Origin of the sequence: Paenibacillus ihumii (assembly GCF_001403875.1) — a bacterium.
In the GTDB taxonomy this organism is placed as follows: Bacteria; Bacillota; Bacilli; order Paenibacillales; family Paenibacillaceae; genus Fontibacillus; species Fontibacillus ihumii.
Map to the genome: position 1 here is coordinate 1 of NZ_LN884299.1, position 867,979 is coordinate 867,979.

748 protein-coding genes, 1 tRNA gene, 1 other RNA gene, 16 pseudogenes, 2 CRISPR repeat arrays and 5 riboswitches are annotated in these 867,979 nt (G+C 49.3%); of the genes and pseudogenes, 195 read left to right on the forward strand and 571 right to left on the reverse strand.

All coding sequences use genetic code 11. The features are described from left to right. Positions 1-73: 73 nt before the first annotated feature. From BN2762_RS07880 to BN2762_RS07900, 5 genes are all read right to left on the reverse strand, one after another. A complete protein-coding gene (locus BN2762_RS07880) occupies positions 74-574 on the reverse strand; it encodes a hypothetical protein (protein ID WP_055106491.1) in 501 nt (166 codons plus the stop codon). 377 nt (positions 575-951) lie between these two features. After that, positions 952-1,410, reverse strand: a complete 459-nt coding sequence (locus tag BN2762_RS07885) for a GtrA family protein (RefSeq protein ID WP_055106492.1) — start codon at positions 1,408-1,410, stop codon at positions 952-954. After that, on the reverse strand, positions 1,400-2,410 hold the full coding sequence (locus BN2762_RS07890) for a glycosyltransferase family 2 protein (RefSeq protein WP_055106493.1): 1,011 nt from the start codon (positions 2,408-2,410) through the stop codon (positions 1,400-1,402). Before BN2762_RS07890 ends, BN2762_RS07885 begins: the two co-directional genes overlap by 11 nt. A 57-nt stretch (positions 2,411-2,467) precedes the next feature. Further along, the gene (locus BN2762_RS07895) at positions 2,468-6,400 is read right to left on the reverse strand and encodes a phospholipid carrier-dependent glycosyltransferase (RefSeq protein ID WP_055106494.1); all 3,933 of its coding nucleotides are present in this window, start codon (positions 6,398-6,400) and stop codon (positions 2,468-2,470) included. 288 nt (positions 6,401-6,688) lie between these two features. After that, positions 6,689-8,062 (reverse strand): NCS2 family permease, encoded by a 1,374-nt coding sequence (locus tag BN2762_RS07900; RefSeq protein ID WP_055106495.1) that lies wholly within the window; start codon positions 8,060-8,062, stop codon positions 6,689-6,691. 202 nt (positions 8,063-8,264) lie between these two features. Beyond that, positions 8,265-8,364, reverse strand: a riboswitch (purine riboswitch). A 266-nt stretch (positions 8,365-8,630) separates the two neighbouring features. Between BN2762_RS07900 and BN2762_RS07905 the strand changes: the two genes are divergently transcribed. Further along, entirely contained in the window at positions 8,631-9,866 is a 1,236-nt protein-coding gene (locus BN2762_RS07905) for a copper amine oxidase N-terminal domain-containing protein (protein WP_222861039.1), read from the forward strand. A 198-nt stretch (positions 9,867-10,064) separates the two neighbouring features. Here BN2762_RS07905 and BN2762_RS07910 read toward each other — a convergent pair whose 3' ends face one another. From BN2762_RS07910 to BN2762_RS07920, 3 genes are all read right to left on the reverse strand, one after another. After that, positions 10,065-10,583, reverse strand: a complete 519-nt coding sequence (locus BN2762_RS07910; RefSeq protein ID WP_055106497.1) for an HXXEE domain-containing protein — start codon at positions 10,581-10,583, stop codon at positions 10,065-10,067. Between the two features lie 392 nt (positions 10,584-10,975). Continuing rightward, a complete protein-coding gene (ant(9), locus tag BN2762_RS07915) occupies positions 10,976-11,797 on the reverse strand; it encodes an aminoglycoside nucleotidyltransferase ANT(9) (RefSeq protein WP_055106498.1) in 822 nt (273 codons plus the stop codon). Between the two features lie 128 nt (positions 11,798-11,925). Beyond that, positions 11,926-12,261, reverse strand: coding sequence for a winged helix-turn-helix transcriptional regulator (locus BN2762_RS07920; protein ID WP_055106499.1), 336 nt, complete (start codon positions 12,259-12,261; stop codon positions 11,926-11,928). A 105-nt stretch (positions 12,262-12,366) separates the two neighbouring features. On the opposite strand from BN2762_RS07920, the gene BN2762_RS07925 reads away from it, so the two are divergent. Continuing rightward, positions 12,367-13,281: an arginase family protein gene (locus BN2762_RS07925; RefSeq protein WP_055106500.1), complete on the forward strand. Its 915-nt coding sequence runs from the start codon at positions 12,367-12,369 to the stop codon at positions 13,279-13,281. Positions 13,282-13,716: 435 nt separating this feature from the next. Here the strand turns inward: BN2762_RS07925 and guaA are convergent, their stop codons facing one another. The 6 genes from guaA to bcp all read right to left on the reverse strand — a co-directional run bounded on the left by guaA (position 13,717) and on the right by bcp (position 22,357). After that, on the reverse strand, positions 13,717-15,255 hold the full coding sequence (gene guaA / locus BN2762_RS07930; protein ID WP_055106501.1) for a glutamine-hydrolyzing GMP synthase: 1,539 nt from the start codon (positions 15,253-15,255) through the stop codon (positions 13,717-13,719). A 77-nt stretch (positions 15,256-15,332) separates the two neighbouring features. Then, complete coding sequence (locus tag BN2762_RS07935) at positions 15,333-17,798, reverse strand: transglutaminase-like domain-containing protein (RefSeq protein ID WP_055106502.1); 2,466 nt, start codon at positions 17,796-17,798, stop codon at positions 15,333-15,335. After that, entirely contained in the window at positions 17,785-19,050 is a 1,266-nt protein-coding gene (locus BN2762_RS07940; RefSeq protein WP_055106503.1) for a DUF58 domain-containing protein, read from the reverse strand. Before BN2762_RS07940 ends, BN2762_RS07935 begins: the two co-directional genes overlap by 14 nt. Continuing rightward, positions 19,047-20,015 (reverse strand): AAA family ATPase, encoded by a 969-nt coding sequence (locus BN2762_RS07945; RefSeq protein WP_055106504.1) that lies wholly within the window; start codon positions 20,013-20,015, stop codon positions 19,047-19,049. Before BN2762_RS07945 ends, BN2762_RS07940 begins: the two co-directional genes overlap by 4 nt. 141 nt (positions 20,016-20,156) lie before the next feature. Next, positions 20,157-21,779, reverse strand: a complete 1,623-nt coding sequence (locus BN2762_RS07950) for a polysaccharide deacetylase family protein (RefSeq protein ID WP_230202457.1) — start codon at positions 21,777-21,779, stop codon at positions 20,157-20,159. Between the two features lie 92 nt (positions 21,780-21,871). Next, complete coding sequence (bcp, locus tag BN2762_RS07960) at positions 21,872-22,357, reverse strand: thioredoxin-dependent thiol peroxidase (protein WP_055106506.1); 486 nt, start codon at positions 22,355-22,357, stop codon at positions 21,872-21,874. 132 nt (positions 22,358-22,489) lie between these two features. On the opposite strand from bcp, the gene BN2762_RS07965 reads away from it, so the two are divergent. Further along, the gene (locus BN2762_RS07965) at positions 22,490-23,644 is read left to right on the forward strand and encodes an LCP family protein (RefSeq protein ID WP_055106507.1); all 1,155 of its coding nucleotides are present in this window, start codon (positions 22,490-22,492) and stop codon (positions 23,642-23,644) included. Between the two features lie 40 nt (positions 23,645-23,684). Then, the gene (locus BN2762_RS07970; RefSeq protein ID WP_055106508.1) at positions 23,685-24,998 is read left to right on the forward strand and encodes a glutamate-1-semialdehyde 2,1-aminomutase; all 1,314 of its coding nucleotides are present in this window, start codon (positions 23,685-23,687) and stop codon (positions 24,996-24,998) included. Positions 24,999-25,200: 202 nt separating this feature from the next. On the opposite strand, the gene BN2762_RS07975 is transcribed toward BN2762_RS07970, so the two are convergent. From BN2762_RS07975 to BN2762_RS08010, 8 genes are all read right to left on the reverse strand, one after another. After that, a complete protein-coding gene (locus BN2762_RS07975; protein WP_055106509.1) occupies positions 25,201-26,502 on the reverse strand; it encodes a stalk domain-containing protein in 1,302 nt (433 codons plus the stop codon). 92 nt (positions 26,503-26,594) lie between these two features. Next, on the reverse strand, positions 26,595-26,846 hold the full coding sequence (locus tag BN2762_RS07980) for a hypothetical protein (protein WP_055106510.1): 252 nt from the start codon (positions 26,844-26,846) through the stop codon (positions 26,595-26,597). A gap of 59 nt (positions 26,847-26,905) precedes the next feature. Next, entirely contained in the window at positions 26,906-27,760 is an 855-nt protein-coding gene (locus tag BN2762_RS07985) for an inositol monophosphatase family protein (RefSeq protein ID WP_055106511.1), read from the reverse strand. A gap of 208 nt (positions 27,761-27,968) precedes the next feature. Continuing rightward, complete coding sequence (gene fabI, locus BN2762_RS07990; protein ID WP_055106512.1) at positions 27,969-28,739, reverse strand: enoyl-ACP reductase FabI; 771 nt, start codon at positions 28,737-28,739, stop codon at positions 27,969-27,971. Positions 28,740-28,853: 114 nt separating this feature from the next. Next, entirely contained in the window at positions 28,854-29,855 is a 1,002-nt protein-coding gene (gene uvsE / locus BN2762_RS07995) for a UV DNA damage repair endonuclease UvsE (RefSeq protein WP_055106513.1), read from the reverse strand. Next, positions 29,852-30,175, reverse strand: coding sequence for a hypothetical protein (locus tag BN2762_RS08000; RefSeq protein WP_055106514.1), 324 nt, complete (start codon positions 30,173-30,175; stop codon positions 29,852-29,854). Before BN2762_RS08000 ends, uvsE begins: the two co-directional genes overlap by 4 nt. Before the next feature lie 63 nt (positions 30,176-30,238). After that, a complete protein-coding gene (locus BN2762_RS08005) occupies positions 30,239-31,336 on the reverse strand; it encodes a D-alanine--D-alanine ligase (RefSeq protein WP_055106515.1) in 1,098 nt (365 codons plus the stop codon). A gap of 66 nt (positions 31,337-31,402) precedes the next feature. Beyond that, the gene (locus BN2762_RS08010; RefSeq protein WP_055106516.1) at positions 31,403-32,413 is read right to left on the reverse strand and encodes an amidase domain-containing protein; all 1,011 of its coding nucleotides are present in this window, start codon (positions 32,411-32,413) and stop codon (positions 31,403-31,405) included. A gap of 210 nt (positions 32,414-32,623) precedes the next feature. On the opposite strand from BN2762_RS08010, the gene acnA reads away from it, so the two are divergent. The 3 genes from acnA to BN2762_RS08030 all read left to right on the forward strand — a co-directional run bounded on the left by acnA (position 32,624) and on the right by BN2762_RS08030 (position 38,419). Further along, positions 32,624-35,341, forward strand: coding sequence for an aconitate hydratase AcnA (gene acnA / locus BN2762_RS08015; RefSeq protein WP_055106517.1), 2,718 nt, complete (start codon positions 32,624-32,626; stop codon positions 35,339-35,341). A 1,576-nt stretch (positions 35,342-36,917) separates the two neighbouring features. Continuing rightward, positions 36,918-37,322: a GntR family transcriptional regulator gene (locus BN2762_RS08025; RefSeq protein WP_055109828.1), complete on the forward strand. Its 405-nt coding sequence runs from the start codon at positions 36,918-36,920 to the stop codon at positions 37,320-37,322. Next, the gene (locus BN2762_RS08030; protein ID WP_055106519.1) at positions 37,322-38,419 is read left to right on the forward strand and encodes a DUF1648 domain-containing protein; all 1,098 of its coding nucleotides are present in this window, start codon (positions 37,322-37,324) and stop codon (positions 38,417-38,419) included. Before BN2762_RS08025 ends, BN2762_RS08030 begins: the two co-directional genes overlap by 1 nt. A 517-nt stretch (positions 38,420-38,936) precedes the next feature. Here BN2762_RS08030 and BN2762_RS08035 read toward each other — a convergent pair. Further along, positions 38,937-39,683 carry an IclR family transcriptional regulator gene (locus BN2762_RS08035; protein ID WP_055106520.1) on the reverse strand — a complete coding sequence of 249 codons (747 nt, stop codon included), beginning with the start codon at positions 39,681-39,683 and terminating at the stop codon, positions 38,937-38,939. A gap of 254 nt (positions 39,684-39,937) precedes the next feature. Here BN2762_RS08035 and BN2762_RS08040 point away from each other — a divergent pair, with 254 nt between their 5' ends. Both BN2762_RS08040 and BN2762_RS08045 read left to right on the forward strand, forming a co-directional pair. Continuing rightward, on the forward strand, positions 39,938-40,939 hold the full coding sequence (locus tag BN2762_RS08040; RefSeq protein ID WP_055106521.1) for an alpha/beta hydrolase: 1,002 nt from the start codon (positions 39,938-39,940) through the stop codon (positions 40,937-40,939). Positions 40,940-41,033: 94 nt separating this feature from the next. Continuing rightward, complete coding sequence (locus tag BN2762_RS08045; protein ID WP_055106522.1) at positions 41,034-42,287, forward strand: Fe-Mn family superoxide dismutase; 1,254 nt, start codon at positions 41,034-41,036, stop codon at positions 42,285-42,287. A 96-nt stretch (positions 42,288-42,383) separates the two neighbouring features. On the opposite strand, the gene BN2762_RS08050 is transcribed toward BN2762_RS08045, so the two are convergent. Together BN2762_RS08050 and BN2762_RS08055 are read right to left on the reverse strand one after the other, a co-directional pair. Then, complete coding sequence (locus BN2762_RS08050) at positions 42,384-43,451, reverse strand: bifunctional 3-deoxy-7-phosphoheptulonate synthase/chorismate mutase (protein ID WP_055106523.1); 1,068 nt, start codon at positions 43,449-43,451, stop codon at positions 42,384-42,386. 406 nt (positions 43,452-43,857) lie between these two features. After that, entirely contained in the window at positions 43,858-45,081 is a 1,224-nt protein-coding gene (locus tag BN2762_RS08055) for a DUF418 domain-containing protein (RefSeq protein ID WP_055106524.1), read from the reverse strand. A gap of 163 nt (positions 45,082-45,244) precedes the next feature. Between BN2762_RS08055 and BN2762_RS08060 the strand changes: the two genes are divergently transcribed. From BN2762_RS08060 to BN2762_RS08070, 3 genes are read left to right on the forward strand one after another with little or no spacing between them, the layout of a single operon-like run. Then, positions 45,245-45,940 carry a response regulator transcription factor gene (locus tag BN2762_RS08060; RefSeq protein WP_055106525.1) on the forward strand — a complete coding sequence of 232 codons (696 nt, stop codon included), beginning with the start codon at positions 45,245-45,247 and terminating at the stop codon, positions 45,938-45,940. Beyond that, positions 45,937-47,394: a sensor histidine kinase gene (locus BN2762_RS08065; RefSeq protein ID WP_055106526.1), complete on the forward strand. Its 1,458-nt coding sequence runs from the start codon at positions 45,937-45,939 to the stop codon at positions 47,392-47,394. The genes BN2762_RS08060 and BN2762_RS08065 overlap by 4 nt, the downstream gene beginning before the upstream one ends. A 31-nt stretch (positions 47,395-47,425) precedes the next feature. Next, on the forward strand, positions 47,426-47,701 hold the full coding sequence (locus BN2762_RS08070) for a hypothetical protein (RefSeq protein WP_055106527.1): 276 nt from the start codon (positions 47,426-47,428) through the stop codon (positions 47,699-47,701). Between the two features lie 67 nt (positions 47,702-47,768). Here BN2762_RS08070 and folE read toward each other — a convergent pair whose 3' ends face one another. The 3 genes from folE to BN2762_RS08085 form a co-directional block, all read right to left on the reverse strand. Beyond that, positions 47,769-48,362, reverse strand: a complete 594-nt coding sequence (folE, locus tag BN2762_RS08075; RefSeq protein WP_055106528.1) for a GTP cyclohydrolase I FolE — start codon at positions 48,360-48,362, stop codon at positions 47,769-47,771. A gap of 69 nt (positions 48,363-48,431) precedes the next feature. Continuing rightward, positions 48,432-48,665, reverse strand: coding sequence for a YneF family protein (locus BN2762_RS08080; protein ID WP_055106529.1), 234 nt, complete (start codon positions 48,663-48,665; stop codon positions 48,432-48,434). A 273-nt stretch (positions 48,666-48,938) separates the two neighbouring features. Continuing rightward, positions 48,939-49,499, reverse strand: coding sequence for a TetR/AcrR family transcriptional regulator (locus BN2762_RS08085; RefSeq protein ID WP_055106530.1), 561 nt, complete (start codon positions 49,497-49,499; stop codon positions 48,939-48,941). A 167-nt stretch (positions 49,500-49,666) separates the two neighbouring features. Between BN2762_RS08085 and BN2762_RS08090 the strand changes: the two genes are divergently transcribed. Continuing rightward, complete coding sequence (locus tag BN2762_RS08090) at positions 49,667-50,596, forward strand: ketopantoate reductase family protein (RefSeq protein ID WP_055106531.1); 930 nt, start codon at positions 49,667-49,669, stop codon at positions 50,594-50,596. Between the two features lie 198 nt (positions 50,597-50,794). Here the strand turns inward: BN2762_RS08090 and BN2762_RS08095 are convergent, their stop codons facing one another. The 5 genes and pseudogenes from BN2762_RS08095 to BN2762_RS08120 form a co-directional block, all read right to left on the reverse strand. Then, positions 50,795-51,823, reverse strand: coding sequence for an HD-GYP domain-containing protein (locus BN2762_RS08095; protein ID WP_055106532.1), 1,029 nt, complete (start codon positions 51,821-51,823; stop codon positions 50,795-50,797). Continuing rightward, positions 51,804-53,746: pseudogene (gene queG, locus BN2762_RS28310) on the reverse strand (tRNA epoxyqueuosine(34) reductase QueG). The gene BN2762_RS08095 and the pseudogene queG overlap by 20 nt, the downstream one beginning before the upstream one ends. 62 nt (positions 53,747-53,808) lie before the next feature. Continuing rightward, a complete protein-coding gene (gene rnhA, locus BN2762_RS08110; protein WP_055106534.1) occupies positions 53,809-54,249 on the reverse strand; it encodes a ribonuclease HI in 441 nt (146 codons plus the stop codon). A 24-nt stretch (positions 54,250-54,273) separates the two neighbouring features. After that, positions 54,274-54,936, reverse strand: coding sequence for a signal peptidase I (lepB, locus tag BN2762_RS08115; RefSeq protein WP_083484812.1), 663 nt, complete (start codon positions 54,934-54,936; stop codon positions 54,274-54,276). Positions 54,937-55,147: 211 nt separating this feature from the next. Continuing rightward, positions 55,148-55,579 (reverse strand): GNAT family N-acetyltransferase, encoded by a 432-nt coding sequence (locus BN2762_RS08120; protein ID WP_055106535.1) that lies wholly within the window; start codon positions 55,577-55,579, stop codon positions 55,148-55,150. A gap of 554 nt (positions 55,580-56,133) precedes the next feature. Here BN2762_RS08120 and BN2762_RS08125 point away from each other — a divergent pair. Beyond that, positions 56,134-56,349, forward strand: a complete 216-nt coding sequence (locus tag BN2762_RS08125; RefSeq protein WP_055106536.1) for a hypothetical protein — start codon at positions 56,134-56,136, stop codon at positions 56,347-56,349. A gap of 94 nt (positions 56,350-56,443) precedes the next feature. Here BN2762_RS08125 and mutY read toward each other — a convergent pair. Both mutY and acpS read right to left on the reverse strand, forming a co-directional pair. After that, positions 56,444-57,755: pseudogene (gene mutY, locus BN2762_RS08130) on the reverse strand (A/G-specific adenine glycosylase). 19 nt (positions 57,756-57,774) lie between these two features. Further along, the gene (gene acpS, locus BN2762_RS08135; RefSeq protein ID WP_055106537.1) at positions 57,775-58,170 is read right to left on the reverse strand and encodes a holo-ACP synthase; all 396 of its coding nucleotides are present in this window, start codon (positions 58,168-58,170) and stop codon (positions 57,775-57,777) included. A 244-nt stretch (positions 58,171-58,414) separates the two neighbouring features. On the opposite strand from acpS, the gene BN2762_RS08140 reads away from it, so the two are divergent. After that, on the forward strand, positions 58,415-59,239 hold the full coding sequence (locus BN2762_RS08140; RefSeq protein ID WP_055106538.1) for an alpha/beta fold hydrolase: 825 nt from the start codon (positions 58,415-58,417) through the stop codon (positions 59,237-59,239). A gap of 94 nt (positions 59,240-59,333) precedes the next feature. On the opposite strand, the gene BN2762_RS08145 is transcribed toward BN2762_RS08140, so the two are convergent. The 7 genes from BN2762_RS08145 to BN2762_RS08175 all read right to left on the reverse strand — a co-directional run bounded on the left by BN2762_RS08145 (position 59,334) and on the right by BN2762_RS08175 (position 66,330). Beyond that, positions 59,334-60,530, reverse strand: coding sequence for an ABC transporter permease (locus BN2762_RS08145; protein WP_055106539.1), 1,197 nt, complete (start codon positions 60,528-60,530; stop codon positions 59,334-59,336). Continuing rightward, positions 60,527-61,216 carry an ABC transporter ATP-binding protein gene (locus BN2762_RS08150; protein ID WP_055106540.1) on the reverse strand — a complete coding sequence of 230 codons (690 nt, stop codon included), beginning with the start codon at positions 61,214-61,216 and terminating at the stop codon, positions 60,527-60,529. Before BN2762_RS08150 ends, BN2762_RS08145 begins: the two co-directional genes overlap by 4 nt. Beyond that, on the reverse strand, positions 61,213-62,196 hold the full coding sequence (locus BN2762_RS08155) for an efflux RND transporter periplasmic adaptor subunit (protein ID WP_230202458.1): 984 nt from the start codon (positions 62,194-62,196) through the stop codon (positions 61,213-61,215). Before BN2762_RS08155 ends, BN2762_RS08150 begins: the two co-directional genes overlap by 4 nt. A gap of 100 nt (positions 62,197-62,296) precedes the next feature. Further along, a complete protein-coding gene (locus BN2762_RS08160) occupies positions 62,297-62,944 on the reverse strand; it encodes a Yip1 family protein (protein WP_055106542.1) in 648 nt (215 codons plus the stop codon). A gap of 198 nt (positions 62,945-63,142) precedes the next feature. Further along, positions 63,143-63,952, reverse strand: coding sequence for an ammonia-dependent NAD(+) synthetase (gene nadE / locus BN2762_RS08165; protein ID WP_055106543.1), 810 nt, complete (start codon positions 63,950-63,952; stop codon positions 63,143-63,145). Between the two features lie 115 nt (positions 63,953-64,067). Continuing rightward, complete coding sequence (locus BN2762_RS08170) at positions 64,068-64,502, reverse strand: BrxA/BrxB family bacilliredoxin (protein ID WP_055106544.1); 435 nt, start codon at positions 64,500-64,502, stop codon at positions 64,068-64,070. 118 nt (positions 64,503-64,620) lie between these two features. Next, positions 64,621-66,330: an ATP-binding protein gene (locus BN2762_RS08175; RefSeq protein ID WP_055106545.1), complete on the reverse strand. Its 1,710-nt coding sequence runs from the start codon at positions 66,328-66,330 to the stop codon at positions 64,621-64,623. Positions 66,331-66,478: 148 nt separating this feature from the next. On the opposite strand from BN2762_RS08175, the gene BN2762_RS08180 reads away from it, so the two are divergent. Further along, a complete protein-coding gene (locus BN2762_RS08180; RefSeq protein WP_055106546.1) occupies positions 66,479-67,741 on the forward strand; it encodes a BaiN/RdsA family NAD(P)/FAD-dependent oxidoreductase in 1,263 nt (420 codons plus the stop codon). A gap of 8 nt (positions 67,742-67,749) precedes the next feature. On the opposite strand, the gene BN2762_RS08185 is transcribed toward BN2762_RS08180, so the two are convergent. Continuing rightward, positions 67,750-69,006, reverse strand: a complete 1,257-nt coding sequence (locus BN2762_RS08185; RefSeq protein ID WP_055106547.1) for an ABC transporter permease — start codon at positions 69,004-69,006, stop codon at positions 67,750-67,752. 28 nt (positions 69,007-69,034) lie between these two features. Further along, positions 69,035-69,739: an ABC transporter ATP-binding protein gene (locus BN2762_RS08190; RefSeq protein WP_055109834.1), complete on the reverse strand. Its 705-nt coding sequence runs from the start codon at positions 69,737-69,739 to the stop codon at positions 69,035-69,037. Positions 69,740-70,313: 574 nt separating this feature from the next. Between BN2762_RS08190 and BN2762_RS08195 the strand changes: the two genes are divergently transcribed. Continuing rightward, positions 70,314-70,781, forward strand: coding sequence for a MarR family winged helix-turn-helix transcriptional regulator (locus tag BN2762_RS08195; RefSeq protein ID WP_055106548.1), 468 nt, complete (start codon positions 70,314-70,316; stop codon positions 70,779-70,781). 85 nt (positions 70,782-70,866) lie between these two features. On the opposite strand, the gene BN2762_RS08200 is transcribed toward BN2762_RS08195, so the two are convergent. From BN2762_RS08200 to BN2762_RS08230, 7 genes are all read right to left on the reverse strand, one after another. Then, positions 70,867-71,211 (reverse strand): hypothetical protein, encoded by a 345-nt coding sequence (locus BN2762_RS08200; RefSeq protein ID WP_055106549.1) that lies wholly within the window; start codon positions 71,209-71,211, stop codon positions 70,867-70,869. Between the two features lie 46 nt (positions 71,212-71,257). Next, positions 71,258-72,766, reverse strand: a complete 1,509-nt coding sequence (locus BN2762_RS08205; RefSeq protein ID WP_055106550.1) for an MDR family MFS transporter — start codon at positions 72,764-72,766, stop codon at positions 71,258-71,260. 175 nt (positions 72,767-72,941) lie between these two features. Then, the gene (locus tag BN2762_RS08210; RefSeq protein WP_222861040.1) at positions 72,942-73,892 is read right to left on the reverse strand and encodes an ABC transporter ATP-binding protein; all 951 of its coding nucleotides are present in this window, start codon (positions 73,890-73,892) and stop codon (positions 72,942-72,944) included. Beyond that, complete coding sequence (locus tag BN2762_RS27570; RefSeq protein ID WP_055106552.1) at positions 73,825-74,349, reverse strand: energy-coupling factor ABC transporter ATP-binding protein; 525 nt, start codon at positions 74,347-74,349, stop codon at positions 73,825-73,827. The genes BN2762_RS08210 and BN2762_RS27570 overlap by 68 nt, the downstream gene beginning before the upstream one ends. Before the next feature lie 5 nt (positions 74,350-74,354). Then, positions 74,355-74,900 (reverse strand): ECF transporter S component, encoded by a 546-nt coding sequence (locus BN2762_RS08220; protein ID WP_055109837.1) that lies wholly within the window; start codon positions 74,898-74,900, stop codon positions 74,355-74,357. A 273-nt stretch (positions 74,901-75,173) separates the two neighbouring features. Next, entirely contained in the window at positions 75,174-75,932 is a 759-nt protein-coding gene (locus tag BN2762_RS08225) for an energy-coupling factor transporter transmembrane component T family protein (RefSeq protein WP_055106553.1), read from the reverse strand. Further along, entirely contained in the window at positions 75,926-76,501 is a 576-nt protein-coding gene (locus tag BN2762_RS08230) for a GNAT family N-acetyltransferase (protein ID WP_055106554.1), read from the reverse strand. Before BN2762_RS08230 ends, BN2762_RS08225 begins: the two co-directional genes overlap by 7 nt. A gap of 187 nt (positions 76,502-76,688) precedes the next feature. On the opposite strand from BN2762_RS08230, the gene BN2762_RS08235 reads away from it, so the two are divergent. Then, positions 76,689-77,636 carry an alpha/beta hydrolase gene (locus BN2762_RS08235; RefSeq protein ID WP_055106555.1) on the forward strand — a complete coding sequence of 316 codons (948 nt, stop codon included), beginning with the start codon at positions 76,689-76,691 and terminating at the stop codon, positions 77,634-77,636. On the opposite strand, the gene BN2762_RS28040 is transcribed toward BN2762_RS08235, so the two are convergent. Both BN2762_RS28040 and BN2762_RS08240 read right to left on the reverse strand, forming a co-directional pair. Continuing rightward, entirely contained in the window at positions 77,537-77,824 is a 288-nt protein-coding gene (locus BN2762_RS28040) for an aspartyl-phosphate phosphatase Spo0E family protein (protein WP_074048599.1), read from the reverse strand. The two genes, BN2762_RS08235 and BN2762_RS28040, sit on opposite strands and share 100 nt — an antisense overlap. A 174-nt stretch (positions 77,825-77,998) precedes the next feature. After that, positions 77,999-80,224, reverse strand: a complete 2,226-nt coding sequence (locus BN2762_RS08240) for an endonuclease MutS2 (protein WP_055106556.1) — start codon at positions 80,222-80,224, stop codon at positions 77,999-78,001. Positions 80,225-80,772: 548 nt separating this feature from the next. Here BN2762_RS08240 and BN2762_RS08245 point away from each other — a divergent pair. Continuing rightward, positions 80,773-82,632, forward strand: a complete 1,860-nt coding sequence (locus BN2762_RS08245) for an LTA synthase family protein (protein WP_055109839.1) — start codon at positions 80,773-80,775, stop codon at positions 82,630-82,632. Between the two features lie 181 nt (positions 82,633-82,813). Here the strand turns inward: BN2762_RS08245 and BN2762_RS08250 are convergent, their stop codons facing one another. After that, positions 82,814-84,223 carry an MATE family efflux transporter gene (locus BN2762_RS08250; protein WP_055106557.1) on the reverse strand — a complete coding sequence of 470 codons (1,410 nt, stop codon included), beginning with the start codon at positions 84,221-84,223 and terminating at the stop codon, positions 82,814-82,816. A gap of 302 nt (positions 84,224-84,525) precedes the next feature. Here BN2762_RS08250 and BN2762_RS08255 point away from each other — a divergent pair, with 302 nt between their 5' ends. The 4 genes from BN2762_RS08255 to BN2762_RS08270 all read left to right on the forward strand — a co-directional run bounded on the left by BN2762_RS08255 (position 84,526) and on the right by BN2762_RS08270 (position 88,429). Beyond that, complete coding sequence (locus BN2762_RS08255) at positions 84,526-85,419, forward strand: helix-turn-helix transcriptional regulator (protein ID WP_055106558.1); 894 nt, start codon at positions 84,526-84,528, stop codon at positions 85,417-85,419. 477 nt (positions 85,420-85,896) lie between these two features. After that, positions 85,897-86,757: a DegV family protein gene (locus BN2762_RS08260; protein ID WP_055106559.1), complete on the forward strand. Its 861-nt coding sequence runs from the start codon at positions 85,897-85,899 to the stop codon at positions 86,755-86,757. 342 nt (positions 86,758-87,099) lie between these two features. Continuing rightward, complete coding sequence (locus BN2762_RS08265; RefSeq protein WP_055106560.1) at positions 87,100-87,507, forward strand: hypothetical protein; 408 nt, start codon at positions 87,100-87,102, stop codon at positions 87,505-87,507. A 214-nt stretch (positions 87,508-87,721) separates the two neighbouring features. Continuing rightward, the gene (locus BN2762_RS08270) at positions 87,722-88,429 is read left to right on the forward strand and encodes an AIM24 family protein (protein WP_055106561.1); all 708 of its coding nucleotides are present in this window, start codon (positions 87,722-87,724) and stop codon (positions 88,427-88,429) included. Positions 88,430-89,185: 756 nt separating this feature from the next. Here the strand turns inward: BN2762_RS08270 and BN2762_RS08275 are convergent. The 27 genes from BN2762_RS08275 to BN2762_RS08405 form a co-directional block, all read right to left on the reverse strand. Then, complete coding sequence (locus BN2762_RS08275) at positions 89,186-89,452, reverse strand: rhodanese-like domain-containing protein (RefSeq protein ID WP_316246775.1); 267 nt, start codon at positions 89,450-89,452, stop codon at positions 89,186-89,188. 147 nt (positions 89,453-89,599) lie between these two features. After that, positions 89,600-89,956 (reverse strand): rhodanese-like domain-containing protein, encoded by a 357-nt coding sequence (locus BN2762_RS08280; protein ID WP_055106563.1) that lies wholly within the window; start codon positions 89,954-89,956, stop codon positions 89,600-89,602. 113 nt (positions 89,957-90,069) lie between these two features. Continuing rightward, positions 90,070-90,381, reverse strand: a complete 312-nt coding sequence (locus BN2762_RS08285) for a rhodanese-like domain-containing protein (protein ID WP_055106564.1) — start codon at positions 90,379-90,381, stop codon at positions 90,070-90,072. 41 nt (positions 90,382-90,422) lie between these two features. Continuing rightward, complete coding sequence (locus BN2762_RS08290; RefSeq protein ID WP_055106565.1) at positions 90,423-90,689, reverse strand: metal-sensitive transcriptional regulator; 267 nt, start codon at positions 90,687-90,689, stop codon at positions 90,423-90,425. A 155-nt stretch (positions 90,690-90,844) separates the two neighbouring features. Further along, complete coding sequence (locus tag BN2762_RS08295) at positions 90,845-91,648, reverse strand: sulfite exporter TauE/SafE family protein (RefSeq protein WP_055106566.1); 804 nt, start codon at positions 91,646-91,648, stop codon at positions 90,845-90,847. 323 nt (positions 91,649-91,971) lie between these two features. After that, complete coding sequence (locus tag BN2762_RS08300) at positions 91,972-92,199, reverse strand: sulfurtransferase TusA family protein (protein ID WP_074048600.1); 228 nt, start codon at positions 92,197-92,199, stop codon at positions 91,972-91,974. A 93-nt stretch (positions 92,200-92,292) separates the two neighbouring features. After that, complete coding sequence (locus BN2762_RS08305; protein WP_055106567.1) at positions 92,293-93,444, reverse strand: MBL fold metallo-hydrolase; 1,152 nt, start codon at positions 93,442-93,444, stop codon at positions 92,293-92,295. Positions 93,445-93,518: 74 nt separating this feature from the next. Continuing rightward, positions 93,519-93,914 (reverse strand): DsrE/DsrF/DrsH-like family protein, encoded by a 396-nt coding sequence (locus tag BN2762_RS08310; RefSeq protein WP_019635219.1) that lies wholly within the window; start codon positions 93,912-93,914, stop codon positions 93,519-93,521. 42 nt (positions 93,915-93,956) lie between these two features. Further along, a complete protein-coding gene (locus BN2762_RS08315; RefSeq protein WP_055106568.1) occupies positions 93,957-94,547 on the reverse strand; it encodes a sulfurtransferase TusA family protein in 591 nt (196 codons plus the stop codon). 245 nt (positions 94,548-94,792) lie between these two features. Further along, positions 94,793-96,010: an FAD-dependent oxidoreductase gene (locus tag BN2762_RS08320; RefSeq protein WP_055109845.1), complete on the reverse strand. Its 1,218-nt coding sequence runs from the start codon at positions 96,008-96,010 to the stop codon at positions 94,793-94,795. A gap of 31 nt (positions 96,011-96,041) precedes the next feature. Further along, on the reverse strand, positions 96,042-96,821 hold the full coding sequence (locus BN2762_RS08325) for a thiazole synthase (protein ID WP_055106569.1): 780 nt from the start codon (positions 96,819-96,821) through the stop codon (positions 96,042-96,044). Between the two features lie 4 nt (positions 96,822-96,825). Then, complete coding sequence (gene thiS, locus BN2762_RS08330; protein ID WP_055106570.1) at positions 96,826-97,041, reverse strand: sulfur carrier protein ThiS; 216 nt, start codon at positions 97,039-97,041, stop codon at positions 96,826-96,828. Beyond that, positions 97,031-97,666: a thiamine phosphate synthase gene (gene thiE / locus BN2762_RS08335; RefSeq protein ID WP_055106571.1), complete on the reverse strand. Its 636-nt coding sequence runs from the start codon at positions 97,664-97,666 to the stop codon at positions 97,031-97,033. The genes thiS and thiE overlap by 11 nt, the downstream gene beginning before the upstream one ends. Positions 97,667-97,742: 76 nt before the next feature. Further along, positions 97,743-97,852, reverse strand: a riboswitch (TPP riboswitch). A gap of 87 nt (positions 97,853-97,939) precedes the next feature. After that, entirely contained in the window at positions 97,940-99,145 is a 1,206-nt protein-coding gene (locus tag BN2762_RS08340; protein WP_055106572.1) for a TraB/GumN family protein, read from the reverse strand. Between the two features lie 51 nt (positions 99,146-99,196). Then, positions 99,197-100,483, reverse strand: a complete 1,287-nt coding sequence (locus tag BN2762_RS08345; protein WP_055106573.1) for an ABC transporter permease — start codon at positions 100,481-100,483, stop codon at positions 99,197-99,199. Further along, the gene (locus BN2762_RS08350; protein WP_055106574.1) at positions 100,476-101,381 is read right to left on the reverse strand and encodes an ABC transporter ATP-binding protein; all 906 of its coding nucleotides are present in this window, start codon (positions 101,379-101,381) and stop codon (positions 100,476-100,478) included. Before BN2762_RS08350 ends, BN2762_RS08345 begins: the two co-directional genes overlap by 8 nt. A gap of 52 nt (positions 101,382-101,433) precedes the next feature. Beyond that, entirely contained in the window at positions 101,434-102,330 is an 897-nt protein-coding gene (locus tag BN2762_RS08355) for an ABC transporter ATP-binding protein (RefSeq protein WP_055106575.1), read from the reverse strand. Next, positions 102,323-102,739 carry a GntR family transcriptional regulator gene (locus tag BN2762_RS08360; RefSeq protein WP_055106576.1) on the reverse strand — a complete coding sequence of 139 codons (417 nt, stop codon included), beginning with the start codon at positions 102,737-102,739 and terminating at the stop codon, positions 102,323-102,325. The genes BN2762_RS08355 and BN2762_RS08360 overlap by 8 nt, the downstream gene beginning before the upstream one ends. 47 nt (positions 102,740-102,786) lie before the next feature. Continuing rightward, positions 102,787-103,515, reverse strand: coding sequence for an ABC-2 transporter permease (locus tag BN2762_RS08365; RefSeq protein WP_055106577.1), 729 nt, complete (start codon positions 103,513-103,515; stop codon positions 102,787-102,789). 213 nt (positions 103,516-103,728) lie between these two features. Further along, on the reverse strand, positions 103,729-104,193 hold the full coding sequence (locus BN2762_RS08370; RefSeq protein ID WP_055106578.1) for a DUF420 domain-containing protein: 465 nt from the start codon (positions 104,191-104,193) through the stop codon (positions 103,729-103,731). Between the two features lie 27 nt (positions 104,194-104,220). After that, positions 104,221-105,147 (reverse strand): cytochrome c oxidase assembly factor CtaG, encoded by a 927-nt coding sequence (gene ctaG / locus BN2762_RS08375; protein ID WP_055106579.1) that lies wholly within the window; start codon positions 105,145-105,147, stop codon positions 104,221-104,223. 100 nt (positions 105,148-105,247) lie between these two features. Continuing rightward, positions 105,248-105,568 (reverse strand): cytochrome C oxidase subunit IV family protein, encoded by a 321-nt coding sequence (locus tag BN2762_RS08380; protein WP_055106580.1) that lies wholly within the window; start codon positions 105,566-105,568, stop codon positions 105,248-105,250. 3 nt (positions 105,569-105,571) lie between these two features. Next, entirely contained in the window at positions 105,572-106,198 is a 627-nt protein-coding gene (locus BN2762_RS08385) for a cytochrome c oxidase subunit 3 (protein WP_055106581.1), read from the reverse strand. Beyond that, positions 106,195-108,045, reverse strand: coding sequence for a cytochrome c oxidase subunit I (ctaD, locus tag BN2762_RS08390; RefSeq protein ID WP_187386586.1), 1,851 nt, complete (start codon positions 108,043-108,045; stop codon positions 106,195-106,197). The genes BN2762_RS08385 and ctaD overlap by 4 nt, the downstream gene beginning before the upstream one ends. 83 nt (positions 108,046-108,128) lie before the next feature. After that, complete coding sequence (gene coxB, locus BN2762_RS08395) at positions 108,129-109,187, reverse strand: cytochrome c oxidase subunit II (RefSeq protein WP_055106583.1); 1,059 nt, start codon at positions 109,185-109,187, stop codon at positions 108,129-108,131. A 375-nt stretch (positions 109,188-109,562) separates the two neighbouring features. Next, positions 109,563-110,315, reverse strand: coding sequence for a type I methionyl aminopeptidase (gene map / locus BN2762_RS08400; protein ID WP_055106584.1), 753 nt, complete (start codon positions 110,313-110,315; stop codon positions 109,563-109,565). Positions 110,316-110,504: 189 nt separating this feature from the next. After that, positions 110,505-110,702 carry a hypothetical protein gene (locus BN2762_RS08405; RefSeq protein ID WP_055106585.1) on the reverse strand — a complete coding sequence of 66 codons (198 nt, stop codon included), beginning with the start codon at positions 110,700-110,702 and terminating at the stop codon, positions 110,505-110,507. Positions 110,703-111,069: 367 nt separating this feature from the next. Between BN2762_RS08405 and BN2762_RS08410 the strand changes: the two genes are divergently transcribed. Both BN2762_RS08410 and BN2762_RS08415 read left to right on the forward strand, forming a co-directional pair. After that, a complete protein-coding gene (locus BN2762_RS08410; protein ID WP_074048601.1) occupies positions 111,070-112,098 on the forward strand; it encodes a serine hydrolase domain-containing protein in 1,029 nt (342 codons plus the stop codon). A 68-nt stretch (positions 112,099-112,166) separates the two neighbouring features. Then, entirely contained in the window at positions 112,167-113,318 is a 1,152-nt protein-coding gene (locus BN2762_RS08415) for an MGDG synthase family glycosyltransferase (RefSeq protein ID WP_055106586.1), read from the forward strand. Between the two features lie 1,351 nt (positions 113,319-114,669). On the opposite strand, the gene BN2762_RS08420 is transcribed toward BN2762_RS08415, so the two are convergent. Next, positions 114,670-115,338 (reverse strand): DUF1129 family protein, encoded by a 669-nt coding sequence (locus BN2762_RS08420; RefSeq protein ID WP_055106587.1) that lies wholly within the window; start codon positions 115,336-115,338, stop codon positions 114,670-114,672. After that, complete coding sequence (locus BN2762_RS08425) at positions 115,316-115,675, reverse strand: PadR family transcriptional regulator (protein WP_055106588.1); 360 nt, start codon at positions 115,673-115,675, stop codon at positions 115,316-115,318. Before BN2762_RS08425 ends, BN2762_RS08420 begins: the two co-directional genes overlap by 23 nt. A gap of 355 nt (positions 115,676-116,030) precedes the next feature. Here BN2762_RS08425 and BN2762_RS08430 point away from each other — a divergent pair, with 355 nt between their 5' ends. After that, on the forward strand, positions 116,031-116,369 hold the full coding sequence (locus BN2762_RS08430; protein ID WP_055106589.1) for a DUF4870 domain-containing protein: 339 nt from the start codon (positions 116,031-116,033) through the stop codon (positions 116,367-116,369). A 254-nt stretch (positions 116,370-116,623) separates the two neighbouring features. Here BN2762_RS08430 and BN2762_RS08435 read toward each other — a convergent pair whose 3' ends face one another. The 4 genes from BN2762_RS08435 to BN2762_RS08450 all read right to left on the reverse strand — a co-directional run bounded on the left by BN2762_RS08435 (position 116,624) and on the right by BN2762_RS08450 (position 120,347). Next, the gene (locus BN2762_RS08435) at positions 116,624-117,997 is read right to left on the reverse strand and encodes a nucleobase:cation symporter-2 family protein (protein WP_055106590.1); all 1,374 of its coding nucleotides are present in this window, start codon (positions 117,995-117,997) and stop codon (positions 116,624-116,626) included. Positions 117,998-118,060: 63 nt separating this feature from the next. After that, a complete protein-coding gene (locus BN2762_RS08440; RefSeq protein WP_055106591.1) occupies positions 118,061-118,654 on the reverse strand; it encodes a xanthine phosphoribosyltransferase in 594 nt (197 codons plus the stop codon). 195 nt (positions 118,655-118,849) lie between these two features. Beyond that, a riboswitch (purine riboswitch) is annotated at positions 118,850-118,950 on the reverse strand. A gap of 121 nt (positions 118,951-119,071) precedes the next feature. Further along, positions 119,072-119,377 carry a hypothetical protein gene (locus tag BN2762_RS08445; RefSeq protein WP_055106592.1) on the reverse strand — a complete coding sequence of 102 codons (306 nt, stop codon included), beginning with the start codon at positions 119,375-119,377 and terminating at the stop codon, positions 119,072-119,074. A 238-nt stretch (positions 119,378-119,615) separates the two neighbouring features. Beyond that, on the reverse strand, positions 119,616-120,347 hold the full coding sequence (locus BN2762_RS08450; RefSeq protein WP_055106593.1) for a hypothetical protein: 732 nt from the start codon (positions 120,345-120,347) through the stop codon (positions 119,616-119,618). A gap of 238 nt (positions 120,348-120,585) precedes the next feature. On the opposite strand from BN2762_RS08450, the gene BN2762_RS08455 reads away from it, so the two are divergent. Then, positions 120,586-120,960 (forward strand): hypothetical protein, encoded by a 375-nt coding sequence (locus BN2762_RS08455; RefSeq protein WP_055106594.1) that lies wholly within the window; start codon positions 120,586-120,588, stop codon positions 120,958-120,960. Positions 120,961-121,101: 141 nt separating this feature from the next. Then, positions 121,102-121,803, forward strand: coding sequence for a GTP pyrophosphokinase (locus BN2762_RS08460; RefSeq protein ID WP_055106595.1), 702 nt, complete (start codon positions 121,102-121,104; stop codon positions 121,801-121,803). 529 nt (positions 121,804-122,332) lie between these two features. Here the strand turns inward: BN2762_RS08460 and BN2762_RS08470 are convergent. Next, the gene (locus BN2762_RS08470) at positions 122,333-122,644 is read right to left on the reverse strand and encodes a hypothetical protein (protein WP_055106597.1); all 312 of its coding nucleotides are present in this window, start codon (positions 122,642-122,644) and stop codon (positions 122,333-122,335) included. Continuing rightward, positions 122,628-125,714 (reverse strand): DEAD/DEAH box helicase, encoded by a 3,087-nt coding sequence (locus BN2762_RS08475; RefSeq protein ID WP_055106598.1) that lies wholly within the window; start codon positions 125,712-125,714, stop codon positions 122,628-122,630. The genes BN2762_RS08470 and BN2762_RS08475 overlap by 17 nt, the downstream gene beginning before the upstream one ends. A 252-nt stretch (positions 125,715-125,966) precedes the next feature. Here BN2762_RS08475 and BN2762_RS08480 point away from each other — a divergent pair, with 252 nt between their 5' ends. Next, a complete protein-coding gene (locus BN2762_RS08480) occupies positions 125,967-126,722 on the forward strand; it encodes a TspO/MBR family protein (protein WP_055106599.1) in 756 nt (251 codons plus the stop codon). Between the two features lie 93 nt (positions 126,723-126,815). On the opposite strand, the gene BN2762_RS08485 is transcribed toward BN2762_RS08480, so the two are convergent. Beyond that, positions 126,816-127,193: a RidA family protein gene (locus BN2762_RS08485; protein WP_055109850.1), complete on the reverse strand. Its 378-nt coding sequence runs from the start codon at positions 127,191-127,193 to the stop codon at positions 126,816-126,818. Between the two features lie 149 nt (positions 127,194-127,342). After that, a complete protein-coding gene (locus BN2762_RS08490) occupies positions 127,343-128,848 on the reverse strand; it encodes an HD domain-containing phosphohydrolase (protein ID WP_230202459.1) in 1,506 nt (501 codons plus the stop codon). A gap of 419 nt (positions 128,849-129,267) precedes the next feature. Between BN2762_RS08490 and BN2762_RS08495 the strand changes: the two genes are divergently transcribed. The 7 genes from BN2762_RS08495 to BN2762_RS08525 all read left to right on the forward strand — a co-directional run bounded on the left by BN2762_RS08495 (position 129,268) and on the right by BN2762_RS08525 (position 138,886). Continuing rightward, positions 129,268-130,170, forward strand: coding sequence for a hypothetical protein (locus BN2762_RS08495; protein ID WP_055106601.1), 903 nt, complete (start codon positions 129,268-129,270; stop codon positions 130,168-130,170). A gap of 73 nt (positions 130,171-130,243) precedes the next feature. Further along, positions 130,244-132,121 carry an NAD(P)/FAD-dependent oxidoreductase gene (locus BN2762_RS08500; RefSeq protein ID WP_055106602.1) on the forward strand — a complete coding sequence of 626 codons (1,878 nt, stop codon included), beginning with the start codon at positions 130,244-130,246 and terminating at the stop codon, positions 132,119-132,121. Between the two features lie 165 nt (positions 132,122-132,286). Beyond that, positions 132,287-132,742 carry a hypothetical protein gene (locus BN2762_RS08505; RefSeq protein WP_055106603.1) on the forward strand — a complete coding sequence of 152 codons (456 nt, stop codon included), beginning with the start codon at positions 132,287-132,289 and terminating at the stop codon, positions 132,740-132,742. A 211-nt stretch (positions 132,743-132,953) separates the two neighbouring features. Next, positions 132,954-133,934 carry a polyprenyl synthetase family protein gene (locus tag BN2762_RS08510; protein WP_055106604.1) on the forward strand — a complete coding sequence of 327 codons (981 nt, stop codon included), beginning with the start codon at positions 132,954-132,956 and terminating at the stop codon, positions 133,932-133,934. Positions 133,935-135,244: 1,310 nt separating this feature from the next. Next, on the forward strand, positions 135,245-136,201 hold the full coding sequence (locus BN2762_RS08515) for a carbohydrate ABC transporter permease (RefSeq protein WP_055106605.1): 957 nt from the start codon (positions 135,245-135,247) through the stop codon (positions 136,199-136,201). Next, positions 136,198-137,025 carry a carbohydrate ABC transporter permease gene (locus BN2762_RS08520; RefSeq protein ID WP_055106606.1) on the forward strand — a complete coding sequence of 276 codons (828 nt, stop codon included), beginning with the start codon at positions 136,198-136,200 and terminating at the stop codon, positions 137,023-137,025. Before BN2762_RS08515 ends, BN2762_RS08520 begins: the two co-directional genes overlap by 4 nt. Positions 137,026-137,482: 457 nt before the next feature. Then, positions 137,483-138,886, forward strand: coding sequence for an ABC transporter substrate-binding protein (locus tag BN2762_RS08525; protein ID WP_055106607.1), 1,404 nt, complete (start codon positions 137,483-137,485; stop codon positions 138,884-138,886). Positions 138,887-138,982: 96 nt separating this feature from the next. Here the strand turns inward: BN2762_RS08525 and BN2762_RS08530 are convergent, their stop codons facing one another. The 8 genes from BN2762_RS08530 to BN2762_RS08565 form a co-directional block, all read right to left on the reverse strand. Continuing rightward, complete coding sequence (locus tag BN2762_RS08530) at positions 138,983-139,855, reverse strand: UbiA-like polyprenyltransferase (protein WP_055106608.1); 873 nt, start codon at positions 139,853-139,855, stop codon at positions 138,983-138,985. Positions 139,856-140,386: 531 nt separating this feature from the next. Beyond that, positions 140,387-141,670 carry an aspartate aminotransferase family protein gene (locus tag BN2762_RS08535; protein WP_055106609.1) on the reverse strand — a complete coding sequence of 428 codons (1,284 nt, stop codon included), beginning with the start codon at positions 141,668-141,670 and terminating at the stop codon, positions 140,387-140,389. 179 nt (positions 141,671-141,849) lie between these two features. Next, positions 141,850-143,910: a peptidase U32 family protein gene (locus tag BN2762_RS08540; protein ID WP_055106610.1), complete on the reverse strand. Its 2,061-nt coding sequence runs from the start codon at positions 143,908-143,910 to the stop codon at positions 141,850-141,852. A 155-nt stretch (positions 143,911-144,065) separates the two neighbouring features. Beyond that, positions 144,066-144,869, reverse strand: a complete 804-nt coding sequence (locus tag BN2762_RS08545; protein WP_055106611.1) for an energy-coupling factor transporter transmembrane component T family protein — start codon at positions 144,867-144,869, stop codon at positions 144,066-144,068. After that, positions 144,866-145,759, reverse strand: coding sequence for an energy-coupling factor transporter ATPase (locus BN2762_RS08550; RefSeq protein ID WP_055106612.1), 894 nt, complete (start codon positions 145,757-145,759; stop codon positions 144,866-144,868). The genes BN2762_RS08545 and BN2762_RS08550 overlap by 4 nt, the downstream gene beginning before the upstream one ends. Before the next feature lie 15 nt (positions 145,760-145,774). Then, positions 145,775-146,578: an ATP-binding cassette domain-containing protein gene (locus tag BN2762_RS08555; RefSeq protein WP_055106613.1), complete on the reverse strand. Its 804-nt coding sequence runs from the start codon at positions 146,576-146,578 to the stop codon at positions 145,775-145,777. Positions 146,579-146,591: 13 nt separating this feature from the next. Beyond that, positions 146,592-147,170 (reverse strand): Gx transporter family protein, encoded by a 579-nt coding sequence (locus BN2762_RS08560; RefSeq protein WP_230202460.1) that lies wholly within the window; start codon positions 147,168-147,170, stop codon positions 146,592-146,594. After that, positions 147,154-147,549 (reverse strand): NusG domain II-containing protein, encoded by a 396-nt coding sequence (locus BN2762_RS08565; RefSeq protein ID WP_055106614.1) that lies wholly within the window; start codon positions 147,547-147,549, stop codon positions 147,154-147,156. The genes BN2762_RS08560 and BN2762_RS08565 overlap by 17 nt, the downstream gene beginning before the upstream one ends. A 241-nt stretch (positions 147,550-147,790) precedes the next feature. Here BN2762_RS08565 and BN2762_RS08570 point away from each other — a divergent pair, with 241 nt between their 5' ends. Beyond that, on the forward strand, positions 147,791-148,885 hold the full coding sequence (locus tag BN2762_RS08570) for an FAD:protein FMN transferase (protein WP_055106615.1): 1,095 nt from the start codon (positions 147,791-147,793) through the stop codon (positions 148,883-148,885). A gap of 599 nt (positions 148,886-149,484) precedes the next feature. On the opposite strand, the gene BN2762_RS08575 is transcribed toward BN2762_RS08570, so the two are convergent. The 12 genes from BN2762_RS08575 to BN2762_RS08630 form a co-directional block, all read right to left on the reverse strand. Beyond that, complete coding sequence (locus BN2762_RS08575; RefSeq protein ID WP_222861041.1) at positions 149,485-149,910, reverse strand: hypothetical protein; 426 nt, start codon at positions 149,908-149,910, stop codon at positions 149,485-149,487. Between the two features lie 261 nt (positions 149,911-150,171). Then, positions 150,172-150,660 (reverse strand): immunity 26/phosphotriesterase HocA family protein, encoded by a 489-nt coding sequence (locus BN2762_RS08580; protein WP_055106617.1) that lies wholly within the window; start codon positions 150,658-150,660, stop codon positions 150,172-150,174. Between the two features lie 540 nt (positions 150,661-151,200). Continuing rightward, positions 151,201-152,025 (reverse strand): carbohydrate ABC transporter permease, encoded by an 825-nt coding sequence (locus BN2762_RS08585; protein ID WP_055106618.1) that lies wholly within the window; start codon positions 152,023-152,025, stop codon positions 151,201-151,203. Continuing rightward, positions 152,022-152,906, reverse strand: coding sequence for a carbohydrate ABC transporter permease (locus BN2762_RS08590; RefSeq protein WP_055106619.1), 885 nt, complete (start codon positions 152,904-152,906; stop codon positions 152,022-152,024). The genes BN2762_RS08585 and BN2762_RS08590 overlap by 4 nt, the downstream gene beginning before the upstream one ends. 29 nt (positions 152,907-152,935) lie before the next feature. Beyond that, a complete protein-coding gene (locus BN2762_RS08595; protein WP_083484821.1) occupies positions 152,936-154,213 on the reverse strand; it encodes an ABC transporter substrate-binding protein in 1,278 nt (425 codons plus the stop codon). A 118-nt stretch (positions 154,214-154,331) separates the two neighbouring features. Continuing rightward, positions 154,332-155,843 carry a response regulator transcription factor gene (locus tag BN2762_RS08600; protein ID WP_055106620.1) on the reverse strand — a complete coding sequence of 504 codons (1,512 nt, stop codon included), beginning with the start codon at positions 155,841-155,843 and terminating at the stop codon, positions 154,332-154,334. Between the two features lie 25 nt (positions 155,844-155,868). Then, complete coding sequence (locus tag BN2762_RS08605) at positions 155,869-157,680, reverse strand: cache domain-containing sensor histidine kinase (protein WP_055106621.1); 1,812 nt, start codon at positions 157,678-157,680, stop codon at positions 155,869-155,871. A 144-nt stretch (positions 157,681-157,824) separates the two neighbouring features. After that, a complete protein-coding gene (locus tag BN2762_RS08610) occupies positions 157,825-159,102 on the reverse strand; it encodes an ABC transporter substrate-binding protein (protein ID WP_055106622.1) in 1,278 nt (425 codons plus the stop codon). A gap of 43 nt (positions 159,103-159,145) precedes the next feature. Continuing rightward, entirely contained in the window at positions 159,146-159,982 is an 837-nt protein-coding gene (locus BN2762_RS08615) for a carbohydrate ABC transporter permease (protein WP_055106623.1), read from the reverse strand. Beyond that, the gene (locus BN2762_RS08620) at positions 159,982-160,860 is read right to left on the reverse strand and encodes a carbohydrate ABC transporter permease (protein WP_055106624.1); all 879 of its coding nucleotides are present in this window, start codon (positions 160,858-160,860) and stop codon (positions 159,982-159,984) included. The genes BN2762_RS08615 and BN2762_RS08620 overlap by 1 nt, the downstream gene beginning before the upstream one ends. 75 nt (positions 160,861-160,935) lie before the next feature. Further along, positions 160,936-162,147 carry an MFS transporter gene (locus BN2762_RS08625; protein ID WP_055106625.1) on the reverse strand — a complete coding sequence of 404 codons (1,212 nt, stop codon included), beginning with the start codon at positions 162,145-162,147 and terminating at the stop codon, positions 160,936-160,938. A 50-nt stretch (positions 162,148-162,197) separates the two neighbouring features. Further along, the gene (locus BN2762_RS08630) at positions 162,198-162,614 is read right to left on the reverse strand and encodes a MarR family winged helix-turn-helix transcriptional regulator (protein ID WP_055106626.1); all 417 of its coding nucleotides are present in this window, start codon (positions 162,612-162,614) and stop codon (positions 162,198-162,200) included. Between the two features lie 145 nt (positions 162,615-162,759). On the opposite strand from BN2762_RS08630, the gene BN2762_RS08635 reads away from it, so the two are divergent. The 12 genes from BN2762_RS08635 (at position 162,760) to BN2762_RS08690 (ending at position 176,161) form a co-directional block, all read left to right on the forward strand. Then, entirely contained in the window at positions 162,760-162,918 is a 159-nt protein-coding gene (locus tag BN2762_RS08635) for a hypothetical protein (RefSeq protein WP_055106627.1), read from the forward strand. Positions 162,919-163,039: 121 nt separating this feature from the next. Beyond that, on the forward strand, positions 163,040-163,312 hold the full coding sequence (locus tag BN2762_RS08640; protein WP_379394100.1) for a DUF2642 domain-containing protein: 273 nt from the start codon (positions 163,040-163,042) through the stop codon (positions 163,310-163,312). A 330-nt stretch (positions 163,313-163,642) separates the two neighbouring features. Next, the gene (locus tag BN2762_RS08645; RefSeq protein ID WP_055106628.1) at positions 163,643-163,972 is read left to right on the forward strand and encodes an ArsR/SmtB family transcription factor; all 330 of its coding nucleotides are present in this window, start codon (positions 163,643-163,645) and stop codon (positions 163,970-163,972) included. A gap of 142 nt (positions 163,973-164,114) precedes the next feature. Beyond that, positions 164,115-165,854 (forward strand): SulP family inorganic anion transporter, encoded by a 1,740-nt coding sequence (locus BN2762_RS08650; protein ID WP_055106629.1) that lies wholly within the window; start codon positions 164,115-164,117, stop codon positions 165,852-165,854. A gap of 215 nt (positions 165,855-166,069) precedes the next feature. Next, entirely contained in the window at positions 166,070-167,053 is a 984-nt protein-coding gene (locus tag BN2762_RS08655; protein WP_230202461.1) for a hypothetical protein, read from the forward strand. Positions 167,054-167,264: 211 nt separating this feature from the next. Then, a complete protein-coding gene (locus tag BN2762_RS08660; protein WP_055106630.1) occupies positions 167,265-167,498 on the forward strand; it encodes a lichenicidin A2 family type 2 lantibiotic in 234 nt (77 codons plus the stop codon). A gap of 12 nt (positions 167,499-167,510) precedes the next feature. Next, entirely contained in the window at positions 167,511-167,708 is a 198-nt protein-coding gene (locus BN2762_RS08665) for a lichenicidin A2 family type 2 lantibiotic (protein WP_055106631.1), read from the forward strand. An 88-nt stretch (positions 167,709-167,796) separates the two neighbouring features. After that, positions 167,797-170,850, forward strand: coding sequence for a type 2 lanthipeptide synthetase LanM family protein (locus tag BN2762_RS08670; protein WP_055106632.1), 3,054 nt, complete (start codon positions 167,797-167,799; stop codon positions 170,848-170,850). Between the two features lie 17 nt (positions 170,851-170,867). Beyond that, complete coding sequence (locus BN2762_RS08675; RefSeq protein ID WP_055106633.1) at positions 170,868-171,581, forward strand: flavodoxin family protein; 714 nt, start codon at positions 170,868-170,870, stop codon at positions 171,579-171,581. Beyond that, entirely contained in the window at positions 171,568-172,638 is a 1,071-nt protein-coding gene (locus tag BN2762_RS08680) for a M50 family metallopeptidase (RefSeq protein ID WP_055106634.1), read from the forward strand. The genes BN2762_RS08675 and BN2762_RS08680 overlap by 14 nt, the downstream gene beginning before the upstream one ends. Further along, on the forward strand, positions 172,638-174,773 hold the full coding sequence (locus tag BN2762_RS08685; protein ID WP_055109860.1) for a peptidase domain-containing ABC transporter: 2,136 nt from the start codon (positions 172,638-172,640) through the stop codon (positions 174,771-174,773). The genes BN2762_RS08680 and BN2762_RS08685 overlap by 1 nt, the downstream gene beginning before the upstream one ends. Beyond that, positions 174,770-176,161 carry a S8 family peptidase gene (locus tag BN2762_RS08690; protein WP_055106635.1) on the forward strand — a complete coding sequence of 464 codons (1,392 nt, stop codon included), beginning with the start codon at positions 174,770-174,772 and terminating at the stop codon, positions 176,159-176,161. The genes BN2762_RS08685 and BN2762_RS08690 overlap by 4 nt, the downstream gene beginning before the upstream one ends. A gap of 128 nt (positions 176,162-176,289) precedes the next feature. Here the strand turns inward: BN2762_RS08690 and BN2762_RS08695 are convergent. The 3 genes and pseudogenes from BN2762_RS08695 to BN2762_RS08705 form a co-directional block, all read right to left on the reverse strand. Beyond that, positions 176,290-176,931, reverse strand: a pseudogene (locus BN2762_RS08695) (SDR family oxidoreductase); the annotation flags it as partial. 150 nt (positions 176,932-177,081) lie between these two features. Continuing rightward, positions 177,082-178,734 carry a DUF4179 domain-containing protein gene (locus BN2762_RS08700; protein WP_055106636.1) on the reverse strand — a complete coding sequence of 551 codons (1,653 nt, stop codon included), beginning with the start codon at positions 178,732-178,734 and terminating at the stop codon, positions 177,082-177,084. Beyond that, positions 178,707-179,255 carry an RNA polymerase sigma factor gene (locus BN2762_RS08705; protein ID WP_055106637.1) on the reverse strand — a complete coding sequence of 183 codons (549 nt, stop codon included), beginning with the start codon at positions 179,253-179,255 and terminating at the stop codon, positions 178,707-178,709. The genes BN2762_RS08700 and BN2762_RS08705 overlap by 28 nt, the downstream gene beginning before the upstream one ends. 291 nt (positions 179,256-179,546) lie before the next feature. On the opposite strand from BN2762_RS08705, the gene BN2762_RS27580 reads away from it, so the two are divergent. After that, a complete protein-coding gene (locus tag BN2762_RS27580; protein ID WP_230202462.1) occupies positions 179,547-179,987 on the forward strand; it encodes a hypothetical protein in 441 nt (146 codons plus the stop codon). 142 nt (positions 179,988-180,129) lie between these two features. On the opposite strand, the gene BN2762_RS08715 is transcribed toward BN2762_RS27580, so the two are convergent. Both BN2762_RS08715 and BN2762_RS08720 read right to left on the reverse strand, forming a co-directional pair. Beyond that, positions 180,130-181,827, reverse strand: a complete 1,698-nt coding sequence (locus BN2762_RS08715; protein WP_055106638.1) for a cellulase family glycosylhydrolase — start codon at positions 181,825-181,827, stop codon at positions 180,130-180,132. 250 nt (positions 181,828-182,077) lie between these two features. Then, positions 182,078-183,559 carry a chitinase gene (locus BN2762_RS08720; RefSeq protein WP_055106639.1) on the reverse strand — a complete coding sequence of 494 codons (1,482 nt, stop codon included), beginning with the start codon at positions 183,557-183,559 and terminating at the stop codon, positions 182,078-182,080. Between the two features lie 480 nt (positions 183,560-184,039). On the opposite strand from BN2762_RS08720, the gene BN2762_RS27585 reads away from it, so the two are divergent. Further along, complete coding sequence (locus BN2762_RS27585; protein WP_222861043.1) at positions 184,040-184,195, forward strand: hypothetical protein; 156 nt, start codon at positions 184,040-184,042, stop codon at positions 184,193-184,195. A gap of 95 nt (positions 184,196-184,290) precedes the next feature. Here the strand turns inward: BN2762_RS27585 and BN2762_RS08730 are convergent, their stop codons facing one another. Together BN2762_RS08730 and BN2762_RS08735 are read right to left on the reverse strand one after the other, a co-directional pair. After that, on the reverse strand, positions 184,291-185,052 hold the full coding sequence (locus BN2762_RS08730) for a metal-dependent hydrolase (protein ID WP_055106641.1): 762 nt from the start codon (positions 185,050-185,052) through the stop codon (positions 184,291-184,293). 308 nt (positions 185,053-185,360) lie between these two features. Continuing rightward, positions 185,361-186,371 (reverse strand): alpha/beta fold hydrolase, encoded by a 1,011-nt coding sequence (locus tag BN2762_RS08735; protein ID WP_055106642.1) that lies wholly within the window; start codon positions 186,369-186,371, stop codon positions 185,361-185,363. A 135-nt stretch (positions 186,372-186,506) separates the two neighbouring features. Between BN2762_RS08735 and BN2762_RS08740 the strand changes: the two genes are divergently transcribed. Continuing rightward, positions 186,507-187,412: a LysR family transcriptional regulator gene (locus BN2762_RS08740; RefSeq protein WP_055106643.1), complete on the forward strand. Its 906-nt coding sequence runs from the start codon at positions 186,507-186,509 to the stop codon at positions 187,410-187,412. A gap of 423 nt (positions 187,413-187,835) precedes the next feature. Here the strand turns inward: BN2762_RS08740 and BN2762_RS26825 are convergent, their stop codons facing one another. Further along, on the reverse strand, positions 187,836-188,129 hold the full coding sequence (locus BN2762_RS26825) for a hypothetical protein (RefSeq protein WP_222861044.1): 294 nt from the start codon (positions 188,127-188,129) through the stop codon (positions 187,836-187,838). A 44-nt stretch (positions 188,130-188,173) separates the two neighbouring features. Between BN2762_RS26825 and BN2762_RS26830 the strand changes: the two genes are divergently transcribed. Then, on the forward strand, positions 188,174-188,566 hold the full coding sequence (locus BN2762_RS26830) for a hypothetical protein (RefSeq protein WP_222861045.1): 393 nt from the start codon (positions 188,174-188,176) through the stop codon (positions 188,564-188,566). Positions 188,567-188,765: 199 nt separating this feature from the next. Here BN2762_RS26830 and BN2762_RS27590 read toward each other — a convergent pair whose 3' ends face one another. Next, positions 188,766-188,855 carry a putative holin-like toxin gene (locus BN2762_RS27590; protein WP_222861046.1) on the reverse strand — a complete coding sequence of 30 codons (90 nt, stop codon included), beginning with the start codon at positions 188,853-188,855 and terminating at the stop codon, positions 188,766-188,768. A gap of 79 nt (positions 188,856-188,934) precedes the next feature. Between BN2762_RS27590 and BN2762_RS08750 the strand changes: the two genes are divergently transcribed. Next, positions 188,935-189,492, forward strand: coding sequence for a hypothetical protein (locus BN2762_RS08750; protein ID WP_055106645.1), 558 nt, complete (start codon positions 188,935-188,937; stop codon positions 189,490-189,492). Positions 189,493-189,613: 121 nt separating this feature from the next. On the opposite strand, the gene BN2762_RS08755 is transcribed toward BN2762_RS08750, so the two are convergent. From BN2762_RS08755 to BN2762_RS08780, 6 genes are all read right to left on the reverse strand, one after another. Beyond that, positions 189,614-189,686: transfer RNA gene (locus BN2762_RS08755), tRNA-Thr, on the reverse strand. A 77-nt stretch (positions 189,687-189,763) separates the two neighbouring features. Beyond that, entirely contained in the window at positions 189,764-190,066 is a 303-nt protein-coding gene (locus tag BN2762_RS08760; protein WP_055106646.1) for an MTH1187 family thiamine-binding protein, read from the reverse strand. A 269-nt stretch (positions 190,067-190,335) separates the two neighbouring features. Next, positions 190,336-191,136, reverse strand: a complete 801-nt coding sequence (locus BN2762_RS08765) for a PHP domain-containing protein (protein ID WP_055106647.1) — start codon at positions 191,134-191,136, stop codon at positions 190,336-190,338. Between the two features lie 43 nt (positions 191,137-191,179). Next, a complete protein-coding gene (locus tag BN2762_RS08770) occupies positions 191,180-192,004 on the reverse strand; it encodes an energy-coupling factor transporter transmembrane component T family protein (RefSeq protein WP_055106648.1) in 825 nt (274 codons plus the stop codon). Then, on the reverse strand, positions 191,988-194,084 hold the full coding sequence (locus BN2762_RS08775; RefSeq protein WP_055106649.1) for an ABC transporter ATP-binding protein: 2,097 nt from the start codon (positions 194,082-194,084) through the stop codon (positions 191,988-191,990). The genes BN2762_RS08770 and BN2762_RS08775 overlap by 17 nt, the downstream gene beginning before the upstream one ends. A gap of 20 nt (positions 194,085-194,104) precedes the next feature. Next, positions 194,105-194,977, reverse strand: a complete 873-nt coding sequence (locus tag BN2762_RS08780; protein ID WP_055106650.1) for a DUF8171 family membrane protein — start codon at positions 194,975-194,977, stop codon at positions 194,105-194,107. Between the two features lie 188 nt (positions 194,978-195,165). Here BN2762_RS08780 and BN2762_RS08785 point away from each other — a divergent pair, with 188 nt between their 5' ends. The 5 genes from BN2762_RS08785 to BN2762_RS08805 all read left to right on the forward strand — a co-directional run bounded on the left by BN2762_RS08785 (position 195,166) and on the right by BN2762_RS08805 (position 203,445). After that, positions 195,166-196,017: a MurR/RpiR family transcriptional regulator gene (locus BN2762_RS08785; RefSeq protein ID WP_230202463.1), complete on the forward strand. Its 852-nt coding sequence runs from the start codon at positions 195,166-195,168 to the stop codon at positions 196,015-196,017. Between the two features lie 138 nt (positions 196,018-196,155). Continuing rightward, positions 196,156-196,390: riboswitch (cobalamin riboswitch) on the forward strand. Between the two features lie 182 nt (positions 196,391-196,572). Beyond that, positions 196,573-198,549: an anaerobic ribonucleoside triphosphate reductase gene (locus tag BN2762_RS08790; RefSeq protein ID WP_055106652.1), complete on the forward strand. Its 1,977-nt coding sequence runs from the start codon at positions 196,573-196,575 to the stop codon at positions 198,547-198,549. Next, on the forward strand, positions 198,546-199,064 hold the full coding sequence (gene nrdG, locus BN2762_RS08795; protein ID WP_055106653.1) for an anaerobic ribonucleoside-triphosphate reductase activating protein: 519 nt from the start codon (positions 198,546-198,548) through the stop codon (positions 199,062-199,064). The genes BN2762_RS08790 and nrdG overlap by 4 nt, the downstream gene beginning before the upstream one ends. A 197-nt stretch (positions 199,065-199,261) precedes the next feature. Beyond that, entirely contained in the window at positions 199,262-201,595 is a 2,334-nt protein-coding gene (locus BN2762_RS08800; RefSeq protein ID WP_055106654.1) for a ribonucleoside-diphosphate reductase subunit alpha, read from the forward strand. Between the two features lie 818 nt (positions 201,596-202,413). After that, on the forward strand, positions 202,414-203,445 hold the full coding sequence (locus BN2762_RS08805) for a ribonucleotide-diphosphate reductase subunit beta (protein ID WP_055106655.1): 1,032 nt from the start codon (positions 202,414-202,416) through the stop codon (positions 203,443-203,445). A 141-nt stretch (positions 203,446-203,586) separates the two neighbouring features. On the opposite strand, the gene BN2762_RS08810 is transcribed toward BN2762_RS08805, so the two are convergent. The 9 genes from BN2762_RS08810 to BN2762_RS08845 all read right to left on the reverse strand — a co-directional run bounded on the left by BN2762_RS08810 (position 203,587) and on the right by BN2762_RS08845 (position 215,673). After that, positions 203,587-203,973 carry a YmaF family protein gene (locus BN2762_RS08810; RefSeq protein ID WP_055106656.1) on the reverse strand — a complete coding sequence of 129 codons (387 nt, stop codon included), beginning with the start codon at positions 203,971-203,973 and terminating at the stop codon, positions 203,587-203,589. A gap of 945 nt (positions 203,974-204,918) precedes the next feature. Continuing rightward, positions 204,919-206,094, reverse strand: a complete 1,176-nt coding sequence (locus BN2762_RS08815; RefSeq protein WP_055106657.1) for a DUF4272 domain-containing protein — start codon at positions 206,092-206,094, stop codon at positions 204,919-204,921. 76 nt (positions 206,095-206,170) lie between these two features. Further along, positions 206,171-206,932 carry a class I SAM-dependent methyltransferase gene (locus BN2762_RS08820; protein ID WP_055106658.1) on the reverse strand — a complete coding sequence of 254 codons (762 nt, stop codon included), beginning with the start codon at positions 206,930-206,932 and terminating at the stop codon, positions 206,171-206,173. Positions 206,933-207,187: 255 nt separating this feature from the next. After that, positions 207,188-207,943, reverse strand: coding sequence for an AAA family ATPase (locus BN2762_RS08825; RefSeq protein WP_055106659.1), 756 nt, complete (start codon positions 207,941-207,943; stop codon positions 207,188-207,190). A gap of 3 nt (positions 207,944-207,946) precedes the next feature. Continuing rightward, a complete protein-coding gene (locus tag BN2762_RS08830) occupies positions 207,947-209,785 on the reverse strand; it encodes an ABC transporter ATP-binding protein (RefSeq protein WP_055106660.1) in 1,839 nt (612 codons plus the stop codon). Further along, positions 209,766-211,664, reverse strand: a complete 1,899-nt coding sequence (locus BN2762_RS08835; protein ID WP_055109863.1) for an ABC transporter ATP-binding protein — start codon at positions 211,662-211,664, stop codon at positions 209,766-209,768. Before BN2762_RS08835 ends, BN2762_RS08830 begins: the two co-directional genes overlap by 20 nt. A 303-nt stretch (positions 211,665-211,967) precedes the next feature. Then, entirely contained in the window at positions 211,968-213,641 is a 1,674-nt protein-coding gene (locus BN2762_RS28315; protein WP_392391571.1) for an ABC transporter permease, read from the reverse strand. A gap of 216 nt (positions 213,642-213,857) precedes the next feature. After that, positions 213,858-214,958, reverse strand: a complete 1,101-nt coding sequence (locus BN2762_RS28320) for an ABC transporter permease (protein WP_392391572.1) — start codon at positions 214,956-214,958, stop codon at positions 213,858-213,860. 13 nt (positions 214,959-214,971) lie between these two features. Then, positions 214,972-215,673, reverse strand: a complete 702-nt coding sequence (locus tag BN2762_RS08845; RefSeq protein ID WP_055106661.1) for an ABC transporter ATP-binding protein — start codon at positions 215,671-215,673, stop codon at positions 214,972-214,974. 522 nt (positions 215,674-216,195) lie between these two features. Between BN2762_RS08845 and BN2762_RS08850 the strand changes: the two genes are divergently transcribed. Then, positions 216,196-217,464 carry a chitinase gene (locus BN2762_RS08850; protein WP_055106662.1) on the forward strand — a complete coding sequence of 423 codons (1,269 nt, stop codon included), beginning with the start codon at positions 216,196-216,198 and terminating at the stop codon, positions 217,462-217,464. 341 nt (positions 217,465-217,805) lie between these two features. Next, a complete protein-coding gene (locus BN2762_RS08855; protein WP_148499910.1) occupies positions 217,806-219,170 on the forward strand; it encodes an ammonium transporter in 1,365 nt (454 codons plus the stop codon). Between the two features lie 282 nt (positions 219,171-219,452). On the opposite strand, the gene BN2762_RS08860 is transcribed toward BN2762_RS08855, so the two are convergent. The 4 genes from BN2762_RS08860 to BN2762_RS08875 form a co-directional block, all read right to left on the reverse strand. Further along, positions 219,453-220,463: an IS3 family transposase gene (locus BN2762_RS08860; protein WP_148499853.1), complete on the reverse strand. Its 1,011-nt coding sequence runs from the start codon at positions 220,461-220,463 to the stop codon at positions 219,453-219,455. Beyond that, positions 220,370-220,714: a transposase gene (locus BN2762_RS08865; RefSeq protein ID WP_230202464.1), complete on the reverse strand. Its 345-nt coding sequence runs from the start codon at positions 220,712-220,714 to the stop codon at positions 220,370-220,372. Before BN2762_RS08865 ends, BN2762_RS08860 begins: the two co-directional genes overlap by 94 nt. Before the next feature lie 176 nt (positions 220,715-220,890). Then, entirely contained in the window at positions 220,891-221,313 is a 423-nt protein-coding gene (locus BN2762_RS08870; RefSeq protein ID WP_148499911.1) for a hypothetical protein, read from the reverse strand. Between the two features lie 31 nt (positions 221,314-221,344). Then, on the reverse strand, positions 221,345-221,674 hold the full coding sequence (locus BN2762_RS08875) for a stalk domain-containing protein (RefSeq protein ID WP_055106666.1): 330 nt from the start codon (positions 221,672-221,674) through the stop codon (positions 221,345-221,347). Between the two features lie 646 nt (positions 221,675-222,320). On the opposite strand from BN2762_RS08875, the gene BN2762_RS08880 reads away from it, so the two are divergent. Next, on the forward strand, positions 222,321-222,521 hold the full coding sequence (locus BN2762_RS08880) for a hypothetical protein (protein ID WP_055106667.1): 201 nt from the start codon (positions 222,321-222,323) through the stop codon (positions 222,519-222,521). 26 nt (positions 222,522-222,547) lie between these two features. Here BN2762_RS08880 and BN2762_RS28325 read toward each other — a convergent pair whose 3' ends face one another. From BN2762_RS28325 to BN2762_RS08960, 17 genes are all read right to left on the reverse strand, one after another. Further along, the gene (locus BN2762_RS28325) at positions 222,548-222,667 is read right to left on the reverse strand and encodes an IS3 family transposase (RefSeq protein ID WP_083485188.1); all 120 of its coding nucleotides are present in this window, start codon (positions 222,665-222,667) and stop codon (positions 222,548-222,550) included. Positions 222,668-223,118: 451 nt separating this feature from the next. Further along, a CRISPR array of direct repeats spans positions 223,119-224,266; the repeat unit is 29 nt; unit sequence CTTTATATCCCACTACGTTCAGATAAAAC. A gap of 183 nt (positions 224,267-224,449) precedes the next feature. Further along, positions 224,450-224,710 carry a CRISPR-associated endonuclease Cas2 gene (gene cas2, locus BN2762_RS08885; protein WP_055106668.1) on the reverse strand — a complete coding sequence of 87 codons (261 nt, stop codon included), beginning with the start codon at positions 224,708-224,710 and terminating at the stop codon, positions 224,450-224,452. A gap of 6 nt (positions 224,711-224,716) precedes the next feature. After that, the gene (gene cas1b / locus BN2762_RS08890; RefSeq protein ID WP_055106669.1) at positions 224,717-225,700 is read right to left on the reverse strand and encodes a type I-B CRISPR-associated endonuclease Cas1b; all 984 of its coding nucleotides are present in this window, start codon (positions 225,698-225,700) and stop codon (positions 224,717-224,719) included. After that, entirely contained in the window at positions 225,697-226,197 is a 501-nt protein-coding gene (gene cas4, locus BN2762_RS08895) for a CRISPR-associated protein Cas4 (RefSeq protein ID WP_055106670.1), read from the reverse strand. Before cas4 ends, cas1b begins: the two co-directional genes overlap by 4 nt. Positions 226,198-226,217: 20 nt before the next feature. Then, a complete protein-coding gene (locus tag BN2762_RS08900) occupies positions 226,218-228,473 on the reverse strand; it encodes a CRISPR-associated helicase/endonuclease Cas3 (RefSeq protein WP_083484827.1) in 2,256 nt (751 codons plus the stop codon). A gap of 91 nt (positions 228,474-228,564) precedes the next feature. Further along, on the reverse strand, positions 228,565-229,266 hold the full coding sequence (cas5b, locus tag BN2762_RS08905; RefSeq protein ID WP_055106672.1) for a type I-B CRISPR-associated protein Cas5b: 702 nt from the start codon (positions 229,264-229,266) through the stop codon (positions 228,565-228,567). Next, positions 229,263-230,174, reverse strand: coding sequence for a type I-B CRISPR-associated protein Cas7/Cst2/DevR (cas7i, locus tag BN2762_RS08910; RefSeq protein WP_055106673.1), 912 nt, complete (start codon positions 230,172-230,174; stop codon positions 229,263-229,265). Before cas7i ends, cas5b begins: the two co-directional genes overlap by 4 nt. After that, the gene (locus tag BN2762_RS08915; RefSeq protein ID WP_055106674.1) at positions 230,167-232,140 is read right to left on the reverse strand and encodes a hypothetical protein; all 1,974 of its coding nucleotides are present in this window, start codon (positions 232,138-232,140) and stop codon (positions 230,167-230,169) included. Before BN2762_RS08915 ends, cas7i begins: the two co-directional genes overlap by 8 nt. A 6-nt stretch (positions 232,141-232,146) precedes the next feature. After that, positions 232,147-232,881, reverse strand: a complete 735-nt coding sequence (cas6, locus tag BN2762_RS08920) for a CRISPR-associated endoribonuclease Cas6 (protein WP_055106675.1) — start codon at positions 232,879-232,881, stop codon at positions 232,147-232,149. A gap of 334 nt (positions 232,882-233,215) precedes the next feature. Beyond that, positions 233,216-234,165: a CRISPR direct-repeat array (repeat unit 29 nt; unit sequence CTTTATATCCCACTACGTTCAGATAAAAC). 336 nt (positions 234,166-234,501) lie between these two features. Then, on the reverse strand, positions 234,502-235,098 hold the full coding sequence (locus tag BN2762_RS08925) for a P-loop nucleotide/nucleoside kinase family protein (RefSeq protein ID WP_055106676.1): 597 nt from the start codon (positions 235,096-235,098) through the stop codon (positions 234,502-234,504). Positions 235,099-235,295: 197 nt separating this feature from the next. Then, a complete protein-coding gene (locus BN2762_RS08930) occupies positions 235,296-238,640 on the reverse strand; it encodes a GAP1-N2 domain-containing protein (RefSeq protein ID WP_055106677.1) in 3,345 nt (1,114 codons plus the stop codon). Positions 238,641-238,642: 2 nt separating this feature from the next. After that, complete coding sequence (locus tag BN2762_RS08935; protein ID WP_055106678.1) at positions 238,643-239,905, reverse strand: hypothetical protein; 1,263 nt, start codon at positions 239,903-239,905, stop codon at positions 238,643-238,645. 26 nt (positions 239,906-239,931) lie between these two features. Then, positions 239,932-240,579, reverse strand: coding sequence for a hypothetical protein (locus tag BN2762_RS08940; protein WP_055106679.1), 648 nt, complete (start codon positions 240,577-240,579; stop codon positions 239,932-239,934). Between the two features lie 20 nt (positions 240,580-240,599). Then, positions 240,600-241,886 (reverse strand): vWA domain-containing protein, encoded by a 1,287-nt coding sequence (locus BN2762_RS08945; RefSeq protein ID WP_055106680.1) that lies wholly within the window; start codon positions 241,884-241,886, stop codon positions 240,600-240,602. 98 nt (positions 241,887-241,984) lie between these two features. Further along, entirely contained in the window at positions 241,985-244,408 is a 2,424-nt protein-coding gene (locus BN2762_RS08950; protein ID WP_055106681.1) for a hypothetical protein, read from the reverse strand. Next, on the reverse strand, positions 244,408-247,797 hold the full coding sequence (locus BN2762_RS08955) for a tubulin-like doman-containing protein (protein ID WP_055106682.1): 3,390 nt from the start codon (positions 247,795-247,797) through the stop codon (positions 244,408-244,410). The genes BN2762_RS08950 and BN2762_RS08955 overlap by 1 nt, the downstream gene beginning before the upstream one ends. A gap of 19 nt (positions 247,798-247,816) precedes the next feature. Next, positions 247,817-249,628, reverse strand: a complete 1,812-nt coding sequence (locus tag BN2762_RS08960; RefSeq protein ID WP_055106683.1) for a VWA domain-containing protein — start codon at positions 249,626-249,628, stop codon at positions 247,817-247,819. A gap of 418 nt (positions 249,629-250,046) precedes the next feature. Between BN2762_RS08960 and BN2762_RS27245 the strand changes: the two genes are divergently transcribed. Genes BN2762_RS27245 through BN2762_RS08970 form a run of 3 tightly spaced genes read left to right on the forward strand, consistent with a single transcriptional unit; the run spans position 250,047 to position 252,953 of the window. Continuing rightward, a complete protein-coding gene (locus BN2762_RS27245; protein ID WP_187386498.1) occupies positions 250,047-250,196 on the forward strand; it encodes a hypothetical protein in 150 nt (49 codons plus the stop codon). Next, positions 250,193-251,146 (forward strand): hypothetical protein, encoded by a 954-nt coding sequence (locus BN2762_RS08965; RefSeq protein WP_074048603.1) that lies wholly within the window; start codon positions 250,193-250,195, stop codon positions 251,144-251,146. The genes BN2762_RS27245 and BN2762_RS08965 overlap by 4 nt, the downstream gene beginning before the upstream one ends. Further along, positions 251,136-252,953, forward strand: a complete 1,818-nt coding sequence (locus tag BN2762_RS08970; protein WP_055106684.1) for a hypothetical protein — start codon at positions 251,136-251,138, stop codon at positions 252,951-252,953. Before BN2762_RS08965 ends, BN2762_RS08970 begins: the two co-directional genes overlap by 11 nt. A gap of 438 nt (positions 252,954-253,391) precedes the next feature. Here the strand turns inward: BN2762_RS08970 and ssuE are convergent, their stop codons facing one another. Continuing rightward, positions 253,392-253,946, reverse strand: a complete 555-nt coding sequence (ssuE, locus tag BN2762_RS08975; RefSeq protein WP_055106685.1) for an NADPH-dependent FMN reductase — start codon at positions 253,944-253,946, stop codon at positions 253,392-253,394. A 1,407-nt stretch (positions 253,947-255,353) separates the two neighbouring features. Between ssuE and BN2762_RS08980 the strand changes: the two genes are divergently transcribed. Beyond that, positions 255,354-256,292 (forward strand): SDR family oxidoreductase, encoded by a 939-nt coding sequence (locus BN2762_RS08980; RefSeq protein ID WP_055109868.1) that lies wholly within the window; start codon positions 255,354-255,356, stop codon positions 256,290-256,292. Between the two features lie 134 nt (positions 256,293-256,426). Here the strand turns inward: BN2762_RS08980 and BN2762_RS08990 are convergent. The 7 genes and pseudogenes from BN2762_RS08990 to BN2762_RS09015 form a co-directional block, all read right to left on the reverse strand. After that, a pseudogene (locus BN2762_RS08990) lies at positions 256,427-257,824 on the reverse strand (NAD(P)H-hydrate epimerase). Positions 257,825-257,853: 29 nt separating this feature from the next. Next, positions 257,854-258,492 carry an NAD(P)-dependent oxidoreductase gene (locus BN2762_RS08995; RefSeq protein WP_055106687.1) on the reverse strand — a complete coding sequence of 213 codons (639 nt, stop codon included), beginning with the start codon at positions 258,490-258,492 and terminating at the stop codon, positions 257,854-257,856. Positions 258,493-258,610: 118 nt separating this feature from the next. Then, the gene (locus tag BN2762_RS26835) at positions 258,611-258,781 is read right to left on the reverse strand and encodes a hypothetical protein (protein WP_154674765.1); all 171 of its coding nucleotides are present in this window, start codon (positions 258,779-258,781) and stop codon (positions 258,611-258,613) included. A 357-nt stretch (positions 258,782-259,138) separates the two neighbouring features. Further along, positions 259,139-259,522, reverse strand: a complete 384-nt coding sequence (locus tag BN2762_RS09000; RefSeq protein WP_055106688.1) for a DUF1634 domain-containing protein — start codon at positions 259,520-259,522, stop codon at positions 259,139-259,141. A gap of 3 nt (positions 259,523-259,525) precedes the next feature. After that, a complete protein-coding gene (locus BN2762_RS09005) occupies positions 259,526-260,359 on the reverse strand; it encodes a sulfite exporter TauE/SafE family protein (RefSeq protein WP_055106689.1) in 834 nt (277 codons plus the stop codon). Positions 260,360-260,409: 50 nt separating this feature from the next. Beyond that, positions 260,410-260,829 carry a GNAT family N-acetyltransferase gene (locus BN2762_RS09010; RefSeq protein ID WP_055106690.1) on the reverse strand — a complete coding sequence of 140 codons (420 nt, stop codon included), beginning with the start codon at positions 260,827-260,829 and terminating at the stop codon, positions 260,410-260,412. 1 nt (position 260,830) lies between these two features. Further along, positions 260,831-261,532 carry a DUF421 domain-containing protein gene (locus tag BN2762_RS09015; protein WP_055106691.1) on the reverse strand — a complete coding sequence of 234 codons (702 nt, stop codon included), beginning with the start codon at positions 261,530-261,532 and terminating at the stop codon, positions 260,831-260,833. A gap of 176 nt (positions 261,533-261,708) precedes the next feature. Here BN2762_RS09015 and BN2762_RS09020 point away from each other — a divergent pair, with 176 nt between their 5' ends. Beyond that, a complete protein-coding gene (locus BN2762_RS09020; protein ID WP_222861047.1) occupies positions 261,709-262,596 on the forward strand; it encodes a hypothetical protein in 888 nt (295 codons plus the stop codon). A gap of 284 nt (positions 262,597-262,880) precedes the next feature. On the opposite strand, the gene BN2762_RS09025 is transcribed toward BN2762_RS09020, so the two are convergent. The 6 genes from BN2762_RS09025 to BN2762_RS09055 form a co-directional block, all read right to left on the reverse strand. Next, positions 262,881-263,105: a YezD family protein gene (locus tag BN2762_RS09025; RefSeq protein WP_055106693.1), complete on the reverse strand. Its 225-nt coding sequence runs from the start codon at positions 263,103-263,105 to the stop codon at positions 262,881-262,883. A gap of 72 nt (positions 263,106-263,177) precedes the next feature. After that, positions 263,178-264,038, reverse strand: a complete 861-nt coding sequence (cysW, locus tag BN2762_RS09030; RefSeq protein ID WP_055106694.1) for a sulfate ABC transporter permease subunit CysW — start codon at positions 264,036-264,038, stop codon at positions 263,178-263,180. Between the two features lie 834 nt (positions 264,039-264,872). Next, positions 264,873-265,703: a sulfate ABC transporter permease subunit CysT gene (cysT, locus tag BN2762_RS09040; protein WP_055106696.1), complete on the reverse strand. Its 831-nt coding sequence runs from the start codon at positions 265,701-265,703 to the stop codon at positions 264,873-264,875. Positions 265,704-265,775: 72 nt separating this feature from the next. Beyond that, positions 265,776-266,843, reverse strand: coding sequence for a sulfate ABC transporter substrate-binding protein (locus tag BN2762_RS09045; protein WP_055106697.1), 1,068 nt, complete (start codon positions 266,841-266,843; stop codon positions 265,776-265,778). A gap of 1,557 nt (positions 266,844-268,400) precedes the next feature. Beyond that, positions 268,401-269,558, reverse strand: coding sequence for a lactonase family protein (locus tag BN2762_RS09050; protein ID WP_055106698.1), 1,158 nt, complete (start codon positions 269,556-269,558; stop codon positions 268,401-268,403). 32 nt (positions 269,559-269,590) lie between these two features. Next, entirely contained in the window at positions 269,591-270,013 is a 423-nt protein-coding gene (locus tag BN2762_RS09055) for an Rrf2 family transcriptional regulator (RefSeq protein ID WP_055106699.1), read from the reverse strand. 169 nt (positions 270,014-270,182) lie between these two features. On the opposite strand from BN2762_RS09055, the gene BN2762_RS09060 reads away from it, so the two are divergent. Beyond that, positions 270,183-270,674 (forward strand): CcdC family protein, encoded by a 492-nt coding sequence (locus BN2762_RS09060; RefSeq protein ID WP_055106700.1) that lies wholly within the window; start codon positions 270,183-270,185, stop codon positions 270,672-270,674. A gap of 213 nt (positions 270,675-270,887) precedes the next feature. Here BN2762_RS09060 and BN2762_RS09065 read toward each other — a convergent pair whose 3' ends face one another. The 4 genes from BN2762_RS09065 to BN2762_RS26840 all read right to left on the reverse strand — a co-directional run bounded on the left by BN2762_RS09065 (position 270,888) and on the right by BN2762_RS26840 (position 274,519). Next, positions 270,888-272,045, reverse strand: coding sequence for an ABC transporter permease (locus tag BN2762_RS09065; RefSeq protein WP_055106701.1), 1,158 nt, complete (start codon positions 272,043-272,045; stop codon positions 270,888-270,890). Then, positions 272,038-273,258: an ABC transporter permease gene (locus BN2762_RS09070; protein ID WP_055106702.1), complete on the reverse strand. Its 1,221-nt coding sequence runs from the start codon at positions 273,256-273,258 to the stop codon at positions 272,038-272,040. The genes BN2762_RS09065 and BN2762_RS09070 overlap by 8 nt, the downstream gene beginning before the upstream one ends. Before the next feature lie 13 nt (positions 273,259-273,271). Beyond that, complete coding sequence (locus tag BN2762_RS09075) at positions 273,272-274,207, reverse strand: ABC transporter ATP-binding protein (RefSeq protein ID WP_055106703.1); 936 nt, start codon at positions 274,205-274,207, stop codon at positions 273,272-273,274. A gap of 150 nt (positions 274,208-274,357) precedes the next feature. Next, entirely contained in the window at positions 274,358-274,519 is a 162-nt protein-coding gene (locus BN2762_RS26840; RefSeq protein ID WP_222861048.1) for a hypothetical protein, read from the reverse strand. Positions 274,520-274,645: 126 nt separating this feature from the next. Here BN2762_RS26840 and BN2762_RS09080 point away from each other — a divergent pair, with 126 nt between their 5' ends. Together BN2762_RS09080 and BN2762_RS09085 are read left to right on the forward strand one after the other, a co-directional pair. Continuing rightward, positions 274,646-275,803, forward strand: coding sequence for a sensor histidine kinase (locus BN2762_RS09080; protein ID WP_055106704.1), 1,158 nt, complete (start codon positions 274,646-274,648; stop codon positions 275,801-275,803). Between the two features lie 24 nt (positions 275,804-275,827). Further along, on the forward strand, positions 275,828-276,661 hold the full coding sequence (locus BN2762_RS09085) for a response regulator transcription factor (protein ID WP_055106705.1): 834 nt from the start codon (positions 275,828-275,830) through the stop codon (positions 276,659-276,661). Between the two features lie 65 nt (positions 276,662-276,726). On the opposite strand, the gene BN2762_RS09090 is transcribed toward BN2762_RS09085, so the two are convergent. Together BN2762_RS09090 and BN2762_RS09095 are read right to left on the reverse strand one after the other, a co-directional pair. Continuing rightward, positions 276,727-276,960 (reverse strand): cold-shock protein, encoded by a 234-nt coding sequence (locus BN2762_RS09090; protein WP_055106706.1) that lies wholly within the window; start codon positions 276,958-276,960, stop codon positions 276,727-276,729. Between the two features lie 164 nt (positions 276,961-277,124). After that, positions 277,125-277,325 (reverse strand): cold-shock protein, encoded by a 201-nt coding sequence (locus tag BN2762_RS09095; RefSeq protein WP_009223993.1) that lies wholly within the window; start codon positions 277,323-277,325, stop codon positions 277,125-277,127. Between the two features lie 296 nt (positions 277,326-277,621). Between BN2762_RS09095 and BN2762_RS09100 the strand changes: the two genes are divergently transcribed. After that, positions 277,622-278,401: a TatD family hydrolase gene (locus BN2762_RS09100; protein WP_055106707.1), complete on the forward strand. Its 780-nt coding sequence runs from the start codon at positions 277,622-277,624 to the stop codon at positions 278,399-278,401. 30 nt (positions 278,402-278,431) lie between these two features. Here BN2762_RS09100 and nfsA read toward each other — a convergent pair whose 3' ends face one another. Together nfsA and BN2762_RS09110 are read right to left on the reverse strand one after the other, a co-directional pair. Then, positions 278,432-279,175, reverse strand: coding sequence for an oxygen-insensitive NADPH nitroreductase (gene nfsA, locus BN2762_RS09105; RefSeq protein WP_055109870.1), 744 nt, complete (start codon positions 279,173-279,175; stop codon positions 278,432-278,434). Between the two features lie 220 nt (positions 279,176-279,395). Then, positions 279,396-280,004 carry a LysE/ArgO family amino acid transporter gene (locus BN2762_RS09110; RefSeq protein WP_055106708.1) on the reverse strand — a complete coding sequence of 203 codons (609 nt, stop codon included), beginning with the start codon at positions 280,002-280,004 and terminating at the stop codon, positions 279,396-279,398. A 286-nt stretch (positions 280,005-280,290) separates the two neighbouring features. Between BN2762_RS09110 and BN2762_RS09115 the strand changes: the two genes are divergently transcribed. After that, on the forward strand, positions 280,291-281,742 hold the full coding sequence (locus BN2762_RS09115) for an aminotransferase-like domain-containing protein (protein WP_055106709.1): 1,452 nt from the start codon (positions 280,291-280,293) through the stop codon (positions 281,740-281,742). A 95-nt stretch (positions 281,743-281,837) separates the two neighbouring features. After that, complete coding sequence (locus BN2762_RS09120) at positions 281,838-282,497, forward strand: hypothetical protein (RefSeq protein ID WP_055106710.1); 660 nt, start codon at positions 281,838-281,840, stop codon at positions 282,495-282,497. 162 nt (positions 282,498-282,659) lie between these two features. Here BN2762_RS09120 and copZ read toward each other — a convergent pair whose 3' ends face one another. The 3 genes from copZ to BN2762_RS09135 all read right to left on the reverse strand — a co-directional run bounded on the left by copZ (position 282,660) and on the right by BN2762_RS09135 (position 283,782). Next, a complete protein-coding gene (gene copZ / locus BN2762_RS09125) occupies positions 282,660-282,860 on the reverse strand; it encodes a copper chaperone CopZ (RefSeq protein ID WP_074048605.1) in 201 nt (66 codons plus the stop codon). Positions 282,861-282,961: 101 nt separating this feature from the next. Beyond that, a complete protein-coding gene (locus BN2762_RS09130; protein WP_083484831.1) occupies positions 282,962-283,312 on the reverse strand; it encodes a metal-sensitive transcriptional regulator in 351 nt (116 codons plus the stop codon). 182 nt (positions 283,313-283,494) lie between these two features. Then, on the reverse strand, positions 283,495-283,782 hold the full coding sequence (locus tag BN2762_RS09135) for a DUF6809 family protein (protein WP_055106711.1): 288 nt from the start codon (positions 283,780-283,782) through the stop codon (positions 283,495-283,497). A 218-nt stretch (positions 283,783-284,000) separates the two neighbouring features. Here BN2762_RS09135 and BN2762_RS09140 point away from each other — a divergent pair, with 218 nt between their 5' ends. Further along, the gene (locus BN2762_RS09140; RefSeq protein ID WP_230202465.1) at positions 284,001-284,246 is read left to right on the forward strand and encodes a helix-turn-helix domain-containing protein; all 246 of its coding nucleotides are present in this window, start codon (positions 284,001-284,003) and stop codon (positions 284,244-284,246) included. A gap of 1,317 nt (positions 284,247-285,563) precedes the next feature. Here the strand turns inward: BN2762_RS09140 and qoxD are convergent. The 5 genes from qoxD to BN2762_RS09165 all read right to left on the reverse strand — a co-directional run bounded on the left by qoxD (position 285,564) and on the right by BN2762_RS09165 (position 292,035). After that, a complete protein-coding gene (gene qoxD, locus BN2762_RS09145) occupies positions 285,564-285,848 on the reverse strand; it encodes a cytochrome aa3 quinol oxidase subunit IV (protein ID WP_055106713.1) in 285 nt (94 codons plus the stop codon). Between the two features lies 1 nt (position 285,849). Further along, complete coding sequence (locus BN2762_RS09150) at positions 285,850-286,446, reverse strand: cytochrome c oxidase subunit 3 (protein ID WP_055106714.1); 597 nt, start codon at positions 286,444-286,446, stop codon at positions 285,850-285,852. After that, positions 286,443-288,386, reverse strand: coding sequence for a cytochrome aa3 quinol oxidase subunit I (qoxB, locus tag BN2762_RS09155; protein ID WP_055106715.1), 1,944 nt, complete (start codon positions 288,384-288,386; stop codon positions 286,443-286,445). The genes BN2762_RS09150 and qoxB overlap by 4 nt, the downstream gene beginning before the upstream one ends. 86 nt (positions 288,387-288,472) lie before the next feature. After that, positions 288,473-289,420 carry a cytochrome aa3 quinol oxidase subunit II gene (gene qoxA, locus BN2762_RS09160; protein ID WP_055106716.1) on the reverse strand — a complete coding sequence of 316 codons (948 nt, stop codon included), beginning with the start codon at positions 289,418-289,420 and terminating at the stop codon, positions 288,473-288,475. A gap of 1,637 nt (positions 289,421-291,057) precedes the next feature. Then, entirely contained in the window at positions 291,058-292,035 is a 978-nt protein-coding gene (locus BN2762_RS09165; RefSeq protein WP_055106717.1) for a diaminopimelate dehydrogenase, read from the reverse strand. Positions 292,036-292,298: 263 nt separating this feature from the next. Here BN2762_RS09165 and BN2762_RS09170 point away from each other — a divergent pair, with 263 nt between their 5' ends. Both BN2762_RS09170 and BN2762_RS09175 read left to right on the forward strand, forming a co-directional pair. Continuing rightward, the gene (locus tag BN2762_RS09170) at positions 292,299-294,212 is read left to right on the forward strand and encodes a copper resistance CopC/CopD family protein (protein WP_074048606.1); all 1,914 of its coding nucleotides are present in this window, start codon (positions 292,299-292,301) and stop codon (positions 294,210-294,212) included. Between the two features lie 47 nt (positions 294,213-294,259). Beyond that, positions 294,260-295,054, forward strand: a complete 795-nt coding sequence (locus tag BN2762_RS09175; RefSeq protein ID WP_055106719.1) for a YcnI family copper-binding membrane protein — start codon at positions 294,260-294,262, stop codon at positions 295,052-295,054. Positions 295,055-295,184: 130 nt separating this feature from the next. Here BN2762_RS09175 and BN2762_RS09180 read toward each other — a convergent pair whose 3' ends face one another. The 4 genes from BN2762_RS09180 to BN2762_RS09190 all read right to left on the reverse strand — a co-directional run bounded on the left by BN2762_RS09180 (position 295,185) and on the right by BN2762_RS09190 (position 298,502). Next, the gene (locus tag BN2762_RS09180; protein WP_055106720.1) at positions 295,185-296,420 is read right to left on the reverse strand and encodes an SLC45 family MFS transporter; all 1,236 of its coding nucleotides are present in this window, start codon (positions 296,418-296,420) and stop codon (positions 295,185-295,187) included. Positions 296,421-296,423: 3 nt separating this feature from the next. Beyond that, on the reverse strand, positions 296,424-297,161 hold the full coding sequence (locus BN2762_RS09185) for a glycerophosphodiester phosphodiesterase (protein ID WP_055106721.1): 738 nt from the start codon (positions 297,159-297,161) through the stop codon (positions 296,424-296,426). 488 nt (positions 297,162-297,649) lie between these two features. Next, entirely contained in the window at positions 297,650-297,889 is a 240-nt protein-coding gene (locus tag BN2762_RS27595; RefSeq protein WP_222861049.1) for a hypothetical protein, read from the reverse strand. A gap of 61 nt (positions 297,890-297,950) precedes the next feature. After that, the gene (locus tag BN2762_RS09190) at positions 297,951-298,502 is read right to left on the reverse strand and encodes a flavodoxin family protein (RefSeq protein ID WP_083484835.1); all 552 of its coding nucleotides are present in this window, start codon (positions 298,500-298,502) and stop codon (positions 297,951-297,953) included. 581 nt (positions 298,503-299,083) lie between these two features. Between BN2762_RS09190 and BN2762_RS09195 the strand changes: the two genes are divergently transcribed. The 4 genes from BN2762_RS09195 (at position 299,084) to BN2762_RS09210 (ending at position 301,644) form a co-directional block, all read left to right on the forward strand. After that, the gene (locus BN2762_RS09195; RefSeq protein ID WP_316246779.1) at positions 299,084-299,329 is read left to right on the forward strand and encodes a PspC domain-containing protein; all 246 of its coding nucleotides are present in this window, start codon (positions 299,084-299,086) and stop codon (positions 299,327-299,329) included. 58 nt (positions 299,330-299,387) lie between these two features. Next, positions 299,388-300,056: a PspA/IM30 family protein gene (locus BN2762_RS09200; protein ID WP_055106722.1), complete on the forward strand. Its 669-nt coding sequence runs from the start codon at positions 299,388-299,390 to the stop codon at positions 300,054-300,056. 326 nt (positions 300,057-300,382) lie between these two features. Next, positions 300,383-300,727: a transposase gene (locus BN2762_RS09205; RefSeq protein WP_230202464.1), complete on the forward strand. Its 345-nt coding sequence runs from the start codon at positions 300,383-300,385 to the stop codon at positions 300,725-300,727. Further along, the gene (locus BN2762_RS09210) at positions 300,634-301,644 is read left to right on the forward strand and encodes an IS3 family transposase (protein ID WP_148499853.1); all 1,011 of its coding nucleotides are present in this window, start codon (positions 300,634-300,636) and stop codon (positions 301,642-301,644) included. Before BN2762_RS09205 ends, BN2762_RS09210 begins: the two co-directional genes overlap by 94 nt. Before the next feature lie 768 nt (positions 301,645-302,412). Here the strand turns inward: BN2762_RS09210 and BN2762_RS09215 are convergent. The 9 genes from BN2762_RS09215 to BN2762_RS09245 all read right to left on the reverse strand — a co-directional run bounded on the left by BN2762_RS09215 (position 302,413) and on the right by BN2762_RS09245 (position 312,244). Continuing rightward, complete coding sequence (locus tag BN2762_RS09215; protein ID WP_392391573.1) at positions 302,413-303,348, reverse strand: SPFH domain-containing protein; 936 nt, start codon at positions 303,346-303,348, stop codon at positions 302,413-302,415. Further along, a complete protein-coding gene (locus tag BN2762_RS09220; RefSeq protein ID WP_055106724.1) occupies positions 303,348-303,782 on the reverse strand; it encodes an NfeD family protein in 435 nt (144 codons plus the stop codon). The genes BN2762_RS09215 and BN2762_RS09220 overlap by 1 nt, the downstream gene beginning before the upstream one ends. Before the next feature lie 399 nt (positions 303,783-304,181). After that, positions 304,182-305,573, reverse strand: coding sequence for an L-cystine transporter (locus BN2762_RS09225; protein ID WP_055106725.1), 1,392 nt, complete (start codon positions 305,571-305,573; stop codon positions 304,182-304,184). A gap of 309 nt (positions 305,574-305,882) precedes the next feature. Then, positions 305,883-306,035: a hypothetical protein gene (locus BN2762_RS26845; protein ID WP_154674766.1), complete on the reverse strand. Its 153-nt coding sequence runs from the start codon at positions 306,033-306,035 to the stop codon at positions 305,883-305,885. Next, a complete protein-coding gene (locus BN2762_RS28045; RefSeq protein WP_262362800.1) occupies positions 306,032-306,154 on the reverse strand; it encodes a hypothetical protein in 123 nt (40 codons plus the stop codon). Before BN2762_RS28045 ends, BN2762_RS26845 begins: the two co-directional genes overlap by 4 nt. A gap of 191 nt (positions 306,155-306,345) precedes the next feature. Then, positions 306,346-308,433 (reverse strand): methyl-accepting chemotaxis protein, encoded by a 2,088-nt coding sequence (locus BN2762_RS09230; RefSeq protein ID WP_055106726.1) that lies wholly within the window; start codon positions 308,431-308,433, stop codon positions 306,346-306,348. 246 nt (positions 308,434-308,679) lie between these two features. After that, positions 308,680-309,525, reverse strand: coding sequence for a sugar ABC transporter permease (locus BN2762_RS09235; protein WP_055106727.1), 846 nt, complete (start codon positions 309,523-309,525; stop codon positions 308,680-308,682). Continuing rightward, complete coding sequence (locus tag BN2762_RS09240) at positions 309,522-310,823, reverse strand: sugar ABC transporter permease (RefSeq protein WP_055106728.1); 1,302 nt, start codon at positions 310,821-310,823, stop codon at positions 309,522-309,524. The genes BN2762_RS09235 and BN2762_RS09240 overlap by 4 nt, the downstream gene beginning before the upstream one ends. Before the next feature lie 83 nt (positions 310,824-310,906). Then, positions 310,907-312,244: a sugar ABC transporter substrate-binding protein gene (locus BN2762_RS09245; RefSeq protein ID WP_055106729.1), complete on the reverse strand. Its 1,338-nt coding sequence runs from the start codon at positions 312,242-312,244 to the stop codon at positions 310,907-310,909. Between the two features lie 723 nt (positions 312,245-312,967). Between BN2762_RS09245 and BN2762_RS09250 the strand changes: the two genes are divergently transcribed. Beyond that, positions 312,968-314,713: an alpha-glycosidase gene (locus BN2762_RS09250; protein ID WP_055106730.1), complete on the forward strand. Its 1,746-nt coding sequence runs from the start codon at positions 312,968-312,970 to the stop codon at positions 314,711-314,713. Positions 314,714-316,170: 1,457 nt separating this feature from the next. Here the strand turns inward: BN2762_RS09250 and pulA (BN2762_RS09255) are convergent. Next, a complete protein-coding gene (gene pulA / locus BN2762_RS09255; RefSeq protein WP_055106731.1) occupies positions 316,171-325,287 on the reverse strand; it encodes a type I pullulanase in 9,117 nt (3,038 codons plus the stop codon). A gap of 532 nt (positions 325,288-325,819) precedes the next feature. On the opposite strand from pulA (BN2762_RS09255), the gene BN2762_RS09260 reads away from it, so the two are divergent. The 4 genes from BN2762_RS09260 (at position 325,820) to BN2762_RS09275 (ending at position 331,459) form a co-directional block, all read left to right on the forward strand. Beyond that, entirely contained in the window at positions 325,820-326,851 is a 1,032-nt protein-coding gene (locus BN2762_RS09260) for a LacI family DNA-binding transcriptional regulator (protein ID WP_055106732.1), read from the forward strand. A gap of 160 nt (positions 326,852-327,011) precedes the next feature. Continuing rightward, positions 327,012-327,674, forward strand: a complete 663-nt coding sequence (gene pgmB / locus BN2762_RS09265) for a beta-phosphoglucomutase (protein WP_055106733.1) — start codon at positions 327,012-327,014, stop codon at positions 327,672-327,674. Positions 327,675-327,934: 260 nt separating this feature from the next. Continuing rightward, positions 327,935-330,253 carry a glycoside hydrolase family 65 protein gene (locus tag BN2762_RS09270; RefSeq protein WP_055106734.1) on the forward strand — a complete coding sequence of 773 codons (2,319 nt, stop codon included), beginning with the start codon at positions 327,935-327,937 and terminating at the stop codon, positions 330,251-330,253. Positions 330,254-330,604: 351 nt separating this feature from the next. Continuing rightward, positions 330,605-331,459 (forward strand): AraC family transcriptional regulator, encoded by an 855-nt coding sequence (locus BN2762_RS09275; protein ID WP_187386588.1) that lies wholly within the window; start codon positions 330,605-330,607, stop codon positions 331,457-331,459. Positions 331,460-331,562: 103 nt separating this feature from the next. Here the strand turns inward: BN2762_RS09275 and BN2762_RS09280 are convergent, their stop codons facing one another. The 4 genes from BN2762_RS09280 to BN2762_RS09295 all read right to left on the reverse strand — a co-directional run bounded on the left by BN2762_RS09280 (position 331,563) and on the right by BN2762_RS09295 (position 338,385). Next, the gene (locus BN2762_RS09280; RefSeq protein ID WP_055106735.1) at positions 331,563-332,141 is read right to left on the reverse strand and encodes an LOG family protein; all 579 of its coding nucleotides are present in this window, start codon (positions 332,139-332,141) and stop codon (positions 331,563-331,565) included. 747 nt (positions 332,142-332,888) lie between these two features. After that, positions 332,889-334,865: a type I pullulanase gene (gene pulA / locus BN2762_RS09285; RefSeq protein ID WP_055106736.1), complete on the reverse strand. Its 1,977-nt coding sequence runs from the start codon at positions 334,863-334,865 to the stop codon at positions 332,889-332,891. A 96-nt stretch (positions 334,866-334,961) separates the two neighbouring features. Further along, positions 334,962-336,104: a LacI family DNA-binding transcriptional regulator gene (locus tag BN2762_RS09290; RefSeq protein WP_055106737.1), complete on the reverse strand. Its 1,143-nt coding sequence runs from the start codon at positions 336,102-336,104 to the stop codon at positions 334,962-334,964. Positions 336,105-336,267: 163 nt separating this feature from the next. Next, a complete protein-coding gene (locus BN2762_RS09295) occupies positions 336,268-338,385 on the reverse strand; it encodes a DUF6359 domain-containing protein (RefSeq protein WP_055106738.1) in 2,118 nt (705 codons plus the stop codon). Positions 338,386-338,590: 205 nt separating this feature from the next. Between BN2762_RS09295 and BN2762_RS09300 the strand changes: the two genes are divergently transcribed. Continuing rightward, positions 338,591-339,916: a hemolysin family protein gene (locus BN2762_RS09300; protein WP_055106739.1), complete on the forward strand. Its 1,326-nt coding sequence runs from the start codon at positions 338,591-338,593 to the stop codon at positions 339,914-339,916. A gap of 101 nt (positions 339,917-340,017) precedes the next feature. On the opposite strand, the gene BN2762_RS09305 is transcribed toward BN2762_RS09300, so the two are convergent. Next, entirely contained in the window at positions 340,018-340,596 is a 579-nt protein-coding gene (locus BN2762_RS09305; protein ID WP_055106740.1) for a nitroreductase family protein, read from the reverse strand. Positions 340,597-340,728: 132 nt separating this feature from the next. Beyond that, positions 340,729-341,109 (reverse strand): VOC family protein, encoded by a 381-nt coding sequence (locus BN2762_RS09310; protein WP_055106741.1) that lies wholly within the window; start codon positions 341,107-341,109, stop codon positions 340,729-340,731. Positions 341,110-341,354: 245 nt separating this feature from the next. On the opposite strand from BN2762_RS09310, the gene BN2762_RS09315 reads away from it, so the two are divergent. After that, entirely contained in the window at positions 341,355-342,245 is an 891-nt protein-coding gene (locus BN2762_RS09315; RefSeq protein WP_055106742.1) for a DMT family transporter, read from the forward strand. Between the two features lie 128 nt (positions 342,246-342,373). Here BN2762_RS09315 and BN2762_RS09320 read toward each other — a convergent pair whose 3' ends face one another. The 8 genes from BN2762_RS09320 to BN2762_RS09355 form a co-directional block, all read right to left on the reverse strand. Continuing rightward, entirely contained in the window at positions 342,374-342,724 is a 351-nt protein-coding gene (locus BN2762_RS09320) for a hypothetical protein (RefSeq protein ID WP_222861050.1), read from the reverse strand. A gap of 13 nt (positions 342,725-342,737) precedes the next feature. Next, entirely contained in the window at positions 342,738-343,295 is a 558-nt protein-coding gene (locus BN2762_RS09325) for a hypothetical protein (protein ID WP_055106744.1), read from the reverse strand. 5 nt (positions 343,296-343,300) lie between these two features. Next, positions 343,301-344,251 (reverse strand): helix-turn-helix transcriptional regulator, encoded by a 951-nt coding sequence (locus BN2762_RS09330; RefSeq protein WP_055106745.1) that lies wholly within the window; start codon positions 344,249-344,251, stop codon positions 343,301-343,303. Between the two features lie 1,135 nt (positions 344,252-345,386). Then, positions 345,387-346,235 (reverse strand): MBL fold metallo-hydrolase, encoded by an 849-nt coding sequence (locus tag BN2762_RS09335; protein ID WP_055106746.1) that lies wholly within the window; start codon positions 346,233-346,235, stop codon positions 345,387-345,389. Between the two features lie 398 nt (positions 346,236-346,633). Next, positions 346,634-347,716 carry an efflux RND transporter periplasmic adaptor subunit gene (locus BN2762_RS09340; RefSeq protein WP_055106747.1) on the reverse strand — a complete coding sequence of 361 codons (1,083 nt, stop codon included), beginning with the start codon at positions 347,714-347,716 and terminating at the stop codon, positions 346,634-346,636. A 138-nt stretch (positions 347,717-347,854) separates the two neighbouring features. After that, positions 347,855-349,216, reverse strand: a complete 1,362-nt coding sequence (locus tag BN2762_RS09345) for an ABC transporter permease (RefSeq protein WP_055106748.1) — start codon at positions 349,214-349,216, stop codon at positions 347,855-347,857. Continuing rightward, positions 349,213-349,926 carry an ABC transporter ATP-binding protein gene (locus BN2762_RS09350; protein WP_055106749.1) on the reverse strand — a complete coding sequence of 238 codons (714 nt, stop codon included), beginning with the start codon at positions 349,924-349,926 and terminating at the stop codon, positions 349,213-349,215. Before BN2762_RS09350 ends, BN2762_RS09345 begins: the two co-directional genes overlap by 4 nt. 342 nt (positions 349,927-350,268) lie before the next feature. Further along, on the reverse strand, positions 350,269-351,009 hold the full coding sequence (locus tag BN2762_RS09355; RefSeq protein ID WP_055106750.1) for a MerR family transcriptional regulator: 741 nt from the start codon (positions 351,007-351,009) through the stop codon (positions 350,269-350,271). Between the two features lie 95 nt (positions 351,010-351,104). Between BN2762_RS09355 and BN2762_RS09360 the strand changes: the two genes are divergently transcribed. Beyond that, positions 351,105-351,809 (forward strand): CPBP family intramembrane glutamic endopeptidase, encoded by a 705-nt coding sequence (locus BN2762_RS09360; RefSeq protein ID WP_055106751.1) that lies wholly within the window; start codon positions 351,105-351,107, stop codon positions 351,807-351,809. 203 nt (positions 351,810-352,012) lie between these two features. Here BN2762_RS09360 and BN2762_RS09365 read toward each other — a convergent pair whose 3' ends face one another. The 31 genes and pseudogenes from BN2762_RS09365 to serC all read right to left on the reverse strand — a co-directional run bounded on the left by BN2762_RS09365 (position 352,013) and on the right by serC (position 381,763). Next, a complete protein-coding gene (locus tag BN2762_RS09365; RefSeq protein WP_055106752.1) occupies positions 352,013-352,759 on the reverse strand; it encodes an SDR family NAD(P)-dependent oxidoreductase in 747 nt (248 codons plus the stop codon). A 137-nt stretch (positions 352,760-352,896) separates the two neighbouring features. Beyond that, positions 352,897-353,511, reverse strand: coding sequence for a cyclase family protein (locus BN2762_RS09370; RefSeq protein ID WP_055106753.1), 615 nt, complete (start codon positions 353,509-353,511; stop codon positions 352,897-352,899). A gap of 931 nt (positions 353,512-354,442) precedes the next feature. Then, complete coding sequence (locus BN2762_RS09375) at positions 354,443-355,597, reverse strand: sialidase family protein (protein ID WP_055106754.1); 1,155 nt, start codon at positions 355,595-355,597, stop codon at positions 354,443-354,445. Positions 355,598-355,963: 366 nt separating this feature from the next. Then, positions 355,964-357,202, reverse strand: a complete 1,239-nt coding sequence (locus BN2762_RS09385) for a sodium:solute symporter family transporter (protein ID WP_262362801.1) — start codon at positions 357,200-357,202, stop codon at positions 355,964-355,966. Next, positions 357,156-357,575: a sodium:solute symporter family transporter gene (locus BN2762_RS28050; protein WP_262362802.1), complete on the reverse strand. Its 420-nt coding sequence runs from the start codon at positions 357,573-357,575 to the stop codon at positions 357,156-357,158. Before BN2762_RS28050 ends, BN2762_RS09385 begins: the two co-directional genes overlap by 47 nt. A 33-nt stretch (positions 357,576-357,608) precedes the next feature. Next, positions 357,609-358,523: an NAD-dependent epimerase/dehydratase family protein gene (locus tag BN2762_RS09390; protein WP_055106756.1), complete on the reverse strand. Its 915-nt coding sequence runs from the start codon at positions 358,521-358,523 to the stop codon at positions 357,609-357,611. 74 nt (positions 358,524-358,597) lie between these two features. Further along, entirely contained in the window at positions 358,598-359,971 is a 1,374-nt protein-coding gene (gene allB, locus BN2762_RS09395; protein ID WP_055106757.1) for an allantoinase AllB, read from the reverse strand. A 59-nt stretch (positions 359,972-360,030) separates the two neighbouring features. Continuing rightward, entirely contained in the window at positions 360,031-360,807 is a 777-nt protein-coding gene (locus BN2762_RS09400; protein ID WP_055106758.1) for a FadR/GntR family transcriptional regulator, read from the reverse strand. 225 nt (positions 360,808-361,032) lie between these two features. After that, complete coding sequence (locus BN2762_RS09405) at positions 361,033-361,896, reverse strand: serine/threonine-protein kinase (protein WP_055106759.1); 864 nt, start codon at positions 361,894-361,896, stop codon at positions 361,033-361,035. Positions 361,897-363,197: 1,301 nt separating this feature from the next. Then, positions 363,198-363,554: pseudogene (locus BN2762_RS28330) on the reverse strand (response regulator); the annotation flags it as partial. Between the two features lie 40 nt (positions 363,555-363,594). Continuing rightward, entirely contained in the window at positions 363,595-364,278 is a 684-nt protein-coding gene (locus BN2762_RS09415; protein WP_055106760.1) for a hypothetical protein, read from the reverse strand. Then, on the reverse strand, positions 364,275-364,844 hold the full coding sequence (locus BN2762_RS09420) for a PilN domain-containing protein (protein ID WP_055106761.1): 570 nt from the start codon (positions 364,842-364,844) through the stop codon (positions 364,275-364,277). The genes BN2762_RS09415 and BN2762_RS09420 overlap by 4 nt, the downstream gene beginning before the upstream one ends. Beyond that, positions 364,844-365,860: a type IV pilus biogenesis protein PilM gene (gene pilM / locus BN2762_RS09425; RefSeq protein WP_055106762.1), complete on the reverse strand. Its 1,017-nt coding sequence runs from the start codon at positions 365,858-365,860 to the stop codon at positions 364,844-364,846. The genes BN2762_RS09420 and pilM overlap by 1 nt, the downstream gene beginning before the upstream one ends. Positions 365,861-365,873: 13 nt before the next feature. Next, positions 365,874-366,632: a prepilin peptidase gene (locus BN2762_RS09430; protein ID WP_055106763.1), complete on the reverse strand. Its 759-nt coding sequence runs from the start codon at positions 366,630-366,632 to the stop codon at positions 365,874-365,876. A 48-nt stretch (positions 366,633-366,680) separates the two neighbouring features. Next, positions 366,681-367,196: a prepilin-type N-terminal cleavage/methylation domain-containing protein gene (locus BN2762_RS28140; protein WP_187386589.1), complete on the reverse strand. Its 516-nt coding sequence runs from the start codon at positions 367,194-367,196 to the stop codon at positions 366,681-366,683. A gap of 41 nt (positions 367,197-367,237) precedes the next feature. Further along, positions 367,238-367,720 carry a prepilin-type N-terminal cleavage/methylation domain-containing protein gene (locus BN2762_RS09440; RefSeq protein ID WP_055106765.1) on the reverse strand — a complete coding sequence of 161 codons (483 nt, stop codon included), beginning with the start codon at positions 367,718-367,720 and terminating at the stop codon, positions 367,238-367,240. A gap of 74 nt (positions 367,721-367,794) precedes the next feature. After that, positions 367,795-369,003, reverse strand: a complete 1,209-nt coding sequence (locus tag BN2762_RS09445; protein WP_055106766.1) for a type II secretion system F family protein — start codon at positions 369,001-369,003, stop codon at positions 367,795-367,797. After that, complete coding sequence (locus BN2762_RS09450; RefSeq protein WP_055106767.1) at positions 369,003-370,037, reverse strand: type IV pilus twitching motility protein PilT; 1,035 nt, start codon at positions 370,035-370,037, stop codon at positions 369,003-369,005. Before BN2762_RS09450 ends, BN2762_RS09445 begins: the two co-directional genes overlap by 1 nt. A gap of 12 nt (positions 370,038-370,049) precedes the next feature. Continuing rightward, positions 370,050-371,717, reverse strand: coding sequence for a GspE/PulE family protein (locus BN2762_RS09455; RefSeq protein WP_055106768.1), 1,668 nt, complete (start codon positions 371,715-371,717; stop codon positions 370,050-370,052). A 50-nt stretch (positions 371,718-371,767) separates the two neighbouring features. Next, on the reverse strand, positions 371,768-372,337 hold the full coding sequence (locus tag BN2762_RS09460; RefSeq protein ID WP_055106769.1) for a prepilin-type N-terminal cleavage/methylation domain-containing protein: 570 nt from the start codon (positions 372,335-372,337) through the stop codon (positions 371,768-371,770). Between the two features lie 77 nt (positions 372,338-372,414). Continuing rightward, positions 372,415-372,756 (reverse strand): PulJ/GspJ family protein, encoded by a 342-nt coding sequence (locus BN2762_RS09465; protein ID WP_187386500.1) that lies wholly within the window; start codon positions 372,754-372,756, stop codon positions 372,415-372,417. A gap of 19 nt (positions 372,757-372,775) precedes the next feature. Continuing rightward, a complete protein-coding gene (locus BN2762_RS09470; RefSeq protein WP_222861051.1) occupies positions 372,776-373,834 on the reverse strand; it encodes a DUF7305 domain-containing protein in 1,059 nt (352 codons plus the stop codon). A gap of 309 nt (positions 373,835-374,143) precedes the next feature. After that, positions 374,144-374,980 (reverse strand): ABC transporter permease, encoded by an 837-nt coding sequence (locus BN2762_RS09475; RefSeq protein ID WP_055106772.1) that lies wholly within the window; start codon positions 374,978-374,980, stop codon positions 374,144-374,146. Positions 374,981-374,986: 6 nt separating this feature from the next. Continuing rightward, positions 374,987-375,907, reverse strand: a complete 921-nt coding sequence (locus tag BN2762_RS09480) for an ABC transporter ATP-binding protein (protein WP_055106773.1) — start codon at positions 375,905-375,907, stop codon at positions 374,987-374,989. Positions 375,908-376,012: 105 nt separating this feature from the next. After that, positions 376,013-376,678 carry a TetR/AcrR family transcriptional regulator gene (locus BN2762_RS09485; RefSeq protein ID WP_055106774.1) on the reverse strand — a complete coding sequence of 222 codons (666 nt, stop codon included), beginning with the start codon at positions 376,676-376,678 and terminating at the stop codon, positions 376,013-376,015. Between the two features lie 160 nt (positions 376,679-376,838). Next, positions 376,839-377,798 (reverse strand): 5'-nucleotidase, encoded by a 960-nt coding sequence (locus BN2762_RS09490; RefSeq protein ID WP_055106775.1) that lies wholly within the window; start codon positions 377,796-377,798, stop codon positions 376,839-376,841. A gap of 17 nt (positions 377,799-377,815) precedes the next feature. Beyond that, complete coding sequence (locus BN2762_RS25995) at positions 377,816-377,977, reverse strand: VOC family protein (RefSeq protein ID WP_230202466.1); 162 nt, start codon at positions 377,975-377,977, stop codon at positions 377,816-377,818. A 27-nt stretch (positions 377,978-378,004) separates the two neighbouring features. Further along, positions 378,005-378,814, reverse strand: coding sequence for a phosphotransferase family protein (locus BN2762_RS09495; protein ID WP_230202467.1), 810 nt, complete (start codon positions 378,812-378,814; stop codon positions 378,005-378,007). Positions 378,815-378,992: 178 nt separating this feature from the next. Then, positions 378,993-379,676 (reverse strand): MOSC domain-containing protein, encoded by a 684-nt coding sequence (locus tag BN2762_RS09500; RefSeq protein WP_055106777.1) that lies wholly within the window; start codon positions 379,674-379,676, stop codon positions 378,993-378,995. 56 nt (positions 379,677-379,732) lie between these two features. Further along, positions 379,733-380,614, reverse strand: a complete 882-nt coding sequence (gene pdxS, locus BN2762_RS09505; RefSeq protein ID WP_055106778.1) for a pyridoxal 5'-phosphate synthase lyase subunit PdxS — start codon at positions 380,612-380,614, stop codon at positions 379,733-379,735. A 63-nt stretch (positions 380,615-380,677) separates the two neighbouring features. After that, positions 380,678-381,763 (reverse strand): 3-phosphoserine/phosphohydroxythreonine transaminase, encoded by a 1,086-nt coding sequence (gene serC, locus BN2762_RS09510; RefSeq protein ID WP_187386501.1) that lies wholly within the window; start codon positions 381,761-381,763, stop codon positions 380,678-380,680. A 108-nt stretch (positions 381,764-381,871) separates the two neighbouring features. Here serC and BN2762_RS09515 point away from each other — a divergent pair, with 108 nt between their 5' ends. Next, positions 381,872-382,768, forward strand: a complete 897-nt coding sequence (locus tag BN2762_RS09515; protein WP_055106780.1) for a LysR family transcriptional regulator — start codon at positions 381,872-381,874, stop codon at positions 382,766-382,768. On the opposite strand, the gene BN2762_RS09520 is transcribed toward BN2762_RS09515, so the two are convergent. The 9 genes from BN2762_RS09520 to BN2762_RS28145 form a co-directional block, all read right to left on the reverse strand. Then, complete coding sequence (locus tag BN2762_RS09520; protein WP_055109883.1) at positions 382,765-383,943, reverse strand: acetylornithine transaminase; 1,179 nt, start codon at positions 383,941-383,943, stop codon at positions 382,765-382,767. The two genes, BN2762_RS09515 and BN2762_RS09520, sit on opposite strands and share 4 nt — an antisense overlap. A gap of 12 nt (positions 383,944-383,955) precedes the next feature. After that, the gene (hemL, locus tag BN2762_RS09525) at positions 383,956-385,272 is read right to left on the reverse strand and encodes a glutamate-1-semialdehyde 2,1-aminomutase (RefSeq protein WP_055106781.1); all 1,317 of its coding nucleotides are present in this window, start codon (positions 385,270-385,272) and stop codon (positions 383,956-383,958) included. A gap of 13 nt (positions 385,273-385,285) precedes the next feature. Further along, a complete protein-coding gene (locus tag BN2762_RS09530) occupies positions 385,286-386,533 on the reverse strand; it encodes a serine hydroxymethyltransferase (protein ID WP_055106782.1) in 1,248 nt (415 codons plus the stop codon). Positions 386,534-386,548: 15 nt separating this feature from the next. After that, on the reverse strand, positions 386,549-388,021 hold the full coding sequence (locus BN2762_RS09535; RefSeq protein ID WP_055106783.1) for an aminotransferase class I/II-fold pyridoxal phosphate-dependent enzyme: 1,473 nt from the start codon (positions 388,019-388,021) through the stop codon (positions 386,549-386,551). 172 nt (positions 388,022-388,193) lie between these two features. Next, the gene (locus BN2762_RS09540; protein ID WP_055106784.1) at positions 388,194-388,808 is read right to left on the reverse strand and encodes a MarR family winged helix-turn-helix transcriptional regulator; all 615 of its coding nucleotides are present in this window, start codon (positions 388,806-388,808) and stop codon (positions 388,194-388,196) included. A gap of 117 nt (positions 388,809-388,925) precedes the next feature. Further along, the gene (locus BN2762_RS09545; RefSeq protein ID WP_055106785.1) at positions 388,926-389,165 is read right to left on the reverse strand and encodes a thioredoxin family protein; all 240 of its coding nucleotides are present in this window, start codon (positions 389,163-389,165) and stop codon (positions 388,926-388,928) included. Between the two features lie 254 nt (positions 389,166-389,419). Continuing rightward, positions 389,420-393,220, reverse strand: coding sequence for a DUF4073 domain-containing protein (locus BN2762_RS09550; RefSeq protein WP_055106786.1), 3,801 nt, complete (start codon positions 393,218-393,220; stop codon positions 389,420-389,422). 178 nt (positions 393,221-393,398) lie between these two features. Beyond that, positions 393,399-393,707, reverse strand: a complete 309-nt coding sequence (locus tag BN2762_RS09555) for a GyrI-like domain-containing protein (protein ID WP_316246826.1) — start codon at positions 393,705-393,707, stop codon at positions 393,399-393,401. Between the two features lie 13 nt (positions 393,708-393,720). Then, the gene (locus BN2762_RS28145) at positions 393,721-393,858 is read right to left on the reverse strand and encodes a hypothetical protein (protein WP_316246782.1); all 138 of its coding nucleotides are present in this window, start codon (positions 393,856-393,858) and stop codon (positions 393,721-393,723) included. A gap of 529 nt (positions 393,859-394,387) precedes the next feature. On the opposite strand from BN2762_RS28145, the gene BN2762_RS09560 reads away from it, so the two are divergent. Then, on the forward strand, positions 394,388-395,320 hold the full coding sequence (locus BN2762_RS09560; protein WP_055106787.1) for a macrolide 2'-phosphotransferase: 933 nt from the start codon (positions 394,388-394,390) through the stop codon (positions 395,318-395,320). Between the two features lie 63 nt (positions 395,321-395,383). On the opposite strand, the gene BN2762_RS09565 is transcribed toward BN2762_RS09560, so the two are convergent. From BN2762_RS09565 to BN2762_RS09600, 8 genes and pseudogenes are all read right to left on the reverse strand, one after another. After that, the gene (locus BN2762_RS09565) at positions 395,384-395,857 is read right to left on the reverse strand and encodes a hypothetical protein (RefSeq protein ID WP_055106788.1); all 474 of its coding nucleotides are present in this window, start codon (positions 395,855-395,857) and stop codon (positions 395,384-395,386) included. A 31-nt stretch (positions 395,858-395,888) separates the two neighbouring features. Beyond that, positions 395,889-396,356 (reverse strand): DUF2691 family protein, encoded by a 468-nt coding sequence (locus tag BN2762_RS09570; RefSeq protein ID WP_055106789.1) that lies wholly within the window; start codon positions 396,354-396,356, stop codon positions 395,889-395,891. Between the two features lie 351 nt (positions 396,357-396,707). Further along, the gene (locus BN2762_RS09575; protein ID WP_055106790.1) at positions 396,708-397,838 is read right to left on the reverse strand and encodes a glycoside hydrolase family 88 protein; all 1,131 of its coding nucleotides are present in this window, start codon (positions 397,836-397,838) and stop codon (positions 396,708-396,710) included. A gap of 36 nt (positions 397,839-397,874) precedes the next feature. Then, on the reverse strand, positions 397,875-400,007 hold the full coding sequence (locus BN2762_RS09580) for a heparinase II/III family protein (RefSeq protein WP_230202468.1): 2,133 nt from the start codon (positions 400,005-400,007) through the stop codon (positions 397,875-397,877). Between the two features lie 1,466 nt (positions 400,008-401,473). Next, positions 401,474-403,234, reverse strand: a pseudogene (locus BN2762_RS09585) (DUF2264 domain-containing protein); the annotation flags it as partial. A 445-nt stretch (positions 403,235-403,679) separates the two neighbouring features. Continuing rightward, positions 403,680-404,519: a carbohydrate ABC transporter permease gene (locus BN2762_RS09590; protein WP_055106791.1), complete on the reverse strand. Its 840-nt coding sequence runs from the start codon at positions 404,517-404,519 to the stop codon at positions 403,680-403,682. 14 nt (positions 404,520-404,533) lie between these two features. After that, positions 404,534-405,472, reverse strand: coding sequence for a carbohydrate ABC transporter permease (locus BN2762_RS09595; protein ID WP_055106792.1), 939 nt, complete (start codon positions 405,470-405,472; stop codon positions 404,534-404,536). Between the two features lie 131 nt (positions 405,473-405,603). Further along, a complete protein-coding gene (locus tag BN2762_RS09600) occupies positions 405,604-406,947 on the reverse strand; it encodes an ABC transporter substrate-binding protein (RefSeq protein WP_055106793.1) in 1,344 nt (447 codons plus the stop codon). Between the two features lie 293 nt (positions 406,948-407,240). Here BN2762_RS09600 and BN2762_RS09605 point away from each other — a divergent pair, with 293 nt between their 5' ends. Then, positions 407,241-409,037: a sensor histidine kinase gene (locus tag BN2762_RS09605; protein ID WP_055106794.1), complete on the forward strand. Its 1,797-nt coding sequence runs from the start codon at positions 407,241-407,243 to the stop codon at positions 409,035-409,037. A gap of 108 nt (positions 409,038-409,145) precedes the next feature. Continuing rightward, positions 409,146-410,768 (forward strand): response regulator, encoded by a 1,623-nt coding sequence (locus BN2762_RS09610; RefSeq protein WP_230202606.1) that lies wholly within the window; start codon positions 409,146-409,148, stop codon positions 410,766-410,768. Between the two features lie 135 nt (positions 410,769-410,903). Here BN2762_RS09610 and BN2762_RS09615 read toward each other — a convergent pair whose 3' ends face one another. Beyond that, positions 410,904-411,308, reverse strand: coding sequence for a GNAT family N-acetyltransferase (locus tag BN2762_RS09615; protein ID WP_055106796.1), 405 nt, complete (start codon positions 411,306-411,308; stop codon positions 410,904-410,906). A gap of 92 nt (positions 411,309-411,400) precedes the next feature. Here BN2762_RS09615 and BN2762_RS09620 point away from each other — a divergent pair, with 92 nt between their 5' ends. Beyond that, positions 411,401-412,078, forward strand: a complete 678-nt coding sequence (locus tag BN2762_RS09620; RefSeq protein ID WP_055106797.1) for a hypothetical protein — start codon at positions 411,401-411,403, stop codon at positions 412,076-412,078. A 134-nt stretch (positions 412,079-412,212) separates the two neighbouring features. After that, the gene (locus BN2762_RS09625) at positions 412,213-413,352 is read left to right on the forward strand and encodes a family 8 glycosyl hydrolase (RefSeq protein WP_055106798.1); all 1,140 of its coding nucleotides are present in this window, start codon (positions 412,213-412,215) and stop codon (positions 413,350-413,352) included. Positions 413,353-413,424: 72 nt separating this feature from the next. Here BN2762_RS09625 and BN2762_RS09630 read toward each other — a convergent pair whose 3' ends face one another. Further along, positions 413,425-414,312 (reverse strand): ATP-grasp domain-containing protein, encoded by an 888-nt coding sequence (locus tag BN2762_RS09630; RefSeq protein WP_230202469.1) that lies wholly within the window; start codon positions 414,310-414,312, stop codon positions 413,425-413,427. Between the two features lie 243 nt (positions 414,313-414,555). Here BN2762_RS09630 and BN2762_RS09635 point away from each other — a divergent pair, with 243 nt between their 5' ends. Continuing rightward, on the forward strand, positions 414,556-415,014 hold the full coding sequence (locus BN2762_RS09635; protein WP_055106799.1) for an AraC family transcriptional regulator: 459 nt from the start codon (positions 414,556-414,558) through the stop codon (positions 415,012-415,014). A 145-nt stretch (positions 415,015-415,159) separates the two neighbouring features. Here BN2762_RS09635 and BN2762_RS09640 read toward each other — a convergent pair whose 3' ends face one another. The 20 genes from BN2762_RS09640 to BN2762_RS09740 all read right to left on the reverse strand — a co-directional run bounded on the left by BN2762_RS09640 (position 415,160) and on the right by BN2762_RS09740 (position 436,161). Next, positions 415,160-415,900 (reverse strand): class I SAM-dependent methyltransferase, encoded by a 741-nt coding sequence (locus tag BN2762_RS09640; RefSeq protein ID WP_055106800.1) that lies wholly within the window; start codon positions 415,898-415,900, stop codon positions 415,160-415,162. 251 nt (positions 415,901-416,151) lie between these two features. Beyond that, positions 416,152-416,415: a helix-turn-helix domain-containing protein gene (locus BN2762_RS09645; RefSeq protein ID WP_055106801.1), complete on the reverse strand. Its 264-nt coding sequence runs from the start codon at positions 416,413-416,415 to the stop codon at positions 416,152-416,154. Between the two features lie 14 nt (positions 416,416-416,429). Next, the gene (locus BN2762_RS09650) at positions 416,430-417,422 is read right to left on the reverse strand and encodes a hypothetical protein (RefSeq protein WP_055106802.1); all 993 of its coding nucleotides are present in this window, start codon (positions 417,420-417,422) and stop codon (positions 416,430-416,432) included. A gap of 243 nt (positions 417,423-417,665) precedes the next feature. Then, positions 417,666-421,028: an S-layer homology domain-containing protein gene (locus BN2762_RS26000; RefSeq protein WP_074048610.1), complete on the reverse strand. Its 3,363-nt coding sequence runs from the start codon at positions 421,026-421,028 to the stop codon at positions 417,666-417,668. 204 nt (positions 421,029-421,232) lie between these two features. After that, entirely contained in the window at positions 421,233-421,541 is a 309-nt protein-coding gene (locus tag BN2762_RS09660; protein WP_055106803.1) for a hypothetical protein, read from the reverse strand. Positions 421,542-421,663: 122 nt separating this feature from the next. Then, the gene (locus BN2762_RS09665) at positions 421,664-422,983 is read right to left on the reverse strand and encodes an ABC transporter substrate-binding protein (protein WP_055106804.1); all 1,320 of its coding nucleotides are present in this window, start codon (positions 422,981-422,983) and stop codon (positions 421,664-421,666) included. 464 nt (positions 422,984-423,447) lie between these two features. Continuing rightward, positions 423,448-424,515: a DUF1835 domain-containing protein gene (locus BN2762_RS09675; RefSeq protein ID WP_083484840.1), complete on the reverse strand. Its 1,068-nt coding sequence runs from the start codon at positions 424,513-424,515 to the stop codon at positions 423,448-423,450. Between the two features lie 112 nt (positions 424,516-424,627). Next, a complete protein-coding gene (locus BN2762_RS09680; RefSeq protein ID WP_055106806.1) occupies positions 424,628-425,167 on the reverse strand; it encodes an NUDIX domain-containing protein in 540 nt (179 codons plus the stop codon). Positions 425,168-425,240: 73 nt separating this feature from the next. Further along, positions 425,241-425,786 (reverse strand): DUF4362 domain-containing protein, encoded by a 546-nt coding sequence (locus BN2762_RS09685; protein WP_222861052.1) that lies wholly within the window; start codon positions 425,784-425,786, stop codon positions 425,241-425,243. Positions 425,787-425,790: 4 nt separating this feature from the next. Beyond that, complete coding sequence (locus BN2762_RS09690; protein WP_083484842.1) at positions 425,791-426,174, reverse strand: DUF2628 domain-containing protein; 384 nt, start codon at positions 426,172-426,174, stop codon at positions 425,791-425,793. 131 nt (positions 426,175-426,305) lie between these two features. Beyond that, complete coding sequence (locus BN2762_RS09695) at positions 426,306-428,084, reverse strand: Ig-like domain-containing protein (RefSeq protein ID WP_055106809.1); 1,779 nt, start codon at positions 428,082-428,084, stop codon at positions 426,306-426,308. Positions 428,085-428,483: 399 nt separating this feature from the next. Continuing rightward, the gene (locus tag BN2762_RS09700) at positions 428,484-429,704 is read right to left on the reverse strand and encodes an MFS transporter (RefSeq protein ID WP_055106810.1); all 1,221 of its coding nucleotides are present in this window, start codon (positions 429,702-429,704) and stop codon (positions 428,484-428,486) included. A 176-nt stretch (positions 429,705-429,880) separates the two neighbouring features. Then, the gene (locus BN2762_RS09705; protein WP_055106811.1) at positions 429,881-430,402 is read right to left on the reverse strand and encodes a phosphatase PAP2 family protein; all 522 of its coding nucleotides are present in this window, start codon (positions 430,400-430,402) and stop codon (positions 429,881-429,883) included. Then, positions 430,380-431,015 carry a YqaA family protein gene (locus BN2762_RS09710; protein WP_055106812.1) on the reverse strand — a complete coding sequence of 212 codons (636 nt, stop codon included), beginning with the start codon at positions 431,013-431,015 and terminating at the stop codon, positions 430,380-430,382. The genes BN2762_RS09705 and BN2762_RS09710 overlap by 23 nt, the downstream gene beginning before the upstream one ends. Continuing rightward, positions 431,008-431,625, reverse strand: coding sequence for a YkoP family protein (locus BN2762_RS09715; RefSeq protein WP_055106813.1), 618 nt, complete (start codon positions 431,623-431,625; stop codon positions 431,008-431,010). The genes BN2762_RS09710 and BN2762_RS09715 overlap by 8 nt, the downstream gene beginning before the upstream one ends. A 206-nt stretch (positions 431,626-431,831) precedes the next feature. After that, on the reverse strand, positions 431,832-433,370 hold the full coding sequence (locus tag BN2762_RS09720) for a sensor histidine kinase (protein WP_055106814.1): 1,539 nt from the start codon (positions 433,368-433,370) through the stop codon (positions 431,832-431,834). Continuing rightward, a complete protein-coding gene (locus BN2762_RS09725; protein ID WP_083484844.1) occupies positions 433,367-434,041 on the reverse strand; it encodes a response regulator transcription factor in 675 nt (224 codons plus the stop codon). The genes BN2762_RS09720 and BN2762_RS09725 overlap by 4 nt, the downstream gene beginning before the upstream one ends. A gap of 274 nt (positions 434,042-434,315) precedes the next feature. Further along, on the reverse strand, positions 434,316-434,792 hold the full coding sequence (locus BN2762_RS09730; RefSeq protein ID WP_055106816.1) for a GyrI-like domain-containing protein: 477 nt from the start codon (positions 434,790-434,792) through the stop codon (positions 434,316-434,318). 371 nt (positions 434,793-435,163) lie between these two features. Beyond that, a complete protein-coding gene (locus BN2762_RS09735) occupies positions 435,164-435,685 on the reverse strand; it encodes a hypothetical protein (protein ID WP_055106817.1) in 522 nt (173 codons plus the stop codon). Positions 435,686-435,876: 191 nt separating this feature from the next. Beyond that, positions 435,877-436,161, reverse strand: coding sequence for an alpha/beta-type small acid-soluble spore protein (locus BN2762_RS09740; RefSeq protein ID WP_055106818.1), 285 nt, complete (start codon positions 436,159-436,161; stop codon positions 435,877-435,879). A gap of 190 nt (positions 436,162-436,351) precedes the next feature. On the opposite strand from BN2762_RS09740, the gene BN2762_RS09745 reads away from it, so the two are divergent. After that, positions 436,352-437,380, forward strand: a complete 1,029-nt coding sequence (locus tag BN2762_RS09745) for a sugar diacid recognition domain-containing protein (protein WP_055106819.1) — start codon at positions 436,352-436,354, stop codon at positions 437,378-437,380. A gap of 38 nt (positions 437,381-437,418) precedes the next feature. On the opposite strand, the gene BN2762_RS09750 is transcribed toward BN2762_RS09745, so the two are convergent. The 10 genes from BN2762_RS09750 to BN2762_RS09790 all read right to left on the reverse strand — a co-directional run bounded on the left by BN2762_RS09750 (position 437,419) and on the right by BN2762_RS09790 (position 449,546). Next, positions 437,419-438,567 carry a glycerate kinase family protein gene (locus BN2762_RS09750; RefSeq protein WP_230202470.1) on the reverse strand — a complete coding sequence of 383 codons (1,149 nt, stop codon included), beginning with the start codon at positions 438,565-438,567 and terminating at the stop codon, positions 437,419-437,421. 11 nt (positions 438,568-438,578) lie between these two features. Then, complete coding sequence (locus tag BN2762_RS09755) at positions 438,579-439,868, reverse strand: GntP family permease (protein WP_055106820.1); 1,290 nt, start codon at positions 439,866-439,868, stop codon at positions 438,579-438,581. A gap of 389 nt (positions 439,869-440,257) precedes the next feature. Further along, positions 440,258-440,386, reverse strand: coding sequence for a hypothetical protein (locus tag BN2762_RS28335; protein ID WP_222861054.1), 129 nt, complete (start codon positions 440,384-440,386; stop codon positions 440,258-440,260). Positions 440,387-440,538: 152 nt separating this feature from the next. Continuing rightward, positions 440,539-441,882 (reverse strand): DUF4129 domain-containing protein, encoded by a 1,344-nt coding sequence (locus tag BN2762_RS09760; protein ID WP_055106821.1) that lies wholly within the window; start codon positions 441,880-441,882, stop codon positions 440,539-440,541. 86 nt (positions 441,883-441,968) lie between these two features. Further along, positions 441,969-443,057 carry a DUF58 domain-containing protein gene (locus BN2762_RS09765; protein ID WP_230202471.1) on the reverse strand — a complete coding sequence of 363 codons (1,089 nt, stop codon included), beginning with the start codon at positions 443,055-443,057 and terminating at the stop codon, positions 441,969-441,971. Then, a complete protein-coding gene (locus tag BN2762_RS09770; protein WP_055106822.1) occupies positions 443,058-444,026 on the reverse strand; it encodes an AAA family ATPase in 969 nt (322 codons plus the stop codon). It abuts the gene before it with no gap. A 36-nt stretch (positions 444,027-444,062) separates the two neighbouring features. Continuing rightward, positions 444,063-446,996, reverse strand: coding sequence for a glycosyl hydrolase 115 family protein (locus BN2762_RS09775; RefSeq protein WP_055106823.1), 2,934 nt, complete (start codon positions 446,994-446,996; stop codon positions 444,063-444,065). A 505-nt stretch (positions 446,997-447,501) separates the two neighbouring features. Continuing rightward, positions 447,502-448,299, reverse strand: coding sequence for an SDR family oxidoreductase (locus BN2762_RS09780; RefSeq protein ID WP_055106824.1), 798 nt, complete (start codon positions 448,297-448,299; stop codon positions 447,502-447,504). A 17-nt stretch (positions 448,300-448,316) separates the two neighbouring features. Continuing rightward, positions 448,317-448,508, reverse strand: a complete 192-nt coding sequence (locus BN2762_RS09785; protein ID WP_055106825.1) for a hypothetical protein — start codon at positions 448,506-448,508, stop codon at positions 448,317-448,319. A 699-nt stretch (positions 448,509-449,207) separates the two neighbouring features. Beyond that, the gene (locus BN2762_RS09790) at positions 449,208-449,546 is read right to left on the reverse strand and encodes a RidA family protein (protein ID WP_055106826.1); all 339 of its coding nucleotides are present in this window, start codon (positions 449,544-449,546) and stop codon (positions 449,208-449,210) included. 160 nt (positions 449,547-449,706) lie between these two features. On the opposite strand from BN2762_RS09790, the gene BN2762_RS09795 reads away from it, so the two are divergent. After that, entirely contained in the window at positions 449,707-450,048 is a 342-nt protein-coding gene (locus BN2762_RS09795; protein ID WP_055106827.1) for a winged helix-turn-helix transcriptional regulator, read from the forward strand. Between the two features lie 289 nt (positions 450,049-450,337). On the opposite strand, the pseudogene BN2762_RS27610 reads toward BN2762_RS09795, so the two are convergent. The 4 genes and pseudogenes from BN2762_RS27610 to BN2762_RS09810 form a co-directional block, all read right to left on the reverse strand. Further along, positions 450,338-450,546, reverse strand: a pseudogene (locus BN2762_RS27610) (Crp/Fnr family transcriptional regulator); the annotation flags it as partial. Continuing rightward, positions 450,536-450,718: a hypothetical protein gene (locus BN2762_RS26855; RefSeq protein ID WP_055106828.1), complete on the reverse strand. Its 183-nt coding sequence runs from the start codon at positions 450,716-450,718 to the stop codon at positions 450,536-450,538. The gene BN2762_RS26855 and the pseudogene BN2762_RS27610, both read right to left, overlap by 11 nt. A gap of 31 nt (positions 450,719-450,749) precedes the next feature. Continuing rightward, positions 450,750-451,364, reverse strand: a complete 615-nt coding sequence (locus tag BN2762_RS09805) for a hypothetical protein (protein ID WP_055106829.1) — start codon at positions 451,362-451,364, stop codon at positions 450,750-450,752. Next, the gene (locus BN2762_RS09810; protein ID WP_055106830.1) at positions 451,361-452,614 is read right to left on the reverse strand and encodes an acyl-CoA dehydrogenase family protein; all 1,254 of its coding nucleotides are present in this window, start codon (positions 452,612-452,614) and stop codon (positions 451,361-451,363) included. The genes BN2762_RS09805 and BN2762_RS09810 overlap by 4 nt, the downstream gene beginning before the upstream one ends. Positions 452,615-452,749: 135 nt before the next feature. Between BN2762_RS09810 and BN2762_RS09815 the strand changes: the two genes are divergently transcribed. Beyond that, the gene (locus tag BN2762_RS09815) at positions 452,750-453,307 is read left to right on the forward strand and encodes a TetR/AcrR family transcriptional regulator (RefSeq protein ID WP_055106831.1); all 558 of its coding nucleotides are present in this window, start codon (positions 452,750-452,752) and stop codon (positions 453,305-453,307) included. A gap of 227 nt (positions 453,308-453,534) precedes the next feature. On the opposite strand, the gene BN2762_RS09825 is transcribed toward BN2762_RS09815, so the two are convergent. From BN2762_RS09825 to BN2762_RS09845, 5 genes are read right to left on the reverse strand one after another with little or no spacing between them, the layout of a single operon-like run. Further along, the gene (locus BN2762_RS09825) at positions 453,535-454,251 is read right to left on the reverse strand and encodes a response regulator transcription factor (protein ID WP_055106833.1); all 717 of its coding nucleotides are present in this window, start codon (positions 454,249-454,251) and stop codon (positions 453,535-453,537) included. Positions 454,252-454,265: 14 nt separating this feature from the next. Next, positions 454,266-455,732, reverse strand: coding sequence for a sensor histidine kinase (locus tag BN2762_RS09830; RefSeq protein WP_055106834.1), 1,467 nt, complete (start codon positions 455,730-455,732; stop codon positions 454,266-454,268). A gap of 3 nt (positions 455,733-455,735) precedes the next feature. Further along, positions 455,736-456,461, reverse strand: a complete 726-nt coding sequence (locus tag BN2762_RS09835) for an ABC transporter permease subunit (protein WP_055106835.1) — start codon at positions 456,459-456,461, stop codon at positions 455,736-455,738. Next, positions 456,458-457,180 (reverse strand): ABC transporter ATP-binding protein, encoded by a 723-nt coding sequence (locus BN2762_RS09840; RefSeq protein WP_055106836.1) that lies wholly within the window; start codon positions 457,178-457,180, stop codon positions 456,458-456,460. Before BN2762_RS09840 ends, BN2762_RS09835 begins: the two co-directional genes overlap by 4 nt. Positions 457,181-457,207: 27 nt before the next feature. Further along, a complete protein-coding gene (locus tag BN2762_RS09845) occupies positions 457,208-458,179 on the reverse strand; it encodes a hypothetical protein (protein ID WP_055106837.1) in 972 nt (323 codons plus the stop codon). Positions 458,180-458,318: 139 nt separating this feature from the next. Between BN2762_RS09845 and BN2762_RS09850 the strand changes: the two genes are divergently transcribed. Next, complete coding sequence (locus BN2762_RS09850) at positions 458,319-458,708, forward strand: alpha/beta fold hydrolase (protein WP_262362844.1); 390 nt, start codon at positions 458,319-458,321, stop codon at positions 458,706-458,708. Between the two features lie 131 nt (positions 458,709-458,839). Here BN2762_RS09850 and BN2762_RS09855 read toward each other — a convergent pair whose 3' ends face one another. Next, a complete protein-coding gene (locus BN2762_RS09855) occupies positions 458,840-459,289 on the reverse strand; it encodes a MerR family transcriptional regulator (protein ID WP_055106838.1) in 450 nt (149 codons plus the stop codon). A 177-nt stretch (positions 459,290-459,466) separates the two neighbouring features. Here BN2762_RS09855 and BN2762_RS09860 point away from each other — a divergent pair, with 177 nt between their 5' ends. Then, positions 459,467-460,318: an aldo/keto reductase gene (locus tag BN2762_RS09860; protein WP_055106839.1), complete on the forward strand. Its 852-nt coding sequence runs from the start codon at positions 459,467-459,469 to the stop codon at positions 460,316-460,318. A gap of 90 nt (positions 460,319-460,408) precedes the next feature. Here the strand turns inward: BN2762_RS09860 and BN2762_RS09865 are convergent, their stop codons facing one another. Both BN2762_RS09865 and BN2762_RS09870 read right to left on the reverse strand, forming a co-directional pair. Beyond that, on the reverse strand, positions 460,409-462,532 hold the full coding sequence (locus BN2762_RS09865) for a multicopper oxidase family protein (protein WP_230202473.1): 2,124 nt from the start codon (positions 462,530-462,532) through the stop codon (positions 460,409-460,411). Between the two features lie 12 nt (positions 462,533-462,544). After that, positions 462,545-463,099 carry a hypothetical protein gene (locus BN2762_RS09870; protein ID WP_055106840.1) on the reverse strand — a complete coding sequence of 185 codons (555 nt, stop codon included), beginning with the start codon at positions 463,097-463,099 and terminating at the stop codon, positions 462,545-462,547. A 144-nt stretch (positions 463,100-463,243) separates the two neighbouring features. On the opposite strand from BN2762_RS09870, the gene BN2762_RS09875 reads away from it, so the two are divergent. The 3 genes from BN2762_RS09875 to BN2762_RS09885 are packed head-to-tail and all read left to right on the forward strand — an operon-like array spanning position 463,244 to position 465,615. Then, positions 463,244-463,942, forward strand: a complete 699-nt coding sequence (locus BN2762_RS09875) for a response regulator (protein ID WP_055106841.1) — start codon at positions 463,244-463,246, stop codon at positions 463,940-463,942. Then, complete coding sequence (locus tag BN2762_RS09880; RefSeq protein WP_055106842.1) at positions 463,932-465,263, forward strand: HAMP domain-containing sensor histidine kinase; 1,332 nt, start codon at positions 463,932-463,934, stop codon at positions 465,261-465,263. The genes BN2762_RS09875 and BN2762_RS09880 overlap by 11 nt, the downstream gene beginning before the upstream one ends. Positions 465,264-465,285: 22 nt before the next feature. Continuing rightward, entirely contained in the window at positions 465,286-465,615 is a 330-nt protein-coding gene (locus BN2762_RS09885) for an RNA polymerase alpha subunit C-terminal domain-containing protein (RefSeq protein ID WP_055106843.1), read from the forward strand. A gap of 189 nt (positions 465,616-465,804) precedes the next feature. Here the strand turns inward: BN2762_RS09885 and BN2762_RS28150 are convergent, their stop codons facing one another. The 3 genes from BN2762_RS28150 to BN2762_RS28060 all read right to left on the reverse strand — a co-directional run bounded on the left by BN2762_RS28150 (position 465,805) and on the right by BN2762_RS28060 (position 467,801). Further along, positions 465,805-466,458: an ATP-binding domain-containing protein gene (locus BN2762_RS28150; protein ID WP_316246827.1), complete on the reverse strand. Its 654-nt coding sequence runs from the start codon at positions 466,456-466,458 to the stop codon at positions 465,805-465,807. 1 nt (position 466,459) lies between these two features. Beyond that, positions 466,460-467,401, reverse strand: coding sequence for a HelD family protein (locus BN2762_RS28155; RefSeq protein WP_316246784.1), 942 nt, complete (start codon positions 467,399-467,401; stop codon positions 466,460-466,462). A 277-nt stretch (positions 467,402-467,678) separates the two neighbouring features. Beyond that, on the reverse strand, positions 467,679-467,801 hold the full coding sequence (locus BN2762_RS28060; RefSeq protein WP_262362803.1) for a hypothetical protein: 123 nt from the start codon (positions 467,799-467,801) through the stop codon (positions 467,679-467,681). A 118-nt stretch (positions 467,802-467,919) separates the two neighbouring features. On the opposite strand from BN2762_RS28060, the gene BN2762_RS27615 reads away from it, so the two are divergent. Then, complete coding sequence (locus tag BN2762_RS27615) at positions 467,920-468,060, forward strand: hypothetical protein (protein ID WP_222861055.1); 141 nt, start codon at positions 467,920-467,922, stop codon at positions 468,058-468,060. A gap of 135 nt (positions 468,061-468,195) precedes the next feature. Next, positions 468,196-468,510 (forward strand): hypothetical protein, encoded by a 315-nt coding sequence (locus tag BN2762_RS26860; protein ID WP_148499915.1) that lies wholly within the window; start codon positions 468,196-468,198, stop codon positions 468,508-468,510. A 248-nt stretch (positions 468,511-468,758) separates the two neighbouring features. On the opposite strand, the gene BN2762_RS26865 is transcribed toward BN2762_RS26860, so the two are convergent. The 4 genes from BN2762_RS26865 to BN2762_RS09910 form a co-directional block, all read right to left on the reverse strand. Then, positions 468,759-468,920 (reverse strand): hypothetical protein, encoded by a 162-nt coding sequence (locus BN2762_RS26865; protein WP_154674768.1) that lies wholly within the window; start codon positions 468,918-468,920, stop codon positions 468,759-468,761. Next, complete coding sequence (locus tag BN2762_RS27620; protein ID WP_230202474.1) at positions 468,901-469,011, reverse strand: PRD domain-containing protein; 111 nt, start codon at positions 469,009-469,011, stop codon at positions 468,901-468,903. The genes BN2762_RS26865 and BN2762_RS27620 overlap by 20 nt, the downstream gene beginning before the upstream one ends. Positions 469,012-469,171: 160 nt before the next feature. Beyond that, entirely contained in the window at positions 469,172-469,504 is a 333-nt protein-coding gene (locus tag BN2762_RS09905; RefSeq protein WP_230202475.1) for an alpha/beta fold hydrolase, read from the reverse strand. A gap of 239 nt (positions 469,505-469,743) precedes the next feature. Beyond that, the gene (locus BN2762_RS09910) at positions 469,744-470,436 is read right to left on the reverse strand and encodes a hypothetical protein (RefSeq protein ID WP_055106846.1); all 693 of its coding nucleotides are present in this window, start codon (positions 470,434-470,436) and stop codon (positions 469,744-469,746) included. A 466-nt stretch (positions 470,437-470,902) separates the two neighbouring features. On the opposite strand from BN2762_RS09910, the gene BN2762_RS09915 reads away from it, so the two are divergent. Next, positions 470,903-471,703 carry an alpha/beta fold hydrolase gene (locus tag BN2762_RS09915; RefSeq protein ID WP_055106847.1) on the forward strand — a complete coding sequence of 267 codons (801 nt, stop codon included), beginning with the start codon at positions 470,903-470,905 and terminating at the stop codon, positions 471,701-471,703. Positions 471,704-471,732: 29 nt separating this feature from the next. After that, the gene (locus tag BN2762_RS09920) at positions 471,733-472,221 is read left to right on the forward strand and encodes a GbsR/MarR family transcriptional regulator (RefSeq protein WP_055106848.1); all 489 of its coding nucleotides are present in this window, start codon (positions 471,733-471,735) and stop codon (positions 472,219-472,221) included. Here BN2762_RS09920 and BN2762_RS09925 read toward each other — a convergent pair whose 3' ends face one another. The 12 genes and pseudogenes from BN2762_RS09925 to BN2762_RS09970 form a co-directional block, all read right to left on the reverse strand. Next, entirely contained in the window at positions 472,222-472,518 is a 297-nt protein-coding gene (locus BN2762_RS09925; protein ID WP_055106849.1) for a hypothetical protein, read from the reverse strand. Between the two features lie 639 nt (positions 472,519-473,157). Next, positions 473,158-473,340 carry a hypothetical protein gene (locus BN2762_RS27625; protein ID WP_222861056.1) on the reverse strand — a complete coding sequence of 61 codons (183 nt, stop codon included), beginning with the start codon at positions 473,338-473,340 and terminating at the stop codon, positions 473,158-473,160. Continuing rightward, positions 473,337-473,447: pseudogene (locus BN2762_RS28340) on the reverse strand (glyoxalase); the annotation flags it as partial. The gene BN2762_RS27625 and the pseudogene BN2762_RS28340, both read right to left, overlap by 4 nt. A gap of 429 nt (positions 473,448-473,876) precedes the next feature. Next, positions 473,877-474,554 (reverse strand): deoxyribose-phosphate aldolase, encoded by a 678-nt coding sequence (gene deoC, locus BN2762_RS09930; protein WP_055106850.1) that lies wholly within the window; start codon positions 474,552-474,554, stop codon positions 473,877-473,879. A 38-nt stretch (positions 474,555-474,592) separates the two neighbouring features. After that, positions 474,593-475,342, reverse strand: a complete 750-nt coding sequence (locus BN2762_RS09935) for a GntR family transcriptional regulator (RefSeq protein ID WP_055106851.1) — start codon at positions 475,340-475,342, stop codon at positions 474,593-474,595. Between the two features lie 225 nt (positions 475,343-475,567). Further along, positions 475,568-476,341: a nucleoside phosphorylase gene (locus tag BN2762_RS09940; protein ID WP_055106852.1), complete on the reverse strand. Its 774-nt coding sequence runs from the start codon at positions 476,339-476,341 to the stop codon at positions 475,568-475,570. Further along, entirely contained in the window at positions 476,328-476,990 is a 663-nt protein-coding gene (locus tag BN2762_RS09945; RefSeq protein WP_055106853.1) for a YczE/YyaS/YitT family protein, read from the reverse strand. Before BN2762_RS09945 ends, BN2762_RS09940 begins: the two co-directional genes overlap by 14 nt. A 185-nt stretch (positions 476,991-477,175) precedes the next feature. Continuing rightward, positions 477,176-478,366 carry a phosphopentomutase gene (deoB, locus tag BN2762_RS09950; protein ID WP_055106854.1) on the reverse strand — a complete coding sequence of 397 codons (1,191 nt, stop codon included), beginning with the start codon at positions 478,364-478,366 and terminating at the stop codon, positions 477,176-477,178. A 135-nt stretch (positions 478,367-478,501) separates the two neighbouring features. Then, on the reverse strand, positions 478,502-479,740 hold the full coding sequence (locus BN2762_RS09955) for an MFS transporter (protein WP_055106855.1): 1,239 nt from the start codon (positions 479,738-479,740) through the stop codon (positions 478,502-478,504). A gap of 1,174 nt (positions 479,741-480,914) precedes the next feature. Beyond that, positions 480,915-482,060 carry a copper amine oxidase N-terminal domain-containing protein gene (locus tag BN2762_RS09960; protein ID WP_055106856.1) on the reverse strand — a complete coding sequence of 382 codons (1,146 nt, stop codon included), beginning with the start codon at positions 482,058-482,060 and terminating at the stop codon, positions 480,915-480,917. Between the two features lie 15 nt (positions 482,061-482,075). Continuing rightward, positions 482,076-482,330: a hypothetical protein gene (locus tag BN2762_RS09965; RefSeq protein ID WP_222861057.1), complete on the reverse strand. Its 255-nt coding sequence runs from the start codon at positions 482,328-482,330 to the stop codon at positions 482,076-482,078. A gap of 301 nt (positions 482,331-482,631) precedes the next feature. Next, positions 482,632-483,114, reverse strand: a complete 483-nt coding sequence (locus BN2762_RS09970) for a GNAT family N-acetyltransferase (protein WP_055106858.1) — start codon at positions 483,112-483,114, stop codon at positions 482,632-482,634. 382 nt (positions 483,115-483,496) lie between these two features. Between BN2762_RS09970 and BN2762_RS26505 the strand changes: the two genes are divergently transcribed. Beyond that, positions 483,497-484,854, forward strand: a protein-coding gene (locus BN2762_RS26505) for an IS3 family transposase (RefSeq protein ID WP_392391574.1) whose coding sequence is annotated in 2 segments (ribosomal slippage) — positions 483,497-483,965 and positions 483,965-484,854 — 1,359 coding nt in all. Because the reading frame shifts where the segments join, the coding sequence is not laid out codon by codon here. Positions 484,855-484,906: 52 nt separating this feature from the next. Here the strand turns inward: BN2762_RS26505 and comI are convergent. From comI to BN2762_RS26870, 4 genes are all read right to left on the reverse strand, one after another. Next, positions 484,907-485,002, reverse strand: coding sequence for a competence inhibitor ComI (gene comI, locus BN2762_RS27635; protein ID WP_019639195.1), 96 nt, complete (start codon positions 485,000-485,002; stop codon positions 484,907-484,909). A gap of 232 nt (positions 485,003-485,234) precedes the next feature. After that, on the reverse strand, positions 485,235-486,086 hold the full coding sequence (locus BN2762_RS09985; RefSeq protein WP_055106861.1) for an SDR family oxidoreductase: 852 nt from the start codon (positions 486,084-486,086) through the stop codon (positions 485,235-485,237). Between the two features lie 21 nt (positions 486,087-486,107). After that, the gene (locus tag BN2762_RS09990) at positions 486,108-487,265 is read right to left on the reverse strand and encodes a hypothetical protein (protein ID WP_055106862.1); all 1,158 of its coding nucleotides are present in this window, start codon (positions 487,263-487,265) and stop codon (positions 486,108-486,110) included. Next, positions 487,237-488,628 (reverse strand): F390 synthetase-related protein, encoded by a 1,392-nt coding sequence (locus BN2762_RS26870; RefSeq protein WP_055109898.1) that lies wholly within the window; start codon positions 488,626-488,628, stop codon positions 487,237-487,239. The genes BN2762_RS09990 and BN2762_RS26870 overlap by 29 nt, the downstream gene beginning before the upstream one ends. A 24-nt stretch (positions 488,629-488,652) precedes the next feature. Between BN2762_RS26870 and BN2762_RS28160 the strand changes: the two genes are divergently transcribed. Beyond that, positions 488,653-488,817: a hypothetical protein gene (locus BN2762_RS28160; protein WP_316246829.1), complete on the forward strand. Its 165-nt coding sequence runs from the start codon at positions 488,653-488,655 to the stop codon at positions 488,815-488,817. Here BN2762_RS28160 and BN2762_RS26875 read toward each other — a convergent pair. From BN2762_RS26875 to BN2762_RS10025, 6 genes and pseudogenes are all read right to left on the reverse strand, one after another. Continuing rightward, positions 488,761-489,504, reverse strand: a pseudogene (locus BN2762_RS26875) (MBL fold metallo-hydrolase); the annotation flags it as partial. The gene BN2762_RS28160 and the pseudogene BN2762_RS26875 overlap by 57 nt on opposite strands. After that, the gene (locus BN2762_RS10005) at positions 489,449-490,453 is read right to left on the reverse strand and encodes an NAD-dependent epimerase/dehydratase family protein (protein ID WP_055106863.1); all 1,005 of its coding nucleotides are present in this window, start codon (positions 490,451-490,453) and stop codon (positions 489,449-489,451) included. The gene BN2762_RS10005 and the pseudogene BN2762_RS26875, both read right to left, overlap by 56 nt. Beyond that, positions 490,450-491,907: an ATP-grasp domain-containing protein gene (locus BN2762_RS10010; protein ID WP_055106864.1), complete on the reverse strand. Its 1,458-nt coding sequence runs from the start codon at positions 491,905-491,907 to the stop codon at positions 490,450-490,452. Before BN2762_RS10010 ends, BN2762_RS10005 begins: the two co-directional genes overlap by 4 nt. Before the next feature lie 13 nt (positions 491,908-491,920). After that, positions 491,921-492,913: a beta-ketoacyl-ACP synthase III gene (locus BN2762_RS10015; RefSeq protein ID WP_055106865.1), complete on the reverse strand. Its 993-nt coding sequence runs from the start codon at positions 492,911-492,913 to the stop codon at positions 491,921-491,923. Positions 492,914-493,123: 210 nt separating this feature from the next. Next, positions 493,124-493,390 (reverse strand): hypothetical protein, encoded by a 267-nt coding sequence (locus tag BN2762_RS10020; RefSeq protein WP_055106866.1) that lies wholly within the window; start codon positions 493,388-493,390, stop codon positions 493,124-493,126. A gap of 298 nt (positions 493,391-493,688) precedes the next feature. Next, positions 493,689-494,057 (reverse strand): hypothetical protein, encoded by a 369-nt coding sequence (locus BN2762_RS10025; protein ID WP_055106867.1) that lies wholly within the window; start codon positions 494,055-494,057, stop codon positions 493,689-493,691. Between the two features lie 93 nt (positions 494,058-494,150). Here BN2762_RS10025 and BN2762_RS10030 point away from each other — a divergent pair, with 93 nt between their 5' ends. Beyond that, positions 494,151-494,612: a hypothetical protein gene (locus BN2762_RS10030; RefSeq protein ID WP_055106868.1), complete on the forward strand. Its 462-nt coding sequence runs from the start codon at positions 494,151-494,153 to the stop codon at positions 494,610-494,612. A 360-nt stretch (positions 494,613-494,972) separates the two neighbouring features. Here the strand turns inward: BN2762_RS10030 and BN2762_RS10035 are convergent, their stop codons facing one another. The 3 genes from BN2762_RS10035 to BN2762_RS10045 form a co-directional block, all read right to left on the reverse strand. Further along, positions 494,973-495,416: a DUF5071 domain-containing protein gene (locus tag BN2762_RS10035; protein WP_222861058.1), complete on the reverse strand. Its 444-nt coding sequence runs from the start codon at positions 495,414-495,416 to the stop codon at positions 494,973-494,975. A gap of 142 nt (positions 495,417-495,558) precedes the next feature. Further along, positions 495,559-495,999, reverse strand: coding sequence for a GNAT family N-acetyltransferase (locus tag BN2762_RS10040; protein ID WP_083484849.1), 441 nt, complete (start codon positions 495,997-495,999; stop codon positions 495,559-495,561). A gap of 64 nt (positions 496,000-496,063) precedes the next feature. Further along, positions 496,064-496,447: a MerR family transcriptional regulator gene (locus BN2762_RS10045; RefSeq protein WP_055106871.1), complete on the reverse strand. Its 384-nt coding sequence runs from the start codon at positions 496,445-496,447 to the stop codon at positions 496,064-496,066. A gap of 235 nt (positions 496,448-496,682) precedes the next feature. On the opposite strand from BN2762_RS10045, the gene BN2762_RS10050 reads away from it, so the two are divergent. Then, on the forward strand, positions 496,683-497,438 hold the full coding sequence (locus BN2762_RS10050) for an SDR family NAD(P)-dependent oxidoreductase (protein WP_055106872.1): 756 nt from the start codon (positions 496,683-496,685) through the stop codon (positions 497,436-497,438). Between the two features lie 99 nt (positions 497,439-497,537). Beyond that, entirely contained in the window at positions 497,538-497,966 is a 429-nt protein-coding gene (locus BN2762_RS10055; protein WP_230202476.1) for a tautomerase family protein, read from the forward strand. Between the two features lie 170 nt (positions 497,967-498,136). On the opposite strand, the gene BN2762_RS10060 is transcribed toward BN2762_RS10055, so the two are convergent. Further along, a complete protein-coding gene (locus BN2762_RS10060; RefSeq protein ID WP_055106873.1) occupies positions 498,137-498,616 on the reverse strand; it encodes a hypothetical protein in 480 nt (159 codons plus the stop codon). Positions 498,617-498,671: 55 nt separating this feature from the next. Beyond that, complete coding sequence (locus tag BN2762_RS10065) at positions 498,672-499,160, reverse strand: hypothetical protein (RefSeq protein WP_055106874.1); 489 nt, start codon at positions 499,158-499,160, stop codon at positions 498,672-498,674. A 654-nt stretch (positions 499,161-499,814) separates the two neighbouring features. On the opposite strand from BN2762_RS10065, the gene BN2762_RS10070 reads away from it, so the two are divergent. Next, complete coding sequence (locus tag BN2762_RS10070) at positions 499,815-500,051, forward strand: hypothetical protein (protein ID WP_055106875.1); 237 nt, start codon at positions 499,815-499,817, stop codon at positions 500,049-500,051. A 48-nt stretch (positions 500,052-500,099) separates the two neighbouring features. Here BN2762_RS10070 and BN2762_RS10075 read toward each other — a convergent pair whose 3' ends face one another. From BN2762_RS10075 to BN2762_RS10095, 4 genes are all read right to left on the reverse strand, one after another. After that, positions 500,100-500,636 carry a hypothetical protein gene (locus BN2762_RS10075; protein WP_055106876.1) on the reverse strand — a complete coding sequence of 179 codons (537 nt, stop codon included), beginning with the start codon at positions 500,634-500,636 and terminating at the stop codon, positions 500,100-500,102. 313 nt (positions 500,637-500,949) lie between these two features. Beyond that, the gene (locus BN2762_RS10080) at positions 500,950-501,363 is read right to left on the reverse strand and encodes a hypothetical protein (protein WP_055106877.1); all 414 of its coding nucleotides are present in this window, start codon (positions 501,361-501,363) and stop codon (positions 500,950-500,952) included. A gap of 431 nt (positions 501,364-501,794) precedes the next feature. Beyond that, a complete protein-coding gene (locus BN2762_RS10085; protein WP_055106878.1) occupies positions 501,795-502,340 on the reverse strand; it encodes a DUF7010 family protein in 546 nt (181 codons plus the stop codon). 525 nt (positions 502,341-502,865) lie between these two features. Then, positions 502,866-503,072 (reverse strand): helix-turn-helix domain-containing protein, encoded by a 207-nt coding sequence (locus BN2762_RS10095; protein WP_055106880.1) that lies wholly within the window; start codon positions 503,070-503,072, stop codon positions 502,866-502,868. Between the two features lie 314 nt (positions 503,073-503,386). Here BN2762_RS10095 and BN2762_RS10100 point away from each other — a divergent pair, with 314 nt between their 5' ends. Further along, positions 503,387-503,566, forward strand: coding sequence for a hypothetical protein (locus BN2762_RS10100; RefSeq protein ID WP_055106881.1), 180 nt, complete (start codon positions 503,387-503,389; stop codon positions 503,564-503,566). Positions 503,567-503,704: 138 nt separating this feature from the next. After that, on the forward strand, positions 503,705-503,974 hold the full coding sequence (locus BN2762_RS10105) for a DUF6809 family protein (RefSeq protein ID WP_055106882.1): 270 nt from the start codon (positions 503,705-503,707) through the stop codon (positions 503,972-503,974). A gap of 380 nt (positions 503,975-504,354) precedes the next feature. Here the strand turns inward: BN2762_RS10105 and BN2762_RS10110 are convergent. From BN2762_RS10110 to BN2762_RS10175, 14 genes and pseudogenes are all read right to left on the reverse strand, one after another. Next, positions 504,355-504,562: pseudogene (locus tag BN2762_RS10110) on the reverse strand (helix-turn-helix domain-containing protein). Positions 504,563-504,679: 117 nt separating this feature from the next. Continuing rightward, entirely contained in the window at positions 504,680-505,396 is a 717-nt protein-coding gene (locus BN2762_RS10115) for a hypothetical protein (RefSeq protein WP_055106883.1), read from the reverse strand. After that, positions 505,393-505,926 carry a hypothetical protein gene (locus tag BN2762_RS10120; RefSeq protein WP_055106884.1) on the reverse strand — a complete coding sequence of 178 codons (534 nt, stop codon included), beginning with the start codon at positions 505,924-505,926 and terminating at the stop codon, positions 505,393-505,395. Before BN2762_RS10120 ends, BN2762_RS10115 begins: the two co-directional genes overlap by 4 nt. Continuing rightward, a complete protein-coding gene (locus BN2762_RS10125; RefSeq protein ID WP_055106885.1) occupies positions 505,916-506,755 on the reverse strand; it encodes a ParA family protein in 840 nt (279 codons plus the stop codon). The genes BN2762_RS10120 and BN2762_RS10125 overlap by 11 nt, the downstream gene beginning before the upstream one ends. Positions 506,756-506,857: 102 nt before the next feature. Further along, entirely contained in the window at positions 506,858-508,504 is a 1,647-nt protein-coding gene (locus BN2762_RS10130; protein ID WP_055106886.1) for a reverse transcriptase domain-containing protein, read from the reverse strand. 379 nt (positions 508,505-508,883) lie between these two features. Continuing rightward, positions 508,884-509,912, reverse strand: a complete 1,029-nt coding sequence (locus BN2762_RS10135; protein WP_055106887.1) for an ABC transporter substrate-binding protein — start codon at positions 509,910-509,912, stop codon at positions 508,884-508,886. Between the two features lie 54 nt (positions 509,913-509,966). Continuing rightward, positions 509,967-511,028, reverse strand: a complete 1,062-nt coding sequence (locus BN2762_RS10140; RefSeq protein ID WP_055106888.1) for an ABC transporter ATP-binding protein — start codon at positions 511,026-511,028, stop codon at positions 509,967-509,969. A 105-nt stretch (positions 511,029-511,133) separates the two neighbouring features. After that, a complete protein-coding gene (locus tag BN2762_RS10145; RefSeq protein WP_055106889.1) occupies positions 511,134-512,789 on the reverse strand; it encodes an ABC transporter permease in 1,656 nt (551 codons plus the stop codon). 34 nt (positions 512,790-512,823) lie between these two features. After that, positions 512,824-513,900 (reverse strand): ABC transporter substrate-binding protein, encoded by a 1,077-nt coding sequence (locus BN2762_RS10150; protein WP_230202477.1) that lies wholly within the window; start codon positions 513,898-513,900, stop codon positions 512,824-512,826. Positions 513,901-514,058: 158 nt separating this feature from the next. Then, positions 514,059-515,324: a PTS ascorbate transporter subunit IIC gene (locus BN2762_RS10155; protein WP_055106891.1), complete on the reverse strand. Its 1,266-nt coding sequence runs from the start codon at positions 515,322-515,324 to the stop codon at positions 514,059-514,061. 176 nt (positions 515,325-515,500) lie between these two features. Then, positions 515,501-515,794 (reverse strand): PTS sugar transporter subunit IIB, encoded by a 294-nt coding sequence (locus BN2762_RS10160; protein WP_055106892.1) that lies wholly within the window; start codon positions 515,792-515,794, stop codon positions 515,501-515,503. Next, positions 515,791-517,863, reverse strand: coding sequence for a BglG family transcription antiterminator (locus BN2762_RS10165; RefSeq protein WP_055106893.1), 2,073 nt, complete (start codon positions 517,861-517,863; stop codon positions 515,791-515,793). The genes BN2762_RS10160 and BN2762_RS10165 overlap by 4 nt, the downstream gene beginning before the upstream one ends. Before the next feature lie 240 nt (positions 517,864-518,103). Continuing rightward, complete coding sequence (locus BN2762_RS10170) at positions 518,104-519,234, reverse strand: hypothetical protein (protein ID WP_055106894.1); 1,131 nt, start codon at positions 519,232-519,234, stop codon at positions 518,104-518,106. A 449-nt stretch (positions 519,235-519,683) separates the two neighbouring features. Then, the gene (locus BN2762_RS10175) at positions 519,684-519,995 is read right to left on the reverse strand and encodes a thioredoxin family protein (protein WP_055109903.1); all 312 of its coding nucleotides are present in this window, start codon (positions 519,993-519,995) and stop codon (positions 519,684-519,686) included. A gap of 992 nt (positions 519,996-520,987) precedes the next feature. On the opposite strand from BN2762_RS10175, the gene BN2762_RS27640 reads away from it, so the two are divergent. After that, a complete protein-coding gene (locus tag BN2762_RS27640; protein ID WP_055105575.1) occupies positions 520,988-521,302 on the forward strand; it encodes a transposase in 315 nt (104 codons plus the stop codon). 11 nt (positions 521,303-521,313) lie between these two features. Then, entirely contained in the window at positions 521,314-522,171 is an 858-nt protein-coding gene (locus tag BN2762_RS10190; protein ID WP_230202607.1) for an IS3 family transposase, read from the forward strand. A gap of 703 nt (positions 522,172-522,874) precedes the next feature. Here BN2762_RS10190 and BN2762_RS10195 read toward each other — a convergent pair. Next, positions 522,875-523,735, reverse strand: coding sequence for a helix-turn-helix domain-containing protein (locus BN2762_RS10195; RefSeq protein ID WP_055106897.1), 861 nt, complete (start codon positions 523,733-523,735; stop codon positions 522,875-522,877). Between the two features lie 144 nt (positions 523,736-523,879). Between BN2762_RS10195 and BN2762_RS10200 the strand changes: the two genes are divergently transcribed. The 3 genes from BN2762_RS10200 to BN2762_RS10210 all read left to right on the forward strand — a co-directional run bounded on the left by BN2762_RS10200 (position 523,880) and on the right by BN2762_RS10210 (position 526,851). Beyond that, on the forward strand, positions 523,880-524,938 hold the full coding sequence (locus BN2762_RS10200) for a Gfo/Idh/MocA family protein (RefSeq protein ID WP_055106898.1): 1,059 nt from the start codon (positions 523,880-523,882) through the stop codon (positions 524,936-524,938). A gap of 106 nt (positions 524,939-525,044) precedes the next feature. Next, a complete protein-coding gene (locus tag BN2762_RS10205; protein ID WP_055106899.1) occupies positions 525,045-525,923 on the forward strand; it encodes a sugar phosphate isomerase/epimerase family protein in 879 nt (292 codons plus the stop codon). A 67-nt stretch (positions 525,924-525,990) separates the two neighbouring features. Further along, positions 525,991-526,851 (forward strand): sugar phosphate isomerase/epimerase family protein, encoded by an 861-nt coding sequence (locus BN2762_RS10210; RefSeq protein ID WP_055106900.1) that lies wholly within the window; start codon positions 525,991-525,993, stop codon positions 526,849-526,851. A gap of 150 nt (positions 526,852-527,001) precedes the next feature. Here BN2762_RS10210 and BN2762_RS10215 read toward each other — a convergent pair whose 3' ends face one another. The 16 genes from BN2762_RS10215 to xylA form a co-directional block, all read right to left on the reverse strand. Then, positions 527,002-527,376 (reverse strand): DMT family transporter, encoded by a 375-nt coding sequence (locus BN2762_RS10215; protein WP_055106901.1) that lies wholly within the window; start codon positions 527,374-527,376, stop codon positions 527,002-527,004. Positions 527,377-527,509: 133 nt separating this feature from the next. Next, the gene (locus tag BN2762_RS10220) at positions 527,510-528,079 is read right to left on the reverse strand and encodes a TetR/AcrR family transcriptional regulator (protein ID WP_055106902.1); all 570 of its coding nucleotides are present in this window, start codon (positions 528,077-528,079) and stop codon (positions 527,510-527,512) included. Positions 528,080-528,773: 694 nt separating this feature from the next. Continuing rightward, entirely contained in the window at positions 528,774-531,590 is a 2,817-nt protein-coding gene (locus tag BN2762_RS10230) for an alpha-mannosidase (protein WP_055106904.1), read from the reverse strand. A 53-nt stretch (positions 531,591-531,643) separates the two neighbouring features. Beyond that, positions 531,644-532,630 (reverse strand): glycoside hydrolase family 130 protein, encoded by a 987-nt coding sequence (locus BN2762_RS10235; protein ID WP_055106905.1) that lies wholly within the window; start codon positions 532,628-532,630, stop codon positions 531,644-531,646. Positions 532,631-532,738: 108 nt separating this feature from the next. Next, positions 532,739-534,058 carry a glycoside hydrolase family 125 protein gene (locus BN2762_RS10240; RefSeq protein WP_055106906.1) on the reverse strand — a complete coding sequence of 440 codons (1,320 nt, stop codon included), beginning with the start codon at positions 534,056-534,058 and terminating at the stop codon, positions 532,739-532,741. Positions 534,059-534,124: 66 nt separating this feature from the next. After that, complete coding sequence (locus BN2762_RS10245; RefSeq protein ID WP_083484855.1) at positions 534,125-537,562, reverse strand: glycoside hydrolase family 38 N-terminal domain-containing protein; 3,438 nt, start codon at positions 537,560-537,562, stop codon at positions 534,125-534,127. 2 nt (positions 537,563-537,564) lie between these two features. Then, complete coding sequence (locus tag BN2762_RS10250; RefSeq protein WP_055109905.1) at positions 537,565-539,865, reverse strand: glycoside hydrolase family 3 N-terminal domain-containing protein; 2,301 nt, start codon at positions 539,863-539,865, stop codon at positions 537,565-537,567. Positions 539,866-539,902: 37 nt separating this feature from the next. Further along, complete coding sequence (locus BN2762_RS10255) at positions 539,903-540,820, reverse strand: carbohydrate ABC transporter permease (protein WP_055106907.1); 918 nt, start codon at positions 540,818-540,820, stop codon at positions 539,903-539,905. Positions 540,821-540,838: 18 nt separating this feature from the next. Further along, positions 540,839-541,729: an ABC transporter permease gene (locus BN2762_RS10260; protein WP_392391589.1), complete on the reverse strand. Its 891-nt coding sequence runs from the start codon at positions 541,727-541,729 to the stop codon at positions 540,839-540,841. A 121-nt stretch (positions 541,730-541,850) separates the two neighbouring features. Continuing rightward, positions 541,851-543,341: an ABC transporter substrate-binding protein gene (locus BN2762_RS10265; RefSeq protein ID WP_055106909.1), complete on the reverse strand. Its 1,491-nt coding sequence runs from the start codon at positions 543,339-543,341 to the stop codon at positions 541,851-541,853. Between the two features lie 258 nt (positions 543,342-543,599). After that, positions 543,600-545,120, reverse strand: a complete 1,521-nt coding sequence (locus tag BN2762_RS10270; RefSeq protein ID WP_055106910.1) for a response regulator transcription factor — start codon at positions 545,118-545,120, stop codon at positions 543,600-543,602. Continuing rightward, complete coding sequence (locus BN2762_RS10275) at positions 545,113-546,936, reverse strand: sensor histidine kinase (RefSeq protein ID WP_055106911.1); 1,824 nt, start codon at positions 546,934-546,936, stop codon at positions 545,113-545,115. The genes BN2762_RS10270 and BN2762_RS10275 overlap by 8 nt, the downstream gene beginning before the upstream one ends. Before the next feature lie 257 nt (positions 546,937-547,193). After that, positions 547,194-549,605 (reverse strand): FtsX-like permease family protein, encoded by a 2,412-nt coding sequence (locus BN2762_RS10280; protein WP_055106912.1) that lies wholly within the window; start codon positions 549,603-549,605, stop codon positions 547,194-547,196. 3 nt (positions 549,606-549,608) lie between these two features. Next, entirely contained in the window at positions 549,609-550,385 is a 777-nt protein-coding gene (locus BN2762_RS10285; RefSeq protein ID WP_055106913.1) for an ABC transporter ATP-binding protein, read from the reverse strand. 412 nt (positions 550,386-550,797) lie between these two features. After that, complete coding sequence (xylB, locus tag BN2762_RS10290; protein WP_055106914.1) at positions 550,798-552,297, reverse strand: xylulokinase; 1,500 nt, start codon at positions 552,295-552,297, stop codon at positions 550,798-550,800. A 137-nt stretch (positions 552,298-552,434) separates the two neighbouring features. Next, entirely contained in the window at positions 552,435-553,751 is a 1,317-nt protein-coding gene (xylA, locus tag BN2762_RS10295; RefSeq protein ID WP_055106915.1) for a xylose isomerase, read from the reverse strand. Positions 553,752-553,977: 226 nt separating this feature from the next. On the opposite strand from xylA, the gene BN2762_RS10300 reads away from it, so the two are divergent. The 7 genes from BN2762_RS10300 (at position 553,978) to BN2762_RS10325 (ending at position 560,161) form a co-directional block, all read left to right on the forward strand. Then, positions 553,978-555,174, forward strand: coding sequence for an ROK family transcriptional regulator (locus tag BN2762_RS10300; RefSeq protein ID WP_055106916.1), 1,197 nt, complete (start codon positions 553,978-553,980; stop codon positions 555,172-555,174). A gap of 199 nt (positions 555,175-555,373) precedes the next feature. Then, positions 555,374-555,535: a hypothetical protein gene (locus tag BN2762_RS26880; RefSeq protein WP_154674769.1), complete on the forward strand. Its 162-nt coding sequence runs from the start codon at positions 555,374-555,376 to the stop codon at positions 555,533-555,535. Positions 555,536-555,558: 23 nt separating this feature from the next. Next, positions 555,559-556,245 (forward strand): ABC transporter permease, encoded by a 687-nt coding sequence (locus BN2762_RS10305; protein WP_055106917.1) that lies wholly within the window; start codon positions 555,559-555,561, stop codon positions 556,243-556,245. Positions 556,246-556,247: 2 nt separating this feature from the next. Then, the gene (locus BN2762_RS10310; protein ID WP_055106918.1) at positions 556,248-557,165 is read left to right on the forward strand and encodes an ABC transporter ATP-binding protein; all 918 of its coding nucleotides are present in this window, start codon (positions 556,248-556,250) and stop codon (positions 557,163-557,165) included. A 251-nt stretch (positions 557,166-557,416) separates the two neighbouring features. Continuing rightward, entirely contained in the window at positions 557,417-557,965 is a 549-nt protein-coding gene (locus tag BN2762_RS10315; RefSeq protein WP_055106919.1) for a sigma-70 family RNA polymerase sigma factor, read from the forward strand. Further along, positions 557,952-559,157, forward strand: coding sequence for a DUF4179 domain-containing protein (locus tag BN2762_RS10320; protein WP_055106920.1), 1,206 nt, complete (start codon positions 557,952-557,954; stop codon positions 559,155-559,157). The genes BN2762_RS10315 and BN2762_RS10320 overlap by 14 nt, the downstream gene beginning before the upstream one ends. Before the next feature lie 26 nt (positions 559,158-559,183). Further along, positions 559,184-560,161, forward strand: a complete 978-nt coding sequence (locus BN2762_RS10325) for a DUF4179 domain-containing protein (RefSeq protein ID WP_055106921.1) — start codon at positions 559,184-559,186, stop codon at positions 560,159-560,161. A gap of 87 nt (positions 560,162-560,248) precedes the next feature. On the opposite strand, the gene BN2762_RS10330 is transcribed toward BN2762_RS10325, so the two are convergent. Further along, positions 560,249-562,498 (reverse strand): glycoside hydrolase family 95 protein, encoded by a 2,250-nt coding sequence (locus BN2762_RS10330; protein ID WP_055106922.1) that lies wholly within the window; start codon positions 562,496-562,498, stop codon positions 560,249-560,251. A 46-nt stretch (positions 562,499-562,544) separates the two neighbouring features. After that, the gene (locus tag BN2762_RS10335) at positions 562,545-563,969 is read right to left on the reverse strand and encodes a family 43 glycosylhydrolase (protein WP_055109907.1); all 1,425 of its coding nucleotides are present in this window, start codon (positions 563,967-563,969) and stop codon (positions 562,545-562,547) included. A 100-nt stretch (positions 563,970-564,069) separates the two neighbouring features. On the opposite strand from BN2762_RS10335, the gene BN2762_RS10340 reads away from it, so the two are divergent. Next, positions 564,070-564,945 carry a helix-turn-helix transcriptional regulator gene (locus BN2762_RS10340; RefSeq protein WP_055106923.1) on the forward strand — a complete coding sequence of 292 codons (876 nt, stop codon included), beginning with the start codon at positions 564,070-564,072 and terminating at the stop codon, positions 564,943-564,945. Here BN2762_RS10340 and BN2762_RS10345 read toward each other — a convergent pair. From BN2762_RS10345 to BN2762_RS10435, 19 genes are all read right to left on the reverse strand, one after another. Then, positions 564,856-565,713, reverse strand: coding sequence for a carbohydrate ABC transporter permease (locus tag BN2762_RS10345; RefSeq protein WP_230202478.1), 858 nt, complete (start codon positions 565,711-565,713; stop codon positions 564,856-564,858). The two genes, BN2762_RS10340 and BN2762_RS10345, sit on opposite strands and share 90 nt — an antisense overlap. Before the next feature lie 16 nt (positions 565,714-565,729). Beyond that, complete coding sequence (locus tag BN2762_RS10350) at positions 565,730-566,623, reverse strand: carbohydrate ABC transporter permease (RefSeq protein ID WP_055106925.1); 894 nt, start codon at positions 566,621-566,623, stop codon at positions 565,730-565,732. 100 nt (positions 566,624-566,723) lie between these two features. After that, positions 566,724-568,040, reverse strand: a complete 1,317-nt coding sequence (locus BN2762_RS10355) for an ABC transporter substrate-binding protein (protein WP_055106926.1) — start codon at positions 568,038-568,040, stop codon at positions 566,724-566,726. Positions 568,041-568,439: 399 nt separating this feature from the next. Further along, entirely contained in the window at positions 568,440-569,246 is an 807-nt protein-coding gene (locus tag BN2762_RS10360; protein WP_055106927.1) for a Nif3-like dinuclear metal center hexameric protein, read from the reverse strand. Between the two features lie 43 nt (positions 569,247-569,289). Further along, positions 569,290-570,183 (reverse strand): carbohydrate ABC transporter permease, encoded by an 894-nt coding sequence (locus BN2762_RS10365; protein ID WP_055106928.1) that lies wholly within the window; start codon positions 570,181-570,183, stop codon positions 569,290-569,292. Between the two features lie 10 nt (positions 570,184-570,193). After that, entirely contained in the window at positions 570,194-571,120 is a 927-nt protein-coding gene (locus BN2762_RS10370) for an ABC transporter permease (protein WP_055106929.1), read from the reverse strand. A 70-nt stretch (positions 571,121-571,190) separates the two neighbouring features. Further along, positions 571,191-572,738, reverse strand: coding sequence for an ABC transporter substrate-binding protein (locus tag BN2762_RS10375; RefSeq protein ID WP_055106930.1), 1,548 nt, complete (start codon positions 572,736-572,738; stop codon positions 571,191-571,193). A gap of 112 nt (positions 572,739-572,850) precedes the next feature. Then, entirely contained in the window at positions 572,851-574,437 is a 1,587-nt protein-coding gene (locus BN2762_RS10380) for a helix-turn-helix domain-containing protein (RefSeq protein ID WP_055106931.1), read from the reverse strand. Between the two features lie 18 nt (positions 574,438-574,455). Then, the gene (locus tag BN2762_RS10385) at positions 574,456-576,153 is read right to left on the reverse strand and encodes a sensor histidine kinase (protein WP_230202479.1); all 1,698 of its coding nucleotides are present in this window, start codon (positions 576,151-576,153) and stop codon (positions 574,456-574,458) included. A 113-nt stretch (positions 576,154-576,266) separates the two neighbouring features. Beyond that, on the reverse strand, positions 576,267-577,079 hold the full coding sequence (locus tag BN2762_RS10390) for an alpha/beta hydrolase (protein ID WP_055106933.1): 813 nt from the start codon (positions 577,077-577,079) through the stop codon (positions 576,267-576,269). A 29-nt stretch (positions 577,080-577,108) separates the two neighbouring features. Continuing rightward, entirely contained in the window at positions 577,109-578,578 is a 1,470-nt protein-coding gene (gtfA, locus tag BN2762_RS10395) for a sucrose phosphorylase (RefSeq protein WP_055106934.1), read from the reverse strand. Between the two features lie 11 nt (positions 578,579-578,589). Further along, positions 578,590-579,549, reverse strand: a complete 960-nt coding sequence (locus tag BN2762_RS10400) for a carbohydrate kinase family protein (RefSeq protein ID WP_055106935.1) — start codon at positions 579,547-579,549, stop codon at positions 578,590-578,592. Between the two features lie 41 nt (positions 579,550-579,590). Further along, entirely contained in the window at positions 579,591-580,532 is a 942-nt protein-coding gene (locus tag BN2762_RS10405; protein ID WP_055106936.1) for an alpha/beta hydrolase, read from the reverse strand. Positions 580,533-580,643: 111 nt separating this feature from the next. After that, positions 580,644-581,633, reverse strand: coding sequence for a LacI family DNA-binding transcriptional regulator (locus BN2762_RS10410; protein WP_055106937.1), 990 nt, complete (start codon positions 581,631-581,633; stop codon positions 580,644-580,646). 73 nt (positions 581,634-581,706) lie between these two features. Further along, a complete protein-coding gene (locus BN2762_RS10415) occupies positions 581,707-582,531 on the reverse strand; it encodes a carbohydrate ABC transporter permease (protein WP_055106938.1) in 825 nt (274 codons plus the stop codon). After that, positions 582,531-583,412, reverse strand: a complete 882-nt coding sequence (locus BN2762_RS10420; RefSeq protein WP_055106939.1) for a carbohydrate ABC transporter permease — start codon at positions 583,410-583,412, stop codon at positions 582,531-582,533. The genes BN2762_RS10415 and BN2762_RS10420 overlap by 1 nt, the downstream gene beginning before the upstream one ends. Positions 583,413-583,506: 94 nt before the next feature. Continuing rightward, positions 583,507-584,868 carry an ABC transporter substrate-binding protein gene (locus tag BN2762_RS10425; protein ID WP_055106940.1) on the reverse strand — a complete coding sequence of 454 codons (1,362 nt, stop codon included), beginning with the start codon at positions 584,866-584,868 and terminating at the stop codon, positions 583,507-583,509. A 188-nt stretch (positions 584,869-585,056) separates the two neighbouring features. Next, a complete protein-coding gene (locus BN2762_RS10430) occupies positions 585,057-585,971 on the reverse strand; it encodes a nucleoside hydrolase (protein WP_055106941.1) in 915 nt (304 codons plus the stop codon). A 199-nt stretch (positions 585,972-586,170) separates the two neighbouring features. Next, positions 586,171-587,946: a putative bifunctional diguanylate cyclase/phosphodiesterase gene (locus BN2762_RS10435; RefSeq protein WP_230202609.1), complete on the reverse strand. Its 1,776-nt coding sequence runs from the start codon at positions 587,944-587,946 to the stop codon at positions 586,171-586,173. A gap of 271 nt (positions 587,947-588,217) precedes the next feature. Here BN2762_RS10435 and BN2762_RS10440 point away from each other — a divergent pair, with 271 nt between their 5' ends. Next, on the forward strand, positions 588,218-588,508 hold the full coding sequence (locus tag BN2762_RS10440; RefSeq protein ID WP_187386504.1) for an ArsR/SmtB family transcription factor: 291 nt from the start codon (positions 588,218-588,220) through the stop codon (positions 588,506-588,508). After that, complete coding sequence (locus BN2762_RS10445) at positions 588,505-590,160, forward strand: FAD-dependent oxidoreductase (RefSeq protein ID WP_055106944.1); 1,656 nt, start codon at positions 588,505-588,507, stop codon at positions 590,158-590,160. Before BN2762_RS10440 ends, BN2762_RS10445 begins: the two co-directional genes overlap by 4 nt. A 126-nt stretch (positions 590,161-590,286) precedes the next feature. On the opposite strand, the gene BN2762_RS10450 is transcribed toward BN2762_RS10445, so the two are convergent. Next, positions 590,287-591,114 carry a formate/nitrite transporter family protein gene (locus BN2762_RS10450; RefSeq protein ID WP_055106945.1) on the reverse strand — a complete coding sequence of 276 codons (828 nt, stop codon included), beginning with the start codon at positions 591,112-591,114 and terminating at the stop codon, positions 590,287-590,289. A gap of 251 nt (positions 591,115-591,365) precedes the next feature. Between BN2762_RS10450 and BN2762_RS27250 the strand changes: the two genes are divergently transcribed. Continuing rightward, positions 591,366-591,518, forward strand: a complete 153-nt coding sequence (locus BN2762_RS27250; protein WP_187386505.1) for a hypothetical protein — start codon at positions 591,366-591,368, stop codon at positions 591,516-591,518. Positions 591,519-591,650: 132 nt separating this feature from the next. Here the strand turns inward: BN2762_RS27250 and BN2762_RS10455 are convergent, their stop codons facing one another. The 5 genes from BN2762_RS10455 to BN2762_RS10475 form a co-directional block, all read right to left on the reverse strand. After that, positions 591,651-592,937 carry an ABC transporter substrate-binding protein gene (locus BN2762_RS10455; protein ID WP_055106946.1) on the reverse strand — a complete coding sequence of 429 codons (1,287 nt, stop codon included), beginning with the start codon at positions 592,935-592,937 and terminating at the stop codon, positions 591,651-591,653. A gap of 16 nt (positions 592,938-592,953) precedes the next feature. Continuing rightward, complete coding sequence (locus tag BN2762_RS10460) at positions 592,954-594,258, reverse strand: ABC transporter substrate-binding protein (protein WP_187386506.1); 1,305 nt, start codon at positions 594,256-594,258, stop codon at positions 592,954-592,956. 90 nt (positions 594,259-594,348) lie between these two features. Then, positions 594,349-596,178, reverse strand: a complete 1,830-nt coding sequence (locus BN2762_RS10465; protein ID WP_055106948.1) for an ABC transporter ATP-binding protein — start codon at positions 596,176-596,178, stop codon at positions 594,349-594,351. Positions 596,179-596,478: 300 nt separating this feature from the next. After that, complete coding sequence (locus BN2762_RS10470) at positions 596,479-596,949, reverse strand: hypothetical protein (RefSeq protein WP_148499920.1); 471 nt, start codon at positions 596,947-596,949, stop codon at positions 596,479-596,481. A gap of 89 nt (positions 596,950-597,038) precedes the next feature. Next, complete coding sequence (locus BN2762_RS10475; RefSeq protein ID WP_055106950.1) at positions 597,039-597,545, reverse strand: MauE/DoxX family redox-associated membrane protein; 507 nt, start codon at positions 597,543-597,545, stop codon at positions 597,039-597,041. A gap of 333 nt (positions 597,546-597,878) precedes the next feature. On the opposite strand from BN2762_RS10475, the gene BN2762_RS10480 reads away from it, so the two are divergent. After that, on the forward strand, positions 597,879-598,727 hold the full coding sequence (locus BN2762_RS10480; protein ID WP_055106951.1) for a hypothetical protein: 849 nt from the start codon (positions 597,879-597,881) through the stop codon (positions 598,725-598,727). 100 nt (positions 598,728-598,827) lie between these two features. Here the strand turns inward: BN2762_RS10480 and BN2762_RS10485 are convergent, their stop codons facing one another. From BN2762_RS10485 to BN2762_RS10505, 5 genes are all read right to left on the reverse strand, one after another. Continuing rightward, positions 598,828-600,429 (reverse strand): response regulator, encoded by a 1,602-nt coding sequence (locus BN2762_RS10485; protein ID WP_055106952.1) that lies wholly within the window; start codon positions 600,427-600,429, stop codon positions 598,828-598,830. Continuing rightward, positions 600,404-602,323, reverse strand: a complete 1,920-nt coding sequence (locus BN2762_RS10490) for a sensor histidine kinase (protein WP_074048614.1) — start codon at positions 602,321-602,323, stop codon at positions 600,404-600,406. Before BN2762_RS10490 ends, BN2762_RS10485 begins: the two co-directional genes overlap by 26 nt. A gap of 1,110 nt (positions 602,324-603,433) precedes the next feature. After that, entirely contained in the window at positions 603,434-605,110 is a 1,677-nt protein-coding gene (locus tag BN2762_RS10495) for an extracellular solute-binding protein (protein ID WP_055106954.1), read from the reverse strand. A gap of 35 nt (positions 605,111-605,145) precedes the next feature. Continuing rightward, positions 605,146-606,033 (reverse strand): carbohydrate ABC transporter permease, encoded by an 888-nt coding sequence (locus tag BN2762_RS10500; protein WP_055106955.1) that lies wholly within the window; start codon positions 606,031-606,033, stop codon positions 605,146-605,148. A 17-nt stretch (positions 606,034-606,050) separates the two neighbouring features. Next, the gene (locus BN2762_RS10505; protein ID WP_055109910.1) at positions 606,051-606,986 is read right to left on the reverse strand and encodes an ABC transporter permease; all 936 of its coding nucleotides are present in this window, start codon (positions 606,984-606,986) and stop codon (positions 606,051-606,053) included. 883 nt (positions 606,987-607,869) lie between these two features. Between BN2762_RS10505 and BN2762_RS10510 the strand changes: the two genes are divergently transcribed. After that, positions 607,870-609,585, forward strand: a complete 1,716-nt coding sequence (locus tag BN2762_RS10510; RefSeq protein WP_055106956.1) for a putative bifunctional diguanylate cyclase/phosphodiesterase — start codon at positions 607,870-607,872, stop codon at positions 609,583-609,585. Between the two features lie 303 nt (positions 609,586-609,888). Here the strand turns inward: BN2762_RS10510 and BN2762_RS10515 are convergent, their stop codons facing one another. Further along, positions 609,889-610,887, reverse strand: a complete 999-nt coding sequence (locus BN2762_RS10515; RefSeq protein ID WP_055106957.1) for a glycosyltransferase — start codon at positions 610,885-610,887, stop codon at positions 609,889-609,891. Then, on the reverse strand, positions 610,884-612,017 hold the full coding sequence (locus BN2762_RS10520) for a phosphotransferase family protein (RefSeq protein ID WP_055106958.1): 1,134 nt from the start codon (positions 612,015-612,017) through the stop codon (positions 610,884-610,886). Before BN2762_RS10520 ends, BN2762_RS10515 begins: the two co-directional genes overlap by 4 nt. Positions 612,018-612,189: 172 nt before the next feature. Between BN2762_RS10520 and BN2762_RS10525 the strand changes: the two genes are divergently transcribed. Beyond that, positions 612,190-612,804, forward strand: a complete 615-nt coding sequence (locus BN2762_RS10525) for a GNAT family N-acetyltransferase (RefSeq protein ID WP_055106959.1) — start codon at positions 612,190-612,192, stop codon at positions 612,802-612,804. A 268-nt stretch (positions 612,805-613,072) separates the two neighbouring features. Here the strand turns inward: BN2762_RS10525 and BN2762_RS10530 are convergent, their stop codons facing one another. From BN2762_RS10530 to BN2762_RS10540, 3 genes are all read right to left on the reverse strand, one after another. Continuing rightward, positions 613,073-616,147, reverse strand: a complete 3,075-nt coding sequence (locus BN2762_RS10530; RefSeq protein WP_055106960.1) for a copper amine oxidase N-terminal domain-containing protein — start codon at positions 616,145-616,147, stop codon at positions 613,073-613,075. 237 nt (positions 616,148-616,384) lie between these two features. Continuing rightward, positions 616,385-618,289: an LTA synthase family protein gene (locus BN2762_RS10535; protein ID WP_055109912.1), complete on the reverse strand. Its 1,905-nt coding sequence runs from the start codon at positions 618,287-618,289 to the stop codon at positions 616,385-616,387. A gap of 121 nt (positions 618,290-618,410) precedes the next feature. Next, a complete protein-coding gene (locus BN2762_RS10540; RefSeq protein ID WP_055106961.1) occupies positions 618,411-619,259 on the reverse strand; it encodes a helix-turn-helix transcriptional regulator in 849 nt (282 codons plus the stop codon). A gap of 122 nt (positions 619,260-619,381) precedes the next feature. Between BN2762_RS10540 and fabF the strand changes: the two genes are divergently transcribed. After that, positions 619,382-620,620, forward strand: a complete 1,239-nt coding sequence (fabF, locus tag BN2762_RS10545) for a beta-ketoacyl-ACP synthase II (protein WP_055106962.1) — start codon at positions 619,382-619,384, stop codon at positions 620,618-620,620. A gap of 73 nt (positions 620,621-620,693) precedes the next feature. Here fabF and BN2762_RS10550 read toward each other — a convergent pair whose 3' ends face one another. After that, positions 620,694-621,587 carry an aldo/keto reductase gene (locus tag BN2762_RS10550; protein WP_055106963.1) on the reverse strand — a complete coding sequence of 298 codons (894 nt, stop codon included), beginning with the start codon at positions 621,585-621,587 and terminating at the stop codon, positions 620,694-620,696. Between the two features lie 294 nt (positions 621,588-621,881). On the opposite strand from BN2762_RS10550, the gene BN2762_RS10555 reads away from it, so the two are divergent. Beyond that, complete coding sequence (locus BN2762_RS10555; protein WP_055106964.1) at positions 621,882-622,568, forward strand: oxidoreductase; 687 nt, start codon at positions 621,882-621,884, stop codon at positions 622,566-622,568. Between the two features lie 105 nt (positions 622,569-622,673). On the opposite strand, the pseudogene BN2762_RS10560 reads toward BN2762_RS10555, so the two are convergent. Together BN2762_RS10560 and BN2762_RS10565 are read right to left on the reverse strand one after the other, a co-directional pair. After that, positions 622,674-622,862, reverse strand: a pseudogene (locus BN2762_RS10560) (TM2 domain-containing protein); the annotation flags it as partial. A gap of 156 nt (positions 622,863-623,018) precedes the next feature. Then, on the reverse strand, positions 623,019-623,750 hold the full coding sequence (locus tag BN2762_RS10565) for a protein-glutamine gamma-glutamyltransferase (protein ID WP_055106966.1): 732 nt from the start codon (positions 623,748-623,750) through the stop codon (positions 623,019-623,021). 448 nt (positions 623,751-624,198) lie between these two features. Here BN2762_RS10565 and BN2762_RS10570 point away from each other — a divergent pair, with 448 nt between their 5' ends. Genes BN2762_RS10570 through BN2762_RS10580 form a run of 3 tightly spaced genes read left to right on the forward strand, consistent with a single transcriptional unit; the run spans position 624,199 to position 626,750 of the window. Continuing rightward, on the forward strand, positions 624,199-625,392 hold the full coding sequence (locus tag BN2762_RS10570; RefSeq protein WP_055106967.1) for an MBOAT family O-acyltransferase: 1,194 nt from the start codon (positions 624,199-624,201) through the stop codon (positions 625,390-625,392). A gap of 31 nt (positions 625,393-625,423) precedes the next feature. Then, a complete protein-coding gene (locus BN2762_RS10575; protein ID WP_055106968.1) occupies positions 625,424-626,584 on the forward strand; it encodes a hypothetical protein in 1,161 nt (386 codons plus the stop codon). After that, complete coding sequence (locus BN2762_RS10580) at positions 626,565-626,750, forward strand: hypothetical protein (protein WP_055106969.1); 186 nt, start codon at positions 626,565-626,567, stop codon at positions 626,748-626,750. Before BN2762_RS10575 ends, BN2762_RS10580 begins: the two co-directional genes overlap by 20 nt. 1,131 nt (positions 626,751-627,881) lie before the next feature. On the opposite strand, the gene BN2762_RS27645 is transcribed toward BN2762_RS10580, so the two are convergent. From BN2762_RS27645 to melA, 3 genes are all read right to left on the reverse strand, one after another. Next, the gene (locus BN2762_RS27645) at positions 627,882-628,139 is read right to left on the reverse strand and encodes a hypothetical protein (RefSeq protein WP_230202481.1); all 258 of its coding nucleotides are present in this window, start codon (positions 628,137-628,139) and stop codon (positions 627,882-627,884) included. Further along, positions 628,136-628,318 carry a hypothetical protein gene (locus BN2762_RS27650; protein WP_230202482.1) on the reverse strand — a complete coding sequence of 61 codons (183 nt, stop codon included), beginning with the start codon at positions 628,316-628,318 and terminating at the stop codon, positions 628,136-628,138. The genes BN2762_RS27645 and BN2762_RS27650 overlap by 4 nt, the downstream gene beginning before the upstream one ends. 202 nt (positions 628,319-628,520) lie before the next feature. Beyond that, positions 628,521-629,819 carry an alpha-glucosidase/alpha-galactosidase gene (gene melA, locus BN2762_RS10590; RefSeq protein ID WP_055106970.1) on the reverse strand — a complete coding sequence of 433 codons (1,299 nt, stop codon included), beginning with the start codon at positions 629,817-629,819 and terminating at the stop codon, positions 628,521-628,523. Positions 629,820-630,274: 455 nt separating this feature from the next. On the opposite strand from melA, the gene BN2762_RS10595 reads away from it, so the two are divergent. Continuing rightward, positions 630,275-631,147 (forward strand): AraC family transcriptional regulator, encoded by an 873-nt coding sequence (locus tag BN2762_RS10595; protein WP_055106971.1) that lies wholly within the window; start codon positions 630,275-630,277, stop codon positions 631,145-631,147. Between the two features lie 33 nt (positions 631,148-631,180). Here BN2762_RS10595 and BN2762_RS10600 read toward each other — a convergent pair whose 3' ends face one another. Then, positions 631,181-632,296, reverse strand: a complete 1,116-nt coding sequence (locus BN2762_RS10600) for an RDD family protein (protein WP_055106972.1) — start codon at positions 632,294-632,296, stop codon at positions 631,181-631,183. Positions 632,297-632,638: 342 nt separating this feature from the next. After that, positions 632,639-633,523: an AraC family transcriptional regulator gene (locus tag BN2762_RS10605; RefSeq protein ID WP_055106973.1), complete on the reverse strand. Its 885-nt coding sequence runs from the start codon at positions 633,521-633,523 to the stop codon at positions 632,639-632,641. Positions 633,524-633,777: 254 nt separating this feature from the next. Here BN2762_RS10605 and BN2762_RS10610 point away from each other — a divergent pair, with 254 nt between their 5' ends. Then, positions 633,778-635,385 carry a glycoside hydrolase family 43 protein gene (locus tag BN2762_RS10610; RefSeq protein ID WP_055106974.1) on the forward strand — a complete coding sequence of 536 codons (1,608 nt, stop codon included), beginning with the start codon at positions 633,778-633,780 and terminating at the stop codon, positions 635,383-635,385. A gap of 996 nt (positions 635,386-636,381) precedes the next feature. Here the strand turns inward: BN2762_RS10610 and BN2762_RS10620 are convergent. From BN2762_RS10620 to BN2762_RS10650, 7 genes are all read right to left on the reverse strand, one after another. Next, complete coding sequence (locus tag BN2762_RS10620) at positions 636,382-637,266, reverse strand: carbohydrate ABC transporter permease (protein WP_055106976.1); 885 nt, start codon at positions 637,264-637,266, stop codon at positions 636,382-636,384. A gap of 13 nt (positions 637,267-637,279) precedes the next feature. Then, positions 637,280-638,161, reverse strand: coding sequence for a carbohydrate ABC transporter permease (locus BN2762_RS10625; protein ID WP_055106977.1), 882 nt, complete (start codon positions 638,159-638,161; stop codon positions 637,280-637,282). A 115-nt stretch (positions 638,162-638,276) separates the two neighbouring features. Beyond that, positions 638,277-639,608: an extracellular solute-binding protein gene (locus tag BN2762_RS10630; RefSeq protein WP_055106978.1), complete on the reverse strand. Its 1,332-nt coding sequence runs from the start codon at positions 639,606-639,608 to the stop codon at positions 638,277-638,279. A 109-nt stretch (positions 639,609-639,717) separates the two neighbouring features. Further along, positions 639,718-640,506, reverse strand: coding sequence for a response regulator transcription factor (locus tag BN2762_RS10635; protein WP_055106979.1), 789 nt, complete (start codon positions 640,504-640,506; stop codon positions 639,718-639,720). Continuing rightward, complete coding sequence (locus BN2762_RS10640) at positions 640,503-642,257, reverse strand: cache domain-containing sensor histidine kinase (protein WP_055106980.1); 1,755 nt, start codon at positions 642,255-642,257, stop codon at positions 640,503-640,505. Before BN2762_RS10640 ends, BN2762_RS10635 begins: the two co-directional genes overlap by 4 nt. A 151-nt stretch (positions 642,258-642,408) precedes the next feature. Next, positions 642,409-643,416: an RDD family protein gene (locus tag BN2762_RS10645; protein ID WP_222861059.1), complete on the reverse strand. Its 1,008-nt coding sequence runs from the start codon at positions 643,414-643,416 to the stop codon at positions 642,409-642,411. Between the two features lie 289 nt (positions 643,417-643,705). Then, a complete protein-coding gene (locus BN2762_RS10650) occupies positions 643,706-644,155 on the reverse strand; it encodes an SRPBCC family protein (RefSeq protein ID WP_055106982.1) in 450 nt (149 codons plus the stop codon). 148 nt (positions 644,156-644,303) lie between these two features. On the opposite strand from BN2762_RS10650, the gene BN2762_RS10655 reads away from it, so the two are divergent. After that, positions 644,304-645,104 (forward strand): helix-turn-helix domain-containing protein, encoded by an 801-nt coding sequence (locus BN2762_RS10655; protein ID WP_230202483.1) that lies wholly within the window; start codon positions 644,304-644,306, stop codon positions 645,102-645,104. Between the two features lie 243 nt (positions 645,105-645,347). On the opposite strand, the gene ald is transcribed toward BN2762_RS10655, so the two are convergent. Together ald and BN2762_RS10665 are read right to left on the reverse strand one after the other, a co-directional pair. Then, complete coding sequence (ald, locus tag BN2762_RS10660; protein ID WP_055106984.1) at positions 645,348-646,466, reverse strand: alanine dehydrogenase; 1,119 nt, start codon at positions 646,464-646,466, stop codon at positions 645,348-645,350. 159 nt (positions 646,467-646,625) lie between these two features. Next, entirely contained in the window at positions 646,626-647,510 is an 885-nt protein-coding gene (locus BN2762_RS10665) for a LysR family transcriptional regulator (protein ID WP_055106985.1), read from the reverse strand. 152 nt (positions 647,511-647,662) lie between these two features. On the opposite strand from BN2762_RS10665, the gene BN2762_RS10670 reads away from it, so the two are divergent. After that, positions 647,663-648,643: a DMT family transporter gene (locus BN2762_RS10670; RefSeq protein ID WP_055106986.1), complete on the forward strand. Its 981-nt coding sequence runs from the start codon at positions 647,663-647,665 to the stop codon at positions 648,641-648,643. Positions 648,644-650,174: 1,531 nt separating this feature from the next. Here the strand turns inward: BN2762_RS10670 and BN2762_RS10685 are convergent. Continuing rightward, positions 650,175-651,527, reverse strand: coding sequence for a sodium-dependent transporter (locus BN2762_RS10685; RefSeq protein WP_055106989.1), 1,353 nt, complete (start codon positions 651,525-651,527; stop codon positions 650,175-650,177). Between the two features lie 309 nt (positions 651,528-651,836). Between BN2762_RS10685 and BN2762_RS10690 the strand changes: the two genes are divergently transcribed. From BN2762_RS10690 to BN2762_RS10700, 3 genes are read left to right on the forward strand one after another with little or no spacing between them, the layout of a single operon-like run. Continuing rightward, on the forward strand, positions 651,837-653,540 hold the full coding sequence (locus BN2762_RS10690; protein WP_055106990.1) for a molecular chaperone HscC: 1,704 nt from the start codon (positions 651,837-651,839) through the stop codon (positions 653,538-653,540). Continuing rightward, entirely contained in the window at positions 653,537-655,810 is a 2,274-nt protein-coding gene (locus BN2762_RS10695) for a J domain-containing protein (protein ID WP_055106991.1), read from the forward strand. The genes BN2762_RS10690 and BN2762_RS10695 overlap by 4 nt, the downstream gene beginning before the upstream one ends. An 18-nt stretch (positions 655,811-655,828) precedes the next feature. Further along, positions 655,829-656,470 carry a DUF1266 domain-containing protein gene (locus tag BN2762_RS10700; protein WP_055106992.1) on the forward strand — a complete coding sequence of 214 codons (642 nt, stop codon included), beginning with the start codon at positions 655,829-655,831 and terminating at the stop codon, positions 656,468-656,470. 86 nt (positions 656,471-656,556) lie between these two features. Here the strand turns inward: BN2762_RS10700 and BN2762_RS10705 are convergent, their stop codons facing one another. After that, positions 656,557-657,786, reverse strand: a complete 1,230-nt coding sequence (locus tag BN2762_RS10705; protein WP_055106993.1) for a CynX/NimT family MFS transporter — start codon at positions 657,784-657,786, stop codon at positions 656,557-656,559. A 285-nt stretch (positions 657,787-658,071) separates the two neighbouring features. Between BN2762_RS10705 and BN2762_RS10715 the strand changes: the two genes are divergently transcribed. Further along, positions 658,072-658,515: an Hsp20/alpha crystallin family protein gene (locus BN2762_RS10715; protein WP_055106995.1), complete on the forward strand. Its 444-nt coding sequence runs from the start codon at positions 658,072-658,074 to the stop codon at positions 658,513-658,515. 268 nt (positions 658,516-658,783) lie between these two features. On the opposite strand, the gene BN2762_RS10720 is transcribed toward BN2762_RS10715, so the two are convergent. The 9 genes from BN2762_RS10720 to BN2762_RS10760 form a co-directional block, all read right to left on the reverse strand. Continuing rightward, on the reverse strand, positions 658,784-659,749 hold the full coding sequence (locus BN2762_RS10720; RefSeq protein WP_055106996.1) for a carbohydrate kinase family protein: 966 nt from the start codon (positions 659,747-659,749) through the stop codon (positions 658,784-658,786). A 27-nt stretch (positions 659,750-659,776) separates the two neighbouring features. Further along, positions 659,777-661,258, reverse strand: coding sequence for a glycoside hydrolase family 32 protein (locus BN2762_RS10725; RefSeq protein WP_074048616.1), 1,482 nt, complete (start codon positions 661,256-661,258; stop codon positions 659,777-659,779). A gap of 21 nt (positions 661,259-661,279) precedes the next feature. Beyond that, positions 661,280-662,113 (reverse strand): carbohydrate ABC transporter permease, encoded by an 834-nt coding sequence (locus BN2762_RS10730; RefSeq protein ID WP_055106997.1) that lies wholly within the window; start codon positions 662,111-662,113, stop codon positions 661,280-661,282. Then, entirely contained in the window at positions 662,113-662,997 is an 885-nt protein-coding gene (locus tag BN2762_RS10735) for a carbohydrate ABC transporter permease (RefSeq protein WP_055106998.1), read from the reverse strand. The genes BN2762_RS10730 and BN2762_RS10735 overlap by 1 nt, the downstream gene beginning before the upstream one ends. A 105-nt stretch (positions 662,998-663,102) precedes the next feature. Continuing rightward, positions 663,103-664,437 carry an ABC transporter substrate-binding protein gene (locus BN2762_RS10740; RefSeq protein WP_055106999.1) on the reverse strand — a complete coding sequence of 445 codons (1,335 nt, stop codon included), beginning with the start codon at positions 664,435-664,437 and terminating at the stop codon, positions 663,103-663,105. A 261-nt stretch (positions 664,438-664,698) separates the two neighbouring features. Next, a complete protein-coding gene (locus BN2762_RS10745; RefSeq protein ID WP_055107000.1) occupies positions 664,699-665,676 on the reverse strand; it encodes a LacI family DNA-binding transcriptional regulator in 978 nt (325 codons plus the stop codon). A 172-nt stretch (positions 665,677-665,848) separates the two neighbouring features. Further along, entirely contained in the window at positions 665,849-666,742 is an 894-nt protein-coding gene (locus BN2762_RS10750; protein ID WP_055107001.1) for a CPBP family intramembrane glutamic endopeptidase, read from the reverse strand. A gap of 107 nt (positions 666,743-666,849) precedes the next feature. Then, positions 666,850-667,641 (reverse strand): AraC family transcriptional regulator, encoded by a 792-nt coding sequence (locus BN2762_RS10755; protein WP_055107002.1) that lies wholly within the window; start codon positions 667,639-667,641, stop codon positions 666,850-666,852. A gap of 5 nt (positions 667,642-667,646) precedes the next feature. Then, the gene (locus BN2762_RS10760) at positions 667,647-668,243 is read right to left on the reverse strand and encodes a LysE family transporter (protein WP_055107003.1); all 597 of its coding nucleotides are present in this window, start codon (positions 668,241-668,243) and stop codon (positions 667,647-667,649) included. Positions 668,244-668,403: 160 nt separating this feature from the next. Here BN2762_RS10760 and BN2762_RS10765 point away from each other — a divergent pair, with 160 nt between their 5' ends. Next, complete coding sequence (locus tag BN2762_RS10765; protein WP_055107004.1) at positions 668,404-668,880, forward strand: glutathione peroxidase; 477 nt, start codon at positions 668,404-668,406, stop codon at positions 668,878-668,880. Between the two features lie 109 nt (positions 668,881-668,989). Here BN2762_RS10765 and BN2762_RS10770 read toward each other — a convergent pair whose 3' ends face one another. After that, a complete protein-coding gene (locus tag BN2762_RS10770; RefSeq protein ID WP_055107005.1) occupies positions 668,990-669,973 on the reverse strand; it encodes an aldo/keto reductase in 984 nt (327 codons plus the stop codon). A 294-nt stretch (positions 669,974-670,267) separates the two neighbouring features. Here BN2762_RS10770 and BN2762_RS10775 point away from each other — a divergent pair, with 294 nt between their 5' ends. Then, on the forward strand, positions 670,268-670,981 hold the full coding sequence (locus BN2762_RS10775) for a class I SAM-dependent methyltransferase (protein ID WP_055107006.1): 714 nt from the start codon (positions 670,268-670,270) through the stop codon (positions 670,979-670,981). Between the two features lie 47 nt (positions 670,982-671,028). Here BN2762_RS10775 and BN2762_RS10780 read toward each other — a convergent pair whose 3' ends face one another. Then, positions 671,029-672,228: an ROK family protein gene (locus BN2762_RS10780; RefSeq protein ID WP_055107007.1), complete on the reverse strand. Its 1,200-nt coding sequence runs from the start codon at positions 672,226-672,228 to the stop codon at positions 671,029-671,031. A gap of 326 nt (positions 672,229-672,554) precedes the next feature. Between BN2762_RS10780 and BN2762_RS10785 the strand changes: the two genes are divergently transcribed. The 7 genes from BN2762_RS10785 (at position 672,555) to BN2762_RS10815 (ending at position 680,069) form a co-directional block, all read left to right on the forward strand. Beyond that, the gene (locus BN2762_RS10785) at positions 672,555-673,193 is read left to right on the forward strand and encodes a chromate transporter (protein ID WP_055107008.1); all 639 of its coding nucleotides are present in this window, start codon (positions 672,555-672,557) and stop codon (positions 673,191-673,193) included. 58 nt (positions 673,194-673,251) lie between these two features. Beyond that, the gene (locus BN2762_RS10790; protein WP_083484870.1) at positions 673,252-673,788 is read left to right on the forward strand and encodes a chromate transporter; all 537 of its coding nucleotides are present in this window, start codon (positions 673,252-673,254) and stop codon (positions 673,786-673,788) included. Between the two features lie 184 nt (positions 673,789-673,972). Beyond that, positions 673,973-675,139, forward strand: a complete 1,167-nt coding sequence (locus BN2762_RS10795) for an ROK family transcriptional regulator (protein ID WP_055107009.1) — start codon at positions 673,973-673,975, stop codon at positions 675,137-675,139. A 230-nt stretch (positions 675,140-675,369) separates the two neighbouring features. Next, complete coding sequence (locus tag BN2762_RS10800; protein ID WP_055107010.1) at positions 675,370-676,104, forward strand: glucosamine-6-phosphate deaminase; 735 nt, start codon at positions 675,370-675,372, stop codon at positions 676,102-676,104. 102 nt (positions 676,105-676,206) lie between these two features. Further along, positions 676,207-677,166 carry an ROK family glucokinase gene (locus BN2762_RS10805; protein ID WP_055107011.1) on the forward strand — a complete coding sequence of 320 codons (960 nt, stop codon included), beginning with the start codon at positions 676,207-676,209 and terminating at the stop codon, positions 677,164-677,166. Between the two features lie 85 nt (positions 677,167-677,251). After that, entirely contained in the window at positions 677,252-678,625 is a 1,374-nt protein-coding gene (locus tag BN2762_RS10810; protein WP_055107012.1) for an MFS transporter, read from the forward strand. A 13-nt stretch (positions 678,626-678,638) separates the two neighbouring features. Further along, a complete protein-coding gene (locus tag BN2762_RS10815; RefSeq protein WP_055107013.1) occupies positions 678,639-680,069 on the forward strand; it encodes a M81 family metallopeptidase in 1,431 nt (476 codons plus the stop codon). Between the two features lie 200 nt (positions 680,070-680,269). On the opposite strand, the gene BN2762_RS10820 is transcribed toward BN2762_RS10815, so the two are convergent. From BN2762_RS10820 to BN2762_RS10860, 9 genes and pseudogenes are all read right to left on the reverse strand, one after another. Further along, the gene (locus BN2762_RS10820; protein ID WP_055107014.1) at positions 680,270-680,668 is read right to left on the reverse strand and encodes a hypothetical protein; all 399 of its coding nucleotides are present in this window, start codon (positions 680,666-680,668) and stop codon (positions 680,270-680,272) included. Between the two features lie 13 nt (positions 680,669-680,681). Next, a pseudogene (locus tag BN2762_RS26015) lies at positions 680,682-681,095 on the reverse strand (hypothetical protein); the annotation flags it as partial. 927 nt (positions 681,096-682,022) lie between these two features. Then, complete coding sequence (locus tag BN2762_RS10830; protein WP_148499922.1) at positions 682,023-682,991, reverse strand: hypothetical protein; 969 nt, start codon at positions 682,989-682,991, stop codon at positions 682,023-682,025. A 313-nt stretch (positions 682,992-683,304) separates the two neighbouring features. Further along, positions 683,305-684,219, reverse strand: a complete 915-nt coding sequence (locus BN2762_RS10835; RefSeq protein ID WP_055107017.1) for a polysaccharide deacetylase family protein — start codon at positions 684,217-684,219, stop codon at positions 683,305-683,307. Further along, a complete protein-coding gene (locus BN2762_RS10840) occupies positions 684,216-685,526 on the reverse strand; it encodes an MFS transporter (RefSeq protein ID WP_055107018.1) in 1,311 nt (436 codons plus the stop codon). Before BN2762_RS10840 ends, BN2762_RS10835 begins: the two co-directional genes overlap by 4 nt. Positions 685,527-685,871: 345 nt before the next feature. Next, a complete protein-coding gene (locus BN2762_RS10845) occupies positions 685,872-686,798 on the reverse strand; it encodes an ATP-binding cassette domain-containing protein (protein WP_083484872.1) in 927 nt (308 codons plus the stop codon). Then, on the reverse strand, positions 686,750-687,550 hold the full coding sequence (gene ssuC / locus BN2762_RS10850; RefSeq protein ID WP_055107019.1) for an aliphatic sulfonate ABC transporter permease SsuC: 801 nt from the start codon (positions 687,548-687,550) through the stop codon (positions 686,750-686,752). Before ssuC ends, BN2762_RS10845 begins: the two co-directional genes overlap by 49 nt. A 16-nt stretch (positions 687,551-687,566) precedes the next feature. Then, a complete protein-coding gene (gene ssuD, locus BN2762_RS10855) occupies positions 687,567-688,712 on the reverse strand; it encodes an FMNH2-dependent alkanesulfonate monooxygenase (RefSeq protein WP_055107020.1) in 1,146 nt (381 codons plus the stop codon). Positions 688,713-688,748: 36 nt separating this feature from the next. Next, entirely contained in the window at positions 688,749-689,804 is a 1,056-nt protein-coding gene (locus tag BN2762_RS10860; RefSeq protein ID WP_055107021.1) for a sulfonate ABC transporter substrate-binding protein, read from the reverse strand. 415 nt (positions 689,805-690,219) lie between these two features. Here BN2762_RS10860 and BN2762_RS10865 point away from each other — a divergent pair, with 415 nt between their 5' ends. Continuing rightward, a complete protein-coding gene (locus BN2762_RS10865; protein WP_055107022.1) occupies positions 690,220-690,873 on the forward strand; it encodes an SGNH/GDSL hydrolase family protein in 654 nt (217 codons plus the stop codon). 173 nt (positions 690,874-691,046) lie between these two features. Here BN2762_RS10865 and BN2762_RS10870 read toward each other — a convergent pair whose 3' ends face one another. From BN2762_RS10870 to BN2762_RS10895, 6 genes are all read right to left on the reverse strand, one after another. Further along, positions 691,047-692,867 (reverse strand): APC family permease, encoded by a 1,821-nt coding sequence (locus BN2762_RS10870; RefSeq protein ID WP_055107023.1) that lies wholly within the window; start codon positions 692,865-692,867, stop codon positions 691,047-691,049. A 166-nt stretch (positions 692,868-693,033) separates the two neighbouring features. Continuing rightward, a riboswitch (cyclic di-AMP (ydaO/yuaA leader) is annotated at positions 693,034-693,201 on the reverse strand. Between the two features lie 178 nt (positions 693,202-693,379). Then, entirely contained in the window at positions 693,380-693,745 is a 366-nt protein-coding gene (locus tag BN2762_RS10875) for a hypothetical protein (RefSeq protein ID WP_222861060.1), read from the reverse strand. 674 nt (positions 693,746-694,419) lie between these two features. Beyond that, a complete protein-coding gene (locus tag BN2762_RS10880; protein ID WP_055107025.1) occupies positions 694,420-695,664 on the reverse strand; it encodes an SPFH domain-containing protein in 1,245 nt (414 codons plus the stop codon). A 21-nt stretch (positions 695,665-695,685) separates the two neighbouring features. Continuing rightward, positions 695,686-696,480 carry a TPM domain-containing protein gene (locus tag BN2762_RS10885; RefSeq protein ID WP_055107026.1) on the reverse strand — a complete coding sequence of 265 codons (795 nt, stop codon included), beginning with the start codon at positions 696,478-696,480 and terminating at the stop codon, positions 695,686-695,688. Further along, positions 696,477-697,505, reverse strand: coding sequence for a TFIIB-type zinc ribbon-containing protein (locus BN2762_RS10890; RefSeq protein ID WP_055107027.1), 1,029 nt, complete (start codon positions 697,503-697,505; stop codon positions 696,477-696,479). Before BN2762_RS10890 ends, BN2762_RS10885 begins: the two co-directional genes overlap by 4 nt. A gap of 151 nt (positions 697,506-697,656) precedes the next feature. Beyond that, on the reverse strand, positions 697,657-698,316 hold the full coding sequence (locus BN2762_RS10895) for a PspA/IM30 family protein (RefSeq protein WP_055107028.1): 660 nt from the start codon (positions 698,314-698,316) through the stop codon (positions 697,657-697,659). A 348-nt stretch (positions 698,317-698,664) separates the two neighbouring features. On the opposite strand from BN2762_RS10895, the gene BN2762_RS10900 reads away from it, so the two are divergent. From BN2762_RS10900 to BN2762_RS10910, 3 genes are read left to right on the forward strand one after another with little or no spacing between them, the layout of a single operon-like run. Beyond that, a complete protein-coding gene (locus BN2762_RS10900) occupies positions 698,665-699,828 on the forward strand; it encodes a glycosyltransferase family 2 protein (protein ID WP_055107029.1) in 1,164 nt (387 codons plus the stop codon). Further along, positions 699,825-700,595, forward strand: a complete 771-nt coding sequence (locus BN2762_RS10905) for a class I SAM-dependent methyltransferase (RefSeq protein WP_187386507.1) — start codon at positions 699,825-699,827, stop codon at positions 700,593-700,595. Before BN2762_RS10900 ends, BN2762_RS10905 begins: the two co-directional genes overlap by 4 nt. A 22-nt stretch (positions 700,596-700,617) precedes the next feature. Continuing rightward, positions 700,618-701,847 (forward strand): sugar efflux transporter, encoded by a 1,230-nt coding sequence (locus BN2762_RS10910; protein ID WP_055107030.1) that lies wholly within the window; start codon positions 700,618-700,620, stop codon positions 701,845-701,847. Positions 701,848-702,023: 176 nt separating this feature from the next. Here the strand turns inward: BN2762_RS10910 and BN2762_RS10915 are convergent, their stop codons facing one another. Continuing rightward, complete coding sequence (locus tag BN2762_RS10915; protein ID WP_392391590.1) at positions 702,024-704,810, reverse strand: glycoside hydrolase family 3 C-terminal domain-containing protein; 2,787 nt, start codon at positions 704,808-704,810, stop codon at positions 702,024-702,026. A gap of 124 nt (positions 704,811-704,934) precedes the next feature. Continuing rightward, a complete protein-coding gene (locus BN2762_RS10920; RefSeq protein WP_055107032.1) occupies positions 704,935-705,507 on the reverse strand; it encodes a DUF1349 domain-containing protein in 573 nt (190 codons plus the stop codon). Between the two features lie 1,152 nt (positions 705,508-706,659). Here BN2762_RS10920 and BN2762_RS10930 point away from each other — a divergent pair. Together BN2762_RS10930 and dhaK are read left to right on the forward strand one after the other, a co-directional pair. Beyond that, a pseudogene (locus tag BN2762_RS10930) lies at positions 706,660-707,476 on the forward strand (hypothetical protein). Then, a complete protein-coding gene (dhaK, locus tag BN2762_RS10935; protein WP_055107034.1) occupies positions 707,473-709,233 on the forward strand; it encodes a dihydroxyacetone kinase subunit DhaK in 1,761 nt (586 codons plus the stop codon). The pseudogene BN2762_RS10930 and the gene dhaK overlap by 4 nt, the downstream one beginning before the upstream one ends. Before the next feature lie 305 nt (positions 709,234-709,538). On the opposite strand, the gene galA is transcribed toward dhaK, so the two are convergent. Then, positions 709,539-712,298 (reverse strand): beta-galactosidase GalA, encoded by a 2,760-nt coding sequence (galA, locus tag BN2762_RS10940; protein ID WP_055107035.1) that lies wholly within the window; start codon positions 712,296-712,298, stop codon positions 709,539-709,541. A 193-nt stretch (positions 712,299-712,491) separates the two neighbouring features. On the opposite strand from galA, the gene BN2762_RS10945 reads away from it, so the two are divergent. From BN2762_RS10945 to BN2762_RS10970, 6 genes are all read left to right on the forward strand, one after another. Next, positions 712,492-713,352, forward strand: coding sequence for a helix-turn-helix transcriptional regulator (locus BN2762_RS10945; RefSeq protein WP_055107036.1), 861 nt, complete (start codon positions 712,492-712,494; stop codon positions 713,350-713,352). A 30-nt stretch (positions 713,353-713,382) separates the two neighbouring features. Next, positions 713,383-715,158, forward strand: coding sequence for a sensor histidine kinase (locus tag BN2762_RS10950; protein WP_055107037.1), 1,776 nt, complete (start codon positions 713,383-713,385; stop codon positions 715,156-715,158). 13 nt (positions 715,159-715,171) lie between these two features. Further along, positions 715,172-716,689, forward strand: coding sequence for a response regulator (locus tag BN2762_RS10955; RefSeq protein ID WP_055107038.1), 1,518 nt, complete (start codon positions 715,172-715,174; stop codon positions 716,687-716,689). A gap of 218 nt (positions 716,690-716,907) precedes the next feature. Continuing rightward, a complete protein-coding gene (locus tag BN2762_RS10960) occupies positions 716,908-717,876 on the forward strand; it encodes an ABC transporter permease (RefSeq protein WP_055107039.1) in 969 nt (322 codons plus the stop codon). A gap of 10 nt (positions 717,877-717,886) precedes the next feature. Further along, entirely contained in the window at positions 717,887-718,777 is an 891-nt protein-coding gene (locus tag BN2762_RS10965; protein WP_055107040.1) for a carbohydrate ABC transporter permease, read from the forward strand. Between the two features lie 58 nt (positions 718,778-718,835). After that, a complete protein-coding gene (locus BN2762_RS10970) occupies positions 718,836-720,572 on the forward strand; it encodes an extracellular solute-binding protein (RefSeq protein WP_055107041.1) in 1,737 nt (578 codons plus the stop codon). A gap of 40 nt (positions 720,573-720,612) precedes the next feature. Here BN2762_RS10970 and BN2762_RS10975 read toward each other — a convergent pair whose 3' ends face one another. The 4 genes from BN2762_RS10975 to BN2762_RS10990 all read right to left on the reverse strand — a co-directional run bounded on the left by BN2762_RS10975 (position 720,613) and on the right by BN2762_RS10990 (position 726,436). Further along, positions 720,613-721,512 carry a sialate O-acetylesterase gene (locus BN2762_RS10975; RefSeq protein WP_083484878.1) on the reverse strand — a complete coding sequence of 300 codons (900 nt, stop codon included), beginning with the start codon at positions 721,510-721,512 and terminating at the stop codon, positions 720,613-720,615. Next, complete coding sequence (locus tag BN2762_RS10980; protein ID WP_055107043.1) at positions 721,400-722,710, reverse strand: sialate O-acetylesterase; 1,311 nt, start codon at positions 722,708-722,710, stop codon at positions 721,400-721,402. Before BN2762_RS10980 ends, BN2762_RS10975 begins: the two co-directional genes overlap by 113 nt. Positions 722,711-722,908: 198 nt before the next feature. Continuing rightward, positions 722,909-725,365, reverse strand: coding sequence for an excinuclease ABC subunit UvrA (gene uvrA, locus BN2762_RS10985; RefSeq protein ID WP_055107044.1), 2,457 nt, complete (start codon positions 725,363-725,365; stop codon positions 722,909-722,911). A 300-nt stretch (positions 725,366-725,665) separates the two neighbouring features. Beyond that, positions 725,666-726,436, reverse strand: coding sequence for a bleomycin resistance protein (locus BN2762_RS10990; protein WP_055107045.1), 771 nt, complete (start codon positions 726,434-726,436; stop codon positions 725,666-725,668). A gap of 186 nt (positions 726,437-726,622) precedes the next feature. On the opposite strand from BN2762_RS10990, the gene BN2762_RS10995 reads away from it, so the two are divergent. Continuing rightward, positions 726,623-727,330 carry a MerR family transcriptional regulator gene (locus BN2762_RS10995; RefSeq protein ID WP_055107046.1) on the forward strand — a complete coding sequence of 236 codons (708 nt, stop codon included), beginning with the start codon at positions 726,623-726,625 and terminating at the stop codon, positions 727,328-727,330. A 136-nt stretch (positions 727,331-727,466) separates the two neighbouring features. On the opposite strand, the gene BN2762_RS11000 is transcribed toward BN2762_RS10995, so the two are convergent. Then, positions 727,467-728,966 (reverse strand): DHA2 family efflux MFS transporter permease subunit, encoded by a 1,500-nt coding sequence (locus tag BN2762_RS11000; RefSeq protein WP_055107047.1) that lies wholly within the window; start codon positions 728,964-728,966, stop codon positions 727,467-727,469. Positions 728,967-729,125: 159 nt separating this feature from the next. Here BN2762_RS11000 and BN2762_RS11005 point away from each other — a divergent pair, with 159 nt between their 5' ends. Beyond that, the gene (locus tag BN2762_RS11005) at positions 729,126-730,001 is read left to right on the forward strand and encodes a TetR/AcrR family transcriptional regulator (RefSeq protein WP_055107048.1); all 876 of its coding nucleotides are present in this window, start codon (positions 729,126-729,128) and stop codon (positions 729,999-730,001) included. A 524-nt stretch (positions 730,002-730,525) separates the two neighbouring features. Here BN2762_RS11005 and BN2762_RS11010 read toward each other — a convergent pair. The 35 genes and pseudogenes from BN2762_RS11010 to BN2762_RS11180 all read right to left on the reverse strand — a co-directional run bounded on the left by BN2762_RS11010 (position 730,526) and on the right by BN2762_RS11180 (position 769,585). Continuing rightward, the gene (locus BN2762_RS11010) at positions 730,526-730,858 is read right to left on the reverse strand and encodes a hypothetical protein (RefSeq protein ID WP_055107049.1); all 333 of its coding nucleotides are present in this window, start codon (positions 730,856-730,858) and stop codon (positions 730,526-730,528) included. Continuing rightward, positions 730,858-731,499, reverse strand: a complete 642-nt coding sequence (locus tag BN2762_RS27655) for a hypothetical protein (RefSeq protein ID WP_230202486.1) — start codon at positions 731,497-731,499, stop codon at positions 730,858-730,860. The genes BN2762_RS11010 and BN2762_RS27655 overlap by 1 nt, the downstream gene beginning before the upstream one ends. 378 nt (positions 731,500-731,877) lie before the next feature. Continuing rightward, positions 731,878-732,348: a hypothetical protein gene (locus BN2762_RS11020; protein WP_055109923.1), complete on the reverse strand. Its 471-nt coding sequence runs from the start codon at positions 732,346-732,348 to the stop codon at positions 731,878-731,880. Positions 732,349-732,367: 19 nt separating this feature from the next. Continuing rightward, positions 732,368-734,293, reverse strand: a complete 1,926-nt coding sequence (locus tag BN2762_RS27660; protein WP_230202487.1) for an EndoU domain-containing protein — start codon at positions 734,291-734,293, stop codon at positions 732,368-732,370. Between the two features lie 257 nt (positions 734,294-734,550). Next, on the reverse strand, positions 734,551-736,695 hold the full coding sequence (locus BN2762_RS11030) for a hypothetical protein (RefSeq protein ID WP_148499923.1): 2,145 nt from the start codon (positions 736,693-736,695) through the stop codon (positions 734,551-734,553). 641 nt (positions 736,696-737,336) lie between these two features. Then, positions 737,337-738,308: a copper amine oxidase N-terminal domain-containing protein gene (locus BN2762_RS11035; RefSeq protein ID WP_222861061.1), complete on the reverse strand. Its 972-nt coding sequence runs from the start codon at positions 738,306-738,308 to the stop codon at positions 737,337-737,339. 699 nt (positions 738,309-739,007) lie between these two features. Next, positions 739,008-739,864 (reverse strand): annotated as a pseudogene (locus BN2762_RS28345) (DUF6544 family protein). Between the two features lie 8 nt (positions 739,865-739,872). Next, positions 739,873-740,244: a MarR family winged helix-turn-helix transcriptional regulator gene (locus BN2762_RS11050; protein WP_148499924.1), complete on the reverse strand. Its 372-nt coding sequence runs from the start codon at positions 740,242-740,244 to the stop codon at positions 739,873-739,875. 973 nt (positions 740,245-741,217) lie between these two features. After that, a complete protein-coding gene (locus BN2762_RS11055; protein WP_055107055.1) occupies positions 741,218-741,694 on the reverse strand; it encodes a hypothetical protein in 477 nt (158 codons plus the stop codon). Positions 741,695-741,696: 2 nt separating this feature from the next. Continuing rightward, positions 741,697-744,162 carry a CdiA C-terminal domain-containing protein gene (locus BN2762_RS26515; RefSeq protein WP_055107056.1) on the reverse strand — a complete coding sequence of 822 codons (2,466 nt, stop codon included), beginning with the start codon at positions 744,160-744,162 and terminating at the stop codon, positions 741,697-741,699. 205 nt (positions 744,163-744,367) lie between these two features. Beyond that, entirely contained in the window at positions 744,368-744,742 is a 375-nt protein-coding gene (locus BN2762_RS11065) for a PH domain-containing protein (RefSeq protein WP_055107057.1), read from the reverse strand. Positions 744,743-744,844: 102 nt separating this feature from the next. Next, positions 744,845-745,057 carry a DUF6366 family protein gene (locus BN2762_RS11070; protein ID WP_055107058.1) on the reverse strand — a complete coding sequence of 71 codons (213 nt, stop codon included), beginning with the start codon at positions 745,055-745,057 and terminating at the stop codon, positions 744,845-744,847. 71 nt (positions 745,058-745,128) lie between these two features. Beyond that, on the reverse strand, positions 745,129-745,491 hold the full coding sequence (locus tag BN2762_RS11075; protein WP_055107059.1) for a hypothetical protein: 363 nt from the start codon (positions 745,489-745,491) through the stop codon (positions 745,129-745,131). Between the two features lie 12 nt (positions 745,492-745,503). Further along, on the reverse strand, positions 745,504-746,466 hold the full coding sequence (locus BN2762_RS11080) for a copper amine oxidase N-terminal domain-containing protein (protein ID WP_222861062.1): 963 nt from the start codon (positions 746,464-746,466) through the stop codon (positions 745,504-745,506). Between the two features lie 571 nt (positions 746,467-747,037). Continuing rightward, positions 747,038-747,547, reverse strand: coding sequence for a DUF6544 family protein (locus BN2762_RS27675; protein WP_316246789.1), 510 nt, complete (start codon positions 747,545-747,547; stop codon positions 747,038-747,040). Further along, on the reverse strand, positions 747,522-747,716 hold the full coding sequence (locus tag BN2762_RS28065; protein ID WP_316246790.1) for a DUF6544 family protein: 195 nt from the start codon (positions 747,714-747,716) through the stop codon (positions 747,522-747,524). Before BN2762_RS28065 ends, BN2762_RS27675 begins: the two co-directional genes overlap by 26 nt. 187 nt (positions 747,717-747,903) lie before the next feature. Then, positions 747,904-748,275, reverse strand: a complete 372-nt coding sequence (locus BN2762_RS11090) for a MarR family winged helix-turn-helix transcriptional regulator (protein ID WP_083484880.1) — start codon at positions 748,273-748,275, stop codon at positions 747,904-747,906. Between the two features lie 207 nt (positions 748,276-748,482). Beyond that, positions 748,483-749,835, reverse strand: coding sequence for an IS1182 family transposase (locus BN2762_RS11095; RefSeq protein ID WP_055105499.1), 1,353 nt, complete (start codon positions 749,833-749,835; stop codon positions 748,483-748,485). A 125-nt stretch (positions 749,836-749,960) separates the two neighbouring features. Further along, on the reverse strand, positions 749,961-750,326 hold the full coding sequence (locus BN2762_RS27680; RefSeq protein ID WP_083484882.1) for a hypothetical protein: 366 nt from the start codon (positions 750,324-750,326) through the stop codon (positions 749,961-749,963). A 448-nt stretch (positions 750,327-750,774) separates the two neighbouring features. Next, on the reverse strand, positions 750,775-751,200 hold the full coding sequence (locus tag BN2762_RS11105) for an SMI1/KNR4 family protein (RefSeq protein ID WP_055107062.1): 426 nt from the start codon (positions 751,198-751,200) through the stop codon (positions 750,775-750,777). A 17-nt stretch (positions 751,201-751,217) separates the two neighbouring features. Continuing rightward, entirely contained in the window at positions 751,218-751,631 is a 414-nt protein-coding gene (locus tag BN2762_RS27685) for an HNH/ENDO VII family nuclease (RefSeq protein ID WP_083484884.1), read from the reverse strand. 143 nt (positions 751,632-751,774) lie between these two features. After that, positions 751,775-753,013, reverse strand: a complete 1,239-nt coding sequence (locus BN2762_RS11115) for an IS110 family RNA-guided transposase (RefSeq protein WP_055107064.1) — start codon at positions 753,011-753,013, stop codon at positions 751,775-751,777. A 194-nt stretch (positions 753,014-753,207) separates the two neighbouring features. Continuing rightward, the gene (locus BN2762_RS11120) at positions 753,208-753,993 is read right to left on the reverse strand and encodes a recombinase family protein (protein WP_055107065.1); all 786 of its coding nucleotides are present in this window, start codon (positions 753,991-753,993) and stop codon (positions 753,208-753,210) included. A gap of 1,099 nt (positions 753,994-755,092) precedes the next feature. Then, positions 755,093-755,389, reverse strand: a complete 297-nt coding sequence (locus tag BN2762_RS11125) for a hypothetical protein (protein ID WP_055107066.1) — start codon at positions 755,387-755,389, stop codon at positions 755,093-755,095. Continuing rightward, a complete protein-coding gene (locus BN2762_RS11130; RefSeq protein WP_055107067.1) occupies positions 755,386-755,649 on the reverse strand; it encodes a hypothetical protein in 264 nt (87 codons plus the stop codon). The genes BN2762_RS11125 and BN2762_RS11130 overlap by 4 nt, the downstream gene beginning before the upstream one ends. A gap of 347 nt (positions 755,650-755,996) precedes the next feature. Further along, the gene (locus BN2762_RS11135) at positions 755,997-756,473 is read right to left on the reverse strand and encodes a DUF4274 domain-containing protein (RefSeq protein WP_230202491.1); all 477 of its coding nucleotides are present in this window, start codon (positions 756,471-756,473) and stop codon (positions 755,997-755,999) included. 25 nt (positions 756,474-756,498) lie between these two features. Next, positions 756,499-757,017: a SecY-interacting protein Syd gene (locus BN2762_RS11140; RefSeq protein ID WP_187386592.1), complete on the reverse strand. Its 519-nt coding sequence runs from the start codon at positions 757,015-757,017 to the stop codon at positions 756,499-756,501. A 30-nt stretch (positions 757,018-757,047) separates the two neighbouring features. Beyond that, entirely contained in the window at positions 757,048-759,372 is a 2,325-nt protein-coding gene (locus tag BN2762_RS27690) for a hypothetical protein (protein WP_230202611.1), read from the reverse strand. Between the two features lie 204 nt (positions 759,373-759,576). Beyond that, positions 759,577-759,951: a PH domain-containing protein gene (locus BN2762_RS11150; RefSeq protein WP_055107057.1), complete on the reverse strand. Its 375-nt coding sequence runs from the start codon at positions 759,949-759,951 to the stop codon at positions 759,577-759,579. A 350-nt stretch (positions 759,952-760,301) separates the two neighbouring features. Continuing rightward, positions 760,302-760,760, reverse strand: coding sequence for a DUF3800 domain-containing protein (locus BN2762_RS11155; RefSeq protein ID WP_074048619.1), 459 nt, complete (start codon positions 760,758-760,760; stop codon positions 760,302-760,304). A gap of 43 nt (positions 760,761-760,803) precedes the next feature. After that, positions 760,804-761,031, reverse strand: a complete 228-nt coding sequence (locus BN2762_RS11160; protein ID WP_055107069.1) for a DUF3800 domain-containing protein — start codon at positions 761,029-761,031, stop codon at positions 760,804-760,806. Continuing rightward, a complete protein-coding gene (locus tag BN2762_RS11165; RefSeq protein ID WP_055107070.1) occupies positions 761,025-762,596 on the reverse strand; it encodes a TIGR02679 domain-containing protein in 1,572 nt (523 codons plus the stop codon). Before BN2762_RS11165 ends, BN2762_RS11160 begins: the two co-directional genes overlap by 7 nt. Further along, positions 762,593-766,750 carry a TIGR02680 family protein gene (locus BN2762_RS11170; protein WP_230202492.1) on the reverse strand — a complete coding sequence of 1,386 codons (4,158 nt, stop codon included), beginning with the start codon at positions 766,748-766,750 and terminating at the stop codon, positions 762,593-762,595. Before BN2762_RS11170 ends, BN2762_RS11165 begins: the two co-directional genes overlap by 4 nt. 36 nt (positions 766,751-766,786) lie before the next feature. Beyond that, positions 766,787-767,995 (reverse strand): TIGR02678 family protein, encoded by a 1,209-nt coding sequence (locus BN2762_RS11175; RefSeq protein WP_055107071.1) that lies wholly within the window; start codon positions 767,993-767,995, stop codon positions 766,787-766,789. Between the two features lie 3 nt (positions 767,996-767,998). Beyond that, complete coding sequence (locus BN2762_RS11180) at positions 767,999-769,585, reverse strand: TIGR02677 family protein (protein ID WP_055107072.1); 1,587 nt, start codon at positions 769,583-769,585, stop codon at positions 767,999-768,001. A gap of 179 nt (positions 769,586-769,764) precedes the next feature. Between BN2762_RS11180 and BN2762_RS11185 the strand changes: the two genes are divergently transcribed. Further along, the gene (locus tag BN2762_RS11185; protein ID WP_055107073.1) at positions 769,765-770,670 is read left to right on the forward strand and encodes a hypothetical protein; all 906 of its coding nucleotides are present in this window, start codon (positions 769,765-769,767) and stop codon (positions 770,668-770,670) included. Positions 770,671-770,987: 317 nt separating this feature from the next. On the opposite strand, the gene BN2762_RS11190 is transcribed toward BN2762_RS11185, so the two are convergent. The 3 genes from BN2762_RS11190 to BN2762_RS11200 all read right to left on the reverse strand — a co-directional run bounded on the left by BN2762_RS11190 (position 770,988) and on the right by BN2762_RS11200 (position 774,820). Continuing rightward, on the reverse strand, positions 770,988-771,839 hold the full coding sequence (locus BN2762_RS11190; RefSeq protein ID WP_230202612.1) for a carbohydrate ABC transporter permease: 852 nt from the start codon (positions 771,837-771,839) through the stop codon (positions 770,988-770,990). A gap of 441 nt (positions 771,840-772,280) precedes the next feature. Next, positions 772,281-773,195, reverse strand: a complete 915-nt coding sequence (locus tag BN2762_RS11195) for an ABC transporter permease (RefSeq protein ID WP_055107074.1) — start codon at positions 773,193-773,195, stop codon at positions 772,281-772,283. Between the two features lie 11 nt (positions 773,196-773,206). Continuing rightward, entirely contained in the window at positions 773,207-774,820 is a 1,614-nt protein-coding gene (locus BN2762_RS11200; RefSeq protein ID WP_055107075.1) for an ABC transporter substrate-binding protein, read from the reverse strand. A gap of 249 nt (positions 774,821-775,069) precedes the next feature. Between BN2762_RS11200 and BN2762_RS27695 the strand changes: the two genes are divergently transcribed. Continuing rightward, on the forward strand, positions 775,070-775,222 hold the full coding sequence (locus BN2762_RS27695) for a hypothetical protein (RefSeq protein ID WP_222861063.1): 153 nt from the start codon (positions 775,070-775,072) through the stop codon (positions 775,220-775,222). Here BN2762_RS27695 and BN2762_RS11205 read toward each other — a convergent pair. From BN2762_RS11205 to BN2762_RS11225, 5 genes are all read right to left on the reverse strand, one after another. Beyond that, positions 775,219-777,714, reverse strand: a complete 2,496-nt coding sequence (locus tag BN2762_RS11205) for an AraC family transcriptional regulator (RefSeq protein ID WP_230202613.1) — start codon at positions 777,712-777,714, stop codon at positions 775,219-775,221. The two genes, BN2762_RS27695 and BN2762_RS11205, sit on opposite strands and share 4 nt — an antisense overlap. A 369-nt stretch (positions 777,715-778,083) precedes the next feature. After that, on the reverse strand, positions 778,084-778,386 hold the full coding sequence (locus BN2762_RS11210; RefSeq protein ID WP_055107076.1) for a DUF6809 family protein: 303 nt from the start codon (positions 778,384-778,386) through the stop codon (positions 778,084-778,086). A gap of 292 nt (positions 778,387-778,678) precedes the next feature. Beyond that, the gene (locus BN2762_RS11215; RefSeq protein WP_055107077.1) at positions 778,679-779,635 is read right to left on the reverse strand and encodes a hypothetical protein; all 957 of its coding nucleotides are present in this window, start codon (positions 779,633-779,635) and stop codon (positions 778,679-778,681) included. A gap of 7 nt (positions 779,636-779,642) precedes the next feature. Further along, positions 779,643-781,583 carry a hypothetical protein gene (locus tag BN2762_RS11220; protein ID WP_222861064.1) on the reverse strand — a complete coding sequence of 647 codons (1,941 nt, stop codon included), beginning with the start codon at positions 781,581-781,583 and terminating at the stop codon, positions 779,643-779,645. Between the two features lie 40 nt (positions 781,584-781,623). Then, complete coding sequence (locus BN2762_RS11225) at positions 781,624-784,116, reverse strand: SIR2 family NAD-dependent protein deacylase (RefSeq protein WP_055107079.1); 2,493 nt, start codon at positions 784,114-784,116, stop codon at positions 781,624-781,626. A 137-nt stretch (positions 784,117-784,253) separates the two neighbouring features. On the opposite strand from BN2762_RS11225, the gene BN2762_RS11230 reads away from it, so the two are divergent. Further along, positions 784,254-785,060, forward strand: a complete 807-nt coding sequence (locus BN2762_RS11230; RefSeq protein ID WP_055107080.1) for a DNA adenine methylase — start codon at positions 784,254-784,256, stop codon at positions 785,058-785,060. A 255-nt stretch (positions 785,061-785,315) separates the two neighbouring features. Here BN2762_RS11230 and BN2762_RS11235 read toward each other — a convergent pair whose 3' ends face one another. Further along, positions 785,316-787,319: a DUF2357 domain-containing protein gene (locus BN2762_RS11235; RefSeq protein ID WP_316246792.1), complete on the reverse strand. Its 2,004-nt coding sequence runs from the start codon at positions 787,317-787,319 to the stop codon at positions 785,316-785,318. Positions 787,320-787,662: 343 nt separating this feature from the next. After that, a complete protein-coding gene (locus BN2762_RS11240; RefSeq protein WP_055107082.1) occupies positions 787,663-789,810 on the reverse strand; it encodes an McrB family protein in 2,148 nt (715 codons plus the stop codon). 139 nt (positions 789,811-789,949) lie between these two features. Between BN2762_RS11240 and BN2762_RS11245 the strand changes: the two genes are divergently transcribed. After that, complete coding sequence (locus tag BN2762_RS11245) at positions 789,950-790,417, forward strand: hypothetical protein (protein WP_055107083.1); 468 nt, start codon at positions 789,950-789,952, stop codon at positions 790,415-790,417. A 564-nt stretch (positions 790,418-790,981) separates the two neighbouring features. Continuing rightward, positions 790,982-791,947, forward strand: coding sequence for a copper amine oxidase N-terminal domain-containing protein (locus BN2762_RS11255; protein WP_055107085.1), 966 nt, complete (start codon positions 790,982-790,984; stop codon positions 791,945-791,947). A gap of 5 nt (positions 791,948-791,952) precedes the next feature. Here the strand turns inward: BN2762_RS11255 and BN2762_RS11260 are convergent, their stop codons facing one another. The 5 genes from BN2762_RS11260 to BN2762_RS11280 form a co-directional block, all read right to left on the reverse strand. Beyond that, complete coding sequence (locus tag BN2762_RS11260; protein WP_055107086.1) at positions 791,953-792,168, reverse strand: hypothetical protein; 216 nt, start codon at positions 792,166-792,168, stop codon at positions 791,953-791,955. Between the two features lie 258 nt (positions 792,169-792,426). Continuing rightward, the gene (locus tag BN2762_RS11265) at positions 792,427-793,194 is read right to left on the reverse strand and encodes a prolipoprotein diacylglyceryl transferase (RefSeq protein WP_055109937.1); all 768 of its coding nucleotides are present in this window, start codon (positions 793,192-793,194) and stop codon (positions 792,427-792,429) included. A 373-nt stretch (positions 793,195-793,567) separates the two neighbouring features. Further along, on the reverse strand, positions 793,568-795,097 hold the full coding sequence (ahpF, locus tag BN2762_RS11270) for an alkyl hydroperoxide reductase subunit F (protein WP_055107087.1): 1,530 nt from the start codon (positions 795,095-795,097) through the stop codon (positions 793,568-793,570). A 13-nt stretch (positions 795,098-795,110) separates the two neighbouring features. Then, positions 795,111-795,674 carry an alkyl hydroperoxide reductase subunit C gene (gene ahpC / locus BN2762_RS11275; protein ID WP_055107088.1) on the reverse strand — a complete coding sequence of 188 codons (564 nt, stop codon included), beginning with the start codon at positions 795,672-795,674 and terminating at the stop codon, positions 795,111-795,113. A 315-nt stretch (positions 795,675-795,989) separates the two neighbouring features. After that, on the reverse strand, positions 795,990-796,439 hold the full coding sequence (locus BN2762_RS11280) for a VOC family protein (RefSeq protein WP_055107089.1): 450 nt from the start codon (positions 796,437-796,439) through the stop codon (positions 795,990-795,992). A 120-nt stretch (positions 796,440-796,559) separates the two neighbouring features. On the opposite strand from BN2762_RS11280, the gene BN2762_RS11285 reads away from it, so the two are divergent. Then, complete coding sequence (locus BN2762_RS11285) at positions 796,560-797,498, forward strand: helix-turn-helix transcriptional regulator (protein ID WP_055107090.1); 939 nt, start codon at positions 796,560-796,562, stop codon at positions 797,496-797,498. Positions 797,499-797,714: 216 nt separating this feature from the next. Continuing rightward, positions 797,715-801,752, forward strand: a complete 4,038-nt coding sequence (locus BN2762_RS11290; RefSeq protein WP_055107091.1) for a glycoside hydrolase family 10 protein — start codon at positions 797,715-797,717, stop codon at positions 801,750-801,752. A 718-nt stretch (positions 801,753-802,470) separates the two neighbouring features. Here the strand turns inward: BN2762_RS11290 and BN2762_RS11300 are convergent. The 9 genes from BN2762_RS11300 to BN2762_RS11335 form a co-directional block, all read right to left on the reverse strand. Next, the gene (locus BN2762_RS11300; RefSeq protein WP_055107093.1) at positions 802,471-802,740 is read right to left on the reverse strand and encodes a hypothetical protein; all 270 of its coding nucleotides are present in this window, start codon (positions 802,738-802,740) and stop codon (positions 802,471-802,473) included. A gap of 257 nt (positions 802,741-802,997) precedes the next feature. Then, positions 802,998-804,101 (reverse strand): hypothetical protein, encoded by a 1,104-nt coding sequence (locus BN2762_RS11305; protein ID WP_055107094.1) that lies wholly within the window; start codon positions 804,099-804,101, stop codon positions 802,998-803,000. A 195-nt stretch (positions 804,102-804,296) separates the two neighbouring features. Beyond that, entirely contained in the window at positions 804,297-804,623 is a 327-nt protein-coding gene (locus BN2762_RS11310; protein WP_055107095.1) for a DMT family transporter, read from the reverse strand. 4 nt (positions 804,624-804,627) lie between these two features. Beyond that, positions 804,628-805,026: a DMT family transporter gene (locus BN2762_RS11315; protein WP_055107096.1), complete on the reverse strand. Its 399-nt coding sequence runs from the start codon at positions 805,024-805,026 to the stop codon at positions 804,628-804,630. Continuing rightward, entirely contained in the window at positions 805,007-805,252 is a 246-nt protein-coding gene (locus tag BN2762_RS11320) for a hypothetical protein (protein ID WP_055107097.1), read from the reverse strand. The genes BN2762_RS11315 and BN2762_RS11320 overlap by 20 nt, the downstream gene beginning before the upstream one ends. Next, positions 805,239-806,060 carry a MerR family transcriptional regulator gene (locus BN2762_RS11325; protein WP_055107098.1) on the reverse strand — a complete coding sequence of 274 codons (822 nt, stop codon included), beginning with the start codon at positions 806,058-806,060 and terminating at the stop codon, positions 805,239-805,241. Before BN2762_RS11325 ends, BN2762_RS11320 begins: the two co-directional genes overlap by 14 nt. A 236-nt stretch (positions 806,061-806,296) precedes the next feature. Further along, on the reverse strand, positions 806,297-807,277 hold the full coding sequence (locus tag BN2762_RS11330; RefSeq protein ID WP_055107099.1) for a zinc-binding dehydrogenase: 981 nt from the start codon (positions 807,275-807,277) through the stop codon (positions 806,297-806,299). A gap of 176 nt (positions 807,278-807,453) precedes the next feature. After that, positions 807,454-807,639, reverse strand: a complete 186-nt coding sequence (locus BN2762_RS26885; protein WP_148499928.1) for a hypothetical protein — start codon at positions 807,637-807,639, stop codon at positions 807,454-807,456. 4 nt (positions 807,640-807,643) lie between these two features. Continuing rightward, a complete protein-coding gene (locus tag BN2762_RS11335) occupies positions 807,644-807,862 on the reverse strand; it encodes a hypothetical protein (protein ID WP_074048620.1) in 219 nt (72 codons plus the stop codon). 457 nt (positions 807,863-808,319) lie between these two features. Here BN2762_RS11335 and BN2762_RS11340 point away from each other — a divergent pair, with 457 nt between their 5' ends. Then, positions 808,320-808,571, forward strand: coding sequence for a ribbon-helix-helix domain-containing protein (locus BN2762_RS11340; protein ID WP_055107101.1), 252 nt, complete (start codon positions 808,320-808,322; stop codon positions 808,569-808,571). Positions 808,572-808,584: 13 nt separating this feature from the next. Continuing rightward, positions 808,585-809,445, forward strand: coding sequence for an alpha/beta fold hydrolase (locus tag BN2762_RS11345; protein ID WP_055107102.1), 861 nt, complete (start codon positions 808,585-808,587; stop codon positions 809,443-809,445). Positions 809,446-810,323: 878 nt separating this feature from the next. Here the strand turns inward: BN2762_RS11345 and BN2762_RS11350 are convergent. Continuing rightward, complete coding sequence (locus BN2762_RS11350) at positions 810,324-810,899, reverse strand: hypothetical protein (protein ID WP_055107103.1); 576 nt, start codon at positions 810,897-810,899, stop codon at positions 810,324-810,326. Positions 810,900-811,679: 780 nt separating this feature from the next. Between BN2762_RS11350 and BN2762_RS11355 the strand changes: the two genes are divergently transcribed. Next, positions 811,680-812,045: a winged helix-turn-helix transcriptional regulator gene (locus BN2762_RS11355; protein ID WP_055107104.1), complete on the forward strand. Its 366-nt coding sequence runs from the start codon at positions 811,680-811,682 to the stop codon at positions 812,043-812,045. A gap of 216 nt (positions 812,046-812,261) precedes the next feature. Here BN2762_RS11355 and BN2762_RS11360 read toward each other — a convergent pair whose 3' ends face one another. The 9 genes from BN2762_RS11360 to BN2762_RS11395 all read right to left on the reverse strand — a co-directional run bounded on the left by BN2762_RS11360 (position 812,262) and on the right by BN2762_RS11395 (position 819,601). After that, entirely contained in the window at positions 812,262-812,684 is a 423-nt protein-coding gene (locus BN2762_RS11360; protein WP_055107105.1) for a DUF1259 domain-containing protein, read from the reverse strand. A 55-nt stretch (positions 812,685-812,739) separates the two neighbouring features. Continuing rightward, on the reverse strand, positions 812,740-813,159 hold the full coding sequence (locus BN2762_RS11365; protein WP_055107106.1) for a DUF1259 domain-containing protein: 420 nt from the start codon (positions 813,157-813,159) through the stop codon (positions 812,740-812,742). Between the two features lie 234 nt (positions 813,160-813,393). Further along, positions 813,394-813,531, reverse strand: a complete 138-nt coding sequence (locus BN2762_RS28400) for a hypothetical protein (RefSeq protein ID WP_454187878.1) — start codon at positions 813,529-813,531, stop codon at positions 813,394-813,396. 51 nt (positions 813,532-813,582) lie between these two features. After that, a complete protein-coding gene (locus tag BN2762_RS26520) occupies positions 813,583-813,828 on the reverse strand; it encodes a WYL domain-containing protein (protein WP_055107107.1) in 246 nt (81 codons plus the stop codon). Between the two features lie 48 nt (positions 813,829-813,876). Beyond that, positions 813,877-814,347, reverse strand: a complete 471-nt coding sequence (locus BN2762_RS26525) for a helix-turn-helix transcriptional regulator (protein ID WP_222861065.1) — start codon at positions 814,345-814,347, stop codon at positions 813,877-813,879. A gap of 40 nt (positions 814,348-814,387) precedes the next feature. After that, positions 814,388-815,560 carry an epoxide hydrolase family protein gene (locus BN2762_RS11380; RefSeq protein WP_230202493.1) on the reverse strand — a complete coding sequence of 391 codons (1,173 nt, stop codon included), beginning with the start codon at positions 815,558-815,560 and terminating at the stop codon, positions 814,388-814,390. A 140-nt stretch (positions 815,561-815,700) separates the two neighbouring features. Further along, complete coding sequence (locus tag BN2762_RS11385) at positions 815,701-816,465, reverse strand: ABC transporter ATP-binding protein (protein WP_055107109.1); 765 nt, start codon at positions 816,463-816,465, stop codon at positions 815,701-815,703. 4 nt (positions 816,466-816,469) lie between these two features. Continuing rightward, on the reverse strand, positions 816,470-818,791 hold the full coding sequence (locus BN2762_RS11390; RefSeq protein WP_055107110.1) for an ABC transporter permease: 2,322 nt from the start codon (positions 818,789-818,791) through the stop codon (positions 816,470-816,472). A 138-nt stretch (positions 818,792-818,929) separates the two neighbouring features. Beyond that, entirely contained in the window at positions 818,930-819,601 is a 672-nt protein-coding gene (locus BN2762_RS11395; protein ID WP_055107111.1) for a TetR/AcrR family transcriptional regulator, read from the reverse strand. A gap of 50 nt (positions 819,602-819,651) precedes the next feature. Here BN2762_RS11395 and BN2762_RS27700 point away from each other — a divergent pair, with 50 nt between their 5' ends. Then, positions 819,652-819,828 (forward strand): hypothetical protein, encoded by a 177-nt coding sequence (locus BN2762_RS27700; RefSeq protein WP_222861066.1) that lies wholly within the window; start codon positions 819,652-819,654, stop codon positions 819,826-819,828. Between the two features lie 933 nt (positions 819,829-820,761). Here the strand turns inward: BN2762_RS27700 and BN2762_RS11400 are convergent. The 5 genes from BN2762_RS11400 to BN2762_RS11415 all read right to left on the reverse strand — a co-directional run bounded on the left by BN2762_RS11400 (position 820,762) and on the right by BN2762_RS11415 (position 822,734). Continuing rightward, positions 820,762-821,220 carry a hypothetical protein gene (locus BN2762_RS11400; protein ID WP_055107112.1) on the reverse strand — a complete coding sequence of 153 codons (459 nt, stop codon included), beginning with the start codon at positions 821,218-821,220 and terminating at the stop codon, positions 820,762-820,764. A 71-nt stretch (positions 821,221-821,291) separates the two neighbouring features. Further along, on the reverse strand, positions 821,292-821,861 hold the full coding sequence (locus BN2762_RS11405; protein ID WP_055107113.1) for a TetR/AcrR family transcriptional regulator: 570 nt from the start codon (positions 821,859-821,861) through the stop codon (positions 821,292-821,294). 109 nt (positions 821,862-821,970) lie between these two features. After that, positions 821,971-822,135 carry a hypothetical protein gene (locus BN2762_RS27255; RefSeq protein WP_187386510.1) on the reverse strand — a complete coding sequence of 55 codons (165 nt, stop codon included), beginning with the start codon at positions 822,133-822,135 and terminating at the stop codon, positions 821,971-821,973. Between the two features lie 33 nt (positions 822,136-822,168). Then, positions 822,169-822,456, reverse strand: coding sequence for a hypothetical protein (locus tag BN2762_RS11410; protein WP_055107114.1), 288 nt, complete (start codon positions 822,454-822,456; stop codon positions 822,169-822,171). Between the two features lie 50 nt (positions 822,457-822,506). Beyond that, positions 822,507-822,734 carry a DUF2997 domain-containing protein gene (locus tag BN2762_RS11415; protein ID WP_055107115.1) on the reverse strand — a complete coding sequence of 76 codons (228 nt, stop codon included), beginning with the start codon at positions 822,732-822,734 and terminating at the stop codon, positions 822,507-822,509. A 311-nt stretch (positions 822,735-823,045) separates the two neighbouring features. Between BN2762_RS11415 and BN2762_RS11420 the strand changes: the two genes are divergently transcribed. The 5 genes from BN2762_RS11420 (at position 823,046) to BN2762_RS11440 (ending at position 827,693) form a co-directional block, all read left to right on the forward strand. Then, complete coding sequence (locus BN2762_RS11420; protein WP_230202495.1) at positions 823,046-824,722, forward strand: PhoX family protein; 1,677 nt, start codon at positions 823,046-823,048, stop codon at positions 824,720-824,722. A 26-nt stretch (positions 824,723-824,748) separates the two neighbouring features. Beyond that, positions 824,749-824,991, forward strand: coding sequence for a twin-arginine translocase TatA/TatE family subunit (gene tatA, locus BN2762_RS11425; RefSeq protein WP_055107116.1), 243 nt, complete (start codon positions 824,749-824,751; stop codon positions 824,989-824,991). A gap of 10 nt (positions 824,992-825,001) precedes the next feature. After that, entirely contained in the window at positions 825,002-825,733 is a 732-nt protein-coding gene (gene tatC / locus BN2762_RS11430) for a twin-arginine translocase subunit TatC (protein WP_055107117.1), read from the forward strand. Positions 825,734-825,952: 219 nt separating this feature from the next. Further along, positions 825,953-826,768 (forward strand): MerR family transcriptional regulator, encoded by an 816-nt coding sequence (locus tag BN2762_RS11435; protein WP_055107118.1) that lies wholly within the window; start codon positions 825,953-825,955, stop codon positions 826,766-826,768. Positions 826,769-826,928: 160 nt separating this feature from the next. Continuing rightward, positions 826,929-827,693 carry an SDR family oxidoreductase gene (locus BN2762_RS11440; protein ID WP_055109943.1) on the forward strand — a complete coding sequence of 255 codons (765 nt, stop codon included), beginning with the start codon at positions 826,929-826,931 and terminating at the stop codon, positions 827,691-827,693. 277 nt (positions 827,694-827,970) lie between these two features. On the opposite strand, the gene BN2762_RS11445 is transcribed toward BN2762_RS11440, so the two are convergent. From BN2762_RS11445 to BN2762_RS11485, 9 genes are all read right to left on the reverse strand, one after another. Further along, positions 827,971-829,269 carry an aspartate aminotransferase type Ic gene (locus tag BN2762_RS11445; protein ID WP_083484895.1) on the reverse strand — a complete coding sequence of 433 codons (1,299 nt, stop codon included), beginning with the start codon at positions 829,267-829,269 and terminating at the stop codon, positions 827,971-827,973. Between the two features lie 68 nt (positions 829,270-829,337). Continuing rightward, the gene (locus tag BN2762_RS11450; RefSeq protein WP_055107119.1) at positions 829,338-830,573 is read right to left on the reverse strand and encodes an MFS transporter; all 1,236 of its coding nucleotides are present in this window, start codon (positions 830,571-830,573) and stop codon (positions 829,338-829,340) included. Positions 830,574-830,660: 87 nt separating this feature from the next. Further along, positions 830,661-831,932: a hypothetical protein gene (locus BN2762_RS11455; protein ID WP_230202496.1), complete on the reverse strand. Its 1,272-nt coding sequence runs from the start codon at positions 831,930-831,932 to the stop codon at positions 830,661-830,663. Positions 831,933-831,977: 45 nt separating this feature from the next. After that, on the reverse strand, positions 831,978-832,523 hold the full coding sequence (locus tag BN2762_RS11460) for a cysteine dioxygenase (protein ID WP_055107120.1): 546 nt from the start codon (positions 832,521-832,523) through the stop codon (positions 831,978-831,980). A gap of 209 nt (positions 832,524-832,732) precedes the next feature. Next, a complete protein-coding gene (locus BN2762_RS11465) occupies positions 832,733-833,965 on the reverse strand; it encodes an ATP-grasp domain-containing protein (RefSeq protein ID WP_055107121.1) in 1,233 nt (410 codons plus the stop codon). Further along, a complete protein-coding gene (locus BN2762_RS11470; protein ID WP_055107122.1) occupies positions 833,937-835,217 on the reverse strand; it encodes an ATP-grasp domain-containing protein in 1,281 nt (426 codons plus the stop codon). Before BN2762_RS11470 ends, BN2762_RS11465 begins: the two co-directional genes overlap by 29 nt. Before the next feature lie 332 nt (positions 835,218-835,549). Beyond that, positions 835,550-836,581: a tRNA 2-selenouridine(34) synthase MnmH gene (gene mnmH, locus BN2762_RS11475; RefSeq protein ID WP_055107123.1), complete on the reverse strand. Its 1,032-nt coding sequence runs from the start codon at positions 836,579-836,581 to the stop codon at positions 835,550-835,552. Between the two features lie 33 nt (positions 836,582-836,614). Then, entirely contained in the window at positions 836,615-837,661 is a 1,047-nt protein-coding gene (gene selD / locus BN2762_RS11480; RefSeq protein WP_055107124.1) for a selenide, water dikinase SelD, read from the reverse strand. Between the two features lie 185 nt (positions 837,662-837,846). Beyond that, complete coding sequence (locus tag BN2762_RS11485) at positions 837,847-838,335, reverse strand: MarR family transcriptional regulator (protein ID WP_055107125.1); 489 nt, start codon at positions 838,333-838,335, stop codon at positions 837,847-837,849. Between the two features lie 160 nt (positions 838,336-838,495). Here BN2762_RS11485 and BN2762_RS11490 point away from each other — a divergent pair, with 160 nt between their 5' ends. From BN2762_RS11490 to BN2762_RS11500, 3 genes are all read left to right on the forward strand, one after another. Further along, the gene (locus BN2762_RS11490; protein WP_055107126.1) at positions 838,496-839,239 is read left to right on the forward strand and encodes an NADPH-dependent oxidoreductase; all 744 of its coding nucleotides are present in this window, start codon (positions 838,496-838,498) and stop codon (positions 839,237-839,239) included. A gap of 108 nt (positions 839,240-839,347) precedes the next feature. After that, positions 839,348-841,051: a GMC family oxidoreductase gene (locus BN2762_RS11495; RefSeq protein ID WP_230202497.1), complete on the forward strand. Its 1,704-nt coding sequence runs from the start codon at positions 839,348-839,350 to the stop codon at positions 841,049-841,051. Continuing rightward, complete coding sequence (locus BN2762_RS11500) at positions 841,032-841,766, forward strand: YheC/YheD family protein (protein WP_074048714.1); 735 nt, start codon at positions 841,032-841,034, stop codon at positions 841,764-841,766. Before BN2762_RS11495 ends, BN2762_RS11500 begins: the two co-directional genes overlap by 20 nt. Positions 841,767-841,913: 147 nt before the next feature. Here BN2762_RS11500 and BN2762_RS11505 read toward each other — a convergent pair whose 3' ends face one another. The 8 genes and pseudogenes from BN2762_RS11505 to BN2762_RS26055 all read right to left on the reverse strand — a co-directional run. Then, entirely contained in the window at positions 841,914-842,672 is a 759-nt protein-coding gene (locus tag BN2762_RS11505; protein WP_055107128.1) for an SDR family NAD(P)-dependent oxidoreductase, read from the reverse strand. Between the two features lie 194 nt (positions 842,673-842,866). After that, on the reverse strand, positions 842,867-843,805 hold the full coding sequence (locus tag BN2762_RS11510) for a VOC family protein (protein ID WP_055107129.1): 939 nt from the start codon (positions 843,803-843,805) through the stop codon (positions 842,867-842,869). Between the two features lie 666 nt (positions 843,806-844,471). Further along, a complete protein-coding gene (locus BN2762_RS11520; RefSeq protein ID WP_148499929.1) occupies positions 844,472-846,067 on the reverse strand; it encodes a stalk domain-containing protein in 1,596 nt (531 codons plus the stop codon). Positions 846,068-846,330: 263 nt separating this feature from the next. Then, on the reverse strand, positions 846,331-847,881 hold the full coding sequence (locus BN2762_RS11525) for a solute symporter family protein (RefSeq protein ID WP_055107132.1): 1,551 nt from the start codon (positions 847,879-847,881) through the stop codon (positions 846,331-846,333). Between the two features lie 3 nt (positions 847,882-847,884). Next, positions 847,885-848,226, reverse strand: coding sequence for a DUF485 domain-containing protein (locus BN2762_RS11530; protein ID WP_055107133.1), 342 nt, complete (start codon positions 848,224-848,226; stop codon positions 847,885-847,887). A gap of 352 nt (positions 848,227-848,578) precedes the next feature. Next, positions 848,579-849,337, reverse strand: coding sequence for an SDR family NAD(P)-dependent oxidoreductase (locus BN2762_RS11535; RefSeq protein ID WP_055107134.1), 759 nt, complete (start codon positions 849,335-849,337; stop codon positions 848,579-848,581). Positions 849,338-849,547: 210 nt separating this feature from the next. Then, positions 849,548-850,585 carry a serine hydrolase domain-containing protein gene (locus tag BN2762_RS11540; RefSeq protein ID WP_055107135.1) on the reverse strand — a complete coding sequence of 346 codons (1,038 nt, stop codon included), beginning with the start codon at positions 850,583-850,585 and terminating at the stop codon, positions 849,548-849,550. 452 nt (positions 850,586-851,037) lie between these two features. Beyond that, positions 851,038-851,154 (reverse strand): annotated as a pseudogene (locus BN2762_RS26055) (VOC family protein); the annotation flags it as partial. A 266-nt stretch (positions 851,155-851,420) separates the two neighbouring features. Here BN2762_RS26055 and BN2762_RS11550 point away from each other — a divergent pair. Next, positions 851,421-852,761: a lytic polysaccharide monooxygenase gene (locus tag BN2762_RS11550; RefSeq protein WP_055109952.1), complete on the forward strand. Its 1,341-nt coding sequence runs from the start codon at positions 851,421-851,423 to the stop codon at positions 852,759-852,761. Positions 852,762-852,949: 188 nt separating this feature from the next. Here the strand turns inward: BN2762_RS11550 and BN2762_RS11555 are convergent, their stop codons facing one another. From BN2762_RS11555 to BN2762_RS27265, 4 genes are all read right to left on the reverse strand, one after another. Next, a complete protein-coding gene (locus BN2762_RS11555) occupies positions 852,950-854,110 on the reverse strand; it encodes a cobalamin-independent methionine synthase II family protein (RefSeq protein ID WP_055107137.1) in 1,161 nt (386 codons plus the stop codon). Between the two features lie 226 nt (positions 854,111-854,336). Beyond that, positions 854,337-854,630, reverse strand: a complete 294-nt coding sequence (locus BN2762_RS27705; protein ID WP_222861067.1) for a hypothetical protein — start codon at positions 854,628-854,630, stop codon at positions 854,337-854,339. A 16-nt stretch (positions 854,631-854,646) separates the two neighbouring features. Beyond that, positions 854,647-854,898: a hypothetical protein gene (locus BN2762_RS27260; RefSeq protein WP_055107138.1), complete on the reverse strand. Its 252-nt coding sequence runs from the start codon at positions 854,896-854,898 to the stop codon at positions 854,647-854,649. Positions 854,899-854,974: 76 nt separating this feature from the next. Beyond that, positions 854,975-855,475, reverse strand: a complete 501-nt coding sequence (locus BN2762_RS27265) for a DUF5412 family protein (protein ID WP_055107139.1) — start codon at positions 855,473-855,475, stop codon at positions 854,975-854,977. Positions 855,476-855,847: 372 nt separating this feature from the next. Between BN2762_RS27265 and BN2762_RS11570 the strand changes: the two genes are divergently transcribed. Continuing rightward, on the forward strand, positions 855,848-856,111 hold the full coding sequence (locus tag BN2762_RS11570; protein WP_055107140.1) for an AbrB/MazE/SpoVT family DNA-binding domain-containing protein: 264 nt from the start codon (positions 855,848-855,850) through the stop codon (positions 856,109-856,111). Then, positions 856,108-856,515 (forward strand): type II toxin-antitoxin system death-on-curing family toxin, encoded by a 408-nt coding sequence (locus tag BN2762_RS11575; protein ID WP_055107141.1) that lies wholly within the window; start codon positions 856,108-856,110, stop codon positions 856,513-856,515. Before BN2762_RS11570 ends, BN2762_RS11575 begins: the two co-directional genes overlap by 4 nt. A gap of 685 nt (positions 856,516-857,200) precedes the next feature. On the opposite strand, the gene BN2762_RS11580 is transcribed toward BN2762_RS11575, so the two are convergent. The 10 genes from BN2762_RS11580 to ssrA all read right to left on the reverse strand — a co-directional run bounded on the left by BN2762_RS11580 (position 857,201) and on the right by ssrA (position 865,692). Beyond that, positions 857,201-857,509, reverse strand: a complete 309-nt coding sequence (locus BN2762_RS11580; protein WP_055107142.1) for a hypothetical protein — start codon at positions 857,507-857,509, stop codon at positions 857,201-857,203. Positions 857,510-857,583: 74 nt separating this feature from the next. After that, the gene (locus BN2762_RS11585; RefSeq protein WP_230202499.1) at positions 857,584-858,927 is read right to left on the reverse strand and encodes a BaiN/RdsA family NAD(P)/FAD-dependent oxidoreductase; all 1,344 of its coding nucleotides are present in this window, start codon (positions 858,925-858,927) and stop codon (positions 857,584-857,586) included. Between the two features lie 17 nt (positions 858,928-858,944). Further along, positions 858,945-860,258, reverse strand: a complete 1,314-nt coding sequence (locus BN2762_RS11590) for a BaiN/RdsA family NAD(P)/FAD-dependent oxidoreductase (RefSeq protein ID WP_055107143.1) — start codon at positions 860,256-860,258, stop codon at positions 858,945-858,947. A gap of 204 nt (positions 860,259-860,462) precedes the next feature. After that, positions 860,463-860,897 (reverse strand): HNH endonuclease, encoded by a 435-nt coding sequence (locus tag BN2762_RS26060; RefSeq protein WP_074048621.1) that lies wholly within the window; start codon positions 860,895-860,897, stop codon positions 860,463-860,465. 310 nt (positions 860,898-861,207) lie between these two features. Beyond that, on the reverse strand, positions 861,208-861,408 hold the full coding sequence (locus tag BN2762_RS26065; protein WP_262362846.1) for a molybdopterin cofactor-binding domain-containing protein: 201 nt from the start codon (positions 861,406-861,408) through the stop codon (positions 861,208-861,210). A 184-nt stretch (positions 861,409-861,592) separates the two neighbouring features. Beyond that, positions 861,593-862,198 carry a response regulator transcription factor gene (locus BN2762_RS11595; protein WP_055107144.1) on the reverse strand — a complete coding sequence of 202 codons (606 nt, stop codon included), beginning with the start codon at positions 862,196-862,198 and terminating at the stop codon, positions 861,593-861,595. Beyond that, positions 862,199-863,371 carry a sensor histidine kinase gene (locus BN2762_RS11600; protein ID WP_055107145.1) on the reverse strand — a complete coding sequence of 391 codons (1,173 nt, stop codon included), beginning with the start codon at positions 863,369-863,371 and terminating at the stop codon, positions 862,199-862,201. Beyond that, positions 863,372-864,115 (reverse strand): ABC transporter permease, encoded by a 744-nt coding sequence (locus BN2762_RS11605; protein ID WP_055107146.1) that lies wholly within the window; start codon positions 864,113-864,115, stop codon positions 863,372-863,374. It abuts the gene before it with no gap. A gap of 27 nt (positions 864,116-864,142) precedes the next feature. Further along, complete coding sequence (locus tag BN2762_RS11610) at positions 864,143-865,048, reverse strand: ABC transporter ATP-binding protein (RefSeq protein ID WP_055107147.1); 906 nt, start codon at positions 865,046-865,048, stop codon at positions 864,143-864,145. A 280-nt stretch (positions 865,049-865,328) separates the two neighbouring features. Continuing rightward, positions 865,329-865,692: a transfer-messenger RNA gene (gene ssrA / locus BN2762_RS26070) on the reverse strand. Between the two features lie 181 nt (positions 865,693-865,873). Between ssrA and BN2762_RS27710 the strand changes: the two genes are divergently transcribed. Next, the gene (locus BN2762_RS27710; RefSeq protein WP_222861068.1) at positions 865,874-866,062 is read left to right on the forward strand and encodes a hypothetical protein; all 189 of its coding nucleotides are present in this window, start codon (positions 865,874-865,876) and stop codon (positions 866,060-866,062) included. After that, complete coding sequence (locus BN2762_RS11615; protein WP_055107148.1) at positions 866,052-866,915, forward strand: DUF2167 domain-containing protein; 864 nt, start codon at positions 866,052-866,054, stop codon at positions 866,913-866,915. Before BN2762_RS27710 ends, BN2762_RS11615 begins: the two co-directional genes overlap by 11 nt. Positions 866,916-867,184: 269 nt before the next feature. Here BN2762_RS11615 and smpB read toward each other — a convergent pair. After that, positions 867,185-867,508: pseudogene (gene smpB, locus BN2762_RS11620) on the reverse strand (SsrA-binding protein); the annotation flags it as partial. A gap of 60 nt (positions 867,509-867,568) precedes the next feature. Between smpB and BN2762_RS11625 the strand changes: the two are divergent. After that, positions 867,569-867,973, forward strand: coding sequence for a hypothetical protein (locus BN2762_RS11625; RefSeq protein ID WP_055107149.1), 405 nt, complete (start codon positions 867,569-867,571; stop codon positions 867,971-867,973). Positions 867,974-867,979: the final 6 nt, after the last annotated feature.

Consider the following 867,979-nt stretch of genomic DNA (forward strand, 5'->3'; position numbering starts at 1 on the left):
AAAAAAGCACAGTAGAATATGGGGCAAGCCTTGTAAATGAACGTATCAGTATATTCTATTTAAAATTTCTATATTACCCAGTTGTGGTTAAGGGGAGGTTTTTGGTTCTGGTGTCGATGTTGGTTCTGGCGTTGGTGTTGGTTCTGGTGTCGATGTTGGTTCTGGTGTTGGTGTTGGTTCTGGTGTTGGTGTTGGTTCTGGCGTTGGTGTTGGTTCTGGCGTTGGTGTTGGTTCTGGTGTCGGTGTTGGTTCTGGCGTTGGTGTTGGTGTTGGTGTTGGTGTTGGTGTTGGTGTTGGTGTTGGTGTTGGTGTTGGTGTTGGTGTTGGTGTTGGTGTTGGTTCTGGCGTTGGTGTTGGTGTTGGTGTTGGCTTCGGCGTTGGCTTCGGCGTCGGCGTTGGGGTCGGCGTCGGCGTTGGGGTCGGCGTCGGCGTTGGCTTCGGCGTCGGCGTTGGGGTCGGCGTCGGTGTTGGCTTCGGTGTCTTCGTTGGCTTCGGCGTCGGCGTTGGGGTCGGCGTCGGCGTTGGCTTCGGTGTCTTCGTTGGCTTCGGCGTCGGCGTTGGAATCGGGCACCACCCGAATGTCTCCAACTCCGATTCAATCGGATTCTCTTGCAGTCCATCTACCGTTGCAAAAGCCGTGTTCGCCGTGGTTAACGTCAATCCGGCAGCAATCGTTGCGGCAATGACTGCTTTGCTCTTGCTCCTCATTAGCCCCACTCCAATACGATAATAAATTCACACTTCCTCAATTCATTTTTATTGGGTTTCCTCGATACTTATGCCTGTCTATTTCACTGGATCCAAAAATCTCTACGATAAAATTTCCTACTATATAAATAAAATAATGCGAATCATCCGTTAACCTCATTAATAATTGCAAAAATCAACTTTATTCATCTAATGTTTATCAATAAATGCAATCACTCATAACCCACAACTATACATCCTGAATCATTCATCAGCCTGCATCCGTCCCTTCAAATGCCTATATGCCGGCCCCGCGAACACCCACTGACGGCTCCCAACAAAATTTAAACACACAGTGCCAGCTGTTACGATCGCTTTTGAAGCCAGGGGAGGGAATCCGGCGACGGAAACCAACACAAACAGCATTATCAAAGATAAAACAAGAACTGCGCCGTTCAATGCCGCGAACCGAATAAATTGCCCGAATCTAAAAATACTCCTTCCATCCTGCTCGCCCGCCTGATCGTAAAACGTAAATCTCTTATTCATGACGTAACTGTTCAAAGTTCCCGCAGCGTATGAAATGACCTGCGCCCCGAAAGTCGCTGCTCCCAGAAACAGCAGCAAAGAAAAAAGCATAAAATCAATGGCGGTGTTGACCAGCCCTACCATATTGAATTTTAAAAACTGGGCAGCAAATCGCCCTTTCCCTCTATCCAGCATACTCCTCCACCTGCTCTCTCCTCCCCTCCGCCACAAACGCTGGCTGTTGTGCCGCTGTATTAACGTTCTCACGCTGAAAACCCGTTGTCTCCCGAACGATATAGAGCGGCCTATCCTTGGACTCATCGTAAATCCGCCCAATATATTCTCCCATTACGCCTAGCAGCATGAGGACGATTCCGTTGAAGAACAAGTTGATCGCTACGATCGAAGCCCAACCGGGAACTGTTCCGAGCTCGAACCATTTCTGCAACAAGACGACGAACAGGTAGATGAAGCTGGAAAGCGACAGCAGGACGCCAACATACGATGCGATCTTTAACGGCTTATGTGAAAAAGAGGTAATCCCGTCCAGAGCAAATGCAATCATTTTCCTTAAAGGATATTTCGTAACGCCAGCAAAGCGCTCGTCGCGAACGTACTCTACGCTCGTTTGCCGGAAGCCCGCCCAGCCGACCAGGCCGCGGACAAAGCGGTTTTTCTCCTTCAGGCCCTTCAGTACGTGGCACACCTTCCGGTCGATCAAGCGAAAATCACCAGTATCAAGCGGGATATCTACCTGCGTCAAGCTGCCCAGCAGCCGGTAAAACAGCATCGCCGTCGCTTTCTTGAACACGCTCTCGCCCTTGCGCTTGAGACGCTTGCCGTACACTACCTCATAGCCTTCTCTCCATTTGCGGATCATTTCCAGAATCAGCTCGGGAGGATCCTGCAAATCCGCATCAATAATGACAACGCAGCGCCCTGAGGCATAATCCATACCCGCGCTGATCGCTACCTGATGGCCAAAATTGCGGGAGAATTCAATCAGCTTAACGTTCGAGTCCTTGCGGCAGATTCCTGCGACTATTTCACTCGTCCTGTCCCGGCTTCCGTCATTTACGAAAATGATCTCATACTCTTCCTCCGCACAATCCATAACCTGCTTCAGACGGTGATACGTATGCTCAATAACTTCCTCCTCATTAAACATCGGCACGACAACGCTGCAGCCTACCATAACCGCTCCTCCTTCACCTCATAAACTCAAACTTGGCACTCCTGTTCTTCTCTATTTTTAAAAAATCCATGTCGGAAACCACCTCAGCACTTGCTCAATGTATCCCGAGCTCACCGCCATTCCTGACAGAGCGGGATAGAACATCACAAACAGCAGCACCGCAGCGGATATATACGCATACCTCACGATCCTGAAGCGAGGCCATTTTTGCTCGGCGAGGCTTGCAGCATATACAATAGCCAGAATGACGAACGGCACCATCGCAAAGTAGTGGTAAAGGAACGTCTCCCGCGTGACAAGCATCCATGGAACATACTGGGCTAGAAAAGCCACCCATATCACATACTGCCCGGACTCCCTGCGCTTGATAGTGAGCCAGAACGCTGCAGCCATGGCGGCGATCCCGGTCCACCAAATAAGAGGATTGCCTATGGTGACAATGCTGGACACCACCCCCTCCGCCAAGCCGCCGGCTTCGCCCTGTGCGCTGTAGAACCATACCGGCCTCTTCATGAAGGGCCATTCCCACCAAGACGAGGCAAACGGATGGCTTCCCACAAGTCCGCTGTGGTAGTCGAACATATCCTTTTGCGCCTGAACCAGACTGCCGAAGTGAAAACCGCCCTCTACGGCAGTAAGAGCAGGAACATAGCTTAACGCATAGATCGAAGCTGGAATCGCAACGAAAAAGATACAGCAGCAGCCCAGCGTAATCAGGGTCTTCCGCCAAAAGCCTTCCTTAATGCGGCGGTATAACTCACGGTGCTCCGGCTCCTCTTTTTCTGTATCTGCTGTAAGCCTGCGTTTGACCACTGCATATTCCTGGTAGCGTTTATACAAGGATAGAAGCAGCAGGATGGCCAGCCCAGCGCCGCCGTACAATACGATCCATTTCGTCGAAATCCCGATGCCGAAAAATAGGCCAGCCCAGAACAGAGGCTTCAGCGTTTTGCCCAATGGCTGCTTATAGAAGTTCATTTGCACATAACGATTCATCATATAAAACATCAACAGGATGAAAAATACGGCATAGACATCGATCGTCGCAATGCGGGTTTGCGCAAAATGCATAAACTCAGCCGCAAGGAGCAACATAGACATGACCGCATATTTTCGCTGCCCGAACAGCTGCAGGGCAAAGCGATAAATTAACGGCAGCATCGCCGCTCCGAATAACGTCCCCACAATTCGCCAGCCGAAGGGGCTGAAGCCGAACAACTGCATGCCTAATCCGATCAACAGCTTGCCGAGCGGCGGATGCGTTGTTTCATACGGAGGCAAATGCTGCCAATATTCATATGCGGTTCGAGCATGATATATTTCATCGAAATAAGTACTGTTTATAAAACCGGGATAATATACCGCGGCCGAGGCCTCGTCAAATAACAACGCGCTCCTGTCGCTATCCGTTCCTCCGCCCGTTTCATCGTAGATTCCCGAGATCGGGATCGGTTCGTCCTGTCCGGCTTCATAAAATGCCATTTCATGCAGGGAAATACCGATGTGCTCTACCGTGACACGGGCATATCTGGCTGTGGTATGAACGTTCTCGCTTTTCCAAGCGAAGACCGCGCCAATATCCTCAGAAACTTCGATCGTCTTCTCCCAAGAGGCCGGGTCATTTCCGAAATCCAATTTAAAACGGCCTGTAGAAGCACCCCCGAAAAAGTTGACGCGTTCCACGTCTCTGGCTTCACCGAAATCCACACGGAAACTAGTTGGCGCTGTAGGCTTCCATACGCTAGCCGGCGCCTTCGCCGAGCCCAATTGATACAAGGCGAGCGCTGTGTACAAAAGCGTGACAAGGCTGATCCAGAGCCAGTCTCTGCTTTGGAAGCGAATTTTGTACAGGCCTTTCCTTTTTCCCTTGAAAGCAAGCTCTGCCAGCAGCAAGTCCTCGCGGGCTGAACGATCTTCTGCAGTTTGAGGCTGGATAAGGTGGCGTTTTTTTTGAACATAAATGCGATAGCCTAATATCAGCATATAGACGAGCAGGGCCACGTTAGCGAGTGAGCATAACAGAACAATGCCATCATTGCCGGGACTTGTGCCGAGATTCAAGTGCCCCAGGACATAGGCGACGTTAACATACTGCGTAAGACTGAAGCCGAGATATAAGAAGAGCAGGCGGCGATCCCGGGACTGGATGAAGCAGAACAGGCACAGCAGCAGTGCCGGGAACATGTAACGCTCATGCATTTTGGTTCCCGCCACGAACACAATTACGATAAGCGCCAGCGCAATGAAGAACGTTTTCGATAAATCCTGCCCGCGTCTACGCAGTGAAATATAGACGGCATAAGCCACGGCCGACACAATGAACAGCATGCCCCATACCCGGAAGGGGAGCAGCAGCCATCGTTCGTCAAGAGGAACCCAATTGTGCCCGAAAAGTGTATATAAATTGAAGGCATTGACCGAAGCATAGGGGTAGGAAGCCAGCGTCGTTTTGTATAAATCTATGAGAGCTGGCAACCCTCCGGCATTCCAGAAGAACGGAAGAGCTAGCAACGCAGCAACCCCCGCCCCGAGCAGCACGCTTACGGCAATGCGCTTCCAGGAACGGTAATATAGGAGAGCCAACAGCCATACCGGCGCAAAAATAAAGGTCTGCGGCTTAATCAATACGGCGATCGCAAGCCATACAGCCGATCTCTCCAAGCGCCGCTCGCTTAATGCCATTAATGAACCGATCAGGAAGAACGTGTAGAAGGCATCGGCTTGGCCCCAGCCTGCTGAATTAATAAGTACAGCCGGATTGAACAGGTACATGACCGCCAGCGCCCAACCAGCCCTGTCCCCGAATTTGCCGCGGCCGGCCCGGTACAGCAGGCAGCCGGCCGCCAAATCCGCCAGGATCGAAGGCAGCTTGAACAGCAGCATCGCGCCTGCCGAGCTATAATCCAGTCCAAGCCATTGCCGGATCAGGCCTAATACGTACAGAATATAAATATAGCCCGGCGGATAATCCGCAAAAATCCCCTCGCTGTAAAACTCACCGAGCCCCTGCTCCACCGCGCGACTGGCCCAGCTCATGAAGGTGTTCATATCGGTCTCGAAGCCGCGTACAGCATAGCCCATCCAAATCCGGAGCAGCAGTGCGGCGAGCATCGTGAGCCATAGCCAGCCCTGATAAGAATGACTTCGGCCACCCAACGGATGCCTCTGCACGGTCATGAATCGATACAACCAGGCAAACAGAGCAGCGAACAGCCCCGACCACAGCATGATCGGCAGTACCGGGACATGCGCTGCCGTCGGGCTGGCCGCCGTACCGACAGCAAATCCCGCCGCCCCGTTCGAACGGTCTCCACCTTCGTCGCTATGTGCTTCGTTCGGGCCAGCGGAGTCTCCATCCGCTCCACCGCCTGCATAGCCTAAATTATTTATGCTAAGCGGCAGTGCATTTACTCCGCTTGGCAGCCGCTCCACCTTCTCAACGCGGATATCGTCAAACAGAACTTTACCTGTATTGAGCCTTCCATATCCGCCGATGGCCGCGGCAATACTCAGCTCGTTCTGTTCCCTCCCGGTAGCGCCATAGAACTGGATCTGCCGCCATTCACCGGATGCTTCGTTAATATGCGGGTAAACTCCGCCTACACCAAGCGGAAAAATATTTGCCCCGACTTCCCCGCCCCCGATGCTCAGTATTTTAGTCCAGGCAGAAATCAAATAAATGGAGCTCGGCTCCACCGGGACGCGCTGTACCCATTTGGCATGATCCGGCTTCACGCTTTCAATCCAAGCAGACTGCTCCCCGGAATGGGTATCATCCTGACTCACACTGAAGCTGCTCGCCCCTTCCTCAGCAGACCAGCTCTCCGCCTCCCATGCTTCCGGCGCTTCAGGTCCCCCCAGCTCAAACCCGGGATTTTGCACCAGGTTATGCTCCAGCGCATAAGCCGTTCCCAGCTGGATTCGCGCAATGAACACAAAAGAAACGATGACCAGCAGCACCGCTGCCGCCCGCTTTACAAAGCTTGGCATGTCCTATTCCACCCCATACGGATTGATCGAGCACACGGAGAATGATGAGTTTTGCCGCTCTTTCCTAGCAAAGTCATCCTATGCTTGTACCAATATACGTAGGGAATTAAAGATTATGCCTATAAATTCATAGATTCAGAGCATATAACGAGGAAACAGGGGGTACGCCTGGAATAGCGCATTATCTTTTTATAGGTAAAAAAAAGACCAGCCGCAAAAGCGGCCAGCCTTGTAAATGAACGAAGCAGGATATTCTATTAAAAATTTCTATATTACCCGGTACCGGGATTACTCAGCACCTAAGAAAATATAGCGGCAAAGCACAAGAACGGCGAGCACCCACATTAGCCAGTGAACTTTAACCTTCTTGTTCGTAAAAATGTTGCTGCAAGCGCCAAGAACAACGTACGAGATAATTCCAGCCGAAATCCCGTTAGCGATACCGCCAGTAAACGGCATAAGCACAATTGTCAGGAACGCAGGGAACGCATGAAGGAAATCATCCCATTCGATATTGCGGACCTGTCCCATCATCAGCACACCAACGATAATCAGCGCTGGAGCCGTTGCTGCGGAAGGCACCACGCCTGCAAGAGGAGCGATGAACAATGCCAGCAGGAACAGAATGCCTGTTGTTACGGCTGTAAGCCCGGTACGTCCGCCTTCAGCAACGCCCGCTGTACTTTCAACAAATGAAGTGATCGTGCTCGTACCGAGAACCGCGCCGGCACTAACGCCAGCCGCGTCAACCAGCATCGCTTTTCCGATCTTCTTCTCGCCTTCTTCTTTATTCTTCATCAATCCGGCACGTGTTGCTGTACCTACAAGGGTTCCAAACGTATCGAACAATTCAACGAAGGTGAACACCAATACGATTTCAAACAATCCCAGTTTGAGCGCGCCCATAATATCAAGCTTGCCGACAGCCAGCTCGTTTACATTCGGGAACCAGCTTGCACCGGCCAATCCGCTCACATCGGTTACGCCCATCGGAATACCGATCAGTGTTGTTGCCACGATACCGATCAGCAATGCGCCTTTAACACGGAGCGCCATTAGAATGGCGATTAGAATCAGACCGATTAATGTTAATTGCACATCTGAGCTGTGTACGAAATCACCAAGGCCCAGGTTGAAAAAGCTTCCCGGCACCTGCTTTGTAAAGTCTTCGACAGGTCCGTTCAGATTAATGCCGATGAGGTTGCTCATTTTGAAACCGATAATAGCTACGAACAGACCGATACCGACTGTAATGGCAGATTTAATGCTTTCTGGCACTGCCACAAGGAGCATTTGACGAATTTTCGTCACCGTAAGGATCAAGAAGATAATACCTGAGATGAAGACAGCACCTAGAGCCGCTTGCCATGTAATTGCCCCGTTGGAACTAAGAACGACCGTCATGAAGTACGCATTCAGACCCATACCAGGTGCGAGGGCAATCGGAATGTTGACGAACAGTCCCATGAGGATCGTAATCAGACCCGCACCGACCGCAGTAGCAAAGAATACGCCATCTGAAGGGATCCCGGCGCCGCCAGGGCCCAAGAACAGGTTGTTCACGAACAGGATGTAAGCCATCGTCATGAACGTTGTAATCCCTGCGATAATTTCCGTTCTTACATTAGTGCCGTGTTCCTTAAGTTTAAAGAACCGATCCATGGTTAATGATTCCTCCTTAGAATGAGTCGGGAACGACAAAAAGCCCGGAGCGACTATTACATCCCCGGGTCACGTGCTGAGCAGAAGATTCGAAGCCATGCTTGCAGCTGGAAGGCGGCAGCGGATGTCAAGCAGCCGTTACACGTTCTGTATCGTTAACCGCAAGACTCGTTAACCGTCCGCATCCTTCCAATTGCAAATATGCTCGATGTCTTCTTTTCGTAGCCAGATCATTACGGTGACCTCGTAGAGACTTCCGGGCCAATTCCCGGAATTATACGAAAAGCATCTATATTGAATTTGTCGAATATTCCCGTACAAGTCTTGGTTCAAAGACTTACTACATGACTTATTCTAGGCTTCAAGACTCAGCTTGTCAACAGAAAAAACGAATGTTTTTCAAATCGACCATAGTAATTGTTCGTGATTTGTTAAATGAATATTCGATATTATTCTTTAAAAACCGACAAAAGTCGCCCTCCTGCAGAACATCAGGACAGTTCTTATGTAAAGCTCCGGCCATGCCGATATTACAAATATATCTTAACTATGGAGGTATAACATGTACGTGATCAACAAGAAACTCATTACTGCACTAATTGCACTTCTCATGGCGGTGGGATGCTTTGCAAGTATTACTGCGGCAGCAGATTCAAAGAAGGTATCTCTGGATGTTACAAGCAGATACAGGAGTCTGATTCCCGGCCAAGGCGTAATGGTGGATGTCGGAATTTCCAATGCAGAGCTTGCTGATGGCAAGGGACTCCGGTCGGCCAAGATCACTTTAAGCTATGACGAGAATATTTTCACGACAGAGGGCAGCCTGCGCTTTGAGGATACCCTTGGAAAAGACATTTGGAGAGATGATACATTTATCATTCCTTCCGAAAATTTCAGAACGGGAAATTACCTCATCGAGAACCCCTATCCCTTAGATTTGGATCCTGCTGATGGACGGCAGGAAGTGGTCCTGTCCATATCGGCCGAGAATGGCCAGCTGATTCGTTCAAGCTCCGATGAACCCTTTGTATCTTTTCTGCTCACGGTAAAAGAAGGGGTCTCCAATCAGAATACCTCCATAAAAGTTCAATCTGCCATTTTGGAGGATTCTTCGGGAAAAGTGATTCAGAATTTCGCCACAGCATCAGCGGATATCCTCGTTGGCATTCCAACAAGCATTGACATCGTCAGGGGCACTCTTCCGCCAACCGCTGATCCATTTAAGGTTAGCGTAGATAGCGGCATGGAATTGAATGCCTTGGCCAATTTTGAGAATGGCGACACGGCCTATGTCACCGAATTAACCACTTGGGATTCTACGGACACACAAATTCTAACGGCTCGGCACGGAAGCGTTAAGACTGTCGGATTAGGAACCGCTTCGGTTACAGCTACACTTGGTTCGGTAACCGGCAAGCATGACATTGTGGTTCTTTCCCCAACCGATCCAGAATTGAACGTCCAGACACAAGGCTATGTCACCGTAACCTACATCCCCCCATCCCAAAGGGAAAACCTATACAAGGAGATTCCTGTCACCGTCAACGGCAAGGTTGCAAAATCGGGACGCTTGATCGATGGGAGCGTCTATGTGCCATTGCGATCTACCAGTGATTTACTAGGGGTTGAAGTCGGCTATGACAGCTCCAAGAAAGCACCGACGATTAATGGAACTACTATCAAGGAGTTCAAAATACTCTCAGGATCATCCTACATCAAAGCTAGGGAGATTCCTTCCATACTTGGCGCAAAAACCATATGGGACAACACAAATAAAAGCCTGTCGATAGAGTACGGCTCCTGAATCCCGTAATAAAATAACTTGCAAAACCGCCAAACGGCTTGAGTTCAGATATTACATAGGACTAGGCCGTTTGGTTTTTACAATGGCAATCAGAAAAAAACTTGAAGCTAACGGAGAAGCTTGAGGGTAAACCACAGATTCCACAAAGGATCTGTATTGGTTTGTCGATGTGCTTAAACCAGAGATGTCAAATTAATTTTAAGTAAATCTTTGTTTCCATAAATCAGCTATTTTATGGCTCAATAACAGCAATGGGACAAACAAAGCGCCTACGATCAGTGATAAAATAATCATACTTGTATCCAGCATATCTTCTTGATACAACATTTTGAAAAGAATCAAATTGTAAGGCAGTATAAGAACAACACTTGTCCATAATCCAGGAACATATCTTCTAAGAAAAAGTGCTTGTATAGGGTGGATGATAATATTTATAGCAAAAAATATATTGGCACCCAAGAAAAGAAAATAAAACTTTGTTGTCACTGAGATGATTAAAAGCACGGATACAACAAGAAACAATACAAACACTGCTATTGTAAACTGGCCGGCGGTCATTGATTTTGACTTTTCCATTTGTTGAATTATGTATAAAGGAATGCGTTCTTTCGTAACAGGATATATCCTGTTAAACCAATATTCTATCGTAAATATCTCTTCAAAGTTATGAAGCATAAATACGATTAAAAACATCCAAATCCAAAAATTGATATCCATGATCCTCCCCCCCTCCCACATACAGATCAATTCACAGCCAGCTATATTGCACCCTTACTTACTACATTAAGATTGACTGACTTTACTCCCTTTTCTTTTTTTCAATTTTCCTAAATCCTATATAAATTAAGATGATACAAATTACTAGCCCAAGGATTGCAGGGAGATTTATCATACTGTTTTAGTTTTCTTGTCATGTTATTCACCTACCTAATCCTCCTCTCATAAAGTCAACATAATGATCAAGATTCTTTATCATTTTTTGTAGTTCAAGGTCCTCTTCCTCGTGATATATTTCATCAAAATGAACAAACAGGTAATTGATAGTTCTTAAAAGGAATTTCATCCATTGTTTGAACATCGGTTCCGCAAAAGAATCAATTTTAATTTTTTTAAAGTTGATTCTTTTTATTTACCATTAAATCTGAGTAGCTACTGAGATAAGACTCTACAGAATTTCTCATACAATTAACGAGTGCTATCACCTCGAAGTCAAGTCCTTCCCACTTATCAACATATTCTCCCAAATAGGCTTTTCTAGCTAAATCAAGTAAAGCCGCATGTTCTTTAGGCAACCTAGGTATAGCCCATTCTGCAGCCACATCTTTTGGAAAAATCTCACCAACAGCTACTGTCAGCCACATTCTGGCTAAAGTTAAAATTACGTTTCTTTCGTCACCCTTGACGCTCTCAATTAACCCAGGCAAGGATTCCCTAATCGCTCTTCGAATATCTGTCATTGGCACGGGGGCTAGTACATCTGAAGCATCCGGACCAAAAAGAGTAACGCTATCCTTTCTTACTTTTGCTAAAACAATAGCCAAGTCAGGGTCATTAGTTGGTTCCTGAATTTGTCCTTTCTCAAACTCATCCCTAAGCCACTCACCATAGATAAATTCGCCTTTTGGCGGATATCGCCAGGGTACAACATCTCCATAGTTGATAACCGTGACTTCAAGTGGTCTCACAGAATCTGTATTTCCTATCTTTCCAGATATAAGCATCAGTCTGTCCGTTAGTTTTCTTCGAGTTAATTCGGTTAAACTATGATTTACGACCACTAGGACATCTACATCACTGTCAATGTGCAAGCCACCAATTACGGCAGAACCAAATAGATATACCGCGACTACCTCACTGCCAAGCAGCTCCTCGACAATTTTTAATGCTTGAATCGCTTCCTTCGGTATTTTTCCGTTATTCAAATTGCACATCAACTACAGACTCCTCTCGTCATTAAAAATGTCATCGTGATCAGGATAATTGAGCCCTTCTTGATAAGAACTACCTACAATACGAATAACATCATTTTCAGAAGCAATATACATCATATCGCTACTTTTTACTGATTTTCTACTCCCCACTCACACAGACTTTCCAAGACAGGTAGGAGAGATTTAGCTTTTGGCGTTAAACTATAGACAACTTTGGGCGGGATTTGGGGGAATTCTTCACGATGAACCAATCCATCGGTCTCTAATTCTTTTAATTGAGCACTTAATGTTCGATACGTAATCGCACCTATCTGCCTTTTTAATTCATTAAATCGAATGGATTCATTTTCAGCTAGAAGATAGATAATAACCATCTTCCACTTGCCACCAATAATAGACATTGTATATCCAAAAGGGGTATCTTGAATGTTCTTCACTTTACCTTTATATTCAGCCATACTCATATAATCACTATCCTTTCTGGTAGTATCTATCAAAAAAGTGCGTACTTTTCTTAGATTTACTTTGCATTGTAAACTAACATTATTCCAAATAAAGGAGAGAGCATAATGACTAAAAAGACTATACGACTGCTTATGCCCCAATGGCAAGGAGGAAATAACCCACATTATTCATTTGGAGCTGAGTTACTTGCTTGGCTTGCCCCAAAAAATAATCAGCCTCTTATTGAAGTCCCGGTCCAAGCTTTTGACGGGGATTCGCTTAAAAAGGAGGATGGCATGAATGGAAGAACACAACTATTTGAGCAATTAACAGCCGCACACCATCTCCTAGAAGCTCACAAGCCGGATCGGGTTGTGATGTTAGGTGGAGACTGTCTTGTGGAACAGGCACCCTTCGCCTATTTAAACGAACGTTACGGAGGAAATCTAGGGGTCATATGGGTTGATGCTCATAGTGATCTTGTTAGATTTGTGGGATATGACAATGGACATACACTTCCACTTGGAAATCTACTAGGCGAGGGCGACAAGCAATTTTCAAGTCTAGTAAAAACTCCACTGAAACCAGAGAATGTATTTATCGCCGGTCTAGCAACTCCATCTCAGGAGGAAAAAAAGCGAATTGTAGAAGAAATTGAAAAAGCAGGTGTTTATCCAGAGGAACCCGAGGATGAACTGATTAATAGACTAGGTATTAGAACAGCTAATGCAGATGAGCTTGCTAAAAGTACGGATTCAATAAAAAACTGGATTAAGGAAAATGATATCAAGCATCTAGCCATTCATCTTGATTTAGATGTATTGGATCCATCATCCTTTCGTTCCTTATTGTTCGCTAATCCTGATGAAGATTATAACTTCTCAGCAGCTGGCTCCCTGCAACGTACACAACTGATTCGTATAATGAAGGAGCTTTCCGAAGCAACAGAAGTAGTGGGCTTAGGCATTACAGAGCACATGCCATGGGATGCTATCAATTTAAAGAAGATGCTTGAGGAATTTCCAATTCTGAATGATTGATAATCTAAGTCATTAAAGCAACCGTTTTGAACGTGAATCCCCATGAAGTTATGACGCCCATAAAAATAAAACACTATCTTAGTGAGAATTAGAATCAACAGGTAAATCACAAATATCTTTTAAGCTCATTGCGCGATAATGGTTTTCTGCCACATCTTGCCCTTTCCTTTACCGATATTGCCAGGGCGGATCAGCATAAATAAAGTTGTATTTCATTATTCACCACTCCAAAATTTAGACATAACTTAAAAAGCGACTTTTGGCGGAGAAAATCCTAAAAAGTCGATTTAGTTATAACTAATCTGCAACAGAAGCCTATAAACACTGACCTAAAAAATATCTTAGAAAACAAAAAAGAGATATTGCTTTTATGCAATATCCCTTTTTACGTCTTTTCCTTTGGCGGAACGTTTTCACTTCAAATGCTCTAGTGAATTATTCCCACTCGATCGTAGCCGGCGGCTTGGATGTAATGTCGTACACAACGCGGTTGACGTTATCCACCTCGTTAACGATCCGCACCGAGATTTTCTCCAGCACATCCCAAGGAATGCGCGCCCAGTCGGCGGTCATGCCATCGATAGATGTTACCGCGCGGATACCGACGGTGTAGGAGTATGTCCGGGCATCGCCCATCACTCCAACGCTCTTCATGTTCGGAAGCGCCGTGAAGTACTGCCAAATTTCGCGGTCTAGGCCCGCTTTAGCGATCTCTTCACGGAGAATATAGTCGGAATCACGGACAATTTTGAGCTTGTCCTCCGTAACTTCGCCCAATACGCGAATCGCCAGACCTGGTCCTGGGAACGGCTGTCTCCATACGATTTCCGCTGGCAGGCCGCATTCCTCGCCGACTTTACGAACCTCATCCTTGAACAGCGCCTTCAGAGGCTCGACCAATTCGAACTTCATGTCCTCAGGCAGACCGCCGACGTTGTGGTGAGACTTGATCGTCTGAGCCGTCGCCGTGCCGCTCTCTACGATATCCGTATACAGCGTGCCTTGCGCCAGGAATTTGAAGTCATCGAACTTCTTGGATTCTTCCTCGAACACGTAGATGAACTCGTTGCCGATGATTTTCCGTTTCTGCTCCGGATCATCCACACCGGCCAGCTTGGACAGGAAGCGCTCGCGCGCATCGATCTTGACGACCTTCATATCGAACTTGCCGACAAACGTCTCCATTACGCTCTCGGCTTCGCCTTTGCGCAGCAAACCATGGTCGATGAACATGCACGTCAGCTGGTCGCCGACCGCTTTGTGAATGAGCATCGCAACAACGGAAGAATCCACCCCGCCGCTCAATGCGCACAGCACTTTATTGTCGCCGACCTGGGCGCGGATGTCCTTGATTGCATCCTCAATGAACGTCTCCATGCTCCAGTTGCCCTCGCAGCCGCATACTTCATACAGGAAGTTGCGGATCATTTCGTTACCATGCACGGAATGGCGCACCTCCGGATGGAACTGGACGCCGTACAACCGGCGCTCCTTGTTGGCGAATCCGGCGATCGGAGCATGCTCCGTGGAAGCATCGACGACGAAGCCCTCCGGCAATTCCACGACATGATCGCCATGGCTCATCCATACCGTTTGCTTCGACTCCAGACCTTTGGTCAGCGCCGAATTCTCGGCAAAATTCACGTCCGCTTTCCCATATTCGCGCTTAGCCGCACGCTCTACCTTGCCGCCGAGCTGATGAGCCATCAGCTGCATTCCGTAGCAAATCCCGAAAATCGGTACTCCGATGTCATATACGGCAGGATCAATCTGCGGTGCATTCTCTGCATACACACTGGAAGGCCCGCCGGAGAAAACGATGCCCTTAGGGGCCATTTCCCGCAGCCGCTCTGCCGAAGTATTGTATGGCAACAATTCGCTATATACACCCAAATCGCGAATTCTTCTTGCTATCAGCTGATTGTACTGCCCTCCAAAATCAAGAACGACAATCAATTCATTTGGCTTATTCATTACCGTGCCTCCCTCAATTCATGAAACTAATTATACGAAACGACAAAAGTAGTCGTCAAGAAAGTTCGGAAGACATCTTATCCGCGACGATGAGCCAAATTTCGGCATAACTCCAGAAAATTTCGGCTGCTCATCCGATCCGGCCTGAATCCCCCATAATAAAGTACTTCCCATTCCCGGACAAACTCCTCCAATTTGCCGCCCGCAGCCGGTTCCTGAGCAGCAAGAACATCTACATATTCTCTTGCGGTCAACCCTTCCGGCTTATATCCATGCATCCGGTACAATTGCTGCCAGACCCGATCCGCGGCATCCAGCAGCAGCTGCTGATCGGGAAAACGACTCCGAGGGCGGGAGGTAATCCCCCGCAGCACCCATAAATTGCGCCACTGCGGGCCATTCCTGCTTATCCATGCAGCAAGCCGGAACACTGGCCAGATCACAAGCAATCCCACTGACCAGATCAATGGAGATTTATTCCACGATTCCTTCAGGATAAACCAGGCTTGATCCATAATATGTTTTATCACTGCTGGCAGCCCTTGGGCGTTTCTCGCCATTTCACGGATCCACGCAGGCAGCAGCTGACTCTCTGCCCCGCCCGAGGCAGCCAGGACGGAATCGAATCCCGGGGTCGCATCGAACAGGATCCAGCCTTGTTCTGGAAAATAGACCTCCACCCACGAATGGGCATCCGCATAGGATACCTTATATAAATCAGGGGCTTCCTTGCTGCGCTCACCCGGCGTGAAGCCTTTCACCCAGCGAGCAGGGATCCCGCTGCTGCGCAGAAGCACGACCATCGCCGTAGAGAAATGATCACAATAGCCCTGGCGGTCGACAAACAGGAAGCGATCGACAAAGTCTTCATCCTCCGGCGGGATAGCGGAATTCAAATTGTAGGAATAGTGCTGCTTCAAATAATTCACAACGGACAGCACCGCATCATAGCGGTTATCCGTATCCTTCACAAGTGAATTGCCCAGCTCGCGAACGCGCTCCGGCAAGCTCTCCGGCAGCTGTAAATACAGCTTGCTTATCCATTCGGGATCGACGCTTGGCCGCTCCCGCAGATATTCGCCCGCTGCCGGTTGCTGGACAACAGTCAGCTCATAGCCCTCGATCGCCTCCGGGAAAGAGAGAGAGACTGTTCCGGCAGCTTCAAGGCGTTCAACCTGCGCCATCGGTGCAGCTGGCCTGCCCGGGCCGGTCTGGCCAGTCTCCGGAGCCTCGCTGCTCTGAGGCAGCTTACCAGCCTGTGATACCTCGCCAACCTGCTGAACCTGTCCTGCCTGCACCAAATGGATAGCCCCGGTCATCTGGTTGATAGCCGCGTTAAAAGGGACGCTCCGTTCACCCTTGGCAAATACGCGATCAACCTGCACAGGGATTCCTCCGCTAAACAGCGGGAGCTGGCCTGAAACGGGCTTTGAGAACGTAATCGTCTGCTTGATCCTGCTGCCGCTCGCCGTGCCGCCGTCCTGTGACAGCAAGCTCAGGTCATCTCCGCCCTCTCGTCCTTCCCCCTCTAATGCAGCTTGAGTCCAGCCGCGGCCGGTGTATACGCTTTTGCTCTCTCCCCGCCAATAGACGGGTGCAGGAGATTGCGCTGTAAAATAAGTCTCCCAGCGCAGCTTAAGCGGCGCTCCCAGCTCGCCATCATCCCGACCGTAGCCCGACACGTTTGAGCTCGCCGCGCCTGCCTCGGCCAAGCCCTCCTGCTCATACCAGCTTTGCAGGCTTTTGATCAGGGCCTCAAGGGGCCGCTGCTGGACCGGCTGAGCCGGCAGCAGCAAGGCCAGTCCAGCAGCACCGGCAACAAGCCCCAGGATCGTAAGGATTGCAGCCCAGCCATAGGCATGCTCCCTTCGTCTCCTCCCGTTCGTTGACAGAAGCTTCCGCTGAGCCCATGCATTTTCCCGAAGCTGCATCGCAAAAGCATAGCCTTGTATCCCGAGGCCGATTCCTGCCGTGCGCACCAGATTATAAAAAGTCGGCTCCTCGAAAATCATCTCGATCGTCAGCAAATACACAATCGCAACCGACAGGAAGAGCAGGATCGTCTGCCTGCTGACCGCCAGCATCTGGACAGATACGACCAGCAGACTCCACCCGATCAACAATAGAAGCATCCGCGACTCCGCGCTCGCCTCGTCCAGCCTTCCCGTCTGAAATATCGCAGCGATATCCTGAATCAATGCGCCTCCATATCCGTTGAGCCAGGAGATTCCTTCCTCCACTCCAAATAAATAGAACAATGTTCCGCCAATAAGCAGCATGCCTAACAAGCTCTGCCCCCACACGGCCAGCCGCAGGCAGCCGATAAGCAGCAGAACGCCTGTCAAACACAAGAAGACACCAATCACCCTTCTTTCATGCTCGACGACAATAGAATAGAGAGGATACAGACATTCGGCAAAAAGAGCGAACAAAAGCAGGGATACGGCACCACGATGCAGCCATGACTGAGCAGCTTCCGGCTTCGCTGAACGAGCGGAAGGTTCTCCAGTCATGACCTGCTGATCCGAGCTAAGCAATGCCATGATCTCTACCTCCCCGCTCTGGCCCCATCTGTACGGATGCCTCATATAGAAGAGGAACCATGTGAATTCCATGCGTGCTCAGCTGGGATAACCAAGGCTCGGAAGCGCTTGTCCAGCCCTCCAGGGCATCATCCCCGCCGTTGACTAAGCCTTCCGCGCCCATGCTGCCTCTTTCCCCAGCACACCATAAATCCAGCACTGCTCCAGCATCAGCCATTTGCAGCAGCCTGGAGACAAGCGAGGAAGACAGGCGGCCTGTAATCACCGTAATCCGCTGGCCCGGAACGACCCATTGCTCCCATGCTTCCGCTGCACATGCGGAAGCCGTCAACCGCTTGTCCACAAGCTGGGCCTGTGCCAATATCTCCAACCCCTGATATAAACCTTCTCTCCCGCTAAGCTTGAGCGCTCCGCTTCCGGTCCCGGAACAAAAATAATACTCATCTGCACCGGCGCTATGGCGGCGAAGCCATGCTGCTGCTGCAGATACAGCAATTTCAAAGACTTCTTCTTGAGCGGAATAAGACTCCGGATCCGTATCCAGAATCAGGCAGACCGGCAACTCGTGTACTTCCTCTTGAGCTCGGGTAATCAGTTCACCGCGGCGAGCGGTGATTTTCCAATGGATGGATTTCAGCGGATCACCAGGCTCATAGGCCCTTAAGCGGCTGCCCCACAGCGGAGCATAACCAGGAGAAGAAATCGTTTTTCCGCTGCTGCCGTCCTTATGGCCGTTCGGCCCATCCAATGCAGCAATACAGAGCGGGAGCGGCTGAACCAGCAGCTTATCGGTTCCCTGGATGCGGCGGCTGCGGGTGAACCAGCCAAAAACATCGCCCCAGGAAGCCGTCGTATAGCCATCGGTATACAGCCCGCGCGTCACGCCATCCAAACGATAGGTACCGCAATAATTCCGCTTGAATCCGGTAAACAGCAGCGTGCCGCCCTCCTGTCCCTCCCCCGCCAAATGATCCTGAACCTGCAGCCAAAGCGGGGGAATTCCGCCCTCCAGGCGGATATGAAGCGTAACCTCGACATCCTCTCCTTCAAACGGGGCTAGCGGTGACCACGTACGGCGGACAACGACTCTTCTCGGCCCGGTAAACTGAGCAATGGCACCTATGGCGGCGATGGACAGGGCCAGCACAAAAAGAAATAACGAAGCCGCTCCCCCCTTCCAGACGTAAACCGCTCCTAGAGCACCGAGGACGGGAACGGCTGCCGCCCAGGCTCGAATCCAGCCGCTCTTCATGACGACGCCCCCCGCTGCTGCTGAAATACCGGCACTTTGCCCTGGGACAATAACTCTTCCACGACATTCTCTCCGCGCAGCCCTGATAATCTTGCCTCAGGCTTCAGCATAAGCCGATGAGCCAGCACGGCCGGAGCTACTGCCTTCGCATCATCAGGGATCACGTACGAACGCCCCTGATAGTAGGCCATCGCCTGCGCGGCGCCCATCCAGGCCAGCGTGCCGCGAGGACTGATTCCGAGCGCCAGCTGGGGATGGCGGCGGGACGCATGGGCGATCGCCACCAAATATTGCTTGATCCGCTCGTCGACAAGCACCTTCCGGACCTGGCGCTGCATCTGCGCCATTTCTTCAAGCAGGAGGACGGGCCGGAGCTCGCTCACAGGCGTACGCTCCTGCATAAGGCCAAGCATCTCCACCTCCTGTTCAGGCTGGGGGTAACCGAGGGCAATGCGCATCAAGAACCGGTCAAGCTGAGCCTCCGGCAATCTGTAAGTTCCTTCGTAATCCAGCGGGTTCTGCGTAGCCAGCAATAGGAACGGCTTCGGCAGCGAATGGGTGACCCCGTCCACCGTCACTTTGCGCTCCTCCATCGCCTCCAGCAAGGCAGACTGGGTACGCGGAGCCGCGCGGTTAATCTCATCCGCAAGCACGACATGAGCCATGACCGGACCGGGCCGGAACTCGAATTGCCCTGTATGGGGGTGATATACCGACACCCCGGTAACATCGGACGGCATCAGATCCGACGTAAACTGAATTCTGCCGAACGTGCCGCCAAGACACGCAGCCAGCGTACGCACCAGCAGCGTTTTGCCTACCCCCGGCACATCCTCGAGCAGAATATGTCCGCCCTGCAGCATACAGACGACAGCAAGCTCGATTTCCTTTCTTTTTCCTATAATTACGCTGTCCACCCGGTTTACCAGCTTCCCGAGCAAATCAGCTGAATAATGATCTATCATAACCTGGCTACCTCCATTTCCGGCCGCTATTCTACCAACCATTGTCGCCAGAAACTACCGAAAATAGACATATGCGAGAGAAACTGCAGCCGCCAAAAAAAGCATCATGTCTGCCGCAAGGCCGGCGCGGCTTGCCGCCGATCATGACGCGCGCACCCGCCGCTCCTCAGGATTAGCCGACACAGACACGATACTATGCCCGGTTGCCTCCAGCAGCGTACGCAGCGGCAGCCACAAAAGCCCGCTCTTCTGGTCAAGGGAAGCGGTGTAGCTAGCTGCAATCTCCCCTTGCACTTCAACGACTATCAAATCGTCGTCCAGGCTGACGAGAATCCTCGTATCTCCCCAGGTCACGACCGCGCTTCTCTCCCCTTCATGCCAGCGCACCTCCGCTCCCAGACGCTCCATGACCGTCCGGAGCGGTACCCGGTATTGCCCGCCCTGCAGCTCGTATTCCCCCGCCGCGAGCTTTGTCTCTACGCCCCCGGCTTCGATGTAGAGCGGTTCGCCGGGACCAAACAATGCGGCGTTAGGCACAATATGAGCCTTTATCCATTCGCTCGATGGCTGGGGCCGCTTGCTGTTCTTCATTTTGGGGGCTACGGCAAATTGAACGGGCGCAACCTCGGGAGTGAGGGGGCGGAATTCATATCCGAGCGATTTATAGTATTCGATAATTTTAGGCAGAGCTTTAACGGTCTCTTCATGCCCGGCACTGTCATGCATCAGCAGGTTGACGGAGCTGGCCGGCTTGGCCGAGGTCACATTCTTGATGATTTCGGATGCGGGAACGCCCCTGCGCCTCGAGTCGCCGCTGTCCAGATTCCAATCGAATACTTTATAGCCGCCTTGCTCCAGCAGCTGAAAAAAGGCCGCATCGAAATGACCGTACGTTCCGCCCGGCGCCCTGACAAGCGGAGTACGCTTTCCGGTAATATTACGCAGCACTTCCTCCGTCTCCTTGATCTGAGACCAGAAAGCGCCGAAGCTGGCGTACAGCTCATCATATTTATGATTATAAGTGTGGTTGCCGATCTCGTGCCCGGCTTCATCGATCCGGTTGATAATTTCAGGGAAGCGCTTCGCCTGCTCGCCAAGCACGAAGAATGTAGCGGGCACGTCGGCTTTTTGCAATATCTCCAGGACGTCGTCCGTCCATTTGCTGGGGCCGTCATCAAAGGTCAGGTATACGACTTTGCTGGCTTCTTTGGGCTTTGCATGCGATGCAAATTGCCGCGAGGATTCCGGCTGGAGTGTTTTGTCACTTTCTGTTAAGGGGAAAGAGCTTCTCGCAGAAGATTCTTGTGAAGGGGCCGCTCCGGCAGCCAAAGCCCCAAAAGCGGCAGGCGCCCCGGATCCAGCAAAAGCCAAGGAGGCAACCGGTGCCGTGGATGTCGCTGGAGCTGTCAATGCCGTTGAAGTCGTTAATGCAGCTGCTGGAGCCGTGGATGTAATTGGAGCTGTTGAGGCAGCTGGAGTCTTTAAGGCAGTTGAAGTCGCTAAGGCTACTGGAGTTGTTGGTAAAGCCGGGGTTCTTGAGGCAGCTGGAGCCGAGGATACGGCTGAGGCCGCAGATGCTGCCAGAGCCGCGGATGCTGCCTGGGCCGCAGGTGCTGCCGCCGCAAAGCCATGTGACCGGGCGGCAGCCTCAGGCATCACGCCTCGGCTTTCGGAATAGGGAATGACGGTAACGATAAGAACAAGAGCAATTACAGCGGTAATCATGCGAAACAGCGGAAGTCCAGCCAGCCATTTTATTTTCATAATAAATCTACCTCCGAGGGTTATATCATTTCATTCGGTTTCTGGTAGATTATATGAACGCATGATGCAAAATAGACTACGGGGCGATGGCCTTATTTCGCTCCCGTGTCCTCCTGCAAGGCCTCCAGCACCTTCTCGACATGCCCCGCTACCCGGATGCCGCGCCACTCCTTCTGCAGCCTGCCTTCCTCATCGATGAGGAAGGTGGAGCGCACGATTCCCTCATATTCGCGGCCGTACATTTTTTTAAGCTGCCATACGCCGAACATCCGGCTGACGCGGTGATCCTCATCGGCCAGCAGCGGAAAGGTCAGCCCATGCTTCGCTTTGAATTTATCATGCGACTTGACGGAGTCGCCGCTGATGCCGAGAACTACGGCTCCCTGCTGCAGCAAGGCCTCGCTCTGATCGCGAAAATCACAAGCCTGCTGTGTGCAGGCCGGCGTCATATCTCTCGGATAAAAATATATAATAACCTTGCGGCCGCGGTATTGGCTTAATGAGATCTCCTCTCCTCCGTCTGCCGGAAGCCGGAAATCGGGAACGAGCTCTCCTGTTTGAACTTGAATATCAGCCATTCTGATTTACTCCTCTCTGTCTTCACAAATACGGAAATTGATTGTGTCTGTAAAAGAAATTATAATGGATGGGATGCGTTACATCCAAAATACGACGCTTCTCATCGTTATCCAACGAAAGGAACGAACATTATGACGAAACGAACGAAACGAACGATCATCTGGTCTATCACCGGAGTTTTGATCGCAATTTTAGCTGTTGCGGCTTATTATTTTATCGCCATTTATAACCAAGTTGATAAATTCCAGAAGAAAGGCGCGGACTCGCCCTTCTACAACGTTCAACCGGTCGAAACCAAGAAGGAGCCTGAGCCTCCCAAATGGGAGGGCACCGAACGGGTCAATATCCTGCTGATGGGCGTGGATGCCCGCGGGCTGAAAAAGGGGGAAATTCCCCGATCCGATACGATGATGGTCGCCTCCGTCGATCCCGTGGAGAAGAAAGCCTACCTCTTCTCTATTATGCGTGATACTTACACCAAAATACCAGGGCATGGCTCGGACCGCATTAACGGAGCTATTACCCGCGGGCCGAACAAGGCGATGGAGACGGTCTCCGAGCTGCTCGGAATCCCGATTCAATATTACGTCTATACCGATTTCCAGGGCTTCATCGAGCTCGTGGATGCCATCGGGGGCGTGGACTTCTACGTGGAGAAGGACATGCGCTATACAAGCAGGGCCGACAATCATGAATACGATATCGATTTGAAAAAAGGGCAGCAGCATCTGGACGGCAAATCCGCCTTGCAATACGTTCGTTTCCGTCACGACGCCCTGTCCGATTATACGCGAACCGAACGGCAGCGCAACTTCCTCAAGGCCGTGGCCGAGAAAATGATTTCAACGACTTCGATCATGAAGCTCCCGACGATTCTGGAGAAGGTCAATCCTTACATCGATACGAATCTGACGGTCAACGACATGTGGAAGCTCGCCACCGTCGCTTACGACAGCAAGATGGTAGCCAGCGAGCAAATTCCGCCGATGAAGCTCCTCGTTGAGAAGAATATAGGCGGCTCCGAGGTGCTAGTGGTTCGCAATGAAGACGATTTAAAGGAATTTGTTCAGGAAGTGTTCAGCGCGCCGGAGGAGCCGGAGGAGCCGGAGAATGCAACAGATAGTGATCCGGCAGGCACAGGATCGGCAGATGCGGGCAAGGGTACGAGCACCAGCACAGGTACCGGCTCAGGTGCTGGAGCCAGTACGGGTTCCACCGCTGATGGCGGAGCCAGTGCGCGTTCCAGTTCCGGATCGCCCCCTGCTGCGAATGGGCTCCAGAATTGATCATTGATCCGCTAAACACAACGAAAGGAAGATGTACCCCATGAACCGGATTCAATCAGAACGTTTATACGAAGAAGCTCTTCAGCATATCGTCGGCGGCGTCAACAGCCCCTCCCGCTCTTTCAAAGCGGTCGGGGGCGGGGCGCCCGTTTTTATGGCCAAAGCGGCCGGCTCCCACTTCTGGGACGTGGACGGCAACCGCTACGTCGATTATCTCGGGGCCTACGGCCCGATCATTACCGGACATGCACACCCGCATGTGACCCGCGCCATTCAGGATGCGGCGGCCAACGGCACATTGTACGGCACGCCAACCGAGCTGGAAATTACACTCGCCAAAATGCTGAAGGAGGCCATCCCTTCCATGGACAAGGTTCGCTTCGTCAATTCCGGCACAGAGGCGGTTATGACGACCATCCGCGTAGCCCGCGCCTATACGAAGCGCAATAAAATTATTAAATTTGCCGGCTGCTATCATGGCCATTCCGATCTCGTGCTGGTCGCCGCAGGCTCCGGTCCTTCCACGCTCGGCATTCCGGACAGTGCCGGCATCCCGACCAGCATCGCCCATGAGGTAATCACCGTTCCGTTTAATGATGCCGAAGCCCTTCAAGCCGCCCTGGATAAATGGGGCGATGACGTAGCCGCAGTGATGGTCGAGCCGATCGTCGGCAACTTCGGCATGGTCATGCCGAAGACAGGCTTCCTCGAGGAGCTCTGCAGACTTGCCCGGCAATATGGCGCACTCGTCATCTACGACGAGGTCATCACCGCCTTCCGCCTCCATTACGGCTCGGCCCAGACGTTTGACGGGCTAGCCCATCACGAGGCGATCCGGCCGGATTTGACGGCGCTGGGTAAAATTATCGGCGGCGGACTGCCGATCGGCGCCTACGGCGGCAGCAAGGAAGTGATGGAGCAGGTCGCGCCGCTCGGCCCGGCATACCAGGCGGGAACGATGGCCGGCAATCCGGCCTCCATCTCTGCCGGGATCGCCTGCCTTGAGGTACTGCGGGAGAAGGGCGTCTATCCGGAAATGGAGCGCCTGGCCGTCAAGCTGACTAACGGGCTGGCCGATGCAGCGAGCCGTTCCGGCATTCCGCTGACGATCAACCGCATTGCCGGAGCATTCTCGACGCATTTCTGCAATCATCCGGTAACCAATTATGAGGAAGCGCAGGATACCGACAGCGACATGTTCGCGGCCTTTTTCCGGGCCATGCTGAATCGGGGCGTCAATCTCGCTCCTTCCAAATACGAGGCCTGGTTCCTGACGACGGCCCATACGGACGAGGATATTGATTTCACGCTTGAAGCGGCGGAAGCTGCCTTCCGGGAAATCAGCGGCAAATAAAATACTCTGCAATACCTTAAGCAAATGGGAGCATATAAAAGTACCTAAATCATAAGAAGTACCTTTAAGCACATATAACTGGAGAAGGGCGCCTCGCACAATCAGCGGGGCGCACTTCCTCGTTTCTATGTTCAACGATTTTCGTTTATGTCCAACAATTTTCATTCTATGTTTTCGTTCTACGTTACTGAGATTTGAATTTTTATAAATTTATAAATACGGTTTTGGTCTTCTCGGAATACTGTACATCCAGCCCCAGCCCTTGCGCAAGCAAGGCCAGAGGCACGTAGGCTTTGGATTCCTGTCCGATCCTGTGCAGAAAAGCAGGACTGCTCGCAGCCACCGGTTCGCCGTTAGCGACGATACTCCCTGAGCCGATCGGGATGACGATCGTCCGTCCGCCGTAAGTCACCGTAGCCGTGCTGCTGTGACTATCCCATGCCGCTGAAGCCCCGATCGCTTCCGTAATGTCCCTAAGCGGCAGGAAGGTCTGATTCTGGCGCAGCACCGGAGCATGCGGCGTCTTCAGCTTCTCTCCCTTGACGATCACATGGACCGGAATACCCTCCTCCAGCGCATCGTTCATATGGTAGCTCCCCCAGACCTCCTCGGCCACGACCTTGGCAATCGCTTCATATCCCGCCTGGTTCGGATGGATATCTCCCCCGGGAAAAATATGCGTAAGCGCGATTTCCCGGCCCTTGAAGGCCTGCGCGACATGACCCGCCTTTACTTGCTTGCCATTGCTGGCATATTTGCTGACAAGCTCTTCGACCGCAGCGGTGAACGTATCCGCCGCGCTCTCCAAATATTTATAGGCCGAGCCGACGATCATCTTGGGCACAGGCTGGTATTGATCCATTAGTATAATTTGGGCACCCGGATTGATCAGCAGCAGATGATCGATGACCTCCCGGACGTTGATCGTGTAGATATCCAATAGCTCCCGCCCTTTTACCTCAAGCTCGTCCGCAGTATAGCTCTCAATCTCCGTAAGCAGACTGGACAGATCATTGCCGCCTATGGTGATCGTAATCAGGTCAGCCTGTTCCAGGGCAGCCCTGGTATCCGCTATCCCGGCGGCAAAGGCGGAGATACGCGGATCCGGCAAGCCGTGCTGGATCGCTTCAGGTCTAATAGCTCTGCCCTCCTGAATGGCGGATACATAGTTTTTCAGCCCGCTGCTGGTCAGCCCCAGAATCCCATAATTATGGACCTTCGTCCGCCCGTAATACAGTCCCTGCTCTCTAAGGCGTTCAACATAACCGTAAGGCATGCTTGACTCGTCCATGCCCGGCTCATAGCCTGCGCTGATCGAATCGCCCAGCGCTACAATATGGTAAGCCTTCTCCTCCATCTGAACGGCAATGCCCTGCTCCAGCACTTGATCCCCGTTCAGAGGACGAGAGGCGGCGGTCAGGCAATCCGTCGGAAAGCACAACAGCACCGCAAGCATAAGCAGACTGGCTGCCGAGCATCGCATACCTATTCTTCTAGCATACAATTGCTTCTCAACTCCTTAATATGCGCAGCCTGGCAAGCCAGGCTCAAAAGCCTGTCTCATGGCCTTGCTTTGCCGAAAATAAAGGCCCCGAATCACTCAGGGCCTTTTACGTCACGCGGTGTTCTCTTTAAATACTCGTCATATCGGCCATCGATTTCCTTTGCCATGCTGCGGTATTTCAACGTTTCCTCTACGATCGGATCTAGCTCCGTTTGGATGCGGATTTCGTACTTGTGAGGCAAGCTCTTGCGCGTCTCTTCCTGCCGCTCCTCCTCACTGCGTTCCTCGGCCTCGCTCAGCAGCTCGCTAAGCTCCTTCTCCAGCTTCTCGCGATCTTCGCTCATCCTGTGACACACTCCTTCATCCTGAAAATGCATTAAGGAATTACACCATCGAAATCAACTTACTGAATCCCCGTCGCGCCTGCCGCCTTCAGGGACTGCAGCAGCTCAGCGTGGATTTTGCCATTCGTGGCCACAAGGTGGCGCACGCCGAGATCATAAGGATTCCCCGACGTATCCGTTACGATTCCTCCAGACTCCTTTACGAGCAGAGCACCCGCCGCCACATCCCAAGCGTTCAGCCCTACCTCATAATACCCGCTCAGGCGGCCTGCTGCCACATAAGCAAGATGCAGCGCTGCGGAGCCTCCTGCCCGGATGCTGCGCGTCTGCAGAGCTAATGCATGAATGCCCTTCATATTCGTCGGCAGCGCAAAATTGCGATCCGGGTTGAAGCCAACGGCCACCACGCTTCCCGCTAGCTCCGCATCCTCCGATACCCGGGTCGGGTTGCCATGAACGTAAGCGCCTTTGCCCTTCTCGGCTACGAACAGTTCATCCCGAATCGGATCATAGATGACTCCGACAATGACCTCTCCGCGGTGAGCCAGCGCGATCGACACACAGAAAAAAGGAAAGCCGTGAACGAAATTCGTCGTCCCGTCTACTGGATCAACAATCCATAGATATTCCGACGATCTCGCCTTGGCCAGCGCAGCTTCCGAAGCGGCCGCTCCCGGCGGAACCCCTTCTTCTCCTAAAATATCATGATCCGGAAAATGAGTAAGAATGAGCTTGCGGATCATGAGCTCCGCTCCTTTATCTACATCCGTCACCAAATCCTGTGGGGATAGCTTCGTATCTAGTTGTTTAAACATGCCAAGCCTGCTTTTAATCCATTCCCCCGCTTTGGATGCGGAGTTGATCGCTACAGCCGTCGGACTTTTACTGCCCACCACGTTGTCGTTTGGTTCCACTAGATTTCACTCTACTTTCTATCTTAATCTTGTAAAACACCTCTTCTAAAACTATACGTCTTGACCACCTTAAAGTTGCATCCTTTTACCCCGTCCCGGCCTGATTCGGGCAGCTTGACCGGATCGCCCTTCCTTATGGAAAAAGCCCGTGGCCAAAGCAGGCATCAAGCCTGCTTCAGCAACGAACTTTCCTCATCCATCATCCTATTTATGCACCGACGATATTATAACCGCCGTCGACAAATATAACCTCTCCGGTAATGCCGCGGGAGAGATGGCTGATCAGGAACATCGCCGTATCGCCCACCTCCGCGGTTTCCGTCGTTCTGCGCAGCGGCGCCTTCTCTTCAACCTGCTTCAGAATCGAGTTGAAGTCGCTGATGCCTTTTGCTGCAAGCGTCCGGATCGGACCCGCCGAGATGGCATTCACGCGGATATTCTTCGGCCCAAGATCGTTCGCCAAATAACGAACGGAGGCTTCCAGAGCCGCCTTGGCAACGCCCATCACGTTATAGTTGCGCATAACGCGCTCAGAGCCCATATACGTCATCGTCATGATGCTTCCGCCTTCCGTCATCAGCGGCGCTAGGCGCTTCGACACGGCTACGAGCGAATATGCGCTGATGTCGTGAGCCAGCGCGAAGCCTTCGCGGGACGTATCCGCAAACTCGCCTGCCAGATCCTCCGCCTTCGCAAAGGCAATGCTGTGCACGACGCCATGCAGCACGCCGAATTCGCTCTTCAGCGACTCCGCCAGACGGTCGATTTCTTCATCCACTGTCACGTTGCAAGGAAGTATCAGTGAATCGGGAATCGTCTCAGCCAGCTTGCGGACCCGGCCTTCCACCCTCTCGCTCTCGTATGTAAATGCCAAGCGCGCCCCTTGAGCGGCCAAGCTCTGGGCAATGGCCCACGCGATGCTGCGATCGTTAGCGACACCCATAACGATAATATTTTTTCCTGCGAGTAAATCTCCCATAATCGAACATACCTCCAACTAAACGGTGTATTTTGTTATAGCCCTTACTTCGTTTGCTTCAACTTTTGTTCAACTTACCTTATTTTGCTGTCATTTTCAAGCAATAGCATGCCGTCAAGGCATAATTCGCACGCTGGCCTCGTCTAAAATTTCTACGCCATCCCCTTCATATTTGCGCAAATCCTCCATCAACGCAAATAGCGCCCCATCCTTCAGCTTCGCCTCCAGCATCACGTCGATCCGCTCGGTTATGGGCGCAATGGCCCGGAGAAAATCGAGCAGGGGCCGGACGGAGACATGGTCGGCATGCCCCCTGGGATCGCTGTCGCTCTTGGGGCTGGAGGCATGGATTTTGGGCGGCAGCGGGTCGGCGCTCGGGGAGTCGGCCTGGGCATACGGCGACTGCCACGTTTGCAGTATGCGGCGCCATAAATCCGCGGGCTGCTCTCCTTCGTTGTTCACCCATTGATGGTGAATATCGAGCGCCATCGGAATGCCGAGCGCCTCGCACAGCGCCAGTGTCTCGGGAGCGTTGAACGTCTTATCGTCGTTCTCGAACGTCAGGCGGCGCTTGATGCTGTCCGGCAGAGCGGACACATTCTCCCGAAAGCGCTCTGCGGCGGACGGCTTGTCTCCGTATGCGCCGCCGACATGGATATTGTTCTTCGCTCGTCCATCCAGCCCCATGGCATCCAGCATCGCCACATGATGCCGCAGATCGCGAATCGAGCTATGCAGCACTTCTGGACGCGGCGTGCTGAGCACCGTGAAATGGTCCGGATGGAAGGAGACGCGCATGCCATGCTGCCGGACGAAGTCCCCCACCGCTTGGAATTGCTCTTTAAGCGCCTCGTAAGGATTCCATTCGGACAGGGCGTCATGCGTCGCTAAGGGCAGCAGCTTCGAGGAGAACCGATATACCTTGATATCGTTCGCCTCATTATGCCGAAGGAGCCGCAGCGTGTTGTGCAAATTATCCGCTCCGATTGACTCCAGGCGGCGTACCGCTGCCTCACGGTCGGTTAGACTGCTGAACGTCTTATAAGTCATCGTCTTGGATGGAGATGCATTCTTAACGACCGTCGACATGGCCACGTAACCGAAGCGGGCAATCAAGCGTTCTCCACATCCCCGAAGAACATTTCATGCGCAAGCGCCGTCTGCACGGCCGCTTCCTGCTCTGTCAACTGGCGAACCAGCTGCAGCTCCACTGAAGTAACCTCTTCTCCATTAAAATTAATCTCGGAGACGCAGGCCGTAATTTTGACGATAGCTACGGCTTTGTTATCCGGCGAATAAGCAATGACCTTCTGTCCTGTCGGATAAACGCGCAGCCCTTCCTTAAGCATTTTGCCGCGCCCGTATTCCAGCAGCTCGTACAGCTCCTGCTCCTTCTTGAATTTGCATACTGAGTTGAATTCGGTTTGAAAGCCCATGGTTGATCTTCCTTTCCCTCATTAATTCCCGTCAAATCTGGCGAAAATAAATGAAATGTTGTATTACTGCAGACCGTTCTCGAAATTCAAGCTCTGTCTGGCTTCATAGCGTTCCAATGCCAGCTCAATCAGCCGGTCGAGCAGCGTCTCGTAGGAAACGCCCGTCTCCCGCCACAGCAGCGGATACATGCTGTATGGCGTGAAGCCCGGCATCGTGTTCACTTCATTGATCCAGACCGTCTGATCCGACTTCTTGACGAAGAAATCCGCCCGGCACAGCCCGTTGCCCGAAATCGCCTTGAACGCTTTGACCGCCAGATCGCGAATTTCTTCCGCAAGCTCCGTATCGATTTCAGCCGGAATTAGCATTTGCGATTTGCCATCCAAATATTTGGCCTGATAGTCGTAGTATTCGCTGGATGAGACGATCTCCCCCGGCACCGAGGCCATCGGCTCGTCGTTGCCAAGCACGCCGACCTCGATCTCGCGCGCGTCCACGAACTCCTCTACGATCACCTTCATGTCATAATGCAGCGCTGCAGCTATGGAAGACTGCAATTCCTCGCGCGATCTGGCTTTGGAAATCCCCACGCTGGAGCCCAGATTCGCCGGCTTCACGAAGCAGGGATAACCCAGCTTCTCTTCGATCTCCTGAATGATCGCATAGCTGCCCCGGCTCCACTCGGAGGCCGTGAAATAGCAGTACTTGCACTGGGCCAGCCCCGCCTCGGCGAACAGCTTCTTCATGACGACTTTGTCCATCCCTGCCGCTGAAGCCAGCACGCCCGCGCCTACGTACGGCAGGTCCGCCATTTCGAACAGCCCCTGAATCGTGCCGTCTTCGCCATACGTGCCGTGCAGCAGCGGAAATGCAACGTCAATGGAGCCCGTGCCGGTAGACAGCTTCTCAAACAGCATATTGATTGCTGCGGACGTATTCTGCGCCCCGTTCTCCAGCTTCAGCTCCTCCAAAGCCGCAAACGGGCCGGACAGCTTGCTTCCAACCCGCCATTCCCCGCACTTCGTAATATAAAAAGGGAGCACCTCGTATTTGTCATAGTTAAATGCCTTTGAAACCGCCAGGGCCGTTTGCAGTGATACTTCGTGCTCTCCCGATTTGCCGCCGTAAATCAATCCGACGGTGATTTTGTCTTGTCCCATGAGTAACCTCTTTCTTCGATCATCATAATAGTTGTTCAAACAATCATTTTCAAAAATCAATCATCTTCAAAAATAGTCCGCTATCCGAAAAAAGCGATACACGGTATTCTCGCTCCATGCGTATGAGTCCCGGTAGTCCCAATATCGATGCTTGCTCGGGGTCGTATGGGCGTTCACCAGCGGCATTCCGCCCGCATCGAACGCAGTGACGATCGTACTGTGCTGGTAGCTGCCGTCACCGTCCCAATCATAGATGATGACGTCTCCCAATTGGAGCTGCTCCGGTCTCTCCACGGCTTCAGCCCGAAGTCCCGATTTGCTGTAGGCCAATAGGCGCTCGAGGGCGTTTGCGACGGACCAGCTATAGCTCCAGGCCTCCCTACCCTTGATATATCCTTTGTACCACCAGCCTGTTTCTCTTTTTCCAGTATAGTTTATTGGAGCCCCTCCTGCAAAGAGACACTGGGATATATAATTGGTGCAATCCACTTCAAATGCGGCAAATTCCGGGTTGAATCCATCCCACCAGCGGTCGGCATAAAGGACGGCATCCTCGCGGCGGTACGGCGTGCTGCGCGAGCTGCGGGAGCCCAGCACCTGCGGGTTGAGGTACGGTTCGGGCAATTTTCCCTTGCCGGCACTTCCCCGGCTTTCCGCCTCCATCGGCAGCTTGAACGGAGCATGGCGCTCGCCAGCCGGCTGATCAATCCGTGTAATGACCCAGCCGCTCCCTTCCCGCTCCAGCGTCAGCCGCTGCCTGTCGATGATCTCTTCCTGATGGCGGGCGCCTCCCTTTTCATAATACGTCTTACGGGCTAATTGCAGCTCAACCTCGATCTGGTCGGGGCGATTGTCGATTTCCCGCAGCAATCTGGCCCGGGTCTCGCAGCGAAGCGGGGTTGCGCGCCTCTCCTTATACCATTCCTGAAGCCGGCGCTTGCGTTCTCCGCGGCGCTGCAAATATTCCAAATCAGTCACAAGGGCGCCCTCCTCCGCAGACTTGGGGCGATAGTCCACTTCATCCTGATTGTGCTGGTTCACATATAGGGATAACGTTCTTCTCCATTCATCGCTCACTTTGGAATCCCCTCCTCATCATTCCATTTATATGAAGGAACAGAAACGAGTATGTACCGGAATAATTACGCGGGACAAGCGCCCCAGGCCGCAAAAGAACAGGCGCCTTGCCAGCAAAAAGTACTTTACTCACAACAAGGAGGACGGTATACTAAATGTAGTGATAATTTTGAAATACCGTTTCATCTAGTGAAACAAGGAGGTACATTCATGTCAAAGAAGGATTTTTTCTCTGTTTCCCGCACCTTGGAAGTCGGCGGGAAGAACTACCGCTACTATGATCTGCAATTGTTGGAAGAGCAAGGACTAGGCCCCGTCTCCAAGCTGCCGTTCTCCATTAAGGTCCTGCTTGAAGCAGCCGTTCGGCAGTTTGACGGCAGAGCTGTTACCGAGGAGCATGTGAAGCAAATCGCCGGCTGGAGCCAAGGCCGCGATGAGAATAAAGAGATTCCGTTTATTCCTGCACGCATCGTTCTTCAGGATTTCACGGGCGTTCCCGTCGTCGTAGACCTTGCGGCTATGCGCGACACTGTGAAGAAGGCCGGCGGAGATCCTAAGCAGATCAACCCGCTTGTACCGGTCGATCTCGTTATTGACCACTCCGTGATGGTCGATGCCTTCGGTACGCCGGAAGCGCTGGAATACAACATGAAGGTCGAGTTCGAGCGCAATGAGGAACGCTACCGCTTCCTGCGCTGGGCGCAAACCGCCTTCAACAATTTCCGCGCCGTTCCACCGGCTACAGGTATCGTTCACCAGGTCAACCTGGAGTACTTGGCTTCCGTTGCCGCTACTAAGACGGTTGACGGCGAAACCGTCGTATTCCCGGATTCCCTCGTCGGAACCGACTCCCATACGACGATGATCAACGGTCTTGGCGTCGTCGGCTGGGGCGTCGGCGGGATCGAGGCTGAAGCAGGCATGCTTGGGCAGCCGCTGTATTTTGTTGCACCGGAGGTTATCGGCTTCAAGCTCGTCGGCAGCCTGACGGAAGGCGCGACAGCAACCGACCTCGCCCTCACCGTAACGCAAATGCTGCGCAAGAAAGGCGTCGTCGGCAAATTCGTCGAGTTCTACGGCCCAGGCCTTGCGAACATCAGCCTTGCGGACCGGGCAACCGTAGCCAACATGGCGCCTGAATACGGCGCAACGATCGGATACTTCCCGGTAGATGACGAGACGCTGGCCTACCTGCGCAGCACCGGTCGCTCCGAGGAGCAAATCGCGCTCGTCGAAGCGTACTATAAAGCTCAAGGCATGTTCCGCACGAGCAGCACAGCAGATCCTGAGTTTACCGATCTGATCGAACTGGATCTGGCCTCCGTGGTGCCTAGCCTTGCAGGGCCTAAGCGTCCTCAGGACCGCATCGAGCTGACCGATATGAAGGAGAACTTCAATGATATTATCCGCACTCCGATCGATAAAGGCGGGTACGGGCTCAGCGACGAGAAGATCAACCAGAAGGTTACCGTCAAGCATCCTGACGGCAGCACAAGCGAGCTCGGAACGGGAGCGGTCGTTATCGCCGCGATTACGAGCTGTACGAATACTTCCAATCCAAGCGTTATGATCGGTGCAGGATTGCTCGCGAAGAAAGCGGTCGAGCGCGGTCTTAAGAAGCCGGGCTACGTCAAGAGCAGCTTGACTCCAGGCTCCCTTGTCGTTACCGACTACCTGGAGAAAGCCGGACTCATCGATTCCTTCGAAGCGCTGGGCTTCCACGTTGCAGGCTACGGCTGCGCGACTTGTATCGGAAACTCCGGTCCGCTTCCAGATGAAGTGAGCGCGGCGATTGCCGACAACGACCTTACTGTAGCTGCCGTACTGTCCGGCAACCGGAACTTCGAAGGCCGCGTGCACGCTCAGGTAAAAGCGAACTACCTGGCTTCTCCGCCGCTCGTTGTTGCCTATGCCCTGGCTGGAACGGTAAATATCGATTTGCAGAACGATCCGATCGGCTACGATCAGAACGATCAACCGGTCTATCTGAAAGATATCTGGCCGACTTCCGCAGAGATCAAAGAAGCGATCGGTCTCTCCGTGAAGCCGGAAATGTTCCGCAGCAAATACGAGAACGTATTTACTCAGAACGAGCGCTGGAATGCAATCCCTGTTCCAGAAGGCGAATTGTATGAGTGGGATGAGAAATCCACTTATATCCAGAACCCGCCGTTCTTCGAGAAAATCGGCGACGGACTTCAAGACATCGCTGACATCCGCGAAGCTCGCGTACTCGCTCTGCTTGGGGATTCGGTAACTACCGACCATATCTCGCCAGCGGGTAACATTTCGCCTACAAGCCCGGCAGGCATCTACCTGAACGATCACGGCGTAGCCCGCAAGGACTTCAACTCCTACGGCTCCCGCCGCGGTAACCACGAAGTTATGATGCGCGGAACGTTCGCCAACATCCGGATTCGCAACCAGGTTGCTCCGGGCACAGAAGGCGGCGTAACGAAATATCTGCCTACGGATGAGCTGATGTCCATCTACGACGCCTCGATGAACTATCAGGCGAACGGACAGAACCTCGTCGTCATCGCTGGTAAAGAATACGGTACAGGAAGCTCCCGCGACTGGGCAGCCAAAGGCACCTATCTGCTGGGCGTCAAAGCGGTCATCGCGGAAAGCTTCGAGCGGATTCACCGCAGCAACCTGGTCGGCATGGGCGTTCTTCCGCTCCAATTCCAAGACGGACATGGCTGGAAGACACTAGGAATTGACGGCACGGAGACGTTCGATATTATCGGACTGAGCAATGACGTCAAGCCTGGCCAAGAACTGACCGTTGTAGCGACTCGCCAAGACGGCACACAGTTTGAATTTACAGTGACCGCCCGCCTCGACAGCATGGTCGATGTCGACTACTACCACAACGGCGGCATTCTGCAAACCGTACTGCGGCAAATGATTCAAGCCGGCAAGTAATTATAAATTATCTATTTGAGAAAATGTCCTGCCCGATTTCGGGTAGGGCATTTTTTTGATTAGAGAAGCGATCCTTAGGTCTGTGAGTCAATACTCTAGCAGCTTGACGTGACCACACATTACGATATTAACTTGAGTAACTTCTTAAATTAAGGAGATGCGTAAATGGTTACAAAAGACACACTCAGCGTCGCACTCGTACTCGTACCCACACTAATGTACGTACTCATACTCATGCCTATACTCATACTCATGCTCATGCTCATGCCTATACTCAACCTCCGTATCGCTGCGCTCGCCGATCCTTCGCGCCGAAACATCCCAACCCCGACCAGGCTGTCACAAAGGGCTGCGACAATTTAGGGATCGAGGGCCACATACGCACCGAATATTCACCATCACCCGCACCCTGAACAGAATAGTTCAAATACAACTGCTTTTATCGCAATATCTAAACTTATCTAACTTAATATAGTTAGGGGCGCTGAGGGTCGGTTGAGGCAAAATACGTGAACGGACCCAGAATCCGCTATTTGGCCAAAATAGGCTGAATTTGTATAGCTAACGGACTCAGATGCACCTATTTGTTCAAAAGGACCTAGAATACAATGGAAATTCACTAAATAAGGTCCCCTGTGTCCGTAACTTTGAGAAATGGACATAATATCGGCATATAGCGGCTTCTGTGTCCGTTATCAGATAGGAGTTGTCTTCTACCCAAAGATTAACAGCGTTTTCCCTACAACAGTCCTTTGTGCCAGGCACCGTGCGATTCTTTACTGTAGGCGGCCATTCAGTACAAGAGCTCGCAACAGTCTTTTCAACTAATGCAGCTTTATACCCAACAGCTTTGTGCGTTATAGCCCTTGCACATAGCATTCTTCACACCGCGCATAGTCCCTAGTGCGCGGTGTTTTCTGCATAACTGTGATCGATCGACCACATACTTCGCAGACGAGACTTTGAACAGAAGCTTCCTGTACCACAATAGGCTTTGCTTGCAATTGTCTTCACACGCGATTGACTTTCCACGTAACAGTCACACACACAATTGACTTTGAACACTATCATCTTCGCACACGATTGATTCTGCACGCATCTGTCTTCACGCACCTTAGGCTTGGCACGCAACTCTCTTTCCACGTAACTGTCTCGTACACGATTGGCTTTGCACGCACCTGTCCTCACACACGGTAGACTTGCATGCAGCTCTCTTCACACATAATTGAATGCCACGTAACTGTCTCGCACACGATTGGCTTTGCACGCATCTGTTCTCACACACGGTAGGCTTGCATGAAGCTCTCCTCACACATAATGTGACCTGCCACGCAACTGTCTCGCACACGATTGCTTTACACGTACCTGTCTTCACACGCGATAGAACTTGAATGCGATCGTCTGCACACGCGAATAGATAGATATTACATGCAACTGTCCTTATATCCCATTCAACCGAGCAGTTCAACAAAAACGAAACATCCATGTACCCGCTGATTTTTTTAAAATTACATTGCTTATATTTGATGTAACTGTTATATTAGATGTATAACAGATAGCAGATGGAGGTGTCATGTTGATCATTGAACTTGAAATGCAGTCGGATACCCCTATTTACACCCAACTGGTGAACCAGATCATCGAAGGCATTGCCAGCGGGCGGTTGAAGCTGGGCGAGCCTCTTCCCTCGGTTCGGAGTTTGGCCTCGGATATCGGCGTTAACCTTCATACTGTAAACAAGGCTTATACCCTGCTGAAGCAGGAAGGATATATTCAGGTGCATCGCCAGCGCGGTGTCGTTGTTGATCCGGACGGCATGCCTCCGGTAACGGAGGAATTCATGGCGAAGCAGCACAGTCAATTGAAGCCGATCGTTGCAGAAGCGATATGCCGAGGAATGGACAAACAGCAATTGCTGGATTTGGTAGAACAAATCCATAAAGGAATCGCAGAAACTGACAACGAAAAGGAGAATGGATAATGCCGATTTTATTTACACTTATGCTAGTGTTCATGTTTATTCCCATTGTAGTCTCCCTCGCTTTCATGCCCTACTTAACGAGAGAGACGGTAAGCTTCGGCATTTCGGTCAGCGAGGAAACCTTCCGCAGCGAGCCCCTTCGCCGAATGCGCCAGCGGTACGCGGCAATCAGCCTCGTTGTGTACATCCCGCTGCTTATTGCGGGGGTTTACGCTGCCATGCTGGGCAACTCGGCGCTTCAAGGCGCTTTGCTTGGGGCCCTTATCAGCTTAATCGTGCTGATATCGATTGCGCTAAATCTGGTATTTCATTTTAAAATGAGAAGGATCAAAGCATCCCTTCCTGCAGCGGCCAAAGAAAAAACGGTCATTGCCGTCGATACCTCCTTCCACCGCCGGAAGCTGGTTCTGTCGAACAAATGGTATATCATCCATGTAGGCTTGACATTGATCAGCGCTGCCGCAGCGCTCTTATACTACGATAGAATTCCCGAACAAATCGCGTTGAAATTTGATATGCAGGGCAATGTCATTAACAGCGCGGCAAAATCCTATGCTACCGTATTATTCCCCAACATCATGCAGCTGCTGATTATTGCCTTATTTATCTTTGTGAACTGGAGCATCCTGCGGAGCAGACAGCAGCTTAGCGCCGGTAACCCGGAGCATTCCGTTCGGCAAAATACGATCTTTCGCCGCCGCTGGTCGATATTTACTATGTTATCTGGCCTGGCCATGGTCAGCCTGTTCTCGTTCGTTCAGTTGAATATGATCTATCCGCTAGAGAGCAGCATCGTCATGCTTGTCAGCCTGATCATCCCGATCTTCGTCGTTCTTTTTGCCATCGCCCTCTCCTTTACGACCGGCCAAGGAGGAAGCCGGGTTGAACGGCCAGAGTCTGGGTCTCCGGTTCAGCCTGTCAACGATGACGCTTACTGGAAGCTCGGCGCCATTTACTATAATCCAAACGACCCTTCATTCTTCGTAGAAAAACGAGTCGGCATTGGCTGGACCATGAACTTCGCCCATCCGATGATCTGGTTCGTGCCGCTAGCCATCATCCTCTCCATTGTTCTTGCTGTTTTTCTTGGCACATAACGCTAGGCGGCACCTAGCACAAGCGAAGCTGGCACAACCGATAAATACTGTAATTTACTAGCGGCGCGACACGCGGAAATTTATTTAGCTTCCTGCCTAACACAGCAAACGCATACTGTAGTTATCAAGAAAGGAGAGGCCTTATGGCCTCTCCTTAAACATGGTTCCCATCACGCAGATAACAGCACAGGACAATGCAGTCACTGGCCGACGCCTGCAGCGTGCTACCACTAGAAGCACCATCTATGCGTACAGGTGCAATACATACACATACAAGATGCTTACACACCGAAAGGAGCAGTACAACACTAGATGCTTCACACCAACAGGAACAATACATACAAACGCTAATGCTTACACGTCTACAGAAGCAAGTACTCCAACTAAACGATTACACACCTACAGAACCAGTTCATCCCAACACTAGACGCTTGCCCCTCTGCAGCAAGAGCAGTACATGCAGCACTTGGTCACAGCATACGTCCTGACTGACCAGCCACATGTAAGCTATTACAGGCTAAGCATGAATCATCATGCCCATATCCCGGGCAGCTTCAATCAGCACAGGGCCGAACTCAATGAGCGTCTCCGGCGACAGCCGACTGACCGGCCCCGAGACGGACAATGCGGCGGCAACCTTGCCGTTTCGGTCGAAGATCGGGGCGGATACCGCCGCAGCCCCTGGCTCGCGTTCCTCATAGCTTGTCGCGAAGCCAAGCTGCCGAATATCTTGAAGCTGAGCCACGTACTGGGCCTTATCTACGGATGCGGGCCAATCCGGACTATCCAGCACAGCTTGCAGCACGGATTCGTCGGCATAGGCGACGAGCACCTTGCTCGAGGCCCCGACATACAGCGGCAGCCGCGCGCCGACCGCAGCGACCCTGCGGATGGCCTGATTGCTCTGAACCGCCTGTATTCTGAGCCGGTCCGTACCATCGCGCAAATACAGACTGACGGTCTCCCCGAGCCGGTCGCGAAGCTGCTCCATTTGCGGCAGCAGCAGAACAGCCGGATCGTCGCTTTGCGATAAATGCGCGGACAGCTCCCATATTTTCAGCCCTAGGCGGTATTTCTCCGTAGCGTTATCGCGAATGACGAAGCCCTTCTCCTCCAGCGTCGTCATCAGACGATGCACCGTGCTTTTGTGCAGCCCGATGCTGCTGGCGATTTCCGTTAAACCAAGCTCCTTCCCCTTCGTAAAACACATTAGTATATCAAGCGCTCGCTCAACCGCGCGCACAGTTAATTTACGGTCTTCCATCCGACCTCACCTCTCAATAGTTTCACTACGTGAAACGTGGTTACATAAATTATATGTAATCCATTCTCAATCGTCAATGCGCTAGCATGCGCTTTATCACACTATCATTGACTTTATAAAAGCTGTTGCCGTACGATGATTTTATAAGATTCGCCCAGTTTCGACACAAACTACAAAATGAATTCAAACTAGCCATTGATCCCGGATCCAAACCGGGCATATATTGTATTAATTCTATTGAGGAGGGGAAGAACATGAGTCCAACAACCCGGAGTGATCTTCCCTTAAATTCAGGATTGAAAGACACTCCAGCACCACCGGCTGACTTACTGACGACACGGCATATCAGCTTCAAGCATATTTTAGTCGCACTGCTGTTATCCGCTCTATTTTTTCTGCTGTTCTGCTTCATTGTTCTGCACGGCTATATCGCCTGGGTACTGTCCAATCCGAACGTAGCTCCGCTGTATTCCAACCCGAAGCTATCCAAGAATCTGGCCTATGAGGACGTTCTCTTCCCGGCAGCCGACGGCAGCCGGTTGATGCAGGGCTGGTATATTCCTTCCGAGAATTCCCGCAAGACCATCGTCTTCAGCCATGGGTACGGCGCGAACCGGGAAGAGCCTTGGGTGCCGATGTATGACCTGGCGCACTATGCGAACCGGCTTAATTACAATGTCCTGATGTTCGACTATGGCTTTGCCGCCCAGAAGAGCAAAGAGGTCGCCACCGGCGGCAAGAAAGAAGCCGAGCAGCTGCTGGGAGCGATCAACCTCGCCAAGCAGCGGGGAGCAGAGAAAATCATTGTATGGGGATTCTCGATGGGTGCAGGGACGGCTCTGCAAGCCGCCTTGACGAGCGAGGATATCGACGGCATGATTCTCGACAGCACCTTCCTGCTGGAGCCGGATACGATGTATCATAACATCCGCCAGCATATCGATCTGCCGCGCCGCCCTTCTCTTGAAATCATCGGCCTGCTGTTGCCTGTACTAAATGGCACCAGCATGCGCCAAATCCCGTATACGGAGGTCAAATCGAAGGACTACCCCTTCCCGACCCTCTTCATTCACGGCACAGAGGACGACAAAGCTCCTTACCCGATTGCCGAGAAATTGGCCGGGAATCAGACGAACGAGGCATCCGAGGTATGGATCGTGGAGGGCTCGCATCATGAAATGATTTTCCGGGAGCACCCGAAGGAATATTTGCGCAAAGTGTCCATGTTCCTTAGCCGGACCGAAACAGCCGAATAATCGGCTTAGACCAGGCTCGCAGTCCGATAGCATAGGCCAACCCCTCAATTGCATAAGCTGTTTATGGCAATCAATCGAGAAGGAGGCTAACCCGATGCTATTGGTTTACGGGCCTTATTTACCTGTCCGCATTCTGGAAGAAATCCGCTTCTGGAAGCAGCAGGAAAGCGAGCATACCGATGTTATCAAAGCGATCGTTCCTGGACTTGAACCTTATTATGTCCAGCTGTTGAATGATTGGAAGAAGGTTTTCGACGAGACAACGCATGCGGCCAATCAACTGCTCAAATACGCCTTGTCCTCACAGGAGGCGGCTTGCGACCCGAAATTGATCCATCAGACCGAACGTTTGTTGGACACGTCGTTTCGCCAGTCCCAGGAATTCATAAGGCAGCTCTATTACATCCTGGAATGCAGCGAAGCGGCCAAATCTGTTCCACTGGCCAACACAGTACTGCTCCATATTATCCGCGAGTCTGAGTATTTCCTGGGCGTACTCGAAACGTTGAACTCTCCCGGCGCGATTAAAAGAAACGCAGAAGAGCTTCCAGAAATCGCCGACCTGCAGCAAGCCGTCCCTTCCCATTTCCAGCCTTTCAGCATGGATTCACCAGAAGCCTCGTCCCAACCGGCCACTGCAGCGGAAGCTGATTGGGAGCCGGGTGCCCTCGGGAACACCTCCTCCCCTAACTTTATAGAGGATTCCCGGAAATCGGACGATCCCGTACCGATCGGCGGTCACAGGCTGCCTCCTCTACCCTACCCCTACAACGCATTAGAGCCGCATATCGATGAGAAAACAGTACGAATCCACCATGATATTCACCATAAGAGCTATGTCGACAACTTGAACAAGGCGGAGAAAAAACTCCAGGAGGCCCGAAAATCAGGCAATTTCGATCTCGTGAAGCATTGGGAGCGGGAGCTGGCCTTTAACGGTGCGGGCCATTATCTCCATACGATCTACTGGGACACGATGAATCCTCAAGGAGGGGGCAAGCCCGGGGGCGAGCTGGCCGAACAAATCCGCAGGGATTTCGGCAGCTACGATGCCTTCAAGAATCATTTCACCAATGCCGCCGAAAAAGTGGAGGGCGGAGGCTGGGCGATACTCGTCTGGAGCCCTCGCGCTCACCGGTTAGAGATTTTGACTGCGGAGAAGCATCAGAATTTATCGCAATGGGATATCGTTCCCCTTCTCGCGCTCGACGTCTGGGAGCATTCGTACTATCTCAAGCACCAGAGCGAACGGGCCAAATACATCGCCGATTGGTGGAAGGTCGTCTATTGGCCGGAAGTAGCGGAAAGATTCGAAAAGGCGAGAAAGCTGAAATGGCAGCCATTTTAACTTAATATCCACAAGCAAAAAGGCTGCCTCTCGGAACCTCTCCGAAAAGCAGCCTTCCTCACTCCTTCATAGCTTACCTTTTAAAAACCACAATGTTTACAGCAATCCCGACTTCTTCACGCTTGCCAGGAAATCATGGAATTCCGGAATATTCAGCTGCTGCGCCGCATCGGAGAGCGCTGTTGCCGGATCAGGATGCACCTCAACCATGACACCGTCTGCGCCTGCAGCTAGAGCCGCTCTGGCACAAGGGGCCAGGATGTCTTTGCGCCCTGTGGAATGCGTCACATCCACGAGCACCGGAAGATGCGTTTCTTGCTTCAGAATCGGCACCGCCGAGATGTCCAAGGTGTTTCTCGTAGCCTTCTCGTACGTCCGTATACCGCGTTCAATTAGCATGACCTGCGTATTACCGCGGGAAACGATGTATTCCGCAGCGTGTACGAATTCATCGATCGTAGCCGCGAGACCACGCTTCAGCAGCACTGGTGTCCGAACGTTGCCTGCCGCTTTTAGCAGCTCAAAGTTCTGCATGTTCCGCGCACCAATTTGAATGACATCAATGTATTCGCACGCAATTTCAATATGCGCTGGATCCACAATTTCACTAATCGTCTTCAGCCCGAACTCGGACGCCACGTCCTTCAGAATTTTCAGGCCATCGATGCCCAAGCCCTGAAAATCGTAGGGCGATGTTCTCGGTTTAAACGCACCGCCGCGCATGACCGTCATCCCCGCTTGCTTCAAGGCCGCTGCAACCTGGCGCACTTGTTCATAGCTTTCAACCGAGCACGGCCCTGCAATCATTACCGGTGTACCGCCGCCAATCACCGTGCTGCCCAGCTGAACCAGCGTATCTTCCTGCTTCTTCTTCCGGCTGACCAGCAGATGCTTCTTATGATCGACCTGCTGCAGCTTCAACGATGCCTGAAAAATCTGTTTGAACAAATGACGTACTGTCTCATTATCGAAAGGACCTTGGTTATGCTCCACCAGAGCATCCAGCATTTTTTTCTCGCGCACCGGATCAAAAGCAGGAACGCCCTGTTTTTGCTTCTCCTGACCAATCTCCTGGGCGATCCGCGCCCGCTCCGACAACAGTTCCAGCAGCTGCAGATTCACCGAATCCAGCTCTGATCTTAATTGTTCCAAACGTTGACTCATTTACATTCTCCTCTCCCCATTTTCCAGTGTATAAAACAAAAAGACCCCCGCCCGGAAAGGGACGAGGAGTCGTGGTACCACCCTTATTAGATATGCCGAAATAAGCAGGCAAATCTCACTTGAACCTCTTAACGCAAGGGTTACGGGTAAACCTACCCTCTGCACGAAGCATGCAGATTATCAGCCTACCAGCTCCGGAATGAACTTCAGCGGAGAACCTTCGCCCGGGCGCTCTCAGTCGGTGGCAGCCCTTTCCTGTCAGGAACGTTCTTTCGCTTACTCTTTCCATCATCGCTTGTTTGAACATATTGTGTTGATGAATTTAGAAGCATTGTATTACACCCCGGAACAAAATTGCAAGGCTTTTATTTAAAGCTTAGGTGCATTGATGCAGTGAAGATTTAAATCATGGTGCTTCACGAACAGCAGCAGCCTTCCCTTTCTCGCCTTGACTCAGCGGATTTCCCCAATAAGTGAACAGACGCCAAACATATTCGAGGGGTCCGATCGGAAGCCAATTGAACCAAACCCGGCTAAGTACCGCTTGCAGAGCAAAAATGCCGGCAGCAATCAACATTTGCAAGGCCGGTTCGACCTTTCCATACCAGCCCAGACCGTAGCTGTAAAAGATTAATCCGCAAAGAACCGATTGAAGCAGATAGTTTGTGAAGGCCATTTTTCCAGGGTAGGAAAACCAATGGAGCACCTTCTTCCAGCGCTTGTTTTGATATAAAAGTGCAAAAATTCCGATATAGGCCAGAGCCAGGAGCGGCGCCCCTACGAACAAGGCTACCGCCTCGCCCCAGAACGGAAGCCCTTTCTTCGCCAGCGATAGAATGAGCTGAAGCACAAGACCGGCGCTTCCGCCAAGGATGACCAGCCGGAGGATTCCCTTCCGGTTCTCCTGAACCTTATGCAAGAATCGGCGTTTGCAGAAGTAGGCGCCCATCAAGAACATGCCTAATATTTGCGGGTAAAAGAGCAGCATATTAAAGATCGAGCCAATATAATCATTCACCCGCTGAATGGTCATCTGGGCAACGGTCCCCGCTCCGTAAATAGCGGCATCCTTCTCTTGGTAATAGACCCCGATCTGACGGGCATCCGCTTGGCTGATCGGCTCAAGCGCCTGGCTTGCAGTGCTGCTCAACAGACTTGCGCCCGTCACCAGGACGGGAACGATCAACAGCAGGATCAATGACCAAATCAGCATCGTTCTCGGCTTGCAGCGTTGAAATAGCATAAGGAGAAAGCCCATAAGCGCATAGTGTGTCAGAATGTCTCCATACCAGATGAAGATTCCATGGATTAAACCGAACAATAATAAAGCCGTTAATCTTCGGAAATAAATGCGGTTGAAGCTTCTTCCTTTGGCCTGACTGCTCTCCTGCAGCAATACCATCCCAAAACCAAACAAGAAAGAAAAAATAAGTACAAATTTGCCGTCAATGACTATCCCGCGCAGCAGCTTAGCCAGCTCATTATACCAGCCAGGCCATAAATCAACCCCATATGAAATCGTCTGAAGCGACGTTGTGAAAAAGGTGACGTTGACCAGAATGATTCCTAATAGCGCAAATCCCCTTAAGCTGTCTATCATCTCTATTCTTGATTGTGATTTCATTGCCATCCTCGTGCCTCCTTATCATGATGCCTTAAGGTTAAGGTACAATCATAAAGAAAGGATAAAGATGTACATATTGAACTAATTAGACTTTCTTTTATCCATTCTTTAGAATTGACGTGTACAATAACAAGATAGACCTGTTTATAGCTAGTTCTTGGAGGATGTAATGGATATGGCAAAGGAAACGATTCTATTGGTGGATGATGAAGAAGAAATCATTGCTTTTATACAAGATGCGCTGGAGCTTGAAGGCTATCGCGTACTTACCGCCGGTAACGGGCGGGATGCCCTAATCCAGAGCCAACAGCAGCCCTCGCTGATCATCCTTGATGTGATGATGCCCGAGATGAACGGCATTGAAGTATGCGAGCAGCTTAGGGAAACGACGCAATGTCCCATTGTGTTTCTTAGCGCCTGTCAGAGTGAAGTAGACCGTATTAGGGGGCTGGCCGCGGGCGGGGATGATTATCTGCTCAAGCCCTTCAGCCTCGCTGAATTAAAGGCCAGAATCCATGCCCATCTGCGGAGAGAGCAGAGAATCCATATGCAAAAAGAACAAGGCGTCCTTCGATTCCCATCCCTGACGATCGATTGCAAGGGACATACCGTGAACTGCAATGGACACAACATTCCCCTTACGAATAAGGAGTATCGGATCGTAGAATTATTGGCCATGCATCAGGGGCAGGTCTTCTCTAGAGAACAAATCTATGAGAAGTTATGGGGATTTGACGCAGAGGGGGACGATTCGACGATCACGGAGCATATCAAGAAAATCCGGGCCAAGCTGGCTGCCCGCGCCCAAGACCGTACTTACATTCAAACCGTCTGGGGCATCGGCTACAAGTGGGATCCCAAATGACCAAACAACGCTCCATAAAAAATACGTTTGCCCGACACTTTGCCTCCATTCTAGCCTGCAGCTTGCTGGCTACACTTATAACCTGGGGATTTCTTGTGCTGCTGCTTGGCTACTTGTTCAACCATGACAATCTGTTCCCGGCGAATCATTACGAAGCGCAAATTCCCGTCATTTCAGAGTACGCGAAAACCCAAGGCGATTCTATCATGAGCACGCAGGGACAAGCGGGTCTGGAAAAAGTGATCCCCTCACAAGGCATAAACTACCTAGTTGTGTCGCCTGCGGGTGAAATCTTATACGGGGATCTAGAAATTACAGAATCACTTACCCGGCAGAAGCTCCTGGCTCGCTTGAACCAGACGCACAGCAGCCTCAATCAGTTCGTTAAATATATACCGGTGATGTCCCGGAACGGAGAATTCATAGGCGCTCTTCTGCTGGGATATCACCTCAAAGTGACGGCAGCCAATCCAGCGCTTAACCCCGTCGTAACCTTCGGATTCCTGACCTTTTTCCTAACGCCATTTCTATATATCATTTTGTTCACCTTCCTATTCGGAAGGCGGTTCAGCCGGATGATCAACGCTCCATTACAGCAGCTTCTGCAAGGAGCTGAAATGATTAAAGCGCAAAATTTACGCTTCTCCATGACCGGGACTTCACCCATAACGGAAGTAAACCGTCTGACGAATGCTTTCGAAGACATGCGGCAGGAGCTGGAGCATTCCATTGAGCGGGAATGGCGAATGGAGAAAGAAAGAAGCACCATGTTTGCAGCGCTCGCCCACGATCTGCGTACGCCGCTTACGATTATTCAGGGGCATGTCGAGGGCATGGAACAGATGGAGGGGGAAGCCTATGCGGACAAAAGAGCGCAATATCTGCAGGTTATCCGGCGCAATACCATCCGCGCTTCAAAGCTCCTGCAGGATATGAACACCATTGCGGAGCTTGAGAAGATGTCGTTCCGGCTCCAGCCGCTTCCCGTGGATATTGAAGAATTTGCGGATCATAAAACCGTGGAATATGCGGCCTTATGCAAGGATAAGAAGATAACTTTCCATACTGAGGTTAACGATTACCGAACGGTCAAAAGTCCTGTTATCTTCGATCCGTATCGCATCATCCAGGTTCTCGATAACCTCGTGTCGAACAGCATCCGGTATACGCCTGAAGCCGGACGGATTCACTGGCGCATTGAAATCACCGGGCAGCAGGTGATGATGTCTATCACGGATAATGGAACAGGTTTTGCACAGCCGGAGGATCTGCAGCAGGCATTCAAGCAGTTTTATCAGGGGAATCACTCATCCTCGAGGCAAAAAGGACACTCGGGGCTTGGGTTATATATCGCCAAGCTTCTGATTCAGCATCATGGAGGACAGATTTGCGCCGAGAACAATGCAGCTTGCGGGGCGACGGTACGCTTTACCTTCCCGCTTCAAGACACATAAGCTATCCAAACTGGATGAAGGAGGGTTAGCGATGGAGCCAGAGAAATATGACTATGAGAATAAAATCCCCCGTATTTCCGTTCTTCAAGAGTTTTCCTGGAGTGTAGCAGGCTCGTATTTGCGTTTTTTAAAGGGGACAGGGGAAAATATAGAGGAGGTCTCAAAACCGTTCTACCGGCAATTTAAACGGGAATTAGACCAAATGCTGATGATTGACCTGTTTAAATTGTCCATCGAGGAATTAGATAACCTGTTAGATTACTGGAAAAGCGTTAATGAGTTGATAGAAAAATTTAAGAGCAAATAAAAAACACGCCATGAAGGCGTGTTTTATTTTTAGGATTTTAAGCGCAGAGAGAACATTCTTTCAGTCACTATTCCTTAATCAGCGACAAGAATTCTGCCCTGGAAGCCGCATCGGAACGGAACGTTCCCCTTACGGCCGAGGTCACCGTCTTGCTCCCCGGCTTCTTGATGCCGCGGGCACACATGCAGAGATGCTCGCCTTCCACGACGACCATCACACCTTGCGGCTTCAGAACCTCGTCCATAATATCGGCGATTTGCGACGTAATGCGCTCCTGCACCTGCAGTCGGCGGGTAATCGCCTCCACCAAGCGGGCCAGCTTGCTCAGACCGGCAATTCTGCCGCTCGGGATATAGCCGATATGCACCTTGCCGAAGAAAGGGGCCGTGTGGTGCTCGCATTGACTGTAGTACACGATATCCTTTACGATTACGAGTTCTTCATGGTTCTCCTCGAACGTAACTCCAAGCACATCGCGAGGATCTACTTCGTAACCGCCGTATATTTCTTCGTACATCCGGGCTACCCGTGCCGGTGTATCGATAAGGCCTTCCCGCTCAACATCTTCACCAATCAGTTTCAATATTTCGCGGACATGGTGTTCAATCTTCTCCCGGTTGGCTCCAACCTGGGTATTTACATAATCTTTGACGCCTGCCACTCGCGCCTCCTCCTTCCTGTTCTCCCTATCCAGGGAGCAGAGTGTGTCTGGTTGTAAATAGGCTACCTATTATTTCTTCTTGCGGCGGCCCTGAGGCTGCGGCATGCCCTGCTTCTTCATCATCTGCTGAGCTCGCTGCATTTGCTGCCCGTTCAAATTGTAGCCCATTTGCTTGGCCATCTTCTGAAGCATCTGCGGATCATTCTGCATCTTCATCAATTGCTGACGCAGGTAGAACACGCCAATGAAGAAACCGCCGACCAAGCCGACGATGAGTGTAATAATAGGAATTACGTAATTCATGGTTCAGCCACCCCTGTATTATAATCGAATGTTCCATTCTCGTTGTGGTATGCATTCACACCTCAAGATATAATATCATTTCCGCAACATACCTAGCAAATTTATCTTTAAAAAATTGGCTATTCGGAATTTGTGGTGGAATAGCGGACCCTGTAGTTATATCAATATATCGGATTATATAGTGGAAAAACCTACGCCGAAAAATAATCATTGGCACTTATTATTGGGAGCTTGTTGAGTCGTATCGTGATGTTGCAAATTTAAGTAATTATATTAAGGCTCCCCCAGCAGATTCAAATTATGCTCCAGAATCATCATCAATTGATCCACCATTTCCGACGGAGTGTAAGGCATTGATTTAATAATCCACCATTCCACCAGACCGGCCACTGCAATGGTTAGAAATTGGGTGAGGATTTCCCGGTTCATGCTCGGGCCGATGCCGTTGCTTTTGATATGCTCCTCGATACTTATTTCCATCATCGCCATCATTCGCTTTCGGAATGCGGGAACTCCTTTGCTCGTCATGAGCGTGGAGTAAACTAAGGCGTGGTGCTCCAAAAATTCGAATGTGCGAAGCAGTAAAGCTTTGGACGGGACCTTACCTGGTTCCCCGTCAGGTATACAACTTTCATACAATAACTGCAAGTACGTTTCGATGCACTGTTCCAACAGGTCGTACTTATCCGTAAAGTGCAAATAGACAGTCCCTCGGTTTACATTCGCCCGGTCCGCGATGGCATGTATCGTGATCTTCTCAAAGCCGCGCTCCTCAATTAGCCCGATAAAAGCTTCCATAATGGCCTGTCTTGTTTTTAGAATACGTCTATCCAATTGTCTCTCTGCTCCCTTTTAGACAATCAAAGCCCATTTGTTGAATTTTCAACAGAATCAAAAATATTACCCATTGATCCGTAGTTTAGTCAGATGCTAGTTTAATTGTAGTCGACAAACGTTTTAAATACAACAAATGTTCATTAAACGAAAAGAGAGGATACCACATGAGAGTATTGGTTTATGGAGCAGGTGTCATAGGCAGTTATTTAACCCATGTTCTTGAACGTGGCGGCAATGATGTGACCATATTGGCCAGAGGAAAACGGGCAGAGGAACTGGAGAAAGAGGGACTTGTCATTCGTCATTATTTTCAGCGGAAAACGACGGTAGATCGGATTCGTGTCATCCGGACTCTGGACACGGACGATAATTATGATCTCATCTTTGTTGTCATGAAATATACGGATTTTTCGGCGGTTCTGCCTATATTGGCCAACAATAAGAGCCGAAATATCGTAATCATAGGGAATAATACAAATGCCCATGATATGCAAAATTATTTGAATGAGCATAGTGATATACCCAAAAATATCGCCTTCGGGTTCCAAACTAGCGCGGGAAGCCGTGAAAACGGGCGGATTGTCTGTATCCGCGGAGGCGGTGGACAGATGGTACTCGGTGGACTGGAAGGCCCGATTCCTTTTAAAGCCGATCTCGATCAAGTGTTTTCGAAAACCAAGTACAAACTTGTCTATCACGAATATATAGACGCATGGCTGAAGAATCATATCGTGCCTATTATTGCGCTGAACTTTGTAACGGTTATACACGAGCGCCAAATGAAAAAAATCGCTAGGGACGACAAGTTGTTGCGGCAAATGATCGCGGCTATGGACGAAGGCTTTCGCGTGTTGGAGGCCCTGGGTTATCCTCTAACGCCGGCCGCACAAGCTTCGCTTATCCGCAAACGGCCAGCGCTGATGCGCCTGGCTATGAAAATTTATCATATTTTGCCGATCAGCCGACTGGTTGACGGGTCCATAGGCGAAATTGTGGCTTTAAGCCGCGTGTTTCACCTTTGGAAGGAACAGACCCGCGTCCCTACTCCCCACTGGGATTCGCTGGAAGTGCGGTTTAATGCCAAGTTAAGCTGATATAATAAGTTTTACCTAAGAAGGAATATTAAAATACGGTCTACATTTTTAAAGAGAAACAGTTAAGTCTATTTTGATGAACAAAAGGTAGCCATCCTCTCTCAGCATTGCCTTCGATCTTTCCACCTTGATTGAGAAATTGGAGAAGGGCAAATTATAGGCCCTTTTCCACCATAAAATCCGAATACCCTAAAAGTTTTAAGCTAATACCGCCTCAATAAAAGTCGTCGTCTCTACGGCGAGATCCACTTCCTTAACATCCAGATCGTCTCCCGAGCCGCGTATGACGCGAATGACAGGACGCCCAGGCAGTCCCCGGTGCTGGCGCACGACGACCCCTGTCTCCTTCGTCGAGAGGCGAACGGCCGTCCCGTTCGGATAAACCGAGACGATTCGCGTAAACTCAACCAGCACCTCGTGATCCAGCTCATTCTCGGAGGAGGCCATCAGCCGTTCGCATGCTTCGTGGGGAAGTATGGGACGCCCATTGCTGCCGCCGATCAGGTTATCATACCTGTTGGCCACCGCTACAATTTTTGGGAAAAGATGAATCTCTTCACTTTCCAGACCGCGCGGCAGACCGGTGCCGTTCAAGCATTCATGATGCTGAAGGGCCGTATGAGCGATCAGCAGATTGAACTCGCGCTTATTCTTCAACACCTCGAAGCCTCTCCAGGTATGATGGTATTCCATTTCATTTTTGGCTGCTCCCTCTGGGAGGGGATTCACCTTGCCGATATCATGAAGCAAGGCGCCGATCGCCAAATCCTTGAGCTGCGAATAATTAAGCCCCATATTAAGTCCAATCATCGAAGACAGCAGACATACATTAACTGCATGAAGATAATCGCTGTTATCAGAGGTGCGAATATCCGTTAATTGAAGCAGTACCCCCCGGTGATTCAGGATGTCCTCCAGAAGCGCGTCCACGCTGACGCTGACTTTTTTCGTGCTCCAATCCTTGCCTGATCTTACCGCCTCCAGCGTATGGCTCATCTCCTTGAAGACCATGTCCTTCGTGGATTCGCTGAGCACCTCTTCAACTTCAACATCCTCATAATGGGGATCTTTAATGTAAATCATCGTAACGCCGATCCGCTTCAACGTATTAATCATGTAGACCGTAAGCTGGACCCCAGCCGACAGCAGCACCGTTCCATTAGAAGAATACACCGTTTTGCCAAGGTATTGGCCCGGTTCGATATCCTCAACACTCATGAATCTCATGAATAATCCCCCTTGGTGTCCTAGTCGCCTGATGCCCATGTACCGGCAGATGCTGCCGTTCCAAAGAGAGCAGGCTTTCTTTGATGGATAATCCCCCTCCGTATCCGACAAGGGCTCCACCGGAGCCTATCACGCGATGACAAGGAACGACGATGGGCAGCGGATTTTTATTGTTGGCGCCGCCGACGGCCCGGACGGCCTTAGGCTGGCCGATCCTCTCGGCAATCGATTTATAGGAGACGGCTGTGCCGTAGGGAATTTCGAGCAAAGCTTTCCAGACCTTGCGCTGAAATTCCGTACCGCGCATATCCAAGGGCAAATCGAAGCTGTCCCGCTTCCCGGCGAAATATTCGCCAAGCTGAGTGACGGCTAGAGACAGCGCCTTCTCAGCATGCGTATATTCCGCTCCGGGATAATAACGATCGGCCCATTTCCCGAGAAAATCCACCCGGTCTGCAAATGAGCCGAATTCTATGTGGCACAGCCCATGCTCGCTCGCACATAGCGTAAGCAAGCCAATAGCCGAGTCGATTTCCGTATAATACAAATACGGCGCTGTTGTCGCTATAGCTTTTGCTTTTGCTTTTGCTTTTGCTTTTGCTTTTGCCTTTACTTCAGCTGTTGCTTCTTCTCCCACTTCAGCTGTCAATTCTGCTTCTGCTTCAGCATTTGCTATAGTTTCCGCATTCGCTTTAAGCTTCCCTTTCACCTCATCACTTCCTCCGATCGCGCTTCGTCCCCTTCCAATGCTTCCTTGGCCCGGTACAAGCGTGCAAGCACTTCCTCGTCCTTCTCAGCAGCGATGGCCTGGTTGACGGCTTGAAGCGCCGTCTCACCGCCGATCCGGCTCAAGGACCAGGCTGCCGTCCCCCGCAGAACCGGCCTTGGATCATTTCGCATGATATCTATTAATTTCGGCAAGGAGGCCTTATCTTTGAAGTTCCCCAGCGCAATTACCGCATTCCGCTGGATCGGCTTCTTCCCTCTCCAGGCGGCGGCGCTTGCCCCGAAGCGCTCCTTGAACTCGCGGTTGCTCAGCTCGAGGATCGGGAGGAGCAGCGGTTTAACCGTCTCGGGATCAGGCTGCAGCTCCGGCCGGTGGCTCCAGGACTTGCCCTTGTTCTTCGGGCATACCATTTGACAGGTATCGCAGCCATACAGGCGGTTGCCGATCTTCCTCATGAACTCGTCCTCCAGGAAGCCCTTCGTCTGGGTCAGAAAAGAAATGCACCGCTGCGCATTCAATTCCCCGGGACCCACTAGGGCACCCGTCGGGCAAGAATCAATGCACTTCGTGCATTCGCCGCAGTCCTCGGTAACCGGCGTATCCGGCTCAAACGGTATATTCGTGATCAGTTCGCCAAGATAAATCCATGAACCCCATTTTGGTGAAATAACCATACAGTTCTTCGCCTTAAAACCGATGCCGGCCCGCTCTGCCACGGCACGATCCACTAACGCTCCCGTATCTACCATACTTTCGATGCGTGCCCCTTCTACCCGCTGCAGGATGAATTCCTCCAGCCGGGCCATCGCCTCGCGCAGCACCGTATGATAATCCTGCCCCCAAGCCGATCTGGCGAGAATCCCCCGGCGCTTGCCGGGCTCGGACTTCGGCGGATCTTTCAGCTTGGAAGGGTAGGCTACCGCGATCGAAATCAAAGAAGCCGGACGCTCAAGCGACAATTCCGGGTATACCCTTTTATCAATGTCAGGCTCCTCAAACCCGGATTCATAGCCCTTGGCCCGGCGGTCGAGAAGTACGTTCTTTAATGATAGGAACGGATCGGCCGAGGCGAATCCGATATCATCGATCCCCATAGAATTCGCGGCATCCTTGATCTCCTGCTTAAGCCTGGACCAATCCTGCGGGCTGCTGTACCGGCCTCGTCTTCCTTTAGCAACAGGCTGCGCCTCCGTCATCTCCGATCCCTCCTTAGCTGTAATAGTCTAGTCCGATATATTCAGCGTTCCCTCACGCCTGTTTAACGGGACATTCGCTTGATGGCTTCCCTCGCCAAAAAATCACAGTGATTATTCAGCTCATTATCGCTGTGCCCCTTGACCTTGATATATTCGACCTGATGGATCTGCATCAGGCGCCATAATTCCTGCCACAGCTCCTGGTTCTCAACCGGCTGGTTCTTGCTGTTCTTCCAGCCGTTTCTAAGCCAATTTCGGATCCAGCCCTGCTTGAAGCAGTTGACGACATAAGCGGAGTCGCTGTACACTTTCACGCGGCATGGCTCTTTGAGCTGCTCCAGGGCTGAAATGACCGCCTGGATTTCCATCCGGTTATTCGTCGTTAACGGCTCGCCGCCCGACAATTCCTTGCGGTGCCCGTTATACATCAATACAGCCCCCCAGCCCCCGGGTCCGGGATTGCCAGAGCAGGCGCCATCCGTATAAATCGTAATCTCCTTCACGAAATATCCTCCATGCTTTGTATTTTACAAGCCTCTTATTTTAGTGATCGGCCAGAACACGAACTCTGCACGTCCGACGATATCCTTCTTCTTCACACTGCCGAAGCTGCGGCTGTCCTTGCTGCGGCCGTAATGGCGGTTGTCGCCCATGACGAAGTATTCGTCCTCTCCAAGCCGGATTTCCGCCAAATCCTGATCCTCAATCTGCACGTCGGTATAAGGTTCATTCAGGGCTTGTCCGTTTACATATAACACATGATCCCGAATTTCAACCGTATCGCCGGGCACAGCCACGACCCGCTTAACGAGATAATGCTTCTTGTCCGGGCCCATGCTGGGATCCTTCAGCACCACGACATCGCCGCCGCGGGGCGGTGAGAAATAATAGACGATTTTATCCACGAATAACCGTTCCCGCTCTTCCAGCGTCGGCTGCATCGATTCCCCCTTCACCATCGACAGGTTGAACACGAACATATTCAGCACCAGCATAATAATAAAAGCGACTGCGGCCGTTTTGCATAAATCCCATAGCTCGCGGACCCATCTCTTCTGAAGAACGGACTCCCTCGCCTCCACGGAAGAATGCTCCCCCGCTTCCTCATAATCCTTCTCTGCATGACTTCGCTTATGAACACGCTCCGGGAGCTCGGAATTCCGATGTTCTGGTGGAATGTTTGGCTTCATGCTGCACCTCTTCTATACATATAATTCGTTAAAATCCATTCGAACCGAACTATGCCTCTATTCTCGAATAATCCGACGGATCAAACGTAGGCATAATAATAGAAAAGCATATCTATCGCCCAATTGCAACGGACGGAAGATATGCTTCTTCATCACATGAGATCATTTTCCAATTTAACCGCCATGCGGCATTGGATTTATTTATAGAACCTTACAGCGAACGGACTGCTGCAATGCCCAAATTATGGAACGCTTCCAGAAACTTGCTTGCTCCGTATCCCATTGCTTCATAGAGCGGCATAACGGCCTTGTTGTGTTCATCGCCAGCAACAACGATTCGGCGAACGTTGCGCTGCTGGAAACGCTGCTCCATAGCGCTAACCAGTTTCTTGCCATACCCTTGACGACGGTATTCGGGATGAACCGCAGTCCGGTAAATGCAGCCGAGATTATGATCGATCGTGCCGATCAATACCCCAACGATTTCCTCATCGGCTTCTGCAACCATGATTAATTCCGAATCCCAGGACAATTGTCTGGCAAAAGCCCGCTTAGTGTCTTCGTAGCATTGCTCTGATAAGGACACCTGCAGAAGCTCCATCACTTGATTGGCATCACTCAACTGGAAGGAACGAATACGCATGCTATGATCTCCCTTTTCCTTTGCTTTGATAGATTCATGTAAAACACACGGTCCATTTTTAACATCCAACGAATAATTAAATCTAGACAAAAACCGAGGAAAAACTCCTTACTTGTCCATTAAACCATAATAATCAAGGAAATACACCATTTTTCTTCTGAAAGCGCTTTATATTAAGCGTTTACATTATTTTTTGATAAAAATTATACTAGTATTGGAAATGAAAGTGCATAATCTAAGACCTTCTGCCCCAAACTAATTGTTAACGCTGAATCAATGGCTAGTGAAATATCATAGATATGTTAAGAGAGTTTAAACGGATAATGTCGAAAGATTGTGTCGAAAAGGATTTGCAGCGGGGTCAATAATTGTCGAAAAAGTTATACGGCCAATGCACTCCATTTGAAGGTCGCTTGAACCTGTCACACATTATAGCATACTCCGCGCCGATTGCGGGACAAGCTTAGGGCTTTTTTTAATTCGACATCAAATTCGATTGAAAAAGAGCGCTTCGGGTAATCTTAAAATATACGACCTTGAAAGGAGGTACTACCTTGACCGACGACAGGTCCAAACCGTTAACCAATGATCCGCAAGAGCTCCTGAACTCCAAGCACGAGGCGGACAAGCACAAATCGCAATTCAGCAGCTTCGTCCGCAGCGTTAGCGGCGAAGCTCCAATGGAAAAGGGACAGGTCGTTGAACCGCAGCACCGGGAGACCGACCAGCAAAATAACATGAAGGACGTAGAGAACCGGATGCTCGAGTAGCGGGCCAGCCCAGTCATAACAGACACTTATAAAAAAGCAGGCCAAGAACACGCGATTCCTGGTCTGCTTTTAATTGCTGGTCTGCTATTATTCTTTATCTCTGATTCTTCCCACTGAAATATTGATGAAGAATCTTTATAAATACATTGGGAAAAGCCAAATTATCCATGTCTTCCGCCGTAATCCAGCGGTACTCCCCAGCCCGCTCCCCTTCATCCAATGAAGCCTTCGTCTCCGCCACAGCAAACAAGGCTTCGGGCTGGGCCGCAGCTTTCCAGGTCTCGGGCTTGACCGCGTTCGGGGCCATGGGCTTAGCCGAAGCATGCGCCGGCTCAGGCTCGGCTGATGCGTTCGGGATTTCGTGCTTCGCCGCCGCCCATTCAGCAAAGCCGGCCAAAGCGCTCAGCGCAGCGGCCTCCTGATAGCGGAAGACGCGCAAATGCCAATGAATATGGCTAAAAATATGCTCCGCCGCCATAAAAGGCCCTTCCGGCCGGACGTACATCCCTTCCTCGGCAAGCGCTCCCGCCATGCGGGTCATCGCCGCTCCGTCCGGCAAATCGGCGCCCTCGCCAGGCTTCGCTGCCGCCAGGACATGGGGCAGCTCCCACATCCGCGCGAGCAGCCCCGTGTCCGGCCGCCAGCACGCGCCCCTCCCTGTCGCCCTCGCCTTCCACGAGGGCGACGAGCCGATGCTCGGGACGCGGCGGCTTCGCCTTGCTCTTCAGCGGCAGGCGGAGCTCGGCGCCCTCCAGGCGCGCCGAGCAGTGCGCCATGACCGGGCAAGTCAGGCACTGCGGTGCCTTCGGGGTGCAGACCAGCGCCCCCAGCTCCATCAGCGCCTGATTGAAATCGGCTGCCCGGCCTGCCGGAATGAGCGACGCCGCGAGCCCTTCCATCAGCGCGCGCGTACCCGTCTTCATAATATCCTCCTCTATGAAGAAATAGCGGGAAAGCACACGCATCACATTGCCGTCCACGGCCGGCTCCGGCTGATTGAAGGCGATGCTCAAAATCGCGCCTGTCGTATAAGGACCAACGCCTTTTAACGCAGCAACGGACGCCTTATCGTTCGGCACCTGGCCCCCGTGGCGCTCCATCACCTGCCGGGCAGCCGCCTGCAAATTCCGGGCCCGGGAATAATACCCGAGCCCCTCCCAGCATTTCAGCACGTCCTCTTCCGGCGCCTCGGCCAAGCTCGATATCGTCGGAAAGCGCTCGATGAACCGGAGAAAGTACGGAATCACCGTATCCACGCGGGTCTGCTGCAGCATGATTTCCGATATCCAGATATAATAGGGATCGCGATGCCGGCGCCACGGCAGATCCCGCTTCGACCGCTCATACCAGGACAGCAGCTCCGCACTGAAATACGTCCTGCTCTCCTTGCTCCATTTCTCTTCCATAATCCAGTAGTTCTCCCCTTTACTGCACTCTCTCTATGACAACGAACGCAGACGCCAGCTGACGCTCATGCGTAATGCTAAGATGCACGGCATAGGCTGCTGGTCCTTCAGACAAGCCAAGCCGCTGCCATGCCTCCTGAGCTAGCACTGCGTGAGGCTTCCCCTGAGCATCCGGCAGGATCGACATGTCCGCAAAGCCCAGTGCCTTGCCGATGCCGCAGCCGAACGCTTTGCTGATCGCCTCCTTGGCAGCGAACCGCCCGGCCAGAAATTCTGCGGGGCGCGAAGCGCTCCCGGGCAGCTTAAGCTCAGCCGGAGTCAGCACACGCTTCATCAGCCTCTCCCCCGCTGCGCCGTCCAGAATTTTTCGTATCCGCTCTATTTCAACCACATCATGGCCTATGCCATATATCAACACTACCACTTCCTTCAAGAAGGACTGAATCCGCGCTCTTGTCCTGGTTCACGAATCCCTCCACAATTGTAACAGGGAACCCCTTATGAAGCGAGCTTTTAACGCGGGAGCAAGGCAGCAGCAACATTAATCCATAAGACTGGTAGGAGCCAGGCGTCCGCAGGTGAATCCGATTCAATATGTTATAATAACAAAAAATAGAGATTAACCGACTCAAACCTGTCACGAAAGGATGCGTTTGATCATGCCTATGGATTTCAACATTCCGCTGGAAGGCGGTCATTTGCTGCAATGCACCAGGTTCCCCGCTCAGAAAGAAGCGGCAAGCCTCGTTATTATCGCTCACGGATACAAAGGCTTCAAGGACTGGGGCATGTTCCCTTATGTCGCCGAGCAGCTGAGCAAGCATCACGAGGTAGTCACGTTCAATTTCTCCCACAATGGCATTGGCGGCAACCCCTTTGAATTTACGGAGCTGGAGCGGTTCGCAATGAATACATATGAACGGGAGATTGCCGATCTCGGCGCGCTGCTTGCCCATTTGAGACAGGAGGAGAAGCTGCGCTCCCTGCCGCTCTTCCTGCTCGGACACAGCCGAGGGGCAGGCGTCAGCCTGGTGTACGCCCTCGATCATCCGGACGACGTAACCGGGGTACTGTCCTGGAACGGAGTAACGAATCTCGACGTGTTCACCGAATCCCAGAAGAAGGAGATGCGCGAGAACGGACGCAGCTTCGTCATGAACGGACGGACAGGGCAGCAGATGCCGCTGGACGTTGCCATCCTTGAGGATATGGATCGTCAGAAGGAGCGCTACGACATCCTAGGCCGCATTCCCTCGGCTTCCTTCAAGATCGCCTTGATTCAGGGCTCGGAGGACGGGGCTCATCTGCGGCAGGGCTCAAGCCGGCTGGTATCCATCCGGCCGGATATACCCTGGATCCACATTCCAGGAGGCAATCATACGTTCAATACCGTCCATCCCTTCCAGGGGACGACTCCTCCGCTGGAAGAGGCTATCAAGGCAAGCCTATTGTTTATATCCCAGACGTTATCCGCCGTTAGATAAATCGCACAACAAGAAGCCGGGCCGCTCCGTTCCATACGGAGAGCCCGGCTTCTTGTTTCACCCATCGGATCAAGCTGTATTCGCCAGCAGTTCTCTATTCATAACGCAATGCCTCGATCGGATGCAGCTTGGAGGCTTTGTTCGCCGGGTACAACCCGAAGAAAATACCCACAGCCGCCGAGAATCCGAACGCCAGCAGAATGGCCCATAGCGAGACGACGAACGGCCAGCCCGATAGCGTCGAGAAGATAAAGGCCGCTCCGAGTCCCAGCAGCGCGCCAGCCGTTCCGCCGATAAAGCACAGCACGACCGCTTCGATCATGAACTGCAGCATAATCGTGCCTGGTGTAGCCCCGATCGCTTTGCGGATACCGATCTCCCGCGTCCGCTCCGTGACCGATACGAGCATGATATTCATAACGCCAATTCCGCCGACCAGCAAGGAAATTCCGGCAATCGAACCAATGATCGTCTGCAGAATCGAGAAGGTGCTGGATACCATCTCCTCCGCTTCCTTCCCGGTCTGGGACATATAGGCGTTGACATCTACATTATTCAGGTCAGCAAGCCACTTCTTCACCCGCTCCACCGTCTCATCGAGCTTCTCCGGGGAGGCTACCACCTCCAGCGCCTGGAAGCGCTCGCCCTCTCCGTTCTTCCCCGGAGGCATAGCCGTAATCGGCGCAAATGCGGAATATTGCTCTCCTTGAAGTCCGCTGAGAATGGAATCCTGCGGCTTATAGACGCCGACGATACGGAATGTTCCTTCCGAGAGCGCGATCTTCCGCCCAACGGCTGCCCTTTCCGAGCCATACACCTTCTCGGCGAATTTATTGTCTACCACAGCAACCTTCTGCCTGCTCCGCTCCTCCTGGGAGGTAAAGAAGCGTCCCTCAACGACATCGATCTTCTGCATCTTATTCGTTTGGGAGGTTGTTGCCGTAATGGTAAAGCGAAGCGTGTCCTTCTTGTGCTTCATCGTCATAGAATACGGCAGGGACGACGATGCGTATTTAACGCCCTCGAGCTTGCGAAGCTCCGTTAAGTCGCGAAGGCGAAAATCTGTTCGGCCGCTTTCGGTACTATCCATCTGATTCGGATAAACAACGAAATAACCGTCTTCATAAACAGACACGATGGACAAAATGGAGCTCTGGCCAGCCTGGCCGATCGATACAACCGTGACCACCGCTGCGACCCCGAACACGATCCCGATCATCGTGAGGAACGAACGAAGCTTGTTCAGCCTTAGATTGTCAAGTGCGACCCATATGCTCTCCCATATGCTCATATGACCACACTTCCTTTGCGTGTATCTTTGAGCATCTGCCCATCGCCGAAGAGCAGAATCCTGTCCGCATGCTCCGCAATATCAGGCTCATGGGTAACCAGCACGATGGTCGTACCTTCCTGATGAATTTCTTTGAATAATTCCATGATTTCATGGGATGATTTCGTATCCAGGTTACCGGTTGGCTCGTCCGCAAGAAGGATCGGCGCATTCATTGTCAAGGCTCTGGCAATGGCTACCCGCTGACGCTGTCCCCCGGACAGCTCGGTCGGCTTATGCTTGACGCGCCCCTCTAGCCCGACTTTCTTAAGCAGCTCAAGCGCCCGTTCATTCCGCTGCTCGCGGCCGATCCCTGCGTACATCATAGGCAGGGTTACGTTCTGCAGCACCGTCTGCCTTCCAAGCAGGTTAAAGCTTTGAAAGACGAAGCCGATTTTCTGGTTGCGAACCCGGGCCAGCTGCTCCTCGTCCAAAGTATGAACCTCTTCGCCGTCCAGCACATACTCCCCTGAACTAGGTACATCCAGACATCCGATAATATTCATCAACGTAGATTTGCCGGATCCTGACGAACCCATAATCGCCACGAATTCTCCCTGCTCCACCTTAAGGTTAAGCGGCTGCAGGGCCTGCACTTCCAGCTCGCCATTCTTATAAATCTTCGAAATGTCCTTTAAAGTAATCATCGCAGCTTCACCTTATCGCCGTCTCTGAGCTGCTTCGCTCCTTCCGATACGACGCTTTCTCCCTTGGCGGCGCCGGATACGATCTCAACGTACTCTTCATTCTCTTTCCCGGTCTTCACTTCTGTTCTGACCGCGATGCCGTCCTGAATTTTGAATACATAGGCGTTATCTCCTTCATATTGAACCGCATCCAGTGGAAGAAGCAGCCGCTCTTTGTCCGGTACTACCAGCTCAATGGTCACATTGTATCCGGGACGAAGCTCGGGCGATACCCGGCTAAGCTCTACCGTCATCTCAACGGAGGCATCTTTAGAGGTCTGATCGGCCAGAACGGCGACCGGCGACATATAAGTAACTTCGCCCTCGTAGCTCTCCGTGATCGACTCCCCGGTAATTACAGCCTTCATCCCTTCGTGCACCTTGCCGGCATCCAGTTCATTAAGATTCGCCTTTACCTTAAAGGACGACAAATCTACAACAGTGGCAATCTGGCCGCCCTCCGTAATCATTTGCCCCGGATCGACCAGCACCTGCGTCAATACGCCCTCTTCCTTGGCAGTGACGACGCGGTTATTCAAGCGTTTCTCCAAGGATGCGATCGCTAATTTACTGCTCTGGATCCGCAGATCATAAGACGTTAAATCCAGCTCCTCGATTTCCGCCGCCGGATCCTCCGCTACCTGCTGCTTGAATGTGTCAAAATGCTGCTTCTTCGCATTGAGGCGCTCCGCTTCAATCATTTCGATGTTCAAGCGCTCCTTCTCAAGCTGCTCCTTGACGTCATCGATCTGCAGCGTCATCAGAACCTGCCCCTTCTTGAGCGTGTCCCCCTGCTTCACCTCGACCTTCTCGACAACTCCGCTGATCGGCGAATAAATATCCGTGCTCTTCCCTGCTTCCAGTTTGCCGCTAGTATAGATCTCCTCCGTGATGAGCCCTTCAATCACTTCGGTCGTCTCTACGGCTACAGCCTGGTTCATGTTCGCCATATTTACGATTACTAAAACAATGATCACTAAACCCAGTATGGCACCCCAAAACCACTTTTTCCTCAACAAATTAATCACCCTATCCTATGTACTAGACTGCTGGAGCCGTAAAAATCATAATAAGTGAATAAATCACCCATACCGCTACAATCCAAATCGCAATCTTCTTCCGAGGCCGCTGCATCATGATTGCCGCCCCCACTACATACAAATACAACCCCCAAATCGAGAACGGATTTACCAGCGAGAGAATTTTATACATCATCCCCGTCTTGTCCGCTACCAGCGCCCCAAGGCTCAGCGATACATCGCCAAGGGATTTGGCATCCATCGCAACAAGCAGTACAGACGTTAACAATGTACCGATAGCCGTCGGCAAGCCTGCATAAGCGGCCACACTAACGAACTGCATATATTTCCCTTCGCCGCGCACGATCAGGTTCAACAGGACAAGCAGGAGCGCGATAAGAAAGACCATGAAGATAATTCCGATAACGGCTCCGACATAGCTTGTTACAACGGTCATACCCAGCATCTGCTCGATCTGCGCAGGATCTATGTTCCCCATCTTTAGCCAAGTCTCTCTTGTAAAATCCAGCAAGTAAGGCATCTGTAAAGCGATCGAAACAAGGCTCATAATAATTGCAAGAATTGTAGGCAGTATCCAGGCTGCTTTGCTTCCCCTTATTCTTTCGAAAGTTTCTCCTGGCGAAGTAAAAATCGTAAATACATTCTTCAACGCTACTCCTCCCTTATTCTCCCAAAAAGTTTACTTGCTAAAATATACCATAATTTCTTCCAACACTCTAGCTATATATACGACTTAATCCAATAGAAAGATTCAACAAATTTTAAAGGAAGTTCAGCCTGGCCTATACTGCAGCAAAAAAGCCCCGTTCCTTAAGGAGCAGGACCTTTTTGATAATATCCCTCACTACTATATACATGGAATAGGACTGCGTTTATGCTCCGTTTTCATATAATTGGCTTCCAGCTTCCTCTGAATTCCGGATTCTACGGCTTTGCCCTCCAAATAGTCGCAGTTGTCTTCGTAGCTGACGCCCATTTCCTGTTCGTCGTTCTGTCCCGGCCACAGGCCGGCCGTTGGAGCTTTGCTGATCATGCTGTCCGGGACGCCCAGGGCGGCAGCGATTTGGCGTATCTGACGTTTATTCAATGAACCCAGCGGCATGAGATCAGCCGCTCCATCGCCCCATTGGGTATAGTATCCGGCAAGGGCCTCCGATGCATGGCTCGTTCCAACAACGAGTAGATTAAGCTCCTCGGCCAAGGCATACTGCATAACCATGCGGGCTCTGGCCTTGACACTTCCTTTGTTCGCTATGCTCAGATGCCTGAACTGTCCGAGGCTTCTCATCCCGTGCTCTGCCTCCAGAGCGATCTCATCCACGGTATCCTCGATATTCGTCTCCAGCGTATGCGCAAGTCCAAGTGCCTGGGCCGCCTCGTAGCTGTGCCCGATGTCCTCCTGCTCGCCGTAGGGCTGGAATACGCCTAATGCTATATACTCCATCCCGGTCTCCTGCGTCAGCTCATCCGCAGCCCGTTTGCAGAGCCCTGCCGCAACGGCGCTGTCCAATCCGCCGCTGATAGCGATCAATAGCCCGGTCGCCCGAGAGCTCTTTACATGATTTTTCAAAAAATCGACGCGCGCCGCAATTTCCTCATTCACGTTAATGCTCGGCTTGACGCCCAGCCGTTCAATGATTTCCCGCTGCAAGCTCATCCCTGCATCCCTCTTTCGCTCATAATCAAGTTCTACAATCCTCGTGCCTAGGCAGCATTAAAAAAGCCCCGCCAATCGGAAAAATACCGAAATCAGCGGGGCTTAACGAATCTCCTTAGCGGCAGAAACGGTCGAATGCGCTGGTCAAATCAGCGGCAATTTCCTCCGCCGAACGATCCTCGATTTGGTGGCGCTCGATAAAATGAACTAGCTCGCCATCCTTCAGCAGGGCAATGGAAGGAGATGAAGGCGGGTATGGCGCAAAATACTCGCGTGCCTTGGCTGTCGCTTCCTTATCCTGCCCGGCGAACACCGTATAGAGGTGATCCGGCGTCAAATCGTGCTGCAGCGCTCTGGCTACGCCCGGGCGGCATTGTCCGGCGGCACAGCCGCATACAGAGTTAACGACGACTAGGGCCGTCCCTTTCGCTGTCGGCAGCTTGGCCTCAACATCCTCCGGCGTTCTCAACTCCTGAATGCCTAATGAAGTCAGTTCGTCTCTCATCGGCTGAACCATATCGCGCATATATTGATCAAATGACATGGACATGTGCTTTCACTCCTTAAAACAAATTAACACAGATTTGTGACCTTTCTCTCATCTGTGCACGCTATATTTTATTATACATTCCTAAAGGAGGAAAGCAACTTTAAGTCGGACGGCTTCTCTAGCCTCGGGGCAGCGTTAAATCGGACTGGATCGGAAAATAAGATATAAACGTCGTTCCGACTCCTTCCCTGGAGGTGACGGTAATTTTGCCGCCATGCCGCTCCACGATGCTGAGGCATAACGGAAGGCCAAGGCCTGTCCCTTTTTCCTTTGTCGTGTAGAAAGGGGCGAAGAGCTTCTGCTGCTGGGCAGGAGAAATTCCGGCACCGGTATCGGCGACATACAGCTTGACCCCATCTCCCTCCAGCTCGGTACCGACCGTCAGCAGTCCCTTCTTCTCCATGGCCTCCATACCGTTCCTGGCCAGGTTGAGGATCAGCTGCTTGATTTCCTTGGCGTTCAAATACAGGAGGGGGACGCGTTCATCCAACTTGATCTCAATGCTCTGTCCGCGCAGGTTGGCGTCAGCCCACAGCAGCGGCTTGAGCTCCTCAATGATGTGATGAAGATTGCAGAGCTCCTTCGCGACGATGCGGTTCTGCGCCAAAGCGAGAAAATCGTTAATGATGCTGTTCGCCCGGTCAAGCTCCTCCATCACAATCCGATAATAATGATCGAGATCACTGGTGCTCTTCTCGCGTATAAGCTGAAGGAAGCCTCTGACGACAGCCATCGGATTGCGGATTTCATGCGTGATCCCAGCCGCCATTTGGCCGACAAGGCTTAATCGCTCCACATGGTTCAGCTCCATCCGCAGCGTCTCGAGCTCAGTGATGTCCTGCACAATGATGACTGCGCCGGTCACTTCCCTCGTACTGCCCTTGACGATCGGGGATACGCTTGTAAAGAATACTTTATCGTCTAACTGCAGCAGCTCCGTCGTCTGGGCTTCCCCCTGCAGCGTCCTTGCAACCCTTGCGGCAATCAGGTCCACATTGAAGCCGCCGCAATCCCCGCTTAGCTTCCTGCCGGTCAAATCCTCCCTGGTCGCGGAAGGAAATGCATTTCGGTATAATTGAAGAAATGTATCATTCACTGAGACAAGACAGCCTTGGCGATCCACTAAAATCATATTAAGCGGAGCGGCATCCATGATTTGCTGCAGCTTCTCCGCTTCTTCAAAATATTTGCTGGATAAATCAGCAGCCTGCCCGTGCAGCCTGCTCCTCTCGGCAGCGATCTTCATAGAGCGGCTGAACAGGCTGCTCACGATCGCCGCGGCAGCCAAATGGATCAAAACGGCCTTGACAAGAGCTTGAACTTGACCCGATTGGAGGCTGCCGGCCAATACAGGCGAGGCCACCGCCAGCATCTGCCCTGCCGCGAACCATAAAAACAGGGTTACCGCTTTTTCCTGCATCTGCATCCCCTTGAACCGCCTGAAGGATATCAAGATGAGGGGACACAGCAGCAATCCGGTTTCCACTAGCCAGCCTGTCCAAGTATAATGGACTGCGTACAAGGGAAATACGGCAGCCCGGACAATCATCGCCGCAAGGCCTGCACGCCAGCTGCCATATAATAATAATGCAAATAGGGGCATATTCCCGAAATCTAGCGGAATTTCGTCCCAGGGCGAACGAGAGAACAGGGCGCATAGCAGAATACTGGCGGCGCACAGAGCCGCCAGCGTGATAGAAGCAGCGGATTGGGGAACGGAAGAATTCGAGCCCCGTCCAAAGCTGCTCCATTTCGCAAATAACGGAAACAGAAATGCTGGCAAACCGGCTATCAAAATTTGCATCACAAACTCTTTTACTGCATCCAAGTTCTCCCTCCTCAGGCGGAAGAATACTATACTCATTTCGATTAAAGCATAGCCGACAAAGTTTTACAATATTTCATGTTTAAAGAAATAAAATAATGCGATTCTATCCGAAAAATAGGGTAAAAAGTGCAAATGAAAGGAACATCCCATGAAAAAATATGATGTGATCGTCATCGGAGGCGGGCCTTCGGGATTAATGGCCTCCATAGCCGCAGCAGAGCAAGGCGCGAGCGTAGCGCTTCTGGACAAGGGGGACAAGCTGGGACGTAAGCTGGGGATTTCCGGCGGCGGCCGCTGCAATGTAACGAATGCCAAGGAGATTGATGAGCTGATTACGTATATTCCGGGAGGAGGGCGATTTCTGCACAGCGCCTTCTCCCTGTTCAGCAATCGCGATATCATCGCATTCTTCGAGGGACTCGGCATCGCGCTCAAAGAAGAGGATAACGGGAGAATGTTTCCCGTATCCGACAAAGCCAAGACCGTGGTGAATGCTCTAATCGGCAAAGCCAAGTCGCTTGGCGTCACCCTTCTCATTCACCATCCTGTTAAGGAAATCATTTACGGCAGCGGCCGTGTAGAAGGCGTGAAGCTAAACTCAGGGGAAATGTACAAGGCTTCCGCCGTCATTGTAGCCACTGGAGGCAAATCCGTGCCGCATACCGGCTCCACCGGGGACGGCTATCCCTGGGCTGAAGCGGCGGGACACACGATTACGGAGCTGTACCCGACCGAGACGCCGATCGTGTCCAAAGAGCCGTTCATCGCAAGCCGGGAGCTTCAGGGCCTTTCGCTGCGTAATGTCAAGCTATCGCTTCTTGATCCGAAGGGAAAGAGCGTCATAGCCCATCAGGGAGATATGATCTTTACCCACTTCGGTCTATCCGGACCGATCGCCCTGCGCTGCAGCGGCTTTATCCGCGGCGTTAAGAAGAAGCACAATGTATCCCAGGTCACGATGTCCATCGATCTGTTTCCCGATAAGAAGATCGGCGGCCTAGAGCACGACATGCGCCAGCTAGCCGCAGCCGAGCCGAAAAAAGCGCTCAAAAACGTCTTTAAGGGCATCATTCCCGAGCGATTGCTCCCCCTGCTGTTTGAACGGGCCAAGCTTCCAGGCGAGACAACCTATGAGCACCTGCCTAAGGAGGGCTGGCTTGCCTGGATTCAGCTTTTGAAGAATTTCACTCTTCAGGCAAGCGGAACACGCCCGTTCGAGGAAGCCTTCGTGACGGGAGGAGGCGTGCACCTGAAGGAGATCAATCCGAAGACGATGGGCTCCAAGCTCATGCAGGGCCTGTACTTCTGCGGTGAAGTGCTGGACGTTCACGGATATACAGGAGGCTACAATATCACCGCAGCCTTTGCAACCGGCTATACGGCAGGCCATCATGCCGGAAAAAGGGAGTAAGCCTCGGCTTACTCCCTTTTTAGACGCTGTTTTATTTTCCATATCCAGGGGATAGCTATCATGAACGCAGCAGCAGGAACCGCTAAGGCGATGCCCCAAATGCGGTCGAGCAAGGATATCCCCAGTCCCCCGCTGATGATGACTACGCCGGGCAGCAGCAGAAGCCGATTGGAGGGGACGGCCGAACGAAGCTTCAGCTCCGGCTCAACCGGCAGCAGGACCAGCAGATCCTTTTCCATAAAAAGCTTTCGATACCCGTTCATCCAGTAATACAGCAAGGAGATCAGCAAAATGAACACCACGATATTCACCGGAAATGGCGGAACGGTAACCGCTACAATCCCAAGGCCTGTAAACTGGGCATACAGCACAAGCTCGCTTCCACGAAAGAAGGATTTCATCGTTGCTGCGGCAACCCTGTCCTCCGGGAGGCCGGATTTAAGCACGGGGTTGGAACGCCGGAAGAGCCACGGCCGGGCTCTTGACTTGCGGGGATTGCTTACGGCTCCGGATAGAACCATTCCCGTCAGCCTCGTCTTCTCGTACTCCTCCATGCGAATCTCCGCATCAAATTTACCTTCGGTCCGCATTCTCTTCCTGATCAGCCAGGCGGCCATCGCCCAAATGGCGATGACTAGAATGATCGATGCGGGCCAGTTCTCTTTTGGCAGAAGCGCCCCGGCAATGAATACGGCCCCCAAGACAATCGCTGCCACTAATTCCAGCAAGGCCCTTCGCCATCCCTGCGTTACAATACCGACTAAATTGCCGACCAGCATGGAAGCAGCTTTAACAGCCACCGCTGTGAGATATAGGAGCAATATTTCGATTTCATTTAAGGCATATACGCGAACAAGAACCGGCATGAGAAATACAACCGCCAGCCCCAGAAGCAGCGCCTGTGCCGCCATGCTTGCCAGGATGCCGCGGAAGATGATTCCCTTGCTCCACTCCCTGCTCTGCCTCAGGAACAGGACATCGGCCGCCTCCTGATAAGTCAGCAGGCCGCCTCCGATATAAATAATGACGTACAGCAATATGGGAATGACCGCGTATGGGAGCTGAAGCAGCCAATCCGGCAGCTCCTCGCGCCACAAGCCATAGGAGCTCCTCAGGATCACCAGCAGAGCCGGAATGCCGATATAGAACAGCACCGCTGAATCGGCCACCGAGCGTATAACGCCGAATTGCTTGCGCAGATGGTCTCTCCAGCGGCGCATGAAGTGACTGTGGATTCGACTCCGAAGTCCGCTTGTTCCAGACATGTTGTTCCTCCTCTCTCCTCCCTGCATCTTATTCAGCCAGGACGTCAAAGCAATCCAACAGCGGGGCCTCGGGCCGCCCGGCTGCAGATCGAATCTCCTCAAGCGTTCCCCGGGCAGCGATTCTCCCCTGCGAGATCATGACAAAATCATCGCAAATCCGCTCCGCCGTATCGAGCACATGCGTCGACATGAGAATTCCCGCGCCGCGCTGCCGCTCTTCCTCCAACAGTCCCAGGAAATCCTTGATTGCCCTCGGGTCCAGACCGATAAACGGTTCATCTACGATATAAATATCAGGCCGGTTCAAGAAGCCGATCATCAGCATCATTTTTTGCCGCATTCCCTTGGAGAAGCCCCCTGGCAAATGGTGCCGGACCTCCGTCATCCTGAACTTCTGCAGCAGGCGTTCGCCTTCCGCCTCCAGCTCGTTTTGCTCCAGGCCGTATACGGCAGCAGCCAAATCAAGATGCTCCCACAAGGTCAAATTTTCATAAAATACCGGATGCTCCGGAATATATGCATATTGCCCGCTGCCGTCCTTGAATCGGATGGAGGCATCCGCATAGGGGAGAAGTCCTAATATCGCCTTGATTACTGTACTCTTTCCGGCCCCGTTGGCCCCGATCAAGCCCGTCAGTTTACCTGGACGGATGGTCAAGGAGACGTTATGGATCTTGGGATTCCCAGCCTCATAGCCCGCTTCGCTGATATTAGCCTCAAGCAATGCCTTCATCGATTTTTCCACTTATACCCCTCCCTATCCCTGATCTAACTCTATCTGTTTCGTCTGTTCATATGCTGTTTGCCGTCTATTCGTATTCCATCTCGTCATATATGTTCATCCATTTATCTATGGGTCAGCCCATCTGCTCGGCCTTCATCTGTTCATCTATTCACCTCAACTGCCTGTCGGTGCTCAGCTGCCGTCTGCCCGTCCGCCCGCTGTCCATCCCTTCGTCGGCTGTCTGCCAATTCACATGTCTGTCCGCCTGCTCGACTGTCCGCCTTGCCTGAATATCAGTCTTTCTATCTAGCAGTATATACGCTGTTACTGCGGATCTGTTCCGAAAAATAACATAAAGCAAACAGACTTCAAGCACTGGAATGATATATATTTCATTCCTAATTTTTGGATAAAAAATGAACTTTTCCGTTTTTATTCAAGTTTTAAATATGAAAACCGTAAATTGTGATAAATTATATTTTTAAAAAATCTGCCGTGCCCTAACATGTGAAGTATAGAGCAAGCACATATGGATTCTACTTTCTATGACAGTATGTAAAATATAGATTAAGGCGGGATGATAATGTTGAAGACCGAGGAACGCGGAACAGATTTATCACTGCACTTGTACCGGGTATTTGCCAAGTCTTTCAAAAGTGTCAATGAGCATGCCGTAACGGGAAGCAAGATTCAGGGCTTCAATCCGACAGCCTTCGCCGTACTGGAGGTCCTCTATTACAAAGGACCGCAGCCTATTCAGCAAATCGGGGCCAAGCTGCTGCTGCAGAGCGGCAACGTAACGTATGTGATCGACAAGCTGGAGGCGGCGGGATACTTGCAGCGTCAGCCTTGCCCGCGGGACCGCCGGGTGATATTCGCCGAGCTGACCGCGAAGGGCAAGGAGCTGATGAACAAGCTGTATCCGGAATTTTCCGAACGGATTGATTACGCCCTGAGCGGCCTGAATCAGGAAGAGAAGCAGCTTATGATTACGCTGCTGAAGAAGATGGGCCGGGAGGCTGAGAAGCTGGCTCCACTCGCACGAAAATAATGAACGCGCAGATTTACGCGCAAAAGGCTGCATCCTTCCGCCGGGCGGGGGAGCAGCCTTTGTTGTATCCTGCAGCATTCGCTTCCTATTGTGGATTCGTGATGCGATGAAGCGCCTGCGCGCACTCATGAATATGCCGAACGTAGTCCTCCGTTAGATTCTGGACCTGCTCGGACTGTTCATTCACCGTCATGCCTTCACGCTCTGCATCTACCAGTTGGACCTTTACTTCCCGCCGATCCAAATAGGAGCATTGAAAGTCGAAGGAATAATCCTGCCGCCCCTCCGCATGGATATGTATCCGCAAGCCGTAAGGGTCGGCAAGATCAGCCTGAACGCTGGACGTATCGCCCGGGTTAAGATACTCCGGCAAATGCTCCTGCCAGGCCTTGACTAAAGTGCCTTGATCCACGATCCAATCCTCATTCATCGTAACACCTCCCCTTTCCTGTTAAGGTACGGAGATGGCGCCGCTTTTATACATTGGCCTTTTCCTCGCCCTCGGCTTTGGGCGCGCGGTTCCTCAGGCCAACCACCGACACCACTCCGGCAACCGAAAGTACAGCCATGACGATAAACAGCGTGTGCAAGCTGTTCTGCAGCACATGCTTCAGCTCGCTCCACAGCTCTACAGGCAGCATATGGACTTTTTCAGGCGACAGCAGATTGTTAATGTCATCCTGGGTTACCTGAATTCCGGACGGGGTTCCGGCCGCTGTCTGGGCAACGATCCGCAGATTAATGAGCGTGCCGAATACAGCCACACCGATGGTCTGTCCGATCGATTTCGTAAAGGTGTTCAGCGCATTCGATGCGCCCCGGAGACTGTAGCCGACCGATGATTGGGCGATGATCGTAAACACCGTAAAGGCCAGGCCAAAGCCGATACCGTACATGGCGTTGAACAGAAGCAGCAGATACAGTGGCGTATCCTCTGTAATAAATGCGATGCCCAGTGCCCCCATAGCAATAAAAATCATACCGATCAGGGAAGTATATCGGGAGCCTTTGCTGATAATCCAGCGCGCTCCATATACAGAACCAAGCAGCCAGCCAATCGACATCGGGGCGAGTATAAGCCCGGACATCGTCGCATTCTTGCCCAGCACCCCCTGAACCCATAGGGGTAAATAAGAGGTTAGGCCGATCAGCAGGGCGCTGCCCAACAGACTGGCAATATTGGAATAAGCAATATCCCTGATTTTGAACAATTTAAGAGGTACCAGCGGCTCCTCCGCCCGATTCTCCACGATGAAAAACAATATAAGCGACAGAACAGCCGTGGCCAAAATAGCCAACAGCCACGGAGACGTCCATGCCAACTGCTGCCCGCCCAGAGCGAGGCCGAACAACAGAGCTGTAACCCCGATCGTAAAGGTAACTGCGCCGCCAATATCGATTTTTACCTTCCGCTTCTCGATGTTCTCCTGAAGGAATTTCATGATAAACAACAGCGATAAGAGGCCGAACGGCACATTAAAGCCGAATACCCAGCGCCAGTTAAAGTAATCGACAACGTACCCGCCTAGCAGCGGGCCAACGAGCGAGGAAATTCCCCACACCGAGCTGATCAAGGCCTGAACCTTGGCTCTCTCCTCGATCGAATAGATATCGCCGATAATCGTAAACGTGACTGGAATCAGCGCACCGGCTCCGATCCCCTGCACCGCACGGAACATGATCAGCTGTTCCATGCTTTGCGAGAGCCCGGATAGCAATGATCCCGCTAAAAATAACAAAGATCCGATAATGAAGACGGGCTTTCTACCGTAGAGATCGCTCATTTTGCCGAATATCGGAGTGGAGACGGCCATTGTCAGCAGATAGGCGGTAAATACCCAGCTCAGCAGGGCTACCCCGCCCAAATCGCCGACAATACGCGGTCCTGCCGGGCCGATGACGGTCCCTTCAATGGCTGCGAGGAACGTCGATAGCAATAAGCCGGCCAGAATATAATTTCTTTTTAATGACTTATTCAAAGAGATGACTTCCTTTCTAATGACTTCCTAATCTAGGACTTGGCAACTCAGGCTCATGCCGCATTCCAACCTGATCGCCGCAAAGAACCCATTATCGGAGATAAGCTGTATGCAGCCCTTCCGAATGAAAGTCTGTAAGCTAATAGTATAAAGGAAGCCTATATAAAAAGGAAGAAGCAGGCTACAGCTGCAGCCTGCCCTGATCCATCGTCCAGATCGATAAATCCTCGCCCGCAAAGCACTCGGGCTCATGGGTAATGATCATTATGGACGCCCCTTCGGCCACTGCCCGCCGGCACAGCGCAGCAAGCGCCCCAGCGCCCTTATAGTCCGCTCCGGCAGTGGGCTCATCCAGAATATAAAGCTTCTTCGGCAGCATCATGGCAGCAGCGGCGCTGAGAAGGCGCTTCTCCCCGCCGCTGAGCAGATACGGGGAGTCCTGTGCGCGCCCGGCAAGCCCGATGCCCTTCAGCAGCTCTTCGGCTCGCAAGCTGACCCCCTGCGGCAGCGGCTCCCCCGGCTTGAGTCGCAATTGAAACCGCGGTCCGTACAGAAGCTCCTCCAACACCGTATCGGCCACGAACTGATGCTCCGGCTGCTGAAAGACATAACCTATTTCGGCGGCGAGATCATACAGCTTGAGCTTCGAAGCATCCTTCCCCTCCCACCATACAGTTCCGCGCGGTGGAGACAGCAAGCCCATAAGCAGCCTGGACAATGTCGTCTTGCCTGAGCCGTTCTCCCCGCAGAGCAAGCGCCATTCGCCCGTGCCTAGCGTCAAGTTCACATTATGCAGCACCGCCGGGCCGGATTTGCCATAAGCAAAGGTCAGGCCCTGGATTCGGAGCAGCGGGGACGATGCGTCCTGCGCCCTCGAAGGCGAAGATGCCCGCGGGGACTCTGCGGCACGTACATCCGAGGGCGAAGACGACTGCAGAGATTGCGCGGCATGTACGCCCAAGGGTGAAGACGACTGCAGGGATTGCGCGGCATGTACGCCCGAGGGTGAAGACGACTGCGGGGACCCTGCGGCATGGGCAGGTGCAGTACGCTGCTGCTCCCGCTTACTCAGCGCTGGCTGCCCTGCCTGCGGCACAGCCGCAGGCTCGGCCGGAGCTGAGGCAGGCAGCACCGCCTGACAGCGAATGGACGCTGTCAGGCCGCCGCTCCGCAAGATCCACCGCGGCAAGCGCGTCCGTGACCCGCTCTTCGATCGCAGCCACCTCAAGGCACAGATTCTCGGGGCCAAAGGCAACCTCGTCCTCTACCCGCCCCTGCACAAGCTGCGCATCAGGGTCCTGGAACAGAACGCCGATGCGCTGCACCACCTCGGCAATCGAGGCTTCGGCCGGGTCAAGCCCGTCCACGCGCAGAATCCCTTCGCGAATGCCGCCGCCGGATCGCGGCAGATAACCGCTCAGCAGCTGGGCAATCGTCGATTTGCCGCTTCCGCTGTGCCCGGTAACCGCAACCCATTCCCCGGCGCGGACAGCAAACGTAATATGCTCTACCGCCGGGCTCTCGTCCGGCTCATATCGAAAGGTGACGTCCTGCAAATCCAATACCGTACTCGGCATCGTCGCTACCAAACCGATCAGCCCCTGCTGCTAACGGCAAAGCGCCGGAGCAAGCCGCTGCGGGCCAAGGCGTCTCCCAGCAGCTTGGTCAGCAAGCCGCACAGTACCACGCCGCTGATCGTACGGACAACGAGGGCAATCAGCAGAATGTTCGTTCCCCATACCATGTAGCCGTACATTTGCGCAGCCACAAAGAACCAGATCGGCACCATGGCGCCTCCAGCCAGCAGCATTACCGGCCAGCCCCAATTCCGGTATTTGAAAATAGCGAAGATCAGCTCCGCAATGACCATATAGCATGCCGCCGCGGCAAAGCATGAAGCGAGCCCATAGGCCGTTCCCATGAAGGATTGGACAACTGCACCAATGCTATATGTAATGACCGCAGTCCCGGGTTTACGAATGATGTAATAAGCAAGAAGCCCGTAAATCATATACAGCCCGGTGATCGTAGAGGTCAAGATCGGCCCTCCAATGCTGTTCAGCGCCTGATTGACAGGAGACAAGTATACCGTCATCACCGCATTCGCCGCGGCCAGCATCGCCATCAACACGATATCCATCGTCGTAAAAGCCGTAAAGATCGTTCTTGCTGCATTCCCTTTGTTCACTGTTATCTTCCTTTCACACCAATTGTTAACCACGTATATGAATTTAGGTTAACAATTAGAATTCGTCAAGACCTTTTTTAAAAATTTAGCAAAATATATCGAGCCTACCGCGCATCTCATCGAGTGAACTTTCAAAGGACCGCAGAGCAGAGCCTTTCCTTAATCCCAATGAAATCTAGGGCTGCCTGTGGTACGTCTTTTTTTAAAAACATCCATCGGCGTTTCTTAGATCAGCATAAGGAACGCCAATGAAACGACACTCATCACGGAGATGGCATAGCCGCTTGCACCCATCCTAACTTCACGGAGATAGCTTCGGCTGCCATAGGCTCCAAACCCCTTGGCATCCATCGCTCCGGCGGTTTGCTGCACACGGCGAATGGCCCCGGCAAAGATCGAGAACAACTGGCTGCGCCACATTTGCAGGCGTTCACCGATGCCCCGGGGAGCACGTCCACCGCGAATTCGGCGTGCGGCACCGGATATTTTGGCCTCGGCCTCCAGCAGCGGCAGGAACGTTAGCGCCATCGACACCCCGAACAGGAAACGGTAAGGCAGCTTCAGACGCTGTGCCATAATAGCGATGAAATCCTTGGCGTCCGTAGATTCGATATAAATGATCGATGACAGGAACAAGACCATCATTCGCAGAGTAATCGCTGCCCCATGCATTACACCGCCTTCCGTGACCGGAACCGGACCTATGCTGAAATACATTTTCCCTTCCGCTGCCGATATGGAGGTCAGCACAAACAGCGGCAAACCGAAGCCTGCGATAAACAGCATACGCCGCCAAAGCCGGGCCGCGCCCATCCCAGCACCGGCCAAAGCCGCCGCCAGGACGAACAGCAGCATCGCCGCCTGCGGGAGCAGCCGATCGGTGCTCATCGCAAAAATAGCCAGACAGAACAGAGCGATCAGCTTGCTGAGCGGATCAAGGCGCTGTAACGGAAATCTATGGTCTTTGCCATTTAGTATCACCATGCTTTCCCTCCCGCATAATATTCTTGCCTCAGCAGCGAGAACATCAACAAATCGACGAATCCATCCTCGGTTTTCTGATACTGCCGAAGCAGGCCTTCTTCGGTGAACTCAAAAGACTGCAGCAGTCTTCTGGAAGCGGAATTACGAGGATCCACCAGCGCTTCGATCCGATTCAAGCCTATCGTCTGATAACCGTACGACAGCAGCATCCGCATCGCCTCGGACATATATCCGAACCCCCAATACTCCCGGCCGAGATCGTAGCCGATCTCCCCGCGGTAAGCGCCGGACAGCTCCCAGACGTTGAAGCCGCAGCTGCCGATCAGCTGCCCATCCTCCTTCAGCTCGATGCCCCAGCGCAAGGCGTCTTCGCTTTCCGACAACCCGTTGAGCAATTGAATCATTTCGAGCGTATCCTCCACCGAAGCAAACGGCGGAATGTTCATGTATTTAACAACCTCGGGATCGCTCCAAATCTGGAACATCCGCTCCGCATCCGACCGTTCCATTCTTCTCAGGCGGAGCCGCTCGCTTTCAATAACCGGTATTTGCCCCTCGCATTTGTACAATTTGCACTACTCCTTTCATAGCCCGTATATAGCTAATCACAAACAGGCAGAACGAGTCAAAGATAAATTATAACCTCTCATTTTGCAAACAAATTTAAAGCTTCTTCGATTTTCTTCGCCCGATTCCGGTGATACTATAGTTACAAAAAAGAACAAACCTGGAAGGAATACAGGAGGATGCCTGCCCATGATTTACACCGTATTAGTTGTAATCCTATTGGTGGTAATGCTGGCTGCCAGTCTCTTGACGCGATTCGGCTTTCGCCAAATTACCCAAATGAAGCTGCAGACGTACGAGAATATATTTAATTACCTGGAGAAAACGGGAATCTACTCACGGGAGCGGTTCGAAATGCTCGAAAAAAAGGAAGTGAAGGTCACTTCCAAGGACGGCCTGTCCTTGAGCGGCTATGTTCTCGACACCTGCCCCGACTCCAAGCAATGGGTCATTATCGTGCACGGCTATACCGTATCCTTGCATGTCTCCGCCCAATACGTGGATTTGTTCCAGCGGGAGGGGTTTAACATCCTGCTCATTGACCAGCGACGGCATGGCAACAGCGAAGGGAAATACACGACCTACGGCTATTTCGAAAAATATGATGTCGAGGCATGGGTCAACTGGCTGCTGGACAATTACGGCACCGATATCACGATCGGCCTGCACGGTCAATCCTTTGGCGGAGGAACCGTTCTTGAATACCTGGCCATCGCCCATCCGAACGTGAAATTCGTGATTGCGGATTGCCCGTATTCCGATTTGACAGAGCTGATGCGCTATCAGCTAAGCGTGCTAAATAAAATCCCCGCCTTTCCGCTCCTCTCCCTGATTGACAGGCAGCTGGAACGGAAGGCGGGGTTCAGACTAAAGCAGGTAAGTCCGCTCAAAGCGGTCGAGCAGAGCACTTTACCCGTTATGTTTGTGCATGGCACAGAGGACCGTTATGTACCTACTCATATGAGCAAAGATCTCTATGAGCATAAGCCGGAGCCTAAAAAATTGCTGCTCGTGGACGGTGCGGAACATGCCGACGCCTACAGCGTTGATCCGAAACGGTATTCAGAGGAGGTACACTCCTTTATCCGTGAAGCGCTCGGCACTCCGGACGCAAAGTCCTGCTTGCCAAGCATTTGATTCTGAGCTTGTACGATATATTTATCGAGACGCTGACTTAATTCCAGCACCGTCTTACTGCTAAAGTTGCTGCTTCCAGCAGCATTCATTAATTCTGATCGCAGGTTTTCGATGGTGTTCATCAGTTCCCCGCTAACTTTGGGGCGATTGGCGGTCCGGCCCATGCTATTTAGTGCCTTGTAAGCCATAAGTTCACCTTCTCTCTACTGGTCTACCCCATCATAACCCATGATGACAAAAAACATATTTTGAAAAAAAGAAAAATATTAACAGTATTTGTCGATCTTTAGGAGAAGATGAAGGCCAGGGGATACTTTGTCCCCTGGCCTTTTTTCCGCTTAATCATCCCTATCGTCTACTCGTTAATAATCGTCGGGCCTGTGAATAATCTCCAATCCCTCCACATGCCGCTTTCGCATCAGCTTGCTTTTCTTCCGGTTCTCTTTGGTCTCGAATACGATATCCATATCGTAATCCTCGGGATACAGTTCATCCTTCTTGATGTAAGGCTTCAAGCGCTTCCTGTTCACTTTGCATTTTTGCTTTTGAATCATAACGCCGACCTGTCCCCGGTGATCCTCGGCCGCGAAGACGATGCCAATTTTGCCGTAAGAGGTCACCCATACGGCATCTCCCACTTCAAATACAGGAGCCCGCGTCTTCTTATCCTCGGCAGCATCCGAAGCGGGGGCATAATTTGCGCCGCGAATTTCATCGGCTCCAGCTCCGGAACCTTTGGCAGCCTCAGGGCGCTCGGCATTCGCATGGGATCGCTGCCCATCGGCATCAAGATGCTTTGCGTCTGATTCAGGGTGATCCTCTCTTGCGTCTAAGAGCTTCACATCTGATCCAGAGGGCTCCCCTTTGGCATCAAAAAGCTTTGTGTCTGATTCGGGGTGATCCTCTTTTGCGTCGAGCAACCTCGCGTTTGTCCCGGTTTGGCCCCCTCTTCCCTCGGAAAGCTTCGCACCTGCCTCAGAGCACTTCTCACCTTCTTCGAAGCTCTGACCAGACGGCCGCAGTTCCGAAGCGCTTAGCTTCGGCTCTGCTGATGCACTGCCTGCTTGCCGGGTAACGATTTCCCTCGAGCGCTCAATAATGGCCGGATAGATCCCCAGCTTGCTTGCGATTTCAATCGCATAGCTTTGGCCGGCCTCGCCGATCGTCAAGCGATACAGTGGCATCAGCGTCTCCGGATCAAACTCCATCCGGGCATTCTGAAAGCCCTCCGTATGCGAAGCGAACGTCTTCAGCTCATTAAAATGAGTCGTCACCATGACGGTCGCCCCTCTGCGGCCCAGTTCCTCCAGAATCGCCATCGATAAGGCAATGCCCTCTCCCGGATCGGTTCCTGCGGCCAGTTCATCGATCAGAAGCAGCGTATTCGGATCCGCCTCTTGAATCATATGGACTAGACTCCTGATTTGCGCGGAGAAGGTGCTCAAGGACTGCTCCAGATTCTGTCCATCGCCGATGACAGCCATAACGCGGTTGTAAATCGCGAACCTGCTGCCCGGATCAACAGGAACAAGCAGGCCAGACTGCACCATTAGGGCAAGCAGGCCGAAGGTTTTCAGCACGACGGTTTTCCCGCCCGTATTCGGCCCGGTAATAATAAGCGTCCTGTAGGCGGAGCCGATCTCCAAATTCAGCGGCACCATCGTTTGCAGAAGATGTGGATGCCGGGCCCCCCTGACTCTGCTAACGCCGTCCCCACTGATCTGTACCGCCACTCCACCGATGGCCGCGGCGTATTTAGCTTTGGCAAAAATGAAGTCATAGGTGCCGGTAATTTCGATATTTTGCGAGAGCTCATAAGCCTCCTTCTCCACCAGCTCCGATAAATAACTGAGTATTTTGGCCTCCTCACGCGCCTCGTCACCGGCCAGCATCTCCAGCTCGCCCTGCAGCGCCGCGATCTCATCCGGCTCTACAAACACCGTCTGTCCGCTCGTGGAGTGATCCAGCGTTCTTCCCTTCACCTGCTTGTAGTAGTCCTTCTTCACAGGAATTACGTATCTACCTCCCCGCATACTGACCAAATTTTCCTGCAGAATGGAAGCATGTCTGGACATGATCGCCTGCAGCTTCTTCTGAATCTTCTCCTTGAGCATCGTCATCCTCCGCCGGATTCGATCGAGATCACGGCTCGCTCCATCCACGATGACGCCATGGCGAATACAGCGCAGAATCTCCTGCTGGAGCTGCGGCAGCTCGTACAGGGATGCTGCATACATGCCGATCCGTGGAGCAAGCCCCTCTTTGGCCGCCATATACTTCTTCAGTTGTCCGCAGCTGTACAGAAATGTCTGAATAGCGGTAAAATCCTTCTCGGCAAACATATATCCTGTACCAAGCAGGGATATAACGGAATCAATCCCCTCCAGGGATGGCAGCGGGACGCTAGCTCCCGCCGAGAGCAGGGCCTTCGCTTCTGCTGTCTCCTCAATCGCCTGCTCGATCTGCGTTCTCCGTTCCAGCGGCGCCAGCTTCTGAACCCGTAATCGTCCTTCGTAGGATACCGCATAGCTGGCCAGCTTCTCCTTTATGCTGTCATACTCCAGCATGCCAAGTGTAAATTGTTCCATTTTAGTTACAACCTCCATTTCCTTCCTAATTCTTTTTTTGTACAACAAAAAAAGGGCGTAAGAATGCACATAGCGCATCCTTAGCCCTTGTATTCCTCGGCTGTAAGTTTATTCAGAATCAAAAAAGCCGTGCTGAACGACAGCACGGCTCCATGTTCTGGATAACACAAACAGCAAAATAAGGCGCTGTATGATGTCCTGCGTGTTCTTAACTAAATTCGCAGACTGTAATTTGGGTGCACGAAGCCAAGCGCGTGTTGCGGCAGCAACGGCACTTTTCCCGTTCAGATTACAGTCTATATGGAATTCATTAGTTAAGAACGACCACCAACATCAAAATCTCTCCCTTTTTCGAGGTTACATCTAATTTAACAGCTATTATAGCCTCTAGTCAATGGCCAACTGCTTTCAGCGAAGTTTTCATCTGCCTGGAATATGAGGTATTATATTAGAGGATTTATATACTTATGTTAACAGAGTGTAAGCGGCAGGCAGCCGGCCTTGCGCTCTGTCTATATTTTGAAAGGAAGGGAACAAAGGTGTCCTTAATGCAACGAATCCGTCGAATCCATACGAAGCCGTTTGTTTTTTTCTCCATCATCATGATTCTGAAAATCTATATCGCCTGGCTCGCCATTTTCGATGGGGCACAGCCCTGGGGACCGCTGCTGAAGGAAATTCCGTTTATCTGGGTCACGTTCTCGCTGATCGAGTGGTTCTCGTCCAAGCGTAAGATCGGCATTTATCTCGTCGTAAACCTTATCATAACAGCCGTGTTATTCGCGGCTATTATGTACTATAAATATTACGGCGTCATCGTTACTTATCATGCGCTGCAGCAGGTTAATCAGGTTACTGCGGTCAAGAACAGCGTCTTCTCCCTGCTTGATCCTTACTATCTGTTTATTTTTCTGGATATCGTGCTGCTCGGCTTCTGGCTGATGCGTAAAAAACGAGCCCACAAGCTCAAAAGCTTCTTCAACCTGAATCAGGTTCGGGGAAGCGTGGCCGCCGTCATCTTTGCGGTCTCCTTTGCCCTCTGCATCTTCAACATTTGGCCGAACCGGGCCAGCATGAACGAAATCAAGCAGGCTGAGCAAATGGGGATCCTCAACTATGAGACTTACGCCATTTTTAAAAGCAAGGAACCTGAACTGACTGACAAGAAGGAAATCACGCAAGCGAAAATAGACCAAATCAAAGGCATTGCCGCTCCGCTCGCGGAGCCCGTCCATTTTGGAGCGGCTCAGGGCAAGAACGTCATCATCATCCAAATGGAGTCTTTCCAGAATTTCCTGATCGATTTCAAGGTCGACGGCAAGGAAGTGACTCCGACGATGAACGAGCTCGCCCGGGACAATATTTATTTCAAGCATTTCTACCAAATGGTCGGCCAGGGCAACACTTCCGATGCTGAATTCGTCGTGAATACCTCCTTCTACATTCCTTATAACGAGGCAGCTACGCAAAATTATGCTTCCAAGCAGCTCCCGAGCCTGCCGAAGCTGCTCAAGGCCCAGGGGTATGATACGGCCACCTTCCATACCAATGTCGTGGACTTCTGGAATCGCCGCGCACTGTACGAGGCGCTGGGCTTCGACCGCTTCTACGATAAAACGTTCTTCGGAAGCGAGGATACTGTCTTCTTCGGTCCTTCCGATGAGGTGCTGTATAAGAAAACGATCGATGAGCTTCAGAAGATGCATGATGCGGACCGTCCTTTCTACGCTCATGTGCTGTCGATGACGGCGCACCATCCGTTCACCCTGCCGGAGGAGAAGCGGTTGTTCCCGCTCCCTGAGCGCTATCAGGACAATATGGTCGGCGATTATATCCAGGCGCAGAATTACGCGGATCATGCCCTTGGCGAGTTTATCGAGGACCTGAAGCAGCGGGGCATTTGGGATGACAGCATCATCATGATCTACGGTGACCATCTCGGCCTGCCGATGTACTCCCTGGACAAACGCGGCTTGGAGCTAATGAAGGAAATTTACGGCAGGGAATACAGCTATATCGACATGATTAACATTCCGCTCATCATTTCAGCGCCGAACGGCTCCGGTCCCGCGGTTATGGACACGATCGGCGGCCAGGTCGACGTACTGCCGACCTTGGCGAATTTGCTGGGGATTTCACTCGATCAGCACATCCACTTCGGCCAGGATCTATTCAACCAGGAATACAATCTGCTGCCGCAGCGCTATTATTTGCCTTCGGGCTCATTCCTGAACGACAAGGCCTTGTTCGTGCCTGGAATCGAGTATCAGGACGGCATTCACTTTCCGTATGACGGAGCTCAAGCGGCGTATAATCTATCCACGCAAACCGAGTATGACCGCGCGCTGCAGCTGCTGCACCTCTCGGACAGCTACGTGCGTCAGCTTCCGGATCTGCCTGTTGAATAATTTAGGAACAAGCGGACGCAGCACCCGTTCATAGCATGAGGAGTAATCGAGACGAACAAATAGAAATAAGCGGCGCACATGATGTGCGCCGCTTATTTTATTGCTGAGGATGTCGTCCTCCCCATCAGCTTTCAGGACAGACCCTATTGTATGAAAGGATATACTTGTAGCATCGACTGCTTTAAGCTTCGACGTACCCTCCAGCGTTCCGAAGCGTTCCGCCTGTATTCATGCGGCCCTGAAGCTCCGCCTCCTTCTTGCGGAGGAACTTCCGGTTGCGCCAGCGGACGTAGCAGAAGATGCCCCGGATATATTCATCCGCGATCATACAGCTGTATATGGCAACAATTCCCCAGCCGGCCGAGATCCCCAGGACATAGGAGCAGCCGGTAGCTACGATCCACATAACCGTCAGGGAGACGTACATAGTGTATCTCGTATCCCCTACCGCATTCAGCGCGTTCCCCAGCGTCATATTCAAGACTTTGGCAGGCTGCAGCGCCAAATTCAGCCAGAGCAGCGATCCGCAAATGAGCAGTATCCCTTCATCCTGTGTAAACAAGCCCAGAACCTGCTTGCCGAAGACGACAAGGAGCCAAGTGTTGATGATAACCAGGGGCAAGCCTGCCGACAGCGAGCGATAAACCGCTTTATAGGCCTCCTTTGTCCGGCCTGCGCCGTATAGATGGGCAATCTGTATCTGCACGGCAAGCGCCAGCGAGAAGCCGAGCAGGAAGCAGAAGGTTTCCAGAGTGCTCATATACGTTCTTGCCGCCAGCTCCATGGAGCCGAGCGTAGCGATGAAGGAGTAAATAACGAGCTGCGAGAATACCCAGCTCCCCGAATTGACGCCGAGCGGCCAGCCGATCACGAGCACTTCCTTGAACAGCCTGCGGTCAAACAAGGATATATCGCGAATGCCGATTCTCCGCTGGAAGGCGCCCAGAAACATAATAAGCAGCATCACCGTCGCCAGCAGCCGGCTCGTCACCGTAGAAATCGCCACCCCAGTCAAGCCCAGCTGTGGAAAGCCAAGCTCCCCGAAAATAAAGCCATAGTTCATCACGATATGGATAATGTTCATCGCTACTGCGATATACATCGGTCCCTTCGTGTTGCCGGTGTTGCGGATCGCCGTGCTGAGCGCAGACATGAGCGCGGTCAGGATCATGCCTCCGCCGACGATCGAAATATACGTCACGGCCAGCGGCATCAGCTCTTCAGGCAGCTGGAGCATTCTGGCGATCGGTCCAGGCACCGCCACAAGCAGCAGGCTAAGCCCGAGCCCGATCAGTGCGGTCACTTTTACCGAAATAACGGCCACCGTCCGGGCCTCCTCCTCTTGCCGCGAGCCCAGCTTCTGGGCAATGACGATCCCCGCGCCGCTTGCGACAGTAGCGAACAGCGTCGTCAGCGCGTTAAAAAGCTGATTGGAGAAGCCGACGACCGCGACGGCATCGTCCGAGATGCGGCTGACCATCAGTGTATCGACCGCGCCAAGCAGAAATTGCAGGAACATTTCAATAAAGATCGGCCAGGTAAGTATCCATAGGCCGAATTTATCTTTCTCTCTACTCCGTATTTTTTTCATTATTACAACCTCCAATATGGCGGAGATGCTATCTACCATCCGTAATATAACTTTCAAGAGTCCGTTATCCAGGTCTTTGTATCGACAACAAGCCGGGGACGCGCTCCAAGCTGGGGCTGGCTTCCAGCATCGGCGTTTTTCCAGGAGAAATTCATGAGGCAAGTGCCTGATCATCAACCTTTTCAACTAACTTTTTAGCATGTGTCACATTATAGATGGTATATTGGAATGGATGTATCACTCAACCAACTGAATCTTTAACTTTTCAAACCTGAGTGGATTTGTTTTAGGAGGTAGTTCGCATGTCTGTCATTCAATTTACGGTTCCTCCCCTGCCCCACTATATCGCCAGCGGCTTATCCCTGCTCAGTGCGGGTCAAAAGCATCCCAGCCGCCAGAATATCGATGTGTTCGATTTGCTCGTGGTCAATAAAGGCTGCCTGTACATGGGCGAGGAGGGGCAGAACTACGAGGTTAGCGAGGGCCATGCGCTCATTTTGCGGCCGGACAGCTACCACTACGCGGTAGCCGACTGCAAGGAGGATACGCTGTATCATTGGGTTCATTTTCAGACGGCCTCCAGCTGGTCGGTCGAAACGGAGAGATGCGGCGAGCATTTCTGCTCGGGTGACGATCGCCCGGGTTATATGCCGGCATCAGCTTTTTCGACGTGGACGTTCAGCGTGCCTGTCCCCCAATTTACGAGAGTCGTACAGCCGCAGAAGCTGAGTGACACCATTACAGAGCTGACCGATCTGAATAGGAGCCTGCATATCCCCGGCGCCAAGCTGCGCCAGCAGACGCTCTTCCAGGAAGTGATTTCGCTGCTGTCTGCTTCTCTGGGCATGAACGGCCCTTCCCCGCAATCGATTTGCGCGGAACGCGCCGCCTCCTATCTGAGGGAGCATTATAGGGAGCAGTTCTCGGCCAAGCGGCTCGGCGAAAGCATCAACTTCCATCCAGTCTATATCGCCCGCTGCATGCAGAAGGTATTCGGCTGTTCGCCGGCCGCCTACCTGCAGCGTTATCGTATCGAACAATCCAAGCTGCTCCTCCTGCAGAGCAACTACACGGTAGAACGGATCGCCGAGGAGGTCGGGTTCAACCATCCCGCCTATTTTACGGCCAGCTTTACCAAAATAGAGGGGCTCTCTCCCCGGAAGTATCGTCAGCGCTTTGCCTGGATCAAACATTGATTGCGCTTGCGGCTATCGTCGATGGTTACCTGCAATACGGCTGGCTTCGACGGTGGTCAATTGCTACTGCAATATGGCTGGCTTCGACGGTGGTCGATGGTTACCTGCAATACGGCTGGCTTCGACGATGATCAATTGCTACTGTAATAATGGCTGCTATCGACAATAGACAATTGCTACTGCAACAATGGCTGGCTTCGACGGTGGTCAATTGCTACTGCAATAATGGCCGCTTTCAACAATGGACAATTGCTACTGCAGTAATGGCCGCTTGTCATTGACAGCTTACGATAAGGAACACTTGCCATGCTTGCCGCTTGACACTGCTCGATTGTGATAATGAACATTTGCGACATGTTCAATTGCGACAAAATGTGACACTATTCTTTGCTATAGCAGTTCAACTCTACTATAATTTATTTAGGTCTACTGATATATTTCATTTTATGACCAAAACCTTTTACTGGGGGAAATGCGTTGACACAGGTTAAAATATTCGCGGACAGTATTTCTGACGTACCGAACTCTTGGATCGAACAGCATGATATCGGTATCGTTCCGCTATATGTCGTGTTCGGTGAAACCGCTTATAAGGACAAACTCGAAATCACCACGACCGACATTTACAGCAGGGTGGATGAATATGGCGAGCTGCCCCGGACGGCAGCTCCTTCACCGGCCGATTTTGCTGCAGCCTTTGCGCCCTGCATTGAGCAAGGACAGGACATCGTATTCATCAGCATGTCCTCCAAGCTCTCTTCCACCTATCAGAACGCGCTTATTGCTGCGGAGGAGTTCCCGTCGGGCCGCATCAGAGTCGTCGACTCCATGCATGTATCCGGCGGCATCGCTCTACTCGTCCTTAAGGCGGCTTTGGCCGCTAAGGACGGCGCCAGTCCGCAGCAGATCGTCGAGCTCGTAGAGGAATGGCGAGAGCGTGTTGAAATGGAAGTACTTGTGGACAGTCTTGATTATTTGCACAGGGGCGGACGAGTCTCCAGCGTTCAGCATATGATCGGCAGCCTGCTAAAGATTCGCCCCGTGCTGAAAATCAAAGACGGCTTCGTCATTTCCGCCGATAAATATAGAGGCAAAACAGAAAAGGCTGCCCAGCGGATGCTGCAGCAGCTTATCGACAATTTTCATAAGATCGATCGGGATTTGGTCATTGTGGCTCAGACGCTCGCCGAGAAAGCTGCTGATTATATCCGCTCGGCGCTGCTGGAGCAGACAGATGTTAAGGATGTGGCTGTTATCGAAGGCGGCTGCGCCATTTCCTGCCACTGCGGCCCGCGTACCGTCGCTATCATGTACATGCGCAAAGCTGTGCAGGCCTAGTCTCTTTCCGGCACTGCAGAAAGCTAAAGGATTTTTTGATTCTTGATTTTATGGGCTCGCTTGACGGGCTTGACGGGCTTGACGGGCTTGATGGGCTTTGACCGTGCCTTCGTTCAAGCATGGATAGCCCATGGTGTTACTTGATAGTTCAAATGTGTAGATAGGCCGCTTTTTTCCCGGATTTGGCAGGGTGCCCCGGCAAAAAGCGGTCTTTTTGCTATAATAGTACTCAAAGCGCAGCTAATCGACACTGCATATGGAAACTTTCCGAGCAAATACTACGTAGTATCTCATATTAATGCATTTGTATGGCTAACGCATGTCACCGGAGGTGAAGAGAGAATGAAACGAGGGTATATTCGCACCATCTCAGCTGCATTCGCAGCGGTACTATTAATCGGATTATTGGGTAATTCGCGCGCCAATGCAGGATATTTCGATGATTTTCTCAAAGGCGTTAAAGTGCTGTCCGAGCTCCCGAACGATGTAAATGAAATTAAGGAGAACTATCAGGTTACTCTGGACAAGCTGGAGGAAGCTCAAGGTACGCTGGAGGCCTACCGTGAGGAGAACGAGAAGCTTATGGCGAGCAATAGGGAGCTGGCCGCTACCGTATCCGCTTTGACCGAAGCCCAGGAAATCCGCGACGCCAAAGCCCGCAAAACACGGATCATGTTGATTACGGGCGCCGCTCTTCTTGCAGGTTATTTCATTCTCCTTCGCGTGATTCGCGTTGTGTTGCGGAGGTAACTTCCCAGAGAGTACCGAGTTGGCAGTGCTCGGGAGATGCATTGTTTTATGTTCAAAAAGAGCGAGAACGGATGCTGATTTAGCGATCTATGAGGTTGTAATTTTGTAAAATCTTGCAGTTGAGAAACGCGGTTCTGAGAGGCTGGGTGTCCGGTTGCAGGACTGCTTAAGCTTGGTTTTCGCGAGTGATTGAGGGAAGAAAGGGGGAATACGGTTGAACATTGAGTATAATAACGAATCCGCCCTGCTGGCTGGACAGGCCGTTACCTTTCATTTGCAAGACGGGGAGAGCGCCCATGTGCTGCATCCGGGGCAAATTGTCGCCTTTCGGGGAGCGAGCAGCCTCCGAAGCGACAAGCTGATGGACATGAAAGGAATGTACCGGAAACGCAAGCTGATCCGTGCAGATATCCAGGGCCCCTGCCAATTCGTAGCCTCCCTCCCTCCTTCTGTTACAATGAAGCCGATTGCGCTTACAGCGGGAAGCGATTTGCTGTACGATTTCAAGCATTTGTTTTTTTATACTGAAGGCGTGCAAATGGAAACCCGGATTCTGAGCATGAAAAACATGATGATCACCCGCGATGCAATCAAGATGAAATTCTCGGGGGAGGGCCTTATCGGAATCCTGACGCAAGGCCAGGTGCTGGAACTGCCGCTTGATCCCGTGGAGCCGGTCTACGTGGAGGCAGGCAGTGTCATCGCTTACCCAGAGAATGCCAAACTGGAGCTATCCGTTTACGGTAATCATCTCGCCAGCCAGCATATGCGGTACCAGTGGAAGATGACCGGGCGCGGCCATGTTCTTATCCAGGCCGGCTCTGGCAATCGCGAGCTGGAACGTGATTTGCAGAACGAAGACGGCATCGTGAAGCGCTTCTTGCGCGAGGCCATCCCCTTCGGCGGTGTCTTTATCAAGTAAGAGGCTCAGACGGACGGGTGAGCTGCTGTAGCAAGCTCTGGCCAAACCGGTCAATGGCTGTTCCGTACCGTCGTTTTTCCCTTGGGGCACTAGTTTCAGAGAGTTGTTCGTAAGCACTGAAGACGGAGTAAGTGCCGGGAACTAGGTACTGTTGATAAGAAACTGCGCAGACGCCGGGGATTGAGTAAATTTAGAAACTGTAGTAGCTCTACTGGAGTTACTGAGTATCGTTAGCGTGGTTTGAGTAACTGGAGTTGCTGAGAATCGTGAACGTGGTTTGAGTAACTAGAGTTGCTGAGCATCGTAAACGTGGGTTGAGTAACTAGAGTTGTTGAGAATCGTGAACGTGGTTGAGTAGCTGGAGTAACTGTTGCAGATGTAACTATAGTGGGAACGGTCTCTAGGTTACAGATGGGCTTTGCGAATACTAACGGACATGAGATTCGCTATTTGTGAGGAAATCCCCTTTTGACATAGCCTAACGGACAGAGAGGCACCTATTTGCCACAAACCTCCTCATTTCCACTCCATTTTAGCGATATAGCGGAACCTGTGTCCGTTGACCTTAGTTTTTTCTACTTTTTCGCGAAATAGCGGAACTACGGTCCGTTGGTCATCACAGACAGTTGTTTAACCCAACCCGGCCACTTTCGTTATCCATTCTGGCTCCCTAGATCCATTATTACCAGCAGAAACAAGACTAGGGAAGTCCCTGATCCGGGAAATCCCTAGTTCTCTTTACCACCATGCCGGCATTTACTTCGTGATCTTGCCACTCCAGGCGCTAATTCCGCCGGCAAGATGGAACAGTTTGCTGTAGCCGTTTTTACTAAGGATTCGAGCCGCGTTCTTGCTGCGCATCCCGCTCTGGCAATAGAGCAAGAGGTCCTTATCCTGCGGAATTTCACCAAGCCGCCCTTGCAGCTGAGAGAGCGGAATGTTCTTCGCGCCGGGAATATGTCCTCTTCTGTATTCGCCCGTTTCCCGGACATCGATGAGTACCGGGTCCCTAGAGCTCTGCATTTTGTTTCTGAACTGCTCCTCGCGGAGTGTCTTCAAACCGGGAGCAGGCCGTAAACGGGTATATGCGAACCAAACAACTAATAGAATGAATAAAATATTGATTAGTGTACCTGTCTCCATGATGGTTAACCACGCTTTCGCTGCTTATTACGCACAGAAGTGCCCACGGACAGCGTATATTCGCCGGAAGCCCCGGCTTTTTAAAAGGCGCGCCGCCCGCTTGCTCTTGATGTTGCTGTCTGAGAGAATCAGAATCGGCTCACTCGGGGACAGTTCGTTGCTCCACACGAAAGGAAGACGACCGATCGAAATGTTGATCGCCCCTTGTACGTGGCATTCCCGGTAGAACACCTCGTCCCGGACATCGAGCATCCTCATCTCTTCCGGCAGCTCAGATGGGTTATGCAGAATGTTGGCGTCGACATAGGCCAGTCCTTTTACAGGCAGCAAATTGCGAAGCAGCACGTATGCTAAACCGGCTATTATTAAACCAATAAGCCACATGAGCATTTCTTCCTCCCAAATTCTATTACTTAAAACTAAACTTGATATCCAATTTAAGGTTTAAAGCAATCCCGACTAACCCACTATCCTTCACTCGCCTAAAAACAGATAGCTTAGACCAGCTCATCTTCCCATGCCAGCAGCCCCCCAGCCATGTTGACGACATTGAAGCCCTTCTCCTCCAGCAGCTCGCAGGCTAGTCCACTTCGGTTGCCGCTGCGGCAAATCACGATAAGCTCCTCATCCGCATCCAGTTCACTCAGTCTCTCCAAGACTTGCCCAAGCGGAATATGCTTCGCTCCTTCAATATGGCCTGCCGCCCATTCTTCCGGTTCACGGACGTCCAGCATCTTGACTGCCTCGCCCTTCTTCAAACGTGCGGATAGCTCTTGCGGCGAAATTTCCTTGCTTACTCGTCCTGCCATCGTAATCTCTCTCCTGTCTATTTTAAAAAGTGTCTGAATTATTATCGGCTTTTGACCAGCAGCTCGATCGCTTCCTTCACGACTTTATCGGTGTTCCCGCCTGCCGATTGCTCCTCCAGAATGCACTGCTGCAAATTTTCGGCTACGATTTGGGCGATAGCCCGATCCGACGCATTGCGTACCGCTGACAGCTGGCTTACCACTTCCTTGCAGGATTTCCCTTCATCCATCAAACGCAGAACTCCCCGCACTTGTCCTTCTATTCTTCTCAGGCGCCGTTTTAAATCCTCGTTATAATTGTAGTCCATTAGGGTTCACTCCATTTCATTCACTTAACCTATACACCTAAGGGTATATTATTCGAAAATAACAGCCAGCGCAATCTTCAACCGCAATCCAGCTGAGGAAATAACCCCCATAAACCATTCAGCAAATAGCAAATGAAATAATGTGAGTTCAAGCCTTACAATATCGACATCCACACCTTAATGGCGGTCAATGCAATTAAAACAATAAGCCCGTACCGCAAGTATTTCACGTTCATTCTCGCGCTAAGCCACGAGCCGAGCGGTGCGCCAAGCAGGCTGCCGATGACGGTGAACAGCGTGGCTTCCCAAGGGATATCCGCCGTGGTCAACTTGCCGGCTACTCCGCCAATGGCGGAGATGAACACGATGGCGAGCGAAGTAGCAATCGTAGTACGGGTCGGTATCCTCATGACCGTGAGCATGACAGGAATTAGAATAAATGCACCCCCGGCACCGACAATCCCTGAGACGATACCGACCAGGAACGCAATCATGACGGCGAAAGCCCAATTGAAGGCAAGGGATTGGTCCGCTTGCTCCTCGTCTTGCCCTTTGCTGGGAATCAGCATCAGGATGACGGCTATAATCGCCAGGACGCCGTAAATGATATTAATGGTCTTCCCGTTAAGATATCCAGAGACAAGTCCCCCGGCAAGGCTGCCGAATAAAATCCCTGTTCCCATATATATAACAAGGCCCTTATGAATTACGGCCGCTTGCGCCGCTTGATGGTTATTGGCCCTAAGATAGGCCAGCACGCCGGCCAGCGAGGCGAAGAACACCTGGAACATGCTGATCGAAGAAACTTCCTGTCCCGTAAAATGCGCAACGCCAAACGCCGAGGGGACGAAGAGCAACAACGGAAAGGAGACGATCGCTCCGCCTATGCCGAGCAGCCCAGAGAAGAAGGAGCCGATCAATCCGAGCAGCAGCATAACGATAAATAACTGAATATCCATAGCTCCCTCCTTTCAATCGCTTAACTACAAGCCGTCACCAATTTTTATGTCTGTACGAATTGAAAATAAAAAGCTATACTTAAAACCAAGTAAACTCATGCGAAAAAGGTGATCTCGTATGCTAAACACGCTTCGCGCCCTCTTCACCGAACGCTGTCCCCATTGCCAGAGAATTATGCAATCGCAGCAAGACAGCCTGCGCGTGCTGAAGTTCTGTCCTCAGGGCCACTATAAAGAAGAAACTTACGCCAGCCTTGGCGTTCGCATTGTCTACGATCTGAAATAAGCGAACAGCGGATAAAAGCCGTGTTCGCTTGTTTCTTTTAATTTTTTTTCACCAGAAAGGTATATACGCCGTCCTTCTCCGAATGCTTCAGCAGCTCGTGGTTCGTTTGCTTGACCCAAGCCTGAAAATCACTTAGGGAGCCTTTGTCCGTAGATATGACCTCCATAATTTCACCGGACTTCAGCTCATCCAGCGCCTTCTTCGCTTTTACAATGGGCATGGGACACATTAGTCCTGTTGTATCAACTTTCTTGCTGGTTTCCACTGGTTCATTTCCTCCTTAAGTCTAATAATTGTGTAATTCATTATGATTTTATTCACTAGCCCAGTCGAGGCCCATTTAAGGCCCTTCCGAGACTTATTTATCGTGAACGGCGCAGCGATTTGGACCGATCTCCATTTGGCCCTGCCGCTCCTCATCCGGGTCTATTCTGCCCATATTGGTCTGCCGAATTTCCTGATAGGAGTTGGGATGCTCCGGTAAATTCTCACTGACCATCCGTCTGAAATCAGCTTCGGCAGAGATTTGCAGGCCGGGATTGTGCTTGTAAAGATCGCCAAGCCGGGCAAAGACGGCCCCGCCTTCTCCAAGTTCTGTTATCTTGCCAAAATGAGCCGGAAGCACGATCAATTCATGGGGCAGCGATTTATAACGGTCGTACAAGGTCGTATATAAATCTCCGACCCAATCCTCAGCTTTGCCGGCCAGATCCGGGCGTCCGATGGATTCAACGAATAGAATGTCGCCGGTCAGCAAATATCGGTTATCAACGATAAAGGAGGTACTGCCGATCGTGTGTCCTGGAGAATACACCGGTTGAATTTCGATGCTGGTATTTCCTACGGTAATGACGTTTCCTTCCTCTAGTTTCTCGTAATCGAACGTGACTTCCTCCGCGTCCTTAGGCGGGAGCCAGTACGTTCCTCCCGTTTGCTCCGCCAGCTTTCGGCCGCCGGAAATATGATCGGCATGAAGGTGCGTATCCAGCGTGTGCTTGATCACTGCCCCCTGCTCTGCGGCAAAGCGATGGAACACGTCCGTCATTCTCACCGCATCTATAACTGCGGCTTCTCCTTCGGAAATGATCATGTAGGACAGGCAGCCTTTACCGATCCGTACGAATTGGTATAAGGAGCCTCCATCCTTAAGCCTGCCGATCAGCACAGGCTCCAAATGCTCGCTCCATGCTTTCATACCGCCTTCCAAATAATACACGCTGCTCCTTCCCGCTTCGACAAGCTGCCCGCCCACGAATTTCGAGGAGCCTTCCTTGGCACATACAACGAGAACATCTCCATCCTTCGGCAGCCGTTCTAGGGCAGCATCCACGCCCTCCAGCAAATCAAAATAAGGAATGTTGATCAGCTCAATGCCCTCCCCTTCGATTTGCCAATCGGCTGCGTCGCTATCGTTGCGGACATCGAGAATGAATAATGGTTCCTTGCTCAGAACCCGCCGGGTCAACTCGCCGGCTGTCATTTTTTGCAATGGTGAAGCTGCTGCTGACATTCGAGTCATCCCCTTTCAAAAAACTGAATCGTTATCTAATGATCAGATTCGGGTCATGAATCCATTCGCTGTGCTTAAAAGGACAAGGACACATTTGCATCCTTCGCAAAATCGAGAAACGTTACAGCCCCTCCGACTTCAATGCCGTCGACGAAATCTTCTTTAGCCAGGTTCATGACATCCATCGTCATCTGGCAGGCGATCAATTTCACGCCCAGCTCCTGAGCCATGCTTACTAATTCCGGAATAGATGGAACGTTGGCATTCTTGAAGCCTTCCGCAAAATGTTCCTTCCCGGCCGGAAGCGGCAATTGCTGGTGACCCTGCTTGTGGATCAGATTCAGCCCTTCAAATGTGAAAAAGATGGCTACCTCAGCCTCCGTGGCTGCCGATGCGGTGGCGATATTAAATACTTTGTACGCGTCAAATAATCCGCCGTTGCTTGCAATAATGGCTACTTTTGTTGTCATCATAATACCTCCATGAATTAGTTGATTTAAAAAACTCTACTCTTACTTCTCAACCGCCTGTTCCAGAGGCCCGCTCCACTCTGACATCCCTGGTGTCACGTTCCTCACCCGCTTGAAGCCTTTATCGGCAAGCAGTTGACAAGCAAGATCGCTGCGGCTGCCAGTTCGGCATACAACATAGATTTCCTCCTCCGGGTTCAGCTCGTTCGCCCGCTGCTCCAGTTCCCCTAAAGGAATGGAGTTGGCGCCAGGAATGCAGCCATAGGCATATTCCGCAGGCTCACGCACATCAAGGATCGTAATGGGCCTCTTCGCTGCGATTCTGGCCTGCAAATCCTCATTCGAAGCGACATAGGGGTGCTTCTGCTCTGCTTTGATCTCGTCGGGTCGCGATTTGCGAAGATAATGCTTCAACACGCCATCCTCTTCAATCGTCCCAAGATATTGATGGCCGGTATTTTTGGCCCACCCTTGAATATCAGCGAGCGAGCCCCGATCCGTGGCCTGAACCTCGATCACCTGGCCGGGATTCATTTCATCCATCGCTTTCTTGGTTTTTACTATGGGCAAAGGACACGAAAGTCCTTTGCAATCTAACGTTTCATCGACTTGAAGTTTTTGTGGTGCGGACATTTCGATTCCTCCTTCTCATCATGGATTGATATCCTTCTAGACTGCCCAGCGTAAAATTATTTATCGGTTATATACATATACCCCTATGGGTATTAATCTTAAAGCAGAGCACTCCTCTTGTCAACATAGATTATCAATTTCTCGCGCTGGTAATGGTTTCCGCACCAAAAAAACCTCTTTCTGCGAAAGACGATGGCGTCTGCAAAAAGAGGTTTTTTTGGGGCCTTGCTTCGATTATAGCTGCTTTACCGCAGAACCATATGGCTAAATCTTTCCGGCGCAAATGCCGGATAATAGCTCGGCAATTCAAGGCCATCGATGACATCCGCAACAATTTTGGCCGTCACCGGGCTGAGCAGAATCCCGTTGCGGTAATGGCCGGCTGCAAAAACAATTTGTTCCGACGCTTCCAGCGCCCCCAGCAAAGGTCTGCCATCCTGGGTGGACGGACGCAATCCCGCCCATCGGTGGAACGGAATTTCCCTTTCCAAAGAAGGAAACAGCCGTTTGTTCCATTTGCGCAAACGGTCTATGCCCTTCTCCGTTACTGAGGTATCGAATCCCGCCACATCCTCGGATGCGCCGCATACGACGGTGCCGTTATCTTTGGCTACTACATATCCTTGGTTATTGAATACCATACCCCTAACCGTATGCTCTGCATTATGGTAAGCACATATTTGTCCGCGGATTGGATAAATCGGAAGGGGCAGCGCAATCGTCCCGGAGAGCTCCTGAGCCCACGCCCCGGAGCATACCACCAAGCGCTCTGCCCGAAATTCACGGCCATCCTTGGACCTCACGGCGATCTCACGGCTCGGAGTTTGCGCTTGATCTCGCTGCGGCTCCTGCCCCATCCCCTGTCCATGCTGCTGCAGTGCAGCCTGCGCGCCGCCCGGCTGAACCCGGTGCCAATCAACAATGCTCACGCTTTCCAAGTTCTCGATGATACGCACTCCCGTGTTCCGGCACGCCTGCTCTAACGCCTGCACATAATGAGGCGCATAGATGTGGCTTTCCTCCGGCGTATGCAGCGCGGCCTTAACCTCGCTGGAGATTCCCGGCTCGATCCGCCGAAGCTCTTCCCCCTCGACAATACTGCCGGAGGAGCCGAATGCCCGCTGCCACAGCAGCCTGCCCTCCAGGGCCAAAATATCCGCCTCATGGTATACCGCATAAAGGCTGCCGGAGTTCGTATATTCAAAGTCCTGCCCCGACACATGCCGGATCTCCGCTTGCCAGGCCGGATAGAGCCGCAGGCTGTCCACACAGAGATGAAAGAATTCGTCCGGCTCCTCCAAATTCTCAGAATAAGGCGCCAGCATGCCCGCAGCAGCCCCCGAGGCTTGCCCGCCGCATTGGCCGATCTCCAGCAAGGTTACGCTATGCCCCCGCTTCCGCAATTCAAAAGCGCAGGATAATCCAATAACTCCCCCGCCCATAATTACTATATTCTGCATTATACTATCGCTCCCAGCCCCCATTTTCATCGGGCTACTTCAAAATGAATTCCTCCAGGCCGCTGCTGGCGGAAGCGTACTTCTTCCGGGCAATTCGCCCGGATAGGTAGGCAAGGCGCCCCGCTTCTATCGCGTGCTTCATCGCACAAGCCATCATGACCGGATCCTTCGCCTTGGCTACCGGAGTGTTCATAAGCACCCCGTCTACGCCTAGTTCCATCGCTTTCGTCACGTCACTTGCCGTCCCCAGCCCGGCATCCACGATAACGGGCACGCCCGCTTCCTCTACAATCAGGCCTAAATTGTAAGGATTCAATATGCCGAGCCCGGTGCCGATCGGCGCTGCTCCCGGCATAATTGCAGCAGCCCCGGCTTCTTCAAGCCGGCGGCAGATGACCGGATCGTCCGAAATATAAGGAAGCACCGTAAATCCTTCTTTGACCAGCATTTCCGTCGCCCTAAGCGTCTCAATCGGGTCGGGCAGCAGTGTCTTCGCGTCCGCGCTGATCTCAACCTTGATCCAGTCGCTGAGGCCGGAGGCTCTAGCAAGCCGCGCAATCCGGACCGCTTCCTCGGCCGTGCTTGCGCCTGATGTGTTCGGCAAATATTGAAAAGCGTCATCCTCGATATGCTGCAATATGGAATCATCCTCTACCGCGTCCAAATTGACGCGCCGAATGGCGAACGTAAGCACTTCAGCGCCGGACGCCTTGATCGCTTCCTTCTGGACGAATGGATTAGGGAACAACCCGGTGCCAATAAAAAAACGCGACGCCAGCGAGCGCCCTCCAATGCGCAAAGTATCGTTATTCATCCGCTTAACCCCCTCCCACAAAATGAACCAGCTCGATGATCATCCCGGAAGCTACGGCTTTATCCGACCACTGCTCGGGAGTCAAAATCACGCCATCCGCCTCTACAATAATCGGCTTGCCCTTCAAGCCGAAATGGGCGATCACATCCAGGACGGTGTCCGCCTCCAGGCTGTGCTTAACCCCATTCACCTTCAGTTCAACGCTGTGCTTATTTCTCATGATTCGCTCCCCCTTGCTCCAGCTTGCGAATAAAAGCTTCGCAGGTCCCTCTGACGTCCGGGCTTCCCACAATTTCGGTCACCGCACAAATCCGCCTTGCCCCGGCGGCAATCACTTCATCCACATTGTGCAGCTTAATGCCGCCAATCGCCACAAAAGGAATGCGAATGCTCGCCGCTACCTCGCGAACGTAAGAAAGCGTCACAGGCTCCGCATCGGCTTTGGTGGCTGTAGCGTATACCGGACCGACGCCGATATAGTCCGCCCCCTGCTGCTCAGCCAGCAGCGCTTCCTCTATAGCATGTGTGGAAATGCCGATGATTCTGTCCCCAACGAGCCTCCTCGCTGTAGAGAGCGGTACGTCGCCCTGACCCAAATGCACGCCGTCGGCATCTACCTCGAGCGCAATATCGATATAATCGTTGACGATAAAAGGAACATCGTACCTCCGGGTCAGCTCGCGAAGCACCTTCGCCTTCTTCAGCACAGCCGCCTGGTCACTGTGCTTGTCCCGAAGCTGCACAATGTCGGCGCCGCCAAGAATCGCTTCCTCCATAACGCTTGCAAGATCTCTTCCCGGATGGCTTCTCTCATCGGTAATGGCATACAAACGAAAATCTCTCATCTGTCTAACTCTACCTCCGTTTTGTATTCGCCGGCCGTTCAAGACATAAAAAAGCCATTCGAGAATACACGAATGGCCTTAAATTCGATATGTTCTCTACGCCAGCATTACCTGGATCAGATTAACGGTCAGGAACATCAGGTTCCAATCTCAGCCGGACTTCATCCAGCACCCGCACTCCATATTCAGTTATTTCAACTATAACTTACCTCGACTTTCTTCGCAAGTTAGACCGTTGTCATTGGTTAGCAAACTAAGGGGGAAGAACAACTATTATTTGCGGACGACCGAGTAACCCTTATCCTTAAGCAATTGAATGACTCCATCCCCGCCCAGGTAATGTGCCGCGCCAACTACGATAAAGTACTCAGCTCTCTCCTCGCTTGTCAGGTAACCCTCGATTTTATCAGCCATAGCGATATTTCGATCGGTCAGCATCGCTTGTCTATACTCCGGATCGGCCGACATACTGTTGGTGAACTCAAGCAATTTCTGGTCATCCCCTGATTTCCATGTGTTGGCCATCTCATCTACGTAAGTATCAAGCACATCAAAATGATCTAATGCCGCATTCAAATTCTTCTCCTGCAGCTCCTTGGAGAAGCCATTGAACATGCTCAGCTGAGACTCGTAGGATTCCAGCTCCAGAACCGGCATTTTGCGCTCCATGGCTTTCTGGATGAAGTACAGATCGATTCCCGCAGCCGCTTCATATCCTGCATTCATTGACTTAAGAGTACTGATAGTCGTCTCGACTACCCAAGGCTTATAAGCGTCAAAAGCGTTAGGCTCCATTCCGTTTTGCTTCAGAAAAGCTTCAACCTTCGCATACGTCTCCTTGGAGACGTGATCCTTCAGTGTAGTACCGTCCTGATATATCCCCAGATCCATGATCAATTGCTGCTGCTCTTCATCTACCGCCTTGCTGAGATCAATCTCTACTCCCAGATAATCGGCTTCAGCGAAGGCATCCTCGAACTCGGGGCGCAGTGGATAAAAGCTGTCGTCCGCAATATGCATCGAGCCTACCAGATACACCGTATTCCCGTCATTCTCGACTTCCCATAGGAAGCCCCGAGCGCCTTCCCCGGTTGCTTTAGAGACAAGAAGCACGGTGCGGGATTGCTGATCCCAATGGACCTCGTAGCCCGCGGCTTCCCCAACGATTCTAATGGGAGCATATGTTACGCCGTTAATGAGCTTGGTCTTGCTGTTCAGCGTAATCTCCTTCCCGCCAATTACCGCATGAATGGCACCCTCTTGCACATCCTTGAGTTGAATATCCATCGCCTGGAGCGCTGCTCTTAGCGGCACCATCGTTGTTCCCTGATCTACAACCGGTGAGTTCGCTGCAAATTCCACGTTCTGGTTATTGATCTTTACTGCCGGCTGTTGTGGAGCAGCTGCAGCAGGAACTGCTGATGCGAGCAAGCCTCCAGAAATTAAAAGTGATAAGAGCGATCTTTTCCAATTTTTCATGTTATGTTCTCCCCTGTGTACATTTAAATAGTTTTATGTTAATTCCCACGATTAAATCTTGTAGGCCTTCATTGCCTTGCGCAGCTCCTTCAGCGTCGGACGCTTCCCGTACAGCAGAACGCCCGTGCGGTAAATCTTGGCGGCCAGCCAGCTGAAGAAGACGATAGCAGCGATAAGAATCAGCAGAGACAGCCCTACCTCCAGCAGAGCTGCATCCCCTGCGCCATACCGCAGCAGAATCGTGACCGGAGACACGAACGGGATGTAGGAGCACACCTTAAGCAGCAGGGAATTCGGAGACGATAAGCTAAACATCGCCACATAGAAAGCTGCCAGAGAAAGCATCGTGATCGGCATTACCGCCTGGCCAAGATCCTCCGTGCGGCTGACAATGGAGCCCACCGCTGCATACAAAGTTGCATAGAGGAAATAGCCGAGAATATAGAAGATAAGACCAATAATCAGAATGGATAGATCCATTTGCGATAAATCCAATTCGAATTCCGCCAAGGATGCCTGATTATACGGCAATGCAAGGTTAGCGGCAACTACGGCGATAAATATGATGATCTGGAGCAGACCGATCAGGAACATTCCTAGAATTTTGCCAAACATCTGCGCAAGCGGCGAAACACTCGTTATCAGAATTTCCATAATCCGCGAGCTTTTTTCCGAAGTGACCTCCGCCGCAATCATATTGCCCGTCATCATGTTCGTCATGAAGAACAGGATGATAAGGGCGTATACGATAACGTAATTGATGATAGCCGTCTTCGTGCTGCTCCCCGGCCCGGCCGCCCCCGCACCCGCTTGGTCAGTCTTCAACTCTTCAATGACAACCGGCGCGCTAATCGCAGCAATTTGCTCTTCCGTAAGGGCGCTTCCTTTAGTCACATATTGCATTTTCGCATTCTCAAGGGCAGGCTGAAGCGCCGATTGGAGTGTCCAATCCAGGCTGTCCTTCTTGGAGGTATAAATGACCTTCGGAAATTGCAGGCCAACAGCCTCGCCGAACTCCAGATACCCCTGGATTGTTCCGTTCTCCAGATCGTTGACGAGCGCCTGTTCATTGGCCTGCTCATACCGGACGAATGTAATTTTAGCCCCCGGCTGCTGATCGACAAATGCTTCAATGGACTCCGCAATTTCAGGCTGGTTGCCGTAGACAAGGCCGATTTGAGTGCCCGTGCCTTCATTTCCCGAGAACAACTGAATCAGGTATGGCACATGGATGCCTATGGACAACAGGATGGCAAAAATAACAGTCGTCACAACAAATGATTTCGTCTTGACCTTGTTGGCGAAGGTGAAGCTAATGATCGGCAGAAGTTTATTCATGAGACTCACCTACCTCTTTGATAAAGATTTGGTTCAGCGTTGGCTCCTTGATTTCAAAATGCTCAACCACGCTGTCCTCCATCGCCCGGCGCAAAATATGCTGAGCGGCTGATACCTCGGATATCCGGATGGAATAGCCGCGCTCGCGGCGGTCTATCCGCTCTACGCCAGGAATGGCTTCAAGCCCGGTGACTTCCCCCGTAGTATGAAGAAGAACTTCCTCACGCGGATAACGCTTCTTGATGTCCTGAATATTTCCTTGCAGTACCGTATTGGAGCGCTGCAGAATCGTAATATTGCTGCACAGCTCCTCCACATGCTCCATCCGGTGGGTCGAGAACAGGATGCTCGTTCCTTCATCCCGCAGCTCCTTGACGGTGGCTTTGAGCAGCTCTACATTAACCGGATCGAGCCCGCTAAAGGCCTCGTCCAGGATCAGGATTTTGGGCTTGTGCACGACAGCGGCAATGAAGCCCATTTTCTGCTGATTTCCCTTGGAGAGCTCTTCAATTTTTTTATTGTAATAGTCGGGCACCTCGAAGCGTTCAAGCCAGTAACGCAGACTCTTATCCGCCTCCTGGGCAGACATCCCTTTTAGGCGTGCCAAGTAAATGATCTGGTCACTGACCTTTATTTTCGGATATAAGCCCCGTTCTTCTGGCAAATAGCCCATCTTCTGCTGCAATTCACTGCTGTACCCTTGCCCATGGTATAGAATCCGTCCATCGTCGGGATAAATTAATCCGAGCACCATCCGCATCGTTGTCGTCTTTCCGGCGCCATTGCCGCCAAGCAGCCCATAGATTTCCCCTTCCTCTACCTGCAGGGAAATGCCATTTACGGCCGTTTTATCTCCAAACTGCTTCGTAACCTGCTCCAATACTAATGGTTTAACCATCCTTCAGCCTCCCTTTCAATGTTCTTCCGGTTTAGCAAATCAATGAATATGATTAACAATTCGGCTGATACCCCTCAATCCACAATTCAAGCACCTCTTCCAGCTCAAGGGCCCGGCTTCGCATGACCTGAAGGTCCTTGAACTGCTGCAGTTCGCTAATAAAAGCCTCATCCCGCACGAGCAATTTATGAATGGAGGCTTCGTTCTCTTCGCACCGGATCAGCTCAGGCCTGTCCTTAAGCCCCGCGAAATCGCCGCGGACCCACACCTCATAGCAGCTGCCATAGAGCAGGTCCTTCTCCGCCATGCCCAGCACCTTCCCCTTATGCACCAGTACGATGTAATCGGCAAGCCGCTTGATCTCCTCGACGATGTGCGTCGCCATGATCATCGTGACATCCTCCCCGGTCATGCACTCCTGAAGCTCCTCGATCATATCCTTCCAGGCAAAAGGATCCAACCCGGAGGATAGCTCATCAAGCACGAGCAGCTTCGGGTTAGCCGCAAGGGCGGCAGCCACCTCGAATTTGCGGCGCTCTCCTTTGGACATGCGGTTTAGCCGCTCATTGCGGGGTACATCAAAGCGTGTCATCAGCCGTTCGAACCGCTTCTGATCCCAGGAAGGATACCAGTAAGCCCGAAAGCTCGCAGCCTGCTCCGCTGTCTGATAGTTCTCCTCCATGGCTGTATTCTCCGGCACATAAGCTATTTTGCTTTTGATATCCAGCGGCAAGTCATCAGAGCCTTCCCTGCCAAACCACTTGATCTCCCCTTCATCCGGAATAAGGCTCTGGGTTAGCATATGGAGAATCGTGCTTTTGCCTGAACCGTTAGAACCGACTAATGCGACAATGTATCCCTGGGGGATTTGAAGATTGACCGGGCCGACTACCCTGCGCTGCCTTTTCTTGACGACGTTCTTAAGCTCCAGTGCCAACGTTTCATTCATCCCTATTCCCCTCTCTGGTCACAGATCTGTATTTGACTTGGATGATTTCCAGGACAAGTGCCTCTAGCTCTTCCTTGCTGTATTGAACGGACAAGCCGACATCTACGGCTGCTTCCACGGCTTCTTGTACGACCATCCTCCGGTATTCACTCCTCTCGCTCTGTCCGACCCGTGCTACAAAGGTGCCGGTTCCCTGCTTGGTAAGCAGCAGACCTTCGTTCTCCAGGTCCTGATACACCCTGCGCACTGTAATTACGCTGCACTTCAGGCTGCTAGCAAATTCCCGAATAGAGGGCAGGAGCGTCCCCTCTTGAATCTGCCCGCTTACGATCAGCGAGCGAAGCTGCGTCTCAATTTGATAATATAACGGCTCCGCGCTGTTCTCATTAATTTGAATGGGAATCCACACCTTTCCTCTCTCACCTCCGGCTTATCCTTATTCAGCACCGTCTACAATCAAATCAAGTCTCTCCTGCCAAGCTTGCTTAAGGTTATCTTGCTGAATATGGCCAGGGAAGCTCCCCCGAGAACCAGCGAACCCCACATAGAGGGGGATAGCAGCGAATATCGGCGGGACTGCTCAAGTGTGAATGCGAGCATGCTGCCATCCAGCCAGTGAACCAGGAAGGCCATCGCGCCTGCAATCAGCATGACAAGAGAACCGATCCAGAAATATCTGCGCCCCTCGCTGAGAAATTCAAAGTAAATAAATATTCCGTTAATAAGCAGCGCATAACCGCTCCAGGTCAGGGCGAGAGCCAGCAGCTCGTCGATATGGCCGAGCGGCCCATCTCCTGCGATCCCCGTAAACAAATAAAGAGCCGGATAAAATACGATGCCGTTAAACAACATTGCGGTAAACAATTGGATGAATCGTCCCCTCAGGATCGTGATCAGCTGGATCGGAAGAGTCCGGTAATATTGAAGCATCCGCGTATAGGAATCTTCCTTGATATAACTAAAGGATCTTCTGGAAAAGTAGAAGCCGGTAACAGGCAGCAGGGTCAGCAGCATGAAGTCCGCCATCGGATTCATAAATACTCCCGCCTTGCCTGATGAATCAGTAAATACGCTGATTGCGACAGCTAAATAAACCATGAAGATAACGTTCCAGATCAAGTACAGCCGGTCCAGCCTTATATCTCTCTTAAAAATAACCCATGCGTCTTTCCAGTTGTTGTTCAAGCAACTCAACCTTCCTTCGCGAATACGGACACATTCAGTCAGAATACGATTCGCTATGCTTTTGCCTAGTGTTAATATGTGTGTGCTTACTGTATATATCATTATATACAGTATACACGCCCATATTTTATGCTGTCAATCCTTTTCACAAAAAAAAGACCTCCATCCAAGGCGTTTTGCCGCCCAAGATAAAGGTCTTGCGGAGTACTTCTTCTATGTGCCTAGCAGAACATCCCATACCGGCTTCGTATGGCCCCCTGGATACAGCACGTACAATAGAACATAGACAGCTACCCCGGTAATGGCCGTGAAGAACCAGATGATCGATGTAACCCTGCCCCATTTGCGATGCTTGGCATATTTCTCCTTGAAGCCTAAGATCAGGGTAGTTATACCGAACACAGCAGCAACCGTCGCCAGAACAATGTGGAAAATAAGGAACGTCTGGTAATACGGCTTCAAATCCGCCGGTCCGCCCCAAGACGTATTGCCGATAAAGGCCGTACGTGACGTATAGATGATAAAGAAAATAATTGCCGCGACCGCTGCCGCGATCATCGTCTTCTTATGGGCTTCTCTCTTGCCCTTAATGATCAGTCCCCAGCCGATCGCTACCAGTACGGCGCTAATGACGATAAAAGACGTGCTTAGCGTAGGGAATAGGGTGAACAGATCCATTTCCATCCTCCAATTGTCTTATTAATCTTACACCTGATTGAGTTCATGCGGAGGCACGTCTGCGATAAGCTCATCCTCTGCATCCTCTTTATTCTCTTGCCGATACCATTGAAAAAATACATAAGCCAGCATCGACGCGAAAATAGCCTCCTGTATAAATTTCATCAATATACCGCCCACCTGCTGATCCACCCGGGTCTCCAGAAAGCCGAAAAATTCCGGGCCGCCGAATTGGCTAAGCAGGGCAGACGGATCGCCCCCGGGAACGCAGTAACCCATCGCCTTGGCCCACACATTCGGATCGCTGTACGTAGCGTAAAGCGGCTCGCTGGCAAAGATGATCAGACCGCAGGCAGGCGTCAGCAGAACCATGTTCAGAAAGATGAAGCCAAGCTTCTTCAAGCCCTGAGGGGTTGCACGTTCCGGAACCGGACTGACGAACGTCCACCACATCAGAACCGCTGCAATGAACAGGATCACATAATACAGGCGGTGGACTCCGAAATTAAGCATAACATAATCATGAACCACAGGGAGGTGGTAGATTGAGAACAATCCGTTAAATAAGACAGCAGAGACAACGGGATGAACCATGATTCCCAGCTTCCTGACCGGAGTCCGCTCCAGGAAGTTTACGATCGAGCGCCAAATCCATGGTGGTATACCTAGCATGATAAGCGGCGGAGCAACGATATATGACAAGGCCATACTCAGCATGTGGAAGCTGAACATCGTATGCCCCAGCAAATTGACGGGTCCACCCTGAGCCAGGTGCAGCAAGAACATGCCCGTAACGAACATCACCTTACGGCCGGCCGATGTCGGCTCGCTCTGAGGAAACCTCTCGCTAAGCGGTCCGACAAGCAAGAAATAGCCGGCTGTAATGAACAGCATGAATGACATCAAAACGGGACTCCAAACATCACTAAAGCTAAAATATTGTAATCCCAGCAATTTGAAAACTCCCTCCGCCGCTTGGAAATCTGTCCAAATTGTGAACTGACCCCGTAATATACAAAAGAGGGGGCTTACAGGCAAGCCCGCCTCTTAGGTTTTACCACCACATCCAGTAAAGTGCCGCGATAATGCACAGCCCGGCGACAAAAAATCCTCCGGCCATGAATATGATCGGGATCATATGTCCCTTATCCTTCAAGTGCATCCAATACCCAAGCTGCACGAGCACTTGGAGAACCGCCATCGCTACAAGCAGCATCACCGTGAACGCCGTATTCACTCCCCCGGCCGCAACCGTTGCAAATGCAATCGCAGTCAGTACGATCGAGAATATGAAAGCCACAACGTGCTTCTGCGGACCCTCATGGCGGTGACGATGCTTCACCACTGAACCTTCATTGTTATGCTGATTCACCATCGTTTAGCCTACCACCTTTCCGAGCAGGTAAACAACCGTAAAGACAAATACCCACACAACGTCAACAAAGTGCCAGTACATAGCCGATACATATACCTTCGGCGCAGTAACCACCGTCAGTCCCTTTTTCGCTACTTGGAAAATCAAAAGCGAAATCCAGCAAATCCCGAAAATAACGTGTGCCCCGTGGAAGCCGACAAGCGTATAAAACGAGGAACTGAAGGCGCTAGTCGTCATGCCGTATCCATAATGGACAACATATTCATAAAACTCATAGATCTCCAAACATAAGAAGCCGAGACCAAGCACTACGGTAACCGTCAGCCATGTCAAGAGGGATTTCTTGTTCCCTCTGTGCATCGCCTGAATCGCAAATACGCTCGTCAAGCTGCTGACCAGGAGGATCAGCGTAGCCGCAGCCGTAATCGGCAGGCTGAACAGCTCGGAGGCTGACGGGCCGTCAGCCACTTGATTCCGAAGCGTCAGGAAAGTCGCAAATAGCGTACCGAACAGAACTGCCTCTCCTGCAAGGAAGAGCCAGAAGCCCATAATTTTATTGCGTCCTTCCAGCGTTGCCTTCTCAGGTTCATGGGGTAACTTATTTGTAGCTTGCTCTGCATGAGTGGTCATGCTTCTACCCCCTTCCCACCCTGTTCTTCTGGTTCAATATGCCATCCCGGATCGTCATTCAAGGAATGAACGATCATCGAGCCAAAGGTAATAGCCAAACCGATAATAACTACAATGTAGTTGTTGAACATAAAGTTCAAGAAGCTGTTGCCGAAATCATCGGTTGTAAACATGAAGCCAAGACCTGCGATGAACAGACCCACGGACATGACAAACGGAATGATCGTAGGCGAAGGCATATGAATCGAGCCGACCGGTTCGGCAGGCGTCATCTCTTTATTGCCAGCCATCTTCTCCTTCCAGAAGGCATCAAGGCCGCGCACAAGCGGAAGCTGCTTGAAGTTATACTCTGGCGGAGGCGAAGGAATAGCCCACTCCAATGTCCGGCCGTCTCCCCAAGGATCGTTCTCCACGCCAGACGGCTTTCTTGCTGTAACGAAAACGTTGATTAAGAATACGATAACCCCTACACCCATCAAGAATGCGCCAATCGTGCTGAGCACGTTCATCATATCGAAGCCTTGATTCGGCAGATATGTATATACACGGCGCTGCATTCCGATCAGACCCAGGAAATGCTGCAGGAAGAAGGTCAAGTGGAACCCGATAATAAACGTCCAGAATTCAATTTTTCCAAGCGTTTCGTTCAATACCCGACCGAACATCTTAGGCCACCAGTAATGCAGGCCAGAGAACAATCCGAGAACAAGTCCGCCTACGATAACGTAGTGGAAATGCGCTACAACGAAATAAGTATCATGGAACTGGTAGTCTGCCGGCGCAGAGCCGAGCATAACCCCGGTTACCCCGCCCATAACGAAGGTTGGGATAAAGCCGACCGCAAACAAATTAGCTGTTGTAAACGTAATTTGTCCGCCCCACATCGTGAACAGCCAGTTAAAAATCTTAATCCCGGTCGGAACAGCGATCAGCATCGTCGCAATGGCGAACAACGCATTCGCTACCGGACCCATACCTGTTGTGAACATATGGTGCGCCCAAACCATGAAGCCCAGGAAGGCGATCAGGATGGTCGCGAATACCATGGAGCTGTATCCGAACAGGCGTTTGCGCGAGAACGTACTCACGACTTCGGAGATAATACCGAATGCAGGCAGGATCAGGATATAAACCTCAGGGTGCCCGAAGATCCAGAAGATATGCTGCCATAGAACCGGGTTACCCCCGCCTGCAACGTTAAAGAAGTTAGCTCCCAAAATCCGGTCGAAGCTGAGAAGCACGAGGCCGACCGTAATTGCCGGGAAAGCGAACAGAATCATCGCCGATGTAACGAAGGTCGTCCAGGTAAACATCGGCATACGCATGAAGGACATGCCCGGCGCACGCATCGTGATGATCGTAGCCAGGAAGTTAATCCCCCCTATGAGCGTACCAAGACCGGCAATCTGCAGGCCGATCGTATAAAAGTCGACGCCGTGCGTCGTACTGTAAGTCGTCGAAGACAACGGTGCATACGCCGTCCATCCTCCGTCCGGTGCGCCCCCCATGAACCAGCTGAGGTTAAGCAGCAATCCCCCGAACAGGAATGTCCAGAAGCCGAGCGAGTTGAGGAACGGGAACGCGACGTCGCGAGCCCCGATTTGAAGCGGAATAACCGCGTTCATGATCGCAAAGATAATCGGCATTACACCAAGGAAAATCATTGTCGTTCCGTGCATCGTGATCAACTCGTTAAACTGCTGAGCGGTCACGAACGTATTCATTGGCTTCCATAGCTGGACACGAATCAAAAGCGCTTCGATCCCGCCTATGCCAAAGAAGAAGCCCCCTGCAACCAAATACAGAATGGCTATTTTCTTGTGGTCAACCGTAGTCAACCAATCCATCAAACCCTTGTGCCGCTTGACACTGTGAGCGTGAGCCAAGGTTTGTACCCCCTTTAAATTCCTGTGCATCAATGCCGTCTGAATTAGTACTCCAACTTGACGTTAGCCAAATACTCCGCAATTCCTTCAATTTCTTCATCCGTCAGTCCAAGGTCTTCCTTCGGAGAAGGCATGTGGTTACCTGGCTTGACTTCTTGCGGGTTGGTCAGCCATTCGATCAAATTGTCTTTGACCGGCTTGCCCGGGAACGGTTTGTTCGAGCCCTCTTCGTTAATGAGAATGCCCGCGACCGTCTCGCGGTTCCCGATCCCCGTCAAGTTCGGTCCCATCGGTCCGCCTTGGTCACCTACCGCATGGCAGCTTAGACATTGCGTCTTGAACACTTCCGCAAGAGCAGGGTCCTGGATCGGTTCGACCGGCTGCTTAATCGCAGCTACCCAATTATCGAACGATTCCTGGCTTACCGCCTTCACCTTGAATTCCATCAGGGCGTGGGACGGGCCGCACAGCTCCGCACACTTCCCAAGGTAAACGCCTTCTTTCTCGGCCTCGAGCCAAGCTGTGTTGATCGTACCTTCAGTATTCGTATCCGTCTTGCCTCCGAGCGAAGGCACCCAGAAGGAGTGGATGACGTCTGCCGTTTTCAGTTGAAACGCGATTTTCTTGTTCGTAGGAATAATCAAATCCTGGGCCGTAGTAATGTCATAATCCGGATAATTGAACTCCCACCAGAACAGATGCGAGGTTACCTTTACCCGAATGGCATCCTTGTCCTCCCAATAATTCTCACCGTAAGCGAACACTTTCTGAACCGTCGCTATCGCAAGGATGAGAACCAGAACAAGCGGGATCCCTGTCCAGATAATCTCCAGAAGGTGGTTGCCCTCCACTTGCTTCGGCATCCCCTTATCCCCTGGCTTGCGACGGAATTTAATAATTACATAGGCCGCAATGCCGAATACAATTACGAGCACCGAGAACATGATCGTAATCGACAGCTTCATCAAATCAAACTGTCCTTGTGCTACCGGGCCTTGTGGTCTGAGTGCAGACAAGTCTTCGCGACCGCAAGCGGACAGCAAGAGCGTCAGCCCAACAAACAAAGGAACAAGCCTTTTCCCAGCCTTCCACCGTTTCATCATTGATCTACCCCACTTTTACGTATTCTTCCGATGATTACAGGCCTTCTCCCTTGCCCGGGGAAAACTTACCTGCCCTAGCACGGAAACTGCAATCCTGTCAATTAAAACAATCACTTATTAAATATAAGAGTGAACCCCTCTTTTGTCAATGAGATCAAGGGAGTTCACAAATTGTTCAAATGTCTGAAAAAGCCCGCCGCAGAAGGGTTTGCGAGCGTTTCCACTCTCCTGGACACCCTTGCGCCCTGTTTCCTTATCGCTAGACTGCGAGAAGCGTTTCCCGTTTTGCCCTCGGCCAAATCATTTTGAACCATTTTCGACATTTCAGCGAAATTATTGTCACATTTACGCGAAAAAAAGGACCTGTCGTCCTCCTTACAGGGAAGTAAGGACGAGAGGACCCTTTTTCGTTATGGCCAGCGTATGCTCATAATGTGCGCCCAAGCTTCCATCGGCGCTGCGGATGGTCCAGCCGTCGTCCTCCCAGAGAACGGCGCCCGTGTCGCCGGAGGTGAAGATCGGCTCGATGGTGATGACCATCCCCTCCCGCAAGACCGGTCCGGTTCGCGAGCGCCCGAAATTCGGGACATCCGGCGGCTCGTGCATGGATCGGCCGATGCCGTGCCCAATCAGCGGCTTCACGATGCCGACGCCCGCTTCTCTCGCTATGCCCTGAACTGCGGAGCTGATATCTCCGACGCGGTTTCCTGGAACGGCCTGGGCGATGCCCTTCTCCAGCGCTTGATGGGTAACGGACAGCAGCCTGTCGGCCTCTTCGCTAACCGCCCCGATCCGATAGGACCACGCCGAGTCGGCCAGCCAGCCGTCCTTGTTCACGACGATGTCGATCGTTACGATATCCCCGCTTCTCAGCTGGCGATCATTAGGAAATCCGTGGCATACAATGTCGTTCACTGAGGCGCAGGTCGCAAACGGATAGCCCCGATATCCCTTCTGCTCCGGCGAAGCCTTTCTGGCGGCCAGGTACTGCTCCACCCATTCGTCGATTTCCAGCGTCGTCATTCCCGGGCCGATACGGCCTGCCAGCTCGCCGTGGCACTCGGCAAGGATTTTGCCAGCCTCGCGGATCTTCAATATTTCTTCCTGCGTCTTCAAGATGATTTTCAAATTTTATGGTCTCCTCTCAAGAGCTTTAACACCCCGTTAATACCGTTGATATAATATATGTAAGAACGAGCAGAAAAAAACCGCCCTGCCGCATTACGCTGCAGAACGGATATCCATTGTTCCTTACTATTGAACGACTACAGATGTTATCGCTCGAACAGCTACAGTTCTTATCGCCCGCCGGGAGCGTTAAGACACGGATGAGTTGACCGAGTTCAGCTTGCCCATCTCATGCTCAACCAAGTCCGTTAATTCTTCTTCGTAGCCGCCCATGATGCGATATTTCCGGACGTATTCCTTTACGAATTTTTTGGGGTCTTTAGGCTTAAATATCCGGGTCATCTCCAGCAGACTTTCCTTTACTTCATTGTGACCTTTCGTTGCCATACATATTCCCTCCCAGAACGCTTGTAATTAATTGCTCCGATTTCGAGAACGCCGAAAAGTGATCTTGTTATCATGAAGTTGCGTAGCTGCATTCGCCTTCTCGGCAGGCACCTGACACTAATACATACCCATAGAAATTCCCGTTTAATCAAGCGTGCTAGCATATGTTGCCTAGTCTTAAGGACAGTCGCAAACTTGATGGAATAACCTCCTATCTCTTATATTGTAACATATTCAGCTCAGGCTTACAGCTTTCTTCCATACGCACACTTTTTTACAAAATAAAAAACAGCTCTCAGCGCAATTATTGCCCTGTCCGAATTCTGGTTACAATACATATATAAGATTGAGATAGGGAGGAAATAACATGCAGTTTATACGCAGCAGCATTCCCGCAGTTTCTGCCGCTTCGCCACCCGCTGCCTCACTTCGTTCTTCCCCTGCTCAGAGCAAGGAGGATCTGGAGCTGCTTCATGCCGCAGATGAAGAAATTGGCAGGCGATTTCCTAAAATGAACAGCTTCGTGGTGACCCGGCAAGAAACCATACTGATCGAGCGTTATTATAACGGGCTGGATCTACATGAGCTTCATGATTTAAGATCCGCAACCAAGTCAATCCTCTCCATCCTGCTGGGAGTCGCCAGTTACCGGGGAGAGCTTCCCCCGCTGGATGCGCCCTTTGCAAGCTCCCTCCGGCAATATGCCGGCCGGAATCTGGATCCGCTCTGGGAGCAGCTGACCCTGCGGCATTTGTTAACGATGACTACTGGATTTTGTTGGAAGACAGGTGCTAAAATGGGGGAAGCTTTCATACATCGCTTGCATCAAAGCCGGAGCTGGATAAAATATATTCTTCATCTCCCCATCGAGAAGCATAATATCGGCACGTTCCAATACTGTAGTGTAGACAGCCATCTCCTCTCGATCCTGTTGACAGAATGGACAGGGCTGAGCGCCGCGGATTATGCGGAGAAGTATTTATTCGGTCCGCTGGGGATTCAGAATTACGTATGGAAAGCCAGTCCCGAGGGCCATTCCATGGGCCATATCGGGCTTCATTTAACCGCGCTGGACATGGCGAAGCTTGGCCTCCTCTGCCTGCAGCGCGGCATTTGGGAAGGTGAGTGCCTTCTCGCTGCAGAGTGGCTGAAGCGCTCGATGACGCCCTTGTCTGCGGAGATTCCCGGTTACGGCCGATACGGGGAGCATTGGTGGACGGCCAAAGTAAACGGAGTTCCATACGCTTACGCCCATGGCCATGGAGGGCAGCAGATCAACGTGATTCCTTCCCTCGATGCCGTTGTCGTATTCACGGCGGCGAGCGATTTAAACCGCTGGAAAAATCCCAGGCCGCTGCTGGAAAAATACATCATGCCTGCATTGAAGCACAGCTAACCGCAATAACTAAATGCTTTTATTATCCAAAGTAATTTAATTCTTAAGTTCAACGGGAGGGATTAGCTATGTCTTCAGGCTCGCCCAAAGTGTTAATTATGTATGCCAGTTACGGGGACGGGCATTACCAGGCTTCCAAAGCCCTTGAGGCAAGCTTTCATCATTCAGGAATAACCGATGTCGCACTGCTGGATCTGATGGCCGAGGCGCATCCTTTTCTAAACGAAATGACCAAATTTGTGTACATGCAGAGCTTCAAAACCATGCCGCTGCTCTATGGATGGGTATACAATGCCACAAAGGATCTTCAGCCGGATACCTCCATATTAAGCGTACTCAACTCGCTGGGCATGAGGAAGCTTGAGCAGGCGATAACCAGCATGGAGCCCGATCTTATCATTCATACCTTTCCCCAGCTCGCCATGCCGAAGCTGCTGAAAAAAACAGGATTGAAGCTGCCTCTCGTCAATATCGTCACCGACTTTGACCTCCACGGCCGCTGGGTACACCCGGGGGTCGACCGCTATTACGTAGCTACGGAGGATCTGAGGATGGAGGTCATTAAACGCGGCATCCCTGAGGACCGGGTACTGGCAAGCGGCATTCCGCTCAAGCCTGATTTTGGCTGCAGCAGCGGGGATACAGAGCAGCTGTGCCGGCTCGATCCTGCCAAGAAGACAATCCTGCTTATGGCCGGGGCCTTCGGCGTCATGCAGGGCATCCGCGACATTTGCGAGGCGCTGCTCTCCGGCGGCAGCTACCAGGTCATCGCCGTCTGCGGGAGGAACAAGGAGCTCTACCGCAGGCTGGACCAGGAGCTGGGGCGGCATCGAGACTTTCACCTGTTCGGCTATGTCAGCGAAATTGCCCAGCTGATGCGGCTAAGCCACTGCGTCGTGACAAAGCCCGGCGGAATTACGCTGTCTGAATCGCTCGTCAGCCGGCTTCCTATATTCGTGTACCGCCCTGTTCCCGGCCAGGAGCTCAATAACGCCCTTTATCTGGAGAGCAAGGGAGTTGCCCGGATCGCCAGCAACCCGGAAATGCTGGCCAGCCAAATTAATGCGCTTCTCCTGAACGAAGAGCAGCTCACCCGCGTATATAAAGAGATCGATCGTTTACGCAGGCCCGCTGCCGCCGAAACGATCGTCAAAGACATTATCGAGCAATGGTTCGAGCCAGCCCCCTTGCTGGCCGGCAGTGCTTCGCTCATGATTTAGCTGGCCTTTATTCATTCGTTACTATTCCATCTATTCATGCTGCAGTTAATCTGTGGCCGACCGGCCGCTGTTGTGCAGCGAAACACCGCGCGCTAGAAGCTGCGCGCGGTGCGGATAAGAGTTCGGTTACACGAGGTTAACCTCGTGCATGTTGGAGTTGCCCGGTCGGGCAGTGTGGTGTAGCCGTTCGTGTATGCTGGAGTGGGTCGTTCGTGTCAATGTGCTTATGTGGTCGTGTAGATTGGAGTTGATCGTCGTGTCATGTGCTGTATGTTCGTGTAGGTTGGAGTTGATCGTCGTGTCATGTGCTGTATGTGGTCGTGTAGGTTGGAATTGATCGTCGCGTCATGTGCTGTATGTTCGTGTAGGTTGGAGTTGATCGTCGTGTCATGTGCTGTATGTGGTCGTGTAGGTTGGAGTTGATCGTCGTGTCATGTGCTGTATGTGGTCGTGTAGGTTGGAGTTGATCGTCGTGTCATGTGCTGTAATACCGCTCGTTTATACAAGATGGGCATTTAGTAATGCATAACCTATAGGGCCGAGTAGTCCGTACATGTAGGGCCGAGTAGTTCGTACATGCTGCAGCCAGTCTTTATTATGTGAATCAGGCGTTCGTTCAGGCTGCAGCTAGATGAGTTGAAATATAGATATCATGGTAATAGCGGCTATGTGCAATATTCGTTCGGACCTGTATGAAATTTTTCGTAAGAAATGCCACAACTGACCGCCTCTCCTGGCACTTTAATACGATTTTTCGTACAAATTCCCTTGTTATGATCGCTCTCGGGGTGCATCTGTATGATTTTTCATACAAATCCCCTTGTTATGGTCGCTCTCGGGGCGCGTCTGTACGATTTTTCATACAAATTCCCTTGTTATGGTCGCTCTCGGGGCGCGTCTGTACGATTTTTCATACAGATCCCCTTGTTATGGTCGCTCTCGGGGGCGCATCTGTACGATTTTTCATACAGATCTCCTTGTTATGGTCGCTCTCGGGGGCGCATCTGTACGATTTTTCATACAATTTCCCTTGTTATGGTCGCTCTCGGGGCGCATCTGTACGATTTTTCGTACAAAATTCCCTTGTTATGGTCGCTCTCGGGGCGCATCTGTACGATTTTTCATACAAATCCCCTTGTTATGGTCGCTCTTGGGGCGCATCTGTACGATTTTTCATACAGATCCCCTTGTTATGGTCGCTCTCGGGGCGCGTCTGTACGATTTTTGTCCAAAATGCCGGAGGGCATACGACTCACGGGCTCTTTTGTACGATTTTTCGTTAGAAAGTGTTGTTGCAGCTGAAGTTAGTTCAATATATACCATGATTCAGGTGCCAGTTGACCGTTAGTTATCATGAATGATCTCGCATAAAAATGAACTTCTGGCCGGCAAGACCAGCCAGGAACAAGATTAGACTAATCCACGGGGCCACCTCTAGAACTGGCAGCTTATCGTGCAAATAGACTGCAGTTAAAATAACGACTAGTAAAAAACCAACATAGATCGACACGATCTTTAAATTAAAACCGTATCGTTTGCCTCCCGTCTTCGTGCTTTCGCGATTCAAGATCCTCAGCACCAATTCAACCACAGCGATCGAAGCAAAAATAAGCATCAGTACGGAGAATAGACTTATCCGGTTGAACACGCCAGGCTTGCTCCCGAGACCCATAGCGATAAAGCCGAACAAAGCCTGTACAGCGAACATCCAGGTCAAGGCGATCCAAGGGATCATTGCGTAATGCGAAATCATCTCTCCCAGGCTCGGCTTGGGCAAATGCTCCAGCAGTTCCTGAAAATATTGCTCGGGCTTATCCCCGAACACCTCTCGGGCGGTTTTTCCATGCTGCTGAGCCTCCAGCAAATGCTGGGCTGTCTCCAGCAGCAGCTCCTCCGCCTTATCCTGAGCGATCCGGCTGGTGCGCAGATAACTGACCATATTTCCAAAGTACTCCTCATTTTCTGGTGTCATCTGTGCTCTCAACCGATTGTTCTCTTCAGCCATTTCTTTCATGTTCATTGCCCTCAGCTCCTTTCGATAATACATGATCTACGCTCTGCCGCAGTCCTTCCCAGGACATTCGGAACTGCTGAAGCGTGTCCTGTCCCTTATTCGTCAAGCGGTAGTATTTCCGTGGCGGCCCCCCGGAAGCTCCATCCTTCCGAAGCTCCCCGAGAATCAGCTCCTCCTTCTGCATCCGCAGCAGCAGCGGATATATGCTGCCTTCGCTTACAAACGACAAGCCTGATTGCTCCAATAGCGCCGTCAGTTCATAACCATAGACCTCTTTATGCTCCATCAAGGCCAATATGCAGCCTTCTAATATCCCCTTCAGCATTTGGCTGTAAGTAGTCATCCTTGAATTTCTCCATTCTCATGAGCTATAAATGCGACCATTTCTTTTTTGCGCGTAAAACTCGTATCGGGTCGTTACCCGAGAAACAAAGCCTGTAGCTAACGGCCAGCTTTGAAGGCATACATGCTTAAGCATGTATCTTGCTATGCAAGGTAGATATGCTGATTTCACCTAAATAGGATATTTGCAAAGAATGCAACCGCCCATAACTACCATGTATTGTAATATAGTATACTCTAGGGCGATTTTTGGTGTCAATCTGTTCTGTGCCCGGCAGGCTCGTCATACACTGACTATTGAGACAGGGAACAAGCCCATTCCCTTCATCTGACTGACAGAAAGAAGGTAGGTACTCATGTCCCCTTTCAAATCTTCAACGGGTCTGTATGAGAATGTAGCAGCCTTCCTCTGCTACCTGTTCGCTTTTGTCGGTGGCGTCTTATTTCTAGCGGTTGAAAAAAGAAGCCGCTTCGTACTCTTTCACGCGCTGCAATCCGTAATGTTGTTCGCGGGACTTATGATTGCCCATGCCGCCGCCGGCTTCCTCCCCTTGATCGGCATCGTGGTGGGGATGCTGCTCAGCGCGCTAGGCGTTACGCTGTGGCTCCTGCTGATGCTGACGTCTCTGCAGGGCAAATGGCTTAAGCTGCCTTGGATCGGCGAGCTCGCCGAAAGACAATTGAACCGGATGTGACGCATAGCATGTAAAAAAAACGCCGACCGATGTGCTGCCAAAGACAACAGTCCAAGACAACAGTCCGCGGCTAGCGGTCGTTTTCCTGCAATCTGAATTAATATGTTCAACTCCGCCGACGACTTCCAAATTCCATAATCTCAAAAACGAAATGACCAAGCCTTTATCAATCAAGGCTTGGTCATTCTTCTTATTGTCCTGCTAGCATTTATACCCGTGCCAAGGGACAACAAAGCATTTTTATTGTCACAAGATTAGGCGGATGTGGTAGCTCCTTCATCAACGACTGCGGATTGTTCAGGTGCAGGAACCGCTTTGGCTTGATGCCCTTTGAATCCATTGAACAGCAAGTTCAGTACGATGGCCGTGAAGCTGCCGGCAACGATGCCGTTGTCAACGAGAATGCGAAGCCAAGCCGGCACATGCTGGAAAATCTCAGGTACGACGGTAACGCCGAGTCCCATGCCTACAGAGCAGGCGATAATGAGCAGGTTCTCATGGCGGTTAAGGTCGACCTGATCGCCCAGCATGCGAACGCCTGAAGACAATACAAGACCGAATAGAGCGATCATCGCACCTCCAAGAACAGACGTCGGTACAAGCTGGGTCAACGCAGCGATCTTGGGCACGAAGCCGATCAAGACGAGCAGTCCGCCAGCGACTACGATCACATCGCGGGTCTTCACCCGGCTCATTTGAATCAGCCCTACGTTCTGGGAATAAGTCGTGTACGGGAAGGAGTTGAACAATCCGCCCAGGGCGATCGCCAATCCCTCGGCACGGTAGCCGCGGGCCAAGTCCTTCGACGTAATGTCTTTATCTACAATTTTGCCGAGCGCCATAAACACGCCGGTCGATTCAGCGACACTGACGATCGCCACTAGAATCATCGTCAGGATGGCCGATGCGTGAAAGGTCGGCGTCCCGAAGTAGAACAGCTGCGGCATATGGAACCAGCTCGCCTCCTGCAGCGGCTGCAGGTTTACCTCCCCGGCAAATGCGGCCGCCACCGTCCCGGCAATGAGGCCCAGCAGCACGGAAATCGAGCGCAGAAACCCTGTAGCAAATCGGTTCATCAAAATGACGAACAGCAGCACGCCAAAGCCCAGTGACAGGTTCAAGGGACTCCCGAAGTCGGGATTTGTCCCGGGGTTGCCGCCTCCCAGATCCGTTAAAGCAACGGGAATCAGGGTTACCCCGATAATCGTGACCACGGAGCCTGTCACAACGGGCGGGAACAAGGCAATCAATTTACCGAATAATCCCGAGAACAGGAAGACGAATATCCCAGAAGCGATAATCGCCCCATATATGGCCGATACGCCCATCCCGTCGGTCAGGCCGATCGCGATCATCGGCGACACCGCCTGGAATGCACAGCCGAGCATTACCGGCAGGCCGATTCCGAAAATCCGGTTGCCCCATACCTGAAGGAGTGTTGCTACGCCGCAGGCCAGAAGATCAATCGCAATTAAATAAGTAAGCTGTTCCGCGCTGAGCTGCAAGGCGTTGCCGACGATCAGCGGGACGATTACCGCCCCTGCGTACATCGCCAGCACATGCTGAATGCCTAAGGATAATGTTTTGAATGGATGTCTGTTTCGTTGAAAGATGGGTTCCCGCTCCATAAAAATGCTTTTCCTCCCCTAGTCGTAGCTTGTCTATATTTTTAGTGATCCGCCGTTGTTACTTCATTGATCTGCCGTTGTTACTTCATCGACGAAAGAAACGGCACCGTTCTCCAGAGAAGCGATGCGCACCAGAGACTCGACGCGGTACCCCGCCTCATTCAGCAGCCCTGCCCCGGGCTGGAACGATTTCTCGATAACGATGCCGATACCGGCTACACTAGCGCCGACCTGCTCCACGATCCGGGCCAGCCCGAAGGCCGCCTCGCCGTTAGCCAGGAAATCGTCGATAATGAGCACCCGGTCCTCCGAATTCAGAAATTTCTTCGATACGGTAATTTCATTGCTCTCTTTTTTCGTATAAGAGTAGACCTTCTCCACCAGAATATTGTCCCGCAGCGTGAGGGATTTCTGTTTGCGGGCGAAGATCATCGGTACTCCCAGCTCCAGTGCAGTCATGATCGCCGGCGCGATCCCCGAGGATTCAATCGTCAGCACCTTCGTAATCCGCTCATCCGCAAATCTCCGCGTAAATTCGGCGCCAACCTCCTTCATCAGCACCGGATCCATCTGGTGATTCAGAAAGGAATCCACCTTCAGTACTTGATCGCTCAGGACGATCCCTTCCGCCATCACCTTGTCTTTAAGCAGCTTCATCTTTCTTCCTCCTAAAAAATTGTTCTCAGATTCTAGTATTCTTCTCCCTGCCCCATCCGAAATAAAAAAAAGCCCAGTTCCCAAAGGCTGGGAAATGGACTTCATGGCAGAATTCACCCTATTCCGGGCATCGTCACAACAAGCCGCGGTCTGAAAGCAAGGTTCAGAACCACCTCAAAAAGCCGCCTGTAGCATGACCATTCGAATTCCCCCCGTAGTCCGATCATTTCCGGTGATCAGGTAGAGACATGCAGGCCGATTCCTGCACATATACGAGAAGCCTATCATAAATCTTGTCGAAAACTGTTCGTGCGATGATTAGAAGTATAACTCAAACGATCTATAGAAATAAAGAGGTATTTCGTGGATTGTCCAAATATTTTGCAAAGGAACGGGTTATCCACAACAAAATACCGCCTAGATGGGGCGCGTGTCCTTCGGGAGCAGGTTCGCAATGATCGATTTCAGCTCCCCGTCGGTTTGATAATTCTCTTGTCCGGTATCCAGGCGGCGGATGCGGATTTTTTGATATTCCGCACTCGGCTCCGTCGGTAAAAACACCCAATTGTCCTTGTCCGCAAGCCGCAGCTTGTACCCCATATCCCCGAACATCGATAGAAAATCACGCTCCGTCGGCGCCTTGCCCCGATCCAGAAAAATCAGCCCGCGCAGCTCCTTGGTCTCCTGCTTATATTCCACTTCGAAATGTACGATGCATTCCACGGTGTCCACACTCCTCAAAATAGTCATTGTACGTAGAGGCGCTATTACAGCTTTCCCGCAAGCCGCCGACTGCATTCGGCAAAAACAGATCAGGCACGTCGGTGCCGGATGTGCTATCCGTACCGCCGTGCCGGCAAATTTCAGAGCGCCTACTATATACTACGACTCAAATGTCCGCAGGTCGGGCCTAATTTATAACAACTCGGTGAACTTTCAGCCGTGCGGCGGCCCAGCCAGCCTAGATTTGCTCAGAGCCGCAGTGCGGGCACCATTTCGTGCCCTTGACCAGCACCGCTGAACAAATTTGGCAGGTCGTCTCGCTCGTCAGAGTCTCCTTCGCCGCAGCCACGTGCTCTTCAAGCTTCACGTTCTCCTTCCACGTCCGAATCCGGCGATCCAGCTCCTCCTGGCGCTCCCGTTCCCGCTCAAGCTCCCGCAGCCGGCGCGCTTCTTCCTCCGGGTCGATCCGCTCGGCGGCCTCGTATACTTCCGGCTCTTCCTGAACGAGATGGCCGAACAGCGCACCATCTTCCAGCAAGGCCAGCGGATCCTTCAGCGGCTCTTGGCTCGCCTTCGGCTCCTCCTCTTCCTTATGGGCCTGGACAGACTTGCGTGTCTTCTCCAGCTTATTCCCGCAGTATTGGCAGAACAGCGCCTCATCAGCAGCCGATTTGCCGCAGGAGGCGCACAGGCGCTCGTTTTTAAGCTCGGCGATTCTGCCCCGGATCTCATCACGCTCCTCGGCGAGCAGATCGCATGTTTTGGCGAGCTCGACCATTTCCTTCTCCGCTACCGACATGTCTTTAATGCGATAACCTTCATAGAATACCTCGCCCATTTTTTGAAAATATAAATCCATTTCACGCTCAATATTGTTGACTTGCGTGTTCAATCGCCCGATTTCGACTGCATTCTGCGCCTTATCGGTCACTTTGCCCGCACTAGCTTTAATCCGCTGCAAAAATTTCATGACATACTCCTCCCGTTTCCTCGACTTCCTCATGTTGAAATATATGGTCCCGGCTGCCGGGAATGCTTGAATGCATCTTCTCAGTAATTACACAGACCTGCTGTCTGCGAAATCGTAATTATCATAACAGATTTGACGGCCTAGTGAAAATCCCCGCTTCTTCCCCTTGATTCAGCCGCAAAGCCGCGGTGTATAAAGAAATTAACCGAAATCAATTTCAGGCTGGAGGGAATATCGGATGAAAACAGGAAAGAAGCCCTATTTCGTGTCCGTCGCGCATCGCCTTATTCAGGAGTCGCCGAACCAGGACAACGCCGAGTATAGAGTGCTTTTGGATGAGGAGGATCTCGTCAAGCTGCGCGATAAAATCGCCGAGCTGTCGGAGGAGGATATTTACACGTTCAAACGTGCGCCCGTCCCTTATAAATCGGCGGATCACGATGAGGCCACAGAGCATTTCAACGACCGGATGAGAGAACTCTATACATTGCTGTATCAGTATGGCGATGAGCGCACCCGCAGATCGATCATCGGGCTGGGCGTGCTCGGCAAGCTGCAAAATCAAGACTATGACCATCCCGGATATAACGGCAAAAGTCCTTTAAACAAATGAATCTATTTTAATTTTGGCTGCATCGCATTTTGATTTTGGCGGGCCGGTCAAGGTACAATAAGGGAGTAATATGTAACAATTTTCTAAGCTTAGGAGTAGATTATCCTGGACAAAGTAGATTCAAACGATAAGGGCTCCCTGTTGGAACAGTTGGATTTGCGGGATTTATATCAATGGGAAGTCGGGGATGACCAGCTGCGCAAGCTGGAGGAATGGAAGAAGCTGCCTACGCTGTATCAGCTCGCCCTCGATGAATTGAAGAACAAGATCAAGCTGATTCAGACCGAATGGAAAATCATTAATGGGTACAGCCCGATTGAACATATCAAGACCCGGATCAAGGAACCGAAAAGCATACTCGACAAGCTGGAACGCAAGGGTCTCGATATGACCGTTGATAATATGGTGAACAAAATTCACGATATCGCCGGCATGCGAATCGTCTTCTCGTTCGTGAAGGACATTTACAAGCTGCTGGATCACCTCCGCCATCGGGAAGATATCACCATCATTGAAATCAAGGATTATATCGCCAAGCCGAAGCCGAACGGCTATCAGAGCCTGCATGTGATCGTTGCGGTGCCTCTGACGCTCTTTGAGGGACAGCGCTGGATGAAGGTGGAGATCCAGATGCGGACGCTGGCCATGGATTTCTGGGCGAGCATGGAGCATATTCTGTTCTATAAATACGACAAGCAGGTGCCTCCGCATGTTGTTCGCGAGCTGACGGAAGCCGCTAAAGCTGCCGATGCGCTCGACAAGAAGATGCACGGGCTGCGCAAGGAAATCATGGGGGCTGCCGAAGCGGCCCTTCCCGAACCCGGTCTGGGACGGGAGGTTTAATCCAATAGTCTATCGATGCAGCTTATATTTTGTGAAAGATAGGCGAAGTAAAACAGGACAGCCGTCAAGGAAGAAGCCTTGGCGGTTGTCCTGTTTTTGGGGCTGTGCCGCTGTAGCGGCAGTTGCCGATGGCCGGTGACGGGCCGAGCGGCGGCCGCGGGTGACAGTAGCCGCGGTCCTTCAGCCAGGGCCATGGCTCTAGCACGGCTTGTGCCCAAGCTGGCGCGCCAGCTCTGCGGCCCGCTGCATTACGCCCTCGCGGACGAGGCCAAGGCCCTTGGATGCCCCTCGCACCCCGGGGAGCAGCTTAGCCATGGCCTCCTCATCCGAGGGCAGGGGCTCCGCAGCGGCGTCCAGATCAATCCGGACGTCGTGGAACTGCGGGCCCGGGGCATGCAGAGCGCCTTGCTCCGCCATCTCCGCGAGCCACTCGGCGCTGCTCGGCCCGCCCGTACGGGCACGGGCCTCCGAAGTCAGAGGCCCCAGCGCCGCGCGCAGGGCCGAGGAGACTCTGAATCGTTCGTAAAGTTCAGGGAAGCTCTCGTTGACAGTCCTGGACCTGTCGCTGATGCACATCTGCTTCGGGCCCTGGCGCAGCGGCCGCTGAGGCTGGCTGCTGCGCCAGGGCCTGAAGCAGACGCCGGCCTGCGCCGCCAGGCTCGTCTGCTTCGAGCAGCAGCACAGAACAAGGCTGTTCTGTGCGCCTCCCGGCGGCCGGAAGCCTGATTCTCCAGCCCCCGGCCTCCGGCTCGATCTGTACTCCAGCCACCGCAATGAATTTGCCCAAAGGCTGCTCCACGATCCAGCTCACGCCCTTTCTCAGCTTAAGTCTGCAGCGCAATCAAATGCTGCAGCTCCTCGTTCGACATCTCGGTCAGCCATTGCTCACCGGAGCCGACCACCTGCTCCGACAGCGATTTTTTGCGCTCGATCAGCTCATCGATCCGCTCCTCCAGCGTCCCATGGCAGATCAGCTTGTGAACCTCCACATTCCGCTTCTGCCCGATGCGAAACACCCGGTCCGTCGCCTGATTCTCGACTGCAGGATTCCACCAGCGGTCATAGTGGATGACATGATTAGCCCGCGTCAGATTCAGGCCGACCCCGCCCGCTTTGAGCGACAATACGAAGAACGGGGAGCCGCCTCCCTGCTGGAAGTCCTCCACCATGCGATCCCGCTCCGCCTTGCTGACCCCGCCGTGGAGAAATGCCGGAGCCATGCCGTATTTCTCCTCGAGCGCCGAGCAGAGCAGCTCGCCCATCCGCACGTACTGCGTAAAGATCAGCGCTGCCTCGTTATTATCGGCAATCAAGTCCAGCAGCTCGAGCAGCCGCTCCATTTTCCCCGACGCCTCAGCCTTCGCCCGTCCTCCCCTCGCCCCCTGAAGCAGCTGCGGATGATTGCAAATTTGCTTCAAGCGGGTGAGCGTCTGCAAAACTATTCCTTTGCGGGCTATTCCCGTACTGCCCTCGATCCGCTCCATTAAACCCTCCGTCGTTTCCCGGTACAGCTCCTCCTGATCCGGCATAAGCGGACAATAAGACTTCAGCTCAATCTTATCCGGCAAATCCTTGCGGATGTCCGGGTCGCTCTTCAAACGGCGCAGCAGGAAGGGCGAGATCAGCTTGCGCAGCTTCTCCAGCTCCGCCGGCTGCTGTTCCCCGCCTCCGGCATATTTCGCCTTGAAGGAGGAATGCGTGCCCAAATAACCGGGGTTAAGGAACTGAAAAATGGACCACAGCTCGCTAAGCCGATTCTCCACAGGCGTTCCCGTCATCGCGATCCGGTGGGGGGCATTCAGCTTCATGACGCTTTGCGCCTGCTTGGTGCCGTAATTTTTGATGTACTGCGCTTCATCAAGCACGATCGACGCCCATTCGACCGATTGCAGCTCCTTCATATCCCGTCCGGCCAGCGGATACGTCGTCAGCACAACCTGCTGCCGGACGCAGACCTCCCGGAAGCGCTCCCCGTGCAGCCGGCTGCTGCCATGGTGAACATGCAGCTTAAGCTCCGGGGCGAATCGGGCCATCTCCTTCTGCCAATTGCCAAGCAGCGACGTTGGACAGATGATCAGCACCGTTCCTGCGCCGATTCCATCGAGGAGCGCCGCGATGACCTGAACCGTCTTGCCAAGGCCCATATCGTCGGCCAGCAATGCCCCGAAGCCAAGCTGCCGCATCATGACCAGCCAGCGGTACCCCCGTTCCTGATAAGGACGGAGCGTTCCGTGCAGCAGGCGGGGGACCGGCCTGTCATCCACTCCCCGTACAAAGCGGCCTTCCCGCAGCAGCGACAGCAGGCCGGCCGTCTCCACCTGGTTGACCGGCAGACCGTCCCAGCGTATGCTTCCCTCTTCCTCCGAGGTCAGATGCATCCATTCGCGAAAGGTCATTTCCCCTTTTCCATGCTTCTTCATGAACTTCAGCATCTGGCGGATTTCCTTGATATCGATTTCAACCCATTCGCCGCGGAAAAAAACGAGCGGCGACTTGGAGGCCGCCAGTTCGCCAAGCTCGGCTTCCGTTAAAGGCGCCCCGTCCATCACTGCCTCCGCCTCATAGGCCACTAGTTGCTCGACTCCTAACGGCGGCAACAGCCCTTGCCCGGACTCCGGGGAGACTCCCCGATCGTTCATCCGCAGCCTGATGCCAGGCCTGCGGCGGCCTTCCCGCGTCAAGCGCGAAGGGATCTGCACCGTGACGCCATGCTTGCGCAGCTGGGCTACGTCTTTGCTCAGCAGCGTGTACACTTCCTCCGGCTGAAGCAGCACGCTCTCCGGGCGGGGGCGTTCCATCGCCTTCTTAACTCCCTGGGACAGCTTGGCCGCCTTGCCCAGCCTGAGCAGAAGCTGTCCGCCTGCACCGTGGTATACCCGCCCCCGGATTTCGATGTCCTGCTCCGGGAAGCTCCATATGAGCCCGGACGGCAGCAGAACGCCAGGATCTTCAACGCCTTCAGCCCAGAGGGACAGGCGCCACTTCAGTTCAGCCTGCGGTTCTTCTGCTGGCTCCAGTCGCAGGCATAAGCGGAACGTTCCCGAGCTTCGCCCTTCGTCGTCCTCCCGCTGAAGCTTCGGACGAGCGCCGCCAGCCTCCGCAATACCTGCGGCCAGCTCAGCCAGCTCGGCGGACGTCCCCTGGAAATCACCGTGCGGCACCGCCGCCAGCAGTCCGTTCCACCACAGCTCTGCAAGTGGTGATGTCCCCCGCCGGTAATCGGCCCGGCTCGCATTCAGCTTCCTGCCCAAGCCGCTAACGGCCTTTCGAATCTCATGGTCCATAATCGCGCTTAGAAAAGAGTATAGAATAGACAGCTGCCTGGACTCGATATCCTCCTCCTCCTGCCCTCCGAGCTGAACGGCAGCGAGGCAGATCGGCGGCATGCTGCCGGCCAGCAGCCGAAACCGTTCCTCATCCTCTGCGTCGCTTAGCCGGGGTGCCCAAAGCGAACGGGCGGAAGCGATCCCCTTCGGACGCCGGTTCCCGGTTAAAGGAACCTCCTGAATGCCAGGGGCAATTCGCCCTCTCCGCATCAGCTCAAGCGCAAATCTTGCCGCCCTGCTCCAAAAGGACAGCTCCTCTCCAGGCATAACCCCCTGCTGCTTCATATCGGCCTCATTCCAGGAAAGCAGCATCGGCCAGGCTTCCTGAACAGGCAGGGCCAGGCCTTCCAGCGTTCGCCCGATTAGCCCTTTGCGCTCGCCGGATTTGAATGCGCTTCGTCCGGAGGAAGCCGGGTAGCGCACCTCCGCCAGCCGGAGCACAGCTTGCTGGAACGGCCGCTGCCCTCCGGCGGTTTGCAGTTTACGCAGGGTCGCTGCCCAGGCATCGATCTTAGGTTCCGATGTTTCTCCCGAGAAGCAGAACAATGCCTCTCCTAGCCATATCGCAAAAAGACGCTGATTCATGGTGATCTCCCGTCGTTTTTTATTCCTTCAAATTTTAATGATCCGATGAAATCTTCCGGATTGCCTCTGATCCATTTTGCCCATATGCCGGCCGTTCTCAAACGTTCCAGCTTCAAGAGACCATCCAAACCATATGATATCATACGCCCAACTCCTCCTGATATCATTCGCTTAAAATGGGTATATTCATATAATAAACCCAGGCTGCTGAAGCCCTTCATCACCCATCAAGTTTTTTTAGGAGGAGCATGCATGTTTCATAACCATGTTTATCGCTGGTGGAATGCGGTATTCTACCTTGCCGTCCTAGCCGTGAATGGCATGGCCATGATAATCCCTCTTGGCGGGGTAACGACAGGACAGCTGTCCGACAAGTACCATACCCCTATAACGCCTGCCGGATACGCCTTTGTGATCTGGATGCTCATCTATCTGCTGCTGGCCGGTTATATCGTCTACCAATTCCGGAGCGTTACCGGAAAGCAGGACTCCGTTCTATCCATCTCCTACTGGTTCATACTATCCTGCATTTTCAACATAGCCTGGATTTTCTTATGGCAGTACCAATATATCGGATTATCCTTTGCCGCTATAATCGCCCTGCTCCTAACCCTAGCTGTCATCTATACGAGAACCCGCTATATCTACGCGCCGACCTCAGGGGAGACCTGGCTGGTCCGGCTGCCGTTCAGCATCTATTTCGGATGGATCTGTACAGCCGCGCTGGTTAACCTTGCAGTGATCCTGTTCCACGGCGGCCTAGGAATAAGCCCCGATCTCCAAAGCACTGGAGTCATCCTGCTGTCAGCGGGCGCGGCTGCAGCCATCGGAATTACAGTTCGCCCCCGAGACGGCGTGCTGCCTCTGGCATTTGTCTGGGCCTATGCGGCCATTGCTGTTGAACAGAGGAGCAGCTACGGCCTCAGCATGACGGCAGCCGTTCTCTCCATCATCTTACTGCTGTATGCGCTATGGATCGGACTTATGCGTTCCCGCGAGCGGGATTAATCGGTATTGTAAAAAATAAAGGCCGCATACACCCCTTGCAGGAAACCAGGTAATGTACGTGACCTTTAAACCGATAAATGATCCGGCTAAGCTCTATTTAATCGCAATGACTTCGATTTCTACCAAGCCGTCTTTGGGAAGACGGGCAACCTCCACCGCGCTGCGGGCCGGATATGGCTCGGCAAAGAAGGAGCCGTAGACTTCATTCACTTTGGCGAAGTCATTCATATCCTTCAGAAATACCGTAGTCTTTATAACCTTCTCCAGGCCGCTTCCGGCTGACTCCAGAATCGCCTTCACATTATTCAGCGCTTGAGCGGTCTGAGCCTCTACGCCATCCGCAAATTGGCCCGTCTCCGGAACGAGGCCCAACTGGCCTGAGGTATATATCAAATCGCCGATGACCACTCCCTGGGAATATGGCCCGATCGCCCCAGGCGCCGCTGTTGTCGATAACACTTGCTTTTCCATCATCTATCCCAACCTTCCTCATTTTTCATTATCATAAATTTTAACCGGATATGCCGCATCCGGCAAACCCCGCTGTCTCCTCTGCTGGATGCTACTTTTCCAAAACATGCGAAAGCAGCATCAGAACGATTAGGAAGGATCAGGAAGGATCAGGATGACTGCCTTTCATAGTAGGCTTCCACGAACAGGCCGACAAAATAAGGATCCCACTGCGTTCCCTTCCCTTCTTCGAGGATGGTAATCGCCGTGCCGGCATCCATGCCTTTCCGATAAGGACGATCGGAGGTCATCGCATCGAAAGCATCGGCAACGGCAATGATTCTGCCGAACAGCGGAATCTCCTCTCCCTTCAAGCCGTCCGGGTAGCCGCGGCCGTCATAACGCTCGTGATGGGAGCGCACCCCCGGCAGGAATGCTGCCATCTCATCAGCCGGCTCAATCTGCCTCAGAATAGCCTCCCCGAGGACGGGATGGGCCTTGATCTGCTCCCATTCCTCCTCGCTTAGCTGCCCTTCCTTCAGCAGCACGGCATCAGGTATGCCGATCTTGCCGATGTCATGAAGCAGCGCCGCCTTGCGGAGCTGGTCGACCACATGCTTGGAGAGCCCCGCCAAAGTGCCGATCTGAACCGCATACTCGGCGACCCTCAAGGAGTGCCCGGCTGTATAAGGATCACGGGCATCCAGCGCTGCAGCCAGAGTCGCAAAATAGCTTTCCACCAGCTGATCGTTGCGGGCTGCCTGGATTCGTACCCCCCGCAGCATGTGATTGAAGCCGGAGACGAGCCGGGAGAACTCGTCCGAGAACAGGTCGCTGGCCTCTGTCTGCAGGTACCCGACTTTGACCTCTGCCATTCTTTCATATAGATGCTGAATCGGCGTCTCAAGCTCCCGGGTCAGCAGCCGGGATCCGAAAAAGGAGAAGCCGAGTCCGATGAGCAGAACGATTCCGGCCCATTTCCAATAAGCCGAATGGTCGATGTTCCAATCCACAAGCCTGAACTGGACAGCCAGGTTGTATAGAAGAAGCGGCGAAGCTCCCATAAGGAAAAAACTCCACCTGAGCTTGCGCTTGATTGATATAAGCACCCGGCCGCCAAGCGTCAGCTCCTTTCCGAACAGCCGTAAGGAACGAAGCTGCAGCTCTTCCAGGACCGGCCGGATGAGATGAGAGGTAAGATAAAATACAATCAATGCGTGCATGCTGGCAAGAAGAACGCAGCCAAGCAAGGCCAGAAACACATAATATGCCGGAATGGTCAATAGGCCGGTGGAGACGAGCCATAGCGTCAAGCTAACGGCAGGCACGGCCAGCCCGAATAAATGAGGGCCGAGGATTCTTTTGACCGTCAACGCGGGCAGCCGATGCGCCCTTAAATACATCGTCTGCATATCAGCGAAGCTGCCGACGGCTTCATGGAATGCGAGGCGGATCGGCTTGATCTGCCTGGAGAATACCGCCCACTCCAAGACAAGCATAACCACTATCGAGAAGAGCATGACTGCTAGCATCCAGACATACTCATCCCTCGGGATATCCTTTAAGGTAAATATAATCAGGCTGCCGATGGAGATCACAGCCGCGAGCGAGCCTGCAATATAATTCAGCAATAGGCGTGAATAAAACGTCTTGTACACCGACAATGAAATGCTCATTCCTTCCGTTTAGCACAAATAATGGATGCTGCCCTGTATATACATTATCGGTTCAAAAGTATGAAGAATTGACACCTTTTTCCGTTTTATCCGTAGCTTGAGAACTATAAATTGAAATAGGTGCTGAGGTCATGTATTTTAATAAACAAAATTTTAAATTTTAGTAATCGCTTTCATCGGCCTGGTGTCAGGCTTCTCGCCCTTTGGTCCTAGAAGGATGATGTTTTTTGTCACATACTAAGTGATTTATTTCACATATATGCGTTTGTTTATGTGCTAAACTTTCCTCAAACGAAGGATTTCCGGCCTATTCCAAGGACTCTGGGCACCTGAAATTATCCTTATTATAATACCCCCGCGTTATTAAAATGGTTCACATTTTAATATATACAATTTTATTATTTTGGAGGTCATTGATTATGAAAAAAGCGTCCATTCTTCTCTGCAGTGCACTGCTGCTAGGACTTCTCGCCGGGTGCGGTGCCAAAGAAGCCAACACTTCAGAGCCGGCAAACAACACACCGGCAGCCGAGAACAGTTCCACTAACACTGCCGAAGCTCCTGCCGCGGAAGGAAAATTCCAGGACGGCCTGTACTTCGCACAAGGTAAGGAAGACCCAAAAACCGGCTGGCAATATTTCGTGAAGCTCCAGGTAGAGGGCGGCAAAATTACCGACGTAGAATGGAACGGTACCAACGCAACTGTCCCCGTAGACAAAGTCACATACTCCGAGCAGGGCAAGTACGGCATGAAGGAAAAAGGCAATGCTCAGGCAGAATGGCATGAGCAGGCAGCCAAAGCGATCGCGTTCCTCATTGAGAAGCAGGATACGAAGGCTGTAACCCTTGATGCTGAAGGCAGAACAGATGCCATTTCCGGTGTCTCCATTCACGTTAACGACTTGTTCGACCTAGCCGATCAAGCTCTGGCAGCAGGACCGATCCAGCCAGGACCTTATAAAGACGGCAGCTACCACGCCGAAGAAGACAAATTCGCCGAGAAGTCCGGCTGGAAGGAAACTGTTGACGTCATCGTATCCGCAGGAAACATCGTCAGAGTGAACTTCAGCGGCGTAAACGAAGCCGGAGAAGACAAGAAGCAGAACTCCATTGACGGCAAATACGGCATGGTTGCCAATGGCGGTGCTCAAGCAGAATGGCATGAGCAGGCAGCTAAAGCCGAGCAATACCTGATCGAGCAACAGGATCCAGCTGCGGTTAGCTTCAATGAAGAAGGCAAAACAGACGCCATTTCCGGCGTATCGATCAGCTTGAAATCGTACTACGATCTTGCAGCCAAAGCCCTGGAACAAGCGAAATAATACTAACTTCATTCGCTATATAAGATACAACACAGCTCCACGATTACCAGCCTAAAGTAAGAAGGTGAATATATTGAAGAAAATAGTCGTTCTTGGCGGCGGTTACGGTGGTGTTGTCACGTCGAAGCACCTGGCCAAATTGTTCAAAAAAGACAAAGACGTCGAAATCCAGCTGATTGACAAGAACCCGTACCATACGCTGCTGACGGAACTGCATGAAGTCGCAGCAAACCGGGCCCCCGAGGAATCCATTCAAATCGAATTGAAGAAAATTTTCGCAGGGCAGAAAGTGGATGTCGTCCTGGACTACATCGACAGCATCGATTTTAAATCCAAGGAGCTGCGCTCCAAGAAGCACACTTACAACTACGACTACCTCGTGATCGGTACCGGCTGTAAGCCGACGTTCTTCGGTATTCCAGGCGCCGAGGAGCATGCGATGACCTTATGGTCCTACGAGGATGCCGTCAAATTGAAGGAACAGGTTCGCCGCATGTTCAGCCAGGCGGCCAAAGAGACGGATCCGGCGATCCGCAAGAAGAAGCTGTCCTTCGTCGTCGTCGGAGCAGGCTTTACCGGTGTAGAGCTCGTAGGCGAGCTTGCCGAATTCCGCGATGAGCTGTGCAAGGAATTCTACATCGATCCGAGCGAGGTTCGCCTCGTTGTGGCGGATATGGCGCCGAAAATTCTGCCGATCCTGCCCGACAAGCTGATCGATAAAGCGGTCAAGCGCCTGAACAAAATGAACGTCGAAATCGTAACGAACGCCAAAATTACCGGCGTTACGAAATCGAGCGTCCTGCTCGGAGAGAAAGAGCTTGAGGCGGCTACGATCGTCTGGACGGCGGGCGTGGAAGGCTCCGACCTCGTCGGCAAGCTCGACGTACAGCAGGAAGGCCGCAAACGGATCGTGACGAACGACAAGCTGCAAAGCGTTGACCATGAGGATGTATACATCGTTGGCGACAACATTTTCTACATTCCAGAAGGCGAGACCCGGCCTGTTCCGCAAATGGTGGAGAACGCCGAGCAAGCGGGGCCGCTCATTGCCCATAACATCCATGCAGATGTCAAGGGCAAGCCGAAGAAATCCTACAAGCCCGGCTTCCACGGCACGATGGTCTGTATCGGCAGCCGCTACGGGGTAGCCAATGTAGGATTGCCGAATAAAATGTTCATGGTCAGCGGATTCTTCGCGATGTTCTGCAAGCATTTGATCAACATGTACTACCTGTTCACGGTAGCAGGCTTCAATAAAGTATGGACTTATATGATGCATGAATTCTTCCATGTGAACAATCGCAGAAGCTTCGTAGGCGGCCATTTCGCCAAGCGTTCGCCGAACTTCTGGCTGCTCCCGCTCCGGGTATTCGTAGGCTATAAATGGCTTCAGGAAGGTCTCGACAAGCTGCCTAAGGTGCTCAAGAATCCTACGGACATCTTCCTGATTCCTGCATCGCCTCATGCCGGGGATGCGATATCCGCGGCAAGCGAGGCAGCAGAGGCTGTGACGACTACCGTTGACGCCCAGGCGGCTGCATCCGCGGTACAGAGCGCATCTACTGCGGTAACGGCACTGCCGGTGCCCGGCTTCATTACCAATACGGTGAACTGGTTCATGGATCTCTTCTTCTATACATCCGACGGCGGTTATACCGGACTTGCGGCCGTATTCCAGACCGGTATGGTATTTGCAGAGATTATTATCGGCATTCTGCTCATTGTCGGCCTATTCACTGCCGTGTCCTCCATCGTCACGGTTGGACTTGGCATCATGATCTGGTCCTCGAGCATGGCATCGAGCGAAATGCTGTGGTACATGACGGCCGGCGTTGCACTGATCGGCGGCTCGGGCAGCATGTTCGGACTGGACTACTATGTACTGCCTTGGCTCAAGAAGCATTGGAAGAGAATACCGCTCGTTCGCAGATGGTATCTTTATACAGATTAAGCATTGCAGCTGCACAGGCGGCCATGCCCCTTATTCCAGAGTAATGTGCGGTTGCCGCGCATTACTCTGATTTTTAACCAAAGGATGTTCGTTAGTGGATATGACACCGCCGATATCGGTTGCGAAATCCCCTGCAAACCTACTGCTTGGTAAGGAGTGTTTCTTATGATAACTGCGCTCATTCAAGATGCTTATCGTTTATTGCAGGGCGAAATCTCGCCCGAAACCGGCATTATCCTGGATATGGAACCAAAGGAAGCGCTGTCTGCGGCCCAACTTCTTATAAAATACGATTTACCGGAGGAGCGGCGGATCCGTTTACTCTCCATTTACATTGCAATCAAGCTCGCTCTCCTGCGTCATCAGGATTGTCATCTTATCGAACCTGGCGATGTACTCACTCGCCAAGTGCTGGATGGCGACTACTTATACAGCTTCTACGTGCAGCTATGCCTGAGCTGTGAGGAATTCGATCTTCTGACCCATTTGGCACCCACGGTCAAGCAGATACAAATCAAGCGCGTCGATGGGCGGCCGGAGGACGAGCGGCTCGAAAAAGCCTTCGAAGTGTTCCTTCGCCTGGAGCACCATCGGAATCATGGCGAAAGACGGGCCATTTAACCTTAGTTTGTGATGCACCCGATTGAACGGCAAGGCCGTGCACTTGATCCAAGGAGCAAATGATCGCCCAAGTGAACAGTTAGGGCATGCACTTGATCCGAGAAGCTAATGATCACCCGAACGGACAATTTGGACAGACATTTGCTCCAAGGGGCAGTGATCACCCGAACAAACAGTCAGGACGTGCACTTGATCCGAGGAGGGAAACACCATGAACATCAATGAACAGCTCGGCATCTCCCTTAGAATGGTAGATAAGGAAATAGAGAATATAGTCAAGCTTGACAAGGATGTCCCCCGCTCCTCGGAGCTGGCCCGCAGCATTCTCGAGCTCATCCGCTCAGGCGGCAAACGAATCCGCCCATTGATGGTGATCGTAGGGAGCCGTTTCGGCCCGTCGCCGGATGAACGCAAAATATGGCGGCTGGCGGCGGCCGCAGAGTTCATCCATGCCGCTTCTCTGATTCATGACGACATCATCGACGATTCGCCAGTCCGCCGGGGGGACAAAGCGATGCATATCAAGCTCGGGGTCAACCGCGCGCTCCACGCCGCCAATTATATGTCGGCCCGGGTCATCGAGCTGATCTCCGTCTATTCTGCGGATCGCGAGCGATATGCGTATGATCTATCTTCCCTGGTCACGACGCAGCTTTGCTTGGGCGAATACCAGCAATTATCCCATCTGTTCGATTACGAGGTAACGATTGAGCAGTACCTGGAGAAATCGAAAAATAAAACCGCCCAGCTCATGGCAGCCTGCCTGCGCATCGGAGCCCTATCGGCCGGGGCGGACGAGGAGACGGCGAATCTGCTGTACAGCTTCGGGGAGAAGCTCGGCATGTCCTTCCAAATTCGCGATGACATTCTGGACTTCACCCAGTCCTCGGAGCAGCTAGGCAAGCCTGTGGGCAGCGACCTGCGCAGCGGCCAGGTAACGCTCCCCGTTCTGTTCGCACTGCAGGATGAGGAACTGGCGTCCCGAATCCGGGCGATTGGCCCGCATACGCCTGCGGAATATACGAATGAAGTCATCGCCGCCATCCAAACCTGCGGGGCGCTGCAGAGAACCGAAGCGCTGAGCAAGCGGTATTTGGACGAGGCGCAGCAAATCATAGATCGGTTAGGCGGCTATCCGGCTCACCAGGATTTGCAGGTGCTGCTCAGCTTCTTTGCGGGCCGAGATAAGTAGATCGCAGATCCTCTACTATATTCACAAGAAGACACCTCTGTTATGAACGAGGTGTCTTCTTCTATTTGCGTATGACCTATCAAATATCATAATGAATGCAAGACAATGCGTAAAATGTTGCTCCAACCGCTGCTGTTCCCAGGCTTCTTGGATGACAATAGGTTCTTAAGAGATTGAAATCCGGACACAAAGGAGGCCACTGACAATCTTATGCTCCTAAGGCAGCTTTGTTTCAGAAAGCCCCCCGTTTCTCGGTTTCATTTTCTTCCCATTGACTGCATCAGTTTTTTTGTTCATCAAATATAAGCTGCGTGCAGCTAAGCTGTCGTACATCAAGATTTGTACATTACACTGTTGTATGTTGTACACTGTTGTGCACTATGCTGCCCGCCACTAAGCCCGTTACACTCTGCTGTCCGCCACTAACCTGTGTAGAATAGGTGTAAGATAGGTATGTCGTGCACTAAGATGCATATTCGTGCACTAAGCCCTTCCAAGCACTAAGCTGTGTTGTGGTCTAGATGCGTATATTGAACTTTCCATGCACTAAGCCCCTCCAAGCAGTAAGCTGTGTTGTTGCTCTAGATGCGTATATTAAATCTTCCATGCACTAAGCCTCTCCAAGCAGTAAGCTGTGTTGTTGCTCTAGATGGAATTCATGTATCTAATTATGTCCTAAACGAATGTCTCAGCGGATTAGATGGATTTATGTACCTAAAATCAAAAGTCCAGCCTATCCATGGCCATCTCCCTTCTTTATAATGACATGAAATACATTTAAATCTGCTTTCCCTTCCTAGCCCCACAAACTAGCGGCTAAAAATCCATTTAAATAAGTTAAACTATCAAAATGAGCGCAGGGCCAAATGTAAAATGTTGCCGCAGTCGCTGCTGTTCCCAGATTACTTGGATGTATAAGTTCTTAAGGGACGAAGACGGAAATCCGGACCAGTGCGGCTACACACAACCTTATGCTCCCAAAGCAGCTTTCTTTCAGAATGCCTTCCATTTCCTCAATTTATTTTGCTCCCCTTGCCTGCAACAGTCTTCAGTTCATCTGATATAGTTCCTATTTTCCATCTCTCCATCTCTCCATCTCTCCATCTTTCCATCCCTTCATCTTTCTATTTTTATCTTTTTATCTTTCTTTTCGTTATCTCCCAAAAATTTAACGGTAGCTTAACCCCGCGTTGATGCCATGTTAATCCCTCCTGTCTAAACTAGGTTTGATCTTTGTTAGGTTTGATCTTTGTTAGGTTTGATCTTTGTTAGGTTTGATCTTTGTTCGCTAGTCTAGGAGGGAATCATCTATGAACACCACGGTCAGAAACGCGCCGGCTCCATCCTCAGTCACCACTTCCTCGTACAAGGCCGTACGTGGCCGGGGGGTGACGCAAAGCTTCAGGGAGCATATGCTGGCTTATCTTTTTCTAGCTCCATCCATCCTGCTGTTCGGCCTGTTCCTCTTATATCCCCTGATTAAATCGGTATATCTCAGCTTCTTCCTGACCGATCCGCGGGGCAATATCGCGGCTTATGTCGGTCTGGACAATTTCAGGCAGCTCCTGGGCTCTGCCCAGTTCTGGAACAGTCTGGAAGTTTCCGGCAAATTCGTGCTGCTCACCGTCCCGGGCGGGCTTGCTCTAGGCCTGTTCATGGCCGCGCTCGCCCATTCCCGGCTCAAGGGAATGCGCCTGTTTCAGTTTGTTTTTTCCCTTCCTCTTGCCGTCTCGGTCAGCACCTCAGCGGTGATTTGGATGATGCTGTTCCATCCTACGCTGGGCATGTTCAATTATTTCCTCGATTTGGCGGGGCTTCCCGCAGTACAATGGCTGACCGATTCGCGCTGGGCGCTGATATCGATTTCTGTCATGACGATCTGGATGAATTCCGGCTTTAATTTCATTGTGCTGCTCAGCGGCCTGCAGGGCATTCCCGAGGATATGTACGACAGCGCCAAGGTAGACGGAGCGGGACCCATCCGCACCTTTATCCGCATCATTCTGCCGCTGCTGTCCCCGACGCTGTTCTTTCTGCTGATCGTCTCGGTCATTGGGTCGTTCCAAGCCTTCGGGCAAATGCATATTTTGACGAAGGGCGGCCCTGCAGGATCGACCGAAGTATTCGTCTATTCCATTTACAAGGAAGCCTTTGTCAATTATCAGTTCGGTACGGGCAGCGCTATGGCTATCGTCCTGTTCCTGCTTATTCTGATTTTGACACTAATTCAATTCACCACTCTGGAAAAGAAGGTGCATTACCAATGACGCTGTCCCGTTCGCTTCGCCACGGTGCAGTATATCTCGCTCTGTGCTTGCTGTCGTTATTCATCCTTTATCCGCTGCTGTACACCTTCCTCTCGGTATTTATGACGCCGGAAGAGACAAGCCAATTCCCCCCTGCTCTTTTCCCGTCCAGCTTATATTTGGGAAGTCTGGAGGCCGTCATCCGGATCATCCCGGTATTTCGCTTCATCGCCAACAGCTTCCTTGTCTCTACGCTCGTCATGCTTGGACAGCTCGTTACGGCGAGCCTGGCGGCCTATGCCTTCGCCTTCATCGCCTTTCGCGGCAAGGCTTTCTGGTTCGCGGTCTTTCTATCGACGATGATGATTCCCTGGGAAGTGACCATGATTCCGAATTTCCTCTTGATCAAATCATGGAACTGGCTGGATTCTTACCCGGGTCTCGTCTTCCCCTTTCTCGCCTCCGCCTTCGGTGTGTTCCTGCTAAGGCAGTTCTTCCTGCAATTGCCCCGGGAACTATTCGAAGCAGCGCGCATGGATGGCTGCGGGCATATGCGCTACTTCGCCGGCATCGTTCTGCCGCTGGCAAGGCCCGGCCTGGCGACGCTAGCCGTATACGTGTTCCTCAACACCTGGAACAGTTATTTATGGCCGCTGCTCATTACAAACACCGCCAATATGCGCACCGTGCAAATCGGGATCAGCATGCTGCAATTCGAGGAAATGACCGCGTGGAACGTCGTTCTCGCCGGGGTCGCCCTCGTACTGCTGCCATCGCTGCTGCTCATCGTCCTCGGGCTCAAGCAGCTTGTACGGGGATTAACGGCTGGGGCGATCAAGGGATAGGATAGCTTTTTTAAAGGGTTGGTGAAGAAAAGTTCCGGTAAACCGTTAAGGTTGAACGGTTTGGACGGGTTAGATGGGTTAGTTGGGTTAGTTGGGTTAGTTGGGTTTGGACGGGTTAGATGGGTTGATTGAATTGAACGAATTAAACAGATCAATAAGGTCGATTAAGCTTAGTAGCTAAGTGGCTGAGTAAATCGAATGGTTGATAAGTTTAAATGATGTGAACAAGCTAAGTAAGCGGATAAGCGGAATAGTTAGATTAAGAGATAAGTCAGATCGACCGGATTAGCTAGATTGGCTAGATAAACTCGATAGGTTAGATCGGTTAGATCGCTTAGTTCGTTTAGATCGCTTAGCCGATTAAATAGACGTCTTACAGAAGATATGGCAACTCCCGTTCTCACGAACGGATGTTTATAAAAATTTATTGCAGATCACAAGGGAGAGAAGAAACCAAATGAAACTGTTCAAGCTTAAGCACTCATTTTTGCTCATCACGATTTTGCTTCTATCCATGCTTGCGTCCGCCTGCGGCGGAGGCTCGGGAGCTGCCACAGGCGGAGATGCCTCGGCAAGCAGCAGCGCAAATTCCAGCAATGCGAAGAACAATGCGAATTCCGCGCCTGCCGGCAAGACGAAGGTCGTATGGTGGCACTCGATGGGCGGCGAGCTCGGCACAGCTGCGGATCAGCTCGTTGCTGATTTCAACGCTTCCCAGGACAAGATAGAGGTTGAAGCGATTTTCCAGGGCACATACGATGAGAGCTTGAATAAAATGAAGGCCTCCATGGATTCCAAATCCGGTCCTTCCTTGATTCAGGTGTATGAGATCGGCTCCCGCTTCATGATCGACTCGGGGGCTATTACTCCGGTGCAGCAATTCATCGATGCGGAGAATTACGATCTCAGCCAGCTCGAAGAGAATATTATGAATTACTATACTTTTGACGGTAAGCAGTATTCGATGCCTTTCAATACGTCGAATCCGATTCTGTATTACAACAAAGACTTGTTCAAGGCCGCGGGGCTTGATCCCGACAAAGCTCCAGCTACCTATGAAGAGCTCAAGCAGGCCGCTGAGACGCTGAGCAAAAACGGAGCACCTGTCTCCTTCGCCATTTACGGCTGGTTTATGGAGCAGTTTTTTGCGAATCAAGGAGCCGAGTACGTCGACAATGGAAACGGACGCACCGCCGCGGCAACCCAATCTCTAGTCAATGAGGAAGCTGGCGTCAAGACACTGGATTGGTGGAAGGGACTTGTAGACAGCCAGGCCGCCATTAACCTCGGCCGTAAAACCGATGATACGAAGAAAGCTTTTGTCGCCGGACAGGTCAGTATGACTCTCGATTCCACGGCAGGGCTGCGGGGCATCGTGGACAGCGTCGGGGACAAGTTCGAGGTCGGTACCGCGTTCCTTCCGAAGCCGGAGGGCAGCTCTGACGGCGGAGTAATTATCGGCGGGGCAAGCCTGTGGATTCTCAATAATAAGCCGGCGGAAGAGCAGCAGGCGGCCTGGGAGTTCATCAAATATCTCGCCGAACCGCAGACGCAAGCGAAATGGCATATTGCAACCGGATATTTCCCGATTACGAAAAAGGCGTACGACGAACAAATCGTAAAAGACAACCTGGCCAAATATCCGCAGTTCCAGACAGCGGTCGATCAGCTCCATGCCAGCAAGCCAAGCCTGGCAACGCAGGGGGCTGTTATGGGCGTGTTCCCGGAGGCCCGGCAAATCGTAGAGAGCGCGATCGAGGAAGCGCTCGGCGGCAGCAAATCCACCAAGCAGGCGCTCGACGATGCCGCCAAAGCAATTACCGAAAAAATCGGCAACTACAATAAAACAGTCCAAAAATAATCAAGGTTGCTCATTGCACACAGAGCAGCTCCCTTCCGAATGGCGAAGGGAGCTGTTTTTTAGATTAGACTCTAGTTTAGCTGTATCGAGCCCTAATCACTGCATATAGAAATCGATTAACGTTGTGAATAAGATTACCATGCTGATCACCTGATTCAGATTATAGGAAGCGATCTTCATCAGCTTCCGGTTGCCCGGCTTAATGATGCGATGTTCCGCAAGAAGGAGAATGACGGCTATGCCGATCCCAAGGCCGTAAACCCAGCCCAGCCCCCGCAGCGGGATAAGCACGAGCAGCAGTAGGATCATCAGCAGATGGAGCGCTGCGGCGATACGCAGGCCATTCTTCAAGCCGAAATAGCTGGGTATCGACCATAGCCCGTGATTGCGGTCGAATTCAATGTCCTGCGAGCCGTAGATGATATCGAAGCCCGCAATCCACAGCATGACGATCGTTCCAAGCACGAACGGTGTAAAGGCGAATTGGCCAGTCACCGCAAACCACGCGCCGATCGGCGCGGAAGCGATTGTAAAGCCCAGATACAAGTGGCTTAAATAGGTAAACCGCTTCATATAGGAGTACGAAGAGATCAGGAATATCGCCACCGGGGACAGTACGAGGCATAGTGGATTAAGCATCGCTGAGGCGGCGATAAAGATGCTGTAGTTGACGGCGACGAACAGCAGTACCTCCTTGGCCTCCAGCAGCCTTTGCGGCAAATGGCGGTGCGCTGTACGCGGATTCCGGGCATCATATCCCCGATCCACGACGCGGTTAAACGCATTAGCCCCATTGCGCGCAGCGACCAAGGCAATCAGCCCCCAGATCATCACATGTGCGGACGGCAGCCCCTTCGCCGCCCAGACCATCGAGATGAGGGCAAAGGGCAGCGAGAATAAGGTATGCGAGAACATGACCAGTTCACTGTACAGCTTGATTTTGGACCCCAGCTTGCGGGCGTATTCCATAACTTCCACACTCCTTGACGCGGGTAGACAGAAGGCATACTTTTATGTAAAAGACAGGCCGACCCGCCTATCCTATTGAATTGACGGCATATATTGAGAAAGAATCACTTATAAAAAGAACATGCTAAGGCTATTACAAAGAAGCCGTTTGGCGAAGAGCCGCTATACAGAGGCTGTTAGGCGAAAAGGCTGCTAAGCACAGGGATCATTACGCATATAGACGCTAAGCGAAATAACCGTTAAGTATACTGGCTATTAAGCATAGGGGCGTTAAACGAAAAGACTGTTAAACGAAAAGGTTGTTAAACAAAGCGCCGTTACGCATAGAGCCGTTACGCATAGAGCCGTTACGCATAGAGCCGTTACGCATAGAGCCGTTACGCATAGAGCCGTTATGCATAGAGCCGTTATGCAAAAAAACTGCTAAGTATAGCGGCCTTTTGCAACCATCGGCTCTATTTTAAAGCTTCGCCCATCGGGCTGTCGTGATTAGTGCTTCAGACGATGATGTCATGATTGCCTAGTAACTCATTAGGTTAAAGTGTATATCGTCTCCTCCAGGGCCATCAGCATGGCGGTGGTATCTTCCTCCGTGATGACTAGTGGCGGTTGAAAGGCCAGAACGTTACGATCCACGCCGTTCTTCCCGATAATAAATCCTTTGTCCTTCATCAGTTCCAATATGTCGTCCACCAGCGCTGCGCCGCGAGGCGTATCCTCTCCGCAGAGCTCGGCGCCCAGCATCAGGCCGATGCCGCGAACCTCCGTAACGACCTGCGGAAAGCGGTCGGCCAGGCTGCGCAAGCCTTCCTGCAGAACAGCTCCAAGCTGCTTGGAGCGCTGCACTAATCGGTGTGACTCGATGTAGTCCAGCACTGCCATGGCGGTGACGGCCGACACCGGATTGCCGCCGAACGTGGACGCCGAAGGGCGGTTGAAGCTGGCGGCGATCTCGTCCGTCGCGGCGAAAGCGGCAACAGGCACGCCGTTGCCCAAGGCCTTCGCCATCGTGATGATGTCCGGCTGGACGCCAAAATGCTCGATCGCGAACCTCTCCCCCGTCCGGCCGAAGCCGGTCTGGATTTCATCCGCGATCAAGAGTACGCCGTACTGCTCCAGCAGCGCCTTCACCTCGGCGAAGTAACCCGCAGGCGGCACGATAATGCCGGCGTTGCCCTGAATCGGCTCGGCAATCATCGCGGCGATGCAGCCGCCCTTCTCTTCGAGCACCTTTTTCAGGGCAGCGAGGGAGCGCTGTGCCGCCTCATCCCCGCTCATTCCCCGTTCATAAGGACGGGGAATAAACGTCACGTCCGGATCCGATTCCAGCTGAGGATCCGTCCGCCACATGCGCAGCCCCGTTACGCTCATGGTCAAATACGTGCGGCCGTGCAGGCCCTGCTCCAACGCGATAAAGCCCTTTTTTCCCGTATGCAGACGGGCAAGCAGCAAAGCACCCTCATTCGCCTCTGATCCGCTGTTTACAAAGAAGGTACGCTTCAGCTCACCAGGCAGCACCTCCGCCATGCGCTCCGCCAAATCAGCATTCGGCTGAGTCAAATATATCGTACATGTATGCTGCAGCGTTCTCAGCTGCTCCTCCGTGCGCCTGACGATGTCCGGGTTGCAATGACCGCAGGCGACGACGGATACCCCCGCAAAAAAGTCCGTATACCGCCGGTTCTCATGATCATACAGGTATTGCATTTCCCCTTTGACGATCTGCGGCGGGTTGCGGTAGAAGTAGCTTGTGCACGGGTAGAAATGCTGCTGCCGTTGTTGAAGTATGTGTTCTGGTCCGCTGTATTGTGCCATCGTTTCCACTCCCTTTTTTTGACGATAGACGTTAGGATAGAGATTAGTATAGAGATAGCGCTCGATAAGGCCCTTAGGTGTCCTTTATTTTTGATGCTAGCGTGAAATCTAGAATGTAAATGCATTTTAGGTATTTAAAAGTACTCGACCCTAACCCTCCCCCCCATCTACACCCACACTCACACTTGTACCTGCACTCGTTCTTGCTCCCGATTCCCTTCGCTAGCTTCTCCCGCAGCTTCGGCCTGACCCGCCGCACCGCCGTCGAATTGCAGCGCCCCCAGTGTGTACCCTGCGTAGACCGGGGCCATAGCAGCGAACAGCTCACCGGCAGTTTCTGGTCTCTCTATCGCCGCTCTATACGTACTAACGATCGACCGCAGCTGCTCCGGCTGGTAGGTCGCGCCTTCGATCCGGCAGACCGCCAGTCCGGCATTCTGAAGCTCCCGGATAACGGGCAGCAGACACAGCTCCTTGGCCAGCATCAAATGGCAGCGCCCATGGACATCGCGGTAAACCGGATTCTCTCCCTTGTCAGTCATCAGCACCAGAATGCGGTTATCGACGTACCGGTTATCCTCTTCGCCTATCGGCTCGAACACCTCTGTGTTCTCGTACAAATCATGCTCCATATACATCATTGCAGGCGAGCCGTGCACCACGACCTCCATTGGAGCCTCCACGTTCCCCAGCAGCTTGGCCAAGTCATGAAGCGGCAGCTCGATAGAAGCTGTAAACCGCTCTACACCCAACTTCGCGTACATCTCTGCAGCCAAATGATTGAAAATATTCAAATTGATATCGCCCACAAGCGGATATCCCTTGGAGGCAAATTTATGGATTGCGCCGAGATTTGTCACGAGTATACCGTCGATCGGCAGCCGCTCACCGGACAGCAGTCCATCGTACATCTCGAAGTGCAGCTCCGTCATCATGCGCGGCAAACCCAAATACAGCTTGGCGTTCCCTTTGATCGCCGCCAGCCGGGCCATCTCCTGCTTCGTGAACGGACGATCCGGCTCGAACACATCGCCCGACAGGTAAACATGATCAGCCCCTGCCTCAAACGCTGCTTGCGCTTGGTCCGCATTGTTCACATGCACAGACAGCTCCATTCGGTTATTTCGATTGTTTTGGTTGTTGCCATTAGCTCGCTCGCCCTCTTGCCACCCCGCTTTGCTGCTTGCTGCAACCTCGGCGAGATAGGCCGCAACCTCACCCAACCGTTTGTCTCCGAGCCTCCGCTCTTCCGTCGGCGTGCTGAATACCTTGCCTGTGCTATAAAATTTGCCTGTCCCCTCATAGCGTTTATTCATGTAGGACAGCCCTGGACGGCCAAATGCATAACCGGTAGACAAATCGCGCTTGCGGTTGTCGTACAGCAATTGGGTGTCCCGGCTCCGTTCAAAACCGACCGGATCATCGATGTACCGATCGATTGCGTCACCATACGCATTGACCAGCATCAGCACAAACTCCGTATCGCGCATGCGGCCTTCGATTTTAAAGGAAGTGACTCCGCCATGAATCAGCTCGGGAATATGCTCGTACATGAACATATCCTTCACAGCAAGCGGATATTCGGAAGGATACACATAGCCGTCCTTCTTCACCCGGTAGTCCCAGCGGCACGGCTTCAGGCATTTGCCCCGGTTGCTGCTCATCCCGAACACCAGCGAGCTGAAGTAGCAATTCGCCCCATGCACGGAGCACATGTCGCCGTGAATGAAATATTCCAGCTCCATGCCGGTCGTCTCCCGCAAATACCGCGTCGTCCTCAGGTCCATCTCCCTGGACGTAACGACTCGGGTAACGCCCATCTGACGGAGAGCCTCAATCATTTCGCGATTATGTACATTCATCATGACCGAGGAATGCACGGGAAGCTTCAAGCCCATGTCCTGAATGAGCGCCAGAACAGCGAAATCCTGCACAATGATGGCGTCCGGCCCAGCCTGCTCCAGAAAGCGCAAATATCCTCGCGCCTCTTCGAGCTCCCCTTCGTCCAGCAGGTTGTTTACGGTAACGTACACTTTTTTATTCAAGCCATGGGCCAGCTCAATCGCCTCCACCATCTCCGGCCGGCTGAAATTATAACCTTTGCGCATCATGCGCATATTGAGGCTCGGTCCCCCAAAATAAACAGCATCGCAATTGGCCCGGATGACATCCTTGAAGATCTCAAACGTTCCCGCCGGCGCAAGCAGTTCGACTTCTTTTCCATGAAAATAACGTGCCACAGCGTTTCTCCCCTTCCTGCCTCAACTAAGCTGTACTAGCAGTTTATATTTATAAAGTTGAATTTATTGCGATTTTTTTCACGATATAACTGAATAACGGTTATTTAAATATCCCTGCGTTATCGTGAACACAGCTCAGCCTCATCCCTGGCTTTTCACATCAAAAATCTATACGCCAGCACACCGGCAGCCAGTATTGCAAAGGACAGCACAAACCAGGTGTCACGGCGCTTCCAGACGAGCAAGTGATACTCCGAACGCGGCGCTCCGATTTGAAATCCCCTCGACTCCATCGACAGCACCAGCTCCTCCGCCCGGCGAAAAGCACCGACCGTCACCGGAACGAGAAGCGATACGAGCATTCTCCCCTTCTCCTTCCATGGCAGCTCCCGCAAATCTGCGCCTCTAGCGGCCTGCGCCTTCACGATCTTCTGCGACTCATCAAGAATCGTCGGGATGAATCGCAGCGCAATGCTCATCATCAGCGTCAAGCGCTGGGCGGATATTCCGATGGCCTCAAGCGGCTTCAGTACGCCGGCCATCCCTTGGTTCAGCAGCCCGGGCGTCGTCGTAAAGGTGAGGATCGCGGTAAAAGAAACCAGCAGCGCCATCCGCGAAGCCGAGATCAGCCCAAGGCTGACTCCTCCGGAATAAAGCGTCCATGAGCCGATCTGCCACAGCACCGTTCCCTCGGTGACCGTAAAGCACTGCACGGCGAAGATAAACACCATCAGCACCCAGAGCGGTTTTGCCGCCCTGACATAATAATTGAGCGGAATCTTCGTGGCCGTCATATAAGCGAGGGAAAAAACGGCAGCGACGCCAAGCGCAGGCCATGAGCCAACAGCGACAATCGCGATGAGATACAGCAGCATGGCCGTCAGCTTCGCGCGAGGATCAACGCCATGCACCCAGGAGCCGGTATCGATACTCCGGCCGATCAGCAGCTTGCCCCTCATGCCCGTCTCCCCTCTCTTTCTCCTGCTCCGCCTTCCGCCGCAAGCACCTCCGCGAGACGATCCGCCAAGGACTCCGGCGTCAAGCATGGCTTCTCGGCCTCGAGCCCGTACTCTGCCGCCAGCTTGTTCCACAGCGTAATGCACTCTGGAATGGCTAATCCTTCCTGCTCGAGGAAGGCGGCTTCCCGAACGAGCGCATCGGTCGTGCCCTGGAACAGCGTTCGGCCGTTCTTCATGATGACCCAGCCATCCGCATACGGAAGCAGCTCTTCCATCCGATGCGTCACGACGATGACGGTCTTTCCTTGCTCCCGGTGCAGCGTCGACAGCAGGGCAGCTAGCTCAGCCCGGCTCTGCGGATCAAGGGTAGCCGTCGGCTCATCTAAGGCGATAATATCCGGGTCCATGGCCAGAACGGAAGCTATGGCTACCTTGCGCATCTGCCCGCCGCTGAGATGAAAAGGATTCCTCTGCAGAACCGATTCATCCAGCCCAAGCAGGGACAAGGCCCATTTCGCCCGCTCCTTGGCCTCCGCGAGAGACATTCCAAAGTTAAGCGGTCCGAAGCAAATATCCTTCTCTACCGTATCCTCGAACAGCTGCTGCTCAGGGAATTGAAAGACCAGCCCTACGCGCCTGCGCAGCTCACGCATTTTAGGCGCCTTCTCCCGAGCATTCACCACCGCATCCAGAACCCGTACACGGCCTGCGGTCGGCTTCAGTAGGCCGTTGAAATGCTGAAGCAGCGTCGACTTGCCGGAGCCTGTCGTCCCGGCAATTCCTGTGAATGTTCCGGGTCGAATCTCAAGCTCGACCCTCTCCAGCGCTCCGCTTCGCCATAAGCTGCCGTCATCGTATGCATAGCTGACTTCCTCGAATGTAATCGCCATAATGTCACCGCCTCCTCAATGCCAGCCATGGATAATGCCCGCTCCATCCATCCCCCGGTTCCTCAGCTCCTGCAGCAGCCTCACCCGGTAAGGCGCAATCAAACGGCACGCCTGCAGCAGCTCTTCATCTGCAAATAGCTCCGCCGGGGTTTTATCGGCAGCGATGGCCCCGCCCCGGAGTACAATTGCCCGGTCCGAGGCCATAATCTCTTCCGCATCATGCGTGATAGAAATGAGCGTATAATCCCCGTTCCTGCGCATGTCCTGCCAGATTTGCAGCAGCTCTCCGCGAGCTCTTTCATCCAGCATGGAAGAAGCTTCATCGAAAATCACGATGCCGGGCTTCATCGCCAGAATCGAAGCGATGGCTACCCGCTGCTTCTGTCCCCCCGACAGCTCCGCCGGATGCTTGGCCAACAGATGGCTGATTTCCAGCTTCTCGGCGTAACGCTTCACCCGGGCTCTCATTTCCTTGCGGGAGAGGCAGCGCCCCTCCAGTCCAAAAGCGATATCCTCCTCCACCGTGGAGCCGATAAACTGGTTATCCGGGTTCTGGAACACCATGCCGATCCGGGGACGGATCTCCGGGACCGACTCCCGTGTCAGCTCCCGGCCCTCAACCATGACCGTACCGCTGTTTGCGGCCAACAGCCCGCCAAGCAGCTTGGCAAGGGTCGATTTACCGCAGCCGTTCGGCCCCACGAGCGATACCCAGCTCCCGGAAGCGATGCGGAGCGTCACCTCATCCAGAACCGGGGTATCCGGCGCATAAGCGAAGGAAGCCCGCTTCAATTCATATGCAAATTCAGCTGCAGCCATCTTCTCCACTCCCTTAATCCGTCAGAAAAGATTCAAACAAAGACAGTCTGGAAAGCGCAGGAATCAAGTACCGAACCGCGATCCCGACCGCAATTCCCGTCAGTACCCCTGTAATGAGCAGCATTGGCAGGTAGTAGAATATTTTCGTCGTCAGGAAATACAAGGATGCTGCGGTAAGCTGCCCGATGTTATGGGCAATTCCCCCGACGATGCTTATGCCGATCATGCTCAGTCTTTTGCGTCCTACCAGGAGCAAGAACCACATCGCTGCGAAGCTGAACAACGCGCCCATAATACTAAACAAGAAGCTGGAGAACGTACCGAAAATAAAGGCGGTAAGCAGTGTTTTCAGCAGCACCATCGTCAGGGCATCCCTCGCCCGCAGGAAATAAAGGCAGGTCAGCACCATAATATTCGCAAGCCCCAGCTTGGCGCCGGGTACGCCCATATTGATCGGAATCATTGATTCAATCAGGCTCAGCACAACCGCAACCGCAGCGAAAATCGCGACGATAACCGTTCTTTTCAACATGAGAGTGGATGACTCGCTGCCGAGCGTTCTCGGCGCGGTCGGTTTATTGAACGACGGCATCGATCTCATCTCCTTCCCCGGAAGGTCCTTCAATTTCTACAATCATTTTGTGCGGGAGACAGACAATTGTCCCCCCGTTGCGCTGGACAAAGCCGAAGGTCAGGCATAACTGATCTGGGCAGTCCGCCTCAATCATCTCTATGCCATAATCATGCACCTTCAAAATATTGAGACCATCCACGGTTTCAATTTCAATGATTTGCTCCTCCTCCGTCAGCTCCACGGATCGTACCAGCTTGCCATCGACCTTGATATTTGCGACAAGCGGACTGCCATTGTGATTCTTTTCACTTAAATCTTCAAAAAACCACCTGGGAATCAGAAATGCCAGGGCAATCACGAGTATCAAGCCGACCAGCAGGATATCTCCACGTTTCATAGAGAAAACTCCCTTATTTTTTGATTATATAAATCTTAGATGATCTCATTATACCCTCTGTTCAATGACTAACCTGTGCGATTTCTCTCATTTTCCCAGTTGTCACAAAACCCTCACTTTATAAGGATTTTAATGGAATAATCATTACTTTGTGAAAAAAAGTACTTTAAACCTGTTCCCGCCCTTGATACAATAAATTTGAATGGATCAATTTAGAAGCAAATGAAATGAGGCGGCGTTTATGAAGCACAATAAACTGGTTACTTTAGGATTAACGCTATGGCTATCAACGGCTTTACTGGTTGGCTGCGGTACAAACCCAGGCCTGTCCAAGGCCTCCGGCGAATCCAGCGATACGACAGCGAATACGCATGAGACCATGAAGCCGATGGGAGAAACGTTCTTCATCTTCGACACCGTCGTCAACGTGAAAATATACGATGATCGCGCAACACGGCAGCATTTTAACGAAATTGAAGCCCTGCTGAATGACATTGACAGCAAAATCAGCCGTACGCTGGAGAGCAGCGAAATCTACCAGGTAAACAGCCATTCCGGCAAGTCGCCCGTTAAAGTTTCAAAGGAGACGTTCGAATTGGTTGAGAAAGCTCTCGACTATGCGAAGCGGACGGATGGTAGGTTCAATCCCGCCATCGGCAATCTAGTGTCGCTGTGGAATATCGGCCATGAGGGCGCCAAGGTGCCAGACGCCGATCTGATCGAAGCCGCCAAAGGACTTAGCGACTATCACTTAATAGAAATGAATAAGGACACGCACGAAATCTTTTTGCAAAAAGAAGGCATGGCCATCGACCTCGGCTCCATCGGCAAAGGCTATGCCGCAGATGCAATTTACGCATATTTGGAGGCACAAGACTTCAGCAGCGCTATCATCGATCTCGGCGGCAATATTTATGCCATGGGCAATAAGCCGGGCGGCAAGTTGTGGAACATCGGTATTCAGGACCCGGGCAAAGAACGCGGCAACTCAATCGGCACGATTCAAGTGGCCGACAAGACCATCGTCACCTCCGGCATCTATGAGCGCTTTTTTATCGAGGACGGCAAGCTCTATCAGCATATTCTCGATCCTGGAACCGGTTATCCGGTTGAAAATGGCATCAGCAGTGTCACCGTCGTAACGAAGCATTCTACCGATGCGGATGCCCTGTCCACAACGCTGTTCGTGCTCGGCATCGAAGACGGGTTGAAGTTCATCGAGGACACACCGGACACAGAGGCCTTGTTCATTTCCAAAGAGAAGAAGTTGTATGCTACTTCCGGATTCAAGGACATGTTGAATAAAACGAACGATAGCTATGCCTTTGTGAACTAGATGCAAGATTCGAATTAATACTTGGGTGCAGCGAATCCCCCTGATGTATAGATCCTGCTTTGGCTCAGACGCATGCTTTAAAACAGTATATGTACTTTAAGGCAACTGCTTTTCGGTACTAATACTGTTATATCCGCAATGTATTTCCCCGCTTCAGTGCTACTGGAGCGGGATTTCATTTGGAATGTAAAATATAAGAGTAATTTATACAATTTAGGTCTTACAACATTCTTTTTGCAATAGTATAATAACTATGATATAATCAATATTTGAGTTGCAATTCCGCTTTAAAAGCAGTTCCTCACAAGATTATAGCCCTCCTATACCTGACCAGGTATGAAAATTCCTATGAATGACCCAAAGTAAGGATTTAATGTATTTCTGATTCACACTGGCGCGGTCATCGGAGCCGCAAGGACAAAAGAGAGGCAGGGCTTTTGTTGTTTTAGAAAATGATTGTGGTTGTAATCTAAGCAGGAACCAAAGTTGTTCTTCCCGTGTACAGAAGAACAGTAAACATATAAAGCACAAACGCCCGTTTCCACTTTAGCCGTGGTAACGGGCGTTTTCATTTGTGTGCTTAACGATATAATTTATTACTAATCAATTATAAAAAAATCATCTTCTATATGACCATCAAATGTAAACAAGATCTTATACATGCCCATGTTCTTACCCTTGTATCTTATGGGGATGACAACATGAACATGATTGTAATTCAATTCTGGAAAATTATCAAAAGTAATTGATACTGATTGAACCTCGACTTCTAGAAACGCTGGATCATAATTGGGGAAATTCTTTTCAAATTCTTCGGGATCCTCCTCCCTATACAATTTAATATTTTCCCAAAAACCCTCAATTGCTTTCCTTACGACTTGCATTCTGTCCATCCATAATTTGATAGATGTAACATCAATAAGACTCCTCATAAAATTCCTCCAGAAGTTTATTATGAGTTTTCTAATCCAATGGGTTTGAGAAGGCTGGGAAGCAATTGGATCATATCTTCCTTCTAAAACCACTAACTATTTAGTTTTGTTCAAAGATAACTTTCATATATTCACCTTCTTTGATTATTTATTTAAGGAACCATAGGAACGGAGAGTGAATCTATTTAATAAAATAACATTGGCTATTACAGGATTTAACTTGTCGTCCAACAAATTCCTGCAAGCTGCAATGAAAATAGATCCCTCTGTTCTTTAAATTAAACTGAGGGATCTGATACTCTTTTGTTTACAGTGTTAACTTTACAGAAGCTCTTTATATACTCGAACTGTTTACTAATACTCTTTTCCATATAGTACTCTATAAGCCTGCCTCCCAACATAGCCATAGCTTGCGAGGCCTACAAAGTCCAAATATTTGGGTTTATGTAAGATGCGCTCACCTTCTAAATTATAAAATCTATCTTGCCTCTCAGGATCGTCATAAAAGCCGTAATCGACGTTTAGCTCCTTAACAGTTAAAGGCTGATTCCCAACCGTTTCAAAGTACCCCTTCAACCAACCCTGGAAATTCACTACAGTCGGTGCAAATAAAAATTCAAATTCATCTAAATTTCTAGGTATTTCTTTGTTGTGAGATAAGCAATTATACATAAATATCAGGTTCATACCTTCAAAATTCAGATTCTTCCCTTGGATATTCGTCTTTATTACTTTGCCAAAGTAGTAATGGTTCTCCTTTGGTTGAATGACAAATATATCACCTTCCTGAGGTTTTTTTCGAGACTTTTTCATGGCGATTAGTTCAGTAAATTTATCCGTCATACGTTGATTCTCCTCATTTATGTTGAATACCCGATACAATACAAGCAGTTACCCGTGATTTTTCCTAGGGATATTTACCGTAACATTTATTTTATTGTCTTTTCCTAGACACGGACTCGTTATCTCCCCAGGGAGGTATATTTCTCCGATCGACTCACCTGATTCATTTAATAATCTTGAATTCGTTATTTTTTATAAATATCTATATTTAATAAAATAAATCGCAATAGAAAAGGCCAGTATGTTAGCTATGAAAAGAATGAAAATAAGCCCCACCCAAATATTTTCCTCCATTCCCCATATTTATTAATATGTATCATCTTTATCGGCTAACTTACATTTAATCTTGTATAGTCATAAAGCCCCTTATATGGTTGAATTAACAAAAAAAGCCACCCCCAACATCCCGTTGAAGGTAGCTTTCAGCTTGTTGTTCCTATTCAATTTCCAGCCTGTTTCCACGCTCTTATTATCCCAGCTCGGCTAAATTTGGCTGTATTACTGGCTTCGTGTTTTTATCTCTCACTGCCTGAATTCCTCTTACCCTTTCACTGCTCCGCCAACGATCCCCTCTACGATTTGCTTCTGCATGGCGATAAAGAATACAAACACAGGGGCAAGCGTAATGACCGTCATCGTCATGAACATCGGCCAATTGACCGCGAATTCGCCCTTGGCTTTATAGATCTCCAGAACGAGCGTTGTATTCTCCCGGGAGCTAAGGAACAGCATCGGGGACAGGAAATCGTTCCAGATCCACATCGTTTGGAGCACGGCGCAGGTTACGGTAATCGGCTGCAGCAAAGGCAGGATGATCTTCCAGAATATGCCCCAGATCGAGCAGCCATCAATGATAGCCGCCTCCGATAAGTCCCTCGGAATGGTCTTCATATACCCCAGGATCAGGAAGAAGACAAACACCGAGCCCCCTAAATACATCGTCGTTAATCCATACAGCTTATCTACCAGCTTCAAGTTGGTCATCAACTGGAACAGCGGCACCAGCAGCGTCTGAAACGGAACCATGAACCCGAGCAGCAGGTATCCCATAATGACCCGATTTAAGCGAGTCCGGTTATACACGATTGGATAAGCTGCCATGGCTCCGATCAGTACCATCAGGATAACGGCCGTTACGGTCAGAAACAAGCTGTTGCCGAAGCTGCGCAGTATCGGCGTCTCCTCAAAGACTCTGGCATAATTCGAGAAGTTCCAGCTTGTAGGCAAGCTGACCGGCTTCGTTGCCGTTTCGAATTCGCTTTTAAACGTGTTGACGATAATAATGTAAAAAGGGAAAAAAGTGAGCAGTCCGAAAGGAAGCATAAGAACATCCAGTATCCATAATTTCCGTTTGGATCCTATCATTGCATGCGCTCCTCCCTTTTCTGCATCAGGTTGAATTGGACGAAGCCAATCACTAGCACGATAAGGAAGAAGATGACCGAAATCGCAGAAGCGAGTCCGAACTGAGCTTCGGAAATCCCCCGGAGCACGATCACCTGCGTAATCGTATGCGTCTCAAAACCAGGTCCGCCGTTCGTTAATGCAAACGGGATCTCATAGACCTTCAAGCCGTTAGTGATTAAGAGCAGCACGCTCACCGTCATCGCCGGAGCCAGCAGCGGAATGGTAATGTAGCGGATCTGCTGCCACTTGCTGGCCCCATCGATCGCCGCTGCCTCGAAGAAGTCCTTGGAAATCGACTGCAGGAAGGCCAGATAAATGACCGCGTGCCATCCAGTCGTGGCCCAAACAGCGACGACAATCGTCGAAATCTTAGCCAGTACAGGATCGGATAACCATGGCTGGGCCGACATCCCGAACAGTTCGCGCAGGAAGGTGTTCAGAATCCCCGACGGGATCGGCGCGAAGATAAAGCCCCAGATAAAGGCCAACAGCAGGCCGCTCGGAATGGACGGGAAGAAAAAGACCGCCCGCAGTACATTTTTGCTGAAAAAATTCTGATCCAGAACAAGCGCTAGCGGAATCGCTAGTAAAGTGACCAGCACCGTTGTTGCGACCGCAAACAATATCGTAAATGATATTCCCGATACGATCGCATTGTCGGCGAACAAGCGCACATAATTTTTTAAACCGATAAAGTCATAGTTCGTTGAATACCCGTTAAAATTAGTCAGGCTAAGCATAAATGAGCGAATTAACGGGTAAATCGTAAACAAGGTATAAATGATCAGAATCGGAATCAGAAACACCTGGTATTGCAGCTGTCGCAGAAATTTACCCAAGATTGATCTTCCTTTCAGTGAGCTAGACCTTAGTAACTCTCCATCTCAATGAATTTCTTATCAATGGCTTGAACAGCTTCCTCCGGCGTTATCTTACCTACAGCCATATCCTGGGTCGATACAACGAATTGATTTCTGAGCGCTTCCTGGTATCTTGGCCAAGTTACCATAGGCAAATAGATTCTGCCTTGCATCAGGCCTTCCTCATATGCGTTTTGCAGGGCAGGATGCACTTCCGCCTCGAAGCCTTTGGCTGTCATGATTAAATTCGTGCCCTCATAGAACAGCTGCAGGCCTTCTTCCGTGCTCAGGTACTCCAGGAACAGCAGCGCTTCCTCTTTATTCTTCGTCTTGCTATTCACCGCAAACCCTACGCCTGGCGCCCCGACATAGTAGCTCTGGCCTTTCTCGAATCCAGGCAGACCCATGACTCCGAAATCCAGATCCGGCACCTGCGTCAATTTATCCATCACCCACGGGCCGCTGAAGAACATCGCGACATTGCCGAGTGCAAACTCGCTTTCGACTTGATCTCCAGTCAGGCCAATCATGTCGGAGGTCAAAATTTTCGTATCGATCAAATCTCTTTTCCACACTTTAAACACTTCTGTCCATCCATCGGCAAATGTTTTTTCGCCAGCAAAGATCTTCTCGTCAAAATCAGGGTCCTGGGACAGCACCATGTTCCCGTATAGAGCCGAATGGATTTGCGTCAAATCCTGCATGGTATCATAAATCGGGACAATTCCTGCCTCTTTCAGCTTCAAGCACACGGCGATGAACTCATCCCAAGTTTCAGGGAGCTCCGTAATGCCTGCTTTCTCAAATAGCGCCTTATTGTAGAACCAACCGCCTACCCAGCCGTTTTGCGTAAAAGCGTAGGTTCTTCCGTCCTTGCTAAGCATCGGTTTATTGCTGTCGAGCATGACATCCATGAACGGATAGTCGGTCAGATCGATCGCATGTCCGCCGTCGATAATTTCATTGCGGTTCTCGGCAGCGATCATAAAAATATCCGTCGCGGAATCCGACAGCAGCATCGTCTGCAATTTCGAAATATAGTCTTTGACCGGCGGAGCAAATTGGAAATCGAAAGAAATATGCGGGTATTTCTTCTGGAACCCTTCCAGCACCGGCTTCATTTCGGACTCATTGTTCCAGGCTAGGATGCTCAGCTTCACCTTTTGCTTGCTTTGCCCGCCCTCGGCGCCGCTGGCTGCGCTTTCAGAACTGTCTTTGCCTCCGCAGGCGCTGAGCACCATCGTGACGATCATAACCATAATCAACAGCAGTGACTTTCTTTTCACGTTTAGTTCCCCCTTATTTCAACATTGTAAGCACTTACACTCATTTCAAAGCTTACTCCGGTTCCTTTCGCGGCGGAATTCATATTGTTGCGCAACTTCTTGTATTTCGTTGCACGGCTTAATGTTTCTCGCCTCGATGGAGCTGACGGTATTGCTTGGGGGACACGTCATAGTATTTTTTAAACGTCCTGCTGAAGTGACTTTCATCCACAAATCCGGTCACGGAAGCGATCACGCTGTTCTTCTCCTCCGTGCGGAGCAGCAATTCGGCGGCCTTCTCCATGCGGATCTGAATCACGTAATTCCAATAGTTCACATTCATCTCCTGCTTGAACAGCCTGCTTAACTGAAAGCGGTCTACACCAAATCGATCCGCCACCATTTGCAGAGACAAATCCTCCCCATAGTTGAGGTCGACATATTGCTTCACCCTCATGACCATATCCTCCGTCAGGTTCGGGCCTTTCATGATGCTGGCTATATGATCGATTAAGCTCATAAAAAATAGCTCCAGCTCCCGGATATTACGATAACTCCTAAGGTCATCCATGGTGATGTTATTGAGCTTCGTACTTGACCTGCCCATAGACGGAATCGACTGGGCAATGACGTATAGAAAATGAAGAACTAGAGAATAGACATCCTCCGGCGGAATCCGTGAGTTGCAGAAACAATCGAACATTTCTGCCGTCAGCTCCCTGGCGGCCTCCGGCGCGAATTCGCGGACAACCATTTCCCGATAGGCCTGCTCGTAGGTCTGAAAGTGCTGCATGCCCCATGCCTTGTTGAACGCCTCCTCCTGATACGCATTCACGGGCTCACAGGTATAGAAGCTCAGCATGCCGGCTTCCTCGCTCTGCTCCAGCAGCTCCGGCAGCTTGTCAGCATGGCATCCGTCCATCATTCGGCTTACTCCGATGCTCAACGCAAGTTCGGATTCATGGGCTTGTATACGGGATAACGTCTCCCGGCACAGCTCCAGAAACCGGGATTCTGGCATAGAGGCGGTTATTCCCAACAGGCAGCTGTATTTATCCCGACTCTTTCGATAAACTACTGGAATCAGCGTCGGCTCCGCCTGCAGCAGCCATTCCCCAAGCATGTGCTCATTCAGGCCCTCTCCTTCGATATGGAGGACGGCGCATTGCTGGAGCTTCAGCAAGCAGCAGGCCCGCTCGACAGCTGCGAGGCTATTTGCATACCCAGACCTGGAGTGCACCAGCTTCCCGAATTCATGGGCCAGAATGGATTGCTGCTCTGCTTGTATGGCGGATGAGAGCTCATGAATGGTTTTCTTCAGCATTACGACATCCACAGGCTTCAGCAAATATTGATAGACATCAAGACGCAGCGCTTCCTGCGCATAGGCAAATTCATCGTGGGCGCTTACAATGATCGTTTTCGGCTTCTTTATGGAATGATCCAACTGCTGCAAGGTTTCGATCCCGCTCATAAATGGCATCTGAATGTCCAGTATGACGATATCCGGCAGGAACTCTCCAAGCTGCTGCAGAGTTTCCCGGCCGTCGTAAGCATGTTTGATTTCCGTAATCCCTAAGGCTGTCCAGTCCATCGTCTTATCCAAAAAAGTGTGCAGGGAAGTCTGGTCATCCGCTATTAGCAATTTCATGGCATATCCCCCTCGTAAAACGAGCTTATTCGATCCTCGGCACAACTAAATATACGCAAGTACCGGCATTTCTTGTGCTGCGGATCCGGATTCCGAAATCCTGTCCGAAGTTCAGCTTAATCCGGTGATTGATATTATAAAGGCCGATATTACCGTTCTTCCCATCCGGCTTGTCCAGCTGCCGCCTCAGCCGTCTCAGCTCATCCGCATTCATCCCTTTGCCGCTATCCCGAATGGCGATGAGCAGGCCTCTCTTCACTGTGGTTACGCTGATGCGAATGGCACCCTCCCGCCGATCCTCACCGAATCCATGCCGGATACAGTTCTCCACGACAGGCTGCAGCAATAGCTTAGGTATTTTGCACGGTAATACGCGCTTATCCGCAATGCACTCTTCGACCTGCAAGCGGTCATCGTATTTTTTATTCATAATATAAAGATAATTCCGTACGTGCTCGAGCTCCGTTCTAAGCTCCACAAGCTCACCCGACTGTCTCATCGAATAACGGAACATGTGGCTTAGGGAAAGCACGATATGATTGGAGGACTCGATGTTACCGCATACAATTTCCGTCTGCAGCAGTTGCAGCGTATTGAACAGAAAATGAGGATTGATCTGGGCTTGCAGCGCCTTCAGCTCTTCTTCTTTCAGCGCAATCTGAGTCAAATAGTTTTGCTGAATGAGCAGATCGATCCGATCCATAAGCTCTTTGAACTTCATACCGATCTGATTGATTTCGTGATACTGGTAGTTCTTATCTCGAATGTACAGCATGTCGTCGGTTCCGATTTTGTCCAGCGTCTTCAGCAGGCCTTGCATCGGCCGGGAAATGCGAAAGGTGACCGCCAGACTGATCAGCACGTTTAGAATCAGGCACAGGTAAAGGATTCGCGCCAGGTTCGACTTTAGCGGAGCCGATTGGCTTGTGATTTCACTCATCGGTACGGCGGAGATCATCATCCAGCCTTCAACGGCCGTCGGCTGATAAATAATCAAATGCTCCTCCCCGTACAATGGCGTGCGGAAATTGCCCGACTTCTGCTCGTATATCTCATCGATCCCATCAATGTCCATGATTTGGCCGATTTCTTCGTTATTCTGGTGAACGATGATTCTCCTGTTCTCGTCAATCAGAAAGATGCTCCCATTGTTCTGATAGTTGTTGCGCTCGAACATGCTGTTTACCTTCTGCAAATCGAGGTTGGCAATGACCGAGCCGATGACCTCACGGCGAAAGCCTTTGACCTGCATGGCTACGGACAAGGTGGGACGTCCATAACGAGAAATGTCCGAGCTTAAATAATAATCCTGATGATGTATGCCTAGGCTAAAAAAATAATCTCCCTGCCGAGGCTGAAAGGATTCCTGTGCCCAAGGCTGCGCCCCGAAAGAATACTCCCACCAAAGCGAACTCCGCCCGTTCAAATTGTTGACATACCCGTTTTTCCCCAGGATGAGAACATCGCTGATTAATGACTGGTACGTATTGATGCTCTGTGTAATTTCAGAAATATTCCGTTCATGCTGCAGCAAATAGGCCATATCAGGCACCTCAGCATGCCGCATAATCGCTCCGACGGATTGGTTGCTCGCCAGCACCAGCAGCGACCGCTTCGTCTCCTCCAGGTTGAAGCTCAAGCCTTGAGCAGCTTGCTCCATCACCTTGTTGCTTGACCGGATCACCTCTTCCGTAATCATCCGGGTCGAATCGCGAATGGATAACATCCCAAGCAGCACGAGCAGCAGCAGGTTACCGAGCAAATAGTAAACGAGGAACGTCCGATAAATCGTTTTTTGCAGCATGAAACGGCGTAAAAAGCGCAGTATTCTGTTCATACATAGCTCCCTCAATAGCTGATCATTCTCCCTATTCATCCTAATGCATTGTAGCAAAAGAACAAAGCAGATGGATAGACTCCCCTCATTTTTGCCCAAAAAAAAGAAGCATTGATAGATTGCCATCAACGCTTCTGAGCCTGCCTATTCCACACTTAAATTGTCCCAGTTTTGCTGGAACTGCTCGTACATCTCGGGCTTCGTGATTTTGCCGCCGATGTAGGCCTGGATGCTGCTGGCGAATTCACCAGACATGCCATTCGGGAACCGGAACCAATTCCAGGTTAGCGCTTCGCCTGCATCGGTGTATCTCAGCACCTCGATGCCGAGCGCGCCGAGAGCCTCCTCTTTCCCTTGAATCGTATCGAAAGCCGGGATGAATTGAAACTCCTCGGTAATGTACCTCTTGCCCGTGTCGGAGGAGACCAGCCAGTTGAGGAAGGTCTTCGCTTCCTCTTTGACGGGGGAATTCTTGTTGATGACCCAGTTGTTCGGCACCCCGACGAACAGTACGTCATTATCCTCTGCCGTGTCGTCAATCGGCATGGGCAGTATGCCCAAGTCGAGATTCGGATCGATCCCGTCGATCTGCCCTTGCGTCCAGTTACCCTGCTGCATCATCGCGGCTTTGCCGCTGGCGAACAGCGTTACCTGGGTGTTGTAATCCGTGGTGAGCGGGTTCGGATTACTGTATTCCAGCGTTAGCTCCAAGAGATCCGACCACTGCTGCACGACCGGGTCGTCCGCGAACTTTGCCGTCCCTTCGTTTAACTGCTGGATAAATGCCGCAGGGTCTTTCTGATAAGCAAAAGCAGCATTGATATTATGGTTGCCGAGCACGAAGGACTCCTGATACCCGTTGGAAAACGGGATGATGCCCGCGGCTTCCAGCTTCTGCGCCGCCTCCCGCAGTCCGCTGAGCGTCACCGGGCGCTCGGTAATGCCGGCCTGGCGGAACAGCTCCTTGTTATATATAAAGCCGTAGCCTTCCAGGTTCATCGGCTGCCCGTATAATTTGCCGTCCTTGGTCATCGGCTCTTTGGCCAGCTCCTTGACATCCTTGACCCAGGGCTGGTCGGACAAATCCTCCAGGTATTCCTCCCACATTTCCATCTCGCGGTATCCGCCGATATTGAAAATATCGGGTTCTTCCCCAGAGGCGAATTTCGACCTCAGTGTAGCTCCGTAATCGCTGCCGCCCCCCACCGTCTGAATTTCCAGCTTGATGTCCGGGTGCTCCTGCTCGAATTCCTTCTGCAGCCCTTCCAGCGCCTCGGCGATTTCCACTTTGAACTGGAAAATATGCAGCACCTTGCGTCCATCTTGAATTTCGGCTTCCTGCTGGCCACCGCAGCCTGCTGCAAGCCATACCGTCAGCAGCAGAAGCACAGCCAATCTGCCCATATTCCTTCCTGCTCTCATACCTGCTCGACCTCCCGTCTCTCGATCATGATCATATCTGCCATCATCCTTTGACTGAGCCCTGCGCGATCCCCTCGATCACGTATTTCTGCATGCACAGGAAGAAAATCACGATAGGGGTAATGCCCAGCACCAGAGCAGGCAAGGCCAGATCCCACTGCTTCGTGAACTGCCCGAAAAAAGCAAAGGTTTCGATCGGTATCGTAAACAGCTCCGGCTTCTGCAGGATCAGCGACGGCATCAGATAGTCGTTCCAGATCCACAGCGTATTGAGGATGACGACGGTCACCGCAATCGGCTGCATCAGCGGCAGGACGATCCGGAAGAAGATGCCATAAGACGAGCAGCCATCCACCCGGCCGGCTTCCTCGATATCCAGCGGAACCGACTTCACGAAGCCGTGGAGCAGAAATACTGTAAGCGGCGCGCCGAACCCGAGGTAGCAAAGAATGAGCCCGGTTCGCGAGTTCATGATGCCGAGTATGCTCGTCACTTTGACGAGCGGAATCATGATCGCCTGGAACGGAATGATCATCGCCGCCACATACGCCATAAACAGGATGCGGTTGAACCAGGTCGGCTTGCGAGCCATCCGGTAAGCAGCCATGGAACACATCAGCACAAGCAGCAGATTGCTGAGTACCGTAATTAGCAGCGAATTCCCGAATGCTTTGGGAAAAGACGTCTTCTCCCACGCTCCGGCGTAATTCTTCCATTGGAACGCGGACGGCCAGCCCGCCGCATCGGTCAGGATCTCTCCGAAGCTCTTGAGCGAGTTGATCAGGAGGAAATAGAACGGAACGAGGAACAGCAGACCGCCGAGGATGATCAGCAGCTCGACCAGCACCATTTTTCCGTTATACCGTCTTGCCGTGTCCATTACATCTCCACCTCCTTGCTCTTCGTGGCCCATACCTGAAGCAATGAAATGACCGCCACAATGAGAAAGAACAGGATCGCTTTCGCGGAGCCCATGCCGAACCGGCTGATGTTAAAAGCTTCATTGTAAATGTTCAGCGCGACAGATTCCGTCGATTTGAACGGCCCGCCCTTCGTTAGAGACAGGTTAAGATCAAACAGCTTGAAGGACCAGGATATTGCCAAGAATAAGCAGACCGTCACTGCAGGCATAATTAGCGGCACGACGATTTTACCGAGCACCTGCTGCTTGCCAGCGCCATCCACCTGAGCTGCCTCCATGAGATTCTTCGGCACGTTATTCATCGCGGAAATGTAAATGACCATCAGATACCCGGCGTTCTGCCAGACAAATACAATGACGATCGCCCAAAACGAGGTGGATTCCGTACCCAGCCACGGCAGCTGGAAGAAGCTGAGCCCCGTCATTTCACCGATTGAGCTGAAGCCTCTAACAAAAATAAACTGCCATATAAAGCCGAGCAGCAGCCCGCCGATCACATGGGGCATGAAGAAGACGGTACGCATCACGTTCCGTGTTCGGAACGGCTTGGTCAGCAAATAAGCGAGGATGAATGCAACCAGATTCGTAAGTACGACGCTAAACAGCGTAAATTTCACGGTAAACGTGAATGAGTTCAGAAAATCAAGATCTCTGGTAAAAATATGGATATAATTGTTGATCCCCACGGGATCGGCATGCCGCGAAATGCCATTCCAGCTCGTAAACGAATAATACAAGCCGAGCATAAAAGGTGCAGCCACAATCAAGATAAAAAACAGCGTAGAAGGGCCTACGAAAATGATCTGCTGCAGCAATTGGGACGCTCTTTTGCGCATCAAACGCTCCCTCCCTTGGCTTACGGTATTGACCTCTTTTACCCTTTAAGCCAAAGATTTGAATCTAAGAGGAAGCTATTCCGTGGGATGGGGAGCTGATGCGGCAGGCTCTGCCGTTTGCTTTCTGCGTTGTCTTCGGTGATGAAGCGCATAGTACAAAATCGTTGTAAAAGCAACGATAATCGCACCGATAAAGTACATCGTTCCATAGCTGGTCATGGCGGCTATAACCCCTAGCACGTAAGAGCCTACCCCATAGCCTGCATCAAAGAATACGAAATAGGTGCTGGTCGCCAGTCCGCTGCGCTGGATCGGAGAGGATTTAATAGCGATCGCCTGAAAGCTGGGGAGCAAGGCTCCATAGCCTAGCCCGATCACCCCGCCAGCCGCAAGAAAGGCAAAGGTGCTATTCGCCTGACTGAGCCAGATCATACCGATGACGAAGAAGAATAAGCCGGTATACACGAGGATATGCTCGCCTCTTCGGTCGAACAGCCTTCCCGTGAATGGCCTGGAAATCAATATGAGGGCGGCGAAAACAATGAAGAAGTAGCTGGCCATCGGCTCCATGCCGAGGCTTTTGGCATAGACCGAAATGAAAGTGGAGATGGCGCCATAGGAAAAAGCCAGCATAAAGCCGGAGATCGAGATCGGAATGGCTCTCGGTTCAATAAAGGTTTTCCAATGCCATGAACTGGCGCTTGGCTTCTTCACTTCGGGCTGCTGAGGGATTTGCAGCAGCAGTCCGCAGAGGAGAGAGAGCACCGAGAATACAAGGCACATCATAAATAAGACGGAGAAATTGAAATGAGAGATAACCATCAGACCAAGAAAAGGCCCGAAGACCATGGCTAAGCTCATGAAAAGCGTAAAGTAACCGATCCCCTCCCCTTTACGCTTCTCCGGAATCAGCTTGATGGCGATCGCCGAAGTGGTCGTAGCCGCTACGCCGAAGGCAGCCCCGTGAATGACGCGCAAAACAAGCAGCGGCGCAAAGTCCCTCACAATTAAATATCCAGCGCTGCAAACCGCAAACAGAATAAGCGAGGCATTCATGATTTTTCGGTTGTCGAGCTCATTCAGCCACTTGCCGGCCAAAGGCCGAAAGATAACAGCTGCAATGATGAAAACCGTCGTCACGAGGCCAATTCCCTTTTGGCTGCCGTGCAGCGAATCCAACACAAAGCTAGGCAGCGTTACTGCCAAAATATAAAACGTCATAAACACAAAAAAACTGCTGAAGCAAATCAGCATGAAGTTTCTGTTCCATAATGATAATTCTTTCAATCCTTTTCCTGCTTTCTATGATGTATTTGGGCTAGTTTCCAGCAGGGCGGTTATAATCGTTCGTTTATTTTCTGAAGTGCCCGGCGGAGCAGCGTAAGCTCCTCTTCGGTCAAGTCGCTTATATAAGATTGCGTGAATTCAATTTCAACAGGCAATAGTTTTTGGCTCAAGCTTCGTCCGCTTTCCGTGACATGAATCAGAAAAGATCTCCGATCCCCCTTATTGGCCCCTCTGCGTATCAACTCTTTTCTCTCAAGCTGATCCAAAATGCGGGTAACGTTCGTTGGATCCTTCTCCGTGCGCCGAGAGAGCTCAGCTTGTGTAATCCCGTCCTCCTCCGTCAATGTTTGCAGGACAGACCATTGCTCTGAAGTTATGCCATGGGCATGGAACTTCTGCGTTAAATGCTGAGTGATTTTTCGACCTGTATTCGTAATGATATAGCCAAGGGAATCCTTGATTCGCAACGATAACGCCTCCCCACACGATAATTAATTTGTATAACAATTATAGATATAGCAATTATTCACTGTCAACCGCAATGCATAATTTACGTCTGCAAGAATCAGAATAACGTTGTCTTTCCAATTGAATCCAAAGGAGTGTTAACCTATGCGCGAAGGTTTGATTCCTACAGTTCTTGGGGCTGTAGTATCCGCTTCAGCCGCTTCACTGCTTGGAAGCAAGTATAAGCTTGCCGCGACCGGGGCTCTTGGCTTTGGCCTGGCACATATCGTGCTCGGCACCATTGATCTCATTGAGCATCGGTAGCTGATATTGCGAAAGATTGCCCGGGATACCATGCTTCCCGGGTTAATTATTCACTCCCTAGGCGGATGCCCATACGGCAAACTAGTCATTCGCATAGAATGTCTTATCAATCGAAATGGGAGTGAATTTCTTGAATCATTATTATCCAATGCAGCACCACTACATGCCGCATCATCCGGGACATATGCTTCAGCCGCTGCCGGTATCACTTGTCGATCCCTGCGTGGTCGATGAATTAAAAGGCAATGTGGGGAACTATGTGGTGCTGGAAACGACCCGCGGAGGAATCGATGGCTGCATCGCCGACGTTAAACCGGATCATGTTGTCCTGGATGCGCGGGGGAAAAAGTTCTTCGTACGCATATGCGAAATTGTGTGGATCATGCCAAAATAGCAAAAAACGTTGATCGACGTACTTTCTATGTAGACAGACCGCATTCAGCGGTAGTTTTTCTTGCGATTCACAGAATGGTTCAGCATAGCTAGCTGAGAACTTATGAATTCTAATCTAAACTTAGGAAAGCTGCGATCTGCGGCTTTCTTTGATTTTTAGGTTTTCTGCTATACGATCCTTATCATATCCACGGTACTGCTGGCGGCTGCCGTCTCTTATTATGTACATATATCATTTACAAACCGCGTTTGTCGTGCTATCATGTAGTTTAATTCAAATATTCAAAACTTTAGATATATGAATATATGAAACCAAGGAGATAATTTTGTGATGGACAGAAATATACAGCAGTTCAAAGCCGATTTTTTCAAGGCGCTCGCTCATCCGATGAGAATTCGTATTCTAGAAATATTAAGTCAAGGAGAACGGAACGTGAACGAGCTTCAAACGATGCTGGAATCGGAAGGCTCGGCGGTATCCCAGCAGCTTGCTGTACTTCGTTCCAAGAACCTGGTCAACACCGTTAAGGAAGGAACCACCGTGATTTATTCGCTTCGGGATCCGTTAATCAGCGATCTGCTCGGGGTGGCCCGGCAAATATTCAACAATCATCTAGTAGAATCCATCTCGCTGCTGGAGGATATCAACAAGCAAACCTAAGGACATGATCAGCATCGCAAAATAGCTGGTGGAGCGTCAAAACAGCTCCTGCAAATTAAACAAGTAAGATCAATTTCCCCGCCTTTCGCGGGGTTATTTGAAATTTAAGGGCAAGAAAATATTAGAAAAGAAGGGTAAATAAATGAAATGGATAGGACGATTTAGTGGTTACTCTGCAGATGCATTTCGCAAGGATTTAGTATCGGGCTGTATCGTCGGGATTGTTGCCATTCCTCTAGGGATGGCTTTTGCCATTGCTTCAGGCGTAAAGCCCGAGTATGGACTGTATACGACGATCATTGCCGGGATTCTGATCTCGCTGCTTGGCGGTTCAAAATTCCAGATCGGCGGCCCGACCGGGGCGTTCATTCCGATTCTGCTGGCGATCGTCATGCAGTACGGATATGAAAACCTGCTGATCGCCGGATTTTTGGCTGGCGTATTTCTCGTGCTGATGGGGCTTCTCCGGCTGGGTTCATTAATCAAATTCATTCCGAAGCCGGTCACCATCGGCTTTACTTCCGGGATTGCCGTCATTATTTTCAGCGGACAAATTGCTAACTTTCTGGGGCTTGAGGGCGTAAAGCGGCATGAATATTTTTTCTATAACATGAAAGAGATTTTCCTGCGGATATCCTCTTTGAATCTATACAGTGTATTGATCGCCGGCATATGTTTGGCCGCACTTATTTTAACTCCTAAATTTTTACCTAAGGTTCCCGCCTCACTCGTTGGCATTATTGTCTCTACTTTGGCTGCTGCTTGGCTGTTTCCGGGCAAGGTAACGACAATCGGCTCAGCTTATGGGCCCATTCCTGCGGGATTGCCCAGCTTTGCTCCGCTTGAATTAAGCTGGGATCGCATTCTCTTGATGCTGCAGCCCGCTTTGATCATCGCTATGCTCGGGAGCATTGAGTCGTTATTATCCGCCGTTGTAGCTGACGAAATGACCGGAACCCGCCACAACAGCAATCGGGAATTGATCGGACAGGGGGTAGCCAATATCGCGGCTCCTCTATTTGGAGGCATCCCCGCTACCGGCGCCATTGCCCGAACGGCTACGAATATTAAGAACGGCGCTGCTTCCCCGATGTCAGGAGTCATCCATGGCATCGTCGTGCTGATGATCGTCGTCCTGTTCGCGCCGTATGCCTCCAGTATTCCGCTGGCAAGCATGGCTCCAATATTAATGGTCGTAGCCTGGAACATGAGCGAGTATAAGACCTTCTTCCATATGCTCAAAACACGCACCGGGGATTCGTTGATCCTGCTTGTCACGTTTCTGCTGACGGTATTCACGACCTTAACAGTGGCCGTTCAAGCCGGACTTGCCTTGGCCGTCATTTTGTTCATCAAGCGAATGAGCGGCATGCTTGCGGTAGACAAAGTCTTGCCCGATCACTCCTCCAGCAAAGAGAAGGTGCAGGCCCACCGGGTAACCGAGGAGCGCGACTGTCCGCAAATCGGCATATATACCATTGAAGGAACGTTATTCTTCGGTGCCTCTCATGTCTTGGAAAGCTTGGAAGAGAAGCTGCTCAAGGATCAGAACCTGCAAGTCGTACTGCTGCGCATGGGAAGAGTGCCTTTTATGGATACGACGGGAGAGTCCAATTTCACCAGCCTGGTCGGGCGTCTGATGAAGCGAGGAATCATCGTTATTATTTCCGGCATAAGGGCGCAGCCTAGGGAGCTTCTAGTTAAGACTGGCGGATATGCAATGATCGGAGAAAATCGTTTCTTCGATCATACGGGAGAAGCCCTTAACTATGCGCTAGAAAATATTCAGTATAATCAGTGCCTGGGCTGCACCCAATATGCGTTTCGCGAATGTACGGGGCTAAGCAGTCAGAAGAGCTTGGACAATAAACATATTTCTTGATCTATTTTCGCATAAACATCCAAAAGATTCTTGCTGCTCGCAAGCTCAAAAGCAGTCAAAACAATTGAAATATTTTGAGAAATTAAATTTGATTGGCTATGATTCTATAAATTGGTATAATGTGTTCGGTCATAGTCAGAGGGGGTGATTCAAAACAACCGATGATTCGGGGAGATATGATTTGTATTTAACAAATAAAGGAGTTGAGAAGATTTATGAATGCTTGGCTTTTGAAGTGGCCCCCCGTAACCATGCATGTCAAATGGTTTACGGAAGATACCCACTGGTATCCACTTCCTATTGCCAAAGTGATTACACCTGCCTTTATATTCTGGCTAGGATTCACATTAACCATCCTATTCATCGCCGCAATCCTCAGCGAACCTCTTGAGCGTGTCAAAATCGTTCGCATCACCCATCAGTTTCTGAATAATTTAAAGCGCTTCCAACTATTGATCCTGCGCTTCGGAGTCGGAATCGGCCTTATCCTTCAGCTTTGTACCGGAACCTACCTTGCCCCATCTTTTCCCGCCGATCAGTGGCCCATATACGCTCTGCTTCTCATAGCGCTTATTGGACTGCTGAACCGCAAGCTCCTGATTGTCAGTGGAACCTCCTTAGCCATCCTATACATGACTGCCATCCTCTCCTATGGAATTTTCCACCTTCTTGACTACATGTTCTATATCGGGGTCATCTACTACCTATTCGTTGCAAACAGCCCTAAACTGCAGCGGACAGCTGCTCCCATGCTGTATATTTGCACCGGACTATCCCTTGCCTGGTTAGCCATGGAGAAACTAACGATAGCCAAGCTGGCATGTTCATTGATGCATGAATATGGACTTCCAACATTCGGATTTACTGTGGAGGATTTTGTATTAATCAGCGGGTTTATTGAACTGGGATTGGCCTGGGCCTTAATCGTCGGCCTAATGAACCGTTTTACCGCGTTTTTATTAACGGGCATTTTCATTACTACTACGACCGTATTTGGGTTTACAGAAATCGTTGGACATACTATCATGCATACGATTTTGGTAATGTTCCTTATCGAGGGCAATCACGGCTTTAGAACCCTATTCAAATTCCACCGCCGGCCTGCTCTTCGGTATTTATTCGTTACTATCAATTTCTGTGTATTGTTGTTCGCCACCATGCTGATATACATATGGATGGGGCAACAAAGCATGACATAACTCCCCCCAATCATGTGACTAAGCCTCGGTCGCTTTATACCGAGGCTTGGTCATTTTTTGACGGGCAAAGAGAAAAAAATACATAAATATAGTATAATAGTGCGTTTTTATGTAATGTTTCACTAAATTTGTATATATTCCTTCTTTATGATAAACTATGGATAAATCTAGTAATAAATACTAGATTAATATTTTATGGAGGGATTTTTTTATGACACATGAGGAAATCAAGTTGATGAATCAGAGTTGTGGAAGCGGTTTAAAATCTCTATCTATGGAAGAAATGCAGAACATTTACGGAGCTTCTGATGTGGATCCAAGAGCAACACCAACAATTGTCGCCTCTATAATCAGAAGTGTAGCGCAAAGCTCTAAAGTTTGTATCTCAGCAGTTGGAAGCGCAATCAGTGGCATTGTTTCTAATAACAAAAATTGTTTAGGATAAGGAGAGATCGTCTTGAATAATTCATTGGAACAATCCCCTGTCGGCAAAAGCTTAAAGAGCTTGCCCAAGGAAGAAATGGCTGCGATCTTTGGTGGAACCGGCATGGATGCAGAAGTAAGATCAACGCTGCTTTGCGGTATGGGCATTAGTTTTGTTGCCTCATATCTGGCATCTGCTGCCTTTAAATGCGGTAAAGACAATAAAAATTAAGTCATTATAAGTACTCATGGGGCAATATTCCTATATATTGCCCCATAACTATATGTAAAACAAATCTTCCTAAGGTAGAGGTGAAAATATGCTAACCAATATTTTCAAATCTTTAACGATAGCTGAGCGTTATAAACTATTAGCGCCCCTGAATTTGAAGGAAGATCCTCAAAGCATGAATCATTGGCGCTCTGACATGTCTATCATTTCTGACAAAACCTTTGAGCATATGCTGTACATAAACCGATACAACAAAGAGACCTTCTCCCATGCAGTGCAGTATACCCCTAAATCCGAAAATATTGATAAATATCGAAATAAAGCCACAAGATCACAATGGTTTAGCGTTTATCAACAGGCATTAACATTAATGGACGATCACACTGCAGAAGTCAAACGTAAAAATGATTTGAATGACAGCTTGCACCCTTTTATTCGATACGCCCGTAAAACAATGCAGCAATTTTTACTCGAAAATGAACAAATAGATTTGAAGACCGAGGTTTTGGATCAACTTTTAGCGCATCTAGAGAAAGTATTAATGGATATGGCGCATAAAGCGTTAGTACTTGAGTTAAATTTATGCAGAGAAAATGGGCAATTAGAGGGAATGACTTCTGAAGAAAGATTTTTGTCTTTTGTCCGTAAGTTTGACAATAAAGATTTTGTTAATGAATTTTACAATAAATATATTGTATTAGCCCGCCTTCTATCGACAACTACGATGTTTTTCACTAGAAATATGCAGACGTTGCTAACTCGCATTGTTACAGATCGGCAGGAGCTTACAACTGAATTTGCGATTGATGATTTTACGATACAAAACATTAAATTAGGCGAAGGAGATACACATCAGCAAGGAAATACCGTTTCCGTCATTACATTTGCTGACAATACGAAAATTGTATATAAGCCTAAACGCTTACAGATCAATCTAGCATTTAATCAGTTATTGAATTGGTTAAATGACCACGATATTTTAGAGCTCCGAGGTGTAAAAACGTTAGTGCATGATGAGTATGCATACGAGGAATACGTGGCATATAAGCCTTGTAACAGCTTGGATGAGGTTGAGGCTTATTATAAGCGATTTGGACAATTAATGGCTGTGATCCAACTGTTAAACGGTACAGATATTCATATGGAAAATATGATTTCTCATGGTGAGTATCCAGTTATTATTGATTTAGAAACTTTAATTCAACAGCCTATGCCACTGGAACAGCAGCAATCACAAAGTATGAAGCAAATTACTGATACGATATTTCATCATGTAACACGTACTTTATTTTTGCCTACTAATGGTGTGAAAATCGAAGATCCGCTAAGAATTGATCTTAGTGCTATAAACGGACGTCAAAAAAAGTATGAATTTAAAGTGCTGCAGCCTATAAATCAAGGAACAGATCAATTGAAGTATGACTATCAAGATTTCGAGCTAGAAGGAGCAAATAATCTTCCTTTTATCGAAAATGATAATTTATTTATTGACTATAAGCAGTATCGGAACCAAATTATTCAGGGCTTTAGAGATGTATGTCAAATTTTTCTGCAAAACAAAGAAGCATTAATACAAGAGGACAGCGTCCTCTATAGCTTCAACGGCATTTATACACGCTGCTTATTTAGAGATACTAGTCAATATGCAAATATTATGATGCACATGCACCATCCTGAAATGCTGATGGATATGCTTGACCGCGAGAAAGCTATTGAAAATATGTGGTCTTTTCCATACACAGACAAGCGGTTAAATCAAGCCGAATGGGTAGATATGATGTCAGATGACATTCCTATTTTTTTTAGTCGAACGGACAGACCAAGTATTATAACTAGCGCAAATGAAGAGATTTCAAGCTTTTACACGATCAGTTCCTTTGATTATTTCTTAAAATCCATTAACAGCCTAACCGAAGAGGAAATCAATAAGCAAATCTCTATTATTCATCTTCATTATGGCGATTTCTCTGAATACCGTACTCAAGAAAATAAAGCTTTGGAGTATAACAGTAATACAATTAAGGACTTGCCAAAAATGAATATTGATTTCCTAAAGGAAGCTGAGTTAATTGCTGAAAAGCTAATGCAAAGCGCCTTTACAGGAGAAACAACAAGTTGGATTATTCCCTATGAATCAGAACGGAATGTATGGTCTTTAATTTCGATTCGCGAAGATTTTTATAATGGCATCGGAGGCATCTATCTACTGTTCCACTTCTTATACCAGAAGACACAAAATAAAAAATATGAACAGTTCGCAAATCAAATTCTCGACCATTACCCTGTTGATCAAGCTACTCATTTTGAATTAGGGTTAAGCGGTTACCCTGGGTTATTTTACGCCTTCTCACTGATAGATGATTATGGAGCGAATAAGCTGAGAATTACTAAAATGATTAATAAATATTGCGAGCAATTTGAAAAGCTTCCTGAACAGCAATTTGAGACAAAGCTGCAATTCGATTATTTGAACGGCTTTACTAGCTTAATCAATGCGTTATTGAGATTTTATGAAAAACGCAAAGACAGAAAATTCATTCAACTTGCAATGAAATTAGCAAATCATTTGATGCATAAATTAGTACAGCCTGACCAGCTTAACCGCGGCTTTGCACATGGTATTACAGGCTATTCATTAACTCTGTTTAGAATTGGCGAGGCAACGAAGCTTCCGCAATATACAAGCAAGGCGCAAGAGTTAATGAAATATGCAAATGAGCGTCTTGAAGAGACCTATCATGCGATGAGTTGGTGTCATGGCTTCATTGGTGAAGGCATCGCCAGAATAGAAATGGATAAGTGGCTGAACGAATTAAATGATGCAATTATTCAAGCTGGTATTTTAAACAAAACGAAGGACTCTCAGCTGCTGGTGAATGATTGTATATGCCATGGAAATATGGGCATTGCTGAACTCTTCCTTACTCATTACAATTCAACCAAGGATACCGACAGTCTTGAGCTTGCGAGAAATATTGCCAGCCATGTTGTTAACCTAAAGCAGGCTTACAACAACAAATACAAATTAATGGATATTAACGAATACCCTGATGTAACGTTATTCACAGGCTTGGCAGGGATTGCTTACCAGTTGCTGCGTATCGAGGATCCAGAGGGAATACCTTCTATACTCACTATTTAAATGGAGGGTGATGAGAATTGAAAAACATATTTGTATATATCGGATCTCGAAATGAAGAATCCAGACTATTTCGCTATGTACATCAAATTATCAATCATGCTCGTGCTCATTGTAGTGCTATAGGTAATATCGACATATATTCTCCGTTAAATTCCAACCTCCTTCCATCTACAGGATGTAAAAACTGCTTTGAGAAAGGGTTTTGCCCAAGTGAGGAAGCTGCGAATGATGATGGAGAACAAATCAAAGCAAGAATAGAGCAAGCGGACATTGTCATCCTGGCTAGCCCTGTATATTCACACAACGTATCATCCGATATGAAGCTATTAATCGACCGCCTTTCCTATTGGGCACACCTCTTTAAGCTTACAGGTAAAGCAGGTATTGTAGTCACTACGGCGGAGAGCAATGGTGCAAGCTTCGTATCAGCCTATTTGGAGAAAACAATGTCTTTTATGGGCGCTTCCATCGAACATACTGTTAATTTTGTAAATAGCGAGCAAGACCTTGCAGACATGTATGCAGAAGAAGCTGCAGCGAAACTGATTGAAATTTGTGATGACAGCTATCGCGCTAAACCAACAAATCAGCAGGAGGTTACGTTCCAAACGATGAAAATGATTTTGCTAGACTATCCCCATGATCATTTTGAATATCGCTATTGGAGGGATCATGGCTTATTTGATTGTCAATCCTATGAGGAGCTTTTGAATAGACATGTTAAAGTTTAAGCAGCTTTCTTTACATCCGCTTGCATTTACAACCGTGTATCCACTCATAGCATGGTTGCTTTTTGAATGGACGAAGGATTCGACCCTATTTGTTATATTGATATGTTACGTACTCGGCTTGGTCTGTATTACTATTCATGAACTAGGCCATGTGTTAGCGAGTTATGTTGCAGGAATGAAGCTGCATTTCATGTCGGCAGGGCCGCTTCTGCTCTTACCCAACAAGCAAGGAAAAATCAAGGTGTCTATGAATTCCGATCTAAGCATGATGCTAGGCATGCAGAGCAGCTATATTCCTTCCACTACTCTATCTGATAAAGAGCTGCAGCAAAAAATGATTCCTACTTATTTGGGTGGCCCACTGGCTAATTTACTTGCTATTGCTGCGGGATTTTTAATTAGATTAATACCGATTGAAAATGTGTGGTTATGGGACACCACTAGCTATTTTATTATTATTAATATGGCTTTATTGTTTGGCACAGCATTACCATTTGGTAGTTACACAGATGGGGCAAATGTATCCCAGCTGATTCGCAGAAAAAATATGTCGCTTTATCGTGAGTACAATTTGTACCTGAATCCAGATTATAAATTAAATGCTCAAACTACTAATGATTTTGAACAACGGCTTAGCAATATACCCCAGCTATCCCAATGCTACAACATAGGCATTATGCTCATACAGTACCATACACTGCATTCTAATTATGAGCACAGCTTGCGTATTATTGATCAACTGATCAGCAAGCTTACAAAAGGAGATGGACTTATTATGGAAAATCTACTTTATTTCTACCGCGGTTTGTTATTATGGACATCTAAACAGGACATTGATCAGGACACTCTCATGCGGCTTAATAATATTGATTATGCCTATGGCCGTACCTTTTGCTATCTGGCAAAGTCAATGATCGATGCTACGAAAGGAAAGCAGGCATACAACCATCAGCACTTAGAGGCTGCCAAACAATCGGTGCATAAGATTATGGATCATCGTCAAGAAGATATTGTGTCCTATTGTATTCAATCTGTTCAAAATGAGATGTGTGCATGATGAGACGAAGACGAGTTCCCTTCATCCAGCAGATGGAATATAGTGAATGTGGTTTAGCCTGTCTAGCTATGCTGCTCAATTATTATCGCCATCATATCGACCTGAATCAATTAAGAGAAGAATATCCTGCTCCTAGAGGAGGTTACTCGCTATTCAACCTAGTTGAAATAGCACACAGCAAACAATTAGAAACAGAAGCATTCCGAAGCGATGCCGAGGATTTAAGGCAGCTTCATTTGCCGGCAATCATACACTGGGAAGGCAAGCATTTTATTTTGTTGGAGAAAGTCCATGCGCACAGCTATACAATTATTGATCCAGCTAAAGGACGCCAGCGTATTACAGAGAACGAATTTATTCAAAAGTTCACAGGGTATATCGTAACGCTGAAGCCCTCCCCTTCTTTCGAAACAAAAAAAGCTACATCAAGCAGTATTCTATTAAACTATTTAAAAAAATATAAATGGATGCTCTTTAATATCTTTTTATTTACGCTAGGGCTACAAGCTGTTATGGTCAGCATTCCATTGTTTACGAAATGGTTTATGGATCAGGTAGTGTCAACGACAGATACAAGCTTTTTGAGCCATACAGGGTTGATGCTGCTGCTCATGCTAATTACGTATGTTCTTATTAATGGGTTGCGAAGCATCATTATTGCTTTTGTGCAGACGAGGCTAGATCGGACAATAATGGAAGACTTCATGGATACTTTGCTGCATCTTCCATTCCCATTCTTCGATAATCGGAGCAATGGTGATATTTTATTCAGAGCGAATTCCAACATTTATATTCGTGACATTTTATCAACGACTTTAATTACCTTGTTTATTGACTTATTACTGTTAATTACGTATTCCGCCATGATGGTTAATTTTTCGCTGCAGCTTAGTTTGGTGCTTGTTGGTACTAGTGCCTTGCTTGGACTAGCACTGTTCCTCAATTCCAAAGTTGTCAGAAAGATGGTGGACAGCAACATTCGTGACAAAATTCAAGTACAGTCCACTGTGACAGAAATGGTCTATAATACGCTTGATATTAAGGTTTTAGGCATCGAGGACAGACTGCTTAGCAAATGGCAAAAGAAATATGAAAGTCAGCTCCACAGCACTCAGAAGCTGAATATATGGGAATCAATAATTCAGACCTTCACCTCTGCCATCCAGGTGCTGCTTCCGTTATTAATATTATGGCTGGGCGCATTCATGGTGCTTCGAGGCGAGATTACGATGGGAACTTTGCTTGCATTCAGCTCGATTGCCGGCTCTTTTATTTCCCCTGTTATTTCTATTAGCAATAACTATACAGAGCTAGTATCATTAAAATCTTATTTTTCACGTATTCAAGATGTGCTGAAAACAAAAAAAGAACAAGAGCAAGCGGACAAGCTAATCGTCCCTCAGCAATTAAAGGGAAAAATTGAGTTCCGAAATGTTTCGTTTAAATACAATCGTTTTAATGAAGAAGTCATAAAAAACATCTCATTTGTAATTCATCCTGGGGAAAGCGCTGCGATTGTAGGCCATTCCGGTTCAGGAAAAAGTACAATAGCTAAGCTATTATTAGGACTCAACAAACCTACCTCAGGACAGATTTTAATTGATGATATTCCGATTGAACAATATAACCTTGTTAAGCTGAGAGCTTTAATTGGCTCGGTGCTTCAAGAAGCACAGCTATTTAATGGAACGATCAAAGAAAATATTCAAATGAGCACTGAAGCAAGTGATAATGAGGTCATTCAAGCGGCTCAACAAGCTTGTATTTACAATGAAATTATGAGTACTCCACTTGGCTTCGATACGATTGTTACGGAATCGGGAGCTAATTTCTCAGGTGGACAACGTCAACGTCTACTACTGGCAAGAGCATTAGTGTCTGTGCCTAAAGTGCTTATTCTGGATGAAGCAACAAGCAGCTTGGATAACATCTCTGAAATGTATATTAAAAAAAGCATCAGCAAGCAACCCTGCACCAAGCTCATTATTGCGCATCGTCTGGATACGATTCAGGATGCGGATAAAATTTTGCTTCTACATGACGGCCAAATTATAGAAGAAGGCGATCATGCCAGCCTCATTCATCAGCAAGGTCATTATTATGATTTGTATGTGAAAAAAGGAGAGGTCGTATGAGAAAAGCGATTTATTCTAGCTTATTGATGTTATTTGGATTGTTTATCTTTACTACTCATGTAGATGCTCAAACTGGTGAAACAACAATCTTGTTCCAACCAGAGGTTACAATAGAGCAAAAGCATGAATTTTTAAATCAAAATCAATTGAACATCGTATATGAAATACCAGAGGTTAACCTTATAACAGTAAATATGGACGAGACTCAAATTATGAAGCTTGCGGAGCATCCTTTCATCGAAGCTATAAATCAAGCTACGTCTATTGAAAAACCGGAGGTAACTAAAATCCAGCCTATCCCTTTTCAGCCTACACAAAGACTGCAAGCTCTGATGAGTTCAATCTCTTTATTATGGGACTATCAGTGGGATATGAAGCAAGTTACCTCAGACGGCCAAAGCTATTCCCTGCACACCCCGACAACGAACACCGTCATCGGTATTATCGATTCAGGGATTGATCCCTCTCATCCTGATTTAGAACAGAGCCTTGTCGCAGGCTCCAAAAACTTGGTTCCTGCCGGTGGATATAATGGAACTGAGCCAGATGAGCTAGGGAGCCCAGATGATATTGGCGATAAATTAGGACATGGCACAGGAGTTGCAGGACAAATTACTGCTAATGGCATGCTTAAAGGTGCAGCACCCGGCATTGGTATTAAAGCCTACCGTGTATTCGGTACAAAATCAGCAAAAACAAACTGGGTCATAAAAGCGATTGTGGAAGCAGCCAACGATGATGTAGATGTCATTAACTTAAGCCTTGGCGAATATATGCTTGTCAGCGGAAAATACAGCAATAACACAAATGATTCAGCTGAATATAATGCTTATAAACGTGCGGTAGATTATGCATATGAAAAAGGCAGTGTCATTGTTGCAGCGGTAGGAAACGATGGTATCGATATATCCGATAAGCAGCAGATGATTGATGTCCTAAACAGCAAGCTAAAAGATATGAGTGTAGTTAAAGGAAAGGTGCTGGATATGCCCGGGCATCTTAAAAATGTTGTGGCAGTTGGTTCAACAGGGCCAACGAAGGAGCTATCTTTGTTCAGCAACTATGATAAGAGCTTCCTGAATGTGCTTGCACCTGGAGGCGATTTTAGATATTTGTATGAGTATGGACAAGATCAATGGACAGAGGAAGGATGGTTCGAAAAAGAGCTAATCCTTACAACCTCACTTGAAGGTGGCTACAATTATGATGTTGGAACCTCCTATGCAGCTCCTAAGGTTTCTGCCGCAGTAGGATTAATTATCGACAAGTATGGCTGGAGGGATAATCCTAAGCAGGTCATGAAGCATTTAAAAAAACATTCAACCTATGAACGGGATTTAACCGAAAAATACCCTCATCTCAATCTTGTTCAATTACTAACACCATAATGCATTTAAACCAACACTACTAGCAGTCATTAGCACGAATGGCGATTAATGCATGTATCTATATTAAGATGAAAAAGGGAGCCTTCATTCCGCTTTATAAGCGGTTTTGAAGACTCCCTTGTCTCTCTTTAGTAAGCCGTCCAGCCTGCATCGGCTGCAATTACCGTGCCATTCACGAAGCTGGAATCCTCAGAGGCCAGGAACAAGGCCACCTTGGCAATTTCCTCGGACTTCCCGATACGCGGGTTGAGCGCCATACCAAGCTGCTGCCTGGAAGCTCCGAATGGATTAATGCCTGTTATCGATGTGCCGATATTCGTTTCTACTCCGCCAGGAGCAATCGCATTACAGCGGATGCCTTTTGTCGCGTACATGAAGCCCGTATTTTTGGTAAATCCGACGACAGCATGCTTGGATGCTGTATATGCCGCTCCCGCCCGCGCGCCCTGCAGCCCGCCAGCCGAAGCTATGTTGACGATGACTCCCTTCTGCTTCTCCAGGAAAATCGGCAGAACCTTGCGGGTCGAACGCATTACGCTAGTCGTGTTCACCGCAAAAACTCTTTTCCACTGCTCATCCGTAATATCGCCTGCAGGCTCCATATTGTCCATAATCCCCGCATTATTAACTAAAATATTAATTGTCCCATAGGTTTTAACCGTGGTATCGATCAAATTTTGAATATCTTCTTCTACAGCAACATTCGTTTTAATCGCAAATGCAGCTCGACCCAGTGAAGTAATTTCTTCGACCGTAGCGTTTGCCCCCTCCTTAAGGGGAATTCACCGGTCCTGTAATTACAACTTTGCGTCGGTAGCGAAAAAAAAGACCACCTTATCTCATGAACTGCGCCTCCCATGTTAGATCGTTTCTAACCATGGAAATCACTTCACAATCGATTGGTGGTCTTAAGAACTAACTTATTGTGCCTTATTCAATTGCACCTCTATATCCCGTTCAGGATCAAAGAAGCTGTAGAAGCCAGGGTTTAACTCCAAGCTCCCCGATAGCTCCAAATTTTTGTAACGTTCAACCTTTTTCCCCGATTGATTAGGGCCGCTAGCAACCATTACAGGATAGATCTCTTCCCCTGCCGTTCGCAGCACGGATTGGTTGATCACCTTAAAACGAGGCGAGTCCGATTCCGATTCTACAATGAGGTCTTCGCCATCCATATAGTAAGTAAATTGCACGAGAAAATCCTCGACTTCCAATTCCACATACTGCTTCTCATGGTTGGGTTGCTTGAGGGGTGCCCAATTTTTAGTGAGATCCCGCTTCGTGACTACCGCATCCTTCAATATTAATTGCAGAGAGGCCTGACCCCAATCCTTATACCACTCCGGTGATTCAAACTGATAGACATGCCGATAGCTGCTTGAATCGCCGCCTAGAATATTAAAGCCTCCGCTGATCTCTTTACCGTCCACAGCGAGCCGTACCGTATTATACCAAACGCTGCCCTCCTTCATGCGTTCCATGGACTGATCCTCCGTATAACCGACTTGAATCTCCAGCGGCGTAATAACCAGCTGCCGCAATGATTTACCCGTTATACGCTCAAGCTCGGAATCCGCCTGAAGTTTGCTGGATAGCAGAGCTTCGGCAGCTTTTTTGCCGTCCACTTCAAAATCAAATTTCCAGCTGCCTTCCACTCGATTGGCCTCATCCAAATATCGAAGGAAAAATTCCGCCTCCTCCCACTCCTGCTCGGAAAGGTCAAACTCCTGTTGAATGAGCAGTCCGGGACCCTTAAAAGGAAGAATTGTCCGAACGCCTTGAACGGTTCCTCCTGTGCTCGTCTTCAGGATAAGATGCGGATCCTGGCGTTCCGGGTTTGCTCCCGAGGTTATAACGTTGTAACGAACCATGATCTGTCCATCCGCTGGCTTTACAGATTCGATCTTCAAGCTTGGATCAAGCTTGGCTTCCGCAGCTCTCATTGTTCCCGAGTGAGGGTCCAGCTTTAGAGCCACCTCTTTATACTGGTAAAATACAAGGGATTCTGCTGTTAAAGCGTAGCTTTTCTTCTTTTTCTGCAGCTGATGCCGCGCCTCATAAATGCCAAGCAGCCTGCCGCTTTGCTCATCCAATTGTAGCTGTCCCTGCAGAGGAAGATCCTGGCCGGAAGAACTTAGCAGGCGGATATGTTCAAATTCCACAGCATCGTATGCGTTGCTGGCCTGATCGGCGTCCAATGAGAGAAGCAGCTTCATTCTCTCATCATCCGCTACAACGCCATGAAGATTCATCTTCACGCCTTCGCTTGTCGCCTGCTTGTCATAACGCTGTCCATAACCCTGATCTATAGCAGCTGTTATGCTCTTTCCGCCACTCAGCTCGCTCCAATTCAGCGCGACTCCTGCAAACACGGGAACAGCGATAAACAGGAAGCAGAAGGCCATAATCGCCGCAGGAACCCAACGTTTATTAAATCTTCCGGCAGAATCGAACGATGGCTCCCTTCTCCGCTTAGAAGCCTCGCGTTCAATGACCGTCCACATCGCATCATAATCCGGCGCAGGCTCTCGCTGCAGATGCTGCCTTATTTCATTTTCACGGAACTGCTCCATCCCAAATCCTCTCCTCTTTCTTTTTGTTTTGGTTTGTCTGTAGATCCCGCCATTTGCCGCAGCAATCCCAGCCCCCGGTTCAGCCTGGATTTGACCGTTCCTTCAGGGATATGGATCACCCTGGAGATCTCCGGAATCGTCAGCTCGTTAACATATCGTAAAATGATGACGATGCGGATCTTCTCCGGAAGCTGACTGAACAGCTCATAGAAAGCGGATCTTGTCTCCCGCTGATCATAGCTTTCTTCGACGATATTCGAAATCCGGGGACGGGAGAGCAGATAGGCGAGGGTTTCCTTGGCCCACCCTTTTTTACGTCTTTTAAGCAAGCTGTTGCATTCATTTGACGCGATTCTCAGGAGCCAGGGCCTGAGCTCGCGAACCTGCGATCTATCGGCGAGAATCGCTTTAACGAACACTTCTTGGCATACGTCCTCAGCATCACCGCGATTTTGCAGCATGTAATAGCAGAGACGATACACTTGCTCCTTATAGGCCTCGAACAGCTCGCGGTCGTTCACCTTCGTAAGCACCTCCTCGCTTGGGTCTCGATAACTATGACCGTTATGAGGTCAGAATCGTTCACTTTTATTAAAAGATTCATCGAAGAAGAGGTTTACGCCTCTGCTCCCTATTTTTCAAATATTAGTAATATCTTGTCCACCACAAATATAGTATAATAGATTAGGAAACAAACGTTCTTATTTGCTGCTCATTTTACTGAGAAAGGCATGATTCAGGCTGTTGCCTGCAAATATTAGAGGAAGGCTTCCCCAGCCGATGGGGAGAATAAATTAGTGAGGTGCAAGCTCATGATTGACCAGAAGCTAGATCTCATCTTAGATGAACTTAAGGAAATTAAAGCAGTCCAAGCCAGCCAGGGTGAACAGCTAAAGAGTCACGATCAGCAATTCAAAGAGATTCGAGAGCAACTGACAAACCATGATCAGCAGTTCAAAGAGATCAAAGAACAACTTAATGAGCAGAGTGAGCAGTTAAGAGACCACAATGTTCAATTAAACAGCCATAGCGAGCACATCCAGCAGTTGATTCATATTGTTGCTGCCACAAATACAAAGGTAGAAGAGCTAACGGATCATATGAACCAAGTCCGCGAGGATGTATCTGAACTTAAAACTAATCAGCAAACCGTTCTCCAAACCCAGCAGGAGCATGAGAAAATACTCGAAAGATTATCCATCCGTTCCGTTACGCATGAAGCGGATATTGCCGAACTGAGACGAGCTAAATAAATTGCTGACGCTTTGCATAAACTTCCTTAACATAACGAAGCCCCGGCCAGCTGGCCGGGGCTTCATTTCTGTTTAATTCGAAGTAACTGGATTAAGGTAATAATAAATTAGGCAGTATATCGATCCTTTTTTCCAAGCTCGCTTAGGATGCCGTACCTGTCACGGTTGAACCGCTTTTTTGAATCGTATAATTGACGATCTCCCCACTCCAGAAGTGGAATCTGAGCGTTACGGCGCCGTCATTTACTTCGTTAAAGAAAGCTGGCTGTAATTTGATTTTTCCCTCACTATACACCGGGCTGAAGGTGGTCTCAAATTCTTTATAGGAGGTCCAGTTATGCGGGCCGGCATTGCCGCCGTTCACATAGACCGCTTCCATCGTGGCGAGCTGATCGCCATTGAATACCGTTGGAATTGAAAAGGAAGAAGTCGTGCCCGTCGCACTACTCAGCTTGGGGGTGCTGTAGAGCACTACATTAAACTTCCAATCGGCGCCTTTATTGAATTTTGCCACGATCGTCGCATTAACCCCCAATTTCCCCGAGGACGTGAGCTTACCCAGCAGGCTCGCTTTAAAAGTCAATGTACTTCCGTTCAAGGTATAGTCCGTACCTGAACTCAGCGTTGCTCCGTTCACGGAAAGTGATGTTAACGTATTTCCGTTAAGATGGAGCTGAACCGGAGTATCTTTAATTGTTGTACCTTGCTTTACATGAATCAGGTCGCTGGCAGCCGTGGATGAACGCCCCGTCCAACTGGCCTTGATCATATGAAACAAATCCGGATCAGACCACTTGAAGCTCGTTCGGTTAAAGTGCTGTCCGTTATCCCACAGCATAGTAGAGATGCTTTTCTGCTTCACATAGTAGGCAAAGAACTCAAAAAACTTTAATTTCTCTCCCTGTTCAATAACACCTGTATGCTTATCAAATCCAAGCAATCCATATTCGCCGACAATCACCGGAATTCCCTTTGCTACAAAAGTGTTATATACATTATCGAAGGTCGTTATAATATCATTTTGTGTTTCCGCATCAAATTTAGTATGCCCTGCGATATTTACGCTAAATGGCCAAAATCCATAAAAATGAACTGTAGCCATGATATTCTGATCATTCAGCTTGGAGATCGTATTGTAAAGTGCCGTCATTCTCTCCTGAGAAGGAGAGGCTTCCAGGGTCGACAGGACAAGCGGACGAGTAGCGTTTTGACCGCCAGAGTTTCTGACAATGTTGTAAAAGGAGACGTTGAGCTCATCCAGCATTTTTTGCTGTTTTCCTTCATCGGTCGTTCCGCCATCCGTAAAGCGGGGCTCGTTGACGCTCTCGAACATCAGCTTGTCTGGGCTGTTCTTGAATTTATTGGCGATTTGCGTCCAAATGGCATTATAGCGGGCCAGTACTTGATCATGCTGGGTCTCCATTTTGCTGATCCATAGCCATGAATCATGATGAATATTGATCATGACATAGAGGTTGGCGTCCAAAGCCCACTGTACAACCTCATGCACCCGCTCCAGATACGCTGCTTCAATCTGATAATGTGGCGCTGCACCGATATGGGCATCCCAGGTGACCGGAATCCGTATGCTTTTATAGCCTTGGGCCGCGATATTCTGAATGAGTTCCTTGGTAACACGCGGATTGCCCCATGCCGTCTCATCCGCACCGACAGCGTCCAGAGAATTGCCAAGGTTCCATCCAGGCTGCATCGCTTCAACATAAGACTGCATTGCACTTTTAGGAGCAGCGGCAAAAGCGGCATTTGGAACAGCAGCGGCCAATAGCGCGATAACGATGGCCAGCGAGAGAAAAACCTTCCTGCTTCTACGTTTTTTCATCTGAATTCTCCTTTACCCTTATTAGTAAATTACATATCTTGGAATGAAAGCGGTTTCGATAACTAATTTATCACATTTTCTATAGGGCAGGCACCACAATAATTAGAGAATAAATCATATGTAAATTAGCAATCCCTGGCTTTCTCGCCAAAGTGAAATAAGATGAAACAAGCTGAATCCAAATTCCCCCTAAAAAAGTAACAAAGCCCCGATCGAAAAGACCGAGGCTCTGTTACTATGTTCGGAATATTTAAGGAAGGGAATTCAAGAAGGGCTTGACCGTATTGGCTAAGCTATAATTCGTAGTCGCATCCCAGTTAATGGACCATGTCATGGCCCCCCGGATATCCGGGTATTTAGCAACCGGTTTGTAGTTTCCACAGCCGTTGCCGGTGGCCAGGCAGTTCAGCGCGTTGTTAACAACCGTCGGGGAGACATACCCTCCGCCAGCCGCTGATGGCGTAGCCGGAACACCGATCCCTAATTGGGAAGGAGCCACCCATTGCAAGGACAAATCGGAAAGGGCGGTTAAGAAATCTACCGTGCCCTGCGAGTAGCATTTGCCGTCCCGTCCCAGCATGCATCCAGAATTGTAATATTGCACATTAATAACGGAGGTAATATCCTTCAGGTTATTATAGAGCTGCATATAGGATGTATTCGGATTCTGCATGTCGATCGTCTGCGGGGCCATCGTCAGGATAAAGTCGCTTCCGACCCTTTGCTGCAGCTGACGAATGGCATTGGTTAAGTTCGTTACATTCATGCCATGCTCCAGGTCGATGTCCACGCCATCCAGTCCAAATTGAGTAATGATGCCATACATGCTTTCTACGAAATTCGTCACATTTGGAGAGGCGCTATTTAAGTTAATATTGCCCTTCTCCCCGCCAATGGAAATAATAACCTTCTTCCCTTGCGCGCGTTTACTCTGAATATCCGCAATCAGATCTGCATTCGAATATCCTCCTAAAGCCGTGGACAATGAAGGATCTACACTGAATGTAACTCCGCCTGGCTTGGCAGGATCCATTTCCGCAAACGACAATACAATAATGTCATATTGGCTCGGTACATCTCTTACTTTCAAATTGCTGGAGTTGTTTATAAAGTTATGCCAGTATCCAGTCAGGGTATGCTTTGGCAGCTGGCCTCCAGCACCGCCGTCATTTCCTGTCGTCGTCGTCACGCTGATAACCGCGCTGTCCGGGGAACGATTCCCAGCAGCATCCTTGGCCACGACCTTGAAGGAATAAGTCGTCCCGGCAGTAAGCCCCGTAACAGTAGCTGTTGTACCCGTTACGGATAAAACTACTGACGAGCCTTGATACACTTCATACCCAGTTACGCCTACATTGTCGGTAGACGCAGACCAGGTCAAGGTTACGCTGGATGACGTGACGCCACTCGCCGTTAAATTCGCGGGGGCTGTCGGCGCCACGGTGTCGCTGCCTTCTCCTCCGTCACCGCCTCCATCTTTGACCAGCTCCCATAAAGCCGGAACATTAGGCGGCTCCCATCCATTTAGTGAGGTATGGGACTGAACTGTCCGATAGGTCTTCCCCCCATACGTCGCCGTATCGTTTATTGCGTAGGACACATTTGGCGCCCAAGCGCCACGATCGGCGGCCGCAGCGGTTAAAGGCAGCAGGCCGATCAGCATAACAAAGACCAGCAGCAACGGTACAACTCTTCCTGGCTTGCCCAGCATGCCAAATAAACTTTTCTTCATAAAATAAAACCCCTCCTCATGAAATGTCAGTAAGGTTTCTGTCTCTCCACGTTACAACGAAACATCACCTCCCCTCATATTTATGGTAGCGTTTACATTATTGGCAGCGAAATTGCTTGGCTCAAATGATCCATAGCATTCTGCATTCATAGATTCATAAGCCTTCGCCCTTCCAAACATTATAACGTTATATACATAATCTATATGGTATGTAAATAATTCTCAATAGATCGGAGGGATTATTTTTTTGCGGATACGTCTAACAAGGGGAAGAACCTTGGCCCTTTACGACTAGCCCAATTCCATTAGGTCAAGTGTCACAGATGATTTATCGCCCATAAGATAAAATAATTACCCGCCGAAAGGAGAAAAAAGCAATGACACTGGATAGCTACAGTCAACCAACCCAGCAAAGGGATCCACAGTCCTATTCTAGTTGGCACGGACATCACCCTTATTATCATCACTATGGGCAACAACATGGCCATCACCATGGCCACCATTATGTGCATCACCATCATCACTACCATCACCATTACCACCATATGGAAAGAGCACAGCAAACTTCGCAACGATAGTTTAAACAAAGAAGACAAAAACAAAGGCGAGAATAGCTCCGCCCGGATGATATGCTGAATATCTCCTCCGCAGCGTTACTTTCTCGCCTTGTTATCCCTAATCCACCAACATTCTTTACGCAGCCCATAAGTTAGAATAAGAACAATAGTTATTCAAAAATAGAGTACAGCCCCATAAAATATCCAGATCGCGATGGCAACTAACTGACACAGCTTAGAAATCATTCGCTCGGCTGCTCCTCCGTTATTGAACAAACGAAGAGCTATTTTAAACTTCGGAACAAACAAGGAACGTATCCCGTCACTCCCAAAAATATCTCCAAATAAATGAGACCACCAGCCCGCGATAAACCCTAGACAGCTTGCCATAACCAGTCCCGGATGCTGACTGCCAAAGACGAAGAGTCCCAAACTTAGGACAATTGCAAATTCTGGAGAATGAATGATCCAACGGTGTTTTACGAACGGCATGATGAATAGAGCAATTCCTGTAAATAAGGCTATCCAGTGCCAGTCGTACATGGCATACCCAATCAGCATCAAAGCACCGCTAGCAATAAGTATAATCGTCCTAAGCCTTGCCAAGCTGCCAGCCATAATACCGGCGCCAATCCAAATCGCACCGACTTGTATGGAGTAGCCTAGCAGGATCCATACGCATCCTATAAATAGGAATATCCCTGACAATGCCCGCATGAGCTTTCTCTTCCCCGATGACAGCTGGAGCTTTTGGCTCGCCGTGCTCGTTTTATGATCCAAATCAGGGGCAAGTCCGCCCATGATCGAAGCTGCGCATATCACTCCTCCGAAGCCAATAACCTCCAAAGTGGTACTCATCGGGGAAGCCGATAGGGCAGCTACAGAAGTAGCCGATCCCGCAAGTAAGGCTAATGCAGTATGCCCCTGTCTATTCAATTGTCATCACACCCCTTCCGGCTTGCTGACTGTATCCTGCTGTCGTTGAAATACCGCGGGATGATAGCACAAACAAGAACGTATGTTTCTATATTAACTCAGACATATCACCTTATTCAAGGTAAAAAAAGACCACCTAGGCTATAACCGAGGTGGTCGCTTATATTTCACCAGCTAATTTGAATTCCTCTTTCAACAGCGTTTGATACTCACACTACCTACGACACTAGATCTCCCATCAATAAAAACTTGTTCTATTGCATTAGAAAATCTAATCCTCTTCACCGACAACGCTTTTATATCCAACCTCATCGCATCGCCACCAAGCGCTTTAGGTTGTCATCAATAAATTGATTATCGGCGCTGTTGATTCCGCGGCCGGCAAAGTGGCCCCAGATCGACTCGATCGGACGAAACACAGCATTAGGCATACGCCTAGCCTCGTATTCGTTATCGTCTGCCGCACAGAAAAGATCCGTGCTTCCTGGCATGACACAGGCCAGCGCTTTAATGCTTCTGAGCGCCTTATCGAAATCTCCGTTATAGGCGGGGTTTGCACTGATATCTGCATTTTGCCCTGTCCATAGCATGGCTAGTACATTGTGCGGATCCATCTGCATAAAGCTATTTTCCCAGACGCCAACGATAAAATCGGCCAATGAGTCAAATCCCAGCTCACGATAAAGCTCCTCTCTATAAAACGCCTGAGATACACCCCACCCTGCGTAGACACGGCCAACGGCGCGCATGTCTTCAGAGGTCAATTGGTTTAGTCGACTTGAATCGAAACGGACTGCAGCCATAAGCGCAGCTCTCATTCCATCCAGAACCACATTCGTGTGGGGCCAAGTCTTGGCTATCCCGGCAAAAGGTGCAATTCGTTCCACCATGTCGGGATAACTTGCCCCCCATTGGAATGCTTGAATGCCTCCCATTGACCATCCAACAACAAGCGCGATCTTGCGAATGCCGAATTTTTCGGTCAACAGCCGATGCTGGAATTGAACGTTGTCATAGATCGTTACCTGCGGAAAATTGCCCCTATCGAATGGGGGCGGCGTATTCGTAGGAGACGAAGACAATCCGTTGCCCAGCAGATTAGGAACGATAATGAAATATTTTCCCGGATCTAGTGCCATGCCGTTTCCAATCAACCATTCATTCTGAACATGCGTGTCGCCAAACGCAGTTGGATAGACGATGACATTATCTTTCTGTTCATTCAGCCTGCCATAAGTTTTATACGCAAGAAACGCGCTCGGCAGCGTCACTCCGGATTGCAAGGTTACATCGCCCAAGTCAAAAATCTCATAATCCATCGTATTGTCTCTCCCTTCAAAAATGAAACCATATATTTAATTCTTGCTGTTAGTATAGTCCTGTGATACTCTCAAAAAAAGTGAATGAAATTGATAACAATATTCAATAATATTGAAAACAAAGGGGATCGTATGATGGAACTGCGCCAACTGATTACTTTCCGCACGGTGGCATCTACTTTAAATTTCAGCCGGGCTGCGGAAGTGCTGAATTACGTCCCTTCCAACGTCACGATGCAAATCAAAGCATTGGAGGATGAGCTTGGGGTTCGTCTCTTTGACCGCTTGGGCAAGCAGCTCGTTCTCACAACGGCGGGGAAACGCTTTTTAACACATATCCAAGGAGTCTTGGACAAATTGGACGAAGCGTGCAGCGTCGTTCATGACAATGAAAATTTAACCGGAACCCTTACGGTAAGTGCCAATGAGGTTATTTGCGCCTACCGGCTTCCCGCTGTCTTTCAACGGTTTCGTTCGCAGTATCCGGGAGTTCGTCTGATCTTCCGCTCCGTTCCCAATCAAGAGCTCAAGCAGACACTCTTTGAGGGGACTGCGGATGTCGTCTTCATGTTGGACGAACGCATTCGTTCGAGCGGACTTGCCGTGGAGCCGCTGGTGGAAGAAGCCTTCCGCCTTTTTGCTGCACCAGACCACCCGCTCGCGAAACGAACTGTGCTGCAGCTGGAGGATTTTCACGGACAAGTATTCCTGACGAATGAGAAGGGTTGCCCCTATCGAACGATGTTCGACCGGTCATTTGAGAGAGAGGGCATTGACAGCATTACTTATTTAGAGTTTCAAAGTGCCGAAGCGATTAAACAATGTGCCATTTCGGGAATCGGGATTGCCTTTCTTCCAGAAATCGTAGCGAAAGCTGAAGTGGAGCGGGGCGAGCTCATTGCCCTTCCATGGCAAATTCCTGACCTGCACGTCTATACTCAGATGTCATGGCATAAGGACAAGTGGCTTTCACCCATCATCTTATCTTTCATAGAAGCAGCAAGGGAGGTTCTCGCTACAGAGGGGGAGATAATGTTATGACATGATTTATATGTTTTTTATCACATTTGGACTTGTAATAGTTGGGTGCATTCAAGATAAGATTAATGGTAATAACCAACATAATACGCCCAAACGATTTATGAAAAATGTGTGAGAGATTATAAAGCGTCTGGAACGGCTCTGATATTGAATTGGATATATTTATCGATAACGATCCTCACTTCGCTTCCATCTGGATTGGGGATTTTTCTTGCGTCCTGCCAGGCTCGGCTTATCTCTCCCGGATGCTTAATTAGGCTTCTACGTATAGGTTGTACCTTACATAGGAACCTAAAGACAACTGGCTTTGCCCTTCCTTCGGTTGGATCAACAACTATAATGATGTGTGCCTCTAGACACACAAAATAAAAAAGCCGCTCCTATTGGTGCGGCTAAAATTCCGACTATATTTCAACAATAACCTCAATTTATTACCTCGGGTTTAAAGTATATTAAAATTCCCAGGGTAACTCCTTTAGTTTGATTACTCTTAGCATAACCATCGATTCCCATTCCGTTTTCTAAATTTGAAATAGTTACAATTGATTTAGCAGTAACATTACTCCTAATACTGGTAATTTCATTTTCTGAGTAACTTTTTAACACATGATACTTCTCAGCATCGTAAGTAATTGTGTTTTCTGATACATATGCATTATGACAGTGAATCGACATTGATAGTTGCATATCCAGTATTCTAAAAGGTAAGCTAATCACAAAATCTCAAAAATTAGAAATAACAGTCCCATATTTTTAATATCTTGTTACTTGTCCATAATTTGTTATTTATTACTGGGTGTCAAACATCAAATAAATTAATTGAATTAGAGGGGGAAGGAAATCACTGGAAGGCTAAGTTCACCGTTACAGAACTGAACAAAACCGATAACGAATCTAAACAACCAAATTATACAATACAACCACATATCAAATGTTCAGATAAATCACTAATATTATATAAAGCATCTTATGAGGTATATGTCGCTGACCAAATGATATTAAGCGGAGAAATGAAGAGCCCAGAGGGGAAAAAGGAGGTCGAATTCTCTCCAGTATCCGACAGCTACTTCGCACCTAAAATCGGTGATGAAATAACCGTTAAAATAAAGTGGAATGAAACAAATGAAGAAGAAATTGTTATGAACGTTGAATAAAAAATATTTATTAACTTTGAGCTCCAAACACATTAAATGGAACTCTCAGGTTGAGGTATAGTTAGGCTTATGCTGTGATAAAAATAGTTATGGCGCCGTGCAGCAACACGGCTCCCCGTACACTTGCCGCTTTAAAGAGCGGTCGGCTGCAGGATTTCATGCCATCGAAATAGACCGCAATCCTAATCCCTAGGGCGGTCTATTTCTTTGTGTTTTGATTAATCGCTACAACGATAGCCACAACCAGCATCAACAGAGCAATAATAAGCCCTCCAGAGCTGATGATCATCCAATGCGTCCTCCTTTAATTGTAAATTCATGTGATAGAATATAAGTAGATTGATATTAAAAAAAGGAGTAAATGTAAGTTGAGTAAACCTGAGATGTATATAAGTTTAGTTGTGGGACCAAATTGTGAAATGGAATCGTATGCTATAAGATCAGCACTTGAGTATTTTGGAGCAAGAGTTAATATTCATTGGATAGGTAGACCCAATGATCTTATTGATGTTCTATCTGGTGAAGAACTTGATCCTAAAGTGGACTACTTAATTTTAAATTTTCATGGAGATGAAGGCAGATTTTGTATGCCTGAACTTGATGAGGATGTTTATGAAAGTAATGAGCCAAGAGGAGATTTCTTTGGAGATCAGGAGGTTAAAAAATATACGAATTTAAAAGACATAACAGTTATAGGATCTGGTTGTACATTAGGCCTAGAACAGTTAGCCCACGCTTTTCTTGAATGTGGCTGTCATTCTTATATAGGTCCTGAAGATTACATAGATGGAAATGCTAATTTGATGTTCGTTACAAGGTTTATGTATGAAATTATAAATAATCGTAGAAGCCAGGAGGAAGCTTTTGAAAGGGCTAGATCAATTGATAAAGAAACTGCCATGTACAAATTGTATATGTCAAAATAAAGCTCGTAATTTTATTTCCCTCAACTAAAGGGTAGAACAATGGTAGACAAACACGATTTTTCACAAAAACAGCGCGGCCCCGAAAACCTCGGAAGCCGCGCTGCGCCTGACTTTAGCAAGATGCTGGTGAAGGGACTCGAACCCCCGACCTACGCATTACGAATGCGTTGCTCTACCAACTGAGCTACACCAGCACATTCACTAATTCATGTTGAAACAAAAATTATTATAACTCGATCTGAAAATTTTGCAAGCCCTCAAAATCAGGAATTTATTGCAGCTTCTCCTGGACTGAACGCAGCTTCTGTTCGGAGGAGCTCTCTTTATCGCGCCGATCGTCAATTTTGATCGAGGTGGACACCCGCTGGGCACCGGATTGAAACGGCGACTCATGAATCGCGCGAATCGCAGCAAATACGCTGTCCAACGGCCCTTCAATAATCGTGCTCATCGAAGTCAGCGTATATTGGATGCCTTCCTGCTTCTCTAATACCCTCTGCAGCTCTGCTACGTAGGGGCTTAAGCTAGTCGTCCCCGTCCCGATGGGAATTACCGTTACCTCTGCAATCGTCATGCTTCTCCCTCCTTCTTTTAATCACGTTCCATACTTTTTAAAGTAACATTCATTCTGCTTCTTATTGTAACAATTTATGCCCCTTCTTTTCAAATAAGCCGGCACGCCGCTACACCTCCGGCACCTTATCACGATATGCTTAGTGGAGTTGAGTTCAGGCCTCTCCCATACCCGAAAGAGGCCCAGCACCTTGCCCTGCTCTAATCTTACTTGCTTAAGCATTACTCTAATCTTTGCTCGCTCTCACCATTACTCTAAGCTTCGCCCGCTTACGCCATTTCCCCGAGCTCCGGCAAATCCCCGCCGTTCTCCTCGGAAGCAGCCAGCTCCTTCTTCAACAGCGCCTTGATCACATTCGCCGACCTCACCTTCGCATGCAGGCATGGCGAAATCTCAACCTGGTACGCCCCTCTCTGGATCAGGTCCCGTAATTCCTCCGCCGTCCCCGCTTCCCCATCAAAGCTATTAACGACGCTGCCGTACTGCATGAATTGATGCGTGTCGCTGCCTCCGACGACAGGACGCCCAAGGCGCTGCGCAAATTCGTCGATTCGAGCGCGGTATTCCTCCAAGCCCTGCGCATAAATATCCTTGCCGTTCAGATCAAAAGCGTCCAGACGCCGCAGCAGCTCATCCGGCAAATGATGCAGCGGCGTGCTGAGCCGGAAAGGATGCGCGCCGATGCGTAAAAAGCCCTGTCCTTCACTCCAATCCAGCAGCGACTGAAAATCGATAAACCGCCCCTTTTCCGTATAAGGCTCCAGTCTCCGCCTCAGCGCCAGCACCCGTTCCCGGTCTCCTATGATCAGGATATGCCCGGTCTCCTGAATATCTACTTCAATGCCGGGAAACACCTTGATCCCCTCGGCTAAATAATAGCCGCGCTCATAAGGATAATGGCGGTCCAGCACTTCATAAATATCCTCATACCGCCAGGTGTTGAAATGCTCCGTCATGGCGACGGCATCCAGCCCGTTTTTTCCCGCCTCGGCCATCATTTCCTTGAAATAAGCATGGCTGAAGGCCGTTTTCTTGGCAAGCTTGACATGGGTATGCAAATCTATTCTCATCGGGTTCTCCTTTGCTATAACAAGATTAATGTTCTGCATTCGTTTATATGCTAAATTGTGCCGCAAGGACATACAGCAGGACGACGTACAATCCTGATCCAAGCAGGAACACGGCATCACGGATGGTAAATTTCATATAAGACAGCTTGATTCTTTTGGCCTCCCGGGAATGGTAGGCGTAAGAGAAGCCTTTGGCCTCCAATGCTTCCACTGTTGTGCGCGTGCGTTTGGCAATGCTCAGAATTAACGGGTAAAAGGACAGCACCGCTATTTTCAAAAAATAAACGATGCTCCGCCAGTACAGCAGCCCATGCCTGCTTGGAGCCACGCCGCGCAGCCGGAACGACAGAAAAATATGATGGTATTCCTCCACCAGGCTGGGGAGCATCCGGTAGCCGTAAGCGATGCCAAACGACACCTGCTTGGGGACGCCGATGCGGAGCAGCCCGTCGCTCAGCTTCTCGGGGTCCATGGAGCAAAATACGGTAATGCTGGCCATCGAAATGACCGACAGCTTCATCGTCAGCTTCAGCAGGGGCATAATCGTCTCTCCACCCCCGCCGAACAGCCAGGACACAATGAACAGATACCCCGCCTGGCTCAATAAGCCGAGACAAAGGATGACTATAATAAGCGGACTCACCCGCGACATCATCGTCGTAACGGCCAGGAGCAGGAACATGCCGAGCAGCAGCACCTCGTTATGAATGAACCAAGGGGCAATGCCGAAGTACAAATACCAAAGAAACAGCGTCCGCGGATCCAGTCTGGCCAAAAACGTATTGCCGTTGCCGTAGGCCGTGTTAAGAAGCTCGATTTTGACCCCTTCCACCGACACACGGTCCATCAGCTTACGTACATACTCCATGCCTGGCCGCCCCCTTTCTCGATTCGTTCCAGCGCTGCGCAAATTCGTCCACGGTATAGCTCAGCGGCGACATGCCCAGCCTGCGGCTAAGCTCCAAAATCTGCGGCGCCCGAAGACCGGCCTGCTCCAGCAAACCGGCATCGCCGAACACCGATTCCCGCGTACCGTCCCGGATAATGTCGCCCTGATGCATTACGATAATCCGGTTGGCCCACTCCGCTACCAGTTGCATGTCATGAGTCGCCACAATGACGGTCTCCACATGCCGGTTCAACTGCTTGAGCAGGCGCGTGATATCCTTGCGGGTCGCAATATCGAGGTTCGCAGTAGGCTCGTCGAGCAGAATCACCGATGGATTCATCGCGACTCCAATCGCCAGCGAAGCGCGCCGCTGCTGACCGCCGCTCAGCAGCCGGCCGTCCCGATGCTGCAGCTCGGTTAGCCCGAAGCTCTCGAGTATGGCGTCTACCTTCTCCTTATATCCCTCCACGCGGCGAGCCTTGAGAAAGAATTCCACATCCTTGCGAATCGAATCCTCAATGAACATCTCCTCTGGATTTTGATAAATATAGGTCACGGTATTGGCGAGCTGCTCGGGCGCCGTTGCAGCCGTATCCATTCCTTTAACGACGATCCGGCCGCTTTCAGGCTTCGTTACCCCGGTGATTAGCCGCATGAAGGAGGATTTCCCCGCCCCGTTATTGCCTACCAGCGCGACTAAATCGCCCGTTCTAAACGTTGCGCTAACGTCACGCAGCACAACCTTCCGCTCCCGGCTTACCGTCCGATAGGAGAAGCGGACATGCTTGGCTTCAATGATCGGGGCAGCGTCTGTATTAGCGTCTGCGTTAATGCCCATGTCAACGTCTGTATTAGCGTCTGTGTTAACGTCTGTGTTAGCTTCAGTATTCCCGGACGTTACTCTCCGCTCCGGGCAGTTCGCTCCCTCCCCCGCCATTCCGGCCTTGCCAGTAGCAGCATTAGCTCCACTCACAGCCGCGATGTTTGAGGCATCCTTGATAGACGAGATGCCCGAAGCCTCCTTAATAGCTACAGCGCCAGCATCAGCAACATGACCGGCAGCAATTCCGATCAGCCCGGAGCGCTCCTTCTGTGGTTCCAGCGGTTCCAGCTGCTGCAGCCGCTGAAAGTAAGCCGCCGCCTCGTCAAGCGTAATCGGGTATGATGCCAGATGCGGCAAGCCAAGGCCGAAGCAGCCAAGATTAGGCTCACGATCGTCCATCCCGGCAGAATCCCGTTCCTGGATTTTAGCGAGCTCGGCGGCAGCCTGGGTGACCTGAGGCGGATAAATCTGGCTGGACCGCAGCTGCTCCAGCTCCAGAAGCGCTTCCTCGACCGGCTTCGACCATACGGCCCGGCCTTGATCCATCAGCACGACCTGCTTGCAGTACTCGGCAATAAACTCCGTATGATGCTCGATGACAATAATCGTCTTGCCGTGCTGCTCATTCAAGCGGCGTAACAACTCGTAGATATCCCTGGCATGACGCGGATCAAGCTGAGCGACCGGCTCATCGATGATCAGAATATCCGGGTCCAGGGAGACTGCTCCGGCGAGCGCCAGCTGATGCTTCTGCCCCCCGCTTAACTGCCAGATGAACTCCTTTGGATCGGCCGTAAGATCTACCAAGCGCAACGCCCGTTGACCGCGCTCCAGGTAATCCTCGAACCCGTAATTCAACGGAGCAAAGCTGGCGTCGTCCAGCACCGTTGGACGAATGAGCTGATTCTCGAAATCCTGGTATACGTAGCCGACATGCCGCGACAAACGGGCAACATCATGCTCCAAGGTCTGCAGCCCATTCACTTGAACGCTTCCCTCGAAATCCCCTACATAATAATGGGGGATTAGTCCATTCAGCGTTTTGCACAGCGTCGATTTCCCGCTGCCATTTCCGCCGATCACGGCGACGAAATCACCGCGCTTAATCTGCAAAGACACTCCGTTTAGTACCGGAGCCTCCGCACCCGGGTATGTAAAAGTCACGTTATCGATCATTGCGATCCAATCGGGCTCTGTCGTCTCCGCCTCCTGCAATAGAGTCCTGTCTTGATACATGCCCTAACCTCCAATATGCTTTAGATCCCGGTCTTTGCCGTACCCGATCGTTTTCCTTTCCGAACCAGCAGCCAAATCGTAAGGCATGCCACCGCGGTGGCAGCGCCGATGCTGACCCAGATGAACCAGCCGCCAATGCTCTCCAGGAAGTCGGCATCCCATTCAACGAGTGCCATATCCGATTCAGCCAGGAACTCGGCTGTAGCGGCCAGAACAGCCAGTATTATTGATACAACGATCAATCTGGGAGCAATAATTTCACCGAGTGAATATTTCATCTTATTATTTCTAGGCTTCATGCCGAGCAGCGGCTCGATTTTCCCATACAATCGCGGTACAAGATACAGTGTCGGCAGCAGCGCGAACAGAATGCCCGAGAACAGCACATCATTCAAAAAGGCCACTCCTTCAACCACTACCACGCTCTCCGCCAAGCCCGGCACCGCCTCGAACTCCTCCACACCAATCCATACCTTGGCGATATCGACCGCGCAGCTGATGAATTGGTGGATGATGACTCCCATCATCGCTGCGACGCCAACCTGCCTGCGATTCTGCGGATCGTTCACCAGCGTCCCGGCGATGAACATCGCCAGCGAGAAGCCGATGAACTTCTCCAGCTCGCCAAGCCCGCCGAATTGCCCCAGCATGATTTCGCCGAAAATCACTTCGCCCAGCGCCGCGCCAACAGCCGCGTAAAACGGATGGAACAAAATGCACAGCGTCAGCGGAATAAAAGCGAAATACTCGACGGACAGCTCGATCGGTCCCAGCCGAACCGAAGGAATCAGCTCGGTAATCATATTCGACAAACCATACAGCGACATCGACAGAATAAATACCATCATTTTTTGAGACTGGGTTAATACGTATCTTTGTCTTATTTGAGCCACTTACTTCCCCTCCTAGCTTTAGATAGCTCCACTATAGGAGGGAAGTATTAATGCAGCATCCCTATCATGTAAATCATTTGTAAAAATTCTTTCAAACATTTACTAGATGAAAAAAATATATCATTTCCTTCAAACGTTCGTTTCGGCGCCCGCAGGGATATGTTAATCTAAAGCTATCAATTCATCTGATGGGAAAGAGAGGCATCCGCATGAACTTGGACTGGAATTTAGAATCCTTGTCCCCGGGCCAATATAAAATTGCCGACTATATTCAGAAAAATCTGCAATCCGCCCTCTTTATGACCGAACAGGAAATCGCGGACATCTTGGGACTCAGCATCGCCTCCATATCAAGGTTTTGGCGTTCCGTAGGGTTCAAAAACATCAAAGATTTCAAAAATCAGCTTCGCGAGCATTTGGAAGTCACTCCTGCCGCCAAGATGAAGAACATCATGGATAAGGCCAATGCCGAATCCCTTCCCGGACAATTCCTTGCCTCCAGCATCGAGCATTTGGAGAGCACGCTGCAGCATTATTCCCAAGAGTCGTTTGAAGCGGCTGTAGAAGCGATCGTCACAGCGCGCAGAGTATATTTGTACGCCCCGGGTCCCTCGTCCGGACTAGCCGAGCTAATGCATTACCGTCTAAGCCGCTTCGGTCTGCCCATGCATCGCCTAGACCGCGGAGGCAGCGAGCTGTTCGAGGATCTGCTCCATATTACAGGCGAAGATATCGTTGTCCTTTTCGGCTTCGTCCGTCTGCTGCCGGAAGCCAAGGTGATCGTAGACCATGCCCGCGAATGCGGCTACCGTACGGTGCTCATTACCGATCGCCTCGTCTCGGACTTCTCGGCCCGAAGCGATGTTACGCTATATGCCAGCCGGGGGGAGATTTGGGAGTTCCACTCGATGATTGCCCCCACCTTTCTAATCGAGAACCTGATCGTCGCTGTCGGGATGAAAAACCAGGAGCACCATCTGCGCAAATTAGAGCAGCTGAACCAGCTGCGCAAAAAATACGACCAGGAGCTCCCGCGATAAATGTTCACAATTTTTCTTCATCCCCCACTCGCCGCGACAGGATTGCTTTCACCTGTTTTTTCATGTTTTTTCATCTCAATCTAGTGAAGAATCCTGTTTACAAACACTACATATTGGGGTAATGTTAGTTCCAGACAACCAAATATAGTGGAAACGGGTGATCCAGCCCTCAATACCAGGCTGGGGCTTAAAAGGGAAGTGCGGTGCAAATCCGCTGCGGTCCCGCCACTGTGACCGGACGCTGACGAGAGCTCACTCAGACTCCTTGCAGCGCTTCGCCGGCAGTTGGCCACTGCAGATGACCCCCATCTGCGGGAAGGCGTCAGCGAGGAAGTCCGGAAGCCAGGAGACCTGCCCGCTTCTGAATGACACCAGACGAACCTGCGAGGAACAGGCAGGTGTCCGCTTGCCGCTTACATACGCAGTCATACTGCGTCCATTTGGATGATGTGAGCATTTCTCCAGACGCGCATTCGGGCATTTCCAACCTTGCATGGTGGGAAATGCCTTTTTATATGGTTGCAATGTGTAGTTTTTCGGGAGGGAAACTTTGTTATGGCGATAATGAACCCGGTATATTCTAGCCGCCAGGACATGCTGGAAGAAGTGATTACGTTAGGAGAAGAGATCGTTGCGAGCAGTAATCTTGAAGTACTGCGGGAGAACGCCAACTTGAACGGCGAAAGCTTCTCCGGCAAAATGAGCAAATTCGGCAGCGAGTACGCAAGATGGTACGCCAAGCACTTCGTCATGCCTAAGCCGCTCGTTCAGGCTATTCAAGACAATGTCGTCTACGTGCACGATCTGGATCAATATGCGATTGGAACGACGAACTGCATCTTTATTCCGTTCGACAAGCTGCTCCGCGAAGGCTTCAACACCGGCAACGGCAGCGTAAGGCCGCCGAACTCTATCATGACGGCGATGGCGCTTGTCGCGATCATTTTTCAATCCCAGCAAAATGCCCAATACGGCGGCGTGTCCGCCAACAAGCTGGACCACGATCTGGCGCCCTATGTGACCAAATCCTTCGTCAAATATTTCCGGAAGGGCCTGGACTACTTTGACGAAGGAGACAAGGACGCGAGCTACGGCTTGATCACGATGGATCGCGTAGATCTCCAAGCGCTGTATCCAAAAGCCTACAAATATGCGGTTAAAGAGACCGAAAGCGAGACGCTGCAGGCTGCGGAGAGTCTCATTCACAATCTCAATACGATGTCGAGCCGGGCCGGTGGACAAATTCCGTTCACAAGCATCAATTACGGCACATGCACTTCTATAGAAGGACAGCTCGTCATCCGCTCCCTGCTGGCGGCAACTATGCGCGGGCTTGGCAGTGGCGAAACGCCGGTGTTTCCGATTCAAATTTTCAAATGCAAGCAAGGCATCAATCAGCAGCCCGGTGAGCCTAATTACGAGCTGTTCCTAAAAGCAGCAGAGTGCTCAGCCAAACGCCTGTATCCGAATTTTGCCAATTTGGACGCCCCGCTTAACTTGATGTATTACGATCCGGCGGACCCGGATACCGAATTTGCCACGATGGGCTGCCGCACGCGGGTGCTTAGCGACCGCTTCGGCCGCAACCACCTGTCCGGCAAAGGCAATTTGTCCTTCAACACCCTGAACCTGGTCAAGCTCGGCCTAGAGCATGGCATTGCGCTAGGACAACGGCAAACCGCAGATGAGCAAGGCTTCTACCGCGAGCTGGAGCGTTACATGGATATCGCCTTGGACGGGCTCCTGCACCGTTTCCAGATTCAGTCGTCCCAGAAGGCCAAGGCTTCCGACTTCATGATGCGTGAAGGTGTATGGGAGGGCGGCGAGCATCTGAACCCCGAGGATACGGTGGGAGAGCTGCTCAAGCACGGCAGCCTGTCGATCGGCTTCATCGGGCTCGCAGAATGCATGAAAGCCATGTATGGTAAACATCACGGCGAAGATGCCGATGTATATAAGAAGGCCTATAATCTGATCGCCTTTATGCGCGATTATTGCGACCGCCAGAGCGAACGGCATAATCTGAACATCACCCTGTTCGCCACTCCGGCGGAAGGGTTGTCCGGGAAATTTACCAAGAGAGATCAGGCTGACTACGGGGAAATTCCAGGCGTCGTTGACCGGGAATATTACACGAACTCTTTTCACATCCCGGTGTACTATGACATCAGCGCCGCCAGAAAAATCGAGCTGGAGGCTCCATTCCACGGGCTGTGCAATGCGGGGGCGATCTCCTATATTGAGCTGAACGGCAATGCCCGCAGCAATCCGGCCGCGTTCCTGCGCATCATCCAGTACGCGCTGTCGCAGCAAGTGAGCTATTTCAGCATCAACCATCCGATCGACCGCTGCTCGGGCTGCGGCCATGAAGGAATCATCGGCGCGTCCTGCCCATCCTGCGGCGCCAGCGAGCAGGACGTCCATATCCGCCGCTTGCGGCGGGTGACCGGGTATCTGACCGGGGATTACCAGACCCGGTTCAATGCCGCCAAGCAAGCTGAGGTCCGCGACCGCCTGAAGCATTCGACATGAATATTTGCGGCTATTACCCGGAATCAATTAATGAAGGCGAAGGCCTGCGGGCAGCGCTCTTTATAAGCGGCTGCCGCCATTACTGCAAAGGCTGCTTCAGTCCGGCCACCTGGAATTTCCATTACGGCGAGCCGTTTACTCCCGAGCGGGAACAGGAAATCATTCGGGACATCGCCGGCAACCCGCTGCTTAGCGGAGTGTCGATTCTTGGCGGAGACCCTTTTTTCTCGGCAGCAGAGGTCAGCGCATTCCTCGATCGTTTGCGCGAGGCTGCGGGACCGCAATCCGTCTGGATCTACAGCGGGTATACGTACGAAGAGCTGATCCATGACGTTAGATCGCCCGAGTACGGGCTGCTGACCCGCTGTCAGGTGCTCGTGGACGGACGCTACGTCGACGAATTGCGGGATCCGTCCCTGCTCTACCGCGGCAGCTCGAACCAAAGGCTGATTGACATTCCGGCAAGCCTGTCGCAGCGCGGCGTCGTAGAATGGCGGCCAACTTTCTCTTTCTAGCCGAGTCTCTTTCTAGTATAATTATGATTTGTGTGCGTTTATGGCTGACACCGGCGCGAATGACGCGCCTCTTTTTTCGCGAGATACTTGCAATTTAAGAATTTAAGATTTGGACATCTGAGATTCAGCCAGATTGGAAGATTTAATATTTTGAAGAAGATCGAATATCCCATGTCAGGAAAGCGAGGAATATTTACATGCCTTCATTCGTAACGAAACCCAACAACCGCCAGCTTGCGTTCGACAATGACCGTCTCGGCATTTACGCCGACCGTATTCTGGAGGGATTACATACACTGAACAAGGAGCGTCTGCTGCGCGGCGTTACGGCCAAGCTGAGAGCCGACGTCGTCACCGGGGAGGAAATCAGCAGCGCCTTCACGATGTCCGCCCTGGAGCTCGTCACCAAGGAGGAGCCAGACTGGAAATTCGCGGCGGCGCGCGCCCTGCTGACATCCCTATATAAAAAAGCGGCCGTCAACCGCCGTTACAAAGCATATCCGGAAGAGCCTTACGGATCGTTCTACCATCTCATCACCGAGCTGTGCAAAGCGGGCATCTACCGCCAGGAGCTGCTTGATTGCTATACGAAGGAACAAATCGAGGAGCTGGGCGAGCTGATCGACCCGACCCGCGACCTGCTGTTCGATTATATCGGCCTGCTGACGCTCGCCGAGCGCTACCTCGCTACGGATTTCGAAGGACGCACGATGGAGCTGCCTCAGGAGCGCTATATGGTTATCGCCATGTATCTGATGCATCAGGAGCCCGCGGACAAGCGTATGGATTATGTAAAAGAAGCTTACTGGGCCATGAGCAACATTTATATGACCGCTGCGACGCCAACGATGTCCAATGCCGGTAAAAAAGTCGCCGGACAGCTTTCCAGCTGCTTCATCGATACTGTGGATGACTCGCTGGAAGGCATTTTCGATTCCAATACAGATGTGGCCCGCCTCAGCAAAATGGGCGGCGGCATCGGCGTATATCTCGGCAAGGTTCGCGCCCGCGGCTCGGACATCCGCGGCCACAAAAATACCAGCTCGGGCGTAATCCCATGGATTCGCCAGCTGAACAACACCGCCGTCAGCGTCGACCAGCTCGGCACGCGCAAAGGAGCCATCGCCGTATATCTCGACGTGTTCCACAAGGATATCCTTGCTTTCCTTGACCTGAAGCTGAACAACGGCGATGAGCGGATGCGCGCGCATGACGTATTCCACGGCGTCTGCCTCCCGGACCTGTTCATGGAAGCCGTCGAGGCTCGCGGCGAATGGAATCTGTTCTGCCCGCATGAAGTGAAGAAGACGATGGGCTGGAAGGACGAGAACGGCCGTCCTCTGGGTCTCGAGGATTTCTATGATAAAGAAGTAGGCAGCGGCGAGTTCCGCCAAAGATACGAGGAAGCGGTCAATCATCCGACACTGTCGAGAATTACAATGCCTGCGATCGATATCATGAAACGGATCATGAAATCACAGCTGGAGACAGGCACGCCGTACATGTTCTATAGAGACACCGTTAACCGCGCCAACCCGAACCGGGCGCACGGCATGATCTACTCTTCGAACCTGTGCACAGAAATCATGCAAAACCAGTCGCCAACCGTTGTAGAACAAGAGGAATTGGTAACGAAGGACGGGCAAACCCGTATCGTCGTTTCCAAAATCCCTGGCGATTTCGTCGTCTGCAACCTGAACTCGATCCACCTTGCCCGTGCCGTGCCAGCTGGCGTATTGGATCGTCTCGTACCGATCCAGACGCGGATGCTCGACAACGTCATCGACATCAACAATATTGAAGTGCTGCAGGCACAATACACGAACAGCCAATACCGGGCGATCGGACTCGGCACCTTCGGGCTGCATCATTTGCTGGCTCTGGAAGGCATCCGCTGGGAGTCCGAGGAAGCCGTTAAATATAACGACGATCTCTATGAAAAGATTAACTACCTGCTCATTAAATCCAGCATGGAGCTGGCTATGGAGAAGGGCCGCTATCCGAAGTTCGCCGGCTCGGATTGGGAGAACGGCAACTACTTCACGTACCGGAATTATACCGACGGCACTCGTGAAGGCAAGTTCGTAACGACCGAGCAGTGGCGCGAGCTGGCGGAGGAAGTCAGCAAGAACGGCGTGCGCAACGCCTGGATGTTCGCCATTGCGCCGAACGGCTCCACCTCGATCATCGCCGGCTCTACCGCGAGCATCGATCCGCTGTACGAGCTGCTCTCCTACGAGGAGAAGACAACGTACAAAATCGCCAACCCGGCGCCGGATCTGTCCGAGAAGACGATCTGGTACTACAAAACGGCCTTCCTGATTGACCAGCACTGGTCGATCGATATGGCCGGAGCGCGCCAGCGTCACGTCGACCAAGCGCAAAGCTTCAACCTGTACGTGCGCCCGGACATCAAGGCGACGGAATTCCTGGATCTGCATCTGCATGCCTGGAAGGCTGGCCTGAAATCGACTTACTACGTGCGCAGCCGCGCGCTGACGATTGAAGAATGTGAGAGCTGCGCCAGTTAATTGATCCCAACCAGGGTCCCAACCCACCCAAACCCTCCCTTGTCGTAAGGGAGGGCCCCCGAGGGCCCGCTGCCCTCGGGACTCCCGCAAAGGGGAGTAACGTTGGAGTTGGAGAGGCGCTCCTGCTCGCTGTTCCCTTCGGGAATGCGCTATGGGCTGGTGGGTGGAACGCTTTTCCCCCTTCGGGTACGTCTTACTTTAGGCGCACCCGGGCAACCTGGAAACACGCTGCAGAGGACTTCTGCTTTCGGCACACCCGAGGTAGTTCGTGCAACTGAGCCGCTTGCCGCCCTGACGGGCCCGCTCTACGGTGGTGCTCCTGCATGGGAGCGGACTGCTGCTATGGGCGGTTCGTTGTGAGGCTTCGTGCTGGGCGGCGCTGTCCCCTGCGGGGATTCGCTTGGGATCGTGCAGAACCTGTCGGGGATGCTTCGGGGAATTGCTTGTGAGCTAGTCCTTCGAGGAGTTTGAGCGGACTGCTGCTACGGCGGTTCGTTGTGAGGCTCGTGCTAGGCGGCGCTGTCCCCTGCGGGATTCGCTTGGGATCGTGCAGAACCTGTCGGGGATGCTTCGGGGAATTGCTTGTGAGCTAGTCCTTCGAGGGGTTCGAGTGCACTGCTGCTACGGGCGGTTCGTTGTGAGGCTCGTGCTAGGCGGCGCTGTCCCCTGCGGGGATTCGCTTGGGATGTGCAGAACCTGTCGGGGATGCTTCGGGGAATTTCTAGCTGGCTTATCTTAGACTTAAAGACTATTCGTAAATTTGGGAGCTAATGATATACCTTTTTATATAACATCAAATCTTTGAGGAGATGAGATCATTGCAACTGCAAACGATTTTTAATACGGAGGCACCGAACAAATCAACTCGCATCATTAACGGGGAGTGCTCCGGTATCCTGAACTGGAACGACATCCGCATGCCGCATATGTACAAGCTGTACAAAGTACTGCTGCTCAACCACTGGATTGCGGACGAGATTCCAATGAGCAAGGATGCGCAGCAATTTCCGCTACTGGATCCCGAGGAGCAGCGCACGTTCAAGATCAATATTTCGCTGCTGGCGGTTCTGGATTCGATGCAGACTATGTTCGTGGGAGACGTAAAACGTTATTTTACCGACTCTTCGCTAGAAGCGATTTCCGCCATAATTGCTCAGCAGGAGGTCGTGCATAATCAATCGTACTCCTATGTGCTGTCCTCAATCGTATCGGAGCAGGAGCAAAAAGAGATTTTTGAATATTGGAAACATGATCCCGTTCTGCTGGACCGGAACAAGTTCATCTCCGAAATCTACCAGAACTTCCGTAATGAGCAAACGCCGCAGACTTTCTTTGAGGCGCTGGTAGCGGATCTCATTCTGGAGGGGATTTTCTTCTACAGCACGTTCGCCTTCTTCTACAATCTGGCGCGCGACCAGAAAATGATGGGCACAAGCCAAATGATTTCCTACATCCAGCGTGACGAGAATCAGCACTGCTACTTCTTCGCTGAGGTGTTCAAGCAGCTGCTGCTCGATTATCCGGAGCTGAATACGAAGGAAAACATCGATTACGTATACCGCACGATCGACCGGGCGGTGGAGCTGGAGACGAACTGGGCGCACTATACGCTCAAGGAAGTTCGCGGCATCGACTTGAACGAACTGTCCGATTACATCAAGTACATCGCCAATAAGCGCCTGGGCCTGATGGGACTCGAGAAAGCATACCAAGGCGTGGACGTAAACTGCATGCCATGGATCAAGCCATTCTCCGACGAAGCGCTGAACGCAACGAAGACGGATTTTTTCGAAGCCAAATCCCGCAACTACGGCAAGGTTGGCGACGATAACGGATTCGACGATTTGTAAAATAAATTTGTAAAATAATAAAGCACCCTACGAACCAACATTGGCGCTTCCCCTACAAGGGAATTCCAATAGAGATTCGCTGGGGTGCTTTTTGCTTGCAGGTCAGGTCGAATTCTTCCCAACCACACTATCTCAGCTCATTCAGGCCTCCTCGTTGCCCGTATTCCCGCTGTAGTGATGCCGATGCGGCGTGCTTCCGTCTACCGTCGTGTACCCTTCAAAGTAATGGTAGTGTCCGCCCCCGGGCAATGCGATCGCCGGACCTGTCGTTCCTCTGATCTTATGGGTGTGACCAGCGTTAAAGGAAGTCTCCGCATAGTAGGTATGAACGTGCTGAACCCCGCTTGGAGCCGGCTCCGTTCTGCCCGCATAATAATGGCTATGGCCGACATCATAGGAGGTATTCCCCGAAAAAGGATGCACATGCACAGGCCTCCCATTCCACGAGGTAATGTACAGCTTATGCGAGTGCTCAGAATCGGAACCATCCTCCCGATGGACAATAAAGCCAGTCACAGGTATCTCCAATTACAACTCCCCTTATAATTGTGATATTGAATTGTATGCTGGGGAGCTCTGGAGAGTTCGATGGCCTAAAGCGGTTAATTTTCTCATATCAACGAGATATGATAACAGCAGAAGATTTATACAAACCATAGGGCTTGCTCTTCCCTAATACTAATTTGTGTTATTCCACAGACACTGGGCAATTGTGTTTCTCCACAGACACTAGGCAAGCAACTTGTACCCGTATACATTTTCTTCGCCTTCGAGAAGCACAAGTAACCAATCATTGATCATTGAAAAGCGAAATGTATTTTATACAGCTAGTTAAGCTCTTTTTCTAAAAAATACATACGCTAAATGCAAAACATACAGTTAGTTTGCCTGAATGGAGCGAATTCGCCGAAATAGCTTAAAACTAAATGTAGGTTTTACAGTTGGTTCCCTCTATCACAACCAAAACCGATGAACTAGCTGTATGAAATACATCTAGTTACCTGATCCAGTTTATCTGGATACCGCCATTACAGTCATAGTCTGTGCCCCGGCCTTATGGGTACTATCAGTACAGTCATAGTCTGTACCCTGGCCTTCTGGATACTATCAGTCCAGCCATAAGTCTACATCCCGGCCTTCTGGGTACTATCAGTACAGTCATAAATCCGTATCAATTTCGGCAGCCTAGGCAACCTGAGCAGTCTGGGTTAGCTCCGCGTTCCGGCCATACAGTCAAAAATCAGAAGTTTAATTTACTGCAGAGATAGACCCCAGTTCAATTAAGGGGCCGTGTAGAAAATACATCAATTAAAGACAGCTCCGTACTTTAGCAAGCAAAAATCCTGCACTTTTGCAGCTTTCCTCTTCTATCAACAATTAGCAAAGACAAATATTTCCGTCATCCGCTCGATCTCATCGCCGAAGAACCTTTCTTCAATCAACAAACAGCGATGACAAGCCAGCTCCCTAACCCTATGTGTCCATGCGAACATGATCCCATGATTCGTCTCCGCAGCCAATCAGCCAGAACAACGCCCGGCGCCGCTCCATGACAATGCTCTCGCTCATCCCGGCTGGCGCGCTCTCTCCATTGATTCTGCTGTTCACGCAGGCCCAATGCAGACGATAGATCCGATCCGCCTCATCTAAAATCTCTTCCGGACGGCGCAGCGAGGTTTTGCTCATGAACTCCTCGAAGGTATCGCAGCTGGACACCGCCTGAATTGCAAAATCACAGTCACAGACCTGATCTGGAAAATCGAGCGACTCGACCAATCCCAAAGCCCAGATCAGCGCCCAATAGGCCTCGTATTGCCAGGAGATATTCACCGCATCCTGATGCTCAGGCTCCTCCTGTTGGAGCAGCTCCACTTCATTTTCCGTCAGGGCATCCGTTACCCCATATTTGTCCAGCATACCAATCACGAACTGCCCGGATCGCTCCAGATCCTCATCCTGCAGGACATCACAGGCATACTGGATTACAAGCAGCAGAGCAACCGCTCTACGGGCGATTTCCTCCGGGGACCTAAAGCGCAGATCCGCTAATGGCGGCAGCTGGGGCAGCCCTTCATTCCAGGAGATATTCCTCTCCCGCAAATAAGCGATCGTTGATTGCTTCCGCTGCTCGCCCTCGGCTGAGACTCGTTCCTCGCCTCTAATTTTGCGCGTGCAAGCCCTGGGGCTGAACTCGGCATTCCCAGACCTTCCGTCAGGATGCACAATGACGCGCCCGTCGCGATCGGCCAGCGTCCCGTCCGGGAAGAAGCCGATGCCATCCACGCTGCGAAGAAGCCCCTGGAACAATGTCAAATATGCTTCGTCGTAATCCTTCTCCGTCTCGATCGCCAGCATCGTGTTGATCACGGAAATCTGCGTAAGCACAAGCCGCTTCAACTGCTCGTCCTCAAACGGAATGCGATCATAGAATCCCATCATGCCTGGAACATTGTTCGCAAAATAATCCGGATCGGTATCCTCAGAGGCTACCCTAATGACTATCTTGTTGTTGTTGAACCACTTCCGCGGCCGAATTACATACTCGCCGGGACCTCCGTCTATTTTGTAGCCGTCTGTAAATACCTCCGCAATTAAGCCCGGAACATCTCCGGTATCGTTCCTTGAAGCAAATATCGTAAAATGCCGCACGATAAACCCACGCCTCCTTAAAAAACGGGGCTGTAATAGCCCCGTTAATAGCCACTTTATAAAATATCCATATGATCTATATCGATTTACGAGCCATGATGAAAAAGCGATGCTCCCGGCTCTCCACACAGCCGTCCTGCTCCAGCTTCTTCTGCAGCTCACACAGCTTCTCAAAGCACCGGTCCACAGAAAACCCGGCAAACTCCCACTCAATCACCCTTGCAAAATACACCAGCGCCCCGATATCCATAAACCGGAGACGTGGAAAGCACTCCTGCCGCTCTAAAACCGTAAATCCAGCCAGCATTAACTCGCGAACCGCTTCCTCTAGGCCCAACCCCGAATCCGTGGTCATCCCCTCTTCTCCAACCAGCCAACGGGACAGATCACGATTGTTCTGGCCGCCTACCTGCTGGGTAATGAACCAGCCGCCCGGCTTCATGACTCTAACTAGCTCCTGAACTGAATAGGCTTCATGACGATTGATCACTAAATCGAAGAAACCATCGTCAAAAGGCAGGCTCGCATCATCGAACACCTGTCTGACCTCAATGCCGTAATCGGGCAAAACAGCCCGACAGAGCTCGTAATTCGGCGGATAGGCCTCCGTCGCATACGTCCTCCCTCTTGGAGGCTGGAGCGACCGGAGAAACTCCCCTCCCCCGGTCCCCATATCAAGCATCACGCGCTCTTCGCTCATCTGGGCAAGCACTGCCGCCCTGTAGTCCCAGGGCAGCTCATCCTCCGCGGTTCGCCCGGCCAAAGACGAGAAATCCCAGCCCTGAAAGCCCCTCACTTCTTCCTTTTTCCATACCTCTCTTAATCTCTCACGATCCATTTGGCATCCCTCTCTCATAAATTTCACTAGGAATTTAATACTTCAATCTAGCCTAAACCACAGAGAGATGCAGCTGCCGGATAACAATAATAAGCCCTTTAGCCCGGTACAAACGGTTATCCGTTACATTGCAGCTGCACCGGGCAGATACCGTATTTCCTCACCATCCACAAAATCATCGACTACTCACCCCATAAACTTTTTATGTATTGAATTAAATAAGATGCCGCTGGAAGAAAGAGCCGTCTCAGTTCCTCACTCCAGCAGTTCCCTCAGCATACGTTCCCGGCCATTCATAAATTCCTTCATAATGATGAAATGATCCGTCTCCTCCAGCGTCGTCTCGTGAATCCCCTCCGGGGTCAGCTGGTAGATCACGCTGTCTGGGTAGGCCATGATAATCGGCGAATGCGTCGAAATAATCAACTGCGAATATTCGTTCACGAGCTCATGAATCCGCGACAGCATCGCCATTTGGCGGTACGGGGACAAGGCGGCCTCCGGCTCGTCCATAATATACAGGCCCCTCCCGCCGAAGCGGTTCATGAACGCCGCGAAGAATGATTCGCCGTGCGACATCATGTGCAGCGGCCGGCCGCCGTAAGAGCCGACTACAGAAGGCCCCCCTTCTCCCTCATCCAGCCGGCCGATCTCCGTGGCCAGATTATAGTAGCTCTCCGCCCGGAAGAAGAAGCCGTCCCTCGGCTTGCGCACGCCTCTCACCAGACGAATATATTCATGCAGCTCGGAATGCGTCTCGGCGGTCGAGAAGTTGAAGTTCAGCGTCCCGCCCTCCGGGTTGAAGCCAAGGGCGACCGCGATCGCCTCCAGCAGCGTCGATTTGCCCATGCCGTTCTCGCCGACGATATAGGTCACCCTAGGATGAAAATCGAGCTGCTCCAGATCAGCGACCGCCGGCAGATGAAAGGGGTACTCCCGGAAGGACGGCACCTCCTCCCGCCGCAGCGCGATGCTCCGCAAATAAGCATCCATTTTCGTTAAGCCGCTCATGAGCTACACATCCTCTCCCTGCAAAGTCCCGTGATACAGCCCGCTGTAGAAGCCCTCCTGCCGCAGCAGCTCCTCATGCGAGCCCTGCTCAATCAGGCGGCCCTCCTTCAGCACGAGGATTTTATCCGCCTGACGGATCGTATTAAGCCGGTGCGCGATGACGAAGCTTGTTCTGCCCTTCATCAGCCGCTGCAGGCCCTCTTGGATCTTGAGCTCGGTCACCGTGTCTATGCTGCTGGTCGCTTCGTCCAGCACGAGAATCGACGGATTGGCAAGGATCGCCCGTGCGATTGCCAGCAGCTGCCGCTGCCCCTGACTGATGCCGCTGCCGTCGGCATCGAGCATTTTATCGTAGCCATCCTGCAGACGCATAATGAAGGAATGCGCATTCGCCAGGCGCGACGCCTCCTCTACCTCCTCATCGGTCGCATCGAGCCGCCCGAAGCGGATATTTTCCCGGATCGTCCCTTTAAACAAGAAGGAATCCTGCAGCACGAACGCCATATGCGAGCGCAGGCTCTCCCGCCGAATCGTCGTAATATCCCGACCATCCACCGTAATCGTCCCTTTAGAGGGATTGTAAAAACGGGACAGCAGCTGGATCAGCGTCGTTTTTCCCGCTCCCGTAGGGCCCACCAAGGCGATCATCTCCCCCGGCTTCGCCTCAAAGCTGATCCCCTCCAGCGTATCGCCGCCCTCTTCATAGGAGAACGATACGTCCGAGAACCGGACAGCGCCCTCCACCTGCTGCAGCGTGACCGCTGCTCCCTCGTCCCTCTCCTCGACCTCTTCGTCCATCACCTCGAACACCCGCTCCGCCCCGGCAATCGCCGACAGCAGCGTGTTCCACTGGTTCGCCAAATCATTCAGCGGCCGGGTAAACTGCCGCGAATATTCCACGAAGACGATGATCACACCTACTGTAATCGCGCCGCGGATCGCCAGAATCCCGCCCACCCCGGCGACCAGCGCAAAACCCAGGTTATTCAGCGCGTTCATCAGCTTCGGTATGAAGCCCGAAATCGTCTGCGCCCAGAATCCCGACTGCCGGATCGCATCGTTCCGCTCCCTGAATTCACGCATCACCCGCTCCTCCTGCGAGAAAGCCTTGATGATCCGCTGGCCGGACAGCGTCTCCTCGATATAACCGTTCAGCTCGCCCAGATTCTTCTGGCGCTCCTTATAGAGCGGGCCCGTCCGCCGGGTAATCCAGCGCATCCCGAGCATCATCAGCGGCACGATCATGAACGTCAGCAGCGTCAGCAGCGGGCTGAGGTACAGCATGACCGCCAGCGTCCCGATCAGCGTCAGCACACTGGAGAAAATCTGAATCGCCGAGCTGTTCAGCGTCGAGCTGACATTGTCGATATCGTTCGTCAACCGGCTCATAATCTCGCCCTGCTGCCTGGTTCCGAAGAACGGAATGGGCAGCCGGTGAAGCTGGCGGAACAGATCGATCCGCATGCGGTACACCGTCTCCTGGGCGATCTCGATCATCCAAATATTTTGCAGCCAGGAGCTGAGCGAGTAGCCTATATACACCACACCTAATCCTGTTAAAAATAACACCCACGGCGCTCCCCCGCCCCCTGCGAGGAAATCATCCACAGCAACGCCGATCAAATACGGTCCCAGCAGCGATAGCCCCGAGCTGGCCACGACCATTAGCAGGACGAGCGTCAGCTTCGCCTTGCGTTTGGCCAAATACTGCCAAATACGGCCCAGCGTGCCCGACCAGTTCTTGGCCTTGACCTTCGGCTTCCGCCCGGAGGCGGAGCCTGAGCTATTAAGATCCAGCTTCGGATAAGGATGCCGGAACGGTTCAACGAAGGTTTTGAACATGCTGCGCCTCCTCCCCATACTGAGACTCGTAAATCCGCCGATACAACGTAGATTCTGCCATTAATTCCTCATGGCTGCCCTGGGCAATGAGACGCCCTTCGTCGAGCAGGAGAATGAGGTCGGCCGACGTGGTGGAGCTGATTTTTTGCGTAATTAGAAAAGTAGTGCAGGATAACTGTGTCAGCTCCTCCAGCAAAGCGGCCTCCGTCCGGACATCCAGCGCGCTCGTGCTGTCGTCCAGAATGAGGATTGCCGGCCTCCGCACGAGCGCCCGGGCGATCGACAGCCGCTGCTTCTGGCCCCCGGACAAGTTCACGCCGCGCTGCCCGAGCATCGTGTCGTAGCCATGGGGCAGCCGCTTGATCGTCTCGTGAATCTGCGCCTGCTTGGCCGCCTTCACGATTTGCTCCATGCCCGCATCCTCGCGCCCCCAGGCGATATTATCCCGTACCGAGCCCGAGAACAGCATGACCTCCTGCGGAACATAACCGATCGCCCCGCGCAGCCGTTCCGGCTCGATATGACGGATATCGCGGCCATCGATGCGAATGATTCCGCCTGTTGCTTCATGCAATCGGGGAATGAGCTGAACGAGCGAGGACTTACCCGATCCAGTCGCTCCCATAATCGCTACCCGCTGTTTTGGCTTGACCTCAAAAGAGATCTCCTGCAGCACCCGAATATCGCTGGCCGGGTAGCTAAAGCTCACCCCGTCAAACTGCACCCCACCCTGGATCGGAAGGGGAGTCTGATCAGCCGCATCAGCCTGCTGGGCGGGACTCTGTACCCCACGAGCTTCACGAACTTCATGGGCTTCACGGATTTGACGGGCATCACGCGCTTCATGGGCTTCATGGACTTCATGGACTTCACGGACTTCACTGGCATTTCCAGCCTTGTCCACTATCACAGCTTCGGTTCCCGCCGCACCTTCTTCCTTCTCCGTGCGGAGCACCTCGACCACCCGCTGGCCGGAAGCAGCCGCCCGCGAATAAGAGCTGATGATCCAGGATAGTGCGGACAGCGCGCCAATCGTTCGCAGCGAGTAGTTCAGCACCGCGACCACTTCCCCCGTCGTGGCTTGTCCTGATGCAATATCCAAACGGCCGAACCACAGGATCGCGATAATGCCGCCGTTCATCATCAGCAGCATGAGCGGCATCGTCGTCTCCGTCAGCCGCAGGGCGGAGACGGTGCCCTGCATCAGCTCGCGGCTCCGCTGCTCGAACCGCTTCATTTCATGACCGACGCGAACGAACACGCGGATCAGCCGCATGCCGGTCAGATTCTCCTGAATGACCCCGTTCACCGTATCCATTCGCTGCTGTACGGTTCGAAAGAGAAGGGATGTTTTTTTCATCATCCACATAATGAAGACCGCCAGCACTGGCGCTGTTACCGTCAGCAGCAGGCCCAGCTTCACATTGACGACCAGAGCCATAATGACGCTCCCCGTTACGACCAGCGGGACGCGCGTCGCAAAGCGCAGACTCATGAACACCATTTCCTGCAGCTGCGTAATATCCCCGGTCAATCGCGTAATGAGCGACGATGTCGAGAATCGGCTGAACACCGCATACGTAAAGGACTGAACCTGGTCATACAGCTTGTCGCGCAGATCATATCCAAACCCCTGGCTGGCATGGGACGCAAAGAAGGAGCTGGCCAATCCCGCCGCAAATGCAAGGAGCGCGCTCACGACGAGCACGCCTCCCCACAGCCAGACGACGGACAGATCCTGCTTGCTGATCCCGTCATCGATAATGCGGGAGATGAGCAGGGGCTGGATCAGCTCCACGAACAGCTCGATCAACATCATGCAAATTGCCGACATGGCGGCAACCCGGTATTTTTTAATAAAGGATAAAATTGTAGCCATCTGCCTTACCTCCGGATCCATCCCGCCTGGCTTCTTACTCTAGCTTGTCATTCCTGCTGCGCTCGCCCAATTTGTCAGTCTGTCGTTTATTTAAGCACTAATTTACGAGGTTCTCATCGTTTATGTTTATATCGTTTATATCAGTTACGTTGGTTACGCTAATTGCTGGTATATCGTTTATATCGGTTGCGCTAGTTACGTTGGTTACGTTGGGACGTTGGTTATGAGCTAAGTTGGTTATGTTAGCTAAGTTGGTTAAGCGCGCCGTTACGTTGATTACGTTGATTACACCGTTTAAGACGTCTATTCGACTGACTTCAAAGCCTCGATCATATCGATATGCTTCAGCTTGTAATGCATGAACAGCATGACGATGCCCGAGAACAGCAAGGTCAGAACCGAAGCATACCCGTAGCTCAGCCATTTGATCACAGGACTGAACATCATAATATCGATCTCCGCCGTCCGAAGCACAAAGCTGTGAAGCCAAATGCCAAGAAAGTTTCCGACCACAATGCCGAGGAAGCTGAGGATCAGATTCTCGCGGTAAATATACATCGTTACTTCCTTGTCGTAAAAGCCGAGCACCTTAATGGTCGACAGTTCGCGCACCCGCTCGGACACGTTGATGTTCGTCAAATTATACAGCACGACAAAAGCCAGGGCCGCTGCGGAAATAATGAGCACAACCACGACGACATCCATGCTTTGGAGCGTGTCCGTAAAAGCTTCCCCCACGCTGCTCGAGAACTTCACAAGAGCTACGCGATCCAGAGCCGTCAGCTCCTCCCCGAAACGGTCCTCCCAAGCCTGGCTCGTATCGTTCGACAAAACCAGCTGTGTGTTATATTCCGGATCTTTGCCAAAAACTCCTTCATAATACGACGGAGTCATATAAACGAAGTGCATCGCATAGTTCTCCGTGATTCCGGCCACCTGGACCTCGAAGGGCTCATTCTCCTTGTTCTGCAGCGTCAAAGCATCACCCGGCTGCAGGCCGTAGAGCTTCGCCAGCTTCTCCGTCACGATGGCACCTTCGTCGTTCAGTTCCTCCGGCTCTCCCGTTCTCCGATCCTTGAGCACGACGAAGCGGTCAAAATCCTCCGTCAGCTCGGGAACGAACACGGTTACGTCCTGGTTATTGACCCCTTCAGCCGCAGCGGTCATCGTATCCTGGGCCACATTCCGCGTTCCAACAATTTCAGGCGTCGCTGCCAGGAGGGCTTCATATTCCTCCTTCTCCTGCACAGCGTCCGCGCTATCCTCTTTAAAAGCGATCATCGCGTCGTACTTCATAATCTCGCTATACTGCAATGCGGCGACATCCCCGATGGAGTCCTTCATGCCGAAGCCCGCCAGAATAAGCGCCGTACAGCCGGCCACCCCGAAGACGGTCATGAACATCCGCTGCTTGTAGCGGAACAGGTTCCGCGCCGTCACCTTGCCGATAAAGCCGAGCTTCCGCCAAACAAACGTCAGCCGCTCCAGCAGAATCCGCTGCCCGCTCTTCGGCGCCTTCGGACGCATCAGCACGGATGCATGGCTGCGGAGCTCCACCCGGGTAGCGATCACCGCCGTCATCGTCGTACAGAGCAAGGCCACAATCACGGATTGCAGACTGTAGCTAGGATAGAAGCTGATCCGCAAATCCGGCAAATTATACAAAGCCCCGTAGGCATTATAGATAATCGTCGGGAACAGCGTAAACCCGATCGCCAGCCCGGCAGCCGAGGCTGCAAGGCTGGCCAGCGTACCGTACACGAGAAATTTCGCCATAATATCGGTATTCCGGTAGCCGAGCGCTTTGAGCGTCCCGATCTGCAGACGCTGCTCCTCCACCATCCGGGTCATCGTCGTCAGGCTGACCAATGCGGCAATCAGGAAAAAGAACACCGGAAAAGCAGTCGCGATCGCATTTAACCGGTCCGCATTGTCGCTGTATTCCGCATAGCCCGGATTGCTGCTGCGATCCAGCACGTAATACTTCGGCAGCTTCAGCTCATCAATCTGCTTCTGCCCGTCGGCCAGCTTTCTCTCGGCATCCGCGATGTCCCGCTCCGCCTTGGCCTTCTCCGTCTCATATTCGGCCAGCCCCTTATCGTATTCGGCCTGGCCTTTCTCCAGTTCGCGCTTCGCCTTCGCCAGCTGGGCTTCGCCCTCCTGCCGGCTCTCGGCCAGCTTCGCCCCTGTCTCTTATACACCTCTAGATGTGTATAAGAGACAGGTCTTCCCCAGCTTCGCCTGGCCGGCCTTGAGCTGGGCCTCGCCCTCGCTCAGCTCGGCGCGGTTCTTCGCCAGCTCGCCCTTGCCGGCGGCCAGCTCCTTCGCCGCCTTGTCGAGCTCGGCCTGCCCCTTCGCCAGCTCGCGCTCCAGCTTGGCCGCGCCCTCCTCGTAGCTCCTGCGCCCCTCGTCCAGCTTCGCTTTCGCATCCGCGAGCTTCGTCTCGGCATCGGCCAGCTTGGCCTTGCCTTCCTCGATTTGGCGCTCGGCGTCATCGAGCTTCGCCTGGCCCTCGGCGCGCACCTCCTCGAGGCGCAGCTCCGGGCGGGCGGCTAACGCCTGCTCCAGAGCGGCTTTGAGCTGCTCCACCCGCTCATCGTATTCCGGCGTATAGGCTGTCATTCCCGAGGTGTCCTTCAAGCCGATGTAAGCTTCGGTAAATACCTCTAGGCTGAAGTCCTCCTCCGGAATAACGACAAAAGCATCCGCCGTCCCTTTGCCGATCCGGCTGGTGCCGCGGCCGCCCTTCTCGATATACTGCGGACTCTTCACCAGGCCGACGACCGTATAACTGGTGCGGTGGAACGAATCCTCCAGGCTGACATCCGGGTTCGGATTGGTGAATGTGACCGTGTCTCCCAGCCCGAACGCCTTCATTATGCTGTGATGGGCGTCGATAGCAATTTCCCCCGGCGCCTCCGGCAGCCGCCCGGCAACGACCTCATAGCCGTTCAATGCATGGTCTTTGGAATTAGAGAATACTTTGGCAATCAGTCCGCTGTCCCCGAGAAATACATCCCCGCTATATCCCGGCTGGACGACGCTTACTCCAGGCTGGTTCCGCAGAATTTCAAGATCTTCCTCCGTCAATCCGTAGGTTGACTGGACTTTAAGATCCATCAGCCGCAGCCTTTTGAAATAATGGTCGGCCGTATCCAGCATATCCGGCCCGGTGGCCTTAATGCCCGCAAAAAAGCCGACCCCCAACATGATAATGGCAAAAATCGATAAAAATCTCGCCTTCGTCTGCCAGATTTCGCGAAAAATATCACGCCATAACGCTTTTTTTCTCAATGTCATTTACCCCTTACCACTCGATCTCATCCACCGATACCGGATTCGGATTCAACGTGACGCGGCGAACCTTGGCATTGTTAATCTCAATTACCCGGTCGGCCATCGGCGCAATCGCCGAATTGTGGGTAATGACGATTACGGTCGTTCCCGTACTGCGGCAGGTATCCTGCAGCAGCTTCAGCACCTGGCGCCCGGTGTTGTAGTCCAGAGCTCCTGTAGGCTCGTCGCACAACAGCAGCTTCGGCTGCTTGGCCAGCGCACGGGCGATCGCCACCCGCTGCTGCTCCCCGCCGGAGAGCTGGGCCGGAAAATTGTTCAGGCGTTCGCCCAGCCCCACATCCCGCAGCACCTGCTCGGCATCGAGCGCCCGGGGCGATATTTGCGACGCCAGCTCTACATTTTCCTTAGCCGTCAAATTCGGCACTAAATTATAGAACTGGAACACAAACCCGACATCATGACGGCGATAGCCCGTCAGCTCCTTGCTGGTGTACTTGGCAATGTCCTTTCCATCGACGAGCACCTCGCCTTCATCCGCCGTATCCATCCCGCCGAGGATATTGAGCACCGTGGATTTCCCTGCCCCGCTTGGCCCCACGATTATAGCGAACTCACCCTTCTCGATCTCAAAAGTGATCCCGTCATTGGCGACGATCGTCGTCTCGCCCATTTGATAGCGCTTATATTCATTTCTGATCGTTACGAATGCCATCCTCCGTACCACCTTTTATCATGATGCGAACCCCTGCATTTTTCCTATTCTGCTCGCGCTTTATTCCCTTTGTACTTAGTGTATCACAACAAAAATGGCAAGCAAAAAAACTCAGGCAACCGATGTGAATATATATATTAAGCTCCTGTAAAAATATAATTCCACATCTAAAGAAGGCATAGGCTCCCCCTCCCTCAAGCACAAACAAAAGGGACGCTCTTTCCGTTCCCCATGTATTTATCGATTACCCTACGGAAAAATAAATCTAACTTTTTTCCCATCTGATCGCTCCACCGCCTAGGCTTCGGCGCACAGATCAAAGTGAACAAATTTCAAGCTTCGACTTTCTTTTCTAGCCTTCAACAATCCTCTCCCCGCTAATAGTCCTATTACCCCCTTATTCTAGGAACATTGTGTATCTTGCTTTTGGCAGGGGGTGGGCATCCCTTCCTATATACAAAAAAAAAGGCAAGTTGCTACGATGTAAGCGTTGTCATAAAAATTCATAAAAGGAGAATGTCTATGCCCATGACTAAGTTCCCTCTGTCCTTCAAATGGTTGCGGCACAGCCTCTGTCTCACCCTAGGTGCCGCCCTCCTTGCCGCCCCCCTCTCTGTTTTCGCTGCAGAAACAACGGTACAAAATACCCGCACTGGTTTTACCTCTCATACTGGTTCACACTCACAGTCCCATGCTGCTGCCTATCCCAAGTTTACAGGAAGCCCTCTTGCCGTCGGCGAGCATCGCCTCTTGAGCCGCCAGGATCTCGTTCGGGAATGGGATGATGTCGACCCGGATTACTTGCCCGAAAAAGCGAGGGAGGCCGTAAAGGCACTTCTCCCGGAAAAAGATTTCGAGGAACTATTCCCTTACCGTCTCGGCTCTGAGGAATGGTTTAAGGTCGCTCAAGGCAAAGAGTATTACAAAGCGGACCAAAGTGATTATTTTTCCTACGATCATCTGATGGATGCCGTGACTGAAGTTTCAAACTTGAAAATAAAAATCGGCACCCGGGTGGGTACAGCTTCTCAAGAGATACATAGGCTAGATAAAGAAGCCAAGGTAGAAACGCTCGTTCTCCGATCCGCCGATTTTAATTCGGATGAGAACAGCCGCAAGCCCATCGAAACCGTGATCATTGATTTCGGTGCTTTTTTGAAGGAAGGATTCAAGAAAGACCGCAAGCGCGAGCTTGCAGCTTTCCTCGCCAACCTGTCTCATGAAACCGGCGGCGGGTGGACCGGCGCCCCAGGAGGAGAGCTGCGCTGGGGACTGTTCTGGAATGAGAACATTGCTGGCCGAACCGGCGCAAACATGGATGCGTTCGTTGACCCCGACAATGCCGCCTTGTTCCCGGGAACACCGAAAAAGCGCTATTATGGGAGAGGACCCATCATGCTTAGCTGGAATTTCAACTATGGGCTGTTCAGTTCTATCATTTACGGGGACAAAAGCGTTCTCCTAGATCACCCCGAACAAGTAGCGGAAGACGGGAAGCTTGGCTATATGACTGCAATCTTGTTCTGGATGACCCCGCAGAATCCTAAGCCTTCCGCTCATGACGTTATGGTCGGAAGATGGAAGCCAAATGCTGAAGAAAAGTTAAAGGGCCTTGAGAAGCCTGGATTCGGGGTAACGATCATAGTTTTGAATGGCCTTGAAGCCAATCTAGGCGAGACCGAGGGCAGTCCGGTGCTGCGCCGCGCGGGCCATTACCGCGAAATTACGCAGCGGATGGGCGTCGATATCTCTGACGAAAAAATTGACACCTTAAATATGAAGCCCTTTTAGGGTTGGAGATATGGTATGAAAAAGGGGACAAGGAAGATGGGCAGCACCATCTCCTTGTCCTCTTCCTTTTACATTCACCTGAGTTCAGATCCCCTTCCTTTTCCCCTTGCACTATCTCCTTCTCATGAAAGGTTTCCGAATTCCTACGGAGAACAACATTTTATCAAACCAATAATATTTCTGAATAAGTAAACAAATTTATTCCAAAACAGAGCATATCGTGTTCAAATCCTATAAATTCAATACTAAAAAGTGCATGTAAACCCAGGACTCTCTCCATTTATAATTTCATTAACATTTGAAACATGTTAACTAATATGACATTAGAGGAGTGGGGAAACATGATGGAGATTGGATTTAACTCGTTATTCGTATTTCTGGCTGCAATGCTGGTCTTTTTTATGCAAGCCGGGTTTGCTTTGCTGGAAGCCGGTAACGTCAGAATGAAGAATGCCGGTCATGTTGCCGGAAAGACGATGCTTACGCTGGGCGTAGCTATCCTCTCATGGTGGGCTTTGGGGTTTGGCTTCGCCTTTGGCGATGGAAACAGCTTCTTGGGGACAACGGGTTTTCTATTCGGCGGAGAAGGAGATATCGGTTCGTTTAGCGTGCTGGCGGATATCGGCGTCCCGCTCGACCTGATGTTTTTGTTCCAAATGGCTTTTGCGGCGGTTTCGCTGGCTATCGCCTGTGGAGGGATGGCCGAACGGGCGAAGCTCAGCGTATATATCGTGTTCGGGGCGATCTTTACGGTAATTATTTATCCGATCGTCACCCACTGGGTTTGGGGCGGCGGCTGGCTGGGCAGCCTCGGGATGCAGGACTATGCCGGATCTACCGTGGTTCATTTGACGGGGGCAACCGCTGCTCTGGCCGCAACGATCCTGCTCAAGCCTCGCCTGCGCAAATACGACAAAGACGGAAAGCCGAACAGTATTCCAGGACACAACCAAGTCATTACCGTGCTGGGAGTCATCATTTTGTGGATCGGCTGGTTTGGCTTTAATCCGGGCAGTGCTTTAACTCCGCTAAACGGTGGTTTTTTCGGGTACGTGCTTGTGACGACAAACCTGGCTGCTGCCGCTGGCGGGATCGCCGCCCTGCTCATTTCGTGGGTCGTTCGCGGCAAGTCGGATATTCCAAGCATGTTAAACGGTATATTAGGCGCGCTAGTTGCCATTACAGGGGCTTGTGCATTCGTCGATACCTGGGCCTCCATCCTAATTGGTGCGGTAGCGGGGATCATTACCTTTTTTACAGGAAGATGGATTGAACGGGCAGGCATTGACGATCCGATCGCTGCGGCCTCAGTACACGGTATTGCCGGAGTATGGGGAGCTATCTCTACAGGGCTGTTCGCCACTCCGGAGCTAGCAGGAATCACAGGAATAGGTCAGCCCGGTCTGTTCTACGGCGGCGGCTTGGGACAATTGGGCGTACAAATTCTCGGCGTCGTCGGCACATTTGCGTTCGTCTTCATCCTCTCCTTCTCCATTCTGTGGGCCATGAAGAAGCTGATGGGGCTGCGCGTAACCAAAGAAGAAGAGGTGATGGGCCTCGACCTGAGCGAGCATGGAACTTATGGTTATCCGGAGCATATGAAATGGAGAATGAAAACGACAGGCGGCTCGCCTGTTAAGGATAGAGAGAACGATGGGAATGCGGGCCAGGACCTGCTGGTAACGCGATCTGCGGCGACGGAGTGAATAAGAGGGGATTTTGGAGGGCTTTGGCCCTCTTTTTTATAAGCTGTCGGATACTAAATGGAATACCTGTATCTAATTATGCTCTAAACGAAAGCTCCAAGAGATTAGATGGATTTTACGTACCTAAAATTAAGAATCCAGCCTATGATGGGCAGTTCCCATTTTCTAACGACATGAAATACATTTAAATCTACTTCCCCTCCTTGGTCATAAAAACTAACTACTATAACGGTTCAACCCCCTAAGTTTGGACACTTTCCACATCATACTTAGGAAATCACATTATAGCGCAATTTTCTTTGGGTTAATCAAGCCCGCGGTGACTAAACGCAAGTATTCCTTGGGCGGCCAATCGTAGAGACTGCCGTGGATGCGTTCTGTGTTGTAGTATCGAATAAATCGGTCGACCACTGCAAAAGCCTCTTCGTAGGTTTCAAAACAATTCCGCTGGTAGCATTCTTGCTCTACAATGCTGTGGTACGACTCAATAAAAGCATTCTTGTTTGGCGTTTGGTTGGGGATCCTTTCATGCTCTAACCCCGCTTGCTCGCAAAAGGCATGGAACGCTTTGCTAATGAACTGCGGCCCATTATCCGTCCGGATCACCAACTTGTGTTCTTGTTCGTGGATTCTACGTTTAAAAAGCGCCTTCTGGATCGTACGCAAAATGTCTTCTGTGCTGCAGACCTTTCCACGGTAATGGGCGACAATGCTCCGGTCAAACACGTCAATGATGCTGGCCAGGTAGAAATGTCGGCGTTTGCCGGCTACGTAACCATACTTAATATCCATTTGCCATAGCTGGTTTGGTCCGCTCACAATACGGTTATTGGCGAGCTTTTTAGGTACGGGGTTTTTCAACTCTCGCTGTGGATGGAGAATCCCCATTTCTTTGCAGAGACGGTAGGTCTTCTTTTTGTTAATAATTAGCCGGTATTTTCGCCGCAACAACGTCGTCAGCTTCCGATAGCCGAAGGCAGCGTTAAGGCCTTGAATCAAGCGTCTGAGGTATCCTTTAATGCGAGCATCTCCTACCTTTTTTCCATCCTTGTCATAGGAGAAGCCTGGAACAGGCCGACCGCTGCTGACTGGCTGCTGGCGTTCAGGATGCTTTAGGCGATAGTAGTAACTTGAACGTGGGACTCCACATAGAAGGAGCACCTTTTGAACGGGATACCCTTGCTGAATCCAATAGATAGCTACTTCCAATCGGGATACTTTTTTTTTACCAGGTCTCGTAGAATGCTGTTCTCGAGCTCTTTTTCGCCTAGTAGCTTCATGGCATCGTTGTATTTCTTCTCTAGTTCCTTGAAATTGGCTGCATCCTGCTTCATTTTTTCTGCATCGTTTTGCTTCTTTTTCATAAGGTCACCCACCTCATCTTGATACTGGCGAACCCACTGGCTTAACGTTCTAGGAGACATTCCATGCTTCCGGGCTACTATCTCCGTCCGATAACCCGAGAGCACCTCTACCACAAGCTCCTTCTTCGTTTCATTGGGGCACCTAAATCGTCTTTTCATGGATTCTAACTCCTCACTCATTTTAGTGTATCTGAGGTGGATTAGAGTGTCCAATTGGATTAGGGGGCTAAATAGATAAATCCATTTATATCAGTCGAACTATTAATATGAGCGCTAAGGCAAGTGCGTGAGATGTGCCCGATTCAGCTATTGCTCCTTAATTTACTAACCATATTAATAGTTGAATTAGCGGTAGATCACCGATTCCCTGGAATCTCCTGAATGATATCGGAATAAAGAGAAAGGGGGGTTATAAAGCCCGGAGATTCCTCTCCTTCATAATAGCCCGTTATTGATGTTCCATCTCCCAGTGCAACAAAAGATACCGGGTTGCCAAAGGGAGGACCATAATACTGCTGCATTAAGGGCTCTCCATAAAATTCAATGTTACCTGCCTTATATAAAAAATCCGAACGCGCCCCGGATAAAAATTGTGCAATAAGCCTAGCCTCTCCATTTTTAATTTCTACGAATGAAGTAGTATTCCGATCATCGAATTGATACATATCTGCTCTTCCTGATATAAAAACATACCCATGATTAGGCCTTGTTGGAAAGCCCAATACTTTAAAATCAGACCTGATCGGCAGGGCAATAGCTGCTTTACGTGCGGCCTGCAAATTCTCCTACTCGATTAGTGATGGATCAAACTCATACTCTGGCGAATTGATAAAAAACCATCTTGCGAATCGTTTCATACTCCACCTTGTAGTCAAAAGCTTCCGAAATGAAACGAAGGGGAACCAACAAATAATTCTGGTCGAAAACAGGCGAGACATCCGTTAAAATGAATTCCCCATTGACAACCATTTCTACGGGAGTTTGAAACTCTTCAGAATTGTTGGCAGCAAAAGCATGGGACGACCAAATCCATCCACACATGAATACAAGGAGTGACAAGACTACTCTACTTTTTAATCCCCTAACCTTTCCATAACTATTCATGTGCGCCAGTGAGAAATTTTTAATAACATCAGACAAGAAAAAACCTCCCTAAATTTATTTAAAAAGGCGAAAACTTCCTGTGTTTTTATACGTTCTGTGACCATGAGTTGTTTCTAGAGTTAAACAATATTGCCAGGGATATAGGTGACTTTCTCCACAGGCCTATTCGCTACGACACGGCCGGTGGAGACGATCGAGGTCGGCCAGAATTATTCTATAACGACAGTTAAGGCAACTAGCTTACAGGCCTGCGATCATGGTTCCTATGGTTGATCCTAAGCATATGAAATGAAATTGAAAACAACGGCAGTTCGTCCGTAAAATATTTTAGAGAATGATGAACAGCGAGGGAATAAACGCTTTGCGATAATCGGTAAAGCAATAGAGGTTGAAAAGAGCTTCGGTATCCTTTGAGTTTTTTAAGGAGATGCATTAAAATGGGATAAAATAACAGAAGGGCCGCTAGATTTAGGTGACTGTTGCAAGATTATTTGGCTGTTTGTTTTCATTCGAAAAGATTATTATTCGATATTTATCGATAATTTTTACAATTTATAGATGGTGTAAGGAGACTTTAACTTATTTTACAACTCCCCTGCTAGATCAGTTCTTCCTTTTCTATAGTCATTTTCTTCATATAAACCCGTAGAAAAAATTCAAATAACATGAAAGGAGTACATAAATGAATAGAATAATGCTTACATTCTGGGGAATCGTCTTTATTGGTACAGTTATAATTGTTACGATTTTTGTGAATAAAGCACATATTCAGAACCAAGAGTTTGCAGATAAGCTAGCAATGGATTGTAAAGAAGCTGGTGGAGTTCCTGAGATGCAGAACACTTGGACAGGTATTGGAGTCAAAGTAACTTGTAAACTATAAGTAACGTGTGGATTGTTAACAGTAAATCAGACAGCTTTTTTAAGGGCTTCCTTACGATACTGAACGGGCGTCATGTATCCCAGTGTTCCGTAAATCCGATGCTTGTTGAAGTAGTTGACGTATCGTTTGTTCCAATTCCAGATGATGCATGCTTTGAAAGCTCATCTGGTGGACGAACTCCGTTTTCATGATTTTGTACGTGGCTTTTGCAACAGCGTTGTCATAGGGACAGCCCTTCATGCTGAGAGATCGACCAATCCAAAGGTCTCAAGAAGCTGTCCTCTTTTCATTTTTAAACTTACTGCCGCGGTCCGAATGAAACTATTGAATATGACGCAGATCGTCCTCTACTGTAGCAAAGGCAAGCGAAATCAAAGCAGCATTCTTACTTGGACCTGCACTATGTCCCATGATCTCCGATTAAACAAGTCGATAAGCACACAAATGTAGTGCCACCTGCCTTGAATTACGCGGTGGAGTAAATCGGGGGATATGGTAGTACATATTTTTTGGAATGAAGGTAGTTCTTTGGAGACTTTCCACTATGTTCAGATAAAACGATTTTGAGCCAGAGTACTGCTGTCACGGACGTGATTGCTTTATATCCCACAACGTTCAGATAAAACAAAACCAAACCGTGCCGCTTTCATGAAATCTTCAACCTTTATATCCCACTACGTTCAGATAAAACGGGTTCAGACGCTCGCAGGCCAGCAGATGGATTTACAACTTTATATCCCACTACGTTCAGATAAAACGCAAAAATCAAAACAGGCTATCGTTACACTAGCCGACTTTATATCCCACTACGTTCAGATAAAACCCCTCCTCAACTTGCGCAATTAGCGCGGCTTTCGCTTCTTTATATCCCACTACGTTCAGATAAAACACAGCATCTGAGGGCCTGAGGGTAAACACTCTTACAAACTTTATATCCCACTACGTTCAGATATAACCCGAAGCAGCCGGGGAATCGGCAATTAATATGTTGCCTTTATATCCCACTACGTTCAGATAAAACTAAATACTGCTGCATCATCGATGTTGGCCGTGATTGTACTTTATATCCCACTACGTTCAGATAAAACATCGCATTAGGCGCGGTACGCTGCCGCCGTTTGATACTTTATATCCCACTACGTTCAGATAAAACCCGAGGCTGAACGAGATTACCGCCTAGCGCTTGCACCTTTATATCCCACTACGTTCAGATAAAACACGCCGATCCCATCCCACCAACCATAAAGCCGGGAGATACTTTATATCCCACTACGTTCAGATAAAACGCTACCCCGTTGCTCATTTTGCGGGTGGTATAATTCTTTATATCCCACTACGTTCAGATAAAACAAATCCGCCTCTGATATTTTTTGAATCTCGATTTCGGTCTTTATATCCCACTACGTTCAGATAAAACTAAAAACCACTGGTATAAACCATAGCTTATGGTACCACTTTATATCCCACTACGTTCAGATAAAACGCGTTTTACACACCGACACACGTTGCGCGCTTTATCGCTTTATATCCCACTACGTTCAGATAAAACTGTTTCATCGGGTGCGCCTATCGCTACTGTGTAAACGTCTTTATATCCCACTACGTTCAGATAAAACTAAAATCGCCCACATGTAGCACGCCGCCAAAAAATCTTTATATCCCACTACGTTCAGATAAAACACATGGTTTAGCGGAAAACACAGGTTTTCCTACATCCTTTATATCCCACTACGTTCAGATAAAACCCCGACTTCTAGCACGGCAAAAGCCTTATGATATCAAGGTTTTCCAACTACAACATTTTTCAATTTTGCATTGAACCTACAATGAGAAATTCTCATTTCGTATGTGAATCACCCTTAATCCTTATCTGGCAAGGCCTACAGGGATTTCGACAAAATAATCGATCGATGCATTTTCTCATTGTTTTAAAAAAATAACCGGTCGAAGGAGCGATCTTCTCCAATAACCTCTTTTATAATCGCTTTTGGGTTCTCTACTTTATACAAATATATTGAATCCTCTTCATCCATGATCTCACGTAATTCTGCTAAACATTTCGTTAGTTTTCCTTTAGTAATCTCACCTTCAAATACCGAGTTCTGCGTCCAATCCAAATATTCTCGGAGTTTTTTACAGACTTTGCCCACTCTTTTTTCTCCTATATCGTATGTGATAATTACAAACATGTCTATCTACCACCATGCCTTAAAAGGTTTATATTTTTCATCACCAATGACATGCTTAATTAATTTGTAAGCTTCGAGTCGAATTAAATATCTATAAGATACATTTCTCTTTAATTTACGATGCTTAAATGTACTTTTCATCTTCTCATCAAATGCCGCCAAGAAGATTTTTCGTCCATCTTCATTTAAATAAACAAATCCCTCTGCATTTTCAAAATGCTTTTCTTGAATACGCCGATTATTAACCAAATTAAAAATTAAAGGGTCAATTATAAAGGGTTTGAATATTTCTGCTATATCTAGACTAAGAGAGAACCGTTTACTCGAAGGCTCATGTAGATAGCTTATAGATGGATCAAGCATCGTTTTATATATTTCTGATACAACCGTGGTATACATTAAGCCATTTCCAAAAGATATTAACGCATTTAGCGGATCTTGAGGTGGACGCTTTGTTCTGCTTACCCATGTAAAGCTCTTTTTAATTAATAGCGGAAACGCCCCATAGTACACTTGACGACACTGACCTTCTAACCCCATTACGGCAGGGATATTTGAAGCATGATCTAGCAGAGATGCTGTTGCATTAATCGTATCTACGTGTGATTTTGTTTCATCACCAGACTTTCTAAGATTTCTGATCATATGATGTATTCCACCCTGAACAAATGCCTTCGCTAAATATAATCTCTTATTCAAGTCTAAGTAATTCTCACTCTGTCGAACAGTCGTGTATCCTGATATTCGTGAATTCCGAGGATAGTAAGTTCCATCATAGTAGCCATAATAGTTGTATACATGCAACCGCACATCATGTTGAGTTAAAATATGCAGTAATGACGTATTAAAATCAACATTGCCGAACAAGTGTAAATTCTCAGTCTGCTCTACTGGCAGAGGACTCGACTTCCCTTCCTCATCTGTAAAATACAACGTATTATGCTTACGATGCAGTTTTCCTGTCGAGAATATGAATACATCACGGCTCATTCTTCATCCCCCGCCTCTCCAGCTTCGCAAAAATCTTGATAGGCACATTTAGAACAATATTTAAGTTTTTGAAATGGAGGCAGCTCACCATTCAATACTTGATGAACCCCTTCCAAAGCAGCCCGTACTTCGAGTGTTTCCTCAAAATCCAAACATATTTCTGTCGTCTTCTTTTCCTTTGGGTAACTAAGCAATCCTTTTTTCTCTACTCCACGTTCTCTCAGCAGATAGAGATAATACAACATCTGTAACCGATCCGCATTCTCCATCTTACTGCTTATTTTCACTTCCCTTATCCAGTCCCCGTCTAAAGCATCTACCACAGCGATGTCATCTATGCTTAACTCCCTATCCAACCTTTCATAAGCATGTTCATGCAATATTTTTCCTTCGGCCACTCGATCATGCTGCTGCTCAAAACCAATGCCTCTATTAAACAACCACAGTTTACGTTTACATACCGCATAATAATGCATTTCTATTCCACGTATGGACATAACACAGATTCAATCCTCCTCTACAAAAACATTGGAGCAGTAACCGATTGTACAAGAAATCCCGTCTCCTTACTGTAATCTGCATCTACATAATAAAGTCCATGAATTAAAGGAAATGGGGTAAGCAGCCCTTGTTTTTCGGCCAAATATTTATTAACGCCTACGGTATAACTCTCAATAATTCTTCGTTGCTGCCGCTTTATTCTCTTGTCTTTCGTTGTCTTCCAAATTTCCAGTGCATTCTCAATTACCTTATCTCCGCGAAAGCATTCAGGAATAGCCTGTATTTCTTGGATATCTCTAAGTATCTTCTGGGCATCAAGTTTTGACATTCCATACATTGGATAGTTATTCAATTCTTCTAAGGTTGTATCAAACATATCTTTAAATTCAGATTTCTCTAACGCAGCCTCATCATAAAGAGCAGCTATCATTGTTTGTTTTACTGATTCCAACAGCACACCTGTTTTATGTTGTTCGATAAGCTGTAAGCTTCGATTGTAAATATCCTTGTGATATACAGATTTCGAACCTTGATTTACCCCTGAGACATCCTTCGTATAAATCCGTATATTCACTTCAGTGATAGCTTTAATTCCCTTGCGGTTGCACCTGCCATAACGTTGAAATTGACTATCCAGTGTGGACATCTCGGTATATAACCGATCAAAATCAATATCTAGGCTCGCCTCAACTAACTGAGTAGTTACCCAAATGCCATTTCCCTCTCCTGCTGCAAATTCAATAATATCCTGCTCCAACTGGGCACGATCTTTTTTAATGAATCGTGAATGTAGCAACCTTGTATTTTCATCCCTGGATTTGACTTGAAGATAAACCTCCCTGGCACGTTTCACAGTATTACAAATGACTAGAACTTTATAATCCTTACCGTCCAAAATGATTTGTTCAATCACATGAGCATCAAGAATAGATTCTTCCTTAATCTCAACATGATGCCTAGCAATTCGATCATCGATGAATTCCCCATAAGCAATGGGAATACGAGAAGACCTCATCTCTTTCGATAACGCCTTGTAATAAAAATCCGGCAATGTAGCCGTCATAATCATAAAGGATCCGCCTATTCTATCAATGAGCACTAGCGCTCTAATAATCAATGCAGCAATTCTAGGATCGTAGGCTTGCAGTTCATCAATAACTACTTTAGCAGAAGCTACGGTCGCATATTCTTTTTCAAAACCAAGATAAAAGAAAGGAAATTTCAAAATTTGATCAACCGTAGAAATAACTAACTTATTCGCATATTCTCTTGATTGTGAATGTATTTTCTCAAGTGCCTCGTCATCTGCCTCAAGTTTGTCATGCAAATAGTCCAGACTGGTTGAATGTAATAGCCCCGTAGCTTCTTCTCCCGTCCCATCTTCTGACGGACGCGTAAAGCCAATGTTAGACTTGTCCGTAATACGCTGATACATTGCATTGATACTTACTCGCAACGGCAATGTAAAGAACCCCTTAGCCTCTCCTAGCCACAATAAGCCTGCTTCAGTCTTTCCCATTCCAGTCTGAGCAACAACGACAACATGTTTATCCTGATTTTGCTGTGTAAACTGCTGGAGTTCATTTTTCCGTCCACTGAATTTCCGGCTTACAAACTCTTCTACATACTCACCTACGTTCATTTCCGGGGCCAGTTCTACTAATACATGAGCTGAAGCAGCATGATCCAATCGGTGCAGCAAACCTTTGATTAATACGTACCGTCGAAAGATCTCCCCTTCACTTTCTTCAATACGTTTTGTTATCAATTCCAACTTATATGCAATTGCCTTCTCGTCAATATCTATTTCTAGTTCACGTTTAATTTGTTCGCGATAAGGTAAAATATGTTCGACATAAATTTGTTTAACTTGTTTCTTATCAGGAATAATCTCCCGCTCATGATGATAAGCAACGGCTTGTGCAAGAATACGTTTCTCTTCGTCATTGATCCCTAATTCCTTGAATGGAATAGCAAGTACCGATACAAAGTTATGATTTACGTTATAGTTACACGATGTCTTTATACGCTGTTCTACCCGCAGCGCTTTTAGAATCTTGTTCTGAAATACAGCATCATATTTACCAACATCATGGTACTGCACCGCCCAACGGAGCAACTGCCAATCCCGTTCACTCATGAGCGGCAACGCTGCTGCATATCCCTCTTTCAATTCTTCATAGCACTTCAGCAATGCATTCGTGTGCTGCTGCACAGTCTCCGTATGAGGTAAAGGCGGAGATGATTTGGCGAAAAAAATCAAAACAATCACCTATCCCTTTAACATCGATATCGCTACATATTTCATTCAGTTACAAAGAGAGAGAACCCTATTGCCGGCTCTCTCTGCTAATCATTTATGTTTATTTCGGATTTGGAAAGAATACACCATTGCCATCGGGGTCTAACAATAACCCCTCCTCACAATAAACTACGCTTCCTGGTTGTACATATCCTACTTTCAACTTATCCCACACTCTCACTCCGTCTATAATACGATAAGTCCAATTCAGACTGTATGGAAAGTGTTCTGTCTCACCAAGAATTTCGTTTGGGACATAAGCATTCTGTTCCAGAATAATCTCTTCATCCTCTATCGTAATCTCAACTTGTTCGCAAGCATCTATTCGAACCAGGTCCTCCCAACGCCCTAGGCTAAGATGAATATTTCCTTTAAGGATACGTTCCTCCAGCTCACTCAATACATCATCGGAAGCACCGACATGAATTATCAAACTCACATCATAGAGCATATGCGTATAAATAGGCATCGTTGTAATATTCCCAAATTCACGGCTAATTCCAAGTCCATCAGTTGTTAGAGCAAATTCTTCCGTCTTCTCAGTCTTAAAGAAGTAATGAGTCTGATAATCGGTAACTAAGGTGTCGTAGCTACCCTGAATGCTAATTTGCATTGGGATAAGCTCTTTGGCGTTCAGTATTGCGTGGAGCATACCTTTGACTGTAGAGTGCGGAGGTAATGGATATGTCTCCGACACTTTAAAAGCAAAGGGCTTCTTATAACAAGCCGTCTGCTGATATAGTTTAAGTCTAAGAGCTTTCATTGTACGGATACCTCGTAGTACGACTCTACTTTTTCTTTTAGTACAGCAAAAAATTGTTCCACCGTTCCAACTCGACCAGTCGCTACTTGTTCAAATTGAGCTTCATTATCGAACACTCCAGATACATAACCAAGGTGTGTATTTTCTCCTATTGCTATACCACCGAAGGTTGTCTGACCAACCTCTTTCAGGGCATTAGTATTAATATTCCAAGATTTTGATTTTGGCTCTAGCATAACACGCCCTAGAAAAAACGGATTAGCTACAGAATACACTCCTCCAACAACAAACAATGGAGCCAAAGATTCCTGACGACCACGAATATTTCGATTTAGCAGTTTAAGAATATCCAGCAGTTGAGTCACTCTAGTAACTTTTTCACTTTCAGATAATTCGACCACTTTTCCTTTAATGCCCTGATCTACACCTACTTTATCCAGGTCAATTGTTATTGTGTATGAATAAAAACTCTCATGCTGCTCAATATTTGCGAGGTTAGGAGTTTCATCGATTCTTTCTGCAAGTCCCATATTATTTAAGAATTCCATATCATTGCGATATGGCTCTAATGATACAGCATGTGATAAACGGGCTACCGCTGCTCGCTTTTGCGATCTTTGGCCCGTTTTTAGATAACCGAACAGATCCATCTCTACGGATTCAGCAATGCTTATATCCTCTCTAAATTGTAGGGTCCCCTTAGTTTTATCCACAGTCTGTAAGTTCCACCCAAACCACTCATTCCCTAATCGAACAATATCGTAACGGAGGCTTTGACGCGAAGCGAAAGTTAGAACATCTCCATTACCTCGGTGTATCTTTTTTAATTCAGATATATTCGCAATTCCCTCACCATAATTTAGAGAATTCGCACGAAAAACTACAGTTAAGGTCAAAGCTTTACTCATTTATAGCTACCTCCCCCATGGATTCAGACAGACCGGCTTCTCCACTTTCAGCTTTTTGAGCATTGGAATTTTGTTGTCCTAATAATCCTGCAATAAATGCAGTGGCAATCGTGTCAAAATCAAGCCCTTCTTCTTTAAAACTATCCACAAAAAACTGCGGCACACCAATATAACTTTTTGCTGTGCTTTGGCGAGCACTCGAAGTGTTGGCTGATAAATAAATTCGGAAGAGCGTATCCATAAATTCTGATTTATTACCTGTTTTGGCCGAGTTGAGTAAACGATAAATGATTCCATCTAATTTCTTACGTCCGCTTGCTTGATATACCCTTCCCTCGCCCTCTTCACCAGGACGACTAGAGATCAGCCGATTTCGCAAGTAAACGCCCTGCTCATAGACCTGTTGGATTTTCCAATCAAATTTGGACACTTTCTCCGCTCCCTTCTTAGCCTGTAAGACTCTGAATCTTGCCTTTACAGCATAATAAGCACTACTAGCAAATCGAGTACTTTCCATTAATCGAGCCTGTTCATTCGTATTACTAGGTTTAACAGCTAGTCTAAGTAATTCATAAATCGTTGCCTTAGGATCAAGACCTCTCAAAATAGCCCTTAAAAAGGCTTCTCTCTGGTAACTATGGTGGATTAGCTTTAACCCATTACCATAATGATCCAAATAAGTCGCGAGATAACCAGGCATGTGATAGTAATCTAATAATGTCTTCTTCATTTGATATTCTGAGTGCAGTTCGATAAATAAATACGATGGCTGTTTTCTTTCCGCCTTACTTTTAGCTTCATCCAAAACACCTACAATAGCTTCACCTAATGAAGTCCCACCACTTCGTAAAGTTCGGTAGTGATTATTATCTTTTACGATGTCAACGAAGGATTTCTGGGATAATATCATGCCAAAAAAACGCTTATTCTCATTAAATTCCTCTGTCCCTAACCGACGGTTATATGCCGCTAATCCAAGAGGTACAGCAAATAAAATAAGACGCGCCACTGCACTGATTGGTACGGGAGTTCCTTTATTGAAATTCCAGTTAAAATTCACAGCATTCTTTTTGGATAAAGCTAGCGGAGAGAATGTCATTTCTTCATACGATTGTGTAGCATACAGCCCTTCTACTAAAGAACAAGGCAATATCTGTGACTGGAAATAATCTTGGACCTCCTCAACATGCTTTATCTTTTTAATTGATCTATGCCAGTCTTTGAATGGTTTATATTCATCCGCATAATCTTGAAGAAGATCTATAATTGTTGATAATTCCATGTGAGGACGATTTAGTTCTTTATGTAACTGGAGCTCACAAATAGCTGGAAGAACGAAATCCTTGTTCAATTGTTCGATATGCTGTTCTGTTGTTTTAGAATTAAAAATAGGCTGTAATATTGACGTCTGACCAAAAAAAGGACCCATAATAACAGCCTTAACATAATTTAAAGTCAGCTTTTCATTAATAAAAGGTTCTGACATCAATGATTTATATTCATCTATTAGATCATAAATAGTATTGAGTTCATTATAATTACTGATTAATTTAAGAGAATCCAGCAATCCCAACAGTTTGTGACATTCTTTAGAGTCGGGAAAGTACTTTTGTACCTTGCTAATCTGCTCATTCATAATTTTGCGAATGTCTTTAACTGACTCTTTGACCTTAGCATTCACTTCATTAATTAATGATGGATTCTCTAAGGCTCGATTCGCGGCACGAACGGCTTGTTGAATTGGCCATTCCATACGTTTAAGATCCCGCTCAACAATACTAAATTCCCTAATCATCCAGCGAATATAACGTTCAGGAAATAGCTTTAAATGATTCTCATTCAACTCGATACCCTTATTAGTTTGGACTATGGGGTACTCTTCTTTGCTACTAAACATTCTAGTTAGTCCAATTAATCCCGCTGTCATCATCCACTCCTCAGCTACAATAGCAATGGACGCAGTCATATCGTTTTAAGCCTCCTCTCGGATATATTCTAATAGCCCAAACGATTGGGATGCACGAAGACCTACACCAGATTGATAAAGGAACTGTAAATCAGCTGGATGACCTGTCAATCGAAGCGTTCCACGATATGCTGTAAAATAGAGATACTGCTGATAAGATTTTACTAGCTCACGAAACTCTGAGTTTGTTTCCTTAATAACGGTCTTCTTCATGTTAATTGGCTCTATTTTAATTGGATAATAGGGTTCACGTCCAACTAGTTCACGAATCCGAAGAGCTGCATAATACGAAAATTCCTCTCCATACTCCGCCTCATCAGGATGAAGCGGTTTTCTCTGTTTATTTTCGATCAGAATGGGAGATAGTGTCTTAAAATATACTCTCTCTCCTGTAACTTGAGCTTCTTTAAGCATTTGAATCCGTAATTGCTTCCACTCCTGACCGTCAGTCTTATAGCTTCTAAGTTGGTGTAGTCCATTAAATAGATGTAACATAAATTCCATATCTGCTGAACTTATCGTAATTGACAGTTCTTTAAGTAAGATTTCATCTTCATGATACGTAAATTCCTTGAGAAATACCGCAGTAGAAAACGGTTTCATTTCTTTCGATCGTTGCTCATAAAGCTCTTTATAATACGCTTCATTAGCTAGTCTCAGCGCTTCTTTTAGCAAGGATAATACTGTCATTCGATAACCTAGAGGCACTCGCTCTACCTGATAAGTCACTGATAGTCTCATGTTCCACCTCCATATTCACCAATTTACAACAAATACATATAGTTCCAATCTACTACTTTAATCGACATAGGGCAAGACCTAAAAACTACAATTTACAACAATTCTGGGGATTTTAAGGGAGAGAATGTTTCATACATGATAATTGAGTGTAATTTCCCGCTGCGTTCAGATAAAACACGGACTTCCTTGTTATTTACCATCAGGTACCGGCTTTATATCCCACTACGTTCAGATAAAACTATACGGGCGGGAGCTAGGCTGACAGATTACACACCTTTATATCCCACTCAGATAAAACTCGTTGCCAGATCGAACACAATAAATACATGAAAGACTTTATATCCCACTACGTTCAGATAAAACAAAAATGCTCCTGGTTGCCGTAGGCGGTGTATTCTTCTTTATATCCCACTACGTTCAGATAAAACCTACCGAGTACCCTTTAATCCCCGAAGTTACGGTTATCTTTATATCCCACTACGTTCAGATAAAACTCTCTAACCTCACCCTTAATCTCACCCTGTTTAGTCACTTTATATCCCACTACGTTCAGATAAAACGAAACTACGTGAAGCGATAGAAGGACTAATTAACGACTTTATATCCCACTACGTTCAGATAAAACGTTGAAATTGAGAAGTAGACGGCACGATAAAAATTACTTTATATCCCACTACGTTCAGATAAAACATAAGTGCAGATATTTTCCGCAGCTCGGACTGTTTGAGCTTTATATCCCACTACGTTCAGATAAAACCGCGATACGTTGGACGGAAGGGAACGCACTCATATACCTTTATATCCCACTACGTTCAGATAAAACTTATACGACAATATTCGTCATGCTGTCATCAATAAATTCTTTATATCCCACTACGTTCAGATAAAACATCTGCGCAAACAGCGCCTCGCCCGCGCCCTCGACGTACTTTATATCCCACTACGTTCAGATAAAACGTCAGTTACATAAACCTGGCCTTTAACCGTTACGTACTTTATATCCCACTACGTTCAGATAAAACGGGATTCTCGTTCCTCCCAGCCATTCACCTTCTTGCTTTATATCCCACTACGTTCAGATAAAACATTCAGCGCTACTGGTCTTGTCGGGGTCTTCTCCTGTCTTTATATCCCACTACGTTCAGATAAAACCCAAGAGATCCGCGGCTTGCTCGTAGTACTTGATTAACTTTATATCCCACTACGTTCAGATAAAACTTTTCACCGCATTTATCACAATGTTTGCGCGTATCGTCTTTATATCCCACTACGTTCAGATAAAACCCCGGATCTTTATTAGATAGAACCCTTGATATATCTAGCCTTTTTGCCGGTAGCAATTCTTCACTTTGCATCGAACCTCTAGTCTGGAAATTTGCCACTAGCGTATAAGCAGCTTAGAGCCTTACTAGACAAAGGCTGCTGCCGATTCGACAAAAAAATCGGTCACTGCATTATTTTGTTTTGCTCACATTTACAAATCATTTTTAACTACACTTTCTAACTGAGTAAGTTACCATCGTCTTGGTATTATCGTACGTAATAAATACATATCTGTCCAGTTATAGCTTCCTTTGCTCCAACAAAAAAACGCCACCCCAAAGGGCAGCGTTATCCTGCTTAACGGCTAGTAGCCTTTACAAACTCATACACGGAATCAACCTTCTCCGAGGTCAGATCGCCGCTGTTATCGAACACGAGGATCGACGATTTCGGAATGTCCCAATTGATCTCCGGGACGAATTGAACACGGTGCTTGAAGTCGTCCCAATGCTCCAGCTTCCAGGTGTCCCGCTCGGTTTGACGATCGATGATGCGTTGCTTCTGGGTTTCCATATCACTTAATGTGACGACGATAACCTTTACGTCAACTTCATTTTTCGTAAGACCTGCTGCGGAGATGACGTCCTCGATCCACTGCTTGTTCTTCAGTTCGGCCGTAAAGGGAGAAATCATGAACACGTTCTGTCCTGCGGCCAGGTTCTCAATGCAAATATCCTTGGTGGTGTCGTACTCCAGATCGCGGAGATGCTTCTTATAAAAATCAGAGTCCCGGTCGTTCACGTCCAGACCGTTCATCTCCAAAATTTTCTCAACGAATCTTCCGCCCACGGTATCCCGGTCCAGGAAAGCCGCCGGAATCCGGTCAGCGATCTTGCGGGCCACTGTAGTTTTGCCCGTGCCGGCTACTCCTACAAAAAAAACAAGCTTCTGCACTCCAAATCCCCCTAACTTTTAGATAAAAACAGTGTACCATTGCTTAGTTATGGAGACAACGGTTTCAAGCACTGTATTTGTCCTTTTGACATTATTCCTAAGTCGCTGTTCGCGAATTCTTCACTCGTATTACGTTAGGCTGATTTGTTCCATCTATAAGACTGATTTGCATCAGACTAAGGCTGAGCCGCATCAGACTAAGGCTGAACTGTTTCAGACTGCGTCTGTGCGGGTTCCATCTGGCTGTTCTGTCCCGCCTTGGCCTCCGCTTCCTCGCGGGCAATAACCGTATATTGCTGGTCGCCGATCTTTACAACGTTGCCTGCAGGAATAGCCACCTTCTGACCTAGAGAGACCGTAACGCGGGAAGAGTACACAGGCTTTGTTTCGCCGTTAGGCTTGCCGTTGGAAACATCGTTTGAAGTCCCTTCCGGTTGGGTTGCATTTGAATCACCAGCCTGGCCGTTCCCCGATGCATCCGTTCCTGATGTACCTGCTTGGCCGCTTGTTCCAGCTCCTTGATCAGCTTGACCATTTGAGCTGCCTGGCCCATGATGCGAAGCCTCGGCTCCTTGTCCCTCAACATTCCCAGCAGGACCATCCAATGTTTCCGTCGAATCTCCAGTGCCTGCTGTACCATGGCTTGCCACAGCATTGTCTGCGGAGTCATTGCCAGCCGCACCGTTGCCGCCCCCGGCACCAGCACCGCCTGCTGCACTATTGTCAGCACCGCTGCCCGTTCCTCCGTTCGCCGCCGAGCCAGTACCGCCTGCTGCCGAGCCGTTTTGGACGTTGCCGCCGTCCGTGCCGTTCTTTCCGGCTCCGTCCGTGCCGCTTCCATCGCCAGTGCTGCTGTTCGAATTCGTACCATCAGCCCCGCTGTTCGATCCATTCCCGGCCGAAGCCCCGTCTGCCCCGGAGCCTTCCACACAATAAGCATCAAATTTCAAATTCGCAAACTGCTGAACGGTCAGATCCGGCGCTTCAATCGACAATGCCGCAGGATCGAACGCCTTGCATTTCTCTGCCCCGGCAAAAAGAAACACCAGCGAGGTTGTTTCTGCGCCGTCGGTGCCTGTCACCTGATCGGCATACACAAGCACTTCAGGCTCCGTAACCGAAGCTGGCGGAGGAGTGGCCTCCACCGGCGGCTTGGCGCCGCCAAGCAATCCCTGCTGCTGCATGACGATTAGAATCCCAGCAATCACTACAAGGCCAGCCATCAGAATCAGAGCGGTCCAGCTTAGCTTCTTCCCGTTTTGCGCCAGAAATCGCTTGAACGGCGAGGACAGCTCCAGGCGGATTTTTGCAAATACGGCGGCCAGCGGTGCTCCGGCTTTCTCAAAGTATCGGGTCCGGTAGTCCCTGTTCTTGAAGGCGTTCCGGTCATGCGTTTTGAAATAATTCAGCAGCGCCGCCGTGTAACCAGCAGCGATGCCGCGGCTATGGGCAAACAAGGGCTGCCCCTGCGACCAAAGCATGAACTCATAGATCGTCTCCGGATCCTTCGCATTCCGCTGCAGGTAATCCAGCAGCGCCTTGTAATCGACCTGCCCGGTCTTGGTGTCATAGAAGGCCAGCACGATTTTGCCGAACTGGGGCAGCTCGATCGTCGATTGCAGCCATCTTCTGCCCAGCTGCTGCAGCCGCTCCACATCCGCCGAAGGCAGGCCGTTCAGGATGTCCTCCGAGGTATCGCGCTGGGCGAACCATTCGTACAGCGCCTGCAGCATATCGACATGATTGCGCTGCTTGCCCTCGAACAGCAGCCCGGCGAAGGCATCCGGTCTCGCCAGAAATTCAGCCCCGACAACCTGCTCCCGGGTCAGCTTATCCAGCTCCAGCTCATCCAGCAGCACCTGCTTGACCGCAAGCGCCAAATTCTCCGCCAGCTCAGAATCCGCCAAGCTCATGCCGCGATCCGTCACCGGGGTTCTTCCCCACTTGCGGATATGCTCTAGCGCCATATGCACCGCTGTCAGCAGCGGCTGCTCCTTTCGCAGCTTGTCCGTCAGGGACGCTACCGCGTACTCCTTGAAGGCGGCGTTCCGCAGCACGCCCGGATGAGCAACGGCCCAGCCCTGCACCACATTCAGCACTTCCCGCGAACCGCTCGCTTCTTCAAATTTAGCATGAATATACGGCTCGAATAACGCGCCTTCCAGATCGCTGTGCTTTAATACGAGGTCAAAGAAGGTCTTGCTCAGCTCCGGCTGGCTTTCTACCAGGCCGTATAGCGAACGGGCCAGCTCCGTCTTGCCCCCTAGAAGCGAATTGCCAATCGCATGGATCAAATAATTAATCAGCTTGATGCCGTAGCTTCTGCTCTCCAGGCGATAATAATCCCGGAAGCACTCTACGATAGCCAGCTCAGCCAGCTTACGCTGCTTCACCGCATCGAACTCCCGGTCAAAAGCAGCGAGAAATATGTCATTCAGCCGGATTCTCGCTTCCAAAGCGCCCGCTGGCTCCAAATAGCTCAGCAAGCCTCGCAGCACAGTGATTTTATGCGCCTCGTATAAATCCCAGTTTCCAGCCTCGATCTGGTAGAACACGGACAGCTCATGGTAGCTGGACAGCAGCAGACGCCGCTGTACCTCCATGCCCGCCAGCATCTCATCGGCGAAGCGATAGAATGCCTCAAGCCGTTCCAGATCTCCGATCGATCTCCAGACCATATCGAGATACGGCTGTTTTCCTTCCTCCAGCTCATCCTGCGGCATGCGGCCGGCAGCGAGATCAAACACATAGTCCTTCTCGATCTCCCGGTCATTCGGGCGAATACTGCCGCGTTCCACGAACTGCAGGTGGATAAATTTACGGCTCTGCGGCTCCTTCGCATACGTAATGAAGCCGAGGCGGCGGCGCTGCTCGAACGGCAGACAGGCATACAGCACCTGAACCAGCGCGGAGGCCGATGCCGAAATTTGCTCCGCCGGCACGTCCAGCGCGACATATACCTTCTTCCGGCCCTCGCCTACCGCGGTCATCACCGCGAACAGCAGCCGCTTGAAGGTCTTCTCGTCCAGCTTCAGCTCATGCAGCAGCTTCTCAGCCATCAGACGCGGAAGAGGCTCCTGCGTATAACGCGGGTTCTGCGGAATGTGCTCAAGCTCCGGCAGCTGCCGGCCGATTTCCGGGACGTATTTCTCCGCGAAAGCCGCTTCAATATAGTCGCGGTAGCGGGTGACGATCTCATCCTGCCGCGCGGCCGGAATGACGTAATTATGCGTCAGAAAGGCGCTGCGCAGGCCGGTAAAATCCGCCGACTGATAAACGCTGCGCCCCAGCACCGTATCGCCGCCCTCGGTATGGAACAGATGGATCGCCGGCGGATAGCTGGCCTCGTCCTTCTCTCCCCGGGAGACGAGCTCCGCAGGCGCATCATAGCCGCAGAACGGATGCAGCTGTTTTTTGATAAACACCGCATCCAGCCCGTCCGAGGCCGCCACGGTGTCAAAGCCCTCCGTCCCCCGAAAAATACCGCTGCGCTCCCGGGTATAAATCTGCTGCTGAATCAAGCCGGGAGATGATCGCTTCATACTCAAGACATTTCTCTCCCCTCAATATACTTCAGCTTATACAGCAGCCAAATGAACGGTTCGTCCACGCGAATCGGCTGTACCACGTCCTGCAGCTTCTGATCCACCGGATTGCTGCCGAGTGCGGATACCGCAAAATAGCCCGTGTCCTTGAAATACACGTCCATCGTATCCTTGAACGGCCGGTCGACCTTCTCGATGAAGCGGCGGATTTCCCCGTCAATGTTCTCGAACTCGGTCAAATTGAAATATTTGCGATGCACCGCATTGTTGAAAATATTGCTGTTCGACTTGATATACTCTCCCTCTTCATCCTTCAAGGAGTGAAGCATATCGCTTTTGGTCAGCACGACGGCCGTCGGGATATCCGTCTTGCCCTGCTCCTCATAGGCAATGAAGTCCCCGAACATCGTCAGCACCACATCCCGCGGTTCATCATACTGGGACACCCATTCGCCCGGCTTGTCGCCGACATTGATGCGGATCTTCTCGCGAATCGAGCGGATTTGCAGCGGATCGACCATGAACAGCATTCCTGAGGAATTTTTAATATGCTGCCCCTGCAGGCCCAAATAGTCCTGATCCACCATCCCTTCCCCGGCTACGTCGAAAAAGACCAGCGTCAGCGGCGGCTTCGATTCATCCTTGAACACGAATTGGAAAATAAACGGCTCCTGCATCTTCTCCTTCTGTGTGGAGGCCAGCAGATCGCCGCGCTCGAACAGCGGCTCCTCGTACATCGTCCGGAACTTGCGGCTGATCTCCGCATTCAGCGGCATACACGCTGCGTCAAAATGATTGGCCGTCATATTCTGCAGCGTATGGATCAGCGAAGTCATATACACGGATTTCCCAACCTGCGAAGCGCCGACAATCGAAATGATATTGCTCGGCACCTTGCCCGCCGTTATCGGCAGCTCGTTATGGCAGTGCGGGCACAGCCTGGTCCTGGTCACCTCGCCATAGCGGTCCTTCAGTCCGATCAGAACATGATCGGAGTAAATCAGATGCTCCGGCGGCACATCCTGGGGATGCAGCACCGCCTCCATATCATAGACGGTATCGAGTCCGAACCGCTCCCGGTATCTGTTCAGCACCTCGTCCTCGCACAGCGCATAATCCTCATCGTCCTCGCGGTAATGGGTCGCCCGGAAGACGACCTGGCCCGGCTCGAACTTGCTGAAGCAGTAAGGGCACACAATATCGTAAAATAACGGCCGCGGCTCAGCCTGCGGCTTCCTCTTGAACAAATCAAACAAGCCCATCGTTCATTCCTCCTCGCTTGCGGTGCTTATTCAGGGATCAGCTCGAAGAACCGGCCATACTTGCGTCCGTCCGTAAAGAACAGCCGCACGTAATCGTTCTTGCCGACCTCGATGACCGGCAGCGTGCTTCTGCCCGCCGGAAAATCCCGGAGAAAAGGGTACACCGTCCCGTCCTCGATGCTGGCCGGATAGCTGTCCTGTTTTTTCACGTAGCATAGCGCTTCCTTAGGTACCTCCACCTCGGCGAGCACCGATATTTGCACCGTCTTGTATTTGCGCAGCAGACTGCTCTTCTGCCGGATCGAATAGCGGATTTTTGCCCGTCCGGTGCTGATCTCTACCGTATTCTCCGCCCCGGGCTGGCGAATGAGCAGCTTCTCCCCGTTCTCCAAGATGCAGGCATACACGGTATAGCGCACCAGACCAACCTGATCAATGCGGTCGCGATACCCTCCTGCTGCCTTGTACTCCTCACGGGTGTACAGCTTCAACTCCCCGGGTTGCGGCGAATTCCCGCCCCCGCCGTACAAGCTGGGGGCCGCCGCTCTCTCATCGATATAGACCGCCTGCAGGCCTTCCGGCCACTGCCAGCGGAGCAGGCATTGATCCTCATCGAGCTTGTAGCTCAGCTGCGTGATCAGCGGCAGGCCTTCCTCTGCTTCGATAAAACGCATGGTTATGCCCCCTTATTTCCTTAAAAACCTCTATTGCGCCGATCCCGTGTCGGCTCCGTATATCCTGCGGCCGCGTCCCGGACAGCAGCCCCTCTGCGGCGGATTCCGGTTCGGACCTCGTTCTCGCGCATCGGTATAGCGATTGTGAAGACCGTCATCACCGCAGCCAGAATAAGGCAGGCCAACAGCCGATGCAGCGCGTCGCCGACAGGCGCGCCGTCCAGGCCGAACTCCAGCAGCAGACCGGCCAGCAGGCCGGCAACGGCCCCGCCAAGTGTGAAGCTTTTCGCTAAATAGCGGTTATCGAACATCAGGCCGAGCGATAGGCCCAGCAGTCCGCCAAGCGCAAGGATGAGCACGATTCTCAGAATCATGTAATACGTGCTGTGCTCCATCAATCCAGTGCGCTCTGTCACCAGCATGCGTTCGTCCAGATTGTCATAAATTTGGCGGAAAACGAAGGACAGATTAGCTGCATCCGCCTCATCGTAATACCGCCCGCCCGTCTGGCTCGCGATATCCTTCAGCAAGGAGGCTCCCTCGGAATTGCCATAACGGCTTAGCCCCAGACCGACCGTATTCACGATGACGCCCCGGTCCCGATAATCAGCCAGCACCTCCGCCGTATTCACATCGCTGAAGCCGTCGGACAGCAGGACTGCCATCGCGCCTCTGGAGCTGTCCAGCCCTTTGATCTGCTCCATCCCGGATTCCAGCGCCAGCGCGATATCCGTGCCGAAATTCGTCGGCTCCAGCGCATCGATCGCAGCGTGGACTTCGTTCTTTACCCCTTGATCACGAACGCGGACAAAGGGCTGGATCAGCTCGGGCTGGTCATTGAAGACAATGACGGCCACCTGCTTGCTGCTGTCCATTTGATCCACGAATGATTTGGCGGCCTCGTAGCGAAGATCGTCCGGATCTGTCTCCTCCATGCTCCCGGAGTTATCGATAATAAGCACGATGTCCTTCACCGTCTTGGCCCGGCCTACATTCAGCTCGTAGATGAATTCAAATGCCGCCCCCGCCAGAAGCAGCATCGCAAGCGTAGCCGGAACAAGCAGCTTCCAGGAGGTGCCCATGTATCTCTGCCGCCAGGATGCTCCGTTCAGCCGCGGAGAGATCATCTCCGCAATCAGGCAGAACAGGCCGATCGAAAGGGCGAGAATGCCGAAATACAGCCCGATGAGCAGTATCCCGGGCAGCCGGTCGGACAGCCGGCCCAGCAGCACCTCGCCGATCACGAATCCGACAGCCCCGCCAATGAGGCTGAACAGCACCAACAGCCAGTTAATTTTACGCTGCATACACGTACTTCCTTCCCACAATTTTTATATATTTGCCAGACCCCCACCGGCAAGGCTGTTACACCATCCGAGGGAACACATCAGGTCTACGCAGGCGATTAACGCAGCTTGGGCAGCATGGCCCGATCCATCCCGTGAAATTCATAACCGTTCTGCGAGTAAGTTTCATAATAAACCTTTCCGTTCAGGTAATACATCAAATCCTCAATGTGGAAGCCGCCCATCAAATTGAGCTTCTCCAGTCCGCTGCTTCGCTGTTCATGCACACAGCCCAGCTTGTAGATCCGCGACGACTCGTCAGCCTGGAAAATATGCCGCACGAGCTCGCTCGTATAATCGCCGAACACGTACTTCTCCTCGTAGCGATGCTCCTGCGTGTAATCATACAAACGGACCTGAATCGCGGCGTTATCCTCCAGGATGCGGTACAGCTTCTTGAACAGCTCTTCCTTAGTCAGCACCGTCTTATTGCCGTACTCGACTGTCACATTAGCCCGCTGCAGCAGCTCCTCCTCGAACGTCCGCTTGAACAGCGGCGAGGCCAGGATCGTCTGCCTGCAGACCTCAATCAGCCGGTCTGTCAGACCATCCGGACCGTTGTCCAGCAGCCGGCGCGAGTCGCCGAGAGCACTCTCCGCAAAGAACGCATGACGCCCCCGCTTCGCCTCCCACTGCTCCATCAGTTCGGCGGTAACCCGCTCATAGTACTCCATAATATTCTGACCGATGTAATCATCCGCCGTCTTGATGCTGCCAAGCGCCGTATCGCGCAGCTCCCGCTCCAGCGCTTCAAGCTGCATGATCTCGGCGCGGTATCGGCCGTGCAGGGACTGCAGCGCATCCTCCAGCTTCGCGATAACCTTCAGCCGCGTCTCCAGCAGCAGGATGTCCCGCTTGCGGGAATACACGCTGTCGAACAAATAGCGGATCAGGCTGCGCAAATTATGCCGGTCCATCAGCGGGACGCGCGGGAAGGACTGCTCCTCCACCCGGCCTTGGCGGAACTGCTCCAGCTCGGCCTTGGCCGAGGCCAGCAGCAGCTCTGCCTCGCGTCGGCTGTCTCGAAGCTGGACAGCAACGCCCGCGCCCTCGTCCCCATCGCCCGTCCAGGCAGCCAAGGCATAGATCTGCACGTCCGGCCGCTGCTCGAGCGAACGCGTCACCGCTTGGTCAAGCCATTTGGCCGCCTCGAATTCCTTCAAATGGCGGGCTGCTTCCTCCTCGAAATTGCTGCGGAAGAACGCCTCGCCCCCGCCGCCGAACAGCGTCTCCTCCGCTTCCTTCAGCGACAGCTTGCGGATGGCCCCATAGCTGACATCGTTCGTCATCAGGCCGTGCATTTCGCCCAAGCCTTCCGCGGAAGGCAGCATGCCCGCCGCCGCACGCTCCAGAGCAGCCGCATCCAGGCCGAAGAAGCTCAGCTTCTCGGCGGAGGTCAGCGGCGGCTCCTGCTTCATCCGCTCCAGCAGGCCGCGGTAGAAGTGATAGAGCACGGCAAGAGCAATCGACTGGTTCGGGCGCTTCACCCGGGATAGCCCGGCAGAGACCAGGCCCTGCCGCCCCGATTCCGTCATGATATTGTTCTTGAATGAAGTATTGTTGTAGGACGGATTATTCGCTCCCCAGGCCTGTTCCTTCTGCTGCCTGTTCTTCAGCAGGCTGATGTGCGAAATGATCTCATAGCAGCTCTGCATCCCGTTCAGCGAAGCGATTCCCCGCTCATCCCGGTCCGACAGCACATAGACGAGATCGAACAGCGGCGACGGCGAATGGGTCACCGGGATCGAGATTCCGTCCTCCGTCACATGGAGCGGAGCGCTGAACTCATAATCCGGCTGCTGCATCAGCTCCAGCTCGCGGAGAAAGGCCACGCCCAGCGAGCTGCTGTAGCCGAAGGCCTCCGCTCCCTCGCGCTCGCTGATCAAGGCGTACAGATCAAGCTGCACCGCCTTGAACGACTGCCGGAAAATCGCTTCCGCCAGAAGCGAAATTTCCGGGACAAACACATTAAGCGGGTCATCGACCCGCGTAATGATGGAGAGGCGAACCCGGTCAAAGGACGGGTACAGCCTCCCATACTCGGCGAGAGCCCCGCTCGCCTGCCGCAGCACCCGGTTCAAGACCGGCAGGCTGCCGGCTTCCTCATAGAACTGCCGGTATATATCGCGGCGAGCGGTAGGCGCAGCCGAGCCCTCCTGAACCGTGACCGGGATGCGGTAATACAGTAGACGAGGCGAGGACTGCTGCCAGCCCTGCGTCTGGCGCCCGGCTGGCGTTCCCTGGCCGCTGCCGGAGGCAGGGCCGTCCTCTGTACCGGCGTGAATGTAGATCAGGCCCTCGCTGTTCTCCCATTTCTTCTCGTTCATCTGCATGACTGGTTCAATGGCTTCTTTGCTCTTGTCGCCTATAAACAGAAATACTGCGGGATAATGAATGCTGCTCTGATCGTCGCCCAGATCCGTGCTCCGCTCCTCTGCCCGGTCGTAATCTGCGGCGAATTGTTCAAGCTTCTTCCTGACCATTATTTCAACCTTCTGCGAATGTCGTTCAGCTTCGTGGCGACCTGTTTGTAGAACTGGTACATCTCATCCCCGTTAGCCAGCTCCACCTTCTCGTATTCCAGCGAGTCCCGCCCCTCCTGGAATCGTTCGGCCAGCTCATCCAGCGTCTGCAGCAGCGGCTGGATATCCTCGCCAGCCGTCAGCTCAGCGTCGCGGCGCGAGGCCTTGCGCATCAAGGTGCTGCGATTCTTCTCGTCCAAGCCGCGGAAATTCGTGAACACTTCATATTCCACATAGTTGCGGCTCTTCATCAGATTGGCGAACGGCTCCCATGCCTCTTCCTCCGGCTCGCGGTCATAGACGTAGAGCGCGCCTTTCTTCGCAATCGTTCCAGTGTAGAGCGCTTCAATGAACTGCTCCAGCCACTTCTCCTCGTCCTGATGCTGCTCCAGCACCGCATCCAGCTTCGCGGCCATCGCCGCAATCTCGTCGTACTTGGCGATCTCCTGCCGTACGCGGGCGATCAGCTCCGGAGAACGGATCAGGTTCTCCTTGGCCAGCTCCTCGTTGATGCTTCCGAAAATATCCTTGTCTCCCTCCTGCGGCAGCCCTTCGTTCAGCAGACGTCTGAGCTCGACCGCCGCACGCTTCACTTCGCCCAAATTCGGCTTCGGCGCATCCAGGCGCATATCGTAAGCCGCCAGCTTGCTCTCCAAATCAAACGGCTTCGTAAATACGACAGTATAACGATTGCTCGTGTTGTGGTCGGCGTCTTTTTCTACGATGACCTTAAGCTCAAGCGCTTTGACAAACTCCTCGCGCACCCGGGCATTGTAGCTCTGTACCCGTGAATTATTGTAGGTATCGCCCCACGACTTCTCGGGGATCGGCGATGGCAGGTAAGTCCAGTTGTTCTTGTCGGTCTGTACCAGATGGCGCCCGATTCCTTCCTTGTCGAGAATCGTCCGCTCGTAGCTCTCCTCATATACCTTCAGCGGCGTATAGACGAACAGAGGCACCCCGTTGCGCGTATTCAGCCAGAAAATCCGGTTCTTCACTTCGCTCTCCTTGACCGTGAAATGAGATTTGCCAACCGCATTGTTCTGGTAGTTGCGGATCCCCTTGAGAATGCTCGGCGCCTGCACCGGAACCGATACGAAGCCCCAGGACGGGAAGTGCAAATTGCCTGTGCTGTTCGACAAATGGAAGACGGGAACCGCCTCCTCGTCCAGCTTGCTGGCAATAAAGCGCTCGACGAATTTCTCGATCGACTCGTCCTGCCCGTATTTGATAACCAGGAAATCCTCCATCGATTTCGTAATGAGATCGCCGAATTTCTCGGACAGGAAGTCGGAGATGGAGCTAACAATATCGATCTCCTGCTCCTTCACCCACTGATTCGAATTGTTGAGCAGCTCCAGGGAGAAATCCCGGATCAGGTCGTCGACATCCTTCTGGTCCATAATGCTGCTGACGACCTTGGAAATGTCCGGCACACTGACGATGTTCCAGTAGTACGTCTTGTTGCCTTTATGGTCGACCTGCTCTTCGCCGCTCGTCAGGATGTCCCCGTTCTTGGCAAAAATCGAGCTCAGCGCGTTCAGAATTTCCGTAAACACGCTGTAAATCCGGTTGTTCTCCTGATTCAGCAGCTGGTACAGGTCCTCGTAAAATTCAATCATTTGCTCCGTGCGTTCAACGTCGGCATGGAGCCAATATTCATGAATCTTGGCTTCGATATAAGCGTTCTTCTTCTTCTCCTTGGAGACGAATGCGCTCTTCGCGTCGCCAAGCTTCTCATGCGCCTGATCCTGCGCCGCCTCGATGTCGCGCGGAATGCGCAGCAGGTTCTCGCGCAGCGTCTCGATATAGGACAGAAGCATCTTCAGCAGGCAGAAGCCTTTTTCCGTATAGATCAAGCGGGACACATAGAACGGTCCTTGCTCCGGATGGAGGAACAGGCGGCGAATCTGCTCGCTGAACTGCTCCAGCACCTCGCCCGGCAGCTGCTTCTTCGCCTTGATGTATTCCTCTCTCGCCCGGGACAGGAAGGTCTGCTCCAGCTCTGTGTCCATGTTCACGACCTGGGATTTAATGACGTTGGCGTAGCTCAGCCGCTCGCTGTTCTCGTACCCGGGCAGCGGCTCCGGCACGCGAGACTCGAACGTCTTGATCATGCTCTCGAGGTCGATACCCAGCTTGCGGGCGAACTTCTCGACGTCCTCCTGATTGGGCGCCTGCTGGAACATTTTCTCCATTTTACCGAACAGACGGTACGCCAAGTACGTAGTCATTTCCTCGATCGGCAGCACCGCAGAGGATGCCCCGATGATGTTGTATTCATAATTCGCCGGATACATCTTGTTCATTTGCGCGATGTTCGTGCGAATATTACTGATGTAGTCGTGGATTGCGAATTCCTCGCCAGACTGCTTCTCCTCGCTGGCCATGAAGTTCGTGATGTTCTCCGCAGTCACGTTCATGCAGTAGTCGTAGGCGTTCTCCAGCAGCTTGCCCTCGGTATTCGTCGCCGAGATCAAGTGGCACAGATTGAACGGCGGCAGCGGGGAATTGACGGTCAGAATATTGCCGTACTGCTGCTTGAACCGTTCGCCGCGGCTGTCCACGTTCATCCAGTAGTCCAGCTCTTTCAGCGCCGCATAGCCGTTCTTCTTGATGTACTCGCGCGTATGCTCGCTCAGGCTCTTGTTGGACAGGTTGATGTCCGGCGTGAACAAATAGCCGAGCGTATTCACCCGGTCGATCCCGGCCGAGCCGTGATCGCGCTCGATAATACCGCGCACGATATAGGCGATGTCGAGGAAGCAGCCGCTTCCCGTCCCGCCGGATAAGCCGGTCAGCAGGAACACCATCAGCTTCTTGTTCGTTCCTACCGACAGCGTCTTGATTTTCTTGTCGATCGCCTGAACGACCTGATTGATCTTCGTGAACAGCAGCAGCCGTCCGGCCTGCCGAACGCCGGCCGCCCCGTTCATCCCGTCGGTGATGCTGAGCTCCGGGGACAGCCAATCGGTAATATACGGCTCGAGAATGCTGCGGTTCTGCAGCAGCCCGCCGATTTCCGGATTGGACAGCAGGACGAACTCATTGATCGGGTCAAGCCCGATTCCTTTATAACGCTTCGTGCGGTCCTGCTCATTCGTCTCGAACGCCAGGAACTCCACGTTGTCGGGCTTGTCGCGCTTCTTCTTGGACAATGGATCCTCCGGCAGCCTGAAGCGCCGGTTGATCTGGTATTTCAAGCGAAGCAATGCGTCGATCCCTGTGCCGCCAAGGCCGATGATGAGGATCGGATTATCGATCGTATCGACGCGGATTTTGTCGCTGACGATGCCTCCGCCAAGCGATACATCGAGTTGCTGAATATGCTCTCTAACTACCGGTTTCATATATGCTTCCCCCTCAAATTTATACCAGGTACTCTATGAAAATCGTCTTATCGATATGCTGCAGCGGCAGCGTAATTCGGTCTCCGCTCTTCAGCTCCAGTCCCGCACTGGCGTCCACAACCCGTCCAGACTTCTCGACCTGGGCTGCCGAACCGTTGCGAAGCAGGATCCGGTCCCCCTTGGCCGGGGTAAAGACGACCTTCTCGGTCTCCTTCAGCTCCGGCGCAAGCTGCAGCAGCTGGTGCAGATTGAACTTGCCCTTGAAGGCGTTCAGCTTCTTATACTGCGGGAACGATTTCTCGTGCGTATTCTCGTCACGGATTTCGATGACGATCTGCCCGACGAAGCCGCGGTTCGCCTTCTTCACGGCTGCCGCAATGAAGTAGGCGGCTGCCGCTAGAACAGCTGCGGCTATGGCTGAGATGACGGCGGTAAGCCATGGAAACGGCTTCTCTTCCTCGGGAGCCGCCGGCGTGGACGGCGGCGTCGCCGCTCCCCCGGATGCAGCTTTAGCGCTGATCGTCACCGGCTCAGACTCCCGATAGAAGCTGCGCTCCTCGGCCCGCACCTTCAACTCGTAATCATGGGCTTCGGGAACCTCAAACGTCCCTTCGAACCGGTCGCCCGTGTTGTTCAGCTGAATTTCCTCCGTCTTGCCGCTGTCTAAATCCTTTGCGACCAGAACAGCCTTCATATTCTTGTAGAGCTCGGCGCTTTGCAGCTTCTGGCCGTTGCTCGTTAGATACGCTCCAATCTGCAGCTTGTCGCCGGGCTTATGGCTTCCCGCTGCAATCGGCTCCATCTCCAGCTCCAAATCGTAGTTGAAGACAAGGTTGATGTCGATTTTATCCTTGGACGCGCCCTTGACCCGCAGCTTCCAATCCCCTTCAGCGGGGCTCAACATCTTAATGAGGGAATAGCTCTTCGACTTCGACAGCAGCACATCGTCCGAGGGAACCGCTACTTTGTCCCCCGCGGGATTCACAAGCTCCGTCTCGACCGGCTGCGCCGACATGATCGAAATGTTCGCTTCGAGCACGTTCGCGTTCGGAACGTTGACCGTAACCTCCTGGAAGCTGCCCGTACCCGTCATGCTCTGGATCGGCACAATCTTCAGCTTCAGGTGGCTGGCGAATATTTCGCTTAGTATGCGCGGCAGGTCATCCGCAGAGCTGGTCGAGAACGACTTGGCGCCCGTCTGGTTCGCCAAATCCTCCAGCGGCGCCTTGTTCAGCTTGCCGTCCGCATTCAGCCCGATCGTATAAATCGGTATGCCGGCTGCCTTCGCTTCCTCTACCGCCTTACTCAGCTCCTGATCGGAGGCGCTCTGCGTGCGCCCGGAGCTTTTGTTAAAATCGTTGTTGCCGTCCGCAAGCAGGACGATCATGGGCTCGTGGTTCGGATCGGCGCCTTTTTGCAGGACCTTTACCGCTTCCTTGACCCCGACTGCAATGTCGGTGTATGGACCCCGGTCGAGTCCGTCGATGAAATCCTTCAAATCCTGCTTATCCTGAGGCGTTCTGATCTCAAGCAGAGCCTTCTCCCGCTGTATCTTGTCCGTATAGGCAATAATTCCTACCTTATCGCCCTGGGTAGACAGCATGTCGATGAACATCTTCATCGCCTCGTTGCCGACTTTATTCGCGTCGCTCGTCTTCATGGAGTTACTTACATCGACAACGAGCACCGCATCGATGCCGGAGCCTGGCTGACCGCCCTGCGCTGTTGTTGGCGCCGCCCCGTAAATGTCGGAGCCCAGCGTAGAAATAAGTAACCAAAAGACCATGAAGGCCGTTAATATACGTAAAGACTGATTATAACGCTGCTGCATAATCGTGCTCCTTTATTTTGATTTCAGATAGTATAATTGTACTATACTAGAGCTGTATTCAAGCTGTATAGTGTTTAAGCAGAGCTGAACAATTCTGTAATTGCAAATCGCAACAAACTTCCGCTAACCGCGGTCTGGCTTCTTTGAATTGCTTCGATCATGTTTTTCTTCTAGATATAAGATTGCAATTACTTCCTTATATCGCAAGTATATCGCAAGAAAAATTTCCGCTAATCGCGGTCTGGCTTCTTTGAATTGCTTCGATGGATGTTTTTCTTATTGTAATCAATATTCCTTAAGAAAAGGTTAAGAGCTTGTGAAGATTAGCCCCGAGGTTTCGTCAAAATCTACCAATATAATCGATGTCCATATGATATAATTAATACCTTCATAATTCAATTACGAAAGGAACCTGTATATGGTTACATACGGATGCCTGACCCTTTTGTTTCTATTTGCTATCGTAAAGTCCGTACTCTATTACAAGCGCAGAGAGCAGATCATCGCTCCCGAGGAGCTCGATGCCCAATTGCTGCAGCTTATCAACCATGAAGAGAGAGTGCCATGAATAAGAAGAAGAATATCCTATTGCGCCCTCCAGTAAAAACGAAATATGCCTATGAAAAGTTAAGATGCTGTAAAAACTGCCATAACTATACCGCCCTTGGAGAGGAAAAGTGTACGGTCTGCGGCAAATCAGCCCTTCTCCCTGTACAGGATCTGGCACGCCGAGCGGCCAAGCGTTCCCTGAGAAGTGATCTGCTGCTAATTCTGCTGCTGACGCTGATCTCCATCGTGTTCAGCCCTACCTTTCAGTTTATCGCAATTTCTGCGGCATCCGGGATCGCGCTGATGATCCTGTTCCTTGTCGTGCGGCGCAAGGCGCTGGAAAGCCGAATCTCTATCGAGCTGAGCAAAATGTTCGTCCGCGACCGGGACCGCATCGCAGCCGGCCTCGTGCGCAATCTTGAAATCGCCGCTGCCCAGGACAATGAGGCCCGTTCCTATGAGTTGATGCGGGAGGTCGCTGTCATCATTCGCAACGACCATATTCGCAAGCTGCAGATCCTCCTCCTGCAGTCCCTCGTGCTGCGCAAGGACATGGATCTGGAGCTGGAGCCGCTGCTGCTCGAGCATTTTGATCCCGAGCTGGCCTCCTACATCGGCGAGCTTGCCAAAATCAAGCGGGAGCTCATCAAAGACCGTACCTTCCAGTACGTCATCAAATATGAGCAGCAAATATCGGCGATGGAGCACGGGGATGACATCCTCGCCGGCGTAGCGGGAGCGGCGGTTAGAATGAAACGCTACGTGCAGGCCTATGCCGGGTTCCTGGCCCGCCATGCCCGCAAGCTGCCCAAGGATCGATTCCTCCGGCTGTTCCGGATCGTAACCGAGAACCCCGGTCTGAACTGGGGAGCGTTACAAGCGGAGACTGCACGAATCTATGAGGAGAAATATCAGTGGGATGCCGATTTTCAACAAATAAAGCCGAGGTCTAACATACATGACGTATAAAAAATGGTTAACCCTGCATCATCTGCTCATTTTATTATGTATATTAATGATTCCGCTGCTGATATACAAAGGTATCGGGATTTCCCAAAAGCTCAGTACGCTCAAAAAGGCAGAAGCCCTGTATGAAGACAAAAATCTGATCGATGCGGAAACCCTCTACCAAAAAGCGCATAGCAACAAGACGATCCGCTACAAGGAGGAGCTTATCGCCTCCCGGCTGGAAGAGCTGGCTCCCATCACGGCCATGAAGGAAAGCCTGTCCGGCATCCTTAGCGAAGCGTCAAAGGCGGCCCGGAGGGACGATTTCGAACGCCTCATGAGCGCCTATGCCGAGCTTCAGCAGGTTCGCGGCAGCTATATGCAGCCGGAGGGGGCTTACGGCGAGTACTACAAGCAGCTCTCTGAACAGTACGGCATTTCGCAGAGCTTCATGGATTATTTCAAGCAATTCCGGACGGCCCTGCTCGATAAGGCAAAGCGAAATCTGGAGGACGGCAATTACGACGATGAATCGTTCAAGTGGAAGCTGCTGCGCATGCCTTCCCATTTTTTCGGAACGGAGCAGGAATGGCATGATCAGCTGAATACAGCATTCCAGCAATATGATGAAGCCAAGCTGGAGCGGATCGCAGCTAGCGGATATATCGAGGCCATGCTGCAGAACGCCTCATCTATGCTGGAGCTCTACGCAGCCCACCAGCATAATGCGCCCTGGATTACAGCCAAGACGGACGAATTAATGGATTCATTGCTGAAAAAAGATTGGGACAACGAGGAGTACGCCTCCTTTGCCCTGCATTCGCGCCAATTCGAGACATTCGCCAGCTCAGCGAGCCCGCGCTCCAAGGTGCTGGCTTATGCCAAGAGCGGTATCAGCAAGCTGCTCCACTCCGCCAAAAAAAGCAAGGCCAGCGGAAATTATCAGGAAGCAATCGACCTGTATACGGCGCTCGGCAATTACCAGGATACGAAAGCGGAAATCCGCGCGACCGAGCTGGCCTGGACAGCCGCCGAGCCTGTAAGGCTTCTGCCGGTTCCCGGCGACGGGGAAGGCTATAAGCATGTCGCTGGCGGTACGAAGAAATTCGGATCGAACGTTTACGTTGCTGCAACCGATGCGGGGAACCAGTTGTTTTTCGGCCGGATGAACAGCGAGGAAAGCGTGCAAATCCTATCGAATCGCGACTTGCCCTCCCATGCGGAAATCCGCAGCCTGCGCATTGATCCGGTTTTAAGCACCTCGAGCACCCCTGTCGTGGTTATCGAAACGGACTCGGCTGCGCGCGAGACGATGTATACCGCCTTCGAAGTGCTGGAGGATCGCATTAATCTGATGTTCTCGATCGAAGCGGATGACTTGATCGTTCAGGATAACGATACGCTGCATGTCGTGAACCCGCACGGTGAAGGCGAAGGCGAGACGGCCATCTATGTCCGTTACGGCGATTACTTCGAGTTTACCGGAGTCAAGCAGGCATACGTAGATATTTCCGCCGACAACGTCAGCTTGTATCCCGACACCCTTCTCCGCTTCACCTGCACCATCACTTCACCGGGAACCGGAGAAGTGCTTGCCTTCGGGGAGAACCGCTATGTTGTACTGCAGGGCGACTTCACCTTCTACGAAGGAGAAGCCACGGTCACGGGTCGCTTTACGCATTACACTGAGAAGCATATGGAATCCCAGGATAGCGGGACCGTCCAGGATCCATTCGCCAGCTCGCCCGATGATTCCATAATCATGGATGAATCAGCCCGGCAAATGATGCGCATTCCCGTCGTCAAGGTGGAATCCGTGAAGCAGTAATATCTCCACATGCAAAAGGCTCTAAATCATTCCTAGCGAACGATTTAGAGCCTTTTTTAACTTCCCTATAGGATCTCCGGTTTATAGGGATCTTTGATGGTAGCAATCTTTGATGTATAGCGATATTCGATTGGATAACGCTATTCAATCCATAGTGGATATTCGAACCATAGCGATAATTCGACACCTATAGAGATATTCAATCCCTACGATAATTTGACCTATAGAGATATTTGATCTTTAGTGATATGCGACCTATAGGGATATTCAATCTATAGAGATCTCCGATCCATAGCCATATTTGATCTATAGCGTTCTTCGAGCTATAGCGCTCTTCGATGTATAGCCATATTCGATCCATAGCGATCTTTGAACTATTGCGATATTCGATCTTGTGCCCCGTTTTAGTTTATAGCCCCTCTCAAAATCCGATAGATCCTATTTCGAGGCCGAATATTGAATACGCCGCTTGGTCTCCTCAGCCAGCTCCGCAACGTTATCCTTCAGCCGCGTGACCAGTTCCTCGTTGATCTCGAAGCCGCCTTGATCCGTGCGGGCAATATAAGCATCCACTGCGTACACTCCGCCCAAAATATGACGGGCCCCGAGCGCCGACAACACCGGCTTGAGCGAATAGTCAATGGACAGCAGATGCGCAAGGCTTCCGCCGATGAAAAGCGGCAGAATAATTTTGCCGGCCAGTCCTTTTTGCGGGATGAGATCCAGGAAGGTCTTCAGCACTCCCGTATAAGACGCCTTGTACACTGGACTGGCAATAATGACCGCATCCGCTTCAGCGACAAGCCCGTTCGCCTTGACGATCGCTTCGCTCTCGAATTTCGTATGGATGAGATCTTCCGGAGGAAGCTCGCCCACATTAACATGGTTAACCTCAAAGCCTTCCTTGCGCAGCAGCTCATCCGCCAGCTCAATCATCGCCGTTAAGCGGGAGCCGGGCGTAGGACTGCCGTTAATTATCGTTACTTTTGCCATATCTATATTCTCCTTTACTTAGGTTCATTACTGCTCGCTGTATGTGATCATAGCTGCTGGTCGCCAGTTGCTGGTCGCCGGCTGCTATCGCCGTTTGATCGGATCACGCTTGCGATCATGAGCTCAGCTCATGGCAGCTTCATCCGATATTGCTCCCTGATCTTGGTCATCCCGATCTTACTCATTCCAATCTTGCTCATTCCGATCCTACTCATCTCGATCTTGACTCATCTTGATCTTGACTCATCTCGATCTTGACTCATCCCATGCTTGCACCTTAACGACACCAATCGCTTACCTCCAAGAGTCCGCGAGCTAGGAACGATAGGGGCTCCCCTCCAAGGGACCAGAAATCGGTCTGAGCCACCGGGAGCTTACCAAATTAATCTCTTGAAAAAAATGCTATCCATATTTGCGTAAAAAGTCAATTGCCGCACCCTCATCTATATAAGATGAACTATTGAAATATAAGCGGGGCAATTACTTAAAATGTTCCTACGATCGCCGCTGCTCCGTGATTTCTACTAAGCTGTTGTACATTGAGATGCCGCCACACACTAAGCCGTGTGTGTTGTTCACTAAATGGAATTCATGTATCTAATTGGGCTCTTATCGAATGATTCAAAGAATCAGATGGATTTCATGTACCTAAAATCAAGAATCCAGCCTATGACAGGCAACCTCGCCTTTTCTAATGACATAAAATCCATTTAAATCCACTTTCCCTTTCTTACCGCAGAAGCTAACTGCTAAGAATCCATTTAAATAAGTTGAGCTATTGTATGAATTCGGGGCAAATACGTAAAATGATCCTGCAGTCGCTATTCTCCCAGAATTTTTTGTAATGTATAGATTCATAAGAGGCAGGAACCCGGTCACAAAGGCAAACACAAGCTTAATGCGCCCGAAGCTGCTTTAAGATACTCACAACTCTTATGCCTCCGATGCAGCTTTAAGAGCCCGCAAGCTTATGCTTCCGGAAACAGCTTTAAATCGCCCATAAGCCCTATGCTTCCAAAACAGCTTTAAGACGCCCACAAGCTTATGCCTCCGGAAACAACTTTAAAACGCTCACAAGCCTATGCTTCCAAAACAGCTTTAAGACGCTCACAAGCTTTTGCGCCTGAAGCAGCATTCTTGTCAGATAGTTTCCGTTCCCTCGGATTCATTTTTCTCACTTGCCTGCATCCATTCTTTAATTCACCTTATATAGGCTTATGCATACTCATAATTCAGAGGAATGAATATGATTTGGAGGTTTTGCGCTTGAACCCGATGAATTCAGCAAGTCCGGTCCACCCGATCCACCCGATCCACCCGGGTCACCTGAGCCACCCGATGGCAGCAGCCATGAACGCGGCAGGCAAGAAGGATTACGTCAAGCCGCCAGGCTATGCCCATCCTCCGATGCCTTCGCATCAATGGCATCCTTGCCCCGGAGATTACGGCAATCCCGTCTACCCGTACTATGCCAAAGAAACGGCATGCAAGGAGCAGCCGGTCGCCTTTCCGCCCCAGCACCAGCCGTTCCAGCCTGGCCTGGAGAGCCTGATGCACCCCCGGCCCATTTCGGAGAATCCGAACTACCAGGGCAGCTGCAAGCTGAAAGGCAAGGTGGCCATCATTACCGGCGGAGACAGCGGCATCGGCCGGGCCGTCGCCATCGCTTTTGCCAAAGAAGGCGCCGATGTCGTGATCCCCTATTTATGGGAAACCTCGGACGCCATGGAGACCAAAGCCCGCGTAGAGGCGCTCGGTCAATGCTGTCTCCCCATCCAGATTGACCTCCGCTTCAAGCAGAACTGCGAAGCCGTTGTTCGTGAGACGATTTCCGCTTTTGGCCGCCTTGACATCCTGGTCAATAACCATGGCGTCCAATATCCTCAGCAAAGCATTGCCGATATTTCGGAGCAGCAGCTGTATCAGACGTTCCAAACGAATATTTTTCCGTTTTTCTTCATGGTTCAGGCCGCACTGCCCCATTTATGCCGGGGGAGCTCGATCATCAACACTGCCTCGATTACCGCCTACAAAGGACATAAAACATTGATCGACTATTCATCGACCAAAGGAGCGATCGTCTCGTTTACCCGCTCCTTGTCCCTCTCGTTAATCGATTGCGGCATCCGCGTCAATGCTGTTGCTCCGGGCTCGACCTGGACGCCTCTTATTCCCTCCAGCTTCAGCGCGGAGGAGGTAGCCACCTTCGGTACAGACGCGCCGATCAAACGGGCAGCTCAGCCGTATGAGCTGGCTCCCGCTTATGTATACCTCGCCAGCGGTGATTCCAGCTTTGTCACCGGGGAGGTTGTGCACGTGAACGGCGGAGCTATGGTCACGACGTAATTTTTTTGCGGTTGAAGGACTCCCACAGTCTCAGCCGGTAACCTTAAGAAGCGCCACACCGCGGACCAGAAGCTGCCTGCGTGTCCCAGTCCCCGCCGCGGTGAGTACATACAGCCTGCACGCAGCCTGAAGCGCTACAGCGCCTCGATGATATCCCCGGCGAGCAATGAGCCGGAGCTCCATCGCGCCATGGCGGCGCGCTCTCCGGCCAGGCCGTGCAGATACACGCCCAGCGCAGCGGCTTGAATCCCGCTCAGGCCTTGGGCCAGCAGCGAGGCGATGATGCCGGTGAGCACATCGCCGCTTCCGCCGGTCGCCATCCCGGGGTGACCGGTGGTGTTGACGTAGACGCGGCCGCCAGGGTCCGCAATAACCGTGCCGGCCCCCCTGCTGTCTCTTATACACATCTAGATGTGTATCAGAGACAGGAGCAAATTAATCCCCAAGCCGGCCGCGTTGCGGATGACTTGATGCGTCGGCAAGATCGGAAGAGAGGCGTGTCGGGGAAGTGCGTAGATAGCAAAAGGAATGACGCAGCTTTTGCAAACCATTTCCCGTGTCCGCCGCCAAATCAACCCGAAACTGCTGGTACATGGCCCTGTCTCTTCTACACATCGAGTTGTGCAGAAGAGACAGCCCGTGTGACCGTCCGCCCTGCGGGAACGGTCGGGCTCGACCCCGAGCTCGCTATGCAGCGAGGCCTCGGTCAGTAGCTGCCCTGCTCCGGGCACATGCGGAGGCAGGGCGGCCGGGATGCCGATATAGCGCACCGCGACCTCGCCGGCAGCCTCCGCTCCAGGATATTGGGTCAGCCCCGCCTTCATAAAGGCCAGGCTGACCGTCTTCCGGGCGCGGATGCACGGGTCGTGCAAGCCGCCTGTATCGGCGTCAAGGCCGCTCGGGATGTCTGCCGCTATGATCGGCAGACCGCTTCCATTCGCTTCGCGAATAAGAGAAGCGTAAGCCCCTCGCGGAGCCCCCTTCGCGCCCGTACCGAGCAGCGCGTCCACGATCCCGGTGAAGCCGGAGAACGTTACGGCCTCACCGGGCGTATACACCGATCGCGGCAGCCCCAGCCTCTCCGCGATCACATGCTGAGCCGCCGCATCCCCGCGAAGCGATTCCGGCGGCTCCGCATAGAGCAGGTGGACGTCCAGGCCCGCGTCCGCCAAATGACGGGCACAGACCAGCCCGTCTCCCCCGTTGTTGCCTTTGCCGACCAGGATCAGCCAACGCTCCTGTGTATACCGCTCCTTCCCGCTATAATCTGAACGGATCGCCTCATTAGGAGTCTGCATGTCCTCTTTTGCTCCCATCGCAGGCTCCTGCTTCTTCCCGCCCCAGCGCATCGTACAGCGCTCAGCCGAAGGATAGCGGCTGATTGAGCGCAAGCTTCTGCCTCGGCAGTAGGCCAGCACTTCCTCCGCGATAGCCCGTCCGGCATTTTCCATTAAAGCCATCGATGGGATGCCCAGCATTTGAATCGTATATTGATCAATCTCCCTCATCTGCTCCGAGGTTACCAGCTGCATTTCCGCTCCCCTCCCCTTCTGATACCTTACTAGTACGCAACCGTGAATCTTGCTTCAGGGAACTGCGGATCCTCGGCTTCATCCAGCAGGGCTACAGCATAATCCTCGATCGAGATGCGGCTCAGATCCCTCTCATCCGTAATCAGTTGATTAATGCCGATCCGGAATTGCCCTGTACGCTTCCCAGGCTCAATGACCGCAGCCGGACTCAACACCGTCCACAGCAGCCCGGAGGCTTTGTAGACCTGATACGCTTCCTCATGCGCCCTCGCCAGAGGGAGGATTTCCTCCGGAAACTCCGGCGTATCCATAAGCTGAACGCCGGTCTCGGTCTGCAGCCCTCCGGCCCCGCCTACGACAATCAAACGGCGGACACCGCCCCGCTTTACTCCCTCGACCAGGGAGCGGGCAGCCTCTGGGAGCTCATCCTCCTCTCCGAATCGGGGGCCATAAGCGCTAATGACCAGATCCTTCCCTTCCACGGCCCGCGCAATCGATTCCGGGATCAGAATGTCCCCCGTCTGCAGGTGAAGCCCCTCTTGCTCGGCCTCTTGACCCAGCTTGGATATATTGCGAACGACTGCGGTAACTTCATGGCCGCGCCGCAGCGCCTCCGCCAAAATAGCTCTGCCGATCGTGCCTGTACTCCCGTAAATGACAATTTTCATTCCGAACGCCTTCTCTCTTCTGTATTTGATAGTGCTTTTATTATAATTATCACAAACGGCCCCGGATCAAACGTGGGGCTCCGGTGAAATGTATGTCTATCATCCCGCTCGAACACAATTAGCAGCAGGCTTTGTTCCTTCGCAAGAGAATATCCAGGCCTCTGAGGGCAGCGGCGATGCCGCCGTACCCCGAGGTACCACGATAGGTGCGGATATCAGTCAGCGGCAAATCGGTCATCCGCATGATATAAATTCTATATAGTGTAAATTCAACAAGGCATAAGTACATACAACAAGGCCCCTTCCGTCTGCAGAATCCAGACACGTTTCGTGAGAAGAAATATGTCCCGAGCTTGGCGGAAGAGGCTTATTTACATCATTATCGCTATTATCGCTGGGAGCGATCAGGCTTCACTGATTAGAACTTAACTTAGCTAAGGCTCAGCACGAGCAGCAGCCCGAACAATGCAGGACTCGATAAGAGCTCAACTTGATTCGATCCGGCAGGCTCTCCAACTTAATCAGAACAGTCTGACTAGATGCTCGTCTTTTTTCAACGGTTTGCTGTATTGGGTTCCAGCTCAATTAGAGCAACTTGTGAGCAGCTGACTAGAGCTCGGCCAGATTAGAGCTGTACTGTTCCAAGCTAGGCTCCAACCTTGCCGAGCGCAAAGCTGAGACCCAGAATGACCAGCACGAGAATTGATATCAGCACGAAGCGGTAGTCCTTCTCATGAATGAACGCAAACATGGAGACAAAGACGCGAAATACCGGGGTCAGGATGAGCAGGATCAAGCCGGCCTCGATAATGGCTACGGACTTCAGCTGCATGATGCCCTGAATAATTTCAGGCAGGCTCGTCGGAAAGGTATCCCCGGGATAACCGCTGTCTCCAGTAACGAGAAACATTACCAGGCCGAGAACGATAACGAGTCCGGCCAGCACGATGCCGATCCGCAGCATTTTACTGATCGCAATCTCGACCTCTGCGGCGCGGTCCTGACGCTTTGCTTGTTGTTGTTCCCCCATAGGTTATGCCCCCCATCCTTGATAGATCATTTGAAAAGCAATATAGATCATGATAGGGATGAACAGCTTGCGGATCGTTTTGCTTTTCAGCCGCTGCATGATGCGGGCTCCGATGGTTGCTCCAATCAATACGCCAAGAGCGACGGGGGCCGAGATCACGGGAATAATATCACCGCGCAGAAAATAGATCCCCGCACTGGCCGCGGCGGTAACGCCCATCATAAAGTTGCTCGTTGCCGTGGACACTTTGAGCGGCATCTTCATAAAGACGTCCATTGCCATGACCTTGAAGCTCCCGCTGCCGATGCCCAGCAGTCCAGAGACTACGCCGGCTCCATACATTACGCCGAAGCCTTCATATACGCGGTCGACGTTGTAGGTTATATTTTTGCCAAGGGCTTTATCATAGTACTCTCCGCCAAGTCCCAGCTTTTCCGCTACGGGGTGCTGCGGAACATTGACGGGGATTTCCTCCTTGCCCTTCTTGACCATTGCATATGCAGAATAAAGCAGCAGCAGAGCAAAAATATAATATAAAAAATTCGGCGCAATTAACGCCGCGAGGAAGGCCCCGGTAATCGCCCCGACCGTCGTGGCAATTTCCAGGAACATGCCTACCCTCACATTCGTGATTCGATCCCTTATGTAAGCCACGGCTGAACCACTGGAGGTCGCGATCACGGAAATCAGGCTTGCTCCGATCGCATGATTGATATCTACTCCGAATAACAGGGTTAATGCCGGAGTAACAACGATTCCTCCACCCAGGCCAAGAATAGAGCCCACGATTCCCGCCAGAATAGCAATTAAAAAGATTTCAATAACAATGGCAGTCAAATAGACATCTCCTTTGTGTTCATTTCAGAGGTCATGAAGCAATCGCTGGGCTATTTAGCGATCCTTAAATACATTCCGAGAGAATCCGGTGCCGTATACCGAAAGCCATATTTCAAATACAACTTGTCTGCAGGCTGGTCGGCGATCAGGCTTACATAAGCATCCGCTGGCGTCTCTCTCTTCAAGTAATCCATCAGCTCATTCATAATAACCTTCCCAAGCCCCTGCCCCTGATAATCAGGACGCACGGCGATATCCACAATTTGCAGGAAACAGCCGCCGTCGCCTATCACTCTCCCCATGCCGATGAGTTCACCCCCAGCGTATAACGACACCGCAAAAAGAGAGTTGCCCATGCCGATCTTTATTCCCTGCTCGCTTCTCGGGCTTAGCCCGGCTTGCTTTCTCAGGGCGGCGTAATTTTCAGCATCCGGAACCTCTCTGACTATGCGAACTTGTTGCTCCTTCATGTTATTTCTCCTTTCTGCTCCGCTGCTTCGGCACTACGTAAAGATCTTCGTCTTCCTTCCACTCGGCATAGGCCACATCCTTCAGCCGATCATATCCATTCTTCCTCAGCAATTGTTTAAGCCAAGCCTCGTCTTTACCGATCAATTGAAGACTGGTTTGGTCAATTACTCCATTCTCAACCAAGCAATAGGATAAATGCGCCTTTTCATTAAAGGTATCCAGGCCCAGATCCTTACGCTTTACCGCTTCCTCCGACGGCTTCTTCATTACGCTAAGCGTCCCGTTAGGTTCAAATATAGCATAAGCCACCTCGCTTATGAAGAAAACATCATGCTGTCTAAGGAGCATTCCCAGCTGATCGAAGTCCAGGCCGTTTTGGCGCATATGCTGCAGATTCACCTCTCCATCGCAGATGATGATCGAGGGCTTCCCGTCCAGAAGCCCCCGTGCCTGCTTCAGCTTCTGCGATATTTTTTCAAACGTGAAGGACAATGCCCCCCATAAAAACAACGCAAAAATCAATTCCGAATAGTCGATGTCTTCGGCATACACCGTCTCCCCGACAATATCGCTAAGCATAACAGAGGAGACGAAATCAAACGGCGTAAGCTGGGAGATTTCCTTCTTCCCGAGCAAGCGTGTGAGCACCCATAACCCTATGAAGCCGATAAAGATTTTCAACGCGATTTTTCCGATTTCCACGAGAATCTCCCCCTAATTACGATAGTGCTATCTATATACCCGCTTTAGGAGAGAGTTGATATTCAAAAGAGTTATCCGGTATTTTCCAATTCCGATGCTTGAAAAACTCACCTTACGTATGCAATAGTGGAGTGAGGAATATCGAAAGGGTGGTTCGGGTGTTACTTTGGGATTGGATGGCGTGGCTTAATTTGCATACCCCCACAGTCATGGTTATAGCCCCGGCGATCGTGCTGTTCGTATGGCAATACAGCGCCTCCAAGCGCAGAACGGCATACAGGGTCAATATTCGGCTGGATCGCTTGCACCGGAGCTTGGAGCTCTACGCTGCGGCAACGGGAGCGCTTCTCCGGGAGGCCGGCACCGCGGACGGACTGTCCCCTGCCGAGCATGCAACGCTGGTCGATAAGCTGCTGGCCTGCAAAGCCGCCCCCTACGTTACCGAGGATTTGCTCGCGCAAATTACGGCTTATATGATGGACGAGCAGGACGGCACGCGCCGTACGCTGCTGCTTAGGACGCTTGAACGCGAGACCGAACGCCTGATGGAGGAGCGCAGCCTGTTGTTAAGACGCTCTGAGAAGCCAGGGTGGGGCTGGATGATCGTGCAGCAGATCCAGCATGCGCTGCCGTTCTTTTTTACCGTGTGCTTGTTTATCCTTGTCGTCTGGCTCCATGGCTCGCTCAATCCAAGCGAACAGATGGAGGACGAACGATGGGCAGCCCTTTACGTGTGGTCCCGCTTCCTCTCCTGCCTGTTCTCCCTGCTCGTTGTGTATCCTTTTCTCCGGGGAGGGTACAGGAGGACGGCAAGTTCATGGCTGCAGCGCTGGCTGGCCGTCACGATCGCCTTAGCTGCTCTGCTGCACCTTGCAGGAGGCCTGACCTGGGCACCGTACATTCTTACGCTGCAGCTGCTGATCTTTCTGGCTGGATTTCGCTTCAACCGCAGCAAGCCGCGCAGGTCCCGGCCCTTCGTCGGCCATTATTTCGAAGAGGACGAACTATCCCTGCTCAAGGAGCAGATTTCAGACTTGCCTGACCACGATACGGATCAACGTTGAAATTTTACAGTTTCTTCATCTGCCTTCATTACGCCTGGCCCGAGGCTCGAACGCATCAGAACAACCTCTATCGGGGTCCTTATAGGATGAACAGACCACAGCTGGCTGTTGTTTTTCTCACGGCACCTCGCTGTTGGTTTTCTAACTACCAAGAGTCCTGACTTCGAGGTTTATACCTCCTGACATCAAAAACAACCCCGATATCTGTTGTCTTGAGGTCTGCTGACCTCGAAGCCACCGATTCGGGGTTGTCTCCTTTTTCATATCTCGGAACGAAGGGTATCTTATCTGGTTCCTGACTGACGCAAAGGCCGGGCCGCATTCCTCTGGCCCCCGGAGGACTTGGCAGCGCCGGAAGCACCCAGTTCGTACCGTTTCCGCTCTGTACGCTCCACCTGGACGATCTGTCCTTCGTGGACAACAATGTTGAGCGACCCGAATTCCATCTCGTTTAACAATCCTGCAATCCGATCCAACCACACATCGTCAACCTTCAATGGTTTTGCCATACTTACTGCCTCCCTCTCCTTGGCATTTCAGCCTGTGAATATTTAGTGTAATGAATCATCAATCGTCAATGCTCAATGCTGGCTTTTGCGTGTGAACCAGCTTTTGAATATAAGCGTAACAAGTGCTAATAACAGTAATAACGAAGCTACGGCAAACGATGCGGAGAACTGATACTCGTTATACAAAATTTCCACATGCAGGGGAAGCGTATTGGTCTCGCCCCGAATATGCCCGGAGACGACGGATACCGCGCCAAATTCCCCCATCGCTCTGGCGTTACATAGAATAATGCCGTATAAGAGCCCCCATTTGATGTTCGGCAGCGTTACTTTCCAGAAGATTTTAAATCCGCGCGCCCCCAGCATGACCGCCGCCTCCTCCTCCTGCTGGCCCTGATCCTCCATTAACGGAATAAGCTCGCGGGCGACGAAGGGAAAGGTAACGAATAAGGTGGCCAGAATAATCCCCGGCAGGGCAAAAATAATCTTCAAATCATGCTCCTGCAGCCATGGGCCGAACCAGCCGTTGGCCCCGTAGACAAGGACGTAAATCAGCCCGCCGATGACAGGGGATACGGCAAACGGCAAATCGATCAGCGTGACGAGCAGCTGCTTTCCGCGGAATTTGAACTTTGTCACAGCCCAGGCCGCGGCCACGCCGAAGATCGTATTCAGCGGTACGGTAATCACGGCGACAAGAAGCGTCAGCTTCAGGGCCGACAGCGCATCCGGATCGCGGATGGCCTCAATGTATACCTCCCCCCCCTTTTTCAAGGCTTCGGTGAGAACGACAACTAACGGTAGAACGATAAGCCACAGCAGCACCAACACTGCCGCCCCGATCAGAATCCATTTAACCGCGCTCGATTCATTCAATTTGCGCGACCTGACCGTGGTTGGCTTTTTAGTGGATAGCGGTACGGAGCCAGCCATTTCCTGATACCTCCCTGGATACTGATGCTAGGTGCTTGAGAATCTCTGACCGAGAAGCGCTTAGCCTGAGATTCGCTTAACATAAGATTCACTCAGCCTGTAATTCACACGAAATGAGATTACTCGGCCATGTAACTCATACAGAATGAGACTGCCAGCATGAGATACGCTCAACATGAGACTATACGGAATGAGCTCATCGACATGAGATATGCTCAGCATGCGACTCGTACGGAATGAGATTACCGGCATGAGATTCACTCAGCATGCGACTCGTACAGAATGAATTACCGGCATGAGATTCATTCGAACAATCAATATTAATATTTCACGGCACATTTACGCAGCATGCCCTCGTGCATCTTTTTATTTGGTGCGCTGCCCTCTGTAGGCAAAGTGTGTGGTTCGGGGCTGCTTGGATCGCTGCAGCCCCTGCTTTGCTCGCGCGCCTAGGGCAAGGTTCTCTGAACCCCTAAGAGGAGTGGCGCGGTATAATGTTGAGCTTAGGTGAAGATCAGCCGAATCTCTGCTTATGGTGCAGTGTGAGCAGCTTTAGCGTATGTAACATGGTGTGTTACATTGCGCGTGATATTGCGTTCTACATTGCATGTGATATTGCGTGTGACATTGCATGTGATATTGCATGTTACATTGCATGTGACATTGCGAGTGACATTGCATGTGACATTGCGAGTGACATTGCATGTGACATTGCGAGTGACATTGCATGTGACATTGCGAGTGGCATCAGCATGTGACATCAGCATGTGACATCAGCATGTGACAATGCATGCAGCATTCACACGCCAAGGCGCTGACGGCAGCTTTGGGCCGCTATTTCGCTGTCTTACGCACTCTCCGCTGCAAGGAATTAATAAGCAGCAGCAGTACAAAAGATATAATGAGCAGCATTAAGGCTACAGCCGTAGCCCCTGCGTAATCGAACTGCTCCAGCTTCGACATGATGAGCAGAGGGGCGATCTCCGTCTTCATCGGCATATTGCCGGATATGAAAACGACTGAGCCATACTCCCCGATCCCCCGGGCAAAAGCCAGGGCAAACCCCGTCAATAGCGGCGGAAGCAGCTCCGGAAAAATAACGGAACGAAACGTCCGAAAGCGGCTTGCACCAAGCGTAGCGGCAGCCTCCTCGACCTCGGCGTCCAGCTCCTGAAGCACCGGCTGTACCGTCCTGACGACAAAGGGAATCCCTATGAACATCAGCGCCAGGGTAATGCCAATCGGACTGAAGGCGATTTTGATCCCCAGTGGCTCAAACAAGGAGCCGATCCATCCGTTGGCCGAATAGATCGCCGTCAGGGACACCCCGGCTACCGCAGTGGGCAGGGCAAACGGAAGATCAATCATCGCATCGAATATTCCTTTGCCGGGAAAATCATATCGTACGAGCACCCAAGCGATCAGCAGACCGAGTGCGGTATCTATCAGTCCCGCCGCCGCCGCGGTCAGGAAGCTGACTTTGTATGAAGCAAGTACACGTGAATCTGTCGCAACATCCCAGAATTTCTCCCAGGTTAGACCCGTAGAATTCAGCAGCAGCGCAGATAGCGGAATCAATACGACCAAACTGATATATAGTACGCTGTAACCCATCGTGATCCCGAAGCCGGGAAGCACTCCGCGCTTTGAAGTGCTACTGTGCATGCATGTTCATCCTTTCCATCCGTGCATCCCTCTCCATTGCCGCAGGAATGCTCCTCCGTTGATCCGGTCGGTTTATTTCGGCGCATAAATTTGCGTGAATATGCCACCGTCGCTAAAATGCTTCTGTTGAGCTTCGGCCCATCCGCCGAATTCCTCGTCTATCGTAAACAGCTTGATTTCCGGGAATGCCTCCTTGAACTTGCTCTTTACACTATCCAGCGTAGGGCGGTAATAATTCTCCGCCGCAATCGTCTGGCCTTCCTCGGAGTAGAGGTATTCCAAATATGCCTCGGCTACCTCACGTGTCCCTTTTTTGTCGGCATTTTTATCTACGACCGCTACAGGCGGTTCAGCCAAAATACTCTCCGACGGGTACACGATGTCGAACTTATCCGGGCCAAGCTCATCCACAGACAGCCAGGCCTCATTCTCCCAAGCCAGCAGCACGTCTCCCAATCCGCGCTCCACGAATGTCGTGGTAGCTCCGCGAGCACCGCTGTCCAGTACCGGGACATGCTCGTACAGTTCTTTTACGAATTCCTGAGCTTTGGCCTCATCATTGTTGTTCTGATGCAGCGCGTACCCCCATGCCGCGAGGTAATTCCAGCGCGCCCCTCCAGAGGTTTGCGGGTTAGGCGTAATAACCTCAATACCATCCTTGATCAGATCGTCCCAATCCTTGATGCCTTTCGGATTTCCTTTGCGAACCAGGAACACGATCGTCGAGGTGTATGGCGAGCTGTTATGATCGTATTTCTGCTGCCAGCCTTCGTTGATCAACCCGGCCTGCTGGATGGCGTCGATATCATAACCGAGAGCTAATGTAACTACATCCGCATCAAGTCCGTCGATGACCGCCCGCCCCTGCTTGCCGGAGCCGCCATGGGACTGCTTCACCGTAACCTTCTGCCCTGTCTTCTGCTCCCAATGGGCAGCGAAGGCTTTGTTGAACTCGGTATACAGCTCGCGGGTCGGGTCATAGGATACGTTCAGCAGGTTCACCTCCTTGGCTTTACCGGTGTTGGCTTCCGAAGCGTCGGCACCCTTAGCCCCGCTTCCCGTATTTCCGCAGGCCGCAGCAACCAAAGACACCGCCAATACAAGCCCTGCAACGAACCCTTGCTTTAACACCTTTTTCATTAATACTCACTCTCCCCATCTCTCTAGAATTTCTAATGACCATTTCTTTTTCTGTGAAATGCCTTGTGTTCTTAAACAACCTCTCATGATAACATTCATGCCATTGTCTAATTCCATGCCGTCTGTCTAATCCCATATCGTCTGCCTAACAAAAATAGAAAGAGGAACGCCCTATCCCTACGGTCAGACCGAACTGCTACCGTGTCTGCCAAGGCAAGTAGAGCGTTCCTCCGTCCGTACGGTGAGAACATTATTTTATTTATTATTCCTACCTGTTTAGTATGCTATGATTGTATTCTATATGCGCTGGGTTTTCTTGTCAAACACTTTTATTGGAATTGTATTAAAAATCTATAAAATAAGCTTATATTCCCCTTAGTAGCATATTAGCCCACCGCTGATCTGGTCACGCAAAAAAGAACAAGGCCTTGAGGGCCTTGTCCTTAGAGTTGTTTTGAGATTGTGCTTTGTGGTTGTGCTTTGTGGTTGTGCTTTGTGGTTGTGCTTTGTGGTTGTGCTTTGTGGTTGTGCTTTGTGGTTGTGCTTTGTGGTTGTTCCTAGGGGATATGCTCAGAGAGTCAGTGCTGTAGGAATTGTGCTTAGGATTTGTGCTTTTAACGGACAGGAGATCCGCTATTTGCCGAAAAAGCCCTTCTTTCGCCAAGCTTACGGACCCTGGTTCCGCTATTCGGCCAAAATGGCTAGCAAAAACACGTTTTTCGGTGCAATAGCGGAACGTAGGTCCGTTAGCTCTCCTAATTCCCCGTTATTTCACAAATAGCGGCTTCTGTGTCCGTTACGCATTCAGGTGGCTGACCAACCGTCCCCCCGCCGTAACACCGCTTACTGGACACACAACTATTCTCATCAAAACAACACTACAGCGCTGGACACACCACTGTTCTCATCAATTAACACTACGGTGCTGGAATGCATCAATGAACTCACCAAACCGCACGGCGCAGATCAACACCAACTATCGAGCAAACTAAATTTGTTCACCAGTTATCGCACCAGTCTCCGAAATCAACGTACTATAATCGAATCCTGCCACCTAGCTCACAAATCTAAACTCATTACATATAGTCTCATCTAGTGCTCATATAGTGCTTATATAGTGCTTATATAGTGCTCATATAGTGCTCATCTAGTGCTTATATAGTGCTCATCCCACCCGTTGATCTCCATCAACCAGCAATCCTCGTCTAAGCCATTGACCACAAGCCAGTTTTCAGTTCCCACTGATAGGCCGTTCTCTCCACAGCTGTTATTGCCATTATAATAGCTATTACTAACTCACCCTATAGACGCTACAGACACTAGAGATATCGCGAATTCAAAAATAAGCCCTAAGGATCGCAGAAACTAGAGATATCGCAAATATCACATAAGAGCAACACCACTGATATTACAGATATCACAGCGCCATAGATACCAGACCTCAACAGGCACCACCTCAGCACGCCAGCACCACAGGCCCCCCACCACCACAGATACCGCAGACGCTACAATCATCACAAGCGTCGAGCTTGACACTCCGCCAAGAAATCGGTACGGCTACCGGGGAACTACCGCGATGCAGGAGGGATCCTTGACCTCCAGCTTGCTGTCGGTTAGCGAGAGGCTGCCGGTAGCCGGATCACGGCGCAGAAGGGTGATGGTGCTGCTGAATTGGTTCGCTGCGAGCACGTAGTCGTCCAGAACAGCAAAGTTGCGCGGCCATTTTCCGCCTACGCTAGTCCACTCCGGCTCGCTGAGCTGGCCCGTCGATGGGTCAAGCCGGAAGCGGACGATGCTGTCATGGCCACGGTTCGATGCGTATACATATTTGCCGTCTGGCGAGAAATGAATGTCCGCCGCATAGCTCTCCTCGGCGTAGTCCTCGGGAAGCGTGCTTACGTGCTGGATAATTTCCAAGATGCCCTGCGTAGGATTGTAAGCATAAACGGTAACTGTGTTGTCCAGCTCATTAACGCCATAAGCGATCGTATCAGATTGGTGAATGATGAAATGCCTCGGCCCTGCTCCGGGCGGCAGCGACACCTCACGGTGGGTCACCAGCTTGCCTTCCTCCAGCCTGTAAATGATGATCTGGTCAAGGCCAAGATCGGATACGAAGGCATACTGGCCATCCTTCGACGGGACAACATTATGGGCATGGGCCGCTGCCTGGCGATCCTGGCGGAAGCCGCTGCCAATATGCTGGACAGCCGATGCCATACGGGATAAGTTCCCCTCTCCGTCCAATTCGAAGCTGTTCACGTGGGCGCTGGAATAGTTGGCGACAAGCAGGTGCCCGGAAGGGGACAGCGACAAATGACACGGCCCCGCACCCTCTGTACTCGCTGTACCAAGCAGAGACAATCTGCCGTCAGCCGAATCAACGGCATAAGCAGCAACCTGGCCTTCCTCGGATTCTATAGCGGCGTATAGCCGCAATGCTCCCGAGCCCGTCAGCGCAGTGCCTGCAAAGTTAGCCATGTCCACTCCGGAACCGCTTTCATTTCCTTGTCCATCCCGTGCGTCTTCATAGCGTCCAGCGCCCTGGCTATCCGCTACAATCAGAAAAGAAGGATTCTCTATTCCGGATGTTCCATGATGAAGGCGAAGCTCGCCGCTACCGGTATCCAAGCTGCAGAGATGAATTCCCTCCCCCTCCCGGGCCGAATAGCCCCCAACGTAGAAATACTGTACTTCCTGGTTATTGATGCTCATTGCATTTTCCCCCAATCAGTTTGATTAAATTTCTAGACTCGCAGCTCCAGAAGTAAATCCTTCACTCGGGATACCTGGATTCCGTCAAAATACCGTTCAAGCTGATCCTCTCCCCCGGCAAAAATCCGATCCATCACCTCATGCATCTTCGAGGATACCTGACAGGGCGATTCCTCGCTGCCCGAGCACCAGCCGGGCTGCAGGGAGCCCCTGGCGAACAGGCGATACAAATCGCCAAGGCTGATGGCATTCAAATCGGCGCTGAGCAAGTAGCCGCCGCCCACTCCTTCCTTCGTCGCCACATACCCTTGCTTCCTTAGCAGGCTCAGCACCTTGCGGACACGGGCAGGGTGCGTCGCTACGCTCGCCGCGATTTTCTCGCTGTTGGCGATACAGTCCGCATTCATGTGAAGAAAAAGAAGGCAATGCAGGGCAACCGTAAACTCGCTGTTCATTTTCCTTTCCCCTTTCCGTCATATCCTTGAAACATTAAGCCAATGATTTAGCGAGCCTTCCGCCCATTTTTATTTTCTGCATGTGATTTATGTTATAATGGTCTCGCCATCACCTGTCATGAATAGCCATTTTGCATAAAACTACACATGTTCAAGAAAGGGACATTTCATGAATGTAATCATTCCTTCTTATATGCAGGTTTTTGTAACTGTTGGAGCCATCGTCATGGCTGTACTTGCGTTATTCATCCGGTTAAAGGCGAGCCGCAGGCCAGTAACGATCAAGAAGATCATTATCCCGCCGCTCGGCATGACTACGGGCTTCGGCATGTTCATCGTTCCCGATATGCACATCCCGGTACTATGGGGCGTAATCGCCTTTGCCGTTGGCTGGCTGTTCTTCTCTTATCCGCTGAACCGCAGCACCCAGTTCGAATTGATCGACGGCGAAGTTTACGCCAAACGCTCTCGCGGCTTTGCCTATATCCTGATTGGCTTGCTTGCGCTGAGGCTCGTCCTGCATGAGGTCGTGGAGCAATACATCTCGGTGCTCCAGACAGGCTCCGTATTTTTCCTGCTGGCTTACGGGATGATTCTTCGCTGGCGGCTGTTCATGCTGAAGGAATACCGCCGCATTACAGGACAGCTTCATGCGGACTAATCCCAAAGCGTAAGCTTGCTTCCAACATATTAAATTTTATAGAGGGTTGCAATCTTTTTCCACTACATTTTATTGTTGCCCTATTCATACGACAAACAGGTTATCCAGATGACGACGCTCGTCAACCGGATAACCTGTTTTTATATGCCATCTAGCGTTAGATAGCGATGGATAGAGCTAAATGCAATAGCAGCAGTTAAACTGCCGGCTCCCTTATCCCCTTGCCTGCCCTTCGCTGGGACGAAGTATCGCCGAGCCGATAATCAGCAGGACGAAAGCCATAAGCGCGAGAATAAGCAGCGGGATGCCGATCCCTCCCAGACTGCTCCCGGAGGAGAGCTGCTCGACGGCCTGAATCGCCCATTTCTGCGGGACGAAATTAGCCGCCTTCTGCATGTATTCCGGCATGAAGGAGAGCGGCCAGAAGCAGCCTCCGATCATGCAGGTCGGGGTAATGATCAAGTTGTTCAGCATCCCGGCGTTCTGCGGATTGCGGATCAATCCGGCCGCGGCGCTCGCGATGCCCATGGCGACGAGCATGAAGGTGGCCAGCACGATGAAGTGCAGATGCAGCGGGATTCCTGCGTCATAGCGCAGCACCCAGCGGCTGAGCAGGAGCACGACCGCAATCTGTATGATGCCGACGAAGAAGCTCCCGAGAAAATTGCCCGCGGCGATCTCCCATGCCCTGACCGGGGCGCTAAAGATGCGGGCCAGCGTCCGCTTGCTGCGGTCTTCGACGATTTGCGTCACCGAGCTGCTGATCAGGCTCATCAGGAACATCAGCGTAAAGCCTGTAACTGTGCTAAGCCCCTTTCTCGGATAGAGGCGCAAATCCTCGCTAACAGCGGTTACGCGATGCATCCCCGTCTCGCGGAGCACATCGCCCAGAGCGGTGCCGCTCGGCCCGTCCTCTCCGGCAGCCGCCTTCACCAGCCCAGCGGAAGATGCCAGCCCCCGCGCGAGCCCCTCCAGGCTAATGCGAAGGGTAAAGGTCGCTTCGTTCGTCATCAAATCATAGACCAGAAGCTTGGGGACGCCTCCGGAGCGGACACCCTCGGTGAACCCGGCTGGGATGGTAAAGCCTACTGCCGCTTTTTTGGACAGCAGCGCTTCCTTCATCTCCGCCTCATCCTCATATTGCTGCAGAGCATAGCCTGGCTTGCCTGCCAGCTCCTCCAGCAAGAATGCGCTCGCCATGCCCTGATCCCGGTCCACGTATGCGATTTGCTGCAGCGTCATCTCTTCCCGCCCCAACAGGGCAATTACGAGAGCGATAACAACGCAAGGCAGCAGAATATAGCCCAGTATCCCTTTCCGGGTGCCGATCGTCCGTCTGATGACATTCCAGGCAATCGTCAAGCTACTCATGATAACCCACCTTCCGATATGAAACGATGCCAGCCGCGAGAAGCAGCAAGCAGCATAGGCCAAGCATCGCTACGTACTTCATCACTTCATCAGGACCTTCCCCGAGCATTAAACGCAGGATGGCCTGGAGCGCCCAATGGTTCACCGTGAATTCGCCCATGCGCTGAATCAGCTCGATCGGCAGCGGCTGAAAGCCCCCGCTTAGAAATGTCATGATCACGATAACCGTCACGACGACGGATCGGGCAACCGTAGCTGAGCCGGACAGCAGAGTAATAATTATGGCCAGCATCATGGAGGCGGTGATGACAAGCACGCAAATCAAGACGAGCAGCCCCAGGTGACGCCCCCAATCCACGCCGTAAAACCACGTCGTTCCGCCAATGATGACAACAGCCTGCAAAAAAGCGACCAAGCTGTTCCCGGCGATTTTTCCCAAAAAGATCTCCAGCGTGCTCACAGGCATCGCATTTAACCTGTACAGCGTCTTGGTGCGCTTCTCCTCAGACAGGCTGATGCTGGCCGATAGACTGGAATACAGCAGGAACATGATCAGCATGGAGGCTGCGTAATATTGAAAAGAAGAGTACGTCTCGCCGCGTGCATTCAAGGAAGCCGTCTCCACGTATGAGGTCTCCGGGGAGCCTACCGCCCCCCTTCCCCCCATGGATTCCATGGCTCCCATCGCCTCTACAGCAGCCTTCGGCCCCAAAGCGATGATTGCAGCCTGCACCCGGTTCACTTCATCCAGGTAAGCCTGAAATACCATCGTGGCAGCTTGATTTTTCATGCTGTCTTTACCGGGGATCAGCTCCCACGTGGCTGCCTTCCCCGCCATGACCCGCTCCTCGAAGTCAGCCGGAATGACCACGGCAAAATCCGCGTTCCCCTGAATCAGCGCCCTGACCGCATCATCACGGCTCCCTATGCTCTCAGTCTGCAGACGCTGGCTGATTTCCGGAGCATCTAAAAATTCCCGGAGTCCAAAGCCGGCTCCAAGCTCCCTCTGCCCGGCAGTTCCCTCGGTCTTCGGCTCTACGATTATAACCTTGGCCTGCTCTACCGCAGCCTCCCCGCCATCCGTGAAATTACCTGACAGGGCATTGCCCAATATGAAAATAAGCACCATCGGCAGCAAAAATAAATTCAGCACCACAGCGCGCGTCCGGGTGAGCATCCGCAGCTCGAACCAAGCAATAGTCCATAGCTTCACAGCATATCCCCTCCTAATCCCGCAGCGTACGCCCGGTCAGATTGAGGAACAGCGTCTCCAGCGTCGGCTGCTCGCATACGACGGAATGGATCACGGCGTCATGCTTGGCGCAAATATACAGAATATCCTGCAGCTCGTTCTGCGAGGACGGCGTGTAGAGCTCAAGCCCGTTCCCGGTCTCCTTGATGCGGGTGATCCGCGGATGCTGCTTCAGCTCGGCCAATACCGCTTCACCTATGCCGGAAGCGGCCATGACGATTTTCTCTTCGCCGGCTACCCGCTCCCTGAGCTCCTGCTCTGTTCCGCAGGCAATAACATGTCCTTGGTCGACAATGGCTACCCTGTCGCAGAGGGAGGCCACCTCCTCCATGTAATGGCTGGTATAGATTACTGTAGAGCCCATGCGGTTCAGCTCCCGTACCGATTCCAAAATATGATTGCGCGATTGGGGATCGATGCCCACTGTCGGCTCATCCATAATGATCAGCTTCGGGCGGTGCACGATCGAGCAGGCGATATTGAGGCGCCGTTTCATCCCGCCGGAGAACGTATCCGGCCGATGCTTGGCCCGCTCCTCCAGGCCGACAAACCGCAGCGCCTCCTTTACCCGTTCCTTTAGCTCGCCTCCCCGCAGCCCGTACAATCGGCCGAAGAAGGCTACATTATCCGCGGCAGGCATATTTTCGTACAATGCAAGATCCTGCGGAACGAGCCCGATCCTCCTTTTCACCTCCAGGGGCCGTTCCTTGATATCGATCCCGTCGACCGTAATGCTCCCCTGATCCATTGACAGCAGACCAACGATCATATTGATGGTCGTGCTTTTCCCTGCCCCGTTCGGGCCAAGCAGCCCGAATATTTCTCCGGCCTCGATGGCCAGGCTCAAATGATCAACGGACAATTTGTCCCCGTATCTTTTTACCGCGTTGTTCACTACCACAAAAGACATTCTGTCTTCGCCCTCCCACGTATCAGTGCTTCTGCTTCTGTATCCATTGTAGCAGGCTGCCCCTTCCGCGTAAGGTAACGATGGTCACCCGTTTAAAGTGACGAAAGTCACCTCTTTCTGATACTGATACTGATGCTGTTGCTGTTGTTCTTACTCTTGCCCTTGCCCTTGCCCTTGCCCTTGCCCTTGCCCTTGCTCTTGCTCTTGCTCTTGCTCTTGCTCCTGCTCTTGCTCTTGCTCTTGCTCCTGCTCTTGCTCTTGCTCTTGCTCCTGCTCTTGCTCAAGCACTTGCCCCTGCCCCAGCACTTGCACCTGCTCTTGCTATTGCCCTGATCTTGCGCTTCTACGCTTTTGGATTTTTGCACTTTTGCAGGCCCGTTACCGGCAAGGGATTATGCTATAATAAGTGCATCTTATTTAAGGCAAAGGGGGAGAACGATGGAGAGGCCGCTGCTTCTTCCCTTAATGTACGGGATGATTTTGTTTCCGGGATTTTTTCATATTTTCCTGCTGCAAAATTCCCTTTACGACCGGTATGTCATCCACATTCTGGCCTTGTTCACTTTAGCGGTGCTGGGGCGCTTCTTGAAAGACCGCATCCAAATAACGGCATGGGGCCTTCTGCTTATCGCCGCCTCAGCCTGGCTCTGCCATGCCTATGGCGGCCTGGTAAGCCTGGCGGCTCTATCGCCCGTTTTTGTCTATGCGGCTCTGCCTGGCAGGCTTATTCGGATCCAACTGCTTGCGCTTCACTTCGGGGCGGTCTACTTCGCCATGCTGTCCCAGCCGCTAAGCTGGAGGATCGGCATTCTGCTGATTTTACTGTTTATGGCTGCCGCCCTCGCCTATCTCCAACAGGCCATCACCAACAAGAACACCGTCCAGCAAATGTACGATGACCTGCGCAGGCGGTATTACGAGCTGGATGAGTCTCATCGCACCCTGCTGCTATTCAGCAGACAGGTGGAAGGAGCGGCTCAGGCCGAGGAACGGACAAGGATCTCCCGGGAGCTCCACGACGATCTGGGGCATCGCCTGATCCGGGCCAAAATGATGATGGAGGCTGCGCTGCATGTGGTTCCGGCCGATCCCGACAAGGGAATGGCACTGCTGGGACAAATTCGGGACCAGCTCTCCGCCGGGCTTGATGAGCTGCGTTCCACAGTACGCCGGTTAAAGCCGCCCTCCGAGGTGACGGGAATCCAGGCGCTGGGCATGATGCTGGAGGAAATCGGCAGGGAGCACGGCATCCGGACGTCTCTGACCGTGGAGGGGCAGCCTTACCCCCTATATCCGAGTCTGGAAATCATTATGTATAAAAATGCACGCGAAGCCATTACCAATGCGCTGAAGCATGGCCGGCCCGGGGCCGTCGAGATCCGCCTAGTCTACGCGGAAGGCGAAATCCGCATGTCCGTCAGCAACGACGGAGCTGTACCGCCCCCCTACTGGAATAACAGCAGAACTGCCGGCTTAGGAGTATCGGGGATGAGAGAACGCTGCCAGGTCGCGGGAGGAAGGCTTGAAATTGAGGTGGAGCCCTGCTTTACGGTAACGACACGGCTCCCTGTAACACACCAGGAGAAAGTCCTATAATCAGGCGGGAGTGAATGTGAAGCTATGACGATTACGACAGCGAACGCAAACGCAGATACGGATTTAAGGGTATTGATCGTTGATGATGATCCTTTTATACGGGAAAGCTTATCCCTGCTCATTGGCATGGATCCTCAGATTGAAGTCGCGGGTACGGCCCGCCATGGGCTGGAGGCTGTAAATCTGCTGCAAAGCGGCGAGGTGCCTCTGCCGGATGTGGTGCTGATGGACATTCGCATGCCGGAATGCGACGGCGTGGAAGGGACGAAGCGGATCAAAGCCATGTTCCCGCAGATCTCCGTCCTCATCCTGACCACCTTCGACGACGATGAGTTCATTATTGAGGCCCTCAAGAGCGGGGCCAGCGGTTATCTGCTCAAGAACATCCCGCCGAGCCGGATTATCCAGGGAATCCGAACCGTGCATAGCGGCAGCATGCTCATCCATCCCGATATCGCCCGCAAGCTGACCGGCCTGCTCCGCGTTCCGGAGGAGGCTGCAGCAGCGAACGCTGGAATGGATGCGGGGAGAGCATCAGCGGGACAAGAGGCGAAGACTCAACCGGGGTGCTCCGAGCCGGGGCAGGGATCGGGATCGGACGGGACATCCCTTGACGGCTCCGCCTCGCATGAGAGCTTGGTGCAGAGCAAGCTAAGAGCCGCTGGACTGACCTCCGCCGAGCAGAATGTCGTAGCGCTGATTGCCGAAGGCATGTCCAACAAGGAGATTGCCCAGAAGCTGTTCCTTAGCGAGGGCACCGTCAAAAATTACGTTACCGATATTCTTGCCAAGCTCCAGGTTCGCGACCGCACGCAGATCGCGATTCTCTATTGGAGGAATGATCATCAGCAAATGTAGCGGATTTAAACACAAAAACAGCTGTAGCTCCAACGGAGTACAGCTGCTTCGTTATGGGTCGATGACTAACTGTCGATTTTCACGCCTTTAGGCAGCGACTTCTGATCTAAATTCGTATTTACCAGCTGGGGGAGCATGCGCATCCCCTTCTCCATCTCAGAGGAACACAGAGGACATACCGGAGTGTAATCAAACGCAAAATTATCCCTCATCCATCCGTTGCAGCTCTCGCTCGTACAAGACCATACCGGCGTGTTCTCCTCAGGAATTTCTTCTAACGTTTTTTTACGGTAATTCATGTTTTCCCTCCTTGGGTTATAGGGGTAAATTTATATTGGGAAACTCTGGCCCCTTAAACAAGAAAAACGTCTATCGACGTAATTTCTTCGTGGACAGACCGCTTTTGACATCTTTAACAGAACTGCCCTTAACGGCGGTTCCGTTAAGAGCAGTTTAGCCTGTATTAAAGTTTGACTACGTTTTCGGCTTGCGGGCCGCGGTTGCCTTGAACAACGTTGAATTGTACACGTTGGCCTTCGTCCAGCGTCTTGAAGCCTTCGCCGGTAATTGCGCTGAAATGTACGAATACGTCATTTCCGCCTTCAACTTCGATAAAGCCGAAGCCCTTCTCAGCGTTAAACCATTTTACTGTTCCAGTTTCCATTTGAGGTACCTCCTAGAAATATTAACATGTTCATTTTTACATAAAAAAATTCACACATTGAAAAAAGCTCCATCTCAAAAGGTGACACTCTTTTCAACGTGTGAATATCTGTACTGCATCACTTTAATCAACTATGGTTTATTATACTCCTCCCTTAGGAAAAAAGCAAATGAACTGTAAAAATACGGCAGGATGCCGGTCTAAAACTATAATAAGGCAAGCCGCTATGCCGCCTTTGTCTGGAGGACAGGGGCCTGCTGGCGGCCGGCAAACGGATAAGAAGGGAAGGCCTGAACATGATCGATGCCCATATTCACCTGGATCAATACAAGAATGCAGAGATTGAGCGTCTAATGAAAAATATGCGAGGCTCCGGCGTAGAGGGACTTGTGACCGTATCCACGAACCTGGAATCCTCCATCGCTAACCTGGCTCTCGCCGAGCGTTATCCGGGGATCGTTCATCCGGCCTTCGGCTACCATCCGGAGAATCCCCTGCCGACAGAGGAGGAGGCCGCCCGGCTGCTATCCTGGATGGAACGCAGGGCTAAGCGGATGATCGCCGTTGGGGAAATCGGCCTCCCTTACTATCTCCGCCGGCAATGGGCCAAGGAAGGCCGCTGCCTCGATTTGAACGCCTATGTACAGCTGCTGGAGCGGTTCCTCAGCTTCGCCGAACGGCATGACAAGCCCGTCGTTCTCCATGCGGTCTACGAGGATGCCGACCTCGTTTGCGATATTTTGGAGCGTTACCCTATTCGGAAGGCCCATTTCCACTGGTTCAAAGGCTCCCGGCACACGGTGGAAAAGATGGCCGAGCGCGGCTATTACATCTCATTCACCCCAGATCTGCTGTATGAACCGGAAATCATCGAGCTCGCCCGCAGCTATCCCGCCGATCAGGTGATGGCGGAGACAGACGGCCCCTGGCCTTTCGAAGGGCCGTTTGCAGGGCAGCTTACCCAGCCGCCAATGGTGCTGGAAATCGCTGAAGCCTGGGGCGCCATTCAGGGCATCGCTCCAGAGGAGGCGCGCCGCCGTCTCCGCAACAATACGAGGCGTTTCTATGGCATATGAGGAGCGAGCGAGTCCCTTGGAGCAGATCTCTTATTTCGTGCCAAAGCCCCGTTCCCGCAAAAAGGAGGCCATATGCATTCGCGAGGGCTGGGCGAGCTTGTCTGCCATCAGCTCCGACCATGGCGTGTCCTTAGCTCCGCCGGTTCTTTCGCGCAGATAGGCCGACATGATCTCGTCATATCGTGCGACCTGCTTCTCCGCAGTGGAGGCATCATAGCCGTTCCAATGCAGAACCGCCTCCTGCGGCAGCCTCGGCCGAAGAATCGGCTGTTGATCCGGATAGCCGATGCACATGCCGAAGACGGGATAGACGAGCTCAGGCACGCCGAGCAGACGGGCAGCTTCGGCAATCTGATTGCGGATGCCGCCGATATACACGATGCCAAGCCCCATGGATTCCGCGGCGATCGCTGCGTTCTGGGCCGCCAGGGCAGCATCCACAGTAGCTACAATCAAATTTTCCATCGAGCCTTCGTAGGTTTCTTGTCCGGGCCGATGCTTGTGCGCGGCGGCTTTCAATCTGGACAAATCGGCACACCATACCAAAAATACGGGACAGCTGTATACATACGCCTGATTCCCGCTCAGACGGGACAGCTCCTCTTTAAGCTTCTTCTCGGTCACGGCGATCACGCTGTAAGCCTGGACATGGCTTGAAGACGAAGCAGCCTGTCCGGCTGCAACAATCGTTTCGACCTGCTCGCGCGTTAGCGCCTCGTCCTTAAATTTGCGGATAGAACGGTGACCCAGCAGCAAGGCGACCGTCTCATTCACGGATTTTATAGCTTCCGAATGATTGTTATTATGCATCGCTTTGTTCTCTCCTTTTCTAACTAGGCTTTAGGTGCTCCTGCTTTAGATGCTCTCTGTTATTGGTGCTCCTGTTTCAGATGCTTCCTGCTTTTGGTGCTCCTGCTTCAGATGCTCCCTGCTTTTGGTGCTCCTGCTCCAGATGCTCCCTGCCTCATCTCCTCTAATCCCCTGAAATCACCTCTTATAATAACTGGATAATAATATATCCCGCCATGGCCCAAACGATGAGCGCCGACAGCTTATTAATATAACGCAGCACCCTGCCGCTTCGATCCATGCCGCCAATCAGCCGACCCGCCCAGCACAGCCCCAGGAACCAGATCCACGATACGGCGACGGCCGCCCCGGCAAACAGCGCTTTATCCAGCCCTTCAAAGCGGAGCGAGCTCGTACCGATCACACCGACCGTATCCATGATGGCGTGAGGATTCAGGAGCGATACGGATAGAGCGAACACCATTTGTTTACCCGCCGGAAGGCTGGCTTCACCAGCCGCAGGCAGATCGGGACGGCTTCGCCAGATCGACCAGCCCATGTACAGCATGAAGAGGGCGCCGACAATGAACAGCATGATTTTCAACCAGGATATCGTCAGAACGATAAGAGAGACCCCCGCAACGGCCAGGACAATCAACAGCGTATCGCATAGAGCTGCCGTGATGACCGCTGGCAGCGCGTGCCGAAATTTGCGGTGTCCCGCTCCCTGATTAAATACGAAAACATTCTGCACGCCAAGCGGCAGGATCAAGCCGATGGCCAGTACAAATCCATAAATCATTGCTTCCCACATCCTACGATTCCTCCGTTTTCTGCAAATCCTGCTGTTTTCATTGTAAGCAAAAAGGATTGACTTTGGCTCCAGCCATTTGGATGGATTACAAACCAACCAAATTATATAATAGAATGATACAAGTTTTGAATGGTACCCTGCGCACCCGCTTCTCCCGATTGGGGAGGATTAAGTCGGGGAGTACTTGAGAGTTACTTGAGAGTTACTTGAGAGTTACTTGAGAGCTTCTTGAGAGCTTCTTGAGAGTTACTTGAGAGTTACTTGAGAGTTACTTGGGAGGATGATTATGGAGCAACCCCATTGGCAGCCCAGCCGACAATCGGCTGCACCGCTGCATGTTCAAATCATGCAATATATCCGGGACAAAATCGCCGGCGGCGAATGGCCCGTAGGCACCCGAATTCCCTCGCAGCGCAAGCTGGCTGAGGCCTTCAAGGTGAACCGCAGCACGGTCGTGACTGCCCTGGAGGAACTTGCGGCCGCCGGGATGCTGGAGGGCTGCAGAGGCGGCGGAACCCGGGTGGTCAACCATACCTGGGGCGCGCTTGCCGCCAAGCCTCCGACGAACTGGGACGACTACGTCAAGTCCGGTATACACCGGCCTAATCTGCCCGCCGTCCAGGAGATCAACCGCGCCGAGTTCCACCCCGGCATCGTCCGGCTCGGAACTGGCGAGCTGTCGCCCGAGCTGCTTCCGCACCGGGAGATGAGCAGCGTGCTTCACCGCGTCGCGGATCGGACTCCCTCGCTCGGATACGGGGAGCCGATGGGAGATCCGCAGCTTCGCGAGCTGCTCGCGGCCCGGCTCCGGAAGCTCGGCATCGCGGCCTCTCCCGCTTCCGTGCTCGTCGTCTCCGGGGCGCTTCAGGCGCTGCAGCTCATTTCCGTCGGATTGCTTGAGCAGGGGTCGGCTGTACTGGTAGAGCGCCCCTCCTATCTGTACTCCGTTCCCGTCTTTCAATCCGCGGGCATGAAGCTGCGCGGGGTCCCGATGGACGAGGAAGGATTGCGGGCGGATCTGGTCGGCGCATACGCGAGACAATACAGCGCATCTTTGCTGTATACCATTCCGACGTTCCATAACCCGTCGGGGACGCTGATGACCGAGCAGCGCCGCAGGCAGCTGATGGACGCCATCGAAGCCGAAGGCCTGCCGGTCATTGAAGACGATGTGTATCGCGATTTATGGCTGGACGAGCCTTCTCCCCGTCCGCTCAAAGCCCGGGATACAGCCGGAAACATCCTCTATCTCGGCAGCCTGTCCAAGACGGTCAGCCCCGGGCTTCGCATCGGCTGGATCGCCGGACCGCAGCCCGTGCTGGAGCGCCTTGCCGACATTAAGATGCAGAGCGACTACGGCTCCAGCACGTTGTCCCAGCAAGCGGCAGCCGAATGGCTTGGCAGCGGATGGTATGAGCAGCATATGGAGCGGGTTCGCGATCAGCTGAAGGCGCGGCGAGCCATCATGCTGGGCTGTCTGGACAAGCATTTTTCTGATATCGCAAGCTGGAATGCGCCTCCCGGGGGCTTTTACATTTGGCTCAAGCTGCACTCGCAGCTCCCTGCGAGAACGCTGTTCGATCAGGCGCTCCGCCGGAACATTCTCATCAATCCTGGCCATCTGTACGATCGGGACGCGAATCAATATATACGCCTCTCGTACGCCTATGCCTCTCTGAAAGACATGGAGCAGAGTCTTGCCCAGTTAGCAGAGATCATTAAGTCCATTTCTTCCTGAGCTTTAATATTCAAAATGGACTCATGCTAAATTATTCCAGATTCCAAGCAACTATTTCGATGGGGAAGCCGTTTTATAGTTAGGAGGGGTCATATATGCACACCAGACGGATTTTACGAAGCTTCACCTGCTTCATTGTCTTATTCCTGCTGCTTACAGGGTGTAAGAATACAGAGGTTCTTAGCGGCAAACCAGGCACTCAGCCACCTGCCGCCGTCGATCCGCTCCAGGAGCCTGCTGACAGCAGCGCTGGAGCAGGGAACAGCTCTGCGGGAACAGGGCTTGACGATACGGAAGCTGTGGAACCGGAATCGGGTCAGGAGCTGGCTTCGCCTGCAGAGATCGATGGCAGCGCGGGACAGCTCTACGGCCTGGCGTTCGAAGCGATGATGCCTATCGATAAAGGCTTGAATGCGGGTATGGAATATATTGCGATCGACTTTAGCGTTCTGTCGCATCTAACGGAAGAAGATAAACAGTTTATTGAGCAGTATATGGGCAAGTTTTCCGTCCCGGTCAAGGAGGCCACCCTCGAGCAGCTCATGGAAAGCGAGGAAGACAGCTTCCATGAGAATGGCATGGCTCTGAAAGGAGTGCTGCTCCAAATCGAAAAGGTTGAAATTAACGAGGACAGCGCCATCATTGAAGGCATGAAATACAAATCAGGAAAAGGCGCCATCGGCATAAACATCAAGCTGAGTTTGGAGAATGGTGCGTGGAAGGTTGTCGAGACAGCCGACACCTGGATTAGCTGAACGGAGCATCTGACCTCTTTCCTGCAGGTTAGAGAATCATTCCGAGCGGCTAGAAATGGGAAATTGCTGTTAGCCAATGCTGTTCTTATAAAAAAACTGCCCGGGATCACAAGATTTCTTGTATTCCCGGGCAGACTCTTTTTCACTTCTAAATTTACCTTCTTATGCCACGTCGTAACCCTGATCCTCGATGGCTTCCTTGATTGCCTCTACGCTGAGCTTGCTCTCGTCATAGCTGACCGTGACGCTTTTGGCGGACAAATCGACCTTAGCGCTTGCTCCCAGCTCGGATAGCGCGCCCTCGATCGAGTTCACGCAATGATTGCAGGACATTCCTTCAACGTTTAATGTAACAGTTTGCAATGTTAATTCCTCCTCTTAAATTTTTGCTTGATCAAACATTCGGATCCTTTGCCGAAAATTTCACTTCTGCCTGTCTATATCCTTAGCATTCTTATTTACCCTTATTTCATTAGCTTATTGACCGTAATCAAGAGCTCATCCACGACTTCCGGCTCTCCGGCCTGAATTCGCTCAATGACACAGCTCTTCATATGGCCCTCCAGCAGCAGCCGCCCAACGCTGTTCAGAGCCGACTGCACAGCCGCAATTTGGTTAAGCACGTCATCGCAGTACGTATCCTTGTCGATCATGCCCTTTATACCGCGTATTTGTCCTTCAATCCGATTGAGGCGCCGGGTCAAATTGTTCTTCATCTCATCGGAATGATGACTGCGTCTTTCAGTGGAAGCCAAGCTCTCTGCAGAGCAAGCGTCATCTTCGCAATGATGCCCGTTCTCTCTTGTCTCAGCCATGCGGCTATCACTCCTTTCCCTGTAAGCTTATTTTATCATACCCCTATAGGGTATGTAAAATGCATTTGTTTGGTCTTTTTGTGGAACCCTGGATTTTTCTTCCTAAGCACTAGGTTGAAATATGCCTTATAAAATTCATTACATCGTATTAAGTCTCATTTATTAATTTAAGAACGGATCCATCAACTACTTACTAGCTCATTTCGTGCTGTATATAATTCTGTCATCATTAGTGCTCCAAGTTGAAATCCATGGATAAAAGCAGCTGTGGAATGGATTGAGCCGGATTTGCTTCGCAAATCTAGTAATTCTTCAAGCTGACTGAATTCTGTTGCTGATAACTTCTTCTCCAATATCTTCATGGCTTCAGATATTTTTCGGTTTAAAGCACGATATTCAGGGTCAATTGGCACTATCGTTTCTTCAGGGCGAATATCTCCACAATATAACGCTTCTAAAATACTTCTCATTTTCCTCTTCCCTTCATCTAAATTCCTGTTCCTTGAAAGAAAGACTGACACATGATAGATTAAATGTGCAGTCAGCCCTTCAGGCTCGTGGAGGAAGTAGCCAGTTCTTTGATAAGGATGCGCCGCTTCATTTTACTCACGATTATCCTTCTTCTCAAAAAAATCTACATTGTTTAGTCAAATCAAAATTGCATGAATTTAAATAGTGACTTATAGTCATGGTCAAGGAGCTGTTTATGTTAAATCGAGAAATTTTTGCGGAGCGTTTTAAAAATTTACGGCTTGAAAAGTCAATCTCACAGCAAGACATTGCCGCTTCTTTAGGAGTTGACAGATCCATTGTTAGTCATTGGGAAAGAGGAACGCGGATCCCTAGTCTAGATATTGCTTATGCTCTGGCTGATTATTTTGACGTAAGCCTTGATTACCTTGTAGGACGCTCTGATGACTCTACTTACCACTAAGGGAAACGCCCTGAAAGTATGTTGGTTAGAAAAACAGGATTTGGACAAATAAATATCCAAAAAGAAATAGACCTCTCACGATTTATTTATGGTCGATAAAAATCCCTACAATAAATAAAGGGATCAACGATTCTCTCTTTCTATTCTTGTATCAGACTCAGACACATTCACTATTTCACGGTTCCTATCCGTTTCCTTATGTAAGTTTCTCCAAGGTACTGAAAGAACGACCGCTTTAAGACGGAGAGACGGATTTTGTATGCAAAAAAAGCTCTTCCTGCTTATAATTTAAGTGGGAGGAGCTTTCAAAGCTTATCAGTGTTTGTTTAATTTATAATGGTTTGTCAATCTTGTTGTTTGAGTTTTAAACTCTTAACTATTTTCCATTCACAAAGATCTTTCGGTAAATTATTTGTAGTATACTCAGCTTTTGGCGTCCCCTTATTAGGCCAGCTTCCATAATTTTGATCGGATCAAGAACTTCCTTCTCTTTCTTCAAGTACAATTTGAAGTTGGACGCTTCTCTTGCAGCTGCGCTTTGCTCTGTGTTAGTCTTAACCTTCGTGCGTAAGTCACCTTTCCCTTACTCAATCCACCGCATCTTTTCCATATTTATTCGGAAATGCTCATTCCAATCTGCCCCAAACACAGGATTCTTATTACTCGTATTCGGTGGATTCGGAGTCTCCTTAGGCATTGCCGCTTGATTTATATTGCTAGATCCAGGCTTTTTTAAGTTTAAGCTCAGATCCACCACGTCCTATGTACGGAACCTCTCTAGAATTATGAGTGTAACCGGTAAAGAGTTCATTTAATGACACCCCCGCACCTTCTGCATTGTAACTCGTATAAATAGTAGCTAAACCGCCCCCTACTTTTATTCCGTATTTTCTTTCATTTCCCTTACTATATCATCATATCTCTGCTTCTCTGCAACACGCTTCGCCAAATCTTCAGTTAATTCATCCGGCCAATTTAACGACGCTTGTACTTCTAGAATTATTCGATTAGTGTCTTCATGTGCTTTCAAGAAGTACCTAGGAGGTTTCCAACGTCTTCTCACATCCTCAGGAACCTGATGGAGGCTTGGAACATGTTGTTCGACTCTCTCAACACGTTGTGAACGAGATCTAATGGGCTGTACGAATATTGCATCTGGCGAGCGCTTGTCGTCATCTTGCCTAAGATCCACTTTATGTAGTAAGGTGTCTTTCTTCTTGTATCTAAAAAAATCACCCTGACCCCAGGCTTACGCCTTTGGATCAGAGTGATTGTTATTTCTATATAAGTCTAGCTTTATCCAACTTGCCTATCCGCTTATTGATATCCCCAGATCATCGTAAACAGAGTACCGAAAATCGTCACCAAACCTACGAACAGCGCGTACCCGATATTCGTATAAAGCGATGTCTTCGAGCCCGTCTCGCCGATGTGCATGAATACGAACAGCTGAACTGACATTTGAATGATCGCGCAAACGAGCAGAACCGTCATTTGCATCCCGAAGGACATATCGAAGAACAGAACGGTCAGCGCAACGACCGAAAGGATCAGCGAAGAGACATATCCCATGACGTGTTGAAGCGGGAACAGTTTTTTCATGTCACATCAATCCTTTCAAATATACAAAGCTGAAGATGAAAATCCAGACAACATCAAGGAAATGCCAGTACAACGAGAAGATGAACGACTTGTTCGCCGTATCCGGCGTAAACCCTTCACGCTTCATCTGCAGCATCAGCCCGCCGCCCCATACCAATCCGAGCGTCACGTGCGCCCCATGGAGGCCAAGCAGCGTGAATAGACTGGACATGAATGCGTTTGTCTGCAGCGTTGCGCCTTCGTGTACATACGTCACGAATTCAAAGATCTCGACGCCCAGGAAGCCCAGGCCAAGCAGCAAGGTTACTGCAAAGAATCCCATCGTCGCTTTCATCAAGCCTTGCCGCATGCTGTTGATCGCCAGACCGATCGTGAAGCTGCTCGTCAGGAGCAGGAAGGTCTCGATCAGCACCGGACCGATTTCAAAAATCTCCTTGGCCGTTGGACCGTTGCCGATCCGGTTCCACAAGGTGAAATATACGGCGAAGAGCGTGGAGAACATGACGATCTCTGCTCCGAGAAATACCCAGAAGCCAAAGATGCGGTTTTTGTTCTCTTCCGTGCTGTATTCCAGCGGTACTGAATGATCTATTTTCATACCTGTTCACCCCGCAATCGTTGTTCGGTCGCCACAACTTCCTTCGCAGGAATATAATGTCCGTGATCGCGTTCAAAGGATCTGACTATCATCATTATGAAGATACCCAAGGCGCCGATTACCGCCCCTACCCACCAGCTAAATACCATGAAAAATCCGAAGAACATGAAGATCGCACCGAGAATGAACGGCTGCCCGCTGTTGTTAGGCATATGAATGTCGCTGTATTCCCCGGTATACAGGGATTTGCCGGACTTCTTCGCAAACCAAAACGCATCGCGTCCCTTAATTTCAGGCATGCGCGCAAAGTTGTAATGAGGGATCGGGCTTGGTGTGCTCCACTCCAAGGTCCGTGCATTCCATGGATCGCCGTTCGTCTCTCTAGGCGCATAGCGGAAGCTCCAGTAAATGTTGTATACGAGCACCGCGAAGCCAATGGCCAGGCCGATGGAACCGATTGAAGCAATCAGGTTCAGCGGACCGAAGCCCGTCTCGGCGGAATACGTGTACATCCGGCGCGTCATCCCCTTGAGTCCCAGGAAGAAGAGCGGCAGGAACGTTACATTAAAGCTCGGTACAATGATCCAGAAGGCGAGCTTGCCTTGCTTGTCGTTCAAGCGGAAGCCGAACAATTTCGGGAACCAGTAGTACATTCCCGCAAGCACCCCGAAGACCGTACCCGGAATCAATACGTAGTGGAAGTGAGCTACCAGGAACATCGTGTTATGGTATTGGTAGTCCGCACTTGCCATCGCCAGCATAACGCCGGTCACGCCGCCGATGGTAAAGATCGGAATGAATGCGAGGGCATACAGCATCGGCGTCGTAAATTCAATGCGGCCTTTCTGCATCGTGAACAGCCAGTTGAATATTTTGATCCCGGTCGGAATGGCTATCGCCATCGTCGTCACGGAGAAGAAGCCGTTAACCATCGCGCCGTGTCCCATCGTATAGAAGTGGTGAGCCCACACGACGAAGGACAGAAGCGAGATGATGACCATACTGAATACCATCGATTTATAACCGTACAGATTTTTGCGTGAAAATGTCGAGATGACTTCACTAAAGATACCGAATGCGGGCAGAATAACGATGTATACCTCTGGATGCCCCCATACCCAGAACAGGTTGGCCCAGAGCATATCCATCCCGCCGTTGGCCATCGTGAAGAACTGCGAGCCGAACTGGCGGTCCAGCATCATCAGCAGCAGCGCGATCGTCAATACCGGGAACGCGAACACGATGATGACGGAAGTGACCAGAATCGACCACGTAAACATCGGCATACGCATTAAGGTCATGCCTGGGGCACGCATTTTGAGAATGGTTACGATGAAGTTAACCCCAGTCATGAGCGTACCCAGCCCGGCAATTTGCAGTGCAATGGAGTAATAGTTATTGCCTACCGTCGGGCTGAACTCGATGCTTGACAGCGGGAAGTAAGCTGTCCAGCCGGCATCCGGCGAGCCGCCGATGACGAACGAGATGTTGAACAGCATCGCTCCGGCGAAGAACAGCCAGAAGCTGACGGCATTCAACCGCGGGAACGCCACGTCCCGTGCTCCGATTTGCAGAGGAACCACGACGTTCATCAAGCCGATAATAAACGGCATTGCCATGAAGAGGATCATGATGACCCCGTGCGTCGTAAAGATTTCGTTATAGTGCTGGCTATCCAGAAGTCCGTTCTCTGGGATAGCAAGCTGCGCACGCATCAGGAGGCCGTCTACGCCGCCCCGGAACAGCATGATGAGCGCGGAAATGATATACATGATACCGATTTTTTTATGATCAACGGTCGTTAACCATTCACGCCACAGGTAGCCCCATTTCTTAAAATAGGTAAGCCCGACAACAATGGCGATAGACACCACGACAATACTGACCATCGCGCCGTAAATCATCGGTTCGCCTGTGACGAAAAATTCGTCCCATTTCATTTAGCTTACTCCTTTCCAAATCTTAGTTGCCTTGCGAGCTTTCTTCTGCTCGATTTATTACTTGCGAGCTCCCGGCTCTCGCTCAATTAATGATTGTGCCCCGAGTGATCCATCTCTGCGCTTCCGTTGCCATCGGTCTCAAGCGGATCCATTTGGAACTGATCGAGCTCCGATTTCGCGGCAGAGTCGCCGTGGTTATGTCCGGCATGCTCCCCCTCAGGAGGCGGCATGAACGTCAGATGTGTGGATGTGTATGTTTTTCTGCCGACATGCTTCGTATCAAGCAAGCTCTGGAATTCATCCGGTGTTAAATCGGAAGCCGTACTTTTGACTTCCTCCACCCATTTGTCATACTCCTTCTGGTTCATAGCCAGCACCTCGAAGTCCATGTGGGCAAAGCCTTCACCGGAGAAGTTTGCATTCTTGCCCATAAAGGAGCCCTCATGCTCGGCAACGAGATTCAGCTTCGTCACCATGTCGCTCATCGCGTATTTCTGGCCGCCCAGCTGCGGCACCCAGAAGCTTGTGATCGGGCCGTATGCATACAGGCGGAACTCGACAGGACGGTGAGTCGGGATATTTACATAGTTGACCGTTTCAATTCCTTCCTCCGGATAACTGAAATGCCATTTCCAGTTGGAGGAAGCTGCGTAAATAATCATTGGTTCTTGATCCTGATAATCCTTAGGAACAGCTTCAACTGCATTCGTACTGCGAATCGTAACTACCGAAAGAATGATAACGATAATTAGCGGGAACGCCGTCCAGGTAATTTCAAGCCAGGTCTTTCCTTCGTCATGCGGCGGCTCGTAGTCCGGAGCAGCTTTGGATGCTCGATATTTAGTAAGCATGTAAACATAAAGCACGTAAACGACAAGCAGTATAAACGCCATCGTGATGATGGAGAATATAATGACGTCGGATTGAGTTTTGGCTACAGGTCCTTTCGGATCCAATACCGTCAAAGTATTGCAGCCGGACAGGAAGACAAGCAGCGCTGAAAATGCAATTAACAGCAGCCCTCTTCTTTTCATAGATTCCGTTACCCCTTTCTAAGCAGTAAGTTTTCACGAGGTTGCTACAGCGTGATAAAGTGTCACGTGAGAACTTAGCATTACATCTATGAACAATGTTAGGATTCACTAAAAACAAAAACAAACCATAGAGAAAGGCAATTATGTAATATATTTACAATTAAATGAAAATACACTGCTTTTCCCTCCCCCTCAAAACTCGATATTCGGCCGTATTCGTTCAAAAAACGCCAAATTCGGCGATTTTGATAATTGTTCACAATGACCCTTTGCAGCCCCCGAGTTCGCAGAATTGTCATAATAGTCCGAGGACTTTGTAACTAAAATCACATACATTTTGAGTCTCGTCAACTCCCTGGGGCTATTACAAAGCTTGCTAAGTAGCTTAATCTGTTGGTTGTTTTGTTGGTTGTTTTGTTGGTTGTTTTGTTGGTTGTTTTGTTGGTTGTTTTGTTGGTTGTTCTGTTGGTTATTAGGCGCGTCAGGATGTGCCTTTGGGGACTGTGTGGTTGAGTATTTAGTTCTCCTCCGGGAGGATACGGGCTTGGGGGGTGTGGGCTATGAATGTTTGAAGTGTGCATAGGGTGCGAGCTGTGCATACGTGAGTGCGGAGTTCGGACTGCGGAGGGTACGATTTGTGCATGCGTGAGTGTGGAGTTGGGACTATGGACGAAGGTGAACAAGTGCATCGATTGTAGAAATAGCCCAGGATCAACTTTTCGTGGCAAAGGAGTTGCTGAGAGCCAATAGTAGATTGGTTATTGCAAGTTACCGTGTAAGGTAGAGTTGGCTAGGGCGGTGCATAAGTTACTATGAGGTAAAGGTGGCTGGGGCGGTGCAAGGAGTCACTCCGAGGGAATGTAGTTGGAATGGCGCACGGAGTCACTTCGAGCTAATATTGCTAGGGCCACGCACAGAGTCACTTCGAGGGGAAGGTAGTTGGAATGGTGCACGGAATCACACGGAGTCACTTCGAACGAATAATTGCTTGGGCCGCGCACAGAGTCACTTTGAGGGGAAAATGTGATATGCGGTGGTCGCTATAGTTAGGATTGCTCCTCTTAGCGTTTGAAGTCTTGATAGTATCAGAGTAACTTCCCATCCTTACGGACAACAAATCCGCTATTTCGCGATTTACTCGATATTTTGCACTCTTACGGACACAGAAGACGTTATTTGACCCTAATCGCCTCATTTTAGCCCATTTTAGGAGCAATAGCGGAACCTGGGTCCGTTAGCACGCAAATTTCGGCGTTTTTGGGCAGATAGCGGAACTACGGTCCGTTAACCGATCCCTTCCACCAAAAAAAGCTACACCTTACGTTTTATTTAGCAAACTGCAGGGCGCTACTACCATCAACAACCCCAAAAACAAAGGCCACCCGGGAAATCCACTCTCCCAGGCGGCATTGTTTACCGTAAGGCCCGCTGCAGTTTCCTTACAAGCTCCTTGCAAGCTCTTTTGCAGTCTTTTTGCAGTCTTTTTGCAGTCTTTTTGCAGTCTTTTTGCAAGCCCCTTGCAAGCTCTTTACAATCTCCTTAAAGTCTCTTTGCAAGCCCCTTGCAGTTTCTCTTTGCAAGCCCCTTGCAGTCTCTTTGCAATTTCATTGCATTTCACTGCAACATTTATTGCAGTATTACAGCAGCTCTTTGCGAAGCTGTTCCGGCGATTTAGGCGACAACAGGCCAAACGGAATGTCGAATACCGTTCTTGCCCCGGATTCGCCAGCTTGAGACAGCTTGTAAGCTGCGCGGGCGTAGGCTACAAGCACACTTGCCGTAAATTCGGGATTGCTGTCGAGCTTCAGACCGAATTCGATGATTTGCGTGTTGTTCTCTCCCGTTCTGCCGCTTCTCAGCACATTTCCTCCGTGCGGCATGGCGGAGTGCTTTTCCTTCAGCTCTTCTTCGCTTATAAAATGCACCGTCGTATCGTAATCCGCAAAGTAATTCGGCATTTCCTTGATTTCCCGCTCGATCTGCGGCAGATCGGCTCCTTCTTCAGCAACCACATAGCATTCCCGGATATGCTTATCTCTGGTGGACAGCTCCGGGTTCTCCCCTTTGCGCACGCGATCTACTGCCGATTCAGCAGGAATCGTGTACTGCACGCCGCCCTTGACGCCATTGACGCGGCGAATCGCATCAGAATGCCCTTGGCTGACGCCTTTACCCCAGAAAGTATACTCCTTCCCTTCGGGAAGGATAGCTTGTCCGAGCAGACGGTTCAAAGAGAACAAGCCTGGATCCCAGCCGGTAGAGATAACGCTCACGTTTCCTCCCTTGGAAGCCGAAGCATTTACTTTCTCGAAATATTCCGGAATTTTGGCATGTGTGTCAAAGCTGTCCACCGTATTGAACATTGCGGCCAGCTCGGGCCCTTGCTGCGGAAGATCCGTGGCCGAACCCCCACAGAGAATCAACACGTCGATATCGCCCTTGTACTTCTCCAACTCGGAAATATGCACGACGCCGCTAGCCGCCGCCACCTCATCCGGGTTTCTTCTTGAAAAAATTGCGCGGAGCTCAAGATCCGGGTTTTGCTTGATTGCTTTTTCCACGCCGCGTCCTAGATTCCCATATCCTACGATACCCACTTTGATGTTCGATGCCACTTTACGTATCCTCCTTCAAAATTAGATCTTCATTATTTTATCTTACTATGGGTCATTTTTAAATCTTTAGCCTCATAAGTTAGGCATTACTCCACCCGTTATTATGCCTACACCGCAAGAAGTTTCACAAAAATGTCAATTTTTCCGTTTTCAGTACCCTAATATAGCCCGATGAGGTCATATTCACCCCGATTAAATCACTGTAAAATGAAGTTTATTGTGATATATGTCATTGCAAACTAAGAGAAGGAGTGATTTACGCATTGGAAAAACGCTATGCAGCCAGGGCGTTAACCGTTCTCTTGTTCTGCTGCCTCTTGTTCTCATCTCCTGCATCTGTATCCGCCCACGCCTACATTGTGGCATCATCCCCCGGAGAGAACGAAGTGCTGGAGGAAGCTCCCGCTTCGGTTAGCATTACCTTTAACGAGCCCATCGAAAACGCCTTTCATTCTCTTCAAGTCACGGACCCCTCGGGCCAGCAGGCTGTCATTGGAGAGTCCAGGATCGATGATGCGAATCCGGCCAGGTTAATCGCGGACCTGCGGCCAGAGCTACCGGAAGGAATTTATACCGTGAATTACAAAGTGCTGTCGAGCGATGGCCATGCGATTACCGGTACGTTTCCTTTTATCATCGGGGATGCCGCAGCCAAGCATAACCTCCCTGCATTCAACGAATTTGGCAGCGGCGGGACAGACGATTGGCCAGGTGCAGGCCTTCTTATCGTTCGCTGGCTCCAATATAGCGGCTTGGCCATATATATGGGCGTGCTTCTCTTTCATTTGTTTCTTTTGCCGCGCCGCAGCCTAGGAGTCTTTGCGACCGTGCCGATGGATGGCAAAGCTCCATTCGACGGTTCAGCTCACCCGGAGAATGCGGAGTCATTGAAGAATATAGCTCCATTAGGTGGTTCAGCTCCCTCGAAGAATGTGGCTCCCTTGGGAGATGCCTCGCCAAGCGATAGCAAAGACAAGGCTCGCTCTGATCAGCTTCAATCCGCCAGGCTTCGGAAGCACCTGGAGGGCTTTGCCAAATCATCAGTTTGGCAGCGAAGCCAAAGGCTCCTCCTTCTTTCCCTTCTCCTGACAGCAGCAGGAATCGGGCTCAGTCTGCCGCAGCAAACGGCAATCGATGCCGGGGTCCCGTGGAGCCAAGCATGGAGTCCGGCGCTGATCAACGAAACGCTAAGCCACACTTCGTTCGGAAAAGCCTGGATTGCCGAAATGGCGTTGCTTCTCCTGCTGACGGGACTCACCGCGGTATTCGCTGCTTTTGCCGGCAAACAAAGACGCTTTGCAGCAAGTTGGACGGCCGCAGCGGCACTCCTTGCCAGCCTTGGCATTCTGCTCGCCAAATCGTTTATCGGCCACGCAGCCGCAGCAAGCGGAAGAAGCATGGCCATCGCCATGAACTTTCTGCATCAGGCGTCCTCCTTCTTATGGCTGGGAGGCTTGCTCGCGCTCGCTTTTCTCCTTCCTGCTGCTGCGGGACCACTGCGAAATGATCCCGACGCTAAACGGGGAGTATACTGGGAGACGATTCGGCGCTTCTCCATGCTTGCCGCGGGCTGCGTCACGGTTCTGCTCTGTTCGGGCCTATACGCCAGCCTGCTCCATGTACCGACATGGCATGCCCTGCTGTATAGCAATTACGGCCAGATCCTGCTCGCGAAGGCCGGCCTTACGCTGGTCATGCTGGCTTTTGGCTTCTCCGCCTTCCTGCGCGGCCGCACACAATCCCGCCCTCTGGGCACGGGAGTCTGGATCGAATTTGCTGCCGGATTGATTGTACTCATCTTGGCTGCCATCCTGTCGAACATGCCAACGGCCCTGGCCAGCCCGGGTCCGATCCAATTAAAGGCAGCGACCGCAGACGGCTACCATATTACAGTGGGTGTGACGCCAAATACCGTCGGTGAAAACCGTTTTGAAGTTACCGTGCTGGATCCTGAACAAAATCCGCTGGACAGCATCGAGCAAATTACACTCACCCTGACCTCCCGTGATATGGACATGGGAGCGATCGAGCTTACGCTTCCTGGAGATGGCACCGCTCCGTTAAACGGCACGGCGCTAGTGACGAGGGGCGGAAGCTGGAGGCTTAACGTTCACGTCCTGCTCTCATCCCTGGACACAATCGACAAGAGCTTTACGTTTCAAGTCGGCACCAGGTAAGCCGTGATTACCTTGAATATAATTTTTGAAAGGAGATTTTTAAACGTATGAGAAAAAAGCTTCCATCCCTTACCGCCATATGGGCTAAGTCAATGGCTCTGATTCCCGCTGTGGCCGCAAGCCTGCTGCTGTTCACCGGCATCGCCAGCGCGCATGTCACCGTGAGTCCGGCCTCGACGGCTCCAGGAGCCTGGGAGACCTACACGATCAAGGTTCCCGTTGAGAAAGATATCCCTACGGTCAAGGTGGCCCTGAAAATTCCGGAAGGCCTCGATTTCAAGCAATATCGCGCCATCCCGGACTGGAAGGTAGAGCTCACAAAGGACAGCGCGGAGAGAATTACTGTTGTCACCTGGACGGCAGAGGGCGAAGGCATTTTGCCCGGTGAGTTCCAGCAGTTCGATTTCGTGGCCAAAAATCCGGGCAGCGATGCCGAATTAGCCTGGGATGCTTTTCAATACTATAGCGATGGCAGCATAGTCGAATGGACGGGCGACGAAGGCAGCGAGAAGCCGCATTCCATCACCGTGGTCACCTCAAGCACGGATGCGGATTCGGCCTCAGCGAGCGCAAGCCACTCACACGGTCATGACAACGGCCATGAGAGCGATCAGGCAGGCAACAGCGCCGGCCATGAAGGGAATTCTTCCGTAGAGGGCACCGATCAAAACAGCGGTACGGAAGCCGCCGCCGAGACCGCCGCTGCACCCGTATCGGAGCTGGAAGCGGCTGAGAACGGAAGCCCTATTGGGACATGGACGATCATCCTGGCTTCCGCCGCACTGGTCATCTCGCTTATTGCCTTAGGCCTTACGATTCGCGGTACGAAGAAATCCGCCTGATTCCGTAATTCCCGCCAGCCAAAAAAACTCGGACACGATCGCCGATAGGCGAAAGTGCCGAGTTTTTTATTTTAGCATCATAAATAAATCTGAGCTTAGCTATGCTTAAAAGTTCTTAATATGAATCAGCCTACGGCAGCGCCGATGGAGCCTGATCGATAGAGCCCTTGCCGGCCGATCGGTTCTCGGACTTGGCGCCGATCAAGCATAGCGACGCCAACAGCATGCCGAGCGAAGCGCTGACGAATAGCGCCGGATATCCAAACAAGTCGATGATCCAGCCAAGCATGGGCGGAGAACTGATAGCCGCAAGCGAGGAGACGAAGTAATAAATGCCGGTTCGCGTACCGATGCTCTCCTCCCGTCCCGTCGCTACGATCCACGGATAGGAGTTAATATTGATGCAGGCCCAGAACAACCCGCCGATGATCAGCATGGCTCGAAGCAGCCATACGGACTGAACGAAGACGAGCGAGCCGAAGATCACGAACAGGCCCAACACGCCGATCGTGATGATTCTCTTCTTGCCGAACTTTGCGCCAAGCCAGCCGCTGGGCAGCGCGAACGCCAGAAAAGCCAGCGAGAAGAACGTCAAGGAGAAGGCGGCTTCGTTATCGCTCATGCCGATGTATTTTGTCCCGTAAAGTGTAAATAGAGCCTCGACTCCCTGATAAGCGACGAACCAGAAAAAGATCGCTCCCAGAATGAACAAGGTCGTAGGATCAAGCTGCTCTCTGATCCTTACCGGATTGCGGGTCTCCTCTTCTGCCCGGAACGGATTGCTGCTGCCATCCCCATATCCCGTCAGAAGTACCGGCTCTTTGATGACGCTCTTCAAGATAACCATGGAGGTCAGCATAATCAGCCCTGCACACAAAAACGGCAAATAAGGAGCCAGCTTATACAGCGGCGAACCGATCCCAAAAGCCAGAATGGAGCCCAGCCCTCCCATGAAATTGATAATTCCATTGGCTTTGGTACGCTTGTTCTCCGGTGTAATATCCGGCATCAGCGCCACGGTGGGAGAACGGAAGATACTCATGGACAGGTTCATCAGCACCATAAAAATAACCAGGGTCACAAACCCCGTATGTAAAGGAATCAACGTGGCAAACACGGCGCCAAGCGGCATGCCGATGAGCAGATAAGGCATCCGCCTTCCATACTTGCTGCGCGTCTTGTCGCTGCGGTGGCCGATCCACGGCTGCAGGAACATGGCAAAATAATTATCGATCGTCATCATGAATCCGATCATGGCCGCGCTTTTTAAATAGTTGTCCAAAAAGAGCGGTACAAACGCATTATATAAAGCCCACGTTATGCTAATGCTGAAAAAGCCGAGACCAAGCAGCCACGTTCGTCTCATCCGTTAACCCCCTTCAGCCGCCAGCAGCTCGGCCAAGCGGTCGGGATAATCGGTAATAATGCCTGCTACTCCAGCATGAAGCAACGCCTGCATCTCGCTCTTCTCATTAACCGTAAACGGATGGTACGGCATTCCTTGCTCGGAAGCAGCGGCCACAAGCTCCGGAATGACAGCATAATGGAAGGCATGCAGAGCATCCGCGCCTATTCGCTTCGCATAATCCCATGGCTCATACAGCCCCTCCATATACAAAATACCTGTACGAATCTCCGGAGCAATCCGTTTACACTCCACTAACGAATAATGATTGAAGCTGGAAATGATCACGCGCTCAGCCAGTCCATATCGGCGAACCATCTCGATAACCTTGTTCTCAAGCTCTGGATACCGGACGACCCCGTTCTTCAGCTCCAAGTTAATGATCGTGTCCAGCGGCTTCACGAACTCGAGCAGCTGCTCAAGCGTCGGAATAGTCTCTCCGCGATAATCCTCATGGAACCATGAGCCCGCATCCTTCTCCGCCAGCTCGGCCAGCGTCACGTCCTTAACCCATTCGGGAGATCCGGTCGTGCGGTGCAGCGTCTCGTCATGAATAAGCACCAGCTGTCCGTCCTTCGTCATTTGCACATCGGTCTCGATGCCGTTTGCCCCAAGCTCCAGAGCACGCTTGAATGCGATCATCGTATTCTCGGGACAATGTCCCGCTGCGCCTCGATGCGCAAAATTAATTACATGAGCCATGCTCAACCTCGCCTCCCTCTTATGCTTGCACTTTCCCCTGTAAATTACGCATATAAACTTTCCCCTATAAATTAACCATACGCTTATCATAATCCTGCAATGTTAAAACTGTATAATACGAGAAAATATAAATAGCATTCAAGCAAAAGACGTTTGCATAAAGAAGCGTCCAAAGCCCCCGCTCTCCTCTAAGCTCCGTCTTGCTTTCGGAGCTTCGGAGCGCGTCGGCTCTGGACGCCTATGTTCGTTATTATTCACTCGGCCGCTCAACACACCATTTTTCTTACAATTATGAATTTTGGCAGTCCTAGACCTTCTTCCTAGCCTTCTCAGGGGCCGAACGGCTGCACTTATCCAACTGCCACCGTATATTGGGAACTGTAGGGGCCTGCTGGTCAATCCCTGGCACAAGGCCTGCCTACTGCAAATGCTGTGCGCGAACTGACAAGGGCTGGTACTATCTTGCACTCTGACTGCTGCACTCGGAGCTAACTATGTGGGTGATACAGTACTTGAAACATGACAGCTGTTCTCGGAGCAGCTGATACAGTGCCCGTACCGTGACTGCGCCCGTCGGAACTCAGCAGTTGATACAGTGCCCGTACCGTATCTGCCCCGCTCGGAACTGACCGAGCTGTTGATGTGGTATCCGTCGCAATGCTGTACTCCAGTTGGCTGTCCGGCAGCACAAGTGCATCCTCCGTTGCGGGAAGCTGCGCGGCGCTCACTGGCCGCCGATATGACAGTCCTGCCCCGGTTATCCGAGGTTGCCTTGCCGCCACCGAGGGATTAACGGCCGATCTCCCTTTTCAGCTCATAGTTCAACCACTGCGCCTCGGCCAGCGCCCGTGAATCGTCGGCGATATCACCAGGTCGGCTGGCTTTTCCAATAACGTAGCCCTCCAGCAGCATCCCTACGAAATCAAAGGTATATTTAAGCTGCTGAATCAGCGGCATCGCCTTGATTCGGGGATTGTCTCCCCCTACCACGATAACATAGGCCTTCTTGCTCGCCATGGAAGCCTTGAAATCATACCGTTTATCTCGGAGGCTTTGCGACCAGCGATCAATAAAGTTCTTTAATATTCCCGAGGCCCCATACCAATAAACCGGTGTCGTAAACACGAGAATATCGTGATTCAGCACCTCACGAACAATGCTGTCATAATCATCATCTACCGGGTCAAATCCGCCTTCGTCATGCCTTTGGTCATGTATTGGCAATATTTTTTTCTCCCGGAGATAAATATCCGTCCGCTCCAGACCCTCCAATGCAACCTCCGTCAGCGCTTCCGTATTACCGCCTTGTCTTGTGCTTCCATGCAGCACCACGATCCTCATGACGCCCACTCCTTCACTTTTGTATGGCTTCTCGCTGCCCGCTTACCTTCTCTGCCTTCCTTACCCTGCTACCTTTCTCCTTATCCAGCTTTCTTTCTTCCTTAACCAGTTACCTTTTTCCTCATCCAGCTTTCTTTCTTCCTTAACCAGTTACCTTTTTCCTCATCCGGCTTTCTTTCTTCCTTAACCAGTTACCTTTTTCCTCATCCAGCTTCCATCGGAGCAGCAGTGCCCTCGACTCTTCCTAGGAAGCAGAAGATTATCCTTACCAGCAACCACAACAAGGCACCCGACCACACTTTCCCCGAAAGAGCTCACACTGTACGGCATCACCCGATCATTGTTTCCGCCGAGGCTTCTCACTAACCAACCGGCTACGCCCTTCCGTTTTCACCGTCCCCTCTCAAAAAGTTTATCAACCCAGCCCTTTACCCCCACCTTCGACGAGGAGCAGGCCCGACTATGGTCGAGGTCAAAAACCGTCCCCAGCCCGTTATGCCTCTCCCGGAAAACCGATAAAATAAAGTCATAAACAAACGGATTGCAGCATCCCGATGACAATATATGAAAGTGAGTGAAGTATGATGAAAAAATTATACCGTTCGAGAACAGATAAACAAATTTTCGGCCTCTGTGGAGGTATTGCCCGCTATTTCAACATGGATTCAACCGTGGTTCGTCTGATCGCCCTGATCGCAGCAATTTGCAGCTTCGGAACCGTCGTGGCCGCTTACCTGATCGCCAGCCTGATCGTTCCGAAAGAGCCAGCTGGAATGCATTACGACTACAACGATTATGGATATGACGAGCAGTACTCAAAATTCTAATTCAACTAGTTAATGATTAATATTGTTAAAATTATACAATCGAAAAGGAGTCTTGAACATGAGCATATTAAATAGACTGTCCAACTTGACAAAAGCCACCATTCACGAGGTACTGAACAAATTGGAGGATCCCATCCTGATGACAGGCCAGTACTTGAGAAACCTGGAGGAAGACATTGCAGCAAAGGAGAATTTGCTCCGCGAACGGCAGACGGCGGTCAAAGTGCATGAGCAGAAAAGCCTTGATGCCGAACGCAATGCCCAACTGATGGAGCAAAAAGCTCTCGAAGCCCTATCAGCAGGAAATGAAGAGGCCGCCCGCCGAGCAGCCGCTGCAAAAATCCAGTACCAGGATGATGCCGAGAAGTTTGCAGCTAGCGCCAAACAAGCCAAGAGCCAGGTTTTTGAGCTGGAGATGCGCTTGAAGGATGCGAAGGAAGAGCTCGTCCGGCTTAAGGAAAAACGGAAAGAGCTGGCGGAACGCGCCCGTAAAGTAGAGGAATCGAACCGTACGGAAAGTCCGAATTTCAGCCACGGCACCTATAGCGGAGCTGCGGCAAGAGGCTTCGAGCGTATGGAGGAGAAAATCTCCGAATGGGAGGCCGGCATGGCCAAATCCGGCTACAGCCCCTTCTCCGCAGACACACCGAACCCGGACAACGACCCGGCCGTAAACGATGAATTGCAGCGTTTGAAAAATCAGCTGTCCTCCGATAAAAACAAATAATCGGCTCATCGCATCAACAAGAAAAACACTCCCTTGGAGTTAAATGGATTAAGCTAATAAGAGGATATTATGTTCAATATACGAACATATATCCTCTTTTCTCGCATAGAACGTATATTTGTCTTTAAAAGATTGATGTGACCAAACACGCTCTCCACCTCCCTTTACGCCGAGCATTAATCGCGAATTTCATGTTCTGGCGGACATGAATCGCAGATTTCTCATTCTAGCGAGCATGAGTCACGGAGGCTTCTCGTTCTAAATGGATTTATCTATTTAGCCCCCTAATCCAATTGGACACTCTAATCCACCTCAGATACACTAAAATGAGTGAGGAGTTAGAATCCATGAAAAGACGATTTAGGTGCCCCAATGAAACGAAGAAGGAGCTTGTGGTAGAGGTGCTCTCGGGTTATCGGACGGAGATAGTAGCCCGGAAGCATGGAATGTCTCCTAGAACGTTAAGCCAGTGGGTTCGCCAGTATCAAGATGAGGTGGGTGACCTTATGAAAAAGAAGCAAAACGATGCAGAAAAAATGAAGCAGGATGCAGCCAATTTCAAGGAACTAGAGAAGAAATACAACGATGCCATGAAGCTACTAGGCGAAAAAGAGCTCGAGAACAGCATTCTACGAGACCTGGTAAAAAAAAAGTATCCCGATTGGAAGTAGCTATCTATTGGATTCAGCAAGGGTATCCCGTTCAAAAGGTGCTCCTTCTATGTGGAGTCCCACGTTCAAGTTACTACTATCGCCTAAAGCATCCTGAACGCCAGCAGCCAGTCAGCAGCGGTCGGCCTGTTCCAGGCTTCTCCTATGACAAGGATGGAAAAAAGGTAGGAGATGCTCGCATTAAAGGATACCTCAGACGCTTGATTCAAGGCCTTAACGCTGCCTTCGGCTATCGGAAGCTGACGACGTTGTTGCGGCGAAAATACCGGCTAATTATTAACAAAAAGAAGACCTACCGTCTCTGCAAAGAAATGGGGATTCTCCATCCACAGCGAGAGTTGAAAAACCCCGTACCTAAAAAGCTCGCCAATAACCGTATTGTGAGCGGACCAAACCAGCTATGGCAAATGGATATTAAGTATGGTTACGTAGCCGGCAAACGCCGACATTTCTACCTGGCCAGCATCATTGACGTGTTTGACCGGAGCATTGTCGCCCATTACCGTGGAAAGGTCTGCAGCACAGAAGACATTTTGCGTACGATCCAGAAGGCGCTTTTTAAACGTAGAATCCACGAACAAGAACACAAGTTGGTGATCCGGACGGATAATGGGCCGCAGTTCATTAGCAAAGCGTTCCATGCCTTTTGCGAGCAAGCGGGGTTAGAGCATGAAAGGATCCCCAACCAAACGCCAAACAAGAATGCTTTTATTGAGTCGTACCACAGCATTGTAGAGCAAGAATGCTACCAGCGGAATTGTTTTGAAACCTACGAAGAGGCTTTTGCAGTGGTCGACCGATTTATTCGATACTACAACACAGAACGCATCCACGGCAGTCTCTACGATTGGCCGCCCAAGGAATACTTGCGTTTAGTCACCGCGGGCTTGATTAACCCAAAGAAAATTGCGCTATAATGTGATTTCCTAAGTATGATGTGGAAAGTGTCCAAACTTAGGGGGTTGAACCGTTATAGTAGTTAATTTCTGCAGCAAAGAAAGGAAAGCAGATTTAAATGGATTTCATGTCATTAGAAGAAGGGAACTGTCGATCATGGGCGGAATTCTTGATGTTAGGCACATAAAATCCAACTATTCCCCTAAAACGTTCGTATAGAGCATAATTAGATACATGAATTCCATTTAGTGTTCGTTCGAGTTCACTGGCTTATACAACATAGGATAAAGAGCGGCTTTAGTGTTCGGTTCGATAGCTTATACAACATGGACAAAGAGCGGACTTTAGTGTTCGACTTCGATAGCTTGTACAGCATAGGCTAAAGAGCGCGGTCTTAGTGTTCTGTTCGATAGCTTATACAACATAGGATAAAGAGCTAGCTTAGCGTTCGAGTCCGATAGCTTATATAAAATAAGTCAAAGAACGGACTTTAGTGTTCGAGTTCAACAGCTTAAATAGGATGAGCTAAAGAATAGGATGCAGGCAAGGAGAAACTGATTCCTCAACATTGATTCGTCAAATTTGATTCTTTAAAATTGATTCCTCAGCATTGATTCCTCAGCATTGATTCCTCAAAAAAAGGCTTCCGCAAAAACAATTTTGCAGAAATCGATAGCTTTCTGAAAAAAAGGGGCGCCCCTCAGCCATCAATGATGACTTCTGGAACACCCATTCCTTTAATTCATCTGACTTTTTAATTTAGGCAATGATTACTTCTACTTCTACTTCTACTTCTTGCCTTCCTTGCTCTTGAACATTTCACCGATCGCGCCGATGCTGCCCAGCGTCTCGATCGCGTTCGAAGGAATAAATACCTTGTTCGCCGATCCTTTGGACACTTCGGTCAATGCCTCGAAGGAACGGTACGCGAGCACCTGCTCATCCAAGCCAGCTTCGCGTAGCATCTGGATTCTGGCCTTCTCTGCCTCGGCAACCGCTTCAATCGCCTTGGCTTCCCCAAGCGCTTCCAGCTCTTGAGCTTGACGCAGACCTTCCGCTTCGCGAATACGCGCTTCTTTGTCACCCTCGGCCTTCAGGATCTTACTTTGCTTATCCCCTTCCGCGCGAAGGATCATGTCTTGCTTCGCCGCTTCCGCCTCGAGGACGATGGCCCGCTTGTTCCGCTCGGCCTTCATTTGCTTATCCATTGCATCCTGGATATCCAACGGAGGCTTAATATCGATAACCTCTACCCGTTCGATCCGCACGCCCCACTTCTCAGTAGCTTCATCGAGGGCAATCCGGATATCGGAGGAAATTTTCTCCCGGCCGGACAGCGTCTCGTCGAGCTCCATCTTACCGATGATTTGACGCATTGTTGCCGTCGTAATGTTGCGAACACCGTATACGTAATCAGAGATTCCGTACGTTGCTTGCTCCGGTCCGACGACCTGATAGAAAATGATTGTATCGATTTGAACTTGAACATTATCCTTCGTAATAACGGTTTGCGGCGGCACGTTGGCCTGTTGGATCCGCAGATCGTGATACACCCGAACATGGTCGAAGACCGGAATCAGGATGTTCAGACCCGGAGTCAGCAGGCGGTGGAATTTACCGAGCCGCTCTACAACTCCGACGCGCTGTTGAGGCACGATTTTTACTGTAAGCGAAATGAATACAAATACGACGACGACGACAACGACGATAATCGCCCATTCCATTAAATGAATTCCTCCCATCTTTCTACTTCGATAATTGTACTTCCCCTTTTCATTACCCTCACCAGCTCATCCTTTCCGATTTGCTGAGTCGACGTGGCGCTCCATGTATCTCCCCCGATTTTCACGATGCCATACTGGCCCGGTTCGATCGCTTCAACCACGACTCCCTGTCTCCCCACAAGCTCGGTACCAGCATCCTCGTACCCTTTGGACGCCCGCAGTCTCTTCGCTAGCGGTTTCGTAAATGCTGTCAGCACAAGCGCGACTACGCAGCCAGTAATGACCTGGAGCAGGATAGCATCCGGAGCAATCCAGGCTACCACGGCAGCCGCAGCCGCCCCGATACTCATCCATAGAAGGTAAAAGGTTAAAGTCATCATTTCAAGCACTAACAATATCCCGGCGGCAATCAGCCAAATTACCCATGCATGCATCTACCGATACACCACCTTTCTCACATGTATAATAGTATATACGGCGTTCCAGGCAAAAAGTATCAAGAATTAAAACCCTATTGTGCAAATACTTAGCAAGCAATAGAGAAAACACTCTCTCCATTCACCCTTATTTTCAAGAATACCAAAAACAAGCCGATTTCACAGTTAATTTCTTCCTGTATTAAACATGGAATCTTAACAATAAAAACGTCATGGGCGTACTTTAAAAGGGAAAACGGCCGCATCGGGTATTAAATGATCTAGCTCCGCTAAAAATATATTAATTTGAAAGAACGAATGAGGGCACTTCTTACCTAATGTAAAAGACAGCCCAAGGATATCCCTCAAGCTGTCTTCTTTTCAGGTAAATCTTGCGTCGCTATTGGATGCAGGCTCCTACGCCTGGGCTACATCGATATCGACATGGCGCTTGAACGCCTCTAGATCGTTCTCGCCAAGCGTCTTTCCGGTAATCACACCAGCCGCAATCGAGCCATTCACATTCAGCGCCGTGCGTCCCATATCAATTAGCGGCTCGACGGAGATCAGGAGACCCGCCAGGGCTACCGGCAGATTCATCGTAGACAGGACGATCAGGGAAGCAAAGGTCGCTCCGCCGCCAACGCCGGCGACTCCGAAGGAGCTGATCATGACGACAAGGATCAGGGTAAGAATGAAATCCCAGCTTGTAGGGTTAATGCCTACCGTCGGCGCAATCATAACAGCGAGCATCGCCGGATATATGCCGGCGCAGCCGTTCTGGCCAATCGTCGCCCCGAAGGAAGCCGACAAATTCGCAATGCCGTCAGACACGCCAAGCCGCTTCGTTTGCGTCTCGACGTTCAGAGGAATCGTCGCTGCGCTTGAGCGCGAAGTAAAGGCGAACACAAGCGTCGGCAGAACTTTTCTAACGTATTGCACCGGATTGTATCCGAAAATGGCCAGCAGGATAAGATGAATGATGAACATGGCAATCAGAGCTACATAAGAGGCCCCGACGAATTTGATCAGCTTCAGAATTTCCTGCGGATTCGTCGTTGCCACTGTATTCGTAATAAGCGCAAGAATGCCGTAAGGCGTCAGCCTTAGCACGAGCGTTACGATACGCATGACGACGGCATACAGCGCATCCACCATCTTGCGGAACGTCTCTGCTTGCTCCGGCTTCTTCCGGTCCAGTCCCAGCACAGCAACGCCGATAAATGCGGAGAAAATAACGACCGCAAGCGTAGATGTACTCCGTGCGCCTGTCATGTCAGCGAAAGGATTTGTCGGAATGAAATCGAGGATTTGCTGCGGAATTGTTCTATCCGCCACATCCCCAAGGCGCTGCTCCAGCTTCGCGCCGCGCTCGATTTCACGTTCTCCGGCCGGAATCTCCAGCGCCTTCAAATCAAAGCTAAGCGTAGTAATGATACTTACCGAAGCGGCAATTGCCGTAGTGATCAGCAGCACAGCGATGATCAGTCCGCTGATTTTGCCGAGATTCTGTTTTCCCTTCAGCTTCATAATTGCAGATATGATCGATACCATGATCAGCGGAATAACGACCATTTGCAGCAGACCGACATAACCGCGGCCAACAATATTGAACCAGTCTGCCGATTTCCCGATGACCGCAGAACCGGGCGGAAAAATCAGCTGCAGCGCCACACCGAACAGAATGCCCAGCCCCAGCCCGGTGAATACTCGTTTTGTGAAGGATATATGTTTCCTCTGCATCCAGAAAAGGATGCCGATCAATATGAGCATAACCGCTATGTTAAGAATGATTTGCAAAGTTTCCATCTTTAAACTCCCCCTTTTACTTAATATTTGACCATGGGTTGTCATTTATTAAGTTCATTACAGACGTTATATTATCACAAACACGACTAAATAGATAGGATTAATTTATTATAATATTTCAATCCGTTTTTCCTGTACTTTTTTTATAAAAATAAGGTTTCTCCTTCATATTACCTTTGCTGTAACGTATATATTCCACATCCATTTTTCGGTTAATATTTCAAAGACGAACCGCTTTGATGCAAAACAAAAACTGGGAGTTCCATCCAGTTCAGAGGACAGCTCCTCTTTTTTCGTTATAACCATTCCCTAAGAAGCTGACGCACAGCTCCAGAGACAGTACCTGCCGTTGCTCCTGCCCTTGCTCTTGCCGTTGCTCTTGCCGTTGCTCTTGCCGTTGCTCTTGCCGTTGCTCTTGCCGTTGCTCTTGCCGTTGCTCTTGCCGTTGCCCCTAAAGTTCATCTTACTTTTACTTTTACTTTTACTTTTACTTTTACATTTATCTTTACTTCTACTTCTACATTTACTTTACGTTCGAGGAGCGCAGCTTCTTCCCTTACTCTTTCTAACGCTGCATACACCGGTTCGCCTGCTCTTCATAAGCTGCATTAGGCATCTTGCTGGCCCTTCTGCACGACAGAGCCCAATGCTTACTCCCTAAGAAGTATGAACTACTTTGCCAGCTCTCTCTATGCAGCATCAGCTTCAGCTGCTTTTTCTGCTCTTCTCCTGAACGGCAAAAAGCCAGGCGACATGGCCTGGCTTACTCGCTCTATACTCGCGACACTGTCTTGTCCGCGCCTTCGGAGCCGGTCTGAAAGGAGCCCAGCGATTGCTTCAGCGTCTCCGACAGTCCCTCCAATCGGTTGGACAGTCCGACCAGCGCCTCACTGACTCTGAACTGCTCGGAGGACATCGAGGCTACCTCCTCCGTAGATGCCGTCGTTTGCTGCACAACAGAGCTTACGCTGGCAATGAATTCGGACAGCACCTGCTGCGAGGCCCGCAGCTCATGAACCGATGCTGAAGAGCTCTGAATATCAGTAACGAACCTTGCCATTTCCTCGGACACCTTCTGAAAAATCATGGAAGCTTCCTTCACCGACAGCAGCTGTTCTCCGAACAGCGGGGTAACCTGCATCAAGACGTTGACCGTTTCCTCGATTGCCTGCTGAATTTCCTCCGTCATCGCCGACACAGTCTGTATAGCGTCATTTGAACCTGCTGCCAGCTTGCGGATTTCCTCGGCGATGACCATGAAGCCTTTGCCTGCCGCGCCGACTCTCGATGCCTCTATAGAAGCATTAAGAGAGAGAATATTCGTCTGCTTCGTCATCTCTACCATCGGCTTAAGAATGTTCCGGATAGAATGGGTGCTTTGACTCAGCTTCGCTGAATTCTCTTCAATTAGCCCGGTCATCCGGGACACCGACTCCGTCTTTTCGACCAAGTTGTCCATATATTCCCGGCCCTGCCGGCTGACTTCAATGACCCTCCCGGCGGATATATCCATGGCAGAGTTCAGGCTCATGACTTTACCCATTTGCCTGCCGATTCCGCCTGCGATATCCACGCCCTTCTCCGCTTCAACTGCCAGATTCGCTGCGCCGGCAGCGATCTCCCCGGTAGCCGAAGCAATCTCGCCTGCAAACTGCGAGGTATCCCTTGAAGCCTTGGCCAGATGCTCCGCTGTAGTCAGCAGCTCCCCGGCGGATGTATTGGTCCGGGAGACCAGCAAGGATATTTGCTCCAGCATTCTGTTAAAGCTCTGCCCAAGCCGCCCGATTTCGTCCCGGCTCGTAAAATTCGTCCTCACCCTGAGGTTCCCCCGCTCCCCTTCCTCCATTAACAGGCACAGCTTGCTGAGCGGTTTGCCAACCATCCGGAATAGATAATACCCAAGGGTCAGAGCGACCAGGATGGCTAGAAGCAGAACGAATACCGTAATCCATATCAGCTTGTCCGCCGCCCGGAGAAAATCGCTTTCGGGAGCATACCCGATAATCCGCCAATCCACGGATTGGAGCTGCCTGTATACGACAAGCTGCTTAACTCCAGCTTCATCCCTTGTCGTGAAGAAGGGCTCTGTGCTCTGCAGTTGCCCTTCGTCCAGTCCGATATGCGATTTCGCCTCGATCAGCTCTTGATCCGGCGCATGAACAATGGTGTTATCCGCGGTTAAAATCCGAACCTCGCCGGACCGGCCAATTTTTAGATTGGATAGAGTCTGCAGCAATGCCTCATCCTTGATCTCGATGAGAAGTATGTATTCGGCCTCCGGGAACTTCAAGTTTTGCAGCAATCTTCCCATGGTCACCGACGGCCTGGCGTAGGTCTCGAAGAAGCCTTTCTTCAGCCCGGGAATCCAGACCGGCTTGCCCTGTGCACTCTGTATCGCTGTGATTCTTGCTTTGACGGAAGCCTCGCTGCTCGGAGCGCTGGCGCCGGAGCTCGCATACGTATTCGAGAGGTTCCCCGGCGAAATAAGGCGGATGCCCACCAAGCGGTCATCCGAGCCCCGCATGGCGTCCAGCTTGCTGCGAATCCGCGTCTCCGCCTCCGTTTTCTTGATAATATCGACATTCGGCCTGATAACGGTCTCCAGATCGGCCCTTAGCATTTGATCGACGGCAAGCTGCCGCGAAATCGCTTCATATTCCGCAAGCAATAAATCCAGCTTGTCCGCCGCCTGCTCAATCGCCTGCGATGACGCGAGCCCTACCTGTCCGCGGATGATCTGCTTGGACATCAGGTACGAGCTGATGCCAAGCACGGCAGACAAGAGCACGACCGTAGCAAATAAAACGATGAAAATTTTTACGCCGACCGACTGAAGCTGAATCCGGCCCCAACGCTTCATTGTGTTAGTCCCCCCTAAGTGATAAATTCGGTGGCTCTATGACATTCTTTATATTTTTCAAAAAAAGGTATAGTCTCCGAATAACCGAGTCTATACCTTGTGTAATCCGATTAAAATATGTTGGACTCATGCTTTGCACCCTAGCTCGGCCTTAGCCTCCTGGACAAGCATCTGTACCGCATCGACAGCCATAACTGCAACATGCTTTAGACTCCGCTCTCGATGCGGCTTTTGCCATGGCACCCATCAGCCCTTGCTTGCCCCGGACGTAAGTCCATCTACAAGCAGACGCTGCATGAACATGAACAGAATCGTAATCGGCACGGCGATGAGCACTGCTCCGGCAGCGAACATCGTAAAGTTCGAGTTCTGATTGGCCTGAACCATGTCCCACATGCCAACCGCGACCGTCCATTTATCCTTGCTCCGCAAAATCAATCTGGCAAAAATAAAGTCCACCCACGGGCCGACAAACTGCAGCAGAGCCATATAGGTCAAGATCGGCTTGGAGAGCGGCAGGATAACCGATGTGAATATCCGGAAGTTGCTCGCCCCGTCTATCCGGGCTGCCTCGTCGAGAGAGCGCGGAATCGTGTCGAAGAATCCTTTGGCGATCAGCGTCATCCCCAATGGAGCCCCCGCCGCATAGACCAGGATCAGAGCCAGATGCGTATCGAGCAGCTGCATCTCCTTCAGCAGCAGGAAGATGGCAATCATGCTCATGAAGCCCGGGAACATCCCGAGCACTAAAATGACGGATAGCGCATTCTGCCGCCCTTTAAAACGGAACCGCGATACGGCATAGCTCGTTAGCAAGGTCAGCGTTACGCCAAGCAGCATCGAAAATATGGACACCTTCAGCGTATTCATGTACCACTGCGGGAACAGAATCGTCCTGGAATTAAACAGCTCAACATAATGCTTGAGCGTAAGCGTCTCTGGCAGCAGGGTCTTGCTGTAAAGAGACGTCCCCGGCCGCAGCGAGCCGAACACGATCCAGAGGGCGGGGTAAATGGCGCAGATCCCCAGGATCCCCAAGGTAATGTAACTAGCTGTTAATCGTATGTAATTCCGAATTTTTCGCCTGCTCATTGGATCATGTCCTCCTCTTTAAACGACTTCGTCCTGCGATAGTTATAAATTGAGAATGAGGCGATGATCAGGAATATGATAATGCCGACTGCGGAAGCCATATTGTACCTGTTCTGGTTCAAGGTCAATTTGTAGAGCCAGGTAACGAGCAAATCCGTAGCTCCGGCGTATTGGTAATCCCCCTTGACCGGGTCTCCTCCCGTCAGCAGAAAAATCATATTGAAATTATTGATGTTGCCGGCAAACTGCGCAATAAGCGTAGGCGCCGTCGTGAACAGGATCATCGGCAAGGTAACGATGCGGAACTTCTGGTAGCCGCTAGCCCCATCCACCTCGGCGGCTTCGTACATATCCCGGGGGATCGTCGTCAGCACGCCCATGATCAGGAGCATCGATACTGGAATTCCTACCCACATATTGACGATAATGACCGTGACCTTAGCCCAGAAAGGATCGGTAAGCCACGGCAGTCCAGATAAGCCAAAGTAGCCGAGATACTGATTGATCGGACCGAACTCGCCGTTAAACATGTTTCTCATCACCAGCAGTGAAATCAGCTGCGGAATCGCGTACGGAAGAATCAGGATCGTTCTCCAGAACCCTTTGAAGCGAATGCCCTTCTGATTAATCAGTAGCGCGACGAGCAGGCCTCCGAAATAAGTCGTCACCGTGGACAAAACGGCCCAGATGACCGTCCACGTTAGTACCCCGTAGAAGGTATGGCTCCAGGTTTTGAGTGCGAGCAGGTTTTTGAACGTTTCAAAGCCGACCCAATCGACCAGCTTGCCCGGAGGCACGTGGTTCGGCGCTGAATAGTTGGTAAAGGCGATCATCACCATGAAAATAATCGGCATAATCGTAAAGAATAATATTCCCATGGCGGGAATGCTCAGGAACGCCTGCGCAAATTTATAATCGAGAACATAACGAACCGATTGCTTGAAGTTGTGGACCGGTTTGCCCTCGTCGCGCTGCGCGCCTATTTTTCCCGCATCCCGTATATTAATGTAATAAGCGATCAAGAACACGATGAGATAGATAAGCGTGATCAAGCTTTGAATTAAAATAAAGATGGAATGGTCATACTCTCCGGGCTGCAAGTTCGCGGAGGTCCGCGGATTCTCGCCTAGCGTGACGATTCCCCAAAGCGCATATCTCAGATTCAGGATAAAATAAATCACAGATGCGGCTTCAAACGCGATCAGCAGCGCACCCTTTACGTATTGCCTGTTATAGATCTGGCCGAGGCCCATCAAGAGTGACGACAGTATTGTTGCCCGTGTTCGGTGTCGGCTCATTTCTCCTCCTTCTCCTCTCCCTTGATCATCAAAGGAATTACCCGCCGCAGGTTGCGGCGGGTGATCCCGCTAAGGCCGAAAAATTACTCCGCAGCCAGTCCGTTGTTCAAATCCTTGATTTGTGTAATGGCTTTTTCCATTGCCGTCTTAGGATCGGTTTTGTTATCCCAAATGTCAGCCAAAGCTGCGTTGACAGGCGCCCACACGTTTCCGATTTCCGGAATTGAAGGCATCGGCTCCGAATTTTTGGCCTGCTCGGCAAAGCCGGATACGATCGGATCGTTCTTGATTTGGTCGGCCTCCAGCGCTTCGAGGTTCGTAGGCACCGAGCCGATCTTCTCATTCAGCAGCAATTGCGCTTCCTTGGTCGTAGCAAATTGGGCATACAATTTCGCGGCATTCGGATATTTCGCAAAAGAGCTTACCGTGTAAATTTTAATGCCGGAGAAAGTAATAGCCGTCTTTCCGTTAACCGCAGGGATCGGGGCAATCGCCAGATTGTCGCCGAGAGCTTCCTTGTAGCCAGCAACCTCCCACGGTCCATTTATGTCCATTGCTACATCTCCTGCACCGAACAAGCCGCGTTTGATATCCGGGTTAATGTCCCCGCTCTTGACCGGCAGAATTTCAGCCAGGCTTTGATATACCTTCATGCTCTCAGCTACGCCTTCCTTGGCGAGGCCGATATCATCCTTGTTTGTACCGTTGTCTCCGAAAAGATATCCGCCGCCGCTAGCAATAAACGGATAGTTGAAGTACATATTGCCCGTCTCCCACATCAGGGCGTATTTTTTCTTGGACTTATCCGTAAACGTCTTGCCGAATTCGATTAATTCCTCAAAGGACTTGGGCGGCTCCGGAACGAGCGATTTGTTGTAGAACAAAGCGGTCGTCTCAGCCGCTCTCGGGTAGCCGTACAGCGTTCCATCATATGTAGCGCCGATGATTGAAGCCTCGGTATTGTTCTTCTTCGTCTCCTCCGCAAAGACGTCATTCTCCAGAATTAATCCCGATGTAGCTGCATTCCCCAGTTGATCATGCGGAATAATGACCACGTCTGCGCCTAATCCGGAAGGTCCGTCCGTCGTTAACTTGCCCACTTGATCGGTAGCGGCTACTTCTTCAATCTTCACCTTAACGCCGTACTTCTCCTCAAACTGTCTGGCGATCTCCTCGGTAAAGGCAACCTCTTCTCTGCTCTCCCACACCAGAAGCTCTGCTCCCTCCTCTGGCACCAGCTCTCCATCCTGCACCGCTGCATTATTCCCCTTATTGCTATCCGCTGCATTTGACGGCGCAGGAGTATTCACGTTATTCCCCCCGCCGCTATTGCCCTTTGTTCCGCAGGCGGTCATGGATGCGGCCAAGGTCAGTGCTGCGGCCAGTATCAGCGCTTTTCTAAATGGTTTTTTGAACTTCATAAAGCTAACCCCTCCTAAGAAAAATTATTACGCTTACAAATGCGGAAAATGCGCAAACGATTTCAAAAAGTTCGCTGGTCATGTCTTTCTGATATGTATATTTTGAAATCTCAACCATATTCCTGATTGGAAAGCGCTTTATCCTCGCCCACATCATACAATACAATAAATCCTTTGTAAAAACGTTTGCACATAGCATTTATCCCATATTACTTTGTGTTTATTCCATAAATCTCATTAATTCTCTCTTTTTCGCACAATACCTCGTGTTTTTCGGAATTGTTTGGGGTAAAGTTTGCTTTGCAGTAGTTCACAGCAGCTACAAAACCAGATATAATGCGGTATATTCAGCCCTTCTTGGTTAATCAAATCTATTAGCCGCGTCTTACCCGCGTCAAAATTTCAGGTGTTTTTTTATGACTTGTGCAATGGTTTGAACAATGCTATAATCCATCCATGAATGCGGTTAATTCATTGCTGACGCTGCATTTCAACCATACAAACTGAAGGCGCTGTTCTCTAAAGGGTACATCCTCGGCTGCTGAATTTAGCCTTGGTGTGCCTTTTTTAGCTAGCCGCCCTCTGTCTTTCCCCGCGGATTGCCAGCGGATAAGAGAATCACTCGTTTGGAGTATAGAATTACCGTGTTTCGATCCATACTTAACCCATTAATTACGCGCGGGTTCTGTGCTCATATCACTCAATGTTTAGGAGGAATCATTCATGCTACTCGAAGCTGTCTACCACCGTCCCAAACTGAACTGGTCCTATGCCTACGACCGGGAGACGATCCATCTTCGCCTGCGGGCCAAAAAAGATGACCTTACCCATGTTTATGCCTATACCGGCGACAAATACATATGGGATCAGAGCAAGGAATTAATTCCGATGTCCAAAATGGCCTCCGACGAGCTGTTCGACTATTGGGCGTGCACCGTCAAGCCGCCCTACCGCCGCTTGAAATACGGATTCCTGCTGCAAAAGGGCGAGGAGCAAGTCTGGATGACGGAAAGCGAATTTTCCAAGGAACGCCCGGCCGTCCCGGACCGGCTGTTTGACTATCCTTATATCAATCCGGCGGATGTGTTCAGCGTGCCGGAATGGGTTAAAGATGCGGTATTCTACCAGATCTTCCCGGAGCGCTTCGCCAAGGGCGACCCGAGCCTGGACCCGGAGAACGTCCTGCCTTGGGGCGGCAAGCCGGAGCGGCATAACTTTTTTGGCGGGGATCTGCAAGGGGTCATCGATCATCTCGACCATTTGAGTGAGCTGGGGATTAACGCGATTTATTTCACGCCTATTTTTGAGGCTACCACCAATCATAAATACGATACGGCCGATTATATGAAGGTCGATCCGCATTTCGGGGATACGGAGACGCTGAAGAAGCTGGTCAAGGCATGTCATGAACGCGGTATTCGCGTCCTGCTGGATGCAGTCTTCAACCATTCGGGCAAAACGTTCGCCCCCTTCGTCGACGTCCTGGAAAAAGGCGAGAAGTCCCGCTACAAGGACTGGTTCGTCGTCCATGAATTCCCGCTGCAGGTCAAGGACGGAGTGCCGACCTATGATACGTTTTCTTTTGAGCCGCATATGCCCAAGCTGAACACGGAGAACCCCGAGGTCAAGGAATACTTGCTGAAGGTTGCTGAATATTGGATCAAAGAGGCTGGAATCGACGGCTGGCGCCTGGATGTCGCCAACGAGGTTGACCATCAGTTCTGGCGGGATTTCCGGAAGGTTGTGAAAAAAGCCAACCCGGATGCTTACATTCTGGGCGAAATCTGGCATGAATCGTCCGGCTGGCTGCAGGGCGACCAATTCGACGCGGTGATGAACTATCCGTTCACCGAGGCTGTGCTGGATTTCATCGTCCGCCGTTCCCTCGACTCGGCAGGATATGCGAATGCGATCGGCAAACAGCTGTCCCGCTATCCGCAGCAGGCAAGCGAGGTGGCCTTCAACCTGCTGGACAGCCACGACACGCCGCGCCTTCTCACGCTCTGCGAGGGCAACAAGGACCTGATGAAGCTGGCCGCGATTCTTCTGTTCACCTACAGCGGCACGCCGTGCATTTACTATGGCGATGAGATCGGCCTTGACGGCGACCAGGATCCCGGCTGCCGCAAATGCATGGAATGGGATCCCGCCAAGCAGGATCTCGATCTGTTCGCCTTCTACCAGAAGCTGATCGCCATTAGGAAGGAGCTGCCTGCGCTCCGTACCGGCTCCATCCACTTCCTCGTGGCGGAGGCAAAAGGAAGCAAGCTGGCCTATGAGCGCCGCCTGGGCGAGCAATCTGTGCTCGTGCTGCTGAACAACGACAGCACCGGCCAGACGATCCAGGTCGAAGCCGGCGGCGAGGCCTGGGCAAGCGCGTTCGACGGCCGTGAATGGCCAACGCAGCGCGGCACGCTCTCCGTCAAGCTGCCAGCCTACGGCTATGCCATCTTGACGAGAGCGAGATAGGCGCCCGGGGCGCTGCCTGTACAGGCAGCGCCTTGCTGCGCTACGGCGCTGGGGCGGGACGCGAGGGCGTTGGTGATTAGCAGGGCAAGATTGTCCGGCGACAGCAACACTTGCTCCTAGGCCACTATTAACCCGAACTGGCTTACTCTCCAGGGCCACTAGTTGGCGTCGGCTGGACTTGAGGGCACCGGGTCAAGTCGACCATGCATGCGCTGGACTAGGGCACGGGCTAACAATACCATTGAAAGGCTAGTGACTGACTTAACGGACAGAGAATCCGCTATTTACCAAAAACTCGCCATTTTCCGATACTAACGGACTCAGAAGCCCTTATTGGGCTTTTTTCCGTGTCTTTTTCGATGATTTCACCATAATAGCGGAACCAGTGTCCGTTAGGTCCAAAAAAACTACATTTTAGGCAATATAGCGGATTCTAGGTCCGTTAGAAACGTAACGCGTACAACAGTAAGCTCACGTGGAGCAGCATGCTCAGTAACATTAATCAATCACCAGCCAGCAACTACCGCAGTAACACATCCAGTAGCAACTCCAGCGACATATCTAGTAACATGCGTAGTAGCACGTACATCCATAGGCTCAGCAATATATCATCAGTAACAGGAACAATAACAGACACAATAACACATCCAGTAGCAACTCCAGCGACTTGTCTAGAAACTTGCTAGTAACACGTACATCAACGGGATCAGTAATATATCATCAGTAACAGGAACAAATACAGACACAGTAACACATCCAGTAGCAACTCCAGCGACAAGTCTAGAAACTTGCGTAGTAACACGTACATCAACAGGATCAGTAATATATCATTAGTAACAGGAACAAATACAGACACAGTAACGCATCCAGTAGTAACTCCAGCGACAGGTCTAGTAACATTCGTAGTAGCACGTACATCAACAGGATCAGCAATATATCATCAGTAACAGGAACAACAACAGACACAATAACACATCCAGTAGCAACTCCAGCGACAAGTCTAGAAACTTGCGTAGTAACACGTACATCAACAGGATCAGTAATATATCATTAGTAACAGGAACAAATACAGACCACAGTAACATGTCTAGAAACTCGCGTAGTAGCACGTACATCCATAGGCTCAGCAATATACCATCAGTAACAGGAACAAATACAGACACAGTAACATATCCAGTAGCAACTCCAGCAACATGTCCAGTAACACGCGTAGTAACACGTACATCAGCAGGATCAGCAATATGTCATCAGTAACAGGAACAACAACAGGCACAGTAACATATCCAGCAGCAACTCCAGTAACATCTACAAACTAGCCCACCAAAATATTAGCGGTACTATGCCAATTAGCGCTATCCCAAACTATACACAGCAAGTAACTGATACGAGTATCCACGTTACTAAAAAGACCCTTGAGCAGGACAATCCCGCTCAAGGGTCTCTTGTTATGCTGCTGTTTAATACTGCAGGAGATTCCAAATAGCTTGTGCGCTTTCTGCGCGGGTCAACTGATCCTTCGGTGCAAAAAGACCGCTGCCTTTGCCGTTCAGAAGGCCTAAAGCCGCTGCTTCCGACACTGCCTGCTGTGCCCAAGGAGCAGCACTATCGCCATCCTTAAATGCGGCAGATATTGTTCGAATAGAGTCTGCCTCTATTTTTTGCCCGTCGATAGTGCCATTTGCATCAACAGTACCGTTAATTTTCCCAATTCCATCCGGACTGTTCTTGCCATGATCGTCATTCATTACTGTATAGGCTCTAATTAGCATAACAGCCATTTCCTCTCGGGTAATTGCATCATGGCTGCCAAATGTGCCATCGGTACGCCCTTTTACAATACCAGTTGCACCGGCGGCTGCAACCGCATCAGCATACCACGCTGAGGTAGGAACGTCACGATAAATCACGCTAGCTGAAAACTCATGCTCTAGCTGTTGCTTCAACAGCGCCTGATTCTCAGCGTGTAATGCCCGGACGAGCATTGCAGTAAATTCCGCTTTCGTCACGCTTGTTGAAGGTGCAAACGCATCCTCCGATACTCCAATAATAATCTGCCGGGCAGCCAACTGTTTAATCACATCGCTTGCCCAATGGTTTGAAGGAACGTCACTGAATATTTTGTTATAGCTTACGAGCGCAAGCTTGCCTAATGCGTTCAGCTCCGCTGACAATCCCGCCTCCGAGCGGGTTGCCCCCTTATACTGAAGCATACCTTCGTCAGTAAAGCGGTATATGCCCAGCATCCCATGCAATTCTCCTATAGCCGCTGCTGCTTCATCTCGAGCTGCTGCATCTGGTGCTGCTGCATCCATATTAAAGTGTATATACAGAGGGGTAGAATACTTATCGGGAGCCAATGCTTTTCCATCGCCTGCCACAACATACAGTGCCAGTTCATATACTTTTCCGTGTACCGTCAGGGCTGCTCCTTCCCTCTGTTCTGCCAGCTCTAAAAGCCTCCGTCCTTCCTCATCCGCCAAAGTCCGGAACGAGAAAACGATTTTGGCGTTCTCCAAAGCCATATAGTCGACATTATCTAGCCCATGGCCTAAATCACCGCTAGATATACTGGCCGGTATGCCCCCGGATATGCTGCTCGGTATACCGCTCAATATGCTGCCCGATGCACCACTCGTTAGACCATTCTGGATTATGCTCGCATGGCCATTTGATGTACCTTTCTGGAGTATGCTCCCATAGTTACTTGATTTACCACCCTGGCTTATGCCCTCATGGCCACCTGATGCACCACCCTGGTTTGTGCCCTCATATCCACCTGATGCACTAACCTGGTTTATGCCCCCATGTCCACTCAACGCATCATTCTGCGTGCTGCTCGGGATCAGGCCGATTAGCTGCTTTACCACAGCGGCGGATACATCTAACGTGAATGACTCCGTCTTAAATCTGAGTCCGTTGTTGCCGTTCAGCGCAGCGGCGTTTGCGGGCAGTTGGATTTTGCTTTTGCCTGGCTCGGCTATGATTGTGACTAGGCCATTCTCCGCAACCGGGGCTTTTACAATCTGTACATTCGCAGGCTGCCCTATGTCGCCGCTGTCATCGCTTTCATCTCCGCCGTGGTTCGCCTCAGTACCGCAGCTGGCATCCAAACGGCCATTCCCGCCGACGCTGCTGATACTCCCTCCTGTGCTACTATTTCCTCCAGTGCTACTACTGCCTCCAGTGCTACTACTTCCTCCAGCACCGCTGCTTCCCCCGGGATTGCCGCTTCCTCCGCCGCCATTATTTTCTCCGCAACCATTGCCTCCCCCACTGCCACTGCCACTGCCACTGCCGCTGCCACTGCCGCTGCTGCCGCCTGGCGTAGATGGCGAAGAGCCGGAATCCCCGTTTCCAGGCTCCTGCGGTTTCCCTGCACGCGGGGCGGACAGTACGACGGTTCCGCCTTGATCCTTGCCGGGAATGGTCACGGACACGTTGCCGCCAGCTGAGACCGTGTATTTGCTCTGGCTGTACTCATCCGTCAGGATCGTTCCCGCGGCAAAAGGCACTTTGAACTCGGCCTCGGCTGCCTCCGCTTTCGTATTCAATCCGACGATCACCGTGTCATCCCCATGCGTCCTGGAGAAGATGACATACCCGCCAGCGTCTGATCCGCTGAGCTTCGTCCTCGTTCCCTTGGAAAATACCTTCGAATGCTTCGCGCGAATACGCAGCAGCTTCATATAGTGATCGTGGATATCCATTGCCTCAGCATCGCGTCTGTCAACTTTATGCCAAGGCATATCATCCCGATTCCCGCTAAACTCGCCTAGATCCATGTCGCCTGCCGTTCCACCCGATTGCCCCAATTCCTCACCGTAGTAAATTACCGGCTGGCCTTTGCTCGTGATTTGCAGCGCTGCCGCTACCTTCAGCTTGCCGATGTCCCCGTCCACATAGTGAGACAGGAATCCACTCTCATCATGGCTGCTTAAAAACTGCCCAAACGTCCTATCGCTCGTCAGCAATCCGTTTCGCAGCTGCAGGTAAGATTCCACGCTATCGATCTGGCCGTTCACGAAATCCCTGGCTTTCTCCTTAAATTGAAAATCCAATAACGAATCCATCTGTCCATTCCCCAAAACTCCACCGGTATTGCCCGGAGATGCCCCAAAGTACTCGCCGATCAGCTTAAAATCTGGCTTCGCCCTCGTCAGCTCGTTCCTGAAGGCCATCCATGTCGTCTCATCGACATGCTTCACCGTATCCACGCGGAAGTAATCAATCGTGTCTCCGCGATCGGTACGTGCCTTGTTCAGCCAAGCGACCTGCCATTCAATCAGCTTATCTCTGACCTCGGCTTCCTCCGTCTTAAAATCCGGCAATCCGGCCAGTTCACCGCGAACCGTGTCCGTTCCGCCATCGCGCAGCATCCCGGCAAATCGCTCCTGCTCTACCGCCGTCGGATACCCGGGAATCCCCGGCGCCTGATCGCCCTGCTTCATGCCGTAGCCAGCATGGTTCAGCACTACGTCGACCATAATTTTAATGCCGCGGTCATGAGCATTGTCAATGAGCTCCTTGAAATCGTCGATATCGCCAAGATGCTCATCCATGGCTTCGAAGTTTTTCGCCCAGTAGCCGTGATAGCCAAATTGCGGACCATTTTTACCGTGACGTACATCAAAATCAATATTGTCCACAATCGGCGTTATCCAAATCGTGTTGATCCCCAGCTGCTCCAAATAATCGAGCTTTTCGATGATTCCGCGAATATCTCCTCCGTGATAAGCTTCCGGCTGTGACGGATCATAGCTTCCCGGAATCCCGTTCGGATTGTCATTGCCAGGGTCGCCGTTGTAAAAGCGGTCCGTCAGCAGGAAATAGATTCTCGCTTCATCCCAATCGAAATCCAGCGGCGAGTTCCCCGTTCTCGCTCTCACTGTAATTTCAGCTTCACCCTGGTGCTTGTTACCGTATTCATCAACAACCGTAATTCCAATCGTCTTGGCACCAGCCGGAACATGGTCAGATACGGAGATCGTCCGTTCCAACAGCTGCGGATCGATGGCCTCTTTAGCCCCGCCTCCAAGCTCCCGCAAATCTGCATAAGCCTCACGCAGCCCGATGCCCTCATCCCCGGCTATCTTCAGCGCCAGAACTGCGTTTTCGTGGTAAGCAACCGCTCCGTTCAAGCTGGCAGGAGAGATCTCTGCCTGAATATGCAGCTCCGGCCTCCGGAACTCGATCACGGAACGGCCGCCTTCGCGCAGCGGATTTTTCTCATCCAGAACGATGGAATCCCGGCCATGGCGCGTAACCGTGAAATCGTAATAATACTTGCCTGGCTCCACATTTTTCAAAGTATAGACGAAGTATTCATTTTTCGAATCATACACCATGTCATAACTCTGTACATTATGCGCAGCATTCGCAGTATTTGAAACATACAGATCATTCGTTATGTTTGTGTTGTTTGTGTTGTTTGTGTTGTTTGTGTTGTTTGTGTTGTTTGTGTTGTTTGTGTTGTTTGTGTTGTTCGTGCTGTTCACATTATTTACGTTATTTACGTTATTTACGTCACTTCCATCAGTTGCATTAATTGCTTCAGTGACATCAGTTACATCACTCACATCACTTATATCACTTCCATCAGTTGCTTTAATTGCATCACTTACATCTCTTGCATTACTTACATCACGCACAGCATCTGCAGCATTTACATCATTGGCATGGTTAACAGCATTCGCACCATGCATAGGGGACACATTCAGCTTCACGGCCGATATCGTATGCATGGCGTCCTGCCGGTACAGATCGTCATCCCGGTAGTAGAAAACAATGTTCCCGTCGTTCAACGCCGGCCCGCTCACCTCGGGCAAAATATCAATCTCCATGACCATGCTCTGCACATTCACCTTCACAAAGGTCTGCCCGGCTCCGAGCGGAATGCTCCGGTCATCGGGAATATCCTGCTTCGCCGTGCTCCAGTCCGTGCCTTTGCGGATGACAAAGCCGACAGAGCTGCTGTCCGGCGCAGTCTCGATGTTCGCTATAGCAGCGCCATCCCGAACCGTGAAATTCACCTGACCATCACTCACGCCGCCGGTACCCCAAACCCACAGATTCCAGTCCTCATAATTTTGATCGGGCCGTGTGTAGCGAAGCTGTACCGTTTTTTTCTCAAAAGGCAGAACCTGGATCCGCTTCTCCGCCATAAGCCCGCCGATCCGGGCGGTGATCGTAACGCTCCCCGGTCTAAGCCCCGTTACTTCCCCCATACCGCTTACAGTTGCGATGGAGGTGTCCGAGCTGCTCCAAGCCAGCGTCTTGCCCCTCAGCATCTGGCCAAATTGATCCTTCAGCACTGCAGTTAATATTGTAGACTGGGAAGCATAAACTTCGTTCGCCCCCGACAATTCCAGCGTTGTAGGGTGCAAAGTGCCGACCTGCACGACAGCCTCAGCCCTAATCTGGCCGACAGCAGCGGTAATCGTTGCCGTCCCCTCTGCCTTGGCAGTGACTATCCCTCTGTCATTTACGGCCGCAATTCTGCTGTCGGAAGTGCTCCAGCTTATGCTTGCCCCGGTCATCGGGCTGCCCTTCTGGTCGCGGACGACGGCCGTCAGCGAGCGGTTCATGCCTGGTTCCAGCCCCAAAGCATCCGGAGTCAGGTCAATCCTGCCCACCTCCGGCGTGTACACGGTCTCCTCGTCGTACAGCACCATCATCGACAATCCGGCAACCTGAACGCTGCCGGTTACCGGAGTTCCCAGCTTCGCCGTCCCCGCCGCCCGGTCATTGACCACGATATTCCAGGCTGAATCGCCTGGAAGCTTCACGGTCTCGGCCGTCTTGTTAGCGTTGTAAATGACGACGATGTTCTTCCAGGTGTCCCCATTCGCATAATCGGTTAATTGAAACGACACGATATTGCCATCGCTCTTCGTCACCTGCAGGTGCTTCGCAATGGCTTCCTTGGAATTCATCCGGAAGGCCGGATGGCTCTTGCGAAGCTCGATCAAGCCTTGGTAGTAATCGAATATTCGGCTAAAATCACCCTTGTTGTCCCAGCGAATTTGGTTGATCGCGTCCGGGCTGCGATAGCTGTTATGATCGCCGTACTTGGTGCGCAGCAGCTCATCCCCCGCATGCAGGAACGGCACCCCCTGCGAGGTCAGCACGATCCCGTTGGCCAGAAGCGAACGCCTCACGGTTTCGTTATCGAACACGTCCTCTCCGGTTCCGACGTATTTATACGGCTGCGCCGCAGCCACCGCATCCTCGATGCTTCCCCCGCCTTCGAGCACGCCGTCCCGGATGTTCAGCATGCCGAGATCGGCGTCCAGCCCCTGCGTCCTGATGATTTTATCCCAAAGATTCAAATTGTCGTGGGCGGTAACATAGTTGACCGCTTCCGAAGGCTTAGCCGCAAAAGAATCCGTCGCTCCCTTGACCCCAGTCACCACGGCCGCCTCCTGACCGGGCTCGCCCGTTGCGAAGCCTTTGCCGGCGCCGTCGCTGTCCCCTTTGATCGCGCCGCGGACATCGTCGTTAAATACCGCAAATCCTAGATGGCGCTGTGTTCCCTTGATCGTTTTCAAGCTCTGCGGCAGCGGGGTCGGGCCCATATCCCACGGCTCCCCGTACAGGATCAGGCCGGGATCCACCTCCTGATGCAGCTCGCTTGCCACGCTTCTCATCGTGTCGATATCGATCAGGCCCATGAGGTCAAAGCGAAAGCCGTCCACCGCGTACTCCTCGGCCCAATATTTTACGGAATCACGAATATATTTGCTGACCATCGGCCGCTCCGAGGCAATCTCATTACCAACGCCCGTTGCATTGGAGTAGGTTCCCGCATCTGTTGTCCGGTAATAGTAGCCCGGGACGATTTTGTTGAAAGGGCCGTCTTCAATCGAAAAAGTATGGTTATACACAACATCCATAACGACTCCGATGCCCTCGTCATGCAGGCTCTGAACCATCTCCTTGAATTCGCGGATTCTCGCAGCAGGATCCCCGGGATCGCTGGAATAGGACCCTTCGGGAACATTGTAGTTCTGCGGATCATAACCCCAATTGTATTTCGGAGCATCGGAGGACGGATCATCCACTGCCAGTTCATTCACCGTCTTGAAATCATAGGCCGGCAGAAGGTGAACATGCGTAACGCCGAGTGCTTTTAGATGATCGATGCCCGTAGGAAGACCCTGGGAAGTCGTTGTTCCTCTCTCCGTAAAAGCCTTATATTTCCCTTTATGTGCCATTCCCGAATCCGGGCTGATCGAGAAATCACGAATGTGCAGCTCATACAGCACCGCATCGGTAGGCTCGACGAGCTGCGGCTTCTTCTCCGGCGTCCATGCCGCGGGATTCGTATCCTTAAGCTCGATAATGGCGGTACGCTGACCGTTCGCCGACACAGCCGCCGCATACGGATCTACCGCATAGTTGACCGTTCCGTCCGCAAACTCGACCTTGTACATATAGAATTGACCTTTCAAATCGCCAGACACCGTGCCCGACCAGACGCCATTTGCCGAACGGCTCAGCGCATGCTCTCTCCCGCCCGAATGATCGGTGACCAGGCCGTTCCTGTTGTAATCGCCCGCGCTGCTGTACAGCGACACGCTGACATGGGCTGCGGTAGGAGCCCATACCTTGAACGTGCTGCCTGACGGCGCATAAGTTAACCCAAGGTCGCTCCCAGCGTAGTAAAAAGACGGATCATCCAAAATTTTACGCATCGTAACTGAAGTTGGCGCTAAATTCGCCGTCTGCAGCGTATACAAATGAGTAACATCAAATTCCTGCGGATCATTCAACGTAATTCTGAGCTTGCGGTCGCTCAGCTTAGCAGCACTCACAGACAGCTTGCGGTTTCCTTCGGTAATATCCGTCAGCTGCACCGTGCTTGCATCATCCTCTGTTAAGGCGCTGCTGCTTTCAGCGATCAATGTATCCAGACCGTCGGCCATAACGGCGCTGAACTTAGACGAAGTATCCGGCCTAGTGAAATACACGTTCGGGTCGTTCTCCACCATGTATACGTCAACTTCGGTCTGTCCTTCAGGCATTTCCACCTTGCGGTCCATCTCCTGTGCGCTCCAGTCATTGCCGGGAACACTCAAGCGCGTGAGGACGCCGATTTTTGGCAAGACGGATGCATAAGTACCGACTGCAAAGCCTTCAGCATCCACGCCTGTAAACGGATAGCCGCTTCCATCCTTCCCTTCCGGCCAAATCCACATATTCCAATCGCTCTGCCTGCCGTCATGGCGGAAGTAATGCAGATTGAAGGTGTATAGGCCCGAGGCCGCCGTCAGCTCCTTCTCGCTGCGGTATCCCGCATGCTCAGCAACGATCGTAAATTTCGCTGCCGCTGCATCATCCGCGATGACCAGCTTGCCCCCGGTTATCGTAATCCCGGCCAAGCCGCTCTCCTTAAGCGACCACTGCGGCGAGACGCTGTCCGCCGTCCCATCGGATCGGACAAGCGCTGCCTTTAGCTCTAGGGAGCTCCCCTTGGCAGCGGTATCCGGCACCCCGATTTGGATGCCTGGAACATGTACGACGGAGTTGCCATCCTGTTGCAGAGGATTTAGCGGATCCGTAAAATCATCCTCCCACTGCACGCGGCTCGAATTGAATTTGTACGGATAAGAGCCTGGTGCTAAGGCCATCGTGGCCGAGAATACCCCTGCCCCATCCTTCGCCATGGCCTCGCTCTTCTCCGGGGACCAGCCGTTCATCGATCCGATGACATACAGCTCGTTCCCGGTATGGGTATTGTTGTTGAAGGTTACGGTCCCGTCTCCATTTATAACCGGGCTGGCCAGAATCCTATCGACAACCTTTAAATCGAGCTCAGTAATCATATCCTCATACACGGCCGATATGACCGTGCTTGCTCCAGCTGCCGCGTGATCGGCAACCTCCACCTTGCCGCGGACAACCGAAATCTCGGACGGCTGGCTCGATGACCAGACTGCATGGTCCGTCAAATCCTCGGCCGTGCCATCCGCGAGAATTCTAACTGCCCGCAGCTCCAGGCCTTGCCCTTTGACGACTTCTTTTCCAGGCGAGTGCCCGGCATCGTCCCGTATGCTCAAGCTATGAATCGCCGAGTTCACACTAATCCTGGACGCATTGCGGGGATCGGCGTAAGAAGCGTTCCAATCTCCGTCCACTGTCGAAAATTTATATTCGACGACGCCTTTATTCGCGATAAAATCCGTTTTCGGAATAGTGTATGAATACACATTCATTCGGGTTCCATTCTCGATGTAAGAGCTTACTGCCGTCATTTCTATAAACTGATTCCAGCGGGATGCGGCAAAGCTCCCCACCACGTACAGCTTCCTCGCCTCCGTAATTCCGGTGACGGTTACAGACCCATCTGGATGAAAAAGAGGGCTCTGCTCCTGTTCTGTGACTCTGGTGGCAGTTGCAGAACCGTCCTGACGAAACAGAGGGCCCTGCTCCTGTTGGTTCTGCATTCCTTGCTGGGAGACCGGTAATGACCGCAGATCAGCTTGGCCGAACGCCTGACCGATCCCAAGCAGGTTAACCAGCATCAGCAGGACTAGACTTAGCGCCACGATACGAAATGACTTTTGAACACCCATAATAAGCAATAGCTCCTTTCGCTGTCATAGAATTTTTGAACCGTAAATTGCCTCAAAGCTGACGGCTGCTAATGCGCACCCCCCTTGTGTCTTTTTCCAGCATTTCAATTTCTGTTCAACCTTCTCCCACTATGCAGCACAATACCTCGCTCGGAGCTGCGCACAGTGTGCATTCAAGCTTCAAAGCGCAAACGTTACCAACACGGGGTGAAAAATTCCTTGTATGACTCCCGAAAAATATGTAAGCGCTGTATCTGCACTAACAATATAACTTAAGCGTTTAACTTAATTAAAACGTTTGCATTGACCGTTTATTGCAGGTTTTAGTTTTTTTCCTCGCTTTATCTCTCGATTTCTCCGAATTTCCTTTATATTTGCTTCCATCATTTTTTTAACCGGAATTTGGAAATGTCTCGTCATTTATCATCCTAATGCCTCTGAATCTGATACTTTATCGGGGATTATCTATTTACTTTCGCTAGCCTTTGGATTAAGATTACAGTGTAAGCAAACGGTTCCACAGGAGGTCATTATGGCTGTAACCATTAAAGACGTTGCAAGAAAGGCCGGAGTATCTCCCTCCACCGTGTCCCGGGTGCTGTCCAATCATCCAAGAATCAGCACGGAGACTTCCCAGAAAGTAAGAGCCATTATGGAGCAGCTTGGCTACCATCCCAACATTATGGCGAAGAGCCTGGTGTCCAAGACGACGAACAGCATTTGCATCATGCTCCCGAAATCGGCCGAAGAATTGTTCTCGAATTACTTCTTTATGGAATTGATCCGCGGCATCGTCACCCAGGCAAGCCGTTTGGGATATGATGTACTTATCAGCTCGGGGGCCAATGAGAAGGAAGAGGTTGAAGGCGTCTCCAGATTGCTTAACGGACGCAGGGTCGATGGGGTCATCCTGCTCTATTCCAGAACGGACGATCCGGTCATTGATTTCCTGGAGGAGCATGGCCATCCGTTCGTCCTGATCGGACGGAGCGACAAATATCCCGACATTCTGTCCGTGGATACCGACAATGTTCAAGCATCCTACGATGCCACAAAGCATCTCATTTCACTAGGACATGAACGAATCGGCTTCGTCAGCGGACCGCCGGAGCTTGTCGTCTCGAAGGACCGGCTGAAGGGCTACATGAAGGCTCTTGCCGATGCCGGATTGGAGTCCCGCCCCGAATGGATCGTTGAAGGTGAATTTCTGCAGGAAAGCGGCTATCGGGCTATGTCGTTCTTCATGAATCTTCCGAATCGGCCGACCGCCCTCGTCCTGATCGATGATGTCGTCGCCTTCGGGATTTTGCGCGGCCTGCATGAGCTTAAATACAAAGTGCCTGAGGATTTGTGTCTGGTGAGCTTTAACAATATCCCGCTATCGGAATTGTCAACGCCGCCGCTGAGCAGCGTGGATATCGGTATTTACAACTTGGGATATACCGCCTCCCAGGTACTGATCCAGTCGATCAAGAACAACCAGGACGCTTCCTACCCGAAGCGACAGATCATTCCGCACCGATTGATGATCCGTGAATCATCTATCCATTCCGTCCGCCCATAAGCGGAGAATGTTGAAGCAGAATGATGAAGCTGTTAGCTTTCAAGGATAGGGCTTCATGCTCTCACGCTGAAGCTCTGTCCCCTTTACAATATTTGAAGCCTTGCTGCTTCATTTATTTTTTGACATTTTGTTCAAACGTTTGCGCTAAGGAGGAGAGGTTATGACCTCAATCAAAGCATGTCTCTTTGACCTGGACGGAGTCCTTGTCGACACCGCCAAATATCATTACCTTGCCTGGAAACGGCTCGCTGATGAGCTGGGATTCACATTCACCGAGCAGGATAACGAGAAGCTCAAGGGGGTCAGCCGCATGGCTTCCCTGGACATTCTGCTCAGCATTGGCGGCCTGCAGTTCGATGACGCCAAAAAGGATGAGCTTGCCGAGCGAAAAAACAACTGGTATTTCGAATCCATTTCCAAAATGGATCCTGCGGAAATATTGCCTGGTGCCCTGGAATTCCTCGCAGCCTGCCGGGAAAACGGGCTGAAGACGGCGCTCGGGTCGGCCAGCAGGAACGCAATGACGATTCTCAACAATACCGGCCTGACCCCCTACTTCGATGCGATCATCGACGGGACGCATACGACGAATGCCAAGCCCGATCCAGAGGTATTCCTACTGGGAGCAGCGGCCCTCTCCGTCCCTTCGGGGCAGTGCGTCGTCTTCGAGGATGCTGAAGCCGGGATTGAAGCGGCGCACCGGGCCGGCATGAGCTGCGTCGGAATCGGCTCGCCCGACACGCTGGGCACGGCCGAGCTGGTGATCCCTTCGCTCCGGGAAATGACGGTAGAGCGCTTGAAGGAACTGAGCATGGCGCGTTAGCAGCATGGCGTGTTTGCATGGTTCATCAGCATGGTGCGTTAGCATGGTGCGTTAGCATGGCTCGTCAGCATCGCGCGTTTGCATCGTACGTCTGTATGATGCATTAGCATGGCTCGCCAGCATAGCGCTCTAGCATGCGCATTCGCATAGCGCGTTTGCATCGTACGTCAGCATGGCTCATTAGCCCGCCTTGCCGTGCTGCCAACCCGAAATGAAAGAGCAATACTATTTCATCATATGATTAAAGGAGTCTGGTTATCGTGAAACAATATCTGAAAATCAATGAATGGTCGATCATTGAAGAGTCCTTCGATCCGTCGACACATGAAATATCCGAAAGCATATTCAGCATCGGCAACGGATTCATGGGCCAGCGCGCCAACTTCGAAGAGAAATACAGCGGCTCTTCCCTGCAGGGCAGCTATATGGCCGGGGTCTATTACCCGGACAAGACACGCGTCGGCTGGTGGAAGAACGGCTATCCCGAATATTTCGCCAAAGTGCTGAACAGCACGAATTGGATCGGGATCAATGTATTTCTTGACGGCCTCGAGCTGGATCTGGCGAAGTGCAAGGTCCGCGACTTCGTGCGCGAACTGAACATGAAGGAAGGCACGTTGTCGCGCCGCTTCATAGCGGAGCTCGAGGATGGCAAGCAGCTCCAGGTGAACGCGCTGCGCTTCGTCAGCATGGCCCGCCATGAAATCGGAGCGATTCGCTATGCGATTACCCCGCTGAACTTCAGCGGTACAATCCGCCTTGTCCCTTACCTGGACGGAGACGTGCAGAACAAAGACTCGAACTATGACGAGAAGTTCTGGCTAGAGGTGGAGAAGGCAGCAGGCGCAGAGCAGTCTTACCTGACGCTGAAGACGAAGAAGCTGGATTTCCATGTCACCTCGGTGATGGCGTTTGAGGTTTTCAAAGACGGCAGCAAGCTGCAGCTTACTCCTGCCCTGGAGGAGCGCGACAAATTCGTCTCCAGTGAAGTGGCGGTCGAGGCACTCGCCGGGGAGCAGATCACCCTGTACAAATACGTGGCCAACGTCACTTCCCGTAACTATGGCCTGGGCCAGCTGGTAGAGGCAGGCGCAAAATCGCTAGGCGCAGCCAAGGCAGCCGGGTTCGACGCGCTGCTTCGCGAGCAGGTCGATACCTGGGCCGCGAAATGGAGCGAGAGCGACATTATCATCGAAGGCGACGAGTCCGCGCAGCAGGCAATTCGCTTCAATATTTTTCAGTTGAATCAGACCTACACTGGCGAGGACGACCGGCTGAACATCGGGCCTAAGGGCTTTACAGGGGAAAAATACGGCGGCAGCACCTACTGGGATACGGAAGCCTATTGCCTGCCGTTCTATCTCAGCACTGCGGATTCCAGCATTGCCCGCAACCTGCTCATTTACCGCTACAAGCATCTGGAGAAGGCGAAGGAGAATGCGCGCAAGCTGGGCTTTACCAAAGGCGCCCTCTATCCGATGGTGACGATGAATGGCGAAGAGTGCCATAACGAGTGGGAAATCACGTTCGAGGAGATCCACCGCAACGGCGCCATTGCTTACGCGATCTACAACTATGTCAACTATACCGGCGATAAGTCGTATCTCGGCCAATACGGTCTGGAGGTGCTCGTCGAAATTTCACGCTTCTGGGAGGAGCGCGTCAACTTCTCCAAAGACAAGGGCAAATACGTCATGCTCGGGGTTACCGGACCAAACGAGTACGAGAACAACGTCAACAACAACTGGTACACGAACCGGATCGCAGTCTGGACGCTGGAATATACACAGGAGGTCATGCGCTACCTGGAAGAGCATGAACAGGACCGCTATGCGGAGCTGATCGGCAAGCTGGAGCTGAAGGACGAGGAGATCGCCAAGTGGAATGAAATAATCGATAATATGTACTATCCATACGATGAAGAGCGCGGCGTCTTCCTGCAGCAGGACGGCTTCCTCGACAAGGAGATTATCCCGGTCAAAGACCTGAAGCCAGAGGACCTGCCGCTGAACCAGAACTGGTCCTGGGACCGGATTCTCCGCTCCTGCTTCATCAAGCAAGCCGATGTGCTGCAGGGGATTTATTTCCTGGGCGACCAGTTCGACCTGGAGACGAAGAAGCGCAACTTCGATTTCTATGAGCCGCTGACGGTGCATGAGTCCTCCCTGTCGCCATGCCTGCATGCCATCATTGCCTGCGAGCTGGGCTACCAGGAGAAGGCTTATGAAATGTACCTGCGCACAGCTCGTCTGGATCTCGACAATTACAATAACGATACCGAGGATGGCCTGCACATCACGAGCATGGCAGGCACCTGGATGTCCGTCGTTCAAGGCTTCGGCGGCCTGAAGGTGAGGGACGGCGCATTGCAGCTGCACCCGTTCATCCCTTCCCACTGGACATCATTCTCCTTCAAGGTGATGTTCCGGGGAGCCCGCCTCAACGTCAGCGTAACCGAGGACAGCATTACCGTCACCAACGAGACCGAGACACCGGCAGCCATCGTCATCTATGATCGCAGCTATACCGTGAACGGACTCGGTGAAATTCAATACGCCAGATCCTCCGTAAAAATTTAAGATAAGCAAAAAGCGTCCCTGCAGCCATTGCGGCGAGGGACGCTTTTCTCCGTGTTTATGCGCGTTCGGATTCGGGAAGGTCCAGCTTCATTCTGTCCAGCAAGACGGCCGAAAGTATAAAAAATAAAGCTTGTCCTATATACAAACGTGTGGTTGAAAGCATGTATATTAAATGTAATGAAGCCAGTATATGAGATTGAATGCTGGCATGAAGATGAGGACTGAGCTTCTATCACGGCAAAAAGCTATCCGTGGTATTGAAAATTCCAGCAGCCTTGCATAATAGTGCATAAATTGCAAGGCTGCAAGGATCGCTATGCTGTATTTTGATTCCAGGGGAGGATGATCGTGATGGACTGGGTGGAGAGAATGAATCAAGCCATCAGTTATATTGAGGATCATATTACAGAAGAGATTGATTATGAAGCGGCAGCAAAAGCCGCTTGCTGTTCTGTGTACCATTTTCAGCGCATGTTCTCTTTTATAACAGATGTCTCGTTATCGGAATACATAAGAAGGCGGCGTCTATCTCTAGCGGCTTATGAACTCCAAAACAGCAATATCAAGGTGATTGATCTTGCCCTTAAGTACGGGTATGATTCCCCGGAAGCATTTACACGCGCATTTCAAAATTTACACGGCACTACGCCAACAGCAGCGCGTAATCTGGGAACGAAGCTTAAAGCTTATTCGCGGCTGTCCTTTCAAATATCGATTAAAGGAGTTGTAGGAATGAATTACAGAATCGAGGAACTGGGGAGATTCTCAATTGTAGGCGTGCAGCACAGGGTCAATAACAGCGATTCCTTCAATATGATTTCCAATTTATGGAACAATGCTGCGAGAGACGGGGGGTTTGAGGAGCTGTGGGCAATCCAGCAGCCCAACCACAAATTAAGAGGATTGCTGGGAGTATGTGCAGACGGCGACCACGGCAATCATGAAGAGTTTCATTACATTTTGTCCGTTACGTCGGAACTTCGTCTGCCGCCGGAACGAATGGTAAGAAGAGAATTTCCGGAATCCGTCTGGGCCGTATTCGAAGCGGATGGCGGTCCGGAAGGCATCGTGGAGATATGGAAGCGCCTGTATACTGAGTGGCTTCCAGACTCCGCCTATGAGCTTGCTGATTTACCTGCTGTTGAATGTTACCTGCCGCCGGAAGAGAACAGAAATGAGTTATGGATTGCAGTGATTAAAAAATAGAAGGCGATGAGCCCATCCTTCAAAATCACATCCCTCCCCTATGCGATATAAGGGAGGGATGTTCCGAAGCAATAGAAACAGGAGGCTTGAGCCTGAATTCGGCTTAAACGAGCTCCTTCCACTTTTTCTCTAAAGTCTGCGGTTGATAGGATTCCATCTTCTGCAGGAGCTCGGCAGGATCCGGAGAGATATTGATCAGGCTGAGGTGAGAGGAATTGGAGAAGCCCTCTTTCATGCTGTGTTCGACCATTTGGAGCAGCGGATCGTAGAAGCCGCGAACATTCAGAAGACCGATCGGCTTCTTGTGAATGCCGATTTGAGCCCAGCACAGCACCTCGAACAATTCCTCGTAGGTTCCAAAGCCGCCGGGCAGAGCGATGAAGCCGTCGGCCAGCTCCCCCATTTTCGCTTTTCGCGCATGCATCCCGTCTACCTCGATCAGCTCGGTCAGCTCCCTGTGCACCATCTCGCCTGCAAACAGGCCCGATGGCATGACGCCGATCACCTCTCCGCCAGCTGTCATTGCGGCATTGGCCGCCTCTCCCATCAGCCCGATCCTTGAGCCGCCATACACCAGGCGGTACCCATGCTCCGCCAAATAACGCCCGAGCTGTCCGGCAGCCTGCTTGTAGTCTTCATGCGATCCTAAATTTGAGCCTGCAAAGATACAGATTGTTTTCATCCCATCATCTCCTATTTTCTGAATATGCAATTTATAATGAACTGCAAATCATCTTTATTACTATATTTTGCACAACAATTATTTTCAATATGATGTGGTGTGGTTGATAACGGACTGTTAAATCGTGAGACGCCATGCCATGCACGCTGAATGCCGCCCGTGATATTAGTGATACTTGGTGATACCTGCGTTGCGTGAAGTCAAGCAGGTGGTTGCTACCGAGTGGCATAAGTGAGGCCACCTATCCAAATAGTCAGCAATATTCGATATGATGCAAAAGCGGCTCAGCCCCGTAAGTAAGAAGTCTGCCCCAATAGTAATACGGTTTTTACATCGTAGCGCTTGGTTTCATTCAGCTAGCACTTTGATTATTGAGCCGGTGGTTGGTTAGAGATTGTTGGGACGATGGTTATTGGAGTTTGCTGTAGATTATTAGATCGTTGGTGGCGGCCATCCAGCCAGCCCCTGGCTTTACAAGGTCATTTGGAATCTAAATGTATTTTATACAGCTAGTTGGAGCTAGTTTATAAAAAATACATGCGCTAAATGTAACACATGCAGCTAGTTTACCTGGATTGAGCTCATTCATCGAAAAAAACTAAAACTAGATGTAGGGTTTGCAGTTAGCTCCCCCTAACGCGGCCAAAACCGATAAACTAACTGCATGAAATACATTCAGTTATTTAAAAAGTAATCCTCCTACATTATTGCAACATTTCCATCAAAAGAGGCCTTCGGCTATACTAACTATCCCACCATTTCCCCTGCAACCATTATGACAATCATGCCGATGCCGTGTGCCTTCAAGCGGCTGCCCTCCAGTTCAGCAACATGCTCGCCCCCAAAGCGGATCGCCCATCCTCCCAGCTCAGGCAGATCCAGCTGAACTGGCTCAGTTCTGGCGTTATACAGCACATAAATATGCTTGGCGGCATCCCCGCCGGCATGGTCCCGCAGCGTAAACGCTACGCAATGCTCCGGCGCCGGCTCAAAGTACAGATGCTCGCGAATCTGCTGCGCCGTACGCAGGCGGAACGCCGGGTGGCTCCTGCGCAGTGCAATCAGCTCCCTCATATATGCTACATGATTCTGATGTGCGGCACAGCGCTCCCAATCGAGCCAGTTCACCTCCACCGGGGACTTGTAGCTGTTCTCTTCCCCGCCCTTTGTCCTCATGAATTCCTGCCCTGCATGCAGGAAGGGAATCCCCTGGCTCGTCAAAACGATCGCCGATGCCAGCCGATGCATGCTGATTCGGCGTTCCTCGGCGTCTTGGGCTGTGGCGAGAACGATTTTATCCCATAAGGTATGGTTATCATGACACTCGACATAGTTCACCGTTTGGCCCGGCTCCTTCGCAAAGTGGCGGAGCTGCTCATTATAATCAATCGCGCCGGCGACCCCCTTGCGAATTCTGTCCTCATAACCAGCTCCGCCGCTGATGAAGCCCTTCTGGTCAAAGTAGAAAATACTCCCCTTTATAGCGTCCCGGTAGTCATCGTTGAAGTGGCCGATGCCAGGGAGCATGTCGGCATTGTTCTGGTGCGCTCTTTGCTCTTCGGGAAGAACCGTGTCCATGACCCAGCCTTCGCCGATCATAATGATTGAAGGATCCATGCCATCGAGACGCCGCCGGAGCTCATTCATCGTCTCGACATCCATCAGCCCCATCAGATCGAAGCGGAAACCATCCATATGATATTCCCTTGCCCAGTACAGCACCGAATCCACGATGAATTTCCGCATCATCGGCCGTTCTGAAGCGCATTCATTCCCGCAGAAGGAGCCGTCCGACAGCGTTCTGTCCTCTTTATAACGCAGGTAGTAGCCGGGGACAAGCTTGGTGAAATTAATCAAATACCAGTCAAAAACATGATTGTAGACGACATCCATAATGACCCGGAGACCGCGCTGGTGGAGAGCTTGGATCGCCTGCTTGAGCTCGGCCATGCGCAGGCCCGGTACGTATGGGTCGGTAGCATACGAGCCTTCGGGGACGTTGTAATTCTTGGGGTCGTATCCCCAATTGTACTGCGGCTCATCCAGCTTCGTCTCATCCACGCTCTCGGTCGCGTAATCGAAGACCGGCAGGAGCTGAACATGCGTCACGCCGAGCGCGGCGATATGATCCAGGCCTGTCATGATGCCATTCGGCCCGCGGGTCCCGCTCTCCGCAAGTCCAAGGAACTTCCCGGCATGCTTGATCCCGCTATGAGGATGGCTGGACAGATCCTTCACATGCAGCTCATAAATGACCGCATCGACCGCAGCATCAAAGGCGGGCCTCCGGTCATCCTCCCACTGCTCCGGGTTTGTGCTGTGCAAGTCCACAATAGCCGTCCGATCTCCGTTCACCCCCACGGCTCTGGCATAAGGATCGGCCGCTTCGTTCCAATCCTCCCCGATTTTGACGCGGTACGTATAGTAATGCCCTTGATGATCCCCTTCCGCGTTCAATACCCAGGTGCCCTGAACATCGCGCTTCATCGGCAGCGTCATCATTGGCTCCGCATCATCCCATGTGAGGTAGAATACCACATGAGCCTCCGATGCTGTCGGCGCCCAAAGGCGGAATTTACACCCCTCCGGCGTATAGGCCGCACCCAGATCATCGCCGTCATAATAGAACATTTCATCAAACCGCTCATCAAAGACGGATATTCCTCCAGTTACGGCAAGGTCCCCATAATCAACCACTACGTCATGCTCCCGTTGTACCGCCAATTCATTCACTCCATTCCCGAAATATCGAGCGTATAACTTAAACGCTTAAGTTATGATCTGAGCGGCATTATATCACCGTTCATCCGCAAGCGTCAATCAGCCGATAGAGTCACCTGTCACAGGGGCTACATAACTATAATCTTCAATTTCATCATATTCCTTGCACAGCAGCTTCTCCATAACGCCAATCGCCGTCTGGGCCTTGTCATCATTATGAAACACAATACACCGCACTTCCCTAGGAAGCAGATATTCCGCCCCGGCATTGGCAATCACGACCATATCCTCGGTTTGCATGTAGGGCGCGGCCATGACCGCGAGCAACTCATTGACAAAAATCCCCGGTCTCCCCTGCCGTGCTTGGACGTACTGCTCCAGCTCTTCCCGCCTCTCCATTTTGTATACATCGTCCGGACGGAAGGTCTCCGTGAGAGCTTCTTCCATCCCTGAATTATTAAATTTCCCCATAACGAGAAAAGGCTCCTGAACAGCAGTGTTCGAATCGGTTCCTTCATTCTCCTCTCCCGGGCAACCCCTTGTCTGATTACCCTCTGCCGAGTCATCCCTTATCTGATTGTCCCTTGCTTTATCATCTCCTGATTGTTTATATCCTGAAAGTTTGTATCCTGAATATTCACATTCTGACTGTTCGACTCTGGACTGTCCGACCCTGGACTGTTCATCTCCAGACATCCTGCTGCTTCGGGCAATCACTTGCCTGGCCAGCCTGATCGCGGACTTATAATCGGGAACTATCTTTCGAAACATCGTATCGCTGATGTAGCTGTCGATAACGATAATCGGCACTGTAAATTTGCGTGAAATGTTAAAAAAATGCTGCTCCGGCACATCGATGATGAACAGCGCATCGAGCGTTCTTTTTAATATAATATCCAGCTCTACCTGCACGCTGTCCGTGCTGGCCACGATCACATCGTAGCCCCGTTCATTAAGCAGCTCCTGAAGCTTCATCGTCAAGTCATGGTAACGGCTCTTCTGCCAAGGCCTATCGTTCTGATCCTTAAGCGTGACAATCGCAACCAGCTTGGAGGACGCATTTCCTACCAGGCTTCGCGCGGCCATATTAGGCACATATTGCAGCTGCTTGGCTATTTCGAGAATGCGCTGCCGGGTCTCCTCGCTAATTTTTTGCTTCGTATTGTTGTTGAGCACATAGGATACCGTGGCCAAAGATACTTGGGCAGCCTCGGCAATATCCTTCATGGTTACCTTGTTCATTCCTCGCTCCCCCACCCGACGCTTTTGGCTGTCTATTGTTATTCATATCATATCCGAACGGCGCACAAGGCACAAAGCGGAAAATCCCCCTCACCAAGAGTAAAAAAACGGACAGCCCCTGATCAGGACTGTCCGGTGCCAAGCATTCTTGTAGAGAAATGCATTAAGCACTCTTTGCTGCAATGAGAGGCAAGCGGGTCGGCCAGCGATTGGCAATCCCTGCGGCCCGCACCCCGAGCGAAGCTTCGCTATCCGTCAGCATTCTTGCTGCCAGGGGCAGCGGCTCGGCATTCACATTGGCGATCGTAACCGTTCTCGTGATGACATTGGCGCTGCCCTGCTTCAGGCGCAGGCTCGCCGCTCCCGCCTGGTTCGGCTTAAGCTGGACGGTCAGGTCTCTCGAGGCTCTGCCCTGAGCATTGGCCGTCAGGGAGAAATCCGGGCTGTACCCGTAGGCCGACCAGGAGCTGTCGTTATTTCTGAACCGGGCAATTTGCTCGCCTCCGCTGAGATAGATCCCTACCTTGAGGCCGTTCACTGTCTGCCCCGGCGCAAGACCTTCAACAGTCAAGCGAATCGTGAATTCCTCCGCGCTTGGCAGCTGCGATTGGTGAACGAAGGCATATACCGGCTCGACTGCAGGCGGCTGCGAGGAGCCGTAGGAGCCTGGCTTGAAGGTGGACGGATCATACCATTTGTAGCCTGCGGCCGGCGCTGCCCACGGCTCAGGTGCAGGCTCCGTCGAAGCCGAAGGGAGCTCGTAAGCGTGCAGCTGTGTCGGCGCGTCAAGGACAAGTCCCGGCACCTCGCTCAGCGAAGTATAGCTCTCGTTATGAGCCAGCCACTTCACGGTCTGAATGAGGAATCGCCCGTCATCCACTTCCTTGAAGCCGTCATACGTTGTCTTCTTCGCCCCGTTCTCCTCGCGGACGTATTTCGGGGTAGCATCCTCAACGGGCGAGGAATCGCCGATAAAAGCGGCTTTGCCGAGTCCAATCTTGGCGATGGCCGCATACGGACCTTCCGCTCTTCCGCCCCCGTTGTAGTCGCCGCTGTCTACGGCATGGCCCCATTTCGGCACTCCAGTTGGAACGTATACGATGCCCTTCGCCTTCGAAGGATCGATAATCGCCAGCGTGGAGCCGGCATGCATCGCGACCGCGCTGACGCCCGACGTGATTCCGAACGATTGGGAAGGAGCGACGATATCGGTCGCATTCACGTCGCCAAGCGCATTATAGCGGAAGCGTACGCCGAAATGCTCGGCAAGCCAGTCCGAGCTTGTCACGTTCTGCATAGCCGGGGAGGACGCTTCCTCCACGCTCATCCCTTTGGTCGGGAGCTCATAAGCGCCGCGGCGGTAACCGTTGAATACCTCGGAGGAATCCCAGCGGTTCTTGTTGCGGTCCGCATTATAATGATCGGAAATGAAAAATACGGCGCCTCCCTCTTGAACGTATTGTACGATCGCGTCCTGCTCCGCAGCTTTGAAGGGAATGTTCGCTTCGGGAATAACGAATACGTCATAGTCTTTAAGGCGGTTGTACGTAATCGCCGGGCTATCGAATTGATGCGGAGCGGTGCGCTCCAGCGCCTCTACCGCAAACCCGGCCGCCCGCAGCCCATCGGCGAAGTCGGAGAACGCCCCGTCGATGATCCAATCGGCCGCCCCTGCCGTTTGGGCATGGGTGTTATCGAAGAGAACTTTTTTGCCCGTACCGTCAGGCAGTACTGGACTCTCTCCAGATCCTGGCTGCCCAGCATCAGCCAGTTGAATGGCGGATACGCTCTTGAGCCCGGAGAAATGGTTATAAGCCGCAAGCGTTCCTGACACATTAACGCGCTGCCCAATCAAGCCTGGATTGCTTTGCAGTCCAAATTGGGCCCTGAAGCCAGAGGGAATTTGCACATCGATCAGCTTGGCCGAGCTTCGCTCGTCCAGATCATCGGCGATTAAGAAATTATAATCATTCGAGAAAGGACTTTGGAACTTCGCCGTGAGCGAGCCGGTGGCATGTCCGACAATATAACCGCTTACCTGAACGGCTTCGCCGGTGTTTCCCTTGGCGATAGCCTCAGATACAGTCAGCGGCCCGGTATTCGCCTGCCCATCAACACTAACGATGGCTGCGGCATTCCAGTTATTCAGCGCCAGGCTGCTCTGAATCCGCAGCTCCCTAGCCTCGGCGGTATCAGCTGGTGCAAAGCCAACCACCGCGGTTACAGTAAGCGCACCCGAAACTACCCACTGCAGCCACTTTCTTGCCCATTTTTTTCTCATTCGTAATCGATTCCTCCCTCTCTACAATTCATAGAATACCTCCTTATAATAAATGCGAATAAATTCCTTACGATGGTCTTAATGTAAAATAATTGTAAAATATTATTTGTGAAAAAATTGTGTCCTGCATTAGCTTTCCTGGTAAGCATGCTATATAATTAATAATATTTCATATCTTATTTAATAAAAGGAGTAGATGAATCGAATGGATAGTGACAGGCTTTTGGTACTATACTTGGTGCTGGTCGCCATACTAATCGGGTTTACAGCGTTTTTCGTAGCCGTGGAATTCGCGATTGTGCGAGTGAGGGCAAGCCGGGTGGATCAAATGATAGCCGAGGGAAGCAAGAAGGCTCTGTCGGTTAAACAAGTGACTAGCAATCTGGACGGTTACTTGTCGGCCTGCCAATTGGGAATTACGATTACAGCGCTCGGACTTGGATGGTTAGGAGAACCAACAGTGGAGAAAATGCTTCACCCACTGCTCCATAGTTTAAATGTACCTGAAGCAGTAAGCAGCGTTATTTCATTTATCATCTCTTTTGCCGTAATTACTTATCTTCACGTTGTTGTCGGAGAATTGGCTCCAAAGACGATCGCCATCCGAAGAGCAGAGCAGGTTGCTTTGCTTACTGCAAAACCGCTCATTATTTTCACCAAGATAATGCACCCCTTCATTTGGGCGCTCAATGGATCTGCGCTTCAGCTTGTACGCCTGTTCGGCATCAAGCCTGTCAGCGAGCATGAAGAAGCTCACTCTGAGGAAGAGCTGCAGATCATTATTAACGAAAGCTTCGAAAGCGGTAAAATCAATCAAAGCGAATACGGATACGTAAACCGGATATTTGCTTTTGACAATATGCTGGCCAAAGAAATTATGGTTCCGCGCACCGATATGGTGTGCTTATATACAGACAAGACCCGCGAAGAGAACCTGGAGACGATCAAGGAGCAGCAATATACCCGCTTCCCTGTCGTTGAGGGGCATAAGGATAATATCGTGGGGATTATCAATACGAAGCAATTCTTCCTCGCGTACGAGGATAATCCGAACCTGGAGATTTCCTCGATTCTGCAGCCGGTCATGGCGGTGTCCGAGGTAACCCCGGTGAATGAATTGTTAAAAAGAATGCAGCACGAAGGCACTCATATCGCCATATTAATCGATGAATACGGCGGTACGGCCGGATTGATTACCATCGAGGATATCCTTGAGGAAATCGTCGGGGAAATCCGCGACGAGTTCGATAAGGAGGAAGAGCAGCCTATCGTGCACCTGGATGAACACCATGTGGTCGTCGACGGCAAGGTAACGATCAACCAGATCAACGATATCATGCTGACCGAGCTGAATACGGAGGATGTCGATACGATCGGCGGCTGGCTGTACGGCATGAACCCGGAAATGAATGAAGACGAGACGTTCGAGTACCAGGGCCTGGTTTTCAAGCTGCTGGAGAAGGAAGCGCATCGCTTCAGGAAGCTGGAAATTATCAAGCAGGCTGCCGAGCCGCAGGAAGTACAAGAATAACAGTACAATAATTGATGAAAAGAACCTCAATCCCGAAAGTTCCCTTTCAGAGATTGAGGTTCTTTTTTGTGTAAAAGCTTGCAGCTTCTTCTTTCCTGACTTTATTCTTCTTCGCCGATCCACACAGTCTTGCTGCGGAAATCCTCTCTTCTTCCCTTAAGCTCGCCCATATCGGAGACGCCGAGATAAATGAAGCCCAGCATTTTGTCCTGCGGGCGCAGGCCGAAGGCTTCGTTCATCATGCGATGATAGCAAGGCTCGCCGGTTCTCCATACCGCACCGAGTCCTAGACTGTACGTAGCGAGAAGCATGTTCTGGATCGCGGCAAATACAGCCCCGTATTCCTCCAGCTCAATCACGCCTGGTTTATCGGCAGGAGTTACAGCTGCGGCAATTATGACAGGGGCACGAAAAGCCTTGGCGAAGGCTTTATCCAGGGATTCCTTCGCTTCCGGCGAATCGGGATTCTCCATGCCCTCCCGCATGATATCGGCCAACGCATGCCCTAGCCGTTCCCGGCCCTTGCCTCTAAGCACAAAAAATTTCCAGGGCTCGGTATGTTTATGATTTGGCGCCCAGGTCCCAGCTTCAAGAATCCGCTCGATCGTCTCCACGGGAATCTTGTCCGGCTTGACCTTACCAATGCTTCTTCTGCTATGAATGGCTTCCATGACATCCACTGCTCGTTCCCCTCCTTCTTTTTACATTTCCATTCTATCATCGTAGACCGCCGGGCGATACCTCCATCTCAGCTCACTTTGTTCTCTCCCGCTAACACTTAATGACCGGGATCCCGTCGCTGTACCTTCATCTCAGTTCACTTTGTTCCCGACTGCGATCCATCTGCCATCCACGTCTTCAAAGACGAATTCTTTATTGCTGTAATCGGTGGTCGATAGAGGACGGACAATATTCACTCCCAAATCCTGCAGTTCACGCTGAATTTCCTCTTGGCTCGTAGTGATGAAATAGGCATCGTAGCCATAGCCATGTACCGCCCGGTTCGGCAGGAAATCCATGCAATTGGACTGTGTAAGCACAATCTCGATCGCATCCCGGTACAGGCAGACATGAGGCTCCTGGGATTCAAGATAATATACGGACCGGAAGCCAAGTCCCTCATAAAAACGGGCGGTTCTATGGATGTCCGGCGTCGGAAAAATTTGCAGGCAGCAGGCAAAGCCTTGACTCATTGGCAATCAGCTCCTATTCGAAAAATCTATGAATTCTCACCATAGCTCGTATAATAGATTGTTGTGGATTACATTCGATTGTTGTGATGGATTTTACGTTCGATTGGTTGCGGATTACGCTCGATTGTTGTGGATTACGTTCAATTGGTTGCGAATTACGCTCGATTGTTGTTAACTACGTTCAAATCATTTTGCGACTCCAACCCTATCACCATTACGCCGCGATCTAGAAGGGAGTTAAATGTATGTCCGGCCTTCAACGCCGTCAACGCACCGGGAGAACCTATGAAGTATTTTTTATCCTGGGCATAATCGCTATCTCTTTCTCGGCCATCTTTGTGCGCTGGTCGAATGCGGAAGCATCCGTTATCGCGATGTACCGTTTATACATCACCAACTTGATTCTGCTGCCATTAGCCTGGCGGAGCAGGCAGGAAATGCTGCATCTTCGTCCCAGGCAGTGGGGGCTGCTGGCCGTATCGGGCCTGCTGTTAGGGCTTCACTTTCTTCTGTGGATGAACTCGCTGCGATACACCAGTGTGGCGAGCTCGACCGTTATTCTTACGCTGCAGCCCGTACTCGTCATGCTCGGCTCTATCTGGTTGTTCAAAGAAAGAATCAACCGGATGATGCTTCTCGGCATGGGCATCGCGGTGGCCGGCTCCATCGCCATCGGTTCAGGAGACTTCCAGCTATCGGGTTCAGCGCTGTACGGGGACGTATTGTCCTTGCTGGGCACGCTGGCGATCTCCGTCAATATGCTCCTTGGCCAGCATTTGCGCAAGGAGCTGGCCGCTCTGCCGTATAATTTCTGGATGTTCTTCATGGCTGCCTGTTCCCTGACCATATACAATCTCGCAATGGCCCACCCGTTCACCGGATATCCCGCAAAGGAATGGGGAATATTCCTTCTCCTGTCCGTCGTCTCCACCCTGTTCGGCCACTATCTGTTCAATTGGCTGCTGAAGTACATGAACGCCACCACCGTATCCATGGCAATTCTGGGTGAACCGGTCTGCGCCTCTTTGCTGGCTTGGGTGCTCCTTAGCGAAATGCTGACGGGGCTACAGCTATTTTCCGGTCTGATCATCATTGCCGGCGTCTGGGTCTTCTTGCGCCATCGGCAAGCGAGGTGACATAACCTCGCTAGCGAGGTGCCGCCAAATTTGAGCATTTATATCTCATCCCTATTTAAAACGTCCCGGTTCTAGCACACTCGCTTCTTAGACCGGGACGCATGTTTATATGTAAAAGTCTCTGCTATTCATTTCTTGCGCTTCCTTAATCCAATCAGCCTCGTTCGCAGCATGTAGTAAGCCATCGCTATGAGCAACAAACCGCCCATCTCTAAAACCAGGGTTAATCCGTCCGTGCGAGTTATGGTTCCAAATGCCACCTGCTGCTGTAATTGCTCTACTGATGCATAGTTATTAATAACATCCGGGACGTAATTTCTGGTCAACAGCGCCCCTTGCACGACCTGAAAGCCGACCACACCTGCCAAGATGAGGACGACAAAAATTATAGATTCAATGAGCGCCCGCTTGTTTAGCTTATTTAGGTTGTTTCGCTTGTTTAAGTCCATTTTCTGCTCCTTGTTCCATCCTTTTCTCATAAGATTATACAACTTATTCCGCCTGGATTTTTACTACTTTAGTCCAGCCCAAATCCTGTCCAAATATTCCTTTCTCTTTATGAACATATACCAGGTACATATCTTCAAAAGAATTAAAATTATCATTTGCTTCAAAATACATTTTTAATTTGTGTTTCCCTTGTTCTGGAGGACTCCAAAACCCGATAAAATCCAAGTAACCATTATCATAATTCATCTGAGAAATATTGTGCTTATGCAGCGCATCTGCAACCTTTACCTCGTCGTCCCCTGCACTTCCTATACTGCTCGGTCTAAAAAAGCCCTCATCCTCTTTAGCATCGAAAGACATAGAATGCAATCCTGAAATATATGGGTATATCATATGCTGACTGTACTTTCTTTTGTCGATATAAACCTCAAGCAAATAATCTTTGTAGTCCATGTTCGGGTTAGAATTGGGCTTTAATACAGCCTCGATAAAGATATCTTCCGGAACTGTTTCATTTTTATCCCATTTATTGTAGACGTAGTAAGCTGCAAACAATAGAACGGCACTACTAATGATAATAAAATACCATCTTCTCAACACTTCACCTACCCTCTGTACAGCTCAACCATTGCCTCTGCTTCTAATAATACTCGATCACGCAGCTCCAGTGGCTCCATTACCCTGGCAAGCGATCCATAGCCAAGCAGAATTTCACATGCCGACTCCAGCGTATTGAACTCAGCAGCCGCTTCGATCCATCCTTGTTCTGCGGGCATCATATGGATTAGCTTGAGATATCGCTGCTGGGCTAGGCGCGGTAAAGCTGCTTCCTGAAATCTGAGCCGGGCGGGATAACGCGGAAGATTCGCTTTGAACTCTTCTGTTGAGCGCTCCCAATATAGTGCCAGGTCAAAAGAATCGGGACGCTGAAAAGATTTCTCCAGCACTTGGGCATTCCTGATCCGGGAGATTCGGTAAGTGCGCATTTCCCCTTCCACTCTGGCTACAAGATACCAGATGCTGCTCTTGGCGACCAGCCCCAGCGGCTCGGCGATGCGCTCCACGGCCGAATCTTCCCGCCGGTAATCGAAGCGGAGCATGCGGTCCTGCCAGACCGCTTCCTGAATCGTCGGCAAATCGGGCAGCCGATCGGCGGACTGATGCCAGCCGGCACCGTCGATATGAATGCGCTGACGCACTCTCTCGGCTTCGCCTCGAAGCCGTTCGGGAAATGCAGCCAGCATTTTCTGAAAAGCATGCTCAAACACGCCTCCAAGTCCCAGGTCTCCTAAGAGTGAAGATGAATGGGCCAGAAGCAGCGCCTGCATCTCTTCGGGCTTCATTCCCGTCAGATCAGTGCGGTAGCCCTCCGACAATACCCAGCCCCCGCTTGTTCCCCGTTCCGCATACACCGGAATTCCCGAGGCGCTTAGGGCCTCCATATCGCGGTGTATTGTCCGCTCGGATACCTCCAGCCTAGCCGCCAGTTCCCGCGTCGTGAGCCGTCCGGAATTTTGCAATAACAGCAATATCGAAATGAGCCGATCCGCCCGCAAGCTGATTTCCTCCTTTATACGTTTCCCTAGCTGCACTAGGTTCATTGTAGCATGGATATATGACAGGGATTGTCATATATCGCACCGCGCGAATCTCACAGCGCACGGTAGTCGGCGTCACATGACGTGGTCAACCACATAACGCAAGAAGCGGCCACAGGTACAGGTATTCGTGTCCCAATTGATGAGCCTGCCCAGCCAAAATAGGATTCTAACGGACACACAGGGCGCTATTCCGTCTTTTTGACTAAATTTGATATGCGAACGGACCCTGGTTCCGCTATTCGCTCTAAATGAGCATAGCTTGCCCCACTTTTTGCCCAATAGCGGAACTACGGTCCGTTGGCTTAGATATTTACGCGTATTTGGAGAAATAGCGGATCTAGGGTCCGCTAGATTGCCGGGAATCTCAAGTCACAGGAAGCAATTCATCGTGTGCTTGAAATCAACAGTGTGCTTAATCAACAGGCGCTTGGATCAACAATGTGCTTGGGTAACAGGTACTTAAATCAATATTGTGCTTGAATCAACATTGTCCTTGAATCAACAGTCTGCTTGAATCAACATTGTGCTTAAATCAACAGTCTGCTTAAATCAACAGTCTGCTTAAATCAACAGTCTGCTTAAATCAACAGTACGCTTGGATGAATGGGCCAGGACGAATGTGCTTGGACGCGGTGAACTTGCTGGACAATGTACGCTTCACCTGCAGTGTACATGGCCAGACATCACGCTTGACCGACGTCGTACTTAGCCAACAGCGTGCCCCGACCCAACAATATACTTGGCCTAACAATAGACTTGGCCTAACAATAGACTTGACCTGACGGCCTGCTTGAACCTATAGTGCATTTACTCGACAATGAGCTTGGATTGAGCGTCCATAAGTCAACATACTAAGTGGATCGGCGATCCACTTGATCTATGGCCTGCTCACTCAATCCCCACATCAACCTTACGCCGAAGAAAGGGGCTCCTTTCACGTACACAAAGCTGAGAAAGACGCTGCCCTACACGTACAAAGCTACCGAAGGAACGGCGCTCCCTACAAGCACACAACGCTACAGAAGGAACGCCGCTCCCTACAAGTACACAACGCTACAGAAGGAACGCCGCTCCCTACAAGTACACAACGCTACAGAAGGAAGGCGCTGCCCTTCACATACACATACCGCTCGCCGCGAGCCATGACATGGCATTTCTGCTCAGGGAAGTGCTCATAGAGATAGTTCACGAAGTGGCCGGGCTTCTCCGCATTCCCCGCAAACACGTCATAATGCAGCGGAATAACCGTCTCTGCGCCGATTCTTACCGCGAACTCGGCCGCTTCCCTATAGTTCATGTTGCCGACAATTCCCCGTTCCCGGCGGAAAAAATCAGCACCATTGATCGGAAGCAGGGCGACATCTGGCTGAATTGCGCTCAACCGCTCGACCAATTCAGGGAACAGCACCGTGTCGCCGGCATGATACAGCGTGACTCCATTCAACTCGATGACATATCCCACGTAGCGCGGCTTCCCTTCTGCATCCTTGTCCAGCTCTTCGTGGGCTGCGGGAATAGTCGTTATTTTGATTTTAGAGAATAGCTCGGCTGATCGGCTATCATCCGCCTCTAAAATCTGTGATGCCCCTACGCCCATTTCGATCAAGTCCGGTTTACAGCAAGCTGGAGCCATGACGAGCGCCTCTTTGTTTTGCCGATGAAAAATAGGCAGCGTGCCTGCATCCATATGATCTACGTGCTCATGCGTAATCAAGCAAAGGTCAGCCCCGATAATATCCTCAGGGGTGATCGGCGCAGGATAAGTACGAGGTAAATCCAGGTGATCCGATACATAAGGATCGACATACACCGTTACTCCGTCACCCTTGATAATTACGCTCTCTTGCCCAAGAAACCAAATCGCCAGCGTCCCGAAGGGAACCTCGGTCCGGTTGACCTCTTGAATCAATGTTGCTCCTCGTCTGTGATGCTTAGTCATGATTAATCCTCCTGTCGATTCTGATGATTGTCCATGATCTTCGCTCGTCCTCGATTTAACGCATATGAATTAGACTGCTCAACAAAAGAACGCCATCTTGCGGAATGTTTATTCAACAAGCTCAAACATTATCGCAGACTAGCTGCTCGTTACGATAAACTAACATGTACACTTGCTGCCTTTTTATCACTGGCTATTATTTTGATATAGCTAAATTAGGTTTGAAAACACGCTCTAGTAGGGGTATAAATCCGTGAACAAAGGCGAACGCTTCGCTTCTCCAGAATATGTCACACCCTGGCCAGTCACTGCTGCTTCTTTAGTTCAGCTTATATATAGTATAAACCAGACAGCTGCCTGCCAGGTTCGTCTGAAATACATGGAGCGCTGCCCGGAACTTATTGCAGGGCGACCGTATCGCCTTCCTTCAAGCCTTCCAACACCTCGGTTTTATCCGTTGTCTCCAGGCCTGTCTTGATATCTCTGCGTTCGTATTGACCCGATCCTTTATCCAGCATGACATAGGCGGAGGTCTGATCGCGCATGACGGCGATCGACGGAAGAGCCAATACATTTTCCTTGCGGTTAGTCTCGATATCGCCAGTGAGCGATAGCCCGGCAATCAGATACTCGCTTGGTTCAAGAGAGATCGTGACCTCGAATTGAGCCGCTTTATTCAAGCTGTCCTGGTCGGTTCCCGTCTTGGCAAATTTGGAGACATGCTTCACAGTTCCGGTCAGTGGCACATCCTTCATCGCGCTCATTGTCACTTTCACATTCATATCCGGCTTGATCCGGAATACGTCCTGCTCCCCGACAAGGGCCGTAAATTGCAGCTTGTTCAGATCGACAATCTTGCCAATATATTGATTGTCGCTAAGCGCTTGCGGCTTCTTCGCTTCCGAATCGAACAGGAAGATGCCCGCAGCCGGAGCGCGGAATTCAGAATCCTTCAGCTTCAGCTTTTTCTGCTGCAGCTCCTGACGCTGAATCGAAATGCGCACGTCCTCCAGTTCCTTCGTCAGCCGCGCACTCTCCCGGTTGGCGAGCAATTTTTTGCGGTTCTCATCGGTTAATTCGCCTCCTGCCGTCTCGGTGTCGAACTCTGCGACAAAAGACTGCAGCTGGGTTTCCAGCTCGGCTTTGCGAAGCTCCGCTTCCTCACGTGTAATCTGGTTCTGCAGCTCGGTCTGATCCAGCCTGAACAACACCTCGTCTTTTTTGACCTGCTGGCCGTCCTCAATCTTCCATTCCGTTACTTTGGAGCTGAACGGAGCATAGACCGGCGTCTCCTGCTCATACAACGATTTTCCCTTGACCCGTATCGTATGAACCAGTGTCTCTTTCGTTGCCTGGAATGTAATGGCTTGGGACTCCATTCCCGGATCGGCGACCTGGGCAGGCTTCGACATAGAATACAGTAAGTAGCTGATTCCGGCAAGAATGATGGCGATAATGATCCATTTTATTTTTTTCTTCACTTTCCCTGCTCTCCTTCTCTCATACCGCTTAGAATTGGCAGCGGCGAGGCCGTGTATGACTCTGTATGCAGCCCCGTGTCCCTCTACTGCACGTCTCGGCGGAGCATCTTATTGCCATGCGGAACGGATATTGACTCTTTAATCCCGCTTGATCGCGGTTAAAGCATCCGTCCGCGATGCGCTGACCGCCGGATAAATGCCCGATATAATGCCTGTCATGATCGCAAAGGCCAACCCGACCGGAATGGCTGTATACGGGATAAAAATCGATATATCCGACTCCCCGCTATTCAATGACAAAATGAGTGCGTTAATTCCCCATACGATCCAGTAGGAAAACATAATGCCCAGCAGCCCTCCCAGGAAGCCGAGCAAGGCTGCTTCAACAATGAACATATTGCGGATCTGGGACAGGTTGGCCCCCAGCACCTTCATAATGCCGATCTGCCGGCGGCGCTGATAGGTCGACATCGTCATGGCGACAATAATGGAGATCGAGGCGATGATCAAAATAAAGACGCCCGCACCGATCGCAATCGCCTTGAACACGGCGAATTGCTCCTCCAGCTGCTCCTTCTGCAGCAGATTCGACTGTGTCGATACGGTAAGCCGCTGCAGCTGCTCCTCGACCTGCTTTACGTTCTGCTCCGCATCCACCTTCACTTTAACCGAGTTGTATGTAGGAGTACTGCTTTGCACCGAGGAAGGCATCAGCTCTTTTCGCAGCTGCTCGGCCGTTTCGATTGAGATGTAAATCTTGCTGTCCTGGGCGATGGAAATATCGCTGCGGCCCTTGGGCTTCTTCAGTACGCCAACGACCTGCAAGGGAGTGCTCGTTAGCTGCTTGCCATTGTCGTCATACTTCACGAGCTGAATTTGCGTCTGGTACATGGCTGTCGGTATGACCATCATATTGCGGTATTGCTCCTGCGAATTTCGATCATATCCTGAACGTTCCATTGCTTCATACAGTTTGTTTCTAGTCTCCTCATCCATCAAACCCATCGTGGCCCCGTAACTGAGCACAACTGAATTGATATCAACGCTGTCGGCCTTACCCTGCCCAAAGTTCTCGCCAAAGTCCTTAAGCCGGGTCAGATCCGTAGCGACCACTTCGACGTAGCCCTCCTTGCTGTCCGCTGTCGTCATTTCCAAATGATCGAATGTCTGATATGGCGCGACTGCCGTTACATGCTTCATATTGCGCATAACCTCGAGCTTCTGATCCGTCAGCAGCCCGCGGTTATTCGCCTCTTCGCTAACCTGGTCGGGGTTGTCCTGGCCCGGCATGGCGCCGGAATTAGGCATGACCGTAATCTCATCCATCTTCAGAAAGCTGTTCAGCTCGGATTCGACGATCTGTTGTGTCGATTCGCCGATGCTCATCGCCAATATAATTGCGGCACAGCCTATGGACAAGCCGGCTGCGCACAGCATGGTCACGACTTTGCGCCGCCGCACCTGATCCCAAGACAGCCTTGTCAGATCGCTGATTCTCAAGCTTGTACCTCCTCTGCTTCCGCTTGCGGATCTACAGCCGGCTGTGATGTCTGGAGCTGCCCGTCCCGCAGCGTAATAATCTTCTGCGTTTGCTGCGCCACCTCGCGCTCATGCGTGACAATAATAAAGGTGGTGTTCATCGTCTGGTTAAGCCGCTTGAGGATCGCCAAAATTTCTTCCTCCGTCTTCGTATCCAGATTCCCGGTCGGCTCGTCGGCGAAGATGACCGAAGGCTCGGTAATCAGCGACCGGGCAATGCTGACCCGCTGCTGCTGTCCGCCCGACAGCTGGGACGGGAACAGTTCGGCCTTGTCCGGGATGCCGACCTGCTCGAGCAGCTGCAGCGCTTTTTGCTTGCGGACGGAGGGGCGGGTAGATTGAAAGACAAGCGGCATCTCAATATTTTCACGCACCGTCAGGTTCGGCAGCAGCTCATAAGCCTGAAATATAAAACCGATATGCTCGCGGCGGAACTCGGCCAGCTTGTTCTCGTTCATCTTCACAATGTTATGATCGGCAATATAAATTTCGCCTTCAGTCGGCTTCATCAGCCCCGCCATCAGATTGAGCAGGGTCGACTTTCCTGAGCCCGAGCTGCCCAGCAGCGCAATCATCTCGCCCTTGCGGACATGAAAATTGATGTTCTGCAGAACAAGCGTGGTCTCGCCGCCATTCTTGAAAGCATGGGACAAGCCCTCTACACGAAGCAAGTTCTCCACTCCTTTTATATGAATCTCTCAAGCGTAAACGGCTGACGCACCCATGAACGGCACAACTGCGTTTCGCATAGAAATATAAGCCTTGTATAAGAATGAAGCTTATAAATTCTTATATCTCAATAAATAGACGATGCATCCGGTGTCTGCCCCTGCGTGTTATACGATAAAAACTTCCGCAAGATGCCGATCTAGTAACCGCGCTGTCTATTTTACCAGAAAAAGGCATGCCTCGGATCGACAAATATCACTTTGCCGTATCAGCGAGGGCGTATTGATGCTATGACTAACTGGATTTCTTACATTTACAAATGAACGATTATAGGATTTGAATCTTCAATAATCTTCACTCTTCTTCAGCGCAAATGATATCGACTGCTCCACAAAATCCAGAACTTCTGGCGACACAGGATACAGCCCGGTTTCCTCTGCAGGCCGTTTGCGCACTTCCCAGAACCGGTCCATCAGCTCGGCGTCTCCCCCAAAGGTTTCGTCCGAAAGCTTGATCAGCTCGAGCGCCAGCTCGTAGGCTTCCTCCGATTCGGGTGAGATAGCGTGCTTCACACAATGCTCGATCCGCCGAAGCAGCGATACGTACTGCTGGGTAGTCCGATCTCCGTTCTCCAGAGCGGGTAAAACCCTGCGCAGGAATTCCCGCTCCTCCTCGGCGAAGTAATCGACCCATTTCTTCGTCCCGATTCGGTCATTCCGAACGAGAGACGACACCCGCTCCCAGGAGATCGTGCCTTCCAAATCCACCATATTGATGAGCGAAGCCGTATTCGCGATGCTAGCCTGCAAAGAGTCAAGCTTCTCCTGCAAATGATGGTAATGAGCGATCAGGATGTCCCGCAGGGATAGCTGTCCCAGCACCTTTTGGATATCTTCCAGCGACAGGGAGAGCGATTTGAGCAGCATAATTTTCTCCAGCGTGAACAAGTCCTCCTCGGAGTAGTAGCGGCGGCCGTTATCCCGCTTCAGGCTCGGCGTTAAAAGTCCAATCTGATCATAATAACGCAGCGTTCGCACCGAAATATTTCGCAATTTGGATACTTGTCCTGTTGTCCAGCTAGTCATTCCTGCCTCCTGCAAAAAAAAGCTTGAAGGTAACGTTACGTCACCTTTTATAATGCAAATTATATCACAGTGAGAGACTGGAAGGAGTGCGTCTTATGAAAAGAACGTCATTATGGAAAACCACAGCTCCATGGTCTTGGAGAGAATTTGTGTTTCTTCTGCTGCTCGAATTCGTCTTCGTGATAGCCGTGGTTAAACACGGGGTGCAGAGCTTATATCTGTCCTGGCTGGGCAATCCGCTATACGCAGGCACGCTCACCGGATTTACAATCGCAATCGTGCTGTTGGCAGGTCTATATTTCATTGCTCTGCGTCCCCATCGACTCCCATGGGCAGAGATCGGACTCCGCAGATTCCCCGTTAAGGATTGGTGGCGGATCCTCCTGTGGATTCTCGTTCTTATTGTGCTCAGCGCAGCGGTTATGCTCTTAACAATCAGCTTGCTGGGAAATACGGTGGATAACAGCAAAACAGAAAGCCTTCGGCAAAATGTCACGTGGTTCCCCGTTCTTATCGCAATCATTACTGCAGGTGTTATTTCCCCGTTGTATGAAGATCTCTTTTATCGCGGCTTCATGTATCGCTGGCTGCGTGCACGAGTGGGAATAGGCTGGGGAATAATGATCAGCTCGATAATTTTTACGGCGGCGCATTATCCCACTCTGAATGCGATGCCGGTTAATTTCATTGCAGGCGTCATTCTGGCCTGGGCATATGAAAGGACGGGTTCTGTTGTTCCCGCCATGATTATCCACGGGGTAACCAATACTATTGCTATCCTGCTTACGGTAACAGGTTAGTCCCTACCACCCTCTGAATCAACGAAGCGGGATTTCGCGGCTACCTGCTAACGGTAGTAGAATAAAAAAGTCCATACCCCTGCAATCTTCGTTGATGAGCACATCACACAGCCGGTACAGCACGTAGCGTCCGTAACTACCCGGCTAACCCAACCTCGCATGGCACTTTCCAAATAGCGATCCAAGTTCTTGATCCATACAACTTATGACTCCACATCCGCGTAATGAACAAGCCTACCGGGTGAATATTCGTTTTCGATGATTTTCAATAAGAGCCTGCCGAGCGATTCCACGGGCTGGACTTGGCCGGCCTCGTAGGCCTGCTTGAAGTATTTGGCCATCCCGAAGTCCTGCTCATCCTTACCCCGGGCTGCTGCTTGCAGTCCGGTCTCGACCATTCCCGGATCTACGGCAATAATCTCCACAGGCCGGGCATGATTCGCCTGCTCCGCTCCGACACATTGAGTGAACATGTTGATCCCAGCTTTAGCCGTACAATATGCGCTCATGCCTGGAGCAGGATACGTGCCTGAGCCAGAGGTAATATTGATGATTTTCCTTCTGATGTCCATGTCCCGGGTATGCCGGATAAAGCTAGAGGTCAAGGCCATAGGAGCAGCGAGGCTAATCTGCAGATGCTGCTGGATTTCCGTGGCGGTACAGCGATCAATTGGCTTTAGCGGTTCAAGCATGGCTGCATTATTAATCAGGCAAAATATTTTAGAGTTATTTATATTTACCTCATTAACAATCCCTTCGATCAGGGATTCAATTGCTGTAATATCGTTCAAATCCAACGTGCGATGGACGTAATTCCCATAGCTTTGCAGCCGTTCCGAAGCCCCCCGGGCAATGCCGTACACCCGGTGTCCAAGATCAAGCAGCAGGGCCGCCAGCTGCTCGCCAATTCCTTTGGATGTTCCTGTAATAATAAAATGTCCTCTTTCCACTAGAGCACCTCCATCATGATTATTGTTGCAAAATAGTTATGTAGTCGACCGACCGCCGTCATGCAGCGAAACACCGACCGTTGAGGGCTGCGCGATGTGAAAAGTACGAGCCTCACGTTTTTAGCCTGAACAAGAAATTATGGCAAACGGGCAATGACCCGAGCTAAGGAAGAGTCGGATTTAATATGAAGCGGAAGTGCAATCACCTCGAAGGATTTCACATTCAACAGCTGATCCAGGTTAGTCAGATTCTCGGCAATGGGCATACCGTGGTTAAATAAATATTTGTGGATATCAAATGGATGATTATCGGGTGACGGCGTATCCATGCCGATCATTTTCACTTGCTTCCTGACTAACAGCTTCGCAAATTCCAGGGTCAGTACGGGATAGTCCGTAAAATACCCCGCATCCCCAAAGTGCTTGCTATGGCCCGTGTACAAGAGCACAATTTGATGAGGTTGAATGATGTGTTCATACTCTTCCTTGTAATGAATAGTTGGTTCGGCCGATACGTCCAGCAGACACCCTTCTCCTATAAAAGTCTCCAGGGGCAGCTCGTTAAGATATATATTCGAATCCGTTAAGTGCATAGGGCCATCAATATGAGTCCCCGCATGCATGTTAATCGATAGCTGGTGATTGTTGTAGTGATCCTTCTCGAAGCGTCTGGAGTGGTGCAATACCGTCTCTTCATCGCCTGGAAATACAGGCATTCCATCTACAATAAGGTGGGAAAGATCAATGATCATTTGAAATCAGCTCCAATTTTTTTGGAAAAACAAATCTCCCACATCTGCAGAGTCATTTTTCCGTTATTATTCTTCTGCTGGGTATACCCAGCATATACTGGCGCTCAACCAGTGTGGATACTGGTGCTTATCCGGTGTGGATACGATGCGATCTGGTGCATATACCGGTACATATCCAGCGCGTATACCGGCGCTTATCCTGTGCGTATACCGATGCTTATCGATACATATCCGGTGCGTATACGATACGTATCTGGTGCATATACCGATACGTATCCGGTGCGTATCCAAGTGAGCAGATCCGGTTCACATGCCCGGTATCCTAGTCAAGCAGCAGGGCCGTCACCTAGTGCCCATACCTTTGGATGTTCCCGTACTCATGAAATAGCCCTTCCCATCAGAACACCTCCATCCTATTAGGGCTAATTACTGTACATATTTAACTTAATTTGAAAATATCACCGCACGCTCCATTCGTCAAACCTCGTCCTCTTTCATCCGTTTTCATACAATTTCTTAGACTTTCATCCTCTTCTAGAAGCTTTGCAAATGCAAAAAGCCGATTTAGCCCTGTTAGAAGGGTAAATCGGCTTGAACACTGTTGAGGCATGTGGCGATCGGCCACCGTCATGCAATGAAACACCGCGCGCTGGGAGCCTCACGTTAGAAGCTGTACGCCCTGAGCCGCATTTGGAGCTGCACTAGAGAACTGCGCGCCCGGAGCTCCATTTAGAGCTGCACTCAAGAGTTGTGCGCCGGGAGCTGTGCTCGGGAACTGCTCCCCCGAGGTTGCACTCGGAGCAGTACTCGGGAACTGCGTGCTCGGAGCTGCACGCGGTGCGAAATGGAGTTAACACAATAGAAGCCAACTATGGACGATGAATGATCTGTTATCTTTTTTTCATTCAGCAACACAAACTATACTAAGGTCTTATTCGACATCTGGCTGTCCTGTTGCTTTGTTGACCACTTTTTTGAGTACAGCATTTGGGGAGCTGCATTTCCCCTGTATAATATCTTCCTCTGTAAAACGTGCCATCAAAATTTCCCGCTGTGTCACACGTTCCCAATCATAAGTCACATAGATATATCCATCCTCCGCCTCGACGGCATCCGGATAAGATACCTCGTTGCGTTCATCAAGCAATAAGGTATACGGCCATGTCTTCCCGTCGTCCTCACTCAATAAAGCAGTCAAGTGACTTCGGCCCTTCCACTTCTTCACATCTCCCTGATTTAATATATCCTCCAGGTCAATTCTTTCATTAAAGTCATAATGATTAATCATTAACAATCTTCCCGACTTCAATCTGCGAATATGGAAGCGTGAGCACGGCCCATCGATATGGCTCTTCCTGCCTGGAGACCAGGTATACCCTCCATCCTCCGAAATGCTCTCCCCGACTCCATCAAAGGTTCTGACAAGCATCCATAAGGCTCCATCCTGTTTCTCTACGATCATATGCTCATCGAAGCTTCGATTGGGCACATCCGCATGACCTCTTAGCTCAAAGGTCTTCCCGTTATCGGTTGATACATAAACATTGGAAAACTGTTCGTGCTGCAAGCCATGATCTTCACTTGGCGTACTTCCGCAAGTGTTGCACCATATAGCGCATGGGAACAGCCATTCTTGCTTTGATGTTACGATCGGCTTATTCATCATGATCCCATTGGCTATTCTACGCGGCGGGGTCCAGCTGAGGGTTTCCGCATCCGGATTTTCACAAATGGAAACCCACACGCCCATTCTACCATCATTAAACCCGCGGGCTTGAGTCCAAGTCATCCATAATCTTTTAAAAGGATCGATCCACAAGTTCGGATCATAAATGCGGCATTCCGGGTCAGGGTGCTCTACAACGGCTACGCCTGAGCGAAAGGTCTGTCCATGGTCATCGCTCACACATAAAACCATGATGTTCCCGCCAACCTCTGCACCTTGTCCGGAGTAAAAATTGATAAAAATTCTTCCTTTTTCTGTGACTTCAATGGAAGGTATCCCTTGCCAACGTCTGTAATCATCCCTGAACCTTTGTTCGGAAGGCTCTACAAAAATATGAGCTGGTCTCAGTGCAGAATCCATAATATGTGATCTCCTTAAAGTGTAATGTGGATTTATACCCAAAGGCATTTATGCAAAACAATAACGAAGGTGCAATCGATATTAAGAGGTCTGAGATGCTTCAGACTTCGTGCGTGTGATGAATGCAGCTATGAAAAAGGCTAGTCCAAAGAGGAAGGTCACACTTCCCCACCAAAAATTGATGTTGTACGGAAAGAACTCTGTAGTCTTGTTGGTAAATAATCCGAAAACCACCAAGACTAGACCCAGATAACAAAAAATCACGCCTGTTAAAAATTTAAGATCAAATATTAGCCTCTTCATGATCTCACTCCTCGTGTTTTCATTACAGCCGTCCAAATTACATGCATGGGCAAATGAAATCGCTTACCAGAAATAAATATTAATGACAGTCATAATAATGATAGAAATAAGGGCTAGATAACCTGGCCGTTTGTACCATGGAAGCTCCGGGTAGGATATTTTATCACTCAAGCTCCGTACTAATCCCTTAAGCTCGCTTTCCGGCTTTGGTTTGGTAAACAAGCTTACGACTATAGTAATGACCATAGTTACGATCCAAGCCCATAATGCTCTAGAGAAGTTGCCTTCGGCCATCGTGCTGTAGAAATCGCTTGGAATCAGGAAGTACATTAAGAAGGAGCTGATAATCCCCAGCAGCAAGCCCCAGAACGCTCCCCATCCAGTTGCTCTCTTCCAGAATACGCCTAGGAAGAATGTTGCAAAGAACGGTGCGTTAAAGAACGAGAACAGCATTTGAATATAGTCCATAATGTTCGGGAACTTGGCAGCGATAAAAGCAGCAAAAACCGCAAGTATTGTACCGATGACCACCATTAAACGCCCGACCTTAATATAATGCCGCTCACTGCCATCCTTTTTCATATAAGCCTGGTAGATATCATACGTCCAAACCGTAGTAAAAGCTGTAATATTACCGGCCATCCCACTCATGAAGGCAGCCAATAGAGCGGTTATGCCTAGACCAAACAACCCTTCAGGCAGCAGCTTGGCTAATGTAAGCGGCAATGCCAGATTGTAAGGCATATCAGGGTCGGTACCCAGCTCAGGGAACAGCGGAATGGCAATAAACCCCGGCACAATAACTACGATCGGCACGATAATTCTAAAGAAGGTGGCATAGATAGGTGTATTTTGAACCGCTCTTACATCCTTAGCAGCAAATGCCCTCTGTGCGACCAGAAAGTCGGTCATCCAATATCCAAAGGATAGAACAAAGCTAAGGCCAATAATCACTCCGAACCAGCTAACTCCCATTGGATTATCAGCAGTGCTGCCTAAGCCCTGCCATAGATGCGTGAAGGACTCGGGCATGTTGGCCAAGATGCCGTGAATACCCCCAAACTTGTACATCCCGATAAAGGCAATGGGCAGCAAACCGATCCATATTAGGAAGAACTGAATAACCTCGTTGTATATGGATGAAGTCAGTCCCCCCAGCAATACGTATAATAAAACTACGATCGCGGCCAGAACGATACTGAAGACCATCGACCATCCCAGCAATACGCTAAAAATCAATCCCATAGCATATAAGCTAATGCCGGAGAACAGAATTGTCAGGATAAAAAAACGTAATGGCATTCAATCCACGGGTTGCTTCATTGTATCGGAACTTTAGATACTCCGGGATCGTTCTGGCTTTTGACGCATAGAAGAATGGGTACATGTACAGGCCTACGAATAACATAGCGGGTACGGCTCCCACCCAATAGTAGTGCATAGTCAGCATGCCATATTGCGCGCCGCTGGCGGCCATCCCCAATAGTTCCAGGGCTCCTAAATTCGCTGCCAAATACGCGATACCCGTAATCCATGCCGGAAGCGACCGGCCGGATAGAAAGAAGTCACTGTCTGACTTGATCAGCTTCTGAACAATTAACCCGACTACTATTACGAACGCGAAATAACTGAAGATAATAAAATAATCAATCGACCCCACTGAAATTTTCCCCATTTAGTTCACCCGCTCTCGTTTGATTAAGCGCTTTCATTTATCGGCTTTATGAATATTTTCCAAATGCTTCGCATAGTCCGTAATCCCGGCCTCAAGATGATATTTAGCTTTGAACTGCAGCTGCTTCTCCGCTTCACTGCAATCAAATGCACCAATAAAGTCATAGCCTAAATCTCCGGGGCCAATCCGGATGTATACATTAGGGTATATTTTCTTAATTACCGCCGCCACTTCTTTTATCTTGGTATTAACTCCTGTTCCAATATTAAAGACGCTTGAACTGCAATTTTCAGCCTGCAGCGCTTTATATACGGCAAGAGCGGCATCCTTGACATAGATGAATTCCAGCTGTTGATCCCCACCAGCCGCATCATCTATGTCCTCCCCATGAACGGCCCTCTCCAGAAGGGATTTAATCGGATCCGGCATGAAGCGATTGGGACCGTAAACGAAAGCAAGACGTAATGAGATCACATTCATCCCGTAATTTCTGTTATACACCTCCCCTAGCTGCTCCCCCGTCAGTTTGGATACCGCATACGTGTTCTCTGGATTAACCTTGCTGTCTATAGTTGTTACCGCTGCGGAATTATTGCCGTACACGGCCCCCGAGCTCAAATAAACCACCTTGCTAATATTAAATATTCTTGCGGCTTCAAAAATCGTTGATGTTCCTAAAATATTCGTTCTCACCGTCTCATAGGGGGAGACTTCTCCCGCATGAGGATGCGAGATGCCTCCTGAATGAACTATCGCGTTGATGTTGTATTTTTTAATGATCGATGCCAGCCTCGGAAAATCGCACAGATCACCCGTCTCCACCGTAAACTTATCCGTGATCGGCGATTTTCTCTGATCAAAACCTACGGCAATATGGCCTTCGCTGCTTAGCAATTCCATCACGGTTGATCCTACCAGCCCTGAGCTTCCTGTTACTAAAACGTTCATGCATGCGCCTCCCTTGTTTCCATGCTGTATAAAATCAATTATTTCAATGAGCCCCCCAAAGGGGGATTGCCCAATCACCGCTGAATAGGGACAAACTCTCCGTAGGTGGATTCCTCCGTGATTTTCCCATTCTCATAAACTACAGTCCCCCGTACCATCGTTGCCATCACTTTGCCTTTAAACTTGTATCCTTCATAAATCCCCTGTGAGCTTTTGGTCTTCGAAAACGAATGCTCGCCTTGATAGACCCATTCCAGATTCAAATCGACAATCGCCAGATCGGCGTCCGATCCTACGGTAATGGTCCCTTTTTTCGGGTATAGTTCAAAGGTTTTCGCGACATTCGTTGAAACCAGCTTGGCCAGCTCCACTAAGCCCAGTCCTCTGGCATTCACGCCCTCGCTAAGCATAGCCGGGAGCAAGACATCGATTCCGCCGAATCCAGGCCAGGCCTGCCATATGTTATCCTTGCCTGCCAGCTTCTCCTCATCCGTGTACGGTGAGTGATCCGAGCCGATGAAGTCTATATTTCCTTTAAATATCTGTTCCCACAGTCCCTCTTTATTCTCAAGCGATCTTATGGGAGGGTTGCATTTGGCAAACGGCCCTTTTTCCTTCAGGATCGATTTATCGAACAACAGGTAATGCGGACAGGTTTCATTCGAAACCCGGATCCCCTTTTCTTTCGCCTTGCGAACCATTTCTCCGCCTTCGGCTACAGTCATATGGACAATATGCAGACGGCATCCGGTATTTTCCGCGAGCAAAATGGCCCTTTCCATCGCTTCCAGCTCGGCCAAAGCCGGTCTTCCGTCCGGGTATGACTCCGGATTCAAATTACCGCTTTGCTCCATTTCCCTGCCTGCGGCTTCTACAATGTCAGCGTTTTCAGCATGGACTCCAATGAGGCCGTTGAACTTTGCAGCGTTCTTCATCGCTTTATATAAGACATCATCCGGCGTATGCGGGTAATTCTCATTCGCGTAGGACATGAAGGCCTTGTAACCGACGCAGCCCAATTCATGCATTTCACTTAAATTATCCGCAGATTTGGGGATCAAGCCCCCCCACAGTGCAAAATCGATCAGGGAGTTTCGGTCTGCGATTTCCTTCTTTAACTGGAAGGATTCACGGTCAATGACCGGCGGAACGCTTAAAGGCATTTCTATCAAGGTCGTTACCCCGCCAGAGGCCGCTGCCTTGGAGCCGCAGTTATAGTCCTCCCTGTAATCTTGGGGACTTGGCTCCCATAGATGGACATGGGGATCGATTGCGCCCGGCAATATAACCATCCCCTCGGCATCGATCAGCTTCCGGCTGTCAACCCTGCTATGGCTGTCTAAAATTCCTGCAATTTTCCCGTCTTGGATTAACAAGGTTCCCTTCACCGCTTGGTTCTCCAGCACAATGGTTCCATTGACTATCGCGGTATCAAATACGGTCCCCATTTGCTTCGCCCCTTTCCTTATTCAACTAGTCCATGGATATTGGCAGCCCTTCGGCCACTTTAATTCCCTTCAGCCTGTTCTTTGATCGCACTAATCAGCGTTTCGATATGGACGCCCATTAGCCTCTCGGCTTCAGAGGCATTTCTCTGCTTAATCGAATCAACAATCGATATATGTTGAAGGAGATACTCCTCTCCCCGTTCTCTTGTAATGAGCTGGGCGATTTGGGATTCCAGCCGAAGCTCCTCATAAATCAAAATATCCAGTGATGCGATTAAGAATCGATTGTACGAGGCCTTGGCTACCTTAATATGAAAATCCAAAGCAATATCCGTAGGGTCAATCTTGCCTCTGACTACTTCCTCATGTTTTTTCAAGGAAACCTCAAGCTCTTCGATGTCCTTAGGGGTAGCCCGAAGCGCGGCTAGCCTTGCAGTTTCACACTCCAAAGCTTTTCTGGCATCAAGCAAGTCAATTAATTCATCAAAGCTTTGTGGTATTGCGGCCATCATAAGCCGGGCCTGCAGGCGTTCCCGCTCGATTCTTTCTGACTGAATTTTGGCATAATTCATTCCTTTTGAAGTGATGGCCCTCCCCTGGGCACCGGCAAGCTTCGTGAATCCCTTGGCGTCCATTTCCTTCAGCATTCTTCCGATTGTTGCCGTACTGAACTCGATTCCTTTAAGCCCAAGCATCACCTTCAACACCCAGGAGCCCACCGGCTCATCCGTCTGTATTAAATACTTGAGAACCAAATATTCCGCATATTCATTTTTTGAAGAAAAGAAGCTCCCTTCATCGAATGTGTCTGCGCTTTCAACAAAATTCACGCTCACCTTACACTCACCTTTCCCTCCTCCTCATTGATGAGGAGCGTTATATATAAAAATATTTGGCATACATCCTGTACCCAAGATAGCTAGTATTTATTTAGCACCTCATCACTGATGAGCAGGTTGTGTGTGTATTATAGATTCTCACTTTCCCGCTTGTCAATACATTTAGAAAAAGGCTCTGCCGAAAAAAACTTATGCGACGGAATTGCAAACGCCTGGACTAGGCTAAATTCGCTGTCTATTCCAGGCTTCGCAAAACTCCGCCACAGACGAATAACGGCGCTCCCGCTCCGGTTCAACAGCCTTCAAGGCTACCTCGTACAGCTCTGGGCCAGCCTCCCACTTTGCCCATGAACGGTCGAGCTCTCCGCCGAGCAGGCCAAAAGCCGTGGCCCCCATATTAAACACATTGGTTATTCCATCAATTATGGCGCCTCTTTCAAACTCCTCCGGAGACATGAATCTGGAAGAGCCCCACATTCTGCCCATAGAATTGACAAATGACCCTTTCCGATACAGATCAATGTCGCAAATCCGGGTCGTTCCGGATTCGAAGTTGTACAGGATGCTCCCATCGTAAAAATCAACGGCAACAAAGCCCTTCTGCTCAGCAAAAGCATGAAAGGCAAAAATTTCATCCAAAGAGGCCAACCTCTGGTCTACGGAAAGCTGCCTGTAGCGGTAATACGGCGACGCAGGATCCGTATACTTCGCCGGAGGCGGGTAGGACCAATGCGGATGAAGATTCTCCCCTTCAAACCATTCAAAAACTGCAGCATATCCGTCCCTCGTTGAAAAGTGATTCACCAGATTCACCAAGCTTTGGTGGGCCAGTGCTTCATAAACCGGTATCGCCTGCCGCAGCCGCAAGACGGCCTCCTTTACATTGCCCTCGTAATTCACGGTTTCAGCGCCGGCATATTTCACGAACTTCTTGCTGCCATCTTCAAGCCGAACTCCGAATGAAATGTTGCCGGAGTCCTGCTGCCAGAATACATCGAACACCTCTCCCATGCCCTCCAGCCAGGTTAAATCATGAGAGGCCCGTAATGGAAAGGTCTGGGCTTGTAAACGAACGGTTACCGTCATTGAATTCCCTCCTGCAATAAAACTGCCTGCTCTCTATCAAAACCCTTCTCCCCAAAACAGATGAAAGTTCACCGCATTGCAGGGTCTCTAATCAAAGATTATAGGCGAAACTAAATAACCAGTCACCTCTTGAATATCAGTAACTGGTTGCTTAGTTAAGTTATTTTGATCGATCACTATTACTGAGGATCGACTGGGATTCCCTTTTCTTTGAGCCAGCTGACTAAGTAAGAAAAGCTGTCCAAGGTTAACTTCAGACTTTGCTTCTGGTCATTTAAGGCCATCACATCAATCTGAATGGTTTTATCATGTTCATTAAAGATCACTAGATGATTTACCTCTTGATTCTCGGACACTTCAGTCCAATTGCACATCATGCTGCTTACAAAATTTTTCACATTGCTTTTTTTAAAATCAGACGCGGGTGTATTCTCGGTTTGGATCATTTTTTCTTCTTCCTCCTCCTCTCGATTGATATTTGCATTTTCGTTAACCGTCATAAGCATGTCCCCGATTCCTTCTTCTAATTGTTCTACGGCTTCTTCATCGCCTTCCTTGGCGGTCTCTTCTACTAAAGCTTCGTCAACCTCCCCAGTTGCCTCCTCATCCGATGTCATTGCTGCTGCGGCTTCTTCTGTACCGCTGCCAAGTTCCATTTCTGATCCCAGCTCGAAGTCTGCATGCACTTTCTCAAAAAAGGACATGTATTCATCTTCTTCCTTAGAATCCTCATCTTCCTCCACCTCTTCTGCAGCTCCGGCTTCCGCAAAGGCTCGAAGGATCGCTCCAAATTGATCTGTCGATTCTTCATGATCCGGCTCGTCTTCTGACAGCAGTTCCTCAGGCTGATCCAGCTCGTAATAGTTCTCCTCTGTTAGGTAGCCATGCTTCTGACCTAAGTTTGATGCTGATTCTAAATCCGAATTAGACTCGGAGTTTGGCTCCAGCTCTAGCACTGAGCCTAAGTCTGACTCCAACTCCAACTCCAGCTCCAGCTCTGTTTCTAGCTCTAACTCGGGATTTGGTTCTGAAATTAGTTCCGAATCTAGTCCGAGCTTTGTTTCTGATTCTGCATCTAGTTCTAGTCTTGACTCCAATTCAGCCTCTCGCTCAGAACGCAAGTCCAAATCTGGGCTTGTCTCAGCCGGTGTATCGTTATCCCAACTGCCTCTGCTCAACAATTGACTTAAATGCTCTAGCTCCTGCTGGTTCAGCACGGGGCCTTGCCCGAGGCTCTCCATCAGCTCGTCAGGATCCTCTTTGTCCTCGCTGCCCGCCATTTTTTTTCGTTCAATCAGCGGTATAACGTTCTCGATTAGCGTATTAATGCTCTCCGGATCGAATGGCTTGGTAACATAGTTGTTCGCCCCGGCCTCCAATGCCCTGGAGATCAGCTCTCTTTGGCTCATTGCCGAGCATATCAGCACCACCGCATCGGCGTCTATTTTTTTAATTTCCTTAAGAGCCTGTATTCCGTCCATTTCAGGCATGGAAATATCCATCATAACAATGTCAGGTCTAAGCTCTTTAAATTTTTCAATGCCAATCAGCCCATTTTCCGCTTGACCAACTACCTCATATCCTGAATTGGTTAATATATCCGTCAGCATCATGCGTAAAAACCTGGTATCGTCAACGATAAGAATACGAAGTGACATTGTAAATTCCACCCTCACTTTTAGGTTCTTGTTGCAGCTTTTATAGCATCCCTCCCCAACTCGCTGTCGGGTTGTTCTTCTTAACAGGTTGCGGGAAATTAGCCTTTGGAAGACGATCCTCGATATCCTCAAATTGAGGTGCGTAGAAGATTGATAAATCTACTTTATAGTACCTTTCCGTAACTTGAAAATATATTGAATCTATATTAATGACCCGATCCAAGCCCTCTATCCCGAGAATAAACTGACGCAAGTGGTCGTATGTTAGCGATTCCAGCTTTATATTTAATGTAACCTTGTATACTTCAAGCTCTTTTAAGCCTTCTTCTTTAGCTTCATCCGAGCTAGCCGCTGCATTCTCCGTACCCTCCACATTTTTCAACTCTTCAAGGGCGACTTGTGAATAAGTGGCGTTTATACTTTCAACTGCATTGTTCGTTTCTTGTACTATCTTCCTTATATCCACAATTAGTTTATCGACAAAAGGCTCCAACGGCACCTCAGTCTGCAGTTTCAAGACTTCTTCCTTATCCAGCTTCGGTTGTTCCGCAATTTTTTCCCTGATCGTCTCAAGTATCTTGGTATCCGCAGCAATTTTATCGGATAAAGCCTCCACTTCCTTCTTGAGAGGGTTCGCCAAATTAAAATATAACAATATCAGGGCAGAAATGATTAGAACAGCCACGACTATTAGTACAGTAACTCTTACTTGTTTTGCGCTCAATCTACACCATCCCCCTCCCCATACAAGAAGGCTTTCTGATCTAGCTTAACAAAGTAATCTACGTGATAGAGAAAGGCGGCACTATTTTCCGACACCCTTTTTACGAATGTGATCTCGACATCCTTGACCCACTCCGCGTAAGTCAATTCATGCAAGTAATAAGCTATATCGTTTAAATTGTTAAATTGGACTGTTAAAATAATCTCGCCTGTATCCTTATATTCATATTTATGCAGATACCCGCTGGCCGGCAGTACGGCTGACATATCATCAAGAATAGCCACCGTTCGCAGAGGCAGCTGTCTGACTGTATCCACGATCGATTTATAGTGTAATACATTTAATTTAGAAGAGGCCTCTTGCAACTCTAACGTCGCAATCTCGATCTCCTTCGAAATTGTTGCAATTTCGGCTTCCTTCATACTTTTCTGCCTGGCAAGGGATTGATAGTGAAAGAATAGCAAGGTTCCGCCGATAACCCCCACCGCCAATATAATCGTCAGCAGAGCTACAAATAAAATACTTCGTTTTTCCTTTTCCGGGAGCAGATTGATTTCACTTAACATTAGGTTCCCCCCTTTAGCGCCAAGCCAAGTGTCAGAAAATATTTAGGGGTTATTAATTCACCGGATTGGGCTTCGAACCATTCTTCCGAGAAAGTAATCGGGGCCTTTCCGAAAATTTGCTGCAGGTCCTCGGCAATATCATCAAGATACGGATAATCTCCTGTCAAAACGATATTCTCAAGCTCCTCATCACTCCGGCTGATTGAGGAATCATAGAAATTGATTACTCGCTGGATTTCCTCCAGGATTACTTTGGCTTCGTATTTCAAATACGCTTCATCGCCATTCCAAACGGTTGTTGAAGCCCCCATTCTATCGACTGTAGTCTCCCAACTGTCAGGAGACAATCCCATCTTCAACTGACGGACCAACATTAGTTTATGATTGTTAAATATGCTTACCGTTACGGTATGTAAATCATATTGAATAGATAAGGTCGATGCGCTGCCAGCGGGATTTGATCTTGATTTCCTGTTCATTTGATGAATTAACCGATAAATCGCTAAAGACGAAATATCCGCTGCGACAGGCTTGAGCCCTGCACTCTCCATAAGCTCCGCATATTGCGTAACGACATGTTCAGGCGCAGCAAACAACAAAATCTCCTTCTTATCCTCCCTTTCTTCAAGAAAGTCAAAATCAAAGAGAGGATCCTCAAACGGCAGGTGAATGTTGGAGCCTAGCTCAAGATATAAGTGCCCCTTAATCTCTCCATCCTTTACATCAAGCGGAATGTCGATTTTGCGGACCATCACGAACGGATCTGGCACAAGGAACTGAACCTCTCTGTCCTTGACCTTCCATCTTCGAACACAGTCTTTAAGAATGGAACGAAGCCGGTCTGGATCAACAATTTTTCCTTCACGTATAATGTTAGGGGGTAAAATATATTCGCCCATTTCCCCGATTCCATATAAATTTGGCCTTTTGGCATCCATATAACGAATCGCGTAGTCTTTAATGACCAAGTTGATCATTCTTCTCTTGTTTTGTGTAAGCTTACGGCTTGCATTCATATTTTCGCCTCCACTAGATCCTAAAGAACTGGAAATACCAATCCGTCAACGCTTCACCCCAAAAGTAAGCGGTTATTGCTCCTAAACTAATGGCAGGTCCAAAGGGCATCGGCTTGCCCCTGCGAACCTTCCCTAATATCATGCCAACACCTCCGATGATCGTTCCGTAAACTGTGGAGAAAAAAAAGGCTATTAAAACACCCTTCCATCCCAAAACTAGGCCAAGAACCGCAAATAATTTAATATCTCCCCCACCCATGCCGCCTTTGCTTATAAGAGCAATCAAGAACAGCAGTGTAAAACCGACTAAGGCTCCCGCGAACATATCCCACCAAGGCTCTAAAGGAATCATTAGGCGCAGGGGGAGAAGCAGAAGCGCAAACACAATCAGGATTTTATTCGGGATCAGCATGTAGTGGATATCCGTAACACAGATAATGATAAGTAAAGAGATCAGTGTCCAAGCCAGGATCAACTCGGACGACCAGCCGAGCAGCCAGGGCGCCATTAAAAACAAGCACGAAGTCATGACTTCAATAACAGGATACAGGGGTGATATGCGCGTCCCGCAATTACGGCATTTACCGCGTAACCATAAGTAAGAGAAAAAAGGCACCAGTTCTCCAGGACTTAAGCTGCGCTGACACCGGGTACAATGAGAGCGTGGCGTTAGAATCGATTCGCCCTTTGGGACCCGAAGGCCAACTACATTATAAAACGAGCCCAGGCAAAGGCCGACAATAGCTACATAAATATAATAGAATGCGGACATCCGTACATCCCCTTGTTAGAATAACACTCCCCCGCGAGGGGGGAGTGCTTAATTGCGGACATTGCTTCGCTTCAGGTTGTGTTCAGCCACATAGTGAGAGACGCTGGTTCCATTATCACCGTCAGCCCCCCTTACTCCTCGGGTGCCGTTATCGGTGAATATGCTAAATGAGTGACTTTTATTAATGGCCTCGACTCGTATGTATGTACCTGCAGTGGATGGTGCGCCAGATCCTCCTGTAAGCTCAAAATTCCCTGCTCCTACAGTCTGGGTTGTATAAGCTCCACCGTCCGGATCCCTCACTTCATCTAGATAACCTTCGTCAATCAGCCATTGCAGAGAGATGTACACTACATCACCGCTGCTTGGCGGCCTCACTTCGCGATGAGCGATCACAGCCAGCTTAGCCGAATCGATCATCTGGATGGCATTCGCAACATGGGCGTCCTTCTTCGTATTATCGATCAGTCCGCCGATCGCCGGAATCGCAATTAATGCGATAATGCCGAAGATAACGACGACAGCTAACAGTTCGATTAGTGTTAAGCCTTTTTGGTTTTTCAATCGACGTATCAACTAGAATCGCACCTTTAGTTTCACTTTATTTACGGTGTACCTCCACCGCCTCCAGGGCTTGCGAGATCAGTAACTGAAGAACGTTTGAGATCCTCTTCATTAATATTATTTATTTGTCGTTTTTGATTCTTAAGTGTGACCGCATATTTCAAAGTTTTCCCGCCATCTGTTGTCGATATAGTTACCTTTGAATCAGCGGTGTAAGTTTGGCCGTCCGGATCTCTTACAGGCTCAAGATAACCCTCAGATTGAAGCAGAGCCAACGTAATTTCTTTCGACAATTTTGTTGAATCCGGTCTATAAGTATCATCCCCTACCACCGCCAATTTGGCTGAATTAATCATTTGTATCGCATTAGCCACGTGAGCATCCTTCTTGCTGTTGTCAATCAGTCCGCCGATGGCCGGAATTGCAATGAGTGCAATAATCCCGAGAATGACGACGACCGCCAGCAGCTCAATCAGCGTTAACCCTTTCTCATTTTTTACTGTCCTTACTGTCCTTTGAAGCATGTAAACCCCTCCTCAAAATTTGTATTAATTAGGAAAATATATTATAATGTTTCCATTATAACCATGGTCATAACTCACTTTACGTGATTGAAAATATCAAACATAGGAACGATGATAGAGATCACGATGCTGCCAACAACTCCAGCGAGAAAGACAATCATGAGCGGCTCAATCAAGCCCTTCAGCGCATCGGCTGTTGATTCGACTTCCTTCTCGTAGAAATCTGATATTTTCTCCAGCATGAAATCCAGGGAGCCTGATTGCTCACCGATGGAGATCATCTGGGTCACGAGAGGTGGAATAATCCAATGCTTCTTCATTGGCTCCGATAATGCATTTCCACCCTCAAGCGAGGTTCTTGATTCCTTCAGTACACCGACCATCACTTCGTTCATCACGACTTTTTCTACGATAATTAGTGCATCCAGAATCGGAACAGAGCTCTTAAAGAGTGAGCTTAATGTGCGCGTCATCCGAGCAATCATGGATTTTTGCACCAATTTACCGAAGATCGGTGTTTTTAGAATGGCGTAGTCCAAGTAATACTTACTTCTGGGATTCCTTAAAACAAGCATGATTGCGACAATAATTCCTATAATCAACAGTGGGACGAGCCACCAGAATGACTTAATCCAATCGCTTATTTTTAGAACGATCTTGGTTATCATAGGAAGCTCAGCATTGAATTGGGCGAACATCTCAGCGAACATGGGAACAACGCTTGTAAGCAAATAGATCACCACGATGACGGCCACAATCATAATGACAATCGGATAGGTCAATGCCGACTTCACTTTTTGCATTGAATAATGCATTTTCTCGAAATAAGTAGCTAGCCGATCCAATGTGTCATCGAGATTTCCCGATGCCTCGCCAGCCTGAACCAGATTGATAAACATGGGAGGAAAGATTTTCTCATGTTTGGCCGCGGCTTCGGATAGGGGTTGGCCTGAACGCAAATCCTCCTCCACATTTTTCAGGGCTTTGGACAAGGCCTTGCTCTCCGTTTGCTGCGCCAATATTCTTGTAGCCTCGGCTACCGACACACCAGCAACGATCAGCGTAGAGAACTGCCGGAGATAGAGGACGAAATCCTGCGTTTTTACGGGATTCCCTATCGTTATCTCTTTCGTGAGCAAATCGTCCTTGAGTTCAATAATTTCCGTAACGGCTATCCCTTTTCCGCGCAGCTCAACTATGGCATCTCTCCTCGTAGTACTCGAGATTTTACCTTTGCGGGATTTGCCGAACCGGTCACGACCTGTGTATTTGAACTGTGCCATTACTTCATCTCCCTAAAGTATGGTTCGGCTGCTTCTCTGGTAATAATCCTGTTCTCGATCAATTCCGTCATCGACATGTCCAGCGTGTGCATTCCATAAGCTTTCCCTGTCTGCATAAAGTTAGTGATTTGGTGAACCTTATGTTCGCGAATCAGATTGGCTATCGCATGGGTGTTAATCAGCAGCTCTGTGGCGACTCGCCTTCCTTTATGGTCAATGGTAGGAAATAAACGCTGGGACAGAATAGCCAGAAGGACAGAGGCGAGCTGAACCCTTATTTGCGGCTGCTGACTCGCAGGAAACACATCCAGAATACGATCGATCGTTGCAGGGGCATTAGGAGTGTGCAGCGTCCCTAATACCAGATGTCCCGTCTCCGCCGCTGTCACAGCAATCGATATCGTCTCCAGATCCCGCAGCTCTCCAACGAGGATGACGTCGGGATCCTGCCGTAATGCTGCCCGGAGTCCATTACCGAAGCTCTGTGAATCATAGCCGATTTCTCGCTGATTAATAACTGAGTAATGATGAGTATGCAGATATTCAATGGGGTCTTCGAGTGTGACAATATGTTTGCGCATATGCTTGTTCATATAATCGATCAGAGAAGCTAGCGTTGTTGACTTCCCGCTTCCGGTAGGCCCTGTTACAAGAATGAGCCCTTGCGCCTTTGTGGCGAGCTGCCGCATAACTTGTGGAATATGCAAATCGTCCAGATCTGGAATTTCGGATGGAATAAGTCGGAGTGCAATGCCTATATTTGAACGTTGATAGTACACATTTACACGAAAGCGTGTTAAACCCTTGATGCCAAATGAAAAATCCAATTCCCTTCTCTCCTGCAGAATGTCCCATTGTTCCTTGGACATAATACTTTTGGCCATTCTTATAGTATCCTCCGAAGAGAGATTCGCAGACTCATCCTGCTTCAATTCTCCATGGATCCTCAGCATGGGCGGCACGCCCACCGTGAGATGCAAGTCGGAGGCCTTAAGCTCATGAGCCATTCGCAGCAGTCGTTCCAGCCTTTCCATTCAACCACACCTTTATTCACTTATTGCTACCCGCAGTACTTCTTCCGTCGTTGTGAGTCCTTCTTTAACCTTGAGAAGACCGTCGTCTATCAAGAATATCGTTTCTTTCTTTACGGCAATTTCCCGAATCTCCTCAATAGAACGGTTATTCATGATCATGCGCCTGATCTCGTCATCGATGACCAAGATCTCATGCAGCGCAATTCTCCCTTTGTATCCTGTCATATTGCATGTTCCGCAGCCTTTGCCGCGAGTTACAGTATCAACATGCAGACCACGCCTCTCAAAAATCTCCCGTTCTCGCTCAGTAGGCATATGGGTTGCCTTGCAGTCCTGACAAATCCGCCGAACTAGCCGCTGCGATACGATCCCCGTAGTCGAAGCAGCCACAAGAAAGGGTTCAATCCCCATGTCGATTAATCGGGTAATAGTACTAATGGCGTCATTCGTATGAATCGTGCTTAAGACGAGGTGCCCAGTTAACGACGCGCGAACGGCGATTTCTGCCGTCTCTGTATCACGAATCTCGCCCACCATCACGATATTGGGATCTTGGCGGAGAATAGCTCGCAGTCCTTTAGCAAAGGTCATGCCGACGCTCGTGTTCACCTGAACCTGATTGATGCCCTCCAGCCTATACTCCACCGGGTCTTCAACCGTAATGATGTTGACATCCGGCGTATTCAGACGACTTAAAGCAGAATACAGCGTTGAAGATTTACCCGAGCCTGTTGGCCCCGTAATCAGCACAATGCCTGTCGGCTTGTCGATCATCTCAATGAATCTCTCATAATTTAAAGGGTGAAAATTCATTCTTCTCAAATCCATAGCCGCACTATCCAGATCCAGCAGCCGCATCACGACCTTCTCGCCATAAACGGTAGGAAGGGTAGATACTCTAAGATCGATTGAATACGCTTCCAGATTCAATTTGATTCTGCCATCCTGCGGAATCCTGAACTCGGTAATATTAAGATTGGCCAAAATTTTAATTCTGGCGACAATCATATTAAGCATATGGCGCGGAAACTTTCTTTCGGTTCTTAATATGCCATCGACCCGATAACGGAGCACTACCTCTTTCTCCTGCGGATCGATATGAATATCGCTCGCCCTTTGCTGATACGCTTGAATAAAAAACTGATTGACCAGCTTGACAACTGGCGAATGTTCATCGGTAACATTGTCTTCCTCCCGGTACTGGCTTTTCTGTTCAATACCGAGCAGTTCTTCCATATCATCCGACAAGCCATAATATTTATTGATCGATTTCTGAATATCTTCCTTGGTGGCGATGGACACCTCGATTTCAAACCCCGTGGACAGCCTTAAATCATCAATTGCATAGAAATCCAAGGGGTCTGCCATTGCAATATATAATTTCTCCCCTTCCTTTTTTAAAGGAATTAGCTTGTTACGCTCAGCCATTTCTTTAGGCACAATATGAATTAATTTCGTATCGATCGGGTACTTGAAGAGGCTGATATACGGTATACCTAGCTGAAACTCCAGTACCTCCATGATCCTTTGTTCACTTATAATTCCTAACTCAACAAGCTTTTCTCCAACCTTCTGATTGGGCCTTTTTTCTTTAAGGGCGATTTGCAATTGTTCATTCGTGATCAGGCCGGAGCCAATTAACAATTCACCAATTCTTTGACGCGTACGCAGCTTCTTCATCATTTATCACCCATTGTTCTTGATAGTCTTGCAGCCAACTTCACTGTCCCTTAAGGCAGCTCTTTATAGGCAAATTCAATCGCTCGATAGGGCCCGGAACCGGCGGTAGTGATCGCCCCCGATTCCAACAATTCCATATTCAATAACGAGAGCTTCGTTTCCACGTGAAAGGTCTGATTCCCATTCCGGCTCTCTATGGTGTAATTCAGAAGACTGCTGCTGCCAGAATCGATATTGAACTCCAAATCATAGGTCACTGAATCCTTTAGGCTCGCGGCAACAATGCTCCATGTGTCATGGGTTCCCCCGGCATCCTGCATTTGGTCAATGCTTGTCCCGTCCGGGCTCAAGCATATATAGTCATATCCAGCCTTAAGGCTTGTGGAAGGACAGGAATCCAATAGCTTCGCCTCATTCGCATAACGCAGTTCTTTCGTGATTGTATGAGAGATGATTCGCACATGATCCTGGAGCTCGCTGCGCTGCGTCGTCCGCTGAAAAGCATGCATTCCAAAGTTATAGGCAGACACAGCCAAAGATAGAACAAGAGATAACAGAACAAGCGCAGCTAATAGTTCTATTAAGGTGACACCTTTCTGATCAAGCCTCCACTTCCGCATGGCCCCTCCCGATCTGTCGTGACATTCATTTATAGCGATTGCAAAAAAACATATACATGGATCATTCAATATGTAGCTTATGGACTTGAAGTATTATCAGGAATAAATACGATCATTGTGCTATTCGATGTCCCGGCAATCTCCTCTTCCACCATTTGCCCCTCGATGACGATGCTATCCCCGCCACCAATCTTGGGAATGACAATCGTTGCACTCACTCCTGCTTGAGCCTCCTCAATATTCTGCCGGGTTTCGTGCAGCTCTTCACTTCTGTCTCCAAACTTCATAACAGCCTGAAATCCATTCGTGAAAAACCCGATCAAAACCGCAGTCAATATTGTAAGCAAAACCATGGAAGCCAGCACCTCGATCAATGTAAATCCTTGCTCCCGCCTGACAGCATTCACCTCTTTCACCATGCCTTTCTCTCCCATAAGTCTACTCGCCACTCCATTTATGTCTTTCGAACTTGCGAGTTGCATTGATAAAATTGGCTACATCTCTATCGTATGTAATCGAGTTACTTCCAACTAATTGAAGATTTTTAGTAATCATAGCCCCGGTTAAGTTAATAGCTCCATTCGTATAGGTGTATGTCGCGGTCGGCGCATATAAGAGCACGCCATTCAAAGTAAAGGATCCATTTAAATGAATAGAATTTTTAACATGGAGAATTACTGTTTTTTTCGATAGGTTATTAATCGAGAAGGGGCTTGAAACTTCTATGCTATTTGCATAAATATGGATTGCCCCCGTACCGCTGCTCCCCAGAATATCGATGGTTCCATTTGGCTTAAAATGATTAAAGATAATATGTATATCGTTACGATCTATAACATTAATGGAAAACCCGTTGTTTCCTTGAAGTTCATAGTTTCCATAATTGGCAGACTGAGTAATGACGGTACCAGGGTTTAACGGAATGGCTGAGCCCGATATATTCGGAAACGGAATCTCGGGAGGGAATACTCCCTCATATCCAGGCTGCAGGGTGCCCCCCTCAATAAGATTACCAGCTCCGATCCCTGTGATTGATTTGCCTGCAGCGATATCACCTCCACCAAAAAAGGCACTGCTTCCATCTGCAGTAATATCCTCTTCAGCAAGAATAACGTGATTCATATTAATGATTGGGCCATCCGGGCCTAGGGTTAAGGTCGTCCGATTCGATATATTTCCAGCGGTTCCTTTGGAATTAATGATAATTGCATTTGAGTCGCTTGGGCTCCTCCTTACTTCTGCACGAAAAACCCCGTTGCCGAAAGAGATATCCTGATTCAGATAATTATTATTTAATTGAGCAATAGCTGCATCATTAAGAGTTACGGGATTATAGTTGTCAATAATATAAGCTGCAATCGCATCTGCTCCCGATTTGGCAATGTAGAAAGCTTGTTCCCTTTTCTCCTGCACTATAGTTCGCGACGCTTGGCCTAGGCTCACAGCAAACAATGAAGCTCCAAGAATAAGAAGCGCCATCGACAAAATATACACCATGGGAAGAGCCGCTCCGCGTTCGTTCCTTAGCACCTGAGAACCCCTTTTCCTTGTGAAAAATTGGCATTTATCTTCAATAAATAATACTAGCAAATATAAACATATAAGGTAATATGATCATATGAATTTTCCCCATATTTCGAGAATTTTCTCCCTAAACAGGGGGAATTTTCTACAATATTCACTGAGTCTATTTGACCAATACAAATAGAGGGTCTGTGCGCTTTTAACGCCAGACCCCCGGCAGGGAATAATGTATCAGCTGCTTATAAGCTTGAGTCCTTCCTCTTATGCATTAGGCAAGACTGCCTACTGCTGGAAAATATCTTTACTGCCCGGAGTGCGGTTGATTCTTGAGAAGTCGACTTTGGAAAAAGCCAGCGTGGAGAGGAGCAGAAACAAGACACCGAAGGAGAAAACGATAAGAATACTAATCTGAGGTGTGATGACGAAGCCGCTGACCTTGAACGCAAGCTGCTCTGCGATTAATTCATCTGCAGGCAGGGACATTTTCTCCAGGCTGAGCGCTCTGAAAAAGGCTGTGGCGTAGGTCATCGGATTAAACAGCGCGACATATCGCAGACCTTCCGGCAGCAGACTAAGCGGGACGTATACCCCGCACAGAAAGGTGATCGGAGTGGTGATAGCGACCGACACGATTTGAAAGGTCTGCGAGTTCTTGACCGCGGCCGCCAGAAATAATCCGAATGCCGAAAAGACGAGGCCCACCATGATCATAAAGCCAAGTATGGCTAGCGGCGTAAGGACCGAGGTATACCTCATGCCGATAAAATAACCGATAATCAGAATAAGCACCCCCTGCAGAGAAGCGATCGTCGTCGAGGACAGCATTTGTCCGGCGGCAATCTGCATCCTTTTGACAGGGCTCACCAGCACTTCCTTCATGTAGCCGGAGACGATATCCTCGATGGTCGAGGTCGCAATATTGAGCGAGGTCTGAAAAACGACGATGATGACGATTCCTGCCAATACATAATTAATCGGGCTCTCGACGGCCGTACTTTGAAAGATCGTGCTCAGCAAATATAAATAGAAAAAAGGCATGATCAGCAGCAGCACGAGCTGCACCCGATTGCGGGCAAACAGCTTGATATTTCTGAGCCATAATGCTCCAACGATCCGCATCTCCCGCTACCCCCTTATGTCTTTTCCCGTTATTTCGAGAAACACATCGTTTAATGTGCCTTTATTAATTTCAAGCTCATGAATACACGGCCTGTGCTCGCTGATGACCTCCAGAAAACGCGGCAGATCCGCAGCCCCGAGGTCGACAGCATAGTGCCCGCCATAGCCTTCAAAGGCCAGATCATGCTGCCGCAGGGCAGCTTCCAAAGCCGGTCCGTCACTGCTGATCAGCTGTGCCTTATCTTTCGTGTAGCGCTGCTTCAACGCGCGAGGCGTATCGAAGGCAATGATCCTGCCATGGTCCATGACCGCCACCTTATCGCTGATCTCGGCCTCCTCCATATAATGCGTCGTTAAGAAGATCGTCAGCTGCTGCTCCTTCTGGAGCCTCGCAATATACTCCCAAATATTCGCTCGTGTCTGAGGATCCAGCCCTGTTGTCGGCTCGTCGAGGAACAGCATCTTCGGCTGGTGCAGCAGGCTGCGGGCGATTTCCACCCGCCGCTTCATGCCGCCGGACAGGCTTGTGACCATCGCCTTCCTCCACTCGCTCAAATCGACGATTTCCAGGACGAAGCGAATCCGCTCGTTTATAAGCGATTTGGGCAGACCATAAAAATGACCGTGCATCGTTAGATTCTCCTCCACTGTCATCTTGCTGTCCAGGGTCGACTCCTGAAAGACGACGCCGATTACGCTCCTGACCGCATCCTTATCCCGGCTGAGATCCTTGCCATCGATGAGCAGCGTGCCTGAGGTCTTCTCAAATATCGTGCACAAGGTGTTGATGGTCGTGCTTTTCCCCGCCCCATTGGGACCGAGAAAGGCAAAGATGCTTCCGCGCTCCACCTCAAAGGAAACATGATCGACCGCCGTAAAATCCCCATATTTCTTAACAAAATCCCGGACGACAATCATATTGTCCATGGGCGTTCTCCCCCTTACCAATTGTAATTGTACTATGCCTATAACCAGGCAGCAGGCACGAACTTGTCCATAGCGCCCTTCCCTATTCCCTTCCCAATTCGGCCTTTAAACTTGAGGGGCTTCGCCTTGGTCTTCACTCTGGCCCTGGCCCAAAATATCCAGCATATACGCGAAGCTGCCTTTGGCAGCACCCAAGGTCGTTTCGAGAATATGGGTGAAGGCAACGGCCTTTTGCATCAATTCAGGGGGTTCCCAATTGAAAATCCCCTCATCGAATAAGAATTGGGCGGATGCAAGCAGAAATTCCACCGTCTCTTTGGGGTGAGGTGTATGAAATGAGCCTTCTGCGATGCCCTGCTCAATGACCTCTGTCAACACCGGAGTGAGCTGCAGAATACTTTCCACCAGGCTTTTCTGATGCATCTCCGCATTGTTGACCTGGTGCAGCTGCTCAAGCATCTGCTCCTTGCTCTGCCCGGCCTCCGGCTTCTGAGCCATCAGAATGCGAAACATTTTCTCGTGGGCCGTCAGACGGGGATCTGAAGCAATTTCCTTGGCGGCTCTCACTCCGGCATCGATAAAGCGCAGAACAATGGCTTCCATGACCTCTTCCTTGGATTGAAAATGATAATAGAACGTGCCCTTGGCAATGCCAACGGCGTTCAGAATGTCGTTTACTGTCGTATGGACATAGCCTTTGGTCGTAAAAAGCGTTTCGGCTGCGTCCAAAATTTCATTTCTGCGTTCCTCGGGTTTTTTAACGATTCTCATGGCTATAGGTTGACCTCCATTTATTAGACCGACCGTCGGTCTACAATGAAAGTAACATTATTTCAACTCCGACGTCAAGGGTATTTCTTAAAATACTTAATCAAATTATAAGGCCCAACCTTAGATATCTTAAGGCTGGGCCTTAGGGCATAAACAACGGTCATTCTTTGTTCTTCTCTGAAACGCTCTTCTTAATTTTATTTGTTATTCCAAACGGGACATGAACAGATGGCACGATCCTAGCAACGCCCTCAATGTGCCCAACCTGGTCATCGAAGAATATATGGGGTTTAAATATTCGCAAGACTCTGCCTTTATCGATTCCTCCTAGAAAAAAAGCCTCATCCACCCTAATATCCAAATTTCTCAGTGTCGTGATCACTCTCTCATGTGCAGGGGCGTTCCTGGCCGTGGCAATCGCGATTCTTATTCGGGGCTTATCTTTGTCGCTTGCTGGATACTTCTCTAAAATTCTTTTCTGCAATTTGGATATCTCTTCAAAAAATTTCAATAACGGACCAGGCGGAAGCGATTCACTGGCTTTTGACCTTTCGTGGTCATGAAACAAAGCCAATTCCCCTCCCAGCTGAAAGACGGATTCAGCCGAATCATCGGCGATAATTCCATCGAAATCAAATGCGATCCGAAGCTCCCGATCCTCGTCATTGTCGATGTAGTCCGTCGGGTAAATGCAGCCAGCTGGAAATCCTCGTTCGACGGCTTCCTTAACATCATCAGGATTCCCCGACAAGAAGATCGACGCATTAAAAGCCTCCATGTATTGAAAAGGATTACTGCCTGCGATGAATACTGCTCGGCTAATAGGGAGCTGGTAATGTTCTATCGATTTAAACACTCGAAGCCCGGTATCCGGATCATTGCGAGATAACAAAACAACCTCAACGGGCTGTTCCTCTGGCTCATCCGTATTTATACTAAGCAGTCTTTTTATTAAAGGAAATGCGACTCCTGTTTCAAGAACGGCTTGTTCATTTTCCCGCTGGTATTTTCTATAGGCATCTTCCCCGTGTTCTCGAAATACGCGATCGGATTCACTTAAATCAAACAACGCACTCGAAGCGACTGCAATTACAAACTTGTCCTCGATATTATAAGGCATGATTCTATCCCTTCTCCTTAGCTAAAACAGGTACAAAACATAATAATATTCCCGTCAGGATCTTTGAATGAGAATTCCGACAGGTCAGGAAAGACCTGAATTTCTGTAACGATTTCCGAACCTAAGCTCTGTACATGCTGATAGGCCTCATGAATATTTTCGCAGCTTAAATTAAACAAAGGCCATAGCTTGATACCCTCCCTTTTCTATGAAATTGTCTTCAATCTCGCTCTGATGTCCAGCAATAATGCATTTTTCTCTGCATCAGGTATTCCATCCGCAAGTCTCGCGGCAGCTACCGGCAATATCCATGGATCTACTTCGGCATAATCCTTGTTCGCAAGCTTCATATAATGCCTGATATATTGGTTCTTGATGCGTCTTCTAAAGAAATTGATAAGGAGGCCTTTGGTTTTTGGAGTCCCTTCCGGCAATGTGCCATAAGTCAACAGAAGTACGGACCTGGCGAGATCACCCAGCGGATGGCCAGCCATTCCAGTCATCCAATCAATCACCCAGCTATGACTTTCATCTCCCACCAATACATTGTCGGGATGATAATCTCCGTGGCAAAGCTTATGATCCTCGGGCAGGCCTTGAAGATAGCGAATAATCTTCGACTTCTCTGCATCGGTTAGGAGCGGGGCAGATTGAATATTATGAGCCAGTATCTCTTTATGATTCCTGTTCAAGTCCGCAGCGGAATGGGAATGCACATGATGATGAAGGGCGGCTAACGTCCTGGAAAACCGCTTGATCCGCAGAGGTCTCTGTGTCATTAAATGAAGCAGGGAAGTGCCTGGAACCCGTTCAAAAATAATACCCAGCCTTCCCTCCCTCTCAACCATCTCAAAGGGCCTCGGAACATGGATGCCCAGGTTATGCACGTACCGGCTGACCCCATATTCCTCATGAATCGCTTCTATAGGAAAGCCCTTCTTATAAAGCTTTAAAACTTTGTTATCATCGGCAACGAATATATCTGCTGTTCTCCCCTGGCCCATCTGCTCCAACAACGGTCACCTCCTTAAAATCAAATTAGCCTTCCATCATTACAGAAAAAGCCCCAGCCTTAAGATCGCTCTTATCTTAGGCTGAGGCGTTGTTATGCGAGCTTATTTACTTGATTATACCTCCGATTCTCCCGTGGCGACAGCCCTGATATCCGTATCAACGAAAACACGAAAAAGCTTATTACCTTTCGCCCGTTAATCGTTCCTTAGTATCCGTCTCGCTTCCTTCAAGTCGTTTAGTCAGCGTCTTTCTCCAATTGTCCGAGAGTTCTTCAACTTCAAGAATCCTGGCTATTCCTTCAAGATTATCTTTATCACGATGCATGATCTGGTTCGCGTAAGAAACCGTAATTGCCTTCGAATGCCTGTCGATGATCTGCAGTCCATCGGCTTTGGATACGAGCCCTTCTTGAAGCACGCGGAAATAAAAGCCCGTATATCCGGTCTCCTGCACCTTCAGCGGCATATCGGGCGCGCCGTACTTTACGGACAATTTGAAGCATGGCTGCCTAGGCTGACTTACCTGCACCACCGCTTCCCCCAGCTGAAAAATATCGCCGATGCAAACCTCCGTCTCCAGCAGGCCCCGCGTCGTTAAATTCTCACCAAACGCGCTATGGCCCAACGCCCGATCCAATTCCCTCTCCCAATAGGGATAGTGTTCATAAGGATACACACAGACTGCTTTCTCCCTTCCCCCGTGGTGAACAAGGTCGGCTTGACCGTCCCCTTCGAAGTTCAACCAGGACAAGAATAGCGGCTCATCGCTGGGCATTTTGAATATGCCTGTAGACACCTCCTTTTTATTAAACTGCACTTGTACGGGTTTGCCTACATTGATGGATATAATTTCACCCTGCCCCATTAGGGATCACTTCCGTTTCCTACTTTGAATTCAGGAATCCACTGCCTCTCTTCTCATTATATACCACGTTCCTGCATGCGGTCGCCTGCCTCTAGCTTCGAGATTTCTATCCCTTTCATGGGGGCACCCAGATTTTTGGATATTTTTGCAATTAAACCAAAATCCATATAATGCGTCGTCGCCTCCACAATGGCCCGGGCAAATTTCTCCGGCTGCTCGGATTTGAAAATACCTGATCCAACAAACACACCGTCGGCTCCCAAAGTCATCATTAAAGCCGCATCAGCGGGAGTAGCGACCCCTCCGGCAGCAAAATTAACAACCGGTAATCTTCCTGTTTCCTTGACCTGCAGCAATAATTCATAAGGTGCGCCGAGCTGCTTGGCCTCCACCATGAGTTCATCCCTGCTCATTCCCTGCACTTTTCGTATTTGTCCGAGCATCATGCGCATATGGCGCACCGCCTCGACAATATTCCCCGTCCCCGGCTCCCCTTTGGTGCGAATCATCGATGCCCCCTCTCCGATGCGGCGCAGGGCTTCTCCCAAATCCCTGGCCCCGCAAACGAACGGAACGGCAAACTCATTTTTGTCGATATGGAAAATATCATCGGCTGGCGTTAACACTTCACTTTCGTCGATGTAGTCCACACCTAGGGCTTCAAGTACCCGGGCTTCTACATAGTGGCCGATCCGCGCTTTCGCCATTACAGGGATCGATACAGCCTGCATCACCTGCTCTACAACAGTCGGATCAGCCATGCGCGCCACTCCGCCTGCCGCGCGGATGTCTGCCGGCACCTTTTCCAGCGCCATGACGGCAGTGGCTCCGGCTGCTTCTGCAATTTTGGCCTGCTCGGCATTCATCACGTCCATGATGACGCCGCCTTTTTGCATTTCCGCCATTCCTCGTTTGACTCGGTTCGTTCCTGTCTCCATCTCTCATTCCTCCATATTTTCAAGTATCCAAACTTATTAAGTTAAACCCATCCGAAGGGCGTTCTAACTAAAGCGCCGCTGAAAGTCCGCCATGAAGTCCGTCAAGGCTTTGCATTGTTCATACGTAACCGCGTTATAGATCGAAGCCCGGAAATGCCCGGCATCCCGATGTCCCTTCAACCCCACAAAGCCGTTTTGCTTCGCTTCTTGTAGAAATTGCAGCTCCAATTCCTCATTCCTCAAGCGAAACGTCGCATTCATCAGCGAACGACTGTCCTTATGAGCCAGCCCCTGATAAAAACCGCCACTATGGTCGATAGTGCTATACAGCAGATCGGCTTTGAGCTGATTGCGCTGCTCCATGCCTTTTGCTCCGCCGTTATTCCGAATCCATTTCAGCACAAGATTGACCATGTACACGGCAAATACAGGCGGCGTGTTATACAGCGAGCCGCTGTTTGCATGAATCCGATAATTCATAATATCTGGGATATGTGCAGGAATTCTGTTCAGCAGCTCACGCTTAACGATCACCACGGTAACGCCGGAAGGCCCCAGATTCTTCTGAGCGCCGGCATAGATAAGCGCAAAGTTAGATACATCCACCGGACGAGACAAAATATCACTGGACATATCTGCAATCAGCGGCACTTCTCCCGTATCGGCAAAGCTTCGGTATTGGATGCCCGCAATCGTTTCATTGGAAGTAAGGTGAACGTAGGCGGTTTCAGGACGGAAGTCCATTCCATGCAAATCGGGAACTCTTCTAAAATGATCCGCCTCCGAGCTTGCCGCAATGGCCGTATCGCCCATTTTTCTCGCTTCCGCTATAGCCTTGCCAGACCATGTCCCGCTGTGGATGTAACTCGCTACACGCCCTGCTGGCAAGAAATTCATCGGCACCATGGCAAACTGCATACTGGCGCCTCCCTGCATAAACATCACTTCATAACCGGAGGGAATGTGAAGGAGCTCCTTAAACAGCTGCTGCGTTTCGTCGTTGATTTGTTCATATTCCTTGCTTCTATGCGAAATTTCCAGGACAGATAGACCGGTGCCCTGCAGGTCAAGGAGCTCCTCCTGTACTTGCTGCATCACTTCCCCAGGCAATCCTGCGGGCCCCGCATTAAAGTTATAGACTCGGTTCATCTCCATTCTCCTTTTATCATATATATAGATATTTCATATGATTTGTCTTACAATGATAGAAACATCCTATTGTTTCTTTGGAAATAGGCTTTTCAAGGAGGAAGATTCATGGAACTCAGGCAGTTGGAGTATTTCATGGCCGTATGCCATGAGCTGCATTTTACCCGCGCCGCCGAGAAGCTGGGCATCGCCCAACCCTCGCTAAGTCAGCAAATCCGTTTGCTGGAGCATGAAATCGGAACGCCCCTGTTCGATCGGATCGGCAAGAAAACCGTCATTACCGAAGCGGGCAAGACCTTGCTGCACCATAGCTACAATGTGTTTCACGAGCTCTCCCAGGCACGTGCCGCGATCAGCGAAATCCAGGGCTTGAAGAGAGGTGCATTAAAAATCGGCGCGCTGCTGACGGTCGTCAATTACTTGCTCCCCCCAACCGTGATCGGCTTCCATCGCAGCTATCCCAACGTGGAGCTGTCCGTGCTCGGTCTGCGAACCGGAGATATCTACAACGGACTGCTGCAAAATGAGCTCGATTTGGGCATCGTCTATTTGCCGATGGAGCATGATGAGCTTGAGACGATCCCGCTCTACAAAGAGAATCTTGCTCTAGCCCTGCCTGCGGATCATCCCCTTGCTCAGGAATCCTTTGTGACGCTTGATATTCTTAAAGAGACGCCAAGTGTTTTATTGCCCAGCACGTATTTTCTGCGGCAGCTCATTAACGAGCAATGCCGGGCCCTAGCATTCACGCCGCAGCCGATTATGGAAATGACGACCATGGAGTCGATCATCAATATGGTCGCTCAAGGCCTCGGCGTTACCATTCTGCCAAAAGGTTATCTCGACTACATAAGCCATCCCCATATTCGAATAATCCCGATTCAGAACCCGGTGCCTACGACACAAATTGGGGTCGTCTATCGGAAAAATAAATATTTATGCGCGGCCAGCCGGGTGTTCATGGAGCAGTTGATTACTACGATCAAAAGCAAAAGCACGGACTAACGCTTCTTCAGCACGGTGGAGACCATGTCCACAGCTTGGTCGATTTCTTCCTTCGAAATATATAAGCTCGGTATAAAACGGATGACATGGGTACCTGCTGCCAATACCAATAGTCCATGCTGCAGCAGCTCCTGAATGATGGGGGCAATCGGTTCGCGGCATTCAATCCCGATCAACAGACCGAGGCCCCTTACGGATTGAACGATGGCATAAGATTGAAGCTGCTCCCGCAGTCTTTGCAGGGCATATGCGCCCATCTGTTCCGCGCGTTCACACAAACGTTCCTCCAGCATCGTCTCCAGCGTAGCCAGACCAGCCGCCGCTGCAAGCGGGGCGCCTCCAAATGTCGACGCATGGCTTCCCGGGGAGAAGGCGTCGCGAAGCTTCTTCTTCCCCATCATGGCGCCGATAGGAAACCCGTTGGCCAGCCCCTTGGCAAGCGTGATGATATCCGGTTCGATGCCATAATGCTCGTAAGCAAACAGCTTCCCCGTTCGCCCCATCCCCGTCTGCACTTCATCGATTATAAGCAGCAGCCCATGCTCCTTGCATAGAGCGGAGAGCCGCGCCACAAACTCGGGATCCGCGGCATAAACGCCGCCCTCTCCTTGCACCAGCTCAAGCATGATCGCTGCAGTTCGCTCCGTGATCCTATCTTCTACCGATTCAATATCGTTAAATCGTGCATAGGCAAACCCCTCCGGCAGCGGAAAAAATCCATCCTTGACCTTATCCTGCCCCGTCGCGGTCAATGTGGCCATCGTGCGCCCATGAAAGGATTTTTCGAACGTGATGATTTCGTATCTGCCATTCCCAAGCACCCGCTGGTGATATCTTCTGGCGCATTTGATCGCCGCTTCATTGGCTTCCGCCCCGCTATTGCAAAAAAAGACGAGATCCGCACAGCTGTGAGCCGTGAGCATCTGCGCCAGCTTCTGCTGGTTCGGAATATGGAACAGGTTGGATACATGCCACACTTGTTCGAGCTGCTCCTGAATTCTTCGTTTTATTTTCAAGGGCACATGCCCCAAATTGCATACCGCAATTCCCGACATAAAGTCCAAATACTCCTTGCCTTGATCGTCCCAGAGCCAGCTTCCGTCCCCTTTGACTAGCGAGACGGGATATTTCGTATAGGTCGGGAACAGGGCGTCGTCGTCACTAGGCTCAGCCATATTCAAACCAAATCACTCCTTGAAGAATTCTATCGTTTTTAATGCCTCGTAGTGGGCTTTGATCGTAGCCTCGATATCCTCATCCGAATGGGCAGCCGATACAAACATAACTTCATAGGGGGTAGGTGCTGTCAAAATGCCCTGATCCAGCATTGCTGCATAGTATTGTTTAAACCAGCCCATATTCGATCGTTTGGCGGTCTCATAATCCACGACGTCATGCTCCGTAAAAAAAGTAGAAAGCATCGAACCGACTCTGTTGACCTGGAGCGGAACCCCTGTTATTTCGGCATTTCGCATAAAACCTTTCGCCAGCCGAGCCGCTTTTCTCTCCAATTCGTCATAGAATCCGGGCTGGCCAAGGCATTGCAAGGTCGTATATCCAGCCGTCATGGCGAGCCGATTGCCCGATAACGTTCCGGCTTGATAGATGGGCCCTGCAGGAGCAATCTGCTGCATAATTTCATGCTTGCCGCCATAAGCGCCAACCGGGAGACCTCCGCCAATCACTTTTCCAAGGCAGGTAAGATCCGGCTCGATGCCGTACAGCCCTTGCGCCCCATGATAGCTTACGCGGAATCCCGTCATCACCTCGTCAAAAATAAGCAGGCTGCCGTACTGCGTCGTTATGTCCCTTAACCCTTGAAGAAAACCGGGCAAAGGCGGAACCACCCCCATATTCCCGGCGATCGGCTCGACGATGACGGCAGCAATTTGTTCGCCAAATTGCTCGAATGCATGACGAATGCTAGCCAAGCTGTTATAAGGCACCGTAATTGTATTGGCAGCGACACTTTCAGGGACTCCCGGGCTGTCTGGCAAGCCCAAGGTAGCTACGCCGGAGCCGGATTTAATGAGCAGAGCGTCCGCATGCCCGTGATAGCCTCCCTGGAACTTCACAATTTTGTGCCGCTTCGTATATCCTCTGGCTAAACGCAGGACACTCATTGAAGCTTCCGTGCCGGAATTCACCATCCGTACCATATCTATAGACGGAACGCTTTCGATGATCAGCCTGGCCATTTTCGTTTCAATTTCTGTGGGTAAGCCAAAGCTTGTTCCTTGAGCCGCCGCTTTTCCTATGGCCTCGACAACCGCCGGATGGGCATGCCCCAGGATCAACGGCCCCCATGAGCCGATATAATCTATGAATTCATTTCCATCGATATCGAACACGTGCGAGCCTTGTCCGCCTGCGATGAACACAGGGGGTAAGCCGACTGAAGAAAAGGCGCGAACCGGGCTGTTCACCCCTCCGGGGATCACACTCCTGGACTCAGCGAAGGCTGCTCTGGAGTAAGAATCCTTTCTTCTGGTGCTGGATGTCATGGCTCCTCCTCCTTCAGCTCATTGTTTTCTCATATAGAGAGAACCGCGAGGTAATTTCCTGTACCTTGCCCTTCAACTGCTCGCGAACCGCCGAATGATGCGGATGCTTCAAAGCGGTCGCAATGATCCCGGCAATCTCCTTCATTTCCTCCGGACCCATGCCTCTTGTTGTAGCTGCAGGAGTTCCGAGCCGAATCCCGCTCGTGACAAGCGGGCTTGTAGGATCAAAAGGAATCGTGTTCTTATTAACCGTAATTCCAATTTCATCCAGCAACTGTTGAGCCTCTTTGCCGGTCAGCCCCATATTCCGCAGATCCAGAAGAATGAGATGATTGTCCGTTCCTCCGGAAACGGCGTGCAGGCCTGCTGCCATTAAAGCCTCCGCCAATATTTTGGCGTTCTGCAGGACGCGTTCCATATAAATTCTGAATTCCGCTCCGGCATTTTCCTCGAAGGCGACTGCCTTAGCGGCAATCATATGCATCAGCGGGCCGCCCTGCGTCGTTGGAAAGACTGCTTTATCAATGGCCTGCGCCCACGATTCCTTGCATAAAATCACCCCGCCTCTCGGCCCGCGCAGCGTCTTATGAGTGGTCGTCGTCACAAAATGGGCGTGGGGCACGGGATTCGGATGCAGGCCTGCTGCAACTATCCCCGCAATGTGAGCCATATCTACAAGGAACAGCGCGCCTACTTCTTCAGCAATCTGGGCAAAAGGCTCGAAATCAATCGTACGCGGATAGGCGCTTGCCCCTACGACAATCATGCGCGGCTTGTGCTTGTGCGCCAGCTTTCGCACCTCATCAAAATCAATGCGAGAGGTCTGAGCATGAACTCCATATGGAATGAAATTATATAATTTGCCAGAAGCATTAACAGGACTTCCATGCGTCAAGTGGCCGCCATGCGACAGATTCATGCCGAGGATCGTATCTCCGGTGTTTACAGCGGCAAAATAAACGGCCATATTGGCCTGTGCCCCCGAATGGGGCTGCACGTTGGCATGCTCTGCCCCGAACAGCTCCTTCACTCTTTGCCTGGCCAATTCCTCTACCCTGTCCACGTACTGACAGCCGCCGTAAAATCTTTTTCCAGGGTAGCCTTCCGCGTATTTATTGGTTAGAACAGTGCCCATCGCCTCCATAACCGCTTCACTGACAAAATTCTCTGAAGCAATCAGTTCAATTTTGTCGCGTTGTCGTTCCAGTTCCTGCTGAATCGCTTTGGCTATAGCCGGATCTTGCTTGCTCAAGTGTTCCATTTCCTATTCCTCCCTTTAAAAAATAGCCTTCACTTCGACCACAACTTTAACGTTTTGCACCGTCAAATCCTCGGGGCCCTTTACAGGAAGACCGACCTTCAAATGCTCCAGAATGTAACGGATATGCTGCTGTGCAATCACTTCCCCCGGCAGCAAAATAGGAATGCCCGGAGGATAAATATAGATGGACTCCGCAATGATGCGTCCCGCGGACCGGCCGATCGGTATCAGTTCAACCTCCCCGTAAAAAGCATCTCTCGGTGTTAAGGCCAGCTGCGGAATCTCGGGCAATTTTACATCCACAGCTTGAAGTTCCGCTTGCTGCTTGCGATGCTCATTAGCCAGCTCAGCTAAAGCGTTCAGTAGGCAATCTATGGTTTCTTTCGAGTCGCCCGGTGTGATTAAGCACAGGATATTGTATAAATCGCTCAGCTCCACTTCGATGTTGTAATGGTCTCGCAGCCATTGCTCCGCATCATATCCGGTCATTCCAAGCTCCCGAACATGTACCGTAAGCTTGGTAGGATCGAAATCAAACGCCGCATCCGTCCACAAAATCTCTCTCCCGAAGGAAGACAGGCCGGGAATTTCATTGATCCGGCTTCTGGCGTACTCTGCCAAACGAATCGCTTTACTCGACATCTCGCGGCCTTGCAGGGCGAGCTGCTTGCGTGCCGCATCCAAGGAGGCTAACAAAATGTAAGAAGTGGAGGTCGTTGTCAGCATACTGAACATCGCCTGCACTTTTTCCAGTTGAACAATGCCCTTCTTGATGTGGAGAAGCGAGCTCTGGGTCAATGAACCGCCGAGCTTGTGCATGCTTGTCGCCGCCAGATCTGCGCCGGCCTGCATTGCCGACAGCGGAAGCTTGTCGTGAAAATGCAGCAGCGCTCCATGCGCTTCGTCGACTAATACGGGGATGCCGGAATGGTGAGCCAGATCAACGATCGCCTTTAAATTCGTGCATACCCCGAAATACGTCGGATTGATCACCAGTACGGCCTTGGCATCCGGATGCCATTCGATCGCCTTCTTGACCGAACGAACGGAAATGCCGTGATCGATGCCCCATTCTGCATCCCGCTCCGGGGTAACAAAGATCGGCTTGGCTCCGGCAAAAATGATCGCCGACAAAATCGACTTATGCAGGTTGCGCGGCACGATAATTTTATCGCCCGGTCCGCAAACCGACATGATCATCGTCATAATCGCGGTACTTGTGCCCTGCACGGAAAACAAAGAATAATCCGCACCAAAAGCATATGCAGCCAAGCGCTGTGCTTCATCAATCACTCCGGTGGGCTGGTGCAAATCATCCAGAGGCGCAATATTGATCAGATCAATGGACAAGGCATTGTCGCCCAAGAAGGCTTTAAACCCGTTCTCCATGCCCTCGCCTTTTTTGTGGCCGGGTATATGGAACGGGATTGGATTGCGCTTGGCATGCTCGGTTAAAGCAGTAAATAAGGGGGTACGGTGATGAACCATAATTCTTGTTCAATTCCTTTCAGGAGACGGTATCCGTATTTCGCTCTAGTATAGGGCGCAGGAATCGATTGTTCAATTCAATAATTTATATCATTTCGATAGGGTATACCTATGGTTTGGGAGGAATGAAGTCCTGAATAAGGCAGGGAAGACTGAACCGGCCCATTTCCTTTCAGACTTCGATGGAAGGAGTATGTTCGGGGCATTCTTGGAGAGAGGCTTCGTGGGTAAGATATTTCTGGATAAGTCCGCAATAATGAGGTGCTGCGGCATCGCCGGCATTCGGGTGAAAATGTACACAGCCCAAGCAGGGTTCAGCAACTACAAGCTGGCCTCGCTTTTGCATGGCCGAAATGACAGCGCCGAGCCCTAGCTCGAAATCCGCCAAAGCTTCATCTGAAACAGACTGGAGCGCTTCCTCCAGGGAGTGCCCCCAAGTCTTCAGCTGTGAGACGATGACTCTACCTTCTGAAGTCAAATTGAGCAAGGTCACACGGCGGTCCTCGAGCTTCTGCGCTTTGGTCACAAGCCCTTTTCTGACCAGCCCATTGATAATCTTCACTGCAGTGACATGAGTCGTACCGATAGCACCTGCAAAGTTGCCCACGGTAGCCGCATCGCTTCGAGTATATGCCGCAAACAGCAGCGCTTGAATCTGGACGGGCGACAATCCCAGCGCGTCACTCTCTGCCTGCGTCACCTTCTTGATGGCCTGCGACATCCGGAAGAGAGCCATGCTCACGCGGGCTGAACGATTGTCTTTGCGGTGCTGGGGATCAAAGATCATAGCTATTCGTACCTTCCATGTTCATTGTTGTATCCATTTTACATGCAAACATGGTTAGATAAAAGCTGAATTGAAAAAGGAAAAGGCGCCTAAGCAGGCACCTCCCTTTTTTGCATACTAACCTTTTTTGACATCCTCCAGGCTCGCGCCGTAATTGATGTGATACACATTGCCGTCAATCACCAAAGCAGGAACGGATTGCACCCCGGCACTTTCCGCTTCTTCAATGCGATTCGGGGCCGTACCCAAATGCACGATCTCCGTATGGATTTTAGATTCGTCAAGATACTGGAGCACGACCTGCTCCGCATCCACGCAAATCGGACAACCCGCATGATAAAAAATCGCTTTTGACATAACGATCATCTCCTTAATAATTATGTAGCATGGCTACTTATTTGTAGTATAGGAGAGGCCGTTAGCATGATCAATTACAGATTTCTTATGGTTATGATAGGTAATTGTGATGGGAGAATGCAAGGTGCTAAAAGCCAATATCGTCTCAGAGTCGGATCCTATAGGATATTTTGTTGAAGATCGGGGATACAAACCATTTCCCGGTTTGCTAAAAGGCCTGGCCGCTATAGCAGCCAGACCCTTATGCATTTAACCTAAAAATTATACGTTTCTATAGCACCAGCTGGGAAAACGCCACGAGCGGCCTCGCGGACTTCGACGACGTCACCTGGTTGGAATGCAACCTGCTGGTCGTATGGAAGCGGCTGCCAAGCCCCGCCATTCAGAGAGTATTCAGCCCCATTGCTGGTCGTCCAAAGATAATTGCCTCCTGGAAATTGCATGTGCACCTTGGAGGTGAACGTGAAGCTCTTAGCCGGACCTGGCGGCAGGTAGTCTCCGCCTTTCTCACGAAGCAATATCGTTAGATCTCCCGGGAATTCCGGCGGATTCACCTCATCGTAAGTCGTCCAGGTTGCACCGTCGTCCGCGGAATATTCCATAGCCGATGAAATATACGCCGCATCGAACGTGTTGCTCACATCGTTGATTCCGACGTACATATATACATTGTCGACAAAGGTAACCATCTCTACCTTCCCTGCCGGAACCTGGTTCACCGGATCAGCTTGTACGCGAACCCGAACAGTTACGTCGCCTGGGAAAAGCGGGGGATTCTGTTCATCATACGGTATCCAGGTTACTTCCCCGTCCACAGAGAATTCCATGCTGGCGTCGGCACCGATCAGAATATTTCTTCTGTCATCCTTGCTGACATTCGGTTTTTCCGGCGCGGCTGGCAGCGTATCCGTCACCGTCGTATAAATCGCGATTGTGCTTGCTCCATCCTGCAGTACTGCACGAACAAGCAATTGAGAAGCCCCCGAAGGAATGGCCGTTCCTTGCGGCAAGATATAACGATTTCCTGTATTTTTGTCTATAGTGGCGATAGATTCAAGGGCCTGTCCGTTTGCCCCCCATAGCAATTCATAGGCTTCTACAGTGCTCTCGTCGGCACCCGGGGTCCAGCTTACTTCACCCCCTACATAACCCGCCCGTGTGTCAGTATCAATGAAACTCAGCGTGACAGGAACAGCGGAAACCGCAAGTTTAGCTTGCTCAAATGCTGCCTGAATCTCCCCAATGCTTGTAAATTCCTTCTGAGGAAGCAGGCTGCGCTGATCAAGAATAGACTGGGCAACTTCCAGGCGGCTAGCCTCATGCAGCTGCCCATACGCGGCTGCGTCAATATTCAGCACGACGGCGTATCTTTTTAATTGTGATTCTATCGCCGTTGCACTCTGAGAGTTATTAATTCCTCGTACAGCAGCCGCCGCATCGTTAGACGGAGCGGGATATTGATCATTTACCGCTGTGATAATCCGCTTGACATCTGCAAATGTGGCATACCTCCCCGCTGCATTCGCAAGAGCCTTCTGATATTCCTGGGCATTAAAGTCTATCAAGCCCAGCTCCTGATTCAGTGGCGACGGATAGGCCTTCAGGACATGCAGCACATCCTCTGCCTTCGCAGGGTCGGCCGCCGTTCCGGCTTCAATCGCCAGCTGCGTCGTAATCAGCGAGACAACATCCTCTCCGCTATAGCTGCCGTGACCGCCAAATCCATGCCGCGTCGATGAACCGTCCGGTCTGATCTCCATAATATAAAGGGCATCCTTTACATAAGACCAGTCTAGTCTGTAGGAGTTGCCGTTCCCCAGCGTGACCGGATCGAAGTGTAAATTTAGAATCGGCATGTCCGGGATATCCAGGTCCCAGCTAACCGACGTGATCGGAATAAATCCATACCCGTAATTTCTTAAGCGTCCATTCTTAATCAATGCCGACGGATCCAATGTGCTTGTCATTTGCGGGGTGAGTTCCCCCGTAAACTGAATCCGTATTTGAGACAGGTTCTTAGTGGAGTAAGGAAGCACATTCGTCGTATACCGAATATAATTCGAGATATAGGTGAGATATAAGGACTTCGTCTCCTCACCGGAGCCAGCGCTCTTGAACACTGCCCATACCCCATACGCTTCGCTTTCCTCAAGCCCTTCCAGCTTATAAACTGCTAGTTGATTGGCCGTGACAGCGATGCTTCCGCTCACAAACGGAACGTTGCCCGGCAAGGTTCCGCTTTTGACTTGTTCTACGGTTGGACGAACATTCGCATCTAGCGGAACCGCCATATAGTATACCGTTCCGGCTTTGTCGGCTATAAGCGTACCATCGGCTGAATTGACCTTACGATTCTCATAGCTTGCTGAAAGAAAAGGATTCCCGCTATCCGGTATAGAAGGAGGTGGGGATTCCGGGCCGGAAGGACTGCCGCCTCCCCCTGAGCCTGATCCACTGCCTCCGCTTCCCCCCGTGGAAGGACTTCCTGATCCCGTACCCGGTGCATAGCCAGGGTTGGATACATCGTTTACGGTAACAATCCGCGACTTAACCGCGTCATAGTTTGCGATAACCTGTTCCGGATTAACTCCTTCCGGAAGCACGATATTTTGAATCGTTACGTTAGATGGCAAAGTAATCTTCGCGTCTTTATCAACAACAGTTATCGTACCGATTCTTCCCGTGCTCAGCAGCGACACCTCGCCCGTTCCCTGGATGGTCACGGAATCGAAGCTGCCGTTTCCGGTCACCGTTGTTGCGCCAGTCCCCGAGACTAATTCCAAATGGCTGATATGCGCATAAAGGGAAACCTTCTCTACGTCTGCTCCAAGCGTCACTTGCTGGTATGTAATGGATTCGTCTCCCCATAGCCCTGATAGCTTAGAATCAATTTGAACCTTCTGAACTACGGTCTTGTTTACAGCCTCAACCCGCACGCCTTCCTTGCGGATATTCATTCCTTGCAGTGAAGACTGATCGAACACGACCGTGTTCTCATCTCCCCCGTTCACATGGGTGCTGCCTTTGACCGAAATATGCTGGGCGTAGAAATCATTGTTCAGTTCTTCGCCGATTTCCAGGTCACCATTGATGCTCATATTTTGAATGGTGATGTAATCGGCAGCTATTTTCACGTTGCCATCAATGCTGGCTTCTCCGCCGTCCAATACAAGATTTCCAGAGAACTCGGGCTCTCCTGAAGCCGCGGCCTTCCCCGGTGTAACAAGCTCCAACGCTAATAGCCGCGTGATCTGGCCATCTGCCGATTCAAAACGAATGCCCGCATTCGTTAGCACAGGAGCATTGGATGCCGCAAAAAATGGCTGCAAAGATTCTACCACGGCGTACGTCGTCTCCCCGATCGTAACCTTCCCATTCTCCACCTTCTCAATCTTTTGAAGCCCGCTATTCGCTGACTCAACTCTAAGCAGAATAGCTGCCAGTTCCTGACGAAGCACAGATTGCTGAGGATGAAATTTCCCATCGCTTCCTACCATAATTCCTGAGGATACGACGGCAGAGACGGATTCCTTCGCCCAAGCGGATACCGTGTGACTATCTGCAAAAGGAGAAGCTTCATCATCCTTCCAAACTTCCGCCTCTAATTTTGCTGCCCGAGCTAGAACTGAAGCCAGCTCTTCCCGGGTCACCTCGTCTTTAGGACGGAAGGCTCCATTGCTGTCTCCCTTCATCCATCCTTGCTGTCTCACAGCCTCTATCGCTCCGGCACTCCAGGAATCCGCAGGAACGTCAGAAAACGAAGATGCTCCGCTGTTGCTTACCTGCAGGTCCAATGCTTTAGCAAGGGCAATCGCAGCTTCTTGACGGGTTACTGCCTGCATAGGCCGGAATAGCCCCTCGCGATCCCCATTCATGAATTGCTTCTCTTGAGCCTCTTGAATAAGCCCTCTGGCCCATGGAGAAGCATCACTTAAGTCCTTAAACGGAACAGCCGCCGAATTTGAAGCTGCCAATACATTCGAGTTGGCAGTTGTGCCAAGCGCAAGCGCTATCGTTGCAATAGCCGCAATGCTCAATTTTTTAGAAATAATCATAAATGCCCCCTATCATATTAAGTCGAATTCCCTAGTATTTTGCAGAAATCTGCAACAATAGTCCTATCAATCATAATATGTAATGGGATCACTAACAACACTTATTTCCCTAAATTATTCCTTAATCAAAAATAACCTTCCATTGTCATGAAAGGTTATGCATTATCACTCCGCTCTATTATTTAATGGTGTCATATAAGTCCGTTACGATGTCATTTGTTGCTGCATGCCCCCATTCCTCTGTAATCTCCAGATGCCAGGCTCTGCGAATCCTCTCAAGCTTATTACTCTCGATCCAGCAATGCAGCCTCTCATATGATTTTCTTATGTCATCATTTGGCCCTATATGTCTTTGTACCGCATATTTCTGCTTGGGGATCACCAAGGAAACCATGCCTACAGGGACTTCTGTAAGATCATGAACCTCAACACATACCCAGTAACCATCCTCCTCTTCCGAGAAATCCCCGGCAATAAAAGCTCCTATTAGTCTTACAGGCCTAAATTGCCTCTTTAATCTCCCCTAGTCTTTCCTTTAGTTGAATAGCGGCTTTAGGGATTTCGCTGACATACTGATCGCCTGGACATATTACTCGTATTCCGACTAGCTTTTTCTCGTTCAGTTCAACAATTTTCATTCGGACTCCCTCCCTTTCCTGGATACGCCGACAGCCCAGCCTTAGATTGCTCAAGTCTTAGGGCTAGGCTGTTTGTCACTGAGCTACCTTCCATAATTATACATTTACTATCCAAGGAGCGAAAGCCTCAAGGCCTCAGGGTTAGATCATCGATTTCTATATCCAAGACAAATAACGTAGGCGAGATGTAGATTGTTTAAGGCGAATATGATATCATGACAATATATTACAGATTGGAGGGTCACGTGTGCTAATTTATTCCCGATTGAGAGAGCAATGCATCTAATTGCAACTGCTGCTTTGTTTCTGTCTCGTGCAGAATAATCGGGATTGGTCTGCCCTTTTCACGTGAGTCCGCCTTCCGTAATGGTCACTCTTATTAAGGTTGTTTCTTTTTACGTGTCTAATACGGTTTGTATTTGCTTTTGCGGGCACTGAAGCGTTATGGGCATCTCTATATTCGATTACGGCTGCACGGACATGCGATGTCTGTGTTTTTTTATTTTCTGCCGAAAAGGAGAATGCCTTTATGACAAAACATCAATCAAACGATAATCCAAATACTATTCGTGAACTATTAGAACTTGCGGAGAATAACGGCCTGAACTTGCTTCCCGATCCTATTGAGCTCAACGAATCCGGCCTGGATTTCCTCGTTGCCTTTGCTAAGGATACGCAAGGTGAAGCTTGGGTTCTCCGAAAGCCCCGCCGCAAGGATGTATGGGAGCGGGCTGTAAATGAGCAGAAGGTCCTGAAGGTCGTTGGAAAGCATTTACCGGTTGAAGTGCCTGACTGGCGGATTTTTAATCCCGAGCTTATCGCCTACCCGCTCCTGAACGGTCACCCCATCGCCACGGTCGACCCTGCTGGGGGCGGCTATGTCTGGCGGTTTTCTCAGGATTCATTGACGGATGAATTTTTTGATTCTCTGGCCGGTACATTAGCGGCCTTGCATAGCATCGAGCACCACGAAGCGGTGCAAGGAGGCGTTCGTTATAAAACGCCGCAGGAAGCGCGGGACTGCTTCGCTGCCAACATCGAAGAAACGAAGCAATCCTTCGCCATCCCTGCCAAGCTCTATGATCGCTGGATGGCATGGCTGTCTGCCGACTCCTACTGGCCCGGGCATTCCGTGCTTCATCACGGCGATTTGCATCCCCCGCATATTATCGTTAACGATCAGCAGCGCGTAACGGGCCTGATCGACTGGACGGAGGCGGAAATTGCCGACCCAGGCAAAGATTTCGTTATCCTGTATGCCCTTTTTGGCCAGATGGGACTGCGCGACCTGCTCAGACGTTATGAGGAGGCAGGAGGAACAACCTGGCCCCGCATGCACGAGCATATCGTTGAGCAATGGGCGGCTTATCCGGCCCTGGTTGCCAAATTCGCGCTTACCACGGGAAAAGAATCCGACATGGAAATGGCAAGGGGCATGCTTGCCAGCTGGAACGCAGAATAATCGGATCAAGTTTGAGCCACCAGAAAAATACAACATAAATAACCGTCTTCCTCCGGAAGACGGTTATTGGGTTTGGATTAAAGCTTTGCTGAACTGAAACGAATAGGATTCCGTTACTATTTTTCGCTCGCCGGTTCTGATTATGGCCTTGACTTCCTCAGCATCTTGAAATAACCGTATAGGGTTCAACATCGAGACATACAGCTCGCCATGAGCATTCGGAGTCAAATGTGTGTCCCCTTCACTGCTTCCTAATTTGAGATCCAAATTCTGTGCAGGTCCAAAAATGACGCCGCCGCTTCCCTGATCATTAATTAATGAAATTTCATAGCTTTGGTCAGGATCCAGATCCTTCAGCCATACGGTGAATTCTATGCTACGGTCTTCGTTGAAGATGATATTCAATCTCCCAGGATGGTCTTTGAACGAAACCTCTTGCAGACGCCCTGGTTCAATTGGAGTTATCCCGTCGTTCGCAGAGCTGTTGGAACAGCCGAATAGGAGCAGCAGCACCATCATTGCTGCAAGTAATCGCATGATATCATTTCTCCTTTACTGTTTAACCAGGCTACCATACGCCCAGCTTAGTTCTGTGGTCATTGCCATCGGTAATGTATTGGACAGGATGAAACTCTTTCTCCATAGCATGATCATAAAGCTTATCAAGCTGCTCCTTATTCTTACAATAAATCGTGACATATACGCTATCAACGACGAGCAGCACGAGCTGGCAATCACTTTGTAGAAATTCCTCGTACGTCCCTATATCTGTAATGTTCTGGCCCTTAGAAAAGGCCTTTAGGTCAGCAAATATTAAATAATACTCATTGTTCTCAATTATACTTTTAAAAAGCTCACCATCTGCGCTATCGGGCTGCTCAGCGAATAGAGGCAAGCCCAGTTCGCCAGCTTCAACCAAATAGGATTCCCCGCTGCCAATCCGCCAATCATACACTGAGACATCTAAGGCCTCCAGCATCTCGCCAAGCAGCCGCCCAAAATGATTTGGAACTGCGAAACTAACGCCTCTTGTCATGAATATAAATGTCCAGCGCTTCAATTCCGCGTTTCGCGAGCCTAATAAATAACACCATGCAGTAAATACCCAACCCGATCATAACTAAGTAAATAAGTAAGCCCAAGACTGGAAAAATGCCAAACATACCGTTCATATGCTTCTTCTCCTTGCATTTGTATTGGCTGCCGATCCAGCAAAACGCCCCGGCCTACAAGATTGCTCTTAACTTAGGCCAGGGCGAATGTGGAATGAGCATATTCCATAATTATACATGGGCGAATCAAGTAATGCTAGAATATTGCCAGACTGTATATTTCTGAGCTTTACAATGAGCTATCTATGCCGCAGCTTACGGCTGATCTAACAAGATTACTCCCAGCAAGACGGACCCCGGCCCTTCAATCGGGCCAAGCCCTCCACAAAGAAAAAGTCGCCATAAATCAGCGGAACGTCTATATTTGTCCCCTGCGGGTAGTTGCTCGTACCATGCAGGAGCAGCCCTTCCTCGTCAGGGAGATTCCAGGTGCCGTAATTTTCGTACAGAGACCTCAATATCCGTATTCCGCCTGCACGGTAAATGTCTGCATCCCCGTCCTCGCTCTTGTCCGCGAGCAGCAGAAGGCCGCTGGCCGCACAGGAGCCAGCCGAACTGTCGCGCAGATCGCGAAGCTCGTCAGGAGCCCGGAAATCCCAGGCCGGCACACTATCCTCTGGCAGCCTGCTGAGGAAGAAGTTCGCTACGCGCTTGGCAGCCTGGTAATAATCATCCCGGCCTGTATGATGATAAGCCAGCGTCAAGCCGTAGATCGCCCAGGCAGCCCCTCGCGACCAGGCCGACTCCGGAGCGTATCCCTGACCGCCAAGGCCCTCCAGCATTTCACCCGTATGCGGATCAAAATTAACGATATGATATACCGAGCCATCTGCCCGGATGAAATATTTCAGCACCGTATCCATATGTGCCTCGGCGATATGGGCGTAACGCGGATCTCCACTAATGCGGGATGCCCAGAACAGGAGCGGCATGTTCATGCAGCAGTCGATAATCGCCTGTCCCTCGTTCCGCTCCCCTTCTGTCCAAGGATTCCATGCCCGGATATACTGCCCCTTCAGATTAAAACGCGCAGCAAGGTAGTTCGCCGCCTTCAGGGCCCGAACCCGCGAAGCATCGCTGCCGGTCAGCTTGTAATTCGCTACGCTGGTCAAGGTCCACATAAACCCCAGATCATGATCCAGCTTCACATAACCATTCAGCACCTCATCCAGCTTGGCTTCACATTCCTCGGCCAGAGCCTTAAGCTCCTCCCTGCCGCTCTCCTGATACAGCAGCCAAAGCATTCCCGGCCAGAAGCCGGCTGTCCACCAGCTCGGCGCCTCCAACTGATATACTCCGTTCTGACTTGCATGCGGGAACCCGGATCCGATTCGGGCGGTGTTATGCAGCGTTTTTTCAAGCGATTTGCTCCAAGCCTCGTTCACCCAGCTTAGCTCCGTGTTCATCGGAATCTCCCCTCTCCTAATAAGATTAAATATTCATCATATGAATCGAAAAATGAAGCTAAGCTCCTGCTGCTCCTGCGGGCGCAATACATGAAAATCCAGCGTATACCATACCTGATTCTTCCCAAAATGATCCCGATAGGTCCGCTCCGTTACCTCTGACCGCAGCTGCCTGTCGTCATAGACCAGCTCTAGAGCAAGACTGCCCCGTACCAGCAGCAGACGGCCTGGCTCCGCAGGCTTCTCAGGCAGAATCAGCGTCACAAAGCGTTCCACCAGCGCATCCGGCATTTTCGAAAAAGAGAACTTATCCCGCAGCTCCAAACTCGGCAGCCCCTCCTTCCGCCACCGCCAGGAACGCGTAAAAGACTGCAGCTCCTGACTGTCATAGGCCCTCGACAGCTCTACCGTCATTCGGCTCTCTGCTGCGCTGCTCGCCTGCTCCAGCACAGATGCGGCTCTAGCATTTCCCTCCACCTGCAGGCCTCCGTTGATGATTGGAACAGAATGACCCTGCGAGCCGTTGCAATCATACGTGTAACGAGCCGGGCCAAAATAATCCTTCGTATATTCCCCGCAGCCAAGGTCGGACAGAAAGAATTCGCCGCCGCCCGCCAGCAGGAACTGGCCGAGATCGTTATGGTTATGCGGCTCATCGTTATGCCCTCCTTTGGCGGCAAAGCCGAAGACGCCTCTCTCCGTGGCGGTCCGTGAGATCAGCCAGCCGGCATCCGCCAGCAGGAAATCGCCCGGCTCCCATTCCTGTGTGCCGCTGGCCAGCCTGCGCCAGAGCAGATTGCGCAGCGCAGGCGCCCACCTGCTGCAGTGATCCTCGCGGTAATCCGCGCGCAGGCGGGCTGGCGGCGATGGAACACTGTCATATATGCTGGAAATATAGCGCGAGAGGCCGATATGCACGCTGGCATAAGGTAATGTGTCGGAAAAGTTGACTACTGCACTGCCGCCCAGGAAGCATTTCTGCTGGAAGCCAGCAATCGCCTTAACCTTCTCCTGCGCAAACCAATTCAGCTCGCCGCCGCTCCGCTTGTATAGCAGATCGGCGTAATATACAAAATAGCCAAAACCATAATTCCAATAACCAAGCCCTTCCAAGCAAGCGCCGTCTTCTCCAAAGCCCTTCAAATAACAGGCCATGCTGCGCTGCGTCTTCTCCAGAATCTCCGCCAGCAGCTCCCGATCCTGCTTCTCATCAAGCAGCAGCAGGGCTGCAGAGCCGATCGACCCGGCGCACACTGCCGACCAGTTATGCTCCGCTTCCTCCCATTCATAGGGGCCCTTCTCCAGGAAGGGCTTCAGCAGACGCCCGAGTACGAGATCGGCTATATGGGCCTGCAGCTGCTCCGGCAGCCTGGAGCCTAGCAGCAGCCTCAGCTCTGCCAGCGCAAAGCCCGTTTCCGCCGCGAACAGATCGATCGTCTCCGCAAGCGGCCGCTCCGGGCTGACATGCGCCGGCAGGCACCAGGTCACTTCACTGCATATGGCCCAGATAGCCTCCAGCAGCTGCGTATGGTGCTCCTCGACGAACCGTTCATGGATCGGATGAGAGCGGGAGTGCTCCGAATGGTGCTTCTCGCGCTCCAGCTCCAGCAGTTCTGTATGGTGCTCCTCGCACTCTGACTCCAGCAGCTCCGTTTGGTGATCCTCGCACTCTGGCTCCAGCAGCTCCGTTTGGTGATCCTCGCACTCTGGCTCCAGCAGCGAGAGAAGGGCAAAGGTGTTCAGCCGTCTTCTACGCTCAAAATAAGCCCGCTCATATTCCAGCCTCGAGCCCGTCTTCGCAAACTGGGAAAAAAGCGAATACGTAAGGCATGGCGGTGCCTGCCCCCGCAGCCTTTCCCCTTCTGCCCTGAGCTCGGCAAGGTCCGCTGCATACTCCCCGCTGCTGCGCACTTCACTCCAAAATCGCAAGGCGTCCCCTTCCGGATAATATAAATGCAGTCCAGTCGGGGACATCCTGCTAACGATTTCTATCATCTCTGAAGCCTTTATCGTTTTAGATGCCCCTAGGTTATCTATAGCCCTCGGATGATCCATTTCGTTAGTCGGGTTCGTAATCTCTGCATTCCTTCGGGCCTCTGCGTTCCCTCGAGCCTCTCCCTCTCCCTCTCCCGGCAATGGCTTGGTTATCTTCTCATCCGCTTCCTTCATCGCTCTCCCTTTCCATCATACGGATTTAAGATCTATACAAGATGAACTATATGAAATGAATGTAGGCACGTACGCATACGTAAGATGTTGTACACTAACCTGTTGCACATAAAGTTGCGCCATGCGCTATGCTGTGTCGTATCAAAGCCGCTGTCACTAAGACGTTGTACACTAACCTGTTACACACTAAGCTACGTACACTAAGCGTTGTACACCAAGATCTGATATCAAGATGTCACGCATTGATGTAGTACACTAAGCTAACGTGTCACTTAAATGCGTACACTAAGATACAGTACACTAAGATACAGTACACCAAGGCGCAGTACACCAAGATGCGAATATCAAGCTGTCGCGAACTAATGCAATATACAAAGCTAATCGTGCAGTAAAATGCCGGACACTAAGATGCCACTCAGTAAGATGCCACACACTAAGATGTTGAACATAACATGCGCCATTCACTAAACTGTGTCGTACACTAAATGGAATTCATGTATCTAATTATGCTCTATACGAATGTCTCAAGGGATTAGATGGATTTCATGCACCTACAATCAGGAATCCAGCCCTTGATAGACCTTCTCCCTTCTTCTAATGTCGTGAAATCCATTTAAACTTGCTCACCCTTCCTTGCCGCTGAAACTAACATCTATAAATCCATTTAACTAAGATGAACTTTGGAATGAACGCGGTGAAAGTAAGTAAAATGTTCCAACGATCACTGCTGCTCCCAGATTTCTAGGATGCTATTTTGGATGCTATAGATTTCATGAGTGGCAAAAGTACGGTAACAAAGGCGACCACAAGATTATGCTCCCTAAGCAGCATTCTTTCAGATAGCTATCCGTTCCTTGGATACATTGTTCTCCCTGCCTGCGTCTCATTCTGTAATTCTTATATAGCGTCATTGAATCCTCTTCACACAACCATTTCAGTCTAACCCTGGGCTATCCTCAAGTCCGAGGAATTATGATCTCTTCCCCTTGGCAGCTCTGAATGGTTATAGCCTCTTCTTCGATTGTGACGTTCAGTCCGATCTCCGGGAGGCCGCCCAAGCTTGTATACGACGAATCACTAGAGCCGCTGAAGCTGCTTGAGTCGCTTGGAATACAATTTCTGAGGTTACCTTCGATCGGGGTGCTTTTGCTCAGGTCATCTTCGACCGAGTTACTATCGCACGGGTTACTTTCGATTGAGTTACCTTTAATTGAGCTACCTTCGCTAGAGTTACTTTCGATTGAGTTACTTTCGATTGAGCTACCTTCGATTGAGCTACCTTCGCTCAAGTTACTTTCGCTAGAGTTACCTTTGTTCGGATCATCTTCACTCGAGTTACTATCGGTCGGGTTACCTTCGCTAGAGCTTGGGTTGTTGTTACTAGGGTGCCCTAAGCCACCTGAGCTTCCCTGCTCCCCCGCTGCGTACGCCTGACCCGGCGCCACAACCGCTCCCATCTGATATAGCTCTCCCACAGCCTCCGCTTGACCTGGCTCGCCATACACCGCGGATACGAGCCAGTGCACCCCCGGCGCAAGCGAAGCGGTTAGCGTCGGGATCACCGTGCGCGGCCGCAGCAAATTCGTATTCGCGTTCGGCCAGACGAGCTCTGCCGAGTCATAGCCCAGCAGGCTGCGTACGCCGCTAACGCCCCAAGGGCTGGCGGCAAACGCCTCGTACGGCCCCTCATTCTGCAGCGGCGGCGCTTCGATGCCGAGGGCGAACCCGCCTTCGGCGGCATCCAAGCCGCGCTTTGTCTCGATCCGGTGAATCCGGATATGCCATGGCAGCCCGGCTACGAGCCAGGTGCTGACCTCAACATCGGCCCAGGGCTTCCACACGGCATGAAGCACATGGTCCCGGATCGTCGTCTTCGTATTGCGTCGTCTAACCCGGTACAGGTTGTCCCCGGCTTCGCTCAAAGCCAGCATGGAATCAAAGGCTCCTTGGGACAGCCCCCATTCCGAGCGCGGCACGCTGAAGCCGAACCAGGTCGAATACACAAACTTCTCATATTTGGCCGAGGTATGGGTATGCTCGTTCGTGCCCAGGTGGCCGCTGTTAAAAGCAGCCACATGTCCGGAGCCCTCGTCCCGAGCCAGCACCAGATGGGCCGGCTTCTGGACGGACAGCGTCTCTATTTTGGGCAGCGGCAGCTCCTCAGCTGTCCAGAAGGGATGATCGGCAGGCAGGGCCAGCGGCAGAAAGGTCTTAAGCGCCCAATACGGCGAGCCGGGCGAATTATAATTCTCCGCCATAACGAGATTCGGATAAGCGTAGCCGATCGTCAGAATACCGCCTGCATCCACCATCCTCTGGCTAAGCCACCAGCGCAAGTTCCGCAGCAGGAGCCCTTTTAATACGCCCATCGGCAGGCCGTCCGCCCCGGCAAAGGCCATCGCGCCCCAGAAGGCTGACTGTGAGAAACGGTAGGTCAGGCTGCGTCCGTAAGGGATCGACGAGCCGTCCGGAGAGAACCAGGCCAGGAAGCTCGCAGCAAACTCACTCGCGCGCTGCTTGAACCTGATAGAGCGTTCAGGGTCCTCCTCCTCCATCAGCCTGGCATAGAGCAGACCATAGTAATGGAAAGCAAACGGCACATAATAATCGCAATGCCCCTCTACCCCGTCGCTGTACCAGCCATCACCTAAATAGAAGGCGTCGATCCGGTTCAAATTCTTCTCCACCTGTTCAGCGTCATAGGGCAGCCCTGCTCGGCGAAAGCCGATATTCACGAGCACATTAAAAAACAGCCAGTTGCAGTCGTGACAAGGATGCGAGTTGATCTGGTTCAGCCAGGCATACAGACTATTCCTTGCCTCCACATCAAGCGGCTCCCAGATTTGTTCCGGGATCAGGGCCAGGGCGTAGCCGAACACGGCCATCTCGACCAGGCGCTGATCATAATCCGCCACCTTACCCCAGTATTCCTCATGGCCCGGATCCGTACCATTCTTAATCCCTTCAAGGACGGTATCCCATAAATCGCTGGAGCCGCCGCCCGCGAGAAGGGGAATCAGCCCCCATAACACCCTGGAAAAGCCCTCCATCCCGGCCACCGCAGCCGGATAGCTCGCTCCGGTCGCGCCGATCTCGAGCCTGGCCTTGCCTTTGCTATAGTAAGGCCGAAGCGGTGCAAGCAGCTGCTGTAGAGCGGCCGCCAAATCCTCACGGGTCTTCAGCGGATTGTCCGCTAATGCTTCATATCCAAGAGAAACGTTCCCCAACGCAAACCTCCCCCTTCTTCCGCTTGTTTTTGCTTATATCTGCTCATATCCGCCTATATTTACTTGTATTCTCTCATTCTTGCATTCTATTGGCCCTCTGGCATTTTACTTGTATTGGCTTGTCATTTTCTTGGATTTCCTTATATTCGATGATCCTCGCTTGTAGTCTCTCGTAATTTCATGGATTCACTAGTATGTTGGCATTCACTATTCGCTACTATTTATTTGTGTTTGCTGGTGTTTACTGGTGTTCACTAATATTCACTGGTATTCACGACTGCTTGCTGGCATGAGTGTTTGCTCTTTGTTTGAACGCGTTCCTGGTGTTTGCTTGTTTGTGAGCTTGTTTTTCCTCGTTTTCCCTCGTTTTCCCTTGTTTACTCTTGTTTAATGCCGTTCGCTAGTACTCGCTTGAATACCGCTACTTACAATTCATACAACCACATCATCCTTTTATGCCCGAAGAAGCGACCCCCTGCACGAAATATTTCTGCAGCCCCAGGAACACCACCAGCACCGGTATAATGGATACGACGCTCGCGGCCATGATCAGGCCGTACTCCGCCGAATACTGGGAGATGAACATCCGCAGGCCGATCTGAATCGTCTTCAGCTCGGTCTTGGTCAGGTAAATCATCGGTCCCAGGAAGTCATTCCATGTCGACACAAAGGTAAAAATCGTCAGCGTCGACAAAGCCGGCTTAGACAGCGGAAGCATAATCCGCGCCCAGATGCCGTATTCGCTAAGGCCGTCGATCCGGGCCGCCTCGCACAGCTCATCCGGGATGCTCTGATAGAACTGACGCATCAGGAATACGCCGAAGGCCGAGAAGGCTTGAAGCAGGATGATCGCAAGATGGGTATTATTGAGCCCCATCGAACGCATCATGATGAACTGCGGCACCATGTAAGCCTGCCAAGGAATCGCAATCGTGGCGATATAGCCGAGAAACAGCGTCTTTTTGCCGGTAAAATTCAGCTTCGAGAAAGCATAGGCCGCAAAGCTCGATGTCAGAATCTGCAGCGCCGTGACGATAATCGATAGCTTGGCCGTATTGTAGATGAACGTCCCGAGCGGGATTCGCGTCCAGATTTCCTGATAGTTGCTCCAGCGAGGCAGCTCCGGAATCCACTGCATAGGAAAGGTGAACACGTCCTTATTCAGCTTGAGCGAGGACGAGAGCATCCACAAATACGGAACAAGCATGCACAGCACGACGATAATCAGAACGATATAGGCGAACGCTTTGGCGGCGATTTGAATTCCTTTATTTGCTCCTACCATATTTGTAAATCCTCCTATTGTCCGTACTTTTTCTCGCCCTGGAACTGAACCAGCGTAATGCCGAGGACGAGCAGGAATAACACGATCGCCATCGCGCTTGCATAACCGTAATCCAGGGAACGGAACGCCGTGTTGTAGATTTGATAGACAAGCACCCTTGTCGAGTCGTTCAGCTGATTATCCGCGCCGGCAAACAGGTTAATGAAAATATCGTACACCTTAAACGAGTTAATGATCAGGATCATCAGCACAAAGAAGGTGGTTGGCGCAAGCTGCGGAATCGTTACGTTGCGGAATCTTTGCCAGGCATTGGCGCCATCCAGCTCAGCGGCTTCATATAATTCGGGATTCACGCCCTGGAGCCCAGCGAGATATATCACCATGTAATACCCCATGTTCTTCCACACGGTGAACAGCACGACCGTAAACATCGCCCAGTCCTTATCCGCGGCCCAGCGCGGCAGCTCCTCGATCGGAATACCGGTCAGCGCGTGAAGTATATTGTTGACGGGACCCATCGTCGGGCTAAAAATAAAGTTCCACACCGCAGCAACAGCAACGAGCGAAGCCACATAAGGGAAGAAGAACACCGTCCGCATGAAGTTCCGCCCGAATATTTTCTGATTGAGCAAAATAGCAAGGCCGAGCGCGCACACCATCGTCAGCGGTACGACGCCCACGGTATAAATGATCGTATTCCATAAAGCCCTAAGGAAGGTCGGATCCTTCCAGAGGCGAATGAAGTTGCTCATCCCAACGTATTCCATTGGATTGGCGCCGTCCCATTTCACGAAGGCAAGTATGAGGGCAAAGACCATCGGCACCAGCGTGAACACGGCAAAGCCGATAAAATTGGGGGCGATAAAGCTGTAGGCAACCAGGTGATCCTTCAATCTCTTGGTCAGACCGCTTTTGGTGCCGGTATTATTCCTGATCACAGTTTCGTTCTGCATAGCATCGCTCCTCCTCCTAACCTGTTAGCTTCATAAGGGATTTGCAAGGGGCAGGCAATTTGCCCGCCCCCCGATATTCCCGTGTTTGTTGTTTATTTGTTCATTGTTAAACAGATTAATTAATTCATGGTTTAATTGTTCAAAATAAGCTGCACCCGAGTTTTCATATCAGACAGGCCTTTGTCGATGGTCGCATTTTTGGTCATGATGTTGTCATGTGCTTCATTGAGGATAACTTCAATGTCCGCACTCTTCTCGTGAAGCGGCATTTCCAGATACGTCTTGACCGTAGTCAATGCTTCTTTGCTCGCTTCATCCGCCGGGAAGCCATCGACGGAAGCGATGGAATTGACGACCTCAGCGTTCTTGATTGCCGGAATGGTGCCCGTAGCGGCAATCACAGCGGCGCCTTCTTCGCCGGTGACGAATTTCAGGAAATCCAGCGCGGCTTCCTTGTTGGCCGATTTCTTGTTCACTGCCAGCGAAGTGATCGTTCCCAGCGTCGTGCCCGGTTCTACCCCTTCCGGATGCGGATATTTCACAATGCCCCAGTTCGTCGCCTGCGATTCTCCGCTCTTGACCTTCTCGATTTGCGTGGCAATGAACCAGCTTCCCATATTCATCATGGCAACGGAGTTATTGTAGAATACACCGGAGTAGTGGGTGCTGGAGGTCTTCAGGGTGGCGTAATCCATCACGATTCCGTCCTCCTGCTGCTTCAGAATGCGCTCATAGGTCGGCTTCAGGAAATCATATTCGCCGTCAACGACGGTATGCTGGCCATCCAGAATGCCGAACAGCTGCACCGCGCTGCGCCATGTGTGATAATGAGCGCCGTATACTTTATCCGAGCCGCTGCCGGACGTCATCTTCCGCGCCAGCTCATCGTACTGCTCCAGCGTCATGTCATTGGTCGGATATGGAACGCCCGCCTTATCGAACAGATCCTTATTGTAATAAATCACCCAGAAATCGCTGCGGAAAGGAAGCGCATACACTTCGTCGTTCATTTGGATTTGCTCCACCGTACCGCCATACTGAGATACGTCGATGCTCTGCTCGCTCATATACTTTTTCAGCGGCTCCAGATGATTCTGCTTCACGAGGTTAGCATATCCCGGAATATCCTTTACCGTAAGAATATCCAGATCCGCTCCGCCGGAGAGCTGCGTGCTGAGCATAGTCATATAGTCGGTTGAGCCCAGATCCACGTACTCGATCGTTACATTGGGGTTCTTAGCTTTGTAGGCATCGATCAGCGGCTGGTAGTAAGCAGTTGCTTCCCAATCCCATAAAGCCCACTTAAGTGTTACAGGTGCTCCGGACGATCCGTTGGAAGCGTTCTCGGAATTGCTTGAGGCAGGCGGCTCGGTTGCGTTAGCGTTCTTGCCTCCGCTGTTCCCGGAGCAGCCGGCAAGCATGCTGAGCGAGAGCACAGCAGCCAGAGTGATCCCTAACCATTTTCGCATTCTCATATTTTTGTCCCCTTTTCCTCTGGTTTTGTTGCCGGATTCGGCTTGTCGAATCTCTATCTTTATCCTAGTGGATTTTAAAATGAAAGGGCATACATTTTTAATCACAGTTCATTCACTTTTCTGTTCACTTCTTTCAAGGAGGCGCTGAAAGCTGTAAAATTATCATAAAAACCTGTAAAAATCGTTGTTCCTGCCCAGCCTGCTATGTCTGCGGGCCTGCGTTCATGTTATGGTAGTGTTACCAGCTCTAATGAAAGCGCTTTATACCTGGACGAATAATAGACGAAAAAGAGGTGGTTTCTACGAAACGAAAGGCAACCATCAAAAGCCGGATTATTCTGATCATGACGGTGTTCGCTCTGCTGATCGCGTCTCTGCTGTCTTTTTTCAGCTATGAGCTGATTTCATATTTTCAGAGGAAAACGACGATACAGGCTACCGAGTTCAACCTGCAGCTCGTATCCCATATCATTGAGCAGGATCTGATGAATCTCTCGGTTCTGGCGATGACCTCCAGCACCAATTCCTCGACCAATCGTCTGCTGAACGATTATTTCAGGTCTGAGCAGCCCAGCTCCATGGAGGCGATTCAGGTCTTCTCCTCCCTGCAGGAGGATTTCCGGATGAACCGCTCTAACGGTTACGTTCGCCGGCTGATCGTGACTGATAATCAGGATAAATTTTTGCAGGTGGATAACTCCGTCAGTACATCTGTTCCGTTAACCATTCATAACATTAATCAGCTTCCCGGCCTGACCGCAGATTCCAGCGAGCAGTGGGAACGGGTAATTCAAGATCCGCTGTCCTTGACCAAGACCCTCCCCTTCGTCATGCCGATTTACGGGGATAATGCCAACCGGATCGGCACCGTGTACCTTCTGGCCAACACCTCCGTGATCACCGACAAACTGAAGGGGTACGGCCTTCCTGCGGATTCCAAGCTGCTGCTGACCCTCGGCAACCAGCCGTATGAAATTCAGGGAGACCGCATCGTTCCCCTCCCGGCGGGCTATAAGGCGACCCCTTATGAAGAGGAGACTGCCAGCGGCAGCGTAACGACGCTGTCCTGGCTGGAGATGAACGAAAGAGAGAAGCTGATTGCCGTGTCTTACCCGGTGCGCCATGGAGTAACCCTCTCCCAGACGCTGTCGGAGAAGCAGTTCGCCCCGCAATTCAATCTTTGGCTGCTCCTTATGCTCGGCGTCTGTGTGCTCGTGATCGCCTCCAGCGGAGTCATCACGGTCTATTTGACCAGAACGATCAGTCTGCCTGTCGAAAAGCTCAAGAAGCGCATCGATAAAATTGCCCAGGGCAACTTCCTCATCGACCGGAACATGGAGTGGAACAGCGAGCTCGGTGATGTGGGGCGCGGCATCAACCGGTTGTCCCAGGACATTCTTACCCTGATGGAGACCCGGGTCGCAGACGAGAAGCAGCGCCAGGAGCTGGAATACCGGATGCTGCAGAGCCAGATCAACCCGCATTTTCTGTACAACACCCTGAACTCGATCAAATGGATGGCGACGATTCAGAATGCAACCGGTATTGCGGAGATGACCACCTCGCTGTCGCGCCTGCTGCGCAGCATTGCCAAGGATGCGCGCAAGCTGGTACCGCTGCAGGAGGAGTTAAGTCTGCTGGAGGACTATTTTCTAATCCAAAAATACCGCTATGGCAGTAATATAACGATGGAAACGATCGTCCATGACGAACAGCTGCTGACGGGGCTCGTCCCCCGGTTCACGCTGCAGCCTCTGGCGGAGAACGCGATATTCCACGGCATAGAGCCGAAGGGCAGCGGCCGCCTCCTGCTAAGCATTGAGCGCAGCGGATGGAATGATATTCTGATCACTCTGGAGGATAACGGAGTCGGGATCAGCGAGGAGCAGATTGCCGATATTCTGGCTCCTCGGGAGCAGGAAGCATATCAGGAGTCAACCACGAAGGGACTGCTGGAGGGCATGGGACTGCGCAATGTCCATGAACGGCTGAAGCTCACCTTCGGGGAGCAGTACGGATTGTCAATTGAGAGCAAGCAGGATCAATATACGAAGATGTTTGTTCTGCTGCCTTACCGGGCAGCAGAATAATGGCACCGGAACGCTCGAAAAGACCCATGGATCAATAGATGGCGTATAGGTGAAGGGTCCCGCCCTTCCTGAGTGCAAATGAGTGCAAATTCGCAAACTTGTAAGGAAGTGATTGCATTGATCAAATTGCTGATAGCCGATGATGAGGCGCTGGTCTGCATCGGCCTGCAGTCCATGCTGAAATGGGAGGAATACGGAATCGAAGTAGTTGGCGTTGCGCATAACGGAGCCCAGGCTGAGGATATGATCGACGCCTATCGGCCGGACATCGTCATCACCGACATCAAGATGCCGATCAAGACCGGTCTGCAGGTCGCACAGTCGGCCCGCCGCAAATACGGCCGCGTCCCGCTTTTTATTATTTTGACAAGCTTTGAGGAGTTTGAGTATGCCCGTACGGCCATCGAAATGCAGGCCGTCGATTATCTGGTGAAGCTGGAGCTGACCCCGGAGGCGCTGGAGGCCTCGATCAGGAAGGCGATGAAGCTGCTGGAGGAGCATAAGACGGTAGAAAGCTACCCGGAGCTTGTCCAGCGCAGCAACCTGCATGAGCTGCGGGAGAAGTTCTTCGTCCGCCTGTTCAACAATCTGTTCGAGAACAGAAAGCAGTATCTTCTGCAGCAAGAGGACCTGGAGCTGAAGCTCTCCGCTCCGGCCTATCTGGTATGCACTTGCCGCATCATGGCCCCGGATACCGTTCCGCCCAGAGGCGACAAGCTGGTCACCCTCTGCACCAGCACCGTGAAGATGGCTAGGGATCGGCTGACCTCGGCCAAGCCTTGCTATGTGACCGGCCTCGATTTGCGCAATTTTGCCATCATTCTGCCGGTCGATGATGCCCATTCACTATCTTGGAAGCCAGAGACTGAGAAGCTGCTGACCGATATGGCCCAGGTGCTGCACAATTATTTCAACGTCAGAATTATGGGCGGCATCGGCCATGCCGTCGAGGATCCTTACATGATTCATGAAAGCTACCTTGCCGCTCGCCGGGTTCTACCCGCCGCGCTGGAGCAGCAGGCCTTCGTCTTCTACTCGGAGGACAAACAAGCTCCTGGCCTGGAGCAGCCTCTCTTTGATTACTCGGCTTCCCGCTCCGAAATTCGCCGGGCGTTCGAGGAGATGGACACCGATGCGCTCTACAGCATTATAACCGCCATGATCGAGGCCTTCGAGGGACGGACCGATCTCCTCGTTGCGGCGATAGACGCGGCCTGCAGCGTACTCTACATGGCGACTTCCCTGCTGGCCGACGGGGAGAATCTGGTGGAGCAGATTTTCGAGCACGAGCCGGAGGGCTACCGGGCTATCTACCGGCAGAGCTCCATCGACGGTGTGATCAGCTGGCTCGTGCATTTCCGGGACGGATGCTGCGAGCTCCTCTCCTCCAGGAAGCAGAGCTACAAAGAGCAGGTCATCCGGCATGTTCAGGATTATATCAAGCGCAACCTCGACAGCAAGCTGTCCTTGAACCAGGTTGCGGATATTTTCAACTTTAGTCCGAATTATCTGAGCCATCTGTTCTCCAGGACAGCCAAGGTCAATTTCGTCAAATACGTCACCGACACCAAAATCACGGCGGCTAAGGAAATGATGCTGCGCGGCGAAGGACGGATCAATGAGATTTCCCAGAGGCTCGGTTACGACAGCGCCTTCTATTTCAGCAAGGTATTCAAGAAGGTCGAGGGCATCTCCCCTCGAGAATTTATGCAGCGGGTAGAGTCGAGGTGAAGGATGCCTGTGACGGGCCATTGCAAGCCTGTAGGGCTCACGCAATAAAAGCCCATACGATGCCGTATGGGCTTTTACCAAAACAATGGGGGCAACATCGCAAGTGTATATCAAACCGCCCGTTCTCAGCGCTTTTCAAAGATTTTTTATCAGTATGATTTCAAGAGGCTGAGTCTCCAATAGCAGGCACCCCGCATCGCGATATCCCATCTTCCTATAGAAATGCTGAGCGTCTTCATTCGATTGGGTTGATGTCATAACTTGTGTAAATCCTCGCTGACGCATAATTCCCTCCCAATACAGCACCACTTGCTTACCGATTCCATTTCCCCTGTATGCTTCTTCAATCCGTAACATGTTCATAAAAGGAATACTGTCCCAGAAATAACTGTATCTCATCCAGCCTATTTCTTGATCTCCATCCTTCAGGATGTAAATTTCCTTGCCTTTAATCTTCATTGCTACAAGTGTCTCAGGGATATGTTTATCCCTCTCTACAATATACTTATAATCTTTCTCGGCAGCCAGTTCTATCCTCATTGTCATCCCTCCGTCATCTCTTACATTGAATTTGAAACCATTATAAAGAACTCGCGTATTTAGAGGTACACTTTTCTTAAGGGGCGGTTGGATTGAAATCAATCACGGAGCAATTGAATGAGCTGCATACCGATTGGAAGAACAGATTTATAGGTCAAAACTATATTGAAGATGGAATTATCGATGAGCAGGCCTGGCTCTCTCCTGGACGTAAAATCATGGTACTGCTGAAAGAGCCCCATTCACGAGATTATGGATGGAAATATCAAGATTTCATTCTTAGACGCGGTTACTTAGAAGAAGGGACCTCAACCTGGGCCAACTTGCTGCGATGGACGTATGGCATGCTTCACGGTTTCCCTCCCTATCAGGAAGTCGATGAAGCGTTCCATGATATTAAAGAAAATTCGCTTCATTTTTTTGGTTCTGTATGTTTTGCAAATATCAAGAAGATTGCCGGAGCATCTGTTGCTAATGATAAAGAATTAATTGCTTTCTCTGACGCAAGTCACCCCTTTATATTAAAACAAATCAGTATACTGGAGCCTAGTATTGTTCTATGCTGCGGGGGCATTGTATTTGATATTGTAAGAAAATCGCTAGACAAAGAAAAGATTGAATACGAAAGAAAATTTACCAGCGGGGGTTTAGAAGTCATTTGGTGGAAGGATAAAAGAATTAACATTGTACGATATTTTCATCCGATGGCTCATATTCCAAAGGAAATTTCTTATACCTACTTAATTCATGAACTTCGACAGATTCTTTAGAGCTGGCTTGCTTCGCACAGCTCTCTTTTTATGCTGCTGACAAATACTAATATTTTTGAGGAAAGCGCTTTAATTTACTCACCTCCTGCTGTGCTATCATATAGCCAAATAATGAAAAACGGGGGGTTGACGTTATGTCTGCAAACTTAGGCGCTTTTTATACGAAGGAATACAGGAACATGTTCAAGGAGCTCGGCTATTCCGAAGCGGATATTGAAGCCAAGCTGGAACAGGCATGGACCGATCTGTTCTATGGAGCCCCGGAGGTGCGGATCTATTATCCAATGGGCGACGATAAAGGCTACATTCTCGACACCGGCAATCTGGATGTTCGAACGGAAGGCATGTCTTACGGGATGATGATGGCTGTGCAAATGAACCGAAAGGAAGAGTTTGACCGGTTGTGGAATTTCTCTAAGACATTTATGCAGCATAAAGAAGGGCGTTACGCGAATTACTTCGCCTGGCATTGCAAACCGGACGGTACCCGCATCTCCCAGGGTCCTGCGCCAGACGGGGAGGAATTTTTCGCGATGGCTCTGCTCTTCGCCGCATGCCGTTGGGGAGACGGGCCGGAACCCTATAACTATTCCGAACAGGCACGAACGATTCTAAGAGCATGCTTGCATCAGGGGGAAAACGGCGAAGGCGATCCGATGTGGGACCCGGAAACGAAGCTAATTAAGTTCATACCGGAATCTGCGTTTAGCGATCCGTCATATCATCTCCCTCATTTCTACGAGTTGTTTGCCTTACTGGCGGACGAGCGGGACGCCGCTTTCTGGAGGGAGGCCGCCAAGGCCAGCCGTGCCTATCTCCATACAGCGTGCCACCCGCACACTGGCCTCGCTCCGGAATACGCAAATTATGACGGTACGCCGGCAGAGCCGCAGCCGCATGGCGATTTCCGTCATTTCTACAGCGACTCCTACCGGGTGGCCGCCAATATCGCCCTGGATTGGGTATGGTTCTGCAAGGATCCCTGGCAGGTCGAGCAGTCGAACCGGATTCAGGCGTTTTTCCGGGACATCGAGGTTTCCGACTATCGCCGATACACCATTGACGGGAAGCCATTCGACGAGCCAGCGCTGCATCCGATCGGACTTCTGGCGACCAATGCAGCGGCTTCCCTCGCCGCCGACGGTCCGGACGCAGAGCATTTTGTCCGCCTGTTCTGGAACACGCCGCTTCGCACCGGCGACCGCCGCTATTACGACAACTGCCTGTACTTTTTCAGCCTGCTGGCGCTAAGCGGAAATTATCGGATTTACTAATTGTGATGACTGGCAGCAGTTCCCGGGCAAAGCATAAAAAGGCAGGACAACATGAAGTTGTCCTGCCTTGAATCATTCAATTTTAGATTCTAACTTAGACTTACTTATCTTCATAAAATTTCTTAAATAGTCTACAGTCCCTGTTAACTCCGCCCATCTAGCTGAAAGAAATTTTGCATAGTTCAATGGGCTGATTCCGTAAGTCCCTAGAGAATGCCCATCATTAATTTCTACCAACTTCATATTTCCTTCTTGATCAATTCCAAAATCCATGCCATATGCCATTGGCGCATTAACAAAATCCCTAATAGCGTTTTCTACGACACTTAAATCTAATTTTGAATTCCAAGCACCTTTATAATACCTAATATCAAGTACTTGTCCGTATCGTATAAAACAACGCCATTCTGTTACAAAATCAACTACCTCCGAGCACCAAATGTTCGTATCCTTATTTTCTTCAATTATCCCTATAAAATCTTTATATTCTTTAACGACCTTTCCAGTAAATTTTTTCGTGATATCCCTTGGCTTTATAAAAACATTCCAGTTGTTCTGATTATGTTCAAAAAGTTCACGAATTGTTGTAGCCCAAATTTTTCTGCCAAAATAATGAGACAGCGAGGCCGGATAATCTATTTCTCCTTGACTTCTCTCTACTCCCAATATTTCAAGACGCTTTCTTACGTTACCAATCCCGCCAACTACTAGATCCTCTGGATGAGTATCTTTGATTTCTCTAATATCATAAAATTTAATGGTTTCCCATCCTAGGGATACGAATCCTTCATTAGCTACAAATGCATTTACATTATAGAATTCCCCATCCTTATCGACCTGTATATAAGCTCTCATGACCTTCCCTCTCTTCAAAATGTTCTCATGATTGTTTTCAATCGCTAACACCATCTCTAAATCAGAAGCCAGAGTTGGCCTATAGGTCAGCCTGTCTGATTTCAAAAAACATCCTGGACTTCCTCCTCCTTTCCTCCCTCAATCCGCGGCATTTTAGCTGCCTCTTATCCTTCTCTCCAGATTATCTTTGAATTTTAAGTTGGACTAGCCTTGCTCGACGCAAAGCTGCTTTTACGAAAAATCTATCAATTCATTATACATTTTCTGAAAAAAACTAATGAATATTATTTTATATCATGATAGCATCCGAAATGTAACAAGTACTGTTAAAGAAAGGAAGTACAAACGATGGATATCAAAGTTGAAACTCTCCCGAACTACCGCCTGGCCTATGTGCGGCAAGTGGGGCCCTATGGCCCTGCGAATATTCAAGCTATGGAGAAGCTAAAGAAATGGGCCAAAGCAAAGGATCTGCTCACCGAATCCGCAATATTATTCGGAATTCCGCAGGATAACCCTGAAACAACGCCTACGGACAGCTGCAGATATGATGCATGTATTGTCATTGCAAAGGATTTGCCTATCGATAGCTCTGTTCAAGAAGGCGAGCTTTCTGGCGGGGAATATGTCATTTGCAGAATCAAGCATACTGCCGAAGAGATTGAAAGAACATGGCAGGAGATTTTCCCTGCATTGCACAGCAGAGGATACCAAATAGACAGCAGCCATCCGATTTTAGAACGATACGCCGGGCATATGCTGATGAACGATCTCTGTGAAATATGCATACCTGTACAGCCGTCATAGCTGTATTAGTTCATTCCTCTAAAACACTAGCGGCGGTGGCTTGGATCACGATTTAGTACGGGGCAAGCTGCTGCGGGTAATGTTGTAAAAATCCCCCGGCCTCAGATACCTGATCCAAAGGCCGGGGCATCCATAAAGCGCTTTCTTATTTTTGCGCAAGTATGGTAAATTCCCAAGGAATGTTCTCATTATTCCATCCACGGTGCTCATCAAACTTCTTCAATTGAAAACCAGCTCCAAGAACTGAATTCATTATTTCGCTTAAAGTAAATAATCGAATAGAGACATTCGGAAACTCCTGCTGCTCATGTTCATCAAAGTAAGCTTTGTATGCCACGTCACCGCTTTTTATATCCGAATCAAAATAATCGACCTGTCCCTGGCTTGCAAGGCATTTTCTTAAGGGATGGAAGTCACTTAGAATCATCCTTCCCCCAGCCTTCAATAAGCTATAAAGAATGTACATAAATCTCTCGATATCACTAAAATAGTGCAGAATCCCACCTTCCAAATACAAGAGGTCGAAGTGTTCCTTGTATTTCTGAAGATCGATCTCGTAAATATCCGTTACGATATAGTCTATCGATGTATTGGCACATGCAGCGAGTTCTACAGCATATTGCTTATTCTCCTCAGAAATATCGAATACGGTCACGTTCGCCCCTAATAAAGCTAACGGAACAGCTTTTCGGCCATTGGATCCGCAAAGATTAGCTATTGTTTTTCCTTCGATATTTTCAAAATAAGCTTGATGCTTTTTAAGGCAGGCCAGCGGGTTTTCTAATATTTTATCTGCTTTCTCCCTAGGAGAACCATCTCTTTTATGCCAAAATTCATACGCCCGATATTCCCAAGCCGTTTTATTTTTTTGGCTATGTTCGTTCAATGTCATTCCCTCTTTATAATTAATTCACTCATGAAATAACCCAGCCCTAGATGGTTGTTATTACCTTAGGCTGGGTCATTCGTTGTCTGAGTTTCTTCCATGATTATAAATCTAATGGCCTGAAGGCGTAAGCCCCAAGCGTGTTGTATTCCCAGTTGACTTCTCTCTCCTATAGAATCAATGGATTAAGTTTGGAGAGTTTGCAGCGGAGCCTGGTCGCTCTTATTTTATATACCGGGTCTACATTGTGCTTATTGACCCTTATTAAGAGCTTCTTTAATTTGCGGAATCGATAAGCCGCTTGCTCTCAGTTCCTTAATGAAATGAATGCGCGCGATGGTTTCCTCTCTTTTATATCGGCGTGTCAGATTCTCTTCCGCCTGTGTGAAGGGCAGCATCCCCTCTTCTGTGTAAAATTTCAATGTACTATAGCGAGAATCCGTAAGCCGTACTAATTCACCTATAGTTACGAACTCAGAGGCCAATATGGCCTCCATAGAACGCTGTCTGGACATGATTCAAGACTCCTTTAGAATAGGGGCTTCGGGATTAGACGCACACCATGGATCGGCACTCTCCCGTAAATGGCATGCGGAATCGCTTCATAAACAATATTATCTATCTTAATTGTCGGAATCTGACCTTCCTTCAGCACCGTAACCGTATGGCCTTTGGATTCCAACCGCTGCTTTACATCATGCAATCTTGCAGCTGGATTGGAGAACATCGCCTCCATGTCGATAAAAACAGCCTGCGAGCGTTCCAGGATGGGAAACAAAAAATTTAAACCGCTGCCCACTTGTGTCCTTACTACCTCTTTTTTCATACGTAAAAATTGTTTCGTGGCTAGCTCGATGCCACGATGGATGCGGATCGGATACAAGGCTTTAGCCAGCGGAGAGCCTTGATACAATTTATACATTCGGGCACTGACTATGTCCAGCTCATTCCGCGAAAAAAGATCATGCATGCATCCGCTCTCGCGAAGAAGCCACAGCATGCAAATCGTCTCATCCGTTACCGGGCCATCCTCCAGAATCTCTGCCCGAATCCCCTCTGAAATCCTTGAATATTCCTGAATATCGCTGCGATATCCCTTGATACTAACGCCTGCAGAATGAAAATACAGATCACACCCCAATAGATGAGGGATTTCCTCAAGCAGCCCTAATTCCTTAAGAGAGTCGGATACAGCTCGTTCTAAACTTTTCAACTTTGATCCGGAAAGCTTAGAGGCTCTTTTCAGCCAATCCTTCAAATCCCATGATTTCTTAGCATTTCGGCGGGCCAAGGATTTTAAAATAATTTCCTGATAAAGCATAGTATGAGATTGCTCCAGGACATCTTTCTTCAGAGCTAATTGATTCTTACTTTGTGTAAAGCCTTTGTCTAAGTAGACCTCCAGTATAACTGCTGCAGCTATGCAGCGGAGGGCCATCTTCTTGGCCGTAGTCATTTCAAGACTTCTCTGCGCATTCAGCGCCATCATGGAAAAGCTTTGTGCCAATTGTAGATCTGTCATCCTAATCCTCTCCTAATCATCATTTCTTCGCTGATGCTTACTTGGTGTGAGGAATCATTCTGTTATCGCAAATCATGGTTTGTCACTTACTACTTACTACTTATCACTTACTACTTACTTTATATTTTAAATGTTTATCTTGTCAATAGCTACACCCAAATGCACATCCTAACCCTTTAAATCAATACAACAAACACAAAAAAACGAGTCTGCGCAACGCGCAAACCCGCTCAATACATTTGATTATAGCTCCAGCATTTTGAGGACAGTTACCGCCGCTTCCGCACGGGTCGCCGTGTCGTCTGGTACAAAACGATTCCCCCCGCGACCCTCCATAATGCCAAATGAGCGTAACGCTTCAGTCGCGCCCTTGGCCCACTGCGGAATTACCTCGTCATCTATAAATCCGGTTGATCCATCCGCATCAAGCTGGAGCTTGAGTGCCCGTGCGATCATCGCCGCCATTTCGGCACGGGTGATCGGGGCGTTCGGACGAAAGCTGCCATCTACATATCCTCTAACGATGCCCGCCTGCGCCGCCTGTGCAACGGTTGGCCTCGCCCATGCGCCGATATGATCATGATCGGTGAATACGAGTGCCGCAGCACTGCCTTCCCATTTCAAAGCGCCTGCCAGCATGACAGCAAACTCGGCACGGGTAAGCGGTCGATTCGGCTTGAACGTGCTATCCGGATACCCGGTAACGATGCCTTTCACCGCTGCGTTCCTGATATAGCCTTCCGCCCAGTGTTCAGCGATATCGGTAAACGAAATCACAGACATTTCCGGTTCAGCAAGTGGAGGTAATTCCCGCACAATGGAAAGTGTATACGTCTTGCGGGTACCGTCCTCCGCCTGAACCTGCAGCGATATGACATTTTCCCCTTCCTGCAAGTCGATTTTAATGCCATTGCCCAACGCTTGATTTCGCCATATCACTTTGGCCGCTGAGTGCTCAGCAGAAGCTTTCACCTCGATATGCTTCGCCTCCGTCCTGACTGTATAAGACAAGGTGTTCGCTGTAAACGATGGCTCTAAAGCTGCACGTTGGCCGTCCGCCCATACCTCCAGCTTCTTCAAGCTGGCATTGCTGGATAAATACGAGCCGCTTCCCGAACTACCCGAACCACCGCCGCCAAAAGATAAAGACGGGAGGGTCGCAGTTGTCCTGCTTAACCCTGGTTCACTTTCATTCCCCGCAGCATCATAAGCTTTGACGGTAAAGCGATAGGTCGTATTTGGAGATAGACCTGTGATCGTATACGAATAGACGCTATCCGTGACCGAGTATTCATACTTGCCGCTTGCCTGATCCGCTTTCTTCTCGTCATTCAGATATATACGATATCCGGCCACGGCTAGATGATCCCGTGCCGAAGGCCATATCAGCTTCACGCTCGTCTGTGTCATGTCCGAGACGATCAGCTCACTGCCGGGTGGCCAGATAGGACCCGTCCTGTCCGGTTCTCTAATCACAGTAAGCGTGTACCGCTGTAGGTCTCCATTCTCCGCAGTGACGATAATTTCAATCAGATTGCTTCCGACCTGCAATCGCTGGGGATTTCCTCCAACGATCTCGAAGGCCGCTCCCGGCTCGTACGTTACGGCCGTTACCGTAATCTGCTCTGTTGCATAGGGGAATCGTGCGCTGTAGGTATAAATTTCAGGTTTGAAGCCCTGCAGTTGTTCCCCGTTCAATTGAATGTTGCGGAGCTTCGCATCGTTGCCCGGCAGCACGCTCACAATCAGTTCCGCGTCCAAGTTATGGGGATTACGAATATGCCCTGGGAGCTGCAGCTCCCCGGTGACCTTGTAAGCTCCAACCTGCCCTGGGTCATAGTCTGTGTTCACCAAATCCCAGCGTACAGGGAGCTCCTGCTCAGAACCATCGGTCAACCGGGCCTGCGCTTCAGCAGGCAATGACAATTCCTCCAGCTTCGTGCCCTTGGCAGCCTGAATTGGTGAAAAGGCTGGCACTTCCGCTATATTGGTGTACGGCGTAGCGGATGCGTACATGGATAAGCCGCTTTCAGTTCCTTCCTTGTTAACTGCCTGTACTGCGAACCAGTACAACGCGCCTGCCTTAAGATTTTTTACAGTATAATCTGTTTCGGTAATAAGCTGATCCCCGTTGACGAGCTCCCACGGATCGGGTTGAACAGGAGCAGCTGTTCCCTGATAATGATAGACCCTGTAGCCAGCAGCTCCGTCAACGGCCTCCCATGCAAGCTTTACAGCACTTTCGCCAGGATCGGCTGCAATCTGAACTGGAGCGGGTATGAACGACCTCGTTCCAATCGCGTAGAGCTTGTAATCATCAGCTCCGATGTATATCGTGCCGTCCGGTCCGATCACCGGGGATGAGCGTATTTCCTTCTCGGCTGCAAAAGACCATTTCACCCGCTCGTTGCCATTCTCAGCCTTCGGATCCAGCGCATATAATGTTCCATCCCCATACCAGCCTAGCGCAGCAATATAGACCGTGCCGTCTGCTCCCACCACAGGCGATGAGACGATCATACTCCAAGTCTTTATCGATGTATCGAACGACCACTTCTCCCGTTTGTATTCATCAACAGCTTCAGGATCCAGCGCATATAACAATCCATCCGAAGAACCGACATAAACCGTGCCGTCCTGCCCAATTGCAGGCGATGAGGATACCGATCCCCATGTTTCGTACGACCACTTCAGCCGATGCGCATCATCATCGGCATTTACATCGAGCGCATATACGTATCCATCATCCGAACCGAAATAGACTGTGCCGCCATCGGCCCCGATAGCAGGCGATGAGTAGATTGGACACGGCTCATCCATCATCCACAAGCAATCCTCCGCCGTCTCTGGTTCAAATGACCACTTCAACCGATGGGCTTCATCCTTCGCGTCCGGGTCCAGCGCATAGAAGATTCCATCCCCCGAACCGGCGTAGATCGTGCCATCCGCTCCAATCGCAGGCGATGAATCTGTCTGACCCCCGATCTCATAAGACCATAACATGCGTTGAGCATCATCCACAGCATCAGGATCCAGTGCGTATAGCTTTCCGTCATACGAACTAATATAAAGGGTACCGTCCTGTCCAATAGCAGGCGAAGCATATATCCGGTCCCCGGTTGCAAACGACCACTTCTCCCGGTTATCGTCATCTGCCGCCTTAGGGTCGAGTGCATACAGCTTCCCGTCGCCAGAGCCGATATAGATCGTGCCGTCTGCTCCGATGGCAGGCGATGAGGCGATCGCCCAGCCTGTCTCAAACACCCATTTCAACTTGCCCGTCTTCGAATTCAGCGCATATAGCTTACCGTCATACGAGCCGACATACAGCGTACCGTCTGCTCCAATCGCGGGGGTTGAATATATCTTATCCCCTGCTGCAAACGACCATTTCACATCGTGATCCGGGCTCCCCATAAACCTGGACTGCCTCGTCCAATTAAAAGCTGTCGGCTGGGCTGCCTCGTAATCATAAGCGCCTGGCGCATAGCCTGCTCCTTGAGTAAATGGCAAATCGGCGGCCCTTGCACTCGCAGCTGGGAACAGTCCCGCCAACCCGAGCCAAGTCGTCATTATCAAGAGACAGGCTTTCTTACTCCGATTCATCTCATACAACCCCTCCCCTTTTATTTGTTACAAGCCCATCCAGGGCGATTATACACATTTCTGACACTTTCGGGATCAACCCTCCGCATCGCCAATTGCTGAAGGTTGAGATAGGGGGGTGGAGAGAATTCGGGTTAAAAATATGAAACGCCCAAGCTTTAGAATCCTAGAGCTCGGGCGTGTTAGCTGAACTGATTGGAATGTTTATCTAGAGTTTTCTAACTTTTTAGTTCTATTTGGAGGTACTGCTCCATGAAGTATTAAACATAAAACCGTTGTAAGAATAGAAAGCACACCAATAATTAATAATACTCTTCCGTAATCAATCTCATATATCGGAGTGAAGCCATTTACTTGAAGATTCTCTTTCAGAAGCTTCCATATGGGTATATATTCAAGTGTCGCTATGTTCCTCTCTTGCCCCCAAGTCACATAAGCCGGTACAACTAGAAGGCCGAAAACCACTACACATAATCCATATCCACCTAAAAGTATCCTTTGATATTTATTCATCCATCCTCACCCCTTAAAAGCTCCGATTATCCGAATTTTTATGTTCGCTCACCAACCTCTATGGATATTCCGCTTGTTGCTAATTTTTTTAAAATGTCTTACAGCTGAGTCTGTTCAAGCTTCTATTCACTCACGGATTTCAGCGCTAATTGCAGCTCCTCCTCCATGAGCTGTAGAGATTCTTGAACGGTCCGTTGATCAGACATTATTTCAGCCATGTATCTGGGTGAGATTTCATCGATCTTGGCGAGCACTTCTGGAGGCAGCTCCCTTAACTCATTAATTAAAGTATTACTTGCTCTTTCCAATTTATAAAAGGCTTGAATCGATTCCTCCTGATTCTCGCTTACTCTTGCTGGCAAATCAACAGTATTGATTTGCGGGAGGAGTCTTGCATAATCATTCCCGGAAACATACTTAATGAACTCCCATGCTCCCTCCGTCTCCTGATTGCTTGATGGAATTGTAAAAATATCATTCATCTCCATCCCGTTCCCCATATCCGGATGTTCTGCACTAACCGGAAGGGTTGTCACTCCCCACCCAAACTCTCTGTCTTTTTCATCTAAAATTCGATATAAAGATGAATCAGCAACGGCCATCGCAATATGTCCCGATAAGAAAGGATAGCTTTCCTTCTGAAGGTCTTCTAATTTTAACGATTGCGTCGATTCCGCCTGATTAGGATCATAGCAAACCCGCGATTTAAAGCACGATGTCACCTCTTCAAAAACCTTCTCCCAAGACGGGGAATTTAGAGTGAATTTTCCGTTGCCATAAACCGATAAACCGCTGCTTTCCCCTATGGTTAAAGCCATCATAAAGGGATTGGCCGTTTTTTTATGATAAAATCCAAACTGCGGAGTCTGATCATCTGCAAGGTTTGGAAATTTATGAGCCAGCTCAAAGACTTCATCCCATGTCATAAAGTCTCTTGGATAGGATATACGATATTGATCAAAAATGTCTTTGTTATAAAATAGAGCATCCCCTGTAAAGGTTGCAGCTAGCCCGTGAATTTTACCCTGCTCATCCCTAAGAAAGTCAATGACCGCCGGCGAATAGCTCGCAAGATCAAAGCGGTCTTTAGTAATCATCTCGTCTAGCGAAAGCAATTTTCCTTTTTTCTGAAGTACAGAGTAGGAATCCATGGGAATGGATAATACATCTATACTTTCCTTGGCTATAAGTTCTTCGATGGTGTCTGTCATGTTCTTTCCTGGCGTTAAATTTTCGTAAATGGAGATCACCTCCAGAGAGTAGTTGGGGTGCGTTGCAAGAAAAAAGTTCCCGTAAAGCTGATTAAATCCTTTTTGGTTAAAAGCAAGAACTCTTAAGGTTTTAGGTTCCTGTGTTTTTTCTAGCTGCACCTGACAGCCCGTTAACAAGGTTAATAAAACTAGCGGACTTAATAACAAAAAGCAGAGCTTCTTCATTTTCATATTCCTCTCCTGTTTGTCTGTCTTCATAAGATTTAGGTTTGCAATATTAATATTCCCGATCGACAACGCAACCCGGCCTTTAATTGCTCAATCCTAGGCCGGGTCGCGGGTTGTCTGAATATTCTATTTTCTCATTTGTAAACAGTGTTTTATATAAGCTACGACGAGCTCCAAAAGGTAGATGATCAGCAATAGCGAAATCAGATACGTTGGTAAAATGTATACCTCATACTCCTCTACGGTTGTGACAATTTTAAAGTGATATATGTTAAACACTACATCTGTGATTGTACTTTCTGTTATTTTAATTCTTATGAATACCGAATATAGATGATAAGCAAACTTCATACATGCTACTAATAACGAAATGAAAAAGCCTATTTCCATCGACTTATTAAATTTAAATTTTCTCTTGGGATCACTCATTGGAAGACCTCTCCTACTTCCTTTCTATTGGCAACGGATTAGGAATCCGCCTTATGGGTTGGCCGCTTGCGCCGAACGCTATAGAATCTCATCGCTGCAGGAAGGCCTTTAATTTCCAGGATCCCGCTATAAATCAGCTCTCGCAATCGGTATTCGAAGTAGGAGTCTCCAACGTATTGGTCACAATAACCTATCGCCTCTCCGATCACGCGGGCTGCCCTAATATAACCATGATCTTCAGCGGGAGGTTTCAGCTTATCCAGCTTATCCAGAAGATATGAATCATAATATTCCGCAGGCACACCGAGCACAGCCCCATCCCGCCAAATGCGCAGCGTCGAGGCTTGCTCCGATATAGCCTGCCATTCCTGCACCAACCGCATTAGATCAGCATTGCTCCGTGCGCTGCTGTCATCCATGCGGAGGAGTGCTTCCTGGAGCTTGTCAGACGGGATTTCCCCTGAATGCCTGTATTCAAGTCTGGCATCTGGGCGATTGTAGAGCTCTTCACATATAGCGCAAGCATCGCATATCGCTAACGTATTCCGTTTGCTCTGCAGCAGATGAAGCGCATGCCGCATTCCCGTCTGCTCGCATGCGTTGCCGCTGGCCCAGACAATGATTCTTGCCTGCTCGGGAATTTGCGCCAGCTTATCTAGAAGCTCGCTGTACTCTTCTTCGACTTCCATATCATCCTCGAAGGAGTCCGTTATATGATCCCGGAACCAGTCCCTGCGGGCCGCCCTTCCTTCCGGCGAGTCCAGCCCGGCTAAAGGACCAATGGCGTAATTCTCCCTAAAGGTAATCACCTTATGCGCATCTGCCCAGCCGAGCTCTTTCAGCGCATACTTCATACTTCCCGCAAAGGAATCACCGATTACGATATGAACATGGGTGCAGGTCGGAACAGGATCCCAGAAGCCTCTTTGCTGCTGAAGCCCCATCAATCCATCATAAAGCTCAAGCAGCTTGGCAATCGAATCTTCACGCGGCTCCTCCTGATCCCGCAGCCGCTTGATTTCCGCTAATATAAAACCCACATACGACCGCAGCTCTGCGTGCCCCAAGGAATCTATAGCCTTCTTGATAGATTGCAGATCTTTCATTTCTGTTTCATCTCCATCTTTCTAGCCTAAAGTTCGAAACAAACAGGGGTTAAAAGCCATCTGATAAAAGCTGACCCGTAGTAAACGACAAACTCGCATTCATTGCATAAGCTCACAAGCCGGCTTTGATTTGATAAGCAAGTCTGTACAGATCCGCTATGTCCCATCGGCCAATCGCTTCAAATCTTCGGATCGCCTCGTCTATACTAACTGCTTCAACGGCCACAACCTTCTCACCATCAGCCGGATTTAACGGCTTCGAAACGATCCTGACCTCTCCTAAGCCCATCAATCTAATAAAATTAGGATGAGGGATATGGGGCCGGTACGGCTCCTCTGCACTGGAATAGCAATAAAAATGCCCAAACACTTCAAAGTGGCTTATCTCTGCACCTAGCTCCTCAAGCATTTCCCTTCTTAACCCCTCAAAATAACTCTCCCCAGGCTCCAAAGTTCCGCCAGGCAGCTCCCACCTTCCATCCTCTAACTGCATGACGACACACTTAGAGCCAATAAACGGGATCATGCTCACATTGCTCACCAAAGCTTCGTCGTAAACCTGGCCTAAGTTGAATTGGCTTGATACAGCCCCCCATTGAATAGGCTTCTTCAATATAAGCACATTATCCAAATAATCAGAGATATCATTCATACGAATGCTGGCACCTTTCCGTTATAAATATTGAAACAACCCGGCCTTTAGATTGCTCTTAGATCGGCCTGAGCTATTCCTTCCAAATTGAAATCACTGAAAATTTTTCGTTTGGTTCAAAACCATCACATTGGCTTAATTCTATTGTAAATAGCTCCTCTGTTTCATTCTTATCGATAGCTTTGCAAGTATATTTTCTTATGCCCCTTCCGTCTCCACTCATCCCATCCCTGGTATTATCGATTGTCCACTCAATTTCACGACCGTTTGAATACACGTCATGGATCCAGTATCCACCATCTACAACTGGAGGGATTAACATCAAATTATGGCCTTTGCCTTCCTTGAACCTGCTTACAAGCTCCTCCAATTGTTCAAGATCTTTCTCATCAAAACTTATCAATATGGGATGGTTTCGATTAGCCTCATGGTTGTCTACAACTCCGCCCTTATCCATTGAATTTGCGACTGTCCAAATCAAGGATACTGATAAAATCAAAATCACGAACAGCAGCACAAATGTGAGTTTATTCATACTTTTCATAAAATCTACCTTTCCAGCATCATTATTGTTCCATACTATGGATCGATGCCGCCAGCTATCAAAGGATTTATCCACGGAATCATCGATACAATAACGCTTCCTCAATAATGATTTCTATAACAATGAATACAATAAAAATTGCAATAGCATACAAGATCCCCCATCCTGAGGTCCCGCCTTTTTGGATGACTAGATTGCGACGAACTTCAGGTGAACTATGATATTGCATGATCTTATCAACTGCTTTTTTAGATTTTTTGTAATACATTTCATTAGCCATGATCGAGATCCCAATACCTGCTCCTGCAAATCCAACACTAGATTCCGAACCTATCAGCATTAAAAAAATGGAAATCAGCGATAAAGCCGCAACATAAATGGTGCACTCCGCATACATTTTTCGATATCCAAACCAAATGGGACCGGTCAGAAACACAGGCCAATTCCATTTCGATTTTCTCATCAAACTATGAACATTACTATCTATACAGTAAAATCATACCAAATCAGCCGGGAGTAGGGAACCGGTGCAAGACAAATAAGGATGTCTGGAAGCATCGGCTTCCAGACATCCTCAAGAAGGACTGGCCTGCCCTAGAGGGTTTGATAAGGACGGACCACCCACACGCTGGCACTATACGTCATTCCATTATAAACTGCCGTGATATAGGTTATTCCCGGACTGACTCCACGGATATTACCGACCTCATCCACGACAGCGATATTGGGATCATCCACAGTAAACACGGTCTCCTTCGTAACCTCGGAGGTTAGGCCCGATTCCTCTGTGAAATAGGCGGTCACGTCAAGCTCAGCTCCGATCGACAGGGAATACTCGTCAGAATCGAGGAAAAAGTGGCCTGGGCCTGGCTGCTTCCCCGTCACTTCAACGGCTATGCTCGCCTGCATCCCCTCATAGGTTGCGGTAATCCTCGTCGTTCCGGGGCTAACACCCGTAATATTTCCGAACAGGTCTACGCTCGCGATATTCGGATCCAGCGATTCGTATACCGCGGAATACGTCACATCCGTCACCGTAGCGTCCGTATATACAGCGTTAACGACGCTGGGTGCCGTTTGCCCTTCGGCCAGCTTGAGCTGGTCCGGTTGAAATTCGATCCGTGACAGTTCCGGATCGGCAGGTGTCTGACTGGATAGAGCGATTTTCATCATCTGTATTATACGGGGTCCCGTTTCCGTAGCTAATTGTCCAGCAATAAAAAGACCTTGATCATGTGCGGCGGAAATTCCGTACCGAACGATCACCAAATCGGGATCTCCGAACAAATACTTTTGTCCCGGTATCCCGTTCTCGTCCGTCACAATGATTTGATACCCGAAAGGATTCTCCGTGACTTCCGTATTTTGCCTAACAACCAATAGGTAGCCGTTTTCGTGAACCTGGGTGTGAACGAGGTTCTTCATCGGTACTTCGGCTAACCAATCCAGCCTCACGTTCGACAATACCGTTCCCGCGGAGTTCATTTTTTGCAAATAGTAGCGATTCTCGTCCTTGTTATAACGAGTCAAAATCAGGTTCCCGTCACGGGAGGGAATCATCGAGCGAATTTCATCGATCTCATTCCTTTTCACCCAAACCAGCTCTCCGTCGGGGTTTATTTTCGCAATGACCGAGAACCTACGACCCCAGGTTTCAGCACTGTCCATCTCCCCCGCAACGATGACCGAACCATCGGGCAGAGCAACTGCTTCACTGAATGAGGCCCATGTCCCGATTAAATAAGTGCTCGCCCTCAGCACTTCACCATCCCCGTTGATTTTGATCATATAACCGGGGGTTCTATCAAAATTCGAGGTCACGCTCCCCGTAAAAACAAAATTCCCATCTGAAGTTTCGCTGATCACATCCGCCGAATGCCTATAAATGGGCAACGTAAGATATTGCTTCTTCCATAGCAGCTCCCCATCGGAACTGAACTTGGCAACAAACGGATCATAGCTCGGCCTTCCGTAATTAACATCCCGAACCTCCCCCCCGACCAGTATGCTTCCATCGGAAGCCTCCAGAACGGTATGCCCCCTGTTGTCAGCGTAAATCCAATTGTGCGGGAAGGTGATTTCTTTACTCCATACTATTTCACCGCTGCCGCTCACCTTAATAACAACGGTGCTCCCGCCGTCGGCTAGTGAGGAACCTTGCGAACCGACGGCAACATAGCCCCCATCCGAAGTCTGCGTAACTGCATTTATCGCCGAATTGGGACGCTCCGGGTCGCTTCCTTTGATCAAATGCGACCATTCGACAATAGCTTCTTCCTCTGACACTTCAGCATAACCATTTCCAGCCCATCCCGACCACAATAAAACACAGGCGAGGGATACGACAAGAGGCTTGTACCATTGCTTGATCAAGTGCAGCACTCCTTTTAAATGGATTATTTGGGAAATGTTGTTACAACTCCATTATTGAAAAGGAGCAGGTTTATGGAAATCCCCCGAAACGCTTATTTTCTTAGGTCAAACTTCATGATGCGGATATAGTCCCTTACTCCCTAGAGTATGTTCCGATGCGTGAATGCCGTGAATTTGGATATGGTTGAACCAGTCTACGCAATACCTATAGATGCGCTGCGGATATTACCGGCGTCAGAGTCTCTACGAATACGCTTCGACATACGAAATTTTATATTTTGAACGGAGGAGATCCGTTTACGCTAGACGTATATTGGTGCACGCATCTCTTAAAATGGTAGACTACTATGTGGAGTTATTTAGCAGCAATATTAAGCAGCAGCATAAGAAGTTAAGTCTTCAATTCCCCCGATCAAGTCCATTAGCATTCTCCTTCTTGTACTGCAAAGTTCCGCCAGCCGAGACAAGCTTATTTTGCGGCAAAATCAAATAAAATAATGCAAGCACCGCCATCAATGCAATACTGATACTAATGGTGGCGACATTCGTATATTGGCTGGAAACCCATCCCCCAATGATCGGTCCAATCATTATGCCGATCCCTTCAATCCCGGACAGTACCCCCCACCCGGTTCCCTTCTGATCCTCTGGAACGAGGTGCGACAGCACCGCATTCCAGGCTGGAAGCACGGCTGAATAGGACAACCCTAGCATAAAGGCTAGCAGCATCGTGAATGCAGGCGGCGGCGTGGATACGACTAACAGAGCCAAACAGACCGTAAGCGTTGCAAAGCCGGTGACCAGCATTTGCTTGAACCCCCATCGATCGGCCAGCTTCCCCATCGGAACAAGAAACAATATAGCTCCAGCCCCACCTGACATGAGCAGCATCGAGTATTGCGGCTGACTCAGACTGAGATCGTCAGCGGCATAACCGGGCAGGATCGGAAGCAGCAATCCCGCGGCGGTCATCTGTAGAACCATTCCTGGCAGCAGCCATTTCAACTGAACAAGCTTACTCCACAGCCCAACTGCTTGATCGACAAAGCTGACATTCCGGAGATGCAAAGGCGTTGTTCTGTTAATCCCGAACGATGCAATGAAGCCCACGAAGAGCAGCAGAATCATCAGCCGGAAGGCATGTTCATAGCCACGATCGAAGAGATTGACCGTAATCGGCCCCAGCCCCATGCTGGCCATCCACACCGTATATATGGCCCCCATCTGGGCCGCCCGTTCGGTCAGTCGGATTTTCTCCAGACAGATGAGCCATATAGGCGACGCCCCTATCCCAAGCATCACAGAACCGGCAACGATCCCCCAAGCATACGGGCTAAAAAATACGACAGTTAGTCCGGACAGCATCAAGACGAAAGTGGAAGGCAAAAGCCATCGCAGCGAAAACCTGTCTAACAAATATCCAGCCCCGCATTTGATCAGGGTGTCGGCTGTATAATGAAGCGAAACGGCAAGACCGACCAACGCAACGGTTTGTCCCGATTCGTCTACCGCAAAGTTCGGCAGAAACGAGAACAAAAAAGCGCTTCGGACAAACTCTGTGCAAAATAGCACCGCAAACAACGTCAGAGTAGAAAGCTTGAGCGTGCTCCCGCTAATCATGTTCCACTCCTTCTTAAGGGGCTAGCCTCTGGGAACAAACACTGAACAATACTGGGTATTAACATATACAGACTGACGAACCCTATGATCCCAATCAACATATATTTAACAAACAATGTCATTGACTTTATCCCCCTTGAAGCTAAAGCATACTTTTGAAAGGATCCTCACGAAGTTTAAATTTGCATGCACAATTTAACCATCACCGCCGTTAGGAATCCGACCACTCCTCCAGCCACGCAATCGATCGGATAGTGATAGCCCCAATAAATTCGGGATATGGCTACTAACAAGGCCAGACCAATCAAAACAAGCATAACTACCGGCGAAGAGACTAACATTAAAGGTGTAATAAGGGCGAAAATTGCAGTTGTATGGCCGGAAGGAAAGGAATAATCCTTCAAAGGGAATTTGCCTACCTTTACCCGCTCCAGCTTGCGGAAAGGCCGATCTCTGCGCACTTTTTTCTTGATCAGAACAGCAATAATATGACTAACGGCCAGCGCAATTAAGCTTTGCAAGCCGATTCCGCTGAGCTCCCCTACAGCGAACCACGTCAGGGATACCGCACAAATGATGGTGAACAACGCACTGCCCAAGTGGGTGATCCATCCGAACAATCGGTCCAAGGCCCGACTGCTCAGTCGCCGGTTGCACCAGTAAAACATCGTATGATCAATTTGTCTTATCCAATGCATACTGCTTTTCTCCTCCGTCCCCTTTCTTTTTGACCGGTTGATATTCATTCTTTTTTCTCCGCTCGCGCAGCTTCCGTATCAAGAGCCATATTACTGTAATCGCTACGCCAACGCCCATCAGCGTAAACGTGAGAGCTTGATCAACCATATCCTCTGCCGCACGACCATAGATATAGAAGAGAAATCCCACTACATAAAATTTCAGCGCCCGGCCAATGGCCGCATAACTGAGCAGCTTCCATAATGGATAATTCATGCATCCTGATAAAATTGTAAATATTTTAAACGGGATAGGAGTGAACGATCCGATCAAGATTGCGGCCTCGCCCCGGCGGGCAAATAAATCGCTTGCCGAATCCAGCCATTTTTGTTTCATTACTCTACCCAATACATGCTTTCCCGAGACCTTGCCAATTCCATAACCGATCGGTGTCCCAAGCAAGCTTCCGGCAAAGCCAACCGTAGCGAGCCATAAGGCCGACTCTGGCTGCATCGCGCTTAAAGATAGCTGTAGAAAAAACGCCGGAATGGGGAATATAATCGCATCAAGCAATGCGTGAATGAATAACCCTACTGCTCCGAAGTTCTGTAAAAAATCGATAATATTATTCATGAACGCACATCCCATCTTGAACAGGTACTCTCTTCACGGTCTTAAAGTGATTTGTCAGCGAGCTTCGGGAATGAATCAGCATCATCGGTATTAATTGTTCCGTCCTACGGCCAATCCGATTTTTGCCTTCCGGATGCAAAACGGATAATAATAATCGGAGATACGCCGTTGTAATGCGTTGAAGCAGACGGGACTTCATCGGTTGCCGTTCGAAACCAAGACCATGGGTCAAACCACGATGAAGCAGTGTAATGCCGATTAATGCCTTCACCTGACTGAATGTTGACTGACTTGTGAATGCCTCACTGATCTGCTGCATGGATTTCCGTACAAGCCGAGTCGTCATGAGCGCCGTGCGATCTGAGCCCTGAGATTTGATCATCGTCAGTATCATTTTATTGTTGAGATGTAGTTCCCCAACGAGATCACCTTTTTCAATAATTGTGGAATCCGCACAGACAATGCTCTCCCCTTGGTGTTTCTTAATCATGACTTTGCAAATTCCAAAGTGCGATGTATGCAAACTACTAAAGCGTGAAATATAATCGAATCCTCTTTCCCATACCAACCAGGTGGCCTGCATAAATGATTTTAGTAAACGAAGCAACATGGAACCAACCTTTCCCCATTATTGTGTTAATCCCAAATACATAACCAATCAGAAACATGACAACTTTTATCTTCATTGCGGTTGCTTAACCCGCCTGTTGGAACAATCATATCGATGATGTGTAAACTGAATTTAAATCAATCAAAAAAAGAGCCATTCTGCCGCGAAAGGTAAAATGGTTCTTTTGATCAATATTTAATGCAGGTCTACATGGGCAAAGTAACGGTAAACACTGTACCTGCTCCCAATTCACTTTGCACCGTGATGGTTCCACCGTGCGTTTCCACAATTTTCTTCACTATGGCAAGTCCCAACCCGCTTCCTTTTTTCGCACGCTCCCTTGATTTGTCCGCTTTGAAGAACCGCTCGAAAATATGCTTCTGCGCGTCCTCGTCAATCCCTGTGCCTGTGTCGGATATTTTGCACTCCACAGTATTTCCACGTTGGTGCAAATCCACTCGTATACAGCCGTCCTCCGGTGTGAATTTGATACTGTTATGAATGAGGTTTATCCATACTTGGCTCATTAAATCCTCATCTGCCGTGACGGTTATGTTGTCAAGAAAAGCATCCATTTTAATGTTTTTCTCTCTCCATTGCGGTTCACAGCTTAAAATTATAGTCCGAAGATGTTTGTCTAATCGATATGGCTTGGGCTCGAATTTTACGCTTTGGGCTTCCAACGCCGCAAGTTTCAACAAGTTTTCACTTAATCTGGACAATCGCATGGTTTCCGTTTCGATAATGCTTAGAAAATGCTTTCGTTCTTCGGGTGTTAATTCATCACTGTTCAGGACATAGGCAAACCCCTTAATCGAAGCTAGAGGGGATTGAATTTCGTGTGACACATTAGAGATAAACTCCTGTCGCATATTTTCCGTCTGCTCCAGGTTCAAGGCCATTTCGTTGACTCCCTTAACTAGTCTGGCAATAGGCTCATCTTCTTTCAGTTCATGTTTCAGCCGAACGCTGTAATCACCTTTTGAGATGCTTTCCAAAGCATAGATCAACTCGGACAGCAAACGGATATTGCTCGTGAATTTGGAATGCTTGAAAAACCGACGCAGCAACAGAAAAATCAATACACCGGAGTACTGCCAAAGAAGATGGAAAAACGGAGGCCCTTCCCCCGGTAGTCTTTGCCCCGTGAGGAGAGCGTATAGAAGGAGAGCCAAGAAGTAAGCAACGACCATCCCTCCCAATATGATCGCTACGATAACAACCGTCAAGGCAACCCCTTGAACGATTTCCCCCCTGCTGATAAATCGATTTCCAAAAGGCAGCCTCGCCCACAAAAACTTTTTGACTAGGAATAAAAAGAGTGCCCAGAGCAAAATGTTAAATATCCAAAAATCACGCGTCGTTTGGGCCTCTGGCATGAACCCAATAATAGCGTAGACAATACTGGTGAGCCCGTGGGAGAGAGCAAAGCAAATTAGTAGAACAACGGTTATTGCAGCAATTAAGGTAATCTTTCGGATATATAACTTTTTCGGGGCAAATTTAATACCAAGTAACGACCTGACCCTCTGGCTTTTCTTGGCTAATAAATATAAGAGTATGCATACCGGAATGGCAGACAAGTACATAGCTACAACCACGGAGTCTGATATTTCGCGTTTCGAAAATAAAACAACAATAGACCCGCCTGCGATCACAACGCTAAAAGCAGCGGCCAAACAGGTAATTAAGGCGGACAGCTCTGAAATAGCACGCTCAGCAAAACGGACGCCCGTATTCTTCATAAATCTATCTCCAAGCGATAACCCAACCCCCGAATAGTTGTAATTCTGAAGTTGTATTGTCCCTCCGGAAAACGCTGACGCAAGCGATTGACATGCACATCCAGTGTCCGCTCGTTGCCCTCAAAATCGCAACCCCATATTTCTTCAATTAACACATCACGCGAGAATGTCCGTCCGGGCTGCCCAGCTAATTTAAATAGAAGTTCAAATTCTTTGAGAGGAAGTGTGATTTCCTCATCGCCCGCGGTTACTTCATAGTTTTTTTGATTCATGATCAGCTTCCCAATTTGAACATTTTGAGATGCTATAATCTGATAACGTTTTAACAAAGCTTTTACCCTTGCTACTAATTCCATCGGCTCAAAGGGCTTCACCAAATAATCATCCGTTCCCAACTGAAAGCCCTTAACTTTTTGTGAGGTTTCTCCTTTTGCCGTCAGCATGAGCAAAGGAATATCATAAGAATCCCGGAGCTCTCGGCATAGCTCAAAGCCATCCATATTCGGCATCATAACATCAAGGATTGCCAAATCTATCTTTAAAGCTTCCATTTTGGAGAGTGCGTCAAGACCATCGTTGGCCTCATATACCGCGAATCCCTCTTTCCCCAAAACAACCTTCACCAGGCTTCGAAAATGCGGGTCATCGTCAACAACTAAAATTTTATTCACAACGAGCCTCCTTTCTGCAGCCAACCACTTCACTAAAACAGTGTATGGGTCCAATGTAAACTGAAGTTAAACAGAATTATTCTGCAATCACATAACATACCTATTGTCTCCCACGAAGAACCCGGAGCTCGAGGGGAGCAGAAATAAAATAAGCGCAGCCCAGAAATATATACTGTAAGCAACAATGTGGGGCGCTAATTTCATAACCATAATCTCAACAATCTTATATGAAAAAGTCAGTAATAATGACAATAGTAGAGCAATGTACATAGCTTTATGCCCGAATCGGTATTAGAATTTCTACATCTTCTTCTTCCGCATTATCTTCAAAGTAATAAATCTCTATGGGGCACGTGTTCTCCAAAAACTTCTGTACATACCCTTTCTCATGCATCCATTTGAAAATCCTATCATACGCCTCACCAATCGATTTGTTGGTACAATTAATCTTTGCGTAGGTTTGGGCAGGCAAAGTGAACCCTATCATGCCATCTGGAATATCCGTCAGATCACTGACTTCCAGGCAAGCAAAATATGTAGCAATGATGTCATTACACATATACGGCGAGAGCAATACTTCCTTGTCCTTAGCATTCACAATTTCATTTCTTCTTTCAACGAACTCCAGCTGTACTTTCAGGGCGGCGTCAGGAAATCCACTGGGAAAATTAGCTGTAATGCTCTGACCGACCAACGAATATTCCCGCGTTGTTAACTCACATTTAAATTTCTCAAGTTTTTGTCTCGGCATATTAAATGTCATCCTTTCAATATGTTTTTTTGCCTTGCATTGCTACTGATTACTCCTAATTTTACGAACTTCGCCAATATGCTCATAGCGAGTATATTCACGAACTTACACTTATCCCTCCATTTTCACAGCATTTTGCAACTTATTCCAGCCATCCTTTCGTCGCCATGTCCTCCAAGATCATCCATCGTTACCCAAGATTATAGTCTATTTGTAAAATAGAGGAAACGATATAAAATTTAAAATAGACATTCTTTCAGATAGACTCGATAATGCATAAAAAAACCAAGTTCCTGATCATCAGGGCTTGGTTTTTGTTATTACCTTAGTAGTACCTCGGTTAATCGAAATTGCCGCATCTCATTTTGCAGTTAAGGTAACTCGCCTTCTGTCGCGGCAGATCCAGATGGCTTCATCAAGCCTTGAACGGCGCCGATAAATGGCCGTATGGATTTAATCATGCCGTATCCCAACCTCACGACCGGGATAACTCGCTGAATCATGCCGAACAGCTTCATGCCGCTGCCCAGGGCACCGCCGAGCGCTCCCGCAGTAGCGCCGGTGCCGCCTAGTCCCCCGAACAACGAGCCTAAAATCGGCAGAAAAGCTGATATTTGGGCGTCCGGCTTGCGTGTGCGGGAACGCACAGCAGGCTTGCGCGCACCGCTTCGCTTGCTGCCGGAACGATTGCCCGAGGCTCTGCGCTGCTTAGACCGGGTGCCTTGCTTACTGGATGAGGTGCTCGGCTGAGCGCCGGCGCTGGCCAGCGTTAAGCCGCTGCTGGTAACGTCGGTAATGTAGCCAACGTAGGTTTTGCCACTATGCAGTGTGATGCATACCGGCCTACCCTGTAAACGCTTGGCCCGTCCGAAGACCTCTTTGGATTGTGCCATGGAAGTTTCACCTCGCTCACTGGTTATGGTTCATTGTACGCCAGGGGCGGGCTGCCTGCTTGTGCTAATACAGGATGCGTGCAGGCCCTCTTCGCTGCACCAACCTTCCATCTTATTACATCACCTTTTCAACGAAGCTTCGGGGACCAATTGCGGCTATCCAGCCTACAGTATCCATTCGAGGTTATTCCTTAACGCTGATTTTTTTTCGCTAGCTGCTGCTCCGCAAGCCGAACCATTTCCCGGACCATAGAGCCGCCGATTTTACCTCCCACCTGGCCGACCGATTCCGTCGTCAGATCCCCATTTCCACCGGGCTCTAAAGGAACCCCCAACTCCTCAGCTACTTCATATTTGACATCGTCCGGCCGGTTGGGGTCCACAGTATATCCTTCGCGCCTCATCACCTCTGCTTTAAAAGCCTGCATGCCTTCTTCCGCTCCTGGCACGACATATTTCCTTCTTCTTCTTGCCATTTCGATGGACACCTCTTATGCTTTTTCCCTAACATGCCCGGAAATCGTAACATTCATTCCGATTCACTTTAACAACTGCTGCCTTCCTCAAACTATTCATAATTTCAGTCTAAAATCAGCATCATCTATAATATACGATAAGATTTATATTGGCTTGAATAAGACAACAGTTGATAAAGGAGTCACCGCTATGTATCAATTAACACATCATCAGGCCCAAAATATTGTTGACAAAATGATGAAGGATATCCCCTACAATATTAATATTATGGATCAAGCAGGCACGATTATCGGCAGTGGAAATAAAGAACGAATCGGCACCCTGCATCATGGTGCAGTTGAGGCCATTAAACAAAAAAAAATAGTAGAAATCACAACAGATGAGAAACTCGTAAAAAAAGGCATTAACCTGCCGATCGAATTAAATGGCTATATTGTCGGAGTTGTAGGAATCAGCGGTGAGATTGAAGAGACAAGACCTTTTGGAAATCTGGTGAAATCAGCCGTGATTTTATTAATCGAGCAAAGCATTGCCATCGAGAAAGAAAACGCTAAAAATAACTTAAAGCAACAATTCTTCAGTTTAGTTGCAGATGCAGATACCGTTTATACGAATGAACTCATTGAACAGGCATTGACCTACGGTATTTATTTAAAGAAGCCATCCATTGTCACTTATGTAGAGTTTCCGCATGGAATTCCCGGGAATGCAGCGGTCGACCTTCCTGCCTTCAAATTGTCTAATCATTTGCTTTGCCTGATTCTTCAAGAAGCAGATCAACGGCAAAGTCTTGAAAACCAAATTCGAGAACTAAATCCTGATGCTCTCATTTCCTTTAGTGAAATGAACGACACGATCCATGAAGGCTTGAGACAGGCTAAATCCGCTTTACAGGTATTAAAGGGGGTTATTACAAACGAGAAAACGATATGCTATTCACAATGTGCCTTTATCGCCGATATGTCGATGCTGTACAAAAACAACAGGAGATTAGAACAACTAACCCATTTGCTCGAAAACAATGATGAGCTGATCAAAACGCTCCAAGTCTACCTCAGCTGCAACCTCAATGCCAATGAAACGGCCCGTCAGCTTATCATTCACAGAAATACATTAAACTACAGATTAAACCGGATTTACAAAATGACCGGTAAAAATCCGCATCATATCATGGAACTCGTGGAACTGATTTTTATGCTGATCCATCGGGTTAAATAAGATGGGTGCCCCATTCCGTTTTGGGACACCCTGTCTATTTATTTTAATAATCTAGCGATACTTTCAGATGTGCGAGCAATATTCTCTCTGCCTCTAGCCAGCAAAGAATCGAGATCCGCTGCGCCGGGCACAATTCCAAAGATCGCATCAAATCCTTCATTGTACAAAGCCTCGACATCCTGGCCTACATGTCCAGCCACGGCGATGACTTTGATGTTACTGTTAACACTTTTGGCTGCTTGCGCAACACCGAAAGGCGCTTTACCGAATTTCGTTTGAAAATCGATGCCGCCCTCACCTGTGAAGCAGTAATCGGCATTTTGCAGAGCTTCTTTTAAATTTGTCTTTTCTACTACGATATCAATTCCTTTTTTCATGGTTGCTTTGGTGAAGGCCAGCAATCCCCCGCCAAGGCCGCCTGCTCCCCCTGCCCCTGGCACGTCTACAATATCAATTCCAAGCTGCTGTTTCACGATTTCACTGAAGTGCCTTAAGTTTTTATCCAAAACTTGCACCATTTCTGGTGTAGCGCCCTTCTGCGGGCCAAAAACAACCGACGCCCCGCGCTCTCCACACAATGGATTGGTGACATCCGATGCCACAACAATATTTATACGCTCTAGCTCGGGGAGCACATCCGTAACATCAATCCTGGCCAGATCGTTGAGATATCCCCCGCCAAGCAATAGCTCTTCCTCCTGCTTATTCAGGAACTTATACCCCAACGCTGCAGCCATTCCCGTACCTGCGTCATTCGTAGCGCTTCCACCTATGCCCAGAATGATATCGGTTATGCCTCTCTCGATACAATCCTTTATTAATTCACCTGTCCCGTAGGTCGTTGTAATCAGAGGATTTCTGCTTCCCTTAGGTACATGATGAATGCCGCTGGCCGATGCCATTTCAATAACCCCTGTTTTTCCGTCCCCCAGAATACCATAGTGGGCAACAACCTTTGTACCCAGAGGGCCAGTCACTTCCTTTTGGATCAATTTACCGCCTGTAGCATCTACCAAAGACTGCACGGTACCTTCCCCGCCATCAGCCATCGGCACATGTATACATTCCGCGTCAGGAATGGCTTTTTTGATCCCTAATTCCATCGCCTCGCAAACTTCTTTTGCTGTCATGCTTTCTTTAAACGAATCAGGAGCCAGCACAAACTTTTTTGCCATTGTAGGTTCCATTCCTTTCTCTCTTATAAAATATAACCATACAGAATGATTGCGACGATCGTCATCGTTAAGCCGACAATACTTTCGAAGAGAACAACCTTCATTCTATCTTTCATACTCATGCTCATAGCGTTCCGCGTAACGTGGAAATAGGTGCCATGCGGCAGATGGTCTATAACGGTCGCTCCGGTATGGGTCATAACTGCTGCCGATAGAGGCGATACACCCGTATTTAAAATAGCACCTGCAAATGAACCCGTAGCCAAAATAACGCCTGTTGAAGTGGATGCCGTTGCCGCTGCCATTAACCCCCCTGCAATGGGCGCAAGATACATTCCCGAAATACCCGAGGATTTTACGAGAGCAACAACTTCTGCAGGCAGAGTTGACGCTGTAATTAGTCCGCCAATGGCCCCCGCTCCAATAATGATTAAAATGGTGGGTGTCATTCGATTTAGCCCTGACGTACAGTATTCCATTATTTTATTGCTCTTTCCAAGCGCAATCGAACCCACTATACCGGCAAATGGTAAAATAAATAAGGAATCTATTTTCAATTCAGCAAGGAAATCCATGCCGATCATCGACCCGACTGGGCTAATCATCAAGAGAACAACCGCGATAATCGGCGTTACCAAGGCTTTGGATAAAGGGGGAAGATTCGCGGAGCTGGCCTTTTCTAATTCTGCAGCTTCAGCATCGGTTACTTTCGTTCCCTTATACTTAATAAATGATGCGATGGCCACTGCCACAATTAACCCGAAAATAGCTGGGACAAGCCCGCCGATCATCACCTGGTTAACGTCGAGATTGAACCCGCCTGCAGCGGCAATGGTATTTGGGTTTGGTGAAATAATGTTGCCCGCTTTACCTCCACCGGACAAGGCCACAAGCAGAGCAACCTTGGAATAACCCATTTTGTTGCCAACAGACAGTGCAATGGGCGCTACAATCAATACCGCAACCGGAATGAAGACACCCACCGCTGTAATAATCATAGTTGCTAATGCGAGCGATAGCATCGCTTTTGTTCCGCCGAGTTTATCAACTATAAATTTAGCAATGGTCTCCGCAGCCCCAGATTCCATCATTACTCCTGCAAAAACACCTGCGGCGATAATACGAATAACTGTACCTTGAACACTTTGAGTTCCGGTAATCAAAATATTTATGACATCTGCAAAGCTGGCGCCACCGATAAACCCACCGACAATAGCGCCTAAAATCAATGCGTAAGTGGGGATCAGCCTAAATAATATTAAAATGATCGCTAGTGCAAGACCTATTAATGCGCCAATCCAGCTGATTTCCATTCCCTTCAAATCCTCCTAACATGATCTGGTTGTTTTACTATGAATAAAAAATAGTTGTTCTATGCGCTCGATCAGAAGTATTTGAAGCTCCTTTCTAAATTATCTTTTAAAGCGCTTTATTGAATACGCTTTCAGTATATTTAAATCGCTAGCTTTTATCTATTGATTGATTCATGAATAAAATTGTGCAATTGCACAAGTATGTATTTTAATTCATATTTCTGTAGATGTTGACCTTCATCGTTAATGCGTGAAGAAAGAGTCATCCATAATCGAGGAGGCGGTTTCAATGGTAACCATGATAAAAAGTAACCATGATAAAAGGACATTTGTCTTACGATTAGCGGAAGATGAAAATTTAGAATTTATGATTACTTGTTCATCCCAAGCTAAATGAAATCACACGTCAAAAGCCTCCTCATAAAATGAGGAGGCTTTGAATTCTTAGAAACCAGCGGCCGCATCCCCTCGAGGGTCAGGCCCTGCTCCTTGAACCCCGTAATACGGCAAAGGGTCAAGAGCTGATCCGTTGTATAATAACGATACCCGATTCTTCATCCACTCGTGCAGGCTTTAGTAAGCCGAGTTCGTCATAATGGCGGGCAATGTCTTCATCGTCACGCCGCCCAGCTTCGCGAACGCTCCAATTTTGAACATGCAGAGACCTCTTTTACTTCTGACTCAACTTCCGTCTTAGATCAGCTACCTCTTCATCATCGGGCTCCTTTCCACCGTATCTAACCCGGTAATACAGCTTGATTAACGGCTCTATGGCAGATTCGTGGGTATCCTGTCCAGGCTTCGCTCTCTGACCCTTCTTCTTATCGTCATGGAGCTGCAGATCCCGGGCTATTTCCAACGGAGTAAGCCCAGGCTTCCATTCGCTGCCTTCATGGAGTCTGGTTAAGAGTAAACGCCGATACAAAAAGCGTACTCTCTCTTGATTGCTGCGCATATCCTCATATCGCTCCTGGCGCTTGCCGAACCGGGCAAGAGCGCCCCTCCATTGGCCCCATTTCTGCCGCTTCTCCTCCCAGGAGAAAATCGAACTCTCCTCGTCACGATAGCCCGCGCTTTCGCCGGCCCGGTCCTGCCGGCGCAGCAGCGCCAACAGGCGGTCAATACTGCGCTTCCAGATGCCTCCTGCATTTTTATACAACCAGTAAAGTGCGAATACGGCTATGGCCGCAACCACAGCGCCGCTGAGAACATAGAAAAGAAGATTCAGAATTTGCGATAACAAGCCCGGCTCTTGTACTTCATCCGGAATAAACATCATCGGTGGCTCCTGAGGTTCTTCCGGTTGCAGCGCCTCCGGTTCTCCGGATGAACGCGTGATCCAGGCGACGATATATCTGATGATTTCCAGCAGCATATGGCCGATCCAACGCCCGACTCCCGCTGCAAACAGAACAATAAGCCCCAAAATAATGACGATAAAAACGGTATTATGCCGGCGCAAGCCCCTCGGCAGCAGAGCTGCTGATTTATTAGCCAGCGTTGTATAGCGCAAGTATTCATAATTTGTCACGAACAGCGCGATCCCCAGGCAGGCCGCTCCCAGCCAGGTTATCAGGCCAAGCTCTCCATGCAGCAGAGCCACTCTTGAATAAGCAATTCCAGCGATAAAATATAGCGCAGTCCCAAACCAGTACAGCCTGGCTTCCCCTACTCGCGAGGCAGCCGTCATCCCTTGCAGCACAAACAGCGCCGCGCCAAGACCGATCAAGGAGGACAGCCCCCCTTCTCCGGTTCCTGTGAAAATAGCGGCGTACACAATGCCAATCAGGACGGCGATCCCAAGCTTTTTCCACAAGACCTTCACATAATTGTAAATAGCTGCACCGAGAAAAGAGTTAAACGGCAGGATTACCATCCAGCCTAAGGGCAAAAACCGCGGGCTCAGCAGGATAACAACAGCAAGATAGAGCGGCATCAGCACCACTAACTCGCCAAGGCAGGACAAGCATAGTTTCAATGTTCTTAATACGTAATTGTTACTGCCATTTTCCATTAAAAATGCCCTCCATCGCCATCATCCTATGGCTTTTAGTGAGTGCCCTACAAAAGCATGGCTTAGCAGCTTGATTAAAACACAGATTAGATTTCGGGAATAATCATCCATTCCATTCCGTTCCCCCGCCGCAGCAGCTGATCGGCTGCCTTGCTCAGCTTCTCCCCCTGATGGCAGGTTATAAGTAAATAATCCGTATCTACAGGCTCCTCACTCAGCACCTCTTCGAGCAAGGTCGGCATGGAGACCGTTCGGTCGAGAACCAGTCTGGCCAATGTCGTCAGCAAGAGCTCCAACTGGTCCGCAGCGGCGGAGGGGCCGATGCGGACAGATTGTCTTGGTCCATCGATCAGATGTCCATTGCAGATGAAGCCCGTCTCAATCCCGCTGCGCAGCGCCTGATCAGCGACGGTAGCCGCATACCTGATCCCCAGCTCAATCCGCTCCGGATCATTAATATTGCGCCACATCGTATCGCTATCCTCCAGATTGAGACAGATGACTAACCGATGATCGGCCGTATAGTCGCGCTTATGAACCTGCATAGTTCCCGTGCGAGCAGTTGCCTTCCAGTTGATCGATCCCATCGCATCTCCGGGACGGTATTCGCGGATCCCCGAGGTCAAGAACGGGTCCTCCACAATCCAGCGCTGCACCGCCAGCTCCCCAATCCAGCTATGATTCGGCAGCGGCAGTTCCTGCAAAGCCAAGATCTGCGGATATACCAGCAGCTCCAGATGAAGCGGAAATTTCTGCACCCTGGAAATCAGCCCTAGCGGATCGCCTGTCGTCAGCGTAGCCGAATCGAGGCGGAAGAGGCCGCGCCTCGCGCACATCACCTGATGATGTCTCTTAATCCGGCGATAAGGACGAAGATAGAACAGACTGATATGATTCTGATAAATATCACCGGAGTATATATCCAGGTTAGCCTGGTCACCGAACCGGAGCCCGGTCTGGATGCTCGACTCCAAGCGCAGCCAGGGGAGCGGCAGCCATTTTGCATTGGAGATCACCTCCACCATTTCGACCGTCTCCCCCTCGAAGACCGCATCCTTTGTGAAGTAACGGGTATAAGTCAGCCCTCTCATCGCCCCTCGCTGATACACGAGCGACAGCCCTCCGATCAGAATGCAGGCGCTAATCATCAACCAGGTTAGTTGCAATGTCTCCACCTACTTCCCTCTTCCCGCCCGTACATCCTCCGCAGGAACCTCCACTTCGCTGAGCACTTGACGCACTACAGCATCTCCTTGTTGATCATCCGAACGGAGTCCGCGGCGCACCAGCAGACGATGAGCCAGTACGGGCTCGGCAACCCGCTTGATGTCATCCGGCGTTACATAATCGCGCCCTTGGAGCAGAGCGATTCCCTGCGAGGCACGCAACAAAGCACTGCTCGCCCGTGGACTAGCGCCCAGCCTCACATCAGGATGTCTCCGGGTCGCCTCGGTAAGACGAACGATGTACTCCAGCAAATCCCTGGACACGCTGATTCCGGCCAAAAACCGCTGCGCAGCAGCAACTTCCGCACCAGCAGCTACAGGGCCTAACTCCTGCAGCGGGCTTTGTACCTGGAACCGCTGCAGAATGTCTACGCCCTCCTCAAGCGAAGGATACCCAACCTCAATACGCATCAGGAAGCGGTCAAGCTGGGCTTCGGGGAGCGGGAACGTTCCCTGGTTATCGATCGGATTCTGAGTCGCCATAACGAAGAACGGTCTGGCCAGTTCATGGGTCACACCGTCTATCGTTACCTGCCGTTCCTCCATGCATTCCAATAGACTGGACTGGGTCCGCGGCGTGGCACGGTTAATCTCATCGGCCAGCAATACCTGAGTGAATACAGGGCCTGGTCTGAACTCGAACTCGCTTGTCTTCTGATTATAGAAATTGATTCCGCTCAGATCAGAGGGCAATAAATCAGGGGTAAATTGGATTCTCTTAAACTGTCCGTCCAGTGAACGGGCCAGAGCCTTGGCCATCAGCGTTTTGCCCGTCCCAGGCACATCCTCCAGCAGCACATGTCCGTTGCCGAACAAGGAAGCCAGCAGCAGTTCAATCACTTCTTCCTTCCCTACGATTACTTGGCTGATATTGGCGCGAATCCGCTTCGATATCGATACTGCTTCCTGCAAATTCATCGTTTCACCGCCTTAATAACTAAAGTTATGTTGGAACTACAGCTTGCCTTCTCTACCCACATAGTAGGTTTCTGCAGGTCCCAGATAGCTGTCTGCAGGTCTCTTACCTGCTGGATAAATGACCAGTTTCTCCAATACAAACCCTGGACTTACGGCAAAAATCCTTAATGTATTCAATCCTTCCCGGCAGCGGATTCCCGTGCTGTGCCTGCGAATGTGATCAAGCACGCCCGCAGCCCAATTCCCGTCATCTACCCGATAGCCCTCAGGAAGTGTATTGATTACGTTGATCTCTTCCTCGTTGGCCTGGATCCCGCACAATAATGTCCCTTCATTTGTCACTGGATTAGACGGCTGCATATAGAGCTCTATCTCATACGCTCCGCCTTCCTGTACCCAGAAATGATATTCCAGATAAGGGGCGTCTTCACCGGCCGTAAAGTATTCTGTGGTCGGAAAGGCCTTCACCGCGGATGAGGTCTTGCCATACCCGTGAATCACTTCAAATCTGCTAGCTTCCCCATTCTCCTTGACGGCTTCCTTGTTCAGAGCATAATGTTCAGCTTCTATGGAAATGTACCCGTTCGTTTCTATGAAGGTCATGTTAGGCAGCTCATTAAAATTATGGTTAGACACGTTTACCATTATTGTACAGGTCCCTACTGGCATTTCAACAACAATATGGCCTGCGGTCTCGCCCTTCATCGCGCTGCGATCTACTTTCACATGAATGACTTCCGTAGTTTTCTCTTTACCGTCCAGGCTCCCGCTCAGGCTTGAACATGTCAGCCACGGATGACTGCAGGTGATCCTATACTCTGCAGGCAGTTCGCTAATACTGGAAATCGTAAAGGAAGCTTCCTCCACATCCGGCTGCAGAAAGTCATTCAAAACTAATTTATTGATATGCCATGCGCTTCCTTCACTGCGCTGCGTCGTTCCATCTACAGTGACCAATAATCTAGGTTTATTCGCCGGCAGAACATGCATGAGAATCGGATTCTGAGCTTCGTCCTCATTCCATTGCGTAAAGCCGATATGCTCGGATAGCCCCATGCCGTACCACCTGCCATGATCAATCGTATGGAACCGGTCCACAAGCTCCCGATCTTTCTTCATGCATTCTCGAATCTGCTCCGCAAGCTTGTTGGCTTCCATTTCCCCGAGCTTGGCCTTGTAATGATTCTTACTGGTGAGCAGCCACATTTTCTGCAGATTGAGGTTCCCGACAGCCGGATAATAGACTAGCGCACAATAAACCGGCAAATCCGCTTCATCCACCTTCTCAACCAGTTCATTCGCCAGCTTCAGCAGGTGATCGATTTGATGCAGCAAATCATCCGTTTCCTTATAATTGACCGGGTGATAGACATTGGAGTTCATATGCTCCGGTCTTCGTTTGTGAGCGATCTTGGTATAACCGTTCAACAGCTCAAAAATCTTGTCCAGATCCTCCTCATGGAACACGCCGGCGAACTGCCTCTGAATCCATTGCTTCGTATAGAGGTCCGTCTTGTTGATGGCCTGAGTTCCCCACGTTTCAAAGTCATAGGCCAGATCCAGAAAATAAGATAACGGGAATTCCTGCGTAGCAATATCGCCCACATTAACGATCCAAAGATCGCGGACCCCAAAGTCATACGCCATCGTCATTTGCTCCCATATTTTCGGGAGGTAAGAGCTGTTAATCCATTCATAAGAGATCGGCCCGCCATGGTAATCAAAATGATAATACATCCCATAACCGCCCCTGTGGCTGCGCATCTCTTCCGTCGGCAACGTCCGAAGATTGCCGTGATTATCATCGCAGAGCATTAGGATGACGTCCTTCAGCTCCTCGGAGCCGATTAATCCCGGCGTGCTCTCATCTCCATAGAAGAACGGCTCCACTTCTTTATACAAAGCTAGCATTCTTGGGACTTCGGAGAGGTTGGGATGAACCTGTTCCTGAATCAGCCGGTTCTGGGTCTGCAATACCTCCCGCAGCAGCTGGATATTGTCCGCCAGCGTAGCTTCTTTACCCATGATGGCCGTATCCGCCTCGCCCCGCATCCCGACCGTAATCACGCTCTCATATTTGCCGCTCCGCTTCAGACCGTCTTCCCAGAACTTCGTAATGCCTTCCCGGTTCGTGATGAAATTCCAAGCATCCCCATAAGGCGAATTCTTTCCCCGGAGATATTTATATTCCTCCCCATAACGCAAGCAAGGCTCGTGATGGGACGCCCCCATAACGACGCCATATTCATCAGCCAATTCCGCATTAGCTAAGCCTGGGCCGTCATCATAGAAACGGGCCGACCACATCGCAGGCCAGAGATAATTCCCCTTCAATCTGAGCAGCAGTTCAAACACATGCTCATACATTTCCGCATTAAACCCGCCGAAATTTTTCATGGTCCAATTGCCAAACGCCGGCCATTCATCATTGATAAAAAAGCCGCGAAAACGAACAGAGGGCTCCTTAGAGATATACTTCAAATCCGCAGCTAAATTGAAGGAAGCTCTGCGCTGCGGCTTCACATTTGCCCAGTCCACCAACGGAGAAACCCCAAGCCGCTCCGACAGATGAAACAGACCGTAGATCGTACCGCGTTTATCGCTGCCTGCGATGACCAGGGCTTTTTCAACACCTTCAAAGGGGCGATCAATGACCTGGAATAAAAACACTTCCCTCTTTCCCCGGATTTCTGACAAATCAATCAGCTGCTTCTCTTCCAGCTCGAGCAGCATGGGACTGTGACTCACAGTTCCGTACAGAATAGCATTCTTCCCAAGCTGGCTTCTGTCTGCGGCGGCTTGCGGTGCATAACCAAATACCAGCTCCACATCGTGCATCACCTTGCGGGCAATCTTATTCACACCGCTAAAAGCTTCCTCTTCCCGGTAAAATAATGCGCCTGACATGGATGCGCTGCTGTTTGAAGCGGTTACATTTTTTAGAATCTCTTGAGAAATCGTGAATTCCATAATGACTTCCTTTCTGCTGCTGTTTTTTATCCAGCTTATGTTCTCTTCCTTTAATTACAGCAAAGTATATATTAGAATTGCTGTTAAAAGATATATACTAACTTAAGAAAAAGGCATGCAAATTAAACAAGTTTTGAAGGAGAACGAGAGGAATGGCCGAGGGTTCAAATTGGAAAACAGGCGCTTGTAGACATTAGTTTCTTATAGCGGAGGAAAGGACAGCACGCTAGCTTTGTACAAAGCGATAAAGTGGGGAGGCCATTGGACTTATCGTGATGTTAGAAAATGAAGGGGAACAAATTTAACTCAAAGTAACTCAACTTTGAATACATCGCCATAGGGCCTGGACGTTCTTGCGATGTATTTTTTATTGTCCAAAGTCAACACGGAGTCAACGCTTCACTTGAGAATTGAACAGATATCAAGTTTTAGGGCCATCCGTCGTGGATGGCCCTTTATTCGGTTCGCTTTTTATGAATACTAGTTAACCGTTAGGAAGCTTCCCTTAGAAACCGCCTCTGGAATGAATGATTTGTCCGGTAATCCATTGGGCATCTTCACTGACCAGAAAAGCGATCAGCCGGGCCGCATCCTCCGGAAGACCAATCCGGCCCATCGGAAATTGCGGCAGCAGTGCATTCTTCACCTCTTCGGACATCCAACCGGAATCAGTAGGACCAGGATCGACCGCGTTAACCGTAATGTGAAGCGGTGCCAGCTCTGCGGCCAGTGATTCGGTAAACACGGAGATGGCCCCTTTGGTCGCCGCATAGGCTAGATTACCAGGCATCGGGCCCTTCCCTTGGCCAGATGTGAGATTAATGATTCGGCCGCCAAGTGTACGATTCGAGGAACGAGCGTTGTTCTCGGCCTCGAGCATGCGGGCGAATTCGGCGGATAACATGAAGGTCCCCCTCATGTTTACAGCACAGTGCGCGTCGATAATAGATTCGGTTAATTGGCGAAAATCAGCATCAGCGCTATACGTCGCATTATTGACGAGGATCGTAGGAAGACCCATCCTTTTCCGGACCTCCTCCAACAAATGAGACGCGGAACCCGGTACGGCAAGATCCAATTTCATGTGTGCAGCTTGAACACCTAATTGCCGCAGTTCTCCTGCGAAAGAATCGGGCCAATGCTCATCAGCATCATTTGGATAAAAATTTTTGTCGTAGTCATACAGATGTGTAAAGAACAGGCTCGCACCATCGTTAGCCAATGCCCGGCAAATCGCAGCCCCAATTCCGCCCGGGCGGCTCGCCCCCGTGACGATGGCAATTTTATTTTGTAATTTGGTCATTTTCGATATACCTCCCGTTAAGAGGAGACGAGAGCGCCCTTGGAGATGGATTCATCCCGCCGCTTAAACAAAAAACCGGATACCTCAAGTATCCGCGCAGCAGGTAATTCGAACGGTTGCTCGCGTTCCTTGAAATGGTTGAAGATCGGCATGATGAACCGGAGCAATGGCCTTGCCATTACCGGATTCACGCGATCGGATTCAATCAAACCATTACAAGGATGTCCACATTAGCCAGCGAGTCCCCTTTCACCCATCTCCATATTTTGGATCATAATATAAACTTAAAGTTACATCAAGGATTAATGTAATTATATTGCTCGATCAGCCTATGTCCCTTATTTAGAAGACCTCTCATGTTGAAGTAGCCATTCTTTTCTCCACAAACCACCGTACCACTCATTTATTCCCTTCACGATGAACGGATTCGATCCCTTACTACGTTAATTCAATCGATTTTCTGTATAATATAATCAAAAAATCATACAAATTATCCTTCAAACGTCTAATTTTATGATTTCTATATGAAATTTCATATACATTTGCTCAAATTGCAAAAAAAGCAATGACTCAGTATGAATTTTCGAACAGAATCATTTTGACGGAAAATTCGTATTGATATTGTTCTCGATGATCCCGCCGCAAAATTCGCAAAGTTATAGAACCAAAACCAGGTCACGTTACCCGTTGGTAAAGATAGCGAAATACCGTCCGGAATCAGATGGTACCTATCCGCCCCGTGTGGATGCTATGGATCCGGTCAAAGCCGAAATACAGGAATAATAATGTAAGTGCGGTATAAGCAGTTAGTGCGATAATCGTTGCGGTTCGAGCTTTTCCTACAACATATGAAGACCTCTCTTATCATTCCTGAGGCAGCATGCCTGTATGTTTCGGCCTCATTATCATCAGTCCATATGGGCGATGGCACTCATTTCAATCAGCTGCTCAGGGAACGCTAGCGATGTGACGCCAATAAGACTGCCGGCGGGCCGATGCTGCCCCATATATTGTTTAAACAGCTGGATGCACGGCTCAAAATGAGCTTTCACATTGGTCAAATAGATTTCAACATAAGCGAGGTTAGACTTCTTGGCGCCAAATCCCGCCAGTACGCGGTCAAGATTCTCTAGCGTCTGCCTAGTCTGCGCCTCGATATCTCCCGCGCCAACCAATGTGCTCTGCATATTGTGGGAGAATTGCCCGGAAATGTAGATCGTGCCGTTGACGGAATAACCTTGGGAAATACCGCTGCCTTCTTCCCATGCAACACCGTGATTATAAGTTTTTAGTCACCATTATTTTGTACACTCCTTTAGCTCAAAGTACGATTAGTATAAAATGGAGACAACTAAAAAAGTAGTACGCACTTTATGGATAGGTACTATCAGAAAGGATAGTGTAAGCATGGGAATGGCGGAATACAAAGGTAAAGTTGAAAGGATTCAGGATACTCCGTTCGGATATACATTATCAGTCATTGGAGGAAAATGGAAAATGGTGATTGTTTACCTCTTGGCAGAAAACGAACCGGTTCGTTTTAATGATCTGAAGAGACAGATTGGGGCTATTACTTATAAAATACTGAGCTCACAACTCAAAGAATTAGAGAGAGATGGTATGGTCGAGCGGAAAGAGTATCCCCAAATTCCCCCAAAAGTCGAGTACCGTCTCACAGAGAAAGCGAAAACACTGCTGCCTATTTTGGAAGGTCTATGTGAGTGGGGGGCAAAAAACCAACACCCTTGAATCTGCTTCCTCTTCTGGTATAACAGCTCGCCTTATTTCCAAATTTATATCTCTAGTCCTCCCCTGGTATGTTTGGTTTCACTTTGAGCATGCGCCATGCGCAGAGCTGCCTCACTCAGAGGGGTTATGTTAGACCTTTCCAAAGCACTCGGCAATTTCTCTCCTACTCCAGACCAACAATGAAACTTGACTTAAGTCAATGCACGAAACCATCCCCCTAGTTACAATGTAGTCAATACTTGAACTTAGGGGGTGTTTTCATCAATATTCCAAGCATAGGGTTATCGGATCAGCGGTGATCCTTGTAGATTCTCTTCTTAATTCTGCTTAGTGACTCCAGCGTAATGCCGAGATAACTAGCCAGTTGATGTTGGGTACCCGGTCGATCAGCGAAGGGCGTTTCATTATTAGAAGTGTCTTGACGCGTTCTTCAGGCGAAGAAGCGATAAAGGCAGCGAATTCCTCTTGGGCCTGACTGAAGTTCTCCTCAATCATCCATGTAGAGACCGAACGCAAAAAAGGGAACGTCATCATTCATTTCTAAGGTCAAACGTCCCTTATCGTTCAAAAGCTTCGTTAAATTATCTATTCCCGGCAAATGATCAACTTGTTCCAACGAGCTTTGCAGATCACCGGTCATTAGCATAAAAGCAGGGGTTTCAATAGACATACGGTTTTTTACCGCTTACCTAATAGATTCACTAATTGAAAAGGATTAAAGCCACGATTAGCAGAAGCAAAACGATAACTGCGGACCCAACTATTCTTATCCAGATTGGTGTTGTATAAAGCTCGGTGCTGCTTTTGATTTCCTGCTGCTTACGCCATCCATACCTAGTTATACCTTTTGGTTTGTATACCGACAAGACTGTTGCCACAAGCACGATCAACAGTCCTCCACTTGGGTGTACGATGTGAATCGAATCCTTCAAAATACTTAGGTCGGTGCTCGATAATGTACTTTTTGATGCTATGGAAGCTGCATGGTTCAGCTCTACTAAGTATGCGACCAACATAAACACGGCTATTACAGTAAACAAAAGCTTAAAAGAGATCCAATAATGACGGAACAATCCCCACCTGGTGCCAAGGGATAACGCAACTCCGGTGAGCAGCGAGGCAAAAGCCACAGGGACCACAATAAAATTAACAACCATGGACATCATTTGAATAGCAGATCGTATTGTATCGGCATCTTGATTGTTTAGGAGATAGGCGGCTAGGGGGATATAAGCGGCTGCAGAGCCGAGCCATCCCATGGTAGTAATTACATGTATAGCGAGTACAAGCTTACGGAGAGAGGGTGAAAGAGTCATGTGACCCTCCCCCTTGCCCCATTTAAAACAGATGCGGCACCTAATGTCATGAGATGCTGTGGAGGCAAGCCCATCAATACTCTGCCATATAGCTCTAGTCCCGTCGATGCGGTAGTCAGCGCATGATTGGAACCGCCTCGAATATCCCGGAAGATCTGAGACAAGCGATTCGAGTCGGCAATCACACTCCCTCCGCTCTCTGCCATTAGCAGATCTACGGCTTCCCAGCACAGCATGGCTGCATAGGTCATATCTGTCTGCAGCTGTGCCATTTCCTTTAAACTAAACGGTTCTGTGTTTTGCACGTGACGCTCCAATTGGTCAATCGTTCGACTGATATGAAGATGCGCGGATTCGACCTTCATCGCCGCAAGTCCTACTTTATATTGAATATGACCCGCTGCCGCTTGAGAAGTATGAACCGTCATTGCAATTCCCTTGTGAGGTGCTCGTTCAACAAAATATTCGACAGCCCCCCTGGCGAGTCCGAGGATCGCGCTTATTCCTGTCGTGATGATAATGATTAGCTGTCCGTAAGGTCTGTATCTGTCACGCCCCTGCAACTGGGCAGGCAACGAATCTTCCTGATGGGTAACGACATATTTGTCGGGGATGAACACATTTTTGATTTCCAGACTATTGCTTGCGGATCCTTTTAAACTCATCGTATACCAATCGTCAACAATCGTCACTTCACTCATCGGCACAACGGCCAGCATCATCTCTACAGCTTTGCTTTCTTGCATGGACTTTACGTCCTTCAAGTTCAACAAGGCATGGGTGGCATGCTTTGAACCTGAACCGAACCTCCACAAGCCTTCCTCTACCAAATATCCTCCGTCTACTTTCTTCACAACCGCTTTTTGTGCCAGCAAGACAGAACAAAAGCGGATCTCCTCTACCGGGTTATAGATCGAATCTAATACGCCCGGAGGTAAGGATAGTGCTGCATTATAGTTATTTCCGTTGATGATTTGAACGACCCAGCCAACAGAACCATTCCCCTTGGCCACCTCGGATACAATCTCGACCATGGCGCGGATACCAACCTCATGACCCCCGTACTCTTTCGGTGTGCCCAGCTTAAACAGTCCTGCATCTGAAATTTTTTGAATCACTTCTTCAGGAATATGCCGTTCTTCATCAATCCTCGTACCGAACTTCTGCAGATAGGGAACTAACTCGGCAGCCCGGTCCAGCAATTGCTGTTCAAAATCAGTGAGCTGACATTCTGTACTTAAATTGGCCATTAATATCCACTCCTTAATTATACACATATACATTTAAAGTGTATTTGTAGAATAAATAGTATAATGTATAATTAACTACCACAACCGATAAAATCAGGGATATGTCGAGAAACGATACAGGGAGAGGAATCTGTCATGGACCATAAAACAACCGAAGACCTTCGAGTTAAAAGAACGCGTAAGCTTTTATACACTGCTCTGTTAGAGTTAATGGACAAACACCCGTTTGAGAATATCACAGTGAAGCAGATCTGTGATCTGGCGATGGTACATCGAACTACGTTCTACACGCATTTTCAGGATAAATTCGATTTGCTTTCACGTGCGATGAAACAAATTGCGGAGGAAGAATTTAAGGGCTTTGTTGATGCCTCCTTTTCTCCATCCGAAAATTTCAGGGAATTATTCTCTTTAGCCAAGAAACATAAGAAATTGTTTTCCATTCTTCTAGCGGAAGAGAGGGATTCCTTGAGGAGTCTGTTGCGAAAAGAAATGGGGAGGGGCATCAGGGAATACTTGTCCCAGCATAACGCGATGGATGAAATTTCCGTCGACATGCATATCAAAATAGAGGCCTACATCGGAGCCGTGCTTGGTGTGGTCACTTGGTGGATTGATAGCAACGTGCCTATCGATCACGAGGAACTATTTTCAAAAATGAATATTTTTTCAGAAGAGAGATTCGCAGAATAACCTCTTAACTGAGGAGTGACTATGGTGATACGCTCATCGCAGCTTGCACCGATTCCAGCCGGTGGAGCATCAGGACCAATTAAGAAAGATTTTGCTTCTGGAAGAACGGGCCGCATAGTTTTGAATAATAAAAAGGTCCTCATTAGCTTCAAAAAAAGCCAACTGGACCTCATCTTTCTATCCCTTATCCTAACCGTCTCTTGAAAACGTCTTTACCTTCCACCACATTAAACCTTAAACCGGTATCCCGCGCCCCATACCGTCTCGATAAACTGGTGCTGCGACGGATCCTTCTGGATCTTGTCACGAATCTTTCCGACATGGACTGTGACCGTGGCGGAATCGCCGAAGTTCTCGATCCCCCAAACCTTATCCAGCAGCGCATCCTTGGAGTATACCCGATCCGGGTTCTCCGCGAGGAAGAGCAGCAGATCAAATTCTTTTGCCGTGAGCGAGACTTCCTTCCCATGCAGCGTCACCCGCCTGGCATCGACCTGAATTACAAGTCCGTGGATGTTCAGCTCGCGCGGCTTCCGGATCGGCAGAGCACCGGCGCCAACCGCAACCCCCGTCAAACGGTCATACCGTTCGAGATGTGCCCGCACCCGCGCAACAAGCTCCGACGGGCTGAACGGCTTGGTCACGTAATCATCCGCGCCTAACCCCAATCCCCTGATCTTGTCGATATCCTCCTTGCGGGCGGAGACCATCAGTACCGGAATAAACTTCGTTTCCCGGATCCGCCGCAACAGATCAAAGCCGTCCATACCAGGCAGCATGACGTCCAGAATGATCAAGTCGTATTCTTGCTCCAGCGCTTCCTTGAGCGCCTCGTTGCCGTCTGCCCGAAGGGTAACCTCATAACCATGCACTTCGAGGTAGTCCCGCTCCAATTCCGCGATCGCTTGGTCATCCTCGACGATTAACACCTTCCGCTTCGACATCTCACACACTCCAGTCACGTTCTATTCTGAACCATCGGGATGGTAAACATCACAGTCATAAACCGCCCCGGCTCGCTTTTTGCATAAATCATACCACCATGGTGCCGGACAATCTGCTTCGCGATCGCCAGGCCCAATCCCGTTCCGGCCACGTTCTGATTCCGGTTTACATCCCCGCGGTAGAAACGGTCAAAGATTTGCTCCAGCTCGCTTGGATTCATCCCGGGTCCGTTGTCCGTTACCGAAATAACCCATTCCCCCGCTTGCTGGCCGAAATGAACGTGGATCGTTGGATTCTGTTTATCCATAAATTTCACTGAATTGCCGACAATGTTGAGGATGACGCGCTTGATCTTCTGGGCATCCATCGTCGCAACAGCGCCCGTCCCCGCCTCGTAATCGCCCGTCAAATGAACGCCGGCGCTCTCGTACTCCATGCACAGCTCATTTATCGTTTGCCGATAGAAATCCTGGAGCGGCACCGCTTCGAAGTCGAACCTCTCCTGCTCCTGATCCAGCTTGGAGTACAGGAACAGGTCGTCAATCATTCGGTCCATGTCGAGCGTCTTCGAATGAATGACGTCGATATACTTTCTCTGCTTCTCCGGATCATTCGCTACGCCCTCCCGAATTCCCTCCACATATCCCTTAATTGAGGTCAGCGGCGTCTTCAGATCATGCGAAATATTCGAAATCAGCTGTTTGCGGCTCTCTTCCATCGCCAACTGGGCGCCGATCGCCCGCTGCAGCTCACTGCGCATCTTCTCGTACGAGCGAATGACGCTGCCCACCTCGTTACGAACCTCCGAGTGCAGACTGAAGTTCAGATCCCCTTCCGCGATACGGCGGGAGCCCTGCTCGAGCTGCCGCAGCGGCCTTACGATATCCTTCGTCGTGATCCAGATCAAGGGGATTAGAATGATACCGAATATAACCGCAATGACTAGAAATACGAGGATGTGGAACTGGTTGTCCTTGGTCCCCGTCTCCGTCACATCGGCGATGAGATAATACGATAAGGGATCGTCCATTCCAGGAAAATCGTAGCGCACGGAGAGCAAATCACGGCCCTCCCACTCACTCATCGCAAACGCCTCGTCCGCATGCTTCCCAGAAGTTGAAATGTTCTTCTGCATCTGCGCCAGGAACGCTTCCCCTTCTCTCAATTTACCGTAGCTTGCCCATTGATCTCCTTGCTGAACAACAACGAAGCCCCCGAACGGCTCCAGCCGATCTCCAATTTGTTCAGCGAACGAGGGGGACGCCAGCTCTTCTGGCATATACCGCTCCGCATAACGCAGGTCTACGAACAGATCGATGCCTCGATGGAGCGCGTCCTCTGCAGTCTGTTCCTTTACGAAACTGTTCGCGAAATAGGAAAAGACAGCCGAGACGACACCGATCCCTGTCGCAGTAACGATTACTGCAGTCAGGATGATGCCGATAATATACGTTAAAATAAGCTTAAGCCGAATGGACATGAGTTAGACTTCTTTCTTTTGAAAGGCTAGCAAGCCCGTAATAATGCCCATAATATAGTAAGCTGTCATAAATAGCAATGCCGTTACAGACGCGCCGAAATCGCCTCTATACAGGAGCGGATGCAGCCAATCCGCGAAGTCCGTTAGGAAGAACCGGTTCAACTGCGGCTGGAAAAATCCAACGACGCCCATTGTCATCCACAGCACCATGCCGACGACCATTCCGACTCCGCCGCTCCCCGTCCACAAGGACACACTGTTAGCCAGCACCACTAACAAGCCGCAGAAGAGGATCGCGCCGCCGACCTCAGCCATAGTCACCCCAAACAAGGACAGGGCAGACATGCCCTTGAGCATGATGTTTCCGATAAACGTGGGGACAAACACACTTAGGACAATCAAGGCGCCCGCCGTCCACCCTGCAAGTGTTTTTCCTATAAAAAGGGCCTCCCGGCTGACCGGAAGCTTCAGCGTATTCTTGATGGTGCTATCCTTAAATTCGCCCGCCATGAGGTCGCTGCCAAGCGAAGCCATGAACAAGGGCAGAACGACTGCAAGCAGCAGCTGCAGTGCGGTCACCGGCAGGTTCCCGCTCAGTCCGACGCGTTCGCCGATCAAGACGAAGATCACACCGATAAGGAAGGAGAGCGTCAACAGTACTTTCAGCTTGCCTCCGCGGAACAGCTTGCGCAGCTCTTCTCCAGTGAGATAAAGAATGGGTGCCATCATGCGGCTCCGCCCCTTTCCTTGGCTGTACAGTACAAATAGTAGTCCTCAACGCTGGCGAACGACTCTCGAATCTGTGCAACGCTTGCCGTATCGACGTGTTTTCCCTCATAAATAATGCAAGCATGCGTAATCCAATCTTCGATTTCGTGTACCTGATGAGAAGAGATGACCACGCTCATACCCGTCTCGGCCACAAGGCCTCCCAGCATGGCCGTCATCTCCCGGCGTCCCTCGATGTCCATGCCGGAGAACGGCTCATCCAGCATCAGGAGCTTCGGCCGGTGGAGCAGCGCGCTGGCAAGCTCGATCCGCTGCTTCATGCCGGTGGAATACTTCTTGATCTTGATCTTGTGGTGCCTGGACATGCCTACGAGTTCCAGCGTCTCTTGGATCCGCGCTTCGTCGATACCCGGATACAGCTTGGAGTACAGCTTCAGATAACCGCTTCCTGTAAAATAGCCGTAAGGGGCCGGCTCGCCAATCATCAGGCCCATGTGCAGCTTCGTCAGATCAGGCCGCTCCGCGACGAAGACGCCGTTCCAGCGCGCTTCCCCGCGGCCGGCTGTGACCCAGCCGGCCATCGCCTGCAGCGCTGTCGTCTTCCCGGCACCATTCGGCCCCAGCAAGGCTGCAACCTCACCGGGATGTACGGTGAGGTTAAGCCCCTGGATGCCCCTGCCGCCGGGGTAGACCTTTGTAAGATCGCAGACTTCAAACATAAGTTAGATCCTCCCCGAAATGAGCTATTAGCTGCGGCCCTCGAACGCTTCGGCGTCAATGATCTCTATAGACTTGCCAGCAGGATGATACACATCAGGCGTCGTAGCGTTGATGCCGCTGATGCCGCCTTCGCCCTCCATTTCCACGCGATGGACGACGCCCGCTTTGTCCTTGCCGCTCACCTCAAGCTTGCCTTGCACCCCTTGCAGCCTGTTGTCCGCATCGACCGTCAATTGCAGACGCAAATGCTCAATGGCGACCTCCTCTGTCAGCTCCGGCAGCTGCTCCTCAAGATTTGCTGCTTCAAAACCCTGGAAGAAAGGAATCTGCTTCAGTTTCTCCCACTCTGCCGGCACTTCCGAAGCATTCGAGTGTCCCTTTCTGCCGTCGGCCGATGCCACGTCCATCAACAAACGGACCACAAGCGGAACCTCCTCTTTGCTAACGTCGACCGAAATCGTCTTTGAATGATCCGCATGATTCACTACACTGAAATTATCCTTGAGGTCGCCAACTATGAAATCGAGCAGCGCTTCCTCTGCTTGATTCATCGGACGAGGATCGAAGTCCCCCTCTTCCTTCCACTCATGGTGCTTCCCGGCATGCTCATCGTCCAGGTTAATCACCTGATAGTCCAAACCGTGCGTCCGGTCTACGAGATAGGCCGTGTCATCGCCGCTGCTATACATGCTGCCGCTGCGTTCAACGCCCTTGAGGGTGAAGTCAAAGTCGCTGCTTACGCTGTGCTTATCTCCCGCAACCTTGAACTTCGTCAAGCCGTCCGCCTCCAGTACCGTCTCGCCATTCAGCGTTACCGCAAAGTTTCCGTTCACCGTTGCACTCTCGAGCGTTTGCTCCGACATCTGGTTCGCTTTCAGCACCTCTTTGAAGGCCTTGTAACCCTCCATCTCCGGCGTGGAGGCAAATGCCGCCACCGAAAACATGCTTACTGCAGCCAACGATGCACCGATCATCAATACTTTGCTTTTCTTTTTCATTTCCAACTCGCTCCTTTAAGGTTATATGGCTTCTCTTTCGTGCCTACAACCTTAGTTTAGGGGAGGAGTCTAAAGTCCCTCGAAAGGAAAAATAAAATATTTCTAAAATGTAAAATCCGAAATAAAGGAGACAGAGCTTATAACGAAAGTTAACGTACTGGGGATGTCCTGGGGAGGGACGGTTGCGGGAGCCTATACCAGCCAAAACAATGATAAAGTTAACAAGCTTACGCTTATCGCTCCGCAATGGCTAAGCTCCAAACCAGTTCCAATTGATACCGGGGGGGCGCTTGGTTCCTACCGCCTTGTCGCTGTCGCCAGCACGAAGGAACGCTGGCTAAGCGCAGCGCCAGAACAAAAGCGCAGCGATTTGATTCCGAAAGGCTGGTTTGAACAATGGGTCAGAGCCACTCTTGATTCCGACCCGAGGAGCCTAACCGACCATCCTGATTATATTCGGGCAACCTACGGCCCTATCCTGGATATCCGCTCGCATCAGGCAGCCTTTTTTCAAAAAGGTTCCGCTTAACGGGTTTAAAGGCGATAAAAGCAGCGCATTTAGCAATTATATGGGGACTCGTACAGGGCAGGATGGCGCCAAAACTATCATTCGCTTGCTACTCTAGATGGTGATGGTCCGACAGGTGGAGACGGATATCCTTACGCCTTCCGAATGGAGGACGAGTAAAATACGTCACTATGCATATGCTGAATTTTGTCCCAATTGCCGGGATTGGTCGTGTCCGGGGAGCGGTGCTCAAGAATAGCCTGATATAGATCGGTTTTTTCCTCCAAGTGGGCAACGTGCCGTTTGGCTTCTTCGAGCTTGGCGAGCGCCGCTTCTTTATGCTCCATCATGAGTGTGTAGCGTTGTGGTATGGTCGCATCCCCTTCAAGACATAAATCGACGTATCTTTTAATGACATCAATCGGCATCCCGGATTGCTTGAGGCATTTGACGCCATGCAGCCAGTTGATCGATTCTTCGTCGAACATCCGGATATTATTCTCATTGCGCTGTACGCTTGGCACCAGGCCTTTATCCGTGTAAAAGCGCACGGCGTGCTCGGTAAGTCCCGTGATCTGGGCAGCTTCTTTGACCGTATGCATGTGAAATCCTCCTTGGAAAATAATTTTCTGAAGACGACTTGACTTCGTGTAACACGAAGGTTCTAAGCTGATTGTAATGCAAATCGGCTGCAAGCGGAATCCCCCACTCTGCAGTGCCAATCCCACGGGATTCGCAGCCGTTTGCTGTTATACATTTGAACAATAGGAGGAATTACCATGCAAACCGTAACCTTGAACAACGGAGTGAAAATGCCGATCATCGGCTTCGGCGTCTACCAAGTTCCGGACGCTGAAGAATGCGAGAACGCCGTATATGAAGCACTCATGGCCGGTTACCGCCTGATCGATACTGCCGCCGGTTATTTGAACGAGGAAGCGGTCGGACGCGCGATCAAGCGCAGCGGCGTACCGCGCGAGGAGCTGTTCATCACGACCAAGCTCTGGGTTCAGGATGCCGGCTACGAGAGTACCAAGCTGGCGTTTGCCAAATCTCTGAAGAAGCTGCAGCTCGACTACCTCGATCTGTACCTGATTCACCAGCCGTTCGGCGATTACTACGGCGCTTGGCGCGCGATGGAAGATCTGTACCGCGAAGGCAAGATCAAGGCGATCGGTGTCAGCAACTTCCTGCCCGACCGTCTGATGGACCTCATCGTGCATAACGAAATCGTACCTGCCGTCAACCAGATCGAAACGCACCCGTTCTACCACCAGGTCGAGAGCGCCGCTTTTATGCAAGAGCAAGGAGTGCAGCACCAGTCGTGGGCGCCGTTTGCTGAAGGACGGGGCAACATGTTCGGCAACGAGGTACTGATTTCAATCGCCGAAAAACACAACAAGTCCGTCGCCCAGGTTGTGTTGCGCTGGCTTGTTCAGCGTGGAATCGTGGTCATTCCAAAATCGGTGCGCAAAGAGCGGATCGTTGAAAACTTTGACATCTTCGATTTTGAGCTCCGCGCGGACGACATCGAACAAATTTCCGCCCTCGATACGCGGGAAAGCCTATTCTTATCGTACCGTGATCCGGAAGTCGCTAAAATGATGGGCAACTGGAGAGTCGAACTGTAAACCTTGAACGACCGTAAACTTATTATGCGTTTATCTTCATCTATTAAAAAAAGGACAGGATGCACACCTGTCCTTTCTCCACTTCGTTTATTAATCAGGCAGGTTTCCGGACCTTGTCCCTACTTCATACGAAGGAAGCACGTTATCGTACATGAGATGCAAGATCATGCCCGTTGCCGCGTGGTCCAAGTTGTGACAGTGATCCATCCACATGCCTGGATTATCCGCGATAAATGCGACCTCATACGATTCGCCGGGCAAGACGTTTAACGTATCGGTGAGCCACGGCGTATTCACCTTCTCGTTGTTTTTCTTGAGTACGGTCATATGATGCCCATGCAGATGCATGGGGTGCTCGGTCAGACTTTTATTGATAAACGTCGTTTTAACCCTATCGCCTTCTTTGACGACGAAAGAGGGAACTCTGGGATACACCTCTCCATTGATTGTCCATAGAAAATTAAACATTCCGTTGTAAAATCCCATCTTGTTTCCCAGAATCATTTCGAATTCCCGATCGAATTTATTTGTCTCGGTTACAACGTTCACCACAGGCTTGCCATAATTGGACGGATCAAACAAAGCGGATTCTGCTTTGAAGACCGGTTTATCCGGAGGGGTCTCGGTATAAAAAATGACTCCCGGATCGCTTTCGTCATTGGCATTGCCTAGTTTAAACAGGACAGGTTGGTCCGGCATCGTAAAGGTCACGTCATATCTGCCGCCTGAACCAAGCCGGAACGCGGTTTGGCCGGACAATGGCTGCGGGTCTTGAATCCGCATCCCGTCTATGGCTGTGATTTGGAAATCTGTTCCTTGCAGAAGATACTTTTCGGAAATGTTATGCGAGTTCATAATTCTCAGCTTTACGGTTTCTCCCGGATTCACCTGCTTCCACTGCAATTCGTCATGGGATCCAAAAGCTTTTGTATATCCTTGGTCGGTATCCCATCGATGATTAATCAAGGTCAGCTGTTCATCATAGACCTCCGATTCCTGCTCAGGTTCGACAATCAACGTGCCGAAAAGCCCTTTCCGCACTTGCTCCGACGCTTGCTGATGAGAGTGGAACCAGTAGCTTCCCTCCTGCTCAGCCCGAAACTTGTATATGAACGATTCCCCGGGCCCCACGATATTCTGCGTCATCCCCGGCACGCCGTCCATCGCATTCGGCACGTTATAGCCATGCCAATGAATCGTAACCCCGCTGTCGATATCTTTATTGACCAGCTTCACTTCGATCATATCGCCATGCTTCACCCTGAGCTCGGGAGCAATTTCTCCGTTATATGTCCAGGCATCGATGACAGCGCCAGAAGCAAGCGTTATCTCCTTGCGCTGCGCCACCAGCTCAAATTTCACATCAGCGGGTGCAGAAATATCCCCGGTCAGCGCGGCTACCTCCACTGTGCCGGATTGATGATGATCTGTCTGCTGTTGATGACTATGATGATCAGAGCCCATGGACATCAGGGTTGGCACACCTCCCCCTTCGTCAATCAGGCTATGGTCCATCATGTCGGATGCCTCCGGCAGTTTGGTAGTGTTGACGCCCACGATCACATTAGCCACTAGGAAGATTAACGCTAGCGCTGCTGTGAGAATAACTGTGATGATAAAATTTAGCAGTCTGAAAGCAAGCCCTCGCCGAAGCTGTTCCCCTCGAACCAGCTTCAAGTACCTTCTTCTCAAAAAAATCGCCGGTACAAGCAATAGGAGCGCAACTAGTATGAACCGCTGAGCGATCTCAACCGGACCGGGCAGAACGGATTGGAAAAAGAAAAGGCTGAAGGCGGAAATGCCGGATGTGAGCGATGCCGCATAAAAGGACAGCACTATGCCAGGTTGGGCCGCCGTCTGCAGCGCTGCCTGTGTCGGCGGTTCTCCGCCGGAATCCTGTAAACTCTTTAACCGAGGAAGCACCTTTATCGCTATATAACATAGAGGAATTACCGTCAGAGGTATTAGCGTTTTGACCATTCCCTCCACAAACAGCCAGCCGCCCAAGATGATTTGGAGGATCATCGTTGCGTACCAAACAGCGCAGAGTAGAATTGCGGTGCGAGCCCCCCGGAGCAAGAAGGTTCTTTTCTTTTTCAAGCTTTGATTGGTCATGGAGTAGGGAAGTCCTGCCGCAGTGATGCCGGCGATCCCCCAAAATAAGGCCATACTGACTGTAAATATAATACTAACTATCATTCCGAACATGAACATGATTTCCACTCCTTATGACCGGTTGCTTTGTGCGACTGTCGCACCCGGATTCGCTTTACGATCTTTACGCTTGATTTTGCCGAACGGTTTGAAATAGGAGATCGCCGTCATGAAGATCAAGGCAATGATATTGGCAATGGCCCCTCCTATTAATGAATAGCTTGTGTTTAGAAAGGCAGCGTCGGTTAGAACAAGGAATCGTCCTTGATCGGCGATTCGAACGAGCTGGGATAACCAACCTGCCATATAGACGATGCCGAAAGTAATCAGCAATAAGGTCAGGGTCAGCTTAATCAGGATCCAATAATGCTTGAAGAGACCCCATTGCGTCCAAAGGGACAATACAATACCGGTAAGCAGTGCAATAAGAGCGGTGTACCGGACGAAGACAACATCGATCAAATGCATATTTTCCAAAGTGTAAAACAGCTGCTCGCCGTTCTCCGCCTTCAGCATATACGTACCGAGCAGCAGCATGACCATGGCTCCGCCTAACCAGCAGACCACTGAAAGCACATGAATGACGATGATCCATTGCTTTTTCTTAATAGACAACTTATAACTCATGTTCAAACCCTCCCTAAAGGCTCCTTTGCTAGCAATACTACCAGCGAAATGTTGCGAACTTGTGGTGAAACTATTTACAGGTTGTGGAGGCTGTGAATATCCTATAAAGTGGTAACAGGAGTGGATATACTTAGGAGTGAGTAAATGGCAATCAAAGTTCTGATCGTAGAGGATGAAATCAAAATCGCAACGCTCATGGAATCGTTTCTTCAAACCGAAGGATACGATTGTCTGACCGCGATGGACGGCAAAACCGCTTTGCAGCTCTTTGCAAAACATAAGCCGGATATCGTCATCTTGGACTGGATGCTTCCGCAAATGAGCGGCCTAGACACTTGTACGCAGCTCCGACAATTAGGATCTCCCGGCATCATCATGGTCACGGCCAAATCCGAGGAGACCGACAAAATCGTCGGCCTCGAAATGGGAGCGGACGACTACCTGACTAAGCCCTTCAGCCTGAGAGAGCTTTCCGCGCGAATCCGCTCGCTGCTCCGGCGAATGAATAGAAACGACAACGACAGGTCCGACAGCGTGCTGCGAAGAGGGGATCTGACGATTTATGAGGACAGTCTGCAAGTATTTAAAGGAAGTGAGGAACTGCATCTCACTCCGACCGAATTCAAGCTCCTGCACCTGCTAGCCTCGAGACCCGGGCGGGTGTACACCCGGATGCAGCTGCTGCAGCATGCCTTCGAAGAGGAGTTTATCATCGACGAACGAACGGTAGACTCCCATATCAGCAAGCTTCGAAAGAAGATTGAGAGCGACCGCCGGGGCTCTGATTATATTAAAACGGTCTACGGATTTGGCTACCGATTCGGAGCGGAACATGAAGATTAGAACCAAGCTGATTCTGTCGATGAGCGTTCTGATCGTGTTTGTCATGCTTTTTCTGCTGGGCGTCACGCATATTCAGTTTTATATTTCCCGCGATTTAGCCTATTTTGAGGAAAAGAACACGTTCGAGTCACTCAGGAGCGAGTTCGAACACTATTACAGTAACAACGGAAATTCTTGGGACAATATCGAAAGCGCAAGGCTTAAATATACCGGCTCTTTTAACGAAGTCGTACTATCTGCAGATGAGGAAGTCTTATATCAGCAAGGAAAACTAAGCGCGAATGAACTTCGCAATGAGGGCTTCGTGCTAGCGCTTGATGAGAGTGACCGGAAGATCGGCAGACTGTACGTGATGAACGAGACGCAGTACAAGATCTATGAATTTAAAACAATGTGGTACGAAATGCTGCCAAATATCGGCATAGCCTCGTTGATCTTCACTTGCATCGCGGCTCTGCTGACAATCCTCTTGTTGTCGTGGAGACTGACCAGCCCTATACGCAAAATCATCAAAGGAATTGAGTCCATCCAAAAGGATGGCGCTGCAGCCGTCTTTCCCGAACAAAGGAAAGATGAATTTGGAGCGATTTCCAAGGCTCTTCGAGAGATGAACGATTCGCTGGCCGGCGCGGAACAAATCCGAAAGCAATTGATGTCCGATGTCACTCATGAATTAAAAACCCCATTGATGATCATTCAAGGGGAATTGGAGCTGGCGCACGAGACAGGACAACCCCTTTCTGCCGCCAAGCAGGCTTCTCTACTCGATGAAGTACTGCGGCTGTCGCGATTAGTTCATGATGTACTGGATTTGTCCAAGCTCGAAAGCGGCAAGATGGAGCTGCAGCCGCGGACAGAGAACTTGGTTAAACTGCTGGAGGATGTAGTGGAGAAGACGGAGTATATGCTAGAGGATAAGCAAATACAGCTTTCCATGCACTTCAAGGAGGAGTCTATTCCCATTTCAATAGAAAAGCCGCGAATTTTTCAAGCATTGTATAACATCCTGACGAATGCCATCTACTATACGAATCCCGGCGGACAAGTCCGAATCCTTGTTGAAACGGCACACCTGCCCAACCAGCAGCAGCCCTATGCCCGAATCCGTGTCGAAGACAGCGGTATCGGCATATCCGAAGAGGAGCTCCCTCATATCTTCAACCGATTCTATAGGGCGGACCCTTCCAGAGCCCGTCCCAGCGGCGGAAGCGGCTTGGGGCTTGCGATTGCGCAGCAAAACATCCTTGCCCATCGGGGCTGGGTTGAGGTGGAAAGCGTGGTGGGTGAGGGCTCGGTGTTTACGATCTATTTACCAATATGAGAATTGAAGGAGGATTTCCACGATGGCACCTTCACAAAAAACACTAAGAACTTGCGTTAAAGGACACCAATACTACAAAAGCAGTGATTGTCCAACCTGTCCGGTTTGTGAGCAAGACATGAAACCAGACACTGAATTCCTTTCGCTTCTTTCGAATCCTGCCAGACGGGCATTAGAGCACCACGGGATCACCACTTTACAACAGCTATCGGCCTTTACCGAACGTGAGATATTGCAGCTGCACGGTATAGGGCCGCGTTCAATGCCAATACTTAGGGATGCTTTGCACTCCCAAGGCTTAACGTTCAAGCCCAGCGACAAAACACCAAAGAAAAAAGCGGTTGATCCATAAAGTCCGTGACGCTGTGAGAACAGCGTTTTTTTATTAATTTTAGTGCCACGCAAAGGTTGGGGTGGAGTTTCCTGCCCCCCGTTGAAACACTAGGATGCGGTTCAGCTTATCACAACCTAATAAAGAAAGCTGTCCCCTAGTTGGGAACAGCTTTTTGGCTTGACGGAGGGGATGCCGGGATTACCCGTCTCAAAGGATTACATTCGTAATAAACGAAGATTGCTCTCCATGGAAGGTCAACGTCAATGCATGCATGGCTCTCGTACACGCAATATACAGCAGGCTTCTGTCCATATCCGTCTTATAATTCAAACTGTCAACCAACGGCACGATCACATGGTCGAACTCCAAGCCCTTTGCCATATGGCATGAAGTTACCATAATTCCCTCATAGAATCGCTCGCTGCTGAAATTGAGCAGATGGATATCCCTGTGAAGACCCTTGATTTCTTCATAAAGCTGCTCAGCTTGAGCCATCGTCTTGCAAACGATGCCTAACGAGCGATGATCAGAATTCAGAAATTCCATGATTGCCTGCTTCACATCCGTCAATTCGCCAGCCCAACTTTCGGATTTTTTGATCTGGGGGAGCAGGCCATGGCGTTCAATGGGAACGATCCTGCTGTTCGGGTTGATTTGTCTAGCAAAGTTGATGATTTCAATGGTGGATCGGTAGCTCTTTAATAGTTCAACTGTATCCGCTTCGGGAAAAACCTTTTGGATTTCGGTGATCGATGAAGATGAATAAGGATTGACGGACTGGCTGCTGTCTCCTAGAATCGTCTTCTTACAGGTGAATAGACGTGATATTACAGCATATTGAACGGGGGTATAGTCCTGCATTTCATCCACTAATAAATGTTTTACAGCATCGAAGCTGTTCACTCCTTCTACTAGAATCTGCAAATATACAAGTGGAAAAACATCGGAAAACTCCAGCATCCTTTTGTAATATGGTTTCTTCCCCCAGCTCCGGCAGGACGTTGGATATATAGTCGGAAAAGACTTTGTTTGGTGAAATGATCAAAATGTTGTCAGACGTTAGCGTTCCCTTAAACCTGTACAGTAAAAAGGCGACGCGGTGCAACGCGACCGAGGTTTTTCCCGATCCGGCGACACCTTGAATAATCAGCTCGCGGGAATGCTCATTCCGGATAATGACGTTTTGCTCCTTCTGAATGGTGGCGACAATATTCCGCATTTTTTCGTCTGACGTTTGGCTCAGTTCTTTTTGCAGCACCTCGTCATTGATATTCATGGAGCTTTCAATCATGTATTCCATTGCCTGGCCTTTAATCTTGAACTGCCGTTTTAAACCGATCTCCCCTGCGATTACTCCTGCAGGAGCCGAATAATCGGCTCTCCCGACATTATAATCGTAAAACATGCTGGCGACAGGGGAACGCCAATCATAAATCAGATTCTCCTGGCTGTCTTCTTCATTGAATGCGTGTACCCCGATATAGTAAGCATCTCCCTTCGCGTGTCCGTCGGGAATGAAATCCACTCTTCCGAAGTAAGGGGCGTCCACTAATTTTCTGAGTTTTCTCTGCTTGTCGACAGCCTTTTCCCCATGATCGATAGCGAGCGAAATGTCGACCCGGTTGGCCGCTCTTTCTGCCGGATCAAGTCCAGCCATGTGATCCCACACATACCTTTTTGCTTCAATGACTTCATGACGGGTTGTGCTAATTTGGTTTTCCAAGCGTTCGATCGCTTTGTACAGCCTGGACACCATAGTGCTGAGATATGTCCTTTCTTCCGCTTCCGTTTGATTCACGGTCATCCTTATCCCTCTCTTCCCTTGATTTACTCCAAAGTATAGAGAAATTGGAAGAAAAATATAGACTTATATTTATCTTTGTAGTATTATATTTTTATCATGGCTCCAAAAATAGGGTTACGAATACACTCGATATTGCGTAAAAAACCAAGCTCCTGAGCATCAGGGCTTGGTTCTTTTGTTATTATCTTTGTCCTCTATTCAACATCATTTACTCCCTTGCAGTTAAATGCTTTGGCAATATGCAATCCCGCTCAGAAGAATGGCAAACACGCATAGCTTAAGCCCGCGCCAACCAGAATGGCGACAGGGTGAATAACCCGCTTACCAATACGATAACAAGCCAAACCAAGGAGATCAGGACGGTCATCAGAATGCTGCCGAATTGATAAGATATTCGCAATTTAAATTAAGCCCCCTTTGGAGGGGGCCTTTCCTCAAAGGATGTTCCATACGGCAAGTTACTTTCGAGCATCCAGAACAAACATCGATGCGTCTTGCCCCATGAATATTTTACCTCCATGATAAAAAGTCGGTTGATCGCATCATGCAATATCATAGTGACCCTGAAGTTCGCCGAGGCCTCCCATTTCCCGCTGGAATTGGTTAAGCTATCGGGAATAGGACCGGCCAAAACCGCGGTTGCCCGCAAAATATTCTAAGTTTTCCCGAACCGTAAGGCGCCAATATAAATTTATAGTTTCGCTATCAATAGCCATCCAAGGTCCCCCCCTCCTCTTGCTAAGTTAGGCGACATTACTGGTGTAGACTATGTTTGGAATGATCAACTTGGAAGAGTGGAAATTAACACCGGAAAGGGACAGTTTTATTCGGATTACAATGGTGATATACCTAATTATTCAAGTGTAAATGGTATCTCGTCCGGAAAAAGAATAGAGCTATCCGATGGAAAAACGGTGATGTATGCATATGATGTTACGAATGCGACTGATGAATCTATCCAAAAGTATGTTAAGGAATTGGAAAAGCAGGGGTATATCTATGAAAGTGATACATCCGATAATGAGATTTCCTATTATTCCAAAGGAGATATCTTTGTAGGACTTACTGTGATGGGATATGATTTCAATGTCGTTATCTCTAAGGATTAATATATGTATGGATGAAGTGCCCACTACCATTCGAGTTATATAAAGGTAATTGGATAAATGCATCCTGTTCAATAGCTGAGCCGTTTCAAAATCCTGATCAGATAGTCGACTTTCCAATATATTCGACCAGCTATAATTAAGGTGCAATTGAACAAGGGACACTTACAGCAGCAAACCGCTGCATGAAGTGTCCCTCTATCCCTCAAGAGTAAAATGATGGATCATTCAATCTAGCCTTTCAGCAGGTTTCATAGCTGACTATAACGGATCAATTCGATCCCCTGCTGCCCGATATATTGCTGCAAATCTTTATTCATAAACAGTGCCAGATCCTGCTCTCGTTCATCACATAGCGAAGAAATACTCCGCAGTTCTTCATTGGTCAACTTCTTAGAATAATTCGTTCTCAAAATAATTGATAATCTTCTTAGCACAAGCATATGATTCTGGATATTTGTCCCTGACATGCTCAAATAATGAATCACTCTTGTCTGGAATCAACTCATCATGCAGAACCCGATACGCAAAACACCTCAGATAAGGTTAAAAATCGGCTGTTATTAATCGAGCTTTCGTCAATTTTAATTTCAAAATGATATTTCACAATATTGGATAAATCGTTGACAATTTTCGTCATCGTATACGTCTGCTTCATGCTCATTCAGCGCAAGCTTGTTGATCTGAACCCCAGCAGCTGCCGCTTGCGGAGCAAGGACATGCCCCATACATAGGCCGAACCTCCAGCCTCTTCAATCATCGCCTCCAGCTCCTCAATCTCGCGCTGGGTGGGGTACGGTTGATTGTCCCCACTTTTACCACGTCCGCGCCGATCATAGTTATAAACCGTGAATTGCTCGGACAATACCTCCGCTAATTGAACCAGTGCCGGGAACTTCCGATAACTGAACGCTCCCGATACGAGTATTACGGCTGGCCCCTGGCCTGTTTTGTCATACGCAATCATCGTCCCATCTTTTGATCTAACAGCTTTCATATGAATCACTCCTTTTTTATGTAATGATTTAAGAAATGCTGAGGATGTTTTTCTTCGCAATTTCGCGTCTCTACACATACAACGATCAAGCAACGGCAGAATCGACATCGTTGCAAAAAATTTATGGGAATAAAAAAACACCTTTCGGTGTTTGTTAGTGGCGGAGCTTGAGGCGATTCCTACACTTTAATTAGACTCTTAAGAATTCCTTGCACCATTGTAGTCTCGCTAATATCACTCTAAAATTCATCTGTCATACGATCCAACTTCTTTACCCATTCACTATCGTTCCAAATATCGGGGTCATCAATTGTTAGATTTCCTCCACGCACCATGAAATCATAACTATCTTTTGCCCCCGTGTACCAATCAACAATGACTAACCTCCCGTTTACATTACGTACGAGAAACTCAGTACCTTCACCATAACCACCTACAGTCATATTAATTTGTACCGGTAAGTGTAAATAGAGATAACCTCCATCCACATCATCCCTGTACTCCACTTCCCAAGCACCAATATCAATATTCTGCACCGGATTATCAGTAAGACTGTGTTTTGCATGCACATCATATTGGGATTGAATTTTTTGTTGCGTATACTGTTTAAGGTGATCGTTTTCTATAAATGTATCCAATTCGATATCCGAGCCGTTCCAGACCGCTTTATAATAGTCAGACAGCGCCTTCACACACATTTCATAAGCCGTTTCAAAATCCTGATCAGATAGTCCACTTTCATTTTTAGCCGCATATTCGGGTAATAGCTTCTGTTCAGTGCTGCGCGATACTTCCATATTTAAAGCACGATCTGCGCTGCTATCTCCTGAGACTACAGGGGGCTCTTTTGAGTTATTCCCATTGGTTTGATCTTGACTGCATCCAAACAAAACAAGTCCAATTGCGATAAACAACATCATAAACCTTGTCATAACATGACCTTCCCTCATAGAAGTTAATAATTAAAGAGGCTACATCAGCTATTCTTCGAATAGCTTAGGAAGTGGAGTTTCCCATTGCTATATCCTGAAAAGATGAACAATGAGCTAGCATTTGTGCAATCTCCATTTTACCCCATCCCTCCACTTTCCTTACAACACAGGCGCACAACTATTCTCTTACAACCATGTACCTTCTTTACCCAAGATTATAATCCATTTGTAAAAAAAGAGAAAACGATAAAAAGAGCCTAGACTACAACTTAGTAGTTAGACTCTCTTTCAAGACTTCCCCCTCATCCAGGCGCGACGACGTCGCGACACAGCTTTAGATAGCTCCTATCTTAATCTAGGTCGTGTGTTGAACCTGTGATGCGAAGAGCTCTAGTTTTGTTTTTTTCAACGATTTTAATGTATACTAAAATTAGTGAAACTACTCTATTGAGATGGAGGTGATCGCATGGATAGACGAATCAAAAAGGTACTGAACAAGGACGATTGTGATATCCACTACTGGATCTTAAAGCAAGGGAATCGCCCATGGCTCATTTTTTTACACGGTGCGGGTGCCGACCATGAAATGTTCACCGAACAATTAGATGCCGTGAGTCAGCGCTTTAATATTTTACTCTGGGATGCAAGAGGTCACGGCCTGTCACGGCCCATGGGAAGACATTTTAGTATTACATTGATCGTCGATGATTTAGTAGAGATCATGAATAAAGAAGGCATCGGGAAGGCCACGCTTATCGGCCAATCGATGGGCGGGAACACGGCGCAAGAATTCGTTTTTCATTATCCGGACAGGGTAGATAAGCTCGTGCTGATTGACTGCACTTGTAACACGATGAAATTGTCAGTATTCGAAGCCTTTATTTTGAAAATAACCCCTATGTTCATCCGCTTGTATCCTTGGAAATACTTATTAAGTGAAAGTGTGAAAGCAAGTGCTATAAGGCCAAATGTACAAGATTATTTAAAAAGAACCTTTCAACGAATCGGAAAGGAGGATTTTGTTCAAATATTTCTGGCAACCGCCTCTTGCCTTCACTATGAGAAAGGTTATCGAATCAATAAACCTATCCTGCTCGTTTATGGAGAGAAGGACGGAACCGGAAATATTAAGAAAATTGCTTCGTCGTGGGCTTCAAACGAACCTTATTGCACACTCATTGAAATCCCGCAGGCGAGTCACTGTTCCAATCAAGATAACCCTTCCGTATTTAACCATGCACTTACTCAGTTTTTGATCAATCCGTAATTAGATGCTAGAGAGGAGTTATTCCAATCATGAACACACCACGAGATTTCGAATTGGATGAAGCTAAAATGTTGTTTATAGAGAAACTGGGCGTGTACTACGAAGATTATGGAATCCCGCGAATCGGCGGTCGAATCTTAGGGTTGATGCTTGTATCGGGTCAACCTCTGACAGCCGAGCAGATTTCCAACCTTCTGAAGGTTAGCAGAGGCAGTGTCTCGACCAATGTAAGGCTGCTGACATCGGGTGGGTTGCTAGAGCGGGTATCGGTAGTTGGAGAGCGAATCGATCACTACTCCGTTAGTGAGTCAATCTGGGAGCGCTCCCTTCAGATGAGGATCGACGGTTTCAAAAGCCTGAAGAGAATCGTTGAACAAGGCATACTAGCGACTAAGAGCAATTCTTCACCATCAACGAATCACCATTTACCGGAGATGCTCCTATGGGTGGATACCATGACAGCCAGTCATGAGCAAGCTTTATTGAATTGGAAAGAAAAAAAGGATTCTCACAGCTGATTATTGTGAGTGTTTTCGGGCAGATAAATTTGCAATTAAATTAATAAGAACTCCATAGAAGATTAGAACAAGACTGTAATGCAGCTTCCCGCTAAAGTCCTGAACGCTACCGATTTCCGATAAAAACACCAAACCATAACCAACGGCTATCGCGATGGAGAGAGATTGAATTAAACTTCCCATATCCTTAAGCACCGTACTTTTTTTAATATCCCTTTTGAAAATGAACGTCAAAATAAGCACGATAGCAACGAGAGCCAGAATAGTCAGTCCAGAACTAAAATTAATAAATAACATAAAATCACTCCATTCTAGAAATTTTTAATTTGTTTCCTCCGGGAGTTCACTTGATGTTAGCCGACGCATCAGCAAATTGTTTCTCTTATTGCAAGTCCCGCACTATTACTTGCCTACTTGGAACACAGCAAGCAGTCCTTTTATTCATCTTCTTATAAATGCTCTTCTTTCAGCATAAGAGATGCATTTCAAACATACTTTTATTGGTTTTCTCTTGTCATTATAATAATTCCGATACTCAGTTCCTTTTTTATGACATACAGCGCATTTCCCACCAAATAACCAACTTAGCATCAAATGTTTCCCCCTCACAGAATTAAGCAAAAGGTATTAACTGTTTTTTATGTGGATTTTTTCTGTTTTCTTTTTGAGCAAGATTTTCATATCACCCTTTTTCACAAACTCCGCCAACTTTCTCGCATGCACATTTACAAACTTCGTCTCCTACCATTTTCGTAGCAATCACGTACCCTGTAACCACCCTCTCCTCATTTTGTATACCCCTCACCAACACCATCCGTTATTACCCAAGATTATATCCCATTTGTAAATTAGAGGAAACGATAAAAAAGAGACTTCACCGTAGTGTCGTCCCCGATCAAATTTCTTACTGGATACAAACCAGCTCAGATTTACTAATTAACCACATTTCACTCGAAAAAGAGCCTGCCCAGTTACAGCGGCTGAGTTGGCCTTGATATCTTCTTCTATTTTAAATCTTGCCTTTAACTTCTGATCTGATATATCTTCAATTACTTTATCCCAAAAACGGCTCCCACTCCCCTTGTATTTAATCAATACTGTTTGCTGTCTTGCACCCAAGGCTCGTCTACAGGACCATATTCAATTAGAAATCCTGCACTCTTCATACGTTCAAAACATATATCTACATCGTCAACTTCAATAGATAAATCAGCCGTAGGCGATTCCCCAAAATTCAATCGTAGTATATTATCTTTATTCACAAACACTTTTATAGACAAGTTCCTCTCGTTTTACTTTTACAAATATATACAATAAATTATACTCAAAAAGAAACCTTTATCCACTTAAACTGTATATACAAAAATAAAGGAGAGGGTTATTAAATGAAAAAATTGATATAAGCATTAATGATACATAACAACAACTCCCTTAAGGCAATGCCATTAGGATAGTCCATACCATAATATTTGATAGTTGAAATCCGGTGACATTCCGATTGTCTTTGCTATTCGAATGGAATCGGTATTCTCCGGAGTACAATCCCAATAAAATGAATGAAACGGTGGTCATCTGCACCATTCCACAAAAAGTCGAAAAGAGATCGGATCATAAAGCGATCCGATCTCTTCGATTGTTCAAATACGTGGCTTCCGTTAATAAGCTGAGTTGGATTGTTGGCCGTTTACAATGGCAATACCGGAACTCGTCCCGACCCGTGTAGCCCCCGCTTTTACCATAGCGTTAACATCCTCAAGACTTCGTACTCCACCTGAAGCTTTAACACCAATATTCGGTCCTACTGTTTTACGCATTAAAGAGATATCATCTGTTGTTGCCCCTCCAGTTGAAAAACCGGTAGATGTCTTTACAAAATTTGCCCCTGCTTTTACAGCAAGCTCACAAGCACGTACCTTTTCTTCGTTTGTTAATAGGCATGTTTCGATGATGACTTTGATTAGCCCTCTTCCTTGCGCTGCCTCAACTACGGCTTTTATATCTTTCAAAACAAGTTCATCATTTTTATCTTTTAGAGCACCTATATTAATGACCATATCAATTTCTGTTGCCCCTTTTTCAATCGCATCTTTCGTCTCGAATGCTTTTGTTTCAGGAGTTGATGCCCCTAATGGGAAACCGATAACCGTGCATACTTTCACATCTGGTGTATCCTTTAATATTTCGTATGCTGATTCAATCTGTCCAGGATTTACACATACAGAAGCAAAATGATATTGCTTAGCTTCCCTCGCTAATTGCATAATTGCTTCACGGCTTGCATCTGGTTTTAAAAGTGTATGGTCAATCAAGCGAGCAATTTGTTCGTTATTCATATTCGTTCCCAACCTTTTTTAGTTTACTAAATGGAACACTATAATTTCCTACGATTGATATGAAAGTTAAACATCTCCGGCAGACAATACGACTTAGAATAAATTACGGGAATACCAAATTCAGAATACATCGTTTCAATAAAACAGATGAGTGCTTTTCCAACTTCAACGCCTATCTGTTCCGCAATGGATTCACGAGCTTCAACAATTCGTAGTTCCATATGAGCGTGAATAACATTAACGTCAATGTATTGGAATATAAAATTTTTCAACTGTTCTTTGTCTTCCAAAGACACGTTATAGTCATTTAATTTCTCATAAGGTATAAATAGCACCGTATTACAGGAAATCTGACCATCCGAAATAAAATTCAACTTAAATACTACTACAAGCTTAGATTGTTCTAACTGCAAATTTTCTTGTATCTTTTTAGTAGCAGGTTGATAATTAATTTCTTCTAATACAACATGACAATCCGATTTACTAAATCCTAAAGGGATGATTGAAACTTTTTCTAAGCCAGCATCTAAGCGTCTAAAATTAGCTGTAACAAAATTCCCCTTGCCTTGCCAGTTAAAAATAATACCGTCCTCTTGCAACAATAAAAGTGCCTGACGTAAAGTTCCTCTGCTGATATTGAACATTTCCGCCAACAAATTTTCACTAGGCAACTTTTCCCCTGCTTTAAATTCACCTATCTTAATTTTGTTGAATATTTCATCATAAATTGAAACATATAAAGGTACTTTATTGTTTTCTGTTTTTGAACCGTTTTCTTCACTTGCCATGGCAATCCCTCTCTCGGAATAATATATACACTAGTATAACAAATATTATTATCTACATAATACCTGGGATTCCCATGGTTAGAGTTTAGATAGGTTCACTGTTTTGATTTTCTCATGAAAAATCCCCTCCAGTTGATAACGTTATAACCCATCTTATTCGATGTCTTATTTACGTCTACCAAGAGGAGGGAATAGCAGCTTTTTTAAGAATTCTACTTTTAAATATTACTTGCTGCTTTGATCAGCTTTAATTACTTGGCGCATTGCTTCGATTGCCACTTCAATCGGTCTGCTTTCGAAATCAGCTGGGTACGTTTTCTTATCAGAACTATAAGCTTTGTAATTGTTTGCTGACACGAGGACTGCTCCCGCACGGCAATTCAAAGTCGAAGCGATTACAAACATCGGTGCACACTCCATGCAAGTATTTGTTGCTCCGCTTTTTTCGTATGCATCCCATTTATTTCTTAATTCATAACCTACAGGTTTCGTCTCTGGTTCGATTTGTGTATAGAAAGAATCTTTTGTAATGCTGACCCCAACATTATAATCATAATTTAATTTGATTGCTGCTTTCTCTAATTCTTTTAGTAGAAAAAAGTCCGGAACAGCAGGATATTCCAAAGGTACATAGTGGTTGCTTGTACCTTCCATTTTTACAGCTCCATTCGGAATGACAACATCCCCCATTTTTACCTTTAAAGAAGTGGAAGCGCAAGTGCCAACACGAATAAAAGTATGTGCACCAAGTTTAACCAACTCTTCCATGCATATTGCTGTAGAAGGTCCTCCCATTCCTGTTGAAGTAACGGACACTTTTACACCATCAAGATACCCCGTATATGTTGTATGTTCTCTATGCTGAGCTATCTTTTCATAACTATCAAAATGTTTAGCAATTTTGATCGTTCTTTCTGGAGAACCAGGTAAAAACACATATTCTCCAACATCTCCTTCACCACAAGCGATATGTAACATTTTTTTCTTAGTCTCTGACATGTTGAACTCCTCCATTTGTAAGTAATTTATTTTTATAATTGTTAATAAAGCTGAGTGTTTTTGTCATAATGACGCCGGTTAAGAAGGTCCCAATGACAGTGCCTATTCCAATGCTGCCACCAAAAATGATTCCTAAAATAACAAGGATAATATCCAATATAATTCTTGCTTTTTTTAGGTTTACATTAAATCGGTCTCGTATAATAATCATGAATGCATCTACTGCGCCCTCTCCAAATCCTGCAGAAACATACATTGCCAGACCAATTGCAAATGATAATACTGCAATCAATAAAATCACAATTTCAAATAACAATATCGGTTGATTAAAATTTATGACTTTCATAAACATATTAACAAAAACACCTGTCAAGATTGCATTAGCAATTGTTCCGAATCCTATTCGTTTTTTGTCAATAAAAAATACACCAATTACTACGGAAAGCATTATTACCTGTAATGCTCTTCCAACACTCAAGCTAAATGTTTTGGAGAATCCATCGGTCAAAGTCGTCAACGGATTCGCTCCTAAACCCGCCTTTAGATACATGGCAATACCAAAACTCATAACCATTAAACCAAAAAATAACAGAAACAAGTTAAAAACTTTGGGTATTATCCTCATTTTTTGGGGGTATGACTTTTCCATGCTTTTTCTCTCTTCTTTTATTATTAGAACCAACTACAACATGTTAGACTTCATCGTATAATTGTACAATATACTAATCAAAGTATAGTACAAGTAATAAAGGTTGTCAAACAAGTTATGTATCTAAGCATTAATTATTATTTTGTCATTTATATTGTGTTTCTTTTATAGCAAAAAAGGTGAGATTAATTTCTCACCTTTAGATCCTGCAAAAAACTTCCTCCATATTCTGGGGGAGGAACCGAGAAGTTATCAGCAATAGTTGCTCCTATATCCGCAAATGTTTTTCTCAGAGGCAATTCAGCCCCTTTTCCTTTAAAGATTGGTGAATAGACAAGTAAGGGTACATATTCTCGTGTATGATCCGTACCGATATAAGTAGGATCATTACCATGATCAGCTGTTATAATTAATAAATCCTCATCTGTCAATTTCTCAAATACTTCAGGCAAACGTGCATCAAAGGCTTGTAGCGCCTTTCCATATCCAATCGGATCTCTTCTATGTCCAAAATCAGCATCAAAATCGACTAAATTCAAAAAACTGAGACCTTCAAAATCCTGCAATAGCACTTCATTTAACTTATCCATGCCATCCATATTATTTTTCGTACGAATTGTCTTGGTGACCCCTTCACCATCAAATATGTCAGAAATTTTCCCAATAGCAATTACTTCTTTTTTGTGGCTTTTTAATGTGTCCATGACTGTTTTCTGAAATGGCTTAAGTGCATAATCATGTCGATTTGAGGTGCGCGTAAAGCTGCCAGGACTACCAATGTACGGACGTGCTATAATACGCCCTAACATATACGGCTCTTCCAGCGTTATTTTACGAGCATATTCGCAAATATCATATAATTCTTCTAACGGAATGATTTTTTCGTGAACTGCAATTTGCAAAACAGAATCTGCAGATGTATATACAATTAATGCCCCTGTTTCTAATTGTTCAGCACCAAATTCATCAATAATTGCGGTCCCGCTTGCAGCTTTATTACCAATGATCTTTCTACCAGAGTAAGATGAGATTTTTTCTATCAGTTCCTGCGGAAATCCATTTTCAAACACGCGAAATGATTTGCCTATATAAAGCCCCATCATTTCCCAATGACCTGTCATTGTGTCTTTTCCAGCCGAGCGTTCTTGCATCTTAGTATAAAATGCTTGTGGTTGATCGACTTTAGGTACGCCTTGTATAGGTTCAATATGAGAAAGACCTAATTGGGACATATTAGGCAATACCAAACCATTCATTTGTTCTGCAATATGTCCCAACGTGTGAACCCCTATATCACCAAATTGTTCAGCATCGGGAGCCTCCCCAATACCAACTGAATCCATTACTATGAGGTGAATTCTTTTAAATCTGTTCATTTTGTCACTCCATTTCACAAAAAAAACGGTGAGAGTAACATACCCCCTCCGCTTTCTTTGAACTAGGATTTAATATCTGGTTCATTGAAGATCTTGCTGCTGCTTAATACGGATTGATTCAGATCTTAATGCAGATTAGTGCATATCGAGGCCAATCATGTTATCCTGTGCTGCTTTCTTCTTTTTTCCATTAAACATGGTAATGAATAGAATAAGTATGATTACAGCAACAATTGCAGGATACATCCAGAAAATTGTCCATTGAGGAATTGACTCAACTCCCTTAGTAGTAACAATGTTGTTGTACATTTGTCCAGATATAAAGGAGCCAATAAACATACCAAATCCCCATGTAAACGTCTTCAATAAGCTTTGTGCCTGAGCTTTTATTTTGGCATCAGCCTTCTGACTCGTATAAATTTCACCTGTAACAAAGAAGAAGTCCTGACAAGTTCCGTACAGCGCAATTGCTAATATCATGAACACCATCTGAGGAGCACCGAATCCAAGTAAAATGCAACGTAAGATGAAACCGCCTATTCCAAAAATCAACATATTTTTCACACCAAAGCGCATAAAAAATAGTGGCATTATCAGCATAAAAATAACTTCCGACATTTGACCGATCGTCATTATACTTGCCACATTAGTAAATCCTACATCGCTAAAAAATACGGATGCAAAAGACGTATATGTTGCATTGACGATAAATAAAGCCATTGTACAAATCATAAATATTAGATAGTTTCGATCTTTTAAAAGTGCAAATGCATCAAGGAAAAGTAAATCACGAATCGAAAACGGTTTTCCTTTTGCAGGCGGTGGAGTATGTGGCAATGTAAAACTATAAATACCTAATATGAATGACATGATAGATGCAATTTTAAACGTAATGTCACTGCCTGAGAAACCTAATTGTCCAATTAAGATTCCCACGGTGATATACCCTATTGTTCCAAACACACGAATAACTGGGAAGTGCTTTTCAGCGTTTTTTACACTATTAAAAACAATATTATTAGAAATAGCTCCAGTAGGTTGATAGAGCAGTTTATGTAAAAATATTAATACTAAAATCATGGTGGCATTGCCTGATTGAATTTGGGATGGAACTGAGAATAATACGATTCCACTAATAATGTGGAGAACCCCCATTATCTTCTCTGATGGAAAGAACCTATCTGCAAGCATTCCAACAAAGATAGGCGATATAATGGTCGCTATTCCACCTACTGAGAATGCAGTCCCAATAATAGACGATAGCCCGTGTTTACTAAGAACTAATCCCAATGTAACCATCCAAGCACCTGTAATAAAATACTGTAAAAACATCATTATAGAGAGTCGCGGAAGCATGAATGAATTGGTTTTCATCGCTTTCTCCTTTCAAAGGACGGAATTTAAATGAATATTTCAAGTAATATTTAATAAAACACCAAAACGTTTGATAGCGATTACAACATAGCCAAAGATTACACTTTGAAATATTAATACTTATAGAACATACACCTTAAGCCTTAGATAGATCTATGCTGCATTGTCATCTCCCTCGCCATTTTATTTAATCTTCACCTGACACATTGTACAACATATTTAAGTTGTGCAATGATTGATTTTCATTGTAATATATGTCCTATATGTTGTCAAATAAGTTTCGAAGCTATCCTTCGTATCGTCCTGGAAAAAGTGAAGTTCTGCCATAGTAAAATTTCTATACCAAAAATTGAATACGCATTGTCGAGTACAGACGGAAAGCAGAATCTGCTGTGAAGCCTTATTTTTGAAGCTTACAACGCTTGATTGATCATGGTTCAGTACCATGCCTAAATGGCTTACGAGCAATTACGGAAGGTTATGGACTTTAAACCGAGGGAGGCGTTTCTACATAACCGAATGGGTTCATGGGAGAAAATCGGAGATTCTAGAGGATTTCGAAAAATTAGGCCGGACCCTTGCTTCTTTGCATACAACATCCCGATTTCATCCATCTGTTGCTGCAAGGGTACGAAGATCTCCATCCGTTAGACCGAACGGAACGCAAATGGATTACTTCATTATATCGGTCGCCAATAAATGTGCAAATCTGGCAGATATACGAATCGGGCCATTGGTTAGCGTCAAAAATTCAGCCGTCACTTATGGTAAGGTTCTCCGCGCTGTCTGTAACAGCAAGCTTTTAGGCCATCCCTTGTGGGGATGGCCCTTCTAGTACATCTAAGGAACATCAAACACCTGAACTCAATAACCCACCGATTTCTTAAAGCAAGAATATTTTCCTGAAGAAACCTATAAAGCCCCCTAATCACCTTGGACACTTTCAGGCTAAACAATATACAATAAAATTAGCTGGAGTTCGTGAGCTTGTAAAAAAAGCATCCAGGCAGATATAAATTAAATTAGGCAGGGCCCGAATGGACCCTGCCTACTTACTTATGCATTAATACCTGCTAGCATTAAGAATTTACTACGAGGTGTTGCTCAATTTGGTCATGAGTTATACTGGACAAACCATTTCTGCTGGAATTGGAATGTCAACTAGCCAATTCCTTTATGGATTCACAAGCTCATGGTGATGCCCCTTCAGCTCAATTCTATAATTCCCAAACGTTGCTTTTCTTTCATCAGAGCTTAAATCGCCAGAACGTTGAAAGCCAAATGTAGTAATGCCGTTATCATCAATTGGCCAATCATAGATCTTGCCCAATGTGTCAAAGCCATAATAAAATCCTGGTTTGCCTAAATAATCAGAAACCCATTGTCCATTGTCAAACGTTGCCGATTTTAAATTGCTTGTTTCATGCGCATCGAGTATACCACGTTCATATCTCGTCAAATAATAGACGTCGTTTTGATATGTTTTTACCGCCTTTATCGGTGCTTCTTCAATCGCTACCCTTGTAATCGCTTCTCCATCCACACGGTATAAAATAAATTCCTGCGTTGTGTCGTAGGCATAATTCAAATAAAAATGGCCCATATCTGTTTTAAACCATATGTCCCCTAGCCGAACCGTATTTGTATCCTCAGTCCATTCCTGATAAACAAAAGGCTCGAAATAAAGGGAATTGTTGCTGAAAAATAATTGGCCGTCTTCTTTAATTACTGTCATAAAACGGTCACTATAGACAATGGATTTTCCTTGGTATAGCAATTCACAAGCACGGATAAGATTAAGGCTTTCAATCGCTGTGGCGTTCACGTCCCTAATTATAATCAAACTATAGGGTTGAATCTCTGCATTTTTTAAATAGACTACTTTTTTATTAAAAGTCTCGCCAATATACCTTAAAGGAATATAAGTTGAATGGTTATAAACGTTTGCGGCTACATCCATTTCACTGGATTTTCCATTTACAGAAAGATCCTTCTTTCCTATGTTCAAGATCATGGTTTTATCAGCGTATTTAATGGTAATCGACTGATTTTTAGCATTAAAATCTACCTTTGCGCCAAGCCCTTCCGAAATAAAACGAAGCGGTACTAACGTTCTGCCATCTTTAACAATCGGTTTTACGGCTGATACCCTCTGCCCATTAATAAACGCCATGGAGCTTTCAGGAGATAGAATTACGCTATTTTTCAAGTCATTTTCTGTTATGTCTTTATAATAATCACGAATGCTTTCCGCGTGAGCTGTATACTCAAATGCAAAGAACAATATAAAAGTGAGTAATGCGAGGAGTCTTATTTTCATGGCTACACCTCTTTTCTAGAATACAATCTTCCATTCATCATCAATTTTTCTAACATAAAATTTATGGTCTATCTCCTCACCATCCTTATTTACATATACCGCTACGTAATAAGCCTCTTTGTCTATTTTTGAGTAACCCATAATTTTATATTTGATCAATGGATCATTGATTACAGTCTCTTTAAATGTCTCAAAATCTAATCTACTGTCTTTATTTTGGATATACAATAAATGATAGGCTTCCTGAGCATCTTTCTTCTGAACAGACAATAGATAGTGATTAACTATTTTTATGGGCTGTGGTGTCCAATCAACAAAGCACACTACACCTAAGACAATTATGAGACCTAAAATATAAAATTCTTTTTTCTTAGAAGTTTCATTTTGAATAAATTATCCTTTTTATTTTTATTTATTATGGTTCAGCGAAGATGAATCACAAAGTCTTGATTTGAAGTATGGTATACTTACTTGAAAAAACTCTTTATTAGCATCTTCATCTGGTACTGTACGAATTGGTGCAACTTCATCTACTATCTTTTTGTTGCCTTCCTCGTGATAATTAAGTACTTCAAATCAACTTTTTAATCATATGGATTGTTATAAATCTCTCTGATCCTAAGTTAATAATCTTTATATCGAATGGTTTGAAACCATATTTTGAATAAAAAGCTAGTCCTCTTGAATTCGTATTATGACAGGCTAATTTTAACGTCTCCATTTTCAATTTATTTTTGGCTTTTTCGAGCATGACATTTATTAAATATTCAGATGCTCCTTTACCTCTATATTCTGGTGAAACTATTACATTTCCCAGCCAGAAACTATCTTCTTCAGACTCATCCGCATAAATGTTAGCATATGCAACTACCTTATCCTTTTCTTTATCTATGATGACAGTCGGTTCAAATCGATCCTTAGCCAAATTCATAATTTGGTCTGGTGTTAGTGGAAAAACAAACCTTGGACTAATATAAAATAATTCTTCTTCTGACTGAGGAAATAAACAAATTAATTCCAAATCTCTTATTTCAAGACTTCTATGAAGATACATAACAACAACCCCCTTAAGGCAATGCCATTTGATAGACCATCATGTATCTACAAACCCGAGAGGCTAAAGCCGCTTCGCGCCGGGTTAGGCGGCTTAGCATCGCAGGGTTGTGAGCTGATTCTACTTCTCTACCACCTCTTCTTGGGAACCGAGGGTGCAGCCCGCAGCACTTTTTTGATTTCACGTTTTGATACATTTTTTTCTTTGTGTTATTATATATGTAATAAAGACCAAGTGCTGCGAACACTTGGTCAGTACAATTGGCTTGGATGGTTTATTCCCTTCTAAGTCGTATAGGAACAAAACCCACCTTCGGCCTCAACCTTTGAACTGCACCCCTAATGTTAGACACCATCTAACATATTGGGGGTGCAGTTTTTGTATGGCTAAATTTAATGCCGATGAAAAATTAAAAGCGGTCTTACGTTATTGTGAAAGTTCAGAAAGCTTGAAATCCATTGCGAGATCACTGGGGGTCGATCACTCTGTCATTTTAAATTGGACTAGGCAATATGAGCATCACGGTGAAAAGGCTTTTAGAAAGGGCTATACATCATACACAGCACAGGATAAACTAGACGTACTTCAGTATATGAACGAATCTGGGACGTCTGTTAGGGAAACGGCTGCAATTTTTAATATTGCGAGTCATAGTACCATTTTAAGCTGGCAAAGAAGCTTAGAATCACATGGCATAGACGCCCTACAGCCACAGAAAAAGGGGCGCTTATCCATGAAAAGGGGCTCTAGGGATCAGAAGAGTCAAACACCAGCAGAAGGATCCATCGAGGCTTTACAAGCAGAGCTAGAACGTTTGCGTATGGAAAATGCATATTTAAAAAAGTTGAATGCCTTAGTTCAGAACAAGGGAAAATCACCAAACAAGACAAAGCGAAAGTAGTCTATGAACTAAGGAACGAATTCTCGGTGAAGGCACTTCTAGAGCTAGCAGCGATTCCTCGCAGTACCTATTATTATGTGATTAAAACGTTCGACAAACCAGACAAGGATGCTGAGTTGAAAGGCATCATTCAAGTCATCTACAAAGAGCATCAAGGGCGATATGGTTATCGTCGTATTCGAGATGAGCTAGTAAATCGTGGACACCGTGTGAATCATAAGAAAGTGCAACGTCTAATGAATATATTGGGATTAAAGAGTCTTGTGCGGATGAAAAAATACCGTTCGTATAAAGGTATGGTTGGTAAGATAGCACCTAATATTTTAGAGCGTGACTTTTATGCGAAGAAGCCCAATGAGAAGTGGGTTACGGATATAACGGAGATTAAATGTTGTGGAGAAAAAGTATACTTTTCTCCGATACTCGATCTGTTTAACGGCGAAATTATTACGTATACGATTGATTCAAGGCCTGTATACACTCTAGTTTCCAACATGTTGGATCAAGCATTTGAACGGTTAGCAGATGAAGACAGCCCTCTCATTCATTCTGATCAAGGCTGGCACTATCAAATGAAGCCCTATCGCCATGCTCTTAAACGGCGTGGTATCCAGCAAAGTATGTCGCGCAAAGGGAATTGCTACGATAACGCCGTCATAGAAAGTTTCTTTGGCACAATGAAATCTGAATTCCTATATTTAAAGGAGTTCGATAGTATTGAGCATTTTAAACAAGAGCTCTTCACTTATATTGAGTACTACAATCACAAGCGTATCAAGGCAAAACTAAAGGGAATGAGCCCGGTCCAGTACCGAACTCATTCCCAGAGTTTCGCTTAATAAATAAATAACTGTCTAACTTTTCGGGGTCACTTCACCTTTGGGTGGGTTTTTACTTTCTCTTGTTGTTATTATTGATGTATGTTAAAAGAGCAAGAATGAACGTTCCAAACAGGAACATGATCGTTAATGCATCCTTTACTTCCATGGCTTCACCTCCTCCAAAGCTTCCGAAGGAAACTTACTTCGAAAGCATCTGCTCGAAGGGAAACCATGCCCACCCAAGATTCAATTGTAGTTATATTTTACCTTTATTTACATCTACGTACAAGCGTTCTCAATTTGTTGTTATGAGTTATCTACAGCATTTATAAAATAGAGGAAACAACAAAAAGAGACTCCACCCAAGTGTCGTCTCCAATCTAGATATTCTTCATTTCTTATTTCCGGAGCTGGCGCAATACAATTTGTTCGAACCATTTCCAAGGGAGAAGCGCCTTCCCCCATATTGCAGTCCACGCTCCTTTTCCTAACACGTAACGCAATTTGGGATAGCGAGCTTGGGCGATTCGCACCACCGTCCTAGCCACATCCTGCGGATCGCTGGCGTTGTTAGCTGTGTTTTGGCTGTATGCCAGAATGGCGGCAAGAGGCTCCTGATAGGGTGAATCTTTCTTGGCCCTCATCGAAATATAATCGAAGCCTTTGGACCAAATCGCGGTTTTGTATGCGCCAGGCTCAACTAAAGACACATAAACGCCGTATGGCAGCATTTCCAAACGAAGCGATTCACTGAATCCTTCCACAGCAAACTTTGAAGCCGCATAAGGCCCGTACCCGGGAAAGCCAAGTCTGCCGCTGATGCTGCTGATGTTAATAATTTTCCCGTATTTTCTCGATCGCATATGCGGCAACACTTCTTGGGTTAAAGCAACAAGACCGAAAAAATTGGTGTCCATGGCCTGCATCCAATCCTCTAGTGGAATCTCCTCCACAAAGCCGCCAAGTGAGATGCCGGCGTTATTCACAAGCACATCAATGCGCCCATAACGCTCCATCACTTCATCCACGGTCTTGCGAATTGCTTGCTGGTCGCTCACATCAAGGGAACAGCACTCGATATGCTGGCGTAGACCTTTTTGTTCCGCAGCTTGCATCAACGCATCCTGCTTTGTGATATCACGCATCGTGGCTATGACATGATAGCCGCTTCCGGCTAATGCCAGCGTAATCAGTAACCCAAAACCGCTGGATGTCCCCGTCACCAAAGCAATCGGTCTGTTTTGCATCATGTCCTGCAGCCTCCTTCATAGTTAAAGCTTATATTTTCGGATCAAAGGAATGCCAATTTTGTTAATGACGGTTTGTAAGAATGACCAGCACAGCCGCCTTGGAAACGGTAAGTGTCTATCGTAAACAGCCGAGTACTCCACCTCAGCCGCAGCACCCCGTTTCCTTTTGAAATGAGCAGCACCAGAGCTTCGGTTTAATAAATGACCGTTGTCCAGCGCAATGTAGAATAAAAGTGCAGACAGCATCCGGTACAAACCGATTTCTCTTGGCAAAGAAAGATCGTAACCGAGCAAGGGGGTCGTCATGACTCCGTTGCGGCAAAAATAACCTATCACAGCATCAATGCGCCCATTTTTCCGAAGCGCCTGAAGATGAAGAATCTTATTCTTAATCGCGAGAGCGATAAAATCTTCGTTAAATTGCGGATTGTACATCGAATATTTTTGCAAATACAAAGCATTGTACAGCTCTAATATTCGCGAAATATCTTGATCTGACAATTGATCATGATCTAACATCTCATAGTCATGGCGAGCGATTAATGCATAGTCTTTTTTTAACAGCTTGCGTGGCTTGGAACTTACCGAGGCCGACTGGCTAGGATGAACGAGATAGATTTGGCGGGAAGCTACCCATTTATAATTTAATCGGCGAAACTCCTGAATGAGATCCCCATGGTTAGCTTCATTTAGGGAACGATAGATGATCGCATAGTCAGGGAACTGCTCTGTTAAAAAAGAGTGAAGCGCCCTTAGTTGATCAGGTGTTAATTCGGGATATAAATTCGTTGAGACGAACCAGTTGTTTACATGAACCGCCTTATTGATCTGGCTCGCTTTAAAAAGCTGCCCTAATCCGCTGAGCAGGGCTGACAAACCTTTACGCAGTAGTGCACTTTGGAGCAATACAAGCTCTTGCTTGGCATAGCTTACATAATGCGTATAAGGAGAGCATACATAGGAATTGTCATATTGCGTTTCAGTGATTGAAATAGGAAGCACGATACCATCAAGTGATACCGCCAAATACCTGGCTTGAACATTGTTGATATAATGCGAGGGCTGGCGCTTCACGAACGGCACAAGAAACTGTTTAGCGTACTGCCCATCTTTGGTGTCCGGCCATGGAAGATCGTCTATGGTATCTGCATCATAAAAACGGATCTGTATCCTCTCCAAGCTGAAATCTCCTTTCCACTCGGCGCAGTTTTTTTATGTCGGCTAGCTCTCCCTGCTTATCGTATTTAGCGTACCCTCCCTGATCATATAAGCTAAATTCAATGGCTGGCGGCTTGCAATTCATTTTAAGAAATAAATTATTCATGACATGAGTTATTTCATGTTCAACTTGCGCAGACCTAGAGCCAGCCTCATCAGCCTCATCTACCCTCAGGCAAATTTCAACGCGGTCAGGCGTATGTTGAATCGCTAAATATTCAAGCACTTTCTCGGAAGCATGAATAATCGCCCTGCTAATAAAATCAGGGAATATCGGTCTTAGCCGGTTGTCATGCAAGCTGTAACCATAAAATATATCATCACAGCGCCCTTCTATGGACTCTAATGCTAGAAACGGAGAACCACACGGACATGGCTCGGCACGTTCGGTGAGAACATCATTCAGACGGTATCGCACGATCGGTTGAGTTCTTCTCGAAAAGTCAGTAATGATCGGAACAAATCGGCCAAGCTTCTGATCTAAATATTCTTTTTCAATAATAACAATATCTTCGTTCAAGTGAAGGGTGCCATGTGAGCAAGTACAAGCCAGAAAACCTTCCGTGCATTGATAGACTTGATGAACCCTTTGTTCGAACTGCGTCTCTATGGCCTTCCGATCCAACGGATCCAGCACTTCAGCAACAGAGATGATTTTATGGGGATTGATTTGCAAAATCCCTTGTTGTCTAGCTTGAGCCAAAATCCGGAGCATCGATGGCGGAGCGACTATTAATCCTGGACGCTGCTCGTTCAATCGATCAATATGCTCCTTTAACGGACTTAACAAATCATAATAATGAAATTGAAGCCGATGGCTGCCCACACTGCCATATAAATTGCTATTCGCCCGCAGGAAAAAAGCGATACTCTCCTTTTGCAGCAATGAATGAGGCAGCATTTTAGCGAGGACAGTTCCCGCCCATGCCCTTCTTTCTTGCGGACTGACGAGGAAAACACCTCGATTTCCAGATGTCCCTGATGAAAGTCCGACCGTAATCGAACCGATGGTAGGGGCAAAATCCCGGCTGTTCTCCGCTTGATACGCCACGGCAAAAGCTTCTTCTTTCGTGATTCCAACCGTATTTAATAGGTCAAAATGCTCCATCATCAGCTCTTTATCCATGATCGGAAATTGCCGCCACTGAGCATCCGCATAATCCTTCCAAAGCTCGCGATAAAAAGCAGAATGCTTGCGGACAAAACGAACATGGCTTCGCACTCTCTCCTCCTGCCATTGTTCCATCTCTTGACGATTTGCTGGCCTTTGACGAAGCTTTGTCCGCAAATAGTGGTATACCATAGCTCCTTTGTCGATCAACATGACTTCCTCCCCGATTTCGCTGCAATGGGATGGAATAATTCGATATTCGGGATGCTGCTTGTGAAATTGGCATATGCGCTGGAAGCTTTCTTGATACTGCCGGCGATCATCCATAATCAGGCCAGCAAGCCAATGGGGAGGCCGGGATTCACGATACGCCCGACTGGACCATACAGCATCGGCACATAAGAAATATGGCTGATCCCCGGTATGAAGTAGAACGCCTATTTGACCGGCAGCATGTCCTGGCAAGTCCACGGCAATCACGCTTCCATCGCCAAAAAGATCCAAGCCCCGCTCAAATGGAAAACTAGATGGCAGCGAGATCCGTTGTTGTTCATCTATCGGTAGAGAACGCTCCTCAAAATCACTCGGTAATAAGTCCGGCAGGAAGCCTGCCCGAACCGCCGCTAGCCCTCTGCGGGGCTTCATTTTATCGTAAGCTGATTTTAAATAAATAAACGAAGCCCCAGGAAAGTCACAAACCCCGGCAATATGATCCGCATGGAGATGGGATAGAACGACATATTTAATGTCGCTTAATTTAATTCCCGCTTCTTGTAATTGGTGGACCGCCGTCTCCCGTTCTGTGATAGAAACAGGGGTGGCTCTTCGATATAGCGAATAAGGAAAACGACTTGCTGCTTGGAAGAAGCGTTCCGAATACCCCGTGTCAAATAAGATCGGCCCTAACCTCGGATGCTCTATGCAGGCAAACAGGGCAGGTATTTGAATCGTCCGCCGCTCTCCGCCACGGATCGTTATTTTTTCAGATTGGAAACAGCTCCCCGCCGCAAACAGAGTCAATTTAACACGGGTGCTAAATAAGTGGGTCTCGTTGTTTGATCCATGTGACATAATCGGATATCCCTTCATCAATACTTTTACGTGGAGTATAGTTCAGATCTTGTTTCGCCGCTGATATATCTAGCGTAAGCGTCTTTCCTAATAAACCCACCGTATAGCGAGTGAGCAGAGGTTCCTTTTTACTCCTGGTCAGGTGGGCTTTCCACTCTAGCAAGGCAGCTGCCCCGTAGGCCAGAGAATAGGAAATATGCTTGCCGCGCAGCGGTTCCCCCAGCTTATCAAATAACTGCTGAAGTAAATCTATCAAAGCTACCGGCTCACCATTGGTAATATTGTACTTTTTGCCTAGCGTCGATGCAGGGGAGGACATGCATTGGATTAACGCATCAACCACATTATCGATGTAGGTCAAATCCATTAGAGCCTGGCCGCCATGAATTAAGGGAACGCGTCCTTGTCGGTTCGCTTGAAGCAGTCGCGGAAGTATCGCCTGATCCCCGGGGCCAAAGATCGCACGAGGACGGATGGTCATCACGGGAAGTCCTGCCTCAAAAGCAAGATCCACTTCTTCTTCGGCCAGACGCTTCGTTGCGGCATACGCATTCACGGCTTGATCCGGAAGCGGAGCTGACTCTGGTACGTTCAAGCGATCGGTATAATCAAAATATAAGCTCGGTGTCGACAAATAGATCAACCTGCCCACCTGATGCTGCCGGCAGCCCTCCAATATATTTCGGGTACCGATCACATTGCTATCATAAAAGTGGCTGTATTTCCCCCAAGGAGAAGACAATGCGCCGCAATGAAACACAAAGTCTTGTCCAGCACATAGCTGAACGATCCGCTCGGTGTCCGCAAGATCACAGGGGATGAAGGCGATACCTTCGTTTTTCAATTCCTCCCCTATCGATTCATTTCGTCCAGTCGCTGTAACCTGATATCCGAGCTTACTTAAGGTTTGTGCCAAGCTCCTTCCGAGAAACCCCGTCCCGCCTGTCACTAATACGCTTGAACTCATTTCGCTTCCTCACCATTCCATTCAATATCATGCGTTGATGCTTCTAGTATCGAGATATGCTGCTGCCTGCTTACTTTGACATTCCACCACAGAAGCTTAAACTGCTGAAGGAACGGCCGCGGATCTCGCAATCGAAACACAACGTCTTTACCGCCGATGATCAACCGAAGCCACTCCTTGAATTTGGTCCAGGAACGAATCGACAACAATCCATAGGACAACATCGCTAAGGTAATGATGGCTTTATGACTCGGACGCGGGGTTATGACCTGCTCTGACCCTTCTTCATGATGAAAAAACGCCTGATCAATCTGATCTTCCGCTTGAAAAAGGTGTATTCCGCTCGTCGCTCTTGGATTGCATTCAATAGGGTAGACTTGGCCATCATCGGTGACGATAAAATCAAAGGAAATTTGCCCCGTAAATTGTACTAAACTCACGAAATGTTGTACCCAGCGGTCAATCTCTGGGTGATGTACAGCCTCGAAGCTAATACAAGCGCCAGGACCAGCCGTAAATCTCACGGGATAAACCGCATGAGCTGTCAGTTTCCCTTGCTTGGCGATGCTGTAGCTGCAATAGGCTGTACCTTCAACAAATTGCTGTACAACCCAAGGCTGCTGTGGAGAGAGATGCTTCATTTTTTCCAATATTTCAGTTTCATCTGGTATTTCTATTTCATCTGGTATTTCTGTTTCATCTGCATTCTTGTTCTTCTCGCCCTTAGCAACTGTACTCGCTACCCTTGTTTGCACCATGAAAACCTTTGCCGCAAAACGGGAGTACACCGGCTTAAAAACCCATTTCCCCGGGACAGCCAGGACGGCTTTCGCTTCCTCTTGAGAGGTTAATAGACTTGTTGCCGGTACGAGTAAACCAAACTCCCTCGCCTGGCCGATAAATTCCCATTTACTATGTAAGCACCGTAGCTTGTCTAGTGAATCCGTAAAAACTAGGCAATGCTGGCTTAGACGATCTAAACCTCGGGCAACAAAAAATATCTCCTCGCAAGTTGGAATCAGCCAATCTATCTTTTCTAGCAAAATAATTTCTTGGAGTGCGCTAATATATCCATCTGGATTCTCATTGGGCTTAGGCACACTATAGTTTCGGACGATCGCGCGCGAATGAACACATAGGTGATCCGGACAGCTCTCGGCCATATACACCTGATGCCCCGCCACAGCAAGCTGACGAGCTAAATCCAAGGTGGCCGGCGCTCTTCCGCCTGTCAGCAATATCCGCTGATGCCATCTTGCTTGTCCTGCTTGCCTTTCTTGCCTCTCTTGGCTTTCTTGGCTCTCTTGCCTCTCTTGCCTCTCTTGCCTCTCTTGGCTTTCTTGGCTATCTTGGCTTTCTTCTCTTTCTTGCTTTCCTTGCCTCTCTTGGCCTGCTAGCCTTTCCGCCCCTTCTTGCCCTCCCTGCCACCCTTGCCGCTCTTCTTCCTCTCGCATTCTTGGCCTTGAGCTAGTATTCAAGGATCATTCCTCCGACGGAGAAGCCTGCGGATGTGCCTAGCAATAACAGCCGCTCTCCACGCTGGATCCGCCCTTGCTGGATGGCTTCATGCAAAGCCATCGGAATCGATGCTGCGATCGTATTTCCGTGCGTTGGTGAAATATTCATTAATTGGTGTTCCGCTATCCCTAGCTTCTTCGATATCAATCGCATAGCCATGGCGCTCCCTTGATGCGGAATGACGAGCTTCAGATCGGCCATCTGACAGCCCCCCGCTTGGAGTAAAGCATCGACAAAGTCAGGCAATATTTGTGACGCCATTTTATAGATGGCTCGTCCATCCATTTCAAATAAAAATGGCTCTACCTGATCGGTATGCCGGCGATGAATTTTCGTTCCTCCGCCTCTAATCTGGGAGAGATGAGCTCCCGCACTGAACGTTTTCATCGAAGAACAGATAATCTGAGAGGCTTCATCCTCATCTGCCCTACTGATCACTACGGCAGCAGCCCCATCCCCAAACAAAGCCGCGCTTTCTTTATGAGACCAATCCAAGCCAATCGAAGCAATTTCAGACGCTACGAGCATAACACGATCATAACGCCCTGCCGCTACCATATAAGACATAACATCCAGTCCAGTTAAAAAGCTTAAACAAGTCGAATTGATATCAAACGCAGGAACCCCGGAATGTTCTTGTCCCATTGCCTTTTGGATTAAAGAAGCCGTGCATGGAATGGGCTGCTCCATCGTGCCGCTCGTGGATACAAGACAGTCAATATCCGCAAAAGCAAGCCCAGCCTCCTCTAACGCAGCCTCCGCTGCCCTTGCTCCCATAAAAGAAGCGGTTTCTCCTTTGACAACATGTCTAACCCTAACATCTGTTTTCTTCAACGCCCATCCGCTGGGTACCCCTAGTTTCTTATCTAAATCTTCTGCTGTAATCACTTGCTCCGGCAAATATTTACCCGTTCCTACAATCTTAATCTTCCGAACTTGCATCACATCAACCTCCTGTTGCTAGAACTTGTAACTCTATGTAATTCAAATTAGACCCACTCAGGCCCGACTATATTTCTACATCTTTCTACATCTTTCTACACCCTTTCCCAAGATTATAGCCTATTTGTAAAATGGAGGAAACGGCAAAAGGAGACTCCACGAAAGTGGAGTCTCGGATTTAAGTTGTTTTATTAGAAGTTTATCGTAGTTCTAACGAGATAGCTTGAAAAGACTTTGGTTAGCTGCACTAATCCAGTGCTCCTTGTCCTTTACTTGTCCAGAAGCTGCTTTTGTATATGCTACAAGTTCAGCAAAAATAATGCTCTGAGGGGCTTCAATGGTTAATGTTTCCCCCATAAATTCTAATCGTTTAATAAATGGAGTAGCCGTTTCTTTATTTATCGCCGTAATCGCCTTATTGACAAGTCCCTCGATTTCCCTAAATTCTTCAATAGTTAGTTTCCTTTTAAGATTCATTCTTTACCCTCGTCAAATTTTTATTTACAAGCAAAATACTAAAGAATAGCTTTGTACTTTTTGTTATTCAACCTGCCATTCTCTTGCTATGGGTTTCCAGTCGATCTCTCGTTCCACATTCCCTGTCCATACATTCCAAAAGTCTGGCTCTGAAGAATGCGGCTGCCCCTCCTCTTTTAATTGAGTATCTCAACTAAACTAGGAATTGAAGACGCTGCTCCAATTAATAAAGCTTTGCCTGTTGGAAGTACGGGCAGTTTTTCTCCTAAATTATCAACATTAGATCACAGCAGTTGTTCTAGAATACAATCTTCCACTCATCGTCAATTTTTCTTACATAAAATTCATGATCTATATCCTCACCATCCTTATTTACATATACCGACACGTAATAAGCCTCTTTGTTTACTTTTGAGTAACCATTAATTTTATATTTGATCAATGGATCGTTGATTACAGTCTCTTTAAATGTCTCAAAATCTAATCTACTGTCTTTATTTTGGATATACAATATTTGATAAGCCTCCTGAGCATCTTTCTTTTGAATAGATAGTAGATAGTGATTAACTACTTTTATGGGCTGTGGTGTCCAATCGACAAAGCACACTACAACTAACAGAATTAGGAGACCTAAAATAATAAAATATCTTTTTCCATTATTACTCATTTTATGTAAATCACTCCTATATATTGAAATTATGTAAATTGCATCATACAATGATATTGTACCATAATATTCCTATATCGGGAGGGTTTAATCATGAAATGGTTTAAAGGAAGATTGCAAATGGCTGCATTCGCGTCTGCTTTAGTGGTATCTTCATTGGCTGGATCTTTATCTGCATCCGCCAGTAACTCTTTCATCCCTACTCACAATAATTCCCTGCGAGGAATTTTTGTGCCTTACATGGGTAACGAGAGAGTTATTGCAAATGGGAATCTTTCAGTTGATAGGACTTATGATTTTGGAAATTTCAAATTGAATAATAGCTCTATTAAAATAGTTTGGTCACCAAATAGTAATAAAAGTAGCAACTTTAAATTACAAGTGATACAACCCAATTGGCTTGGTGAACCTATTGCTATAGCCCAGATAAGTTTAAGTAGCAGTTCAACAACCAGCTACTTTACAAATTTGCCGGTTGGCAAAAACTTGAGTTTTAGAGTTGTTGGCTCGGCGTATGGAAGCATTTCAGCCTATGACTGGGGACCAAACAACTAGAATTAGATATTCAAGTTATAGTTCTGGATAAATACAAAAAACGTGTAAAGGACACTTACTTCTTTACACGTTTTTTTGGAGTCTGTAAAAAAATTCGTATTAAAGGCTGACCAGCTTAATCTGGTGAATCTCATTTTCTTATAAAATAGGTATAGTCGAGGAGAACGATTAAATATCTGAGTCACAGCCCGCTACACAAACTGTTTACCTGTTATTGTACAAACTATGACCTATGTATATCCCCTCGATACCATCCATACTCATCCAAGACTATAACCAATTTATAAAATAGAGGAAATCACAAAAGGAGACTTCACGAAAGTGGAGTCTCGGAATTAAGTTATTTGTTAGATGCTTATCTCACGCAATTCTTTCTAATAGTTCTTGTAAAATATCATCTAGTTCCTCATCTTTCTCATCCCTTGATGGATTATTTAGCATTCTCTCTAAATCTTCTCGTAGTTCTAACAAGATATCTTTTGGCAATCTATTTACTAATCCGTGAAGCACAAAATACTTCCAACAACCATCATTTGAATTAAATATGCGTTTAATATGCGGGATAAGCTCTATTCCAAATCCCAATACAATGTCTTCTATATCCTTTGCTATTGGCCAATTACCATCCTGCAGCCATTCTAAGAGCTCGGGAAGTATAACTTTCAGATTTTCTGTGGGCTGCTGCTTGAGCAAGCTAACTCGTTCAATGTCGCTTTTGTGTAGAGGTACTAAATCTTTAATATTCATAGATTCACCACTTTTCCAACTTATTGTTTTCTTACTGCGAGTATCCTTGGTAAACACGTAATCACGAAACGCCCAGCCTTATCCAGCTCTTATTTTAGGGCTGGGGCGTTAGGTGTCTGAATTTCATACATCTAACAACCAGGGCATAATTCCCGCTACGTGAACGCGGTGCAGTCAATTTCCCCTGTCCTCTTCGAATTTATCTTAAATAGTAAGTCATGTATTCTTCATCGTATCCGCGGCCATGATATTCTAATGCGTTCTTCTCGGTTCCATACGTTTCAAATCCTAAAATCTTATAAAGACCAACTGCTACTTTGTTAGCAGTTACAACACTAAGATTAATTTGTTTTAATCCTTCTATGTCTTTCCCTCTTCTCAGAACCTCTTGTAATAGTTCTTTAGCTATTCCTTTTCCCCGATAATCCGGAGCTACATATACTCCCCAGATCATTCCTTTATGTTTAAATTTCATCCCCTGCCCACGTTTAAAGCCTACCATCCCTACAATTTGTCCGTCTTCCTTAAATGCCCCCAATATGTAATCATCCTGCTCATTCATGATTCTCTTGGCTACCTCGTCTAATGGGGTTTGAACAGAATCTTCATATGAAGTATAGAATGCTTCAGGATGGGTCATTGCTATTATTTTGCAGGTGTTTCCGATAACGTCCTCTGAATCAAAAGCCTTAACCCCGCTTAAGTCAAATTTTTATGTTAGTCCGTGCAATCTGTGATTCTAATACATCATATAGAGCAAGTTTATAGTTTATTTTGTCCAAATTAAAATATAGTTCCTTTATACTCTTCTCAATTTCTTTCTTATGATGAAGCATCATCCCTTTTCGTTCCGAAATCGTTGAGTCCCCTTCTTTATACAAGTATACATACTTCTGAATTTGGGCAATCGGCATTCCTGTTGCCCGAAGTGCAGTAACAAAGTGTATCCAGCTTAAATCTTCTTCGTCATATAACCGCTTCCCGCTTGCATTTCTCTTCACATGTGGAAGCAGCCCCTCCTTTTCGTAATATCGAAGTGTGGGAGCCGCTATTCCTGTCAATTCAGTTACTTCACTTATTGTCAACATAAAATAAACCTTCATCCCCTTCTGTTAAAGTATACTTCAAGTGATTTCTTGGCTTTTCTAATTTAATTCGCCGTATTTCGGCTGTAAATAATGATGCAAATATGATTAAAACAAAGAATTTCTCTGCTCATTTATATACTTATTATTTTACCAAAAAATTCTTGACTTCAAGTGAGCTTTATCTTTTATGATAACGGTGTATTTAATAACGTTTATTGAGAGGATGAAGTTGACAATGACAAATATCTCAATCGTCACTGGCGGCAGCCGCGGACTTGGTCGCAATACTGCCATCAGTATTGCGCGTCATGGCGGTGATGTCATCCTGACCTATCGCAGCCAAGCAGAAGAAGCAAAGTCTGTTGTTGCTGAAATCGAAGCTCTGGGGCGTAAAGCAGTCGCTCTACAACTCGATGTTGGAAACATCGCCAGCTTTGCGGCCTTTGCTGAGACAGTCCGTTCGACCTTGCATTCTACTTGGGATAGCCCCACTTTCAATCATCTGGTGAACAATGCCGGCCACGGAGAAATGATAGACTTCGCCGAAACAACAGAAGCTCAGTTCGACGGCCTGTTCAATGTGCACGTCAAGGGCGTGTTTTTCTTGACTCAGACCCTTCTGCCGCTTCTTGCAGATGGTGGCCGTATTGTGAATTTCTCATCAGGTCTCACCCGTGTATCTTATCCCGGATTCTCCGCCTACTCTGCGGCGAAGGGAGCGGTCGAGATTCTAACCATCTATATGGCCAAAGAACTCGGTCATCGCGGTATCACCGCTAATACCATTGCACCTGGTGCAATCGAAACCGATTTTCTAGGCGGTGCTGTACGCGACACGCCTGCTTACAATGACGCATTTGCCGCGATGGTTGCCCTTGGTCGTGTCGGCGTACCCGACGACATTGGTCCCGCAGTCGCCAGCTTACTCGGTTCCGACAATCGCTGGGTTAATGCGCAGAGAATCGAGGTCTCGGGTGGCCAGAACATCTGATCGCTAGTAATGGCCGCAAAGCACCTTCCTTCTAATTGTCGGAGGCCGCTGAGTAGAGACGCGGCGGCCTCATAATATGTCTAAGGAAAGGAAAATACAATGCCAATGATTATTGTTCACGCACCTGAAGCTGCGTTCGATTTGAAGGCACGGCGATCAATTGTCGGAGAACTTACAGATTTTGCGCTTGAATGCGAATCGTTGCCAAAATCACCCTTCGTCAAAAGTACGGTTTGGACCTATTTTAATCTTTACGATGAGGATACCGTCTTTATGGGAGAAAAAGAAGCGACAACGAATGTTGTCAGCGTGCAGATTTTCGTCATTGAGGGCGGTTTAGACGGCGACGCCAAAATGAGGCTGATCGAAGGAGCTAGCACAATTTTCGGACGGCAACTCGGCACTTCTGATCTCATCCCCGTCTATATCATCATTCACGAAGTCCCCGAAGAAAATTGGGGGATCTTTGGCCGGGAAGCGGATTTAGCAGCTCTCCGAACATCACCAATTGACGCGGCTGCTCTGTAATTATTTGAGCAGCCATAACAACTTCAATTGCGGCCCCACTAACAATGCACCAGGTTGTGAAGATAAATGTCCAATTTTCTGTTTGTTCTTTCCGCAGCCGACAAATGGACGCTTACACTAGAATTGGTGTCGCAATACATTGCAGAGTTTATCAGAAGTCGAGTCCTGAATTAAATATCAAACCAAGTTTTCCTCAGATCTTTGTATAATTTTTCAAATAAATTTTCATTGTCAACGAGCCAATATCTTTCCTCAACCGGCACTAATTCATAGAAGCTTTTATACTCGCCTATCCAGCCTTCTGGAACATAATCTTCAAATGACATAGGCTCTGGAAATGACGAATAGAATTCTCTATTATCAAAATCGACATAAATTGTAGGTAAAAATTCTAACACTTCGTCGTAATACTGGAATACATTTTTAAGCTCCACGATCATATCAGTCAGTTCTAAGGTTGATACTTTATATTTCTCTATTTTATGTAAAAAAGTCTCCGCAGTTGATTCATCAAGAACTTCAATCCCAAATCTCTCTTCCATTTCTATGTTCAAAAACCAATACTCTCTTTCAGTAATATACCAAGTCCATGAATTCTGAAATACTACTCCCACAATTAAGATTTGTGCATATTCTGGCATTAGCTTCATGAAGATCTTCCTTTTCCTCGATTTCTAATAACATTCGAGCATCTGCGACGCGATCTTAATGACGTGTTAGGAGGGTTAAATTATCACCTATAGATTCAATATTAATATCATCAATACTCCCTAAATCTCCTAGGTTATAGGGAACTAGCATTTTTTCAATCCCGAATCTGCTTAATGTTAGCAAATAAAATGCCATGAGTACTCCATTAATAATATTCCTGTCTTTTTCCTCACGAACTATTAATTCATAAACAAAGACTTCTTTCTTGTCCTTCCCATATCGTAACGCTATATGATAATCAAAAAATTTCTCAGTACTTTTGCTTCCCGCGTGACAAGCTAAAGGGAAATCAGATTTCTCAAAACTATTAATAACCCCTTCAATCTCAATATTGGAAAATTTCTTAATTGGAGATTCTAAATGGCTTATTCCTTCATGAACAATATGATAATAAGGGTACTCTATCAAATGCTCACGAAATTTTTCGACTAAATCTCCTTTAATAAAAACAGGATGTACCACAATAATCTCACCTTTTTTCATAGTTAGAATTTAACTGGCAGGGGCGCACGGCTTCCAATACGTGGAAAGGGGGCAATCATCGATATACAATCACAATGCTTCAATGCTGTTATATATCAATCGTGTTTTTCGGGTAATTTAAGATCATTATGAAAATGGCCAAATGTGATTGGGCACCACCGAACGGGAAAATTTATATCAGTTAATAGTAAAGACTTGACCTCTCATTAAATGAATAATGCTATCATTAATAATATGTACTTTACCGCCATTCCAGTATTTACTGGATAGGAATCCAACATGTCATGGTTCTCATGATTTCCATCAATAAAAAGGGTCGTGAAATTCTTATTATTTAACCACTTTCGCCAGTATTTTTCATCAATTTTATTATCCCACACTAATCAATAGTCCCCTGCTATGATAACGAAGTCTTCTTTAGTTAGCCTACTGTTCTGTGGGAATCGTTTTGAGTTCAACTTACTAATATCGATATATCCATGCAGATCCCCAGTAATATACATTTGTTCACTTCCTTAAATCTAATAGCCTCGCAGGGTTATTCGCTGAAACAATTCCACTGTCTACTTGCTTCTTTGTAATTACCGACAACTTCAAGTTTGTTATTATTCTTGAATTTCATTGCTACAATCGAAATGAAAGGGGCTGTTGAAAATGGCCGTATCCAAGAAAGATCTAGCTAATTTAATTCATCAGTTACCAGATAAGGATATTCCTTTAGTGGCTGACTTTTTAAAACGTCTCATAAGCAATCCCCTAGATGCAAACATTCCTTATGATGAGGAGGAATTAAGTGAAAATGACCTGAAAGCAATTGAACAAGCAGAGTTAGAATTCAAACAAGGTAAAACGATCCGCTTAAAGGATATTGAACATGAATTACGAAATTGAATTAAGCACTCTGTGCGGTTTTTTAGGTCTCTACAGTAATCGTGTACCTTAAAAATTGTTATTGATTGTTTTTCTATCAATAGCTTTATTTATTATCCGGTTATACCTCTCAACATCAAAACTAAAATCTAAGTCATTAGTATTCATTAAACTATTGAGGTTCTCAAATTTTTGTACTAACTCTTCTGAAAACCTGATCATTTGATCCCATGAAAAAATGAACTTATTTGAACTTTTGATGGAACGATCCTCGAAAGGGGATTGCTCTGTTATCCAAATCACACTTTTGTCCTCATGGATAACCTCAACATAATAGCCTCCACAACCAAATATTCCACAAGTACATGTAAACATAGGGTATTTTCCTGGATGCAGTAAGGACTTGAAAAACTCTTCTTCTACAAACACTTCGTCCTGATCCAACTTATTCCCATTAATATATAGAGAAGCTCTCCAATCAATAACAGGAACCATTCGTCCTTTCACTTTTGTTATATTTTTGTATACCTTTCTAGTGTTTATTTCCATATCAACAGATAATATATCTTGACTATTTTCACTATTTTTCTTTGAAAATATCTTCATTATTCCCCCTGACCTCTTACGGTGCCCCTCAGCTTGATACTGTGTTAGATATAGCCACCTTACGTATTCACGAACCGAAGAAGCTTAAGGCGATTGCCGAACCGAGGGCGATTGTCCCCCGATGCGTGAACACGGTGTTATAGAAAAGTACCTAAGATTCCCTTCGTGTATTAAACATTTCATTTATACTATGTATTTCAATCCTATCTTCCTCTTTTCTTCGATCAATGTATTCATGTTCCATATCAATCGCTAGTTCATTTCTATCGAAGAAGTTTAACAGTCTCTTTGCTTCTTTTACAATTGATTTATTTTAGTCCTTGAGCTTTGTTTTATTTCTTTTCAGGTCTTCTTTTAATTCCTCTGATGTTGCAACAGCTGTCAACGCGATATATCTCAAAAATGTATACCCATTGCAGTACTCTTCATACAAAAGATCCATGACATCTATTTCATCATTATTACTTTCAGTCAATGAGATCAGTAAATTTACAACTCTTTCTTGTTCATATGTAGCTATATCAATCAGTTTTCTTATTTGTTTTTCAGTATCTTCGTAAGCATATTGATTCTTGTAGTCTCTTGATATAAATTGTAAATATTCAGCCTCACCTAAAATCTCTTCAAGCTCTTCGTGATCATATATCCATTGTTCAAACTCAAATAATGTCACTTTGCTTTTTAGGAAATAGTACATATATCGATGTGCTTCTATTTTAACTAACATCTTTGAATCACCTTCTTTAAAAAGTCTTTCGCCTTCTTATAACTCCTTTTTCGCGAACTTCGTTAATCCACCCAAGCAGATGAATTCACGAGCTTCGTATACCATTCCATTTCCACAGGATTTCACAATCCATTATCCTCCCCTCTTTCTCCTCGTTATAATTACCTTTTCCCAACACCATACATCACTACCCAAGATTATAGTTCATTTGTAAAATAGAGGAAACGACAAAAAGGGCCTAACTACTCCATTGTAGTTAGACTCTTTATTAAGACTTTGATCCCTCACCATATTCTTACTCACAAAAAACCCAAAATCTTCCCACGGATTCGGACGGATCGAGGGCGCAAGAGCAAAGGCATATAAGGCCAAAAACTATATATATGTAGAATTCTCTTCTTTTAAATAAAAAATCACCTTATAAAAGGTGATTAAACAGGACTAGCTTTAAGTTCTCTAATAATTAAAAAAGCACCAATACCATACACAATAGCTATTGCTAAAGGTACAAGAGTGAATGCTTGATCAACAAGGAATCCACCCAAGATTAGGGAAGAAAAACAGGTACCTAAAGTAACGAATAAATAGGCTTTGCTTTTATAAATCCACATGTAAGGAAGAAAATGAGAGCCTGCAAGTAAACCGATGGTGAAGGGAAGGTATTCAGGTATGTTCATATACACAATTATAAATACAGGTATGTAAAAGGCTTGCGGAGCTGCAACTATTCCTCCTAGAGTACCTACAGGGTTACCGGTAGCAAGTAAATTAACACCAAGAATTTTACTAATTAGAATTCCAAAAGGAAAAATGGCACCTAAGCCAAATATCCAAATTAAACGCACAGCTTCAATTGGAAAAACTAAAGGCATAAAGGTGAAAATCAAAAAAACAATTACGCCAGACAGCAAAATTGGGAACCCTTTTCTTGCTTCAAAAATGATTTCTTTTTGTAATTCATCAAGTGTTCTACTCATATGGACTCCTTTATAAGTTAATAGTCTATAACATAGCAAAATTCGACTCAATTTACCATAATTAAGCGTAACACAATGCAAGAGTTCGCTGAGTACTACGAATTTAACAACGCAGAATACTATGCCTTAATCAAAGTGACATCTAAATATAACCTTATGTTTAACGCTATGAAAATATATAAAACTCGTTGGTGGATACGATAATCTCGACCATATGCGGATCGAAAAAGCACAACCAACAAAGATCGACGATGATCAAGCACTTTTCAAGTTCCTCAAATGCAAGGATGACGTTCAGCTTCTCCAGCGGGATGGATCTCTCGGACACGACGGCGTCGTGGTTGATAAGCTGCTGGTAGTTGTTCGATCCATTCTTAGTTTGGGATTATCAAGATCTTAAAATAACGTTCCTAGAATCTACGACACGCCCCATCCTTAGATGCTCTTATCTTAGGCCGGGGCGTTATGAATATATTTTTTAAAACTAACTCTTATTACAAAATATTTCACGCTCTATTCCATTCTCTATTTATGTTCAGGAATATGCTCCAATAAATCACCAGGCTGACAATCCAACGCTGCACAAATTTTATCAATGACTTCTAAAGAAACATATTCGTTCGTATTCAATTTAGCCATCGTTGCTGATGAGATCCCTGTCATTTTTAATAACTCCTGTTTCTTTATATCCCGATCTATCAGCAATTTTTGTAATGGTTTATAACTTATCATTGCTCGTTCCCTTTCAGATTAGTTGAAGTTTTCTTCAATTATATTAAACAATCTTCGCCTAATCAAAAATATATTCATGTTCTCTTGACATGAAAGTTCAATATATTGAAATAATATTCAATAAGTTAAATTTCAATTCGCGAATGCAAATGAGGTTTAGGAGGTAGAATATATCTATCCAATTACAATGCTAAGCATAACAAGAGACATTCTCGCTCATAAATATTTAGCCTATTAAGAAAAAGCAGGATTGGTTTGACTTTTTGTGGCTACAATAATATATTTATTATGGACACAAAAAGTGGGGTGAAGCGATGTCGTCCAAAAAGATGGGGCGTCCACCATCTGACAATCCCAAAAGCGATTTGATTCGAGTACGCGTCGATCAAGCCATTTTGAATAAGCTCGATGCTTGCACCGAGAAGCTGAATACGAGCCGTTCAGATGTGATTCGCAAAGGGATTGAGAAGATGTATGACGATCTCCAAAAATAAAGAAGGAAGCGGCGCGTCCCACGAAGAACACCGCCACTTCCTATCGCGCAATCGCTTTATTGAGCAGACTGCATAAATATCCTATCATGTGCAGGAATCTCATACAAGTGATGCGATTATACTTAATAGGGGGAAAATATGAATTCGATTCTGGAAGCCCTGTACCGGGGGGAACTTGATCCTGTTGAGGCTATTGTGCCGTCTCATCCAGAATACCGTTCTCTAAGTCGACAAATATCGGTTCAAACGGAGCAATGGCGAAACCGATTGGGTGAGGAAACGTTTCGTGAGCTTGAGGAGTATTTTGACCTGCGTAGTAGCGTGGACAGTATATATGCTGAAGCTACTTTTCAGTATGGGTTCAGACTTGGTGCCAACTTGATCATAGAGGTCATCGGCAAGCGGTAGAGCTAAGGTCTTTCCATTACTAGTAGGTAGTGGCGAGATGACTTTTGTATATTACGGAAGAACGATTGTTTACTTATACCAAACTTGTCAGCATGATGTGGAACTTTGCGTAAAGGATAGCACGAAGCGAGATTTTACTTAAAATTTTTATGCTCACGACAGCTCACCCCTAACTGCGCAACCGAAGTTAGGGGTGAGCTGTCCGTCTTGGCTTCATGCAATCCTTTCAGCACCTTACACTAATTTCGCCTAATGTTCTATGTATTCAAGAAATAAACCCAGCCGAAGATCGCTCTTATCTTAGGCTGGGGCGTGTTTGTCTGATTATACTTTTGATAACTAACTCTTATTGCAAAATCATTTTACGCTCTATTAATTCTTCATTTATGTTCATGAATATGCTCCAATAAATCTCCAGGCTGACAATCCAACCGCTGCACAAATTTTATCAATGATTTCTAGAGAAACATATTCATTCGTATTCAATTTAGCCATCGTTGCTGATGAGATCCCTGTCATTTTTAATAACTCCTGTTTCTTTATATCCCGATCTATCAGCAATTTGTGTAATGGTTTGTAACTTATCATTGCTAGTTCCCTCTCAGATTAGTTGAAGTTTTCTTCAATTATATTAAACAATCTTCACCTAATCAAAAATTGCTTTGTTCTTGTTTAGTATTTAATTTCTAATATTATCCCATGAGATTAAGTATCAACATACTGATTCTCAAATATTTCTTTCTTATCATTCAAAGTCAATGTAGACAAAAATAAATCTTTATTTAATGAATGCATCTGATTAACTACAGTTTCAAAATTAAGTAAAGTAACACTAAGAATAGAATCTAGTAATTTTAGAAAGACTACATTATATTCCTTAGCTAACTTTTGATTAAACCTAGGCAGTAAATTAATAGAGGTAATGGTACCTAAGTTTATATCCCTTGCACTATGAGCGAATTTACACAAATCTTTATAAATACCATGTATTATGCCATACTTATTCAATCCTACACTACTTGAAAAAAACTCATGTTCACTCGCTTTTTCAAACAATTTATATATACTTTTTTCATCATAAATCTCTTCATTTTCTGTACCTAGGGTTGCTTTTAAGAACGTTTCGATAGAACTCCTGAGCATAATGTTTGCAGCTTTATAAGACCCAGTTGCCCAGCAAAAAAGTGACTGAATAATATCTGATGTGGTCTCTTTATAATAGATAAGTGATAAGTCACTTATTATTTTAACATTTCTTTGTAGAACTTCTAATTCAGCAATAAAAAGTAGGTATCCATAAGCTTTTCTATGCATCGATTTCAATAAAATAATATAATTATCTTCCTTTAAACAATCGTTTAAATCAAATTCTCTTAGATATTCAATAAGTAAATCTGCATCTTGAGATATCTTTCGACTCATTGTCTTCTCTCCGTTAATTTTTGAATTGTTTCATTCCATGAAAAGTTATTATTAGATCTATCCACTTTAATTTTTTTCAACTGCTCTTCATTTGATACTATTTTAGACAATGCAGTTACTAATCTTTTCAGTTTATTATCTGATAGATTATCCGTTTCACAAACGATCATTCCAATTATTTCATTTCTTGATCTTTTCCCAGATTTAGGCAAGTTCAGATTTAAGAACTCCTCAGCAAAATCAATAATGGAATTATTTGTAGGGAAAAGGTCTTCATCTTTAAATAACCTAGGTAATACCCCTATCAAGAAATGAATATTGGGGTTTGGGGATTTATATTCTCCACCCAATATCTCTGTATCAAAACTATTATTTAACTCATTACCCATTAATAGTAATTCCCTTAAGTGTTGAGGAGAATTCTTGATCTTAGCTATGTTAGACGAATCAAAAAGCCAGATTAATTCCTCCAAAAATTCAATTGATCTAAATAATTCATCTCTTTTCTTATTATTTATTTTATTGGTCATTTTCTCCCACCCTTTCGATAAACTCCTTTACTATACTAGTTAAATTACTCTTTAATCTACTATCATCAATATCGAGGATAAATTTCTGTTCTAGTTGTTTTTTTGCAATTTCAGTTCTCTTTATTAGAGACTTTGAAAACAATTTCCCCTTCCACACTTTACTTTCTTGCAAGTTTTTCTGGGCATTTTTATAAACACTAGTATTCTCCTCTGTTACTGTAAGAACAATACCAGCACATTTAATTTTATTTCCAAAGTTACTCATCTTCTCATATATTATTCCATTGAGTAAGTCGATTCCTGTTAAACTTATTGGATCAGGTTTAACTGGTATCAGGTAGTACTCAGAGGCTAAAAGCGCACTCGTCATCCAAATCGAAGGAGTTGGCGGTGTATCAATTATTACGTAATCATAGGTTTCCTGTAGTCCTGTTAAATAGTTTTTAATTCTAAATTCTCTTCCTTCACCAGACGCCATTTCAAGTTTATATAAATCTAAAACACCAGGTAAAAGATAAAATCCCCTATTAGTTTTATAGGGTACAATTTCCTCTAGATTTTTAGGAAAACTTTCAGTTAGCCCCTCTGTAAAACTAATTGATGGTCTTATGTTCCTGTCAAAAACATTAAGAATTGTATCATTATTGTTTTTAATATATTCTATGTATTCATTACCCGACATTAGACATTGCGTTGCATTAAATTGTGGATCCACATCTATAACTAAAACCTTTTTACCGTGTCGCTGGTATAAATAATCAGCAATATTGACTGCCAAAGTTGTTTTAGCTACTCCACCTTTCATGTTTATCAAACTTACTATTTTCATGGGATATGCCCTCCTAGAATTTATACTAATAGGATAATAATATACTTGTATCTATCACCTTTGCACCATTTGTCTATTATTAATATCACCAACAATTGTAGTTTACTTGTCGTGATAAAGACCATCTATCCTTAAAAAGTTAATAAAAACAATATCCTCAGGGGTATTAAAATACCTTTTTAATACTCTTCCGCCCTTATCGTTCCTTAAGTTAGAAAGGAACGATATAACATATCTTCGTTCTAACTTAGTAAAATACTTCTTCGCCCTTTCAATGTGATTCATGAATTTTGTCAAACTTTCTTTTCGGTTCTTTTCCATAAAATCCAAATTTTCAATGATATACTTTAAACAAAGACATCTTGAATACCATTGATACTCTCTACTAAATGAACTGAAATAATGATTTATAAAAAAATCAATGTCAGCTCCATATTCCGATATACCAGAAAGTAAATCCAGAATGAAGTATTCAACATTCGGATAAATACTTCCTTTATTTTGTAGGTGAGCTTCTAAATCCTGTCTAAGTTCTGGATATTTATTAAGTAGCTTTTTGAAAAAATGTAGCTTGTCATTTTTTAATCTAAAAATAAATTTAGGATTTTTTACGATTGAGTCAAGAAATGCTCTCGCATTATCAACTGAAATAAAAATTACATCAATACTTTTTTCATTAGATATAAGAATCTGTAAGATGTAAGAAGCTAGTGAAAACCATCTACCATATTGATTAGTATGTAAATTCAAATATAAATTAAATAAGTAAGTTAGATTCTTCTTGTTTTCAAACATGCTTTCCCATTCGATAAAATGCCAATGTTGAATAAACTTATCGACACTAAAGAACTCGAGTTTATTTTCACTAATATGTAATTTTAATTTACTTAATTCAAACGATGCCTTTTGAACTATTCTTAGCCCATCATCATAATCACCGTGAAAACAAAACCACATATCATCAGCATATCTGGTGTATGTGAATTTTTCTTCTTCTTTAAAGTAAGCTTTCATAAATCGTATCATTTCCGTATCATAACTAGCTAAATAAAAATTAGCAAGAAGTCTGGACATTTCCCCAACCTCTTCTTGTGGTATACCTACATTTGATTGAATATATCCAAGATCTCGTTTATCGGAAAATCTTAAAAAATTAAAAAGTAAATCGATAATTTTGGATTTACCATTAACTATACTTCTTATTTTATTTTCAAGTATATCCAGGTTGATATCATCATAAAAATGTGCAATATCAATATGTATATAATAAGAATAATTTTTTTGTGAAAGTGAATCAGCCAATTTTTGGTACTGGCTCCACTCCTTCCTAAAGTTATTCACTGATAATCCAGCATCATATTCATAATTAATCGTCATATTTAACAAATCTTCGTCCCGTAGTCGTAATTCTGGTGTAAAACGAAACCCACCATAAACTAATCTATTCTTTCGTATTTCATCAGATAGTTCTTTTTGTATTTTTTTAACACAATAATAATAAACACTCGTGTCTCCTATCGAATAGAGTTTTATTTTTCTTAATATACCTTTAGACTTAGGAGAGTAAAAGTAATATGGTTTCATAAAATTGTATTCGTAATTATTTATTTCTTGTCCTAACTCTAAGATAAATTCATCCTTTTTAATATCCTTATAATTCACAATATCTTTAAAACTCATTTCCTTAGTCAGGTGATTCCAAAATTTACCATCAACTCCTAATTTAAAATCATTTATATCAAGAACCAATTTATCACCTTATTTCATAGAAATAGCAACTACATGTTATATTCATTCTACAAACAATGACAGATACCTTTTATAAAATTATCTCATGGTATTTCGCCTAACGTATTTACGAGCCCCGAGAGGCTTAGGGCGCTATCGCGCCGGGCTCAAGGGATTTAGCCACGCAGATTAAGGGCCGTAGTTCAATGCATGAATACAGTGACGTCGACTACTTCTTCGAATTACTAAATACCTAGAACTGAATCCCTCATTACCCAAGATTATAGCCCATTTGTAAAATCAAGGAAACGACAAAAAGAGCCTAACTACAACATTGTAGTTAAGCCCTCTCCTAAGCCTTCAATTCCCTCACCATATCCCCACTCACCCAAAAGCTCCCTCAATCCTTCCCCTTACCCACTCCCAGCACCTCGGTCGTCCACTTGTTGATCAGGCGCTCGCGGTTTTGGCCGGCCCAGTCGAGGTCGTAGGGAATGACGTTTAGCTTCTCCAGCGGGATCGCTTCCTCGGGCGCGATAGCGTCGCGGTTGGTGAGCTGCTGGTAGTTGCCGACCTGCTTGCCGAGCTCCTGGGCTTGCTTGGTCAGCGCCCAATCGACGAATTGGCGGGCTTCCTCCTGCTGCGGGCCGCCCTTGATGATGCCGACGGCGCCGATCTCGTAGCCCGTGCCTTCGGTCGGGAAGCCGATGATGAGGTTTTGGAAGCCCTCTTTGTAGAACTTCAGCGCATCATGGGAGAACATGACGGCCGTTCCGACCTCCCCCATGCCCACCGTACGCCCGGGAATGCTGCCGGAGGTGGTGTAGATGACATTCTGCTGATGCAGCTGGCGCAGGTAGTCAAAAGCCTTGTCCTCGCCAAACAGCTGTACCAGCGTAGCTAAAGTCGTGTAGGCTGTCCCCGAGGAACGGGGATCCGCCATCGAGATCATGCCCCGGTACTCCGGCTTCAGCAGATCATACCACGACTGCGGAGCCTGCAGCCCTACCTCCTGCAGCCAGGTTTTGTTGGAGACGAAGGCGATCGAGCCCACGTAAATGCCCGTCCAATACCCTTCCGGATCGCGATATTCTTGAGGGATGGCTTCGACATTTTTAGAAACATACGGCTCCAGAAGGCCTTCGCCCTTGGCCTGGATGAATGTATCTGCCGGCCCGCCAAACCAGATGCTGGCCTTCGGTGAATTCCGCTCCGCCCGGATTCTCGACAAAATTTCTCCGTTCGACATGCGCACGTAATTCACCTTGATGCCGGTCTGCTTCTGGAAGGTCTCCATCGCCTTAATCGCATGATCCTCATACAGCCCGGCATACACCGTCAGCGTTCCCGAGCTCTCCTTGCCGCAGGCGGACAGAAATAATGACATCAGCAGGGACAGCAGCAAACCGCCTATGGCTATTTTTTTCATGCAATCCCCTTCCTTCTGTGGCATGATGTCAAATCGTCTGGATGCAGGCTGAAGTTAAATTACATGAAGGGCATCCTCCGCAAACTGCAGCGATACGGAGGTACCGACCGGATAGACCTTCTCCTGGATCGGGTTATGCTCGGTAATCTGGAACAGCTGTCCCTCGAACAATACTTCATACTCCTGCGTCTGCCCCATGAACACGCTTTTTTTCACAACGCCCTGATTCTCCGTGCCTTGGGCCAAAGATACGGCTTCGGGGCGAATTACCACGGTCACCCGGTCACCCGTTTTATATCCCTCGCGGCGAACCCGCAGCATGCCGGAAGGCGTCTCCACGAGCAAGCGGCCGTCTTCCGAGCCTTTGACCGTGCCTTCCATGAAGTTGGCGGTTCCGATGAAATCGGCTACGAACCTCGTCTTCGGACGCTGGTAAATCTCCATCGGCGTGCCGACCTGCTCGATTCTTCCTTTATTCATGACGATGACCTTGTCGCTCATGCTCATCGCTTCGCTCTGGTCATGCGTTACATACACAGCGGTAATGCCGATCTGCTGCTGAATGCGGCGGATTTCGTCCCGCATCACTAGGCGCAGCTTCGCATCCAGGTTGGACAGCGGCTCATCGAACAGCAGCACGCCAGGCTCCATGACGAGCGCTCTGGCCAGCGCTACCCGCTGCTGCTGACCGCCGGACAGCTGGTTCGGCATCCGATCCCGATAATCCTGTAAATTCATTATATCCAAGACGGATTCAACTTTCGAGACAATTTCCGGCTTGGCCATTTTTTTGATCTTAAGCCCGTAAGCGATGTTGTCGAACACGGTCAAATGCGGGAACAAGGCGTAGGATTGGAACACCATCGTGCAGTCTCTGCGGTTCGGCGGAATCTGGTCCACCGCTTCGTCCCCGAAGTAAATATGCCCCTCGGTAATGTCCTCGAATCCGGCGATCATGCGCAGCGTTGTCGTTTTGCCGCAGCCGGACGGGCCAAGGAGAGTTACGAACTCCCCTTCCCCGATCTCCAGATTAACCCCGGTGACAGCGTAGGACTTCTCGCCTTTATCGTTCGTGAAGGCTTTGGATATATTTTTAAGTGTGACTGATTTAGCCATATTAACATACCTCCTTAAGGATGCAACCCATCGGCAATGGCGAGCGTAGCCGCGAAGCAAGGATAAGGGGCCGAGTGATCAACCCTACCCCTAACCCTTCGCTCATCAAGCCGACTGCTCTTTGCCGCCCATCCATTTCACAAGCAAGTTTAACAAGATGAGCGCCACGATCATGATCAGGATCAGGATCGTACAATAGGCGCTGGCGACGCCGATCCGGCCGGCCTCGACCTGCGCCAGAATCGACGCGGTAATGAGGTTGTACTTGGCGGATATGAGGAAAATCACGGCGCTCATCGCGGTCATGCTCTTCACGAAGCTGTTGACCAGACCGCTGAAGAAGGCGGACTTGATCAGCGGCAGCACAACGCTTGTGAACACTTTGGAGCCGCTCGCCCCCAGATTCGTCGCCGCCTCCTCGATGCTCGGATCGATCTGCTGCAGAGCCGCCACCCCGGAGCGAATGCCCACTGGCATGGAGCGCACAACGAACGCAGCAACGATGATGATCCCTGTACCTGTCAGCGCTAATGGCGCTTTGTTGAACGCGAGAATATACCCGATCCCGATGACCGTACCCGGCACCGCAATCGACAGCATGCTGATGACTTCCAAAGCTTTTTTACCAAAGAAACGTTTGCGGACAATCAGGAAAGCGATGATCATGCCCAGTAATCCCGCGATCGGCGTCGCCACAATGGCAAGCGTCAGCGTATCCTTGATCGCCTTCTGTCCTATAGAGAATACATATTTGTAATGATCCAGCGTCAGGCTGTTGTTAATGCCCCACAGCTTGATGAATGAACCGATGGGTACGAGTGCATAGAACGCAATAACAGCTATCGACATGATCATACAAAATGTGAATAGTCCATGTTTAACAGCCCCGGACTCAATCATTCTCCGCTGTCCGGTAGGCTTGCCCGTTACAGTGACATAGCTTTTCTTGCCAACCCAGAAATTCTGCAAAATATAGACGATAATCGTTACCGTCAGCAATACCATCGCCAGGGCGGCACCAGCCTGCAGATTATAGCTTCCGACGGCCTGCAGGTAGATCTCTCTCGCAACGGTGGAGTAGTTCCCCCCGATCGTCATCGGGTTCCCGAAGTCGGCAAGCGATTGAACGAACACGAGCAGGAATGCATTGGCGATCCCCGGCACGGACAGCGGCAGCGTGACGCTAAGGAACGTCTTCAGCCGGCTGGCCCCCATGTTCTGACTGGCCTCTTCCAGGGATGGGCTAATGGAACGCAGCAGCCCTGACAGCGTCAGGAATGCAATCGGGAAAAAAGACAGCGTCTGCACAAGAACCAGGCCATGCAGCCCGTAAATATTCGCATTTTCGAGTCCCAGTAAATTTTTCGTGATCAGCCCCTGCTTCCCGAGAAGCAGCATGGCGGATAGGGCAATAACAAACGGTGGTGAAATGACCGGCAGAATGGCAATGCCGTTAAAGAGCTTTTTGAACGGTACTTTTACATAAGCGAACGTATAAGCGAACACATACGCAATCACCGTAGACAACGTAGCCGTCAATACGGCCAGCACCAGGGAGTTGACCAGGGCGTGGAACAACCCGCCCCCGGACAATACTCTCTGATACCCCTCTAAGCCAACTCCGCCGGTGGACCCGACGAAGCTGGACTTTGCTATTTGGAATAAGGGATAGACGATAAATACGAGTAAGCAGAGCATGACCAACACGATGAGAATCGGCAGGAGCGGCTCGCGCTTGAATCTCTTGAACATGGCGCTCATTCAAGCTCTCTCCTCTCTGAATATCTACTGATAGTTATTTCTTAACCTCGGCACTCCATTTGTCGATCAGGCGTTGACGCTCTTTACCAGCTTCAACGACGTCGTAATCGATCGTGTTGATATCCGACAGCTTCACAGCTTTCTCCGGACCTACCGCATCTGGGTTCGTCAGGTTCTGGTAGCTGCCTACAGTTTTGCCGACCTCTTGGCCTGCCGGAGACAGTGCCCAATCCACGAACTTCTGTGCAAGCTCTTCGTTCTTCGTATTTTTGATGATGCCGATCGCGCCTGTCTCGTAGCCCGTACCGTCTTCAGGAATCGTCAGCTCCAGACTGTCGAAGCCTTCCTCCTGATACTTGATCACGTCATGCGCGAACAGAACGCCTACGCCAGCCTCACCCATACCGACCATTCGTCCAGGAGCGGAGCCGCTGGTCGTATATTGCTGGATTTGCGGATGCAGCTTGCTGAGATACTCGAAGCCCTTCTCTTCGCTGCCCATCACCTTCAGCACGGTGTACATGGCCGTATAAGCCGTACCGGAGGAAGCAGGGTCTGCCATGACGATTTCGCCTTGAAATGCCGGGTTCAGCAGGTCTTCCCATGTCTTCGGAGCTTCAACGCCTTTTTTCGCCAAAAACTCCTTATTGGAAGCAAAACCGAGCGCCCCTACATAGATGCCCGTCCAGTTGCCGTCCGGATCCTTATACTTCGCGTCGACCTTCTCGGCGATTGGCGATGTATACGGCTGCAGCAGCCCTTCCGATGTGGCTTGTACAAACGTGTCCGCTGGTCCGCCGTACCACACGTCGGCTTGCGGGTTGCCTTGCTCCGCCCGGACCTTCGCGAGAATTTCGCCTCCGGACATCCGGATCATGCTGGCCTCGATGCCTGTATCTTCCGTGAACTTCTTGATCGCGGCTACCGCGTGGTCCTCCTGGAATCCGACATATACCGTCAGCTTGCCTTGCGGCTTCGCCGGAGCGGCGTCCCCGCCTCCGTTATTCGCCGGTCCGGCATTGCTGCCGCCCGAGGATCCACAGCCTGTGAACAGCATCGCAGCCATCGTTAGTGCGGTAACAGAGCTCATCCATTTTTTCATACCCATCATGTATATCCCCCTTTGTTCTTTATGCCTTAATTATATTGGATGCGCTTACAATACTGTGAGTCCAAGTCTCTGCCACTTCTTCCGGCAAAAAAACAGACACCAAAAAAGCCCGACCCCAACCCTCCGTGAGGATTGAATCAGGCTTTTGTCTGCAGCCGTCACTTGAACCAGCTGAATACCTCATGCACCAGCAGCCCGATGACCGAGAAATCGCTATCGGCAAAGGTCGCGCGCAAATAGCCAAGATTCGACAGCAGCGGAATAAGAAAAGTCGGCAGCATCGTAATCGCAAACCCATGGATCAAGGACGATACGACCAGCCCCTTGCGGCCCCCTATTTTATAAGCGATAACCCCAGCCGCCCCGCCTGAGAAGAAATGCGGGATAACCCCGGGAATAATAACGGTATACTGCACCTGCAGCAGCACGAGCATCGCCGCCAGCCCTCCCGTGAAGCTGAGCAGGAACCCGATCATCGCCGAGAACGGCGAGAACTTGAACAGCACTGGACAGTCCAGCGCAGGAATCGCCCCCGGCACGATCCGGTCGGCAATCCCTTTGAAGGCAGGCACGATTTCAGACAGCAGCATGCGGACCCCCGCCAGAATAACATAGCAGCCCCCCGCGAACCAGGTCGCCTGAATCAGGGACACGACCAGAATATGCCGCCCCGAGAACATCTCCTCGATTCCCCCAGGGGAGATGAACAGTCCCGAGAACAGAAACAGCACGAACGTAAATACCGTAATAACGACCATATGATCCTGGAAAAAAGAGCGCAGCTTCTGCAGCCCCTTCGACTCCGGCGGCTCTGGCCCCTTCTTGAACCAGGAAGCTACGAACCCGCTCAGCGCATAGCCGATACTGTTGAAATGGCCTATTGCAAAATCATCGTTCCCCGTGACCCGCCGAATATACGGCTGCGTGATCAGCGGAGCGAACGACATGCTGAAGGCCAGCACGATTCCTCCGGCAACCATCACCTGCCATAGCGGCAGCGACATCGACACCAGCACGCCTGCCAGCAGTGAAGCCATGAACAGCATATGATGACCGGTCAGGAAAATATATTTGATGCGCGTGAACCGGGCGATCATCAGGTGGGCAATCATGCCGACCAGCATGATGAGCGCAATTTCCTCGCCATAGTTGATTTGCGCCAAGGCCGTGATCGTCTCATTATGCGGGATGATCCCGATAATTTGAAAGCCCTTCTGGATGACCGCCGATAGATTGGAAAGGGAAGACCCGGCGGCGTTCGCCCCGATTTGCAGTAACGTATACCCGAGCATCGTCTTGATCGTGCCATGAATCAGCCTTTGGAACGGCTGCTTCTGCAGCAGCAATCCAACGAACGCGATTAACCCGAGCAGCAGGGCAGGTTCCCCGAGCAGCCCCTTGCTGATCATTTGCGTAGCATTCATGGGCAACCCCCGCTCTAATAATTTGTCTGTCTCTGCTTGTCTATGTCTATATCTGTACTTATATCTATATCTGTTATTTGTATCTCTGCTATTTGTGTACTTATAAATTGCCTCTGTATCGCTATCTGTTGAAGCTTACCCAGCCTTCAAACTTACAAGCCTACAAACCTACAAGTCTACATCGCCAACCACTGCCGGAACGTCTCGCTCTCCAGCAGCCTCGATTTCAGGTACTGACGGTCCGTAATATCGTCCAGTCCGATCGTCTCAACGTCACTGGCGAGCTGCAGCGACTCCATAATATAATTGGAGCCTATGATCAGATCGGCATCGAAGGTGTCGACCGACGAAACATCCGTATGCTCGACCCAGGCCTTCAGGCCCCACTCCTTCAGGAGCGCCTCCACATTCAGCCGGATCATCAGGCTGGTGCCGAGCCCGCTGTTGCAAGCTACTATGATTTTCTTCATAAGCCCTCCTTCTCCCTCAGCCTCTGCCATACCGCCTGCGCATCCTGCGAATGCCGCAGCTCCTCCATGAACGCCTCATCGTTCATCGCATCCAGCAGCGTTCCCAGTGCGGCGACATGCCGCTCCTTATCCATCGCTGCCAGCGTGATCATCAGCCAGACCGGCTGACCGGACGGACCGAACGCCAGCTCCTCGCGAAAAGTCATCACACTAAAGCCTGTGCGCCTCACGCACTCCGGCATGTAGACATGGGGAAAAGCCACCCCGGAACGGATAATAAACGGATGCTTGTTGGATTGAATGATCTCGACCAGCTTGTCCCCGTATTTAGCGTCCGAGACGCCGCGGTCCATAAGCAGCCGATTTCCCTCGCGAACCGCATCCGCCCATGGCATCGTCGCCAGTCCAAGCCGGATCGATTCCGGCGACAGCAGCGCCGTTAATCCGCAAGCCTCGTCCTCCTGCTCGCCAAGCTTGCTTCCGCCCTGGAACAAATGAAGCAGCTCCTCCAGCAGCCGGTTCCGGTTGTGAATATGCGCGTTCCGCTCGACCACCTGAAAAATATCATTCACCGCCTGCACCGCCGCCGCGGCCGCAGCCGATTCGCCCGAAGGCGCTACGCCTAGAAAGCTCGTAATCTGCTTCTGATCCTCCTGGTTCAACAGCGGCGATACCTTGATCCACGGCACCTGCAGAGCATGGCTGATTTCCATCGTGCTGATGACCGCATCCGCCGTCTGCAGCGTAATCTCTGCCGATTCCTTGTAAGAATAAGTGCCCACGATATCAACCTGCGGAAAAATCACCGCCACCCGCCGCTTCAGCATCGCCGAAGTGCCGAGCCCTGAGCCGCAGACAATCGCCACGCGCTTGCGCACAGGAGCCTTTGGCGGAATCAGTCCGCTGCCGATATGGAACATGATGTAGCCGACCTCATCCCGGTCGAACACGACCGACCACGGCTCCATCACCTCGTTGACGATCCGCTCCAGCAAATTGAGCAGCGATCCGTACTGGGCCTCGAGCTGCTCCATGAGCGGGTTTTTGGACTGGAGGCCGAACTTCGCCCGGTAGATGGCCGGCTTCAAATGGATGACGAGCCCCTGCACGATCTGGTCGATCATCTGCAGCGGACGCCCGAGCTCCTGCTCGGTACGCAGAATAATCTGCTTGGCCAGATCAGCGATGATCAGCTCCTCGGCCGGCAGACTCTGCTTCTGCGCGCCCAGAATATGCTGCGTGATGTACCCGATCTCCGACGCGGGCAGCTCCACCCCAAAATGCTGCTCGATCTCCGGCACGACCTCGGTCTTTACGAGCTCATATACCTCATGGCTCTGCAGCTCGGTCAGCGATTCGCGGTCCATCTCGATCGAGTGCGTGCCCTTCAGCCGCTCCATGGCCATCAGCAGATGGAGAATCAGCGTGGAATACCCCGCGTCCGTGAACTGCACGCCCATCTTCTCCTCAAGCCGCTGGATCGTATCAAACAGCATCGCCGCATCGTCCGTCTCGAACCAGTCCTTCCATAGCGTCGCCGGCGAGTACGAATCGCCCCGCTGATCGAGGATATACCGCAGCAGCTTGTCATCCGTAATCTCGGAGCGAAGCAGTTGCAAGTAGGCTCTGCGCTTGCGCTTCTCCGGCCCTTCGATATGCAGCTCCCCGCGCTCCCGCACCAGGATCAGCTCCCAGCTCATCAGCCGCTGCTTGATTTCGTTCAGATCCTGCAGCAGCGTATTTCTGCTGATCTGAAGCTCCTCCATGACCTCCTTCACGGAGAGCTTCGTCTCCTGGAGCAGTTGCTTCAGCAGCAGGCTGATCCGCTGCTCGGCATCCATATATTCCGGCCGCTCCCCCATCTGCACGGCAAGCCGCTCCGATTGCCCGGTCTCCAGCCGCAGACGAACGCCAGCCGAACGGTCGCGCTCCAGGCGCACGCCCCGCTCGCGAAGCCAATCCTCCAGCTGCAGCAGATCGCCCCGCACCGTTCGCAGGGATATTCCGTATTCATCAGCCAGCTGCTGCAGAGGAATGTAGCGGTCGCTCTCCATCAGCTGCTTGAGCATTCGCTGTTGTCTGCTTGAAATCATAATGTCACCCGATCATTCAAAGTTTTGTATGCGTTATCATATCTAGATTATTACACATTTAAAAAGCAAGATATAGAGCATTCATGGAAAAAAGACGCACGCTTTGCAAAGCGCCCGCCTGATATTCACAGCTTCTCCAATATATCGGATTTTACGGCCTTTTTTTCACTTCATCTTACATTGCCAATTGCTTATTCCGCAGCATATCACCATTGCTTATTCCGCAGCCCCTGATGCACCCACTCTGACTTCGATTTCCTCCGTCAGCAGCCGTTCCTGCCTGGAGAGGGCTTCCTCGTCGGCGAGGCTGCGGTAAATCGCGCTTAAGCGGTCCTGATTCTGCTTCACCTCTCCCAGATAAGAAATGGCATGCTGCATCGAAGCCGTGTACCGGGCCTTGACCCCGGCGATCTCCTCGGCATACTTCTCATCCGTGTACGGAGCGATAGCCAGCTCATAGACATCCAGGATGCTGTCCCCGTCGCGCAGCGGAAAATGCTCATGCGGCGCCGTGCTGTCAAAGATCGCCACGCCGTGTGAGCGGAACACGAGCATATCGAGGCTGTTCGGATCGAAGCCGCAATGGTATATCTCTGTGTCGATTCCGCGCTCGCTTGCCGTGGCTGCGATTTTTTTGAATAACGTCGACTTTCCTGAACCCGGACGCCCCTTCACGAAAATTCGCGTCGGCACATCCTCAGTCAGATTAAGGATAAAATCAACCGCCCCCCGCCAGGTTGCCGCTCCAAGAAAACGGCGGATCACCGTGCCAGACCCTTTGTTGCCTGTATCAACGGCCTGCCCTGCATCCGCTGCGCTAACAAGGTACTGGTCTGCCCAGTCCACGGCCAGCTGATTCATGACGGCCCGGTCCAGGGTGTCGATGTAGATCTTCTCCCAGTCATCATGAATGCGCAGAGTCCGCTGAAAAGTCTCGTACGCCTTCGTGTAGGCTTCGGCTATATTGTGCTCCAGCGCTTCAATATGCTCCGAATGCTCCGCTAATCGTTCCCCACTCGGGTCGCTTTTGAAATCGGCGCGGCGCACCTCAAGGCCTTCCGGGACTCCCTCCTCCGGCCAGGCCCGATCCGCAATTAGGCCGATCCCGGCATCCTCGAGGATGATCCCTTCCAGCAAATCGCTCTGCAGCGGCTGATGAATCAAATGCAGGCTCCAGCCCTTGCGGCCCCACCCGTTTGAGAGCCGGGCCAGAATCGCGCCGATCTCCTGCGGGTCTCCCTCCAGCACGTATACCGTATTTAATCTATAATAGATAGAATCCACCAGACTAACCAAGCCCTCAGCCGTATTACCCCGCGCAAAATAGTGACGTTCCAATCCTGCCATTTCGTTATGCTCCTTCCCTATTTTTCGAGAATATGATGATGCTACACCCTATGCGGAAGTTTTCCGCCGTGTGTTTAGCCTATGCCTGAAAAGGGAAGATCATCCATGCATTCATCAAAATAGTCCATAAGGCAAGCGGCTTTAGCTGAGGATCAGCCAAGGCGAACCTTGAAGATCGGCCAGGGTAAGCCTTGAGGACTCGCCAGGGCGAGGCTTGAGGACTAGCCAAGGCGAGCCTTGAGGATCAGCCGCTAGACCGTCTGCCTTAAGGCCAACGCTAAACCCGAACGAAGTCGGTAAACCCGATATCCGCTAAACCCAACGTCCGCTAACTCGACGTTGGCTAGACTCGATGTTCGCTAACTCGACGTCCGCTAACTCAATATTTGCTAAACCTGACGTCTGCTACTCGATGTTCGCTACTCGATTTTCGCTAAACCCGACATCCGCTAAACCCGAAGCCACTGATGCACATCTACGACCGAACGCAGCGCATACTCCTTCGCCACCGGCCTGCCCTGCTCGAGTATAACCAGGCACGGCACGCTCGTAATTTGCCAATCATTCCGCAGCCGGGGCGCAAAATTGATATTCAGCTTCGACACGGGCATCGTGCCGCCTGATTGCAGCGCGATATCCAGCATCGTCTCACCCAGTATGCACGTTCCGCACAACGGCGTATATAGGTACAGAGCTTCCCTGCCGATTCTGGCAATCGAAGCATCCACGAATTCATTTTCTACAGCTTCACGGATCGTCATAATGACGCCCACTCCCATCTCTGCTAACTCATTTTATTTACACAGTACAATTACGTTCAAGGTACAATTGCGTTGTTCCAAAACTGCTCTTACTATTTGAACAGCTTAACTACTATAGCATATTTTCTAGCTTGTTCGTTCAATGGCTATACCGCGAGGTATCTCCCCAACTCTCTGTCCCATCTGCCCTGCTGCTCTGCCCTGCTCTGCTCTGTCCTGCTCTGCTCTGTCCTGTTCTCCCCTGCTCACCCTGCTTTGCTCTACTGCTAAAATGCTGCAAAACCTCACAGCCCCTATAAAAAGTGAAGTCTCTTCCTCCAATAAATTAAACTTCTGATTATGACTGCACCTCGATGATCGCGGCACAGATTTATGACGTTTCTAGATGCTCAGGTACAGATTTATGACCGTACTGACTATACTTAGATACTCAGGGATCAGATAATTCAGCGATCAGGTATCCAGATGTATTTCATGCAGGTAGTTCATCGTTTTTAGCCGTGTTAGAGGGAACTAACTGCAAAACCTACATTTAGTTATAAGCTTTTTCGACGATTTCGCTCCAATCAGGCAAACTAACTGTATGTTCTGCATTTAGCGCAAGCATTTTTTGATAAAGTAGCTTAACTAGCTGTATAAAATACATTCCGCCTTTAAATGGTCAGCGGATGTTATGACGTTCCTAGATGATCGCGACACAGATTTATGACTTCTCTAGATGCTCAGATACAAATTTATATCTGTACTGACTATACCTAGATGCTCAAGGACCAGATAACTCAGCGTTCAGGTAACTAGATTTATTTCATGCAGGTAGTTCATCGTTTTTAGCCGTGTTGAAGTGAACTAACTGCAAAACCTACATTTAGTTATAAGCTTTTTCGACGATTTTGCTCCAATCAGGCAAACTAACTGTATGTTTGCAGCTAGAATAAAAAGTGGACAGTCCTTAAGTGAACCTAGATAATAATCCTTAAGGGAGAGATGTCCGGATGGAACGTAATAGTTACAGTGAAGAGTTTAAGAAGCAGACAGTGAAGTATATTTTAGAGCAAAGTAAGTCAATGTCGCAGTTGGCCGAAGAACTCGGTATATCTGCGGGTGTGTTGCATAACTGGAAAGCACTTTACCGTGATGATATCCAGCTGGAATCTTTAGTCACACCGGAGAGAGTGCGTCAACTCGAACAACAACTGCGTAAAAAGGAACTGGAGAATCAAGAGAAGGAGCGGGAAAATCAAGATCTCCAGGAAGAACTCGCTATATTAAAAAAGGCGCTGCACATCTTCAGCAAAGAAAGGAACTGAGGTTCCAATTCATCAAAGAACATCGCTCCGAGTTTCCGGTGGAGAAGATGTGCAAGGTTTTACAAGTGTCTCGGAGTGGCTTCTACAAGTGGCAAAAGGCATTGCCTAGCGAGCAGAAACTTCGAAAGGCGAAGGTTCTGGAGAGGGTCATGTATCATTTTCATGACTCCGAGGAACGCTACGGCAGTCCTAAGATTACCCGAATGCTGTGGAAAGAACGTATCCAGATCGCGGAGCGCACAGTTAGCATCTACATGAAAGAACTGGGGTTGCGTTCTTGTGTCTCCCGTAAATTTAAGGTGCAGACCCACGATTCCAATCCTGACTCACCCTTTCCCCCCCACGAGCTGGACCAGAACTTTGCCGTATCTGAACCGAACAAAGTGTGGGTTGCGGATATTACCTACATCCCCTGCCGAGAAGGACGGCTGTACTTGGCTAGTCTGATGGATCTGTGCACACGCGAGATCGTGGGTTGGCGGCTTTACGGCCGGATGACTACAGAACTTGTCTTAGATGCTCTAGAAGCCGCATATGATGCGAAAAAACCAGATAAAGGATTGCTTCACCATTCCGATCGCGGTTCACAGTACGCATCGAAGGAGTACCGCGACAAGATTGAATCATATTCCATGAAGGTTAGCATGAGTCGTAAAGGGAATTGCTATGATAACGCTTGTATCGAGTCATTTCACAGCATTTTGAAAAAAGAACTCATCTACAGAACGAAGTTCAAGACCAAACAACAGGCTTACGAGACCATTTACAGGTACATTGAATTTTTCTACAACCGCAAACGAATCCACGGTTCAATCGGCTATTTGTCGCCGGTTCAATTTGCTGCGCAATTCAAGAAGGAGACGGCATAAACTTTCACTTAATAGGTGTCCACTTTCTTGACAGAAGTCCAGTTCTGCATTTAGCGCAAGCATTTTTTGATAAAGCAGCTTAACTAGGTGTACAAAATACATTCCGCTTTTTAATGATCAATGAATGGTTACTTGATTACTTGGTTACTTGGTTACTTGGTTACTCGCGCCTCTGGAAGACGATCCCCCTCAATTTCTGAGTGACCTATTCAGTGATATGTGCGAGAGTTGGAGCATTTATCACGAAAGAATCCCGCCTGCAAAACAGCGCGCACTAACAGCATACTACGAAGCCTCTCCCCAAACGCCCTCCCTCTGCATTACTACCTCCAACACTACTGCCCTGCATACAGCCTCTGCACTACTGCCTCCACTACCGCCTCTGCGCTACTGCTCTGCACTATTGCCTCGCTACCGCCTCAGCGCTACTGCCCTGCATATAGCCTCTGCGCTATTGCCGCGCTACCGCCCCCATACCGCTTCTGCACTACCGCCTCTACGCTATTGCCCTGCACACTGCCTCTACACTACCGCCCCTGAGCTACTGCCCTGCACTACCGCCTTTACACTATCGCCCCTGAGCTACTGCCCTCCACACTGCCTCTGCTCTGCATACGTCTCTGCGCTACTACTCTCCATTACCGCCCCTGCACTACTGCTGCATTACTGCCCCTGCACTACCGCCTCCACTACTACCTCTGCGCTACTGACCGCCCCTGTTGCGATAGCTTCTTGGAGAGAGGCCCGTAATTCTTTTGAATACCCGGGAAAAATAAAACGTATCCTTATACCCCAGAGCCTCGCCGATTTCCTTCACCGTAAGCTCCGTATTGAGCAGGATATTCCTGGCCTCCGCCACCTTCAGCCGGTGCAGGAACTCATTCAGAGGATAGCCCGTGTAATCATGGACGATACGCCGCAGCGTAGACACGGAAATATGATGCCGCGCCGCCATCTGCGCCGGCTCCTGAGCCGTATGCAGCGACTGTGACAAGTCCTCGATCACCTTCAGCACGAATCTCTCCCGATTGTTCGCATCCCGGCGATCCGGCTGCGATACCAGATCATACAGGAAGGATTCCAGCATCAGCGCGGCCCGATCCAGATTGGCAGGCACCCCGCTGTCGATCAGCATGAACATCATCTCCATCCGGTGGATGAGCGAATCGTCGAAGGAAGCCCGCTTGACCATACCTGGATTAGGCAGCCAATGCTCCAGCCACTCGGCGACTCTACTGCCGCTTACGGTGAAATAGTACTCATCCCAATAGCCCTCCGCATGCGGGCCATAATCGAATACGGCACCGGGAAACAGACAGAACCAGCTGCCCGCCTCCACCTGCTGCCGCTCTCCGCCATGAACCTGATAATAACCGCTCCCGCCGGTAACCATCACAAAGGCCCAATTCTTGAAATTGGCCTGGCTCCGCTGCATCGTTCTTCCCGGCAAATGACCGGCATTTACCAGGCTGAGAGACTTGACCTTCTGCCTGCTCGCATCCACCATCGGATTGAAAATACGGATGGGATGAGAACTGATCATATAGTCCATGTATTTTGTCATCCTATACATTCTCCCCATATAATAACTATGTTAAATTAAGTGTGAATTAAATAAATATGAATAAATATAACATATCTGTGTTGAAACGTCCTGTCTGTTTCCGCTGAAACCCGCACAGATAATCGAAAGGATGTAAGCGTACACATGAGTGAACTGAAAATTGGCCTTATCGGTACCGGATCGATCTCGGAATCCCATCTGCAGGCTTATCAAGCCAACCCGAAGGTACAACTGATCGCCGTCTGCGATTTGAACGAGGACAGAGTACGCGACACTGCCGCAAAATACAATATTCCACACGCATACACCGATTACCATGAGCTCCTGGCCAACCCGGAGGTACAGGCGGTCAGCATCTGCACGTGGAACAACTCCCATGCGGAGATTAGCATCGCCGCACTGCGGGCGGGCAAGAACGTCCTCTGTGAAAAACCCCTATGCAAAACTGTAGACGAAGCGCTGCAAATCGAACAGGCCGTGCGCGAGACCGGCAAGCTGCTGCAGGTCGGCTATGTGCGCCGCCACGCCTCCAACATTGCCGTGCTGAAGAAATTCATCGATGCCGGCGATCTCGGCAGCATTTATTACGCCAAAGCCAGCCTGATCCGCCGTCTCGGCAACCCGGGCGGATGGTTCGCCGATCGCGAGCGCTCAGGCGGCGGGCCGCTGATCGATATCGGCGTTCACGCCATTGACCTGTGCTGGTACCTGATGGGCAAGCCGAAGGTCAAATCTGTTAGCGGCAACACATACAACAAGCTGGGCAACCGCTCGAACATTCAAAATTACGAGTTCTACCAGGCCGCCGATTACGATGCATCGCTAAATACCGTCGAGGATATGGCCAACGCCCTCATCCGTTTCGAGAATGGCGCCTCCCTCATGGTCGATGTCAGCTTCTCGCTGCACGCCAAGGATAATTCGGCCCAGATCAACATCTACGGCGACAAAGGCGGTGCCGAGATCGAGCCCGTATTGTCCATCGTCACGGAGCGCCATGACACGATCATTAACATCGATCCGCAGATCACTACGCCAGGCTTTGATTTCCAGGGAGCCTTCAATCGCGAAATCAATCATTTTGTCGACAGCTGCCTCGGATTGATCGAAACGAACAGTCCGGTAGAGGACGGCGTAGAGATGATCAAAATTTTGAACGCAATTTATCAGTCTGCTGCAGAAGGCCGCGAAATTCATTTCTAGGCCGACTTATTATCACAATGTAGTCCGAAGACAGCCGGCTTGTTGATTGCTGCCTGCTGGAAGGATGTATTTTCTCATAACTGTATTACAAGGAGGCGAAGGTTAGATGAAACTAAACAATAAAATTGGTGTCATTGTAGACAGCTTTGGGGTCGGCGTAATGGAAGGCTTGAAAAAAGCGAAGGAGGTCGGCGCGGAAGGGGTGCAGATTTACGCCGTATCCGGCGAGATGGATCCCGCCGTACTCACACCAGCCAAGCGCAAGGAGCTCCGCAGCTACATAGACGGGCTCGGGCTGGAAATATCCGCCCTATGCGGCGACCTGGCCGGGCATGGCTTCCAGGATGCGGAGGCCAATCCGGAGAAAATCGAGAAATCGAAGCGCATCCTCGACCTGGCCGTCGAGCTTGGCAGCTCCGTCGTTACGACGCATATCGGCATCGTCCCGGACGATAAGAACGGACGCATCTACACTGCCATGCAGGAGGCCTGCGAGGAGCTTGGCGTATATGCGAAGAGCATGAACGCTTACTTCGCCATTGAGACCGGGCCGGAGCCGGCCGCGCATTTGAAGAGCTTCCTGGATACGCTGAGCACGAACGGCGTCTCGGTCAACTTTGACCCGGCGAACATGGTGATGGTGACGGGCGATGATCCCGTGGAAGGCGTGAAGCTGCTCAAGGACTACCTGGTCCATACCCATGTCAAAGACGGACGGAGACTTCGCCCGGTGGATCCGAGAGATGTATACGGCTTCCTCGGATACGGCGCCATGAGTCACGAGAAAATCGCCGAGATGGCCTCCTCTGGAGCGGCCTTTGAGGAGCTGCCGCTGGGCGAAGGCGCGGTTGACTTCCCGGCTTATTTTGCCGCACTGCAGGAGGTCGGCTACAAGGGCTATCTGACCATTGAGCGCGAGGTCGGCCATAACCCGGCTGAGGATATCCGCAAGGCCGTCGAATTCATTCGCTCCTACCGGGGCTAGGCTAATCAAGACTATTTTAAATACAAGAATCCCACCCTACTAAACTTACCGCAAAGGAGTCATCCTTATGAAACTGGGAATCAGCTCTTACAGCTTATATCAAGCGATGCATGCCGGCAGCATGACCATTGGGGACGTCATCGAATGGACCGCTGAAATCGGCGCCAGCCACATCGAAATCGTCCCTAACCTCGGCTTTGACTTTGAGGCGAATCCTGAGCTGGAGGATCAAATCCGCGAGAAGGCCGCAGCCGCTGGTCTGGACATTTCCAACTATGCCATCGGCGGCAACTTTATCACGGAGACGGAGGAGCAGTACGAGGCGGAAATCGCCCGGATCATTCGCGAGGTAGACCGCGTTCATCGCCTGGGCGGCAAGTTGATGCGCCATGACGTCGCTTCCCGCCCGGACACCTCCATTGCCCGGTTCAATGAAGACCTGGCGAGAGTAGCCGCAGCGTGCCAGCGCATTGCCGATCATGCCAAGCAGTATGGCATTACGACGAGCGTGGAGAATCACGGCTACTACGTTCAAGCCAGCGACCGGGTTCAAGCGCTTGTCCATGCGGTAGACCGCCCGAACTTCAAAACAACGCTCGACGTAGGCAACTTCGTATGCGTCGACGAGAATCCGGTGGCTGCCGTAAAAAACAACCTGCCATATGCCTCCATGATTCACATCAAGGATTTCTACATCCGCCCTTCGTACCGCAACCCGGGAGAAGGCTGGTTCACAAGTACGGGCGGCAGCTACCTGCGCGGCGCCATCGCAGGACATGGCGATCTCGACTTGTATGAGATACTGCGTTTGATCAAGGCGTTCGGATACAACGGCTACATGTCCATCGAATACGAGGGCATGGAGGAATGCCGGGCAGCCACGAAAATCGCCTTCGACAACGTAAAACGCATCTGGAACGAAGTCTGATTTTAACCCTCCGCATTCAGCGCGTTCCAATAACGACAATCCCCTCACGGTCAGCAGGGAATTGAAGACGTCTGCTTAACACAGATGGCTTCATACCCTTGCTGGCCGGAGGGGATTTTGTACATGAACCGGATATAATAAAGATCGCACTTATCGCTGATAGCTGCTCACCGCATCCGTCCCTCCGGAGGACTCTGTAGAGCCCTTAGGAGCTTCGGCCAGATTAAGACCAATTACACCTGCAATAATAAGCATGAGACAGATCGCTTTGAACCAGGTCATCTGCTCCTTGAACAGGAACACCCCGGCGGTAACAATCAGCACCGTGCCTAGTCCCGACCAGATCGCATAGGCGGTGCCGACATTCAGGCTTTTAAGCGACATGCTTAAGGAGGAGAAGCTGAGCACGTAGAAGATTCCCATGCCAATGGAGGGCCATAATCGGGTGAAGCCTTCAGACATTTTCATCGAGGTTGTGCCGAACACTTCAAACACAATTGCAAGCCCGAGCCAAATATATGCCATAACTAGTAAACCCCTTCTTTGTTAAAAAATTTATTACACAACAACAAAACGGCTGATCTTCAACGGAACGTACGGCATGTACAGCACCGGCATGTACTGTATCAATATATACTGCTAAGTGAGAGCCCTAATCCTACTCCTGCTCCGCTGTCTTGGTAATGCCACCCAGTAAAATATCCACAATACCGTTTAATGCTTCCTGAAACGAAAGACCATCGTATTGCGATGCCGATACATATTCTGTGAGCTGGTACAGCGAGCCGACATACATTTGGACAAAAATCTCAAAGTTAAACGGCTTGATCTCCCCGCTCTGCAGCCCTTCCTCAACGAGCAGCCTGATGCCGTCCCAGCCATCGCGCACGTACCTGTCTGCATATTGCCAGGCCTCTGGGTATCCAATGCGAAGCTCATCGAGCATGCGCAGATCCTTAAAGCCCATGCCGCCAGGCAAAACGACAAGCGACTGCCGCAGTTTATCCCGCAGGCTCAACGCCGCATCCTCCCGAATCTGCCTCTCAATCGCCCGCATCTCCTCAACGGATTGCTGAATGACTGCACTTACCAAGGCGTCTTTGGACGGAAAATGCTGATACAAGGTCTTCGTGCTTATGCCCAGCCGTGCAGTAACATCCCGAATCGAAAATTTCAGTCCCTTATAACCAATTTCGGTAACGGCCGCTTGAATGATGGACTCTCTCAATGGCTGCACACCTTCCTTTTTTTAGCCGCTTTATTGCAGACTTTTCAACTATAAAATAAGGAAAACATTTTGTTTTATTCGTTTTCCATATTACTCGCTGTAAACTTCAAAGTCAATTTCTTATAGATGCAGCAGCCAAAAAAAGACTGTCTCCATTTACCTGAAGGCATGGAAACAGTCTCACATTATGAATTAGGAGCAGTCTCTAACAACATGTTATCCTGTGCGCCAGTGCGGATCGGGGACATGCTTGGAAAACTGCACGCTTGCTTCAGGACCCTAGCCTTTGGTGACCCTGGCTTTTGCCTTTTGGGCTTTTGGCTCTTAGCCTTTAGCTCTCAGCTGTGGGCTTCTAGCTTTCGGCTTTCAGCCTCTAGCTCTCAGTTTTTGGCCTTCAGCTCTCAGTTTTTAGACTACAACTCTCAGCTTTTGGCCTTCAACTCTCAGCTTTTAGACTTCAGCTCTCAGCTTTTACCCTTCAACTCTCAGCTTTTGGCCTTCAGCTCTCAGCTTTTAGCTCTCGGCTCTTGGCTTTAGCTCCTAACCTTTGGCCTCATCTTTGCTTCCAACTTCCCTTCACCTTTACTGCCGATACTGCCGATACTGCCGAGCCGCCGTCATGCAGCGCACCGCGCGCACTTGGAGCTGCGTGCGGTGCGAGCCTTCGGCTACTATTTCTGGCATCGAGCCTAATTTACTGGCGAAGCCCCACAGTCACAATTTCGCTGGGCCCGACCAGCATAGACAATCCGCCCGCGGCATTGCCGGATAGCGGCTCCTGCAGCTCTTCCAGAATCGTCGTCTTATAGAAGAACTTCTGGTCCATCCCCGACGACAGCGTGAGCTCGGACGGCTGGCTGCTCATATTGTACCAGCGGAGCAGCAAATCCCCCGTCTCCTCGTTCATTTTCAAGGAAGAGAACGCGAGCTCCTTGCTTTCCCATTGGAACGGAGCATAGGTCGATGCGATCGTGCCAGCATGCACCCCGGTCTGGCACAGCGTCCACGGAACCTGGAACTGGTAGGCTTGCGCAAAAGCGCCAGACGCCATGCCATCCCCGGAATGCGGGATCAGCATCATGTGAACCGTGTGCTCCCCAAGGCACTGCGCTTCCGGTGTCAGGAACAGGCCCCAGTCGCCAAGCTCGCCCACGCTGCGCAGCAATGTGATCGCAATCGTATTGCGGCCGTCGCGCAGCACCTCGTATTCATTCAAGCCGAGATTGGCCACGGTCAAGCCTGCTCCAGCAGCCTCGTCGCTCACATCCACGAATGCCTGCTGATGCTGGGTATTGCTCGGGTTGACCCATTCCGGTGCCGGCACATTGTCCCGTACCGGTATCTCGAACATCGAGTCGGCGCGGTGCACGGAAGCGGACAAATCCGTATGGAATAATGCCCGCAGCCGATGATCCTTGGCCTTGTTATCGATGGTCGTCTCGATATGAACCCCCTTGCCGCCGCGCTCCAGGGACAGGATTGTCCGCAGCTTCAAGCTGACGGTCTCCCGGCTGCGCTGGGCCTTACGCTCTGGATAGTACACGAGCGCACGCTGCTCCTCGTCGAGCGTGGCATCGGCCGAAGCCGGAACCTCCCAATCATGCACGATCTCGATGGACGCACGGTATGGCGTATCCTCCAGTACGGAGATGCCAGCCTGAAGTCCTGTGGTCGTCAGCGCTGTTTCACCCTCCGGCTGTCTGTACATATACTCGTTCCCGATATCCCCCGTATTCTCATACACGCCAAGATCGCGATAGACGCGGCCAGTTGCCTTGTCCGTCAACGAGAACGATCCGTCGTCCGCGATTTCAACCCGAAGCCATTCGTTCTCCATCATGCGCTCGCTGCGAAGTAAGGACGAACCGGAACCTGAAGAACCAGAATTAGAACCACATCCAGATCCAAAACCAGAACCGAAGCCCGAAGCGGCAGCACCGGAGATTGACGCAGCAGACGCGGAGCGGCGCACCCATGCATACGCACGCAGTCCGAGCGCAGGCACCTGCTCCGCCAGGAACGTCAGCTTCACCCGCCGGCACATATAAGGCTGACGGAACTTGTCATCCGGCAGATCATAGCCGAATAGAAGCCCCAGATCCTCCACTGTCACATCGAGTGGATTTCCTTGATCGTCCACAAGCACGCGGCCGGAAAGGTCGACCTCCTTCATCCGTCGAGCTGTCTCCTCCAGCGTGAAGCCTTCCCGCAAATACAGGCGCGCGGCATCAAGCTCTATGCTGACTGTGCCGGACCGCTCCCAGCCTGTCGTGTTAAACGCTACAAGCGGCAGCGCATCTTCGCCATAGGAAGCGAAGGCCGAGGTGTCCACCGCAGAGGCAATGGCCTGTTTGCTATCGTCGATGATCGCCTCCGCGACATGGCGGCTCTTCTCAAATCGCGTCACCATCTCCCGGTGCACCTCGTCTACGCTGCAGCCGCAAATGCTGTCATGCGGATGATTCTGCATCAATGTCTTCCAGGCATAGGTAAACAAGTGATGCGGATACTTCTGCTGGCCTAACACCTGGGCGAACGAAGCGAGCGGTTCTGCTACCTTCTCCAGCAGCGCCTGGCCCTTCTGGTTCATCTGCTTCAAATAGACGCGGGCCGATGCCGTATTAACGAGCGTGCCCCAGCCGTCCGTGCGCTGGCTGCGCAGCTCGCCCTTGACGGTCGAGAGGCTGTGATTGTCTACAGCCTGCTCCACCGCCTGCAGGTAATCCGGGAAATTCGAATGAATGAATTCCGTATCCGGGTACAGCTTCCGCGCCATTTCGATCGCCTCCGGCAAATCGAGCTGTACCGGCTGGTGGTCGCAGCCGTTCATGAACAGCAGCTCGCTCGTCGAGGCGTATTTCTCCGCATCCGCCAGCTTGCGATCCCAGAACGCTCTTGCTTCCGCTTCGTCCACAGGCACTTCATTGCCGTTCGAGTACCAGTTGGCAAAGAGGATGCCGAGCACCTTGGAGCCGTCCGGCCCTTCCCAGATCAGCTCCGAGAAGGAAGACTCATAACCGTCATCCGATACGGTATTGTTGAACCCGGTCGGCTTCACGCCGCGTCCGAAGAATACGTTCGTAATCCCGGACTGCTGCATGAGCTGCGGCGTCTGGCCTACCAGCCCGAACGTATCCGGGAAGTAGCCGATTTTGGCCACCTCGCCATAACGTTTAACATCCTGATGCCCGATCTGCATGTTCCGCACATTGGCTTCCCCGCTCGTCAGAAAAGCATCCTGCAAAATATACCAGGGCCCGATCAGCAGACGCCCGTCGGTAATATGTCGCTGCAGCCGTTCCTGGTTCTCGGGGCGAACCTGGAGGTAATCCTCCAGAATAATCGTCTGTCCATCGAGATAGAAGCTGCGGAATTCGCTATCTCCGTCCAGCTTGTCCAACAAGGCATCAATAAGCTGCACCAGCCTTACATGGTGCTTCTCATAAGGCAAATACCACTCCCGGTCCCAGTGGGTATGGGAAATGATATGCGCTGTTTTTCTTTTCTCCATGTCCGATTACCTGCCTTCCCTTTAACGATTTATATCCGCAACCAACCTTCAGCTCACAGCGGGTACTCTTCCATATAGCTCAGCAGCTCATCCACCGTCGTGAAGGCCAGTCCTGTCACCGTATCGGCACAGCCGTAGTAGATCGCAATCCGGCCGGTATCGGCATCCGTCAAAGCTGCGCATGGGAAGGTGACATTTGGCACGTCGCCTACGCATTCGTACATCGTCTCCGGGCCGAGGATATAATTGCGGGATCTGGCGATCACCTTCCATGGCTCATCCAGGTCAAGCAGAGCACAGCCCATGCGGTATACGAAGCCATTGCAGGTATTGATAACACCGTGATAAATCAACAGCCAACCCTTGTCCGTTTCGATCGGAACCGGGCCAGGGCCGATTTTTTTCGACTGCCAAGCCGACTCATCCCCGTTAATTGTCCCCATCACATAACGGTGTTTTCCCCAGAACGTAAGATCCGGGCTTACGCTGTAGAAAATATCGCCAAATGGCGTATGCCCCGTGTCGCTGGGACGGCTGACCATGGCATAGTAATCGCCGATTTTGCGCGGGAACAGCACCCCGTTGCGGTTATATGGGAGAAAGGCGTTCTCCAGCTGGTGGAACGTTTTGAAGTCCTCCGTATAGCCGATTCCGATGGTTGGGCCATGATACCCGTTGCACCAGGTAATATAATAGCGTTCCCCGATCTTAACCACCCGAGGGTCGTAACGGTATTCCCGTTTGGTGATTTCAGGATCTCCCTCAAACACGATCGGCTCGTGATTGATCGTCCAGTTCACGCCATCCTCGCTAAATCCGGCGAAAATATCCATGCTCACGGATCTGGAATCACAGCGGAACACACCGGCAAACTTGCCTTCGAACGGAACCACAGCGGAATTAAATACACTGTTGGAATTAGGGATCGCATTGCGTTCGATAATCGGGTTGGCTGAATAGCGCCAGACCGGGGCATTCAAACCGGCGGGCTTGTCCTGCCAAGGGATATTTTTCAAGGACTCTCCAATAATTTTGCTCATGGTTTATGTCTCCTTTGTACAATAATCGCACTATGAATTCATTCATCAAAAAATTGGGGTTCAGTTACACTAGCTCAGTTAGAAGCAGCGCAATGCCATCCGGCTCAGTTACAAAATACCTTCCTTCATGGCACGGTACACGAGCTGGGAGAACAGGCTGTTCGACCAAGCGAACCAGCTTCGCGTAAAGATCGAAGGATCGTCCGCATGGAAGCCTTCATGCATGAAGCCTGTATCAGCATCCGTCGCTTCCAGCATCGCGATCATTTCCAGCTTCTCTTCCTTCGTCTGAGCGGTTATGCCTTGCATGGAAAGCGCCATATGCCAAATGTAATCCTTCGGCGTATGCGGGCTGCCGATCCCCCGCGCCTTTTTCCCTTCAAAATAGAACGGATTCTCCTTGCTCAGCGCGAAGCGCCGCGTATTCTGATAGACCTCATCATCGGCCGTCACATAGCCCAGGTACGGAATCGACATCAAGCCTGGGGTTCCCGCATCGTCCATCAGGCAGTAGTTGCCATAGCCGTCGGTTTCGTAAGCATAAATCGGCCCGAACTCCGGATGGCGGTAGATGCCGTACAGCTTGATTCCATGATCCACCTCGAACTCCAGCTCCTTCAGCTCCGCCAGGAGGTCCATATCCCGGAACACCCATTCCGCGAATTCCTGCATCTGGCGCAGAGCAACGACCGCAAACATATTGCCCGGTATGTTGTAGTGGAAATCGCAGGCATCGTCACTCGAACGGAAGCCCGACCAGATCATGCCCGTATAGTTGACCGGCATTCCCAGCCCATTGTTGCGGAGGGAATCCTCCGGTATCCCGTTATTGCGGGTGAAACGATACGCGGATTGTTCGAAATGACGCTGCTCCGTCTTGAATACATCGACGATTTTACGCATGGCTGCTTTAAAGCCCGCATCGAAAATATCAGTCAGCTCCGTCTCTTTCCAGTACATATAAGCGAGGCGGATCACGAAGCATAATGAATCGATTTCGAACTTCCGCTCCCATACCCATGGCGACATTTCCGTCTCGTCCGTCGTGTTCCAGTGCCAGTCATTGGCGGTCTCGTTAAATGCATTGGCATACGGGTCGATATGAATATATTGAATATGGCGCTTGATCAGCCCGCCGATAATCCGCTGCAAATCAGCATCGTCCTTGGCTAGAGGAACGTAATGAATGACCTGCTCCACAGAGTCGCGCAGCCATAAGGCCGGGATATCGCCGGTAATGACGAAGGTCGTGCCGTCGTCCATCAGCTTGGTGGTCGTCTCCAGCGTGTTGGGAAAAGTATTCTTGAACAGCTTCAGCAGCTTGGGACGATGCGCCAGCTTCTCCTCGGCCTCCTGCAGTACCTCCTGCACCGCCCTTGGCAGCTCCAGCTTCGGCATTGGAATCTTCGGTAATCTGAATTGTTCCATGTCGTTTCTCTCCTTATATGTCCTTATATATCGAGCAATAATTTAGGCTCCATGTACCCAAGTGTTCTAATGCTTGATCTTCAACGTCTTGATTTCATATGGCGCAAAAGATAGAGCAAGGACCCCATTGCCAGGGTTCATTCGTTCCGTCTCCTCTTCCAGCGCGTTAGACAGCCACGCTTCCTGCACAGGCTGTGCCCAGCGAAGCTCCACATCCTCCCGGCCTCCGGAGGATTCGTAGAAGCGCAGGATTGTCCCGCTTCCATCCTCCGCCGGCTTGACGGTATCGAGGATAACGTGCTGTCCCGTAAAGACGATGAAGGAATGCTCTGCGGGAAGCTGCCCTTGTCTCAGCTCGGCGGCTGCAACGACGGAGGCATGATTCAGCTCGGACGCTTGCCTTACCGTATGCGCGGACTGCCAGTCCCCTTGATGAGGATAGAGCGAATATACAAACTCATGCTCGCCAAGATCCGCTGTAACATCCGGCCATTTCGGCGCCCGCAGCAAGGATAGCCGGATGGTGCTGCCCTGAACATCGTAGCCGTATTTGCTGTCATTAAGCAGACTTACGCCATACCCCCGCTCGGACACATCGGCAAAGCGATGGCCGCACACCTCATACTGGGCCTGCTCCCAGCTCGTATTGCGATGAGTTGGCCGCTCCAGAGCCCCGAACGGAATTTCATAGGTGGCCTTGTCGGTTACGACATTGACCGGGAAGCCGACCTTGAGCAGCTTATGGGCTTCATTCCAGTCGACATGCGTCTTGAAATCGATTCGAGGACTATAGCGATAGAAAATGATATCCTGCGTAATGACCGACTGGCCGATGCTCCAGCGGAAGCGCAGCACGTCCTTCGTTGCCCCCGTCAGCAAAATGCGCTTCTCCAGCAGCTCGGCCTCTCCTGCCGGCTGCTGCTCGTAACGGTCATCGATATCCCATGCGTCCCATAGTGTCGGACGGTCATGGAAGAAATGAAAGCGATTGGCCGCCTCCCCTTGCTTCACGATCTCCCGGCTCGCCCGCTTGTCGAACAGGCTGATGATTTCTCCCCGATCATTGAAGCGGACAAGGTAATACTCCGTCTCCCAGACCGCTAGATCCTGCGGCTTATCTTTGCCTGGTGCAGCCTCATCAGCGACCGAATCCGTATCCAGCTCGGCCGTCACAGGATCGGCCTCAAGCCAAATCGTCGTATAACCGAAGGCGGGAATGTTCTTCACCAGAACCCATACCGTCCGCTTGCCCTGGTCATCGCGGCTGACGTCAACCGCAAGGCGCTGCCCTTGCGCATCATAAGCAGCCACCCCTGCGGAGATAGGAGTCTCTTCTGCATCGCTCTCCTCTAATTCAATGGCAACAACTTCACTACGGCTCCAGCCCAGGCTGTTGAATATGATGTAAGGCTTGCCATGGCTTGGCACTGCCCCTGCGTCTGAATTTGCGTCATAACCGCCGTTGCCGTCCCCCGGCAGGGTTGTAATCATTTCCGCCAGAGCTTGGATGCCGTACCCCAGCACAGTCTCGCCATTCTCGAAGACTTCAGCATACTCCTTCATCGAGGTGACGTAGCTCTCGGTAATGGCAGAGCCCGGAATAATGTCATGGAACTGGTTGAGCAGGATCAGCTTCCAGCCGTCGTGGAGGCGCTGATCCGCCTCCTGCCGCAGCTCCGGCTTCATGTCCTGTGCAGCCAGCGCATTCCACAGCTCCGCCTCGCGGTACAATATTTCCGCCTTGCGATTGTTCAGCTTGTTGCGGCCATGGGTCGTATACGTTCCGCGGTGCAGCTCCAGATACAAGTCGCCATGCCATTCCGGCAGCTTGGGCCCGGCCTCCGCAATCCCGGCGAAGAATGCCTTCGCCGTGCTGTAGCGGCTGGCCGGCTGCCCGACCATCAGGTCGGCGCGGTCGATATACTCCAGCATTTCGCGGGTCACGCCGCCGCCGCCATCCCCATGGCCATAGAGCAGCATCTGCTCGTTATGCTTGGCCTTCTCCCGGTAGGACTGCCAGTGATCATGCACGTCCTTCGGCAGCGTATTCTCGTTCACGCCATGGTTCAAATAGGAGAGCATCGCCGTTCCGTCAATGCCCACCCAGTGGAACAGATCGTAGGGGAACACATTCGTGTCATTCCAGCCCAGCTTCGTGGTCATGAAGTAGCGAATGCCGCCATGCCGCAGTATTTGCGGCAGCGAAGCGCAGTATCCGAACGTATCCGGCAGCCATTCGATATCCGAGGTCATGCCGAATTCCTCCTGGTAGAACCGCTGGCCATACAGCATTTGCCGCATCAGCGATTCGCCGCTCGGAATGTTCAGATCCGGCTCAACCCACATGCCGCCAACCAGCTCCCAGTGCCCTTCTCTGATTCTTTCCTTGACCCGTTCATACAGCTCTGGATCGTTATCCTTCAAATAAGCGAACAATTGCGGCTGGCTCTGCGCATATCGGTATTGCGGATATTCATCCATCAGGGCATCAACTGTAGAGAAGGTGCGGCTCGTCTTGCGAACCGTCTCCCGCGCCGGCCACAGCCAGGCGATATCGATATGCGATTGCCCTACCATATGCAGCGTGCCTTCTGCATTGCCGCCAATTTCGTGAACGTTGTTCCTCAGTTCCTTCTCGATATGCTCAACGGCTTCACCGCCGCGAATTTCCTCCTCGCTCAAAGACACAAACCGGTCCATCGCCCGATACAGCGCCTCGATTAGCCGAGTGCGGCGAAAATCCTGCTCCGGCAGCAGCAGCATGGAGTCGCGGACAATTACAGCCGTATACATCAGGCTTTGCACGGCACGATTCACCAGCACCAGGCTGCTGCGGATCGACGTAATCGGCGGTTGAATGACCGCCTGCTGATTCAAGGGGTCTACCGGCTCGGGGATCGGGTCGAAGAGCTCAATCTCCAGGTCGAGGACGCTGCCATCCCGCTCCGGCCGCAGCGTAACGAACGTATGGTTGCGATCCAGCCCCTGATAAGAGGCGCCGTTGACCCGAAGCAATCCCTCTCCGCCCGACTCGAAGACGAGGCCGATATGAGCGCTAGGCTCATGATGCCCGTTGCGCCGTTCCTGAGCGCTCTGCAAGTTACTAGCATTCTGCGCTTTATGGGCGTCATGAGCAGCATAGGCTTGATGGGCACTATGGGCGTCATGAGTACCATAGGCGTCATGAGTACCATAGGCGTCATGAGCCCCATGGGCGTCATGAACACCCCGGGAGTCATTCCCGCTAAGCTTGGCAGCCTCATTAGACTTGTAATTTCCGCCAAGCCAAGCCGCAGGAATTTCAAGCCGCTGCCTGAAAAAATACGTCGTCCCCTGCGTGCTCGGAAACCGCTCCAGATCGCGTCCTTCGGCATATGTCCCAAAATGCTCATATTCGCCAGGCAAATGATAGGCCGCATAAGAAATATCCCAATCCGCCAGCTCGCGAGACGCCAGCCACTGACGCTCCGACAGCTCGCGAATGAACCTCCTGATCCGCTCCATCGTTATTCCTCCTCCCGCACCGTAAGATCGACGCTCTCCCCGTCGTTCACATGCTTGCCGACATAAATTTTGAATTGCCCCGGCTCCACGACCGGTTTATGATCAAGCCCGATGTACTCCAGCTGCTCACGGCCCACCTTGAAGCTCACTTCCCGGCTTTCGCCCGGGGCAAGCTGGAGCTTCGCAAAGCCCTTCAGCTCCTTGGCCGGTCTCGTCACTTTACTGGCCACATCGGAAACATACATCTGCACAACTTCTGCTCCCGCAACCTGACCGGCATTCGTCACGGTGACGCTGACGACCGCCTCTTCATCCGCCGAAATAACCGCCGGCTCTACGCGAAGGCCAGAATAAGCAAACTCCGTGTAGCTCAGCCCGTAGCCGAACGGATAGCGCGGCTGGGCGTCCTCCTCCAAATAACGCTTGCCCCGCGAGCGCTTGCCGTTATAGTAAACAGGAAGCTGGCCGACATGCTTCGGAATCGAGATCGTCAAGCGGCCTGACGGATTTACGTCGCCGAACAGCACATCCGCAACCGCATGGCCGCCCTCCTGCCCCGGATACCAGGCCTCTACGACCGCATGGGCATGCTCCTCGATCCATGGCTCGGCAATCGGCCGGCCATTGATATAGACAACCACAACCGGCTTACCCAGCTTGTGAATCTCTTGCACAAGCTCCAGCTGTACGCCCGATAATTGCAGGGAAATGCGGTCGATTCCTTCGCCGCAGTCCATGTCGCTCCAGGAATTCTCCGTCACCTTGGACGCACCCGTCCGCAGATCGATCGTGCCTTCGCCGAAATCACGGGCACTGGAGCCCCCAACGACCATCACGACCGTGTCGGCCTGCTCCGCGCAGGATAAGGCATATTCAAAGCCTTCCCTGGAATCGCCTTTAATCCGGCAGCCCGGCGCATACAGCACCCGCTCCGGCTGACCGGCAAGCTTGCTGCGGATGCCCTCCAGCACGGTGACCACCTTATCCTTAGGCTGAGGGGACGTATAATCCCCGAGCTGGTTATACCCGGCATCCGCATTGGGCCCGATAACGGCAATTTTGCCTGCCGTTTTCGATAGCGGCAGAACGCCGTCCTCGTTCTTCAGCAGCACGATGCCTTCGCCAGCGATCCGGCGTGCCAGCTCTTTATGCTCATCGCTGCCGATCACCTCCGCCGCCCGCTCCGGGTCGGCATAAGGACGCTCGAACAAGCCCAGCTTGAATTTTAGCGTCAGCACCCGGCGCACAGCCGTATCGACCACTTCCATATCCAGCTTGCCTTGGCGCACCGCTTCCACCAGGTACTTGCCGAACATTTCGCCCGACATTTCCATATCGATGCCTGCGGTAATGGCCTGAATCGCAGCGTCCATCCCGTCCTCAGCCACATCATGACCCGCAGCGAGCATATCGATCGCTCCGCAGTCGGTAATGACCATGCCATCGAAGCCCCACTCCTCGCGAAGCACATCGTCCAATAGCTCCCGATTCGTCGTGCACGGCACCCCGTCGATTTCGTTGTAAGCCGGCATAATGGACCTCGCGCCTGCTTCAACCGCCTTCCTGAACGGCAGCATATCCACTTCCAGCAGCTCCCGCATACCCATATGCACAGGCCCGGCATTTCTGCCCCCTTCGGAGCTGCCGTACCCGACAAAGTGCTTGAGGGTAGCTGCAACGGTATCCTCCCGGTCTAACGAATCTCCTTGCAATCCTTCCACCGAAGCGACCGCCATTTCGCCGATCAGATAGGGGTCTTCCCCGAAGCATTCCTCCGTCCGGCCCCAGCGCGGATCGCGAACAACATCCAGCACGGGCGAATAAGTGACCGCGCCGCCCTGGCTTCTCGTCTCCAGCGCGACCGCACGGCACATCTCGCGATACAGCTCCACATTCCAGGTGCTGCCCAGCGACAGCGGCACAGGGAACACCGTCGCGCCAATCGCCATATGTCCGTGAGAACACTCCTCCCCGATCAGAATCGGGATGCCGAGCCGGGAATTCTCGATGGCGTAGCGCTGAATTTCATTCACCGCCTCAGCCCCTTCCCGGGGAGACAATCCCGTTTCCAGCGTAACCCCTGTCCACGGGTCCGCTCGAAGCGTGCCGTAGAGAGAACCGACGCCACCGTTCTTCACTTGTTCCTTGAAGGATTCCGTAAGACGGATTGTTCCATCTATATGCTCATAGGCTTGCCAGCCGAAAGTTTGAATCAGCTGCCCCGCCTTCTCTTCCAATGTCATAAGCCCGAGCAGATGCTCTACCCGTTCTTCCGTTGGTTTGTGCCTATCTTTATAGATCATGGTCATCGTCTCCACTCTCTCCTCTACCTCGATGATCTTATTCTTTAACAGCCCCAATGGTCAGACCTTGAATGAAATAGCGCTGGAAGAAGGGATAAGCAAAAATAATCGGTCCCGTCGCGAGAACAACCATCGCCATGCGGGATGTATCCTGCGGCATCGAACGCAGCGCCTCCAGGCTAAGCGAGCTATTCTGCGAGTTCTGCATAATGAATTGCATACTTGTCTCGATCCGCATCAGCATCGATTGCAGCGGAACCAGATTCGGATTATCGATATAGAGCAGGGCGTTGAACCAGTCATTCCAGTAGCCGAGCGTGCTGAACAGCCCGATCGTAGCAAGGCCCGGCAGAGACAGCGGCAATACCAGCTTGAGGAAAATACGGAATTCGCCCGCGCCGTCGATTTTGCCCGATTCCAGAATCGCATCCGGAACACTGGTGCTATAGAAGGTTCGCAGAATCATAATATAGAACGCATTTACGGCCAGCGGCAGAATCAATGCCCAAATCGTATCCTTCAGACCGAGCAGCTGCGTCGTAACGATATACGTCGGAACGAGTCCGCCGTTGAACAGCATCGTAAAGAAAGCAAAGAAGGAGAAGAAATTGCGATATTTAAAGCTTTTGCGCGAGATGGCATAAGCATAAAATGCGATAAACAATAGACTGATTATCGTCCCTACAACGGTTACGAATATCGTTACTCCGTATGAACGGAGCAGTGTATCCCCCGTCTGAAACACATATTTATAGGCTTCAAGACTCCACTTGGCAGGCAGCAGACGATAGCCGTCACGCGCCAGGACTCCTTCATCCGTGAAGGAAATGATGACTACGAATAGAAATGGAAATACGCACACAAAGGAAAAAATGCCGGCAATCAGATTGAATATGAAATTCCAAGGCTTGGATAAATGGTGAAAATCTCTTGTTTTTATAGCACTTTGCGCCATGTTGCTTCTCACTCCCTTCTAGAACAATGCATTGTCTTTATCGAACTTGCGCACAATGTAGTTTGACGTCATAACAAGCGTAAAGCCGACGATCGACTGATACAGGCCAGCTGCGGTACTCATGCCGATTTCGCCTGTCGTCTTAAGCCCACGGTACACATACGTATCGATAACGTTCGTGACGGCATACAGGCTTCCCGAGTTTCTCGGCACCTGGTAGAAGAGACCGAAGTCCGCGTAGAATATTTTCCCGACCGCAAGCAGCGTCATAATCGTAATGATCGGAGCAAGCATCGGCACCGTGATGCGGCGGATTTGCTGCCATTTATTCGCTCCGTCGATCATCGCCGCTTCATACAGCGATCTGTCGATCCCCATAATCGCCGCCAGATAGACGACGCTGTTGTAGCCGACCGCCTTCCACAGATAGACTAGGATAATGATGAAAGGCCAATATTTCGGATCGGCATACCATTGGATAGGATCCATGCCAAGACCTTTAAACACCTGATTCAGCAGACCGCGCTCGGAGCTCAGGAAGCTGAATGCAAAATAGCCGACGATGACCCAGGACAAAAAATACGGGAGGAACATGCCGGTTTGATATATTTTCGCCAAGCGTTTGTTTACGATTTCAGAGAGCACAATGGCCAATAATACGGACAATACTAAACCGATAAAAATAAATGCCAGATTATACAGCAGCGTGTTGCGCGTAATGACGAAAGCGTCGTTCGTGCTGAACAGAAACTTGAAATTGTCCCATCCGACCCATTTACTGTTCACGATACTCGCCCAGAAGCCGTCTCTATGGAAGCGGTACTGCTTGAAGGCAATGACGGTACCCAGCATCGGCAGATAGGAAAAGAAGAGAAACCACAATGCACCCGGCAAAACCATAAGCAGCATAACTTTGTTTTTCGCGATGTCTTTAAAAAAGCTGCCGATTTTTCTCACGCTTACCCCTCCTGTTGGTTATTGAAAAAGAAGACCGGGAGGGCCATTCACCCGCCCGATCTTCAATTCCTTCCTACTTGTTGCTTGCAGCTCTCCACTCGTCAATCTGTCTTTGAGCTTCCGCGATAATCTTGTCCAGACCTGCGGCTTTGAATTTCTCGTTTGCTTTTGGCAAATACTCTTCCGGGTCTACCGTACCCGTCATGAGGGATGCCCAGAATTCGTCCTTCACGTTCTGCACAGCGGCAATTTCACTGGCTACATTCGTTGCATCGAAGTTGAAGCCAAGCAATGGCGCGTTTTTACCCGAAGCGTTGAACTCTTTGAATTGCTCCCATTTATCTGCCGGATCATTCTCATTCAAGTAAGTGATCAGGATGTTCCCCAGCGAGAAGGTAGGCATGTCATAGTTCTTGGATTCCTCCAGATTTCTCATGACATTGTCGCCGACTTTCTCATAGTGGACGCCTTCGATCCCCGAATCGATCATGTTGCGGAGCACAGGGTCTGTGTTAAGCAGGTTCAGGAATTCCATCGCTTTCTCAGGGTATTTCGAGTTTGCGGAAATCGCTTGCATCGAACCCATAACAGACCAGTTATATACATAAGCATCGCCAGCAGGCGTAGAGGTTACAGGATAACCATAGCTTGCAGACCAGAGGTTATTAGCCAGCGGCTGTGTAGCCGCACGGTCCGAGAACCATTTGCCGGATTTGTACAAATCGTCTACCGAAGTTGTGGTTGCGGCCTCGGGAGAAATATAGCCGGCTTGATAGAACTTGCGCATCGTCTTCAATGTTTCCTTCGCTTCCTCGGTTTCCAGGATGTTCACGACTTTATAATCCTTAGTGTCCAAGTAGACGGCCATCGGCATTTTTTCAATCACATAGTCGAACGGCATCAGCGGCACATGGTCATTCACGATCGCATAAGGCGTTATGCCCGGCTCATTCTCCTTGATGACCTTCAGCAGAGGCTCAAGGCTCTCCAGAGAGCGAACGTTCGAAATGTCTAAATTGTATTTATCAAGCAATTCCTGATTGAAGCGGTAAACCTCCTGAGCCGGCAATTCCTTGTTGGCAGGGACCGCGTAGTTGTGTCCATCGACCTTAGAGCCCTCGAGGAATGCAGGGTCAAGCACTTCCTTGATGCCCTTGCCGTGGGTATCTAGCAGCTCGTCGATTTCCATGAATGCGCCTTTGCGCGCGTTTTGCACGTAATCGAATGCCCATGAGCTGGTGAACAGAATGTCCATCGGCTCTCCGGATGCAGCCATGACCTGCATTTTTTGCGTATAATCCCCGAAGTCGATCATTTTCATTTTGATCGTTGCATTGATTTTTTCCTTGGTGTATTTGTTGACTTCCTCCATAACCCGGTCAACATCCTTCTGCGGTGTGCCAATCGTGTACCAGATCAATTCAACCGGCTTGTCAGAGCTGCCTCCAGCGCCCGAAGCCGCTCCATTGTCGCTAGCCTTGCCGCCTCCGCATGCACTGAGCACTAGTGTAAGCGCCATCAGGGATGCTAGAACCAGAGCAAATCTTTTTCTTTGTTTAGCCATTACGTGTGAACCTCCCTTTGATGTAGCCTGTCGAATGATAAAACATGACAACGCTATCGTTCCTCCGGGCAGCCGGATTATTCATGCTTCGGCTCCTGCTGAAGGAAGTGACTGGATTACCGTTCGCAGGCTGGCTTTTCGCCTTGATTTCCTTATCAGGACTATCTTAACTGTAATTTATGAAAGCATTTTCAAATAGAAGCTAAATTAAATATATCCTGTCGAAAATAAAGAAAAGAGCCCTCCAGCGATGCTTCGCTAGACAAGCCCTTTGAATTCGGTCGGCGATATGCCGACATATTTTTTGAATTGCTTATAAAAGTAACCCGACTCCCAGTACCCGACATTCCGCGCGATTTCCTGCACCTTCATATTGGTCGTCCGGAGCAGCTCCTTCGCCTTCTCGATGCGGTATCGGTTGATGTACTCCGTAAATGTCTCGTTAAGTTCCTTATGGAACAGCTGTCCCAGGTACACCGGGTGAATATTGTACATCGAGCCGAGCACCTTCAGCGACAAATCCTGATGGTACGATTCATGGATATAGTTGAGCACCTGCTGGACGACAGGACTTTTCACATCGCGTTCCAGCTGGCCCACCGTCATCGCCGCCGCTTCCTTGATCATCTCCACCAGCCCGGCCACCGTCGTCGTCCTCCGGATTTGGCTAAGGCCGCCCTTGTACAGCTCCGGCTCCTCGGTATGGGTGATTTCCTGCAGCAGCATTTTGAAGCGGATCAGCCATTCCATCGCCATCTCCTGGAGCATCTCCGGCGTAATGCCCTCCAATTGCTGCAGGTAGGCGAAGTCTCTTTCAATCCGGAGATACAGCGCCTCCGTTTCCTTCGCCATCACCTCTTTCTTGTATTCCGCCCAGTCGATCGGCCCCTCCTCCAGATGTGTCTCCTGCTGCTGGCTGGCCAAATCCTCGTACCGCAAAATCCGGTCCGCCGGCCGCACCATGAAGTATTCCTGCGCCCGCTTGGCATGGTCATAGCTCTGGGACGCATTCTCCACCATTTCCAAACTGCCAAGCGATACGTAGAGCTTGTGGCGGGAAGACAGCAGCAGGCGTAAATCATCGCTGATGCGCTGCGCATCCTCCTTGCCCGATAAGGCATCATCCGCGTTGAACACCAGCACGATATCGCCGTCCATATCCCGGAAGGGAACGATATCCTCGGATGAATTCAGCTGCCTCGTCACGGATTCGAACACCTCCGTCACGGAACGCTCGGCCCGCAATATCGCTACCTGCACATAGGGCTTGTCCAGCCGAATGTCCAGCAGGTCGGCCCGCTCCCGGAATTCCCTCGGACTGATCTGATCCCGCAGCCAGCGGTACATCACGTTATCCCTTAAGATCCGCATGCTCTGCTCGCTGAGGGTAAGCTCCGAACGGGTGACATTCAATTTTTGCACGACCGTCCTCAGAGTTCCCTCGAATTCCTCCAAATTGATCGGCTTCAGCAGATAGTTCTCGATGCCAAGCGCCATGCCTTCTTTTAAATAATCAAATTCATTATAGCCGCTAAGAACGATCACCTTCAGCTCAGGGTAAATGCCCCGAATGCTGCGAATTAAATCCAGGCCATTCATGACAGGCATTGAAATGTCTGTAATCAGAATATCGGCCGGCGTTGCCTTCATCGCTTCAAGCGCAAGCGCGCCATTCTCCGCATGTCCTACAATCTCCAGGCCCTGCTTGGCCCAATCCACAATATCGTATAGACCCTCGATAATAAACGGCTCATCATCGACGATGAACACTTTATACATGCTTGATTACCCCCTCTCCCTGCCGGGGAAAACGAACGGTCAGTATAGTGCCCTGCCCTTCCTCGCTTTCGATTTCCAGGCCATAGCGGTCGCCGTATAACAGCTCCAGTCGTTCATGTATGCTGCGGAGCCCGAACGATTCCGCGTTCTCCTCCGGATGATGAAGTCCTCTGATGATTTGCTCCAGCCGATCCGGGGAAATGCCCTTTCCGTTATCCTTCACCTGAACGATGCAATCCTCGCCGCTGGATTGGACAGAGATGTCTATATGATTGTCATTACGGTCAGGCCTCATGCCATGCAGGATGTAATTTTCAATGATCGGCTGCAGCGACATTTTGAATATCGGGATGTGCTCGAACGGCTTGTCGCATTGAATCGTATAGGCGAATTTATCCTTATACCGGATGCGGAACAGCTCCAGATACAGACGGCACGCCTCCAGCTCGTCCTTCAGCGTGTAGCTGCTTTTTTGCTGGACATAGCTCTTGAAGAGCACCGACAGGCTGTAAATCATCTCGGCGACATCACTGGCCCCCTGGGATATGGCCCGCATGCGAATGACCTCCAGCGTATTGTACAGAAAATGGGGATTTACCCTGGCCTCCAGCGCGGCAAGCTCGGTATGCTTCTGCTTGATCTCCGCCTTAAGCACCCGGTCGATATACAGGTTCAATTCATCCAGCATGTCATTGAAGCTCTTGGAAATTTGGCCGAGCTCGTCCTCCCGCGAATCTGCGATGCGCGCCTTCAGGTCGCCCTTCTTCACCCTTCTCATCAAGCGAATAATATTATAGATCCGCTTCGCAAAGTTGCCGATGAACAGAGAGGGCACGATGATCGCGACCAGTATACAGATCAAAGAGATCATTAGAATAGAGTTCCGGATGCCCTTATAGGTGGCGACGATCTCCTCCCTGGGAACTGCGCTGAGTACGGTAAAGCCTCCCTGACTCTGGGTCAGCTTCGTTATGGTCACCCCTTCCGCGATCACCCCGGTGTCATAAATGGAATTTACCTGCTCGGCATAAGGATATTTGCGGCCGTAAAAGGTGTTGGAAGTGTCAAACAGCACATCGCCGTCCGCGGACAGCACGACAATTGTGCCCTTCAACTCCTCCCGGTAGTTGGCGAGACTCTCCCCAATCCGCTCCCCGTCAAAATAAACGAGCAGCTGCCCGATATTGCGCAGCGATTGCTTGTTGTTCACCGGGATGCGCAGCGAGTACATCGGCTCATCCGGCAAATTGGCAATTTTCCGGACCCAGATATTCGGAAGCGAGACCTGAGCCCCTTCATCCAGATACATCGCATCCGGCACGAAGGAACGGGCGGCATTCGTCGGGATGATTTTGAACTGCTTATGCTGATTGTAGACATATAAATGCTGCTGATCCGCACTGTACAGCATCAAGCTGCGAATGTCGGGGTCATCCTCCATCTTGTTGCGGAAGAACCGTACCGCATCGGTCGTTGCTCCGATATCGTTATAGAACTTATCCAATCTGAAACGGACGTATTCCTCATAAGGATGCTCCATAAAGAATGAGGTGTTGTTGGCCAGCTCGCTGTCCCGGTAGACATCGCGCATCATATTTTGCACGGATTCATATTTGCCGCCGATATAGCTGCTAACGCTTTCAACGGCCCGCTTCTGGATGTTCATCTGGCGCTGCACCGCAGCCTCCGACATGGATACGAATATCATGTAGGAGAACGTTATAATTGTCACAATCATGATGATCGAAAAGAATAGAATCATTTTCAAGAACAGATTGTTCTTGAAATATTTCCGGTATACATTGCCGATGATCATGGTAACCTCCTCAGAATATCGCTTATTATAACACGGCTGTGGACAAAATTCTTAGTTGGGGACCCCTCGGGGCGGGATTAAAAAAAGGAAATCGCCCCTGCAAACGGCAATTTCCCTTGGATCTAACAATGCGTTATATTTTGCGGCAGTTTGTTATATCTACGGTTAATTTTCTGCCAATGTGCTTATTTTACAGTCGATCTTTTGGACAGTATGCTCTATTCTGCGGCCGATCTTCACGACAGCATAGTACTGCTCTATTCGGCTGTCAGGATTCGCGGAGAAGTCTTCTGTACCGGCCTGGATGCAAACCAGGAGCCCAAGCATGCAGCCAAAATGCTTATAGGAACCATCATGGCAATTCCTCCGCCGTTTACGATTAACGGAACCTCGACCATGCCGTAATCGGCTAGGACGACGTTAAGCAGCCGGGGCAGGAGCAGCCAGCCGATGGGAACTCCGGCCAAAGCCCCCAGCGCCGATACGGCCAGGATGCCTCCCGCCAAGGACATGCGGATGCGCCCCGAGGTCATGCCGACCGATTTATAGATGCCGCAGATTCGGCTGTCCTTTGTGATCTGGATGCGGCAAATGCTATAGATCAGCACGAACGTAACGACAACGAACAAGAGAGCCATGATTGACACCGGTAATATGATTATGGCGACGGCCTGGGAGAATACTTCATCGACCAATGCGGCTTGGGTCGCCGCCCAGATCGCGCTTCCATACCTGTCCTGCAGCTCGCCCGCGAACGAATCGGCCGGCACGCCAGCATGCAAATTAATGAAGACCGTATTCATGCGCCCGCCAAAATCAGGGCTTGCCCCGCCGACTGCATCCGCCGTTACGCGACCAGTATAGGACATGTTCGCTATGGCTTGATATATTCCCGTCACCGTAAGGGTGCGCTTCTCTCCCTCGATATAAATGTCCAGGGGATCGCCGACATCCAGCTTCAGCTTGCGGGCGATGTTCACGCCGATGGAAATTTCCTGCCCGGCAGCGGGGTTGCGGCCCCGAAGATTCTCATAGCCGATTTCATCGTAATTCCCCTCCGCCACCATCAGCAGAATCCCCATCGTACCCTGCTCCATTTCCGCGGCAAGCTCCGCATCGATCGGCAGCACGGCATTGGCGTCTCCATATCGGCTGTAGTTCTTTATCCTCTCATCCGTCAGCACTTCCTCCTGAAGCCGTTCATAGTTCAGCCTTGAAGGATCGTCGATTCTTACGGATAAATCGGCCGAGTCATATCCCCATTTGGCAATCGTGCCATGAATAGAGGTTATGCTGTGCACGAACACAAAGCCGAACACGAGCACCGCGCTGGACAACGCCGTGATCAGGAGCATCAGCACGGATGGGCGAAGGTTCGCGGTCACGCTCCTCAGCCCGAGGACCCACTCCAGCGGAAGCCCGCCCAATTTATGCAGCTTCTTCCGCCATCCGCCTTCGCGGCCCAACCTCCGGGCGTTGGCCTTCTCCGGCATGCCGTAACGGATCGCCTGCGCCGGCTCGATGCCGCGGGCTCGGCTGGCGAACAGCAGCGCCGTGAGACTTACAGCCGCAATTACCGCGAGCCCTGCCCATAGTGCAATCATCGAGAATTGAACGTTCGAGGCTCCCGCGCCGGTATAGAGATAAGCCAGGGAACTGCGGACGATTTGATTCGCAATCCAATAACTGAAGCCGATGCCCGGAAGGACCGCCACCGAGGCCAGCAGCGCATACTGCAGAACGTAGACCATGATTACTTGGCGCGAGGACAAGCCCATGGACTTGATGATACCGATCGTTCTGTAGCTCGACAGGATCGCATCGGAGATCGTAAATCCCAGCGTGTACAAGGCAGCGGATATCATGACAACCGCCAGAAATACCATGATGAAGCTGACGAGCTGATTCGCGATCATGTAGTAAGCGGATAGGCTCTCAAAATCCTTGACCGACTCCAGATAAGGCATGCCGAGAAACTTCTCAAAGCTTTCCCAGTAAGCCCGGTTCTGGCTGTAATCCTCGAACCGCAGTCCAGCCATATACATGTCGCGGCCCTGCAGGGAGGACATATGGGCATCGTAATCGCCGCCATTCAGCCAAATTCTCCCGCTGGTCGCAAACGGCGAACAATACGATATATCCACGACCACCGCTGCAACCTGCAGCTGGAAGCTCCCCTTCTCCGTCTTGAATTCAACAGAATCGCCTGCCTGGATATCGTTAGAATAGGCTAAGGATGTCGGTATCCATACAGTTCCTGGCTGAGGCGCCTGCCTCTCCTCCCCCTGAACGAACACCAGCTGATCGACAGGAAAAGGTCCCTTCGGCGTATCCATCATAAACAAGTCGACATTGGGAATTTCCCGGCCGGCGTGGGACATGCTGGACAAGTAGCGGTACCGCATCATTTCCGAAGCTGTAACGCCCTCCTGTCCGGCCCACCACTGATGAACCTGTGCCGGATCATGAATGCCGTTCTCCAGGCGGAGAATCTGATGCGCTCCGTGAACCTTGGCATGCAGGCCTTCATATTCGCGGCTCGTATTTTGAATGACTTGCACGGCTGTGGAGAGCAGCAGGGCGGATAACAGGATGATGACCGCCATGAAGCCGTTTTGCACTTTTTTGTTGCTGAGGTTCGACCAGCATAATTTCCATACGGCGTACATCCTTTACCGCCCCTTCCCTGACATAAACGCAAAAATCTGGTCTTCTCTAAGCTTCAGCTGCTCCGGTTCGTATTGGCCCAGCTCCAGAATGCCATCGATATGTCCGTCCTTCACAAGGATCAGGCGATCTGCCCGGCAGGCTGCCCGAAGATCATGGGTCACCATAACGATCGACTGGGAGCTGCGGTTCATCTCGGTCAGAATATCCAGAATGACCGTCCCCTGCTCCTGACTGAGCGCTCCCGTCGGCTCATCGGCAAAAATCACCTCAGGCGAATTGATCAGCGCCCTGGCGATGGCCGCCCGCTGCTGCTGCCCGCCGGAGACCTGGGAAGGCAGGCGATCCGCCTGCTCGCCGATCCCCATTCTCCGCAGCAGGCTTAGCGCCTGCTTGTGGACTTCGCTGCTGCTGCGGCCGGCTACATATCCCGGAAAAGCGACGTTCTCAAGCAAGGTGAAATCCGGAATCAAATGAATGGACTGATATACGTACCCGATTTTGCGCGTGCGAAAATCCATAAGCTCCCGCTCCGAATACCGGTCGATCCGCTGCCCCTTGAAATAGACCTCTCCCGAGGTGAGCGCATCTAGACCGCTAAGCAGATACAGCAGCGTGGATTTCCCCGAGCCGGAGCTGCCCATAATGACGGTAAATTCCCCCGCGTATAGTTTCAGGCTTACGCCTTTGGCTGCATGGAATTGCTCCGTCCCTGCAGAGTAAATTTTAGACAAATTGACCGCCTCGATCAGCACAGCCTCGCCAGAATTAGCCGCAGCCATAAAGATCCCTCCTCCAACGTAGTTTCATGCAAAAAATTCTTGAGAGCTCCTTCCTGCATGGAATCTCCTCTGTTCATATCCGCCACATCGCTTACTCAGCAATAAAGCTATGATCAGTACTATTTAATGATCAGTAGTAGGATATCCACATCCTACCATTCACTACTGAATAATGCAAGATACTGGAGTAAATTTTTTCCTCCCTCTATTCTCAGCATAGGACTGAATCTGCATAACAGCGGTTGTTCGGCCATTGACTATTTAAGCCCCAACACAAAGAGCACCGGAATCCGGTGCTCTTGTTAGCTGCCATTCCATGACCCATTATCATGAAATGGCCCGTGCCGAGGCGGCCTCTATTAGCCTTCTCACGCAACGATGATTTCTTTTCCCGTATTGATGATTTCTGCGATTACTGCTCTCTGAACTCCTGCAGGCCCTCGTTCAAGGAACGGGTTGCCGAATATACCTGCTGGTACAGCTTGAACAGCCGCGCATATTTCTCGACATTCGCTGCATTCGGCTCGTACGTGGCACGGTATCCGATGAATTGGTCCGCGCAGTCCTTGAGGCTGTCGAACCAGCCGCTGCCTACTGCGGCCATCATCGCTGCGCCCATAGCCGGGCCTTGCTCATTGTTCAAGGCGACGACCGGAGTGCCAAAAATATCCGCCTGCATCTGCAGCCATACCGGATTCTTGGCGCCGCCGCCGATCGAAATGATGCGCTCTACGTGAATTCCCGCTTGACGGAACAGCTCCAGCGACTCCGCCAGCGAGAACGTGATGCCCTCCATCACAGCACGGGCAAGGTGCTCGCGGCGATGCGTGCCGGACAGCCCGATGAAGCTGCCGCGAATCACGCTGTCCGCATGCGGCGTGCGCTCGCCGACCAGATACGGCGTGAACAGCAGCCCCTCCGCTCCCGGAGCGATATCGGCCACCGGCTTGAGCAACTCGTCGAAGCTCAGCTCTGGCGCGAGCGAATCCTTGAACCAGCTCATGCTGTAGCCCGCAGCCAGCGTAACGCCCATCGCATAGAAGGCGCCCGGATGGGAGTGATTGAAGAAATGCACTTTGCCGGCGAAATCTTTATTCTTATCTTCCTCATACGACAAAATAACGCCAGACGTCCCGATGCTGCAGAGCGCATCGCCTTGACGCACGATCCCGGCTCCGACCGCTCCGCAGGCATTGTCCGCTCCGCCTCCGAATACCTTCGTGCTTGTGGAGAGCCCGGTCAGTTCAGCGAATTCCGGCAGCAGAGTTCCCGTCTCTTCAGTGCTTCCAACCAGCGGAGGAGCGAATTCTGCGGATAACCCGAAGGCCTCCAGGATTTCCTCGCTCCACTTCGCTTCCGGTACGTTCAGCATCAGCGTACCCGCCGCATCGGACAGCTCCATCGCGACGTTCCCTGTCATACGGTAACGCAAGTAATCCTTCGGCAGCACGAAGCGCGCCGCCTTCGCGAACAGCTCTGGCTCGTTCTCCTGCACCCAGAGAATCTTCGGCAGCGTGAAGCCTTCCAGCGCCGCATTTCTGGTAATGTCCAGCAGCTTGTCGCCAAGCTTGGCCTCAATCTCCCGGCACTGCTTCGTCGTGCGGGTATCATTCCACAGAATGGCATGGCGCAGCACTTCATTCTTCTCATCGAGCAGCACAAGGCCGTGCATTTGGCCGGAGAACGAGACGCCCTCAATATCCTCCGCAGCAACTCCGCTGCTGTTCATGAGCTCTTTAAGACAAGCGACCGTACCTTTTACCCATTCTTCAGGATCTTGTTCGCTATACCCTGGACGCTCATGAATAAGCGGATAAGCTGCCGTGGCTTCCCCTTTAATTTCCCCGTCTTTGCCAACCAGCAGCGTCTTTACCGAGCTAGTGCCTAAATCGATACCGATTACGTATTTCATCCGTGACTCTCCCTTCGCCATTTTAAACTTTAATAAAATAAGTGTTCAAAAAGCAAGCCGTTCAGCACCAATATTGACTTCTTGAACTTCTCCTCATATTCAAAAGGGGACGTCCAGCGTCCCCTTGGTTATTCATCTTATTTCGTAGCGAAAATATATTCGTTCAAGCGAGCTTTGATCAATTCCAAATGATTGGATTTGTTGCGGATCTCGCCGTTTTGCAGCGCGTAGGCTTCCAGCGTCTTGAAGTTGGCTTTGCCGGATACGATATCTGCTCCGATTCCGCTCTTGAAGCTGGCATAACGCTCATCCAGCAGGTTGTCGAAGAATTTGTCCTCGATCAGCTTAGCCGCTACTTTAAGACCTTTTGCAAAGGTATCCATACCTGCGATATGGGCGTAGAACAAATCTTCCGGCTCGAAGGAGCCTCTTCTTACTTTCGCGTCGAAGTTCACGCCGCCGGAGCCAAGGCCGCCGTTCTCAAGGATTTCGTACATAGCAAGCGTAACTGCGTACAGATCCGTCGGGAATTCATCCGTATCCCAGCCAAGCAGCAGGTCGCCTTGGTTGGCATCGATGGAGCCCAGCATGTTGTTGATGCGTGCAACGCGCAGCTCATGCTCGAACGTATGTCCAGCCAGCGTCGCATGGTTCGCTTCCAGGTTCAGCTTGAAGTGATCTTGCAGGCCGTATTTTTGCAGGAATGCAATTGTAGTAGCCGCATCGAAGTCATATTGGTGCTTGGTAGGCTCTTTCGGCTTAGGCTCGATCAGGAATTGGCCAGTGTAGCCGATTTCCTTAGCGTAGTCGATAGCCATATGGAAGAATCTTGCCAGGTTGTCGAGCTCAAGAGCCATATCCGTATTCAGCAGGGACTCGTAGCCTTCGCGGCCGCCCCAGAATACATAGTTCTCAGAGCCAAGCTCTAGGCCGGTTTCGAGGCCTTTCTTCACTTGAGCTGCAGCATAAGCGAAGACATCAGCATTGGAAGTTGTCGCTGCGCCGTGAACAAACCGCGGGTTAGTGAACATGTTCGCTGTGTTCCAGAGCAATTTCACGCCGGTAGCCTTCATGCCTTCTTTGATTTTAGCAACGATAACGTCCAGATTCTCGTTCGTTTCCTTCAGACTAGCGCCTTCTGGAGCGATGTCGCGATCATGGAATGCGAAGTAAGGAGCACCGAGCTTCTCCAGAAATTCAAAGTTGACTTCCACACGATCCTTCGCCAGATCAAGACCTGTACGAGTCTCCCATGGACGGATCATCGTACCTTGTCCGAACGGGTCGCTTCCGTCCATCGTCAGCGTGTGCCAATAAGCAACCGCAAAACGCAGATGCTCTTTCATCGATTTGCCGAGAACTACTTCGTTCTCGTTATAGTGTTTGAATGCCAGCGGATTGTTGGAGCCTGAACCTTCGTACTGGATTTTGTTAATGTTCTTGAAATAACTCATGCTTAAATCCTCCCAGTCTGATTTGGAATTACATGCAGAAAGTAAGCCTTTACATCATGATGACTATTAGTAGCATGACCCAATTTTAGACGAGGCATGCTGCTTGATATGTTTATCCTAACACGGCCGACTTAGTTTGTCTAGTAAACTAACTAAGTGATTGATTTAACATTGCGGTTATGTGTATGATGTAGTTATCTTTTAGTAGAATTGTGGGGTACTCATCATGAAAATTACGGGCGATCAGCAACTGATCAAGAAAATGAACAAGACGCTCGTTCTGGATACGGTTCGCGAGCGGCAGCCCTTGTCCCGTGCCGATATCGCCGCAACGCTCGGCCTGAATAAAGCGACCGTGTCTTCTCTGGTTGCCGAGCTGATCGAGAGCCGGCTGGTGACCGAGATTGGCCCCGGCGAATCGAGCGGCGGGCGGAAGCCCACGCTGTTGCTGTTCAACCGGGGCGCCGGTTATGCCATCGGCATTGATATCCGCGTCAACGATCTGTTTGCGGTGCTCGTAGACCTGGAGGGGAATGTCATTCGGGAGCGAACGGTCCCTCTGGAGGATTCGTCGCCCGACCATGCGCTTGACCAAATCCGGAAAATGATTCAATGGCTTAGCAAAAAAGCACCCGAATCGCCTTACGGCATCGTGGGCATCGGCATTGGCGTCCCGGGGCTGGTGGATGAGAAGAGCCGGATCGTCTCCGCCCCGAACCTTGGCTGGAACAATGTCGCCGTGCAGGATCTGCTTGTCTCCGAATTCGGCGAGAATGTTCATATAGATAATGAAGCCAATGCGGGGGCGATCGGCGAGAAGCTGTACGGGGCCGGACGTGATGCCGCCAATTTAATATATATCAGCATCGGCGTCGGAATCGGCTCCGGCATGATCGTCGGCGGGGAGCTGTATCGCGGGATTTCCAATTTCTCCGGAGAAGTAGGCCATATGACGGTCACCGAGAACGGCCCCCTCTGCCGCTGCGGAAATCGCGGCTGCTGGGAGACGCTCGCCTCGGAGAAGGCGCTGCTCGACCGCGCTGCCCAGCGCTGGAAGGATAGCCCGGCCGCATCCGAGGAGGGGCTGGACCGCCTGCTGGGTCTAGCCCGAAAAGGCGATGCCGACGCGCTCTCCCTGCTGGAAGAGACGGGGAAGCACCTCGGCGTGGGGTTGGCCAACCTTGTCAATATTCTGAATCCCGAATTGATCGTCATCGGCAACCGCCTGTCCATGGCCGGGGATCTGCTTCAAGAGCCGATGCTGCATACGCTGGAGAGCCGCAGTTTGTCCTATCATATGAAGAAGACGCAGGTCGCCTTCGCCGAGCTGGGCATCCGGAGCACCGCCCTTGGAGCGGCCTCGATGCCAATCACTTCCTTTCTAGCCGATCCGGATGTCACTTCGCAGAAAACCCAGCTTTAAAACTCATAAAGCCCTGACCAGAACACTCTACCTGGTCAGGGCTTTTTATTGTTTCAACCCATAGATCGGTATTTTCGCAAATACAGCAGCAGTACAGCTGAGAAACCCTATAATTTACAGGTATTTTCTTGTAACTTAGTATAATATTTGCTAACTTAATAGGAATACGAATAGCGAATAAGAGACAGGAGAGATATTTATGCGTAAACTGTTTGAGCTGTTAAGTTTAGCAGGTGTTGTCGGCTACTTGATTACCCGCTTCTTTTTCTATGAGTACAAGACTCTGATGTTTATTTTCGGAGGATTAGCCGTGGTCGGGCTTATTGGCAGGTGGCTCACTCGAGAATCAAAGAATGTATAGGGGATGAAAGAAGGAGAATTGTTATGAAAGGAATAGTAATTAAAGAATTCGTCGGCCTAATTAGAGGAATTAAATCTATTTTAATCGTTTTATTTATTACCGGAATATCCATTTTAGCCGCCCGCAGCTTGAGAAATAGCCCCCTATTTATGGACGAATCCTCGAATCCGTCGGCTACGGCTCTGGCTGGATTATCTTTTATACTGGTGATCTTTGGGGCTCTATTTGTGCTTACTCTATCGCATGATATTGTGAATCGCGACATTCAGCTGCAGCGGATCCGTCTTTTGATTACCAAAACCTCCCGCCCTTCAGTGATTCTAGGCAAGTTCTTGGCGGTTTGGTTATTTTGGGTCATCGTATCTCTCATTTCTTTCGTATTGGTATCCTTCATCACGCGAACCTTTGTCATTCATGAATTGCTATTTCTATGGATATATCTTGCCTTCCTGTCCAGTATTTGCGTTATGCTATCTACCTTAGTGATACACCACGCCTATTCCGTGATCCTGAGCGTGCTGCTCGGTCTGGCCCTGCCGATTTTTGGAATCTGGAGCATGTTCTCCTCCGTTGTGCCGATCCGTGCTTTGCGTTATCTGCTTCCCTACTACCCAATGTCTGAACAACCAGCACTGCTGCTCGTAACTGTGGCCGAGGTCCTTGTCTTCTTAGCAGCCGCCGTGGTTTTATTTCAGAGAAAGGATTTATAAGCATGAAAGCATTAATCGTAAACAAACTGTCTAAAGAGTATAAGACGAAGAAAGCCGTGGATGATATCAGCTTTAGTCTAGAGACTGGAGAAGTATTCGCTCTTCTCGGAAGAAATGGAGCTGGCAAAAGTACTACCATCAACATGCTGAGCGGCATTTTAACACCGACTTCTGGCACAATCGAGATCTTAAATACACCCTACAGGCATATGAATAAAATCAAACAGCGCATCGGTGTCTTGCCAGATAACAGTAATTACTACAATGAAATGACCGCCATTCAGCATATGAAATTTTTCGCTCGAGTTAAAGGGGTTTCAGCCCGAAAGGACTCGCTTGTTGACCTGCTTGAATCGGTAGGTCTAGGAGAGGATTTAGGCCGAAAGGTCGGGCAATTCTCGCTTGGAATGAGAAAAAAATTAGGCATCGCTCAAGCTTTGATCGGCTCCCCAGAGCTGATTTTTCTAGATGAGCCCACCTCGACGCTGGACGTCGAGTCCGCACTGCAAATTCGTCAATTGATCAGTACGCTAGCATCTCAAGGCATTACTATATTCATGACGTCCCATAATCTCGAAGAAATTGAACGCATCTGTGATCGGGTGGCTATTCTGAACCATGGAAAAATTGAAAAAATGGGAACCTTGGAACAGCTTCGCGAGGCACATACCCGCAGCATCAACATAACTATCAAATATCAAGCCAGCGATCAATCTCAAGAAAGCCTGTGGCTGGATCGGTTACAGCAGATGGCTGGTGCCGTGCAGTGTAAACCCCCTTATGTCGAGATAGAGCTCGACGAGGAAGAGGTGATCCCGGAGATTGTCCAAGCCGCGGTGGAGTGTAAAATCAGAATTTACAGCATCGAACGGGAAAGGGTCTCGCTGGAAAACATTTTTCTGGATGAGAAGCTGGCCTGAGACAAAACGGCAGGATGCATATCTTTTATCGCGAACAGCCCCCCGTGATTGATACACGCTCCCATCATAGTAAACCTAGAAAAAACAAATGACCCTGACCAGGGCACAAATCCTGGTCAGGGTATTTTTATGGAAAAATCCAAACATCACTGCAATCCATCCTATTCCAAATAAGTCGGTCATAGCCTGTAACCTTTTCGCCCACTCCCCGATCTAATTCTATAGAGGGCCCTCAAAAGGAGTTGAAATTCTTGCAGCAAGATATAGTACTGGACGTCAAGCGGGCGCAGCAAGGTGACCGGGAAGCGTTCATCCGGCTCTTCCGGATGCTGGAGCCTCAGTTATATAGCTTGGCCAAGTCCATTGTCAGACGTGACGAAGACTGTGCGGACGCATTTCAGGAAACTACGCTTAAAGCGTACAAAGGCTTAGCCACATTACAACAGCCAAAATATTTTAAAACCTGGGTCATCCGGATTCTGATCAATGAATGCAATCAGTTGCTTCGTTTGCGCAGTAAGACGGTGGTTATGGCAGAACTCCCGGAAGCGGAGCCTCCGTTCCATTACTACGAGGACAGCAGCAAGCTGGATCTGCATGATGCCGTGGATCATCTGGACGAGTCATTGCGCATCGTCATCCATTTGTTTTATTTTCAAGACTTGTCAATTAAACAAATCTCGAGTGTGCTGGACATTTCCGAAGGAGCCGTCCGAACGCGTCTGCACCGGGCTCGCGGGATATTAGCCGATGAAATAAAGCGGAAACAGGAGGGGAAGCTGACTTATGGAAATATATGATCTCGATAAAAAGCTTCGGGAAATCGGCAGAGGAGAACTAAACGAAGTACCGGAGATCATTCGTCAACGTCAGGATCAAGTTTACGCTTCCCTGCCCCATCATCCGATAGAGAACAAAACCGGGCATAACATCCGCAGCCGGATCATGAGCAAATTTTGGGCAGCTACAGCCGCTGCCGTCCTCCTTGTCTTTATCGGGGGACTAAGTGGTGTAATGATGTCGCCAGCGTTGGCAAATTCATTGAAAAACCTGCCGCTCATCAGCAATATCTTCAAACTGGTTGACGATTTGGGACTACAAACAGCGGAGGAGCAAGGACTGGTCGAGGAAACAAAAGCCAGTGTGACCCATGAGGGAGTTACTCTGCATGTGCCCCAGGTCATCTTTGACGGACTTCGCTTATCTCTGGCGGTTCAGCGAGAAGGCGATCATTTTCCCAGCGCTATTCTGGATTCCGAGGTCGTCGGAGAAGGGGAGAATGCGAAAGTGATCCACCAAAGAGGCGAAATCAGAGATTTCAAAATGTTCATCAACGGCAAACCTACCCACGAATATAAGGGAAACCAACGCATCGGTTTGAGCGGGCTGCCGACAGAAGATCCTCATTCAGCGATTTTCCGGTTAACTGCCCATTCCGGCCCGGGGGAATCGGCATATTTTCTACCAGATCAATTTACACTGACAGCTCAATTTTGGCTGGAGGGTACCAAGGAGCCATTTGTTTTCGAGCTGCCTGTTCGCAAGCAGACGAAGACAACGAGTCTCTCCCCTAGAGAAACGAGAAACTGGAGAAATGTTACCGTCACACTGGACGAAATTCAATTTACCCCCCTGACAACGAAGGTGACTTTAAATCTGGAACCAGAGGATGGGTCGAGAGAAGCTTATCAGAACTTAATATTCGAGCTATGGGATGGGCAAGGAAATCTCTTGAATTTTGTCGGCGGCATGGGGGCGCTCGGAGAAGCTGGCGAAAGCCGGAGTGAACTGTTATTTGACCGCTTCAAGGAAGCCCCAAGTACAGTAACGCTGAAAGCATTTGTCCCTGAAATGGTCGACCCTTCGGCTAAAACGGGCTTGTTCAAGCTTGATCAGAATGGAGAACTTGTCAAACATTATGTGAAAGAACTTGAAATGAGCGTACAAGTAAATCAGAACGAAATAGAGAAACTGTACAACCTATCCAAATAATAAAACCATATGTGGAGGAGTTTAAAATGAAAAAGGTATATAAAGTGATGACAACAGCCGCTTTAGCAAGTTTGATTTTGGGTGGAGCGGCTTTAGGAACAGCGACAGCGAATGTATCCCGTACACCCCTGCTTACCCCTACGAGCGTGGCGGCACAAGCGTCGGCGCAAAATCCTAGTGTAACCCACAACGGCATTACGCTGAGCGTAAGTAAGGCGCTGTATGACGGCAACTATATCGGTATTACCGTAAATCGAAGCGGCGGAGGATTGACTTCAGGAATAACCAAAGGGCATTTTGATCAACAGGCCGAGGATTATGTATGGGCAAAAGGAGCCATTAAGGACATTCAAATTTTCATGAATGGCAAAAATATTTATGACATGGGCGACGGAAAGCTGCATAAAAGACCTAGTCTCGGTTGGGCGCAAGGCTCCAATCCAGACACAGCGGAAATTAAGATTGTCGATCCATCCTGGCTGGGGGATCATCTCAACCAGCTCGCTTTTTCAAATAAATTCAAGCTTACCGTCAAGATCACGCTGGAAGGTGTAGACAATCCGTATACCTTAGAAATGCCGATCCAGCAAAGCGTAGAGAAAGCGACGGCCTTGAAGCCAAATATGACCAAAAAACACGGAAACCTAAGCGTCACCTTGAGCAAGCTTAATCTAACCTCAGATTCTTCCCGTATTCAATTGATTGAGAAAGGCTTAGACAAAGACAAGCATTCGGGCATCATTTATGAGTTCGTAGATGACGAAGGCAACATGATCGAACAAATTTCCAGCTTTGGAACAAACGACAACAACAAAAATGGGCACTGGTACCACAATTTCGTGATCGATGCCCTGAGTAAAAACACCGAGTCGATCACGGTCAAAGCTTTTATTCCTGAAATGGAAACACCAGGAGCAACATCAGGCAGTTTTAAACGAGATGAAAACGGCAATTTGGTAAAAAATTATATTAAAAATCTCGAAATGACTGTAAAGGTGAAGTAACCCATTGTAAACCTTGCCCCGCGCCTTGTATTCTGGGCGCGGAGCAAGGTTTTTTTATATTTAAGTTCTTATACGACAACATTGAAACTACGATTGGCCAAACGTATAGGAGCCGCCAGCCTCACCATCAAATGAAATGATGCCGATCCCTGGCCCCTTCAACCAGCAGGATGCGGCAACCGCGCAGCTCACGACAACCTCCGTAAGAAGGCCCTCCGCCCAGGAGAAATCGACGGTGAACCCGCCCCGGGCCCGCAGCCCTTTGACCCTCCCTTCGCTCCACCCTTCAGGCAAAGCGGGGAGCAATCGAATCATTCCGGTATGGCTTTGCAGCAGCATCTCGGCAATGCCCGCCGTCCCGCCGAAATTTCCGTCAATTTGAAACGGCGGATGGTTGTCAAAGAGGTTGGGCAGCGTGGAGTGACTGAGCAGTTCCTTCACATTCTCGTAAGCTTTAGCCCCCTCCCGCAGCCTGGCCCAGAAATTGATTATCCACGCCCGGCTCCAGCCGGTGTGGCCTCCGCCATTCGCCAGCCTGCGCTCCAGTGTCGTCCGCGCGGCTTCGGCCAGCTCCGGGGTGCGCTCTACACAAAAAGCTTCGCCCGGGAATAACGCGAATAGATGGGATATATGGCGGTGTCCCGGCTCCATCTCCTCATAATCCTCCATCCACTCTTGGATCTGGCCGTATTTGCCGATCTGCGGCTTGGGGAGCCGCTTCAGGGCAGTGGCAAGTTCCTTCCGGAACGCCTCATCCCGTCCGATGATCTCCGCACTGCGGATGCAGGCGCTAAATAGCGCCTCGATAATCTGAAAATCCATGGAAGCCCCAGCACACAGCACGCCTGTCTCCCCATTGGGAAGCTTATAGCTGTTCTCGGGAGAGACGGACGGGCAAGTAATCAAACGGCCCTCCCCGTCCTCGATCAAATAGTCGAGAAGAAACTGCGCAGCTTCCTTCATGGTCTCATACGCCCGATGCAAGAAATAACGATCCTGACTGAACCGGTAATGCTCCCACAAGTGCAGACATAACCAGGCCGCACCCATCGGCCAGTAGGAAGCCGGGAGATACATATCCTGCGGGGCCGTATCCGCCCAAATATCCGTGTTGTGGTGCGCCGTGAAACCCCGGCAGCCGTACATCACCCTGGCCGTTACCCGGCCAGGCTCCCGCATCCGCTCGATCAACTCGAATAATGGCTCATGGCACTCGTTCAGATTGCAGTTTTCCGCCAGCCAATAATTCATTTGGGCATTGATATTGATCGTGAATTTGCTGTCCCACGGCGGCAAAAAGCTGTCGTTCCATATGCCCTGCAAATTTGCAGGCAAGGAGCCGGGCCGGCTGGAGGAAATGAGCAGATAGCGGCCAAATTGAAAATAAGTTGCTATCAGGCCATGATCCTCTTCTCCTTTCCGGATTAGCGCTAGCCGTTCATCGGTCGGGAGTGTGGTTCTGTCTGGGTTTTTCGGCAGCTCGATGTCAACCCGCCCATACAGCTCCCGGTAGTCGGCAACGTGGCGGGCTAATTGCTCGCTATAAGTGGACTTGCTTATCGCCGTCACCTGCCGCTTGCCGTAAAGCTCTGGATCCGGATGCCGGAAGGTTGTACCGGCAACGAGCAGCAGTGTAACTGCATCCGCTCCGGTCACCACCAGATGTTCGCCAAGGGTGCGGGCGTCGCCGCCTTCCGGGATCGCCTTCAATACGGCGCAAAAGGAACTGCCCCCCTTCCCCCCGCATTCCCCGCGCATAACCAGCCCGCTTTGCCCCCATTTCTCCGACTTCTCCAAGTACCTCCAGTTCTGCCGGTTGAACCGGGCTCTGAAAGATAGGGCTTTCTCCTTGTCGGCGGAAATTCGGATGACGATCGCCTGGTCCGGATAGCTGGCGAACATCTCGCGGGTGTACCGCACCTGGCCAATCCGATAGCTGACGCGGGATACGCCGTGCTCGAGATCCAGCTCCCGGATGTAGTCTTCCGCAGGCGGCTCATGATCAGCGAACGCCAGCAGCAGATCGCCTAGCGGCAAATAGTGGCGCTGCGCTTCGGGCAGCCCCGTCATCGTCATCGCTGCCAGATCCTCCGCCTCCCGCAGCCGTCCGTCCATAATCAGTTCGCGTATTTGGGGCAAATGAGGCAGTGCATCTTCATTGTTGCGGTCACGCGGACCGCCGTACCATACCGAATCCTCGTTAAGCTGCAGCTTCTCTTCGGCCGTGCCCCCGAAGATCATGGCCCCCAGCCGTCCGTTTCCGATGGGCAGAGCTTCGTTCCATTCCGCAGCCGGTTCTCTATACCACAAACCATGCTTCTGTTCCATCGCAGTCATGCTTCCCCTCCGATCCGTTGGATTGAGATCACGAATATATTCAACCTTATTCCAGCGTGAACGAGGCCAAGCTCGCGCTTCCCATGCCAGTGTATGTAAAATACAAGGCTTGGATGCCATCGGGAATGACAAGTTCTGTAGAATACGGTTTCCATACGTTTGAAAATTCAACCGGAATCGTTCCGAGAACAGGGCCGTTCCATGCGGTTTTGATTTCAAAGGCACCACGGCAATACCCACGCACCTGGATGGTCATCCTCCGGATTCCATGGCAGTCAAAATACTTGAACCCGGCCGTAGCCGAATCCGTCATATTGGCGATATATCCCATCTCCTCATCGCCGTCTTTTCCATCCTGGGTTATTTTCGGAAACCGGCTGTCCATCCATGCCCCGGAAGCGCCAAAACCTCCTGTATACAGCTCTTCGTCTTTACAAAACAGGTTGCATGCCAAATATGCAGGATATTCGCCGCGCCCTGCAAGCGGCCCTCCGTTCGGGCCACAGGAGGTCATCTCCACCTGAGGGATCGTTCCGTCCTCCCGGAATGAAATGGGCTCCATACACCCCTGGCGGCTAAATGCGGTACCATTGGTATGCCTGTGATAGAAAATGTACCATTGCCCCTGAATTTCCACAGCACCGCCATGGTTATTGCCTCCGTAATACATCGGTTTGTCAGCCGGTTTATAAGAATCAATATGAAGATCATTATTGCTTACAATGACTCCCTGATATGTAAAGCCCTTTGTCGGAAATGGGCTGGTCGCATAACACAACTCATGCATGACAACCGAAGAATAGATCAGATAATAAGTATCGCCTCGCTTCCTGATGGATGGCGCCTCGAAAAACTCATGTCCTTCAAATCCGCTGCCCTTGCTGTACGGTTCACTTGGCGCAACAAACACCGGTTCTTCCACGATGGTGAGCATATCCCGGCCGAGCACCGTGGCCATGGCCCCTTTTCTTGATTTGTCCCCGATGGCACAAAAGCCGGTATACAGATAAGTGGATTCCCCTTCTGTCAGCACGGCAGGATCAAATTGAGGCTCATCGCCCTGTCTTTCTCCTAGACGTGTTCCATCCGAATATCTCACATAGCCATAGAACTCATATTCACCAGCTGGAGAGTCACAGACGGCAACCGAAACAATGGGAACCTTATCTAGGACATAGTACAGATAGTACCGTCCATCAGGTCCCACGGTGACATCCGGTGCATACAGACACATGCCGCCGTCCGGATTAAGCGGATCGTCTGTTTTTTTGTAAATCACACCTTCATACCGCCAGTCCGCCAAATCTGCTACGGGTGCTGACCAGCATACATAGTCGTTTAAACAAAAAGCATGTCCGTTAAAGCGATCATGGGAGCCGTAAACATAAACCCTGTCGTTAAAAACATGCGGCTCCCCGTCAGGAACGTATTCCCAGGATGGAAGATATGGATTCAAACCTTGTTTTGTCATCATTAATGTTGTGCACTCCTTATTTTTTGATATAAACTGTCGAAATATTGATATACTCTTTGTATTCATAGATATATTCCCTTTGATTGAGGTGAGGAGCATGACCAAGATTTTCTATGTGGAATATGATGCGGCACACAATAGCCATTTTATTTTTGATATTCCCGAAGGACATGACTGCTGGCTTTTAGTGATCACGCAAACTCCGGCTCAATTTTGGGTGGACGGGGAATTGAAGGAATACCCGGCTCACTGCGCTGTGCTCTATCAGCCGAAGCAGAAAATTTACTACCGGGCCTGTTCCCAGCAATACATCAACAATTGGATTCGTTTCGAATCCGACGAGCCTTATGTGACCGAAACATCGCTCCCCTTCGGTGTTCCTTTCGCTTTAGATGACCCGGAGTACTGTCACAAGTTATTTCAGCTGCTCGTAAGCGAAAATTCATTCAGCAATGATTATAGAGAGTCGTCTATCGACTGCCTGCTTCGAACGCTGTTTAATAAACTCTTGGAGTCTTACTTCCAGGATGAGATTACTCCGCAGCACTATAACCTGTTAAAGCTCCGGGCCACCATTCACAACGACCCCGGCCAGCATTGGTCGGTTCCGAAGATGGCGGAGATTCTTCGCATCAGCCCGGGTTATCTTCAATGGATTTACAAAAAAAGCTTCGGGATTTCCTGTATGGACGATGTCATCCATAGCCGAATTCGCCTGGCTAAAGAATATCTGATCCATGGTACACACACGGTTGCCGAAATTGCCGATCGATGCGGGTACCACAATGTGGAGCACTTCTGCCGGCAGTTTAAACAGTTAACCGGGTACACGCCAAGAAACTTTCACAAGCATACCCGCAGTCTGACCGGCAGAGCAGAGGTCTCATCCCTTGATTCCCGTCATCGTAATGCCCTGAACAAAATGCCGCTGCCCCACGAAGAACAGAATAAGTACGGGAATCACCGTTATTAAGGAGACGGCCATCAGCATCTGAATTTGCGACGAACCAAAGGAATTCTGGAAGAACTGCAAGCCGATCGCCAAGGTGAAGTTCTGATCGCTGTTCAGGTAAATCAACGGCGACATATAGTCATTCCAATGAAACGTTATAGACATGAGGGCAACCGTAATCAAGGCAGGCTTTATAGCCGGCAGCAGAATTTTATAATAGATCTGGAAGGCGTTTGCGCCATCAATATATGCGGCTTCATCCAAATCCTTCGGAATCGATCTGAAGAATTGCCGCAGCAGAAAAATATTAAACGCGCCTCCGCCAAAAAAAGAAGGTACGATCAGCGGCTTCAGTGTATCCAGCCAGCCCATTTTGGTGAACAAGAGATAAGTAGGAACTAGGGTAACTTGACTGGGCAGCATTAATGTGGCGAGTACGGCAGTGAACAGCAGGTTGTTGTATCGTGATTTGAACCTGGCAAACCCATAGGCTACGAAGGATGCGGAGAGGACCGTTCCCAACGTGGCGAGTAGGGTTACGGTCAACGTATTTAATGTATAACGCGTGAAGTCCGCATACTTCCACCCCTCGATGAAGTTATCCAGTGTGAATGTCCTGGGAAACAGCTTCGGAGGCAAGGTATAAGCCTCGGACGGTATTTTAAAGGCCGTGGAAAGCATCCATAGGAACGGAAAAATGAAGATACCCGCACAAATGATCAAGACCACATAACTCAGACTGTATCTAATTAAATCGCCGGTTCTTTTACTCTTATAGTAGGTGTCCACAGTAATACCTCCCAACTTAATTGTCGTAATAGACCCAGTATTTGGAGGTCCGGTTTACAATCTGGGTTATGATCATAATGACAATGAACAATAACCATGCCAAGGTGGATGCATAGCCCATCTCACTATATTTGAACCCATGGTTATAAATGTGCATCATGTAGGTGTATGTGGCGTAGCTCGGGCCGCCCTCTGTCAGAATGTAAGGCTGCATGAAGATTTGAAACCCGCCGATAATCCCCATGATCAAGTTGAAATACAGCGTGGGGGTTACCAACGGCAGCGTAATGCGCATGACCTTCACCAAACCATTCGCCCCATCTATTTCAGCACTTTCATATAATTGCTCCGGAATATCCTGCAGCCCCGCGAGGGTGATGATAATCGAATTGCCGATCGTCCAGACCCCCATGATAATGATCGCAGGCATCGCCCACTTGGTGTCGCTCAACCAGCTTGGTCCCGAGATTCCGAACAGGGAAAGGGAATAATTAATAAGTCCATATTGCGCGTTAAAAATCCACCCCCACAATAACGTAACTGCAACGCCAGAAGTGATGTACGGGATATAAAAGCTGGTTCTGAAAAATCCTACCCCTCTGATCTTTTGATTGAGCAGTAGTGCGATCAGGAAGGCTAATATCAGACTGACCGGGACGGAAACAAGTACGAAATACAGCGTATTCAGCAGAGATTTATAGAACAGCGGGTCCTGTACAAAAGCCCGGATGATATTGGCAAAGCCGATGAATTTTCCAGAGTCTGTCATATCCATATTCGTAAAGACCAATATGACCGAAAAAATCATGGGATACAGGGTGAAAATCAAAAAGCCCAAAAGCCATGGCGAGATAAAGAAGAAAAAATGCCTTTCTTCTCTTTTTGCAATGCTGTTTGTTTGCGCCTTCATTATTTCGCCTCCCCGGAGCCTCCCTAGGAGACTCTGAATTTTAAAGCTTGGGAGGATATTGAGTTAAATACCCTCCCCTAACTCTAGCCGTCATACCCGCTTACTTTCTGTTTTGATGAATGGAATCAAAGGCGGATTGAATTTGCGGCGCATATTCCTTCGCCGCATCTTCAGCCGATTTGCCCTGAATCGTCACCTGCTGCCACATTTGCGCATACAGGTCCCCCGCTTTGGATATCGCGCCTCCCCAAGGGAAGGTAATGGCATCTTGCAGTCCTGTCACAAAATCCAGCATAGAGATCTCTGTATTTTCAATCTTCATGTTTACAAAGGTGCTTTCGGCTGCTTCCTTGGCTGCAGGAAGGTTTACTTTGCTGTACAAATCGCCTACTTCTTTATTCAGGGACACCGTCTTAATATAAGCCCATGCCGCTTCTTTGTTCTTGGAGGCCTTGTTCATCGCGAATCCTGTTTGGAATTTAATGTTCACGGTTTTCCCCGACGGGTCTTTCGGAGGCATCACGATCCCCCATTCAAAGTTGTTTCCGACATTTTTTGCGATCGTCGATGCTTCAAACAAGCCCATCGGGTACATGGCTGCTTTTCCAGCCGCGAACATCTGGTCCATCGGCATGCTCTTGGCGGCGGCGTCATCCGGCATCGCCCCGGCCTTAACGAGGTCGCCAAACAATTGGTAACCTTTAATCGTATTCGGGTCATCTAATGTCTGCTTCGTCCAATCTTCGTTATACGGCGCTCCACCGTACACAAACGGAGCCAAGCTCTGCAGAATCCAGTGTGACACGATGCCGTAAACCCGGTTTGCCCCTTCTCCTGAAGATACTTGTTTGGAAATCTCCGCGAATTCATCCCAGGTCCATTCATTTGTCGGATACGGTACACCGGCTTTATCGAAAATTTCCTTGTTGTATGCAATCATAAAATCGGAGGCGGTGGTCGGCATTCCTTCCCTTTTTCCATCGGAATCTACATACCCCCCGTCAACCCCTTGCGTGAGCAGAGCCTCGAGATCCAGGTTATCCCGCTCGATATAAGGATTCAAATCTTCAAACCATTTAGAGCGAAGCCCCTTCCAATCAGGAGACATCATGATGACGTCGCCCGCATTCCCTGCGGCCAAAGCCGCATCCAGCTTCACGTCAATGTTATCCGCCGGCAGCCAAATTTCATTTACTTTCACCCCTGGATACAGCTTTTTGAAAATTTTGGTGGCTTCCTTCCGGCTCTGAAGCTCTTCCCCGCCACCCCATCCAAATACCGTAATTTCCCCAGAAATCTCCTGACCCTTCTTGTCCGGATCAGCCGGCTGGCCATTCGTCTGTGTATTATTCCCTCCACATGCCACGAGGGTCATAATTAAAATCCCGACCAACAACATTGCCAAAAATCTGCTCATATGCATCCCCCTCTTCTATTGCACGCTGATCAAAGTGTCGTGAATCGATGAGTTAACATAATCTTCTGACTATAGACAAAAACCGGGATCATTATTGATATATTCTTATTTCATGTCGTTCTATGAAAATATGCAGATGTTCGTTTATCCCTCGGCAAATTCCCTTGGCACCCCCCCTTTCCATATGACATCTCGATTGTTAGCGTTTTCATTATATTCTAACATTAAAACTTTGAACGATTTGATTCAATGACATATTCTAATTTAATATTGATTTATTCTAATATCGTGAACACGCCTCAATAATAGCTGCTAATAAAAAAATACACCTTCCAGATGTCTTCATATCTTACGACATGATATACATGCTTGAAGGTGTCATTTATTCAAGACCTTACTTTATAAATACCGGAACGGCTCTTTTGCATCCACAAAACTTACGCGAATATCGCTAACGAGGGGCTGAAGCCAATCCGCCATATGCTTCATTCCCCATTCCTCGCTTCGCTCATGACCGACGATCAGCATCGCCTTATTCATCCCTAGCATGGCAGCGTCATTGACGTATGCACATAGCGTCCACTCCGTGATTTCTCCGCAAACCATGACATCCAGGTTCTGCTCTCTCATCAGCTGCATCGGCATATGCTCCTGTCCCAGCCCCAGGCTCCCTCCACCAACCAAAATTCCAATCCGAGAACAAGGCATATGGGGATTACCTACGATGCGCAAAGTGTCCATGGACAGTTTTTGTTTAAAAAATTGCGCGAGTTCCCCCACAGTCGTCTGCTCGATAACATATATCCAAGGGCTGTCTTCATTGGCCTGATGCTTCTCCCAGCCAATTTCTTTCAGAAGTCCCGCATAGATCCGGTCGGGCTGCGCCATGTGCATATGATCATGATACCGCCAAATCGCAATTCCGTAGTCGTCGATCCATTTTTTCTTAGCTAAATATACAGGATCCTCCCCCACCCAATCGAGACGATCTGCCCCGGTATAGTAAGTAGGCTCATGGGTAATGATCATGTTGGCTCCGAGCGAAATAGCTTCCTTAATCACATCCACAGTCGCCATAAAGCTGGTCACAATCCCTGTCACCTGCATGTCGGGGCTGCCGGATACCAATTGATCGCAGGTGTCAGTCAGCTGTTTCCCGCCGCAGGAGTCGAGCAGGATTCGATCGATAACATCTTGTACTTTCATGCATTTATTCTCCTTTACAACAAGCTAGTCTTATGTTCGCTTCTTATCCTTTAATGGCGCCAATAACGACCCCTTTGGTCAAATACTTCTGCAGAAACGGCAGCACCAGCACAATCGGCAATATACCGATTACTGCCATCGACATGCGAATCCCCGTGCTCGGAAGCTCTACCGCACCTGCACCAATCACGTTTCCGGCCTGCCCGGATTTAAGAAACTGAATGTTGTTCATCAGGTTGATTAGCATGTTTTGAATGCCATAATATTTCGGTGATGTAATGTAGTATAAGGCGTTAATCCAATCGTTCCAGTAGGCCAATCCCATAAACAGCCCCACCGTTGCCATGACCGGAACAGACAGTGGCAGCATTATCCGAAAGAACGTCCGCAGTTCCGAGGCACCGTCGATTTGTGCGGCTTCAATCAGTTCGCTGGGTACATTGTTTTTGTAGTAGTTGCGGATGAGAAGCACATAAAAGCCATTCGTCAATAAATTGGGCACAATCAATGCCGCCAAGGAGTCTTTGATATGGAAGTACTTCGTCCACATGATATAAGAAGGTACGATGCCTCCGCTAAACAGCATGGTAAAAAAAATAATGAATGCCAATACGTTATGATATTTGAAATCCTTTCTTGACATGGGATATGCCAGCATACTTGAAATTAGAAGTCCGATGCTCGTACCCAAAATCGTAACCAGAAAAGACACACCGTAAGCTCTAGCAAAAGTGGATGCTGAAGAAACCATATAAAGATAGGCGTCCAAGCTCAGCTTCTCAGGAAAATAGCTGTATCCGTTCCGAATCAAGGCCGACTCGTCTGTAAAGGAAGCGACAACGATCAGAATAAAGGGCAAAAAAGCCAGTATAGCCCACAATCCCATAACAACGATGGAAAAAAGCCAAAAAATCCTTTCACCTCTAGTTTGAATCATGATGTGCCTCCTAAAACAACGCATTATCCGCGTTAACCTTTTTGACAATGGCATTTGCCACCATGACAAGAATAAACCCGACTAGCGACTGATAAAGACCTGCGGCGGCAGACATACCAATATCGTTAACCTGCATCAGCGCACGATACACGTAAGTATCAATCGTTTGCGTCGTACTGTACAAGGCGCCTGAATTTAAAGGAACCTGATAAAACAAACCGAAGTCTGAATTAAAAATCCTGCCGATCGACATTAATGTCAGAATAACAATGGTTGGCTTCAGCAGCGGCAAAGTAATCGTCCATATTTGCTTGAGCTTGCCTGCACCGTCGATCTTCGCAGCCTCATAGACGCTCTTATCTATCCCTGCTATAAACGCAATGTACACGATAGATCCGTACCCTGCGGTTTTCCAGAGCTGGATAAAAACCAACAGGAAAGGCCAGTATTGCGGCTCCGAGTACCAATTGATCTCCGGCAGGCCAAGCGGTATAAGAATCGAGTTGTTAATGAACCCGCTGTCCGCATTCAGAAACGCAAAGACAAGATACGAAAGGACGACCATGGAGATAAGATTGGGTAATATAAGGCTAGTATGAAATATCTTAGAGAATGCTTTGCTGAGCAATTCCGACATCAAGATCGCGATAAGGATCGATAGAATCGTCCCCAGCACGATAAAAGCGACATTGTATAGAAGCGTGTTTCTCGTCATGATCCAGGCATCGCTCGTTTGAAACAGAAACTTAAAATTGTCGAATCCGATCCAATCACTTCGGAATATCCCTTTGGCATAGTTGATATCCTTAAAGGCAATAAAGATACCTATCATGGGAATATAACTGTTTATAATAAAGTAGAGCAGCCCGGGAGCCGCTAGAAGCAGGAGCGGAAGCGTCTTTTTGGGTCCTTTCGATTTCGCCGTTGTGGTTGTCATACGATGTTCTCCTCCATTAACGCGAGGCGGACTCGACTCGAACCCACCTCGCCCAACACTTGATTAACGCTTACTGGGTGCTTTGTCCAGCAATCCACTGATCCAGTTGTTCTTGTTTGCTCTTAATAATCGCCTCAGCCCCCGCATCGTTTAACGCCTTTACAAACTTCGGAATGGACGTCTCAGGATCCAATACTCCGCATACAAGGCCAGGCAGATACTGGTTCACTACGTTGGTAACCGCACTCATTTGTGTTTTTACATCGCTAGGATCAAAGATGAAGCCAAAGAACGGGGACATCTTCGTTTCCTTATTCTCTCGCAGCTTCAGTTCCACATCTGACCAATTTACGCCTTCAAGCTGATACTGCAAAGATTCGGAGCCTACAATTCCCGTACTCAGCATGGCGGTATAGCCCACGGTGGAAGCATCCTTGCCTTCTGGAAATTTCACATGATGCTCGCCAGCCTTGACGTAATCCTCGCCTTCGATGCCATACAATACGGTATTGATCAATTCTTGATCCGAATACAGCAGGTTAAGGAACTTCACAGCCCCTTCCGGAGCTTTGGTCGTACTGGAAACCATCCAACTCACCATATTTACCGCACCGGTCTCAAAATAATAGGGGGCGATCCGCTTCATCTCTAGGTTTTTGCCCGTTTGCGCGCTTAATGCCTTCGCAGCTTCCAAGCCGCTGTACGAGGCCATAAAGGAGAATCCCCGCCCGGAGGCAATCATATCCGAGAAAGCGATTGAGGTTGTCGCCGCATCCTTCTCCAGATAGCCTTGATTGAACCATTCTCTCATCATGCTGACACCACGTTTGAACTCCTCCGTTTCGTAAAAGTTCAATACCTGCGAATCGTCGCCGATAACTACCCCGATCCCGGTGGTGTCTGATAGGAAATCAACCTCGTACATTCCTTTTAACAGGAAGATAAGGCCTGGATCGCTCGGATTTACATTGACTGGACCAAATGGAATGACTTCCGGATACTTCTGCTTGATTGCATCAAAAATTTTGGGCATATCGTCGACGGACTGAATGTCATCGGCGCTGAAGCCGACTTCCTTCAACATGTCCGCATTGTAGACGATATTGCTCGGTATCGACATCCCCTTATTGACAGGTATGCCGTAAATATGGCCGTCCAAGGTGGTCGATTTCAGCATGTCCGGCCCAAAGTCTTTCTCAATAATAGCCAGCAAATCTTTGCCATGCTCTGGGAGAAGATCCTCCAGCGGGTATAGCTGGTTTTTGGATACATAGCTCGTAAATTGGCCGAGGGTTGTAAATACATCCATCTGCTCTCCACTCTGCAGAGCTAAATTCACTTTCTGGGCGTAATCCGCAGGGCCAAATACTTTGAAATCCACTTCGACTCCGATTTTTGGAATCGTTATTGCATTAATGGCTTCTGTAACTCTGTTGATATTATCTGGAATTCGATTAAAAGATGGCATGGCAAAAACGATTTTATCGGCCTTGGCCGATCCGCTTCCAGCGCCTTGTGAATTGGCCTTTGAGTCCCCTGAATTGCCGCATCCCCCCACGATTGAACTAAGCATCAGAATCGTTAGCAGTAAAGACACTATCCCCTTTTTTCTTCTCATGTTTGTATTCTTGCCTCCTGTCACTGTGATTTCAGTAATATCTTATCCCTTTGAAAACCACATGACTTTTAAAAAAACGGTATGTTTTTTCAAAAACAAGTGTTTCGAACAACTATTTATGATTAGCCCGATAAGCATTCGGCGTTTCGCCCGTAAGCTTCTTGAACAACGTAGAAAAATAGGAAATATTGTCAAATCCAGTATTCGATGCGATTACGCTGATGCTCGCCGTACTTTCAATCAACAACCGTTTGGCCTGTTCAATTCGATATTCGTTCAAATATTCTTTTATCGTTAAACCTGTTTCTTGCTTGAACACTTTAGCTAAGTAATCCGGCGTTAGAAAAACACAGGCAGCAACATCCTCCCGGCTTATATCCAGGTTAAAGTTCTGATGGATAAACCGCTTGGCCCGCTCAACTACCCCTTCAGAACGCAGCGTTTCCTTGGTGGTCTCAATCGAAATTTCTGTTATCATGTGCGCCCACTTCATGAAATCGAATATACTGCCATCGGATCTTTGGTACAATCGCTGGGCGACATCATCGGAGAACAGTTTATGGGCTTGAATTTGGTTGCCCGCAAGGAACGAGTAGACGACTTGAAGAAAATCCTCTCGAATCGAATGAAGCGTAGCCGGATCCAGCTTGTTGTGAGCAGTAAGCTGCTCCAGCTCTTTTTTCAACTGATTGACGATTTGTATCTGTTCCTTCTGAACGAATAGCGCCGCAAAATGACGCGTATTCAGCGTATATCGTTCCGACGTATTGTAATTGAAATGATCTCTTTCATAGTGAATACCCCCTCTGAAAATCAGATTGGATATGTCCATATTCTCCAGTTCGGCTTTTGCTTGCGCCAGCTCCTCGATACTCCTCTCCTCGCTGATATAGCACGTAACATGGCACTTGAAATATTGCCTGCACAACCGGTTCAACCTCTCTGCTTTCACATGCAATTGGTCATTATTCTCTCTCGCTTCATACACAATCATCGTATAAATCCGGCTGTCTGTTGGATAAGTAATGACCCTTTCATGGCCGGGTTGATCAAACATCACTTCCGAACTCAAATTCGACAAGGCATAAATGAAGACATTCATGTCCCAATGCTGATCCAAATCATGCCGCTGAGCGCTCGCTAGAAACAAGATATAACCTTGCTCGACCGACAAAGACAAATCCCGTTTACGAATTTCGACCTGAATCAGATCGAGTCGCGAATGTATGGTGCCGCTCAGTACATCCTTCCAGAAACTTTTTTCTACGAATGCCTTATTTTTCAACCAGGTGAGTCCTAGCTTCCGGTATTCGCCCAGCATTCTCTTTCGTTTGAGTGATTCCACCGATTTCCGCAATGCCGCTTCCAGCTTCAGCTTATCCAGTGGTTTGGTCAGGTACGAGTCTGCGTTGTACGAGATCGCGGTGGAGGCGAAGTCAAAACTCTCATGACAGGTAAGAAAGATAAAGGCTCCCTCGTAACCTTGCTCCCGAACCCATTTGATCATATCAATCCCGGTACCTCGGGGCATTTCAATATCACAAATCACGAGATCAGGCGCTTCCACTGCAAAGATCGCTTTGGCCTCCTGAACACTGTGTGCCTGCGACACCCGCATAATGCCAAAATCATTCCAGCGGATCATGTCACGAAGCACCTCAATCGTAGGAATGTCGTCATCTATCAGCAAGCAATGCATAATTACCCTCCTTAAGAATCAATCCGCCCTTGCATAAACAGGAATTCGCAGCTCAACTCTCGCACCAGACCGCTCCACATTCGAGAGATACAATAGATCGTCTCGCTTGTAGATCAACTGAAGCGTTCTGCGAATGTTGGCAATTCCCACTTGGCCGTCGGTTTCCCTGGCTTCTTGCTGTACAGGCTCATGAATCTGTAACGCCTCGGGAAATCCCTCTCCGTTATCTTCCACCACGATTCTAACGAAGGGTTCCTCATTCAGCATTTCAATGTCAGCCCGAATAAATATAGACAACATCTCCCCATAGGTCATGGCATGCTTAAAGATGTTCTCCACAAAGGTTTGAATCAGAAATTGCGGTATTTCAATTTCTCCTGCCCTGTAATCGATGTCTGTCATGTAAAAGATCTGATCGGGGTATCGAATCTCTTGCATGCGAATATAATTTTCGACGTGACTCATCTCTTCATAAATGGGAACGAACGTAAACGCGCCCTTAAACATGTATCTCAGATGCTTGGACAACAGGCTGATCCATTCCCTGATTTCCTCATTCTTCTGCTGATAGGAGAGACTCGAAATCGTCGAGATCGCGTTGAGAAAAAAATGCGGCCGAATTTGCATTTGCAGGTACTTCAGCTCATTGCGACTCTTCTCGATTTGTTCTTCATAGGTACGAATTTTCAAAGTCGTAATCTCGTTTACCATAGAATGAAAAGAGTGAAATAGTTTCATAAACTCCAGCGAATAACGTTCCGACGGGAGAGGGAATTCCGGCTGCCCTGTTTCCACTTCTTTAGCCGCTCGGACTAGTTCCAGAATCGGCTGTAAAATGTCTTTTGCCAGCCACCGGAGCAACAGCGGAATCACGATAATAGAAATGACGCCAAGCGAAATGATAAGCCATTGGATCAACTTTAGACCGGAAAAAATATTTTGCTTCGCTGCAATATGGATGATTTGGCCAAACTCGTTGATCGGCTCGGATATAAATAGATAGCTATCCTCATGCCTGTCCCGAAGCCCCCGTAGCGCTGCTTCACCGCCAACGAACCCGGAGTCTGTCGAAGCAAGAATAATCCCTTCATGGTTGCTTAAGACATAATGGCCGAAGCCGTCCCCTTCCCTCTCCGCGATCGATAACAAACTGCTTGCCTTCACGAATGTGCCAAAAGTAATGTCATTGTACGTAATAAATTTGAATAAATAATGCTGATCTTGAATGATTAAACCTGTCCATTGGTCTATTTCTGTCTGGGAATCCGGCCTGAATTCATGACGATCCAGGAAATCAGCCAAAATCAGCTTATCGGCTATTTCAGAGCGATTTCCAAATTGAATAAGCGTTGCCGCACTGCCAGGGAGCTTGATGAACACCCCATCGCTGGAATAGTTGTTAGAGACCTTGGCTTTTAAAGCATTCATTAACTGAATATCCTGAAAATAACTGCTGTCATCACCATTGTTAGAACGATCTATAGCGATGTCGATGTTATTCTCAAACACCTCGGTCAGATCTTTGGAGTAAATGCTGAGGTTGTTATGAATGTTCTCCACATAAATCTCTAGGGTATTCCGGGCATTGTTGAGAAAATGATTACGCACCACTTCCAGCGAGTAAATATTGCTTAGGAGCAGCACCGAGAACAGAATGAATAGAATAATCGTCAGGGGTACCAAGAATTTGAAAACAATGCTGTTCGTTTTAAACATGCTTCCGCCCCTCATCACTCAACCTCTCCCCTCGTTTACTTAGCTAAGTCAAAAAAAGCCCCTACAAGAACGATTCGCTCTGTAGAGGCATGGGTGTGCAATCATTAGATTATCTACGTGTTGGGGTTATTGCCCAGAGCCCATTCTATGGCATACACGATATATTCACTCCAAAAATCCCAGGTGTGGGCACCAGCGCTTTCCACGTAGGTTAGCGGAACATTCTCCCGCACTAGGAAATCGCGGAAACGCTGGTTGACATCCAACAAAAAGTCTTCCGTACCGCAAGCCATATAAATTTGAGGAATAGGCTCGCCCGATTCCTTCAAGCCCATAACAAGCGCTTCGGGATCTTTATCGCTTCCGAGGAGTTGATCCAAATCGCCAAACACCCGTCTGAAATATTTATAATCGGCAATTCCGTCCTTGAAATCCGGAGCCGCGTTTGCGATTTTATAAGGAAGAATCGCCGATGACAGCGCAATGATTCTACTGAAATGGCTTGCGTATTTCAAGCCGTTACGAATAGCTCCGTAACCCCCCATCGACAAGCCGCCGATAAAGGTATCTTCCCGGTCCGTAGACAGCGGGAGCATCGTTCGCGTAAACTCTACCAGCTCCTTGCCTACAAACTCCCCGTAAAGCGCGCCCAGATCTTCGTCGTCTACATAAAAGTGGTTTTCCCCGGACGGCATAATCACAGCGATTTTATGTTTGTCCGACAGCTCACGGATTCTCGAATAGCTTAGCCAGTCCCCATGACTGCCTGAATACCCATGAAGCAGATACAACGTCTTGAGCGGCTTGATTCTATGCTCTTCCTCCGTCTGCCCAGGAATAACCGGGGAATCCAGCGGCAATAGAGCATTAAATGTCACTTCTCTGCGCAGACACTTGGAGAAAAAGTTAACTTGTATCGTCGCCATGAATCTAACTCCTTCCTCGTGAAGTGAACCTAGACAATATACTCAACTGTATGATTCATGTCATCTGCGTACTTGATCACGGAGCGGTAGGTTTGCAGGTTAATCGTCAGCTCACAGCTTTTCTCGCCCTTGTGCCACTGAAGACGAATTTCATCATCTGGCGAATCCAGCACACGGAACTCCCCGTTGAAGGCATCATACGAATTACGGAAACGAATCAGCTTCAGCAATCGTTGAACAACATCCTTTTCCAAGGCCTGTTCAATTTCCTCCACGGTATAATTGTGCCGGTTGATTTCGCGCCCTTCGCCAGTCTCTTGAACGCGCTCCATATCGTTTTCGCCAGCCAGCAATCCTACATAATATACCTGCGGAATGCCCGGTGCGAAGAATTGAATGGCTCTTGCCGCCATATAGGCGTCATCATCATGATTAAGGACACTATAATAGCTGCAGCGAATTTGATGAACATCAAACCCGTCTGCCGCTTTATGCTCATCCGATAGAATCAGGCTTAGATTGGAGCCTCTTTCAAGACAGACGTCCACCAGCTTTCTTGCTTCCGTTGTATCAATAAGATCATCCAGGTCCGGCTTTACAGGAATACCGTCATGGCAATCTAACATCGTGAACTGCTTATGCGGGCGAATCTTCAGATATTGGTTAAGCTCCGCGCTTGAACGGTTGATCAAAGCTTCTAGAACCCGATAAGGCAAAATAAAATCATAAATCCAGCAGCCATGCTCGGCTAGTTTGAATTGGGTGGAGTAATGCGCGTGCACTTCCGGCAGCAATTCAATGTCATACGAATCTGCGAGCTCCTTGACCCAGTCGAGGAACTTATAGATTTCCGGCTCAACGAAGAAGCAGCTGGTTCCCAGCTTCTTAATGACATAGCCGACAGCGTCCAGCCTGACAATCTTGACGTTTTGCTTCTTGAAATTTTCAAAAAACTCTTCAAATAGCCGCCGCGTCAGTGGGGACTGGATATCCAGGTCGATTTGTTCGGAAGGATCTGTTTTGCCAAACGTCGTCCATACCTTTTCTTCCTTGCCATCCTTCCCGATTTGAAAGGTCGAATAGGGCTGCGGGCGGCGCAAAAACATTTGATCAATATCAGCCTGTACCGGTTCGCCGTCCTCCCAAACCTTGTCGAGAGTCAGAAAGAGATCGGCATACTGCGAGTCGCGCCCCTTGGCGAGGAAGTCTTGAAAATAGGGCGACTGCCTTGATATATGATTGACCATGAGATCAAGCAAAACATCAAACTTCTCCCCAATTTCCCGAATCTCGTCCCATGTGCCAAAGCTCGGCTCGATTTCCAGATAGGTCAATGGAGCAAAGCCACGATCCCCAGAAGAGGGAAATGGAGGAAGGATGTGAATGCCACCCTCAAAAATATCTGAAAAGTGCTTGTTTAACATCTGATTCAGTGTTTTCAAATCCCCGCCCATGGAATCCGGATACGTAATAAGTTGTACTTGGTTCTTAATTGCCATTTCTAGACCTCCTACAAACTAAATTGTTCTTTAATAACCTCCAGCCTCGGCAAATGCACCACTGCACCCGTAAATCTTAACTTGTACGCACTCACTGCAAAACCAAGATGAAGCGCCTCCCTGATGCTGTGGCCCTTGATCAATGCCGCATAGAATCCCGACCAGAACGCATCCCCAGCCCCTGTGGTGTCCACGATCTCGGTAGCTAAGGAATCGAAGGACAGCGTCTCCTTGCCATTGGATACAATGGCTCCATCCTTACCCAAAGTCATAATGACAAGCTTCGCGCCTAATTCAAGAAATTTCTCCAACTGTTTAATGGGTTCATCTTTCCCAAACAAGCGTTCAGCATCATCCTCCGATGGCTTAATCACATCCACCTTAGATATGATGGATTTAACATATTGCGCCCCATCCTCGCCCCGCTGCCAAATCATGGGATGATAATTCGGATCAAAGCCGATGAGCAGACCTTGAGAGCGGGCTTCTTCGATTACCTTTTCAAGCGTGTGCCGCGCCGGCGTTCGGGAGATAGGCCAACAGGAAAAGTGAACGATTTTAGAGTTGGCTATCCTTTGCTCCAACGAGGCATCGAATGTCATTTGATAATCGGCGTCGCGATAAAATATAGGGATCGGGGTTGTCCTGCTTTTTGTAACCACCACCAGGCTCGTGGAAGCATCTACCCTCTGTATGCCTTTTGTGTCCATACCTTCTTGCTGCAATCGCCGCAGAAGGTATGTTCCAAATCCATCATTCCCTACCGCCGAGACGATTTCGGAACGAATACCTAACCGATTGACATTCATCGCGATGTTAGAGGGAGCTCCTCCGGAAAACTTGGTATATCCATCGCATTCGAAGCTGTCATCGTCGTATTCATTGGAAATCATATCAACAAGCAGTTCCCCTACTGCTAGCAAATCATTGGGTTTATCTCCGAGCGGAATGATATCGTCTAATTCAAACATGCGTTTCCCTCCGATATTTATATTTAATTTAAGGGAAAAGATTATTTGGCGGCGTTAAATGCCCTCGCCAGTGCCTGAATATACCCATCTTTTGTACGCTTGCTGATCTCCGCGTCAGGAGCGGTATATTCGAAGGCATGATAGCCTCCTGGGTAGAGTTGAAATTCTACATCAATGCCAGCCTGGGCAAGCCGTGCAACATATTGGATCGTCTCATCGCGAAATGGATCCAGCTGCCCTACGCACGTATAGGTCGGAGGCAAGCCTTCGAAGCTTGTTGCCCAAAACGGGGCGGCATACGGCGATATTTTCTCCTCATCGGTTTGCTCGTCACCAAGATACATTTTCCAAGCTTCCAAATTATTGTGTCTATTCCACACTGCGGGATCAGTAATCTCGTAACTCGAAGGAGTCTCGTTCCGATGGTCTATCATCGGGTATAGCGGCATTTGGAAGCAAATGGCCGGACCTCCTTTATCACGTGCCATCAGGGTTAGCGCCGCCGTCAAGCCTCCACCAGCACTAGCGCCGGCGACCGCGATACGGGAGGTGTCGATGCCCAATTCTTCTGCTGCTTGTACCATCCAGACCAATGTCTTGTAACAATCATTGATCCCCGCCGGAAATGGATGCTCCGGGGCAAGCCGATAATCCGGGCATACGACGACGCAACCGGTCTTCTCTGCAAAGCTGATACAAATAATGTCATCTATATCCGGATGCCCCATGACATATCCCCCACCATGAAGCCAAAGAAGCGCAGGCAATTCCTTGCTGGCTCTGTGAATCGGCTCATATATATTTACAAGCATCTCTTGATGATCCGCACCGGTTATCCAGCGTTTCTTGATGTGGACATGCTCGGATAGTACGGGCTTCCGAGGTTGTTCTCTCATCATTTGCAAATCTTCGGGGAGCCTGAAGACAGGAACACTTTCCAATCCCTCCCGCAACTCCGGAGCTACTCTATTGATAAAATCCATATGACTATTCCTCCTGATTCCTTCCTGTATGAAAACCCGATGAAGTCCAATCGATATGACAACCGGTTGACATATTTGGTTCTAAAATTACTCTGCCATACCTGACTTATTTTAAGTCGTTTCTCTCTCTATCAAGGAAACGGGAAACACATTGATCTTAGGCACGACTTCTCCATTCATTTGCCTAACGATCAAATCAATACTACATTTGCTCATTTCCCTAATCGGCTGCCTGATCGTACTGAGCCGGGGATAAACTAACGAGGCTATTTTAACATCATCGTATCCAATGATTTTAATTTCGTCTGGAATGCTCCTTTTTAATTGATGGCAGACCTGGAGCACCTCGGCGGCAATAAAGTCACTGCTGGCAAATATACCATCCACTTCCGGATGCTGCTGCAAGAAACGAATGATTTCATTGTCGGGTTCGGAATCCTCCCCCCTACCTACCTCCAATTGCAAATGGACCGGCTTCGCTCCAACGGCGAGAAATTCTTCTTCAAATCCCTTCGCTCTCTCGGTAGCCAATAAAGCTTGGTGATGCGGCCCATCAATCCCCCGATAAAGGTAAGCCGGATTTTGGCAGCCCTTGTCTAGAAGCAGTCTCGCCGCAAGCTTGCCTCCCATGAAGTTGTCAGAGGCTACAATGGGAATATCATCAGCTATGGTGCGGTCAAATGAGATGATTGGCAAATCCAAATTCAAATAGTGCTGAACATCCAGCACCGCGCTTCCCATAATAATGGCATCGACCTGGTTCTTCTTCAGCATATCGATATATTGAAGCTCTTTAGCGACGTCCCGGTTCGAATTGCACAATAACAATTTGTATCCCTGCTGATCGGCATAGTGCTCAAGATGATAGGTCAGCTCGCTAAAAAAAGGATGCGATACAGCAGGAATAATAAGGCCGATCATATTCGATTTTCTTCTAAACAAAGCCCGAGCCATTTCATTAGGCTGATAATTAAGCTCCTCTATGGCCTGATTTACCTTAGCTCTTGTCTTCTCGCTAATATAGCCTCTATTATTAAGCACTCGGGAAACCGTCGTGACAGACACTCCTGCCTTTTTAGCGACATCTTCAATTTTAGGCATGAAATACCACCTTGTTTTTTTACAACCATTATAAATAGTCCATCTCTATTTCAGCAAACAATCGCTAGTATAATTACTTCAAAGCACCCTCCGTAATTCCTTTAATGATATGCTTCTGCAGGAATAGATACAATATGAGAACTGGAATAATTGTCATAATTAACCCTGCCATCAACGGAGCAAAATCCACAGCATACGACGAGAAGAAATTATACGTAGAGAGAGGTAGCGTCTTCTGTGACGGCGATAAAAGAACCAGGCTTGGCAGCAAGTAGTCGTTCCAGATCCACAGCACATCGAGCACCATTAGCGTTACGAAAACAGGCTTTAACAGCGGCAAAACAATTTGAAAAAAGGTCCGAAGCCTGGAGCTGCCCTCGATGAATGCTGACTCCTCCAGTTCAAAAGGAACCCCTTTGATGAAACCATGGAAAGTAAACACGCCAAATGGAACACCAAAGCCTAAATACATGAAAAACAACGTTGTTTTCATATCCAGCAGATCCATATTGCCGTACAACATCACGAGCGGAATCATAATGACCTGAAATGGCAGAGCCATGGAGGCCAGCATCGCAAAAAATATAATAGCGTTAATCTTCCAATTAAACCGAACGAACAGATATCCGGTCATCGCCGAAAAAAACAAGATCAACAGCACGGAAACAACTGTAATAATCATGGAGTTCAAAAAACTGCTCAGAAAATCCATATTATGATAAGCACTGACATAGTTTTCGAATTTCAAGTTTTTCGGGAAGGATAACGGATTTTCAACGAACTGCTGCGTCGTTTTGAAAGAGTTCATGATAATCATCAAAAATGGAGTTAAAAAAACGAGCAGCAGCAAATACAATAGTATGTTTTTAACCGTTGAGCCTCTGCGATGCGTATCCATTAAGATTCGACCTCCAATCTCTTAAGCAGGTATGATTGCGTAAGTGCAATAATCGCCACTACGGCAAACAATACAACTGCTTCCGCCTGACCGACTCCATATTGGTTCGACAAAAATGCCTTTTGCACAATATGATAGGTAGCCAGCTCCGTCGAGGCAAACGGACCACCTTTAGTTAAGGCAAGGTTGATGTCGTAGGTTAGGAAGGAGCGAGATAATGAGATGAAAACACAGATGACAATCGCCGGGATCGTTAGAGGCAGAATGACCTTCTGAATTGTTGCCTTCCGGCTGGCTCCGTCGATGGATGCTGCTTCCAGCACATCCGTAGGAACACCAGAGAAGCCCGCGATATAAATAATCATCAAATAACCGATCAATTGCCAGGCCGTTGCAATGACCAACGCCCAAAACGCCGTGTTTGTACTTGTTAACCACGAAGTCTGGAACAAGGACCAGCCGTATTTTTGCCCCATGTAAGGAAGCACCTGCGAAAACAGCGTCTGCCACAAATATCCGAGAACGATACCGCCAATCAGATTCGGGGTGAAAAATCCGGTGCGCAGCCACTGCTCTCCTCTTCCCCCGCTTGTAAGCAAAAGTGCAATAAAGAAGGCAAAGCCGTTAGCAATCAACACCGTAAAAAAAACGTATTTCAGCGTAAACCATAACTGGCCGAGAAATACTTTATCTTGAAACACTTCAATATAATTGGCAAGCCCAATAAATGCAGTGTCAGCCGATCGAACATCCCAGTTGGTGAACGTCAGATACATTCCAACAAAGAAAGGAATTACAATGACAGCGATAAAGGCGAAGATGGAGGGTCCCCCAAAAACTAGAAACGTGCCCGTATTCCTTAGAAAATTTTTTTTAATCATGTTGCTGCCCCTTTATATGTCCATGTTTAGCCTTTTAGATGAAGGACGGGCCGAAGTAAAACCCCAGTCCCGTCCTCCTTTGTGAATAGACTTCTTATTTACGAGCTTGATCTATCCAATAAGCCTGTACTTCCCCTGCAAGCGCGTTGCGGTCAATGATGTCAGACAGATATTTCTGCATCGATGCTCCAGTCATAGACCAATAATCTTGCGGCAGATAGTTGATTACTCCAATGTTGATCACTTTTCCTTGGTCCACGTATTGCTCAACCGCATTGGAGATCACATTTGTGCTTGTTACTTTTACATCCTTGTAAGGCAGGGCTAATCCCATTTGACTGACAATAGCTTCTTGACCCTCTTGGCTGGTCACCAGCCACTCAAGAAATGCTTTCGCTGCTTCTTGCTGCTCTGCGGAAGAACCAGAATCATCAATCGCGAACAATTTAGGCTGGCTGTACGCTACTTGAGTGTTTCCGAAATCTTCGGGGTTATTGCTGATTGGGACTGGAATTAAGCCGAATTCTTCATCACGATTCTCCAGCGTTCCGATAACCGCCCAAGTCCAGTCTCCCATGAAATAGAAAGCTGCATCCCCTTTGGCGAAGTCAGCGCTATCTTTATTGTAGTCTGCAACAAGCGGGTCGTTCTTTCTTGCATTGTATTTCTTTAACAAATCAAAGGTATCGATCAGACCATTGAATTGCGGGTTGTCCGCAAGCGTAACAGAGCCATCCATCAGGCTATCCACAAACTTGCGATTTTCGTCTACGCTTTCAGATTGCAACGAATAAGTCAGACCTAGATAATGAGCGCCCAAAGACCAATCTGCCCCATGGACCATAACTGGCGCTTTACCGGCTGCTTCAATTTTCTTAAACAGATCTTCCAGTGCATCCCGCGTTTGGATCGTAGATGGATCGAATGGTCCACCGATCACTTCTTCAACGACCCGCTTATTATACAGCAGTCCATAACCTTGAGCTGACCAAGGAATGCCAAGGAATTTCCCCTCCAGCAGAGCTCCTTCTACAGCTCCTTCTTTCGTCAACTCTTCGTATTTCGCTTTCTCCGGCTCTAAATCCAGGAACTTATCTTTATATTGCAAAATCGTTCCCGCATCCAGGTTGGCAATGGTTGCCGGGTTGCCGGACGCCAGCAAAGATTGGAATTTCTGAATTTGGGCGCCGCCAATTGGCGTCGGAATCAATTCAATCGTTACATTTGGATTTAGTTCGTGATACTTCTTGAACAAATCTTCAAACACCGTATTTACTTCCGCTGAGGTGTTAAAAAACGTAAGCTTAACATTTTTAGCGGCTTGAGAACTTTCTCCCCCTTCCTGTTGACTGTTGCTGGTGGATGACGTATTGCCAGCAGAACAAGCGGTTAACATAGAAATCACCAAAACCAAGCATAGCATTGCCGTCCATCTGATACCCTTAAATTTCTTCAAAATCATTTCCCCCTTTTTGCCAGTAGCTTGAATGCGCATTCATTCATGTTCGATTTTATGATAAACGATTGACATACATTGTGTCAACCGGTTGTCATAAATAAAAACACAGGTTATTTACCATGAATCAAGAACAGCCCTCAGGCTTATGACCACAAGGGCTGTTCTTCTATGGGTTCTTCTATAGCTTATATAACACGACTTAAAAAATGCTGCAGGAAGCGCTCGGCGTCTACCTTCGTACATACTTCGATTCTCGGTTCCCCTTCAACCGAACCTACCGTTTGGCCTGCAGCTTCTCCTTCGGTTACAACAGCAACCCGCATTCGGTCGAATGACACAAAACTCCGATCTATCGCCACACCTACAGCAAGCGGATCATGCAATCCGCAGCCGCCGATGCCGGGAAAGCGCGCCTCATAAGCGCCGATATAGAACTCCGTCATCTCCGCAAGCCATCCTCCCAGCTCACCGCCGGAACGGCGCCATTTCTGCAAAGACCCGCTGGACAGCAGCGTCTGCATCGTCACGTCCAGCCCGACCAGCGTCAGCCGTACGCCTGATGCGAAGACGGCCGCAGCCGCCTCCGGATCGGCCACGATATTCGCCTCGCCGTACGGCGTAGCGTTGCCGGGGACAGTCACCGCTCCGCCCATGACGACAACTTCGCCAATCAGCGGGATAATGTCCGGCGCCTTCTCGATCGCCAGCGCCAGATTGGTCAGCGGCCCTACGGCAATAATCGTCATCTCATGCGGCCGCTCCTTCACCTGCCGAATGATATATTCGGCCGCTGCCAGCTCGGCTTTATGGCCTTGAGGTTCTTCCCGGAACGTATTGCCGAGCCCGTCCTGCCCGTGAATATGCCTGGCGTAGGCTTTTTTCAGACTGCCGCTTATCGGCAGCTTCGCTCCTTCGTATACAGGAACAGGCTTGCCCAGCTTCTCCAGCACGTACAGAGAATTCCGCGTAGCCTCCTGAACGGAAATATTCCCGAAGCAGGTCGTGAGTGCGATGAGCTCCAGTTCAGGAGAGCGGGCTGCGTAAGCGATAGCCAAGGCGTCATCAATGCCTGTATCTACATCCATAATGACCGGTTTCAATTCATCTTCCCCCTTTAAATAGCCCGAAACAGTTAACTTAGTATACCAGTGGTACGTCAGCAATCCGTCAGTACTGCGTCAGCCGTACATCGGTGGCACATCAGCGGTACATCAGCGGTACATCAGCGGTACATGGGTGATTCATTAGAGTGATTCATCATCGATACATTAGTGAATCAACAGTACATAAGTGCTGCCCTCAGTTCATGTCATATACCTTATTATTCTTGATTAGCGACAGCGCTTCCTCCTCCGGCAAGGGCCTGCTGATATAAAATCCTTGAATAAGATCATATTTCGACTGCTTCGCATGCTTCAGCTGCTTTACCGTCTCTACGCCTTTAGCCACCACGTTCAACCCCATACGTTTACCGATCAGCACCATAGCCCTGGCAAACGAGCGCTCATCCCCCCGCTCCAGAATTTGCGCAATAAATGATCGGCTGATCTTTAGCGTAGTCAGCGGCAGCTGCTGCAGGTAACTTAAGGAAACAGCCCCCATGCCAAAGTCGTCCAAAGCAAGATGAACTCCGGCCGCCTGCAGCCTCTCCAGCTTCGATATCAGGGCTCCGGATGAGATCGTTTCGGATGCCGGTTCCGTAATTTCGAGCTCCAGATGCTCCGGAGGCAACCCCGTGTCCCTCAAGACGCGGAGCACCATATCGGCAAAATCCTCCTGAGCAAGCTGAACGATAGAAATATTCACGGATATCCGCAGCTGTCCATACGCTTCGGTCAACAATTTTGCCGCGAATCTGCAGGACTCCGCCAGCACCCATTCCCCAATGGGAACAATGAGTCTGCTGTCCTCAGCGACCCGAAGGAAAGCCAGCGGCGAGAGCAGGCCAAGCTCAGAGCTGTTCCAGCGCACCAAAGCCTCGAATCCCATAATTCGGCCTGTCCTGCAGCTGATTTTGGGCTGATAATGCAAAATAAACTCATGATTCTCAATGCCTTGGCGAAGCAGCGCCTCCAGCTGGATCCTTTGATTAAATGTCCGAAGATAGGCCGGATCGAACAACAAATATTTGCCTTTGCCCGCTTCCTTTGCATTGTACATCGCCACATCCGCATTCCTCAGTACTTCCTCCAGCGTGCTGCCGTCCTTCGGATAGAAGGAAATCCCCACGCTCACCGACACCTGTAAATCGCTTCCATCCAGCCGAAACGGCGCCTTGAATCCGGCGATCATCCGCTCGGCCGCAGCGGTAGCCTCCGTTTGATCCTTAATGCCGCGAATGAACACGACGAACTCATCGCCGCCAAGCCGGAACAGCATTGCCCCTTGGCCGATTATGCCGGACAGCCTTCGGCTTGCTTCGATAAGCAGTTGATCCCCGAACTTGTGCCCCAACGTATCATTAACTTGCTTGAAGTTATCGGTATCAACAAACAATACCGCCGCCATCTCCTCCGTCGCGGCAATATAATTTTCCAGCTCTTTAAGCAGATACAGCCGGTTCGGCAAGCCGCTCAAACTGTCATAATAAGCGAGCTGATGCAGCTTATCCAGGGACGATTTGCCCCCATGAATATCCAGCCCAATCAGGGCGATGCGGCTTGACTTCGAGCGGCCGGAGCCCCCGCCGATAACTGAAGTTCTAAAAGAGAACATCCTCGGTGGCTTCTGCCCTGCAGGATATATCATTACTTCTTTATCCTCGGCAAACTTCTTCACAAGCGCATCGTCCAATATCGCGATGACCTCCTGCCAGCCACTTCGCAGCACAGGGATTTCATCATATTTGCGTCCTACAGCCTCGCAGGCCTTCATGCCGGTCAGCCGTTCAGCGCAGCTGTTAAACGTTACGATCGTCTTGTCCAGCTTGACTGTCCATATACACAAATGGCCATGGTCAAATACGTCATGAAATAGTGCTCTCTCCGCCAGCATCTTATTTTTGAACTGCACCGCCAGCACAAGTAAGCCAATTAATCCAAGCGCCAATATGCTGAGCAGCATGATCATAAGCATTCCTTGCACCCGGGATCCTCCTTTATGCTGCAGACAATATCTTCGAATCATTACAAGAGAGGAGGAGGGATAGCGGGGAAAATTGTAGTCATTGTTGTCTTGTGTCGAATTTCTTCTTATGTTGTCTATTATTAAATGATATATGGAACCAGGGGAAAATTTTACCTATCCTTTTCTCTAGTCCTTGTGTGAAACGATCACAGACTTGCAATTAATATTGTAATATCGTAATATTGCGATATTACGATATCGTTGTTGTTGGAGGCTGCTGATGGATAACAACTTCAAAGCTTACGAAGACGCTGCTGAAATGCTCAAAGCGCTGGCCCATCCGGTCCGGCTCTGCATCGCCCGCGGGCTGCTGAAGAATGGCTCGTGCAATGTCTCGTATATGCAGGATTGCCTGGAAATCCCGCAATCCACGGTCTCTCAGCATTTGCAGAGACTGAGAACGAGCGGCATTGTACAGGCGCAGCGCCACAGGCATGAAATCTATTACACCATCGAGAATGAGACGGTCAAGCAGCTCATTCTTACATTATTCGGGGAGGAATCATCATGAAGAGAAAAATCGTGATCGTTGGCGGCGTAGCTGGCGGCGCCTCAGCGGCTGCCCGGCTTCGCCGGCTGGATGAGGATGCGCAGATCATCCTGTTCGAACGCGATCCTTATATCTCCTTTGCCAATTGCGGGCTGCCTTACTATATCGGAGATACGATTAAGGATCGTTCAAAGCTGATCGTGCAGACGCCGGAGGCGATGCGCCGGCGCTTCCATATCGATGTCCGCACCGGAAGCGAGGTACTCTCCCTCGATCCGGTTTCCCGGACAGTGAAGGTACAAAATGCGGAGCGCGGCATATACGAGGAGGCCTACGACGCCGTCATTCTGTCACCGGGAGCGAAGCCGCTCCGGCCGACGCTGCCAGGCATCGATCATCCGCAAATTTTTACGCTTCGCAACATTCCGGATACCGACCGGATCAAGGAGCAGGTTGCCTCGGCAGGCCGGCGCTCGGTCGTCGTCATCGGCGGCGGCTTTATCGGCATCGAAATGGCGGAGAATTTGCGGGAAGCCGGCCTGGACGTGACCCTCGTCGAGGCAGGATCGCAAATTTTGGCCCCGTTCGACGCCGAAATGGCGAATGCGCTGGCGAAGGAAATGGAGCAGCAGGGCGTTAAGCTTCGCCTGGGCGATAGCGTCACCGCCTTTACAGACGCAGATGGCGAGGTCAAGGTGAAGCTGGCTAGCGGCGCAGAGCTCCAGGCAGGCCTCGTCATTCTGGCAATCGGCGTGGCACCGGATACCCTCTTCCTGCAATCCAGCGGCATCGCGCTTGGACCGAAAGGCCATATCCTCGTCAATGAGCATATGCAGACGAACCTGGAGGATGTCTATGCCGTCGGCGATGCCGTCGAAACAACAGACTTCATCCACGGCTCAAAAGCAGCGGTCCCCCTCGCAGGCCCCGCCAACAAGCAGGGAAGAATCGCGGCAGACAACATCTGCGGGCTGGGAACGACGTATAAGGGGACGCAAGGCACTTCCGTTATTAAAGTGTTCGGCCTGACCGGAGCGCAGACCGGCAGTAACGAGAAGACACTGCAGCGCCTCGGTGCGCCTTACCATGCAATCTATGTGCATCCAAGCTCCCATGCCACCTACTACCCGGGAGCCTCGCCGCTGACGATCAAGCTGCTGTTCAGCCCGGAAGGCGCTATACTGGGCGCACAGGCCGTGGGAAAGAGCGGCGTAGACAAACGGCTCGATGTCATAGCCACGGCTATCCGCTTTAAAGGCAGCGTTGCCGATCTGACCGAGCTCGAGCTGACTTATGCGCCTCCGTATTCCTCAGCCAAAGACCCGGTCAACATGGCCGGTTATGCGGCAGAGAATGTGCTGACCGGCAGGACGCATGTATTCCTTCCGCGGGAACTCGAAGGCAGAGATGAGGACCATACCCTGCTTGTCGATGTCAGAACGGAAGCCGAGCATGCACGCGGCCATATTCCGGGCTCCATCAACATTCCCGTCGATGAACTGCGCGAACGCCTGAGCGAGCTGGATGCCAGCAAGGAAATCTGGGTCTATTGCCAGGTCGGCCTTCGCGGCTACACAGCTTCCCGGATCCTGAACCAAAAGGGGTTCCAGACCCGCAATCTGACGGGCGGCTATGTAACCTACCAAATGCACGAATACAAACCGGGCCAGTAACTATTGATCTAGGATCACAGTCTTCCTTATGGATACGACAGCTCTTCCTTTAGATACGACGTTCTACCAAATAAACCGGCCTCCCCTCTGGGGGAAAGCCGGTTTATTTCGTTTCGACGATATTGATTAGTGCTTGCTGTCTTTAGCGCCATTCGCCAATAGCTTCTCTTTGTCCTCTGCATCCAGATACGGTTTGTTCACATAGTAATACATGAATCCCATAAATATAACGCCCCCGATCAGGTTGCCGATCGTGACCGGAATCAGATTATGAAGCACGCCGCCGAACGAAATCGTCACCGATTGGTTCAGGACGAGCGCAATGGCGAAGGTACACATATTGGCAATGCTGTGCTCATACCCCGAGATGAAGAAGCAGAAGACGAACAGCATCATCGCGAACATTTTAGCCCCGTCGCCCTTTAATGACATCGGTATGAAAAAGGCGAGGCAGACCAGCCAGTTACATAGAATGGCCCGAAAGAATAATTCGGACGTAGACGTCGTCATCTTGTGCTCTACCACGTTGAGCAGGAAGCTGTTGACCGATGCATCCGTGAACAGCCCGGTGAGGAAAATAAGAAGGGCGAAGGCTGCGGCTCCCATAATATTGCCCGTATAGCTGAATACCCACAGCTTTGCGGCCTCTATCCATTTCAGCCTTTTCCTCAAAGCGGCGTATGTGTAGTAGAACGTATTTCCCGTAAAAAGATCCCCTCCGCCGTAGGCGATCAGAATAATAGCCGCACCGAACGTAATGGCCGCCATCGGATACGTAAGCGGCGACTGCTCCATATAGAAGAAATTGCCCGTCTTGAAGGCCACGATGACTCCGAACCCGATGAACATACTGGCGAGCATGGATCTAGCGATGTAATGGAGCAGATTCTGCTTGAAAATCCTGTGCTTCTTGAGCGCCAACTCCTCCACTTTGTATAGCGATTCTGTTTCCATAGCGCCTCCTATGTATTATATTCTTCCTCATTCTCCATATATCTTGGCCGATGTCAAGGCAAATCGGGCAAACGTTCTTTCCATTTTCATATTTACTTTTCCAATTCATTTGTGCATAATAGGATATATAGTGTGATAATGATTCTCATTATTGATCGTTAACAAGCTACCATTACCGGAATGCATTGTAATATTCCATCAGCATATAACGATTTAAATCAGCTTCTACCAACATTAAGGAGTTAGTGCCCATGAACGTATCTACGCGCAAAGCTTCCCTGCAAGTCGATGATTATCTGGACCTGTTGAATCTGGCCACCCGGCTAGGCGACTTGAAGTGGCAGAAAGAGATCATTCGCAGACTCGAATATATGCAGGATACCGTAGCCGAGACAAACCGCTAATCAGCAGCTTAGCTTGTACCGCCGAGGCGAACAGGCGAGACGCCAGGAAGCACGGTAAACAGATTGATATAAAACAACCTTAGTCCATTTCCATCCGGACTAAGGTTGTTTTGCTCTCTACCAGACCCTGACCTAATCAGAGCTCGCCTGGAGCAAAGCCCTGCTCCTGTTCAGCAGCTCTTCCCAAGCTTCCTCAAATGTCTTCTGTTCCTTGGCAGCAGCGTTTAATTCTTCAACAATCGCCTGCGCCAATTGGTTCTGCTTCGCAGTTCCTACAGGCGGAGCTTTATATTCATTGCCCGGGGTTCCTATATTCGCAGTGAAGGCCTCTATGTTAAAAGACCCGGACGGCGTAAAAGACAAGTGAGTCATCAGATGAGGATAATATAATGATTCCGCGATGTGAGGCGCTGCTTCAACGCTGTTCAAATATTTTATAATTTCCCAAGCCTCCTCCACATGTCCGCTCGAGCGATTAATCGAGAACAGCCCGTTTGGGGCAAGGGGGCTGCCCTGAGGGTTCCGCGGATCAACGGGCATCGGCGCAATTGTCCAGTCAGCCTCGGATTCATTGCTTAACAACAACGTTGCCAGTTCATTGGAACCGCCAATAAACATGGCCGTTTGCTTCATATTATCGATTTCAAAGACTTGTTCATCCATAAGAAGCGTGCCGTTCTTGTAGTCCGCAATCAGCCCTTCCGCCAGCTCCCTCCAAGTCGGCTGGTCCAGAACTAGCTGCCCTTCACTATTTAATATTTGCATGCTGTGAATATCCCCTACGATTTCAAGCATCATTCTCCAATGATTGCTTCCTAAATAATATCCATAGACCGGCTTGTTGTTCGCTTCAAGCACGGAGAAGCGCGCTGCCCATTGCCGAAATTCGGACCAGCTCAGCTCTGTCTCCGGCTCGGCAATGCCAAGCTGCTGAAAAAGCTTGCGGTTAACAAACAACACACGACGTTCAAAGGTCGGCGACATTCCAATGATGCTGTCATTTAACCGCTTGGTTGACTCGACAAGATACTGCTGAATCTCATTTAGCTCATAGTTATCGCGCTTAATTAAGGGTTCCAGATCGACAAGCCCGACGTTGTCGGCAATATTCTCCGGCTGAAAACGGAAGAACATATCCGGCTCTTCGCTTTGTATCAAGTTCCGGAGACGCTGGTTCACGCCCTCGAAAATGTTCTCATCCTCTGGCTGAATGATTTGAGCTGGCATGGCATCGATCACTTCCAGGGTAATATGTGGAAATTTTGAACGAATAATGCTCTCATAGCCAAAAAGCGCCTTATTATCCACCATAATTTTCAGAACAATTGGCTCCGGCGGCTTCGGGTTCTCCTTACTGCATCCTGCCAGCATTCCTGCAATGATCACTATACAGCACATCATAATGATGCTTCTATTCATCTATTATTCCCCCATATTATCGGCTACCGTGTTCCAGAATCGCCTGTCCCTTCGCCTGAATCTCTTGCAGGGCCGCTTCGACCGTTGCCGATCCGGATAGTACTCGCTCGGTCTCCTCCAATACGACATCCTCAATTAGCGCCAGCACTTCATCAGTAATCTGCCCGCCATCCAATCTCGCCGTCGAATCTAGAGAGAAGAAGGGATCTAGCCGACGCTCCGGTATGACCCCCTCCTTCTGCAGCTGGTATCTGGCCAACAGGGCGTAAGGATTGGCTTCAGCAGTCTCCCTGGCCCATTCTTCGCTCATCATGTATTGGATAAAAGCCTTTGCTGCGCCAGGCTGGGCAGCCTCTTTTGAAACAGCCACAATATCGTACAATTGGTATTCCGGATTATTTCCCGGCTGCGATTGCCCCCCTTGAGGCAGGGCCGCGACTCCCCAGTCTATCCTGCTTTCTTCGGTTGAGCCTTTGGAATCGAGAATGCTTAGATAACTCGTATCCCCTACAAGCATGGCGGATTGCCCCATTACGAAGGGATGGTTCCTATACTGAGTCTCCGGGCCGTAAGCTGAGCTCGGAAGCGTGAAGACAGTTCCGGTCTCAAGCGCTTTTACCAACAACCCATAGAGGGTCTTCCAGCTCTCAGAGCTGATCAGAAACTGCTTCCCGTCTGGAGAAAAAAGGGTAAGTCCTTCAGATCTGCCCATTTGCAGAAGCTGATCCAGGATAGAGGGATCCTGGGAGGAATACCCGTAGACGGGATCATCCCCGCTTCCCCCCTGAAAATGGCTTGCCCGATCATAGACTTGCTCCCAGGTCATTTGATCCTCAGGCAGGGGAACCCCGAATTGCCGAAACAGCCCGGCATTATAATACAAGGCCTTGCTTTGCAGCGTGGCTGTGCCTCCGTACATGACTCCGTCCGCATGATCACGAAGGAGCTGGAGCACAGCCGGATGCAGCCCCTCCGAATTCCACCCATCCTCCTTAAGCATCGGCTCAAGGTCGTATAACAGCCCTTTTTCTGCCAGCTCTATGTATTGCTCCTTGGTGATATGCAGCAAATCCGGCTGTTTCTCAGCAAGCTCCTCCCCCCAATTCACTTCACCTGGACTCGGCAGCTTAGTGATCAGAGTGATATTTTCATTTTTTATCAAGAAGGGCGTTCCATACTGCTCCTTAAAAAGTCGTTCATTAAAAGTCAGCACAGTTAATGTCGTCTTCTTGCCCGGGTCCCATTGCTCCGGGTTGGATGTCCCGCCCGTACATGCCGTAAGAAGTGCAAGGACCATCACAACAATCAAAGCTCTCATCATATCCTCCTTCACCTCATGATGATATCGTAAAAGGACCTTCCCCTTATTCTCTAAGGTCTGGTCCTTGGTATGCATTCTACGGAGTCTAGCTTATGCGGTATATCGTTTCGCCTGCGTATGGAACATTTCTGCATAAGCGCCGTTTAAGCGCACCAGCTGTTCATGACTCCCTTCTTCAACAATTTCGCCGTTGTGAAGTACAATAATTTTATCCGCAAATCGGCAGCTGCTTAAGCGATGCGAGATCATAATCGTAGTCTTACCATCATACAGACTCGCAAATTTATCGTATATTTCTGCTTCTGCTCTCGGATCCAACGCAGCCGTCGGCTCGTCGAGAATAACAATCTGGGCATCTCTTATAAATGCCCGGCTTAGCGCAATTTTCTGCCATTGCCCCCCTGACAATTCGTATCCATTGCTGAATGCCGGTCCCAGCTCCGTGTCCAAGCCGTTCGGCAGTCTCTCCAGCAGCTCCCCAATGCCTGATTTGGCCGCCGCCGCTTGCACAAAGGCATCTTCATGCATGCGAGCATGCCCCATTGCCATGTTCTCACGGGCCGTCAGCTGGTAGCTTACATAATCCTGGAATACGGCAGACACATTCTCACGCATGCTTTTGGGATCAATGGAGGCAATATCCACGCCATCAAACCGGATCGTCCCGCTGTCCGGCGTATAGAGTCCGAGCAGGCATTTGACCAGTGTACTTTTTCCCGCGCCATTTTCTCCGACGATGGCTATCTTCTCTCCGGGCTTGATGGTAAAGCTGACTCCTTTTATTTGAGGCTCGGAATGACTTGCATATGTAAAATAAAGATTATCAATTTCAATCAAGGTCGCCAGCCGTTCAGGAAATTTCCGCGTGCGTTCTCCCATACTCTCGTCTTCCAGATCCAGATAATTCAATACCTCGCTGACGAACAGGGATTCTTCGTATATGCTGGCTATATTAGCGCCCAGGGTAGCTATCATAAATTGAATTTGCCCCATAGCCTGAGTCAATGAGACATAATGGCCGATCGTTAGCGCACCACTGGCACCAAAGAAGATTAGAATAATAACCGCAGCAATATCTAATAAATGATGGGATATATGAACCAAAAGCATCTTGGAGCCGGAACGCTTCTCCAGCTCGTAGCGTTCATTCGACGTTTGCCAGAATAGTGTTTTCCATTTGGAGAATAAATAAGATACGTAGTTATACACCCTTAGCTCTTTGGCAGCAGCTCTGCTATGAAGTGTGGTCAGCAAATAATGAGCTTTTCGCTGCGTTGGTGTTTGAGAAACCATTTGATTGTATTTTTGCTTACCAAAATAGGAGTTTACTAGAATGTTTGGAACGAGCATGAGCAGAACGGCTACAGCCAATATCCAGTGAAAGGACAGTATAACCACAATTAAACCAACCATGGTGATGACCGTACGGGCAGCATTCAGGATCAAGTTGAAAATATTAAACCCCTTTATATCCACGCCGAACGCTGCCTTTTCCAGCTGATCATAGTAATCAGGGCGGTCATAGAAACTTAAAGGTAACCGGGCAGACTTCTGGATTAGCAGCTGTTCAAAATGGTACTTCAGCTTTTGCTGAGCCCGAAGTCCGATTAACGTTTCTATATAAAAGCAGACTCTTTCAAAAAGCATAATAGCCGCTTGAATGGCTAACAATTGGAAAGCATCAGGCAGTAATCCTTGCTGCTGACTAAATATTTTGGTAATGATATCAATTAGTTCCTTCACAAGATAGATTTGAACAATCGGCACGAAAGAAGGAATTATTTTAAGCAGCACGAGAAAAGCCGTCGCTCCGGGAATGACCTTGAGCATAATCGGGATGAACCGGCGAAACATGTCGATAACGACTCTTCTCTTCTCCTGGAATGTGCTTCCCGCACTATGAATCGAGTTTTTCTGCATTATATCCACCTTAACCATAATAAATATAAAGTGAAGAGCGGAATCCACTCTTCACTTATACGTATGAATTTTAACAACTGCAGCTTGATCCTTTGTAGCCAGAACCGCTGCCACAGTTCTCCAGGTAGTGTTCTTTAACATTTTTAATGATTTGATACGGTAGTGGTTTCCCGTTTTGGTCATAGGCTTGCGTTGTACATTGTGTACTAGTGCAAGGCTCATACATATAGCACATCTTGTTCCCTCCTTTCATAATTGATATGTATAGTCAAAGGCAATTTGCCTCAACTATCTAACAGGTTATGCTGTCTTAGCCATCATTCCTCTTTCAAGCAATAGAGCAAATTGCTCTTCATCAAAAACAAGACTCTTCGTTAACACTTCGGCTCGCGGGGATAAGTAATACATGAAGGGGAAGTATCCCGTCTGCATCGCCTTCATATCTGCAGTGGTAATTGGCACAACCGGCATCGTCAATTGAAATTTATGTATGTTGCTGATAACTTCCTCTTCCAGACCTACCGTCATCAGAATCAGTTGAATATCCGCATTCTGCCTATGATAGTTTTCAAGTATGGGGTAAAGCGGCTTGCACTGGTCGCAGCCAAGCGAGGTAAGCGCTATCAAAAAACCGTTAGCACGAATTTTTGTTAGATCGATAATTCCCTTGTTTACAGATTGAAATTGCTGTTTGCTAAACACTTGTCCTTTGGGTATCCCATGCTCTTCTTTTAAAAGAGTCGGGCCGTGGTCCGCTTCCCTGTTCTGCATGTATAATTTATTCCTGCCCAATTGAATAATGAAGTAGGATTGCAAAGCGACGATCACCCACAGGACGAGATACGACAAATTAAATAGATTCATTTTGAATTTTCCCCTAGGATTAGTTTTCTATTCTTCAGCATGAGGTAAACACTTAATAGGCCAATGGAAAGTCCAATGCAGCTGATCAGCTCAGTGATATCCTGCATAAGGATCGAGGAGGTCTCGTTTATGACGAGGCCAGCTGCCGACAAGAGGAATAACGGAGTGTTTCTCAACATCGTCCCCCACCCAAGCTTCTCTTCGCTTGCCTTCCCGAAGCAATTGCAGGTAACGTCGAGCTTCTTGTAAATGGATACACCGGCTGCAAAATAAAACGATAGAAACAACAGCACTGCTCCCGCCTGGCCGGCTTGACGCAGAGGATCTATTAGCAGCATGGCAGCAGCAATAATTTCGACCGTCATTACAAACCAGGCTGTAAACTGGGGGAAGCCTAGCTTATCAATGGTTTTCTTGAAATCCTGATAAGATAGCAGCTTTGAGATAAAGGAATATATAAGAATAGTTGATAAAAATATAGCTACGGCCAAACCAACATTCATATCCATTCCTCCTATTTTTTTGAATTAACTGTATTCTATGTCACCAGAAAATGGGTCGTCAATCCCAATATGTTAAATTGTAGTATAATGACACAAATTATTGATTTTTATAAGAAATAGGCGCTCAAAGTCGGCAACGATTCATCTGACCAAGGGTATAATATTTGACATAAATGACATTTAAATGTATATTGGAGACAATGTTTTAATGATTCCTTACGACGGAAGCACCCGTAGGAGCAGGCGCCAGCGCCTATTCTCACGGGTGCTTTTTTGTCGTTCGGCATCATTTCTGGTCTAGACCAAGAATAAACTAAAGGAGAGGAATGAAGAATGGATTCACGTAAGGATGGAATGCGAGGACGGTTCACTGTACTACTTGCCGGCATGCTGCTTTTGCTGCTTCAATGCCTTGTGGCCCCTGCGCCCTCAGTCAAGGCTGCTGCTCTCGAGTTCACTGATTCCCTGAAGGCTTCTCTGGAGAAGACGGCGGAGGCTGCTGGCGGCACCACGAAGACTCGGCTGCTGAAGCAGTACAACGATTTGGCAGCTCTGGATAAGCAGCTCAAGGCCCAGGACGCTAAGATCAACAGCCAGAGGCTCAGCAATGAAGCCCGGCTTGTCGAAGTACGCAAGCAAATCAGCAATTTGGATGCAGACAAAATCCGCAAGCTGGACAGCCAAGCCAAGACGGCGCGGAGCAAGCTGCAGCCGCTGCTCAATTTGCACAGCACCTTGAACAAGCAGGCCTCTGCGGTCAAATCCCGGAAGGATAAGAGCTTGTACAAGTCGCTGAAGCAGCAGGCCGACGCCATGAAGCCGGCGATCGAGCTTGCCCGCCTCCACATCCGCAATCGGGAGGCGGAGCTGAAGGCAGCTAAGAGCGAGAAGACAAGAAGGACGAAAGAAATTCGCACCGTGCTCTCCCAAATCGACGCCGTCAAAGTCAAAATAAAAGCGGAGCGAAGCGCGGTCAGCAGCAAAAACAAGAGCATGGCTACCGAATGGAAAAATTTCAAGACCGCCTTGAAGAATAAAGACGCTGGGAGAGCCTCGGATACCTTGAACCGCGCGACTAAGCTGTCGAATCAGGTTCTGACCCATAAACAGAACATGTACAAGCTGGAAACGCAAATATCCGAGATCATTGCAAAAGCAGCAGCCAAGATAAACTCAAAGTAATGAGCGAACTTAGTTAGTCGCTAGGGGTTAGTGACTCAAGGTTCATGCTCATGAATCAGGAGGCAGCACCAGCCCCTGACCCGGCCCATCCTGCTCTGCCTTATGCCTGGGAATGTGTCTGCTCTTGGCTGGCTAACAGCTTCGCCCGATACTCGAACGGAGAAATGCCCTCCAGCTCCTTAAACACGCGGGAAAACTGCTTAGCGGTCTCGAAGCCTACCGCCGCCCCGACATCCGCAAGCCTAAGCCGTTGATCGCGCAACAGCTGCTTGGCCTTGCGGATTCTTACTTTTTTCAAATACACTACGAAGCTCTCTCCGGTATACGCCTTGAACGCTTCGCTGAAATAGGAATAGTTCAATGACACGTGATTGCTGACAATGGCCATGTTCAGGGAGCGATGATAATTCTCTTCGATGTAAGCCACCGCTTCCTTCATGTCCCCGTGCTCGGAGTGAGCAAAGCGAATGCCCTTGATATACTCATGCAAGCTGAATAATAGCTGCTCCAGCGACCTGAAATAATCGTGAAAATGGCGGAAGCGGCCCATCATGCCGACCCTGCGGTACAGCTTAAGCACCTCCACGGACGCCTCCCCGTACAAACGGAACACTTCATCCAGCACCTGTTCATTGATTCTCTGGCTGATTCGCTCGATATAATGGATGTCGAGCTCGGCCAGCTCCTCGCTATGAAAGATACTGTGCAGCAAGGGACTAATCTCCTTCCCGTGGTTCGTTCCCAGGATGTTGCCCAGCTTGCGGATTTCCTCCTCTGGCACGGCATAGTGCAGCCGTTGGCCCTGAATATCCTGATATCTGATGATCTGGACTTGAGGATAGATGAAGGAATACTCCACAGCCTGCAGCGCTTGACGGTAACAATTGGGGATATCCTCCATCCGCACCCCTTCCTCGCTTAACCCGCATAGCAATCCGCTAAGGCCCTTGGCCTCCGCCAGCTGCGCCAGCCCGGCAAACCTCTCCCCGGGGCTGCCAATAAGCACGACCCGGCCCTCCCGGTCATGGAAAGAGGCATTCAGCACAAGGCCTTCCTCGCATTGATGCAGCAGCTCCTCGACCAGCGCCATTAATTCTCCGCGCTGCATCTCGCGTCCATCCTCATACTTATAAACAGCGACGGCTACCGTGAACGGAAGCGTATAGCCCGCAAAATCGATTTCCCGCCCAAGCTCCCGCCGCTCCTGCTCGGTAAGCCCGGTCTGCATCAGCAGCTCCTGCAGGCGGCTGGACTGCAGCTTGCGCCGGTAAGACTCCGCCCCGGCAACCGTCTCGGCTAACCGGGAACGCCGCTGAAGATCCTCTTCGCATTTGCGCAGCGAGGCAAACAGCTCATCCCGCCGGATCGGCTTCAATAAATAATCCTGCGCCTGATATTTGATGGCGGCCCTGGCATATTCAAAATCCTCATAGCCGCTTAGAATAATAATGTTCGGCTTGAGGCGAAGCCCCCCCGATGAATCGTTGTCACTGAGCTTCTCAATCAAAGCAATCCCATCCATGACCGGCATGCGAATATCCGTAATGACGATATCGGCCCCTTTGCTGCGATACAGCGCCAGCGCTTCCTCCCCCTGGGTGGCCGTCATGATGGCGTACATGCCTGGAAATTCGCGCTCGATCATCATTTTCATTCCGATCCGAATATTCTTCTCATCATCTACGATCAACAGCTTTCTCAATGTCCATCCCCCTTCCTGTCAGCAGAACCTTCGGAATTCTCATGACAACCTCGGTATATTGTCCCTGTACGCTGAAGATTTCCAAGCCGTAAGGCTTGCCGTAATACAGCAGGATCCGCTCATGGACGTTCCTGAGCCCGATCCCCTCCGTCTTCTCTCCGCTTCGCTCAAAGCCTACCCGTTCCCTTTCCTGCAACCCGGCCGCCACGATGCTGGCATTGATCCGGCTGACAAGGACTTCGTCCATGCCTCTACCGTTATCAGCTACCGTGATGACAATCCCGTTATCCCCCCAATCCTTCACCGCCATCTTAATTTCGCGGCGGCCTTGGCCTTCGCCGTCAGGCCAAGCATATTTGACGCAGTTCTCTACAAGCGGCTGCAGCGACATCTTTAACACTTCCAGCTCCATAAAATATGGGGATACATCCAAGGACAATGCTATAGGCTCGTCAAAACGAATATTCATAATTTCAATATAGTTTTCAATATGACGAATTTCGTCCCTTAGCTTTACATATTCGCCCGTCCATTTAAAGTTGTAGCGCATCATTCCGCCGAGAGAGGTAAGCACATCGGAAATCGTTCTCTGATTTTCAATCTCAGCCAGCATTTTAATATTCTCCAGCGTATTGTACAGAAAATGCGAATCGATTTGACTGTACAGCGTTCGCAGCTCCGCCTCCTTCGTCATCGCCTGCTTCCGCACGCCTTGGGCGATCAGCTCGTTGATCGTCTGCAGCAATTTATTAAAATGATGCGCCAGTTCTCCGACCTCCCCGCTTCCCTCCAAGCGAGGTACGGTGGTATTCAGCTCTCCCCTGCGAACTTTTTTCATAGCGTCCGTCAGACGTTTTAAGCCCTTTAGAATCATGGAGTTCAGGAAATATGTAATCATCGATAGCACGAGAATAAGAATAATGTTGGCAGCGATAATCTGCTTCTTCAATTGCGAAATATGATTTAGAGGACCCTCCATGGAAATGACGTTAATCAAATGAGCCCCTACCCGTTCCACCGGGGAGGCTGTGATTAAATACGATTGGTCGTTGATTTTGAACTCGCTAGTCTCTCTCCCGCTATGCTGCAGGTGTGCGAACTGCCGGCGCACCTCGCCGATCATCGCCTCGTTGTCGCCGGAAATGCTCCGTCTATGATCCACGAACAACGCGCCGGTATGATCCATAATCATCATCTGGTATTCGACGTCCCCAATGCCCGCAAACGTCTTCGGGGAGAATTCCTTGAGCAGCATTTCGATGCTGACGATGCCGATATGCCTGCCTCCCTTGTTGATTTCCCGCAGCAGAGAGACCTTCGGCTGATCGGCGTTCGGTTCGGACGTATAGCGCTTCATAATGTCCCGGTCGTCCGCCTGGAACACCCACATTTCCGCCCCGCCCAGCGCTCTGGCCTCGGCAAACCAGGCCTCGTTCTCAATCCGCCTCTCCTGGAACACAATCGGCCATATCTCATGGATCAGCGGGTTGTTACCGAAGAGCCGCCAATGCAGAATACTGGGATTATTGAATTGAATCCGGGTAAAATCGGCGAAGGTTCCCCGGGTCAGCTCCAGCAGCTCGATCGTCCCCGGCTCCTCATTCAGAGTTAAATAATCGATCAATTCCTGATCCAAGATCGTAATATGGGCAGCGGATTCCATCACCTCGATCTGCTTCTCGATATGGAACTTCTCCAGCTCCAGCATGAATTGGCTCTGCTTCACCGCATCCCGGGTATATGTCCTGCTGATTTCATTGAAAAAATAGTTGGAAATGATGATGCTCGGAATCAAAATAATCACGATATACGCGGTCACAAGACGGCTCTGCATCGACCTGCGTCTGAGCCAGTAGATGATCGGCTGCCAAGCCGTAATCATACGCTGCTTCATCCTCTGCACTTCCTGTTCTACGCAAAAATACGCTATATAAACTATTGAAATGAACTCATTGAAACGAATGTGAGACAAGTACGTAAAATCTCTCCATGATCGCTATTGCTCCCAGATTTCTTGGATAAATACGGGTTGAATTCTCCGTTTCTTCGGAATCATTTTTCTCCCGCTGCCTGCATCCGATTTTTGCTCATCTTATATTAGCTGCGTTTACCTAGCTGTATCGTACAATAAAGCCATTGTTACCTTTGAGGCATATGCCAGGCTGTCTGTCGTACAAACCGTTGTACCTTAGTGGCATATACCAGGCTGTCGTACAAACCGTTGTACCTTAGTGGCATATACCAGGCTGTCGTACAAAACCGTTGTACCTTAGTGGCATATACCAGGCTATCGTGCACTAAGCCGTTGTTACCTTTGAGGCATATACCAGGCTGTCGTACACTAGATGGAATTCATGTATCTAATTACCCTCTAAACGAATGTTTCAGGGGATTAGATGGATTCTATGCACCTAATATCAAGTATCCAGCTCATAATTGGCCATTTCCCTTCTCCTAACGACATGAATTCCATTTAAATCCGCTACCCCTTCTTGATCGAAGAAACTAACTACTATAAATCCATTTATATAAGTTGACTATTAAAATGGCTGTGGTGCAAGGGCTATGCAAATGCTTCTGTGCAGATGCTGCCCTACATATACTCTGTACAAGTACTGTATACAAGTGCTGTATACAAGTGCGGTGTACAAATACTGTGTGCAAGTGCTATGTGCAAGTGCTATGTGCAAGTACTGTAGTGTAAATGCTGCGCTTCAAATACTGTGTGCAAACGCTGCTGTACAAGTGCTCTGTTCAAGGAGTACGCCAAATGTTCATACGATCACTGTTCCTCTCAGATTTCTTGGATGAGATAGGAGGATATATATCATTGGTTAATAAGAGGTAGGCCGAAAACCAATCATAGGCGACCCAAGGTCATAATCATGCTCCCAATGCAGTCTTTTTTCAAAAAGCTATAATGCTTGAAAATACAGCCAAAGGGGCCCCCATCCGGCCAAACCGAAAATGAGGTACCCCATGGTAAAACAAGCACGCGATCTACCTATTCAATAAATGCAGCAAGCTTCTGCAAATTCTCCTCGAACTTCTGCTGCTTGTATTCCTGGACCTTGGCGAAGCCAAGCTCATCGCGCTTCTTCAGGTAAGCGTCCCAGAGCTTATCGAACTCCTCATCCGATTTGGCCAGCAGCAGCTTAGGCAGCACCTTCCCCCACTCCTGCAAAATTTTCGTATTCATGATGCCTTCGTCCGAATTGCCCACCGGGTCGATCTGGTCATATTGCGAGAAGCTCATCGTCTTGCCGCGCGTCCAATCCTCCATTTGCTTGAACGGTTCAACCGCCGGCGGCGCCCAAGCCGGAGTCATGTTCGTGTCCATCAGCATCCAGAACGTATGGGAAGCGCCATACTGTTTATCGAACGAGCTGCGGTCATTGTTGAGCATATCCGCCACCTCCGGCAGGAATTGATCCTTGCCGTCAATCGTATCCCAGGTAACGCCCTGCTTGCCTAGGAACGTATCCCGCTGCCCTTCCTCCGATATTAAATAATCGAGGAAGCGGATAGCGCGGGCCTTGTCTTTCACGTTTTTGGAAATGAGCGTAACTGTCCAGCCGGAGATGGAAGGCCCCGCCAATGTAGGCTGATCCAGCTTGGAGTTGGCTGGCCCGTCTACCGCAATGTATATGGAATTTGGATCCTCGGCATACAATACATTCTGCTGGGCCGCCAAATCCGATCTCGAATACAGCATTGCAAAATAACGGCCTTGGGCAATTTTTTCCTCCATTTGCGGACGCTTATCAATGAAGATATCCTTGGCGAGCAGCCCCATTTCATTGGCTTTGCGCAGCGTTTTCAGCCAATTCACATAATCGGGATCAGTGAACCTGTCATTCAGCCTGCCGTCCTTCTCATAAGGCACCGCCAGGAAGTTCTGGATGTAATGCTCAAGCGACGCGTTGCCCTTCTCATGAAAATCGTACATGCCCAGCGGAATCAGCGGCTGCCCGTTCACGTCCGGAAACATCTTCTTGGCATCCTCCAATGCCTTCAGGAAGCCTTCCGGTGTCCGCATATCCGGCTTGCCCAGCGCTTCATACATATCCTTGCGCACCAGGAACGTCTGCGTCGAGGTCAGATTGTCTCCGAACTTCTTATAGTCCTCAGGCGAAGAGGACGCATTCGGATAGCCGTAAATATTGCCGTCCTCCTGCGTATACCACGACACCTTCGCCGGATCGGTGACCTTATAGAAATAAGGATCATACTGATCGGCTAGCTCATTGAGCGGCAGCACCAGACCGCCCTCGATCATTTGCTTGACAGCGTCTTCATACCAGCCCAGCGTAATGAAATCCGGAAGACTGCCGGAGGCGATCATAGTATTCATCTTCTCCGCTTCGTTCCCTGCCGGAACGATGAAATTCACGTTAACCCCCGTCTTCTCCGTGACATACTGGCTCGTAATGTCTACGCCCCACTTGTTGGGGAACCAGGCGAAATTAATATACCAATCAAAAGTAATCGGTGACGTATCTGCCTTCCAGCCCGGATCATTCTCCGTCAGTTTTACTTCGTGGGCCGGCTGCTCTTCGACCGGCTGCTGGGCGCCGTTCTGGTTCTTGTTTCCGCCCCCGCTGGAGCAGGCCGCCGACAGAATCAGCAGCAACGCACATAGGAGCAGTGCAAAGTTCTTTGTCTTACGCTTTGCCATCATGTAAAATTACCCCTTTTCAAATGAAAAATTTAATCTTACCCTTTGATCGAACCGATCATCATCCCCTTGACGAAATAGCGCTGCAGGAATGGGTAGACGAAAACGATCGGCATTGTCGTCACGACCATCGTAGCCAGCTTGATCGATTGCGAGGTGACCGTCTTGCCAACGCCACCCGGGATCTGGGCCACCATCTGATTCGAGCTCGACTGGGCCACGACCCGGTACAAATAAGTCTGAATCGGCTGCAAATCCATATTGTTCATGTAAATAACACCGGTGAAATAATCATTCCATTGATACACGCCGTGAAACAGCGAGATCGTGGCGATCACCGGCAGCGATACCGGAATGATGATTCGGACGAAAATCGACCAATCATGAGCTCCATCCATTTCCGCCGCTTCCTCCAGACCGTCCGGAATTTCCCGGAAGAAGGTCATGAAGATAATGAGATCAAAGAAGCTGAACATCACCGGAATAATATATACCAGAAAATTGTCCAGGAGATGCAGATCCCTCATCAGCAGGTAGGTCGGAATCAACCCTCCGCCGAAGAACAGCGTGACCGTACCGATGAAAATATAAATCTTGCCCCCGATCAGCTCCCGCCTGGAGAAAGCATAGGCGACCATCGCCGTGAAGAATACGTGGAGTACCGTTCCCAGCAAGGTCTTAGCGACCGTTACACCCATTGCCAGCATGATGCCAGGATTCCTAAAGACTGCCGTATAGTTCTCGAAGCTGAATACCCGGGGCCACCAGTAGATTCCGCCGCGCATGCCGTCCATGCCCTCGTTCAGCGAGTTCACTACGACGTACCAGATCGGATACAGGGTCACAAAGCATATCAGCAGCATCCCCAGATTATTCAAGAGATCGAAGATGGCTTCGCCCCTGGTTTTGCGATTAAGACTCAGCATGTCCGCTCGGCTCCTTCCTAGAAGAGTGATGTATTATTCAGCTTCTTGGTTACACTGTTCGCGATCAGCAGAAGTATCAGGGCTATCACCGATTTGAACAGGCCAACTGCAGTGGAGTAGGAAAAGCGTCCGGACAGCATTCCTGTCTGGTATACATAAATATCGATGACATTGCTGGCGCTCTCGTTCAGAGCGTTGCGCAGCACCAGGATTTGATCGAAATTGGAATTGAGCACACCGCTGACGGCCAGGATGAACAGGATTGAAATCGTGGCTTTGATCGATGGCAGCGTGACGTACCACATTTTCTGGAACCTTCCCGCCCCGTCAATCGTAGCGGCCTCATACAGATCAGGCGGCACACTGGAGATCGCCGCCAGATAGATGATCGCCGACCACCCGAGCTCCTTCCAAATATCCGACGTAATGATAATCCCCCAGAAATAATCCGGCTCGGCAAGGTAGGAAATCGGCTCCTGAATGAGGTTCAACGCTAATAAAATATCGTTGATAATCCCAACGTCCGCCAGCCATGTCGTCAATATTCCGCCCAGGACGACCCAGGACAGGAAGTGCGGCAAATAGGATATGGTCTGAATCGCCTTCTTGTACCGGAGCGACCGTATTTCATTCAGGAATAAAGCGAAGATAATCGGCAGTGGAAAACCGACGATTAACTTGATCAAGCTAATTCCTAAGGTGTTCTTCATGACGTTTGCGAAATTATCGTCCTCGAAAAAGGCCTTGAAATGCTCGAAGCCGACCCAAGACGCCTCGGCAATGGATTTAATGATCCTATAGTCCTTGAAAGCAATAATAATTCCGTACATCGGCACGTAGTTGAAAAGAATGATCCAGGCGATGCCCAGCAGAGCCATGATCTGAATATGCCGCTGTCTGTACAGCTTCCTCAGCCCGTGGCGGCGAGGCGTCTTAGGACGCATATTTCCCATCCTTGACAATGCGGCTGGCTCGGCACTGTGCTCTAGTTCCATAATTTGACCTCCGGGATGTTCGATGTTCGTTTCGTTAAGCAGACGTTCCTTCCTTTAGAGTTGCCTTTTGAGTTATCTTTGGCGATACCTTTGGAACTACCTTTAGCGTTACCTTTGGAGTTACCTTTGGCTTCACCTTTGAGTTACCTTTGGCGCTACCTCTAGCGCTACCTTTGGCGTTTCTTTGGCCTTTCCTAGGCGTTTCCTAGGCGTTCCTCGGCGCACCTTCAGCGTTCGTTCCTGGGCATCCATCAGGTATACATTCGCTCCTCTGGGTTCGTTCCTCGGGCATCCATCAGGTATACATTCGCTCCTCTGGGTTCGTTCCTATTTAGCCTCCGCCCTGTGAAGGCACTTCCATATACCTGGATTTAATTGTACGGTCTATCTTCACAGGCCGTAAGGCTTCAGATTTCGTATCAGGGGGCGCGATTTTCGGCCCTAACTATAAATCCCTCTGAGCAATGGCATGCATGATAACTGCAGGACACCGCAAAGAGGGATAGATTAAAATTCTATTTTTAATTATTGATCAATAACATAAGTGAGGATCGAAGAACGGTCTGGCTCATGCAGAACAGTATGTATTCAAACAATACAAAATTTAGGTATCCTAGAACGAATTTTTGTTCTGCCCGCTGGCCAGAAAATGCCCGATTTAAGGCAAATTCCTGATATGATTCCATTATTTCGACAAAAAACTCCATGTTTCATGATTTTCTTGAGCGATATCCATTGATTTCCTGCACCTTCCGCAATATGATATTTTTAAGGCATAATCCAATATGCTTGCATCATAAGTCCTACATAAATTCGCGGTCAACACGAGGGGGCTAATATTTTGAGTCATTCCAGCATCGCATCACTTATCGATTCGGCCACACTGCTCCGATCCATTGACAAGATGGGAATCGGCTTGGTGATTTCCGATCCGAATTTACAGGATAACCCGCTCGTCTACGTCAATCAGGGCTTTGAAATGATCACCGGATATTCCCGCGAAGAGGTACTCATGCGAAATAGCCGGTTTCTGCATGGCGAAGAGACGGAGGAAGCCCATCTGGAGGTTATCCGGCAGGCGATCAAGGAAGGCCGGACCGATACCGTGACGATTAAAAATTACAGAAAAGATGGAAGTACGTTCTGGAATCAGTTTATTATTTGCCCTGTCATTAATTCGGAGGGCGAGCCGACCTATTTCATCGGCCTCCAGTTCGATGTCACCAAAGAGATGGAGGAGCGGGACGCCTCTGAACAAAGAATCAAAATGCTATCCTACTTCGATCCGCTCACTGGACTTCTGAATAACTACGGCTTCCGGGAGGAAATGAAGAAGGAATTTCAAGCGCCAGAGATGACGACACGCACCGCCGCCGTTATTCGCCTGAACCTGAATCGTTTTCGTTATATCAATGAGAGCTACGGCGAAGCCGCCGGCAATGACCTGCTCAAGGAGGTTGCGCATCGGCTCAAAGCCACTTTGGCAGAAGGGACGCCGATTTGCCGCAGCTTCGCAGACGATTTCATCGTCCTGCTCTCCGGCATTGCCGACCCGCTGCAGGTTCATGAGATTGCGGGGGAGCTGAACGAGGTTTTGAGAAGACCGTATATTCTCTCCGAGGAAGAAATCACACTGACATTTGCAATGGGGATCAGCCTCTATCCTGATGACGGCTGCGAATCGGCGATCCTGCTCAAGCACGCCGAGCTCGCGATGAAGGAAGCGAAAATAGAAGCGCTGAACGGCCCTCATTATTTCGATTATTACTTGCTGGACAAGCTGCTGGAGCGGGTTAATATCGAGAAGAAGCTGCCGCGCGCGTTAGCTGAGGGGGAGTTCGAGCTGCATTACCAGCCGAAAATCGATGCGGCCACCCGAGCGCTAACCGGTCTGGAAGCGCTGATCCGCTGGAATGATCCCGAGCTGGGGCGCATCTCGCCCGCCTCATTCATTCCGATCGCCGAAGACACCGGCTTCATCGTGCAGCTGGGGGAATGGGTGCTGTGGGAGGCCTGCCGTACAAATAAGAAATGGCAGGACGCCGGATATCCGAAGCTGCCGATTTCGGTCAACGTCTCTGCAGTACAATTCAGACATCCGCATTTTGTTCCTATGGTCAAACATATCCTGGAGCAGACAGGACTAGATCCGAAATATTTGGAGCTGGAGCTGACGGAATCGCTCATCAACAACCCGATGATGATCAAGGAGAAGCTCGATTCCCTGAAGGAGAAAGGCATCAGCTTATCGCTGGACGACTTCGGAACGGGCTATTCCTCCATATATTATTTGAAGACATTGCCCTTGCATGTGCTTAAAATCGATCGTACGTTTATTCAGGAGACCCCCTCCTCCCAACGCGACAGCTCGCTGCTTCGCTCGATTATCGAGCTTGGCAAGTCTTTAGGCATGACCGTCCTGGCGGAAGGCGTCGAGACAGAGGATCAATTCAAATTCCTTCAGGAGAGCGGATGCGACCAAATCCAGGGCTTCTATTACAGCCGCCCGCTGGAAGAACAGGCTGCCGAGCAGCTGTTAAGGTCAGCAAAGCAATAAGGAGTTTTCGTTCACAAATCAACATAGCAAATAAATGCCCCCAGGGCTTAAGACGGCTTATTGCAAATCGCCTGCAGGCGACTTCGGCAGTAAGCCTTTTTGCTGTCTTCGCTGTATATTGACAAGGACTGCAGCAATATTCCGCGCCCAAGAGATGATGGTACGCTGAATTACACCACACAGATGCTCTCGCATGGCCTGATAAGGGATCACGGGTACTTCACTACTCTGGCGAAATCAGCATCATGAATATCATGCTTGTTGTCCATCACCGAGAGAATGCGGAAGAGCAGCCAAAGAATATTACTTCAACCAATGATCGAAAAATTGGCGGTATCCTTCTTTCATTACCGTGCTCGAAAACTTGCCAAAGGCATATTCCCGGTTATCCAGCGAATGGGACAAGGGCAGCTCCAGCGCCATATTGACCAAGTCGAACCAGTTCAGCTCATTCCCGGCAAAGGCATGCCTTGAGCTGATGTGGTCATAGCAGGGGTGCTCCGGCTTCACGACGATTTTGCCCATAGCCAGCGCTTCCGTCAACGGCATCGCAAACGTATCGAATTTGGAACAGCTCCAGTATACCTTGGCTGAATTCATCAGCTGAAAGATTTCAGCCTGCGACAGGGCGAACTGCAGCTTCACGTTCCCCGGGATATCATATTTCTTCATGCTCTCCCGGTAGCGCTCCCCGCCGAACACCATATAGACTTCCCGGTCCGGGTTACGACGGGCATATTCCAGCACCAGATCCGGCCGGCGGTTCTCCTCGTCCCGGCCGATCCACAGCACGCGGTTATGCACGATCGCGTCAGGATCGAAGTAGCGATGTGCCAGCTCCTCGCTGAAGCCGATCGGAATCACGTCGACGTCGGTCACACCAAACACGCTGTGCAGCTGCCTTTTCAGGAATTCAGTCTGCACGATCGCTTTGTCCACAATGCTGTAGAAGGGCTTCATCATTTCATAGCCTGTCAGCGCCGGATCGGGAAAGCTGTGCGGAAACAGCACGCTATTCTTAATGAACATCTTCAGATAAGTAAATCCGGACACTGTAAAGATAACATGCTCAATACCATGGGCGTATATTTGATCGAGTACGATATCGTAGTTGACCAAATCCCCTTTTTCATGCTCATAGCCTGGAATCCAGTCGTGGCCGCTAACATGGCGCTCCGGCGAAATAAAGATAATCTCGACTCCAAGCTCGGCAGCCAAAGCCCGCAGGCGCTCGGCAAATACGCGCGGACCCTGGGCTTCAGCAAACTGAATTTTACGCATCACTAATCCGACTTTTTTCACTGGCTCGCCGCCTTTCCTGTGTTATGAAAAATATGCTTCTCCAGCTTGTGCTCCTTATACTCCTTATGTTCCTTGTGCTCCCTATGCACCTGCATCTGATCCTGCTCCTGATCCTGCTCCTGATCCTGATCCTGCTCCTGTCCGGCCCTGGCCCTGTCCCAGCAATCCCTCAAGCTGGCCATCACCTCGCCGCGTTGGGCCAGAAGCTCAGTCTGTGACCATACACCGCTTCCCTGCTCCAGATCATTCGCGACAAGCAGCAGCATCCATAGTGAAAATACAGCCGCAAACAGGCTGTAAGCAGCGATGAAGGCCTCCTCGTCTTCCCATGTCTTGCCGTAATAAGCGGACTGCTCCAAATAGCATTGCAATATCTGTTCCCGGTAAGCCCGGTTCATCTGTTTGGGATACCGCGGATGCGACATATCAATCAGATAGTACAAATCCCAGAAAGGGGCGTTCAGATGGGCATGCTCCCAATCTAAAATATACAGCTCGCCGCCATCAGTCACCGCATAATTGCCAAGATGCAAATCTCCGTGCGACAGCACCTTGCCCTCTTCCCCAGCCCACTGGCTTAGCCACGTCTGATCCAGCCTGCGCAGAATATCCCCGGCCAGCCTCCGTGGCAGCCCCGCTGCCTCAAGGGCCCTTTCCGCCTCTTCCCGGCGCTCCCGAAGGTCTGAAGCCATCTGCTGCAGACCCGGCTTCTGCCCCGCTTCCGGAATATTCCCCCAATGCTCGGCGGGATAAGAGTGCCACCAGGCGATCTGCTCTGACGCGAGCAGGGCATGCTGCACATCGAACCGGTGGCGGATCGCCCCCAGGTCCTCAAAGATGCTCCAGCCCGCTTCGCCCAGACCAGGGGCGGAACGGCCGAGCAGCTGCGGGTAGATAGGCGGGAAGGAGGACAAAATGTGCTCGTACACCCAGGCTTCGCGATCCCCGTTTCCTTCATGAGTTACTGGCTTGAAAATATAGCTCCGCTCCGGGGCCGGATAGAAGCGTTCCACGAACCTGCCGTTCATGCCCTGATAAAGCTTCTCCCTTCGCCACACATAACGGTCATTCAACTCGCCGCTATCGGATACATATATAAGAAGATCGTTTATCCCTTGCATATTGTTCATTATGTTACCTCTTTGGGTACAAGTTTTTTATTGTAAGGGTACTAACCTTGGGATGGATTGTCAAACGGCGGAAAGAAGGGGGTTCAATCCGTCTCAAGGAGGTATTATGTTATAATATACGGGACGTGAATACTAGGACCCCGAGAATCATCGTTTATCAAGGAGGATCAACATGTTTGACCGCTTCCCCGCCCTATCCACAGCCCGCCTTCAATTGCGGGAGGTAACGCTGCAGGATATGGATGCGGCTGCAGAGCTGTATGGAGGCCCTGCGATGATGAAGACATGTCAGGGTAACGAGAAGAATCTAGATATCCCGGCTCCCCAGGAGAACCGCGCAGTCAGGCCCCCGGAACGAGAAGCCATCGCCTACCGGATTCAGGAATGGTTCATCACCCCCTATCAGGAGCAGCGGGGAATTCGCTTCGGCATTTATCTTAATCACAGCAATCGGCTAATCGGCTCCTGCGGCTTCTGCCAGTGGAACAGAGCTCATTATAAAGCTGAGCTCGTATTTGAGCTTCATCCCGAGTATCGCAAGCGGGGCTTGCTTAAGGAAGCGTTAACCGCTCTCATTGATTTTGGCTTCGATGCGATGGAGCTGAATCGGATCGAAGCGCGGATCGAGGACGGCAACCAGGCCGCCCAACGCACGCTGCTGTCGCTTGGCTTCCGCCAAGAGGGAGTCGAGCGGGAAGCCGAATTCGACGGCGCTGAATTCATTGATATCGTCTGCCTCAGCCTGCTCAAGAGCGATGGCCCGCCGCCCGTCCATCTGGTCAAGTAACGGACGCATGTACTCAAACAACTGTCGGCTCTGTCTGTTGACTTACTGATCTGCTCGTCTGCTCTATTCGTCTACACTCTATCTTTGTAACTATTAGCCATACAAGAAGATAAATTCCTAGTTCGCTTTGGAACCAAAGAGTTTATCTGCCAAATCAAAGAACCTGAGGCGATGCCTCAGGTTCTTTGTGTCGCTTGCTTAAGCTGTCGGTCTTCCGCCTGCAGCTGCTTGCACAATATGTTGCGTTCCCGCCAACGATCGCTTCAGATTAAGGAGTGTTGACGAGCAAGGCTGCAGGATTGGACGGGTCGGACAACCTGTTCACGGTTGCGTTAGCCCCATCGGCAATGGACAGCACGTAGGCTTGGTAAACCACGCCTGCCGTGATCGGATTGCCAGAGGCGTCCACATCAGCCTCGTTGAACGTTATGATAGGAGTGCCGCCTCTGCCGACGGTCTTGTACAAGCGCGACTCCAATCCGCTCGCCCGGGCCTCGGTCATGCCCTCCCCTGAAGGTACAAGCAGGACCGCATACGAGGAGATGCCATTCTCGTTAGCTGGCTTCGTGAAGCTGACGATCAGATTCGCCGTGCCGTCTGGCGAGACACTGACACCCGATGCGGCAGGAGCCGCAGGGTCAACGGCCGTCAGTCTGATGTCCCCGGACGGTCCAGCCAGAGCGTTCAACGAAGCCGTGCCGCTCTTCGATACAGACAGAACGTACACCCGGTAGGATACGCCCGCCGTCAGCACACTGCCGTTTACGTCGCGTGTAGAAGCTGTTAGCGCCTGGGACACATCTCTTCCTGCCGAGACTGCCGTATAGTTGGCACGCCCTACCGAATTGGCTTCTTCTTTGCCGAAGAATTGGCTCGTCGGAACGACCAGGATGCGATGCTCGGCAATGCTGTCCTCCGTAGCCGATCTTGTGAAGCTGACGAGGACATCCCGGCCATCGCCGTTATTGCCGTTAACCGTTGCCGTCAAGCTGCCAACCGGCGCAACTGCACTGTTCCCGCTCAGCGTAATCGCTGAAGGAGCGGAGGCCAGCGCGTTCGGGCTCGCGGAGCCGTCATAGCCTACGGAGAGCACGAATACGCGGTAGCTGACGCCGTTGCGAATCGCCGCTCCATCCACATCCCGCGCGTTAGATGGGAGCGTGAAGCTGAAATAGGAGCCAGCTTTGTCGACGCGGGTATAGTTCGATTCTTTAATAGCTTTGGAAGCATTGAAGCTGCCGGCATTTGCAGCCTTAACTACATAGACACGGTAGTGGCTGATGTTCGTCTCATCAGAAGCACGATTGAACGATACCTGCAAATCGCGGCCATCGTTGTAATCGTTCACGTCTCTTACCTCCAGACCGTTTACGGCCCCGACGCTGTAGTTGTTCGTCAGTGTAATTGCGGAAGATGCATCAGACAGAACATTGTTGCCTGAGTAGCTGCCGCCGCCTACCGATAACACGAACACCCGGTAGCTGACGCCGTTGCGGATCGTAGCTCCGTCAACGTCTCTCGCGTTGGAGGACAACGCCTGCGATACGTAGCTATTGCTTCCTTTGTTAATTTGCGTATAATTTCCGCTCTTTACGGCATTCGCTTTCGAGAGGTTGAAGCTGCCTGCATTCGAGGCCTTCACGACAAGGACGCGATAATGGCTCAAATTGGATTCATCCGATGCCCGGTTGAAGGACACGAGCAGGTCGCGGCCATCGTTATAGTCGCTAACATCGCTGACGTTCAGATTGGACACCTTGCCTACGCTGTAATTGTTCAACAGTGTAATCGGGTAGGACGGGCTGGACAGCGCATTGTTGCCTGCATAAGAGCCGCTGCCTACCGCCATTACGAATACCCGGTAGCTGATGCCATTGCGGATGGTGGCTCCATCCACGTCTCTTGCTCCGGAAGGCAGGTTTCTGTTGAAATTGTAGCCGTCTTTATTCCACTCCGTATAATTAGAACTGGATACGTTGTTTGCTTTCGCTAAATTAAACGAGCTGTAATCGCTGGCTTTAACGACGAACACGCGGTATCCGCTAATTTTGGATTCATCCGACAATCTCGTGAAGCTGATGCGCAGATCGCGGCCATCCCCATAATCGCTCTCATCGATGACCTGCGTAATAACAGGTGCAGTGACCGAGCCCGTGCTCAGCGTAATCGAAGACGATGCGGAAGACAGCTTATGCGCCGCGTTCCCCGTGTTGCTGCTGATCGATTGCACGAATACGGTATAAGGCACACCGTTCTTGATGTAATCTCCAGAGGTGTCTCTTGCGCCGGAGCCAAGCGCAGTGGCCAGCGTCGTGTTCGATTTTTTATTGACCACAGTGTAATACTGGCTGGACAGCTTGTTTGCCGCCGCCAGATCGAACTTGCTTGCATCCTTCGTCTTCACAACAAAGATGCGGTAGCTCGAAATGTCACTATCCTTGGAAGGTCTCGTAAAACTTACATAAAGATCCCTTCCATCTCCATAGTCGCTCACGTCGCTGACTCTCACATTTGTTACTGCCTCGACCGAGTTCTTGGTGCCCAGCGTGATCGAGGAAGACGGATAGGACAGAGCACTGTTCAAGCTGCCCTTGCCGACCGAGACAACATAGGCCACATAGGATTGGCCGGCCCGGATCAAATCACCGTCTACGTCGCGGGACTGAGCCGTTAACGTGATTGTCGGATCGATGCTTCCGACCGCTACGCTCGTATAGTTGGCAGATGTTACCTTCAAGGCAGATGCCAGGTTGAAGCCGGACGTTTTGTTTGCCTTGACGACCATAACCCGGTAATGATCGATAGAAGACTGATTCGATGGCCGGGAGAAGCTGATCTGCAGATCCCGTCCGTCTCCATTGTCGGCGATGTCTCTGGCCAATACGAATTCAGCAGGCTCTGCTGATGCCGGATTGCTATTTGTCGTGATATACACCGTCTTGCTGGCTGCATCCCATACGACGTCTTCGCCTAGAGCCTCGCTGACGAAGCGTACGGGAACCATCGTTCTCCCCTTCACGTTCTGCGCAGGAACGTCAAGGCTTACCGTTTGATTGTTGATGGTGGCCGACTTGGAATTGATCTTCAGAACGACGGTCGTGCTGTCCTTCCAGGCCGTTACAGTCTTTGTCTTATGGTTCCAGTCGACCCCCGCATCCAGCGCCTCGAATATGGCGCGCAGCGGCAGCATGGCCCGGCTGCCGACGAGAATCGGCGCCTGATCTGTCGGTAGTTTGACCCCATTGATATAAATGCTAATGGCTTGTGCCGCATGAGCTTGCGGCTGCAATACTAAGGGAAAAATTAAAAGTGCGGATAGAATTGTGACCCAAAGTTTCCTCACATGCTTACCTCCTATGTCTTGATATAAGTTACTTACCCATTATTGCCATTGCCTTGACTATTTGACGTGTCTGGACAGGCAAAAGTTTCTCTGGGTACGTATATTTTTCTTATAAATGCTTAATTGCCCGCTAAACAACCAACAAAAAAACGCCTTGAGGGACTGTTGACAAAACTTTTTGCAGCAGTCCCTGGGGCATTTTTCATCGAGATAGACACGTATAAAGTTACCAGCGCACTAGCGGCGCTTCGGCAGCAGCTTTACATATTCATCCGACAGCTTCATGAGCGATGTTACGTAATCGTAGTCCTGCCGGTACTTTACAAAGTCAGCGACCGGCTCAAGCGTCTTGATCGAGACGGCTTGTCCGTCCTCGAAGCCCTGTCCTGGAATGAACAGAATCTCGTCATTGAAGAAGGAGCCCGTCGGCAAATAATAACGCACGCCGAACACATTGCGGTCAATGTTCAGCAGATCCTGGCCCAAGGCGGTAAAGTCCTCCTTATCCAAGGAAAGGCCTAGTAGATTGGCTACAGTAGGAAGCATGTCCACCTGCCCCCCGGCCCGCTCCGCTACAATACCGAGCTCCTTCCCGGGAACATGAATAATGAAAGGAATATTGAAGCGGCTGATCGTCTCGTGGTAAGGAATACCGAGACTCGCCGTAATCTCTGCCGCGCTGGTCTCATGGGGCTGAAGCCCGAAATGATCGCCATAAAACACCAGCATCGTGCTGTCCCATAGTCCGGCAGCCTTCAACTGCTCGATCAACTGTCCAATAGCATAATCCGTGTAATGGACGGCATTGATGTAATTGCCCAGATTCGTTCCCTTCAGCTCGTCCGGCAGCTCGATTTGCTGGAACGATGCCGGAACGATAAACGGCGAATGGCTGGAGGTCGTCACAAATTGGGCATAGAACGGCTTGTTCCGAGCATGAAGATCCTCCATCTTCTCCACGCCGACCCGGTACATCTCCTCGTCGGAAGCTCCATAATCATTGAAATGATCGTTCTTAAAGGCAGCCTTGTCATAATACTGATTAAAATTCAGCGCAGGATACAGCTTGTTCCGATCCCAGAACGTCACCTTATTGACGTGAAACGTATTTGCCGTATACCCATGCTGCTGCAGCATTCTAGGCAGGCTGGGCAGCTCGCGGTTGCCATAGCCTGTAGACATCGCCACCGCCGCCGTCGGATAAATGGAAGTATTGAACATGAACTCGGCATCTGACGTATTGCCTTGTCCGATTTGCTGGTACACATGCGGAAAATAAATGCCTTCTGCGGCCAGCTTATTCAGCACCGGCGTAATCTCCGCCCCGTTATTCAGCTTTAAATTAATCGGGAAGTTCTGGAAGGATTCCATCTGAATGACGATCAGATTCATTCCTTTGGCGATCCCGAAATAATCGGGAGCCCCCTCTTGGATCCGATAGGGATAGCTGCCCTGCAGCTTGGCGATATCGGCCCGCGTCTGTTCAATGTCCCCCTCCGCAATAATCCGATCTTCCTCGCGGCTGCTGATTGCAGCAACGGCCTGATAATTCAGAAATCCAATCTTCTCCGCCCGGACTAGCTCATTATTGATCTGCTTGCCCTGGCTTACGCAGTATACAGAGGAGACCATGCTAACAAGCAGCAGTCCAGCTACTCCTGCATTCCATCCCCATCTCCGGTTCTTGCGTTCTTCGGAAAAATAAGTGTAAACGACGCCCCTGCGGCGCCGGCGTGCAGCGCGGAGAATCTGCCAGCCAGCGGCAAGCACAAAGTCCGCAAAGAACAGAAACTGCTCCGGCCTAAGCAATGCGCCAATGCTGGCCCTTACCTGGGGAACCTGATTCAGTCCGCTCAAGACGGCGTAAGTAGGCACCGTTCCGAAATGGGCGTAATACAGGGCCGAAGAGAAGAATAGGAAGGAAAATACCGCATTCAGACTCCAGAAGACGACCCCCTTGCCCCTGTTCGGCGCCAGCAGCTCCGCTAGACATAGCAAGCCCAAGACGGATAACAGCTCGCCGGGCAGCCCGCTCCAGTAGATTTCGCCAAAGAAGAACGTCCGCAGCAAAAGCAGCTTGAGAACGAGCAAAGCCCCGATCATCACCAGCTTCGATTTATACCATACGTTGATTCGATCCATATCCATTCCTTTCCCTTTGCCAATATGTCTAAAAAATATTGCCTATTAATCATCCAAACAGTGCAAAGAACATTATAACATGCGCAATAGCATCTGGTAATTTATGGGCTGATGCTTACTCCTACTTTTCCATCAACTGCCGCAGCCTATACTCCGTAGAAGTGTCCGGGGCAGGAGTATAAATGCTGCAGCGCAAATCCACGTTTCCATGCACCTGCAGCGAGGTTAGCTGAAAATGCATTTTTCCCCCTTTTGCATGCCTGAACTCCAGAATAACCTCCGGAGCTGAACTGACCTCGCTCTGCTCCCATAGCTGATTGAAGTCCGGATGAGCCGCCTTCATCTCACTCAAGAAGCGTTCATACCATTCATCCTCCACATACTGGCCATAATAGGCGCGAAAAATCGCCAGAAAGCCCCGCACGAACTGCTCCCAATTTACGGCCAGCCTGCGGAACTCCAGCCTCGTGAACAACAGGGAGATCATGTTTCTCTGCTCCATCGGAATTTGTTCGAAGTCGAGAAACACATGCGAGGCCGCCTCATTCCAGCCGACGATCTGGCATCTTCGGTCAGAAATAATTGTAGGACAGTATTTTAGCTCATGCAAAATTTTCTGCAAAGAGGGACTAATTTCCGGCTGCCCTTCTTGCAGCAGCTGGCCTGCCGAGACCGGCCCTCCACCGGTGTCCATCGCTAAGGCGTACAAATAATTGCGCTCATCCCGTGTCAGCTGCAGCGCCGCCGCAATATTATCCAGCACGGAAGCGGAAACCTTAATATCCCTTCCCTGCTCCAGCCAGGTATACCAGGTTGTGCTCACCCCTGCGAGCTGGGCAACCTCCTCCCTGCGCAATCCAGGCGTTCTGCGCCGCGTTCCTGCCGGCAGCCCGACCATCTGGGGAACGATCTTGGCCCGGTGCGCCTTCAAAAATGCGGATAGCTCCTGCAGTCTTGTCACCTGCTTCATCCCTGCTCCCCCCTTGCCGATAACTTAAAAGTGGTACTAATTATACTATAATAAATAGCAACTTGTAATAGGATAACATGTATGACACAATACCTCCCATAACAGCTCTAAAGGAGGTTCTCATGGAAAGAGTTGCAATTACCGGGCTGGGCGTCATCTCACCGCTCGGCAATCAGGTGGAGTTGTTCTGGAATCGCCTAATTCACGGGGAATCGGGCATTTCCCGTATTGATACCTTCGATACGTCCGGGCATAAAACAAAAATCGCAGGCCTGGTGCAGGGCTTCGATGCTGAAGCGCTGTTCGGCCGCAAGGAGGCACGGCGGATGGACCGCTTCTGCCAATTTGCCTTGGCGGCCGCCGATCAGGCTATTGCCGATGCCGGACTAGATTTGGAGCAGATCGACAAGGATCGCATGGGAGTATACGTTGGCTCCGGGACAGGAGGAATCGGCACCCTTCTCGAGCAGGGCAGGCTGCTGCAGGAACGGGGTCCCGAACGAATTAGCCCGGTGCTCGTTCCGATGATGATCTCGAATATGGCCGCGGCGATGATCAGTATTAAATATGGAGCTTCCGGACCTGCGCTGTCTCCAGTCACTGCTTGCTCTATCGGAAATACGTCGATCGGGGAAGCGTATCGCCTCATCGCATCTGGTGGCGCAGACCTCGTCATTGCCGGGGGAACGGAGGCGGCAATAACGGATATTTCCGTCGCCAGCTTCGGCAACGCCACCGCGCTCTCGACGCGCAATGATGAGCCGGCCAAGGCAAGCCGGCCGTTTGATAAAGACCGGGACGGCTTCGTCATGGCCGAAGGCGCCGGCATCCTGATCCTGGAATCGTTCAGCCATGCCAAGCGGAGAATGGCCCGCATCTACGCCGAAGTGATCGGCTATGGGGCTACCTCGGATGCCTACCATATTGTCGCGACCCATCCGGAAGGCATCGGGGCTTATCGGGCGATGAAGCTTGCGCTCAAGGAAGCGGATATCAAGCCGCAGGATGTGGACGTGATCAGCGCCCATGCCACGAGCACCGAGGTCGGCGACTGGTCGGAGACAAAGGCAATTAAGAAGCTGTTCGGCGCGCATTCCGGCAGCATTCCAGTAACGGCCAACAAGTCGATGACCGGGCATATGCTGGGGGCGGCCAGCGCCGTCGAAGCCGTGGCCCTCGTCAAATCCCTGGAGCAAGGCATTATTCCGCCAACGATCAATCTGGACAATCCCGACCCGGCCTGCGACCTGGATTACGTGCCTCACACGGCACGGCAAGCCAAGCTTCGCATCGGAATATCCAACTCCTTCGGATTTGGCGGCCATAACGCGGTGATCGTCTTGAAGGCCCATGAGGAATAGCTTGCGATCCATAACGCTTAACATAATGAAGCCCCGCCAGCACAAAGGCCAGCGGGGCTCATAGCATATCTCGTTATTCTACTAAATCAGCAGCGCTCGCGTTGGATGCCACCTGCTCCGGGCTTTTACAGCCGGGAATGACCGAGCTCACAATCGGATTCTTCAGGCACCAGGCCAGTGCCCATTGCGCCATATCCACGCCTGCCGGCACTTCCTCCCGGCGGATTCGCTCGACCTCCTCCAGCTTGCGGCGAACCGCTTCGGCATCCTGCCGATGCCGTACATCGGTCGCATCAAATTGTGCGCCCGGCTTATATTTGCCGCTCAAGAACCCGCTGGCCAGCGGAACGCGGGCAAGCACGCCGAGATCCTGTCGTTCGCAGGAAGGGAATACCCGCTCCTCCGGCACACGGTCCAAACGATTATATACGACTTGAATGACCTTGGAGTTGACCAGGCTTGACGCATCGGTCTGATGCAGATTATCATTGCTGCCGATCGAGGTGCCCAGATGGCGTATTTTACCGGCCTGAACCTGTTTATCCAGCATCGTCCACAATTGATCATTGTCGAACACTTTATCCGGCCCCGAATGGAATTGATATACATCGATATAATCCGTTTTCAGCGCTTTAAGCGAGGCGTCCAGCTGCTTCAGGACATCCTCGGCGTCAAACACATCTGTGCGGGTAAAACGCTCGTGAAAATGATGACCGAATTTCGTCGCGATGATCCAGTCCTCCCGCTTGCGCCGGCTCATGTAATCGCCGATAAACGATTCCGAGAGATGGTCGCCATAGCATTCTGCTGTATCAACAAGGTTGATGCCGCATTCCTGCCCTTTATCGAGGATAGCATCGACCTCCCCCTGATTGAACTGCATTCCCCACTCACCGCCAAACTGCCAGGTCCCGATGCCGATGACGGATACATTCAATTCTGTTTTGCCTAGTCTCCGATACTTCAACCTAATCCCTCCTTGAAAATATTCATGCCTAACCCCCATTGCCAGGCAAAGGGTAAAACAAGCCTTCTATTGTCTACAATGCCAAGCAAAGGGCCAACGAACCTTCATCGATCACATTGCCAAGCATAGGAAGCAAACCTTCTACCGTTCACATTGCCAAGCATAGGGAACTAGTTTCTATTGTCCACATTGTACACTTGCGGGCGGGTCAAAACAAATCCTAAGCAATTCAGCTATAATATATTTTAAATATGCAAGCACCCACGATGATTGCGAACTGAAAGGAGCATGGCCATGGGAAAAAGAGCTCTTATTGTTGGAGGCAGCGGACTCGTCGGCTGCAAGCTGCTCGATATGCTGCTGGAGGGGCGGCACTATGATGCTGTAACCGCCGTAGTCCGGGCTCCGCTTCACCTTAAGCATCCCAAGCTTACGGAGCTTATCGTGAATTTTGACCAGCTGGAGCAATATGAGCAGCAATTTAGCGCTGATGACGTGTTCTGCTGCCTCGGCACGACAATCAAGCAAGCCAAGACCCAGCAGGCGATGTACAGAATCGATGTCGAATATCCGCTGACCATCGCCAGGCTGGCACTGCAGCAAGGAGCAAGGCATTTTCTGTTCATCAGCGCCATGGGGGCGAATCCAGCCTCCCGGATCTTCTATTCGCGGATCAAAGGCATTGCCGAGGGAGGACTCCGGCAAATGCCTTATAACAGCCTGTCCATTCTCCGGCCCTCCCTGCTGCTCGGCGACCGCCGGGAATTCCGACTGGCTGAACGCTGGGCAGGAGCCTTCTTTCGGGCACTTCCCTTCCTGTTTGCGGGCCCTCTCAAAAAATATAGAGCAATCGAGGCGGAAACTGTTGCCCGTGCAATGTACCTAATGGCCATAGACAACCCTCAGGGAACGACCGTATATTCATCCTGGCAAATTGAGCAATATGCCGCCGAACAGAAAGCGACCGTCCCATGGCGATAGGCCAAAGAACGGTCGCTTAAGTGCAGGGATATCTCTTTAAGGGCATTAAGGGCTGCATCAATAACAACGTGACCCTGAGACTCACCTGTGTCCTATGTATAATCCCTAGGCTTTAATTGGTCTGCCTTCGCTATCCTTGAAGCTGCCGACAGCAATGAGAATAAAGTCGATCAGCGTCCAAATTCCAAGCCCGCCGAGAGTAAGGAGCTGAATGATTCCAGTACCGATCTTGCCTACGTAGAAACGGTGAACCCCCAAAGAGCCTAAAAAGAAGGCTAGCAGCAACGCAGCTACAAACGACTTGTCACTTTTTTCTAAGACATTAAATTTTCTTAACTAAATATCGGTATAGCACAGTCTATTAATTTGGTCTAGAAAAATATTTTATATAGTGAAATAAAATGATAGCCATGTTAATTATTCCCTCCTATTTCCTCATTTTGTTATTTTCTACCCCCCTCCAAGCTTGCGGATATACTCGAAATCGGGATGGACGACGAGATCGGATAAATAAGCGGAGGTCGTGCTTCCGGATCTTCTCCTCCCGTTCAAGGCTTGAATGATTCCCTCGGCAGAGCTAATCCCCAGCCCATGGCCGAAATATTGGTTATTGCCTAGTACAATGGCATTCTCCCCCTGCCATTCGGGCGTCTGGGGATCAAAATCCGGGTTCTCGAAATAAACGACGTCCCCGGCAGCAGCCTGCGGCGCACGGGTTAATTGCAGATTGCTGTCGTACTGCCAGTCGTAGAGCACAAGATTTCTAAAGTGTCTATTGAACGCACCTGCGCCAATCATGTCCAGCACGCCCTTGTATAGAATCACAACCATTGCTGTCGCACATTCCATAGCATACCTTGAGCCATTATGAACTATATCCGCGATGGCGTCCGAGGGCAGCGCCTCCTCCCTGAGCCGAAAGCCTCCGTTAGGCAGGCGGATCCAATACTGCTCATTGGCTCTCGAATTTTTGAAAGTCGCGAATTGGGCGCCTCCCGCATAGAAGTCCTTAGCAGCCTTAACAATCGCCGCTCTCAGGCCCAGCTCGAAATCCAGCTCCTGCGGCGAACGATAGACAAAAACAGCTGGACTCCGTCTTTTCTGATCCATGATGCCCCTGTATATTTCCGTTGTTACAAGCTGGCCAAGCCGGCCAGCCCCCATATTAAACGTAATAATCACGGCCCTGCTACCTCCTAGGCGAATTACGCACAGTATATGCAGGGCAGGCGGATTCGTGCTTTTCTATCAAAAGCGTTATTTGCTTGCGTTCGGGCGCAATGGAAGCCACCGGGTGAATGTTACTTGCCGCGAATGCGCTTGATATGCATGATACGCGTGATAAAGCTGTCTGGAGTTGAACATAATTTGCCTTCTCATAAATTTGGAAACTTTTATCCGGGAAAAGCGTCTAACTTATAGACCCGCGCAGGAATACTCCTTATTTGTAAAAAAAGCAGGAATAGACTTGCAAATTGGCGAATTTTGCATACTCAGGCTCGCTCCTTGTTCCAGATATTTGGAGCATTTAGCGAATTTTGATATAACCGGATGCGCCCATGTTGTGCTATCATGAACAAGCAGTAGTCTTAGAGACAGTAAACAACTTGGATGGTGGAAACAAAATATTATGATTTATACAGACTGGATTTACTGGCTGTTCGTGCTCGTGGCTGTCGTCACGTACCACATTATGCCGCACCGAATCAGACCCTGGGTACTGTTCGCCGCAGGCGTCACCTTTTATTACTACTACGCAGGCTCCTATCTGTTCCTGCTGCTGGCGGAGGTCGTTATAGCGATTCTTATCGTCAAGGCCGCAGCCAAGTGGAGTAAACGCTGGATTTACCCCGCTGCGATCATCGGGGTCATTCTCGTGCTCGGTTATTTCAAGTATACGAATATGCTGCTGGATACGCTGAATGATTTGTTCGCCTTCATGCAGCAGCCCTTCTTCCCCAAGGCGGAGCAAATCGTCCTTCCTTTAGGGATTTCTTATTTTACTTTCGAGCTCATTCATTATTTGGTTGAACGCAAGCGTGGAAATTTGCCGGAGCATAGACCGGAAGGACTTCTGTCCTTTATCTTTTTTTTTCCGACGATGGTCGCCGGTCCGATTAAGCAGTTCCAGGTGTTCTACCCGCAGCTCAAGGCGAAATTCCATATCGACCACATTCTGGTCGGGGTGACCCGGATCGGGTTCGGTATGTTCAAAAAGCTGGTGCTGGCCGGTTCAATCGATCTGCTCGCCCAGCCGGTATACTCCAAGGCGGGAATTGCCGGGGCCGATACCGGAACACTGTGGATCTCGCTGATCGCCTATACGTTTGTCATTTACTTTGATTTCTCAGGCTACTCGGACATTGCGATCGGTACAGCGCGCCTGTTCGGCATCGTCATTCCGGAGAACTTCCGGTTCCCATACCTTGCCCGCAGCATTGCCGAGTTCTGGAACCGGTGGCATATCTCGCTTGGCTCCTGGCTTACCCGCTATGTGTATTTCCCGCTCGGGGGCAGCCGCGTTCCGGCCCCAAGGGTCTACCTGAACCTGATGGCTACGATGACCGTATCCGGGCTCTGGCACGGAGCAGCCTGGAATTTCGTCGTCTGGGGAATGTTCCACGGAGTCATGCTGTGCATCCATCGCTTCCATGTGAAGCAGATCAAGCCGAAATTAAAGCCCGTTCCCAAATGGCTGAAGCCGGGAACGACGTTAATCGCCATTCTGATCACCTTCTTCGGCGTCACCATCAGTCGGGTGTTCTTCATCCTGCCGATCGTCGACGGATGGGATCTCATGCTGCGATTGCTGGGCTTACGCTAAAATAGCTTAGAACGAAAGTGAGGATTTATTGATGCCTAATTTATTCATGAACAAGACGGTTACCGTCATGATGGTCTCGCTTGCCATTGCAGGCTTGATCGGAATTAGCGACGGAGCAAGCCCGATTGTCAATCATATGCAGGAGGATGTCGTAACCCATGCCAAAAAGGAGCTGCGCGTGCCAGCTTACGACTCCATCGTTTATACGCCGCTGTGGATTGAATATTTAAAGCAGCAGCCTGATGACGGGAAGCAGGTCGTCGGCTTGTTCGGACCTTCCACTGTCTACGGCACGACCGTAATGAAAGGGGCCAACACCTCTGCCGGCGTGCTTCAGGTTCATCTCAAGGACAAACGCGTCCTCAACATGGGGCTTACGGGCGGCAGATTTACGGAGACTTATGCCGTGCTCGCCTCGATGATTGACGAAGTCGATTATGTCGTCTATGAGATCAACTACGGGATTGCCGTCGTCTCGGATAACGAGCCTAACGTTACTGTGTACCCGTCTCTCATAACGAAGCTCGATCAGAATATTCCGCGGAGCTGGCTGAACGATTTTCCAGATAAGAATCGCCAGTCGCTTCCAAGCGACATCCATAACTGGGCCACGTCCAACTTCCTTAGCAAATGGACGCTGTACCATGATCGCGACGTCATCAGCTACAAGCTGTTCAAGACGCGTACCCCGATGGAGAAAATCCGCCGGGAAATCAAAAAAGAGCAGGACAAGAAGAATGGCGTGACGCCAAGCTACGCACCGATGTACACGGCATACGAGAAAATGCAGGACAAACATAAGGAAGAGATCAACAATCACTTTAAGCAGCTCTACGTATGGAACAAGCCGTTTGACAAAGACAGCAGCTTCGGCCTGTTCATGATCGGGAAGACCCTGGATCTGCTGCAAGAGCACAACAAAAAGGCCGTCTTCTATTCCGCTCCGCTGGATAAGGAGCATATCAACAAGAAGAAGCTGTTGAATTGGGAAGACTACAACAAAGTAATGGGAGCCTACCAGGAGCTGATCGAATCCAGGGGCTATACGTACATCGAGTTCAACAAAGGGACGAATAACACGATCCCGCATAAATTTTATCGCGATCCGTCCCATATGCTGGATGAAGGCAATAAAATGTTCGGCGAAATTCTCTATAAGAAGTTGACACAATATGGAATTACAAACTCGTAGCGCCAAGCTTGCCAGAACAAAAGCCAATCGCCTCAGTCATCGTGTCGGCCGAGCACTGATGATGCTGGGGACAGCCATCGGCGGAGCCATCGTCATTATAGCGATCGTTATAGGAATCTTGTTCTTCTCCGGCGAGACGCAGGAATTTATTTATATGAATTTCTAAGAGAAAAATCAGGAGTAATCTAGTTCGGGCTTCTTACATGTAAATTATTTGTGCTATATAGATAATGGGCTTGCCCTGCTCCTTTTCGAGCAAGGGAGCCCATTTTTTATTACAGATTAGCTAGTTTGGTCATTCGTTTAGTATGGACATTCGCTTAGTTGGTCATTTGCCTAGCCGCGGTTCCATTGCAAATATCGCAAGTAATATAGATCTCAGGGACATTGGCAATATGGCGAGTGCGGCGAATATGGCGAGGACCTGAAGGCGTGAGGGCGCGAGGCGGCAAGTTCACGAGTGCAGCGAGGGCGTGAGGGCGTGAGGACGCGAGGACGCAAGTACACGAGGGCATGAGTCGACAAGTTCACGAGTGCAGCGAAGGCGCCGGTATGGCAAGGGCGGCTAATAAGGCGAGATATCTAGATGCATTTCATACAGTTAGTTTACCGATTTTTGCTGAGTTAGCGGCGACGAACTGCAGAACCTACTGTTATTTTGGGGTTTCTATGGCGATTCAACCCAATTCAGCCAAACTAACTGCATGATCTACATTTAGCACGATGACTTTTTAATAAAGAAGGCTAACTAGTTGTATAAAATGCATTCAGCACCCCCATTTATCCTAAAAAGACCAATAACAGGCCTAAAACTTCTAAGTAAACTAACATTCCTTAGCGAATGAATGTCCCGCCATACGCACCATCTCCGCACACATGCATTCACATGCACATTCCCCCCAGGCATCAATCATGCCTAGACACAAGCATACCTTCACAAAAACGCCATGTACTACATGCCTCGCACAAGCCATGCACGTACATACTCATACGCACTATCCACACACACATGTATTCCCTGCATATACTTGCTCAAGCACACACATGCCGGTGCACACGCATGTCTAGACACATGCACGCCCCATGCACAAACAAAGATACCTAACAAACTACATAAACCCCTTATCCAACCCGTCGAATCCCTGTTTCGTTAATTCATAGTAAAAAATGCGTTGTCCTGTCCCACGATGGACCGGCTTTAACCAACCCTTCCGGCATAGCCGCTTCAAGTGGCCGATCGCGGTACGATGATTGATCGAGAAATACTTTGCGACATCGATGGGACGAATCGGTCGAGCTAGAAAGATCGCATAGCGAATGATCTCTTGATCAGCGAAAAAATCCGTTCCACCTGCTTATTCACCGATTCGAATCGACTCAGCACCATACGCAGCAAGTAAATGCAGATATCCGGCCGATGAGCCACATCATCATAAGCGAAAGAAATCACTTGAAATCCCATACCAGCTAAGAATGCTTCACGATTGAGTTCGTTGCAATATTTTTTCCGATCCATATTGGTGACATGCTCGCCAAATCCTTTAATTTCGATCAATAGCCGACGGATCCCCGGATCAAAGACATAATCGGCAAAATACGACCTCCCGCGCCAATCGAGCACTTCATATTCAGGATGAAGACCGTCAAAATCTCCTTTTTAGGGCCACCAGACATTCTCCGCAAAAAGGATTTCACCATGTCCATGCCCTCTCTCCAGCCGATTCCTTCGTTCACCCGTTCGCCGTCCCAAATGACCCTGAATAAAGGCGGCGTGCGCTCCCTTAAAACTTACCATCCTCAAACAACTCCTCCTATACAACTAAACTTTTAAAATAAAAAACGCCCTCAAACCACTCAAAAGTGATTGAGGACGTTCTTCGCCAATTGACCAAATAATACCAGCCATTATCAGGCGGCGTCAATAGGTAGCCCGCTGCTATTGAAACTTTGGCAGCCAGTCTCCATGGGCTTCGATCAAGTCGTCGCACATCGCCACGATGTCGTCGATCGAGAGCTCCGCAGCGGTATGCGGATCAAGCAGTGCCGCATGATAGATATGCTCCTTCTTCCCGGTTACGGCCGCTTCGATCGTCAGCAGCTGCGTATTGATGTTGGTCCGGTTCAACGCGGCAAGCTGCGGCGGCAGCGCTCCGACATAGGTCGGCGTAATGCCCGAAGCATCAACCAGACACGGCACCTCCACGCAGGCTTCCTGCGGCAGATTGGTGATGAGGCCCGTGTTCATGACGTTGCCTCCGATTTTGTACGGACGGTTCGTCTCCATCGCCTCTAGAATATACGAAGCATATTCCAGGCTGCGGGTATGCTCGATGCTCTCGCTCGCAAACAGCTTCTCCCGCTGCTCTTTCCAGCCTTCGATTTGGGCAACGCAGCGCCGCGGATACTCATCCAGCGGAATATTGAAGCGTTCGATCAGCTCCGGATAATTGCGTTTGATAAAATACGGATGATACTCCGCATTATGCTCCGAGGATTCCGTCACATAATAGCCGAAACGCAGCATCAGCTCAAACCGCACCATATCATGATGTTTTTCCTTCTGCTTCTCAGCGGCCAGCCTGCGAATTTCCGGATACAAATCCTTGCCGTCGCGCTTCACCTCCAGCAACCAGGCCATATGATTGATCCCGGCAATCTTCGTCTCCAATCCCTCCTCACTCAAACCGAGTGCTCCGAACAGCTCCGGAATACATTTCTGGACGCTATGGCACAAGCCAACGGTCTTTACGCCGCCTGCTGTGTTCATCACATTCGTCAGCACCGCCATCGGATTCGTGTAATTCAGGAACCACGCGTCCGGGCATACCTCCTGTATATCCCTGGCGAAGTCGAGCATCACCGGAATCGTACGCAGATTGCGGAAAATGCCGCCAATTCCAAGCGTATCAGCAATCGTCTGCCGCAAGCCGTATTTCTTCGGAATCTCAAAATCCGTGATCGTACAGGGATCGTATCCGCCCACCTGAATAGCATTAATGACATATTTCGCGCCCCGAAGCGCTGCCCTGCGGTCACTATAAGCCTTTACAACGCAAGTGCTGCCAAGCGATTGCTTCATGCTGTTCAGCAGGTTCTCTGAATCCTTCAGCCGCTCTTGATCGATGTCAAACAGCGCGAGTTCGAAGCCCTGCAGGGCTTCGGTCAGCATGACGTCTCCGAGAACGTTTTTGACAAACACCGTACTTCCTGCACCTAAAAATGTTATTTTAGCCACTGTTTCATCCCTCCATTACTCGTTAAATGTACTTTAACTATAAGCGGAGTACGGCAAGGTGAACATGGCTCTTTCCCGCTAAAACATGTCATAATCCCATTTCATAAAACGGTTATATCTCATTTTCTAAAGTCATTTCCTCATTTGTCTTCAATCTCAGACCTGTTATAATGCTTGTATCCGCTTCGATAATGGTGGGAAGGCAAGCCCCAATGCAAACAGCACGGACTTCGCACGGACAGCGAGCATCGGTTAGAAAAGATAAGCAATGTATTGCACACAACAGCGAGTATCGTGCTAGAAAAGATAAGCATTTTATTGCACACAACAGCGAGTATCGTGCTAGAAAAGAAAAGCATTGCACTGTACACGATAGCGAGTATCTGCTAGAAAAGAAAAACACTGAACTGCACACGATAGCAAGCATCGGCCAAGAAAGGAGGAGTGCATTAAAAATGAGCCGCATCAATATCGTCCATTTTAACGAGACGTTCCAGAACCAAATGGATCTCAGCTTGCTGTTCTTCGGCAAGGAGGAGTGTCTGTCCGGCCATGCCTGGGGCCCCGGTCTGCGGGACTGTCATATTATTCATTACATCCATGAAGGCGCAGGCCGGTTTCATATCGGCGGCCAGACCTATGACCTCCAATCCGGCCATGGCTTCCTCATTCCTCCCGACGTCCTGGTGCACTACGAAGCTGATCCGGTCAATCCGTGGACTTACTCCTGGATCGGCTTCCGGGGACTCCATGTCAAATCCTTGCTGCAGCGGTCTGGCCTATCCCTGGCCTATCCCATCTTCCAATCAGACAGCCGCCTATTCGAAGCCTTCTACGACGATCTTGCGGCCGCGCGCTTGGAGCGCGGAGGGGATATGCTCATCCAGAGCATCGTTTACCGGATCATGGCCGAGCTGATCTCCTGTTCACCGAAGGCAGCGGTGGAGGCGAAGACCTCCCATCCCAAAGAGGTCTATATCCGCAAAGCGATCGAATGGATTGAGCGGAGCTACAGCCAGAAAATAACCGTCATGGATATCGCCCGTTCCGTTGGACTAGACCGGACTTATTTATCCGGGCTCTTCAAGGAGCAGTTCGGTGTCTCGCTGCAGACCTTTTTACTGGAATATCGCATGAATCGGGCCATCGAGCTGCTCCGCAATCCCGATCTGGCTATCAGTGACGTGTCGCGCTCCGTAGGCTATACCGACCCCTTCCTCTTCTCAAAAATGTTCAAAAAAGTGACCGGCCACTCTCCACGGGCCTCCAGGAAACAGGAGGAGAGCATTCGCTTGAAAGAAAAACAAGCCGCCCCAAAGGATCTTTAGCTTGATCCCCGGGGCAGCTCACAGCTGCAGAAATTAAATTTCGCCCATCGTTTCCTTGAAGGTAGCTACAGTTGCGCGCAGCTTGGGCCCGTATTCCTCGTAATACCGTTGCCCCATAACGGCGATGATCTCATGAAAATGCTCTGGAGTATCCACAAAAGTCACGATATACATGTACTCTTCCTTATCGATCATCCCCCGGTAAGTCAATTCGTATGCCGATTCCCCGTTGATTCGAGCCATCCTGTCCTGAATCAGGGTCGTCGTCTTATCCAGCCGCTCCTCCTTCATAACAAGGTAAAAATCCTCCAACGACAAGTCAGACCCAAATTCCTCCTTTGGATAAGTGAACACGACGATACTTTTATTCTTAAAAAAGTCGGATAATACCAAGGTGGCGCCAATCTCCCTCATTGATGAACTATCGCGCCCTAACCCCGCGCCGTCCGTCAATTGAAACCGGCCATCTTTACTTTGATACACAGTGCTCTTCGGCTCAGACTCCGGGTAACCGGTAATAGTCCAGGCCATCACATTCGGGATGACCGCCAGGCATATTATCGCAGTGAATATCCCCGCAAGCACAGCTTTGGTCCTGCGGCTCGGCTCCATGAACCTCAAGTCCGACACTTTTAACACATATGTATTTGCAGCCATATCTCCCAGACGCTGTTTCTTCTTTGTGGCCAGAGCGCAAATTCCTGCAGGAATTGCCCCGAAGAACAGAGGATTCGTCTCGACAATGCGGAGCAGCGTCCGGATCAGGGATTTGACAAAGCCAGGCGGCCTTCCATCCTCACGTACAGCCTGAATGCGGACAAGATATTTTCCCACCGTATACCCGGTGAATCCTTCAAGCAGGAGATAATACAGCGGTATAAATCCAAGGAAAACCAGGGCCAAATTCGGATTGTCAAAAAAGAGCAAGGTGCCGAGTAATCCTGCAAAGGTGATAAAATCCAGCATTGTAGCAGCCCAGCGCCTCAGCACAATACTTGAACCATAGCTGCGGGCGATCGCTTCTACTTGCGAAGACTGTGAGCCTGGAAATTCCGGCGGCCCTTTGTAGTTCCCCTCGGGAGGAGTTGCGGGGATATTGAATTTCGGGGCCAGGCCAGAGCTTGGGTTAGCTATTGGATTTTGGTCCAAAGAATAAGTCACCCCTTACTAATATAGAGCGCCACTAATAGAGAGCTACGAATAGATAGTGCGCTTAAAGAGATCTACTGATAAAGAGCTACTAAATATAGAGCGCTTATAGAGATCTACTAATAGAGAGTTGCTAAATATAGAGTGCTTATAAAGAATTGCTAGTATAGAGCGCAACTAATCTAAAGAACTTGCTAATTTAAAAAGTTTCTAATCTAAGTGGCGTACGAATTCAAAGGGCTCACTAATCAAATTAGCATTCTCTACAAATGACAAGCTGTAAGGAGTATATGTTATTTTTTTACTGCTGTAAATATTGATTCTCAAATTATACAAAAAACTCTAATGATGAAACCGTCCCCGGTAGCGGCTTGGTGCTTCTCCGGTCCATCGCTTGAACTGGCGGCTGAAATGAGCGATATTTCTGTAGCCGAGCCTTTGAGATACGTCCTCAATTGTCAATTCGGGGTCCATCAGCAGCAGCTTGGATTTTTTGAGCATTAAATTGGACATATACTGGCGGGGTGATATGCCGAATACGGACGTAAACATCCGATTCACGGAAGACGGACTGTAGCCTACCACTGCAGCAATCGATTCAATGGTCTCCATGTCCCGCCCATCCCGGCTTCCCTCAGCCGTCTCTTCAACGGCCTGCTCCAGAAGGGCTGCTACCTGAGAAGCGGTGTGGGATATCCGCGACGGCGAAGCGTCGCCCTCCCGCCTGCTGAGCGTGCCGCTAATCCCGGCAAATAACTCGAATAACGCAGAGAGCGCTGCCATCCGGGATTCCACGCGAACGACCGCCTCCTCCGACGTCAAAGCGATCAGCTTGTCCAATGCGGGGCGAATTGCCGATACCAGCTCGCTTCCCGCAGCATGGTAGCAGGCTTTGTTACGATACAGCAGCTCGCGAAAAGCTCTCTCATCCACATCGAAGTGCAAGCAATAGTAGGTCATTTCCTCTTCACCAAGCACACGGCTCTCATGAACATCATCCGGACCGAGCAATAGAAGATCACCTCGCCGCTGTACAAAGACGGTCCGGTTTACAGTCATTTCCTGTGTACCGGATAGAACTAGGTTGACCTCGAACAACGGATGCTTATGGGCTGGAAAATGCCAATCCCGGTCCACCGTACGCCAATGCGCGGCGAATACGCGAAAGGTGGATTCCATATCGGGAAGCATCATTTCTCTTCTCGTGCGTTCGGTTTTGATCTCCATAACAACGGCCTCCTTGCAAGGATTTATCATGCATCAGACACTAGGTTCCAGACACCTGGACTGAACTTGATTGATTTGGGTAAATATCATCATGTAATGGATATGGGATGCACCGTATACAATTGTTATAATTATAGTTATTATAGCATAGATATCCCCCTTCACAGCTTAGCAAAGAAATGGGTAATTTATCTGTGTGAACCTCAATTATTCAACTCCCATCTTTTCTAAATAATCTATAAAGGAGCATGAGCATGGCTACGATTCAAAACCCGATTTTGACAGGCTTTAACCCGGATCCGAGCATTTGCCGGGTTGGCGAGGACTACTATATTGCCGTATCAACCTTTGAATGGTTTCCGGGCGTCGGCATTTATCATTCGAAGGATTTGAAGAACTGGCGTCTGGCGACGAGACCCTTGAACCGCTTGAGCCAGCTTAACATGATGGGCAACCCGGACTCCGGCGGAATTTGGGCGCCTCAGTTGTCCTATGCAGACGGACAATTCTGGCTCATTTATACCGATGTGAAAGTGACGGAAGGACAATGGAAGGACTGCCACAACTATCTGGTGACCTGCGACACAATCGACGGCGAATGGTCCGAGCCCATTTACTTGAACAGCTCCGGCTTCGACCCATCGTTGTTCCATGACGAGGATGGCAAGAAATATCTCGTGAATATGCTGTGGGATCAGCGCGTCGGTCACCACAACTTCTACGGCATCGTGCTTCAAGAATACAGTGCGAGCGAACAGAAGCTGGTCGGCAAGCGGGAGGTTATTTTTAAAGGAACGGATATCAAGCTGACCGAAGCACCTCATTTATACAAAATCAACGGCTACTATTACTTGCTTACCGCTGAAGGAGGCACCAAGTACGATCACTGCGCGACCCTTGCACGTTCCAAAAACCTGCGCGGTCCCTACGAGGTGCATCCGGACAATCCGCTGATCTCGTCGTTCGCTGTACCGCGCAACCCGCTGCAGAAGGCTGGACACGCTTCAATCGTGCAGACGCATACGGACGAATGGTTCCTCGTTCATCTGACAGGAAGACCGCTATCCCGGGAAGGGCAGCCATTGCTTGACCCACGCGGCTTCTGCCCGCTGGGCAGAGAGACTGCGATTCAGCGGTTGGAATGGAAGAATGATTGGCCTTACGTCGTTGGCGGCAACCAGCCTTCCCTGCAAATCGAAGGGCCGAACATTCCGGAAGTGAAGTGGGAGCCTGACTTCCCGGAGAAGGATGATTTCGACAGCGACAAGCTGAACCTGCACTTCCAGAGCCTGCGGATTCCACTCGGCAGCAACATCGTATCGCTAACGGACAAGCCGGGGCATCTGCGCCTGTACGGCAAAGAATCGCTGACGTCCAAATTTACGCAGGCGTTCATTGCAAGACGCTGGCAGCATTTTAACTTTACCGCGGAAACCAAGGTCGCGTTCAATCCAACGACCTTCCAGCAATCTGCAGGCTTAGTCAATTACTATAACACGCAGAACTGGACCTCCTGCCAAATTTCCTGGAACGAGGATAAAGGCCGGATTCTAGAGCTTGTAGTATGCGACAATTTTACATTCTCGGCACCGCTGCAGGGCAACGAAATTGCGATTCCAGAGGATGCACAATATGTGTATCTGCGCGTGGATGTAGAGACTGACGTGTATCGCTACTCTTATTCTTTTGATGGGAACAGCTGGACCGTCATTCCGGTCAACTTCTATTCATACAAGCTGTCGGACGATTATATTCAGGGCGGAGGCTTCTTTACGGGAGCGTTCGTAGGCATGCAGTGCCAGGACACCTCCGGACAAAATGAGCCCGCCGACTTCGACTACTTCATCTATAAGCCTAATTAGTATAAAAAGGCCGTCACCAGGTAGGCATGATCCGCTTCTTCCTGGGGCGGCCTGTTATTGTGTTTGCTGGTAGATTCCAGTATTGTCACAGTTGCTGCAGTAGCACCTAGCAACCCAATGGTTGTTGCTCACTTCACACTGTTGCTCACCGCACACACGCCTACTCTCCTTGAATTCTAACGGACACAGAAGGCGCTATTCTCACATAATTGCCAATTTCACCAGCCTTTACGGACACCAGAGACGCTATTTGCCCCAAATTGCCCTCATTTCTATGCATTTTAGCTAAATAAGGGCCCCTGGGTCCGTAAGCTCTAAAAAAACCTCGAATTTGGGGGCAATAGCGGAACCAGTGTCCATTAGCCCGTTGCACCATCTAATTTGCAACCACTCTGCCACTTTGTCACCCGTTACTCCAACACTACACCACCCTGCCACGCTCTCACCTGCTGCTCCAACACTACCCACACGGCCACGCTCTCACCCGTTACTCCAAGGCTACTACCACCCTGCCACGCAGTCACCTGCACTCTGACGCTACACCACACGGCCACGCTCTCACCCGTTACTCCAACGCTACACCACCCTGCCACGCTCTCACCTGCTGCTCCAACACTACACCACACGGCCACGCTCTCACCCGTTACTCCAAGGCTACTACCACCCTGCCACGCAGTCACCTGCACTCTGACGCTATACCTCTCTGCGACACAGTCATATACCACTCAGTCACTTCGTCTCCCTGCAGCTGCAAAAACCAGTCACTCGTCTGCCTGTCACTTATACCTTCAGGCTGCCCCCTCTGTCACCCTGTAGCTCGAATGCCCGACAGCACTCTGTTCCACCCCCCAGGCTCCTTCGCTCTCCAAAAAACAAAGAACCTGAGGCTCGCCCCAGATTCTTTGTTGCTGCGTGATTTACAGGTTCATGAAATCTAAACTGTTGTCAACATTGCTCATTTAATATAAAGTTTAATACTTATATCAGCGCTCAACCCTATCCCTTGACCGATCCGGCTGCGATTCCTTCGACGATTTTGTCGCTGAGGAACAAGAAGGTGATCAGGATCGGCAGGATGCTGATCATCAGAGTAGCGCCGATGGCACCCCAATCCGTCGTATACTGGCCGATGAAGTTCTGTACGCCGACGGTCAGGGTTTTGTAGATATCGGAGCTGATGAACGTATTTACGAAGATAAATTCGTTCCAGTTATAGATCATGTTGATAATCGCCGTTGTGGCAAGCACGGAGCTGGTCATCGGGAACACGATTCGCACGAACATCCGGTTCACAGAGCAGCCGTCGATGACGGCGGCCTCCTCGACCTCGCGCGGCAGGGCATAGTAGAAGCCTAACAGGATCATGATCGTGATCGGCATATTGAACGCCACATACGAGAAAATCAGCGATAACGGATGATCCGTCAATCCGATTTTGTTATATACACTAAACAAAGGAATCAGCGTCGAGTGGACGGGAATCATCATCGCGACCATGAACAGGCCGAGCACGAAGGAGCTCCCCTTCCACTTCATTCTCGTCACGGCATACGTGACCAGGCTGCCCAGAATGACCGTCAGCGCGGTCGCCAGCACGGTGACCCATACGCTATTCAAGAAGTACACATTGATATTCCCCGCGCTCCATACCTTGGAATAATTCTCCCACTTAGGATCCATAGGGAGCGAGAACGGAGGAAGGTTGAACACTTCCTGATTGTTTTTAAGCGAGAAAAACAGCAGCCAGACGAGCGGCAATACTTGAAGAACAGCCACCAGAATCAGAATGATGTACAAAAGGCCATAACCTAGTTTGCGTCCAAGGGCTGCCCCCGAGCTAGCCGGCCCGCTCTGAAGCTGTCCTGCGGTTCCAGTTATCATGAAGCGTCCCTCCTTAGGAATACTGAATGGTATCTTTCGTAGCGGTTAATTTACGGATAATCCAAGTAATGATCAGACAAATGACGAGCAGGAAGAAGCCGATCGCGCTGCCGTAGCCGAAATCATGCGCCCGGAAGGCTACGCGATACATGTACGAGGCCATAACCTCACTGGCGCCATTCGGTCCTCCATCGGTCATGACGTAGATCAAGTCGAAATACTTCAGCGACCCGACCACCGCAAGGACGATCGTGACCTTGATGACCTCCATCGCAAGCGGAAGCTTGATTTTCCAGGCGATTTGCAGTGCGTTGGCACCGTCGATTTTCGCCGCCTCCTCCAGGGAAGCCGGAATATTCTTCAGCGCCGCATAATAAATCAGAATATAGAAACCCGCATACTGCCACAGAATCGGAATGAAAAGCGCTGGCAGTACCAACGATGTATCTGCAAGCCATGCAGGAGGATTAGCAATACCGATAGATTCCAAAAAGCTGTTAACAATCCCGTTGGTCGGATGGTAGATTTTAAGCCACAATTGCGCGATCGCCACCGACGACAGGAGCATCGGGATTAAATATATTTTGCGGAACAGGTTCGCTCCCTTGATCCGGGTAGCAAGAACCATTGCTACAGCTAAATAAATCACTAGGCTGAGCGTAGAGAATAAAGCCAGCAGAAGCGAGTGCCAGGCACTGCTCCAAAAAGCGCTATCCTTTACTAGAGCCAAATAGTTTTCCATGCCGATGAATTCCATGGCGCTGATGCCATTCCATTTGTTCAGCCCGTAGTAGCCGGTAAGAATGATCGGAATATATACAACACCCAAAATAAGAAGCAGTGATGGCAGTACATAGAGTGCGATTATCTTTTTATTGGAGAGCACCTTATCCACGTTGTCCGACTCCTTTCCTCCATAGTTGTTGCTAAGTCGTTGCTAAGAAAAGACTATCCGGCAGTGCTGCCGGATAGGTCTCTTCATCCTGTTGTCCATGTGCTTTGAACCGAAGCTATTTTTGTTCTTTGGCGATTGCCGCGTCATGCTCTTCCGAGAATTTCTCCGGCGTGACCGCCTTGCCAAAGAGAGCCTGGATCATGTTAAGGTGCGTCTCTGCCGCGTTCGCAGGCATTTGCACGTCTGCGAACAAGGTAATGCTGCTTGCCTGATTCATTTCGTTAAACAGATCGATATACAGTTGAGGCAGCTCCAGATTGGACGTATCTACCTTCGTAGCCGGGATAACGCCTGCGCCGGTTACGGATTGCTCGCCCCATTTGGTGACGAAGTATTCCACGAATTTCTTCGCTTCATCCTTCACCTTGGAATTCTCGGCCACGAACAAACCTACGCCCGGACCGCCGACCCAACTGTTGATGTCGCCTTTGCCGCCTTCCACCGTCGGGAATTTAAAGAAGCCTACATTGTTGCGGAATTCCAGCGGAATTTCCTCGTTCGTCGTGAAGTTAGGAAGATCCCAGGAGCCCATCATGTACATCGCCGCTTTTTCATTCAGGAACTCGGACTTCGCTTCTTCATTGGACAAGCCGTTGAAGCCTTTGACAAAGGCGTTGCTGTCTACGAGCGCTTGAATTTCAGTGCCTGCCTTCACCAGCCCTTCGTCATTGAAGGAAGCGGAGCCGCTGATCGCGTTAGCCAGCGTCTGCTGCCCTGCAATCCGGTCAGCCATGTACATATACCACAGGGAGCCTGTCCAGCGATCCTTGTTGCCCAGCGCAATCGGGGCTACGCCGTTGTCGGACAGCGTTTTCACAACCTGTTTAAATTCATCGTACGTTTGTGGAACCTCAAGATTATATTTCGCAAAAAGCGCTTTGTTGTAATATACCGGAGCAATGTTGAACTCCAGTGGAAGCGCATACGTTTTGCCGTCAATATTATAGGCCTCAGTCGTGCCGGCAACGAATTTACCGTTCAGCTCGCCGCTCAGCAGATCATCTACCGGAGCAAACAGCTTGCCTTCAACATAAGGCTGCAGGAATCCCGCCGCCCAGGTAACGCCTACATCCGGCAGCTCGTTAGAGGCCGACAATACCTTAAGCTTGTTCTTGTACTGCTCGTTATCCAATACCTCTTGCTTGATTTTAACGTTAGGGTTCTCGTTCTGATATTCGGTAATGATTTGGTTCACGATTTTGTTCTGTCCAGCAGATACGCCTTCAGGCCAGAGATGCATGAAGGTTACCGTGACTTGATCGCCTTTGGCTTCGCCGCCGCCTTGAGATGCGCCGCCGCCATTACTTCCCTTTGAGCCGCAGCCCCCCAAGATCAAAGCCAGACACAATGATGTTAACAACAGCATCGTCCATTTTTTCTTGAACACGTTTACAACCCCTTTTCTACGAATGCTAGCGGTTTCATTCCGCTTAACTAAATTGTAACAATGCTGTGATCATGCCGTAATGATAGAGGGATTGGGATTTATGCCACTATTATTGGATTGTGTCCGCGGGATCCTTCACATTATTCCTGTACTGCCCGGGGCTTACCTGCTCAAGCTCGCGGAAGACCTTGACGAAATATCTTGCAGTCTGGTAACCGACCTTCTCGGCAATCTCGGAGATGGGCAGCGTCGTTGTAGTTAGCAGCACCTTGGCCCGCTGGATTCTCTGCTTCGTCAAATATTCACTGAAGGTAAGGCCCGTTTGCTCCTTGAACAATACGCTGAAATAGCTGGCATTCATATGAAGATGGTCCGCCAGATCACGCATGGATACAGATTCATGCAAATGCTCATCCAAATAACGAATCGCTTCGCGCACCGGAGTGCTGTAAGCATTCTCATGCTCCATCGTCTCCATGAGCTTCGGATCAACCAGCTTCTCCATCCGCTCGATCCGGTGGATTTTCTCCTCCCGCTGAAGAGCAAGCTCGACAGCCTGAACGAGCTTGGCCTTATCCAACGGCTTCAGCAGGTACTCCACCACGCCGAATTTCAGCGCTCTTTGCGCATAGTCGAACTCCGGATGTCCCGAGATGACGATGACGACCGGCGGATTTCTCAAATTCTCCAGCCTTTCAATCAGATCAAGCCCTCCAATTTCGGGCATCCGTATATCGGTTACGAGAAGATTAGCCTCGTGCTCCTGCAGCCAGTCCAATGCCTCCACGCCGCTGGATGCGGTCTCGATCCGATGGCGGCCGGATGACCAGGCCTCCAATGTTTTGCGGACGCCTTCCCTTGTCCTCGGTTCATCATCTACGATAAGTATCGTCTTCATGACTCATTGTCACTCCCATATTCATTCGGTATTTCAAAGGATACCGTTGTCCCTTGGCCCTTCTCGCTCCTGATATCGAGCCCCTCCGTCAAGGAGTCATAGCTCAGCCTCAGCCTTCTCTCCACGTTGACCATGCCGATGCCATGTCCCTTGGTGGCGCTCACATGCCCTTTTCTCATGACGGCATACAAAGAACGAAGCTTCTCCTGATCCATGCCGGGGCCGTCATCCTTTACAATAACGCGGGTATATCCTGGGATGCTGCCGGGCTCTACCCGCAGTATAACCGTGCCGGGCCCCACCCGCTGCTCAACCCCGTGCAGGATAGCATTCTCCACGAGCGGCTGAATCAACAGCTTCGGTACCGGTACCCGCCGGCATGCTTCGTCAGCCTCGATCCGCCATGAGAGCCTGTCCACCATGCGCATCTCCATAATTTTCAAGTATCTTTCCGCATGATCCAGCTCATCCCCGAGCGTCACCCATTCATCCTCATCCGTCTTGTTAATGACATAACGGAATATGCCGGACATCGCCACAACGATGTGGGCCAGTTCCTCTTCCCCTTTATCTTCAAGCTCCCAATAGAATGCCTCCAGCGTATTAAACAGAAAATGCGGATTGATCTGAGCCTGCAGCGCCTTCAGCTCCGTCCGGCTCTGGATGATCTCCTTCTCATAGACGACTTCAATGAGTTCGTTCAGATCGACGACCATTTGATTGTATGAATTGTTAAGTTCATTGATTTCCATCGTCGTATACGTAACCGGGCTGGGCTTCAGTGTACCGAAGCGGGCACCGCGCATCGCCTTGATTAAGTTCAGGATCGGACGCGTAATCATTGTGGATAGAATAAAGGTAAAAATTAGAAAGAGCAAGCCGCCTACTGCGCCGGATACGAGAATGTTCGTACGGAGCACCGAGATCCCCTCCATGACATAGTCCATGGGAGTCAGTATGGCAAGCGTCCAGCCAGTGGCCTCGGATTGCTTCTGGATCGCAATATACCCTTTGCCGTCAATGGTAATGCTTTCGCCAACATGGTTGAGCAGCGTCCTGGAATCCACTTCTGCAGGGAAATCGGAGAAAATCGTTCTGCCGCTCTTGTCGAACAATCCCATCGATTCGCGCATTTCGCTCTCCATTGCGGAATCTGCAAGCTCAAAATAGCTTTTCTCAATATGAACCATTAAATAACCGGCGTGCGAGAATGACTGGTCGAACAGCCGGATGCTGCGAATCGCAATGACCCCGTCCGGGTTCTGCGGATCAAGGCCGAACCATACCAGCCGGCCCATTTGCTCGTCTACCCGCTGAATCCAATCGCTGGCAACCCGTTCGGTCAATCTGTAGTCATCCAGCGGAAGCAGTCTTTTGTAATCCGCCGTATACAGTTCAAGCGAGCGAATGCCCGTGGCATATGCTTCGTATTTGCGCACCTCCTGCTGCAGCATCTGGCGATCCCCGAAGCTGATGGGCACCCCGGCTTTCTCTTCGGCGAGCAATCGCTGAGTCGTTGCGTTCATCGCCACCTGGGCCGTCAGCGTATTGATTTGCTGCAGCAGGGCATCCAGCTTCCCTGTAGCCTGAACCGCCGTTTGCTGAATATGCTTCTCCGCATTGTTGCGCAGCAGGACGGAGACCTGATCAAATGTAAAATAACTGACCGAAGCCAGCACGATGATCATGACCAGCATAAAGCCCAGGAAGATTTGGTTGCGCAGCGTATTGATCCGTATAAATTTTGACAAGACTACACACCCTTCGCTATTAGCGTTGTAGTTAATTACTATACACAATTATCTAAAAGCGCTGCCTCAAAAAGTCAAGCCTCCGTCAAATGCGCAAAAAATAGCCCCGATGGCCCAACCTTCAGGTTGAGCAGCGGAGCTGATCATCCAGTTAAGTAGTAAAATTATTAAAAGTGCTGATAACGGAATGCAGCTCCTGTTCATATTCCTTATATTTTGAGGCATCCGTCCAAACGGTAATCCAGTGGTAATATAGCTTCGTCTCAACCGTGGTTACAATATAGGCAACCTTCATGCCGTTCACTTCCTGTTCAACGGCAAACTGATATGCCGGATAACCATTGATTCTGGTAGCCCGCGGCTTGTAAATCGGCGATTTGGCGAGGCCTGCGGCGAAGCTCTGCTCGGCATACTTCTGATATTGCTCCAGTGTGCTGCCTCCCTTAGAACCCTTCTTAGGCTCCGAGAAGACCGCCAAAAATTTATTCGCGAACCGGTTGGAGATGGAGATCTCCGCCTCATTATCAAGATTAGGGTCAAAGAGCCAATCGGGGCTGGTCGTAATTTTGAATTTGCCGTTATAACTAATATGCGTCTTCTCATTGCTGTAGCTTGTCTGCACCGGAGCTTCCTCCTCGGACAGAGGATTGACCCGGACGAGGCAAGGGAGTATCGCAGCCAGCACAACCGGCGCCGCCGCAAAGATTAGAACGGCCGCCTCTCTGCCTTCGGATCCGCGGTACAATCGGCAGGAGGACAGTTCCTCTGCCTTCACCACATAAGTGCGCGCTGCCAAATCTCCAAGCCGCTGTCCCCGCTCCGTCATAACGATGCCCAGTGCGGCCGGAAGTCCGCCGAGCAGCAGCGGATTGCTGTCCACCACTCGCAGCATGCTGCGGATAAACGCTTTGGACAGCCCCGGAGCCTCTCCGTACCGGTCGACCACGCGAATGCGCATAACGCGCTTGCCCAGCGTGCAGCCCGTCAAGCCCTCGAGCAGCACATAGTAAGCCAAGATCAGGACGATAACGCCCATTTGAACGAATAACGAATGCGTGCGCTGCCCTATGAGCAGCTGATTTATGTTTATCGCCGAACGAATGAGGGCGGCGAACAGCAAGTAATCGATGATGGCAGCCCCCATACGCCTCAATAACATCGATATGGGCCGATCCGGCCGAGCTGGAAACTTATCATGCCCCTGCTTCAAGGATATTGCCACTCCCCACTCTGATTTCCGCTTATTTCCATTTCGGAACATCCAAAGTATAAGATATCGCCGCATTTTCTGCAAATTTGTTCGCTGTCAAGGAACAGCCTGTACATCTTGGCCAGAAGCATGAACTGTACGCTGTGGAATTGCGTAGATAAATGCAGATTAAAATCGAAAAGGGTGCCCCTCAAGGGACACCCTTAGTTCCTTAACGTTCTACCACTCCAGGCCAAGCCTACCAGCCAAAATCAAGCGTGCTTCCTGTTTCCACATAGGTCTTAATGCCGCTGAGAATCATCCACCAGCTCTGTTCCGCCTTCTGCAGGCTAGGATGGTTCGGGGTAAAATGGTCATTCACCAATGTCAGCTTCGTGCATCGTCCAACAGCTTCAAGCGTAAAGGTAAACCGCGATTCCAGTTCAGCATGGTTGTCGAAGTAGGCGGGGCCAGGATGCTCTATGCCGCTGAATACTTTATGCGGTTCGAAGGCTAGCACCTCTCCATATAGATGGATGGTCTCATCCCCCTCAGCTCCAGGGCCTACGTAAGCAAAGGCAGCCCCCTCTTCGAAGGTAGAACGCAGAGTGCAGCCAAAAAAGGCCGCCTTGGTTCCTTCCGGCTGAATCAGCGCATCCCACACTTTCTCCGGCTCGGCATTGATATAGAACTCGTATTTCAATTTCAATGTAAATCACTCCTTTTTAGCTTGTAGCGCCACGGCTAACGTTATTATAATTATGATATATAGTCAGGTATTGTAAAAACGCGACACAACACCGCAAAATGTCAGGAGTGAAACGATGCAGCAGGCTTCCAAACCACCAAGGCCAAGCATGGGGGTACTGAATCTGCCAGAAGGGGAGAAAAAGTTCCTGTTGACTCGCCATGCCCCGGCAGAAAAGCTCCGCTTCTTCGTGAAGCATTACTGGATCGTTGAATGGGATTTGAGCGGACAACCCTCCTACCAACAGGACGTGCTCCCCAATCCCTGCGTCAATATGGTGGTCGAGCATCGGAAAACAGCGATCTTTGGCGTCTCTCCGGTGAAATACTCCCATCTGCTCGAGGGAAAAGGCAAGGTGTTCGGAGTGAAATTCAAACCGGGCGGATTCTATCCCTTCCTGAAGAGTCCCGTGTCGAAGCTGACCGGACAAAGCATAGGCACGCTGGATATCCTAGGAATCGCTCCCCGGCAGCTGGAGGATAATCTCCTGTCTCTGCCAGGCACTGAGGATATGATTCGTGTCATGGATACCTTATTGCTGGGACGCCTGCCAAATCAGGACCCTAACGTCGTGGTGCTTAACGAACTGATCGATCAAATTATCAGCCACCGCGAGCTGACAACGGTAAAGCAGCTTTGCCAATACGCTCAGATGAGCATGCGGACGCTGCAGCGGGCGTTCAACCAATACGTGGGTGTATCCCCCAAATGGGTCATTCAATTGTACCGTCTGCAGAATGCCGCCGAGCTGCTCGATTACGGCAATGCCCCGCCGCTCCCGGAGCTCGCTGCCGAGCTGGGCTATTTTGACCAGTCTCACTTCATCAGAGACTTCAAGGCAATCATCGGCATCACGCCTGAGGAGTACATCCGCCGCTGTCACCAGCGCCAGAACCTTGAAGCCCTCTAATTCGATTTACGCGTCAACTAGGCCCCGACTTCATTATTAAACCGAGCCCTGCGACACCGGCCAGGCCGATCAGCGAATCGCCGGACCGGGCCGCCATACCTCTTCTTATGGGGCTTCCGCAGGTAATGAGGCCGCTGCGGCAGAAACAGCAAACACCCCTCTTATGAAATCATCATAAAGAGGGGTGCTCTCATTTTTCAGCATATTTTTTATCGCATATCTTAAGTTGCACACAACGCCAACCTACGCCTTCAGCAGGCTGTAGACGTCCTTATATGGCAAATTCTGCGCGTCAGCAACGGCCTTATAGGTCACATGGCCGCTGAGAACGTTAATGCCCTTCGCTAAAGCAGGGTTATCCAGAGCCGCCTTCGCATATCCTTTGCTGGCAATTTGCAAGCCATACGGCGTCGTTACGTTCGTCAGCGCCAGGGTGGAGGTGCGTGCTACCGCTCCAGGCATGTTGGCTACGGCATAGTGAATGACGCCGTGCTTAACGTAGGTCGGCTGATCATGCGTCGTAATCCGGTCGATCGTCTCAATGGAGCCGCCCTGATCTACAGCTACGTCGACAATGACCGAGCCTGGAGACATCGTCTTCACCATTTCTTCGCTAACGAGCCTTGGTGTGCGCGCTCCCGGAATCAGGACAGCTCCGATCAGAAGATCGGCCTGCCTAACGCTGTCAGCAATGCTGAACGGATTGGAGACCAGGGTCTTGACCCGTCCTTGGAACATATCATCAAGCTGGCGCAGCCGATCGAGATTCAAATCGATAATGCGGACCTCTGCCCCGAGGCCAAGCGCAACCTTGGCCGCGTTAACGCCAACCATGCCTCCGCCAATAATCGTAACCTTGCCAGGCTCTACGCCGGGGACTCCACTAAGCAGAACGCCTTTTCCGCCATTGGATTTCTCCAGAAAATGAGAGCCGATCTGGATCGCCATCCGCCCGGCAACCTCGCTCATCGGCGACAGGAGCGGCAGGGCGCCTGTATCCAGCTGGATCGTCTCGTAAGCGATGGCGGTCACGCCGCGCTCGGTCAGCTGCCTCGTCAATGAAGGCTCTGGAGCGAGATGCAGGTAGGCAAACAAAATAAGGCCTTCACGGAGATACTGAAATTCCTCAGCTACCGGCTCCTTTACTTTAACGACCATCTCAGCCGACCAGGCCTCGGCGGCTGTGGGCACGACTCTGGCCCCCGTCGCTATGTAATCCTCATCACGAAATCCGACGCTAAGCCCGGCCCCGCTCTCAACCCATACCTCATGGCCGGCTTGTACGTAGGATAGCACCGATGCCGGCGTCATGCCGACGCGGTGCTCATTGTTCTTGATCTCCTTAGGTACCCCTACAATCATATATACACCATCCTTTTAATTCGTATCAGCAGGCGCCGAATGTATAATTACTAAATTATAAAGCATAATTACCGACTTTACCTAATTAAAGTTCGCAAATGCTTCGAAAGCATCAAAATTTAATTAACAAAAAAAGCCGTCACCGAGACTCTTGACCTGTTATGACTGAGCCAACGGCAACGCGCTTCCCACGTTTCCTACATCTATAATCTCATCGATAAAAGCCCGAACCGAGCTCGTAATATGGGAGTCCTTCCGGCGAATGAATACCGTCGTAATCCCCCGGTAGGGATCAGGCACCTGATGGCAGTGCAGATTACCTTGAGCAGCTACTAAGCTAACCGTGGATTTTGGAACAATAGTGAGTCCGATGCCCGCGGCCACGCTGCCGATAATCGTGTCGAATGTGCCGAATTCCATAATTTTCTTTGGAACAATGCCCTCGTCCAGCAGCCAGCTCTCCAGCCTTGCGCGATAGCTGCAGCCTTTGTTGTACAGCAGAAGGGGCTTGGCGGTAATGTCATCCAGCGAAAAATCCGTTCCTCTGGAGACGATAACCAGCTCCTCTTGGAATACCTCATATTGCTCGATCAACGGATGCTGGATAGGCCCCGTCACGAATGCCCCATCCAGCTTGAATTCGATCACTTCCTGAAGCAGTTGCTCGGTGACTCCCGTCTTCAGGGATAGATCAACGTTGGGATATTTCTGCAGATAAGAGGATAACAGCTCCGGCAGAGCAATAACCGTCTCCACGATTCCGATCTCCAGGATGCCGGACGGTGTGGCCGAGCCCTGAAATACCTTTCTCATTTCGTCGAATTTAGCTAGAATATCGTTCACGTACTCGAGCAGACGCTTGCCTTCCGTATTGAGAACCATGCCCCGTTTATGCCGGTAAAATAACTCGGTATGCAGCTCACGCTCCAGCAGCTTGATTCTCGCCGTTACATTGGATTGAACGTAACTAAGCTCCTGCGCAGCCTTGCTGATGCTTCCGTGAAGCGCGACCGTCTGAAAAATCCGCAAATCATTCAAATCCAATTCTGTCCTCCCCCTGTCTGCTCGTCGCTATCTCTTCCAGGTATCATTATAAATGATGATTATGTTGATTTACAATCATTTTACTGTTATCTGTGATTAATTTATCATTTGTTATGAATCTTGGTTCGGATATTGTTAAGGAGAACGATGAAATGAATAAAAAGCAAGTCATCTTAGGGTCGGCCCTATGTCTCATCGCCAGTATGTCCTGGGGAGCCATGTTCCCCGTTGCGCAAATCGCTTTGCAGAAAATCGATCCGTTCTATTTCTCTTTGATCCGTTATGCAATCGTTGCCGTCATTCTCTCCGCTCTTCTGTGGGTGAAGGAAGGAAAAGCGGCTTTTCGCCTGGAGGGAAAAGGAAAGGCCCTTCTCTTCTACGGCACGATGGCGTTTACCGTGTATAACATGTTCGTGTTCTCAGGCCAGCATCTGATGGGGGATACCGGCACGATTACCGCCTCTTTGATCGAGGTGCTCATGCCGATGATTTCGGTCCTGTTCGTCTGGGTTACCGCGAAGACCAAGCCGCCCGGCTATACGATCGTCAGTATGGTTCTATGTCTGGCTGGTGCCGTGCTGGTCATCACCAACGGCAAACTGGCCTTCTTCGCCGAAGCCAGCAAATCGCTGTTCCCGCTGCTGCTTATTGTGCTCGGAGTTACAGGCTGGGTGCTGTATTCGATGGGGGGAAGCCGATTCAAAGCCTGGTCGGTCCTGCGGTATTCAACCTTGACCTGCCTGCTGGGAAGCATGGTGTCCCTGGTCATCGTCTTCTTCGCTACTCTGCTGGGGCTGCTGCCCGCCCCTTCTCTGCCGACACTAGGCGCCATCAAATGGGAAATGGCCTTTATGATTTTGCTTCCCGGCATCGCGGCGCTGTTAAGCTGGAACGCAGGGTTGAAGATCCTATCGCCGCTGAACGGAATTCTATATATCAACTTCGTTCCGATCACCACTTTGATGATTATGGCTATTCAGGGATACCATGTTTCGATGTTCGAAATTTACGGTACACTGCTCGTTATTTTTGCCATCGTACGCAACAATCTGGCTCAGCGCAAAGAACAGAAGGATCACGCGAAGAGCAAGACCGTGGAGCCGAGCGCCAAAATCCGTACAGCCAGTCATTAGAGCCCTTCCCTTCGTTAAAGACGACCGTTAGTGGCAACCGTTAGAGGCGACCGTTAGAAACGGCAAGTTAACAATCTAGCAGAGGTTCTCCAACGCGGGTATATTTGAAGTTATGAGAGATATCGAACTTGAAACCTGCTGCTGGCATATTACGGGCGGCTCCTAGCAATAAAAAAACAAGAGGTTGGGTCAATAAGCCCCGAAAATAAAAGATTGGGGCGAAAACGTAAAGTTGGGACTGACCCCGTAGCGTCGTGAGAGAAATTAAACCACCTTCAAGAAAATGCAGCCAGTTGCCGGAAATGAACCGGCGACTGGTAGTTTAAACTTGAACGGTGTATCGATTCCTGTCAAACAGGGGGCAGTCCCCATTTCCACTCCAACCTTTTTTGTGGCCACTGCTTTTGTAAGAAAGCAGCGAGGCGGATGCCTGCTACTTTCAGTAGATTGTAGGCTAAGGCCACAGGCCCGAACTGCCCATGAACCTTGTATAAGCCTCGCAGGAAAAACCTAGAAAATAATCGGTTCCCCTTTAGCCAAATACGCTCTCTGCCTCGGGTTGCCCTTGATGTGACCAAACACCCTCTCCACCTCCCCTTTACACCGAGGATAAATTGCGGACTCCCCGTTCTAGTGGACATGAATTGCAGATTTCCCGTTCACGGACTCCCCGTTCTAGTGGACATGAATTGCAGATTTCTCGTTCAAGTAGACATGAATCGCAGTGCTAGCAGGCATAAATTGCAGATTTCTCATGCTAGCCGAGCATGATTCGCGGACTTCTCGTGCTAGCCGAGCATGATTCGCAAGGACTTCTCGTGCTAGCCGAGCATGATTCGCAAGGACTTCTCGTGCTAGCCGAGCATGATTCGCAAGGACTTCTCGTTCTAAATGGATTTATAGTAGTTAGTTTCTCCGGCAAAGAAAGGAAAGTAGATTTAAATGGATTTCTTGTAGGTAGAAGAAGGGAACTGTCCATCTGGGGCGGGATTCTTGATTTTAGGCACATAAAATCCACTTATTACCCTAAAACATTCATTTAGAGCATAATTAGATACATGAATTCCATTTAATGTTTGCGTTTTAGTGTTTGCGTTTTAATGTTCACGATTATAGCGTTCGCGTTATGGTGTTCTCCATTTAGCGTTCACGATTTAACGTTTGCGTTTTAATGTTCACGATTTAGCGTTTGCGATTTAACGTTTGCGTTTTAATGTTCACGATTATAGCGTTCACGATTTTAGCGTTCGCGTTCCATAACTTGTGTTCGTGCTTGAGTTCGGAAGCTTATGTTCGAGTTCAAAGTTCGATAGCTTATGTCAAACGAGCCAAAAAACAGGCAGCAGGTAAAGAAGAAATTGCTTCTGTAGAAACGGACAGCTTTCAAAAAGAAAGGGACGCCCCTCAGTCGTCTAACGACTTCAGAGACAGTCCCTTGTTTGAATTCAGCTGCTTTTTTTAAAACTCGCCTTAAGGAGCATAGGTTAAGCCCCTCTCCCAAGGGAGTAAATCGCTGACGGCAACCTTGGTCCTACTTAAACTTGATCAGGCCCGAAGTATGGAGCAGCACCAGGAATACGAGAATCGGCGCGATATAGCGCAGCATGAACAGCCACACCCGGAACCAGCCTGCACGCAGGCCTGATGCCTCCGCCGCTCCTTTCCAGAAGTACCCGGCGAATATCGTAATCGCAAGCCCGCCGATTGGAAGCATAATGTTGGACGTAATGAAATCCACCCAGTCAAAGAACGCCTTGCCTCCGAACGTGAGCCCTGGCGCCATGCCGAGCGACAGCGCGGAAGGTATCCCCAGCAGGAAGATCAGCGCAGCCAGAGTCCAAACGGATCGCTTCCGGCTCCAGCTGAACCGCTCCATCGTGTACGATACCGGAACCTCCAGCAAAGATACCGCCGACGTCAAGGCAGCGATTGCCAGCAGAATGAAGAACAGGCCTCCGAAGAACCCGCCCCATGGCATAGCCGAGAAGGCAGCTGGCAAAGCGATGAACACCAGGGACGGACCCTGATCCGGCGCGATGCCAAACGAGAAGGTTGTCGGGAAAATGATCAGCCCCGCAATGAACGCATAGATCAAATCACCAACGCCAATAGCCAGCGTCGCCGAGCCGAGAGACTGTTCTTTGCGGACGTATGAGCCATACGTTAGCAAAATCCCCATACCTAGAGACAAGGAGAAAAAAGCATGGCCGAGCGCTACTAATGCCGACTCCGCGGTCAATTGGGAAAAGTCCGGCTTGAGGAAGAAGGCTACTCCTTCCTCTGATCCCGGAAGCGTCACCGCCCGAATCATTAGAACAATCAGGAGAATGACGAGGCTCGGGATAAGAACTTTATTGAATTTCTCGATGCCCCCGGAAATTCCTAGAATAACAACGCTACCCGTGATAAGCAGGGCAACGAACTGCCAGAAAATCGGCATGTAGCCGGATACGAACTGGGAGAACTGCCCGGCGAAATCCGTATTGCTGAACAAATTTCCGCTGAATGCCGTGACCGCGTAATGCAGCGTCCAGCCCGCTACGATAATATAGAACGACAGGATCATAAAGGGGGCAATAACCTGAAGGATGCCCAGCCCCTTCCAGCCCCGTCGTCCGCCGACTCTCACGAAGGCTGTCGCTGCGCTTCCCCGGCCGCTGCGTCCGATGGCCAGCTCCGCCAGAAGCACGGGTAATCCGATCACCAGCAAACAGACAATAAAGAGCAGGAAGAAGGCCGCTCCCCCGTTCTCACCGGTGATATAAGGGAACTTCCACATGTTCCCGAGGCCAACGGAGCTTCCGATTGCAGCCAGGATAAACCCGGTAGAAGAAAAGCGTTCTTTCTTCTTATCACTAGTATTTGTACTATTCTGCACACTCATTATATCGACTCCATCTATCTATAATATCAAATCATTATATATCATTCTCCACAGTTGGTCATATTAAATATTTATCCATTTTAATTCTTTTGCAAGCAGGCAGTAATCCTATACTGAATTTGAATAGTACCATATTTAATCAACGAGCGATATAATTCTTATGACGCAATTCTACTATTTGTATCATTATTACCGATTCTTTTGTCTTTTTTACTCTGAGTGACTGGAGATGTTTATGAAAAATATGATAAAATTTGTCGATATATACCTGTAGTAGGATTCAATACATATAGAGATGAGGTTGCCTGAATGACCATGATTGGGATCGATTTAGGGACCACCCATAGTCTGGTGGCCTACTGGACGGAAGAAGGTCCAAAAATTATACCAAATGTATACGGGGAACATCTGACTCCCTCCGTCGTTGGAGTGGATGATAATGGCGAAATTTTGATCGGGCAAATCGCCAAAGAACGGCTGATGACGCATCCTGATTTGACGGCCTCGACTTTCAAGCGTTATATGGGCACCGAGAAGCTGTACCGCCTGGGCAAGTATACCTTTACCCCGGAAGAGCTCTCTTCGTTTGTCATCAAGTCGCTCAAGGCCGATGCAGAGGCCTTCCTGGGCCAAGAGGTGACCGAGGCGGTCATCAGCGTACCCGCCTACTTCAACGATACCCAGCGGAAGGCGACGAAGCGCGCAGCCGAATTCGCAGGCTTGAAGGTAGAGCGGCTGATCAGCGAGCCGACGGCCGCTGCCATCGCTTATGGGCTGCACCAAGAAGAGTCGGAGACCAAATTCCTCGTCTTTGACCTCGGAGGCGGCACCTTCGACGTATCGATCCTTGAGTTTTTTGAAGGGGTCATGGAGGTCAAATCGATCGCGGGGGACAATTATTTGGGCGGCGAGGACTTCACAGAACTGCTCGTCTCCTATTTCGTGCAGAAGCATGGCCTGGATTACAGCTCTCTGGATCTCAAAGCCCGCTCCGCGCTGTTCAAGCAGGCTGAATTATGCAAGCGGATGCTGGGCCAGGAGCCGGTCGGAACAATGACCTTCACGCTGGAGGATACGACCTACGAAGCTTCGATTGATCGTAACGAATACGAGAAAATCTCTGCCCAGCTCATGCTGCGCCTTCGTCACCCTATCGAGCGGGCGCTGCGGGATGCCGCGCTGTCTCCTCGGGATATGGATGCGGTCATTCTCATTGGGGGCGCAACCCGGATGCCGGTCATCAAATCGATCGTAACGAAAATGTTCGGGCGCCTGCCTTTTGCCGGGGTGAATCCGGATGAGACCGTCGCTCTCGGAGCCGCCATTCAGGTCGCGCTCAAAGAGAGAAACGAAAGCCTGAAGGAGGTCGTCCTGACGGACGTCTGTCCTTACACGCTGGGAACCGATACCTCCAAACGGCTCGGCAAGAACCAGTTCGACCATGGTCATTTCTCGCCGATCATCGAGCGCAACACCCCGATTCCCGTCAGCAAGGTGCAGTCCTACTATACATTGTACGATCAGCAGAGCGAGGTCAGCGTCTGCATCTACCAAGGCGAGAGCCGCATGGTAGCCAATAATATCAAGCTGGGCGAGCTCCTGATCGATGTTCCGCCCGACAAAGCGGGCGAGCAAAGCATAGATGTCAGGTTTACCTACGACATTAACGGCATTCTGGAAGTCGAGGTGAAAATTAACAGCACCGGAAATAAGAAGACGATGATTATTGAGAAGAATCCGGGCAAAATGACGCCGGAGGAAATTCAGAAGCGGCTAAACGAGCTGAAGGACATCAAGATCCACCCCCGCGAACGCAGCGAGAACCGCCTGCTGCTCGCCAAAGGTGAACGGCTGTATGAAGAGGCGCTCGGCGAGAAAAGGGACGAGATCGCCTTTTTGCTCCTCGAGTTCGAGCGGGTGCTCGCTTCCCAGAACGAACACGAGATCAAGAAGGCGGCCACAACGCTCAGGAAGCAGCTTGAGCATTTGGAGAAGTGGAGTGACTACTTTTGAGCATATGGGCAATTCTCGGCATCGAGCAAACCTATGACACGGCCGTCATTCGACGAGCCTATGCCAAAGAGCTGCAAAACAACCACCCCGAAGATGATCCCGCAGGATACCAGCGGCTCCGGGAAGCCTATGATCAGGCCATGAAGCTGGCGAAGCAGCATCAGCAATCACAGAGCTCAAGGGCAGGGGAAGAGGAGGAGGATTTCTCCTCTTCTTCTTCTGAGCAATCCTTCGGGGAGGTCGAGAATGAAGTCGAGAATGAGGATGAGCCCTGGGATAAGGAAGAGGACCAAGATGAGGATCGATCCTGGAGCAGCGAAGATGAGGACGAGGACGAGGATAACCTGCTGGAGGATGAGGATGGGCCCTGGAGCGATGGAGATGTAGACGAGGATGATCTGCTGGAGGACGAGGAAGAATCCTGGAGCGGTGAAGATGAGGATGACCTACTGGAGGATGAGGAGGATGAGCCCTGGAGCCGCGAGGATCAGGGAATTCCCCGGATCCCTCGCCTTCCAAAATGGGGAGCTTTAGATAGCGTCAGCGCTCCGAGTGAAGACAGCGAGGTGAATCGCTGGGATTACAATGAGGCTAATGATTACGGGTGGAACGAGGAAGACGAGGATGCCCCGGAGGATTTGGACGACGGGGATAAAGAGCCTGCGTACAGCATAGATACATTCATGGAGCATGTTCATGCCCTGTATCAGGACTTCCCCGCGCGTCTGAACCTCCAGCTGTGGGTCGAGCTCTTAGGCTCGGATATTTTATGGGATATCGATGCCCACCGGGAAATATCCGACAGAATGCTCGATTTCTGCGAGCAACATTATTTCCTGCCTAGAGAGGTCTGGCACCTCCTTGAGGATGCCTTCCGCTGGAGGGAGCGGAGCGCGGAGGAGGAGGATTTCGCGGAGGAATACCCCAAAATCTATGCCTATGCCATCGTTGATTTCTCCGGACTTCATATGGATTATTCGTCCCTTCTCCAAGCGGAGGAGCTCAAGGATAGCCTCCGGGACGATTTCCTGCGCTACCGGGAAGCCGCAGCTTTGGCGCTTCAAGAGGACGACAGACGCTCCGCGCACATGAACCTCATCAAGGCGTTGAATATTTTTAAGAGCGACAAGGATTTGATCCGGCTGCAAACCGAGTTTTATCGCAGAACCGGAGATCAGGAGAGCGCTCTGGCTTCCTGCAATGAGCTCATCCGAATTGATCCCGCTGACAGCGAAGCCCTCCTGCTGCGGGCCCGATTGCTGCTTGGCATTGACAAAGCCTCCGAAGCGATGGAGGATGTGCGCCAGATTCTGAACCTGACCCCGAAGCATGCGGAGGCCCTCACGCTCGCCGGACAATGCTATATGAAGCTGGGCAAGCTGGATCAGGCCAAGAACGCCTTCAATCAGGTGCTCACGATAGACGAGGAAGAAATCGAAGCCGTGCTGGGACTGGCCGAGATTTGTCGCCGCACCGAGATGAGCCTGCATCAGCTGCAAGGACCAGCCCGAAGACATGCGAAGCGGGAAATCAACGCGGTGCTAGGCCGAACGCCCCTGCTGGGTCGGCTAAAAAGAGCAGCAGGCCTGCTTCTATCGCGAAGGTGGGCTGTCATGGTCATCATTGTTGTTCTTCATTTGATGATCGGCGGGGCCACCCTCAAGCATACCGGCGAGTCTCCTTGGACTTATGCGTACAAAAGACTGCTCCCTCCAAAGGTGCTTACCGTTCAAGACGCCGCTCTCCTCGGTGCCCTCCCGGAAGGAAATCATGCGGTTCGCATGAAGCTGACGAAAGCCGAATATATCGATGTTCTGGAGATCGAAGACGAGGATGCCAAGAGCCCCTCTTATCGGTATATGCGCGCGGAGGAAGCCAAGAAGCTGGGGCTGATGGATCAAATCAGCGGGTATGTATGCATCGGTTATGTAGGCAATGCCTCGGTGATTTTCATTGGGAATTATGATCAAGCGATGGAGGCTTACCGTGATAAAACGGTCAACATCGCCGGAAGAATGAAGCTGAATCCACCGGAGCAGCTCCAGTCGGCGATCAAGCATTGGACGGAGAATCCATGGGTCTCCCAAAATTATTTAAGCAGCCATCCGTTGTCCGAATATTATGTCATCGCCAAGGATGGCATCCGCAGAAGTGATTCAGTTGCCAAGCTGCCGGCATCGGTTCCTTTTTTAACGATACTGCTGATCTTGTTCTACATTCCGTTCATTCAGGAGGTACGCAGACAATGGAGATACCTTCGCTACAACTGACCATAGGAGGGCAAGCCTATGAAAATCGATAGTCCAGAGGAACGCAAAGCCTGGCTGCCTTACGTTCATGCGGTGATCTCCCTATGCTCCATCGGCCGGGAGGTTGGCTACTTCGTCATGAATCCGAAGATGCAGTACAAGATGTGGGGACGCATGCGCGGCTTCTTGAAGCAGCAGGAAATCGATAACAAGGAGCTGCTGGCCGCAAATATAGAGTGGTTCCTGGAGACTGGACGCCGCGAAGAATTTTATCGGGATTCCTGCTATCTCTCGGCGCTGTCATCCACAGAACGCAGCCGTTATATCGACTCCCAGGAGGATGAGCAGAGAAAGCGCCAATTGATGGTCGTCAACCGTTATTTGCGAGGCCTCTTCACCGGAGGCATCGGGGCCTACGATTATTCTTGGACGATGCTGAACTGCTTCGCCGGCAGAGAGGTAGGATATTTAAGCGACAGTGAAATGTGGGCATATATCAGCCGGTTAATTTATTTGATTAAGGCGGATTTCTCGGATTGGGATACCTATATTGCCAGCTATGCCGCAGGGCATCAATACTTGATGCAGGATCAGCCCTACAGCTTCGTCAGCAAGAACCGGAAAATGATTATGCAAATGATGAGCAGCCCTCTGAATCCGATGCTTCATTTTAAGCCATAAACTTACCCTTACATACAAAGGAGCCCTCCATTCAATATGGAGAGGCTCCTTTGTATATTAGCTTTGATGGCGCGAGACGCTAAGCCTTAGGATTTCCCGGGGACAGGTTGTCCAATCAGACGATTTCGTCCGGCGGCCACGCCGAATATGAGAACAAGCACGGCTACGCCAATCAGGAAATACATCGGCAGCCGCCACCCGCCAGTCAAATCATGCAGGTAGCCGACCAAGGTCGGGCCTATCGCAGCGAGCATATAGCCCACCGATTGGGCCATGCCCGATAATTCAGCCGCATCGTAAATATTCCTGGTCCGCAGGCTGAACAGCATCATCGCCAGACTGAAGGAGCTGCCTAAGCTTATACCGATCATGATCACCCACAGCATCGTCAGTCTATCACTGCCGTACAGGATCCCTCCTATGCCTGCAAAAAAGAAGAATACAGTAATAATCATCAATCCGACCTGATTCTTCGTACGTCCGGCAATGATCGGCATAATGAACGTAATCGGCAGTACCGACAGCTGCATGAATGAGAGCGTCCAGCCCGCGGAATCCGCTGACATGCCTTGGCTTTTTAATATATCGGGAAGCCATGTGACTACTACGTAGAACAGCAGAGACTGCAGGCCCATGTACAGGGTCACGTACCAGCCCAGGGCCGATTTCCAGACATTCGTCGCCTTATCCTGCTGAGCGGAAATCGTAGCCTGCCGACGCTCACGCCGCAGTTGGGGAGCCCAGAACAAAAAGGCTGTCAAGGCCAGTACGGACCAGATCGCCAGCGCCCCCTTCCAGCCCAGACCAGCCCCTTCAGCCACAGGCACGCTGACTCCTGAAGCAATCGCACCCGCCAGATTCATCGAGACTGAATATAAACCGATCATCAGCCCGGTACGCAGCGGAAACTTCTCTTTGATCAGGCTGGGCATCAGAACATTGCACACCGATATGGCCAGCCCTAGAATGACAGTCCCCATGAGCAGCGTTCCAATTCCCCAAGCGGATCGGATCAGCACTCCAACTCCAAGCAAGCCGACGGAAACCAGCAGAACTAGCGGCATGCCGAAACGACGGGCCAGCTTCGGGGCGACGGGGGATAACAACGCAAAGGCAATCAGCGGAAGCGTAGTGATCAGGCCGGCCAGCGTATTGGAGATGCCTAGATCGGCACGAATAGTTTCAACCAGGGGGCCTACGGAAGTAATGGGAGCTCGCAAATTCGTGGCGAGAAAAATAATACCTAAAATCAACAGCCAAACCCGTGAATCCGAGTCTGGCTTCGTACGGGAATGGGCTTCTACGGATGGTTTCATAATGATTGTGTCCTCCATCTTGGCGCATCTGTGGTTCATTGACGTGCTGCTGCAGCAGGTCTTTGATGCTATTTCTGTATTGTGCGCAAAAATGGGCATCGTAGCATGCGCATACAATTACAATTTCAACGGACTATTATACTATATTTCAGTGCAGTTGTCTGTTTATCTCAAGCTTTTGGCTGATTACTCTCCCCATTGCAGCTGGCATAGCCTCGCTGCGGGAATAATTCTCCAGGGCTAACCTAATAATAAATCCAAATTATATTAGGAGGTATTGGAGCCATGCCCTTGATTCCGTATGACCCTTTCCACCAGCTTAGCAATATGCGACGCGATATCGACCGCTTCTTCTCCGAGGAGCTTCCATTTCTCAAGTCAGAGACGGCAGCGAGATTCGGCCAATTGAATATCGACATCTACGAGACCGACCGCGAGGTAGTTGCGGCTTGCGACATTCCCGGTCTGGAGAAGAAAGAGGATGTAAACATCAGCATCGACAATAATGTTCTCACGATCGGCGGAACAGTCAATAAGGTCCATGAGGTTAAAGAGGAGCAGATCCATCGGCAGGAGCGGTTTGTGGGGCGTTTTCAACGCTCCGTCAGTCTGCCGGCTGCCGTATCTGCCGAGGGTGTTACCGCCACCTATAAGAATGGCGTCCTAGAAATCCGCATGCCCAAAGCCTCTGGCGATAACAAGAAAAGGATCGACGTTCAGTTTCATTAGATCGTCTTGGAGAACATGTTGGGCGGATTCTATATGATTGGAAATCGCCTTAGAAACATTTGAATGGATTGATGTCAGCTAAAGATCAACTTGAATAAATTTGATTGGATTGATGTTAGCTGAATTCACATTAAAATGTGTTGGATATAGATGAAAGTTTTAACAGATCTCTACAGAAGCATGTTGAACGCACTGAAAAGCTGCAGATTAACCTATACAGACCCTGCCTCTTAGGTCAGGGTCTGTATAAGCTATATAAGTATTAGTGTTACTCCCCGCGGAGAAACGCTTCAACATCCGGCAATGCTGGAAGCGCATCAATCGCTCCGGGACGGCTCGCGGTAAGCGCTGCGGCTGCATTGGCGAACCTGAGCACTTCCTCTATGCGTTCGCGATTCAGCTGCTCTAGGGGCTGCGGCGCCGAATGCGCTTGATACAGCACAGCTCCGATGAACGAGTCGCCAGCTCCCGTCGTATCGGCCACCTCCACACGGTTTCCAGGCATAGATACCTCCAGGCCATCACGCGAGAACCAGGCTGCACCAGCCGCACCGCGCGTATAAATCACATGCTGCACATCTCCAACGAACAGCGAGCCAATCGCTTCCTTCTCGTCCTCATATCCCGTAATGAAGGACAGCTCCTCATCGCTGATCTTCACGATATGGCTTAACGGAAGAAACTCATGGATCGCACGGCGACAGGACTCTGCATCCGGCCAGAGAGGCAGTCGGACATTGGGATCAAAGCTGATAACCGCGCCCGCTTGCCTGGCCAGCTCAATCGCTTTATGATGAGCATATTTCACTGGAGCCTCGATCAAGTCCACGGAGCAGAAGTGAAGGAGGTCTCCAGCCGTGAACCAGCCGCCGCCAATCTCGTTCTCATGCAGCAGCATATCGGCGCTCGGGTTGCGGTAGAAGGAGAAATCACGGTCACCGTCCTCCTTGAGGCTGACGAACGCCAGCGCCGTGTTCGCTTCGCTCGTGCGCAGAACCCGCGATACGTCAACGCCGCTTCCCTCCATTTTCTCCACGAGAAAGTCGCCGAAGGCGTCAGCTCCCAGCTTGCCGATAAACGCCGCACGGCCGCCAAGCTTGGCTACCGCGCACGCTACATTAGCCGGAGCTCCGCCCGCTGCCTTCGTGAAGCTCTCCACTTGCTTCAGCTCCACTCCCTTCCTCGCTGGAATAAAGTCGATTAAAGCTTCTCCAATTGTGTACACCGTCGCCATTTGCATGTGCCCCCTTCTATGTCTACTCTAAACCGGGTGAATATCCCATTTTCGCAGCCTCGTTACTTTGCTGTCGCCTGTCGAGAACAGCTTAATGCCCTGGGAATCAGCGTTTGGATAAATCCGTGCAGTCATCACCACTTCTCCATCCCCAGCGAATACCTCCACCGAGGATTTATCCACGAAAATTCGCAGCGACAGCTTACCCTCCTGAAGAGGCACAGCCGCTTTACGCTGGCCGCCCGGTCCGATGCCTGCCCGCTCCCGATCGAGCAGCAGCATTCCTTCTTCCTGATGATAAGCTATAACCGTCTCTTCTTGACCTGCTTCATCTGTTCGAAGCTTCAGGCCAAATTCCCCAGCGTTCCCAGCTTCGAACTCGATTTGCAGCTCGTAGCTGTCGCCGGAGATCGCTAATTCTCTCTCCCCGCTCAGCTCAATATTCACCTGCTCATAGGCGTTGCTGCGCCTCGACTCAATCTCTTCCACAGGCCTGAACAAAATGCGGCCGCCATCCAGCTCCGCAACGCGCGGCAAGCTCATCGCGCCTGCCCAATGGTGGCCTTGCTGGGTTGGCATGTCCTGCTCCCACATATCCATCCAGCCGATCACGATGCGTCTTCCCCGGTCATCCACCGTGGACTGAGGCGCATAGAAGTCGAAGCCATGATCGACCTGAGCGTAACGCTCGAACGCAAAGGTCCCGGCTTCGGCGTCGAATTCGCCCACCATATACATGTTGGAATGAAGATTGTTGTATTGCTCGCCCTGCGCCGGCATGCGCTGCGGCGACATCATCAGAATAGCTTTATCCCCCAGCAGGAACAAATCCGGACATTCCCAGTTGTCGCCGAGGGTACCATCGCTTTTGGCCAAGATGTTAACAAACGTCCAGTTCAGCAAGTCCTTGGAGCGGTACAGCAGTACAAGCCCGTTGCCCTGTGCATCATTCGAGCCTAAAACCATATAGTACTGGTTATTGTACTCCATGACCTTAGGATCGCGGAAGTCCTTGCGGCTCACACCTTCCGGAATTTGATCAAGGCCGATGATCGGGTTGCCTTCGTATTTGCGGAAATTCACCCCATCCTCCGAGATCGCCAGTGCCTGAACCTGCTCATAGTCCTGATCCTGGTTCGGACCGGTCACCACATGTCCCGTATACAGAAGAGCAAGCTTGCCCTCTTTAGCAATCGCGCTGCCGGAGAAACAACCGTCACGGTCGTATTCTTCATCCGGTGCTAACGCCACAGGGAGATGCCTCCAGTTGACAAGATCCCGGCTGACGGCATGGCCCCAGTGCATCGGTCCCCATACCGGTTTATAGGGATAGTGTTGATAGAACAGGTGGTATTCCCCATTATAATGAATAAATCCATTCGGATCATTCATCCAGCCGAATTCCGCCATCAGGTGGTAGTTCAAGCGGTAATCGTCCTTCAACAGATGCTTCGAATCCCTGATGAACTCGTTAGCGCGATTTAATGTATACGTCCTCTGAGTAGTCATAGTTCCTCCCATACAAATCCTTTATTTAATAGAGCCCTGCATAACCCCTTGAATGATATATCTCTGTGCGAATAGATAGACGAGCATGACCGGTAATATGGTAAGCACCAATCCGGCCATCAATGGCCCGTAATCCACGGAATACGTCCCGTAGAAGCTGAACGTCGACAGCGGGAGTGTCCGATTATGCGGAGATACAAGGATAAGGGACGGCAGAAGAAAGTCGTTCCAGATCCACAACACGTTCAAGATTGAAATGGTCGCGGTTGTCGGCGCCAGCACAGGGAATACGATCCGAAAAAATGTTTGCGTGCGCGTGCAGCCGTCGATCAAAGCCGCCTCCTCCAATTCGGCAGGTACGCCCTTTACGAATCCATGATAGATGAACACCGCCAGCGGGCTTCCAAATCCTAAATACATGTAGATGAGAGCCCACTTGTTATCCAGCATGTTTAGCGTTCCATATATTTTGACCAGTGGAATCATAATCGCCTGGAAGGGAATAATCATCGCAGCAACCATCATCATAAAGGTATACTGGTTAAATTTAGTCTGATTGCGCACGAAGTAATGCGCCGTCATCGCGGCAAACAGCGAAATTAACGCTACGCCTAGAATAGTTACGGTCAACGAATTCATGAATGAAGCGGTATAACTCATTTTCTCAAATGCGTTGCGATAGTTCGTCCAATCCAGGCTCTGCGGCAGGGATAGCGGATTTGAAGTAATTGCCGTATTGGCCTTGAACGAGTTAATTAGCAGAAAGATAAATGGAAAAATAAATAGTGCAAGCACTAGAGCTAGTCCAATCGTTTTTAGCCATACTCCAGCGAATCCTTTACGAGCCGTGTCCATTAAGCCTCTACCTCCATCTTCTTCCCAAAATACACCTGAAGCAGTGTAATCACTGCGACCAGAAGGAAGAGCACTAGCGCCTCCGCTTGCCCTAGGCCGTAATCACGGGAGAGGAACGCTTTTTCATAGACATGCATCGACACCATTTCCGTGCTCTTGAAGGGGCCGCCCTTCGTCAGCGACAGGTTGACGTCATAGACCATAAAGCCGCGCTGCAGCGTCAAAAATATACAAACGATAAACGAAGGAACCATCAGCGGTAAAGTCATCGTCCGCAGCTTCGTCCAGCCATTGGCGCCATCGATGCTCGCTGCCTCCAAGATATCGTTAGGCACGCTCATAAGCCCAGCGATATAAATGACCATCATATACCCGGCGTACTGCCAAATCGTCACAATGATAAGAGCCCAGAAGGCTTTCTGCGGATCAGCCAGCCAAGATGTGCTGAATAGCGGAATTCCCGCCTTCTCTCCTATGAATACCAGAACATTTGAGAAAATAAACTGCCAGATCAGACCGAGCACGATGCCGCCGACCAGATTCGGGATGAAGAACCCGGCCCGGAATATATTCTGGCCTTTCAACCCTCTCGTTAGTCCGAAGGCTAATAGAAAGGCAACGGTGTTGACCAGGATGACGGTAAATAATACATATTTCAGCGTTAATCCGAAGGACTTCCAGAAGACCTCGTCTTGAAACACTTTTCCATAATTTTCGAACCCTACTAGCGTATGTGTCGTCGCGATGCCGTCCCAATTCGTGAAGGTCAGATAAATACCATAAATAAATGGAACGATCATTACGGTAAGAAAAGCGAATAAGGTCGGACCGGTAAACAGCAATCTCGTCCGAAGCCGTGGCCACCATTCCTTTTCTTTGATCATAACGATTCCTCTTTTCCTCTGTCATTGTGAAGAAAGCGATGGATAAGATACACGATACATGTGCTCTTACCCATCACTATCATCTTGTCATCTGATGTAAATAGATTACTTCACGCTTGTCCAGTACTCTTCGATTTCTTTAATCAATGTAGCCCGATCGCCGGAATCATTTAAATATTTCTGCATCGAAGCTCCGACCTTGGCCCAGTGATCCGCAGGAAGATTACTCATGGACTCTTGGGATTTGCCTCTGGCGATGTAATCCTGAATAGACTGGCCGAGCGGATCAGCAGCTGGGATTGTAATATTCTTAAACGCCGGAATAATGCTTGCTTGGTTAACCAGGAAGTCCTGGCCCTTCTCCTCGTATACGATCCAATTCAGGAATTTCTTCGCCGCTTCCTGCTGTTCAGGCGTACTCTTCTCTTTGTCTACAATGATCCGCTTGGAGACCGCTGATGAAATCTCCTGATTGCCGTAGTCATCCGGGTTATTGCTAATCGGTACGGGCAGGAAGCCGTAAGCTCCGTTTGCGGTGTCGAAATCTTGTATTTGCGGCCAGGCCCAGTTGCCTTGGAACCAAATGCCCACCTCGCCTTTGCCGAGCACTTCAGGGCCGCGCTCATATACACCGGCTAATGGAGACTTCTTGTCGATATTGTATTGTTTCATCATATCGAACGTATCCAACAGGCCATTCAGTACGGCATTACCCGAGAGATCCTCTGTACCCGCCTTCAGTGAATCCATGAATTGGTTCACTTCGGCCATATCCTTATTCTGTCCGGCATAAGCCAAGGGCAGGAAGTGGGCGCCGAGCGACCAATCCATTGGAGAGATGATCAGCGCCTTTTTGCCGGACGCTTCAATCTGCTTAAACAAATTTTCCAGATCATCTCTGGTCTTCACCGTAGACGGATCGAAGCTGCCGCCCACCGCTTCATCAAGGACGGCTTTGTTGTAAATGAAGCCATAGCCTTCGATCGCTAACGGGAAGCCATAGTTCTTGCCGTCGAATGTCGTCAGATTCGTCGCATTCTCGACGGCATCCGCATTCCACTTCTCCTCGCTCAAATCAAGAATCCGATCTTTAAACTTCTCCACATCCCCTGTATCAAGCATCATCATCGTTGGCGGATTTCCCGAGGCATACAAAGTGGAAGCCCGCTCGAATGGAGAGGTGCCTGCCGGAGCAGCCATGATTTCCAGGGTGATATCCGGATTATCCTCGTGGAACACCTTCGCTGCTTCTTCGAGCTGGGTCTGGATTTCACCTTTTGAATTCAGCAGAGAGATTTTAACGGCTTTGCCCGACGCGTTAGCTCCGTTAGCGCCCGTCTCACCGCTGCCGGAATTGCCGCCGCTCCCCCCGCAGGCCGACACAATCATTGCCAAAAGTACAAAAATCACCGTCACGCTCAACCCATTCCATCGTTTCATTGCTTTCCCCCCGTTAATTAAGTTGCTGGCAACCAATGTTCATGTTTGGTGTGGCAAGCGCTTGAATCACTTGCCGTAATGTAATCGCTTGCAGCATGCTTGCAATTAAGATTGTATGTCAAACCTTTAACATATGTCAATCGTTTGACATAAATTTTATAATAATTGATCTGAATTTGTCGAATGGTCGGTTCGTGATGATGATGGCACAAAAAAACGCATTCATTCGATAATGCCCAATGAACGCGTTTAAAACCAATATTATGCTGTACCTCGTACAATTAATTCCACAGGCAGTGAATTGGCGATTTCCACCGGCTCTCCTTCTACCTGCCTGCTAAGCACTTCTACCGCCATCCTTCCGAACTCGTCAATCGGCTGACGGATGGTAGTCAGCTCCGGCGTGAGCCAGCGGGCTGCATTTACATCGTCGTAGCCGACGACTTTGACATCCTCTGGCACTCGTTTGCCTGCAATTTCGCATTCTTTTATCGCGAAAGCCCCAATAATATCGCTGGTAGCGAATATTCCATCAATCTCGGGGTGCTCCATCAATAGCTTGCGAAGCAGCTGCCCATATCTTGCTTGGTCAAATACATTCATATCCGTCTGGATAATAAGATGCTCCACACCATGTTGTTTAACAACATCCCTGAATGCATCTGTCCTGCGATTTGCCAGCAAATCCAGCTGCAAATTCCCGCATATATGGGCAATCTTGCGGCAGCCCTGGCTGATGAGCCTTTCCGTCGCCAGCCTGCCTCCTTCATAATTATCCGAGCTGATGTAAGGAATATCCTGCCCGATCTGGCGATCAAACGTAACGATCGGCGAGCGGAGATTGCAGTATTCATCGACCTCCAGCGTATGGCTTCCCATAATGATCCCGTCTACCCGGTTGCGGCGCAGCATCTCAATGTAGTCCCGTTCCTTGACAGGATCAAGCTGAGAATTGCACAGCAGCACTTTATAGCCTTTCAGATAGGCGTAATATTCTATGCGATCCGCCAATTCGCTAAAGAACGGATGAGATACGCTAGGCACAATCAGGCCTAAAATATTCGACTGCTTGCGAAGCAAGGAGCGTGCGATCTCATTCGGCTGGTATCCCAGCTCGTCCATAGCAGCAAATACTTTGCTGCGGGTGGTCTCACTTATATATCCCCTGTTATTCATCACACGAGATACCGTCGTGACCGATACCCCCGCCCTTAGTGCTACATCATGAATCGTTGCCATGATCTTCCTCTTTCATCTAACCGTATTCGTCTATATTCAACTATAACCGAAGGGTTAAGCGCGGACAAGGAAATGCTCCTATTCCAAGGGGCAGCGAGTCCTGTTTCACTAAGAAACAGGGCTGCTTTAAGACATGCATTCTACGCTTCCCTCCCGCCAATATAAGCAGAACTTACTTCAATAACGAAGATGCGGAATCCGCATCAAATTTCTTATTCTTGTTCCTATACAACATGTACACAGCGATGGTGCCAAGAATCAGTAGAATGACGGTTAGGATGCTCCCCTCGATGCCAAAACCTCCTCCGGACAGCCAGGCCGGCCCCTGATCAACCGTACGCAGCAGGGAGCCCTCCGGTATCGTCCCTGAGACGTTAAAGCCGTATATGTAGCCTTGGAAGTAGTTCCAGGTTAAATGCAGTCCAATTGGCCACCATAATCCGCCGGTAACCTCACGAGCTACCGCCATAATGACGCCAGCCATAACCAGGTTTGCCATAGGAATCGGTGAACCGAATACGCCTGGGTTCAGGCTATGTAAAAGCGCAAACAGAATAGAACTTACGGCGATGGCAACCGTCGCTCCGTAATGATAACGCAGCAGCCCCTGAATATACCCGCGCGAGTAGATTTCCTCCGACACAGCCACGCATGCGAACAGGAGCGCTCCCTTCAGCATAGGGATCAGCGTCTCCTGATTCCCAGCGGCAGGCTTCCAGGCAACTCCGCCGAAAGCCCATATTAGGACAGCCGAAGCCGAGATAAGAACAATTCCCGCCACGGCACCATGCAGAGCATACGCTGCTCCCTTCGGCTGCCGCAGGCCGAACGACCAGCCCTTCTTCCGTTCAAAGCATGCATACATCGCATAAGAGCTCGCTATGAATACAGCAACTTGCAAGTACATCACCAGCAGGTTCTGTCCAAGCGCCTGTTCCAGATCGTTCGGGCTCATCCCTGAGGCCATGCCTTTGAGCGCATAAACAAGAGAGACGATCAACATAACGATCATGACCATGATATAGCTTAATGCTATTTTGCCCGCTACCGAGGCATGAGTTTTCATAAGCACCATCCTTCGCGTTATGCAACCCCCGGATTTCCTAATCGCCATGCACTTCCCGGATTGCAGATCATTTTCGATACAACTATATCCCTGCCTGCTTTATGCTGTCAATCCATTTTATAGGAGTTTAAATACGACATATACTCAAAAGCTGTCGTCCCGTAAATGTTCCTAAAGTGCCTGTTCAAATGGGCCAAATCGACAAAGCCGTATTCGGCTACCGCGAGATAGACATCCCTGTGCTTCTCGATCAGTTGCTTGGCGCGCTCCACCTTGCAGTTCAAATAATACTGGTACGGCGATGTCCCTGTATTTGCTTTGAAAGCGCGGATAAACTGATATTTCGACATTCCAAATAGCGCGCAGACATCCTCGAGCTTCAGCACATGCGCCAGATGGCCATGAATCACTTCCTTCGCTTGTCGAACGAATGTTAGATCCCGAAGGCCCGCCGGACGAAGCTCCACCTCGGAAAAGTGGCCCGCCAGCCCAAGCAGCAGCTCGTGGCAATACGCCTCCGGGGCCCCGCCAAAAATCGCCTTCGTCAGCTTCAGGATGCTCCTGCGCAGCCCGGCACGATATACTATCGGCGTATCAAAAAGAACGGCATCCTTCTTCCCCAGTATTTCCAGAAACAGCTTGGGGTGAATATAAATCATGACATAATCGATTCCCGACCGATTCTGGGACCTCCCATCATGATTCTGCTCCGGGTTAAACAGCATCACCCCGTTCTGGCGGGAGGCTTGCAGGCTGCCGTCCAGATGGTACTCTTGAATACCGCGCAAGGTTACGCCCAGAGCGTATTCCTCATGAGAATGCTTCTTATATTGAAAATCGGCCATGCTGGCCGACAAGGCGGTAACCCCGGCCGATTGCCCATATATGAATCGATCCACTTCCTTCACCCCTTTATAAATTCAGCGATTCCCGACACTAGAAATGCAGAATAGACCAGAAACAAGGCTAGTATAATATTTGCGGCTTTCTGGTATTGTTGCATCCATTTCTTAAAAAGAGCACCGAATAACGCCCAGGTTACAAAAGCTGCCGTCCCGATAAGCGATACCATGACGACAAAAAAAGTTAGCACAAGCCCAGACGTATAGTAAGGCATCACATAAGACGGAATCACCGTCATCGTAAACAGGACGACCTTCGGATTGACAAGCTGCATCACGAAGCCGGAAGCAAAGGTTACTGCCTGAGCCGAACTATCCTTGGATATGTCCATTCTATAGATTTGGCAAGCGAGATAGAGCATGAATATGCTGCCGACCACCCGTACCAAGGTTAAAAAAGGAGGCAAGCTCGCTGCCATCACACGATTCAGCATAACAGAAGCGGCAACTAGCAGGAAGAATGCAAGGGAGGCCCCGGCGATATATTTTATCGTTGTTTTCCTTCCATAATGATTAACCGCCGCTAGGATGACAATATTGGATGGCCCCGGCGTAAACGTAACTATAAAACAGTAGATGAGAAATGAGGTTATGTTCATAAATGCTGCTCCTTAGCTCCTACACAAGGGAAATTCCCTTGCATTATAGAGCTTGAGCCGAGCGTGAGATAGTATATTATTGCAGATATTGCTAAACTGAGTTAGAACGTACAGGATTAAAAATTGGGTACGATTTAACCATGAAGGAGGAGGAGGATTTGTGAATACCGTGTATGATTTTCAGGTTAAAATGACGAATGGGAAGCTGAAATCGCTCCAGGATTATGAAGGCCAGCCTTTAATTATCGTGAACACGGCCAGCAAATGCGGGTTTACCCCTCAATTTGGCGGACTTCAGGAGCTGTACAGCAAATACAAGGATCGAGGATTGGTCATTCTGGGTTTCCCCAGCGATCAATTCAACAATCAGGAGTACGATAACATCGAGGAAACCACGCAGTTTTGCCAAATCAACTACGGCGTGACCTTTCCGATTTTCGCCAAGATCGATGTCAACGGGAAGCAGGAGAATGCGTTGTTCACATTTTTGAAGCAGCAGCAGAAGGGGCTGCTATCCAGCAGGATCAAATGGAATTTTACCAAATTTCTCACCGACCGCGAAGGGAAGGTTGTTAAGAGATACGGCCCTGCGGCCCCGCCAAGCAGAATCGAAGCGGACTTGATCCCTCTGCTGTAATTTTTTCGGAATAATAGACCCCTGCAGTAACATAATCCAGCGGACGAATAAGGCAAAAAAACGATACCCCCGATCCGGAGGACCGAAAGTATCGCTTTTTTAAAAAGGATTAATACGCTCCGCGGATATGCTGAGCTACCTCGCTGCGGTAAAACGCTTGAAGGCGCTCCAATTCCTCGGGACGGAACGACGGAACCTGCAGTGTCCCCAGGTTATCCTCCACCTGACGGACGTTCTTGAAGCCTGGAATAACGCAGGTCACTTCCGGATGATCGAGAATCCAGCGCATGGAGGCCCGCGCCATATCTCCGCGTCCCTCAGCAATCCAGGACAGCTGGGAAGCCAGCTCCACGCCTTTGGCAAAAGGCAAGCCCGCAAACGTCTCGCCCACATTGAATTGCTCCCCGTTGGCGTTGAAATTCCGGTGATCGTCCTCGCTAAATTTCGTATCCTTCGTAAATTTACCCGTCAATAGACCGCTCGCCAGCGGCAGCCTTGCCAGAATTCCGACTCCTGCGGCCTTGGCTTCTGCGAATAACTCCTCCGCCGGCTTCTGGCGGAATATATTGAAGATGACCTGCAGCGCCTTGACACCAGGCACGCTTAAGCAGAACAAGCCTTCCTCCACGGTCTCTACGCTGACGCCGTAGTGGCGGATTTTACCCTCGGCCTTCAGCTTGTCCAGCACCTCGAACACCTTGCCATCCTTCAGCACCGCAAGCGGCGGACAGTGAATTTGGTACAGGTCGATGCGCTCGCGCTGCAGCCGCTTCAGACTGCCTTCGCAGTATGCGCGGACCGATTCCTCGGAATAAGTATGGAGGTCATGAATATCCCCCGCCCGGCAAAACTTGGTGGCGATATGGATGTCATCCTCTTTGCCTTTGGTCGCTTTCGCCAGCAGCTCCTCGGCATGCCCTGAACCGTATACATCTGCTGTATCAAAAAAATTAACGCCCTGCTCCATCGCCGTCGCCAGACCGCGCAGCGCCTCCTGATCATCCGAGTGCCCCCAGCTGCCGCCGATCGCCCATGTTCCGAAGCTCAGCTCGCTGACTCGTAATTCTGTATCTCCCAATTGCCGATAATTCATCGTCCCATCCTCCTTAGTACCTGTCTCAATACGAGAATAGTCAAAAAAGCGCTTTCCTGCAACCTGAACGGCAGAAAAACGCTAAATATTGAACATTTCTGTACAATCCCCGTCGTTCCCTCTCCCCCCTACTCCTCCTTCTCCTGACCGAGTGCAAATCCCCCCGCAGATGGATTCCCCCTTTTCCTTCATGTGTTTAAATATGTTAAAGAGGCTGCTTTAAACGCCAAATGCCGGCTTGTATCTTAACTCATGTGAACGTTCCAAATTTTAAAATCTGGAGGAATCTGCAATATGCCTGCCAAGACAAGAATTAAGCCAAAATTCGAGCCTGCCGCATCCGGCAGCGAAATTCAGAGCTTCATCGGGTGGAGCATGGTTGACGGCGACAATAAAAAGTATCAGCAAATGTACGACCAAATTGCCCCCTTCTACAACCTGTCCAACAAGCTCTATTTCTGGTTGAAGTTCGGCGGGGAAGCCAATTATCGGCGGCAGTTTCTAGATGAGCTGGAAATACGGGAAGGCGACCGGGTATTAGAGGTCTCCTGCGGAACAGGAGATAATTTCCCGTTCTTACCGCCAAACATTGAACTGCATGGGCTTGATCTATCCATGGGGATGCTGAAGGCCTGCCGAAGACACTTAAGAAAGTGGGGACTCTCCGCCTCGCTCTATCATGCCTCCGCCGAGGAGCTGCCCTTTGAGGATGCAGCCTTTGACGTGGTGTATCACGTTGGGGGGATCAACTTTTTTAATGACAAGAAGCGGGCCATTGCGGAAATGATCCGGGTTGCCAAGCCGGGGACGAAGCTGGTCATTGTCGACGAAACCGAGAAATTGGCCAAAGGCACCTATGAGAGAATCCCCCTCGTGGGCAAGCAATATAAGCACCGCAGCGCCATTCAAGCCCCTGTGGATCTGATCCCGCCGGGAATGCAGGACCTCCATGTGAAGGAAATCTGCACCGGTCTAATGTACTGCCTGAGCTTCCGGGTTCCTGGCTGACTAGACAGGCCTTGCGCAAGCTTTGAGCGATCATTTTTCAAAAATACTTAAAGCGGCAGCTGCCTAAAGATCATCACCGCCGCTCCCGTGGCCACGGCATTTTCCTGAAGCACGCCTTTGGAGAAAACAGGCTGGTACTCCGGGTAATAATAAATGTTCTTCTGGGCGACGGAAATCGCCGTATCGTAATATAGCCCATGGGCATTGATGAGCGCTCCCCCCAGGATCACTGTCTCGGGGTGAAGAATATTGATCAGGTTGGCAAGACCAATCCCCATATAGACGGCGGATTGCGTGAAGAGCTCGCGGATAAACGGATCTCCCTCGTTCAGCGCCTCTACCAGCATATCGAAATGAATGCCGTCCGGCTGAAAATCCTTGGCTCCTGCCAGCGGCTTCCGGCCCATCTTACGCTGCTCTCTGACCTGCTTCTCCAAAGCCTGTACAGAAGCAAAAGCCTCCAGCGCCCCGTAATTTCCCTCAGGATGCAGCCTCGGCCCATCCGGCTCAATGATCATTTGGCCAATAGAGCCCTCCATATCTACCGCTCCGTGAACCAAGGCGCCGTTGGACATCATGGCAGATCTCAGCCCTGATCCGGCGTGAATGTACAGCATATGCTGAACGTTTTCGCTGCGCAAAGCCCAGTGCTCGCCAATCAGTGCTGTGTTCGCTCCATTCTCCAAAGTGGCAGGAATGCCCGTCTCCTTCTCCAACTGCTCACAGATTGGAACGTGGGCCCAGCCCGCAGCGGAAAAATACCGGGGCTCCAGAATAATCCCGCGATGCCTGTCCAACGGGCCTACGGCTCCCACCCCAATTCCTGCTGCCTTATCTTTACTTAAGCCGTTCTCCAGCAGCATGGCGTCGATCTCTGCGCCGACACAGCGCACCAGCTTCTCCGGCGTCATCGTCTCATCCATCGTCCAGCGACAGAAGGACAGCGCCTTCATATTCAAATCGAACAAGCCCAGTGCGGAGTAGAGCCGGGATATTTCCAGCCCAAAAATCACTTGATGCCTAGCATGGATTTGATACAGAATTGGCTTTCTTCCGCCCGTGGACTCTCCGAAGCCTGCTTCTGCCAGCCAACCCTCATTCGTCAGCTCGTCTAGCAATCTTGTCAGGCTGCTGCTGGTCAAGCCGAACTCGTGCAGCAGCTCAGCCTTGGAAATGCGAGCCTGCCCGGCAATTCGTTCGAATACCGCCCTTTTTGCGTTCAGCGCTGCTTGGCTTATTTTATTCATAAAAGAGTCGCCTCGTCTATTCGCATTATTCTTATCGGATATCTATCATTCATTATATCTACTGGCCCTCGAATTATCTAGCCGCCTACTTTTGTTCAACTCGATAAAAAGTTTTTATTACATATAGGTTTACTATGATAATAATGCAGATTTTCTGCTCATCACTATTATATTACATCGATAAGGGTATATTTTCGAATAAATCATAATTAAAAGCAGGAATCTTAATCTCATAATGATAAAAAGTTGTTATAATTGAGTTAGGTTTTTTCTGAATAAAACGTAAGTATGCTGTGACATCAAGCAGATTGGGGAGAGAATGAAGCATGCGTACCGGACTCATAGGCAAATTGAGCATACTGTGGGATTTATTTTGGACATTTTTCAAAATCGGGCCTTCTACCTTTGGAGGGGGCTATGCCATGATATCGACGATCGAACATGCAGTGGTCGAGAAGCAGCAGTGGATGGATGAGCGGGAAATCAGCGATATGATCTCCATCGCCGGAGCGGCTCCCGGTGGAGTGGGTATCAATTCATCGGTCTTCATTGGGTACCGCCTGGGCAAAATTCCCGGCGCCGTGGCGGCGGTCCTAGGCATCACGCTTCCTACCTTTCTTATCCTGATCGGCTTAAGCGCCGGGTATACCCTGCTGCAAAACGAGCCGAAAATGATCTCCGCCTTCAAAGGCATCAACGGCGCCGTCATCGGCCTGATTGCCGTCGCGGCCTACAGGATGGGCAAAGCCTCGCTATTCGATCTGCCTACCAAGCTGCTGGCCGCCGCCTCGCTGCTTCTGCTGCTGTTCACCGGACTGAATCCGATATACCTGATCTTGATCGGACTCATTGCAGGCAATGTCATTATAGGCGTTAAGAAAGCGTTAGGGCTGCCGCTCGTACCAAAGAGGGCAAGCTCGGCTAGCGAAGGCTCGTCTGCGGAAATTATAGAGTATTATATTTAACCATTCGCTTCGAACAGACCCGATGTTGAAATGGACTTAAGATAAGAGGTGAATTGGCGTGCTGCTGTGGAAGCTGTTTCTTATTTTTATGAAAATTGGTTTTGCGTCATTTGGAGGCGGGTATGCGGTCATCTCCATGATTCATTATGAGGTTAGCCAGTACGGTGAGCTTACTCCGGAGCGTTTTCAGCATATTGTCGCCCTCGCAGGCATGTCTCCCGGCTCCATTGCCGTAAATGCCGCGATGCTGATCGGCCTGGATACCGCTGGTATGCCAGGGGCGATCGCTGCCATAACGGGGATCATTCTGCCATCGTTGGTCATTATCGTGCTGGCGGCACAATTCTTCTATAAACTGCATACCAAGCCCTGGGTACAGTACTCCCTCTACGGACTGCGTCCGATCATTGTCGGGCTTATCATTTATGCTGCGATTCACCTCGGCTTCCCCCGCCTTCCCGGCAGCCTGCTAAATTGGACAACACTTGCAACCCTCCTGATCGGTGGCGCGGCCTTCCTATCTATTGTGAAATACAAGCTCCACCCGCTCTTGGTAATCGCCTTGTCCGCCTGTGCAGGTATTGTGTTGTTTTGATCCTCTGCAGGGGAGCTGACATATTTTCAATTGGCAGAAAACCGTGTACATTAGTCGTGGAGAGAGTTCCCTTACGGAGAGCGGAATGCTAATACTTCAAGAAACCAGACTAAATTGACAATCGTTGGTAAAGTTATATAATATCTAAACTTAGTTTAATAAATGTTGTGAAAGGGGCAACTAGATGTCCACGTTTAATTTGAAATATGATCAAGGGCGAGTGAGGAAATACCATTACTTTATGTTATTAAGTTTAATACAGAAACATAAACAAATTTCAAGAACGCAATTAGCCAACTTAACCAAGATGAGCCATACAAGTATTGGCAAAATCATTAAAGAATTAATCAATGATGGGCTAGTCATTGAGGTAGGGCAAATCGAAGGGGAGGTTGGAAGACGAGCGACACTGTTAGAAATCAACTCCAATGGCTCCTACATCGTTGGGGTAGAAGTGGATTGGAATGCGATCAAAATTGGGATTGTCGCTTTAAACGGCAAAGTATTAGATAAAAAATACTTGGAATTTGATGCTAAACAAGAAGCAGAAACTGTACTTGATCGAATTGCGGATGGCATTTCTGCATTAATAGAACAGATTGATCATGAGATTGCAGAGAAAATTATTGCGGTTGGGATCAGTATCCCCGGCCTGATTACCTGGCCAGACGGTGAAGCTCTGATTGTTCCTCAGTTTCACTGGGAAAAGGTTCAAATCAAAGCCTACTTGGAAAAAAAGATCGATTATATTGTGTATGTGGATAACCATGTTCGTACCGTACTTTTAGCCGAAAGTTTATTTGGAAATATGACTGAATTTCACGACTCTGTCTGCATTTATATCGGGAGCGGAGTAGGCGGCGCTGTGATGATGAACGGTGAAATTTTACGCGGCCATCTCAATACGCTTGGAGAAATTGGACATATAACGATGGAGCCAAATGGAGCGATGTGTGATTGCGGAAGATTGGGTTGTTTGCAGACCTATGTGTGTTCCTCTGAAATCGAAAAGCAATCGCAAAGACCGATTCAAGAGATCTTTGCCGCTTATGAAAGGAAGGAAAGCTGGGCTGTTACCCTGATTGACCGAGCTCGTCATTACCTGTGCCTAGCGATTGCCAATGTGATTTGTATGTATAATCCTAAAGGGGTTTTACTGGCCGGCCCAATGGTTCAGGAATATCCCATCCTAGTTAAGGATATTGAAGCAATCACAAGCAAATATGTCTGGTCCCCGCTGAATCAATCTTTTCACCTCATCCATCCCAGCATTGGCAAAGATAGCGGGGTCATTGGAGCAAGCGCTCTAGTGTTAAATGAATTTCTACGATTTACAAATGATGATATATAGATTATACGATCCGTTTCTTTGGATAAAACATCCAGTTATTTAATGTTCAAGTTGTGGTTGTATATTAAATAACTGGGTGTTATAATGCAATTAATAAACTTAGTTTAATAACATAATTGAATTTAGTATTAAATATCTCCGAATTCATGTGTATTCGGTTTTATTATCTCCAATAATTAAACTAAGTTTAATATGTATGGAACAAAATATTTTGTTAAAGGAGAAATATCATGAAAATTATTCAAGTCAGAGATTATAAAGAATTATCCAAAGCCGCCTTTGATGTCATTGCTGAAACACTAAAGCAAAACGAAAACGCTAGCATCAACACGACAACGGGCGCAAGCTATGACGGTACATTTGAATTGTTGGTTGAAGCCATCAATGCTGGTGAGCTTAATATTGCGAATTCCATTTTTACGAATCTAGATGAATACGTTGCCGAAAGAGACAAGCCTTTTACAGTATATACGTATATGCATAAAAAGTTTTATGACTTGATTAAAGTACATCCGAAATACATTGGTCTTATGGATGGAAGTGTCGAGGATGTAGAAGCGGAACTCAACCGTTATAGAAAGGTTCTCGACAAATATCCACGTGATTTGCAAATTGTCGGACTTGGAACGAATGCACATCTGGCTGCAAATGAACCAGGCACACCATTTAACTCTCGTTTATTTTTAGCAGACAGTGATCAATCTACAATTGACAGCACCATGGGCTACCATAACTTGACCGCTGAAGAGGCGCCAACGCAGATGCTGACGATGGGCTTAGCCGATATTATGGAGGCAAAACATATTCTCGTGGCTTCATCTGGAGAGAGAAAGGCTGCAGCAGTGAAAGCTGCGCTGGAAGGGCCAATTCACGAGGACTGTCCTGCATCTATTCTGAGAGCGCATCCAAATGTAACATTTATTATGGATGACGCAGCAGCTTCTTTGTTGGATAAAAAGTATTAATCATTTATAGCAATCTAGCAGGACATGAAAGCATCAGTGCCTAAAAGCAGGCCAGCTTTAGGCACTGGCTCATGAAATATAGATAGAATAAGGGTGACCTCAATGGGAGAAACCATCATAGGAATAGATATCGGAGGGACAACGGTCAAAATTGGCTTCCTGAATATGCAAGGGGATATCATTCACAAATGGGAAATAGATACAAATAAAGAGAAGCAAGGATTATATATTGTTGATGAAATCTGGAATTCAGTTACTCGCAAAATATCTGAATTCCAAATGACGAATATTTTAGGTATTGGTGTCGGTGCACCAGGGTTTGTGGATAAAACAACGGGGCTCGTTTATGAGGCTGTAAACATTGGTTGGAAAGACTTTGAACTCGGAAAAGAATTAGAACAACGATCTGGATTGCCTGTATATGTCGAAAACGATGTCAATTTAGTGGCCTTAGCCGAGAATTGGATAGGGGCTGGAAACAACGCGAAGGATCTTATTGCCATTTCACTTGGAACAGGCGTAGGCAGTGGAGTTATCGCAAATGGCGAGATTTTAAATGGAATGAATGGTACAGCCGGAGAAATTGGTCATATTATTGCAGATCCTGAAGGATATCCTTGCAATTGTGGCCGTGCAGGCTGCTTAGATACGATTGCATCGGCCACCGGGATTGTAAAGCAAGCGATGGATAAAATTGCTGAACAACCTGAAAGCGGATTAGCGGCTCTGTATCGTACGACTGGAAAAATTGATGCTAAGGATGTTTTTGATTTAGCCGGCAAGGGCGACAGGATCAGCGAGGATGTGATTCAACGGACGGCTGATCTTCTGGGATTATTAATAGCTAATGCGGCTACGATGATTAATCCTTCTAAAATTATTATCGGTGGAGGCGTATCAAAGGCTGGGGCACAACTGCTTCAACCCGTAAGGCGGGCTTTTCAAAACTATTCTCTGCCTAGAATCAGCCAAAATTGTCATATCGAAATTGCCAAACTAGGTAATGATGCCGGCATAATTGGGGCAGCCTACTTAGTTACACAAGAAGCTTTACATGGGTAGACGATTTTGTTTTCCCAATTTAAAGAAAGCGCTTAAAATATTTAACTTATCGGAATTTTATACAACAGCGGGAGTGTGAAGACCCATGGCTATGGAGCCGGTGTTACAAACTGCGGGATATCAGCAATCTGCTCAAAAGCTAAGCTTGAAAGAAAAAATCAGCTACGGTTATGGCGATATTGCTTCAAATTTTGTGTGGGGAATGGTCAATAGTTATCTCTTGTTCTTTTATACGGATGTGTTCGGAATTACGGCGGCGGCTGTCGGAACTTTATTTCTTATTACACGTATTTTTGATGCGCTGAATGACCCGATCATGGGAGTTCTTGTGGATAAAACGAATAGCAAGCACGGGAAAACGCGCCCGTACTTGTTATACGTTGCTATTCCGTTTGGGATCTTAAGTGTGATTACCTTTATCACTCCCGATTTTTCCGATACAGGTAAGTTAGTTTACGCTTATATAACGTATGGAATCTTGGGCATTGTTTATACAGCGATTAATATTCCTTATGGAGCCCTGATGCCGATGATGTCGAGGGATTCGAAGGAAAAGGGTGAATTAAACAGTTACCGGGCCATTGGCCGTTCGATTGGAGCCATTTTGGTGGCCTCTCTAACGCTTCCTCTGGTCAATTATCTTGGCGGCGGAAACCAGCAGTTGGGCTTTCCCATTGTTATGGCGATTTATTCCGTTATCGGAGTCATTTTATTCTGGCTTACCTTTAAGTATTGTAAAGAGCGCGTACAACCGCTGAAAGAAACGAAGACGGATACGAATGTAAAACGCTCTATTGGTCAAATGTTCAAAAATAAATATTGGGTGCTTACCTCACTAAACTCATTTCTATGGTTTGTAAGGCTAGGGATCATGAATGGTGTTCTCATCTATTATGTGAATTATGTATTGGAACAGCCTAATATGGTGCCCTACTACCTCACTTTATTAAACGTGGCGAATTTAGCTGGCGGTTTCTTCGCTCTTTCGATTTTAAGAAAATTCAGCAGCCGTAATTCAAGCATGCTGTTCTATGCGATTGCCGTAGTGCTGCTTGCTTCACTTTACTTTGTAGATGGTCAATCTGTCGTGTTGTTTTCTATTATTTTCTTTATTGCCAATGTCCTCATAGGATACGGAGATCCTGCGAATCTGACCATGCTTGGGGACACCATTGATTATCAGGAATATAAGTTTGGTGAACGTCCAGAAGGATTACTCGTATCCAGTTATAGCTTTTCTACAAAATTCGGTGTAGCCCTTGGTTCTTCTTTGCTTGCGTACGCTCTTGGATGGGCTGGATATAATCCGGAGGCAATTACAGATCAGGTGAAGAATATGATCCTCCTATTAATGTTAGGATTGCCGATTATCATCACCATTCTTCAAGTCGTCGTATTATTTTTCTATAAACTTGATAACGAACATGCTAATATTGTTAACGCTTTAAAACAAAAATAAGGGGGACATCAAAATGAAGGTTGTTGTAGGCTGCCTCTATCACGAAACAAACACATTTAATCCGATCCTGACAGACATTCATGATTTTGTACTGGCAGAAGGCGAAGATGCCGCTAGCCGCCTTGCTGGTACAGAAGTATTTAGGGAAAATGGAATTGAAGTCATCCCAAGTATTTACGCAACCGCATTATCATCGGGCATTGTAAAAAAAGAGGCCTACCGGTACTTTGCAGATAAATTGATTTCCACATTGAAGCAGCACCCAGATATCGATGGAATTTGGCTACATCTGCACGGAGCGATGGTTGTAGAGGAAGTGGGCTCAGGTGAACTAGCACTCGTCAAAGAAATTCGTGAATGTGTCGGGCCGGATGTTCCAATCTCTCTAACCATGGATATTCACGGTAATATCGCACTAGACTATTATAAATACATCAACATTGTAAAGGCGTATCGAACCGTACCGCATGTTGACCAGCTTGAAGTCGAGAAAGAGACCGCTCAGCTATTAGTAGATTGTCTAAAAAATAATACGAAGATCAAACCCGCGTTTACTCGATTGCCGATGATTATTCCTGGTGAAAAAGCACTTGGGAAAAGTGAGCCGCTTCGTTCGATTTTTGAAAAATTATATGAGGTTGAGAAAATAAAAGGAATTTCAACGGCATCATTCTTTATTTGTCATGCATGGAGTGATTCGGAGAACACAGCCTCGTCCATCTTCGTCATTCCTGAATCGGAGGAATATGAAGAACTAGCTGAGAAGGTGAAGGATGAATTAGCCCATTATGTGTTCAGCAAACGCCATGAATTTGATTTTGATGCGGTTGTACTTGACCCGGAAGAATCTGTAGATAGAGCGTTGAATGAGCAACTGAAACCCGTCTTTATCTCTGACTCTGGGGATAATACAACAGCAGGCGCAATTGGGATGAACACCCTGCTGCTGGATTTATTTAAAAATAAGGATTTAGGCCGCAAGAAGGTGTTAATTTCCGCTATTCATGATCCCATGGCCTACGAAAAACTGAAATCCTGCAGCATAGGAGAAGCTGTTACAGTTGAAGTGGGAACAAAAATAGATGAAAATAGCCAGCCCGTCTTGTTGGAAGGAACACTAACATCGAAAGGCGACCTTTTAGGGTACTTAAATGCAACAAGTGACAAAGTAGGAGAGGTGTGCACCGTTTCAGTTGGCAGCTTGGACATAGTAGTCGCCAATCGCGGGGAATCGTTTATTACGTTAAACCACTTTACCCGTGCTGGACTAAATTGGGAGGATTATGACATTATCGTAGTCAAGCAGGGATATTTATTTAATGAGTTAAGTGCTGTTTCTAAGCTGGACATTCTCTCCATGACACCTGGTGCCACCTATCAGCGTATAGAGAATATCGATTATCGTCATGTTCCAAGACCCTTATTTCCTCTGGATACAGAATGATCTATATATGATCTAAAAAAACGAGGCAGTTCCAGAAAGTTAGGGGAACTGTCTCTGCTGCGAATATCCGGATAGTAACCTGGGGGCGCCAGATGTCTCATAGGTTCGGGATGCCTCAACTTCACACAGCCTAGTCGTTCTCCCTCGCATGAGGTGGAGATGTCCTACCCATGAGGTTAGACACTCTATACATAAAGACCTTATACAATGACGTTAAAAGGGGCGTGACCTGTTTCAGCATTCCTTAATAATGTTGGTTTTCTAAATCGTAAACTCGTTTCCAATTTGAATATGGCCGTATCTCCTTCCATCTCCATAAAAGATACATTAATCCATAGGGGAGCTTTCGGGAAAAGCCCTCCTAAAACCCCAACAACATCTTCTAATAATAGTTTTTTACCACCAATATTCTCTTTAGATAACACAAGACGTTTCATCATTTCATCGCCACCATCTAACCTTTTTCCGTTTTCCTCCACGGGCTCTATAACAAATTTAATCCTATCGCTTGAAATTTTCCTAGCTTCTTTTATCTTATCAACTGCTTTAGATAAATTTGTTGAAAAAATTTCTTCATTCATTTGAGTAACTTTAATCAAAATATCTCCTCCTTTATTTCAATTTAGTTGACTGTACTTTCTTTAATTTTCCTAAATCAACATAGCCGTTGCTCGTTATTTCTAATTGATATATATCTAACCAAGCGTTTTCTGTCTTTATTCCAGCACTATTAAATATTTGCTCATAGTTTTTGGCTTGATCAATTGTTGGAGTATAGTGTCCTGATTCATTTGTTATTCTTCTAACATTTCCATCTGCATCGACTTTTAGTTTTCCAGCAGCTTAAACATCAGCTCCATTAGCTAAATGAGAATGTCCTCGTCCAACCTTTAAATTACCAGTTATATCAATAATGAAGTCAACTTCTTTAATTCCATCTCGAATCTTAACTTGACCATTCTCCAAAACATATTCAAAAGTCTTTCCTTGCTGAATCTCATTTGGATACCTGTTTTGAATGATTTGAACAGGTTGTTTAGATACCGAAACAACACCTTGTCCCGTCCCCTCAATAGGATCCACGGCCCTCCGGCCGTTTGATCCCGAATCTGGCGGCTTAGGCTGGGTAAACTGCGGCTCCGTCCTCGGCAGGTCCAAATCCCTAACAGGGATTGTAAGGCCATCGGGTGTAGTAAGTGTGGTTTGCGGCCGTGTTTGCGCCGCTTCCTTCACGCTCTTTATGAGCTCTTTCACGGTTTTGCCGGAAAATTTGGCTCCTGCTCTGGCAACACCTTCCACCACCGTAAAGACGAAGAACGCCTTCGTCAAGGCTCGTCCGTATTTCACGCTTTCCTCATAGGTGGCTTTTCCGGAAAAAACCTTAGGCTGCAGTTCGATAATATCCTGGAACGGAACCACGAATTCCTCTGCCGCTGCATCGCCGAGCAGCTTCTTGATATCATCAATCGTCAGCTCGCCGGTTGCAATCGCCTCACCTATAGCGTAATATCCGGGTACGGTATCTGTCCAGAATCCCAAACTCGCCGGATTGGAATTGATGGCGAATTCAGTCAAATCCCTAACATCTTCATACAATTGATTGACGATGCCGTCCCCGACACCTACAACGGTTACGGCAAACGATAACCCGCTGGTGTTCAAATCCGGATTGTTGCGAATGCCCAAGCTTCTTTCCGACCGGGCCAGATCCAGCAGCTCCTTCGTGATCTTCCCGTCTACCTCGAACATCTCCCATTCATACCACTTGCGCCTAACCGCCGCCACAGAGCTTACCGTGTTCGCGATATGCTGGTAGCCTGCTACGGCGATCAGAAATTCCTGATTATATTCGCCCGTAATCTCTCCTTGGTAGATGTTCATGTCCTTCAAATACTGCTGCATGTTCCGGATATCCTCTGCAGAAACCGCCCGATTGTATCCATCCAGCAGCGCCTACAATTCCCTGCGCCGCTCAGCGGCCTGGCGAACAGCAGCTTCAACAGAGTCATAATTCAATCTCGCCCATTCCCTGTATTGCGGATAGATCATTCCAGTCGCAATGAGCAGGCGCAGCTCGCTCTCCTTAGGCATCGCGGACAGATCCTGCTTCAGCGGATTGTAGGCGCAGGCATCCAGCGGAGTGCCTTTGTAGAACACAGCCAAGCTGACGCCAGGTTGATACCACTCCTCAGCGACGCCGAGCTTCGCCAGTCGCTCTCTTTGCTGCTGGGCGGACTGATGCGCGTATCCCATGTACAGCTCGTTGCCGTAAATCGCATATATTTTATAAGCCGCCTGGCTGCGGGCAATCTCCTTGAAGCCTGCGGCAATCGCCTCAAGCTCCTCGCGTGCCCACGCCTGCTCCTCCGCAGTCCCGGTGTCCAGAATCTGCAGAAGCGAGGCGATCCGCTCGTCCTCCTTCACGGGCGCGAGACGGTGAACCAAAGAGGCGTCCTGGAGCTCCAGCAGGCTCCCCTTGATCCACTGCAGGAGCGAGGGCCCCGATTCCGCAGAAGAAGTCCCTCCTGGATCGGTGACATTCTGTCTGCTCTTCTCAAGGAAGCGCTGAAACCAGCCCTGAATCATGCCCTTGAGTGTAAACGCAGCCGGCTTCTTCGTACCCACCGCTCGGGCCGAACCCTTCTCCGCCTTGATATATTCATTTTCCGTAAAACGTAAAGCTTTAACTTTCTCCTTGATCTGGTTGTCGATATGCTCTGCCTGCTTTGTGATCTCCAGCAGCAGCCCGCTGACATCACGCGCAGCAGCCCGTACATGGTGCTCAGAAGAATCAGTATAAGTCGCCTCAACATCGCTAATGAGCCGGCGCAGCTCTCTGGACATTCCCGTTATTCCGTTCTCCATCGTGCGCTCCAAACGCTCCAGGTCACGCGCCAAGCCCCCAACTCGACCAGGATCCACTTGATACAAGCATCTCCAACCCCATTTCAGGTAAATATTGGTGGTCATATTTTACCAAAATACCTGTTTATAAGAAATATATCCGTATTCCTATAAGAGGCGGAATAGCAATAGGTTATTGTAATCCATATAAATCCTTAATTTGAAATAAATAAGAAAAAGATACCGCAAAAGGTGTCTTCAATCCTAAATTCCTATCATAATTACAGGATTTAGGCCCTTGGAAATGGGCATTTTCTCCATATGCTGACATACAGGCTGTACTTCTTCCTCGCTACCAGCAAGAGACAGGCAGCTGCATACCCGGGCTGTATTACCTCTTCACCAGCTCCCATACAAGCCGGAGGCTCGCCCTTACCCGGGAACGCCGCAGCCTCTCCTGTACATAACGATAGTCCGCCAATTCCACCCGGGCGTCCCGCATTGCGTAAGCGAAATCATCATCAAACAGCAAACGAAACTCCCACACCCGCTTCTCCCAATCGGGAATATGCTCCACCATCCATGCATCTTCCCTTCCCGGGTGAAAATACGTCTCGCTTACGCCGGGCGGAAGCCTGTAGAGCTTCCCGATCATGGATCGCTTGAAGCTGTCGTATGTCTCCCCGGCCTGCCGGCCGAAGGGATGCGACAGCAGGTAATCGGGAATCGGCACCCCCAGCGTATCCGCCAGTGCGGCGGCACGCGCTACCGGACGCTCGATGCCGGACAGCGAGCTAAGAAGCGGATCCTCTTTATAAATGTAACGGAAGAACCTCGCCGGCAGGCCCCACCGCGCTGCCTTCCAGAACATCAGCGGCAGCAGGCTGCGCCCCGTTGCCATGCCGTACAGGCTGCCCATGTGATTATCAACATGGCTGAGCGTTATCCCTGCCCGGTTAACCCGTTCGTACTGAGCATCCAGCTCCTTGGCCACCGCTTGAGCACGCGCCTTCTGCTCAAACTCTCTTACGGTCATATGCTGATACCCGCTCTCATCCTGAAGCGATGCATCGCCGGTTAGACTCGCCCAGCGCAGCGCCGGGAATTCGCTGGTCAGCGTGAGGTGGAGCCCGATATTGGGCTGCCGCCGACGCGCGCCCCAGGCTGCGGCTTCTTCAAAGCCGGGAGCTGTCGCCATCATGGTTGCCGAGGAGGCTTTGCCTTCCTCCAGCAAATGCATGATGGCCTGATTCATGGCCGTGCTTTGTCCGAAATCATCGCAGTTGATAATCAACTTTTTATTCATGGCTGCCGTGGCTCCCCTCCGTCCTGTGTTCCCGAAAAGTCAAATTTCACCGAATACGATATTATAACGGATATTAGCAGCAAGCATAGCGGCACAGCGCTAATCAGCCATTGGAACACCAGCTCCGGCGCAGGCCCCGGGCGCTCCCCGCTCTCATAGCCGAAGGCCAGGCCGACCACAAAAAAGGCCAGCGCCGAAATCAATCCGCTCGACCGCGTAATGAATCCGCTTACAGCAGTGTAGATGCCCTCTCTCCTTAAGCCGGTTTTGGCCGCATCCTCGTCGATGATTCGTCCTCCCACCAGCGCCGGAGTCACCAGGAAGCCGGCCAGGCCAAAGCCGAACACGATGCCCGCAAGCATGCCGCTGGCCAAATCATGCCCGAACCAGAGAGGGATGACCGATAGCCCGTAAGCGGCCAGCGATAGACGCCAAGCCCTGACGCCGTTCATGCTTCGAATGATCCAGTACCATAAGAATACCATAGGAATAACCGATACGAACACAGAAGCCAGCAGGATAGAGACCGAGGCCTCCGAAATATGCAGGACGTATTTGGCGTAAAAAGGAATGATCGAGCTGACAAGACCATTCACAGTTTGCGCAAATGAATTGGCGATATTGAATACCCAGAACTTCTTATTCCGCAGCGTCTCCCGAAAAGCGGCCACCAGCCTTAACGGCTCCCCTTGGCCCGTGTCCCCGCTCTCCCGCACGCTCATCATACACAGGAACATGAATACAGCGAATACGCCGGCGTAAACGATAGCCATATTGGAAAAGCCGATTGCCGTGAAAAGAATAGGCGTTAGCGCAGTTCCGACAAGCAGCGCCGCAACCTGGTAGCCCTGCTGGATCGCAGAGGCTTTGGCGCGAAGGCTGTCTCCGCGAAACAGCTCCGGGAACAGGGCCCCGTAATTCACCCACAGCACGGTAGCTGCGGCCTCAAAAAGAATAAGCATGATCAGGAACCAGATGAACAGCCCCTGCTCCGTTAATCCATCGGGAGGGGAGAATACCAGGACGAAACACAGCATGAAAAGAGGCATCGCCCCGAATACCCATGGCCTGCGGCGGCCATAACGAGTACGCGTCCGATCCGACCAATACCCGAATAACGGGTTGTTCACGGCATCCCAGATCAGAAAAACCGTTCGGGCCAACGTAGCCAGTCCAATGCCCAGCCCCAGCTTCTCCACATAGAAATAGCTGTAGAACGAGCTGAAGGCCTGACTCGGCACCATCATTGCAAACATCCCCAACGCAAATGCGTACGGTGAGTTGATCCATTTCCCTTCTACACGCATGTCCCCACACTCCCGCAGAGTAAATAAGTGCCCGAGGCGAAACAACTCAATCGAAGAAGCACCGTGCAAAATACCCCAACAAAAATGCACCCATCGATGCAATCAGCGATCCCGCCTGAGCTGTGCGATCCGATTACACGATTACACCGATTACACCGATACTGCCAAATGCAGGCAGGTCTTAGTGGTTCCACGGTTTGACGACGCCGAGCAGCCCGCCTTAGGAAATCAATCAAGCGATCCTGGCAGGATCGCTTGATTGATGAATGATTCCGTATGGAGCGGGCATGCTTCATTTCTATGCATGCTGCTTTATTTTTAGAACCGGACAAGCCGGGAGGAACATCAGATATCGTATAAAGGAACATGGGGACCACGCTGCTCCCGATCATCCCGGGCCAGTACCCGGTCAAGGATGACCTGTTCAAAATGGGCAAAGCCCGCATCCCGATTCCGCGGCCGGGCCAGCGCAATTCGCAGATCCAGGGCAATCTGCCCTTCCTCGATCAGAATAACCCGGTCCGCCAGCGCCACCGCCTCGCTCACGTCATGCGTGACCATGACGGCCGTAAAGCCCTGCTGCCTCCATAGATGCTCGATCAGGCGCTGCATCTCGATGCGGGTTAGCGCATCAAGGGCCCCAAGCGGCTCATCAAACAGCAGCAGCCGCGGATGGCCGACCAGCGCCCGGGCCAGGGCAACCCGCTGGCGCTGGCCCCCGGACAGCACGGACGGCCACTCGCCCGCCCGGTCTGCCAGCCCGACCAGCTTCAGGGCTTCATAGGCGCGCCGCTCGGGATCGTCTGACCCAGAGCCGGTCAGGCCCAGCTTCACATTGTCCAGCACGGTATTCCAGGGCAGCAGGCGCGAATCCTGGAACATGAATCTTGCAGCAGGGTGAATGCCGCGAACCTCCTGTCCCGCCACCCTTAACGAGCCGCTGCTCGCCTGGTCGAGCCCTGACAGGAGGCGAAGCAGCGTGCTTTTCCCGCAGCCGCTCTGGCCGACGATGGCGACGAAGCTGCCGGGCTCCACCGCAAGCTGGAGGCTCCGCAGCACCTGCTTGCTGCCAAACTGCTTGGACACCGCGTCCAGCTCAATCGCTACGCCGTTCAAGGGCGGGCTGTCCTGCAGAACACCCTTCCTGCTCTCGTCTGCTTCAGCCGGGTGGGACGCCTCTTCCGGCGGCGCATCCAGGTATGGCTCCCCGTGCGCCTCCTTTCTCAGGCGCTCTTGAATGGCGAGCCTTCCTTGGCGAAGTGCGGATGCCATCTCAGCCACCTCCTCTCAAAGCCTTTGGCCATCAAGTCCGACAGTTTACCGAGCAGCGCATACAGCAGAATGCTGAGCACCACGACGTCCAGCTGGAAGAACTCCCGCGCATTCATCGCCATATATCCGATGCCCGAATTGGCGGCGATCGTCTCGGCCACGATCAACGTCAGCCACATGATGCCGAGCGCGAAGCGGAAGCCGACCAGTATCGACGGCAGCGCGCCGGGCAGAATAACCCGCCGGTACAGCTGCCAGTGGCGCAGCCCGTACACCTGCCCCATTTCAATCAGACTTGGATCGACCGAACGAATCCCGTGCAGCGTATTAATGTACATCGGGAAGAACACGCCCAGCGCGACGAGAAATATCCGCCCCTCTTCCCCGATGCCAAACCAGGCGATCACCAGCGGGATCATGGCCAAATGCGGAACATTCCGGATCATTTGTATCGTGGAATCCGTCAGCTTCTCCGACAGCGGAATAACCCCGTTAAGCAGCCCGAGAATAAAGCCGAGCAAGCCGCCGATGACAAAGCCGAGCAGCGCTCTCCAGGTACTGATGCCAATCGCCGCCGCCAGCTCCCCGTTCGTCGTCAATTTCCAGCCTGCCTGGAACACCTCAAGCGGCGACGGCAGCGTGCGCTCGGGCATCAACCCTGTGCTGCCGAGCATCTGCCAGGCGACCAGAATGAACAGCGGGATATACCAAGGCAGCGCCTGTATGAGCCATTTTCTCTTGATCTTCTGCATCCATATCGACTCTCCCTTAATGTGCCAATGCCTTCGGTGTAGGCCGCACGTTGTTTGCTATAAGCTCGCCGAACGGGCTGATGGAGGACGGCCCCGCCGCCTGGGTTCTTTGCTGGAGCGGCAGGAGCGGGAACAGCAGCTCCGCTACGCGGTAGGCCTCCTCCAAATGAGGGTAGCCCGAGAATATGAACGTCTCGATCCCTAATTCCGCATACTCCTTCATCCGCTCGGCGATGATTTCCGGAGTGCCGACCAGAGCCGTGCCGGCACCGCCGCGAACGAGGCCGATTCCTGCCCATAGATTCGGGCTGACCTCCAGCTGCTCCTTGCTGCCGCCATGCAGCGTAGACATCCGCTTCTGCCCAACCGAATCGAAGCGGGCAAAAATGCGCTGCGCCGCCGCGATCGTCTCCTCATCCAGATGCTTGATGAGATCATGGGCCGCAGCCCAAGCCTCGTCCTCCGTCTCCCGGACAATGACATGAAGGCGGATGCCGAAGCGAATCGTCCGGCCACGCGCTTCAGCCAGCCTGCGCATCTCGGCGATCTTCTTCGCAACCTCGGCCGGCGGCTCGCCCCAGGTCAAGTAGACGTCGACGTGATCCGCGGCAACCTGCAGCGCCGCCTCCGATGAGCCGCCGAACCACAGCGGCGGATGAGGCTGCTGAATGCCAGGGTACAGAATATGCCCGCCTTCGACCCGCAAATGCTTGCCTTCATAATCGACGTTCTCCCCGGACAGCTCCCGCCGCCAAATATCCAGGAATTCATGCGTCAGCTCATAGCGGGCGGAATGCTCCAGGAACAGGCCGTCACCGGCCAGCTCCACCGGATCACCCCCGGCCACAACGTTCAGCAGCAGCCTGCCATTCGAAATGCGATCCAGCGTTGCAGCCATCCGCGCCGCCAGCGTCGGCGACGTAAGCCCCGGGCGAAGCGCGACGAGAAACTTCAGGCGCTGCGTAACAGGCACCAGCGAGGAGGCGACTACCCACGGATCCTCGCAGGAGCTCCCCGTTGGAATCAATACGCCCTCATAGCCAAGCCGGTCGGCAGCCCCGGCAATCTGCTGCATATAGTGAAGGTCCACGGCACGCGCGCCTTGGCTGGTCCCCAGATAACGCCCATCTCCATGGGTCGGTATGAACCAAAATACTTTCATTCTCGTCTCCTCCTTGATCCGTGCCTGTGCACGTGTTTATTTCAAAATCGCCTCATGAATGTCCAGCTTGTCCGGGATCAGCCCCAGCTCATGGAAGGTATCAGCTATCGACTGCTGGGCCTGAATCACCTCCTCGTCGATCTGCTGAACGCCATAGCCCCGGCGCCCTGCAGCCAGCTCAAGCGATTCGACGTCAATGCCAAGCTGGGGCGACAGCTTCTCGGCCAGCTCCCGCGGATGCTCCTTGGACCAGGCATCGATCTTATCGGCCTCCTCCAGAAGAAGCTCCACAAGATCTGGATACTTCTCGGCAAACTCGCGGGTCGCCAGGTAAAACTCATGATTGGAGACGACGCCCTCCCCATTGGCGATCACCCTGCCCCCCGTTGCCGTCTCAGCAGCAGCGAGGAAGGGATCCCAGATCACCCAGGCATCCACGCTTCCTTTCTCGAATGCGGCGCGGGCATCGGCGGGCGGCAGGTATTTTACATCGACATCTTTATAAGCGACGCCGTTCTCCTCCAGCTGCTTCACCAGCAAATAATGAACATTCGAGCCTTTATTGAGGACAATGGTCTTCCCCTTCAGCTCAGCGACAGATTGAAGCGGTGAATCTTTCGGGACGATGATCCCCTCGCTTCGGGGACTGGCCGGCTCATGCGCCAGATAAACCAGCTTAGCGCCAGCCGCCTGGGCAAAAATCGGCGGCGCCTCCCCCGCATGCCCGACATCGATGCTTCCCACGTTCAACGCTTCAAGCAATTGCGGGCCGCCCGGGAATTCCGTCCATTCGATCTTGATATTTCGCTCCTCCTCCAGACGGCGATCCAGCGCTCCGTCCGCTTTCAGAATATTGATCGTCCCATACTTCTGATATCCGATGCGGATCGTTATATCCCTCGTCTCAGACGGCGCATCCGCCGACGCTGGGTTCGATGAATTCGGGGCAGCTGCTCCTTCCGAGACCGGCCTCCCCTCCGGCGACCCGCCACCTCCACTTCCATTGCAGGCGGATAATACAACCGCCAGAAGCAATGCTGAAGCTGCCGCGATAACCCCCCGCGCTGTCCGTTTGGACCTTCTCTTTTCCATATCCAGCTCTCCCCCTTCTCTCCTCTTCCTCATCTGCCATAGCATCAAAAAACAATCAAATCATCCCTGAAAAACACAAAGGTCCCCCTGATCGAAAGGCAGGTACATGCCCCTGTTCGATAAGAGAGACCCTCCGGCGGTCCGGTAAAGTCGATTTAATTCAATTAATTCACATCAACTAACTTGGATTATTGTGTATGTTATCACTGGAATAAAGAGGTGTCAAGAATTAAAAATTTATGAGTATGCCCTTCCTTTTTATGCATCGCCTTTCGAGTTAGAGCTGTTTATTCGTCTGGAACCATATTGTAAGGCGTCGTGAAGCATTGCTATCTTTGTGCGCACACCCTATAACCAACGCCATATTATACCTATAAGATAGGCAATTATAAATTAAGAAAGGGATATATTTTCTATGATCTATACCGCTCTTGGCGATTCGATTACATTCGGGGAGAATGCCTCCTCCTTTACTAAAGCTTATCCGCAATTAGCCGTGTCGATGGCCCGTGCATCTGACTCCGGGAGGATTGTAGGATATGTGCTGGCTCAGCCCGGCTGGAGCACCTATGATCTGCTGGATGCCGCAGTATGGCAGGGCGCCCCCGTGATCAGCCGTTCTGCCGTCGTCTCGGTCTGGATCGGAGGCGTGGATTTGGCAAATGCGGCTCTGTCTGCGCTTACCAGCAAGCAAACTCTAGATCCAAAACCATTTGTAGCTCGTTATAAACAAAATTTGCACGCGATCCTGACTCAGATTAAAAATACCAGCCATGCTCGAATCCTCTGCTGCACGCAATATAATCCTTTTCCGAACAGCCCGCTGGCCGCCAAAGCGATCGTCGGCTTGAATCAATCGACGAAAGAGGTTGCCCAAAGCTATAACGCGAAGGTCGTCCCCGTCCATAAATGGTTCGAAGGCAAACAAGACCAGCTGATTTATGGATATCGCAAAGGGAAGATTGAGGATGCCTTGGGCGGCTTCCTGCCCATCCATCCCAATGACCGGGGCCATCACGTGGTCGCGAAAGGCCTGGTTCCTTATCTTGGGGCGGGAAAGAACATCTGATATCCGGTATGTGACCTTGGCATTTGTACGCTCGGCGTGCGCCTACTATTTGCTCACTCTTCCTTCCCTGGTGCACAATTGTTCCAGGCCGCGCACAAGCAAGAGCAGGTGTAGCAGCAGGAGTCGATGCCGCAGCATCTCATCGCTAATGCGATCCAGCCGTGTCCGGAGCACTATTTTTTCAAATGATAAGGCACGGTTGTAATAATGACATCCTTGCGATAGAGCAGGTAGGTCCGGATCATCAGGCTGGTTTGGTTATGCAGGAAGTTATGCCAGCCCTTCTTCGGAATGAATTGGGGAATGATGACCGTAACCTGGTAATCGTTCTTGCTCGCTTTGCGCTGTACCGTATCGATGAATTTGCTGAGCGGTGTAATAATGCTCCGGTAAGGAGAGTACAGCGTCACCAGCCTGATATCCGGCCAGGAGCGATTCCACTTCTCTTCAAAGCGGGCGATATCCTCTCTCTCGAACGGGATATACACAGCGATGATCTGATCCGCCGACAAGGATTTGGCGTAATTCAAGGAATGATCCACGACATGCGTAATGCCCGATACCGGCAGGATAATGACGTTCCCCGAAATCGGCACCGCCGGTTCACAGGTCGTCAGCCGCAGCTGCTCGCCCACCGCCTCATAGTGACTCTTGATACGATAGAATAACCAGACGATCAGCGGCAGGAAGATTAGAACCGGCCATACCCTTGTAAATTTGGTTAAGAAGAACACGAGCGAGACCGTTAAAGAGATCAAAGCGCCGATGGAGTTGATGATCAGCTTGGTCAGCCAGCCCGGCGGCTTCTCGCGAATCCACTTCATCATGATGCCGGTCTGCGATAAGGTGAACGGAATGAAGACACCGACCGCATAGAGCGGGATCAGCTGCTCCGTCTGTCCCTGGAACGCGACGATCAAAATGATAGATAACAGGCCCAGGCTGATAATACCGTTGGAATACCCCAGCCGGTCCCCCCGTACCGTGAACATTCTCGGTATGAACCGGTCATTAGCCAGGTTCACGGCCAGCAGCGGAAACGCCGAATACCCTGTGTTGGCAGCCAAAATGAGAATCAAGGCCGTCGTTCCCTGGATAAAATAGTACAGCGCATTCCTGCCGAAGGTATGCTCAGCGATTTGCGAAACGACCGTCTTCTCTGGATGAGGCGTGATCCCGTAATAGTAGGCCAGGAACACGATGCCCGAGAACAGCACGGCGAGCAGCGCGCCCATCGCCAGCAGCGTCTTAGCCGCATTGTTCGGCGCAGGGTCTTTGAAGTTCGGAATGGCGTTGGAGATCGCCTCTACCCCCGTCAGGGCCGAGCTCCCCGAGGCAAAGGCCCGCAGCAGCAGGAACAAGGTCATGCCTGCCACGGGCGTGCCGACCGGCACATGCAGCTCCGGCGAGGCGTGGCCCGTGACAATATTGTAGAGTCCAACGGCGATTAGGACGAATAAGGCCAGCACGAATAAATATACGGGATAAGCCAGAATGGTAGCGGACTCGGTAACCCCCCGCAAATTCAGCAGGGTGAGAAGAATGACGAATACGACAGCAATGAAGACCTTATGTGCATGCAGGCCCGGAAATGCGGACGTGATCGCATCCGTCCCTGCGGACACACTGACGGCTACGGTCAGAATATAGTCGACCAATAAAGAGCCGCCGGCAACCAGCCCCGGGAAGACCCCCAGATTCTGCTTGGAGACCACATACGCTCCCCCGCCTTGCGGGTATGCAAAAATAATTTGCCGATAGGATAAAATAAGAGCTGTCAATAAGATCAATACGCCGATCCCGATCGGTATGGAATACCAAAATGCCGCTGTACTAACGGTAACCAGCACGAGCAAAATTTGCTCCGGTCCATAGGCTACGGAGGATAGGGCGTCAGAGGATAGTATGGCCAGCGCTTTTTTCTTATTCAGCTTCTGCTCCCCTAATTCCGTCGATTTCAAAGGCCGCCCAAGCAGCAATCTTTTTACTGTCATCCTGTTTCCACCACCAATTTGAGATATGGGACATTTTGTATCGTACCCTCTTGATTTATCCATTATCCGTACAAGCCAGCCCCTCCCTGCTCCTCAGATCACGAAAAAAGGCCGCAGGAAAGTTGGCCTTTCCCGCGGCTGTTTAAAAAAACGTGGGCACGCGACAAATTCCTCTTTCGTAACGCTTACGAGGTTAGCTGACGGATTCGGGCCTGAAAGTAGCCCTACACTTGACGTATCTGATTCAGATCAAGCGATTCACCCCTGGGAGGCAGTATATGCGCATCCCTCCGGTTCCCCCGTTTCTGACTGTAGAATTCAGCGATCAAGGATTATTCATTCTATAAACCAGTTCGTCATGAATGAAATCTTACTCCCCTAACAGGGCCCCTGTAAAGAAATAAGGAAGCCGGAATGGGCTCAAAAACAGCCCCTCCGGCCTCGATAGCGCGCTTACATTTCCCGCGGACTTCCCCGGGCTCATTTTCTTGCGTTCCCTTTTACCAGTTTGATTATTTCACCTTCAGCTTCAGGAAGCGTCCGCCGTAGGTGTAGATCAAGTTAACCCGCTTGTGGTTGGAGCCATCATTATTAACAACATAGATGTTTTCGTCCAGATAATAGTAAACGACATCCCCGATTGCCGTCACTTCTTTGAACCGTTGCCAGTGCATGCTAAATTCCAGCGGCTTGTTCACCAGCTGCTGCTTCGCTCCCGTAGCGATATTGGCCCTGTACAGGGACTGCGTCCAATCAGAGCCCTGGCTCTCCTCGCTAAAGTAAATATTTCCCCGGTATACGTCGAATATGCTCTGCCCCGGAAGCGTTAGCTTGCAAATGGCTCTTTTATTCGAGCCATCCAAATTCATTTCCTTCAATGTTTTGGTCCGATTATCAAGATAGTATATTCTAGACTGTCCTATATGATGCATATACCAAATTGTCATATATGATGCATAGGCACGGAAGTATAATGCATAGGCACCAAACTGTCATTAGTTAATGGAATTCATGTATCTAATTTTGCTCATACTGAATGCCTTAATATATTAGATGGATTTGATGCACCTAAAATCAAGAATTCAGCCGTGATTGGCCACTTCTCTTATTCTAATGACATCAACTCCATCTAAATCTACTCCACCTTCTTTTCCGCAGAAACTAACTCCTATAAATCCATTTATTATCAGTTGAACAATAAAACAGAATCTCACACAAGTACGGACAGTTAAAAAGCAATAGTTCAACCAAGTGAGTTACTTCTGACCAAGTGGATTAGTTTCCATGGGTGTTCCGCTGGGTTGGTTCCGCTGGGTTGGTTCCGATGGGTTGGCTCCAGTGGATTGATTCCAATACTTGTTCCAATGGTTGTTCCGATAGTTGTTCCGATAGTTGTTCCGATAGTTGTTCCGATGAGGGGTTCCAGTGGGTTAGTCCCAACAAGTAGGTTAGTTATCCGACCAATGAAATGGTTTGCTGCAAAAAAAGAATTAAACGCATGAGCCATCATCACTGGCCCATCGTCTAATTCTTTTTTTACAATAAATTATTTTCAGTTCAGCTTCTGGCCGCAATTCGGGCAAAAGTTCGCCCCTTCGTTCTTGGTGCCGCAGTTCGGACAGAAATTAGGGCGTTTGCCGCCTTCGGCAGAAGGAGCCGCCGCTAGGGGCTGTTGGTTCTGCTGTTGGTTCTGCTGTTGGTTCTGCTGTTGGTTCTGCTGTTGATCCTGCTGCTGGTTCTGCTGCTGGTTCTGCTGCTGGTTCTGCTGCTGGTTCTGCTGCTGGTTCTGCTGCTGGTTCTGCTGGTAGTTCTGCTGTTGATCCTGCTGTTGGTTGTACTGTTGATTATGCTGCTGGTTCTGCTGGTAGTTCTGCTGCTGGCTTGGGGACTGGCCTGCAAACGGACTCTGGCTTTGGGGCTGCCCTGAAGGCGGATTCTGGCCTGGATTGTGATTCATGTTCATGTTCTTCATCATCTCGTTCGCCATGGTCATGCCCATCATCATGCCTGCCATGTCCGAAGCCATGCCACCGCCCTGCACCTTGCCGGAAGCGATCCCGTCGGTCATGCTGACCTGCTGGTATTTGGACAAATTTCCAATCATTTCGTGGGACGCTGTCTTCGTGATCATATCCTGAATTTCCTGAGGATAGTTGAAGCTCATCACCTGGAAGCCGGTGATCGTCATTCCGTTGCCCAGCATTTCCATGTCCAGATCTTCACGAATGCCCTTGGCAATTTCCGCCGCATTCGCCTGCAGGTTGAACATGTCCTTGCCTTCCCGGCTGATCCATTTCATGAGCAGCTGATCCAGCACAGAGGTGATGCGGATTTTGACGTCCTCCACGAGGTAACTGCCCTTCATCCCGGCGATATTATCAATGAGCGTCACGTAATCACTGACTTTAAAGTTAAACGTTCCGTTAGCACGGATCGGCATGCCGCCCGGCAGCTGAGGCGTTGGAATCAGAATCGGGTTCTGCGTTCCCCATCGGACTGTAAATTCCTTCGTATTGACGAACAGAACCTCTACCCGCATGCCGCTGTTGAAACCGAACTTGAAGCCTTTTAACGTGGATAGAAAAGGAATAATCTCCGACTCGATATTGTACGAGCCTTCCTCCTTGAATATCCCCTCAATTTTGCCGTTATTTACGAAGATCGCGTCCTGGCCGGAACGGATGATCAGCTTACTGCCCTTCTTGATCTCCCGGTTGCTCCACTTCCAGAAGATCATATCATCTCTGAACTCTTCCCATTCTACGACGTTGGCGAATTGATTTCTAAAGAATCCCATCTTGCTCTCCCGTCCCTTCGATTAGAATTTTCCTCTGCTGCCGCTATGCGAATGGCCGCCGCCCGTAATTCCGCCGCCTCCGCCTCTGCCGCCGCCCGAGCTGCTGCTCGTGTTCCGCTCGATCTTGCGCTTCGTGGTCGTTGTCCGCAAATATTGATCCTGGCGGTCGACGATCCCTGAAGTGCTCGCGTCCTCATAGGTGCGCCGGTTAACCGTGACTCGGCCCCCGGTCCGGAAAGTCATGACTCCCACGACAAGCCCCCCGACGATAACAGCCGCTATTAGCTGGAAGCCCAGGCTAAACAGCGGATTCTCCGGATTCACTCCCGGCTTGATGCCCATGTATTTATGGGCGGTTTTAATATATTTTTCGAAAGCCCGCTTATAGTCTCCGTTGGATAAATCCGGTGTAATTTTATAGCGTATTTGATCAAGCCTGCCGTCATCCAGGTACTGCTCCGCCTTATAGAATCCGGCCAAATATACATCCCGGTTCTTCATGTCTAGGGTCAGGATCACTGCATTGCCATGAGGCTTGTCGTAGCCCAGAGCCATCTCATCGTAGAAATCCTGCGTCATAACCACAACATCGATATCCTCCGGATTGTTCGAGGTAATAATGATCATGTCCGTTTCCCTCTTCGCACCATACTTATTCGCCATCTCGTTCAGCTCAGCGTATTCCTCGGCGCTCAGCAGGCCCGCCTCGTCATAGATCAGCTTTTTCGTCTCTGCTGCTGCAGCTGTGCCAGCGGGAACGGTGAGATATGCGGCGAGAAGGAACAGAACCGCCAGTAACGCAAATTGCTTTCTCACAGGAACCCTCCCCCCATCATCCAGGAGATGACCTTCAAGGACAAGAAGGTGGCGCCCGATACGCCTGCAAACCAGGCGGCGACCTTCGCTTTGCTGATCGGCGGCTTGCCGACCACCTTCCCCGTCTGGCCGTTCATCGCGAACACGTACTCGGATCGGTTGTAGTCGTATTTCACCATCCATACCGGAATCAAGCAATAATCTGCCTGCTTCATGGTCGTATCGATCTGCTTATCGGTGAAGCTGACGGACGTATACCCTGTCACTGCGGATGAAATCGAAGACTCGATATAACTTCTGATTTTCTCCTTGGCCCTTGGAAGCAGCGCTTGTTCGTCATAGCTGTATTTGTCCGCGATATAGCCAGCGAGATAAGGACTCTTGAAGCCTTTCATTCGCTCGTAAGGAAAAGGCTCCAGCTTATCCATGAGCTCATCGTTCATTTTCTCCGATGCATCGATCGGCAGATTGACGTAATTCAGGCGGAGCTTGCGGTAGACTGCATAGTGCTGTGTCTCCGTGTATTGATAATCGCCCCGCGTATAGGTTCTTACTTTCGTAGCATGGCCATGAACCTCGACCCGGTTATGCAGCTCATACAGCCAGAAGGGGACATATACCCCCGTAATTCCCTTGATGCGATCTGCGGTCATGAAGCCGTCAGGGGTAAGCAGGCCGTTCCTGCACCACTTCCGGAAGGCGACCATCGCTTCCTCCTTACTGATCAAGAAAGGAAGCACCTTCGCTGGAGCCAGCTCCCCCGTCAAGCGGTCGCCGAGAACGGCAGCCGAGCCGCAGAAGCTGCACACCGTCGCTGTCGTCACTGCATCAGCCATAATGGCGGCCCCGCAGCTGTTGCATTGATATTCCCTCCGCTGATCCTCTGCGCTTACCTGCTCCAGCGGATCAGGAATCCCTTCAATATTGTCTTGTCTTCCACAGCCCTGGCAGGTCAATGCTCCGGTCCTGCCGTCAAAGACCATGCCGCTGCCGCAATTGGGGCATTTGTAGTCGATTACCGGCATTTACTCACCTCAGGTAACAAAAAAGTAGCTTGAAACACGATTCTTTCTTGTTCAATTTGATTGCTGCTCATTTATCTTCGACACTCGCAGGCGTACTGGCGCTAGAGTTATTGACTACTGCTCACGTTAGAGTTATAGACTGCTGCTCATGCTAGAGTTCAGCCTGCTTGCTTATGCTAGAATTCACACCCGGCTTCACGTTATCGTCCTGTTCCAATTGAACCGCCGGAGCGGAAGAATGGCCAAGCGTTTCTCCGGCTCGAAGCTCGGCCAATGCCAGCGCCTCTTCTGCGGCGAGATACACCTGCTCCTCCAGCTCATCCAACGAGCCGGCCGCCGCGCCTGTGCCCGCACCGCCACCCCGCGGGAGCCTGGAGGCAGCCAGCCTCTCCTTCAGCTCGGTATGCCGTGCCTCCAGCTGTCCGAGATCGGACACCAGCTTCTCCTCCAATTGCTTCATGCTTGCTGCCTTGGCAGCGGCCAGCTCATGAGCCTGCTCCAGCCCGCTCAACCTCTCGGACTGCTCTGCTCTCCGCCCCTGAAATCTCAGAGCGCCGTCTTCATCTCCCGCTTCCGCGGCCTTCTCCGCGTACCGCTGCAGCTTCCTCATCTCCGCCCGGCATTCATCCAGAGCTGCCTTGGCCCTTCGCTCATCCGCAAGCACCGCTTCCGCCTCCGCCTTCACCTGGCCCAGGTCACTGCGCAGGCTGCGCATATATTCGTCCATAGCCTTCGCCGGGTCTTCCGCCCGGTCCAGGAACGAGTTCACATTGGCTCTCATAATATCCCGAAACCTCGATAAGATGCCCATATAAAGTCCCCCCCTCGAAAGTCGCATTACCTAATAATACTTGAAATTCGTCAAAAAGGTTTCATTTTCGACTCTGCCTCGCTAAATTTACCAAAAAACGACAAATATAGCCGTTGCTAAGCATTTTTCTAGCAAGTAATATATTCATACTGGATCGTAACGATGACCCGAATGATATCCATTGAATCCATACTCAAGCCTTTCAATAAAATTGTCCTGGCCGCTAGAATCGAAACCGGTATCTTTTACTGCGATTCTTCAAGAGGCCGCATACCTGGAAAAGGGCTTGATCGAGCGAATGCTGACGGTGCTGAGCACTTCCGACGCGCATTTTAAAGGGGGAATACGATGAAAGCCAGCATTATCATGCCGACTTATAATAGTGTCAATCTGATCATTCCCTGCCTCATTTCGTTGAACCATCAGGTTCTGGAGGAGGGCAACAGCTTCGAGGTCATCGTCGTGGACGACGGCTCGAATGACGGCACAGGTGAAGCCATACAGGAGCTCGCCCCCAAGTATGAGCTGAAATACTTCTATATCGACAGGACGCTCGCTTCCTCCCGGGCGGCGGCCCGGAACCTCGGCCTGGCCGAGGCCGGGGGCGAGGTGGTCCTATTCCTGGACGGCGACCATCTGGTGCCTCCGCATTTCGTCCAGGAGCATTTGAAGTATCATCAGGAGCGGGAGGATCTCGTGGTAATTGGCTTCCGCAATTATTTAACCACGAATGAAATCGATCTCGAGGAGCTGAGAACAGGGTTCCGGTACGATCTGCTGCCGGAGCAGACCCCGGCAGACCGTCTGCTTGCCGTCGATGCCTTCTCGGAGAAAATGAATAATCTGGAGACCGTCTGGTACTTCTTCTTTACCTGCAATGCTTCTGTGCGTCGCCAGAGCATCCAAGAAGCCGGCTTGTTTCATGAAGATTTCAAGGGCTGGGGACTCGAGGATTGCGAGCTGGCCTACCGTTTGTATCAACAGGGGCTCACCTTCGTTTATGCAAAGAATGCGCTCATTTACCATATGTACCATCCCAGTGAATTCAACGAGGACCGTTACCGGAGCTGGCTGAGAAATCTGCACACCTTCCAGAAGCTGCATCCGTCCATCGATGTCCAGCTGCTCCAACTGCTCGAGCTCTTCTTCAATCCGGACATTCGCTTATTCTGGTTCGACAGCTATCTCCGGTTTGAGTACGCCGTGCGCGCAGCCCATGGGAAATTGCCCTACAGGGGACCTGTAAGCGTATACACCCTTCATTCGCGAGTCAGCGAGTCCCGCCTGAACGAGATCATTCAGGAGGCTGATGAGAGGGTCGTGTTCGTCATGGATGAGTCCGGTGATTTTCAAACCTCGCTGTCGCTGCTGTGCGCCAAAACCAAGTACGACCTGATGTACTACGCTTCGCCGTGCTGTTCGCAAAAGGATACGATCTACAGGCAGATCGCCCGATATGGAGTATGGAGGCAAGCTGATTACGGCGCGCCGATAAAGGAGGAGCATACATGAGCTCAATCAACCAGTGGAATGCGGATCTGTACGATGAGAAGCTAAGCTATGTCTCGCAGTACGGCAAGGGAATTCTCTCTATCCTGAACCCCCAGCCGGGCGAGCGTATTCTGGACATAGGCTGCGGGACCGGAGATTTGGCCAATGAAATTGCCCAGGCTGGCGCTGCAGTTACGGGGATGGATTACTCCGGTGAAATGATTCAGCAGGCCAGAATCAAATACCCGCATATTTCGTTCATAACCGCCAATGCTGAGAGCTACCGGCCGGAGGAAGCATTCGATGCCGTGTTCTCCAACGCGGCTCTGCATTGGATGAAGCATGCGCAGAATGTGGCAGAGACGATCTATCGCTGCCTCCGCCCGGGCGGCAGATTCGTAGCCGAGTTCGGCGGCAAGGGGAACGTCGGCATCATCACGGAGAATACCATAGCCGTCCTAGAAGAGGACCTGGGCGTCTCCGATGCCAGGGTGCGAAATCCCTGGTACTTCCCCAGCATAGCCGAATACAGCACCTTGCTGGAAAATCAGGGATTCCGGGTGACCTATGCCGAGCATTTCGACCGGCCTACACCTCTGGAGGACGGGGAGAACGGACTTCGCCACTGGCTCGCCTCCTTTACAGGCGATTTCTTCAGCGGCTTGTCCGAAGCGGAGAAGCAGCAGGCGTATGAGTTGATTATGGCTAGAACGAAGCCGCTTCTCTACGACGGCCAGACCTGGTCTGCGGATTACAAAAGAATTCGTATCGCTGCAATCAAGCATTGAAGCGAGGAGGAGGAGGAAGCCAATGCACAAGCTAAGACAAGTACTGGCTTTATTCACGATCCCTAACTACGGCATTCTTATCGTCTCGACCCTGCTGCTAGGGATTTGCATTTCCTTTACCTATCCCTTCCTCTCCTTATTCGGCGTAGACGAGGTGGGAATGTCGCCCTCTTATCTGGGGTATTTCATGAGCATTACGGCCATCTCCAGCGTGTTGATCAGCACGGTGCTGGGAAGGCTGTCCGACAGATATTGGGGAAGAAAATGGGTGATTATCCTCTCGGTTAGCGCGGCGATCATAGGTTACATACTGTTCATTTACGTCCGGAGCTATTACGCTCTGCTGATCATTGCCTTTCTATGCCTGGGGACGGCTTCGTCCGCATTCCCGCAAATGTTCGCATATGCGCGTGAGGAAGTGAACCGGAGCGGCGCGAAGCAAGCTGACATGGCCATCAATACATTAAGAATGTTCTTCTCTCTCGCTTGGGTCATCGGCCCGGCGATTGCAGCCCTGCTGCTGACCTCGGCCGGCTTTCAAGGCTTGTTCCTGTCCGCAGCTGCAACCTATGGCATCGTACTCGTCTTCGTTCTAGTGTTCCTGAAGAACCCGAACCGCCAGGAGAACGTGCAGAGAAATGAACCGCCTGTGAACTTGCGGAAATTTCTGCTGAAGCCTCGCATTGCTGGAGTATTAAGCTCGTTCATCCTGCTTAGCGTAGCCTCGGCCATGAGCCTGGTCAACCTTCCGCTCTATGTCACCCGGACGCTGCAGGGCAGCCAATCCGACGTAGGGCTGCTGTTCAGCGTAGCGGCGGCCGTGGAGATTCCGCTGCTGATCGGAGTAGGCTTACTGGCGGCGAAATACCGCAAATCCAATCTGATCAAGATCGGCGCCATCTTTGCGATTGCTTATTACGCCCTGGTTGCCGCCACCCCTATCGTATGGGCCATCGTTCCCATGCAGTTCCTGAGCGCTGTCACCGTGTCGATCATCATGGGGCTGGGCATCAGTTACTTCCAGGACCTGCTTCCCCAAGAGCCGGGAACCGCAACCACGTTATATTCCAACACCTCGGTTATCGGCAATATGCTGGGGGGAATTATCGCCGGCAGCATTGCGGAATGGTTCGACTTCCGGGTCGTTTTTATAGCCTGTGCGGTTATGGCGGCCGCGGCCTTCCTATTGCTGCTCTTCGACCGGGAATCCTCGGCGCAGGCGATCGAGGAGCATAATTCCGTTTCCACGTGAATCTTGAATCATACAGCGGATGCGTCTGTGGATGCGTCTGTGGATGCGTGCAAAGACGACAAAAATCCGGGATGATAACAACCTCCCGGATTTTTTTGTGCCTAATGATCTCTATTCATGTACCGTTTATCTCTATTCATGTTACCTTGCTGTACCGTGCCTTGCCTCGATTTAAATCAGATTTCGATCAGATTAAACTCGATCCAGCCGATCTGCAGGCCCGGCTTGAGGAAATCGAGCGTCAGCTCATACAGGCCTGCCTCCAGCTCGACCTTCACCAGCTTCTGCCGGATCCACTTGCCCTCCGTTCCGTTCGTCTGAATCGTAACCATCGGCTGGCCATTCAGCATGACATTGCATACGCTCTGCGCCAGCTCCGGCTCCGGGGACATGATGTTGACGATGATCCGATACTGTCCGGCCTGATCCACCTTCATATAGGTCCGCCCCGCAGCCGCTGGCTTAACCTGTGCATCGCGGGACAGCTCCTGGACCGCCTGCGCCTGCTCTGCGGCCAAAGCGGGATTCGCCTTGAAGGCATGAACCGTCTCAACGATCTCCTGCTTCCGCGAGAACACCGGAGCCTGCATCAGGAATGCACAAATATTCATCGCGCAGCGCTGCAGCTCCCCGCGGGTCAGCATGCCCTTCTCCAGCGACTCGAGCGTATTGTCATCATACGCATTGACCTCGGCGCCGTAGTTGGTAACGACCATATAGAGGTCGTTCTGCGCGCGGACCATGTAGTTCGTATATTTCCGATCCGCCGGGCCGCCGTGGACCACATCATTCATGACCGCCCACCAGTCTGTCATCACGATGCCCTTAAAGCCCCACTCCCCGCGAAGAATCGTCGTGTTCAGATCATAGTTCGAGGCGGCCCAATGCCCGTTGACCGGATTGTACGAGGTCATGATCGAATTCGCTCCGCCCTCCTTCACGGCGATTTCAAAGCCCTTGAGGTAAATTTCCCGCAGCGCGCGCTCGGATACGACCGCATCGACCTTGCTCCGGTGCTTCTCTTGATTGTTGCAGGCAAAATGCTTCAGCGTCGCATTGGAGCCCCCTTTGAGAATTCCCCGGGTGCAGGCTGCGGCGAACGCTCCCGTAAGGAGCGGATCCTCGGAGAAGTACTCGAAATTCCGCCCGTTCAGCGGACTGCGGCGAATATTAAGCCCAGGGCCGAGCAGCGTATCCACGTTGTTCCTCAGCAGCTCCTGGCCTTCCATCACGTAGAGCTCTTCGACCAGCTCCACATCCCAGGTCGCGGCCAGCAGCGTGCCGATCGCGACCTGGGTCGCCTTATCCCCGCTGTCCATCCGAATGCCGGAAGGACCATCGGCGGTGCAGCCGACCGGGATGCCGAAGCCAAGCAGTCGGTCGCTGACTCCGCCGAAGGCCGATGCCGTGCCCGGCGTCACCAGCGGGCTGCTCATGCCCTCGCCCCGGACGATCGTCGCCAGGTCCTCATCACTCAACTGGGCGATGAAGGCCTCCATGCTCACCTTGCCGTCATGAACATCCCTTAATTTATAGCCTCGATCCCCGGTTTGCGGCAAATCCGGCGGCAGATTCTTCTCAATCCGCTCCGCCAGGGAAATTCTCCGTTTCGGCACGGCCACGAACGTCAGCTCATAGGAGCCGTCTTCCTTCCGGGCCCCCGGCTTCATTCGGGTGAAGTCCTCCGTCGGAGCGAGAGCTTCCTCCAGCTGCTTCACCACTTGAAGCGCCTCCACCCCGTAGCCGTCCTTTCCTTCAAGCGTGATCTGCACCGCATTCTTGACGCTATTTCCGACATAGAATCGATACACCCCGGCCTCCAGCACATATGCGGAAGGAGCGCCAGTCACGCCGCCATCATCATACGAAGCCATCGCATGAACAGGGAAGCTCAGCGTCAAGCGCTGCGATTCGCCGGGCGCAAGCTCCTTCGTCTTGCCGAATGCGGCCAATGCCCGGGCCGGCTGACCCAACAGGCCTTGAGGAGCTTCATAATAGACCTGAATGACCTCCTTGCCGGCATAGACGCTTCCCGTGTTCGTGACCGTTACGCTGATTTCTATGCAGGGCTCCCCTTCCTTGTCTGCCAGCTTCGCTTCCTCTGGCTCAATCCGGAATTCCGTGTAAGACAAGCCGTAGCCAAATTCGAACTGCACCTTATCCGGGCAGAATGTCTCAAAATAACGGTACCCCACATAAATGTCTTCCTGATAGAGATTCTTGAACTCGCTCCCGTAATTGCGGGTCGATGGATAATCGTCAATGGAATAAGCGATCGTATCAGTCAGTTTGCCGCTTGGCGTCACGTCGCCGGCCAATACATCCGCGATGGCATTGCCGCCCTCCATGCCGCCCTGCCAGGCATAGATGACGCAGGGAATCGGATGCACGTAATCCGCATCATCCATCCAGCTCATATCGATGATGTTCGATACGTTCAGCACGACGATTGTCTGCTCGAAATAAGCGGTCACCTGCTTCAGCATATTTTTTTCCTCAGCGGTCAATTGATAGCTGCCCGGCTCATCGGCATTATCCTGATCCTCGCCCGCGGTGCGCCCGATGACGATAATCGCCTTGCCGGATTTGCTCCTCGCCTCGCGAACCAGCTCCTCGGTCAGGGGCATCTCCTTCTGGTGCCAGGGCTCAGCCGCCCAGCCTCCGCCGCCGTTGTCGAACGGATTCTGCTCGATCCACCTCTCGTATACGGCCGCCAGCTCCTCGTTCACGATGATGTTCTTCTTGCTGCGCAGACCGTCCAGCAGGTTCGTCGTATAAGCAACATTCACGCTGCCCCCCGAGCCCGTTCCGCTTCGGTAATAATTAATCTGGGTCCGGCCGAAAATTGCAACGGTTTCCTTGTCCTTCAGCGGAAGGGCTTGCCCTTCGTTTTTTAACAGCACAGCGCCTTCTGCGGCAGCTTTCCGGCTAAATTCAGCAAAGCCCTCTAATGGAACTCCCATTTTGCTCTTCGTCACTTTCTTCTCTCCCTATTTCTTTTTATCCACGATATCTATTCATCCGACAAAATATTATCATTTGAACATTAGTAGGGTTAAAGCGATTACATTTCATGGACACCCATACTTACTTCCCGGCCCTGATATTCTGCATCGTTATACGTTCCAGCTGAATATCCGAGAAATCACTGATCAAGCCTTTACCCGTCGGCGATTGAGAGACGATCCCGGCCTTTAGTGTATCGGAGGCCTTCATATGGAATACTCTGACCATCTGGTAATGGATCCCGTCTGTGGAATAATGCATCGCAAACGCGTTGCCCTTTCTGCCGATCTGCAGCCATACGCTCTGATCCGCCAGGCTCTGACCGTTGGCATCATCCGACCGGCCGTCCGTAACGACGCTGACCACGGCATATGTATCAAAATCCGTATATTCATGGCAGAGCTTCATCCAGCGGTCCTCCCGATCCATCACAAACAGCGCTGCCCCGTCGTAGGTCGATATGAAATCATGCCTTACCTTGGCCCGCAGGACAAAATCCCCCTGGACGTCGGTATAGAAAAACGGCGCATTGTTCTTGATTTCCCCGGTCTCCGGATGAATGAAAAAATCGGTGTTCCCCGGCGCGGGAATTTGGAGCAGACCCTCCTTCTCTATAACCCGGGATTCATTCAGCCACTTATCGAATAGGTTCATACGCTCTCTCCTAACGTTAGTTTTCTTTTAGTATAACTTATATTTGAAAGCCCTAACAGGAGCTAACTAAGCTCCACGCTGCTTGAATTTTATTGGAGAGGAGGTCCATGTGGGAAAGTCATGATCTGCCGGGCCTGACGCTAACGGACACACAGGTCGCTATTCCGATTTTTTGAGCGAATTTGATATGCTGAAAGGACCCTGGTTCCGCTATTCAGCCTATATGAACACGCTTTGCCCCACTTTTCCCTTGATAACGGAACTGCGGTCCGTTGACTTCGGAATTTGCGTTTTTTTGGGAAAATAGCGGATCTACGGTCCGCAAGACCGCCGGAGCAATCGATGGCACAGCGATCTTTCCCCTGCTGTTGCCGCCCATAAATTTATAAACCTCTATCCGGTCTAGAAGATACAGGACCCCTATCCAATAACTTCGAAAACTTAGAGGCTGCTTCATTTAGTCACATCCGCTTGTACTATACGGCGATGCCGGATGCCCCTCCCTGTTATACAAATTCGCCCTTGGTTCGATCTTACTTTATTCACATGCCTAGGGAAATGGCTCATTTTTAAGATCAAGCCCCAAAAATTCAACTTCATTCATAAACTATACGCGAGGCGGCCACTTCTGCAGCCACCGAACTCACCCGACAAACAAGTTCTCATTCTTGTGCGCATAAATATAATCAAATGCGGGCTGCAGCATAGTATTCGAAGCAACGTACCGCTTGCCCCCTTCTTTAATTTAGTATCGATGAGCTCTTCCGACAGTTCCTGCTGTATCGATTGGATTTTGCGGATCGCCCGGTCCGGTTTTTCGAAAGCTTCGACGGAGACGGGGGCATCCATATTGGAGATGAGCGCTTTCTTGTATAAATTGACCGTGGTATGCTTCTAAATCGCTTCCTCTAAATAAATATATGGCTTGTTCTGGCGAACGGCTTCCAGTCCGGCGCGAGCATCACTTGGAGCTTCTCCCGTTTCTCCAAATCAATGATTTCTTCTAAATCGAACCGGGACTTGGACATGGTAATATTCTCCTATTCAAAAAAACACGATAAGAAAACGCTTTAATTCGTCCTTCTTGTTTCATGCCCCCCAAAATAGCCCATCCTATAATAATAAATATATTCAGCGAGGAGGTATGCAAAAATGAGAAGGGCGTTTATCAGCCCGATGAAATATGTGCAAGGTGAAGACGAACGAGCTTTTGAATCTAGGCTATTTTGTAAAAACATCCGGTGATTCTGCACTGCTAATCGCGCATCCCGACGAGGTATCACGTGTAAAAGACAAGCTGGAGTCGAACGAGATTCCTCGTGGCTGGGATGGGAGATGTACTCTCCACTTATTTTGAAGCAAGAGCAACGGCAGCTTCGTATTCCAATGTCAGTGCGGGCTTGCCATGCGGTGTTCGCGAGGGCGCCTGCGGCAGTGCCAAGAGAACGGTCACGGCGCTGGGACTGGCCAAGCTATGCTATGAACTTTGCTTGAGAACGGGTATAGGGCGAAGCTGGCCAGCGGCCAGAACATCGTTACGCCTGCCCTCGAGAATATCATTGAAACAAACATTCTGTTATCGGGATTAGGCTCCGAGAGCGGCAGCCTGGCAGCGATTCAAGCGATCCTTAACGGCTTGACGGCGCTGGAAGGTTCGCATCATTATTATCATAGAGAGAAGGTCGCCTTCAGTACGATTGCTCCGTTGATGCTTGAAAAGGCCTACCTGGCTGAGCTGAAGGAGGGGCTGGACTTCTGACTCTCGATCGCCTGCCTGTATGCCTGGCGGGTATCGGAATCGAGCATGTGACCACGAGGAATTGCTTGAGGCAGCGAAAGAGGCTTACATTGCCGAGGAATCCATCCCTTCGAGGCCATTTCCGATTGTGAAGGAGGCGGCAGCCGCAGCGATTATGGCCGCTGATCATTAGGCCGCCCATATAAACTGAACAAAGGAGATCTGAGATGAAGAAAATCATGAACAAGCCTGAAACTCTGGTTCGGGAAATGTGCAACGGGCTTGTACTGGCGCATCCCGAACTGGATTTCAACCCGAAATTCAAAGTGATTTCCAAAAAAGAGATCAATCCCGACAAAGTGACGCTGATCAGCGGCGGCGGAAGCGGGCATGAACCGGCTCATGCCGGGTTTGTAGGCAGCGGGATGCTGGATGCCGCTGTATGCGGCGACGTATTTGCCTCCCCGTCCCAAATCCAGGTCTATCAAGCTATCCGCCGCTCCGCGAGCAGCAAGGGTACCCTGCTCATTATCAAGAACTACAGCGGCGATATCATGAACTTCAAGAATGCGGCCCATCTGGCCAGCGAGGACGGCATTCAAGTCGATTATGTCAAGGTTGACGATGATATTGCCGTCGAAGACAGCCTCTATACGGTAGGGAAAAGAGGGGTTGCCGGGACGGTGCTCGTTCATAAGGTAGCCGGAGCGGCGGCAGAAGCCGGCTTGTCCCTGCCAGAGGTGAAGGAAGCGGCCCAGCATGCAGTCAACCAAGTGCGAAGCATCGGCTTCGCGTATACCTCCTGCACCGTGCCTGCCAAGGGGTCCCCGACGTTCCATCTCGAAGAGGACGAGATGGAATACGGCGTCGGCATTCACGGGGAGCCGGGAATACGCAGAGAGAAGCTCGTGCCTGCAGATGAGCTGGCGCAGCGGATGGTTGCCTCCTTGCTGGACAGCCTGCAGATGAATGACCAGGATCAGCAGGAAATTGCCGTGCTGATTAACGGATTCGGCGGCACGCCGCTGCAGGAGCTGTATCTGTTGAACAATTCGGTGATGCGCGAGTTGACGGCCAGGAACAAGACGGTCTTCAAGGCCTTCGTCGGCAACTACATGACCAGTATCGATATGGCCGGCGCATCGGTCACGATAATGAAGCTGGACGAGACGCTGAAGAAATGGCTGTCTGCGCCATGCGATACGCCGGCATTGTCGGTTAAGGGTCCATTTGCCCCTGTAAACTATACCGAGGTGATCCGGGAGGAGAAGGCGCCGGACGCCGTGTCGTTCAAGAACAACACGGATGCCGGAGCCGCGGTGATCAAGAACAACCGCCTGTCGCTGCACAATATCGTCTACCTGATCGATCAGATGAGCGAGGTCATTATCGAGAATGAGGTGCCGTTCTGCGAGCTTGACTCCCACGCCGGGGACGGCGATTTCGGGATGAGCGTCGCCAAGGGCTTCAAGCAGCTGAAGGCGGAATGGGAGGATATCCTGGCTCATCATCTCAGCGATATCGGCGACTTCCTTGATGCGTGCTCGCTGGTTATTATGGAGCATTGCGGAGGGGCCTCCGGGCCGATCTGGGGATCGGGCTTCCGCGCTGCGAGCAAATCCGCCCAGCGGAAGCAGGAGCTGTCCGTCCAGGAGGTCGCTGATATGATGCAGGCCGTCGTTAAAGGAATCCAGGATACGGGCGAAAGATCCTTCGGCAGAGGAGCTGTTGTCGGAGACAAGACCTTGATTGATGCGCTCGTACCGTTCGCGGATGCCTGGACACAGAGCGCTGCACAGGGCGACGATATGAAGATTGCGGCGAACAAGGCTGCGGAAGCGGCGGTGCTGGGCGCTCAGAAGACCGCGGAAATCGTAGCCCGCATGGGAAGAGCAGGCGCCGTAGGTGAACGCAGCATCGGTTATCCGGATGCGGGCGCTTACGCGCTCGGAGTTATTTTCACGGAGCTTGCCAAAGTGATGAAATAAGCCCCGCTTCTCGCGATGAGGAGGCTCGACTGCTGCATAGCCTGAAGCCGTGAGCCTGTCATCCATTTTAGTATGATAGACAGGGATGCATCCCACTCAGGATCTATTCCAGGAGTTGGACCGCGGGGCGATCCTGCGCCGAGACATTAAATAAAGCCTGCGTGTATTTGACACCTGGGATTTATAAATAAAGAGACAACTGCCGAAGCAGTTGTCTCTTGTTATATGAGCTATAAAATGGCCATTCAATCCAGGTCATCATGCCGTTGTAGTCGCCGAAGGGATGCATCGGGAAAATATAGCTTCTATTTCGTGCGGATGGAGACCGAGCCTTGAATGCCCGGGCTGTACATCTCGGGTGTGATTCCGATTAACACAGAAATCGTGACCTGATCCTGCAGTTCGGCTCCCTGCAGCGGAACCTCCAGATTCTCGGGCCAAGGCAAGAATTTCTTCAGCTGCAGCCTGCCATCCACATAAATTTCAATATTACCGCTAATCGAGTGGAACCAGAGATAAGGCCGCCCCGCTCTCTCTATATCCGATATCGGTGCCTGGTTGCGATAAATAACATAGCCGCTGGCGCCGCGCAGCCTCTGAAGGGCGCCGAAGCTGACATCAACCATCTCCCACGAGTTCATGTCCGTAGGATGAATCGTCACATTCGGGTCCGGGTGCTCTGCAGCAATCTCCTGCGTGATCAGCCAGTTGTTGATATACCGTTCATCTACGGACGGGACGAAAGGCGGCTCCTCAGCAGGTTGAACAGGAATAACATGAGATGCGGGCTGCAATCCGTCACCTTCGATCGTTAGCACGATGTCCTCCTCTCCAGCCTTGCTTTGGACAATAAGCTGGCAGCATCCGTTGAACAAGCTGCGCTCTGCATCATGGTCCGGCTCATGGCAGTTCGGGTCTCCATTGCCTACACCAAGGATGACCCCGCTTCCCTCAATAGAGAAGGACAATTTGCTTTGCTCCGTAGGAACGAACCGGCCCTGCCCATCCACCGCATAGACATTAACCGCCATCGCATCCCTGCCGTCGCCGGATAAAGCCAGCTTCTGAGTCTCGACGCGTACTGTATGAGCCTCATCTGCCGTTTGGATCTCCGCTGCTTTGACGAGCTGGCCGCCCTTATATCCCTCCATCCTTAAGGTCCCCGGCTCGTACACGACATCCCATTCATATTGCTCGTAAATCTCAATAGGCTGCCGATCGATGAAGACATCGTTCAGATACAGCGCAACCTCGTCGCAATTCGTATGCGTCATGATTTTGACCTGCTGCCCCTCTTGGCCAGGCCAACTCCAGTGACCTACAATGTGCAGCACCGGTTCATCCAGCCAGAATGCCTGATATAAGTAATAGGAATCCTTGGCAAAGCCGCAGGTATCCATAATCCCGAAGTGGGTGCTGACGCTCGGCCATTCATACGGCGTAGGCTCACCGCGGTAATCAAACCCTGTCCATACGAAGGTGCCCATGACAAAATCACGGGTATTGATGGTCTTCCACGACTCTCTTGCGCTGTTCCCCCAGCTGGCCTTCTCCCGGTCATAGCTGTCGAATATTTGCCGGCTGTCATCGCTGATATAATTGCCGCGGGTCGAAAAGGCGCTGACCGTCTCGGAGCCGATGACCGGCTGATTCGGATGCTTCTCCCTGAACTTGTCGTATCCGCCATTCATATAGTTGAAGCCTACGATGTCAGTAACATCAGCAGCCCCCTCGTCCTCCATCACTCCGCCATGCATAGCGCCTAGGATCGGCCGGGTAGGATCCAGCTTCTTCACGGCGCGAATCATCCGTTTCACCATTTTACGTCCAATCGGCGTCCCTTGCAGAGGCTCCTCATTAAATAGGCTGTAAAATACAACGGATGGATGGTTGCGGTCCCGGGTCACCATGTTTTCCAGCTGCCGCAGCCCCTCCCTGGAGCTGTCAAAGTTCCTGTTCTCGTCCATGACCAGCATCCCCAGCCGATCGCAAGCGTCCAGGAGCTCCGGCGTCGGATTGTGGTGAGCGCAGCGATACGCATTGCTGCCCATCTCCTTCAAGCGCCGGATGCGATACTCCTGGATTCCGTCCGGCAGGGCGACGCCTACTCCCGCATGATCCTGATGATTGCATGTGCCTTTTATTTTGAGCGGCCTATCATTCAAATAGAAGCCGGTATCGGGGCAGATGCGGATGGTGCGATATCCGTAATTCGTAACGGTCGTATCCACCTCTTCCCCATTCACGACAAGAATAGAGTGCAGCTTGTAGAGATGAGGGGCGTCCACGTCCCACAACGCCGGATGCTCTAGCGGAAGACCCTGCGTAACCACGATGGATTGTCCCGCTTCGCAGCTGCCGCTTGTCAGCTCCTCCGCCACGATATCGCCGTCTGCTTGCTCGACACGGGAAATGAGCTGATATTCTACAGCAGCCTCCCATTCATTCCTAATCGTCGTCTCCACATTCGTAAGCCAGCGGGAGGCGCTTTCCCTGATCGGATTCACCCATATGCCGCGATGAGCTATATGAACGGGCGCGGTCTTCGTTAGCCAGACATGCCGGTATATTCCCGCCCCTTCGTACCACCAGCCCTCCGATACGGTGGCATCGACCTTCACGACGAGCAGATTCGGCTGATTGCCAAAATAGGCGCGATCGGTAATATCCACGGTAAAGCTCGTATATCCGCAAAAGTTCCTTTCGAGGATGCTTCCGTTAAAATACACCGTAGCATGCGTGGCAATCCCGTCGAACTCCAGAAGCAGCTGCTTCCCCTGATCAGCGGGATCCAGTTTGAATTTTTTGCGGTACCAGCCTATCCCGCGGGGATAATAGCCGAAGTCCGGAACCCCGTTCTCGCGATCAAGGGGCTGCCGGTAAGACCAGTCATGCGGCAATTGCACCGTGTCCCACTCGTTGTCATTCCACTCCATCCCCGCCGGTCCCCGGCTTCCACCCGCTTTGGAAAGGCCGTATACGGCCTTATGGCTGCTTTCCTTTACTTGAAACGGATCCCCTAAATGGAAGCGCCAATCTTTATCCATGCTCAGTCTTTCTCTCATCTTCTCAAATCCTTCTCCCTATGATATCCCCATTCTAAGAAAGTTCAGCGAAGATAAGTTAGGACAAAAAAGGATGGAAAATAGTATAAAATGAACATCCCGCGATTTAGCTATTGTTCTTTTCTCCAAGTAGGTTTAAGAATATAAGTAGTAGACTGTTAGACCCATTACAGGATGAATTGGAGAAGACGCCATGCTGATGCCTTTTCGACTGTTTCCGAATCCATCTACTTATCAGCTGCCTTTAGCGCTATATAGCTGCGGGCTGCATGAACAGAACTATCAGTACAGGCCGCTGGGATATCCGACCTTGCAATGCTTCATTAGCTTTGGCGGATATGGTACATTTCGCTTTCGCAATGATCAAGAGCTCGTATTGGCTCCCAATCATGCCCTGCTGCTGCCAGCTAAGGCTGCCCACGAGTACTATCCCGGCCCGGGCGAAACCTGGCTTCTGGGGTTCATCGGCATTCACGGCACCTCCGTAGAGTCTATGATTCAAGGCTTCGGCCTCCCATTCATGACCAGCATTCCGCTCAACCCGGCGGCCCTTGATGTATTGAACCATAAATTAACGACGATCTGGCAGGCCAGTATTGCCGACTCCCCCGGAATCCAGGGGAAGCTCTCCGTTCAATTATATGAATTCATGCTTCTTTTGTCCGAGCACGTCATTAGCCATAAGCATCCCATCCTGCCGAACCCGCTCAAAGCGTCGCAGGATGCGCTGGACCAGGCCGTCCAATTCATGAAGCAGCATTATGACGAGAATCTGCACATTTCCAATATCGCCCATGCTGTAGGCTACTCCGTCCAGCACTTTCAGCGGATCTTTCGCGAAGCCTACGGGATCAATCCCCACGCCTATTTGCAGCGCATCCGCCTGGAGCAGGCCGCGGCCTGGCTCGAAGGCAATCCGGAATATTCCGTTCAGGAAATCTCTCATCGGCTGGGGATGGAAGCCAGCTATTTTATACGGATTTTCAAGAAGAAATACGGGGTAACACCAAGAAGCTACAGAAATGCATATGCCTATAGACATCAATTGCAATAACCCCATTTCTGTTCCATTAGGAGTGCAGCTATGTTATTCAAAATCAAGAAAAACAGCATCATGGTCAAAATGATCACCATGTACACCATTCCTTTTATCCTGCTGTCCCTGATCCTTAGCTGGAATAGCCAGAAATCGACGCAAAATATTCAGGACAGCTTCATTTCGAATATGTCGCACGCCTTCGATCAAGCTTCGCAGGAAATTCAAAGCCGGATTGATATGGCGTATGACTTAACCGAGATCGTCAGCAAGAACAGCAAAATCATTACGTTCATAAACGACCCCTTCCTGGGAGATGAGGCGGACTTTCTCAGCCAATACCTGGACAGCGTGATTCCGATTATTAAATATGCGACTGCCTTTACGGAAACCGACGACTATTCCATTCGCATCTATATGATGAATGATCATATCCCCGAATCCTGGCCTTACTTCTTGCATCTGAAAAGGCAGGCCGCCAATACGAGGCTGCAAGCCTTTATGGTACAGGAGAATGAGACGCAAATGTGGCTCAGACCGGATGACCTTCAGCTCGGGCCAAGCTCCCTGAATTCCGACCGCAGTAAATATACGCTCCTGACCAAGCTTTACTCCCCTTCACGCGAATTGTTGGGACTGGTCGCGGTCATGGTTGCCGAAGATCGTCTGCTTAGCATGAATGAAGGCGCTTACCCGTCGGATATTACGCAATTCCTATACCACGAGCAGAAAATTGCGCTAGCTGCGGCCGATGTCGATGAAGCCGCTGAAGCGGAGATTCTGCAGCAGCATCTGACCGAATCCGAAGCGCATTTCATTTATGATCAGCATCTCTATTTGTACAGGACCTTCGATGCCATACAGCAGACCTTCGTATACAAGGTATCCCTGGAGCAGTTGAATGAGTCGATTCACAAAAGCATGCTGAACCAGCTGCTGCTCATCATTTTCAGCGTGATGCTGCTCATCGTGACATGCTACTTCATGTTCAAGACGATTTTCCTGCGGCTGAACCGTATCGTATCGACGATGAGGAAGGTCATCAACGGCAACTCCCATTTGCGAATCAGCGATACCAAGCCGGATGAGCTGGGACAGCTCGCGCAGGATTTCAACGGACTTATCGAGACGAATAATCACTTGATCGAACGCATCGTCATGAAGGAGCGGTTAAGAAAGGAAGCGCAGATCCAGGCGCTGCAATATCAAATCAATCCGCATTTTATCTACAATACACTGGATATTTTCCGCATGAAGCTCATCAAGGAACGCATGTTCAGCACGGCAGACCGGATAGCCGATTTCGGAAAAATACTCCGGTACAATCTCAGCAGCAATACTCTGCACACTACGCTGATGGAGGAAATCGAGCTAATCCGCAAATATGTCAGCCTCCAGTCACTAAGCAGCAGCCAGTCCATCCAGCTCGATGTCGAAATTTCAGAGGAGCTCAAGTCTTATCCAGTGATCAAATTCCTGCTGCAGCCGATCGTGGAGAACAGCATTAAATACGGGAAGACTGTTTATAGGGATTCGCTGCAGATTCAAATTCACTGCTATGTGCTGAAGCAGCAGGTACGGGTCGATATCATCGACAATGGCGCGGGAATGAGCGAGGAGAAGATGAACACGCTTAACGAGCATTTTCAGGCTCCGCTTCATTATGAAGAATCCGCTCCCGCTCTGGATGCGCCCGAGCGCTCCATCGGGCTGTATAATATCAACTCCCGGCTGCGTCTGTATTACGGGGAGTCCTACTATATCGCCATCGAGAGCAAAAAGAACGATTATACATATGTACAGATCAAATTACCCTATGAATGAGAGGCAATACGGAATGTATAAACTGCTTATTGTCGACGATGAAGAAATCGTCCGCGAAGGACTTCGAGACATTGTCGCGTACCTGCAGGTTCAGCATATCGGACAAATCCTGATGGCCAAGGATGGCGCGGAGGCGCTGTCCATCATGAATAAAGAGAATCCGCAAATCATACTCACCGATTTGAATATGCCGGTGCTGGACGGAATTGAAATGATCAAGCAGCTGCAAGGGAAGCACGGGCATAAAATTATCGTGATTAGCGGATATGATGATTTTCACCTCGTCAAGGAGAGCTTCAAGCTGGGCGTGCGCGATTACTTGCTCAAACCGGCCCATTCGGAGGAGCTGCTGGAGGTATTGGATAAGATTGTCCGCGAACTGCGGCAGGAGGAGCAGCAGCACGAGAAGGGCGAATCGGAGAAGAAGCTAACCCAGATGGAGAGAGTCAGCAGAAGCATGAACTGGGTGCTCCAAAGCGCCGAGCAGGATGAGCATGCTCTGGAACGCGTATTTGCTGAATTAGGCTTCAGCCTGCCTTATCCGGATACGGCGGCTGCGATCCTCTCCCCCATGCATTCCGCCTCACACGCGGAGTCATTAGTTGCCGACTGGGATGCCCTCTTAACCAAGCCGGACACGGATCGTTTACCTATGAAGCTGTATGCGTTCTACAATAGACAGAATGATCTTGTCGTATGGATCAACTACGCTGGGCAGCAGGACGGAAGCTCCGCGGTCAAGCAGGTTCTGGAGCAATTCCTGGGAAGCAATCCCGAGCTCCCTATCGTGATTGCCGTGGGCAAGACAGTCTTGGCGGCGACAGAGCTGGCGCAAGCATATCTGAGCGCATTAGAAGTACTCAGCTACAAGCTGACTGCAGAACCGCGGTCCATCCTGCTTTACGACGATATTCTGACAAGGGAGGACCGCCTTATCGCGCCTGCGGATCTGAGGATTTTGACCGAAATCATCGATATGCGCCGGAAGGATCGGGTGCTCCCCTATATTCAAAAATACTTCAATGATGAATCGTTAAGAGGAAGCACTCTGGACAGCATTCGGAGCAATTATGATGCGATCCTGCAGGCCATCCGCTGGATTCCCCATCAGAAGCAGGATTTCTCTGCCTTTGAACAGAGCGAGCAATTGCGCTTGTACCTCATATCGCGAATATTGCAAACGATCGAGGCGCGCCAGAGCTTGATCCGCAGCTATGATATGGTAGAAATCGCCAAGAAGTACGTCGATGATCAGCTGCTCGGCGAGATAAATATGGCTGTGATCGCCAACTACTGCAATGTCAGCTACGCGTATTTCAGCAAATTGTTTAAAGAGAGCACCGGGGTGAATTTTCAGGATTATGTCACGATGAAGCGGATGGACTATGCCAAGAAAGCTCTGAACGGCATCAATGTCAAAATTTGCGATGTCGCTTCCGCATTGGGATACAGCAATCCAAAAAACTTCACCCGTGTATTCAAAAATTATTGCGGTATGAGCCCGAAGGAATACCAGAAGCTCATGAAATAACCGGTAATTTATGGTGCTACATATTGCTTCTCAGTCTTCATAGGGGATTTCCAGCCTTCACGTTCGCTGCGGCGAATGTGAAGGTTTTTTTGCAGTGGATAGGTGATTTTCTGATGACGAATAATGATACCTTTTCGCAAACCTGAGTCCTGTTTCCCCTTAAATAATGCGCTTACAATTTAGTTATACAGCAAAAAGAGAGAGGGGTTTAGAGAGAGATGACAGACTCGGAGGCTTCTACAGCGAAATCAAATCTTGCTTTGGCACGAGAGAAAAGATCCTCCCGCAATCGCGACCAGCTTTCACTCCAATCGATGATCATCCCGGGCATCCTGTTTATTCTGATTTTCACGTTCATTCCGCTTTACGGCGTCATTATCGCCTTTAAGGACTACAACATCGTCACGGGAATCCAGGGGATTTTCTCGTCGGAATGGGTCGGATTAGCGAACTTCAAAGAATTTATTTCGGATATTAACTTTTGGAACATGCTGCGCAACACGCTCGGGATCAATTTATTAGGCCTCTGCATTACCTTCCCGGTCACAATCCTGTTTGCGCTGTTCCTGAATGAGCTCACCTTCCCGCGCTTCAAGAAGCTGACGCAGACGATCACTTATCTGCCGCACTTTATTTCCTGGAGCATCTTCGGGGGATTAATCATCAATATCCTGTCGCCAAGCAATGGCGTATTGAACTACCTGCTAGTGAACCTCGGCATCATTTCCGAGCCGATTCATTTTCTTGCGGAGAAGGATTACTTCTGGCTGCTGGCGGTGCTTACGAATTTAGTCAAGGAATTAGGCTGGGGGGCTATTCTATATCTTGCGGCGATTGCCAGCATCGATCAGGAGATGTATGAAGCGGCCTATATGGACGGAGCCTCGCGGTTCCGCCGCATTTGGCATATTACTCTGCCGGCGATCACAGGCACGATCGTCATCCTGCTCGTCTTCTCAATCAGCAATATTCTGAACAGCGGCTTTGACCAGTTCTTCGTCCTGCAGAACCCGCTGAACATTGACGCCAGTGAGGTCATCGACACTTACGTGTACAAGGTCGGCTTGCGGGAATTCCGCATGGAGTATGCGACGGCCGTCGGATTAATGAAGACCGTTATTGCGCTATTCCTGCTGTACCTGGCTAATTTCATTGCTAAGAAAATAACCGGGAAAGGGATTTTTTAGGGAGGTACCTATGGTTAGAGATCATTCATGGCCGAACCGGCTGTTCAATATCTTCAACGTATTCATCATGGCTTGCTTAATCGTGCTCACCTTGTATCCCTTCTGGTATTCCGTCATCGGCTCATTCAATGATGGCCTCGACTATGCCAAGGGCGGCGTGTATCTATGGACAAGGCAGTTCACATGGGATAACTATAGCGCGCTGTTCAGCGATACCGCATTAGTGAAATCCTTCGTTGTAACCTTATCCAGAACGGTGATCGGGACCGTCACTCATGTTCTTTTTACCGCCATGTTCGCCTATGCCTTCTCGCGGAGGAACCTGAAATTTAAAAGGCTGTATTCGACACTAGGGCTGATGAGCATGTATCTGAGCGGCGGCCTGATCCCTTACTTCATTCTGATTAATGCGCTGGGGCTCTATAATAACTTCCTGGTCTTTATTATTCCGACGCTGTTCAGCTTCTGGAATGTGATACTGTTCCGCTCTTATTTCGCCGAGCTTCCCGAAGCATTGATCGAGTCGGCCAAAATTGACGGCGCAGGCGAGTACACCATATTCTTCCGCATTATTCTTTCGCTGTCCAAGCCTGTTATTGCCGCCATTTCTTTATTTACGGCAGTTGGACACTGGAATGCCTACTACGATGCCATGATCTTCACCCAGGGCGACAGCCTGCAGACCGTACAGCTGTACATTCTGAAGCTGATTCAGAGCACGGAGGCAGCCCTATTGCTTGCGAATATGTCGGGCACCCTCGGAGCGGCGCAGGGCTCAGTCACGACCACCACCCTACAGTTAGCTGCCATGGTTGCTGCATCACTGCCGATTGTGCTGGTTTATCCTTTCGTACAGAAGTTCTTTATTAAAGGAATGCTTATTGGTTCTGTCAAAGGTTAAGCGGCATTTGAGGATTGATGATATTAGGTTTACTATTCTACACATAGGGGGAAATACAATGAACAAAGCATCACTGCGATTATTGGCGATTGCGCTGGCTCTAGCGGTCATGATTACCGGCTGCTCAAAAGGCGCGGGCAACAGCACACCGGCCGAATCGAATTCTTCTCCGGAAGCAGCAGGCCAGTCTGCCAGCGAGCCTGGCTGGAAATCGAACACCTCGCCCGTGTCCCTGTCTTGGTACACCGGAGTGGCGGGCTACTCCAAGAAGTGGGACGCCAAAAATAACTACGTGGATAAACTGATCACCGAAGAAACCGGGGTCAGCGTCGACTTCATTCATGCGGGCAACGATGTGAACGCGGAATTCAACGTCATGATGGCGACCAACAATCTTCCGGATATCATTACGCTCGACCGCTGGAACAGTACTTCTCTCATCCAGACGCTGATGAGTAGCGGGATGGTAGCTCCGCTAAACGAATTAATGGAGAAGTACGATCCTTACCTGTCTACGATTCTGCCGGAGACGATGGTCGATTGGTATACACAAGCAGACGGGAACTTCTACGCGATTCCGAACTATTACGTGTCGCCTGAAATGCTGGAGCAATATCCCGACGTCAAGAAGTTCTACAACGAACGCTCTAATGGCCAGATTATCGTAAGAAAAGACATCATGGATCAATTAGGAATTACGGTAGAGGATTTGCAGCAGGAGGATTCCTTCATCGCGGCCCTGAAAAAAGTGAAGGAAGCGAATATTCAATATAATGGCATGACCGTACTGCCGCTGTATTTCGATGACAAGGATAAATATATCAATGATTCCCTAGGCGTGTTGGCCGGCTCCTTTGGTGCGGTGCCGGAAGCGGAGGATGGTTCTTACATTGACTTGCGCAGAACGGAGGAATTCAAGCATGTGCTGGAGTTCGCCAATCGATTATATTCCGAAGGGCTCTTGTCTCTGGAGAACTTCACCAGTGCACGCAATCAAATTGAAGAGAAAATGACGCAGGGCGCCGTCTTCATGAAGATCGGCAGCTACGCCGACTATACGACGCCCGTCAGCCAGCTGTATCTCTCGGATCCGAATGCAAAATATATAACGATCGATGCCATCAAGTCCAATAAAGGTACGCTGCCTCAATATCCGAGATCTTTGAACAAAGGCTGGACGCTGACCTTCGTGAACAAGAAATCCAAGCACGCAGACCGGGCAATTCAATTCCTGGAGTACCTGTACAGCGAGCAAGGCCATGCAGCCAGCTTCTTCGGGAAAGAGGGCGAGACGTTTACAATTACCGCCGATGGCAAGTACAAGCGCAATCCGGAGATCGATCAGGAGTTTAACGCAGATTGGAACGCCGCTACGAAGAAGTGGGGCTTCGAGTCGATCTGGTGGTTGACGAACGAGGTATGGCTTAAGCATGTGAGGGAAGCCGAAGAGACAGAGCAGACCCAATATATGGACGGCTTATTCTACGGCTCGGCCAAATACATGTACAGCAACGATGTCCTGGATTCAGGCAACCTCTTCGACGCCTATGAGCCGGGCTCCAAGGAAGCAAACGCTGAAGCCAAGATCACCGTCTACTGGGCGCAGATCGTTCCGAAGATGATTCTGGCCAAGAACGCCGCAGAGTTCGAATCTCTCTACAGTGAAGCGATGGCTACATTAGACAAGCTGGGTCTGGCCAGCATCGAGGCAGCTAAGAATGCACGCGTTCAAAAGTTCAAGCAAGCCACGGGCGTCAAGCTGGTATCTCCGAAATATACGGGCGAGTATAAATAGAATATAGCCAAACGGACACCCCGGTGTCCGTTTTTTATTTTTAGGCTGATCCCCTGTCTCCGCACGTGCTAAACGGCGAAGCCGGAAGACCCTCCCGATTATACAGATTCGCCCCCGCAGGATTGTTCGACCATGCATACCTGGCATGGACAGGCTGCCGGATCTCCTCATGCCAGACGATCACAGTATCGCCGGAAATGACCGCCTGCGCCGGGAGGAAGCGGCCGTCCGCTCCGCATACCGCAAACCCCTTGAGCTCGCAGTCAGCAGCCCGCGCAGGCTGTTCGCCGGATACAGTCTGCTCATCGTTGTCCTTTATAGTGTGATTACTCCCGCCCGGTATGGTCTGCTTGCCGACGCTCTGCACAGTCTGCTCACCGTCGCCCTGCGCAGCCTGTCTGCCGTCGCCTGGAACGGTCTGCTCGCCGAATACAGTCTGCTCGCCACCCCGTACGTTCTGTTCGCCGGGCACAGTCTGTTCGCCGCGCGCCCGTACGGTCAGCCCGCTGCCGACCTGGTCGAAATGCAGAATTAGCGTCTCCCCGCTATGCTCCATCCTTGCGAACATCGGTCCGCTGTGCACCAGATGCTCCTCGCCGTAAGCCAGTTTTCGGGCGCATAGTGCGAGCCGTTGGCCCACCGTCTTCTTATCCTGCGGGTGCAGATCGTTATATTCCCCAACATCTATGGTAATTGCCATCGCGGTTTGCGGGATCTCCAGGCTTCTGCGCTGCTCCTCCCGCAGCTCCGCCCAATTCACTTGGGTATCGTCCTCCTCGCCAAAATTGGCCAGCTGCACATAAATAAACGGAAGCTCGCCGTTCCCCCTATTGCACCGCCAATCCCGCACCAGGGCCGCGAATAAATCGCGGTATCCGGCAGGCCGCCCAGTGTTGGACTCGCCTTGGTACCAGAGGATGCCCTTCACCGGGAAAATCACGCAGCGGCGAAATCATGCCGTTATAGACGCCGGAAGGCTTGTAGTGGAAAAAAGTACTCGGCTCCAGCGCCTCGGTGCTCGTACCAATCCGGTATCGCCACACGCCGCGCAAGTCAATTTCCTCCCCGCCGCCCACCAGCTTATACGGCATGTCCTGTACAAAAGCCCCGGTATTCTGATTGCTGATCACACGAACGGCGATCGTATTTCTGCCGGGCTGAAGCAGCCCGTTGGGCACAGGATAGCGTCTCGGCGGATACATATAGCCCGTGCTGCCGATGCACACCCCGTTAATGTATGTATCATCCGCATCGACAATCGTTCCGAGCTTCAGCAGGATTTCGCCCTCCATCATGGAGGCGGGCACATCGAATTCCTTGCGGTACCAGACCGCGCCGCGCACCGGCTCCAGCCGGCTACCCGCCCAGGAACCGGGAACCTCAATAGGCTCCCAATCCGCCGTGTCACAGGAGGCCTGGAACCAGCCCTCCTGCAGCCCCTGATCCGTATCGTTCAGATGACTGTGCCATACGAGGCTGCGCTCTTCGTCCCGGCGTATCGTTGCCTTTATATAGTCATCGTCCTTGCACTGCTCCAGCACGGCTTCATAGCCGCCAATGTCTCTAAGCGTCTGTTCGCTAATCCAGGCTTCAATCGGCGTCCCGCCTACCGCCGTCTGAACCAGCCCCATCGGCACTTGATATCGTTCATATAACTCCCGGGCACAAAAGAACCCGGCCGCGCTAAAATTGAGCACATGCTCCGGATCAGCTGCGATCCACCGCCCCCCTTGCAGCTCCCGCTGCGGACCGTGAAAATGATAAGTCTGGGGAACGGCGAACTGCCGGATCAATGGCAGATCGACACCGGCCACCTCCTGGGCCAGCACATCCAGCGTCCGCCGCACCGGCAGCTCCATATTGGACTGCCCGCCGAGCACCCAGACATCGCCGATCAGAATATCGCGGATAACCAGCTCCTCGGGGCCGGACGAGATCCTCATCTCATGCGGCCCGCCCGGCTCCAGCTTCTCCAGCTCAACCCGCCAGCGTCCGTCTGTATCCGCTACAGCATGATATATTTTGCCAAGAAAATTGACCCGGATCTCCTCACCGCTCCCGGCCGTTCCCCAGATCGGCACATGGGTGTCCCTTTGCAGCACCATCCCGTCGCTGAGCAGGCTGTGCAGCTTCATCATCGGCCATTCCCCTCTCCGTAGGTGGTATCTTCATCGCCACTCTTCCTGGATACCTATCCATAAACACTCTTCCATAGACACTCTTCTATAGACACTCTTCTATAGGTACGCTTGATTCGATCTTACTGCAATCGCAGCCTAGGGAAATGGCCGAGATTATAGATTTAACCCGAAAATTTTAAGAAGTTGCCTTGTAGATCATAAATACCGGCCGGTATGCGAGCCCGCATGCTTCATGACCGTTTCCGGCGTCCCTTCTGCGATGATATGACCACCCTGCCGTCCCCCTTCCGGGCCTAGATCGATGATCCAGTCCGCGGCTCTGATCAGCTCGCTGTTATGCTCGACAATGATCACGGTATTGCCTGCATCCACGAGGCGATCCAGCAGCTTGAATAATTGCTTCACATCACTCGGATGCAGCCCTGTCGTCGGCTCGTCTAATAAGTAGAGGGTGCTGGTCTGCGATGTCCTCATCAGCTCCTTCGCCAGCTTCAACCGCTGTCCTTCCCCGCCGGAGAGCGTCGTAAGCGACTGCCCCAATTTTAAATAGCCCAAGCCAATCTCCACCAGCAATGCTAGGATCGAGCGGATTTTCCCTTCCTCCTTAAAAATATCCAAGCTATCCTGTACAGAGCTCTCCAGAATCTGATTGATGGAATACCCGTGATACTGGACCGCCAGTACCTCCTCCTTGAAGCGCTGTCCATGGCAAATCGGGCATGTCACCTCCAAGTCCGGGAAAAACAGCATGTTCATCGGGACATATCCGAGTCCCTGACAATTCTCGCAGCGCCCGCCCTCCGTATTGAAGGAGAAATGCTTGGCCGTCAGCTTCCGCTGCTTGGCTTCCTTCCGTTGTGCGAAGGCATTGCGGATTTCGGTGAATACCTCAGTGTACGTTGCGACATTCGAACGCTTCATCCTGCTGAGTGGCGATTGTCCCACGATTACCATTTGGCCGAAGTGCTCCAAGCCGTCCACCCGCTCAAAGCCTTCATGGATCTTGTCATTTCCCTTGGCCAGCACATCAAAGACAAGCGTGGATTTTCCAGAGCCTGAGACCCCCGTCACCGCAATTAAACAGCCGACCGGAAAGGATACCGTCACATCCTGCAAATTATGCAGGCTAGCCCGATGCACGACAATCGCTTGTCCCGTACCTTGGCGGACAGTTCTTTTTGCTGCAGGTTCATGGCACAGGTATTGGCCGGTTATAGACTTCTCTTGATGGATGAGCTCAGACAGAGTCCCCTCGCCGATCACCGTTCCGCCGTAAGCCCCCGCTCCCGGCCCCATATCGATAATATAATCCGCCTCTCTCATCACATCGACATCATGCTCGATGACAAGGACGGTATTCCCCAGATCCCGTAAATCCTTCATGACGCTAACCAAGCCCAGGGTATCCCGCGGGTGAAGGCCCGCCGTAGGCTCATCCAGAATATACAGCACGCCGGTAAGGGCCGAATCCAGGATGGAGGCTAACCGGATGCGCTGGGCTTCACCGCCGGAGAGGCTGATCGTTTGACGGTCTAAGGTCAGATACCCCAGCCCGGTTCGGATCAATCGATTGAGCTTGGTGGCCATATCCAGAGTGAACGTCTCTACCTGCAGCAGGGAATCGTGATCTAGCGCTGACTCGACCCGCTTCACCCAATCCAGCATTTCCTCCAGGGAATGCTGGACAAGCTGGGGGATCGTCGCATCCGCAACCGTGACGGCTCTGCTGATTTCATTTAACCGGCTGCCCTGACAGTCATGGCATGGCTGCGAATAGAAGTACGCTTCTGCCTCGGCCGACGCGCCTGATTTCTCAGAGAACCGCCGCCACATGCCCGTCAGAACGCCTTCAAACTTTCCTTCGCCTACCGTCTTGGGAGGAGCGATAGGAGGAAAGCATTGCTTCACTTCCTGGCTTTCCACGCCATGGTACAGAATCGCTTTTTGCGCCGGGCTATAGTCCTTCAAGGGAAGACCGTCCTCTATTGGTACGCCGTAGTGCTTCATGGCCGCCTTGACAATCGATACCTGATATTCCGCATACCGTCCCTTCCACAGATCAACAGCACCACCTTCAATCGAATTCTCCGGATGAAAGACGGATGCCTCATGAATTTGCACCACCTCGCCTAACCCCTTGCAGGTCGGGCATGCGCCTTCTATCGTATTGTAGGAAAAATGGGTGCGTGTCAGCTTCTCCATACGATGCTGGCAATGCGGACACTTAATAAATTCTCTGAAGCTGCCTGCTTCCTTCTCGATGTCCTCCTGGTTCAGCGTCGGCTGAATCTCCTGATGGCAATTCGGGCAAGGCCGCTTCCCCAGCTTCTCAAAGATCATGCGCAAGCTCGTGTACATATCAGTGACTGTACCTACGGTGGAACGGGGATTGCGATTGGTCACATGCTGGCTGACGCTGATGGCTGGAGACAGACCGACGATGGAGTCCATCTTCGGTTTGTTAATTCCCTGCATGCCCATGGATTCCAGATACTGCCGTTGGCATTCCCGGAATAAAGTGTCGATCGCCAAGGTAGATTTGCCCGATCCGGATGGTCCTGTCAGTACAACCAGCTTGTTTTTAGGGATGGACAAGGAAATATTGCGCAAATTATGTTCTCTGGCACCCTTAATAAGTATCTCGTTATTCAAACGATCTCCTCCTATCAACATTTCTGAATCTGAACATCATGGACAGCTTGGATATCATGGATATCCTAGCCTCGCTGGGAGGGAGAACATGCGTCCATTCCAATCCAGAGTTCTCCCCTGCTTTCCAACTCCTAGCAAAATTTCTTAACCTACTTCGATATTACAACATTCGTGCAAGTGTCAAGGTTTAAGAAGCGGCTGCTTAATGCAGCGGTGTAATCAGGAACAAAAGCCGTCCACGCTACTTTAAGGTTTTAAATGAAACTTAGCTTGCCCCGGTTGGGGATGATGGCGCTTAAGCTATTCAGGGCGCTCCAGCCTTCGATCTGCCAGCAGCGCTGCTCGCAGCTCCTCCAAGCGCTTGGCCGCCTCCTGCACCAGAAGGTGTTCCTCCGCACACAGACTAATAGAAGACAGGCTAATTTGGCTGACTTTATCCATGAATGACAGCGCGGCTTCATTCTCATCCAGCAAATGCGCAATATCCGCCCGCAATATTACGGCTCTGTATCTAAGGGGAAGCGGCGCCTCTTCCATTCTTGGCAGCACCAGGTCCAGAACCTTGGCAGCATGCGCAGGATCATCCTTGGCATAGGCCAATTTGTACGCCGTTTCAAATGCATTTCTAAATTTTGAAGCATGCACGGTGACCTCAGGCTCAGCCTTGGATTGGGGCGCAGCATGCTTTGTTCCAATGAGAATGCGATTTCCCGATGGATCGACGAGATTAAACCTGCGGTCCTCCGCAAGGCTATTCGGCTTCGTTATTTTCGGATAGCCTCTAACCGGAATGCGGTTCGTGTTTCTTTTTAACGATTCGCACAAGGTCTCATACACGGCATCCACATCAGCCACATGGACGTAACACATACTGTAATTCTTCGCAGGATCCAATTCTTTAAGCACAAAAAAATGCAATTCGGCTATCAGATGACGCACGCAAGCATATTGGTTCGGCCTTGCCTGCGTATACGTCATTTCAAAGCCTAACGATTGGTAGAAGTCAAGCTGTTCATTTAAGGACCTGCAGGGCAGGATCGGGATGATCTTTCCAGGCATTTGCTCCGTCATTTCAAACAACCTCCTATCGCTAAATCTAACTCGATATTACAACATTCGTGCAAGTGTGAAGGTTTTGGTTTATGATGCATTTATGATGTTTTGTAGGATAAACCATCAAGGCCGCAAACAAGATCATAAGCCGTCACGTTACTCTAAAGTTTTAATTCAATCTTTTGCGTATAGGGAGCTGGCTGTATGAAACTTAGACCCATTGAAATCGCGAGAAAATTAGATGTCGGCACGAGTGCGTTGCGGCATTACGAGGCTTGGGGGATTGTTCCGCCTCCTCAGCGGGGAGCCAACGGCTATCGCATCTATACGGAGGAACATGAGGCTTATTTTAAGTGTATCCGGGCGATGTATCCGGGATTTGGCATGGCCTTGGTTCGGAAGGTGATGCCGATGCTTCAGCAGAAGAAATTTACGGAAGCTTTGTGGGAGATCAACCGGGTGCAAGCCGAGCTGTACCAGAAGAAGCAGCAGGCCCTGCAGGCATTGGAGATTCTGAAGCCGGATCAAATGGAAAGCTTCCTCGCCAGCCGGAAGAAGCAGGGGTATACCATCGGGGAAGTCGCGGAGGAAATAGGTGTGCCTGCTACCACGTTACGGCATTGGGAGAAGGAAGGCTTGATTGCTCCTGACCGCGATCCCGAGAGCGGTTATCGACGATACCATCGCGACGACATTCGCCGGCTATTAATTATTAGAACCGTACAGTCCTCCGTTTACCTGCTGGAGAAGGTTCGCGAGATCATGGAGAAAATCAATCAGCAAAGCCTGTCCGAGGTTCGAAGAATTACGATGGATTCATTGGCTTATATGGATGTGCAAATCGAACAGCAGCTTCGCGGCGCGCATTATCTCTATGAGCTCATTGAGCTGCTCAAACAGGACAGCGGATAGTAGTATCCCAGCCCCGCATTATTGCCAAAGTTTGTGGGAATAATTCTATAAGTTTGTAAAAAAAATTGAAGCCCCGGTCCTAAGACTGGGGCTTCGAGCTTGGATTGGATAAACCAATGTTATTCAATTACTTCATTTATTTCGTCGCGCTAGGCTCAGGCTCGCTCTCAAGCTTGGCTAGAGCCGCCTTGCTTACGTCTACGCGCTTGACGAACAGCGTCAGAATCAGCGCGACCACAGTAGTCGCGGCCGCAATGACGAAGGAAAATTGAATCCCTTCAAGGAGAGCGGCTTGGCCGATTTGCGCCTTCACCTGATCCGTAATCGTAGTTGGATCCAGAGCCGCGATTTGACTGGCGGCGCTTGATTTCGTTCTAGAGTTCATGATCGAGACGAAGATCGCGGTACCTATCGCGCCAGCGACCTGCTGAATCGTATTGTTGGCAGCCGTACCATGCGGATTCAGACGCGTAGGCAGCTGATTCAAGCCATTGGTCATAATCGGCATCATGACCATAGATATTCCGAACATACGCAGGGAATACAAGGAAATGATATGGCTGTAGGTCGTCTCCAGATTGAATTTCGACATCATATACGTAGTAACCGCGGTAATAGCCAGACCGACAAAGCCAAGAATACGAGGCCCGAACTTATCGAAGAGCTTGCCCGTGATCGGGGACATAATCCCCATGACGATCGCGCCGGGAAGCATCATCAAGCCGGAATCCAGCGGCGTAATGCCGCGGACATTCTGCACGTAGGCAGGCGTCAGGATCATCCCCGAGAACAGGGCCGCCGCGTTAACGGCTGAAATGATCGAAGCCATCGAATACATCGGATATTTATAAATGCCCAGGTTCAGAAGCGGAATCTCCAGACGCAATTGGCGAATAACGAACAATACAACTCCAATGGCACCGGCAGCAATGCAGGTAATGACGACAGGATCGTCCCAGCCCGCGCTGCTGGCATCACTAAAGCCATACAACAATCCGCCGAAGCCGATTGTGCTCAGCACGACGGACAGGTAGTCCAGCTTGGTTGGCTTGGTCGGCATGACACTGCGGAACTTCCAAATGGCCAGCAGCAGCGCGATAACCGCAAACGGCAGAATCATCTCAAACAGCAGGCGCCAGTTATGATATTCCACGATATAACCGGACAGCGTCGGTCCGATCGCCGGAGCCACGATCATAACCAGACCGAATACCCCCATGGCTGCACCGCGTTTCTCACGCGGGAAGCTAATTAGCATAATATTCATCAGCAGGGGAGACATCACGGAGGAGCCTGCAGCCTGGATCATCCGGCCGGCGATCAGCCAGCCGAAGTTGGGAGAAATCGCAGCGATCAAGGTTCCTACGGTAAAAATAGATAAGGCCGTAATAAACAAGGTGCGATTCGTAAACTTCATCAGCAGGAAGGCCGATACGGGAATCAGGATCCCGCTGACCAGCATATAACCGGTGGACAACCATTGAACAGCGGAATAATCGATGTGGAAGTCCGCCATAATTGTCGGCAGAGCGACATTAAGTAATGAATTATTCAAGAAGGCAACAAAGGTTGCAAAAAATAACAAGCCAAGCATTAAGTAGGGCGGCTTTTCTAACTGTTTGACAGTGCTGCTCATACAGAAGTTTCTCCTATCTCTATTTAAAATTTAAGTCACTTGATGATTTTATATCATCGGTACAATAAAATCAAGTTTTTGTACCCTGGGTATAATTCGCATTGTTTTTCTCGAGGATCGTAGATATACTTGTTGATATCAAGTAGTACGGAGGAACTCATGAATCAACGAAAAATCCAAGTGGTGAACCATGCCTTTGCCTTATTTATTGAGAAAGGGATCATGCCCACCTCTATTCAAGATATTATTGAACGCGCAGGCATCTCCAAGGGGACGTTCTACAATTACTTCTCTTCCAAGAACGAATGCGTCAGTGCCGTGCTGGAGCAAATTCGCTATGAAGCGCATATGAAAAGAAGCGAGCTGCAGATTGGCAAGGACCCTGGCGATATCGAGGTCTTGATCGAGCAAATATCAATGATTGCACAGAGCAGCCAGAAATACGGCTTGACCGCCCTGTTCGAAGAAATTCTGCATTCTCGTGATAAAGAGATGAAGCAGTACGTGATGCGCTACCGCATCTTCGAGATCGGATGGCTCGCGGATCGCCTGGTCGACGTCTACGGCGAGAAGCTGCGCCGATGCGCCTTTGAGGCGGCTGTCATTTTCATGGGAATCCAGCAGCATCTGCTGTTTACGGCCAAATCGATCAACCAATCCAATATCGAGCCCAAAGACGTGGCCCGCACGATATTGCTGCACTACATGAGCTATATCATCGAATGCCTGGTGGAGAAGAACACCTCCGTTATCGACGATGAGAAGTTACATGTCATGAAAAGCTTGCTGACACAGGAGGAGGTCAAGCAGGAGGAGATCCTTCAGGCCTTGGACGATTCCTCCTGCCAGGTGAGATTCACGAAGACACAGGCGGAACTGACCGAAGCGCTTCGTTATGAGATCGAGCAGCAGCCCCTGCGCGAATCGGTGGTCAACGCCCTCCTTAAGCCCTATGTCGAGGCCTTCAAGGGCTCGGACGGCTACGACCAGGCTAAAGATATTATGACCATGATCTGGAGATATATGAAGCAATAGATTAAGCCAGGGTCTAATGACGAATCCAAAAGTCATATAGCTTAAATTGAGTTGGCCAGAGCGTAAATTAAATAAACTGACACCGGTGCTCGACCGGTGTCAGTTTTATTGCTGAACAAAGATTGACTTGCTGCTCTGAATAAATTGTTTTTTTTGAGCAGGAATAAAAAAAGTTCTGCAACAACCAAACGACAGCTATAGCTGCCGACGGTAGTTGAATAAAACAGGTCAATCATGGTGGTATCTGACTCAATAATACTGGCGCGGCAGTCCGTCTTTCTGATCTGCTACCGTATCCAAAAACTTTACACATCTAACAACTTCTGAACCTGTTCTCTAGCCTGAAAATAGATACGCCCTGATTACTGTAACACTTTCGCCTGTTCACATTTTGCCATTCGTTTCCTCCTCCTTGATTTTTGGATGCAAAAAAAGCTCATTCCTACTCATAATTCAAGAGGAAAGAGCTTTAAATAGTTTATCAAGTGTTTGGTTTGTTGATGTTGTTGGAATTGTCAGAAAGACTACCCAATAAAAATTACTAATCCATCTCGATGATTAAAAGCTATCGGCACTTCTGTCTCAATCAATTCAATTCTTTCAATAATCTTTATCCTCTTTTCCTCAGGTAAATTTTCATTCGCCCACTCTTTTATCTTTGATAATTCTTCTAAAACAAATGGAAAATCTTCTTCAACTAAATCAATGCCAACAGAAAATACTTTAGTCCATTTTAACCCTAATTCTTCAATTGCTGGCTCCCAACATTCTTGAAAGAAAGACTCAGCAGCCACAGGAATGAAAAACTTCTCTTCAAATTCATCCTTTGCCTCTAAAACCATAGCACAAATTGACATTATTTTTCCCCTCCAAACCATACCTCAAAAGTGTAATCAGGAAATTCTTTTCTTAATTGTTCCAAGCTGTTCTCTACAGCTTGTCTTAATTCAGGAGTATCTCCATCTAATCTGAAAACGAACTTCCGAATACCTTTAATTTGATCTAATGAAGGTACGTCTGGAATCCCATTTTTAGTAGCTCGTGTAGCTGTAGCTTCTGCAATATTATTAATTCTTTTTCTTGTTTTATCCAATATTTGCTTATCCGTAAATTGCTGAGGTGTTTGAGCAGGTAATCCAGTTTTAGGATTGATGATATCAAGCCCCTTCGCTGCCTTATCCTCATAGAAAATACCATTTTTCAAGTCAATCTCATCTAATTCGCCGATCGGTTTTCCAGTGTGATCAACAATTTCAACTTCTTTTATTGGCCCAGCCTTTGGCGTCCTCTCAAGCCTACCCCCAGATCCCCCCATATCAGGACCGTCATGCTTTTGCAGGTTTCTTGAAAAATCCTTAGGCACAATCATCTGGTGCCCCGTATCCGTTCTTAAAATGGTAAAAGGCAGCAGATCCATAAAGGATTTCTGAGCCTCAAGTAACTTATTAATGTCCTTTGCTTTGTCGGCGGCCTTTACCGTTTTTTGCAGGCCGTCCATCACTTTAACCGCTTTTCCGGCCTTCGTTAGCGTAACTCCCGGGATTAGATACGAAGCTGCCGATCCTAACATCTGAGCTCTTTATTTTACAAATTCTATGTGGATCGAATTCTATTTTATTCGGCACTCCTATTAAAAATAGTACCTTAGAAGATAGAAAATCCTCTAAGGTTTAATCCTATCTCCTCTACTATTACCTGTACATTGATTTCGTCCTCCTTTGATTTTGGGAAAAGAAAAAAAGCTCATTCCTACTCATGGTTAAAGTTGGAAGGAGCTTTTGAAAGTTTATCAAGTGTTTGTTAATTGTTTAGTGTTCATTTATTGGTTGTATTGTACGATCTTATTGTTAAGGTTGTAAATGGCTTTACACACAAGCTATTTTATAGATTCATTCTCTATACTCTTAACTTCTAACATTTTTTGTTCAATCCAATTCATAACCATTTCTGCCTCCTCTAAAGCAATCACTCTCCTCTCGCTTTTATATTTATACGTTTCGTAAGCCCATAGTAATATAATTTTCACAAATTCAATTGTCTCTAATTTACAGATCGGTTCAATTTCATCTTCTTCCTCATCATAAAATGGATCTTCTATTATTGTGTAGTCCCTATAAGAAATAACGCTGGATGCATTTCCTCCATGTCTATATTCGGGCATATTTCCCCTTAATAAATCAACATAATTCTCAATATCCTTTTTCAAATCTTTAAATCTCCAAGGTATATCAGATCCTAAGGGATCACTTATCATACTGGCGAACTCTAGTGATTTTTCCTCGTCAAAATCCAATACAACCATATTAAATTCATCCATATATTTCAATTTATATTTATATTTTATCATCATTGAAATACCCCCCAATTCAGTATATTGGGTATGCTGAGATTATCTTATCATTTCTTAAAATAAACTCTATTTCCATTCCCGTACTTGTTTTCCCTATATATTTATTGTTTATTATATTTACTTTATTATTAAAAGCTTCATTTACTGAATCTATTACCTGTTGTGGTGTCCATTCCTTTGGAAAAAATGTAGATTTAGGTCCTTTTAGTACTCCATTAATTTCAACATTGGCTTGATAGACACCAAACTCATTAGGTGGGTCAACATTCCCGACAATTTTACCGTTACTATTTGGCATCCCTTCATAATGAAAACCATTGGCATTCCCATTTTTGAGTATTTCACCATCAAAAATATGGCTCAATCCATTTTCTTTAGTTCCTTGTTTAAAGTTTTCTGTGTTTTGTAGACTCCCGAGCAATCTCTCTTTATCTACAACAGGTTTACCAGCTTGTCCCGTCCCCTCAAGCCTACCCCCAGATCCCCCTACATCAGGACTTTCATGCTTTTGCAGGTTTCTTGAAAAATCCTTAGGCACAATCATCTGGTGCCCCGTATCCGTCCTTAATATGGTAAAAGGCAGCAGATCCATAAAAGACCTCTGGGCCTCAAGTAACTTATTGATGTCCTTTGCTTTGTCGGCAGCCTTTGCCGTTTTTTGCAGGCCGTCCATCACTTTAACCGCTTTTCCGGCCTTCGTTAGCGTAACTCCCGGGATTAGATACGAAGCTGCCGATCCTAACATCTGAGCTCTTTCCTCAGGTGTTCCCTCGTTGAAGTTCTTGTACATGGTCTTGGCGGCTTCTACTAACACTTCAGGGTTCTTGGCCAAGTAAGCGACGCTTTTGACGACTCCCTCTACCGTATTCTCAGGGTCTACCACCAGCTTGAAGACAAACTCTGCCGTGCCTACCACGCCCATTACAGTCTCTTCCACTAACGCAAAAACAAACTCGTAGGCAACCCGGTCGGCCATGACGACCTTCTTACGCCATTCGGTCATGCCATAGGTGTCTTCCAACCATACATAGTATTCTAATGGCCCGTTTGCATTGGGCTTGTTGGGATCGTAGACCTTCTCCATAAAATAATTAAAGGTCGTCTCATTCTCCTTGTTATCCGGTGTGATCGGTGTTCCATCCGGCAGCTCCATCGGCGGGCCATGCAGCCGGCGATACTCCTCGACCTGTCTTTCGAATTCCCGGATCGCCTCCGCCCTCTTCACCGCCAGTTCAATCTCATTATAATTTAACTTGGCCCAATGACGATACTTCTCATTGACCAGCCCAGCAGCAATCACAAAGCGGAGTTCATCCTGATCCGGCATCTCGGAGCCATCAGTCAGCAGCGGATTGAATTCCAAAGCCGAGATCGGGGAGCCTGTAAATTGCGCTCTCAAATCTGTGCCTACAAAGTAGCGCTCATCTATACCCAGCTGCTTCAGAAGGGAACGCTGCAGTTCAGCATGCTGCTTTGCCCCCTCCATATAAGCGGTATTTCCATACTTCTCATAAATGTTATAAGCAACCTGGCTCCGGGCAATTTCAGAGATTGCATGTGCAATCTCACTCAGTTGATCTCGCGCCCAGCTTTTCTCTTCCACACTGCCGTGATTCATAATATGCAGTAACGAAGCAATACGCGGGTCTTCTTCAAATGGCTTGAGCTGCTGGCTTAACGACGCTTCCTTTATAGTAAGCAGCATTTCCTTCAATCGATCTATAAGAGAGAGGGGGTTGTTTAGAAAACCGCCCACCCCTCCTTTTGCCTGCTGCAACCCGCTCTGTGCCCAGCGACTCAGCAGGCCTGCCTTATTCCAGATGAATTTCCGGGCCACTCCGGTCAAGCTTCGGGATTGCTTCTCGGATGCATGATATTGCCCGGCAGCCCAACGCAGCGTCGATGCCTTGGCGTCCATTTGGCCTCTAATCGACTCCATCATCCTGCGAATCTCCCCAAGCGCTCGCTCCAGTTCGGCTGCGGAGGACTGGACATCATAGCTTTCCCGGTAAGCGGATCTGACAGAGCTCACCAACTGGGACAGCTCTCCGTACAGTCTAATAACATCATTCTCCAGTACCTGGTTTAAACGCTTCATCCCCTGTTCTAGGCCGAGAATGCGGTCGGGGTCTACCTTCAGCTGCATGCTTCACCTCCGAGTAGTTTGCCATGCTTCCATTATTCGAATTTGGGCGTTTTTCAGTTATTCAAATCATCAAACATCGAGCCCGCCACGGTTACCTTAATGGAATCTATGTCATCAACCCCTTGTAATTGCTTGAGATCCTTGTAAGCATGATTCCCTTGCGTCATATCGACCGTGTCAAACCAGGCCTTCACGTAGTAAGTCCCATTTGGCATGCTTGCATGGGTGTACAGCGGTGTATTGCCCGGGTTAACAACGATGGTAATAGTAGAGGTTTCCGTAATCTTGTACATATGCTGTCCGGCTTTCACGTATTCACGGTAGGCGTAGTTCGTGTTGCTTCCCGCAGTATACGATTCGCTGTAGCCTTCAAGCACCATCTTCCAGAACGGGTGCGAGTCGCCGCCGCGCTTGTCCGTGTGCTTGATTTCTTCTACTTTTTTCTTGTAACGGGATGGATCCTTACTTCGATCCAGCACGCTGATCAGTGGGGTCGAGTCCACCGACTTGTTGTTTTTCAGGGATATAGTTCCGGGCTTCCGCTCGAACCCGCCGCCTTTTTCTTTAAGCTCCTCGTTTCTGATGTTAACAGCAACCTTCTGATTGTTAATGAACATCAGGTCGGTCTCATACCGGAAGGAATTCATAAGTCCGTTCACCAGATCTTTATGATCGTCCGTCATGTCCTTCGGCTGCTTATCTTTGAATACCTCCGTTTTAACGGTAAACGTGTAGCTGCCCGCAGGGTTGAAGTAGTATCCCGACTTGATCGGATAATCGTACTTCTGAAGCTCCTTATCGGTGGCGAATACCGCCTTGTCGAAGAGCTTCTTGTTGTTATTTCGCTTAGCAGCGGCATTTCTGGCTTGGGCATATTCATTGCTCATGGAGCTTTCAATATTCCATTTCACGCTTCCGCTGGCTTGTTGAATGAACGTCCTTTTATACTGACCAGGCACTTGTGTCCAATCATCTTTCTTCCCGCTCTCATCCTGATGGTGCATCCAGCGAATGACGTCGTAGTGATAGGGTTCATTCTCCCAAAATAGCTTCTTGGCAAGAGAATCCGTATGATTCTCTTCAATTTCGTTACGATACTCACGCTTTGGAACATCCTTCATTCCGTTGTAGACGTACATATCATAGACCTTCGTAATGGTATCCGATGTAAAATCGGCCGTTGCGGTTCCTTCCCGGGTTTCCGATTTAGTCTCACACGTTCTATCTTCGCCTTCACCGGAGCATACCTGCCAGGAGTGCGTGTATTTGTACTTTCTGCTTATGGAGCCTTCATAGTGAATCTGGCCTGTCTTGGAAAGCGGGATTCCGGGTTTGTCCAAATTGAGCCATCGCTCCCCTAGCGGATTATCCCCGTAATCCTCTCTTTTGATCGTATAAGTGACCACCGGCGTGCGGTATACAATCGTACTGTTTATGTTGACATCCGGATTATTATGAACCTTGAAGTCCCTCAGTAATTCCGGTGACTGGTTGATTACGTTAAGTCTACCTACTGCATTCTCATTCTCTGCCCACCTCGCATCGGGCAAATCAGGCAATTCCAATTTTGCGGAACTGCTCGGAAGGTCAAGCTTGACCTTCTTCGTTAGCATGTCATAAGGCAGCTGCTGCGGGATGCTCAATTTAATATCTGAGCTGATCACGTTGTTATCCAGTATCACCTCTTCAGGCTGCTTACCGTCCTCATTAATCTTGAACTGAATCCGTACATCGCTTTCCGGCATCGTAAAAGAGACGTTCAGACGTCTTTTCTCGGTTTTGGAAATTCCGATGGATCCTGATTCAGCGGCCACCCCGCCTCCGTATGTCAGTTGATTTTCCGCCACCGTCAGAGGGAGCCCATCGCTTTTGCGGGTAACACTCCACGAAAACTTGGCGGTTTCCCGCTTAGGGAACGTAGACCTTAGCCATACAGAAACATAGACTTCATCTCCAGCCATAGCCTCGGACGGCAGGTCCACAAACTCTGCAGAGATATCACTAGGCTCAGTCTCTATAAATGCAGCGATCGGCACGTCCATATATGTACCCTTGGTTAAGTACACTCTCCCAGATCCCTGGGAGAGATACGTTGGCGGCTGGATCACGTGCACGTATTTAATCCAGCCTCCTTTGGGGGCGGTGCCCCTGTCGTAAACCTTGCTGTCTTCGTACTTTTTATTCTGATTGTTGTACATGAGGTTCTCGCCGTAAAGCTGATTAGCGTATTCTTCATTCAGCGCCTCGATGATTTTGCTTTCGAAGGTTGTATCTGGTAGGTATTCTAGTAGTTTGTCGGGGAGTTCACGATTAAAGTTATTGGGAAAATCGTTGAATGTTTCATTTACATCCCTTGATCTCCAAGGGTACGGAATCAATGAAAAATTCTGAATCTTGGTACCGCTCCAGCCCGCGTCCCATGGGAAGCCATCTGTTGATACTGGGTCACCAAAGACATTATAACCTGAGTATCTTTGCATGGTTTTTCCCTTGTGTGTAATCGTGGTGCCATGACTTGTGCCATATACAATGTCGAAACCTTTAAATTCCTTAGGCTTTCTAATTGCCTCATCAATTTGTTGCTGCACTAATGTTGTATTAAACGTTCTCCCCTTTGATTTTTGTGGATAGAAGTTTTTCTCCCCATATAATTCTTCCATATCCTGATTAGCTCGTTTCAATACCTCTTCAGGAGTAAGTGTCTTTAAATACTCCTCTAAAGTTAACTTAGTCTCGGTTTCATCTTCTGGTTCAGCGAATATACTGACTTGCGGTACAAGACCGCAGATGAATACAGCCAGAAATAAAGAAGCTATAAGTTTCCTCATTCAACTTTCACCTACTTATACCGAACTGATACAATTATATCGTCCCAGTAGCTTGACACTACTACAATTCTATATGTATCATCACTGAATTCCTTTGACTCTAGCTCATCTTCCCTTTTGGTTTTTTGTTTCACATATTTTATGGTACTATCTACTGTTTTTGAGTCAATCTTTTGGAGTAAGATTTCCTCCAGATCTTTGACCTGTTGATTATAATCCTCATTTCCCCTGCTAAATTTGACTTGGGGTTTTATAATGATAATTTCTTTCCCGTCCCCTTTTTCAAAGTGACCATTTACAGCTAATCCAGATTTGTAGGAGCCATAGTAACTAAACCCTTCAGTCTCTTTCTTTTCAGTCTCCCCCTCTATACTTCTCGAGGCTTTCCATTCGTCCCAAGGATCTTTGGGGGTGGTCGTTCCTTTTGAGGTTTCAGGTTGCTCCGCTGCAAGTCCTGTCAGAATCTCCACGCTATATAGGTCTGGATGCCACGTTACCTTGGCACCAAGTGCCTCGCTGACAAAACGCAAGGGGACAAAAGCTCTGTTCTGTTTTTCCTGGGCAACCGTGTCCATTTGTTTGGTTTGACCATTTACGGTGAACGCCTTTTTTCCTAGAGTTAGGACAATTGTGTCTTCCCCCATTTGTACAGTGACTTGCTTACTATGGCTGCTCCAGCGAACTTCAGCTCCAAGCGCTTCACTTACAAATCTGACAGGCACCTGGACCCGGTTGCTCTTATCCATGAACGGCTTCGCATCCGGAAAAGATATCAAGTTCCCATTGACCTCTACAACAATTGACCCCTTCGCCGCCGAAGACCATGCGGGTGCGATTGTCAGAGCTAGTACCATAGTCAGGAGCAATACCCCTAGCTTCTTAATTCTCTTGTAATTCATTATTTTATCTCCCTTTTTATGTATTAGTAGAAGGCGTTCCCTATCTCCTTCTATCTGGAAGTTTACTAGATTGAACCATTTCATACAATAACTATGAGTCCATTGTCGCACCTTATATAGTCTCATTGAATTATCAAACCACTTCTATATACCTAGTCAAACTCGCCCTTTCCCTAAAATCTTTTGAGCCTATGGGTTATCTGATTACTCTCCCGAGCTATTGCGAGCCCCGTCAGCTGGCAGAACCCATTTCACGTCCAGCTCTATAATTACTCCTTCAATTTCTCTATCCGACAGGGCTGTCGCGGTAAAGACCTATACAAAAAGAAAATCCCCGCATAACTGCGGGGGCTAGATTAGCCACACAACGGCTAACTGTATGTTCTTATGAATCCCGTTTAAATTATTGAAGATACTCCAAATAGAGATCCTTCATACCTTGGACGCTTCCTCCTGCCAGGTTAGATTCACGAAGACGCAGCCGGATCTGATATGCAGCGCTTCGCTATGAGATCGAGCAGCGGCCCCTGTACGAATCGGTGGTTAACGCCCTCCTCAAGCTCTATGTCGAGGGCTTTAAGGGCTCGGGCCGTTACGACCAGGCTAAAGATATTATGACCATGATCTGTAGATATATGAAACTTTAGATTATGATAATTCTTTCGCAGAGACAGAAGCCCCTGCTCTCCTATGAGCACAGGGGCTTGCTTTTTTTGAATGTCGAACACCATCTCTAAGCCATACGAACTGAAATTCGTCAAAAATAACCTCAATAGCTAAGTATCATCCCAAAGGATAAAGCTCTATCGTAAAATTGTTCCCATCAAAATAAACGAGGTCGCCGTGATCGTAATTCCATACGACTTGCAAATGAGTCGGCTGCTTGATTCCATCGATCGTCTTGTAATCCTTAAATAAAACTGACCAGGCCACCTGTTGAACAGTGCCATCAGCAGATATGGCCGACCTGTCCTCCGTCATGAAGGTTAGCGGCTGCCCGCTATCGCTGAAGGTAAATATCCCTCTGGCCGATAGGCCTTTATAGGTAATCGTCGCTTTGGCCTGTGCAGCATCCACGGCTTCCCAGGTGATGTAGTCCTGCAAGGCTGCATTAGGCATAACCAGGGACTCTGAGAGGAACGTAACCAGACAAGCTTGGTTCATAGCCTCTCCTGTCTGTTGGAATAGGGGGATGATTTTGCCGAGGATTCCCTTCATGCTGCCATGACCAGCAACATACGAATCAAACCCTTCGAACGGGATGCCGTACATAGACGTATCAATATAAGCAACCTTACAGGCTCGTGAACGAAATTGTACTGCGTGTAATCGATTCGGATCGGCGGCTTATCCGGCGACAGGATGAAATCTACGTCTTTAAACGTAGCTTTCATGTAGGACATTTTCGGAGTGCCGATATATCCGCTGTATTCGAAATATCGTCTGACAGGCCCCGGTAATTCCTTGATATCGTCCAACGTAAAAATATCATCCGAAGCTGAGCTAGCTGGGGGGGCAGTAAACTTGATCTGCTCTGTAACGCTCTTCGCGAATTTCGTTCTAGTGGCGGAATAAGGCAAGTTAAAAAAGACAACGATCCCTGCTGCTATAACCGCGAGCGTCACTATGATCATCCACATGAATCTTTTTACCCCCTCTCCTTCTCATCCATCGCATTCTCCATTCTATGCACATTGTCAGCCAGTTTGATTATTCCTTCGTACAGCCCGTCCGTCAGCTTGTGATCGAATGTGTCGAATAAACTAGACATGAATGCTTCCTCCTTGCCGCTTCTGTTCTGAAAATAAGCGATACATTTCGGGGTGAGGTGAATTCGGACGATTCTCGCATCCCTCTCGTCCTTCTTTAGCGCCACGAAGCCCTGCTTCTCTAGCAGGGAGGCCATTTTCTTCACATTTTGCCGGGGGTTCCCGGTCACCTTGGCCACTTCGCTGATAGTTGGAGCCGGCTGTTCAAGCTTCGAGATCACAGCGATGAACAGCCACTGCTTCAGCGTCATATTCTCATCCAGCTTGTCGCCTAACGCCTGCAGCCGGTTCGCCAGAAATCTTAATACGGTACACGGGTTATATATGTTATTGGTTGAATGTTGGGTACAACGTTCTCAATGATGCAATCTTATTAATTTCATATTGATAATTACATTTTCCTTTAAAATAAGTCTCCATGCATTGAAAAAACTCATCTGCACCGTTTAATAATGTTTCAATTAATTCATTTTGGGGAAGTACATCTTTTAGATGGTTATTAGAATCTAGTTCGTACAGTACTGTATTTCCAGATAATGATTTTAAACTTAGTTTTACTGGTTGGTCAGGAAAGTACGTTTCCCATACCCAGTATTCAGCATGTCATCTAGAACATTTAGAATGTATGCCCATAATTGATCAACTAAATCCCATAGAGTAGCGTCAAGTAGTGTCGTTCAAAATACTTTAATGTATTGCTCCACTCAAATAATCAAAATCTAGTGAATTTTCGAGATTCAACATCGCATGAGTGTTATTAATCTGAACCAAATAATCTTGGAAATTAGATTGCAAAAGTGATAAGTCGTTAATTTTTCCGTCTGGTAAATTGACAAAGGTATTTACATAAAACAATTTGCTCACCTACTATTCAGGATAAATTGACCAACTCTGCCTTTGTTAAAATCAACTTTATAATCAGGCCCCACAACAACCTTTACTTTACCTCTCCCCCTGGATGATAGAACACAGACCTACCGCCATTTTTCCATATTGCTAGCAGAGCCTAATGTACACTTTCGTCCATCCATCTCCAAGGATCTTTCCAACTTCATCAGCAGAGTTACCCGTCCCCTAAGTTTTAGAAATAGAGAAGGAGCCATCCCTGTTTGTTGAACCTTTAGGGAAGCCCCTTTCAATTAAACGAACGTTACACAAATTATTCGCAGATCCATAGATTACATACTCGCTTAAAATTTATTTCTGATGCATCAATATTTCTCATTAGATATTGGACAAATTCTTTTCAATATAGGGATGACATAATAAATCTATTAGTTTTTTCGTTAGATATTTTTTTTGATATTGATCCAAGTCATTATTAATTATTAAAATATCACCACTTTTTCTAAATAATTGATCAGTACCATTTTCCAAAAAGAACATATCTCCTTTAATTTCCCTCATAAGTATACCAATAGCTTTAAATAAAACTTCCAGTCCTTCATAAAATGTTTTTCCATACAGTTGTATCCTCAACTCTGTATCAATATCCATTCCATAGTCTTCTCTTAAAAAGTCAATACCAGAAATATCATTTGTTTCAATTGATATAGAAAAAAATATACAACTAATCCCTGAGTATCCATTGTATTTATATTCTGTTACCTGATCGCCCAAGATATCACTAACTATTCTAGATAAAATTTTCTTCATTTCTATATGATCTAAGTTTGAAATTAAGTACAATGCACAATCCATACCTAGCGTCCTCCATAAACCCTAATAATTTTCTCATCCTTAACAATTATTAATTCCGATAGATTTTTCAAGTCACCATTTGGATTAGCTTTTCTTATAATTGTTTCGATAATTTCATCAACCTTTTCAGTAGAAAACCCATCCAAATTCAAAATGATTCTTTGGGCTTGTTCTTTAGTTTTGTTCTTTATTTCATTTATTATGTTTCGAACATTGGCATTTGGTTTTGGAGCGTAACAATCAAAGACTTTGTTTTCAATTAAAAAGTCTGGATTTTTATTTGGTGTGACTCCAAAACCGTTTCCACCATCAATCTCATCTAACATTCGAACTTCGTATCCTTGATTAGCTAGAGTATTAGCAGTTTCATTTTGCTTAGTAATTCCGTATGCATCACCATCTGCATAATTACCATATGGCTTTGATCCTTTAGGCAAAGATGGTTCTGTTAATCCACTGTTCCTTCTTGCATAATAAGCATCTTCTAATAGTTCTGTGTATTCTTTTTGAGTAAGACCTTGTCTTTTCGATGCTTCATCCCAATATTTTTGATATCTTAACGCTTCTTCTGGATCCATCTCATCAATCCAACTTGGGATTTTAGAACCACCTTCACCTGTCCCCTCAACGGGACCCATCCTCCCGCCACTCGATCCCGAATCAGGCTTGGGTTTGGAGAACTGCGGCTCCGTCCTCGGCACGTCCATATTCCGAATAGGGATTGCAGGGCCATAAGGGGTGGCAAGCTGCCCCCGCGTTTGCGCCGCTTCCTTCACGGTCTTCAAGAGTTCCTTCACGGTCTTGCTTGAGAATTTAGCTCCTGATTTAGCCGCCTCATATACGAGAATTACCATAGAGAACACCTTCGTCGCGGCTCGTCCATATCTCACGCTCTCTTCATAGGTCGCTTCTCCGGAAAGAATCTTCGACTGCAGCTCGGAGATATCCTGGAAAGGAACAACGAACTCCTCCGACGCTGCATCGCCGAGCAGCTTCTTAATATCATCGATCGTAAGCTCGCCGGCTGCAATCGCTTCACCTATAGCGTAATACCCTGGCACCGTATCTGTCCAGAATCCCAAGCTCGCCGGATTGGAATTGATAGCGAAGTCGGCCAAATCCTTCGTGTCCTCATACAATTGACTGACGATACCGTCCCCTACGCCTACGATCGTTGTGGCTGTTGTCAACCCGCTGGTGTTCAGGTTCGGATTGTTGCGTAAGCCATAGTCACTTTCAGCGAATGCTAATTCAAGCAGCCCCTTCGTGATCTTCCCATCTACTTCGAATATCTCTAATCCAAAATTATCACGCTTAACCGCCGCCATAGAGCTCGCCGTGTTCGCGATGTGCTGGTAGCCTGCTACGGCGATCAGGAATTCCTGGTTATATTCGCCCGTAATCTCCCCTTGGTAGATGTTCATGTCCTTTAAATACTGCTGCATGTTCCGGATATCCTCCGCAGGAATCGCCCGATTATACTCATCCAGCAGCGCCTGCATTTCCCTGCGCCGTTCAGCAGCCTGGCGAACAGCAGCTTCAACAGAATCATACTTCAGTCTTGCCCACTCCCGGTAGAGAGGATTGATCATGCCAGCCGCGATAATCATGCGCAGCTCACTCTCCTTAGGCATCGCGGATAGATCCTGCTTCAGCGGATTATATTCGCAGGCACCCAGCGGAGAGCCTTTATAGAACACGGCCAAGCTGACCCCAGACTTATACCATTCCTCTGCGACGCCGAGCTTCGCTAGCCGTTCCCTTTGCTGCTGGGCGGACCGATGCGCATATCCCATGTACAGCTCATTGTTGTAAATCACATATATTTTATAGGCCGCTTGGTTGCGGGCAATTTCCTTAAAGCTTGAGGCGATCGCCTCGAGCTCCTTACGCGCCCACGCCTGCTCCTCCGCCGTCCCGGTGTCTAAAATTTGCAGAAGCGAGGCGATCCGTTCGTCCTCCTTCACCGGATCTAGGCGCTGTACCAAAGAGGCATCCTGAAGCTCCAGCAAGCTTCCCTTAATCCATTGCAGCAGCGATGGCCTTGAACCAGCGGTCGAAGCCCCGCCGCCTGGATCAGCGACATTCTGCCTCCCCTTCTCCAAGAAGCGCTGAAACCAGCTCTGAATCGTTCCCTTAAGCGTAAACGTCGTCGATTTCCTCACGCCGATCGCCCTAGCCGAGTCCTTCTCTGCCTTTATGTATTCATTTTCCGCAAAACGTAAAGCCTGAACCTTCTTCCTCATCTGCTCGTCAATATGCTCCGCCAGCCTTCCGATTTCCAGCAGCACACTTCTGGCCTCGCGCGCCGCGGATCGCACATTATACTCGGACGGATCAGAATAATCCGATTCCACATCGCTAATGAGCCGGTTTAGTTCCCTGGACATTCCCGTAATTCCATTCTCCATCGTACGCTCTAAACGCTCCAGGTCGCGTGCCAAGCCCCCGATTCTGCCGGGATCCACTTTATTCCAAACAGCTCCAACCCCATTTCAGGAAAATACTGTTGTGTGACATTTTACCAAAATACCTACTTTTGAGGAATATATCGGAATACCCATGACAAACAAAAAAGACACCATAAAAAGTGTCTTTCATCCTATCTCTATTAAATTTTCCAACTTTAGGCCTGAAACTATCCATAGTAAGGGAATAAGAATCTCGTACAAATCACTTTGTTAACAGCGCATTAGCAATCAGCATATCGAACCGGCGGATATCGACGCCCTTCTGCAGCTTCACCTTAATATGGCCCGCACGCGTCCACAGTTCCACCTCTGCGTTCATATCCAGAAATCCTCCGGCATTCTCTGTAGACCACATATCGATTGAAGAATAAGGCAGAGAGTAAATCTCCACCTTCTTGCCCGAGAATCCCTGCGCATCCCTGACAATTAATCGCTTGTTGGTAAAAATAGCGCTGTCCCGAAACGTTTTGTAGGCAGCAACGGCTTCTTCGCCAGGAACGAGCAAGCTACTTACATCCGGTGGAATCGGGCACTCGGATACCAAGGTCCACTCGAGTATATGACGTGTCTCAGCCATGAATTTAACCCCCTAATGATATCGCTTACTATTCATTAAGAGTAACACAAGACCCAAGCAACCGGAACGCCTTGCGCGAATGTATATTTACCCCTGCCATCGTTAAAACCATAGTTTGTAAACGATATATCCTACTATTAATAATAAAATTAATGCTCCGAGTCCCTTCCAGCCCAAACCGCCAGTTAAATCCGCAAAACTTCCATATCCAGCCCGGTCTACCCCATCACCAAAAGCACCAGAAGGGTTATTCTTCAGCTCCGCTTGCCTCAGACGTTCTCTTAGCTCTCCAGGCGTTTCCTTTCGAGAATCCATTTGATCACCTCCGGATCTTTACTATTTACGCACTAGTTATATTCCATTGTAGATAACAATTCTATAAATGCCTACAAATGTTGCATAAATTTTCCCTTGTGTGTAATCGTGGTGCCATGACTTGTGCCATATACAATGTCGAAACCTTTAAATTCCTTAGGCTTTCTAATTGCCTTATCAATTTGTTGCTGGAGTAGCGAAGTATTTAACTGTCTCCCGTGTGCCTTTTTAGGATAAAAATCCTTTAACCCGTACAACTCTTCCATATCCTGATTAGCTCTTTGTAACACCTTTTCAGGAGTAAGGGTCTTTAAATACTCCTCGAGAGTCACCTTAACTTCGGTTACTTCTTCTGACTCAGCTGATATATTGACTTGTGATATAAGGCCGCTGATAAGTACAGCCAGCAAAAATACAGCAATTTTCCTTCTCATAGAAAACCCCACCTACTTATATCTGATCGATACAATGATATTATCCCAATACTTAGATTCCACTTGAATTCTGTAAGTCTTGTCGTTGAATTTCTTCGCTTCTAAGATGTCATCCCGTTTCGTCTTTTGTTTTACATATTTCATAATATTGTCCACTGTTTCGGTCTCAATTTGTTGGCGCAGAAGCTCATCTAAATCTTTGACCTGCTGATTATAATCCACATCATCTACGTCAAAATTGATACTAGGTTGTAGGAACAGGTCTTTCTCTCCTGTAGCTTCGCCACTTACAGTTAACCCAGATTTATATAACCCGTAGTAGCTGAATCCCCCTGTAGATTTCTTTTCAGTCTTCCCTTCTACACTTCTCGAAGCCTTCCATTCTTCCCAAGGATCTTTGGGGGGTGTCTTGCCTTTTGAGGTTTCAGGTTGCTCCGCTGCAAGCCCAGTCAGGATCTCCACGCTATATAGGTCTGGATGCCACGTTACCTTGGCACCAAGTGCCTCGCTGACAAATCGCAAAGGGACAAAAGCTCTGTTCTGTTTTTCCTGAGCAACCGTGTCCATTTGTTTAGTTTGACCATTTACGGTAAACGCCTTTTTTCCTAGAGTTAGGACAATTGTGTCTTCCCCCATTTGTACAGTGACTTGCTTACTATGGCTGCTCCAGCGAACTTCAGCTCCAAGCGCTTCACTTACAAATCTGACAGGCACCTGGACCCGGTTGCTCTTATCCATGAACGGCTTCGCATCCGGGAAAGATATCAAGTTCCCATTGACCTCTACAACGATTGACCCCTTCGCCGCCGAAGACCATGCGGGTGCGATTGTCAGAGCTAGTACCATGGTCAGGAGCAATACCCCTAGCTTCTTAATTCTCTTGTAATTCATCATTTTATCTCCTTTTTTATGTATTAGTAGAAGGCGTTCTCTATCTCCTTCTATCTGGAAGTTTACTAGATTGAACCATTTCATACAATAACTATGAGTCGATTGTCGCACCTTATATAGTCTCATTGAATTATCAAACCGCTCCTATATACCTAGTCAAACTCGCCCTTTCCCTAAAATCTTTTGAGCCTATGGGTTATCTGATTACTCTCCCGAGCTATTGCGAGCCCCGTTAGCTGGCAGAACCCATTTCACGTCCAGCTCTATAATTACTCCTTCAATTTCTCTATCCGACAGGGCTGTCGCGGTTAAGACCCATACAAAAAGAAAATCCCCACATCACTGCGGGGGCTAGATTAGCAAACAACTGCAGCGCTTCGCTATGAGATCGAGCAGCGGCCCCTGTACGAATCAGTGGTCAACGCCCTTCTCTAGCTCTATGTCGAGGCCTTTAAGAGCTCGGATGGCTACGATCAGGCTAAGGATATTATGACCATGATCTGTAGGTATATGAAACTTTAGATTAGGACATTCTTTCGCATAGAGCGAAGCCCCCACTCTCCTATGAGAACAGGGGCTTGCTTTTTAAATGTCGAACATCATATCTAAGCCATACGAACTGAAACCCGTCAAAAATAACCTCACTAGCTAAGTATCAACCCAAAGGATAAAGCTCTATCGTAAAATTGTTCCCATTAAAATAAACGAGGTCGCCGTGATCGTAATTCCATACGACTTGCAGATGAGTCGGCTGCTTGATTCCATCGATCGTCTTGTAATCCTTAAATAAAACCGACCAGGCCACCTGTTGAACAGTTCCATCAGCAGATATGGCCGACCTGTCCTCCGTCGTAAAGGCTAGCAGCTGCCCGCTGTCGCTGAAGGTAAATATCCCGTTGGCCGATAGGCCGTTATAGGTAATCGTCGCTTTGGCCTGCGTAGCATCTATGGCTTCCCAGGTGATGTAGTCCTGTAAGGCTGCATTAGGCATAACCAGGGACTCTGAGAGGAACGTAACCAGACAAGCTTGGTTCATAGCCTCTCCTGTCTGTTGGAATAGGGGGATGATTTTGCCGAGGATTCCCTTCATGCTGCCATGACCAGCAACATACGAAATCAAACCCTTCGAACGGGATGCCTTACATAGATGTATCAATGTAAGCAAGCCTAACAGGCTCGCGGACGAAATTGTACTGCGTGTAATCGATTCGGATCGGCGCCTTATCCGGCGACAGGATGAAATCTACGTCTTTAAACGTAGCTTTCATGTAGGACATCTTCGGAGTGCCGAGATGTCCGCTGTATTCGAAATATCGTCTGACAGGCTCCGGCAATTCCTGAATATCATCCGGCGTAAACCTATCCTCCGAAGCTGAGCAGCTGGGGGGGCAGTAAACTTGATCTGCTCTGTAACGCTCTTCGCGAATTTCGTTCTAGTGGCGGAATAAGGCAAGTTAAAAAAGACAACGATCCCTGCTGCTATAACCGCGAGCGTTACTATGATCATCCACATGAATCTTTTTACCCCCTCTCCTTCTCATCTAGCGCATTCTCCATTCTATTCACATTGTCAGCCAGCTTCATTATTCCTTCGTACAGCCCGTCCGTCAGCTTGTGATCGAATGTGTCGAATAAGCTAGACATGAATGCTTCCTCCTTGCCGCTTCTGTTCTGAAAATAAGCGATACATTTCGGGGTGAGGTGAATTCGGACGATTCTCGCATCCCTCTCGTCCTTCTTTAGCGTCACGAAGCCCTGTTTCTCTAGCAGGGAGGCCATTTTCTTCACATTTTGCCGGGAGTTCCCGGTCACCTTGGCCACTTCGCTGATAGTTGGAGCCGGCTGTTCAAGCTTCGAGATCACAGCGATGAACAGCCACTGCTTCAGCGTCATATTCTCATCCAGCTTGTCGCCTAACGCCTGCAGCCGGTTCGCCAGAAATCTTAATACGGTACACCGGTTATATATGTTATTGGTTGAATGTTGGGTACAACGTTCTCAATGATGCAATCTTATTAATTTCATATTGAATCAATTTCATAATGCTTAGTTACAAAATCGTAGACTAACCGAATTAAAGCATTTCCATTTTAAAAAAAACTATGCGGCTCGTTCTTGTAACTGACGGCTTAAACGATCACACGCTAACTTCATGCAATTGTAAACTAAAGTAACCAAGTTTAAATGAACCTTAGCTTTTTGACCTGTTCGATGTCTCACATTGTTCAGTTGGAAAAATTCTTTCAAGTAAGCATTCACTCTTTCCACTGCAGATCGTCTCTTAGCAATTTCTTTCCACTGCTTTGAGCCTCTGGCCGGAGCGGTATATTTTCTAAGATCCGTTGTAATCTTCATTTTATAGACCTTCTGGCAAAGTGAATCATGCGCTAATGGACAGCTTGCACATTCTTTCGGTCGAACATATTTGAGTATTTCATAGGTTGGATCGTAGCTGTCATAGCGATAAGAATGTTCCCTGACACAAGTGGGTGCGAAGTATTCGTCAAATCCAACAAGTTCTGGTTCCCGCCGACGATTATAAGCAATAACAGCATGTGCATCTGCTTCTCGAATTTGCTTGTATATGGCTTCATAATCATATCCAGCATCCATGGTTACGTACTTGATATTGAAATTCGGATGCTGTAATGCCATCCCTTTTAGGAGCGGAATGGCAGCTTTACCATCATTCAAGCTCCCAGAAGATAGCATTGCTCCAAGGATATATTGACTCTGCGATCCTACGGCAAGGTGACCTTTATAGCCATACCAAAAGACATTTTTGCCATCGCTATTCTTCTTGACTCCCCATTGCGGATCAAGAGGCATTTGATCTCGTAAAATGTTGAACGGCTCATGTAATTGGGCAGCGATTTCTTTCTCGAAGATTGGTTTTTGCTCCTCTTCTTCTTGTTTTTGTTTCAACCAAGCTTCGCGTTCAGCTTTCGCTTTTCGCCCACGCTTTTTGGGTTCTGGCTTTTCCTTTTCTTGCTTTGCAGGCGCCTGATCTCGAGCTTCGATATGGGTAGCATCAATAGCAACCGTATCGTCTGTAATAAATCCTTCGGCCATGGCATGTTCTAGTAGCTGCTGTTGCATCTCTTCTAGCGCATGGCTTTCGCTTATCTTACGCATTAATCGGGAGTAAGAAGAAGCCGATGGGATCGATTCTGACAGCATAAAGCCACAATCCAAGCGAAATAAGATGTCATGTTGAAGTCTCTTTATTAAATCTTTGATCGTAGGAATACGTTCTACGATTCGGATGATCAAGGAATAGACCATTGCCCTATAATTCACTTCAATGGGCGCACCATAAAGAGATGTTTTTCTGACCAAACGTAGAATAGGTGCAATGTCAATCGTAGAAAAAACCTCACGAAAACGATCTTTTTGTTCCATTTCATAAAGTTCTTGCAGGGTAAATAAACTCTCGTGTCGAATATATGGCATAGGGAGTTCACCTCGTCTCATTAGTTTGGTTTGGTCACTATACTAATTCGAGATTTGGGGAGGTACTCCTTTTTCTATGCCTTAAAAACCAGTCGTGGCAAGGCTTTTGATTTATGAAATTGATTCTATTGATAATTACATTTTCCTTTAAAATAAGTCTCCATGCATTGAAAAAACTCATCTGCACCGTTTAATAATGTTTCAATTAATTCATTTTGGGGAAGTGCAACTTTTAGATGGTTATTAGACTCTAGTTCGAACAGTACTGTATTTCCAGATAACGATTTTAAACTTAGTTTTACAGGTTGGTCAGGAAAGTACGTTTCCCCATACCCAGTATTCAACATGTCATCTAGAACATTTAGAATGTATGCCCATAATTGATCAACTAAATCCCATAGAGTAGCATCAAGTAGTGTCTGTTCAAAATACTTTAATGTGATTGCTCCATTCAAATAATCAAAATCTAGTGAATTTTCGAGATTCAACATCGCATGAGTGTTATTAATCTGAACAAAATAATCTTAGAAATTAGATTGCAAAAGGGATAAGTCGTTAATTTTTGTGTCTGGTAAATTGACAAAGGTATTTACATAAAACAATTTGCTAACTTAGCATATTCCTTAACTGAATAATTCATCGATGATTGCTCCCTTCGAGATGTTTTACCTTATAGGTTAGACACTCTACAGGCAAGAATCACACCAGACATACAGAAGCATAGAGCGTTTTTGAATCTTGAATTTGTCACATCGGAGAAATCCATGAATAACAAGGCAACTCTGAATTGTAAGGGTAGTACCCGAATGCATTCGATTAGATTACCGCATCTCGTCACACTAATCGACTAAGTTTAATTCAATTAAGTAAATTTGCTTGGCTTTATTATCTATCGCCTACTTCATAGACGGTGCGTAGTGTGAAATTAGTTAGTAAAAACTACAAGTTGTCAATTCCTTCTTGAAACATATCAAGTAAATAATCTTCAAATGTATCATAACGAACAGAGGGCTCTTTCCCACCCCTATCCCAACTAAACACCCTATCATCATTAAAATCAGCAGAAAACATACAACGAACAAACTCTCCTGAATCCTCAATTACAATTAGCTTTAAATCCAATCCTAATTTTCTCCATCTTTCAGTAGCTTTTACGACAGACGCCCCAAGATTCCCTTGAACTCCTAAGACCTCCATCCCACAAATTCCACCTGAACCATAATTTTTTATAAATTCTCGATAACTTTGAGGAAATCCTAAACCAAGCATTTCTTCAGCATTACGAACATCCTCATCGGATACTTTTCCGAAAAAGTCCTTTTCTTGACCATACTCTTCGATCATATTTAATAATTGTTCATTCATGGTATCCCTCCTCTTAACTACTCCTCATTAGCACGCATCTTCCAGTAATTACTTCTGAAGTTATTATACTGTTTTTCAAGTAATGGATCATTTCTAAAGCTATTTCCGTCCTCTATCAAGCCATGTAATTCACTACTATATTTATCATGAGTTATTTCAGCGATTTCAACCATACCTCCAGGCTCTTTTTGGATTAGATGGTGAAGCTCTACTTTACTCTCCTCACCATCTTTAACAACATAAGGCGATTTTCCTTTCGCCATTAGTTCCTTATTAGTTAATCCACCTGCAGCAGGATCTTTTGGTACGTAATTTTTATCAATTTCGATTTGGTATACTCTTCTCGAAACATCAACATCTTTCCCTACGACTTTAACAGAACCCTTTACTTCTACTGCAGTATATTTATCATGTAACCAGTCCAGTTCGATTTTTTCAGAAGATAGTTTTGTGGCTTTTAGTCTAGTATTAACTGTCCCAGATACTACACCTTCACCCGTCCCCTATGTGGTAAAGCTAAATCCCGCTAAAGGAATGGTGGCAGTCGAACTTTCCAACTACCACCATTCTATCATCAGGCAACTTGTTCAGCGAGGGGCGGGGCGATGTACGGTGTTTTGTTCTTCATCATGCCATAAATGATGTTGACCAGCCGCCGCATGATGCACACTAACGCTTGTCCTTTCGTTTTGCCTTCCTCTTGTTTTCGTTCATAGTAAGCTAGAAAAGCTGGATTGCGGGGGAGCTTGCTTCCTTTGGAGACTTGCACCTGCTTGACAGCAAGGTTATAGAAGATGCCATGCAGGGTGCGGTTTCCTTGCTTGCTCTTCTGTTCCTTTCCCTTCCCGCCCGAACTGAACTTTACAGGAGCAATGCCAGCAAAACGAGCCAGCTTGTCAGGACAGGAAAAACGGTGAATGTCTCCGATCTCAGCCACTAGAGCCGATGCCGTAACGAGGTCGATGCCTGGCATGGTCTCTAGCTGAAAGCCCAGTTGCTTCATCATGCGGCTTAGCTGGTCTTCTACCTTCTGAACTTCTTCCTTCTTAAAACGGATGTCTCGGACATGGCTTTGAATCAGAAAATCTCTTGATTCTTGGTAATCTCGCTTAGTCTCGCCATCTGCCGCCACCACAGCCATGATTTCCTCGGCTTTCTTAGTCGAACAGGTGTTATGGCTGGCTTTCAACAGCATTTCCCGCAAATCCTCCAAACTAACGTCTTTCAGATGGTGCGGGGCGGGATAGGTATGCCAGAACTCCAAGGCACATTTCCCGTCCATATCGCTAAAGAATTTCTTATAGCTCGGATAGTGATGGGACAACTGCATGTGAAGCTGGTTCTTGAGTGCGGTATGCGCTTTAATCAGCGCATTTCGTCTAGCGACAAGCTGACCGATTGTCCAATAGATGTCTTGCGGATTCGCATCGGGCAGAATTTCGAGCTTGCTAACAAGTATCTTCGCCACACATTCTGCATCCCAGCTATCGCTTTTCTGCGTAGTCGGGTAGCTCTTGCGCTCTGCAAAGGACAATGCCGAATTGACTTCCTTGACCTTCTGTTTATGCTCAACGAGAAACACGGCTAATGACCGCCCATAGCCGCCCACATCTTCCAATCCATAGATCGGTGTCATGCCTCTTTTGTAGAACTTCTTAACAAACGGAAGCAGTTCCTCGAAGGCGGCGGGCTTGTTCTCGAATTGGATTTCGCCCAGTTTCTCGTTCCAACAGTTGACGATTACAGCAGTGTGAGTAGCCTTATGCAGGTCTACGCCTACATAAATATGCTTCTGTTTATAGTGCCCGTTCAAAAGACATCACCTCGATCTACGAATGTATGGAATAGAAAAGAAAGTCGGCAACCTCAGTTCGAGCGTTAGTCATTCGCATGACCCGCATTGGGACGCAAGCCTATCCATTCTTTTCTGGTTCAACCTTTGTTAAATGGTACTTCTACTTGCTCTATACGATACGGCTACGCCACAGTTAAGTGCGGCGGTGGAGATTAGAAAATAATCGGCTGGTGTACACCTTTCGCTTCAATTTGTCCATAGCGATACATGCCCCGATAGAAGTCCTCACGGTCTAGAATTCGCTTCACTTGAACCTTCGTGAATGGCTTGTCCTGTACGGTTCTGTAGCCCGCTTGATTCAGTTCTGCGGCGATTTGAGACAGTGACCAAGAAGGATGTTCGGTCTTAATCTCGAATAACCTACGCACCGTGTCAGCCTGTATAGGGTCGATGGAGAGCGTCTTTTGTCCTTTGGCGGCTGAATAACCGAACGCCACTCTTCCGCCCGCATAGCCGCCCTCCTGCGCCTTCTTGCGCCGTCCTCGGCTTAGCTTCAAGGCAATCTCTAGCCGCTGGTATTGGTCTAGTAGCTCCATCATTCCGTTCACTAGGAAATCATTCGGGTCATGGGCATAGATGCTGTATTGCGGCTGTTCAACGGCTTTCACATCGACTTTATGCCGCTTTAGTTCCCGCTGAATCAGCACTTTCACGATGTCTGCCCGCCATAGGCGGGAAGTGTTCAGCACGACAATATGCTTCACATCCCGCCATTTCAGGTCGGACAACATTTCCTGCAAGCCCTCGCGTTCTATGGTTAGCTCGTCCTCGTCCACCTTTGCCCCTGAAATACCTTCATCCTTGTAGATGTCCAGCAATTCAAGGTTGTGGCAGGCGCAGTAACGCTGGATTTCCTCCGTTTGATAGGCAAGCGAATAGCCATCCTTCACTTGTCCTTGCGTAGAGACGCGAACATAACCGACTACACGATCTTTCATGCACCTATCACCTCGTTTCAATAATTCCAGTTTTCGTAACGCCCTTGGAATAAGTTACTGCCGCCGCGCATTCCGCATACGTCAATCAGGCAGGAGGCGGAGCAGTTCAAGGGCTTCTGTATGCGGTTGTCAGAGGGCGAAATCAACTTGCTGTGGAAAATACAGAACCACATTACGGAAGGCATGTAAAGGGGGTTAAGCGCAGAATGAATATATACTTTTAATCATTTCGGGCAATCAGAACAGGGCAATCGAAGAACCCCCCCAGTGTCTAGGAAAAACAAGAACCATCCTCGCGGGCGCAGGGGCGGCGTGTTTCCTATGAGAATAATTTATTGAAACTTGATGCGGTTCCCTTAACTCTGTCCTAGTCTAGTCGTATAGAGAAAGTAACAGATCTATGAAGATCATGGAACGGAATTGAATACGGAAGCTCTACCCGTGGTCGCAGAAGAACACGTTAAAAAATGCCTCGGCGTTCATCAGCCGATGTTAGTCAACTCGTTATAGGAGGATTGGCTAACATGGGTCTTTCTTTGCCTGTGTTAGCTAAGTCCTACGGGTGATTCCTGTTAGGCAACTTTCCCAGATTTTCCGTCGTAGTGTCCGAAAGGACAGGGAACCTTGACAGAGTGATAGCTTCCAAGCTATCCGCGCAGTAAAGCTACACCTGGGTGCGCCAGATGTCTCGTAGGCTCGGGATACCTCAATCTCACACAGCCTAGTCGTTCTCCTCTCGCAAGAGGGGGGAACGCTCTGTTGTCCTCCCTTCACACAGGTGAACTCCCCGCCTGCGGAGCGGGCGGGGGGTGAGACTGAAATGAACGCTGACACTGGTAAAAGAGAATAGATCATAGGAAACAACATCAGTAAGATAAAGATAGAGGATAGAATACGAGGAAGAGCAGTAGCTCAGAGTAGATAAGCAAGTGTCAGAATAGGCAGCAGGAATTGGATAGCACGAATCAGAATTCAAGAATCATGAATAAATTATATAGATGATTAAAATCGTAAAGCCTCGAACTCTCCCCGCCCCCATTTTTTATATCCCAACGAAATCAGCAAAAAAAAGAAGCCCCGCACAACGACGGGGGACAGGTTAGCCAAACAACGGCAAGTATTTACGGTAGTAGTCAATATGATCGTCGGATAGCTGCCAATCATACTGATTTAGGCATTGAGCAACTTTGGCTAAGACTTGATTCCGATGAACAACATCATTGTGCTTAGACTTAGCAAGGTAATGTGCGAGGCTTAGCTCGACTTGCTCCTGTGACATCGGGTCTTTGACATACTTGACGAAGATGACAATCAGTTCATCAAGATCAAAGCCATATCCTAGCACATTCTCCCGCCGCATTAGGGCTAGGGCTGTAACTAACGGTAGTCGTTTCATGGATGCACCCTCCCTTCTGCGGCGGCGGGGGCAATTAGCTCTTGCTGAACGCTCCACTTTCTCCATAAGAGATATTGCCGCTGTGCTTCCTGTTCATCATAGCCATGCTGTACCATGACATTCAGTATGGCGCGGGGGATGGGATCAGTGTAGCCATTATAAGCAACTACGAAACCTTCCCATGAGATGTCATACAGGACAACAAACGCTCGATGTGTTAGTCCTAGCTTCTGAATGCATTCTTTTATGGGATGCATCATGATTGATCTCTCCTTTCAAGTTATCTTCCCTTATAGGTTAGACACTCTACAGGCAGGAATCACACCATACCAGACATACAGAAGCATAGAACTTTATTTCAATCTTGAATTTGTCACATCGGAATATTCCATAAATAACAACACTGCGTAGATATTAAAGGTAACTCCCGAATAGATTCGATTAGATTTCCGCATCCCGTCACACTATTTAGAAGATTTACCGATTCGGTTTAATCTTCGCACTAGCATGGAAACTTGATATTGCTTAGCTTCATTATCTCCCGTCCGCTTAATGTACGGTGCGTGGTGCGGCGAGACAGTATGTTCACAGTCTTACTCGAGACACGCTAGAGGACTGGAATTTCTACATCGTCACCAGGAGATTTATCAAAAAACATTCCAGGAATACCAGGGTTAGATTTTCTCAGCTGAAAGGCTTGTACTTTTGTTAGTGGCGGTGTAAAAGAAATCATCTTATTGGAGAAGTCGCCAGCAACAATCTTATCGAACAAGTTACTAATAAACTTCTTCCAATCACTTAGAGAAGACCCAGAAACAGCATCTTTAGATTCGAGTACACGATAACCATCCGCACGATAAAACAACAGTAGACCAGTCCCAAAGTCGCAATTCCGATTACCCAGTATAGCCTCAGGTATTTCAAAGCCACTGTTCCAGTTATAGTTAGCGGCAAAGATATGGAGTTCCAGAGGACTTATGTTTTGGATTCCTGTAATAATCTTGGAAGTATCTTCACTAAACAATAGGTCTTTTAGTTTCTGTAGTTCTTCGCTATACGAATCGAATGTTTTCTTATTCATCATTAATTGATCAATTGGCTTTGCATATTTATTTTTTTAACCGTAAAGCTAAAATTAATTGCTCAATACTCTCTGAGATTACTTCAAATGAATTTCGTTCATAGTCCTCAAGTTTCACAGAACCATCTTGATTATTAACTACAACAATAAGCCCGTTGCCCTCTATACCTATAGGAATATTCTCGATTTTGTTATTATGGTTACTTTTGTATCCCGAAAGTAAGTTGCCGTAAGATTCTATACCTGCTTCAGGCAGTACAGATTCTAGTTTTATATAGTGGTCTTTAATAAACCCATCTAGATCGGCAAACCAATATGAATTGAAATACTCAACGATAGACCCATGAATGTTAATACCTAATTTCTCTTCTAATGAACTAAAATCAGTAGCCACTTTCTTTTCGACAGGTCTCCAAGAGATATATTCATCCTCGTCAACTTCTCCAACATAAATGAGGGGATCAACTTCTTCATCGAATGGTGTTTTAAACAAAAAATCTAATCCCTCGTCTGCGACAGTCTTCCTTAATGAGAAATATTGATTTATAGCTTCCTTTATAGACAAAAATATCACCCTTTACTTGTTCAAAAATTTTTCTAGTAATTCAGCATATTGGCTATCACTACCCCAAATTCCTGCTTCTTTTTCAGCATTGTGTATGCCACCCGAACCAGGGTGCAATTTGGACGGTACTGCGACAGCTTGCCCGCCACCACCAATATGATGGTGTATTAACGTGTCATTATTGAGTTCTTTAATATCATATTGCGGAAAATGTTCTCTGAACTGCTTGTCATTAATTGGTGAAAATCCTAATTCAATTTTTTGCTTATTGGCTTTACTTATACTTTCGGGATACCTCTCTAGTACTTCCTTCCAGTAGTAGTCCTTATCCCGTAACCATCCTTCTGAATTTGTACCATTCTTTCCTTTACCTACGTATGGCATTTCAACGGTCAGTCTAGGGTCAGCAGTATATTTAGCTTCAAGTTTACTTAAAACAGCATTTCGGTAGGTTCTAATCGGGTGGTCACCATTACCCGTCCCCTCAACAAGATCCATCCTCCCGCCACTCGATCCCGAATCTGGCTTAGGCTGGGTAAACTGCGGCTCCGTCCTCGGCACATCCATATCCCGAATAGGGATTGCAGGGCCATAAGGGGTAGCAAGCGAGGCTTGCCCCCGCGTTTGCGCCGCTTCCTTCACAGTCTTCAAGAGTTCCTTCACGGTCTTGCTTGAGAATTTGGCTCCTGATTTAGCCGCCTCATATACGAGAATTACGATAGAGAACACCTTCGTCGCGGCTCGTCCATATCTCACGCTCTCTTCATAGGTCGCTTCTCCGGAAAGAACCTTCGACTGCAGCTCGGAGATATCCTGGAAAGGAACAACGAACTCCTCCGCCGCTGCATCGCCGAGCAGCTTCTTAATATCATCGATCGTAAGCTCGCCGGCTGCAATCGCTTCACCTATAGCGTAATATCCCGGCACCGTATCTGTCCAGAATCCCAAGCTCGCCGGATTGGAATTGATAGCGAAGTCGGCCAAATCCTTCGTGTCCTCATACAATTGACTGACGATACCGTCCCCTACGCCTACGATCGTTGTGGCTGTTGTCAACCCGCTGGTGTTCAGGTTCGGATTGTTGCGTAAGCCATAGTCACTTTCAGCGAATGCTAATTCAAGCAGCCCCTTCGTGATCTTCCCATCTACTTCGAATATCTCTAATCCAAAATTATCACGCTTAACCGCCGCCATAGAGCTCGCCGTGTTCGCGATGTGCTGGTAGCCTGCTACGGCGATCAGGAATTCCTGGTTATATTCGCCCGTAATCTCCCCTTGGTAGATGTTCATGTCCTTTAAATACTGCTGCATGTTCCGGATATCCTCCGCAGGAATCGCCCGATTATACTCATCCAGCAGCGCCTGCATTTCCCTGCGCCGTTCAGCAGCCTGGCGAACAGCAGCTTCAACAGAATCATACTTCAGTCTCGCCCACTCCCGATAGAGAGGATTGATCATGCCGGCCGCGATAATCATGCGCAGCTCACTCTCTTGCGGCATCGCGGACAGATCCTGTTTCAGCGGATTATATTCGCAGGCACCCAGCGGAGAGCCTTTATAGAACACGGCCAAGCTGACCCCAGACTTATACCATTCCTCAGCGACACCGAGCCTCGCTAGCCGTTCCCTCTGCTGCTGGGCCGACCGATGCGCGTATCCCATGTATAGCTCATTATTGTAAATTGCATATATTTTATAGGCTGCTTGGTTGCGGGCAATCTCCTTAAAGCTTGAGGCGATGGCCTCAAGCTCCTTACGCGCCCACGCCTGCTCCTCCGCCGTCCCGGTATCCAAAATTTGCAGAAGCGAGGCGATCCGCTCGTCTTCCTTCACCGGATCTAGGCGCTGTACCAAAGAGGCATCCTGAAGCTCCAGCAAGCTTCCCTTAATCCATTGCAGCAGCGATGGCCTTGACCCTGTGGTCGAGGCCCCTCCGCCTGGATCAGCGACATTCTGCCTCCCCTTCTCCAAGAAGCGCTGAAACCAGCTCTGAATCGTTCCCTTGAGCGTTAACGTCGTCGTTGATTTCCTCACGCCGATCGCCCTGGCCGAGTCCTTCTCTGCCTTGATGTATTCATTTTCCGCAAAACGTAAAGCCTGAACCTTCTTCCTCATCTGCTCGTCAATATGCTCCGCCAGCCTTCCGATTTCCAGCAGCACACTTCTGGCCTCGCGCGCCGCGGATCGCACATTATACTCGGACGGATCAGAATAATCCGCCTCTACATCACGAATGAGCCGGTTTAGTTCCCTGGACATTCCCGTAATTCCATTCTCCATCGTACGCTCTAAACGCTCCAGGTCGCGTGCCAAGCCCCCGATTCTGCCGGGATCCACTTTATTCAAACAGCTCCAACCCCATTTCAGGAAAATACTGTTGTGTGACATTTTACCAAAATACCTACTTTTGAGGAATATATCGGAATACCCATGACAAACAAAAAAGACACCATAAAAAGTGTCTTTCATCATATCTCTATTAAATTTTCCAACTTTAGGCCTGAAACTATCCATAGTAAGGGAATAAGAATCTCGTACAAATCACTTTGTTAACAGCGCATTAGCAATCAGCATATCGAACCGGCGGATATCGACGCCCTTCTGCAGCTTCACCTTAATATGGCCCGCACGCGTCCACAGTTCCACCTCTGCGTTCATATCCAGAAATCCTCCGGCATTCTCTGTAGACCACATATCGATTGAAGAATAAGGCAGAGAGTAAATCTCCACCTTCTTGCCCGAGAATCCCTGCGCATCCCTGACAATTAATCGCTTATTGGTAAAAATAGCGCTGTCCCGAAACGTTTTGTAGGCAGCAACGGCTTCTTCGCCAGGAACGAGCAGGCTGCTTACATCCGGTGGAATCGGGCACTCGGATACCAAGGTCCATTCGAGAATATGACGTGTCTCAGCCATCGATTTTACCTCCTAATCATTTGCAACTAATCCCATAGATTCATCCAGATTAACATATGGGGCGGATGCCTGGAGCGCTTGCGCGGGATGATTTTATAAAAATTGGCTTATTGGAAATATAAGTAATCATAGAGTTCATTGTTTGGAACAAAACCAGGGATTTAGTCAAAGCGAGAGGATATAAGAAGATCACGCAGGGAAGGACGAATCAGAAGAAATGTATCTATATGTACAAATAAAATAAGACCAGCACGAGGCAGCTCCTAGACAGAACCACAACACCAGTCTTAGTTAAGATTATACAGTTTTATAGATAAAAGTCAAACGATCATCTCTAGAAAACATTTGACTTAGAGCATTAATCTAGCAGGGAGCTTGTAAATTCCGTGTAATAGCTGTTCGCCATTTGGGGAGGATACGCCACATGAACGTAATTTAATTTTTTCATACATTTCAAATATCCATGCTGAAAATGGATCCAATTCTGTTTGCCCTAGACATAGTTCATGGTACTTCCTTATAATTCCTGCCGTCAGATCTGCAAGTTGAATACCCTCTTCTACCTTAGAGCTTACAAAAAATGCCGATTCAACAATAGATGTGCATTGATTTCCCTCTGTAGAACGAAACAAGTAGTTCTTCATTTTATGTGAGATAATCATATCGTTACCTTCATCTTGCGCATCAAAACAAACGACAGATTTTGTTCCCCTAATCAAAGAATACCCGTTAATTCGCTGTAACAGAAATCTGTAATGATTCGGAAAATTACCTGGTTCCGTAGGCAAAGGAGTTTCAGGATGATCCATAACGATAGCAAAGATCCTGAGATTAAATATATTACTCAATATCTCATCTACGACCCTTGTTGTATGAATTTTTTGTAATGGATTTGGGCTTCAGTACATTTACAGCTTTTAATTCGACATCATAGCGACCGTAAATATCCATCTTTATTTTATACATTCGCTGCATAATATTCCGCACTTCATCTTTGGGAATACAGACGGCAGCTAAAACCGGGTGCAAGGTTTCATCATGCGGATGCGGAAATCCACTTTCATCTATATATGCTAACAATCCATTTCTCCTCCTAAAACTGCCCGTTTCCAATCATCCGACAACAAGACAATTAATTGTTCCTGAAACAACTTTCTACCTTTGTCACTCATCCTAGCGCACAAAGAGTTATCCCAAGCAGCCCCCATTCTGCTTAAACGGAATAGTTCTTCATTCGAAAATACTACCTCATTCGGAAGATTTATAGTACACCCTGTCAAGTAACTGTCCTCGTCAAAACGCCAACCTTTAAATCGATTCCCGTAACGATAGGCCAGAACGTTCCCAAACTCAATTCCTTTAACATCAAAATCACCCGAGTAATATAAGTAGTTGGAAAGCAGATTTTCTTGCAAATATCGATCAATTAGCCGTAACACGGCCGCACTTGCTGGGCCACTTGTGCAAAGCAACAGAGGACCTGATGCCCGAAAGGGATCTCCCTGCTCCGTTGCTTTTTCTGTCCGCTTTATGTTTCTTGCAGGTTCTAAAGCTTCCGTTATATCAACTAAGGTGGAAAAAACTGCCGGATTCTCAACCATAAAAATATCACTAACCGGAGAAAGTGTTCTTCCTGCCTCGATCTGTCTCAATGTCAGAACATACGGCTCAGTTTTCTCGTCCCAAGGACAATACATATGAACAAGGGAGGATATATCGTCATCCATAATCCCCGCGCTACGGTAAATTCCTCTCGCTTCCAAGCTGTCGATGCCGGACGGGAAGTCTGGTACCTTATCGGATTCAGCAGAGTCTGCTGAATCCGCCAAATCCGTCCAATTTGCCAAGTCTAGCGAATCAGGCTCAGTTCCCACTAACACCTTTCCCGACCCTGCTAAACGTAAAGCCTGGAACAACAACCGACCCGCCGGAACATTCCGATCCAGCGCATGTGGATTTCCGGTGGCCAATGCGGCGAGTACCGGCAAGCGTATCGACGATACCTTGGCTTCACTCCCGTCTAAATCTAAGGAAGTATTCCCCGTAAGTAATAGGTTCCACGCCCGCGCAGCATGCGTTAATTCCCTGCTCGCTGACTCGGGAGAATCACGCCACAATTCACGCAAGGTACGATAACCAAATATCCGACCATCTCTCAAGCCAGCTAACCAATCCGTTATCGTGGGCTGAAACTGTATCCCTTCCTTCATGGCCTGAGCTTCCACCGTTATGAACAATTCCTGCCAATCCTGCATCGCCAACTGCTGTCGATCTGACTTGGTTAGCAACGGTTCACCAGCCAAGACCTCATATAATTCGACAATCGTAAAGGGAAATGCCGATCCCAGCAATTCTTGCTCAAATTTTACAAGAGGAATACGAATATCTGCTCCAGGTCTTTTATACCAGCCAAAAAAAGCATTAATCGCCTCACATTCTTCCTCACTCGCACGCGGGACAATAGCATGCCCGCCTACCTTTTCCAAACTGGAATATCGCTTCCAAACAGCCTCAAGCATTCGTTTAAACCCTGGGTTGGAGAAATAATTTCGTGCTTTTTTTGCGCAAGTTACTTGCTCTGAACAGTCAGGTTGTTTGCCCCTGTCCGAAGGATCTTCATAAGCAAAGTGCGAATCTTTGATCATGCTTCCGCACCACTTTCAACGTATTCCTTACGCCTGCCATTCCAGCGGTAACGGAACAAAGTGACAAAATCAACATCCTTGGGGCGATAAATTTCATAGATTGCCAGCTTCGGAACCGTATCATAGCAGCCCCAGAGCACCTGGGAAGTCATCATATAATCGAAGCCCATATCCGTCAGCAGCTTGAACATATCTCGCATGTTCTCCTCGTCCACACCCGCGAATGCTTCATCAAGCGAAATGAGCCGCGGCGCCTCGGAACGGGCGTCAGAATACCGGGACGATGTGGCAGCAAACAGCGGAATGTACATGGCCATCGCTTTTTCGCCCCCGCTCAGCACGTTGAAACGAGCATCCGTGAGTGGTCGATAACCGGTTTGCGCTCCTTTTTTATACTTAAGTTCAAATTGAAACCAATTGCGGTAATCAAGAACGGTATATAGATGCTGGCGGAGCGATTCCTGTTCCTCTTGGGCCGCTTGCTTTGCACTACTGATCTGCCCCCGAAAATGTTCAATCATTGCGTCGATTTCATCCTCACGCAATCGATGCGAATCACGCTTTAACAGCTCAACCAGTTCAGAAACGCCCAGTTGATGCTCCCCCAGCGCCGACTTCGGCAGCCATTCCAGCTTTAGGCGCAATCCACTCGACGTATCGCGCTCCTCCATCAACTTATTCATTTCCCGAACCCACTGCTCTGCACGGTGAATCCGCTGCCGGACGGCCTTGCCAACACTGCGCAGAATGATCTCCTCGTACAGTTCGCGATCCTTATCGCTTAACAAGGCACCTTGCTCCGCTTCCTGATGCTCCAGTTCGTTCAGCAGTACATGCGGTGGCAGTGGTTGATGGGGATTGCGCATGGATAACAGTAAAAGCCGCCCATTCGTTTCGTCCACAACCGTCTCCAATACATATTCCGTTAACAACATACGCGCGGCGTTAAACTGCTCTAGCAAACGGTTCACGATATTTTCAGCGTTACGCCCAGCAAACAGCGGCTCGTATTGCCTTCGGATTTCTTTGGCTGTCATGTGGAGAGAAGCTGCATGTGCTTGGACTTCTTCCGTGTCCGTAATTTCCACGCTCCACTTCCATTCGCCTACCAGGCCATTGCCCAATTCCGCCATTAGCTGCCTTTGTTCCTGTTCCAGCCCAGAACGAATCGTCTCTGCCTGCTCCCGCAGTAACACTAACTGTGCCTCCGCTCTGGCCGCTTTGTCCTTAGCCTCGTCAAGCAGCGACTCCACTTCCTTAGCCTGACCATGCAGCACGGATTGTTCATTCCGCAGCTCCTCCATCCTACGAGCAACATCGGCCAGGCCCAGCTCCTCAATCAGCCGTCTTAACGTATCAACCTGGGTCCGCTGGACTCGACGCCGTTCATCGAGCTCATCCGTCAATGCATCTTCGTCCTCTAGTTCTAGGATGACCGTGTCTAGCTCATCCGCCAGCCGATCCCGAGAAACGTAAGCCTCCCTGTACTGCCGCCAAGCGGAATGGAGATCCGATAGCATAGCTTCATAATCACGAATTATAACGATAGCAGCAGCAAGATCTTTTTCTTGCTTAAGTCTGGTCCATCCTTGGGTAAGCTCCAACAATTCCCGCTGGAGCTCGCGCCAGTGTGCTGATTTAGCTTTGAAACGCTCATTCGCCTGCCCTTCCTGATGGGCCGCCGCCTGCAACCGATAATCTGCGGCCTGCAGCTCCCGAAGGGCTCTAGCCATCTCCGTACCTCCGGGAAATTGTTCTCGTTCTTCCGCCAGCCTCCGCTCCGCCTCCTCCTGCTCAGCAATTCGTTCGCCCAATTCACGCAGTGTGGCATCTAATGCACCAATAGCTTCATTCAGCCGGGCGATTGCTAACATACGAGTACGACGGCGGGTCTCCTTGCCGATATACTCCGCCTGTTCCTTCACTGCCGCCTTGCCAGCGAGCGAACCGAGTCGATAAGAGCCATCAGCCGAAAGGATCCCGTTCCAGTCGCCGTTATCCAATAGGCTGCCTTCCTCATCCCACAAAAAACTCCGCAAAACTGCATCCACCAACTCAGCCGTAAGTCCGCTCCCCTCTGGAGGAGCAGGTGTTAACATGTCTGCCAGTGTATATCCGAATTCTAGCGGACGCGGTATAATCCAAGCTTCCTCAACTCCACTGCCACCCCCAAACACCTGACCGTCCGGGAATAGCCAAGCATCGAGCAACCCCGAGCGCTCCAACGCTTCTTCGAGTCGCGCTTTAGTCTCATCGCTGAGGTGTGGCTGGAAATCACATGCGGCGAAGAACGGAGCACCGCCCTGCTGTGAACCCTCCTCCCGGTACTTCGAGCGTGCCTCACTGCGAGCAGGTTCAGGCTCCCGACTTTGCTCCCAGCCGCGCTTCTCTTCCTCAAGTCGCATCCGCTCATCCACTAAGTCCTCCCGCTGCTTCTCCATTCCAAGCCGTTTCATCACCAAATTCTCGTGAGCTGCTTCATAGCGGCTCAACAATGTCTTGCGCACTGGCTCCAGCGACGTTTGTTCCAGGCCATACTCGCGAAGTGCCCCAAATGTTACACGCATCTCATCCTCGGCAAAAGCCATCTGCTGTAGTCCACTTTGCCAGATGACAATCTCGTCCTTAAATGCCTCCTTGCTCTCCTCAAATTGCTTTTCACGCTCACCGCGCTGACGTTCAGCCTCATCCCTAACCCGACTCGCTTCGCCCAGCTCAATTTCGCTTTCTTTAACCAGCGCTACCGCCATTTTCTCCTCAACGGCCTTGGCCAAACTGCGTTCTACCGCATCCCGGTGATCATGCAGATCCTTTCTCCACGCCTCTCTCCATATATCGTCTGTGGGAATATCCGTGGACCAGTACCGATGATAAATGGCATGTCCGGCAAATTCCATATCCCCCGCAATCGTTTCCAGTTCGCCAAGCAATTCCTGCTGCTCCCGTTCAGCTGCATCCTGTTTTTTCCCAGCCTCCAGCAACCTGTTTCCAAGCTGCTCTTGTTTGATAAGGGCTTTCCCTACTCTTTCTTTAGAGCGTTCCAACTGCTTCTCCGTATCCGCCAAAGCCGTCATTGCGGCATCGTATTCCCGCTGCTTGCCAATCGCCTCGTGCTTTTCTAATAGTTCACGTTCGACGGCAATTTCCTGCAACTGTTCCTGCATGCGGCTGCGTTGCTTCGCCGCGTCGGCCTTTGCTGCCTCTGCTTGAGTAAGCGCATCTTCGGAGCTCTTGACTCTGGCATCGACTTCATCATAAGTCGCTTTGGTCTCCAGCAAGCGCTCGGATCGAGTATACAGCATGTGCTTATTGTAAAAATCATACCTTTCCTGTAACTTCAACATTTCGGTGCGGTGCCGCTTGAGTTCGTCCAGGCGATCCGTCATTTGATCCATATCCTCCAGCACCTCGGAAAGCGGCCGCAGTTCCTCCTCCATTAGAGGAGGCAATGCCTGATGGAGAATTTCATAAATCGCTGATGGCTTAAAATCCTTGGACAGTTTCGGACTACGCAATTGGATCATGAGCTGAAGTAAATCCTGGTAAGCATCCGTGTCAGCGAATCCGAAAATATGTTTGTTTACCAAATCCTGATAGGACTTCTGGTCAAAAACAACCTGCCCGCTTGCCCCTATTTTCGACTCAATTCCTTTACGATCAAGTGGAATCCGAATTCCGTCTTCTAACCATTGATTGCGATCATATAACCAGAAATTGCGTCCGATCCGTTGGCCATCCTCCAACAGGAATCCCCAGAATTGCACCTGTGCCGCATTCCTTCTCGCTCTCAGCCCAATACCAATTGTCCTATAAATTCCGGTTCCTCCGTGCTTAAATTCTATCCATAAGTAGCCTGTCGTGTCCGTCTTCCCGCCGTCTTCCTCGCCCAACAAATAATACTCGATGCGCCGATCCCGCGAACCGAACGGATCTAGCCGATGAGCCCGCTTATCCCCGTCAAGTACAAGCGGCAGAAAGCTCTGCATCGTAACCGACTTGCCGGATCCGTTGGCACCTCGCAGAATCAGCCGGCCATCCTCAAGCTGAAACTCCTCTTCGTCGTAATACCAAAAATTCAAAATACCGACGCGGTGCATCTGCCACCTTGCGGCTTGTCGCCCAACCTCTTGCTCCATCATCTGCCGTTCCACCACATCTACTCCTCCCGTTTGAATACTGCTCAATTTACCTCAAGTATCAAAGTCTGTATTCGCATATTCCGAAGTCCATCTAGCCAGTACTGGAGAAATCAGAAACGAATTCTCTCCTTCACGTTCCCCCAGCCCCCATTCGGAAAAATGTTCCATGCACAGCACCGCCAACTCTTGGGAGGAGGCTTCCCGAAACTCTTTGCTCCAAAATTCTTTATGTTGAAGTTGCAATCTGTACAGGAGAGTCTCTATTTCTGCTTTTGTTAAACGCACCGTACCGTCGTCCTCTACGTTTAGACCATCTCCCTCCGACAGTCTCTTACGGATTTCAGTCGCAGCAAGCAGCGCTAAATCCGAGACAACCGATACGGTCGGAAACAAATCGCACTCTCCGGTTAATTCGGGATGGAAGAAAACCAGCCCTTCCCGATAACGCCGGCCTTCCCAGCCCAACATATTCTCGAGTTGATCGATAATCGCGCGTCGCTGCCACAGCACATAATTTAAATCTTCCTCATCCCAATGCCTGTCGACTATGGCCGGCTCCAGCAGCAGTCGACGATACACCCGATGCCGACGCCTCATCGACTGACCATCCTGAGTATTGGCATAAGGGATAGGATTCTCCAACTCCTCGAGTCGAGAACAATTCGTCAAATCGTGAGGGAACCGTCGAAGCACGTACCTGGCTAACGGTGAACATTCATACAATGCGTTGCGCTCCTCATCCTGTGCCCATTGGCCCTCATCACCATCTACGCTATACAGTACGTTTAGTGCCCGCAGCTTCTTCAACGCCCTGGCCATGGACAGGCGATCGAAATAATTCCGCCAGTCCGCCTCCAGACCAGCACTAAGCATCTGTTCGCGGATTTCCTCAACAATGTCAGAGAGCAGAAACTGGTCCAGCTCCGTTTTCCCCTCCAAATACCACAGACCATAAGTGAAAAAAACGTAGTCACGCTTCTCACGAAACTCGGGAAAGCCCATCCAAGTCTGCGCCTTAACCGGAGTCTTATCTAATTTTGCAAGCGCACGTGTTACGATCAGTGGAAACCCCGCCTTATCCATAAACCAGTCGCGCAACTCTTCATAATGATCCCGGACCGCAAAATATAAATCCGGATCCTCTTCTTTTGCGATCCACGGTCTATTCAGCAGCGCATGCATGCATGCACGTTTACGCTCGGCGGACTGTTCCGCGCTTTTTCTTTGCTTGCCTAATCGCCGAACCGCTCCTCCGGACATCTACTACTCACGCCTTTCTTCTTCTAAATCCTTTTTCGGCCCATCTATGGACGTATCCATTGCCGCTGCAGCAAATTCCCTAGCCGCTTCCGTTAACATAAAATGCAACTCATAGTTCGCCATCTCCAGATCACCATCTTCTGCATTTAGAACCGTCCGCTCTTCCATAGATGGATTGCTCAACCTAATTCGCACACCTTCCGGCGTGACAAACGAATAGCTGCTTCCTGCCGTCATACATCTGCCGATCCACTGCAGCAGACGCCTCCGCTCCTCGGTCGTCACCGAACCGAATTCGGAAATTTTGACAGAGTCCTGCTCCACAAGCGCTGCGATCATCCTCCATTCCTCCGCTTGCCGCAGCTTGAATGCCTCCCTCTCTCGCTGCTTCCTATGCTCGTTATCTCTTACCGCCTCAACTGGCTGGCGCTCCCCTCTCTTGCGGCTGCGTGAACGAAGGATGCGCACCATGGGGCGCTCCTGCCAGGATGACATATCTGCACGGTCTGAGTCGCGTAAATCCTCCCCCTGCAAATGTCGCGTTGGAAATAATCCGAAAGTAAATGCAGACAGCCTATGCGCTTCCTCCACTGTTTCTACCGAAGCAAACCAGCGGGCCAGATGCTCGAGCTCTTTTTTACGGCTCAATCCTGAACGTTTCCGTTCCTGAATGCGTATGGCGCTTCTTACGATCCGTGCAATCGCGTCCTTCGTCGCCCGCTCCAGCAATGTGAGCTCACTTGGCGAAGCTCCCTCACCCACAAACCAACAACGAATATTGGTCCATCCCTGGCGAAATTCCGCTAACATTTCCTCCCGATTCGGGCCATCTTCCAGCCGCGGCTTTCTAAGCTCACCTTCCACCACCTGCTCCAAGAACAAATCGCGAACCGTATCATTAATCCGCAGCAGATTGCCTTCAATTTTATAGGCGCTTCGCTGCAATGCTTGTACGAAATTTTGCAGATAATCGGTCAACTTTTCCTTAAATATTAAAAAGGCTTCCGTCACCATCATCTCTTCTGCCCGGGCTGTATGCAGACTGGCTATATAGTCCGCTGCATTCTCATGTAAACTGACGAAGGATCGGTATAAGACATTCCATAACTCCAGCGCTGATTCCGGCTCCATTTCACCTACCTTACTGCGAATATCGAACAGTTTATCCGCAATCGTATCGAATAAAGAGGCTTCCAACGAACCGCCATACCCCGTCACCTTCTCCAGTGTCTCTAGCAACCGTTCGATTTCAATGGAATAAGGACGCAACAGGTACTGCATTTTCTTCTTGAGATATTCCTCTAATGTAGAAGATCGCCCGCCATCGTGACGGGCAGTTAAGTTCTGCCACTCTACTAATTGATCCAGGTCGCTTTGGCACATTTCAATCGTATACTCTGGCAAGACATGCCATGCTTTAATCGCCTCGAACACATCTTCCGTCTTCATCCAATATCGCAATCTTTTATATTCTTGATAGAAAAATCGCATAATCGCACGATAGCGAACTACATTCTCTGCGTTGACATATTTTAACTCAGGCACTCCGCGCAATAATTGCACTGATAATCCTGATAAGTTAACCTCCATTGAACGCACCTCCGTCCCCAAACAAAAACTACTTTCATCTTAGACGTCCATCCAAATTGTTACAAGTTAAGATCGTTTAAAGATGCATCATGTTACAATATGTCGTTGATCTACCAAATGGAATCATTTAAGATGGTCATAAGCAACTAAAAGGGTGTAAATGGAGGTGTCGGTTATTTATGGGGCAAAATGCGGATAGTCAACTTATCACAATGCTAATAAACTCTCCCAAAGAGCGAAAAAAGAGATTAATTGAAGAATTTGATCAAAGGCTTGGTCTGTCTGCCGATGACATTCGGGACAAAAAACACCCCTTATATATGTCCTGTCCCCGTTGCAAAACACAGAGGAGTGAATCTGACGCCAAGGGTCGCTATATCGTAGCTTATGGTTATGCCGATCCCGAAAAGACCCAAAGAAGATTTCATTGCAAAATCTGCAAGCTTCATTTTAATGATCATACGAACACGATATTCCATTACAAAAAGCTCCGCAAACATATCCTTCCCTTCATGCAAAGGATGCTTGACGGAATATCCATCCGAAAAACAGCTACGGATTTAGGTGTAAGCCCAACTACAATTCACTCCTGGCGACAAGCTGTTCTTCAATATATAGAGAAAAACATGCATTTAATCCAAGGTGAACTCCCTAGTACGGGTATTACCGAAACAGCCACACGAGAATTCAAGCCTTCACGTAAAGGATTACCCGCACATCGAACCATTCCAAAGACTACACAAACTATACAATTTCACTGCGATCGCCAGAATCACTGGAGAGTTAATCTCACCTCGGCAAATACTCTAAAGTCTCGGAAGCAAATGATAAAAGGAGAAACCCAAGTTCATGTGAACGGAACATCCACCACTGCCTGCCGCCCAACTTCACCCGCTGATCGTCTGCTTTTTCATACCCGCAATGTACAGAAATTGGACAAACAATTCTCAGCCATGTACCGCCACATGAGAGGAGTAGCTCAGCCCAACCTGTTTAGATATGCGCTTTGGCAATGCCTGCTTATGCAATTATCACGCTTGAACACAAAGGAAAAGTTGTCTACCTTACTATCTCTATGCTTATAAATATTTGTTATATGGTTATCTGGAATCCATAAATATAATAATTCACACCGAGGAAGAGATCAAAAAATCAACAATATTCTGTAACATGTGAAAAACCCCGTCAGACAGAGCCTTTCTAATTAAATCCACAAAAAAATACCGCCCAGCGGTTGCATTGGCTACCATTGGACGGAATTTTCTATGCTAAAAAAACTCTGGCTAAGCGACCCTTTTAGAGTTCTGTTGGGTTCCGCTGGCTCCTGCTGGGCTCCGCTACCGCTAGGTGCAGTAAGCTCTGCCGAGTCCTGCCGAGTACACCCTAATTCTACCCTCCAGCGTCACCCCTTGATCGAACCGATCATGACACCCTTCTCAAAATATTTCTGGATAAACGGATAGATCACCAGAATCGGCAGCGTGGACACGATAATAACGCCGTATTTGATCTGGTCGGCATATCTTTGCGCATAACCTCCCGCATCTCCCCCAGTGCCCGCCCCGCCGGCAAACACCTGATTGGACAGCAGAATGTCCCGCAAAATCATTTGCAACGGCTGCAGGTTGTTATTGCGGATATAGATCAGCGCGGTAAAGAAGTCGTTCCAGTGCCCGACCAGATAATAGAGACCGATTACCGAGATCATCGCCTTCGAGAGCGGCAGCGCCACCTTGAAGAAAAAGGTAAAGTGCGAGCAGCCGTCCATCACCGCTGCCTCGTGCAGCTCCTGCGGCAGCGAGCTCTCGAAGAACGTCCGGGCGATAATCAGATAGAACACGTTGACGCAAAACGGGATAATGAACACCCAAATCGTATTTGTCAGATGCAAATCCTTCATTAGCAAGTAAGTCGGAATAAGTCCGCCGTTGAAGAACATCGTCACCACGAAAATAAACATAATGACCTTCCTTGCCCGGAACTCCCGCCGGGACAGCACATACGCCGCAGGCAGCGTGAACAGCATATTGACCAAGGTGCCGAACAGGGTGTAGAACACCGTGTTCCGGTAGCCCGTCCAGATCCGCATATCCTTGAAAATTTCCTGATATCCGAAGAAGCTGATATTTTTCGGCACCAGCCATACCTTGCCTGTCGCTACGAGCGTGGAGTCGCTGAAGGAAGCGATCACGATGAAATAAAGCGGATAAACGATGATTAGAAAAATAAACGTGCACAGCAGCCCGAGCGTGATTTTGAAGGCGAGCTCTTTGCCGTTGAGGCGCGGGCGGGCTCCGTTCGTTGGCGGTGGCGCTCCATGGAAGCTTGGCCCGATTCCACCGAGAGGCGGCTCGGCTCCATCGATTCGCGGGCTTCCGCTGCTGGTTCCCTTGCTGTGCAAGCTGCCATAGCTAGGTGAGGTGCCATTACTGGGTGAGGCTCCATCGCTAAGTAAGGTGCCTTCGCTGAGTGGGGCTCCATCGCTAAGTAAGGTACCGCCGCTGGGTGAGACTGCACTGATGGGAAAGCTACCGCTGCTGCCTGAGACTCCACCGCTAGGGAAACTGCCGCTGCTGCGAAAGGCCCCTTTGCTGAATGTTGCTCCATCACTACCCATTCGAGCGGGTTCCGTGCCAATCCCATGATTACGCATTCGCGTAGAATCCATGTCCGTTCCTCCTTTCCTCATAGGCTTTTAGAATAGGCTCGTCTCGGATACCCGCTTTGAGATCGTATTCATGGCAAACAAGAAGATGAAGTTGATCACCGTATTGAACAGGCCGATGGCCGAGGCCAGGCTGAACTGGCTCGAGACGATCCCGATTTTGTATACATAGGTGGCAATAACCTCGGAAACGGGCAGATTGAGCGAGTTCTGCATCAGGAATATTTTCTCGAAGCCGGTACTGAGAATGTTGCCCATGCTGAGAATGAACAAAATAATAATCGTCGGCACAAGCGCCGGAATATCAACAAAGCGAATCGTCTGCCAGCGGCTGGCCCCGTCGATGCGGGCCGCGTCATAGAGCTGGGGATCGACCGTGGACAGGGCGGCCAGATAGATAATGCTGTTCCAGCCGCAGTGCTGCCAAATGTCCGAGAGCACGTACACCGGAATGAAGGTGCCAGTCGAGGCGAGCAGGTTGATATGCCCCAGCCCGACCACTTTCATCAAATGACCGACGACCCCGGTCTCCGCCGACAGCAGCACATTCAGCATACCGACCAGCACGATCACCGAGATGAAGTGCGGCAGATAGACGGTCGTCTGCATGAGCTGCTTCATTTTTTTGCGCCGAATCTGGTTCAGAATCAACGCCAAAATGATGGGAGCCGGAAAGCCAAGCACAATGCTCGCCAGGCTGATCAGAAAGGTGTTCCGCATCAGGTCGGTGAACAGATAACTGTCAATGAATTGCTGAAAATACGCCAGTCCCCGCCATTCGCCCCCGGTCAGCCCTTTGCTGAAGTCATAATCGCGAAAAGCGAGCTGAATCCCGTACATCGGGATGTAATTAAAGATAAGAATGACGATGATCGCCGGGAGGATCATGATCCAGAGTTGATAGTCGCGCGTGACGGCGTGAACTAGCCCTTTGCGAGTCTGCATATGCTCCCCCCTTATTTTTTGCTCTTATATTCTTCGTAGTATTTTTGCATGATCTCTAGATTCTGGGTGATGCCAGCCTTCTGGGCCTCCTTCACGTACGCATCCCATTCTGCCTCGATGCCGCCCTTGGTCACCCACTTGGCGAAGCTGGACTCGGCCAGGTTCATAATGTTCGTGTTGTTCAGGCTCATCGTGTTGTTGTCCATCGTCGAGTATTTGATAAACAGGCCGGGAAAAACATCCTTTTCCAGATCCACCTTCAATGCTTCCTCCAAAGGCTCGGATTGGCCGAGTACCTCCTGCATGTCTTTGCCGAGGGTCAGCTGCAGATCGTCCGGGATATAAAAAGCCCCGTGATCCGCCATCGTGGACGTCCATTTCCAGGTGCCGGGGTCCATCTCCGGATTAGCCGGAGGCAGCACGCTGTAAGTCCCGTCTCCATGGTCCTGAATATTCGGGCCGATCGAGCCGAACAACGCCTGTATGCCGACCTTCGGATCGTACAGCTCGTTGATAAACCGCATCGCCGCTTCCTTATGCTTCGTCTTGGCGGACATCACGACGTGATTCGTGCCGTAGTTCAAGGAATAGTAATCATAGCTCCACGACAGCTCCCCCGTGTAATCCGCGGTGACCTTCAGCGGAGGCAGAGTGATATACTGCGGGGCCAGCTGCTCCCCGAACCGGTCGGACGCCACCCAGCCCCAGGTGAAGCCAACCTTGGCCGTGTCCCCTTCCCCGCGGGCGATCGATTGATATTTCGTATAGTCGTGCGTGAACACTTCGGGATTAATCAGCCCGGCCTTGTACAGCCTGTTGAGGAAAGCCACCATGGTCTTGTAGCGTTCGTCGATGAGGAAATTCTTGATCTGTCCATCCTCGACAAAATAGCCCTGACTGCTGCCCTCCGACAGCGTGATGCCCATGCTGCCCAGAAGCACGGCCGGATTGAAGTATCCGCCGATCCCGCCCGGCCAATCCATCGGAATCTCGTCCTTCGCATCGCCATTGCCGTTGGCGTCTTTCTCTTTAAAAGCGACGAGGACGTCATACAGCTCATCCCAGGTCGTCGGCTTTTGCAGCCCTAGCTCATCCAGCCATTTCTGGTTGATGAACTGCCTGGTGCCGGTTGACGGCCAGAACCGCTGGTATTTGGGGAGGCCGTAGATTTTGCCATCTGGCTGCGTGGCGATGAGCTTCGTCTCTGGCTTCTCGCTGAACATCTTCTGCACGTTCGGGGCCTGGTCGAGCAGGCCGGACAAATCCTGGAACAGCCCCTGGAACTGGGCAAAATCCGCATCCGTGATGACATTCGGCCCAATGAACAGATCCGGGATGTCGCCGCTGGCCAGCATCGTGCCTTTCTTTTGCCCATAGTCGGTGGTAATCTCCTGCCACTCAATTTCGACTCCGGCGGCATCCTCGACCGCCTGCAGCCACTCCATTTCCGCCAGCGGCTTGGTGAGCGGATGCTTGGTCATAATCGCCGTCAGCTTCACCTTCTCCCCGGACGCATTCCCGGGCGTTGTCCCCGCGGACTTGCTATCTCCCCCTGAACCGCACCCCGACAGCAGCATGGCTGTGATCAAGACGAGTGATGTGAGAACGCTTACCTTTTTCCGCATATCCATACCTCCACACATTTGATATGGGCCCGATCGATACAGACCGCTGCCACAGCTTTGCCTGGACTGAATCGCAGGCACCTTAGACAGTAATGGGAGATGCCAAGCCGCGTAAACGGGCAGTTTTTGTGTGGGTCTTCATTTTTTGAAAGCGCTTAATGTATTGTGTGGCTAGACGGTGGTTCCCGGCCGTTCCGGGGGCGTCTTCAAATATTGTAGATGTTCAAAAAGTGCCTCTTGCGATGGTGTATGCAGGCAGATTCATTAACGGCCACAGCCCTGTTGGTGGGGAGCCGCATCGTGCGCCCTGCTCTCTATGCGGACGATGCGGGCCGGGATGCTTGGATGATTGTCGACCCTACCGCATCTTGCCATGACAACTTCGGATGGAACGGAGCTTAGCTTCTGTGCGTGGTGCGGTATTGGCCGGGCGTGGTGCCGACGATTTTTTTGAAGGAGCGAATGAAGCTGGAGGTGTTCGTGTACCCGACCTGGGCAGCGATGCCCTCCAGTGTCTCCTCGCTCTCCCGCAGCAATTGAATCGACCTCTGGATTCTGAGGCGATCGATGTATTCCTTGAAGTTCTGGCCCATCTCCTTCTTGAAATGATGACTGAAATTCGAGACCGACATGCCAAAATGATCGGCCATCAGCTGCAGCGAGCAATTCGGGTCCATCCCCTTGTCTTCGATCACGGCAAGAATCTCCTCGCGGGAAGCCGTACGTCCCTTCGGCAGCGTCTCGCGAATCATCTCGCACAGCTTGGCGCCGCTCTCCTGCAGAATCCCCGTCATCTGGTCCAGTGTGTAGCGGGGCTGGAACGCCGCATCCGTCAGGCGCAGCAGGCTCTGATCATCATGGCGGAAGCGCTGCAGCCCGTTAAAAATCACGCTAGCCGTGTTCAAATACACGCTCCGCAGCATATGCGGCGGCAGCCCTTCGCTGCTCAGATAGCAGACGATCCGCTCAATCAGCGACTCCACCAGAGTTGCTTCGTTCTTCAAAATCGCCAGCTCCAACGACTGCAGCAGCTCCGCGAAATAAGAAACCGTACCGGACAGTGACATCTCGATCTCAGCAAAGCTCAGGATCGGACTCGTATAGCGCAGCCGCAGCTGCTCAACCGTACGCAGCGCCTGCAAGTAGGAGACATGGGCCGAGTTGGGGTCGAGGATGTACGTACAAGTTAGTTCAGGTTGATCCTGTCCCGAAGTCCTTCGTGCTCCTTTTGGTTGGCTATGTCCGGCAGTCCTTACAGCCTCCCCTGGCTCGCCAATGCCGATGATCGTCTTCCAGCCCGACCGCACCTGGAGCTCCTCCTGCAGCAGGGCTAAATACGCTTGAACGGAGAAGTCCTCCCCATGGGAGCAGACGAATACGATCTCGTGATGGTAGTTACTTTTGAAAAAATAACCCTGAACCCCTTCAGGCAGCTGGCTCTCCCGGTTTTTGCAATAAAGCAGCACAAGATTCGTCTCCTCTGTCTCGGAATTACAGGAGATGACAGCCACCGTCACGCGCGCTCCGTCCAAACTCACTCCTACCTTCTCCGCTTCCCGCTGCACTTGCTCCCCGCTCAGGAAATGCCCGTTGACCAGCTCCAGCAGCATATTGTCCCGCATGATTGGCAGCGTCTCCTTCACCTCTTCATCCAGCCGGCTGTTGACCGCAGATAGACCGCTTAACGTATAGCGGATCGCCTCGATCTCGTTCATCGGCCCACGCTCCTCCGGCTCGAACAAACCTGCGGCGAACTCGACCAAACGCTTAATTGGGTGGTAGTTTTTGCGGATCGAGACGTAGATGACAATCACTTCAAGTAGCAAAATGCCTCCAACAAGCAGAATCGTGTTCAGTTGAATCGTACGCAGCCCCTGGAGCGATTCCGACACCGGGAGCAGGCTGACATACTTCCAGCCGTTCTTATCCGAAACCGTATAAGATACGAGATAGGACACGCCGTCGATCCGGTGGATACCGGAGAACGAACCCTGGGTCGAGCCAAGGGAGGAGCCGGAGGACGCGCCAGAGGACGTACCAATGGACGTACCAATGGACGTATCCCGGAATGAGCCGCTATCTTTGCCTAGACGGCTTACCAGCTGCGGTAAATCCTCCGAGCTCTGAACTAGCGCCTCGTTAGAGGCAACAAGCGGTTGTCCCTGCGCATCAAAAATAAAGAAGTCCCCCTTATACGCTTCCGATACCGACCGCATCATGCGGAGAATCGTATCCTCCCGGACCATGATCATCACCACGCCAGGCGAACTCGTACCGCCCACCGGAAGTGGCTGCAGAAAGGTCAGCATCCGTACCCGGTTATGACCGGGGACCAGCACCCCCTCTACAGGCCGAACCACGGGAGAATCCAACGTGTTCAGCGTCTCGGTCAGATCATTATGAGGCCAGCTCTCATAATAAAAGCCAACCCCCGGCTTCCCCATATCCTGCACACTGTATGCGCTTCCAGTTTTGGAGAACAAATAACCGGTGCTTCTCACATACAACAGGGTGTTGTAGATAAAAGCATCGGTCGCGTTGTACTTTTTCATCTCATTCGCTATCAGTACCCGCTGGTAATCACTCTCCTCGGCTTGATACAGCCGGAACTCCCGATTCTGCACCAGCTCAAACGGCAAATTGTACACATACCGCGTGAACGTATCCATCGACGTCATGAACTGCTCCGTAATGTGGGCGTTCCAGTCCATCTCCTTCTCTTTGACCACCTCCGCCGAATACGGATAGTAATACAGCACGATAATCATGACTGGAAACAGCAGCACCAGCAAATAGGAAATCAATAGCTTGGTCAGTAAATTGATCTTGTTCTTATTTCCCCCAGCCTGAATTAACTTGTTATGCCCCACCTTGTTATGGTTCACCTTGCTCATATTCAGTTCAGTCTTCCCCAAGCCGCGCTCACCTTCCTTTTTGATATTCCTGTTAGTAAAGAAAATATAAGAAGAAATTGAAATTTACAACCATCTCTTTGGACTGTCGCTGGGACAGCGGTGAATGTGGGCAGCAAAGATGCTGGGCAACGAGCTAGCTGCGAGTTGACCGCTATGAGAACCCCATCACTTGTAGCCCCCTGATAGTAGCAAATGTGGCTTAAGTCAGCCTTGCTGCTGTGTGACTACATTATAAATGTAGACGTAGAAGGGAGTTAGAGAACATGGAAGGAATTTTTTGGGGACTTAAGGGTGAAGAGTATTCATTATAGGGAACTTTGGCTGGGCTGGACTGGGTTGGGCTGCTATTTACTCATCATCCTGTTTGGCGATATGACCCATCCCATGATCGAGATGGATTTCGATGATCATAACTGCGCCCAGCTTGAAGCCATAGGTGAACGCCGCTGTTATCTCCATACTCTGAATTTGCTGCTGTAAATCCAACAGCAACTCAAGCTCGGCAAACTCGTCGCTGGACAGCTTTTTCTTCCAGGACTCTATTTTCTCGGACAGTTCCCTACCCTTCTTGCGGTACAGGGGATCTTTAGGAACCAATTGTTCTTCGGGAATGAGATGACCGTAGTATAGGGATTCGAGAAGGGATTGCATGGGATGGCCTCCTTTTTTTATAGGATAGCAAAAGGAGGGACGAAATGTGGTACGGGTATGCGTAATAATGGAATACTAGTTAGGGGAAGGGAATAAAAAATTGGCAACAAATGAGAAAACCACCTCGAGAGGCGGCTTTTTTCCGGCTGTTATTAACACTTTGTTTTCCATGGGTACTTCTTCAATGCTTTTCTGAGTATAGGCTATAGGGGTACTTGCAAATAAGGCGCCGCTTAAAGCGGCAGAGAATCAAAAATACTCGAATAAAAATAAAAAATACCTTCCTCCATAACTATTCTTCAGGATTTACTGTTTCTGACATTAGGTTTTTGGCAACCACATGTAGATCTATTAGATGATTAAACTTATTCAATCCCGAGAATACATCTCTCAAAATATATGGTTCTATAGGATTATTAACCATATATTTCTCAACAACTTGAACTAGATTATTACATATAGTTTCAAATATAAAATCTTTAGAAAGAACTCGAAGTATCTCCATTATCATATTCTTTAATACAATAAGTGAATTCTCATTCATCTTACGATCATCAAGTTGAAACCAGATTTTCCCTTCTTCTCTTTGATATAAACTTGGGAATGCCTTTGCAAGCCTACCATTCTTACCGTTCCTACCTATTACATTCCTAAACTCCTTCTCATCTTTTATTAAGTTTTCCTGATCATCACCAGTGAGTTCTATATATAATGAATTAATTTCGCTAATTATGCTTTTACCATGAAGATACTCCCCTTTATGATTCGTATGAAGTTGAAACGCGCTAGAATAAGAATTTGCCCCATTTAGTAATAGAAACAATGATAATACAGCCTCTTGTGGACTAATATCTATGGAAAATACATTTTCACACTTGCGTTTCAAAACCTCTGCAGAACATTTGGCGAACAATTCCTTTGAGGTTTTTATTGCTGCATAATGATCAAGAGTATTATCGGATAACATTGTATTTAAATAAAGCAAACCAAGCTCTGTAATAACCATATATGTCTCACTGTTAGTAACCTCAGTAATTAGATAGTTCTCTAGACACTCAGAGTATGATGACGAATCATTCAGATTATCTTTTTTCAAAAGATTTCTTACACCTTTAACGCTTATTCTCCTCTTTGTGAATGTACTAATGTTTTTGAAAACGCTCTTTTCATCTTTCCAAGGTAAAGAATCTAGCTTAAATATATGTTGATTACTATTTTCAAATACCTCTTCAAGCAACTTAATAATCATTATCTCCTCACAACCTATCTATACATTGTATCTTAGCTTGTTCATCTTCAGAAACTTCAACAAACAAACCGAAACTAAGTTGATTTATTTCATATAAAGTTTTGTAAACCTCGCCGGCTAACGTATCTGATACATCTCCCCATTCATCTACTAATAGTACTGTTCCATATAAAGAGTCGTTCTGCGAAGATGCTAAGCTTCTAACAGTCATTGCAGAATCTATTCCACCACTTAGACCATATCTAGCGCTGATTTCGTCCCCATCAAGGGTAGTTAACATACGCGATTCGAAATCATATGATTTTAATTCAATGCTTTCTACATTCTCATCTGTAACTTTATAATAATACTTACAGCGTTCCTTCATAAGATTGTTAAACAACTCTACAACCTGTGTGTATAAAAATGACTCTTCGGCAGTCTCTTTAATAGAACTATTAAAATTAGTTTTATTTCCACTTTTCTCAACCAACAAACTTTTTACTGAGTTAAATTCAAATAAAATTGAGTTTAGAATTTCATATGGAATGTAATCATCTTGACTATTTGCAGCCTTTATTTCTGTTATAATTTTTGACGTTTCCTCAACTTTCTTTTCCGTCATAGCGATAATTTCAGAAACAACTCCTAACTCTCCAATTCCACACTTTTGCATTAGCATTTGAATACTCTTAATTCGTGGCAGCAGTACTTTTAAATCTATACTAGAAGAAAGTGAAAGCTCACTTGTTTTTGATATTATTTCTTTAAGTCTCTCTAATTCACTTGTTATTTTCTTAAGTGCCAACTCTTCTTCAGACAACAATCGGTTTAACTCGAATAACCTATGATACTTTTCTCTTAAGTTATAATAATTAGTTGCATTCGTTTGAACATCACTGAGTAATTGGATAAATTTTTTAAAATCATCAGAGTTATTTATTTTTATAAATGAATCCTGAAGTTCAACATACAGAGGAACTAAATCAGTACCCTTTAGTTTCTCTAATGATCCTAATATTTCATCCACATTTCTTACCGGATTTTTCCAATTTGAAGGGGCTTGAATAATATTTGTACTATCACTTACCCCATCTTCAATTAGTAAATTCCTTTCTAATTTATAATTCTCAATTCTAGTTATAATTTCTTTCTTTTTTTCATTTATCTGTTTAAATTTCTCCTCATTGTCCTTTAAATTATTAAAATATTCAAAAACATTCAGATCAACTACATCAGGATTACCATTTCTAAAATCCAAAATTAACTTCTTAAATGTAAGCAAGAGTACAAGTTCATTTTCAAATTCTTTTAGTGATTTAGAATATATCTTTCTAGATTTGTTAGACATAAATTCACTCAAAACTTTACGGCAATTAATGATTAAGTAATCAAAACTTTCCTTTATGTTTTCCAGGATTTCGTGATGCACTTGTGTTACAAAATCTCTACCTTTTGAAATAAACTGTACTTTAAAAAGGCGTGACATAAACTGCTGATACTCTTGCATGTCAATTTCAAAATTTTGAAGCAATCTTCTAAATTCAACATTCCCATTCAGCATTACTTGAATGTAATTTTCACTTTTTATAAGAGATATTTCTTCGGCTTCACTTTCTATACTCATTTCAATATTAATTTCTTTATTAAAAAAATACGCTTTGACTTCTTCAATCTGACTTTCTAACTTATAATTACTTAAAAATAACGTTTGATTCCCCCAGTCGCACCCTAATAATATCCCTATCACTATTAACGAAGTAGTTTTGTATCTAGTGTTTATCCCCCGAAGCTCAAATAATTTACTTTCCCCGCCAGAATCAAATTCAAGTGGAAATTTTAATCCGTCAACTTTTAGTTTAAACTTTAAGTCATTGAAGGGTTTAGTTTTAATGACATCTATATCTTTTAAAATCGTATTTACAAATATTTCATCCAGTCCTCTTTCTAATGCTACTTCTTTAAACAACTTAAATATTTCATAAGAGTAACTCAACGGTTTCACCCCGCTATGCACTTATTTTACAAACAACCAGTTTATCCAACGATGCAATACATAAAACACCAGAACCCACACTCAAACTTGCTTGTTTATAATTAATAGGATCAATTTCAATTTTCGCTATCTGTCCATCATCAATATTGATGACTTCTCCGTTAGCACAAATAACAGTCACAATACCATCACAGACAATCAAATCAAGAATTTCTGAACTGAGTTCCACAACGTTGTATTGTTCAGCAGTAAATTCCTTTAATACAATGGTAATTACACGGTTTTGATATCCAAAAGCAATTTTACATTCGTCGATAAATACTATATTTGTAGAGGGGGGTGCTATAAAATTATATTTAGAAAGGAGTGTAGCATTAAAATCATATCTTCCAATACCTTGACTTGATGCAATATAAAAGTCATTACTGCCCCCAATTAAAGTATCAATTCTTGATTCTAAGCTAATTCTTCTGACCCCTTCCTCTACAACCTTAATTATTATTGTTTTTTCGGTTGCTACAATTAAATGTTCACTATATATTATGAAATCTACGACATGCTCCATACCGATCTCAATTTGTTCTTTTACAACAAATTCGTTCATCATTAAATCATATATATATAGCTTTCCAGTAACATCAATAAAGTACACAGAATGATTGAAGGTCTTGGGTGATACTGCTACCGAATCATCCAACACCTCAGCCTGTATCAATGATCCATCAGGCTCAAAAATATAAACTAATGACTCATTACAGATAATTATTTTATCCTTTGAAATTGTTATAAATTGATTTTCCGGTAAATCACATTGTTTTTCTTGGGAGAGCTCATAAATCGTTGCTTTTGATGCTGAATTAAATAAAATAAAACCCTGTCCAATCAAAACTCTATTAGAATTTATTTCATTGGCATTAATTGAACTAATGGAAGAGAATTTTTTGGGTATTTTAAATTTAGTGTTTGATGAATTTAGATGATCACAATACGTATGATCCCAAATAGAATTACTTCTTTCTTTTAAATCATCATTACGTTTGTTTAAAATCTCAGCTATTCCTTTATATTTATCAGTAATAGCTGTAATTCTATCGAAAAACCCACCGTTAATTTGACGCACCCTTAACTTTAAAAGTTCAAGAATATCATGCGAGAAAGGAAACCGCTCACTTTTATAAGCAATCAGTTTTTCTAATACTTCACTATTATTATTTTGCATTAATCCTAATAAGGCAGGTACTTCATTATTTAATAACAATGAAGCGATCTTATGATTAACTTGTTCAGCTGATAAATTGGAAAACAGAAATGATATAAGCTCCTCATCTTGTTGTAAGTCCAACTTAGATAAAAGATGTGCAATAAATGGTGTATTATTAGGACATTTACTTTTTAAGACAGTTTTCAAATTATCTAAAGAGTAAGCATTTACTGGTATATCTTCAGCGCTAATATCTACAATGGAGTCAGGCTTGTGATCTAGCATTTCAAAAATACACTTAAGAGAGCTTTCAATACTTCCTAGATTTTGATGTAATAACTTACTCAAGTTCCCCTTATCCATTTTTATACATTGAAAAAAAAGCTTCCCTTGAAGATCAAGTGAAAGCGTATCAACCATATCAATTAATGCTCGAATTTTTGTTTCAGTCATAGGTGCTTTATAACCCTCGGTATTTAAATTACTAATTAATATTTCTTTAGCCTCTTTTTTTTTTAGATGATCGTATATCAATTGTAAGAAATCTTCACTAGTCATATTAATATGATTAATATTAAATTCTCTCAAATAGTACCGTTCTCTATCGACTGACCAATCTTTGGACTTGGGTACAACCCAGTAATGGGGTTTAGAAAACCCATCTTGAGGTCGAACCCGATACAACATCCGTAATACATCAATATCAGCCATACCGAAACCAATAAATATGATTGATCTCTCAGCGAATAGGGTTTTAAGTTTATCAAACAGTCTATTATTTTCTTCAATTGTAAGGTAATCCTTGGTAGTAAAAACTGCCTTTCCAATCTCTGTAACACAACCGTGCAACTTTAAATAAACTTTGTTTCCACCTGTATAAATATCTTCTGATCTTTTAGCCACACTTAACATTTTTCTATGTTTTTCTTGAAATGCCCGCTCTAATAAATCATCAACATTTACTGACAGTATCAAATCCTTCGGCTCTCCTAGATCATAAATAACATCAGACATAAGTCTGTGAGAGTTCTGCACAATTCCCTCACCCAAATACCTCTGCAACTCTTCCCTAAATTCAGAATCATTATGAAAACTATATTCATCTGATATATTCATTAAGTTCTTAGAATCAGTATTTTTTAATAAATTATTTTTACTTATCAAGTGTTGAGCCAACTCTTCTCCTGTTCCTAGTCCTTCTCTTTTCTGAGTTTGGGGGTTCTTTTTTCCTAAAGAAAAACCCGCCCCAAGAAAGAAAGAAATTGGTGCTTTTTTATCGATAAGTCGCAATATTACATCCATCATCTTAACACCCCAATAAAATATTATGTATTATGATCAATTCTACAAAATCCCAGATTTTCCTCCCACATTCAACAGAAGTGGCCAATATTCTTTAACTATGTTAAAATCAATCATATCAATAAAACTGGAGTGCTGGAATGAGTTTAAAACATGATACTAGATCACCATTAAGATTTCCTGGTTCCAAAAGCAAAGTAATTAATCGGATCAAACCATATCTTAACACCCCTCATTTGGAGTACCGTGAGCCTTTTCTCGGTGGTGGTTCGATTTTTTTGAATAGACCTACATCTGTTTCAAGCTGGATAAATGATAAAGATTTACGAGTATATAATTTTTTTAATGTGGTAAAAGAATACCCAGATCAACTATGTGATATGGTAAGAAGAATTCACCCTACCGTCGAGTTGTGGAAGCAATACAGAAATAACCCAGAACCTGAAGAAAATATATCTCAGGCTTTTCAGTTTCTTTTCTTCAATAGGACAAATTATTCAGGGATTTATACTGCTAATCCCATAGGAGGACTTAAACAAAAATCTAAATATCAAATTGATTGTAGATGGAACCCAGAAATGCTTTGTGCAAGAATATTATCATGCTCACTAAAATTACAAACAGCAAGAATTACAAATATGGATTTTTCATCCTTAATTTTAGCTCCTGGTGAAAATGTATTTCTAATGATTGATCCACCATATTATTTTAAGGGAAATTCACTTTACCCTGTTGGAATGCAACCATACGAACATGAAAACCTTGCCAAATTATTGAAGGAAACTCCTCACAAATTCCTTTTAACAATCGATGATAATGAAACAACAAGAGAAATATACAAGTCTGACAATTTTATATACAACCAAGAATCATGGTTTTATACAATCCATTCAAAAAAGAAAAACAATATAGGCAAAGAATTATTTATATCTAATTTTAAATTGTAAATTAATAAATTTATCAAAATATCAAGATGGTTATATTCAATTTGATTTTTTTAAGTCTTTTCTATTTAAGAAGTAATTGACTACTTTTAATTAATGATCGTTTTCTAACTAAAAGATCCCTAAAGAAGCAAGTTTGAGTCGAATTAATTTGCTCTGGTCTTAATTTGAATCGAATATATATCTAATAATTATAAATACAAGGCAAACTCCTAAGCTCTACTTTGGAACAAAGGAGTTTGTCTGCAAATAGGAGCTCTAATCCTCCACCCGAATCTCCACCACAGATCCCGCCAAATCCACATCTGTATGATCCAACTCAACTTTGACCTTGCCGACTCTTCGGGCTTCGCGCCATTTTCTCAGATCCTCGTCATTCTCTAGCTTCAATTCAGCAATTTCACTGGCACGATCAAACATGTATTTGCTCGTATACAGACAGGTATAGATGCCCTGTCCCCCTAAGGCAATAGGCTTGTCCCGCCGTTCCCACTGTTCAATGGTGAATTTAACATATAGTTCTTCTTCTGTGCCGGGCCGGGCAGGCCGTTCTGTAATCTCGCCTCTTCGAACGACCTTCCAATCCTGAATCAGGCCGAACCAATGGATGCCCGTGTTTCCTGGCTCCTGAAACTTTCTACGGGACTGGCACATGGCAATATATTCGATTTGGGTGAGGAGCTTGTGATCGACGATATTTTTAAGCGGCATATGATAAAAACGTTGTGACAAAGCCACATCCAGTTGGGAGGGCTCTCTCAAAGAGCCAACAAGGACATTCTTCCCCTCAAACTTGTTGAAATAGTATTCCTTGGTCCCGCGAGGCCGAGTTGAACGTTCATAAGCCTTCTCTGGACTGTCTTGAATCATTTCATCAAGAAGCTGCTCCATAAGACCTGTGGCATTCGGTAACAACGGGATAGCCCCAATGTTGACTAGCTGAATGCTTTTATAGAATGGGTGCTCCTTAAATCTTGCTTCATCAGGATACGGAAACAGCACGTACGCCCCAAACATACTCCGCTCGTACTCCCCGTTACGATGATCCTGGTAAACAATCGCATCCCGATAACGGTGCATCGTGTTAATATCCTCTTCCTCTGGGCCTGGCTGCTTGTACTTCACCCAATATGGGCTTCCCTCATAAGCTGAATTCAGACGATATTTCGCATCAAAAATATATTTGTACTCAATCGATGCATCGTTCTTTTTCAAGGTCAGTACATTATCAGGCCTTTGATCCAGGGTAGAACTACTATCTCCCTTAGGCAGGGAATTGTAGTAGAGAGTGAACACCTCGCCATTTCGCGGATTTCGATAGACCATCTTAGCTTTATGTCCTTGCTTCAGCGTAACAAAAAGCCCATTCCGATTCACCTTAATCAAATCTTGACTAACCAGCTCATATTTACGCTGGATTAATTGGTGGATTTTCAGGAAGCACCAATATTCATATAGCTGTGCCAAGTCCTTCATTGATAAACGGAACAAATCTCCTTGAATCGATAGGCCCTTCATCAGCAAGAGATAAATCCGATACACTTCCCGATAACCTGGAGCCATTTGCAGCACAAGGGTTAAGGAAACCTGCTTCATGTCACCTACATCTAAAAAGTCTTGCTTCAACAGCCGCTGTAGCTGCGAGCCCATTACGTCGATTCTCTTTAGCAGCACAGGATCCGGGTTGCCCTTCTTCGCTACGTGAGATCTAAGCTCCTTCAGTTTTGACGAAATGCGTAGCAATGCCCAACGAATGAATCGATTTTCAGCCGTATCGAAATCCACATATCGCCTTGTTTCAAGCACATGAGTAGGGTAGGGTTGTCCCTGGATAAACAGCTCCGGCCTTTTGCGTAAAAACGCTAGATTCTCCTTCCCCACCCTTTTTGCTCTCGATGATTCCACGACATGAGATTCTCGCCTCATTTTGGAATGAGGAGCGTTTTTAATGCGATCCACGCCCTGGATTAACTGTTGAAAAACCTGCTGTAATATCGTAAAGAATTCAGTAATACTCTGATACCTGGTCTCCCTTAACCCCGTTAGATGAAAGGTCCTGCGGAGAAAATCAAAGGAAAGATTATAGATCTGTTCATTGACCTCCCGCAAAATCACCTCGTAATCGCGCTTGTAATCCATTTTTGAAGGAAACACCTCGAGCTGCAGCTTGAAAATAACCTCACCTTGCAGGCGAAGCTCAAGCTCGGAGAGACCTACTTCGTTTTTGAAGTTCAATACACCGGACAATAAACTATCACTCATGGGCCCTATAGCCTGCCGAAGGTGAATATTCTCATGAAAGAAGACGATCGGTAGATCCTGCTTCTTTTCAATAACGAGTTGATAGTCTTGCGTTTCGAAAAACAAGGGCTCTGCTTGGTCGCCATGATCCCACGCTTGAAGACTTAACGTCTGACGGGAGAAAATTTGAACCGAACTGACTTCCACCTTCGAAGAGGGAACTTCAACATGAAAATGAGCATCGGACCAAACCTCCCCCTCTTGACGATGAAGCTGTAAAGTTTCAACGGTCGGATGATATGGTCTCCCTTTAATAAATAATTTAAATAGATTAGTTTCTATTTGTAGAAGGTTAACGGGTGCATCACGATAACCAGTAAGAGGTGAATCCATCTTCTTCTAGCCTCCGTAACATAGAAGCGATTTTCTTTGCACTTTGAGGATACTTGGCCTGATTTATCAGTTCATTGAGCTTGCGTTCTTCAAACATCATTTCCATATTCTCTGAATAGTCTTTGATGACAAAAGAAGGGCCTATACACTCCTTCATCAAGTTCAAGAGAGCTCTTCTGATTGAAGCACTACTGCCCTGAATTCTTGGTAGTATCTTCTGAAGTAACTGACGATCTAACGCCTCCTCCTCGGAAAACAATTTGTACCGTTGGCTATAGAGCATATAGAAGCATACTGCATCTCGAGTCCGAAACCCTACATGAGCGTGAATTTCCTCTAAGATATTGTTGATGCGCACTAGAGCCTCGGTCGTTTTCGTAATAAATGCCTTTGTATCGGCATGAAAAGCATCCACGAGTCGGAGATAGTCACTCCGCAGAAACTGATTTGGAACAGGCTCGGGGCTTAATTTCGCCTCCGGCTCTTCCTTAGGAAATTGAGGCAAATAAATGTCATTGAATTCGATTGTATTTGCCCGGTCGAGTACCTTTTTACTAAAAGGATGCGTTGTCTCATCCATATTGACTGTTCCAATCAAATATAGGTTTTCTGGAATAGACAAATTGCCATATACCACTCGATCCTCATCCTGCACCAGTGACTCTTCATGAATGATTGGCGCAGTGACGATGCGATCACCCTGCCATTCCTGCGTCTCAAGTATGCTAAGCATATCGCTGAAATAATGCTCCACTCTAGCCAGGTTCATCTCATCCAGGCAGATGAAATAAGGCTTGCCTGGGTTTTGGGATGCTTTCAGGAGTACCTTAGCTAATGGCCCCGGACGATACTTACCCGCCAGATCACTGTAGCCTATCAGATCGGAAGGATCACTCCAATCCGGCCGAACAGGGATTTGTGTATACTGACCGTTATCCAAGTTGGCCCCCATCGCCTCAGCAAAGAGCTTAATCAGCCTGGTTTTCCCCGTTCCTGAAACGCCAGCTAGAATGACGAAGGGCTTGGTTTTGAGAGATAGGTAAAAGTTCTCAATGAGGTGCGGCGGATAATAGAACCCTCGCTGCTGAATATAAGCTTTGATCTTACTTAAAACTGCTGCTACTTCCCCATCCTCAATTATCATTTGCACAGGCTCCACCTCATCCAAATCCTCATTGTCTTCAACTTCAAAACGTGTAAATTCGGGCCAGGCTACATCTGGTGAATGACTTTGAATAATGTTAAGTCCCTCGATTGAAAAACGGAATAAGTAGCCTTGTTTCACTCCTCCGCCTGAATGAATCGGACCTTGATGAATATTTAAGTTTAGGACTTCCTGAGAAAAACGACTTAAGGGGATATTAGGCTCCAGCGCAAAATATTCCGCACGAATAAGCCTCCCTTGCTCCTCCCATATGGAATTTGACATGGAGCTAGGCTTTCTAGCATTCACAGGATCTGCAATGGCTCTACTTACATAACGCAATGCCCCATTTGCATAATGTAGTATGATATCCCCTTTTCTCACTTCATCCATCGTGTCCCAATGGTACTGAGATCGACCGCCCTTACCAGTCAAAGGAGCCCATAATATCCCCTCTTGAAATTCCTGATTAAGAGTAGAGCCTTGATTGACCCACCAGATATTTGGCATTGTTAGGTCATCCACGGGTAGCAATTTCATTTCATAAACGAAGGGCTTATCTGTAGAGTAAAACTCTATATATTCGGCCAATTCATTTGGCACAGATATTTGTTTCCGGCTGCCAGAATCCTTATCCTTTAGTTCTAGCATGTATTCATATGTAGATCTAAAAACTGACTTCATTAGTTCCTTTATTTCATTAGAACGGTAATTCATTTGAAACTTATCTCTACCCACGCCCTTTTGATCAGCAATTCTCAGTACTGCCTGATACCTCTTGTTCTCCCAGATTAGCGTTAACCTTTGGGGGTTACCAACTTCAATAACCTCCCCATGATTAGCCTGATCAAAAAACGGTATAAAGTCGTTTGGTATCGCAGACCCATATTCAAAAATAGACCAATCTACTTTTTTTCTACCAATCAAGTTAGGGATTGAATCATCATGTGTCCAACTTCTTACTTGAGTAATCATGTTGACCCTCGTTTCTGGTGAATAGTGTTATTATTGTCTTCAACAAAGGGCTTTAGGAATCCTTTTAAAAAGAGCTAGTAGGGCTTAATACAATAGTGAGACAGAAGTTATATTTTTGAAAAAAAGGAGGCGAGTCTTGATGAAAAGTTTTCTGCTTAAAACTTATATGATCGTTCTTCTATCTCTTGTCCTCGTCAGTTGTACCAATCCTAAGGAAGTGATTAATATCGACATTACAGCATTTATGTATGGGGACGAGATAAATCAAACTGTTGAGGTATCCATGAATGGCCAGTATAACACCAAAGAACACAGTTTCATTGGCTCTCTAGTCATTGGAGATGAAATTAAGCTTGAACATGTAACCTTTTCCCCTGGATCAGGATTAATCAGCTACAACGAATCAACAAGATCTTATCTTGGCCAAATCTTTTTTGATTATAAAAGCCTGAATTTCTCAATAGAAATTACAGACCAGGATCTTTATCAGCAACTAACCCATTCCAATAATGATGGGGATAAAAAGATCACTATCACTTCACCTGCTAATAATATTGAGGAAGCAAAGCGAATGAATGCGGAGCTAAAGGACAAGAAGCCTCACTAATTTGTTCTGAATACTAACATACCCAAAACTCACCTTCTCACAAACAACCTAAAAACATTCAATACTACAGAAAACAACCCGCCACCCAGTGCAAAAAGTAAAGTTAAGCGAAGGCCAGCCATAGGATTTGATGTAGGATTGATCAATAAAAACAATCCCCCCATAATGAATCCTCCGAGACAATACAGCAAGAGGTGTGCGAGCTTCCCATACTTCTTAATTCTTATATCGATAAATATGGACATAGGAACAGCAATAAATAAATATTTGGCAAGCAAAAGGACAAACCCGTTCAATAACTTACTTGTAAAGCTGTAAGATAAGACATTGTCCTCATTCGTATGGCTAATCATAGTGAATACAAGAGATAGAATGAATGCAGAAATGATGGAAGATATTATCCTAATCAAAATACATTCCCTCCTTATGTAGAGCTATTTATGACAAACGCCTGTTAATATCAGCGATATTACAGGCGCGACTATAGTGCCCTGCGCACCCAACTTTGCAGGAATACCAAACGTTTATACAGTATTGGAAAAAAATGATATGGAGGTAAATACCATGAAGAACTGGCTTCGCCACGCCGTCCTTGCGGCGGTAGCTTTTATTGTACTTCTTGCTAACCTTCCGGCGGCCTATGCCGCCTCTGAGCCTGCCACCAAGCTGATTGTAGAAGGAAAAACGATCACCGAGCGCCTGCCCGTCATCACGGATCGCGGACGAACCCTGGTTCCGCTGCGCATCATTAGCGAAGCATTGGACGCCAAGGTCCAATGGGACTCCAAAACATCTACGGTCACCGTGCAGAAATGGGGAGAACGCCTAAGCTTGAAGCCCGGCGCCAAAAAAGCCACATTGCGGGGGACAAAATCCGGCGATCTAGCTCTAGACCTGGATGCGCCAGCCAAATTAAAAAATGGAACCGTTTATGTTCCGATGCGCCTGATTGCCCATTCCTTTGGATATGAGGTGGAGTGGACTCAAGGGGTAATTAAAATTTACTCGCCGCTTAGCGAGGAGACTAAGAATATTTTGTATCGTGGCTCTCTGGAAGAGGCAAGACCGAAAATTACACGGCTCATTCAGTCCGCACACTATATGAACCCTCCGCTGGAGACCAAAATATTAAATGAAAATTACGATAGGACGTTTATTTTCCCGGAAGGCGAGGCGTTGGGTTATTACTATATTTATGGGAATACGATATCCTGGGTCGAACTGCAGGATAACTTTCTAGTATGTACTTGGCAAGCTAACTTTGAGTACGCCTCTACCGGTCACACGGAGACTCTTATGGGAACGAGTATCACAAACTCCACGGGAAAAGCTCCTGAAATCAACAAAAACATGCTGTACTATTCGCATGGTATTTTTGGAGACAGCAGTCATACCGAATACGGGATGATCGATACAAACTACCAATATACGACTCTCGCTTACGAACGCATTGTTGGCGATAGGGTCACTGACTCAGAGGGGGTTATGGCATTTACGCTGCCAGGCGAGGTAAGAACGGATTATCGATAGTCGCTCTAGTCTGCCGGCAAGCTCTCCACCGCTGTAAAAAATACATCCAGCAGCTCGACTTCAAAGTTAGCTTGGACATACTCCGTGATTTGCTCCAGCTCTCGGTCACTCCTATACTCCAAGCATGGACGCCCTTCGCTCCAAAGAACTCTGCATTGAAATATCTCTGTGACATGCTCAATAATGTAATCTTGCTCTACAGCTCCACGACGGATGGCCATGTCTGATGCTCCCTTGCTATTTAATTTCGGTGGTATGGCTATATAGTAATATTATATTTGGAGGAAAAGTGAAAGCAATGATGGGAAGAAGAAGAACCTCCCTGATCCTTATTTCAATTCTAGATTGTCATTGATCTTATATGGCAATGCCTTAGTTTGGAGTCCTTCAATCATGCCATCTGACCGGATTATTGATAAAATACACAAACCAAAAGGAGCCTTCCCAACAGGGGAAAGCTCCTAAACCCAAGCGTTAAGCTAAGTATGACTAACTCTATTGGATTTGATCCATCTCGAAATCAAGATCGCACAAGTGGCTAGGAAGACAAGCACCGCGATCAATTGAGAGGTCGAGAAGAGGCCCACACTCCCGCGAATAATATCCCCTCTATAGAATTCAATCACGAATCTTCCCAGACTATAGAATAGGAGATAGAGGCTGGCGACGAATCCATCGGGCTTCTTCCTCTTGGCTATGTATAGGAGAAGGAAGAAGAGGGCAAAGCTGAACACGCTCTCGAAAATTTGCGTGGGCATGAGTTTAACCCCGTTAGGCGCATAATGCGATTCGTGGAACGTAATGCCTAACCAATGGTTCGTCTCTTCGCCATAGCAGCAGCCGGCCAGGAGGCAGCCGATTCGCCCGAATCCCTGCGCCAGGGCAATCGAAGGTACGAATAGATCCAGGCTTTGCAGGAAATTCAGGTTTTTCTTCTTGCAGTACACATACCCGGCCAAGATTCCCCCAATAATTCCCCCATAGACCACGAAGCCGCCGGACAGTTCCAACAGCAATCGCGGATCCTCAATGATATTGTTCCATTGCGTGATCCAGTACAGTAATTTAGCTGCAATGAACCCAAACAGCACGCTCCAGATCGTTAAGGATGAAATATGCGACGGATCGATTCGTCTGCTCTTGGCCCGATGGACCACGACCATATAGGCTGCAAGAATGCCAAGGGCAATCATGAGCCCGTACCCGTAAATGGTCACTGGCCCGATTTGTAGCAACTCATTCTTCATCGTATCATTCAACTCCATATTCGGAATGTCCATGGATGTAGTCCCAAGATGTATATGAGGCACAAAGCTATATAAGGCACACAGCAAAGGATAACTCAGAATCAATCAGGATGAGCTCTCAGCTCAAGGACTGGCTCCCTAAACTCATCTTATTTATATTACTGTATTCTACTAGTAAATAACAAAAAAATCACTACCGCTGTTACAGAGATGATGATGATAGGGATTTGACGAGTCCATTTGCCCCTTATCGGCAGATAAAGATAAGGTTAATAACCATTGCGAACCCAACCTAAGATAACGTAAAAATCCCCTTATCATGCACCGGATTATATTCTCCAAGTGGCATGTTAAGGGGAGTTAGAGCTTGAAATTATTGATTTCGAATCAGGTAATCGAATGCTCCTAAAGCTGCGGTAGCACCGGATCCCATCGAAATGATGATTTGCTTGTAAGGCGAGTTCGTGCAGTCGCCGGCAGCGAATACGCCAGGGATGCTCGTTGCGCCATGGCTGTCAACGACGATTTCGCCCATGCGAGTGCGCTCAATCGTATCGCCGAGCCAGTCGGTATTCGGAACCAGACCGATTTGAACGAATACGCCCTCAAGGTCAAGATGCTTCGTCTCGCCGCTCTCGCGCTCGATGTAGCTGACGCCGTCAACCCGGTTCGAACCCGTGATTTCTTTCACTTGCGCATTTTTGATGACAGTCGTATTAGGCAAACTATTCAGACGGTCTTGCAGTACAGAGTCTGCCTTCAGCTCCGGCATGAATTCCAGAACCGTAACATGCTCGGTAAGACCTGCAAGGTCGATCGCTGCCTCAATACCAGAGTTTCCGCCGCCAACTACGGCAACCTTCTTGCCTGCGAATAGAGGACCGTCGCAGTGCGGGCAGTAGGCTACGCCTTTGTTCTTATATTCAGCTTCGCCAGGTACGCCCAGATTGCGCCAGCGGGCTCCTGTAGAGATAATGACGGTCTTACTTCTCAGAATTGCGCCATTTTCCAGCTCAACCTCAATAAGATCCTTCTTCTCCAGACGCTTCGCACGCTGTGCCTTCATGATATCGATGTTGTATTCCTTCGCATGCTCCTCTAGGCTTGCAGCGAGCTTAGGCCCTTCCGTGTACTTCACGCTGATGAAGTTCTCGATGCTCAGGGTATCATTGACCTGACCGCCGAAGCGCTCGGCCACAATCCCTGTGCGAATTCCTTTGCGTGCCGCGTAAATCGCCGCACTCGCGCCGGCTGGTCCGCCGCCGATGACCAGGACGTCAAACGGCTCCTTGTTCTCGAACTCGGAGGCATCCGAGGTAACCAGCTTCGCAAGGATGTCATCGATCGTCATGCGGCCGCTCTCGAAGAATTCACCATTCAGGTGAACGGTCGGCACGGCCAGAATGTCCTTGCTCTCCACTTCTTCCTTGAAGGCTGCGCCGTCGATCATCGTATGCGTGATGCCAGGGTTCAGAATACTCATCAAGTTGAGTGCCTGCACAACGTCAGGACAGTTGTGGCAGGATAAGCTTACGTAAGTCTCGAAGTTATATTCGCCTTTAATGCTCTTGATCTGATCAATTACGCTTTGTTCTACCTTTGGAGCTCTGCCGCTGACTTGAAGCAGTGCCAGAACGAGCGAAGTGAATTCATGTCCCAATGGAACGCCGGCAAAGGTTACGCCGGTGTCTTCACCTGCACGATTGACGCTAAAACTTGGCGTTCTAGCCAATTGCGCATGCTCTATAGTAATTCTATCCGACATGCTGGATAGTTCATTGACTAGATCCAGCATGTCGTTAGATACAGAATCGCTTCCTGCACTGACTTTCAGCAGAACATCGCCTTCCAAAAGCTGAAGATATTGCTCCAGTTGTTGTTTAATGTCTGCATCCAGTTTCATGGTTTCTCTCTCCTTAGATCTTGCCTACAAGATCAAGGCTTGGCTTCAATGTTGCTGCGCCTTCTTTCCATTTAGCCGGGCATACTTCGCCTGGATGTTTACGCACGTATTGAGCTGCCTTGATTTTGTCGATAAGCGTGCTTGCATCACGGCCGATGCCGTCTGCAGTGATTTCAACCGTTTGGATTACGCCGTCTGGATCGATGATGAACGTAGCGCGGTTCGCCATGCCGCTTGCTTCATCCAGCACGTCGAAGTTGCGGGAAATCGTATGGGATGGGTCGCCAATCATAATGTAAGTAACCTTGCCGATGGCCTCGGAGCTGTCATGCCATGCTTTGTGCACGAAGTGGGAATCCGTGGATACGGAGTATACTTCTACGCCAAGGTCTTTCAGAGTTGCATATTGATCCTGCAAGTCTTCCAGCTCCGTTGGGCATACGAATGTGAAGTCTGCTGGATAGAAGCAAACTACGCTCCATTTGCCTTTGAAGTTCTCTTCGGATACCTCGATGAATTCACCGTTGTGATAAGCCGATGCTTTAAATGGTAGTACCTCTGTTCCAATCAATGCCATGGTTAATCTTACCTCCTAAGTATTTTGGTTTTCGCTATTAGTTTAGATGCCTAAGACTAGTTTATCACACTGGCCTGCGCATCCAAAACTAATTCTTATTTATAATCATTATTATATGCTACTGATTCTCATTGTCAAACCTCTTCACGAAGTCTTCATAATTATGGAACGCCACCTTCAAGCAGACCACACGGCAAGCAGCAGCCCGCTGCCCGGTACAAAACACCCGAGCTAAGCAAGCTGCTGCTAGATGATGGAATTCCATTCGGCCGTAACTCCCTGCTCTTGATTACTACCTAGGATCACCTAAGCTTTTTACCGCAATCTCTCATCGTACATCAACTGGATTTGAATCCCGAACGGGTCTTCAATAATACCGTAGGCTTTGCTGAACACATTACTGGAGAGTGGAACGATGACTCTCACCCGTTCATCCGCAGTCAGGCTCTTGTAGAAGTGTTCTATCTCTTCCAAATCCGCACTTTGAATGCACAAGGAAATGTTGTTGCCCACGGTGTACTTTTCAGTGACATCCATGGGATCTTCCGCCAGCATGACCTTTGTCTTGCCCATGGACAGAACCGAGTGAGTAATGTAATTCCTGTTCTCGTCCGTAAGCTGTAGCGAGCTGTCGAGCTTCGCCATGTCTTCATAGGTCACCAGCAGCCATTCCTCGGCATTAAAATGCTTTGTGTAAAAATCGATAGCCTCTCTGGCTCTTCCGTTCATAGATAAGAAAATAGCCGCTTCTAGCGTTGCACTCATGGTATCCGTCTCCTTCAATAGTAGATTTAGACTGGGCTTATGCATTTGATCTCTGCCCTTGAACTCATCATAATTGATAAAGGGATCAAAATATGACACCTTTATTAAGGGGAATCTAAAATGAACAAATCTGAAAGATTAAATGATATGATCCGGTACTTGAACGGCCGGGAATATTTTAATTTACAGGATCTGATGGATAAGTACGGAATTTCAAAAAGTACAGCTCTGCGGGATATTAGTTCATTGGAGCAGCTAGGCATGCCGATTTTCTCGGAGCATGGCAGACATGGGCGATACGGCCTCTTAAAGAACAGGCTGCTATCCCCTATTATTTTTACCATGGATGAGGTGTATGCTCTGTACTTTGCCATGCTGACGCTGGAGGCTTATCAATCCACTCCGTTTCATCTTAGCGTGAACAAACTGAATGAGAAGTTTGAAAGCTGCCTCTCCGACAAACAAGTCGAGCAAATTCACAAAATGAAGAAGGTCCTGCAGTTAGAAATATATCCGCATCGCCACGCGAGCCGGTTTCTGGATCGAATTCTAAGAAGCATTCTTCAGGAAAGCAGCTGCCGGATTCAATATGTAAAAAATAAGCAGAACAAAAGCTACCATATTCAATTTTTCAAAATCTCCGCGAGGTTTGGCCAGTGGTATGCATCCGGCATCGAGTGCAGCACGAATAAGCATCGGGTGTTCAGATGTGACCGAATCACCTCTGTAGAGGAGGAGGAGAACGGAGCTCATTATTCTATAGATGAGCTTATTCAGCGTTCCTTGGACATTTATCGTTCTGAGAACAGTATTGACTTTGAAATAGAGATTTTAGAACCGGCGAAGGATATTTTCTATAAGGAGCATTATCCGTCGATGAGCCTAGAGGTTAGGGATAAAACCGTCATTAGGGGATTCTATAATCCGGGGGAAGAGGAGTTTGTGGCTGACTATTTTATGAGATATGGCCGTTCCGTTGTATCCGTAAAGCCTGATTCATTAAAGCAAATCATCCAGAATCGGGTGGAGCAGCTCTTAACCCACTATCACAGGCTGTAATGGAGGCGGAGCTGCCAATACGATCAATCCATATGCCTGTCATGCTTTGAAGACCACGGTTGAAAGATATATAAAAACTAGGGATTATTCTTTAATTTCTAGCTAGAAGCGTTTTTTGTACGAATGCTATGATTTGGGGTGGAAAGGAGGACTCGTGCAAACAAATGAAAGCGCTTAATTGTATGAAACAATTTATGTGTAGGGGGAATGCAACGAATGGGTAAAAGGATCAAACAAGGCATCTCGATCTTGCTTGCAGCAATCCTGCTTCTTCCTCTGGGCTTGCTGCCTTCGGAGGCAACAGCAGCACCTGTGTCGCCAGCGGCGGCGGATGACCCGGTCATAGTGTATCACGAGACCTTTGCGGGCGGCCAAGGCGCAGCAGCACAATCGGGCGGCGCTCATCTGACGCCGGTCACCGGCAAGGTATTCGACGGCAATGAGGATGGCGCGGCTATCTATGTTAGCAACCGCGAGAACAATTGGGACGCCGTGGATTTCAAATTCGCCGACATCGGACTGCAGAACGGCAAGACCTATACGGTGACCGTAGCTGTCTATGTCGACGAGAATGAGCTTGTACCGAGCGGCGCGCAAGCCTCTCTACAGCTGGTAGACAGCTATGCTTGGCTGGTCGGTGCGGATTTTGCAGCTGGAAGCGCCATTACTCTGTCCGAAGAGTTTACGGTGGATACGAGCACGGATAAAGCGCTTCGCGTCCAATCCAATGACCCCGGAGCCAAGGTTCCCTTCTATATCGGAGACATTCTGATCACCGAGCAGGCGAACTCTGGCGGCGGCACTCCTGAACCGCCACGGCCTCCGGCGAAGGAATTCACCACGATTACCTTCGAGGATGGAACCACCGGCGGCTTTGAAGGCCGGGCAGGCACGGAGACGCTGACCGTTACCTCAGAGGCCAACCATACCGAGGGCGGCTCCCATGCCTTGAAGGTAGAAGGCAGGTCATCTACATGGCATGGACCGTCGCTGCGCGTCGAGCAATATGTCGACAAGGGCAGCGAGTATAAGGTCTCGGCCTGGGTCAAGCTGATCGAGCCCGCAAGCTCGCAGCTCCAGCTGTCCACACAGATTGGGGATGGAAGCAGCGCGAATTATGTCGCCCTGGCCCCCAAAACCATCCAAGTCAGCGACGGCTGGGTTCAGTTCGAGGGGACCTACCGTTATAACAGCGTTGGCAATGAATACTTAACGATCTATGTGGAAAGCTCCAACAATGCGGCAGCATCCTTTTATATCGATGATATCAGCTTTGAGAAAACGAGCTCCGGCCCGATCGACATCGAGAGGGACCTGCTACCAATCAAGGATGCGTATCGCAACGATTTCCTGATTGGCAACGCCATCACGGCGGAGGATCTGGAGGGGATTCGGCTAGAGCTCCTGAAGATGCATCACCAGGTCGCTACGGCAGGCAACGCCATGAAGCCGGACGCGCTGCAGCCCACGAAGGGCGATTTCACCTTTGACGCGGCGGATGCCATGGTCAATAAAGTTCTTGCTGAAGGCATGCAGATGCACGGGCATGTGCTGGTCTGGCATCAGCAGTCCCCGGAATGGATGAATACGACAACGGATTCATCGGGCAATACTGTGCCTTTGAGCCGGGAGGAAGCTCTCGCTAATTTGAGAACCCATATCAGAACTGTGGTAGAGCATTTCGGCGACCGGGTCATTTCCTGGGACGTCGTTAATGAAGCCATGAATGATAACCCGTCTAATCCGGCGGATTGGCAGGCATCGCTCCGCAAGTCCCCATGGTATCAGGCGATCGGCCCGGACTATATCGAGCAGGCGTTCCTCGCGGCCAGAGAGGTACTGGACGAGAAGGGCTGGGATATCAAGCTCTACTACAATGATTACAACGATGATAACCAGAATAAAGCCGAGGCCATCTATAGAATGGTCAAGGAAATCAACGAGAGCTATGCAAGCACGCACCCTGGTAAATTGCTGATCGATGGCGTCGGCATGCAGGGACACTATTCGGTGAACACGAATCCGGTCAATGTGGAGCTGTCCTTGAAGAAATTCATTTCCTTAGGCGTCGAGGTCAGCATAACCGAGCTGGATATCCAGGCCGGAAGCAACTACGAGCTCTCCGACAAGCTGGCAAATGCCCAAGGCTATTTATACGCGCAGCTGTTCAAGATCTACAAGGAACACGCCGAGCATATCGCGCGCGTGACCTTCTGGGGCTTGGAGGATTCCTCCAGCTGGCGGGCACAATCCAATCCATTGCTATTCGATAAGAATCTGCAGGCCAAACCGGCTTATTACGCCGTAATCGACCCGGATCAATTTATCGAGGAGCATGAGCCGGAGATCGGCGACGCCAATCATTCAACGGCTAAATTCGCAACTCCGGTCATCGACGGTACGATCGACGCTGTCTGGAGCGATACCCCTGGCATGCCGATCAACCGGTATCAGATGGCCTGGCAGGGAGCTAGCGGCGTAGCCAAGGCACTATGGGATGACGAGAACCTGTACGTATTGATCCAGGTCAGCGACTCCCAGCTTGACAAGTCCAGCGCCAACGTATGGGAGCACGACTCCGTCGAGGTCTTCCTGGACGAGAACAACGCGAAAACCACGTTCTATCAGGAGGATGACGGCCAATACAGAGTGAATTTTGAGAATGAGGCTTCTTTTAGTCCGGAAAGCATTGCAGCAGGCTTCGAATCAGCCACCCAGGTTTCCGGGTCTAATTACACGGTGGAAATGAAGATCCCGTTCAAAACGATCACACCGGCCAACAATATGAAAATCGGCTTCGATGCGCAGATCAATGACGCCAAGGACGGCGCCCGCCAAAGCGTCGCCACATGGAACGATACGACCGGCAACGGATATCAGGATACGTCCGTGTACGGGGTGCTGACCCTCCTCGGCAAGCCCGGCGGCTCCAATGGCGGCGGCGATAACGGTGGCGGCAACGGTGGCGGCACTGGAGGCAGTGGCGGTGGCAGCACTGGAGGCAGTGGCGGTGGCAGCAGCTCTAGCAGCTCTAGCAGCAGTAACAGCGGCAGCGGATCAGCCTCGCAGACAGGTGCCGTTGAGAGCAAGGGCGGCGTTGTCACGATCAAGCCGGAGGTGAAGGTCGTCAACGGACGTGCAGCTGCCACCATTTCCAGCGACAGCCTGAACAAAGCGCTTGAGCAAGCTAGTCCAACAGCTAACGGCAAGAAGCAGATCGTTATCGACCTGGCGAAGCAGGCGGATGCGGCATCGTACGAAGTGCAGCTGCCCGCGAAGAGCCTGCAAGGGCAGGAAGCCTTCGAGCTAAAGCTGAAGACGGAGCACGCGGCGCTTCAAATTCCGAGCAGCATGCTGTCCAACGTGACGGTGGATGCGGAGCAGGTGTCCATCCGCGTAGGCAGCGCCTCTGCCGACGATTGGGATGCAGCGGCTCGCGAGCGGGTCGGCAGCCGTCCAGCCATTGAGCTTAGCCTGCTCGCAGGCGACAAGGTCATGGCCTGGAATAACCCGAAGGCGCCTGTAACGGTGGCGATCCCTTACACGCCGTCAGCGGAGGAGCTGAGCCATCCGGATCGCATCGTTGTGCTGTACATTGATGACAGCGGCAGCGCGACAGTTATTCCGAATGGCAGATATGATGCGGCAACCGGGGCGGTTGTTGTTCAAACCTCCCATTTCGGAACCTATGCCGTAGCTTACGGCTCGAAGACGTTCGCAGACCTGCAGAGCGTGCCTTGGGCCAAGGGAGCCATCGAGGCGTTGGCAGCTCGCGATATTATCAAGGGAACGGACGAGGACAGCTTCTCTCCTGAAGCATCGATCAACAGAGCGGATTTCATCGCACTGCTGGTCAGAACCCTTGAACTGAAGGGCAGCGGCAGCAATCAAGCGTTCTTCAGCGATATCCCATCTGCGGCTTACTACAGCCATGAACTGGCCATCGCCCAGGAGCTGGGCATCGCGGCCGGGTTCACGGATAACACGTTCCGGCCCGACAGCCCGATCTCCCGCCAGGATATGATGGCGCTGACGGCGCGTGCGCTAACGGCAGCCGGCAAGCTGCCGGAAGGCAGCGGAGCTGTGGACGCTTATGCCGATGCGGCGAGCATTGCCGGCTATGCCAGAGAAGGCGCTGCAGCGCTGGTGCACCGCGGCATCGTGGCCGGCAAGGACAACAGGCTTGCGCCGCACGATCCGCTTTCCCGCGCGGAGGCAGCCGCCATCCTGTACCGCATCTGGAAGCTGCAGTAAAGCGGCAGCGCCGGGGATATGCCTGATCAGCCCGCTGAAGGAAGCTGCGATAAAAAGCAGCAGTAGCCCGGGATATACCTGATCAGCCTGCTGAGGGAAGCTGCGATAAAGCAGCAGCAGCCGCGATACACCTGATCAGCCTGCTGAGGGAAGCTGCGATAAAAGCAGCAGCAGCCGCGATACACCTGATCAGCCTGCTGAGGGAAGCTGCGATAAAAGCAGCAGTAGCCGGTATATACCTGATCAGCTCGCTGGCTGCAAACCTCAAAAAGGGTGTCCTAAAAGTAAATTTTACGATCGGTTGCCCTTGATATGAGCAAGCTCGCTCTTTACAACGGTTGCCCTTAACGTGACCAACGCGCTTTTGGCCTCCGGCGCCCATGATGTGACCAAACATGCTCACCACCTCCCTTTTACGCTGAGCACGAATCGGGTTTCTCGTTCTAGTGAGCATGAATCGCAGACTTCTCGTGCTAGCGAACATGAATCGCAGGTTTCTCGTGCTAGTGATCATGAATCGAGAGACTTCTCGATTTAAATGGATTTATAGTAGTTAGTTTCTGCGGCAAAGCAAGGAAAGCAAATTTAAATGGATTTCATGCCGTTAGAAGAAGGGCGCTGTTCATTATGGGCGGGATTCTTGATTTTTAGGTGCATCAAATCCAGCTAATCTATTGAACAACTCGTTTAGAGCATAAGCTAGATACATGAATTCCATTTAGTGTTTGAGTTCGGTAGCTATGTTCGTGTTCAACAGCTCATGCTCGTGTTCGACAGCTATGTTCGTGTTCAACAGCTCATGCTCGAGTTCAATAGCTATGTTCGTGTTCAACAGCTCATGCTCGTGTTCAACAGCTATGTTCGTGTTCGATAGCTCATCCTCGAGTTCGACAGCTATGTTCGTGTTCAACAGCTCATGCTCGTGTTCGACAGCTATGTTCGTGTTCGACAGCTCACGTTCGAGTGCAACAGCTATGTTCGTGTTCAACAGCTCATGCTCGAGTTCAATAGCTCATCTTCGAGATGAGCCAAAGAATGGGGTCCAAGCAAGGGAGAAATGGATTCCGCGGAAGTCGATTTCCAGAAACGAATTCGGCAAAAATGGATTCGCAAAAATGGATGCCGCAGAAACGGATAGCTTTCCAAAGGAAAGGGGCGCCCCTTAGTCATCTATGATGACTTCTGGGGGAGCCCCTTTATCCATCTGCCTTTATCCATCCGCCAGCCATCTGCCGGTACACTTCCTCACCAAAACCTCCGCAGAATCCGAAAGATGACGAAGAGAATCCCGTTAGGGATCGCCAGCACAATGCCATTGTATATAAGTACGCCGAGCATCGCAGCCGGAGCCGCGCCAAACAGCCATGCCAGCAGCCCGCCCGCCAGCTGGGCGCACAGAAGAAGGCCGGCATCCCGTAAGGAGCGGTACCATTTTACCTGCTCACGCCAATAAGCGCCTACGACTAGAAGCAGGACAAAGTTAATGCCATCCAGCACATAGATCGGGGAGTCATCGCCGAACCAGTCGCCATTCAACGGCCAGAACGGCATCCACCGAGCTGTGATCACCAAGTTACCGATGAGCATCGCCAGCCATAAAGGAATAAATACCCTCTTATCCCGCCTTAATTCCTTGCTTCGTTTCTTCTCCTTCATTCCCGTGCTAAGCCACAGCTTTAAACTGTTCATACGGCGGCTGCCAATCACTGGCGAGCTGGTATCGGAATCATGAGGCACCTTAGGCAGCTCCGCATAGCCGGTCTGGTAGTCCTCAACCTGCACGATACTAACATTGGCACTACTGCTGTAAACAGGCACCCCGTGCTGTTTGAAGCGTTCAATCCATTCCTCCAGGCTTTCCCGATCCTCCAGGCCGAACAAGGAATATTCCGTTTCCCCCTGCTCGTTCGTCCATTTCATAATAATTTTGGCGCCCACAACATGGTAACCCAGTCTGTTCGCCCCTCGGGACTGGTAACGGGAGGTCCGTGCAATCAATACCTCTTGCATTTGATCAAAAGCGACTATATGCTCCCATTCCTCGCCTGTTTTTACCTTCTTGAGATAGGTGTAGTAGCCTTCCTCCCGCAGCTCGCACTTCAGGACAATTTCGGTATACATTTTGTTGGAGCTGCCAATAAGCCGAATGGCCCAGACCGCAAACGCACCCGCCATGAGGCATACGACCGCCCCGAACCACTGCAGGCCAAATAGGAATAGAATCCCAAGCCCAATGGCTGCAATGCCAAACAGATAAAATATAATCAGGAAGATCCTATTCACGATTTTTGCCCATAGGGGGATCGCATTGGAGTATTTCAGCTCTTCCTTTTCGCGCATCTCAATCAAGCGTGTTCCGAACCACCTTTTTTGATATTTTATCCTATCATACCATTAAAAAGGCTGATGCAGAATGGACCCTGCGTCAGCTTTTTTCAACCGCTTATGGCTGCTTCACAGCGTGGGACTCAAATGTGGAACCTCGAATCTGGACTCGAATGCGGACTCGAATGTAGACTCTAAGCGGACTCGAATGCAGACAATTCATCCTTCCGATGACTCCGTCAGCCGAAGCGCCGCCACCACCACGATAATCCCCAGCAGACATAGCCATCTGCTCTTTGACATTTGTTCTCCATACCTCCATACCCCAACAACTGCGGCACCTACAGTTCCCATGGCCGTCCAGACCGCATAGGCTACGCCAAGGGTTATTGTATCCATAGCTAACGAGAGCAAAAACAAGCTGACCGCAAAGGAACCGAGCATAATGAGGCTATTAGCCCAGGTATCGTGTTCTGCACTTCGTTTTAAACCAACGACGCCTCCCACCTCAAACATCCCTGCCAGAATTAAGTACATCCAGGACATTTCATCATCCACTCCTTCTAGGTTCACTTGTTATTGTCAGACAAATGAGGAGCACCAGAAGCAGAGCTACTAATAACAGGCGTATAAAACTAACGTTACTCTGAAATACCGCCATATCCACAATGACTGTACCCGCGACTCCAATACCGGCAAATACGGCGTATACAGTGCTAACCGGGAGGGTCTTGGCAGCATTCTTCAGCGCATAGAAGCAAACGTAAAAAATGAGAAGCAGCGGGCCTCCCAGCAGCTGCAGCTTTAGCAATGAAGCCCAGACAATCTCCAGTACCCCTCCTAATATAAGATAGCCCCAAGCCTTTGGAGGCGGTGAGGGGGATACCTCCTTCACGGAGGAGGACCTTGCCCGGCCCTTTCTTTGGTTTTTATGCATGTTCTTTTCCATAATAAGCATGTACTCCATCCGCAATTAAAATGATCAGCCAAACAGTGTTCACATGAATCCTGGTGTGCAGGTCATAATAGCCGATCTTCCCCTCTTGGATCCACGTCATATAGGTCTGGACGATACCTGTCATAGTGAAATCCATTTGCAGCAGCACAAAAAAGCCTGCATGACCAAGAATAAAAATAAGAAGATGGGCTAAAAAAGCTTGTCTACGCTTGCTCATGATCCCCTTCCCCCCTCTGATTTAGAAAAGAAATGATCATTTGATCCATATAAGACATAAGCTCCGCATCCATCCCCATAACGACAGGCTCCTCATCCTGGCTCGGCCTGATTAGCTCCCAGTATTTATCCAATAGCTGGCCATTGCCTTCAAATAGCTCAAGCGATTTGTGATATAACCTGCTCGCAATCTCTTGTGCTTCCGGGGAATGGGGCGGCTGATGCATAACTTCCTTCACCTGCTGATAAATAGCCAGAATTTCATCCATTCTCTGATCGTCGCTTCCAAGAACCGGCAGGCGGCTCATAATGTCTTTTTCCTCCGGGGTTAATGGAAAATCATCCCCGAATTCAGCCGGGATTACCCCGTCTACAAGCGGCCGGCCATCCAAGGCCTGAATCACCTGCAGCACTTCCTGCGCCTGAACCGTTCCCTTGATTTGAATGGCATGAACGGTAGACCTGAGATAGTACTCCATCCGGCTCAATTCATCCTTTTTCCTTTGAATCAGCTCTATTTGTTCATTCAGAGAGACGATCCAGCTTTCGCTTTCACTTTCCTTGGTTTGATTCTGACTTTGACTTTGATTTTGAATTTGATTTTGAAAAAAATCCTTAATTTGCTCCAGGGTATAGCCAATCGACTTTAACAGCAGGATTTTCTGAAGGTGAAAAAGGGCATTCTCGTCGTAATATCGATATCGATTACCGGCGATCAGCGTTGGCTGCAGCAAGCCAATCTGTTCATAATGGTATAGCGTTCTTTTACTGATATTAGCCTTCTTCGCTAGCTCTCCAATTCGAATCATCGTTGCTCCCCCTTTCGTTAACGCCATTATAAACAATAACGTAAACGTTACTGTAAAGCATTATTTAACGCTGCTTCATCAATTGGGGGGTTGATATGATATTGGAAGCTCATTTGTTCGTTCGGTTAGAGAAAATAGCTCTCCACAAAAATAGCCTGTAGTCCTGTTCCTCACGGAACTTGGTCTACAGGCTGAGCCGCTCTAAAAGGGCGATGATCGTCTAGATTTTAGGGTTATCATTTTACTTTTGCAACGATTTTGCCGTGTACATGCCTCTCGGATAGTCGTTCCAGAGCGCCCGGAACCTCATCCAGCCGGATCACCTCTCGCAGCATGGAGGAAATTTTGCCCTCTGCTAATAAAGAGAGCATGGCATCCCCGATTTCAGCCAAAGCCTTCTCAGCGATCACATCCCCGGATTGATGGGCCGCGCCTAGAGCTACTTCATGGATGGAGGCGGCTTTCGTGAACGGTTTAATTTTTGTATAATCCGGGGCTCCGGCGATATGTACGACATGCCCCATAAAAGAAACCAGCTCTAACGCATCCGTGGCGCTTTGCCGGCTTACCGTATCAATCACCGCATCTACCCCTCTGCCGTTCGTGATGCTGAATACTCTGGACGGAATATTCTCCGTCTGGTAGTCAATCACTTCATCAGCGCCCAGCGATTTTACGTATTCATGATTATGGCGCGAAGCGGTTGAAATGACCTGCTTGCCCGCCAGCTTGGCCAATTGCACAGCAAAGCCTCCCACACCGCCTGCTCCGGCATGAACCAGAATGGTGCCCAGCTGTTCAAGCGGCAGCTTGCTGTGCAAAGCCTGGTATGCCGTATAACCGGCTGTAGGAAGGGCTGCGGCCTCCTCAAAGGTCACGCCTTCAGGTATGCGCGACACAGTATTTGCATTGGTTACGGCGTATTCTGCATAACCGCCCTGCTTGGTAAGATCTCCGTGATACACCACTCGATCTCCTGCATTCCACGAGGTTACCCCTTCCCCAGCTTCAACCACGACACCGGCCACATCCAGGCCGAGTATGTGGGGAAAAATCCATTTCGGATGCCCTCCCGTTGCGGTCTTATAGTCAACAGGATTAAGTCCTACCGCATGGACTTCAACAAGAATTTCTCCTGCTCCGACTCTGGGGATATCGATTTCGCGGACCGTCATCTCTTTCCATTTTCCTTTTTCCTGCAGCAGCAAAGCCTTCATACGAATCCCTCCTTGTTAAAATGGGACTACATCCTAAACGCTCTATCCCTCCGCCCGCTATGGGCAGCTTCGACAGGTATATTATACTCCTTTTCTTCAGTGAACTTCTAACCTGGCGGTCAATTGCTTCGTCTCCAGCTATTTGCTATCCATAGCGAGGATCCTGCACGAAGGCCTTACAGCGCTGGTTCCGGCGGCGCTGGTTCCATCGGCGCTAGTTCAGTAGAGTTCGTCCTGGCCGTGGGGCTCCCGCAATGCTTGTCGCGGTGCGGAGTTACGACAACGTTAGTACCCCGCACATTGCCGCGGCGCGGGATTCCCGAGGATGCCGGCAGCATCCGTCCGGCTTCCCTTACGCTCACCCTCTTAGAAGTCGGGAGGAATGCTCTCAATCGCTGTAAAGAACACATCCAGCAGCTCCTTGCCAAAGCGGCTTCTCACATATTCCTCCAGCCTGTCCAGCTCTTCCTTGCTGTCATACTCCAGGCATGCGCGCCCTTCGCACCATAAAATCGTGCACTGAAATTCTTGCTGCACCTGCTCAATAATATAGTCCTGTTCGACAATTCCTCGACTAGCTGACAATGCTCCGTACTCCTTTCCAAAGGTTCCCCTCATATTTCGTATGCTACCGTTATTATTCAAAATTTAAATATTCCTCATCGATGATATTTGTCACAATCTATAACCTTGCTCACACATCTGGAATGCGGGTAGAAGCCGACATGTGGCTGACCACCGCCCGATTATAGCGCTGGGAGCTGGGAGCTAGGAGCTGCATTCTGCGGCCGGAGAGCGGTTCAAACGACGGTTCCAACCAGGCCCGCGCACAGCTCCCAGCTTGCGGAGTTCGCTGCATGACGACCGGTCGTCACGCACAGCTCCCAGCGCGCAAAGTTCGCGTATGACGAAGGTCGGTCGGCCACTGGCCAGCCTTTCGGGATCTCCCCCTTCGAGGGAGAGCTCCCGGACTGCGTTTGAATAAGGTAGCAATAATTGATTCTTAGGTGCAAATATGAAAAACTTGGTATAGGTGATGAAAATGGATATTTCAGTAAACCAGAATATTTTCCCGGAAGAACACAAAAGTACAGCCAGAGGCGGAAAACGCCCTGGGGCCGGCCGCAAGCCGATAGGCCAAACCCGCAAAATTTCTCTAACCTTGCCGCCTTCCTATTGGGCAGAAATTGACCGGCGCTGCCTCAACTCCGATTATTCCATTTCGGAGGTATTACGAGCGATCGTGGAAGACTACCTGCAGGATGCAGACCTTCTCGATACTTCGAAATTATAGAGGAGGAGAACGTATGTCGATTCAGAAACATTTACATTTGCCCGATTCCCGCCTATTTTACAGGATAGATGGATTCAGGGAGCCTTTGATTTTCATTCATGGCAATTTTAATGATCATCGTATTTGGGATCGGCAAGCCGACCATTTCCGCAAGCATGTACAAGTAATTCGCTATGACCTGAGAGGGTATGGGCAATCGGACACCCCAACCGCAGCCTTCTCCCATGTCGATGATCTTAAGCATCTGATGGAACACTTGAATCTGGACAAGGTCATCCTTGTCGGCTCATCTATGGGCGGGGGCATTGCCATAGACTTTGCCCTCGCCTATCCTGAGCGTGTGCGTGGCCTGGTGCTGGCCGCTCCTTCTGTCACGGGGCAGCGCTATCCGCTGAATATGCTGTGGAAGGGCTTCATAAATTTCTATCAGCTTCGGTTCCGCGGCAGCCGATCCGCTATTGAAGCCTTTATCCATGATCCGTACTGGAGTTACTTCTTCCCTTCCACTCAGAACATGGAGGCCAGAGAGCAGGTGCTGCAGAATATCCGGAACCCCAACAATTTCTGCCGGTTCCCCCCTCATCTCGCCATACCCCCTCGTAATAACAGCATGAAGCGGCTTGATGAGCTCCGGATCCCTGCCTTGATTATAGCTTCGGATCGCGATCACCCCTCCAATTTGAAGACAGCCGATGAGCTGGCGAGGCGTATTCCTCAGGCCACAAGCATGATCATCAAGGATTGCGGACATCTCCCTTTTGTCGAGAGAGCGGAGGAATTCAATCAGGCGGTGCTCTCATTTATTATACCTATCTTAAGCAATACATCTGCTAGCGACGCAATCCCGGCGGGGCCAAAGCGCTTAGTGCATTAGCTTTATGCGAGATCAGCAAGGCAGGTCTCCGGCAGTTTTATATCACTGTGTGATTTTAAAAAAGAGGCTGGCCCAAAGCAAACTCTGGAACTCCTCACCAGCAAAATAAGATGGTATCCGTAAATAAGATGGTATCCGTAAAACCAAGGAGCTAAGCGATTTGTTCCTCGCTTTAGCCTCTTGGTTTGTGGCTTCGACGACGGCTTTCTTAAGCAGAGAAGGGTTGGTTCTTACGCCGACCATGAATCGCGGATTTGTCGTTCTAAATGGATTTATAGTAGTAAGTTTCTACGGAAAAGAAAGAAAAGTAGATTTAAATGGATTTCTTGTTGTTACAAGAAGGAGGATGGCCAGCATAGACCGATTTCCTGATTCTAGATACATAAGATCCATCTAATCCACCAAAACATTCGTTTAGAGCATAATTAGATACATGAATTCCATTTAGTGTTCGGGATCGGTAGCTTGTGTTCAAGATCGGTAGCTCATGTTCGGGATCGGTAGCTTGTGTTCAAGATCGGTAGCTCATGTTCGAGATCGGTAGCTTGTGCTCAAGATCGATAGCTCATGTTCGAGATCGGTAGCTTGTGCTCAAGATCGATAGCTCATGTTCGAGATCGGTAGCTTGTGCTCAAGATCGATAGCTCATGTTCGAGTTCGATAGCTTGTGCTCGAGATCGATAGCTCATGTTCGAGTTCGATAGCTTGTGTTCGAGTCGATAACTTATATAAGATGCGCTAAAGAATGGGATGCAGGCAAGCAAAAATGGATTCCGCAAAAATGGATCTGCAGAAGCAGATAGCTTTTTAAAAAGAAACGGGCGCCCCTCAGTCATCTAGGATGACTTCTGGACAACCCCTTGGTAAGTGGTCTAGCCCTATTCGCTTGGAGCGAGAAATTTCTCGTCCGCGATGTTAAAGCTTCGGATCTTATTCTCCTCGTTGCTATTGAAATCTACCATCATAATCGAAGAACCTCCAAGGCTAGCCTTCTCTTTAAGATCCTCCAGCGATTTGAAATAATAGAGATCGTCTTTCAGAATGATGTAGCTGTAGCTATTAAACACTGGATTGTATATAGGCTCATGCCCATAAGCTGGCACAATCTCGCTTATATCACTGCCAATCCCCAATCCTTTCGTCTGGAATCGCCCCTCCTGGGAAGTCTCCGGGATATGCATGAAGATCAGAACATTATTATGAAACTGCATATTGATACCTTCATATTGATACAATTTCATCGACTCGGGCAAATTGTCGTCATCCACCTTAACCAGCTTCTTGGAATCGATCTGACTCTTCTTCATGCCAATATATAAGACCTGCTTCGTGGTCGTATCCAGCAGCTGAAGCTCCTCAGGAACCTCAGACAAATCGCTCGCTGCCGAGCAAGAAGTCAATAACAATAACGCTAATAAAAATTGAGGCAAGACCGTATGTATGCTTTTTCTCAATAGAACCCCTCCTAAATTCCCTTCTAAAATCATCTCTAATCACTTGATTAGCCGCCAAGCTCGCCGCAATAAGAAGTAAAAATCATCCAAATGCCTCTCCAATCTTAACATGACTGGCATATATTTCAAGTACGGCTATCCTTCCAACATACATAAATAGCCCCGCCAGTCCTGAATCCAAGACGGAGGGGCTAATTGCCACAATGGCTAGAAATCGCTATGCCCAATATAAAAAACTAATCCTCAGCTTCATCTGATCAGCAGCTCGGACGGCATACGAACGATCTCCGCATAGCGTCTCGCTTCCTGTATAAGTTCAGCGTCAGTTCCCTTCGTTACCAGCATTTCTCCTTCCTACATTGGTGCATCGCGATGCAATCCCATTATTAAGGCGAATGCTCCGGGCTGTAAAGTACGCATTATAGCCGTACTAAGTACGTCTAATCGTACATTTAGGCGTCCGCTTGATCATATGCTTGGCGGTTTGGTTGTACATTTTGTTATACATCCTGTCGTATATTTAGTCATCGTACATTAGGCGTCCGCTTGATCTTATGCTTGGCGGATTGGTTGTACATTTTGTTATACATCCTGTCGTATATTTAGTCATCGTACTATAGTCATCGTACATTTACTCATCGACCAATCGTACATGCAGCCATACCTTCATAGTACTATTTACCATACTAAGTACGGCCAATGAGCGTACTGTATTATTTTCCGCCCCTCTGGTAAAATTTATGGCAAAAGGGCTGTCCCACGAAAGGAGCACGGACGACGATGCAAGACGAGATGCGCGATGATGGGAAGACGGCGGGCATATTGACCACGCTCCGCATAGTCGGTGGAAAGTGGAAGCCGTTGATTTTATTCATTCTTCTGCAGGACGGCACGAAGCGCTTCGGCGAATTAAGGCGCCTGCTCCCGAATATCACTCAAGGCATGCTTACCAATCAGCTGCGTGAATTGGAGCGGGACGGCCTGCTGATCCGGACGGTTCATCAAGAGATTCCTCCTAAAGTAGAATATTCGATATCTGACTATGGCCAATCTCTCCACAAGGTACTGACGGAGATGTGCGGCTGGGGATATCAGCATTTGGAATATATGCAGCGTACGACCAGCGAACAGGCCGCGAAGCCCTAATTAGAAAAGCGTCTATCGACGCACATTAGAAGAAGACAGACCGTGATTAGCAGTAGGTTGTCTTACAATGTCAGGAAGATGTCGCTCCGCAGTTTATACTTTCTGATATCTTCAGACAAAAAACTCTGACCACGTATGGTCAGAGTTTATGGATAAAAGTCCTGTTTAGAAGATGCCTGCTGATCACATCCTCGTGACTACATTTAAGGCATTATATTAACCTAAGAAAGCAATAGAACGTTTAACCTTCCTTGCGAATTCGATAGGATCATCAATCGACTCCCAGTGAATATACATCAGGCGCGGCTTCTCAAACAGCCAGTGATTGTGAACCGCTGTTACGGTAATTCCGTTATTGCGAAGATTGGTCAGCAATTGATTGACCTGGTTCTGGAAGAGAGCTGTTTCCCCTAGACAAAGCGCACGGCCTGAACTATCCAGCGATTCAAAAGAGAACAGCTGATAGCGGATCAAGGGAGACGTAGTTCTTCTGCCTAAAATTGAAGCGTTAATCCTCCTGTTTCTAGATACAAAACAAACCGGACCTTTCGTAATTTCATGCTCTGTTCCACCTAAAATCCTTGAAAATTGATTGCATAGTCTTTTAAAACGAGGGCTTGCTTTCACTTGATCCGCCATGCGAATTCATCATCCTTCCCATTCATAATAAGATACATCTTCATGCCCAAACCCGTTAACCTAAAAATGCAATGGATTCTTTGGTATTTCTAGCAAATACAATAGGATTCGAAATGGCTTCCCAGTGGATATACATTAAGCGCGGATTTTCTTTGAGCCAGTGATTGTGAAGGGCGGTCACTTTTATTCCCCGTTTGCGGAGATTCGATATCAATCGATTAGCCTGGTCTTGATGTACGGCAGTCTCGCCCAAACAAAGCGCACGTCCCGACTTATCCAGTGATTCAAACGAGAACATTTGCATTTGAACCAACGGGGAACGCGTTCTTCTTCCCAAAATTGTCTCATTTAAATTCGTCATCCGCGTGACAAAGCAAACCGGCCCTTCTTCAATTTCAGATTCGCCCCCTAAGATTCTTCCAAATTGGGCACAGAGCTTTTTGAATTGTGGACTTATCTTTACTTTTGCTGCCATTTGAATCCTCCTTCGGTCATTTGCTAACCATACTATGACCCATAAAGAAATGTGTAATAGGCGAATCACTATTTTTAAAGAATAAAAAAAGGGACATCCTGAGGACACCCACCTTCAGGACCAACCCGGATCCATGTCGAAAAAGGAAAAATCCACAACCTTAGTCAGTTGTGGATTTTCGTCAATTTTTATGCCTGATTCCAGCGCTTGTTCTAGCCTTGTTCTAGCCTTGTTCTAGCCTTGTTCTAGCCTTGTTCTAGCCTTATTCTGTATACCGTCCTTGGATATCCTGGATCGCCCTAAAGAGCGCTTCCTTAAGTACGGGGGTGACAGGACAACGACTTTAGCTCCATAGCTGAGAATGATGGACAAGGCGTAGTCCTGGGAATAGAATACCGTCTCTACCTCGATGGGACCGCCTATTTAGCGGCACTCCCCTGCAAATTGCTCGGACTCCCGCGGCTCTGCCGTCGGTTGCTTGAGCCTGAATTCCAAGGGGAGCAGATCTGGAGAAGATTCCGCCGCACTCCCGCTCGGCTGAAATGTCTCCTCTGCTTCCTGGATGGCCCTCATTCTGGACAAGCGGAATAAGCGAGGGGCCAGCCGGGACAAGCAATAGCCTTCCGGATACCATGAGCCCCGTTCCCAGAACAGACGGCCCGGCTCCAAGCTTCTTTCCGTAACTGAACCGAGTGAATCCCAATAGTTAAATGTGAATTATGCGCTTCTGTTGAATCGCACGGTAAACGGTGCGGGCAATCTCCCTTCCTCCTGCGAGGTGCTGAGCTCAATCAGAGTATCGTCCACAGCTTCATCGCCGGACAGCTTCGGATGCAGGCTGCCCAGCTTATCCTTCAAGCGAGTGAATTTGCCGCCGGCCGCCTCCTCTACACTGCGAAGCAGCCGATAGATCACGGCCAAATCCTGTACCGTAAAATGCTGCCTGCTCAGAAAGAAGCCGCCCATCAGTTCAAACCCGCCATCTGCGCCAGTGAATGAAACGATGGGAATTCCAGCCTGGTTAATCAGCTCGATCTCCCGATAAATCGTTCGGGTGGAAACCCCGAAGCGGTCGGCCAGCTCGGAAGCTCTTACGCGTTTTTTCGCCATAAGCTCCAGAATGATCGCCAGCATGCGATCCAGCTTCATTCCTGTCACCTCGCCAAGATACTGCAAATGATGTGCCACTAGTTTACCAGAGCATGGCCGGCATCGTCGACGACGGTAATCAACCCAGGTGACGGAAAAATTGGCGAACATCCTCTACAAAACGGATCGGCTGCTCCATAGCGAAAAAATGCCCGCCCTCCGAAGCTTCCGTCCAGTGTGCAATGCTGTGCTCCCGCTCGGCAAACCGGCGAACCGCCGTGTCATGGGCAGTTGATACCAGCACACCGGTCGGAACCGGCCCTCTCTCCTTCGGCACCCACGCCATCGGATCATTCATCGATTCATAATAGATCTGGGCTGACGACCCGGCGGTTCCGCTAAACCAATATAGGCTGATATTCGTCAGCATACGGTCTCTATCTATAGAAGCCTCCGGCAGGGACTCCTCTGCACCGGTCCATTTTTTGAAAATTTCCGCAATCCAGGCCAGCTGCCCAACAGGCGAATCATGCAGACTGTACGCGAGGGTATAGGGACTCTTGGACTGGATTTGCAAATACCCGTCATTGAAGCCCTCCATGCGCGCGGCACGCTGCCGTTCCTCCTCTGTCAGAGCGTCCAGCTCGCCCTCTTCGCCGGATGGAAACGTAAGAAGCGCATTCAAGTGAATCCCGATCAGGCGCTCTGGCGCTTGTCTCCCCATCTCGGGCGCGATGAAAGCCCCCGAATCCCCGCCCTGCACACCAAAGCGCTCATAACCGAGCCGATCCATCAATTGAAGAAAAGCCTCGGCCATACGGGCTGGCGTCCATCCCGGCTCGTTCAAAGGCGCAGAGAAGCCGAAGCCGGGAATCGAGGGGATAATCAGATGATAGGCATCGCCAGCTTGTCCCCCGTAAGAGCTCGGATTAGACAATGGACCGATGACATCCAGAAATTCTATAAAGGATCCCGGCCAGCCGTGAATAAGCATTAAGGGCTTGGCGCCCGGCTCGGGGGATAGAATATGCAGGAAATGAATGTTCTGCCCGTTAATGGCGGTAATATACTGCGGATATTGGTTTAGGCGGCTTTCATGCTCGCGCCAGTCATATTCATGCTGCCAGTACTCCTTTAGCTCCTTCAAGTACGACAGCGGCACGCCCCGATCCCACCCCGTGTCCGGTAATTCCGGATAACGGCTCCGATCCAGCCGTTCCTTCAAGTCATCGAGCTCCTCCTGCGTTACATCGATACGGAAGCGGCGAATTTGTTCATCGTTCATGGTTGGCTCATTATTGGCAATAGTCATGATCAATCTCCTTTCAGATAAGCATAGGAGAAAGATACCACAGCAATTATGACAGCATGTCTGTCATAATTAAAATATACTTTGAATTTCACGGCGATAAATTTCAAAGGATCAGGATTGTAATGATGTCGTCCAGCTAATTATATTCCGATTTCCCTCATTTTCGCCGTTACCTGCTTGACCCTTTCATCGATATCCGTCCCCGTCCCGTTAAACTTCGGAAGCTTCAGCTCGCTGGCAATGATTCCATCGCGCATAAACATAATCCGCTCCGTCCGCGCCGCCACCTTGGCATCGTGAGTAACCAGCATCACTGCTGTGCCCTCCGCGTTGATTTCAGAGAATATATCCATAATCTCCTGCGCGGATTGGGAATTGAGCGCACCGGTAGGCTCGTCGCCAAATATAATCCTCGGGTTGTTCATCAGCGCGCGGCATATTCCCGCCCGTTGAAGCTGGCCTCCGGATACCTGTGCAATATCGCGCTTCTCCAGCTCCGCAATGCCTACTCTTTTCATCAGCGCTCTTGCTTTTTCCACAATTTCTGCGGGGTTCCTGCTGCCGTCCCGCATGGACAGAAGAATGATGTTGTCGAGAATATTCAGGTTCTTCAGCATCGTCGGCTGTTGGAATACAAAGCCCATTTGGGTTCTGCGCAGATCTGCAAGCTCATTCTCCCCAAGCTTCGATAGCTCTCTGCCGTCAAAACACACCTGTCCGTTATCCACGCTATCCGTTCCGCTTAGCGCAAACATCAGCGTCGATTTTCCCGAGCCCGAGGGCCCCATTACCGCAACGAACTCCCCCTCGTCTATTTCCACGGACACGCCGCCCAGCACATTGCGCTTTTCTGCGCCCTCGCGGAAGGATTTGACGATATGATCACCGATTAACATTGTCTTCATAGGCCTACTCCTTTATATGTTCGGAAATTTTAATTCGTCCCGTGCCCGAGGTGCCGATAATGGTTGCGATAAGCACCGAGCCGATCATCATCAGCGGGCTTAGCAAATACGCCGCAAGCGGATCGACCGTAAAATGAAACGCCGATGCGCCAAAGGAGGAGATTACCGCGCCGGCAAGCATTTCTCCGAGCGTGTTAGCCAGAAGCGTGCCGGCAGCCATCCCGATTATGAGGACGAAGGCCGAACGTGAAATAAACTGCACCTGAATATCGGCGTTGGTATAACCGAGAGCTTTCATGACAGCGATGGAATATCTGTCTTTAGCAACAAGCATTTTCATAAACAACAATGTCACCAGCACCATGATCGTCAGCGCCACAGCAATGGCCGCATAGGAGGCCTGCAAGGCGGAACTGATAGTCGAGCCAAAGGTCTGGGCAATAAACTCGTCAATGCCTGCTACCTTGGCATAAGCGAACCTGCCCGCATAATCCGCAACCTTACTGTCGATTATGGACGGATCGGCAAGCTCCGCACAGAGTACGTACCACATCACGTCAGAGGAATGGTCGGTGAACCCAGCCTTTGCCGTCTTGCCTCCGTTGGTGATATCGGAATAGATGCCGCTTACCGTAAGATTTTTGTCCTTTCCCTCGATCACCAGGGTGATGACATCGCCGACCTGTTTGCTCAGCTCCTCCGCATTCAAGGTGGACAGCGCAATTTCATCTGCTGCGGCAGGAGCTCTGCCCTGGGAATAGGCTATCGGGAATATCGAATGGTCGCCGAGCTCGACTTTTATATTCTGATCCGAGCCGGTCTCTGCCTCCTTCACCTTGAACGTTTTGGTTGCAAGCACGGCGTATTTTGTAATGGCTTTGTCACTTCTCATCGTCTCTACCATCTCAGCGGCTTTCTCCGAAATATGATCGGTCTGCTGGAGATCAATTCGCATATCATAGCTTCCAATCCCCATATATTCGATAAAGCTCTTGGAGGAAATCGTGTTGTGCAGATTCTGCGGAACAATCATGATAAAGGCTGATAGGACCAACACCGTGAGCATGGTGGCGTACAGTTTTTTTCTGGCTAGAACATCCTTGACCCCTAGAAAAATATTCGTGTTAAGCAGCCTGTTTTGGCTCAGGAGCATATGCCTTGTGCCCATCGCTTTTTCCTGCGAGGTGCCGAAGCGAACGGCTTCTGCAGCGGATATTCTCCGAAAGCGTCTCAGCACTCCGCTCACATAAGCTGTAATAGCAAGAAAAACAAACAGGATACCGATCAAGCCAATGAACAGGGCCAGAGAGAAGTGCCCGCTTTCCCCCATATAAAGGCGAATATTTTCAAGGAGCATGTCTTTGAACACTAATGAAAGTACAAAACCGAGCACGCTGCCTGCTGCCGCAATCGCCGCGTATTTAGCCAGATAAATCTTCTTAATGTCAGACACACGGAGTCCTAAGGTCTTCATGACCCCTATTTCCCGGTAATCGTCTTCGATTTTCGCAAGCAGCGTAAAGCGTATGCACATCAAGGCAATGGCTGCGACAAGGACGCTTACTAACAGGATTACCCCGATCAGCATCCCGTCGGAAATCGCATTGATCATTTTGAAGAGCGGATATGTAATCGTTGGCCCGTTCGCCTCAAGTCCTGCAGAAGCATAAGCCGTCTCAAAAGCCCCTAACGCCGACAAATCCTTTAATCTGAATTCAATCAGATATTCTGTACTGCCGAGGCTCTTGATTTCAGCGTAGTCGTTAGCACTAACCAGAAATCGCTTGGAGGAAGAGAGCATGGAATTCATCTGCGAATCGCGCAGAAATCCCGCAACGGTAAATTCCTTGCCGCCGACGATGGCCCTGTCGCCGACCTGTGCAGTGTGATCCCTCATATAACCGATGGGGACATACAGCTCGCCGTCGGATGCGCTAATGATGTTCCCGTTCAGGTCAAGCAGATAGTCGAACCTGTCGCTCTGGACGCTGAACCCGTTATCCTGGACCCGATCCGCAAGCGAACGATCGCCTAATATAATCCGCGCGCCATCCATGTTCAGAAACTCCAGCACCTGGAATTCATCGACATTGCTGTTCTGATCCGCGAATTCCGTTAACCGGGCACGGTCAATTTCACCCGCATGCATCTGCAGGAAATGGGGAGTTTCCGCCCGCGTCATAAGCGTATCTATCGCGCCCGTTAAATTGACGATGAGGATCGCCGCAAGCGAGACAAGCATCGCTGCCGCTGCGACAAATATCGTGGTGGTCAGCGTAATCAGCTTGCTTTTGGCCATATCATTGCGGATTAATCTGAAATACATAAGTCACCCCTGTGCTCAGGCTTTTAACTGATTTCAAGTGATACAGAATTATGGAAGTCACGCCTCCTCTTACAGTGGAGACAAGCTGACCGGCCATAAGAGGGAAAATATGGGGGCGTTTTGCCGAATGCCGAATTACTAATCGTTGCTTCCATCCCCCACGTCGTTGCTTCCATCCCCCATGCCAAACATCTTCAAGGTGTCCCTCAGGCTTCCGCTTTCTGCCCCAAGCAGCCTCTCTACATTGCAGATAAAGGCATGCATTCGGGAGAAGCGCTCCTCGTCCGTCAATACAACCATGTCCTCATCAAACACGGTATTCGCATAGATCACCACCATTTCCATGCACTCATAGGGAAACGGTGTATTGAACATCCCCTGCTCTATCCCCTCGCGGATGATCTCCGTCAAGATCGGCGGAACGCCGTTGATGATGACCCGCTGTATTTTCTGATGCATCAGCGCATTCTGCGGCTTATGGATATGCTCCATAATTTCCTTGCTGCTGCCGCCTCCGCCGCTGATGTTCAGCGCCATGACCACGCGGATGATGCGCTCAACTACGGGGATGCTCTTGTCTTCGGCAATTATCCGGGCCGCGCCTAAAAGACGATCGCTATACCGTTCAATCAGCGCGTCCATAATATCCTCCTTCGACTTGAAGTGATGATACAAGGTTCCCCGCGCTATGCCGACCTTGGCGAGAATATCATTTGTGCTTGTGCCGTCAAAGCCCTTCTGACCGAAGAGCTCATCCGCCGCGTCAAGAATTTCGTTCCTGCGCTCCTCCGCTGCTTTTACAACTCGCATTGTACTACCCCCTTTATAACCGACCGACTGACTGTCGGCAATATCTTAACATGTTTTTGAGGGATGTCAAGCGGGGCAACAGATTAAAAGTAAAGAGACTGTCCCAAAGGGGAACTTTGGAACATCCTGGCCAGCTGTTGTTCTTCGTATCGCCAAACACAGGCTTCGGCTCGATCTTGCACCTTGCGGCTGCGCTGACGCTGCGCAGGAGTCCGCTCAAGCTTTAGAGGCTGGAACACCGGGGCGCTGCATGGAGACCTTTATGTACAGTTGATGTGGCCAAGCACGCTCTCCACCTCCGGTTGCGTTGATGTGACCAAGCACGCTTTTCACCGTCGGCTGAGTTGATGTGACCAAGCACGCTTTTCACCGTCGGCTGAGTTGATGTGCCAAGCACGCTCTCCACCTCCCCTTTACGCCGAGCATGAATCGCGGGTTTCACGTTCTAGCCGAGCTTGAATCTCGAAGATTTCTCATTCTAAATGGATTTATAGTAGTTAGTTTCCACGGTAAAGATAGGAAAGCAGATTTAAATGGATTTCATGTCGTTAGAAAAAGGGAACTGTTCATTATGAGCGGGATTCTTGATTTTAGGTGCGTCAAATCCATCTAATCCAATTGAACTCATCGTTCAGAGCATAATTAGATACATGAATTCCATTTAGTGTTCGAGTTCAATGGCTACGTTAGAGTTCAATGGCTATGTAAGAGTTCAATGGCTACGTTAGAGTTCGATAGTTATGTTCGCGTTCGGCAGCTATGTTCGCGTTCAATGGCTATGATAGAGCTCGATGGCTATGTTCGCGTTCAATAGTATATATACGAGTTCGTTAGCTTATATAAGATGAACCAAAGAATGGGGTTTTAGTATTCGAGTTCGAAAGCCTATATAATATAAGCCAAATAACGGGAATTTAGTGTTGAGTTCTACATCTTATATAAGATCAGCTTAAAGAATAGAGGGTTAATGTTCGAGTCGACAGTCTGTATAAGATGCGCTAAAGAATGGGATGCAGGCAAGGGAGATACTGATTCCGCAGTAATGGCTCCCACAGAAACGGATTCCGGCAGACGGATAGCCTTCTAAAAGAAAGGGACGCCCCTCAGTCATCTAGGATGACTTCTAGGACAGCCCCTTGGAACAGGTACGGCCGCCCCTCCTATTGAGGCAATATGATTAGCAGCAGAGCTAGGACGAGAATCAATTTCGTTAGCCGTTCGACCTGCCGATGGCCGGCATTTTGTTCCTTGCTGTCAACGGCTTCCGCAGCATAAGTGCTCAGACGCTGCTTCAATTGCTTATCGACGACAAGCTTGCCAATAAGAGCTGCCAGCATCAATAAGGTTAAGCCCAGGTGCCAATAAGCGGGTGATAGCTGACCGAGTAACCGAGTCATTTCTGCGACAGTTAATAACACAGCCGAGGCAAGCGCCAACCGATTGTATTTATTCCATGCATGAATGGATATTTCCTCAAGCGTCGCGAGCCAGCCCGAATCAGAGCTTGAAGCCAGCTTGGCCGACAAAATCGGACGAACAGCCGTGGCCATAACGACGGCGCCGCCAACAATCACAGCCAGCGCAAGATTTTCAATAGCTTGCAGAACGATCATGAACATAATACACCTCTCCTTTTTGAACTTCATTTTAAGTTGGTCAACCAACCAAATATGTTTAAAAAAAATTGCCCCTACTCAGACGTTGTATATGTAGTTCTCAGCATTTTCTCGAGCTCCAGATATGCGTCATCTAAATCAAACTCAGGATTTAACAGCTTCTGCAGGGCCAAGCCGTCAAAGCAAGCCAGCATAATTGCTGCAATCGAAGCAGCTTCTTTTCCGGTGCTGCCAGCAATCTTATGCAGGATATCCTCAATTCCGGTTCGTGCGTTCTCCAACAAAGCATTTACACTATCGGAAATTTGGGGATTCCGCAGCCCTAGGGCAAATAATTCAAATCTGAGCTTATACCAGTCAGGCTGCCTCTGTACTCGCTCCTTCGGTTCGTTTAGAGCTGCTTGTGCGAGATACTGGGAAGGCACGCTGGATTGAAGCCGCTGCATATCCCGGGTGTACTGCTGCGAGGAAGCCAAGAGCAGCTCCGTCAGGATTTCTTCCTTATTTCGAAAATAATAATGAATCAGCCCGGGTGTAATCCCCGCCTCGTTCGCAATATCTTTAATGGATGCCTTTTCGTATCCCTTTTCTGACATCACTTTGTACGCAGCCTCAATGACTTTATCTCTCTTATGCTGTACCATGCAATCACCGCATTTCTCATTTTGGTTGGTTGACCAATTAAATGAAATATAACACAACCGTAAATGGGCTGCAAGGGTTTGTTATGTTCAACCCCGCTGCAGCCCAAGTTTATTTTGCTTTCTCCCGTCTAACCGCAATAATATCCGGTTCAGCCCCCATCGTACGCCGAAGCTTTTTTCTCGCCTCCGCTGGAGTTCCGGCTGTGATCGGGGCTGATTTCTGTTCACCGGCGATTTCATAAGTTACAATGAAGCATTGTTCTCCACATCTCATTCCGCATCTTCCCATCTTGTAAAAAACAAATCATCATAGCAGCCGTCCAAATAGATCCTCCAGATCCTTGACCTCCGCCAGGCCATTCACCATAACTCTGCCGTCGGGAGCAAGACGGACCTCCGGCCGATTGGGAATCTCCGTCAATTGCTCCTGGAGATGAGCGTAGCGCTCTGTCAGGAAATGATAGCGCTGATTGGAGGATCCTACCCAAGGGCGGCTCGTATCCACAGTGCGTACCAGCTCAATCTCATTTTCAAAAGTAGAAGGCTCCTTCACCTGCAGCGACTCGACCCAGTTGTCAAATCTGTCCTTGCCCATCACAAGAGCAGCGTCAGTGCGACAGGGATAAGTGTGATCGAAACTGACATTTATAATCCTCCTTCTCCAATCTCGTTATGATTCAGATTCGGTTGTCCAACCTCCAATGGCTCGGTTTCATAATATTCAGCCGTATAGTCGGAATCAATCGTCTCCGCGTCGAGCAGCTGCTCCAGGACCTCAATATAATCCGTGCAGGCCTTCCCCTTGGCCCCCATGACGTCTGCTTTGATTCGTCCATCAGTAAAAATCCGAACTCGAATCTGTTTCTTTGACATACTTCCTCGCCCCTTTATCTGAACCTATCTTTTTCAAAATTGAAGTTGAATTTTCGTTTCCTAATAACTATGTTGTATTCATCTAAAGGCTTCATCCAGAGAAAAATATACGTATGTATTCGACAAATGGGGATATATACCTGCAAGGGGCAGTCTATATTATCCATCTTAGGCAGCCCCAGGAACTCCTTTTGTCATAGACTTATGCAAAATATTTTACAATTCTATGAACCCCCACTAACACCGAATTAACATCCATTTACTATGCTGAAAATGTTGACTAATTTGTTAAATGGGAGTGTGCCGGAGTCATGATCGAAAACAAACAAATGAATCGCCGTAAATTCTTATCTTATCTGGGAACGGGCGCAGCTGCTCTAGCCGCTGCATCAGCTGGACTGGGAACCTTGGAAGGCAAAGCCTCTGCTGCTTCGAAGACAGCGGATCACCTCTTCGGCTTCAAGACCAACAGAGTCACGGGATTTTTCGAGCCGATCGAAGCTTCCGACGCAGACCAGCTCATTCTGCCGAACGGCTACTCATACGATGTTGTGGCCGCATTTGACGATGTAATCAACCAAGCCGGCGACAAATTTGGACAAGGTGCGGACTATAACGCCTTTTTCCCGATCAAGGGGTCCAATACGCGCGGCCTGCTGGTCACCAACCATGAATATACAAATATTTTCCTGCATGGTCCGATTGGGGACAAGATGACGCCAGCCCAAATCCATAACGAGCTGTACTACCAGGGGATGTCCGTGACCGAGGTCTACCAGGACGAGAACGGCACCTGGAAGCTGGACACTACGTCTAAATATGCCCGCCGCATTAACGGCTTCACGAAATTCGAGCTGACGGGACCTGCTAAGAACTCCAAGGCAGTCGGCAGCGTCTCTACTGTCACGGGAACGTTCGCCAATTGCTCCGGCGGTGTTACGCTTTGGAATACGGTGATGTCCTGCGAAGAGAACTTCGCCGAGACAGCGGCGTATGCCAGCTTAAACGACACGCACTATGGCTGGGTCGTTGAAATCGATCCCTTCGACAGCAAATTCCTGCGGAAGCACACTGCGCTCGGCCGCTTCAACCATGAGAACACGGCCATGGGCATTGCGAAGGACGGCCGCATCGTTGTCTACATGGGAGACGACAAGAAGGACGCTTGCGTCTACAAGTTCGTGTCCAAAGGCAAATACGATGCCGCCAAAGGCCGCGGCAATTCCAACCTGCTCTCCGAGGGCACGCTGTACGTTGCCAACCTGAAGAGCGGTAAATGGTCCGAGGTATCGATCGATGCCGTGAAGAAGGTGCTTAATCATGACAAGTTTAAAGCTCCTTCCGGCGTGAAGGGCACTAAGGAAGAGCTGCTGCAAAAATTCCAGACGCAAGGCGATGTCGTAACGAACTGCCATGAAGCCGCCCTGCTTGTAGGCGGAACTCCGACAGACCGTCCGGAGGACGTGGAAATTTCACCGTTCGACAACACTATCTTCATCTGTCATACGAACAACGATAACCACGGCAACATTCACGGGCACATTACCCGTATTTTCGAGGCTGACAACGATCTGGGCTCCACGTCGTTCGACTTCGAAATTTTTGCCGCAGGCGGACGCCAATCCGGCTTCAGCTCGCCGGACAACCTGGCCTTCGACTCGAACGGGAATTTGTGGGTCGTGACCGATATTTCCTCCGGCAGCTTGAACAAAGGCGTCTATACCTCGTTCAAGAACAACGGCTTGTTCGTCATTCCGACTTCTGGACCAAGCCAAGGCGAAGCCCTGCAATTTGCTTCCGGACCAAGAGAATGCGAAATGACCGGCCCGTTCTTTACGCCGGATGAGCATACCCTGTTCCTGTCCGTTCAGCATCCGGGCGAGAACACCACGGACGTAAACAAGCCGACCAGCATGTGGCCGCACCGCAAAGGAGACAAAATTCCCCGCGAGGCCGTCGTGGCCATCCGCGGATTCAAGCTCGGCTAATTAACCAATCGAGAGGAGACTTATCTATGCCATTCGGGAATATCGGTATTGGCGGACTCATTGTCATCCTGATCATCGCTTTGATCATTTTCGGTCCCTCCAAGCTGCCGGAGCTCGGGCGCGCCTTCGGACGCACGCTCAGCGAATTCAAGAACGCAACGCGCCAGATGATCGACGGCGACAAGGAAGACCTAACCGACGGGAAGGACGCCTCGCCCGCCTCGGAGCAGACGGCGCGCCTGACGGCCGTCGACTCCAAGAAGGGATAAGGAGATTGTCATGAAGGTCGAAGGCTCAGAAGAAACCAGCTTCGTCGGCCACTTGAGTGAATTGCGCCGCAGAATCATTTTTACGCTGATTGCGTTTATCGTCGCCCTCTGCGGCGCCTTCGTATATGTCCAGGAGATCTATCGCTGGCTCGTTCGGAAGCTGGATCATAAGCTGGCGATACTGGCCCCGTCCGACGTCATATGGGTATATCTGAAATTGGCAGGCGTCGTTGCGATCGCGGTAACGCTGCCGATTGCCGCGTATCAAATCTGGCAGTTCGTCAAGCCGGCTTTGGAGCCTCGGGAGCAGCGGGCATCGCTGGCTTACATTCCTTGGCTGCCCATTTTATTTGCGGGAGGCATCGCCTTCGGGTACGGGATCATTTATCCGATGGTGCTTCAATTTCTGGAGGGCATGTCTGGAGATTTCGAAACGATGTATACGGCGGATAAATATTTCTCGTTTATCCTGAGCATGACCGTGCCTTTCGGGCTGCTGTTCGAAATGCCGATCACGGTGATGTTCCTCACCCGGATCGGGATTCTGAATCCTGCCCGGCTCGCCAAAGCCCGCAAGCTGTCTTACTTCCTCCTAGCGGTAACCGCCGTCCTGATTACGCCGCCCGATATCGTGTCGGACGTTCTCGTCATTATACCGCTGTTCCTGCTGTACGAGGTCAGCGTCACCTTATCTAAAGTCGTTCACCGAAAACGCAAGAAGCTGGAGACCGCCGCTGAATAGCTGCGGTCCCTTTCTTGTGATCTCCCTGCGATGTCATCCTTCCGGCAGATTTCTCTAACGCGATCAGCCAGGCGATCAACGGTGGAGGCTGCATTTATGCCTGCTGGATTCCCCATTTTATCATCGCCGAATGGATCATTAGACTCATTTCGCCCTCCCAGCGGAATATCATACTATAATACTAACGTATATTAGAAATTCGTATGAGGAGGCGCTCCGATGCTGAAGATTGGCGAGTTTGCCAGGCTGAGCGGCCTGACCGTCAAGACGCTGCATTACTACGATAGGATTGGATTGCTTAAACCAAATGGCGTGGACGTAAGTAGCGGCTACCGATTCTACACCGAGGCCCAGCTGCTGACGGTAAAGAGAATAGCAGCGTTTAAAGAGCAGGGCTTCAAGCTGGAGGAGATCATTCCTTTTCTCGAGGAGGAGCTCCCTAAAGATCATGTGAGGGAGAGATTACTGGCGAAGCAGGACGAGCTTCGTCGTTTGATCGAGGAATCGGAGCGCCAGCTGCAGGGGATCGATGAGAGACTTTACCGCGCCGCGGCATTCGCGGATGCCCAGGAAGAGGAGCATGCCGTCACTATACGGTCGGTAGAACCGCAGCTGGCAGCTTCGATCCGAGATACCGTCCCGATCACACAGCTTTGCTTGCTGTTAGATGAGGTAAGCCAATACGTCCGCAGTCATGATGAACCCTCGGCAGACAAGCTCATCGTCATCAAGCACGGCCACCAGGGAAATGAAGCCGATCTGGAGGTGGCGGTTCCCATCACCCGAACAGCTATACCTGGCACCGATCGGGTAAGAATAGGTTATTTACCCGGTCTTCCTAGCGCGGCTTCGCTTGTTCATCGCTGCGACCCTTACCGGGATTGCTGTCCGGCTGCCGAGAGGGTGGCGTCATGGATTCATGCCAATGGATACGCCCGGGCCGAAGGCATGGCAGCCCGGGAGGTATATATGACGTCGGACCAGGATGTATATGGAAGAACACGGCTAACGGAGCTGCTCATCCCTTTAAAATGAACAAATTTATCATTCCCCACCCTGCCTGCAGGTCTCAAACACAAGTTGTTTGGAGCCTTTTTCATGCGCTTTTGCAGGGGGCAGTGAGTTGACACTTGACTCTCCCCTTTAGTGGAGGGTGCATAGTGGGATTACTGAACGAAAGGAGTGGTCAATAATGATGAAGAAATTAAGCGGCAAGACGGCATTAGTCACTGGCGGCAGCCGAGGCATTGGGAGAGGGATTGCCCTCAGGCTGGCGGAGGAAGGGGCGCTGGTAGCCGTTCATTACGGAACTAACCGTCCAGCGGCAGAGCATGTCGTTCAAACGATCGAGGAGCGCGGGGGAAGGTCATTCGCCATCGGTGCTGATCTGGATACTGTGGCTGGCGTGACTAAGCTGGTTCAGTCTTTGAAGACGGAGTTAGCCCTCCATGCCGGAGACAGCAAGCTTGATATTCTCGTTAATAATGCAGGCATCGGGACATCGCCAACGCTGGAAGAAACGACAGAAGAGACATTCGATAAGGTGTTCGCGGTGAACGTTAAAGCGCCGTTCTTTCTTGTGAAGCAGCTGCTGCCAATCCTTCGCGACGAAGGCCGAATTGTCAACATATCCTCCGGTGTGACGCGGATCGCCTATCCCCATATCATGGCTTACAATTTGACTAAAGGAGCGATCAATACATTCACCCTGCACCTAGCGCAATTGTTAGGGCCTCGGGGGATTACGGTAAATGCCGTGCTTCCGGGCATTGTAGATACGGATGTCAACTCTTCTTGGCTGCATACGCCGGATGGCCAGAAGCACGCGCGCGATATGTCAGCCCTTGGCCGGATTGGACAGCCATCGGATATTGCAGATGTCGTAGCTTTTCTCGCCGCTTCGGACAGCCGCTGGGTAACCGGACAACTCATCGACGCAACAGGGGGCTCTCACTTATAAATCACTCTTTATAGCAGGAGGCGGAGGCCTGCCTATCGGTTGCTGCCGGGCTGTAATTGGGGGATTCATGCCATGATGGCGATAACTTGTATTATGTCTTGCAGCAAAAGTGCCGATGAGGCTTGTACAGCTTGACATGCACAAGAGAACAACTGCAGAAGCGCGGATAGAAAAAGAGCCTAATTTCTTACTTAAGCTCTAAGAAATTAGGCTCTTTATATAAGGGCAGAGTGAAGTACAGAGCTATAGAAATAGAATGAGTAGACATCAAAAATATTTATGCCGGCGAATGCTCCAGAATTCTCCTAACGCTTGACATTTGCACGCAAAGACATAAAACGTCAATTGCAGTTTCAAGCTCCTTCAAGGAAGGATACGTTGGGGCGATTCGGATGTTGCGATCCCTTGGATCACGCCCGTAAGGGAAGGTGGCGCCTGCCTTGGTCAGCGTAACGCCTGCCTTCGCGGCCATATTAACCACCTCTTGAGCACAGCCGTCCAGCGTGTTCAGACTAATGAAGTATCCGCCTTTGGGCTTGCTCCAGGACGCAATATGCTGACCACCCAATTCCGCTTCCAGCTTATTTAGCACCAGGTCGAATTTGGGCTTGATGATCGCGGCATGCTTTCTCATATGCATGTGCAAATGATCCATATCTTTCAGAAAGAGAACATGCCTGAGCTGGTTGACTTTATCCGGACCAATAGTCTGAACAGCAACCTGCTTGCGCATAAAATTCAAGTTATTCTCGCTAGCGGCCAATACAGCTACTCCTGCTCCAGGGAAGGTAATCTTGGAAGTGGAACCGAATATAAAAGCACGGTCCGGATGACCTGCTTCCTTGCAGGCTGTGAGTATATTTTTTAGCGGCTCATGGTCTTCCGTTAAATGATGGACCGTATAGGCATCATCCCAGAAAATACGAAAATCCTCTGCTTTCGTATCCATTCGGGCAAGCCGATCCACCGTCTCGTCGGAATATGTAATGCCATCTGGATTACTGTATTTCGGAATACACCATATGCCTTTGATGGCATCGTCTTCTCTCACCAGGCTTTCGACCCTATCCATATCAGGCCCATCCTCTGTCAGATCAACGACTACCATCTCAATGTTTAACAGCTCGCAAATAGCAAAATGTCTGTCATAACCAGGGCTGGGACATAAAAATTTGACCTTTGGCAGCTTACCCCATGGCCTGTCACTTCCGTAAACCCCAAAATGCAATGCCCGAGAAATTGCATCGTACATCATGTTCAGGCTGGAGTTGCCGCCGATCATAATTTCCGACATGCCAACCCCAAGCATATTGGAGAAAAAAGCTTTAGCCATCGGAATGCCATCGATTCCCCCATAGTTCAGATAATCCATGCCATCCTGCTCAGCCAGATCTTCTGGCGCTATATTCGTTAACATCTCGCTTGAGAGTGCGAGTTGCTCCGGACATGGCTTTCCTCTAGACATATCCAATCTCAATTGCTGATTCAAGAACCCGTCGTATTTTCCCTTCAGGTTGTCATAAAGCTCGTTCAGCTCCATCCGATTAAGCTGAAAGTAATCCATCTGATAGCCCATTTTCCAGTTCTCCCGTTTCAGTATAATTTACATACAAATTATACCATAGCTTCTATTCATTTAGTTAATCACTGCTCCATACTTTTAACATTATCCTTTGCAACATGGGAGGAGCGGCGTAATGTCATCATCCAGAGAAGCACGCAGGCAATGCCTGCGATCATGGCAATAGACGCCCAGAAGAGCTCGAAGTGCCCTCGCGTGTTCCAGAAATCCAAAATCTTAAGCCCGACAAAGCTCCCCAGTCCCTCACCAATTGCCGTAGAGAGGCCAAGGAAGCTAAAGTAGGTCATTCGCTGATCCGACTTAGCCAGATTGGATACGATCGTATCCACAGATGGAGTAAAGATCATCTCAGCCAACGTAAACAGGATGACCGTTCCAAAAAGCACATAAAAAGACGGATATGCCGTGGCACTAAGAAACGAGAGGCCAAACAGCATATAGGCAAATAAAAGAAGGGTATTCTCCTTGCCTGCAGGCAGGTGCTTCTTGATTAAGGAGCTGACAACCATTTGAAAGGCAATAATTAACACCGCATTCAATACGTAGAGCAGCCCCATCTTGTTCTCCATGCCATAACGAAGCGAGACGAAGTAAGGCAGCGCCATGAATAGCTGCGCATAACAAAACCAGCCTACTGCATTGAAGAAAAGGAATTGGACATACTTCCGATCCGTCAGAACGGTCTTATAGCGCTTGAAGAAACTAAATCCCGCTGCTTGGGATTCGGATATGTCCACTTTTCGAAACAGAAATAAAATAATGATCCCGGTGAAGACGTAGAATGCCCCTGTGATCTGGAAGACATGATCCTGATACCCATTCGTTAGCAGATAAGTTCCAAAGAGCGGTCCAAAAACGGCGGAGATGTTGACGAATACATTCAAGGTGGAGAAATACTGCAAGGCATTCCCATCCCGGCTGCCAAGCGTTGACAAAACGGACTTGCCCGCAAGCCCGTTCGCCGATTGACCAAGGCCAATCAGACATAGGCATAACAGCAATAAGGGGTAGGAGTTGACAAAGCCGATCAATAAAAAGGAGAAGCCGGCAAAAAACACACCGGTTATAATAATTGTCTTCGGCTGTATGCCATCTAGAAACGGCCCTAGAAAAAAACGCCCGCTCCTGAGCGCCGCAATAAACACAAAAGCCGCGATCGCTACTTGGTCTACTGTGTAATCCTTCTGTGTCAGCAGGATCGCGAAGATAGGCAATGTAGAGAAATACCCAAAATGAATGATCAAGTAATCGATGCAAATCACAAACACCGAATACGGTATTTTAAATAACTTGCCCATACGTGGATTCCACCTCTGTTCGTTAGAGAACTGCACAGGGAGACATAGTCCGATATGGACCCATCTCCCTGCGTACCAGACTTGTAATTATTGTAGGATCGCACCAAAATAGCTTGCCTTGTGATCACGTGCTCTGCTTGATACATACTGCCTGCAATGCATTCTTCTTCCGAATTTGTTCTCTCCGATCGGGATGCGGTATTCATCGTCCGTTAATCTTCCTCTGCCGTGGGTTACATTGGTTTGCTTGCCATAGGACGAGTTAGGAATGAACAGCAAATCACTAGAAGTCAGCAAGAAATGATAGGTTGGCATCGTTCGCAGCAATCCTAAAAATGTATCAAACAATCGTTCATCCTCTTCCGAGCTTCCAACATAAATCATGCGGCTCTCTGCACCGTTCAGGCATGTAGACAAAATGTCCCCATTGTCGTCCACACTTATAATCTGATTGATTTCCCCCACATAGCCGGATATCTCTCCATCCGCGGGGCCTGCAATATGGGCGATTGGCATTTTGCTTAAGGCCCACATCTGCTCTTTGCTAAAGCCATTGCTCTCAAGATGCTCTTGAAGGAGCTTTGGCGTTCCAATATGCGTTTTGGTGCTTTTATTTAATATTCCCTTCAGCAGCAGAGCATCCACTCTTGTGAACTTGCGGCTCGTCATTTCCGAGACGATCTGAGCTACCGGTCTCTTCAGACGCTCGGAAACCACGGACAAGCTGGAATTGAACTTCGCGAGCCTGATCTGGATGTCCTCTTCATTTTCCAGTTCGGTATACACGGTAGCATCACTATGCTGATAGAACTCGCCTCCGCCCGTGCTCGCTCCCGTATCGCGCAGCTTCTCATCTTCAAAGCTGACAGGTGTAATAAAATGAAATCTATTATTGCCTCCGTGCTCGGAAGGATGCAGCACACTCTCGTGGTTGAACAGTGCGGCAAACAGCCACGATATCCATTCGGCGTAAAAAAATTGCTTCATTCTATCGTTTTCATTACCGCCATAGTTAAACCCTGTCCGGTTTTCGGCAGGAAGCAGCGAATTCAGAGGATCAAACGGTGTATTTCTGATAAAGAGAGGCGGGATATTGTCTCCGGAGTTCGCTCTTTTAATCATCATGATGAGCTTCTCTGCATGGGGATCTCTACCTTTGCTAGCATGCTCCAATAGTTCATAAACCATGCTTTCTGCAAAAGAGTACACCTTCGTCTCATCGCAGGTATAAGGGTTCAGTTCTTTCAATCCGGCATCGATGTATTGCTTGATCTTATGGCTAATGTCATCCGGTAAATAAATCTCTTCAAATTCTTGTGTGCTCACTCTGGAAGGCTCCATTCTCTTCGTGATATTCATAAATGGCCTCCTATTATATAATAAATAATTAAATAATCATGGACGCTACAGCCTGCCGAACCTGCTTGTAAATGTACTGTGCACCACTTTGGGATCATTCTCTTCGGCTTCATCAAAGACTTGAAATTGGCTGATTCCGGGGAAATAAAAGTGGAGTGCAAGAGACACGCCGTGAACTGAATTCCGAATCTTGTGAAGACCCAGATCGTTATTGATGTAAGAGATATCTCCGGCTTCAATTATTCTTGATTGGACATGCCGGAGCTTGTTGGAGGGCTCCAAGGTGTATACCAGCTCTTCAAATCTGCCGCTAATGCAGCGCAGGATGCAATCTGACTGGGAGTGATCGTGAATGGCTGACTCTTGGCCCTCCCTCCAGCACATAAGAATAATTTCAAATTTCTCACATGTAAAAACTAAATTCCTACCATAAGATGATGCGTGGAAATGTCGATAAGGCTCGACGTCTCTTTCCGAAATTTCCGCTGTTCGGATCATTTCGCAGCTGTCCTCGAATGAAGGGGAGTTCAAAAGCAAATGAATCAGCTTTTGGATATTCGAGGTCACTGCTGGCTTCACATTAGTAGGCATATACTCCTCCTATTTCCTTTTTCGTTGTCGTTCCTGCCAGGAACGTTGACACACCGTAACCCACCTTCAGAAATTCCTATTTAATTCCTTAAATATGTTTAAATATCATATCGGCCAAAATATTCCTCAATAAGGAACGATAAACCTCCTCAATTTCATAACTTGAGGAGGTTATCTGCGGTGCGCCAGTTGTAGAACCCCAGTCTTGCTCACTTAATGATACATTTCACTTTTTCCAGTGCGGCCTCCGCCAATTCGATGGCCTGAGTCGTATCTTCACCGCTTGTTACGACATAAGCCAAGCGTGTGTCGTAGAATTTGCCGGGAGGCAGAGCTACCGTGCTTCCAGCTTCCTTCTCCACACCAAATTCCACAACACCCGGCATTTGAAGAACCTCTTTAATGCCCTCCCACCCTTCAACCTGGCCTTCCCTGTCAGCGATCAGATACCGGATACAGGCTCCACCCATTTTGGTGCTCGCCAAGGAGATATCCTCTCCCATGACGGCCAGGATATTGGCTCGTACAATATCAATCCCCGTGGCTAGCGGAACCAAGTGCGTATTGATAAAGTCGCCGCCAAGCCGGCCGTTCACTTCAACAATCTTGCAGCCTGCAGGAGTAATCTTGATCTCCGTATGGAAGGCGCAGTAGTCCAGCCCTAATGCCGCTACACTATCCTTTGTCAGCTGCATCAGCTCTTCCTTCAGATCCGCAGGCAATCTTGCGGGAAAGGCATGCTGGTATTCGCCGAAATAACTGTCTACCCATTTCTCCGTAATGCCAGCTATATACACTTCGCCATGCGAGACAATGCCTTCGACACTAACCTCCTGTCCTTCCATGAACTCCTCCATAAGGAATTCATCTGAATAAAAAGAGTACATGGTATCTAAATCCGGCCGGACGACTGCCGTCATCTGATGGTAGGTATCTTCTAATTGTGAAGGATCCTCCACCTTGAAGATCCCTTTGCTTGATGAAGCTCCCACCGGTTTTAATATGACGGGGAAGTCCATCTTAGAAGCCGCCTGCTGCGCATCCTCCAAGCAGGTAATCTTATGGAATCTTGGATGGGCAACTCCCCGCTCTTTTAGCGATTCACGCATTCTTCTCTTGTTCCTTGCCTTCTCCGCTGAATCCACAGTGCTGCCGCACAGATTGAATGCATTCGCAATAATGGCTACAGGCATGACATCCCTGTCCCAAAAGGTAATTACGCCGTGAAACGGGAATTCTTTATATGCCTTCCGTAATACATCAAGAACTTCGTCTGTATTGTAGGGGTCTGCATGAAAAAATTGATCGACATACGGCTTTGCGAATTCAGGCAGCTCCGTACCTACCACCAATACGTTATAGCCTAGATCCTTCGCAGTCTGAAGCGTGCTAATTTTATTTCTTTGGGCGGTATTAACGAATAAAAGACTCCGATTTTGCATAATCCGACTCCTTGCCATATTCAGTTGCTTCTTCTAGAACAAATGTAACTTGTTTTAATACGTCCTCTATTCTATGATTCAAGTCTTTATGGCTTTGTGCCGTTACAATGAAATAGCCCACACGATCCCAAGAGGAGCGTAAAGGTGCAATGGTGTCTCCAGGTTTTACTGTGAGGTTGAATGCAATAATGTCCGGCTGCTGCAACGTTTCCAGACCTTGGATTTCTTTGAGGACACCAGGATGGGGCGTGAAGAATCGTATGGCGCTCACCCGGGTAGGATGGTTCTGAATTTGCGGCGTTTCTCCGCATAGAAGATTGCAAAACTCATTATAGAAGTTAAATTGATAGGATTCGCTGATCAGATCCACAATGCAATCGCCCGGTGTTCTGCCGGCACATTCTATAATATAGGGGCTTCCATTATCAATTTTCCATTCAGAATGAAGCGTTCCATCCTGTACGCTCAATGCCCGGATAAAATTTTCTTTATGCTGAATAAGACTATCCTGAAGGGCCGGATCCAGATCCCCAGGAGCAACATGCTGTAATTCTATGAAATTCTCTCCGGTCGTTTTCACCGTAATGTTATGAAAAATGGGATGGCCGCCCTGAACGAAAGATTCTATGCTTACCTCAAATCCCTCTATGTATTCTTCAGCAATATATTCCTTGGGGATTTGTCTTGTAGACACAATACGCCTACCATCCTCTTGGGCTGACGTTGTATATTCCCATGCATCCGGGATGTCTTCCCTTCTTTCGATCTTGCTGATTCCCAAACTGGCTTGTCTATTGGCCGGCTTGAAAATAACGGGTTTATCAAGGACGAATTCCTGCAAATCCTTCAGGGATTCTATTTTCTTAAAACGGGGATGTGGTATATTGTATTCAGCGCAGATTTCTCTAAGCAGCGCCTTATGAGTAAGACATCGGGCCGCCTTCTCTCCGAGTCCAGGCAATCCGAGCATTTCCGCAATCGTCGCGGAAGCCCTGACCGCATAATCACGCGCTGGAATCACAGCACTGAACTTCAGACGTGCATCCAATTCTCTGACAATATCCTTAAATGCCTCCGAATGCATATACTCTGTAAGAATGACTTCCTTCATAATCGGGTACTCATACTGCGCAACACGGTTGTTCCTATATAACTCCTCTTCCTCAAGCACATAAAAATTTAGATCGTCCCGGTGGGCCAGTGCTTCAATTAATTGTCGCGGAAAACCTACGGTAAGGATATTTTTGATCAATCCGTATACCTCCCTACATAAGTGGCCTAACTACTTTGCATTCTTATGATTTCATTATTGCGGTTAAACTCTTACCATTAAAATATTATGGTAATAATTATTCTTAATTACTTTATTATCCTAATAATACAACAATATCATAATGGATGTACATCATTTATTTTGTCGATAATTGTCAAAACAAGCTCGTATTTCGATCCCCACAGCTTCTGCTTCATGAACGCAAACATCGTGCTCTACAGGCATCCCCCCATGACAGTAGAGCAATATTTCTGCGAAGGAGATAAATATAAAATAACCCGCTCAACGAGCGGGCTATAAGTATGCAGCAGTTAGAATCGGTTAGCTAGGAAATCCTTCACTCCTTGCACCGCTTCTATCACAGTATTCGCTTCAATTATCTTTTTTTCTTGCTGATATTGCTTCATAGCATATTCATAACGCGGATCGTAATAGTACTCCAATAGCAGCCTGACTGCCTCCTCGAACTGATCCGTCTCCAAGTTCATCGTGATCTCTTTGGCTATTGGCGTATGAATGCGCTCCTTGATTAGATTATATCCTTGAATCAATTCCGGCTTGTGTTCCTGTGGCTTGTAATCCGCCACGATCTGACGGACACGTTCCTCCAGCGGCAATTGAATGAATAGCTGCATGGCCTGTTCCTTCTTGCTTATGAGAAAATCCGGAAGCACCACTTTGCCGATCCGCTTGCTCTCACCTTCCATTAGCACATATGGCGATTGTTGCAGCTCAAGCAGATCCGTGACGAGAAGCGAATCAAACGTTTTCTGATTGTTTGCCTTTATACCAACATGTCCGAATACGGAGCCGCGATGTCCGGCCATGCCTTCCAGGTCAAGCACCGGATACCCTTCGTGTTTCAGCTGTCTTAGGATAGCCGTTTTGCCAGTGCCCGTATTCCCCAATAGAACGACAGGTCGTGGTTTAAGATCAAACTGTTCGAGCGTCTCCACAACCCATCTTCGGTAGGTGCGAAAACCTCCTGTTAGCCGGTAAACCTTGATGCCCATTAACGCTAATACCGTCGCCGTTGTTCGGCTGCGCATACCGCCACGCCAACAGAAAACAGCCTTGGTCCCTTGAATTTGCTCGAACTGTTTAATAAAAGCGGGAAGCTTGGCCGAGAACAACTCCAGCCCTCTGTCCATTGCGGCTTTCACGCTGACCTGCTTGTAGATGGTGCCAATCTCCGCCCGCTCTGCATCGTCAAAAAATGGAATATTCAGGCTCCCTGGAATAGTCGCATCGTTGAACTCAGAGGGTGAACGTACATCAATCGTTACAATTTCTCTATTGTGTCTTAGCGCTAGTAGCTCATCTATGTTCATGTCCTGAAACAAAACAATCGTCTCCTTACCATCCTGATTCCCCGCTTAAAGCACAACGATGCGCCCAGGGTGATCGATTGTCGTTTCCCCAATGATGCCCGCTTCCACTCCCGATTGTTTGAGGCTGCTGAGCAGTTCCTCCGCTTGATCGCCGGCAACCGAGATCAGAAGGCCTCCCGAGGTTACGGCATCACACAAAATCCATTGCCCGATCTCATCCAACGACTCCGGAAATGTGATGGAATCCCGAACATGAGCATAATTGTTCTTCGTTCCCCCTGGAACAAAGCCTTCTTCCGCAAGCTCCCTGACTCTTGGAAGAACAGGCACGCTCGACGCGGAGATCTTTATCCCAACACCGCTGCCTTTAGCCATTTCAAGTGCGTGGCCCAGAAGACCGAAGCCTGTGACATCCGTGCAGGCATGTACGTTGAAGGGCTCCATTTTTTCCGCAGCCGTCTTATTAAGAGTTGCCATCACCTCGGTCACACGTCCCACTTCTGCTTCTGACAGCTTGTCCTTCTTGATGGCCGTGGTCATAATTCCTACCCCGATTGGCTTGGTCAAAATCAGCTTATCCCCCGGAAGAGCTCCTGCATTCGTGCGCACCTTGTCCGGGTGAATAAGGCCTGTTACGGCAAGTCCGAACTTAGGCTCATTATCGTCGATGGAGTGGCCGCCTACCAGCGTGACCCCTGCCTCCTTCATCTTGTCTCCCGCCCCGCGCAAAATATCTGCGAGTACCTGCTTATCCAGCGTCCGTATCGGAAATGCCACAATGTTGAGTGCGGTGAGCGGTTTGCCGCCCATGGCATAAATGTCGCTAATCGCGTTAGCCGCTGCAACTTGGCCGAAGGAATAAGGATCATCCACAATCGGCGTGAAAAAATCGACGGTTTGCACAAGTGCAAGCTCATCGTTAAGTTTATACACTCCAGCATCATCACTCGTATCTGTCCCAACCAGAAGATTCGGGTCCGGTGTAATTGAAGGCAAGGACCGCAATACTTGCGACAAGTCCCCAGGGCCGATTTTACATCCGCAACCTCCCTTAGTGGAATAAGACGTTAGCTTAACCTTATCCGTGTTCATAGGCTTGGATCCCTTCTATATAGAGTGTTTGCATTTTACAATAAACCGGCTTTTGTTAAATCGTCCTACATAATTAGGATAAACCATTCATTTTACAAAATCTATTTTTGAGCCGTGAATCGGTCAAGAAAAGCGATACAGCAGTTGACCGACAGCTATTCTATGCCAGCTTGAACCCCCGCAAGCTACTTCAGACTGGCCAGCTTCTCCAGAAAGTCTGCCACAATTTCCAAAGATGGCCCGTCGAAGCTCGCCAACAGTTCCATTGCCTTCTGATCCTTCTCCTGGTGAAACAGCCGATGCAGTTCGGCCAATTCGGCGCCAAGCGGAGTCACGGAGAAATAAATTTCCTTCAGGTTGTCTGGCAGCTGGGTTTTCCGAATCAAACCCTGCTCCAGCAATTTACGGGTAATTTTGGAGACGGCGCCTTTCGTTAAGCCCATTTCGCGGGCGATATCGATTCCTATAATGCCGTCATGCATATAGATGACGTCCAGAACATGCAGGCTGGAGATGGATAGGCGGGGCACCAGCTTTTTCAGCCGATGGTCGGCGACGCGCTCCGTCAGCCAAAGCCGGTCTTGATCCTCGTCGCTTTCACTGATGAGGATCCGGTATATTGATTTTTCAATGCGGTTTTTGAGCTGAAGCAAATCATCATTTATATCTGGCATAAGGCAAGCCTACCTTTTTTTCTCTCCATTATACCATGGTTTCCACGGAAACCATTTGACAGCTCGTTACATCCTTGCTAATATTGTTTCCATGGAAACCATAATGCGAAATGCGGTCTTCATGCAGCTTCTACAGAAACCATATTTGGAGGGAAATTTTATGAATGAGGTTATCCAAGTCATCCGCCAGCATCGCTCCATCCGCAAGTTTAAAAATGCCCCGTTGACCGGCGAGCAAATCGAAGTCATCGTCGAAGCGGCGCAAATGGCGCCAACTTCGGCGCATATGCAGCCGTTCTCGATCATCGGCGTCACGGATCAGGAACTGCTAAAGAAGATCGCAGCCCGATCGGAAAATCCGTGGATTGAGAAATGCGGCTACTTTTTTATCTTTTGCGCGGATCTTCATCGCATGATGCTGGCCGCCGCCCCCGACCAACAGGAAAAAATGGGCGCCAACCTGAACTTCTCGTATTTTTACCAGACTGCTGTGCTAAGCTCCGCGCTTGCCCTGCAAAACGCCAATTTGGCGGCCGAATCGATGGGGCTAGGCGCCGTGATCATCGGCGGGATTACCGGGGCTCTGCCGGAACTGGACCAATGGCTGGAACTGCCGGACTTCGTCATTCCTTTGGTGGGTCTTGCGGTAGGCGTCCCCGATGAATTCCCTGAGCAAAAGCCGCGCTTGCCCAGGTCCGCCGTGTTTTTTGAAAACCAGTACAATCACGATCTTAAAGCACAAGTCGAGCGGTATGACCGGGAAATTGAGGAATATTACGGCGCGCGAACGAACAACAAGCAGAAGGCCAGCTGGTCCGGGAAATTTATCGCTATGCTGGATAAGGATTTGCCATTGGGCGGATATACGGAATATGTGAGGAGCAAAGCCTTTGATCTGAAGTAGCCTGACATATGAATGACACTTGACCACGTCAAAAAGTCCACATACGCCTATAACACACTTGCCCAGCGGGAATACAATGAACCATACACTTTAACTAATTAAAGGGATGTGGGCCTATTGGGAATTTGGAAACCAGCCGATTCGAGAAGGTTTGATTATATCGTAATCGGTGCCGGAACCGCGGGAGGCGTTATTGCCAAAAAGCTGACGGACGACAAAAAAACCTCAGTACTCGTCCTCGAAGCAGGAACCAATATTCAGAACAGCAGTGCTTCCCTGGAGACAGCAGAGCTTGAAGCAAATAATAATAAGCTCTCATTCAACATTCTTTCAAGCACGGAGCAAAAGATCGGGCATCAGCTTAGACTAAGAGGCGGGAGAGCCATTGGGGGAAGCTCGCAGCATAATTTCATGGCAGCCGTGCGCGGAAGCAGAAATCTGTACGATGAATGGTCAGACCTCGTCGGTTCTCAATGGAGTTATGAAGCGATTCGTTCCTTATTCAAAGAGAATGAATCCTATACGGGAAGCACCCAGAGCCCTAATGAACGGGGAACAAGAGGACCCATTTTTATCAGGCAACAGCTTATTCCGGAAGATGGACTTATCAGCGTTATAGGCAAAGCAATCTCAGAGGTATTGGGTGTTCCGATTGTGGAGGATTATAATACCGGTATTAGGGATTGTGCGTCTTTCAAAGTTCAAGCTACTCAACAAGAAGTGGACGGCATGTTTACGCGTTCCTCTACGGCAACGGGTTATCTGAATCGAAATATTGTCACGCAAGGAGATCAGTTCGAGCCGGATGAAATAGGCATCGGGCGCAGGAAGTTAGAGATTCTTGCAAAAACAACCGTGAATAAAATACGGTTCAGACGCAAAGAAGGGACTTACGTGGCCGTCGGTGTCGATTATGTCCGAAACGGAGTATCCCAAACAGCATTTGCCCGAAAAGGAATCATTCTTTCTGCGGGAATTTTCTCATCCGCTATTTTACAGCGTTCAGGGATCGGCAGATCGGAGGATTTGGCTGAAGCCGGGATCGAAACCCTAATCGACAGTCCTAATGTGGGGCAGCATTTTCAAACTCAATATTTTTCGGCCATGGGAGTTGAAGTGGAAACAAGCCGACTGCTGCAGGTGTTTGCCGCGGACCCCGACCAGCCATATACATCCGGTGCCTTTAAAAAAGAAAGCGGCCCGGGCCGGCGCCTTCAATTAGTGGGGCTTCCAGTGCCATTTGCAATTCCGATTCAAGATGTAATCATTAATGGATGGCAATTTGATCCGGAAAAAGCGACAAATATAATGAGTTTTGCGATTTCCGACCTTAACCCTGCTAGCAGAGGGACAATTCGTATTACTCATAGCGATCCCGAAGCTTATCCCTCGATTAACTTAAATCCATTAGAAGATCCTGATGATTTAAATTATATGGTCGATCAGTATATTGAGACGTTCAACATTGTGAAGAAAGCCCGCAAAATGGATCCGGGCGGCATTTACAACGTCGTGTACCCTCCCGAAGATATATTCCATATACCGAATGAGGTGGAAAAACGTACCCTTCTCGCAGCTTATGCCACAGCTTCTTATACGAATTTCGACCATTTTGGAGGACAATGTAAAATGGGGCGGACGATTGAGGAAGGAGTTGTCGATGGATTCCTGAATGTTTTTGGCACAAAAAAATTAAAAATCGCCGATCTTTCCGTCGCGCCTGTTCTACCGGATGGCAACCCTTCAGTCCCTGTTCAGATGATCGGATTGAATGCGGTTCGTTTTATTCGTAATGAACAAAGTCGACAATAAACAGCGCACTCGCTCTGAGAGCAAATGGGTAAAATATCAAATTTTAAAGAGCCTCCCAGATCTTGCTCCGTATTTACCAGCAACGCAAAGATTTACGAGGCGGAATTTATGGCAATTTATTGCGAAATACGGAACCGTCATGCTCAAACCGACTCTCGGGCATTCCGGTTACGGGATCATCCAAGTCTCCCGCTTGGAGAAATACCGGTATGCCCTACAAAAAGAAGACAGAAAAATAATATTGGATGGCAAGCAAGCTGTATATGAACAAATTGACAAAATGATTCTTGACCAAAGTTATTTGGTGCAGCAACGGATCCCGCTAGCCCAGATCGAAAAAAGACCCTTTGATATAAGAGTCGTAGTAAGTAGAGCAAATAAAGATACCGCACGGAAAATAAAAGGAATGTTTGCTAAAGTAGCGGAAGAAGGTTATGTCATTTCAAACGTCGCCAGGCAGGTTATTCCGGTTAAGCAGGCGATCGAATCTTCAAATCTGAAGCCTGATTCCATCCAAAAATTGATACGGAAGATCGAGCTGGTATGTCTGGTAGCTGCAAGGTATCTTTGTTCGTTTTATCCTTCTCAGAACATGATCGGCTTGGATATAGGATTAGATAGAGATGCTCAGGTCTGGATTATTGAGGCGAACTTTAAACCAAGCATGAAGCCTTTTTTGTTACTTTTGAAAAGACGATCCGAGCCTCAAAAGTGAGGAAAACCTTGCTGAGATTAAGAATCTACGCTCCTTAGGCAGATTTATGCGAATGCTGCAGCAGTACTGTATATATAACAAAAGCCACTCTAATTTGAGTGGCTTCTTTAGAAGTATGAGCATTCTATTTAGAACAATTCCTACAGATTAGTGAGCAACTTGTCCGCCATCGACGGCATAAACATATCCGTTATAGAAGCCTGCCGCATCGGAAGATAGGAATATGACCATTTCAGCGATTTCTTCCGGTTTAGCGGCACGGCGCATGGGAACGTTCGAAGTAACTTCAGCCCATTTTTCTTCGTCGTCCTTCCACATTTGAGTCATAGGTGTTTCAGTTAAACCTGGTGCAACGCTGTTTACACGAATGCCATCTTGGGCGTAGTCAAATGCAGCTGCTTTGGTTAAACCAGTAACTGCATGTTTTGCAGCAACGTAGGGTGCCATATTAGGATCGGCGATTAAACCCGCTACCGAAGCCGTGTTTACAATGGTGCCACCACCGTTAGCAACCATATATTCAAGTTCATATTTTACCGCAAGAAATACGCCTTTGACGTCAACGGCCATGACTTGATCAAATACATCCTCTTCAATTTCTGCGAATTTTGCGGGTTTATTTAAAATTCCTGCATTATTGAAGGCGTGATGCAATCCGCCAAAATGCTTTACTGTTTGTTCGACAAGCGATTTTACGTCTTTCGAGTTTGTTACATCTGTTTTAAAGAATGCGGCTTCTCCGCCTTCTTTTTGAATCATTTCAACTGTTTCATTGGCTTGCTCATTCACGTCGCCAATGGCTACCTTCGCACCACGACGTGCAAAGGCAATCGCTGTGGCACGGCCAATCCCGGTTGCAGCTCCAGTAATTAATACGACACGGCCTTCAAAATCCTTTAGGCTCATCTCTTTACCCCTGAATTTTTTACTAATTAAGCCTCTCGGATTTAATATTCCGTTGCCGTCCCTAGATTATTCGCTGCGCCTATCTCAACTAGTTTCCATAGAAAGCCGAATTGGAAAATAGGAAAGCCCGCTCAGTGAGCGGGTTACGTATGAGGCGAACCGTCGATGTAAGACCACAATTCGCCGCCGTTAAATTATTGTACAGAGTCAGATGGTCTGTTGTAAGCTTCCTGTAATTTCGCAAGATCAAATTTCTTCATTTTAAGAAATGCTTCTGTGACGGAAGCCATCTGCTCCGGTGTACCCTTGCTCATCATCTCGTCCATCTCTCTCGGCACAATCTGCCAGGACAGACCATACTTATCTTTCAGCCAGCCGCATTGTTCGGCTTCAGGAACTGCAGAGAGCTTGTTCCAGTAGTAGTCAATTTCATCTTGTGTGTCGCAATACACCACAAATGAAACTGCCTCATTGAAGCTGAATCTATGCTCATGCGCGCTGTCCATGGCGGTAAACCACTGATTTTCCAGCATGAACTCAGCGAACATGATCGTCCCTTCTTTATCGGGCTCCATGCCTTTGGGGTAGCGGGCAGTAAGTCCCTGCTTTGAATTCTTAAATACGGACAAGTAAAAATGAATTGCCTCTTCCGTTTTCCCGCATACCTCACCGACAAACAACATCGACGGCAGGATCGCAGGGCGCTCTTCGCCTTCGGGGTTGGTAAGAATTAACTGCCACGTCATACCGTACTTATCCTGAATCCATCCATATCTTTCACTGAACGGATACTTATCAAGCGGCATTAACGCTGTGCCGCCATCCGATAATTTGTTCCAAACCTCATTCAATCTCTCTTCCGCATCTTTGTCTCGAGAGGGGTCAAAATTAACCATGATAGACACTGACGGATTGATTTTAAAATGAGGTCCCGCGCTGATCGCCATAAACTTCTGACCCCAAATTTCAAAGGAGACTAGATCACTATCGCCAGACGGTGTGTTATGTAATGTGGTGACACTCGTCATTTTTGAGTCCGGGAATAAGGAGACGTAAAACTCTGCTGCTTCTTTTGCCCCCTTGTCGTACCATAAATGCGGAACAATCTTTTGATCTGTTAAACGAATTGACATGATTCAACAGCCCCTTTGTGGAGGATATTCGACACCTCTATATTGTTACACACTGATGGGTTGGTAAACCTATATATAAATTATAAAGACCGTTAACCATTTCTACAATATTGATGAACCGCTCCATCTAGAATACTCGCAGCACCGCACCGCTTCTCTTACCATTGCTCAAGAAGACTTGTGGTCTCGTAGTTATTATATTGATTGACATAATCTAATGCTGTCAATCCATTAGTGTCTTTCATATTCACGTCGGCTCGCCCCACTCTCGAGAAGCAGATTGGCGATTTCAGATTAGCCTTTATATACAGCGTACCATAGCACGGAAATGCCATCCGAGGATTCAATTTCTCCATCATTAGTCGAGACCGTTGCATCAGGATTCGCACCTGCCCGCAGTAACTCCCTAGTTTCATACAAATTATTATTTACCACAGCCTCACTTAATTCTGAGTGCAGCGATTCATTGTACACCTTAGCTCCTGCTTGCCTTAATATTTCCACAATATCCACCGTATGTTTTTCGAACTATTTTACTATATGTTGGTGGTAAATCCTCCTACCGTAAATATAATGCACTAGGTATAATTTGAGATTGTCAGATCACAAAAAACCCTGCTTATGAGTAGCTTAAGCCACTCATAAGCAGGGGTGCCCGATTCGGTATCATTCAACCTTCAGGCTGTAAACTCGACTGAAGTAGTAAGCATCCAATACGTCAAACTCTTTCGGTTTGGAACCGACGGCGTTTATCGCATAGATCTTATTGCCTAAGCTGTAATAGACAACCCCTCCCAGGGAGTAAACGTTCTTAATGCGGACCCAACCATTATCGAATTCCAGCGGGAGCTCCACTAGCTTCTGCTTTGTTCCATTGGATAGGCTGACTTTATATAAAGTTTGGGTAGCATCCAGCCAGTGGCCGTCCTGATTGTTTTCGACAATGTAGATATCCCTTCCGTCAAACTGCATGATCGATATCCCCAGCTTGGACAATTTGCAGATTACCCGTTTATTAGAACCGTCCAGATTCATTTCGCGCAATTCTTTGGCTTGATTGTCGAGGTAATATATTTTTTGATTATAAATCACCGAATGGCCCACATCAGCATCTCCGGTCAACTTCGTATCTTGTCCTCCGTCCTTCGTCATTCTATACAGAGTCCACCGCTTGTTTTCATAGTAGCCATAATAAATCCAATTATCATTAACATATTTCAGATAGGAATCCTTCTTTGATAGTGGCGTCTTCTTGCCGTCCTTCAATTTGTAGATCCTATAATCCCCGTCTACGTGGCTTGTGAACCATAAAGTTGTGCCCTCCATGTAGACATTTCCTTCAGCTAGATAGCCTTTACCTAAGAACTGAGGTTGAGAAGGGGCATCATCATTGACCGTGTAAAGTTGGTACTTGTTGGAATTGTAATACTGAATCCCCCCTTTGCTAAAGACAAAACTCAACGCGTCGCTCCATTTACTTTCGAAAGTGGATATTACATTCCCTTGCAGGTCTACCTTGTGGTAGAATCTTTTGGTTAAGTTATAGGTGGAGTCTTCTATATAAAAATGACCCTCACTTACATTCATTATGAACGGTTGTACTGCGTCATTAAACTTTATCTTTTTATTTTCTGTCGTACCGTCAGCATAGATATGAAATAAGTTCAACCCTGCAGAATAAACAACGTAAGGATTTAAAGTTCTTTTCAGCTCGGCCAGCGTGCTGTCAGAGTATGTATTCTTTTCCTGGCTAATAATGATGATTCCGTCTTTATAAAAAAGATTCTTCTGAAAAATATCTTCCACAACGTTTCTTAAAGGCATATAGGTGGTACCGTTTGCGGTTTTACCGGGAGCGCTCATGGATATGACCCGATCATTGACAGTTAGCTTAGTTTCCCCCAGCTTGATGCGGGCCTTATTACCGTTAATGACGATACTTATTTCTTTGGTCTTGGGATCCCAGGACATCGTTCCGCCAAGCTGCTCGGATATGAATTTTAACGGAATGAACGTAGTGCCTTCCTCAATAAACGGGGTAACTGCCGGTTGGCTGGGATCAATGCTCTTCTGCTGACCGTTTATGTATGCTTTGGAGCCGTTCACGCTCAGTACAATAGCATTTTTAACTTCACTATCGGCCTGATCCGTCAACTGGCCCTGCCCAGCTTGGCCGGATGACCCGGATTGAGCTTCCTCGGCAAAGGCCATAGATGAAAACTCGCCTCCCAACCCGGAGAGTAAAACAAACAATAATGCCATTATGCCATATTTCCTCAATTCACATTCTCCATTCTTTCATCAAATTTGGAATATACTATTCTACTTTCATTCTTTTAACTAGGATTTTACAATAACAACCACCCCCCTGCAATGGATTGAAATCAAAAGGTAGCGTATCCAAAGTCATCACCTGATGTCTTTGTGAAGCCCCGCCTAATAAAGAAACCCTGAAAGGCATTAAGCCAATCAAGGTCTGAGAGCATAATTACATCCAATGTGAAATCTTAGTATTATAAATGCAATTACATCACCGTGTTACCCATTCCCGTATTGGAACGTACGAGAATTTCATCGAACTCGACTTGGTGGTCTGCTTTGCCTTTTTTTCGCGACAGCATGGTGCCTATAAAACCAGCGATGAAGCCAAGCGGAATGGAGACAATACCCGGAGTCGTCAACGGAAACCATGGCTGCCCCACGAAAATGGCCTTCCCGGCTTCAGGATGAAATACGTTTGGACTGACGATAACGAGGCCCACGGAGGCGATCAGCCCAACCACCATAGCCCAGATCGCCCCATTTGTATTGAATCGTCTCCAGAAAATCGTGTATAGAATAACAGGCAGGTTCGCACTGGCAGCAACGGCAAACGCCAGCGATACCAGGAAGGCAACGTTCAGATTTTGGGCAAATAGAGCCAGAATAATGGAAATGACAGAAATCCCGATAGAAGCGCACCGTGCCATGTTAACCTGCTGCTTCTCGGTCGCCTTCCCTTTTCTCAAGATTTGATTGTAGAAGTCATGGGAGAAGGCCGCCGCGGCAGTAAGCACCAATCCTGCTACAACGGCGAGAATCGTCGCGAAGGCTACGGCCGAGACAAAGGCAAACAGCATATTGCCGCCCAGCGCCTGTGCGAGCAGCGGAGCTGCCATGTTCCCCGCTTGATCTGCAGCGGTAATATCGCCATTTCCCACAAAGGCGGCAGCGCCAAAGCCCAGGAAAATCGTCATCACATAAAAAAGGCCGATGATCCAAGTTGCGTATACAACGGAGCTGCGGGCTATTTTGGCATTCCTAACCGTAAAGAAACGGATAAGAATATGAGGAAGGCCTGCGGTTCCAAGGACTAACCCCATCGTCAAGGACAGGGTATCCAGCCCATCTTTATACCTCACGCCCGGATTAAGAAATTTCTCTTGGAGCGGCGTTGCTTCTTTGACCTGATCGAACATGCCTATGACACTCCAGTTGAATTTATGCAGCACCAAAATCGAGATGAGAAGCGTTCCGCCCATCAGCAGAACCGCCTTAATAATCTGTACCCAGCTCGTAGCATGCATTCCGCCAAAAGTGACATAGACGGTCATGAGAATCCCAACGATGATCACGGAGGTTGCAAAATCAATGCCGAGAAGCAGCTTGATCAGAGCTCCTGCACCTACAAGCTGGGCAATCATGTAGAAGATGGAGATGACCATCGTGTTAAACGCAGCGAACCCGCGAATTTTTGCAGCTTTAAAGCGAACGGCGATCATATCCGCAAATGTATATTTTCCTAAATTCCTTAAAGGCTCCGCGACCAGAAATAGGACGACTAAATAAGCGACGAGGAATCCGATGCTGTAGAAAAATCCATCAAACCCGGCTAACGCAATCGAGCCCGCAATTCCTAAGAACGAAGCCGCTGACATATAGTCTCCGGCAATCGCCATCCCGTTCTGCCATCCAGTCAATCCGCCGCCAGCCGTGTAGAATTCGCTTGCAGATTTATTTTTCTTAGAAGCCCAGTAGGTAATAACGAGTGTCAGGGCAACGATAGCCAAAAACATAATAAATGCAGCCGTATCCATCGTCTACCTCACCTTCTCAGCTATAATTTGGTCGGAGATTTTATCGAACTTGGCGGCTTTCTTGTAGTAGATCATGCAAAGCGCCCAGGTCATGACAAATTGTAGGAAGGCAAAGATCCAAGCCCATGTGATACTGCCGTAAAAGGGGTGGTTCAAAATGTTCGTGTAGGAGGTCAGAATCGGCAGAGCGAAATAAAAGCAAAGGAAAAAGATCGTGAAAGGAATAAGAAATGTTTTCTTGGCGCGAATCAGCTTTCTGAATTGGTCAGACCTCGCGATGGATGCATATTGTGCGGGAGTGAGCTTCTGCCTTTTCCGATCAGCGGTTAACGGTTTACTTCCCATCGGCAATCCCCTCTCATTCAATTAGCATACCTGCATGACACAAATACGAAGCGCTTTCAGCCATGCCGTATAATTTAGGTGGTCCCCACTTTTAATGAATATGTGAACATTTTATGAATATGCAATGTGCAAATAGCAGCTCTTTTTCGGGATTATTCGGCTGTCTTGCTCTTCACCCGAACGTGTCGGTCTATTCTCTCCTTTCGGTTCAGCCTTCTAAAGGCGACGCCCCGCTCGGCGTACAACACAACAAGCGACCTATTAGGGTCGCTTGTTAATGGTACATATAGGGGCAAAGGGAGTCGAACCTTGTCCGAAAGCAGCTCCAAATAAATGGGACAATTCATAAAGATTAGTGAGCAACTTGTCCGCCATCAACGGCATAAACGTATCCGTTACAGAAGCTTGCAGCATCGGAAGATAGGAATACTACCATTTCAGCGATTTCTTCCGGTTTAGCGGCACGGCGCATGGGAACGTTAGAAGTAACTTCAGCCCATTTCCCGGGGTCATCCTTCCACATTTGAGTCATTGGGGTTTCAGTCAAACCTGGTGCAACGCTGTTTACACGAATACCATCTTGTGCGTAGTCAAATGCAGCTGCTTTGGTTAAACCGGTAACCGCGTGCTTTGCTGTCACGTACGGTGCCATATTAGGGTCCGCGATTAGACCTGCCACCGAAGCAGTGTTTACAATGGTCCCACCACCGTTAGCAACCATATGCTCAAGTTCATATTTTACAGCAAGGAATACGCCTTTGACGTCAACGGCCATGACTTGATCAAATACATCCTCATCAATATCTGCGAGCTTTGCTGGTTTATTTAAAATTCCTGCATTATTAAAGGCGTGATGCAATCCGCCAAAATGTTTTACTGTTTGTTCAACAAGTGATTTTACTTCTTTCGAGCTGGTTACATCCGCTTTAAAGAATGCAGCTTCTCCGCCTTCCTTCTGAATCAGTTCAACCGTTTCGTTCGCGCGGTCATCCACGTCACCAATAGCAACCTTCGCACCGCGACGTGCAAAAGCAATCGCTGTTGCACGGCCAATACCGGTTGCAGCTCCAGTAATTAATACAACGCGGCCTTCAAAATCTTTTAGGCTCATCACATTTCCCCCTTAATTTTCCTTATTGGGCTTCTCGATTTAATATTCCGTTGCCGGCTCTAGATTATGCTCCCTGCGAAATAATGCATAGAAACAAAAAAACTCCTCCAGCGAACTGCTGAAGGAGAACTACGGTATAATTGCATTGCACTTGGAGATTACAAGGGGAGCCTCCGGACAAAACTGGTTAAACTCGCAAAAGGCGGAAAATCAACGATTCGCTAAAAGTATTTCATCCATTCGGGAAGCGATGGAGCCCGCACCCTGGCCGACGTTTGCTAAAATATGAGCTTCCGCCTTCAACTCCGGGTAGTATGAAGATTGCATGACAACACCAGGATCTCCTCCCATAACAAAATACTTAAATATTTCGTTGTTTATTACTGTAATCCATACCCCATAGCCATAATGGATAACCCCGCTATCTTGAACGTGCGGGAAAAGCATCCGTTCAGTTACGCTTTTCGATAATAATTGGTTCTTCATTAACGCATTCCAGAATTTAACCAAATCATGCACCGTAGTATACGCCCCTCCATCAGGCCCTCCTACAATGGGTATGGAGTATATGTTGGTTTTCCAATGATCATCGTTACCCACATAGCCTATAGCAGTACGTTCAGGTAACTGATCCATGCGAAAATATCCTGAATCCTGCATTCCACAAGCTCGAAAAATGTTCTCTTCGACATAATCGTTAAAACTCAATCCCGTTAATCTTTCAACAATTAATCCAAGCACAATGAAACCAGCATTACTATATGAAAACTGAGTTCCCGGATCAAACTTCATGGGTCGATTCTGGAATAATGGCAGAAAACACTTGGGCGAAGTGATCGAGTACATCGGCACTGTTCTCCACAGACTTTCATAGTCTGTCATGAATTCTTCATCGTAGTAATCAGGAATACCGGAAGTGTGAGTTAGTAAATGATGAACCGTAATTCTGGGATCAAGTTGATCTAAATCAATTTCTAAGTCACTTATTAAAGTGTCAAACTCTAGGAGTCCCTTCTGAACAAGCTGACAAATAGCGACTGCGGTAAATATTTTGCAACCAGATGCGATGCCGAATCTTGTATTCGTTGTATTCTTAATCTTGTCGCTGCGATTGGCGAACCCATAGCAATTTTCAAACTTTGCCTCACTTCCAGACGCAAATAAAACTGCACCAGAAAACTGAACCTGTCCATTCTCCTTCTGGTTATGCTTCTTAATGATTTCTTCAATTATTCCCGCATCCATTATATTTTACTACCCCCTTCTCTTCTTCCGGACTGAACGTCTGCTTTCGGCAGCGCGATGATGGTTACATGTTAATGCCTTCCTACAACACAACTACCAATTTATATGTATATCTTGGATCCCATCGCCGCTACAATACTTACTTGATTGATTAACAGCCCTACAATAAGTATAAACCATTGCCCAGCTTCCATATATAGACAAAACAATTTTAGGTATTCTATACACAATAAGGCTCAACAGTAGCAACACCTGTCGAGCCTTTCCTCTAACACTTGATATAGATGATTTTTTCCACTACATTATGGCATCGAGGGATTATTATGTGGGGTTCTTGGAGGAGCTTAATCATTTATCTTTTGTACGCTTCCTGTAATACCGCAAGATCCAATTTCCTCATCATAAGAAATGCTTTGGTTACGGAAGCAATCTGTTCCGATGTACCCTGGCTCATCAACATTCGTAATTTTGGAGTCCGGGAACAAGGAAACGTAAAACTCTGCTGCTTCTTTTGCCTCTTTGTCGTACCATAAATGCGGAACGATTTTTTGATCGGTTAAACTAACTGACATGATTCAACAGCCCCTTTGTAGTGTAGATCAATTCCAAATCCCCCTATTGTCCAATTTCAACGCTTATTTTAATACCTGCCCAGCAATAACCTCTTATTCACCAACACAATCATTTATTACCCCAAACATTAGTTATATATGCTCGCTTATTGAGCATACATATTGACCTGGAAGGAGGTCAGGAAGCACGTCGTAATGCAATCAAGATACGAATGATCGTGGGTTCCCAGTGCATAGTTTATCAAAAAAAGGAGGAGTTTTCCTTGATGTCAGACCTGAGTTTCCCCCATTCTGGACTTATGAAGAAGGTTTTGGCTGGCGGTCTTTTTATGATGCTCGCTTGTGTGGCTCTACTCTTATTTGAGTCCAAAGCATCCGCTCACGGATATGTAAGTAATCCTTCCAGCCGTGCGGATTTATGTGCAAGAGGAATCAATAAGAATTGTGGACTTATTATTTATGAACCGTATAGCTTAGAAGCAAAAAAAGGATTCCCGGCAGCAGGTCCAGCCGATGGTAAAATCGCAAGTGCTAACGGCTTGTTCGCTCCACTAGATCAGCAATCCGAATCGCGTTGGACAAAAGTAAACATTTCACCTGGACCAACGACTTTTAACTGGAATATAAAAGTACCTCATGCCACAGCCAGCTGGAAATACTACATTACCAAGCAGGATTGGGATCCGAATGCACCATTAACTCGTGCATCCTTCGACTTAACTCCTTTCTGTAGTGTACCGTATAAAGGCAAGCCGTCTAATACTTATTCCGACACTTGCAACGTACCGAACAGAACGGGATATCAAGTCATCCTCGCCGTTTGGGAAATTGCGGATACAGCAAATGCATTCTATAACGTTATCGATGTTAACTTCTCCGGTGGGGGCAGTCCAGATACAACACCGCCAACTGCTCCTACAGGAGTAACCGCTTCCCATGTTGCAGCCACTAGTGCAGCAATATCCTGGAATGCAGCAACAGATAATGTAGGCGTTACGAATTATCGTATTTTTAACGGTTCAAACCAAATTGCTTCCACAAGTGCACTGAATTACAACCTAACAGGCTTAACACCTAATACAACCTACAACATTACCGTTAAAGCAGTAGATGCTGCGGGGAACGTATCACCGGCCAGCAATTCTGCATCCTTCACCACACTAGCTGTAGTAGGTCCTGATACGGAGGCTCCCTCAGCCCCTACAAGCTTACATGTGATGGGTACAACTACATCTACTACAGTTTCTTTGATGTGGAATGCTTCCACAGACAATGTGGGCGTAACAGGCTATCAAGTGTTCCGAGGCTCGACATTAGTCGCTGCGGTTTCAGGTTCAACGCTTGAATACACCGTTACGGGTCTATCGCCAAATACGGCTTACTCCTTTACCGTAAAGGCTGTTGATGCCGCTGGAAATGTATCCGCTGCCAGCAATATTGTCAATGTAACTACTCCTAGCGCACCTGTCACCTACCCAGCGTGGGATGCATCCACGGTTTATGTTGGCGGGAGCAAGGTAACCCATAACGGTGTGAACTATGAGGCTAAATGGTGGACTTTAGGTGAAACTCCAGGAAATGCAGATGTTTGGAAAGTGATTCCTTAATATTCTGAATTCTAAAAAAAATGACTACAGAAAATTTCTGTAGTCATTTCAGATTCCACCCAAACTCCTTTGCCGCAAGGCGGAACTTAGGAGTGTGATATAGGGCTATAAAATATCTGTCATTGGGGTTCGATTCATATTTAAAAGATTAACCCCAAAAATATGGATATTCGATTGCAAGCTAAACATTATTTATTCCAATATTGCTGGGCTATCCTTTGTCCTTGTTTAATTTTTGCCCATTGCTCTGCCTCAGTTAATTCATTACCCCCATCACAAGAAGCAAATCCGCATTGATGGGACAGCAGCAATCGATCCTTGTCAATAATACGCGATGCTTCATCAAGCATTCTGAAGACTCGCTCTTCATCATCTAGCGTATTCGTTTTGGATGACAACAAGCCAAGTACAATTTCTGTTTCCGGCTTATCCTTGAAGACGGCAAGCGCCTCAAGCGAACCTGCGCGTTCATCATCCCATTCCAGGAAGAAGCGGTCATATTTAAGCTGCTTCAGGAACAGATTAGCAATTTTCACATAGGAGCCGCCACCCATATTCCGGGAATCATAGTTGCCGCGGCAGTTATGCGTCCACATTTTCAAACCTAAACGATGGCCAAAATCAATCAATGTATTGTTAATGTCAATAAATTCAGCAGCAAGAGCTTGGACTTCCTCTTGATTGATATGTTCACCGGTATATGGAGAATTCGGGTTGTCATCTGCAAACAGTTCCCATAAGCAATCGTCAAATTGCAGGATTGTGCCTCCAGCCGCAGCAAATTCCTCAACAAATTCCTTATATGCCTGGACGAGGCCATTTTTAAGCTCATGTCGATCCTTGTAAACCGCGTCTTTGCCGCCAATGTTATCCGACCATGACAACTCGCCAAAAATATGGGATGGCGAAGGTACGCATAGCTTCGTTTCACGGTCGCCAGCTAGAGCTTGGAGTTGTTTGAATATGCCAATAAAATGATGGTTCTTTCCGCTCAATTCACCTGTAATGCGCAAACCAATATCTTTTCGCGTCTCATATTTCGAACTCCCATCCATATCACGGAAGAAATACCCATGATCCGCAATATAGCGATCAACTCCTTGAAATCCCCAAACAAAATCTAGATGCCACATGGATTTGGAATATTCACCATCCGTAATAATGGACAAATCATGCTCAATTTGTTTCTCAACTACAGCCTTAATTGCCTCTGCTTCACACTGCTCATAGCCCTCAAAATCTTGATAGAACGGATAGCTGATGTCATCACGATGTTCTATTTGTGTTTTATATTTCAATAGTTCAGACGGCCGCAACAGGCTGCCTACTGTTTGGAATTTACTGCTCATTCAAAAAACCTCCTCATTCTGCCTCATCTCGTAATGCTCTGATTGTAGCATGGAAGAAGTATTATAACGTAACACCCAAAAGTCATAACTAGTTATAACCAAAAGCTATAGCGGGTCAAGTGGGGGACCAAATAATCGCATAGAAAAATCCACAACCTCATACGGCTTGGATTTATATAAAATGAATAAGTGGGCAAGCACGTCCGACAATTATTGCTGTGATAAACTAGTAAGATTCATTATACCATGGGCCATACCCTGGCACTACCTTATAATCCCAATCCCCACCTGGTCTAACTTTACCGACAAAATAACCGACTGCTGAAAGATACGGATCTATAGGAAAAGGATTGTATTTGTTTGAGTCAACTACTGACCAATAGAATCCTTCTAACTCCGATCTATTACTTTGAGCCAAACTATAACTTTTTAAAGGAGGTACACCAGGATCTCCAAAAGGTTGAGGGATATAATTTGTTCCGTTATTAGAGAATTTATCTATCATTTCTTCTTGCGTCAATACATAGATTTGAAAATTATCTTATGCCACCTGTTCGAACACCAAAATTCACACTATCCATGTCATTGACATATTGTTCAAACAATTCACCACTAACACCGATCTCTTTTGCATTAGTGTTAATAACAATTTGTCCCTGTGCATCAAGTGTTGTAAAACCATTTCTAACAACAACTTCATGTAACTCTTTGACGGATTCTATTGGTTTCGAAGATACAACTACAGTCGTTAATGATGTAATACTGGATAATAGCAATACTCCAGCCATTAGAATTGGTAAAACCCTCCTTAAAAACATTGAGGTTTTTGAATTTACCGTGAACAAGAATGTGTATTTTGTCGAATTAACCTTGAGGCGGCAGTTTAGTTGATCTATACGGATCATTTCGAAAATCATATTTTTCGTTTTTGGATATATCCAACAATTTTCCGCCAATGATAACTTTGTTGTTTCCAACCCATTCCACATATGGACTGTAATCAAAGTCATTAAAATAGATCGTCGTCCTTTTTTTGTTTTTTCTTTCAATAATCTCCGCTCTTGCCATTCGGGAGAATATATTAGTATAGTGATACGTCCTAATCTCATACTTGTCGTCCGGCGACGGAACAGTTTTATTCAAGTGCCCTTTGGGCAAAAAATCGAGATTATGAAAATAATTATACCCATAAATCGCCAGAAAGCTTCCGCTCAAAACTAATGTAATAAGTCCATACTTAGGGAAGTTAGATTTTTTTATAAAATACATAATTAACCTAATTAATACATATAGCGAGGTAATGGATGTTATAAATACACATAAAATGGCCAGGTAACTAAGATAACTAAAAAAATTATCGTTCATAGTATAATCCCTCCTAATATACAATATAATACTAGTTTTTACAATAATTATTATATTAAAAGCTAATAAAATACTTGAATGAATAATTTTTAGTTATTAAAAGCGGCAGTTGATGTTTTACATAATAATTAATATTCCAAAGTTTTGCTTTTTAGAATAAAGTTCGACAAAAAGAATCCAACCCCTACTAAGATTGGACCCTCATCCCGGCACATGGGCGATTGATATCCCTGATCTACCCACAGCATAAAGATAATATCTCTGCTTTTCATATCTACCTACATTAGAAAGTTAAAACCTATAGTTTAAATTCCAATTTTATAACTGTATAATTGTTATAACAATTGAATATGATGATATGGAGGAAACCTAATGAACAGGATGATTGAGATGGAACGGAAAGTGACCAAATTTGGCAACAGCCTCGGTATAACTATGACTGATGCCTTGAAGCAAATTGGACTGGATCAAGGCGACACAGTCACCATTGATGTTAGTCCAGCCACAGGAGAAATAATTATTAAGAAGTCAACAAAAGTCTCCTTACCTGAAGGAATAAGTGCGGACTTCATGGATACTTTGACGGATGTAATTGAAGAATACGATCAAACGCTGCGAGGACTTAAAGACAGATGACGTCCATCCGCTATTTATCCGTCCAAGAAGTAATAGCAATCAATGTAGCCATGATACAACGATATAGCCCGGGGGAACACATTGGAGTTAAAGAGCCTGGATTGCTCGAATCGGCTGTCCATCGACCTCAATCTTCTGCCTTTGGCGAAGATGCTTATCCTACTATTTTCGAAAAAGCCGCAGCTTTGTTCGAATCCCTCGGTCAAAACCATCCTTTCTACAACGCAAACAAGCGGACTGCTTTTACAGCACTGGTTGTATTCCTACGCTATAATGGCCTGCACTTTAAAATGGATACAAAGAAAGCCGAAGATTTTACTGTAGATATGGTTAATCATCAATTCAACCGTCAACAAACGGCTGCGATCATTGAAGCCCACTGCTTCACGATTCCCAAATCATAAAGTACAAAAATACCGTCCTCTTGCGGATGGTATTCATAGAATGAGCGGGGTTCGTTGAGGCAATTTTGGATTGGATACACACCTCAATAGGGCTCACCATCATAAGGGATTAACATGTTGGTACTTATTAATGCAAATGACAATTGTCTAACCATAGTAGTTTGATAGACTGTAGACAAACTTTTTTACAGCAAAAATCCACAACCTCTTCTCTGCAAAGAAATGGGAATTCTCCATCCACAGCGAGGGTTAAAGAACCCCCCGTAGGTCTTCTTTTTGTTAATAATTAGCCGGTATTTTCACCGCAGCAACGTCGTCAGTTTCCGGTAGCCGAAGGCAGCGTTGGGGCCTTGAATCAAGCGTCTGAGGTATCCTTTAATGCGGGCATCTCCCACCTTTTTCCATCCTTGTCATAGGAGAAGCCTGGAGCAGGCCGACCGCTGCTGACTGGCTGCTGGCGTTCAGGATGCCTTAGGCGATAGTAGTAACTTGAACGTGGGACTCCACATAGAAGGAACACCTTTTAAACAGGATACCCTTGCTGGATCCAAGAGATAGCTACTTCCAATCGGGAAATCGTCTTTTCATGGATTCTAACTCCTTACTCATTTTAGTGTATCTGAGGTGGATTAGAGTGTCCAAATGGGGCTCAATAGAAAGAGCACCTTATTAGGTGCCCTCTACCTTAACCTTCTATATATTGCGCATTGAAATGCTCAGCCACTTCTAGCATTTTCTGAAAAATAATCTCATGCGATACGGCTACATACAAGTCTCCCTCATAATATCGGAATGGAATTGTCGCCTCTCCTAGCCGCCAAAGAAAAAAATCTCCCGGAATCTTCATTGTCGTATCAGCAGACCGAAAGGAATACTCCTGTGCATATACAAAATCCGTTTGAGCTGCAAAATAGCTTTTACATTCATCAAGAGACATGACTTGATCAGGGTGATTGCCGTCAGCATTTCTCGTAATTCGATATCTAGTATTCATCCAGTACCCCCGCCATCTTTAATACGTTATCTTTATTTGCCGACCTATGTTCCCTGCGTGGGAAGGGCAAACAACTATCCATCTTTATCCACAATGCCTGCAAGGTGATCAGCGAGCGCCACCGCGGCGGAATAGCCGGAGCTCCAGGCCCATTGCAGGTTATAGCCACCGCAATCCCCGTCCACATCCATCACCTCGCCGGCCAAATAGAGCCCAGGCACGAGCTTGGATTCTAGCGTTCCTTCTTTTAACTCTGTCGTATCGATGCCGCCGGCTGTCGTTTGGGCGTTCGGGAAACCATTGGTATCGGTGACGATGAAATCCCAATGCTTCATGAGGCGACACAGGGCTTTCCTGGCTTTCCACGATAAATCCTGACACAGCAGATTCTGGTCCTCATCGATTCCCGCCTCTTTCAAGAGGACGGGGATCAGCTTCTTGTTCAAAATACCGATCAGGGAAGCAGCCACCGTCCGGTGTCCGAACATTCCCCAATGCGTATCCAGAAAATCGACGACCTCTTCCTCTGTCCGGTCTGGCATCAAGTCAAGCGATAAAGTCACCTTTTCTCCTCTTCCGAGTTGATATGCTGCCTTTCGGCTTAACTGGAGAATCGGCGGGCCGGAAGCGCCATAATTCGTAAACAGAACCTCTCCATACTCACTGCGGATGACTTCACCATTAACAATGATATGCCCCCATCCCTCGAATTTTACTCCGGAAAGTTCCTTCAGATATGGGCTATCCAGCTTCAATTGAACAATCCCGGGTACAGGATCGATCAGGGTATGTCCCAGTCGTTGGGCAAGGGTGTAACCGGAGCCGTCCGTTCCTGTCTTTGGAGCGGTAAGGCCGCCCGTACAGAGGAAGAGATAATCGCTCGTATATGTGACCTCTCCCTCTTCCTCCGACTGGCATTGAATCGTGAATCGCGGATGTCCCTCCGACACGGTAACGTCCAATACTTTGGTTTTGAAGTATATCGGAACATTCCGATCCTCCAGTGCAATCCGGAAAACCTCTAACACTGAGGCAGCCTGCAGCGACATCGGGTACATTCGGCCATTCTCAATAGCAGTCAGCGGAAGGCCGAGTGTGTTAAAGAAATCAACAGTTTGCCGAACGCCGAATTGCTGCAGCACAGGCAGCGGAAATTCCGCTTGATTGCTATGATATTTGGTCGATAAATTGACCGCTTCATCCGTACCCGTCGCCGTCGATTTGTTCGTAATATTGCAGCGGCCATTGCCGGTTGTTAGTACCTTCTTGCCGACCCGGTCATTGCTTTCAATGATCGCAGTATCGATCCCTCGGTCTCGCGCATTAACGGCGGCCATAAGACCTGAAGCGCCTGCACCGATAATGAACAGCTTGTGGTGCTTTGTAGATTTCGATTTATACATAAGTGTTGAATTCATTCCTTTTTCTAATGGCTTCATCTGAAAATATGTTTCCCTAACGCCATCGCGGCGGCATAACCGGAGCTCCAGGCCCATTGCAGGTTGTAACCCCCAAAGTCGCCGTCGACATCCATCACCTCGCCGGCCAAATAGAGCCCAGGCACGAGCTTAGATTCCAGCGTATCTGCGACGAGCTCTTTTGTAGCGATGCCGCCAGCTGTCGCTTGCGCGTGCTCAAAGCTGTGGGTCTCGGTCACTTTAAACTCCCAACACTTCAATAACTTATAGAAGATCTTTTTGGTTTTCCACGAGAGATCCTGGCAAAGCAGGTTCGGCTCTTGATCGATTTTCGCTTCCTTCAGCAGGACGGAGACCAGTTTCTTGTGTAAAAAACCGACGAAGGACTCCGCGACCGTCCGGTGCGCGAATGTTTCCCAGTTCTTGTCCAGAAATTCGATAACCTCTTCCTCCGTACGGTTCGGCATCAAATCGATGGATACCGTCACGGAATCTCTTTTTGCGAGGTGAACGGCTGCCTTCCGCCCAAGCTGCAGAATCGGTGGGCCAGAGAAGCCGTAGTCGGTAAAATGAATTTCGCCAGTTTCGCTGCGGGCAATTTTACCGTTCACAAGGATGTCGGCTCGTCCTTGGAGTTTGATGCCGGATAGCGCCTTCTGATATGGATATTTCACCTTCAATTGCACGAGGGCCGGAACAGGCTCGACCAAGGAATGCCCCATTCGCTGGGCAAGTGTATACCCGGATCCATCCGTCCCCGCATTCTGGCCGGTAAGACCTCCCGTACAAAGAAACAGATATTCGCTGGTATAAACAACCTGCTCCTCTGTTTCAGTTCGGCATGTAATCCTAAATCGTGGATGATCTGCCGATACGGTGACATCCAGCACTTTGTTATTAAGGTATACCGGAATGTTCCGCTCCTCTAAAGCAAGCTCGAAAATATCCACCACAGATGCAGCCTGTAGCGACATCGGGTACATTAAGCCCTCTTTCAATTTTGTAAACGGCAGTCCGAGCACATAAAAGAAATCAACGGTTTGACGGATGCCGAATTGCTGCAGCACAGGTAGCGGAAATTCAGCCTGACTGCCGTAATACTTGCGCGATAAGGCCACCGCTTCGTCATCCGTATCCGTCGTAGTGGAATCGTTCGTAATATTGCAACGACCGTCGCCTGTCATTGAGATTTTTTTCCCAATCCGGTCGTTACCCTCCAGAATGGCGGTATCAATACCCAAATCCCGCGCAGTAACGGCGGCCATAAGTCCTGATGCGCCTGCGCCGATAATAATCAACTTGTGGTGCAAGAAAGCCTGATCATTGTGCATGGTTGGTCAATGAACCCCTTATCCAATCGATTTATGTATAGGAAATGTGTTTTTTCCGAATGAAACTACACTATATCAAATTATAACACAGGAGTGTGCACCGCATAATCCCGGTAGAGTCTTCCTAACCTCACGTTCCATTACAGTAATACCCCAAATATAGCAAAACACCATCCTCAAGCGGATGGTGTTCATAATGGTTTTTTACAATTCACGATGTCTGTATTTAGCTCTAAAAATGCGCCAACAAAGCTTGATTAGATTAGGAACCGAATGTGCATTTTCGGCAAGATAAGAGAACGCAGTACGGTTTCCTCGCTTAGTATTACACTCGCTACATGAAGCAAGCAGATTGTGAGGAAGATCCGAGCCGCCTTTGCTTGAGGGGATAATATGGTCCACTGTCGTGGCGGGACGTCCGCACCATAAACAAGTGTGATGATCCCGTTGTAGCGCAACCTTTCGATAGTCACGAAATAAGAACGGGTTATAAAGCAATTGGATCGTCTCCTCATCAATCCAGACGGCACGCGAACGCTCGACTTCCCGCCAAGCTCGATGAGGCAAACATGGTGTTAGTTCTTGACCATCCATATTGAGTACCGATATCATTGTTCCCTCATTATGATTATGATTCATCTATTTCACTCCAACTGTACGAAATACTTGGACTTATTATAAACAAAAACACCATCCTCATGCGGATGGTGTTCATGATGGTGGAGACGAGGGGAGTTGAAACCTTGTCCGAAGATCACGCCACACGCTTTCTACGGGTGTAGCTGCAGTTTTTGATGTCACCTACTAAGACCCCCAGCAACGCGGTTGTTCTTAGGTCTGCGTGATTATCTTCTTCAGCACACCCCAGGCGGAGATGTGACAGCGTATCCCACTAAAGTTGGATACGGCCCTGTACAATCAGCACCAGCGCTCTGGTAATACCCGCCGCTTAATCTGTATACGCCCCAGAGTCAATCAAAAACGTATATTGACCGGCAATCAGCTTTCCTTCTTTGTCCGCCCCAAGTGCTATCGTGGCATGCAGACCGATGTGACAAGGAGCTGTAATCAAATCTTCTTCTCTGCTATATTCCAATTTCACCAATTTTCCGCCCACTGCCTTGGAAGCTAAATAGGCTGCTGACTGAATGTCTTTCGTCCATTTTCCCGAAGTACTATAGTCGTCTTTATTTTAACGCGTTCTTCAACAGCAAAAACCCACTACCTCATACGGTAGTGGATTAACATGGCAGAGGCTCCCTATCCGAAGGCAACGCCACATAAGCTTCTATGGGGGTAGTCCCAGAGCATATTACATCTTTAACGAGAGAACCTTAATCCAACCATCCCTTACTACGTGCGATATCTATCGCCTCGATCCGTGTATTCGCCCCGAGCTTCCCAATCGCTTCTGACATATAGTTCCGTACCGTTCCATAGGATAGAAACAGCTGTGCTCCAATATCTTGAAGAGCTAAGCCTTGGGCAGCCAACTTCATGACTTCACGCTCCCTGGGTGATAATGGACATGGGTCATCCCATACCGCGAGCGACAATTCTGCATTAATGACACGTTTCCCATCATAGACGCGACGAATCGCATCAGACAATTCCTCGCTGCCCGTATCTTTGAGAAGATATCCATAAACCCCTGTCTGCATAGCCCGTTGGAAATATCCAGGACGCGCGAATGTCGTCAGTATGATTACACGACAAGCTGACTTATTTTTTTGAATCGCTTCCGCAATATCTAACCCCGTTTTCAGTGGCATCTCAATATCCAGAACAGCTATATCTGGCTCATACTCCTGAATCATGGACATCACTTCTTCCCCATTTTCGGCTTGACCGACCACTTCAATATCATCTTCTAACGAAAGTAAAGTTGCCAGCGCTCCCCTTAATAGCTTTTGATCTTCTGCCAAAACAATACGAATCATCTAAGCTCTACCTACCTTTTCATTTCGTATTACCCTAGGTATATGTAAGGTGACTTCCGTCCCCTTGCCTGAGGACGAAGACAGCGACATACGACCGTCGACCATAACCAACCGCTGCCGTAATCCGGCGAGGCCATTACTGCTGGTATTGATTTGATCCGTATCTGCCCCAACACCGTCATCACTTACAGATACACGAACTTCCCCTTCCTGAATGTCTAGAAGAACGTTGCACTTTGTTGCTCGGCTATGGCGAACCACATTTGTAATCGTCTCGCGAAAACACATCGCCAAAATCGTCTCCTGCAAGGGTGTTAACGGAAGCGGATTGTTCACTAAAGCGTCTCCCGTCCCTACATGAGAAGGCCTGGGATCTGAAATCGATTGATATTGAAAGAAAAGCGGTATGCCCGCAGCTGAACATAACGATACAGCATGCTTATATTCTTCAGCGAAGGTTGTAACTTTCATCTCCGTAACCAGCTCACGCATTTGTTTCAAGGCTGCGCGTGCCGTTTCTCGCACTTCACGAGCCTCTTCTATCGCTCTCTCGGGATGACGATTGATCAGTTTCTCAATGACCTCCCCTTTTAGTGCAATTAATGACAGCGTATGTCCCAATGTATCATGTAATTCACGTGCGATCCGCTGGCGCTCCTCCTGCTGTGCCATTCGTTCAGCAGTGTCTGCTCGCAGTCGCGCAGACTTCTGTTGAAATCGAATCGAAGCTCGTATAATATACGGCAGAATACAGATGCCAAACATAGGCACCAGTCCTATCCATAATTGGCTGCCCATCTGATCCAAGTAAGGAACAGCGATAAATCCCATAGCTACAGTAAAAACTATCGTAATAGAAAGTAATATCGGCATCTTTTGTCTGCTCAGCGGAACAGCTATCATAAAGCCTATAAATGTATACATAGGGTGAAATACAGCGGCTAAAATTAAAAGTATCCCCACCTGAACCATCAATATTGGCGAGGCCCACTTTGCATAAAAGTAGAATTGTCGAAACAATAGAACGAATAGGCCTAACAGAACAAAGCCAAGCCACTGTATACTTGATGGCTCATAAAGTAAAAAATACAGGGGTATCACTAAATTCGTTAATAAAAAATAAGGGGCGACTCCTTCCGCCTTTGGAAAGAGACGCCATTTCTCTCTATTCAATTAGACCGCATCCCGTCGATTATAAATATAGATTGATAGTAGCATAAAAATAAGACCGCATCCTGTTAAAATTATGAAATCAATACTTGCTGGATTTTTTCCAGCGATCATATTCCATGCCCCATTGGCGTAACGGTGAGATGGGAGCCATTCCCCGACCGAGCCCATCCAACTTGGCAAAGTACTAAGCGGCATCCATAGCCCCCCCATAATAGCAAGCCCCATCTGTAATATATTTCCGATGGCAACGGAGGTATTCGCATTTTTAAGGGTTCCTAACAATGCACCAAGCGCCAGAAAAGAGATGCTCCCAATCCATAACCATAATCCGCATAAAATCCATTGCCCGGCTGTCAATTGTATATCATGAACAAGGCCAGCAGATAAAAATATAACAACAATGACGATCAAGTGAACAGCCATTTGCGATACAATTTTGCTGCCAATCCAGACTGCAGGAGATAGTGGAGTTAGCTTCAACAAGCGTACCCACCCGTCTTGATGCTCGAACGATAGACGGATACCAAATTGAGATACGGCTGTACCTATCAAACTGAATGCAGTCATCGACATCAATGAAAAAACACCCCAAGTGGTCGATTGAATCGATTGATCTACCCCATTCATACTCGCAAATAAAAAGTAAAAAGCAAGCGGCATCGCAATAGAGAAGAGTAAGAAAAAAGGACTGCGGATAATTCGTATACTTTCTGCCTTGGTCTGGGCAACAAACATATGTATCATAATTATTTTCCTCCTAAAAGTGTTTTATTATCGTATAATCGTTGGTTTATGTGAGCCTGTAAGACTTAAGAATGTATCTTCTAAGCTGGCAGATTGTATATCAATATCTGATATTCCCCATTCAGACTGCATCAGTGTAAATAACAATACATCGGTTTCTTGGGCATACAGACGAATTCGCTCGCCGTTGCACTCTGCTTTTTCTACACCAGGTAATGTGAGCCATTCCTGCTCCGCTGGCGCGTTCGCCGCTCGAAATGAAACGGTTCTAAGCGCTGTTTGAGCCTTTAAACCTTCTGGAGTCCCTTCCGCAACAACCTGTCCACTGGCGATGACTGCGATGTGATCTGCGACAGCATCAGCTTCGTCTAAATGATGTGTAGTTAAGAGCACGGTACGTCCGTCACTTGCCAGCGCTTGAATGGTGTCCCAAAAGCGGCCACGAGCCTCGATATCCATTCCGACTGTTGGTTCATCAAGCAGGAGAAGCTCTGGATTCCCCGCCAAGCTTTGGGCAAAAGCTAATCTCCGGCGTTGTCCTCCGGACAGGGAGGATGCGCGTCGTTTCTGATCCGCGTGGAGACCCGAAATGTCTAACAATCGCTCTAGCGACATCGGATTACGATAATAACTGCGGAACAATTGGAGCACTTCTTTGACCGTAAGTCCATCTGCTGCTTTAACATCCTGCAAAAGCGCTCCGACGCGTTGCCGTAATTCTTTTGTTCCAGACGGGACCCCCAAGACCCTGATTTCTCCGGAGGTGGGCTGTATCATTCCGAGGATCATGGAAATGGTTGTTGTCTTGCCTGCGCCATTCGGTCCGAGCAATGCTGAAATTTGTCCTTTCTCAAATGATAGATTCATATGATCAACGGCACAGTAGTCGCCGAATCTCTTTACCAGATTTATACATTCAATTGCCTTTTTCATTTTGTACTAACCTCCGTTAATTTCTTCTCCGTTACTCGATGTCCTTATTATATTGAATAAGCGCGAGATTCAATTAGTGTAGGTTGTCACAAGCCGGATATGACAAATGTCAGAAAAAAAGGCCAAAGCAAAAAAGAAGGACCTCTAGGCCCTTCTTCAGCATAACGTACATTCGACACTCTTTGATTGATGTGCCTTGCTTTGCAAACTTATAGCTAAGATCTGCATTTTTAATCGAACACAGCAAAAATCCACAACCTCATGCGGTTGTGGATTTACATGGTGGAGGCGAGGGGAGTCGAACCCCTGTCCGAAGGCAACGCCACATAAGCTTCTACGGGTGTAGTGACAGTTTTGATGTCACCCTAGAGACTCCCTGTCACCGGATTCCCTTCGGGTCAGCCTGTTTGTCTTCTTCAGCTAGCCGCAGGCGGAGACTAGACAGCGTATCCCACTAAAGTTGAGCCCTCATCCCGGTACATGGGCGATACAGAGCGAGAGCACGTCTGCAGGTTATTAAGCTGCGAGAGCGTAGTTTGTTTGTTGTTTGCCGTTTAATTGGCTTTAGCGTTGATAAAGCGGACGCGTCCCCACTACCCGCTACCTATGCTCGATCTACCCCCGTCGAATCCAAAAACGCCCCCGAAATAAGATAGGCGGTCATGTTCACAAGAACCGCAGCCTAGACGGCGACTCGAATGGGTCGGCAGCTCATGCCTGTTCATTTCGAGCATAAGTGCTACTTGCACTTATCATAGCAAATTCAGCGATGAATGCTCAATTTGCCTACAATCATTATACCACGTTTGCCAAGTTCCATGTCTGGTGATTTTATGGCAGGTAGACCATTATTGTATCAACCACGGTAGCGAAATGCAAGTTCCCAGCGCTACTGCAGCTTATAAGTTATTTTTAAACATTAAACTACAAAATATAACAGCATATGCCGATAATGAAATGGTTGAAAAACAAATCATGGAGAATGTGATGAAAGGAGGAGGTTATGAAAATTAGCCGGTTATTCAAAGATCATGCTGTACCTTTTATAATGGCATGGTTCCTAGTCATCAGTACCTTGGCTGCGCCGATCTCTGCCAGTGCGGAAGCCGTCAATGAAGCTACACTGAACTGGATTCAAGGCTCAAATCGTCCGCTTCCCGTAGGGACTATCGCCCAGGTTAGCATTAAAGAGGATTATTTGTTTCTGAATGGCGCTGATACCAAATCCTTTATCAGACAAGCTGGACAGCTCCCTTCCAATCAAGAAGTCGGCGCTATCTTTCCTATAGATGAGGACGCTTACTGGGTTGCCTATTTTGAATACGTTGATTCGGGGCATATCTCGGATGAAGAGAAGACAAATATCAATGTGGACAAGCTGCTGGATCGCTTCAAAAAAGGCACGGAGCAAGCCAACAAAGAAATTGCAGAGGAGAACCATCTGTATGTGGACGGCTGGGACATTCCGCCAACGTACAACGAATCCTCGAGAAGTCTTACTTGGTCGCTGCTCCTGCATGACTACAATGGGGACAATGCCGTGAACTATCATGTCCGAATATTGACACGCACAGGCTACCTGTCCGTCATTCTAGCCTCAGACCTCGAGAACCAGGCAGCAAATCGTGCAACTCTAGAGCGTGATATATTGCCGAACCTCAGGATTAATCCCGGACAAACCTATGAGGATTTTGACCCGTCGGTCGATAAACAGTCCAGTGTGGGATTAACGGGTCTTATCCTGGGAGGAGCCGGACTGGCCGTCGCCAAAAAAGCCGGACTGTTTGGATTGCTGGCCGTACTAATTAAAAAGATCTGGTTCGTAGTGATCCTGCCGTTCGTTTGGCTGTTCAGCAGGCTCCCCTGAAAAAGCAAGCAGCAGGAGCAGGCTGAATCGGAGCAAGCGGCTAGTCCAGAGAATGGACTCGACAACAGCTCGCATACATATCATTCAGAGGACGCTGAAGAAGCAGATTCCAGATTTAAATCGAAATTCGAACTGGAAGATGAAAATAAAAAGCCGCCACTGTCTCTATAAAAGAAATCAAAAAAACCTCAGATTTCAGCATGCACCACGCCGCTGAGGCCCGAGGTTTTGGCTTTTTCCAAGGTTTTGGCTTTTATAGTAAAGTAAAATTAACGCGCCACCTTCTGCTTCTCGCGAAGGATACGCTGAATATCACGCTGCGCATCGCGCTTGGCTGCGGCCTCCCGCTTGTCGTACTGCTTCTTCCCTTTACCAAGGCCGATCAGCAGCTTGGCGTAGCCGTTGCGGATATATATTTTCAGCGGCACGATTGAGTACCCTTCCTGCTTCGACAGGCCGAGCAGCTTGTTAATCTGCGCCTTATGCAGCAGAAGCTTGCGCGCTCGTGTCGGATCGGACGGATTATGCCGATTCCCCTGCTCAAACGGGCTCACGTGCATATTGTGAATGTGAATTTCACCATTGCGGATCGTGTGGCTGGAAGTCACATAGCTGCAGCTTCGATTGAACCACGCCATATTCAGCCTCAAGCCGTGCAGCTAGAGCATTTATCCGCTGAGCTTCAGCGGGAAGGCCTGCTGCCGGAGGGCGGCGTAAAAGGAAGTGATCTGGCCTTGGGCTCGATCAGCCGTTCTCATCTGCAGGCTGATGCGGTGGACGGAGCCGTATTACAGAGTGAATCGGTAGGATCGTCGCATATCGAGGCCGGTGCAGTGCAGGGATATCATCTGGCAGATGAGTCGATAGGGAGCCAGCATTTGTCTCCAGGCTTGGTGGAATCAGGCCACTTGGCGGAGGAGAGTGTGGCTGGAAGTCACATAGCTGCAGCTTCGATTGAACCACGCCATATTCAGCCTCAAGCCGTGCAGCTAGAGCATTTATCCGCTGAGCTTCAGCGGGAAGGCCTGCTGCCGGAGGGCGGCGTAAAGGGGAACTGATCTCCT

Coding starts and splice junctions, on each gene's coding strand:
- BN2762_RS07885 (WP_055106492.1), bottom strand. CDS start 1,410: ATGCTGGATAGAGGGAAAGGGCGATTTGCTGCCCAGTTTTTAAAATTC.
- BN2762_RS07890 (WP_055106493.1), bottom strand. CDS start 2,410: ATGGTAGGCTGCAGCGTTGTCGTGCCGATGTTTAATGAGGAGGAAGTT.
- BN2762_RS07895 (WP_055106494.1), bottom strand. CDS start 6,400: ATGCCAAGCTTTGTAAAGCGGGCGGCAGCGGTGCTGCTGGTCATCGTT.
- BN2762_RS07900 (WP_055106495.1), bottom strand. CDS start 8,062: ATGGATCGGTTCTTTAAACTTAAGGAACACGGCACTAATGTAAGAACG.
- BN2762_RS07910 (WP_055106497.1), bottom strand. CDS start 10,583: ATGGATATCAATTTTTGGATTTGGATGTTTTTAATCGTATTTATGCTT.
- BN2762_RS07920 (WP_055106499.1), bottom strand. CDS start 12,261: ATGAGTATGGCTGAATATAAAGGTAAAGTGAAGAACATTCAAGATACC.
- BN2762_RS07925 (WP_055106500.1), top strand. CDS start 12,367: ATGACTAAAAAGACTATACGACTGCTTATGCCCCAATGGCAAGGAGGA.
- guaA (WP_055106501.1), bottom strand. CDS start 15,255: ATGAATAAGCCAAATGAATTGATTGTCGTTCTTGATTTTGGAGGGCAG.
- BN2762_RS07935 (WP_055106502.1), bottom strand. CDS start 17,798: ATGGCATTGCTTAGCTCGGATCAGCAGGTCATGACTGGAGAACCTTCC.
- BN2762_RS07940 (WP_055106503.1), bottom strand. CDS start 19,050: ATGAAGAGCGGCTGGATTCGAGCCTGGGCGGCAGCCGTTCCCGTCCTC.
- BN2762_RS07945 (WP_055106504.1), bottom strand. CDS start 20,015: ATGATAGATCATTATTCAGCTGATTTGCTCGGGAAGCTGGTAAACCGG.
- BN2762_RS07950 (WP_230202457.1), bottom strand. CDS start 21,779: ATGAAAATAAAATGGCTGGCTGGACTTCCGCTGTTTCGCATGATTACC.
- bcp (WP_055106506.1), bottom strand. CDS start 22,357: ATGGCTGATATTCAAGTTCAAACAGGAGAGCTCGTTCCCGATTTCCGG.
- BN2762_RS07965 (WP_055106507.1), top strand. CDS start 22,490: ATGACGAAACGAACGAAACGAACGATCATCTGGTCTATCACCGGAGTT.
- BN2762_RS07970 (WP_055106508.1), top strand. CDS start 23,685: ATGAACCGGATTCAATCAGAACGTTTATACGAAGAAGCTCTTCAGCAT.
- BN2762_RS07980 (WP_055106510.1), bottom strand. CDS start 26,846: ATGAGCGAAGATCGCGAGAAGCTGGAGAAGGAGCTTAGCGAGCTGCTG.
- fabI (WP_055106512.1), bottom strand. CDS start 28,739: ATGGGAGATTTACTCGCAGGAAAAAATATTATCGTTATGGGTGTCGCT.
- BN2762_RS08000 (WP_055106514.1), bottom strand. CDS start 30,175: ATGGGCTTTCAAACCGAATTCAACTCAGTATGCAAATTCAAGAAGGAG.
- BN2762_RS08005 (WP_055106515.1), bottom strand. CDS start 31,336: ATGGGACAAGACAAAATCACCGTCGGATTGATTTACGGCGGCAAATCG.
- acnA (WP_055106517.1), top strand. CDS start 32,624: ATGTCAAAGAAGGATTTTTTCTCTGTTTCCCGCACCTTGGAAGTCGGC.
- BN2762_RS08030 (WP_055106519.1), top strand. CDS start 37,322: ATGCCGATTTTATTTACACTTATGCTAGTGTTCATGTTTATTCCCATT.
- BN2762_RS08035 (WP_055106520.1), bottom strand. CDS start 39,683: ATGGAAGACCGTAAATTAACTGTGCGCGCGGTTGAGCGAGCGCTTGAT.
- BN2762_RS08040 (WP_055106521.1), top strand. CDS start 39,938: ATGAGTCCAACAACCCGGAGTGATCTTCCCTTAAATTCAGGATTGAAA.
- BN2762_RS08045 (WP_055106522.1), top strand. CDS start 41,034: ATGCTATTGGTTTACGGGCCTTATTTACCTGTCCGCATTCTGGAAGAA.
- BN2762_RS08050 (WP_055106523.1), bottom strand. CDS start 43,451: ATGAGTCAACGTTTGGAACAATTAAGATCAGAGCTGGATTCGGTGAAT.
- BN2762_RS08055 (WP_055106524.1), bottom strand. CDS start 45,081: ATGGCAATGAAATCACAATCAAGAATAGAGATGATAGACAGCTTAAGG.
- BN2762_RS08060 (WP_055106525.1), top strand. CDS start 45,245: ATGGATATGGCAAAGGAAACGATTCTATTGGTGGATGATGAAGAAGAA.
- BN2762_RS08065 (WP_055106526.1), top strand. CDS start 45,937: ATGACCAAACAACGCTCCATAAAAAATACGTTTGCCCGACACTTTGCC.
- BN2762_RS08070 (WP_055106527.1), top strand. CDS start 47,426: ATGGAGCCAGAGAAATATGACTATGAGAATAAAATCCCCCGTATTTCC.
- BN2762_RS08080 (WP_055106529.1), bottom strand. CDS start 48,665: ATGAATTACGTAATTCCTATTATTACACTCATCGTCGGCTTGGTCGGC.
- BN2762_RS08090 (WP_055106531.1), top strand. CDS start 49,667: ATGAGAGTATTGGTTTATGGAGCAGGTGTCATAGGCAGTTATTTAACC.
- BN2762_RS08095 (WP_055106532.1), bottom strand. CDS start 51,823: ATGAGATTCATGAGTGTTGAGGATATCGAACCGGGCCAATACCTTGGC.
- lepB (WP_083484812.1), bottom strand. CDS start 54,936: ATGAAGCCAAACATTCCACCAGAACATCGGAATTCCGAGCTCCCGGAG.
- BN2762_RS08120 (WP_055106535.1), bottom strand. CDS start 55,579: ATGCGTATTCGTTCCTTCCAGTTGAGTGATGCCAATCAAGTGATGGAG.
- BN2762_RS08140 (WP_055106538.1), top strand. CDS start 58,415: ATGCCTATGGATTTCAACATTCCGCTGGAAGGCGGTCATTTGCTGCAA.
- BN2762_RS08145 (WP_055106539.1), bottom strand. CDS start 60,530: ATGAGCATATGGGAGAGCATATGGGTCGCACTTGACAATCTAAGGCTG.
- BN2762_RS08150 (WP_055106540.1), bottom strand. CDS start 61,216: ATGATTACTTTAAAGGACATTTCGAAGATTTATAAGAATGGCGAGCTG.
- BN2762_RS08155 (WP_230202458.1), bottom strand. CDS start 62,196: ATGAACCAGGCTGTAGCCGTAGAGACGACCGAAGTGATTGAAGGGCTC.
- nadE (WP_055106543.1), bottom strand. CDS start 63,952: ATGAGCTTGCAGCGGGAAATCATTGAACGGCTGGGCGTCAAGCCGAGC.
- BN2762_RS08170 (WP_055106544.1), bottom strand. CDS start 64,502: ATGTCCATGTCATTTGATCAATATATGCGCGATATGGTTCAGCCGATG.
- BN2762_RS08180 (WP_055106546.1), top strand. CDS start 66,479: ATGAAAAAATATGATGTGATCGTCATCGGAGGCGGGCCTTCGGGATTA.
- BN2762_RS08185 (WP_055106547.1), bottom strand. CDS start 69,006: ATGTCTGGAACAAGCGGACTTCGGAGTCGAATCCACAGTCACTTCATG.
- BN2762_RS08190 (WP_055109834.1), bottom strand. CDS start 69,739: ATGAAGGCATTGCTTGAGGCTAATATCAGCGAAGCGGGCTATGAGGCT.
- BN2762_RS08195 (WP_055106548.1), top strand. CDS start 70,314: ATGTTGAAGACCGAGGAACGCGGAACAGATTTATCACTGCACTTGTAC.
- BN2762_RS08200 (WP_055106549.1), bottom strand. CDS start 71,211: ATGAATGAGGATTGGATCGTGGATCAAGGCACTTTAGTCAAGGCCTGG.
- BN2762_RS08220 (WP_055109837.1), bottom strand. CDS start 74,900: ATGGATATCGTGTTGATGGCGATGCTGGCCGCGGCGAATGCGGTGATG.
- BN2762_RS08225 (WP_055106553.1), bottom strand. CDS start 75,932: ATGGTGATACTAAATGGCAAAGACCATAGATTTCCGTTACAGCGCCTT.
- BN2762_RS08235 (WP_055106555.1), top strand. CDS start 76,689: ATGATTTACACCGTATTAGTTGTAATCCTATTGGTGGTAATGCTGGCT.
- BN2762_RS28040 (WP_074048599.1), bottom strand. CDS start 77,824: ATGGCTTACAAGGCACTAAATAGCATGGGCCGGACCGCCAATCGCCCC.
- BN2762_RS08240 (WP_055106556.1), bottom strand. CDS start 80,224: ATGGAACAATTTACACTTGGCATGCTGGAGTATGACAGCATAAAGGAG.
- BN2762_RS08245 (WP_055109839.1), top strand. CDS start 80,773: ATGCAACGAATCCGTCGAATCCATACGAAGCCGTTTGTTTTTTTCTCC.
- BN2762_RS08250 (WP_055106557.1), bottom strand. CDS start 84,223: ATGAAAAAAATACGGAGTAGAGAGAAAGATAAATTCGGCCTATGGATA.
- BN2762_RS08255 (WP_055106558.1), top strand. CDS start 84,526: ATGTCTGTCATTCAATTTACGGTTCCTCCCCTGCCCCACTATATCGCC.
- BN2762_RS08265 (WP_055106560.1), top strand. CDS start 87,100: ATGAAACGAGGGTATATTCGCACCATCTCAGCTGCATTCGCAGCGGTA.
- BN2762_RS08275 (WP_316246775.1), bottom strand. CDS start 89,452: ATGCAGAGCTCTAGGGACCCGGTACTCATCGATGTCCGGGAAACGGGC.
- BN2762_RS08280 (WP_055106563.1), bottom strand. CDS start 89,956: ATGTGGCTTATTGGTTTAATAATAGCCGGTTTAGCATACGTGCTGCTT.
- BN2762_RS08285 (WP_055106564.1), bottom strand. CDS start 90,381: ATGGCAGGACGAGTAAGCAAGGAAATTTCGCCGCAAGAGCTATCCGCA.
- BN2762_RS08290 (WP_055106565.1), bottom strand. CDS start 90,689: ATGGACTACAATTATAACGAGGATTTAAAACGGCGCCTGAGAAGAATA.
- BN2762_RS08295 (WP_055106566.1), bottom strand. CDS start 91,648: ATGGATATTCAGTTATTTATCGTTATGCTGCTGCTCGGATTGATCGGC.
- BN2762_RS08305 (WP_055106567.1), bottom strand. CDS start 93,444: ATGTCAGCAGCAGCTTCACCATTGCAAAAAATGACAGCCGGCGAGTTG.
- BN2762_RS08310 (WP_019635219.1), bottom strand. CDS start 93,914: ATGACAACAAAAGTAGCCATTATTGCAAGCAACGGCGGATTATTTGAC.
- BN2762_RS08315 (WP_055106568.1), bottom strand. CDS start 94,547: ATGTCCGCACCACAAAAACTTCAAGTCGATGAAACGTTAGATTGCAAA.
- BN2762_RS08325 (WP_055106569.1), bottom strand. CDS start 96,821: ATGAATAACGATACTTTGCGCATTGGAGGGCGCTCGCTGGCGTCGCGT.
- thiS (WP_055106570.1), bottom strand. CDS start 97,041: ATGAGAAATAAGCACAGCGTTGAACTGAAGGTGAATGGGGTTAAGCAC.
- thiE (WP_055106571.1), bottom strand. CDS start 97,666: ATGAGAGATTTTCGTTTGTATGCCATTACCGATGAGAGAAGCCATCCG.
- BN2762_RS08340 (WP_055106572.1), bottom strand. CDS start 99,145: ATGAAAAATTGGAAAAGATCGCTCTTATCACTTTTAATTTCTGGAGGC.
- BN2762_RS08345 (WP_055106573.1), bottom strand. CDS start 100,483: ATGAATAAACTTCTGCCGATCATTAGCTTCACCTTCGCCAACAAGGTC.
- BN2762_RS08350 (WP_055106574.1), bottom strand. CDS start 101,381: ATGGTTAAACCATTAGTATTGGAGCAGGTTACGAAGCAGTTTGGAGAT.
- BN2762_RS08355 (WP_055106575.1), bottom strand. CDS start 102,330: ATGAATGAAACGTTGGCACTGGAGCTTAAGAACGTCGTCAAGAAAAGG.
- BN2762_RS08370 (WP_055106578.1), bottom strand. CDS start 104,193: ATGGATCTGTTCACCCTATTCCCTACGCTAAGCACGTCTTTTATCGTC.
- BN2762_RS08380 (WP_055106580.1), bottom strand. CDS start 105,568: ATGGTGAATCAGCATAACAATGAAGGTTCAGTGGTGAAGCATCGTCAC.
- BN2762_RS08385 (WP_055106581.1), bottom strand. CDS start 106,198: ATGACCACTCATGCAGAGCAAGCTACAAATAAGTTACCCCATGAACCT.
- ctaD (WP_187386586.1), bottom strand. CDS start 108,045: ATGGATTGGTTGACTACGGTTGACCACAAGAAAATAGCCATTCTGTAT.
- coxB (WP_055106583.1), bottom strand. CDS start 109,187: ATGATGAAACGGTGGAAGGCTGGGAAAAGGCTTGTTCCTTTGTTTGTT.
- BN2762_RS08405 (WP_055106585.1), bottom strand. CDS start 110,702: ATGGCAACGAAAGGTCACAATGAAGTAAAGGAAAGTCTGCTGGAGATG.
- BN2762_RS08410 (WP_074048601.1), top strand. CDS start 111,070: ATGCAGTTTATACGCAGCAGCATTCCCGCAGTTTCTGCCGCTTCGCCA.
- BN2762_RS08415 (WP_055106586.1), top strand. CDS start 112,167: ATGTCTTCAGGCTCGCCCAAAGTGTTAATTATGTATGCCAGTTACGGG.
- BN2762_RS08420 (WP_055106587.1), bottom strand. CDS start 115,338: ATGAACATGAAAGAAATGGCTGAAGAGAACAATCGGTTGAGAGCACAG.
- BN2762_RS08425 (WP_055106588.1), bottom strand. CDS start 115,675: ATGACTACTTACAGCCAAATGCTGAAGGGGATATTAGAAGGCTGCATA.
- BN2762_RS08430 (WP_055106589.1), top strand. CDS start 116,031: ATGTCCCCTTTCAAATCTTCAACGGGTCTGTATGAGAATGTAGCAGCC.
- BN2762_RS08435 (WP_055106590.1), bottom strand. CDS start 117,997: ATGGAGCGGGAACCCATCTTTCAACGAAACAGACATCCATTCAAAACA.
- BN2762_RS08440 (WP_055106591.1), bottom strand. CDS start 118,654: ATGAAGCTGCTTAAAGACAAGGTGATGGCGGAAGGGATCGTCCTGAGC.
- BN2762_RS08450 (WP_055106593.1), bottom strand. CDS start 120,347: ATGAAATTTTTGCAGCGGATTAAAGCTAGTGCGGGCAAAGTGACCGAT.
- BN2762_RS08455 (WP_055106594.1), top strand. CDS start 120,586: ATGAAAACAGGAAAGAAGCCCTATTTCGTGTCCGTCGCGCATCGCCTT.
- BN2762_RS08475 (WP_055106598.1), bottom strand. CDS start 125,714: ATGAATCAGCGTCTTTTTGCGATATGGCTAGGAGAGGCATTGTTCTGC.
- BN2762_RS08480 (WP_055106599.1), top strand. CDS start 125,967: ATGTTTCATAACCATGTTTATCGCTGGTGGAATGCGGTATTCTACCTT.
- BN2762_RS08485 (WP_055109850.1), bottom strand. CDS start 127,193: ATGGAAAAGCAAGTGTTATCGACAACAGCGGCGCCTGGGGCGATCGGG.
- BN2762_RS08490 (WP_230202459.1), bottom strand. CDS start 128,848: ATGAGCATTTCATTGTCGGTGTACAAGACGTTTTATTCACGCCTATTG.
- BN2762_RS08495 (WP_055106601.1), top strand. CDS start 129,268: ATGAAAAAAGCGTCCATTCTTCTCTGCAGTGCACTGCTGCTAGGACTT.
- BN2762_RS08505 (WP_055106603.1), top strand. CDS start 132,287: ATGATAACTGCGCTCATTCAAGATGCTTATCGTTTATTGCAGGGCGAA.
- BN2762_RS08510 (WP_055106604.1), top strand. CDS start 132,954: ATGAACATCAATGAACAGCTCGGCATCTCCCTTAGAATGGTAGATAAG.
- BN2762_RS08515 (WP_055106605.1), top strand. CDS start 135,245: ATGAACACCACGGTCAGAAACGCGCCGGCTCCATCCTCAGTCACCACT.
- BN2762_RS08520 (WP_055106606.1), top strand. CDS start 136,198: ATGACGCTGTCCCGTTCGCTTCGCCACGGTGCAGTATATCTCGCTCTG.
- BN2762_RS08525 (WP_055106607.1), top strand. CDS start 137,483: ATGAAACTGTTCAAGCTTAAGCACTCATTTTTGCTCATCACGATTTTG.
- BN2762_RS08530 (WP_055106608.1), bottom strand. CDS start 139,855: ATGGAATACGCCCGCAAGCTGGGGTCCAAAATCAAGCTGTACAGTGAA.
- BN2762_RS08535 (WP_055106609.1), bottom strand. CDS start 141,670: ATGGCACAATACAGCGGACCAGAACACATACTTCAACAACGGCAGCAG.
- BN2762_RS08545 (WP_055106611.1), bottom strand. CDS start 144,869: ATGAGGGGCAAGCTGCTGATCGGCCGGAGTATCGATACCGGCTCCTGG.
- BN2762_RS08550 (WP_055106612.1), bottom strand. CDS start 145,759: ATGGCGATTACATTCGAGGAAGTCAGCTATGCATACGATGACGGCAGC.
- BN2762_RS08555 (WP_055106613.1), bottom strand. CDS start 146,578: ATGGCTGCAGCTGAATTTGCATATGAATTGAAGCGGGCTTCCTTCGCT.
- BN2762_RS08560 (WP_230202460.1), bottom strand. CDS start 147,170: ATGCCGTCGTTCAATAAACCGACCGCGCCGAGAACGCTCGGCAGCGAG.
- BN2762_RS08565 (WP_055106614.1), bottom strand. CDS start 147,549: ATGAAACGTGGAGATATCCTGCTGGTCGGCTTGATACTCGTGATTGCC.
- BN2762_RS08570 (WP_055106615.1), top strand. CDS start 147,791: ATGAAGCACAATAAACTGGTTACTTTAGGATTAACGCTATGGCTATCA.
- BN2762_RS08580 (WP_055106617.1), bottom strand. CDS start 150,660: ATGACGGATAAATTTACTGAACTAATCGCCATGAAAAAGTCTCGAAAA.
- BN2762_RS08585 (WP_055106618.1), bottom strand. CDS start 152,025: ATGATAGGATCCAAACGGAAATTATGGATACTGGATGTTCTTATGCTT.
- BN2762_RS08600 (WP_055106620.1), bottom strand. CDS start 155,843: ATGAAATTGCTAATAGCGGATGACCAGACTTCCCTGCACACTTTTTTG.
- BN2762_RS08605 (WP_055106621.1), bottom strand. CDS start 157,680: ATGAACAGAATACTGCGCTTTTTACGCCGTTTCATGCTGCAAAAAACG.
- BN2762_RS08610 (WP_055106622.1), bottom strand. CDS start 159,102: ATGAGAGCAGGAAGGAATATGGGCAGATTGGCTGTGCTTCTGCTGCTG.
- BN2762_RS08615 (WP_055106623.1), bottom strand. CDS start 159,982: ATGGACACGGCAAGACGGTATAACGGAAAAATGGTGCTGGTCGAGCTG.
- BN2762_RS08620 (WP_055106624.1), bottom strand. CDS start 160,860: ATGCGCAAAAGAGCGTCCCAATTGCTGCAGCAGATCATTTTCGTAGGC.
- BN2762_RS08635 (WP_055106627.1), top strand. CDS start 162,760: ATGCGCGAAGGTTTGATTCCTACAGTTCTTGGGGCTGTAGTATCCGCT.
- BN2762_RS08645 (WP_055106628.1), top strand. CDS start 163,643: ATGGACAGAAATATACAGCAGTTCAAAGCCGATTTTTTCAAGGCGCTC.
- BN2762_RS08650 (WP_055106629.1), top strand. CDS start 164,115: ATGAAATGGATAGGACGATTTAGTGGTTACTCTGCAGATGCATTTCGC.
- BN2762_RS08655 (WP_230202461.1), top strand. CDS start 166,070: ATGAATGCTTGGCTTTTGAAGTGGCCCCCCGTAACCATGCATGTCAAA.
- BN2762_RS08660 (WP_055106630.1), top strand. CDS start 167,265: ATGACACATGAGGAAATCAAGTTGATGAATCAGAGTTGTGGAAGCGGT.
- BN2762_RS08670 (WP_055106632.1), top strand. CDS start 167,797: ATGCTAACCAATATTTTCAAATCTTTAACGATAGCTGAGCGTTATAAA.
- BN2762_RS08680 (WP_055106634.1), top strand. CDS start 171,568: ATGTTAAAGTTTAAGCAGCTTTCTTTACATCCGCTTGCATTTACAACC.
- BN2762_RS08685 (WP_055109860.1), top strand. CDS start 172,638: ATGAGACGAAGACGAGTTCCCTTCATCCAGCAGATGGAATATAGTGAA.
- BN2762_RS08690 (WP_055106635.1), top strand. CDS start 174,770: ATGAGAAAAGCGATTTATTCTAGCTTATTGATGTTATTTGGATTGTTT.
- BN2762_RS08700 (WP_055106636.1), bottom strand. CDS start 178,734: ATGGAGCAGTTCCGTGAAAATGAAATAAGGCAGCATCTGCAGCGAGAG.
- BN2762_RS27580 (WP_230202462.1), top strand. CDS start 179,547: ATGATTGACCAGAAGCTAGATCTCATCTTAGATGAACTTAAGGAAATT.
- BN2762_RS08715 (WP_055106638.1), bottom strand. CDS start 181,827: ATGAAAAAACGTAGAAGCAGGAAGGTTTTTCTCTCGCTGGCCATCGTT.
- BN2762_RS08720 (WP_055106639.1), bottom strand. CDS start 183,559: ATGAAGAAAAGTTTATTTGGCATGCTGGGCAAGCCAGGAAGAGTTGTA.
- BN2762_RS27585 (WP_222861043.1), top strand. CDS start 184,040: ATGGCCATCACCATGGCCACCATTATGTGCATCACCATCATCACTACC.
- BN2762_RS08735 (WP_055106642.1), bottom strand. CDS start 186,371: ATGGATTATGAGATTTTTGACTTGGGCGATGTAACCTTGCAATCCGGA.
- BN2762_RS08740 (WP_055106643.1), top strand. CDS start 186,507: ATGGAACTGCGCCAACTGATTACTTTCCGCACGGTGGCATCTACTTTA.
- BN2762_RS27590 (WP_222861046.1), bottom strand. CDS start 188,855: ATGATCATCAGCTCTGGAGGGCTTATTATTGCTCTGTTGATGCTGGTT.
- BN2762_RS08760 (WP_055106646.1), bottom strand. CDS start 190,066: ATGACGATTGCAGAGGTAACGGTAATTCCCATCGGGACGGGGACGACT.
- BN2762_RS08765 (WP_055106647.1), bottom strand. CDS start 191,136: ATGAGAATAGATTTGCATACCCATGTCAAGCTTGCCAAGAAAACGGCC.
- BN2762_RS08770 (WP_055106648.1), bottom strand. CDS start 192,004: ATGGAGTATGTACGTAAGCTGATGGACCGTGTGTCGGTGGAAGGGGTC.
- BN2762_RS08775 (WP_055106649.1), bottom strand. CDS start 194,084: ATGTATCAAGACAGGACTCTATTGCAGGAGGCGGAGACGACAGAGCCC.
- BN2762_RS08785 (WP_230202463.1), top strand. CDS start 195,166: ATGGGAAAGAGAGGCATCCGCATGAACTTGGACTGGAATTTAGAATCC.
- BN2762_RS08790 (WP_055106652.1), top strand. CDS start 196,573: ATGGCGATAATGAACCCGGTATATTCTAGCCGCCAGGACATGCTGGAA.
- nrdG (WP_055106653.1), top strand. CDS start 198,546: ATGAATATTTGCGGCTATTACCCGGAATCAATTAATGAAGGCGAAGGC.
- BN2762_RS08800 (WP_055106654.1), top strand. CDS start 199,262: ATGCCTTCATTCGTAACGAAACCCAACAACCGCCAGCTTGCGTTCGAC.
- BN2762_RS08820 (WP_055106658.1), bottom strand. CDS start 206,932: ATGGATCGTGAGAGATTAAGAGAGGTATGGAAAAAGGAAGAAGTGAGG.
- BN2762_RS08825 (WP_055106659.1), bottom strand. CDS start 207,943: ATGAGCGGCTTAACGAAAATGGATGCTTATTTGCGGAGCATCGCGCTG.
- BN2762_RS08830 (WP_055106660.1), bottom strand. CDS start 209,785: ATGTTCAAAACCTTCGTTGAACCGTTCCGGCATCCTTATCCGAAGCTG.
- BN2762_RS08835 (WP_055109863.1), bottom strand. CDS start 211,664: ATGGCTACAATTTTATCCTTTATTAAAAAATACCGGGTTGCCGCCATG.
- BN2762_RS08845 (WP_055106661.1), bottom strand. CDS start 215,673: ATGGCATTCGTAACGATCAGAAATGAATATAAGCGCTATCAAATGGGC.
- BN2762_RS08850 (WP_055106662.1), top strand. CDS start 216,196: ATGCCCATGACTAAGTTCCCTCTGTCCTTCAAATGGTTGCGGCACAGC.
- BN2762_RS08855 (WP_148499910.1), top strand. CDS start 217,806: ATGATGGAGATTGGATTTAACTCGTTATTCGTATTTCTGGCTGCAATG.
- BN2762_RS08865 (WP_230202464.1), bottom strand. CDS start 220,714: ATGAGTGAGGAGTTAGAATCCATGAAAAGACGATTTAGGTGCCCCAAT.
- BN2762_RS08880 (WP_055106667.1), top strand. CDS start 222,321: ATGAATAGAATAATGCTTACATTCTGGGGAATCGTCTTTATTGGTACA.
- cas2 (WP_055106668.1), bottom strand. CDS start 224,710: ATGTTTGTAATTATCACATACGATATAGGAGAAAAAAGAGTGGGCAAA.
- cas1b (WP_055106669.1), bottom strand. CDS start 225,700: ATGAGCCGTGATGTATTCATATTCTCGACAGGAAAACTGCATCGTAAG.
- cas4 (WP_055106670.1), bottom strand. CDS start 226,197: ATGTCCATACGTGGAATAGAAATGCATTATTATGCGGTATGTAAACGT.
- cas5b (WP_055106672.1), bottom strand. CDS start 229,266: ATGAAAGCTCTTAGACTTAAACTATATCAGCAGACGGCTTGTTATAAG.
- cas7i (WP_055106673.1), bottom strand. CDS start 230,174: ATGAGTAAAGCTTTGACCTTAACTGTAGTTTTTCGTGCGAATTCTCTA.
- BN2762_RS08915 (WP_055106674.1), bottom strand. CDS start 232,140: ATGACTGCGTCCATTGCTATTGTAGCTGAGGAGTGGATGATGACAGCG.
- cas6 (WP_055106675.1), bottom strand. CDS start 232,881: ATGAGACTATCAGTGACTTATCAGGTAGAGCGAGTGCCTCTAGGTTAT.
- BN2762_RS08930 (WP_055106677.1), bottom strand. CDS start 238,640: ATGAAGCGATCATCTCCCGGCTTGATTCAGCAGCAGATTTATACCCGG.
- BN2762_RS08935 (WP_055106678.1), bottom strand. CDS start 239,905: ATGGGCTTGTTTGATTTGTTCAAGAGGAAGCCGCAGGCTGAGCCGCGG.
- BN2762_RS08940 (WP_055106679.1), bottom strand. CDS start 240,579: ATGCGTTTTATCGAAGCAGAGGAAGGCCTGCCGCTGATCACGCAGCTG.
- BN2762_RS08945 (WP_055106680.1), bottom strand. CDS start 241,886: ATGCAGCGTAAAATTAACTGGCTGTTGGTGCTGTTCAGCCTCATTGGC.
- BN2762_RS08950 (WP_055106681.1), bottom strand. CDS start 244,408: ATGGTCAGGAAGAAGCTTGAACAATTCGCCGCAGATTACGACCGGGCA.
- BN2762_RS08955 (WP_055106682.1), bottom strand. CDS start 247,797: ATGAAACCGGTAGTTAGAGAGCATATTCAGCAACTCGATGTATCGCTT.
- BN2762_RS08960 (WP_055106683.1), bottom strand. CDS start 249,628: ATGCAGCAGCGTTATAATCAGTCTTTACGTATATTAACGGCCTTCATG.
- BN2762_RS27245 (WP_187386498.1), top strand. CDS start 250,047: ATGGTTACATACGGATGCCTGACCCTTTTGTTTCTATTTGCTATCGTA.
- BN2762_RS08965 (WP_074048603.1), top strand. CDS start 250,193: ATGAATAAGAAGAAGAATATCCTATTGCGCCCTCCAGTAAAAACGAAA.
- BN2762_RS08970 (WP_055106684.1), top strand. CDS start 251,136: ATGACGTATAAAAAATGGTTAACCCTGCATCATCTGCTCATTTTATTA.
- ssuE (WP_055106685.1), bottom strand. CDS start 253,946: ATGGCAAAAGTAACGATAATTAACGGCAGTCCTACGCCCGGCTCCCGC.
- BN2762_RS08980 (WP_055109868.1), top strand. CDS start 255,354: ATGCCTTCGCATCAATGGCATCCTTGCCCCGGAGATTACGGCAATCCC.
- BN2762_RS08995 (WP_055106687.1), bottom strand. CDS start 258,492: ATGAAAATTGTCATTTACGGGAGTACAGGCACGATCGGCAGAGCTATT.
- BN2762_RS26835 (WP_154674765.1), bottom strand. CDS start 258,781: ATGTACTTATGCCTTGTTGAATTTACACTATATAGAATTTATATCATG.
- BN2762_RS09000 (WP_055106688.1), bottom strand. CDS start 259,522: ATGGGGGAACAACAACAAGCAAAGCGTCAGGACCGCGCCGCAGAGGTC.
- BN2762_RS09010 (WP_055106690.1), bottom strand. CDS start 260,829: ATGAAGGAGCAACAAGTTCGCATAGTCAGAGAGGTTCCGGATGCTGAA.
- BN2762_RS09020 (WP_222861047.1), top strand. CDS start 261,709: ATGGCGTGGCTTAATTTGCATACCCCCACAGTCATGGTTATAGCCCCG.
- BN2762_RS09025 (WP_055106693.1), bottom strand. CDS start 263,105: ATGGCAAAACCATTGAAGGTTGACGATGTGTGGTTGGATCGGATTGCA.
- cysW (WP_055106694.1), bottom strand. CDS start 264,038: ATGGCTGGCTCCGTACCGCTATCCACTAAAAAGCCAACCACGGTCAGG.
- cysT (WP_055106696.1), bottom strand. CDS start 265,703: ATGCACAGTAGCACTTCAAAGCGCGGAGTGCTTCCCGGCTTCGGGATC.
- BN2762_RS09045 (WP_055106697.1), bottom strand. CDS start 266,843: ATGAAAAAGGTGTTAAAGCAAGGGTTCGTTGCAGGGCTTGTATTGGCG.
- BN2762_RS09050 (WP_055106698.1), bottom strand. CDS start 269,558: ATGAGCATCAATAACCAGGAAGTACAGTATTTCTACGTTGGGGGCTAT.
- BN2762_RS09055 (WP_055106699.1), bottom strand. CDS start 270,013: ATGAACAGCGAGTTTACGGTTGCCCTGCATTGCCTTCTTTTTCTTCAC.
- BN2762_RS09060 (WP_055106700.1), top strand. CDS start 270,183: ATGAATGTAATCATTCCTTCTTATATGCAGGTTTTTGTAACTGTTGGA.
- BN2762_RS09065 (WP_055106701.1), bottom strand. CDS start 272,045: ATGAGTAGCTTGACGATTGCCTGGAATGTCATCAGACGGACGATCGGC.
- BN2762_RS09075 (WP_055106703.1), bottom strand. CDS start 274,207: ATGTCTTTTGTGGTAGTGAACAACGCGGTAAAAAGATACGGGGACAAA.
- BN2762_RS09080 (WP_055106704.1), top strand. CDS start 274,646: ATGGAGAGGCCGCTGCTTCTTCCCTTAATGTACGGGATGATTTTGTTT.
- BN2762_RS09085 (WP_055106705.1), top strand. CDS start 275,828: ATGACGATTACGACAGCGAACGCAAACGCAGATACGGATTTAAGGGTA.
- BN2762_RS09090 (WP_055106706.1), bottom strand. CDS start 276,960: ATGAATTACCGTAAAAAAACGTTAGAAGAAATTCCTGAGGAGAACACG.
- BN2762_RS09095 (WP_009223993.1), bottom strand. CDS start 277,325: ATGGAAACTGGAACAGTAAAATGGTTTAACGCTGAGAAGGGCTTCGGC.
- BN2762_RS09100 (WP_055106707.1), top strand. CDS start 277,622: ATGATCGATGCCCATATTCACCTGGATCAATACAAGAATGCAGAGATT.
- BN2762_RS09110 (WP_055106708.1), bottom strand. CDS start 280,004: ATGTGGGAAGCAATGATTTATGGATTTGTACTGGCCATCGGCTTGATC.
- BN2762_RS09115 (WP_055106709.1), top strand. CDS start 280,291: ATGGAGCAACCCCATTGGCAGCCCAGCCGACAATCGGCTGCACCGCTG.
- BN2762_RS09120 (WP_055106710.1), top strand. CDS start 281,838: ATGCACACCAGACGGATTTTACGAAGCTTCACCTGCTTCATTGTCTTA.
- BN2762_RS09130 (WP_083484831.1), bottom strand. CDS start 283,312: ATGGCTGAGACAAGAGAGAACGGGCATCATTGCGAAGATGACGCTTGC.
- BN2762_RS09135 (WP_055106711.1), bottom strand. CDS start 283,782: ATGAGAAGTATTTTAGAAGCGTTATATTGTGGAGATATTCGCCCTGAA.
- BN2762_RS09140 (WP_230202465.1), top strand. CDS start 284,001: ATGGTCAAGGAGCTGTTTATGTTAAATCGAGAAATTTTTGCGGAGCGT.
- qoxD (WP_055106713.1), bottom strand. CDS start 285,848: ATGAAAAAACTGTTCCCGCTTCAACACGTCATGGGATATGTCTCTTCG.
- BN2762_RS09150 (WP_055106714.1), bottom strand. CDS start 286,446: ATGAAAATAGATCATTCAGTACCGCTGGAATACAGCACGGAAGAGAAC.
- qoxB (WP_055106715.1), bottom strand. CDS start 288,386: ATGAAATGGGACGAATTTTTCGTCACAGGCGAACCGATGATTTACGGC.
- qoxA (WP_055106716.1), bottom strand. CDS start 289,420: ATGAAAAGAAGAGGGCTGCTGTTAATTGCATTTTCAGCGCTGCTTGTC.
- BN2762_RS09175 (WP_055106719.1), top strand. CDS start 294,260: ATGAGAAAAAAGCTTCCATCCCTTACCGCCATATGGGCTAAGTCAATG.
- BN2762_RS09180 (WP_055106720.1), bottom strand. CDS start 296,420: ATGAGACGAACGTGGCTGCTTGGTCTCGGCTTTTTCAGCATTAGCATA.
- BN2762_RS09185 (WP_055106721.1), bottom strand. CDS start 297,161: ATGGCTCATGTAATTAATTTTGCGCATCGAGGCGCAGCGGGACATTGT.
- BN2762_RS09190 (WP_083484835.1), bottom strand. CDS start 298,502: ATGAGGATCGTGGTGCTGCATGGAAGCACAAGACAAGGCGGTAATACG.
- BN2762_RS09195 (WP_316246779.1), top strand. CDS start 299,084: ATGATGAAAAAATTATACCGTTCGAGAACAGATAAACAAATTTTCGGC.
- BN2762_RS09200 (WP_055106722.1), top strand. CDS start 299,388: ATGAGCATATTAAATAGACTGTCCAACTTGACAAAAGCCACCATTCAC.
- BN2762_RS09205 (WP_230202464.1), top strand. CDS start 300,383: ATGAGTGAGGAGTTAGAATCCATGAAAAGACGATTTAGGTGCCCCAAT.
- BN2762_RS09215 (WP_392391573.1), bottom strand. CDS start 303,348: ATGGAATGGGCGATTATCGTCGTTGTCGTCGTCGTCGTATTTGTATTC.
- BN2762_RS09220 (WP_055106724.1), bottom strand. CDS start 303,782: ATGCATGCATGGGTAATTTGGCTGATTGCCGCCGGGATATTGTTAGTG.
- BN2762_RS09225 (WP_055106725.1), bottom strand. CDS start 305,573: ATGGAAACTTTGCAAATCATTCTTAACATAGCGGTTATGCTCATATTG.
- BN2762_RS26845 (WP_154674766.1), bottom strand. CDS start 306,035: ATGAACTTTAGGGGCAACGGCAAGAGCAACGGCAAGAGCAACGGCAAG.
- BN2762_RS09230 (WP_055106726.1), bottom strand. CDS start 308,433: ATGAAGCGTTGGGGCCGGATTCAGCTTCAGTCGGTCGGCGTAAAAATT.
- BN2762_RS09235 (WP_055106727.1), bottom strand. CDS start 309,525: ATGAGCAGGCGAAAAATTCGGAATTACATACGATTAACAGCTAGTTAC.
- BN2762_RS09240 (WP_055106728.1), bottom strand. CDS start 310,823: ATGAGCCGACACCGAACACGGGCAACAATACTGTCGTCACTCTTGATG.
- BN2762_RS09245 (WP_055106729.1), bottom strand. CDS start 312,244: ATGAAGTTCAAAAAACCATTTAGAAAAGCGCTGATACTGGCCGCAGCA.
- BN2762_RS09250 (WP_055106730.1), top strand. CDS start 312,968: ATGCTACTCGAAGCTGTCTACCACCGTCCCAAACTGAACTGGTCCTAT.
- pulA (WP_055106731.1), bottom strand. CDS start 325,287: ATGGGTGTTCAAAAGTCATTTCGTATCGTGGCGCTAAGTCTAGTCCTG.
- BN2762_RS09260 (WP_055106732.1), top strand. CDS start 325,820: ATGGCTGTAACCATTAAAGACGTTGCAAGAAAGGCCGGAGTATCTCCC.
- pgmB (WP_055106733.1), top strand. CDS start 327,012: ATGACCTCAATCAAAGCATGTCTCTTTGACCTGGACGGAGTCCTTGTC.
- BN2762_RS09275 (WP_187386588.1), top strand. CDS start 330,605: ATGGACTGGGTGGAGAGAATGAATCAAGCCATCAGTTATATTGAGGAT.
- BN2762_RS09280 (WP_055106735.1), bottom strand. CDS start 332,141: ATGAAAACAATCTGTATCTTTGCAGGCTCAAATTTAGGATCGCATGAA.
- BN2762_RS09290 (WP_055106737.1), bottom strand. CDS start 336,104: ATGAACAAGGTAACCATGAAGGATATTGCCGAGGCTGCCCAAGTATCT.
- BN2762_RS09295 (WP_055106738.1), bottom strand. CDS start 338,385: ATGAGAAAAAAATGGGCAAGAAAGTGGCTGCAGTGGGTAGTTTCGGGT.
- BN2762_RS09300 (WP_055106739.1), top strand. CDS start 338,591: ATGGATAGTGACAGGCTTTTGGTACTATACTTGGTGCTGGTCGCCATA.
- BN2762_RS09310 (WP_055106741.1), bottom strand. CDS start 341,109: ATGAGTCAAGGCTTTGCCTGCTGCCTGCAAATTTTTCCGACGCCGGAC.
- BN2762_RS09315 (WP_055106742.1), top strand. CDS start 341,355: ATGTCCGGCCTTCAACGCCGTCAACGCACCGGGAGAACCTATGAAGTA.
- BN2762_RS09320 (WP_222861050.1), bottom strand. CDS start 342,724: ATGAGAAAAGGATGGAACAAGGAGCAGAAAATGGACTTAAACAAGCGA.
- BN2762_RS09335 (WP_055106746.1), bottom strand. CDS start 346,235: ATGACTAAGCATCACAGACGAGGAGCAACATTGATTCAAGAGGTCAAC.
- BN2762_RS09355 (WP_055106750.1), bottom strand. CDS start 351,009: ATGACTAGCTGGACAACAGGACAAGTATCCAAATTGCGAAATATTTCG.
- BN2762_RS09360 (WP_055106751.1), top strand. CDS start 351,105: ATGAAAAGAACGTCATTATGGAAAACCACAGCTCCATGGTCTTGGAGA.
- BN2762_RS09370 (WP_055106753.1), bottom strand. CDS start 353,511: ATGATCATTGATCTTTCCCACCTTATTGTAGATGGAATGCCTGTATTT.
- BN2762_RS09375 (WP_055106754.1), bottom strand. CDS start 355,597: ATGGATTCTGCACTGAGACCAGCTCATATTTTTGTAGAGCCTTCCGAA.
- BN2762_RS09385 (WP_262362801.1), bottom strand. CDS start 357,202: ATGCCATTACGTTTTTTTATCCTGACAATTCTGTTCTCCGGCATTAGC.
- BN2762_RS28050 (WP_262362802.1), bottom strand. CDS start 357,575: ATGGGGAAAATTTCAGTGGGGTCGATTGATTATTTTATTATCTTCAGT.
- BN2762_RS09390 (WP_055106756.1), bottom strand. CDS start 358,523: ATGAACGTTTTAGTAACAGGAAGCTCAGGGCTGGTAGGATCAACCGTG.
- allB (WP_055106757.1), bottom strand. CDS start 359,971: ATGGGGACCGTATTTGATACCGCGATAGTCAATGGAACCATTGTGCTG.
- BN2762_RS09405 (WP_055106759.1), bottom strand. CDS start 361,896: ATGACGGTAACCGTTCGTTTACAAGCCCAGACCTTTCCATTACGGGCC.
- BN2762_RS09420 (WP_055106761.1), bottom strand. CDS start 364,844: ATGTTAAGTGAAATCAATCTGCTCCCGGAAAAGGAAAAACGAAGTATT.
- pilM (WP_055106762.1), bottom strand. CDS start 365,860: ATGAATGCAAGCCGTAAGCTTACACAAAACAAGAGAAGAATGATCAAC.
- BN2762_RS09430 (WP_055106763.1), bottom strand. CDS start 366,632: ATGTCCGCATTCTATTATATTTATGTAGCTATTGTCGGCCTTTGCCTG.
- BN2762_RS09440 (WP_055106765.1), bottom strand. CDS start 367,720: ATGCTTCAAAGGACAGTAAGGACAGTAAAAAATGAGAAAGGGTTAACG.
- BN2762_RS09445 (WP_055106766.1), bottom strand. CDS start 369,003: ATGGCACAGTTCAAATACACAGGTCGTGACCGGTTCGGCAAATCCCGC.
- BN2762_RS09450 (WP_055106767.1), bottom strand. CDS start 370,037: ATGGAAAGGCTGGAACGACTGCTGCGAATGGCTCATGAGCTTAAGGCC.
- BN2762_RS09455 (WP_055106768.1), bottom strand. CDS start 371,717: ATGAAGAAGCTGCGTACGCGTCAAAGAATTGGTGAATTGTTAATTGGC.
- BN2762_RS09460 (WP_055106769.1), bottom strand. CDS start 372,337: ATGCGGAAGTGGAGGCTTGATCAGAAAGGTGTCACCTTAATAGAACTA.
- BN2762_RS09465 (WP_187386500.1), bottom strand. CDS start 372,756: ATGGTGAAAGAGGTGAATGCTGTCAGGCGGGAGCAAGGATTTACATTG.
- BN2762_RS09470 (WP_222861051.1), bottom strand. CDS start 373,834: ATGGTGTATATTTTGTCGATGGCGCTTCTTATTCTTGGAGCTTCATTG.
- BN2762_RS09475 (WP_055106772.1), bottom strand. CDS start 374,980: ATGCGGATCGTTGGAGCATTATGGCTCAGAAATATCAAGCTGTTTGCC.
- BN2762_RS09480 (WP_055106773.1), bottom strand. CDS start 375,907: ATGGACAATATGATTGTCGTCCGGGATTTTGTTAAGAAATATGGGGAT.
- BN2762_RS09485 (WP_055106774.1), bottom strand. CDS start 376,678: ATGAGAATCGTTAAAAAACCCGAGGAACGCAGAAATGAAATTTTGGAC.
- BN2762_RS09490 (WP_055106775.1), bottom strand. CDS start 377,798: ATGCCTTATAATATCGAGGACAAGTTTGTAATTGCAGTCGCTTCGAGT.
- BN2762_RS09500 (WP_055106777.1), bottom strand. CDS start 379,676: ATGGGGCAGGGTGAAATTATATCCATCAATGTAGGCAAACCCGTACAA.
- pdxS (WP_055106778.1), bottom strand. CDS start 380,614: ATGGAGACAGGAACGAACCGAGTCAAACGAGGAATGGCGGAAATGCAA.
- serC (WP_187386501.1), bottom strand. CDS start 381,763: ATGAACCGAGTCTATAACTTTAATGCGGGGCCCGCAGGATTGCCTGGG.
- BN2762_RS09515 (WP_055106780.1), top strand. CDS start 381,872: ATGGAACTCAGGCAGTTGGAGTATTTCATGGCCGTATGCCATGAGCTG.
- BN2762_RS09520 (WP_055109883.1), bottom strand. CDS start 383,943: ATGGCTGAGCCTAGTGACGACGACGCCCTGTTCCCGACCTATACGAAA.
- hemL (WP_055106781.1), bottom strand. CDS start 385,272: ATGACATCCAGCACCAGAAGAAAGGATTCTTACTCCAGAGCAGCCTTC.
- BN2762_RS09530 (WP_055106782.1), bottom strand. CDS start 386,533: ATGGAACACTTGAGCAAGCAAGATCCGGCTATAGCCAAAGCGATTCAG.
- BN2762_RS09535 (WP_055106783.1), bottom strand. CDS start 388,021: ATGGTTCATCACCGTACCCCCTTATTTACTGCTTTAACCGAGCATGCC.
- BN2762_RS09540 (WP_055106784.1), bottom strand. CDS start 388,808: ATGATCTTTGATCCCCAGCACCGCAAAGACAATCGTTCAGCCCGCGTG.
- BN2762_RS09545 (WP_055106785.1), bottom strand. CDS start 389,165: ATGTCAAAAGCGATTTTTTATCATGCGGGTTGTCCGATTTGCGTGGAT.
- BN2762_RS09550 (WP_055106786.1), bottom strand. CDS start 393,220: ATGATTATTTCTAAAAAATTGAGCATTGCGGCTATTGCAACGATAGCG.
- BN2762_RS28145 (WP_316246782.1), bottom strand. CDS start 393,858: ATGAAAATTGTTGAACTGAACGAGAAAAAGCTAGTCGGAATACGAGTA.
- BN2762_RS09560 (WP_055106787.1), top strand. CDS start 394,388: ATGACAAAACATCAATCAAACGATAATCCAAATACTATTCGTGAACTA.
- BN2762_RS09565 (WP_055106788.1), bottom strand. CDS start 395,857: ATGCGATTACTTGCAGCAATGATGGTGCTGCTGCTCCTATTCGGCTGT.
- BN2762_RS09570 (WP_055106789.1), bottom strand. CDS start 396,356: ATGACAAGAGGCGTTAGTTTCGCAGTTCCAAATCATTTTGGGCGGCTG.
- BN2762_RS09575 (WP_055106790.1), bottom strand. CDS start 397,838: ATGAACACGGAGCTAAGCTGGGTGAACGAGGCTTGGAGCAAATCGCTT.
- BN2762_RS09580 (WP_230202468.1), bottom strand. CDS start 400,007: ATGAAGGAAGCGGATGAGAAGATAACCAAGCCATTGCCGGGAGAGGGA.
- BN2762_RS09590 (WP_055106791.1), bottom strand. CDS start 404,519: ATGGTAGGAGCAAATAAAGGAATTCAAATCGCCGCCAAAGCGTTCGCC.
- BN2762_RS09595 (WP_055106792.1), bottom strand. CDS start 405,472: ATGCAGAACGAAACTGTGATCAGGAATAATACCGGCACCAAAAGCGGT.
- BN2762_RS09600 (WP_055106793.1), bottom strand. CDS start 406,947: ATGAGAATGCGAAAATGGTTAGGGATCACTCTGGCTGCTGTGCTCTCG.
- BN2762_RS09615 (WP_055106796.1), bottom strand. CDS start 411,308: ATGAGGATAGAACTGGCTGCCGAGAAAGATTATAAGTATATTGTAGAG.
- BN2762_RS09625 (WP_055106798.1), top strand. CDS start 412,213: ATGTCTGCAAACTTAGGCGCTTTTTATACGAAGGAATACAGGAACATG.
- BN2762_RS09635 (WP_055106799.1), top strand. CDS start 414,556: ATGGATATCAAAGTTGAAACTCTCCCGAACTACCGCCTGGCCTATGTG.
- BN2762_RS09645 (WP_055106801.1), bottom strand. CDS start 416,415: ATGTCCAGACAGCGTTCTATGGAGGCCATATTGGCCTCTGAGTTCGTA.
- BN2762_RS09650 (WP_055106802.1), bottom strand. CDS start 417,422: ATGACAGATCTACAATTGGCACAAAGCTTTTCCATGATGGCGCTGAAT.
- BN2762_RS26000 (WP_074048610.1), bottom strand. CDS start 421,028: ATGAATCGGAGTAAGAAAGCCTGTCTCTTGATAATGACGACTTGGCTC.
- BN2762_RS09660 (WP_055106803.1), bottom strand. CDS start 421,541: ATGAATAAATATCAAAGGATACTTTTAGGTGGATATGGATTATGTGTA.
- BN2762_RS09665 (WP_055106804.1), bottom strand. CDS start 422,983: ATGAAAATGAAGAAGCTCTGCTTTTTGTTATTAAGTCCGCTAGTTTTA.
- BN2762_RS09675 (WP_083484840.1), bottom strand. CDS start 424,515: ATGAAAGATCTGCAATCTATCAAGAAGGCTATAGATTCCTTGGGGCAC.
- BN2762_RS09680 (WP_055106806.1), bottom strand. CDS start 425,167: ATGAATGATATCTCTGATTATTTGGATAATGTGCTTATATTGAAGAAG.
- BN2762_RS09690 (WP_083484842.1), bottom strand. CDS start 426,174: ATGAGAAAATCGAAATGGAATTGGCCTGTGTTTCTGACCGGTCCCATT.
- BN2762_RS09700 (WP_055106810.1), bottom strand. CDS start 429,704: ATGATTAGCGGGAGCACGCTCAAGCTTTCTACTCTGACGTTGTTTGCG.
- BN2762_RS09705 (WP_055106811.1), bottom strand. CDS start 430,402: ATGCATTGGATAAGACAAATTGATCATACGATGTTTTACTGGTGCAAC.
- BN2762_RS09710 (WP_055106812.1), bottom strand. CDS start 431,015: ATGAATAATATTATCGATTTTTTACAGAACTTCGGAGCAGTAGGGTTA.
- BN2762_RS09715 (WP_055106813.1), bottom strand. CDS start 431,625: ATGTTGCTTCGTTTACTAAAATCATTTATGCAGGCCACCTGGTTGGTA.
- BN2762_RS09720 (WP_055106814.1), bottom strand. CDS start 433,370: ATGAAGAATACGGGCGTCCGTTTTGCTGAGCGTGCTATTTCAGAGCTG.
- BN2762_RS09730 (WP_055106816.1), bottom strand. CDS start 434,792: ATGCCGAGACAAAAACTTGAGAAATTTAAATGTGAGTTAACAACGCGG.
- BN2762_RS09735 (WP_055106817.1), bottom strand. CDS start 435,685: ATGGCACAATCCAAAGAGGTCTTCGGACGGGCCAAGCGTTTACAGGGT.
- BN2762_RS09740 (WP_055106818.1), bottom strand. CDS start 436,161: ATGGCAAGAAGAAGAAGGAAATATGTCGTGCCAGGAGCGGAAGAAGGC.
- BN2762_RS09745 (WP_055106819.1), top strand. CDS start 436,352: ATGTATCAATTAACACATCATCAGGCCCAAAATATTGTTGACAAAATG.
- BN2762_RS09750 (WP_230202470.1), bottom strand. CDS start 438,567: ATGGAACCTACAATGGCAAAAAAGTTTGTGCTGGCTCCTGATTCGTTT.
- BN2762_RS09755 (WP_055106820.1), bottom strand. CDS start 439,868: ATGGAAATCAGCTGGATTGGCGCATTAATAGGTCTTGCACTAGCGATC.
- BN2762_RS09760 (WP_055106821.1), bottom strand. CDS start 441,882: ATGGAAAATGGCAGTAACAATTACGTATTAAGAACATTGAAACTATGC.
- BN2762_RS09770 (WP_055106822.1), bottom strand. CDS start 444,026: ATGAATTTGCAGGAAGCAGTATCGATATCGAAGCGGATTCGCGCCAAT.
- BN2762_RS09775 (WP_055106823.1), bottom strand. CDS start 446,996: ATGGAATTCACGATTTCTCAAGAGATTCTAAAAAATGTAACCGCTTCA.
- BN2762_RS09780 (WP_055106824.1), bottom strand. CDS start 448,299: ATGACCAAATTACAAAATAAAATTGCCATCGTCACGGGGGCGAGCCGC.
- BN2762_RS09795 (WP_055106827.1), top strand. CDS start 449,707: ATGGGAATGGCGGAATACAAAGGTAAAGTTGAAAGGATTCAGGATACT.
- BN2762_RS26855 (WP_055106828.1), bottom strand. CDS start 450,718: ATGTCTATTGAAACCCCTGCTTTTATGCTAATGACCGGTGATCTGCAA.
- BN2762_RS09805 (WP_055106829.1), bottom strand. CDS start 451,364: ATGACTCTTTCACCCTCTCTCCGTAAGCTTGTACTCGCTATACATGTA.
- BN2762_RS09810 (WP_055106830.1), bottom strand. CDS start 452,614: ATGGCCAATTTAAGTACAGAATGTCAGCTCACTGATTTTGAACAGCAA.
- BN2762_RS09815 (WP_055106831.1), top strand. CDS start 452,750: ATGGACCATAAAACAACCGAAGACCTTCGAGTTAAAAGAACGCGTAAG.
- BN2762_RS09825 (WP_055106833.1), bottom strand. CDS start 454,251: ATGTCGAAGCGGAAGGTGTTAATCGTCGAGGATGACCAAGCGATCGCG.
- BN2762_RS09830 (WP_055106834.1), bottom strand. CDS start 455,732: ATGTCCATTCGGCTTAAGCTTATTTTAACGTATATTATCGGCATCATC.
- BN2762_RS09835 (WP_055106835.1), bottom strand. CDS start 456,461: ATGATGGCACCCATTCTTTATCTCACTGGAGAAGAGCTGCGCAAGCTG.
- BN2762_RS09840 (WP_055106836.1), bottom strand. CDS start 457,180: ATGTTTGAAGTCTGCGATCTTACAAAGGTCTACCCCGGCGGCAGGGGC.
- BN2762_RS09845 (WP_055106837.1), bottom strand. CDS start 458,179: ATGAAAAAGAAAAGCAAAGTATTGATGATCGGTGCATCGTTGGCTGCA.
- BN2762_RS09855 (WP_055106838.1), bottom strand. CDS start 459,289: ATGCATACGGTCAAAGAAGCTGCCCAGATCACGGGACTTACCGAGCAC.
- BN2762_RS09860 (WP_055106839.1), top strand. CDS start 459,467: ATGCAAACCGTAACCTTGAACAACGGAGTGAAAATGCCGATCATCGGC.
- BN2762_RS09865 (WP_230202473.1), bottom strand. CDS start 462,532: ATGTTCATGTTCGGAATGATAGTTAGTATTATATTTACAGTCAGTATG.
- BN2762_RS09870 (WP_055106840.1), bottom strand. CDS start 463,099: ATGAGTTATAAGTTGTCTATTAAGAAAAAGCAATGGATCATCGTCATT.
- BN2762_RS09875 (WP_055106841.1), top strand. CDS start 463,244: ATGGCAATCAAAGTTCTGATCGTAGAGGATGAAATCAAAATCGCAACG.
- BN2762_RS09880 (WP_055106842.1), top strand. CDS start 463,932: ATGAAGATTAGAACCAAGCTGATTCTGTCGATGAGCGTTCTGATCGTG.
- BN2762_RS09885 (WP_055106843.1), top strand. CDS start 465,286: ATGGCACCTTCACAAAAAACACTAAGAACTTGCGTTAAAGGACACCAA.
- BN2762_RS28150 (WP_316246827.1), bottom strand. CDS start 466,458: ATGCAGGACTATACCCCCGTTCAATATGCTGTAATATCACGTCTATTC.
- BN2762_RS28155 (WP_316246784.1), bottom strand. CDS start 467,401: ATGACCGTGAATCAAACGGAAGCGGAAGAAAGGACATATCTCAGCACT.
- BN2762_RS27615 (WP_222861055.1), top strand. CDS start 467,920: ATGATAAAAAGTCGGTTGATCGCATCATGCAATATCATAGTGACCCTG.
- BN2762_RS09905 (WP_230202475.1), bottom strand. CDS start 469,504: ATGAAAGCTGTTAGATCAAAAGATGGGACGATGATTGCGTATGACAAA.
- BN2762_RS09910 (WP_055106846.1), bottom strand. CDS start 470,436: ATGACAAGGTTTATGATGTTGTTTATCGCAATTGGACTTGTTTTGTTT.
- BN2762_RS09915 (WP_055106847.1), top strand. CDS start 470,903: ATGGATAGACGAATCAAAAAGGTACTGAACAAGGACGATTGTGATATC.
- BN2762_RS09920 (WP_055106848.1), top strand. CDS start 471,733: ATGAACACACCACGAGATTTCGAATTGGATGAAGCTAAAATGTTGTTT.
- BN2762_RS09925 (WP_055106849.1), bottom strand. CDS start 472,518: ATGTTATTTATTAATTTTAGTTCTGGACTGACTATTCTGGCTCTCGTT.
- deoC (WP_055106850.1), bottom strand. CDS start 474,554: ATGAATAACGAACAAATTGCTCGCTTGATTGACCATACACTTTTAAAA.
- BN2762_RS09935 (WP_055106851.1), bottom strand. CDS start 475,342: ATGGCAAGTGAAGAAAACGGTTCAAAAACAGAAAACAATAAAGTACCT.
- BN2762_RS09940 (WP_055106852.1), bottom strand. CDS start 476,341: ATGTCAGAGACTAAGAAAAAAATGTTACATATCGCTTGTGGTGAAGGA.
- BN2762_RS09945 (WP_055106853.1), bottom strand. CDS start 476,990: ATGGAAAAGTCATACCCCCAAAAAATGAGGATAATACCCAAAGTTTTT.
- deoB (WP_055106854.1), bottom strand. CDS start 478,366: ATGAACAGATTTAAAAGAATTCACCTCATAGTAATGGATTCAGTTGGT.
- BN2762_RS09955 (WP_055106855.1), bottom strand. CDS start 479,740: ATGAAAACCAATTCATTCATGCTTCCGCGACTCTCTATAATGATGTTT.
- BN2762_RS09960 (WP_055106856.1), bottom strand. CDS start 482,060: ATGAAAATAAGACTCCTCGCATTACTCACTTTTATATTGTTCTTTGCA.
- BN2762_RS09970 (WP_055106858.1), bottom strand. CDS start 483,114: ATGTATCTTCATAGAAGTCTTGAAATAAGAGATTTGGAATTAATTTGT.
- comI (WP_019639195.1), bottom strand. CDS start 485,002: ATGGAAGTAAAGGATGCATTAACGATCATGTTCCTGTTTGGAACGTTC.
- BN2762_RS09985 (WP_055106861.1), bottom strand. CDS start 486,086: ATGATGCAAAACAGACCGATTGCTTTGGTGACGGGGACATCCAGCGGT.
- BN2762_RS26870 (WP_055109898.1), bottom strand. CDS start 488,628: ATGTTGATCGACAAAGGAGCTATGGTATACCACTATTTGCGGACAAAG.
- BN2762_RS28160 (WP_316246829.1), top strand. CDS start 488,653: ATGGGATGGAATAATTCGATATTCGGGATGCTGCTTGTGAAATTGGCA.
- BN2762_RS10005 (WP_055106863.1), bottom strand. CDS start 490,453: ATGAGTTCAAGCGTATTAGTGACAGGCGGGACGGGGTTTCTCGGAAGG.
- BN2762_RS10010 (WP_055106864.1), bottom strand. CDS start 491,907: ATGCGAGAGGAAGAAGAGCGGCAAGGGTGGCAGGGAGGGCAAGAAGGG.
- BN2762_RS10015 (WP_055106865.1), bottom strand. CDS start 492,913: ATGCAAGTTCGGAAGATTAAGATTGTAGGAACGGGTAAATATTTGCCG.
- BN2762_RS10020 (WP_055106866.1), bottom strand. CDS start 493,390: ATGAATCTTAAAAGGAAACTAACTATTGAAGAATTTAGGGAAATCGAG.
- BN2762_RS10025 (WP_055106867.1), bottom strand. CDS start 494,057: ATGAGTAATAATGGAAAAAGATATTTTATTATTTTAGGTCTCCTAATT.
- BN2762_RS10030 (WP_055106868.1), top strand. CDS start 494,151: ATGAAATGGTTTAAAGGAAGATTGCAAATGGCTGCATTCGCGTCTGCT.
- BN2762_RS10040 (WP_083484849.1), bottom strand. CDS start 495,999: ATGACCCATCCTGAAGCATTCTATACTTCATATGAAGATTCTGTTCAA.
- BN2762_RS10045 (WP_055106871.1), bottom strand. CDS start 496,447: ATGTTGACAATAAGTGAAGTAACTGAATTGACAGGAATAGCGGCTCCC.
- BN2762_RS10050 (WP_055106872.1), top strand. CDS start 496,683: ATGACAAATATCTCAATCGTCACTGGCGGCAGCCGCGGACTTGGTCGC.
- BN2762_RS10055 (WP_230202476.1), top strand. CDS start 497,538: ATGCCAATGATTATTGTTCACGCACCTGAAGCTGCGTTCGATTTGAAG.
- BN2762_RS10060 (WP_055106873.1), bottom strand. CDS start 498,616: ATGAAGCTAATGCCAGAATATGCACAAATCTTAATTGTGGGAGTAGTA.
- BN2762_RS10065 (WP_055106874.1), bottom strand. CDS start 499,160: ATGAAAAAAGGTGAGATTATTGTGGTACATCCTGTTTTTATTAAAGGA.
- BN2762_RS10070 (WP_055106875.1), top strand. CDS start 499,815: ATGGCCGTATCCAAGAAAGATCTAGCTAATTTAATTCATCAGTTACCA.
- BN2762_RS10075 (WP_055106876.1), bottom strand. CDS start 500,636: ATGAAGATATTTTCAAAGAAAAATAGTGAAAATAGTCAAGATATATTA.
- BN2762_RS10080 (WP_055106877.1), bottom strand. CDS start 501,363: ATGTTAGTTAAAATAGAAGCACATCGATATATGTACTATTTCCTAAAA.
- BN2762_RS10085 (WP_055106878.1), bottom strand. CDS start 502,340: ATGAGTAGAACACTTGATGAATTACAAAAAGAAATCATTTTTGAAGCA.
- BN2762_RS10095 (WP_055106880.1), bottom strand. CDS start 503,072: ATGATAAGTTATAAACCATTACAAAAATTGCTGATAGATCGGGATATA.
- BN2762_RS10100 (WP_055106881.1), top strand. CDS start 503,387: ATGTCGTCCAAAAAGATGGGGCGTCCACCATCTGACAATCCCAAAAGC.
- BN2762_RS10105 (WP_055106882.1), top strand. CDS start 503,705: ATGAATTCGATTCTGGAAGCCCTGTACCGGGGGGAACTTGATCCTGTT.
- BN2762_RS10115 (WP_055106883.1), bottom strand. CDS start 505,396: ATGAGTCGAAAGATATCTCAAGATGCAGATTTACTTATTGAATATCTA.
- BN2762_RS10120 (WP_055106884.1), bottom strand. CDS start 505,926: ATGACCAATAAAATAAATAATAAGAAAAGAGATGAATTATTTAGATCA.
- BN2762_RS10125 (WP_055106885.1), bottom strand. CDS start 506,755: ATGAAAATAGTAAGTTTGATAAACATGAAAGGTGGAGTAGCTAAAACA.
- BN2762_RS10135 (WP_055106887.1), bottom strand. CDS start 509,912: ATGAAAAAAATAGCCATAGGCGGTTTGCTGCTGTCCCTGCTGATGTCA.
- BN2762_RS10140 (WP_055106888.1), bottom strand. CDS start 511,028: ATGGCTAAATCAGTCACACTTAAAAATATATCCAAAGCCTTCACGAAC.
- BN2762_RS10145 (WP_055106889.1), bottom strand. CDS start 512,789: ATGAGCGCCATGTTCAAGAGATTCAAGCGCGAGCCGCTCCTGCCGATT.
- BN2762_RS10150 (WP_230202477.1), bottom strand. CDS start 513,900: ATGATGGGTATGAAAAAATGGATGAGCTCTGTTACCGCACTAACGATG.
- BN2762_RS10155 (WP_055106891.1), bottom strand. CDS start 515,324: ATGAATGCTACGCAAATGATCAGCAAGGGGCTGCTCGGGGAACCTGCC.
- BN2762_RS10160 (WP_055106892.1), bottom strand. CDS start 515,794: ATGAAGAAAATCATAGTAGCTTGCAACAGCGGGCTCGGCACCAGCCTG.
- BN2762_RS10165 (WP_055106893.1), bottom strand. CDS start 517,863: ATGCTCAAGCAGCTGATGGAGAGCGACCGCTACATTCCTCTGCAGCAG.
- BN2762_RS10170 (WP_055106894.1), bottom strand. CDS start 519,234: ATGGCAGGATTGGAACGTCACTATTTTGCGCGGGGTAATACGGCTGAG.
- BN2762_RS10175 (WP_055109903.1), bottom strand. CDS start 519,995: ATGACGATCCGTGAAGCTGTAGAAAATGAATTCGTGGATGCTTCGATT.
- BN2762_RS27640 (WP_055105575.1), top strand. CDS start 520,988: ATGGAACGTAATAGTTACAGTGAAGAGTTTAAGAAGCAGACAGTGAAG.
- BN2762_RS10195 (WP_055106897.1), bottom strand. CDS start 523,735: ATGACAAAATACATGGACTATATGATCAGTTCTCATCCCATCCGTATT.
- BN2762_RS10200 (WP_055106898.1), top strand. CDS start 523,880: ATGAGTGAACTGAAAATTGGCCTTATCGGTACCGGATCGATCTCGGAA.
- BN2762_RS10205 (WP_055106899.1), top strand. CDS start 525,045: ATGAAACTAAACAATAAAATTGGTGTCATTGTAGACAGCTTTGGGGTC.
- BN2762_RS10210 (WP_055106900.1), top strand. CDS start 525,991: ATGAAACTGGGAATCAGCTCTTACAGCTTATATCAAGCGATGCATGCC.
- BN2762_RS10215 (WP_055106901.1), bottom strand. CDS start 527,376: ATGGCATATATTTGGCTCGGGCTTGCAATTGTGTTTGAAGTGTTCGGC.
- BN2762_RS10230 (WP_055106904.1), bottom strand. CDS start 531,590: ATGGAGAAAAGAAAAACAGCGCATATCATTTCCCATACCCACTGGGAC.
- BN2762_RS10235 (WP_055106905.1), bottom strand. CDS start 532,630: ATGAGCAAAATTATTGGAGAGTCCTTGAAAAATATCCCTTGGCAGGAC.
- BN2762_RS10240 (WP_055106906.1), bottom strand. CDS start 534,058: ATGGAACAATTCAGATTACCGAAGATTCCAATGCCGAAGCTGGAGCTG.
- BN2762_RS10245 (WP_083484855.1), bottom strand. CDS start 537,562: ATGGAGCGGATCAGGAGGTTCATTCGCGAGCTGTCGGAGCGTCAGTGG.
- BN2762_RS10250 (WP_055109905.1), bottom strand. CDS start 539,865: ATGATCTATAAAGATAGGCACAAACCAACGGAAGAACGGGTAGAGCAT.
- BN2762_RS10255 (WP_055106907.1), bottom strand. CDS start 540,820: ATGGCGCAAAGTGCTATAAAAACAAGAGATTTTCACCATTTATCCAAG.
- BN2762_RS10260 (WP_392391589.1), bottom strand. CDS start 541,729: ATGCTGCTTATGGTTTTGCCGGGTGCATTGTGGTTTCTCTTCTTTTCC.
- BN2762_RS10265 (WP_055106909.1), bottom strand. CDS start 543,341: ATGGCTAAACAAAGAAAAAGATTTGCTCTGGTTCTAGCATCCCTGATG.
- BN2762_RS10270 (WP_055106910.1), bottom strand. CDS start 545,120: ATGTATAAAGTGTTCATCGTCGATGATGAGCCGTTTATTATCGAGGGT.
- BN2762_RS10275 (WP_055106911.1), bottom strand. CDS start 546,936: ATGATCATCGGCAATGTATACCGGAAATATTTCAAGAACAATCTGTTC.
- BN2762_RS10280 (WP_055106912.1), bottom strand. CDS start 549,605: ATGTACGCCGTATGGAAATTATGCTGGTCGAACCTCAGCAACAAAAAA.
- BN2762_RS10285 (WP_055106913.1), bottom strand. CDS start 550,385: ATGGCTGCGGCTAATTCTGGCGAGGCTGTGCTGATCGAGGCGGTCAAT.
- xylB (WP_055106914.1), bottom strand. CDS start 552,297: ATGAAATACGTAATCGGTATCGATTTAGGCACTAGCTCGGTAAAGACG.
- xylA (WP_055106915.1), bottom strand. CDS start 553,751: ATGAGTTATTTCAAGAACATTAACAAAATCCAGTACGAAGGTTCAGGC.
- BN2762_RS10300 (WP_055106916.1), top strand. CDS start 553,978: ATGAAAATTACGGGCGATCAGCAACTGATCAAGAAAATGAACAAGACG.
- BN2762_RS26880 (WP_154674769.1), top strand. CDS start 555,374: ATGCGTAAACTGTTTGAGCTGTTAAGTTTAGCAGGTGTTGTCGGCTAC.
- BN2762_RS10305 (WP_055106917.1), top strand. CDS start 555,559: ATGAAAGGAATAGTAATTAAAGAATTCGTCGGCCTAATTAGAGGAATT.
- BN2762_RS10310 (WP_055106918.1), top strand. CDS start 556,248: ATGAAAGCATTAATCGTAAACAAACTGTCTAAAGAGTATAAGACGAAG.
- BN2762_RS10320 (WP_055106920.1), top strand. CDS start 557,952: ATGGAAATATATGATCTCGATAAAAAGCTTCGGGAAATCGGCAGAGGA.
- BN2762_RS10325 (WP_055106921.1), top strand. CDS start 559,184: ATGAAAAAGGTATATAAAGTGATGACAACAGCCGCTTTAGCAAGTTTG.
- BN2762_RS10330 (WP_055106922.1), bottom strand. CDS start 562,498: ATGACTGCGATGGAACAGAAGCATGGTTTGTGGTATAGAGAACCGGCT.
- BN2762_RS10335 (WP_055109907.1), bottom strand. CDS start 563,969: ATGACAAAACAAGGTTTGAATCCATATCTTCCATCCTGGGAATACGTT.
- BN2762_RS10340 (WP_055106923.1), top strand. CDS start 564,070: ATGACCAAGATTTTCTATGTGGAATATGATGCGGCACACAATAGCCAT.
- BN2762_RS10350 (WP_055106925.1), bottom strand. CDS start 566,623: ATGAAGGCGCAAACAAACAGCATTGCAAAAAGAGAAGAAAGGCATTTT.
- BN2762_RS10355 (WP_055106926.1), bottom strand. CDS start 568,040: ATGAGCAGATTTTTGGCAATGTTGTTGGTCGGGATTTTAATTATGACC.
- BN2762_RS10360 (WP_055106927.1), bottom strand. CDS start 569,246: ATGAAAGTACAAGATGTTATCGATCGAATCCTGCTCGACTCCTGCGGC.
- BN2762_RS10365 (WP_055106928.1), bottom strand. CDS start 570,183: ATGATTCAAACTAGAGGTGAAAGGATTTTTTGGCTTTTTTCCATCGTT.
- BN2762_RS10370 (WP_055106929.1), bottom strand. CDS start 571,120: ATGACAACCACAACGGCGAAATCGAAAGGACCCAAAAAGACGCTTCCG.
- BN2762_RS10375 (WP_055106930.1), bottom strand. CDS start 572,738: ATGAGAAGAAAAAAGGGGATAGTGTCTTTACTGCTAACGATTCTGATG.
- BN2762_RS10380 (WP_055106931.1), bottom strand. CDS start 574,437: ATGCATTGCTTGCTGATAGATGACGACATTCCTACGATTGAGGTGCTT.
- BN2762_RS10385 (WP_230202479.1), bottom strand. CDS start 576,153: ATGTTTAAAACGAACAGCATTGTTTTCAAATTCTTGGTACCCCTGACG.
- BN2762_RS10390 (WP_055106933.1), bottom strand. CDS start 577,079: ATGGCGACGATACAAGTTAACTTTTTCTCCAAGTGTCTGCGCAGAGAA.
- gtfA (WP_055106934.1), bottom strand. CDS start 578,578: ATGGCAATTAAGAACCAAGTACAACTTATTACGTATCCGGATTCCATG.
- BN2762_RS10400 (WP_055106935.1), bottom strand. CDS start 579,549: ATGTTTGAATTAGACGATATCATTCCGCTCGGAGATAAACCCAATGAT.
- BN2762_RS10405 (WP_055106936.1), bottom strand. CDS start 580,532: ATGGATTTTATCAATAGAGTAGCTCCGGAGTTGCGGGAGGGATTGGAA.
- BN2762_RS10410 (WP_055106937.1), bottom strand. CDS start 581,633: ATGCCTAAAATTGAAGATGTCGCTAAAAAGGCAGGAGTGTCTGTCACG.
- BN2762_RS10415 (WP_055106938.1), bottom strand. CDS start 582,531: ATGGATACGCATCGCAGAGGCTCAACGGTTAAAAACATACTATTGTAT.
- BN2762_RS10420 (WP_055106939.1), bottom strand. CDS start 583,412: ATGATTAAAAAAAATTTTCTAAGGAATACGGGCACGTTTCTAGTTTTT.
- BN2762_RS10435 (WP_230202609.1), bottom strand. CDS start 587,946: ATGCTTATGATCATGCTGCTCAGCATATTGGCGCTTGGATTAATTGGC.
- BN2762_RS10440 (WP_187386504.1), top strand. CDS start 588,218: ATGGATAACAACTTCAAAGCTTACGAAGACGCTGCTGAAATGCTCAAA.
- BN2762_RS10445 (WP_055106944.1), top strand. CDS start 588,505: ATGAAGAGAAAAATCGTGATCGTTGGCGGCGTAGCTGGCGGCGCCTCA.
- BN2762_RS10450 (WP_055106945.1), bottom strand. CDS start 591,114: ATGGAAACAGAATCGCTATACAAAGTGGAGGAGTTGGCGCTCAAGAAG.
- BN2762_RS27250 (WP_187386505.1), top strand. CDS start 591,366: ATGAACGTATCTACGCGCAAAGCTTCCCTGCAAGTCGATGATTATCTG.
- BN2762_RS10455 (WP_055106946.1), bottom strand. CDS start 592,937: ATGAATAGAAGCATCATTATGATGTGCTGTATAGTGATCATTGCAGGA.
- BN2762_RS10460 (WP_187386506.1), bottom strand. CDS start 594,258: ATGATGAGAGCTTTGATTGTTGTGATGGTCCTTGCACTTCTTACGGCA.
- BN2762_RS10465 (WP_055106948.1), bottom strand. CDS start 596,178: ATGCAGAAAAACTCGATTCATAGTGCGGGAAGCACATTCCAGGAGAAG.
- BN2762_RS10470 (WP_148499920.1), bottom strand. CDS start 596,949: ATGCAGAACAGGGAAGCGGACCACGGCCCGACTCTTTTAAAAGAAGAG.
- BN2762_RS10475 (WP_055106950.1), bottom strand. CDS start 597,545: ATGAATGTTGGTTTGGCCGTAGCTATATTTTTATCAACTATTCTTATA.
- BN2762_RS10480 (WP_055106951.1), top strand. CDS start 597,879: ATGGATTCACGTAAGGATGGAATGCGAGGACGGTTCACTGTACTACTT.
- BN2762_RS10490 (WP_074048614.1), bottom strand. CDS start 602,323: ATGAAGCAGCGTATGATTACGGCTTGGCAGCCGATCATCTACTGGCTC.
- BN2762_RS10495 (WP_055106954.1), bottom strand. CDS start 605,110: ATGATGGCAAAGCGTAAGACAAAGAACTTTGCACTGCTCCTATGTGCG.
- BN2762_RS10500 (WP_055106955.1), bottom strand. CDS start 606,033: ATGCTGAGTCTTAATCGCAAAACCAGGGGCGAAGCCATCTTCGATCTC.
- BN2762_RS10505 (WP_055109910.1), bottom strand. CDS start 606,986: ATGGGAAATATGCGTCCTAAGACGCCTCGCCGCCACGGGCTGAGGAAG.
- BN2762_RS10520 (WP_055106958.1), bottom strand. CDS start 612,017: ATGAACAATATGCAAGGGATAAACGATCTTCTTATATATGTATCCGAT.
- BN2762_RS10525 (WP_055106959.1), top strand. CDS start 612,190: ATGTTTGACCGCTTCCCCGCCCTATCCACAGCCCGCCTTCAATTGCGG.
- BN2762_RS10535 (WP_055109912.1), bottom strand. CDS start 618,289: ATGGATCGAATCAACGTATGGTATAAATCGAAGCTGGTGATGATCGGG.
- BN2762_RS10540 (WP_055106961.1), bottom strand. CDS start 619,259: ATGAAGCAGGTGACAAGACTGCAGGAGCTATCCGCATTTTTGAAGGCG.
- fabF (WP_055106962.1), top strand. CDS start 619,382: ATGGAAAGAGTTGCAATTACCGGGCTGGGCGTCATCTCACCGCTCGGC.
- BN2762_RS10555 (WP_055106964.1), top strand. CDS start 621,882: ATGGGAAAAAGAGCTCTTATTGTTGGAGGCAGCGGACTCGTCGGCTGC.
- BN2762_RS10570 (WP_055106967.1), top strand. CDS start 624,199: ATGATTTATACAGACTGGATTTACTGGCTGTTCGTGCTCGTGGCTGTC.
- BN2762_RS10575 (WP_055106968.1), top strand. CDS start 625,424: ATGCCTAATTTATTCATGAACAAGACGGTTACCGTCATGATGGTCTCG.
- BN2762_RS10580 (WP_055106969.1), top strand. CDS start 626,565: ATGGAATTACAAACTCGTAGCGCCAAGCTTGCCAGAACAAAAGCCAAT.
- BN2762_RS10595 (WP_055106971.1), top strand. CDS start 630,275: ATGAGCCGCATCAATATCGTCCATTTTAACGAGACGTTCCAGAACCAA.
- BN2762_RS10605 (WP_055106973.1), bottom strand. CDS start 633,523: ATGGAGATCAAAACCGAACGCACGAGAAGAGAAATGATGCTTCCCGAT.
- BN2762_RS10610 (WP_055106974.1), top strand. CDS start 633,778: ATGGCTACGATTCAAAACCCGATTTTGACAGGCTTTAACCCGGATCCG.
- BN2762_RS10620 (WP_055106976.1), bottom strand. CDS start 637,266: ATGATAACTGGAACCGCAGGACAGCTTCAGAGCGGGCCGGCTAGCTCG.
- BN2762_RS10635 (WP_055106979.1), bottom strand. CDS start 640,506: ATGAAGACGATACTTATCGTAGATGATGAACCGAGGACAAGGGAAGGC.
- BN2762_RS10645 (WP_222861059.1), bottom strand. CDS start 643,416: ATGTTATTGAGGCGTATGGGGGCTGCCATCATCGATTACTTGCTGTTC.
- BN2762_RS10655 (WP_230202483.1), top strand. CDS start 644,304: ATGGGGGTACTGAATCTGCCAGAAGGGGAGAAAAAGTTCCTGTTGACT.
- ald (WP_055106984.1), bottom strand. CDS start 646,466: ATGATTGTAGGGGTACCTAAGGAGATCAAGAACAATGAGCACCGCGTC.
- BN2762_RS10670 (WP_055106986.1), top strand. CDS start 647,663: ATGAATAAAAAGCAAGTCATCTTAGGGTCGGCCCTATGTCTCATCGCC.
- BN2762_RS10685 (WP_055106989.1), bottom strand. CDS start 651,527: ATGAGTGTGCAGAATAGTACAAATACTAGTGATAAGAAGAAAGAACGC.
- BN2762_RS10690 (WP_055106990.1), top strand. CDS start 651,837: ATGACCATGATTGGGATCGATTTAGGGACCACCCATAGTCTGGTGGCC.
- BN2762_RS10700 (WP_055106992.1), top strand. CDS start 655,829: ATGAAAATCGATAGTCCAGAGGAACGCAAAGCCTGGCTGCCTTACGTT.
- BN2762_RS10705 (WP_055106993.1), bottom strand. CDS start 657,786: ATGAAACCATCCGTAGAAGCCCATTCCCGTACGAAGCCAGACTCGGAT.
- BN2762_RS10715 (WP_055106995.1), top strand. CDS start 658,072: ATGCCCTTGATTCCGTATGACCCTTTCCACCAGCTTAGCAATATGCGA.
- BN2762_RS10720 (WP_055106996.1), bottom strand. CDS start 659,749: ATGGCGACGGTGTACACAATTGGAGAAGCTTTAATCGACTTTATTCCA.
- BN2762_RS10725 (WP_074048616.1), bottom strand. CDS start 661,258: ATGACTACTCAGAGGACGTATACATTAAATCGCGCTAACGAGTTCATC.
- BN2762_RS10730 (WP_055106997.1), bottom strand. CDS start 662,113: ATGGACACGGCTCGTAAAGGATTCGCTGGAGTATGGCTAAAAACGATT.
- BN2762_RS10735 (WP_055106998.1), bottom strand. CDS start 662,997: ATGATCAAAGAAAAGGAATGGTGGCCACGGCTTCGGACGAGATTGCTG.
- BN2762_RS10740 (WP_055106999.1), bottom strand. CDS start 664,437: ATGAAACGATGGAATGGGTTGAGCGTGACGGTGATTTTTGTACTTTTG.
- BN2762_RS10745 (WP_055107000.1), bottom strand. CDS start 665,676: ATGGCAACGATTCATGATGTAGCACTAAGGGCGGGGGTATCGGTCACG.
- BN2762_RS10750 (WP_055107001.1), bottom strand. CDS start 666,742: ATGAAAACTCATGCCTCGGTAGCGGGCAAAATAGCATTAAGCTATATC.
- BN2762_RS10760 (WP_055107003.1), bottom strand. CDS start 668,243: ATGAACATAACCTCATTTCTCATCTACTGTTTTATAGTTACGTTTACG.
- BN2762_RS10770 (WP_055107005.1), bottom strand. CDS start 669,973: ATGAATTATCGGCAATTGGGAGATACAGAATTACGAGTCAGCGAGCTG.
- BN2762_RS10775 (WP_055107006.1), top strand. CDS start 670,268: ATGCCTGCCAAGACAAGAATTAAGCCAAAATTCGAGCCTGCCGCATCC.
- BN2762_RS10780 (WP_055107007.1), bottom strand. CDS start 672,228: ATGAATAAAATAAGCCAAGCAGCGCTGAACGCAAAAAGGGCGGTATTC.
- BN2762_RS10785 (WP_055107008.1), top strand. CDS start 672,555: ATGCGTACCGGACTCATAGGCAAATTGAGCATACTGTGGGATTTATTT.
- BN2762_RS10795 (WP_055107009.1), top strand. CDS start 673,973: ATGTCCACGTTTAATTTGAAATATGATCAAGGGCGAGTGAGGAAATAC.
- BN2762_RS10800 (WP_055107010.1), top strand. CDS start 675,370: ATGAAAATTATTCAAGTCAGAGATTATAAAGAATTATCCAAAGCCGCC.
- BN2762_RS10805 (WP_055107011.1), top strand. CDS start 676,207: ATGGGAGAAACCATCATAGGAATAGATATCGGAGGGACAACGGTCAAA.
- BN2762_RS10810 (WP_055107012.1), top strand. CDS start 677,252: ATGGCTATGGAGCCGGTGTTACAAACTGCGGGATATCAGCAATCTGCT.
- BN2762_RS10815 (WP_055107013.1), top strand. CDS start 678,639: ATGAAGGTTGTTGTAGGCTGCCTCTATCACGAAACAAACACATTTAAT.
- BN2762_RS10835 (WP_055107017.1), bottom strand. CDS start 684,219: ATGAATAAAAAGTTGATTATCAACTGCGATGATTTCGGACAAAGCACG.
- BN2762_RS10840 (WP_055107018.1), bottom strand. CDS start 685,526: ATGCGTGTAGAAGGGAAATGGATCAACTCACCGTACGCATTTGCGTTG.
- BN2762_RS10845 (WP_083484872.1), bottom strand. CDS start 686,798: ATGGCATCCGCACTTCGCCAAGGAAGGCTCGCCATTCAAGAGCGCCTG.
- ssuC (WP_055107019.1), bottom strand. CDS start 687,550: ATGCAGAAGATCAAGAGAAAATGGCTCATACAGGCGCTGCCTTGGTAT.
- ssuD (WP_055107020.1), bottom strand. CDS start 688,712: ATGAAAGTATTTTGGTTCATACCGACCCATGGAGATGGGCGTTATCTG.
- BN2762_RS10860 (WP_055107021.1), bottom strand. CDS start 689,804: ATGGAAAAGAGAAGGTCCAAACGGACAGCGCGGGGGGTTATCGCGGCA.
- BN2762_RS10865 (WP_055107022.1), top strand. CDS start 690,220: ATGATCTATACCGCTCTTGGCGATTCGATTACATTCGGGGAGAATGCC.
- BN2762_RS10870 (WP_055107023.1), bottom strand. CDS start 692,867: ATGACAGTAAAAAGATTGCTGCTTGGGCGGCCTTTGAAATCGACGGAA.
- BN2762_RS10880 (WP_055107025.1), bottom strand. CDS start 695,664: ATGGGATTCTTTAGAAATCAATTCGCCAACGTCGTAGAATGGGAAGAG.
- BN2762_RS10890 (WP_055107027.1), bottom strand. CDS start 697,505: ATGCCGGTAATCGACTACAAATGCCCCAATTGCGGCAGCGGCATGGTC.
- BN2762_RS10895 (WP_055107028.1), bottom strand. CDS start 698,316: ATGGGCATCTTATCGAGGTTTCGGGATATTATGAGAGCCAATGTGAAC.
- BN2762_RS10900 (WP_055107029.1), top strand. CDS start 698,665: ATGAAAGCCAGCATTATCATGCCGACTTATAATAGTGTCAATCTGATC.
- BN2762_RS10905 (WP_187386507.1), top strand. CDS start 699,825: ATGAGCTCAATCAACCAGTGGAATGCGGATCTGTACGATGAGAAGCTA.
- BN2762_RS10910 (WP_055107030.1), top strand. CDS start 700,618: ATGCACAAGCTAAGACAAGTACTGGCTTTATTCACGATCCCTAACTAC.
- BN2762_RS10915 (WP_392391590.1), bottom strand. CDS start 704,810: ATGGGAGTTCCATTAGAGGGCTTTGCTGAATTTAGCCGGAAAGCTGCC.
- BN2762_RS10920 (WP_055107032.1), bottom strand. CDS start 705,507: ATGAACCTATTCGATAAGTGGCTGAATGAATCCCGGGTTATAGAGAAG.
- dhaK (WP_055107034.1), top strand. CDS start 707,473: ATGAAGAAAATCATGAACAAGCCTGAAACTCTGGTTCGGGAAATGTGC.
- galA (WP_055107035.1), bottom strand. CDS start 712,298: ATGAGAGAAAGACTGAGCATGGATAAAGATTGGCGCTTCCATTTAGGG.
- BN2762_RS10945 (WP_055107036.1), top strand. CDS start 712,492: ATGCTGATGCCTTTTCGACTGTTTCCGAATCCATCTACTTATCAGCTG.
- BN2762_RS10950 (WP_055107037.1), top strand. CDS start 713,383: ATGTTATTCAAAATCAAGAAAAACAGCATCATGGTCAAAATGATCACC.
- BN2762_RS10955 (WP_055107038.1), top strand. CDS start 715,172: ATGTATAAACTGCTTATTGTCGACGATGAAGAAATCGTCCGCGAAGGA.
- BN2762_RS10960 (WP_055107039.1), top strand. CDS start 716,908: ATGACAGACTCGGAGGCTTCTACAGCGAAATCAAATCTTGCTTTGGCA.
- BN2762_RS10965 (WP_055107040.1), top strand. CDS start 717,887: ATGGTTAGAGATCATTCATGGCCGAACCGGCTGTTCAATATCTTCAAC.
- BN2762_RS10970 (WP_055107041.1), top strand. CDS start 718,836: ATGAACAAAGCATCACTGCGATTATTGGCGATTGCGCTGGCTCTAGCG.
- BN2762_RS10980 (WP_055107043.1), bottom strand. CDS start 722,710: ATGATGAAGCTGCACAGCCTGCTCAGCGACGGGATGGTGCTGCAAAGG.
- BN2762_RS10990 (WP_055107045.1), bottom strand. CDS start 726,436: ATGACGGAGCAAATGCCTGGAAAGATCATCCCGATCCTGCCCTGCAGG.
- BN2762_RS10995 (WP_055107046.1), top strand. CDS start 726,623: ATGAAACTTAGACCCATTGAAATCGCGAGAAAATTAGATGTCGGCACG.
- BN2762_RS11000 (WP_055107047.1), bottom strand. CDS start 728,966: ATGAGCAGCACTGTCAAACAGTTAGAAAAGCCGCCCTACTTAATGCTT.
- BN2762_RS11005 (WP_055107048.1), top strand. CDS start 729,126: ATGAATCAACGAAAAATCCAAGTGGTGAACCATGCCTTTGCCTTATTT.
- BN2762_RS11010 (WP_055107049.1), bottom strand. CDS start 730,858: ATGTCAATTTGTGCTATGGTTTTAGAGGCAAAGGATGAATTTGAAGAG.
- BN2762_RS27655 (WP_230202486.1), bottom strand. CDS start 731,499: ATGGACGGCCTGCAAAAAACGGTAAAGGCCGCCGACAAAGCAAAGGAC.
- BN2762_RS11020 (WP_055109923.1), bottom strand. CDS start 732,348: ATGATAAAATATAAATATAAATTGAAATATATGGATGAATTTAATATG.
- BN2762_RS27660 (WP_230202487.1), bottom strand. CDS start 734,293: ATGATGGAGTCGATTAGAGGCCAAATGGACGCCAAGGCATCGACGCTG.
- BN2762_RS11030 (WP_148499923.1), bottom strand. CDS start 736,695: ATGTACAACAATCAGAATAAAAAGTACGAAGACAGCAAGGTTTACGAC.
- BN2762_RS11035 (WP_222861061.1), bottom strand. CDS start 738,308: ATGAAATGGTTCAATCTAGTAAACTTCCAGATAGAAGGAGATAGGGAA.
- BN2762_RS11050 (WP_148499924.1), bottom strand. CDS start 740,244: ATGACGCTGAAGCAGTGGCTGTTCATCGCTGTGATCTCGAAGCTTGAA.
- BN2762_RS11055 (WP_055107055.1), bottom strand. CDS start 741,694: ATGGATTGTGCATTGTACTTAATTTCAAACTTAGATCATATAGAAATG.
- BN2762_RS11065 (WP_055107057.1), bottom strand. CDS start 744,742: ATGGCTGAGACACGTCATATACTCGAGTGGACCTTGGTATCCGAGTGC.
- BN2762_RS11070 (WP_055107058.1), bottom strand. CDS start 745,057: ATGGATTCTCGAAAGGAAACGCCTGGAGAGCTAAGAGAACGTCTGAGG.
- BN2762_RS11075 (WP_055107059.1), bottom strand. CDS start 745,491: ATGAGAAGGAAAATTGCTGTATTTTTGCTGGCTGTACTTATCAGCGGC.
- BN2762_RS11080 (WP_222861062.1), bottom strand. CDS start 746,466: ATGAAATGGTTCAATCTAGTAAACTTCCAGATAGAAGGAGATAGAGAA.
- BN2762_RS11090 (WP_083484880.1), bottom strand. CDS start 748,275: ATGACGCTGAAGCAGTGGCTGTTCATCGCTGTGATCTCGAAGCTTGAA.
- BN2762_RS11095 (WP_055105499.1), bottom strand. CDS start 749,835: ATGCCATATATTCGACACGAGAGTTTATTTACCCTGCAAGAACTTTAT.
- BN2762_RS27680 (WP_083484882.1), bottom strand. CDS start 750,326: ATGTTGAATCTCGAAAATTCACTAGATTTTGATTATTTGAATGGAGCA.
- BN2762_RS11105 (WP_055107062.1), bottom strand. CDS start 751,200: ATGAATGAACAATTATTAAATATGATCGAAGAGTATGGTCAAGAAAAG.
- BN2762_RS11120 (WP_055107065.1), bottom strand. CDS start 753,993: ATGAAAGATCGTGTAGTCGGTTATGTTCGCGTCTCTACGCAAGGACAA.
- BN2762_RS11125 (WP_055107066.1), bottom strand. CDS start 755,389: ATGAAACGACTACCGTTAGTTACAGCCCTAGCCCTAATGCGGCGGGAG.
- BN2762_RS11130 (WP_055107067.1), bottom strand. CDS start 755,649: ATGATGCATCCCATAAAAGAATGCATTCAGAAGCTAGGACTAACACAT.
- BN2762_RS11135 (WP_230202491.1), bottom strand. CDS start 756,473: ATGATGAATAAGAAAACATTCGATTCGTATAGCGAAGAACTACAGAAA.
- BN2762_RS11150 (WP_055107057.1), bottom strand. CDS start 759,951: ATGGCTGAGACACGTCATATTCTCGAATGGACCTTGGTATCCGAGTGC.
- BN2762_RS11155 (WP_074048619.1), bottom strand. CDS start 760,760: ATGGATCATCCTGAAACTCCTTTGCCTACGGAACCAGGTAATTTTCCG.
- BN2762_RS11165 (WP_055107070.1), bottom strand. CDS start 762,596: ATGATCAAAGATTCGCACTTTGCTTATGAAGATCCTTCGGACAGGGGC.
- BN2762_RS11175 (WP_055107071.1), bottom strand. CDS start 767,995: ATGTCCGGAGGAGCGGTTCGGCGATTAGGCAAGCAAAGAAAAAGCGCG.
- BN2762_RS11180 (WP_055107072.1), bottom strand. CDS start 769,585: ATGGAGGTTAACTTATCAGGATTATCAGTGCAATTATTGCGCGGAGTG.
- BN2762_RS11185 (WP_055107073.1), top strand. CDS start 769,765: ATGGGGCAAAATGCGGATAGTCAACTTATCACAATGCTAATAAACTCT.
- BN2762_RS11195 (WP_055107074.1), bottom strand. CDS start 773,195: ATGCAGACTCGCAAAGGGCTAGTTCACGCCGTCACGCGCGACTATCAA.
- BN2762_RS11200 (WP_055107075.1), bottom strand. CDS start 774,820: ATGCGGAAAAAGGTAAGCGTTCTCACATCACTCGTCTTGATCACAGCC.
- BN2762_RS27695 (WP_222861063.1), top strand. CDS start 775,070: ATGCAGGCAGATTCATTAACGGCCACAGCCCTGTTGGTGGGGAGCCGC.
- BN2762_RS11205 (WP_230202613.1), bottom strand. CDS start 777,714: ATGAGCAAGGTGAACCATAACAAGGTGGGGCATAACAAGTTAATTCAG.
- BN2762_RS11210 (WP_055107076.1), bottom strand. CDS start 778,386: ATGCAATCCCTTCTCGAATCCCTATACTACGGTCATCTCATTCCCGAA.
- BN2762_RS11215 (WP_055107077.1), bottom strand. CDS start 779,635: ATGATTATTAAGTTGCTTGAAGAGGTATTTGAAAATAGTAATCAACAT.
- BN2762_RS11225 (WP_055107079.1), bottom strand. CDS start 784,116: ATGATGGATGTAATATTGCGACTTATCGATAAAAAAGCACCAATTTCT.
- BN2762_RS11230 (WP_055107080.1), top strand. CDS start 784,254: ATGAGTTTAAAACATGATACTAGATCACCATTAAGATTTCCTGGTTCC.
- BN2762_RS11235 (WP_316246792.1), bottom strand. CDS start 787,319: ATGAGTGATAGTTTATTGTCCGGTGTATTGAACTTCAAAAACGAAGTA.
- BN2762_RS11240 (WP_055107082.1), bottom strand. CDS start 789,810: ATGATTACTCAAGTAAGAAGTTGGACACATGATGATTCAATCCCTAAC.
- BN2762_RS11245 (WP_055107083.1), top strand. CDS start 789,950: ATGAAAAGTTTTCTGCTTAAAACTTATATGATCGTTCTTCTATCTCTT.
- BN2762_RS11255 (WP_055107085.1), top strand. CDS start 790,982: ATGAAGAACTGGCTTCGCCACGCCGTCCTTGCGGCGGTAGCTTTTATT.
- BN2762_RS11260 (WP_055107086.1), bottom strand. CDS start 792,168: ATGGCCATCCGTCGTGGAGCTGTAGAGCAAGATTACATTATTGAGCAT.
- BN2762_RS11265 (WP_055109937.1), bottom strand. CDS start 793,194: ATGAAGAATGAGTTGCTACAAATCGGGCCAGTGACCATTTACGGGTAC.
- ahpF (WP_055107087.1), bottom strand. CDS start 795,097: ATGAAACTGGATGCAGACATTAAACAACAACTGGAGCAATATCTTCAG.
- ahpC (WP_055107088.1), bottom strand. CDS start 795,674: ATGGCATTGATTGGAACAGAGGTACTACCATTTAAAGCATCGGCTTAT.
- BN2762_RS11280 (WP_055107089.1), bottom strand. CDS start 796,439: ATGAGTGCAACGCTAGAAGCGGCTATTTTCTTATCTATGAACGGAAGA.
- BN2762_RS11285 (WP_055107090.1), top strand. CDS start 796,560: ATGAACAAATCTGAAAGATTAAATGATATGATCCGGTACTTGAACGGC.
- BN2762_RS11290 (WP_055107091.1), top strand. CDS start 797,715: ATGGGTAAAAGGATCAAACAAGGCATCTCGATCTTGCTTGCAGCAATC.
- BN2762_RS11310 (WP_055107095.1), bottom strand. CDS start 804,623: ATGTCCTGGATGTACTTAATTCTGGCAGGGATGTTTGAGGTGGGAGGC.
- BN2762_RS11315 (WP_055107096.1), bottom strand. CDS start 805,026: ATGGAAAAGAACATGCATAAAAACCAAAGAAAGGGCCGGGCAAGGTCC.
- BN2762_RS11320 (WP_055107097.1), bottom strand. CDS start 805,252: ATGAGCAAGCGTAGACAAGCTTTTTTAGCCCATCTTCTTATTTTTATT.
- BN2762_RS11325 (WP_055107098.1), bottom strand. CDS start 806,060: ATGATTCGAATTGGAGAGCTAGCGAAGAAGGCTAATATCAGTAAAAGA.
- BN2762_RS11330 (WP_055107099.1), bottom strand. CDS start 807,277: ATGAAGGCTTTGCTGCTGCAGGAAAAAGGAAAATGGAAAGAGATGACG.
- BN2762_RS11340 (WP_055107101.1), top strand. CDS start 808,320: ATGGATATTTCAGTAAACCAGAATATTTTCCCGGAAGAACACAAAAGT.
- BN2762_RS11345 (WP_055107102.1), top strand. CDS start 808,585: ATGTCGATTCAGAAACATTTACATTTGCCCGATTCCCGCCTATTTTAC.
- BN2762_RS11355 (WP_055107104.1), top strand. CDS start 811,680: ATGCAAGACGAGATGCGCGATGATGGGAAGACGGCGGGCATATTGACC.
- BN2762_RS11360 (WP_055107105.1), bottom strand. CDS start 812,684: ATGGCGGATCAAGTGAAAGCAAGCCCTCGTTTTAAAAGACTATGCAAT.
- BN2762_RS11365 (WP_055107106.1), bottom strand. CDS start 813,159: ATGGCAGCAAAAGTAAAGATAAGTCCACAATTCAAAAAGCTCTGTGCC.
- BN2762_RS11380 (WP_230202493.1), bottom strand. CDS start 815,560: ATGACTATTGCCAATAATGAGCCAACCATGAACGATGAACAAATTCGC.
- BN2762_RS11385 (WP_055107109.1), bottom strand. CDS start 816,465: ATGAAGACAATGTTAATCGGTGATCATATCGTCAAATCCTTCCGCGAG.
- BN2762_RS11390 (WP_055107110.1), bottom strand. CDS start 818,791: ATGTATTTCAGATTAATCCGCAATGATATGGCCAAAAGCAAGCTGATT.
- BN2762_RS11395 (WP_055107111.1), bottom strand. CDS start 819,601: ATGCGAGTTGTAAAAGCAGCGGAGGAGCGCAGGAACGAAATTCTTGAC.
- BN2762_RS27700 (WP_222861066.1), top strand. CDS start 819,652: ATGTTTTTGAGGGATGTCAAGCGGGGCAACAGATTAAAAGTAAAGAGA.
- BN2762_RS11400 (WP_055107112.1), bottom strand. CDS start 821,220: ATGTTCATGATCGTTCTGCAAGCTATTGAAAATCTTGCGCTGGCTGTG.
- BN2762_RS11405 (WP_055107113.1), bottom strand. CDS start 821,861: ATGGTACAGCATAAGAGAGATAAAGTCATTGAGGCTGCGTACAAAGTG.
- BN2762_RS27255 (WP_187386510.1), bottom strand. CDS start 822,135: ATGAGATGTGGAGAACAATGCTTCATTGTAACTTATGAAATCGCCGGT.
- BN2762_RS11410 (WP_055107114.1), bottom strand. CDS start 822,456: ATGGGCAAGGACAGATTTGACAACTGGGTCGAGTCGCTGCAGGTGAAG.
- BN2762_RS11415 (WP_055107115.1), bottom strand. CDS start 822,734: ATGTCAAAGAAACAGATTCGAGTTCGGATTTTTACTGATGGACGAATC.
- BN2762_RS11420 (WP_230202495.1), top strand. CDS start 823,046: ATGATCGAAAACAAACAAATGAATCGCCGTAAATTCTTATCTTATCTG.
- tatA (WP_055107116.1), top strand. CDS start 824,749: ATGCCATTCGGGAATATCGGTATTGGCGGACTCATTGTCATCCTGATC.
- tatC (WP_055107117.1), top strand. CDS start 825,002: ATGAAGGTCGAAGGCTCAGAAGAAACCAGCTTCGTCGGCCACTTGAGT.
- BN2762_RS11435 (WP_055107118.1), top strand. CDS start 825,953: ATGCTGAAGATTGGCGAGTTTGCCAGGCTGAGCGGCCTGACCGTCAAG.
- BN2762_RS11440 (WP_055109943.1), top strand. CDS start 826,929: ATGAAGAAATTAAGCGGCAAGACGGCATTAGTCACTGGCGGCAGCCGA.
- BN2762_RS11445 (WP_083484895.1), bottom strand. CDS start 829,269: ATGGGCTATCAGATGGATTACTTTCAGCTTAATCGGATGGAGCTGAAC.
- BN2762_RS11450 (WP_055107119.1), bottom strand. CDS start 830,573: ATGGGCAAGTTATTTAAAATACCGTATTCGGTGTTTGTGATTTGCATC.
- BN2762_RS11455 (WP_230202496.1), bottom strand. CDS start 831,932: ATGAATATCACGAAGAGAATGGAGCCTTCCAGAGTGAGCACACAAGAA.
- BN2762_RS11460 (WP_055107120.1), bottom strand. CDS start 832,523: ATGCCTACTAATGTGAAGCCAGCAGTGACCTCGAATATCCAAAAGCTG.
- BN2762_RS11465 (WP_055107121.1), bottom strand. CDS start 833,965: ATGCAAAATCGGAGTCTTTTATTCGTTAATACCGCCCAAAGAAATAAA.
- selD (WP_055107124.1), bottom strand. CDS start 837,661: ATGAACACGGATAAGGTTAAGCTAACGTCTTATTCCACTAAGGGAGGT.
- BN2762_RS11485 (WP_055107125.1), bottom strand. CDS start 838,335: ATGCCAGATATAAATGATGATTTGCTTCAGCTCAAAAACCGCATTGAA.
- BN2762_RS11490 (WP_055107126.1), top strand. CDS start 838,496: ATGAATGAGGTTATCCAAGTCATCCGCCAGCATCGCTCCATCCGCAAG.
- BN2762_RS11500 (WP_074048714.1), top strand. CDS start 841,032: ATGAACAAAGTCGACAATAAACAGCGCACTCGCTCTGAGAGCAAATGG.
- BN2762_RS11505 (WP_055107128.1), bottom strand. CDS start 842,672: ATGAGCCTAAAGGATTTTGAAGGCCGTGTCGTATTAATTACTGGAGCT.
- BN2762_RS11510 (WP_055107129.1), bottom strand. CDS start 843,805: ATGTCAATTCGTTTAACAGATCAAAAGATTGTTCCGCATTTATGGTAC.
- BN2762_RS11520 (WP_148499929.1), bottom strand. CDS start 846,067: ATGGCATTATTGTTTGTTTTACTCTCCGGGTTGGGAGGCGAGTTTTCA.
- BN2762_RS11525 (WP_055107132.1), bottom strand. CDS start 847,881: ATGGATACGGCTGCATTTATTATGTTTTTGGCTATCGTTGCCCTGACA.
- BN2762_RS11530 (WP_055107133.1), bottom strand. CDS start 848,226: ATGGGAAGTAAACCGTTAACCGCTGATCGGAAAAGGCAGAAGCTCACT.
- BN2762_RS11535 (WP_055107134.1), bottom strand. CDS start 849,337: ATGAGCCTAAAAGATTTTGAAGGCCGCGTTGTATTAATTACTGGAGCT.
- BN2762_RS11550 (WP_055109952.1), top strand. CDS start 851,421: ATGTCAGACCTGAGTTTCCCCCATTCTGGACTTATGAAGAAGGTTTTG.
- BN2762_RS11555 (WP_055107137.1), bottom strand. CDS start 854,110: ATGAGCAGTAAATTCCAAACAGTAGGCAGCCTGTTGCGGCCGTCTGAA.
- BN2762_RS27260 (WP_055107138.1), bottom strand. CDS start 854,898: ATGGCTGGAGTATTGCTATTATCCAGTATTACATCATTAACGACTGTA.
- BN2762_RS27265 (WP_055107139.1), bottom strand. CDS start 855,475: ATGAACGATAATTTTTTTAGTTATCTTAGTTACCTGGCCATTTTATGT.
- BN2762_RS11570 (WP_055107140.1), top strand. CDS start 855,848: ATGAACAGGATGATTGAGATGGAACGGAAAGTGACCAAATTTGGCAAC.
- BN2762_RS11575 (WP_055107141.1), top strand. CDS start 856,108: ATGACGTCCATCCGCTATTTATCCGTCCAAGAAGTAATAGCAATCAAT.
- BN2762_RS11580 (WP_055107142.1), bottom strand. CDS start 857,509: ATGAATACTAGATATCGAATTACGAGAAATGCTGACGGCAATCACCCT.
- BN2762_RS11585 (WP_230202499.1), bottom strand. CDS start 858,927: ATGAATTCAACACTTATGTATAAATCGAAATCTACAAAGCACCACAAG.
- BN2762_RS11590 (WP_055107143.1), bottom strand. CDS start 860,258: ATGCACAATGATCAGGCTTTCTTGCACCACAAGTTGATTATTATCGGC.
- BN2762_RS26060 (WP_074048621.1), bottom strand. CDS start 860,897: ATGAATCATAATCATAATGAGGGAACAATGATATCGGTACTCAATATG.
- BN2762_RS11595 (WP_055107144.1), bottom strand. CDS start 862,198: ATGATTCGTATTGTTTTGGCAGAAGATCAAAAGCTATTAAGGGGAGCG.
- BN2762_RS11605 (WP_055107146.1), bottom strand. CDS start 864,115: ATGATACATATGTTTGTTGCCCAGACCAAGGCAGAAAGTATACGAATT.
- BN2762_RS11610 (WP_055107147.1), bottom strand. CDS start 865,048: ATGAAAAAGGCAATTGAATGTATAAATCTGGTAAAGAGATTCGGCGAC.
- BN2762_RS11615 (WP_055107148.1), top strand. CDS start 866,052: ATGAAAATTAGCCGGTTATTCAAAGATCATGCTGTACCTTTTATAATG.